General features: G+C 62.8%; 781 protein-coding genes, 9 tRNA genes, 32 pseudogenes and 2 other annotated features (2 of these 824 only partly in view). Of the genes and pseudogenes, 364 read left to right on the top strand and 458 right to left on the bottom strand.

Annotation, left to right across the window (positions count from 1 at the left end; translation table 11 throughout):
- On the top strand, nt 1–30 hold the 3' end of the coding sequence (locus CIT39_RS09760; RefSeq protein WP_094975540.1) for a HAMP domain-containing protein. Its footprint begins 6,267 nt before the window's first position; the window shows 30 of its 6,297 coding nt (coding positions 6,268–6,297); the start codon falls outside the window, past its left edge; it ends in the stop codon at nt 28–30.
- 14 nt (nt 31–44) lie between these two features.
- A pseudogene (locus CIT39_RS09755) lies at nt 45–1,531 on the top strand (HWE histidine kinase domain-containing protein).
- Nucleotides 1,532–1,628: 97 nt separating this feature from the next.
- Here the strand turns inward: CIT39_RS09755 and CIT39_RS09750 are convergent.
- A complete protein-coding gene (locus CIT39_RS09750) occupies nt 1,629–1,850 on the bottom strand; it encodes a hypothetical protein (RefSeq protein WP_094975542.1) in 222 nt (73 codons plus the stop codon).
- Nucleotides 1,851–2,005: 155 nt separating this feature from the next.
- Here CIT39_RS09750 and CIT39_RS09745 point away from each other — a divergent pair, with 155 nt between their 5' ends.
- Together CIT39_RS09745 and CIT39_RS09740 are read left to right on the top strand one after the other, a co-directional pair.
- Nucleotides 2,006–2,263, top strand: a complete 258-nt coding sequence (locus CIT39_RS09745) for a hypothetical protein (protein WP_094975543.1) — start codon at nt 2,006–2,008, stop codon at nt 2,261–2,263.
- A gap of 94 nt (nt 2,264–2,357) precedes the next feature.
- Complete coding sequence (locus CIT39_RS09740) at nt 2,358–2,606, top strand: hypothetical protein (protein WP_094975544.1); 249 nt, start codon at nt 2,358–2,360, stop codon at nt 2,604–2,606.
- Between the two features lie 73 nt (nt 2,607–2,679).
- Here CIT39_RS09740 and CIT39_RS09735 read toward each other — a convergent pair.
- From CIT39_RS09735 to CIT39_RS09725, 3 genes and pseudogenes are all read right to left on the bottom strand, one after another.
- Nucleotides 2,680–3,239, bottom strand: a pseudogene (locus tag CIT39_RS09735) (type 1 glutamine amidotransferase domain-containing protein).
- A 175-nt stretch (nt 3,240–3,414) separates the two neighbouring features.
- Complete coding sequence (locus CIT39_RS09730; protein WP_094975546.1) at nt 3,415–3,606, bottom strand: hypothetical protein; 192 nt, start codon at nt 3,604–3,606, stop codon at nt 3,415–3,417.
- A gap of 19 nt (nt 3,607–3,625) precedes the next feature.
- Nucleotides 3,626–3,847, bottom strand: coding sequence for a hypothetical protein (locus tag CIT39_RS09725; protein ID WP_094975547.1), 222 nt, complete (start codon nt 3,845–3,847; stop codon nt 3,626–3,628).
- Between the two features lie 116 nt (nt 3,848–3,963).
- Here CIT39_RS09725 and CIT39_RS09720 point away from each other — a divergent pair, with 116 nt between their 5' ends.
- Nucleotides 3,964–4,158: a DUF3072 domain-containing protein gene (locus tag CIT39_RS09720; RefSeq protein ID WP_094975548.1), complete on the top strand. Its 195-nt coding sequence runs from the start codon at nt 3,964–3,966 to the stop codon at nt 4,156–4,158.
- 87 nt (nt 4,159–4,245) lie between these two features.
- Complete coding sequence (locus CIT39_RS09715) at nt 4,246–4,548, top strand: DUF6496 domain-containing protein (RefSeq protein WP_094975549.1); 303 nt, start codon at nt 4,246–4,248, stop codon at nt 4,546–4,548.
- Between the two features lie 12 nt (nt 4,549–4,560).
- Here the strand turns inward: CIT39_RS09715 and CIT39_RS09710 are convergent, their stop codons facing one another.
- Nucleotides 4,561–4,923: a hypothetical protein gene (locus CIT39_RS09710; RefSeq protein ID WP_162308878.1), complete on the bottom strand. Its 363-nt coding sequence runs from the start codon at nt 4,921–4,923 to the stop codon at nt 4,561–4,563.
- 276 nt (nt 4,924–5,199) lie between these two features.
- Nucleotides 5,200–6,735, bottom strand: a complete 1,536-nt coding sequence (locus CIT39_RS09705) for a Do family serine endopeptidase (protein WP_094975551.1) — start codon at nt 6,733–6,735, stop codon at nt 5,200–5,202.
- A 208-nt stretch (nt 6,736–6,943) separates the two neighbouring features.
- On the opposite strand from CIT39_RS09705, the gene CIT39_RS09700 reads away from it, so the two are divergent.
- Nucleotides 6,944–7,780 (top strand): universal stress protein, encoded by an 837-nt coding sequence (locus CIT39_RS09700; protein WP_162308430.1) that lies wholly within the window; start codon nt 6,944–6,946, stop codon nt 7,778–7,780.
- Nucleotides 7,781–7,795: 15 nt separating this feature from the next.
- On the opposite strand, the gene CIT39_RS09695 is transcribed toward CIT39_RS09700, so the two are convergent.
- The 10 genes and pseudogenes from CIT39_RS09695 to CIT39_RS09650 all read right to left on the bottom strand — a co-directional run bounded on the left by CIT39_RS09695 (nt 7,796) and on the right by CIT39_RS09650 (nt 20,172).
- Complete coding sequence (locus CIT39_RS09695; RefSeq protein WP_094975553.1) at nt 7,796–8,008, bottom strand: hypothetical protein; 213 nt, start codon at nt 8,006–8,008, stop codon at nt 7,796–7,798.
- 214 nt (nt 8,009–8,222) lie between these two features.
- Nucleotides 8,223–11,210 (bottom strand): bifunctional diguanylate cyclase/phosphodiesterase, encoded by a 2,988-nt coding sequence (locus CIT39_RS09690; protein WP_244607557.1) that lies wholly within the window; start codon nt 11,208–11,210, stop codon nt 8,223–8,225.
- Between the two features lie 208 nt (nt 11,211–11,418).
- A complete protein-coding gene (gene rpe, locus CIT39_RS09685) occupies nt 11,419–12,156 on the bottom strand; it encodes a ribulose-phosphate 3-epimerase (RefSeq protein WP_094975554.1) in 738 nt (245 codons plus the stop codon).
- Complete coding sequence (cbbX, locus tag CIT39_RS09680) at nt 12,153–13,085, bottom strand: CbbX protein (RefSeq protein WP_094975555.1); 933 nt, start codon at nt 13,083–13,085, stop codon at nt 12,153–12,155. Before cbbX ends, rpe begins: the two co-directional genes overlap by 4 nt.
- Nucleotides 13,086–13,184: 99 nt before the next feature.
- The gene (locus CIT39_RS09675; RefSeq protein ID WP_094975556.1) at nt 13,185–13,592 is read right to left on the bottom strand and encodes a ribulose bisphosphate carboxylase small subunit; all 408 of its coding nucleotides are present in this window, start codon (nt 13,590–13,592) and stop codon (nt 13,185–13,187) included.
- A gap of 11 nt (nt 13,593–13,603) precedes the next feature.
- On the bottom strand, nt 13,604–15,064 hold the full coding sequence (locus CIT39_RS09670) for a form I ribulose bisphosphate carboxylase large subunit (protein WP_094975557.1): 1,461 nt from the start codon (nt 15,062–15,064) through the stop codon (nt 13,604–13,606).
- 38 nt (nt 15,065–15,102) lie between these two features.
- Complete coding sequence (fba, locus tag CIT39_RS09665; RefSeq protein WP_094975558.1) at nt 15,103–16,188, bottom strand: class II fructose-bisphosphate aldolase; 1,086 nt, start codon at nt 16,186–16,188, stop codon at nt 15,103–15,105.
- A gap of 26 nt (nt 16,189–16,214) precedes the next feature.
- Nucleotides 16,215–18,231: pseudogene (gene tkt, locus CIT39_RS09660) on the bottom strand (transketolase).
- Nucleotides 18,232–18,247: 16 nt separating this feature from the next.
- A pseudogene (locus CIT39_RS09655) lies at nt 18,248–19,122 on the bottom strand (phosphoribulokinase).
- Nucleotides 19,123–19,134: 12 nt separating this feature from the next.
- Nucleotides 19,135–20,172, bottom strand: a complete 1,038-nt coding sequence (locus CIT39_RS09650) for a class 1 fructose-bisphosphatase (protein ID WP_094975859.1) — start codon at nt 20,170–20,172, stop codon at nt 19,135–19,137.
- Nucleotides 20,173–20,288: 116 nt separating this feature from the next.
- On the opposite strand from CIT39_RS09650, the pseudogene CIT39_RS09645 reads away from it, so the two are divergent.
- A pseudogene (locus CIT39_RS09645) lies at nt 20,289–21,265 on the top strand (LysR family transcriptional regulator).
- 386 nt (nt 21,266–21,651) lie between these two features.
- Here CIT39_RS09645 and CIT39_RS09640 read toward each other — a convergent pair.
- The 5 genes from CIT39_RS09640 to CIT39_RS09620 all read right to left on the bottom strand — a co-directional run bounded on the left by CIT39_RS09640 (nt 21,652) and on the right by CIT39_RS09620 (nt 26,572).
- Nucleotides 21,652–21,861, bottom strand: a complete 210-nt coding sequence (locus CIT39_RS09640) for a hypothetical protein (protein WP_094975562.1) — start codon at nt 21,859–21,861, stop codon at nt 21,652–21,654.
- A gap of 138 nt (nt 21,862–21,999) precedes the next feature.
- Entirely contained in the window at nt 22,000–22,419 is a 420-nt protein-coding gene (locus tag CIT39_RS09635) for a DUF4118 domain-containing protein (protein WP_094975563.1), read from the bottom strand.
- 159 nt (nt 22,420–22,578) lie between these two features.
- On the bottom strand, nt 22,579–23,772 hold the full coding sequence (locus CIT39_RS09630) for an MFS transporter (protein ID WP_094975564.1): 1,194 nt from the start codon (nt 23,770–23,772) through the stop codon (nt 22,579–22,581).
- A gap of 53 nt (nt 23,773–23,825) precedes the next feature.
- A complete protein-coding gene (locus CIT39_RS09625) occupies nt 23,826–24,446 on the bottom strand; it encodes a TetR/AcrR family transcriptional regulator (protein ID WP_094975565.1) in 621 nt (206 codons plus the stop codon).
- Between the two features lie 1,166 nt (nt 24,447–25,612).
- Nucleotides 25,613–26,572, bottom strand: a complete 960-nt coding sequence (locus tag CIT39_RS09620) for an N-carbamoyl-D-amino-acid hydrolase (RefSeq protein WP_094975567.1) — start codon at nt 26,570–26,572, stop codon at nt 25,613–25,615.
- A 276-nt stretch (nt 26,573–26,848) separates the two neighbouring features.
- Here CIT39_RS09620 and CIT39_RS09615 point away from each other — a divergent pair, with 276 nt between their 5' ends.
- Both CIT39_RS09615 and CIT39_RS09610 read left to right on the top strand, forming a co-directional pair.
- Nucleotides 26,849–27,073 carry a hypothetical protein gene (locus tag CIT39_RS09615; RefSeq protein ID WP_094975568.1) on the top strand — a complete coding sequence of 75 codons (225 nt, stop codon included), beginning with the start codon at nt 26,849–26,851 and terminating at the stop codon, nt 27,071–27,073.
- Between the two features lie 237 nt (nt 27,074–27,310).
- Complete coding sequence (locus CIT39_RS09610; RefSeq protein ID WP_094975569.1) at nt 27,311–27,637, top strand: hypothetical protein; 327 nt, start codon at nt 27,311–27,313, stop codon at nt 27,635–27,637.
- A 104-nt stretch (nt 27,638–27,741) separates the two neighbouring features.
- Here the strand turns inward: CIT39_RS09610 and CIT39_RS09605 are convergent, their stop codons facing one another.
- Nucleotides 27,742–28,206 carry a fasciclin domain-containing protein gene (locus tag CIT39_RS09605; protein ID WP_094975860.1) on the bottom strand — a complete coding sequence of 155 codons (465 nt, stop codon included), beginning with the start codon at nt 28,204–28,206 and terminating at the stop codon, nt 27,742–27,744.
- A gap of 459 nt (nt 28,207–28,665) precedes the next feature.
- On the opposite strand from CIT39_RS09605, the gene CIT39_RS09600 reads away from it, so the two are divergent.
- The 4 genes and pseudogenes from CIT39_RS09600 (at nt 28,666) to CIT39_RS09585 (ending at nt 34,343) form a co-directional block, all read left to right on the top strand.
- A complete protein-coding gene (locus tag CIT39_RS09600; protein ID WP_244607554.1) occupies nt 28,666–28,962 on the top strand; it encodes a hypothetical protein in 297 nt (98 codons plus the stop codon).
- A 765-nt stretch (nt 28,963–29,727) separates the two neighbouring features.
- A pseudogene (locus CIT39_RS09595) lies at nt 29,728–32,681 on the top strand (formate dehydrogenase subunit alpha).
- 12 nt (nt 32,682–32,693) lie between these two features.
- Nucleotides 32,694–33,296, top strand: a complete 603-nt coding sequence (gene fdh3B, locus CIT39_RS09590) for a formate dehydrogenase FDH3 subunit beta (RefSeq protein ID WP_094975571.1) — start codon at nt 32,694–32,696, stop codon at nt 33,294–33,296.
- Nucleotides 33,297–33,344: 48 nt separating this feature from the next.
- A complete protein-coding gene (locus tag CIT39_RS09585; RefSeq protein ID WP_094975572.1) occupies nt 33,345–34,343 on the top strand; it encodes a formate dehydrogenase subunit gamma in 999 nt (332 codons plus the stop codon).
- A gap of 35 nt (nt 34,344–34,378) precedes the next feature.
- Here CIT39_RS09585 and CIT39_RS09580 read toward each other — a convergent pair whose 3' ends face one another.
- Nucleotides 34,379–36,364: a 4Fe-4S binding protein gene (locus tag CIT39_RS09580; RefSeq protein ID WP_094975573.1), complete on the bottom strand. Its 1,986-nt coding sequence runs from the start codon at nt 36,362–36,364 to the stop codon at nt 34,379–34,381.
- A gap of 179 nt (nt 36,365–36,543) precedes the next feature.
- Here CIT39_RS09580 and CIT39_RS09575 point away from each other — a divergent pair, with 179 nt between their 5' ends.
- From CIT39_RS09575 to CIT39_RS09560, 4 genes are all read left to right on the top strand, one after another.
- Nucleotides 36,544–37,005, top strand: a complete 462-nt coding sequence (locus CIT39_RS09575; protein WP_094975574.1) for a DUF3305 domain-containing protein — start codon at nt 36,544–36,546, stop codon at nt 37,003–37,005.
- Between the two features lie 30 nt (nt 37,006–37,035).
- Nucleotides 37,036–37,665 (top strand): DUF3306 domain-containing protein, encoded by a 630-nt coding sequence (locus tag CIT39_RS09570; protein ID WP_094975575.1) that lies wholly within the window; start codon nt 37,036–37,038, stop codon nt 37,663–37,665.
- 17 nt (nt 37,666–37,682) lie between these two features.
- A complete protein-coding gene (locus CIT39_RS09565) occupies nt 37,683–38,264 on the top strand; it encodes a TorD/DmsD family molecular chaperone (RefSeq protein ID WP_094975576.1) in 582 nt (193 codons plus the stop codon).
- A gap of 598 nt (nt 38,265–38,862) precedes the next feature.
- Nucleotides 38,863–39,000, top strand: coding sequence for a hypothetical protein (locus CIT39_RS09560; RefSeq protein WP_155526017.1), 138 nt, complete (start codon nt 38,863–38,865; stop codon nt 38,998–39,000).
- A 598-nt stretch (nt 39,001–39,598) separates the two neighbouring features.
- Here CIT39_RS09560 and CIT39_RS09555 read toward each other — a convergent pair.
- The 5 genes and pseudogenes from CIT39_RS09555 to CIT39_RS09535 form a co-directional block, all read right to left on the bottom strand.
- Nucleotides 39,599–39,925: a hypothetical protein gene (locus CIT39_RS09555; RefSeq protein ID WP_148667308.1), complete on the bottom strand. Its 327-nt coding sequence runs from the start codon at nt 39,923–39,925 to the stop codon at nt 39,599–39,601.
- A gap of 104 nt (nt 39,926–40,029) precedes the next feature.
- A pseudogene (locus CIT39_RS09550) lies at nt 40,030–41,084 on the bottom strand (SDR family oxidoreductase).
- 297 nt (nt 41,085–41,381) lie between these two features.
- A complete protein-coding gene (locus CIT39_RS09545; RefSeq protein WP_148667307.1) occupies nt 41,382–41,642 on the bottom strand; it encodes a hypothetical protein in 261 nt (86 codons plus the stop codon).
- Nucleotides 41,643–41,732: 90 nt separating this feature from the next.
- Entirely contained in the window at nt 41,733–42,332 is a 600-nt protein-coding gene (locus CIT39_RS09540; protein ID WP_244607616.1) for an HD domain-containing protein, read from the bottom strand.
- Nucleotides 42,333–42,951: 619 nt separating this feature from the next.
- Entirely contained in the window at nt 42,952–43,176 is a 225-nt protein-coding gene (locus CIT39_RS09535) for a ferritin-like domain-containing protein (protein ID WP_148667306.1), read from the bottom strand.
- Between the two features lie 191 nt (nt 43,177–43,367).
- Here CIT39_RS09535 and CIT39_RS09530 point away from each other — a divergent pair, with 191 nt between their 5' ends.
- Together CIT39_RS09530 and CIT39_RS09525 are read left to right on the top strand one after the other, a co-directional pair.
- The gene (locus CIT39_RS09530; RefSeq protein ID WP_334273115.1) at nt 43,368–44,228 is read left to right on the top strand and encodes a sensor histidine kinase; all 861 of its coding nucleotides are present in this window, start codon (nt 43,368–43,370) and stop codon (nt 44,226–44,228) included.
- A gap of 40 nt (nt 44,229–44,268) precedes the next feature.
- A complete protein-coding gene (locus CIT39_RS09525; protein WP_334273114.1) occupies nt 44,269–44,853 on the top strand; it encodes a LysR family transcriptional regulator in 585 nt (194 codons plus the stop codon).
- A gap of 561 nt (nt 44,854–45,414) precedes the next feature.
- On the opposite strand, the pseudogene CIT39_RS09520 reads toward CIT39_RS09525, so the two are convergent.
- The 6 genes and pseudogenes from CIT39_RS09520 to CIT39_RS09505 form a co-directional block, all read right to left on the bottom strand.
- A pseudogene (locus CIT39_RS09520) lies at nt 45,415–45,883 on the bottom strand (DUF1348 family protein).
- A 182-nt stretch (nt 45,884–46,065) separates the two neighbouring features.
- Nucleotides 46,066–48,330, bottom strand: coding sequence for an ATP-binding protein (locus tag CIT39_RS09515; protein WP_334273113.1), 2,265 nt, complete (start codon nt 48,328–48,330; stop codon nt 46,066–46,068).
- Nucleotides 48,331–48,362: 32 nt separating this feature from the next.
- The gene (locus CIT39_RS33200; protein ID WP_414645238.1) at nt 48,363–49,007 is read right to left on the bottom strand and encodes a winged helix-turn-helix domain-containing protein; all 645 of its coding nucleotides are present in this window, start codon (nt 49,005–49,007) and stop codon (nt 48,363–48,365) included.
- A gap of 44 nt (nt 49,008–49,051) precedes the next feature.
- Entirely contained in the window at nt 49,052–49,393 is a 342-nt protein-coding gene (locus CIT39_RS33195; RefSeq protein WP_414645248.1) for an MFS transporter, read from the bottom strand.
- Between the two features lie 17 nt (nt 49,394–49,410).
- The gene (locus CIT39_RS09510; RefSeq protein ID WP_334273112.1) at nt 49,411–50,337 is read right to left on the bottom strand and encodes an MFS transporter; all 927 of its coding nucleotides are present in this window, start codon (nt 50,335–50,337) and stop codon (nt 49,411–49,413) included.
- Nucleotides 50,338–50,735: 398 nt separating this feature from the next.
- Complete coding sequence (locus CIT39_RS09505) at nt 50,736–51,098, bottom strand: response regulator transcription factor (RefSeq protein ID WP_334273153.1); 363 nt, start codon at nt 51,096–51,098, stop codon at nt 50,736–50,738.
- A gap of 281 nt (nt 51,099–51,379) precedes the next feature.
- Between CIT39_RS09505 and CIT39_RS09500 the strand changes: the two genes are divergently transcribed.
- From CIT39_RS09500 to CIT39_RS09485, 4 genes and pseudogenes are all read left to right on the top strand, one after another.
- Nucleotides 51,380–52,045, top strand: coding sequence for a response regulator transcription factor (locus CIT39_RS09500; protein WP_094975584.1), 666 nt, complete (start codon nt 51,380–51,382; stop codon nt 52,043–52,045).
- A 48-nt stretch (nt 52,046–52,093) separates the two neighbouring features.
- Complete coding sequence (locus CIT39_RS09495; RefSeq protein ID WP_334273111.1) at nt 52,094–52,825, top strand: serine/threonine protein kinase; 732 nt, start codon at nt 52,094–52,096, stop codon at nt 52,823–52,825.
- A pseudogene (locus CIT39_RS33285) lies at nt 52,771–53,499 on the top strand (ATP-binding protein); the annotation flags it as partial. The gene CIT39_RS09495 and the pseudogene CIT39_RS33285, both read left to right, overlap by 55 nt.
- A gap of 1,997 nt (nt 53,500–55,496) precedes the next feature.
- On the top strand, nt 55,497–57,605 hold the full coding sequence (locus tag CIT39_RS09485; RefSeq protein WP_479686306.1) for a GAF domain-containing sensor histidine kinase: 2,109 nt from the start codon (nt 55,497–55,499) through the stop codon (nt 57,603–57,605).
- Nucleotides 57,606–57,912: 307 nt separating this feature from the next.
- On the opposite strand, the pseudogene CIT39_RS09480 reads toward CIT39_RS09485, so the two are convergent.
- Nucleotides 57,913–59,141: pseudogene (locus tag CIT39_RS09480) on the bottom strand (cupin domain-containing protein).
- 223 nt (nt 59,142–59,364) lie between these two features.
- On the opposite strand from CIT39_RS09480, the pseudogene CIT39_RS09475 reads away from it, so the two are divergent.
- A pseudogene (locus tag CIT39_RS09475) lies at nt 59,365–59,466 on the top strand (SOS response-associated peptidase); the annotation flags it as partial.
- Between the two features lie 50 nt (nt 59,467–59,516).
- On the opposite strand, the gene CIT39_RS09470 reads toward CIT39_RS09475, so the two are convergent.
- From CIT39_RS09470 to CIT39_RS09390, 18 genes and pseudogenes are all read right to left on the bottom strand, one after another.
- A complete protein-coding gene (locus CIT39_RS09470) occupies nt 59,517–59,690 on the bottom strand; it encodes a BBE domain-containing protein (protein ID WP_334273152.1) in 174 nt (57 codons plus the stop codon).
- A gap of 485 nt (nt 59,691–60,175) precedes the next feature.
- A complete protein-coding gene (locus tag CIT39_RS09465) occupies nt 60,176–60,919 on the bottom strand; it encodes an FAD-binding oxidoreductase (protein ID WP_334273108.1) in 744 nt (247 codons plus the stop codon).
- Nucleotides 60,920–61,143: 224 nt separating this feature from the next.
- Nucleotides 61,144–62,059, bottom strand: a pseudogene (locus tag CIT39_RS09460) (NADP-dependent oxidoreductase).
- 364 nt (nt 62,060–62,423) lie between these two features.
- Nucleotides 62,424–62,756 (bottom strand): sulfite:cytochrome C oxidoreductase subunit b precursor, encoded by a 333-nt coding sequence (locus tag CIT39_RS09455; RefSeq protein WP_094975587.1) that lies wholly within the window; start codon nt 62,754–62,756, stop codon nt 62,424–62,426.
- 9 nt (nt 62,757–62,765) lie between these two features.
- Nucleotides 62,766–63,987: pseudogene (locus CIT39_RS09450) on the bottom strand (molybdopterin-dependent oxidoreductase).
- Between the two features lie 187 nt (nt 63,988–64,174).
- The gene (locus tag CIT39_RS09445; RefSeq protein ID WP_094975589.1) at nt 64,175–65,140 is read right to left on the bottom strand and encodes an MBL fold metallo-hydrolase; all 966 of its coding nucleotides are present in this window, start codon (nt 65,138–65,140) and stop codon (nt 64,175–64,177) included.
- Between the two features lie 344 nt (nt 65,141–65,484).
- Nucleotides 65,485–65,970, bottom strand: coding sequence for a multicopper oxidase domain-containing protein (locus tag CIT39_RS09440; protein ID WP_244607614.1), 486 nt, complete (start codon nt 65,968–65,970; stop codon nt 65,485–65,487).
- A 22-nt stretch (nt 65,971–65,992) separates the two neighbouring features.
- On the bottom strand, nt 65,993–66,778 hold the full coding sequence (locus tag CIT39_RS09435) for a multicopper oxidase domain-containing protein (protein WP_334273107.1): 786 nt from the start codon (nt 66,776–66,778) through the stop codon (nt 65,993–65,995).
- Between the two features lie 324 nt (nt 66,779–67,102).
- Nucleotides 67,103–67,855, bottom strand: coding sequence for an HD domain-containing protein (locus tag CIT39_RS09430; RefSeq protein ID WP_094975590.1), 753 nt, complete (start codon nt 67,853–67,855; stop codon nt 67,103–67,105).
- 124 nt (nt 67,856–67,979) lie between these two features.
- Entirely contained in the window at nt 67,980–68,771 is a 792-nt protein-coding gene (tetH, locus tag CIT39_RS09425) for a thiosulfate dehydrogenase (RefSeq protein ID WP_148667305.1), read from the bottom strand.
- Nucleotides 68,772–68,802: 31 nt separating this feature from the next.
- Entirely contained in the window at nt 68,803–69,003 is a 201-nt protein-coding gene (locus CIT39_RS33190; protein WP_414645247.1) for a DUF302 domain-containing protein, read from the bottom strand.
- Nucleotides 69,004–69,542: 539 nt separating this feature from the next.
- Nucleotides 69,543–70,334 (bottom strand): annotated as a pseudogene (gene trpC / locus CIT39_RS09420) (indole-3-glycerol phosphate synthase TrpC); the annotation flags it as partial.
- Between the two features lie 70 nt (nt 70,335–70,404).
- Nucleotides 70,405–70,614, bottom strand: a complete 210-nt coding sequence (locus CIT39_RS09415) for a hypothetical protein (RefSeq protein ID WP_334273106.1) — start codon at nt 70,612–70,614, stop codon at nt 70,405–70,407.
- The gene (locus CIT39_RS09410; protein ID WP_334273105.1) at nt 70,595–71,137 is read right to left on the bottom strand and encodes an MFS transporter; all 543 of its coding nucleotides are present in this window, start codon (nt 71,135–71,137) and stop codon (nt 70,595–70,597) included. The genes CIT39_RS09415 and CIT39_RS09410 overlap by 20 nt, the downstream gene beginning before the upstream one ends.
- A 20-nt stretch (nt 71,138–71,157) precedes the next feature.
- Nucleotides 71,158–71,505 carry an MFS transporter gene (locus CIT39_RS09405; protein ID WP_334273104.1) on the bottom strand — a complete coding sequence of 116 codons (348 nt, stop codon included), beginning with the start codon at nt 71,503–71,505 and terminating at the stop codon, nt 71,158–71,160.
- A 163-nt stretch (nt 71,506–71,668) separates the two neighbouring features.
- Nucleotides 71,669–72,310, bottom strand: coding sequence for an HD domain-containing protein (locus CIT39_RS09400; RefSeq protein ID WP_094975594.1), 642 nt, complete (start codon nt 72,308–72,310; stop codon nt 71,669–71,671).
- A gap of 29 nt (nt 72,311–72,339) precedes the next feature.
- Nucleotides 72,340–72,666 carry a hypothetical protein gene (locus CIT39_RS09395; protein ID WP_334273103.1) on the bottom strand — a complete coding sequence of 109 codons (327 nt, stop codon included), beginning with the start codon at nt 72,664–72,666 and terminating at the stop codon, nt 72,340–72,342.
- On the bottom strand, nt 72,615–73,430 hold the full coding sequence (locus CIT39_RS09390) for a hypothetical protein (protein ID WP_334273102.1): 816 nt from the start codon (nt 73,428–73,430) through the stop codon (nt 72,615–72,617). Before CIT39_RS09390 ends, CIT39_RS09395 begins: the two co-directional genes overlap by 52 nt.
- A gap of 339 nt (nt 73,431–73,769) precedes the next feature.
- On the opposite strand from CIT39_RS09390, the gene CIT39_RS09385 reads away from it, so the two are divergent.
- Complete coding sequence (locus tag CIT39_RS09385) at nt 73,770–74,186, top strand: cupin domain-containing protein (RefSeq protein WP_094975596.1); 417 nt, start codon at nt 73,770–73,772, stop codon at nt 74,184–74,186.
- 121 nt (nt 74,187–74,307) lie between these two features.
- Here CIT39_RS09385 and pdxR read toward each other — a convergent pair whose 3' ends face one another.
- The 6 genes and pseudogenes from pdxR to CIT39_RS09355 all read right to left on the bottom strand — a co-directional run bounded on the left by pdxR (nt 74,308) and on the right by CIT39_RS09355 (nt 79,776).
- The gene (pdxR, locus tag CIT39_RS09380; protein ID WP_094975597.1) at nt 74,308–75,711 is read right to left on the bottom strand and encodes a MocR-like pyridoxine biosynthesis transcription factor PdxR; all 1,404 of its coding nucleotides are present in this window, start codon (nt 75,709–75,711) and stop codon (nt 74,308–74,310) included.
- A 54-nt stretch (nt 75,712–75,765) separates the two neighbouring features.
- Nucleotides 75,766–76,734: an NADP-dependent oxidoreductase gene (locus CIT39_RS09375; protein WP_244607551.1), complete on the bottom strand. Its 969-nt coding sequence runs from the start codon at nt 76,732–76,734 to the stop codon at nt 75,766–75,768.
- A 32-nt stretch (nt 76,735–76,766) separates the two neighbouring features.
- The gene (locus CIT39_RS09370; RefSeq protein ID WP_334273101.1) at nt 76,767–76,892 is read right to left on the bottom strand and encodes a hypothetical protein; all 126 of its coding nucleotides are present in this window, start codon (nt 76,890–76,892) and stop codon (nt 76,767–76,769) included.
- 176 nt (nt 76,893–77,068) lie between these two features.
- Nucleotides 77,069–77,542, bottom strand: coding sequence for a hypothetical protein (locus CIT39_RS09365; RefSeq protein WP_334273100.1), 474 nt, complete (start codon nt 77,540–77,542; stop codon nt 77,069–77,071).
- 440 nt (nt 77,543–77,982) lie between these two features.
- On the bottom strand, nt 77,983–78,624 hold the full coding sequence (locus CIT39_RS09360; protein ID WP_094975599.1) for an HD domain-containing protein: 642 nt from the start codon (nt 78,622–78,624) through the stop codon (nt 77,983–77,985).
- Between the two features lie 178 nt (nt 78,625–78,802).
- Nucleotides 78,803–79,776, bottom strand: a pseudogene (locus tag CIT39_RS09355) (GlxA family transcriptional regulator).
- Nucleotides 79,777–80,904: 1,128 nt separating this feature from the next.
- Between CIT39_RS09355 and CIT39_RS09350 the strand changes: the two are divergent.
- The 10 genes and pseudogenes from CIT39_RS09350 (at nt 80,905) to CIT39_RS09305 (ending at nt 90,344) form a co-directional block, all read left to right on the top strand.
- A complete protein-coding gene (locus tag CIT39_RS09350) occupies nt 80,905–82,299 on the top strand; it encodes an ABC transporter substrate-binding protein (RefSeq protein WP_162308428.1) in 1,395 nt (464 codons plus the stop codon).
- A 3-nt stretch (nt 82,300–82,302) separates the two neighbouring features.
- Complete coding sequence (locus CIT39_RS09345; RefSeq protein ID WP_094975602.1) at nt 82,303–83,238, top strand: carbohydrate ABC transporter permease; 936 nt, start codon at nt 82,303–82,305, stop codon at nt 83,236–83,238.
- On the top strand, nt 83,235–84,074 hold the full coding sequence (locus CIT39_RS09340; protein ID WP_094975603.1) for a carbohydrate ABC transporter permease: 840 nt from the start codon (nt 83,235–83,237) through the stop codon (nt 84,072–84,074). Before CIT39_RS09345 ends, CIT39_RS09340 begins: the two co-directional genes overlap by 4 nt.
- Nucleotides 84,071–85,123, top strand: a complete 1,053-nt coding sequence (locus CIT39_RS09335; RefSeq protein WP_244607550.1) for an ABC transporter ATP-binding protein — start codon at nt 84,071–84,073, stop codon at nt 85,121–85,123. Before CIT39_RS09340 ends, CIT39_RS09335 begins: the two co-directional genes overlap by 4 nt.
- Nucleotides 85,124–85,127: 4 nt before the next feature.
- Nucleotides 85,128–85,901 carry a GntR family transcriptional regulator gene (locus CIT39_RS09330; RefSeq protein ID WP_094975604.1) on the top strand — a complete coding sequence of 258 codons (774 nt, stop codon included), beginning with the start codon at nt 85,128–85,130 and terminating at the stop codon, nt 85,899–85,901.
- A gap of 31 nt (nt 85,902–85,932) precedes the next feature.
- On the top strand, nt 85,933–87,576 hold the full coding sequence (locus CIT39_RS09325) for an arylsulfatase (RefSeq protein WP_094975605.1): 1,644 nt from the start codon (nt 85,933–85,935) through the stop codon (nt 87,574–87,576).
- A gap of 123 nt (nt 87,577–87,699) precedes the next feature.
- The gene (locus CIT39_RS09320; RefSeq protein WP_202975552.1) at nt 87,700–88,551 is read left to right on the top strand and encodes a formylglycine-generating enzyme family protein; all 852 of its coding nucleotides are present in this window, start codon (nt 87,700–87,702) and stop codon (nt 88,549–88,551) included.
- A gap of 1 nt (nt 88,552) precedes the next feature.
- Nucleotides 88,553–89,551: pseudogene (locus CIT39_RS09315) on the top strand (chloride channel protein); the annotation flags it as partial.
- Between the two features lie 106 nt (nt 89,552–89,657).
- Nucleotides 89,658–89,786: pseudogene (locus CIT39_RS09310) on the top strand (hypothetical protein); the annotation flags it as partial.
- Between the two features lie 435 nt (nt 89,787–90,221).
- Complete coding sequence (locus CIT39_RS09305) at nt 90,222–90,344, top strand: hypothetical protein (protein ID WP_334273163.1); 123 nt, start codon at nt 90,222–90,224, stop codon at nt 90,342–90,344.
- Between the two features lie 5 nt (nt 90,345–90,349).
- Here the strand turns inward: CIT39_RS09305 and CIT39_RS09300 are convergent, their stop codons facing one another.
- Genes CIT39_RS09300 through CIT39_RS09290 form a run of 3 tightly spaced genes read right to left on the bottom strand, consistent with a single transcriptional unit; the run spans nt 90,350 to nt 93,823 of the window.
- Entirely contained in the window at nt 90,350–91,072 is a 723-nt protein-coding gene (locus tag CIT39_RS09300; protein ID WP_094975608.1) for a GntR family transcriptional regulator, read from the bottom strand.
- A gap of 28 nt (nt 91,073–91,100) precedes the next feature.
- Complete coding sequence (locus tag CIT39_RS09295) at nt 91,101–92,696, bottom strand: GMC family oxidoreductase (RefSeq protein ID WP_094975609.1); 1,596 nt, start codon at nt 92,694–92,696, stop codon at nt 91,101–91,103.
- The gene (locus CIT39_RS09290) at nt 92,696–93,823 is read right to left on the bottom strand and encodes a mandelate racemase/muconate lactonizing enzyme family protein (protein WP_094975610.1); all 1,128 of its coding nucleotides are present in this window, start codon (nt 93,821–93,823) and stop codon (nt 92,696–92,698) included. The genes CIT39_RS09295 and CIT39_RS09290 overlap by 1 nt, the downstream gene beginning before the upstream one ends.
- 105 nt (nt 93,824–93,928) lie before the next feature.
- Here CIT39_RS09290 and CIT39_RS09285 point away from each other — a divergent pair, with 105 nt between their 5' ends.
- From CIT39_RS09285 to CIT39_RS09275, 3 genes are read left to right on the top strand one after another with little or no spacing between them, the layout of a single operon-like run.
- A complete protein-coding gene (locus CIT39_RS09285; protein WP_094975611.1) occupies nt 93,929–94,699 on the top strand; it encodes an ABC transporter permease in 771 nt (256 codons plus the stop codon).
- Nucleotides 94,696–95,505, top strand: a complete 810-nt coding sequence (locus CIT39_RS09280; RefSeq protein ID WP_094975612.1) for an ABC transporter ATP-binding protein — start codon at nt 94,696–94,698, stop codon at nt 95,503–95,505. The genes CIT39_RS09285 and CIT39_RS09280 overlap by 4 nt, the downstream gene beginning before the upstream one ends.
- A 22-nt stretch (nt 95,506–95,527) precedes the next feature.
- The gene (locus CIT39_RS09275) at nt 95,528–96,523 is read left to right on the top strand and encodes an ABC transporter substrate-binding protein (protein ID WP_094975613.1); all 996 of its coding nucleotides are present in this window, start codon (nt 95,528–95,530) and stop codon (nt 96,521–96,523) included.
- A gap of 1,629 nt (nt 96,524–98,152) precedes the next feature.
- On the opposite strand, the gene CIT39_RS09270 is transcribed toward CIT39_RS09275, so the two are convergent.
- The 10 genes from CIT39_RS09270 to CIT39_RS09225 all read right to left on the bottom strand — a co-directional run bounded on the left by CIT39_RS09270 (nt 98,153) and on the right by CIT39_RS09225 (nt 119,884).
- The gene (locus CIT39_RS09270) at nt 98,153–99,337 is read right to left on the bottom strand and encodes a substrate-binding domain-containing protein (protein ID WP_162308427.1); all 1,185 of its coding nucleotides are present in this window, start codon (nt 99,335–99,337) and stop codon (nt 98,153–98,155) included.
- 140 nt (nt 99,338–99,477) lie between these two features.
- On the bottom strand, nt 99,478–99,825 hold the full coding sequence (locus CIT39_RS09265) for a hypothetical protein (RefSeq protein ID WP_094975615.1): 348 nt from the start codon (nt 99,823–99,825) through the stop codon (nt 99,478–99,480).
- Nucleotides 99,826–99,836: 11 nt separating this feature from the next.
- A complete protein-coding gene (locus tag CIT39_RS09260; RefSeq protein ID WP_148667304.1) occupies nt 99,837–100,073 on the bottom strand; it encodes a hypothetical protein in 237 nt (78 codons plus the stop codon).
- A 35-nt stretch (nt 100,074–100,108) separates the two neighbouring features.
- Nucleotides 100,109–106,117: a hypothetical protein gene (locus CIT39_RS09255; RefSeq protein ID WP_148667303.1), complete on the bottom strand. Its 6,009-nt coding sequence runs from the start codon at nt 106,115–106,117 to the stop codon at nt 100,109–100,111.
- A 6-nt stretch (nt 106,118–106,123) separates the two neighbouring features.
- Complete coding sequence (locus CIT39_RS09250; RefSeq protein ID WP_094975617.1) at nt 106,124–115,162, bottom strand: coiled-coil domain-containing protein; 9,039 nt, start codon at nt 115,160–115,162, stop codon at nt 106,124–106,126.
- Nucleotides 115,163–115,375: 213 nt separating this feature from the next.
- Nucleotides 115,376–115,783, bottom strand: coding sequence for a hypothetical protein (locus CIT39_RS09245; RefSeq protein WP_148667302.1), 408 nt, complete (start codon nt 115,781–115,783; stop codon nt 115,376–115,378).
- Nucleotides 115,784–116,287: 504 nt separating this feature from the next.
- Nucleotides 116,288–116,896 (bottom strand): hypothetical protein, encoded by a 609-nt coding sequence (locus CIT39_RS09240; RefSeq protein WP_148667301.1) that lies wholly within the window; start codon nt 116,894–116,896, stop codon nt 116,288–116,290.
- Nucleotides 116,897–117,031: 135 nt separating this feature from the next.
- Nucleotides 117,032–117,478, bottom strand: a complete 447-nt coding sequence (locus tag CIT39_RS09235; protein WP_148667300.1) for a hypothetical protein — start codon at nt 117,476–117,478, stop codon at nt 117,032–117,034.
- Nucleotides 117,479–117,584: 106 nt separating this feature from the next.
- A complete protein-coding gene (locus CIT39_RS09230; protein ID WP_094975619.1) occupies nt 117,585–118,319 on the bottom strand; it encodes a hypothetical protein in 735 nt (244 codons plus the stop codon).
- 332 nt (nt 118,320–118,651) lie between these two features.
- Nucleotides 118,652–119,884: an HNH endonuclease gene (locus tag CIT39_RS09225; protein WP_162308426.1), complete on the bottom strand. Its 1,233-nt coding sequence runs from the start codon at nt 119,882–119,884 to the stop codon at nt 118,652–118,654.
- 644 nt (nt 119,885–120,528) lie between these two features.
- On the opposite strand from CIT39_RS09225, the pseudogene CIT39_RS09220 reads away from it, so the two are divergent.
- A pseudogene (locus CIT39_RS09220) lies at nt 120,529–121,397 on the top strand (IS3 family transposase); the annotation flags it as partial.
- A 796-nt stretch (nt 121,398–122,193) separates the two neighbouring features.
- Here the strand turns inward: CIT39_RS09220 and CIT39_RS09215 are convergent.
- From CIT39_RS09215 to CIT39_RS09205, 3 genes are all read right to left on the bottom strand, one after another.
- The gene (locus CIT39_RS09215; RefSeq protein ID WP_334273099.1) at nt 122,194–122,913 is read right to left on the bottom strand and encodes a hypothetical protein; all 720 of its coding nucleotides are present in this window, start codon (nt 122,911–122,913) and stop codon (nt 122,194–122,196) included.
- Between the two features lies 1 nt (nt 122,914).
- Nucleotides 122,915–124,882 carry a hypothetical protein gene (locus CIT39_RS09210; RefSeq protein WP_334273098.1) on the bottom strand — a complete coding sequence of 656 codons (1,968 nt, stop codon included), beginning with the start codon at nt 124,880–124,882 and terminating at the stop codon, nt 122,915–122,917.
- A 184-nt stretch (nt 124,883–125,066) separates the two neighbouring features.
- Nucleotides 125,067–126,476, bottom strand: coding sequence for a DUF2130 domain-containing protein (locus CIT39_RS09205; protein ID WP_094975622.1), 1,410 nt, complete (start codon nt 126,474–126,476; stop codon nt 125,067–125,069).
- Between the two features lie 296 nt (nt 126,477–126,772).
- On the opposite strand from CIT39_RS09205, the gene CIT39_RS09200 reads away from it, so the two are divergent.
- Genes CIT39_RS09200 through CIT39_RS09185 form a run of 4 tightly spaced genes read left to right on the top strand, consistent with a single transcriptional unit; the run spans nt 126,773 to nt 130,713 of the window.
- Nucleotides 126,773–127,300 carry a DUF4236 domain-containing protein gene (locus tag CIT39_RS09200; RefSeq protein WP_202975551.1) on the top strand — a complete coding sequence of 176 codons (528 nt, stop codon included), beginning with the start codon at nt 126,773–126,775 and terminating at the stop codon, nt 127,298–127,300.
- A gap of 15 nt (nt 127,301–127,315) precedes the next feature.
- Nucleotides 127,316–127,981 carry a vWA domain-containing protein gene (locus CIT39_RS09195; protein WP_094975624.1) on the top strand — a complete coding sequence of 222 codons (666 nt, stop codon included), beginning with the start codon at nt 127,316–127,318 and terminating at the stop codon, nt 127,979–127,981.
- 4 nt (nt 127,982–127,985) lie between these two features.
- Nucleotides 127,986–128,789, top strand: a complete 804-nt coding sequence (locus CIT39_RS09190) for a PP2C family serine/threonine-protein phosphatase (protein ID WP_094975625.1) — start codon at nt 127,986–127,988, stop codon at nt 128,787–128,789.
- Complete coding sequence (locus CIT39_RS09185) at nt 128,776–130,713, top strand: helix-hairpin-helix domain-containing protein (protein WP_094975626.1); 1,938 nt, start codon at nt 128,776–128,778, stop codon at nt 130,711–130,713. The genes CIT39_RS09190 and CIT39_RS09185 overlap by 14 nt, the downstream gene beginning before the upstream one ends.
- Before the next feature lie 6 nt (nt 130,714–130,719).
- Here the strand turns inward: CIT39_RS09185 and CIT39_RS09180 are convergent, their stop codons facing one another.
- From CIT39_RS09180 to CIT39_RS09150, 7 genes are all read right to left on the bottom strand, one after another.
- A complete protein-coding gene (locus CIT39_RS09180) occupies nt 130,720–131,754 on the bottom strand; it encodes a lysozyme inhibitor LprI family protein (RefSeq protein WP_094975627.1) in 1,035 nt (344 codons plus the stop codon).
- 215 nt (nt 131,755–131,969) lie between these two features.
- The gene (locus tag CIT39_RS09175; protein WP_148667299.1) at nt 131,970–132,545 is read right to left on the bottom strand and encodes a hypothetical protein; all 576 of its coding nucleotides are present in this window, start codon (nt 132,543–132,545) and stop codon (nt 131,970–131,972) included.
- A 715-nt stretch (nt 132,546–133,260) separates the two neighbouring features.
- Nucleotides 133,261–133,680 carry a hypothetical protein gene (locus CIT39_RS09170; RefSeq protein ID WP_148667298.1) on the bottom strand — a complete coding sequence of 140 codons (420 nt, stop codon included), beginning with the start codon at nt 133,678–133,680 and terminating at the stop codon, nt 133,261–133,263.
- Between the two features lie 145 nt (nt 133,681–133,825).
- Entirely contained in the window at nt 133,826–134,932 is a 1,107-nt protein-coding gene (locus CIT39_RS09165) for a hypothetical protein (RefSeq protein WP_162308424.1), read from the bottom strand.
- Between the two features lie 99 nt (nt 134,933–135,031).
- A complete protein-coding gene (locus CIT39_RS09160) occupies nt 135,032–136,042 on the bottom strand; it encodes a hypothetical protein (protein ID WP_094975631.1) in 1,011 nt (336 codons plus the stop codon).
- Nucleotides 136,043–136,044: 2 nt separating this feature from the next.
- On the bottom strand, nt 136,045–136,827 hold the full coding sequence (locus tag CIT39_RS09155) for a hypothetical protein (RefSeq protein WP_094975632.1): 783 nt from the start codon (nt 136,825–136,827) through the stop codon (nt 136,045–136,047).
- Nucleotides 136,828–136,873: 46 nt separating this feature from the next.
- Nucleotides 136,874–138,028: a hypothetical protein gene (locus CIT39_RS09150; protein WP_094975633.1), complete on the bottom strand. Its 1,155-nt coding sequence runs from the start codon at nt 138,026–138,028 to the stop codon at nt 136,874–136,876.
- Between the two features lie 54 nt (nt 138,029–138,082).
- On the opposite strand from CIT39_RS09150, the gene CIT39_RS09145 reads away from it, so the two are divergent.
- A complete protein-coding gene (locus CIT39_RS09145) occupies nt 138,083–138,298 on the top strand; it encodes a hypothetical protein (protein WP_148667297.1) in 216 nt (71 codons plus the stop codon).
- Nucleotides 138,299–138,340: 42 nt separating this feature from the next.
- Here CIT39_RS09145 and CIT39_RS09140 read toward each other — a convergent pair whose 3' ends face one another.
- Nucleotides 138,341–139,063, bottom strand: coding sequence for a thermonuclease family protein (locus CIT39_RS09140; protein ID WP_094975635.1), 723 nt, complete (start codon nt 139,061–139,063; stop codon nt 138,341–138,343).
- A 159-nt stretch (nt 139,064–139,222) separates the two neighbouring features.
- Complete coding sequence (locus tag CIT39_RS09135; protein ID WP_094975636.1) at nt 139,223–139,408, bottom strand: hypothetical protein; 186 nt, start codon at nt 139,406–139,408, stop codon at nt 139,223–139,225.
- A gap of 139 nt (nt 139,409–139,547) precedes the next feature.
- On the opposite strand from CIT39_RS09135, the gene CIT39_RS09130 reads away from it, so the two are divergent.
- Nucleotides 139,548–140,081, top strand: coding sequence for a recombinase zinc beta ribbon domain-containing protein (locus CIT39_RS09130; protein WP_244607549.1), 534 nt, complete (start codon nt 139,548–139,550; stop codon nt 140,079–140,081).
- Nucleotides 140,082–140,247: 166 nt separating this feature from the next.
- Here the strand turns inward: CIT39_RS09130 and CIT39_RS09125 are convergent.
- Nucleotides 140,248–140,372: transfer RNA gene (locus tag CIT39_RS09125), tRNA-OTHER, on the bottom strand.
- A 362-nt stretch (nt 140,373–140,734) separates the two neighbouring features.
- Here CIT39_RS09125 and CIT39_RS09120 point away from each other — a divergent pair.
- The 5 genes from CIT39_RS09120 to CIT39_RS09100 all read left to right on the top strand — a co-directional run bounded on the left by CIT39_RS09120 (nt 140,735) and on the right by CIT39_RS09100 (nt 144,534).
- Nucleotides 140,735–141,565, top strand: a complete 831-nt coding sequence (locus CIT39_RS09120) for a hypothetical protein (RefSeq protein WP_148667296.1) — start codon at nt 140,735–140,737, stop codon at nt 141,563–141,565.
- Between the two features lie 170 nt (nt 141,566–141,735).
- Nucleotides 141,736–142,311 (top strand): tyrosine-type recombinase/integrase, encoded by a 576-nt coding sequence (locus CIT39_RS09115; RefSeq protein ID WP_094975638.1) that lies wholly within the window; start codon nt 141,736–141,738, stop codon nt 142,309–142,311.
- 107 nt (nt 142,312–142,418) lie between these two features.
- Nucleotides 142,419–143,387 (top strand): hypothetical protein, encoded by a 969-nt coding sequence (locus tag CIT39_RS09110; protein ID WP_181955143.1) that lies wholly within the window; start codon nt 142,419–142,421, stop codon nt 143,385–143,387.
- Between the two features lie 152 nt (nt 143,388–143,539).
- Nucleotides 143,540–144,109, top strand: coding sequence for a hypothetical protein (locus CIT39_RS09105; RefSeq protein ID WP_109853893.1), 570 nt, complete (start codon nt 143,540–143,542; stop codon nt 144,107–144,109).
- A 92-nt stretch (nt 144,110–144,201) separates the two neighbouring features.
- Entirely contained in the window at nt 144,202–144,534 is a 333-nt protein-coding gene (locus CIT39_RS09100; protein WP_094975640.1) for a DUF3768 domain-containing protein, read from the top strand.
- An 8-nt stretch (nt 144,535–144,542) separates the two neighbouring features.
- On the opposite strand, the gene CIT39_RS09095 is transcribed toward CIT39_RS09100, so the two are convergent.
- Entirely contained in the window at nt 144,543–144,692 is a 150-nt protein-coding gene (locus CIT39_RS09095; RefSeq protein ID WP_244607548.1) for a helix-turn-helix domain-containing protein, read from the bottom strand.
- A 167-nt stretch (nt 144,693–144,859) separates the two neighbouring features.
- Between CIT39_RS09095 and CIT39_RS09090 the strand changes: the two genes are divergently transcribed.
- Both CIT39_RS09090 and CIT39_RS09085 read left to right on the top strand, forming a co-directional pair.
- Nucleotides 144,860–145,741 carry a dienelactone hydrolase family protein gene (locus CIT39_RS09090; RefSeq protein ID WP_094975642.1) on the top strand — a complete coding sequence of 294 codons (882 nt, stop codon included), beginning with the start codon at nt 144,860–144,862 and terminating at the stop codon, nt 145,739–145,741.
- Between the two features lie 1,097 nt (nt 145,742–146,838).
- Nucleotides 146,839–148,527, top strand: a complete 1,689-nt coding sequence (locus CIT39_RS09085; RefSeq protein ID WP_094975643.1) for a DUF927 domain-containing protein — start codon at nt 146,839–146,841, stop codon at nt 148,525–148,527.
- On the opposite strand, the gene CIT39_RS09080 is transcribed toward CIT39_RS09085, so the two are convergent.
- The 4 genes from CIT39_RS09080 to CIT39_RS09065 form a co-directional block, all read right to left on the bottom strand.
- On the bottom strand, nt 148,507–149,319 hold the full coding sequence (locus tag CIT39_RS09080; protein ID WP_148667295.1) for a hypothetical protein: 813 nt from the start codon (nt 149,317–149,319) through the stop codon (nt 148,507–148,509). The genes CIT39_RS09085 and CIT39_RS09080 overlap by 21 nt on opposite strands.
- A 122-nt stretch (nt 149,320–149,441) precedes the next feature.
- On the bottom strand, nt 149,442–150,221 hold the full coding sequence (locus CIT39_RS09075; RefSeq protein WP_094975645.1) for a ParB/RepB/Spo0J family partition protein: 780 nt from the start codon (nt 150,219–150,221) through the stop codon (nt 149,442–149,444).
- Nucleotides 150,222–150,426: 205 nt separating this feature from the next.
- On the bottom strand, nt 150,427–151,125 hold the full coding sequence (locus CIT39_RS09070; RefSeq protein WP_148667294.1) for a hypothetical protein: 699 nt from the start codon (nt 151,123–151,125) through the stop codon (nt 150,427–150,429).
- Nucleotides 151,126–151,567: 442 nt separating this feature from the next.
- The gene (locus CIT39_RS09065) at nt 151,568–151,867 is read right to left on the bottom strand and encodes a hypothetical protein (protein ID WP_334273097.1); all 300 of its coding nucleotides are present in this window, start codon (nt 151,865–151,867) and stop codon (nt 151,568–151,570) included.
- Between the two features lie 9 nt (nt 151,868–151,876).
- On the opposite strand from CIT39_RS09065, the pseudogene CIT39_RS09060 reads away from it, so the two are divergent.
- Nucleotides 151,877–152,392: pseudogene (locus CIT39_RS09060) on the top strand (site-specific integrase); the annotation flags it as partial.
- 219 nt (nt 152,393–152,611) lie between these two features.
- Here the strand turns inward: CIT39_RS09060 and CIT39_RS09055 are convergent.
- Nucleotides 152,612–152,688, bottom strand: a tRNA-Pro gene (locus CIT39_RS09055).
- A 68-nt stretch (nt 152,689–152,756) separates the two neighbouring features.
- Between CIT39_RS09055 and CIT39_RS09050 the strand changes: the two genes are divergently transcribed.
- The 6 genes from CIT39_RS09050 (at nt 152,757) to CIT39_RS09025 (ending at nt 158,509) form a co-directional block, all read left to right on the top strand.
- On the top strand, nt 152,757–153,746 hold the full coding sequence (locus tag CIT39_RS09050) for an L-threonylcarbamoyladenylate synthase (protein WP_148667293.1): 990 nt from the start codon (nt 152,757–152,759) through the stop codon (nt 153,744–153,746).
- Nucleotides 153,747–153,769: 23 nt separating this feature from the next.
- Nucleotides 153,770–155,197 (top strand): FAD-binding oxidoreductase, encoded by a 1,428-nt coding sequence (locus CIT39_RS09045; protein ID WP_094975648.1) that lies wholly within the window; start codon nt 153,770–153,772, stop codon nt 155,195–155,197.
- A complete protein-coding gene (locus CIT39_RS09040) occupies nt 155,194–155,655 on the top strand; it encodes a GNAT family acetyltransferase (protein ID WP_094975649.1) in 462 nt (153 codons plus the stop codon). Before CIT39_RS09045 ends, CIT39_RS09040 begins: the two co-directional genes overlap by 4 nt.
- A gap of 8 nt (nt 155,656–155,663) precedes the next feature.
- A complete protein-coding gene (locus CIT39_RS09035) occupies nt 155,664–156,245 on the top strand; it encodes an NUDIX hydrolase (protein WP_094975650.1) in 582 nt (193 codons plus the stop codon).
- A 104-nt stretch (nt 156,246–156,349) separates the two neighbouring features.
- A complete protein-coding gene (locus CIT39_RS09030; RefSeq protein ID WP_094975651.1) occupies nt 156,350–157,279 on the top strand; it encodes a glycine reductase in 930 nt (309 codons plus the stop codon).
- A gap of 36 nt (nt 157,280–157,315) precedes the next feature.
- A complete protein-coding gene (locus CIT39_RS09025; protein WP_094975652.1) occupies nt 157,316–158,509 on the top strand; it encodes a CaiB/BaiF CoA transferase family protein in 1,194 nt (397 codons plus the stop codon).
- A gap of 114 nt (nt 158,510–158,623) precedes the next feature.
- On the opposite strand, the gene CIT39_RS09020 is transcribed toward CIT39_RS09025, so the two are convergent.
- Nucleotides 158,624–159,388 carry an SOS response-associated peptidase gene (locus CIT39_RS09020; protein WP_094975653.1) on the bottom strand — a complete coding sequence of 255 codons (765 nt, stop codon included), beginning with the start codon at nt 159,386–159,388 and terminating at the stop codon, nt 158,624–158,626.
- Between the two features lie 62 nt (nt 159,389–159,450).
- On the opposite strand from CIT39_RS09020, the gene CIT39_RS09015 reads away from it, so the two are divergent.
- From CIT39_RS09015 to CIT39_RS09000, 4 genes are all read left to right on the top strand, one after another.
- Entirely contained in the window at nt 159,451–159,951 is a 501-nt protein-coding gene (locus CIT39_RS09015) for a hypothetical protein (RefSeq protein WP_094975654.1), read from the top strand.
- Nucleotides 159,952–159,969: 18 nt separating this feature from the next.
- Nucleotides 159,970–160,404, top strand: a complete 435-nt coding sequence (locus CIT39_RS09010) for an NUDIX hydrolase (RefSeq protein ID WP_094975655.1) — start codon at nt 159,970–159,972, stop codon at nt 160,402–160,404.
- Nucleotides 160,405–160,450: 46 nt separating this feature from the next.
- Nucleotides 160,451–160,828: a TIGR02301 family protein gene (locus CIT39_RS09005; RefSeq protein WP_094892124.1), complete on the top strand. Its 378-nt coding sequence runs from the start codon at nt 160,451–160,453 to the stop codon at nt 160,826–160,828.
- Between the two features lie 286 nt (nt 160,829–161,114).
- Nucleotides 161,115–161,381: a hypothetical protein gene (locus tag CIT39_RS09000; protein WP_094975656.1), complete on the top strand. Its 267-nt coding sequence runs from the start codon at nt 161,115–161,117 to the stop codon at nt 161,379–161,381.
- A gap of 170 nt (nt 161,382–161,551) precedes the next feature.
- Here the strand turns inward: CIT39_RS09000 and CIT39_RS08995 are convergent, their stop codons facing one another.
- Nucleotides 161,552–162,418 carry a sulfurtransferase gene (locus tag CIT39_RS08995; protein WP_094975657.1) on the bottom strand — a complete coding sequence of 289 codons (867 nt, stop codon included), beginning with the start codon at nt 162,416–162,418 and terminating at the stop codon, nt 161,552–161,554.
- Nucleotides 162,419–162,502: 84 nt separating this feature from the next.
- A complete protein-coding gene (locus tag CIT39_RS08990; RefSeq protein WP_094975658.1) occupies nt 162,503–163,837 on the bottom strand; it encodes a dihydroorotase in 1,335 nt (444 codons plus the stop codon).
- A 101-nt stretch (nt 163,838–163,938) separates the two neighbouring features.
- Between CIT39_RS08990 and ygfZ the strand changes: the two genes are divergently transcribed.
- The 6 genes from ygfZ (at nt 163,939) to CIT39_RS08960 (ending at nt 170,674) form a co-directional block, all read left to right on the top strand.
- Complete coding sequence (gene ygfZ, locus CIT39_RS08985; RefSeq protein WP_094975659.1) at nt 163,939–164,820, top strand: CAF17-like 4Fe-4S cluster assembly/insertion protein YgfZ; 882 nt, start codon at nt 163,939–163,941, stop codon at nt 164,818–164,820.
- Nucleotides 164,817–165,443 carry a DNA-3-methyladenine glycosylase I gene (locus CIT39_RS08980; protein ID WP_094975660.1) on the top strand — a complete coding sequence of 209 codons (627 nt, stop codon included), beginning with the start codon at nt 164,817–164,819 and terminating at the stop codon, nt 165,441–165,443. The genes ygfZ and CIT39_RS08980 overlap by 4 nt, the downstream gene beginning before the upstream one ends.
- On the top strand, nt 165,440–166,054 hold the full coding sequence (locus CIT39_RS08975) for a YfbR-like 5'-deoxynucleotidase (RefSeq protein WP_094975661.1): 615 nt from the start codon (nt 165,440–165,442) through the stop codon (nt 166,052–166,054). Before CIT39_RS08980 ends, CIT39_RS08975 begins: the two co-directional genes overlap by 4 nt.
- Nucleotides 166,055–166,217: 163 nt before the next feature.
- Entirely contained in the window at nt 166,218–166,724 is a 507-nt protein-coding gene (locus CIT39_RS08970) for a tyrosine phosphatase family protein (protein WP_094975662.1), read from the top strand.
- Nucleotides 166,725–166,953: 229 nt separating this feature from the next.
- Nucleotides 166,954–167,922, top strand: a complete 969-nt coding sequence (locus tag CIT39_RS08965) for an NUDIX hydrolase (RefSeq protein ID WP_094975664.1) — start codon at nt 166,954–166,956, stop codon at nt 167,920–167,922.
- Nucleotides 167,923–167,974: 52 nt separating this feature from the next.
- The gene (locus tag CIT39_RS08960; protein ID WP_094975665.1) at nt 167,975–170,674 is read left to right on the top strand and encodes a DUF2339 domain-containing protein; all 2,700 of its coding nucleotides are present in this window, start codon (nt 167,975–167,977) and stop codon (nt 170,672–170,674) included.
- 3 nt (nt 170,675–170,677) lie between these two features.
- Here CIT39_RS08960 and CIT39_RS08955 read toward each other — a convergent pair whose 3' ends face one another.
- The 6 genes from CIT39_RS08955 to CIT39_RS08930 all read right to left on the bottom strand — a co-directional run bounded on the left by CIT39_RS08955 (nt 170,678) and on the right by CIT39_RS08930 (nt 178,150).
- The gene (locus tag CIT39_RS08955) at nt 170,678–172,366 is read right to left on the bottom strand and encodes a methyl-accepting chemotaxis protein (protein ID WP_162308423.1); all 1,689 of its coding nucleotides are present in this window, start codon (nt 172,364–172,366) and stop codon (nt 170,678–170,680) included.
- 428 nt (nt 172,367–172,794) lie between these two features.
- Nucleotides 172,795–174,537 (bottom strand): methyl-accepting chemotaxis protein, encoded by a 1,743-nt coding sequence (locus CIT39_RS08950; RefSeq protein ID WP_094975667.1) that lies wholly within the window; start codon nt 174,535–174,537, stop codon nt 172,795–172,797.
- A 233-nt stretch (nt 174,538–174,770) separates the two neighbouring features.
- A complete protein-coding gene (locus CIT39_RS08945; RefSeq protein WP_094975668.1) occupies nt 174,771–175,004 on the bottom strand; it encodes a DUF6894 family protein in 234 nt (77 codons plus the stop codon).
- A 164-nt stretch (nt 175,005–175,168) separates the two neighbouring features.
- On the bottom strand, nt 175,169–175,756 hold the full coding sequence (locus CIT39_RS08940; RefSeq protein WP_094975669.1) for a hypothetical protein: 588 nt from the start codon (nt 175,754–175,756) through the stop codon (nt 175,169–175,171).
- 112 nt (nt 175,757–175,868) lie between these two features.
- Nucleotides 175,869–176,855: an acrylyl-CoA reductase (NADPH) gene (gene acuI / locus CIT39_RS08935; protein ID WP_094975670.1), complete on the bottom strand. Its 987-nt coding sequence runs from the start codon at nt 176,853–176,855 to the stop codon at nt 175,869–175,871.
- A gap of 41 nt (nt 176,856–176,896) precedes the next feature.
- Nucleotides 176,897–178,150 carry an MFS transporter gene (locus CIT39_RS08930; protein WP_094975671.1) on the bottom strand — a complete coding sequence of 418 codons (1,254 nt, stop codon included), beginning with the start codon at nt 178,148–178,150 and terminating at the stop codon, nt 176,897–176,899.
- A 329-nt stretch (nt 178,151–178,479) separates the two neighbouring features.
- Between CIT39_RS08930 and nadA the strand changes: the two genes are divergently transcribed.
- Genes nadA through nadC form a run of 3 tightly spaced genes read left to right on the top strand, consistent with a single transcriptional unit; the run spans nt 178,480 to nt 182,084 of the window.
- Nucleotides 178,480–179,586, top strand: coding sequence for a quinolinate synthase NadA (gene nadA / locus CIT39_RS08925; protein WP_094975672.1), 1,107 nt, complete (start codon nt 178,480–178,482; stop codon nt 179,584–179,586).
- 9 nt (nt 179,587–179,595) lie between these two features.
- Nucleotides 179,596–181,194 (top strand): L-aspartate oxidase, encoded by a 1,599-nt coding sequence (locus CIT39_RS08920; RefSeq protein WP_094975673.1) that lies wholly within the window; start codon nt 179,596–179,598, stop codon nt 181,192–181,194.
- Nucleotides 181,195–181,205: 11 nt separating this feature from the next.
- The gene (gene nadC / locus CIT39_RS08915; RefSeq protein ID WP_094975867.1) at nt 181,206–182,084 is read left to right on the top strand and encodes a carboxylating nicotinate-nucleotide diphosphorylase; all 879 of its coding nucleotides are present in this window, start codon (nt 181,206–181,208) and stop codon (nt 182,082–182,084) included.
- Nucleotides 182,085–182,215: 131 nt separating this feature from the next.
- Here nadC and CIT39_RS08910 read toward each other — a convergent pair whose 3' ends face one another.
- The 3 genes from CIT39_RS08910 to CIT39_RS08900 all read right to left on the bottom strand — a co-directional run bounded on the left by CIT39_RS08910 (nt 182,216) and on the right by CIT39_RS08900 (nt 187,321).
- Nucleotides 182,216–183,670, bottom strand: a complete 1,455-nt coding sequence (locus tag CIT39_RS08910; protein WP_162308422.1) for a cell wall hydrolase — start codon at nt 183,668–183,670, stop codon at nt 182,216–182,218.
- Nucleotides 183,671–184,153: 483 nt separating this feature from the next.
- Nucleotides 184,154–187,069, bottom strand: coding sequence for a pyruvate, phosphate dikinase (gene ppdK / locus CIT39_RS08905; RefSeq protein WP_162308421.1), 2,916 nt, complete (start codon nt 187,067–187,069; stop codon nt 184,154–184,156).
- Between the two features lie 96 nt (nt 187,070–187,165).
- Nucleotides 187,166–187,321: a DUF3096 domain-containing protein gene (locus CIT39_RS08900; protein ID WP_018648785.1), complete on the bottom strand. Its 156-nt coding sequence runs from the start codon at nt 187,319–187,321 to the stop codon at nt 187,166–187,168.
- Between the two features lie 227 nt (nt 187,322–187,548).
- Here CIT39_RS08900 and CIT39_RS08895 point away from each other — a divergent pair, with 227 nt between their 5' ends.
- Nucleotides 187,549–187,905, top strand: a complete 357-nt coding sequence (locus CIT39_RS08895; protein ID WP_094975868.1) for a DUF1236 domain-containing protein — start codon at nt 187,549–187,551, stop codon at nt 187,903–187,905.
- Between the two features lie 232 nt (nt 187,906–188,137).
- Here the strand turns inward: CIT39_RS08895 and glyS are convergent, their stop codons facing one another.
- The 6 genes from glyS to CIT39_RS08865 form a co-directional block, all read right to left on the bottom strand.
- Nucleotides 188,138–190,237, bottom strand: coding sequence for a glycine--tRNA ligase subunit beta (gene glyS, locus CIT39_RS08890; protein WP_094975676.1), 2,100 nt, complete (start codon nt 190,235–190,237; stop codon nt 188,138–188,140).
- Nucleotides 190,237–191,172: a glycine--tRNA ligase subunit alpha gene (locus CIT39_RS08885; RefSeq protein WP_094975677.1), complete on the bottom strand. Its 936-nt coding sequence runs from the start codon at nt 191,170–191,172 to the stop codon at nt 190,237–190,239. The genes glyS and CIT39_RS08885 overlap by 1 nt, the downstream gene beginning before the upstream one ends.
- 233 nt (nt 191,173–191,405) lie before the next feature.
- Nucleotides 191,406–191,597, bottom strand: a complete 192-nt coding sequence (locus CIT39_RS08880; RefSeq protein ID WP_094975678.1) for a hypothetical protein — start codon at nt 191,595–191,597, stop codon at nt 191,406–191,408.
- A gap of 104 nt (nt 191,598–191,701) precedes the next feature.
- Nucleotides 191,702–192,610, bottom strand: coding sequence for a S49 family peptidase (locus tag CIT39_RS08875; protein WP_094975679.1), 909 nt, complete (start codon nt 192,608–192,610; stop codon nt 191,702–191,704).
- Between the two features lie 215 nt (nt 192,611–192,825).
- The gene (locus CIT39_RS08870) at nt 192,826–193,590 is read right to left on the bottom strand and encodes a tRNA1(Val) (adenine(37)-N6)-methyltransferase (RefSeq protein ID WP_094975680.1); all 765 of its coding nucleotides are present in this window, start codon (nt 193,588–193,590) and stop codon (nt 192,826–192,828) included.
- Nucleotides 193,583–193,810: a putative signal transducing protein gene (locus tag CIT39_RS08865; protein ID WP_094975681.1), complete on the bottom strand. Its 228-nt coding sequence runs from the start codon at nt 193,808–193,810 to the stop codon at nt 193,583–193,585. The genes CIT39_RS08870 and CIT39_RS08865 overlap by 8 nt, the downstream gene beginning before the upstream one ends.
- A 135-nt stretch (nt 193,811–193,945) precedes the next feature.
- Here CIT39_RS08865 and CIT39_RS08860 point away from each other — a divergent pair, with 135 nt between their 5' ends.
- The 5 genes from CIT39_RS08860 (at nt 193,946) to CIT39_RS08840 (ending at nt 198,662) form a co-directional block, all read left to right on the top strand.
- Nucleotides 193,946–194,953 carry a polyprenyl synthetase family protein gene (locus CIT39_RS08860; protein WP_094975869.1) on the top strand — a complete coding sequence of 336 codons (1,008 nt, stop codon included), beginning with the start codon at nt 193,946–193,948 and terminating at the stop codon, nt 194,951–194,953.
- A gap of 351 nt (nt 194,954–195,304) precedes the next feature.
- Nucleotides 195,305–195,820 (top strand): winged helix-turn-helix transcriptional regulator, encoded by a 516-nt coding sequence (locus CIT39_RS08855; protein ID WP_094975682.1) that lies wholly within the window; start codon nt 195,305–195,307, stop codon nt 195,818–195,820.
- 1 nt (nt 195,821) lies between these two features.
- Entirely contained in the window at nt 195,822–197,084 is a 1,263-nt protein-coding gene (gene fabF, locus CIT39_RS08850) for a beta-ketoacyl-ACP synthase II (protein ID WP_094975683.1), read from the top strand.
- Nucleotides 197,085–197,146: 62 nt separating this feature from the next.
- Nucleotides 197,147–197,779 carry a LysE family translocator gene (locus tag CIT39_RS08845; protein WP_094975684.1) on the top strand — a complete coding sequence of 211 codons (633 nt, stop codon included), beginning with the start codon at nt 197,147–197,149 and terminating at the stop codon, nt 197,777–197,779.
- A 7-nt stretch (nt 197,780–197,786) separates the two neighbouring features.
- Nucleotides 197,787–198,662 (top strand): alpha/beta fold hydrolase, encoded by an 876-nt coding sequence (locus CIT39_RS08840; protein WP_094975685.1) that lies wholly within the window; start codon nt 197,787–197,789, stop codon nt 198,660–198,662.
- Between the two features lie 119 nt (nt 198,663–198,781).
- On the opposite strand, the gene CIT39_RS08835 is transcribed toward CIT39_RS08840, so the two are convergent.
- From CIT39_RS08835 to CIT39_RS08825, 3 genes are all read right to left on the bottom strand, one after another.
- Nucleotides 198,782–199,666: a 4-(cytidine 5'-diphospho)-2-C-methyl-D-erythritol kinase gene (locus CIT39_RS08835; RefSeq protein ID WP_162308420.1), complete on the bottom strand. Its 885-nt coding sequence runs from the start codon at nt 199,664–199,666 to the stop codon at nt 198,782–198,784.
- A 28-nt stretch (nt 199,667–199,694) separates the two neighbouring features.
- Nucleotides 199,695–201,491 (bottom strand): tetratricopeptide repeat protein, encoded by a 1,797-nt coding sequence (locus tag CIT39_RS08830; protein ID WP_094975687.1) that lies wholly within the window; start codon nt 201,489–201,491, stop codon nt 199,695–199,697.
- Nucleotides 201,492–201,787: 296 nt separating this feature from the next.
- Complete coding sequence (locus CIT39_RS08825) at nt 201,788–203,449, bottom strand: electron transfer flavoprotein-ubiquinone oxidoreductase (protein WP_094975688.1); 1,662 nt, start codon at nt 203,447–203,449, stop codon at nt 201,788–201,790.
- Nucleotides 203,450–203,586: 137 nt separating this feature from the next.
- Here CIT39_RS08825 and CIT39_RS08820 point away from each other — a divergent pair, with 137 nt between their 5' ends.
- Nucleotides 203,587–204,393: a uracil-DNA glycosylase gene (locus CIT39_RS08820; RefSeq protein ID WP_094975689.1), complete on the top strand. Its 807-nt coding sequence runs from the start codon at nt 203,587–203,589 to the stop codon at nt 204,391–204,393.
- A gap of 121 nt (nt 204,394–204,514) precedes the next feature.
- Here the strand turns inward: CIT39_RS08820 and CIT39_RS08815 are convergent, their stop codons facing one another.
- The 4 genes from CIT39_RS08815 to CIT39_RS08800 all read right to left on the bottom strand — a co-directional run bounded on the left by CIT39_RS08815 (nt 204,515) and on the right by CIT39_RS08800 (nt 208,802).
- Entirely contained in the window at nt 204,515–206,023 is a 1,509-nt protein-coding gene (locus CIT39_RS08815; protein ID WP_094975690.1) for a glycosyltransferase family 39 protein, read from the bottom strand.
- 210 nt (nt 206,024–206,233) lie between these two features.
- Nucleotides 206,234–207,085 carry a ribonuclease HII gene (locus tag CIT39_RS08810; protein WP_094975870.1) on the bottom strand — a complete coding sequence of 284 codons (852 nt, stop codon included), beginning with the start codon at nt 207,083–207,085 and terminating at the stop codon, nt 206,234–206,236.
- 72 nt (nt 207,086–207,157) lie between these two features.
- Complete coding sequence (locus CIT39_RS08805) at nt 207,158–207,613, bottom strand: VOC family protein (protein WP_094975691.1); 456 nt, start codon at nt 207,611–207,613, stop codon at nt 207,158–207,160.
- Between the two features lie 22 nt (nt 207,614–207,635).
- Nucleotides 207,636–208,802, bottom strand: a complete 1,167-nt coding sequence (locus CIT39_RS08800) for a PA0069 family radical SAM protein (protein WP_094975692.1) — start codon at nt 208,800–208,802, stop codon at nt 207,636–207,638.
- Between the two features lie 211 nt (nt 208,803–209,013).
- Here CIT39_RS08800 and CIT39_RS08795 point away from each other — a divergent pair, with 211 nt between their 5' ends.
- From CIT39_RS08795 to CIT39_RS08780, 4 genes are all read left to right on the top strand, one after another.
- On the top strand, nt 209,014–211,401 hold the full coding sequence (locus CIT39_RS08795; protein WP_162308419.1) for a phosphoketolase family protein: 2,388 nt from the start codon (nt 209,014–209,016) through the stop codon (nt 211,399–211,401).
- A gap of 4 nt (nt 211,402–211,405) precedes the next feature.
- Nucleotides 211,406–212,602, top strand: coding sequence for an acetate/propionate family kinase (locus tag CIT39_RS08790; RefSeq protein WP_094975693.1), 1,197 nt, complete (start codon nt 211,406–211,408; stop codon nt 212,600–212,602).
- Between the two features lie 82 nt (nt 212,603–212,684).
- Entirely contained in the window at nt 212,685–214,613 is a 1,929-nt protein-coding gene (locus tag CIT39_RS08785) for a hypothetical protein (protein WP_094975694.1), read from the top strand.
- Nucleotides 214,614–214,623: 10 nt separating this feature from the next.
- A complete protein-coding gene (locus tag CIT39_RS08780) occupies nt 214,624–216,249 on the top strand; it encodes a PEP/pyruvate-binding domain-containing protein (protein ID WP_094975695.1) in 1,626 nt (541 codons plus the stop codon).
- On the opposite strand, the gene CIT39_RS08775 is transcribed toward CIT39_RS08780, so the two are convergent.
- Nucleotides 216,235–217,074, bottom strand: a complete 840-nt coding sequence (locus tag CIT39_RS08775; protein WP_094975696.1) for an RMD1 family protein — start codon at nt 217,072–217,074, stop codon at nt 216,235–216,237. The genes CIT39_RS08780 and CIT39_RS08775 overlap by 15 nt on opposite strands.
- Before the next feature lie 320 nt (nt 217,075–217,394).
- On the opposite strand from CIT39_RS08775, the gene CIT39_RS08770 reads away from it, so the two are divergent.
- Together CIT39_RS08770 and CIT39_RS08765 are read left to right on the top strand one after the other, a co-directional pair.
- Nucleotides 217,395–217,970: a glycosyltransferase family protein gene (locus CIT39_RS08770; protein ID WP_094975697.1), complete on the top strand. Its 576-nt coding sequence runs from the start codon at nt 217,395–217,397 to the stop codon at nt 217,968–217,970.
- A gap of 63 nt (nt 217,971–218,033) precedes the next feature.
- On the top strand, nt 218,034–218,993 hold the full coding sequence (locus tag CIT39_RS08765) for a bifunctional helix-turn-helix transcriptional regulator/GNAT family N-acetyltransferase (protein WP_094975698.1): 960 nt from the start codon (nt 218,034–218,036) through the stop codon (nt 218,991–218,993).
- Nucleotides 218,994–219,170: 177 nt separating this feature from the next.
- Here CIT39_RS08765 and moaB read toward each other — a convergent pair whose 3' ends face one another.
- Together moaB and ypfJ are read right to left on the bottom strand one after the other, a co-directional pair.
- Nucleotides 219,171–219,734, bottom strand: coding sequence for a molybdenum cofactor biosynthesis protein B (gene moaB / locus CIT39_RS08760; protein WP_094975699.1), 564 nt, complete (start codon nt 219,732–219,734; stop codon nt 219,171–219,173).
- A gap of 76 nt (nt 219,735–219,810) precedes the next feature.
- Nucleotides 219,811–220,743 (bottom strand): KPN_02809 family neutral zinc metallopeptidase, encoded by a 933-nt coding sequence (gene ypfJ, locus CIT39_RS08755; RefSeq protein ID WP_094975700.1) that lies wholly within the window; start codon nt 220,741–220,743, stop codon nt 219,811–219,813.
- Between the two features lie 416 nt (nt 220,744–221,159).
- Between ypfJ and CIT39_RS08750 the strand changes: the two genes are divergently transcribed.
- Both CIT39_RS08750 and CIT39_RS08745 read left to right on the top strand, forming a co-directional pair.
- Nucleotides 221,160–222,290 (top strand): site-specific DNA-methyltransferase, encoded by a 1,131-nt coding sequence (locus CIT39_RS08750; RefSeq protein ID WP_094975701.1) that lies wholly within the window; start codon nt 221,160–221,162, stop codon nt 222,288–222,290.
- A 257-nt stretch (nt 222,291–222,547) separates the two neighbouring features.
- Complete coding sequence (locus tag CIT39_RS08745; protein WP_094975702.1) at nt 222,548–223,234, top strand: glutathione S-transferase family protein; 687 nt, start codon at nt 222,548–222,550, stop codon at nt 223,232–223,234.
- 58 nt (nt 223,235–223,292) lie between these two features.
- Here the strand turns inward: CIT39_RS08745 and CIT39_RS08740 are convergent, their stop codons facing one another.
- The 5 genes from CIT39_RS08740 to CIT39_RS08720 form a co-directional block, all read right to left on the bottom strand.
- Nucleotides 223,293–225,302, bottom strand: a complete 2,010-nt coding sequence (locus tag CIT39_RS08740) for a methyl-accepting chemotaxis protein (RefSeq protein WP_162308418.1) — start codon at nt 225,300–225,302, stop codon at nt 223,293–223,295.
- A gap of 247 nt (nt 225,303–225,549) precedes the next feature.
- Nucleotides 225,550–228,096 (bottom strand): HWE histidine kinase domain-containing protein, encoded by a 2,547-nt coding sequence (locus CIT39_RS08735; protein WP_094975704.1) that lies wholly within the window; start codon nt 228,094–228,096, stop codon nt 225,550–225,552.
- Nucleotides 228,093–228,641, bottom strand: a complete 549-nt coding sequence (locus CIT39_RS08730) for a biliverdin-producing heme oxygenase (RefSeq protein WP_334273151.1) — start codon at nt 228,639–228,641, stop codon at nt 228,093–228,095. Before CIT39_RS08730 ends, CIT39_RS08735 begins: the two co-directional genes overlap by 4 nt.
- A gap of 142 nt (nt 228,642–228,783) precedes the next feature.
- Nucleotides 228,784–228,945 carry a YjiS-like domain-containing protein gene (locus CIT39_RS08725; RefSeq protein WP_244607547.1) on the bottom strand — a complete coding sequence of 54 codons (162 nt, stop codon included), beginning with the start codon at nt 228,943–228,945 and terminating at the stop codon, nt 228,784–228,786.
- A 59-nt stretch (nt 228,946–229,004) separates the two neighbouring features.
- The gene (locus tag CIT39_RS08720) at nt 229,005–229,448 is read right to left on the bottom strand and encodes a nuclear transport factor 2 family protein (protein ID WP_162308417.1); all 444 of its coding nucleotides are present in this window, start codon (nt 229,446–229,448) and stop codon (nt 229,005–229,007) included.
- Between the two features lie 91 nt (nt 229,449–229,539).
- Between CIT39_RS08720 and CIT39_RS08715 the strand changes: the two genes are divergently transcribed.
- A complete protein-coding gene (locus CIT39_RS08715; RefSeq protein ID WP_094975707.1) occupies nt 229,540–230,463 on the top strand; it encodes a LysR family transcriptional regulator in 924 nt (307 codons plus the stop codon).
- A gap of 98 nt (nt 230,464–230,561) precedes the next feature.
- Here CIT39_RS08715 and CIT39_RS08710 read toward each other — a convergent pair whose 3' ends face one another.
- Nucleotides 230,562–231,182, bottom strand: a complete 621-nt coding sequence (locus CIT39_RS08710; RefSeq protein WP_094975708.1) for a glutathione S-transferase family protein — start codon at nt 231,180–231,182, stop codon at nt 230,562–230,564.
- 127 nt (nt 231,183–231,309) lie between these two features.
- On the opposite strand from CIT39_RS08710, the gene CIT39_RS08705 reads away from it, so the two are divergent.
- Nucleotides 231,310–232,587: a flavin-dependent oxidoreductase gene (locus tag CIT39_RS08705; RefSeq protein ID WP_094975709.1), complete on the top strand. Its 1,278-nt coding sequence runs from the start codon at nt 231,310–231,312 to the stop codon at nt 232,585–232,587.
- 213 nt (nt 232,588–232,800) lie between these two features.
- Here CIT39_RS08705 and CIT39_RS08700 read toward each other — a convergent pair whose 3' ends face one another.
- On the bottom strand, nt 232,801–233,220 hold the full coding sequence (locus tag CIT39_RS08700; RefSeq protein WP_094975710.1) for a PaaI family thioesterase: 420 nt from the start codon (nt 233,218–233,220) through the stop codon (nt 232,801–232,803).
- A gap of 236 nt (nt 233,221–233,456) precedes the next feature.
- Between CIT39_RS08700 and CIT39_RS08695 the strand changes: the two genes are divergently transcribed.
- The gene (locus CIT39_RS08695) at nt 233,457–235,205 is read left to right on the top strand and encodes a sensor domain-containing diguanylate cyclase (RefSeq protein ID WP_094975711.1); all 1,749 of its coding nucleotides are present in this window, start codon (nt 233,457–233,459) and stop codon (nt 235,203–235,205) included.
- A gap of 5 nt (nt 235,206–235,210) precedes the next feature.
- Here the strand turns inward: CIT39_RS08695 and mutY are convergent, their stop codons facing one another.
- Nucleotides 235,211–236,308 carry an A/G-specific adenine glycosylase gene (gene mutY / locus CIT39_RS08690; RefSeq protein WP_162308416.1) on the bottom strand — a complete coding sequence of 366 codons (1,098 nt, stop codon included), beginning with the start codon at nt 236,306–236,308 and terminating at the stop codon, nt 235,211–235,213.
- 161 nt (nt 236,309–236,469) lie between these two features.
- Between mutY and CIT39_RS08685 the strand changes: the two genes are divergently transcribed.
- The 9 genes from CIT39_RS08685 (at nt 236,470) to CIT39_RS08645 (ending at nt 246,498) form a co-directional block, all read left to right on the top strand.
- On the top strand, nt 236,470–236,961 hold the full coding sequence (locus tag CIT39_RS08685; RefSeq protein WP_094975713.1) for a DUF721 domain-containing protein: 492 nt from the start codon (nt 236,470–236,472) through the stop codon (nt 236,959–236,961).
- Nucleotides 236,962–237,100: 139 nt separating this feature from the next.
- Nucleotides 237,101–237,757, top strand: coding sequence for a DsbA family protein (locus tag CIT39_RS08680; protein WP_094975714.1), 657 nt, complete (start codon nt 237,101–237,103; stop codon nt 237,755–237,757).
- A 217-nt stretch (nt 237,758–237,974) separates the two neighbouring features.
- Complete coding sequence (smc, locus tag CIT39_RS08675; protein WP_094975715.1) at nt 237,975–241,439, top strand: chromosome segregation protein SMC; 3,465 nt, start codon at nt 237,975–237,977, stop codon at nt 241,437–241,439.
- A gap of 32 nt (nt 241,440–241,471) precedes the next feature.
- On the top strand, nt 241,472–242,449 hold the full coding sequence (locus CIT39_RS08670) for a small ribosomal subunit Rsm22 family protein (RefSeq protein WP_094975716.1): 978 nt from the start codon (nt 241,472–241,474) through the stop codon (nt 242,447–242,449).
- A gap of 139 nt (nt 242,450–242,588) precedes the next feature.
- The gene (locus tag CIT39_RS08665; RefSeq protein WP_094975717.1) at nt 242,589–243,149 is read left to right on the top strand and encodes a LemA family protein; all 561 of its coding nucleotides are present in this window, start codon (nt 242,589–242,591) and stop codon (nt 243,147–243,149) included.
- A gap of 35 nt (nt 243,150–243,184) precedes the next feature.
- Nucleotides 243,185–244,399 (top strand): M48 family metallopeptidase, encoded by a 1,215-nt coding sequence (locus tag CIT39_RS08660; protein ID WP_094975718.1) that lies wholly within the window; start codon nt 243,185–243,187, stop codon nt 244,397–244,399.
- A gap of 195 nt (nt 244,400–244,594) precedes the next feature.
- Nucleotides 244,595–245,347, top strand: coding sequence for a P-loop NTPase family protein (locus CIT39_RS08655; protein WP_094892673.1), 753 nt, complete (start codon nt 244,595–244,597; stop codon nt 245,345–245,347).
- Between the two features lie 62 nt (nt 245,348–245,409).
- Nucleotides 245,410–246,078 (top strand): P-loop NTPase family protein, encoded by a 669-nt coding sequence (locus CIT39_RS08650; protein WP_094975719.1) that lies wholly within the window; start codon nt 245,410–245,412, stop codon nt 246,076–246,078.
- An 87-nt stretch (nt 246,079–246,165) separates the two neighbouring features.
- On the top strand, nt 246,166–246,498 hold the full coding sequence (locus tag CIT39_RS08645; RefSeq protein ID WP_094975720.1) for a GIY-YIG nuclease family protein: 333 nt from the start codon (nt 246,166–246,168) through the stop codon (nt 246,496–246,498).
- Between the two features lie 3 nt (nt 246,499–246,501).
- On the opposite strand, the gene CIT39_RS08640 is transcribed toward CIT39_RS08645, so the two are convergent.
- The 6 genes from CIT39_RS08640 to petA all read right to left on the bottom strand — a co-directional run bounded on the left by CIT39_RS08640 (nt 246,502) and on the right by petA (nt 253,465).
- Entirely contained in the window at nt 246,502–247,041 is a 540-nt protein-coding gene (locus CIT39_RS08640) for an adenine phosphoribosyltransferase (RefSeq protein WP_094975721.1), read from the bottom strand.
- 9 nt (nt 247,042–247,050) lie between these two features.
- Nucleotides 247,051–249,216, bottom strand: a complete 2,166-nt coding sequence (locus CIT39_RS08635) for an anthranilate synthase component I (RefSeq protein ID WP_094975722.1) — start codon at nt 249,214–249,216, stop codon at nt 247,051–247,053.
- 407 nt (nt 249,217–249,623) lie between these two features.
- On the bottom strand, nt 249,624–249,851 hold the full coding sequence (locus CIT39_RS08630) for a hypothetical protein (protein WP_094975723.1): 228 nt from the start codon (nt 249,849–249,851) through the stop codon (nt 249,624–249,626).
- Nucleotides 249,852–249,894: 43 nt separating this feature from the next.
- The gene (locus CIT39_RS08625) at nt 249,895–250,569 is read right to left on the bottom strand and encodes a dienelactone hydrolase family protein (protein WP_094975724.1); all 675 of its coding nucleotides are present in this window, start codon (nt 250,567–250,569) and stop codon (nt 249,895–249,897) included.
- Between the two features lie 239 nt (nt 250,570–250,808).
- Complete coding sequence (gene fbcH, locus CIT39_RS08620; RefSeq protein ID WP_094975726.1) at nt 250,809–252,872, bottom strand: cytochrome b/c1; 2,064 nt, start codon at nt 252,870–252,872, stop codon at nt 250,809–250,811.
- 62 nt (nt 252,873–252,934) lie between these two features.
- A complete protein-coding gene (gene petA / locus CIT39_RS08615; protein WP_094975727.1) occupies nt 252,935–253,465 on the bottom strand; it encodes a ubiquinol-cytochrome c reductase iron-sulfur subunit in 531 nt (176 codons plus the stop codon).
- A gap of 286 nt (nt 253,466–253,751) precedes the next feature.
- On the opposite strand from petA, the gene CIT39_RS08610 reads away from it, so the two are divergent.
- The 9 genes from CIT39_RS08610 to CIT39_RS08570 all read left to right on the top strand — a co-directional run bounded on the left by CIT39_RS08610 (nt 253,752) and on the right by CIT39_RS08570 (nt 262,280).
- Complete coding sequence (locus tag CIT39_RS08610) at nt 253,752–254,210, top strand: tRNA (cytidine(34)-2'-O)-methyltransferase (RefSeq protein ID WP_094975728.1); 459 nt, start codon at nt 253,752–253,754, stop codon at nt 254,208–254,210.
- An 18-nt stretch (nt 254,211–254,228) separates the two neighbouring features.
- A complete protein-coding gene (gene queE, locus CIT39_RS08605; RefSeq protein WP_094975729.1) occupies nt 254,229–254,861 on the top strand; it encodes a 7-carboxy-7-deazaguanine synthase in 633 nt (210 codons plus the stop codon).
- A gap of 18 nt (nt 254,862–254,879) precedes the next feature.
- Complete coding sequence (gene hemF / locus CIT39_RS08600; RefSeq protein ID WP_094975873.1) at nt 254,880–255,767, top strand: oxygen-dependent coproporphyrinogen oxidase; 888 nt, start codon at nt 254,880–254,882, stop codon at nt 255,765–255,767.
- Nucleotides 255,764–256,504, top strand: a complete 741-nt coding sequence (locus CIT39_RS08595) for an HAD family hydrolase (RefSeq protein WP_162308415.1) — start codon at nt 255,764–255,766, stop codon at nt 256,502–256,504. Before hemF ends, CIT39_RS08595 begins: the two co-directional genes overlap by 4 nt.
- Before the next feature lie 322 nt (nt 256,505–256,826).
- On the top strand, nt 256,827–257,030 hold the full coding sequence (locus tag CIT39_RS08590; RefSeq protein ID WP_094975731.1) for a DUF2158 domain-containing protein: 204 nt from the start codon (nt 256,827–256,829) through the stop codon (nt 257,028–257,030).
- A 107-nt stretch (nt 257,031–257,137) separates the two neighbouring features.
- Complete coding sequence (locus tag CIT39_RS08585; RefSeq protein ID WP_244607546.1) at nt 257,138–257,737, top strand: Isoquinoline 1-oxidoreductase subunit; 600 nt, start codon at nt 257,138–257,140, stop codon at nt 257,735–257,737.
- A gap of 189 nt (nt 257,738–257,926) precedes the next feature.
- Entirely contained in the window at nt 257,927–259,387 is a 1,461-nt protein-coding gene (locus CIT39_RS08580; protein WP_414645246.1) for a glucan biosynthesis protein G, read from the top strand.
- Nucleotides 259,375–261,516 (top strand): glucans biosynthesis glucosyltransferase MdoH, encoded by a 2,142-nt coding sequence (mdoH, locus tag CIT39_RS08575; RefSeq protein WP_094975734.1) that lies wholly within the window; start codon nt 259,375–259,377, stop codon nt 261,514–261,516. Before CIT39_RS08580 ends, mdoH begins: the two co-directional genes overlap by 13 nt.
- Nucleotides 261,517–261,713: 197 nt before the next feature.
- Nucleotides 261,714–262,280 carry a hypothetical protein gene (locus CIT39_RS08570; RefSeq protein WP_094975735.1) on the top strand — a complete coding sequence of 189 codons (567 nt, stop codon included), beginning with the start codon at nt 261,714–261,716 and terminating at the stop codon, nt 262,278–262,280.
- Between the two features lie 10 nt (nt 262,281–262,290).
- Here CIT39_RS08570 and CIT39_RS08565 read toward each other — a convergent pair whose 3' ends face one another.
- The 5 genes from CIT39_RS08565 to CIT39_RS08545 are packed head-to-tail and all read right to left on the bottom strand — an operon-like array spanning nt 262,291 to nt 265,876.
- Nucleotides 262,291–263,061 (bottom strand): sulfite exporter TauE/SafE family protein, encoded by a 771-nt coding sequence (locus tag CIT39_RS08565; protein WP_094975736.1) that lies wholly within the window; start codon nt 263,059–263,061, stop codon nt 262,291–262,293.
- Nucleotides 263,058–264,326: a CCA tRNA nucleotidyltransferase gene (locus CIT39_RS08560; protein ID WP_094975737.1), complete on the bottom strand. Its 1,269-nt coding sequence runs from the start codon at nt 264,324–264,326 to the stop codon at nt 263,058–263,060. Before CIT39_RS08560 ends, CIT39_RS08565 begins: the two co-directional genes overlap by 4 nt.
- Before the next feature lie 10 nt (nt 264,327–264,336).
- Nucleotides 264,337–264,600: a DUF6111 family protein gene (locus CIT39_RS08555; protein WP_094975738.1), complete on the bottom strand. Its 264-nt coding sequence runs from the start codon at nt 264,598–264,600 to the stop codon at nt 264,337–264,339.
- A complete protein-coding gene (locus tag CIT39_RS08550) occupies nt 264,597–265,268 on the bottom strand; it encodes a CoA pyrophosphatase (protein ID WP_094975739.1) in 672 nt (223 codons plus the stop codon). Before CIT39_RS08550 ends, CIT39_RS08555 begins: the two co-directional genes overlap by 4 nt.
- The gene (locus tag CIT39_RS08545; RefSeq protein WP_094975740.1) at nt 265,265–265,876 is read right to left on the bottom strand and encodes a DUF1285 domain-containing protein; all 612 of its coding nucleotides are present in this window, start codon (nt 265,874–265,876) and stop codon (nt 265,265–265,267) included. Before CIT39_RS08545 ends, CIT39_RS08550 begins: the two co-directional genes overlap by 4 nt.
- Nucleotides 265,877–266,146: 270 nt before the next feature.
- Here CIT39_RS08545 and CIT39_RS08540 point away from each other — a divergent pair, with 270 nt between their 5' ends.
- From CIT39_RS08540 to CIT39_RS08515, 6 genes are all read left to right on the top strand, one after another.
- A complete protein-coding gene (locus CIT39_RS08540; RefSeq protein WP_094975741.1) occupies nt 266,147–267,145 on the top strand; it encodes an AAA family ATPase in 999 nt (332 codons plus the stop codon).
- The gene (locus CIT39_RS08535; RefSeq protein ID WP_094975742.1) at nt 267,145–268,089 is read left to right on the top strand and encodes a DUF58 domain-containing protein; all 945 of its coding nucleotides are present in this window, start codon (nt 267,145–267,147) and stop codon (nt 268,087–268,089) included. The genes CIT39_RS08540 and CIT39_RS08535 overlap by 1 nt, the downstream gene beginning before the upstream one ends.
- A complete protein-coding gene (locus CIT39_RS08530; protein ID WP_094975743.1) occupies nt 268,086–270,890 on the top strand; it encodes a DUF4159 domain-containing protein in 2,805 nt (934 codons plus the stop codon). The genes CIT39_RS08535 and CIT39_RS08530 overlap by 4 nt, the downstream gene beginning before the upstream one ends.
- 7 nt (nt 270,891–270,897) lie before the next feature.
- Nucleotides 270,898–272,961 carry a hypothetical protein gene (locus CIT39_RS08525; protein ID WP_094975744.1) on the top strand — a complete coding sequence of 688 codons (2,064 nt, stop codon included), beginning with the start codon at nt 270,898–270,900 and terminating at the stop codon, nt 272,959–272,961.
- 138 nt (nt 272,962–273,099) lie between these two features.
- A complete protein-coding gene (locus CIT39_RS08520) occupies nt 273,100–273,528 on the top strand; it encodes a DUF2946 domain-containing protein (RefSeq protein ID WP_162308414.1) in 429 nt (142 codons plus the stop codon).
- Nucleotides 273,529–273,664: 136 nt separating this feature from the next.
- Nucleotides 273,665–276,034 (top strand): TonB-dependent receptor, encoded by a 2,370-nt coding sequence (locus CIT39_RS08515; RefSeq protein ID WP_094975746.1) that lies wholly within the window; start codon nt 273,665–273,667, stop codon nt 276,032–276,034.
- Nucleotides 276,035–276,155: 121 nt separating this feature from the next.
- On the opposite strand, the gene CIT39_RS08510 is transcribed toward CIT39_RS08515, so the two are convergent.
- From CIT39_RS08510 to CIT39_RS08495, 4 genes are read right to left on the bottom strand one after another with little or no spacing between them, the layout of a single operon-like run.
- Nucleotides 276,156–276,674, bottom strand: coding sequence for a GNAT family N-acetyltransferase (locus CIT39_RS08510; protein ID WP_094975747.1), 519 nt, complete (start codon nt 276,672–276,674; stop codon nt 276,156–276,158).
- Nucleotides 276,675–276,730: 56 nt separating this feature from the next.
- On the bottom strand, nt 276,731–277,666 hold the full coding sequence (locus CIT39_RS08505; RefSeq protein ID WP_094975748.1) for a glycosyltransferase family 2 protein: 936 nt from the start codon (nt 277,664–277,666) through the stop codon (nt 276,731–276,733).
- On the bottom strand, nt 277,663–278,814 hold the full coding sequence (locus CIT39_RS08500) for a hypothetical protein (RefSeq protein ID WP_094975749.1): 1,152 nt from the start codon (nt 278,812–278,814) through the stop codon (nt 277,663–277,665). The genes CIT39_RS08505 and CIT39_RS08500 overlap by 4 nt, the downstream gene beginning before the upstream one ends.
- 42 nt (nt 278,815–278,856) lie before the next feature.
- Nucleotides 278,857–279,348, bottom strand: a complete 492-nt coding sequence (locus CIT39_RS08495; RefSeq protein WP_094975750.1) for an NUDIX domain-containing protein — start codon at nt 279,346–279,348, stop codon at nt 278,857–278,859.
- Between the two features lie 92 nt (nt 279,349–279,440).
- Between CIT39_RS08495 and CIT39_RS08490 the strand changes: the two genes are divergently transcribed.
- A complete protein-coding gene (locus tag CIT39_RS08490) occupies nt 279,441–280,337 on the top strand; it encodes a metallophosphoesterase family protein (RefSeq protein WP_094975751.1) in 897 nt (298 codons plus the stop codon).
- Nucleotides 280,338–280,443: 106 nt separating this feature from the next.
- Here the strand turns inward: CIT39_RS08490 and CIT39_RS08485 are convergent, their stop codons facing one another.
- From CIT39_RS08485 to CIT39_RS08475, 3 genes are all read right to left on the bottom strand, one after another.
- On the bottom strand, nt 280,444–280,998 hold the full coding sequence (locus CIT39_RS08485) for a hypothetical protein (protein ID WP_094975752.1): 555 nt from the start codon (nt 280,996–280,998) through the stop codon (nt 280,444–280,446).
- A gap of 197 nt (nt 280,999–281,195) precedes the next feature.
- The gene (locus tag CIT39_RS08480; RefSeq protein ID WP_094975753.1) at nt 281,196–281,405 is read right to left on the bottom strand and encodes a DUF4170 domain-containing protein; all 210 of its coding nucleotides are present in this window, start codon (nt 281,403–281,405) and stop codon (nt 281,196–281,198) included.
- Between the two features lie 30 nt (nt 281,406–281,435).
- The gene (locus tag CIT39_RS08475; RefSeq protein ID WP_094975754.1) at nt 281,436–283,070 is read right to left on the bottom strand and encodes an isocitrate lyase; all 1,635 of its coding nucleotides are present in this window, start codon (nt 283,068–283,070) and stop codon (nt 281,436–281,438) included.
- A gap of 232 nt (nt 283,071–283,302) precedes the next feature.
- On the opposite strand from CIT39_RS08475, the gene CIT39_RS08470 reads away from it, so the two are divergent.
- Nucleotides 283,303–284,748, top strand: coding sequence for a helix-turn-helix domain-containing protein (locus CIT39_RS08470; RefSeq protein WP_094975755.1), 1,446 nt, complete (start codon nt 283,303–283,305; stop codon nt 284,746–284,748).
- Nucleotides 284,749–284,804: 56 nt separating this feature from the next.
- On the opposite strand, the gene CIT39_RS08465 is transcribed toward CIT39_RS08470, so the two are convergent.
- Nucleotides 284,805–285,098, bottom strand: coding sequence for an antibiotic biosynthesis monooxygenase (locus CIT39_RS08465; protein WP_027543691.1), 294 nt, complete (start codon nt 285,096–285,098; stop codon nt 284,805–284,807).
- Between the two features lie 227 nt (nt 285,099–285,325).
- On the opposite strand from CIT39_RS08465, the gene CIT39_RS08460 reads away from it, so the two are divergent.
- Complete coding sequence (locus CIT39_RS08460; RefSeq protein ID WP_094975756.1) at nt 285,326–286,126, top strand: hypothetical protein; 801 nt, start codon at nt 285,326–285,328, stop codon at nt 286,124–286,126.
- Nucleotides 286,127–286,290: 164 nt separating this feature from the next.
- A complete protein-coding gene (locus CIT39_RS08455; protein WP_094975757.1) occupies nt 286,291–286,635 on the top strand; it encodes a hypothetical protein in 345 nt (114 codons plus the stop codon).
- Between the two features lie 57 nt (nt 286,636–286,692).
- Here the strand turns inward: CIT39_RS08455 and CIT39_RS08450 are convergent, their stop codons facing one another.
- Entirely contained in the window at nt 286,693–287,334 is a 642-nt protein-coding gene (locus CIT39_RS08450) for a tetratricopeptide repeat protein (RefSeq protein ID WP_094975758.1), read from the bottom strand.
- 138 nt (nt 287,335–287,472) lie between these two features.
- The gene (gene htpX, locus CIT39_RS08445) at nt 287,473–288,405 is read right to left on the bottom strand and encodes a zinc metalloprotease HtpX (RefSeq protein WP_094975875.1); all 933 of its coding nucleotides are present in this window, start codon (nt 288,403–288,405) and stop codon (nt 287,473–287,475) included.
- 290 nt (nt 288,406–288,695) lie between these two features.
- On the opposite strand from htpX, the gene CIT39_RS08440 reads away from it, so the two are divergent.
- From CIT39_RS08440 to CIT39_RS08420, 5 genes are all read left to right on the top strand, one after another.
- The gene (locus tag CIT39_RS08440) at nt 288,696–290,039 is read left to right on the top strand and encodes an HlyD family secretion protein (protein ID WP_094975876.1); all 1,344 of its coding nucleotides are present in this window, start codon (nt 288,696–288,698) and stop codon (nt 290,037–290,039) included.
- Nucleotides 290,036–291,976: a glycosyltransferase gene (locus CIT39_RS08435; protein ID WP_094975759.1), complete on the top strand. Its 1,941-nt coding sequence runs from the start codon at nt 290,036–290,038 to the stop codon at nt 291,974–291,976. The genes CIT39_RS08440 and CIT39_RS08435 overlap by 4 nt, the downstream gene beginning before the upstream one ends.
- A 158-nt stretch (nt 291,977–292,134) precedes the next feature.
- Nucleotides 292,135–293,451 (top strand): lytic murein transglycosylase, encoded by a 1,317-nt coding sequence (locus tag CIT39_RS08430; RefSeq protein ID WP_094975760.1) that lies wholly within the window; start codon nt 292,135–292,137, stop codon nt 293,449–293,451.
- Between the two features lie 108 nt (nt 293,452–293,559).
- Nucleotides 293,560–294,063, top strand: a complete 504-nt coding sequence (locus tag CIT39_RS08425) for a DUF1993 domain-containing protein (RefSeq protein WP_094975761.1) — start codon at nt 293,560–293,562, stop codon at nt 294,061–294,063.
- A 171-nt stretch (nt 294,064–294,234) separates the two neighbouring features.
- A complete protein-coding gene (locus CIT39_RS08420; protein ID WP_094975762.1) occupies nt 294,235–295,335 on the top strand; it encodes an alkene reductase in 1,101 nt (366 codons plus the stop codon).
- 95 nt (nt 295,336–295,430) lie between these two features.
- Here the strand turns inward: CIT39_RS08420 and CIT39_RS08415 are convergent, their stop codons facing one another.
- From CIT39_RS08415 to glpD, 7 genes are all read right to left on the bottom strand, one after another.
- Nucleotides 295,431–297,173, bottom strand: a complete 1,743-nt coding sequence (locus tag CIT39_RS08415) for an ABC transporter substrate-binding protein (protein ID WP_162308876.1) — start codon at nt 297,171–297,173, stop codon at nt 295,431–295,433.
- Between the two features lie 130 nt (nt 297,174–297,303).
- Nucleotides 297,304–297,633 carry a DUF2160 domain-containing protein gene (locus CIT39_RS08410; RefSeq protein ID WP_094975764.1) on the bottom strand — a complete coding sequence of 110 codons (330 nt, stop codon included), beginning with the start codon at nt 297,631–297,633 and terminating at the stop codon, nt 297,304–297,306.
- 10 nt (nt 297,634–297,643) lie between these two features.
- On the bottom strand, nt 297,644–298,450 hold the full coding sequence (locus CIT39_RS08405; RefSeq protein ID WP_094975877.1) for a carbohydrate ABC transporter permease: 807 nt from the start codon (nt 298,448–298,450) through the stop codon (nt 297,644–297,646).
- A complete protein-coding gene (locus CIT39_RS08400; RefSeq protein WP_094975765.1) occupies nt 298,450–299,352 on the bottom strand; it encodes a carbohydrate ABC transporter permease in 903 nt (300 codons plus the stop codon). Before CIT39_RS08400 ends, CIT39_RS08405 begins: the two co-directional genes overlap by 1 nt.
- Nucleotides 299,352–300,437 (bottom strand): ABC transporter ATP-binding protein, encoded by a 1,086-nt coding sequence (locus CIT39_RS08395; RefSeq protein WP_094975766.1) that lies wholly within the window; start codon nt 300,435–300,437, stop codon nt 299,352–299,354. Before CIT39_RS08395 ends, CIT39_RS08400 begins: the two co-directional genes overlap by 1 nt.
- Nucleotides 300,438–300,449: 12 nt before the next feature.
- Nucleotides 300,450–301,589, bottom strand: coding sequence for an ABC transporter ATP-binding protein (locus CIT39_RS08390; protein WP_094975767.1), 1,140 nt, complete (start codon nt 301,587–301,589; stop codon nt 300,450–300,452).
- Entirely contained in the window at nt 301,586–303,136 is a 1,551-nt protein-coding gene (glpD, locus tag CIT39_RS08385; RefSeq protein WP_094975768.1) for a glycerol-3-phosphate dehydrogenase, read from the bottom strand. Before glpD ends, CIT39_RS08390 begins: the two co-directional genes overlap by 4 nt.
- Nucleotides 303,137–303,416: 280 nt before the next feature.
- Between glpD and CIT39_RS08380 the strand changes: the two genes are divergently transcribed.
- Nucleotides 303,417–303,668, top strand: coding sequence for a type II toxin-antitoxin system prevent-host-death family antitoxin (locus tag CIT39_RS08380; RefSeq protein WP_094975769.1), 252 nt, complete (start codon nt 303,417–303,419; stop codon nt 303,666–303,668).
- Nucleotides 303,668–304,084 carry a type II toxin-antitoxin system VapC family toxin gene (locus CIT39_RS08375; RefSeq protein WP_094975770.1) on the top strand — a complete coding sequence of 139 codons (417 nt, stop codon included), beginning with the start codon at nt 303,668–303,670 and terminating at the stop codon, nt 304,082–304,084. The genes CIT39_RS08380 and CIT39_RS08375 overlap by 1 nt, the downstream gene beginning before the upstream one ends.
- 3 nt (nt 304,085–304,087) lie before the next feature.
- On the opposite strand, the gene CIT39_RS08370 is transcribed toward CIT39_RS08375, so the two are convergent.
- Together CIT39_RS08370 and CIT39_RS08365 are read right to left on the bottom strand one after the other, a co-directional pair.
- Nucleotides 304,088–304,924, bottom strand: coding sequence for a DeoR/GlpR family DNA-binding transcription regulator (locus CIT39_RS08370; RefSeq protein WP_094975771.1), 837 nt, complete (start codon nt 304,922–304,924; stop codon nt 304,088–304,090).
- Between the two features lie 92 nt (nt 304,925–305,016).
- A complete protein-coding gene (locus tag CIT39_RS08365) occupies nt 305,017–305,703 on the bottom strand; it encodes an HAD family hydrolase (RefSeq protein WP_094975772.1) in 687 nt (228 codons plus the stop codon).
- 154 nt (nt 305,704–305,857) lie between these two features.
- Here CIT39_RS08365 and CIT39_RS08360 point away from each other — a divergent pair, with 154 nt between their 5' ends.
- Together CIT39_RS08360 and CIT39_RS08355 are read left to right on the top strand one after the other, a co-directional pair.
- Nucleotides 305,858–306,310 carry a nuclear transport factor 2 family protein gene (locus tag CIT39_RS08360; RefSeq protein ID WP_094975878.1) on the top strand — a complete coding sequence of 151 codons (453 nt, stop codon included), beginning with the start codon at nt 305,858–305,860 and terminating at the stop codon, nt 306,308–306,310.
- A gap of 103 nt (nt 306,311–306,413) precedes the next feature.
- Nucleotides 306,414–306,818, top strand: coding sequence for a nuclear transport factor 2 family protein (locus CIT39_RS08355; protein WP_414645237.1), 405 nt, complete (start codon nt 306,414–306,416; stop codon nt 306,816–306,818).
- Between the two features lie 60 nt (nt 306,819–306,878).
- Here the strand turns inward: CIT39_RS08355 and CIT39_RS08350 are convergent, their stop codons facing one another.
- The 10 genes from CIT39_RS08350 to CIT39_RS08305 form a co-directional block, all read right to left on the bottom strand.
- A complete protein-coding gene (locus CIT39_RS08350; RefSeq protein ID WP_094975774.1) occupies nt 306,879–307,070 on the bottom strand; it encodes a hypothetical protein in 192 nt (63 codons plus the stop codon).
- Between the two features lie 221 nt (nt 307,071–307,291).
- Entirely contained in the window at nt 307,292–307,702 is a 411-nt protein-coding gene (locus CIT39_RS08345; RefSeq protein WP_094975775.1) for an acyl-CoA thioesterase, read from the bottom strand.
- 19 nt (nt 307,703–307,721) lie between these two features.
- Nucleotides 307,722–309,836: a 3-hydroxyacyl-CoA dehydrogenase NAD-binding domain-containing protein gene (locus tag CIT39_RS08340; protein WP_162308413.1), complete on the bottom strand. Its 2,115-nt coding sequence runs from the start codon at nt 309,834–309,836 to the stop codon at nt 307,722–307,724.
- A gap of 2 nt (nt 309,837–309,838) precedes the next feature.
- Nucleotides 309,839–311,122 (bottom strand): acetyl-CoA C-acetyltransferase, encoded by a 1,284-nt coding sequence (locus tag CIT39_RS08335; protein WP_094975777.1) that lies wholly within the window; start codon nt 311,120–311,122, stop codon nt 309,839–309,841.
- Complete coding sequence (locus tag CIT39_RS08330; protein ID WP_162308412.1) at nt 311,122–313,389, bottom strand: acyl-CoA dehydrogenase; 2,268 nt, start codon at nt 313,387–313,389, stop codon at nt 311,122–311,124. Before CIT39_RS08330 ends, CIT39_RS08335 begins: the two co-directional genes overlap by 1 nt.
- A 285-nt stretch (nt 313,390–313,674) precedes the next feature.
- The gene (locus CIT39_RS08325) at nt 313,675–314,298 is read right to left on the bottom strand and encodes a flavin reductase family protein (RefSeq protein ID WP_094975779.1); all 624 of its coding nucleotides are present in this window, start codon (nt 314,296–314,298) and stop codon (nt 313,675–313,677) included.
- A 139-nt stretch (nt 314,299–314,437) separates the two neighbouring features.
- Nucleotides 314,438–315,037 carry a TetR/AcrR family transcriptional regulator gene (locus CIT39_RS08320; protein ID WP_094975780.1) on the bottom strand — a complete coding sequence of 200 codons (600 nt, stop codon included), beginning with the start codon at nt 315,035–315,037 and terminating at the stop codon, nt 314,438–314,440.
- Nucleotides 315,038–315,071: 34 nt separating this feature from the next.
- Nucleotides 315,072–318,209 carry an efflux RND transporter permease subunit gene (locus CIT39_RS08315; RefSeq protein WP_094975781.1) on the bottom strand — a complete coding sequence of 1,046 codons (3,138 nt, stop codon included), beginning with the start codon at nt 318,207–318,209 and terminating at the stop codon, nt 315,072–315,074.
- Between the two features lie 183 nt (nt 318,210–318,392).
- Entirely contained in the window at nt 318,393–319,499 is a 1,107-nt protein-coding gene (locus tag CIT39_RS08310; protein WP_094975782.1) for an efflux RND transporter periplasmic adaptor subunit, read from the bottom strand.
- Between the two features lie 201 nt (nt 319,500–319,700).
- Entirely contained in the window at nt 319,701–321,044 is a 1,344-nt protein-coding gene (locus CIT39_RS08305; RefSeq protein ID WP_094975783.1) for an MFS transporter, read from the bottom strand.
- Between the two features lie 77 nt (nt 321,045–321,121).
- Between CIT39_RS08305 and CIT39_RS08300 the strand changes: the two genes are divergently transcribed.
- Entirely contained in the window at nt 321,122–321,598 is a 477-nt protein-coding gene (locus CIT39_RS08300) for a ribosomal maturation YjgA family protein (RefSeq protein ID WP_244607544.1), read from the top strand.
- On the opposite strand, the gene CIT39_RS08295 is transcribed toward CIT39_RS08300, so the two are convergent.
- Nucleotides 321,540–322,706, bottom strand: a complete 1,167-nt coding sequence (locus tag CIT39_RS08295) for a winged helix-turn-helix domain-containing protein (RefSeq protein WP_094975784.1) — start codon at nt 322,704–322,706, stop codon at nt 321,540–321,542. The genes CIT39_RS08300 and CIT39_RS08295 overlap by 59 nt on opposite strands.
- A gap of 58 nt (nt 322,707–322,764) precedes the next feature.
- Between CIT39_RS08295 and CIT39_RS08290 the strand changes: the two genes are divergently transcribed.
- Both CIT39_RS08290 and CIT39_RS08285 read left to right on the top strand, forming a co-directional pair.
- Nucleotides 322,765–322,968 (top strand): hypothetical protein, encoded by a 204-nt coding sequence (locus tag CIT39_RS08290; protein ID WP_162308315.1) that lies wholly within the window; start codon nt 322,765–322,767, stop codon nt 322,966–322,968.
- 256 nt (nt 322,969–323,224) lie between these two features.
- The gene (locus tag CIT39_RS08285; protein WP_094975786.1) at nt 323,225–323,866 is read left to right on the top strand and encodes an OmpA family protein; all 642 of its coding nucleotides are present in this window, start codon (nt 323,225–323,227) and stop codon (nt 323,864–323,866) included.
- A gap of 58 nt (nt 323,867–323,924) precedes the next feature.
- On the opposite strand, the gene CIT39_RS08280 is transcribed toward CIT39_RS08285, so the two are convergent.
- On the bottom strand, nt 323,925–325,283 hold the full coding sequence (locus CIT39_RS08280) for a phospholipid carrier-dependent glycosyltransferase (protein WP_244607543.1): 1,359 nt from the start codon (nt 325,281–325,283) through the stop codon (nt 323,925–323,927).
- Nucleotides 325,284–325,405: 122 nt separating this feature from the next.
- On the opposite strand from CIT39_RS08280, the gene CIT39_RS08275 reads away from it, so the two are divergent.
- Both CIT39_RS08275 and CIT39_RS08270 read left to right on the top strand, forming a co-directional pair.
- Nucleotides 325,406–326,107 (top strand): FecR family protein, encoded by a 702-nt coding sequence (locus tag CIT39_RS08275; protein ID WP_162308411.1) that lies wholly within the window; start codon nt 325,406–325,408, stop codon nt 326,105–326,107.
- Between the two features lie 2 nt (nt 326,108–326,109).
- On the top strand, nt 326,110–327,189 hold the full coding sequence (locus CIT39_RS08270; RefSeq protein ID WP_094975789.1) for a hypothetical protein: 1,080 nt from the start codon (nt 326,110–326,112) through the stop codon (nt 327,187–327,189).
- A gap of 123 nt (nt 327,190–327,312) precedes the next feature.
- Here the strand turns inward: CIT39_RS08270 and CIT39_RS08265 are convergent, their stop codons facing one another.
- From CIT39_RS08265 to CIT39_RS08255, 3 genes are all read right to left on the bottom strand, one after another.
- Nucleotides 327,313–327,801 (bottom strand): VOC family protein, encoded by a 489-nt coding sequence (locus CIT39_RS08265; RefSeq protein WP_094975790.1) that lies wholly within the window; start codon nt 327,799–327,801, stop codon nt 327,313–327,315.
- A gap of 40 nt (nt 327,802–327,841) precedes the next feature.
- Complete coding sequence (locus CIT39_RS08260) at nt 327,842–328,270, bottom strand: VOC family protein (RefSeq protein ID WP_094975791.1); 429 nt, start codon at nt 328,268–328,270, stop codon at nt 327,842–327,844.
- Nucleotides 328,271–328,399: 129 nt separating this feature from the next.
- Nucleotides 328,400–328,912, bottom strand: coding sequence for a cupin domain-containing protein (locus tag CIT39_RS08255; RefSeq protein WP_080137629.1), 513 nt, complete (start codon nt 328,910–328,912; stop codon nt 328,400–328,402).
- A gap of 128 nt (nt 328,913–329,040) precedes the next feature.
- On the opposite strand from CIT39_RS08255, the gene CIT39_RS08250 reads away from it, so the two are divergent.
- Nucleotides 329,041–329,259: a CsbD family protein gene (locus CIT39_RS08250; protein WP_094975879.1), complete on the top strand. Its 219-nt coding sequence runs from the start codon at nt 329,041–329,043 to the stop codon at nt 329,257–329,259.
- An 83-nt stretch (nt 329,260–329,342) separates the two neighbouring features.
- Here CIT39_RS08250 and CIT39_RS08245 read toward each other — a convergent pair whose 3' ends face one another.
- Together CIT39_RS08245 and ggt are read right to left on the bottom strand one after the other, a co-directional pair.
- On the bottom strand, nt 329,343–329,807 hold the full coding sequence (locus tag CIT39_RS08245; RefSeq protein ID WP_094975792.1) for an FKBP-type peptidyl-prolyl cis-trans isomerase: 465 nt from the start codon (nt 329,805–329,807) through the stop codon (nt 329,343–329,345).
- A 75-nt stretch (nt 329,808–329,882) separates the two neighbouring features.
- Nucleotides 329,883–331,469 (bottom strand): gamma-glutamyltransferase, encoded by a 1,587-nt coding sequence (gene ggt, locus CIT39_RS08240; RefSeq protein ID WP_094975793.1) that lies wholly within the window; start codon nt 331,467–331,469, stop codon nt 329,883–329,885.
- 198 nt (nt 331,470–331,667) lie between these two features.
- On the opposite strand from ggt, the gene trhO reads away from it, so the two are divergent.
- Together trhO and CIT39_RS08230 are read left to right on the top strand one after the other, a co-directional pair.
- On the top strand, nt 331,668–332,450 hold the full coding sequence (gene trhO / locus CIT39_RS08235) for an oxygen-dependent tRNA uridine(34) hydroxylase TrhO (protein WP_094975794.1): 783 nt from the start codon (nt 331,668–331,670) through the stop codon (nt 332,448–332,450).
- Complete coding sequence (locus CIT39_RS08230) at nt 332,440–332,658, top strand: SlyX family protein (RefSeq protein ID WP_094975795.1); 219 nt, start codon at nt 332,440–332,442, stop codon at nt 332,656–332,658. The genes trhO and CIT39_RS08230 overlap by 11 nt, the downstream gene beginning before the upstream one ends.
- Nucleotides 332,659–332,663: 5 nt before the next feature.
- Here CIT39_RS08230 and CIT39_RS08225 read toward each other — a convergent pair whose 3' ends face one another.
- Entirely contained in the window at nt 332,664–334,568 is a 1,905-nt protein-coding gene (locus tag CIT39_RS08225; RefSeq protein ID WP_094975796.1) for a sensor domain-containing diguanylate cyclase, read from the bottom strand.
- A 172-nt stretch (nt 334,569–334,740) separates the two neighbouring features.
- Nucleotides 334,741–334,956, bottom strand: a complete 216-nt coding sequence (locus CIT39_RS08220; RefSeq protein WP_162308410.1) for a hypothetical protein — start codon at nt 334,954–334,956, stop codon at nt 334,741–334,743.
- 106 nt (nt 334,957–335,062) lie between these two features.
- On the opposite strand from CIT39_RS08220, the gene hemE reads away from it, so the two are divergent.
- Nucleotides 335,063–336,097: a uroporphyrinogen decarboxylase gene (gene hemE / locus CIT39_RS08215; RefSeq protein WP_094975798.1), complete on the top strand. Its 1,035-nt coding sequence runs from the start codon at nt 335,063–335,065 to the stop codon at nt 336,095–336,097.
- Nucleotides 336,098–336,255: 158 nt separating this feature from the next.
- Here hemE and CIT39_RS08210 read toward each other — a convergent pair whose 3' ends face one another.
- From CIT39_RS08210 to CIT39_RS08195, 4 genes are all read right to left on the bottom strand, one after another.
- Complete coding sequence (locus CIT39_RS08210; RefSeq protein ID WP_408612839.1) at nt 336,256–336,828, bottom strand: response regulator transcription factor; 573 nt, start codon at nt 336,826–336,828, stop codon at nt 336,256–336,258.
- Between the two features lie 193 nt (nt 336,829–337,021).
- Nucleotides 337,022–338,002, bottom strand: a complete 981-nt coding sequence (hemC, locus tag CIT39_RS08205) for a hydroxymethylbilane synthase (protein WP_094975800.1) — start codon at nt 338,000–338,002, stop codon at nt 337,022–337,024.
- 25 nt (nt 338,003–338,027) lie between these two features.
- A complete protein-coding gene (locus CIT39_RS08200; RefSeq protein ID WP_094975801.1) occupies nt 338,028–339,653 on the bottom strand; it encodes a GMC family oxidoreductase in 1,626 nt (541 codons plus the stop codon).
- A gap of 52 nt (nt 339,654–339,705) precedes the next feature.
- Nucleotides 339,706–340,296: a TetR/AcrR family transcriptional regulator gene (locus CIT39_RS08195; protein ID WP_094975802.1), complete on the bottom strand. Its 591-nt coding sequence runs from the start codon at nt 340,294–340,296 to the stop codon at nt 339,706–339,708.
- Between the two features lie 100 nt (nt 340,297–340,396).
- On the opposite strand from CIT39_RS08195, the gene CIT39_RS08190 reads away from it, so the two are divergent.
- Nucleotides 340,397–340,762 (top strand): nuclear transport factor 2 family protein, encoded by a 366-nt coding sequence (locus CIT39_RS08190; RefSeq protein ID WP_094975803.1) that lies wholly within the window; start codon nt 340,397–340,399, stop codon nt 340,760–340,762.
- A gap of 24 nt (nt 340,763–340,786) precedes the next feature.
- On the opposite strand, the gene CIT39_RS08185 is transcribed toward CIT39_RS08190, so the two are convergent.
- Nucleotides 340,787–341,266 (bottom strand): MarR family winged helix-turn-helix transcriptional regulator, encoded by a 480-nt coding sequence (locus tag CIT39_RS08185; RefSeq protein WP_094975804.1) that lies wholly within the window; start codon nt 341,264–341,266, stop codon nt 340,787–340,789.
- Nucleotides 341,267–341,315: 49 nt separating this feature from the next.
- Here CIT39_RS08185 and CIT39_RS08180 point away from each other — a divergent pair, with 49 nt between their 5' ends.
- Both CIT39_RS08180 and CIT39_RS08175 read left to right on the top strand, forming a co-directional pair.
- Nucleotides 341,316–342,818: an FAD-dependent oxidoreductase gene (locus tag CIT39_RS08180; RefSeq protein ID WP_094975805.1), complete on the top strand. Its 1,503-nt coding sequence runs from the start codon at nt 341,316–341,318 to the stop codon at nt 342,816–342,818.
- 167 nt (nt 342,819–342,985) lie between these two features.
- A complete protein-coding gene (locus tag CIT39_RS08175; RefSeq protein ID WP_094975806.1) occupies nt 342,986–344,947 on the top strand; it encodes a putative bifunctional diguanylate cyclase/phosphodiesterase in 1,962 nt (653 codons plus the stop codon).
- A 215-nt stretch (nt 344,948–345,162) separates the two neighbouring features.
- Here the strand turns inward: CIT39_RS08175 and CIT39_RS08170 are convergent, their stop codons facing one another.
- From CIT39_RS08170 to pgm, 4 genes are all read right to left on the bottom strand, one after another.
- Complete coding sequence (locus CIT39_RS08170) at nt 345,163–346,143, bottom strand: PDR/VanB family oxidoreductase (protein ID WP_094975807.1); 981 nt, start codon at nt 346,141–346,143, stop codon at nt 345,163–345,165.
- Between the two features lie 10 nt (nt 346,144–346,153).
- Nucleotides 346,154–346,906 (bottom strand): GntR family transcriptional regulator, encoded by a 753-nt coding sequence (locus tag CIT39_RS08165; RefSeq protein ID WP_094975808.1) that lies wholly within the window; start codon nt 346,904–346,906, stop codon nt 346,154–346,156.
- 3 nt (nt 346,907–346,909) lie between these two features.
- Nucleotides 346,910–347,959 carry an aromatic ring-hydroxylating dioxygenase subunit alpha gene (locus CIT39_RS08160; protein ID WP_094975809.1) on the bottom strand — a complete coding sequence of 350 codons (1,050 nt, stop codon included), beginning with the start codon at nt 347,957–347,959 and terminating at the stop codon, nt 346,910–346,912.
- Between the two features lie 217 nt (nt 347,960–348,176).
- Nucleotides 348,177–349,838, bottom strand: a complete 1,662-nt coding sequence (gene pgm, locus CIT39_RS08155) for a phosphoglucomutase (alpha-D-glucose-1,6-bisphosphate-dependent) (protein ID WP_094975810.1) — start codon at nt 349,836–349,838, stop codon at nt 348,177–348,179.
- A 205-nt stretch (nt 349,839–350,043) separates the two neighbouring features.
- Between pgm and CIT39_RS08150 the strand changes: the two genes are divergently transcribed.
- The 3 genes from CIT39_RS08150 (at nt 350,044) to CIT39_RS08140 (ending at nt 353,406) form a co-directional block, all read left to right on the top strand.
- Complete coding sequence (locus CIT39_RS08150) at nt 350,044–351,171, top strand: alpha/beta hydrolase family protein (RefSeq protein WP_094975811.1); 1,128 nt, start codon at nt 350,044–350,046, stop codon at nt 351,169–351,171.
- 51 nt (nt 351,172–351,222) lie between these two features.
- A complete protein-coding gene (locus CIT39_RS08145; protein WP_094975812.1) occupies nt 351,223–351,987 on the top strand; it encodes a transglycosylase SLT domain-containing protein in 765 nt (254 codons plus the stop codon).
- A 261-nt stretch (nt 351,988–352,248) separates the two neighbouring features.
- A complete protein-coding gene (locus tag CIT39_RS08140) occupies nt 352,249–353,406 on the top strand; it encodes an acyltransferase family protein (RefSeq protein WP_094975813.1) in 1,158 nt (385 codons plus the stop codon).
- Nucleotides 353,407–353,578: 172 nt separating this feature from the next.
- Here CIT39_RS08140 and CIT39_RS08135 read toward each other — a convergent pair whose 3' ends face one another.
- The 3 genes from CIT39_RS08135 to gmd (CIT39_RS08125) all read right to left on the bottom strand — a co-directional run bounded on the left by CIT39_RS08135 (nt 353,579) and on the right by gmd (CIT39_RS08125) (nt 357,267).
- On the bottom strand, nt 353,579–354,454 hold the full coding sequence (locus tag CIT39_RS08135; protein ID WP_094975814.1) for an aldose 1-epimerase family protein: 876 nt from the start codon (nt 354,452–354,454) through the stop codon (nt 353,579–353,581).
- A gap of 820 nt (nt 354,455–355,274) precedes the next feature.
- Nucleotides 355,275–356,216, bottom strand: a complete 942-nt coding sequence (gene fcl, locus CIT39_RS08130) for a GDP-L-fucose synthase (protein ID WP_094975815.1) — start codon at nt 356,214–356,216, stop codon at nt 355,275–355,277.
- Nucleotides 356,197–357,267: a GDP-mannose 4,6-dehydratase gene (gene gmd, locus CIT39_RS08125; protein WP_094975816.1), complete on the bottom strand. Its 1,071-nt coding sequence runs from the start codon at nt 357,265–357,267 to the stop codon at nt 356,197–356,199. The genes fcl (CIT39_RS08130) and gmd (CIT39_RS08125) overlap by 20 nt, the downstream gene beginning before the upstream one ends.
- Nucleotides 357,268–357,512: 245 nt before the next feature.
- Here gmd (CIT39_RS08125) and CIT39_RS08120 point away from each other — a divergent pair.
- Nucleotides 357,513–358,719: pseudogene (locus CIT39_RS08120) on the top strand (IS3 family transposase).
- Nucleotides 357,781–357,896, top strand: a sequence feature (AL1L pseudoknot). (Overlaps the previous pseudogene by 116 nt.)
- A gap of 346 nt (nt 358,720–359,065) precedes the next feature.
- Here the strand turns inward: CIT39_RS08120 and CIT39_RS33185 are convergent.
- Nucleotides 359,066–359,338: a GDP-mannose 4,6-dehydratase gene (locus tag CIT39_RS33185; protein ID WP_414645245.1), complete on the bottom strand. Its 273-nt coding sequence runs from the start codon at nt 359,336–359,338 to the stop codon at nt 359,066–359,068.
- Between the two features lie 1,123 nt (nt 359,339–360,461).
- Here CIT39_RS33185 and CIT39_RS08110 point away from each other — a divergent pair.
- From CIT39_RS08110 to CIT39_RS08095, 4 genes and pseudogenes are all read left to right on the top strand, one after another.
- Nucleotides 360,462–361,619, top strand: coding sequence for a glycosyltransferase family 4 protein (locus CIT39_RS08110; protein ID WP_244607542.1), 1,158 nt, complete (start codon nt 360,462–360,464; stop codon nt 361,617–361,619).
- Between the two features lie 171 nt (nt 361,620–361,790).
- Nucleotides 361,791–361,991, top strand: coding sequence for a hypothetical protein (locus CIT39_RS08105; RefSeq protein ID WP_094975882.1), 201 nt, complete (start codon nt 361,791–361,793; stop codon nt 361,989–361,991).
- A gap of 1,102 nt (nt 361,992–363,093) precedes the next feature.
- Nucleotides 363,094–364,031, top strand: a pseudogene (locus CIT39_RS08100) (IS630 family transposase).
- Nucleotides 364,032–364,226: 195 nt separating this feature from the next.
- Nucleotides 364,227–364,838: pseudogene (locus CIT39_RS08095) on the top strand (transposase); the annotation flags it as partial.
- 688 nt (nt 364,839–365,526) lie between these two features.
- On the opposite strand, the gene CIT39_RS08090 reads toward CIT39_RS08095, so the two are convergent.
- A complete protein-coding gene (locus CIT39_RS08090; protein ID WP_334273092.1) occupies nt 365,527–367,329 on the bottom strand; it encodes a hypothetical protein in 1,803 nt (600 codons plus the stop codon).
- Nucleotides 367,330–367,575: 246 nt separating this feature from the next.
- On the opposite strand from CIT39_RS08090, the gene CIT39_RS08085 reads away from it, so the two are divergent.
- Nucleotides 367,576–368,040 (top strand): hypothetical protein, encoded by a 465-nt coding sequence (locus CIT39_RS08085; protein ID WP_094975885.1) that lies wholly within the window; start codon nt 367,576–367,578, stop codon nt 368,038–368,040.
- Nucleotides 368,041–368,325: 285 nt separating this feature from the next.
- Here CIT39_RS08085 and CIT39_RS08080 read toward each other — a convergent pair whose 3' ends face one another.
- Nucleotides 368,326–368,724, bottom strand: coding sequence for an H-NS histone family protein (locus tag CIT39_RS08080; protein WP_181955141.1), 399 nt, complete (start codon nt 368,722–368,724; stop codon nt 368,326–368,328).
- Between the two features lie 153 nt (nt 368,725–368,877).
- Nucleotides 368,878–371,019, bottom strand: coding sequence for a type I secretion system permease/ATPase (locus CIT39_RS08075; protein ID WP_274542493.1), 2,142 nt, complete (start codon nt 371,017–371,019; stop codon nt 368,878–368,880).
- A gap of 228 nt (nt 371,020–371,247) precedes the next feature.
- On the opposite strand from CIT39_RS08075, the gene CIT39_RS08070 reads away from it, so the two are divergent.
- The gene (locus tag CIT39_RS08070) at nt 371,248–372,675 is read left to right on the top strand and encodes an HlyD family type I secretion periplasmic adaptor subunit (RefSeq protein WP_094975891.1); all 1,428 of its coding nucleotides are present in this window, start codon (nt 371,248–371,250) and stop codon (nt 372,673–372,675) included.
- On the opposite strand, the gene CIT39_RS08065 is transcribed toward CIT39_RS08070, so the two are convergent.
- The 3 genes from CIT39_RS08065 to CIT39_RS08055 form a co-directional block, all read right to left on the bottom strand.
- Entirely contained in the window at nt 372,614–374,752 is a 2,139-nt protein-coding gene (locus CIT39_RS08065) for a caspase family protein (protein WP_162308407.1), read from the bottom strand. The two genes, CIT39_RS08070 and CIT39_RS08065, sit on opposite strands and share 62 nt — an antisense overlap.
- Before the next feature lie 49 nt (nt 374,753–374,801).
- Nucleotides 374,802–381,959: a heparin lyase I family protein gene (locus CIT39_RS08060; RefSeq protein WP_109853891.1), complete on the bottom strand. Its 7,158-nt coding sequence runs from the start codon at nt 381,957–381,959 to the stop codon at nt 374,802–374,804.
- 626 nt (nt 381,960–382,585) lie between these two features.
- Nucleotides 382,586–383,935 (bottom strand): O-antigen ligase family protein, encoded by a 1,350-nt coding sequence (locus CIT39_RS08055; RefSeq protein ID WP_094975892.1) that lies wholly within the window; start codon nt 383,933–383,935, stop codon nt 382,586–382,588.
- 215 nt (nt 383,936–384,150) lie between these two features.
- On the opposite strand from CIT39_RS08055, the gene CIT39_RS08050 reads away from it, so the two are divergent.
- Nucleotides 384,151–386,448: a polysaccharide biosynthesis tyrosine autokinase gene (locus CIT39_RS08050; RefSeq protein WP_094975893.1), complete on the top strand. Its 2,298-nt coding sequence runs from the start codon at nt 384,151–384,153 to the stop codon at nt 386,446–386,448.
- A 296-nt stretch (nt 386,449–386,744) separates the two neighbouring features.
- On the opposite strand, the pseudogene CIT39_RS08045 reads toward CIT39_RS08050, so the two are convergent.
- The 15 genes and pseudogenes from CIT39_RS08045 to CIT39_RS07975 form a co-directional block, all read right to left on the bottom strand.
- Nucleotides 386,745–387,960 (bottom strand): annotated as a pseudogene (locus tag CIT39_RS08045) (IS3 family transposase).
- Nucleotides 387,577–387,692, bottom strand: a sequence feature (AL1L pseudoknot). (Overlaps the previous pseudogene by 116 nt.)
- A gap of 716 nt (nt 387,961–388,676) precedes the next feature.
- A complete protein-coding gene (locus tag CIT39_RS08040) occupies nt 388,677–389,084 on the bottom strand; it encodes a hypothetical protein (protein ID WP_148667292.1) in 408 nt (135 codons plus the stop codon).
- A 246-nt stretch (nt 389,085–389,330) separates the two neighbouring features.
- Nucleotides 389,331–389,537, bottom strand: a complete 207-nt coding sequence (locus CIT39_RS08035; protein WP_094972825.1) for a hypothetical protein — start codon at nt 389,535–389,537, stop codon at nt 389,331–389,333.
- Between the two features lie 1,282 nt (nt 389,538–390,819).
- Nucleotides 390,820–391,023, bottom strand: coding sequence for a hypothetical protein (locus tag CIT39_RS08030; protein ID WP_244607541.1), 204 nt, complete (start codon nt 391,021–391,023; stop codon nt 390,820–390,822).
- Nucleotides 391,024–391,281: 258 nt separating this feature from the next.
- Complete coding sequence (locus tag CIT39_RS08025; protein WP_414645236.1) at nt 391,282–391,911, bottom strand: ATP-binding protein; 630 nt, start codon at nt 391,909–391,911, stop codon at nt 391,282–391,284.
- Nucleotides 391,912–392,175: 264 nt separating this feature from the next.
- Complete coding sequence (locus tag CIT39_RS08020; RefSeq protein ID WP_094972823.1) at nt 392,176–393,486, bottom strand: lipopolysaccharide biosynthesis protein; 1,311 nt, start codon at nt 393,484–393,486, stop codon at nt 392,176–392,178.
- Nucleotides 393,487–393,743: 257 nt separating this feature from the next.
- Nucleotides 393,744–394,481 (bottom strand): TIGR04325 family methyltransferase, encoded by a 738-nt coding sequence (locus CIT39_RS08015; protein ID WP_094972828.1) that lies wholly within the window; start codon nt 394,479–394,481, stop codon nt 393,744–393,746.
- 434 nt (nt 394,482–394,915) lie between these two features.
- Nucleotides 394,916–396,343: an alpha/beta hydrolase family protein gene (locus CIT39_RS08010; RefSeq protein WP_148667291.1), complete on the bottom strand. Its 1,428-nt coding sequence runs from the start codon at nt 396,341–396,343 to the stop codon at nt 394,916–394,918.
- Between the two features lie 82 nt (nt 396,344–396,425).
- Nucleotides 396,426–400,328 carry an alpha/beta fold hydrolase gene (locus tag CIT39_RS08005; RefSeq protein WP_094972821.1) on the bottom strand — a complete coding sequence of 1,301 codons (3,903 nt, stop codon included), beginning with the start codon at nt 400,326–400,328 and terminating at the stop codon, nt 396,426–396,428.
- 8 nt (nt 400,329–400,336) lie between these two features.
- Nucleotides 400,337–408,421 (bottom strand): non-ribosomal peptide synthetase/type I polyketide synthase, encoded by an 8,085-nt coding sequence (locus CIT39_RS08000; RefSeq protein ID WP_244607540.1) that lies wholly within the window; start codon nt 408,419–408,421, stop codon nt 400,337–400,339.
- A complete protein-coding gene (locus CIT39_RS07995) occupies nt 408,418–410,361 on the bottom strand; it encodes an amino acid adenylation domain-containing protein (RefSeq protein WP_094972820.1) in 1,944 nt (647 codons plus the stop codon). Before CIT39_RS07995 ends, CIT39_RS08000 begins: the two co-directional genes overlap by 4 nt.
- 360 nt (nt 410,362–410,721) lie before the next feature.
- Nucleotides 410,722–410,871 (bottom strand): annotated as a pseudogene (locus tag CIT39_RS33180) (DapH/DapD/GlmU-related protein); the annotation flags it as partial.
- 391 nt (nt 410,872–411,262) lie between these two features.
- Entirely contained in the window at nt 411,263–412,582 is a 1,320-nt protein-coding gene (locus CIT39_RS07985) for a glycosyltransferase family 4 protein (RefSeq protein ID WP_094972818.1), read from the bottom strand.
- Entirely contained in the window at nt 412,566–413,879 is a 1,314-nt protein-coding gene (locus CIT39_RS07980; protein ID WP_094972817.1) for a nucleotide sugar dehydrogenase, read from the bottom strand. Before CIT39_RS07980 ends, CIT39_RS07985 begins: the two co-directional genes overlap by 17 nt.
- Nucleotides 413,880–414,075: 196 nt before the next feature.
- Nucleotides 414,076–415,110 (bottom strand): glycosyltransferase family 4 protein, encoded by a 1,035-nt coding sequence (locus CIT39_RS07975; RefSeq protein WP_162308406.1) that lies wholly within the window; start codon nt 415,108–415,110, stop codon nt 414,076–414,078.
- A gap of 338 nt (nt 415,111–415,448) precedes the next feature.
- Here CIT39_RS07975 and CIT39_RS07970 point away from each other — a divergent pair, with 338 nt between their 5' ends.
- From CIT39_RS07970 to CIT39_RS07955, 4 genes are all read left to right on the top strand, one after another.
- Nucleotides 415,449–416,372 carry a cupin-like domain-containing protein gene (locus CIT39_RS07970; RefSeq protein ID WP_162308405.1) on the top strand — a complete coding sequence of 308 codons (924 nt, stop codon included), beginning with the start codon at nt 415,449–415,451 and terminating at the stop codon, nt 416,370–416,372.
- Between the two features lie 139 nt (nt 416,373–416,511).
- Nucleotides 416,512–417,351, top strand: coding sequence for a polysaccharide deacetylase family protein (locus tag CIT39_RS07965; protein ID WP_094972814.1), 840 nt, complete (start codon nt 416,512–416,514; stop codon nt 417,349–417,351).
- Nucleotides 417,317–418,180 carry a 4'-phosphopantetheinyl transferase family protein gene (locus CIT39_RS07960; protein ID WP_162308404.1) on the top strand — a complete coding sequence of 288 codons (864 nt, stop codon included), beginning with the start codon at nt 417,317–417,319 and terminating at the stop codon, nt 418,178–418,180. Before CIT39_RS07965 ends, CIT39_RS07960 begins: the two co-directional genes overlap by 35 nt.
- A gap of 68 nt (nt 418,181–418,248) precedes the next feature.
- Nucleotides 418,249–419,037, top strand: coding sequence for a heparin lyase I family protein (locus tag CIT39_RS07955; RefSeq protein ID WP_094972812.1), 789 nt, complete (start codon nt 418,249–418,251; stop codon nt 419,035–419,037).
- A gap of 174 nt (nt 419,038–419,211) precedes the next feature.
- Here the strand turns inward: CIT39_RS07955 and CIT39_RS07950 are convergent, their stop codons facing one another.
- From CIT39_RS07950 to CIT39_RS07940, 3 genes are all read right to left on the bottom strand, one after another.
- Nucleotides 419,212–420,405 (bottom strand): polysaccharide biosynthesis/export family protein, encoded by a 1,194-nt coding sequence (locus CIT39_RS07950; RefSeq protein ID WP_027568231.1) that lies wholly within the window; start codon nt 420,403–420,405, stop codon nt 419,212–419,214.
- A gap of 330 nt (nt 420,406–420,735) precedes the next feature.
- Complete coding sequence (locus tag CIT39_RS07945) at nt 420,736–421,731, bottom strand: glycosyltransferase family 2 protein (protein ID WP_162308403.1); 996 nt, start codon at nt 421,729–421,731, stop codon at nt 420,736–420,738.
- A gap of 141 nt (nt 421,732–421,872) precedes the next feature.
- On the bottom strand, nt 421,873–422,676 hold the full coding sequence (locus CIT39_RS07940; protein WP_162308402.1) for a heparin lyase I family protein: 804 nt from the start codon (nt 422,674–422,676) through the stop codon (nt 421,873–421,875).
- A 447-nt stretch (nt 422,677–423,123) separates the two neighbouring features.
- Between CIT39_RS07940 and CIT39_RS07935 the strand changes: the two genes are divergently transcribed.
- On the top strand, nt 423,124–424,584 hold the full coding sequence (locus tag CIT39_RS07935; RefSeq protein ID WP_244607539.1) for an undecaprenyl-phosphate glucose phosphotransferase: 1,461 nt from the start codon (nt 423,124–423,126) through the stop codon (nt 424,582–424,584).
- A gap of 1,410 nt (nt 424,585–425,994) precedes the next feature.
- On the opposite strand, the gene CIT39_RS07930 is transcribed toward CIT39_RS07935, so the two are convergent.
- Both CIT39_RS07930 and CIT39_RS07925 read right to left on the bottom strand, forming a co-directional pair.
- The gene (locus tag CIT39_RS07930) at nt 425,995–426,255 is read right to left on the bottom strand and encodes a hypothetical protein (protein WP_148667290.1); all 261 of its coding nucleotides are present in this window, start codon (nt 426,253–426,255) and stop codon (nt 425,995–425,997) included.
- Between the two features lie 75 nt (nt 426,256–426,330).
- Nucleotides 426,331–426,645 (bottom strand): hypothetical protein, encoded by a 315-nt coding sequence (locus CIT39_RS07925; protein WP_140477501.1) that lies wholly within the window; start codon nt 426,643–426,645, stop codon nt 426,331–426,333.
- 469 nt (nt 426,646–427,114) lie between these two features.
- Between CIT39_RS07925 and CIT39_RS07920 the strand changes: the two genes are divergently transcribed.
- Both CIT39_RS07920 and CIT39_RS07915 read left to right on the top strand, forming a co-directional pair.
- Nucleotides 427,115–427,945 carry a glycosyltransferase family 2 protein gene (locus CIT39_RS07920; protein ID WP_094972808.1) on the top strand — a complete coding sequence of 277 codons (831 nt, stop codon included), beginning with the start codon at nt 427,115–427,117 and terminating at the stop codon, nt 427,943–427,945.
- 12 nt (nt 427,946–427,957) lie between these two features.
- The gene (locus CIT39_RS07915) at nt 427,958–429,073 is read left to right on the top strand and encodes a GNAT family N-acetyltransferase (RefSeq protein ID WP_094972807.1); all 1,116 of its coding nucleotides are present in this window, start codon (nt 427,958–427,960) and stop codon (nt 429,071–429,073) included.
- Nucleotides 429,074–429,204: 131 nt separating this feature from the next.
- Here the strand turns inward: CIT39_RS07915 and CIT39_RS07910 are convergent, their stop codons facing one another.
- Nucleotides 429,205–429,918 (bottom strand): hypothetical protein, encoded by a 714-nt coding sequence (locus CIT39_RS07910; protein WP_094972806.1) that lies wholly within the window; start codon nt 429,916–429,918, stop codon nt 429,205–429,207.
- Between the two features lie 295 nt (nt 429,919–430,213).
- Here CIT39_RS07910 and CIT39_RS07905 point away from each other — a divergent pair, with 295 nt between their 5' ends.
- Nucleotides 430,214–430,522 carry a hypothetical protein gene (locus tag CIT39_RS07905; RefSeq protein ID WP_148667289.1) on the top strand — a complete coding sequence of 103 codons (309 nt, stop codon included), beginning with the start codon at nt 430,214–430,216 and terminating at the stop codon, nt 430,520–430,522.
- A gap of 747 nt (nt 430,523–431,269) precedes the next feature.
- Here the strand turns inward: CIT39_RS07905 and CIT39_RS07900 are convergent.
- On the bottom strand, nt 431,270–432,733 hold the full coding sequence (locus CIT39_RS07900; protein ID WP_094972804.1) for an oligosaccharide flippase family protein: 1,464 nt from the start codon (nt 432,731–432,733) through the stop codon (nt 431,270–431,272).
- Nucleotides 432,734–433,042: 309 nt separating this feature from the next.
- On the opposite strand from CIT39_RS07900, the gene CIT39_RS07895 reads away from it, so the two are divergent.
- The 4 genes from CIT39_RS07895 to CIT39_RS07880 are packed head-to-tail and all read left to right on the top strand — an operon-like array spanning nt 433,043 to nt 441,227.
- Entirely contained in the window at nt 433,043–439,363 is a 6,321-nt protein-coding gene (locus tag CIT39_RS07895) for a non-ribosomal peptide synthetase (protein WP_094972803.1), read from the top strand.
- Nucleotides 439,364–439,375: 12 nt separating this feature from the next.
- Nucleotides 439,376–440,146, top strand: a complete 771-nt coding sequence (locus CIT39_RS07890) for an alpha/beta fold hydrolase (protein ID WP_094972802.1) — start codon at nt 439,376–439,378, stop codon at nt 440,144–440,146.
- Nucleotides 440,134–440,322, top strand: coding sequence for a hypothetical protein (locus CIT39_RS07885; RefSeq protein ID WP_094972801.1), 189 nt, complete (start codon nt 440,134–440,136; stop codon nt 440,320–440,322). The genes CIT39_RS07890 and CIT39_RS07885 overlap by 13 nt, the downstream gene beginning before the upstream one ends.
- Complete coding sequence (locus CIT39_RS07880; RefSeq protein WP_094972800.1) at nt 440,310–441,227, top strand: alpha/beta fold hydrolase; 918 nt, start codon at nt 440,310–440,312, stop codon at nt 441,225–441,227. Before CIT39_RS07885 ends, CIT39_RS07880 begins: the two co-directional genes overlap by 13 nt.
- Before the next feature lie 360 nt (nt 441,228–441,587).
- Here CIT39_RS07880 and CIT39_RS07875 read toward each other — a convergent pair.
- A tRNA-Thr gene (locus CIT39_RS07875) sits at nt 441,588–441,662 on the bottom strand.
- 525 nt (nt 441,663–442,187) lie between these two features.
- Between CIT39_RS07875 and CIT39_RS07870 the strand changes: the two genes are divergently transcribed.
- Nucleotides 442,188–444,038 (top strand): calcium-binding protein, encoded by a 1,851-nt coding sequence (locus CIT39_RS07870; protein WP_094972798.1) that lies wholly within the window; start codon nt 442,188–442,190, stop codon nt 444,036–444,038.
- 256 nt (nt 444,039–444,294) lie between these two features.
- Here the strand turns inward: CIT39_RS07870 and CIT39_RS07865 are convergent, their stop codons facing one another.
- On the bottom strand, nt 444,295–448,695 hold the full coding sequence (locus CIT39_RS07865; RefSeq protein ID WP_162308401.1) for a beta strand repeat-containing protein: 4,401 nt from the start codon (nt 448,693–448,695) through the stop codon (nt 444,295–444,297).
- Between the two features lie 1,536 nt (nt 448,696–450,231).
- Between CIT39_RS07865 and CIT39_RS07860 the strand changes: the two genes are divergently transcribed.
- Nucleotides 450,232–451,329 carry an acyltransferase family protein gene (locus CIT39_RS07860; protein ID WP_334273091.1) on the top strand — a complete coding sequence of 366 codons (1,098 nt, stop codon included), beginning with the start codon at nt 450,232–450,234 and terminating at the stop codon, nt 451,327–451,329.
- Nucleotides 451,330–452,001: 672 nt separating this feature from the next.
- Here the strand turns inward: CIT39_RS07860 and CIT39_RS07855 are convergent.
- The gene (locus CIT39_RS07855; RefSeq protein ID WP_140477495.1) at nt 452,002–452,214 is read right to left on the bottom strand and encodes a hypothetical protein; all 213 of its coding nucleotides are present in this window, start codon (nt 452,212–452,214) and stop codon (nt 452,002–452,004) included.
- Between the two features lie 890 nt (nt 452,215–453,104).
- Between CIT39_RS07855 and galE the strand changes: the two are divergent.
- Nucleotides 453,105–454,041, top strand: a pseudogene (gene galE, locus CIT39_RS07850) (UDP-glucose 4-epimerase GalE).
- A gap of 1,887 nt (nt 454,042–455,928) precedes the next feature.
- Here galE and CIT39_RS07845 read toward each other — a convergent pair.
- Both CIT39_RS07845 and CIT39_RS33175 read right to left on the bottom strand, forming a co-directional pair.
- Nucleotides 455,929–456,102 (bottom strand): hypothetical protein, encoded by a 174-nt coding sequence (locus tag CIT39_RS07845; RefSeq protein ID WP_162848628.1) that lies wholly within the window; start codon nt 456,100–456,102, stop codon nt 455,929–455,931.
- Nucleotides 456,103–456,542: 440 nt separating this feature from the next.
- Nucleotides 456,543–456,671, bottom strand: a pseudogene (locus CIT39_RS33175) (LabA-like NYN domain-containing protein); the annotation flags it as partial.
- Between CIT39_RS33175 and CIT39_RS33170 the strand changes: the two are divergent.
- From CIT39_RS33170 to CIT39_RS07830, 3 genes and pseudogenes are all read left to right on the top strand, one after another.
- Nucleotides 456,669–456,916, top strand: a pseudogene (locus tag CIT39_RS33170) (hypothetical protein); the annotation flags it as partial. The pseudogenes CIT39_RS33175 and CIT39_RS33170 overlap by 3 nt on opposite strands.
- Nucleotides 456,917–457,853: 937 nt before the next feature.
- Nucleotides 457,854–458,000, top strand: a complete 147-nt coding sequence (locus CIT39_RS07835) for a hypothetical protein (protein ID WP_155526015.1) — start codon at nt 457,854–457,856, stop codon at nt 457,998–458,000.
- Between the two features lie 12 nt (nt 458,001–458,012).
- A tRNA-Thr gene (locus tag CIT39_RS07830) sits at nt 458,013–458,088 on the top strand.
- Between the two features lie 309 nt (nt 458,089–458,397).
- Here CIT39_RS07830 and CIT39_RS07825 read toward each other — a convergent pair.
- Nucleotides 458,398–463,959, bottom strand: coding sequence for a MupA/Atu3671 family FMN-dependent luciferase-like monooxygenase (locus CIT39_RS07825; protein WP_094973828.1), 5,562 nt, complete (start codon nt 463,957–463,959; stop codon nt 458,398–458,400).
- A gap of 447 nt (nt 463,960–464,406) precedes the next feature.
- Between CIT39_RS07825 and CIT39_RS07820 the strand changes: the two genes are divergently transcribed.
- On the top strand, nt 464,407–470,826 hold the full coding sequence (locus CIT39_RS07820) for a type I polyketide synthase (RefSeq protein ID WP_094973827.1): 6,420 nt from the start codon (nt 464,407–464,409) through the stop codon (nt 470,824–470,826).
- Nucleotides 470,827–470,852: 26 nt separating this feature from the next.
- Here CIT39_RS07820 and CIT39_RS07815 read toward each other — a convergent pair whose 3' ends face one another.
- Together CIT39_RS07815 and CIT39_RS07810 are read right to left on the bottom strand one after the other, a co-directional pair.
- On the bottom strand, nt 470,853–471,923 hold the full coding sequence (locus CIT39_RS07815) for a hypothetical protein (RefSeq protein ID WP_148667288.1): 1,071 nt from the start codon (nt 471,921–471,923) through the stop codon (nt 470,853–470,855).
- 50 nt (nt 471,924–471,973) lie between these two features.
- Complete coding sequence (locus CIT39_RS07810) at nt 471,974–473,005, bottom strand: acyltransferase family protein (protein ID WP_162308400.1); 1,032 nt, start codon at nt 473,003–473,005, stop codon at nt 471,974–471,976.
- A 127-nt stretch (nt 473,006–473,132) separates the two neighbouring features.
- Here CIT39_RS07810 and CIT39_RS07805 point away from each other — a divergent pair, with 127 nt between their 5' ends.
- From CIT39_RS07805 to CIT39_RS33280, 4 genes are all read left to right on the top strand, one after another.
- Nucleotides 473,133–473,939 (top strand): FkbM family methyltransferase, encoded by an 807-nt coding sequence (locus tag CIT39_RS07805; protein WP_094973824.1) that lies wholly within the window; start codon nt 473,133–473,135, stop codon nt 473,937–473,939.
- Nucleotides 473,940–474,713: 774 nt separating this feature from the next.
- Nucleotides 474,714–475,217, top strand: a complete 504-nt coding sequence (locus CIT39_RS07800; RefSeq protein WP_414645235.1) for a hypothetical protein — start codon at nt 474,714–474,716, stop codon at nt 475,215–475,217.
- 76 nt (nt 475,218–475,293) lie between these two features.
- The gene (locus CIT39_RS33165; protein ID WP_094973821.1) at nt 475,294–475,755 is read left to right on the top strand and encodes an ERF family protein; all 462 of its coding nucleotides are present in this window, start codon (nt 475,294–475,296) and stop codon (nt 475,753–475,755) included.
- A 498-nt stretch (nt 475,756–476,253) separates the two neighbouring features.
- Entirely contained in the window at nt 476,254–476,781 is a 528-nt protein-coding gene (locus CIT39_RS33280) for a DUF968 domain-containing protein (protein ID WP_465038484.1), read from the top strand.
- Nucleotides 476,782–477,203: 422 nt separating this feature from the next.
- Here CIT39_RS33280 and CIT39_RS07795 read toward each other — a convergent pair whose 3' ends face one another.
- From CIT39_RS07795 to CIT39_RS07780, 4 genes are all read right to left on the bottom strand, one after another.
- Nucleotides 477,204–478,526: a UDP-glucose dehydrogenase family protein gene (locus CIT39_RS07795; protein WP_094973820.1), complete on the bottom strand. Its 1,323-nt coding sequence runs from the start codon at nt 478,524–478,526 to the stop codon at nt 477,204–477,206.
- Between the two features lie 175 nt (nt 478,527–478,701).
- A complete protein-coding gene (fcl, locus tag CIT39_RS07790; protein ID WP_162308399.1) occupies nt 478,702–479,643 on the bottom strand; it encodes a GDP-L-fucose synthase in 942 nt (313 codons plus the stop codon).
- Complete coding sequence (gene gmd, locus CIT39_RS07785) at nt 479,624–480,694, bottom strand: GDP-mannose 4,6-dehydratase (protein WP_094973818.1); 1,071 nt, start codon at nt 480,692–480,694, stop codon at nt 479,624–479,626. The genes fcl (CIT39_RS07790) and gmd (CIT39_RS07785) overlap by 20 nt, the downstream gene beginning before the upstream one ends.
- A gap of 138 nt (nt 480,695–480,832) precedes the next feature.
- Nucleotides 480,833–481,852 carry an NAD-dependent epimerase/dehydratase family protein gene (locus tag CIT39_RS07780; protein ID WP_094973832.1) on the bottom strand — a complete coding sequence of 340 codons (1,020 nt, stop codon included), beginning with the start codon at nt 481,850–481,852 and terminating at the stop codon, nt 480,833–480,835.
- A gap of 277 nt (nt 481,853–482,129) precedes the next feature.
- Between CIT39_RS07780 and CIT39_RS07775 the strand changes: the two genes are divergently transcribed.
- Both CIT39_RS07775 and CIT39_RS07770 read left to right on the top strand, forming a co-directional pair.
- Nucleotides 482,130–483,233: a glycosyltransferase family 4 protein gene (locus CIT39_RS07775; RefSeq protein WP_162308398.1), complete on the top strand. Its 1,104-nt coding sequence runs from the start codon at nt 482,130–482,132 to the stop codon at nt 483,231–483,233.
- An 82-nt stretch (nt 483,234–483,315) separates the two neighbouring features.
- Nucleotides 483,316–484,476: a glycosyltransferase gene (locus CIT39_RS07770; RefSeq protein ID WP_094973816.1), complete on the top strand. Its 1,161-nt coding sequence runs from the start codon at nt 483,316–483,318 to the stop codon at nt 484,474–484,476.
- Nucleotides 484,477–484,487: 11 nt separating this feature from the next.
- Here the strand turns inward: CIT39_RS07770 and CIT39_RS07765 are convergent, their stop codons facing one another.
- Nucleotides 484,488–484,634: a hypothetical protein gene (locus CIT39_RS07765; protein WP_155526014.1), complete on the bottom strand. Its 147-nt coding sequence runs from the start codon at nt 484,632–484,634 to the stop codon at nt 484,488–484,490.
- 606 nt (nt 484,635–485,240) lie between these two features.
- On the opposite strand from CIT39_RS07765, the gene CIT39_RS07760 reads away from it, so the two are divergent.
- From CIT39_RS07760 to CIT39_RS07735, 6 genes are all read left to right on the top strand, one after another.
- Nucleotides 485,241–486,389 carry a polysaccharide biosynthesis/export family protein gene (locus CIT39_RS07760; protein ID WP_244607538.1) on the top strand — a complete coding sequence of 383 codons (1,149 nt, stop codon included), beginning with the start codon at nt 485,241–485,243 and terminating at the stop codon, nt 486,387–486,389.
- 110 nt (nt 486,390–486,499) lie between these two features.
- Nucleotides 486,500–487,840, top strand: coding sequence for a glycoside hydrolase 5 family protein (locus tag CIT39_RS07755; RefSeq protein WP_244607537.1), 1,341 nt, complete (start codon nt 486,500–486,502; stop codon nt 487,838–487,840).
- A 42-nt stretch (nt 487,841–487,882) separates the two neighbouring features.
- Nucleotides 487,883–489,085 carry a glycosyltransferase family 4 protein gene (locus CIT39_RS07750; protein WP_094973813.1) on the top strand — a complete coding sequence of 401 codons (1,203 nt, stop codon included), beginning with the start codon at nt 487,883–487,885 and terminating at the stop codon, nt 489,083–489,085.
- A gap of 53 nt (nt 489,086–489,138) precedes the next feature.
- Nucleotides 489,139–490,341, top strand: a complete 1,203-nt coding sequence (locus CIT39_RS07745) for a glycosyltransferase family 4 protein (protein WP_094973812.1) — start codon at nt 489,139–489,141, stop codon at nt 490,339–490,341.
- Between the two features lie 448 nt (nt 490,342–490,789).
- On the top strand, nt 490,790–495,070 hold the full coding sequence (locus CIT39_RS07740; protein WP_244607536.1) for an RHS repeat protein: 4,281 nt from the start codon (nt 490,790–490,792) through the stop codon (nt 495,068–495,070).
- A gap of 224 nt (nt 495,071–495,294) precedes the next feature.
- The gene (locus tag CIT39_RS07735; RefSeq protein ID WP_094973810.1) at nt 495,295–496,677 is read left to right on the top strand and encodes a polysaccharide biosynthesis protein; all 1,383 of its coding nucleotides are present in this window, start codon (nt 495,295–495,297) and stop codon (nt 496,675–496,677) included.
- A 111-nt stretch (nt 496,678–496,788) separates the two neighbouring features.
- Here CIT39_RS07735 and CIT39_RS07730 read toward each other — a convergent pair whose 3' ends face one another.
- The 9 genes from CIT39_RS07730 to CIT39_RS07690 form a co-directional block, all read right to left on the bottom strand.
- Nucleotides 496,789–498,258, bottom strand: coding sequence for a lipopolysaccharide biosynthesis protein (locus tag CIT39_RS07730; RefSeq protein ID WP_162308397.1), 1,470 nt, complete (start codon nt 498,256–498,258; stop codon nt 496,789–496,791).
- Nucleotides 498,258–499,274 carry a glycosyltransferase family 2 protein gene (locus tag CIT39_RS07725; protein ID WP_094973808.1) on the bottom strand — a complete coding sequence of 339 codons (1,017 nt, stop codon included), beginning with the start codon at nt 499,272–499,274 and terminating at the stop codon, nt 498,258–498,260. Before CIT39_RS07725 ends, CIT39_RS07730 begins: the two co-directional genes overlap by 1 nt.
- Nucleotides 499,271–500,467 carry a glycosyltransferase family 4 protein gene (locus tag CIT39_RS07720; protein ID WP_094973807.1) on the bottom strand — a complete coding sequence of 399 codons (1,197 nt, stop codon included), beginning with the start codon at nt 500,465–500,467 and terminating at the stop codon, nt 499,271–499,273. Before CIT39_RS07720 ends, CIT39_RS07725 begins: the two co-directional genes overlap by 4 nt.
- Nucleotides 500,468–500,521: 54 nt before the next feature.
- Nucleotides 500,522–501,598 (bottom strand): acyltransferase family protein, encoded by a 1,077-nt coding sequence (locus CIT39_RS07715; RefSeq protein ID WP_094973806.1) that lies wholly within the window; start codon nt 501,596–501,598, stop codon nt 500,522–500,524.
- Nucleotides 501,595–502,695: an acyltransferase family protein gene (locus tag CIT39_RS07710; protein WP_109853888.1), complete on the bottom strand. Its 1,101-nt coding sequence runs from the start codon at nt 502,693–502,695 to the stop codon at nt 501,595–501,597. The genes CIT39_RS07715 and CIT39_RS07710 overlap by 4 nt, the downstream gene beginning before the upstream one ends.
- A gap of 103 nt (nt 502,696–502,798) precedes the next feature.
- The gene (locus CIT39_RS07705) at nt 502,799–504,058 is read right to left on the bottom strand and encodes an acyltransferase family protein (RefSeq protein WP_094973791.1); all 1,260 of its coding nucleotides are present in this window, start codon (nt 504,056–504,058) and stop codon (nt 502,799–502,801) included.
- 66 nt (nt 504,059–504,124) lie between these two features.
- Nucleotides 504,125–505,447, bottom strand: coding sequence for a hypothetical protein (locus CIT39_RS07700; RefSeq protein WP_094973790.1), 1,323 nt, complete (start codon nt 505,445–505,447; stop codon nt 504,125–504,127).
- A gap of 189 nt (nt 505,448–505,636) precedes the next feature.
- On the bottom strand, nt 505,637–506,707 hold the full coding sequence (locus CIT39_RS07695) for an acyltransferase family protein (protein ID WP_148667287.1): 1,071 nt from the start codon (nt 506,705–506,707) through the stop codon (nt 505,637–505,639).
- Nucleotides 506,708–506,834: 127 nt separating this feature from the next.
- Entirely contained in the window at nt 506,835–508,139 is a 1,305-nt protein-coding gene (locus CIT39_RS07690) for an acyltransferase family protein (protein ID WP_244607535.1), read from the bottom strand.
- A gap of 272 nt (nt 508,140–508,411) precedes the next feature.
- Between CIT39_RS07690 and CIT39_RS07685 the strand changes: the two genes are divergently transcribed.
- The 6 genes from CIT39_RS07685 to CIT39_RS07660 all read left to right on the top strand — a co-directional run bounded on the left by CIT39_RS07685 (nt 508,412) and on the right by CIT39_RS07660 (nt 515,202).
- Nucleotides 508,412–509,746, top strand: coding sequence for an O-antigen ligase family protein (locus CIT39_RS07685; RefSeq protein ID WP_094973787.1), 1,335 nt, complete (start codon nt 508,412–508,414; stop codon nt 509,744–509,746).
- Between the two features lies 1 nt (nt 509,747).
- Nucleotides 509,748–510,452: a hypothetical protein gene (locus CIT39_RS07680; protein WP_244607534.1), complete on the top strand. Its 705-nt coding sequence runs from the start codon at nt 509,748–509,750 to the stop codon at nt 510,450–510,452.
- A gap of 157 nt (nt 510,453–510,609) precedes the next feature.
- Nucleotides 510,610–511,254, top strand: a complete 645-nt coding sequence (locus CIT39_RS07675) for a transglutaminase-like cysteine peptidase (RefSeq protein ID WP_094973786.1) — start codon at nt 510,610–510,612, stop codon at nt 511,252–511,254.
- A 363-nt stretch (nt 511,255–511,617) separates the two neighbouring features.
- On the top strand, nt 511,618–512,169 hold the full coding sequence (locus CIT39_RS07670) for a hypothetical protein (RefSeq protein WP_094973805.1): 552 nt from the start codon (nt 511,618–511,620) through the stop codon (nt 512,167–512,169).
- 20 nt (nt 512,170–512,189) lie between these two features.
- Nucleotides 512,190–514,421 carry a GNVR domain-containing protein gene (locus CIT39_RS07665; RefSeq protein WP_094973785.1) on the top strand — a complete coding sequence of 744 codons (2,232 nt, stop codon included), beginning with the start codon at nt 512,190–512,192 and terminating at the stop codon, nt 514,419–514,421.
- Nucleotides 514,405–515,202, top strand: a complete 798-nt coding sequence (locus CIT39_RS07660; RefSeq protein ID WP_094973784.1) for a hypothetical protein — start codon at nt 514,405–514,407, stop codon at nt 515,200–515,202. The genes CIT39_RS07665 and CIT39_RS07660 overlap by 17 nt, the downstream gene beginning before the upstream one ends.
- A gap of 86 nt (nt 515,203–515,288) precedes the next feature.
- Here CIT39_RS07660 and CIT39_RS07655 read toward each other — a convergent pair whose 3' ends face one another.
- Nucleotides 515,289–516,713 carry an undecaprenyl-phosphate glucose phosphotransferase gene (locus CIT39_RS07655; RefSeq protein ID WP_094973783.1) on the bottom strand — a complete coding sequence of 475 codons (1,425 nt, stop codon included), beginning with the start codon at nt 516,711–516,713 and terminating at the stop codon, nt 515,289–515,291.
- Nucleotides 516,714–517,059: 346 nt separating this feature from the next.
- Between CIT39_RS07655 and CIT39_RS07650 the strand changes: the two genes are divergently transcribed.
- Together CIT39_RS07650 and CIT39_RS07645 are read left to right on the top strand one after the other, a co-directional pair.
- Nucleotides 517,060–517,338: a hypothetical protein gene (locus tag CIT39_RS07650; protein WP_244607532.1), complete on the top strand. Its 279-nt coding sequence runs from the start codon at nt 517,060–517,062 to the stop codon at nt 517,336–517,338.
- A gap of 168 nt (nt 517,339–517,506) precedes the next feature.
- A complete protein-coding gene (locus tag CIT39_RS07645) occupies nt 517,507–518,241 on the top strand; it encodes a metallophosphoesterase family protein (protein ID WP_094973781.1) in 735 nt (244 codons plus the stop codon).
- A 33-nt stretch (nt 518,242–518,274) separates the two neighbouring features.
- Here CIT39_RS07645 and CIT39_RS07640 read toward each other — a convergent pair whose 3' ends face one another.
- Both CIT39_RS07640 and CIT39_RS07635 read right to left on the bottom strand, forming a co-directional pair.
- A complete protein-coding gene (locus CIT39_RS07640; RefSeq protein ID WP_094973780.1) occupies nt 518,275–518,697 on the bottom strand; it encodes a hypothetical protein in 423 nt (140 codons plus the stop codon).
- Nucleotides 518,663–519,049 carry a hypothetical protein gene (locus CIT39_RS07635; protein WP_334273090.1) on the bottom strand — a complete coding sequence of 129 codons (387 nt, stop codon included), beginning with the start codon at nt 519,047–519,049 and terminating at the stop codon, nt 518,663–518,665. Before CIT39_RS07635 ends, CIT39_RS07640 begins: the two co-directional genes overlap by 35 nt.
- A 1,151-nt stretch (nt 519,050–520,200) precedes the next feature.
- On the opposite strand from CIT39_RS07635, the gene CIT39_RS07630 reads away from it, so the two are divergent.
- From CIT39_RS07630 to CIT39_RS07620, 3 genes are all read left to right on the top strand, one after another.
- Nucleotides 520,201–520,374, top strand: a complete 174-nt coding sequence (locus CIT39_RS07630; RefSeq protein WP_162848627.1) for a hypothetical protein — start codon at nt 520,201–520,203, stop codon at nt 520,372–520,374.
- Nucleotides 520,375–521,052: 678 nt separating this feature from the next.
- A complete protein-coding gene (locus CIT39_RS07625) occupies nt 521,053–521,217 on the top strand; it encodes a hypothetical protein (protein ID WP_155526013.1) in 165 nt (54 codons plus the stop codon).
- 134 nt (nt 521,218–521,351) lie between these two features.
- Entirely contained in the window at nt 521,352–521,717 is a 366-nt protein-coding gene (locus CIT39_RS07620) for an antibiotic resistance protein VanZ (RefSeq protein ID WP_094973803.1), read from the top strand.
- On the opposite strand, the gene CIT39_RS07615 is transcribed toward CIT39_RS07620, so the two are convergent.
- The 12 genes from CIT39_RS07615 to CIT39_RS07560 form a co-directional block, all read right to left on the bottom strand.
- Nucleotides 521,697–521,954, bottom strand: coding sequence for a hypothetical protein (locus CIT39_RS07615; RefSeq protein WP_244607530.1), 258 nt, complete (start codon nt 521,952–521,954; stop codon nt 521,697–521,699). The genes CIT39_RS07620 and CIT39_RS07615 overlap by 21 nt on opposite strands.
- 179 nt (nt 521,955–522,133) lie before the next feature.
- Nucleotides 522,134–522,580: a hypothetical protein gene (locus CIT39_RS07610; RefSeq protein WP_094973778.1), complete on the bottom strand. Its 447-nt coding sequence runs from the start codon at nt 522,578–522,580 to the stop codon at nt 522,134–522,136.
- A 141-nt stretch (nt 522,581–522,721) separates the two neighbouring features.
- Entirely contained in the window at nt 522,722–524,449 is a 1,728-nt protein-coding gene (locus CIT39_RS07605; RefSeq protein WP_094973802.1) for a chemotaxis protein, read from the bottom strand.
- A gap of 5 nt (nt 524,450–524,454) precedes the next feature.
- Nucleotides 524,455–525,546: a protein-glutamate methylesterase/protein-glutamine glutaminase gene (locus CIT39_RS07600; protein WP_094973777.1), complete on the bottom strand. Its 1,092-nt coding sequence runs from the start codon at nt 525,544–525,546 to the stop codon at nt 524,455–524,457.
- Nucleotides 525,547–525,563: 17 nt separating this feature from the next.
- Nucleotides 525,564–526,418 (bottom strand): CheR family methyltransferase, encoded by an 855-nt coding sequence (locus CIT39_RS07595; protein WP_094973776.1) that lies wholly within the window; start codon nt 526,416–526,418, stop codon nt 525,564–525,566.
- A gap of 133 nt (nt 526,419–526,551) precedes the next feature.
- Complete coding sequence (locus tag CIT39_RS07590; protein WP_094973775.1) at nt 526,552–528,351, bottom strand: methyl-accepting chemotaxis protein; 1,800 nt, start codon at nt 528,349–528,351, stop codon at nt 526,552–526,554.
- Nucleotides 528,352–528,411: 60 nt separating this feature from the next.
- Nucleotides 528,412–528,888: a chemotaxis protein CheW gene (locus tag CIT39_RS07585; RefSeq protein WP_094973774.1), complete on the bottom strand. Its 477-nt coding sequence runs from the start codon at nt 528,886–528,888 to the stop codon at nt 528,412–528,414.
- A gap of 64 nt (nt 528,889–528,952) precedes the next feature.
- Complete coding sequence (locus CIT39_RS07580) at nt 528,953–530,647, bottom strand: methyl-accepting chemotaxis protein (RefSeq protein WP_094973773.1); 1,695 nt, start codon at nt 530,645–530,647, stop codon at nt 528,953–528,955.
- Between the two features lie 41 nt (nt 530,648–530,688).
- The gene (locus CIT39_RS07575; protein ID WP_162308393.1) at nt 530,689–531,150 is read right to left on the bottom strand and encodes a chemotaxis protein CheW; all 462 of its coding nucleotides are present in this window, start codon (nt 531,148–531,150) and stop codon (nt 530,689–530,691) included.
- Complete coding sequence (locus CIT39_RS07570; protein ID WP_094973771.1) at nt 531,150–533,225, bottom strand: chemotaxis protein CheA; 2,076 nt, start codon at nt 533,223–533,225, stop codon at nt 531,150–531,152. The genes CIT39_RS07575 and CIT39_RS07570 overlap by 1 nt, the downstream gene beginning before the upstream one ends.
- On the bottom strand, nt 533,222–533,587 hold the full coding sequence (locus CIT39_RS07565; protein WP_094973770.1) for a response regulator: 366 nt from the start codon (nt 533,585–533,587) through the stop codon (nt 533,222–533,224). The genes CIT39_RS07570 and CIT39_RS07565 overlap by 4 nt, the downstream gene beginning before the upstream one ends.
- Entirely contained in the window at nt 533,587–533,910 is a 324-nt protein-coding gene (locus CIT39_RS07560; protein ID WP_094973769.1) for an STAS domain-containing protein, read from the bottom strand. The genes CIT39_RS07565 and CIT39_RS07560 overlap by 1 nt, the downstream gene beginning before the upstream one ends.
- Nucleotides 533,911–534,181: 271 nt before the next feature.
- On the opposite strand from CIT39_RS07560, the gene CIT39_RS07555 reads away from it, so the two are divergent.
- The 3 genes from CIT39_RS07555 (at nt 534,182) to CIT39_RS07545 (ending at nt 538,329) form a co-directional block, all read left to right on the top strand.
- Nucleotides 534,182–535,306, top strand: coding sequence for an HD-GYP domain-containing protein (locus tag CIT39_RS07555; RefSeq protein ID WP_094973768.1), 1,125 nt, complete (start codon nt 534,182–534,184; stop codon nt 535,304–535,306).
- A 186-nt stretch (nt 535,307–535,492) separates the two neighbouring features.
- On the top strand, nt 535,493–536,161 hold the full coding sequence (locus tag CIT39_RS07550) for a hypothetical protein (protein ID WP_162308392.1): 669 nt from the start codon (nt 535,493–535,495) through the stop codon (nt 536,159–536,161).
- A 17-nt stretch (nt 536,162–536,178) separates the two neighbouring features.
- Nucleotides 536,179–538,329, top strand: coding sequence for an adenylate/guanylate cyclase domain-containing protein (locus CIT39_RS07545; protein WP_094973766.1), 2,151 nt, complete (start codon nt 536,179–536,181; stop codon nt 538,327–538,329).
- A gap of 28 nt (nt 538,330–538,357) precedes the next feature.
- On the opposite strand, the gene pobA is transcribed toward CIT39_RS07545, so the two are convergent.
- On the bottom strand, nt 538,358–539,530 hold the full coding sequence (pobA, locus tag CIT39_RS07540; protein ID WP_094973765.1) for a 4-hydroxybenzoate 3-monooxygenase: 1,173 nt from the start codon (nt 539,528–539,530) through the stop codon (nt 538,358–538,360).
- A gap of 50 nt (nt 539,531–539,580) precedes the next feature.
- Here pobA and CIT39_RS07535 point away from each other — a divergent pair, with 50 nt between their 5' ends.
- Entirely contained in the window at nt 539,581–540,480 is a 900-nt protein-coding gene (locus tag CIT39_RS07535; RefSeq protein WP_094973764.1) for a helix-turn-helix domain-containing protein, read from the top strand.
- A 4-nt stretch (nt 540,481–540,484) separates the two neighbouring features.
- On the opposite strand, the gene pcaG is transcribed toward CIT39_RS07535, so the two are convergent.
- Both pcaG and pcaH read right to left on the bottom strand, forming a co-directional pair.
- A complete protein-coding gene (gene pcaG, locus CIT39_RS07530) occupies nt 540,485–541,111 on the bottom strand; it encodes a protocatechuate 3,4-dioxygenase subunit alpha (RefSeq protein WP_094973763.1) in 627 nt (208 codons plus the stop codon).
- 4 nt (nt 541,112–541,115) lie between these two features.
- On the bottom strand, nt 541,116–541,904 hold the full coding sequence (gene pcaH, locus CIT39_RS07525) for a protocatechuate 3,4-dioxygenase subunit beta (protein ID WP_094973762.1): 789 nt from the start codon (nt 541,902–541,904) through the stop codon (nt 541,116–541,118).
- Between the two features lie 91 nt (nt 541,905–541,995).
- Here pcaH and CIT39_RS07520 point away from each other — a divergent pair, with 91 nt between their 5' ends.
- The 3 genes from CIT39_RS07520 to CIT39_RS07510 all read left to right on the top strand — a co-directional run bounded on the left by CIT39_RS07520 (nt 541,996) and on the right by CIT39_RS07510 (nt 545,858).
- Complete coding sequence (locus CIT39_RS07520; RefSeq protein WP_162308874.1) at nt 541,996–542,925, top strand: LysR family transcriptional regulator; 930 nt, start codon at nt 541,996–541,998, stop codon at nt 542,923–542,925.
- Nucleotides 542,926–542,999: 74 nt separating this feature from the next.
- Complete coding sequence (gene pncB, locus CIT39_RS07515) at nt 543,000–544,304, top strand: nicotinate phosphoribosyltransferase (protein WP_094973760.1); 1,305 nt, start codon at nt 543,000–543,002, stop codon at nt 544,302–544,304.
- 246 nt (nt 544,305–544,550) lie between these two features.
- Entirely contained in the window at nt 544,551–545,858 is a 1,308-nt protein-coding gene (locus CIT39_RS07510; RefSeq protein ID WP_094973801.1) for a GGDEF domain-containing protein, read from the top strand.
- Between the two features lie 12 nt (nt 545,859–545,870).
- On the opposite strand, the gene CIT39_RS07505 is transcribed toward CIT39_RS07510, so the two are convergent.
- Complete coding sequence (locus CIT39_RS07505; RefSeq protein WP_162308391.1) at nt 545,871–546,491, bottom strand: TetR/AcrR family transcriptional regulator; 621 nt, start codon at nt 546,489–546,491, stop codon at nt 545,871–545,873.
- A gap of 678 nt (nt 546,492–547,169) precedes the next feature.
- Here CIT39_RS07505 and CIT39_RS07500 point away from each other — a divergent pair.
- Nucleotides 547,170–550,575: pseudogene (locus CIT39_RS07500) on the top strand (acyl-[ACP]--phospholipid O-acyltransferase).
- A 130-nt stretch (nt 550,576–550,705) separates the two neighbouring features.
- Here CIT39_RS07500 and tcuB read toward each other — a convergent pair.
- Both tcuB and tcuA read right to left on the bottom strand, forming a co-directional pair.
- Nucleotides 550,706–551,806: pseudogene (gene tcuB, locus CIT39_RS07495) on the bottom strand (tricarballylate utilization 4Fe-4S protein TcuB).
- Nucleotides 551,793–553,185 (bottom strand): annotated as a pseudogene (gene tcuA, locus CIT39_RS07490) (FAD-dependent tricarballylate dehydrogenase TcuA). The pseudogenes tcuB and tcuA overlap by 14 nt, the downstream one beginning before the upstream one ends.
- Nucleotides 553,186–553,338: 153 nt before the next feature.
- Here tcuA and CIT39_RS07485 point away from each other — a divergent pair.
- On the top strand, nt 553,339–554,022 hold the full coding sequence (locus CIT39_RS07485; RefSeq protein ID WP_094973755.1) for a GntR family transcriptional regulator: 684 nt from the start codon (nt 553,339–553,341) through the stop codon (nt 554,020–554,022).
- Nucleotides 554,023–554,028: 6 nt separating this feature from the next.
- Here the strand turns inward: CIT39_RS07485 and CIT39_RS07480 are convergent, their stop codons facing one another.
- The 15 genes from CIT39_RS07480 to mobB all read right to left on the bottom strand — a co-directional run bounded on the left by CIT39_RS07480 (nt 554,029) and on the right by mobB (nt 571,849).
- On the bottom strand, nt 554,029–554,784 hold the full coding sequence (locus tag CIT39_RS07480) for an IclR family transcriptional regulator (protein WP_094973754.1): 756 nt from the start codon (nt 554,782–554,784) through the stop codon (nt 554,029–554,031).
- Nucleotides 554,785–554,792: 8 nt separating this feature from the next.
- Entirely contained in the window at nt 554,793–555,674 is an 882-nt protein-coding gene (locus CIT39_RS07475) for an NAD(P)-dependent oxidoreductase (protein ID WP_094973753.1), read from the bottom strand.
- Nucleotides 555,675–555,734: 60 nt separating this feature from the next.
- Complete coding sequence (locus CIT39_RS07470; protein ID WP_094973752.1) at nt 555,735–556,931, bottom strand: ABC transporter substrate-binding protein; 1,197 nt, start codon at nt 556,929–556,931, stop codon at nt 555,735–555,737.
- A 16-nt stretch (nt 556,932–556,947) separates the two neighbouring features.
- Complete coding sequence (locus CIT39_RS07465; RefSeq protein WP_094973751.1) at nt 556,948–557,808, bottom strand: alpha/beta fold hydrolase; 861 nt, start codon at nt 557,806–557,808, stop codon at nt 556,948–556,950.
- A gap of 126 nt (nt 557,809–557,934) precedes the next feature.
- Complete coding sequence (locus tag CIT39_RS07460) at nt 557,935–558,282, bottom strand: hypothetical protein (protein WP_334273089.1); 348 nt, start codon at nt 558,280–558,282, stop codon at nt 557,935–557,937.
- A 116-nt stretch (nt 558,283–558,398) separates the two neighbouring features.
- Nucleotides 558,399–558,872: a Cys-tRNA(Pro) deacylase gene (gene ybaK, locus CIT39_RS07455; protein WP_094973749.1), complete on the bottom strand. Its 474-nt coding sequence runs from the start codon at nt 558,870–558,872 to the stop codon at nt 558,399–558,401.
- Between the two features lie 188 nt (nt 558,873–559,060).
- Nucleotides 559,061–561,829, bottom strand: a complete 2,769-nt coding sequence (gene fdhF / locus CIT39_RS07450; RefSeq protein WP_094973748.1) for a formate dehydrogenase subunit alpha — start codon at nt 561,827–561,829, stop codon at nt 559,061–559,063.
- Complete coding sequence (locus CIT39_RS07445) at nt 561,826–563,529, bottom strand: NADH-ubiquinone oxidoreductase-F iron-sulfur binding region domain-containing protein (protein ID WP_094973747.1); 1,704 nt, start codon at nt 563,527–563,529, stop codon at nt 561,826–561,828. The genes fdhF and CIT39_RS07445 overlap by 4 nt, the downstream gene beginning before the upstream one ends.
- A gap of 286 nt (nt 563,530–563,815) precedes the next feature.
- Nucleotides 563,816–564,097: a hypothetical protein gene (locus CIT39_RS07440; RefSeq protein WP_094973746.1), complete on the bottom strand. Its 282-nt coding sequence runs from the start codon at nt 564,095–564,097 to the stop codon at nt 563,816–563,818.
- A 92-nt stretch (nt 564,098–564,189) separates the two neighbouring features.
- Nucleotides 564,190–565,839: an OFA family MFS transporter gene (locus tag CIT39_RS07435; RefSeq protein WP_094973745.1), complete on the bottom strand. Its 1,650-nt coding sequence runs from the start codon at nt 565,837–565,839 to the stop codon at nt 564,190–564,192.
- A 346-nt stretch (nt 565,840–566,185) separates the two neighbouring features.
- Entirely contained in the window at nt 566,186–568,210 is a 2,025-nt protein-coding gene (locus CIT39_RS07430; RefSeq protein ID WP_094973744.1) for a sensor histidine kinase, read from the bottom strand.
- Nucleotides 568,203–569,636: a sigma-54-dependent transcriptional regulator gene (locus CIT39_RS07425; RefSeq protein ID WP_094973743.1), complete on the bottom strand. Its 1,434-nt coding sequence runs from the start codon at nt 569,634–569,636 to the stop codon at nt 568,203–568,205. Before CIT39_RS07425 ends, CIT39_RS07430 begins: the two co-directional genes overlap by 8 nt.
- A gap of 141 nt (nt 569,637–569,777) precedes the next feature.
- On the bottom strand, nt 569,778–570,011 hold the full coding sequence (locus CIT39_RS07420) for a sulfurtransferase TusA family protein (RefSeq protein ID WP_094973742.1): 234 nt from the start codon (nt 570,009–570,011) through the stop codon (nt 569,778–569,780).
- Between the two features lie 44 nt (nt 570,012–570,055).
- The gene (locus CIT39_RS07415) at nt 570,056–571,312 is read right to left on the bottom strand and encodes a molybdopterin molybdotransferase MoeA (protein WP_094973741.1); all 1,257 of its coding nucleotides are present in this window, start codon (nt 571,310–571,312) and stop codon (nt 570,056–570,058) included.
- A gap of 9 nt (nt 571,313–571,321) precedes the next feature.
- Nucleotides 571,322–571,849, bottom strand: a complete 528-nt coding sequence (gene mobB / locus CIT39_RS07410) for a molybdopterin-guanine dinucleotide biosynthesis protein B (protein WP_094895264.1) — start codon at nt 571,847–571,849, stop codon at nt 571,322–571,324.
- A 106-nt stretch (nt 571,850–571,955) separates the two neighbouring features.
- Between mobB and CIT39_RS07405 the strand changes: the two genes are divergently transcribed.
- Nucleotides 571,956–572,846 (top strand): formate dehydrogenase accessory sulfurtransferase FdhD, encoded by an 891-nt coding sequence (locus tag CIT39_RS07405; RefSeq protein WP_094973740.1) that lies wholly within the window; start codon nt 571,956–571,958, stop codon nt 572,844–572,846.
- Nucleotides 572,833–573,468: a molybdenum cofactor guanylyltransferase MobA gene (gene mobA / locus CIT39_RS07400; protein ID WP_162308873.1), complete on the top strand. Its 636-nt coding sequence runs from the start codon at nt 572,833–572,835 to the stop codon at nt 573,466–573,468. The genes CIT39_RS07405 and mobA overlap by 14 nt, the downstream gene beginning before the upstream one ends.
- A 5-nt stretch (nt 573,469–573,473) precedes the next feature.
- Here mobA and CIT39_RS07395 read toward each other — a convergent pair whose 3' ends face one another.
- The 4 genes from CIT39_RS07395 to CIT39_RS07380 all read right to left on the bottom strand — a co-directional run bounded on the left by CIT39_RS07395 (nt 573,474) and on the right by CIT39_RS07380 (nt 577,900).
- A complete protein-coding gene (locus tag CIT39_RS07395) occupies nt 573,474–573,773 on the bottom strand; it encodes a hypothetical protein (RefSeq protein WP_094973800.1) in 300 nt (99 codons plus the stop codon).
- A gap of 175 nt (nt 573,774–573,948) precedes the next feature.
- On the bottom strand, nt 573,949–575,898 hold the full coding sequence (locus CIT39_RS07390) for a molybdopterin biosynthesis protein (protein ID WP_094973738.1): 1,950 nt from the start codon (nt 575,896–575,898) through the stop codon (nt 573,949–573,951).
- Between the two features lie 13 nt (nt 575,899–575,911).
- A complete protein-coding gene (locus CIT39_RS07385; RefSeq protein WP_094973737.1) occupies nt 575,912–577,018 on the bottom strand; it encodes a molybdopterin-binding protein in 1,107 nt (368 codons plus the stop codon).
- A 54-nt stretch (nt 577,019–577,072) separates the two neighbouring features.
- Nucleotides 577,073–577,900 (bottom strand): ABC transporter substrate-binding protein, encoded by an 828-nt coding sequence (locus CIT39_RS07380; RefSeq protein WP_094973736.1) that lies wholly within the window; start codon nt 577,898–577,900, stop codon nt 577,073–577,075.
- A 286-nt stretch (nt 577,901–578,186) separates the two neighbouring features.
- Between CIT39_RS07380 and CIT39_RS07375 the strand changes: the two genes are divergently transcribed.
- Nucleotides 578,187–579,080, top strand: a complete 894-nt coding sequence (locus tag CIT39_RS07375) for a helix-turn-helix transcriptional regulator (protein ID WP_094973735.1) — start codon at nt 578,187–578,189, stop codon at nt 579,078–579,080.
- A 100-nt stretch (nt 579,081–579,180) separates the two neighbouring features.
- On the top strand, nt 579,181–580,395 hold the full coding sequence (locus CIT39_RS07370; RefSeq protein ID WP_094973734.1) for an ABC transporter substrate-binding protein: 1,215 nt from the start codon (nt 579,181–579,183) through the stop codon (nt 580,393–580,395).
- 73 nt (nt 580,396–580,468) lie between these two features.
- Here CIT39_RS07370 and CIT39_RS07365 read toward each other — a convergent pair whose 3' ends face one another.
- A complete protein-coding gene (locus CIT39_RS07365) occupies nt 580,469–581,431 on the bottom strand; it encodes a TAXI family TRAP transporter solute-binding subunit (protein ID WP_094973799.1) in 963 nt (320 codons plus the stop codon).
- A 107-nt stretch (nt 581,432–581,538) separates the two neighbouring features.
- Here CIT39_RS07365 and CIT39_RS07360 point away from each other — a divergent pair, with 107 nt between their 5' ends.
- Together CIT39_RS07360 and CIT39_RS07355 are read left to right on the top strand one after the other, a co-directional pair.
- Nucleotides 581,539–582,513 (top strand): Bug family tripartite tricarboxylate transporter substrate binding protein, encoded by a 975-nt coding sequence (locus CIT39_RS07360; RefSeq protein WP_162308389.1) that lies wholly within the window; start codon nt 581,539–581,541, stop codon nt 582,511–582,513.
- Nucleotides 582,514–582,859: 346 nt separating this feature from the next.
- Nucleotides 582,860–582,935 (top strand) — tRNA-Ile (locus tag CIT39_RS07355).
- Between the two features lie 13 nt (nt 582,936–582,948).
- Here the strand turns inward: CIT39_RS07355 and CIT39_RS07350 are convergent.
- Nucleotides 582,949–583,284 carry a HigA family addiction module antitoxin gene (locus tag CIT39_RS07350; RefSeq protein ID WP_094973732.1) on the bottom strand — a complete coding sequence of 112 codons (336 nt, stop codon included), beginning with the start codon at nt 583,282–583,284 and terminating at the stop codon, nt 582,949–582,951.
- A 7-nt stretch (nt 583,285–583,291) separates the two neighbouring features.
- Nucleotides 583,292–583,561 (bottom strand): hypothetical protein, encoded by a 270-nt coding sequence (locus tag CIT39_RS07345; RefSeq protein ID WP_094973731.1) that lies wholly within the window; start codon nt 583,559–583,561, stop codon nt 583,292–583,294.
- Nucleotides 583,562–583,646: 85 nt separating this feature from the next.
- Here CIT39_RS07345 and CIT39_RS07340 point away from each other — a divergent pair, with 85 nt between their 5' ends.
- The 5 genes from CIT39_RS07340 to CIT39_RS07320 all read left to right on the top strand — a co-directional run bounded on the left by CIT39_RS07340 (nt 583,647) and on the right by CIT39_RS07320 (nt 586,477).
- Nucleotides 583,647–583,997, top strand: a complete 351-nt coding sequence (locus CIT39_RS07340; RefSeq protein WP_094973730.1) for a hypothetical protein — start codon at nt 583,647–583,649, stop codon at nt 583,995–583,997.
- 465 nt (nt 583,998–584,462) lie between these two features.
- Nucleotides 584,463–584,753: a hypothetical protein gene (locus tag CIT39_RS07335; RefSeq protein ID WP_094973729.1), complete on the top strand. Its 291-nt coding sequence runs from the start codon at nt 584,463–584,465 to the stop codon at nt 584,751–584,753.
- Nucleotides 584,746–585,084 (top strand): hypothetical protein, encoded by a 339-nt coding sequence (locus CIT39_RS07330; protein ID WP_148667286.1) that lies wholly within the window; start codon nt 584,746–584,748, stop codon nt 585,082–585,084. Before CIT39_RS07335 ends, CIT39_RS07330 begins: the two co-directional genes overlap by 8 nt.
- Nucleotides 585,085–585,327: 243 nt before the next feature.
- Nucleotides 585,328–585,867, top strand: coding sequence for a hypothetical protein (locus CIT39_RS07325; RefSeq protein WP_148667285.1), 540 nt, complete (start codon nt 585,328–585,330; stop codon nt 585,865–585,867).
- Between the two features lie 433 nt (nt 585,868–586,300).
- Complete coding sequence (locus CIT39_RS07320; protein ID WP_155526012.1) at nt 586,301–586,477, top strand: hypothetical protein; 177 nt, start codon at nt 586,301–586,303, stop codon at nt 586,475–586,477.
- Nucleotides 586,478–586,501: 24 nt separating this feature from the next.
- On the opposite strand, the gene CIT39_RS07315 is transcribed toward CIT39_RS07320, so the two are convergent.
- The 3 genes from CIT39_RS07315 to CIT39_RS07305 form a co-directional block, all read right to left on the bottom strand.
- Nucleotides 586,502–587,968 carry a hypothetical protein gene (locus CIT39_RS07315; protein WP_094973726.1) on the bottom strand — a complete coding sequence of 489 codons (1,467 nt, stop codon included), beginning with the start codon at nt 587,966–587,968 and terminating at the stop codon, nt 586,502–586,504.
- A gap of 253 nt (nt 587,969–588,221) precedes the next feature.
- Nucleotides 588,222–589,229 carry a glycosyltransferase family 4 protein gene (locus tag CIT39_RS07310; protein ID WP_094973725.1) on the bottom strand — a complete coding sequence of 336 codons (1,008 nt, stop codon included), beginning with the start codon at nt 589,227–589,229 and terminating at the stop codon, nt 588,222–588,224.
- Nucleotides 589,230–589,253: 24 nt separating this feature from the next.
- Nucleotides 589,254–590,855: an alpha-amylase family glycosyl hydrolase gene (locus CIT39_RS07305; protein WP_094973724.1), complete on the bottom strand. Its 1,602-nt coding sequence runs from the start codon at nt 590,853–590,855 to the stop codon at nt 589,254–589,256.
- Nucleotides 590,856–591,137: 282 nt separating this feature from the next.
- Between CIT39_RS07305 and CIT39_RS07300 the strand changes: the two genes are divergently transcribed.
- The 3 genes from CIT39_RS07300 to CIT39_RS07290 all read left to right on the top strand — a co-directional run bounded on the left by CIT39_RS07300 (nt 591,138) and on the right by CIT39_RS07290 (nt 592,215).
- Nucleotides 591,138–591,266 carry a hypothetical protein gene (locus CIT39_RS07300; protein ID WP_274542492.1) on the top strand — a complete coding sequence of 43 codons (129 nt, stop codon included), beginning with the start codon at nt 591,138–591,140 and terminating at the stop codon, nt 591,264–591,266.
- A gap of 178 nt (nt 591,267–591,444) precedes the next feature.
- Complete coding sequence (locus CIT39_RS07295) at nt 591,445–591,813, top strand: rhodanese-like domain-containing protein (RefSeq protein ID WP_094973722.1); 369 nt, start codon at nt 591,445–591,447, stop codon at nt 591,811–591,813.
- A gap of 210 nt (nt 591,814–592,023) precedes the next feature.
- Complete coding sequence (locus CIT39_RS07290) at nt 592,024–592,215, top strand: hypothetical protein (protein ID WP_094973721.1); 192 nt, start codon at nt 592,024–592,026, stop codon at nt 592,213–592,215.
- 29 nt (nt 592,216–592,244) lie between these two features.
- Here CIT39_RS07290 and CIT39_RS07285 read toward each other — a convergent pair whose 3' ends face one another.
- Nucleotides 592,245–593,207, bottom strand: coding sequence for a helix-turn-helix domain-containing protein (locus CIT39_RS07285; RefSeq protein ID WP_094973720.1), 963 nt, complete (start codon nt 593,205–593,207; stop codon nt 592,245–592,247).
- Between the two features lie 239 nt (nt 593,208–593,446).
- Between CIT39_RS07285 and CIT39_RS07280 the strand changes: the two genes are divergently transcribed.
- The 5 genes from CIT39_RS07280 (at nt 593,447) to CIT39_RS07260 (ending at nt 600,251) form a co-directional block, all read left to right on the top strand.
- Nucleotides 593,447–594,418, top strand: coding sequence for an ABC transporter permease (locus CIT39_RS07280; RefSeq protein WP_094973719.1), 972 nt, complete (start codon nt 593,447–593,449; stop codon nt 594,416–594,418).
- 39 nt (nt 594,419–594,457) lie between these two features.
- On the top strand, nt 594,458–595,474 hold the full coding sequence (locus CIT39_RS07275; RefSeq protein ID WP_094973718.1) for a sugar ABC transporter substrate-binding protein: 1,017 nt from the start codon (nt 594,458–594,460) through the stop codon (nt 595,472–595,474).
- A gap of 75 nt (nt 595,475–595,549) precedes the next feature.
- Nucleotides 595,550–597,667, top strand: a complete 2,118-nt coding sequence (locus CIT39_RS07270; protein ID WP_094973717.1) for an ABC transporter permease — start codon at nt 595,550–595,552, stop codon at nt 597,665–597,667.
- On the top strand, nt 597,664–598,758 hold the full coding sequence (locus CIT39_RS07265) for an SMP-30/gluconolactonase/LRE family protein (RefSeq protein WP_094973716.1): 1,095 nt from the start codon (nt 597,664–597,666) through the stop codon (nt 598,756–598,758). Before CIT39_RS07270 ends, CIT39_RS07265 begins: the two co-directional genes overlap by 4 nt.
- Nucleotides 598,755–600,251 (top strand): sugar ABC transporter ATP-binding protein, encoded by a 1,497-nt coding sequence (locus CIT39_RS07260; RefSeq protein ID WP_094973715.1) that lies wholly within the window; start codon nt 598,755–598,757, stop codon nt 600,249–600,251. The genes CIT39_RS07265 and CIT39_RS07260 overlap by 4 nt, the downstream gene beginning before the upstream one ends.
- Before the next feature lie 44 nt (nt 600,252–600,295).
- On the opposite strand, the gene CIT39_RS07255 is transcribed toward CIT39_RS07260, so the two are convergent.
- The gene (locus CIT39_RS07255; protein ID WP_094973714.1) at nt 600,296–600,508 is read right to left on the bottom strand and encodes a hypothetical protein; all 213 of its coding nucleotides are present in this window, start codon (nt 600,506–600,508) and stop codon (nt 600,296–600,298) included.
- A gap of 366 nt (nt 600,509–600,874) precedes the next feature.
- Here CIT39_RS07255 and CIT39_RS07250 point away from each other — a divergent pair, with 366 nt between their 5' ends.
- Nucleotides 600,875–601,150, top strand: a complete 276-nt coding sequence (locus CIT39_RS07250) for a hypothetical protein (protein WP_094973713.1) — start codon at nt 600,875–600,877, stop codon at nt 601,148–601,150.
- Nucleotides 601,151–601,163: 13 nt separating this feature from the next.
- On the opposite strand, the gene CIT39_RS07245 is transcribed toward CIT39_RS07250, so the two are convergent.
- Nucleotides 601,164–601,958 carry an adenylate/guanylate cyclase domain-containing protein gene (locus CIT39_RS07245; RefSeq protein WP_094973712.1) on the bottom strand — a complete coding sequence of 265 codons (795 nt, stop codon included), beginning with the start codon at nt 601,956–601,958 and terminating at the stop codon, nt 601,164–601,166.
- Between the two features lie 246 nt (nt 601,959–602,204).
- Between CIT39_RS07245 and CIT39_RS07240 the strand changes: the two genes are divergently transcribed.
- Nucleotides 602,205–602,708: a hypothetical protein gene (locus CIT39_RS07240; protein WP_094973711.1), complete on the top strand. Its 504-nt coding sequence runs from the start codon at nt 602,205–602,207 to the stop codon at nt 602,706–602,708.
- Between the two features lie 19 nt (nt 602,709–602,727).
- Here CIT39_RS07240 and CIT39_RS07235 read toward each other — a convergent pair whose 3' ends face one another.
- The 8 genes from CIT39_RS07235 to CIT39_RS07200 form a co-directional block, all read right to left on the bottom strand.
- Nucleotides 602,728–603,000 carry a hypothetical protein gene (locus CIT39_RS07235; protein ID WP_094973710.1) on the bottom strand — a complete coding sequence of 91 codons (273 nt, stop codon included), beginning with the start codon at nt 602,998–603,000 and terminating at the stop codon, nt 602,728–602,730.
- A 63-nt stretch (nt 603,001–603,063) separates the two neighbouring features.
- Nucleotides 603,064–603,321, bottom strand: a complete 258-nt coding sequence (locus CIT39_RS07230; RefSeq protein WP_094973798.1) for a DUF3551 domain-containing protein — start codon at nt 603,319–603,321, stop codon at nt 603,064–603,066.
- 189 nt (nt 603,322–603,510) lie between these two features.
- Nucleotides 603,511–603,786, bottom strand: a complete 276-nt coding sequence (locus CIT39_RS07225) for a hypothetical protein (RefSeq protein WP_094973797.1) — start codon at nt 603,784–603,786, stop codon at nt 603,511–603,513.
- 542 nt (nt 603,787–604,328) lie between these two features.
- Nucleotides 604,329–605,522: an adenylate/guanylate cyclase domain-containing protein gene (locus tag CIT39_RS07220; RefSeq protein WP_162308388.1), complete on the bottom strand. Its 1,194-nt coding sequence runs from the start codon at nt 605,520–605,522 to the stop codon at nt 604,329–604,331.
- A gap of 100 nt (nt 605,523–605,622) precedes the next feature.
- Nucleotides 605,623–606,207 carry a HutD/Ves family protein gene (locus CIT39_RS07215; protein WP_162308872.1) on the bottom strand — a complete coding sequence of 195 codons (585 nt, stop codon included), beginning with the start codon at nt 606,205–606,207 and terminating at the stop codon, nt 605,623–605,625.
- Between the two features lie 71 nt (nt 606,208–606,278).
- On the bottom strand, nt 606,279–607,154 hold the full coding sequence (locus CIT39_RS07210; protein ID WP_094973707.1) for an SDR family NAD(P)-dependent oxidoreductase: 876 nt from the start codon (nt 607,152–607,154) through the stop codon (nt 606,279–606,281).
- Nucleotides 607,126–607,686 (bottom strand): carboxymuconolactone decarboxylase family protein, encoded by a 561-nt coding sequence (locus CIT39_RS07205; protein ID WP_162308387.1) that lies wholly within the window; start codon nt 607,684–607,686, stop codon nt 607,126–607,128. The genes CIT39_RS07210 and CIT39_RS07205 overlap by 29 nt, the downstream gene beginning before the upstream one ends.
- A complete protein-coding gene (locus tag CIT39_RS07200; RefSeq protein WP_094973705.1) occupies nt 607,664–608,362 on the bottom strand; it encodes a TetR/AcrR family transcriptional regulator in 699 nt (232 codons plus the stop codon). Before CIT39_RS07200 ends, CIT39_RS07205 begins: the two co-directional genes overlap by 23 nt.
- A 168-nt stretch (nt 608,363–608,530) precedes the next feature.
- On the opposite strand from CIT39_RS07200, the gene CIT39_RS07195 reads away from it, so the two are divergent.
- From CIT39_RS07195 to CIT39_RS07175, 5 genes are all read left to right on the top strand, one after another.
- Entirely contained in the window at nt 608,531–609,733 is a 1,203-nt protein-coding gene (locus CIT39_RS07195) for an ABC transporter substrate-binding protein (protein WP_094973704.1), read from the top strand.
- Between the two features lie 4 nt (nt 609,734–609,737).
- Entirely contained in the window at nt 609,738–610,631 is an 894-nt protein-coding gene (locus CIT39_RS07190) for an MBL fold metallo-hydrolase (protein ID WP_094973703.1), read from the top strand.
- A gap of 11 nt (nt 610,632–610,642) precedes the next feature.
- Entirely contained in the window at nt 610,643–611,611 is a 969-nt protein-coding gene (locus CIT39_RS07185; protein ID WP_162308386.1) for a Bug family tripartite tricarboxylate transporter substrate binding protein, read from the top strand.
- A 110-nt stretch (nt 611,612–611,721) separates the two neighbouring features.
- Nucleotides 611,722–612,261 (top strand): VOC family protein, encoded by a 540-nt coding sequence (locus tag CIT39_RS07180; RefSeq protein ID WP_094973702.1) that lies wholly within the window; start codon nt 611,722–611,724, stop codon nt 612,259–612,261.
- Between the two features lie 91 nt (nt 612,262–612,352).
- Nucleotides 612,353–613,165, top strand: a complete 813-nt coding sequence (locus CIT39_RS07175) for a class I SAM-dependent methyltransferase (protein WP_094973701.1) — start codon at nt 612,353–612,355, stop codon at nt 613,163–613,165.
- A gap of 33 nt (nt 613,166–613,198) precedes the next feature.
- On the opposite strand, the gene CIT39_RS07170 is transcribed toward CIT39_RS07175, so the two are convergent.
- From CIT39_RS07170 to CIT39_RS07125, 10 genes are all read right to left on the bottom strand, one after another.
- Nucleotides 613,199–614,758: a L,D-transpeptidase gene (locus CIT39_RS07170; protein WP_094973700.1), complete on the bottom strand. Its 1,560-nt coding sequence runs from the start codon at nt 614,756–614,758 to the stop codon at nt 613,199–613,201.
- A 214-nt stretch (nt 614,759–614,972) separates the two neighbouring features.
- Nucleotides 614,973–615,224: a hypothetical protein gene (locus CIT39_RS07165; RefSeq protein WP_094973699.1), complete on the bottom strand. Its 252-nt coding sequence runs from the start codon at nt 615,222–615,224 to the stop codon at nt 614,973–614,975.
- Nucleotides 615,225–615,303: 79 nt separating this feature from the next.
- Entirely contained in the window at nt 615,304–615,702 is a 399-nt protein-coding gene (locus CIT39_RS07160) for a CoA transferase (RefSeq protein WP_334273088.1), read from the bottom strand.
- Nucleotides 615,699–616,493, bottom strand: a complete 795-nt coding sequence (locus CIT39_RS07155) for a CaiB/BaiF CoA transferase family protein (protein ID WP_334273087.1) — start codon at nt 616,491–616,493, stop codon at nt 615,699–615,701. The genes CIT39_RS07160 and CIT39_RS07155 overlap by 4 nt, the downstream gene beginning before the upstream one ends.
- A 91-nt stretch (nt 616,494–616,584) precedes the next feature.
- Nucleotides 616,585–617,799 carry an ABC transporter substrate-binding protein gene (locus CIT39_RS07150; RefSeq protein WP_162848626.1) on the bottom strand — a complete coding sequence of 405 codons (1,215 nt, stop codon included), beginning with the start codon at nt 617,797–617,799 and terminating at the stop codon, nt 616,585–616,587.
- 215 nt (nt 617,800–618,014) lie between these two features.
- A complete protein-coding gene (locus CIT39_RS07145; protein ID WP_094973697.1) occupies nt 618,015–618,710 on the bottom strand; it encodes an ABC transporter ATP-binding protein in 696 nt (231 codons plus the stop codon).
- The gene (locus tag CIT39_RS07140) at nt 618,710–619,483 is read right to left on the bottom strand and encodes an ABC transporter ATP-binding protein (RefSeq protein ID WP_094973696.1); all 774 of its coding nucleotides are present in this window, start codon (nt 619,481–619,483) and stop codon (nt 618,710–618,712) included. Before CIT39_RS07140 ends, CIT39_RS07145 begins: the two co-directional genes overlap by 1 nt.
- Nucleotides 619,464–620,771 carry a branched-chain amino acid ABC transporter permease gene (locus CIT39_RS07135; protein ID WP_334273086.1) on the bottom strand — a complete coding sequence of 436 codons (1,308 nt, stop codon included), beginning with the start codon at nt 620,769–620,771 and terminating at the stop codon, nt 619,464–619,466. Before CIT39_RS07135 ends, CIT39_RS07140 begins: the two co-directional genes overlap by 20 nt.
- On the bottom strand, nt 620,768–621,715 hold the full coding sequence (locus CIT39_RS07130) for a branched-chain amino acid ABC transporter permease (RefSeq protein ID WP_094973694.1): 948 nt from the start codon (nt 621,713–621,715) through the stop codon (nt 620,768–620,770). The genes CIT39_RS07135 and CIT39_RS07130 overlap by 4 nt, the downstream gene beginning before the upstream one ends.
- A 120-nt stretch (nt 621,716–621,835) precedes the next feature.
- Nucleotides 621,836–623,068 (bottom strand): branched-chain amino acid ABC transporter substrate-binding protein, encoded by a 1,233-nt coding sequence (locus tag CIT39_RS07125; protein ID WP_094973693.1) that lies wholly within the window; start codon nt 623,066–623,068, stop codon nt 621,836–621,838.
- A 1,019-nt stretch (nt 623,069–624,087) separates the two neighbouring features.
- Here CIT39_RS07125 and CIT39_RS07120 point away from each other — a divergent pair.
- Entirely contained in the window at nt 624,088–624,765 is a 678-nt protein-coding gene (locus CIT39_RS07120; protein ID WP_094973692.1) for a Crp/Fnr family transcriptional regulator, read from the top strand.
- A gap of 54 nt (nt 624,766–624,819) precedes the next feature.
- Nucleotides 624,820–625,047, top strand: a complete 228-nt coding sequence (locus CIT39_RS07115) for a hypothetical protein (RefSeq protein WP_094973691.1) — start codon at nt 624,820–624,822, stop codon at nt 625,045–625,047.
- A gap of 324 nt (nt 625,048–625,371) precedes the next feature.
- Here CIT39_RS07115 and CIT39_RS07110 read toward each other — a convergent pair whose 3' ends face one another.
- Both CIT39_RS07110 and CIT39_RS07105 read right to left on the bottom strand, forming a co-directional pair.
- On the bottom strand, nt 625,372–625,614 hold the full coding sequence (locus tag CIT39_RS07110) for a hypothetical protein (RefSeq protein ID WP_155526011.1): 243 nt from the start codon (nt 625,612–625,614) through the stop codon (nt 625,372–625,374).
- 446 nt (nt 625,615–626,060) lie between these two features.
- Entirely contained in the window at nt 626,061–627,497 is a 1,437-nt protein-coding gene (locus CIT39_RS07105) for a lipopolysaccharide biosynthesis protein (RefSeq protein WP_094973690.1), read from the bottom strand.
- A gap of 320 nt (nt 627,498–627,817) precedes the next feature.
- Between CIT39_RS07105 and CIT39_RS07100 the strand changes: the two genes are divergently transcribed.
- Entirely contained in the window at nt 627,818–628,885 is a 1,068-nt protein-coding gene (locus tag CIT39_RS07100; RefSeq protein WP_094973689.1) for an endo-1,4-beta-xylanase, read from the top strand.
- A gap of 10 nt (nt 628,886–628,895) precedes the next feature.
- Here CIT39_RS07100 and CIT39_RS07095 read toward each other — a convergent pair whose 3' ends face one another.
- On the bottom strand, nt 628,896–629,846 hold the full coding sequence (locus CIT39_RS07095; protein ID WP_094973688.1) for a DUF6492 family protein: 951 nt from the start codon (nt 629,844–629,846) through the stop codon (nt 628,896–628,898).
- A 609-nt stretch (nt 629,847–630,455) separates the two neighbouring features.
- Between CIT39_RS07095 and CIT39_RS07090 the strand changes: the two genes are divergently transcribed.
- Nucleotides 630,456–631,187, top strand: a complete 732-nt coding sequence (locus CIT39_RS07090; RefSeq protein ID WP_094973687.1) for a 4'-phosphopantetheinyl transferase family protein — start codon at nt 630,456–630,458, stop codon at nt 631,185–631,187.
- 19 nt (nt 631,188–631,206) lie between these two features.
- On the opposite strand, the gene CIT39_RS07085 is transcribed toward CIT39_RS07090, so the two are convergent.
- The 3 genes from CIT39_RS07085 to CIT39_RS07075 all read right to left on the bottom strand — a co-directional run bounded on the left by CIT39_RS07085 (nt 631,207) and on the right by CIT39_RS07075 (nt 635,321).
- On the bottom strand, nt 631,207–632,232 hold the full coding sequence (locus tag CIT39_RS07085) for a histone deacetylase family protein (protein ID WP_094973686.1): 1,026 nt from the start codon (nt 632,230–632,232) through the stop codon (nt 631,207–631,209).
- A gap of 118 nt (nt 632,233–632,350) precedes the next feature.
- Nucleotides 632,351–633,292: an SMP-30/gluconolactonase/LRE family protein gene (locus CIT39_RS07080; RefSeq protein WP_162308385.1), complete on the bottom strand. Its 942-nt coding sequence runs from the start codon at nt 633,290–633,292 to the stop codon at nt 632,351–632,353.
- Nucleotides 633,249–635,321, bottom strand: coding sequence for a PQQ-dependent sugar dehydrogenase (locus CIT39_RS07075; RefSeq protein WP_094973684.1), 2,073 nt, complete (start codon nt 635,319–635,321; stop codon nt 633,249–633,251). The genes CIT39_RS07080 and CIT39_RS07075 overlap by 44 nt, the downstream gene beginning before the upstream one ends.
- 207 nt (nt 635,322–635,528) lie before the next feature.
- Between CIT39_RS07075 and CIT39_RS07070 the strand changes: the two genes are divergently transcribed.
- Together CIT39_RS07070 and CIT39_RS07065 are read left to right on the top strand one after the other, a co-directional pair.
- Nucleotides 635,529–635,762, top strand: coding sequence for a DUF6894 family protein (locus tag CIT39_RS07070; protein ID WP_094973683.1), 234 nt, complete (start codon nt 635,529–635,531; stop codon nt 635,760–635,762).
- A gap of 9 nt (nt 635,763–635,771) precedes the next feature.
- On the top strand, nt 635,772–635,969 hold the full coding sequence (locus CIT39_RS07065) for a hypothetical protein (RefSeq protein WP_334273083.1): 198 nt from the start codon (nt 635,772–635,774) through the stop codon (nt 635,967–635,969).
- 124 nt (nt 635,970–636,093) lie between these two features.
- On the opposite strand, the gene CIT39_RS07060 is transcribed toward CIT39_RS07065, so the two are convergent.
- Nucleotides 636,094–636,867: an enoyl-CoA hydratase-related protein gene (locus tag CIT39_RS07060; protein WP_094973682.1), complete on the bottom strand. Its 774-nt coding sequence runs from the start codon at nt 636,865–636,867 to the stop codon at nt 636,094–636,096.
- A gap of 120 nt (nt 636,868–636,987) precedes the next feature.
- On the opposite strand from CIT39_RS07060, the gene CIT39_RS07055 reads away from it, so the two are divergent.
- Nucleotides 636,988–638,577, top strand: a complete 1,590-nt coding sequence (locus CIT39_RS07055; RefSeq protein WP_094973681.1) for a gamma-glutamyltransferase family protein — start codon at nt 636,988–636,990, stop codon at nt 638,575–638,577.
- Nucleotides 638,578–638,681: 104 nt separating this feature from the next.
- Here the strand turns inward: CIT39_RS07055 and CIT39_RS07050 are convergent, their stop codons facing one another.
- Genes CIT39_RS07050 through CIT39_RS07035 form a run of 4 tightly spaced genes read right to left on the bottom strand, consistent with a single transcriptional unit; the run spans nt 638,682 to nt 642,169 of the window.
- Nucleotides 638,682–639,965, bottom strand: a complete 1,284-nt coding sequence (locus tag CIT39_RS07050) for an NAD(P)/FAD-dependent oxidoreductase (protein ID WP_094973680.1) — start codon at nt 639,963–639,965, stop codon at nt 638,682–638,684.
- A 12-nt stretch (nt 639,966–639,977) separates the two neighbouring features.
- Nucleotides 639,978–640,709 (bottom strand): amino acid ABC transporter ATP-binding protein, encoded by a 732-nt coding sequence (locus CIT39_RS07045; RefSeq protein ID WP_094973679.1) that lies wholly within the window; start codon nt 640,707–640,709, stop codon nt 639,978–639,980.
- Complete coding sequence (locus CIT39_RS07040) at nt 640,706–641,359, bottom strand: amino acid ABC transporter permease (RefSeq protein ID WP_094895200.1); 654 nt, start codon at nt 641,357–641,359, stop codon at nt 640,706–640,708. Before CIT39_RS07040 ends, CIT39_RS07045 begins: the two co-directional genes overlap by 4 nt.
- Nucleotides 641,360–641,404: 45 nt before the next feature.
- Entirely contained in the window at nt 641,405–642,169 is a 765-nt protein-coding gene (locus tag CIT39_RS07035; protein WP_094973678.1) for an ABC transporter substrate-binding protein, read from the bottom strand.
- 181 nt (nt 642,170–642,350) lie between these two features.
- On the opposite strand from CIT39_RS07035, the gene CIT39_RS07030 reads away from it, so the two are divergent.
- On the top strand, nt 642,351–642,989 hold the full coding sequence (locus CIT39_RS07030) for a helix-turn-helix domain-containing protein (protein ID WP_162308384.1): 639 nt from the start codon (nt 642,351–642,353) through the stop codon (nt 642,987–642,989).
- 58 nt (nt 642,990–643,047) lie between these two features.
- Here the strand turns inward: CIT39_RS07030 and CIT39_RS07025 are convergent, their stop codons facing one another.
- The gene (locus CIT39_RS07025; protein ID WP_094973676.1) at nt 643,048–644,313 is read right to left on the bottom strand and encodes a D-amino acid dehydrogenase; all 1,266 of its coding nucleotides are present in this window, start codon (nt 644,311–644,313) and stop codon (nt 643,048–643,050) included.
- Nucleotides 644,314–644,383: 70 nt separating this feature from the next.
- Nucleotides 644,384–645,712, bottom strand: a complete 1,329-nt coding sequence (gene aptA / locus CIT39_RS07020; protein ID WP_162308383.1) for an omega-aminotransferase AptA — start codon at nt 645,710–645,712, stop codon at nt 644,384–644,386.
- Between the two features lie 148 nt (nt 645,713–645,860).
- Between aptA and CIT39_RS07015 the strand changes: the two genes are divergently transcribed.
- Nucleotides 645,861–646,409, top strand: a complete 549-nt coding sequence (locus CIT39_RS07015; RefSeq protein ID WP_094973674.1) for a cupin domain-containing protein — start codon at nt 645,861–645,863, stop codon at nt 646,407–646,409.
- Nucleotides 646,410–646,599: 190 nt separating this feature from the next.
- A complete protein-coding gene (locus tag CIT39_RS07010) occupies nt 646,600–646,752 on the top strand; it encodes a hypothetical protein (RefSeq protein ID WP_162848624.1) in 153 nt (50 codons plus the stop codon).
- A 42-nt stretch (nt 646,753–646,794) separates the two neighbouring features.
- On the opposite strand, the gene CIT39_RS07005 is transcribed toward CIT39_RS07010, so the two are convergent.
- From CIT39_RS07005 to CIT39_RS06995, 3 genes are read right to left on the bottom strand one after another with little or no spacing between them, the layout of a single operon-like run.
- Nucleotides 646,795–649,056: a xanthine dehydrogenase family protein molybdopterin-binding subunit gene (locus tag CIT39_RS07005; RefSeq protein ID WP_094973673.1), complete on the bottom strand. Its 2,262-nt coding sequence runs from the start codon at nt 649,054–649,056 to the stop codon at nt 646,795–646,797.
- Nucleotides 649,049–650,104, bottom strand: coding sequence for an FAD binding domain-containing protein (locus tag CIT39_RS07000; protein ID WP_094973672.1), 1,056 nt, complete (start codon nt 650,102–650,104; stop codon nt 649,049–649,051). Before CIT39_RS07000 ends, CIT39_RS07005 begins: the two co-directional genes overlap by 8 nt.
- Complete coding sequence (locus CIT39_RS06995; protein WP_094973671.1) at nt 650,101–650,598, bottom strand: (2Fe-2S)-binding protein; 498 nt, start codon at nt 650,596–650,598, stop codon at nt 650,101–650,103. The genes CIT39_RS07000 and CIT39_RS06995 overlap by 4 nt, the downstream gene beginning before the upstream one ends.
- Nucleotides 650,599–650,845: 247 nt before the next feature.
- Here CIT39_RS06995 and CIT39_RS06990 point away from each other — a divergent pair, with 247 nt between their 5' ends.
- A complete protein-coding gene (locus CIT39_RS06990) occupies nt 650,846–651,484 on the top strand; it encodes a TetR/AcrR family transcriptional regulator (protein ID WP_181955163.1) in 639 nt (212 codons plus the stop codon).
- Nucleotides 651,485–651,549: 65 nt separating this feature from the next.
- Complete coding sequence (locus CIT39_RS06985; protein WP_094973669.1) at nt 651,550–651,957, top strand: DUF4864 domain-containing protein; 408 nt, start codon at nt 651,550–651,552, stop codon at nt 651,955–651,957.
- On the opposite strand, the gene CIT39_RS06980 is transcribed toward CIT39_RS06985, so the two are convergent.
- The gene (locus tag CIT39_RS06980; protein WP_094973668.1) at nt 651,954–653,219 is read right to left on the bottom strand and encodes an MFS transporter; all 1,266 of its coding nucleotides are present in this window, start codon (nt 653,217–653,219) and stop codon (nt 651,954–651,956) included. The two genes, CIT39_RS06985 and CIT39_RS06980, sit on opposite strands and share 4 nt — an antisense overlap.
- A 150-nt stretch (nt 653,220–653,369) precedes the next feature.
- Here CIT39_RS06980 and CIT39_RS06975 point away from each other — a divergent pair, with 150 nt between their 5' ends.
- The 8 genes from CIT39_RS06975 (at nt 653,370) to CIT39_RS06940 (ending at nt 660,764) form a co-directional block, all read left to right on the top strand.
- A complete protein-coding gene (locus CIT39_RS06975) occupies nt 653,370–653,813 on the top strand; it encodes a hypothetical protein (protein ID WP_094973667.1) in 444 nt (147 codons plus the stop codon).
- Between the two features lie 73 nt (nt 653,814–653,886).
- On the top strand, nt 653,887–654,171 hold the full coding sequence (locus CIT39_RS06970; protein ID WP_094973666.1) for a hypothetical protein: 285 nt from the start codon (nt 653,887–653,889) through the stop codon (nt 654,169–654,171).
- A 9-nt stretch (nt 654,172–654,180) separates the two neighbouring features.
- On the top strand, nt 654,181–655,605 hold the full coding sequence (locus CIT39_RS06965) for a TolC family protein (RefSeq protein WP_094973665.1): 1,425 nt from the start codon (nt 654,181–654,183) through the stop codon (nt 655,603–655,605).
- Between the two features lie 13 nt (nt 655,606–655,618).
- Nucleotides 655,619–656,953, top strand: coding sequence for a copper oxidase (locus CIT39_RS06960; RefSeq protein ID WP_094973794.1), 1,335 nt, complete (start codon nt 655,619–655,621; stop codon nt 656,951–656,953).
- Nucleotides 656,954–656,961: 8 nt separating this feature from the next.
- Nucleotides 656,962–657,444, top strand: coding sequence for a cupredoxin domain-containing protein (locus CIT39_RS06955; protein ID WP_408612835.1), 483 nt, complete (start codon nt 656,962–656,964; stop codon nt 657,442–657,444).
- A gap of 10 nt (nt 657,445–657,454) precedes the next feature.
- Nucleotides 657,455–657,757: a copper-binding protein gene (locus CIT39_RS06950; protein ID WP_094973663.1), complete on the top strand. Its 303-nt coding sequence runs from the start codon at nt 657,455–657,457 to the stop codon at nt 657,755–657,757.
- A 366-nt stretch (nt 657,758–658,123) separates the two neighbouring features.
- Nucleotides 658,124–660,265 carry a flagellar biosynthesis protein FlhA gene (gene flhA / locus CIT39_RS06945; RefSeq protein ID WP_162308382.1) on the top strand — a complete coding sequence of 714 codons (2,142 nt, stop codon included), beginning with the start codon at nt 658,124–658,126 and terminating at the stop codon, nt 660,263–660,265.
- Nucleotides 660,266–660,560: 295 nt separating this feature from the next.
- On the top strand, nt 660,561–660,764 hold the full coding sequence (locus CIT39_RS06940) for a hypothetical protein (protein WP_094973661.1): 204 nt from the start codon (nt 660,561–660,563) through the stop codon (nt 660,762–660,764).
- 1,119 nt (nt 660,765–661,883) lie between these two features.
- Here the strand turns inward: CIT39_RS06940 and CIT39_RS06935 are convergent.
- The 6 genes from CIT39_RS06935 to fliI form a co-directional block, all read right to left on the bottom strand.
- Nucleotides 661,884–663,101, bottom strand: coding sequence for an NAD(P)/FAD-dependent oxidoreductase (locus CIT39_RS06935; RefSeq protein WP_094973660.1), 1,218 nt, complete (start codon nt 663,099–663,101; stop codon nt 661,884–661,886).
- 114 nt (nt 663,102–663,215) lie between these two features.
- Nucleotides 663,216–664,175 carry a helix-turn-helix transcriptional regulator gene (locus CIT39_RS06930; protein ID WP_094973659.1) on the bottom strand — a complete coding sequence of 320 codons (960 nt, stop codon included), beginning with the start codon at nt 664,173–664,175 and terminating at the stop codon, nt 663,216–663,218.
- 211 nt (nt 664,176–664,386) lie between these two features.
- Nucleotides 664,387–665,436: an anti-sigma factor gene (locus CIT39_RS06925; RefSeq protein WP_094973658.1), complete on the bottom strand. Its 1,050-nt coding sequence runs from the start codon at nt 665,434–665,436 to the stop codon at nt 664,387–664,389.
- A 37-nt stretch (nt 665,437–665,473) separates the two neighbouring features.
- Entirely contained in the window at nt 665,474–666,019 is a 546-nt protein-coding gene (locus tag CIT39_RS06920; protein WP_094973657.1) for a sigma-70 family RNA polymerase sigma factor, read from the bottom strand.
- 183 nt (nt 666,020–666,202) lie between these two features.
- The gene (gene fliJ / locus CIT39_RS06915; protein ID WP_008138882.1) at nt 666,203–666,622 is read right to left on the bottom strand and encodes a flagellar export protein FliJ; all 420 of its coding nucleotides are present in this window, start codon (nt 666,620–666,622) and stop codon (nt 666,203–666,205) included.
- 121 nt (nt 666,623–666,743) lie between these two features.
- On the bottom strand, nt 666,744–668,069 hold the full coding sequence (fliI, locus tag CIT39_RS06910) for a flagellar protein export ATPase FliI (RefSeq protein ID WP_094973656.1): 1,326 nt from the start codon (nt 668,067–668,069) through the stop codon (nt 666,744–666,746).
- 440 nt (nt 668,070–668,509) lie between these two features.
- Here fliI and ctrA point away from each other — a divergent pair, with 440 nt between their 5' ends.
- The 6 genes from ctrA to CIT39_RS06880 all read left to right on the top strand — a co-directional run bounded on the left by ctrA (nt 668,510) and on the right by CIT39_RS06880 (nt 671,095).
- Complete coding sequence (gene ctrA, locus CIT39_RS06905; protein WP_015688285.1) at nt 668,510–669,211, top strand: response regulator transcription factor CtrA; 702 nt, start codon at nt 668,510–668,512, stop codon at nt 669,209–669,211.
- A 162-nt stretch (nt 669,212–669,373) separates the two neighbouring features.
- Entirely contained in the window at nt 669,374–669,778 is a 405-nt protein-coding gene (locus tag CIT39_RS06900; protein ID WP_094973792.1) for a DUF350 domain-containing protein, read from the top strand.
- Nucleotide 669,779: 1 nt separating this feature from the next.
- Nucleotides 669,780–670,163, top strand: a complete 384-nt coding sequence (locus CIT39_RS06895; RefSeq protein ID WP_094973655.1) for a hypothetical protein — start codon at nt 669,780–669,782, stop codon at nt 670,161–670,163.
- A gap of 96 nt (nt 670,164–670,259) precedes the next feature.
- Entirely contained in the window at nt 670,260–670,517 is a 258-nt protein-coding gene (locus tag CIT39_RS06890) for a hypothetical protein (RefSeq protein WP_094973654.1), read from the top strand.
- A gap of 34 nt (nt 670,518–670,551) precedes the next feature.
- Nucleotides 670,552–670,788, top strand: coding sequence for a hypothetical protein (locus CIT39_RS06885; RefSeq protein ID WP_148667284.1), 237 nt, complete (start codon nt 670,552–670,554; stop codon nt 670,786–670,788).
- 40 nt (nt 670,789–670,828) lie between these two features.
- A complete protein-coding gene (locus CIT39_RS06880; RefSeq protein WP_094973653.1) occupies nt 670,829–671,095 on the top strand; it encodes a hypothetical protein in 267 nt (88 codons plus the stop codon).
- A gap of 98 nt (nt 671,096–671,193) precedes the next feature.
- On the opposite strand, the gene CIT39_RS06875 is transcribed toward CIT39_RS06880, so the two are convergent.
- Both CIT39_RS06875 and CIT39_RS06870 read right to left on the bottom strand, forming a co-directional pair.
- The gene (locus tag CIT39_RS06875) at nt 671,194–671,541 is read right to left on the bottom strand and encodes a hypothetical protein (protein ID WP_148667283.1); all 348 of its coding nucleotides are present in this window, start codon (nt 671,539–671,541) and stop codon (nt 671,194–671,196) included.
- 9 nt (nt 671,542–671,550) lie between these two features.
- A complete protein-coding gene (locus CIT39_RS06870; protein WP_148667282.1) occupies nt 671,551–674,553 on the bottom strand; it encodes a hypothetical protein in 3,003 nt (1,000 codons plus the stop codon).
- 785 nt (nt 674,554–675,338) lie between these two features.
- Between CIT39_RS06870 and CIT39_RS06865 the strand changes: the two genes are divergently transcribed.
- On the top strand, nt 675,339–676,499 hold the full coding sequence (locus tag CIT39_RS06865) for a glutathionylspermidine synthase family protein (protein WP_094973650.1): 1,161 nt from the start codon (nt 675,339–675,341) through the stop codon (nt 676,497–676,499).
- A 54-nt stretch (nt 676,500–676,553) separates the two neighbouring features.
- On the opposite strand, the gene CIT39_RS06860 is transcribed toward CIT39_RS06865, so the two are convergent.
- The 6 genes from CIT39_RS06860 to chpT form a co-directional block, all read right to left on the bottom strand.
- Nucleotides 676,554–677,426, bottom strand: coding sequence for a CheR family methyltransferase (locus CIT39_RS06860; protein WP_094973649.1), 873 nt, complete (start codon nt 677,424–677,426; stop codon nt 676,554–676,556).
- Nucleotides 677,423–678,619: a protein-glutamate methylesterase/protein-glutamine glutaminase gene (locus CIT39_RS06855; protein ID WP_094973648.1), complete on the bottom strand. Its 1,197-nt coding sequence runs from the start codon at nt 678,617–678,619 to the stop codon at nt 677,423–677,425. Before CIT39_RS06855 ends, CIT39_RS06860 begins: the two co-directional genes overlap by 4 nt.
- A 75-nt stretch (nt 678,620–678,694) precedes the next feature.
- The gene (locus tag CIT39_RS06850; RefSeq protein ID WP_007600538.1) at nt 678,695–679,060 is read right to left on the bottom strand and encodes a response regulator; all 366 of its coding nucleotides are present in this window, start codon (nt 679,058–679,060) and stop codon (nt 678,695–678,697) included.
- A gap of 72 nt (nt 679,061–679,132) precedes the next feature.
- Nucleotides 679,133–679,609: a chemotaxis protein CheW gene (locus CIT39_RS06845; RefSeq protein WP_094973647.1), complete on the bottom strand. Its 477-nt coding sequence runs from the start codon at nt 679,607–679,609 to the stop codon at nt 679,133–679,135.
- 25 nt (nt 679,610–679,634) lie between these two features.
- A complete protein-coding gene (locus tag CIT39_RS06840) occupies nt 679,635–682,424 on the bottom strand; it encodes a hybrid sensor histidine kinase/response regulator (protein ID WP_109853887.1) in 2,790 nt (929 codons plus the stop codon).
- Between the two features lie 195 nt (nt 682,425–682,619).
- Nucleotides 682,620–683,273, bottom strand: a complete 654-nt coding sequence (gene chpT, locus CIT39_RS06835) for a histidine phosphotransferase ChpT (protein WP_162308381.1) — start codon at nt 683,271–683,273, stop codon at nt 682,620–682,622.
- Nucleotides 683,274–683,532: 259 nt separating this feature from the next.
- On the opposite strand from chpT, the gene CIT39_RS06830 reads away from it, so the two are divergent.
- Entirely contained in the window at nt 683,533–684,315 is a 783-nt protein-coding gene (locus tag CIT39_RS06830; protein ID WP_094973459.1) for a 3'(2'),5'-bisphosphate nucleotidase CysQ family protein, read from the top strand.
- A gap of 7 nt (nt 684,316–684,322) precedes the next feature.
- Here CIT39_RS06830 and CIT39_RS06825 read toward each other — a convergent pair whose 3' ends face one another.
- Nucleotides 684,323–684,808 (bottom strand): YHS domain-containing (seleno)protein, encoded by a 486-nt coding sequence (locus CIT39_RS06825; protein ID WP_094972830.1) that lies wholly within the window; start codon nt 684,806–684,808, stop codon nt 684,323–684,325.
- 139 nt (nt 684,809–684,947) lie between these two features.
- On the opposite strand from CIT39_RS06825, the gene CIT39_RS06820 reads away from it, so the two are divergent.
- From CIT39_RS06820 to CIT39_RS06805, 4 genes are all read left to right on the top strand, one after another.
- Nucleotides 684,948–685,553 carry a DUF1134 domain-containing protein gene (locus tag CIT39_RS06820; RefSeq protein ID WP_094972831.1) on the top strand — a complete coding sequence of 202 codons (606 nt, stop codon included), beginning with the start codon at nt 684,948–684,950 and terminating at the stop codon, nt 685,551–685,553.
- Nucleotides 685,554–685,671: 118 nt separating this feature from the next.
- The gene (locus tag CIT39_RS06815) at nt 685,672–686,964 is read left to right on the top strand and encodes a coiled-coil domain-containing protein (RefSeq protein WP_094972832.1); all 1,293 of its coding nucleotides are present in this window, start codon (nt 685,672–685,674) and stop codon (nt 686,962–686,964) included.
- 162 nt (nt 686,965–687,126) lie between these two features.
- Nucleotides 687,127–687,201, top strand: a tRNA-Val gene (locus tag CIT39_RS06810).
- Between the two features lie 427 nt (nt 687,202–687,628).
- Nucleotides 687,629–688,402, top strand: a complete 774-nt coding sequence (locus CIT39_RS06805; protein ID WP_094972833.1) for an SDR family NAD(P)-dependent oxidoreductase — start codon at nt 687,629–687,631, stop codon at nt 688,400–688,402.
- 51 nt (nt 688,403–688,453) lie between these two features.
- Here CIT39_RS06805 and CIT39_RS06800 read toward each other — a convergent pair whose 3' ends face one another.
- The 4 genes from CIT39_RS06800 to CIT39_RS06785 all read right to left on the bottom strand — a co-directional run bounded on the left by CIT39_RS06800 (nt 688,454) and on the right by CIT39_RS06785 (nt 690,767).
- Entirely contained in the window at nt 688,454–689,131 is a 678-nt protein-coding gene (locus tag CIT39_RS06800) for a hypothetical protein (protein WP_094972834.1), read from the bottom strand.
- 124 nt (nt 689,132–689,255) lie between these two features.
- Complete coding sequence (gene greA / locus CIT39_RS06795) at nt 689,256–689,738, bottom strand: transcription elongation factor GreA (RefSeq protein ID WP_094972835.1); 483 nt, start codon at nt 689,736–689,738, stop codon at nt 689,256–689,258.
- A 60-nt stretch (nt 689,739–689,798) separates the two neighbouring features.
- Nucleotides 689,799–690,284: a hypothetical protein gene (locus CIT39_RS06790; protein WP_094973460.1), complete on the bottom strand. Its 486-nt coding sequence runs from the start codon at nt 690,282–690,284 to the stop codon at nt 689,799–689,801.
- Between the two features lie 144 nt (nt 690,285–690,428).
- A complete protein-coding gene (locus tag CIT39_RS06785; protein ID WP_094973461.1) occupies nt 690,429–690,767 on the bottom strand; it encodes a hypothetical protein in 339 nt (112 codons plus the stop codon).
- Nucleotides 690,768–691,051: 284 nt separating this feature from the next.
- On the opposite strand from CIT39_RS06785, the gene CIT39_RS06780 reads away from it, so the two are divergent.
- Complete coding sequence (locus tag CIT39_RS06780) at nt 691,052–691,285, top strand: DUF3551 domain-containing protein (RefSeq protein ID WP_094972836.1); 234 nt, start codon at nt 691,052–691,054, stop codon at nt 691,283–691,285.
- A 307-nt stretch (nt 691,286–691,592) separates the two neighbouring features.
- Entirely contained in the window at nt 691,593–692,540 is a 948-nt protein-coding gene (locus tag CIT39_RS06775) for a hypothetical protein (RefSeq protein WP_094972837.1), read from the top strand.
- A gap of 55 nt (nt 692,541–692,595) precedes the next feature.
- Here CIT39_RS06775 and CIT39_RS06770 read toward each other — a convergent pair whose 3' ends face one another.
- Together CIT39_RS06770 and CIT39_RS06765 are read right to left on the bottom strand one after the other, a co-directional pair.
- Nucleotides 692,596–693,114 carry a hypothetical protein gene (locus tag CIT39_RS06770; protein WP_094972838.1) on the bottom strand — a complete coding sequence of 173 codons (519 nt, stop codon included), beginning with the start codon at nt 693,112–693,114 and terminating at the stop codon, nt 692,596–692,598.
- A 150-nt stretch (nt 693,115–693,264) separates the two neighbouring features.
- A complete protein-coding gene (locus CIT39_RS06765; RefSeq protein ID WP_094972839.1) occupies nt 693,265–694,812 on the bottom strand; it encodes an acetolactate synthase large subunit in 1,548 nt (515 codons plus the stop codon).
- 251 nt (nt 694,813–695,063) lie between these two features.
- Here CIT39_RS06765 and CIT39_RS06760 point away from each other — a divergent pair, with 251 nt between their 5' ends.
- Entirely contained in the window at nt 695,064–695,642 is a 579-nt protein-coding gene (locus CIT39_RS06760) for a L,D-transpeptidase (RefSeq protein ID WP_094972840.1), read from the top strand.
- 159 nt (nt 695,643–695,801) lie between these two features.
- Nucleotides 695,802–696,617 (top strand): DUF2927 domain-containing protein, encoded by an 816-nt coding sequence (locus CIT39_RS06755; protein ID WP_094972841.1) that lies wholly within the window; start codon nt 695,802–695,804, stop codon nt 696,615–696,617.
- Nucleotides 696,618–696,734: 117 nt separating this feature from the next.
- Here CIT39_RS06755 and CIT39_RS06750 read toward each other — a convergent pair whose 3' ends face one another.
- Nucleotides 696,735–697,865 carry a threonine synthase gene (locus CIT39_RS06750; RefSeq protein WP_094972842.1) on the bottom strand — a complete coding sequence of 377 codons (1,131 nt, stop codon included), beginning with the start codon at nt 697,863–697,865 and terminating at the stop codon, nt 696,735–696,737.
- A gap of 304 nt (nt 697,866–698,169) precedes the next feature.
- Between CIT39_RS06750 and CIT39_RS06745 the strand changes: the two genes are divergently transcribed.
- From CIT39_RS06745 to CIT39_RS06730, 4 genes are all read left to right on the top strand, one after another.
- Nucleotides 698,170–699,426 (top strand): GTP cyclohydrolase II, encoded by a 1,257-nt coding sequence (locus tag CIT39_RS06745; protein WP_094972843.1) that lies wholly within the window; start codon nt 698,170–698,172, stop codon nt 699,424–699,426.
- 7 nt (nt 699,427–699,433) lie between these two features.
- On the top strand, nt 699,434–700,672 hold the full coding sequence (locus CIT39_RS06740) for a URC4/urg3 family protein (RefSeq protein ID WP_094972844.1): 1,239 nt from the start codon (nt 699,434–699,436) through the stop codon (nt 700,670–700,672).
- Between the two features lie 75 nt (nt 700,673–700,747).
- Complete coding sequence (gene upp, locus CIT39_RS06735; protein ID WP_094972845.1) at nt 700,748–701,377, top strand: uracil phosphoribosyltransferase; 630 nt, start codon at nt 700,748–700,750, stop codon at nt 701,375–701,377.
- 64 nt (nt 701,378–701,441) lie between these two features.
- A complete protein-coding gene (locus tag CIT39_RS06730) occupies nt 701,442–701,654 on the top strand; it encodes a hypothetical protein (RefSeq protein ID WP_244607529.1) in 213 nt (70 codons plus the stop codon).
- Between the two features lie 18 nt (nt 701,655–701,672).
- Here CIT39_RS06730 and CIT39_RS06725 read toward each other — a convergent pair whose 3' ends face one another.
- Together CIT39_RS06725 and CIT39_RS06720 are read right to left on the bottom strand one after the other, a co-directional pair.
- The gene (locus CIT39_RS06725; protein WP_094972847.1) at nt 701,673–702,785 is read right to left on the bottom strand and encodes a M48 family metallopeptidase; all 1,113 of its coding nucleotides are present in this window, start codon (nt 702,783–702,785) and stop codon (nt 701,673–701,675) included.
- A gap of 3 nt (nt 702,786–702,788) precedes the next feature.
- On the bottom strand, nt 702,789–703,934 hold the full coding sequence (locus CIT39_RS06720; RefSeq protein WP_181955162.1) for a DUF898 family protein: 1,146 nt from the start codon (nt 703,932–703,934) through the stop codon (nt 702,789–702,791).
- 363 nt (nt 703,935–704,297) lie between these two features.
- Between CIT39_RS06720 and CIT39_RS06715 the strand changes: the two genes are divergently transcribed.
- Both CIT39_RS06715 and CIT39_RS06710 read left to right on the top strand, forming a co-directional pair.
- Nucleotides 704,298–705,563, top strand: a complete 1,266-nt coding sequence (locus tag CIT39_RS06715) for a cytochrome P450 (RefSeq protein WP_094972849.1) — start codon at nt 704,298–704,300, stop codon at nt 705,561–705,563.
- Nucleotides 705,564–705,761: 198 nt separating this feature from the next.
- Entirely contained in the window at nt 705,762–707,036 is a 1,275-nt protein-coding gene (locus CIT39_RS06710) for a cytochrome P450 (RefSeq protein WP_094972851.1), read from the top strand.
- Between the two features lie 285 nt (nt 707,037–707,321).
- Here CIT39_RS06710 and CIT39_RS06705 read toward each other — a convergent pair whose 3' ends face one another.
- Nucleotides 707,322–708,242 carry a LysR substrate-binding domain-containing protein gene (locus CIT39_RS06705; RefSeq protein WP_094972852.1) on the bottom strand — a complete coding sequence of 307 codons (921 nt, stop codon included), beginning with the start codon at nt 708,240–708,242 and terminating at the stop codon, nt 707,322–707,324.
- A gap of 126 nt (nt 708,243–708,368) precedes the next feature.
- Between CIT39_RS06705 and CIT39_RS06700 the strand changes: the two genes are divergently transcribed.
- The 4 genes from CIT39_RS06700 (at nt 708,369) to mdlC (CIT39_RS06685) (ending at nt 713,283) form a co-directional block, all read left to right on the top strand.
- Nucleotides 708,369–709,538: an acyl-CoA dehydrogenase family protein gene (locus CIT39_RS06700; protein WP_094972853.1), complete on the top strand. Its 1,170-nt coding sequence runs from the start codon at nt 708,369–708,371 to the stop codon at nt 709,536–709,538.
- 10 nt (nt 709,539–709,548) lie between these two features.
- Nucleotides 709,549–710,652: a CaiB/BaiF CoA transferase family protein gene (locus tag CIT39_RS06695; RefSeq protein WP_094972854.1), complete on the top strand. Its 1,104-nt coding sequence runs from the start codon at nt 709,549–709,551 to the stop codon at nt 710,650–710,652.
- Nucleotides 710,653–710,666: 14 nt separating this feature from the next.
- On the top strand, nt 710,667–711,518 hold the full coding sequence (locus tag CIT39_RS06690; RefSeq protein WP_094972855.1) for an HTD2 family dehydratase: 852 nt from the start codon (nt 710,667–710,669) through the stop codon (nt 711,516–711,518).
- 142 nt (nt 711,519–711,660) lie between these two features.
- Nucleotides 711,661–713,283 carry a benzoylformate decarboxylase gene (gene mdlC / locus CIT39_RS06685; RefSeq protein WP_094972856.1) on the top strand — a complete coding sequence of 541 codons (1,623 nt, stop codon included), beginning with the start codon at nt 711,661–711,663 and terminating at the stop codon, nt 713,281–713,283.
- A gap of 71 nt (nt 713,284–713,354) precedes the next feature.
- Here the strand turns inward: mdlC (CIT39_RS06685) and CIT39_RS06680 are convergent, their stop codons facing one another.
- On the bottom strand, nt 713,355–714,131 hold the full coding sequence (locus CIT39_RS06680; protein WP_094972857.1) for an SDR family NAD(P)-dependent oxidoreductase: 777 nt from the start codon (nt 714,129–714,131) through the stop codon (nt 713,355–713,357).
- A gap of 75 nt (nt 714,132–714,206) precedes the next feature.
- Between CIT39_RS06680 and CIT39_RS06675 the strand changes: the two genes are divergently transcribed.
- Nucleotides 714,207–714,662 carry a MarR family winged helix-turn-helix transcriptional regulator gene (locus CIT39_RS06675; RefSeq protein ID WP_094972858.1) on the top strand — a complete coding sequence of 152 codons (456 nt, stop codon included), beginning with the start codon at nt 714,207–714,209 and terminating at the stop codon, nt 714,660–714,662.
- 140 nt (nt 714,663–714,802) lie between these two features.
- Here the strand turns inward: CIT39_RS06675 and CIT39_RS06670 are convergent, their stop codons facing one another.
- Both CIT39_RS06670 and trhA read right to left on the bottom strand, forming a co-directional pair.
- The gene (locus tag CIT39_RS06670; protein ID WP_094972859.1) at nt 714,803–715,597 is read right to left on the bottom strand and encodes an SDR family oxidoreductase; all 795 of its coding nucleotides are present in this window, start codon (nt 715,595–715,597) and stop codon (nt 714,803–714,805) included.
- 51 nt (nt 715,598–715,648) lie between these two features.
- A complete protein-coding gene (trhA, locus tag CIT39_RS06665; RefSeq protein ID WP_094972860.1) occupies nt 715,649–716,344 on the bottom strand; it encodes a PAQR family membrane homeostasis protein TrhA in 696 nt (231 codons plus the stop codon).
- A gap of 179 nt (nt 716,345–716,523) precedes the next feature.
- Between trhA and CIT39_RS06660 the strand changes: the two genes are divergently transcribed.
- Entirely contained in the window at nt 716,524–717,993 is a 1,470-nt protein-coding gene (locus CIT39_RS06660; RefSeq protein WP_094972861.1) for a YcjX family GTP-binding protein, read from the top strand.
- A complete protein-coding gene (locus tag CIT39_RS06655; RefSeq protein WP_094972862.1) occupies nt 717,990–719,018 on the top strand; it encodes a YcjF family protein in 1,029 nt (342 codons plus the stop codon). Before CIT39_RS06660 ends, CIT39_RS06655 begins: the two co-directional genes overlap by 4 nt.
- Here the strand turns inward: CIT39_RS06655 and CIT39_RS06650 are convergent.
- Entirely contained in the window at nt 718,927–720,534 is a 1,608-nt protein-coding gene (locus CIT39_RS06650; protein WP_094973462.1) for a glycosyltransferase family 39 protein, read from the bottom strand. The genes CIT39_RS06655 and CIT39_RS06650 overlap by 92 nt on opposite strands.
- Nucleotides 720,535–720,927: 393 nt before the next feature.
- On the opposite strand from CIT39_RS06650, the gene CIT39_RS06645 reads away from it, so the two are divergent.
- The 4 genes from CIT39_RS06645 (at nt 720,928) to CIT39_RS06630 (ending at nt 724,921) form a co-directional block, all read left to right on the top strand.
- The gene (locus CIT39_RS06645; protein WP_094972863.1) at nt 720,928–722,661 is read left to right on the top strand and encodes an adenylate/guanylate cyclase domain-containing protein; all 1,734 of its coding nucleotides are present in this window, start codon (nt 720,928–720,930) and stop codon (nt 722,659–722,661) included.
- Nucleotides 722,662–722,991: 330 nt separating this feature from the next.
- Complete coding sequence (gene sorA, locus CIT39_RS06640) at nt 722,992–724,191, top strand: SorA family sulfite dehydrogenase catalytic subunit (RefSeq protein ID WP_094972864.1); 1,200 nt, start codon at nt 722,992–722,994, stop codon at nt 724,189–724,191.
- Nucleotides 724,192–724,203: 12 nt separating this feature from the next.
- On the top strand, nt 724,204–724,512 hold the full coding sequence (sorB, locus tag CIT39_RS06635) for a SorB family sulfite dehydrogenase c-type cytochrome subunit (RefSeq protein ID WP_162308380.1): 309 nt from the start codon (nt 724,204–724,206) through the stop codon (nt 724,510–724,512).
- Between the two features lie 208 nt (nt 724,513–724,720).
- The gene (locus CIT39_RS06630; RefSeq protein WP_008134691.1) at nt 724,721–724,921 is read left to right on the top strand and encodes a cold-shock protein; all 201 of its coding nucleotides are present in this window, start codon (nt 724,721–724,723) and stop codon (nt 724,919–724,921) included.
- Nucleotides 724,922–725,090: 169 nt separating this feature from the next.
- On the opposite strand, the gene CIT39_RS06625 is transcribed toward CIT39_RS06630, so the two are convergent.
- Complete coding sequence (locus CIT39_RS06625; protein WP_094972866.1) at nt 725,091–725,552, bottom strand: Lrp/AsnC ligand binding domain-containing protein; 462 nt, start codon at nt 725,550–725,552, stop codon at nt 725,091–725,093.
- Between the two features lie 114 nt (nt 725,553–725,666).
- Here CIT39_RS06625 and putA point away from each other — a divergent pair, with 114 nt between their 5' ends.
- Together putA and CIT39_RS06615 are read left to right on the top strand one after the other, a co-directional pair.
- A complete protein-coding gene (putA, locus tag CIT39_RS06620) occupies nt 725,667–728,678 on the top strand; it encodes a bifunctional proline dehydrogenase/L-glutamate gamma-semialdehyde dehydrogenase PutA (protein ID WP_094972867.1) in 3,012 nt (1,003 codons plus the stop codon).
- A gap of 116 nt (nt 728,679–728,794) precedes the next feature.
- The gene (locus CIT39_RS06615; RefSeq protein WP_094972868.1) at nt 728,795–730,000 is read left to right on the top strand and encodes a CaiB/BaiF CoA transferase family protein; all 1,206 of its coding nucleotides are present in this window, start codon (nt 728,795–728,797) and stop codon (nt 729,998–730,000) included.
- A gap of 9 nt (nt 730,001–730,009) precedes the next feature.
- Here CIT39_RS06615 and CIT39_RS06610 read toward each other — a convergent pair whose 3' ends face one another.
- Complete coding sequence (locus CIT39_RS06610; protein ID WP_244607528.1) at nt 730,010–730,600, bottom strand: TetR/AcrR family transcriptional regulator; 591 nt, start codon at nt 730,598–730,600, stop codon at nt 730,010–730,012.
- 97 nt (nt 730,601–730,697) lie between these two features.
- Between CIT39_RS06610 and CIT39_RS06605 the strand changes: the two genes are divergently transcribed.
- Entirely contained in the window at nt 730,698–731,345 is a 648-nt protein-coding gene (locus tag CIT39_RS06605; protein WP_094972870.1) for a glutathione S-transferase family protein, read from the top strand.
- A 10-nt stretch (nt 731,346–731,355) separates the two neighbouring features.
- Here CIT39_RS06605 and CIT39_RS06600 read toward each other — a convergent pair whose 3' ends face one another.
- From CIT39_RS06600 to CIT39_RS06575, 6 genes are all read right to left on the bottom strand, one after another.
- On the bottom strand, nt 731,356–731,520 hold the full coding sequence (locus CIT39_RS06600) for a hypothetical protein (RefSeq protein ID WP_162848623.1): 165 nt from the start codon (nt 731,518–731,520) through the stop codon (nt 731,356–731,358).
- 35 nt (nt 731,521–731,555) lie between these two features.
- Nucleotides 731,556–733,067 (bottom strand): hypothetical protein, encoded by a 1,512-nt coding sequence (locus tag CIT39_RS06595; protein ID WP_094972871.1) that lies wholly within the window; start codon nt 733,065–733,067, stop codon nt 731,556–731,558.
- Nucleotides 733,068–733,159: 92 nt separating this feature from the next.
- A complete protein-coding gene (locus CIT39_RS06590) occupies nt 733,160–734,143 on the bottom strand; it encodes a hypothetical protein (protein ID WP_162308868.1) in 984 nt (327 codons plus the stop codon).
- 236 nt (nt 734,144–734,379) lie between these two features.
- A complete protein-coding gene (locus CIT39_RS06585) occupies nt 734,380–734,877 on the bottom strand; it encodes a TPM domain-containing protein (RefSeq protein ID WP_094972873.1) in 498 nt (165 codons plus the stop codon).
- Between the two features lie 5 nt (nt 734,878–734,882).
- Nucleotides 734,883–735,773: a TPM domain-containing protein gene (locus CIT39_RS06580; RefSeq protein ID WP_162308379.1), complete on the bottom strand. Its 891-nt coding sequence runs from the start codon at nt 735,771–735,773 to the stop codon at nt 734,883–734,885.
- 132 nt (nt 735,774–735,905) lie between these two features.
- Nucleotides 735,906–736,514, bottom strand: a complete 609-nt coding sequence (locus CIT39_RS06575; protein ID WP_094972875.1) for a LemA family protein — start codon at nt 736,512–736,514, stop codon at nt 735,906–735,908.
- 180 nt (nt 736,515–736,694) lie between these two features.
- Here CIT39_RS06575 and CIT39_RS06570 point away from each other — a divergent pair, with 180 nt between their 5' ends.
- Genes CIT39_RS06570 through CIT39_RS06560 form a run of 3 tightly spaced genes read left to right on the top strand, consistent with a single transcriptional unit; the run spans nt 736,695 to nt 739,905 of the window.
- Nucleotides 736,695–737,549, top strand: a complete 855-nt coding sequence (locus CIT39_RS06570; RefSeq protein ID WP_094972876.1) for an enoyl-CoA hydratase — start codon at nt 736,695–736,697, stop codon at nt 737,547–737,549.
- A 4-nt stretch (nt 737,550–737,553) separates the two neighbouring features.
- Nucleotides 737,554–738,693: an acyl-CoA dehydrogenase family protein gene (locus CIT39_RS06565; RefSeq protein ID WP_094972877.1), complete on the top strand. Its 1,140-nt coding sequence runs from the start codon at nt 737,554–737,556 to the stop codon at nt 738,691–738,693.
- A gap of 15 nt (nt 738,694–738,708) precedes the next feature.
- Nucleotides 738,709–739,905, top strand: a complete 1,197-nt coding sequence (locus CIT39_RS06560) for an acyl-CoA dehydrogenase family protein (protein WP_094972878.1) — start codon at nt 738,709–738,711, stop codon at nt 739,903–739,905.
- Between the two features lie 224 nt (nt 739,906–740,129).
- Here the strand turns inward: CIT39_RS06560 and CIT39_RS06555 are convergent, their stop codons facing one another.
- The 3 genes from CIT39_RS06555 to CIT39_RS06545 form a co-directional block, all read right to left on the bottom strand.
- A complete protein-coding gene (locus tag CIT39_RS06555) occupies nt 740,130–742,454 on the bottom strand; it encodes a xanthine dehydrogenase family protein molybdopterin-binding subunit (RefSeq protein WP_094972879.1) in 2,325 nt (774 codons plus the stop codon).
- Nucleotides 742,455–742,666: 212 nt separating this feature from the next.
- Nucleotides 742,667–743,770 carry a S1C family serine protease gene (locus tag CIT39_RS06550; protein WP_094972880.1) on the bottom strand — a complete coding sequence of 368 codons (1,104 nt, stop codon included), beginning with the start codon at nt 743,768–743,770 and terminating at the stop codon, nt 742,667–742,669.
- A gap of 176 nt (nt 743,771–743,946) precedes the next feature.
- Nucleotides 743,947–744,822 (bottom strand): dihydrodipicolinate synthase family protein, encoded by an 876-nt coding sequence (locus CIT39_RS06545; protein WP_094973464.1) that lies wholly within the window; start codon nt 744,820–744,822, stop codon nt 743,947–743,949.
- 177 nt (nt 744,823–744,999) lie between these two features.
- Between CIT39_RS06545 and CIT39_RS06540 the strand changes: the two genes are divergently transcribed.
- From CIT39_RS06540 to CIT39_RS06530, 3 genes are all read left to right on the top strand, one after another.
- A complete protein-coding gene (locus tag CIT39_RS06540) occupies nt 745,000–746,142 on the top strand; it encodes a GGDEF domain-containing protein (protein WP_094972881.1) in 1,143 nt (380 codons plus the stop codon).
- Between the two features lie 186 nt (nt 746,143–746,328).
- A complete protein-coding gene (locus tag CIT39_RS06535) occupies nt 746,329–747,195 on the top strand; it encodes a S1C family serine protease (protein ID WP_094972882.1) in 867 nt (288 codons plus the stop codon).
- Entirely contained in the window at nt 747,192–747,563 is a 372-nt protein-coding gene (locus CIT39_RS06530) for a response regulator transcription factor (protein WP_094972883.1), read from the top strand. The genes CIT39_RS06535 and CIT39_RS06530 overlap by 4 nt, the downstream gene beginning before the upstream one ends.
- A gap of 2 nt (nt 747,564–747,565) precedes the next feature.
- Here the strand turns inward: CIT39_RS06530 and CIT39_RS06525 are convergent, their stop codons facing one another.
- On the bottom strand, nt 747,566–749,905 hold the full coding sequence (locus CIT39_RS06525) for a Tex family protein (RefSeq protein ID WP_162308378.1): 2,340 nt from the start codon (nt 749,903–749,905) through the stop codon (nt 747,566–747,568).
- Nucleotides 749,906–750,979: 1,074 nt separating this feature from the next.
- On the opposite strand from CIT39_RS06525, the gene atzD reads away from it, so the two are divergent.
- Together atzD and CIT39_RS06515 are read left to right on the top strand one after the other, a co-directional pair.
- The gene (atzD, locus tag CIT39_RS06520) at nt 750,980–752,101 is read left to right on the top strand and encodes a cyanuric acid amidohydrolase (RefSeq protein WP_094972885.1); all 1,122 of its coding nucleotides are present in this window, start codon (nt 750,980–750,982) and stop codon (nt 752,099–752,101) included.
- A gap of 109 nt (nt 752,102–752,210) precedes the next feature.
- A complete protein-coding gene (locus CIT39_RS06515) occupies nt 752,211–753,683 on the top strand; it encodes an amidase (protein ID WP_162308377.1) in 1,473 nt (490 codons plus the stop codon).
- Nucleotides 753,684–753,757: 74 nt separating this feature from the next.
- Here CIT39_RS06515 and CIT39_RS06510 read toward each other — a convergent pair whose 3' ends face one another.
- On the bottom strand, nt 753,758–754,078 hold the full coding sequence (locus tag CIT39_RS06510) for a hypothetical protein (RefSeq protein WP_162308376.1): 321 nt from the start codon (nt 754,076–754,078) through the stop codon (nt 753,758–753,760).
- A 135-nt stretch (nt 754,079–754,213) separates the two neighbouring features.
- On the opposite strand from CIT39_RS06510, the gene CIT39_RS06505 reads away from it, so the two are divergent.
- Nucleotides 754,214–755,122, top strand: a complete 909-nt coding sequence (locus CIT39_RS06505; RefSeq protein ID WP_094972886.1) for a PaaI family thioesterase — start codon at nt 754,214–754,216, stop codon at nt 755,120–755,122.
- A gap of 67 nt (nt 755,123–755,189) precedes the next feature.
- Nucleotides 755,190–755,555, top strand: a complete 366-nt coding sequence (locus CIT39_RS06500) for a hypothetical protein (protein WP_162308375.1) — start codon at nt 755,190–755,192, stop codon at nt 755,553–755,555.
- Here the strand turns inward: CIT39_RS06500 and poxB are convergent.
- The 3 genes and pseudogenes from poxB to CIT39_RS06485 all read right to left on the bottom strand — a co-directional run bounded on the left by poxB (nt 755,552) and on the right by CIT39_RS06485 (nt 758,957).
- The gene (gene poxB / locus CIT39_RS06495; RefSeq protein ID WP_094972887.1) at nt 755,552–757,288 is read right to left on the bottom strand and encodes a ubiquinone-dependent pyruvate dehydrogenase; all 1,737 of its coding nucleotides are present in this window, start codon (nt 757,286–757,288) and stop codon (nt 755,552–755,554) included. The genes CIT39_RS06500 and poxB overlap by 4 nt on opposite strands.
- Before the next feature lie 107 nt (nt 757,289–757,395).
- A pseudogene (locus CIT39_RS06490) lies at nt 757,396–758,029 on the bottom strand (2-dehydro-3-deoxy-6-phosphogalactonate aldolase).
- Between the two features lies 1 nt (nt 758,030).
- Entirely contained in the window at nt 758,031–758,957 is a 927-nt protein-coding gene (locus CIT39_RS06485; RefSeq protein ID WP_094972889.1) for a 2-dehydro-3-deoxygalactonokinase, read from the bottom strand.
- Nucleotides 758,958–759,166: 209 nt separating this feature from the next.
- Between CIT39_RS06485 and CIT39_RS06480 the strand changes: the two genes are divergently transcribed.
- Together CIT39_RS06480 and CIT39_RS06475 are read left to right on the top strand one after the other, a co-directional pair.
- Nucleotides 759,167–760,264 (top strand): LLM class flavin-dependent oxidoreductase, encoded by a 1,098-nt coding sequence (locus CIT39_RS06480; RefSeq protein WP_094972890.1) that lies wholly within the window; start codon nt 759,167–759,169, stop codon nt 760,262–760,264.
- A gap of 58 nt (nt 760,265–760,322) precedes the next feature.
- Nucleotides 760,323–760,892 (top strand): flavin reductase family protein, encoded by a 570-nt coding sequence (locus CIT39_RS06475; RefSeq protein ID WP_162308374.1) that lies wholly within the window; start codon nt 760,323–760,325, stop codon nt 760,890–760,892.
- A gap of 157 nt (nt 760,893–761,049) precedes the next feature.
- Here CIT39_RS06475 and CIT39_RS06470 read toward each other — a convergent pair whose 3' ends face one another.
- The 4 genes from CIT39_RS06470 to CIT39_RS06455 all read right to left on the bottom strand — a co-directional run bounded on the left by CIT39_RS06470 (nt 761,050) and on the right by CIT39_RS06455 (nt 768,025).
- Nucleotides 761,050–762,915, bottom strand: a complete 1,866-nt coding sequence (locus CIT39_RS06470; RefSeq protein WP_162308373.1) for a sigma-54-dependent Fis family transcriptional regulator — start codon at nt 762,913–762,915, stop codon at nt 761,050–761,052.
- A gap of 239 nt (nt 762,916–763,154) precedes the next feature.
- Complete coding sequence (locus CIT39_RS06465; protein WP_094972892.1) at nt 763,155–766,460, bottom strand: acetyl-CoA carboxylase family protein; 3,306 nt, start codon at nt 766,458–766,460, stop codon at nt 763,155–763,157.
- 124 nt (nt 766,461–766,584) lie between these two features.
- A complete protein-coding gene (locus tag CIT39_RS06460; protein ID WP_094972893.1) occupies nt 766,585–767,253 on the bottom strand; it encodes an aspartate/glutamate racemase family protein in 669 nt (222 codons plus the stop codon).
- 1 nt (nt 767,254) lies between these two features.
- Nucleotides 767,255–768,025 carry a GntR family transcriptional regulator gene (locus tag CIT39_RS06455; protein WP_094972894.1) on the bottom strand — a complete coding sequence of 257 codons (771 nt, stop codon included), beginning with the start codon at nt 768,023–768,025 and terminating at the stop codon, nt 767,255–767,257.
- Nucleotides 768,026–768,225: 200 nt separating this feature from the next.
- Between CIT39_RS06455 and CIT39_RS06450 the strand changes: the two genes are divergently transcribed.
- From CIT39_RS06450 to CIT39_RS06420, 7 genes are all read left to right on the top strand, one after another.
- A complete protein-coding gene (locus tag CIT39_RS06450) occupies nt 768,226–769,350 on the top strand; it encodes an ABC transporter ATP-binding protein (protein WP_094972895.1) in 1,125 nt (374 codons plus the stop codon).
- A 1-nt stretch (nt 769,351) separates the two neighbouring features.
- A complete protein-coding gene (locus CIT39_RS06445) occupies nt 769,352–770,401 on the top strand; it encodes an ABC transporter substrate-binding protein (RefSeq protein ID WP_094972896.1) in 1,050 nt (349 codons plus the stop codon).
- Nucleotides 770,402–771,259, top strand: coding sequence for an ABC transporter permease (locus CIT39_RS06440; protein ID WP_094972897.1), 858 nt, complete (start codon nt 770,402–770,404; stop codon nt 771,257–771,259). It abuts the gene before it with no gap.
- On the top strand, nt 771,249–772,058 hold the full coding sequence (locus tag CIT39_RS06435) for an ABC transporter permease (protein ID WP_094972898.1): 810 nt from the start codon (nt 771,249–771,251) through the stop codon (nt 772,056–772,058). Before CIT39_RS06440 ends, CIT39_RS06435 begins: the two co-directional genes overlap by 11 nt.
- 2 nt (nt 772,059–772,060) lie before the next feature.
- Entirely contained in the window at nt 772,061–772,972 is a 912-nt protein-coding gene (locus tag CIT39_RS06430; RefSeq protein WP_094972899.1) for a polysaccharide deacetylase family protein, read from the top strand.
- Between the two features lie 149 nt (nt 772,973–773,121).
- The gene (locus CIT39_RS06425; RefSeq protein ID WP_094972900.1) at nt 773,122–773,622 is read left to right on the top strand and encodes a hypothetical protein; all 501 of its coding nucleotides are present in this window, start codon (nt 773,122–773,124) and stop codon (nt 773,620–773,622) included.
- Between the two features lie 11 nt (nt 773,623–773,633).
- Nucleotides 773,634–774,101 carry a hypothetical protein gene (locus CIT39_RS06420; RefSeq protein WP_094972901.1) on the top strand — a complete coding sequence of 156 codons (468 nt, stop codon included), beginning with the start codon at nt 773,634–773,636 and terminating at the stop codon, nt 774,099–774,101.
- A gap of 3 nt (nt 774,102–774,104) precedes the next feature.
- On the opposite strand, the gene CIT39_RS06415 is transcribed toward CIT39_RS06420, so the two are convergent.
- Complete coding sequence (locus tag CIT39_RS06415; protein ID WP_094972902.1) at nt 774,105–774,704, bottom strand: TetR/AcrR family transcriptional regulator; 600 nt, start codon at nt 774,702–774,704, stop codon at nt 774,105–774,107.
- A gap of 160 nt (nt 774,705–774,864) precedes the next feature.
- On the opposite strand from CIT39_RS06415, the gene CIT39_RS06410 reads away from it, so the two are divergent.
- Nucleotides 774,865–775,242: a tautomerase family protein gene (locus CIT39_RS06410; RefSeq protein WP_094973468.1), complete on the top strand. Its 378-nt coding sequence runs from the start codon at nt 774,865–774,867 to the stop codon at nt 775,240–775,242.
- A gap of 13 nt (nt 775,243–775,255) precedes the next feature.
- On the opposite strand, the gene CIT39_RS06405 is transcribed toward CIT39_RS06410, so the two are convergent.
- The 3 genes from CIT39_RS06405 to CIT39_RS06395 all read right to left on the bottom strand — a co-directional run bounded on the left by CIT39_RS06405 (nt 775,256) and on the right by CIT39_RS06395 (nt 779,002).
- Entirely contained in the window at nt 775,256–776,182 is a 927-nt protein-coding gene (locus tag CIT39_RS06405) for a CobW family GTP-binding protein (protein WP_094972903.1), read from the bottom strand.
- A 3-nt stretch (nt 776,183–776,185) separates the two neighbouring features.
- Entirely contained in the window at nt 776,186–777,676 is a 1,491-nt protein-coding gene (locus CIT39_RS06400) for an amidohydrolase family protein (protein ID WP_162308372.1), read from the bottom strand.
- Between the two features lie 165 nt (nt 777,677–777,841).
- On the bottom strand, nt 777,842–779,002 hold the full coding sequence (locus CIT39_RS06395) for an alpha/beta hydrolase family protein (protein WP_094972904.1): 1,161 nt from the start codon (nt 779,000–779,002) through the stop codon (nt 777,842–777,844).
- Nucleotides 779,003–779,792: 790 nt separating this feature from the next.
- Here CIT39_RS06395 and CIT39_RS06390 point away from each other — a divergent pair.
- Nucleotides 779,793–780,002 (top strand): hypothetical protein, encoded by a 210-nt coding sequence (locus CIT39_RS06390; protein WP_094972905.1) that lies wholly within the window; start codon nt 779,793–779,795, stop codon nt 780,000–780,002.
- Between the two features lie 125 nt (nt 780,003–780,127).
- Nucleotides 780,128–781,153 carry an alpha/beta hydrolase gene (locus tag CIT39_RS06385; protein WP_094972906.1) on the top strand — a complete coding sequence of 342 codons (1,026 nt, stop codon included), beginning with the start codon at nt 780,128–780,130 and terminating at the stop codon, nt 781,151–781,153.
- Between the two features lie 14 nt (nt 781,154–781,167).
- Here CIT39_RS06385 and CIT39_RS06380 read toward each other — a convergent pair whose 3' ends face one another.
- The 5 genes from CIT39_RS06380 to CIT39_RS06360 form a co-directional block, all read right to left on the bottom strand.
- Nucleotides 781,168–782,985 (bottom strand): DEAD/DEAH box helicase, encoded by a 1,818-nt coding sequence (locus CIT39_RS06380; RefSeq protein WP_094972907.1) that lies wholly within the window; start codon nt 782,983–782,985, stop codon nt 781,168–781,170.
- 228 nt (nt 782,986–783,213) lie between these two features.
- The gene (locus CIT39_RS06375) at nt 783,214–783,867 is read right to left on the bottom strand and encodes an ABC transporter ATP-binding protein (RefSeq protein ID WP_334273082.1); all 654 of its coding nucleotides are present in this window, start codon (nt 783,865–783,867) and stop codon (nt 783,214–783,216) included.
- 103 nt (nt 783,868–783,970) lie between these two features.
- Entirely contained in the window at nt 783,971–785,116 is a 1,146-nt protein-coding gene (locus tag CIT39_RS06370) for an ABC transporter permease (RefSeq protein WP_094972909.1), read from the bottom strand.
- Nucleotides 785,113–786,369 carry an efflux RND transporter periplasmic adaptor subunit gene (locus CIT39_RS06365; RefSeq protein ID WP_162308371.1) on the bottom strand — a complete coding sequence of 419 codons (1,257 nt, stop codon included), beginning with the start codon at nt 786,367–786,369 and terminating at the stop codon, nt 785,113–785,115. The genes CIT39_RS06370 and CIT39_RS06365 overlap by 4 nt, the downstream gene beginning before the upstream one ends.
- 117 nt (nt 786,370–786,486) lie before the next feature.
- Nucleotides 786,487–787,020 (bottom strand): Crp/Fnr family transcriptional regulator, encoded by a 534-nt coding sequence (locus CIT39_RS06360; RefSeq protein WP_244607527.1) that lies wholly within the window; start codon nt 787,018–787,020, stop codon nt 786,487–786,489.
- 128 nt (nt 787,021–787,148) lie between these two features.
- On the opposite strand from CIT39_RS06360, the gene CIT39_RS06355 reads away from it, so the two are divergent.
- Both CIT39_RS06355 and CIT39_RS06350 read left to right on the top strand, forming a co-directional pair.
- The gene (locus CIT39_RS06355) at nt 787,149–787,625 is read left to right on the top strand and encodes a hypothetical protein (RefSeq protein WP_094972912.1); all 477 of its coding nucleotides are present in this window, start codon (nt 787,149–787,151) and stop codon (nt 787,623–787,625) included.
- A 1,016-nt stretch (nt 787,626–788,641) separates the two neighbouring features.
- Nucleotides 788,642–789,529 (top strand): LysR substrate-binding domain-containing protein, encoded by an 888-nt coding sequence (locus CIT39_RS06350; protein ID WP_334273081.1) that lies wholly within the window; start codon nt 788,642–788,644, stop codon nt 789,527–789,529.
- 269 nt (nt 789,530–789,798) lie between these two features.
- On the opposite strand, the gene CIT39_RS06345 is transcribed toward CIT39_RS06350, so the two are convergent.
- Nucleotides 789,799–790,149 (bottom strand): hypothetical protein, encoded by a 351-nt coding sequence (locus CIT39_RS06345; RefSeq protein ID WP_094972914.1) that lies wholly within the window; start codon nt 790,147–790,149, stop codon nt 789,799–789,801.
- Nucleotides 790,142–790,480: a nitrile hydratase gene (locus tag CIT39_RS06340; protein WP_094972915.1), complete on the bottom strand. Its 339-nt coding sequence runs from the start codon at nt 790,478–790,480 to the stop codon at nt 790,142–790,144. Before CIT39_RS06340 ends, CIT39_RS06345 begins: the two co-directional genes overlap by 8 nt.
- 495 nt (nt 790,481–790,975) lie before the next feature.
- On the opposite strand from CIT39_RS06340, the gene CIT39_RS06335 reads away from it, so the two are divergent.
- Nucleotides 790,976–792,247, top strand: a complete 1,272-nt coding sequence (locus CIT39_RS06335) for a phthiocerol/phthiodiolone dimycocerosyl transferase family protein (RefSeq protein WP_094972917.1) — start codon at nt 790,976–790,978, stop codon at nt 792,245–792,247.
- Between the two features lie 84 nt (nt 792,248–792,331).
- The gene (locus CIT39_RS06330) at nt 792,332–792,526 is read left to right on the top strand and encodes a hypothetical protein (RefSeq protein WP_094972918.1); all 195 of its coding nucleotides are present in this window, start codon (nt 792,332–792,334) and stop codon (nt 792,524–792,526) included.
- A 93-nt stretch (nt 792,527–792,619) separates the two neighbouring features.
- On the opposite strand, the gene CIT39_RS06325 is transcribed toward CIT39_RS06330, so the two are convergent.
- The 8 genes from CIT39_RS06325 to CIT39_RS06295 form a co-directional block, all read right to left on the bottom strand.
- Entirely contained in the window at nt 792,620–793,789 is a 1,170-nt protein-coding gene (locus tag CIT39_RS06325) for a hypothetical protein (protein ID WP_094972919.1), read from the bottom strand.
- A gap of 27 nt (nt 793,790–793,816) precedes the next feature.
- The gene (locus tag CIT39_RS06320; protein ID WP_094973469.1) at nt 793,817–795,511 is read right to left on the bottom strand and encodes an NAD-dependent malic enzyme; all 1,695 of its coding nucleotides are present in this window, start codon (nt 795,509–795,511) and stop codon (nt 793,817–793,819) included.
- A 214-nt stretch (nt 795,512–795,725) separates the two neighbouring features.
- Nucleotides 795,726–798,869, bottom strand: a complete 3,144-nt coding sequence (locus tag CIT39_RS06315) for an efflux RND transporter permease subunit (protein WP_094972920.1) — start codon at nt 798,867–798,869, stop codon at nt 795,726–795,728.
- On the bottom strand, nt 798,866–800,119 hold the full coding sequence (locus CIT39_RS06310) for an efflux RND transporter periplasmic adaptor subunit (RefSeq protein ID WP_094972921.1): 1,254 nt from the start codon (nt 800,117–800,119) through the stop codon (nt 798,866–798,868). The genes CIT39_RS06315 and CIT39_RS06310 overlap by 4 nt, the downstream gene beginning before the upstream one ends.
- Complete coding sequence (locus tag CIT39_RS33160) at nt 800,116–800,331, bottom strand: MliC family protein (protein WP_414645244.1); 216 nt, start codon at nt 800,329–800,331, stop codon at nt 800,116–800,118. The genes CIT39_RS06310 and CIT39_RS33160 overlap by 4 nt, the downstream gene beginning before the upstream one ends.
- Before the next feature lie 216 nt (nt 800,332–800,547).
- On the bottom strand, nt 800,548–801,987 hold the full coding sequence (locus CIT39_RS06305) for a DUF4403 family protein (RefSeq protein ID WP_244607526.1): 1,440 nt from the start codon (nt 801,985–801,987) through the stop codon (nt 800,548–800,550).
- Nucleotides 801,988–802,035: 48 nt separating this feature from the next.
- A complete protein-coding gene (locus CIT39_RS06300; RefSeq protein WP_244607525.1) occupies nt 802,036–803,346 on the bottom strand; it encodes a DUF3300 domain-containing protein in 1,311 nt (436 codons plus the stop codon).
- Between the two features lie 70 nt (nt 803,347–803,416).
- Nucleotides 803,417–803,698, bottom strand: a complete 282-nt coding sequence (locus CIT39_RS06295) for a hypothetical protein (protein ID WP_094972925.1) — start codon at nt 803,696–803,698, stop codon at nt 803,417–803,419.
- A gap of 409 nt (nt 803,699–804,107) precedes the next feature.
- Here CIT39_RS06295 and CIT39_RS06290 point away from each other — a divergent pair, with 409 nt between their 5' ends.
- Entirely contained in the window at nt 804,108–805,037 is a 930-nt protein-coding gene (locus CIT39_RS06290; protein WP_094972926.1) for a LysR substrate-binding domain-containing protein, read from the top strand.
- A gap of 15 nt (nt 805,038–805,052) precedes the next feature.
- Here CIT39_RS06290 and CIT39_RS06285 read toward each other — a convergent pair whose 3' ends face one another.
- From CIT39_RS06285 to CIT39_RS06260, 6 genes are all read right to left on the bottom strand, one after another.
- Nucleotides 805,053–806,036 (bottom strand): phospholipase D-like domain-containing protein, encoded by a 984-nt coding sequence (locus CIT39_RS06285; protein ID WP_094973470.1) that lies wholly within the window; start codon nt 806,034–806,036, stop codon nt 805,053–805,055.
- Nucleotides 806,037–806,067: 31 nt separating this feature from the next.
- Nucleotides 806,068–807,864, bottom strand: coding sequence for an ABC transporter ATP-binding protein (locus CIT39_RS06280; protein WP_094972927.1), 1,797 nt, complete (start codon nt 807,862–807,864; stop codon nt 806,068–806,070).
- Between the two features lie 7 nt (nt 807,865–807,871).
- Complete coding sequence (locus CIT39_RS06275; protein WP_244607524.1) at nt 807,872–809,089, bottom strand: alpha/beta fold hydrolase; 1,218 nt, start codon at nt 809,087–809,089, stop codon at nt 807,872–807,874.
- A 106-nt stretch (nt 809,090–809,195) separates the two neighbouring features.
- A complete protein-coding gene (locus CIT39_RS06270) occupies nt 809,196–809,480 on the bottom strand; it encodes a cysteine rich repeat-containing protein (protein WP_094972929.1) in 285 nt (94 codons plus the stop codon).
- A 106-nt stretch (nt 809,481–809,586) separates the two neighbouring features.
- Complete coding sequence (locus tag CIT39_RS06265; RefSeq protein WP_094972930.1) at nt 809,587–809,907, bottom strand: hypothetical protein; 321 nt, start codon at nt 809,905–809,907, stop codon at nt 809,587–809,589.
- A gap of 42 nt (nt 809,908–809,949) precedes the next feature.
- On the bottom strand, nt 809,950–812,022 hold the full coding sequence (locus CIT39_RS06260) for a DUF4387 family protein (RefSeq protein WP_094972931.1): 2,073 nt from the start codon (nt 812,020–812,022) through the stop codon (nt 809,950–809,952).
- Between the two features lie 65 nt (nt 812,023–812,087).
- Between CIT39_RS06260 and CIT39_RS06255 the strand changes: the two genes are divergently transcribed.
- From CIT39_RS06255 to CIT39_RS06245, 3 genes are all read left to right on the top strand, one after another.
- Nucleotides 812,088–812,369 (top strand): hypothetical protein, encoded by a 282-nt coding sequence (locus tag CIT39_RS06255; RefSeq protein ID WP_148667281.1) that lies wholly within the window; start codon nt 812,088–812,090, stop codon nt 812,367–812,369.
- Complete coding sequence (locus tag CIT39_RS06250; RefSeq protein WP_094972932.1) at nt 812,366–813,640, top strand: MFS transporter; 1,275 nt, start codon at nt 812,366–812,368, stop codon at nt 813,638–813,640. Before CIT39_RS06255 ends, CIT39_RS06250 begins: the two co-directional genes overlap by 4 nt.
- A gap of 154 nt (nt 813,641–813,794) precedes the next feature.
- On the top strand, nt 813,795–814,067 hold the full coding sequence (locus tag CIT39_RS06245) for a hypothetical protein (RefSeq protein ID WP_094972933.1): 273 nt from the start codon (nt 813,795–813,797) through the stop codon (nt 814,065–814,067).
- 372 nt (nt 814,068–814,439) lie between these two features.
- Here CIT39_RS06245 and CIT39_RS33155 read toward each other — a convergent pair whose 3' ends face one another.
- The 4 genes from CIT39_RS33155 to CIT39_RS06230 all read right to left on the bottom strand — a co-directional run bounded on the left by CIT39_RS33155 (nt 814,440) and on the right by CIT39_RS06230 (nt 816,612).
- A complete protein-coding gene (locus tag CIT39_RS33155) occupies nt 814,440–814,664 on the bottom strand; it encodes a LysR family transcriptional regulator (protein ID WP_094973471.1) in 225 nt (74 codons plus the stop codon).
- 242 nt (nt 814,665–814,906) lie between these two features.
- Complete coding sequence (locus CIT39_RS06240) at nt 814,907–815,494, bottom strand: tautomerase family protein (protein WP_094972934.1); 588 nt, start codon at nt 815,492–815,494, stop codon at nt 814,907–814,909.
- A gap of 38 nt (nt 815,495–815,532) precedes the next feature.
- Nucleotides 815,533–816,234, bottom strand: coding sequence for a pirin family protein (locus tag CIT39_RS06235; protein WP_244607523.1), 702 nt, complete (start codon nt 816,232–816,234; stop codon nt 815,533–815,535).
- A gap of 135 nt (nt 816,235–816,369) precedes the next feature.
- On the bottom strand, nt 816,370–816,612 hold the full coding sequence (locus tag CIT39_RS06230; protein ID WP_456298870.1) for a rubredoxin: 243 nt from the start codon (nt 816,610–816,612) through the stop codon (nt 816,370–816,372).
- Between the two features lie 359 nt (nt 816,613–816,971).
- Here CIT39_RS06230 and CIT39_RS06225 point away from each other — a divergent pair, with 359 nt between their 5' ends.
- Together CIT39_RS06225 and CIT39_RS06220 are read left to right on the top strand one after the other, a co-directional pair.
- Nucleotides 816,972–818,246 carry an MFS transporter gene (locus CIT39_RS06225; RefSeq protein ID WP_094972936.1) on the top strand — a complete coding sequence of 425 codons (1,275 nt, stop codon included), beginning with the start codon at nt 816,972–816,974 and terminating at the stop codon, nt 818,244–818,246.
- 235 nt (nt 818,247–818,481) lie between these two features.
- On the top strand, nt 818,482–819,807 hold the full coding sequence (locus tag CIT39_RS06220; protein ID WP_148667280.1) for a helix-turn-helix transcriptional regulator: 1,326 nt from the start codon (nt 818,482–818,484) through the stop codon (nt 819,805–819,807).
- 16 nt (nt 819,808–819,823) lie between these two features.
- On the opposite strand, the gene CIT39_RS06215 is transcribed toward CIT39_RS06220, so the two are convergent.
- A complete protein-coding gene (locus CIT39_RS06215; protein WP_094972938.1) occupies nt 819,824–820,297 on the bottom strand; it encodes a cupin domain-containing protein in 474 nt (157 codons plus the stop codon).
- 146 nt (nt 820,298–820,443) lie between these two features.
- Here CIT39_RS06215 and CIT39_RS06210 point away from each other — a divergent pair, with 146 nt between their 5' ends.
- The 3 genes from CIT39_RS06210 (at nt 820,444) to mdlC (CIT39_RS06200) (ending at nt 824,240) form a co-directional block, all read left to right on the top strand.
- On the top strand, nt 820,444–821,082 hold the full coding sequence (locus CIT39_RS06210; protein WP_094972939.1) for a UbiX family flavin prenyltransferase: 639 nt from the start codon (nt 820,444–820,446) through the stop codon (nt 821,080–821,082).
- Between the two features lie 16 nt (nt 821,083–821,098).
- A complete protein-coding gene (locus CIT39_RS06205) occupies nt 821,099–822,580 on the top strand; it encodes a UbiD family decarboxylase (protein WP_094972940.1) in 1,482 nt (493 codons plus the stop codon).
- Between the two features lie 70 nt (nt 822,581–822,650).
- Nucleotides 822,651–824,240 carry a benzoylformate decarboxylase gene (mdlC, locus tag CIT39_RS06200; protein WP_094972941.1) on the top strand — a complete coding sequence of 530 codons (1,590 nt, stop codon included), beginning with the start codon at nt 822,651–822,653 and terminating at the stop codon, nt 824,238–824,240.
- Nucleotides 824,241–824,321: 81 nt separating this feature from the next.
- On the opposite strand, the gene CIT39_RS06195 is transcribed toward mdlC (CIT39_RS06200), so the two are convergent.
- Entirely contained in the window at nt 824,322–825,380 is a 1,059-nt protein-coding gene (locus CIT39_RS06195) for an FUSC family protein (RefSeq protein ID WP_202975549.1), read from the bottom strand.
- Between the two features lie 179 nt (nt 825,381–825,559).
- Entirely contained in the window at nt 825,560–827,386 is a 1,827-nt protein-coding gene (locus tag CIT39_RS06190) for a CocE/NonD family hydrolase (protein WP_094972943.1), read from the bottom strand.
- Nucleotides 827,387–827,685: 299 nt separating this feature from the next.
- Between CIT39_RS06190 and CIT39_RS06185 the strand changes: the two genes are divergently transcribed.
- The 4 genes from CIT39_RS06185 (at nt 827,686) to CIT39_RS06175 (ending at nt 831,875) form a co-directional block, all read left to right on the top strand.
- A complete protein-coding gene (locus CIT39_RS06185) occupies nt 827,686–829,197 on the top strand; it encodes an FAD-dependent monooxygenase (protein WP_094972944.1) in 1,512 nt (503 codons plus the stop codon).
- Nucleotides 829,198–829,304: 107 nt separating this feature from the next.
- On the top strand, nt 829,305–830,666 hold the full coding sequence (clcA, locus tag CIT39_RS06180; RefSeq protein WP_094972945.1) for a H(+)/Cl(-) exchange transporter ClcA: 1,362 nt from the start codon (nt 829,305–829,307) through the stop codon (nt 830,664–830,666).
- Between the two features lie 184 nt (nt 830,667–830,850).
- Nucleotides 830,851–831,135 (top strand): hypothetical protein, encoded by a 285-nt coding sequence (locus CIT39_RS33150; RefSeq protein ID WP_408612834.1) that lies wholly within the window; start codon nt 830,851–830,853, stop codon nt 831,133–831,135.
- Nucleotides 831,136–831,236: 101 nt separating this feature from the next.
- Complete coding sequence (locus tag CIT39_RS06175) at nt 831,237–831,875, top strand: DUF917 domain-containing protein (protein ID WP_094972946.1); 639 nt, start codon at nt 831,237–831,239, stop codon at nt 831,873–831,875.
- A gap of 589 nt (nt 831,876–832,464) precedes the next feature.
- On the opposite strand, the gene CIT39_RS06170 is transcribed toward CIT39_RS06175, so the two are convergent.
- The 4 genes from CIT39_RS06170 to CIT39_RS06155 all read right to left on the bottom strand — a co-directional run bounded on the left by CIT39_RS06170 (nt 832,465) and on the right by CIT39_RS06155 (nt 834,085).
- Entirely contained in the window at nt 832,465–832,830 is a 366-nt protein-coding gene (locus CIT39_RS06170) for a hypothetical protein (RefSeq protein ID WP_094972947.1), read from the bottom strand.
- A gap of 60 nt (nt 832,831–832,890) precedes the next feature.
- Nucleotides 832,891–833,469 (bottom strand): hypothetical protein, encoded by a 579-nt coding sequence (locus CIT39_RS06165; protein WP_148667279.1) that lies wholly within the window; start codon nt 833,467–833,469, stop codon nt 832,891–832,893.
- 139 nt (nt 833,470–833,608) lie between these two features.
- Nucleotides 833,609–833,683, bottom strand: a tRNA-Glu gene (locus tag CIT39_RS06160).
- 57 nt (nt 833,684–833,740) lie between these two features.
- Nucleotides 833,741–834,085, bottom strand: coding sequence for a hypothetical protein (locus CIT39_RS06155; RefSeq protein WP_094972949.1), 345 nt, complete (start codon nt 834,083–834,085; stop codon nt 833,741–833,743).
- Here CIT39_RS06155 and CIT39_RS06150 point away from each other — a divergent pair.
- The 3 genes from CIT39_RS06150 to CIT39_RS06140 all read left to right on the top strand — a co-directional run bounded on the left by CIT39_RS06150 (nt 833,976) and on the right by CIT39_RS06140 (nt 836,749).
- Entirely contained in the window at nt 833,976–835,106 is a 1,131-nt protein-coding gene (locus CIT39_RS06150; RefSeq protein WP_414645243.1) for an RluA family pseudouridine synthase, read from the top strand. The two genes, CIT39_RS06155 and CIT39_RS06150, sit on opposite strands and share 110 nt — an antisense overlap.
- Nucleotides 835,107–835,325: 219 nt before the next feature.
- On the top strand, nt 835,326–836,225 hold the full coding sequence (rpoH, locus tag CIT39_RS06145) for an RNA polymerase sigma factor RpoH (protein ID WP_094895121.1): 900 nt from the start codon (nt 835,326–835,328) through the stop codon (nt 836,223–836,225).
- A gap of 182 nt (nt 836,226–836,407) precedes the next feature.
- On the top strand, nt 836,408–836,749 hold the full coding sequence (locus CIT39_RS06140) for a hypothetical protein (RefSeq protein ID WP_094973474.1): 342 nt from the start codon (nt 836,408–836,410) through the stop codon (nt 836,747–836,749).
- Nucleotides 836,750–836,758: 9 nt separating this feature from the next.
- Here CIT39_RS06140 and CIT39_RS06135 read toward each other — a convergent pair whose 3' ends face one another.
- The 4 genes from CIT39_RS06135 to CIT39_RS06120 all read right to left on the bottom strand — a co-directional run bounded on the left by CIT39_RS06135 (nt 836,759) and on the right by CIT39_RS06120 (nt 840,510).
- Nucleotides 836,759–837,385: a peptidoglycan recognition protein family protein gene (locus tag CIT39_RS06135; protein WP_094972951.1), complete on the bottom strand. Its 627-nt coding sequence runs from the start codon at nt 837,383–837,385 to the stop codon at nt 836,759–836,761.
- A gap of 34 nt (nt 837,386–837,419) precedes the next feature.
- The gene (locus tag CIT39_RS06130; protein ID WP_162308370.1) at nt 837,420–838,631 is read right to left on the bottom strand and encodes a GGDEF domain-containing protein; all 1,212 of its coding nucleotides are present in this window, start codon (nt 838,629–838,631) and stop codon (nt 837,420–837,422) included.
- 819 nt (nt 838,632–839,450) lie between these two features.
- Complete coding sequence (locus CIT39_RS06125; RefSeq protein ID WP_094972953.1) at nt 839,451–840,062, bottom strand: LysE family translocator; 612 nt, start codon at nt 840,060–840,062, stop codon at nt 839,451–839,453.
- 73 nt (nt 840,063–840,135) lie between these two features.
- Nucleotides 840,136–840,510 (bottom strand): response regulator, encoded by a 375-nt coding sequence (locus tag CIT39_RS06120; protein ID WP_094972954.1) that lies wholly within the window; start codon nt 840,508–840,510, stop codon nt 840,136–840,138.
- A gap of 120 nt (nt 840,511–840,630) precedes the next feature.
- Between CIT39_RS06120 and CIT39_RS06115 the strand changes: the two genes are divergently transcribed.
- Nucleotides 840,631–841,461 (top strand): SDR family NAD(P)-dependent oxidoreductase, encoded by an 831-nt coding sequence (locus tag CIT39_RS06115; RefSeq protein WP_094972955.1) that lies wholly within the window; start codon nt 840,631–840,633, stop codon nt 841,459–841,461.
- A 126-nt stretch (nt 841,462–841,587) separates the two neighbouring features.
- Here the strand turns inward: CIT39_RS06115 and CIT39_RS06110 are convergent, their stop codons facing one another.
- Entirely contained in the window at nt 841,588–842,394 is an 807-nt protein-coding gene (locus CIT39_RS06110; protein ID WP_094972956.1) for a lytic murein transglycosylase, read from the bottom strand.
- A gap of 231 nt (nt 842,395–842,625) precedes the next feature.
- Between CIT39_RS06110 and CIT39_RS06105 the strand changes: the two genes are divergently transcribed.
- The 3 genes from CIT39_RS06105 (at nt 842,626) to CIT39_RS06095 (ending at nt 844,512) form a co-directional block, all read left to right on the top strand.
- Nucleotides 842,626–843,108, top strand: coding sequence for a hypothetical protein (locus CIT39_RS06105; RefSeq protein WP_094972957.1), 483 nt, complete (start codon nt 842,626–842,628; stop codon nt 843,106–843,108).
- Nucleotides 843,109–843,377: 269 nt separating this feature from the next.
- Nucleotides 843,378–843,722, top strand: coding sequence for a hypothetical protein (locus CIT39_RS06100; RefSeq protein ID WP_094973476.1), 345 nt, complete (start codon nt 843,378–843,380; stop codon nt 843,720–843,722).
- A 553-nt stretch (nt 843,723–844,275) separates the two neighbouring features.
- Nucleotides 844,276–844,512, top strand: coding sequence for a hypothetical protein (locus CIT39_RS06095; protein WP_094972958.1), 237 nt, complete (start codon nt 844,276–844,278; stop codon nt 844,510–844,512).
- A 74-nt stretch (nt 844,513–844,586) separates the two neighbouring features.
- On the opposite strand, the gene rpoD is transcribed toward CIT39_RS06095, so the two are convergent.
- Both rpoD and dnaG read right to left on the bottom strand, forming a co-directional pair.
- The gene (gene rpoD, locus CIT39_RS06090) at nt 844,587–846,746 is read right to left on the bottom strand and encodes an RNA polymerase sigma factor RpoD (RefSeq protein ID WP_094972959.1); all 2,160 of its coding nucleotides are present in this window, start codon (nt 846,744–846,746) and stop codon (nt 844,587–844,589) included.
- Nucleotides 846,747–847,121: 375 nt separating this feature from the next.
- Nucleotides 847,122–849,158 (bottom strand): DNA primase, encoded by a 2,037-nt coding sequence (gene dnaG, locus CIT39_RS06085; protein ID WP_094972960.1) that lies wholly within the window; start codon nt 849,156–849,158, stop codon nt 847,122–847,124.
- A 161-nt stretch (nt 849,159–849,319) separates the two neighbouring features.
- Between dnaG and CIT39_RS06080 the strand changes: the two genes are divergently transcribed.
- The gene (locus CIT39_RS06080) at nt 849,320–849,883 is read left to right on the top strand and encodes a chlorite dismutase family protein (RefSeq protein ID WP_094972961.1); all 564 of its coding nucleotides are present in this window, start codon (nt 849,320–849,322) and stop codon (nt 849,881–849,883) included.
- On the opposite strand, the gene CIT39_RS06075 is transcribed toward CIT39_RS06080, so the two are convergent.
- A complete protein-coding gene (locus CIT39_RS06075; protein ID WP_094972962.1) occupies nt 849,880–850,278 on the bottom strand; it encodes a gamma-glutamylcyclotransferase family protein in 399 nt (132 codons plus the stop codon). The genes CIT39_RS06080 and CIT39_RS06075 overlap by 4 nt on opposite strands.
- A 75-nt stretch (nt 850,279–850,353) precedes the next feature.
- On the opposite strand from CIT39_RS06075, the gene CIT39_RS06070 reads away from it, so the two are divergent.
- Complete coding sequence (locus tag CIT39_RS06070; protein WP_094972963.1) at nt 850,354–851,160, top strand: N-formylglutamate amidohydrolase; 807 nt, start codon at nt 850,354–850,356, stop codon at nt 851,158–851,160.
- Here the strand turns inward: CIT39_RS06070 and CIT39_RS06065 are convergent.
- The 3 genes from CIT39_RS06065 to CIT39_RS06055 form a co-directional block, all read right to left on the bottom strand.
- Nucleotides 851,157–852,140 (bottom strand): DUF3592 domain-containing protein, encoded by a 984-nt coding sequence (locus tag CIT39_RS06065; RefSeq protein WP_094973477.1) that lies wholly within the window; start codon nt 852,138–852,140, stop codon nt 851,157–851,159. The two genes, CIT39_RS06070 and CIT39_RS06065, sit on opposite strands and share 4 nt — an antisense overlap.
- Before the next feature lie 82 nt (nt 852,141–852,222).
- Nucleotides 852,223–852,843, bottom strand: coding sequence for a LysE family translocator (locus tag CIT39_RS06060; RefSeq protein ID WP_162308369.1), 621 nt, complete (start codon nt 852,841–852,843; stop codon nt 852,223–852,225).
- Between the two features lie 67 nt (nt 852,844–852,910).
- Nucleotides 852,911–854,359 (bottom strand): LVIVD repeat-containing protein, encoded by a 1,449-nt coding sequence (locus CIT39_RS06055; RefSeq protein ID WP_094972964.1) that lies wholly within the window; start codon nt 854,357–854,359, stop codon nt 852,911–852,913.
- A gap of 116 nt (nt 854,360–854,475) precedes the next feature.
- On the opposite strand from CIT39_RS06055, the gene CIT39_RS06050 reads away from it, so the two are divergent.
- Genes CIT39_RS06050 through CIT39_RS06040 form a run of 3 tightly spaced genes read left to right on the top strand, consistent with a single transcriptional unit; the run spans nt 854,476 to nt 855,762 of the window.
- A complete protein-coding gene (locus CIT39_RS06050; RefSeq protein WP_094972965.1) occupies nt 854,476–854,790 on the top strand; it encodes an ArsR/SmtB family transcription factor in 315 nt (104 codons plus the stop codon).
- A complete protein-coding gene (locus CIT39_RS06045) occupies nt 854,783–855,253 on the top strand; it encodes an SRPBCC family protein (RefSeq protein ID WP_094972966.1) in 471 nt (156 codons plus the stop codon). Before CIT39_RS06050 ends, CIT39_RS06045 begins: the two co-directional genes overlap by 8 nt.
- The gene (locus CIT39_RS06040; RefSeq protein ID WP_094972967.1) at nt 855,250–855,762 is read left to right on the top strand and encodes an SRPBCC family protein; all 513 of its coding nucleotides are present in this window, start codon (nt 855,250–855,252) and stop codon (nt 855,760–855,762) included. The genes CIT39_RS06045 and CIT39_RS06040 overlap by 4 nt, the downstream gene beginning before the upstream one ends.
- A gap of 18 nt (nt 855,763–855,780) precedes the next feature.
- Here CIT39_RS06040 and CIT39_RS06035 read toward each other — a convergent pair whose 3' ends face one another.
- On the bottom strand, nt 855,781–856,002 hold the full coding sequence (locus CIT39_RS06035) for a hypothetical protein (RefSeq protein ID WP_094972968.1): 222 nt from the start codon (nt 856,000–856,002) through the stop codon (nt 855,781–855,783).
- A 368-nt stretch (nt 856,003–856,370) separates the two neighbouring features.
- Here CIT39_RS06035 and CIT39_RS06030 point away from each other — a divergent pair, with 368 nt between their 5' ends.
- On the top strand, nt 856,371–857,177 hold the full coding sequence (locus CIT39_RS06030; protein WP_094972969.1) for a transglutaminase-like domain-containing protein: 807 nt from the start codon (nt 856,371–856,373) through the stop codon (nt 857,175–857,177).
- The gene (locus CIT39_RS06025) at nt 857,177–857,368 is read left to right on the top strand and encodes a hypothetical protein (RefSeq protein WP_094972970.1); all 192 of its coding nucleotides are present in this window, start codon (nt 857,177–857,179) and stop codon (nt 857,366–857,368) included. Before CIT39_RS06030 ends, CIT39_RS06025 begins: the two co-directional genes overlap by 1 nt.
- Nucleotides 857,369–857,396: 28 nt before the next feature.
- Here the strand turns inward: CIT39_RS06025 and CIT39_RS06020 are convergent, their stop codons facing one another.
- Entirely contained in the window at nt 857,397–858,170 is a 774-nt protein-coding gene (locus CIT39_RS06020; RefSeq protein WP_094973479.1) for a DUF2189 domain-containing protein, read from the bottom strand.
- A 241-nt stretch (nt 858,171–858,411) separates the two neighbouring features.
- Between CIT39_RS06020 and CIT39_RS06015 the strand changes: the two genes are divergently transcribed.
- Nucleotides 858,412–860,640, top strand: a complete 2,229-nt coding sequence (locus tag CIT39_RS06015) for an ATP-binding protein (RefSeq protein ID WP_094972971.1) — start codon at nt 858,412–858,414, stop codon at nt 860,638–860,640.
- Nucleotides 860,641–860,717: 77 nt separating this feature from the next.
- On the opposite strand, the gene CIT39_RS06010 is transcribed toward CIT39_RS06015, so the two are convergent.
- The 7 genes from CIT39_RS06010 to CIT39_RS05980 all read right to left on the bottom strand — a co-directional run bounded on the left by CIT39_RS06010 (nt 860,718) and on the right by CIT39_RS05980 (nt 866,302).
- A complete protein-coding gene (locus CIT39_RS06010; protein ID WP_094972972.1) occupies nt 860,718–861,161 on the bottom strand; it encodes a hypothetical protein in 444 nt (147 codons plus the stop codon).
- A gap of 2 nt (nt 861,162–861,163) precedes the next feature.
- Complete coding sequence (locus tag CIT39_RS06005) at nt 861,164–861,532, bottom strand: Cif family virulence factor (protein WP_094972973.1); 369 nt, start codon at nt 861,530–861,532, stop codon at nt 861,164–861,166.
- Nucleotides 861,533–861,611: 79 nt separating this feature from the next.
- Nucleotides 861,612–862,079: a MarR family winged helix-turn-helix transcriptional regulator gene (locus tag CIT39_RS06000; protein ID WP_094972974.1), complete on the bottom strand. Its 468-nt coding sequence runs from the start codon at nt 862,077–862,079 to the stop codon at nt 861,612–861,614.
- A gap of 9 nt (nt 862,080–862,088) precedes the next feature.
- Nucleotides 862,089–863,699, bottom strand: coding sequence for an acyl-CoA synthetase (locus CIT39_RS05995; protein WP_162308368.1), 1,611 nt, complete (start codon nt 863,697–863,699; stop codon nt 862,089–862,091).
- Nucleotides 863,700–863,822: 123 nt separating this feature from the next.
- Nucleotides 863,823–864,959 (bottom strand): epoxide hydrolase family protein, encoded by a 1,137-nt coding sequence (locus CIT39_RS05990; protein ID WP_094972976.1) that lies wholly within the window; start codon nt 864,957–864,959, stop codon nt 863,823–863,825.
- A 126-nt stretch (nt 864,960–865,085) separates the two neighbouring features.
- Entirely contained in the window at nt 865,086–865,541 is a 456-nt protein-coding gene (locus CIT39_RS05985; protein WP_094972977.1) for a GatB/YqeY domain-containing protein, read from the bottom strand.
- Between the two features lie 59 nt (nt 865,542–865,600).
- Nucleotides 865,601–866,302, bottom strand: coding sequence for an alpha/beta fold hydrolase (locus tag CIT39_RS05980; protein WP_094972978.1), 702 nt, complete (start codon nt 866,300–866,302; stop codon nt 865,601–865,603).
- Between the two features lie 146 nt (nt 866,303–866,448).
- Between CIT39_RS05980 and carA the strand changes: the two genes are divergently transcribed.
- Entirely contained in the window at nt 866,449–867,639 is a 1,191-nt protein-coding gene (carA, locus tag CIT39_RS05975; protein WP_094972979.1) for a glutamine-hydrolyzing carbamoyl-phosphate synthase small subunit, read from the top strand.
- Nucleotides 867,640–867,681: 42 nt separating this feature from the next.
- Here carA and CIT39_RS05970 read toward each other — a convergent pair whose 3' ends face one another.
- The gene (locus tag CIT39_RS05970) at nt 867,682–867,966 is read right to left on the bottom strand and encodes a hypothetical protein (protein WP_244607522.1); all 285 of its coding nucleotides are present in this window, start codon (nt 867,964–867,966) and stop codon (nt 867,682–867,684) included.
- Between the two features lie 80 nt (nt 867,967–868,046).
- Here CIT39_RS05970 and CIT39_RS05965 point away from each other — a divergent pair.
- Nucleotides 868,047–868,567: pseudogene (locus CIT39_RS05965) on the top strand (cupin domain-containing protein).
- Nucleotides 868,568–868,688: 121 nt separating this feature from the next.
- Here CIT39_RS05965 and CIT39_RS05960 read toward each other — a convergent pair.
- Complete coding sequence (locus tag CIT39_RS05960) at nt 868,689–869,213, bottom strand: Dps family protein (protein WP_094972981.1); 525 nt, start codon at nt 869,211–869,213, stop codon at nt 868,689–868,691.
- A 104-nt stretch (nt 869,214–869,317) separates the two neighbouring features.
- Here CIT39_RS05960 and CIT39_RS05955 point away from each other — a divergent pair, with 104 nt between their 5' ends.
- Both CIT39_RS05955 and CIT39_RS05950 read left to right on the top strand, forming a co-directional pair.
- Nucleotides 869,318–870,019: a class I SAM-dependent methyltransferase gene (locus tag CIT39_RS05955; RefSeq protein ID WP_094972982.1), complete on the top strand. Its 702-nt coding sequence runs from the start codon at nt 869,318–869,320 to the stop codon at nt 870,017–870,019.
- A 54-nt stretch (nt 870,020–870,073) separates the two neighbouring features.
- A tRNA-OTHER gene (locus CIT39_RS05950) sits at nt 870,074–870,149 on the top strand.
- Nucleotides 870,150–870,263: 114 nt separating this feature from the next.
- Here CIT39_RS05950 and CIT39_RS05945 read toward each other — a convergent pair.
- Nucleotides 870,264–870,635, bottom strand: coding sequence for an ArsR/SmtB family transcription factor (locus CIT39_RS05945; RefSeq protein WP_094972983.1), 372 nt, complete (start codon nt 870,633–870,635; stop codon nt 870,264–870,266).
- 113 nt (nt 870,636–870,748) lie between these two features.
- Here CIT39_RS05945 and CIT39_RS05940 point away from each other — a divergent pair, with 113 nt between their 5' ends.
- The 3 genes from CIT39_RS05940 (at nt 870,749) to greA (CIT39_RS05930) (ending at nt 876,226) form a co-directional block, all read left to right on the top strand.
- Nucleotides 870,749–871,918 (top strand): MFS transporter, encoded by a 1,170-nt coding sequence (locus CIT39_RS05940; RefSeq protein ID WP_094972984.1) that lies wholly within the window; start codon nt 870,749–870,751, stop codon nt 871,916–871,918.
- A gap of 144 nt (nt 871,919–872,062) precedes the next feature.
- Nucleotides 872,063–875,527: a carbamoyl-phosphate synthase large subunit gene (carB, locus tag CIT39_RS05935; RefSeq protein WP_094972985.1), complete on the top strand. Its 3,465-nt coding sequence runs from the start codon at nt 872,063–872,065 to the stop codon at nt 875,525–875,527.
- A 225-nt stretch (nt 875,528–875,752) separates the two neighbouring features.
- Nucleotides 875,753–876,226 (top strand): transcription elongation factor GreA, encoded by a 474-nt coding sequence (gene greA / locus CIT39_RS05930; RefSeq protein WP_007596674.1) that lies wholly within the window; start codon nt 875,753–875,755, stop codon nt 876,224–876,226.
- 160 nt (nt 876,227–876,386) lie between these two features.
- Here greA (CIT39_RS05930) and CIT39_RS05925 read toward each other — a convergent pair whose 3' ends face one another.
- On the bottom strand, nt 876,387–876,866 hold the full coding sequence (locus CIT39_RS05925) for an Lrp/AsnC family transcriptional regulator (RefSeq protein WP_162308367.1): 480 nt from the start codon (nt 876,864–876,866) through the stop codon (nt 876,387–876,389).
- 268 nt (nt 876,867–877,134) lie between these two features.
- Between CIT39_RS05925 and trxB the strand changes: the two genes are divergently transcribed.
- The 5 genes from trxB (at nt 877,135) to CIT39_RS05900 (ending at nt 881,013) form a co-directional block, all read left to right on the top strand.
- On the top strand, nt 877,135–878,100 hold the full coding sequence (trxB, locus tag CIT39_RS05920) for a thioredoxin-disulfide reductase (protein ID WP_094972987.1): 966 nt from the start codon (nt 877,135–877,137) through the stop codon (nt 878,098–878,100).
- Nucleotides 878,101–878,105: 5 nt separating this feature from the next.
- Nucleotides 878,106–879,029, top strand: a complete 924-nt coding sequence (locus tag CIT39_RS05915; protein WP_026201990.1) for a LysR family transcriptional regulator — start codon at nt 878,106–878,108, stop codon at nt 879,027–879,029.
- 458 nt (nt 879,030–879,487) lie between these two features.
- Nucleotides 879,488–880,396: a 4-hydroxy-tetrahydrodipicolinate synthase family protein gene (locus CIT39_RS05910; protein ID WP_094972988.1), complete on the top strand. Its 909-nt coding sequence runs from the start codon at nt 879,488–879,490 to the stop codon at nt 880,394–880,396.
- Between the two features lie 173 nt (nt 880,397–880,569).
- Nucleotides 880,570–880,716, top strand: coding sequence for a hypothetical protein (locus tag CIT39_RS05905; RefSeq protein ID WP_162848622.1), 147 nt, complete (start codon nt 880,570–880,572; stop codon nt 880,714–880,716).
- 150 nt (nt 880,717–880,866) lie between these two features.
- The gene (locus tag CIT39_RS05900) at nt 880,867–881,013 is read left to right on the top strand and encodes a hypothetical protein (RefSeq protein WP_162848621.1); all 147 of its coding nucleotides are present in this window, start codon (nt 880,867–880,869) and stop codon (nt 881,011–881,013) included.
- Nucleotides 881,014–881,092: 79 nt separating this feature from the next.
- Here CIT39_RS05900 and CIT39_RS05895 read toward each other — a convergent pair whose 3' ends face one another.
- Together CIT39_RS05895 and CIT39_RS05890 are read right to left on the bottom strand one after the other, a co-directional pair.
- Nucleotides 881,093–881,770: a ParA family protein gene (locus CIT39_RS05895; RefSeq protein ID WP_094972989.1), complete on the bottom strand. Its 678-nt coding sequence runs from the start codon at nt 881,768–881,770 to the stop codon at nt 881,093–881,095.
- Between the two features lie 367 nt (nt 881,771–882,137).
- Entirely contained in the window at nt 882,138–882,482 is a 345-nt protein-coding gene (locus CIT39_RS05890; RefSeq protein ID WP_094972990.1) for a hypothetical protein, read from the bottom strand.
- Nucleotides 882,483–882,990: 508 nt separating this feature from the next.
- On the opposite strand from CIT39_RS05890, the gene CIT39_RS05885 reads away from it, so the two are divergent.
- The 4 genes from CIT39_RS05885 to CIT39_RS05870 all read left to right on the top strand — a co-directional run bounded on the left by CIT39_RS05885 (nt 882,991) and on the right by CIT39_RS05870 (nt 886,605).
- The gene (locus CIT39_RS05885; protein WP_094972991.1) at nt 882,991–884,157 is read left to right on the top strand and encodes a CaiB/BaiF CoA transferase family protein; all 1,167 of its coding nucleotides are present in this window, start codon (nt 882,991–882,993) and stop codon (nt 884,155–884,157) included.
- Nucleotides 884,158–884,159: 2 nt separating this feature from the next.
- Nucleotides 884,160–885,083, top strand: a complete 924-nt coding sequence (locus tag CIT39_RS05880; RefSeq protein ID WP_094972992.1) for an HpcH/HpaI aldolase/citrate lyase family protein — start codon at nt 884,160–884,162, stop codon at nt 885,081–885,083.
- A 226-nt stretch (nt 885,084–885,309) separates the two neighbouring features.
- Complete coding sequence (locus CIT39_RS05875; RefSeq protein WP_094972993.1) at nt 885,310–886,254, top strand: AEC family transporter; 945 nt, start codon at nt 885,310–885,312, stop codon at nt 886,252–886,254.
- A 117-nt stretch (nt 886,255–886,371) separates the two neighbouring features.
- A complete protein-coding gene (locus CIT39_RS05870; protein ID WP_162308313.1) occupies nt 886,372–886,605 on the top strand; it encodes a hypothetical protein in 234 nt (77 codons plus the stop codon).
- Nucleotides 886,606–886,828: 223 nt separating this feature from the next.
- Here CIT39_RS05870 and tenA read toward each other — a convergent pair whose 3' ends face one another.
- The 5 genes from tenA to CIT39_RS05845 form a co-directional block, all read right to left on the bottom strand.
- Complete coding sequence (tenA, locus tag CIT39_RS05865) at nt 886,829–887,503, bottom strand: thiaminase II (protein ID WP_094973480.1); 675 nt, start codon at nt 887,501–887,503, stop codon at nt 886,829–886,831.
- Between the two features lie 211 nt (nt 887,504–887,714).
- Complete coding sequence (locus tag CIT39_RS05860; protein ID WP_094972994.1) at nt 887,715–890,069, bottom strand: S8 family peptidase; 2,355 nt, start codon at nt 890,067–890,069, stop codon at nt 887,715–887,717.
- Nucleotides 890,070–890,081: 12 nt separating this feature from the next.
- On the bottom strand, nt 890,082–891,074 hold the full coding sequence (locus CIT39_RS05855; RefSeq protein ID WP_094973481.1) for an AAA family ATPase: 993 nt from the start codon (nt 891,072–891,074) through the stop codon (nt 890,082–890,084).
- A gap of 214 nt (nt 891,075–891,288) precedes the next feature.
- A tRNA-His gene (locus tag CIT39_RS05850) sits at nt 891,289–891,365 on the bottom strand.
- 313 nt (nt 891,366–891,678) lie between these two features.
- A complete protein-coding gene (locus CIT39_RS05845; RefSeq protein ID WP_094972995.1) occupies nt 891,679–892,110 on the bottom strand; it encodes a phasin in 432 nt (143 codons plus the stop codon).
- 633 nt (nt 892,111–892,743) lie between these two features.
- Here CIT39_RS05845 and CIT39_RS05840 point away from each other — a divergent pair.
- Both CIT39_RS05840 and CIT39_RS05835 read left to right on the top strand, forming a co-directional pair.
- Nucleotides 892,744–896,190, top strand: coding sequence for a PAS domain-containing sensor histidine kinase (locus CIT39_RS05840; RefSeq protein WP_162308866.1), 3,447 nt, complete (start codon nt 892,744–892,746; stop codon nt 896,188–896,190).
- 265 nt (nt 896,191–896,455) lie between these two features.
- Nucleotides 896,456–897,496: an AI-2E family transporter gene (locus tag CIT39_RS05835; RefSeq protein WP_244607521.1), complete on the top strand. Its 1,041-nt coding sequence runs from the start codon at nt 896,456–896,458 to the stop codon at nt 897,494–897,496.
- Between the two features lie 49 nt (nt 897,497–897,545).
- Here the strand turns inward: CIT39_RS05835 and CIT39_RS05830 are convergent, their stop codons facing one another.
- The 11 genes from CIT39_RS05830 to CIT39_RS05780 all read right to left on the bottom strand — a co-directional run bounded on the left by CIT39_RS05830 (nt 897,546) and on the right by CIT39_RS05780 (nt 908,684).
- Nucleotides 897,546–898,718, bottom strand: a complete 1,173-nt coding sequence (locus tag CIT39_RS05830; protein ID WP_094972998.1) for a thiolase family protein — start codon at nt 898,716–898,718, stop codon at nt 897,546–897,548.
- A gap of 267 nt (nt 898,719–898,985) precedes the next feature.
- On the bottom strand, nt 898,986–900,575 hold the full coding sequence (serA, locus tag CIT39_RS05825; protein ID WP_094972999.1) for a phosphoglycerate dehydrogenase: 1,590 nt from the start codon (nt 900,573–900,575) through the stop codon (nt 898,986–898,988).
- 127 nt (nt 900,576–900,702) lie between these two features.
- Nucleotides 900,703–901,875, bottom strand: a complete 1,173-nt coding sequence (locus tag CIT39_RS05820) for a phosphoserine transaminase (protein WP_094973000.1) — start codon at nt 901,873–901,875, stop codon at nt 900,703–900,705.
- Nucleotides 901,876–901,954: 79 nt separating this feature from the next.
- The gene (locus CIT39_RS05815; protein ID WP_094973001.1) at nt 901,955–902,161 is read right to left on the bottom strand and encodes a hypothetical protein; all 207 of its coding nucleotides are present in this window, start codon (nt 902,159–902,161) and stop codon (nt 901,955–901,957) included.
- Between the two features lie 157 nt (nt 902,162–902,318).
- Nucleotides 902,319–902,783, bottom strand: a complete 465-nt coding sequence (locus tag CIT39_RS05810) for a GNAT family N-acetyltransferase (protein ID WP_094973002.1) — start codon at nt 902,781–902,783, stop codon at nt 902,319–902,321.
- A gap of 17 nt (nt 902,784–902,800) precedes the next feature.
- The gene (locus CIT39_RS05805; protein ID WP_094973003.1) at nt 902,801–903,391 is read right to left on the bottom strand and encodes a glutathione S-transferase family protein; all 591 of its coding nucleotides are present in this window, start codon (nt 903,389–903,391) and stop codon (nt 902,801–902,803) included.
- A gap of 74 nt (nt 903,392–903,465) precedes the next feature.
- Entirely contained in the window at nt 903,466–904,227 is a 762-nt protein-coding gene (locus CIT39_RS05800) for an outer membrane protein (protein WP_181955139.1), read from the bottom strand.
- A 168-nt stretch (nt 904,228–904,395) separates the two neighbouring features.
- Entirely contained in the window at nt 904,396–905,223 is an 828-nt protein-coding gene (locus CIT39_RS05795; RefSeq protein WP_094973005.1) for an outer membrane beta-barrel protein, read from the bottom strand.
- Nucleotides 905,224–905,449: 226 nt separating this feature from the next.
- A complete protein-coding gene (locus tag CIT39_RS05790) occupies nt 905,450–906,697 on the bottom strand; it encodes an MFS transporter (protein ID WP_094973006.1) in 1,248 nt (415 codons plus the stop codon).
- Nucleotides 906,698–906,953: 256 nt separating this feature from the next.
- Nucleotides 906,954–908,297, bottom strand: coding sequence for a phosphoglucosamine mutase (gene glmM, locus CIT39_RS05785; RefSeq protein ID WP_094973007.1), 1,344 nt, complete (start codon nt 908,295–908,297; stop codon nt 906,954–906,956).
- A 219-nt stretch (nt 908,298–908,516) separates the two neighbouring features.
- Complete coding sequence (locus CIT39_RS05780) at nt 908,517–908,684, bottom strand: hypothetical protein (protein WP_162848620.1); 168 nt, start codon at nt 908,682–908,684, stop codon at nt 908,517–908,519.
- 114 nt (nt 908,685–908,798) lie between these two features.
- Between CIT39_RS05780 and CIT39_RS05775 the strand changes: the two genes are divergently transcribed.
- Nucleotides 908,799–909,935, top strand: coding sequence for an alpha-hydroxy acid oxidase (locus CIT39_RS05775; protein WP_094973008.1), 1,137 nt, complete (start codon nt 908,799–908,801; stop codon nt 909,933–909,935).
- A 140-nt stretch (nt 909,936–910,075) separates the two neighbouring features.
- On the opposite strand, the gene CIT39_RS05770 is transcribed toward CIT39_RS05775, so the two are convergent.
- The 7 genes from CIT39_RS05770 to CIT39_RS05740 all read right to left on the bottom strand — a co-directional run bounded on the left by CIT39_RS05770 (nt 910,076) and on the right by CIT39_RS05740 (nt 918,225).
- The gene (locus CIT39_RS05770; RefSeq protein WP_162308366.1) at nt 910,076–910,702 is read right to left on the bottom strand and encodes a hypothetical protein; all 627 of its coding nucleotides are present in this window, start codon (nt 910,700–910,702) and stop codon (nt 910,076–910,078) included.
- A 65-nt stretch (nt 910,703–910,767) separates the two neighbouring features.
- Nucleotides 910,768–911,607, bottom strand: coding sequence for a shikimate dehydrogenase (locus tag CIT39_RS05765; RefSeq protein WP_094973482.1), 840 nt, complete (start codon nt 911,605–911,607; stop codon nt 910,768–910,770).
- A gap of 111 nt (nt 911,608–911,718) precedes the next feature.
- Complete coding sequence (locus CIT39_RS05760; RefSeq protein ID WP_094973010.1) at nt 911,719–913,461, bottom strand: SulP family inorganic anion transporter; 1,743 nt, start codon at nt 913,459–913,461, stop codon at nt 911,719–911,721.
- A gap of 89 nt (nt 913,462–913,550) precedes the next feature.
- Nucleotides 913,551–913,823 (bottom strand): helix-turn-helix domain-containing protein, encoded by a 273-nt coding sequence (locus tag CIT39_RS05755; protein WP_094973011.1) that lies wholly within the window; start codon nt 913,821–913,823, stop codon nt 913,551–913,553.
- Between the two features lie 322 nt (nt 913,824–914,145).
- The gene (locus CIT39_RS05750) at nt 914,146–916,194 is read right to left on the bottom strand and encodes an elongation factor G (protein ID WP_094973012.1); all 2,049 of its coding nucleotides are present in this window, start codon (nt 916,192–916,194) and stop codon (nt 914,146–914,148) included.
- A gap of 187 nt (nt 916,195–916,381) precedes the next feature.
- Nucleotides 916,382–916,864: a DUF992 domain-containing protein gene (locus tag CIT39_RS05745; RefSeq protein WP_094973013.1), complete on the bottom strand. Its 483-nt coding sequence runs from the start codon at nt 916,862–916,864 to the stop codon at nt 916,382–916,384.
- Nucleotides 916,865–917,022: 158 nt separating this feature from the next.
- Nucleotides 917,023–918,225, bottom strand: coding sequence for a pyridoxal phosphate-dependent aminotransferase (locus CIT39_RS05740; RefSeq protein WP_094973483.1), 1,203 nt, complete (start codon nt 918,223–918,225; stop codon nt 917,023–917,025).
- Nucleotides 918,226–918,299: 74 nt separating this feature from the next.
- Between CIT39_RS05740 and CIT39_RS05735 the strand changes: the two genes are divergently transcribed.
- The 7 genes from CIT39_RS05735 to CIT39_RS05705 all read left to right on the top strand — a co-directional run bounded on the left by CIT39_RS05735 (nt 918,300) and on the right by CIT39_RS05705 (nt 922,631).
- On the top strand, nt 918,300–918,698 hold the full coding sequence (locus tag CIT39_RS05735; RefSeq protein WP_162308365.1) for a hypothetical protein: 399 nt from the start codon (nt 918,300–918,302) through the stop codon (nt 918,696–918,698).
- 56 nt (nt 918,699–918,754) lie between these two features.
- Complete coding sequence (locus CIT39_RS05730) at nt 918,755–919,405, top strand: glutathione S-transferase family protein (protein WP_094973014.1); 651 nt, start codon at nt 918,755–918,757, stop codon at nt 919,403–919,405.
- Between the two features lie 155 nt (nt 919,406–919,560).
- Entirely contained in the window at nt 919,561–919,737 is a 177-nt protein-coding gene (locus CIT39_RS05725; RefSeq protein WP_162848619.1) for a hypothetical protein, read from the top strand.
- Between the two features lie 37 nt (nt 919,738–919,774).
- Nucleotides 919,775–919,969, top strand: a complete 195-nt coding sequence (locus CIT39_RS05720) for a hypothetical protein (RefSeq protein WP_094973015.1) — start codon at nt 919,775–919,777, stop codon at nt 919,967–919,969.
- A gap of 129 nt (nt 919,970–920,098) precedes the next feature.
- Nucleotides 920,099–920,911, top strand: coding sequence for a PAS-domain containing protein (locus CIT39_RS05715; protein ID WP_094973016.1), 813 nt, complete (start codon nt 920,099–920,101; stop codon nt 920,909–920,911).
- A gap of 71 nt (nt 920,912–920,982) precedes the next feature.
- Nucleotides 920,983–921,438: a GNAT family N-acetyltransferase gene (locus tag CIT39_RS05710; protein WP_094973017.1), complete on the top strand. Its 456-nt coding sequence runs from the start codon at nt 920,983–920,985 to the stop codon at nt 921,436–921,438.
- A 251-nt stretch (nt 921,439–921,689) separates the two neighbouring features.
- On the top strand, nt 921,690–922,631 hold the full coding sequence (locus tag CIT39_RS05705) for an aldo/keto reductase (protein ID WP_094973018.1): 942 nt from the start codon (nt 921,690–921,692) through the stop codon (nt 922,629–922,631).
- A gap of 16 nt (nt 922,632–922,647) precedes the next feature.
- On the opposite strand, the gene hmuQ is transcribed toward CIT39_RS05705, so the two are convergent.
- Nucleotides 922,648–922,746, bottom strand: the 3' portion of a protein-coding gene (gene hmuQ / locus CIT39_RS05700; protein WP_094973019.1) for a heme-degrading protein HmuQ. The gene runs 216 nt beyond the window's last position; the window shows 99 of its 315 coding nt (coding positions 217–315); the start codon falls outside the window, past its right edge; its stop codon occupies nt 922,648–922,650.

Genomic DNA, 922,746 nt, shown 5'->3' with positions numbered 1-922,746 from the left:
CTTGCGATCCGCATGTGGCTGCACCGTTGAGTTTGGATCCACGAATGGACCACGAAAAGGTCAACATCCTCCTCGTCGACGACCAGCCCGCAAAGCTGCTCGCCTATGAGGTGATATTGAAGGAACTCGGCGAAAACCTCGTGATCGCCTCGTCCGGACGCGAGGCGCTGGAGGTGCTGCTCAAGACCGAGATCGCGGTGATCCTGGTCGACGTCTGCATGCCCGAACTCGACGGCTTCGAGCTCGCCGCGATGATCCGCGAGCATCCGCGCTTCCAGAAGACGGCGATGATCTTCATCTCCGCCATCCAGGTCAGCGACATCGACCGCTTGCGCGGCTACGAGATGGGCGCGGTCGACTACGTGCCGGTCCCGGTCGTGCCGGAGGTGCTGCGCGCCAAGATCAAGGTGTTTGCCGAGCTCTACCGCAAGACCCGCGAGCTGGAACGGCTGAACCGGGAGCTCGAGGATCGCGTCCGCGCACGCACCGCGGAACTGGAGAACTCCACCGCGAGGCTGCGCGAAAGCGAGCAGCGGCGCAGCATGGCGATCGCCGCCGGCAAGATGGGCTCCTGGGATTGGGACTGGATCAGCGGCGACTGGATGTGGGACGAGGGGCAATATCGCATCTTTGGCGTCAGCCCCGAAAGCTTCGCGGTCAACCCGGCCAACGTTCAGGCGCTGCTGCATCCCGACGACGTCGATCAGTTGCGCAAGGCGGTTGCCGAGTTCAACAAGGGCACGCGGGCCTATGAGACCGAGTTCCGCATCCTGCGGCCCGATGGAGAGGTGCGATGGTGCGTGGGCACGGCGGCAGCAACGGTGGACGACAGCAGTCGCGTCGTGCGCGTGAGCGGAGTCACCGTGGACATCACCGAACGCAAGCGTGCCGAGGAACGGCAGAATCTGCTGGCCCGGGAAGTCGATCATCGCGCAAAGAACGCGCTGGCGCTGGCGCAGTCGATCGTGCGCCTCACCCGCGCCGACGAGGTCAAGGCCTATGTCAACGCCGTGGAGGGACGCATCAATGCGCTGGCGCGCGTGCACACCATCCTGTCGCTGTCGAGCTGGCAGGGCGCCGAGCTCTCCAGGCTGATCGACGAGGAGCTTGCGCCCTATTCGCTCGGCGGCCAGATCGTGTTGGCGGGTCCGGAGGTCCAGTTGATGCCGACGACGGCCCAGACCTTGGCGCTCGCGCTGCACGAGCTCTTCACCAACTCGGCCAAGTACGGCGCCCTCTCGACCAGGTCGGGTCGGCTCGCGATCGGCTGGCGAGTCGAGGACCAATTGCTGACGCTGAACTGGGAAGAAACCGGCGGTCCACTCGTCATGCCCCGAAGTCTCGCGGCTTCGGCACGCGGAGCCTGCTTGCGAGCGTCGAGTCCCAGCTGGGTGGACAGGCGCAATTCGATTGGCGAGCCGAGGGATTGTTGTGCCGTCTGGAGGTGCCGCTGACACGCAAGACGGCGGCGACCGCACCCGGAAAATTCGACGTCGCAAGCGCGTCCGAATTGCAACGCGCCTCGGGCTGAAGCGCGATGCGGTCAGGATGAAGCGTCATCGCGCTTCAGGTTGGCGTTTGAGCATGACCTTTTCGGAGAACCGCTGCGCACTTTTCCGGATCATGCCTTAGCCCGACGCCACCATCCTCGTTCGCCGCTGTGGCCGCGCTTCCTCGGCGAGGCGTCCTTCGAGCCAGGCTTCCGTCTGAGCGAGATCGCGCAGCGCCCTCGCGTAGCGGCGGGCCGCACTTCGCTCCGCGCCGCGCGGCAGTTTGCGGGCCTTTCGCAGCATGTCCGCAGCCGCGTTGCGATAGGCCAGCGAGCGGTAAAGAAAGACGACCTTACCCATATCGAATGTTCCCGTTTCGAATGTTCCCGTTTTGCTGGCTCATCCTCGTCAATCCGGCATGAACGTCGGATGAAGCCGGTGACGACAATTCCTTCATCCGTTTGGAACCGGTGAATATCGCCCGCGTTTGCATGCCAATTCGGGATGCAGTTCCCATGCGCGCAAAAAAATCTTCGGACTTGATCTCACCCGCCGGCCTCATCAAGCTGATGACGCATGCGCTGATGGGCGCAGCCCTCGGCCTCACCTTCAGCCTCACGCTGATCCTGTCCAATCCCGCCGTTGCCAGCCTGCTCGATCACGGCGGAAGCCAGGCCGCGTTCGTCTTCGCTCTCACATTGGTGACGACGTTCGCGATCGGCGCCACACTCACCGGTGCTGTGTTCATCCTCATGGAGGACAAGCAATCTTGAAGCGTCCGTGACGTGCGGGAGATGCGTTTGCCGGAACTCCTTCGGTAAATAATGGTTGGCTGCCTGCGTCAATTTAACTCAGGGAGTTCCCCGCATGACAACCACGAAGCTCGTTCTCACCGCAATATTGGCCACCGGCCTCGCCGCCACGCCGCTCGCCGCACAGGCCAAGTCGCACAAGGCGAAACACGGATCATCGATGTCCTCATCGCAGACCACCGGCGCCAACACCAAGTCCTCCAAGGCGGCGGATCCCTCCGGCCAGGGCGGTTCCGGTCCCGGCTCGGACCAGGGCGGCACCATGACGAACCAGAACGGTAAGGGCATGAGCAATACCAAGTAGGCCCAGACCGACCAGCTCAAACAAAAGCCCCGCGGCGACGCGGGCTTTTTCGTTGCAGGCGAGCTGCTGCCACTCAGGCAGCGTTGCGCTGCACGTGACGGCCCTCCTTCACTTCTTCGATGATCTTGGCGCTGAACGCTTCCAGGTCGCCGGGATTGCGCGAGGTGATGAGGCCCTGGTCGACGACCACGGCCGAGTCTTCCCATGCCGCGCCGGCATTGATGACATCGGTCTTGATGGACTTGTAGGACGTCATCTTGCGGCCCTTGGCGATGCCCGTCTCGATCAGGAGCCACGGCGCATGACAGACGGCGGCAACGATCTTCTTCGCGTTGAAGACGTCCTTGATGAAGGACAATGCCTTCGGCTCGAGGCGAAGCAGGTCGGGGTTGATCTGTCCACCCGGCAATACCAGGGCGTCGTAGTCGCTGCTGGAAACCTGGTCCAGCGTCTTGTCGACCGTCACCGGCCGCCCCAATCCTTCTTGTCCCAGCCCTTGATCTCGCCGGCTGCAAGCGAGATCACGTGAACCGTAGCACCAGCCTGCTTCAGACGGTCGCGCGGCACCTCCAGTTCCGACTGCTCGAAACCATTCGTCGCGAGAATGGCAATGGTCTTGCCTTTGATATCCATGGAACGCTCCATTGCTGTGTCAGGAGCCCGGTCAATCGGCCGTCCCAGCTTCCGTTCCGTGCGCTGGCGCAGCTCACGGGGATGTGCGGCTGGCCTCGATGGCTGCTGAAACGTAAGCGGCAGAGGCAGATCCAGTGCAGTGCGTCGCTTGCGCGCACGCTAGCTGCGTCGGATGTCACGGGTCTTGAAGGCCGCCCGCAGAGTTCGTCTTCACGAGATGCTCGAGCTGCGCCCGCTTGCGTCCGAGCAGAAGTTGGGCTGCAGCATCATCGAGACCGGCACGCTGCAATTGCCGGATGGCAGAGCCCAGTTCGAGAATCTCGGCGCGCAACCTCAAGATCCGGTAAGTGTCCGGGTCTTCCTCCACGGCGCCCTCCCCAAAGGTCTTAGCGCCGGGTGCGCGCGCGCTCGGGATTGACCGCTGTCTTTACAAGACGAAGGCGCACCCGGTCGCGGACGTCAGGCAGGACACCGCCGCCGCCGGCAGCCTTCCATTCGCCGATCAGCAAGTCGACCTTCCGGCGCAGATCCATCTGCGCCAGGGCCTGCCGGGCGCAATCGCGATCGCCGTTGATGAGCTCGCGCACCGACGCCTCGACGCCGGCCATTTCAAGCCTCAAGGCGCTGATTTTACGTCGAATTTCATTAATTCTGTTGTCCATGGCTTGTTAGAACAAAATAAGAACGTATAGTCAAGGCACGATTTTCAGGAGGGAGAAGCGACATGCAGGTTCAAGGTAGATACGACGCCCGGGTTTTCCTCACCGAGCAGATGACGCGGACGCAGGGGCTGAGGTTGAAACGGCTGAGCGAAGAGGCGTATCAGCCCGCACAATATGCGCGCGATCTGTCGTTCAGCGAGGCCGCCCGGCGCATTCAGGTGCTGGAAGCCGAGATCGATCTGGCGAATTCCTTCTAGTCTGCGTCGCGCATCTGCAACGTTGGATGCGCGCTTTCGGAACCATGCTCCTGTCGATCGGTTCTCCCCGGCCAAGGGAGAACATGCATGGCACGCAAGGCAAAGAAACGCCGCTACTCACCCAGCTCCGGCAGCGATGTCGAGAGCGAGATGCGCCGCTACAAGAAGGGCACCGCGAAGAGCGGGCGCAAAGGCCGTGGCGGCCGCGTGAAGAGCCGCAAGCAGGCAATCGCAATCGGACTGTCGAAGGCACGCAAGAAGGGCAAGAAGGTCCCGAAGAAGGCTGCCAAGAAAACGGCGAAGAAAACGTCCAAGAAAAGGACGACCAAGAAGACGACAACAAAGAGAACAACCAAGAAGTCGTCGAAGCGCAAATCCAGCAAACGCTGACGGCGATCCGTCTCAGATCATGCTGCCTGGCATGAAGCAGCGGATCGAAACCCCGAACGCGGTCTTCACCGGCCACACCATGGTGCGGCCGGCCAGGTTCGGTTCGGTGATCACGGCCTCGTCCGGCACCTCGATCCACTCGCCGTCGAGACGCACGCGATAATGCCCGTTATGCGACTCCCAGTCGGGATCGGCGACGGCAAACCCGTCCGCATCCGAGCAGCATGGGCCGAGGTGGCTGCGCAAACCGTCGAACCATGGCTTCAGGGGTGAATCCGCGTAGCGGCCGTCGTCCCGCCCGAGAGCGTTTCCGCCCCAGAGCACGAATGGCGCCACGAGCAGCGCACTCCTTAGCGAGAGCTTCAATCGATCCATGTCGGCACCGATCACATGCGAACGAGCGGCCAGTTCCACAAAGCGGCGGCGGGTTCGAAGTTCCACGCTTGCAACCCATGCCGGCGGCGTCGTTGCCTCCAGAGACTTGCACGATTCGGAACTCTGATGAGCGAACACGGCTTTTTCGGACGAACCGGGTCATCATCGCTGCCGTTGACGAGAATGTTATCGATCGCATCCCAGCAAGCCTGAAGGCGAACGGAAAAGGCGGCCACGAGGGCCGCCTTTCTTGTTCGATGCCGATCGACATTCGCCTCAGGCGAGCGGTACCGCGACGAACCGGGTCGCCTGCGCGTTCCTGACCTGCAACAGCACGCTGCGCTTGCCGGACGATTTGGCCTGCGCCAGCTCGGAGCGGACATCGCCGACATTGGCGACGGCCTTGCCGCCGACATTGAGGATGACGTCGCCGGTCTGGATGCCACGCTGCGCCGCCGGACCTTGCGGATCGACCTCGGTGACGACAACGCCCTTCTGGCCGGCGCCCTGGACGTCACCGGCCGGAGCCAGAGCAAGACCGAGGCGCGGAGTGCCGGGGGCCGACTGTTCCTTGCCAACATCGGCCTTGGCTTGCCGTTCGTTCGGCAACTCGCCGAGCGCCAGCGTCACCGTTTTGCTGTCGCCCTTGTGGAAGACGTCGAGCTTCACCGAGCTGCCGGGCGCAAGGGTCGCGATCGTGCGGGCAAGGTCTCGCGAATCCTTGACCGCCGTGCCGTTGACGGCGGTGATGACGTCACCCGCCTCGATGCCGGCCTTCGCCGCCGGGCTGCCGTCCTGCGGGTTGTCGACGATGGCGCCGCGCGCGTCCTTCAGCCCGAGGCTGTCGGCGATCTCGGCGGTGACCGGCTGCACTTGCACACCAAGCCAGCCACGGGTCACCGCGCCCTTGTCCTTCAGCTGCGCGACGACGAGCTTTGCGGTCGAGGCCGGAATGTCGAACCCGATGCCGACCGAACCGCCGGAGGGCGAGAAGATCGCGGTGTTCACGCCGATCACGTTGCCGTTCATGTCGAAGGCCGGGCCGCCGGAATTGCCCTTGTTGATGGGCGCATCGATCTGGATGAAGTCGTCATAGGGACCGTTGCCGATGTCGCGGCCACTGGCCGAGACGATGCCGGCGGTCACGGTGCCGCCGAGGCCGAAGGGATTGCCGACCGCGACCACCCAGTCGCCGATGCGCGGCTTCTGGTCGGAGAATTTGACGAACGGAAAATCCTTCTTGCCGTCGACCTTGATCAGCGCGAGATCCGTCTTCGGATCGGTGCCGACCACCTTGGCGGTGTAGCTGGTGCCGTCATCCAGGGTCACCTGCACCGACTCGGCGTGGTCGACGACGTGGTTGTTGGTGACGGCGTAGCCGTCGGCGGAGATGAAGAAGCCGGAGCCTTCGCCCGTGATCATCTGATGGCGCTGGCGCGGCATGCCGTTCATGCCGCCCGGGCCGCGGAACCCGAACTGCCGGGAGAACTGGTCGAACGGAGAATCCTCGTCCTGATCCATCCGGTTCTGTTGCAGCATCGCGCTCTTGTCGTTGTCCTGGTCGATCTTGACCCGCACCGAGATGACGGCGGGCTTGACCTTGCTGACCAGATCACCGAAGCCCGGCGGAGTCGTTGCGGATTCCGCGGCCTGGGCCGGCGCAATGAAAGAGCTCGGACCGAACGGCAAGGAGCCGGGAGAAACCGCCAGAACGGCCACGCCGAGCGCGGCGACGGTGCCGAGCAGCGCCAGCCGGCGCGGCCTCAAGATCCTGCGGGACGTCGGGATGTCGGAATTGACGCGATCGTTCATGTCGAAATGTCCATGTTGGTAAGGTGTCGCCTTGTCTCCAACATGGCCCCTGTCACCTTACGACGTCCCGTCCGTCCGATTAAATCTTGGCAAAGAACGCGCGCGGCCCCGCGGAAGATCGCCGCCCGCGCATTTGATGCAGCTCAACGCGCGTCCTTCCGACAGTGAAAAACTGCGGCCACCGGATGATGTCCCTCGGAGGCGCGCCATGTACAAAGACATTCTCGTCCACATCCCCACCGAACGCCCGATGCGCTCGGCGATCGACGGCTCGATTTCGCTCGCGGCGCAGTTCAACGCCCATCTCGACGCGGTCGCGATCGGCTATGTCGCAACCAGTGCCGCTTACGTGATGGAGGGCGGCGCCGCGGTGGCAGCCGTGTTCGAACTGGAGCGCGAGCGCGCCGTGGAGCGGGCCGAGGCCGCGCTCGCGGTGTTTGGCGTCGAAGCGGCGAACGCCGGCGTCTCCTACGGCTGCCGCGCGCTCGGCGCGATCCCGGCGGATGCAGCCGGCTCGCTCGGCGAGATGGCGCGACTGCACGACCTCAGCGTCGTGCTCCAGCCTGATCCTGCGCAGGGTTCGTTCGACAACGACGTACCGCGCGAGATCCTGTTCCAGGCAGGCGGTCCGGTGTTGTTCCTGCCCTACACCTTCCATGGAGCTTTCAGGGCAAGCCGGATCGGGATCTGCTGGGACGGCAGCCGCCTTGCGGCCCGCGCCGTGCACGACGCCGCACCGTTCCTGGCGCGCGCCGACGAGATCGTGATCATCACCATCAACGAAGCCAAGGCCGTGTCAGACGAAGCGTCAGCGAGCAACCTGGCGAGACATCTCGGCCGGCGCGGATTGTCGACCCGCACGGTCGGCCTGTCGGCGAGCCGCGCCGACATCCAGCCGACCATCCTGTCGCTGGCGGCCGACGAGGCGCTCGATCTCCTGGTGATGGGCGGCTACGGCCATTCGCGCTTACAGGAGCGCGTTCTCGGCGGCGTCAGCCGCGCCATGCTGGAAGCCATGACGGTCCCGACGCTGATGTCGCATTGAGACCAACAGGCGCCGTCACGCCGCGACCGGGGTCTCCCACGTCGCGGGCACGGCGGCGTCCTCGTTGTGTGGCCCATTGCACGCGTCGAAATGCGCCTTGAGCTCGACCTCGGCGAGATGTTCGAAATGTTCGGCCTGGCCGAGGAGCTCCCAGGTCTGAAGCGGCCGGTAAGCCGCCTGCTGACGGCAGAGCGACGCCAGCGCCCGGTAGCGACGTACGTTCTCCATGAGACCCTCCCTCGCATTTACTGAGCTTATTGCCCTGATTTGCGTCAGGCCGATGGCGGTTGTGCAAAAGATTTTCTGCGCCCAGCGCGGGCTTGGCCTCGGCTTGCTATTAGGAAATATATGTCCGACCTAAAGTTCCAAACCCGTGTCGATCGACGCCCGGAGGCCCGGAGGCCCGGATCCGTCGGCTAGGCGTAGAGCCGGCGCTCCACGGTCACGCGACCAGGTCGAGATAGCGCTCGATCAGGTCGGGCCGGCCGACCAGATAGCCCTGCATCTCCTCGCAGGCCTCCCGCGCCAGGAAGGCACGCTGCGCTTCCGTCTCCACCCCCTCGGCGATGACCGGGATATTCAGGGCGTGCGCGAGGCTCAGGACCGCGCGGACGATCTCGGCCGATTGCGGCGTCGCGTCGAGATTGGAGATGAAGCTCCGATCGATCTTGATCTTGTCGAACGGGAACGACTGCAGATAGGACAGCGAGGAATAGCCGGTGCCGAAATCGTCCATCGCGATGCGGAGGCCGAGCGCTTTCAGCCGTCGCAGCAGATTGAGCGCGCGGGTGAAATCGCCGATCAGCACGCCCTCGGTGATCTCGACCTCGAGCCGCGTCGGCGTAAGCCCGGTCTCCAGCAGGATCTGGTGGATCGAACGTTCGAGATCACCGGCCTGGAACTGGACCGGCGAGAGATTGACGGCGAACTGCAGCGGGCGCGGCCAGGATGCCGCTTCGCGCAAGACCCATTCGCCGATCTCAACGATCAGCCCATTCTCCTCGGCCAGCGGAATGAACTGGTCCGGCGGCACGAAGCCGCGCGTCGGATGATTCCAACGCAGCAGGGCCTCGAAGCCGATGATCTCGCCGTCCACCCGCGCCTGCGGCTGGAAGTAGACCAGGAACTGGTTCAGCTCCAGCGCCTGCCGCAGATCGTGCTGCAACAGCCTGCGGTCTCGCAGCTCCTGGTCCATCTCGGGTTCGAAGACGCGGACGCGCCCACGGCCCTCACGCTTGGCGCGATAGAGCGCTGAATCGGCGTTGGCGAGCAAGGTGACGGCATTCACGCCGTCATCGGGATAAAACGCGATGCCGACGCTGAGGCCGACATGGGGGAGATAATCGTCGACCTCGAGCTCCTTGCCGATCGTCTCGACCAGCCGTTCGGCGAGCGCGAGGGCGTCATCGCGGCTGATATCGTCGGGCATCAGGATCATGAACTCGTCGCCGCCGATACGAGCGACGAAGGCGCCGTCGGCTTCCGCAGCAAGCCGGTCGGCCGCCGCCCGCATCAGCATGTCGCCGACCGGATGGCCGAACACGTCGTTGACCTCCTTGAAGCGGTCGAGATCGAGGCTGAGCACGGCAAAGCTGTTTGCCGCCTCCTGCGCCCGCTCCAACCGCTCGCCGAGTGCGGCGTTGAAGGCACTGCGGTTCGGCAGCTCGGTCAACGCGTCATGATGCGCAAGATGGCTGATCCGCGCCTCGTTCGTGATCCTCTCGGTGACGTCCTCGATCACGCCGACCAGATATTGCGGCGCGCCGCTGCCGTCCCTGACCAGCAGCTTGCGCGACTTGACCAGACGATCGTGGCCCTTCACGCCGACTTCGAGCAGATGCCCCTCCAGGAACATCGGCGTGCCGCTGTCGACGACGCGGCGATCCTGCTCGTTGACGACGCGGGCGATATGGTCCGGAAAGATCTGCTCCGGAGTCTTGCCCAGCATCGCCTCGCGCGGCATGCCGTAATACGCTTCGCCGGCGCGGTTGAGCAGGACGTAGCGGGAATCCTTCGCATCCTTGGCGAATACCGCGATCGGGATGTTCTCGATGATGCTGTCGAGGAATTCGCGCGCGCGCTGCAAATCCTGTTCGGCGCGTTTGTGCGTCTGTTCGAGTTCCTCGATCATCAGCTTGATCGCACGGTCGGTGCGGCGGCGATCTCGATCGCCCTCCTCGTAGGCCGCACTGACGAGCTCGCCGAGCCTGGTCAGGTCGACCTGTCCGGATTCATCCGTCGACTGGCGAATCTGTCTTGCGAGCAGCCGGTGCATGGTCAAGCTGCCGCCTCCGCGATGACGGTAACGGTCATGGTCTGGTTGTGCAGCCCGCAGCGGCCGGACGCCGCCGGTGGGGCGATCTCTCCGTAGGAGTAGAATCCGATCCGGACGAAATCCTCGCCGAGCTCGGCGGCAACGGCGTCCAGCTCGTCCTGCGTGCGCTGCCCCCATGACCCTGCGGCGACCGGTACAGCTCACCAGGATGGCAAGCTTGTCGCCGGCAACGCCCTCCGCGAGCGCGCTGCGCGCCTGCCTGCCGGCTTCGCCGGCACCGGCGGCGAGACTGTCGAAATTGGCCCGCATCAATTGCGCAGTGCATCCTTCCGGAATGTCGGCTGCGAACGTCAGGGTGCCGGCATTGCGATCCACTGCGAACACCGAGCGTACGATCTGCCGGTCCGGCTCGGCCTCGTCGTGAATGCGCAAAGGGAACGCCAGACCCGAACCCGGCATCGCCTCGGCTTCTTCCTCGCCGAGATAGCGCGTGTAGAGGTCCAGCGGCGGCTCGCCGTCGAGCTCCACGACCACGGATCCTTCCGACTTCGTCACTCTGCGGCGCGGGCCGAACACATCCCAGCCGCCGGCACAGCCATGCGCGAAACGGAACGAGGCGCCGTAGAATGCGATTGCGGCGACGCGGTTCGGCGACGGTTCGGCGTCGGCTCCGACGATCGTCTGTTCAAACCGGGTGCCGTCGCCGGCGAGCCCGCCAGTAACAGGCAAATCCGGTCCCAGAACCTCGGTGATTCCAGCAAGCAGTTCGCCGCCGTTCACCGCCAATCCGTCGGACAGGACAAACAGACCCGCCAGATCCGCCGCCTGCGCCTGGCGGGCAAGACGCGCGCCGCAAGCCCGCGACGCATCGCGGGTTTCGACGACCTCCTGCACCAGTCGAACTTGCGTATGAGTGAAGCGAAGAGCGACCGCGATGACTTCGTCATCGCAGATGTCGTCGCCATGGATTTGTCCGCCGGTGCTGCAACCGACGATATGGCTTTCGGGATAGAGACCGCGCAGCTCTCGATAACGTTCGCCGTCCGCCAATTGCTCACGGCTGCCGAAATAGAGCACGAGTTGGGGAGGCTCGCGCAGGGCATCCGCTCCGCGCCAGCCATGGGTCGCATTCCAGTGAATATATTGAATGTGCATCCCACGCTCTCTGCAGCTCTTGAACCACAGATTGTGGAGCGGCGCATTGCATCCCCGTTAATCGCGCGCGTGCTTCGGTACCGTTGGTTACCCCGTCATGAAGGGGATTGCCGAGTCGCGTTGGATTCTCCGTAGGAACCCGGAGAAAAATGCGACCGATGAGACGATCGACACCTCGGCCCAATCGCTTGGCAATGCCCTACGTAATTTACCGGATGCGCGCGCCTTCGCCGATGCGCATCGGCTGCACGGCATTATCTTGCCGCTTCGGAACTCGGCCCGTCTCGGCGGCGGTCCGAATGGCCGCGATATTTGCGGCATATTCGGCAACACTCTTGCCGCGAAACACCGCGGAACCCGCCACCAGTGTATCGGCGCCCGCGGCGGCCACGGCAGCGGCATTATCGCGCGTGACACCGCCGTCAACCTCGAGCCGGATCGGCCGGTCGCCGATCATGGCTTTGATCCGCTCGATCTTGGGGAGCTGGGATTCAAGGAAGGACTGGCCGCCAAATCCCGGATTGACCGTCATCACCAGTACGAGGTCGAGACGATCGAGTACATATTCGATCGCGCTCTCGGGCGTTGACGGGCACAGGCTGACACCGGCCTTCTTGCCGAGCGCGCGGATGGCCTGAAGCGAACGATCGAGATGGGCGCCGGCTTCGGCATGAACGGTGATGACGTCAGCCCCCGCCTTCGCGAACGCCTCAAGATAGGGATCGACAGGCGCGATCATGAGATGCACGTCGAAGATCTTTGTCGTCGACGGCCTGATCGCCTTGATGACATCGGCACCGAAGCTGATGTTTGGCACGAAATGTCCGTCCATGACGTCGCAATGGATCCAGTCGGCGCCGGCCGTGTCGATTGCCGCGATCTCCTCGCCGAGGCGCGCAAAATCCGCAGCCAGGATCGAGGGAGCGATGATGATCTCTCTGGTCATGGTTTTGCACTCCGCGCCTCGGTGCCGCCACTGAAGACACGGCTCGCAAGGACGTCCATGGGATCGACGGTTTCGAGATCGGCGACATCGAGCATGCGGTCGAGATCGGACACCAGCCGATCGGCTTGCCGCAGCCGGATGCGGTCGACGGCGTTGCGGATCGAGCGCGCGTTGGAGAAGAACGGCTGGGTCCGGCGCAGCGCGATATACTTCTCGAAGGCCTCGCGCGCCGCCGCCGAGAAGCGATAACCCCGCTCCTTCAGCATCAGCTCGGCGATAACGAGAAGCTCGTCTTCGGCATAGTCCGGAAAGTCGATGTGGTGGGCGATGCGGGAACGGAAGCCGGGGTTGGAGGCGAAGAAGCTCGTCATCCGCTCGCCATAGCCGGCGAGGATCACGACGAGGTCCTCGCGCTGGTTCTCCATCACCTGGAGCAGGATCTCGATGGCCTCCTGGCCGTAGTCGCGCTCGTTATCGGGGCGATGCAGATAGTAGGCCTCGTCGATGAACAGCACGCCGCCCATCGCCTTCTTCAGGATTTCCTTGGTCTTCGGTGCGGTGTGGCCGATATATTGCCCGACGAGATCGTCGCGCGTGACCGAGATCACCTGTCCGCGCCGCACGAAGCCGAGGCCATGCAGGATCTTGGCCAAGCGCAGCGCCACCGTGGTCTTGCCGGTGCCGGGATTGCCGGTGAACGACATGTGCAGCGTCGGCGGAGACGATGCCAGGCCCGCGCGCTGCCTGATGCGCTCGATCAGCAGCAGCGAGGCGATCTGGCGCACGCGGTTCTTCACTGGCCTCAATCCGATCAGCTCCTGCTCGAGCTGCTGCAGCGTGTCGGTGATCCCGGCCGCTTCGGCTTCCTTGCGGAGATCGAATTGGGTTTCGCCGGGCTCGGTCGTGGTTGCGTGGGGGACATCCAGCATGGCTACCCTCGAAGAAGAGAGCTTCGCCGCGGAGGAGCGGCGAAGCAGTGGTCCGCCAAGGATGCGGAGCAGGGAGAGCTCCGCGCGGAAGGGGATGGCTCAAGTCGACGCGTGCACGGTCGGCTTGCGCACAGTGGTGTAACGGATCGCACGGCCACCGACTTCCTGCCGCACCAGCTCGAACTCCGCCTCATGCGGCGGCCGGTTGACGATGAAGGAGATCCGCACCGACTCCCAGCCATGGCTGGAATCGAAGCCGCTGATGCGAATGTAACTGTTACCATACACCCTGCGGCACTCCGCGAGCTCCATCATGACGCCGGCGGCGTCCTGAAGGTCGAACATCGGCAGGCCCCACATCTCCCAATAGGTGTTGCGGGGATGAGGATCGTCGGTGAACTCGATATTCACCGCCCAGCCGTTTCCAAGGCAATACTGCACCTGCTTATAGATCTGGTCGTCGGTGAGATCGGGCAGGAACGAAAAGCAACCCTGAGTGAGTTTCATGCTGCGTCTCCTCAAACTGTTTCGAGCGCGGTCGGCACGAAGTCCGGCGTGTCGGTGGATTGATAATTGAACGTCACGTCCTTCCAGACCTCGAGCGCAGCCTTCAAGGGCGTGCAGGTCTCGGCCGCCCTGGCCAGGATCTCCGGACCTTCGTGGACGTAGTCGCGCCCTTCGTTACGGGCGAGGATCATCGCTTCCAGCGCCACGCGGTTGGCGATCGCGCCGGCCGCAATCCCCATGGGATGGCCGATGGTGCCGCCGCCGAACTGCAGCACGACGTCTTCGCCGAGCAGATCGAGCAGCTGGTGCATCTGGCCGGCATGGATGCCGCCGGAGGCGACCGGCATCATCTTGTTCAGGCTCGCCCAGGACTGATCGAAGAACAGGCCGTGCTCGAGCTTGGTCGGGTTGAAATCCTCGCGGCAGACGTCGTAATAGCCGCGCGTGGTGTTGGGATCGCCTTCGAGCTTGCCGACCACCGTGCCGGCATGGATGTGGTCGACACCCGCGAGCCGCATCCACTTGGCGATGACGCGGAACGACACGCCGTGGCTCTTCTGCCGCGTATAGGTCGAGTGACCGGCGCGATGCAGATGCAGGATCATGTCGTTGCGCCGCGCCCATTTGGCCATCGACTGGATCGCGGTGTAGCCGATCACGAGGTCGATCATCACGATGCAGGACCCGAGCTCCTTGGCGAACTCGGCACGCTCGTACATATCCTCCATCGTGCCTGCGGTGATGTTCAGGTACGTGCCTTTCGCCTCACCCGAGGCCGCCTGCGCGCGGTTCACCGCCTCCATGCAGTAGAGGAAGCGATCGCGCCAGTGCATGAAGGGCTGCGAGTTGATGTTCTCGTCGTCCTTGGTGAAGTCGAGTCCGCCCTTCAGCGCCTCGTAGACCACGCGGCCGTAGTTGCGCCCCGACAGCCCGAGCTTCGGCTTCACCGTCGCGCCGAGCAACGGCCGGCCGAACTTGTCCAGCCGCTCGCGCTCGACCACGATGCCGGTCGCGGGCCCCTGGAACGTCTTCACATAGGCGACCGGGAAGCGCATGTCCTCCAGGCGAAGGGCCTTGAGCGGCTTGAAGCCGAACACGTTGCCGATGATCGAAGCCGAGAGGTTTGCAATCGAGCCCGGCTCGAACAGGTCGAGGTCATAGGCGATGTAGGCGAAATACGAGCCCGGCGTGCCCGGCACCGGATCGACGCGGTAGCATTTCGCGCGATATTTCTCCGCGGCCGTGAGGCGATCGGTCCACACCACGGTCCAGGTCGCGGTCGAGGATTCTCCGGCCACCGCAGCAGAGGCCTCGATCGGATCGACGCCTTCCTGGGGCGTCACGCGAAACAGCGCGATGACGTCGGTGTCCTTTGGCACGTAGTCGGGCTCCCAATAACCCATGCGCGCGTATTCCATCACACCCGAGCGATAGCGCTCTTTGCCGCGGACCGTGCCTGCATGTGCGTTCATGTCTCTCTCCTGCTGTCTTTTCTGCTCTTTCCGATTGATCAGGCCGCGACCGGTTCGCGGGCGTCGACGCGTGGATCGAGCTCGCCGGCGCGGTAACGCCGCGCCATCTCGCCCAAGGGAATGACCTTGATCTTGCTGGCGTGGCCCGCCGTGCCGAACTGCTCGAACCGGTCGCGGCAGAGCTCACGCATCGCGTCCATTGCGGGCTTCAGGAACTTGCGCGGGTCGAACTCGGAACGCGTTTGCGCGGCGACCTTGCGGAACACCGCCGTCATTGCGAGGCGGCAGTCGGTGTCGATATTGACTTTGCGCACGCCGCTCTTGATGCCGCGAACGATCTCCTCGATCGGCACGCCCCAGGTCTGGGGCATCTCGCCGCCGAACTGATTGAACATGTCCTGGAGAGGCTGCGGCACCGACGAGGAGCCGTGCATCACCAGATGCGTGTTCGGCAGCCGGCGGTGGATCTCCTCGACCACCCGCATCGCCAGGATGTCGCCATCCGGTTTGCGGCTGAACTTGTAGGCGCCGTGCGAGGTGCCCATGGCGATGGCGAGCGCATCGACCTTGGTGGCACGGACGAAGTCGACCGCCTGATCAGGGTCGGTCAGGAGCTGGTCGTGGCTGACCTTGCCCTCGACACCGTGACCATCCTCCTGCTCGCCGCCGCCATGTTCCAGCGAGCCGAGCACGCCGAGTTCGCCTTCGACGGAGGCGCCGACCCAGTGGGCGAGATCGACGACGCGGCGGGTGATCGCGACGTTGTAGTCATAGTCGGCTGCCGTCTTGGCATCGGCCTTGAGCGAGCCGTCCATCATGACGGACGTGAAGCCATGGGCGATGGCGGAGGCGCAGGTCGCCTCGTCGTTGCCGTGGTCCTGATGCATGCAGAGCGGAATGTCCGGATAGGTCCGCTCCAGCGCGTCGATCATGTGCGAGAGCATTAGGTCCCCGGCATAGCTGCGCGCGCCACGCGAGGCCTGGATGATGACGGGCGCATCGACCTCGGCCGCCGCCTGCATGATCGCGATGCCCTGCTCCATGTTGTTGATGTTGAACGCCGGCACCGCGTAGCCGTGGCCGGCTGCGTGGTCGAGCAGTTGCCTGAGGGTGATACGTGCCACGAGTGGTCCTCCTTATTGTCGTGTGCTTATTGCCTCTTGCGGGCGATTGCCCGGCGGGCGGCTTCCGCAATGCTTTGCGATGTGATGCCGAATTCGCGGTACAGCACGGGTGCCGGCGCCGAGGCGCCGAAGCCGCGCATGCCGACGAACTCGCCGTCGGCGCCGATCCAGCGCGACCAGTCGCCCTGTACGGCCGCCTCGATCCCGACGCGCGGCGCGGTGCCGAGCACGGTGGCGCGGTATTCGTCCGGCTGTTCCTCGAACAGGGCGAAGCAAGGCGCGGACACGACGGCCGCGCGGATGTGCTCGGTCGCGAGCAAACGAGCGGCTTCCAATGCAATCGACACCTCCGAGCCGGTTGCGATCAGCGTCACGTCGCGGCCGCCGTCCGGCGAGACGACGAGATAGGCGCCGCGAGAGACACGGTTTTTGCCGCGCGCATCGCTGCGGAAGGTCGGCAACGCCTGACGCGAGAGGCACAGCACAGAGGGGCGGTCTTCGGAATTGAGCGCGCAGTCCCAGGCCTCCAGCGTCTCCACCGCGTCGGCGGGGCGGAACACCAGGAGGTTCGGGATCACCCGCAGCGCCGCCAGATGCTCGACCGGCTGGTGCGTCGGGCCGTCCTCACCGAGGCCGATGGAATCGTGGTCATCACATGGATGACGCGCAGCCGCATCAGGGCCGCAAGGCGGATCGCCGGCCGGCTGTAGTCGGAGAAGGCCAGGAAGGTGCCGCCATAGGGGATGAAGCCGCCATGAAGTGCGAGGCCGTTCATCGCGGCGGCCATGCCGTGCTCGCGAATGCCATAGTGGATGTAGTCGCCGGCGAACGCCCCGCGCTTGACGGAGACTTGCACCTTGGCGTGCGTGAGGTTCGAATGCGTCAGGTCCGCGGAGCCGCCGACCAGGCCGGCAATCGTCCCGGCGATGCCGTCGAGCACCTGTTGCGAGGCCTGCCGGGTCGCGAGCTTCGGACGCTCGGACGCAAAGCGTTCGCGCAATTTAGCCGCGGCCAGCGCATAGGCGGCGGGCAGGGCAACCGCCTTGCCTTCGACGAACATGTCGCGCTGCTCGGGCGTCGCTCCTTCATAGCGATCGAGCCAGGCGAGCCGATCGACCTGCCCGCGTTGCCCGATCATCCGCCATGCCTTGAGGATCGGTATCGGCACCACGAAGGGCTGATAGTCCCAGCCGAGAGCCCGGCGCGCGGCCGCTGTCTGCTCGGTCCCGAGCGGTGCACCGTGCGCCTTCTCGGTGCCCTGTCTATCAGGCGCGCCGTAGCCGATGATGGTGCGACAGGCGATCAGCGACGGCTTTGCGGTCTCGCGCTCCTCTGCGATCGCCTTTGCGATCGCTTCGGGATCGTGTCCGTCGATGCTGCGCACCGACCAGCCGGAGGCGGCGAAGCGCGCGAGCTGGTCGTCGGAGGTTGCCAGCGAGGTTGGCCCGTCGATCGAGATGCCGTTGTCATCGAACAGCACGATCAGACGACCGAGCTGAAGATGACCGGCAAGCGAGATCGCCTCCTGGCTGAGGCCCTCCATCAGGCAGCCATCGCCGGCGATCACGTAGGTGAAGTGATCGACAAGGCCGTCGCCATGACGCGCATTGGCCATCCGCTCGGCCAGCGCCATGCCGACCGCGGTCGCGATGCCCTGCCCCAGCGGCCCCGTCGTGGTCTCGACGCCCGGCGTATGGCCGTATTCAGGGTGGCCCGGCGTCTTCGAGCCCATTGCCTGAAGGCCTTGATGTCGTCGAGGCTGACATCGCCGCCGGTCAGATGCAGCAGCGCATAGAGCAGCATCGAGCCGTGGCCCGCCGACAGCACGAAGCGGTCGCGATCCGGCCAGTTGGGATGCGCCGAGTCGAACTTCAGGAAGCGCGAGAACAGCACGGTGGCGACATCGGCCATGCCCATGGGCAGGCCGGGATGGCCCGACTGCGAGGTCTCGATGGCGTCGACCGCAAGGAAGCGGACGGCGTTGGCGAGATCGTTGTGGCTGACCGCGTAGAGGTCGGCTTCGGCGTGGACGGAGATGTTCATCGGATTCTCCCCTCGTTCACTTTAGATTTCGCTTGCGCTCGATCAGCTGCATGATCAGCGGCGTCAGGATCAGCTGCATCGCGAGGTCGAGCTTTGCGCCCGGACACACGATCGAGTTCGCGCGCGACATCCAGCTTTGCGGCAGCATCGAGAGCAGATAGGGGAAGTCGATGCCGCGCGGGTTCTTGAAGCGGATCACGACCATCGATTCGTCCGGCGTCGGGATCCAGCGCGCGACGAACGGATTGGAGGTGTCGACCGTCGGCACGCGCTGGAAGTTGATGTCGGTCTCGGAAAATTGCGGGCAGATGTAGTGGATGTAGTCGGGCATCCGCCGCAGGACGGTGTCGGTGACCGCCTCGGTCGAATAGCCGCGCGCGCTGCGATCGCGGTGCAGCTTCTGGATCCATTCGAGATTGATGACCGGAACGACGCCGATCTTCAGGTCGGCATAACGGGCGACATTGACCTTGTCGGTGACAACGGCGCCGTGCAGGCCCTCGTAGAACAGCAGGTCCGAATTCTCAGGCAGCTTCTTCCAATCGGTGAAGGTACCAGGCGCCGTGCCATGCAGCGCGGACTCCTCGGCGTCATGCACGTAGTGCCGTGTCGTCGCGGTGCCGGTCTCGCCATAGTCGCGGAACGCGCGCTCCAGCTCCTCGAACAAATTGGTCTCGGGACTGAAATGGCTGAAATGCTTGTTGCCGCGATCGGCCTCCTTGGCCATCTGCGCGCGCATCTCGGCGCGATCGTAGCGGTGGAACGCGTCACCCTCGATGTAGGCCGCGTTGACCTTTTCGCGAAGAATATCTGCTCGAAGGTCTTCTTGACCGAGGTGGTGCCCGCGCCGGAGGAGCCGGTGATGGAGATGATGGGATGCTTCCTGGACATCGGACGCCCTCCTCACAGCCTGAAGAATCCGCGCCGCGCGAACAACGGCGCTGAGACGCTGGCAACCAGCAGCGAATCGCAGTGCAGCTCCTCGACCCGGCGCACCTCGTTGCTCGAACCCATGATCAGCGGCACGCGCTGGTGCAGGTTCTGCGCCGAGAGGTCGAGGATGCGCTCGCGTCCTGTCGTGGCGGAGCCGCCGGCCTGCTCGATGATCATGGCCATCGGATGCGCTTCGTAAGTCAGGCGCAGGCGGCCGTCGCCGTAGCCGGGGCGCGCGTCCGAGGGATAGAGGAAGATGCCGCCGCGGGTGAGGATGCGATAGGCCTCGGCGACCAGCGAGCCGACCCAGCGCATGTTGAAATCGTGGTTGGCGGGCCCTTCGACGCCGGCGAGGCACTCGTCGACGAAGGCGCGCACAGGCGGATCCCAGTGCCGGCGGTTCGATGCGTTGATCGCGAACTCCTCGCAGCCCTCGGCGATCTGCGCGCCGCTGCGCGCGAGGCGGAAGCAGCCGGCCTTGCGATCGAGCGTGAAGATGTCGACGCCCTCCCCGAGCGTCAGCACCAGGGAGGTCTGCGGGCCGTAGGTGACGAAGCCCGCCGCAAGCTGCGCGGTGCCGGGCTGATGGAAGGCGAGCGCGAGATCATCGGGCGCGGGCAGGATCGAGAAGATCGTGCCGACCGTCATGTTGATGTCGATGTTGGAGGAGCCGTCGAGCGGATCGATCGCGATGCAGATGCGGCCCTCGCGGTCGCAGATCTGGGCCTCACGCATCTCTTCCGAGGCGAGCGCTGCGATCGGCAGCTTGTTGAGGCAGCGGCGCAGGATCGCATCCGCCTGCACGTCGAGATCGCGCTGGACGTCGCCGTCGCTGTTGCGGCCGGTGGTCAGGCCGGAGGCGTCCGCGAGATCGCCGGTGGCGATCAGGTCGGCGATCCCGATCGCCGCTGTCGCGATGGCATCGACCGCAGCCGCGACGGTCAGCGCGTGAGGCGCGGTCTCGGAATACCGTTGAAGGTGGTCGTCCAGCCTGAGTTGCCCGGTCATCTCCATCCCCTTTGCCGTCGCCGTATCCAGTTCCCTCCCCTCTGGAGGTCGGTACGGTCAGTCCCAGCATCAGGAGATTGACAGGGGCAGCTTAATAAGGAAAATTTCTAATCATAATGAGCGTCAAAGAATTTTCTTATAATGGCCCCGGCCACGCGACCGCCCAGCTCCGGCACCTGACGATCCGGCAGCTGCGTTCGCTTGCGGCGCTCTCGGCCAAGGGTAGCGTGACGGCGGCGTCCGGCCATCTCGGGCTGACCCAGCCGGCCGTGACCCAGCAGCTGCGGCAGCTTCAGGACCTCGCCGGCCTGCCGCTGGTGCAGCGGACCGGCGACGGCATGCTGCTGACGGAGGCCGGCAAGGAGGTGCTGACGCTGGCCGAACGGTCGAGGCCGCCATCATGGACTGCCAGGGCGCGCTCGACCTGCTCGCGGGGCGGACCGGCGGCAGCGTGCATCTCGGCGCGGTCTCGACCGCGAAATATTTCGTGCCGCATGCGATCGCGGCATTCTCCAAGCGGTACCCCAAGATCGAGATCAAGCTCACCATCGGCAATCGCGAGGAGATCCGCGAGGCCATGCACGGCTACGACCTCGATTTCGCGGTGATGGGTCGGCCACCGGCCGACGTCACCGTCGACGTCCGCCAGCTCGGGCGCAATCCGCACATCATCGTCGCGCGCAAGGGGCACTGGCTGGAGAAGGATTCCGGCCTCAACCTGACCGACCTCGTGCACGAGACCTTCCTCACCCGTGAGCCCGGCTCGGGCACGCGGACGCTGATGGAGGGCATGTTCCAGAAGTCCGACCTCGAGCCGATCGTCGGCATGGAGATGAGCAGCAACGAGACCATCAAGCAGGCCGTGATCGCCGGCCTCGGCATCGCCTTCATCTCGGCCCACACGGTCGCGCACGAGCTCGCCGAGGGCCGGCTGGTCGTGCTCGACGTCGCCGGCCTGCCGATCGTGCGGCAATGGTACGTGATCCGACGCAGCGACAAGGTGCTGCTGCCGCCGGCGCAGGCGATGTTCGATTTTCTCGGCTCGGAAGGGTCGAACTATCTGCCCGACGTACCCGAATTCGGCACGCGATAACCGGACGGCATTCAGCTCATCAGCTTCATGGCGACGGTCGCCGCCAGAATCACGATGATCTGGAGCAGACGCTCGGTCGTGAAGATACGGTTGAACGTGGTCATCGCTTGCCCCGGCCGACGCGAAGGAGATTTCGATCGGCCCGTTGCTAGCACAGGCGGACAGTGAGACAACTCCGTAATTGCCACGGGTCTTGCGCAATTGCGTCAGCGCGACGCCGTCGCTGGGCTCACCAGCCCGCGAGCTATCACGATTTTCAGGCGAAGGTGGCGGCGAAGTCTGAAGGACGAGATCATCGCCCAGCTGCCGGAGGTTCGCGCCTGGGGCGGACAATTCGCGGTGCCCGCACCCGATCTCACGATCATATCGTGAGCGATGGTTAACGATCAGGCTGCGAGCGGAGCGGCGTAGTCCATGCGCGTCGCGAAATAGGCTTCGAGCTCCAGCAGCGCCCGCGCCTCCCAATCGCTCGCCTGCTCGAGCAGCGACCAGCTCTGGCCCGGGCGGAATGCGGCGGTCTGCCGATAGAGCGATGCGATGCCGCGGTAACGGCGCACGTTCTCCAAAATGGCCTGACCGCTGATTTGGCCGTTCATGTCAGAAAACTCCCTCGTCATTCCCAGGGGAGAAATTGCGGCCAAATCTTTTTCGAAAAGTTAGCGGCGCGCGGCGAGTTCGCGGATGGTTGCCGGACTGTTGCGCGCAGGCAACGCGCACGGTCGTGAGTGGACCATTTATTGCGGATTCGTTGCCGCGCCGTCTCCCGGAGGCTTCCGCCCGCCGCTCGTGGTGATCCGCATCGTCTCGCGGCAGAGATCGGCGAGGCCGATCAGGAACACGGCCAGCAGGAAGAACAGATTGATGGAATCCGCGTTCGCGCTGGAGAGCGCGCTGAACTTGAAGAACGGCGGCATGAACGCCCACCACACCACCGGAATGGTGAGCAGCGCGGTGAACGCCGCCGCGGGTGCGCCCGCGACAAATCCGACCACGAAGATGCTGGGCAGGAACGCCGCGAAATAGAGCTTTGCGCCGAACGCGACACAGATGCCCTGAAGCGCGGCAGATATTGCGACAACCACGAATCCGAACAGGAACGCCTGCCACGACCATGGCCGTACCCGCGGTACGCCAGACAAACCCGCACGCCTCATCAGCCTCCCCCGCCGCCCGTTGACCGGGCCCAATTGAGACCAAAGTACTACAGCCGCAGGCAAACCGCGAGATCAAAATTGCGGCGCCGCAGCCATCGAGGGGCCCCGTCCCCGGGGCCTGGTAAACGGCCGCATCGCACCATCGGGCCCGGCCGGCGGCTATTCGGTCGCCGCATAGAGCAGGCCCGCGACGGGCAAAGCGAGGCCGATGGCCGATGCGAGCGTCCAGCCGCCTTGCGCGAAAGCCCAGGCGCCGACCGCGGAGCCGGCCGCGCCGGCGGTGAAGAACGTCGCCATGTAGAGGCCGTTGAGACGGCTGCGGTGCTCGTGCCCGAGCGCGAAGATGGCGCGGAAGCCGAGCACGACATTGCCCTGGACACCGACATCGATGGCGATCGCCGCCACGACCAGACAGACTAGGTTCAGCATCGAGCCGGACGCGCCGAGATAGGTCACGAGGAAGCCCACGGCCGCGAGCAGCATCGCGACCAGCGTCGCGACGCGGCTATGGCCGCGATCGGCGAGCCGTCCGGCGATGGGCGCTGCGAACACGCCGGCCACACCGGCCAGCGCGAACAGCGCGATGCCGCGCTGGGTGAAGCCGAATGCGTCCGCGAGCTGGAGCGGCGCCACCGTCCAGAACAGGGTGAAGCAGCCGAACAGACTGGCCTGGTACAGCGCCCGGCGCCGCAGCAGCGGCGTGGCCCGCACCAGATGCGGCATCGACAGCAGCAGCTCGCCGTAATGCATCCGCGTCACCGGCTTGCGGTTCGGCAGCGTCATCCAGAGCACCGCCGTCAGCACGATCATCAGCGCGGCGGAGGCGAAGAACACCGCGTGCCACGACAGCGCCGCCGTGACGAAGCTCGACACCGGACGCGCCAGCATGATGCCGAGCATCAAGCCGGTCGAGACGTTGCCGACGACGCGGCCGCGGATGGCTTCCGGCGCCAGATGCGCGGCATAGGGAATGATGATCTGCACCGCGACCGAACCGATGCCGATGAACAGCGCGGCGACTAGGAACGGCAACGCATGAGTGGCGAACGCGGCGGCGAGCAGCGCCGCCGCGCCGAGCGTGATGACGGAGCAGATCAGGATACGGTTCTCGACGAGATCGCCGAGCGGCACGATCAGCAGCAGCCCGGTGCCGTAGCCGATCTGCGTCATGGTGACGATCAGCCCGGCGGCCGCATGCGACAGGCCGAGCGCGGCGCTGATCGGGGCGATCAGCGGCTGCGCGTAGTAGATATTGGCCGCGATCATGCCACAGGCCGCGGCGAGCACGAAGGTCAGGCGCCGCGACACCGCATCCGGCCCGGGCACGGTCTCGATCGTGGCATTCATCGTCATGACGCATAGTCTCCGAGAGATCGGGAACGATCATTCCCTAACAGGACAAGAATTCAGGCGAGCAGTTTCATCGCGACGCCGACGAGGCGGGCTCCGTCGAGCGGCAGGCGCGCCTTGCCGACGACACGCAGGCCCTGCGTGATACAGATCATCAGCCGCGCGGTGTCGTCGGCCGCGACATGGCCGGGAATCGAGCCGTCGGCCTGCCCCTCGCGAATGAGGCCGGCGATGAAATCTTCGTTGGTCTCGAGCTGGGCGCCGACGCGGGCGGCGACGACGGAATCGACCGCCGACAATTCGACCGCGCTGCCGACCACGAGGCAGCCCCGCCGTCCCTCAGTCCCTTGCGACTGCGCGACATAGGACAGCAGCACATTGCGGATCCGGTCGCGGCCGTTGGTGCCGCGCCGGGCGGCGCTGCGGGTCTGCTCCTGGCGCAGCGCCGTATAGCGCTCGAAGGCAGCCAGAAACACCGCATGCTTGTCGCGAAACGCCTTGTAGATGCTCCCCGTCGCCAGCCGCATCGCCGCGGTGAGGTCGCCGATGGAGGTCGCATGATAGCCACGCTCGCGAAATACCTGCACGGCGCGGTCAAGCGCGGTGTCCATGTCGAACTCCCGGGGGCGGCCGGGCGGACGGGCAACGGATCGGGATCGACGGGCGGCCTTTTGCATTGCGGGATAATAGGGAATGATTGTTTCCTAATAAAGACACGTCGTTGTGAATGGGATGGGATCGGGTGGTCGTATCAGCAGGACGGATTTCGTGTCCCGGACAAGCTGCAACGTCTCCTGGCGTTGCTGCGCAGAGCGGGGACCCAGCGCGACACGGCACGATGCGGATGGATGGGCCCGGCCCTGCAGCGCACCGCTGAAGAAGCGCCGCGCCGCGTCCGGGGCACGAGAGCGGAGTTTGGTGTAGGCTCTCTCCATGTCGTCATTGCAATGCTCAAGTGCAAATCCCAACGGCGGTGCCGTAGGGTGGGCAAAGGCGCACAGCGCCGTGCCCACCATCTCCCTCCATGAGCAACAAGGCGTGGGCACGCTGCGCTTTGCCCACCCTACGAGATCCGGCTTGTGGCAGGCAGTTCGGCTTGCAGACACGGCTTCTCGTTCTCGCAGCGCATTTCGCCCGAGCTTTGCTTCATCTTTCACCCTCTAAATCCAAGAGGGCACAGGGAAGGCCGGGTGCCGGCTGGCACCCGCGGTCCGCTGCGCGAAATGCACGCGCAAAAAAGACCGCACAGCAGCATACAGGTGTCGCCGATCACTCGGCCTTCCCTGCGCGATGGCTGGACGGCTTATGCCGTGATCTCCCGGGAGCCGACCATTCCTTCTGGCCTCCCTCGCCGTTCAAATTGACGATGCCGTCCACCCGGTTGGGCTCGCGCACATCTTCGAACAGCTTGACCGTGGCAACGACGGCCAGGACCACACGGTTTTGCCGTACGCACGGCCCGCCATGTCGCCGCAGTATTCCCGAACTCCGTCGACAGAGCCGGAAACTTACGAGCGAGACAGAGCCTAGCAGCGCCGTCGTCCGCACGCGGTTACGGGCTCACAGGGCCTACCCGCCCTGCCCGCACCTCTCATGCCGACGCTGCCGCGTCCACCGCAAGCCCGGCTCGCGAACATGACGACGACAAGTCGCCCTCTTGGTGAGCCGGGATGGACGACACATACGCCGAAACCGAATTTCGGTAAAGTGGAATATTTTTGCGTGCGTGGATTGACAGGGGCGACACAGGCGCGGTCCCGTAGCCCGGATGAGCGCAGCGATATCCGGTATCTTTGTGCGTGGGTTTCCCGGGTGTCGCTACGCTCACCCGGGCTACAAGCGCTCACCCCTTCGGCGACACCGCCGTTCCATCCGCCATCGTCGTCACGCCCTTCCGTTCCACGATCATCCCGTAAGCCTGCGGCTGGCGGTGAACGTCGAAATTGAAGGTGGTCCGCTTGTAGGAGTTGCAGAGGTCGAGATCGCAGCGCGCCAGCGCGATCTCGTCGCCCTTGGTCGTGCATCTCGCGATGATCTCGCCCGAGGGCGCGATGACGCAGCTGCCGCCGATGTGGTCGACGCCCTCCTCGACGCCGGCCTTGGCGACGCCGACCACGAAGGTGCCGTTCTGATAGGCGCCGGCCTGCATCACCAGATGGTTGTGGAACAGTGAGAGATCGTCATGCTCGGGCGCGGGCGGATTGTGCACCGGCGTGTTGTAGCCGATCATCACCATCTCGACGCCCTGCAGGCCCATCACCCGATAGGTCTCGCTCCAGCGGCGATCATTGCAGATCGCCATGCCCATCACGCCGCCGAAGGCATCGACGACGCCGAAGCCGCTGCCCGGCTCGAAATAGCGCTTTTCCAGATGCTGAAATTTCCGCCACGGCTCGTGCTCGGCATGGCCAGGCAGGTGAACCTTGCGATATCGGGCGACGATCGCGCCGCTTTTGTCGACCAGAATGGACGTGTTGTAGCGCCGGACAATTCCGTCCTCGACCGCCAGCTCGGCATAGCCGAGACAGAAGCCGAGACCGAGCTCGCGCGCGAGATCGAACAGGGCTCGCGTCTCCGGCCCCGGCATCTCGCGCTCGAAGAAACTGTCGATCTCGGCCTGATCCTCGAAATACCAGCGCGGAAAAAACGTCGTCAGCGCGAGCTCGGGATACACGATCAGGTCGCAGCCGCACGCCTTTGCCTCGCGCATCAGAGCCATCAGGCGGGTCACCACTTCGATCCTGCTCTCGCTCCTGGCAATCGGACCGAGCTGGCCGGCTGCGATCGTCACAAATCTCGTCACGCGTCATTCCTTCGTCTTGCGGAGTGCGTCCGGCCGAGCTTGTCGCGCGGCGCACCGCGCCCAAAGGCCGGCTCGGCCCATCATCGTGATGATGGCACAATCAAATTCCGTGCCTGCGGTATCATCGTGCGTCGCCGGCGCGGCCGCGCCCGAGAGATTCGGGAACTTCGTTGCCAATCTGCAACGGTTCCCCACGATCTGAAGCCGGACAAAACAAACTCCCATTCCGGCCACGAACCGCTTTCACAAGGCCGTGAGACTAGCAGGGGAACGACGATGCGTGCACAACGCGTTTGGAAAGTGAATGGGGATGCCAGCATCGGGCAGCTCCAATCGAGACTGGACGACCTGAACAAGCGTCTCGGTCAGCTCGAAAACCAAGATCCGGATAGCGCGACGCTGGAAGAGCTGCGAGCGATCGCTCTCAGCCTGTCGCGCGAGATCGACGACCTCCGCTGCGCCGAGGCGACGGCGGCATTGAGCGAGTTGCTGCGGAAGTAGAACGCGCCCGCCGATTCGCATCGCGCGCAAGGAACCAAGTTCCGCCGCCGCCATTGCCATGCAGAGCATGGAGCACGATCATGACCAGGCATCTGACGCGAGCGCATCTCGCGCGCAGCGTGGCCGGCGCGGTATCCACGCTGGTCCTGTGCGCGGCGGCGGCCTTCGCCTTCGCGCGCCATCTTGGGTCGTGAAGATTTGGCGCTGTGGAGAATTCGGCGCAGTGAGGAATTTGGCATGACGTCCGATCCCGAGGAGCAGGTGCGGCTGCAAGGCTATGGCGAGATGACGCTGCGCACGGCCGTGACCACGCTGATGCTGCTCGCGCCGCGCGACCGCTCCGGGACCGCGATCTACCGCGTCCGCGACGATGTGCGTCTGGCGCAAAGCGAGATCGCCGAGCTCGCATCGAACTGGGGCATCGAACCGACTGGTGATTTGCGATTGCCGGGCCGATCCTCGGACCGGCACTGGCCGGACATCGTGCGCGGCATGGTGCGCGAAGCGCCGCTGCCGGCGCTGATGGTGGCGTTCATGGTGGGGGTGCTGGTGGCGCGGCGGTAAAGCCATCCGCGTGATGAGCAACATCACTCAACAACAAGGGCAACTGGCCGGTTAAGTACGATACCTGGCCGCCGCAGCGGCCAGGTACGCAATAGTCGGTCGTCTCAATGGTGCATCTTCTTGGCGCGCGCCGGGGGCAGCAGAACCGTGTCGATGACGTGAATGACACCGTTCGAGGCCTCGATGTCCGGCTGGATGACGTGCGCGTCATTGACGCGGACACCGAAACTTCCGTCGACGCTGACGGGCTGGCCTTGAACGGTCGCCACCTGAAGCGACTTGCCGGCGACGTCGGCAGCCTTCACGCGGCCGGGAATGACGTGATACTTCAGAACGGCCGCCAGCTTCGCCTTGTTCTTCAACAGCGATTCGACTGTGCCGGGCGGCAGCTTGGCGAAGGCTGCGTCGTTGGGCGCGAATACGGTGAAGGGGCCCTTGCCCTTGAGCGTCTTCACAAGACCGGCAGCTTTCACGGCTGTCACCAGCGTAGTGAACGAACCGGCTGAAACCGCCGTGTCCACGATGTCCGCGGCACGCGCCACGGATGGACCAAGCAGACCAGCGACCATGGCCGCTCCGGCCACGAGCGAACGAATTGCGGGTGTCATCAAATTCTCCAGGTGTGATTCATCCATGCCGACGCAATGGGTGCACGCGATATCGCGCATCCATCGTCCGATCAGTTGCGATCGACCCGTACGGAACGAAGCGCCGCGACGGCTGGATCACCGCCCTCGTCAAGAATCTACCAGCGCGGGCGACCGAGACGCTGCACCGGACGCCAACCCGTCGCGCTCGCGCCGTGGCAGGCGCGGCGTCCACGCCGGTCTTGCGCGCGGCGGCGGTATTCGGCTCCCGCGCGCCACTTTGCGCTGTGAAGATTTGGCGCTGTGAGGGTTTTCGCGTGACGTCAGCCCCCGAAGAATCGGTGAGGCTGCAAGGCTACGGCGAGATGACGTTGCGCACTTCCGTCGCGACGGTGATGGCGATCGCACCAAACGGGCGAGGAGGAGGCGGCGATCTTCAGGGTGCGCGGCGGCGTGCGGCTGGCGCAAAGCGAGATCGCCGAACTCGCCTCGAGTTGGGATATCGAGGCGGCACCCAACCTGCGATCGCCGAGACTGGTCCCGGAGCAGCATTGGCCGGACATTGTGCGCGAGGCGCCGCTGCCGGCGCTGATAGTAGCGTTTTTGATGGGGGTGTTGGTGGCAAGAAGGCAGCCGAGCCTCCGCCTGCCGCGCAGCGACAAATCATCGGCGCAAGGCGACTGGCTGGCTGGTCTTGATCCGCCTGTGAATGCAACTTGCGTAAACGTGAGAACCTAAGTGAAAAAGTGTATCCTCCAGTGAGGATCACCCTGATTAAGACGATCAGCGCGGCGGGTTACGAGCGCCAATTTGCGCGATTTTCAGCGATACCTCGTCCGGAGGGATTGGCCGGATCGACTGCAGGCCAACTTTCTAACAGACAATCCATAATTTGCATGGACCGAACAGATCCGATCTTCGGTAAACGAATGGTGCGCATGGGTTTTAGTGTAACTGCCGTCAGTTCGTGTCCTGCGTCTAGGCACACGCCTGTCTCGGCTCGAGCTACCACAATAGCGGACATGGACTGCGGAGCCAGAGGGTTAGCCCCAGCAGACAGATGCCCTCGAGCAATTCTTCAGCGCAACTTCGCATTTCCAATTCGCACGACAATTATCGGAGCCTGGCGAGGTACTAGCACCGCGGGGACCGTTTGGTGCCTTTATCTAAGGTATAGATTAGCGGCTTACCCGCCCTGCGCTTAGGGCAATATAGGGTTGCGATTGATGTCTGAGGCCGAACTCGGATAAATTATCGACGGGATAACCTGAAACGGGAGTACGCTTCGTTGAAGAGTGACCCTCCACGAAAGCTTCTTCGACGTGACTTGCTTAAGCTGACGATCGTCGGCGTAGTGAGCGCCGGCGAGCTGTTGCCCTCCCCGGTTTCCGCAAAGCCGGTCGACTTGAGTCAAAAGCGCAAGGCTCGTTATCAACCTGACTCGCAGGAAGTCAGGAACTTCTACCGCGTCAACGGCTATCCAACGCTCGATAGGAGACCTCCGTGCTGATCAGGAAGTCCGAGCGTCGTCCGGAGCGTGCAAAGCCCTCCAACGCGGAAGCTGGCCGACCTTCGTCGGGTTTGGACCGGCGAGCTTTCCTGAAGCGTTCGGGCATCACGGCAGGCGCATTGGTCGCGGTGGGCGAGATTGCGCTGCACGGCGTTCGAAAGGCCGAGGCTGGTCCACCACCGCCTGTCGGCGCACCGGTCACGATCCGGAAGAATATCTGCACGCACTGCTCGGTCGGCTGCTCGGTGATCGCCAAGGTCGCCAACGGGGTGTGGATCGGACAGGAGCCCGACTATGACAGTCCGATCAATCGTGGTTCGCACTGCTGCAAGGGTGCCGCAGTTCGCGACGACGTGCTGAACGAGCGGCGTCTGCGCTATCCCGTCAAACTCGTCAACGGACAGTGGACGAAGATCTCCTGGGAGACGGCCATCGACGAGATCGGCGACAAGCTGCTGGATATCCGTCAGAAGGCCGGCCCGACTCGGTGTACTGGCTCGGCTCGGCCAAGTTCACGAACGAAGCTGCATATCTCAATCGCAAGCTCGCGGCGTTCTGGGGCACCAACAATTCCGACCATCAAGCGCGCATCTGTCACTCGACCACGGTCACCGGCGTAGCCAATACCTGGGGCTACGGCGCGATGACCAACAGCTACAACGACATCCGCAACGCCAAGACCATTTTATTGATGGGCGGCAATCCCGCCGAGGCTCATCCGGTTTCCCTGCAGCACATTCTTGAAGGCAAGGAGCTCAACCGCGCCAACATGATCGTGGTCGATCCGCGGATGACGCGGACCGCCGCGCACGCGACCGAGTACGTCCGGGTTCGGCCCGGCACGCATATCGCCACGATCTACGGCATGCTGTGGCACATCTTCGAGAACGGCTGGGAGGACAAGGAATTCCTCAACCAGCGTGTTTACGGCCTGGATGAGGTCCGAAAGGAAATTGCGAAATGGCCTCCCAAGGAGGTCGAACGCGTGACCGGCCTGCCGGAGGCTCAGGTCAAGCACGTCGCCCAATTGTTCGCGACGCAGAAGCCGGCCACGCTGATCTGGGCGATGGGGCAGACCCAGTTCACCACCGGCACTGCGAATGTCCGCGCCAGCTGCCTGTTGCTGCTCGCCACCGGCAACATGGGGCAGCCCGGCGCAGGCGCCAACATCTTCCGCGGACATACCAACGTGCAGGGCGCGACCGACCTCGGTCTCGATGTCACCTCGCTGCCATTGTACTACGGTCTCGCCGAAGAGGCCTGGCGGCATTGGTGCCGGGTGTGGGAGGTCGATTACGACTGGATGAAGTCGCGTTTCCCCGACAAGAAGCTGATGGAAACGCCGGGCATTCCGAGCACGCGCTGGTTCGACGCAACCTTGTTGCCTAAGGACCAGATCAGCCAGCCCAATCCGGTGCAGGCCATGTTCATCATGGGACACGGCGTCAACACCATCACCCGGATGCCGGAGGCGGTGAAAGGCATCGAGAAGCTCGAGCTGCTGGTTGTCTGCGATCCCTATCCGACCGCATGGTCGGTGCTGTCGGAGCGCAAGAACGGCACTTACCTGCTGCCGGCCTGCACGAGCTTCGAGATGGAAGGTTCGCGCACCAACTCCAACCGCTCGCTGCAATGGGGTGAAAAAATCGTCGATCCGGTCTTCGAGGCGAAGAACGACTACGACATGATGTACATGTTCGCCAGGAAGTTTGGATTTGCCGACCTGATGTTCAAGAACATCAGGGTCGAGAACGGTGCGGTTTCGGCGGAGGACATCCTCCGCGAGATCAACCGCGGCGGATGGTCGACGGGCTATTGCGGGCAGTCGCCGGAGCGTCTCAAGGCCCACATGAGGAACCAGCACAAGTTCGACCTGGTGACGCTGCGGGCGCCGAAGGACGATCCCGAGGTTGGCGGAGAATATTACGGCCTGCCATGGCCGTGCTGGGGCACGCCAGAGTTCAAGCATCCGGGCACCCCGATTCTCTACAACACCAATCTTCCGGTGAAGGAAGGCGGCGGCACCTTCCGCGCGCGGTTCGGGGTCGAGCGCGTGGTGAAGCGCAAGGTGATGGAGAGCGGGCAGGAAGTGGAGCGGGAAGATCACGACAATCTTCTCGCAGAAGGCTCCTACTCCGTTGGTTCCGAAATAAAGGACGGGTATCCCGAGTTCACTCTGGGCGTGCTGAAGAAACTTGGCTGGGACAAGGATCTCACCGCGCAGGAACGCGAGGTGATCGGGCGCATCAATCCGGCCGACCCGGACAAGGTGTCATGGTCGACCGATCTCTCCGGCGGCATCCAGCGGGTCGCGATCGAACACGGGTGCTCGCCTTACGGAAACGCCAAGGCCCGCATGATTGCGTGGAATCTGCCTGACCCGGTTCCAGTGCATCGCGAGCCGATCTATACGCCGCGTCCCGACCTCGTTGCGGACTATCCGACCTTGCCGGACGCGAAGCAGTTTCGCGTGCCCAATATCGGCTTCTCCGTGCAGAAGGCCGCCGTCGACCGTGCGATCTCGAAGCAGTTCCCGCTGATTCTGAGTTCGGGCCGTCTGGTCGAATACGAAGGCGGTGGCGAGGAAACGCGGTCCAACAAATGGCTCGCCGAACTGAAGCAGCACATGTACGTCGAGATCAATCCGGCGGACGCCGCCGAGCGCGGCATCGTCGATGGCGGCTGGGTTTGGGTGACCGGTGCGGAGAACAGCTCACGGGCCCGGATGAAGGCGCAGGTGACGGAACGCGTCGGCAAGGGCGTTGCGTGGATGCCCTTCCATTTCGCCGGCTGGTACGAGGGCGCCGACCTTCGGGCGAAATATCCGACGGGAGCGGATCCCATCGTGCTCGGTGAGAGCGTCAACACGCTGACGACCTATGGCTATGATCCTGCCACCGGCATGCAGGAACCGAAAGCCACACTTTGTCAGATCAGGGCCGCATGAGAGGTTAGACCGATGGCACGCATGAAATTCCTGTGTGATGCGGATCGTTGCATCGACTGCAATGCCTGCGTGACCGCCTGCAAGAACGAGAACGAGGTGCCCTGGGGCATCAATCGACGTCGCGTCGTCACCATCAATGACGGCAAACCCGGCGAGCGGTCGGTCTCGATGGCCTGCATGCATTGCACCGATGCGCCTTGCGCGTCGGTGTGTCCGGTCAAATGCATCTATCCGACCGAAGACGGCATCGTCCTGCACAACAAGGATCAGTGCATCGGCTGCGGCTATTGCTTTTACGCCTGTCCGTTCGGAGCGCCGCAATATCCCCAGGTCGGAAATTTTGGCTCGCGGGGCAAGATGGACAAGTGCACCTATTGTGCTGGCGGCGGCGGGCCGGAGGCGCCGGGCAGCGCGGAAGAATATGCGAAATACGGGTCGAATCGTTTTGGCGAAGGCAAGCTGCCTATGTGCGCCGAGATGTGCTCGACCAAGTCACTCCTGGCCGGCGATGGCGACATCATCGCGCAACTCTACGAGGAACGCGTCGAGAAGCGCGGCTACGGCTCCGGAGCCTGGGGCTGGACGACCGCCTACAACGAGGACGTCAAAACGTAAAGGACCTGCGCCAACACGACGATCAGGGACGAAGATTGGGTATCCGTGATGACGGCTTTCGCACGCATTCGCTTCGCAGCGCTCTTGTTGATGCTGTTCGGTCTCACGACAGCTTCTGTGCCCGCCCAGAAGCTCGGTCCCGATGGGGCACCCAATCCGACCGCAAGTGTGACCACCCAGAAGACGCTTCTCGAGCAAGCGGCGCGCATCCAGGGCCGGATCGACATTCCCGATGCCAAAGCCGGCGTGTTGGTGCAGCCGGCGGGACGGACCTGGGATTATTTCCACGAGGTCCTGCTGCATTGGGGAGCCGCGCTGGTGATCGTCGGCATGCTTGCCGTGCTGGCGCTCGCCTATCTGATCATGGGCCGGCTTCGCATCGAGGCGGGGCGTTCCGGCCAGACGATCGTCCGCTTCAAGGCCTTCGAGCGGTTCGCGCATTGGCTGACGGCGGTCTCTTTCGTGCTGCTCGGATTGACCGGCCTGAACGTCACCTTCGGCAAGATCCTGTTGCGACCGCTCGTCGGCCCGGATGCCTTCTCCGACATCTCCCAGATCGCGAAGTACGTGCATAATTTCACGAGCTTCGCCTTCGTGGCGGGCCTTGTTCTGATCACGCTGCTTTTCTTCAGGGACAATCTCTTCAAGAGAATAGATATTGACTGGGTCAAGCAGGGCGGCGGCTTCATCAAGTCGAAGCACGCGCCCGCGGGGCGCTTCAATCTCGGTGAGAAGATGGTCTATTGGCTGTCGGTCGCAGCCGGCGTCGCCGTCTCCGTGTCCGGATTCGTGCTGCTGTTTCCCTTCTACGGCACCAATATTGCGGACATGCAGATCGCCCAGGTCGCTCACGCCGTCATCGCAATCCTGTTCATCGCGCTGATCCTGGGACACATCTATATCGGCACGCTCGGCATGGAGGGCGCGTTCGAAGCCATGGGCACCGGCGAGGTCGATATCAACTGGGCGAGAGAGCATCACGACCGCTGGCTCGCCGAGAAGCTCGAAGCGGAAGGCCGGCAAGCTTCGGCCACGCCGGCTGAATAGAGCGATGGCGCTCGGGCTCCCCTGAACCGGGCAATTCAGTTGGAGCCGCCGTCCGGGTCTCGTTGCGCCTCCCGGTCGCGCAGATAATCGTCCGTCGTGCGGACGGTTGGGCCTGGCGCGCCATAAGATTCAAAACCTTGTTCGGCGACGAAGCCGACGCGGCAATCGCCGCACATCCTGATTGCGTCGAGCCTCTGCGGTGAGCCTGAATACATCCAGTGCTGGCCTTCGAGCTTGGCGATCACGCGCTCAATGCTGCTCTTGACGCCGAACGGCTTGCTGCAGCGGATGCAACAAAACGGCTCCTCGTCCTTGAGAACCCGGGTTGGTGCCCGGCTCGCACGAAAGTCAATTTGCGGGACCAGCGTGATGACCTTTTCCGGACACGTCGTCCGGCACAGACCGCATTGAACGCAGGAGTCTTCGACAAAACGCAATGCCGGCCGCTCGGGGTCGTCGCGCAGCGCCGTCGTGGGACAGACCGACACGCAAGAGAGGCAAAGTGTGCAGCCCGCAGCATCGACCTCGACGGCTCCGAACGGCGCCCCGTCCGGCAATGGAACGACATCGACGGGGGCAGGTGCCGCGCGATGCAGTTCGGCTAGCGCAAAGCGTAGCACGTCGCGCTTGCCGCCCACCGGGCGAAAGCTTGCGGGGCGCGGAGCTGGTGCGTGGGCCGGCGCCGCGCGGAGCGCCTCGATCAGGTGGTCCGGATCGTCGGTCGCGATCACTGAAAGCCGCCCCTCGCCGAAGCCAAGGCCGGCAAGAATTGGATCGGCCAGCGCGATCGTTCGCGTCAAGCCGGAGACGTCGTGGCGCGGCTTGGCGCGCAGCAAAAAGTGGACCGCCGACACGCCATAGGCAAAGGCTGCGATGATGCTCTCAAGCCCGACCTGCGTAACCTCGTTGACGGCAAACGGCACCACGTTCGCGGGCAAGCCGTCGCCGAACCGCGCCAGCGCGTCGATCAGCGGCGAACCGTGGACCTCGTCGTGCACGAGCATGACGGGCCGCTGACCGCCCGCCTGATGGTACGCGAGCAGCATCGTACGCAACTTCCTGACCAGCGCGTCTTCCGGCGGCAGGGCATAGGACGCGGCGCCCGTCGGACAGGCCGTCGCGCATTGACCGCAGCCTTCGCAGATGTCGGCATCGATGGCCACATGGTTGCCCGCAGGCGTGATCGCGCCGGCGGGACAGGCGTCGAGGCAGCGGGTGCAGCCGGTTTGCTTCGAACGCGAATGGGCGCAAAGCCCGGCGTCGAAGGTGATGTAACGTGGCTTCTCGAAGGTCCCGACGAGGTCGCGCGCCTTCAGCACAGCCTGGAGAACAGACGCGCGATGACCGGGATCGGCACGCAGATAACCGTCGCGCATGTCGCCGCGGATCAGCGCCGGCTCGCCGGTCAAGTCGAGGACGATGTCGCAGCTCGAACGCGCGTTGTTGCGCGATGGACCAAATGAAAGGGCGCGGCGTGAGGACGGGGCCGCCTCGGCAAAGTCGTCGACCACGACGTCGAACGCGCCCAAATGTCCCTTGATGCTCGTGATCCGTCCCTTGGCGATCGGATAGTCGGCGCTACGCGGCGGCGCGAGCGCGGCTGGCGGCGCAATCAGCACGGTGACGTCGAGATGGTCCTTCAGCAGATCGCCGGCCTCGATCGCGGCCTCGTCGCGGCCGTAGATCAGGATAATTCCACTGCTCTCCAGTTGGACCATTTGCGCAGGCGCGGCGACTTCAGTCGCGGCGGCCAGCAGCGCGGCCATCTTCGGCCCCGCGCGCTCGGCGTCATCGGACCATCCGGCGGTCTCGCGGATGTTGGCAAACTGTATCGAATTCGCACGATTATTTTCGGCGGCGACCTGCGAAAACAGCGTCGCCTGCCGTGTGCAGGCGACTGTAAGCGGACCATCGTCGGCTGCGATTGCTCCAAATCGCCCAAGCTCGGCACCGCAGAGCTGCGTCGCGGCCGTTATTTTGCCGTGGCAGCCGCGGCCGATCGCATCGGAATCGAGCGGCATCGTTCCTTCGCATGAGCAGATCAGGAAGCGCCTGCCGGTTTCAGGAACGACGGTCACGATATCCTGCGGCTCCCAACATCGAGCGGCCTCCTACTGGCCGGATCTTCCTCAGAGTATATACTCCCCATGCCGCAAAAGGCGACCTGTATCGGAGACGCGCTTCGGTTGGAGACGGCAAATTGATATCGACAAGTCTTGCACGCATTGCTGTCGGTGTTGCAATCGAACGACGCAAAGCGAAGAGTGCGTGGGCCGATTTTCTGTGGCGGCCCGTGGCTGTCTTTGCGGGTGAGCCGTCCGCGAAGCCGTGGACTCCGATCGGCGGCGAAGGCGAGGTCACGTTGTTCTATGCAGGTGACGCTGTGATCGAACTGCATCGCACCGAAACCACCAATTATCGCGAGAACCTGACATCAGGCTCGCCTACTCTATGGGTCAATCTGCGCCCCACCGGCTCCGAACCACCTTATGAGCTACTCGCTGTCACCGCCGACCCTGCGGAGGGCGAAGCCTTCACCGACGCGGGCAGCAATCTGATTGAAGCCGTGCCGATGCCGGTTGGTATCTCCGAGATCATCGGCCGCTTCATTGCCGAACACCATGTCGAACGCCCCTTCGTCAAACGGAAACGCAATCGCTAGCAACCTCCGCACAGGACACGAGACAGAACAGTGCCTGAGAATAACGTCTTCCTTCGCTGGGCGCGTCTCAAGCAGGCGTCGAAAAGTGCTGAGGCTGAACAGGCCGAGGTCACGCAAGCCGCAGAGCCATCGGCCGGAGAGGTCGCGCCCGAGCGTCCCTTCGATCTCGCAAGCCTGCCGTCAATCGAGTCGATTGCCGCTCACACGGATATCGCGGCTTTCCTCAACACCGGCGTCCCGGCCGAATTGGCCCGGGCAGCATTACGCCGCGCCTGGGCAACCGATCCTGCAATTCGTGACTTCATCGGGATCGCGGAGAACCAGTGGGATTTTAATGACCCCAACGCCATTCCGGGATTCGGTCCGCTCGATCCAACGGACAAAATGGCCGATCTTGTCGCGCAGGTTTCGAAAGGCCTGGAACAGGTCCAGGACGTGCTTGCGGACGTACCACCGCCGATCGATCCGGTACGGCAAGGCCTCGTCAACTCCGAACAGCCAGTCCTCGAACCAACGGCCTCGGCAGTTCGATCGTTACCAGATGATGCCGCGACACCGCCGACCGAGGATCGGGATGCTGCCGAGCAGGCTGACGGTCTTGCCACAACAATGTTGCCCTCACAGCGAGCACGACGTCATGGCAGTGCATTGCCACGCTAGCAGCAAGGATCGCTTCAGTGCGTACTGTCGATGAATTCGACCTTGCCCGATCGCAGGAATACGCGCTGTTGGCGACGTTGCTGACGCGCAGCCCGGACGGGAATCTGCTGAGCCGCATCTCCGCACTGCGCGGCGATGCCAGTCCGATGGGCGTCGCGCACGTTGCGCTGGCGGATGCGGCGCGCCGGACAAATGAGCAGGCGGCGTCGCGCGAGTTCTTTGCCCTCTTTGCAGGATTGGGCAAGGGGGCACTGCTGCCTTATGCGTCACACTACCTGTCCGATACGCTGTATGGCCGTCCCCTCGCGCGGTTGCGGGAAACTCTCGGGGATCTCGGCCTCGAAAAGGCTCCGGAGCGTACGGAGCCCGAAGACCACGCGGGATTTCTCTGTGAGATCATGGCAGGCTTGGCGGGCGGGAGCATTCCAGCGCCAGCGGGCGCCGAGAGGATCTTCTTTGATCAGCATGTTTCACGCTGGATGAGACGTTTTTTCGCTGATCTCGAGCGAACGAGTTCGGCGGGTTTCTATGCGTCCGTTGGCGCGCTCGGACGGACGTTTATCGATATTGAGGCGGAGGCTTTCGCGCTTCCGGGCTGAACACGGCGTTTTGTACGAGAGACGCACAAATCAGGTGTTACGTTGCAAATGCAGGGATCAACAACATGCGCGTTTTCACAATTGCCTGTTTCTTCGCCGCCATCGTCGCGCTCGGTGCCGCCGCTGTCCTTGAAACTTTCGTGCAAGAGTCCGCTGCTACAGCGTTTGCCGAGCCGGGTGTCCGCGTTTAGCGGCAATGTTGCTTATTGAAACTTTCTGTTGTCCACATAGGCGAAGTGGGAGACGTTTGATGACCCGTTTCTTGGTCGCTTCTTTCGTCGTTCTGGCGGTGATTGTCGCTTCGACCGTCGTCCTTAGATGGCAACCTCAGTCAGTCCAGTTATCCGCCGCGGCCATGCCATCCCTAGCAGAACTGCATGTTATGGCAGGCGTCCATCGACTCCCGGACCAGGATATCGAAGATCAATCATTGATTTTCCCCGCTACGGCAAAGCCATAGCTGGCCGGTAATCCACGCGTCAGGGGCATGAGGCCATGATGTCTGGGGACGGAAATAGCTTGTTCCAATTGAGCGCCAGACGCCGGCGCCTATACCGCCCGGCTGCTCGCTCACCTGCGTCGCTGGCGGGACCGCAAATTGATCGCCACCTGCTTCGTTGAGTTCAACGGCAAGCCGGTTGCATCCGTGAAGAAGGGGTTCAAGACGGCCGTGGGGCTTGCCGGCCTGCCGGGTAAGCTCACTCCGCACGTCTTGCGCCACACCGCCGCGACCTGACTGATGCAGCGTGGCGTGCCAATCTGGGAGGCGGCCGGGTTCCTTGCGATGTCCCCCGAGGTGCTGCAGGACACCTACGGCACCATCACCCTGGCTACCTGCCAAGGGGCCGGTATGTTTCGATGACCGAAACGGTGGTCAGCTTGACCGAGGACCGAAATCAGACGAAAAAACCTAAGGAAATCTTGGTCGGAGTGGCAGGATTCGAACCTGCGACCCCTGCGTCCCGAACGTAAGTAGCAGACGAAAAGATCAACAAAAACAACAGAATTTGCTCTCGATTGACCACCTTTATCGCCGTTTGTTCACGGGGTTTCGGTGGTCAATCGGTGGTCAGCCCGGGCTCGCGCGACAATCGAAAAATGAAGCGGTGTTCGAGATCCTAGACCGCTACGAATGGCCCGGCACACAGTTCGACCGGTGGAAAACCGCAGCTCTGCAGCATTTTTCTGCCTAATCCCTGAATGCAAATAACAAGGAGTTATTTTTTGCCAACAGGGTATCGTCGCGACATACCACGGAATTCAGCAGGTCGTTTATCGATTTGCATCGCCGCCTACGATGATCGTCCATCGAGAAGCTCAAAAATAGCTAAGACTTACACGAACCAGATCCCGAAAAGCGCCGCCGCTGAAATAACCGATAGAAAGCTGCTCATCGCTGCCAATATTCTGGCGTCGATCCTCGACACGTCCGGATTCGGTCGAGCCGCGCCGGAGTTCTTGAAGCGCCAAGCGGCCACCAAATAGCAAAAAATACTGAAAACGATCAGCGCACTGCTGTCGGCTAGTATGACCCATGCCGGCATCAGGCCCGTCAGAACACCTTTGGCACTGGCGCCGCTGGCGAGTGAAAACAGGCCGGTTCTCGCGTTCGCCCGCCAAAGCCGTCCTGTCGGATGCCAGTTCCGTACGGCGATCCGCACTTTCGATCCGTTCCGAGATGGGGGTATTGACCAAAAGCTTCGCTCGCGGTTAGCCGTCGCCGTCGATTGCGCTGCGGGCACAGCGTATGCGGCACCATTCGCTCTCAAGGGATCATTCGTGTTTCGCGCAATTGGGCGAAGAGGTCGAAAAACTATCATCGGTCGCCTGATAATCGAGAAATCCCAACCTGCGGCTCTTGCTCATATCGGTGACGGCTCGATTGGACGGCCTAGGTCGGAGTCGGTGTGCCATGCGGACGTCAGCATATTGAGGTCCGTCTCAAGCAGATGGGGTCGGCGAGCGATCTCGGACCAGATCGGGCCCGCGTCGGCCATTTGACGTTCAAGCGGAACGCCCTCCCCGGAAACTGCGCCGGCAGAAGCCCGAACCAATCAGCCAACCGCCTCCACATCCAGCTCCAACGAAAGATGTCGCCGTTGACGACGTTAACGGCCTGGTTGCGGGCGACGCCGGTAGTGGCACCCCACTCAAGATGACGGGCCAGTAGCCTGGCATCCGTCATATCGCTCAGCCCTCTCCACTGAGTCGCCGAACCCGGGAACAGAAATGGCCGTCCAGTTTCGCGACAGATCGTGGCGTAGGACGCCAGCGTCGTCCCTACATTCATGGGGCTTCCGATTGCAAAACCGATAATTGTATGGGGCTGAGGACGCTCCAACTGAAGCCGTCGCGCTGCGCTGCTGCTAACACCTCATCTTCCTGCGCATAGTGAACATTTCCGAGATCGAGCCGCGGCTGGTCCTCGCGAAAAGGCGTCGGCGGGAGTGAGCCTTTGCCATAGGCCTCAAACGGGCCGAGATAGTGCTTGAGCCCCGTCACGAGCGCCACGTGTTCGACCGAGCTCCCCATTAACAATGCTTCCAGCACATTTGCACCATCGCTGATTGATCCGGATATTTTCCGACTCTGTGTTCCGTCTCGACAATGCGCTGACGAAAACATGCGACGGCCGCACGTCCTGCAGTGCGGCGCCAAGCGAAGCTACATCCATGATATCCGCAGCCACGGGTACTATTCCGCCGACGTTCGATGGCCGACGCGCCAACCTGTACACTTGCCATCCCGACTGCGGAGATGTTGGCCAAGATTGTTGCCGACGATGCCACTGGCACCTACTACAAGTGCAGACTTTACCACCTTCGATCTCTGTTCCAAGCGAAGGATAAGTTGACTTCTTGCCGGCGGGCGATTTTCAATTCCGCGGCTCCCGATCCGTGTGGCTGATCGCGCCGCTGTGCTTCTAATTCGCCGCGATGGGACTTATCCCCCTCCGTCGAGACGATCAGTTTGGGATCTGAGGCATAACTCGGCAGGCCGCTCGTCCTTGGTCGGACCAAAACGTGGTGGTCAATCAAGCGCGAGTTATAACAAGGGGCCGCTCGGCTGATCTTGACGCCTTGAGCATCTACCTGCGCCTATGCGGATCAGCGCGAGTCAATACTTGGGTGTTCGACTGCGCTTGCGAGTCCGTGCGCTGTTGCTCATAAGCTCATCGTATAAGCGGTCAATCTCACGGGCCTGATCGGGTGTAACATCTTGCCGGTCCATCGCCCGCAGCTCCCGCTCGGTGGGTTGGTAGTTGCGACCATCGCGTATCGGCCATGAACCGGTACGAAGTAACCCCTCTTCGGCGGCTCCCAAATCTGGAAACAACAGGACCGACGCGACTACCGCAACCGCAATCTTGCTCATCATGACATGCACATCCATCGGCGGCCGAACCAAATATAGCCGCTCACAATTTCGAGGCTCCCAGTTCCTCGTCTCGTCATCTCCGTTCCATGGTTAGGCTCGCCATGGAGATTCCAAGATCAGTTTGCAAAAATCCGTTCGTTTGAAGCTGGGGTCACAGTAAGCAAGGACATCGTCGTTAACTGTCCCGAAAGTGCTGTCAGGCCTATGCTTCATCCCTTGGTGGAACGCATGGATAATGCCCAACTTAAAAGACATTCCGCGCGGATAGGCTGCCAACACCGCATCTCGCTGCGCTTCCGAAAACTGCTCGTACGCGATACCCATGACATCCATCTCCACGCCGGACGTCAGCAAAGCCACTTCTGCCCTCTTGTGTTCAGGGATACCAGGTGTGGTGTGCAGGGCGACGGCATCCCAGACGGCCTCAACGTCTCTTTCTGCAATCGCGTACGCCCGCAAGAAAGCGCGGGCGGCATTTGCGCTGTCGACCTCGAAACGGTTTTGTGACGTACTATATTTCTCCGTAAGACCCATGTCGTGAAACATAGCGCCCGTGTAGAGGAGCTCCGGATCGAATTTCAGACCACGTCGTTTCCCGGTCAGGGCCCCGAAAAAGTACACCCGCGTCGAATGGTTAAACAAAAGGTCAGTTTCCGTATCGCGGACCAGCTGCCTTACTTCACCGGCCATTTTACTATCCGGAATGCAGACGCCGTCGATCACGATGTTCGCAGCATCAAGCTCATGATTGCAGCCTTCCGTACAGCTGTGCCAATTCGCTTCATTACCTTCTGTCATGGGACTCTCGTTTCCGTTCAATGCCGCGCGGACGCCTATATAAAGTATGCGCTTTGGGCCCCCTCTTTGGAAATGAAACGACGGCACCTCAATGGTGCATCGGGTGCATCGGCTGCCACGAGCCGCGTTGCATTTGCGGCTATAAAGTAGAAATGCTACCGCGTCGGCTGGGTAGCTTACCCGCCGATCAGCGAGCATGACAGAGATACGGCCAATATCTCTTCCAACTAACCCAGGCCAGGACCGCTAGGATAGTGACGGCGAGACAGACGACCGTCCCCATGATGATCGGCTCACGAAAGGGAACCGCGCTCCAATCGAGTTTTCCAAGCACACTCATCTGTCTTGCCTCACGCATACGGGAAAGGAAGCATAATGCTCTTTATCAGCCTTGTTGCTGCCTTGACGCTCGCCCCGCTGAACGGAAGTGCAGCCGTTCCTGCAAGAAGTTCTCGACGTCGTAGACCGATCATGGGCCTATCACTTTCATCATGCACTACGATGCATTTCTTCAGTCGTTCGTCACCTCGTAGAGAAACCAGATTCTCCGCTCGGTCTTGTCGATCCAATTTTCCAGGAGACTTGCGGACGCAACATCTTCAGCCGCATCGCACACGATGTGAGCCTCACGCATAAAGCCGGGGATCCGCAGGTTGTCGTGATACAGCTCTGTCAGCATTTCACCCGGCGAAAGCTGACCGCCATGAGAGTCCGTCAGACGCTGACGGCGCGCCACGCCGTTTTCGCGCCGGCGAGCTACCCTCTGAACCCTTGTTGCGCTCGCGACAAATCTAGCCGTTGGCACCAGCAATTTTCGCGGTTTTTCGATGCATCCAGCGGCTGCCAGTCACATGGTCCGAGCGCTTCTTCTCACTTCCTCACAACATATAACTCGCCTGACGATGCAAGTGGCGCAAGATATCCGACATGAATTGGTTCAAATGGCTTACATGGACAGGCAGGCGGATGAGCAGCAGCCCCTTCAGCGCGCACGCGAAACAGAGCCCGATTTTCACCGCCGCGCTGCCACACAGCTGGACAATGACCAGTTCGGAACAACATCAAGGCCTCGACAACTTCGAGTCCGTGCTTCTTGCGATAGCGGGCCACGATCTGCGCCAACCACTGCAGATCGTGCAAGGCGCATTAGATCTGCTTGGGGTTGGAGTTCGAACGAGATCCGAGCTTAGACATCTCCAGGCTAGCCAGAGGGCTCTCGACCAGCTCAACGAGCAACTCGCCCAGCTTCTGGTCGCGTTGCGCATGCGGCTACACGCGCACAATTTCGAGCTAAGTCCCGTCCACGTTCAGCAGCTACTGAGGCAAGCCTGCAAGGAACATTGCGACGCTGCACAGCGGAAGGGTATCAAGCTAAGAGTCGTTTCGAGTACAGCGGCGATAGTGAGTGATAGTTTGCTGATGGGTGCCGCGCTGCGGAACTTGGTAGGCAACGCAGTCCGGTACACGCAAGAAGGTGGACGCATCGTCGTAGGTTGTCGACGCATTGGGGCCGAGGTCCGCATTGATGTCTACGACAGTGGAATCGGCGTCTCCCAGGAAGAAATGCCGAAGATCTTCGAGGCCTTCACCCGGCTCGATACGGGGCGGCCCGACGGTCTAGGCGTTGGACTTTTCATCGTACGACACGCTGTCAGGTTGCTGCGGCACCGAATCGAGGTCGCGTCCACCCTTCAAGAGGATCCCGCTTCTCAATCTTGGCTCCCCTACACCCGCATTTTCCCGGTTAGATTCCAATCGCCGTCGGCCACGAGACCCGTGACTCCTTAATGCGCGTGGCAGCTCTCTAACTAATCACAAGGTCACGTCGATGACAGTATCCTTAAACAAGCTTGATCTGAACCTGCTGCGCGTGTTCAGCGCTGTCATGGAGGAAAATAGCGTTTTGCGTGCCAGCCAGAGGGTATGCCTCAGCCAATCGGCGGTCAGTCACGCGCTCGCCCGTCTCAGAGGAATGCTTGACGATGAGTTGTTCATTCGCACTCCAACCGGAATGAAGCCAACGGCACGCGCACTTGCAATGGCGCCCTTGATTCGCGAGGCGTGGCGTTCCCTCGAGATGGCGATCGGAAGTCCGAGGTTCGAGCCGAGCAATTCCACGAGACAATTTGTTATCGTGGCAAGCGAACTAGTCACCACTGTGGTGGTTCCGAAGCTGCTAGAGTTGCTCAGGCGAGAGGCGCCTTTGGTAAACTTCATAATCCGGCCGGATTGCGGCATCGATCTGACGGAACAGATACATCTTGGAAACGTCGATGCGGCCATAGGAGCCTTCTCTCAAATCCCTGAACAGCTGCGATCGCTTCCGCTCTTCACATTTGACGACGTTCTCGTGACAAGTTCATCTATAAGACTTGGAAGGCTGTCCCCGAGACGCTGTCGACGCTTAGTCTGACGGCTGTTTCGTTGCACGGTGAATATGATGGACGCGCTGACGGTCCCACAGTCCAACGTGGACTTTCGCGACGATCCGAAATGTTCGATAGAGCTGCACTGGAAGCCGCTTCAGGATCGACAAATGGCAAGTCGATCGCCCTCCTAGTTCCGCATTTTCTTGCAGTTCCGGCATTGCTTGCCCATGACGAATTTGCCGCTATTGCGCCGCGCCCTCTTGCCCAGTCTTTCGCCCGTAACCATCCACTGTCGATATACGAGTTACCTTACCCGACATCGCGCATCGGCGTTGACGTGCTGTGGCATAAGCGAAGTGAAAAGGACCCTCCGCATGCATGGCTTCGAGACATACTCAGGCGGGCGGCAGAGCCTCTTCACTATGGCACACCCCCGCTTGACCGAACATTCTGTTCCCGGTCGCACCCATCACTCGGCTCAAGGGCTGTCGGCAAGCGACAAGGAGAAAGCAATGGAGCGGGCACCTTTGAGCTCGCAGAACGGCGCATGCCGCAACACGTTGTACGCAGGACACGAAACACTTACGGGGCCTCCGAACCCATTTCTATAGATCAAAATCGCTAAGCTCTGGGTGGTCATCGGGCCTTCGCCCCAGGGGCCCAAAAAAACAGCCGGTCCGCACCACTGATCGGATGACTATTGAAGCTTGCTATGCGTAGCCGTATCGTCCCACCCGGGTCGACTTCCCGGTGCTCATTTCCGTACGATCTGAACCAACTTCCACTCCCGTCGTGATATTCGTTTGCATACCGCAAAGCGATCCGATTGCCGGCAAAGGCCCACACTTCGTTGACGAGCCGGTATTCCACCTGCCGCTTCCATAGTAGCGTCACAAACGCCTCGATAGCGGCGCGGCCCGACAGGAATTCGATGCCATTGCGCCAAACACTGTCAATTGCGTAGCCAAGCGCCACACGTGCCGGTTCACGACCATTCCAATTGTCCTCGATAGACCACACTTTCTGCGTCGCAGTTTCCAGGGTAAAGGGTGGCATAAGAAAACGTGGGGGCATAGCGTTGGTGCTCCTGCGGCATGGCAACGTGCAGCATGGAAGTTCAACCACCCGGGCGCGAGTTCATTTGTGTCAAAAAGTGAGAATTGTTCCCAGCGCCTAGGTGAAGGCGAACGCATCCATGGCCCTTGCTTTGCCTCACATGAAAGTTGGCCCTAACGGCAAGCCCCGACGATGATTATTCAGGTGCCTGTTGTACCCACCGCGCTTAATGATCGGAGTTGGCAAGCCGCTTCAATCAGGTCGACAGTTTGGAACCCCTCTGTAAACCGATCGTGGACCCCGCGAAGAAGTCCGCCGGCTTCGTGCGTAAGGCCGCGATCCACCCACAGCCGCGCCAATGCAAGTGCCGATCGTAATTCCGATCCCAGAGCAGATTGCTGCTGGGCGCTGGCGAGCGACTGTCTGAGCTTCGTTTCCGCCACACTCGAGTTGTCCGGTGACACCGCCAGCAGCACCCGCGCCTGAGTTCGCAGCATGTCGGGCAATTCAAACGTACCGGAACCACGGTTCGCGTCGGCCACCAATCCATCGATGACAATGGTTGCTTCTGCCACGTTACCAAGCATGAGTAAGCCTTCTGCTAAAGCCCGATAGACCGTGGACGAGAGCATGTATCGCCGCTCGGTTCGCAAAATGGACAACGCGGCCTCGAGCATCTCGACACCGGGCCGTGCCTCCCCTCTAGCCATCATGAGCTGACCTCGCAAACCCAAGCCACCAGCCTCATAATTCGGCAGTGAATATTTGGTCGCACAAGTAATGAGCCGCGTGGTTAGTGCTTCGACGATTTGCAGATCTCCACGCCATAAGAACACCGGCGCGGCATGAAGGAGACAGATACAGAGCGATACCGGATGATCTTGCCTTCCGGCGGCCTCAATACCTTGAAACGCTCGTTCGGCGGCCTGATCAGGAAACCCTCGAAGCCATAGCGTTCTTGCGTACCCGATTAAGGCTCTTACACGGTGATCGAAACCGAAAGAGTACACATCGCTCACGCGCGCCGTCATAGCGCCCTTGAATCCATTTTCGTAGTTCTGTTGCGCCAACTTCTGGTTGCCCACCAGATGATAACTGGCCCCCAGCATCCATTCGGCGGTCGCGATCTCTCGAGCTCTACCCAGACTTCCGGCTATCGTCGCAAAGTGCTCCGCTGCGGCTAGAGAGCCGCCGAACTCTGCCAGCCGAGCCAGATGAAGATTGAGACCGGCCAAAAGCTCCAATTGGTATTCGGCGTCGTCCAACGATTCGGCTAGACGCAAACCTCGTTCGAGCACAGTCTCAACTTCCGCGCTGTCGCTGTACGCATGATTGGATGATATCGCCAGCGATAGTAGCAACTCCAATTCGAGCCTGGTTCCGCGCTCCTCTTCCGCCAATGCCTCCAGCGTCTGCAGACAAAGACGACGACATTCTTTCAACATCGAGATCGAGAGGAAGAGCGGCACCGCCCCGGCACTCAGCGCCAGCCCGACGTCCCGATCTCCTGACGTCGAAAAGCACCATTCCAAAGCAGCCCTGATATCGCCGATCTGGCGCACGTAAACGGTCAGATCCCGCCCCCTCATCGCCGGCGTTCGAAATCCACCGAGACGCTCTGCAAAGTAAAGCGCGTGTCTTCTCGACGCTGCGGTTTCTCCTCCATGCTCTCGTGCCTTGACAGCAGCATAGGACTTCGTCGTATCAGGAAGGCGGTATGTGCTACGTCCCTCCGAAAGCGAGACAGAGATCAACGACTTGTCGAGTAAGCTTGCGATTGATTCGGCAATATGCAGATCATCCCGACCAAGATCGGGTACGACCGCTTGCGCCATTTCCAGCGTGAACGCCCCGACAAAAACCGATAGCGCACGCAGCGTCGACCTTTCGTGGTCCGACAAGAGGTCGTAGCTCCAGTCCAGCATTGCCTGGAGTGTTTGATGCCGCGGCACGCTGCGACGCGATCGCCAAACGAGCATCAGGTGTTGACCGATCACCTTTGCCAGCCCGCCGATACCGTAAGCACTAGCCCGAGTCGCCACCAGCTCTATTGCCAGTGGCACCCCATCGAGCTGACGACAAATGTCGGCGATTGCAAGCGCATCTTCATCCGTCAATTCCTGATCAAATCCCCCCGCGGCGGCGCGTTCAACAAAAAGCCGTACCGCTGGAAACGCCAGAGCTTCGGTCCCAGCGAGATTCGAGCCGCTCGGAGGAGTACCAAGAGATGAAAGCTGATAGATGTGCTCCCCTTCGACGCGTAGAGCCTCACGAGTGGTCGCGATGATGTGGACTCGCGGTGCATCGCGGAAGACATGTTCAGCCAGCGAAGCGACGGACTCAAGAAGGTGCTCGCAGCTATCAAGGACCAAGAGTAGTCGCTCATCCGATAGGAATGCCAATAGACCTTGTTCGGAGCCACGCGCATGCTCAAGGCAGCCGATGGCAGATGCGATAGCGGTCACGAGGAGCGAACCATCACGGATGGCGCTAAGGTCTACGAAACGTACCGAACCGCCAAATTCGGGCTCCAGTGCATGCGCGACAGCAACAGCGACGGTAGTCTTGCCGACCCGCCTGGGCCCACGACGCTCACGAAACGCTTTGTGATAGTCGCCGCCCGCAGCATTTCTACGGCATCATCGCGACCAACCATTCGCTGCAGGCGCTCCGGCAGGGCCGCGGTTGCGCTACGTCTGACCGTACTGGTCGGAAGCGGTCGACTTTGCCTCGACCGCTGGACGGAAGCTACAAAGCAGTATCCCTTAGCCGGAACGTTGGTGATATAACGTGCACCCGCTCGTCCATCATCGAGTGCTTTACGAAGCGCGGCGATATGGACCCGAAGGCTGCTGCTCTCAATGATGACGTTAGCCCAGACCCGCTCCAGCAATTCCTTGTGAGTGACAACCTCTCCGGCCCGCTCAAGCAGCGCAAGCAATATATCAAGAGCACGACCGCCTAACCCGACTGGCGTAGTCCCGTTGAGTAACAATCTTTCAGATGCGATTAGACGGAATGGTCCGAAGAAGTACTCATCGCTGTCTTCTAGACGCCGCGGCACGCCACCGACCTCACCATTTTTCTGACGATCGGGCGAACCCGGAAAGGCTAATGAATGCGCCACGCGTTCCTGCCGCATTTCCGAGCGCACCGCAGCGCTTTGATTCCAAGAAGTGCTACAGATCACAGGAGAGCCTCCTCGTGTTTGTCCTTATATCGGTGAACAACAAGAATGCTAAGCACAGCTGCAGCGATCACGATAAATGCGGGTGAGCGAGCGTCTCCTGTACTCGCAATAAGCCAAGCGGCAAAGGCTGGCGACAGGGCACCGATCATGGCGGTTATACTAAAGGCAAGAGCGACCGAGGTAGCGCGAGCGCAGGCAGGAAACAGCTCTGCGAGCGCCGACAACAGGGGTCCTACATAGACTGCATTCAGCAGGCCGAGGACCGAATGAACGACTATTAGTATCGCGGCGGATGGCCAGGCTGTGATGACAACGTAAGCAGGAAAAGTCGCGAGCACGAAGGTGACACCAGCAATCAGAAGCAACGGCCTGCGGCCGACGCAGTCCGAAAGCGCCCTGCTATTGGAGTAAACACGATCATGACACACGTCGACACGACCGTAGAAAGCAACGCGACTGAACTCGACAGTCCTAATTCTTTAACTGCAAACGTCGGCATGTAGACGAAGAGGATATTGCCAGCCACTACGTAAAGCGTCAGAATTCCGACCGCTAGCAAGAGGGACCGAACGCTTCGGATGGCTTTCAGCCGGATACTCGCTGGTCGAGGCTCGCGCAGGTCCCCCTCCTCAACGCTTGATCGGATGTAGAACGCGAACGGGACGATCGCTAAGCCCAAGATGAACGGCAGACGCCAGCCTCCTGCTTCTATTTGGCTTTGCGTCATGGCGAGAGTAACAAACATGACGGCAAGCGCAGCAAGCACAAACCCGATCTGCTGGCTTGCAGCGTTCAGACTCGCGTAGACTCCTCTCTGATGAGGCGGCGCGTTTTCTACCAGTATAGCTGTCGTGCTGCCAAGCTCCCCGGCGCCAGAGAATCCCTGCAGCAATCGCGCTATAAAGATCAGCAAAGGCGCTGAAATTCCGATTGTCTCGTACGTTGGCGTAAACGCTGTTACGGCGGTCCCAAGACCCATGAGGAGCATCGCCAGGCAGAGCGCGGACTTCCGGCCGACGCGATCCGCGTACAGTCCAAGCACTATTGCCCCGATAGGTCGCATCACCAAGCCGCCACCGTATGTGGCGAGCGCTAGAAGCAAGGAGCCGACTTGGCTCTCGGCCGGAAAGAACAGGCGCGCTATCGTAATTGCAAGAACGCCGTAGGCGAAGAAGTCATACCACTCCAGTAGATTGCCTACTGTTGCAGCAATGATGAGCCGTCGTTTCTTGACGTCGAACACTTCAAAGGCCGGATTCGCGACGCGTTCTAAAACGGGCATGCTGATCTACCGCTTGGAGCTGTAGCGGATTGTCTGAACGCAACTTACGGGCAGCATAACATTCCTTCGCGCACGTACCGAACGGTGGGCCGACGGCTGTCTATCCTCATTAGGGCTCGCGGTCTGCTTCGGCTGGCCCTTCCTGACCGCGATGCTGAAGGTTACCGGCCAAAGTGAATCGAACATTAGAGCTCTAGGCTTCGCCAGAAGCATCGATAGTAAATGTTTGGCGGAAGTCCCTGTCTATTCCATCATTGTATTGCGCCAAATATACCTTTGAGTGCGGCACACAACACCTTGGTGTAGCAGTATCTCGAGCATTGCCTGATCCAGCGCGCGAGTGTCCGAGCAGGCCGCTGTGACAGAAATGGAGCGCTAATAGCTCTTCTGGGGTCGACTCAAGGCGATACGCACCCCTCCATCAGTTCGGATTCCATGAATGGCTTGGTCAGAAACTTTGTGACTCCTGCTGCCAGAGCGAACGTACGAACTTCCTCTGTCGGATAAGCAGTGATCAGGATCGTGGGGATGGCATTGCCGTGCTCCCGCAAGCGACGGCACAGATCGAGGCCGCTCATTCCCGGCATATTGACGTCCGCGATCAAGCAGTCGGTCTGATTCATCTTGGAAAAGCGCAGGAACTCTTCTGCCGAAGAGAATGCCTCGGCGACGAAGCCCATCGCCCTGATAAGTCCGCGAATGGCTTCACGGACATCCTCATCGTCGTCAACGATCGCGATTAGAACCCGCCTATCTGGCACTAGCATTTTGGTCAAACAGGTATAGCGGGACGACAGATTTGTCGTCCATCGCCGTCACGGGCCGCGTTGCTAATGTAGGCGAAAACTGCCTCGAATGGGATTATACAAACGTGTAGGTCATTGGCCCGAGCATCGATCAGACGCCTTGAGCTATAGCTACCTGACGATCCCTCCAGCTTAGCGGGATCGCACGGATGATCCGGTCGCGGAGGTAGTTTTGGCAGTTTAGACGGGCTAAACTGGGACCATGCAAGCCTAAGACCCCGCAAAGGGATTCTACAGTGACGCAACCATCGACCGAGCAGCGTCCGACCGTGATCGTTATTGATGATGACGATGGCGTACGAGAAGAGCTGGGAAGCCTTCTCGGATCAGTCGGCTTTCAGTTTCAGCTCTTTGGTTCGGTCGCCGATTTCTTGAGGATTGAGCTCCCGGACCAGCCCACCTGTCTGGTCAGCGACGTTCGAATGCCCGGACAGAGTGGTCTCGAACTGCAACGAGCGCTTTCCAACGGAGCGGGGAGGCAAGTACCGATCGTTTTCATTACCGGTCATGGCGACATTCCGATGTGTGTCCAGGCGATGAAGGGTGGCGCCATCGAATTTTTGACAAAGCCTTTTCGTGATCAGGATCTCCTTGATGCGATCGCCATCGGTCATGCGCGGGACCAAGCTTGGCTGACAAATGAAAGAGCATTGGCTGAGCTCCTGGCCCTTTATGATAGCCTGACCCCGCGTGAACGAGAGGTAATGAGCTTGGTAGTAAGTGGGCGGCTGAACAAGCAGATCGCCGCCGAACTTGCTATCACCGAGATCACAGTGAAAGTCCACCGCGGCCAAGTGATGCGGAAGATGCGCGCTACGTCACTACCTGCCCTCGCCCGCATGTCAGACAAGTTGCGACTGCCCATATCCGAGCCGACACCGAAGGGACGTGTTTCAATCTGACGACCCTTGCTGCGGTCACCGGCATAAGCCTGCCAACGGGAGTTCCGCTTGAACCATTTCTTCCATGCTACGGGCCAGTCGCCGTATGACCTCGCGCCGCTATGGGAAGATGGAGAGCGGCTGTTATGTAGAGGGATCGACACAGACAATGTGACAACCGTCATGGTGGTTGTGGCGGGGTACTCATCATCTGCAAGCTTTGATCGACTCACTCACGAGTTCAGCCTGAAAGACGTACTGGATTCAGACTGGGCGGTCCGGCCGATCAGGCTGGAGCGCGACAGTAGCGGCGCCGCGCTGGTGCTGGAGGATCCAGGGGGCGAGCCTCTCGCCAAACTCCTCGATTCAGCGATGGAAATCGATCGATTCTTGCGGCTTGCAATCGGGATAACTCAAACGCTCGGCAAACTTCATCGATCCGGTCTGGTTCATAGGGACATCAAGCCGGCCAACATTATGGCGGGCTGCGCGGACGGACGCGTCCGCCTTACCGGCTTCGGTCTCGCGTCGCAGCTACCGCGCGAGCGACAGACTCCCGGACCGCCCGACACAATCGCGGGGACTCTTGCTTATATCGCTCCGGAGCAAACGGGCCGGATGAACCGCTCAATCGATGCGCGCAGTGATCTCTACGCTCTCGGCATCACTTTCTATCAAATGCTCACCGGTGTACTGCCGTTCACGGCTTCAAATCCCATGGGCTGGTGCATTGCCATATCGCACGAATGCCCGTCGCACCACATGAACGCTCGGAGGGCATCCCAGCCCCTGTATCATTGATCATCATGAAGCTCCTCGCGAAAACACCAGAGGAGCGCTACCAAACCGCGGGTGGTGTAGAAGTTGATCTCCGTCGTTGCCTTGCTGAGTGGGAAGCGAGGCGCAGTGTCGGCGAGTTCGGGCTAGGCAAATATGACATACCCGACCGGTTACTGATTCCCGAAAAACTGTACGGCCGGGATCGCGAGATCTCGTCCTTGCTTGCCTGCCTCGACCGCGTCACTGACACCGGCGGGTCAGAGTTCGTGTTGGTCTCCGGATACTCCGGCATCGGCAAGTCGTCGGTCGTCAACGAACTACATCGAACACTTGTGCGGCGGCGCATCATGTTCGCGTCTGGCAAGGCCGAGAAGCTTAAGCGCGATATTCCGTATGGGGCGCTCGCGCAGGCATTTCATAGCCTGGTCCGACCGCTTCTCGGTAAGAGCGATACGGAGTTGGCAATCTGGCGCCGGTCACTTCTGGACGCGCTAGAAGCAAACGGCCAGATTATGATCGACCTTATTCCCGATCTCAAGCTTATCGTTGGAGACCAGCCAGTTCTCGCCGAACTTCCACCACAGCAAGCACAGAGTCGTCTTCGTTTTGTTTTTCATCGCTTTATCGCGGTGTTTGCCCGGCCAGATCATCCACTGATCCTCTTCCTGGACGACTTGCAATGGCTCGACTCTGACACGTTGGATCTACTAAAGGAGGTGTTCACGCAATCGGACTTGCGACATCTTTTGGTGATTGGCGCCTATCGCGATTCCGAATTAGCTCCGACCCACCCGCTGCTGCGCGAGTTCGCCGCCATCCAGGCTTCCGGCACGACCCTTGAGACGATCGCGCTTGCGCCACTAGCCCACGAGCATCTTTCTCTGATGATCGTGGATGCCCTTCGCTGCGATGTCAGTCGGGCCGATCCGCTTGCGAAATTAATCCACGACAAGACAGGTGGCAATCCGTTCTTCGCAATCCAATTCCTGATGGCGCTCACCGACGAAGCATTGCTGACCTTCGATCACGACGCCGGGCGCTGGACCTGGGAGCTGGAACGCATTTTCGCGAAGGGATACACCGAAAATATCGTTGATCTCCTGGTCAAGAAGCTGGCGAGACTGCCCACCGCAACGCAAAGTGTGCTGCAGCAGTTTGCCTGTCTCGGAAACGTCGCGGAGAGTGCGACGATCGCGATCGTCCTTTCGATTGCGGAAGACGAAGTGGACACGGCATTATTGCCGGCCCGCCGTCAGGAGTTGGTCGACCGTGTTGGCGCTCAGTACCGGTTCGTTCACGATCGTATCCAGGACGCCGCTTATTCACTCATTGCTATAGAGCTGCGTGCTGAGACGCATCTGAAGATAGGAAGGAAGCTTTTAGCGAATGCACGTGCCGAGGACAGGGAAAAGGCGATTTTTGACATCGTGAATCAGCTTAACCGAGGCGCGAGCTTGATCGTCTCGGCGGAGGAGCGCTGGCAACTAGCTGAGCTGAACCTGCTGGCAGGCAAGTCTGCAAAGGCTGCCAACGCGTACGATACTGCTTTGAATTACTTCGTTGCCGGCGCGAAGTTGCTCCCCGAAAACGGCGGGGAAGACTGGCATGAACTCGAGTTTTCGCTTGAAATATGTCGAGCTGAATGCGAATTTTTGACCCGAAAGTTGACTGCCGCGGAGCGGCGTCTGGACGCTCTGTCGGCTCGCAAGATCGACGCGGTTAAGCAGGCAAACGTCGCGTGCTTGCTCGTGGATCTCTACGTAACTCTCGATCAGAGTTCCCGCGCGGTCGCGGTCGGGCTCGAGTATCTTCGGCATGTCGGTATCGATTGGTCGCCGCATCCAACGCGAGAAGAGGCAAGCGGCGAATACCGGTCGATTTGGTCGAACCTTGGTGGCCGGCAGATCGATGTACTCGCCTACCAGCCCCTTTTGAGCAACGCGACATCACTGGCAACACTTGAAGTCCTGACAAGATTGTCGGTACCCGCACTTTATACAGATGTGAACTTGCTTTCACTGGTGGCCAGCCGTGCGGTCAATCTCAGCATCGAAAATGGCAATTGTGACGCATCAAGTCTGGCCTTTTCGGTGCTCGGTTTCGTCGCCGGACCATGTTTCGGCGACTACGAGGCCGGAATCCGTTTCGGGCGGGTCGGCTTAGACCTCGTCGAAAAGCGAGAGCTGAAACGTTTCCAGGCCAGAATCTATTTCAATTTCGGAAGCCTGGTCATTCCCTGGACGCGGCACGTACGCGGCGGGCGAGAGATGTTACGCTTGGCTCTCAAGACCGCAAACCAGACCGGCGACCTCAATTTCGAGGCGTATTGCTACGCTCACCTGAACACGAACCTTCTCGCGGCCGGCGACCCGCTCGAGGAAGTGCAACACGAAGCCGAGCGCGGCTTGGCATTTGCGGTGAGAATGCGGTTCCGTCTTGCGATCGACCGCATCCGCACCCAACTCGGCCTGATCAGGTCGCTTCGTGGTTTGACGCCCGTCTTCGGGACGTTCGACGAGGAAGGCTTTGACGAGCATTCCTTTGAACAGGAACTGACTACAAGACCCGATCTAGCACTGGCTGAGGGCTGGTACTGGATACGCAAGCTGCAGTCACGTCTCATTGCCGGTGATTACACGGCAGCCCTGGAAGCCTCAATGAGAGCTGAGCGGTTTCTTTGGACTTCCCCTCAATGTTCGAGACAGCCGAGTACAGCTTCCTTGCCGCGCTCGCTCACGCGGCTGCTTGCCATAACTCGCCTGCAGCGGAGAGGCAGCAGCATTTCGGAGCGCTCGTCGCTCAATACACACAACTCGAACTGTGGGCGCGGCACTGCACTGAGAATTTCGAGAGCCGAGCCGCTTTGCTAGGAGCAGAGATTGCTCGGATCGACGGCCGCGCACTCGATGCCATGGACCTCTATGAAAAAGCCATTCGCTCGGCGCAGGACAATTCTTTCGTTCACATCGAAGCGCTTGCCTATGAAATGGCAGCAAAATTCTATTTGGCACGCGGCTTTCCGCAGATTGCGCAGCTTTATCTGCAGGGTGCCCGAAGCTGCTACCTTCGCTGGGGCGCGGACGGCAAGGTCCGCCAGCTCGATGCCGTCCATCCGCATCTCAGAACAGAAGCAGCTTCCGCACTCCCTACAGGTACGATCGCTGCCTCCGTCGAACACCTCGACCTCGCCAGCGTGATCAAGGTGTCGCAGGCCTTCGCCGGCGAACGGATCATGGAGAAACTCCTGGAGTCGCTGATGCGGACCGCTATGGAACAGGCCGGAGCCCAACGGGGGTTGCTGGTTGTTTTGCGCGGTGCCGAGCAGCGAATCACAGCCGAAGCCACGATCAGTGCCGATCTGGTGACCATTCACATGCGCGATGTGAGCGTCGACGTGGCACTGCTCCCCGTATCGCTGCTTCGCGCTGTGCTGCGCACCTGCGAGTGCATCATCCTGGACGATGCTGTAGGCCAATCGCCATTCGCGGCTGATCCATATGTCCAGCAGCGTAGCGCCCGTTCGATTCTCTGCCTACCGCTTCTTAATCAGGCCAAGATCGTCGGCGCGTTGTACCTCGAAAACAATCTCGTCTCCGGCGTCTTCTCGCCGGCGCGGACGGCAGTCCTGAAGGTGCTTGCTTCGCAAGCAGCTATTTCGCTCGATAACGCTTATCTGTATCAGGAGCTTGAGGAGCGCGAAGCTAGGATACGGCGCCTGGTCGATTCCAACGTCATCGGCATTGTGATCTGGGACCTGGATGGACGACTACTCGAAGCCAACGACGCGTTCCTACGCATGGTGCAGTATGACCGAGAGGAACTGAACGCCGGGCTTCGGTGGTTCGACATGACGCCGCCGGAATGGCAGGAAGTGCATGCTAGGAGCGAGATTGAGGAGTTGGTGGCAACCGGCACGATGCAGGCTCGCGAAAAGGAGTATTTCAGGAAAGACGGCACCCGAGTCCCGGTGCTGATTGGCGCCGCGGCATTTGAAGGACGGCCGGACCAGGGCGTCGCTTACATCCTCGATTTGACAAATCTCAAGCGGGCGGAAGAAGCGGCCCGTGAGAGTGAACGCAGGTACCGCCAGGTGCAGGCAGAATTGGCACACGCAAACCGCGTCGCCACCATAGGCCAGATCACGGGTTCGATCGCCCATGAGGTCAACCAACCCATCACAGCAGCTGTTATCGGTGCTCAGGCAGCTTCGCGTTGGCTCGAACATGACCCGCCAGATCTCGAAGAAGTGCGGCGAGCACTCGCGCGCGTTGTCAGAAATGGCACACGAGCCGGCGATGTCGTCGGCCGGATCCGAGACTTAATCAAGAAGGTGCCGCCGCGACGGGACTTGCTGGAAGTCAACGGTTTGGTTCGTGAAGTTGTCGAACTCACCGGCAGCGAGGCGAACAAGAACGGTGTTTTTGTCGAGATGCTGCTCGCCGATGACCTTCCCACCATTCGCGGCGACGGCGTACAGTTGCAGCAAGTGGCGCTCAATTTGATCATCAATGCGATCGAAGCGATGAGCGCTGCCAACGGCGGCCCGCGACGGTTGCTGATTAGAACAGAGAAAACGGAGGCTAACCACGTTCTCGTGGTCGTTCAAGATTCTGGTCCCGGACTTGCGTCGACAACCGTTGAAAGGCTTTTCGAATCTTTCTATACAACCAAGACAGTCGGTTTGGGCATGGGGCTTTCAATCTGTCGTTCGATCATAGAAGCGCATGGTGGGCAGCTATGGGCGAGCGCCAACCAACCTCGGGGAGCTGTGTTTCGGTTCACGTTGCCCCCCGCGGACTAGACGTACTCACAAATCGGGGACGCTGTTTGACGTCCGCCATGCTCCTGATAGCGTCGCGAAGGCGGACCGACTTCTATCGTCATTCGCCGATCACGTCGTGACGCGCGTCAAAGTAAAATTGAGGTGCGATGGCGTCTGGGCGATAGCGGTCGATAGTCCGCACGCCGAGAACCAAACCGTCACGACATCTCCAATCTTGCGCGGAATGCTGATTGGCACCGTGCCGCCGGGCGTCCATCCAGGACGATCCGCGACTTGCCCATCAGGTTCCGGCGGAGTGCGCCGCGATGCACTCAGACGTAGGCGGTTATTGCGGCACGACCAGAGCCTTGTTCGTGCGCAGTGCATCCATCACCTTTGGATCGAGTTCGAGATGAGCTTGCACCAGTTCCGGCGGTGTTGCCGCCATCCAGGTATCCAGTGAGAAATCAATGAAGCGATCACTCTTGAATGTCTCGAGAAATCGAAAGCTGGTCGAGCCCGTATTCTCGAGATAATGGCCCATCGCCACCGGAACGTAACCCACGTCGCCGGCCTGCAGATCAAAGGTGCGCGCCTGCCCTTGGCCGGCAAACACACCCATGCGCGCCTGCCCCTCGATGACGTAGAGCCACTCGTCTGCGTTAGGGTGCCAGTGTACCTCGCGCAATCCGCCAGGTTCGACTTCAACCATGGCCGCTGCAGTCGTGTTGCTAATCGGAAACAAACGAGAATCTGTGATCCGCACCGTTCCGCCCTTCGTCTTGATGGGCACCTGCTCCATCATACGCCAGGTGTAGCTCGTCTCCGACGCCTTAGCGCGCGGTATGGCTTCCGATCCAAGCGGCCCCGGCAACGGAGCCTGGAAAATATAGCGCTCGCTCTCATCGGGGGTGTGACCGAACAGCGAGGCAGGCACCCCGAAATTCTTGCCCAATACATCGGCCGGTATTCGCTTGAACCAATCGTTGAGCAGGAAGGTGTTGTCTTCGTCGAAGTCGCCATCGTCGAACACGAGAAGGAATTCGCAGCCATCGGGGCCGAGGCCCTGAATCGAGTGCGGGTTCCGCCGGGGAAGAACCAGAGATCTCCGACGCCGACGTCATCAACGAAATAGCGTCCCTCGGAATCGACCGCCGTCACGCGAGCCTTGCCATAGAGCATGTAGGCCCATTCTGATGCCTTATGCCAATGCAGCTCACGCACACCGCCCGCGTTCAGCCGCATATTCACGCCGGCCATGGACTTGGCAATGCGCAGCTCACGCTGCGTGACCTGGCGGGTCCAGCCGCCCGGCTCAAGCCGCACATGGGCATCCGAGAACGAGAAGCGCAAGTTCGGCAAGGTGCCATGGTCGGTTGACGGCGGTACCAGCAGATCCGGGTTCTGTTGATCCCGCATTAGATTGCGCGGACCGGGATCGGTGCCGCCATGACCCCGTCGCTGTGGCTGAGGAATCGCGCCGCCTGCAGTTTGCGCGTGCGCCAGCGCAACGCTCGTCAGAAGACCTCCGGCAGCGGTCGCTGCCAACATATGGCGACGAGAAATGGAATCCATGTCGGTTCTCCTATGATTCCAAGATACAGTGCTCTGCGCACTGACGTCTCTCTCGTATGGCCTTTGCGCTGCAGTACGGAAGTGAAACAATTTCACGCGCGAGATGACGACTGTTCACATCGACCGCTCCGGCGCACGGGCGGGGGCGCGGAACATCTGCCGAGAAAGAATACACAGTCGTGTTCAACAGGAGCCTCGACTCGTGCTGGATGAACTACAGACGAAGCTGGACGCCAGGGGCAAGCCTGTCGATTTCAAACAATTGCCCGGGATCGAGCCAAATTGCGGCAGTACCAATATTCGCAACGCGAAGAGCGAACACTGGATTTCATTCGGCCTGCAATATTTGAATGCCGGTTGACAGCCAGCGTCCAATCAAGCTGCCGGCACCACGTTGTGATTGAGCCGGAACATATTGGCTGGGTCGTAGGCCGTCTTGATGGACGCCAAGCGCTCGTAGCACTCCGGGCCGTAGATCGCCGCGGCGTCAGCCGCCTCATCCGGCGCGAGATTGTTGACGTACCGCCGATCGGCCTGCCAAGGTTTCATGCCCTCGAGCAGTTCGGCGACCGATCCCTTGAGTTGCAGCTCCTGCGACAGCGGACCGGCGGCGACGGCTAGCAGGCTGTACGGCAAACCCCTAGTCGCTACAGCATTGGGTTCTGCCGGCTCGCGGTCCCATCCCCCGCCGAGAGCCCGCAGCTCGGCGAGCACCAAGGCGGTTTCAGCGTCCGGACCAACGAGTTCGATCAGCTTATCCTGCGCCTGCGTGGGGAACTCTCGCAGCATGATGCCCCGCTCGTAGTATGGCAGCGGGTCGGTCGGCTCGTTGTGGATCGATGCGACCTCGCTGTACGGCATGTCCCGCACGGTATCCAGGACTGCCGGGGCTGCCGCCCGCAGCGGCTTTACCATCCGCTCGCCGTCCGCAGTCGTGCCGTTGTAGGCGACCCGCACCGAAACAAGAAACTTCCCGCGCAAAGGCTCGGGCACTTCGAGCAATGATGGCATCCGCATCACAGCGATTGACGTGGTCATCGTCTCCGGCGTGCCTGGATGCCAAGCGGCCCAAGCTCGCAGCACCTCGGCCATCCGCTCACCCGGGAAGTAGATGCCGCCGGCGTAGAGGCGAGACACCGGAAACAGGTTGAATTCCAAGGCCGTGACCACTGCAAAGTTGCCCTTGCCGCCGCGAAGGGCCAGAAAAGGTCGGGTTCGGATTCCGCGTCGACGTGCCGACGTTTGCCGTCCGCGGTGACCACGTCGAGCGAGCGCACGTGATCGGCGGCGTAGCCGTGGGAACGGCCGAGGGTCGGGCTGAGCCCGCCACCCAAGGTATAACCAACGACTCCTACCGTGGGGTTAGTCCCGTTCAGCGGAGCTAGACCGACCTTGGCCGCCTTCGCAATCACCTCCGACCACAGCACGCCAGCGCCGACCCGCGCCGTGCAGCAGGCCGCGTCGATCGTTATGTCGTTCATGCGGTGCGTTGCGATCACAACGGCACCTTGCGCCTTGCCGACCATCTGATGGCCGGTGTTCTTCACCAGAACAGGCCGTTGCTGCCTCGCCGCGAAAGTAACGGCGGCCTGGACATCGGCCGCGCTCTTCGGCACCACGATCACCGCCGGCGTCAGCTCATGATTGAGATTCCAGACGGCACGTTCGTCGTCGTATCCTACTTCGCCCGGGAGTAGAACCGAACCCTCGATTGCGGCCGCGAGAGACGCCGCATCCGCCGGCAATACCGGCGGCGGGCACGAATCGTTGAAAGTCATGACATGCATCCAAGACACCTCCGATGGGTCGAGAAAACGTCGCTCTTCATGAACCTAAGAAGCGAAACTGCCTGTTGGTCTTGTCGTGACATGCGACACCTGCCCCCGCTCGCCGACGCGCGAGACCCGGTTGTTTGCCCGGGCGAAGAAGGCACGGAAGACGATCGCCACGATCCAGGGGGCGACGATGGTCCGCGAGGCAGAACCCCACTCTCGCAAAGTCGTCAAGGACAAACGCGGATGACGGTTTTTCCCGCGCGTCGCTCGGTCGTGTTGAAGGCGGCAACGGCATTGTCGAGGGTTGAGACGTTGCCGATGTTTGTCCGCAGCCGTCGGTCGCGCAACCGCTGGACGATATCACTCAATTGGGTGCGATCGGACTCGACAACAAAGTCGACGGTCAGGCCATCGACCGGCCGCGCGTCGGGTGGCCCGACGATGGATATCAGCGTTCCTCCGGCTCGAATCAGGCGTGCGGACCGTTTTCCGATGTCGCCGCCGATAACGTCGAACACAAGATCGATTCCACCGACGTCTTCCAAAGCGTCGGTGCCAAGGTCGACAAACTCCTGCGCGCCGAAATCGAGTGCCTTCTGACGATCGGCCGCGCGACCGGTGCCGATGACGTAGGCGCCGGCCTCTCGTGCGAGTTGCGTCACCATCGACCCGACTGCGCCGGCCGCGCCGTGCGCGAGCACGCTCTGCCCCGCCCGAAGGCGCCCGTGCACAAACAGTCCTGCCACGCGGTCAGGCCCGATATCGGCAGGCTCGCGCCCACCGTGAAGCCGACGTCACCCGGCAACGGCGCGAGGTTGCGTGCCTCCATGGCTATATACTCTGCCAAGGTGCCGTCGCGATACCAATCAGCGAGGCCGAACACCCGCTGTCCCACCGACAACCCGTTGTGCCGTAGCCGAGACCGGTGACCACCCCGGACAGCTCGTGGCCGGGGATCGCCGGCGTTCGGTGGCGATCGAGCCGATCGGTCCAAGTCGAAGGCCATTCCAGCTCAGTCGCGACGAAGCCCGACGCATGAACCTTAACGATGACGTCGTTTATCGCTGCCTGCGGCTTAGGCCGCTCCACCAGCTGCATTCCAGCCGATCCTGCTGCCTGGTCAGTCACAGCGATAGCCTTCATGATGCTTTTCTGTTCGGTCATCTGTCATCCTTGGGTTTGGAAGCGCGGCGCGCCGGCGATCGACAAAATGTCATCCATTGTGGAATTCCTCGGCTCCTTTTCCACGACCCACGCCGTCAGTATTGATCGAGGATCCCACTAGCCGGATGAACCCGGATCGCCGCGGCTCGCTAGTTGGCGAAGAGATGCGTTGTGCTTGGTCGTATAACAGTACCAAGATTGCGGATTTCGACTGCACCATCATGCGATGGCGGCGCTCCCGATCAACTCGATCGTGCGACTGGGGCTCCACAATGCCATTGGCCGACCACGGATCGGTAAACGTATGGATCCAGTCCGTGTGACTGCCTCGGTCTGTCTTTCGTCAGTTCTTCCCCTTGATTTTCGCGAGGAGGTCGACAATCACGGCCACGTCGGCTTCATCGATTGGAGCCTTGTAGACCTTGATCATCTTGTGAACCTCAGTCTCCCACGTTGCGCGCGGCAGCGCCGGCTGGTGCAGCACCATGTCCGCTGAGTGACAGGCCAAGCAGTTGTTGTTGATCGCCTCGGCCGTCGAACCGCCTGGAAATAGAGCATCACCTGCAGGAAGATCGACGGTCATGGACCTAATTTTGAGCTGCTCCTGAACCCGGGCCGTCGTCGGGAACAGCAACGCGATCAACAAGCAGCCGGCTAAAGTGATTGTCATGCGCATGGACTGCTCCTACGTCGCGTTGACATGAATCGCTTCGATGACGTTGCGCATGAAGCCGCTATTGTTCCAGTTCGGCTGTACAGGCTGGACTTCGCCGGCCGAGTTCGTGCAACGAACCATCAGTTCGAAGCTGCCCTTCTCGGGCAGCAAGACATCAGTTTCCCAGCGGCGAAAGCTGTATTTGCCGTGATCCGTGCCGAGCGTGGTCGTCTGCCATGATTTACCGCTATCGGTGGAAAGCTCGACCTTGGCGACGCCCGTATCACCACCGAAAGCAATGCCGTGCAGCGGCAAAGCCGCCTTTGCAGGCAAGGAGCCGCCTTCCGTGAGATTTGTAATAAAAGACCGCGGTGGCATGCGATTGATCGGAATCATCTTCACGCCGCTCTGGCCCGGCGCGATGTTGGCGTGTGGCGTGTCTGGAATGGTGTAGGCGACCGCCATCCAGTAATTGTCGTCTGGCTTGTCCAACACCTCGATATCGCTGAGCATCTTGACCCAGTACGTCGAGTACCAGCCGGGCACGACCAGCCGCAGCGGGAGGCCATTCAGAAGTGGAAGCTGCTCGTCATTCATGGCAAAAGCGATCATCACCTCGCCGTCACGGGCATGATCGATAGTCAGCGATTTCCTGAATGTCGGTGCGTCTGGCACCGGCGGTTCATCCAGGCCCTTAAAGCGCACATGGACGGCACCACTCTTGACGCCCGCCCGATCCAGCACGTCCTTCAAACGGACCCCCGTCCATCTCGCGTTGCCCATCGCGCCATGAGCCCATTGCGCACCCGGCACACGCGGCAAGAAAAAGCCCCGTGAATTACCCGAGCACTGGTTGACGGCGGCCAACTCGACGCGTGGCAGGCGGAGAATATCTGCGATAGAGAGTGACAGCGCTCGGTCTACGTGCCCCGTACCGAGAGCCTGAACTTGGTCACGTCGACCGAACTTGGGATCACCGACCAATGCCAGCGCACGTAGAACAGATCGTTCGGCGTGAACACGCCCTGATCGAATACCTCAATTGGTGTCTCAAGCAGTGGCGGGCGGCTTCGCTGCAGAATCATGCCCGACTTGTCCGGGAAAGCATGGTGAGCGGTCGTTGACGCGGTTCGCTCGGCAGCGGCAGCTCGATCAACTCGCTTGCAAGGGCCGGCGCGACCGCGAGCGACGCCCCTGCGACTCCGAGTTGCCGAAGCAATGAACGCCGCGACAGAACGAGACACGAGCCCACACTCAAGGGCACGCGACAGCCGACGCTAGGACCATTGGGCGTTTCGGTTGCAGGACAGCTTTCACGTTGATGCATCGATGCCTCCTTCTGACCAAGACCACAAAATAGCCGCCAGTTCCAACGGACAAGCGAATTAGAATTGGACAATCGAGAACCCACGCCGCAATTGCGGAGCGCGCCGCACCGTTTACAATCCTTCATAGACGAGCTTGGTGAAGAACTTCGGATTGATCACAAATCGACCCCACTTGTCGTCGAAGGCCGCCGTCGGCCTCGCCGCCATGACTTCTTCGAGGGACTTTCCCTGCGACTTCAGCGTAGCAATCTGGTCGCGTACAGCGATCAGCATATCTCGAAATTCAATCAATTGAGCTCGATTGCCAATCTCACCATGCCCCGGGATCAGGATGGTCTTATCCGTGGTGCGTTCGATCGCCTTGCTGGCCCAACTGATGGCCGAGCTGACGCTGCCGCCGTCTTCGTTGTCGATGAACGGATAGTTTCCGTTCCAGAATGTATCGCCGAGGGCAACAATATCGGCCCGCTGGAAATACACTAACAGATCGCCGTCGGTATGACCCGGACCCAAATGCTCAACCTTTATCGATTCGCCTGCGAAGCTGAAGTCCCTCTCATTGTCCACGACAATCGTCGGACGTGCGCCGGCTGGAACGGGAGCGAAGGTCCAATTCCAGTCATCCACGTGAGTGGTCTCCGATAGATGCCTCAGCGTATTCCTCTGCGCAATGATCGTGGCGCCCGCTGCATGCATCCACTCGTTTCCGTCGGTATGATCCCAATGCCAATGAGTGTTCACGACGTATTTCAATGGTGAAGGGTTAATCTTATCGAGAGCCGCTTGCAGTTTGTCTTTCGACGGCTTGATGCCGGCATCTACGAGGAATTTGCCATCACTTCCCGACAGAACCACAATATTTCCGCCGGATCCCATCAGGACATTGATGTTGCCGCGCAAGGGCACCGTGATCACGTCGCTCTTGGCTCGCTCCAGATATCGCGCGCCAGCCCCCGTATGGAAATAGTCTCCTACCGACTGTGCAACGGCCGGTGCGGAGGCGGCATATCCAATGGCCAGAAGAGCCGGACACAGGAATACGGCGGTCGATGGAATCGCTAGCAGGCTTATCCGCATGATTGGTTTTCCTTTGCTCGTGCACGCAACCGTGTTTTCGACGAGATTGCCGACATGGCTCCTACAGATTCATCCTGACGAACATTGATCGCCTGCGGAAGTGCAGCGCTTTCATTCCGCGAATGATCACGCTGCGATCATGTCACTGGGCCGTGTGCGTAAGGAGTGGCCTGGATTACACCCGCCAAATGAGTTGCTTGGATCGCGGCGATGTACTGCGTGAACGCTTTCCGCGTTTCGTCGACCAGAATTATTTGCCAGATGCGCAATTTGTGCTGCGTCATTGCAATTCCAATCTTGGAGCGAGAAGCGCCAATCGCGACACGACACGTCAGGCGACAACTTCAATGATTCCCATCATGCCCTTGTCTTCGTGATCGAACTGCATGGCAATGATAAGCAAACCTGCCCACGATTTCGGGATCAGTGAACGGGATCACGATCTTGAGTATGCCAGGCCGCCGGTTTGTCGCGGGCGGGACTGAAAACGTGTCACGCAGGCTATCGTCGCTCCAGGAACGACCAGCGACCTCAGTCACCAAGAAAGGTGTCTGGTGTATGTGGGAGCTGTGATACTGTTGATCCTCATTTACCACCGTCCACTCTTCCGTATCGCCTAGCTTGACGATTTGGTCGATGCGCGCCTCATCGACGATGTGACCGTCAATCATGAAGGCCTTGCGATCCTGGGTGCGTGAATAGAGCAGCATCCGCCGCCGCGCGATCGGCGCCGCACGGACCTCGTCGATCCATTGCGGACCGGTGACTCGGATTCGAAGAATTTCGTTCTCAACGCGCGCCGGGCTCGGCAACTCTCCACTGGAGCTCACCAGCGCCAACTGCCGGACCGGTTCAAGGGGGACGCCAGGCCTCGTTCTGGAACGGGACGGTTTGCATCGGGTATTCCCCTGCCCGCGGTCCGACTGCGATCGCGTCAATCCGCTTGCCCGGCCCGATGAAGAATTCATTCGCCTTGCGTGGCTGCGATAGGGCGTGTCCGTCGGTCGCCACGATATATAGCGGCATGCCCTCGACACGGCATTTTATGAAATCCGATGCTCCTACGTGCGCGATCCGCCAGAACTGCAGTTCACCGGGGCGCATGGTGATGGCGGGATTGACTTGACCATTGATCGAAACGATCTCGCTTTCGTCGGCCATCTTGACGTGCTTGATCAGAAGAAGGCGTTCCGGCAATCCGCGCAACAGAGGGAAAAGACGCTCCATCCCATCGACGACCAGAGCGCCCGACAGACCGCCCAGGATTTGATCGTTGACGAAGCCATGCGCATGGGGGTGATACCAAAATAGACCCGGACCCTGCCGGCCGTGTGCGGGTATGCGCAGCTGGTATTCGAAGGTATCACCGGGCTGAACGTGGACGAATACGTTGTCGCCGTTGGCTTGCGGCGACACGCCCATGCCGTGAAAGTGCAGGTTCGACGGGGTGCCGGTTCCCGCGCAGACGGGACCACTATTACCGGGACGATCGAGCCCGGAGGTCAGGTTGTTGCGGAAAGTGATCCGCAACGTATCGCCCAGGCGTACGCGCAGCGTCGGTGGCACATAAGCGCCGTTGTAAAGCAGACCGGAGAAGTCGCGATCGCCGAGATGCACCGGCCCAGGTGCAGCTGTCATCGTCAACTCGAGCAAACCGTTGGCGCTGCGCGCTTCTATTGGCTCGACGAGCGCCTCGGACGTTGGCGATTTGAGCTGCGAGCGCGCCCGGGCCCAGGCGTCGACCGGCCGAGCGTTAGCAGACCTCCAGCCGCAGTCGTTCCTCCTACTAGGCGACCTATGGCCTTGACGAACGAACGGCGATCGAGCGTGGAAGACTGGCGCATTGGCGTCGCCTATCACCTGCATGACTACGGTCAGATTCGTCGGCTCTTCGACCAATCAAAATTCCATGTACCATCTACAGCGCGGATGACGGCAACCGATCGTGACGAGCCGCGACGGCTATCGCCCCGTCACCCAGCGCGACACGCGCATGAGGCTACTGAAATCCCTGCGGTGGAAACTGGAGTCTTTATAGGCCATGACGTCAGCTAAACCGGTGCCCTGAGTGGTCTCGGGACGGTGCTTAAGGCTGTCGTAGAGGGCTTGCAGAAACTCCTCGGCGAAGTGCAGCGGACGCGGGTAAGCTACCTGGACAGTGCTCCGCTGCTCCGCAGTAAAGTCGTCAAAGCCGGCCCCGACGAGATCCATGTTCGCGCCTTCGGCAAGAAGCGCCGCGATCGGGTACAAATGCGAGGAGATTCCATTTGTCGTATGTAGTGCGATCGCAAGCCAAACGCTTTGACTATCGGTTTCCGAAATGCCGTGGCTGCGCAAAAACGACCGTGCCGCGTTTGCGCCATCCACTTCATAGCGAAGGTGGCTATCCCCGTAGTTTGCGGTGAGTCCATAATCATGGAACATAGCCGCGACGTAAAGAAGTTCCTGATCAAAGGCCATGCCCTTGCGTCCACCTGCCAATGCAGCCCAACAATAAACCCGCATGGAGTGCTGAAACAACAGCTCGCCTTCGCTATCACGAATGGCCTTAGCTGCGTCGCGAGCCAATGCGCTGTCAGGAACTTGTATTCCTAAAACAGAAACAATTTCAGCAACGCTAGACGTTCCGGTCTCCGGCCGTCCCTCTTGTGCTGTCGCTGACCCGGCGGCCAATAGTGCAAAGCTCGCGCAGATGAGAGCGGCATGACCCTTCATAGCATTCTCCTTCGACGCTTGAGACAAAGGTGCATCTTTCCTCTTGATTGCCGGCCTTGCAGCACCCTTGATCTGGCCTTGCCGCGGCGTTGGACCAAGGTTGACGCCATTGCCAGGGACGAGTCTAACTTGCCTTTGAATACGTAAAGCCGGCATGCTGCAGTTCGACGAGAAAGGCCACGACGCTTGGGACGAGCACAACGCCTGGAATCAGGTTGTTGGTGAGGTCAGCCGCTATCGCGTCGGGAGAGATGTCAGAGAATTCACCGGATTGGTGAAGATATCGCGCGATCGCATGAATGGAATCATGACAGCCCAGAAATACCGCTCCTCGCCGCTGAAGTGAGACGATATTGCTGTTTTGCGGACCATAGAACCCTGTCAGGTCCTGAAGGTCATCTCTGGGTGACGCACCAGCCTTCTCGACGATGAAACTGTTGAAGTCGGCCTGCCCCCCAGCGACCTTGGCCAGCTTGTACTTCTCCCACGCGACTTGGTTGAATAGGGCCGAATGGGCGTTTCCGTGAACCGCAGCAACGGCAAGAAAGTCGGCATTCCCGAGCGAGAACACCTGCCCGTTGATAGCTTCACGCATCAAGTTGATCCATGGCGCTGCGAAATCGGTGCTCTCCCAGACCTGCAACGCGTGATACTTATACGACAACAGCAGGTCGGCCGCTTCGTGGTCCCACAGTTCAGGTGAGGTGAGAATGAAAGGAACGCTCTCGAACTCGCGCCTGCGGGGGGCGTCGGCAAGGGCCTTGCTCAGGCGCGAAAGCTTTCTACCGGAAGGCAGATACTCAGAGGACTCCTGTTCAGCAGCTGTCGTTGAAGACAGTGCCGCCAAGAGCATGGCTGCCTGACTAAACACCAAGAGAGCTGTTCTGCGGTTTGCAGATGCGACGATATTATTCATGTTCGTGTTTCCATGAGCGGTCTACGCTTCTTCAGTTATTTGAGGACGACGCTGTTACGGCGCTCGTGATAACCCGTTCGGGAGTAAGCTTTCCCGCCATACCGACTGGCAACCCGTGCTTTCCCTCCAGGTTCGCCGAGGGGGCGTAGGTTACGTAGACTTTCCCACGCTCACCTTCTCGGACAAGCAATCGCAGTGGAAGCTCGAGCGCGAAGTCTGGAGCTGCCAGCATTAGAGCAGTGCCACCCTTTGGATTACCGTAGATCAACACAGTGGTCGGGGCATATCCAGTCCGACCGATTGGGCTGCAGCGTGGTGGTCGATGGTCGCAAATATCCTTAAACCGTTCGCTTCAAGAGCCGCGCGCAAGCGAGCGAGCGTCTCGGAGAACGAATAGATGCTCTCCAGTCTCACTGCCTCCTCCTTTGACGTTCCAGTGCCAGCAGCGCTGCACCACGTCGCGGCGCTTGCGATTACTGCCGCGTACGCGAATGCGACAACTAAGGTGATCGTCTGCTTCCTCATTTGAGGTTTCCCTGAATTGGACACTCAGCGGGGGCATGTGCAGCCGTCACTTTGCGCCCTTTGCAGCGGCAAGGAAGTGAAAGAACGCCAGCCGGCAGATGAGCACGTTGCATGATGACCAGCGCCGGCAGTCGCTGCGCGCGCAGATGACGGGATTGACGGAACAGCTACGTGCTCGGATCGCTGGGGGTCGGGAAAACGGCAGGTAATGGTGTCAAAGTCCCAGAGGAACTGGACCCCTCTCTCTTCGCGGGCGAGTAGCGCCCGCGTAGCGCTGATCACGTCATCCTGACGCATCAGGCTTTCTCCGACCAGGAATGTCGATATCCCGAGCAGGCCAAGCCAGACCAAATCCGCAGGCGCGGATATCCCGCTTTCGCCGACGATCAAGCGATCTTTCGGAAAAAACGGCGCCAGCGCTTCACTGGTTGCAAGCGTTGTCTCGAAGGTCCTCAAGTTCCGATGATTGATACCGATCATCGGAGAACGCAGCCGCGAGGCTCGCTCGAGTTCGTCGCGGTCGTGGATTTCGATCAGCACGTCCATACCATGGTCGAGGGCCGCCGCCTCGATATCTTCGGCGGCAGCATCGTCAAGGGCCGCCATGATGAGCAAAATGCAGTCCGCCCCGTATGCCCGCGCCTCCACGACCTGATAGGTATCGAAGATAAAATCCTTGCGCAGCACGGGGAGGCTCGTCGCCGCGCGCGCCGTCGCCAGGAAGTCCAGGCTTCCCTGGAACGACGGCTTGTCGGTTAGCACGGACAAGCAAGCCGCGCCGCCTGCTTCGTAGTCTCTGGCAAGTGAAGGTGGATCGAAATTCTCGCGTATGAGCCCTTTCGACGGAGACGCCTTTTTGATTTCGGCGATCAGCGCATACTCGCCCGTCGCCAGCTTGCTGCGGATTGCCGTGACGAATCCCCGCGGGGCCGAAGCGGCCTTGGCGAGCGACATCATTTGCCCTTCCGAACGGATTCGCCTAGCAGCCTCGATCTCCCGACGCTTGTAGACCTCGATTTTCCTGAGAATGTCTGGGATCATTCATCTGCTCCTTCGATCCGACTGATCTACGACAGCCCTTGACGCGTGCGCCGGTGCATAGCTCGCTTCAGCCCCGGCGTGATAAGGCGCGGCTGCTGACCGGCACCGCCAGCAGCGCGGCCACGCTAAATCCCGCCGCCACCCAGCCGAGCCGCATTACGCCGCTATCGGCGAGAACCAGCGCACCGACCGCAGCGCCGGCCGCGCTTCCGAGATAGATGGCGGACGAGTTGAGGGACAGGCCGACCGCAGCCAGATCAGAAGTCAGCGCGACCAAGCGCGCCTGCTGCGCCGTCATCACCCCCAGCTGGCCAGCCCCAAAGCAGGATGGCTGGTAGCAAAACGAACATGGCCCGCGCAGGCCCGAGCGTCACGCCCAGCGAGAGTAAAAGGTAGGCCAGAACAGTGAGGCCGCCACTTACGATCACGGTAAAGCCCGCGCCCCAGTGGTCCGCCATGGCGCCGCCGAGCCGGGTACCGAACGCGCTGGCCAGCCCGAAGCCAAAGAGCACCAGCGCGAGGCCCTGTGGTCCAATCCCCGAAACATGCGCCAGAAAGACGCCGAGATACGTATAGAGCGTGAATGTGCCGGCGACCGTCAAGACACTGGTCGCCAAGATTGCCATCACGTCGGGGCGCTTGGCCAACGCCAGGCGTTCTCCCAGACTCGCCGTAATGCCCGGCCGCTGACTCGGCATCCCGAAGAGGATGCCAAGCAGTGAGAGCGCCGCCATGCCCGCCACGCAGAAGAAGGTAGCGCGCCAACCGAATCGCTCACCGACCAAAACCCCGAGTGGCACGCCGGCAACGATCGCTAAGGTCAGCCGTTGGTGACCATCGACAGAGCCCGGCCACGCCGCTCCGGTCCGCCCAGCGCCGCGGCATATCCGCTGGCCGCCGGCATGAAACTGCCGGCGGATAGGGCAAGTAGCAGCCGAGCTGCCAGTAACGCCGCATAACCCGGCGCCATTGCAGCGAGCAGATTCGCGACGCTGAAGCTCGCAATGGCGATCGCGAGCACGCGACGCCGCTCCAAGTGGGCGGTCAGCACCGCCATTATCGGAGCGCCCACGGCATAAGCGACAGAGAACGCGGTGACCAGGTGCCCGGTGGCGGACAAGCTGACGTTCAGGTCTTGCGCCAAGGCCGGCAGCAAACCGGCGATCATGAACCTTCGGTGCCGATCGCAAACGCTCCGAGGGTTAGCCAGTGAAGTTCGTTTAGCGATCTGGACATCGGTCCTTGCACCAAGACACGGGCACGCTCCCATCGGTAACGCGCTGCACGGATTCCCTCACCATGCCGCCCCAGAGCCCAGCACCCACGACAGTTCAACTCCGCCAGGGAGCGTTTCGAATTCTACTGCACGCGTTGGGCCGGTGAAATGCGGGGTCGTGTTCCTGGATGTAATCGAAGTTGACGGTGCCGAACGTCGTCGCAGGCTTCTTGAGAGCAGAGCAGGTCTGCGCTTTGATGAAATCATTCTTGAAATTCTCGCCGCGGGGAAACGCGGCGATGACTTGATCGCGTTGCTCCGATGTGAACTCGTCATATCCAATTCCGACGACGTCTACCAATACACCGGCGTTCGTGAGGGCGATCTCCGGCCGCATGAATTGCGGAATACCCGGAGTGGTGTGCAGGGCGATCGCTTCCCAAACCAAATCAGATTTCGGATCGGGAATGCCATGACCGCGGAGAAATTTGCGCGCTGCGTCAGCACCATCGACTTCAAACCGCCTCGTGTCGGTGTGAAAAGCGTCTACGAGACCCAGATCGTGAAACAACGCCGCGACGTAAAGAAGCTCCGCGTCGACTTTCAGATTATGACGAATGCCTTTTATCGCGCCAAATATAAAGACGCGGACCGAGTGGTTGAACAATAACTCGGATTCATGTTGCCGGACGAGCTCAGCAGCTTCGCGCGCGATCTTGCTATCGGGAATCTTGATGCCGGAAACGATATTGGTCATTTGTCGAACTCCTATGCCGATGGTTGCGATCAGCGCTGTTTGCGCTGACCGGTCTCCTCCACGGCTTGTTGCATCTGAATCGCCGGAGTCACCGATGTTGACAACCCGTCACGTCCTTTCTGACGGCGCCGTTTCACCGCAAACTCATCCGCCTCGATTTCGATGCGCTTTACGTGGTGTACTTTCACGCTCTCAGGCACGATGCGTAAGGCATGGTCGCGCCAATCGGCGTTGTGAGCGGAAACCGGCACTCCCACCACAAAGGTGCCTGAGTCCGGCCTCCCCGGCTCTTGCTCGCCTTTATCTATTTCACTGTGATATTGCGGCATTTCCTCAAACACTTCGTAGTCTTCCATCCAGCCAGCCTCTGCCACCGGCCCGTTCTCACGCCGATCTCTGTTCCCTCCAGGAAGTTCATTGGCTCGACGCTGGATGCTCCGTGAAAAAGGAGGACGCCAAGAGCGTCTCTGACGGAATGCCCCGATGGAAAGATGATGCCATCAATAGGCACCGAAGCCTCTGTTAGAAGAAAGTGAACCATGGCCTCCGCTGCAAGGTATTCAGAAGGCTCGGCGTCAAACATGACTGACTGCGCGAGACGCGCACTTAGCGATCGTAGAAAAACGGCGACCTCGGTTCTCCCGGCCAATCCGAAGTCAGCGAGGCTTCCCGTGATGCGAACGTTATCAATAACGGTCAGGTCGAGTAGTCGCAGCTTTCTAATGATCTCGAACTGACCCACAGCAATCCGGCTACCAGCGGACGGCCGCGTGCCGGCTATAGCGGCTTTCAGATTGTTGGTAGCGCAAAACGCCAAGATGCCTTGTCCGCTCATGCGACCATCAATCGCCAAGCGCGAGCGCGGCGAGCCGAGGTGGATGTCTGGTCTGCCGAGCGCGGCTTTCAACTTGTCGTGAGATGGAAAGATCTGGGCGCGGAAAAGTGTGTGGAAATCCGTTCCGGGGCCCGCGTCCACGACAAGCGAACGGCCTTCATTCGTTTTCAGTTCATTAATACCATCGAAGAATGATGCGAGGTTGTTTGCTGCTGTCGGACTAAAAAAGAGCGCGTCGGTTTTGAATGAATTCGCTAATCCGGGCCAATCTATGCCTTGAGTCATCCGCGCGCTCCTGGGAAGCATCGAGCCTCAACCGAACAGCAACGGCCGTTCTCTCAGCTGAAGTGATCGCACCCGCCGCTCTTGACGGACTCGCCAAGACGGTTGGTCACGCGAATAGATGCGCAGCACTGCGCCGTGCAACAGTACCAAGATCGCCGATTTTCACTGTACCATAGCGCGGTGACACGCTCTCAATCCGCTCAGCCGGCTGGATCCTTTCTTTTGATGAAAGGGCAAACCGAGGCTGACTTGGCGTTCTTGGTGCACCACTTCGCGTGCATTCTTGGTGCTTTTTTTCATCGGCGACGATCCTATCTTGGTGGAAAAGGAGAATGCGCCATGAAGATGCGACTTTTATTCGGCTCAGCTTGCGCTGCCATGGCAATTGCTGTCGCAACGCCAGCCGCAGCACATGACAGCGGCGAGACAGTCAAGCCCATCTTCCAGCAGACGATATCCAATATTCCCGGAAAGTCATTGATAGCCGTGGTTGTCGACTACAAGCCGGGAGGCGCATCTCAGTCCCACACTCACGCCAAATCGGCTTTCATCCTCGGCTACGTCTTGTCAGGAGCAATCGAGTCGCAGGTGAATGATGGCCCCCGGCGCGTCTATCGTGCCGGCGAGAGCTTCTATGAACAGCCAGGCTCTCGGCATCCCGTCAGCCGCAATGCGAGCAAGAGCAAACCTGCAAAGCTCCTGGCGGTGTTCGTTGTCGACACTGACGACAAGGAACTGACCACTCCAGTCAAATGACGCGTGCTCTGGGACGATATAACCAACAATAGTGAGTTAACCAACCGCTTTCACTACGGCAGTCCGACCCGAAGGGCTTAGTGACTACCGATGTGTTGAGCTACGTTAAGCAGAGCGGTATTCATCGCACCAATTCTAACAATCGACGACAATCCGCCTTCAGTCGTCGTTCATTGAGATTGGTCACGCCGAGTAGCAGTCCCTGTCGCCTGGAAGGCTGCATATACCATGGCGACAACGGAGTTGGCGCCATGCCGAGCTGCAGAGCACGCGAAGCGATGTCCAGGTCTGACATTGTGTCGGGAAGCAGGATCGCGACCGCCAGGCCGCCGGTTGATTGCACCTTCATTGAGGCTGACGCGGCATCTTTCAGGCAATTGAGCAAACTTTCCCGTCGGGTGGCGTAGAGCCGCTTCATTCGGCATAGGTGACGAAAATAATGTCCTTGCCGAAGGAATTCCGCAACGGCGCGTTGCACGGCAGCGGCGGGCGCTGGTGCCAAGCAAGCAACGAGCTCACCGAACCGTCGACTCAGTTCCGGCGGCACCACCAGGAAACCCAGGCGCAGCGAAGGACTGATCGTTTTGCTGAAACTGCCAACGTGCAGAACCCGCCCGCCATGATCGAGTGATGCGAGCGCGGGAGCCACCCGTCCCGTCAATTGCAGTTCGCTCAGATAATCGTCCTCGACAATCCAAGCGTCGTTTCGTCGAGCCCAGGCGAGTAGCGCAAGCCGCCGCGACAGCGACATCGTCACACCGAGCGGCGCCTGTTGGCCTGCCGTCACGACCGCCAGTGACGCTCCGGCTGCGGCCCGCACACCGGCGATAACGTCCAACCCCTCCGCATCGACCGGAACCGCCGTAACAAGCATTCCAGCTAGGTTGAGCGCAGTACGTGTGAGCGGAAAGCATGGATCCTCTATCCAAGCTCCTTTCGTGCCAAGCTGAAGCCCTTGGATTACCAGACCGAGCGCCCCGGAAAACCCGCCGGTTACGATGACCTGAGAGGAGTCGCAGCGAATGCCTCGGGCCAGCCCCAAGTAAGCCGCGATCTCCTTTCGAAGCTGCGGATCGCCGCGTGGGTCCGGATAAGTTACCGGCAGCGCCGCAGCTCCCCGTGTCTCACGCACTAGGAGGCGTGACCACAGCTTGAATGGGAAGGCGTCCTGAGAGGGTACGCCCATTTGAAAGACCCGCGGCGCGATTCCGAAATCATAGAAGAGCTCTGGCAGAAGCGGCTCTTCCCGCGACCGATCGGACATTGAGAATCGTAACTGCCGGGCGGCCACACGAGTTCCAGCTGGCCCAAGACCAAGCGCGAACTGCTCCGCGACGAGACGTCCATAAGCTACACGTACGGTCCCGCGAGACACGCCGAGCTGAGCGGCTAGATTCTGCCAAGAGGGCAGCCGCGAGCCCGAGGCGAGCCGTCCATTCTCAATTCCCTCTCGGATAGCTGAATAGATCTGGGTCGCCAGAGGGATCTTTCTGGCATGATCGAGATGGATGGAAAGGCCAGCCATCACCGGACGCCGCGACCGATCTGACATATGAAAGCTCAGCTTCGCGCGTCTATTTTACACACTTAGCACGATCTTTCCGTGCGGCTTCGGTCGTCGGCCATCCAACATCATATGTGCTTCTCGCGCATCAGCGAGAGGCATGATGGCGGATATTCCCGTCTTCAGATCGCCGCGATCGATAAGCGCTGAGATTTTGTCCAAATAAGCCGTCGTGACGTCTACCAAGAAGAAGGTCGCGGTGACGCCATGCCTTTCCGCCAACGCTTGATCTGGTTGGGACACAATCGATATCAGCTTTCCGCCTTGCCGCAGAACTCGAATAGAACGGGCTTGTGTTTCTCCTCCTATGAGGTCGAACACCACATCAGCGTTCCTGACTTCATCTTCAAACCGTTGCGTTTGATAGTCCACGACCTTGTCCGCACCAAGTGCCCGCACGTATTCGATGTCTCTCGTGCCCACGGTGACCACCGAGCGCACCTTGGCTCGACAAGCAAGTTGAACAGCGAACGCTCCAACGCTGCCGGCCGCGCCGTGGATGAGAACCGTCTGGCCGGCTTCGAGCCGCGCGTGGTCAAACAAGCCTTGCCAGGCGGTTACAGCGACGACGGGAACCGCGGCAGCTTCGACGTAGCTGAGCAACCTTGGCTTTCGGGAGAGCATCGCAGTCGACGCGACTGCATATTCGGCATACGCGCCAAGAAACTGGGTATTGGTTACCCCGAACACTTGATCGTTCACCGCCAAGGAGGAGACATCCGGACCAAGAGCCGTCACCTCGCCGGCCAGGTCCGAGCCGAGTGTGAGAGGAAGCGGCTGAGGTAGGGCGCTTTTCCCGGCCCTGATCCACGCGTCCCAGGGGCCGACGCCCGCCGCATGTACTTTAACAAGGACCTGGCCTGCAACCGGACGGGGTCGAGCGATCGTTTCAAAGACCATCTTTTCCGCAGGACCAAACTCGTGGACTCGCCACGCCTTCATTGAAGGTTGATCCGCTTTCTCTCTGTAGGACGTGGCTGCCATGTAATTACCTCTTCATCGCATTCGGAGACCGCTCATCCCAATTGACCAAGAAGCGCTTTCTTCAACCGGCTGCCAGCTTCACTTACCCAATACCCGGCAATCCATTCCGCAACGGTGATCGCGGGCCGCAGTGCGATCAGGATTACGGCGATCACCATCAGAAATCCCGCTCCGTACACTGTGACGAATTCGTATCGCGGATGCCAACCTGAAGCGCGCCTATTGCGCTTCAGAGGATTCGGGCGAACATTTATCATAAGTGGATCTGTTGCAACGTCGATACCCTCGACTTACCCGCCCGCCTAACGCTGGAGGCGCTGCTAGTGAGCACCGCCTATTGCGGATAGGCAGGTGCTATCGCCACAAAGACGGCCAGCATCGACGTTGTCCCTAGGGCGATGCCACCCGTCACGGTCGCGAGCTGGCACAGCGAAGCGCGGCCTGAAATCCGCCCGCTTTGAAGGTCGACCTCGCCCTCGACGAACTCACGAAAGCTTCGACTAGCTGCCCGATAGGGTTCCATGTTTCGGCTTGAATATCCACACCCGGTCATTAGCCCTAGCATCATTATCAGAATGAGGGTGACCATCGTCAGGACCACTGAAGTCTCGCCGCCTGCAAACGCAATCCAGAATGTCAAAACGATATAGGCTATGCCAACCAACGTTATTGCGATTGCGAACGGATGAACGCAGGTCGCCGGCAGCGAATTTGCGACGACAGTTTCTCCTTCATGCAATGGCGGCGCCTCGCGATCCATTTGTTCGATGTGGGCGAACCGTCGTACCTGCGGATAGTGCGACATCATCAATCTCCCGTTTGGCCGCTGGTAAGATGGCAGTGCGGCACGTCAGGGACCAGTTTGTGCAGTTTTTAGCGAGAAGGAAGTGAAAGAAGGTCAACCGATATATGAACACGCTGCATCATCGTCAGTTTTGGCATCAACTGCGTGTCGTCAAACCCCTGACGGACGCTAGCCTTTGTGACTGAGCAACGTTCGAAACACGCATCTCAGAGCGTCGTGCTGATCGCGATTTGAATCGGCCTAACGAGGTCGATACACAGCAATTCGCTAACCAGGATTTAGCCGACATCGTCTCCCTAGGTTCACGCGTGAAGGTTACATCATCGTTCAAGCCACCTCTAAAGCGCGCCGCGATGGTACTGGCGCGAGCAGTAACAGCGAATTGTACCTTTACCAGCTGCTCGGGCTGGAGCGTCGATTTTAGTCCGCTCGCAGCAACGAGGTTAGTTCGGCCAAGCTGAACCGACGATGATCGAGCAGAAGTTCTGGCGGACATAGGTCATGTCCTTGAGCGCAAGGACGTCAGCCTTTACGTTCCCGAACGTCGTCATGGGCTTCTTGATGATCCCTTTGGCGAAGTGATCTATAATGTTCTCCTTGAAGTTCGTCTCGCGGGGATGATGGACGCAGACATGGTCACGCTGCTCTTGCGTGAAATCGTGATAGGCGATCCCAAGCACATCCATCTCCACACCCGCGGTCACCAGCGCAATGGTTGGACGCATATGCTCGGGAATACCAGGCGTGGTGTGGAGCGCGATCGCGGTCCAGACATCTTCGATTTCACGCTCCGGCAGGCCGTAGCTCTTCATGAAATCGCGCGCGGCATTGGCACCGTCGACCTCGAAACGCAGGTTAGGACTGGAATATTTCTCTGTGAGGCCCATGTCGTGGAACATCGCACCGAGGTAAAGCAGCTCCGGCTCGTACTTTAGGCCGTGGCGCTCGGCGGTGAGCGCGCCCCAAAGGAAGACACGGCGACTGTGGTTGTAGAGCAGGTCGTCCTCGGTATCGCGCACGAGCTGCGTAGCGGCGCGCGCGAGGGCACTGTCAGGCACGTGGATGCCGGCGATGATCTCAGACATGGAACAAAATCTCCTTGTTCGCGTAGCGGGCTGGTTGCTTGTCGCTAATTGTTAATGGAGTATCGCTCCGCACAAGGAAGGGCATCCTTTGGATCAGGACAGCCGTACGTCTTTTTCTGACATGACGGTTCTAGCGGAAGCAGCCCGCGCCAGCGTTTCTTGCCGGGCCCAGCGCGGTCTATCCCGGTCCCGACCGTCGGAAGCTCGCGCGGTATTGGATGGGGCTCACACCAAGACGGGCGGTGAACACGATCCTCATCCGATCCGCCGAACCGAAACCGCAGTCGAATGCAACCGTCTTCAGCGGCCGGTCGCCCCCTCCAGCATCATGCGCGCCGCATCAATGCGGGCGCGCTCGATGAACTCGTGCGGTGTGATCCCGGTCGCCTGCACGAAATGTCGGGCAAGATTTCGGGGACTCATGCCAACCACAGTTGCAAGCGACTGCAGCGAGTGGCGATCGCCGACGTTCGCCATGACATGATCCTGGATACGTGCGATCGGCGATTCCGGATCGGCAGGCGCTGTCAGATAGGGGCTGAACTGTGACTGTCCGCCCTGGCGCTGCGCAACCACGACCAGCCGCTTGGCCACTTTGAGCGCCGTTTCGGCGCCGTGCCGCTGCCCGACCAGAGCCAAACCCAGATCTATTCCCGCCGTCACACCCGCCGCGGTGATCAGCCGCCCATCGCGCACATAGATCAAATCAGGTTCGACTTTTGCTCTTGGGAACCTCGCCGCCAGCGCCTGTGCATCCTGCCAATGGGTTGTAACACGCCGATCGTCCAGCAGACCGGCATAGCCAAGGAAAAAAGCGCCGGTGCAGATCGAGCCATAGAGGCTCGACCGCCAGGGCAGCTCCCTGATCCACTGGAGCAGGCGCGGGTCGAGCTCGGCTTCCGGTGGCGCCGGAGTGCCCGCCACGAGAATGATGTCGAAGCCGCCCATCGCCTCCTCGAAGGTGAGGTCGGCCAGCATTTGGATGCCGTTCGAGGCACGCAGCGGATTGCGGTCCGCAGCAACCAATACTGTTTCATAACGATCGGCACTATTGAGGAAGGTGTTCGCCTCGCTGAACACGTCCATCGGTCCCGCCACGTCCAAGGCCTGGACCCCCTCGTAGACGACGATCGCAACAGCTTGTACCGGCACCTTTACTGCCTCTCCAGTCAGGCGCCCTATTATGCATGTCGTTCACACAGTGCAAAGGCCTGGCGGTGTCTGGACAGGCGAGCGGGCGCCGTTATTCGTTGCTGCTTCCTTGTCGGGGATCGTCGATGCACCGTCTTTGGAACCGACCACGAAGACCGCGAGCAAGCTGGCCGGCTCGGTGTCGGTCGCGTTCTCGCTGATCCTTCGATGCGAACCTCGCGCTTCGAACAGTCCCTCGCCTATGCGATAGACCTGCGCGAGGTCATTGCCAACCTGGCTCGTAAAACCCCGGACAGCGCATAGGCGTAGATAATGCCGACTCCGCGTGGCGATGAGGTCAGCGATTTGCCATCGGGAGGAGGAAGACATTCTCCCGAGAACGCGCGCAGTGTAGCACCCCACTGTCTGCATCGCCCTTACAACTGCTTAGACCGCGGATGTTACAACACCTTGTGTTTGATGTTGCACTAAACCTTGTTGATTGCTTTTTGCGTTGTTGAGCAGAGCTCCCGTTGATCGTGGCGCACGCAAAGCCTGCGTCACGCAGAGAAGGGCCGTCGCTGTCATAGTCGCATCAGCTTTTAGCGACATGCCGCGAGCAACGGCAAGCCGCGGCGACCAAATTGCCCGCGGAAGTCTGCAATCCGGTCCGCCGTACTGATAAGCTTTCACCTATTTTCTTATCAGCCCGCCAACTGACTCCGTTTTGTTAGAAACCTTAGAAGAACGGACTCCGTTTGGGACCATACTAGTAAGCGGAGGCCGCACTCGGCGCGCCTCATTTGGGCTTCCGCACCGACTGAGGAATCTTGGCGTTGGCGGCATCGATCAGGACGCCGCCTCGCTTGCTTCCATCTCGATGAAGTCAAGGCGACAAGCCATCGCCGCCAAATCGCGAATGGTCATACTCGTGGCTGAAATCGCCAAGTTTGCCAGCGACGCTCGCGCAGATTTCGAGCGCCACGCTCACCCTGGCCGACAACGGCACACGACCCTCGACCGATTGCGGCCTGAGGTGAGCGTTAGGGGTTCGACGATGGTCCACTTTGCCGCGATTGACATGTTATAACATTTGAGCAAATGTCATATCCAACCGGAGTTAAGAATCCGGATTTTCGGGAGGACAGCATGACGTCATTCAAGCCAACACGACGAACGCTACTCAAAACCGGAACCGCGGCCGCCGCTTTCGCGACACTTGGCCCGGCCTTTCTCCGGCAAGCTGCCGCGCAGGACGCCGACCTCGCGCCTTACAAATCCGCTCAGATCGACTGGCAGCAGGTCTCTGGCGAGACCATCACGGTCGCCGTGATCCCGGCGAGCTATTTCGAGAACCTCATCACGCTGGCGCCGCAGTTCAAGGCGCTCACCGGGATCGACGTGCGGTTCGAGAAGATCCCGCCGGCGCAGATCCGGCAAAAGAGCGTCATCGACCTGACATCGAAGACCGGCACGTACGCCACTCACGCCGCAGACCCGATGTATTACGCGCTCTACGTCGCCAATAAGTGGGTCGAGCCGCTCGACACCTACCTGAACGACAAATCTCTAACCGATCAGGCCTGGTTCAAGTTCGACGACGTCATTCCGGCCTGGCGCAGCGCCAACGGTATCAATGGCAAGCTCTACGGCATGCCCTACGATGGCGAAGTCACCATTCAGGTCTATCGGAAGGACCTCTACGACGCGAAGGGTTTGAAGCCGGCCGACACGCTCGAAGCCTATATGTCGAACGCGGCCGCGCTGAACACGCCGAATGATCGCATCTGGGGCGCAGCACTGCGCGGCGTCGCCGGTGCCGGCCAGAATATGTACATCTATCCCTCGATCTTCCGCGAATTTGGCGGCGACTGGATGAAGGGCGACAAGCTTACCGTCAACGGCCCCGAGGCCGAGGCGGCGCTCGCCTGGTACGTCGACATCATGAAGAAGTACGCGCCGACGGCGGCGGCCAACTGGAATTGGCCAGACATCGCCGACGCCTTCTCGCAAGGCACGGTCGCCAGCTACATCGATGCGCATTCGTCGGCCTCGGTGATCAACAATCCCGAGAAGTCCAAGATCATCGGCAAGGTCGCCTATGCACGTTGGCCCAAGGGGCCGTCCGGCAAGCGCACCACGTCGATCTGGAACTGGGGCTTCCCGATCAATTCCGCGCTGCCGGAAAAGAAGCGAAAGGCAACCTGGCTCTTCATTCAGTGGGCGACCAGCGCCGAGACTCAGGCGCGCACGGCGCACAAGTTCGCTGGTCCGACCAAGCGCTCAGGCGTCAACCGCACCTCCATCTGGAAGGATCCTGACTACATCAAGCTGATGAACGGTTTCGGCGATAACTTCGTCGAGGCCACGATGGGCGCACTTCAGGACGACACCGACGTCGACTGGCGTCCGCGGGTCCCGCAATGGCCGGCCATCGGCGACACCATGGCGACCGCGATCCAGTCGGCCCTCTCCGGCCAGGCCACCATCAAGGCGGCACTGGACGATGCGCAGCGCCGCATCGAGCCGATGATGCGCGGCTGAGACATGGCGACGACAGCGGTGACATCGGCCGAGATTGCGAGCGAGGCGCCTCGCAGCGATTTCGGCCGCGTATTGGCGCAGCGCGAGCGCCGGTTTGCGGCAGCCCTGCTTGCCCCGGCGTTCCTCGCCCTGCTCGCTACCACGACGTTCCCGCTGCTCTTCCTGATCTATACCAGTGCGTTCCGGATGGATCTGGCGATGCCGTTCACCAACGGCTTCATCGGGTTCGAAAACTATCAAACCCTGCTCGCCGACGAGCGGTTCTGGACCTCGCTGCTGGTCAGCCTCGTCTACACCGGCTCGACCGTCGCACTTCAGGTGATCGTCGGCTTGGCGCTTGCCTTGCTGGTGATGGACATGAAGCGCGGCCAGGGCTGGTTCAGGATCATCGCCATCCTGCCCGTGGTGCTGTCCCCGGCCGTGGTCGGGATGATCTGGCGGACTTTCATGCTGGCGCCGGAATTCGGCATCGTGGACTATCTCGCCATCAACGCCGGTCTTGGCAGCAAGAACTGGCTGGGTGATCCCACGCTTGCCATGGTCTCCGTGGTCGCGATCCATACCTGGCAGTGGACGCCATTCGCCTTCATGGTGCTGCTCGCTTCCCTCGCCTCCCTGCCCGAGGATATCTACGAAGCGGCACGCCTCGACCGCGCCTCGGCCTGGCAACGCTTCCGCCGCATCACCCTGCCCTTGCTGCGCCCGGCGATCGTCATGGTCGTCATCATGCGGACCATGGTGGCGCTGACCGCGTTCGCGGCGATCTTCACCGTCACTGCCGGCGGGCCTGGGACAGCGACCGAGATTCTCAATCTCTACGCCTATCGCAAATCCTTCACCGAGCTCTCGATCGGCTACGGCTCGGCGCTCGCCGTTGCGCTGCTGATCGTCACCATCATCATCTCCGGCATCCTGTTTGCCATGCGGAGGGCAAAATGACCGCAAAGCGCCTGCGCGTCTTCGCCCTGCTCGCAATCTCCATGGTCTTCCTGCTGGCCTGGACGTTTCCGATCATCTGGAGCGTGATGAATTCGCTCAAGACCGATCCCGACGTGTTGGCCTATCCGCCCAAGTTGGTGTTCGCTCCGACCTTGGACGCCTATCGCGACGTCCTGTTCGGCTCTGGATCAATCCTTCCGAATCTGCTCTCCAGCGCCATCATCTCCGTCGGCACCACCATCGTCACCATGCTGATGGCCGTGCCGGCGGCTTATGCCTTGGCGCGCCTGCGCTTCCGCGGCAAGAAGTTTGCCGGCTTCTACGTTCTGGCAACGCAGATGCTGCCGCCGGTCGGCATCATCATCCCTTACTTCCTGGTGCTGCGAAACATCGGCTGGATCGACACCTATCAGGGCATCATCCTGATCTATCTGTCGTTCTCACTTCCCTTCGCGATCTGGCTGCTGGTCTCCTATTTCGAGGACATTCCGTTCGAGATGGAAGAGGCCGCCTATCTCGATGGGGCCAGCCGGCTCAAGACGTTGTGGCGGATCATCATTCCGCAGGTCCGCGGCGGTATCGCGGTGACCGTGGTGTTCGTGTTCCTCAATGCGTGGAACGAATTCCTGTTCGCCGTCGTGCTGAGCGGCAACACGGTGCGACCCGTGACGGTCGCCATGTTCAATTTCGTCTCCGTCGAGCAGACGCTGTGGGCCAAGCTCGCCGCGGTCTCGGTCCTCGCCATGCTGCCTGTCGTCGTTCTCGGCGTCGTCGCGCAAAAGCATATCGTGAAGGGCCTGACGGTCGGTGCAGTCAAGGGCGGAGGGCGCCGGTGAGCGGTCAGGGTCAGGTCAGTTTTCGCAACATCGTCAAGATGCACGGTCAATTCGCCGCGCTGAAGAATGTCAATTTCGACATCAAGCGGGGCGAGTTCTTCGCTCTGCTCGGCCCCTCGGGCTCCGGCAAGAGCACGACGCTCCGCATCCTCGCCGGCCTCGATGCGCCGACCGCCGGCCGCGTTCTGATCGACGACAAGGATGTCACCTCGACCGATGCGCGCGACCGCGACATCGCCATGGTGTTCCAGAGCTACGCGCTCTACCCGCACATGACGGTGGCCGAGAACATCGCCTTCCCGCTCGAAATGGCCAAGCTGCCGAAGTCCGAGATCGCGCCTGCCGTGAAGGACGCAGCGCGAAAGGTCAAGATCGACCACCTGCTCGACCGCAAGCCGGGGCAGCTCTCGGGCGGCCAGCAGCAGCGCTGCGCGCTGGCCCGCGCCATCGTGCGCAAGGCGCGCCTGTTCCTGCTCGACGAGCCGCTCTCGAACCTCGACGCAAAGCTGCGGCTGGAGACCCGCGCCGAGCTGAAGAAGCTGCAGCGCTCGCTCGGCGTCACCGCGGTCTACGTCACCCACGACCAGGAAGAGGCCATGACGCTCGCGGACCGCATGGCGGTGTTCATGTCAGGCGAGATCCAGCAGGTCGGCACGCCCGCGGAGGTGTTCGCCCGCCCGAACTCGATCGACATCGCCGGCTTCATCGGCAATCCCCCGATGAACCTCGTTCCCGCCCGCTACGTGAACGGCGACGTCATCGTCGCCGGCCATCGCCTGAAGACAACGACCACGATCGCGGGCGAGCGCGACGTGGTGGTCGGCCTTCGCCCCGGTGCCCTGCGCATGGCGGAAGGCGGCCTTGCTGCGCGCGTCGACCTGATCGAGGATCTCGGCGATACCGCCGTGCTCGATCTGGACTGCGCCGGCACGATGATCCGCATGCGCGTCGCCGACGACAACATTCCCGGCGAAGGCGAGACCATCTCGATCACTGCCCGTCCCCAGGACATTCACCTGTTCGACCCGACGACACGCTTGCGGCTCTGACACCATGGCTATTCAAACACGCAAGAAGAAGCCGACGCCGCTCGGAAGCGATGTCGTCGCGGAGGGATCGACGCCCCTGCATATCCAGATCCGCGAATCCATCCGCAACCAGGTGCGTGACGGCAAACTGATCGATACGACTGGCCGCCTGATGACCGAAGCCGAGCTAGGCCGGCATTTTGGCGTCAGCCGCATCACCATCCGCAACGCCATCGCGCCCCTGGTGACCGAAGGCATGTTCGACCGCTCGCGCGGCCGCGGCACCTTCCTGCGCTCGAACCAGCCTGAAAACTGGGTCGGCCACCTCATGGGCTTTTCGGAAACCATCCGGGATGCCGGTTACGAGGCCGGTGCCAAAATCCTGCAACAGGGCATGACCAATCGCCACGACGCCGCCGTGCGCGAGCAGCTTCGCGAGCGCGCCGTCTGGCAGCTTCGGCGCCTCCGGCTCGCGGATCAAACGCCGATCGCAATCGAGCACGCCTTCTATCCGCCGGATATCGGTCTCGAGCTCGAGAAGCGCGACCTGGTCTCCATCCTGATGTATCGCGTCTTCGAGGACGAGCTTGGCCTCACCATCAAGGACGCGCAGCAGACGATCAGCGCCGATCTCGCCGATGCCGACAGCGCCAAACTGCTCGGCGTGAAGGTCGGCTCGCCCCTGCTCGCCATCGAACGTGTCACCTTCGGCAAGGACGGACGCGCGCTGGAGCTTCTGCGAGCCGTCTATCTGCCGAAATATTTCCGCCTCAGCATCAGCCTGACGCGCCACCACTGACACGCCGCACTTCAATCACGAGGACACCAACATGCCGAATGGCACAAAGACACCCGACAGCCCCAACATCCTGCTCATCCTCAACGACGACATGGGCTTCTCGGACATCGGCTGTTACGGCGGTGAGATCCAGACACCGAATCTCGATCGTCTTGCGGCGAACGGACTGCGATACTCTCAATTCTACAACACCGCGCGCTGCAGCCCCTCACGCGCCTCGCTGCTGACCGGCCTGCATCCGCACCAGACCGGCATCGGCATCCTCACCTACAGCAACGGCCCCGAGGGCTATGCCGGCAATCTCAACAAGAGCTGCGTGACGATCGCCGAAGCGCTGAAGAGCAAGAATTACACGTCCTATCTCAGCGGCAAATGGCACATTGCCAGCAGCCTGACGGAGCCGACCGATGCATGGCCGATGCAGCGCGGCTTCGACCACTTCTACGGCACCATCATCGGCGCCGGCAGCTTCTATCATCCGAACACGCTGACCCGCGGCAACGACAACATCGAGCACGAAGCCGAGAAAGATCCGTCGTTCTTCTACACCGATGCGATCAGCAATCAGGCAGCAGCCTTCATCCGCCAGCACAAGACAGCAAAGCCCAACGCGCCGTTCTTCCAATATGTCGCCTACACGGCGCCGCACTGGCCGCTTCACGCTCATGACGAGGATATCGCCAAGTACAAGGGCCGCTTCGATGCGGGCTGGGACAAGTTGCGCGAGGAACGCCTCAAGAGGTTGGTCGACGACGGCATCATCCATCCGAATTGGCGTCTGACCGATCGCGATCCGACCCAGCCGCCGTGGACCGATGCGGAGCAGCGCGAATGGACGCTGCGCTGCATGGAGGTCTACGCGGCCCAGATCGATCGCATGGACCAGGGCATCGGCCGGATCCTGAAGGCGCTGGAAGAAACCGGCCAGATGGACAATACGCTGATCATCTTCCTGTCCGACAACGGCGCCTGCGCCGAGGATATTCCGGAAGGCGTCACGGCAAAGGAGCTGGTCGACCAGCTCATGATCGCCAAGGCAACGACACGTGACGGCAGGCCCGTGCGCTTCGGCAATGACCCGACGCTGATGCCTGGAGCTGAAGATACTTATCAAAGCTACGGCACGGCCTGGGCCAACCTGTCCAACGCACCGTTCCGTCTCTACAAGCACTGGATCCACGAAGGCGGCATCGCGACGCCGTTCATCGTGCACTGGCCGCGCGGCATCTCCGAGAAGGGCGGCCTGAGGCACAATCCGAGCCAGCTCCCCGACGTCATGGCGACCATCCTCGACGTCTCCGGCGCGACCTATCCCAAGGAGTACAACGGCAACACCATCCTGCCGTGCGAGGGCGAGAGCCTCGTGCCGTCATTCGCCTCCGCCTATGGCAACCGTGGTCCGCTGTTCTGGGAGCACGAGGGCAATGCGGCCGTGCGCGTCGGCAAGTGGAAACTGGTGCGGAAGTATCCCGGCCCCTGGGAGCTCTACGACATGGAAACGGACCGCACCGAGATGAACGATCTTGCCGCTGAGCATCCGGACCGCGTCCGCGAGATGACCGCGCAATATCAGCAATGGGCCGATCGTTGCGGCGTCATCCCGCGCGAGAAGATTCTCGAACTGATGAAGGCGGAAGGCGGGACGGCCTTCTGGGAGGAAGAGAAGCAGAAATAGGACATGACCGGGGATCGATCGCACTGCTGCACCAATGGCGCCGGCAGAGAGCCGGTGACGTCCGCCGATGTGCGAGCGGCGATCGTCCCCAGTGCGACACCAATCCCGCGTCGCTGGAGTCCGATGATTGGCGGTACGTTTCTGATGGGCACGGCAGACCGGGGATTTGTCGAAGACGGCGAAGGCCCTGTCCGGCCGGTTACCCTGTCGCCCTTCGCCATCGCCTGTCACGCCGTGAGCAATCTGCAGTTCGGCGATTTCGTGCGCGCCACCGGCTACACCACGGAAGCCGAGCGTTTCGGCTGGAGCTTCGTCTTCGAAGGCTTGCTGCCGGAAGAGAAGCGCGACGTGCGCACGACCCGCGCCGCGGAAACACCATGGTGGCTTCCCGTGCTGCACGCCTATTGGGCCCAGCCGGAGGGGCCATCGAGCAGCATCCTCGACCGGCTCGATCATCCCGTCGTCCACATCTCATGGAACGACACACAGGCCTACTGCGAATGGTCCGGCACGCGGCTGCCGAGCGAAGCGGAATGGGAGATGGCCGCCCGCGGAGGATTGGACCAGGCGACTTATCCCTGGGGCAACGAGCTGCAGCCCGACGGTGACCATCGCTGCAACATTTGGCAGGGCACCTTTCCCGACTGCAACACCAGGGACGACGGCTATCTCGGCACCGCGCCCGTTCACGCCTTCGCGCCGAACGGCTACGGCCTCCACAATGTCGCCGGGAATGTCTGGGAATGGTGCGCGGACTATTTCTCCCCGAGCTATCACCGCCTCACGACAGAACGAGATCCCTTGAATCGCGAGCCGGCTCCCAACCGATCGATGCGCGGCGGATCCTTCCTCTGTCACGAATCCTATTGCAACCGCTATCGGGTCGCGGCGCGAAGCTCCAATACGCCCGACTCTGCGTCGAGCAATATCGGCTTCCGCGTCGTGCGCACCGAGCCGCTGCGGGATCCCGCATAGGATGGAGCCGGCACCCCATTCAGCGAAGCCGGCCGCGGCTCCCGGCATCCGGCTGCTGCCGCTGTTCCTGCGCAATTTCGTGCGTCATCGCGAGACCGGCCTCGTGCTGGTCGCGATCGTGATCGGACTGCTCAGCGGGCTGCTCGTGGCGGCGATCTCGAGCCTCAGCCAGGCCTTTCACGCATTGTTGTTCGACATTCCCTTCGACGCGCATCTCAGCGCCACCGGTGTGATCTCCTGGCAGCGCACGCTGCTCGTCCCGATGCTCGGCGGCCTGGTGCTTGCGCTGATCGGGATGTACTTCGCAGGCCGCGTCAAAGGCCAGCAGCTCGCCGACGCGATCGAAGCCAATGCGCTCTATGGCGGCCGGGTGTCCTTTCGCGGCAGCCTGCTGATCTCGATCCAGACATTGCTGTCCAACGGGTTCGGGGGATCGGTCGGGCTGGAGGCCGGCTATACCCAGATCTGTTCGATGTTCGGCTCTCATGTCGGCCAGCGCCTGGCCGCGCGCCGCGCCGACATGCGGCTTCTGGTGGCTTGCGGCGCTGCCGGGGCGATCAGCGCCGCGTTTTCGGCACCGCTGGCCGGCGCCTTCTATGCCTTCGAAGTCGTACTCGGCGCCTACACGTCCGCCGGTCTTGTGCCGGTGATCGCCAGCGCCGTCACCGCCTGGCTCGTCGCCCGTCAATTGACCCATCAATCCTTTTTGATGGTGCCTGGCTTTCCCTCACCTGTGTCCGTCGAGATGATCGGACAAACGGTGTTGATCGGCATCATCTGCGCCTTCGTCAGCATCCTCGTCATGCTCGCCGTCGCATTCTCCGAGCGCTGCTTTCAGCGCATCACGGTGTTCAAGGGCATGTTGCGGCCGATCCTCGGCGGCTTTCTCCTCGGCGGCCTAGCCCTGCTGACGCCGACCGTGCTCGGCGCCGGCCACGGCGCGATGCAGATCCTGCTGGTCAGCAACCCGACCTGGCTCCTGCTCACGACCACCATCGTGTTCAAGATCCTGGCCTCGGCCATCTCGCTCGGGTCAGGCTTTCGCGGCGGGCTGTTTTTTTGCCTCGCTCCTGCTCGGCGCGTTGATCGGACAGCTCTACAGCATCGTGCTGACGGGCGCTCTTCCCACCCTGGCGCTTCAGCCCGGCACGGCCGCCATTGCCGCGCTTGCCGCGCTTGGGACCGGCGTCCTCGGCGCACCGTTCAGCATGGTCTGTCTTGCGCTCGAGATCACCGGCGATTTCTCCGTCACCGTCGGAGCGGTGGTCGCATCGTCGGTCTGTGCGCTGATCGTGCGCGAACTGTTCGGCTACAGCTTCGCGACGTGGCGCTTTCACCTGCGCGGCGAGGTAATCCGCGGCCCGCAGGACGTCGGCTGGGTCCGGCAGATGAGCGCGGCGTCCCTGATGCGCGCCGATTTCGAGAACGCGCTGACGACGATGCCGATCGGCGAAGCGCAAAGGCTGTTCTCGCCGGCGCTGGTGCGCCAAATCGTGCTGCGCGATCCGAACGGCATCTATGCGGGAATCGTTCCCGCCGCGACGCTGCATTCAGTGGCCAATCTGGACGACGAACCGCTCGGATCCCTCGCGCAGCAGCAGGACGAATGCCTGCTTCCGACCACCCCGGTTCGCGAGATTCTGAAGGCGTTTGAACGCAGCGAAGCCGATGTGCTCGCAGTTGTCGACCGCGCCGACCATCGCGCGACCATCGGCACCCTGAGCGAAGCCCACGTCCTGCGCACCTACGGGGAGGAGCTCGAGCGTCGAAACCAGGAACTGTTTTCGCGCTGAGAGTGCTAGGGCCGCAAATCCATATCGATCCGCACGAAGTCGCCGCGATAGGTGACTTCGCCGAGATAGATCACGGTGCGGTCCTGCGTCGTGAAAATGCGGCGGACTTCGGCGACCGGCGAGTTCAGGGGCACGCGCAACAGACGCGCCGCCTCGATATCCGCGGTACCGATCGTGAGCGTTTGGCGCGCACTGGCGATCGCGGGATCCCTGAGGTCAATCAGGATCGGGATTACGGTCTCGTTGCGAAAACGCTTTGGAGACCTGCGGAAGATCTTCTCGTCGAGATAGATGGAGATGACGCAGTAAGGCTGCTTCTCCCGTGAATGCAGCCGACGCATGAAGACGTATTTTTCGGCCGCTTTGCCGTCCTCGGCCAGCAGCGGCGCATCGCTGCGGCTCTCCGAAATGTTGATGATCTCCGGCGAGGTGTCACGGTACATGTCGGCAAGATCAGACAGCGTCGTCTCGACCTTGAGCCAGCGATCCTGCCGCACGGTCCCCGTGACGAAGGTGCCACGCCCCTGCTGCGCCTGGATCACCCCGTCGCGGGCAAGCAGCTCCACCGCCTGCCTGATCGTGACCCGCGATACGCCGAACTCGGCCGCCAGCTCCTCGTTGGCCGGCAGACGAAAACCCTGGGTCCAGAGGCCACGCGCGATCCGCTGCCGGAAGATATCGGCGATCTGGGCGTATTTGGGGACGTGACTATCGGAATTCAATTCCATCTCGCCCTCCAGAACTCAGCCCATGCGATCACGCCATGACCAGCGCGGCACCGCGCTCGCCGATCATCAGGCTGGTCGCATTCGTGTTGGCCGAGGTGATCTGCGGCATCACCGAGGCATCAATCACGCGCAGCCGCTCGACGCCGCGCACCCGCAGCTGCGAATCGAGCACCGCCTGCTCATCCCGGCCCATACGGCAGGTCCCGACACAATGAAATACCGTGCCACCCGTGGTGCGCGCGAAATCCCAAAGGCCGGCATCATCGCTCGCGGCCTCGCCCGGCACCATCTCGACGTCCCAGAGCGGACGAAACGCCTTTTGCTGATAGATCTCGCGCAGAATTTTCAGGCCTGCGACAATGGTCTTGCGATCGACCTCTTCCGCCAAATAGTTCGGTACGATCCGCGGCTGCTCGAACGGATCGGTGGAGCTGACCGCAAGCTGTCCGCGTGACTTTCCGTGACACTGCCAGACTGAAGCGGTGAAGCCGGAATAGCTATGCAGGGGCTCGCCAGGCTTGTCGACCGAGAGCGGCATCACGTTGAACTGCACGTCCGGCCGTCCGCCGACGGCGTATTCCGTGCAGGCTGCGCCGCCCACCTGCCCCGCGCCGACCGTCAACGGACCGCGGCCAGCCAGCATCCACTGTAAGCCCATCTTCGCAAGCTCGACGGGGTTGCGGACCTGATCATTGAGCGAAATCCGATCCCTCAGGCGGACGATCAGCCGGGCCTGATAATGATCTTGCAGATTGGCGCCGACGTCGGGAGAGTCAGCGACCACGGGAATGCCGAGCTTGCGCAGCAGGTCAGCGGGGCCGACGCCGGAAAGCTGCAGGATCTGCGGCGACTGCAGCGCGCCGCCTGACAGGATGATCTCACGATCGGCCGTCGCGCTGTTGACTTGTCCTTTGCTGATCCACTCGACGCCGGTCGCGACGCGACCGCTGAAGATGACCTTGCTGACCTGCGCACGGGTGATGATGGTGAGGTTGGGACGGCTGGCGACGGGGCGCAGAAAGGCAGAGGCCGAGCTGGTCCGCCAGTGCCGCCCGATGCCGAGCTGATATGTGCCGACGCCCAGCGTGGTTGCGCCGTTGAAGTCGGGATTGCGCGGCAGGCCGAACTGCACGCCCGCCTCGACCCAGGCTTTTGATGCCGGATTTTCGTTGCGGAGATCAGAGACCTCGAACTCGCCCAATCCACCATGGAACTGGCTCTCGCCGCCCCGATAGCGTTCGTAGCGCCGGAAATAAGGCAGCAGGTCGCGATAGTTCCAACCATCGGCGCCGAGGCGTTCCCAATCGTCAAAATCCTCGTGCTGACCTCGGATGAAGATCAGCCCGTTGATCGACGAGGAGCCGCCGAGCACTCGGCCGCGCGGCCAGACGATGGCACGACCGCCGCTCCCTTCCGAGGGCTCGGTCCTGAACAGGCGCGAGAATCGCTCGTCATAGATGGTCCGGTAGTAACCGACCGGAAGTTTCAGCCAGAAATTCCGGTCCGCTCCGCCGGCCTCCAGCAACAGAACGCGGCACAAGGGATCGGCCGACAACCGGTTCGCAACGACGCAGCCGGCTGAGCCGGCGCCGACGATGATGTAGTCATAACCGCGTGCTGACATCACATGGTCCGATATTGTGCGATGGAGGCGAGGTCAGGCGTGATGCCCAGGCCTACCTCGTCACCAAGCGTGATCGTGCCGTCACGGACATCCAGCACGGGACCCGAGAGGCGATCGCGCAGCGGGTTTTCGTTGCAATCGACTTCGAGAAGTCCGTCGCCGCCGACGCCGGCGAGCAGATGCGCGGACGCCAGAAGGCCGATGCCGGCGCCAAGATAGTGCGGGCAGAAGATTTTTCCCGACGTCAGGATGTCGCGCGCGACGCCTGCGCAAGCCGAGAGCCCGCCCCACTTGGCGATGTCGGGCTGGACGACACCGAGAACCGGCTCACCCAACACCTCGGCGAAGCCAGCGAAGCTCGCGATGTTCTCGCCGGCCGCAAGCGCAAAGCCGACGGCCTCATGCAATATTTGCCATTCCTGCCGCGGGCAATCCGCGCGAATCGGCTCCTCGAGCCACGCGAGATCGAAGCGTTCGAGCCGCGGTGCGAGTTCAAGCGCCTGCGCGATCGTCCAGCCCTGGTTGACGTCGGCAGCCAGCACGCCCCCTCCGACAAGACGGCGCAGCGCAGCGAGATTGGCGTGGTCACCTGCCGGATCGAAGCCGATCTTCAGCTTCAGCGCACGGTAGCCACGGCCCAAGGCCGCTTCGGCCATCCGTTCGGACCCGACCGGATTGATGCCGCTGGCGTAAACCTTGATCGTGCGCGTCGCCCCGCCGAGCAGCCTCCACAGCGCGACATTCTGCCGGCGCGCAAACAGATCCCAGACGGCAAGATCGATCCCGGCGATCGCCTGCGCAAACGGCCCGGCCTCTCCGGATTGAAGCGCAAGCACGGAGGTTCCCCGCGTCAGACGATCGAACGCAGCCGACGGCTCAGCGGGCTGGAATCCCAGCAGAGCCGGCGCAAGCACTTCGTTCACCAGCCGAACGCGATGTTCTGCCCCTGGCGCGGGAAAATTGCACCACACTTCGCCCCAGCCGATATTCCCGTCAGTGTCTTCAACGCGGACGAAGACAGCGGGTCGATCCATCATGCGCCCGAAGGAGGTGATGACCGGTGTCGCCAGCGGGTAGCGATAACCGAAGGCCTGAACGCTTCGGATGGTGAAAGGCGGCAATGTCATGTTTGAAAGCCTGCAGCACCTAGACCAAAAGTGAGACTTGTATGGTCGTCCTATTCATAATATGACTGCGGAAAATATCAACCGCGATGTGGGTGGACACGACGCATGAACGGAGCTGGCCTGAGACGTCTTGGTCTCGGATTGATACCGTGGATCGGTGCGATCGTGATCTGGTACGCCGTGCGCTGGAGCGGCTTCGTCAACGTTTCTCTGATACCCGCACCGCACCAAGTCGCTGCGAAATTCTTTGAGCTTCTCACCAAGGAAGGGCTGCTGGTCGACGTCTTCGTCTCGACCCGGCGCGTCTTCCTCGGCGTCGCGCTGGGAATCCTCGTGGCCGTGCCTGTCGGATTCCTGCTGGGGTGGTATCGTCCCGCACGTATCTTCGCCGACCCCATGATCAACTTCTTTCGCGCGTTGCCGCCGATCGCACTGATCCCGCTGGTGATCGTCTATTTCGGCGTCGACGAGATCGCAAAGCTCGTCATCCTGTTCTACGCCTCGTTCTTCTCCGGCGTGATCGTGATGTATGAGGGCGTGTCGCAGATCACGCCGCTCTACATCCGCGTTGCGCAGACGCTCGGCGCCAACCAGGCCGAGATCTTTCGCAGGGTCATTATTCCTCTCACCGTCCCGCACATCCTCACGGCGTTGCGCGTGGCATTGGGGGTGGCCTGGGCGACGTTGGTCGCCTCCGAGCTGATCGCGGCGCAACGCGGACTCGGCGCCATGATCCAGAACGCGTCGACCTATTTCCTGCTCGACGTCATCTATGTCGGCATCATCTGCATCGGCTTGATCGCGCTGATCATGGATTTGATCCTGCGCAAGATCACGGCCCGGTTGCTGGTCTGGCAGGATCGGGCCATCGCATGACCAAGCGCGCACAGTTCGACAAGGTGTCTCTGTCCTTCGAAACCGCGAAAGGCCGCCTTCAGGTCGTCGAGGATGTCAGTTACGATATAAACGACGGCGACTTCATTGCGGTGATCGGCCCGTCCGGCTGCGGCAAGACCACGATGATGAGCATGCTCGCCGGCTTCCAAAAGCCGACCACCGGCAGGGTGCTGTTCGACGGACGCCCGGTCGCCGGTCCCGGCCCCGAGCGCGGCGTCATCTTCCAGGAATACGGCGTATTCCCCTGGTTGACTGTCAAGCAGAACATCGCCTTCGGCCTGACGCTCAGGGCCAACCATGTTCCGACCGCCGAGCGCGAATCGATATGCGACCATTACCTGGGCCTGATGGGCCTGTCCGACTTCGCCAATTCCTATCCGAAACATCTATCCGGCGGCATGCGGCAACGGCTCGCGATCGCACGGGCCTACGCGGTGAAGCCGCAGTTTCTCCTGATGGACGAGCCGTTCGGGGCGCTCGACGCACAGACCCGCTCCAACATGCAAAACCTGCTGCTCAAGGTGCTGGAGACGGAGGGCAAGACGGTCATGCTGATCACCCATTCCGTGGAAGAGGCGATCTACCTCGCCTCCCGCATTGTGGTGGTGACGGCGCGGCCGGCGCGGATCAAGGAGATCATGGACGTCCCCTTCGCTTATCCGCGCGACGAGTCAATCCAGGAGCGGCCGGAATTCGCCGAGCTGCGTAGCCATATCAGGCAGCTCGTGATGGACGAATATCGCGCCCAGCAGGCGCAGATGCGTCCAGTCTCTTTCTCGGAATAACAAGCGTAACGGAGGATACATCATGGATCGGCGGCAATTTCTGACCACCACGGCGGGACTCGCGCTCGGCACCTTCACGGCCTCGGCGCCAGCGATCGCACAAGCAAAAACAAAGGTCCGCGTCGGCTATCTTCACACCGTCGCCGTCGATGGCCAGATCTGGACCGGCATGGATCGCGGCTCTTTCGAAAAGCAGGGCCTCGATCTCGAGCTGCGGCAATTCAACACTGGCCTGGAGATTTTCCAGGCGCTGATCGGCGGCAGCCTCGATGTGCTGGCGACCGGCGCCGTGCTCTCGAATTTCCCCGCCCGCGGCCAGGGCAAGGTCTTCCTCATCAACGATATCGAGGTCGCGACCGCACAGCTCTGGGTGCGCGGCGATCAGGGCATCAAGTCGTTCGAGGATCTCAAGGGCAAGCGCATCGCGACGGCGACCGGCACGACCGCGCATGTCTTCCTGGATACCGCGTTACGGGCCAACAAGGTCGATCCCAAGGAAGTCGAACTCGTCAACCAGTCCATGCCGGCGGCCGTCACCGCCTTCATCTCCGGCGCCGTGCCCGCGGTGGCGCTCTGGGTGCCCTTCAATGTGACCGTTCGCGACAAAGTGCCGGGCGCGATCAAGCTCGCAGATGCGTCAGCCTATTATCCGAAGGCTGCAATCATCGGCGGCTGGGCGGCGGCGAACGACTATTATGAACCGAACAAGGAGACCCTGGCCAAACTGATCCGCGGCTGGGCCGATGCCAACGACTATATCGTCGCGAACAGCACCGAGGCGATGGAGAAACTACAGAAGGGGCATTACAGCCAGACGCCGCTGGCCGACATCAACGAGTCGTTCAAGGCGCAGAAGATGTTCACGTCCAAGGACTGGAAGCGGATGTACTCGGACGGGACAGTCACCAAATGGCTCCAGCAGTCGACAGACTTCTTCATGGCCAACGCAGGCGTCAAGGACTTCACGCCGGCGAGCAAGTATTTTGACGCCAGCCTCTATTTGAGCACCATCACGTAAGTCGGTTCTGCGCGCCAGAGCGGTACGGCACAAATACATCGGGGTGGGCTGCGCAGATAGGCTGCGCCACCCGATGCGCCGGTCGGTTTCGAACTGATAAGCTTTCGGCATTTTCCTTATCAGTCAGCGAACTGACTCCGTTTCGTATGAAACCTTATCAGTCCGCGAACTGACTCCATTTGTACAATTTCTTTATCAGTTGACCAACTGACTCCATTTGCGAGCTAACTTTATGAGACAGAGTCGCTGAGTTCGGAGACGACTGCCTTGGCATGCTTAGCGATTGGCAAAGGCACGCCGGACAGGGGGGAAAGTGGGTTATAGCGCGAGCCTTCGTGCGGGGGATCACGCTGCCTTACCCTTTGACTTTGGCGTGATTCTACGAATAAAGACCCAGAAGAGGAAGCCAACTAAATTCACCCATTCCGTCGTCGGCGTCGAAACCCGCAAGCGCACGGGTTCGGAATCTTCGGGCGGAACGTCATCTTCACGGGCGTACGGCTGATAACGTACGATCGCCGAGCCTGACGCACTGGAACGGCGAAGGATCGGTCCTCATCGCCAGGCCAAAGTACCAGAACTCCTCCATCGGACTTCGGCTCGAATGCGTGCAATGCCACGGCCAGGAGACATTCGAAGGCATGGTGGTTTGGGGCTTCGCCTCCTCGCCGCTCCCCTTCGTTTCAGCAGCCCCGTCGTTGCCCGATGCTTCCTGCAAAGCAATGGGCATGAACGCACGCGATACCCGTTACCCTTCGTCCGGCAAGCGCCGGGGTTGAGAGCACCGGTCCGGCCGCAAACTTCGAGACGTCGTCTCCGACAAATCGATCAGCTCCCCAGCGGGGGACGTAACCGCCCCCAGGCCGCAGATCCACTCTCAATTTTTTTGGAGCACCACTTAAACGTGCACTGCTGTCAACAGCTAAATCGACACTCTTTAGTTGAACAAATTGTTATTTTCACTACTATTGAAGCGTTTTAGGGGCGCGCGAGCGCGTTGCCCACGCCTCTTGTCGCTCAAAGATTACACCGAGGAAAATTGTCATGATGAATTGTGCTTGTAGAATTGCGGTCGCACTTGCCATCGTCATTCTTGCATTGCCTTCGGCTCGGGGCCAGACCTCTAACGAAGTTACGACTGCCCTTGGGGATGCGAGTACGGCTATTCTGTGCGCAGCACTCCCCGGAAAAGCTAAGCTTCTTTGTGACGCGCTGGGTGTCACCGCCGTCCATTGGGTGAGCAAAGGCGTAAGCTTGGTGATAGATCGCCATTTTGACGCAAAGGACCAGGCCCTCGCGAATCAATATGGACTTACGATTTGCTACAAAGATGGAAAGTGCATTAAGCCGCAAAGCTGAACCCAGCTGGACCGATGACTGTGGCCGCATTTGCCTCAGACGGAGAAGCAACCGACGTCTGTCGGACCAGACCGACTGATAACCTTTGCGACCAAATCACTATCAGTTTGCCAACCAACTGACTCCATGTGTGCGAAAACCTTATCAGTCAGCAAACTGACTCCATTTGACGAATTTACTTATCGGTTAGGATATGGGGGCACGCCGGTGAACGCGACGGGCAGTAAGTCCACACAACCTAAGCTACGCGACGCGGTGGCGACGTCGGGGTCAGCGCTTTTTGCGGATTGGAATGTCCATGTCTACAGCCTTTAGTTCACGCACCTGCTCCAGTACCGCCCAATCGACGCTGGGATCGACCTTGACCTTGAAGTGGTACATCGACTGTAGGGCCTGATGGTCCTCCTTGCGGAAGGTCATCTTGCCCTTTGGCGTGTCGAATTCCATGCCTTCCATCGCCGCAATCAGCTTTTCCGTGTCGGTGGACTTGGCTTTGGTCACGGCGGTCACGACAGCCATGGCAGCGGAGAAGCCTCCCACAGTGAAGAAATCCGGCGGTGCATTGTACCGCGTCTGGTGTTCGGCGACCAACCAGTCGTTCACCGGATTCTTCGGGATGCCGTAGTAGTAGTAGGTCGCGCCTTGCATGTCCGGGAGCGCCCTGTAGGACGTAAGCGCCGGCAGAATGTTGCCCCCTGTCGACAACTTGATATCGTATCGCTTCGGATTCATCTCCAGCAGCCTGCCTAACGGATCACCCGCGCCAGCCCAGATTATCCAGATGATCTTGTCCTGTTCCGGTTTGTCCTTCAGCGCGTCGAACAGGCGCTGACCGACGGCAGTGAAGTCAGTGGTGCTTGTGGGTACGAATTCCTTGGCGACCAGCGTCGCGCCGGTCTTTTCCAACGCCCCCTCGAAAGCGTCAACCATCTCGTGGCCGAATGCATAGTCCTGCGCGAGCGTCGCGACCATTACGCCTGGTTTGCCGATGGCAACCGCGTTCGAGATCGCGTCCTGCGAGGCGCTGCGCCCCGTGCGGAAGATGTACCTATTCCACTTGTCTCCGGTAATCTGGTCAGCGGACGCCGACTCCACGATCAGGATCTTCTTGTTTTGCTCGGCCACCGGAAGGTCGGCCAGCGCCGCAGCAGAAGACATCGTGCCAACGGCGATGTCGGCTTTATCGTCCTTGTAGGCCTCGGCCAGCGCCGACTTGGATAGATCCGACTTGTTCTGGTCGTCCTTTGTGATGATGACGATGCTACGACCGTCGACCTTCATGGTCTTCTGAGTAACGTACTCCAGCCCCATGCGCAGTCCGATCTCGGTCTGCTTGGCGTAGACCTCAAGCGGCCCGGTCTTGCCGTAGATCAGAGCAATTCGCAGTTCCTGAGCGCTGGCGAGGCCCCCAGTGACTGCGAGCATGGCGGTCGCAAGGACGAGTGATAGACGCACGGCAGTCCCTCCCGGTTTACGGCTTTTCGTAACATAGCAATCTGCACCGCCGAAAACATCGCAATCCGAGCTCCGGCGACAGTGCTTCCAGATGCAAACCCTTCGCGTCACTATCTCGCTCCGTGAACGATGCGGCTGCGCTATCCGAACCGCTCACGGAGAACAGATTCAACTGCTCGCCAAAAAGACCTTCCGTCCACATTGACGACTATGTCGCACTCTCCGATCAGACCGATCAGGGCGGTGCCAGTCTGGGTGCGATCATAGATGGTTTTGCCGTTCACCAGCACAGTATAGCTGGGAAACTCATTGTGGCAGCCCGACACCCACGCCTTGGATTGCGCCTTGTTGATCCTGATCGTGAACCCGTAGTTGATATTGGGCATGATCTCGACACCGGAAGCGGTTTCCCCCTTCGCCGTGACGGCCGCCAGGTTTCCCGAAAAGCTCTGGCCAGATATTTTGAAGCTGTTTCTGATACTCGACACGTCGATACCGACTACATTTGCCGTTCCGGTCTGTATTCGGACTTCACCGTCGAGTTAGCATAATTGATCGTAACCTTTTGGCGGGATTTTTCCCCGAAAGAAAGCGGACCGACATTCCGGATCGCAGTGACGATCTCCACGAGATATTGCTGCGCATGCGCGTCGGCAATCCCGAAAAATGCCAATGCGACGGCACTCAGCAATAACCCGCATGATTGACCGGCTCGCGTTCCTGCGTATCGGATCATGTGCCGGTCTCCTCTATCCATTGCATTGGCCTTTCCTAGCCGTAGCTGTCATTGCGAGTGCTGTAACCCGGCGAATCGGCCGCCGGCGGCACTTCCTTCTTGCGGAACAATCTCGCTGCGACTCCCTTTGCCGCGCGGCCTTTCGATGGAGTACCCGCGTTAGACGACTCGAGAAGCTTGGGCGCCGCGATGATGTCCAACAGCGCCGCAAAGCGAGGGCCAGAAGCGGTCAATTGATTCTGTTTCGTTGGCGGCTTCTCGCCTGGCTCATGCGGCTCGTCGTCGTAGGTGGCCGGCAGCATCGGCTGAACCTCCTCCACCAGCACCCGGTATATCGTGTCCTTCTCCTTTGGAGCCAGCGGCGACTCATTCAGCCTGAAATGCGCAAGCCAGGAGAGATACGTGCCGTCGGCCGATGCCTTCGCCTTCACGGCGGGCTGCGCTCTCGGCTTTCGCTCGAAGGCTGGCGGCGGCTCTTCTTTCTCGCGGATCACCCCACGTTCGAGCCAGTAATTCCACTCCTCCTGCGTTCGCGGCAGCCACGTCTGTTCCGCTTTGTGGCTATAGCCCGCCCGAACCTCCTTCTGGTGCAGTTCGGCCAACGCCTCGACGCCATCTGAGCGGCGGCGCAGTACCGATACCTTCATCACGGGACCGTTCGTCCACGTCGTGATGTCGCGGTCGTCTTCTGCGTCATGGTCTCGCTGCCGCGGATTGAAGCTGGATCCCTGCATTTCGACTTGCAGGCTCTGCGGTTCGTTCTTGTCGATGGTAACCTTGACCACACGGTGCTGCGGTACTTGCAACCATTCCACGACCGGTTCCGATACCCGAAGCTCCGGCGGCGCGTAGGGTTGATAGCGCACGAGGCCCAGCCGCATGAATGGCTCGGGCGCACAGTCCGCGCGCAACTCGACGTCACAGAACCAGCTCTCATGGTCGATGTCGAACCTGGGAACAAACGTCAACAGCGCGGCCTCTAGCCACGTGCGCCGGCGCGGCCCGGTGCCTTCATCGATCGGAATCGGGATCGACGCGCGCGGCACGTACATTCTCTCCGCCGTGACGACACGGCTGCTATCGCCGGGATCGGTCTCGGCCGGGCCGAGGTCGGCAAAGGCGGAAGGCGGAGTAATCCAGCCGAGTTTTCCGCCCTCCTTGGTCGGATCGAGCCCCCATCGCGTGACATAGCTGCCGCCAGGGCCGATGTCCTCGTCGCGGAATTCACGCATCACTATTTCGGCCTTCTCGCCCGCGGCCACCTCATAGTCCCGCCGGACGCTGTCCTGCGAGTCGGTGACGCGGCCTTTCAGGATATCGGGCGGCCACAGGATGATGCCGAGCCGCTCGCCCTCCCCCGAGGTGAACCATGGCCGGCGCATGCGGATTCGCAGCTTCACGCGCCGCTCGACGGCAAACGTTTGCTTCGCTCCTCGCTGGATATAGCGCTGCTCCAGGTGAAACGCCGGCAGGATCGTCAGGGGCGCGACCTTGGCCGGCGCCGCTGACGCCGGCAGCACAATTTCCTGATGGGCGGACTCCGTCCGGGCTTCGGGCATCTCGCGAACGTCGCCCTTTTCATCGCGGAAACTGGCAGCCGTACGAGATCCCGCAACCGCCCACAGCCGCAGGATACGCGCGCGTGTGTCAGTGATCTTGAACGGCGCGTTGACGTGCGGGATGTTGCCGCCGCCGGCATTGTCCTTGATCGCGGCTCTCTCGCGTAACTTCGCGAGGTCGCGCGCTTCGCGGGCCGGCGCGTCGGGCTTCGGCTCGGCGATGTCATCCTCTACCCGGAGCAGCGTTGCCTGCTCGCGGAGCAAGGTCACGGTCCCGTCTGCAGCAACGTCGAAGCCGTAGACATCCCGCACCCTCATGTGCTCTTCGCTGACCGGGCTGCGGGGCCATATTCCCCGGGCGACTTCGTCGGGTGTCCGCCGGCGGCGCTGGTCGTCGTCGAACGCACAGGAGACCAGCGAGACAGCCTCCGCCCGAATCTCGAACAGGCCGGTGGTGGGACGATCGACTGTGACGACCCCTTCAATGACAACCGGCGACTGCTGCTTGGCCGACGCTGGCACGCCCGGTTTTGCCTGCGGGAGCGTTTCGCGCCTCAGCGTGAGCTGGACCTCGGGCTTGGCGTAGACCTGCGGAATGGCGTGGGTAGCCGTGATTGTGGTACGGGCCGCCAGCTCGGGCGTCGGTTGCTTCAGCAAGAGTTCGTGCGCAGCCACAGCGACGCAGCGCAACGCGCCGGCGGGCATTTTGACTTGGCCCGAGCTGCAAATGGTTTCGTTAGCCGCCGTACGTGCGCGTCCCAGCTTGCGAGCCAGTTCGGCAATGTCGTCGAGCTGCAGCCGCCTGAGCTGCGTGGCGAAGCTCTCGCAGTTCATGCAGGATTCCCCGGTCTCCGGATTGACCGAGGCGACCAGTGCTGCCGACTCGACAGCGTCGAACCATTTCGTCAAATCGTCGACCGTTGGAAGGCACCAGACGTCGATTTCGAAGCTCTCGCCTGGCTCGAGCTCCACTTTAACATGCGAGGCCTGCACGGACCCGGAGTCGATAGTCGCCTTGCCGTCAAGACGGACCGTGGCCGGCCTCGGACTCTTCGGCGACAAACACGCGCTGCCGCGCAACATTCTGTCCTTCCCTTCGGCAAGCAAACTGAGGATACGGTCATGCGAGGCCGGTCTGGGGCCGCGCCGATGTTTTGCCACGACTTCGATCGCGATTGGCCTGACATGGGGGAACTTCACCCCGCTCGGCCACACCGGGACCACCAGCGGGTCGCCCGGCAGCATCCGGCCCGCAAGATCGCGCAACCCGATCACGACGTAGCTGGCGGCGGGATCAGGATAATAGGGATCGCGCCGCTCCGATTTTGACTGGCGCGGGCGGAATATAGCGTCGCCCGAAGGCTTGGCTTGCGGATTGGTAACTTGCTCCTGACGACCAAGGCTGGTGGCAGAGAAACCGTAGACAGGAAAGCCGCCGTTGCGCTCGTCATAGTCAATGCCGTGCAGGCCGTCGGCAGGTCCCTTCCATGGCTTGTGGTCGCAATCGCGGTAGATTTGCAGCTCGGCCATGTGCGGCACGGGCTTGCCTTTGATGGTCTCTCCCTTGCCGAACGCGTTATGCCGGTCGGCGAAATCGGCCGACACTGAGGGCGGCACGACGACGCGGTAGGAGGACTTGATGCTGCCGTCATACGGCTTGAATTCCTCCGGATTGTCTTCATCCGCCTCCGACCTCACCACGATGTTGCTCGCCGTCTCTCGCAAGCCGTCTGCGATCCTGTCGAACTGCCGCTCCAGGATTGGCAGCGGCGTCGTCACGATGGGCGCCTCGATCCTTTCATGCCGCAGGAAACGCCGGGCGCCAGTCTCAAGGGGCGGCAGGATCGCAAAGATCTCCCGCCGCGGGATCGCCACAGGCTCGTAGCTTGTGTTGGCGGGCCGGATGACGCCACCGAGGTACCGCGGCGCAAGCTTGAAAAAATAACCGCCTCCGAAAACCTGCCGCGGAATCCGCAGGCCTGCCGGAAGGCTGAGGGGCTTTTCCGGGTCAGGCGACAGGCTGTAGAGATGGCCGAGTTGAAGGGCAGCGGAGGACTTGCTAAGGTCGATATTGATGCTGTTGGTGTCGACGCCGATCGGCGGTCCGGTCCACTCTCCAACCGTATCCTCGACAAACGCGACCTTCTTGTCGCCGCCGCCGGCGCGATCCTTGATCATCACCGGCATCACGACGATGGCAGAATCATAAGCCAGCCGGTGGAAGGGGTCGGGCACGATGTCTGTGAGCAGCGGTTCGATGCAATTGGTGTCGTCGCCAAACTCGATGTAGCGGCTGCAGAGCGAGCGCCACGTCATCCTCTTCGCGCTACCCACGCCGACATCCATGCGGTAGCCGATCGTGAGGTCGTCGGCATCGAGGATCGGGTTGCTCGAATCCCGGGCCAGGCTATTCAGGGCCTGTATCAGCGCAGAGCTGTCCCGCCACCGGTCGATCACGGCCAGGCCCGCCGTGCGCTGGGTCAGCAACGGCGGCCGGCCATTCTTGGCTCCGCTTTTCGCGGTTTCGCGGTTCTCGACAGCAGCGAGGGCGTCGAGCGAGACAATATCAAAGCGCGGCTCGTTCATGCCGCCCTGCATCCGAACGGCGGAAAGATTGAGAAAGCCGTCGATCTGCGTCAACGCGCCCCGGGCGATCAGATTGTCGCGGGTATCGCGTTTCTTTGCCCCCTCGAACTGATCTTCCGCATCGAGCGCCCAAAACAGGTCAAGCTCGGCTCGCGTGCACGGCCAGAAATCGTCATGGGGCGCGGCGGCATCACTTGCGAGCTTGACCTTGCAGGTAGTCCATACCCGGCGTGCGCCACTGGCGGGATTGAGCGCGGCAGAAAGGAATCCGAACCGGGCATAGCTGGGGCTGCCATCACGCTCGAAATAAGGCGCCGTTGTGTCCGTGGCGGTGAGCTTGTCGAGCGGGATCAGCACATCGACAACGAGATTGAACACACGCGCGAGACTCGGTTGACTTTGCAGCGCGGCAAGGCGCATCTGGGGTGCCTGCACCACCCTGTCGCGTTTGTAGTCCTCCTCGCGGGTATTCTTCTTTTTTTCCTCGTCCCTGATCTCGTCGTCTTCGCGGTGAGCATCCTTATGCCGGCCGAGGCTGTCGTCGATCGCGTCCGCCAGGTCATGTGCGCCCTCGGCCGTCGCAGCCATCATGCATTCGTTGACCTCGCTACCTTCCGTGCACGCCAGAAAACTCTCGTAGGCCTTCGCCAGCTTTACCTTGACATCCTGATTACCGGTTGCCGCCTGCTGCTCCTTCCTGATCTCTGCCCGCTGCTTCTTGATGTCGGCTTGTGCCTGCTGCTCATTCTTGCCCCGGAGCTCGGCAAGCATCAGGTCCCATCGCCGCGTGCGATCGGCCGCTCCCATCCGTTCGAACGCCCGCTTGGCTTCGGCTTCTTCTTCCGCGAGGCGATTCAAACCGATTGCTCGCACGCGTTCGCGTTCGGTGAGATAGGAAGGCAATCGTTCGGCGAGCAGCAATTGCTCCCGCCAGTTGCGATCGACCGGATTCATTTGCTCAAACGCGCGTTTGGCTTCGGCCTCCTCGTCGGCAAGCCGGCCGAGACCGACCGCCCGCGACCGCTCGCTCTCCGTCAGGTACGAGACAACGCCGCCAGCAACCAGCAAGTTCTGACGGCTTGCCCGATCAACCGAATTCATCAGGTTGAAGGCGCGACCAGCCTCGGCTTCTTCCTCCGTCAGGCGAGTAAGACCAATGGCTCGTGTCCGCTCCTGCCTTGTCAGGTAGGACGATAGGCGGGGCACAATCGGCGTCGCCAAATTGCACTCATCGTCGCGTCCACTGCAGGTGCTTTGAAGGCTGCTCCTGATCCGCGTGAGCAGGCTGCGGCCGCGCTCAACCGAAAGCAGAAGCGCGGCCTGACCGCGGCCGATACTGCGGATGTCGGGCGCCTGCTCCTTGTTCTTCGGATCCGGCCGATACTTGCCCACGGCTTGTTCTGCGCGACTTGTCTTCAGTGCTTTGATGATCTTCGTCCAGGCTTCGGGCTGCTTCTGCCCGACCAGACGGGTCCAAATTTCAGTAATTCCGTCGATCTGCTTTTCGCGTTGCTTTCGCCAATCCGCGAATGCAATAGTCTTGCCCTTGACGCGACGCAGGTCGTACAGCATCGCGCGGAAAGCCGGAGCCGAGATCGCCTCCGGCAGCAGACTGGCGGGAGCAAACTCTTTGACCACCCCGCTGAACGCGACGCGGAGCGCGGTATTACTCCCGGTGAGATAGTTTTCCGATTCACTTTCCCGCAACAAGTCTTCGATCTGGCGGGGCCAGTAGCGGATATCGACGGGCGTACCGCCGCACTTCTTCGCTTCCTCGATATCGATCGGCGACAGCACCACTGCAGCTCGTACGAATTTTCCCACCCCGGCAATGGTTTCGATTCCGGCGGGGACGATACGCACCCCTACGCCGACCTCATATTTCTCTGACTCGGGCATTAGAGCTCACACTTTGACAATGGGATCGATCGTATCGAAAAGCGCATGGTAGGAATTCCAGTCAGCCTTGGGCGACTTGGTTTTCACGGAGAGCTCCGGGCCTTTCAACTTGCAGCCTGAGGGTTTCACTGCCGTCTCGTCATACGCATAGGCGTCGAGCAATTCGGGCCGGGCGCCGGCAAACTGAGTCAGCGCCGGCATTCCCGGCAGATCCAGGAAGGTGGTAGGCGCGGCAGCTCCGGCGTTGCCGCCTTGATTGACATAGACGTCGAACGTGAAATCGATGTCGTCGATGCCGATCGAGAAGCTGAAGGTATAGCTCGCCCTGCCGTCCATCTTGCCCCCGACATAGGTCAGCCGGACGAACAAGGCGGCGCAGACGCTGAAACAGGCGATGTTGGCGGCGCCGCGGGCCATGAAGTTCATGCCGAGACGCGCGGGAGACCCGCGCGCGGCCCGGAAATACAGTCCGAGCGTGATCTGCCCCGCGCCGGTCAGCGGACCGAAGCCGAACGCGAACACGCCGCCATAGTCGAAGGAGGTTTCGAGCCCGATGAAGCCCTTGCCATTGGCGAGCAGCGCGAGGTAGCCGCCGCCACCGAAGACCGTAGACGAGATCAGAAACGGCGCATCGGCGCGGCCAATCGAGATCAGGAATTCCGCCTCCTCGCCAGCGCCGAACGGCAACCGGGCACCGGCATTCAGCGAAACGTTGGAAAAGCTCAGGTAGCCGACGCCAAACGAGCCGAGGTTGATGCCATAGGTCGCCTCAATTCCTGGCTTGTCACGCATCATTCGGACCGGAGGCAGTCCGCTTTTCGGCGACACGTAAGGCTCCAGCTGCTTCAGGAACTTCGCCTTGCTTCCGATCTCAAAATCGCCGAAGCGCACGTCGAAGCCTGATTTGCGGCCGCCGCCGGACCGGAACTCGAGGCCGTGGAAATTTAGCTTGACCACGTCGAAGTTTCCGAACAGCTGGATTGCGAACGGCCCCATCCGGCCATCGACCCGCGCGTCGGGCGCCTTGGGATTTTGCAGGTCGATGACCGCCTGCATCCTGATGTCGAGCTGGGTACCCTTGACCGGCAGGAAGACGTCGCCGATGCCCGGCAATCCGAACTGCCGGACCGGTGTCGAGAGCGCGTAACCGAGAATGGCTTTACTCGGTATCAGCTCGCGCACAATGCGTTCGAGCTCGCGGCGCAGCGCCCGCAAGTCCAGCGCTTCGACGAGCACAGCGCGCAGAAACGCCGTGCTGAGCGCGTTGAAGCGCTGCACCAGAACGACCAGCGCCGGCTTGCGCCAGGCGTCGGCGAGCTCCGTGAGCCGAACGAGAGCCAGCGCCTGATCGGACGACCAGTTGTCCTTGGCCGCCTGCGCGAGTAGCTGCTCTTTTCGCAGGGCATCGCTGGACCGATCGGCAGTCGGATCAACCAGGAACAAATATGCGCGTGACGGCCCTGTCGCGTCCCCTGGTACTGCGCCGATGTCTTTCGCCAGAGTATCCAGAATGCCCTTGATGACATCTCCCCCCTTCTCGATCAGGTCGTCGAGGTCCTTGCGTCGCTTCATCACGACGTCGAGGGCGTCGGACAATGCCGCCAGGGGCTTGTCGCCAAATCTTGCCACCAGGTCGGTTGCCCATTGCAGTGCCAGTGCGGCCGGCGGCGTAACGAGATCGTAAAGTTCAGCAGCCAGCGCCTGACTGACACGCCGCACCACCAACTCTTGCTGGATCAGGAACTCCTTCTGCGTTGCCGCTATGCCGGCCTTGAGAGCCTCGACGGCATCTTGACTCGTCGTAGCCTGGTTCTTGAGTACGCTATGCAGCGCCTCCAGCCGCTCCCGTGCATTCCTGAGATCGTCGATCTGCATCTGCAGGTCCAGACGTTCCCGCTGATCCCTGGCGAGCCTGTCCAGCGAATTGGCTACGGAAGGCAGGGCGGTACGGATCGCGCTGCTTACCGGTTGCAGGCTGGCCGCGAAACTCTCGAACGCGCTGGACGCCGTCGCCACCAACGACAGCTTACCTGCATTGTCGAACACCTTCTTGAGGAGTTCGATCTCCGCAGTGACGGTCTTCAGAATCTCCTTCCCTTGGTCAATATCCTTCCGAAGTTGCTTGTCGACCAGATCGACCGTCACGTCGGTCAGGCGCTGGAGCGCCGTTATCAGCGAGCGCTGCTTTTGAGCGACATTTGCAGACTGCGCACCAAGCGTTGGCAGTGGCGCCGTGCAGGTCGCATCGGCCGTCCAGCCGGTGATTGTCGTGGTAAGCTCGGTTATTGCCGTACCGAAGTCACGAATTTTGGCGAGTAGTCCTGCGGCGGCGCTGCTGAAATCGCTTTTGTCTTGATCGCTGAGAGCGTCGCTCGCAGCCTTAACCGCTTCAATCGCGTCGGAGATATCCTTGACGGGCTGCGCGGTATTGAGAAGCGTCGTGGGCAGCGGAAGTACCGCGGCCACGGCCGCTTTTAGAGCGGCCTTGACCTGTCCACAAAGTGTGTTCGCGGTGAAGAATAGCTTCGCGGCAACCCGGTCGGCCCCTCCCAGGGTTGCAAGCGCATTCAGTGCGGGTGCCATCGCGAGAAGCAGCTTGGTGAGCTTTTCCTGGTCAAATGGAGGCTTGAACTCGGTCGCGCCGACGGCCGCCTTGATCTCAATGGCGAGAATGATGGCCTTTGCCACCTGCGGGATAAGTAGGATTTCTAGCACCGCCTGCTGGGCGCGGCGCTTGGCATCATCGGCGTCCTTCTGCAGAACGGCGATTGTCGCCCTGTATTTCGCATCGGCGGTAATAAGCTTCCTCGTCAACTCCTGCTGAAGCTGGACGGCCGCATTGACAGCCGGCTTCAACTCGTCGACCAGCTTATCAAGCGCATCCGCCAATTGGGTGGCTGGTACCTTCTTGATGATATCGCCGTTGGGAAGCGGCTCCACTTCCTCCCGCAGCTTTTTTGCGATCTCTCTGGGAACCGCGACCAGACCTTCAATACTGTTCAGCTTTGGAGGCCATGCGGCATCAAGCGCCTTCCTGACGACTTCATCGAGCTGCTTGAAGCCGTCATTAAGGTTGATCTGAGCCGGGTTGATCCGCGCCATCTCCCGTAGCTTTGCGAGCACGAGTTTCTTCGCTTCGGGCTCGATGAGGGCGTCGAGGGCCGTCACAAAATCCAGTGCCCTCAGATCGTCGATCTTTCTGCGAATTTCGTCGATCGGCCGCGAAAGCTCGCGGTAGATATCGAGCTGGGCAGTGGCGGCTGCTGCCAGGGGATCGCGCGCAATGTTGTCGATCGACCGGCCGAGCCGGCGCGCCGCTTCGTGAACGGCCGCGAGTTCGGCAAAGAATGAAATGTCGTCGGTTCCCGGCTTTTGCACGTCCAGGAGCAACCGGTGCAGGCCGGCGATATCCGTGCCGATCTGCGGATAGACTTCCGCGAGCGTCGGAGCCTTCACTCCCTGCGCGCTGAGCTGCTTGTTCGCAAGATCGAGCCATGCCTTATCGACCGCCGCAACGGCCTTCTCGGCGGGCACAATCAGCACCTTTGTCAGCGCGGAGCGAACTTCCGTCAGGGTTCCGGCCGCAGCGTCGCCCGCCGACGCCGCGGCATACTCGATGAGTTCGTTGAGCTTGGGATGCAGGTCGATGCCAAGCACCTTCTGGACCAAATCGCTCAGATCCATGATGCCGAGGAAGCGGCCTTTCGGGACGATATTGATCGAATCCTTGAAGCGGTTGATGCGTTCTAGCAGCGGCAGGATGCCGGCGGTCGGTGCCGCCGGCGCATCCGGCGGGTTCGGCGCATCTGCGGCCGTCAAGGGCCGCGACAGAGTCGGGGCCGCCCCGCCGTTGATCGGCCCGAGCTGTCGCGAAATCGCGACCACGTCCATGGTCGGATGTGCGACGCCTCCGGCAAGGTCGCCGCGGTCCTTGAAGTCGAGCGGCAGCGTGCCGTCGCCGTCGTCGCTTTTGACGATGCGCAAGTAGATTTCGGACTGATCGCTGCGAGGCTGCTGTTTCCCTGCGCTGTCGCGCGCTTCGGCGAACCCGCTTGCCACGTATTCGCCGTCGAACGCGACCTGGGCCCACAACGGACCGCTGCCGGTGAACCGTTCAACTGACTTCAACCGGCATTTGGCCATTTCAATCAGCGGATAGAACGGCGGCTGGTCCTGTCCCTCCATGAAGGAGGTCCGGATGTAGTTCCTGTTGTTCAGCGCGAGCGTCTGGCTTCCCGGATCGCGCTTTGGGTACTCCTTTTCGCGTCCTTCTGCGCCGACCAGCCACCATTCGGTATCGAACGTGGTATCGCCGGGCTTGTATTCGGGCGCCATAACCACAGGCTGGCCGTTGCGAACGAGCCTGCGCGTCGGCGACGCTTCGTCCATTTTGAAGCTGGCTTCCTTTTGGTAATACTCGATCAGCTTGCCGACCGTCGTTTCGTCGTTGGCTGCGATGTTGTCGACGAAGATCAGCGGCATCCGGACCGGCGTCGGCTCGTCGCCGATCTGCATTTCGAACCAGACCTCCGCGCCGCGCCGTGCCGAAGTGCGCGGCCACATGCAAAGGCCGGTCGTGCCGTCGCCAAGGTCGATCTTGCCGCGTGGGAACACCCTCATCTCGTTCGGAGGCGTGCGATCCTCGCTGCGTGCATCCACCAGATCCGGCGTCTGCCGCGTCAGCATCAGGATGCGCTCGCACGGCCAGCGCGAGCCGCGGTTGGGCTGCCCCTCGGCCATGAACCGCTTCTCCGGCTTGCCGATCTTGAGGAACAGCCGCTGCACCAGAATGGCGACCGGAGAGTCGCGGCCCGGGACCGCTTCGAAGCGCCGTTCGGTCAGCTTGACCAGGCTGGCGCGGTGACCGATCGGGAACAGAAAGCCCTTGTAGACCACCTCGACCAATACATCGCGACCGAGCACGGTGCGTTGCCGCCATCGCTCGACAGACAGCGCGTCGAAAAGGTTGCGCGCATCGCTCTGGCGCCGCGCCGACGCAGGCGGCTGAAAGGCCGCGTCGACATCTAGGTTGCCGCCCAGTGCGCTCAGCGACAGCTCGTTGACGGACAGCGGCTTCGGTCGGTAGATCGCCGTCATGTCCTTCAGCTTGCCGCCGATCGTCTCGGGCAGCAGACCTTGCAGCCGAAAACCCTCCGGCGGCTCGATCTGGTCGGCATCGGGCGCAAGATCTTCGCTTGGCGCGCGCCGCCCCAGCACCGGCAGCCCGTGCACCGAGCTCAATACCACCAGCTCATGACGGTCGAACGGTTCGAGCCCGGTACGGAACTTGTCGATATCCCGATCGGGCAGCTTGCGCACGCCATAGCCGCGCGGCAATGCCCACGGCGCATAGTGTCCGATCGGGGGAGCGCCTTGCGAATTGGTCGAGAGCAGCGCCTCGGGCCGATAGTCGGGCGACCAGATCGCCCTCACCCCGGCCGTATCGTCGCGCCCGCCGAGCCGTGCCGTCCACAACTCGCGAAAGATCGACAGGTCGCTGGAGAATCCGGCGTCGCGCCGCACCCGCGGCGACGAGGTGATCCAGGAAGCATCCTGCGCGGGCGACAGGAACAGCCGGAACGGCAACTCGATCGCCGTCTCGAACGCATCGGGCGGCCGTGACGATGCCGCATAGACTTCCGCAAGTCGCTGCTCCGCGGTCACCGCCGTCGTGGCCGGTTTGCGGCGATAGTTCTCCTTCTCGTCCTTTTCCTTTTTCTCCTTGCCCCACTGCTGGCTCGAGGTGAATCCCTGAAACTGCAGGTTGGCGGCCTCGTCGTTTAGGGCGCGCCGTCCCCAGCGTGGCGGCAGTCGCGTCCCCTGCACTGGCTCCATTAGCCGCTCGGCGCGCCGCACCACGGCCATGTCCATGCCGCCCCAGTTGGTGAGGCCTTCCAGCGTGTACGGGATGCGCCCGCCGGCACGGTCGGGTTCGTAGTCGTCGCAATCGACGCGAAAGGCGATGCGGCTCGGTCCCGACAGCCGCGACGGCACGAAGCTCTCGAATTCTTCCTGGTCGGAAAGTTCGATGGCTTTTGCCATCTTCTGCTTGAGGTCCGCGAGCGCATTCTTCGCTGCGTATCCCTTGTTGTCGTCGCGCGTCTCTAACTCCTTGATCAGCCCGTCAAACCACATTGGCCCGAAATATTCCGGATAGTCGGCAAGGCCTTTCAGGACTTCCTTCCGTTCCTGCACCTTAAGGGCATAAAGGCTGCGGAGGGTCGCATAGTCACGGCTGCGCCGCTCTCTTGCGAGCTCGATTTGGCGGAACGTTTCCAAGTAGAGCGGATTCTTCAACCGATCCTTGTCGAACTCGGGCCAGATAGGCTTTTTTTCAGATAGCGCGGATTGCTTTTCAGCTGAATTTGTTTGTGGCGGAATCTCCTTCTTGTCCTTGAGCACGCCAGCCTTGACCAGCGGCGCGAACACGTCGTCCCAGTCAGTCGGTGGTAGCGGAGCAAAGGGCCAGAGCCGGGGCTGGGCCGGTGCCTGCTTCTCCTTGAGAGCACGAAGTACCTCGAGCGCGATCCGTCGGGCGTCGGGATCGAGAAAGTCTGGTCCGATGTAAAGTTGCTGCTCCAGCGGTAAGCCGCTCACCCGCGCCAGATTGATGAAATGGTAATCGAAGTCCTGCATGGTTTGGCCGTTTGGCCCGTCCAAGCCGGGATCTTTCGGGAACAATGGGTTCGAATTCGGCCACCCCGTCGCGAGTTGCAGTGCTTTCCGCCACTCGACGCGTTTGTCGCGCTTCGTGCCTGGATTTTGCTTGTCCGGCCGATAGACACCGTCCAGCAGATCGTTCACCCAGATGCGCCACCGCTCCGTAGTTTCGTTGGCCGAGACCCAGTCCTTTGGCTGCCGCAGCATTTGCCTGAGCAACTTGACATTCTCTTCGTCAGCATCCGCGGGCCTGGCAAGCTCGGGCAGATCCAGCGGTGCCTTCAATTGCCGGAAGTAGGCCTGCTCGACTACGTGCTGCGGCGGAAACTCGACCACTAGCATGGGCCGCTCATCGCGCGGCGTCGCCTCGCTTCGCGCGGCCTGCGCAAAGGGGCGGCTCGTCGACCGCCCGCCGCGCGGCGCCAGTTCGGCTGCCTCGCCGGCGACCGGTGGCCAGGCGACAACGAGTTCAAGCCCGGAGAAGCGGTACTTGAGCGCGAGCAGGTCCTTCGGCCTGATTACCGAAAGCCGCGCGCGACCGAGGTCGAATGTCGCCTTCACGCCGCCGACTGTCGGACCGATCGGAATGTAGGCATCGGCGGATGTGACCGGCGGCCGGCCAAACGCGGGCAGATAGACCAATGTGTCCGCGTCATGGAACTGCAGGTGCGTGACATGCTGACCGACGACGATCTTCCCGGCCTCCTTCTCGCCCTTCGGGACGATCCGTTCCGGCAGGGCGATGGCAGCGCTGTATAGCGAGAGCCGCGCCACAAAGCCGACAAGCTGCCGGTCGTCCTCGCGGGCCGGCACCCTGTCCCTGGCATCGAGGTCGATTGTCGGCACCCGTGGCGCGGCGCCCGGGCTTGCACTGATCGCCGGAAGCGCCGCAAGGCCGATATCGCCCAGCCGCAGGCTGGCGATGCTCTCCTTGCTCGCCGGCCATGCGCGAAAGCGCGTCACAACGAATTCATGCTGTTGCTGCCGCATCATCTCGAAGCCGCAGAATTCGAACGGTCCTTCCCATGTCGCTGACGGACATTCGCCTTGCCGCAACCTGATCCGGCCGATACTGCGCGCTTCGTTTTTCGGCTCGGCCATGCAGCCGGCAACGCTATGCTGCGGCACGCCCCAATGCCGGATCGCCGCAACCACGTGGACTTTCGATGAATCCTGCGAAGCCGCGAAATCGATCGCTGGACCGTCCAGCTCGAGTTCCGCCGCGATCTCGGTACCCTCTACCTTAGTCTTCGCGAAATCGAACACCCAGAGCGGCTTCCGGTCGGACGTCTGGAGATTCTGGGATTTGGAGCGGGTCCCGGTCTTGGGATTGGCCTTGGCGGGATGGCGGACCCCGGCCAGAGAATCTTCATGGGACTTCGGCTGGGTAAAGCCGACGATCTTCTCGGCGACGCCATACAGACCGTCCGGTGACCCTTCATCTTTCGATGTCGGCCGGCCGTAGGCGACCTGATCCTCAAACAGATATCGCGGGCTGGCCGACTTGCCATCATCCTTCTGGTTGGAGCCTCGCCGCGCGGCGCTGCTGTCTTCCGGCAATTTTTCCCCGCGAAGGCGCTTCAGCGACAGCCTACCGAATTCGAGGGGGATATCGAGGATGTAGAGCCGCCCGGCCGGCCGCTTCGGGATCTCGGTGTCTATCGCCCATGCAAGCTGATGATCGACCTGCAGCGCCAAGGCGCCCGCGGACTCGATCCGCTGCCCGAACAGCGCTTCGAGCAAGGCGTTGGGGTTGGGCTTTATTTCGAATGCCAGCACCTGACCGCGCAGAAAATTCGTCAAAGCTACGGTCGAAAGCGGACCGATCTTCTTCTGCGAAGACCACCAGGAATCCAGCGACGCCGATACAGTCCATTCACTCATTACGTCGGTGCGCTTGAAGGTGAATGTAGCGGTGAACTCACGGGATTCGTTGCCGGGGAATGAGGCACGGCTCACGGTGAGGATCCACTCGACTGGCAGCCAGACCGTCGTCTTCGCCAGCGGCGGCGGTTCTTTCTGTGCCTCGCAGGCATCGTGGCACTTTTCAGGCGGTGTGCCATCCGGATAGTGCGCCTTCGACTTGCGCTCGATCTTGAATCCGGCGTTGGGGCCGAACTCCCGGCGATCCCAGAGCATGAGGTACTTCGGCGTGTCCTTCGGCAACGCTTCGTCGATCTTGTCCAGGGACTCGTTGGCCTTGAGGAGCTTTTCGACCGCCGCGGCGGACGGCGGTCCCCGCAATTCATCCTTTCGAAGCGTATCGTCCTTGGCTTGAGGAGGGATCTCGAACAACGCCACGAACCGGCGGCGGTCCTTGTCGACAAAGGCGAGTTCGTAGTGAGGGGTAGGCTCGCCGGCTGCGTGGGCCGGACCGATCACCATCGCAGCCGCGCCGCCGATCAGGACAGCACGACGTGTGGGTTCAAAGAGTTCGTGAGATTCGGACGAACGGCCTGACCCGGACGAACTATCTGACTCACATGGCTGTTTACTATCGTCCACGGTTGCCCCCAACCGCCGCTATTATGAAAGAAAAAACAATCAGAACGCTAATACACCCAAGGGATGTTATCGTGAAGCCAAGCCACCTTGCAACTACAGAATTTCGCTGCATCGCAACGCGTCCACGCCCACGGACAAAAATAATGGATAGAATCGCCATCGGGGATGCGCGAATAGTGGCAGCAGCTCTTCGTTGGTAGCGTTGGGTTGATTGCGTACGACACCTATTTGGATAAAGGAATCGGTCGTGCGCGGCGCATCCACATGCCGACAAACCATTCCTCCGCCCCCGCTGTCGAAGCAAGGTTCGAAGGTCGAAATCTCGCAAGGGCCGCCACTTGGCGGCCCTTGTTTTCCATCAAAACTACAATTTATTGCGAACAGTTCTTCGTTCAGGAGCTGCTCAACATTCTGCACTCGGCCAAGGCGAACGTACTCTTTGCGCTCGCACCCTATGCCGTTCACCTTCAGCGAGCGCTTGGACCCGCGATAAACCTGCACCGCCTCGGTCCGCCAGTTCTCTGCTAGCCAGCCATCGATCGCGCCGCAATGACTCTAGACTGAAAAGTGTCTCGCCATTTGGGTATCAGCAGCCGCCCGGACGATCCGGCCTTTATTGAAGCATCGGATCGATCCCCACAGGCGCGCGTCTATGCTCGCAGCTACCTAGGCATCCGAAGCAAACCGAAGGGCAGCCTTGCCGAAGGTCGTGCGAGACGATCCAAAAGCGTCGAGCCTCGCGCAAATCTACCTACCAGGCATTGGCGTTCTTTAGTCGAGTAATCAGAAACTGTGCTTCTGCTCGTCCTTTATTGGGAGCAACAAGGAAGAGCTCACCTCCGAGGACCTCCACTTCCCCATATTATTTCCCGCCCAAGACTGAGGCCGCGTTTCGCGCTCTTGGCAAATCCGCATCGCCCCTGAGACTTGATCGCGCCTGCTCGGACGCATTTAATGCGCTAGGCGTGTTGCCAGCTAGCCAACAAAGTGTGCCGCGCGGCGCCTCTAAGGAAGCGTGTGCTCACCCTTAGCCGCCTCGTATCCTTTACGGAAAAGCTCAGGATATCTCGACAGTACGTTTTGAGTAATCGACGTTGGTAATTTCGCCTTTAAGAGATCATTGATTTCTTTGTTGTCAGAACGAGCTTCCTGAAAATCATTTGCCACCGGGCTTGGCGCAACCAAAAGGACGAACGCTGTAACATATCCGCTACCTGCCCATTCCAGAGCAGCAGCAAGCGTTGGAAAATACTTCTTAAGTGCCAAGCCGAATGCGAAAGTGGCCGGGTTAAGATACTGTCCGACCAGCTCATCCCAAAGAGCTTCCATCCCTGCCTCGAACTTCTCCTCATCCGTGAGAGTCCAGGCAGATTGTGGATTGGCTTTGTATAGTGCTCTAAAGCGCTCCGACCATTCACTCGCCGCAGCCAGCGCTGTCGTAGCGTCATTCGTATTCTTAATCGCGGTCTTTACTTTTTTCGCACACGTTGACCAGTGATCTGCTGCAGCGCATACGGAAGCAGAGTTGGCTGCCGGCGGCATGACAGCCGCAGCTGCAGCGGCAATTGCAAGTACCTGAACCAAACGTTTCAGCTTCTTGATGCGATTAAACATCGCCCGGCTCCTCAATTCTTGAACATTGTCCGGTTGTCTAGACTAAGCATACAGTAACCACGCACTGGCTTCGCTAAAGGAAATCAAAATGTGTAAGTATTGATGATGCCAGCCTCAACGCGCTAGCGCTACCGACTAACGGGTTTTCGGTGGTGTCTCAAAACCGACGACAACTGCAGTAAAGTTGTGAGGGGGCCACGTGCGGTCTCCAGTGTCCATCGCCTTGGCGCGCACGATGAATTTGTCTGGCGGCAATATAGCTCTAATCCAGTGCATTTGCGTAATGTACGGCACGTCATTCGTGTCCGACACGACCGGCAAAAACGCTAAATTCCTAGGGTTGGGAAAGGAGACCAGACCGCTTGTCTGATCAAAGGACACGTTGGGACTTGATGTGGACGATAGCTGGCCGTTCTTGACCTGAATCATAGCAAGAATCCGACCGTTGCCGAGCGACGTTTCCAGCGCTTCTAGCTTGGCAACGCGGGCTTGCAGTGCCTGGACCGCCGCGTCAGCCCTGGCTGCGGCATCAACGGACTGCTGCGCGCACTCGAAGGTGGACGTGCATTTGGATTGAGCCAATGAGACTGCCCCCCCCAACTGAGGGAGACGGCCGATATGATTGCGATCAGAATTGATCTCGTGCGGATCCGGTTTGAAAACATTGGAGCCCTCCCAGCTTTGCACATTACATCGTCGGCTGAACCACACGGACCCAGGGCAACGACAGGCGCTCAAGCTCATTTACCTTTTGGACCCAGCGTGTTTCGGCCGCCTGATCGATGTAGTAGCAGCGCGTGAAGCGTGCTGCCCGCTCGAGATTTTGGTACGCGGACAAGATTTCGTAGGCTTTTGAACCATCGTTGACCGATTTCTTGAGCGCGGCAAGGACAGTCGCTTCCGTCGACAGGTAAGCTTGGTCCGGGTAGTCGATTTTGACGTCGCTGATATCAAGACTGATAACGCGCGCACCCAGGATCGTAACGCTGGGATCAGCTCTTTTCAGATTAGCGATGAGCTGGGCAAAGCTGCGCTGCAGCTGATCCATGAGGACAACTTCGGCGGCGCACTGAGCTCGATAAATTAACTTGATGGCGTCAGCATTGACTTGCGCCTCTAGCGCAAGCATGCGCTTTGTCGCATCGGCTACGATATCCCGTGTGCCATTGAGTGCGTCGTGGACGATGGAGCGGATTTGTTCAAGCCGCTGCTCTAGGTCATAATTTGCTTGGCTCTCCAAGGCGCCTAACTGGGCCATGGTCCGTTCGAGACTCTGGGAAAGCTCAGAGGCCGATTTTTCGAGTTTAAGGGGATCGGTCGCTACGCCCCAAACGTCCTGGAACGCGTTCCCGGAAACGGCGGGCGAAGTCGAGATGAAAACCGCGGAGGTTACCAGGAAAGCCAGGGCGCGGAACGGTGTCACGGAATCCTCCAAGGCCGTCTACGCATCTGATTATGCGGTAAACGATACACGAACCACGATCGTATTTCAACCCTGGGTAATAGAAATCCCCCTGCCGCCCCCTGTTTGCGCGTCCACGTCCACGCAGAACTACCAGTTGCATTTGCACTACCTCAAAGAGTTGACTGCGATTGCCTGAGTTTCTCATCAGTCGGTGAACTGACTCCATTTGTGTAACTTCCTCATCAGTGCCGCTTCAGTACCGCCAACTCTTCCCCAACTTGAAAGTGAGCGCTTGCGCAGCAGGCGAAGAACTGCGCGAGGCCCAATTTCAGGGTCCTCATGGAAGGCCGCTAGCGCCGGCCGTCCGCGCACCACTTCTTCAATTCGTGCAGGGCCACGGGTTTGAGGCGATCAGGCGTGCGGTGCGCTCTTCGATGGCAAGTTGGGCATAAGATTTCTAAATGCTCTGCGATGGTGGTACGTATGCCTATCATCAGGGGAGTCGGATGATGTGCGTCGAACATCGCGGCATCCGCGTTTGCAAAGCCGCAGGCCTCGCAAGTAAACGTACCGTGCCTTAGCGCATTTAGGCGTTTTGCTTCCTTGCTAAGCGCGGCATCTCGTTCAGTCAGTTGCTGAAGCTTCCAATAACGCCGACCTTCTTCCTTCGCTACGGCCGGTAGTGAAGGCAACCTTGAGCTGACCAATCTGGGGGTACCATCGTCAAAGAAGTTCGCGCCAGCGGGAAGCCTAGCTGGTTCGAGTTCGGCGGCTCTCAATGCATCGTAAAGTCGCTCGATTTGTTGTGGCCGAATGATTCCGTCCTGCGCGCCAGCGAGGATCGTGCGGTCAAGGAATCCCAGATCTTCGATCAGGTGCGGCATTCCCACGAAGCGCCACACTTCGCGCAAAGCAATGGCTACTGGCCATTGAGCAAGCCGCCGCACTTCGTCTGGATCAGAGAGGAGTAGTGCCGTAGGGCCATAAACGGGGCTGAGGCGAACTAGGTCGACAACGCGCCCATCATTTTCTGGGAGAACGCTTTTCCCGCCTCCAATGGTTATGATGAAGGGTTGATCGGCCACTTTTTTTGCCGCGGCCGCCGGCAATGAGTAGTAGCCCTTGGCCTTGGGATCACCTCGTCCACCGAAGCAGAGTACGAAAGACGAAACTTGTCGGTAGACTGCTTTCACGCCCATCAACTGGTTGAGCGACGGAACGAGTTGAGAAAACGTCGTCGCGCGTGCGTGGGGAAGATAGACTTTTCCCTCGGTCAGCTCGTCGATTTTTCGTTTGAGCACCTCGGTGTTTGTTGGCCCAACATTGCCTGCCGGCTTGTAGCCAGTTATCCAAGCGCGTCCCGTGGTCTCAAGAACGTGGGAGATATTCTGCATGCGATACTCGATCGCCCCATCGCTTCGTCCGGAAAGTCCTCCTGCCCTGAGCTTCTCGCGCATGGCTGTCTTGTTGATCTCGCGACCAGCGATTTCATCCTCAAGCATGTTCATATAGGCTTCAGCCGCCAGCGATATCTCTTCAGCACTCCATCGCTCATCGGTAGAGTTTTCGTTCTGCGCTGGCAAATCTAAGCTCTCACAATAAGTGGTCGGAGCGACTTGGATAAAGCGCCCGAGCAGAGCCCGTGACGCGACGCCTCGATCTCCTCGATACAATCTAGAAATCAGGCTCCAGTTTGGCAACCTGCCATGATTCAGCATTACTCCGATATCGATACCGGTGACCTTCAGCCAAAGACCATTTAGTCGGTCGCCAACCGGTAAGCTTTTGTTAGAAAGCTTATCAGTCCACGAACTGCCTCCTTTTGCGAAACCCTATCATTCACCTGAATTGCTGGCCGTGGCGCTCGATATATCCTCGAACGAAACGATTCACGACTTCCTGCTTCTTGGTTTCTTCGAAGGTCGAAGGCACCCGCCCGATGTCGCATAGAACTGGCACTTCATCGTCCGCAAGCATGACCTACAAACGCAACGGGCCTTTTTCGGTTCTTTAAACGCGCGGGTGTGACGTCCGCCTCAATCGGCTTGAACATGAAGCCCGTGCTGAGGCGGCTCTTAGCCAGACCGAGGCCAAAGTTGAAATGTTGAAAAGCCAAATTGTTACTCGTCCGACAGCTTAGTCTTACCTTTTGGCAGCGGACCGTAGTGAGCTGCTGCCGGTTTGATGGACACCAAGATTAGGTGTTTCATGAAGCCGGAGGTGGTCGATGAAGAGACGGAAGTTCAGTCGCGAGTTCAAGGTCGAGGCAGTCAAGCTTGTCAGGGAACGCAGGGTATCGGTGGCGCAGGCCAGCCGCGACCTGGACGTACACGAGAATGTTCTGCGCAAGAGGGGCAGGGAATTCGGGTCCGATCCGGTGCAGGCCTTCCCTGGTCATGGCCAGGTGAAGCCAGAGCAGCAGGAGATCGAGCGGCTGCGCCGTGAGGTCGCCAAGTTGAAGGCCGAGCGGGATATCCTAAAAAAGGCCGCAGCCTTCTTCGCGAAGGAAGCGACATGAAGTTTGTCTTCATCGCGAAGCACCGGGCGATCTGGCCGGTGGCATGGCTATGCAATGCGCTGGGGGTGTCGCGGTCGGGCTTCCATGCCTGGCTGAACCGCTCTCCCAGCACCAGATCCCGCAGCGACGAAGAACTCGGCGGCAAGGTCAAGGACAGCTTCATGGCGAGCGACCGCACCTACGGCGCGCGCCATGTCTGGCGCGACATGCTCGCCGACGGGGCCGACTGTGGCCTCCACCGGATCGAGCGGCTGACGCGTGTTCAGGGCTTGCGGGCACGGCCACGCCGACGGCGCTTGCCGAAGGACAGCGGCGATCGACAGTTCAAGAATGTGCCGGCGAACCTCTTGGACCGGCAGTTCGCTGCCGAGCGGCCGAACCAGAAGTGGATCGCCGACTTCACCTATCTCTGGACCGCCGAGGGCTGGCTTTGCGTGGCGGCGGTGATCGACCTGTTCTCGCGCCGGGTCGTGGGCTGGTCGATGAGTGCCGCCATGACGGCCCAGCTGGTGACAGACGCACTGTTGATGGCCGTCTGGCGCCGCGGTCTGGCGAAAGCTGTCGTTCAAGCTGTGGATTTTGATGGTGTCGGTCATGTGAGGATCTCCCTTTTCGTCGGCTGCGCCATCGCGGCCGGTCGGGAGAATTCGAGGGCAGCAGGCCTGAGCGACCAGTCAAGGAGGCTCCGCGTGCAACGCCGCGTGGATGCCTTGACGGGTTGCGCTGCTGACCTATTCACCCGACCTTACCGGCCGGTGGTTGCAGATCTTCATGGGGGAGAGCGACGCCTAGCGGACACCCATCTACAGAAATTCGCGGGGATCAACGTCCCATGGTTCGCCTCGATAGACGTTGTCGGCCGAGTCCACGCAAATGGGCGTAAGTTTCATTACGCCGGTCTGGCGATTCGCGATCAACGCTTCTGCGATGTCTGCATAGGGCAACAGTAGATGCGCGCTCTGGCCATCCGACAACGTCACTGGCAATCGGGTGTCCGGCATACCTGCAAAGCGATCGGTGAGCATGGGTGCCAGGCGGGCACCGCCAGCGGTCTCGAACGTCAGGGTTTTAACGGTCACGACGCGATGGCCGGTATTGACCGCCTTCAACTTCGCGTAAGGCGCTCCAAGTTGGTCGCCGTAGGTTGGCATTGCAGTCGAAGCGCTGATGGTGATTTGGCGGCGATCCTTTCGTGCCGCCTGCCGCCAGTTAAATGTCGAGAGCACAGCGCCGTAACAGCAATGGCGAACAGCACCACATCTCTGACCATTGGAAACCATGCTTCCACCATCACACTCCCCGATCGTTCGTTTTTTAATCCTGGCACGGCCCGCTGCGGCAAAATCAGGAAGCGATGTGACTCGGCGGCGATTGCTAGTCGAGAACCTTGGCCGCCACAGGCCCCGCTTCATACAGTTGACCTTCTTTTTCAAGTGCCTTCCGACGAGAGTTCGCGGCCGTGACGAATGCGCTGAGCTTGTCGAGATCGGCCTTGATTTCGGTGAGCTTGGGAAGGTCAGTCGGCACTCCCGCTGATTGGTCGTGGCCGGAGTACTTAGAACACCGCGTCATGCCAGCGTGCACCGCCTCGTAGTCCGCTTGCTCGACGCGGGCGGCCCTCAATTTGAGGGTCGCGACATTCGGGCGGAAACGGCCAACAACGCCCGCGAAAAGAATCTCTTCAATGGCATGTTCCCAGGTTTCGCGCATCTTGCTGTACACATCGGTGACAAACGAGCGCTCTGTCTCATCGGTTTCCGAATAGGTCGGCTTCTTCTTTTGCAGTAAGCCGTCGATGATTGAGATCCGCTTCGTCACACCCATGGAAATCCAGGGCTCCTGACCGACGTCGATGATGCCGAACCGTCCGTCCGCATGCTTGGCGATCCATTCCTCTCGCAGAGGCACCTTCATGTCCCGCGCGGCTTCGAACACGGCATGGTGAAAGAAGAGATTGTGCGTGAAGATAATGACCTGTCGCCCGGCGGCGGCCTCTTTGACCAGGCGTTTCGCCACCGCCTCCATCCGGGCATGATCCAGCGAAGACACCGGATCATCGACCACGATTCCGTGCCTGGCGCCGACCTCTTTCAATTCAGCGAGGAAGCCTGCCAGGGCGAGCGCCCGTTTTTTCCCCTTCGCTCAGGATGTCACTGTTCTTCCCGACCTTCTGCTGGGCCTCCAGTCCGATATGCACCTTGCTCTTGCCGACCTCCCCTCGGTCGGCAAGTTTTAGGGGTAGATGCTGAAGGTCGAGGGCTTTGATCTCGTCTTCAAGACTGGTTTGGAGGGACGCGGTCAGCACCTTCCTTCTGATGCGGGTGATGTGGGAGGTAATCCCGGCGACAGAACAGGCGGTGACGCACGCTTTGGTCTTCAGGAACAGATCGAGTGAATTCCGTCGCGCCACGAAGGTGTCGATGTCAGCCGAGAACTTTTTCCGCGCTTCCAGCTCGTCGAACTCTTGCTGACGCTTCAGCCGCTTGGCGGTCTCGTCGGTCGTTGGTTTCAGCCCCTTGATCTCGTTGGCAAGGACGGTGACTTCAACCAGCAGTTCGTCGATGATCGACCGGTCGAGATCCGCAAGCCCCTCAAGACCTGCGTACTCGACTGTCTTGATGGCTGTTGAAACCAAAGCGTGACGTTCCTGGCAGACGCCGTAGAACCTCTCAAGCTTGTCCGCCAGCGCCTGACGGGGCGGCGAGCCCTCGACGAAGTTAACGAGGCGGCTCTTGATCTCCTGACTGCTGAGAATCTTGAGTTCAAGGATGGCGCGCGCGGCATCCCCGAACTCCTTCTTTGCCTTTTCGGCGTCCGCGTTGGCTCGGCCCTCGATGTACTCATCAAAAGCAACGAGTCGCGTGCGGGCAGGTCCATCGAGAGGCTGATGGCAGAGCACACAGGTATCAGCGGTAGCCAGTTGGGGCGGCTGAAGGTCCGGGTATGCTTCGGCGGCGAAGTCGCGCGCGTACCTCAGCATCTGGCGCCAGGTCTCACTACCCAGCTGCGGAACCGCCGAATCCTCGGCCAAGGCGGAAGCGGCTGCCTTCGCCGCCTCGCGCGTGGCCGCTGCTTTTTCCCGCGCGTCCTTCAGTTTCGCAAGGCCGGCATTGCCGATCCCATCGACAATGGTATTTGCATCGGCAACCAGCGTCTCGACGGTCGACTTGGTGGCCTCCTTCACTTTCGACAGAAGAATCGGGTCCTTGCTGAGCTCGAGCGCGAGCGCCTGAAAGGCAGACTCGTCCTTTTCAGTCCAAGCCGCCAAGGCCCGCAACGCCTGCGCGGTGGGAAGGTTCTGGTCCGCCTTCAAGGCCCCAATCAGCGCCGATACCTTGGTGCGCTTCTCGTATCCGAGCGGCAGCGGCGCCTGGTGCGCCTTGTTCAAGGCCGCTTCCTCAGCCTTGAAGCGGGCGTCCAGGATGCGCAGAACCTCGGCGAGGTTGGTCAACAGAGCAAGCTCAAAGGGCAAGAATTCGATGTTGCGCTCGGCGTCGACGTACAGTCCTGCGGCATCGCTGTCGAAGACCGAGATTCGGCCCAGTTCCGGCGGCGCCGCCCTTCTGTCATCCCAGAGCACGCTGCGGGTTTTATCACCATCGACGCGGAAGGTCAGGCTCACCTCCCGGGGATCGGATGTGGCCGGCTCGAACACGTTACCCCGTAGGGTTACGTCGTGCAGGCAATGGCAAATTTTCTTGGCAATACGGCAATACCCGCTCTTACCCGAACCGTTCGGACCGTAAATCAGCGTCACGCCGTTGATGGCAAACTTGAGCGGCGGCTGTGCCGCAGCCAACCGGTCGATATTGCGCAACGGCCCGATCGAGCCCAGAACGGTGACCGGCGCGAACTGATTGCCCGCCTTGAGGTGAATTTTCGTCAGCGCAGGCCAGTCGGGCGCCTTTCCGGCGGTAATCCCTGCTTCCGCCCTTACCGCATCTTCTAGCTGTTTGAGTTCATCTGTGTCGAGAGCCGGCTTGGTGGTGAGGCGCCGTATGGCTTCCTGTTGCCAGCGCGGGCGTGCAACGCACCAATCGAATAGTTCATTATCGCTTGCCATATGCGTTCCGGCGAAAATTGTATATCTGGAAATGCAAAATCATGGATTGCATCAATGGAGAGCGCCCGACTTCGGTTGTCAAGACACCACCCCACACTCGAATAGCCGTTAGGCTGGACGGATCACGTCTATTCAGCCTAGAAACGCTGACCTTCCAGAGACGAATCTTGAAATCGTGAAGCAGCTATTCAGCCGCTTCCGCAGGCGAGCTCTTAAGCTCCGCGAACTTCGCTGCCATCGTGGGATTGCCCCGCGTCAGCTTCTTGATCGTCACGTCCTGCGCCTTGTCGTTCGCAAGGCGCAGGTTGCGATCCGTACCCATCAACGCATCCTTGGTCTTCTGCAGATGGTCGATGGACTTGTCGATCTCGGCGATTGCCGTCTGGAAGTTTCTGGAAGCGAGGTCGTAATTCCTGGCAAAACCGTTCTTGAACGTCTCCAGCTGGCTTTCGAACTGGGTGATGTCGATATTCTGGGCCTTAACCAGCGCCAGCTCAGTCCGGTATTTCAGGGAATTGAGCGATGCGTTCCGCAGCAGCGTAATCATCGGCAGGAAGAACTGCGGCCGGATGACGTACATCTTGGGATAACGGTGGAAGACGTCCACGATGCCGGTGTTGTAGAGTTCATTATCCGGTTCAAGCAATGAGACCAAGATCGCGTACTCGCAGCCCTTCTCGGTGCGATCGCGGTCAAGTTCCTTGAGAAAATCCTCGTTCTTGTTCTTCGTCGCGGTCTTGTCGCTCTCGTTCTTCATCTCGAACATAATCGAGATGAGCTCGGTGCCGGCTTCGTCCGCGTCGCGGAAGATGTAGTCGCCCTTACTGCCGGTCCGCGCGTCGTTATCCTTCTCGAAATACGCCCGCGGAAACGCCATCGAGCGCACCCGGTTGAACTCGGTTTCGCAGTGCTGTTCGAGGGTCTCGCCGACCATCTTGGTCGAGAGGCGGGCCTTCATATCCTTGAGGCGCTCGATCGCGTCATCCCGATCCTTGATCTGGGTTTCGTACTTGTCCTTGAGGGACTGCTCAGAGAGCTGTTTTTCAAGCTGGACCTGCTTGATGCCGTTCTTCAGCTCATCGCGCTCTTTCTCGACGGCACCGACGGCTTCGGTCACGGCGAGCTTCTTCTCCAGCTCGACGGCCTGAAGCTTAGCCTTCAGCTCCTGGATTTCCTTTTCCTTGGCGGCCGTGATCTTGTGCTGCTCGCTGGCCAAAAGCGCCTCAGCAAGCTCTGAGGCAGCCTTCTTCTCGCGTTCCGCCTGCGCGAGCGCGTGCGCCAGCGTGTCACGCTCCTTCTCGACCACGCTGAGCGCTTCGGTGACAGCAAGCTTCTGAGCGACCTCGCTCCCCTCAAGCTTGGACTTCAACTCCTGGATTTCCGCATCCTTGGCAGCGGCGGTCTTCTGCAGATATCCACCAACCTGGGCTTTGGCCAATTCAACAGCGCTCTGCTTGTCGCGCTCGGCCAATTCCAGCCGCTCGTGCAGTTGCTTTGCGAAATCGGCGTCACGGACCTGCTTCAGGATATCCGCGTAACCGGACTCATCGACCTTGAAGGCCTTGGTACAGTGAGGGCAGATGATCTCGTGCATGTTTGCTGCCCGGATGGGCGTTTCCTGTTTCGTTGAAAAGCTGGCTGCGGGGCTCACAGAATCGCACCCGCGCATTTGAGAACAAAATTAGAACTCGCCGGTTTACGCGGTCAAGCCAGAAGCAGTGGTTTTGCGCACTTTGCTTCGGCAATCCCCATCTTCCAAGACACCTGCCAGCAAACTCGTGTCGCTGTACAACAATAGAAGGGGCAAAGGCGCACCGGTATTTTTGTAGGATCGAGACAGTAATATTTCGCTCTAGACGTAAAGTCGTATCCGCCGGCGCCTATGGAAGGTTGAAAACTCTCTTCTTTTGGTCGAATAATTCAACCAAAGGGAGAGAAATGGGGCTGCGCTTTCGTAAATCGATAAAGCTGATACCCGGCGTGCGCCTCAACGTCGGATTGAGGCGTTCCAGCCTGTCATTTGGCGGAAAGGGCTTCACCTACAATGTAAGTCCACATGGACCCTCACGACTGACCGTGAGCATCCCTGGGTCCGGTCTATCTTATTCTACAACGGTCCAGCCCCAAGCACCGGCCGCGCTTATCACCACCCCCTTGCCGACGCGCAGGCGCTACTCCGCCACGCCGTTCGTCATCATCGCTTTCGTGCTCGGGCTGATTTACATCGTCAGTCGCCCGGAGCCCGCCTCCAATGGCTCCTCGCTGCCCGTAACGCCGGTGGGCGAGACCACTGGCTCGCTCGCTCAATCTTCGCCTGATCAATATTCGGCCATTGAAGGCCCCATCCCTTTGCCGCGGCCGCGGCCGAAAGTACGTACGGACTCGATCGGTCCGCCGCTGCAATTAACACCACAATAATAGTGAGGAAAACCGATGTCAGGCTTCGAACAGGTCGGCTTTGGAAGCGACGACTTCACCACCAATCCGGAGCCGCGGTGCCCCTGCCTCCTCCTATTGGATACATCGCACTCGATGCAGGGGCGAGCGATATCGGAATTGAACCGAGGCATCGCGACGCTGAAGGACCAGTTGGCGAATGATGCCCTGGCGATGAAGCGCGTTGAAATTGGGGTCGTCACGTTTGGCCCCGTCAATATCGATTCTGGTTTCCAGACGCCTGATTTCTGGCATCCTCCGACGCTTTCGACAACAGGCGATACCCCCATGGGCGCGGCGATCGAGCAAGGCATCGACATGCTCCGCGAACGCAAACAGCGGTACAAGGACAATGGCGTCTCGTACTACCGGCCTTGGATTTTCCTGATCACCGATGGCTCCCCGACCGACAGCTGGCAGCGAGCGGCCCAACTCGTGAAGGACGGCGAAGAAAAGAAGGAGTTCTCATTCTTCGCGATCGGCGTGGTCAACGCGGATATGGGAATTCTTGCTCAGATCGCGCCGCGCGGCCCGCTCAAACTCGATGGCCTGAACTTCCGCGAGTTGTTCATGTGGCTGTCGAGTTCGTTGAGCCGCGTTTCGGCTTCCAGCACCGGCGACCGTGTCGCTTTGCCGCCGCCAAGCGGCTGGACCGAAGTCTAGCTCAATGAAATGGCGGATAGCCGCCACCTGCGCGATCGGCACGTCGCATATCAAAAACGATAAGCCGTGCCAGGACAGCGTGCGCGTGAGGCTCGTTCAGACCCCCAACGGACCGGTAATTATTTCCGCGGTCTCGGATGGTGCCGGCAGCGCGGCGCACTCCGAGATCGGATCGCGTGCGGCGGTGACAACCGCAACTAATCTGATCGAAAACTTCCTTGAAGCCGGCGGCTTGGTGAGGTCGATCGATCGGGACGCCGCCCTCAACTGGCTGGCCCAGATACAGACGGCAATTTCGACCCTTGCGTCGGAGGGTGGCGCGTCAACGAGAGAGTTCGCCTGTACTCTTCTTGTCGCCGTGATCGCTGCTGAAGACGCCGTATTCTTCCAGGTCGGCGACGGCGCGATGGTCGTTCGCGAGGAAGGAGACGAGGGCTGGTCCTACGTTTTCTGGCCCCAACACGGCGAATATATCAACAGCACGAACTTCATCACAGCCAGCAATGCGGCAGAGGTTCTTGAGTTCGACGCAGTTTCGCGGCGCATCAGAGAGTTTTCGGCTTTCTCGGACGGCATCGAGAGCCTTGTCCTTCATTATGGGACCAAGACCGTTCACGATCCCTTTTTCAATAATATGATCGCCCCCGTCCGTCAGGCACCGAACGAGGGACTGGACGATGAATTGTCGCAAAGCTTGTTGAATTATTTGACCTCAGAACGCGTTTGCGCGCGCACGGATGATGATAAATCGCTGGTGCTCGCGACGCGTTACGAACCCGGGGCCCCTTCTGCCGATGCCGCCTCCTGAAGTTGTCGATGCCTCCGGCCGCGAAATCCGCCTCGATACCCTGATCGGTCAGGGCGGCGAAGGCGCCGTATACGGCATCAGGTCGTCGGAAGACCTCGTTGCAAAGGTTTATCATCGACCGCTTACCCCGGAGAGAGCAGCGAAAATCGAGTTCATGTCGTCGCTTTCGAACGGCATCCTGAACCAGGTATCAGCGTGGCCCTCCGGTCTTCTCTTGGCAAAGTCCGGGCGCGCGCCGGTCGGATTGTTGCTCCCGCGCGTCAAGAACGCCAAGGACATCCATAAACTCTATAGCCCTAAAAGCAGACTTACGGAGTTCACACGCGCCGATTGGCGTTTCCTGGTCCGCGCATGTACGAATACCGCGAGGGCGTTTGGCGCCGTGCATGCCACGGGCAGCATTATTGGCGATATCAACGAAGGAAGCGTTCTGGTCGCGCCGGATGCGACGGTCAAGCTGATCGACTGCGACAGCTTTCAGATCACCGGCCAAGGAAAGCGCTATTTTTGCGAAGTTGGCGTCGAGACGTTCACGCCGCCCGAGCTGCAGGGCAAGAACCTTCGCCAGATCGTGAGAACGGTGAACCACGACGGCTTTGGTCTTGCCGTAATGCTGTTCCTGCTTCTGTTCATGGGCAGGCATCCTTTCGCCGGGCGCTTCCTCGGACGTGGAGATATGCCGATCCCGAAAGCGATCTCCGAACTTCGGTTCGCTTACAGCGCTATGCGCGCGGACGTGCAGATGGACAGGCCCCCGAACACGCCGGCCCTGTCGATCGTCGGCGACGAGGTCGCCTTTCTGTTCGAACGTGCTTTCGCGAAGCAGATGATCAACGGTGGCAGGCCGGAACCGCAGGATTGGGTTCAAGCGCTAACGGGGCTTGAGAAAAACCTTATCCAATGCCGCGCCAATCCATCCCACTGGCACCATAAAGCGGTTTCTTGCCCATGGTGCCCAATGGAAGCGGCCACCCGGACGGAGCTATTCCCCTTCGTTTCCCTCGGCGGCGAGGTCACCGCACTCGATCTCACGGCGCTTTGGCGACAGATCGAAGGCTTGCAGAGCCCCGGCCCTGCCCCGAACATTCAAGCGACGCGGCCAGCACCTAGCGCGGAGGCGGTCTCGGTGGCGAACTCATTCCGCCGCGCAAACGTTCTCGCTTTCGCAATGGCTCTGGTCATTGGCGGAATCGGCGTGTTCGGCGGCCTGAGCGCACCGGCACCACTGCTTTTTCTCATTGCGGCGCTTGTCACGTTCTTTGGCGGGCGCAGATGGCTCGATAAATCCAGCGATGTCTATAAATTCCGGGACGCCGAAGCCAATGCGCGGAACACTTGGCTACGCGCCCAACAGGAGTGGACCGAGCGAGCCGGGTCCGGCGCTTTCGACAGCAAGAAGCAAGAGGTTCTGCGCCTGAAGGCCTTGGTTGATCATCTTCCGACGCTGAGGAAATCGAAACTCGACCAGCTCAGGACGTCGGTGAGGCAAGCGCAGCTGTCGCGCTATCTGGACCAGTTCGAGATCGATAAGGCTAGCATCGAGGGCATCGGCAACGGCCGCAAACGCACTTTGCAATCCTATGGGATCGAGACAGCGGCCGATCTCTTGAGCACAGCGGTCGAGAACGTACCTGGATTCGGGCCAAAGCTTTGCGGGGCCCTTTACGCGTGGCGCCAGTCGGTCGAAGCAGGCTTCAGGTTCAACGCAGCCACAGGCGTTGACAAGCGTGACATCGATAAAATCGAGCATGAGATCGGGGTAGAGCGGCGCAAGCTGGAGCAGGCGGTCAGGAACGGCTACGAGGAGCTGAGGCAGCTTCACGCGCGCGTGCTTAATGCTAGAACGCAGCTGCACGCTCCCGTCGAGATCGCGTATGCCGAGTACCTTCAGGCAGACGAAAACTACAAAGCCGTATCGAGGTGAGGCTGCTTACTCTTTCCAGCCGGTGACGATGCCGTTCTCAAGAAAGATGCGGTTGCTGAAGCGGTTTTTCCCGGTTTGACCGTACTTCCAGGTCTCTTTAGTGACGGACTTCCTGACTTCATAATCTTTATCGGCTGGGGGGCCGCGGGACTCAAGCAACTGTTCCTCCGTCATTCCCTGCCAGACGACACGCGCCAGGATTCGGTCAGCGATCTCGGCGCCGTATTTTGCGACTAGCCGCTGTCGTTCGGCCGCACGTCGTTGCTCCTCTTCGCGGCGTCGAATGTTGTTGTAGACGGCGATCGCGCCGGCGATGGCGCCGACGATAAAAATGAGCACAAGCAGCGGATTTATGCCGCTCGTCGAGTCGGCAGATGGAGTTGATTTCGGCGCTGGTGAAGGACCGGAGCTCTTCGGTGCAACAGGCGGCGGAGCAACCGGGGGAAGAGTCTGCGCTTTGGGCGGTGACTGCGGCATCGGAGACGGAGAAGCCATCGGCGAGGGATCGGCATTCGCTGGGGAGGGCTCCGACAGAAGGGCGATCCGCTGTTTTGTCATGTCAACGATACAGGACCAAACGTTGTTGCCCGCGACCGCCGCGCACACATTATTCCTTTGCTGTATCCACGATCGTTGACTCTCGATAAGAGACTGACGATCAACGCCCTTCCTGAGCCGGAGAGCCTGCTGATACTGCTGGCCCATCCGCAGATCCCATTCCGAAAGTGCCGCGTCTCCGCAGATCGCCCGTTCGATCGACGCCGTTGCCATCCGGCAGTCATAGCTCGGCCCAGCTTGGGGGACTCTTGGACGGCCAGGCGCAAGCGCCGACGCATCGGGGACGTTGCTCCTGCCCTCCAGGCACTCAATCCGTTCATCGACATCTTGAATCGACACGCACCGGGCAACCCGACCGGCGTCTTGTCCGGCAGCTGCCCACACCAGGGCGAAATAGGCAATGATAGCCATACTGCCGCCGTGAACCGCGCTCTGCGGAAGTACGAATTTCCTAATATTCAAATCGGCAGCTGAAAACAGCAAGTTGGGCGACCTTTAATCCGGGAAGTCCTGGAAATCGCAAATGCGAAAATGCGATTTTGCGCAGCCAGGCCGCCACGTCAATCTTGGCGCGTAGGGAGGAGTGACCCTGATTTACCGCCAGACCTGACGTTTTGCGTCTACCAAAGGGGACCGCGCTGGCAAACGAGGCGCGGCGCCAAGGTATGCGGCCCCGCTAGATTTCGCCTGGTGTCGAACTACTTGCAGACGATTTCCAGCTCATCCGTATCTCGAATTGAGTCATCTCTGTCGCTCGTTTTACTACCAAGAAACTTCATGCTGACCCTTGGCGGCACCGCGAAGTCCACGTCGAGGTAGGGAGTTCCGAGACGCATTGTGCTTTGAATACGTTTTGCTGTAGCGGCGCTTGTTATTAGTGCAGAAACCAGCACGCCGTTGTTCGTCGCCTTTGATGCGACCATGTTGACTTTCTGAATGTCCGGATTGCCGGTTGACTTCAATCGTAGCTTGGCCTTGGGAGGCAAGCCCCAGGTTATTTTGAACGTCGTGACCTCATAACCCATCTGTTCGAGGATCGGCAGCGCATCGCTGACTTGCTGTGTAAACGTGTTGAACTCTCCCATAATCTTTCCAGTCGCGTCGGATAAATCGGGCAAAGAAAGGTTAGGCAGTGACGGCAGCGACACAGATGGTAGAGAAGGCATCATGTCCCGAGCTGACTTACTAAGTCCGTCTAGCCGACTCGGCTGCCCATCGTCCGCTTGCGCGGGCGACACGAAGGAAAGCAGAGCAATCAGCGCAACAATTCGCACGGGTTGTCTCCATTCGTTGGTCGAGGTTATCTCTTGCGACTAGCGCATTTGCCGTTGGGCAGACGGTAGCCTGCGCCCCCTCTTGATCCGCAACCACCACGCGGATGATGAACGTAAGTCGTCGGTGGCGCGCGGACTACCGACACCGTGCTATGCGGGAGCTTATGCGGAGAAGAGCGAGGCGACGAGGGCTGCACAAATCGATTAAAGCAAACGATTCGTTGGTCTTCCTCCCTTAAGTACCGACAGTCAGTAACGACAGTGGCAAGCGGTGGCTTCAGCTTGGGTTCTGGTGGAACGATCGAATCATAGCAATCGAGTCTCTCTTTTGTCATGTCCTCGATTGAAAGGCATGTTCGAAGCTTCTCTATGAGCGGGTCTGCGTGCGCGGTCGCAACATCCGTCGCTAGCGCAATAAGGATTACAAGTATGATTCTCATTAAATGGGCGCCCCAGCCGCCAAAGCCTAGGTAATAACAACCGGAAGCTGTGCGCAACGGCGCTTCGCTGACTTACGTCGAAAGACTAAGGCTGGGCATTGAAGCGCTTGACGCTTGTCGCGGCAATAATTCCACAGCCAGACAGCGCAGGTTCCCAATGTGCCCGTTTCTGGTGTAGGCTTTCTGCTGGGGAAGCAGGAGCAAGCGAGGGGACAGTCGACTGACTGGCATCACAAACCGTGAGTTTGTTTAGCAAGTGGACACGACCGGTCCGGTTACCGGTGCTCCCTGAGCGCCGTCAGATCTTCGGAAAGAACGCAGTCACTCAAAAAGCCTTCCACGGCGCCGTCGTGCAGTCCCAGTTTTTCGACGTCCAGCTTCCCGGGCACGATCAGATCACAACGCGGCTGGCCCCTCCGTTCGACGCATTCCTGATCCAGTTTCCGAAGGTCCACCGCGCCGAAAGTCCCCTGCCCGTTCTGACCTGCGCCGATCCTGACGACTACAAGGAATCGTCGGAGCCCCTTGAACTCGTCTGGGACCGGCTTGCGGCTCGAGATACTTGGGTCGACGGTCCCGAGAAGGTTCTCGAGTCTTGGAGAGACCGCTTTGTTTTTGCCGTCGAGGATTTGGACGACGGTCATGCCGGCCAGCGCATGCAGCAGATCGGCGCCCTGCACGCCATCGCCGCCCATTTCTCGGTGGGTAGGCAGCTGCTTGACCGAGTGCCTCCGGCGAGGAGTGCATCATGTCTTGCGTGAGGGATAGTGACCCGCAGGGCGGAGACGGCCCAGCGGCTTCGGGCAAAGCCTAAAGCCCGGCCAACGGCCACGCCCATCATTAGTTACCAGGCGTCCACAATGGTGTTCGGACCGGCTTGGGGGGTGGCGCGATCGGTAGTGGTTGCAGCTTTTGAACTGGCCTCGGCTTCGGCACGGGCGGTGGCGGTGTAACAATCGTCGGCTGCGCAATGGTTGCGGTGACCTCCCGCGGCACCGACTTCCGCAATCGAATCTCTATGCGGCGTCGCTGCGGATCGTCCCGTGACGCCCCCTCGATCGCTAGCGTTTCGTCCGTGTTTACAAGCTGCGCTCCGGATAACGGTAGGAGCTTGTATGGCGCCAACAACTGACTCTTCCGGAGCACGCTCACGACAGAAACGGCCCGCGCCAGTCCAAGCCCCGCATTGTCGGCAGGAATCAAGGTTGCAATGTTCGAGGTGCCCTTGAGGACCGAAGGGAGATCGCGGTCCAAGTTTGTTGGCCGAATACCTAACGGCTGCTCGTCGGTATGGCCGACAACCTCGATAACATCGACGTCATATTTCTTGATGTAGGCAAGAATCTCTTCAGGCGTTTTGCCCACCAGCGCATCCATCAGTTTCTGCGAGAGTTCAGCGCTTCCGCTCTTGAACGAATAGCCCGCAGCATCGCTCAAGGTAATGATCGGCGGCCATTGGTGCCCGCTGGGACCTGCACCTGTAGTTCCGCGCTCAATTGCCTCCAGGATCGCCAATGTCGATACCGACGGCTGTCCCGGCCTCGCCAGCGCGCGGTTGATCGCACCGATTGTGTCCGCATTGCGGATAGCCTTGTCGACGTCAAGACCGCTCGACCGCAGCTTTTCGAGATCAGCAATGCGGTCACGAATCTCCTTGATCGAGATCCCGCTCTTTTCAAGGTCGGCCATTGCCGTGCGGCTATCGACCAGCTCCCGCCAATATTTGTCGATCTCCTGAGGATCAGTCAGGCCAGAAAGGCTCTCCAGCTTCTCGGCAACTGCGGTGTTCTGGCGCAGAGCCGCCACGACATCACGGTCGCGCTTATTCTGCTCCTCCTGCTGAAACAGCTTCTGCTCGGCAGCAAGTCGCCTCGATTGTTCCGACCTTAAGAAAGTTGCCATAGCGATGAGCAGGCAAAATACCAACAAGAGCATGATTTCAGCCATCGTGAGACCAAGAACGAGGCCTTGCCGGTACGATGAGCGCTGCTGAATTATTTCACCATCCATAGCCATACTCGTCCTTGAGAGAGCTACAAGGCTGCATCATCTCGTCCGCAATGCTTCGTCAGCGGCCCGTGCAGCTTCAGCGGTTCGAATCTCTTGCATGAGCCTAGCAACTGCCGCACCAACGGCTTGAGTTTGCTGTAGGTTCGCCTCGATCGTTTCCGCCTGGACCTCGGCACTTTTGCTGAATGAGTTGATGGCGCGTGTGAGAGCCGAAATCACCGGCGACAGCTTGATTTCAATGAGCTGATCGGGCGTCTGCAGTGACGAAAGCTTGGTTGCGAGGCCATCAATCGCCTTTGAGATGGTTGCGGTGCTGCGCGATAGTTGATCGCCTTCACGGACCAACCGCGCAGACACCGCGTCCAGCGTCTCGACAACTCTCCCGCTGAGGTCATCGAGTGTTTCCCCGGATTTCTTGGACGCTTCCTCCAGGGGCCGACCTGCCGTTTGAGCGAAGGCTTTTATGTCGTTCGCGAGCTTGTCGCTCGCGCTGCCGAGTGTTTCATTTATCTCGTCGAGGGCATCCGTGATCGATTGTTGCGTCATGCGCCGGAAGTAGCCGAACTCCAATACGGTGCTCTCTAGCTCACGCTTCACCCGTCTTGAGGCCTCAGCCAACTCCAACCGGGCTGTTGCCTCGACCTCAACCGGATCGCGTCGCATTTGATTGAACAAGATACGGAGCGAAATGCCCGCGATGGTCGACGCAATGGCAACTCCAAAATTCTGGACGATCTGTTCGGCCGCACCGTCCTCCGACTTAAACTGATACAGCGAGACCGCGAGGCTCGTCAGCGTGAACAGAAAGCCCATGTAGTAGAGGTTGTCGCCTGATTGGTCGTCCCGCAGGCGAAACAGACGCGCGACACCCAACAGAAGCGCGTAGCCGACCATGATCAGCACTGGAACGGAAGTGACGTAGAACGCCGGAAACTCGTGAAGTTTAGAAAAGACAATGTAACCGCTGCCCATGATAACGACAGCGAAGAACAGCAGCCCACTGAGGAGGCCTGGCGGAAAACGGCGCATGGTGTCCTTGATCGTCACGCCTAGGTCCCCTGCAACCGTTTGACCGCCGTTGTTGAAGCGCCATTATCCTTCATCCATTGGATCCAGAACTCGCCATGCTTGATGTCGTTGAGCAACGGCTGGCCCTTAGGCTGCCTCGTCACATAGCGAATGACGACTGTAGCGCCGTGTAAGTCAGTGCGAAACTTCAAATAGGCAGGGGATTGCTTGTAGCGCTGGAAAGAGAGATCGCCAGCGGTGGGATACTGACTGTAATCTCGCGTGTACTCGATCATGTCGGAGATCACGATCAGCGTCTTCTTCGCGTTCTGGTTAGCCGCGCTTGAAAACTGGTCGATGGCGATATCTTGAATCGCGGCCATGAGCGGCGAATTTGCCGCCTTGGCCGAAGCCATGCTGTTCTTCACCGCGTCTGAAGCTGGCTTACGAAAATTCTCGATCCAGCGAAGGCGGGCAATTCGAGGATTATCTGTCCATTCGTTCAAACCGGCCCCATCGCCCGGATTGCACTTCGAGAACAGAGACCGACTGCGGGCGCCCGCAATATCCAGCACTCGAATATCGAGCTTATAGAACGGCGGTAGAGTGGCGATTAGATCATCGAGAATGACGAGGACTTCCCGCCGCGTCGTCTCCGGCAAATCATCCGAGGTATCGACCAACACCACATTGATGCCCTGGGGTCCATCAACGGGGCACAGGCTTTGGGCATCAAGCACCGGACGCTTGGGCGTTGACAGAAGGACATAGGCCAGGGCCCCGCCAGCCGCGAGGGCCAGTATCAGAAGCAGAATGCCGCCCACGCCCGACCAGCCGATACCGGGTGCGCTACGCTGTCTTGGACGTCTTCTAGCCACTCTTCTTCTCCGGCAGAAGTTCGTCGATTTCGCGGTAGGTCTTCACGGCGCTGTCGAAGGCGTCATGAATGGCGGTAATTTGTTGCTTCAATAACTCTTGCGTCTCGGCAATCATCTGGCGCAGATGCTCCCGGGCGCTCGAATCCGGTTCCCCTCCCGCGTAGATGATCCGCTCCATCGCGTAGGCGCGCGAGAAGGTACTCGGCGCAGGCGTTGTGCGGGCTCGGCGGTTTGCCTCGCGATAGATCTCAAGCAAGGCGCGACCGGCTTGCTCAATTTGGTTCTGATGTTGGGTAAAGCGCTGTGCGAGCCGCCCCCGCCCCTGCAGCAACGAGTCGTATTCGCTGCGCCGAACGGAAAGATCACTGGCTGCACCGTTCATGGCGTCGGTGGAGTCCTGACGGATATCGCGTAAGCGCTCGATCAGGTCACTCCTGGCCTGTGCAAACTGGTTGCTGGCCTCCAGCCAGCGGCGCTCCAGGCCAGCATAGCCAATGTAGGGGTCGAAGAACATCAATCCGTCGGCCATCGCGACCAGGGAGAAAATCAGGCCAATGCTGAAGAACACCCAAGAATTGATATCCATCAGCATGTACGGCGCGGTGAGTAGCCGGTGCAGGACTTCCTGGCCGACGTCGCCACTGATGGTCGGGGGTATTTCGCGAAGATGCGCAAGGATCAAATTGAGCACGGCCGCAAAGGCAATGTAGGCCAGGAACGAGAGAACGCCGACGAACTTCAGGAAGTAGTTTCGACGATTGATCAGGCGTATAAGCACCATGCCCCAAAGAAAACTAGCCAGGATGTTTAACGCCGCGAAAGTGACGGCCTGCGTCACGCCGCCGAGCCAACCGCCGATATTGGCATTGGCGAGAAAGCTGCCGTTGATCACGACCTCGATGACGAACAGAATTGCGAGAATGCCAATCTTGAGAATGATCTTCCCGAGGCTAGCAAGCCTGGCTGGCCTTTCAATCCGATGGCGGCTCCGGAAGCTTTCGCGTTCGAGTTCGGACTCATTGAGCCGCCGGCGTAGGGCGAACAGTTCGTCCCGACCGATGGTGGCCTCCGCTCGAAAGTCCCCTACCGCCTCGGGCGCGGCCTGCTGAATGGTAGCAAACCGCTCTTCGAAACTAAGCGCGGTCACCCGTTCATCGTAAGTGTGGAGGTGGTCAAGATAGATAGTGTGGGAGTCCTGCTTATGAGCCTCAATCCGTTCAATGATCTGATGTTCGACATCGTCCAGTGTTTGCGCATCGGACGAAGGGTGGTTCTGGGCACCCCGTTCTCTTCCTCGCTCGAGCAATCGCAGTTCGTCCGCCATGCGATCGACGCTGAGATCGAGAAAGATATTAGTGGCTGGACGGTAGTGATGAACCGGTTGGCTGAGGAGGCCAAGAATGCGCGCGAGGGGTGATTGGCGGGTGCCGCTTAAACTCATGACGGTGTCAGCCTGGCGCTAGAGCTTAGATTTTCGGCAGCCGGCGGCTTCAGCATCCGCCACCGAGCAGAACCAACGGCGAGATGAGTTTCGATCCATCGACAGCCGATCGTAGAACCTCCCTCCAGGCACGTGATAGATACATTGATGGGCGCTCTTGAGATTGCCCTTGATGACACAGTTCGGCGAAGGCGGCTCGGCGACGGCAGCCGGCGCCATCAGCATTCGCTGCGCTTGGACGGGCACGGCGACTGAGCCGAGGATTACGGTACTATTGCTTCGGTGACGCCACTCCCAGGGAGCGACAAAAGCGCCGCTCCAAAGGCCGCGCTTTTGCTCGCGGGCAAACGCCTCGTCCGCAACATAGGCCATCGAGTATTTGCGAAACGCGAGGGCCCAACCGTTTCTAACCAGCCAGCGTGAGACGTCCTCGCTAGCGACCGTACAAGATCCAAGGTGCCGTCTATAGACGTCTTGCCCGGTCAGCTCGCACGTCCAGGATTGTTCGCGCACATAGGCTTTCAACTTTTCTCTAGCCTCAATGCCGCAATCCCAAGCTTTGCCGGAAGAATCCAGGCAAATCTGATCCGTCTCCGGCGCATCGATTCCACTCAGGCGAATCTTGATATTTCCCTCGTACACGGTGTCCGCATCGACGATCACCGGCACGCCTTTGACCTCGCCGGCGATAGCGGGAGAGAGGGCAAAAACGCAGGACAAGATAACGACAGCAACGCGCATTGCTGCACCGCCCTCAAATCTGAAGGAAAGTCGATAGTTAACAATCTATTACACTTTTCTGGCGAGTCCTAGGAAGGCGGCATCCATCAGGTGCACCGACCTGCGTCATAGTTAATTCTGCTACTTGCCGGAGAGAAAAGGCCCTCCCGTAGGAGAGCCTCAGCATTTCGCAAACAGTATGAAGGCAGCGGCAAAGCGCTCCCGGAATCCGGCATCGCCCGGCATCGCAATCACCGCTTCAGTGACGAGCTGGGCTTCAGCCAGCGCCTCAACGGCCCGAACGAATTCATCCTTGCGCCAGTTTGGCCAAGAAGCCTTGTCGATAAGGTCGCGAAACGCGTCCACGAGGCTAGCCGCTTCGGCTACCGACCGGTCATCTAGTCAGGCTAATGTTCGGCCTGGGGTTTCGGTTCGCGCAGCACGATCTTGCCCGACACCGCGATGCCGGGCGCGATCACGATGTTGTAGCCTTTGCCGTCATCGTTTGGCCACGCGACCCAAACACCTGCTCTCCGGGCTGATCAAGTGCCGCTGCTGCGGGTCGGGATATGTGGTCGGCGGCAGTGACAAGCGCGGCTCAATCCTGTTCTGCTCGCGCATGAAGGAAACCGGCTTTTGCGACAGCCGGCGTTCGGTCCCGCGTGAGTCAATCGAGACCCTTGTCCTGAAAGGCATCGAGGAGAAGCTGGCCACGCCCGAGCTGATCGCCGAGTACGTCCGGGAGTATCAGCGGATGTCGCGTGAGCTGAACAGCTCGACCGCGCACCGCCGCCGTGACCTGGAAAAGCGGCTGGGCAACATCAACGGTGCGATCTCAAAAGCGGTGGATGCACTGCTGGGTGAAGCTCCGAGCCGCGCCCTCCGCGATCGTCTGACGGCTCTCGAAGCGCAACGGGACGAGATCGAGGCGGCTATCGCCGAAGTCGTACCGCCTGCCGTGGAATTTCACCCCAATGCCGTGAACGCCTACCGCGATCAGATACGGAACCCTGAAGAAGGCGCTGGCGGAGTCAGATGAGGACAGCCGCTTGGCCGCCCACGACGCAGTTCGGGAGATTGTGAGAAAGTCGTCCTTCATCCACAGGGCCGGTACAAGCCTGTGCGGATCGACATTTATGGCCAACTCGCCGCCCTGCTCAGGATGTCCGGGAGGGCGGCCGCCCCCCTAGAGTCTAGGGGAGTGTTGGTTGCGGGGACAGGATTTGAACCTATGACCTTCAGGTTATGAGCCTGACCATCATCGCAACGCTGTCCTGCCTTGATCAGCTTCCGTTAGATTCCTTTAGCTGAGGCCGCTTCAAAGCCCGCAACGCACGTGGCCAAGTGGATCTGCCACTCGCGCCGCCGCAATTCCCTCTTTTGCCCGATCGAACATCGGACCGAACGCGAACTGATAAGCTTTTCTCAAAACCTTATCAGTTGGCGCTGCCCGGACAGCCAATCAACATGCCTGGCACATGATCATGCGACGAGAGAACGAGGTCTACCGCGACATCAGATCGTGGAAGATCTATTGATGACTGCAACTTTTGCGATAGTATCAAGCGAAGGCAAAGCCTCGGTTCTTTCAGGTAAGGTTCTCTTATCGTTTTTCCAATGCGCATTCGGCCAGCGTTAATTTCGACAGCACAGTCTGTCGTTGACGACGTATGCCAAAAGCAGCTCGGGAGCATGACGCGCCCGCCGCGCCTTGAAATCGATTTCGTGGCTTCATTGATCGAGAACGGCGCCGATAGAATTACTAGGGCTTGGCAGCCGATCCTTGGTCAAAATATCAAAGTCTGTATCGCCGGAGTCTTTTGCCACCAATCGCCTATGGTGCGCGTCGCAGACCCACCGCCGTACCCCGTGCCTACGACAAGGTGCGAGTTAGCCGATCTCCTGATCCTACATTCGCACATCAATGCCGAGTCGAAGGAATATTGGCGAGCAGTTCTAATGCAAACGAAAGTCGTTGGCCGGTCCAATGCCTCCACGCCGGATGAGCCGCAATTCTGGCTTTACGAGCGATGGCCTCGATTTTCGGTAGTGTCTCCCGGTTTCGATCCAAAGGTTCGTGATTTCTCCCTCGATAATCGCTCCGGACGATACGGAATTTTGTCGGATGGGGGATGGTTCGTTTCCGGCCCCGTCAATCCTCTTCGTGCCTCGGCCCCAGGCGTGTTGAGCCTAGCGAACTTTCTCGTCGAAATGCTCTACGATATGGATCCTTCCCAACCCGGACGGGTTTCTGAATCCGGCCGCCAGGTCTATAGAGTGTCCAAATATGACTGGTCCCCAACGATCCGAGACCTGTTGAGACTGACCGCCGCGAGAGCGCTAAGACACAGAGGCAAGCGGCGCGGGCTTTATGTGGGCGACATGTCCCGCATGGGCGGCGAGGTCTTGCAACTATTTATGGGTCCAACTGATTTTATGTCTCCGCCAGACTTGCGAACCGTCGCGGCGCTCGACGACGGCGGCATAAACGTCCTCTTGATTCAAACAAGTCAAAAGGAATAAGCGGCCGTTCATACGGCGCCGCGCACATACTCACGTCGAGCCGAAACGAACACTCCAACTGAAAAGTGATCAAGAAATTCTAAAAACCTTATCAGTTGCGATAGTGCGATATTTCCGTTGATCTTCGGCTCTGCCGCTCTAGAATCGAACAACAACGATTGCTGAGCAACATGTCGGGCAAGCAGGCCAAAATACTTTCGGCCGACCACATCGACGATCTCTTGTTTTTCGCCGAGCAGACGCGACACCCTCTTCGTAATCGGGTCATTGTGCTGCTCTCTGTCAAGGCAGGCCTGCGCGCTGCTGAAATCGCCAAACTGACGTGGGACATGGTCCTAACGCCCACGGGCGAGATCGGCCAAAGTATTGAGGTCCGCGACGGTATCGCCAAGAAGCGAAGCGGCCGACTTATTCCCATTCATGCCCATTTGCGCCTAGCTCTGGGCGATCTGCTTGCATCAGGCTATAGCGAAGGACCCATCATTCGATCAGAACGTGGCGGCGCAATGAGCCCAGAGAGCATTGTTATTTGGTTTTACCGGAAGTTCGGGGCCTTAGGCTTCGACGGCTGCTCATCACATTCCGGCCGCCGCACTTTTATCACGAGAGCAGCCCGCTCGGTTCATAGTGCGGGCGGCTCATTGCGAGATGTACAGCTTCTAGCCGGCCATCGCTCGATTCAGACCACACAACGCTACATCGACGGCGATAGTGATGCGCAACGGAGGCTGATATCGCTCATCTAGCTACTGGGCTAAATGCTGTTCCCCTGAGCGACAGCGTTCTGCGCGATAAGCTCAAGCGACCGATTCAGATCGTCAATCGAGTATGCGAGCTCGCTGGTTCGATAAACTTGATAGACGACATCAAGGCGGATCTCGACGCCCACAATATCCAACAGGCCATCGAACAGCGAAACACCCCACGGTTGTTTGACTGGCTAGTCACGAACTTCAGCTACCAAGGGGTCTCTGACGCCGTCGCGAGATCGTACCTCGACAAGCACGGAAACGCGAGCTGGTCAGCGATACAAGGAGCGCTCCAACAGAACGTTCCCTGCCCCCGCTTGCGAAGTTATCGCAGTTTTCATGGGTGTCGATACGACAAAACGAGCTCGACATGCTCTGAGCCGGAACACATTGAACTGTGTTCGTTACCAAAGCATAAGCTGCGCAACGGGCGCCTTAATCAAACCGCATATAGCTTCTTCCTCTTTGTCCGCGACATTGCAAACAATGATCTCGTCGGCTGGATCGATAAGCAGCTAGCGAGTAGCACCTCTTTCCCGCAAGGGTTCGATAGAGATCCGCTTATCGCGCCGCTTCGCCACGTCTACGGCATATCGGACAAGATACTGGCGATGACTCTATCGTCGGTCTTGCTGGGTGCCTCAAGCGACCGTCCCCGTTGGTTTCAAGCCGGCGTCGACATGATCGCTATAGACACTCTTGTTCACAATTTTATGCATCGAACCGGAATTCTTGCCGAGAGTGGGCGGCCGCATACCTACGGGGTCGAATGCTATCGAGAGGGCGGTTGCGCTGAACTTGTCAGATGCGTCGCCGGCAACATCAACGCTCAACAGTTCAATTCGTCTTTTCCGATGATCTTTCCGCGCTTTATACAGCATGCGATCTGGCGGTTTTGCTCTGCCGGTGGCCTAAATATTTGTAACGGCAATCGAATTGACGACCGAGCCGAATGCGATTTTCGCTATTGTCATTTGTTCTCTTTATGTTCTCATTTGAGGCTAAAACATGCTTCAAAACAGCCACTTAGACCGCTTGACGACGCCAATACTCGTGCTAAGCTTCAGAAGTAGACACGAATACATCGTGTCTACGATATAATACCTGGAGATACTTCTATGATAAAATATAGGTCGCGCGAGCGACGGCAAGAATACATTGGAAAACTAACAGTCGCAGAGCAAGGGGCCCCATCGGGCCCCTTCTGCTTTTGAGGGAGGCGAGCATGACAAAGGCAATCGACGCGACACCGCTTTTCGTCTTTGGGCTTGATGAAAGTGGAAAGCCTCGGGGGGCAAGATTCTCCGAGCTGCGCGATGAAATCGTTCGTGCTGCGCTCGACATGAATTGCTGGGTCCTCCATCCAGCCCCAGACGACTTCGTACCGCACGGTATGAAGCTGCCGGTCGGCCGACTTTATGCTAGCGGCCGCACCTTCATCCCGAATATTCGAAAAGCGCTCTACGACAAGCTTCTTTTGACGAAAGGCGAGAATGCCCGGCGCCTCGAAAAGGAGAATTCGACGGAATCGCCTGCGTCTACCGGAACGACCCCTAGCGTACCATGCGTCTCCCCCATCACTGCGGGACTACCTAGAAGCTGGGACGAGATCGGTGTCGGCCATATGGTTCTCATCCACGAGAGCGCCGAAGACGGCTGGTGGGAGACTGTCGTCGAGAACCGAGACGGCGAAATCCTCACCTTGAGATACCGTGATTTCCCGAAGGCGCCCCGAGCAACCCGACACATTCATGCTGTCGCCCTGGTCAATCCCGGTCCAGCTACAGCCTCGTAAGACAGCCTCGTCGAGTTCGGCCGACCGCCCGGACTCGACGCTCTTCGAGCCACCCTTTCCAAAATCCTCAAATCACACTTTGGAGTTCAACCATGTCAGACAATGACAGGGAACGCATTCGTGCGCTCAATGATGACCTTCGACAGAACCTCCTAGGCGGCGGCGCCGTGATAACACCAGGCATTGCCGCGATGGGTTCGGCTGCAGTGCAACGCCTCGTGAAAACACTCGCAGTATTTGACGACTTTTGTAACGCGAATGATCCACACGAAGAGCATGATTTCGGCGCCTTTGAATTTGAAGGCGTTCGGGTCTTTTTCAAAATCGATTATTACGACAAGACGCTCACCTATCACTCACCAAACCCGGCGGATCCAGCAGTAACGGAGCGGGTGATGACATTGATGTTGGCGGACGAATACTAGCCGAGCTGCTAATCCGACAGTAGCTTTACCAGCGGCACCGAAAGGGCGTCGGCAATCCTGGCCATTGCTAGAAGACTGGGATTTCGTCGCCCCCTTTCTATCCCACCGATGTAGGTGAGATCGAGGTCCGACTCAAATGCTAGCTTTTCTTGGGTCATTAGCCGCTGTTGCCGGAGACGGCGGACGTTCCTCCCAACAATGACGCGCCAATCCTGCATTTGCAGGATGGAACACAACCGGGCATATAGTCTCTAGGGATTATAGTCCATATGACGGGCATTTTGTCTTTTCCCAACAGAGTTGCAGCGAAGATCGGGAGATTTACATGCGCGCAATCGTTTTGATACTTGTCCAATTGCTTTTCGCGACTGCAGCAACATCAGAGACTGTTCGAATGAAATGGTCTCCGTCCAACGGGTCGGCGCCTTGGGTACCGGGCAACGACTATATCGATGGCTGGACCGAGAACTTTATGAATGGCACTGTCGAAGAGCGGGGCAGAGTCCAGCAAGATGGCGAATTATCGGCCCAGCTGATGCTGCCGAAGAGTGGCAAAATTCCTGCCCCATTTATCGTCATGCTTCATGGCTGCAGTGGCATGAATGCGGCGGTCAAAGCCTGGGTCCAGGACTACGGAACCAGATTGTCAGCAGCAGGCTACGGCGTCTTAGCGCTCGATAGCTTTTCGACACGTGGTTTAGGACCAGATGGCATTTGCAGTGACCCCAGCCAACTTGGATGGGCTCGTCGGCGTGCCGATGACGCTTACGTGGCCTTAGATTACCTGATCACCAAGGGATTGGCCAAGCAGCAGCAAGTCTACGTTCTTGGACGCAGCAACGGCGCCACGACGACGCTGATTATCATGAACGAGATAATTGGGCGATTGCACGAGAACAAATTCGCTAGTGGATTTGCGATGCAGCCATCGTGCCTGTACATGAAGAGCGTCCGATTCTACGCACCTGTCTACCTCCACCTGGCTGAGAAAGATGAGGCAGCCAGCCCTAAGCTATGCCTTGAAGCTGTTTTGACAGCTCGCAAAGTACCGGCGAGGGCCACAGTCTGGAAGGATGCCTACCACGCCTACGAGGACAGGGTCCCAGCCCATCTCTTTCACGGTTACCACATAGGCTACAACCGGGCGGCCGCGGAAGGCACCCTTAAATCGGTCCTTCTCGTCCTTGCGGGCGGGACGATCAATTAGCACCGCGTCGCAATTCAAAGGCTAATTTCTTGCCGTAACAGTCAGAGGCAAGAAGAATGTATCTGGACGATTGTACCCTGACGGGCTGCCCGCGGCAGTTTCCCGCGGATGACTGGCGGAGCATACAACAAGCTATACAGATCCGGCGTTCTATGAGGGCTCGTCGAGCCGGACCTTTGTACAGTTATTTGACGGTACTTTACTCCCTTTATCGAAGATGGCGGGTATTCGGGAAATCAAAGAAGCTGACGCGCCGCCTGTCGCGGAAGTTTGGGATCGAAGGACGAAATGCGCATCGTGCCGCATGGGTCTTGGTGCAATCAACCCATCCAGACGCGGGGCGAAAGCAATATAGTCGCTGGGTTAGGGTATTGGAATTTGCCTACCATTCGGACGTTCCAACGAAAACGTTCGTCAGCTTCCTCAAAGATCGCGCTGGCGTAAGTGGTTGCGCCAAGGATGCTGCGTATAATCGCAGACGATCTGTTTCCCACCGACAATACGTGAGCGATTTTGAGCCTCCTGGCGGCCCTACAAAGCCGCCGAACGCTCCACCCCTCCGTGTCAATGATGCGCCCCGTTGCACAAATCGGAGGATGGCCCGAAAGCCGATTGTAGTTAGAACGCGCCGTCTCTTAGTAGGGCACGAGCCGGATAGTCGCCAAGCTGCTCGATACTTTCACGCTCAGAAGGGTGCGCCACGCGCCCACCCTTCGCAGCAAAAAACGGCCTGCGGTCGCCGGACGGCACACAAGCAATCGATAAGCTGAAGTTGCCATTATCAAAACAGGCCTGGCTCAATGGCATTAACCTGGGTAACACTGCTGTAAGCACCATAAGCGTGAGCTCTCACAGATTCACATCGTTGCACGTCCGTTTGTTAAAGATTGCGGCTTATCAAATTTGCAGTGTTCTACGTTTTGCACTGGCCTTAGCTCGATTGCGACCCCAACAGGCCCATTTAACGATGTAACGTGCGTTTTAGGAGACATTTCTCACTGACAGCCGATTGCAGCAATCTTTGCTCCATCACCCGAACGCGTGTGATAATGTGAACTTGTAAACGGATTCCGTAAAAACAACGGAGTTCGCAAGTCATGACAAAGCCCTCCCAAGTACGCGCTCACCCCAAGATCAAGATCATCGGCCACGGGTTGGATGATTTGGGCCAGCGATACTACAAGGTCGACATTACAGGTTCGCGTAGGAAGTTGCCGCTCTATTCCGCCGTCGACCTTCTGGATAAGAATCGAATTTTCACCGACCTTGCTGAGACAGGCTATTTGCTAATACGACCGTCATCGCAGCGCGTCGTACTCGAACAGTTGGAGCGATACAGGCACAAGAACAATGATCAGTTTTCGGTCGTCTCCCGCTTGGGCTTCCATAGCACCTTTTATGTCCGCCCTCGCTCCATCACCGGACACCGGCCGCACAGAGTCGAGAGCGCCCTGTCGACTCTCGATCCCCAGATGCTCTCTAAGTACCGTTGCCGTGGCTCGCTAAAGAGATGGAACGAACAAATCGGCGACCTTTGTGTCGGTAACTCTCGCCTAATGTTCGGTGCTAGCCTTGCTTTCACCGGTCCGATTTTGCCGCTGGTCGACGGCCCCCGGAACGGCGGCTTTCAAATCACTGGCCCGGCCGAAACTGGCAAGACCACTGTAGCAATGATCGTCGGCTCGATCTGGGGCTGTCACCGTGATACAGTGCGGGCAGACAAAGGGTTTGCCGAAAGCTGGAACACGACGACCAATCAGCTAGAGCAGACGGCCCGTGCTCATTGCCATTCTGTCTTTGTTCTCGATGAGACGGGACTAGCGGGCAGAACTCCCAAGGACGCAGCTGCTACCATCCTTGAAGCCGTCTTTCGTCTCTCAGAGGGCAGCCAGAAAGCTCGGTACAACGAGACCAAAATGGTCCCAGCATGGCAATTTTATTTCCTCAGCACCTCTAACCTGACCCTCGATCAGCTGGCTGAACAAGGTAACCTCAGCATCGACGACCAACACCGGGGCCGTCTCGTCGATGTCGTCCTGCCACGTGGCCAGGGCCATTTTGGTGTCTATGAGAACCTGCACGGCGTCGCAGGTGGGGCCGAATTAACTGACGCAATAAAGACGCGCTGCCGCAAGACGTTCGGTCGGCCGGGCTACGAGTTTGTGCGCAAGCTGTTCAAAAATCCCTCCCAGCTCTCGGAGGCCAAGACGTTTCTGACTGCTCGACGCTTAGCTTATATCACGAAAGCAACTCGTCGCGCTTCCCAAGACGGGTTGCGGCCACTCGAACGGGCCACAGCTCGATTTGCCACAGTTTATGCCGCCGGTTGCCTGGCCATTCAGTATGCGATTGTAAACTGGCACCGACGCGATCTCTTGCGAGCGATCTTGGCGTGTCAGTTTGATAGCCTGGTGTCGACTGGACCAACACGTCCGACTGCCACCGAGAGCCGTTTGCGAGATTACTTTCTCCGGCATTACGCCGACTTTTGGAATCTCGACGAGGCCAAGCCTACGCTAGAAACTCCCGCGCAAGCTCCGGCGCCGGGCTATCGGCAATTCTACAAGGGCGAGAATTGGTTCTATCTCACGTCTAGCCAGCTTAAGCGGATTATCGGCACGGGAGCTACGGCGAGGCGACTCAAGGCCGATCTCGTGCAAAAAGGCGCTCTCGATACTTCGAAGCAGCTCGGCCTCACTCAACGGCCCATCTACAAAGACAAAGGCAATAGAGGTCACCGGTGGGTCCACGCCTTCCGCGCCTCATCATTCCTCGATACGTATTGAAGCCCCGTAGCGGCGAGCATTGAAGAGAAACACATGATCGGCGAATTGGTGCTGGGACATCCAGCAGACCAGCTCGTAATGCTCACGCGGGTTTAGCGGCGTGGCGGCCGATTTCTTGCCGCCACGTTGCGCATAAGGCCGCTGGTACGTCGAAAATTTGAGGTGGTACGATAGCTGCCGCGGTGGATCTGTCAGCTTGGCTGTTACCACCGGTCGATATAGCCCTACCCTTTTGCAAGCATGTGCGAACTGTGCATGGGCCCCGCTGCTACCGCCAAAGACCGCGAGATTGACGTGAAGAACCCACTCACGCGCGTTGGTGTGATAAAATACTTCGACCCCGCCGATCAAAGGCACATCGCACAAACCAGAGCGTATCAGCCGCTTGCGCAACACATCCTTGCACGCCGCAACGCTGAGAGCGGAGAGCTGGCCCCGCACAGCCGCCGCAACCAAGACTGTGTAGATGATAATTTCGTCATCGAACTCATAGGATAAACGCAACAATTCGCTTGCAAAAAAGCGACGAAAGTGGCGCGCACAAATCGGGCAGTATGTTCGTGTGCAGACGTAATCGCCTTCGCGACACTCACAAAGGGTCAGCGCAAAACCGTTATCGCTTTCAAATCGATTCAAAAGAAACTCGCTGCGAAGGCTCTCCGCCTTCGCATCACGATCTGTTTCGAAGCGCTTGCCCTTTGGCAGATCAGGCGGCAGCAAGGCTGCGATGTCAAAACATCGCTCAGGCTTATTTCTTATCCAAAACGGTCTTTTCCGACGAAATCGCGCCATTTTAACCTATTAGTCGAACATTGGCCTTCAGCCGTTGCTGGACTGAGGCATCGCCTTGACGCATAGGGAGCGAGAAGACCTTAAACATGGGCTCAGGCCCATTCGCATGATCACGACATGCACTAGCGCAGGCAGTCTCGGATGAACCTTTTGCGAACGGCCTCAGGTTGCCTTTCGAAGTCCGATTTGAATGAACTGGCGTTGTAAGCCCTCCGCAGCTTTACCAAGCGAACCTCATAGCTTAATCCCCAGTGCATTTTTGATCGCGATTTCTTGGGCCCATCAGGTCCATCGTGCTTGCGATCGAGATCGTCGAGGTATTGAAGCTGATCTGCCTCCGTCACCATACTGACGAGACGGTCCAGAATCGCCCTCTTGTTCAAATCAGGATGTTTATAGATTCTTGCCTTGACCTGAGATGAAAGACCATGGTGGCCAAATGCAGCTTTGACGCGTTTTCGATTTCTACCGGTTGCTTTGGCTAGCTTCGAGATTCCTTTGTCATGCGGCTGTTTTCCACCGACTGGCGTCACTATAGCGAGGCCGCTCAAGGTTTCGGTTGCACGAGCGCTTTCAACGATGCCGATAGACTCAGTGAGTGGATCTATGTTGTACCGATCGTTGTTCTCGACCCATTTCCAGGCTCGGGCCTCAGCACGAGGTAACACGACCGCTGGAATGGATGTAAGCTTCAGCTTTTCGTAAGCTCGATATCTATGGTGACCGGCGGCGACACCGTATCCGCCTTGGTTGAGTTCGTACACGTGAATTGGATGTTGAATTCCGTGGTTTCGTATTGAAGCCACTAGTTGCGTAGCATATTTCTCGTTCAACGGCCTCGTAGTGCGCACTAGCTTTATGTCCGCAAGCGGAATCATAATCGGGGTTCGAACATCGCTCATTGCGCGCTACCTCGTTTTGCCAAGGTCGATCTGGGCGAGTGTTCGCCATTGCGCAGACTTATGACGCGAGAACAACGCTTGTTTCGCCGGGACAGGATTAAGTTGAAGTAAGCCATTTAGCCACATCAGGTGCTCCTCTGTTCAGGAACCGATATGAACGCAATTGCTGGCCAAAAAAACCCTAGGGGAATAAAGGCCAGCGAAGCTAGACTTTGCGATTTGGCTTGATGCCCTCTCGATGATGAACCAAATCACTACGATCAGTCAGCTCGCTCGACATTTGAGCGGCGATCGCTTCAACCAGGTCTTCTCCTAAGCCTGATGGCAAACTGAATTGGGTGTCCATTAGCGCCCCGACAAAGTTTTCGTAGGTTTGCCCAGGTTTCATTCGAGCGAACAAATTGAATTTCGGATTAAGAGCCTTTGCCACCCTCTTACGAAAGTAACCAAGCTCCAAGTTCTTGTATTTTCGATTAAAGGGCTTTGTAGCCATCAATCGTACTGCGATCTTGCTCGCCGCCTTAAGGGAAGGATCTTTAGCTTGGAGAGCTCGAATATCTTGGAGCAATTCGAAATAGCGTGACTGTCTCCATTCAACTGATCGGCCGGGAGCCTTGAAGATCTCCTGCGCCATGGCTGTCATCAGAAAACGCCAATCAAGGGGGTTCTCGGGACTTAGGCCACAAAACTCAAAAACCTCTTTAAGTAAGTCCGCGTGCTCGTCGTCGAAATCAATTTTCAAAACCATTTCTGCAGAGGCAGCCCTCAACTTCGGTCGAGAAAAGGTCCACCGCAATATTGATTGCTCGATTTTGTAGAACGCGGCGCGCCTCGCCATTTCAGCCGCAACAGCTCCTCTCCGGAACGCTCCCTTTGAAATTCTCTTGCTCTCATTTCTGGACATCATTTATCCGAACTATTTATGGCCATTCGCCTGAGCTTTGATAGCGGCAGAGTTCAAAGACGTTCGTCAGATTTGCAGACATCATGCCAACAGACGCCCCCTGCTCCACGGCACCACTACGCCTTACGACCGCCGCCCAAATTGCGTTTCCAGACGGCTCCATGACGGCGTCGGGACTGCGCTGCGAGGCGAGACGAGGTCGACTGATCGTAGAGAGAATTGCAAATCGCGACTATACTACACTAGAAAATATCGAGCGAATGAGAGAGTTATGCCGCGTCCAAGCAAAGGAGCCAGACTATTCAAACGAAACGCGCGGTACACTGAAGGCAAGCTCGTCCACCGAGCCGTCTGGATCATCAAAGACGGAGATCGCCATATCGCCACAGGATGCGTTGCGAGCTCGTCTGAAAAAAAGCCGCCAGCAAAAGCAGAGCAAGCCCTAGCAGAGTACATCGCTCGTAAGTATCAACCCGAACGGCGCCGCCAAGACATTGAGGACATAGATTGTGCTGATGTCCTCTCGATTTATCTGACCGACATTGGCGAGCCCGGCGACCAGTTCGAGATCGAGGCCCGAATTGAGCGACTCAACGAGTATTGGGGTGGCAAGAAGCTGGCGCAGGTTAATGCCCAGACTTGTGCAGGCTACACCAAGCATCGTGGCAGTCCGGGTGGTGCTCGCCGCGACCTTGAGACACTGCGCGCCGCGATCAATCACCACGCAAAGGAAGGATTTCACCGCGGCATAGTGCGAGTGTCGCTCCCTCTCAAAGGTGAGGCCCGCGACCGATGGCTGACTCGCAAGGAGGCCGCAGCGTTACTTTGGCATTGTTGGAGGTATCGCGAGAAGCAGACGATCCACTCGGGAACCTCGAAGGGCGGCCCGGTCGCCACGAACCGAAGGCCTCTGCGTCATATCGCGCGGTTTATCTTGATCGGCCTGTACACTGGCACTCGGGCAGGCGCGATCGCATCGGCGTCGCCATATGCGATAACTGGGCGTTCGTACGTGGATCTGGAGCGCGGCATTTTTTATCGTAAGGCCATTGGCAAGCGTGCGACAAAGAAGCGACAGACGCCAGCCCCCATCCCGCCTCGGCTGCTCACCCACCTTCGGCGTTGGTGGAACCGTAAGCTGATCACAGAGTGCTTTGTTGAGTTCAACGGCAAGCCGGTAGCTTCAGTGAAAAAGGGCTTCAAGACCGCCGTAGGGCTTGCCCACCTGCCGGGGAGGGTCACACCCCACACCCTGCGCCATACAGCTGCGACGTGGCTCATGCAGCGTGGCGTGCCAATCTGGGAGGCTGCAGGGTTCCTGGGCATGTCACCCGAGGTCCTGCAGGACACTTACGGCCATCACCACCCGGACTTCCTCCAGGGGGCGGCTGCGGCCATTGGCCAAAAGAGCCGGTACGTTTCGGTGGCCGAAACGGTGGTCAACTTGACCGAGGATCGAAATCAGAAGAAAAAGCCTAATGATTTCTGGTCGGAGTGGCAGGATTCGAACCTGCGACCCCTGCGTCCCGAACGCAGTGCTCTACCGGGCTGAGCCACACTCCGACAAGAGGCCGGCTTATAGCGTCGGGTTTGGCGCACCGCAAGCGGCCGAGCTGAGGAATTTTATCCCTGTGAAAACGGGTCTTGAAACGCTGATTTTACCGGCAGGCCACGCCGGCGCCGAGGCTGCGGCCCGCACGCTGGCCGCCGGCGGGCTGGTCGCGTTTCCGACCGAGACCGTCTACGGGCTCGGGGCGGATGCGGCCAATGCCGCCGCGATCGCCCATCTCTACGCCGCCAAGGGGCGGCCGGCCTTCAATCCGCTGATCGCCCATGTCCCGGACATTGCGGCCGCGCGCCGGATCGGCCGGTTCGACGCCCGCGCATTGAGCCTCGCGGAAGCGTTCTGGCCGGGGCCGCTGACGCTGGTGGTGCCGAAGACGGACAACTGCCCGGTGGCGGATCTCGCCACCGCCGGCCTCGACACGGTCGCGATCCGCATCCCCGCCCACGCGGTGGCGCAGGCGATCCTGCGCGCCTTCGGCGGGGCCGTGGTGGCGCCGTCGGCCAATATCTCCGGCCACGTCTCGCCGACGCTGGCAGCCCATGTCGAGAGCGACCTGACGGGCCGGATCGACCTGATCGTCGACGGCGGGCCTGTTACGGTCGGCGTCGAATCGACCATCGTCGGCTGCCTCGACGCGCCCATGCTGCTCCGGCCCGGCGGGTTGTCGCGCGAGCGGATCGAGGCGGTGCTGGGCGCGCCCCTGGCGCGACCGCCGGCGGAGACCGAGAATGACGACAGCCAGCCGCTGGCGCCGGGCATGCTGGCCTCGCATTACGCGCCGCGCGCCCAGGTGCGGCTTGGCGCGCAGGACGTCGCGCCTGATGAAGCGCTGCTGGCGTTCGGACCGGCGCGCCTTCCCGGCGTCGAGGGCGCCGTCGCCGTCATGAATTTGTCGCCCGGCGCCGATCTCGATGAAGCCGCCGCCAATCTGTTCGGCTATCTTCGCAACCTCGATGCGAGAGGGCCGCGGGCGATCGCGGTGATGGCGATCCCCGAGCAAGGACTTGGCGAAGCGATCAACGACCGGCTGCGCCGGGCTGCGGTCATGCGATAAGAAGCTTGAGAAGAGACACGAAAATGAACATCAATCAATCCGCCACGCCTCCGCTTGCGCCCGAGCTGCTCGACCAATTCCGCAAGATCGTCGGCGAGCGCCACGCGATCACCGATGCAGCCGATATCGAGCCTTACGTCACCGAGGAGCGCAATCTGTTCCACGGCCGCTCGCCGCTGGTGCTGCGTCCGGGCTCGACCGCTGAGGTCTCCGAAATCTGCAAGCTCGCCTCCGCGCACAGAATCGCGCTGGTGCCGCAGGGCGGCAACACCGGGCTGGTCGGCGGGCAGACCCCGCACAATGGCGAGGTGGTGGTGTCGCTGCGGCGGCTCGACAAGATCCGCGAGGTCGACACCGCGTCCAACACCATGACGTGTGAGGCCGGCGTGGTGCTGCAGATCGCGCAAGCGAAGGCATCCGACGTCGACCGGCTGTTCCCGCTGTCGCTAGGTGCGGAAGGGAGCTGCACCATCGGCGGCAATCTCTCCACCAATGCCGGCGGCACCGCCGCGCTCGCCTATGGCGTCGCGCGCGAGATGGCGCTGGGGCTGGAAGTGGTGCTCGCCGACGGGCGCGTGCTCAACGTGCTGTCGAAGCTGAAGAAGGACAACACCGGCTACAATCTGCACAATCTCTTCATCGGAGCCGAAGGCACGCTCGGCATCATCACGGCGGCGACCCTGAAACTGTTTCCGAAGCCGCGGGCGATCGAGACGGCCTATGTCGGGCTGAAATCGCCGGAGGCGGCGCTCAAGCTGCTGGCGATCGCGCAAAGCGAGGCCGCCAATACGCTGACGAGTTTTGAGCTATTGGCCGAGATGGCGGTGGATTTCTCGGTCCGGCACGGCATCGATGTGCGCGATCCTCTCGGCGAGAAGCATCCCTGGTACGTGCTGATGGAGCTGTCGTCCCCTGGCGACGATGCCCGCACGCCGCTGGAGACGATCCTGGCCCGTGCCATGGAAGAGGAGATCGTCGACGATGCCGTGATCGCGGCAAACCTCACCCAGCGCAACAATTTCTGGAAGCTGCGCGAGGAGATGTCGGCGGCGCAGAAGCCCGAGGGCGGCTCGATCAAGCACGACATCTCGGTGCCGATCGCCGCGGTGCCCGCGTTCATCGACGAAGCCAACGCCGCGGTGGTGAAGCTGATCCCGGGCGCGCGGCCGGTGCCGTTCGGCCATCTCGGCGACGGCAATCTGCATTACAATGTCAGCCAGCCGATCGGGGCCAACACCGCCGATTATCTGGCGCGCTGGCACGATGTGAACGCGGTGGTGTTCGAGATCGTGCTTCGCATGGGCGGCTCGATCTCCGCCGAGCACGGCATCGGCGTGCTCAAGCGCGACGAACTGCCCGAGGTCAAGGACAAGACCGCGATCGAGCTGATGCGCGCGATCAAGGCGATGCTCGATCCGCACGGCATCATGAATCCGGGCAAGGTGCTGTGAGCGCGTCGGTCTCGCCTGCTCCGCTCGCAATCGATGCCATCACCGACGCCGATGTCGAGAAGGTCGTCGCGCTGTGGCAGCGCTGCGGCCTGACCCGTCCGTGGAACGATCCGCATGCCGACATCGCCCTGGCGCGCCGGCGCGACAATTCCACCGTGCTGATCGGCCGCGACGCCGGCGCCATCGTGGCGACCGTGATGGTCGGCCATGACGGCCACCGCGGCTGGGTCTATTACGTCGCGGTCGACCCGGACGGCCGCAAGCGCGGCCATGGCCGCGTCATGATGGCGGCGGCTGAGGACTGGCTGCGCGCCGCCGAAATTTCGAAGCTGCAGCTCCTGGTCCGCCGCGAGAATGCGCAGGCCAATGCGTTCTACCAGTCGCTGGGGTTCGAGGAATCCACCTCGGTGATGTTCCAGAAGTGGCTCGACGGCCGCGAAACCACGCCCAGCAGCTGAGATCAAGCATGACCATTTCCGACCGCGTCCGCATCAAGGACGTCCGCGTGCTCTCGGACGGCTGGACCACGCTGAAGACCACCACGTTCGAGTACCGGCGCGCGAGCGGCGAGTGGCAGACGCAGCACCGCGAGACCTATGAACGCGACAACGCCGCCGCCGTGCTGCCGTATAATCGCGCACGGCGTACCGTGATCCTGGTGAAGCAATTCCGCCTGCCAGCCTTCATCCGCGGTTACGACGATCTGCTGATCGAAGCGGCGGCAGGCGTGCTCGACGACGCCTCGCCGGAGGTGCGAATCCGTGCCGAGGCCGAGGAGGAGACCGGCTATCGCCTGCACCACGTCCACAAGGTGTTCGAGGCGTTCATGAGCCCGGGCGCCATCACCGAGAAGCTGCATTTCTTCGTCGCCGAATACGAACCTTCGATGCGCGTCAGCGACGGCGGCGGCCTGGAACACGAGGGCGAGGACATCGAGGTCCTGGAGCTCTCGATCGACGAAGCGCTGGCGATGATCGCCGACGGCCGCATCGTCGACGCCAAGGCGATCATGCTGCTGCAATATGTGGCGCTGCACGTGTTTCGGTAGCCGCCACCGCATCCGCAATTCTGACCTGCGCGGCGACGGGGCCTGTTGAGCTCATGGCCGACTATCTCTAGTCTGTCGCCAACCAAGAACCAGGAGACGCGCCCATGTCCACACCGCGCGACGACGAATTCGGCTTTGCGCCCGACTACGATTCCCCTGTCCCCTACATGCAGCGCACCCGCGATTACTACGCGGCGATCGGCTACACCACGGCGTATCGCTGGGCGCATTACACCGAGGCGCCATTCCAGCCGCTGAAGAAGCCACTGGCAAAGTCGCGCGTGACCATCATCACGACCGCCGCGCCGTACGATCCCGGCAAGGGCGACCAGGGGCCGGGCGCGGCGTATAATGGCGGCGCGAAGTTCTACCAGGTCTATGACGGCGACACCTCGAAACAGCACGATCTGCGCATCTCGCATATCGGCTACGACCGCAAGCACACCTCGGCGACCGACAACGGCACCTGGTTTCCGCTGCCGCAACTCCTGAAGGCGTCCGCCGCCGGCCGCATCGGCGAGGTCGCGCCACGCTTCTTCGGCGCGCCGACCAACCGCAGCCATCGCGTCACGCTGGACACCGACGCGCCGGACATTCTTGCGCGGGCCGTCGCGGACAAGGTCGACGTCGCGCTGCTGGTGCCGAACTGCCCGGTCTGCCACCAGACCACCGCGCTGGTGGCGCGGCATCTCGAGCGGAACGGCATCCCGACCGTGATCATGGGCTGCGCCAAGGACATCATCGAGCACGCCGCCGTGCCGCGCTTCCTGTTCTCGGACTTCCCGCTCGGCAATTCCGCCGGCAAGCCGCACGACGTCGCCTCGCAGGCGCAGACGCTCGAACTGGCGCTCGAGCTGCTCGAGAGCGCGACCGGCCCGCAGACCACGATGCAATCGCCGCTGCGCTGGAGCGAGGACGCTTCCTGGAAGCTCGATTACAACAATGTCGCGCAGCTTTCGCCGGAAGAGCTGGCACGCCGCCGCGCCGAATTCGACAAGCAAAAGGAGATCGCGCGCGGCAACCGCGCCGCCTGACGTCCTCCGATAAAGTAATCAAAAGGGGAGAGCGACGTGACGCGACCGTTCGAGGGCGTGAAGATCCTGGATTTCACGCAAGTGCTGGCCGGCCCCTATGCGAGCTATCAGCTCGCGCTGCTGGGGGCCGATGTCGTCAAGGTCGAGCGGCGCGAGGGCGAGGACATGCGCCGCACGCCGCTCAGCCGCGAATGGGCCGATCGCGGCCTCGCGCCGGCGTTTCAGGCCGTCAACGGCAACAAGCGCAGCCTGACGCTTGATCTGCAGAAGCCTGAGGCGATCGCGATTGTGAAGAAGCTCGCAGCGACCGTCGACGTCGTCATGGAGAATTTCCGCCCGGGCGTGATGGACAAGCTCGGCATCGGCTTTGAAGCGCTGTCCGCAATCAATCCAAAACTGATCTATTGCGCGGTCTCGGGCTTCGGCCAGACCGGCCCGGATCGCCTGCGCCCCGGCTATGACGGCAAGATGCAGGCGCTGTCGGGCATCATGGCGATCACGGGGCACCCCGAGACGGGACCGACGCGCGCGGGCTTTGCGGTCTGCGACGTGCTGTCGGGTGCCACCGCCGCATTCGGCGTGTCGAGCGCGCTGTATCAGCGCGACCGCACCGGCAAGGGCCAGTTCGTCGACGTCTCCATGCTGGAAGCGACGATGGCGTTTCTGTCGGGGCAGATCGCGGACTGGTCGGTTGCCGGCCATCGACAAACACTCTCGGGCAATCAGGCCGTGAGCCGCAGGACCACGGCGAATTTGTTCAAATGCGGCGACGGCCACATCCTGCTCGCCGTCAACAACGAGAAGCAGTACCGCGCGCTGATGAGCGCGCTCGGCCGCGAGGACACGCTCGCCGACCCGCGCTTTGCCGACTGGTTTTCGCGCAACGAGAACGAACCGGCCCTGCGTGCCATCATCGAGGAAGCGCTCGCGGCCAGACCGGCGCGCGAATGGGAGACGATTTTGGAGGACGCCGGCGCGCCCTGCGCCAGCATCTGGAAGGTCGAAGAGGTGATCGACCATCCGCAGATCAAGGCTCGCGAAGCCATCCAGCAGCTGGATACGCAATACGGCCGCCTGCGCTTCGCCGGCAGCGGCTTCAAGCTCGCCCATGGCGGCGGCCGGCTGGACCGGATGGCGCCGGAACTCGGCGCGGATACCGACGCCGTGCTGGACGAGCTGGGGTTTGACGCCGCAGAGATCGCGCGGCTGAGGGCAGCAGAGATTGTTTGAAACTCCGCTGCCGTGGGTTGGGCAAAGCGAAGCGTGCCCACCATCGCGCATCGAGTAATAGGACGGATGGTGGGCACGGCGCGTTGCGCCTTTGCCCACCCTACGGCACCGCGGCTAGAACAACGAGCCCTGCCCGTCATCGGCCGGCCCGGCCGCAACCTTCCGCGCCATCTTCTTCGGCTTCGCCGCCTCTGCTTCCGCCGCCATCTCCTCCGCGCCGATCGGCAGCAGCAGCTGATCGTCGTCATTGGCGACGCGGTTGACGCGGGTGGAGACCGGGTGCCAGGCGAATTCGCCGATGCGCGGTGCCGTCATCAGCGGCAGGATCGCATCGACCTCGTCGCCCCTGATGTCGAGCCAGCGCTCGAAATCGCGCGGGCTGATGGTGACGGGCACACGGTCATGCAGCACGGCGAGATCCTCGCCTGCCGCGGCCGTGACGATCGCGACGGTGTCGAGCTCCTCGCCGTTCGGCCCGACCCAGGTCTCGAACACGGCAGCGAAGCCGAGCGGCGCACCGTCGGCGCGGTGGATGAAGAAGGGCTGCTTGCGGCCGTCCTCCATCTTCCATTCGTAATAGCCGTCGGCCGGGATCAGGCCGCGCCGCCGGCGAATCGCCCGCTTGAACGCGGGCTTCTCCAGCACCGTTTCGGAACGGGCATTGATCAGGAGCGTGAACCCTTTGGGGTCCTTGACCCAGCCCGGCAAGAGGCCCCAGCGCATCAGACGGAAATGGCGCGCGCCGTTCTCGATCCAGACGACCGGAATCGGTTGTGTCGGAGCCACATTGTACCGGGGCGGGAAATTCGGCTGCTCGACATAGCCGAACAGTTGCCGCAAAGCCGCGGGGGCCGAAGTTATGACGAAGCGTCCACACATCCCGGGTGTCTATATAGGGTCCGTTCAGGTCCTTTTAACCCCGAACGTTAACACTGCGGCAGATGAGCTCAACGGCCTCCCAACCCGCGCGGACGCATGCACAGACGGGCCCCGAGGCCGCCGACTGGGCGGAACGGCTGCGCGTGGCCAATATCAACCCGCGGACCGGGCTGGCCACCGACTATCTCAACCATTTCAATGAAGCCGTGATGCTGCTGGAAATGATTCCGGACATGCCGGAATGCGCGGAGGATTTTTTGACCTGGTCGCCGCTGTCCTATGCCGAGCATTTCACGGCATCGAACTTCAAGGCGCGGGACCTTGCCATCGAGGCCTATGAGAAGGCCGATCCGAACGTGCGGGCCCGGTTCGACCACATCACCCAGACCCTGCACTCGATCCTGACCGCGGTCGGCACGGCCATGCGCGAGGTCGAGAAGGATCAGACCCGCATCAAGCTCGCCGAGCAGGCGACCCTCTGGGTCCAGCCGCTGATCGCGGCCTGCGGCGGCATCATTCATGGTGGCGCCGACGCCGACGTCGAAACCATCATGGCGAACTGAGCCGGGATTCCTGAAGACATGTCGGCCATCGTCCAGCCCACCCGTCCGCAGATCGCCGTCAGCGCCGCGATTTTCCGCGACGGCAAGGTGCTGCTGACCCGCCGCGCCCGTTCGCCCGCCAAGGGCTTCTATTCGCTGCCCGGCGGCCGGGTCGAATTCGGCGAATCGCTGCACCAGGCCCTGAGCCGCGAAGTCGACGAGGAAACCGGGCTCGAGATCGAGATCATCGGCCTTGCCGGCTGGCGCGAGGTGCTGCCGGCCGCGCCCGGCGCCGGCCACTATGTGATCATGTCCTTTGCCGCCCGCTGGGTGGCCAGGGAGCCGTCCCTGAACGACGAGCTCGACGATTACCGCTGGGTCGCCCCCGACGCCCTGGCTGGCCTCGGCGACCTCAAGCTGACCGAAGGACTGGAAGAGGTCATCCAGTCCGCCGCGCGGCTGATCGGACACTGACGCTCCGCCTTGCGTCCACCGCCCCGAGGGGGCATACACCCCGCCGATGTCCACGCGATTTCTGGCCATTTTTGCCCTGATTCTCGCCTGCGCCTCCGTGCCCGCGCGGGCCCAGGACGTGGCGGCGCCGTTCGACGCCGATTTGCAGCGGCTGGCGGAGATTCTCGGCGGCCTGCACTACCTGCGCGGCATCTGCGGCTCCAACGAGGGCAACAAATGGCGCAACGAGATGCAGGCGCTGATCGATGCCGAAACCCCCTCCGGGGAGCGCCGCACCCGTATGATCGCCGGCTTCAACCGCGGCTATAACGGCTTTCAGCAGACCTATCGCAGCTGCACCCCGGCCGCGACCGTGGCGATCCGCCGCTATATCGAGGAAGGCTCGAAGATCTCGCGGGATCTGACGGCGCGCTACGCAAATTGATCTCGCCGTCATTCCGGGGCGCGCGCTGAACCCGGAATCCATCAAACCGCAGAGTTGGTGCCCCGATGGATTCTCAGATGCGCAATTGCGCATCGTAGCTCGCGACTTCGTCGCGTCCCGGAATGACGACCGGCTAGACGCGAGCGCGCGACGGGAACCCTGTCATCGACTTTGTTCACAGCCGTTAACCGTTCCTAAAGATGTGGCCTAGCGGTCGTTAATGCGCGTGCTACACCTCTCGCACAGCGCATCGCCGTGGATCGCGCCCCAGCCCTGATCGAGTTTCATGAGCCATCCGATTTCCTACGCCCCCGACCGCGCGCCGCTGCCTGATCACGAGCAGAAGCAGGCCGCACTGAGCTATCTCAACGAGGCCTGGGCCGAAGCGCGCCATGAGGGCGTCGACGGCGACTGCCTGGCGCAGGCCAGCCTGTTTGCGGCCTTCGCCGAGCTCGTCGGCACCTATGGCGAGGACGCGGTCGCCAAGTTCGTCGAGGGTTTTCCCGGCCGCATCCGCAACGGCGAATTCTCGGTCACGCTCGCGAGGCAGTAAGCTTTCAGCGAAAATGACCCCGCCACACGGGCGGGGCCAGTCGACGGATGAATGACTTTGCGAAATTCTTCGCGAAGTCTGCCGGGTTTATCGCACGGAAGCCGCCTTCGGCGGACAAGCATTAATCTCGCGATGGTCGGGAGATGTTCCCGCAGCACCCGGGAACGTGCCTACTCATCCGTCTCGATCGGCAGCGCCGGATCCCTCGCCCATTCACCCATCGAGGCGTCGTAGAGCGTCAGTCTGTCGTAGCCAAGCTGCGTCAGCAGGAACAGGTCGATCGTCGCCGAGATGCCGCCGCCGCAATAGAGAATCACGTTCTTGTCGGGCGTGACGCCCTGAGCGGCGAATTTTGCTTCCGCATCCTTAAGGCTGGTCAGCGTCTTGTCGGTGTTGACGAGCGTTGCGGCCGGTACGTTGACGCTGCCGGGAACGCGGCCGGGCCGGCCATAGCGGCTCGGATCGAGGCCGCGATGAAATTGCGGCCCGAGCGCGTTGACGATGACCGTCGAGGGATCGCCGATCCGCGCCTTAACAACGTTCTTGTCGACGAAGAAGCCGGCGCGCGGCGCGGCCTTGAATGTCGTGGCGGGATACCCCTTCGGTGCGCCTGTTGCGACCGGCCGCCCCTCCTCCTTCCATTTGTCGAAACCGCCGTCGAGTACATGGACATCGACGCCGAGCGAACGCAACATCCACCAGAACCGCGTCGCCCACATCATCGTGCCGATGCTGTAGAGCACGATGGTCTTGCTCGCATCGAGGCCGTGGCGGCCGAAGGCGGCTTCCAATTGGGCGACATCCGGCATCATGAAGAACTGCTGCGACGAGGTGTCGGAAAACTCGCCTTGCAGGTCGAGGAAATCGGCGCCAGGGATGTGGCCGGCCGAGAACGTCTTATCGCCGGGGACGGCGCGATAGGGTGCGTCACTGCCCGGCGGGACAGGCTCGTTGTAGGTCGTGCAGTCGTAGAGGCGGAGATTGGGATCGCCGAGCATGGCGGCAAGTTGCTCAGTGGTGATGAGGGTTTGGGTCATCGGATTGCGCTCCCGTTCAAGAGGAAATGTAGACCTCTCCCCTCGTCATTACGGAGACATCACGCCTCCCCTAAGGGCAATAGCCTACTGCTTCAACGTCTCCAGAAAGCGCACCGGCTCGCCTTGCGACGGCGTCACCAGTTCGCCCTGCCACATCACGCGGCGGCCGCGGATGAAGGTGCCGACGGGCCAACCGGTGACGCGCAATCCGTCATAGGGCGTCCAACCGGCTTTCGATGCCACCCATTTGTTGGTGATGGTCTCGCTGCGCTTCAAGTCGACGATGGTGAAGTCGGCATCGTAGCCCGCGGCGATACGGCCCTTGCAAGCCATGTTGTAGAGGCGCGCGGGACCGGCGCTGGTGAGATCGACGAAGCGCGCCAGAGACAGCCGGCCCGCGTTGACGTGATCCAGCATCAGCGGCACCAGCGTCTGCACGCCGGTCATGCCGGAGGGCGAGGCCGGATAGGTCTTCTGCTTCTCCTCCAGCGTATGCGGGGCGTGGTCCGAGCCGAGCACGTCGATGATGCCCTGCTCGATGCCGCGCCAGATGCCGGCGCGGTGATCGGCACCGCGCACCGGCGGGTTCATCTGCGCCAGCGTACCGAGCCGCTCGTAGCATTCGGGCGCCACCAGCGTGAGATGATGCGGCGTCGCCTCGCAGGACGCGACGTCCTTGTGGTCGCGCAGGAACTCGATCTCTTCCTTGGTCGAGATGTGCAGCACGTGGATGCGCTTGCCGGTCTCGTGCGCGAGCTTGACGAGGCGCTGCGTCGCCATCAGCGCCGCGGTCTCGTCGCGCCACACCGGATGCGAGCGCGGGTCGCCCTCGACGCGCAGCGATTTGCGGTCGTTGAGGCGGTATTCGTCCTCGGCATGGAAGGCGGCGCGGCGGCGGATCACCTGGAAGATGCGGCGCAGGCTCTCGTCGTCCTCCACCAGCAGCGCGCCGGTCGAGGAGCCGATGAACACCTTGACGCCGGCACAGCCAGGCGCGCGCTCCAGCACCGGCAGATCCTGCACGTTCTCGCGGGTGCCGCCGATGAAGAACGCGAAATCGCAGTGCATGCGGTGATGGGCGCGCTTCACCTTGTCGGTGAAGGTGGCTTCCGTCACGGTCAAGGGAGAGGTGTTCGGCATCTCGAACACGGCGGTGACGCCGCCCATCACGGCGCTGCGCGAGCCGGTCTCGAGGTCTTCCTTCTGCTCCAGCCCGGGCTCGCGGAAATGCACCTGCGTGTCCATCACGCCGGGCAGGATGTGCAGGCCCTTGCAGTCGATCACTTCCGCGGCCGAGGTCTGTGACAGCGGGCCCAGCTCGGCGATGCGGCCGCCGGTGATGCCGATATCGCGAACATTCTCGCCGTCCTGGTTGACGACGGTGCCGCCCTTGAGGATCACATCGAAGCGCTGGGTCATGGCTGAAGGCCTCTTTCATCCCCAAGCGCAGGGCTCGAGGTCTTGTCGTTTATGCCTCGCGGGCTTACGTTCCGGAGCAACATGTCGCAAGAGATTTTCGCATGAAATCAGCGTTTCTTCCCGACCGGGGTGTGGTCAAGATCGCGGGCGAGGATGCGCGCAACTTCCTCAACGGCCTGGTCACGACCGACGTCGACCGGCTGAAACCGGGGCTGGGGCGATTCGGCGCGCTGCTGACGCCGCAGGGCAAGATCATCGTGGATTTCCTGATCACGGAAGCACCCGCGGGGCACGGCGGCGGGTTCCTGATCGACTGCCCGAAGGCGCTCGCCGAAAGTCTCGCCACCAAGCTGAAATTCTACAAGCTGCGCGCCAAGGTCACGGTGGAAAACCTCTCCGACGATCTCGGCGTGCTCGCCGCCTGGGACGGCCAGCCCGCGGCTCAGCCCGATCTTGCCTTCGCTGACCCGCGCAATGATGCGCTCGGCTTTCGCATCCTGATCCCTGAAGATCTCAAGAAGAAGCTATCCGACCTCATCGGGGCCGAGCTGGTCGATGCGACCGACTACGAAGCGCACCGCATCGCGCTCGGCGTGCCGCGCGGCGGGCTCGATTTCATGTACAGCGATGCGTTTCCGCACGAGACCAACATGGACCGGCTTGCCGGCGTCGACTTCGACAAGGGTTGCTATGTCGGCCAGGAGGTCGTCTCGCGCATGCAGCATCGGGGCACCGCACGCACCCGCAGCGTGAAGGTGCTGCTCGACGGTGCCTCGCCCGAAGCCGGCGCGACCATTCTCGCCGGCGACAAGCCGGTCGGCACCATCGGCTCGACGTCCGGCGGCAAGGGCATTGCCCTGGTGCGCATCGACCGTGTCGCAGAGGCGCTCGATGCCGGCCAGCCGCTCACCGCCGGCGGTCTCGCGTTGAAGCTGGCAGAACCCGACGTCGTCCGTATTCCCGCGAAGCAGCCCATCGCATGAGCCGAGCCCCTCGTCTGCATCCCGACGGAAAGACCCGCTGCCCCTGGCCGGGCGATGACCCGTTCTACGTCGCCTATCACGACACCGAATGGGGCGTGCCGGAGTATGACGACCGCGCGCTGTACGAGAAGCTGATCCTCGACGGCTTCCAGGCCGGCCTGTCCTGGATCACGATCCTGCGCAAGCGCGACAATTTCCGCAAGGCCTTCGACGATTTCCAGCCGGAGAAGATCGCGCGCTACAATGCCAAGAAGGTTCACGCGCTGATGAACGACGCCGGCATCGTGCGCAACCGCGCCAAGATCGACGGCACGATCGCGAGCGCGAAGTCCTATCTCGATATCATGGAGAAAGGCCCGGGCTTCTCGAAACTGCTGTGGGACTTCATGGACGGGCGGCCGCTCGTCAACCATTTCAAGACGACCGCGAGCGTCCCGGCCTCGACGCCGCTGTCGGTGCAAATCTCGAAGGAGCTGTCCTCACGCGGCTTCAAATTCGTCGGCCCGACCATCGTCTATGCCTTCATGCAGGCGACCGGCATGGTCAACGACCACCTCGTCGACTGCCACTGTCACGCCAGCTGCAGCAAGACGCAGCGCAAGCCGCGCCTCAAGGTCAAATGACCGCGAAGAAGACTGCACGCGACGTGGCGTCGCGCGCCTGGCAGCGCATGCTGTCGGGACGGCGGCTCGATCTGCTCGATCCCTCCCCGCTCGACGTCGAGATCGCCGACATCGCGCATGGGCTGGCGCGCGTCGCACGCTGGAACGGGCAGACGACCGGCGCGCACATCTTCTCGGTCGCACAGCACACGCTGCTGGTGGAGACCGTGCTGCGGCACGAGATGCCGCGCGCCGACCAGCGCCTGCGGCTCGCAGCGCTGCTGCACGATGCGCCAGAATACGTCATCGGCGACATGATCTCGCCGTTCAAGGCCGTGCTCGACGGCCATTACAAGGCGGTGGAGATGCGCCTGCTCGGCGCCATCCATATCCGCTTCGGCCTGCCGCCGGTGCTGCCCGAGGAGGTCATGCTGGCGATCAAGGCCGCCGATCGCGGCGCAGCTTACCTCGAGGCGACCGAGCTTGCCGGCTTCAGCGAAAGCGAGGCGCGGCGCCTGTTCGGCAAGGATCCCGGCCTCTCCGACAGCGTCCGGCGCGACTACCTCACGCCCTGGACGGCGGCGCGGGCCGAGAAGCAATTTCTGGAGCGGTTCGGCGCGGTGTTCGCGTAGGCGCCGCAGGGTGGGCAAAGGCGCCCTGCGCCGTGTCCACGTCCTTTCGCGTTTGCGACAAAGGTGGTGGGCACGCTTCCGCCTTCGCTCTTCGAGCTACGGCGGACATGTCGCTTTGCCCACCCTACGGCACCGGTTATAATCGCCGACAAAAAGGTCCCCCATGATCCACGTCTGTTCCCTCGCTGCGCTTCCCGAAACCGTCCGCCTCACCGGGGCCAGCCACGTGCTGACGGTGATGGCCAATGTCGAACAGGTGGCACGGCCGGTATCCGTACTGCCCGCCAACCATCTCAAGGTGTCGATGGACGATATCACCGAGGAGATGGACGGTTTCGTCGCACCGTCCGAGATCCATATCGATCAGGTGCTGAACTTCGTGCGCGGCTGGGACCGCGGCGCGCCGCTGGTGGTGCATTGCTATGCCGGCATCAGCCGCTCCACCGCGAGCGCGTTCGCGGCGGCCTGCGCGCTCAATCCAAACCGCGACGAACTCGAGATCGCGCAGAAGATCCGCACGGCCTCGCCGATCGCCTCGCCGAACCGGCGCATTGTCAGCCTGGCCGACCGTGCCCTGGGACGCAACGGCCGCATGCTGCGCGCGCTCGACGAGATCGGCCCGGGCGCGATGATGGTCGAGGGCCGTCCCTTCGTGATCGAGCTCGAATGAGGCGAGAGTCGAATAGCAGCCGCGACGGGACTGCGCCCCCTCTCCCGCTTGCGGGAGAGGGTTGGGGAGAGGGCGTCTCTACAACGGGCTCCCCCCCTAGAGGAGAAAGCCCTCACCCGGCGCTACGCGCCGACCTCTCCCGCAGGCGGGAGAGGTTACAGCGAGCCCGCGGCGAGGCCGCCCCAATCAACCAGAATATCTTTCTCTCAACAGCTGCGTGTCACATCGCATGAGCGAGGCGCTGCTGACGCCGATCGAGATCGGCCTGACCGCGGCGATCGTCGCGATCGAGGGGCATGAGCCGTTGATCCTCACCGCGCGCGGCAGTGACGGGCTTGCCGGCCTGCCGTTCGGCCCGTTCGATGCGCTCGCGCACCGCACCTTCGACATCGGCCTGCGCGCCTGGGTCGAGGAACAGACCGGCTTGCGGCTCGGCTATGTCGAACAGCTCTACACGTTCGGCGATCGCGGCCGCCATGCCGAGGCCGGCGACACCGGAGCCCATATGGTGTCGATCGGCTATCTCGCATTGACGCGCGCGGTGGACGGCGAGCTTGCGGCGAATGCGGCGAGCTTCGCGCCATGGTATCGCTTCTTCCCCTGGGAAGACCGGCGCGAGGAGCTGCCTGCGATCATCGCCCGCGACATCATTCCGGCGCTGACCGAATGGGCCGCGGAGGAGACGCCGGAGACGACGCGCGCGCTGCCGCGCAAGGATCGCGTGCGATTCTATTTCGGCCTCGACGGGGCGGCCTGGGACGAAGAGCGCGTGCTCGACCGCTACGAGCTCCTGTACGAGGCGGGGCTCGTCGAGGAAGCGCGGCGCGATGGCCGCCCTGCGGCATTGGCGCGCAAGACGCTGCCCCCGCTCGGGACCTCGATGCAGTTCGATCACCGCAGGATTCTCGCTACCGCGATCGCGCGGCTGCGGGCAAAACTGAAGTATCGTCCCGTCGTGTTTGAACTTTTGCCGCCCGAATTCACACTTACCGAACTGCAGCATACGGTCGAGGCGATCTCCGGCCGACACCTGCACAAGCAGAATTTCCGCCGCCTGGTCGAAATGGAAGCCCTGGTCGAACCGACCGGGGTGATGTCGACACAGACGGGCGGACGGCCGGCGGCGCTCTACCGCTTCCGCCGCGACGTGCTCCAGGAGCGGCCCGCGCCGGGATTGCGCGTGCGCTCCCGGCGCTAAACTTCAAGGATACGCGGGACCGGCCCCTGCGCGCCGGTTACCTGGAGGCTTCATGTTCGACGGCCCGTTTGACGTCTTTGCGCTGATCATCGCGATCGTCGCCATCCTGATCGCCATCAAGGCCTCCAGCCAGGCGGCCGAGCTGCGCCGGCGATTCAACGCGCTCGAAGAGCGGTTTTCCGCCCAACGGCCGGTCCAGCCTCCGCCGCTCACGCCTTTCTGGGAGGAGGCGCCCGTATCGGCGGAGGCTGCCGCCGAGCCGCCGCCGCTTGCCCCGGAAGTCGAGCAACTGCCCCCGCTCGTCACCGAAGAGCTTTCACCGCCGCCGCTCGAAGCGAGCCCCGCGGCTGCCGCACCACCTCCGGTGCCGGCTGCTGCGCCCGGCTTCGAGGAGCGGCTCGGCACCCGCTGGGTGGTGTGGATCGGCGGCCTTGCGCTGGCGCTCGGCGGCTTCTTCATGGTGCGCTATTCGATCGAGGCCGGCCTGCTCGGCCCCGGCGTGCGTGTGTTCCTGGGCGGCCTGTTCGCAGCTGCGCTGCTCGGGGCCGGCGAGTGGTCGCGTCGCAAGGAAAGCATTTCCAACATCCATGCGCTCCCGATCGCCAACATCCCGGCGATCCTCACCGCCGCCGGTACCGCCGTGGCGTTCGCGACCATCTATGCGGCTTACGCGCTCTACGGCTTCCTCGTGCCCGCGACCGCCTTCGTGCTGCTCGGCATCGTGGCCATGTGCACGCTCGCCGCCGCACTGCTGCACGGACCCGCGCTCGCCGGCCTCGGCGTGGTCGGCGCCTTCGTGACGCCGCTGCTCGTCTCCAGCGGCAAGCCGGACTATTGGGCGCTCTACATCTATCTTGCCGTCGTCACCGCCGCGAGCTTCGGCCTCGCCCGCATCCGGCTGTGGCGCTGGCTCGCGGTGACCACCATCGCTTTCGCCGTGTTGTGGATCTTCCCGGGTCTCGACACCGAGCAGGTGGAGGTCGCGCCGCACGCCTTCCATGCCATCGCAGGCTTCGTGCTCGCCGCACTGCTCGTCGTCTGCGGCTTCATGTTTGGCCCCGAGATCGAAGACGGCGAGATCGAGCCGGTCTCATCGAGCTCGCTCGGCGCGTACCTGTTCGGCGCCATGCTGATCGTGCTGTCGAGCGCACATGCGGATCTGGCGCTGATCGCGTTCGCGCTTCTCGTCGGCACGACGTTGCTCGTCGCCTGGCGTGCGCCAGCGGCCACCGGCGCGCTCGGCGCGGCCGCGGCGACCGTCTTCATCGTGTTCGCCGAATGGGCGGTGCGCGCCAATCCCGATATGCTGGTGCTGCCCGGCGGCGCGATGTCCGGTATCGGCCCGACCGCGATCGACAGCTCGGTGACGCTGCATCTGGTGATGGCCGCGATCTTCACCATCGGCTTCGGCGTTGCCGGCTTCCTCGCGCAGGGACGCTCGAATTCGGCAATCATTCCCGTGGTGTGGTCGGCGGCGGCTGTCGCGACGCCGATCGCTATCCTCGTCGCGCTCTACGCCCGTATCGCCCATCTCGACCGCTCGATCCCGTTCGCGATCCTGGCGGTACTGCTTGCAGCCGCCTTCGGCGCCGCGACCGAAGCGCTTTCGCGCCGCGAAGATCGACCGGGCGTCGCGGTCTCCACGGCCCTGTTCGCGACCGGCACGCTTGGCGCGCTGGCGCTGGCGCTGACCTTCGCGCTGGAGAAGGGCTGGCTTACGATTGCCTTGGCGCTAATGTCGTGCGGCACCGCCTGGATCTCGCTGCAGCGGCCGATCCCGGTGCTGCGCCGGCTCGCGGCGATCTTCGCCGCGATCGTCACCGCACGCATCGTCCACGATCCGCGCATCGTCGGCGATGCCGTCGGAACCACGCCGATCTTCAATTGGCTGCTGTGGGGCTACGGCCTGCCGGCGGCCTCGTTCTGGGGCGCGAGCGTCTTCCTGCGCCGCCGCGCCGACGATGCGCCGCTCCGCATGGTCGAGACCGCCGCGATCCTGTTCACCGCGCTGCTCGCCTTCATGGAGATCCGGCACTTTGCGACCGGCGGCCGCATGACCGCGGCCCCCTCCTTGCTCGAATTCGCGCTGCAGGTCTGCGTCTCGCTCGCGATGGCGATCGGGCTGGAGCGCCTGCGGCTGCGCAGCCGCAGCATCGTGCACAACGTCGGCGCGGTCGTGCTGACGGCGATCGGCGGGCTCGTCAGCGTGTTCGGCCTCCTGATCCTGGAAAACCCGCTGATCTGGCGCACCGACGTCGGCGGCGCGGTGTTCAACCTGCTGCTGCTCGGCTATGCGCTGCCGGCGGTGCTGATGCTGCTGCTGTCCTATGCGGTGGTCGGCCAACGCGGCAAGGTCTACGCCAACACGATTGCGGGCGGCGCGTTGCTGTTCGCCCTCGCCTATGTCACGCTGGAGATCCGCCGCTTCTATCACGGCCCGATCCTCTCGACCGGCCCGACGACGGGCGCCGAGCAATACACCTATTCGATCGGCTGGCTTGCCTTCGGCGTGATGTTGCTGGGCGTCGGCATTCTCGTCAACTCCGAGCGCGCGCGGCTGGCCTCGGCCGCCGTCATCGCGCTGACGATCCTCAAGGCCTTCGTCATCGACATGTCGACGCTGACCGGCGTCTACCGCGCGCTGTCGTTCATGTGCCTCGGCATCGTGCTGGTCGCGATCGGCTGGCTGTACCAGCGCATCCTGTTCCGGCGGCAGGTCGCACCGCCGCCGGCTCCGCAGACGGGCGCGTAGAGATCAGGCCGCGCGGACCGATTCCAGGAATTGCGCGACCTCGACCTTCAGACGGGTGCTGTCGGTCGCCAGCGATTTCGCCGCCGAGAGCACCTCGCCCGAGGCCTCGCCGGTCTCGATCGCACCGCGCTGCACGTTGGTGATGTTGGACGACACTTCCTGCGTGCCGACCGAGGCCTGCTGGACGTTGCGCGAAATCTCCTGCGTCGCGGCGCCCTGCTCCTCGACGGCGGCGGCAATCGCCGCGGACACCTCGGACAGGCGCTCGATGGTTCCGCCGATCTCCTGGATGGCGCTGACGGATTCCTGTGTCGCAGCCTGAATTCCCGAGACTTGCGCGCCGATCTCGCCGGTCGCCTTCGCGGTCTGCTCGGCCAACGCCTTGACCTCGGAGGCGACGACGGCAAAGCCACGGCCGGCCTCGCCGGCGCGGGCCGCCTCGATGGTCGCATTCAGCGCCAGCAGATTGGTCTGGCCGGCGATGGTGTTGATGAGCTCGACGACGTCGCCGATGCGGGAGGCCGCCTGCGACAGCGCGTTGACGCGGTCGTTGGTCCGCGTCGCCTGCTCGACGGCTTCCGCAGCCATCCGCGCCGAATCCTGCACGCGGCGGCTGATCTCGGTGATCGAGGACGACAGCTCTTCCGAGGCGGACGCGACCGCCTGGACGTTGGTGGAGGCTTCCTCTGAGGCGGCCGCAACGACGGTTGCGAGTTCCTGGCCGCGCTGCGCCGTGCCGCTCAGCGTGACGGCGGAGGCTTCGAGCTCGGTCGAGGCCGACGACACGGTCTCGACGACCTCTCCGATCATGACCTCGAAATTGCGCGTGATGGCATCGACGCGGCGGCCGCGTTCGATCTTGGCTTCGGCGTCGCGCGCGGCCGCCTCGTCGGCGGCCTTCTTGGCGACCAGCGCCTCCTTGAAGATCTGCAGCGCATCCGCCATCGAGCCGATCTCGGTCTTCTCGCCGCGATGCGGCACCTCGGCCGAAAGGTCGCCCTCGCCCAGCGACTGCATCGGACGGATGATCGAGGCAATGCCACGAGAGACGTCATGCACGAGATAATAGGCGGCGCCGATCGCGATCACGACCGAGGCCACGATGATACCAACCAGCACGCGGAAGATCGTGGCATAGCTGTCGGCGGCCTGCTTAGTCTCCGTCTCGGCGCCATGGTTGTTGAGCTCGATGCTCTTTAGAAGCAGGGGATCCGCGGCCTGGGCCATCTTCGCGACCTTGGTCTGCAACATCTCGTTGGCATCGGTCGGGAAGCGGCCGGGGCTCTTACGCGACAGTGCCATCGTCTCCTGAACGCCATTCAGGTATTCGGCCCAAGCCTTGGTCCACCGCTCGTAGATCGAGCGCTCCTCAGGCAACGTGATCAGGCCTTCATAGACCTTGCGCGTCTTCTCGATGCGCTCGCGTAGGGGCACCATGCGCTTCTCGGCGGCTTCCTTGCCCTCAATGCTCTCCTGCATCAGGTGCAGACGCAGGACCACGCGGAGCTCGTTGATGTCGGCTCGCATCGAGCCGAGCGCACGCACGCTCGGCAGCCAGCTCTCCGCAATCTCGACCGTGTGTGCGTTGATGTTCTGCATGGTGCCGATCGCCGTCACGCCGACACCGGCGAGCGAGAGCACGAGGACCGACAGCACGGTCAGCAGCTTGAAGACGATCGACAATTTCGACATCACGCAAATCCTGATGAAGCATACAACGCAAAGGTCACCTGCACCGCAATCGTCACAACTGACGACAGGGGGAGGGTCATTCCAACAATGCTGGCTGGTTTTTATCTCGTAAGATTGCGCCCATAATTGCAAACAGGCGTTAACAGGAAGCTACGTTGAATTACGGAATTCGGCATGGCTCCCGTTATATGTTCCGCAACCATCTGCCGAATGGAAATGCCGCTCATGAAAGTGCTCCAACGATAGAGACCCAATGCGCGAAGGGCGACTCAGCACCCGGAATATTGCGGGCACCATGACTGCGTCGCTCTTTCGGAAGGTTAACCCTGCATGGACGGGGCGCGGCGTCGAGATGCGAACGCGCGCAACCGCCGCGCTTTCGCGCGCGACTGTTGCAGGTCAAGGTTTGCCGAAGGACGCCGCCACCGTCAGGCGGCGCGCACGGTGTCGAGAAATCTGCCGACCTCGATCTTGAGGCGGTTGCTGTCGCCGGACAGCATCTGCGCGGCGGACAGCACCTGCGAGGACGCGGAGCCGGTTTCGCTCGCGCCACGCTGTACGTCGGTGATGTTGGAGGACACCTGATGGGTGCCTTCCGCCGCCTGCTGCACGTTGCGGGAGATCTCCTGCGTCGCCGCGCCCTGCTCTTCGACGGCAGCCGCGATCGTCGCGGAGATCTCCGACAGCTTCTCGATGGTGTGGCTGATGTCCCTGATCGCACCGACCGAATGCTCGGTGGCGGTCTGGATGCTGGCGATCTGCTGGCCGATCTCGCCGGTCGCCTTCGCAGTCTGCTCGGCGAGCGCCTTGACCTCGGAGGCGACGACGGCAAAGCCGCGGCCGGCTTCACCGGCGCGCGCAGCCTCGATGGTTGCATTGAGCGCCAGCAGGTTGGTCTGGCCGGCGATGGTGTTGATCAGTTCGACCACGTCGCCGATCCGCGCCGCGGCGGCGGAAAGCTCGCCGACACGGTCGGTCGTGGTGCGGGCCTGGCTCACGGCCTCGCCGGCGACGCGGGCGGATTCCTGCACCTGGCGGCTGATCTCCGTGATCGACGACGACAGCTCCTCGGTCGCCGACGCGACCGACTGCACATTGGTGGACGCCTCCTCGGAGGCGGCAGCAACCATGGTGGTGAGTTCCTGCGTGCGCTCTGCGGTCGAGGTCAGCGTGGTGGCGGATGCCTCGAGCTCGGTCGAGGCCGAGGACACCGTGCCGACGATCTCGCCGACCGCCGACTCGAAAGTATCCGCGAGCTTGCGCATCTCTGCCTTGCGCTGCTCGGCCGCGACCTGATCCTGCCGCACCTTGGCTTCCACTTCCTCGCGCGCCTTCTGCTCCGACACCACCTTGAATTTTTCGACGGCACCAGCGACCTCGCCGACCTCGTCCTTGCGGCCAAGGCCCGGCAGCGCCACGGAGAAATCTCCGCCGGCGAGCTTCTCCATCGCCGCCGTCAGCGCGCGCATGGGCCGGGCGATGCTGAAGACGGAGAAGATGCACGCACCGATCAAGACGAGCGCGGCCAGAACGCCGGTGACGAGTGATGTCCGTGCAACTGAGGTGGCCTCGGCTTCCGCGGCTGCGCGCGTCTCGAAGCTCCTCTGCTTGGCGAAATCGGTGATCTGGTTGGTCAACTCGGAAATCTCTGCGTTGATCGGCGCGAGCGTTCCCTTGCGAAAGTGATCGACGTCGGCCACGAGCTTGGCGAGCTGCGCCCCCGCTTCGCTGTCCTTCTTCCCCTCCAGCGCGAGCTCCTGCCTGCGGATGGCCTCGACATGCTGCTGGCCCTTGCCGAATTCGCCGATCAACACGGTCAGGCGATCGATCCGCTTGCGGTTTTCCGGCGAGCGCGAAAGCTTCGCCATTTCGCCCGAAAATTTGCTGGCGGCGGTCTGCCGGTCGTTGAAGTAGGAGACCGCCTTCTGCATCTCGGCCGGCGAGGCGGACGTCAGGATGTCGCGGATGCCGATCTGCATGCCCCTGACCGACGCCTTCGCTTCCGCGGCGTTTTGCGCGATCGCCTGCTGTCCTGACGCGGCATTGCCGAGCTTCTGGACATCGGCATCTCCGCTCAGCTGCAGAAAGATCATGAGCGCGACGAGCCCGATGGTCAGCGCCGAAGTGACGGCGAGCTTGGTGCCAATTCGCAGGTTCTGAATGAACATCATCAAAGTATTCCTCAGCGGTATGCATTTGCCGCGCCGAAGCGCGTGAACAACCCGAGGAGGCTACCAACGAGGTTCCTCATTAACGTTAAGCAAAGCCTCGTCGACCTCCGTAGAAATACTGGAAGGAGCGCTCAACCCTCGGGCTTCAGGCATCTTTTACGTGTGATGAAATTGGACTTCGCGGATTTGCACGCGTCGGCGGCCGACGACGCCGGTCGCACGATCGGCGATCGTCAGCGTAAGCTCTCGCCGAGGAGGCTGATGCGAAAGACCGGCTTCTTGTTCTCGTCGAGCAGCTCCATGCACCACTCGGCATTCGGCTTCAGGCTGCGCGCGATGCCACCGAGCAGGTTGGCGCAGACTTCGGTCATCTCGGTCCAGGCGGCTGCGCGATCCTCGAACTCGTACGGCTGGTCGGCGGCGCCGGAATAGCGACCGGTACTGATGCGGAAGAAGTACAGCGACATCGTTGAACCCTTTTATCGGGCCGCGCCCCCCGGCCGTACGCAAACTGGATCGCGAACAGCTACCAACGCATGAAAGCCGCCGTCCGTATGACTACGGCGCGGCGGCTTGTTGTTCGATGGACGTCTTCAACGACAACCTGCGCGGACTGTCCCGCGCGGCCGTCTCACTGGGTCGAGCGGCGCAGCTCCAGCGGGCCCTCGTTGCTGGTGGGCTCCGATTTCACCGGCTCGAGCCGGCTGCTCTCGACACGCGGCGTCTCGACGCGCGCGGCCACTTCGGTGTTGGCCGGGCCGACCGAACCGGTGTGCTCTGCCCTGTGCAGCGAGCGCGGCCGCGCCGCAGCGCGCGCCATCAGCATCTGGTTGCCGCCCTGGTGATGGAAGTCGCAATACGCGAAGCCCATCCCCGACACCGAGCCGCGGAAGCTGCGATCGTCGGTCTTTTCCAGATTGAAACAGGGCTCGAACGGGATGCCCTTGATCGAGGCGCAGACGTTCTGGCCGCGGATTTGGAGCGTATTGCCGGGCAGGCGGAGATGTTTGACCGGGCCCGCGCCGGAGAACTGCACCGCGCCGGCGGCGCCGAGATCTTCCAGGATACGGCCCGCGCCGCGGGTGCCGTCGAAACAGGTGAAGGCAAACACCTTGCCCGCCACGAAGCGGCGCGCCTCGTCGGCGTTCATGCTTCCGGCAAGGGCCGGCGCAAACGTTGCTGCCGCCGTGACAACCCCCAACACAATACGCGCAAGCATGCTCAACTCCGAACCAACCCCAGCGCGGGCGATGCCTTATCTCTTTACCCGCTGCTTACCATACTAACCATGGCGACATTGAAGCAGCTTGGTTGGTAAAGTCTGAACGCCGTTAGACAATTTTTACCACGATGCGGCCGCGGACCTGGCCTGCCAGGATTTTCGCGCCCCATTCCGAAACTTGGTCGAGCGAAATTTCGTGAGTGATTTCAGATAGTTTCGTCCGATCCAGATCGGATGCCAGGCGCTGCCAGGCGGCTTTCCGCGGCTCGATCGGGCACATCACGGAATCGATGCCGAGAAGGCACACTCCGCGCAAAATGAAGGGTGCGACAGAAGACGGCAGGTCCATGCCGGCGGCCAGGCCGCAGGCCGCGATCGCACCGCCGTATTTCGTCATCGACAGCAGATTGGCCAGTGTGGTCGAGCCGACGCTGTCGACGCCCCCTGCCCAGCGCTCCTTTGCGATCGGCTTGGCCGGCGCCGACAACTCGTTGCGGTCGATGATTTCGGCTGCTCCCAGTTGCTTCAGATAATCGGCCTCCGACGCGCGGCCGGTCGATGCGATGACGTGGTAGCCGAGCTTGGAGAGCACGGCGATCGCGACCGAGCCGACGCCGCCGGCGGCACCCGTCACCACCACAGGGCCGCTCTTCGGGGAGAGACCGTGCTTCTCCAATGCCAGCACCGAGAGCATCGCTGTGAAGCCGGCGGTGCCGATCGCCATGGCATCGCGCGCCGACAGGCCTTGCGGCAAGGCCACCAGCCAGTCGCCCTTCACCCGTGCCATCTCGGCATAGGCGCCGAGATGGGTCTCGCCCATGCCCCAGCCGGTGCAGACGACCTTGTCGCCCGCCTTCCACTGCGGATGCGAGGACGCTTCGACGGTGCCGGCGAAGTCGATGCCGGCGATCATCGGGAAGCGGCGCACCACCGGCGCCTTGCCGGTGAGCGCAAGGCCGTCCTTGTAGTTCAGCGTCGACCATTCTACGCGGACGGTGACGTCGCCGTCCATCAGTTCGGCTTCGTCGAACTGCGTCAGCGCGGCGGTGGTGCCCTTGTCCGCCTTGTCGATCCGGATCGCCTTGAATGTGGCCACGACTGAACTCCCTGACTTGTTTGCCGGGGATGTTTAGCCGATCAGGCAGGCTGCGCAACCGCCCTAACCACAGGTTTTTCCACGATCGGAAGATTGATCAGCGCCGAGAGCACGCCGAACACAATCGAGAGCCACCAGATCGGCGTGTAGGAACCGTACTTTTCGAAGACGATGCCCCCGAGCCAGACGCCGAGGAAGCCGCCGACCTGATGGCTGACGAAGGCGAAGCCATAGAGCGTCGCAAGCCAGCGCGTGCCGAACATCAGCGCCACCAGCGCCGAGGTCGGCGGCACCGTCGACAACCAGGTCAGGCCGGAGACCGCACCGAACGCGATCGCCGAGAACGGCGTGATCGGGAACGAGATGAAGGCGAGGGTCGCGAGTGCGCGCGTGAAGTAGATGGTCGAGAGGATGTAGCGCTTGGGCAGCGAGTTCTGGAGATAGCCGACGCTGAGCGAGCCGATGATGTTGAACAGGCCGATCGCCGCGATCACCCAGCCGCCGGTCTGCGTGGAGATGCCGCGATCGACCAGGAAGGCCGGCAGATGCACGGTGATGAAGGCGAGCTGGAATCCGCAGGTGAAGAAACCGAGCACCAGCAGCACATAGGAGCGGTGACCGAAGGCTTCGGCGAGCGCCCTGGTGAAGGTCTGCTCGTCGGCCGGCGTCGCATTGGCCGGATTTGCGGCCGGCGGCGTCGCGAGCGCAAGTGACAACGGGATGATCAGCAGCATCAGGAAGCCGAACACGGAGAGCGCCTGCTGCCAGCCAAAATTGTCGATCAACGCGACGCCGATCGGTGCGAACAGAAACTGGCCGAATGAGCCAGCCGCCGTGCCGGCTCCAAGCGCAAGGCCGCGCTTCTCGGCTGGCAGCAGCTTGGTGAATGCCGACAGCACCAGGTTGAACGAGCAGCCGGCAAGACCAAAACCGACCATGACGCCCGCACCGATGTCGAGCGACAACGGCGTCGTGGAGTAGCGCATCAACAGCAGGCCGCCGGCGTAGAGCAGAGCGCCGACGCACATCACACGGAACAGGCCGAAGCGATCGGCGACCGCGCCGGCGACCGGTTGGCCCAGTCCCCACAGCAGATTCTGAAAGGCAATGGCGAGGCCGAACACGTCACGGCCCCAGGAGAATTCGTGGCTCATCGGCTGCACGAAGAAGCCGAGCGCCGAGCGCGGACCGAAGCCGAGCATGCCGATGGCGCAGCCGCAGAGGATGATGACCGCCGGCGTGCGCCAGTTGGAGGAACGGGAGACCGAACCGAGCTCGCCCATCTGTGTCGACATGCTGTTCCTCATGTTCGTCGGCGGATTCGCAAACGGCCGCCGCGAGCCAGTTCGTTTAATGCATTTGCATGAAAATCCCAAGTCGAAAACAATTGCGTTCCACGAAGGGCTGAGGCGGGAGCATTGCATTTCTGGCGCCCCCGGCTGACGCGCCAGGCGCGACTTGACGGAAATGTGTGCGGCGGCATCTAGCGGCCTGCGGCACTGCGTGATAACTTCGATTTACTCATATTGAGCATATCACTAACGACCCCCGGCCCTCTCGGCCGGATTTCTCAGGCTCCTTATATGCTCATGTTGAGTATAAATAGCATGCACAGGAGGCTTCGATGCCGATCACTGGAATTTACGGTCCCGACGATCTCGCCAGCCGGCCGCAGGGCCAGGTCGTCAGCTCGCCCCGGGACGCGCCGGCCCGAACAGGGCCCGCGCTGCCGAGGCCCTCGCTGGAATGGACGCCGGAAGTCGAGCGCGCCACCGCGGCGCTCTATGACCGCGTGAAACACGTGATCCCGCCGATCGAGTGGCCGCTGATGGCGCCGACCATCAAGGCGATCAACGAGCTGAAGCGCGCGCGGGGCGCGGTGATCCTCGCGCACAATTACCAGGCGCCGGAGATCTTCCACTGCGTCGCCGACATCGGCGGCGACTCGCTCCAACTCGCGGTCGAAGCCACAAAGGTGGAGGCCGATATCATCGTCCAGTGCGGCGTGCACTTCATGGCGGAGACGTCAAAGCTGCTCAATCCGGACAAGACGGTGCTGATCCCCGACTCGCGCGCCGGCTGCTCGCTTGCCGCCAGCATCACGGGTCCGGACGTTCGCCTGCTCCGCGAAAAATTTCCCGGCGTGCCCATCGTCGCCTATGTCAATACGTCCGCGGAGGTGAAGGCCGAGGTCGACATCTGCTGCACCTCCTCGAACGCGGTGCAGGTGGTCGAGAGCCTGAACGCGCCAAGCGTGATCTTCCTGCCCGATCGCTATCTCGCCACTTACGTGGCTTCGAAGACAGACGTGAAGATCATCGCCTGGAAAGGCGCCTGCGAGGTGCACGAGCGTTTCAAGGGCGAAGAGCTGCGCGCCTTACGCGAGGCCGATCCGTCCGTCCGGATCATCGCGCATCCGGAGTGCCCGCCGGACGTGCTGGCGGAGGCCGACTTCACCGGCTCGACCGCGCACATGATCAACTGGGTGCGCGAAAAGCGGCCGCGACGGCTGGTGATGATCACGGAATGCTCGATGGCCGACAATGTACGGGCCGAGCTGCCCGACGTGGAGATGCTGCGGCCCTGCAATCTCTGCCCGCACATGAAGCGCATCACGCTCGCGAACATTTTGGACAGCCTGCTGACGCTCCGCGAAGAGGTGACGATCGATCCCGCGCTGGCGGTGCGTGCGCGGCGTTCGGTCGAGCGGATGATCAATCTGAAGAATTGAGAGCACAGCATGCAAGACACCATCCACAACCTCACCCGCACCGACGACATCGTCATCGTCGGCGGCGGCCTTGCCGGGCTGTTCTGCGCGCTGAAGCTGGCGCCGCGGCCGGTGACCTTGATCTCGGCCGCGCCGCTCGGACAGGGCGCATCCTCAGCATGGGCGCAAGGCGGTATCGCCGCGGCGATGGCCGAGGGCGATACGCCGGAAGCGCACGCCGCCGACACGATCGCGGTCGGCGGCGGCCTCGTCGACGATGCGGTCGCACTTGGGATCGCGCGCGAGGCCGCGCCGCGCATCCACGATCTCCTGAGCTATGGCGTCCCGTTCGATCGCGATCTCGAAGGCAGGCTCGCCGTGGGACGCGAAGCGGCACATTCGGCCCGGCGCATCGTCCATGTGCGAGGCGATGGCGCCGGTGCCGCGATCATCGCGGCCTTGAGCGACGCAGCGCGCAGTACGCCGTCGATCCGCGTGATCGAGGGGCTCGTTGCCGAAGCCCTCCTGACCGAGGGCGGTGCCGTCGCCGGCCTTCAATTGCGCGAAGCCGGCAACGTTTCCGCACGGCCGCTCCTGCTCGCCGCGCGCGCGGTGGTGCTTGCCACCGGCGGCATCGGACATCTCTACGCCGTCACGACCAATCCAATGGAAGCCAGCGGCTCCGGCCTTGCCATCGCCGCACATGCCGGTGCCGTGATCGCCGACCCGGAATTCGTGCAGTTCCATCCAACCGCCATCATGGTCGGCCGCGATCCCGCACCCCTCGCCACCGAAGCCTTGCGCGGCGAAGGGGCTACGCTGGTCAACGGCGCCGGCGAGCGTTTCATGGCTACGCTTCACCCGCTCGCGGAGCTCGCGCCACGCGACATCGTGGCGCGCGGCGTGTTCGCCGAGATCGCGGCCGGGCGCGGCGCCTTCCTCGATGCGCGGCAGGCGCTGGGCGCGCGCTTCGCCGACAGATTTCCGACCGTGCATGCGAGCTGCATCGCCGCCGGCATCGATCCGGCCACGCAGATCATCCCGATTGCGCCCGCCGCGCACTACCACATGGGCGGCATCGCCGTGGATGCGCGCGGACGCAGCTCGATCGACGGGCTATGGGCCGGCGGCGAGGTGTCGTCGACAGGCGCGCACGGCGCCAACCGGCTTGCCTCGAATTCGCTGCTGGAAGGCGTGGTCTACGCCGCGCGCATCGCCGACGACATCGCCGGCCGTGCGATCCCCCCGCCTGCTCGCCTCCCCGACGCATTGGTGGCACCGCGCGGCGGCCCGCCGGATGCAGCTAGCGTGAAGCGGCTGCGCGCAACGATGGCCGTCCATGTCGGCGTGATCCGCGAGGGCGAGGGTCTCGCGGATGCCGTGCGCGACTTCGCCGCGGTCGAACGCGAGGCGACGAGCATCGCGCTGCGCAACATGGCGATTTCGACTCTGCTCGTGGCTGCCTCGGCGTGGAGCCGGCGCGAGAGCCGCGGCGCGCATTTCCGCTCCGACCATCGCGCTGAAATCCCCGCGCTGGCGCAGCGAACGATGACCACGCTCACGGCGGCGCGCGAGATCGCAGAAAGCCTGAGCTCCCTGCCGCGCGCTGCGCAACCCATGATCGCCTGATGGAGACCCCCATGATCGCCCCGACCTCATTGCTCAACCCCGACGCCTTTCTCTCACCACTCGCCATCGACGCGGCTGTGCAGCGCGCGCTCGACGAGGACCTCGGCCGCGCCGGCGACATCACCTCGCTTGCGACGATCCCGGGAGCGACCAGGGCGCAAGCCATCCTGGTCGCGCGCCAGTCCGGCGTGATCGCCGGATTGCCGCTGGCTCTGGCAACATTGCAAAGACTCTCGTCCGACATCGAGGTCCGCGCGCATGTCCGCGATGCCGCACGCGTTGCCCGCGGACAGCAGGTGCTGACGATCTCCGGCCCCGCGCGCGCCATTCTCACCGCGGAGCGAACCGCGCTGAATTTCGTCGGCCGCCTGTCGGGCGTCGCAACGCTCACGGCCGATTATGTCGCACGTACCGAAGGCACGAAAATGCGCATCTGTTGCACCCGCAAGACCACGCCCGGACTGAGGGCGCTGGAGAAATACGCGGTGCGCTGCGGCGGCGGCTTCAACCACCGCTTCGGCCTCGACGACGCGATCCTGATCAAGGACAACCACATCGCGGTCGCGGGCGGCGTCGGTGCGGTGCTGGAGCGCGCCCGCAGCCACGCCGGCCATCTCGTCAAGATCGAGATCGAGGTCGATACGCTGGCGCAATTGCGCGAGGTGCTGGCCACCGGAATGGCCGACGCCGTGCTGCTCGACAACATGGACCTTGCAACATTGCGCGAGGCAGTGCGGATCAACGAGGGTCGTCTCGAGCTGGAGGCCTCGGGCGGCGTCACGCCGGACTCGATCGCGGCCATCGCGGCGACCGGCGTCGATTACGCTTCGGCGGGCGCATTGACGCATTCGGCGCCGAATTTCGACTGCGCGCTGGATATCGAGGCGTGATTGGAACACCAACGCCTCCACAACGTCATGGCCGGGCTAAACACTTGTCCCGGCCGTCCACGTCTTGCCGGACAGCGCGAACAACGTGGATGCCCGGGACAAGCCCGGGCATGACGGTCTATCGTGAAGCGCTACCTTCGCTCACTCACACCCATCTCGGCGGAACTCTTCGCTTCCTGCGCGAGCTCGGCCGACAGCGCGGCGGTCTGGGCCGGGGTGCCCCAACTCGGTTCCTCGCTGCCGTCGCCCCAGGCGCGTGGCCGATAGAAGGTGTGCACGCCGGTCTTGTACATCTTCTTCATCTCGGCGACCCAGGACGGGTGCACCCAATAGGCATGATAGTGCGTGGACTTGCCGACCTCGGGCAGCCAGATCTGGCCATCGAGCATGGCCTTTGCGATCTTCCTGGCGCGGTCCCACATCTCGGGCTCCCGGATCACGTCGGCATTGTTGTCGCAGGCGAACGTGAACTGGCAGGCGAGATGGCGGTGCTTGTTCTGATAGACCGCGCCGCACACGGTTTCCGGATATTTGCCGGAGAACACGCGGTTCATCACGACTTGCGCCACCGCCATCTGGCCGCGCACGGCCTCGCCGCGCGATTCGAAATAGACGGCCTCGGCGAGACACTTCTCGGACTTCGCGCGCGACTTGTCGTCGAGCGCGAGGCGCTCCGCCGGCGATTTGGCACGCTGGTTGTCGGCGTTGACCTCGCCCTTCGGCGCGACGCTCTCGCCGCTCTCGATATCCCTGGCGATGTCCACCGTCGGCGGTGACAGCGAGGCCGTTACCTTCATGTCGGGATCCGCCATCACGATCATCGGTTCGGCGCCGGGCTGCCAGCTCTCGATGCTCTCCAGATTGCCGCCGAGCGACGAACTGCCGAAGAACAGGTTGGAGGTCTTGACGCTGAAGGGATCGCGCACGGGCGTCGTTGGCGCGGTGGTCCGCTTGAGAGCCTCGAGCGGCGCGGTCGCGAGCGCGCGCGCGGCGTCGCTGACCCGCGGTGGATTGGAATATTGCGGCAGCGGCGGCGCACGGAGCGCTTCCTGAAGCTCGGGATCGAGCGCGGCCGCAGATTCCGGCGACATCGCCTGCGGCAGCGCGGCGGTCTTGGCGCCGAACACCGAGCTGTTCGACGTCGCGGGATCTTGCTGCGCCGGTGGCGCAGCCGGCGCAGCCGTTTCGGGAGCCTCGGTCGGCGCAACGATGGCGAGGCGATCACCTTTCATCGAGCGATCGACCTTGGGAAAGTCGGAAGCCTGGTAGCGCGGCGCAGCCTGCAGCGCCGGATTGCGGCCGATCGCGCCGGTGACGTCGCGGCCATCGAGGCTCGCCAGGCGAACCATCGCGCTCTGCGGAACCGAGGTGCCGATGGGGCGGGAAAAACTGTAGGTGGCAAGCTGGATGGAGGACGCCGCGGAGAACACCTGCTTCTGCCAACGCTCGGCGACGCCGGGTTGGCGCGCCAGCAGAGAGGCAATATCCTGATAGCCGGTCTCTCTCGGCATCAATGCGAAGATGCAGAGACCGATGCCGAAGGACGCGAACCGCGCGCCCTTCGGATGGTTACGCAACACAGACATCGATACGCTCACGCTACGCTTACGCCAGAAAAATCGAAACGCAGTACATCCGTGCAATTCGATCTTTATCGTAAGTATCTAATTTAGGTTGCCGGGGCGTTAATCGGCGTTGCGCGTGCAGCACACTCAAGCGAACACAGGTGTTTTCACGGGGTGATCGCGCAGGGTGGTAAACGCAACGTCACGTGAAGCGGTAAACAACCCGTCAACGCGAATGGTGAAGGAACTCTTGCTGGCGCGTATCAATAGGGCCGCGCCTGTGGTTCCGTTGTGTGCGTAGCGCGGCCACACCCCCGGTGTCATGCTCCGCGAAAGCGGGGCATCCAGTACGCCGCGGCTTCTCGATTCAATCACTAATGTCTCGGCGTCCGGGATCGCCCGGTCAAGCCGGGCGATGACAACGAGTACATGGAAACAACATCGCTCAAATGAAAGAGGCGGGGTTTGGCCCCGCCTCTCTCAACTCAATCTTGCGCTTCGGCCTTACGCCTGGCTTGCAACTGCCTTGCCGAGCGCGGCTTGCGCGGCGGCAAGACGGGCGATCGGCACGCGGTAGGGCGAGCAGGAGACGTAGTCGAGGCCGATATTGTGGCAGAAGGCGACGGAGGCGGGATCGCCGCCGTGCTCGCCGCAGATGCCGACCTTGAGCTTCGGGCGCGTCTTGCGGCCGCGCGCGACGCCTATCTTGACGAGTTCACCGACGCCTTCCTGGTCGAGCGCGACGAAGGGATCGATCGGGAGAATGCCCTTGGACACGTAGGTGCCGAGGAAGCTCGCGGCATCGTCGCGGCTGATGCCGTAAGTGGTCTGCGTCAGATCGTTGGTGCCGAACGAGAAGAACTCGGCGCTCTCCGCGATGTCGGCCGCGAGCAGACAGGCGCGCGGTAGCTCGATCATGGTACCAACCTGATAGGTCAGCTTGGTGTTGGTGTCGCGCATCACCGCCTGCGCGGTCGCGTCGATCCGCGCCTTGACGAGATCGAGCTCCATCTTGGTCGCGATCAGCGGCACCATCACCTCGAGGCCTACGGCCTTGCCGGTGCGCTTCTCGGCCTCGACCGCGGCCTCGAAGATCGCGCGCGCCTGCATCTCGGCGATCTCCGGATAAGCGATCGCGATGCGGCAGCCGCGGAAGCCGAGCATCGGATTGAACTCCGAGAGCTCGCGGGCGCGGTCGGCGAGGCGCCGCGGGTCGGTGTTCATGGCGCGCGCCACTTCCTCGACCTCGGCATGGGTGTGCGGCAGGAATTCGTGCAGCGGCGGGTCCAGCAGGCGGATCGTGACGGGCAGGCCTTTCATGATCTCGAACAGCTCGACGAAATCGGCGCGCTGCATCGGCAGGAGCTTTGCGAGCGCGGCACGGCGCGACTGCTCGTCCTCGGAGAGGATCATCTCGCGCACCGTGCGGATGCGGGTCTCTTCGAAGAACATGTGCTCGGTGCGGCACAGGCCGATGCCTTCCGCACCGAACTTGATCGCGGTGCGCGCGTCGTCCGGCGTATCTCCATTGACGCGAACGCCGATCTTGCGAACCTGGTCGGCCCAGGCCATCAGCGTACCGAACTCGCCGGACAGCTCCGGCTCGATCATCGGCATGCGGCCGGCGAGCACCTGGCCGAGCGAGCCGTCGATGGTGATGACGTCGCCGGTCTTGAAGGTGCGCGAGCCGATGCTCATGGTGCCGCGGCCGTAATCGACGCGGATGGTGCCGCAGCCGGAGACGCAGGGCTTGCCCATGCCGCGCGCGACGACCGCCGCGTGCGAGGTCATTCCGCCGCGGGTGGTCAAGATGCCTTCGGCGGCGTGCATGCCGTGGATGTCTTCCGGGCTGGTCTCGATGCGGACCAGGATGACCTTGCGCCCATCGGCCTGAAGCTTGGCCGCCTCGTCCGAGGAGAACACGATCTCGCCGGAGGCAGCACCTGGCGAAGCCGGCAGGCCGGTCGCGATGACATCGCGCTTGGCGCCGGGATCGATGGCTGGATGCAGCAGCTGGTCGAGCGAAGCGGGATCTATCCGCATCACCGCTTCCTTCTTGGTGATCAGGCCTTCATTGGCGAGCTCGACCGCGATGCGCAGCGCCGCCTTCGCGGTGCGCTTGCCGCCGCGGGTCTGGAGCATCCACAGCTTGCCCTGCTCGACCGTGAACTCCATGTCCTGCATGTCGCGGTAGTGCTTCTCGAGCAGCGTGTAGATTCGCGTCAGCTCCTTGAAGGCCTCCGGCATCGCCGCTTCCATCGACGCCTTGTCCGAGCCCGATTCCTGACGCGCTTCCTCGGTGATGTCCTGCGGCGTGCGGATGCCAGCCACCACGTCCTCGCCCTGCGCGTTGATCAGGAACTCGCCGTAAAGCTTGCTCTCGCCGGTCGAGGGATTGCGGGTGAAGGCAACGCCGGTCGCCGAGGTCTCGCCCATGTTGCCGAACACCATGGCCTGCACGTTGACCGCGGTGCCCCAGGATTCCGGAATGTCGTGCAGCTTGCGGTAGGTCACCGCGCGCGCGTTCATCCAGGATGAAAACACCGCACCGATCGCGCCCCAGAGCTGGTCGTGCGGGTCCTGCGGGAAGTCCTTGCCGGTCTCGCGCGCGACCGCATCCTTGTACTTGCCGACCAGATCGACCCAGTCGTCGGCGGTGAGGTCGGTGTCGAGGGTGTAGCCCTGGCCGTCCTTGAAGGTGTCGAGGATTTCCTCGAAGTGATGATGCTCGAAGCCGAGCACCACGTCGGAATACATCGTGATGAAGCGGCGATAGCTGTCATAGGCGAAGCGGCGATCGCCCGACAATTCCGACAGCGCTTCCACGGTCTGGTCGTTGAGGCCGAGGTTCAGCACGGTGTCCATCATGCCCGGCATCGAGGCGCGCGCGCCGGAGCGGACGGAAACGAGCAGCGGGTTCTTGGTGTCGCCGAACACCTTGCCGGTGATCTTGCCGACATGGACGAGCGCCTTCTCGACCTGCGCCTGCAGTTCCTTCGGATAGGATTTGCCGTGAGCGTAGAAGTAGGTGCAGACCGATGTCGGGATGGTGAAGCCGGGAGGCACCGGCAGACCGAGATTGGCCATCTCGGCGAGGTTCGCGCCCTTGCCACCGAGCAGGTCGCGCATCTCCGTGCGGCCCTCGGCCTTGCCGTCACCGAACGTGTAGACCCATTTGCCGGCCTTGCCCGCAACCGGCGACGCCTTGACGGTAGCGGCCTTCTTTGGCGCAGGCTTCGCAGCGACCTTCGGCACAGCCGCCTTGGTCACAGCCTTCGCAGCCGGCTTGGCAGCAGCTTTCGCGACCGACTTGGGGGCGCTCTTGGCAAGCGCCTTGCGGGCCGGCGGGGCGGCTTTCGCCTTGGCGGAAGACTTTGATTTCGCTGCAGCTTTATTGGGCTTCGAGGCGGCTTTGGCCATAGCTTGCACACAACCTGCGAGAGGAATGGGATTTCGCGGGCGTTACACCATTTTGAACGGGCCCGCGCAAGTCAGACAGTTCCGGAAAGTGAACTCCTAGAGGTGGAGCCATTTCAGGAGCCCGAGCCCGATCGCGCCGTTCACAATGAGGAAGATCGCGACGATCAGATTGAGGAGTCGCGGCATGATCAGGATGAGCACACCCGCAATCAACGACAGGATCGGCGAAATGTGGGCGACGGTGATGTGCATGAACTATCTTTCTGTGGAAGTGGGGCGAATCGCGGGCGGATCATAGCCCTCCCGGTTCCGCGAGTAGAGACGCGCAAGGTGCGATGCGAGTTCCGGCTCCCACGAAAACTGCCCGAAATTGCCGCTGATACGGCAGGGCTTTTCCCGGAACATTGCCAAGGGTGCATGCATTGGCCAACCGGTCGCGTCCCTGGCGCGTCCGAACCATCACGTCGAAGGAGTTGTCCATGCGGAACAGGATTCTTGCCCTTGCCGCGCTCGCAGCCGCGATCGGCTTGTCGCCTCTTGCGGCGCAGGCGCAAAGCGGTGTCACCGTCGGGCGCGCGCCCGTCGTGGTCGACAGCGGCCCGACGATTGCCGTCGAACAGCGGCCGGCTTTCCGCGACTATGTCGTCGAACAACGTGTGCCGGCTTTCAGCATTCCGGACCGTATCGTGGTCGGCACCACCTTACCCGAGGCAGGCGTCACTTATTATGACGTGCCGCAACGCTTCGGCGCCACCACCTATCGCTACACCGTCGTGAATGGCGAGACCGTGCTGGTCGAGCCCCGCTCGCGCCGCATCGTCGAGGTGGTCGACTAAATCAGTTCGACTCGATGTCCGGCGCGTCACATCAGGCTGGCGCGAGCAGTTAAGCGGACACAGGCCCCGCCCGGTCCTCCCCCCGCCGGGCGGGGCATTTTTTTGCGCTGTCATTCCGGGGCGCGCCACTTGGCGCGAGCCCGGAATCCATACTCATGATCGTGGTTATGGATTCCGGGCTCGTGCTTCGCACGCCCCGGAATGACACCGGTGTTTGCCCCGCGAGCGCGCCTCAGTCCTGGATCTTCGAGAAATCCGCCACCGCGCGCGTGGCGCTGCGGATCTCGTTGAGCAGCTTCAGGCGGTTCTCGCGCACTTTCGGATCATCGTCGTTGACGCGGACTTTTTCGAAGAACGCATCGACCGGCGGACGCAGCTTTGCCATCGCGCTCATGGCGGCGGCAAAGTCTTCCTTGGCGACGGCGGCACTTGCTTCCGCCGTCACCTCGCCGATCGCCTTGGCCAGCGCCTTCTCCTCGCCGAGGCCGTAGAGCGCCGCATCGGGCGTGCCGTCAAAGCTGCGCTTGTCCTTCTTTTCCTCGATTCCAAGGATATTACTGGCACGCTTGATGCCGGCGAGCAGGTTCTTGCCGTCGTCGGTCTCGAGGAATTTTCCGAGCGCTTCGACGCGGCGGACGATCATCAGGAGATCGTCCTGACCGCCGAGCGCGAACACGGCGTCGACGAGATCGTGACGCGCGCCCTGCTCGCGGAGCTGGACCTTCAGGCGGTCGGCGAAGAAGGCGAGGAGATCGCTGGGGAGCTTCTGCGCATCGGCGGGCTGCACGGACAAGCCGGCGAGCGCCGATGCAGCCACCTTCGTCAACGACAGCCGAAGCGCGTTCTCGGCAATCAGTCTAATCACGCCGAGAGCCGCACGACGCAGCGCATACGGGTCCTTGCTCCCGGTCGGCTTCTCGTCGATGGCCCAGAAGCCGACGAGCGTATCGAGCTTGTCGGCGAGCGCGACCGCCACGCTGACCGGATCGGTCGGCACGCGGTCCGCAGGCCCTTGCGGCTTGTAGTGCTCTTCGCACGCAGCTGCGACGGAGCCGTCCTCGCCTTGCGCCAGCGCGTAGTACTTGCCCATCAAGCCCTGCACTTCGGGGAACTCGCCGACGACCTCCGTCAGCAAGTCCGCCTTCGCAAGATGTGCGGCGCGCGTGGCCTTCGCGACATCGGCCCCGACCAGCGGCGCAATCTCCGCGGCGAGATGCTCGATGCGCTTGATCCGCTCCGCCTGTGTCCCGAGCTTCTCGTGGAACACGATCTGCTCGAACTTCGGCAGACGTTCCTCGAGCTTGGTCTTCAGGTCCGTCTCGTAGAAGAACTTCGCATCCGACAACCGCGCGCGGATGACGCGCTCGTTGCCGGCGATGATGGTCGCACCGCCGTCGGTTGCCTCGATGTTGGCGACCAGGATGAACTTGTTGGCGAGCTTGCCGGTCTTGGGATCGCGCACCACAAAGCACTTCTGGTTGTTGCGGATGGTGGCGCGGATCACTTCCGCGGGCGTCGCCAGAAACTCCTGCTCGAATGAGCCCATCAGCACGACCGGCCATTCGACGAGGCCGGCGACCTCGTCGAGCAGGTTCTGGTCCTCGACGAGCTCGAAGCCTTGCGCAAACGCGAGCTGCTTGGCGTCGGTGAGAATCGCGTCCTTGCGGCGCTCGGGGTCGAGCACGACCTTCGCGTCGAGCAGCTTCGCTTCGTAGTCCTCGAAGCGGCGCACGCTGATCGCGTCCGGCGCCATGAAGCGATGGCCGTACGTGGTCTGTCCGGTCTCGATACCGTCGACTTCGAACTTCACGACATCGGGCTCTTCCGTCTCGAGCCCGAACGTCGCGGTGATCGCATGCAGCGGCCGCACCCAATTGAGCGAGCCCGGCTTGCCCGAGCGCGCGCCCCAGCGCATCGATTTCGGCCACGGGAAGGTGCGGATGATCACGGGCAGGATTTCCGCGAGCACGTCGATCGCGTCGCGGCCGGGCTTCTCGATCAAGCCGATGTAGAAATCACCCTTGGGGTCGCGCTGGATCTTGGCTTCGTCCAGCGATTTCAAGCCTGTCGCTTTCAGAAAGCCCTGCACGGCCGCATCGGGCGCGCCGACCTTCGGTCCGCGGCGTTCGGTCTTCAGGTCCGGCTGGCGCGCGGGGATGCCGTGCACGGTGAGCGCGAGGCGGCGCGGGGTCGAAAACGCCTTGGCGCCCTCGTAGACGAGGCCTTCGGCGACGAGCTTGTCGGTGACCATGCGGCGCAGATCCTCGGCCGCCTTGGCCTGCATGCGCGCGGGAATCTCTTCCGAGAACAGTTCAAGCAGGAGATCAGGCATCAGGCCGCTCCGCCCGCTTCAGTATGGATCCAGGCCTCACCGCAGGCCTTGGCCAGCTCGCGCACGCGAAGAATGTAGCTCTGCCGCTCGGTCACGGAGATCACGCCGCGGGCATCGAGCAGGTTGAAGACGTGGCTCGCCTTGATGCACTGGTCGTAGGCCGGCAGCGCCATCAGATGCGCCTCGCGCTTGCCGTCCTTCCAGCCGGCGTCGAGATATTTCTTGCAGGCCTGCTCCGCCATCTTGAACTGCTCGAACAGCATTGCGGTGTCGGCAACTTCAAAATTGTGCTTCGAATATTCCCGCTCGGCCTGCAGGAAGACGTCGCCATAGGTGACCTTGGCATCGCCGTCGCGGCCGTTGAAGTTGAGGTCGTAGACGCGGTCGACGCCCTGCACATACATCGCGAGGCGCTCCAGCCCGTAGGTGAGCTCGCCCGCCACCGGCGCGCATTCGAAACCCGCGACCTGCTGGAAGTAAGTGAACTGGCTGACTTCCATGCCGTCGCACCAGCATTCCCACCCCAAGCCCCAGGCGCCCAGCGTCGGGCTCTCCCAATCGTCCTCGACGAAGCGGATGTCGTGCAGGGCGGAATCGATGCCGATCGCGGCGAGCGACTTCAGGTACAGCTCCTGAAGGTTCGGCGGCGACGGCTTCATGATCACCTGGAATTGGTAGTAGTGCTGCATCCGGTTCGGGTTCTCGCCGTAACGGCCGTCCTTGGGCCGGCGCGAGGGTTGCACGTAGGCGGCGTTCCAGGGCTTTGGCCCGAGCGCGCGCAGCGTGGTCGCCGGATGGAAGGTGCCCGCGCCCATCTCCATGTCGTAGGGCTGCAGGATCACGCAGCCCTGCTCGGCCCAGAACCGCTGGAGCGCGAGGATGAAGCCCTGGAACGAGCGTTCCGGGCGCATATGGGCGGGCAATGAGGCGTCCATCGTCAGATCAGGCTCTCGCGGGGGTTTGAATCGCGCGGGACCGTATCGACGGCGGGGGTGGGAATCAAGGCAAAGGGGCGGATTCGGACTTAACTGCCACCATAGAGTGACGGTGCCGTAGGGTGGGCAAAGCGAAGCGTGCCCACCATCGTCGCCACGATTGCCGAAGGGAATCGTGGGCACGGCGCAAGAGCGCCTTTGCCCACCCCACGGCACCTTACGTGTGGCGCGACCTAGCCCGGCCGGTAAGCCCCGGTCACAGGGTCACGCTTGAGCGTTGGAATATTCCCGGCGTGAGCGGCTTCGGCGACGCGTGACAGGCGCATCTCCTCCAGCTCCTGGTTGATCCTGACGGCGGTCTTGTAGGCCCAGCGGACCACGGCAAGCCCGCCCAGGACGCCCGCGAAAGCGACGAACGGCGGCATCGGTCGTTCCTTGTCTAGTGCTCAGCCCCCACGCGCATTCTTGCGCAGACCGGCCCGCGCCGCAATTGGCTCGGGCCGGACCAAATGGCGCGGGAAGGCCTCGCCTAGAACCCGAATTTCGCCCAGATCGCCCGCGTTTCGACCGCCGAGATCAACTCGTCCGGCAGGCCGGCCATCGATTCCATGGCCAAAAGCTGCCCCGCGCCGGGCGATTTCCGGCCCAAAAGGCCGGAGAGCAGCCCGGTCGGCTGCGCGATCACGGGCGTGAGAACCTTCTCACCATAGCGGGCACGAAGAGTTGAGCGGAGATCGCCGATGCTGTCGGCGAGCCCCAGCGCGACCGAACTCTCGCCGGCCCAGTATTCGCCCGTGAACAGCGTATCGTCCGCCCCTTTCAGCCGCGCGCCACGGCTGTCCTTGACCAGCGAGATGAATATCTGGTGGATCTCGCGCTGGATCGCCTTCAGCTTGGCGACGTCCTCCGGATTCTCCGGCAGGAACGGATCGAGCATGGCTTTGTGTTCGCCTGATGTGTAGAGCCGCCGCTCGATGCCGAGCCGCTTGATCGCCTCCTGGAAACCGAAGCTGCCGCCGACCACGCCGATCGAGCCGAGGATCGAAGAGGGATCGCAGATGATCTCGTCGCCGGCGCAGGCAATCATGTAGCCGCCGGAGGCCGCGACGTCCTCGACGAACACCAGCACCGGCAGTTTCTTCTCCGCCGCGAGTTGCTTGATGCGCAGGTAGATCTGGCGCGACTGCACCGGCGAGCCGCCGGGCGAGTTGATCACCAGCGCCACCGCCTTGGCGTGCCGATACGAGAACGCGCGCTCCAGCACTTTGGCGACGCCGGCGAGCGTCATGCCCGGGCGCAGCGGCGTCACCGCGCCGATCACCCCGGACAGCCGCACCACCGGCACGACGGCCGTGCCGGGGCGGAAGCGCGCCGGCAGATATTGCATGAGCTTGTCGGCCAGGCCGGAACTCTCACGATCGTTCAACTGTTCGGCCATGCCGTTACCTCTGATTAATCATTTCTTATCACGCGACTGTCATTGGAAGTGCCCGGAACGTGTTTTGCAGAATTCCCTTTGGGAGGCTGCAATGAGCCAGCGGAGAACACCCATGAAAATTTATCTGCTGATGCTGCTGATCGGTGCGCTGTTCATGGCGATCCGCCTGACGTCTCCGCAAGAGCAGCAGCCGGAATCGCTGCCGCAGTAAGCCGTCACGGTTCCACCAGCGGCAAGGCCGCTCTCCCCTCCAGAATCTCGACCAGTTCGTTCTTGGACGCGCCTGTCTCGTCGTTGAGCATGAGACCCGGCAGCAATCGCGTCGGAGCCCGGCTCCCTTTGACCGCACGCATCAGCACGCGGATCGCAGGCTGCCCCGCCTCGCCGTGAACCGGCAGGATCGCAATACTGCCGAAGCCGCGCGACAGCGCCGCCAGGACATCGGCGATTCCATCTGCGCGCCAGATCAATGTCAGCACACCATTCGATCGGAGGATGCGCCGCGCTGCATGCACCCAGGCATTCAGGGTCTCCTCCGTCGCCACATGCGCGGTGTGACGCGCCTGGTCCGGCGAGCCCCGATGCCGGGCCGGGTCGTTGAACGGCGGATTCATCAGCACGACGTCGACGCTGTCGGGCGACAGCCCGTTTGCCGCAAAGACCTGCGCGTCGGCCGTGACATCGAGCACGATGATCTCGGCGGCAAGCGCATTCGCGGCGGCATTGGCGCGCGCCAGCTCGGCCAGTTCCGGATCGATCTCGACCAGGCTCAGCCCGATGCCGGGGACGCGCCGGGCCAACACCAGCCCGGCCGTGCCGATGCCGGCGCCGAAATCGACCACGCGGTCCCCCCGGCGGGCCACGGTCGCCGCCGCAAGCAGGATGGCGTCGTGCCCGGCGCGGTGGCCACTCCGCTTCTGCTTCAGGCGCAGCTGGCCGCCGAGAAAAGCGTCCTCGGTGATATCTACGGCCTCACTCATCGCCGCGCAGTTCGTGACTGAGACCGGCTTCGGTTAGCAACTTCCGCGCCTCCTGGGCGTCGTCCTCATGAACCAGGATCCGCCGCGGCAAAATGCCGAGCGAGCCCTCGATGATGCTCATGTTCTGGTCCAGCACCAGATGATGGATATTGGCGCCGTCGAGCAGCGCGCCGACCGCCGACACCAGCACCATATCGTTGGTCCGAACCAGTTCACGCAAAACGCAGGTTTCCTTGCCTGAAAGGGGGCTAAAGCGGCAAATGTCAATGGTTCCGCGGGCCTTGCCGCATCCGCCGCCAGTTTCTATTGTCTTTCCGTCAGAATAGCCCTTCCGGGGCAAATATTGGAGACCGGCGTGGCCGTCATCGTACCTTTCGAAACTCCCGGCGCGTCGATCGAAGAGCTGGTTGCCCTTGTCGCCCCTGACATGGAGCGCGTCAACGCCACGATCCTGTCGCGGACCGGTTCGGACGTGACCATGATCCCGGAGGTCGCCAACCACCTGATCTCCTCCGGCGGCAAGCGGCTCCGGCCGATGCTAACGCTCGCCATGGCAAACCTCGCCGGCTACGCTGGCGACGGCCATATCAAGCTGGCGGCCAGCGTCGAGTTCATGCATACCGCCACGCTGCTGCACGACGACGTCGTCGACGAGAGCGAGCTGCGGCGTGGCAAGCTGTCGGCGCGCATGCTCTGGGGCAACGAGGCGAGCGTGCTGGTCGGCGACTTCCTGCTCGGCCAAGCCTTCCGCATGATGGTCGAGGTCGGCTCGCTTCGCGCGCTCGACATCCTCTCCGCGGCCGCCGCCACCATCGCCGAGGGCGAGGTGATGCAGCTTGCCGCGGCCAAGAACACCGCGACCACCGAGGACGAATATCTCGCCGTGATCCGCGGCAAGACCGCCGAATTGTTCGCAGCCGCGTGCGAGGTCGGCCCCGTGATCGCCAACCGCCCGAAGGCGGAGCAAACCGCCTGCCGCTCGGTCGGCATGAATCTCGGCATCGCCTTCCAGCTCGTCGACGACGTGCTCGACTATGGCGGCAAGAGCGCCAAGCTCGGCAAGAACACCGGCGACGATTTCCGCGAGGGCAAGATCACCCTGCCGGTGGTGCTCGCCTTCCGCCGCGGCAACGACACCGAGCGCGCGTTCTGGATCAAGGCGCTGGAGCGCGGCGAGATCGGCGATAGCGACCTCGATCACGCCATCGGCCTGATGAACAAGCACCGCGCGCTCGAGGACACGCTGAGCCGCGCCCAGCACTACGGCGCCATGGCGGTGGATGCGCTGGCGCTGTTCCCATCTTCACCGATGAAGAGCGCGCTGGAGCAGGTGGTGGCGTTCTGTCTGGCGCGATCGCATTAGGATTGGTGCCTGCAGCTTACCAGGCCGGGACGGCACTCCTGAGATAGCGCCGACACTGCATCGACACCGCTCACTTCTGTGTCCCGGACGCGCTGCAGCGTGAAACGCTGCTGCGCAGAGCCGGGACCCACGCGATATCCACAATCATCTGCGACATAGGCCCCGGCTCTGCAGCGCACCGGACGATGCTTCGCATCGCCGGGGACGCTGCGCTGCGTCCGGGGCACGAGAGCGGTTCAGTGCGCGACTGCTCTTCAGCTCTCCACCACAGCCCGGTCTCACTCGCTCCGCACGCTTCGTCCCGTCACCGAGTTACTTGCTTTTTGCAAGTTACTGCCCTAGCTTCCCGCCATGCAGCCAAAATCCTCGTCCATCCAGGAATGCCCGGTCGGCCGCGCGGTGGAGACCGTTGGCGAATGGTGGAGCATCTTGATTCTCCGGGACGCGTTCCAGGGCGCGACGCGGTTTGACGAATTCTCGCAAAGCCTCGGGATCGCGCCGAACATCCTGTCGCGGCGGCTTGCCCATCTCACCGCATCAGGCATGTTCGTGCGCCGCCGCTATCAGGAGCGGCCGCCGCGTTACGAATATGTTCTGACCGACAAGGCGCGCGATTTCTTCCCGGTGATCGCTACGCTGCTCGCCTGGGGCAACAAGCATCTCGCACCCAAGGGCGAATCCATCGTGCTGGCGAACCGGAGCAGCACTCGCCCGTTCGATCCGATCGTTGTCGACGCTGCCAACATGCAGCCGATCACGCTTGCTAATGCTGTCGTCGTCGCCGGCCCCCGCGCCAGCCGCGGCATGCGCAAGCGTCTCGCTTCGCTCAAGGCCATGAACCCGGCCGTCGCGCCGGCTGGAGACTGACATGCGTCGTATCGTCGTGACGGGAATGGGAGCGGTGTCGCCGCTCGGCTGCGGTGTCGAAACCTCCTGGCGCCGGCTGCTCGCCGGACACAGCGGACTTCGCCCGCTGCCCGAATGGGCACAAGTCCTTCCGGCGCGCATTGCCGGACTCGTGCCTGACAAGGCCGACGATGCCGACGGCGGCTTCGATCCCGCGCAGGCGGCCGCGCCAAAAGACCAGCGCAAGATGGACCGCTTCATCCTGTTCGCGCTGCTCGCCACCGCAGAAGCCGTCGCGCAGGCCAGATGGACGCCGCAGGATATGGCCGCGCTGGAACGGACCGCGACGATCATTGGCTCCGGCGTCGGCGGCTTTCCGGCGATGGCGGAGGCGGTGCGCATTACCGAGCAGCGCGGCGTGCGCCGGCTCTCGCCGTTCACGATACCCTCGTTTTTGGCCAATCTCGCCGCCGGCCACGTCTCGATCAAATACGGCTACAAGGGCGCGCTGGGCACACCGGTCACGGCGTGCGCCGCCGGCGTCCAGGCGATCGGCGATGCCGCGCGCATGATCCGCGCGGGCGAAGCCGATATCGCGATCTGCGGCGGCGCGGAGGCCTGCATCGATATCGTCAGCCTCGGCGGCTTTGCCGCAGCGCGCGCGCTATCGAGCGGCTTCAACGACGAACCCGCACGCGCCTCACGCCCGTTCGATCGCGACCGCGATGGCTTCGTCATGGGCGAAGGCGCCGGCATTCTCGTCATCGAAGAGCTGGAACATGCGCTCGCGCGTGGCGCCACGCCGATTGCAGAGGTGATCGGATACGGCACGACGGCGGACGCCTACCACATGACATCAGGTCCGCCCGATGGCGACGGCGCCCGCCGCGCCATGGAGATCGCGCTCCGGCAGGCGAGCCTTGCGCCGGCCGATCTGCAGCACCTGAATGCGCACGCGACATCGACGCCGGCGGGCGACGAGAGCGAGCTTGGCGCCATCGCCGCGCTGTTCGGCCGTAACCGCGGCATCGCCGTCAGCGCCACCAAATCGGCCACCGGCCATCTACTCGGCGCCGCCGGCGGCCTCGAGGCGATCTTCACCGTGCTCGCTTTGCGCGATCAGATCGCACCGCCGACGCTCAATCTCGAAAACCCCGATGCGGGCGCCGATGGCATCGACATCGTCGCCGGCAGCGCGCGGCCGATGCCGATGCAACACGCGATCTCCAACGGTTTCGGCTTCGGCGGGGTGAATGCCAGCGTGATCTTCCGCCGCATGGATTAAACGACGGGCCCCCTTCGAGCCAGAAGGCTTGCAATCGCGGTGCGCTGCGCTACGAAAACAGGATGATCGAAACGAATTTCTGGCTGTTCCTGGCCGCGGCCTGTCTCATCGCCGCTGTTCCCGGTCCCGGCATCTTCTACGTCGCGGCACGGACCTTGTCGGAGGGACGCGACAGCGGCTTTGCATCGACCGCGGGCACGGCGCTGGGCGGGCTGGTTCATGTCGTCGCGGGCAGCCTCGGCATTTCCGCGATCATCCTCGCCAGCGCCGAACTGTTCGCCGCCGTCAAATTCGTCGGCGTGCTCTATCTGGTCTGGCTCGGCATCAAGACGTTCCGCAGCGCCGGCCGCGCATTGTCGATCGCGAGCGAGCCGACCGGTGACAAGCGCGCGTTCCGCGACGGCGTGCTGGTCGAGTCGCTGAACCCGAAGATCGCCGCGTTTTTCCTCGCCTTCATTCCGCAATTCCTAGATCCCGCGGGATCGAGCCCCACGCTGCAGTTCATCATGCTCGGCGCAATCTCGGTGGCGTTGAATACGCTCGCCGATATCGTCGTGGTGCTGATGGCCTCAGCAACACGCACGCAGCTGATGGGACGGCCGCATCTGATGCGGCGTCTCACGCAGGGCTCCGGCGTCTTCATCGCCGGCCTCGGCCTGTCGCTGGCACTGGTGCGGCGGCCGGCGAATGGATAGCGCTCCGATGCTCGCTCCACAAAGCCGCTTCTACGAGTCTCATGGTCTGAGGCTGCATTACGCCGATTGGGGCAATGAGAGCGCGCCGCCTCTGATCCTGGTCCATGGCGGCCGCGATCACTGCCGGAGCTGGGACGTCATCGCCCGCTCGCTGCAGCCGCATTTTCATGTGGTCGCGCCCGATTTGCGCGGCCACGGCGATTCCGACTGGACCAGAGGCGGCAGCTACGCGCTGACCGAATATGTCTACGATCTCGCCCAGCTCATCCGCACCATCGCAACGCCTGAAGTGACTCTCATCGGCCATTCGATGGGCGGCATGGTGAGCCTGATCTTTTCGGGCGCATTCCCCGAGCAGGTCGCAAAGCTGGTCGTGCTCGACGGCGTGACCATGTTGCCGGACACGCCGAAGCCGCCGGCGCATGAGCGCATCGGCAAATGGGTCGGCCAGCTCGACAAGCTGCACGACCGCACGCCGCGCCGCTATGCGACCCTCGAAGACGCGGCCGCACAGATGGTACAGCACAACAAGCGCCTGTCCCGCGACCTCGCGCTGCATCTCGCCACGCACGGCGCGCGGCAGAACGAGGACGGCACCTATAGCTGGAAGTTCGATCCCTATCAGCGCGCCTCCGCGCCGCACCGGCTCTGGCCGGACGATCACGTCGCGCTGTGGTCGCGCATCGCCTGCCCGACCCTGCTGCTCAACGCCGGCGAGAGCTTTCTCGCCGGTGCCAGAGCAGCAGGCCTTGAGCGGTATTTCCAGAACGCGCGGGTCGAGACCATCTCAGGCGCGGGGCACTGGCTGCAGCACGACAAGCCGCAGGAGGTGCTGGGCGAGATCCGACAATTTCTCGGACTGGCTGAGGAAGGCAGCGGCTAGCTCGACTGCCGCAGGTGGGCAAAGGCGCGACAGCGCCGTGCCCACCATGCATCCGGATTGCACGAACAATTTGGTGGCGGCGCTTTGCCCACCTTACGGCACCGTCGCCGGAGAAAGAGCTAGCTCAACGTCCCCGCATGCACCCACCAGCCGGGATGATCGCGCCGGATCTTTTCGGCCGCGGCATGCGTATCGGCGGGCGAGCCGTAGATCGCAAAGCACGTCGCGCCCGAGCCGGACATGCGGGCGAGCTTGACGCCGGCGGAGCCACGCAAGGCCTCCAGCACCTCGCCGATGACAGGTTCGATACGCAGCGCAGGCTCTTCGAGATCGTTGGCGACGGTTTCGAGAACGTCGACCCAATCGGCGATCGACCCACCCTCCTCCGGCCAGGCCGGAGCACGGAGAACCGAGGTGGCGCCAACCAGGAGCTCGCCGTTTCGCAGGCCCAGCTCCTGGAAAACATCCTTGGTGGCCACAGGCACGCGCGGATTGACCATCACGCATGGCATGCTCGGCAGCGCGAGCGGCAGCAGCTGCTCGCCGACGCCGGTCATGTCGCAGGCGCGCGAGAACAGGCACACCGGCACGTCGGCGCCGGTCGCGAGCGCGACCTTCTGCAGGCGCGGATCATCGAGCGACAAATCGTTGAGACGCGCCAGGAGCCGCAGGGCTGCTGCAGCATCAGCCGAGCCGCCGCCGATGCCCGCGGCAACCGGCAGCACCTTGTCGAGCGCGAAGGCGCCGAGCTTCAGGTTCGGCACCGCGTCAGTCAGAAGCTTGGCCGCCTTGAAGACGAGATTGTCCGCGGTTTCGCCGCAAGCCGCGGCAAGCGGTCCGGTGGTGGTGAGCTTCAGCTCGCCGCCCGGCTCCAAGGTAAGCCGATCGGCGCAGTCGGCGAACGCGACCACGCTTTCGAGATCATGATAGCCATCCGCACGACGGCCGACGACGCGAAGGCTGAGATTGACCTTCGCCCGTCCTTCTTCAATCAACGCCGGCATCGGCGACACGCCCCCAACTTCACCCAGACTAGCCGCCCTTGCCGTCATCCTTTTTCTTCTCGGCCTGCGCTGCGGAGGAGTTCGAATTGTCGTCGGCCAGACCGTTAGCGATCTTGGCCTCGATCTTCGGAAGCTCTTCCGGCTCGGGCTTGAGATCGCGCGCGTGCGCCCACTGGAATTTGGCTTCCAGCGTGCGGCCGACCCGCCAATAGGCATCGCCGAGATGGTCGTTGATGGTGGGATCCTCGGGCTTGAGGTCGATGGCGCGTTCGAGGTTCTTCACCGCTTCTTCGTAATTGCCGATGCGGTAATAGGCCCAGCCCAGTGAATCGACGATGTAGCCGTCGTCGGGACGCTGCTCGACGGCGCGCTTGATCATCTTCATGCCTTCGTCGAGGTTGATCCCCTGGTCGATCCAGGAATAGCCGAGATAGTTGAGGACGTGCGGCTGGTCGGGCTGCAGCTCGAGCGCCTTCTTCATGTCGGCCTCGGCCTTGGCCCACTGCTTGGAGCGTTCCTCGCAGATACCACGATAATAGTACCAGACGCTGTTGGCCTTATCGTTGCCCGGTGTCAGCGCGTCGATGCCTTGCGAATAGGTCGCGCCGCAATCGCCGAACTTCTTGCGGCCGCGCTCGATATTGCCGAGCGCCATGATCGCTTCGAGGTCCTTGGCATCCTCCGATGTGACGCCCTTGAGGATCTTGATCGCCTCGTCGGTGCGGTCGGCGGAATCCAGATCGATGGCAAGCTGGATCTGCGCGTTGCGCTTGAGCGGCGAGCTCGCCGGCACGCGCTCATAGACCTTGATCGCCATCTGCGGCCGCTTCACCGACTCGTAGAGATCGGCGAGCGAGAGCAGCGCCAGCGGATGGGTCGGCTGGAGGTAAAGCGAGAGCTGGAGATAGACCAGCGCCAGGTCCTCGCCGCCGCGGCGGGTGAGCGTGGCGCCGATGCCGTAGAGCGCTTCGGCGGCGCCGGCCTGGGCGGAATCGACCAGCGGCGGCATTTTCTTGCCGGCCTTGGTCTCGCGCAGGCCTTCCTGGATCAGCGGATGGCGCGCGAGCTTCTTGTCGAAGGCCTGGTAGACGGTGGTCGCGGCGGCGGAATCCTTGTTGCGCGACAGCCAGCGCGCATAAGCCTCGGTCACGCGCAGCATGGAATCGTCCAGCTTGTAGGCGCGCTCGAAGCGGGTGCCGGCGTCCTTCTCCTTGCCGGCGAGTTCGAGGATCATGCCGGCGTGAAGGTCCTTGAACAGCGGGTACCATTCGGGACCTGCCAGCTTGTCGATGGTGGCCACACCGCCCTTGGCGTCGCCCGCACCGTAGGCGGCCCAACCCGACAGCAGCGTGGCGACGAGATCGGTGATCGGACCGCGGATCGACTGGTTGATGTTGGTCTGCGCGGCTGCGTATTTCTTCACCTTGAGATCATGCACGCCGACGACGAGACGCGCGACGCGGTTGGTCTTGTCGATGGTGAGGATGCGCTCGGCGAGCTTGACCGCTTCATCGATGTCGCCGTCGGCGACCGAGGAGATGAAGGCGCGGTCGAGCAGCTCGTTGTTCTTGGGATCCGTGCGCAGCGCCGAACGGTAGAAGGCGGCGGCGGAAGCCGCGTCGCGCTCGACGCTGGCGTGGCGGGCGGCGAGATAACTGCCGGAGGTCGTCAGCGACTTCAGATCGTTCCGGGTCGGAAACTGCGCCGCCGTGTTTTCCGGGTGATCCGGCGTCTGCGCCAGGACCCTGCCCGGGACGGTCGCGAGCGCTGTGCCCATGAGGGCGATGGCGGCAACAGTCCAGCGGTTGAAACGATTTGAGAACATCAGGGCTCGCCTTGGGTTGGTGGTGCCTGGTTTGCAGCAGAGGGCCGTATCGCAAGCGAACGCGGCCGGTGGCATGGTGACCCGGAACCGTCGGGTCGGACAATGCCGCTTTTGGCGCTTCGCCGCAAGGATTCGGGCCGGACGATCCCCTCCGCATGCCTTAAATCGGCCAAGAGCCGTCCCAAGACGCTGCCAGTATGGCCTTATCGTGGCCGCGACCGGTGGCCGCAGCCGTGTCCTCACGCGAACGTGCGCCGGATCACCCTCGTGATCAGGTCTGCTTGCTTGGCCGGCTCTTACATCGCCTCATAGTTCGGGCCGCCGCCGCCCTCGGGGGGAACCCAGGTGATGTTGCCGTTGGGATCCTTCACGTCGCAGGTTTTGCAGTGGACGCAGTTCTGGGCGTTGATCTGGAAACGCGGGCTCGTGCCCTCTTCGACCCATTCGTAGACGCCGGCCGGGCAATAGCGATTCGAGGGACCGGCGAACACGTCGTGCTCGGAGGTCTTTTGCAGGTTCATGTCGGTGACCTTGAGATGAACCGGCTGGTCCTCCTCATGGTTGGTGTTGGACAGGAATACCGAGGACAGCTTGTCGAAGGAAATCTTGCCGTCCGGCTTCGGGTAGTTCTTGGGCGCGTGGCTCTTGGCCGGATCGAGCGTGGCGCGATCGGGCTTGGCGTGCGCCTGGGTGCCGAACAGCGAGCCGCCGAACAGCGTGTTGCACCACATGTCGAGGCCGCCCAGCGCGACGCCCAGCACGGTGCCGAACTTCGACCACAGCGGCTTGACGTTGCGGACCAGGAACAGATCCTTGCCGACCGACGAGGAACGCCACGCATTTTCGTAGTCGACGAGTTCGTCATTGGCGCGATCGGCGGCGAGCGCCGCCGCGGCATGTTCAGCCGCGAGCATGCCGGTGCCCATCGCATTGTGCACGCCCTTGATGCGCGGCACGTTGACGAAGCCAGCCGCGCAGCCGATCAGGGCGCCGCCGGGGAAGCTCAGCCTCGGCACCGACTGATAGCCGCCTTCGGTGATGGCGCGCGCACCATAGGCAAGGCGCTTGGCGCCTTCAAAGGTGCCGCGGATCGAAGGATGCGTCTTGAAGCGCTGGAACTCGTCGAACGGCGACAGGTAGGGATCGTCGTAGTTCAGATGCACGACGAAGCCGACGGCCACGAGATTGTCGTCGTAATGATAGAGGAACGAGCCGCCGCCGGTCTTCAGATCTAGCGGCCAGCCGAAGGAATGCTGGATCATGCCCTTCTGGTGCTTGGCGGGATCGATCTGCCAGACTTCCTTGAGGCCGATGCCGAACTTCGCCGGCTCGCACTTGGAGTCGAGCGCGAACTTGGCGATGAGCTGCTTGGTCAGGCTGCCGCGAGCGCCTTCGGCGAACAGCGTGTACTTGCCGAGCAACTCCATGCCACGGGTAAAAGAGTCCTTCGGCTTGCCGTCCCGGCCGATGCCCATGTCGCCGGTGGCAATGCCCTTGACGTTGCCGGCGTCGTCATAGAGCACCTCGGCCGCAGCAAAGCCCGGATAGATCTCGACGCCGAGCGCTTCGGCCTTGCGCGCCAGCCAGCGGCAGACATTGCCGAGCGAGCCGATGTAGCAATGATGGTTGTCCATCAGCGGCGGCATCATGAAATTCGGCAGCTTGATCGCACCGCCAGCCGTCATCCAGTAGAACCGGTCGTCCTTCACCTGGGTCTTCAGCGGGCAGTCGGAATCCTCGCGCCAGTCCGGAATCAGCCTGTCGAGGCCGGCAGGATCGATCACCGCGCCGGAGAGAATGTGCGCACCGACCTCGGAGCCCTTCTCCACCACGACGACGTTGAGATCGGCATTGAGCTGCTTCAGCCGGATCGCGGCCGACAAGCCGGAGGGGCCGGCGCCGACGATGACGACGTCGAATTCCATGGATTCGCGCGGGGGAAGTTCTTCGGTGCTCATCTGATCTCAGCCCTTGAGACGGTTCCTTGGTCGTTTGCGCCCCCTTGTTTCCGATTTTTCCGGGTAGGACAACAGCGGAAATGCGTTCCGCTGGGATGCAAGGCGGCCTAAGATGAACTAATAGTCTGACTTTCCAAATGATCCCCGAGCCCGCACCCACCGTCCGAGAGCTTCTCGCCTTCTATCTGGAGGCCGGGGTGGATTGCGCGCTCGCGGAGGAACCGATCGACCGCCTGGCGGAATTGGACGCCCCGCCGCCGGCTCCGCGCGTGGCGCCTCCGGTCGAGGCACCTCGCCCCGTCGCCGCCCCTGCGACCATGCGCGGCGAGGCCGCACCGGCGCCCGACATCGCGATCGCCTCCGCACGCGAAGCCGCGCGCACTGCGCCGACGCTGGAAGCGCTGCGCGAGCTGATGCAAAGCTTCGAGGGCTGCGCGCTGAAGCACACCGCGACGCGGTTGGTGTTCGCCGACGGCAATCCGCAGGCGCGCATCATGTTCGTGGGCGAAGCGCCGGGCCGCGACGAGGACATCGAGGGACTGCCCTTCGTCGGACGCAGCGGCAAGCTGCTCGATCTGATGATGGGAGCCATCGGCCTCAACCGCAGCACGGCCTACATCGCCAACGTGATTCCGTGGCGGCCGCCCGGCAACCGCACGCCGACGCCGCAGGAGACGCAGATCTGCCTGCCCTTCATCCAGCGCCAGATCGAGCTGGTGAATCCCGACGTGCTGGTGACGCTCGGCAATCCCTCGACGCAGACGCTGCTGTCGACACGCGAGGGCATCATGCGCACGCGCGGCCGCTGGTTCGACTATGAGACAGGGGCGCGCACCATCCGCGCGCTGCCGACGTTCCACCCGGCCTATCTGTTGCGCTCGCCGTCCTACAAGCGGCTGGCCTGGCAGGATCTGCGCGCGATCGCCAAGGTGCTGGCGGGATAGCGAGCTCTCGTCGGGTGGGCAAAGCGCAGCGTGCCCACCAACTCTATCGTGGCGCCGGACAGAGCCGACGTGGGCACGGCGCTATGCGCCTTTGCCCACCCTACAATTTCTGCGTTTGTCGCTACGTCCCCTTCGGCCGCACGATGGCCCAGCCGACGCGCAGCAGCTGCTGGCGACCGGTCACCAGCCATTCGAAGGCGCGCGGCACCTCCGGCACGATGCCGGGAAAGCGCTTCAGGATGTCCGGCGGCGGCGTGCCGGCGGTATCGGAGGCGCGCCAGACCACGACGCCGCCGGTCTCGCTGAATTTGGCCTGATTGATCCACGGCGTGCGCGCGGGGTCGGCATCGATGAAGAGATGCGGCCGGCCGGAATGCAGCGTGATCAGGCTTGCAAGCGACGTCTCGCCGGCCACCGCGCGCAGGCGATGGTTGGTGCGGCGGGCAAAGCTCTCGTCGAAGAAGTCCGAGATCGCACGCGCCGGCATCGAGGTCGCGATCTCGCCGGTGCCGGTCCAGGGCAGCAGCAGGACGGCGAGCACGACGCCCACGGCCGGCGCCACGACGGCCGCGGCCCACACCATGCGCAGCATCCGCGCGCGGCGCATCGCAATGAGATCCCCGGCCGCAACCACCACGGCAAGCCCGGACATGACCAGCACGACGCCAGCACCTCCGACGACGGAGTCGAGCCCGAGCAGGCCGGAGATCAGCACCGCGCCCAGCGCAGGCGCCAGCGCGAAGAAATAGACGAAGTTGCGAGCGAGCGATTCGACCGGCGGCCGATAGATGATCGGCGGCTCCTCGCCCTTGCCGGCGAACAGGCCGGTGTTGAGGAAGGTCAGCGCGGGTATCGCGGCCGCACCGAGCACGAGGCCGCCGAGCAGCCAGGCCGCTTGCAGAGCTCGGGCCTTCAGCTCCGCGACTTGCGGCAGGGCCGGCATCACCAGCGTCTCCGCGCGCATCAGCCAGACCGCGTAGGGCAGCGCCAGCACCGCGACGACGATCAGCGCGAATAACGGATCGAGCGCGCGCAGCGTCCGGCGGCCGCCGGCGGTTGACACCGCAAAGACGACGAGCAGCAGCAGCAGGAAGATCGCCGCGGGTGTCGTCAGCAGCAACAGACCGGCCTCGATCGACCAGGCGAACCAGGCATTGCCGCGACGCTGGCCGATGATTTGCCAGGAGTGCAGCAGCAGTAGCGCCCAGAGCGGCCGGGCCAGGACGAGGGGGCCGAAGTCGAGCGCCGACGAGGAGAAGGCGAGCACCGTCATGGTCAAGAGCACGGCGAGCACCGCCTGCTGCGAGCCGACCACGGCGCGGGACAGGTAGTAGAGCGTGATGAAGGTCGCGATCTCGCAGAGCTCGGCCAGCACATAGACGCCGAACATGTGGCCGCCGGCGGCGCGATAGGCGATGTCGGCGAGCCAGACCGGCAAGGGTGGGCCGAGATCGGTGCCGACCTGGTATTCGCGTCCGAAAGCCAGCAGCGTCGCGAGGGCGCCGGGCGGGCTGCGATAGAACACCAGCGCGACGAACAGCCACATCGCGGCCTGCAGCAGCACGGCGATCCAGACGATCAGCCGCGGCCGGGCGCGAATGAGCTCGATGACCAGGGAGGTAAACCGCATGCAACGCCCGAAAGATGCAGCCAACCCGTCCAGCCGGCCCTATTCGCTCACGTATACTTTGATAAGGGGCGTCACGCGTCGTGGCAACGACGGTTTGCCCGTCATGCCCGGGCTTGGCCCGGGCATCCACGTTCTTTCGTGTCACGGGCAAGACGTGGATGGCCGGGTCAAGCCCGGCCATGACGATGCGAAAGCTATTCGACGGTATCCTTAGAGATTTGCCCCGGCGTCAACCTCGACACTGGCTTCCACCTGGACCTCGGTGACCCCAAACAAATCCTGCACCGGCTCGACCGTCCACGGCATGTGCTTGGCACGCGCGGCCGCGACCGGGGCAAAGAAGCGGCGGTGGTGGACGGTGGGGCCAAGGCGGTTCAGCGCATCGAGGTGCTCGGGGACGCCATAGCCCTTGTGTTGCTCGAAGCCGTAGCCGGGGCAGTCCTGCGCCAGCGCGCACATCAGGCGGTCGCGCGTCACCTTGGCGACGATGGAGGCCGCGGCGATCGACAGCACGATGCCGTCGCCGCCGATCACGGCTTCGCAGTTGCAAGGTGTGTCGAGCCGGTCGCGGCCGTCGACGAAGACGTGCCTCGGCGCCTCCGGCAGAGCCACCACGGCGCGCTTCAGCGCCCATAATGAGGCCCGCAATATGTTGTCGCGGTCGATTCGCGAGGGCGACGCGACGGCGACCGAGACCTGGGCCGTGGCGCAGATTTTGTCGAACAGTCTTTCGCGCTCCTCCGCGGTCAGACGCTTGGAATCGTCGATGCCGCGCGGGATGCGGTTGGGGTCGAGAATCACGGCCGCAGCCACCACGGGCCCGGCGAGCGGCCCGCGGCCGGCTTCGTCGCAGCCGGCGACCGGCCAGACGCCGCGCTTGATCAGCGCGCGCTCGCGGCGGAAGCTTGGGGGAGCGATCGCGATGATGCCTTTCTTGCCCGCGCTCTTGCCGGCCACCTTGGCCGCAGGCGCTTTGCCGGCCTTGGCGGGCGCTGCCTTCTTCGCAGCGTCCTTGTTTGGCGCGTCTTTGGCCTGTGTCTTGGCGGACTTGTCCCGAATCATGGCCGGGATCGTGCGCAAGCGGCCCGGCCGGCGCAACCGGGAACCTTCGCAATACCCGCTATTCAGCCTGCCCTACTCCGCCAGATGCACCCGCCGATCCTTGCCGACCTCGATACCGGGTGCGACCACGACCTCCCAGGGATGGCCGTCGGGGTCGGCGAAATAACCGGAATAACCGCCGTAACCGGTCTCGTGCGCGGCCTTCACCAGTTTCGCCGCCTTGCTGAGGGCGAAGGCCAGCACGGCATCCACCTCTTCACGCGTGGCGCAGTTCCAGGCGAGCGTCACACCCCGGAAGGCCGCCGGCCTTGGATCGTCCGGGAGCTGGGCGTCGGCCGCAAGCTGATCCCACGGATACAGCGCGAGCACCGGACCGCCGGTGTCGTAGAACGCCACCGCCTCGCCGGTCGCCTTCAGCCGGCGCGAAAAGCCGAGGGCATCATAAAACGCGATGCTGGCGCGGATATCGCTGACGCCGAGCGTGATGACGGTGAGCCGCGGCACCGGGTCCTGCAATGGCTTGCTCATGCGAGCCTCTCCCGCTTCCCGTTCAGAACAGGCTGAGCTGATCGCCGTTCCGCTTCGGCCGGGCAAAATGATCCGTGGTCAGCTTGGAGCGCCGCTTGTTGAGACCAAGCCGTTCGCAGGCGATCTCGAAGCGGCGGCCGATGGTCCAGGCCATCGGTCCGGTGCCCTTCATCCGCTCGCCCCATTTCGCGTCGTAGTCGCGCCCGCCGCGCATCTCGCGGATCAGCGTGAAGACGTGGCGATAGCGGTCCGGATAGTTCGCCATCAGCCATTCGCGGAACAGATCGCGCACCTCCAGCGGCAGCCGCAGCAGCACATAGGAGGCTTCCTTGACGCCGGCATGAGCGGCGGCATCGAGGATGCGCTCGATCTCGGAATCGTTCAGCGCGGGAATCACGGGCGCGACCATCACGGTGGTCGGGATGCCGGCATCCGAGAGCTGCTTCAGCGCCTCCAGCCGCTTCGGCGGCGTCGAGGCCCGCGGCTCCATGGTGCGCGCCAGCTTCGGATCGAGCGAGGTGACCGAGATCGCGACCTTGGCGAGGTTGCGCTTGGCCATGCGCGCGAGAATGTCGATGTCGCGCACCACCAGCGCCGATTTGGTGACGATGCCGACGGGATGGCCGGCACGCTCCAGCACCTCCAGAATGCCGCGCATGATCTTTCGCTCGCGCTCGATCGGCTGATAGGGGTCGGTGTTGGTGCCGATCGCGATCATCCGCGGCTCGTAGCCGGTCGCGGCGAGCTCTTTCTCCAGCAGCGCCGGCGCCTCGGGCTTGACGAACAGTTTTGACTCGAAGTCGAGCCCCGGAGACAGGCCAAGATAGGCGTGGGTCGGCCGCGCGAAGCAATAAACACACCCGTGCTCGCAGCCGCGATAGGGATTGATCGAACGGTCGAAGCCGATATCGGGGCTCTCGTTGCGGGTGATCACCTTGCGCGAGGTGTCGACCGCGACGTTGGTCTTGAACGGCGGCAGCTCTTCCAGGCTCTGCCAGCCGTCGTCGAAGGCGACACGGGCCTCGACCTCATAGCGGCCGCTCGCGTTGGACTGCGCACCCCGCCCTCGCCTGCGCGCGCGGTCGATGGCGACGCCAAGTTCTGGAAAGTCAGAGTCCACACCCGCCGGCTCGGAGGGCGCCTTGACCGGCGGGTGCTTGAGAGCATGAAAGGATGCTGCTGGACTCATGAAGCCAAGATAGCACGACAACGGAACAAATCAAGAACACAAACAAAAAATGGGAAAACAACCCCATGCACAGTAGCCGCCCAAATTTCGGGCTCGGCGGTTTGACCTCACGCAACATGCCCGTCGCAATGATCTCGTTTGATGCCGGCCAGGGATCAATCGTCGCGGAACAATGTTGGTGACGATCGCCGGGGTGAAGGTCAGCAGGAACATGACAAATCAACAACAATCGGCCGCGGCAAGCAGCAACCTCGACCTCCTCGATCGCTACTGGCGCGCCGCGAACTACCTCTCCGTCGGGCAAATCTATTTGCTCGACAATCCGCTGCTGCGCGAGCCCTTGCGCCCCGAGCACATCAAGCCGCGTTTGCTCGGCCATTGGGGCACGACGCCCGGCCTGAACTTCATCTACGCCCATCTCAACCGTGTCATCAGTGCACTCGATCTCAGCGTGCTCTATGTCTGCGGCCCCGGCCATGGCGGGCCGGGCATGGTCGCCAACACCTATCTGGAAGGCAGTTACAGCGAGATCTATCCCAACATTGCCCGCGACACGGACGGATTGCGCAAGCTGTTCAGGCAGTTCTCCTTCCCCGGCGGCATTCCGAGCCATGCGGCACCGGAAACACCGGGCTCGATCCACGAGGGCGGCGAGCTCGGCTACGCGCTGGTGCATGCTTATGGCGCGGCGTTCGACAATCCCGACCTGATCGTCGCCTGCGTGGTCGGCGACGGCGAGGCCGAGACCGGCCCGCTCGCGGCGTCCTGGCACTCCAACAAGTTCCTCAACCCCGCTCATGACGGCGCGGTGCTGCCGATCCTGCACCTGAACGGCTACAAGATCGCCAACCCCACCGTGCTCGGGCGGATGCGCGACGAGGAGATCCGTGACCTGTTCCACGGCTTCGGCCACGAGCCGTTGTTCGTCGAGGGCGACGATCCCAAATTGATGCACCAGGCCATGGCGGACGCGCTCGACGTCGCGTTCGCCAGCATCCGTTCGATCCAGCAGCATGCCCGCGACGGCCGCAAGACTGTCGAGCGGCCGCGCTGGCCGATGATCGTGCTGCGCAGCCCCAAGGGCTGGACGGGTCCGAAAGAGGTCGACGGCAAGAAGGTCGAAGGCTTTTGGCGCGCGCATCAAGTCCCGGTGGCGGGCTGCCGCGAAAATCCGGCGCATCTGAAGATTCTCGAAGACTGGATGCGCAGCTACGAGCCCGAAAAGCTGTTCGACGCGAGCGGGGCGCTCATGCCCGAGCTTCAGGCGCTCGCGCCCGCGGGCAATCGCCGCATGGGTGCAAATCCGCACGCCAATGGCGGGCTATTGAAGAAGGAGCTGAAGCTGCCGGACTTCCGGGCATTCGCGGTGGACGTGCCGCGGCCCGGCGGCACGACGGGTGAAGCGACGCGCGAGCTCGGCAAGTTCCTGCGCGACGTCATTCGCCTCAACGCCGCCGAGCGCAACTTCCGCATCATGGGCCCGGATGAGACCGCGTCAAACCGACTCGATGCGGTGTTCGAGGCAACCGAGCGGGTATGGATGGAACCGATCGAGCCATATGACGTGCACCTCGCCCAGAAGGGACGCGTCATGGAGGTGCTGAGCGAGCATCTCTGCCAGGGCTGGCTCGAAGGCTACCTGCTCACCGGCCGCCACGGTTTCTTCTCGTGCTACGAGGCCTTCATCCACATCGTCGATTCCATGTTCAACCAGCACGCCAAATGGCTGAAGGTGACACGGCATCTGCCATGGCGGCGCCCGATCGCCTCGCTCAACTATCTGCTGACCTCGCATGTCTGGCGGCAGGACCACAACGGCTTCAGCCATCAGGATCCCGGCTTCGTCGACTTCGTCGCCAACAAGAAGGCCGATATCGTCCGTATCTATTTCCCGCCGGACGCCAATACGCTGCTCTGGATCGCCGATCACTGCCTGCGCACCTATGACCGCGTCAACGTAATCGTTGCCGGCAAGCAGCCCGCGCCGCAATGGCTTTCAATGGAGGCGGCCGCAACGCATTGCGATGCCGGCATCGGCATCTGGACCTGGGCCGGCACGGAGGATTCGAGCAGCGAGCCCGATCTGGTGATGGCCTGCGCCGGCGACGTCCCGACGCTTGAGACGCTCGCCGCGGTCGACCTCCTGCGCAAGGCGTTGCCCGATTTGAAGATTCGCATCGTCAACGTCGTCGACCTCATGACGCTGCAACCGAAGGAGCAGCACCCGCATGGTCTTTCCGATCGCGACTTCGACAGCCTGTTCACGCGCGACAAGCCGGTGGTGTTCGCCTATCACGGCTATCCCCATCTGATCCACCGGCTGACCTACAACCGCACCAACCATGCCGGCCTGCACGTGCGCGGCTTCATCGAAGAAGGCACCACGACCACTCCGTTCGACATGGTCGTGCTCAACGAACTCGACCGCTATCACCTCGCGATCGAAGCGATCGAACGGGTGCCGGGCCTTGCGACCAAAGCCGCGGCTGTGAAGCAACAGTTCCGCGACAAGCTGATCGAACATTCGCGCTACATTCGCGAGCATGGCGAGGACATGCCTGAGATCCGCGACTGGGCCTGGCCGGGCAAGACGGGCTGACATCATGCCGGCCCCGGCCTCACTTCTCGTCCTCAATTCGGGATCGTCGAGCATCAAGTTCGGCCTGTTCGACATCTCGGCGGCCGAGCCCATCCTGCTCTGCAGCGGCCTGCTCGACGAGCACGAGGCCAAGCCCCGGCTCGCTGTGAAAAGCACCGGAGGCCACGTCCTGTTCGAGAAGAAGAGAGAAGCGTCGGATACGGACAGTGGCCACCTGTTCGCCGACGTGCTCGGATTCATCGAGGACCAATTCGGCAAGGGCTGCTTGCGTGCCGTCGGCCATCGCGTCGTTCATGGCGGTCCGGACTACTCGGGTCCGGTCGCACTGACCGAAGAGATCACCGCGAAGCTGGAGGCACTGACGCCGCTGGCGCCGTTGCATCAGCCTCGCTGCCTCGCGCCGGTCCGCACCATCCGAGCGATCCAGCCCGCGCTGGCGCAGATCGCCTGTTTCGATACCGCCTTTCATCACAGCCTCGCGCCGCCCGCGAGCCGCTTCGCCATCCCGCGGCGCTTCGAGGCACGCGGCCTCCGGCGCTACGGCTTCCACGGGCTGTCGTTTGAATATGTCGCGGGCCGCCTTGCCGGAACCGCGCCGGACCTCGCAGCCAGCCGCACGGTCATCGCTCATCTCGGCAATGGCGCGAGCCTGTGCGCGCTGCGCAACGGCCGCAGCGTCGACACCACGATGGGACTGACGCCGCTCGATGGCCTCGTGATGGGCACACGCTGCGGCACGATCGATCCCGGCGTGCTGCTCTATCTGCAACAGCACGAGAAGATGTCGGCCGAGGCGGTGCAGCACCTGCTCTATCACGAGTCCGGCCTGCTCGGCGTCTCCGGGCTTTCGTCCGATATGCGCACGCTGCTCGCAAGCCGCGAGGCCGCTGCGGGCGAGGCGATCGATCTCTTCACCTTCCGCGCGGCTCAGGAGATCGCCGTGATGTCGAACTCCCTTCAAGGGTTGGACTGCCTCGTGTTCACCGGCGGCATCGGCGAGCACAGCAAGGAAATCCGCAGCGCGATCGGCGAGCGGCTCGCATGGCTCGGCGTGCGCATCGATCCAGCGGCCAACGACGCAGCGCGCGAGCGCATCAACCAAAGCGGCAGCGCGGTCGACGTCTTCGTCATTCCCACCAACGAAGAGATCACCATCGCGCGCCACAGCGCCGCGCTGCTGCGCAAGCAGCCTACTGCATGACATTTTTATGAATGATCTGCCGCAATGAGGCGGCCGCAACTTCGCGGCATACAGACGGCATCAATCGCTGTGCGGATGGATCATGAAAACCCAGATCATCGAAGAGCTCGGACAGGGCGGCATCCTTCTGCCCGCTTTGGTGGCGGAAGGGCTTGCCGCCAACGACCGCATCAAGGTGCGCATGAGCGCGCTGCAGGCAGCAGTGAGCCATGCGCAGAACCCGGATCGTCCGGTCAGCGAGCTTGCGGTCGAGAGCCACACCGCCGGGATCGCGCCTGCGGCGATCGCAACGCTGATCGGGGGCGCTCATCTGATCGGACCGTCGCGGCTCGCGGCCCCGAACCTCGCCAAGCTGATGAAGGAAATCCAGGACGACGCCGCGGCCATGATCCGGGCCGTCGGCGCCGGCGCGCCTTCGGAGGGGGAGAAGGCGAATGCGCGGCTGACGGCCGTGCGCAGTGCGGGCCTGCTCGATGCGACCAACGACATCGATCTCGCCCGCATTGCCCGTCTCACCGGCGTCACCGAGGCTGCCGGCGACAGTCTCCATCGCCTGGTGATGGATCTGCACAAGGCCCTGAACAAGCTCGCGTCGAGCTGCTCGGAGGAAACGCTCGACGGCGCCCATGTGTTCGGCCTGCACGGCGAAGATCGCAGCGCGGTCGAGGCCTTCATGAAGGGCCTCAACGAGACGCGCGGCCTGAAGTTCAACCATCCCGGCCTCGACACCATGGCGACCCGCTCGGGAGGAAAGTTGCTGATCCAGAATGACATCGGCACCACCGATGCCCATGTCGTGGTGATCGCGGTCAAGAAGAACGCGGTCACCGTCACCTACACCGACGTCCACCTGGCGCGGGCCAAGTTCTTCATCTCGCTGTTCGACAAATTCGAGGCGACCTGGAGCGGGCTCGACCGTCACACCGCCGCAGGCCTTGGCGACGACAACTCGTTCTATCTCGTCACCGGGCAGTTCCAGGCCTCTCATGCCGCCGATCGCAACGAATTCCTCACGGCCGTGGGCGGCGCACTGGTGTTCCTGATCGACTGGAACAAGGCGCGCAAGCTGTTGCGTACCTGGGTCGCCAAGGACGACGCGGCCAGGATCCTGGAATGGGCGGCGCGTCACCGGATCGGACATCGCGGCTTCCTCGAGCTCGGCGGCAACGAGTTGCTGGGGTCCGCCGTCCGCAATGCCGCCCCCGCACGGATCGGCTTCGGCGAACGGCTCGACCAGGCGCTGGGCCGTACCGCAGCAATCGATTTCCTCAAGGCGGCGCTGCGCGCCTCGACCGCAGCGCTGCTCACCGGGCGCTCGGTCAGGACGGTGCGCGACCAAATCGAGGCCGACCTGGTGCGACACCTGGAGCGCGTCGATGGCGCCCTGCTTGCCGCCGTGCTGCGCCAGATCGGATTGGCCCATGATGTTGTCGCGGCGATCTCTCGTCATATTGACGCGCTTCGGGTCGGCCGGCCTGCCGATCCGACGCTGCTGGCGCGACGCTGCGGCGCGATCGAGCAGAAGGCGGATCGCATCGCGCTCGAAACCCGCAAGGAGATCGACCGGCTCAACGCCCGGCCGACGATCGGGCAATTGATCGATCGGGCCGAGGAAGCCGTCGACGAGCTGGAACAGGCGGCCTTCATTGCCTCCCTCATGCCGGATCGGACGGACCCGTCGCTGCTGACCGCGCTCGCTGAACTCTGCGCGGTCGCGATGACCGCGACCGAGGTCGCGGCCAGCGGGATCGCCGCAGCGACCGACGTGCCGGAAGGACGGCGCGCGGATTCCGAGGATGCGCTGTCCGCGGTGACCCGGCTGATCGATGCCGAACATGCCGCAGACAGCCTGGAGCGTGCGACGACCGCCCTGGTGTTCGGCGGCGGCTTCGACGTCGCGACCTCGCTCTCGGTACTCGAGCTCGCACGTGCGATCGAGCGCGCCACCGATCGTTTCGCAGGCTTTGGGCACCTGTTGCGCCGTCACATCATGATCGATCTCGCAGCTTAGGGGAATCACCATGCATATCGTGCGTATCGGCGCCGGCGCGACGGCGTTGCATTCCGCCGAAGAGATCGGCGCCAAGGCCGCGAACCTCGCCCGGATGGCCGCGCTGGGCCTGCCGGTGCCGCCCGCTTTCGTGCTGCCGGTCAAGCTGTGTGCGGACATCATCTCCCGCCACGCCCACGCCGAACATCGTCTGCGCGACGGGCTCAAGGAAGGAATTGCGTTCCTGGAAGACGCGACCGGCAAGCGCTTCGGCGACCGACGGCAGCCGCTGCTGGTCTCGGTCCGCTCGGGTGCCGCCCGATCGATGCCGGGCATGCTCGACACCGTCCTCAATGTCGGCTGCACGCCGGATGCCGTGCACGGCCTGATTAGAGCGACCGGCCGGCCAAGGCTCGCCTGGGACTGCCGGCGCCGCTTCCTGGAGAGTTTCGGCGAAACCGTGCTCGGATTGGACGCCGACGCATTCGCCGTCCGCATCGCCGAACTGGTCGGAGCCGAAGGCGCCGACAGCGATCGCGAGCTCGACAGCGAGGCGCTGGAGCGGCTTGCCGGCGACGAACAGGTGCTGGTCGAGGATCGCGCCGATGGCTGGCTCGACGATGCGGACGGCCAGCTCGAGGCGGCAGCACAGGCCGTCTACCGGTCCTGGATGAGCGAGCGAGCCCAGACCTACCGGAAGCTCCAGCAGCTGGAAGAACTCCAGGGCACCGCGGTCACGGTACAGGCGATGGTGTTCGGCAATGGCGGGCTGGCCTCCGGCGCCGGCGTCGCCTTCTCGCGCGATCCTTCGACGGGAGCACCACGCCCGATGATCGATCTCGTGCTCGATGCGCAGGGCGAGGACGTCGTGTCCGGCCGCCGCGCGCCTGATACGGCCGACGCGATCGCGCGCGCATTGCCGCGAACCGAAGCCGAGCTTGCCGACATTCTGAAGCAGCTCGAGCGCGAGTTCACCGACGTCCAGGACGTCGAATTTACCGTCGAGGACGGCAAGCTCTGGATCCTCCAGACCCGGGCCGCCAAGCGCACCCCGCGCGCCGCGGTGAGGATCGCGATTGACCTCGTGCATGAAGGTCTGATCGCGGAGGACGAGGCCCTGAGGCGCATCGAGGACATCGATCTCGCCGGGCTCACGGAGACCAGGCTGGTTTCTCCCGGCAAGCCCGCAACCGCCGGCGTCGGAGCCTCCGGCGGCATCGGCATCGGACGCGCGGCGTTCGATTCCGAAAGCGCCCAGCGGCTATCGGCAGCGGGCGAGCCGGTCATCCTGCTGCGTCCCGATACCAGCACTGCCGATGTCGCAGGCTTTGCGCTGGCGGCGGGCATCGTCACGGCGGTCGGCGCGCGGACCTCGCATGCAGCGCTGGTGGCGCGCCAGATGGGCAAGCCTTGCGTGGTGGGCTGCCGCGAATTGAAGATCGATCCCGTCGCGGGGCGGGCTCAGCTCGCCGGTGCCCTGCTGTGCGAGGACGAATGGGTCACGATCGACGGCGATGCCGGAGAGCTTCATCTCGGACGCTGCGAGACGGTCGAGACGCGGCCCGAGGCCGAGCTTGCCGAGATCGCCGCGTGGCATTCGCGGTCCGACCTGCACAAGCGCCGCCCGCGCGCGGCAAGCGGCTCAGTGAGTCCCTGATAAGATCTGAAAACACCCGATCGCGACCTCGATCACGATCAGCACGACGACCGCGATCTCCAGGCGGAGCGAGCGCTGGGTGTCGATGATGTCGGCGAGCGCGTTGGCGGTCTCCGACACCGCGGTGAGCTTGCGCTCGAGCGTGTCGAGGCGCTCCTTCAGTTCGTACTCGTCTTCCAGACGGGAATAGAGCCGGTCGAGCTCGGGCTTCTCCCAGAGCACGTCGGGTTTCTCGGCGATCGCGACGCGGCCGGCGACGCGCTGCTGTACCAGCAGTGCGTTGCCGATCAGTTGCAGGATGCCCTTGCGACGGCGCGGCGTACGGCCGTGCTCGGCAAGCTCCCGCGCAAACGGCTCGATCACATCGAAGACCGCGGCGACGCGGCGCTCGTCACGGGCAAGCGAGGTGCTCTTGGCGAGCGCATCCGCAACGATCAGCAGCCGATCGTCGGAGAATTTGGCGAGGCAGATCGGCCCGCCCGGCTGGATCACCTCGGCGGTTTCGTCCTTGCACAGCTGTGCCTGCGCGATCTCCTCCTCATACGGGCTGAGCTCGCCGACCACCCGCGGCTTCAGGCCATCGATCAGCACCTTCTCCTTGGACGGAAGCAGCCCGATCAGCACCACGACGCCGTAGCGGAAGACCACGGCAAGACCGGCATGGACGCGGAAGGCGGCGGGCGACGACGAGACCAGCGTGCCGATCTCGAGGCCGGAGGCGTTGATGCGGTCGCCCAGCATCAGCGCGCGGATCCGCAAGGTCGGCGCAGCCTCCGGCTTCGGCGACGCCGACGCCGTGCCGACAGCGAGTTGATCGGAATTCATGGGAAGCCTCCGCCGGCACCAAAGTCACACATTTGCCGTTCGAACCTTTCTTGCAAGGCGCGCCCTCCTGCAGGAGCCAACCCCGCGCCGCACAATGTCGCCGTGAAACTCCGGGTTAATACTCTCGGGACGAGCTTGTGCCGAAACATTCGGCAACATCGCCAACCTTCGCATGACACATTTGGCTGAGATGACTGACTGCGGTTTACCATCGCACGCCGAAGCGCCGCCGGAAAGTTGCACTCGGCAACGCCACGTGTTTATGACAACATCATCATAAGCTACGCTTCTCCCGAAGTGCGGACATTGAAGCCTCAATCATGCTGAGCGTCATCATTCCGACCGAAGGCGTCGAGCAGACCGCGGTGGCGACATTGGCCGCGCTGGTCCCGGGGGCCGCCGCCGGAATCATCCGGGAGGTGCTCCTGGTCGACGGCACCCGCAACGGCGTCATCGAGCGGGTTGCCGACGTCGCAGGCTGCCGTTTCGTCGGCTTCGAGGGATCCTCACAAGGTGCCGCGCTCGCGGCCGGCGCGCTCCAGGCGCGCTCGCCCTGGCTGATGTTCCTGCCTGCGGGCGCGGTGCTGGAAACCGGCTGGATCGAGGAAACCACCCAGTTCATCCAGGTCGTCGCGAGCAGCGGACGGGACCGTGCCGCCGTGTTCCGCTATGCGCGCTCGCCTTACGCCGATACTGGATTGCGCGACATCCTCCGGGCCGTGGTGCGCGGGTTGATCGGGCCCCTCGGCGATCAGGGCCTTTTGATTGCGCGTGATCATTACGATCGCATCGGCGGATACCCGCCGCAGGCCCGCCGCTCCGAGGCACGGCTGCTCCGGCGGCTCGGCCGCTCGTCCCGGACCATGCTGCGCAGCCGGATCGTCATGGTCGCCTGAAGCCATCTCATACTTGCCAAAGTCAAGCAATTAATTGACAATGGCAAATATCGAGGTGCCCTCATGCCATCAAGCCCTTCCCCATCAGCCATTGCGACCGAACAGGTTGCCGACGATCGCATCGCAGCGGTCCGCGCCTTCAACCGCTTTTATACTCGCAAGCTCGGCGTGCTCGACCAGCATCTTGGAAAGAGCCCGTTTTCGCTCAGCGAGGCCCGCGTGCTCTACGAACTCGCGCATCGCGACGAGCTGGCGGCAAAGGAGATCGGAAACGAGCTTGGCCTCGACCCCGGTTATCTCAGCCGCATCGTGCAAAGTTTCGAGGAAAAGGGGCTGATCACGCGAAAGCCTCTGCCCGCAGATCGCAGGCAATACCAGCTCAGCCTCACTGCCAAGGGCCGTCAGGCCTACGCCAAGCTGAACCTGAGCTCGCAAAGCGAGGTCGCCGCGATGCTGGCGCAGCTTTCGGCCGAGGATGCAACGCGGCTGACGCAGGCGATGGCGACCATCGAGGCCGTGCTGGAGCGACGTCGAACCCAGCCCGCGGCTGTCATGCTGCGCAGCCATCGCGTCGGCGACATGGGCTGGGTCATCTCCAAGCAGGCCGCCGCCTATGCCGCGGACTACCATTGGGACATCAGCTACGAGGCGCTGGTCGCCGAGATCTGCGCTCAATTCATCAAGAATTACGACGCCGCACGCGAGCACTGCTGGATCGCGGAAGTGGGTGGCGAGCCGGTCGGCTCGATCTTCCTGGTCAAGGCCACCGACGAGATCGCCAAGCTCCGCCTGTTGCAGGTGGAGAAGAAAGCGCGGGGTCTCGGCGTCGGCCGCGCGCTGGTCGAGCAATGCATCCAGGGCGCTCGTGAGCGGGGCTACAGCAGGATGACGCTGTGGACGCAAAGTATCCTGCTTGCCGCTCGCGGCATCTATCAGAGTGCAGGCTTCAAGCTCGTCGCCACCGAGCCGCATCGCAGCTTCGGGCAGGATTTGGTCGGAGAGACCTGGGAGCGCGATCTCTGATCACCGCGGGCGAGATGCGCATGACTGCGCCGTCGTACGTTGTGGGAGAGGCAGCAACGCCGGCGGACACGAACTCGCTTGGGTGAGGGGTATCTCTCGGCGCATTCCGTGCCAAGAGATACCCTCATCCGGCCCTTCGCGCCACCTTCTCCCACAAGTGGAGAAGGGAGAAAGCAATCACACCGTCGCGCCTTGCGCCTTCGGCCTTCGCAGATGCTCATCCAGCCGCGGCATGATCTCGACGAAATTGCAGGGCCCCGTGCGATAGTCGAGTTGAGCCGCCAGGATGCCGTCCCAGCCGTCGCGGCAGGCACCGGGGGAGCCTGGCAGGCAGAAGATATAGGTCGCGCCCGCGACGCCGGCGGTGGCGCGGCTCTGGATCGTCGAGGTCCCGATCTTGGCGTGGCTCAGAATGTGGAAGGCGATCGAGAAACCGTCCATGCGCTTTTCGAACAGCGGCTCGATCGCCTCGGGTGTGACGTCGCGTCCCGTAAAACCGGTGCCGCCGGTGGTGATGACGACGTCGATTCCGGCATCCGCGATCCAGCGCCGAACAATGGCGCGGATCGCCTCGACATCGTCGGTGACGATCTCGCGCGCGGCGAGATGATGACCGGCCGCGGTGAGGCGGTCGGCGAGCGTCTGCCCGGACTTGTCATCCGCGAGCGCGCGTGTGTCGGACACAGTTAGCACCGCGATGTTGAGGGGGACGAACTGTTTTACTTCGTCGATGGAGGCCATTGGTGCTTCCTCATGTGTCCCGGACGCGATGCAGCGCGTCAGCGGTGCGCTGCGTCCGGGGCAGAAACCTTCGCCGCTACTGCCCGCCACCAAACGTATTGCAGGCCTGGACCGTGCCCTGCTGGTAGCCGGTCATGAACCACTGCTTGCGCTGCGCGGCCGAGCCGTGGGTGAAGGAGTCAGGCACGACGCGTCCCGTGGACTGGCGCTGCAGCGTGTCGTCGCCGATCGCGCTTGCCGTGGTCAGCGCGGCATCGATGTCGCCGGGCTCGAGGAAGTTCGGACGCTTCTTCGCCTCGCGGTTGACCCAGACGCCGGACAGGCAGTCGGCCTGCAATTCGACCTTGACCTGGAGCGCGTTGGCCTCCGCCTTCGAGCCGGCCTGCTTCTGCAGCCGCGTCACGCGCGGAATGATGCCGAGCAGGTTCTGGATGTGATGACCGGCTTCATGGGCGATGATGTAGGCGGTGGTGAAATTGCAGGCGGACTTGCCGGAGCAACCGCGGAAGCGCGTCTCGACCTCGCGGAAGAACGAGGTGTCAAGAAAGATGGTGCGATCCGGCGGACAATAGAACGGCCCCATCGCCGACTCTGCCCGGCCGCAGCGGCCGCCATTGGTGACGTTGCGGAACAGCACGACCTTCGGACCGGTATAGTTCTGGCCGCTGGCCTGGAAGATCTCGCTCCAGCGGTCGTCGATCTCGCCGAGGATGCCGGCGATCATGCTACCCATCTCGTCGGTCGGCGCGCCGCGCTTGGCGGAGGTCGACTGGCGATCGGTCTGGTAGGAAGGCGCCTGGCCGCCGCCGGTGAGAATCTCGGCGCCGCCGATCAGGATGCGCGGATCGATGCCGAACGCATAGCCGACAAGGCCGAGCACGATGATGGTGCCGATGCCGAGCCCGCCGCCGCCCATCGGCAGGCCAAACCCGCCTCCGCCACCGCCGCCGCCGCCTTCGTCGCGACGATCCTCGATGTCGTCGCTGCGGCGGAAGTCATCGTAACGCATGGCGGCCTTCCCCTCGGGGTCCCTGGTTCAAGTTCGTCGGGCGTAACGGCGCGAAAGCTCAACGCGCCACACAGGTAAAATTTCCGTCGCCTTTATCAATATCGTGGCCGGCAAAAATTGCCTAGTGCGGCAGCCTGTCGATGCCAGCAATATTTTCCTGGCATCCAGCAATTTTTTCCGAGAGAAATTTCCGGCCTTTTTGAAGCCATGATTGCTTCAGCGACCCACGCAAACGCAGAATCCCCCGTAAAATGCAGCGATTGCGCGCGACGGCATGCACGCAGAACGCGATGCGAGGCCTGCTCACGAAAGCAGCGGGTTAAGTCGATTTTTACTTTGCCGCTTCAATGTAACGGTCAGTCGGTTGTTTGGTCCCGCGTCGCCGACAGCGTCGCCTGAGTCAGAGTTCTTGAGTCATGGTAGAGTCGCGTCGCGGGGCGTCTGCAAGGGCGCCCCGCACAAATTTCGAGTCCGCATCGCATCGCATCATTCTCGGCGATTGCGTCGCCGAGATGTCGAAGCTTCAGGCTGGTTCGGTCGACCTCGTGTTCGCCGATCCGCCCTACAATCTCCAGCTCAAGGGCGATCTCAAGCGCCCCGACGAATCCCACGTCGACGCCGTCGACGACGACTGGGACAAGTTCGATTCATTCTCCGCCTATGACGATTTCACCCGCGCCTGGCTGCTGGCCGCGCGCCGCGCGATGAAGCCGTCGGCGACGATCTGGGTGATCGGCTCCTATCACAACATCTTCCGCGTCGGCGCGATCATGCAGGATCTCGGCTTCTGGCTCCTGAACGACATCGTCTGGCGCAAGTCGAACCCGATGCCGAATTTCCGCGGCCGCCGCTTCACCAACGCGCACGAGACGATGATCTGGGCCGCGCGCGACGAGAAGGCCAAGGGCTACACGTTCAATTACGAAGCGCTGAAGGCCGCCAACGAGGACGTGCAGGCACGGTCCGACTGGCTGATCCCGCTCTGCACCGGCGAGGAGCGCCTCAAGGGCGCCGACGGCAAGAAGGTGCATCCGACACAGAAGCCGGAAGGCCTGCTCGCGCGCGTGCTGCTGTCCTCGTCGAAGCCCGGCGACCTCGTGATCGATCCCTTCAACGGCACCGGCACCACCGGCGCTGTCGCCAAGCGCCTCGGTCGCTCCTATATCGGCTTCGAACGCGACAAGACCTATGCCAAGGCGGCCGAAGCGCGCATCGCCGCGGTCGAGCCGTTGCCGGAGGCGAGCCTCGCCCCGTTCATGACCGCGCGCGAAGCGCCGCGGGTCGCGTTCTCCGAACTGATCGAGCGCGGCATGATCATGCCCGGCACGAAGCTGTTCGACGCCAAGAAGAAGCTCGGCGCGCTGGTCCGTGCCGATGGCGCCATCACGTTCGGCGACAAGGTCGGCTCGATCCACCGCATCGGCGCGGTGGCGCAGGGCGCGCAGGCCTGCAACGGCTGGACCTTCTGGCACGTCGAGACCAAGAAGGGCCTCAAGCTGATCGACGAACTCCGCGCCGAAATCCGCGCCGGCATGGCGGCGGGCTAATCGGGCCGCTCTCGTCGGGGGGCAAAGGCGCGAAGCGCCGAGCCCCAGCATCTCTCCCGAGGACGTCGCGCCTGGAAGCCGTCGGCGCGGTGATGGTCCTTACGGCGGCGATCGGCCTTTGTTACACCGGCTGATCTGCGCAGCGCGCAGGTGCCGCCCGGCAAACTCGCCGGTTGCTCTCCCGACGGGTTCAGGCAAGAGAGGCAATGCGGCAACCGCGCTGTACTCGCACCTCGTAACAAACACTGGGGAGATCGATGCTCAAATTCTATTTCAACGGCTCGCCGAACCCGACCAAGGTCGCGCTTTTCCTGGAAGAGGCTGGCCTGCCCTTCGAGCCCGTGAAGGTCGACACCCGCAAGGGCGAGCAGTTCACGCCCGACTATCTGAAGGTCAATCCGAACGGCAAGGTGCCGGCGATCGACGACAATGGCACCATCGTGTTCGACTCGAACGCCATCCTGCTCTATCTCGCCGAGAAGACGGGCAAGTTCCTGCCCGCCACCAGCGTGCGCGGCGAGACGCTGTCCTGGCTGATGTTCATCGCCACCGGCGTCGGGCCCTATTCGGGTCAGGCGGTGCACTTCAAGCACTTTGCTCCGAAGGACCAGAACCACGACTACGCCCATAACCGCTACCAGTACGAGACCGATCGCCACTACAGGATTCTCGACGCTCATCTCGAAGGCCGCAGCTACATGGTCGGCGACAGCTATTCGATCGTCGACATGGCGCTGTGGGGCTGGGCGCGGATGCTGCCGTTCAAGCTCGGCGACGACGCCTTCGCGCGCTACCCGAACGTGAAGCGGCTGGTCGACGAGATCTCGGCGCGCCCGGCGGCGGCGCGTGCGATCGCGCTGAAGGACAAGTTCAGCTTCAAGGCGGAGATGGACGACGAGGCGCGCGCCAACATGTTCAAGCACATGGCGACCAAGGTCGCCTGATCGGACCGCGCCGGTCTTCGAGGCCACGCGCATGCGCGTGGCCTTTTGCGTTTGAGACTCAGGCGGCGTGGACCGAATTCAGGAACTTGGTCACTTCCTGCTTCAGCCGGTTGCTGTCGGCCGACAGCGAGCGCGCTGCCGACAACACCTGCGATGAGGCCGATCCGGTTTCGGAGGCGCCGCGCTGCACGTCGCCGATGTTGGACGATACCCTCTGCGTGCCATGGGCCGCCTGCTGGACGTTGCGGGAAATCTCCTGCGTCGCCGCGCCCTGCTGCTCCACGGCGGCCGCGACCGTCGACGAAATCTCCGATAGCCGCTCGATGGTGCCGCTGATCTCCTTGATGGACCCGACCGATTCTGCCGTCGCGGCCTGGATGCCGGAAACCTGCTGGGCGATCTCACCGGTGGCCTTCGCGGTCTGCTCGGCGAGCGCCTTGACCTCGGAGGCGACCACGGCAAAGCCGCGGCCTGCATCGCCCGCGCGCGCCGCCTCGATGGTGGCGTTCAGGGCCAGCAGGTTGGTCTGGCCGGCGATCGTGCTGATCAGTTCGACCACGTCGCCAATCCGCGCGGCGGCCTTGGAGAGCGCGCCGACGCGGTCATTGGTTCTGCTCGCCTGACCGACGGCCTCGACCGCGATACGGGCGGATTCCTGCACCTGGCGGGCGATCTCCGACACCGAGGAGGAGAGCTCCTCGGTCGCCGAGGCGACCGCCTGCACATTGGCCGAAGCCTCCTGCGAGGCGCTGGCGACCTCAGTCGACAAATCCTGCGCCCGCGAGGCGGTCGTGGTGAGAGTGCCGGCGGAGGCTTCGAGCTCGTTCGATGCCGACGACACCGTGTTCACGATCTCGCCGACCGCCTGCTCGAACTGGTCGGCCAGCCTGGCCATGTCCTTCTTGCGGCTCTCGGCCTGCCGCGCCTCGAGCTCGGATTGCTCGGCGCGCATGCGTTCGGTGTCGATCATGTTGTCCTTGAACACCTGGATCGCCTTGGCCATGTCGCCGATCTCGTCAGCCTTGCCGCGACCGGGGATCTCGACCGCGAGATTGCCGCCGGCAATCAGCCCCATCGCGCGCGTCATCGAGGTCAGAGGACCGACGATGCTGCGGGCGATCAGGAAAGCGACGATGCCGCCGAACAGGATGGCGAGGCCGCCGGCGACCTCCTGAATGGTCGTCGTGCCGGCGATCACGGCTTCGGCTTCACTGCGCGAGCCCTGATAGTCCTTCTTCAGGGTCGTTTCCGCGGCCTTGAGCCTGCCGATGCTGCCGACGATGAGGGGCGCGAGGTCCTTGTGGTAGATTTCGTCCGCCTGGAGCATCGCGGCGGAGGTCGACTCGAACGCGGATTTGTAGATTCCGAGCGAGGTCTTCACCGGCGCGAGCGTGGATCGCAATTCCGTCGCCTGCGGGCTCTTTTCGAGAGCCGCGAGCCGTTGCGCCGCCCTGTCTACGCTCGCCCTAAAATTCGCCGGCCCCTGCGCGTCGCGCAGCGCCAGGAAGCGCCAGTTTGCCACCCGAACGAGGAGGGTCCTGGATTCGAGGTCGGCGACGAGGGCCGCGGTATCTTCGTCGACGGCTGCGCGCGCCGCATCGACCAGCTTGCCCATCTTGACGGCCAGTTCCTCACCGCTCGGCAGCAGGGTCGCCTTGCCTGTTCGCGCCTCGTTGACGGCGTCGCCGAGATTGTCACGCAAGCGTCGCATCTTGGCGATGTCGTCGATGAGACCGCTATAGAGCGCTCGCCGCTCCTCGGAGGCCGTTCCCTTCGCACCGACTCGCAACAGCTCGGTTGCGGCGTTCTCCCGCTCCAGCGCCTCTTTCATCGCGGATTCGTCGGCATCGTAGACGTATCGCAGATTGGCGCGCTGGATCGCCTGAAGATGGGTCGAAATCTCCAACACCCGCGCCGTGCTGTCCGAGAGCGCGGATTGTCTTGCAACCTGCTCCTGCACCGCCCGCAAATTCCAGACGGCAACCACCGCCATCACGAGACCAACCACCACCAAGGCCATGAAGCCTGCGTACAGGCGTCCCCTGATCCGCAAACGAAACTTCGGCATTCCCACTGTCCACCAAGATGCATTTCACTTCGAGCGGCCGGTCACGTTACCAGCCACCCCGGCAGCCGCGCGTCGCATCGTTGCGACCCACGCTGCACCGCGGCACAATGGAGGACACTCCTTAATTGAACCTTCAAATTTTTCGCGCGAGTCGAATCGGCCGGGTACAAATGCTGCTGATTTTATCGGCAGCTATGCGAGGTCATGCAGGGATCCGCAGCCGCATGCATAGCGTGACACGCAACCTTCATAGGGCACCGGCCTGCTGCAATTTACCGAGCGCGTGCTCGACCACTTCCAGCGTGTAGGGCTTCTGAACGACCGGCGCGTCGGCCAGCTGTTCCGGGATCGGCGCACGCTCGCCATAGCCGGTTGCGAAGATGAAGGGCACGCCAATCTCCTTCAGCTTCTGCGCCACCTTGATGCTGCTCTCGCTGCCGAGATTGAGATCGAGCATGGCGAAGTTCGGTCGGGTGCGCTCGATCGAACGCAGCGCCTGGTCGACCGTCGCGGCGGTGTCGACGTGGCGCGCGCCGAGATCGAGCAGAATGACCTCCGCCGCCATTGCGATGATCAGATTGTCCTCGACGATCAACGCGGTCTCGGAGATCCGCGGACGGTCGGACTGCTGTTCCTCAAGCCGCATGGCGGCTCCTGCTATCGCCGGCATCAGCTCGACGAAATTGGCGGGAATGACGAACGTCGCCTGGACGCCCAGAAGGTCGAAGCGGATTTCCGCATCGCCCTTGAGATCGAACGGCACTGAGCGCTCGATGATCGTGGTGCCGAAGCCGCGCCGCGACGGCGGCTGCACCGGTGGCCCGCCGCTTTCCTTCCATTCGATCACGAGACTGGACGAGGGATCGAGGCGCCAGATCACCTCGACACGGCCGGTGGAATCGGCGAGCGCGCCATATTTGGCGGAATTGGTCATCATTTCGTGGACGACGAGAGCCAGCGTGGAGAACGCCTTGGGATCGAGCGCGACGTCCGGCCCACCCATCTTCACCCGGCCTGCACGCGCTCCGAGATAGGCGCCGGCCTCGGATTCGAGCAGGGTCCGCAGCGCCACCGGCGCCCAGTTCAGGTTGGTGATCTGGTCGTGGGCGCGGGCCAGGGCCTGGATACGACCGCCAAGGACGCTCGCAAACTCCTCCACGCTCGTCGCCGTGTCCTTGCTTTGCGCCACCAGCGCGCGGACCAGGCTCAGGATGTTACGGACGCGGTGATTGAGCTCGGCGATCATCAGCTCCTGCCGCTCCTGCGCGCCGCGGCGCTCGCGCGCGGCGAGGTCGGACAATTGCAGGATCACCTCCAGCAGCGTGACGCGCAGGCTCTCGGCGATGCGGATGTCGGCAGACGACCACGGTTTCGATTGCCCCGCCACCGTCTCCTGCCAGAGCTCGAAGCTCTTGCGCGGCGTCAGGCGCGGCCCGTTCGGGCCTTCGTCGTAGACCTTGTCGGGAGCGCCGGCCCAGTTCACGAAACGCGTGACCTCGCGCCGGCAGAAGACCAGGCAGTCGCGCGGTGTCCGTGAGATGGGAATGGCGAGAAAACCCGCCGCGCGGTCGCGAAAAGCCTGCCCGGCGGCATAGACCTTGGCGATCTCGGCGCTGGCAAAGATCCGGCCCGGCGAGGTCCGGTTGATGAAGGCGACGAGATCCTTCACCTCGTCTTCGGTGGGCGTGTCTCCCTCGAGCGATATCTTGTTGTCGGACCAGATCGCGACGCCGTCGCACGCGATCATCTTGCGGTAATCGCTGAGAAAGTCGACGACCGCGCGCCGGCTGTGCTCGTGTGAGGCCGCGATCTCGATCAAGCGCTCCTGAACCTGGTGAGCTCGCGCCTCATAGGCGACATCACCCTCGCGCTCGCGTCCCTCGACGATCCAGGAGAACATCTGTCCGAACAGCTCGGCCGCGGTGCGCTTCTCGAACGAGATGTAACGCGGCGAGTAATGATGGCATGCGAACAGGCCCCACAACTTGCCGTCGCGCAGGATCGACACCGACATCGACGCGGCGACGCCCATGTTTCGCAGATATTCAATGTGGATCGGCGAGACCGATCGCAGCACGCTCATCGAGAGATCGAGCAGACCGGCATTGTGCGTGGGCGTGGAGACCAGCGCAGCGGGCTTGGCGCCGATGTCGGCGATGATGCGCAGCCAGTTGCGCTGATAGAGGATCCGGGCCTGCCGTGGAATGTCGGACGCCGGATAATGCAGGCCGAGGAAGGATTCGAGCCCGGCTTCCGCGGTCTCGGCGATGACCTCGCCCGACCCGTCCGGGTGAAACTGATAGACCATGACCCGGTCGAAGCCGGAGAGCACCTTGAGCTGGCGCGCGGCTTCGCGGGCAAGCTCACTGATGCCGCGCGTCTTGCGGATGCGCTCGAGCATCAGGCGGACGAGCTCACCGGAACTGACGCCGGGCTCGTGGACACTGGGCTCTGCCTCGATGACGAGATAGACCCCGGAGAAATGGATCGAAAGATCGTAAAGCGGCTTGCCGGTCAGGAGCTCGACGCCGAACAGGCGCTCGGTCGCATCCGGCCCGCTCAAATGGTCGACGTGCCGGCGGATGGTCTCGACGGCAGCTTCGGAGATGACGCTCGACAATGGCTGCTGGAGCAGATCGGCCACGTCGCTTCCGAGGAAGCTGCCGACATTGTCGGAGGCCATGCAGATCGTGAAATCCGAGAGGACAGTGAGCATGAAACCGAACGGCTGCACGCTGCCGGGAATGTGGATCGGCTCGCGATCGCAATTGGTGAGATTGACCGCCTCGCTCATGCGCGGTCCGCCGCCTGCTCGAAAGCGGCGAAGGCCGCGCCTGCCGCCGCGATCGCTTCGTCGTCGCAGGCGTCTTCGGCTCCAAGCTTCGCCAGGAAGCTCTGCCAGAGCCGCTGGCCCGCACCATGGCTGAGATAGTCCGTGGCCTCACCGATGCGCGGATCTGCAGCGTCAGCGACCGCCTTGAGCAGGAATTTGGCGCCGAGCCGGGAGCCCTCCAGCACATACATCGTGCCGAGCACGCCGCTTCGTGTCAGGGGCAGCACCGACACCGTGGATTGCGCGGCGCTCCCAAGCCGGCCGAGATCAGCCGCAATTGCAGCGCTGCGCGACCGCTCCGGCCAATCCTGAAACATTCTGGCAACGCCGGCCTCGACGAGCGCCGCCTCGAGCGGCAAAAGCGCGCCCGCACTGGCTTGCAGAAAACGACGGTAGCCGGACAAGGTGGCGAGATCCAACGACGTCAGCTGCGCATCGAGGTCCCGGTGCGCAACCGCAGTGGCGTCTCTTAGTTTTTCGCGGAGTCCGGGGAAGCTAAGGCCCACATGTGTCGAAACGTCCGAAGCCCCAGCCAGCATAGATTTCCCAACGCGCGCGATGCCAAGGGCGCGATTGCCCCGGAACGGACGAAACGCCGGGGGAAAGCCAAAGGTTCCCACCCGGTGCCGGGAAAACGGCGGCGGCGCCCTACCGCTGCCGACGGGGCTTCCTCAACTCGTACTCGATCTCGGACCTGGTCATGCCGCAGTCCAGCAGCTCCCGTTCGGTCATGGCTGCGAGCTGAAACCGGGCGCGGGACCGCTCCCGCCGGACCCGCACGATGTCCACGAGCGTCCGCCAGGCCCGCATGACCATCGCCGGCTGTGACGAACAGGACCGCCCGGCGGACGCGACGCGGTTCAATCCGGTCAGCGCGCTGCCCTCACGGGTGTCTGCGGAAAGGGCCCAAGTGCCTTCTCAGTCAGGATCGAGTCGCAGTATTCCCGAATCTCCTTGATCTTGCCGCCCTCGAGACGAAACACCAGACAGTAGTCGTTGTCGTAGCGGACGCCCTCCGGCGTGACGTTGTCGCCCTTGGCTTCCACCACGACGACGTCGCCATCGGCGATGAAGCGGTGGGCGACAGTCCGGGTGCGGTCGACCAGGCGGGTGCGCACATAGGCGTGCAGATCGTTGAGGATCGACTGCTTGCCCGAAAAGGTCCTCGACCAGGAATACTGACCGGTCACGACCCATCGGGCGTCGTCGGCAAGGCTTGAGGTAAAGAGGGCGCGGTCGCGCGCGGCCGGATCCGGATCGGCAGCCGCGGCAAAAATGTCCTGCATCAGTTTCTTGTTGGCGCTCGCGCTCATTGCGGCATCTCCGTTTGGTGGCAACACGGAGATCATCGCGGGAAAATGATCATTCTTCAAATCAATAGCGAATATGATATCTATTCGCCTCATGAATTTGAATTCGCTTGACCTGAACCTGCTGACCGCACTCGACGCGCTGCTGCGCGAGGCCAATGTCAGCCGCGCCGCCCTGAGAATGGGTCTGTCACAGCCGGCCGCGAGCCACGCGCTCCAGCGCCTGCGCAACATCTTTGGCGACCCGCTGCTGGTGCGCACCGGTGCGCACATGGAGCTGACCCCGCGGGCACAGGCGCTGCGCGCGCCGCTGGCACAGGCGCTCGATCAGGTACGCGGGCTGTTCGTGCCCGAGGAATTCGATGCCGCGCGCAGCGAGCGGCAATTCCGCCTGATGATGCCGGATCTCGCGGTCGAGCTGCTGATGCCGCCCTTGATGGAGAAGGTGACGCGGCTAGCGCCCAATGTCCGCATCGACGTCGTGCCATGGCGGGGTCCTGCGATTTTCCACGCCGAATTCGCACGCACGATCGATCTGGTGATCTCGATCGGCAACGCCTTCAAAGGCTTTCACCGCCAGTTGCTCTACACCGACAGCGACGCGCTTGCGGTGCGGCGCGGCCATCCGATGGTTGCGAAGCTGAAGCGGCGCGAAACCTTCCTGGCCGCGCGCCATGTCGGCGTGATCATTCGTGGCCAGCCCGAGGATTTGATCGACACCTGGCTGCGCAGCAAGGGCATCGAGCGGCACATTTCGCTGGTCGTGCCGGGCTATCTCGAAGCGGTGCACGTCGCCGCCCGCACCGACCTCGTCGCCTTCGTGCCGCGCCGGCTGATCGCAGCGCTGTCGAAGCAGCTCGGCTTGGTCACGGTGACGCCGCCGCTCGACCCCGGGATCGACGCGCAGTTCATGTTCTATCCAACCCGCGCCCAGATGGACCCGGGCTCGATCTGGCTGCGGCGGCTGATGCTGGAGACAGGGCAGGAATTGGAGAAGGTTAAGCGCAAGCTCTCGTAGGTGGGCGAAGCGGAGCGTGCCCACCACCTGTCGCCGCCGGAAAAAAGATCGTGGGCACGGCGCTTTGCGCCTTTGCCCACCCTACAAGAGCCGCCCTCTCACGCCTTCTGCGCGGCCATCACCTTCGCCACCGCGGGACGATCCGACATGCGCTTGAAATGGTCGGCAATCTTCGGCGTGGCGTTGATGTCGACGCTGTCGCCTTCGAGCCAGGTGGAGAGCGTGTAGAGATAGGGATCGCAGATCGTGTACTGCTCGCCCATCGCCCAGGGTCCCCTGAACATCTTCTGCTCCATCAGGGCAAAGCAGGCCGCCATGGTCTTCGGCACCATCGCCTTCATGTCTGCGAACGAACTCTCCTGCGCCGCCCACCGCGCACCGCGCATCTTGTGGGCATGGTTGATGTGCACGGTCGAGCACAGATACGAGTTGAGGGACTGCACCTGGGCGAAATCGAAGGGATCGTCGAGCGGCGCGAGCTTCGCCTTCGGGAAAGTCTGGGCGACGTAAGCCAGCATCGCCGGCGTCTCGGTGAGGACGCCCCGATCCGTCACCAGCGCCGGCACGCGGCCCTTCGGGTTGATCTTGAGATAATCCGGGCTGTTCTGCTGGTTGTCCTTGAAGCTCAGCCGCTCGGCCGTGTAGTCGGCGCCGGCCTCCTCCAGGGTGATGTAGGTGGCGAGCGCGCAGGTGCCGGTCGCGTAGTAGAGCTTGAGCATGTCGGACCTCATGGGGAAAATCGGACGTTAACGGCCCTCAGCCGCGCCGTCCATAGGGGACGTCTTCGCAGTTGCCCACGGCCGCCCGGCTGTGCGAAGACGCCTTCAATCGAGGGGGGATTTTGTCATGACGGTACTCATCGCCGGTGGCGGCATCGGCGGCTTGGCGCTTGCGCTCAGCCTGCACGGAATCGGCGTTCCCGTGAAAGTGTTCGAGAGCGTCGCGGAACTGAAGCCGCTCGGCGTCGGCATCAACGTGCTGCCGCATGCGGTCCGCGAGCTGATCGAGCTCGGGCTGCTGGACAAGCTCGATGCCAGCGGCGTGCGGACGCGCGAGCTCGCCTATTTCTCCAAGCACGGCAAGCCGATCTGGAGCGAGCCGCGCGGCCTTGAGGCCGGCTACAAATGGCCGCAATTCTCGATCCATCGCGGCACCCTCCAGCAGATCCTGCTGGACACCGCGGTCGAACGGCTCGGGCGAGGCAACATCCTGACCAGCCATCACCTGACCGGTTGGACCGAAACCGCGAACGGCGTGCGCGCCGACTTCATCGACAAGGCGACCGGCAAGGCCGCCGGCACTTACGACGGCGCGATCCTGATCGCCGCCGACGGCATCCATTCCGCCGTGCGCGAAAAGCTGTACCCGGGCGAAGGTCCGCCGATCTGGAACGGCCGCATCCTCTGGCGCGGCGTCACGCCGTCCAAGGCCTTCCTGACCGGCCGCACCATGATCATGGCCGGCCATGAGATCCTGAAATTCGTCTGCTATCCCATCAGCAAGGCGCCGGACGCGGCGGGCAACCATCTGATCAACTGGGTTGCCGAACGCCATATGCCGCCGACCTATCAGTGGCGGCGCGAGGACTATAACCGCACCGCACGGCTGGAAGAGTTCCTGCCCTGGTTCGAGAGCTGGCAATTCGACTGGCTCGACGTCCCCGGCCTCATCCGGAACTGCCCGCACGCCTATGAATATCCGCTGGTCGACCGCGATCCGATCCCACGATGGACCTTCGGCAAGGTCACGCTGATGGGCGATGCCGCGCACCCGATGTACCCGATCGGCTCGAACGGTGCCTCGCAGGCGATCCTCGATGCCCGCACCATCACCCGCGAGATTCTCGCGCATGGCCCGACGCCAGCCGCGCTGCTCGCCTATGAGGCCGAGCGCCGGCCCGCGACCACCGACCTCGTCCTGCTGAACCGCAAGAACGGCCCCGAGCAGGTGATGCAGCTGGTCGAGGAGCGCGCGCCCGACGGTTACAAGGTCGTCACCGATGTGCTGTCGCAAAAGGAGCTGGAAGACATCGCAGCGAACTACAAGCGCGTCGCGGGATTTCAGGTCGAAGCGCTGAATGCCAAGCCGCCGATCGTGAGCAAGGACGCGCGCGCGGGGGTGTGAGCCCTGCAGTCAGGACGAGATGCAAATGAGGTGCCCTAGCCGCTTGTGGGAGAGGGCAGACCCTCTGGTGGACACAGACACAATTGGGCGAGGGTTCTCTCCGCGAGCAAACCACTTGCATTTGAGCTCGCTGAAGCAACCTTCATCCGGCGCGGCGCGCCACCTTCTTCCACAAGAGGAGAAGGACGGTAGAGTGTGCCGCGAGCGACGAAATCACTTCACCACCCTCGCCGCCTCCAGCAATCGCTCGCTCGCGCTTGCCGTTGCCAGCACCGTGCCGTCTTCGGCCATCAGCTTCGCCTCGACGAAGGCAATCGTCCTGCCGAGCTGTGTCACCCTGGCCTCGCCGACAATCGGACCGGGTTTCGCGGGGCTAAGGAAATTCACGGTCATGCTGATCGTCGTGGTGTAGAGCCGGCCCTCGCTCATCACCAGCACCGCCGGGCCCATGGTGTCGTCGAGCATGGCCGAGAGCATGCCGCCCTGGATGAAGCCGGCCGGATTGCAGAACTCCGGCTTGCCCTCGAAGCCGAGCTTGATCCAGCCCTCCTCGGGGCGGGCATCGAGCAGGCGCCATCCCAGCAATTCGGCACAGGGCGGCTTTGGAAAATTGTCGAGCGCGGTCTTGATCATGCAAAACTCCTCCGTTGTTGCCGACCTAGCGCAGACCTGCTGCCAGCATAGTGTCAGCACAGCAGCGGAACCTACCCCGCGGGAACTCCGCGGGCCCAAGCCGCCCCAGCGCAATTTAAGGCCACTTCAACCAAACCGTTTCACCAGCGATTCAATACGATCGAATCGAAAATACCGCCGGTAATCGGTTCGCAGGTACCACATGGGAGAAGCGACCGTGACACCGGAGCCCTTCCATGAAAACCCTGTTACGGCAAGCTGTCGACCGTTTGCACGCGATCGAAGACCATCTGACGGTACGCACGCAGATCGCGGCGGCGGTGGCCGCGATGTCCATCGTGCTCGTCGGCGTCCTCGCAGTTGGCGCGGCTTTTATCAGCTACAGGAACACCTCGGCTCTGATCGAGAGCAGCCTCGCTGGAATCGCATCCAGCGCCTCCGGCCGGCTCGACCGATTCATGGCGACCCGCCAGCAGGAGATGAAGCTGTTCGCGGAACTCCAGCCCATGCAAGCGCAGTGGCAGGGTGACCCCGCCGCATTGCGCAGCTCGCTCGAGGACGTCCAGCGATCGTTTTCCGAATTCGCCTGGATCGGCTTTGCCGACGTCCAGGGCAACGTCGTCGCCTCCACCGGCGGTCTCCTCCAAGGCAAGTCGGTGGGCGCGCGCCCGTGGTTCAAGCAGGGTCTAGACAGGCTTGCCGTCGGGGACGTGCATGAGGCAGTCCTGCTGTCCTCGCTGCTGACGCAGCGCGCCAACAACGAGCCTTACCGCTTCGTCGACATCGCCGTCCCCGTGCACGATGCTGGCGGCAAGCTGCTCGGCGTGCTCGGCGGGCATCTGGACTGGAACTGGGCCAGCAATCTGATCAAGGATGTCGAAGCCAATGACGGCAACACCGACACTCGGCTGTCTATCCTCAGCAAGGGCGGAATGGTGCTGCTTGGTCCGCAGAAAGAGACTATCCGTTATGGCGGCGACGAACTTGCCGCCATCGTGAAAGCCGGCATCGGTACCTTCAGGGAAGCGGATGACGGACAGCAGATGCTGACGGCGTTCCACGTCGGCAGGGGTCATCGCGATTATCAGGGCCTGAACTGGATCGTCACCGCGAGCCAGCCGGCGAGTGTGGCGCTGGCGGCGGCGATGTCCTCGGCCCAGACGATCTTGGCAATCGGCGCCGCCACCGCACTGATTGCACTGTCGCTCGCCATGCTGGTCTCGCGCCGGATCGCCTCGCCGATCATCGCCTTCACGCGGGAAGCCGACCGCATCGGACGCGCGCACGGCCCGACCATGCTGGCGCGGCAGAGCGGCTCCGCCGAAGTTGTCCAGCTCTCACGCGCGCTGCGCTCGCTGCTCCGCCGGATCGGCCTTGCCGAGGAGCGTACCAAGGAAGCCGAATTGCGCGCGACCGAGAACGCGATGCAGTTCCAGGAGGACATGCTGAGGTTGCGCCAGCTCGCCGAGACCGATTTCATGACCGGCCTGATGAACCGCCGGTCCTTCCTGAGCGTCGCCGACGACGCTGTCGCGTTCTGCCGCCGCTACAAGCGCCAGATGGCGACGCTGATGATCGACATCGACCATTTCAAGAAGATTAACGACACCCACGGCCACGCCGCGGGCGACGATGCCATCAAGAGCATCGCCGACATCATCGGTCAGTCGATCCGGACCACCGACAAGGCAGCCCGCTTCGGCGGTGAAGAGTTCGTGGTGCTGCTGCGCGAGATCGACCAGCAAACCGCCGTGCTGCTCGCCGACCGCATCAGAGCGTCGATCGAGAGCGCGACGGTGCGGCATGGCGATGTCGTCATCCCCATCACCGTGTCCGTCGGGCTGGCGATGTTCGACGAAAGCGACCGCGACGTACAGGACGTGATCGAGCGTGCCGATCAGGGCCTCTACGTCGCCAAGAAAACCGGACGCAACCGCACCTTCCTGATGCCGGCCGAGGACGAGCGCGCCGCGCGCGCCGCCTGACAGTCCTAATCCAGCGCGTGCGCAATCACCTTGCGCATGACATTGGGCAGCGCCTCGTCCGCAAGGGTGGCGACCGGCACCCAGCGCATGCCCTCGGGCGCGCGGGTGCGGGCTGCGGCCCTCGCCGTGTAGACCACCAGCTCCAGTGGAAAATGTGTGAAGACGTGGGTGACGAGGCCGATCTTGCGCTGCCAGCGCGAAAGCCCCTTCAGGGCTGGCGCCTGCAGCTTCGCCGCCGCGTCGTCCTGTCCGGCCAGCCAGTCCGAGCCGGGCACTTCGGTCATGCCGCCGAGCAGGCCCTTTTCGGGCCGGCTGCGGACCAGCAGCTCCTCACCGCGCGTGACGACGAAGGCCGCTCCGCGCCGCAACGTTCCACTCTTCTTCGGCGCCTTGCGCGGAAAGGTCTCCTGCGTGCTCTGGAGGCGCGCCGTGCAATCCTCGTTCAGCGGACATAACGAGCAAGCCGGCTTTTTCGGCGTGCAGATCGAGGCGCCCAAATCCATCAGCGCCTGCGCGCTGTCGCCGGCGCGGGAGTTTGCAAGCAGCGTCGCCGCCAGTCGCTGGATCAGAGGTTTCGCCTGCGGGAGTTCATCTTCAACCGCAAAGAGCCGCGACACCACGCGCTCGATATTGCCGTCGACCGGCATGGTGTGGCGATCGAAGGCGATGGCGGCAATGGCCGCCGCCGTGTACGGCCCGATGCCCGGCAGCGCACGCAGCCCCTCCTCGGTGTCGGGAAAGCTGCCGCCATGCTCGCGCGTCACCGCGACCGCGCAGGCGTACAGGTTACGCGCGCGCGAATAATAGCCGAGCCCGGCCCACATCCGCAGCACGTCGTCCTGCGAGGCCCGCCCGAGCGCGGTGACATCCGGCCAGCGCGCGACGAATTTTTCGAAATACGGCCCGACCGCCTTCACCGTGGTCTGCTGCAGCATGATCTCCGAGAGCCAGACGCGGTAGGGATCCGACGTCTCGCCGGGCGCCGCCCGCCACGGCAGACGGCGCCGGTGGCGGTCGTACCATTGGAGCAGCAAGGTGGGGCGAGCCAAACCTGCCGACTGAACTGGTTCCGACTTGGCCTTACGCGCAGATTTCGGGCTCATGTTCCTACTGTAACGACCTCCCGTCGATCTCTCCACGTCATGCCCGCGCTCGTCGAGGGCATCCACGTCTTTCTTCGCAGGAAGAACGTCGATGGCCGGGACAAGCCCCGCCTTGACCACGACGAGCCTGCCGGTCGCGCGAGAGAGTGCTATAAGCCCCCATGTCCAAATTCCCGCCCAAACCCGGCCCCATCAGCGCCAAGCCGCTCGGCATCCTGCTCAACGACGTCTTTGCCGAGGCCTATGCCAAGCAGGGCTTTGCGGCGCGCGAGCTGGTGACGCGGTGGGCGCAGATTGCAGGTCCCGAGATCGCGGCCCATGCCGAGCCCCTGAAGATGCAATGGCCGCGCCCGGTGGAGGGCCAGCCGCAGGAGCCGGCGACCCTGGTGCTGCGGGTGGAGGGGCCGATGGCGCTGGAAATCCAGCATTCCGCCGACATCATCCTGGAGCGGGTCAACCGTTTCTTCGGCTGGAGCGCGGTCGGCAAGCTCGCCTTCCGCCAGGCGCCGCTGTCGCGGCCCCAGGCCCGGAAGCGGCCCGCCCCGCCCGACGCCAAAGCAGTGGCCAAAGTGGCGGAGAGTCTGGGCGACATCGAAGATGAACAACTGAAGACGGCGCTGGCGCGGCTGGGGGCCGCCATCAAGCGAAATTGAGCCTTATTTCGCGGTCAATCTGGACCCGTCTCCACCGCTCGCCATTGCCTCAAGCTACGTTTCAAGCTAGCGACAGGCCGCCCGGGCGGGAACTTGATAGACCCCTGGGGCGACATTTTTGCCAATTCGGGAGCCGACCGTGATCATCACCCGCCGCGCCTTCACCACGATGCTGTCGCTGACAGGGCTTGCCGCGCTCGCCGGGCTCTCGCCGCTGCAATTCATATCCGAAGCCATGGCGCAATCGGCCGCCGACGTCGCCAAGCCGGTGTCGCTGCCCGACATGGCGCTCGGCCCCAACGACGCCGCCGTCACCATCACCGAATACGCCTCGATGACCTGCCCGCACTGCGCCGCCTTCAACGAGCAGGTGTTCCCGAAGATCAAGAAGGAATACATCGACACCGGCAAGGTGCGTTACATCTTCCGCGAGTTCCCGCTCGACATCAAAGCCGCCGCCGGCTCGATGCTGTCGCGCTGCATCGCCAAGGACGACGCGGCGAAATACTTCGCCGTCACCGACATGCTGTTCCGCCAGCAGAACGACTGGGTGGTGAAGAACACCACCGAGACCCTGACGCGGATCGGCAAGCAGGCCGGCCTCACCCAGCAGCAGGTCGAGGCCTGCCTGAAGGATCAGGCGCTGCTCGACAAGATCGCCGCCGACCAGAAATATGCCAGCGACGTTCTGAAGGTGGATTCGACGCCGACCTTCTTCATCAACGGCGAGAAGATCAAGGGCGAGACCTCGTTCGAGGAGTTCGCCAAGAAGATCAATCCGCTGCTGAAGAGCTGATTCGCTCGTCAAGATCCTGATTCGCATCTCGAAAGCCGTATCTTTCCCGGCATAAATCCCTTGGGAAAAGCGGCTTTCGCCGGTTGCCCTCGCGGCGCACCGCGGCCATTGTCCAGCCGCATGAGGCGCCTCGCGCGACTCGCCCGGATAGCGACATTGCCTTCCATGGTAGTGTCCCGGCAGGGGGATTCGCGCCTGCCAACAGAGATGCGTGCTTATGAAAATCACCCGCCTGCGCCTTCACGGCTTCAAGTCCTTCGTTGAGGCCACCGACTTCGTCATCGAGCCCGGACTGACCGGCGTGGTCGGACCCAACGGCTGCGGCAAGTCGAATCTCGTCGAAGCGCTGCGCTGGGCGATGGGCGAGACCTCCTACAAGTCGCTGCGTGCCGCCGACATGGATGCAGTGATCTTCGCCGGCTCCGGCAACCGTCCGGCCCGCAACCACGCCGAAGTGACGATGACGATCGACAATTCCGATCGCACCGCGCCGGCGGCGATGAACGACAGCCAGCTGCTCGAAATCTCCCGCCGCATCGAGCGCGAGGCCGGCTCGGTCTATCGCATCAACGGCCGCGACGTGCGCGCCCGCGACGTGCAGATCCTGTTCGCCGACGCCGCCACCGGCGCGCGTTCGCCCGCCCTGGTCCATCAGGGCAAGATCGGCGAAATCATCCAGGCCAAGCCCGAGCAGCGCCGCCGCGTGCTGGAAGACGCCGCAGGCGTCGCCGGTCTGCATGCCCGTCGCCACGAGGCCGAGTTGCGGCTGAAGGCGGCTGAAACCAACCTCACCCGCGTCGAGGACGTGATCGGCCAGCTCGCAGGACAAATGGAAGGCCTGAAGAAGCAGGCTCGCCAGGCCGTGCGCTACCGCGAAGTCGCGGCCAAGGTCCGCAAGGCCGAAGCCACGCTGTTTCATCTGCGCTGGATCGGCGCCCATGCCGACGTCAACGAATCCGGCCAGACCCACGATCTCGCGGTGCGCGAGATGGCCGAGCGCACCCAGCACCAGGCCGAAGCCGCCCGCATCCAGGCCATTCGCGCCGCCGAAATGCCGGCGCTGCGCGATGCCGAGGCGCGCGCCGCTGCAGGCTTGCAGCGTCTCACCAATGCCCGCGAGCTGCTCGACCGCGAGGAGGAGCGCGCCAAGGAGCGCGTCGCGGAGCTCGAGCGCCGCCTCGCCCAGTTCGAAGGCGACATTTCCCGTGCTCAGCAACAGACCATGGACGCCGACGTCGCGCTGCAGCGGCTCGACACCGAAGATTCCGAGCTGAAGGAAGAGATCAAGTCGCGCGTCGAGAAGCGCTCCGGCGTCGACGAGCGCGTCGGCGAAGCCGAGGCGGTGCTGACCGAAACCGAGCAGCAATTCGCCGAACTCACCACAGCGCTCGCCGACCTCACCGCCAAGCGCAACCAGCTCGAGGCCAACGTCCGTACCCACCGCGACAAGCTGGCCCGGCTCGACCAGGAGATCGCGAACGTTGCGGCCGAAGAGCAGAAGCTCGCCGCCGAGACCGGCGGCTTCGGCGACCTCGACGAGCTGACCGCTCTGGTCGAAACCGCGGAAGAGACGCTCGCGGCTTCCGAAGCCGCAGCGCAGGCGAGCGAAGCCGCGCACGTCGCGGCGCGCCAGACGCTGGAATCCTCGCGCTCGCCGCTGGTCGAAGCCGACAAGCGCGCGCAGCGGCTCGAAACCGAGGCGCGCACGATCTCCAAGATCCTCAACGGAGAGACCAAGAATCTGTGGCCGCCGATCATCGACGGCATCACCGTCGACAAGGGTTTCGAGAAGGCGATCGGCGCCGCGCTCGGTGACGATCTCGATGCGCCAATCGACCCGTCGGCGCCGATGCGCTGGACCAACGTCGGACACACCGACGGCGATCCGGAGCTGCCCGAAGGCGCCGTGCCGCTCGCCAATCACGTGCAGGCGCCGGCCGAGCTGACGCGCCGTCTGGCCCAGATCGGCGTGGTGCCGCGCGAGCGCGGCGCCGAGCTGGTGTCGCAACTCAGGACCGGCCAGCGGCTGGTCTCGCCCGAAGGCGACGTCTGGCGCTGGGACGGCTTCGTTGCCGCAGCCCATGCCCCGACCGGCGCCGCGCGGCGCCTCGCCGAGCGCGCCCGTCTCGTCGACATCGAGAACGAGCTGGAGCAGGCCCGCATCGACGCGCAGATCAAGCGTCAGGCGCTGGAGAACGCCGAGTCCGAGCTGCAGATGGCGGCCAGCACCGAAGGCGCCAGCCGTGAAGCCTGGCGCGCCGCGCAGCGCGAGCTCAATGTCGCGCGCGAGCGCCACGCCACCGCCGAGCGCGAGATCAGCCGTCATGCCGCGCGCAAGGCGACGCTGTCGGAAGCGCACAGCCGTCTCGCCGCCGACCGCGCCGAGGCCGAGGCCGCCTACGAATATGCTGAAGCCGGCATCTCCGAGCTGCCGTCGAGCGAGGACACCGAAACCCGCCTCGCCGCGGTCCGCAGTGACATCGAAGGCCATCGCCGCATGGCGGCCCAGGTCCGCGCCGAGGCGCAGGCGCTGGCCCGTGAGGCCGAGCTTGCCGACCGCCGCGTCCAGGCGATCCTGGCCGAACGCACGGAGTGGCAGAACCGCAAGGAGAGCGCGGCCTCCCACATCGACACTATCCAGGCCCGCATTGCCGAGCTCACGATCGAGCGCAGCGAGCTCGAAAACGCACCCGTCGTGTTCGCCGAAAAGCGCAGCGCACTGATCACCGAGATCGAATACGCCGAGAACGACCGCCGCATGGCCGCCGACGCGCTTGCCACCGCGGAGAGCGCGATGGCCGAGACCGATCGCGTCGCCAAATTGACCTTGGAGGCGCTCTCCAGCTCGCGCGAGGCCACCGCCCGCGCCGAGGAACGCATGGAGGGCGCGCGGCGCCGGCTCGAGGACATCGAGCGCGAGATCCGCGACATGCTCGAAGTCGAGCCGCAGGCCGTTGCAGGTCTGGCCGAGATCGAGCCCGGCACGGAGCTGCCGCCGCTGCACGACATCGAGGAAGACCTCGAAAAGATGCGCCGCGACCGCGAGCGCCTCGGCGCAGTCAATCTGCGCGCTGAGGAAGAGCTGCGCGAGGTCGAGACCCAGCATAACGGTCTGGTCACCGAGCGCGACGACCTGGTCGAGGCCATCAAGCGGCTGCGCCAGGGCATCCAGAGCCTCAACAAGGAGGCGCGCGAGCGGCTCCTGACCTCGTTCGAGGTCGTCAACAACCACTTCAAGCGCCTGTTCGTCGAGCTGTTCGGCGGCGGCGAAGCCGCGCTGCACCTGATCGAGAGCGACGACCCGCTCGAAGCCGGCCTCGAAATCATCGCGAAACCGCCGGGCAAGAAGCCGCAGACGCTGTCGCTGCTCTCGGGCGGCGAGCAGGCGCTGACCGCGATGGCGCTGATCTTCGCGGTGTTCCTCACCAACCCCTCACCGATCTGCGTGCTGGACGAAGTCGATGCGCCGCTCGACGACCACAACGTCGAACGGTACTGCAACCTGCTGCACGAGATGACCAGCTCGACCGACACGCGCTTCATCATCATCACGCACAATCCGATCACGATGGCGCGGATGAACCGGCTGTTCGGCGTCACCATGGCCGAGCGCGGCGTGTCGCAACTGGTGTCGGTCAGCCTGTCCGAGGCTGTGGACATTCTCGACCAGAACGTGGCGTGACGTCTCTGGCTCCGAAATGACGGTGGGCGAAGATGATCTCGCCCACGCTCCCACCTGAACTGAAGGCAGCCCTCGACGGCAAGCTGCAGGGTTTTTCCCGCACCGACGCGGCACAGCGATCCGAGAGGATCTCGACAACCTATCGCGCCGGCGGCGGCTCCGGCACGATCAAGTCGGACGCCGATGCGCTCGCCTATGCGCTGGCGCGGATGCCGGCGACCTACGCGGCCGTTGCTGCAAGCCTCAATGCGCTGACCGAGATCGCGCCTGATCTTGTCCCGAAAACGCTGCTCGACGTCGGCGCGGGCCCGGGCACCGCGAGTTGGGCCGCCGCCGAGGCGTTTCCATCGCTGCAGGATTTTACACTACTTGATGCCAACGCCACGCTGAGCCGGCTCGCGCTTGAACTCGCTCGCGACAGCTCGCGGCTGGCGGAGTGCCGGTATCTGCCCGGCGATGCCGGCGGCAACCTCACCGAGATCGCGGCGGCCGATCTCGTCGTTGCGAGCTACATCATCGGCGAGCTCGGCGAGGCCGATCAGCGCAAGCTCGCGGACGCCATGTGGGCCAAGGCGCGCCATGCGCTGGTCGTGATCGAGCCGGGCACGCCCGCCGGCTATGCGCGCATCCTCGCGCTGCGCCAGCAACTGATCGCGCTGGGTGCCTTTGTCGCCGCGCCCTGCCCGCACGAAAAGCCCTGCCCGCTCACCGCGCCCGACTGGTGTCATTTCAGCCAGCGCCTGCCGCGCTCGCAGGCCCATCGCCAGATCAAGGGCGCCGACGTGCCGTTCGAGGACGAGCGCTTCATCTACGTCGCCTTGACCCGCACGCCGCCGACAACCCGGGCCGCGCGGGTGCTGGCACCGCCCGATGTCGGCAAGGCCGAGATCACGGCCAAGCTCTGCACCGAGGACGGCGTCGCCATCACGAGGTTGCCTCGCCGCGACAAGGCCGCTTATGCGGAGGCAAGGCGCTGGCGCTGGGGCGACGCTGTTCTGTCCGAAAGTTAACTTCGTCCGCTGCTTTTGCCTTGAACTCGGATGGTTCCTCGTTCGACCAAGTCTTACCTCTCCTTTGCGCCGGGGCTCTCGCTTCGCGCCAATTTGGTCTAGGCTAGGGCCCGTCTTCTTCCCCCATCAGGAGTTTTCCATGTCGACCGGCTGGATCGTTCTCGGCGTCGTCGTCGTTCTCGTGTTCCTGGCGTTCAGCGCCTACAACCGCCTGGTGGCGCTGAGCCAGCGGGTCGGCCAGGCCTTTGCCGATATCGACGTGCAGCTCAAGCAGCGCCACGACCTGATCCCGAACCTGGTCGAGACCGTGAAGGGCTACGCCTCGCATGAGCGCGGCACGCTCGACGACGTCATCAAGGCGCGCAATTCGGCGATGTCGGCGCAGGGCCCGGCGCAGGTGTCCGCAGCCGAGAACCAGCTCTCCGGCGCGCTCGGCCGGCTGATCGCGCTGTCGGAGGCATATCCCGACCTCAAGGCCAACGCCAATTTCCAGCAGCTCGCATCCGAACTCTCCGACCTCGAGAACAAGATCGCGGCCAGCCGCCGCTTCTTCAACAACGCCGTCCAGGAATACAACACCGGCATCCAGCAGATGCCCGCCGCGCTGTTCGCCGGCATGTTCGGCTTCACAAAGAAGGACTTCTTCGATCTCGGCGCCAGCCGCACCGAAGTCGAGGCCGCGCCGCAGGTGAAATTCTGAAGTTGAGCCGATAGGCCGGCAGGGCACCCCGCGTCATGGCCGCGTATGGACTCTACACGCACATCGCCTCGAACAAGTTTCGTTCGATGCTGCTGCTCGCCGGCCTGTTCGCGCTGGTCTACGTGCTGGTCTATGCCGGCGCGCTGGTCGCAGAAGTCGTCATCAACGGCAATGAGACCGTCGTCTATTATCTGAGGCGCGCCCTCGACGATCTGATCGTGGCCGCACCGGTTGCGACGATCGTGGCGGCGGTTTGGGTCGTGATCGCCTATTTCTTCCACCAGTCGATGATCGACGCGGTGACCGGCGGCCACGACGTCACGAGGCAGGAGGAGCCGCGGCTCTACAATCTGCTGGAAAACCTCTGCATCTCGCGCGGCATCACCATGCCGAAGCTGAAGATCATGGAGAGCCCGGCGCTGAACGCATTCGCGACCGGCCTCAATCCCAGGCAATATTCCATCACCGTTACCACCGGCCTCCTCAGCGCGCTTGATGACAAGGAGATCGAGGCGGTGCTGGGCCACGAGCTGACCCACATCAAGAACGGCGACGTGCAGCTCATGGTCGTCGCCGTCATCATCGCCGGCGTGGTCGGCTTCTTCGGCGAGTTGTTCTTCCGCCTGTTCACGAATTTCAGCTGGAGTTCCGGCGGCTCATGGTCCTCTGGCTCCTCCTCGTCGTCGCCGTCGTCCTCGTCGTCAAGCGACAGCAAGAATTCCGGCGGCGGCGCCGTGATCGTGATCATCATCGCGGTCGTGCTGATCGTGGTGGCCTGGCTGCTGTCGCAGGTGGTCAAGCTGGCGCTGTCGCGGTCGCGCGAATTTCTCGCCGACGCAGGCTCCGTCGAGCTGACGAAAGATCCCGATGCGATGATCTCGGCGCTGCGCAAGATCGAGAACCGCGGCGAGCTGCCCGGCGCGACCTCGGCCGTGATGGAGCTCTGCGTCGACAATCCTCGCGAGGGCTTTGCCGATCTGTTCGCGACCCACCCGTCCGTGCAATCCCGGGTCGACGCGCTGGTCAAGTTTGCCGGCGGCCACGATCCCGGCCCGCTGCCGCCGCCCGAGGACGAGACTGGCGAGCCGGAGGCGCAAACCGACCAGCCCGACGCGCCGCCGCCGGTGGCGAAGGGACCGTGGAACGACGCCGGTAGCTCGGCCAGTCCGCCACCCGTGCCCGCACCCGGCCCCGCCGGAACCGCAGCGGGAAGCCCAATCAATCCGATGGGTCCCTGGGGACGCCATTGAGTGCGTGATTTACCGCCGCGCGTGCCGGGTTTTACGAGGGCTGGGAAAAAATTCGGGAATTGCCTTATCGGCATGCCGAGGAATTGAATTCTCCCTTGTTTCTGCCATGTTCGCGCCCAACAGCAGACTCGGGACATCGATTTGGGGCCCGGCCGATTGCGACCTCGCGATCGGAGGGCGCGTTAGGGGACAGCAATGGCAAAGCCGGCAGTGGTTGTGGTGGGCGCGGACAAGGGCGGGGTCGGCAAGACCACGGTATCGCGCACCCTGCTCGATTATTTTTCCGCCAACAACGTGCCGACGCGCGCGTTCGACACGGAGTCGCCGCGCGGAACGCTCAAGCGCTTCCACCCCGACATCACCGAGATCGTCGACATGACGACGACGGCCGATCAGATGAAGATCTTCGACACGCTCAACGCGACAAGCCCATCGGTCACAGTGATCGACGTCCGCGCCGGCCTGCTCTCGCCGGCGCTGGCCTCGCTCCGCGACATCGGCTTCCTGGACGCCGCCAAGGCCGGCCAGATCACCTTCGCCGTGTTCCACATCCTCGGCCCCTCGATCGCCTCACTGGACGAGATCGCGGAGACCGCGGGCTTCATGGGCGGCGCGAAATATTTCCTGGTGAAGAACTTCATCAACGACACCCAGTTCTTCCAGTGGGACCAGGCGACCTACCAATCGTATTTCAACCGCATCAAGGACGCGACCGAGCTGACCATCCCAAAGCTCAACGAAATGGCCTATGAACAGGTCGAAGTCTCGTCCGTCCCGTTCCTGAAGTTCGTTGCCAACAAGGGCATCAACGACGAGGCCGCGAATTATTCGTTCGTGCTGCGCGGCTATGTCCGGCACTGGCTGGCGAACGTCTGGAGCGAGTTCGACCGGATCCGCCTGACCGATATCGTCGGCTCGAAGCCCGCCACCCGCAACAGCGAAAAATAGTTGCGGGCGACGCGCCGATACGGCTGGATTGGGCGGTGAGTTCGCTCGGATAGTAGCTGCCGATGCCCGCAACGCCCGTCTACATCATCTGCTCGCCCCGCCCGCAGGTCGGCAAGACGCTGCTGGCGCGGCTGCTCGCCGAATTTCTGCTGCTCAAGAACGGCAACGTCGCGGCCTTCGACGTCAATCTGAAGGAACCGTCGCTGCTGGACTACCTGCCGAAGATCACGGAGACCGCCGACGTGATCGACACCTACGGCAAGATGCAGCTGATGGACCGCGTCATCGTCGACGACGGCATGGCCAAGGTGATCGATCTCGGCTTCCACGCCTTCGACGAGTTCTTCAAGATGGCCGACGAGATCGGCCTGCTGAAGGAGGCCGCCCGCCGCCATGTCGCACCACAGATCCTGTTCGTCGCCGACACCGACCGCGCCTCGGCCCGCGCTCACGAGATGCTGCGCGAGCGGATCCCGCGGATGAATCTGATCACGGTGGACAACGAATACGTCATTCGGGGCGAGCTGCCGGCCGCGATGGCCGGCGGCCGCCTGTTCCGTCTGCCCGCGTTGCCCGGCTTCCTCAAGACCTATGTCGACCGGCTGAACTTCTCCTTCACCGGCTATCTGCGTCAGGAGAAGGACGCCTCGACCGAGCTGCACCAATGGACCCGGCGGAATTACTTTGCCTTCCGCGAGCTCGAGCTCAGCCTGATCCTGCAGCGATCTTAGATAATTTTACCCGGATATTATTGACTGCGGGTTGGCGCGGGCTTATTGAGGCGGGCATCGGTATCCCCCGCAGCAAGGACCGTCACCGTGAGCATCGACCGGAAAGCAGCGATCGCCGCCTACAAGGAGCGAAAGACCATCGCTGGCATCTACGTCGTCCGCTGTGCGGCGTCGGGCGAGGCCTGGGTCGGACAGGCTCCGAACCTGGAGACGATCCAGAACCGCATCTGGTTCTCGCTACGCCAGGGCAGCCACACCTGCCGCAGCCTCCAGGCTGCCTGGAATGCGCATGGCGAGGCCGGCCTGACCTTCGGCGAATGCGAGCGTCTCGAGGATGAGGAGAGCAGCTACGTCCGGAACGCGCTCCTGAAGGAGCGCATGCTGCATTGGCTGGCGGAGCTGAGGGCCGAGGCGATCTGACTCTCAGTGCCCTTCAAACGTCATCAGCGTGCGCACCGGCACGTCCATGGCACGGAGCTTGGCGGCGCCGCCGAGGTCGGGCAGGTCGATGATGAAGCAGGCGGCGACCACGTTAGCGCCGATCTGGCGTAGCAGCTTCACCGCGCCTTCCGCCGTGCCGCCGGTGGCGATGAGGTCGTCGACCAGGATGACGCGCTCGCCGGGCGAGATGGCGTCGACATGCATCTCCATCTCGTCGATGCCGTATTCGAGTGAGTAGGCGATGCGCACGGTGGTGTGCGGCAGCTTGCCCTTCTTGCGGATCGGCACAAAGCCGGCCGAAAGCTGGTGCGCCACCGCGCCGCCGATGATGAAGCCGCGCGCTTCCATGCCGGCGACCTTGTCGATCTTGTTGCCGGCCCAGGGATTGACCAGCTCATCGACCGCGCGGCGGAAGGCGCGCGCGTCCGCAAGCAGGGTCGTGATGTCGCGGAACATGATCCCCGGCTTGGGATAGTCGGGGATGGTGCGGACGCTTGCCTTAATATCGTGGTCAAAGGTCATTGGTGCCTCTCAATCAACGCGCGCATCCAGCCGGAACGCATTCTCGACAATCTTCAAGCCCACCTCGTTGCCCAGCGACATCAGCGATTCCGGGTGGAATTGCACGCCGGCGACCGGCAGCGTCTTGTGCTCCAGCGCCATGGCGACGCCGTCCTCGGTGCTGGCGGTGACGGACAGAACCTCCGGCATGCTGTCGCGCTCGACATAGAGCGAGTGATAGCGGCCGATGACGATCTCGTTCGGCAGATTGCGCATCAGCCGCCCGCCGCGCACCTGCACCCGCGAGGGCCGGCCATGGGCCGGATGGGTGAGCTGGCCGAGTTCGCCGCCGAAATATTCGCCGATCGCCTGCACGCCGAGGCAGACGCCGAACACCGGCAGCTTCTTCTCCAGCGCCGCATCGATGGTCTTCTTGATCCCGAAATCCTCAGGCCTGCCGGGACCGGGCGACAGCACCAACAAGTCCCAGCTCTTCTGCTTGAGCATGTCGAGCGCGTGGACATGGCGGACCACGGTGACGTCGGCGCCGACTTGGCGGAAATAATCGGCGAGCATGTGCACGAAGCTGTCGTCGTGATCGATCAGCAGCACCTGCTTGCCCGAACCGGTTGCATCCGGCGCAAAGGTCGACAGCGGCTTCGGCGGATCACCGCGCAGCGCCTGGAACAGCGCGGCAGCCTTGACCTGACACTCGCGGTCTTCGGCGGCCGGATCGGAATCGAATAGGCAGGTGGCGCCGACGCGAACCTCGGCCAGACCGTCCTTCATGCGGATGGTGCGGATGGTCAGGCCGGTGTTGATGCTGCCGTCGAAATTCACCGCGCCGATCGCGCCGGCATACCAGCGCCGCGGCGAGCGCTCGTGATCCTCGACGAACTGCATCGCCCACAGTTTTGGCGCGCCTGTCACGGTGACGGCCCAGGCATGGGTGAGGAAGGCATCGAGCGCGTCGAAGCCGGGGCGCAGCATGCCTTCGACATGGTCGACGGTGTGGAACAGCTTCGAGTAGGTCTCGATCTGCCGGCGCGCCAGCACCTTGATCGTGCCTGGCACGCAGACGCGCGCCTTGTCGTTGCGATCGACGTCGGTGCACATGTTGAGCTCGAACTCGTCCTTCTCCGAGTTCAGGAGCTGGCGGATCTGCTCGGCGTCGCCGATCGCATCCGTGCCGCGCGCGATCGTGCCCGAGATCGGGCAGGTCTCGACGCGGCGCCCGTCCGAGCGCACGAACATTTCCGGCGAGGCGGAGACGAGAAACTCGCCCTCGCCGAGATTCATCAGCGCGCCGTATGGCGAGGGGTTGATGACGCAGAGGCGCTGGAAGACTTCGGCCGGTGAGCGGTCGCAGGGCTCGGCAAACAGCTGGCCTGGTACCGCCTCGAACAAATCGCCGCGGGCGAAGGCCGCGCGCGCGGTCTCGACCGTGGCCTGATATTCGCCCGGCGCGTGATCGGCAAAACCCTGTCGCGGCGTCTTCGAATAGGGACTCTCGGCGGTCTCGCGGGGCAGGCCTGCGGTGGATTTACCCTTCCAGGTGAAGTCGTAACTCAGCACGACGCCTCGGCCGGTGGCGCGGTCATAAGCCAGCAGGCGATCGGGCACGTAGAGCACGATGTCGCGCTGGTCCTGCTCGCGCGCTCGCTTCTGCACCAGGTCCTCGATCTGGAACACGAGGTCGTAGGCGAAGGCGCCGAACAGGCCGAGCAGCCCGTCGTCATTGGCGGAGAAGGCGGCGACGAGATCGCGCACCAGCGACATCACGCTGGCGCGCCGCGTGCGCTGGTCCTCATCGACCGGCGCATCGCCGCGGATGATATGGCCGGCAAGGCGCGTCGCGGTCTTCTCGGAGATGACGACGCAGGGCTCACGCAGCACATCGGCCAGGAAGGCGATCAGCACGTGCCCGCGCGCGTTCAGCGCTTCCAGCCTGAAATTGACGCCAGTGGTCTCGAGCTTGAGCGGCGGATCGGAGAAGCCGAGGTCAAAGCTCTCGTAGCGGCCGGGCACAGTCGTGCCCGAGGACAGCACCACGCCGCGGCGGCGGTCGAGCAGATTGATGAGGTCGTCGAGCCTGTTGGCGCCGCCGGTAAACTGCTCCGCCACGCGCGCGATCGCCAGACCCGCGCGGGTCACATAGTCGCTTCTGGCCGGGAGGGCAAAGACGGTCCTGTTCATGTCGTCCTCTTACGAAACTTGCCGAGGAAACGCCACACAGGACAAACGAGAAGGCCGCCGCGCTGTGCAGGCGACCTCAGACGATTTGGGAAAGGAAAATCGCACCGGCCACCTCGTTAGGAGGTGCGCCACCAAAGACGGGATGGGCGGGCTGCGGTGCTCATGGCGGGGATACTCACCATGGCGCAGGGACGGCGTCAAGGGTGGGCGGGCGGCCTCGACTGCCCGTACAAAGGGCGAGCCGGCAGCGAGACCGAGTTTCGGATCAGGCCAGTTCGTCCGGCTTCGGCACATCGCGCCTTCCATGACGTACGTCGCACGACAACGCTGGCAGCACGCTTGTCCTGCTGCGCGATATATTCGTGAAGTCCCTCGATATCAGTGTGGGCACGCCAAGCGCCGGAGCTTCACAGGCCACACTTATTCCAGAGCGCGGCCATTTCCTGACCGGTCGCGAACTCGCCCCGTTCGGCCTGCTCAAGTCCCTCAAGCACAGATGAACGATGTTCGTCAGGCACAACAAACAGATCGCCGTCTTCGGCGACGATCTGCTCAAGCACCTCGGCGACGTAGGCCTGCCGATCTTCCGGCAGCCTTCTCACCTTCTCGATCACATCTTCCAAGACCTTGGTCATGGGAGGAACATATACCAGTTACGGGCCGAAAACGACCTATCCCTCAACCCAGATGCTTCCGGAAAAACTCCGTCGCCCGGCCCCAGGCGAGCTCGGCGGCTTCGCGGTCGTGCACGGCCTGGCGCTGCTCGTTGACGAAGGCGTGCTCGGCGTCATAGCGGAACAGCTCCAGCGACTTGCCGGCGGCCTTCATGGCCTTCTCGAAGCCGTTGACCAGCTCCGGTGTGCACCAATCGTCCTTGTTGGCGAAATGTGCCTGAAGCGGGATCTTGACGTCGGCCGGCTTGGCCGCCTGCTCAGGCGGGATGCCGTAGAATACGACGCCGGCTGCGAGCTCCGGCACATGCACCGAGCCGATGATGGTGACGGCGCCGCCGAGGCAGAAGCCGGTCAACCCGACCTTGGCACCGTTGCGCGACAGATATTGCGCGGCGCCGCGCACGGTCTGCGTGGTGGCGTCCATGAAGTCGAGCGAGTTCATCTCCTTGTTGGCGGTGTCCGTGTCGTGATACGGCACCACCTTGCCCTTGTAGAGATCGGGTGCCAGCGCGTCGAAACCGGCCAGCGCGAAGCGGTCGCACAGGCCCTTGATCTGGTCCGACAGGCCCCACCATTCCTGAATCACGACCACGCCCGGCGCGTTGCCGCGCGCGGCATTGGCGAGATAGCCCGAGGCGTCCTTGCCGTCCGGGCGCTTGAAGGTGATGGCGGTTCCCATGGTGTCCTCCGATGAGTTTCTGGGAATGAGGTTGGCGGTATCTTCGCCGGTGCGGGCACGCGGCGCAATCCACACTCTCGTCATTCCGGGGGCGCGCGATAGCGCGAAACCGGAATCCATCGGGGCGGCAGAGTCGGTCGATGAATGGATCCCGGGCCCGATGCTGCGCATCGCCCCGGAATGACGGCGACAAAAAAAGCCCCCTTGCGGGGGCTTCTTCATTTCTCGTCAAGCGCCGCTCAGTGCGAGCTGGCCCAGACCTTCTTCTTGGTGAAATACATCAAACCGGCGAACAGGATCAGGAACACGAAGACCTGGAATCCGAGGCGCTTGCGCGCTTCCATGTGCGGCTCGGCGGTCCACATCAGGAAGGTGGTGACGTCCTTCGAGTACTGCGCGACCGTGGCCGGGGAGCCGTCGTCATAGGTCACCTGGCCGTCGCTGAGCGGCTTCGGCATCTTGATGGCGTGGCCCGGGAAGTACTTGTTGTAGTAGGAGCCGTCCGGAATCGTCACGCCCTCGGGCACGTGGTCATCAAAGCCCTGCAGCACGGCCGAAACGTAGTCCGGGCCCTGCTCCTGGTACTGGCTGAAGAAATCGACGATGAACATCGGGAAGCCGCGCTTGTAGGAGCGGGCCTTGGTGATCAGCGACAGGTCGGGCGGCGCAGCTCCGCCGTTCGCCGCGCGCGCTGCCTGCTCGTTCGGGAACGGCGAGGGGAAATAGTCGGCCGCCCGGCCCGGGCGCTCGAACATATCGCCGGCATCGTTCGGACCGTCCTTGACCTTGTAGTCCGAGGCGAACGCGGCCACCTGCGCCACCGAATAACCGGGGCCGCCGGAATCGCCGAGGTTGCGGAAGGCGATGTAGGACAGGCCGTGGCAGCTGGCGCAGACTTCCTTGTAGACTTTCAGACCGCGCTGAAGCGCACCGCGGTCGTACTTACCGAAAGGGCCCGAGAACGACCATTTGTTGCCCGGAGGCACGTCACTGCCCTCGGAGGCGCGTGCGTCCTGCAGACTGCCCAGGAACAGCGCACCGGCGGCGACGAGCGCGATGGCAATCGAGGCCACCGCCTTGCCGCCCTTGGCCAGAATCGCCTCCGAGATCGAGTTCGGCACCGGCCGCGGCGTCTCGATGCGCGAGAGCAGCGGCAGGACGATCAGGAAGTAGGCGAAGTAGCAGACCGTGAGGATACGGCCGGCGATCACGTAGATGCCTTCCGGCGGCTGCGCGCCAAGATAGCCGAGCAGGATGCAGACCACGACGAAGATCCAGAAGAACTGCTTGGCCAGCGGACGGTACTTCGACGACCTCGTCTTCGCTGCGTCCAGCCAGGGCAGGAAGCACAGGATGATGATCGCGCCGAACATCCCCACCACGCCCGCGAGCTTGTTCGGGATCGAGCGCAGGATCGCGTAGAACGGCAGGTAATACCATTCCGGCACGATGTGCGGCGGGGTCACGCCCGGGTTCGCCGGAATGTAGTTGTCGGCGTCGCCGAGATAGTTCGGCATGTAGAAGATGAACCAGGCGTAGAGCAGCAGGAAGCAGGCGACGCCGAAGCCGTCCTTGATCGTGGCATGCGGCGTGAACGGCACCGTGTCCTTTTCCGTCTTCGGCTCGACGCCGTCAGGATTGTTCTGGCCCGCAACGTGGAGTGCCCAGACGTGGAGCACGACGACGCCTGCGATCAGGAACGGCAGCAGGTAGTGCAGCGAGAAGAAGCGGTTCAGCGTCGGGTTGCCGACCGAATAGCCGCCCCACAACAGCGTCACGATGCTCTCGCCGACATAGGGAATGGCGGAGAACAGATTGGTGATGACGGTAGCGCCCCAGAAGCTCATCTGGCCCCACGGCAGCACGTAGCCCATGAAGCCGGTCGCCATCATCAGCAGGTAGATGATGACGCCGAGGATCCACAGCACTTCGCGCGGCTCCTTGTAGGAACCGTAGTACAGGCCGCGCAGCATGTGGATGTAGACCGCGAAGAAGAACATCGACGCGCCGCAGGCGTGCATGTTTCGCAGCAGCCAGCCGTAATTGACGTCACGGACGAGCAGCTCGACCGACTTGAAGGCGAGATCGGCATGCGGCGTGTAGTGCATCGCCAGGATCACGCCGGTCAGGATCTGCATCCCCAGCATGAAGGAGAGGATGGCGCCGAAGGTCCACCAATAGTTCAGGTTACGCGGGGTGGGATAGACGACGAACGAGGAGTGCATGAGGCCGAGGATCGGCAGGCGCCGTTCGAGCCATTGCAGGGCCGGATTGCTCGGCTGGTAGTCGGATGGTCCGCTCATGATGCGATCCTGAGGAAATAAAACGACGAGACGGCGCGAAGCTTCGGACGCGGGTCCGAGGCTCAGCCGATCTGGATTTTGGTGTCGGAAACGAAAGTGTACGGCGGCACCGGCAGGTTCAAGGGCGCGGGCCCCTGGCGGATGCGGCCGGACGAATCGTACTGCGAACCATGGCAGGGGCAGAAGAACCCGTCGTAATTGCCTTCATGGGCGATCGGGATGCAGCCGAGATGGGTGCAGATGCCGATCACGACCAGCCATTGCTCGTGGCCGGACTTGACCCGGGCCTCGTCGGTCTGCGGATCGGGCAGGCTCGCCACGTTGACGGCGCGCGCCTCGTCGATCTGCTTCTTGGTGCGGTGGCTGATGTAGATCGGCTTGCCGCGCCAGAACACCTTGATGTCCTGACCTTCGGCGACCGGACTGAGATCGACCTCGATCGGCGCACCGGCGGCGATGGTCGACGCGTCAGGATTCATTTGGGAGATGAAGGGCCAGAGCGCGGCTGCGCCCCCTACTGCTGCAGCTGCCCCGGTTGCAACGAATAAGAAATCACGGCGTGTCGGATGGTCCGCCGAAGACGCTGTCGTCACGATTCCAACCCTTTCTTCTTATGCCACCGGTGGAACCGCTCCAGGAGCCCCCAAGGTCCCCGGAACAGTCTGCCGGCGCCCGCGGCCCCCCGCGGCGGCAGAACTTCGCTCATTCACCTCTAAACGGATGAAACAGCAGTCCAGAATCGTTCTATTGGCACCCTTGCCGGGCGAGCGCAAGCCCGCTATCGGCGCGGGAGCGTGCAATGCACGAATTCCGCGGCCGGCGGTGTTTTAGTGAGACATTTCCGGCACGCATCGCCCCGATACAGCCCTCGCACAGCCCATGCAGATAGCGCTTTTCCAACCCGACATCGCCCAGAACACCGGCACGATTCTCAGGCTTTGCGCCTGCCTGGGCATCGCCGCCCACATCATCGAACCGGCGGGCTTCCCCGTCTCCGACCGCCTGTTCCGCCGGGCGGGAATGGACTACCTCGACCATGTCAGCCTGACCCGCCATGACTCCTGGTCGAAATTCGAGGATTGGCGCGCGGCACATGACTACCGCCTGCTGCTGTTCACCACCAAAGCTGCCACCGACTACCGCGATTTCCGTTACCAGACGTCGGACATCCTGCTATTCGGGCGCGAGAGCGCCGGTGTCACCGACGCGGTGGTCGAGGCCGCCGATGCGCGGCTGGTGATCCCGATCAAAGCGGGGCTGCGGTCGCTCAATGTCGCCATGACCGCGGCCATGGCCGCCGGCGAGGCGCTGCGGCAGATCCGGAACCCGCAGGCCTGACAGATTGAGGAGAGACGAGTGAGTTACGCGGTCAAGGAGATCTTCCTGACCCTGCAAGGCGAAGGCGCCCATGCCGGGCGTGCGTCCGTGTTCTGCCGTTTTGCCGGCTGCAACCTCTGGAGCGGCCGCGAGGCGGACCGTCTCGAGGCCACCTGCAAGTTCTGCGACACCGATTTCGTCGGAACCGACGGCACCCTCGGCGGCCGCTACGGCTCGGCCGCGGAACTCGCCGACACCATCGCCGCGCAATGGCGTGCCACCGCCGCCAACCGCTACGTGGTGCTGACCGGCGGCGAGCCGCTGCTCCAGGTCGACGCCGCGCTGATCGAGGCGCTCCACGCCCGCGGCTTCGAGATCGGCGTCGAGACCAACGGCACCATCGCAGCTCCCGAGGGGCTCGACTGGATCTGCGTCAGCCCCAAGGGCGGCAGCGAGCTGGTGCTGCGCCAGGGCCACGAGTTGAAGCTGGTCTATCCGCAGGCCCTCGCCGCCCCTGAAGCCTTCGAGGACCTCGCCTTCGAGCGCTTCTCGCTGCAGCCGATGGACGGGGCCGAGGTCATCGAGAACACCGCGCGCGCGATCGACTACTGCCTGCGCCATCCGCAATGGCGGCTCAGCGTGCAGACGCACAAATCGCTCGGCATCAGATAGGACGCGACCGGGATGCAGATGGACATGGCGGAGATCGAAGACCGCAAGACCCGTGCCCGCAGCTGGTTCGAAGCCTTGCGCGACGACATCTGCGCGAGCTTCGAGCGGCTTGAGGACGACGCCCCGCAAAGCCTCTACCCGGGCGAGGCCGGCCGCTTCAAGCGCACGCCCTGGCAGCGCACCGACCATACCGGCGCGCCCGGCGGCGGCGGCGTGATGTCGATGATGCATGGCCGCCTGTTCGAGAAGGTCGGCGTGCACTGCTCAACCGTGCATGGCGAGTTTGCGCCCGAATTTCGCGCCCAGATTCCCGGTGCCGCGGAGGATCCCAAATTCTGGGCTTCGGGCATTTCGCTGATCGCGCATATGCGCAATCCGAACGTGCCCGCCGTGCACATGAACACCCGCTTCGTCGCCACCACCAAAGCCTGGTTCGGCGGCGGCGCCGATCTCACGCCGGTGCTGGACCGAAGGCGGACGCAGGACGATGCGGACACCATCGCCTTCCACGCCGCGATGAAGCAGGCCTGTGCGCAGCCGAACGGGGTTGCCGACTACGACAAGTACAAGACATGGTGCGACGAATATTTCTATCTACCGCACCGCAAAGAGGCGCGCGGCATCGGCGGCATCTTCTACGACTGGCATGACAGCGGCGACTGGAACGCCGATCTCGCCTTCACCAAGGAGGTCGGCCGCGCCTTCCTGAAGATCTACCCCGAGATCGTCAGGCGCAATTTCGCGAACGCCTGGACTGCTGCCGACCGCGAGGAGCAGTTGATCCGGCGCGGCCGCTACGTCGAATTCAATTTGCTCTATGATCGCGGCACCATCTTCGGGCTCAAGACCGGCGGCAATGTCGATTCGATCCTGTCGTCGATGCCGCCGGAGGTGAAGTGGCCATGACTGTTTCGAAGCCGCTTCCCCGCGCCATGCTGATCGACATGGACGACACCATCCTGTCGGCCTACGGCCGGCCCGAGATCGCCTGGAACACGATCGCGAAGGAATTTGCCGACGAGCTTGCGCCGCTGCCGCCCGAGCTGGTCGCAACCACGGTCCTCGCGTTCGCGCGAAACTTCTGGGCGAACGCCGAAGCCGCTTGGCGGATGAAGCTCGCCGAAGCGCGGCACCTCACGGTCAAGGGCGGCTTTGCCGCGCTCGCGGCGGCCGGCCATCGCGCCCTGCCCGACGACCTCGCCATCCGCCTCGCCGACCGCTTCACCGCCTATCGCGAGGAGGAGATGTTCGTCTTCCCCGGCGCGCATGAGGCGATCGATCAATTGAAGGCGCGCGGTATCAAGCTTGCGCTGGTGACCAATGGCGCCGCCGACATGCAGCGCGCCAAGGTCGAGAGGTTCGAGCTGGCGCACCGCTTCGACCACATCCAGATCGAGGGCGAGCACGGTTTCGGCAAGCCCGAGGAGCGCGCCTATCTGCACGCGATGGAAGCGCTTGGGGTCACGCCCGCGGACACGTGGATGATCGGCGACAATCTGGAATGGGAAGTGGTGACGCCGCAGCGCCTCGGTATCTACGCGATCTGGATCGACGTGCACGGCGACGGCCTGCCCGAGGGCTCGACGGTCAGACCCGACCGCATTATCCGCTCGCTGACCGAACTGGTGCCGGACCGGACCTGACCAAAAGCAAAATATCGAAAAACAACCCCATGCACAGTAGACGGCTGCTGCAATAACAACGGCTTACGGCACGCCGAAAACGAACTGCTGATTTTACGAAATCATTTGACCCGTCGGGCAAAACGGGCGCATGATGCAATCATCGCCGCGCCCGGGACGGAACAGCCCTTGGTGACCATCGAGCGATCCCCCACTCGAACCTCTGCCATAGGCGTTTAGGAAGTTGAGGCCAGCCGGACACATTCGCGGGTCTCCATCCCGTGATTGGCGTGTCATGACGGCTTGCTAGCTTCTTAAGTCAATCAACCTGAAAGGACCATCCATGGAACTGAAAGCCGGCGATATCGTCATGCTGAAATCCGGCGGGCAGCCGCTCACCGTCGCCGAAGTGAAGGGCGACGACGCACTCTGTCTCTGGATGGGCGTGGAAGGCGATTTGTTTCGCGAGACCCTACCGCTCGCCGTGCTCGAACAACTGGAAGAGTTGGACGAGGACGACGAGGATGAAGACGAAGACGAGGAATAGGCGCGCCAGGACCTGATCCTGGCGGCGCGGGAACTAAACCAGGAGGCGTCGATTAGGATGTCATGATCCGCGCGCCTCAATTCGCCGTTCGGGCCGGAAGCCTTGCGATGTTCGCTTTCGTCGTAGCGATGGCTGGCTCTCGCCCGAGCGGTGCGGACCCCTCGTCTGCTTCCACAACACTGCGGAATGCCGCCGGGTTTTCGTCGATTTCAAATCAAGCCGACCGCTCGCGCGCGCTGTTCGAAGAAATCGGCAAGGTGCTCACCAATCCGCGTTGCATGAATTGCCACCCGGCCGGCGATCATCCGTTGCAGGGCGACGATAGCCACGAGCATGTACCGCCTATATGGCGTGCCGAGACCGGGCATTACGAGGTCAGCTGCTCCGGATGCCATAGCGGGAAGAACTTTTCGCTTCACGAAGCGGCCACCTATCGAAGCATTCCCGGTCATCCGCGATGGGGCTTCGCGCCACTGTCCATGGCGTGGGAAGGCAAGTCGTTGGGCGACATTTGCCGCCAGCTGAAGGACGTCCAACTCAATGGCGGTCGTGACCTCGCCGCGCTGCAGGAACACATCGCCAAGGATGATCTCGTCGCGTGGGGTTGGAATCCCGGCGAAGGCCGCAAGCCGGCTCCGGGCAGCCAGCAGGTGGCGGGCGAGCTGGTGCAGGCCTGGATCGATAGCGGCGCCGAGTGCCCGCGCTGACGCAGGCAATATCCGGACGTTGCGTCGCTCATAACGGTGCAACAGCTGACCTCCCTAGATGTCGCGACGGCCACGCCGAGCAATGGAACTCCCGGGAACATTGGCCGTTTCCATCTCTTCCAAAACCGGGAGACGCGCGTGAACCGCCGAGACCTTCTTCGCGCATCAGCTGCTGTTTCAGCTGCAGCCATACTGCCACGGGCTGCGGACGCTCAGGCCGGCGACGCCCCGCCCTTCAGCCCTTCCACCGTGCGCGAGCAGGCGCGCGCCCTTGCCGCCAAGCCGTTCGTGGCGCCGGACGAGAAGCTTCCGGACGCACTGACGAATCTCAACTACGACCAATACCGATCCATTCGGTTCGCACCCGAAAAGGCGCTATGGCGTGACGAAAAGCTGCCGTTCCAGGTGCAGTTCTTCCACCGCGGCTTCTTCTACAAGAACAGGGTCGACATCTTCGAGGTGGCGAACAGGAGCGTCACACCGGTGTCGTATCGGCGCGCCGACTTTTCGTTCGGCGAAGGGCTCGGGCAATGGCCGGATGCGGACCTCGGGTTCGCCGGCTTCCGTATCCATACCCCGATCAACAAACCCGATTATTACGACGAACTTTGCGTATTCCTTGGCGCAAGCTACTTCCGGGCCGTTGCGAAAGGACAGACCTATGGTCTGTCGGCGCGGGGGCTTGCGATCGATACAGGCGAGAGCAAAGGCGAAGAGTTTCCGGTGTTCAAGGCGTTCTGGCTGGAGAAGCCGGCGCCGAACTCCTCCTCGATGGTGGTCCATGCGCTGCTCGACAGCAAGAGCGCAGCAGCCAGCTACCGCTTCACCATACGGCCGGGCCAAACCACGGTATTCGACGTCGAGATGGCTCTCTATCCGCGGGTCGACGTCGAGCACGCGGGGCTCGCGCCGATGACCAGCATGTTCTTCTTCGGTCCGAACGATCGGAAGGACTTCGATGATTTCCGCCCCTCGGTTCACGACTCGGATGGACTTTCGATCTTCAACGGCAGAGGTGAGCAGCTCTGGCGGCCGCTCAACAATCCGCACGATTTGCAGGTCAGCAGTTTTGCCGATGTCAATCCTGGCGGCTTCGGCCTCATGCAGCGGGAGAGGAATTATCTCGCTTATCAGGATCTGGAATCCAGTTTTGAGACCCGCCCGAGCCTCTGGTTCGAGCCGATCGGCGATTGGGGCGAAGGGGCGGTGAAACTGATCGAGATACCGACCAAGGAAGAGGTCCACGACAATATCGCCACGCTCTGGCAGCCGAAACAGCCCCTGACGGCAAAGAGCGAGCACATCTTTACCTATCGACTGCACTGGGGGCCGGACGCGCCGAAAGCCGACGCACTGGCGCGGTTCACGCGCACGGGTATCGGCAGCCGTGGCGATGACAGCAAGCTGTTCGTCCTGGAGCTGATGGGCGATCGCCTCAAAAGCATCGATCCCAAGGCCGTCAAAGGCATGGTGACCGCTGAAAAAGCTGAAATCAGCAACATCGTCACGCAACCAAATCCCGCGACTGGCGGATGGCGTCTGAGCTTCCAATGCTCGGTCAAGGGGCAGCCGTCGATCGAACTGCGCGCTTTCCTCGCGCAGAACGATGCGCCGGTCTCTGAAATATGGATCTATCGATGGACGCCCTGAAGCGGTCGCAGGCGCCACTGCCAAGCGCCCCCGCCCGCCCGTTTCTGCCGCCGGAAAGCCCGCTGACGATGCTGCCGTGCAGGCTGGATCACGCAGCCGGCGTCCGGCAATCGCAAGCGCCGGCGAGCGCTAGCCTGACGGCTCGCCGTCTCTTCATCTTTGCCGGTACGGCCTTGCTGACGCTTGCAGGCGCCTACGGCATGTACGACGTGGTGAAAATTGGCGGTGTCACCTTTCTCGAGGCGCTGCTGCTCGGCCTGTTCCTTGTGCTGCTCGCCTGGGTCGCGTTCTCGTTCATGTCCGCCCTTGCCGGATTTTTCGTGCTGCTGACGCGCGGCCAGGTCAGCCTGCCGATCGACACGACAGACCCGCTGCCTCCCATCACCACGCGCACCGCCATGCTGATGCCGACCTATAACGAGGACCCCCATCATGTGATGGCCCGGCTGCGCGCAATGTATGAATCCGTCGAAGCGACCGGATATGGCGCACAATTCGACTGGTTCTTGCTGAGCGATACGACCGACCCGGACGTCTGGATCAGCGAAGAGATGGCCTTCATCCAGCTGCGCCGTGCCTGCGGCGGAGATCGGCTGTACTACCGGCATCGCTCCGACAACACCGCGCGGAAGTCCGGAAACATCGCCGACTGGGTCACCAGGTTTGGCGCGGCCTATGATCACATGATCGTCCTCGACGCGGACAGCCTCATGGAGGCTGACACGATCGTTCGCATCGTCCACGCGATGGAACGCCACCCCACTTGCGCGCTGATGCAGACGCAGCCTGTCATCGTCAACGCGCGCACCCTGTTCAGCAGGCTGCAGCAATTTTCGGGACGCGTGTACGGTCCCCTCATCACGGCGGGCAATGCCTGGTGGCACGGCGGCGACAGCAACTATTGGGGCCACAACGCCATCATCCGGATACAGGCCTTCGCTGCGGAGGCCGGACTGCCCGAACTCCGCGGTCGCAAACCTTTCGGAGGACACATCCTCAGCCATGATTTTGTCGAGGCCGCGTTGATGCGCCGCGCCGGCTGGGGGATCTATATGGTCCCGGCGGTTCGCGGCAGCTTCGAAGAGGTCCCGCCGTCGCTGCTGGACTTTGCGGGGAGAGACCGTCGCTGGTGCCAGGGAAACCTGCAGCATCTCGCGGTTCTGCCGGCGCGCGGGCTGCACTGGGTTTCGAGGCTGCATCTGCTCACCGGCATCGGCTCCTACGTGACGGCGCCGCTCTGGCTTCTGTTCCTGTTGCTCGGTCTGCTCATCTCGCTGCAGGCGCACTTCATCCGGCCCGAATACTTTCCGAAGGGCTTCAGTTTGTTTCCCAGCTGGCCGCAACAGGACCCGGTGCTTGCGGCCTGGGTCTTTGCCGCGACAATGGGGCTTCTGATCCTGCCGAAGCTGCTGGCCTATCTGGTTCTGATCAGCAATCGTGACGAACGAGCCGGATTTGCAGGAAGCTTTCGTGCTCTGGCGGGTGTCGTTTGCGAGACGTTCGTGGCTGCATTGCTAGCGCCCTGCATGATGATCCTCCAGACCAAGGCCGTCGTGGAAATTCTCGCCGGCCGGGACGCAGGCTGGCAAGTGCAGCGCCGAGGCGATGGACGGCCTGCCCGCGGCGAAGTCTATCGAAAGCTCGCCGGACCGACACTGTTCGGCCTCGCCCTGTCGCTCTGCGCCTATGCGGTCTCCTTGCCCCTGCTGCTCTGGATGTCGCCGGTGGTGCTGGGACTGCTGCTTTCGATCCCGTTGGGGATCATCACCTCTTCGCGGCTGAGCGCGCCCGGAGTCTTTGCCACGCCGGAAACCAACAGCTCGCCTGCCGTGGTGCTGCGCGCGAACGAGCTCGCCGCATCCGAGCGCACTGAAATGGCCGGGGCTCTACACCAGCTCGGCCGGGACCCTGAATTGCTGGCCGAGCATCTGGGCTCGCTGTCGCCTGCCAGCCCGCGCAGATTTGGGCTCGTCGACGTGCCTCTTGCGACCGCAACCGCCAAGGTCGAGCAATGCGAAAGCCAGGAGGATGCCGCTGCCTGGCTCGACAGATCCGAACTGCACGCCGTGCTTGGCCATCCGACGCTGCTCAAACAGGTCCTTGAGATGCCTCCAGGCAGGCAGGAATAGCCATCGCGGCGCAAGCCGTTATCGCGTGCCAGAATGCCGAAGCGAAAGCGGCGTCTTGCCGATCCGGCAGCGCTGACCCGATCACGTCCATCGGCATCGGCGACCGCAGCGCGGTGCTGCCGGGCGTCCCTTGCTCACGGCTGCCGATCGCTGCCGCACCAATTGCGTTGGACGAAAAGGCTGACTAGGACGTTCGGATGAGCATCGAATCGCCTCCGAATTGGCCAGTTGTGGACCCACCGCCCTTGGTGCCCGCGCCGCGTCGCCGATGGCCGTTCGCGCTCTTCGTGGTCGTTGTCCTGGCGCTCGCAGGCGCAGGGGCAGGTTACGTCTGGCTGAACCCGGGATTGTTCAGTCAGTCCGCCGGACGCGAGGATGGGGATGCCGACAGCAGATCCAATGACAAGGCGATCATGACTGACCTGCTCGCCGCGCAACAAAAGACGGCCGACGACCTGGCGGCGATCGACAGGGCCATCGCCGATCAGCAAGAGCAATTGAAGGCGATCGTAAGTCAACTTGCCAACCTCAGCTCGAAAATTGACGCAGTGAGGAGCCCGGCCCCGCAGGCATCGGTCACACCGGCTCCGCTGGCTGCCCCCAGTGCCGCGATGCCATCGGCTTCAATGCCTCCCGTTGCGCCCGCTGCAACAGCGCGCCTCGCCCCGAAGCAAAAGAAGCCACCGCGCCCAACGGCCCCGACCGGCCCGATATCGGTCGGGGGAGCGCCGTTGAACGCGGCGCCCGATGCGACTGTGCGCTGAGCCGGGTCGTCTACGCGATCAGCTGCCTCGCCGCCGCTGAAATCATCACCAGCCCGCCGGTGATCACCGCGACATCGAGGATCGCGGTGTGGATGTGCAGCGGCATCCGCTCCACAAAAGCTTTTGCCAGGAACGCGCCGGGGATCGCGATCGCGCCGATCAGCAGCGCGAGGGCGAGCACCTGCGCGGTGACGGCGCCGGCCAGGCCGAACACCGAGATCTTGATCAGGCCGGTACCGAGCGAGATCATGGCGTCCGTTGCGATCACGGCGGCGCCTTCGAGGCCCGCGGCCATCAGGAGCGAGAGCAGGATCACGCCGGAGCCGGAGGTACCGCCGACCAGCACGCCGTAACCCACCGAGCCAGCGGCAAGGCCGCTGTCGCCGATCCTGACCTTTCGGCGGCGGAGCACGCGGCGCAGCGGCACGCTGAGGATCAGCATCGAGCCGATCACCAGTGCCGCGCCGGCGTTGGTGAGGCGGGTATAGCCATAGGCGCCGAGTGCGGTCGTCAGGCCTGCGCAGGCGAGCACGATCAGCGCGCGGCGGCGATCGGCATAACGAATATAGGCGAGTGCACGGCTCGAATTGGTGAACATCGCGGAGATCGCGATGATCGGCACCACGGGCTCGGCGCCGACCAGCGGCACCAGCACCAGCGGCATCAGGGCGCCGGTGCCATAGCCGGCGAGACCACCGATGATCGAAGCAAACAACGCCATCAACGCGACCAGCAGGAGCTGAAAGATCGAGATGTCGGCGAAGCCTGAGACGATGGTCACGTTCTCTCATCGCGGCTGATGCGGGCCGCAGCTTGATCGGCGATGGTAGCGAGCGCGGCATCATCTAGTGGAAAATCCGCCGCAAGCCAAGCGTCCTCGGCGAGCGTCAACACATGTCCAAGCGCGGGTCCCTCCGCCAGACCGCGCGCGATGAAGTCGGCGGCCTTGAGCGGAAATTTCGGCGCAGTCCAGCGCTGCGGCAGTTCGGCGAGCGCGCGCCAGTGCGTCGAGGTGACGTCGCCACCGGCCCGCGCCCAGCCCAGCAACACACGATCGTGATAACGTTCGGGGCCGAGCCGATAGAGCAGACGCCGCCCATTGGCCTCGTCCTTGGTGGCGAAGCGCCACCAGCGATGGCCCATCGAATCCAGTGCCTTGGTTTCGGCATTGGAGAGCCGCAGCCGCGCGGCGACCCGCTTGGCATCTTCGGTCACGGCGACGGTCAGCGCGGCGAGGCGCCGCGTGCTGCTTGCAGCGAGGCCGAGCTCGCGCTCGATCGCGATCATCGCCGACAGCGGCCCGGTATAGGCGACGCCGCCGGTCAGCGCCTGCAGCAATCCGCCCTCGGCCATGGCCAGCACTGCCGCGGACGCGCCGCCGGCCACCAGCAGCTTCAGCATCTCCATCCGCACCCGCTCGGCCGAGAGGTTGGCCAGACCCGCACGCCCCCGGATGCAAGCGAGATAGCCGTCGCGGTCGGGATCGCCGGCACCGAAGGCGGCGTGGATGCGGAAGAAGCGCAGGATACGCAGATAATCCTCCGCGATGCGCTGGTCGGGATCGCCGATGAAGCGCACGCGGCGCGCTTTGGCATCCGCGATGCCGCCGACATGGTCGTAGACGACGCCGCGCGCATCGACCGACAGGCCGTTCATGGTGAAGTCGCGCCGCTCGGCGTCCTTCACCCAGTCGCGTCCGAACGCGACCTTGGCCTTGCGGCCGAAGGTCTCGGTGTCCTCGCGCAGCGTGGTGACTTCATAGGGGTGGCTGTCGATGACCAGCGTGACTGTGCCGTGGTCGATGCCGGTCGGCACGCTCTTGATGCCGGCAGCCTTGGCGCGCCGGATCACCTCCTCCGGCCGCGCCGTGGTCGCGATGTCGATGTCGCCGGGCGTCAGGCCGAGCAGCGCGTTGCGCACGGCGCCGCCGACCACCCGCGCCTCTTCGCCGTCAGCGTTGAGCAATTGCAGGACGCGCGCGGTCCCGCCTGCGGTCAGCCAGGGCGCATCGGCAAGAATCGGGGCAAATATCGGCTCCGCGCTCATCGTGCGGCCCCTATTTTTCCACGCCCGGCACCAGCCGGCCGTTCTCGATATGGGCGGGAACGTAGGTCGAATCCGGGGCGGCGCCGGAGAAATGCGCAAAGCCGATCAGCCCCGCGATCACCAGCACCAGCGCGGCAAGGACGAGCCGCGCAACGACGGTCACCGGCCAGGACGATCGCGCGAACAGGCCGGAGCGCGTCGCGGCCAGGAACAGCGCATAGACGGCAAAGGGAACGAGGAAGATTCCGATCTCGGTCAGAACCGGCCGGATCATGATGAATAGATCCGCTCATAGAGCACACGCAGCATGCCCGCCGTCGCGCCCCAGATGTAGCGTTCCGCGAACGGCATCGCGTAATAGGACCGCTCCATGCCGCGGAATTCCTTGCTGTGCACCTGATGGTTCACCGGATTCATCAGGAAGGATAGCGGCACCTCGAACGCGTCATCAACCTCGGAACGGTTGATGGTGAGCTCGAAGCCGGGCCTGACCCTCGCGACCGTCGGCAGGATGCGGAAACCGAAGGCGGTGCCGTAGAGATCGAGATAGCCGAGCGGCTCGACGAAGTCTCTGGACAACCCGACCTCCTCCTCGGCCTCGCGCAGCGCCGCGTCCAGCGGCGAGGAATCGGTCGCGTCGATCTTGCCGCCGGGGAAAGCGATCTGGCCGGCATGGTCGTTGAGATGCGCCGAGCGCTGTGTCAGCAGGATGGTCGGCTCGGGATGATCGACCACCGCGATCAGGACCGCCGCGGGGCGCACCGGCTGCTCGCGCGCGACGATCTCGAGCATCTTGTCGGTGCCGGGATCGCCCGAAGCCGGAATGATGTTCGGATCGTAGAGGCCGAGCGGAACGTCGAAGCCGAGCTTCGTCTTCGAGCGGGCGAAGAAATCCGCCGCGCCGACGGCGACAGGATCGCTTTTCAGGATAGGCTTGTTCAAAGCGCGGCCCTCACCTGCTCCGCATCGGCCATGGCGAAGAATTCGCCCGATGATTCGACGCCGAACATCGGCTGGCCATCGACCATCCGCTCCTCGCCCATGTCAACCAGATCGTAGTAGAGCGCTCGTGTGACCTTGGCCCAGAGATCGGCGCGAACATGCAGGTACGGCGTCAGCCCGCCGTCCTCGGCCTGCTCGAAACGCAAGCCATGCGCGGCATCGCAGGTGACCCAGTCATCGACATTGGTGCGGAAGCGCAGCACGCGATGCTCTCCCTCGCCGTCCTTCTGCATCTCGACCGCCATGAAAGGCGCATCGTCGACGCGGATGCCGACCTTCTCCACCGGCGTGACCAGGAAATGCTTGTCGCCCTCGCGCTTGAGGACGGTCGAGAACAGCCGGACCAGAGCGGGACGCCCGATTGGCGTGCCCAAGTAGAACCAAGTACCATCTGAGGCGATTCGGATGTCGAGATCGCCGCAAAACGGCGGATTCCACAGATGCACCGGAGGCAGCCCCTTCTTGGCGCCTTCGCTATTGGCAGCACTTTTGGCGGCAGCAGTCAGCCCCTCAAGACCGCGATCGGCACTCTGCCCTTGGTTCGCCATGGTTTGCCCTGACTTTGTCCTTTGGCACGATTGGTGCAGGTCTACGTTGTACTCGGGTGCACGGTTCCACCCCGGATTAGTCCGGTGTGCAAGGTCGCCACTTCGTGATGCCGTACATAACCCGAAGCCGATAAGGTGGGGATAGGTTAATTCAACGAATACATGGCCTTCCTGCAAGTCTAGCATAGGCGCCATGATCTGACGTGATGACCAAATGCGATGACATGACGGCCCAGGCAAGCAGCATGGCGGGCTGAAGGAGCTAGACTGATGGCGGAGAGTGTCGAGAAACTCGAGGACGGGATCGTTCGTTCGGCCGAGCAGGTGTCGAGCCAGATTCGCGCGGCGAAGGATGCGATCGGGTCCGTCATCTTCGGCCAGGATCGCGTGATCGAGAACACGCTGGTCACGATCCTTTCCGGCGGCCATGCGCTGCTGATCGGCGTGCCCGGCCTTGCCAAGACCAAGCTGGTCGAAACGCTCGGCGTCACGCTCGGCCTGGATGCCAAGCGCATCCAGTTCACGCCCGACCTGATGCCGTCGGACATTCTCGGCGCCGAGGTGCTGGACGAGAGCACCGCAGGCAAGCGCGCCTTCCGCTTCATCTCGGGTCCGGTGTTCGCGCAGCTTCTGATGGCCGACGAGATCAACCGCGCCAGCCCGCGCACGCAATCGGCGCTGCTGCAGGCGATGCAGGAGCAGCACATCACGGTGGCCGGCGCGCGCCACGATCTGCCGAAGCCGTTCCACGTGCTCGCGACGCAGAACCCGCTGGAGCAGGAGGGCACCTATCCGCTGCCCGAAGCCCAGCTCGACCGTTTCCTGATGGAGATCGACGTCGACTATCCCGATCGCGACGCCGAGCGCCGCATCCTGTTCGAGACCACCGGCGCCGAGGAAACGCTGGCGAAAGGATCGATGACGGCGGACGCGCTGATCACCGCGCAGCGGCTGATCCGGCGCCTGCCGGTCGGCGATTCCGTGGTGGAGGCGATCCTGTCGCTGGTGCGCTCGGCCCGCCCGGGTTCGGACGCCGGCGAAGCCGGCAAGTTCATCGCCTGGGGCCCCGGCCCGCGCGCCAGCCAATCGCTGATGCTGGCGGTGCGCGCGCGTGCGCTGATCGACGGACGGCTGGCGCCCTCGGTCGACGACGTGCTCGACCTCGCCGAACCCGTGCTGAAGCACCGTATGGCGCTGACGTTCCAGGCGCGCGCCGAAGGCCGCACGATTCCGGACGTGATCAAGCAGCTCAAGACGCGGATCGGTTGATGGCAGCGGAGAACGGGCACCCAGCGAAGGAGATCATCGCGATCCGACGTGCCGATGGCGAAAGCCGCACGCTCGCAGCCTCCTTGCCGCGCCTGGTGCTCGAAGCCCGCCGCATCGCCGCCAACGTCATCCATGGCCTGCACGGCCGCCGCCGCGCCGGCTCCGGCGAGAATTTCTGGCAATACCGCCGCTTCGTCTCCGGCGAGCCGGCGCAGAACGTCGATTGGCGCCGCTCGGCGCGCGACGACCATCTCTATGTCCGCGAGCTCGAATGGGAAGCCTCGCACACGGTGTGGATCTGGCCGGATCGTTCGCCGTCGATGGCGTTCGCCTCGAAGACCGCGCGCGAGTCAAAACTCGAGCGCACGCTGATCGTCGCCTTCGCGCTGGCCGAGTTGCTCGTCGCCGGCGGCGAACGCGTCGGCATTCCCGGCCTGATGGCGCCGACCACGAGCCGCAGCATCATCGACAAGATGGCGCAGGCGATGCTGCATGACGATGCCGACCGGCTGAGCCTGCCGCCGTCCTTCGTGCCGGCGGCGCTGGCCGAGACGATCGTGCTGTCGGACTTCTGGTCGCCGATCGCGGAGATCAGGACGACGCTCGCAGGCCTCTCAGGCTCCGGCGCGCATGGCACGCTGGTGCAGATCGTCGATCCCGCCGAGGAATCGTTCCCCTATTCCGGCCGCGTCGAGTTCGTCGAGCCGGAAGGCTTCGGCGTCATCACCGCCGGCCGCGCCGAAAGCTGGGCGCAGGATTACACCACGCGGCTGGCGCTGCACCGCGACCAGATTCGCGCCGAGACCAACAAGCTGGACTGGCTGTTCACCACGCACGCCACCGACCGCTCCGCCGCGGAGCTGCTGCTGTTCCTGCATGCCGGCATGCAGGTGAGCAAATCGGGCGCCCGCACCACGACGATCAAGGCGGGGCCGGCCGCATGATGGGACTGCCGCTCGCCTTCACCGAACCGCTGCTCCTGATCGGCCTCGTCAGCCTGCCGGTGCTGTGGTGGCTGTTGCGCGTCATGCCGCCACGGCCGCGCCGCATCGAGTTTCCGCCGACGCGCCTGCTGTTCGACATCGCCCCGCGGGAGGAGACACCCTCGCGGACGCCGTGGTGGCTGACCGCATTGCGCCTCCTGGCTGCGGCTCTCGTCATCTTCGCGGCCGCCGGCCCGATCTGGAATCCGCAAACGGGCGCAGCCGACAGCAAGGCGCCGCTGATGATCATGCTCGACGACGGCTGGAGCGCGGCGTCGCACTGGGACGTCAGGATCAGGGCCGCCGACGAGCTGATCGCCAATGCCGACAACGACCGCCGCGCGATCGCGCTGGTGCCGCTGTCCGAGCCGAACCGCGACATCACCCTGATGCCGGCGGGCGCCGCGCGCGTCGCGTTGCGGCAGCTCGCGCCAAAGCCCTATTCGATCGATCGTGTCGAGACGCTGGCCGCGGTCGATCGTTTCCTGAAAGCCACCGGCGATTGCGAGATCGCCTGGCTGTCCGACGGCGTCGACACCGGCCGCGGCGAGGACTTCGTCGCCGGCCTCGGCAAGACCATCGGCGATCGCAGCCTGACCATCTTCGAAGGCGGCACCTCCTCGCCGCTGGCGCTGGTCGCGGCCGAGAACGCGGCGGCGAAGATGACGGTGAAGGTGCTGCGCACCGACAGCGGCATCGCGATCGGCACCGTGCGCGCGCTGGATCAGAAGGCTTCGCCGATCGGAGAGGCGCGTTTCTCGTTCGGTCCGCAGGACAAGGAGACCGACGCTGCGTTCGATCTGCCGGTCGAGCTGCGCAACGACATCACACGGCTCGAGATCTCGGGCGAGCGCTCCGCCGGCGCGGTGCAGCTGCTCGACAAGCGCTGGCGCCGCCGCGCCATCGGCATCGTGTCGGGCGCGTCCAGCGAGACCGCGCAGCCGCTGCTGGCGCCGACCTTCTACCTCACCCGCGCGCTGGCGCCCTTCGCCGACGTCAGGCTCGCCGACAAGGGCTCGCCGCAGCAGGGCATCACACAATTCTTGGACCAGAAGCTGCCGATGATCATCCTCGCCGATGTCGGCACCATCGCGCCGGAGCTGCGCGAGCGCCTCAATGCCTGGATCGATCAGGGCGGCGTGCTGGTGCGGTTCGCAGGCCCCCGGCTAGCGCAGGCCGAAGACGATCTGGTGCCGGTCAAGCTGCGCAAGGGCGGCCGCACGCTCGGCGGCAGCCTGACCTGGGAGAAGCCGCAGCATCTGGCCTCCTTTGCCGCCGACGGCCCGTTTGCCGGCGTCGTGGTCCCCAAGGACGTGACCGTGAGCCGTCAGGTGCTGGCCGAGCCCGATGCGGTGCTCGCCACCAAGAGCTGGGCCTCGCTGGAAGACGGCACGCCGCTGGTGACCGGCGAGCATCGCGGCAAGGGGCTGGTCAGCCTGTTCCACGTCAGCGCCGACATGCGCTGGTCGGATCTGCCGATGTCAGGCACCTTCGTCGAAATGCTGCGGCGGGTGGTCGACATCTCCGGCTACACCTCCAAACCCGGCGCAGGCGTCGCCGGCGAGGCGACCGCTGAGACGGTGGCGCCGCTGCACATCCTCGACGGCTTCGGCGCCTTCGGGCCGCCGCCGGCCACCGCAAAGCCGCTGCCCGCGGATTACCGCGACCGCGCCACGTCAGATCATCCGCCGGGCTTCTATGGCCCGGCCGAAGGACCGCTCGCCGTGAACACGCTTGCCAGCGCCGACCGCATCGCCGCGCTGAATACCACGGGCCTGCGCGCCCGGCACGCCACCTACACCAATGCCGAGCCGCGGGACCTGCGCGGCTGGCTGCTGTCGACGGCGCTGGCGCTATTCCTGGTCGACGCCATCATCGTCGCGGTGCTCGGCGGCGGGATCGCCGCGCTGCTGCGGCGCCGTGCGGCGCCCGCGATGATCGTGCTCGGCCTGCTGTTCGCCTCACTCTCGCCCGCGCCGTCACGCGCCGACAGCGCTACGGACGATTTCGCGATGAAGGCGACGTCGCAGACCCGCCTCGCCTATGTCGTGACAGGCAATGCCGACGTCGATTCCATCGTCAAGGCCGGGCTATCAGGACTGACGCTGTTCCTGGCGCAGCGCACCGCACTCGAAGCTGGCGATCCCGTCGGCATCGATCCCGCGCGCGACGAACTCGCCTTCTTCCCGCTGATCTACTGGCCGATCGTGCCGGGCGCGCCCAAGCCGCCGCAGGACGCCATCAACAAGATCGACGCCTACATGAAGCAGGGCGGCACCGTGCTGTTCGACACCCGCGACGCGATCGAAGCGCCGCCCGGCGCCAACGGCGCCGCGCAGACCCCGGGGATGCAGACGCTGCGCGAGATCCTGTCGTCGCTCGACGTGCCCGAGCTGGAGCCGGTGCCGCGCGAGCACGTGCTAACCAAGACCTTCTATTTGCTGCGCGACTTCCCCGGCCGCTTCGTCACCGGCCAGACCTGGGTCGAGGCCCTGCCGCGCGACGACGACGAGGACAACGCGCAGCGGCCGGCCCGCGGCGGCGACGGCGTCTCGCCGATCATCATCACCTCGAACGACCTTGCCGGCGCCTGGGCGGTGCGGCCCGACGGCCAGGCCATGCTGCCGGTGACCGGCGGAGACACGCGCCAGCGTGAATTCGCCTACCGCGCCGGCGCCAACATCGTGATGTACACGCTGACCGGCAATTACAAGGCCGACCAGGTGCATGCTCCCGCGCTGATCGAACGGCTGGGGCAATAGGATCGATATGAACTACGGTATCGCGTTCACACCGCTTGTCCCCGCGATCGTGCTGTGGATCGCGCTCGCCGCGATCGTCGTCATCGCGATCGTGCTGCTGGTGGCGCGCGCGCGCGGCGCGGCGGTGCGCGTGGCCGCGCTGGCGCTGTTCCTGCTGGCGCTCGCCAATCCCTCCTTCACCCGCGAGGACCGCGATCCCCTCACCTCGGTGGCCGCCGTCGTCGTCGACAAGAGCCCGAGCCAGAATTTCGGCAACCGCAATCGCGAAGCTGCGCAAGCGCAGGAAGCGCTGGTCGACGGCCTGAAGAAGATCAAGGGGCTGGAGGTGCGCGTCGTCGAGGCCGCACAGGCCGACGGCGAGACCGACGGCACCAAGCTGTTCGGCGCCCTCGCCTCGGCCTTGTCGGACGTGCCGGTCGACCGCGTCGCCGGCGCGTTCCTGATCACCGATGGCCGCGTCCACGACATTCCGGCGAACGCCGCCGCGCTCGGCTTCCAGGCGCCGGTGCATGCGCTGATCACCGGCCAGAAAGACGAGCGCGACCGGCGCATCGCGATCACCGCGGCGCCGCGCTTCGGCATCGTCGGCCAGACCCAGACCATCAGCTACCGGCTCGACGACCAGGGCGTTACGGGCGAACGCGCCAAGGTCACGATCCGCCGAGACGGCGAGGTCATCAATGAACGCACGCTCTCGAGCGGCCAGGCCGCGAGCGTCGGCGTCGACATCAAGCATGCCGGTCCCAACATCGTCGAGATCGAGGCCTCGCCGCTCGAGAGAGAGCTGACGGCCGTGAACAACCGCGCGGTCGTCGCCATCGACGGCGTCCGCGACAAGCTGCGCGTGCTGCTGGTTTCGGGCGAGCCGCATTCGGGCGAGCGCACCTGGCGCAATCTGCTCAAGTCCGACGCCAGCGTCGATCTCGTGCACTTCACCATTCTGCGTCCGCCGGAGAAGCAGGACGGCACGCCGATCAACGAATTGTCGCTGATCGCGTTTCCGACCCGCGAGCTGTTCCAGCAGAAAATCAACGAATTCCAGCTGATCATCTTCGACCGCTACGCCCGCCAGGGCGTGCTGCCGATCGCCTATTTCGACAACATCGCGCGCTATGTGCGCGGCGGCGGCGCGGTGCTGGTCTCGGCCGGCCCCGACTACGCCTCCAACACCAGCATCTGGCGTACGCCGCTGGATTCGGTGCTGCCTGCCGAACCGGTCGGCGTCACCGAGAAGCCGTTCTATGCGCATCTGTCCGATGTCGGCAAACGCCACCCCGTCACGCGTGGGCTGGAAGGCTCGGCCTCCGAGCCGCCGCGCTGGAGCCGTTTCTTCCGCACCGTCGACACCCGCAATTCCGTCAACCCGCCGGTGATGACGGGAGCCGACGGCAAGCCGCTTCTGTTCCTGTCGCGCTTCGGCGAGGGTCGCGTCGCACTTCTGCTCTCCGACCACATCTGGCTGTGGGCGCGCGGCTATGAGGGCGGCGGCCCGCATCTGGATCTGCTGCGGCGGATGTCGCACTGGCTGATGAAGCAGCCGGACCTCGACGAAGAAGCGCTGCGCCTGCAGGTGCAGGGCAAGAACCTCGTCGTGGTGCGCCAGACCATGGCCGACAGCGTCCAGCCGGTGAGCGTGACTTCGCCGTCCGGCGTGTCGCAGGATCTGACGCTGAGCCCCGGCGACCCCGGCGAATGGCGCGCCAGCCTTCCCGCAAGCGAACTCGGCCTGTGGCAGGCCACCGACGGCACGCTGAAGGCGCTGATCAATGTCGGCCCAACCAACCCGAAGGAGTTTTCGGAAGTCACCTCCACCGTCGATACGCTGAAGCCGCTGACGCAGGCGACCGGCGGCAACGCCGTGCGCGTGGTCGATGGCGCCAGCGTCGAGCTGCCGCGCATCCTGCCGGTGCGTTCGGCCAGCGTGTTTGCCGGCGACGGCTGGATGGGCGTGCGGATGCGCGACGCCAGCGTCGTCAAGGGCGTCGGCGTGCTGCCGATCTTCGCCGGCCTGATCGGGCTATTGCTGCTGCTCGGTGCGTTCGCCGCGACCTGGGTGCGCGAGGGGCGCTGATCTCGCTCCGTTGCTCGAACGACACATCGGCCCGCCACCGGCGCCGGCCGGTCTGTGTGCGATTGACATCCGCAGACCGATCGGGCGATGTTATATTGTTACATCGCGATATCTCGCGATGCGGGGTGGCTCTTCCAGATGAAGTGGTTCCGGTCGAATATCAGGCACGGCGCCCGGCTCGCGATCTTCGCGATGCTGGTGCAGTTCGCGCTGACGTTCGGCCACAGCCACTGGTTCGCCCAGGCCACGCCGCTTGTCCAGGCCTCGTTCCAGCAGACCGACGGCGCCAAGGACAGCACTAAGAACAGTGCCAAGAGCGGCGCTGCGAACGACCGTGCCGCGGTCCAGAAACAATCGCCCTCAGGCCCCGACCGCGAGCACCCGGGCGAGGACAATTGCGCGATCTGCGCCGTGGTCGCGATGGCGGGCACCGTCATATCGGCAACGCCGCCCGTGCTGCTGCTGCCGCAGGCGATCGAGCTGCTCTACCGCACCACCGATGCCGAATTCCTTCATCTCAAATCGGCCCGCACCGCGTTCCAGCCGCGCGCCCCTCCCACGTCCTGACTCTCAACATCGCTTGATCACGCCCGGGCTCAGAGTGCCCGGGAGACGTTGAAGTCGAATTCCGTCGCGCCGCGACGGCAGGCCGCCTCCGATCAGCACACAATCATGCGGACGGCGCCTGACTGGAATCAGGACCATGTCATTTCAATCGCGACGCGCGCAGCGTCTTGGCGGAGCAAGCCTGCTCCTGCTCGGTGCCGCCGCCACGCCCGCTTTCGCCCAAACGCCTGCGCAAGACAAATCGTCGAGCGAAATCCCCGCCGTCACCGTGACGGCGCCGAGCCCCATCGTGCGCAGAGCGGTGGTGCCGTCGCGCAATCCCGGCCGCGGCACGCGGACCGCGCGGGTGCGCAGCCGCCAACAAACGGCGGAAGCGGAGCCGGCAGCCTCCGTGCCCACCGCGCCTCAGCAGGGCGTGCTGTCAGTCGTGACCAACCAGTTCGCGACGGTCACCGTGGTGCCCAATGAGGAGATCCGCCGCGAGGGCGGCGGCCAGCTCGGCGATCTCCTGTTCTCCAAGCCAGGCATCACCGGATCGAGCTTCGCGCCCGGCGCATCGAGCCGGCCGATCATCCGGGGTCTCGACGTCAACCGCGTCGGCATCGTCGAGAACGGCACCAATGCGAGCGGCGCCTCCGATCTCGGCGAGGATCATTTCGTTCCGATCGATCCGCTCGCGACCAACCAGATCGAAGTGGTGCGCGGGCCCGCCGCGCTGCGCTACGGCTCGACCTCGATCGGCGGCGTCGTCAGCGCCACCAACAACCGGATTCCAGACGCGCTACCTGCCTGCGCGCCGTCATTCCAGGCTTACGGACTGCCGACCAAAGCTCCGCTCGCGAGCGCCGCGACCTCGCCTTGCGTCACCGCCGAGACCCGCACCGCGTTCTCTTCAGTCGATCGCGGCGTCGAGAGCGGCGTGCTGCTCGACACCGGCGGCGGCAATTTCGCCTTCCACGCCGACGCCTATGGCCGCACGACCTCGGACTATTCCATCCCGAGCTATCCCTATCTGAACGACCAGACGCGCGCCGTGAACGGCCGCCAGCCGAACTCGGCAACGCGCTCGGACGGCGCCTCGATCGGCGGCTCCTATTTCTTCCAGGGCGGCTATATCGGCGCGTCGATCACCCAGAACGACTCGCTCTACCACATCCCCGGCATCGACGGCGCCGACCACCAGACACGGATCGACGGCCACCAGACCAAGATCAACGTCAAGGGCGAGTACCATCCCGACGCCGCCGCGATCGACGCGGTGCGCTTCTGGGCCGGTGCGACCGATTACCGGCACAACGAGATCGGGCTTGCCGATCCAGCCGACCTCAACAGCGACGGCATCAGGCAGACCTTCACCAACAAGGAGCAGGAGATCCGCACCGAGGTGCAGCTGATGCCGTTCAACGCGCGCTTCGCCGAAGTGACGACGGCGCTGGGCTTCCAGGTCGGCCATCAGGAATTGAGCGCGCCGAGCCCGGATAATCCCGGCACGCTGTTCAACGGCCTATGGGATCCGAACAACAGCAACCGCGTTGCCGGCTACGCCTTCAACGAGTTCATGTTTACCGAGGCGACGCGGGCGCAGATCGCCGGCCGCATCGAGCATGTCGAGCTGCACGGCACGACGCCGGACTTCCCGGCCGATTATTTGCCCGACGGCACGCCGCAGGCGGGCATCGCGCGCAATCCGTCGTTCACGCCGAAGAGCGGCAGCATCGGCCTGTTGCAGGACCTGCCCGGCGGCATGGTCGGCAGCATCACCGCGCAATATGTCGAGCGCGCGCCGAAGGCGGCCGAGCTGTTTTCCCGCGGCGGCCACGATGCGACTGCGACCTTCGACATCGGCAATCCAAACCTCACGATCGAGACCGCCAAATCGGTCGAGCTCGGCGTGCGCAGGGCGACGGGGCCGTTCCGCTTCGAGGCGACCGTCTACTACACGCATTTCGACAATTTCATCTACCGCCGCCTCACCGGCGTGTCCTGCGACGACGACTTCGCATCCTGCGGCAATCCGGGCGCGGAGCTGAACCAGGCAGTGTATTCGCAGCGCAATGCCAATTTCCGCGGCGGCGAATTCCAGTCGCAGCTCGACGTCGCCGCCTTCCAGGGCGGCATCTGGGGCATCGAGAACCAGTTCGATTTCGTCCGCGCCACCTTCAGCGACGGCACCAACGTGCCGCGGATTCCGCCGATGCGGATGGGCGGCGGCGTGTTCTGGCGCGACGACAACTGGCTGATGCGCGTCAACCTGCTGCACGCCTTCGCGCAGAACAACGTCGCTGCGATCGCGGAGACGCCGACGGCGGGCTATAATTTGTTGAAGGCCGAGGTCAGCTACAAGACCAAGCTCGACCGCAACTGGTTCGGTGCGCGCGAGATGATGGCCGGCATCGTCGGCAACAACCTCCTCAACGAGAACATCCGCAACTCCGTATCCTACACCAAGGACGAGGTGCTGATGCCCGGCATCGGCGTCAGGGCGTTCGCGAACTTCAAGTTCTAGGCCATTGCGAGCGCCGTAGCCCGGATGGAGCGCAGCGAGATCCGGGGGCAGCGCCTCAGTAGCAACAGGTTTCCCGGATTGCGCTTCGCTCCATCCGGGCTACGCACTGCCGCGGGCTGGCCTACCCTGCCCGCGCCTTGCTCCAGTCGGGGCCGACCGGGCCCGACACGCCTTCGAAGGCGCCGTCGACGAGCTCGAACACCAGGATACGGGCGGCGTCGACCGGGCCGGGCATGGTGACACGGCCTTTCGGGACCGGCTTGAAGCCGACGCGGCTGTAATAGGGCTCGTCGCCGACCAGCAGCACGAGGCGGTGATCTTTCGCCTTCGCGTCCTTGAGCGCGCGCTCCATCAGCAGACGGCCGACACCGCGGCCGCGGAACGGCGGCTCGACCGTGAGCGGGCCGAGCAGCAGCGCCGGCGTCTCGCCGACCAGCACCGGCAATTGCCTGACCGAGCCGACCAGCAGCGTGCCGATGCGGGCCGTGAAGGACAATTCGAGCACATGGTCGACGTGCTCGCGGATCCGGTAGGCGCTGAGCACGAAGCGGCCGGGACCGAAGGTGCGTTCGTGCAGCCGCTCGATCGACTGGGCGTCGCCGGCGGCTTCAGGGAGGATGGTCAGTGAGAGATCGGTCATGTCAATTCGCGGGATAGCACCTGAACGCAGCGCGGTCCATCGGGCAGCGACGGCGCTCAGCTGCTTTTCAAGGTCGGTTGGGACAGATAGGCCAGCATCTTCATCTCCCGACGCCCTCGCGTCACTGTGTCGAGCACGAGCCCAGAAGACACCGAGAGCAGGGCCATGATCATCAAGCCCATCGACAGCACGGCGGTCGGGAGGCGCGGCACGAGGCCGGTCTCGATGAAGGTAATCACGATCGGGATCGCGAGGATCACCGCGGCCAGCGCCAACAGGCCTCCGATCACCGTGAAGAAGCGCAACGGCCGCTCCGAACGGTAGAGCTTCACCATGGTGCCGAGGATGCGAAATCCGTCGCGCCAGGTGTTGAGCTTGGAGAACGAGCCTTCGGGGCGCGCGTAATAGGGGGTCTCGATCTCGGCGACCGGCAGCGACAGTTCCAGCGCATAGACCGCGAGCTCCGTCTCGATCTCGAAGCCGTCGGAGAGGACGGGGAAGGATTTGACGAAGCGGCGCGAGAACACGCGGTAGCCGGACAGGATGTCCTTGAAAGCGTGACCGAAGGTCGACGCCAGAAAGCCGGTCAGCATGCGGTTGCCGGTGCGGTGGCCGAGCCGGTAGGCGGCCTGGACCTGATCGACGCGAAGACCGACCACCATGTCGAGATGATCATCGAGCAGCCGGTCGATCATGCGAGATGCGCTCGGCGCATCATAGGTCGCATCGCCGTCGACCAGCACGTAGACGTCGGCCTCGACGTCGGCGAACATGCGGCGCACGACGTGGCCCTTGCCCTGCCGGCGCTCGCTGCGCACGATCGCGCCCGCTTCGCGCGCGACGGTCGCGGTGCGGTCGCGGGAATTGTTGTCATAGACGTAGATCGCTGCCGACGGCAGCGCCTTGCGGAAATCGGCAACGACGGTGGCGACCGCCGCTTCCTCGTTGTAGCAGGGCACCAGCACCGCGATGCGAAGTTGCGTTGAGGTCATCGCGACGGCACTCCGAGGCTTGCCGGCTCGCGCCGGAGCGCCGCGGCCTGCTGCGCCTGCGCCGGCTTCATCAGCCAGGCGAACGAGACGCTCCACAGCGAGAGCATCGCAATCGGCACGATGTAATAGGGCGTGAAGATCGGATGGCTGAGGAAGAACACGAGGTTGACGATGAGATTGCCGGCGACGACGATGGCCACCTGACGCACGCGGCCCTCGCCCACCCGCAAGAGCCAGGCTGCGGAACCGATGGCCAGCACGATCAGCACGAACTGCATGTCGCGCAGATAATGGCCGAACACGGCGAAGTCGAAGGCCGGCGCGACCACGTCGGCACTGCCATAGGTCGTGGCCAGCGGGCTGCCGGCATTGACGGCCTGGGCGACCAAGGTCGGGGCCATGCCGACGAGAACGCCGAGGCCGAGGCCGAGCCCCTGCACGAAGGCTGACGGCGTCCGCACCTTCAGGAAGGCAATGCCGAGATAGATGAAATAGCCGGCCGCGAGCAGCGCATTCGGCAATCTGAAATTGACGGACGCGCCCAGGAGAACGCCGATCAGCGCAATCAACAGAGCGCTGCGTTTATCCCTGGTCAGCCACAGCGCCGTGAGGAAGCCCGCGACGGCGCACAGCGCCATCGTCGGCGCGACCGAATAGCTCGCCTTCGCCGGATTGATCATCAGATAGATTGCGAGCGCGCCGAACAGGCCCGCGCCGAAGACCGACGGCAGCGTGCGCGCCATGGCAATGCCTGATAGGGCAAGGCCGCAGACGATCAGGCTCGCGGCAACGTAGAGCGGCACCACCTGGTGCCCCTCAGGAAACAGCGCCAGCAGAAAGCCGGTGCCTGGCGGATATTGCATCACGATCTTGCCGCTGGACATCGGATTGTGGCACGGCCAGCGGATCGGATCCTGCCATTCGGCGAACGCGATCTCCTTCAGCTTGCCTTCGAAATAATGATCGTAGTCCAACGCGGCATTGGTGTTGAGCCCACCGATGCCGAGGCGCTGGAACAGATGCGCCTGCCTGAGATAGCAGATGTCGTCATAGACCCCGCGCGCCTCGCTCCAGCGCGACATCGTGACGATGTTGCTGGCGAGGATCGCAAGGCAGATCAGGCCGAAAGCGAACTTGGCAATCTTCATCCGGTGGTGCTCTTTCGGGCTGCTTACTAGCACACGCCACCCTCAGCGCCACGTCGCAATCAGGGGCCCGCCGTCCAGCACTTCGGCGATCCGCAGCCGCGTCCCTCGCGTGGTGTCCTCGGGCAACGCCGTGACCGCGAAGAACCCGCATTCGCTGATCTCGCGGTTGGGCGCGGGCAGGCGATCCTGTCTGAACTGCCTGACCACGTAGATGGCGACATGGTCGCGGCGGGAGACGTGGCTGTTGAGGAAAATACCGTGCAGCACGGCCTCGCCGGTGAGGTCGATATCGCCCTCCTCCTTGAGCTCGCGCCGCATCGCCTGCTCCATGGTCTCGCCGAAATCGACGCCGCCGCCGGGCAGGTGCCAGCCGCTGACGTAGCTGTGCCTGACCAGAAACACCCGATTCTCGGCATCCAGCACTACGGCGCGGACGCCGAGCGTCATGCCGCGGACGACGAGGAAATAGGCGTGGAAGAATCGCAGCAGCAGCGGCTCGAATTTCCGTCGAACGCGGTTCAGACGATCTCCCATCAGGCTTCCTTGAGGCTGCTGTCCCGGCCCCGCTTGCACTGGCCTCGCGAGCTTGCCATTACAGCAAAGCAATAGCGAGGCAATCGCGCGCCATGACCCCCAACATATCGGCCCCCTTCACGCTCGCCCATCTGTCCGATCCGCATCTAGCGCCCTTGCCGAAGCCGCGGCTGATCGAGCTCGCCGGCAAGCGCGTGCTCGGCTACGTCAACTGGACGCGCAACCGCCACAAGTACCAGCGCCGCGAGGTGCTCGACGCGCTGGTCACCGACATGAAGGCGCAGGCGCCCGACCACATCGCGGTGACAGGCGATCTCGTCAACCTCGCGCTGGAAGCCGAGTTCGCTCCTGCCCGCGCCTGGCTCGAGAGCGTCGGCCCGCCCGACCGCGTCACCACGATTCCCGGCAATCACGATGCCTATGTCCGCGCCACCTCGCATCGCTTCAGTGAGACGTTTGCGCCCTATCTCACCGGCGACGACGGCAGCACCGGCTTCCCATCCGTGCGGCGGCGCGGGCCGCTCGCGCTGATCAGCCTGTCCACGGCGGTGCCGACCCTGCCGCTGATGGCGACGGGCACGCTCGGACCCGATCAGCTCGCCGCCCTCGCAACTGTGCTCGAACGGCTCGCGGCCGAGGACGTCTTTCGCGTGCTGCTGGTCCACCATCCCCTCAAGTCCGAAGCGCGGCAGAAGCGGATGACCGATTCGGCCGCACTGCTGGCGCTGCTCAAGCGCCACGGCGTCGAGCTGATCCTGCACGGGCACGACCACATTCATTCGACAATGTGGTTCGAAGGTCCCAACGGCAACATTCCCGCGCTCGGCGTGCCCTCGGCCTCCGCGCTCGCGCACGGCCACTACCCGGCGGCGGCGTATAACCTGTTCAGAATCGAGAAGGACAATGCCGGCTGGCGCTGCGAGCAGACGGTGCGGAGCCTCGGGACGGAATTTCAGATCGGGCAGATCAAGCATGTGAGGTTGATTTAGTTCGCCGCCGACAGGCGCGAGCCCGGAATCCATTCATCGCCATGCACCGCCGCCCGATGGATTCCAGGCTCATGCTTCGCATGCCCCGGCATGACAGAGCAACTGATCACCAGCTCTGCAGGGCCGCGAGCACGGCGAGGCCGAACAAGGCGGCGGCACCGAACACGAAGCCGAACACGAACGGCCACAGGCGCGAGCGGCGGGGCGGCGGCGCGACCTCGGGCTTCGGTTCGGGCGGAACCACCATGGCCTGCTCGCGCTCGACCATGCGGCGCGCGACATAATCGGTGATGGCCTCGACGATGACGACGGTGTCATGCGATTCGGCGAGCACGATGCGGCCGAAGCGGGTGTCCTGGACGAAGCGGTACATCCGCTTGTCGCGCCCCATCACGATGTGGGCGACGACGTCGATCCAGAGTCTCGGCGTATCGCCCTGGCTGATGCCGCGGTCGAACAGGTCGATACTGTCGGGCACCTGCGCGAACAGGGGATCGAGCGCGTCGTTGAGGATCTCGAGCCGCGCCACCTCCGCGTCCCTGAGATCGACGACGACGCCGGTCCGGTCGGCGGCCTCGATCCGCGCGCGCAGCAGCGCGTCGCGCAGCCGCACCGGGCGCGGCTGGCCGGGATGGGTCCCGCTGGTTTCGGGCTCTGACATTGTCGGCCTCGTCCTCGACTTTCCTCCATTAACCTATCAGCAACCAAACCCTCCGCAAAGGGTCCGCAATTCCAGAGACTTACGGCACCCACAGGCGATTGACCTGTGCCAAAAACAGACGGTCCCACCCAGGCAGAGCCTGGATGGGACCATCCGTCCTTGGACGTCTTCTTAATTCAGGTCGCCAATCGGGCCCTTCAGGCCGAGACGCGCGACGGCTCTTCCACGATGGAGAAGCGGACGCCGGCCTTGTGGCGGTTCTCTTCCGAGACAGTGCGCCAGGCGTCCTCGGCTTCCGTGCGGGTCTTGAACGGACCCTGCACCTGGGCCGAGCCTTCCACGAGCTTGTGGAAGTTCATCGAACCGAACTCGCCGCCGATCACCCAGAAATTGCTGCCTTTGGTCATTGTCAGTCTCCTCTTGGATAACGTGATGCGTTAGCCGAACTGGTTCATCGTGTTGTGCGCACCGCCCGCCTTCAGGGCAGCCTCGCCGGCGAAATATTCCTTGTGGTCGTCGCCGATGTCGGAGCCGGCCATGTTCTGGTGCTTGGCGCAGGCGATGCCCTGACGGATCTCCTGACGCTGGACGTTCTTGACGTAGCCGAGCATGCCCTGGTCGCCGAAATATTCCCTGGCGAGGTTGTCGGTGGACAGCGCAGCCGTGTGATAGGTCGGCAGCGTGATCAGGTGATGGAAGATGCCGGCACGCTTGGCCGAATCCGCCTGGAAGGTACGGATACGCTCGTCGGCTTCCTGCGCCAGCGGCGTATCGTCGTATTCCGGCTTCATCAGCTCGGCGCGGTTGTACTTGCTGACGTCCTTGCCGGCTTCCTTCATCGCATCGTAGACCTGCCAACGGAAGTTGAGGGTCCAGTTGAACGACGGTGAGTTGTTGTAGGCCAGCTTCGCGTTCGGAATCACCTTGCGGATGCGGTCGACCATCTTGGCGATCTGCTCGATATGCGGCTTCTCGGTTTCGATCCAGAGCAGGTCGGCGCCGTTCTGCAGCGAGGTGATGCTGTCGAGCACGCAGCGGTCTTCGCCGGTGCCGGAACGGAACTGGTAGAGGTTCGAGGGCAGCCGCTTCGGACGCATCATCTTGCCGTTGCGGTTGATGATGACGTCGCCGTTGCGGGCGTTCTCCGCGGTGATTTCCTCGCAATCGAGGAAGCTGTTGTACTGGTCACCGATGTCACCGGGCTTGTGGCTGACCGCGATCTGCTGGGTCAGGCCGGCGCCGAGCGAGTCGGTGCGGGTCACGATGACGCCGTCTTCGACGCCGAGCTCGAGGAAGGCGTGGCGGCAGGCACGGATCTTCGCGATGAAGACCTCGTGCGGCACGGTGACCTTGCCGTCCTGGTGACCGCACTGCTTCTCGTCCGAGACCTGGTTCTCGATCTGCAGCGCGCAGGCACCCGCCTCGATCATCTTCTTGGCGAGCAGATAGGTCGCTTCCGCGTTGCCGAAGCCGGCGTCGATGTCGGCGATGACCGGGACGACATGGGTCTGGAAGTTGTCGATCTTCGCGATCAGCTCCTGCTCGCGGGTCTTGTCGCCTTCCTTGCGGGCCTTGTCGAGCAAACGGAAGATGTCGTTGAGCTCACGGGAATCCGCCTGGCGCAGGAAGGTATAGAGCTCCTCGATCAGCGCCGGCACCGAAGTCTTCTCGTGCATCGACTGGTCGGGCAGCGGCCCGAACTCGGAGCGCAGCGCCGCGATCATCCAGCCCGAGAGATACAGGTAGGTGCGATCGGTCTTGCCGCCGAAGTGCTTCTTGACCGAGATCAGCTTCTGCTGGGCGATGAAGCCGTGCCAGCAGCCCAGCGACTGCGTGTACTTGGTCGGGTCCTTGTCATAGGCCGCCATGTCGGCCCGCATCAGCGCCGCGGTGTAGCGGGCGACGTCGAGGCCGGTCCTGAAGCGGTTCTGCAGGCGCATGCGCGCGACGGCCTCGGCCGACACGCCGTTCCAGGTCGGCTGGGTCTCGAGGAGTGCCTGGGCCGCCTTGACCTCGTCCTGATACGACGACGGACCCTGGAGGGTGCTGATGCCGCGGGGCTGGTAGTTCATGTGATTGATCCTTTCGCGGACGACAAAGCAACAGGCTTGTCATCGACATTTTTGACAGTGCATTGCGAGATGCGTGTCGAGAGCTAAACGCGAGAAAGGGAAGTTCGTATAGTAGGCTTGTAATTGAATGGTGATGTCATGTAACATCAGAACATGTAATAGATGTTATTTTGTAAATCTTGTAACAATATAGGACAGTAAGACTGTCCTTGACGCTGCTGGAGACCCGACAATGGCCGCCGAGTCCGGGAAGAAACTGTTCGTCGGCCCGCGCTTCCGGAGGATCCGGCAGCAATTGGGGCTGTCGCAGACCCAGATGGCCGAGGGGCTCGGAATCTCGCCGAGCTACGTCAATTTGATCGAGCGCAACCAGCGCCCGGTGACCGCGCAGATCCTGCTGCGGCTGGCCGAGACCTACGACCTCGATCTGCGCGACCTCGCCACAGCCGACGAAGACCGTTTCTTCGCGGAACTAAACGAGATCTTCTCCGATCCGCTGTTCCGCCAGATCGACGTACCCAAGCAGGAACTGCGCGACCTCGCCGAGCTTTGCCCGGGAGTGACCCACGCGCTGCAGCGGCTCTACGCGGCCTATACCGAGGCGCGCCAGGGCGAGACGCTGGCCGCGGCACAGATGGCCGACCGCGATGTCGGCACGCGCTATGAGGCCAATCCGGTCGAGCGCGTGCGCGAGTTGATCGAGGCCAACCGCAACTATTTCCCGGAGCTCGAACAGGCCGCCGAAACCTTGCGCGACGAGCTGAACGTGCCGGCCGAAGGACTCTATGCCGCGCTCGCCGCCCGGCTGCGCGAAAAGCACTCGATCCAGACCCGCATAATGCCCGTCGACGTGATGCGGGAAACGCTGCGGCGTTTCGACCGTCACCGCCGCCAGCTGCTGATCTCCGAGCTAGTCGACTCGCCCGGCCGCGCCTTCCAGCTCGCCTTCCAGCTCGGCCTCGGCGAATGCGCGCAACATCTGGAGACTATCATCGGCCGCGCCGGCCCGCTCGACGACGCACCGCGGCGACTGTTCCGCATTACGCTCGCCAACTATTTTGCGGCGGCCGTGATGATGCCCTATCCGGCGTTCCTGGCCGCGGCCGAGGCCTTGAGCTACGATATCCATTTGCTGGCGCAGCGCTTCAATTCCGGCTTCGAGCAGGTCTGTCACCGGCTCACCACTTTGCAGCGACCGAACGCGCGCGGAATTCCGTTCTTCCTGCTGCGCGTAGACAATGCCGGCAACGTCTCGAAGCGGTTTTCCTCGGGCACGTTCCCGTTCTCGAAATTCGGCGGCACCTGCCCGCTTTGGAATGTGCACTCGACCTTCGACACGCCGGATCGCCTGCTCAAGCAGGTCATCGAGCTGTCCGACGGCACGCGCTATTTCTCGATCGCGCAGATGGTGCGCCGTCCGGTGGCACCGCATCCGCTGCCGCAGCCGCGTTTCGCCATCGGCCTGGGCTGCGAGATCCGCCACGCCTCACGACTCGTCTACGCCGCCGGCATGGACCTCGAGAAGACCGAGGGCACTCCGATCGGCGTCAACTGCCGCCTCTGCGAGCGCGAGAACTGCGCCCAACGCGCCGAGCCGCCGATCACGCGCACGCTGATCCTGGACGAGACGACGCGAAGGGTGTCGAGCTTCGCCTTCTCGAATGCGCGGGAGTTGTGAGGTTGGGCTGCGTTGCCTCGCCCCGCTTGCGGGAGAGGCGAAGGCGCACCGTGCTCCTACGCCAGTGTATGCACGATCACAGGTCCTGCCGCTGCGCGCGCATCTCCAGCGAGCAGCGGGCCGAGATCCTTCTCGATCCAGGCGATCGCGCGCCGGTTCGCCTCCTCCGCCTGCTCGAACTTGTCGAAGATCGAGATCGCGGTGACCGTGTCATCGCCGGCATAGACGACGTAGTAGGCGCGGAAGCCGTCGACGTCGCTGATGATCGGAACGGCGCCGTCCTTGATGCGGCGCGCCAGCTCCTCGGCGCTCCCGCTCTTTGCCTTGGCCTGACGGATGGCGGCATACATGACTTCCTCCTCCCGGCTATTGATGTGGGCCTTGTGCCCGAACCGGATGCTACGCCGGAGCGCCGGGGCCGGATACCCTCCTTGGTTAACCCCGCCCTAATCCCCCGCCGCGATCTGCAACCAGCGGTTAAGCACGCCTCAACATCGGTGCCTTAGTGTCGCCCCACTCACGTTTCGCAAACAACGGTGGCCTATTCTGCCGGCGAAGTGACATCAGGGGGTTCATCATGCGCATTGCGTTGCTGCTGACCGCAACCATTGTCGGCGCGCTCTTCGCCAATCCATCCCGAGCCGGATCGCTCGATGCCGACCCAGCGCAGCCGCTGCCGCCGGGCTTCCAGAGCTATCGCGGCTACATGTTCGACCTCACGGAGAACTCCGACCGCAAGGATGTCGACAAGCTCACCGCCAATCTGAAGAGCCAGATCGACTCGGTCGAGGCGGCCGGCCTGTCGCCGCGCGTGCTGCGCTTCTTCCGCACCGTGCCGATCATCGCCAGCGAGCTCGCCTGCCTCGACGAAGGCGCCGCCACCGCCTGCTACGGCCGTGTCGCCCCTAACGTCGAACGCCGCGTGCCGCGGACGCTGACGGTCTGGGACCACGACAAGCAGCGCTGGACCAATCCGAACGCCGTCGACCTCGCGGTCGATTCGGGCCTCGGCGTGATCATGCTGCGGCCGGACATGATGCGGTACGAAAAGGAGGCCGTGCTGCTGCATGAATTCCTGCACGCCTATCACGCGCGGCTGTTGCCGGACGGCTACGCCAACAAGGGCGTGATCGCCTATTTCGCCCTCGCGAAATCCAAGGATCTGCTGCCCAAGGAATCCTATGCGCTGAAGAATCCCATGGAGTTCTTTGCCGTGACCGCCAGCATCTTCCTGGCCGGAAAGAGCGAATTCCACGATCCGAAATCCCGCGAGACGCTCAAGGAGAAGATGCCGGACTATTACAAATATCTGGTCGGCGTGTTCGGCTTCGACCCGGAGCCGGCGGCGGCAAATGGCCCGGTCGCCTCGCTGAAGTGAGGCGCCCCACGGAGACATCAGAAAAGCCGCGCAACTTGCGCGGCTTTTTTGTTTTTTGCAGACCGGAAGCTGCGGATGACGCCTCGGCGGGAATTGCCAAGGCGGGGCCCGATCTGCATAGTCCCGCCCGCATCGATACCGTTTTTCGAAGAGGATAGAACAACATGGCGGACGCCGACCTGGATGTCGTGATCCGGCAACTGGCCAGACAGCTGCATACGGGCCTGATGACCCGCGCCAAGGAGCGGCGGGATCGCTTCAACGGCCTTGCGGCCAAGGCCAAGAGCAAGGAGACAGCCGAGCGCTTCAAGATGATGGCCAAGGCCACCATGGAGCAGGCCACCGCCGCCGCCAAGCGCCTGCAGATGTCCGCCGACAACGTCGCCGACAGCTACGCGCGATCGATGCGGCTTGCCGCCAGTACGCCGATTGCAGTGAAGGCGGAGAAGAAGGCTAAGGACAAGCCGGCGAAGAAGACGAAGAAGGCCAACGCGAAAAAGGCGAAATAGTCGCCGCCGGCGCCCTTCACCTTTCCCGGTAAGAACGGCGAGAGGAGAGGCCCCTTCTCATTGTCTCGGCGCGGCGATTTGGGTCGGCTCGACATTCGAAAGCTCGGCGAGCCTGGCACGTGCGACCTCGTGCGAGCGGCCGTCCTTGCCCGCCGGCAGCGCCAGCGCCGCCTCGAAATCGGCGCGCGCGTCGTCGGCCTGGCCACGAGCGAGGAACGCAAGGCCACGGTCGAGGCGGGCCTGCGCATCCGAGGGGTCGAGGCGGACCGCCGTGTTGTAGCTCAGGATGGCGCGATCGATATCCCCGGTGGCGGCAAGCGCGAGACCGCGCTGGTGATAGGGCGCAGCAAGCTTGGGATCATGCGCGATCGCCTCGTCATAGTCGGCGATGGCGAGCTCCAGATCGCCGTTCTGACGGCGCGCCAGCGCACGGTCGCGATAGAGCGAGGCGCGGTTCGGATTGAGGTGGATCGCCTCGTCGAGATCGGCAATCGCCCGCCTGAAGTCGCCATGGCGCAGCGCGATCCGCCCGCGTCCTTCATAGGCAAACGCGATCAGCGCGCCGCGCAGCGGCGAGAAGCCGATCACGGCCGAGCAAATGTCGGGATCGTCCTCGTCGCCGCAATTGACGACCGTGTGCGTGGACAGGCCGACAAGCACGCACAGGACGATCAGGAAAGGTACGGCAGCTCTGGTCATCTTCGACGGTGGCCGGCAGCGAGCCGGTCACGCATCCCCTTTCGAAGGAAGTGTCTCGCCCGGGTGTTAACACCGGCTCCGACGATCCTGTGTGCGCCAGGTCACAAAGCCGACCGCAAAAGTGCCGCAGGTTCCGGCTCAGCCCCAGGGCCCACGCGAGGACGACCGTCCCCAGGGGCTGCGCGGCGGATAATTCTCGTTGGCGCCGAGCGACGGCGCCGCCCGCGCGCCGAGTTCGGCCGCGAGTTGCTGAAGCGCCGCGATGCGGTTCTGCGTCGAGGGATGGGTGGCGAACAGATTGTCGACGCCATGGCCCGACAGCGGATTGATGATGAACATGTGCGCAGTCGCAGGGTTTCGCTCCGCCTCGTAGTTCGGCACCTGATGCGCGGCCCCCTCGATCTTGACCAGCGCAGAGGCCAGCCACATCGGTTGTCCCGCGATGCGTGCGCCGAGATCGTCGGCGGCATATTCGCGGGTACGGCTGATCGCCATCTGCACCAGCATGGCGCCAATCGGGGCGAGGATCATCATCAGGATCGAGCCGACGATGCCCGGGCCGTTGTTGTTGTCGCGGTGACCGAAGAACATGCCGAACTGCGCCAGCATCGAGATCGCGCCGGCGATGGTCGCAGTGATCGTCATCAGCAGCGTGTCGTGATTCTTGATATGGGCGAGCTCGTGCGCGATCACGCCGGCGAGCTCCTCGCGGCTGAGCTGGCGCATCAGGCCGGTGGTGACGGCCACCGCGGCATTTTGCGGGTTTCGTCCGGTCGCGAACGCGTTCGGCTGTGCCTCGTCCATCAGGAACACACGCGGCATCGGCAAACCTGCCCGGCCCGCAAGTTCCGCGACCAGCCCGACCAGCTCCGGCGCAGTCGAACGATCGACCTCATGGGCGCCGTACATCGAGAGCACCATGCGGTCGGAGTTCCAATAGGTGAAGAGATTGGTCGCCGCGGCAATGACGAGTGCGATCATGGCACCGGAGGCGCCGCCGATCAGATAGCCGACGCCCATGAACAGGGCGGTCAGGCCTGCAAGCAGCATTGCGGTACGAAGATAGTTCATGGCGGCATCCCGTTGCTGACGCGTAAGCCAGTGCAGCGAATCCCAACTGACCAATTTGAGCCAAGGATTCATTAGAAGCTTGAGTTATGAAGTTGGCCCCCCACCCTGCAAGGGCTTCGACTGCGTCGCCGCGCCGCATGACTAAACCTTGACGCGTATTCATGTTAAAATACACCTAGCGACTGAGGACATTGGAAAGCGTACCCTGGACTAAGTCCGCAGACGCAGGCACGGGAGCGCGGCTCGCGCATTGGTCCGTTCCATGACCTCCCCTCAGCCAGGTGACTGCCATGATGGATCGGTCGCAGGCCGCTCCCGTTCACGATGCATCCGAAGCGGCCGGTTCCGCAGACGCGAAGGGCCTGCAGCAAGCGCTGCAAGAGGAGCTGCTTGCCGATGAGAAGCACCCACGGCAGCCTGCCGCCCGGGTCGAACCTACGGGTCCTCCGCAAGGCCGGATCCTCTTGCAGCGGAGCTTGAAGATCGCGGCGGGGCTCGCCGTCATCGCCATATTCGGCTGGCTGCCGCTGCGCGCGATGTGGCAGAATTCCAGCGTCGAGGCCGTGCTGAACTCCCGCCTCGTCACCCTGCGTGCGCCGATCGGCGGACGCGTTGCCGCAGCCCCCGCTGCGATGAAGGACCAGGCACATCTTGACGCCGGCATGGTTGTGCTGCGTGTCGTGAATTCGCGCGGCGATCGCACGCGACTCGACGATCTTCGACGGCAGAAATCGCGACTGGAGAACGAGCGGCCGAGCCTCGCAACCAAGCTCGAGACCGCCCGGGCCGCCCAGCAGGACCTCGCCCGGCAGGCCGCATTGTTCAAGGACGGACGCGTCCTTCAGCTCGAAGCGCGCATCGCCGAAATCCAGACCTCGATCGAGGCCGCCGCCGCGCGGCGAGAGGAAGCAAACGCCGCGGTCGATCGGGCGTCGTCACTCGCGAAATCCGGCAACGTATCCACGGTCGAGTTGTCGCGGCTGACCCGCGAGCTGTCGGTCGCGCAGCAGACCGAGCTCGGCACGCGCAAGCGGCTGGACGCCGCACAGGTCGAGCTGCGTGCGGCAAGGAGCGGCTCGTTCCTCGGCGACAGCTACAACGACCGCCCGAGCTCCGTCCAGCGCGAGGAGGAGATGCGCCTGCGCGCCAAGGACCTGGAGGCCGATCTGGTGCACACCGACACCGAGATCGCCTGGCTCGGCAACGAGATCATCGTCGAAGAGATCCGCTTCGCCGACATTTCCGAGGCCAGCATCAGAACCCCGGTCACCGGCCGGGTCTGGGAAATGATGACCTCGCCGGGCGAAGACGTGCAGATCGGCCAGCCCCTGCTCAAGGTGCTGGACTGCAGCGGTGCCGTGATCACGGCCAATGTCACCGAGAGCGTATACAACCGGCTGCAGCTTGGCGATCGCACCACTTTCGAGCCGAACGACGGCGGGGTCCCGATCGCCGGCACCGTCGTCAACCTGACCGGGGCCGCGGGCGCCCCGGCCAATCTCGCCATCAACCCTGACGCGCTAGGCAAGGAGCCCTACCGCGTGACGGTGGCGCCTGCCGACGCCGCCGCGCACGACTGCACGGTGGGACGGACCGGCCGCGTGATCTTCTCCCGGCGCGAGACGGCGCCATGATGGCGGCGCTGGCGCCCGGCTTTCTTGCGCTCGGTGCATTCATGGCGGTGGTGCCGCTTCTCAGGCGCGAGAACACGCCGGCGCGTTCGCTGCTGACCGGCGTGTCGTTCGTCCTGCTGCTGCGCTACTTCCATTGGCGTGTCACCGAGACCGTGCCGCCGCCCGGACTGACCGCGGATTTCCTGATCGGCCTTCCCTTCATGCTGGCGGAATCCGCCTCGCTGATTGCAGTCGCCCTGTCGATGCTCTTCCTCAGCCGAACCATCGACCGTTCGGGCGCGGCAAAGGTCGACAACCGCGCCAGTGATCCCGCAGCTCCGTTGATCGACATGTTCATCTGCACCTACAACGAGGACAAATCGATCCTGGAGCGGACGATCATCGGCGCGACCGGGATGCAGTACGGCAACTACCGTGTCTGGGTGCTCGACGACGGACGTCGCCTGTGGCTGCGGCGCCTCGCGCAGGAGCTCGGCTGCCGCTACCTCGCGCGCACCGACAACCGGCATGCCAAGGCGGGTAACATCAACCATGCGCTCAGGCATGTCAGCGAACTGCCGCAGCCGCCGGACTTCATCGCAATTCTCGACGCCGATTTCGTGCCGCGGCCCGACTTCCTCAGTCGGACCATCAGCCTGATGGACGACGCCGGCATTGGAGTCGTGCAGACGCCCCAGCATTTCATCAACCCCGATCCGATCCAAAGCAATCTGGGCGCCACCGACGTCTGGCCTGACGAGCAGCGCTTCTTTTTCGACATCCTGATGCCGGCAAAGGACGCCTGGGGCGTCGCCTTCTGCTGCGGCACGTCGTCCCTCATCCGCTACGGCGCCCTGATGCAGATCGGCGGCTTTCCGACAGACTCGGTGACCGAGGACTATCTTGTCACGCTGCGGCTGAAAGAGCTCGGCTTCAACACCATCTATCTCAACGAGCGACTGACCATCGGCCTCGCGCCGGAGGGGCTCAAGGAATACATCACCCAGCGCGGGCGCTGGTGCCTCGGCTTCATGCAAATCGTGCGCGGCCGTAGCGGACCGCTGTCGCGTCATTCGAAACTCCCGTTCATCGACCGGCTGTCGCTGGTCGATGCCTTCATGAGCTGGACGGCCGTCTACGGGACCAAGATGTTCGGGCTGGTGGTGCCCTGGCTGTTCCTGCTTTTCGGCATCAAGGCGGTGCAGGCCGACCTCTCCGAGCTGTTGCGGTACTTCCTGCCGTTCTACGTCTGGCATGGGCTCACCATGGCCTGGCTGTCGCGCGGCCGTTCGCTTGCGATGATGACGGATGTCTCGCAGCTCGTTGCAGCGCCCGCGGTGCTCAAGGCGGTCGCGACCGGCCTGTTGAAGCCGAAAGGACACAAGTTCAAGGTCACGGCCAAGGGCGGCGAGCGCGGCCGGAAATTCGTGGAGTGGCCGCTGCTCCGGCTATATGGAGGGGCTCTCATCATCACGCTCGCGGCCATCGCCTATGCCTTCATCCTGCATCTGCGCGGCGAAAGCATCGCCTATGGCGGGCTGGCGCTGGCATGGAGCCTCTACAACGCCCTTATCCTCACTGTCGTCTGCTTCGTCTGCATCGAGCAGCCGCGCAAACGCAAGGCGGAGCGCTTCAACCGCAACGAGCCGATCCTGGTGCATCAGGGCGGCAAATCGTACCTGGCCCGGCTCGGCGATATATCCATCAGCGGCGCCCGCCTTATCGACCCCGATCCACCCGCGATCGGCAGCAAGCTTGAATGCCAAATCTATGGCCGTTCGATCGGCAGTGTCGTGGTGCGACGGACGAGGAATGGATTTGCAGTGCGCTTTGAAGAAAGCATGGATATCCGCGTCCATGCGATCAGGGCCTTCTACGCCGGTGAATATGTGCGCGCCTACCGGGGGATCAGGGCCATCCCCGTCGGCAAGGCGCTGCTGTTGCGGCTGTTCGGCTAGACGAAGGCCGGGGAAAGGCATCCCTCTCCCGAGATACCTCGGAACGACGCTCAGCCCTGACGCTGGACCATGCGTCGGAGTAGATATGCCACCTCTTTATCGACGGCGGTTGGCGCATTACGATACGAATCGCCAATGGCCCCGAACCGGTGAGCTGGATGTCCAAGACCCGATGCGCGATCGCTGCGCTTACGATAATTTTCTTGTCGTTCTCCGCAGCATCGGCGCAGCAACTCGTTCCCCCTCCCGGCCGGCCCACGGTCCCCGCTGCTCCCAAGGCGGCCGCACCCTCGCCGCGCGCGGCGTCGTGCCACAATGGCGCGAGCTTCGATCGCTTCCTGGCCGATGTGGAGCAACAGGCCGTGGCCGCCGGCGTGTCGCAGCGGACGATTGCGGAGGCTTCGCCCTATCTCGTCTACGACCAGGGCATCGTCAACCGCGACCGCGGCCAGCGCGTGTTCGGCCAGCTCTTCACCGAATTCGCCGGCCGCATGGCCGCGCCCTATCGCATGCAGAACGGCCAGCAGCACATCAAGAAATACGCTGCCGCATTCGCGCGCGCCGAGAAGGAATATGGCGTGCCGCCGGCGGTGATCGCCGCGTTCTGGGGGCTGGAGAGCGACTTCGGCGCCAACATGGGCAATCTGCCGACACTGAAATCGCTGGTGTCGCTCGCCTATGACTGCCGGCGCTCAGAGATGTTCGTGGGCGAGACCATCGCCGCGCTGAAGATCATCGACCGCGGCGATCTACATCCCGACGAGATGATCGGCTCCTGGGCCGGCGAGCTCGGCCAGACCCAGTTCCTGCCCGTGCATTACGTCAACTACGCCGTCGACTATGACGGCGACGGACGGCGCGACCTGTTGCGCTCGCCAGCCGACGTGATCGGCTCGACCGCGAACTACATCGCCAACGGCTTGAAGTGGCGGCGTGGCGAGCCGTGGCTGGAAGAGGTCAAGGTGCCGCAAAACCTGCCGTGGGATAAGACCGATCTTACGGTGCGAGAGCCACGCTCGACATGGGCGCAGTTAGGGGTGACCTATCCCGACGGCCGTCCCTTGCCGAACGACAATCTCGCGGCTTCCGTGCTGCTGCCGATGGGGCGCTTTGGCCCGGCCTTCATGGCCTATGCGAATTTCGCCGCCTACACCGAGTGGAATAACTCGCTGATCTATTCGACCACGGCGGGCTATCTCGCCTCGCGCATTGCGGGCGCCGCCCCCATGCGCAAGCCCGCCCAACCGGTGTCGCAACTGCCGTTCCACGAGCTCAAGGAGTTGCAGCAGCTGCTGGTGCGCGCCGGCTTCAATGTCGGCAAGGTCGACGGCGTGCTGGGCCAGCAGAGCCGCGCCGCCGTCAAGGCGATGCAGATCAAGCATGGCTTGCCGGCCGATTCCTGGCCAACCGCCGAGCTGCTCGCCCGCATGCGCGGCGGCACGGCGCAGGCGCAGCCGGCGGGGACAGTGAGGTAGAATTTTCGCACTGCACAGTCAGATCCGGCGATTGTATTTTTCCATGAGGCTCCCATGTGAGTGGCTCAGGTTTTCTCCTGAGATTTCCCACACGAGAGCGAGCATCACATGTCCTTCTACGACGCCGTCGTCCCCGCCTATTTGCAAATGCTGAACAGCCTGACCGGTCTGCTCACCAAAGCCGAGGCGCATTGCGCGGCCAAGAAGATCGACCCCAGCGTCCTGCTCGGCTCCCGCCTGTTTCCGGACATGCTGCCCCTGTCGAGGCAGATCCAGCTGGTCAGCGATTTCGCTAGCAAGGGCTGCGCACGGCTGACCCACAGCGAAGTCCCCTCGACGCCCGACACCGAGACCGGCTTTGCGGAATTGAAGCAGCGGCTGGCAAAGACGATCGACTACGTGAAGTCGTTCAAGCCCGAGCAGTTCGAGGGCGCCGAGACCAAGGACGTCACCTTTCCGGCCGGCCCCGACAAGTCCATCACCATGAAGGGGCAGCAATTCCTGAGCGCTTTCTCGCTGCCGAATTTCTATTTCCATGCCACGACCGCCCACGGCATTTTGCGCCACAACGGCGTCGAGATCGGCAAGCGAGATTTCATGGGCACGAACTGATTTGCACGGCCGCGGCAGTCGCAATCCACTGTCGTGGCCAAGATCGCACATGAATTATGCTACGCGGGCCCCGCCGCGTAGCTCGCCTGCACTTTCCGTATGGCTCGTCCCTTGCGCCGATTGACGCAATGCACAAGTGTTCCGGACCTCTCACCGCCTGGAAGCACCCCAATGAGCCGCCTGACCAAATTGTTTGAGACCTACAAGCTCGGCCCGATCACGCTGGCCAACCGACTGGTGATGGCGCCGCTGACGCGCAACCGCGCCGCGCCGGGCACATTCGTGCCGAGCCCGCTGGCCGCCGACTATTACGCCCAGCGCGCCTCTGCGGGCCTCCTGATCACCGAAGCGAGCCAGGTCTCGCAGCAGGGCCAGGGCTACCAGGACACCCCCGGTATCTACACCAAGGACCAGGTCACCGGCTGGCGCAAGGTCACCGACCGCGTCCATGAGCGCGGCGGCAAGATCTACATCCAGCTCTGGCATGTCGGCCGCATCTCGCATGTCGATCTGCAGGCGGGTGGTGGAGCCCCGGTCGCACCGAGCGCGATCCGCGCCAAGGGCAAGACGTTCGTGAACGGCGGCTTCGCCGACGTCTCCGAGCCCCGCGCGCTCGAACTCTCCGAAATTCCCGGGATCATCGACGATTTCAAGCGCGCCACGAAGAACGCGCTGGAAGCCGGCTTCGACGGCGTCGAGATCCACGGCGCCAACGGCTATCTGCTCGAGCAGTTCGCCAAGGATGGCACCAACAAGCGCACCGACGCCTATGGCGGCTCGATCGAAAACCGCGCCAAGCTGATGCTGGAGGTCTCAAAGGCCGTCGTGGCCGAGGCCGGCGCCGACCGCACCGGTATCCGCATCTCGCCGGTGACGCCGGCCAACGACATCTCGGATTCCAACCCGCAGGCGCTGTACGACCACATCGTCGATGGCCTGGCCGCGCTCAAACTGGTCTATCTCCACGTCGTCGAGGGCGCCACGGGCGGGCCGCGCGACATCGCGCCGTTCGACTATGCGAGCTTGCGCAAGCGCTTCGCCGGCGCCTACATCGCCAACAACGGCTATGATTTCGACCTCGCCACCAAGGTGCTGGACGCCAACGCGGCCGACCTCATCGCCTTCGGCAAGCCGTTCATCTCCAACCCCGATCTGGTCGAGCGGCTGAAGGCAGGTGCGCCACTGAACGATTGGGACAAGAACACCTTCTACGGTGGCGGCGCCAAGGGGTACACGGATTACCCGACGCTGGCAGCCGAACCGGCGGAGTAATGTCTTCGCCTCTCCCCGCTTGCGGGGAGAGGCAAAAACAGAAAAAAGGCCGGGATCGCTCCCGGCCTTTCGCATTTGATGACGTTACGCGCCGCCTACTTCGCTTCCGCCCGCTTCGGGGGCTGGGCCGGCCACGACTTGATCAGGGTGTCGTAGTCGACCGTCTCGCCCTTCGGCTTCTCGTTGGCGAGCTTGCGCTGCGGGGCGATGGTGCCGTCCTTCTGGGCCTTGGCGTACCAGTATTCGGCCGACTCCTTCTTGTGCAGCTTCGGACCGCAGGCCCCCTGCACGCCGGACTTCTCCAGGCGCTCCATCACGGAGTCCTGAGCGGCTGCGAGCGAGTCCATCGCGGCCTGCGGCGTCTTCGCACCGGACGACGCATCGCCGATGTTCTGCCACCACAGCTGCGCAAGCTTCGGATAGTCGGGCACGTTGTTGCCCGTCGGGGTCCACTGCACGCGCGCGGGCGAGCGGTAGAACTCGATCAGGCCGCCGAGCTTCGGCGCACGCTCGGTGAACGACTTGTCCCAGATGTCGGATTCACGAATGAACGTGAGACCGACATGGCTCTTCTTCAAGCTGACCGTCTTGGAGACGATGAACTGGAGATAGAGCCAGGCTGCCTTGCGGCGATCCGCCGGGGTCGACTTCAGCAGCGTCACGGAGCCGGCATCCTGGTAGCCGAGCTTCATGCCTTCCTTCCAGTACGCGCCGTGCGGCGACGGAGCCATACGCCATTTCGGCGTACCGTCCGCGTTCATCACGGCGATGCCCGGCTTCACCATGTCGGCGGTGAAAGCGGTGTACCAGAACATCTGCTGGGCGATGTTGCCCTGCGCCGGCACCGGACCGGACTCGGAGAAGGTCATGCCCTGCGCTTGCGGCGGGGCATACTTCTTCATCCACTCCAGGTACTTCGTGATCGAGTAGACCGCGGCCGGGCCGTTGGTGTCGCCACCACGCTCGACCGAGGAACCTACCGGACGGCAGCCTTCCATGCGGATGCCCCATTCGTCGACAGGCAGACCGTTCGGAATGCCCTTGTCGCCGTTACCGGCCATCGACAGCCAGGCGTCGGTGAAACGCCAGCCGAGCGAGGGGTCCTTCTTGCCATAATCCATATGGCCGTAGACCTTGACGCCGTTGATCTCCTTGATGTCGTTGGTGAAGAACTCGGCGATGTCCTCATAGGCCGACCAGTTCACAGGCACGCCGAGCTCGTAGCCATACTTGGCCTTGAACTTGGCCTTGTAGTCGGGGTTGGTGAACCAGTCGTAGCGGAACCAATAGAGGTTGGCGAACTGCTGGTCGGGCAGCTGATAGAGCTTGCCGTCCGGCGCGGTCCCGAACGACTTGCCGATGAAGTCGTTGACGTCGAGCATGGGGTCGGTGACGTCCTTGCCCTCGCCGGTCATGTAATCCGACAGCGCGATGGTCTGGCCGTAGCGGAAATGCGTGCCGATCAGGTCGGAATCGTTGATCCAGCCGTCATAGACGTTCTTGCCGGACTGCATCTGGGTCTGCAGCTTCTCGACGACGTCACCTTCCTGGATGATGTCGTGCTTGAGCTTGATGCCGGTGAGCTCGGAGAACGCCTTGGCCAGCGTCTGCGATTCGTATTCGTGGGTGGTGATGGTCTCGGAGACGACGTTGATCTCCATGCCCTTGAACGGTTCGGCCGCCTTCGCGAACCACTCCAGCTCCTTCTTCTGGTCTTCCTTCGACAGCGTCGAGGGCTGGAATTCAGCAATCCACTTCTGGATCACGGCGTCGTCGGCGGCGCGGACCGGCGCCGAGACGGCGAACGACACCGCAATAAGCGCGGCGGCGCTGGACATGGTCAGCAAGCTATTCTTGGTCAATGGACGTTCCCTTCTCCTAAACTGTCGCATGTTGTTCCTCCGTTGCAGCGACAAACTTTTATACAGGCCCGGGTTGGTCCCGGATCTGGCCGTCCCTTCGCGAGCGTCAGACCGTGCGAAAAATGAGCACGGCCGTGGCCAGCGAAATTCCTGATGCGAGCCACAGGCTCGATATTTCGAGACCGTCTTCGCCGATCGGCAGCGTGGCGATCGCATCGGTACCGAAGAAGGCGATCCACATGAGGTGGATGACGGCGGCCGCGATCAGCGAGATGAACAGGCGGTCGCCGCGCGTGGTCGGGATGCGCAACACGCCGACGCGCTCGGCCTCGGGATAGATCGCGGCCAGGTACGTCATCACGGCAAGCGTGCCGGCAAGCGCGACGAAGAAGATCGCCGTCGGCAGCGTCCAGGCCATCCATGCGATGGATTCCATCAGAGCCTCCCTAGACCCGACCGAGCGCGAAACCGCTCGCGATGTAATTGCGGACGAACCAGATCACGAGCGCGCCCGGAATGATGGTGAGCACACCAGCGGCAGCCAGCAGGCCCCAATCCATGCCGGCCGCCGACACCGTGCGCGTCATGATCGCAGCGATCGGCTTGGCCGACACCGAGGTCAGCGTGCGCGCGAGCAGCAGCTCGACCCACGAGAACATGAAGCAGAAGAAGGCGGCGACGCCGATGCCGCTCGCGATCAGCGGCACCAGGATCTTGATGAAGAAGCGCGGGAAGGAATAGCCGTCGAGGAAGGCGGTCTCGTCGATTTCGCGCGGCACACCGGAGACGAAGCCTTCGAGGATCCAGACCGCCAAGGGCACGTTGAAGATGCAATGCGCGAGCGCCACCGCCCAGGGCGTATCGAACAGCCCGATCGCCGAATAGAGGTTGAAGAACGGCAGCGCGTAGACCGCCGCCGGTGCCATGCGGTTCGACAGCAGCCAGAAGAATAGGTGCTTGTCGCCGAGGAAGCGGTAGCGCGAGAAGGCGTAAGCCGCCGGCAGCGCCACCGAGATCGAGATGATGGTGTTGAGGACGACGTATTCCAGCGAGTTGATGTAGCCGGAATACCAGCTCTCATCGGTGAAGATACGCCTGTAGTGCTGCAGTGTCGGGGTATGCGGCCAAAGCGTCATCGTCGAGACGATCTCGGCGTTGGTCTTGAAGCTCATGTTGACGAGCCAGTAGATCGGCAACAGCAGGAAGATCAGGAACAGCGCCATGATGATGCGGCGGCCGGGGATCGAATGCATCACGCGGCTCCTTCCTGCTGCTTCCGCTCGGAGCCCGCATTGGTCATGACGGTATAGAAGATCCAGCAGACGATCAGGATGATCAGGTTATAGACCAGCGAGAGCGCAGCCGCCTTGCCGAGGTCGAATTGCCCGAGTGCGATCTTGACCAGCTCGATCGACACGAAGGTGGTGGAATTGCCGGGGCCGCCGCCGGTGACGACGAACGGCTCGGTGTAGATCATGAACGAGTCCATAAAGCGCAGCAGCACCGCAATCAGCAACACGCGATTCATCTTCGGCAACTGAATCGCCTTGAACACGGCCCAGCGCGAGGCGCCGTCGATTTGCGCCGCCTGATAATAGGCCTCGGGGATCGACTTCAGGCCGGCATAGCAGAGCAGCGCGACGAGGCTGGTCCAGTGCCAGACGTCCATCACGATGACGGTGATCCAGGCATCGATCTCATTGGAGACGTAATTGTAGTCGAGCCCGATGTGGTTGAGGACATAGCCCATCAGGCCGATGTCGGGACGGCCAAAGATTTGCCAGATGGTGCCGACCACGTTCCACGGAATCAGCAGCGGCAGCGCGAGGATGACGAGGCAGGCCGCCACGGTCCAGCCCTGGCGCGGCATCGACAGGGCGATGACGATGCCGAGCGGGACTTCGATGGCGAGGATCACCAGCGAGAAGAACAGATTGCGGCCGAGGGAAGCCAGGAAGCGGCCACCGAGATCGGTCGAGGGATCGAGCAATTCCTTGAACCAGCCGACACCGTTCCAGAAGAACTGGTTGTTGCCGAAAGTGTCTTGCATCGAATAGTTCACCACCGTCATCAGCGGCAGCACAGCCGAGAAGGCGACGACCAGGAACACCGGCAGCACCAGGAACCAGGCTTTTTGGTTGACGGTCTTGTCCATCAGGCGGCTCCTTCCACCAGAAGGCTGTCGGCATAAACGTGGATATGCGACGGATCGAATTTCAATCCGGCGTTGCCGTCCGATGACGTGAAGCCAGCAGGCGCGCGCGCCGCGAGTTTTGCATCACCGACGCGGACGCGCGCGAAGCGGATGCGGCCGAGATCGTCGATGCGGTCGATCTTCGTGGTAAGCAAGCCGGGCGCCGGCGCGACTACATCGATGAATTCCGGACGCACGCCGATTTCGATCTTGGCGCCCGCAGGCAGGTTGTCATAGCTGCGGCCCAGCGCAATGACATGGCTGCCGACCTTGGCTTCGCGCCCCCTCACCTCGGCCGGAATGATGTTCATGCCGGGCGAGCCGATGAAATAGCCGACGAAGGTGTGCGCCGGCTTGTCGAAGAGCTCAGCCGGGGTGCCGCTCTGCACCACGCGGCCGTCATGCATGACGACCACGGTGTCGGCGAAGGTCAGCGCCTCAGTTTGGTCGTGGGTGACGTAGATCATCGTGAGGTCGAGCTCGCGATGCAGCGCCTTCAGCTTGGAGCGGAGCTGCCATTTCAGCTCGGGATCGATCACGGTCAGCGGCTCGTCGAACAGCACGGCGGCGACGTCGGAGCGGACGAGACCACGGCCGAGCGAGATCTTCTGCTTGGCGTCCGCCGTGAGCCGCGTCGCCTTGCGGTTCAGATAGGGTTCGAGGTCGAGCAGACGGCCGATCTCGGCGACGCGCTTGTCGATATCGGCCTTCGGCACGCCACGGTTCTTCAGCGGAAACGCCAGGTTCTGCCCCACCGTCATGGTGTCGTAGATCACCGGAAACTGGAACACCTGGGCGATGTTGCGCTTCTGGGTTGACAGCGGTGTGATGTCCTCGCCGTCGAACAGGATTTTCCCCCGCGACGGCGTGATGATGCCGGAGATAACGTTGAGCAGCGTGGTCTTGCCGCAGCCGGACGGCCCCAGCAGCGCATAGGCGCCGCCCTGGCGCCAGGTCATGGTCACCGGCTTCAGCGCAAAGCTGTCCGGGGCTGCGTCATTGCCGCCGTAGGAATGGGCGAGATCGACGAGGTCAATGCGGGCCATGGCGCATCTCCCTCACGAGCTTTTTTTGGTTGACGCGTTTTCTTCGCGCGAACCGCTACGCACTTCGCTTGAAAACGCTATGCTTGGAGCCGCGACCAGACGGTCGGCGGCATCGAAGACGAAAACGTCGTTGGGATCGAGCACGGCATCGAGCGTCTGCCCGGGTTCGAATTCGTGCACACCGTGCAGCACCGCCACCCAGTTCGATCCGTCGCGGGTCAGATGCACGAAACTCTCCGAACCGGTGATCTCGGTCACCGTGACCGTGGCATGGAAGGCGTGCCGGTCGGCCTCGCCATTGGCAAGCGCAAGCTGATGCGCCCGGAAGCCGACGCGATAGGCACCATCGGCCAGCGATGAATAGAGACCGGACGCCGGTGCGGCGATGCCTCCCGCATATTGCACGGAGCCGTTCTTCTTCTCGATGCCGACGAGGTTGAGCGGCGGATCGGAAAACACCTGCGCAACCCGCAGGGTCTGCGGACGGCGGTAGACGCTCGGCGTCTCGCCGATCTGGAGCGCCTGCCCCTCCCACATGCACACCGTGTTGCCGCCGAGCAGCAGCGCTTCGGTCGGCTCGGTGGTGGCATAGACGAAGATCGCGCCCGAGGCCTCGAAGATGCGCGGCAGCTCGGTGCGCAGCTCCTCGCGCAGCTTGTAGTCGAGATTGGCGAGCGGCTCGTCGAGCAGCACGAGATCGGCACCCTTGACCAGCGCGCGCGCCATCGCGGTACGCTGCTGCTGGCCACCGGAAAGCTGCAGCGGCGTGCGCTTGAGGAACGGCTCGAGCCGGAGCAGTCTTGCGGCCTCCGCCACGCGCGTCTCGATCTCGTCACGCGGCTTGCCCTGCACGCGCAGGGGCGAGGCAATGTTCTCATAGACCGTCAGCGAGGGATAATTGATGAACTGCTGATAGACCATCGCGACCGAACGCTTGCGCACATCGACGCCGGTGACGTCCTTGCCGTTGACCAGCACCTTGCCCGATGTCGGCTTGTCGAGCCCGGCGAGCAGCCGCATGATCGAGGTCTTGCCGGACAGCGTCGGCCCAAGCAGCACATTGAGCGTGCCGCTCTCGAGCGTCAGCGAGACATCGCGGATGTGCTCGACACCGTCGACGGTCCGGGTCACGTGATCGAGTGTCACGGTCATGAGCGTCCTCCCGCTTCCAGCAGGGGACTTTGCGGCACAGCGTGGGTTGCAATCCAGTCGTCAAGCGCAGCGATCTCGTCGGCAGATAGTCGCAGGCCGAGCTTGGAACGGCGCCAGACGACGTCCTCGGCGGTCATGGCCCATTCATTGGCCATGAGGTAGCGGACCTCGCGCTCGGTCAACGTCGCACCAAAAGCCTGGCCGAGATCGGCCGATGATTTGGCGTCGCCGAGCAGCTTGATGGCCTTGGTGCCATAGGCGCGCGCGAGCCGCCTGGCGTGCTCGTGGCTGAGGAAGGGATAGCCGCGCTGCAGCTCGGCGATCAGGCCGTCGATGTCGGAGACATTCATGTCGCCGCCGGGCAGCGGCGATTTCCCGGTCCAGCCCTCTCGCGCTTTTGCGCTGCGAAGATAGGGCGCGAGCCGCTCCAGCGCCTCCTCGGCGAGGCGGCGATAGGTGGTGATCTTGCCGCCATAGATCGACAGCAGCGGCACGCCGCCGGGCGTGTCGAGCTCGAACACGTAGTCCCGCGTCGCGGCCTTGGCTTCGCTGGCGCCGTCATCATAGAGCGGCCGCACACCGGAATAGGTCCAAACCACGTCGTCCGGCGTCACGGGCTTCGCCAGATATTCGCTCGCCGCGGTGCAGAGATACTGAATCTCCTCCGGCGTCGCCTTCACCTTGGCGGGATCGCCGTCATAATCGCGGTCGGTGGTGCCGATCAGGGTGAAGTCGTCCTGGTACGGGATCACGAAGATGATGCGGCCGTCGGCGTTCTGGAACATGTAGGCGCGGTCGTGGTCGTAGAGCTTCCTGACCACGATGTGCGAGCCCTGCACCAGGCGCACCTTGGCTTTCGCATTGACGCCGGCGCCGCGGCCGAGCACATCCTCGACCCAGGGGCCGCCGGCATTGACCAGGGCCTTTGCCCGGATCTGCGACCGCTCACCGGTCAGCGTGTCGATCATGCTCACGGTCCAGAGACCGTCGGACTGCTTGATATCCGTTGCGCGGGTGCGGGTGCGGATCTCGGCACCCTTGTCGGCGGCATCGCGCGCATTGAGCACGACGAGACGGGCGTCGTCGACGAAGCAGTCGGAATACTCGAAGGCGCGGGAGTAGCGGTTCGGGATCAGCGGCTTGCCGACCTCGTCACGCCGGAGATCGACCGAGCGGGTCGCGGGCAGCAAATGACGGCCGCCGATGTGGTCATAGAGGAAGAGGCCGAGACGCAGCAGCCAGGCCGGGCGCAGGCCGGCGTGATGCGGCAATACGAAACGCAAGGGGCGGATGATGTGGGGCCCGATGCCCCAGAGGATCTCACGCTCGATCAGCGCTTCGCGAACCAGGCGAAACTCGTAATATTCGAGATAGCGCAGGCCGCCATGGACCAGCTTGGTCGACCAGGACGACGTCCCGCTCGCCAAATCGTTCATTTCACACAGGAAAACAGTGTTGCCGCGGCCCACCGCGTCGCGCGCGATGCCACAGCCATTAACACCGCCTCCAATGATGGCGAGGTCGAAAATACGCTCCAACAGACGCATCCCCCGGCGGCCGCCCCTTCCGTCGGGCGGCTACTTTCGCTTCTGATTAGATCACAGGGAGAAACGAAAGCAAGATGAAAGAGAGGGAAATGGAAGTGAAAGAGGAACTCATTCAAGACCAAGGCGCCGGAGAAATCGGCAGGAGAACGGGCAAGTTGAGAGGCAATTGGCTCGATTGATTGGCATGGACCAGAACCCGCGTCAGCGGATCTGCCTACCAACTTGAATGTAGTAACGTGTCTACATATAATTAAGCCAGTTAGCTGAGGAGGCGCTGACGATGGTGACCACCCTGACCAGCCGGGAATTCAACCAAGATACGAGCGGCGCCAAGAAGGCGGCCTCGGAGGGGCCCGTCTTCATCACGGATCGCGGTCGCCCGGCCCATGTCTTGCTGACGATCGAGGACTATCTGCGCCTGAGCGGCGGGCACATGAGCCTTGCGGAAGCTCTGGCGCAAGAGAACGCGGAGTTTGATTTCGATCCGCCTCGGATCGCCGGCGACATCTCCAGGCCCGCCGATCTCGACTGATGTTCCTGCTGGACACCAATGTCATTTCCGAGCTGAGACGGCCGGACAGGGCTGATCGCAATGTCCTCGCTTGGGCCAATGCTGTGCCTGCAGCGGATTTTTTCATGTCCGCGATCTCGGTTCTCGAAATTGAACTTGGCGCGCGCCTGATCGAGCGCAAAGACGCCGCGCAAGGAGCCGTCCTGCGCGCCTGGATAGACGATCACATTCTGGCTCGCTTCGAAGGACGAATCCTGGCGATCGATACGCCGGTCGCGCAGCGTTGTGCGCAACTTCACGTTCCCAATCCGCGGGCTGAACGCGACGCCCTCATTGCAGCAACCGCGCTTGTCCACGGCCTGACGGTTGTTACGCGCAATGTGGGGGACTTCGAACCTACGGGCGTGACGTTGATCAACCCGTGGAATGGTCAATAAGCCCTAGCGCAGCCGCACCACCGGCGAGGCTTCCTGCACCTCGGCCTGGGCGTCATCGATATCGGAAGCGTCCTTCGGCATAGCCGCCATCACCTCGATGCCCTTGCCGTGGCAGATGGTGGCGAGGCGCTCGGGCAGTTCCTGGTCGGTGACGAAGGTTTGGATCTGCGTGATATGGGCGATGCGCACCGGCGCGCTGCGGCGGAGTTTTGTGGAATCGGCAACCAGCATCACGCTGCGGGCATTGGCGATGATGGCCTGGGCGACCTGCACCTCGCGATAATCGAAGTCGAGCAGCGCGCCCTCCTCGTCGATCGCGGACGCGCCGATGATGGCGTAGTCGACCTTGAACTGGCCGATCAGCTGCGTCGCGGTGGAGCCGACCACGGCGCCGTCGGCGCGCCGCACCGTGCCGCCAGCGACGACGACCTCGATGCGGGGATGGCGGTAGAGCAGCATCGCGACGTTCAGATTGTTGGTGATGACGAGGAGATCCTCATGCGAGGTCAGCGCGCTCGCGACCTCCTCAGTCGTGGTGCCGATGTTGATGAACAGCGAGCAGCCGTTCGGGATCAGCGATGCGGCGGCAGCTCCAATCGCCTTCTTCTCGTCGGCCGCGACGAAGCGCCTCGCCTCATAGGCGAGGTTTTCGACGCCGGAGGCGATGATGGCGCCGCCATGGATGCGGGTCAGCGATCTCCGCTCGCAGAGGTCGTTGAGATCCTTGCGGATGGTCTGCGCCGAGACTTCGAAGCGGCGCGCGAGCTCCTCGACCATGACGCGGCCAGAGGCCCGCGCGATGTTGAGGATTTCGGCTTGGCGATGGGTCAGTCCGGTCACGGCAAAGGCCTCAAATCAGAATGATGCATGGTGCGGCGGTTAGCGGCTGCGGTCAATGCGCGCGCCGATCACGGTTAACACCACGCCATCTCTTACCAAGTCATGGCGCTCGCGAGATGCGCGAGCAGCTGCGGATCGTCGAAGGCGCTGGCGGATGCGATGGCGCCGGCTGCAACCAGGTCAGCATGGCTGAGGCTGGTCCGGACGCCGATGGTCGGAATGCCGGCCGCCGTGGCCGATTGTATACCGGTGCGGGAGTCCTCGAATGCGATCGAGGCCCCTGCGCTCGCACCGACGAAACGCAGCCCTTCCTGATAGGGCAGCGGATGCGGCTTGCCGTGCGGCAGCTCGGCACCGATCACGAGCGCCTTGAAACGATGCGTGACACCGAGGCCTGAGAGCAGCAGCTCGGCATTGAGACGCGGCGCGTTGGTCACGGCCACCATGGGAATGCCGGCAGCGTCCGCACGGTCAAGCAGCGCCATCAGGCCCGGTAGCGGCTCGATCTGCCCGGCCACGAGCGCGCGGAAGACTTCCTCCTTCTCGTCGAGGATCGAGGCGCGCCGCTCCGGCGCCTCGTCCGGCAGAAAGCGCTCGCCGATCGCGACATTGGCGAAACCTTGCAGCTCTCTGGAGAAGCGCGCGTGATCGAAGACATGACCGTGAGGGCCGAGCACCTGGTTGAACGCCTTCAAGTGCAGCGGGTCGGTGTCGGCCAGCGTGCCGTCGATGTCGAACAGCAAGGCCCTGCCCATTGCGTCCGTTGTGGCTTCGATCATTTCCGTACTTTCCCAAATCCGCGGCGCATTGATGCCCGAGACGTATCAATAAGGCTTCGACCGCGCAATGACGCATGCTGACGACGACGGCGTGACGCTCGACAAAGCCGCGCGCGGCTGCAACACTCCTCGCAAGATCAAAAAGGAGGAAACGATGACGATCAACCGACGCGATCTGGCTCTCTCGACTCTTGCCGTCTCCGCGCTTGCGCTCACGACACCGGCGCTCGCCGCTTCGGCGGACGAGGACGCCGTGACGAAGAAGGTCGAGGCCTTCCGCCTCGCCCAGATCGCGGCCGATCCCAAGGCGCTCGGCGCACTGTGCTGGGACGATCTCAGCTACAGCCATTCCAGCGGCAAGGTCGAGGACAAGGCGACCTTCGTCGCCAACGCCACCGACGGCAAGTCGAAATTCCTCTCAATCGACTACAAGGATCCCACGATCAAGGTCGTCGGTCCTGCCGCGATCGTGCGCTTCCACTGGATGGCCGAGCAGGAGATGGCGGCCGATGGGAAGAAAGTGTCGACCAACCTTCACATTCTGATGAACTGGCAGAAGCAGGGCGACGAGTGGAGGCTGTTGTCGCGGGCCGCGACGAAATTGTGATGTGACGACTTGCCCCTCCCCTTTAGGGTGTTCAGACCGGGGAGGGGGTGGCATACGCGGCTTCGATCGCCGTGCTTAAGGCCGCCGATACTTTGCATCGGCTATGGCGATGGCGGCGAGAAGATCAAGGACGGAGGATATGATGACGGACCACGAGGCGGTGGCAAAGAACGTCGAGGCATTTCGCCTCGCCCAGATCGCGGCCGATCCGAAGGCGCTCGGCACGCTGTGCGCGGACGATTTGAGCTACAGCCATTCCAGCGGCTTCCTCGAGGACAAGGCGGCCTTCGTCGCCAACGCCACCGACGGCAAGACCGAGTTCCTGTCGATTACGTACAAGGATCCAACCATCAAGATCGTCGGTCCCGCCGCGATCGTACGCTTCCACTGGCTGGCCGAGATGATGACCGGCGGACAGAAAGTGACAAACAGCCTTCACATCCTGATGAACTGGCTGAAGCAGGGCGACGATTGGAAGCTGCTGTCGCGCTCCGCGACGAAACTGTGATGCGACAACGCGATTCCGGGCCGCGCCTGCCAGCGCGTCCCGGAATGACGCGTACGGCGCTTACGCCGCCGCCTTCACATCGCCGTTAACCAGTTTGCGCGCGGCGCGTTCGGCTTCGCGGGCGTTGCGGAAGAGTTGGCCTTCGAGGCGATTGAATTGGTGGGACGAAGCGAAGAAGCAGTAGCCGCCCTGGCCGCGAACGACGATGCCTGCGGTCTCCGAGTTCACTTCAATGATGTAGCTGTCCGGCATGGCCCGTAGATTCCTCAATGCGGGCAAATAACGGCATCTCTGCCCTTTGGTTCCCAGGGCAAATCAACCGGTTTCCACCCCGAATCGACTCGCGCATGGGTACGCCGGGACCTCATCCGTTTTATGACCGGTTGTTGGCGAAGCCGCGACGCGTTGACTCATCCGCGCCGCGTTTGGCGAGCTGCAACTCTTCGTGAGATGGGACGCAAAGCCGCGCGCGATTAGGTCGCGACCGGCGTCTCGGTCGAGCGGACTTCCTGCGGACGGCCGTGCTCGTCGATCGAGACATACGTAAAATTGCCGTCGGTGACGAGCAACGGATGCTCCTCGCCGCGCCGCAACGCCCAGGCTTCCAGATGCACCGTCAAAGAGGTGCGGCCGACGCGGACGAGGTTGGCATAGACCGAGACGAGGTCGCCGACGTAGACGGCCTTGCGAAAATTCATCGCCTCGATCGCGACGGTGACGGTGCGCGACTTCGCGACCTTGGATGCGAACACACCGCCGCCGACGTCCATCTGGCTGAGCAGCCAGCCGCCGAAGATGTCGCCATTGGCGTTGGTGTCGGCGGGCATCGCCAGCGTGCGGATGCAGAGATCGCCGCGCGGCGCGCTGTCGGACTTCTCGGTCATCGGGTTTCTCTTGAAGCTCTCACTTGAAATTGTCCCAGCCCGGATCGGGCGCGAAACGCTCGCCGAATCGTCCGGCCAGCGCGCGCAGGGTGGATACGACATTCTCCACCCCGCGCGAGCGCGCGTAATTCAGGGGACCGCCGCGGAACGGTGCGTAGCCGGTACCAAAGATCATGGCGCCGTCGACCGCATCAGGATCGTCGACGATGCCCTCGCGAAGGGCCGCAACGCAGACATTGGACATCGGCAGCATCAGGCGGTCGATCATCTGGTCGGTGACGCGCGGACCGGTCTCGGGGAGCGGTGCCTTCTCGGCCTTGCCGTCCTTCCAGGTATAAAAGCCCTTGCCGGTCTTGCGGCCGAGCTCGCCCTTGGCGACTTTTTCGCGCAACCATGCGGGTGTGGGCGGCAGGAGGTCACCGAACTTTGTGCGCAGCATGTCGCCGACGTCGAGGCAGATGTCGAGCCCGACCTGGTCGGCGAGTTCGATCGGCCCCATCGGCATGCCGAACTGTTCGGCCGCGGCGTCGATCAGGCGCTGGTCGATCTTCTCGTCCAGCATCACCATGGCTTCGAGCATGTACGGCGTCAGCGCGCGGTTGACGAGGAATCCAGGCGAGCTCTTCACTGATAGCGGCAGGCGATCGATCACGCCGACGAAAGCCAGCGCCTCCTTCAGCACCTGTGGGGCGTTGCCGTCGTGACTGACGACCTCGACCAGTTGCAGCCGCGACACCGGATTGAAGAAGTGTAGGCCGACCAGCCGCTCCGGCCGCGCCAGCGTGGTGCGCAGATCCTGAAGCGGAATGCTCGAAGTGTTGGTGGCAAGGATTGCCCCCGGTTTCATCCGCGGCTCGAGGCCGGCATAGACCTTCTGTTTGAGCTCGAGCTTTTCCGGCACCGCCTCGATGACGAGATCGGCATTGCGGACGCCCTCCCCATCCATGTCGGGGATCAGACGATCGAGCGCGTCGCGCACCTCCGTCGGTTTGCGGATGATCTTGCCGTAGAGTTCGGCGGCGCGCTTCACGGCGCCCGCGATCGGCTCGGCTTTCATGTCGGCGAGCGAGACGCGCAGCCCCTGCCCGGCTACCCAAGCCGCGATGTCGCCACCCATGGCGCCGGCGCCGATGACGTGAACGTGCTTGATGGCGTTGCCGCTGCCGGCCGCCTTCTTCATCTGCTCGCGCAGGAAGAAGACCCGGATCAGGTTCTGGGCGGTCGGCGTCACCATCAGCCTGGCGAACGAAGCCTGCTCTGCCTTCAGCATCGCGGCCTTACTGCCGCCATGGGTCTCCCAGAGATCGATCAGCGCGTAAGGCGCCGGATAATGCTCCCGGGACGCCGCCTTCGCCGCCTCCGACCGCATGCGCTTCGCCAGGAGACCGCGCACGAAGCCGAAATTGGCCGCACGCGTGAGCAAGCCGGGCTTGGCCCGCTTCAGCCGGCCGAACAGTGCGTCCTTCACCGCGCCCCGGACATGACGCTCCTGCGTCACGGTGTCGACGAGGCCGAGCGATTTGGCGCGGCGCGCATCGATGGTGCGGCCGGTCAGCATCAGCGCCATCGATTGGGTGGGATTGACCAACGCGGTGAAACGCGCGGTGCCGCCGAGGCCGGGATGCAGGCCGAGCATCACCTCCGGGAAGCCGAAGCGCGCCCCGTCGATCGCGATGCGCGACTGGCAGGCGAGCGCAACCTCGAGGCCGCCGCCGAGGCAGAAGCCGTGGATCACGGCGACCGTCGGCAGGTTCAAGGCTTCGAGATGATCGACCACCGCATGCGCGGCGCGGATGCGCGTCTCGACCATCTCGGGATCGCTGGCGATCCCGGGATCGCTGGCACCGCGGAATTCGTTGACGTCGGCGCCGGCGATGAAGCCGGATGGTTTGGCGGAGCGGATGACGAGGCCGGCCGGACGTTCGGTCTCGATCACCGCGAGCACGGCGTCGAACTCCTCCATCACGTCCGAGGACAGTGTGTTGGCGCTGGCGTCCGCGCGGTCGAATAGCAGCCAGGCCACGCCGTCCTCATCGCGCGTGAGCTTAAGGTGCTTGTACGGAATGTCCGTCGCCGGCTTGGGTCCCAGCTCCAGCACGCGGTCGCCCAGCGCGGTCATGATCTTCGAATCCATGGTCACACCGCCTCGATCAGCATGGCACCGCCAAGCCCGCCGCCGATGCATTCGGTGGCAATTCCGCGCCGCGTGCCGAGCCGCTTCATTGCGTTGACGAGATGCAGCACGATGCGGTTGCCGGAGGTGCCGACGGGATGGCCGAGCGAGATCGCGCCGCCATCGACATTGAGCTTGTCACGATCGATCTCGCCGGCCGCGCCGTCGAGGCCGAGAATCTCGCGACAGAACTTGTCGTCGTTCCAGGCAGCCAAGCAGCCGAGCACCTGCGTGGCGAAGGCTTCGTTCAGCTCCCAGGTCTCCACGTCCTTGATGGTGAGGCCGTTGCGCTGAAGCAGAGGAGTCGCCGACATCACCGGACCGAGCCCCATGATGCTGGGATCGAGCGCCGCCCAGTTGCTGTCGACGATGGCCGCCTTCGGCGTCAGTCCGTGCTTTGCGACCGCGGCGTCGGAGGCCAGGATCACCCAGGAGGCGCCGTCGGTGATCTGCGAGGAATTGCCGGCGGTGACCTGGCCCCAGGGACGTTCGAATACCGGCCGCAGCTTTGCCAGCGTCTCGGGCGTTGAATCCGGGCGTACGCCGTCGTCATGGTCGAAGAACTTGCCGTCGCGGGAGAACGCGGTCTCGACCTCGCCCTTGAGAAATCCCGCGCCTTGCGCATGCGCGAGCCGGCGATGGCTTTCGGCGGCATAGGCATCGGACTGGGCGCGCGTGATGCCGAAGAGATGGCCGACGACCTCGGCGGTCTGGCCCATGTTCAGATCGGTGACGGGATCGGTCAGCCCGCGCTCGAGGCCGATGATCGGCTTGAGATCGCGCGGACGCAGCTTGAACGCAGCGGCCAGCTTCGCCGCCACGCCCCTGGCGGTGGCAAGACCGGCGAACCAGCGCACGCCGGAGTTCGGCCAAACCAGCGGCGCATGGCTCAGCGCTTCGGTGCCGCCAGCCAAAATCATGTCGGCATGGCCTTCGCGGATATAGCGATAGGCGGTGTCGATCGACTGCATGCCGGAGCCGCAATTGATCTGCACGGTGAAGGCGACCATGTCCTCGCCCATGCCGAGCCGGAGCGCGGCGACGCGGGCTGGGTTCATCTCGTCCGCGATCACGTTGACACAGCCGAGGATGACCTGATCGAAATCCGCTGGTGCAAACGGCTGGCGCGCCAGCAGCGGCCGTCCGCATTGCACGGCAAGGTCCACCGGCGTGAACGGTCCAGGCCCCGAGCGCGCCTTCAGAAACGGCGTCCGGCTGCCGTCGACGATGAAAACCGGTCGTGCCATCAGCTCGCCGCTCTCTGTTCACCCAGTTCCTGGAAGAACTGATGCACGTCTCCGGTTTTCTTGTAAATCGGCGACAGCGTCTCCGGCGCAAAATCGTCGACCTCAATGACTTTTGTGACCGCTTCGTGAGCGGCGGCAAGCTGCTCACCCTCGGCCTGCGTGATCACACCCTTGGTCACGGCGTCCTTCCAGTCGCGGACGTGCGCGGCACGCATGCGCTTAGCGATCGCGTCGGTGGCGGTAACCAGCTTGAACGCATGCTCCAGCCGGGCGAAGCCGCCATCATCATCGACATGGGCCAGATCCGGCGTGAGGCGCTCGCGCGCGGCCGAGGGCTCCAGCACAAGGCTTGCACATTGGTGCACGACACGGTCGGAGGGGCCGAGCACGCGGGCGCCGAACGGCTGGACCACGAACTTGAGGAAGCCGGCGACGAGGCGATTGGGCAGGTTGGCGAGGATTTCGGCAAGCCGGTTCTCGATGGTTTTGAATCCCGTCGCCATGCACCATTCCAGCGCGGCAAAGTCTTCCTTCTGCCGGCCTTCGTCCTGCCAGCGTTTCAGCGCGGCAGACAGGAGATAAAGTTCAGAGAGGATATCGCCGAAGCGCGCCGACAGCATCTCCTTGCGCTTGAGTGCGCCGCCGAGCGTCAGCAGCGCCATGTCCGCGCAGAGCGCGAACGCCGCCGAATAGCGCGAGAGCTGGCGATAGAATGGCGTGGCGTCGCCTGCGTTCGGTGCCGGCGCGAAGGCACCAAAGCTCCAGCTCCGGCCGAAGGCACGCAACAGCGTCTCGAAGCTGTGGCCAACATGTTTCCAGAACGTCTTGTCGAAGGCGGTGAGACCACGCTCGCGATCGGTATCGGCCAGCGCATTCATCTCGGCGAGCAGATAGGGATGTGCGCGGATGGCGCCCTGCCCGAACACGATGAGATTGCGGGTCAGGATGTTGGCACCCTCGACCGTAATCCCGACCGGCACGGCGCGGTGCAGATTGCCGAGATAGTTTTGCGGACCGTCGATCACGGCCTTGCCACCATGAATGTCCATGGCGTCGTCGACCGCTGTGCGCATCCGCTCGGTGGCGTGCAGCTTCATGATGCCGGATATGACAGCCGGATGAATGCCGGCGTTGAGCGCCGCGCAGGTCAACCGCCGCGCCGCATCCAGCTGGTAGGCGGTGGCGACGATGCGCGCGAGCGGCTCCTCGACGCCTTCGAACTTGGAGATCGAGATGCCGAACTGCTCTCGGATGCGGGCATAGGCGCCGGTGGTGCGCGCGGCATAGGCGGCACCGGCCGCCGAGAGCGACGGCAGCGAGATGCCGCGGCCGGCTGCAAGTGCGGTCATCAGCATCTTCCAGCCCTGCCCCAGCCGCTCCTTGCCCCCGATGACGTAATCGAGCGGAATGAAGACGTCGCGGCCCCGGTTCGGGCCGTTCTGGAAGACCTGCATCGACGGCAGGTGGCGCCGGCCGATCTCGACACCGGGCAGATGGGTCGGGATCAGCGCCACGGTAATGCCGAGCTCCTCCTGGTCGCCCACGAGGTGGTCGGGATCATAGGCCTTGAAGGCGAGGCCCAGCAGCGTCGCGACGGGGCCGAGCGTGATGTAGCGCTTGTGCCAATTGAGCCTGAGGCCGACGACCTCGCGGTCCTCGAAGGTGCCCTTGCAGATGATGCCGGTGTCGACCATGGAAGCGGCGTCGGAGCCTGCTTCAGGACTGGTGAGGCCGAAGCAGGGAATGTCGCGGCCGTCGGCGAGGCGCGGCAGCCACCGCTCCCGCTGCTCTTTGGTGCCGAAATGCATCAGCAGCTCGCCGGGCCCGAGTGAATTCGGCACCATCACCGTGACGGCCGCCGCAATCGAGCGGGTCGAGATCTTGCGCACGACTTCCGAATGGGCATAGGGCGAGAAGCCAAGGCCGCCGAATTCCTTCGGAATGATCATACCGAAGAACTTTTCGCGCTTGACGAAGTGCCAGACATCAGGCGGCAGGTCGCGCCATTCCCAAAAGATCTTCCACTCGTCGAGCATGGCGCAGAGCTCTTCGACGGGTCCGTTGAGGAAGGCCCGCTCCTCGGAGGTCAGCGTCGCCTGCGGCACCTTTAGCAGTTTCGCCCAATCTGGGTTGCCAGTGAAGAGATCGGCATCCCACCAGACGTCGCCCGCCTCCAGCGCCTCGCGTTCGGTGTCGGACATCGCCGGCAGCACGCCGCGCGCCCAGGAGAAGATCGGCTTGGTGATGGTGTCGCGGCGGAAGCTCATGGCTGACCTCATGCATCGGCGCGGTTGGCGGCATTTTAGCGGAAAAGTGGCTGGCGGGGGTGAAGACTTCGCCTGCGACATTGACGCGGCCGGGCGGCCGCCCTAGCCAATAACGGCCGGGACGCGGGAGCAGTTCCGGGAAGGGAATGGGGCTGAATGTCTCGCCGTCATTCCGGGGCGCGCCTCTTGGCGCGAGCCCGGAATCCATACTCCCGATCGTGGTTATGGATTCCGGGCTCGACGCTACGCGTCGCCCCGGAATGACAGGAGAGAGTTTGGCCGACCCTAATCCGGCCGCACCATCTCGAACAGGTTTTCCGGCTTGATCTCAAAGTAGTCGCCGCGGCGGCCGGCGCGGACGATCGGGCGGGCGGCGGCGGTCTGGTAGACGCCGTCCTTGATCATGGCTTTGTCGATGTGGACGGCGACGACCTCGCCCAGCGTCAGCCAGGCGTCGGCTTCCTTGCCGTCGGCGCCCTTGAGGCGGACGATGTCGGACACTTTGCACTCGAAGGCGACGGGGCTCTCGCCGACGCGCGGTACATTGACGAGCTTGCCGGGCACGGCGGTGAGGCCCGCGATCTCGAATTCGTCGACCTCAGGGGCGACATGCGCGGCGGTCGCGTTCATGTGCTTGGCGAGGTCCATGGTGGCGAGATTCCAGACGAACTCGCCGGTCTGCTGGATGTTCTCGACCGTGTCTTTCCAATTGGTGGAGGAGAAGCCGATGATCGGCGGCACGTAGCAGAAGGCGTTGAAGAAGCTGTAGGGCGCGAGGTTGACGTGGCCCTTGGTATCGCGGGAGGAGATCCAGCCGATCGGCCGGGGCGCGATGATGGCGTTGAAGGGATCGTGCTTGAGGCCGTGGCCCTTGGAGGGCTCGTAGAAGTACAGGTCTTTGTCGGTCACGCGGGTCTTTCCTGTTCCTGGTAGCCCGAATGGAGCGAAGCGAAATCCGGGACCGCAAGCACAACGCCAAAAATCCCGGATTGCGCTTCGCTCCATCCGGGCTACGTCAGCTTGCTTATAGGAGAAATTCCTCCGCCCGTCAGTGGCGCGGCGACAGACCCGCGATGACGAAATCGATCATCTGGTCGATGGTCGGGCCCGGCTTGGTGGCACATTGGGCGATCATCTGGGGGTGGAAGAACCGCATCATCGCGGTACAGGAGCAGAGCGCGGCCAGTTGGAGATCGGGTGCCTCGAAATCGCCCGAGGCGACGCCCTGAGCGATCATCTGGCCGACAAAGCCGCCAATACACTCCATGTGATTGACGCAAACCTGCCAATCCTCCTGCATTGCGATCTCGACCATCTCGTGCAACTTGTTGTCGCCGACATAGCGCTCGGTGTTCATGCGATGGATGGTGGTGAGCAGCTCACGGAAGCGCTCCGGCACCGGACCGGGCTTCGCCACGATCCGCTGCGCCTCGAGCTCGACCTCGCCCATCAAACCCCGCGCCACCGCCTGATGAATCGCCTTCTTCGATTCGAAGAAGCGATACACGTTGGCGGGGCTCATCCTGAGCTCCTTAGCGATGTCCCCGACCGTGGTCTTCTGGTAGCCGATCTGGCGGAACAGCCGCTCGGCCACCTCGAGAATACGATCCCGGGTGTCGCCTTCGATATGTTCCGCAACCAGTGTCATCTTTCAGGACTCGTTCGCCAGCACTTCATCTCACTTATTCAGCCGCTTCAGCAAGCGGAATTGCCGGATGTTCATCGCTGCCATGCTGCGGCGCGGCAGGCTGCTCGGGAGTACCCGCCTCGTCCAGGCTCTTCCGGAACCAAAGTGCATAGAGGCCCGGCAAATACAGCAGCGTCAGGAAGGTCGCGACGAACAGGCCACCCATGATGGTGATCGCCATCGGGCCCCAGAAGGCCGAGCGCGACAGCGGGATCATGGCGAGGATGGCCGCGAGCGCAGTCAGCACCACCGGGCGGGCGCGGCGCACGGTGGCCTCCACGATCGCCTCGCGTCGGGTCAGGCCGTGCGAGACGTCGGTCTCGATCTGGTCGACCAGGATGACCGTGTTGCGCATGATCATGCCGGCAAGCGCGATCAGGCCGAGCAGCGCCACGAAGCCGAACGGGGCATTGGCGACGTTGAGGCCGAAGGAGGCGCCGACGATGCCGAGCGGCGCGGTCAGGAACACCAGGATCAGGCGCGAGAAGCTCTGCAGCTGGATCATCAGCAGCGTCAGCATCACCATGACCATCAGCGGGAAGAGGACGAAGATCGAGGCGTTGCCCTTGGCAGATTCCTCGAACGCGCCGCCCGCCTCGATCCGGTAGGCCGGCTCGAGGTGGTCCTTGATCGCCTTCAGCTTCGGGGTGATCTGGCCCGTGACGTCGGGCGCCTGCACGCCGTCGACCACGTCGGAGCGCACGGTGATCGCCATGTCGCGGTTGCGCCGCCACATGATCGGCTCTTCGTGGGAATATTCGATCTTGGCGACCTGCTGCAGGGGCACGGCAACGCCGTTGCGCGAGGTGATGGTGAGATCGCCGACGCCGCCGAGGTCGAGGCGTTCGGACGGGACCGCACGGGCCACCACGCCGACCTTCTCGATGCCGTCGCGCACGGTCGTGACCTGCGAGCCCGAGATCAGCAGCGCGAGCGCCTGCGACACGTCCTGCGGGGTCAGGCCCAGGGCGCGGGCACGATCCTGGTCGACGACGAGCTTGAGGTAGGGCGACTGCTCGTTCCAGTCGAGCTGGACGTCCTTGACACTCTTGTTCTGCCGCATGACGTCGCGGACCTGGTAGGCGATCTCGCGCACCTTGTTGGCGTCGGGACCGATCACGCGGAACTGCACGGGGAAGCCGACCGGCGGGCCGAAGTTGAAGCGATCGACGCGGACGCGCGCCTCGGACAGCATGCCGTCCGCAACCGCGTTCTCGATCTTGGCCTTGACGCGCTCGCGCCCCTCGACGCCCTTGGCGACGATGACGATCTCGGCAAAGGCCTCGTTCGGCAACTGCGGATTGAGGCCGAGCCAGAAGCGCGGCGAGCCCTGGCCGACATAGGACGTGTAGGTCTCGATGTCCTTGTCGTCCTTCAGCAGCGTCTCGGCCTTCTTCACCGCCTTCTCGGTGACGTTGAAGGCGGTGCCCTCAGGCAGGCGCAACTGGAAGAACAACTCGGGCCGCTCCGACAGCGGGAAGAACTGCTGCTGGACATGGCCGAAGCCGACGACCGAGGCGATGAAGACGCCGACGGTCGCGACCACCACGGTGATGCGGTGATTGACACACCATTGCACGATGGCGCGCAGGCCCCGGTACATGCGGGTCTCGTAGACCGCGTGCGGATCGTGATTCTGGTGCACCTTGATGTTGGGCAGCAGCATGACGCCGATATAGGGCGTGAAGATCACCGCCACGAACCAGGAGGCGACCAGCGCGATCGCCACGATCCAGAAGATACTGCCGGCATATTCGCCGACCGCCGAATTGGCAAAGCCGATGGGAAGGAAGCCAGCGGCCGTGACCAGCGTTCCCGTGAGCATCGGAAACGCGGTAGATTCCCAGGCAAACGACGCCGCGCGCATGCGGTCCCAGCCCTGCTCCATCTTCACGACCATCATCTCGACCGCGATGATGGCGTCGTCGACGAGCAGGCCGAGCGCGATGATCAGCGCACCCAGCGTGATGCGGTGCAGGTCGAGCGACATCATGTTCATGACGATGAAGACGATGCCGAGCACCAGCGGCACCGACAGCGCAACCACGATGCCGGTGCGCCAGCCCAGTGCCAGGAACGAGACGAACAGCACGATGACGAGCGCTTCCATGAAGGAGTGCACGAACTCGCTGACGGCGTGCTCGACGACCTTGGGCTGGTCGGCGATCAGCTTGACGTCGATGCCCTGCGGCACCGCCTTCATGAATTCGGCCGTCGCCTTCTCGACCTCCTTGCCGAGCTCGAGGATGTTAGCGCCCTTGGCGGTGACGACGCCGATGCCGATCGCGGCCTTGCCTTCCTGGCGCACGACGAAGCTCGGCGGATCGACATAGCCATGGGTGACGGTGGCGATGTCGCCGAGGCGGAACACGCGGCCGTTGCTCTCGACCGGCGTTTCGGCGACGGCCTTGGCGCCGTCGAGGGCGCCGGTGACGCGCAGCGGCACGCGCTGCGAGGAGGTTTCGACCGTGCCGGCCGGCGTCACATTGTTCTGCTTGGCGAGCGAGTCGAACAGCGCCTGCGGCGTGATGCCGAGGGTGGCGAGCTTGGCGTGGGAGAACTCGACGAAGATGCGCTCGTCCTGATTGCCGTAGACGTCGACCTTGGTCACGCCGGGCACCTTCAGGAGGCGCTGACGGAAGCCTTCGGAAACCTTCTTGAGCTGGGCGTAGTCGGCGCCGTCGCCGGTCATCATGTAGAGGATGGAATCGACGTCGGAGAACTCGTCGTTGACGACGGGTCCCAGGATGCCCGACGGCAACTGGCCCTGCACGTCGGCGAGCTTCTTGCGCAGGAGATAGAAGAGGTAAGGCACGTCCTTCGGCGGCGTGGAGTCGCGGAAGGTGACCTGGAGCGCGGTGAAGGCGGGCTTGGAATAGGTCTGCACCTTCTCGAAATAGGGCAGCTCCTGGATCTTCTTCTCGATGGGATCGGCGACCTGGGTCTGCATCTCCTGCGCGGTCGCGCCCGGCCAGATCACGGAGACGTTGACCACCTTGACCGTGAAGAACGGATCCTCGGCCCGACCGAGCTTCTCGTAGGAGAAGAAGCCGGCGACGCCGAGCATGATCATCAGGAAGAGAACCAGCGTCGGATGGCTGACGGCCCAGGCCGAAAGGTTGAAGCGCTTCATCGCTCTCTCCGAAAAGACGATCCAATTGCCAAAATAACGACAGCCACTCAGTTCAAACCGTCATCGCGAGGCAGCGAAGCAATCCAGGGGGCTGGGCAGATTCTGGATCGCTTCGCCGCTTCAGCCTTCGCATTTGCGCTCGGGCCGAAACTCGCCTTGCAACGACGAACTCGAAAACGAGACTTAAAAGGACAGTGACGACACAACCCGCACCCGCTGGCCCGGATCGAGCTTCTGCACACCGAGGGTAACGATCTTGGCGCCCTCTTCCACACCGCCGGTGATGACGACGTCGTTGCTCTCGTAGGATTTCACTGCCACCGGCTTCAGCGTCAACGCGCCGTTATCGTCGACGACGAAGAAGGAGGGCTTGCCGCCTTCGTTGAACAAGGCCGACAGCGGCAGCCGCGCGACGCGCTCGGTGGCCGCGTCCGACAACGTCAGCGTCGCGGTCATGCCGAGCGAAACCTTGTCGTCGGCCTCCGGCAGCGAGAACTTCGCAAGATAGGTGCGCGTGGCCGGATCGGCCGTCGGCGCGATCTCGCGCAGCTTGGCCGTATACTTCTTGCCCGGCTCCGACCAAAGAGTGACGCTGGCGACGCCCGACTTGGCGCGTCCAACCAGCGTCTCAGGGATCGCGACGACCGCTTCCTTTTCGGCAAAGCGGGCGACGCGGATCGAAGCCTGGCCCGCGGAGACCACCTGGCCGGGCTCGATCAGCGTTGCGGTGACGACGCCACGGGCGTCGGCGTTGAGCGTCGCGTAGGAAAGGGAGTTCTTGGTCAGTTCGACCGCCCGCTCAGCCCGGTTCAGGCGCGCGCGGGCCTCGTCGGCCGAGGCGCGGCTCTGGTCGAGCTGGGCATCGGTGGTCCAGCCCTTGGCCTTCAGATCCTTGGCGCGCTGCTCGGCAGCGGCGGCCTGGGCCAGCACGCCGGTCGCGGCGGTCTGCTCGGCGACGGACTGCTCGGCCTGGAGCTTCAGGTCGACCTCGTCGAGGGTCGCGAGCGGCTGGCCGATTTCGACGGTCTGGCCGACTTCCACGAGCCGCTTGGCGACCTTGCCGGCGACACGGAAGCCGAGATCGCTCTCGATTCGCGGCCTGATGGTGCCGACGAAGCTGCGCTCCGGGGTCTCGGCATCATAATGCGCGGTTGCGACCAGAACCGGCCGCGGCGGCTCAGCCTTCTCGGCGACGGTGTCATTGCACCCGGCCAGCGCAGCCGCCATCAGGGCTAACGACACACCTGCCAACAGCCTGGAATAGCTCGACAAAACCGACCGGACGAACATCTAAGGACACTCCTGCATCGCGATTGAGAGCAATGTCGACTAATCACTGATGAAAGTCAATAATCGTCAGTTATCAGGAATGCGTGATCGTTAAGGGGTGGTAAGGGTCGAAAGAACCATGGTGAGGTAGGTGCCCTGATAGGGCTGAGCACAGGTCCGTAGCCTGGATCATCCAGGCTACGCGACGGTGGGGATTGCCCTCTACCGCCCCTGCTCGGCGAACTCATGCTTGCTGTCGTGGCCACCGACGAACGCCAGGATGCCGGCGATCAGGGGCAGCGCAGCGAGCACCAACAGGCCGGTCGAGGTCTGGCCGGTGGCTTCCTTGACCCAGCCGATCAGGTACGGCCCGCCGAAGCCGGCAAGGTTGCCGATCGAGTTGATCAGGGCGATGCCGCCCGCTGCCGCCGTGCCGGAGAGCCAGGCGGTCGGCAGGGTCCAGAACACACCGAAGCAGCAGAACACGCCGATCGCGGCCACCGTCAGTACCACCATCGTCATGGTGGGATCCGTGAGGAAGCTGGAGACGGCGAGCGCGACGGCGGTGAGCAGCAGCGGCGCGCCGACATGCTTCACGCGTTCGCGCGTGGCATCGGAATGCCGCGCCCACAGGATCATGGCGATCGTGCCGAACAGATACGGGATCGCGGTGACGAAGCCGGTCTGCGCGTTGGTCAGCCCGAAAGCCTTGACGATCTGCGGCAGCCAGAACTGCATGCCGTAGAGCGCGCCGACGAAGCCGAAATAGATCAGGCTGAGCGCGATCACCTTCGGCGAGGACAATGCCTCGCCGAGCGAAAGGTGCTTCACCGCTTGCTTGGCCGCGATTTCCGAATCGAGCTTCGCCTTCAGCCACGCCTTCTGCTCGGCCGACAGCCAATCCGCCTTCTCCGGCTTGTCGGTGAGATAGAACCAGGTAACGATGCCGAGCAGCACCGAGGGAATGCCTTCGATGATGAAGAGCCATTGCCAGCCCTTCAGGCCCATCGCGCCGTCGAGCCCGAGCAGCAGGCCCGAGATCGGCGCACCGATCACGGTCGAGACCGGCACGGCGATGGCGAAGGCCGCAAGGAAGCGGGCGCGATATTCGGCCGGATACCAATAGGTGAGATAGAGGATTATGCCGGGAAAGAAGCCGGCCTCGGCGACGCCGAGCAGGAAGCGCAGGACGTAGAAGCTGGTAACACCGCTCGTGAGCGCCATCAGCGCCGAGATGATGCCCCAGGTCACCATGATGCGGGCGATCCAGCGGCTGGCACCGAACTTCTCGAGCGCCAGATTGCTCGGCACCTCGAAGATGAAATAGCCGATGAAGAAGATGCCGGCGCCCCAGGAGAAGATCAGCGGCGTGAACTTCAGCTCCACATTCATGGTCAGCGCGGCGAAGCCGAGATTGACGCGGTCGAGATAGGAGAAGAAGTAGGCCAGCACCAGGAACGGAATCAGGCGCCAGGAGATGGCGCGGATCGTCGAAGTCTCGATGTCCGACTTGTTGAAGTTCTTGGCGCCGCCGGCGGAACCGGCATAAGTGGTGGTCTGGCTCATGGCTTCCCCCGGGTTGTTGCTTTTATGGGCAGGTTGCGGTTTTCAGCATCGTGGCCAAAGAGTCAATGGAGCAAGCAATGCACGGGACGCAACCGGATAAACCTGTTGCGCTGTTACGGACATCGCTGACCCGCGCCGCCCTCGCGCTCGCGGTGATCGCCTGTGGACTGTCCCTGCGCTGGTACGGCTTTCCGATCGGCCTGCCTGCGTTCATCGTGAAGTATGGCGGCTCACTGTTGTGGGCCACGATGGTGTTTCTGCTGGTCGGGGCTCTGCTGCCGCGCCTCACCCGGACGCAGATTGCGGCGGTCGCGGCGATGATCGCCGTCGTCGTCGAGTTCTCCCGCCTGGTGCACACGCCATGGCTCGATGCGTTCCGGCTGACCACGGCCGGCGCGCTGCTGCTCGGGCGCATCTTCTCGCCGTGGAATCTGGTGGCCTACGCTGTCGGGATTGTGTTCGGCGCTTGGATCGCGCGTCTCGCCGAAGTGGAATCTACTCCGCCAATTGAAACCGCTCGAAACGATCGAGCTCGCCCTCGATCTTCTGCTTGAGCTCCTTGCGCCCCGCCGTCTTCTTGCCCTGCCCCACCCAGGTCCATTTCTGCATCAGCAGCTTCTTCGCCTGCCGATCGGTCTTCAGATCGAGCGCGGCGACGATCTCGTCGCCGACCAGCACCGGCAGCGCAAAATAGCCGAGCTTGCGTTTGGCCTTCGGCACATAGGCCTCGAACAAATGGTTGTAACCGAAGATGAGATTGGTGCGCTTGCGCTGGATGATCAGGGGATCGAACGGCGAGAGGATGTGGACGAGGTCGGGCGAGACCACCCCGCTGGTCGCCTCGAGCGTGGCCGGCGCCGCCCAATGCTCCTGCTTGCCGGCACCTTCGATCGCGACAGGCACGAGCTCGCCGCGGCGGACGCGGGAGGCGATCAGGCCGGCCACTGCCTTCTTGCGCGGCGCATCGAGGTGGCAGACGGAATCGAGGCTCACTACGCCTTGCGACCGCAATGCGCGGTCGAGCAGATAGGTCGTAATCTCCTTAGCGGACGCCGGCCTGGGGAGCTTGTCCCAATCGAAATGACGCGTCATCAGCTCGTAGGTCTTGAGCATGCCCTGCCGCTCGCTGATGGTCACGGCGCCTGTATAGAAGGCGAGCTGCAACGCCCGCTTCGACGGCTTGCGGCTCTGCCACAGATGCTCCTTCTCGGTGAGCACGTCGTCCTCGATATCGCGGATCGTCAGCGGCCCGGCACGCACCAGCCGCATCACCTTGCGCGTGTCCGCAGGCTTCACCGAGGCGAACCATTTGTGCCCTTCGCGGCGATGCTCGCGCATCGCCGGCAGGAAGAAACGGAAGTCGCCGGCGGGCACGTAGGAAAGCGCGTGCGTCCAATACTCGAACACGCTTCTGTCGACGCTCTGGGCGTGGCGCAGATCGGCGCGCCGGTAGGACGGGATACGGCTGAACAGGATGTGATGGTGGCAGCGCTCGATGACGTTGATGGTGTCGATCTGCACGTAGCCGAGATGGGCGACCGCATCTGCGACGGCCTGTGCTCCCTCGCCGAACGGGGCGCGTTCATCCAGCCGCTGGGCTTGCAGCCAGATCTGCCGGGCCTGTGACGTGGTGAGGGGAAGCGATTTGGGCGCGCGTGACATTGCAGAACGCAATGTAGCGGGATTCGCGCCGGGAGAAAGAACCTGACCGGAACCTGCAATGAAAAAGCCGCGCTGCCATCTGCTGACAGCGCGGCCGGTTGCAGCGGCCGAAGCCTACTTCGCCATCATGGCCTTCTGCGACTTCATCGTCGAACAAGGAAATGGCCATGGCCAACACCGGCATGAGCAATGGCAAGATGAAGAGCGCGTGCATGCACTACAACGGGGCTGCCGGAGCCAAGGCCCGCGCACCTCAACGTGATTTCAATCACCCGAGGACCGCCGCCGCCTGAACCCGCACCGCGGCGAGTGCGACCACTGCTATTGGTGCGATCGGCCCCGCCCCCCGGGGGTAACGGCGAAACGCGCCGGTCCGACGTCCGGAACGCCCGGAAATGCGCCAGGATCGGCCCTGAAGCGGCTGTTGCCACCGTGACCAAGATCACATCAGGGCCTTTGAACCTGCCCTATGCTCGCAGCATCAAATCGCTATCAGGCGAAACAGCGAGGATACGACAATGACCCGTTTTGATAAGTTCCTTGGACTGAAGGTGATAACTCTCTCCGCCGCGCTGTCGATGACGGCGGGCCTGGCTCTGGCCGGTGACAACAACGTCTCGACAGGCCAGATCCTGGATGCACTGAAGCCGAAGCCGGCGACCCGCGGCCTGTCCGCCGGTCCGCAGGCCGATCCGGCGATGCAGGCCAAGGAATCGACATTCCTGAACACTGTGCGTAACCGCTCGACCCGCTCGCTCTCGACCGGTGAGCGCGAGCAGATTGCCGAGCTCGCCGCGACCAAGCCGAAGATCGATCTGGAGATACAGTTCGACTACAACTCGGCCGATATCGCCAAGACCTCGGTGCCCTCGGTGCAGGCACTCGGCAAGGCGCTGTCCGATCCGGCGCTCAAGGGCTCGACCTTCGTGGTCGCCGGCCACACCGACGCGACCGGCGGCGAAGAGTACAATCAAGGTCTCTCCGAGCGCCGCGCCGACACCATCAAGAAGTACCTGGTGCAGAACTACGGCCTCAACGGCACCGATCTCGTCACCGTCGGCTACGGCAAGACCAAGCTGAAGGATACCGCCAACGGCGCCGACCCGATCAACCGCCGCGTCCAGGTCGTGAACATGGACACCAAGACCGCATCGAAATAATTTCTCGATTTGATCGCGACCGAAGACACGCCGCCTGCCGCCCCCGCAGGCGGCGACGTCATATCCAGCTCTGGAACAGCATCAGCCGGCTGAAGCTCCGCATCGTGGTGCCGATGAAAGCCGCCGAGATCGGCAGCATGACCGCAAAACCGATCGCGGCGGTTCCGACATAGGCCCAGAGCAGCCAGCGCGGCAGCCCGTCCCGGCGCAGCACGTAGACCAGCGCAAGCGACGCTGCGGTGGCGGCCGGTAGATAATAGTAGATGAAGCCCAGCGTGCGCGGCAGCAATGCCCAGGCGAGCCAAGGACCGAAATAGAACGCCGCGATCAGGAACGCATCCCACCGGCGCAGCACGATGAAATCGCGCAGCACGAGCACGAGCGCGAGCAGAGCGGGCCACAGCACCAGCGGATTGCCGAGGAAGACGATCGCGGAGATGTTGTCCTCCCCCGTCTTGTCGAACAGGAACCACACCGGGCGTGCGAGCAGCGGCCAGGATGGCCACGCGCTCATATAGGTGTGGCCGGCGATCGCGGTCGTGGTGTTGTCGGCAAAGATCCGGCGCTGCGCCTCGATCAGATCCGGCAAGGACACCCCGTAGAGTGGAACGAAGGTCGCAAGATATGTCATCGCCGGCAGGACGGCGAAGCACAGCGCCACATGATGCAGCCTCAAGCCGGGCCACAGGTCCGGCCGGTACCAGTCGTCCGGCTTCGCGTCGGCGAACAGCGTGCGCCAACCCTGCATCAGGCGGATCACCGCGACGATGACGATGCAGACGCCGAGCGGAAACAGGCCACTCCATTTGCAGGCTGCCGCCAGGCCGAACAGGCTGCCGGCGAGCGCGAACAGCGCCTGCGGCCGCTCGCGTCGAAAACCATGCATGAAGGCCGCGGTCGCGAGCAGACCGAAGCCGAGCGCAAAGATGTCCAGCATGGCGATGCGCGCCTGCACGTAGAGCATCTGGTTCAAGGCGGCGATCAGCGCCGCGGCGATTGCCGGCCCCTGCGCGGAGAACAGCGCGAGGCCGGCCAGATAGATCGCGACGATCGCCAATGCGCCGAACAATGTCGCGGGATAACGCCAGCCAAGCGCGTTGTCGCCGAAGGCCGCGATCGAGGCCGCGATCAGCTCCTTGGCCAGCGGCGGATGCATCGGATTGAGCATCGGCTGCGACATCGCCGGTGCCAGCATCTGCCGCGCCGCCGGCACATAGTGCACCTCGTCGAAGACGAACTTCTCCGGCATCGTCAGTCCGATCAGCAGCGCGAGATGGACAGCTAGGAAAATAGCGACAGCAACCACTGCGCTTCGCGACACTCTCGGAACTGCGGACCGTTCAAGCGGCTGCTGTGGGGATATTTTGCGTGGCAAATTTGCGTCACCGCGGACAAAAAAAGAGATCGTGGTTTTCATTGAACGCATTCTGCCGCAACTGTCACTAAGCATAACGCACGTCCACGCCGCTTGTGATAATTTCGCCACATCAGAAACGCGCGCGATCCGGTACGATCAGGGACACATCGATCGGTTGTGAAATGAATTTGCGTTTCTGGCTTTTCCCCACCTTGTTGTCGGCCGCATTGTGCGCGGCGCCTGCCGCGTCGGCGCAGACGCGCGTCGGCGAAGCCGTCGTGATCCAGAACGAAGTCGTGCGCGTGGCCGCGACGGCCACACCGATCAGTGTCGGCGACAGCATGCTGCGCGACGAGACCGTGCGCACCGGCGCCGACAGCGCCGCGCGCTTCGTGATGGCCGACAGCACCAATCTGTCGCTCGGTCCGAGCGCCACGCTCAAGCTCGACCGCACCGTCTTCAACGACGAGCACAGCTATCGCGACGTCGCGATCCGCATGACCACCGGCGCGTTCCGCTTCGTCACCGGACATTCCGAGAAGACCGCCTACAAGATCACGACGCCCCTTGCCACCATCGGCGTACGCGGCACCACGCTCGACATCCTCTCGCAGCGCGGACGCTCCGTCGTCGTGCTTCAGGACGGTGCGGCCAGCGTCTGCACGACGGGTTCACAATGCGTGCAGCTAACCCAGCCGGGCGACACCGCAATCATCACATCGACCGGCGGCAAGGTCTCGATCACCAAGACCAACACGCCGCCCTGGACCTTCGCCGCCAATTGCGCCGCGAGTGCCGGGCTGTGCGCGGTGAACCAGTACGCCGACGCCTCGCCGACCATCACGCCCGCCGTCCAGGACGACGGCATGCTGTGCGGTCGCTGACGATGCGAAACCTGGCAAGACAGTTCGTGAGACGGGCCGCGCTCCTTCTGGCTGTTGCATTGTGCTCGGCCGCGCTTGGCATCGGTTCGGCCGCCGCTCAATCGCCCTCGCCCTCCCCCTCCCCCAGCCCCTCGCCTTCTCCGTCGCCCACGCCAAACCCCTATCCGTCGCCCAGCCCGACACCGACCGGCGCCGATTCCAGCGGCAATTCGATCGGCGGCCTCGCCAATCAGCGCTTCAACCAGATGATCACCAACCGCGTGCTCGGCACGGTGCTGCTCGGCGTCAACGAGCAGGTCAATTGCGGCGACTGCGTCAGTGCGTTCGGCTCGGCGGGCTCGTTCTCCGCCGGCATCCATGGCCGCAAGGCGCTGACCAACAATCTGTCGCTGCTCGCCGGCATCGCCTACACGCAATACAACGAGGGTGGCTACAAGATCACGAGCGCGCCGATCGGCGCCTTCGCGCTGCGTTACGACTTCACCGACTGGGGCTCGTCACGCCCGTTCTTCGACGTCGGCACGATCCTGACGCCGTGGGAGAAGGCCCGCTACACGCGCAGCTACGATACCAGTCTCGGCCCGGTGAGCGTGACCAGTTCGACCAACGCCTCGAACTACGCCGTCTACGGCCGCGCCGGCTGGATCAGTCGCCTCTCGCCACGCGACGAGGTCGCCGCCTCGATCGAAGTCTGGCAGCTCTGGCAACGCGTGTCGGGCTACACCGACAGCGCGGTGGCTTTCAATCCATTCGATGCCAGCATCGCGAGCGGTACCGACCGCACCAGCCTGGTCAAGATCGGCGGCCAGTGGACACACCTCTTCGGCAGCAACATCGAGACCAACATCAATGGCGGCTGGGTGCAGTCGTTTGCGAGCCATAGCGGCATCGTCGCCACCGTGACCGGCGACGGCACGGTGGTGCCGACCATGGGCAACCAGGGCTGGTTCGAATATGGCGGCCGGCTCGGCTTCCGCGTGCAGAAGGGCTGGATCGTGGACCTCTTCGCCAACGGCACGCTCGGCCCGCAGCCCGTCGGCACTACCATCCACGGCGGCATCGGGCTGCGGATTAATTATTAGCGGCTCGCACGGATCTTGTAGGGTGGGCAAAGCGGAGCGTGCCCACCACCTTTCTCAACCGGATACGGATGGTGGGCACGGCGCAAGAGCGCCTTTGCCCACCCTACGGGACCTGTGTCGCCGTCACGCTGCCGACTTGCCCTCGAACGCGCGGCGTAGCACGTCGACATCCAGCTTCACCATCTTCATCATGGCCTGCACCGCGCGCGCCGCCGCTGCCTTGTCCGGGCTCGACAGGAACTCGAACATCACTTTCGGCACCACCTGCCAGGCCACGCCCCAGCGATCCCTGAGCCAGCCGCACTGTTCCTCCTTGCCGCCATCGGCCAGGAAGGCATTCCAGACGCTATCGACCTGGGCCTGGTCATCGCAATGGATCATCAACGAGATGGCGTGGGTGTACTCCATCTTCATGCCGCCGTTGAGCGCGACCAGCGGCTGACCGGCGACCGTGAACTCGACCACGAGCACGGAGCCCTCCTTGCCGGAGGGGCCATCCGATACGTTGCGCTGAACGTGCGTGATCGCCGAATTCGGCACCAGCGAGACATAGAACTTCGCGGCTTCCTCGGCATCGCCGTTGAACCACATGCAGGGTACGACCTTGGACATCTTGAATGCTCCTCCCAGGTTTAGCGTTCAAATGAGCTGATCAGGCATTTGCCGTGGCGGGCTGCGGAGGGACAGCCGCCATGTCCATCCAGTTCACACCCCACATATGGCCGTCCGGATCTTCGAAGCTGCGGCCGTACATGAAGCTGTATTCGTCCTTCGGACTGGGATCGGCCATCCCGCCCGCCGCCTCGGCCTTGCCGACGATCGCGTCGACCTCGTTGCGGGTGTCGGCGGACAGGCAGAACAGCGCCTGGTTCGAGGTCTTTGCATCGGAGATGGGCTTCGGCGTGAACTGACGGAATTTGTCGTGGGTCGTCAGCATCACGTAGATGGCCTCGGAAAAGACCATGCAGCACGCCGTGTCGTCGCTGAATTGCGGGTTCCGGGTCGCGCCGACCGCTTCATAAAAGGCGGTCGCACGCTTGAGATCGGTCACCGGCAGATTGAGAAAAATCATCCTGGGCATCGGAAGCTCCTTGGGCGGGTTCTGCCCAAGGACGGATAGGCCGACGGCCACCCGACACCGCGTCCGGATATTTTTCGAGGTCACCCCGCCCGGTTCTGCCCAACAGAACCGGCGGGCGACCGTCAGGTCTTACTTCTTCTCGTTCGGATCCCGGTGGACGGGATCGATCCACAGCACGGTCTCGGGCTTCTCGACCGGCTCGATGTCGAGGTTGATCGCCACCGCCTCGCCGTCGCTGCGCACCAGCACGCATTCCAGCACCTCGTCTGGACTGGCGTTGATCTCCTGATGCGGCACGTAAGGCGGGACGAAGATGAAATCGCCGGGGCCGGCTTCCGCGGTGAATTGCAGGCTCTCGCCCCAGCGCATCCGCGCCTTGCCCTTCACGACATAGATGACGCTTTCGAGATGGCCGTGGTGATGCGCGCCGGTCTTGGCGTCCGGCTTGATGCTGACGGTGCCGGCCCACAATTTCTGGGCGCCGACGCGCGCAAAATTGATCGCGGCCGCGCGGTCCATGCCTGCCGTCGACGGCACGTTGGTATCGAGCTGGTTGCCGGGAATGACGCGCACGCCGTCATGTTTCCAGCGATCGTCGTGATCGTGGTCATGGTGGGAATGCGAATGGTCATGGCCGGTCATGGGACTTGCTTTCTGTTGGTTCCGTGCGCGGCAACCTAACCCGAAGCCGCGCTGGCGAGCCATACCAAAATTGGAACCCTCGTAGCTGCGGGACGTTGTCCATGCGAGAAAAATGGAAGGAGAGTTTCATGGGTAGCACGACCGACAAGATCAAGGGTAACGCCAACGAGGCGATCGGCAAGGCCAAGCAGGGCATCGGTGAAGCCACCGGTTCCGACCGCCTGAAGGGCGAAGGCGTGATTCAGGAAGTGAAGGGCAAGGGCCAGCAGGCCATGGGCGATGCCAAGGACGCCGCAAAGGACGCGATTGATCGCGCAGCGGCGGGGGCCAAGCGCGCGACGGAATGACGCGCGGCATCTGAAAGCGAGAAGACCGGCCGAGAGGCCGGTCTTTTTGTTTGTCTTGCTCTCTCCGGCCTGGCCGCTACGCGTCACTTCACCCCAAGCAATTCCACGTCGAACATCAGCGTCGCGTTTGGCGGGATCACGCCGCCGGCGCCGCGGGCACCATAACCGAGCTGCGGCGGGATGATGAGCGTGCGCTTGCCGCCGACTTTCATCGAGGCGACGCCCTCGTCCCAGCCGGCGATGACACGGCCCTTGCCGATCGGGAATTCGAACGGTTCCTTGCGATCGACGGAGCTATCGAATTTCTTGCCCTTCTGGCCGTTCTCATAGAGCCAGCCGGTATAGTGCATCACGCAGATCTGGCCGGGCTGCGGCGAGGCGCCGGTGCCGACGGTGGAATCGATGATCTGCAAGCCTGAAGCTGTGGTCATGGTCTTTCCTGCGGTCTGGGCCGAGGCCGTGGTGGAAACGAAATGCGACACGCCTGCGATCACCGTGATCGCGAGTGCCGACATCAGGGTGAGGAGTGCGCGCTGGAAACGCTGCATAAGGCACCTTCCGTTTGAGGCGGAAGGTGTCTAGCGCAATGCGGTGGTCGTTTCCAGCCCCGCTGGAGCCTCCGCTCAATAGCCGAGCGCGCAGCCGTCCTTGCGCGGATCGGAGCCGCCGGTGAGCGTGCCCTTGTCCCAGTCGATCCAGATCGCCTGCGCGCCGCCGAGCGGGCCGACCACGCTGGTGGTCTTGTGGCCGAGCTTCTTCAAGCCATCGACGATCGCAGCCGGCACGCTGTCCTCGAGCTGATACTGACCCTCGTAGTGCAGGCCGCGCGGCATGTCGATCGCCTCCTGCACGTCGCAGCCATAGTCGAGGATGTTGGTCACGACGCGGGTCTGGCCGACCGGCTGGTACTGTCCGCCCATCACCGCGAACGGCATCACCGAGCGGCCACCCTTGGTGAGCAGGCTCGGCATGATCGTGTGCAGCGGCCGCTTGCCGCCGGCGATGCAGTTGGGGTGGCCCGGCTGGATCCGGAAGCCACCGGCCCGGTTCTGGAACAGGACGCCGGTCTTGTTCGAGACGATCGCCGAGCCGAAGGAATGCGCGATCGAGTTGATGAACGAGCAGACGTTGCGGTCCTTGTCCACGACAGTGATGTAGATCGTCGACGGATTCATCGGCGGTGCGACGTTCGGCAGGTCGAGCATGCCGTCCATGCGGATCTTGGCGATGTGCTCGTCGCAGAATTCCTTGGCGAGGATCTTGGCGACCTCAACCTGCATGTGGTCGGGATCGGCAACGTGCAGCTCGCGGTGCATGTAGGCGATGCGCGCGGCCTCGGCTTCGAGATGGAAACGCTCGACGCTGAGAGGGGCGTATTTCGTCAGGTCGAACCGCGACAGGATGTTCAGCATCAGCAACATGGTGAGGCCGGGTCCGTTCGGCGGGCACTGCCAGACGTCGTAACCCTTGTACATGGTGCCGATCGGCGTCGTCGTCTCGGTGGTGTGCGCGGCGAAATCGTCGAGCGTGTGCAGGCCGCCGATGCCCCTGAGGGTCTCGACCATGTCTTCCGCGATCGCACCCTTGTAGAAGGCGTCGCGGCCGTCCTTGGCGATTGCACGCAGCGTCTTGCCGAGCTCGGCCTGGCGGATGACGTCGCCGGCCACCGGCGGCTTGCCGCCCGGCAGCAGGTAACGCACGGTGTTGGTGCCGCCCTTCAGCTTCTCGAACTGGTTCTTCCAGTCGAAGGCGATGCGGGGGGCGACGACGTAGCCTTCCTCGGCCGCCTTGATCGCGGGCTGGAGCAGCCGGTCGAAGCCGAACTTGCCGTGATCGCGCAAGACGGTCGCGAAGGCGTCGATCACGCCGGGGATCGAGACCGCATGCGCCGAGGTCAGCGGCACCGAGTTGATCTTGCGCTCGATATACCAGTCGGCATTCGCCGCCTTCGGCGCCCGACCCGAGCCGTTGTAGGCGACGATCTTGCCCTCGCCGCGCGGCTGGACCAACGCGAAACAGTCGCCGCCGATGCCGGTCGATTGCGGCTCGATCACGCCGAGCAGGGCCGAGCCCGCGACCGCCGCATCCACCGCGGTGCCCCCTTCGCGCAGCACCTCGATCGCGGCGAGCGAGGCCTGCGGATGCGAGGTCGCGACCATTGCGTTGGTGGCGTGGACCGTGGACCTGCCTGGGAAATGAAAGTTTCTCATCGAATTCTTGCTCTCTTGGCCCGTGGCGCGGACGGCGCGCCATCTCGGAAAAAACCGGGGTTACATGACACATTCCGGCGGCCTTCGGCAATGCTGGCATACCAGGGAAATGGCTGCCATCCGCTGGGCGTATAGACCTTTCGAGGCCGACCGCCATGCGGGTTTTCCGGGCGCCGGCAGCCTGCTAAACGGGCGGCCATGTCTGATCCGGATTCGATCATCAAGGTCGCCGCCTTCTACCAATTCGCCGCCCTCCCGGATTACCGCGAGCTGCGCGAGCCGCTGCGTGCGTTCTGCGCCGGCCTCCAGCTGAAGGGCAGCGTGCTGCTGGCGCAGGAGGGCATCAACGGCACGCTCGCCGGGGCGGCGGAGGCGATCGACGCCCTCGCCCATGAGCTGGCGCACGGCGACATGTTCGGTGGCAGGCTGAACAATCTCGAATTGAAGTTCTCGGCCGCCGAAGCCATGCCGTTCGGGCGGCTGAAGGTGCGGCTGAAGAAGGAGATCGTCACGCTCGGCGATACCGCCACCGATCCGACCCGCCAGGTCGGCACCTATGTCGATGCGCGCGAATGGAACGCGCTGATCTCGGCGCCCGACATACTGCTACTCGACACCCGCAACGCCTTCGAGGTGGCGATGGGAACGTTCGAAGGCGCCGTTGATCCCGGCATCAGGAGCTTTGGCCAGTTCAAGGATTTTGCCGCAGTCGGGCTCGATCCCGCAAAGCACCGCAGGATCGCGATGTTTTGCACCGGCGGCATCCGCTGCGAGAAGGCGAGCTCCCATCTGCTCGCGCGCGGCTTTGCCGAAGTCTATCACCTCAAGGGCGGCATTCTCAAATATCTGGAAGAGGTGCCGGAGGCGCAAAGCCGCTGGCGCGGCGAATGCTTCGTGTTCGACGAGCGCGTCGCGCTCAGCCACGGCTTGCGCGAACGGAGCTTGCTCGAACAGGATATGGGACACGGCCGTGACGAATGAGATCAGGACGCTCGCCGAGCGCATCGACACGCTGGAAACACGCCTCGCCTATCAGGACGACGCGATCGAGACGTTGAACCAGACCATCACCGCACAGTGGAAGCAGATCGACCTGCTGACGCGGAAGATCACAGAGCTCGGCGAGCGGCTGCAGGAGGCCGAGGCCAATGCGCCCGGGCCAGCCAACGAACCTCCGCCGCATTATTGAGCCGTCTACTGGCCGGATGCCTTCGGCAGCAGGTTCATGAGTTCGCCGGACATCATCAGCCGGTCGCGGCCTGCGTCCTTGGCGGCATAGAGTGCCCGGTCGGCAGCTTCGACGAGCGAGGACACGCCCGCCGTACGCTCCAGCGCCGGCCGGCAGGTCGCGCCGCCGACCGAGGCGGTGACGCACCCGGACTCCGGGTTGGCGGCATGAACGAGGCCGGCTTGGTGGATGGCACTGCGGATCCGTTCGCCGACCTGGGCGCAGCCTGCGGGATCGGTGTTCGGCAGCAGCATGGCGAATTCCTCGCCGCCATAGCGCGCCGCCAGATCGCCGGTGCGCTGCGTCTCGGCCGCGATGATCTTCGCGACCAGACGCAGGCAGGCATCGCCCGCGGGATGGCCGTATTCGTCGTTATAGGCCTTGAAGTGATCCACATCGATCATCAGCAGAGCAAGGCTGGAGCGGTCGCGATAGGCGCGCGCCCATTCCTCTTTCAGCCGCTCGTCGAAGCGGCGGCGATTGGCAAGGCCGGTGAGGCTGTCCTCGATGGCAAGCGTCTCGAGCCTGGTTTCCAGCTTCTTTTGCTCGGTGATGTCGCGGGTGATCGCGACCACGCCGTCGACGCGGCCGTCGTCCTTGCGTGTCACCCGCATGGTCGATTCAAGCCAGACCTCGCTGTTCTGCCGGTGCGAGTGGCGATAGGTGAACCGAGCCTCCTCCCGGTCGCCACGCTTCATGGCATCGATGGTCGCCTGGACCTCCGGCAGATCCTCCGGATTGATGCCCGCAAGCGCAAGTGTGCCGATCAGTTGGTTTGCGCGCCAGCCGACGACCCGCACGGACGAGGGCGAGACATAGCGCAACCGCTCGTCGAGCCCGATGCTGGTCACCATGTCGCTGGAGCCTTCCGCGAGCAGGCGGAAATGCGCCTCCTTCTCGACCAGGGCCGCGGCCATGCGCTGGCCGCGCTGCATCTGCCGCACCAGCACAGCGCCGATGACCGCAATCAGCATCACCAACGCGATGACGTAGAGCATGCGGGAGATTGCCGCGGCTCGCCAGGGCGCGAGCAATTCCTCCTTGTCCAACGTGGCCAACAGGACCAGCGGATAGCGGCTGCTGCGCTTGAAGAAGCTGAGACGTTCGGAACCGTCGAGAGGCGACTTGAAATGGTAGACGCCGCTCGGCCGTTGCAGGCTGGCATCGCGGAACAGCGCGGTGTCGGCCACGCTGCGGTCGACGAACTTGTCGTTGCTGGGATTGCGCGCGATGATCAATCCGTCGCCGTGCATCAGCGCCGCGGAGCTGTTGCGGCCGATCTCGAATTGCTCGTAAAAGTGCGCGAGATAATTGGAACTGATGGTCGCGAGCACCACGCCGCCGAAGCTGCCGTCCGGCTTGTTGAAGCGGCGCGACAGGGTGACCACCCATTCGCCTTCGAGCAGGCTCTTCACGGGATGACCGACATAGGGCTCGCGTTTCGAGGACAGCTGATGATACCGGAAGAACGCGTCGTCGCTGAGCGTCGAGCCGACCGTGCCGGGCGAGGTCAGCCAATTGCCCTGGTCGTCGATGACGGCGATGCCATGAATGCGCGGGACGGCTTTCCTACGCACCTCCAGGACGTTGCCGAGCTTTGTAATGGTCGCAGGGCCGGTGCCGTCCATCTCCAGCCGGCTCACGACGCCGACGACGCCGGAATCCAAGAGATCGAAGCTGTCCTCGGCGTGCTGGGTCAGCGAACGGGCCACGTTCGCCATCTCGGTCTCGGCACCCCTGAGCACCGCGTCGCGCGCGGCCCATTCGCGCCAGCCGCTGACACCGAGGATGGTCGCGCAGGTCAGCACGACGAATGCCGCCGCGCGCAACGGCAGACGGCTCCATCCAGCTCGTTGGGCAGTAGCGCTCATGCGGCAGAATTCTCCGATGTTTCGGAACCTCTGCCGCTTCTGTTATTGAACCCTGAAATTACCGCCGGAATGCGCCGCGATATCCCGGTTTTCCGTAGTCCTACGGACGCAAGGATCGGCGCATCGCTAACAGGGCATTAGCAAACTGATCGGAATCCGGCCTCGCCCTCCGCTAGCTGAAGATGGCCTTAACCTTGTCCCAGAGCGAAGGATTGTCAGCATCCGCATCCGCCTTCGAGGGCGTCGGCTGGGTGGCGCTGACGGGATCGGACGCCGGGAAGCTATCCTTCAGCCCGGCGTCGAGCTTGCTGTGGCGGTCGGCAGCGAGCGCTTCGTGCAGATCGTCGGCGTGCTTGTCGTGCGGCGCGGGATTGAATGTCTCAGCCATGGTGTCCTCCATCGGTGGGTCAACGCGGCCCGATTGCGCTGGTTCCCCTGTTCCGCTGAGGGCCATAGCGGTGTATCAGGAGCCGTAACCTTGGTCAGGACCATTCGTGCCCCAATCTGCGACGAAACCTTTCATCGACGTGCTCTCCGGCCAGCGCCAGAGCATCCCGCCCCTGTGGATGATGCGGCAAGCCGGCCGCTATCTGCCGGAATACCGCGAGGTCCGCGCCAAGGCCGGCGGCTTCCTCGACCTCTGCTTCAACCCGGAGCTTGCGGCCGAGGTGACGCTGCAACCGATCCGCAGGTTCGGCTTCGATGCCGCGATCATCTTCTCGGACATCCTGGTGATCCCCTATGCGCTCGGGCGCTCGGTGCGATTCGAGGTCGGCGAGGGCCCGCGGCTGGATCCGCTGGATGATCCCGCGAAGGTCGCAACGCTCGCCGCGCGCGCCGACTTCGGCAAGCTCGAGCCGGTGTTCGAGGCGCTCAAGCTCGTGCGCACCGCGCTCGATCCCAAGACCGCGCTGATCGGCTTCTGCGGCGCGCCGTGGACGGTTGCGACCTACATGGTCGCGGGCCAGGGCACGCCCGACCAGGCGCCCGCGCGGATGATGGCTTACCGGCATCCGGAGACGTTCGCGAAAATCATCGACGTGCTGGTCCAGAACTCGATTCAATATCTGCTGTTGCAGCTCGAAGCCGGCGCCAATGCCTTGCAGATTTTCGACACCTGGGCCGGCGTGCTGCCGCCGGCCGAGTTCGCGCGCTGGTCGGTCGAGCCGACCCGGCGCATCGTGGAGGGCGTGCGAGCCAAGGTGCCGAATGCGAAGATCATCGGCTTCCCCCGCGGCGCCGGTGCGCAATTGCCGGCCTATGTCGAGGCGACCGGCGTCAACGCGGTCAGCATCGACTGGACTGCGGAGCCGGGCTTCATTCGCGAGCGCGTGCAAAGCAAGGTCGCCGTGCAGGGCAATCTCGATCCATTGGTGCTGATCACGGGCGGCGCCGCGCTCGACCGCGCGGTGGACGATGTGCTGGCGAATTTTGCGCAAGGGCGCTTCATCTTCAATCTCGGCCACGGCATCCAGCCGGAGACGCCGATCGCCCATGTCGAGCAGATGATCAGGCGCGTACGGGGCTAGTTCGCTCACCCCCAACAGGGAGTGAAAGCAAAAAACGCGAAAACAACCCCATGCGCAGTAGACAAGTCATTGAAAAAGCTGGGCGGCGTGACCCGGCTCAGACGTGCTTTTGACACGTCGGGCAAAACGGGATCACGCTTGGATAACCGCCTACGTCATCAGTGAACGGTGCGGCGCCCAAAGGCGGCGGTCCGGTCTTTCAAGGCCATGATCGAAAGCTGCGCGGTCGTCTTGACGCCGGCCTTCTGCAAGATCCGGGCGCGGTGATCCTCGATCGTTCGCGGGCTGATGCCGAGCTTCCGCGCAATCGCCTTGCTCGATGACCCCGCGATCAGATGATCCAGGACCTCGCACTCGCGCCTGGTGAGTCCTCGCGATTGCTTGAAATGGTCCAATGGACCCGCTGAATGCACAGGCTGACCGGCGCCGGCTGACTCGATCCGCGCAACCAGGTCTGCCGGACTGAATGGCTTCTCGACGAAATCCGCCGCTCCGATCCGAAGCGCGTGCACGGCGGTCGGGATATCGCCCTGCCCCGAGACCATGAGTATCGGTGCCGGACAGGTTCGATCGGTCAGTCGTCCAAGAACGTCCAGTCCCGATCTTCCCGGCAGGCAGAGATCGAGAAGAATGCAGGCTGGCGAGGCATGGCGGGACTTCGCAATCAGTGCTTCGCCATCGGCAAAGAAAACCGGCTGATAGCCCGCTTTCTCGAGGACGACCTTCAGCATCGCGCGCGTCGTCAGATCGTCTTCGAGAATGAATATCTCGTTCTCAGTCATCGTCGTCGCCTTTTCCGTTCAGACCGCGACTGCTATGCGCCGGACGCCGCGGCAGGAAAAGCGAAAGTCACCAAGACGGTTCGCGGCCAAATAACGAGAAGTTTACGTGAAATTGCACCGGATTAGGCCGGAATTAACGCACTCAGCGCGGCCGGCTGCGCTCGATGATCTCGGCGGCGCCCTTCGTCAGCAGATCCAGACCCACCGCACGGCCGAGCTCGCGCGGGCGATTGGCGGGGCCTTCGCGCGAAGCCTCGATGATGGTGTTGCCGGAGAGATCGAGCACGGATGCCGTCAGCGACATCTGATCGCCCGCAATGGTCGAGAAGCCCGCCACCGGCGAATTGCAGTGGCCGTTCAGCACCCACAAGACCTCGCGCTCGGCATCCGCCGAGGCATGCGCGTCGGGATCGTCGATCGACGACAGTATCTGGCGCGTCTGCCAGTCCTGCGCCGCGCATTCGACGGCGACGATGCCTTGCCCCGCCGCCGGCAACATCTCCACTGCTGTGAATTCGTACGCGATGCGGCCGGCGAAGCCGACGCGATCGAGGCCCGAACGTGCCATGATCAGCGCATCGGCCGGTCCCACAGCGCCGCCATCCGGCAGGCGCTGCTTCTCGCCATTGTCGAGCTTTCGCACGCGCGTGTCGGCAGCGCCGCGGAAGTGGATCACCTCTACATCCGGAAACAAGCGGCGCGCGTAAGCGGCGCGGCGGACGGCATTGGTGCCAATCTTGAAGCCCTTGCCGCGGGACTGGCGCAGCGCCTCCAGCGTCACGCCATCGCGCAGCACCAGTGCGTCGTTGGGCGGATCGCGCGACAGCGTGGCGCCGATGACGAGTCCGGGCGTATCCTCGTTGCCCGGCATGTCCTTTAGCGAGTGCATCGCCGCCTGCAATTCGCCCGAGAGCACCGCGGCGCGGATCTGCGCCACGAAGGCGCCGCCCTTGCCGCCATGCGGCAGCAGCTTGCTGGTCTGGTCGAGATCGCCCGTGGTGTCGAATTTGACGATCTCCACGTCGAGGCCGGGCACGGCGGCGGTCAGGCGGCGCGCGATCTCTTCCGTCTGGGCCAGCGCCATCGCGCTCTTGCGGGTGCCGATCTTCAGTCGCGTAACCAAACCGTCTGCTCCTTCTCGCGCGGGTTTACCGCGCATCCTCCAATATCATGTCGGAGGCCTTTTCGGCGATCATGATGATCGGCGCGTTGGTGTTCCCCGATACGAGGTCCGGCATGACCGAGCCGTCGACCACGCGAAGGCCTTCGAGCCCCCTCACCTTCAGCCGCTGGTCAACCACCGCGAGCGCGTCATTGCCCATACGACAGGTCGAGGTCGGATGGTAGATGGTGCTGCCGCGCTCGCGGCAATAATCCAGCAGCTCGGCGTCCGTGGATACCTTGGTCCCGGGATCGTACTCGCCAGCCACGAACGGCTTCAGCGCCGGCGCATTCAATATCTTGCGCAGGATCTTCAGGCCCTCGACGTTGGTGCTGCGGTCGGTCTCGGTCGACATGTAGTTGATGCGGATTTCCGGCGGCACCGTCGGATCGGCGCTCCGGATGCGCAGGGACCCGCGGCTTTCGGGGCGGAGCTGGCACACCGACGCCGTGAAGCCGGAGAAGTCATGCAGCTTCTCGCCCATCTTGTCGGTCGAGAACGGCAGGAAGTGGACCTGAATGTCGGGCGAGGCCAGCCGCGGGCTGGTCTTGAAGAAGGCGCCCGCCGTGCCGGCCGCAATCGTCAGCCAGCCTTTCCGGAACAGCGCGTAACGCGCGCCGGCCATGGTGCGGCGGAGCGGATGATTGACGGTGTCGTTCAGCGTGATCTTCTGCGAGCAGCGCATCACGATGCGGACCTGCATGTGATCCTGGAGATCGTGACCGACGCCCGGCGCGTCCAGCACGACGTCGATGCCATGCTTGCGCAAGAGGTCGCCGGGGCCGACGCCGGAGAGCTGCAGCAGCTGCGGCGAATTGTAGGCGCCGCTCGACAGCACGATCTCCCTGCGCGCGCGGGCGCGGCGGATTTGTACGCCTTGCCGATATTCGACGCCGACGGCGCGGCGACCCTCGAACAACACGCGCTGGCCGAGCGCGGAGGTTTCGACCTTGAGATTGCCGCGGGCCTTTGCCGGGCCGAGATAGGCCACCGAGGTCGAGGCACGGCGGCCGTTGCGTGTCGTGGTCTGGAACAGGCCGACGCCTTCCTGCGTGGCGCCGTTGAAATCGGGGTTGTAGGGCAGACCGGTCTCGACTGCGGCGTCGATGAAGGCCTTTGACAACGGATCGGTCACGACCATGTTCGAAACCGGCAACGGACCGCCACTGCCATGATATTGATCGGCGCCGCGCGACTGGTTCTCAGCCTTCTTGAAATAGGGCAGCACGTCGTCATAGCCCCAGCCGGTGTTGCCGAGCTGGCGCCAGCGATCATAGTCCTCGTGCTGGCCACGGACATAGAGCAGGCCGTTGATCGAGCTCGAACCGCCCAGCGTCTTGCCGCGCGGCTGAAACACCTGGCGCCCCTTCAGCTCGGGCTCCGGCTCGGTCTGGTACATCCAGTTGACGGTCTTCTCCTTGAACAGTTTGCCGTAGCCGAGCGGCACGTGGATCCAGATGTTGGAATCCTTCGGGCCGGCCTCGAGCAGCAGCACGCTGTGCTTGCCGTTCGCCGAGAGCCTGTTGGCGAGCACGCAGCCGGCGGAGCCGGCGCCGACGATGATGTAGTCGAATTCGGGATCGGACGGCGTGAGGGAAGAAGTTGCGTTCATGCGTTACTGTTCTTCTTGTTGGTGTGGGCGTTTCCGCTCCGTCACTAGCACGTCATGGCTTGACGCGCAGCGCCTCGACCAGCGACTTGAACGCACGGGCATATTCCGCGCCGGCCCTTGCGATATCGGCGCGTCCGGCGCAGGCAACCGCGGCCTCCGTCACCGCGCCGAGCAGCAGGCGGGCGAGCGGTTCGACCGGCTGCTTTGCGATCAGTCCGGCCTCCATCGCCACCGAAAGCGCACGCGGCAGCTTGCCGCCGAAATGCCGGGCGTCGATCTCGCGCCAGCGCTCCCAGCCGAGCACGGCCGGGCCGTCGCGCAGGATGATCTGGCCGGTCGGGCCCTTTGCAGTCGCCGCGAAATAGTGCTGCGTGCCCGCGACCATCGCCGCGAGCACGTCCTTCTCGGCGCGCGCGGCACCGTCGATCTCGGCGACGAGGTCGCGCGAGACCTGGTCGAATACCGCTTCGAACACCGCCTCCTTGGTCTTGAAGTGATGATAGACCGCGCCCTTGGCGACATGGGCTGCTTCCGCGATCTCGTCCATGGTGGTGGCCGCAAAGCCCCGCGTCCCGAACAGGCGGCGCGCCGCCGTCAGGATCGCCTCCGATGTCGCCGCCCGCCGCTCCGCCTGTTTCGCCATGGGTCTCGTCTAGTCGAATTCTCCTTAGCCGGCCAGTTGACTTTCCGACTACCGGTCGGTATTTACCGACTAACAGTCTGTTTTTATCATGAGGGGCGCCATGCCGAGCCGCGACATCGTCGAAGCCTTTGCGAAGCGGCTGGAAAATGGGGATTTTGTCGGAGCGATCCTCGACTACTACGTTCCGGACGCCGCCACCCATGAAAACCAGGCCGAGCCTTTGGTCGGGCGCGACAAGCTCGCGGCCAAGGAGCGCGGCGTGCTCGCAGCCTTCAAGGAAGTCAAGGCGGTGCGGATCGGGCCGAGCTTGATCGAAGGCGACAACGTCGCGACGCGTTGGCGGTTCAGCTTCACCAATGCCGAAGGCGTCACGCGGACACTGGAAGAGATTGCCTGGCAGACATGGCGTGGCGATCAGCTCGTCGAGGAGCGGTTCTATTACGACCCCAAGCAGCTCGGGCGGTGACAAACTGCCCTTTCGCAATCGATTTCAAGCTGACTTGCCCGGGGCGATCATCGCGTCGGCTAGCTTGCGCATCAGGCGCACCAGATCCTCGACATCCTGATCGTCCCAGGTCGCAAACATCCCCCCGACAATCCGTTCGCGTGCCCTGTCGACCGCATCCGTCATGGCTTTGCCATTCGGCGTGATGGTGGCCTCGCTGACGCGGCGATCCGCTTCGCTGGCGTGGCGCTTAATCAAGCCGAGATTTTCCAGTTTCGCGACCTGCCGACTGACCGTCGTATAGTCCCGCCCCATGCGATCGGCGAGATCGACGACCCCGATCGGGCCGCGCCGCTCGATGCCGACGAGCAGCGGAAACAGCGCACGATCCAGCGAGATGCCCGCCTCGCGGATCATCATGTCGTCGCCCTGCCGGCGGTTCATGACACTGACGATGTCGATCAACGCTTCGTGAAGCGAGCGTACCTGCTTTTTAATATGTGTATTTTGCACCCTTCTTGACATCCCGATGACCCCCGCCTAATGTGTGCATATTACACATATTGAGGGTGCCATGACAAAGCAATTCACGGCGGACGTTCTGATCTGCGGAGCAGGTGCGGCCGGCCTTACACTCGCCATCGACCTCGCGCGGCGAGGCGTGTCTTTTCGGCTGATCGAGAAGCAAGCCAGTCCGTTCCATGGGTCTCGCGGCAAGGGAATCCAGCCTCGAACCCTGGAGATCTTCGAGGATCTCGGCATCATCGACCGCATCGTTGCCGCCGGCGGTCTCTACCCGCCGCAGCGCAAATACCGCGATGATGGCAGCTTCATCGAGTCGGAGATTGCAGAGCACGCACCCCCCACCCCGGCCGAGCCCTACAACATGGCGCTGATGATCCCGCAATTCCTGACCGAGGGCGTGATGCGCGAACGGCTGCTCGAACTCGGTGGGCGGGTGGAATTTGGCTGCGAATTGGTCGGCCTGGAACAGGATGAGGACGGTGTGACTGCGCGCCTTTCAGGCCGGGACGGCGAAGAGACGGTGCGCGTGCGTTATCTCGTCGGTGCCGACGGCGGCCGCAGCTTCGTGCGTCACGCACTCGGTATTGGTTTTCATGGCAAGACGCTCGGCGTACGAGCCGTGGTGGCCGACGTCGTGCTGACGGGCCTGGACCGCCTGGCGTGGCACCGCTTCCACGATGGCGCGATGGACCGCCAGATCTCGCTGTGCCCGCTGGCCGGAACGGAGCTGTTTCAGTTGCAGGCACCCGTCCCGCTCGAGGGCGAGGTCGATCTGTCCGCCGAAGGGCTTTCGGCCATGGTCGCCGAGCGCACGGGACGCAACGATATCCGCATTCAGTCCGTGCTTTGGGGGTCGGCCTATCAGATGAATGCGAGACTCGCCGATCGTTACCGGGATCGCCGTGCATTTCTGATCGGCGATGCGGCTCACATCCATCCTCCGACAGGTGGACAGGGTCTCAATACCAGCGTGCAGGATGCCTACAATCTCGGCTGGAAGCTGGCGAGCGTTATCGGCAGCGGGGCCGCAACTCTGCTCGATAGTTACGAGGCAGAACGACACCCCGTCGCTGCAAGGGTGCTCGGCCTTTCCGCCGACTTGCTGGAAGCGGCCAAGCGCGGCGACATGAGGCGCGGTCGCGAGGTGCAGCAACTCGAGATCGGCTATCCGGGATCGCCCTTGGCACTGGAAAAGCCAGGGCGCATGGCAGGCCCGTCCGCGGGAGCCCGTGCACCGGATGCGCCGCTACGTGGAGCCGCAGGACAACCCATACGCTTGTTCGGGTTGCTCAAGGGGCCTCATTGGACGCTGCTTGGCTATCAGGTGAAACGTGGGACCGTATCGGCGTGCACTGGACTGCACATCCACTGTATCGGCCCGGATGCCGAGCTCGTCGACGGAAGCGAGCACTTTCGCGACGCATACGCCGTATCGCCCGGGGATTGGGTGCTGGTGCGTCCCGACGGTTACATTGGCGCCTTCGTGGGCTCGCGGCAGATCGACGGGCTCACGCATTTCCTGGCCGAACAGGGCCTCCAGCCGCCTCCGTAAGTGTCGAAGTCCGCCTTTGTATCGATTTGTTATCGATACCACGTCACGAATACGCAGAAGTGGTCGTGGCGATGCCGGCCGGGTGGGATAATTCATAGTTCGTCAAAGTTTTGCAGCGAATTCTCGCTTCCGCGCCGGACGGACGGCCCATGCTGCTAGGCTCTGGAATGCGGACTCAAACGACCAGCTATGTCGCGCGGCTGTTCGCCGGCGATTTGTCGGCCTTTGGCGGTCCCGCAACCGACGAAGCCGTAGCCGGCCATATCCGGGCCGAACAGATGTCGCTGGTGCTCGGCTATTCGGTCGGCATCATGCTCGCCAACGCCTGCAACGCCATCGTCCTCGCCATCGCGCTTTGGCAGTCGCCGGACAGGATTTTTGCGTTGATCTGGGCTGGCGCTGTCGCAAGCGGCGCAATCATTTTCGGTCTGCAGTCCCGCGTCGCGCGCCGCATCACCAAGCCGCAATTCGTCTCGCGCCGTGCCATGCAGCGGCTGGTGCGAAACGCCTTCGTCCTCGGCGCCGCCTGGGGCATCGTACCGGTCGCCTTCTTCGCGGACGCTTCGACCGGCGGGCAGCTCGTCATCACCTCCCTGTGCTCGGGCATGCTGGCCGGCGGCGCGCTCGCCTTCGCCACCATCCCGATCGCGGCCATCGCCTTCACGGCTCCGATCTTCGTCGGGATCGCCATCTGTCTCGGCAGGAACGGCGATCTGGCCTTCCTGCTGATCGCATTCCTCGTCGTGGTCTACGGCAGCGTGCTGATCCGCGGCGTGTTCGTCAATTCGTTCGCGTTTGCACGGCGCGTGATGCGGCAGATCGAGGCGGAGCGGACCGTGCGGCTGGATCCCCTGACCCATTTGCCCAACCGCGTCGCCTTCAACGAGACGCTCGAGGCCGCGCTCAAGCGACTGACATTGTCGGGCGAGGAGTTTGCGGTGCTGCTGCTCGATCTCGATCGCTTCAAGGAGGTCAACGACAAGTTCGGCCATCCTGCCGGCGACGAATTCCTGGTGGAGGTCGCAAGCCGCCTGCGACGCTGCACGCGCGCTGCCGAGCACGTTGCGCGCATCGGCGGCGACGAGTTCGCGCTGGTGATGGCCAATCTGGCGCGTCCCGAGGATGCACTCGATATCGCCGAACGCTTCGTCGCGGTCTTCACCGAACCGTTCCGCATCGAGGGCCGCCAGATCGTGGGCGCAACCAGCGTCGGCATCGTGCTGGCGCCGCGCGACGGCACCACGTCGCTCGACGTCATGAAGAATGCCGATGCCGCGCTCTACCGCGCGAAGAAGGCGGGCCCCGGCACGATCCGCTTCTTCGAGGAAGCCGACGACAGGGTGTCACGCGATCGCAAGGCGCTGCAATCCGATCTCGAGAGCGCGATCGCGCGAGACGAGCTGTTCCTCGTATTCCAGCCGTTCCTCGACCTCGACGAAAACCGGATCACCGGTTTCGAGGCGCTGCTGCGCTGGCAACATCCTGGGCGCGGTCTGGTACCGCCGAGCGAATTCATCCCGATTGCGGAAGAGACCGGGCTGATCCACGAGATCGGCGAATGGGTGGTCCGCCGCGCCTGCGCGACGGCGGCCGAGTGGCCGGACGACATCAGGGTCGCCGTGAACTTCTCAGCCGCGCAGTTTCACAATTCGGGCATCCTCCAGATCATCGTGCAGGCACTCGCGGAGGCGAGGATCGCGCCGCACCGGCTCGAGATCGAGATCACGGAATCGATGCTGCTGTCGAAATACGGCTCGGCCGAGCCGGTCCTGAACGCGCTGCTGCAGCTCGGCGTCACCGTGGCGCTGGACGATTTCGGCACGGGATTCTCGTCGCTCACCTATCTACGCAAGCTGCCGTTCGACCGAATCAAGATCGACCAATCCTTCATCCGCGACATGCTGGTGCAGCCCGACTGCGCGGCGATCGTGAAATCGGTGATTGGGCTTGCGCGCGACCTGCGCATCGGCGTGGTCGCGGAAGGCGTCGAGACCGCTGACCAACTCGAATATCTGCGCCAATTCAGTTGCGACGAGGTGCAGGGCTATCTGATCAGCCGGCCGGTGTCGGCGGACGGCGTGCTGGCGCTGCTGGACACGAAGAAATATCGGGCCCCTTACGCGGCGTAGGTGGAAATCACACGGGCCCGAATGCCGGCCACAAGGGCGGTGAGCCCCTCTCCCGCTTCCGGGAGAGGGCTGGGGAGAGGGTGCCTCCACAGAGTGAGTCCCCAAGAGGCGAGAGCCCTCACCCGCGCCTTCGGCGCGACCTCTCCCGCAAGCGGGAGAGGTGGAGACCGCGGCGCCGTCTGTTTGTCCCAATAGACCCCGCCCCCGGGGCTCGCTCAAACCGCATCCGCCCGCAGCAGCGTATCCACGGTGATCGTCCCCCGCGCGCGGGAGACGCAGGCGCAGATCTTCTGGTTGCTCTCTTTCTGATGATCGCTGAAGAAGACGTCGCGATGATCGATCTCGCCGTCGACCTCGACCACGTCGATGGCGCAGAGACCGCATTCGCCGCGCTTGCAATCGTACATCACGTCATGACCGCTGGCATTGAGTACATCCAGCATCGAGCGTTCGCGCGGGATTTCGAGCTCGACATTCGAGCCCTTCAGGCGCACGCGAAACGGCTCGGTCGGGAGCGTGCCGCTGGAGCCGAAAGTTTCGTAGCGGAGATCTGGTAGTGGATGGCCCGCGCCGATCCAGGCGTGACGAGCGCCATCGAGCATGCGCATCGGACCGCAGAACAGCGACAACGTGCCTTGCGGCAATGACGCGAACAGCGCGCCGAGATCGAGCCGCTGACCTTCATCGCTGGCATGAACGACCAGGCGATCGCCGAGCATTCCGGCGAGATCATCGAGATAAGCGGCCTCGGCGCGCGAGCGCATCGCATAGTGCAGCGTGACATCCACCCCGCGCCGCACCAGCGCCTGCGCGGCGCCGAGGATCGGCGTGATGCCGATACCGCCGGCGATCAGACAATAACTTTCGCGCGACCAGTCCACCGCGAGCAGCGAGGCCGGCTGCGTGATGTCGAGCCGCGCGCCGGGCGCGAGCTGCCACATGTAGCGTGAACCGCCGCGGGAATCATCGGCGCGGCGCACCGCGATCTTGAATCCATGCGGCGAGGCTTCGCCGACCAGCGAATAGGACCGCGTCTCCGGCAGACCGTCGATGGTCACGCTGACATTGATGTGGCTGCCGACCGGATAGGCGGTGGCGTCGAACTGATCGGGCCGGATCAGGAATTCGCGAATGCCGGGGGCAAGATCGCGCGTCGAGACGAGCGTCGCCGGAATCCAGGTTTCGATGAAGCGCATGGGACTGCCCTCAATCGGTTGCGGTCTTGATCAGCGCCAGCGCCGGCAAGAGATCGAGATGGGTGCGGTTGCGCAGGGCGAGCCTTAAGTTGCGCACCGCCAGCCGCGCGTGTTCGCGCATGACGGCTTCGGCGCGCGCGCCTTCACGGTTCTCGATCGCATCGATCACGACGCGGTGGTGATCCTGGGCGATGATCAGGATCTGCTGCGCCTCGGGCAGTGCCGATTGGGCCATCACGAAGCCGCTTGGCGAGGCGAACGGAAGCGCGGAGGCGCGGTCGATCTGGCGGACTATGGGTGGGCTCCGCGACAGTTCCGTGAGCAGGGCATGGAAGCGCGCGTTCAGGGTGACATAGGACGAGAAGGCCTCGATCGAGATCGGCACCTGGCCCAGCAATTCGTCGATCGCCGCCAGGCACTCCTTCAGCGGCTCCAGCTCGCGCGCGGAGACGCCGCGCTCGGCCGCGAAGCGTGCAGCGAGCCCTTCGAGCGTGCCGCGCAGCTCGATGGAATCGGAAATGTCGCGCTCCGAGAACGCCTTTACCATGAAGCCTCCGGAGGGGATCGCCTCCAGCAGGCCCTCCTCCTCGAGCCGCACCAGCGCCATGCGCACCGGGGTGCGCGAGGCGCCGGTGGTTTCCACCGCCTGCAGTTCGGAAATACGCTCGCCCGGGCGCAAGGAGCCCGACAGGATCTGGTCGCGCAGCGCAAGCTGCGCCTTCACGGTCTGCGATACGGAGCGGTCGACCTCACGTTCGGCCATGATCTACTCCGCGGCCTGAAGGCGCTGCGGCGCGGTTTCCTTCGCCACCATCCTGTCGATCAGCTTGCGCGACCACATCGCACCGGCGTCGATATTGAGGTTGTAGAAGATGCGGTCCGGGTTTTCGTCCATGGCGCGCTGCTGCGCCTCGAGGATCAGCTCGTCCTCGCGGAAGATGCCGGAGACGCCCTCGCGGATCTCGCTGGTGATGCGCTGCTCGCCGAGCTGGTAGTTGCGCACGAAGGCCCAGAAATAATGGCAGGTCTTCTCGGTCTCGGGCGTGATGGTGTTGAGCACGAAGCCGTTGACGCCCTGCGAGCGGTCGCCTTCCGGAGCGCCGGTGCCCGTCGGCGCCACGCCGACGTCGATGGCGATGGTGCACGGGGCTTCGAAGCGGATGATCTGCCAGCGATCGACGAGGCCAGTCTTGCCGAGCTGCCTGGCCCAGAACGGCGGCGGCTCGATGTTCCGCATCCAGCGCGTCACCGTCACCGTCTTCTCGCCATGGGTGACGTCGAACGGCGCTTCCGCGACCGCTTCGTTGCCGATGGAGGAGCCGTGTACGAAGGTCTCGTGGGTGAGATCCATGAGATTGTCGAGCACGAGGCGGTAGTCGCATTTGACGTGGATGGTCTTGCCGTCGCCGGCCCAGTCCGGATCGTGATTCCAGTGCATGTCGGGCACGAGCGCGGGATCGGCGAGCGCGGGGTCGCCCATCCAGAGCCAGACATAGCGATGGCGCTCGACCACGGGATAGGCGCGCACGCAGGCCGATGGGTTGATGGTCTCCTGCGAGGGCATGAAGGTGCAGCGCCCCTGCGCATTGTACTTGAGACCGTGATAGCCGCAGACGACGGTGTCGCCTTCGAGCCGGCCCTTGGACAGCGGCACCAAGCGGTGCCAGCAGGCGTCCTCCAGCGCGGCCACCGAGCCGTCGGCCTTGCGGTACATCACGACATGCTTGCCGCAGATCGTCCGCGGCAACAGCGCAGGTTTCACGTCCGCGTCCCAGGCCGCGGCGTACCAGGCGTTCATGGGGAAGGGCTTTGTCATCGGTCTCGCTCCCACGGCTTATGTATGCGTTATGTATACAATAACGCGGGATTGGAATGGTTCAAGGCCAATTTATACTTACAATAGTACCTCTATCTGATGATATGTATACACATAGAAGCCGCGGCGTACTGTGTTGCCCGCCTACGCGGGCGACAGCGGGGGGCTCAATCTTTCCCGATGAGGCGGAGCGTGAAGGCGGCCTGCCCTCAGAGTCTTACGCCCCGAACACCTTGGCCAGGCCTGCCTTGGCCTCTTCCTGAATCCGCATCAGGTGCTCGGTGCTGCGGAAACTTTCGGCGTAGATCTTGTAAACATCCTCCGTCCCGGACGGCCGCGCGGCGAACCAGCCGTAGTCGGTCTCGACCTTGATGCCGCCAAACGGCTGGCCGTTGCCGGGCGCCTTGCTCAGCGTGGCACGGACGGGATCGCCGGCGAGGTCCTTCAGGCCAAGCTGCTCGGGCGTGACTGACTTCAAGATGTTCTTCTGCGGCCCGGTCGCGGCGACGTCGATGCGGGCGTAATGCGGCACGCCGAACTCGGCGGTGAGATCATTGAACAGCTGGCTGGGATCGCGGCCGGTCTTCGCCATGATCTCGGCGGCGAGCAAGCCGAGGATGACACCGTCCTTGTCGGTGGTCCACACCCCGCCGTCGCGGCGGAGGAACGAGGCCCCTGCACTCTCCTCGCCGCCGAAACCGAAGCCGCCGGTGAGGAGACCGTCGACGAACCATTTGAAGCCGACCGGCGTCTCCACCAGCTTGCGGCCGAGTTTTTTCGCGACGCGATCGATGATCGAGCTCGACACCACGGTCTTGCCGATCGCCGCGTCCTTGCCCCAATTGGGACGGTGCGCAAAAAGGTAGGAGATCGCGGTCGCCAGATAATGGTTCGGATTCATCAGGCCGCCGGTGCGGGTGACGATGCCGTGGCGGTCGGCGTCGGTGTCGTTGGCGAAGGCGACGTCGAAGCGGTCGCGCATCGCGATCAGGCTCGCCATCGCGTAGGGCGATGAGCAGTCCATGCGGATCTTGCCGTCCCAGTCCACCGTCATGAAACGAAAGGTCGGGTCGATCGCCTCGTTCACCACGGTGGCCTTCAGGCCGTAGCGCTCGATGATCGGATGCCAGTAATGCACGGCAGCGCCGCCGAGCGGGTCAATGCCGATATTGATGCCGGCGGATTTGACGAGGTCGAGATCGACGACATTGCCGAGATCGGCGACGTAAGGCGCGACGAAATCGTGGGCATGGACGTTCGACGATTTCAGCGCCTTGGCATAGTCGATGCGCTTTACGCCCTTGAGGCCGTCGGCGAGATAGGCGTTGGCGCGCTTCTCGACGACGCCGGTCACATCGGTGTCGGCCGGGCCGCCATGCGGCGGATTGTACTTGTAGCCGCCGTCCTCCGGGGGATTGTGCGAGGGCGTGATGACGACGCCGTCGGCAAGGCCGCTCGTGCGGCCTTTGTTGTAGGTGAGGATCGCATGCGAGATGACAGGCGTCGGCGTATAGCCGCCGTCCTTGTCGATCATGATGTCGACGCCGTTGGCCGCGAACACCTCGACGGCGCTGACCAGTGCCGGCTCGGCCAGCGCGTGGGTGTCGATCCCGATGAAGAGCGGACCGGTCAGCCCCTTTTCCCGCCTGTAGTCGCAGATCGCCTGCGTGGTCGCGAGGATGTGGCCTTCGTTGAAGGTGTTCTTGAAGGACGTGCCGCGATGGCCGGAGGTGCCGAACGCAACGCGCTGCGCGGGATCCGCGACATCGGGCTTGCCGGCGAAATAGGCCGTCACCAGCCGCGGAATGTTGGTGAGCGCGTCCGGCGAAGCCTGCTTGCCCGCCCCGGGATGAACATCAGCCACTGAAAATATCCTCATCCTGTCGTACAGAGATCGCGCGACACCATATCATCGGCCGGGCCCCCGCCAAGGGCACAACACCCGCGATGGGGCAGGCGTTCCCTGGGATAGCAATCTCGGTCCCGTCATCCTGAGGTGCTCACCGCGCTGCGCAACGCGTTCGCAGCTTCGGGTAAAGAGACCGTGCTATGCTCCACGCCATCGAGGTCTTCCGAATCGTCCCATGATTCTCCTGCGCAAGCTGCTGCTGCTGATCGCCGGCCTCGTCGTGGCCGGTGCGCCGGCGCGGGCCGCAGAGTTCTATACCGAGGATCTCCGCATCCCCATGGCGGAGGCAGGGCCGCAGGGGCTGGAGGCCTTCCTGGTCCGCCCGGCCGGGACGAAGCGCTATCCGCTGGCGCTGCTCAGCCACGGCTCGCCGCGCAGCTTCGACGACCGCGCCACCATGTCCGCGCACAAATATTACGGCATCGCGCTCGAATACGCCCGGCGCGGCTTTGCGGCGCTGATCGTGATGCGGCGCGGCTACGGCACCTCGCCCGGCGGACGCGTCGACAGCGTCGGCGGCTGCGCGAAGGCCGCCTATCTGCCCGCGGCTGCGGTCGCGGTTGCCGACCTGCGCGCCGCGATCGATGCGATGGCGCGCCGGGCCGACGTCACGACGACGGGCATGATCGCGGCCGGCCATTCCGCCGGCGGGCTCGCAACGATCGCGCTCACCGCGCAGGCGCCGGCGGGTCTCGTCGCCGCGATCAACTTCGCCGGCGGCCGCGGCTCGCGCGACGACGACGACGTCTGCAATCCCGACGGACTGGTGCAGGCCTTCGCCGCCTTCGGCAAGACCTCGCGCGTGCCGACACTCTGGGTCTATGCGACCAACGATTCCTATTTCGGCCCCGACCTCGCGCGCCGCCTCCATGACGGATTCCGTACCGCTGGCGGCAAGGCAAAATTCATCGCGGCGCCGCCGTTCGGCGACGACGGTCACTACCTCTATGCGGTGGCGAGCCGTGCGCAATGGACGCCCTATGTCGACGCCTTCCTGCGCGAGCGCAGCATCCTCAGTCGCGACATCCTGAGCCCGCCCGACCCACTGCCGCCGCCGCGCCAGCTCAACGAGGCCGCGCGGACCGAATTCGCGCGCTATCTCGCCAGCATGCTGCCGCACAAGGCGTTCGCGGTGTCGCCGAACGGCGGCTACGGCTGGCGCTCGGGGCACATTACGGCCGACGACGCCCGGCGCGACTCGCTGGCCGCCTGCATGAAATGGTCGCGGACCTGCACGCTCTATGCGGTCGACGACCGGCTGGCTGAACCCGCGCCCACCGACCAGAGCGCCCGCGCGCGCTAGCCGCCGTGCGTCGGAGGCCGTTTGTTAACTCCGGAGCTCTATGACGGAGCCATGCTGTGGGATCGGGCATGCTTCCATCTCGGCGCGACGTGGCGACACGTGGCGGTCGTGTTGCTGTTGTCGGCTCCGCTCTGCGCGCACGCCGGAGACGGCAACACGGAGCTCGGGGCCGGCGAAACGCCGTCATCCCGGGCCATGATCCGGAAGATCATCGAGCGAGAAACCGCAAACACCAATTTACCGGCCGATATCGCCGAGGCGGTCGTCTTCGTCGAAAGCGGCTACAATTCGGCCGTCATCGGCAGCGTCGGCGAGATCGGCCTGATGCAGGTCCGGCCCGAGACGGCGGCGATGCTGGGTTTCCGGGGCAGCGATGCGGAACTCGCCGAACCCGACATCAACATCCATTATGGGGTGCTTTATCTCAGCCGGGCCTGGCGCCTCGCCGGCGGGGACATCTGCCGCGCCCTCATGAAATACCGGGCGAGTCATGGCGAGGAAGCGATGACCGCGCGGTCGCAGGTCCATTGCAACCGCGCCCGTAACCGTCTTGTCGCCATGAACTCGACCTCGGTGGGGACTGAAGTGGCGGCTGTTCCGGATCCGGCGCCTCCGCGCCCGATCGCTGTTGCGGCTGCAGCTCCGGCCAAACCGGCGAGCCGCCCGAAGCTATCGGCGCAACCCAAAACGGTCTATGCTCGCTATCGTCACGGCACCGCGGCCGCCAGCCGCGCCTATTGGGCCGCCCACGAGGCCCGGGTCAGCCAGATCAAGGCTCGCATCGAAGCACGATGGAAGCGCGTCGCATCGCGCTGACGATGACGCGGGCGGCGGGACGCAACTCCCTGAGTGCGGAAGCAGCCACGGTCCTGGGTATCCTATGTGCCTGGGATCCGACCTGGAAATTCAAGTCACTGCGCAACGCGCTGTCATGTGAACGGACATTCACGACTTGTTCGAGACATACTCGGCTTTGGACTCAACCGGTGGTTAACGTAAAGAAGGCCTTCAGCTTCGGAAAGCCGATCCGCGCCTCTATGGTCCCGCCTGCACAATGCGAAACACGGAGCAGGCGTGATGCAGGGGCAGGCCCGGTTGGCTGCCGGTCGAAGCGAGCAAGGCACAGCGCCGTTCGGCCGTTCGCACACACTCGATGTCCTGCGCGGCCTCGCCATCGCCGGCGTGATGGCCATCCACGTCTCGCAATCATTTCCGTCAAATATCCACGCCGTCGACTACGCGTTCATGTGCGGCTGGACCGGCGTCAACGTATTCTACTTCGTCAGCGCCATGACGATGTGCCTGATGTGGACGCAGCGTGTCGAAACCAGTCCGACGCGCAAATTCTACATCCGCCGTGCCTTGCGCATCGCGCCACTGTTCTGGCTCGCGATCCCGGTCTACCTCGTCATCAACGGCACCGGACCGAGCGACAATGCGCCCAACGGTATCGGGCCCATTCAAGTGATCCTGACCGCAACGTTCCTGCACGGCTTCTGGCCGGACAGCGTCAACAGCGTCGTGCCTGGCGACTGGTCGATCGCAGCCGAGATGACCTTCTATCTCGTCTTTCCGCTCCTGGTCACCGCGTTCGGCTCGCGCCGCCATCTCTATGTTGCGCTCGCGATCGTGCTGCATCTCGTCAATGTCTGCCTGTTCAAGCCGTGGGCCTTCGCGCTGTTCTCCGCCTATTACGGGCCCGGCCACGAGGCATTCGTCTGGACCACGCTGCACATCAGCTTCCTGAACCAGTTGCCGGTCTTCCTGGTCGGATGCGCGCTGTTCTTCTCGCTGCGCGACGGATTTGCGAGGTCGGACGCTGCGATCTACGCGGTCTTCATCGCACTGTCCTTTGTCGCCAACCGCCTCACCGGCTCGCACGAATTCAACTACCTGATGATCAACCTCGTGCTCGGCGCGCTGGTTGCCGGTTGCATCAAGCTTGCGATCCGCTTCCAGCCGCTCGAAGCGCTCGGCCGTAATTCCTATTCGATGTACCTGTCCCACTTCGCGGTGATCTACGGCCTGCGTCAGCTCTGGCCGCTCGCCGATGGACTGGTCTCGCTGCTCATCGCCTATGTCCTCACTGCCGCGCTGAGCTATCTCGTCGCACGCGCGACATGGCACCTGGTCGAACGGCGCGCGCAGGACCTGGCGCACCGCCTGACATCCGCGGGATCGGACCGGTCGCCCCTCCGGCCCGCCATCGCCGCCACCGCGGCCGGCATGCGCTGAACGACGCCGCCTATCCCCACCAGCCCCAGGGCTATCGCTTATGCGCTTTGCACGAGCTGAGCGCACGCCTCGTCCTTCGAGACGACCGCTGCGCGGTCTCCTCAGGATGAGGCTAAATAGCATGAGTGCTTGTTGAAGTGTATCAAGGTCTGAGCGCCATCAGCCAACTGGCTCAGGACGATCCGACCTCGATCCGGAACGATAGTCGCTCTTCCGCACCCGGCGCGATATGCATCAGACCCGGCTTGTCCGCGAACTCGCCATCGAAGCCGACAGGACTGGCATAGCCGCGCCAGGGCTCGATGCAGAGAAACGGTGCGCCCGATGGTTTCGACCAGACCCCGAGTTCGCGAAAGCCGCGCCATGATATCTTCAGCCACGGGCCGCTGGACGCAGCATAGCGGACCGCGTCGCTCTCGATCCGGTCGAAGATGATGGCGTCATCGGCGAACAGGGATTCGGACAAGGCGAGCTGCGTACCCTTGACGGGACCAGGCTCCGCGGAGGCACGCAGCAGCCCGCCATCAAGACGGCGGACGCGAGAGGATTCCGCCTTCGCAAAGGTCAGCGCGTAATCCTCTTTCGCACTTTCGGATTCGAGCGGCCAGTTGAAGGCCGGATGGCCGCCGATCGAAGCCGGCAATGTCTCCTTGCCGGTGTTGGCGATCGCGAGCGTCAGATCGAGGCCGGCGGCGTCGAGCGCAAAGATCGCTGTCAGACGGAACGCGAACGGATAGAGCGCGCGGGTCGCCTCGCTGTCTTCGAGCAGCAGCGCGCAGCGGCTTTTGCCGCGCTCCGCCCATGCAAAGCGGCTGTCGCGCGCAAAGCCGTGCTGAGTCATCCGGTATGTCTTGCCCCGGTGCCGCAATTCGTCCCCGGCAAGACGCCCCACGATGGGAAACAGCAGCGGCGCATGGCGCGGCCATTCCGGCCCGGCCTGCCAGACGAATTCGGTGAAATCGTCCTTCAACGAGCACAGCTCGGCGCCGTGCGCCTTGATGATCGCGGTCATGCCGCCACGACGGAGAGTGTGGGTGTCCTCGCTCATGGGGGGACGTCTACACTGCGTCCACATTGGCAGCAAGACGCCTGCCTCGTGCGGTTGCGAGCGTGGCGACCTTGCAAACTCCTCGCAAAGTTGAAGCCTTGGGGAAGCCCGTCGACCTTCTATCCGCTAAAGGGATCCAATCCAATGAACCTCCGCGCTGTTATTCCATCCATTGCCTTGGCCGCTGTCGGCCTCACCGTGCGGTCTCCCTCGCACCGGCCGCCGAACTCGCGCTTGCGCCGTCGTATCATTGGGCCGCTTCCGTCCATACCGGTATCGTCCTGTGCGACGACGTTTACCCGCCCGCGATCTACGGCCCGCAAGTTCGCACTGTCGAGGAAGTGACGGCCATGAAGGCGTAGGCGCGTCCGGTCTCGCAGCGCTGGTGGGGCTGCTGATACGCCAGGTGAGGCGCACAGGCCGCTCTTGTCAGAGTTGACGTCGGCCGATCGTGATCTCGTCGGGCGCGCACCGGTTGACCTGCAGGCCCGCGGTTTCAGCCTCGTCGAGGCCAAGAACACGCCGCGGCGAATGCGGAGGCGCTACGCTAATCCGGAATAGCCGGACGGGCGACTCCCATGACGGACGTGCCCGCTGCCGCCCCCTGGCGAGAATGAGAGCCTTCCATTCTGAATAAGCGCAGCGGTATGTGCGTAGCGTTTGATCGACGTGAAGCTGTTGCGATAAGCAGCAAAATTCCTCGCCAATTAAATGGTGGAGCATCGAACCGATGATACCAACGATCCGTTTTCGAGATAGAAGCGTTGCTGCAATATGGCTCTGTGGATTGCGATGCGCAACGGGCGAGACTGTCGCCCTCTTATCGTCGCGTAAGATACGCCTGATACGCCTGCTTCAGACCGTCGGCCAGCGATGTCCTCGCACGCCAACCAAGCTCTTCAAGGCGACCGACGTCGAGTAGCTTGCGCGGCGTGCCGTCGGGCTTCGACGGTTCAAAGATGATTTCGCCCCTATAATGAACAACATCCGCGACGAGCCGTGCGAATTCAGCTATCGTTATGTCCTTGCCGGCGCCGATATTAATCAGCCCGGCGCCGGAATAAACTCGCATGAGATAGACGCAGGCGTCGGCCATGTCGTCGACGTATAGAAATTCGCGGCGTGGCGTTCCGGTTCCCCAGACGGAGACGCTTTTCACGCCCGCTGCCTTTGCTTCATGAAAACGTCGGATCAAGGCCGCTACGACATGGCTATGCTCGGGGTGGTAATTATCGCCGGGACCGTACAGATTGGTCGGCATCACGCTGATAAAATCGTTGCCGTACTGGCTGCGGTAGGCCTCGGCCATCTTGATCCCGGCGATCTTGGCGACCGCATATGGCTCATTGGTTGGTTCGAGCGGACCGGTTAGCACCATGTCCTCCCGCAACGGCTGTGGCGCCAGCTGCGGATAAATGCAGGAAGAGCCGAGAAACATCAGCTTCTCTGCACCGTTCCGATGCGCGGCATGTATAACGTTGGTCGCAATTGCGATATTGTCGTAAATAAAATCGGCGCGGAGCGTGTCGTTCGCCAAGATGCCGCCAACTTTCGCAGCGGCCAAAAAGACGACCTGCGGTTTTACCTTTGCAAACCAATCGAACACGGCAGCCTGGTTGCGCAAGTCGATGTCGTTTCGATCAACAGTAACAATCGTCACGCCCTCTCGGGCGAGCCGCCGCACCAACGCACTACCCACCATGCCACGGTGGCCGGCGACATAAACACGCTTGCCAGTGAGATCAAAGGGTACGCTGTTCATGTGCTGCGTCCCGTTTCGCTTCGGCGAGATCACTCGCTATCATCTCCCCGACCAGCTGAATAAAGCTCCGCTTCGGCTTCCAGCCAAGCACCTGGCGCGCCTTGCTTGCGTCTCCAACGAGGAGGTCGACTTCAGTAGGACGGAAATAGGCTGGATCAATCTTTACAGCGATCTTGCCGCTTCTGGCGTCGATGCCGATCTCCTCGACCCCCTTACCGTGCCATACGATCTCACGGCTCACTTCCGCAAAGGCCAACTCTACCATCTCGCGCACCGAATGCAGCTCACCGGTGGCGAGCACGAAATCGTCAGGCTCATCGGCCTGAAGGATCATGTGCATGCCCTCAACATAATCCTGCGCGTGGCCCCAATCGCGCTTGGCCTCGAGGTTACCAAGATAGAGTGTCTCCTCAAGACCAACCTCAATGCGCGCTACGCCTCGGGTAATTTTGCGGGTCACGAATGTCTCGCCCCTGACTGGGCTCTCATGATTGAACAGAATGCCATTAGAGGCGAACATGCCGTAAGCTTCACGATAGTTCACGGTGATCCAATAACCGTAGAGTTTTGCCACTCCGTAAGGTGAACGGGGGTAGAAGGGCGTTGTCTCCTTTTGCGGAATCTCCTGGACGAGACCGTAAAGCTCCGACGTCGAGGCTTGATAGAACCGGGTGTCCTTCTCCATACCGAGAATGCGGATCGCCTCCAACAAACGCAGCACGCCGACCGCATCAGCATTGGCAGTATACTCGGGGCTCTCGAAGCTGACGGCAACGTGACTTTGGGCGGCAAGATTGTAGATTTCAGTCGGCCGGATCTGCTGGACCAAGCGGATCAGATTGGTTGAATCGGTCATGTCCCCGTAGTGCATCAGGAACGGCACGTTGCCCAAATGTGGATCCTGATAGAGATGATCGACACGCGCGGTATTGAAGGACGACGAACGTCGCTTGACGCCGTGCACGACGTAGCCGAGCGACAGCAGATACTCTGCGAGATAGGCGCCGTCCTGCCCGGTTACCCCGGTGATGAGAGCTATCCGTTCCGCCATGCAAATTGCCTCCAGAAGAAAGAGCAGGCGACAGAATCCTGCGCGCTATCCGGCAAGCACGATTGGTCGCAAAGTGCCATACGAGGAGGTCTTTCTTGGATATATTGGCCACCGGGTCAACCCCTAGACGTGGGCACAGTGAACCGCCCCGGGTTTGCCGGAGGCTCCAACTCCTGAGAGGATGGAGCCATGACGAGCAAGACGAGAACAAGTTTTCACCCGAAGTCCGGACCCGAGCAGTTCGGATGGTTCTGGATCACGCCGGCGAGCACCCGTCGCGGTGGGCGGCAGTGACGTCAATTGCGGCCAAGATCGGCTGCACGCCACAGACGCTGCATGACCGGGTCAAGAAGGCCGAGGTCGATAGCGGGCAGCGGGCGAGCGTTCCGACCGAGATGGCCGAGAAGCTGAAGGCCCTGGAGCGAGAGAACCGCGAGCTTCGGCAGGCCAACGAGATCCTGCGCAAGGCAAGCGCTTATTTTGCGACGGCCCCTTTCGGCGAATGAAGACATTCGCCTGTCGGGCGAGGGGAAGCTCGACCGCCGGTCCAAGCCATGATCGCCTTCATTGACGATCATCGTGGGGCGCATGGGGTCGAGCCGATCTGCAAGGTGTTGCCGGTGGCCCCCTCGACCTACCATGCCCATGTGGCCAAACGGCGCGACCCGGCCAAGCTGTCGGCGCGCGCCAGGCAGGATGTCAGGCTGAAGATCGAGGTCCGGCGCGTGTTCGATGAGAACTTCTCCGTCTACGGCGTGCGCAAGGTCTGGCGGCAGCTCAAGCGTGAAGGCTTCGATGTTGCCGGTTGCACCGTGTCGCGACTGATGAGGGACATGGGTTTGCAAGGTGTTATCCGCGGCAAGCCGGTCAAAACCACGATCAGCGACAGGCCGCGCCATGCCCGCTGGATCACGTCAACCGCCAGTTCAAGGCGCCAAGGCCGAACGTCCTCTGGCTCTCCGACTTCACCTATGTCGCGACCTGGACGGGCTTTGTCTACGTCGCCTTTGTGATCGACGCCTATGCCCGCAGGATCGTGGGCTGGCGAGCCTCGCGCACGGCGCATGCAGGCTTTGTGCTCGATGCGCTGGAGTAGGCATTGCACGATCGACGACCGGTCCATCGCGGCGGGCTCGTGCACCACAGCGACAGGGGGCAGCCAATACGTCTCTATCAAATACACCGAACGCCTGGCTGAAGCAGGCGTCGAGCCTTCTGTCGGCAGCGTCGGAGATTCCCTATGACAATGCCCTCGCCGAAACCATCAACGGGCTCTACAAGGCCGAGGTGATCCATCGGCGCGGACCATGGCGCAGCTTCGAGGCCGTCGAGTTCGCGACGCTGGAATGGGTCCCTCGCAACGGCGTGGAAGATGATCTGCGGTTTTCCTTCGCCAACCAATCTAACACGCAGCCCTTTTGCACAAGTCTGGGTCGTGTCGATCAACGGTAAAATCTTTGACGTCCCACGGGCAAGCCAGCGCGCTGCCGACACGCCACGACGACCGGCGACGTAAACGCGCTTGCTACAGATCAAACGGCACGCTTATCACTAGTCCCGTTTCGCTTCGGCAAGATCGCCGGCCACCATCTCCCCGACCGGCTGGATAAAGCCTGCTCTCGGCTTCCAGCTAGCATCTGACGCGCCTTGCTGGTGTCGCCGACGAGGAGGTCGCTTTCGACAACACGGAAATGAGCTAGATCGCATCTCTACGAAGGCCTTGCGGCTTCAACGCGGCTCTCTTCTACTTCATTGCCGCACACGACCTGACGGCTGACATCGGCGAAAGCCAGTTCTATTATTTTTCGCGCTGAGTGCAGTTCGCCAGTGGCGAGCATGTAATCGTTTGGCTTATCGGCCTCGATCGGTGCATGCCCTCGAAATAATCCTTTGCGTGGCCCCAATCACGATTATCTTCGAGGTTGCCGAGATAGAGCGCATCCTCGAGCTTCGCATGGGGTCGATGTCGGTCTTGTCGCAGGTGACACTGTTGGCGAAGGGACGCCACGAGGCCTGTGCATGCTCGTTCCAACCATGCGTCAAGATCTAAGTGAGCCTTTTTGCGGATCATCGTATGGACAGCAGTAATGACATCTCGGGCTTCCACCAAGAGAGGAACGCTGCTCGATCGACGCGATGGTGACGGTCGCAGACTTTGATACGAATCGCGGCCATTGGTCATCCGGCGGGCGCTGGTTCTGGCGGACGGCTCAAAGTAGGGCTTTGAGCAGCTGAAGTTTCGGCACGCCGACAGCGTGTCGCCCATTCTCTAACAATCCGCCCCTACGCTTTAAGGCCTGCAATTTGAGGCAACGCCAGAAATCGGCTACTTTTTCGCCTATTGCACGGTGTCGCGATTGATCTGGAACATGGGTTTGCAAGGAGTTATTCGCGGTACATCCGTCAAGACCACGATCAGCGACAAGGCTGCGCTGTGCTCGCTAGATCACATCAAACATCAGTTCAGGGCGCCACGGCGGAATGTCCTCCGGCTTTCCTACTTCACCATGTCGCAACCTGGATCGGCGTCGCCTTGTCGCCTTCGTCATCGACTGCCTATCCCCGCAAGATCGTGGCCCGCCTGAGAACAATGAAAAGGAAGCGGTTGCGAGTCTTTGCGTAACCAGCGCGTCGAGATTCAGCATTCCGATTTACTCTCGTTATCGGGCTAGGCGTGAGGTAGGGCTGAGCTGTCGAGTGATCACGAACACGCGCAGTGCTGTTTGGACAGATTGCCTAGCGACCGATGTTATTGATGTTGCCTCACAAAGCAGGCCGTGAACCCGTATGACTCCCCAAGGAAAGATGAAGTTTGTTGATTTGACATGTCGCCACCGAGTACGCTTGGTTGACCTAGAGAGTGTCTGCGTTGGGGTAAACGGCGCCTTGCGCCATAAAGTCGCAGCGGTCAGGGCGAAGAATGGTTTAATATTTTAAATTTCGCCTATCGACATCTCGAGGGACTTTTATTGAATATCGTACGATTAACAGAGTTCGCAGCATGGCTTCCTCTCGGCGTGGCCGCATGCGGAGGGTTCTTTGCGGACTTATTGGACGCGCTTGGGCTTGTCGAAATCGATGTCGCGTCCCCGCTCGCGTCAGTCGGGCTACCTGGATTGCACCTGAAAGGCGCAGCCCGAGCTGATCGTCGCCCAGCAATCCGAGTGCTGCATTATATGGGCACGAATTTCGGCATGACCGGCGTTGAGACATTCATTCTACAATTAACCAGGGCCCAGATGCGTCGCGGACTTGCTCCAGCCATCGCGATGGAACTCAGCGATAGACAGGATGTTTTGAAGATCGCCAGCGAGCGCGGCATAGCCGTCTACGATCTCCCCGGTAGGCAAGCCTTCTTAAGCATCCTACCCCAGAAAGTCGCGACCGCACTGTTGCGCACACGGCGAATTCGATTTCTTTACAATCTGCTCAAAGAAAATGACGTATTGCATGTCCAGGCAGTTGGTCTTTCCTGCTTAGACGGCTTTCTTGCAGCGGCCCTCGCGGGCAAGCCGGTCATCGTCACTCATCATGGCACGTTGAGCTGGTTCGCCGCGCAGCGCGATCGGCTCGCAGACGTTACCTTCTGGATCGAGAAGAAAATCGCGTCAACAATCGTAATGCCCTATAAGGCCGCGCTTGCCGAATTGAACTCCGAGGGAGTGTCTGCCGCCCGATCCAGCGTCATCCCTTTCTGCGTTGACGAACAGCTATTCGCCAGCGCTTCGATGCCATCGACCGAGGACAATTTTAGACTTGCCCTCGTCGCCCGCATGGTCAGCGGCAAGGGTCATATCGAACTCTTGAATGCGCTCTCCAAGCTTGCACCACGTCATCCCAAACTTCGGGCCATGTTTATCGGCGATGGGCCGACACGAGGCCAGATTGAAGACAAGATCGACCGCCTCGGCTTACGGGAAATCGTCGAATGTAAGGGCAAGGTCGACCACCGCGCGGTGCCCGCGCTGGTGCGCAGCGCTCAAGTTATAGTGCTTCCCACGTATGAACCTGGAGAGATGTACCCACTTTGTCTTCTCGAAGGAATGGCGCTCGGCTTGCCAGCCATTGGTACACGATGGTCTGGTATTCCGGACATTATCGACGACGGTGTAAGCGGCATCATAGTAGAACCTAGGGATGAAGGCGGACTGGAAAAGGCAATCGAACACTTCATCACCGACACCGGCTTTCTCACACGAGCCAGTAAAGCTGCTTCCGCCAGGGTACGCTCTCGATTCACAGCCAGCATCGTGGCCGATAGCTATACGGATCTATATCGCGAAGCGATGTCGAGCCGCGTGCGGGTAACTTCACATCACATAAGAATTCGCCCACCCCGCAAACTGTCATAGGACCTTAGATCGAATCCTGGTGGAGCCTGGCCAACAGCGAGTATAATTTTGGCCCGAGTCTAAATATGCTACGTCCATATCCGGCCGCGCTGCCAGCGCGGGATCTCAAAGCTTTCAGCGCGTGGATCCCAATGCAAGGTGCGCTTACAAGGCTTTGGACACCAAAGCGAATTGTCGGGCGACCATTACGGCAAGACGAGCACGGTCTTCCCGCAACACGGCTTCCTGGTCGCTCGCATCGTGGCCATCGTGCTCAAGGACAACGACAAGCGTCTGGCGATCTTCGATAAGCTGACGCTGTCGAACAATATCGCGCTGCAACTCGCCAAGCATGCCGTCAATTTCACGCACGACCTCACTCCTGGAATTTAATGTTACTAGCCAAGGCTATTTAAATTTGAGTTAATTGATTTTGGCCAAAACGTTAAACGTTCGCCGACCAAGTTTCGATGTAAGCCTGTTTGGGCAACCAAGGGAAGGTTATCCCGGGAGTATGATTTCTCATTAATTTCCGAAAGCAGCAGTGAAGGCTATGACAATCGCGGCAGCCTCGGCTGCCGGGGCCATCCAATGTTCGGCGCGGGGGCGACCAAAAGGCACATGGGCACAGTGTGGTCAGTACGCCACCAAAGATATCTACAGCCCTGAATTTAACAGTCAGGGCTCTCGACCGGCTTCACATGCAAGGTTCAGAATAATCGCGATCTGACCGCGATAACCATGATCCGTTAGGTTAATTTGGACTTACCGTTGCAGGTTCGCTCGGCAGTTGCAAATGTAGCAGCGCCGTCCGCTTGACAAGAACAGCACCGGTTGGCGCGGAGAGCAGCTGTGATTGATTTTGAGACCGATCGCGAGACAATTTGGCTAATCACCGCATTCAAGGCCCTCGAGAGTTGGGGCATTCGCCGCACTTTTGTGACGCCGATAGAAGAGTTCGCGTGCAAGAATTACACGGCACCGGCGAGGCCGGCCAAACACGTTTGTAATTGATCATGTGGTGGCTCGCATTGGCAACAGTCATTTTGCTCGCGCTTGGTGCCGCGACGCTCGTCTATCTCGTTTACGCCGCCCTCCCCGAAGACGACCGATTATTCCCTTTCGATTGACGAAGCGCCGCTCAATCCATCCGATATATCGGCTTGCCAGATCGAGAAATCCAAGCCGGATTTCCCTGATGTGCATGCGCTCGTGTGCGCGATTTGTGCGCGGACTGAGAACCTACCAGCACCCTGACTGGGCATCGCAAACTGTCGGCTTGATACCTCCGGGACGGCCTAGATCAGCCTCTCATTGGCAAACCCAATATGGCAGAGGCCGTCCGGAGACTTCCCAACGGCTGTCGCTTTGTACTAGCAAACGCAGCAACGCTACCGCTTGCCTAAGGCGGGATGGGGTTAGGCTGAATCGAGTTGCGATTCCCAAATCGGTCTGTTTCCGATTCATCATGCTGGCTGGGCGGAGGCCAGCATGGATGGGCAAGCCTTATTCTTTGGATCTTCGCAAGCGGGTGGTGGCGACGATTGAGGGCGGAATGTCCCGCAATCGGGCCGCCAAGCAGTTTGGGGTGGCGATCAGCGAAGCGATCGGCTGGATGAAGCGGGTCGACGAGACCGGCAGCGTTGCTCCCGGCCAGGTGGGCGGTCACAAGCCGAAGGCGGTCTCGGGAGACCACGCGGTCTTGCTGTCGCAACGGATCAAGGACGGCGACTTCACCATACGCGGGCTCGTTGCCGAACTTGCCGGTCGCGGCCTGAAGGTCGACTATCACTCGGTGTGGGACTTCGTGCATGCCGAGAAGCTCAGCTTCAAAAAAGGCGTGGTGGCTGGCGAACGCGATCGTCCCGACGTGGCACGGCGGCGAGCCCAGTGGACAAAGTACCAAGGTCGCGTCGAGGCTGAGCGGTTGGTCTTCATCGACGAGACCTGGACCCGGACCGACATGGCGCCGTTGCGGGGATGGGCGCCGCGCGGGCACAGGCTCCCCGCCAAAGTCCCCCATGACCGCTGGAAAACCATGACCTTCCTGGCGGCCCTGCGCCATGACCGGATCGATGCGTCATGGTTCATCGAGGGACCAATCGATGGCGTGAGCTTCCGGATCTACGTCGAAAAGGTTCTCCTGCCGACCCTTCGTGCCGGCGACATCGTCGTCCTGGACAATCTCGGTAGCCACAGAAGCAGAGCCGTGCGCCAGCTCATCCGCCCTGCCGGAGCCAAGCTGATCTTCCTGCCAAAATACTGACCCGATCTGAACCCGATCGAACAGGTCTTTGCCAAGCTCAACATCTGCTCCGGAAAGCTGCCGCAAGAAGCGTCGATGCGGTCTGCGCCGCCATCGGCGAACTCCTTGGCGCATTTACATCACAAGAATGCGCGAACTACCTCAAGAACTCAGGCTATCGAAGCTAATGCCATCACGCTTTAGGCTATTCCATCACCTATTCTCCTATGATTTCGAGTCCCTAGGAGTTTCCAGTGACAAGCGACACATCGTGGTTGAAGCCATGCATCTGATCGCGAATCCGGAGAGGACGAGTGGATCTGCTCCCCTGAAACGCCCCCGGTTTTGAGTTAGGGTTCTGTTCTCCACCGAGGAGACAGACGATGCGTAAAGGCAGGTTCACGGAAGAGCAGATCGTAAAGGTCTTGAAGGAACATCCTGCCGGGATGTCGGCGAGCGATCTGTGCCGGAAGCACGGCATCAGCGATGCGACGTTTTACAAGTGGCGGTCGCGGTAAGGCGGGATGGAGATCTCCGACGCCCGCAAGCTGAAGACCTTGGAAGAGGAGAACCGGAAGCTCAAGTAGCTGCTGACGGAGTCGATGCTGGGCGGCTCGACACCCGCAGGAGATGCAAAAAACTTCTGACGCCCAGCTTGCGGAGACGAGCTGTGATCTGCGATCGATGAGAAAGGCTACTCGCAGCGGCGGGCCTGCAGGCTGGTTGGCCTGCAGCGAAGTCCTATTGCTATGCCTCGACACGGCCGGACGATGGACCGTTGTGGCGGCGGCTGAGGGAATGGCTTCGCAACGGCGCCGCTTCGGCTACCGTCGCGTGGGGCTGCTATTGGCTCGGCAAGCGATCCGGATCAATCGGAAGAAGCTTTACCGGCTTTTTACAAGGAGGAGCGGTTGACGGTGCGCAAGCGTGGTGGCCGCAAGCAGGCACTGGGCAGAAGGGCGCCGATGTCGATCCCGCAGGATCAGAACCTGCGGTAGTCGCTCGACTTCGGAGAATTGACTACAACACCAACCGACCGCACACGAGCCTCAACGGGCTCACGCCAACCGAGTTTGCAACCCGCCCCACTCAGGGGCAGAACCAGAACAGACTCTACTTATAAACGAGGGCAAACAGGGGAGCAGGTCAGTCAATGGGGCACGCGCGACGCCATAAAGCGCGATGGCATGGAAGTCGATGCGCCGTCACTCGCCTACTGCCCTCACGAGTGGATTAACGACGCCGGCTGCGTCCGAGATGTCAAATCTCATCAATGAAGTGTTCTCATGATGGCTCCCACCCTTCGCAGGGGTTGCCTTCCACCGATCGCCAAATCGTACGCGACAGTGGTCGCGGTGACCGCCGGACTCTCGAGCTGAGAAACCAGCTCGCGAAGCCCCTTCACCTTCCTATAGCGGGAGGCGAGCCCTTCGTTGAGCCAATCTCCTAGTTGGTTCGATTTCTTAAAGCTCTTCATCTCAAAGGTCCGATTGTCGAGGCAATGATAGCCATTCTGAGCAACACGATCACGATCGTCTTCGCTGAACTCACCGTACACCGTCGCCCGTCCAGGACAAATGAACTTGAAAATTAATCTTGATGTCCGCTCAGCGGGTTAACGTACCTATGGATTTGCGGGCTTCCTCCAGCTCTTGGGCGTGAGCGTTGCCCGGTCACGAACAATCAGGTCGAGGCAATGGCGGCCGAACCTGCCTGCGTCAGGATGGGCTGTCCATCCGACAACTCGGCCAAGCCCATGTCGAGCAGCGTCTGAAAAACGTGCTGGTCCAGTGGGAACAAACCTAAGCGCTTGGCCCTGATATCCCTCAACGCCCACCGCAGGACAATTGCACGCTCTCGATCTGCCGGCGCCGCCCAAACGTTTTCTTCGAATATTGCTTTGTGCGGGGATGCCTCCGAGAGCCACGCGAGGTCCTCAGCGTCGCTTGCGGCATTCGCCGCACGCGGTTGCGTAATACCCACTGCGCGCATCTTATCGACGTGTTGGACCAGGGCCAGCTCAGCCTCAACGGGTTCCATTGCCGACGAAGTTGGGGCCGACCTCAATCTCGGCAAAGCAATTGCTTCTGCAATCGGCGGATCTTGAACGACTGTTTTCGTCGCCTCACCATCGGAGAGCATTAAGCTGTCCCATTTTTGAGTCTCAATTGAAGATAGAACAGCAAAGGTCGAGAGCAGCGCAGTCGATTCTTCTGGAAGCACCTCACCGATTGAAGAAGCACTTCGCCGCGCAAAAGGGTGATCACGCGAGTCGAGGCCATCTGAGCCCGGAGAGACCAATTTGCTAACGTCGTCGCCCCCTTCAGGCGCGGATGGAGAGTAACCGCCAGCAATTGGGTCCGCATCGGCCTCCTCAGCCGGTGTCGACGAAACGGCATAGGGCGGTGCGGATACGGCGAGAGCCGATTCAGCCGAATAGATTGCCGGTGGATCAAAGTGTTCAGACTCCGGATCGCCCCCAATTGCTGACTTCGTCTCCGAATTGAGCACCGAAATTAGAACATGGAATGCCTCACTCGCTTCCGGCAAAACAAGATCGGTTTCGGCATCACCTGCCAAAGCAATGTGGTCTCCAAGATCGGCCGGGTAAGCCTCAGAACTTTTCTGCAACAACGTGTCTAAGGGTATGCCTGATCGATCAGCAACTATATTCCGAGCCGGAGCAGTGCTCGACGCAACGGGAGCCGATGGAGGCAAATAAACTGTCTCGTTCGCCGGGAAGCAAGAGCTAGGAACATCGCCCAAGATCGGCTGGTTGTCAGGATAGACATCAGGCCCATCATCCTCGAGCGGAGCGCGCACCTCCTGCGAGCTGGCCTCAAGCAGCCCGAAAGGCGCTTCAACTATCGTTACCGACTCTACGTCAATCAGCGAAGGGTGAGCAGTTTTTTCTTCGGGGTGATCTGTCGGCACCCATTCGTTAACGGCATCGACTCTGGCCGCCAGTGCCACCTCGATGTTGACCACAAGAACGGGTCTTGCATTCCCGATAAGCTGGCCTTCGTTCGCTTGCGATGAAGCTAATTCAGGCTCGACGCTTGGCTCTATTTGCGAATGAGGGGTTATCGTAGACGGATCACCATAAGTTTCGTCTCCCGTAGCAACGGGTGAAAGTATCTCATCGTCATCAGCCTTCGTCTGGAGAAGAGCATCGCCTTCCGCCAAAGAATAAAGCCTGTGATCGTCAGAATTCGGATGTCTCGCTTCGGCGGACTCTTCTTTGACGGACTCGCCCTCCGTAAAGGCTGACTTACCCACATCCGACGCTGTATCGTCATACGTTACGGACTCATTTGTCAATCTGAGCGGTTCGTCGAGCAGGCGTCGAAATTCTTCAACGTTCCAATCGACGGGGTCAATTTCCGGCACCTCAAACCTTTTGCTGGAATTTTCGAAACGACTCTGCGCATTAAAGCGGCCAAGGACTTTTCCGACGAGATTTCGTTTAAAGGAAAATAGCGCCATTCGCCCTACTCAAATACCGTCGCAAATGATAATCGAAGTCCCAACTGCGCCTTTGCCTCTGCCCCAAAGGGGAGGTTTTTTATCGCGCCGCTGGCACGAGACAAATTGAAATATAACTATATAAAGTCCTCAGAGAATTAGTTAAATGGACAAAGCATAAAATTCTGAGATTGGAGCCTATAACCGCAAATTAAATTCGGATTTTCAGAATGTGCGGTGCCAAGACCCCTTCATCTGGGACAACGTATGGACGCGCTCATCAATGTGGGCCAATTCTTGGCGGCGACTTTGGTATTGGCGGCGATCCACTTCCCGCTGGAGATCACGCGAAGCCTGCTGAACTTTGGCGTAGCGCCCGTAGCGCGATATGCGCGAGGTCAGAAAACCCGGAAAATCGCTATGGAGGTTGCACAGACTCGCGAAAGACTTGCCTATCTCATTGATGAAGGGCAAGTGCTCCTGGCGAGACTTCGTGATTCAGACAGGGATACCGACGCCTGCCGATCCCACAAACGAGCGTGGACAGCGCAGGTCGAAGAATTCCTGAGCAGCGACTTTGGCAACGCCTATGTGAGTCGTTTTCAAGCGAGACCAATCGTCGACCTAGATGGAATTGCCGGCGTTCCGCCGGAGCGATTGTCGGACTGGAAAGATCTGAGAGACGCCGTATCCAATCTGAAATTGTTCGGCACAGAGCTGCAGTTAGCATAGCGCGACGAGCATCAGCTTAGTCTAGCGCGACGAGCATCAGCCGCGCTTTCTGCTCAAGCAGTCCTGCATGAGCGGCAACGGAACCGTCCAGAGCGGCCAGCCCTCACGCTCTTACGGCGCTTGCCTATCACGCTGAGGCAGGAACAACATGGGCTGCTATCGCGGCCCATCGCTTTCCAGACTCCGGAGCAGTACGCGGAATGGACCGCATGAAGCAATTACAGATATAAGATTAAATGATGTTCTATCAGAGGTAGTGACCTGGCAACCGCAGGCCTAGCGGTCTCAAACGCGGGAGGCGTGTCCCTTTTGCCGACGATCGCCAGACTTCCGCTTGGCGGCTCCAGACTGAGAGATCGCGAATTCTTCAATTTGGCGACCTGTTTTCAAAGCTGCCACCAACCAACGCGGCTGCTTTCCTCGGCCGGACCAAGTTTCGGTCGGGGAGTTCGGATTACGGTATTTCGGCAGTACTTGCGGATACTTACGGCGGATGCGCTCCAAGTCGGAGGAGGATTGCGCATTCGCATGCCGAGCGTCATTCTCCCGGCGCAGTTGCGCAAGACGCTTCTCCAACTCCCGCTTTTCGGTTGTAAGACGCATTGATAAAACCCGCCCGATCTCCTCGTGCAGATGCCACAACTCATCGACTGACATGTTATCGAAGTTCAACTTGTGGGCCATCAAGATCGTCTCGGTTTAGAATCGCAGCAACGCGCAAACATTGCATTGAAGTCATGACGCATTTCAGGCGGCGCTGCAAGGACTTCTCAGATAGTGCGATAAAACCAACTGCTTCGATCTCCAGCAACAATTGCTAACGATCACTAACGATTGCTACCGAACTTCCTGAATGTCTGACTGCATTCGATGAAGCGCGGCATAGCGCCCCCCACTCGTGATCAGCTCGTCGTGAGTTCCGTCTTCGACCAAGCGACCGCGATCGATGGTAAATATTCGATTTGCCCGCCGCACGGTTGAGAGGCGATGAGCGATAATGAATACCGTCCGGCCTTGCGCGATCCGGCGCATGTTGTCCTGGATGATGCGCTCGCTTTCATAGTCGAGCGCACTCGTCGCTTCGTCGAAAATGAGAATGCGCGGATTTGTCACAAGAGCGCGCGCGATGGCAATTCGCTGTCGCTGTCCGCCCGATAGACTCGTACCGCGTTCTCCCACGACCGTATCATACCCCTCCTGAAGTTCGAGAATGAATTCGTGAGCGCCTGCTAGTTTTGCGGCCTCCACGACCCGTTCGATCGACATGCTAGGATCTGACAACGCGATATTGTCTCGAATGGACTGATTGAAAAGAACGCTCTCCTGCAACACGGCACCGATCTGCCGACGCAACCAAGACGTGTCGACCATGGATATGTCGACGCCATCAATCAGTATTCTACCGCTCTCTGGAATGAACAAGCGTTGAACCAGCTTGGCGACGGTGCTCTTACCTGAACCGGAAGGCCCAACAATGCCGATCACCTGCCCGGCGGAAATATCGAAACTAACCTTGTGCAGCACCTCGGGTCCGTCGGGACGATAACGAAAAACGACCCGGTCGAAACTGACGTCTCCCTTGATGGCGGGCAATGCCGAGCGAGCCGGATTGAATCTGGGCTCAGGCGGAGTGTTGAGAATATCGCCGAGACGATCCACCGATATCTGTGCCTGGTGGAAGTCCTGCCAGATCTGCACGAGACGCAAGATCGGCTGACTCACGCGGCCCGCAAGTATGTTGAACGCAACGAGTTCGCCGACCGTCAGGTCGCCCGCGATCACAAGGCGAGCTCCAAAATACAGGATGCCGGCTGTCACGAGCTTATTAACGAATTGAACGCTGTTACTTGCATAGTTGCCAAGCCGGAGAACCCTGAAACTCGCAGCTACATACCCCGCCAGCTGCTCCTCCCAACGTCTTTGCATCTGCGGTTCGATCGCCATCGCCTTCAAAGTATCGACGCCATTGACGCATTCGACAAGAAAAGCCTGGTTCTCAGCACCACGTTTGAATTTTTCGTCGAGCAAATATCGAAATCGCGGCGTTGCCCCGACAGAGATCAATATGTAGAGGGGGAATCCGGCGACGACGATTCCCGTGAGGAGCGGCGAATAGCAAAGCATGACGCCCAAAAAAACAAAGGTGAAAAAAAGATCGATAACCAGCGTCAGGGCCGAGCTCGTAAGGAAGTTTCGAATGTTCTCGAGCTCACGCACACGGGCCACGGAATCGCCCACCCGCCTGACCTGGAAATATGCGGTCGGCAACGCAAGCAGGTGCTGAAACAGCCTCGCTCCGAGTTCGACATCGATACGATTGGTCGCATGTGAAAAGAGGTAAGTACGCAGGATGCTAAGAATAGTCTCGAACAGACCTATCCCAACGAGCCCGATTGCAAGCACATCCAGGGTGCTGAGACTTCGTTGCACTAGCACCTTGTCGATAACCGCTTGAAAAAACAGCGGCGATGCGAGACCGAGGAGCTGGAGGAAGAAGGATCCGATGAGCACCTCATAGAGTTGAGCGCGGTATTTATGAATTGCCCCGAGAAACCAAGACAAATCAAAACGGCGCGTTAGCTCTGTCAAGCTCGCACGCTTCGTCATGAGAACGAGACGCCCGTCCCATATGGCTTCCAGATCGGCCCTCGTCATCAATTCAGGCCGGGGCGTCCTGGTTGACTGAGCGACGACCTTGTCATCGCCGATCTTGCCAAGGAGAAGAAACCCACCGTCTTTGAGTGCGGCGATCGCAGGCAGAGGCGTTTTGAGTAGCCGCCCCCAATCCGTCTTCAGTTCACGTGCTTTGAGACCAAACTCTCTTGCGCAACGCACCATTTCAGCGGTGCCTACGTCTGACATGCCGCAATGGTGTCGTATTTGCACAGGGTCCGCACTGACCCCATGAAAGCGTAGCAGCATCGCCAGTGCTATGAGACCAGGATCATTGTGACCCGGCATGTCCGAATGTACGGTCATTATTTGCCCTGTTGGCAGCCCGCGCCATCATCCGGCGCCGACCTTAAATGATATTTCTTATTGGTAAACTTACAGCCATATTCCGGCGACGATTTGGCACGCGAATTTCCCAAAATATCCCCATTTGGCAGAGAAGCTGCATTATTCTCAAAGCCCGGGCTCGGGCAAAAAACGGATTCGTTGTAGGTTGATCAGAAATATGCAATAAATTCATGGGATTAGATGAAAATGAAGTCAACTTCGAAATTGCTGCCATTCCCGACCGCTCCCAAGCCGCGTAATCACGAAGAACTCGAGTTTCTGCCGGCAGCGCTCGAAATTGTTGAAACGCCCCCCTCGCCGCTTGGGCGCGCGATAGGGGCAACGATACTCGCGATGCTCGTCCTGGGCCTCGCATGGTCGGCTTTCGGCCGAGTTGACATAGTGGCAACCGCGACTGGTAAAGTTATCCCGACGGGTCGCAGTAAGATCATCCAACCCTTTGAAACGGGCGTACTGCGCTCTATTCGCGTTTCTGAGGGCGAATTCGTCAAGTCTGGTCAAACGTTGATCGAACTCGATCCGACAATTAATGACGGCGAGATCAATCATCTCCAGAGTGACCTCCAATCTGCCCAACTCGATACGGCAAGATTGAGGGCGGCACTTGCAGATACGGATGATCCTCTGGGGGCTTTCCATCCTCCGGCGACAGCCAGCCCAGATCGGGTGGCCATGCAGCGTCAGTTTCTGATTGCGCAAGTCTCAGAGCACCGAGCCAAGATTGCTTCGCTGGACGGTCAGAAAGCGCAGAAGGAAGCTGCGCTGGCAAGTATTTCTGCGACGATCAGCAAACTCGATGCAATTATTCCAACCATTGAAGAGCGCGTAAACATTCGCAAGAACCTCAATGAGTTCGGATCGAGACTGCAGTATTTCGAGGTCCTGCAGCAATTGACTGAGAGCCAGCAGGAACGATTGGTTCAAAAGAGTCATGTCGCCGAAATGCAAGCCGCGATCACGACAATATTGGAAACACGCTCGCAGACCAAGGCTGAGTATCGTCGAATCTTGTTAGCGGAGCTTGCGGAAGCTGAAAGAAAAGCCGCGGGTTTTACCGCCGATCTTTCGAAGGCTGAACAGCGGGCCAAGCTGCAATCGCTGACCGCGCCCGTATCCGGCACGGTTCAACAACTGGCCGTTCATACGATCGGCGGTGTGGTAACTCCCGCGCAAGCGCTGATGGTCATCGTGCCCGTCGATAGCAGCTTGGAGATTGAGGCCTCCGTAAACAATCGGGACATTGGTTTCATTCATACGGGCGACGAGGTCGCGATCAAGGTAGACACCTTCGATTTCACGAGGTACGGCCTTCTTCATGGAAGGGTCTTGAGCATCTCTTCCGACTCTGTCACGCGCGACGTGTCTGGCGAAAAGACAGCAGACAAGCAGGCAACAGGATCCATGAACACAACCAGCGAGCCAAAGGGCCAAGAAATGACCTACGTAGCTCGCATTTCGGTACCGGACCCTCATCTTCAGATCGACGACAGGATCGTTAGCCTGTCGCCGGGAATGGCGATTACCGCCGAAATCAAGACTGGGTCGCGCCGAATTATCGGCTACTTGTTGTCGCCGCTGATGAAGTACCGGCAGGAGAGCCTTCGCGAGCGGTAATCGACCTTGAAGTCGGAGTAGGGCCGGAAGAACGCGGACGCAACGCAACTGCTGCTCCAGCAGTTGCTTGGGACTGCCGAACTGCCAGACCTGCGCCGGAGACGGCCATGGACTTCGATGGCGTGGGCTCAGACATCTTTGGCTCGTTGGACACCGAACGCCGCGCGGGCTTGCCAGGTCGCGCAAGCGGCAGTGGGATGGCCGCATCTGGTGTCAACATCACCCACCGTCGCCCCCTTTGCGCCAGCGCCGTGGGGACCGGTAGGGCGTGATCGGACTGGGCCAAGGCCCCCGTCCACAATGGCTCAACGATCGATAGCATAATCCGATCTGACGATATCGGCTCCTGGCTTGCCCACGCCGGCAGCTTCCCTGGCTCGGAAGTTGTGCCAACAGGAACAATTTTGGCTGTTGCGCGAAGCGAGTCCAAATTTGCCCAAAAGGGCAGTTTGTCCGAGCCAAAGGAGCCAAGCACCTCGGGCACCGCGGGTGCAACACTCTTGTTGTCTAACTCGCTAGTCAGCCCTGCCCTGGTCGCAACGGAGGTGGGCCGAGCCGAAGGCAGATCGGCCCTTACCGGGCGCTCATCAATTGATGGCCTCATCTGTGTCGTATCGAAACCAAGAGGGCTATCACGCTGTCCAACGGGGGGCGGCTCTGCAGGCAGAGCGGGTATTGGTGGAGGCATCGTCACCGGCAGGTCATGAGCGGTGGAGAGAGCAGTTGCCGACCGAAAGGCAAATTCCAGGGGATCCCCTATGATCTCCCGCAGTCCCGATCTCGGCTCAGGCAAGAACGAGGTTTCAGCAAGAGACGGTGCGGACCGTTCGCTGTAGACAAGCTCATCTGGTAACGGCGAAGGGATATCGTATTCCTGCCTCCTAAACTTCGCGGGCAACCCCATCGATGCGCCCAGCTTCTCAAGCCGACGACGGGCATCCGCCCCATGGGCACCGTTTGGATATCGCTCTAGATAGGTCCAGTAGGCCTCCGGTATATCTGCTTCGCAAGTCCGCTTCCAGGTGATCACCTCGCGTCGCACTGAAAGCATCGCCAAAACTCTCTTACCAAGCGGGTCACGCCCATGGACAGCGAGGAAATCGGCATAAGCGTCAAAGGTGTCTCGAACCAAGGCTGCGAAGTAAGCCTCTTGTGGGTCCAGACTGGCCATCGTTTGGGAACGTATCCAGGTTTCACGTTCAAGCAAATGACCAGGTTGCGGTTGGCCGACCGGGCGTTCAACCAGTATAGGTTGTTGCTCGAAATTCGAGGTGTGCCAAGGCACCTGTGCACCGTTTGTCAATTCATGGACGCGCAAGCGGACACGAAGAAAAGTTTCGGATGGCGTAAAACCCGCCTCCTTGATCATCCCCGCAACGACTCTAGCGTACGGCCCATAGCCTTGCGCTGCATCCGCCGAGATCACACCGGGCGCCGCATTGAACGCGACCAGGGTGTTGGCTCCAGATTCAGGCCAAGCGAGCCCGGCTGCAAGCGGTACGGCGTTGAGAACAAATGGACTCTGCCGGGCGGCGTCGAGAATTATGATCGAAGCTTTCGATCGAAGCGTCGCCAGCTTTTGCGTGAGATTGGAAAGTCGCACGCCATAGTAGCGAGAATCCGACGCTTCAGTGATTTTCGCGTCGATTGGCAGGAGATAATTCTCTCCTTCGAGCTGCACACCATACCCGCCAAAATACACGAAAGCGATCGAACCCGGTCCCGCCTTGCTGAGCGTTTCCAAAAACTCATCGAAGACTTGACGAAGTGCGTCTTGTTTTAAATCGCGGGCATGAACGACCTCAAATCCCGCAGTCTGGAGTGTTCGAGTGATCAGTTCGGCGTCATTTGCCGGTGTGGCGAGCGGGTGCGCCTCGTAAGATGCGTTCCCAACGACAAGAGCAAGGCGCCTCTCAGACGCGGTCGCACTGGCTGGCGGCTGTACCCCGGCAACAAGAAGGGCTAGCAGAAACAATATTTTCAAGTATGGGCGCTTATCGGTTTTAGCGCCTACAGGCTGCAGCATTGCCATAAACGCAATCAACCACAAGCGGCATGTCAGATTGTCGAGCAGCATAATTGGCCGTTCCGAACGCCTGCCCTCAGTCCAACGAGGTGCGCAGCACTCAAGAAAAAGAGTTCTGTTGGTGCTGCTGGACCATTGCAGACGTTGCCAACTGGAGAGCCGGATTGGCACCGACATCAGAAATACCGATGTTACCCGACGTACTGGTATTGAATGGCGAGGATGGAAATGCAGATGAGCAGTGTTGCAACCACAAAGCGATCTTGGAATCGATCGAATCGAGCCAATCCGAAGCGGCATCCGCGCTCCGCGCCAAGGCTGCGCTGCCCTGATCCGTAGAAAGCGGTGGGTCTACAAGCGTTGTGCCGCCATTTCCATCGCTTGATACGATGAAATTCCCCAGCGAATAGTTACCGCTAAGAGTGAAGTTTGCACTGTTGGTTCCATCGCTAACGGTAAGCGTCCCAGGTGAATTATTCCCTGTGTAGCTGACGCTCGCGTTAGCACCGGCAGTGATGTCGCGCAGATCGATGAAATTGGTCGTAGTAAGCTGACCATTCAAAGTGCCGCTAAATTCTGTCGATTGGTCGAGTACAAGTGTACCGGTCGCTCCCGCGAAGCTGATGGCGCCCGAATAGGACCCAACAAGCTCCACGCTTGCCCCACTGCCGATAATCAACGAATTCGCTTCGATGATTGTCCCGCTGCCAGATAGGACAATCACTCCGTCACCGTTGAGGTCTTGATGAAGCGTCGACTCCAGCGCCTTCAACGATGCGTCGCCCCCCAGCATCTCGGGAGCGGAGCCGAGCGTTGCGACGAAGTTGCCGGAGCTGTCCGTGCTCCAGACCGAATAATACCCGCTCGAAGAATCCTTCCAGACCACGTCGTAACCGCCGCCCGTCACCTGTTCGGCGCCGATAACCGACCACGATCCCCAGTTCGCTGCGATCACCGCAGAGCCCGCATATTTCAGGATAGGGCCTGTGCTGGTCCCGACGCTGTTCAAGTGATAATTGCCGCCGTTCAACACCACACTGGTCGATCCGAGCGCTTCGATCGTCGTACCATTGCCGCCACCGACGACGACGGGTGCTGTAATCGTGCCGTCACCGTTTAGATCCTGCTGCAGCGTCGATTCAAGCGCCTTCAGCGCTGCGTCGCTTCTCAGCATCTCGGGAGCGGAGCCGAGCGTTGCGACGAAGTTGCCGGAGCTGTCCGTGCTCCAGACCGAATAGTGCCCGCTCGAAGAATCCTTCCAGACCACGTCGTAACCGCCGCCCGTCACCTGTTCGGCGCCGATAACCGACCACGATCCCCAGTTCGCTGCGATCACCGCAGAACCCGCATATTTCAGGATAGGGCCTGTGCTGGTCCCGACGCTGTTCAAGTGATAATTGCCGCCGTTCAACACCACACTGGTCGATCCGAGCGCTTCGATCGTCGTACCATTGCCGCCACCGACGACGACGGGTGCTGTAATCGTGCCGTCACCGTTTAGATCCTGCTGCAGCGTCGATTCAAGCGCCTTCAGCGCTGCGTCGCTTCTCAGCATCTCGGGAGCGGAGCCGAGCGTTGCGACGAAGTTGCCGGAGCTGTCCGTGCTCCAGACCGAATAATGCCCGCTCGAAGAATCCTTCCAGACCACGTCGTAACCGCCGCCCGTCACCTGTTCGGCGCCGATAACCGACCACGATCCCCAGTTCGCTGCGATCACCTTAGAGCCCGCATATTTCAGGATAGGGCCTGTGCTGGTCCCGACGCTGTTCAAGTGATAATTGCCGCCGTTCAACACCACACTGGTCGATCCGAGCGCTTCGATCGTCGTACCATTGCCGCCACCGACGACGACGGGTGCTGTAATCGTGCCGTCACCGTTTAGATCCTGCTGCAGCGTCGATTCAAGCGCCTTCAGCGCTGCGTCGCTTCTCAGCATCTCGGGAGCGGAGCCGAGCGTTGCGACGAAGTTGCCGGAGCTGTCCGTGCTCCAGACCGAATAGTGCCCGCTCGAAGAATCCTTCCAGACCACGTCGTAACCGCCGCCCGTCACCTGTTCGGCGCCGATAACCGACCACGATCCCCAGTTCGCTGCGATCACCGCAGAGCCCGCATATTTCAGGATCGGCCCCGTGCTGGTTGCGATGCTGTCCAGATGATAATTGCCGCCCAACAACACCACGCGGGTCGATCCGAGCGCCTCGATCGTGATGCTAGGATCAACTGAAAGATTGGGAAGAGTCGCTAGAGCGCCTAACAGATTCGCCGCGTTTCCGGCCACATCCAGAACGGTTGCGCCGTTGGAAACTACCCGTGTGATAGCCAGTGCAGAAACCTGAAGATCAGCCGCCGCCACCGTGTAGCTGAAGGTCAGTGCATTGCTGCCCGAGCCGCCGGCATATGTCGCCGTGCCGCCGTTGTTCAGCGTCAGCGTCGGCGTGCCGCCCGCCACCGTCACCGCCTCGCTCAGGTTCACGGTCAACGTCACGACCTTGCCGGAGCCGAGGGTGCCGCTGCCCGAGGTGATCCCGGTGCCCGACGCAGCTACCGAGGACACCGTCGGCGCGGTCGTGTCGATCTGCAGCGTGCCCGATGGATTGGTCACGGCGCCGGCCAGGCTGGCAGCGTTGCCTGCGCTATCCTTGACGGTCGCGGCGTTCAGGTTGAAGGCCGTCACCGCGAGGTCGGACGTGCTCTGGCCAGCCGCCACCGTGTAGCTGAAGGTCAGTGCATTGCTGCCCGAGCCGCCGGCATATGTCGCCGTGCCGCCGTTGTTCAGCGTCAGCGTCGGCGTGCCGCCCGCCACCGTCACCGCCTCGCTCAGGTTCACGGTCAACGTCACGACCTTGCCGGAGCCGAGGGTGCCGCTGCCCGAGGTGATCCCGGTGCCCGACGCAGCTACCGAGGACACCGTCGGCGCGGTCGTGTCGATCTGCAGCGTGCCCGATGGATTGGTCACGGCGCCGGCCAGGCTGGCAGCGTTGCCTGCGCTATCCTTGACGGTCGCGGCGTTCAGGTTGAAGGCCGTCACCGCGAGGTCGGACGTGTTCTGGCCAGCCGCCACCGTGTAGCTGAAGGTCAGTGCATTGCTGCCCGAGCCGCCGGCATATGTCGCCGTGCCGCCGTTGTTCAGCGTCAGCGTCGGCGTGCCGCCCGCCACCGTCACCGCCTCGCTCAGGTTTACGGTCAACGTCACGACCTTGCCGGAGCCGAGGGTGCCGCTGCCCGAGGTGATCCCGGTGCCCGACGCAGCTACCGAGGACACCGTCGGCGCGGTCGTGTCGATCTGCAGCGTGCCCGATGGATTGGTCACGGCGCCGGCCAGGCTGGCAGCGTTGCCTGCGCTACCCTTGACGGTCGCGGCGTTCAGGTTGAAGGCCGTCACCGCGAGGTCGGACGTGTTCTGGCCGGCCGCCACCGTGTAGCTGAAGGTCAGTGCATTGCTGCCCGAGCCGCCGGCATATGTCGCCGTGCCGCCGTTGTTCAGCGTCAGCGTCGGCGTGCCGCCCGCCACCGTCACCGCCTCGCTCAGGTTCACGGTCAACGTCACGACCTTGCCGGAGCCGAGGGTGCCGCTGCCCGAGGTGATCCCGGTGCCCGACGCAGCTACCGAGGACACCGTCGGCGCGGTCGTGTCGATCTGCAGCGTGCCCGATGGATTGGTCACGGCGCCGGCCAGGCTGGCAGCGTTGCCTGCGCTATCCTTGACGGTCGCGGCGTTCAGGTTGAAGGCCGTCACCGCGAGGTCGGACGTGTTCTGGCCAGCCGCCACCGTGTAGCTGAAGGTCAGTGCATTGCTGCCCGAGCCGCCGGCATATGTCGCCGTGCCGCCGTTGTTCAGCGTCAGCGTCGGCGTGCCGCCCGCCACCGTCACCGCCTCGCTCAGGTTCACGGTCAACGTCACGACCTTGCCGGAGCCGAGGGTGCCGCTGCCCGAGGTGATCCCGGTGCCCGACGCAGCTACCGAGGACACCGTCGGCGCGGTCGTGTCGATCTGCAGCGTGCCCGATGGATTGGTCACGGCGCCGGCCAGGCTGGCAGCGTTGCCTGCGCTACCCTTGACGGTCGCGGCGTTCAGGTTGAAGGCCGTCACCGCGAGGTCGGACGTGTTCTGACCAGCCGCCACCGTGTAGCTGAAGGTCAGTGCATTGCTGCCCGAGCCGCCGGCATATGTCGCCGTGCCGCCGTTGTTCAGCGTCAGCGTCGGCGTGCCGCCCGCCACCGTCACCGCCTCGCTCAGGTTCACGGTCAACGTCACGACCTTGCCGGAGCCGAGGGTGCCGCTGCCCGAGGTGATCCCGGTGCCCGACGCAGCTACCGAGGACACCGTCGGCGCGGTCGTGTCGATCTGCAGCGTGCCCGATGGATTGGTCACGGCGCCGGCCAGGCTGGCAGCGTTGCCTGCGCTATCCTTGACGGTCGCGGCGTTCAGGTTGAAGGCCGTCACCGCGAGGTCGGACGTGTTCTGGCCAGCCGCCACCGTGTAGCTGAAGGTCAGTGCATTGCTGCCCGAGCCGCCGGCATATGTCGCCGTGCCGCCGTTGTTCAGCGTCAGCGTCGGCGTGCCGCCCGCCACCGTCACCGCCTCGCTCAGGTTCACGGTCAACGTCACGACCTTGCCGGAGCCGAGGGTGCCGCTGCCCGAGGTGATCCCGGTGCCCGACGCAGCTACCGAGGACACCGTCGGCGCGGTCGTGTCGATCTGCAGCGTGCCCGATGGATTGGTCACGGCGCCGGCCAGGCTGGCAGCGTTGCCTGCGCTATCCTTGACGGTCGCGGCGTTCAGGTTGAAGGCCGTCACCGCGAGGTCGGACGTGTTCTGGCCAGCCGCCACCGTGTAGCTGAAGGTCAGTGCATTGCTGCCCGAGCCGCCGGCATATGTCGCCGTGCCGCCGTTGTTCAGCGTCAGCGTCGGCGTGCCGCCCGCCACCGTCACCGCCTCGCTCAGGTTCATGGTCAACGTCACGACGCTTCCAACGCCGATGGTGCCTGTACCGGCCGTGACCCCGTTGCCGGCCGCGACCAAGGAGGCGACCGTCGGTGCCGTCGTATCAGTGCCAGTCGTCAATGTCCCAACGGTGATCAAATCCGGAATTGAGCCCGCGCTGGTACCTGACGCATTCGTCACTTTGGCAGTAAAATTGTGAACGCCGTTCGCCAAGGTGCTCGTCGAGAACGACCAACTGTTGTCGCTATTTATCGTAGCGGTGCCGATCTGCGTGGTGCCGTCAAAAATGGTAACCTTGGTGATCGAGTAGCCGGGCGTCACCATGCCGTAGAGAGTAACAGTACTCCCAACCAACGCATTGCCGGTGATGATCGGAGAAGGAGGCAAGTTCGAACTGCTGCCGAACCCCGCTCCATTCTCGACACCAATCGCACTCACATTTCCAAGCGAATTAACGTTGTATGCCTGGATGCTATTCCACGTGTTGCCGGCGAAAGTAGGACTCGTAAAGGTCCAGTGACCTGTACTGTCAACGGCAGCGCTTCCGAGCGCGACGCCATATGGCGTCGAGAAATAGACGGTCGTATTGGCCCCTGCGGTTCCGGTAAACGTAAATGTACCATTGCCATTGTCCACAGGATCGCCGAAAACCGGCGTCTTGACCGGTTGCGCGTCGATAGTAACTCCGGGAAATTGGACGGAGGCACCGGTGAGGAGAGCCGCGATTCCGTTGCCGTCCTTGATGGTCGCCCCATTCGGCAGGTCAGCGCCGACGATCGCAAGACCCTTAACGCTGCTGTCGTTTGCTCCGACAGTGTAAGTGAATGTCAGAGTGTTGGAGCCAGATCCTGCGCTGTAAACGGCGGTGCCGCCGTCGTTCAGCAGCAGCGTCGGAGTTCCCGTCACCGACACGACCGAATTCATCGTCAGCGTGAAAGTGATCTTGGTTCCGGTAACCGTCGCGCCGCTTGGGGCAGACGTGGCGACCTTCGTGATAATCGGAGCAGTGAGCGCTGCTATTGTTGCACTCGCAATCGCAGATGCCTGTCCGACATTTCCCGCACTATCGGTTGCTGTCGCGGTGAGGTTATGGCTTCCAATCGACAGCGCGCTGGTCTGGTAAAACCAAGAACCATTGGACGACGCCGTCGCCGTTCCAAGCTTGGTAGATCCATCATAGATTGAAACGACGCTATTGGCTTGGGATGTACCACCCAACATGACCTGGTTGCCATTCACCACATCGGTCAAGATGAGCGGCGCGCCAGGCTTGGCCGTGATGACCGTGTTAGAATAGTCTACCGTGATCGTCTGATTGCTGGACCAACCTTCGTAAACTCCCTCTTTCCAGTAGACGCCACCGCCGTATCCGATCGGGCCGTGATAGTCGACGACCTGCTGACCGTTGATCCAAACCTCCAGGAAGCCGTTTGCGTTGTTCTGGAAATTCACTTCCATGTGGACGTCAATCGGCTGCCCCCGCACGATCGGCGCCGAAGATACCCAAAGATAGCTATTCAGCGGATCGCCGGGCAAAGTAGCCGCGGTCCATTCCTTTTGCCCCGGGAGCGCATAGAACGCCTCGATTGCGAGATAGTCGCCCTCACCGTAACCATTTGCGCCGGTGAGATGGACCGCCAGCGGGGGGCTGCCGCCCTCGATCGACTGGTAAGTCGCGTCATTATCGTCCGCGTGGAATTGTCCGAGAATTTGCCACGCGAGACTGTCGCTCGTGTCGTTAAATCCCGGTTGAACCGTAAACTGGTATGAGAGGTCTATCGTCGACGTGGCCGAGTAGACCGTGCCACCACTAATCTCACTGCGGTGACTGTCATTATCCAGCCAAATGTCGTTGGGGCGCAACTCAAACCTGAGCGTATGACTGTCGAGCTGTTTGATCGCCCAAGGCGCATTGCCATTAACATTGGCATTCTCGACATAGTACTGCTGGCCGCCAACCAAGATTGGTGCCGACCATTGGTCGGTCAACGGAGAGAAATTGGATATCCCTGCCGTAATAGTTTGCGTGAAAGCCGACGACGCAGCACTCGTAACGCCACTGACCGTTGCTGTGGCCGTAAAACTATGCGCTCCGTCCGTTAGTGAAGACGTTTGGTACGTCCAGACGCCAGCGCTGTTGGCAGTTGCTGTACCAAGAAGCGTGCTGCCATCGTAGACGGTGATCGTGCTATTAGGAATAGCAGTACCGACAACCAACAGTTCGTCGGAATAACTCGCTCCGGGGTCTTTGTCGAAGACGACATTATCGGGCGAGGCCGCCAAAATGACTGGCGGATCTGTCTGCACGGCCATCTAAAGTCCCTCGATGCTCAGTTGACGCTCTGATGCGTCTCAAGCGTTGGAACAACTAAAGGGAACCTATGAAGATCCGGCTTTTTACAATCGTAGAGTTTTATGAAACCAATCCGCGGATTAATCGACACCGACGGCATTGAATATTTAATTTCGCCGCCACGAGCTCGGCACCCCGGAAGCCAGTTAAATTTAAATGCCACAACGCTCGTTAAATTGAGCACGCCGCCGCCCCCTTTATCCAAAACCCACCAAGCTAAATTGATCGACTGCCTGCGCTCCCCAGCGTCAGTACACCAACATGGTTAATTGCCTATTGCGGCAGCGTTGGGAACCGGAATTGTCCAAAGTGTGACGATTTCGCTCCCGATCGAGCAACTAACCTTACCATAATACCAATTTAAATGCTGTCAGAATGAAACCGCGAACTCCGAACGCCCGGAGACAACCGATTTTCATGAATTGGAGATTTTTTCTCCAGAATCGAACTGAGGAGCTAAATAACGGAACGCCAAAGGCGGCAAAACTGGAGGAAACACCGATCTCCCGAAGCGAAGCCGGGCGCCCAATCACGATTACGAACCGGTCCAAAGGGGCCGGCTGAAGCTGGTACGGATCGTCCAATGTCAATCGACGCGGCGAAACTGGACCCGCTGCCTTCGCCAAGATAACTGAGCCTGCTGGACTATGAGCCCCACAGCTACTGACGTCAGTACCGTGCTCAGGCACTTCGTCATGAAATTGCTTTCGGTAATGTTGAGGATGAGCGTAACGCACCAAACTGCAAAGGGGAAAATATTAGCTGACGTCTGACCGCCAGGATTAGCAACCACCAGGCGGATCCCTTTCCAGAGGATCAGAACGAATATCCCAAAAATCACAGGAGTGATCAGGTAACCAAACTCCAGAAACTTATCGACGTATCCATTGTCGACGCTCCACTCCGACATGTCCGCCGCAATCTTTGCTCCAAAACCACCGCCAAGGAAACTATGACCCGAGGCATAGAAATTTTGCAGGATTATCGGCCAGAAATCGGCCCGACCTGTAAGATCCGTGGACTTTCCGAGAATCTGGACAATTACATAATTGAGAATGCCTAGCCGAAAGGCGAGCCCGATGATGGCCACACCAATCGCGAACTTCACGATCATCGGTTGGCGGAACGGAAGTGGCAAACGGGCAATGAAGTATGCCATGAATAAAAACGCAGGCGCTATCACCGCAGCCACCATCCCGGTCGCGGACCCCGAACCGATTAGGCAGACGATGCTGCAGATCAGAAAAAAAGCCCATACTGGCGCCGGGAATATGGACGTGCGGTAGAATAACAACAGTCCTATCGTCAGCCCGGAAAAGTATCCCAGACCTTGTTTGTGACTGAATACACCGCGCCAGAGACCGGCATGAACGGTTTGGTACGGGTCGCTCAGTTGGTGAATGGCCGTTTCGGGAAATAGGACGACCCACAGGATACTCAACAGGCATCCAACCGCCATAATCCTGACAACGAATTTGATGGATTGAAATCCCGGCAACAGCCCGACGATCACCAATCCGAGCAACGCTGTCGTCATGTAGGTATTCGCAGTTTGAATCGTTGCGGCCCGGTTTTGGGACCAAATCGCCGAGACGAACGCAAACATAATCAGCGCCAGGATCGGCCAACACTGAAAGACCAGCGATCTTGTCCTCTGCGATCCAAGGATAGCGCAGAAGACCAGTAGCTCGGTGAAAAGCGTCATCGCCTGTAGGATGGGCGAGCCAACCCACTGGCCGGTCGCCATGTTCAGCGCCAACTGAATCGTAAAAGCGGGAAATGAGAAAATTAGACAGATACCGAGCAACATCCGCAAAGCAGCAGGCGTCGCATGCACCTCGGCGGCGGTCGGAGGAGACCGGAACGGCGAACTCTCCCTAAACGGGAATATTCCATCGACAACAACGCCCCGTTGCCGCGCCGCGAATTTGGACATTGCAGAGTTCCTGAAATGCTTTTGTTCCGGTTGAAGCGTGCTCAGCAAGCCGCTCAACCACTGAATTAAAGAGACCCCATGGCTTTAAGCCGCATCGGGTTCAGATTCAACCATTTAGGGAATTGCGACAGTCCTTCAACGCCTTAACTTTAATCGAAGACACCAGCGATTAAGCCTGAAAACTGCGGGTTCCTCGTGGCAGAGGCGCTGCAGCCATGTTACTGTTTAAATCTTATATCGGTCATTCCGTAGTTAATTTGGATTGTTTCATGCTTCATGTAAACAAAGGTCATCAGCTTTCCTCCTTTGACTCGGACGCCAACGGCCTACCTGCTGGCTCAAATCAACCAGCTCAATACATCCCGATGGTGCTTGGATTTCTGCGCCGCCAGGCGTGGGTGCTGGGTTGCACCGTTGTGCTGGCTGTGAGTGCCGCAGGTCTCTATGCCCTGTTTGCTCCCCCGGTTTACAAGGCAACGGCCACAGTGGGTATCGACACAGCCAAGTTTCAGCTGTTTCAGCCGGCCGGCGAATTGATCATCGACTCGTCATCGGCGGTTGAGAGCCAACTCGAGATCCTCAAGTCTGAAAAGATCGCGCTTGAGGTCATCAAGAAGCTTCGCCTAACTGACAACATCCCGCCTCAGCAGGCTGGCTTTTTTGGGTCGTCAAAGCAGCCGACGGAGTTTGAATACACCAGGCAACTGCTCGCGGTCATGCAGAAGCATCTCACGGTGAAGCGCCTTGGCATTGCTTGGATTATCGAGATCAACTACGAGAGCCGCAGTGCCGAGCAATCTGCGCAATACGCGAATGCGTTTGCAGACTCCTACATCGCCGATCAGCTCGATTCAAAATTCCAGGCGACGCGGCAAGTAAGCACCTGGCTGGAAGGGCGCGTCAAGGACATGCTCCAACAGACTTTGGCTGCCCAACGCGCCGTTGTGGAGTTCAAGGCAAACAATAACATTGTAGACACCGGTGGGCGGCTGATGAGCGAGCAGCAGCTCGCGGAGGTCAATAGCCAGCTATTGGCGGCGCGAGGACAATCGTCCGAGGCGAAAGCCCGACTTGAACGCGTCAATGCTGTGGTCCAGTCTGCACTGGCATCAGACAACACCAATGCTCTCGTCACCGACGTCCCAATCAACGACACGGTGGCGAAATTGCGAGCTCAGCTTATCGACCTGACCACCAGGGAAAAAGAGTGGTCAACCAAGTTCGGAAGCGACCATTTGGCGGTCATCAATCTGCACAGTCAGGCCATGCAGGTTCGATCGGCCATGATAGACGAGCTTCGCCGAGTCGGTGAAGCCTTCAAGAGCGACTACGACCTCGCGGTTCGCAGGGAGAAGAGCCTCGATTCGCAGGTTGCTCAGGCAGTTTCTCAGTCGGAGGCGTCCAACCGCAATCAGGTTAGGTTGCGCGAACTTGAGAGTGCGGCAACGAGCACAAAGGAACTGTACGAAAATCTGAACAAGCGGTATTTGGAATCAGTTGAACAGAAATCTTTTCCAGTCACAGAGGCAAGGGTTATCACCCGTGCAGCCCCTGCCCTGGATCGAGAATTCAAATCGACTCTAAAGATACTGGCGGGAATTCTCGGAGTTGGCGTAGCTCTTGGATGCGCGATCGCTTTTTTTCGTGAGTTTACCGACAACGTATTCCGCAGCGTCAGCCAGATTGAGCGACAACTTCAGAAGGATTGCATCACGCCAGTTCCACTCTGGAAAGAGGAGATGGATGATTGCCCAGCGCGGCCGCGCCCTCCAGAGAGCGAACGTTGCCTGACGCGATCGAAAGGGCCTGCTTGGGCCAGCGTTGACGCTCCTCTTTCGAGCCACGCAGAGGCGATGCGCACGATAAAATTGTCGATAGACCTCAACTGTCCGGGCAAAGGCGCCAAGGTAATCGGCATGACGTCGTCGCTCCCGAGAGAAGGGAAATCCACCGTTGCGGCCTCCCTTGCGCTTACGATCGCCTCAGCCGGGGCAAAGGTCATGCTCCTGGACTTCGATCTTCGAAACCCGGCAATCACGCGCACATTGGCGCCGAATGCGAAGATCGGTTTCCTTGACGTTATCTCGGGAAGAGCACCACTCGCGGATGCGGTTTGGACGGATCAGTCGAAGTATCTCTCTTTCCTACCTACGATTACAAACGGCCTTTTCGCTCAAAGCAACGAGATCATGAGCGCACAGGTCACCAAGACCTTGATCGATAAGCTGCGCGGTGAATACGCCTACATCATCGTGGACTTGCCGCCTCTTGCGCCCGTGATCGACGCACAGGCCACCACCCATCTGATCGATGCATATTTGTTTGTCGTCGAATGGGGCGCCACGAAAATCGACGTTGTCGAGCATGCGCTTGGCCGGGCACCCGGTATCTTGGAGAATACTCTCGGCGTAATCCTGAACAAAGTAGACATGGACAAGCTCTATAAGTACGACGCCGAGAATCGTAGCTATTACGTCAATAAGCACTACTCACAGTATGGATATACGCATTAACGTCTAAGGTGCTGTCAGCACGCCGGTCGTCGAGGCTGGCGTGCCGCGTTTTGTCTCGGCAACAGTCTTTCCTCATGGCTATCAGCTTCATCGTGGCTTGCGGACGGTATGGAGCGCGGCCGCGGGCATTCGTGAGACGGCCGATCGAGTCTTGACGCTGGAACGTGATCGAAGATGTGGCATCTCACAACGGAGGCAGAAACAGAGCATCCGACATCGAGCCATATCATCAGTTAGGGGTGTGGAAGCCGCGCCGCTGAACCGCCCCGGGTTTGCCGGAGGCCATTTGGTTTAAGTTATGCCGCCATGGCCGGCTGTTCCAGCATGGTGTAGTAGCGTTGCTCGGCTTCGGCCGGCGGTATGTTGCCGATGGGCTCCAGGAGCCGCCGGTTGTTGAACCAGTCGACCCATTCCAGCGTCGCGAACTCGACGGCCTCGAAGCTGCGCCATGGTCCGCGCCGATGGATCACCTCGGCCTTGTAGAGCCCGTTGATGGTTTCGGCGAGGGCATTGTCATAGGGAATCTCCGACGCTGCCGACAGAAGGCTCGACGCCTGCTTCAGCCAGGCGTTCGGTGTATTTGATAGAGACGTATTGGCTGCCCCCTGTCGCTGTGGTGCACGAGCCCGCCGCGATGGACCGGTCGTCGATCGTGCAATGCCTACTCCAGCGCATCGAGCACAAAGCCTGCATGCGCCGTGCGCGAGGCTCGCCAGCCCACGATCCTGCGGGCATAGGCGTCGATCACAAAGGCGACGTAGACAAAGCCCGTCCAGGTCGCGACATAGGTGAAGTCGGAGAGCCAGAGGACGTTCGGCCTTGGCGCCTTGAACTGGCGGTTGACGTGATCCAGCGGGCATGGCGCGGCCTGTCGCTGATCGTGGTTTTGACCGTCTTGCCGCGGATAACACCTTGCAAACCCATGTCCCTCATCAGTCGCGACACGGTGCAACGGGCAACATCGAAGCCTTCGCGCTTGAGCTGCCGCCAGACCTTGCGCACGCCGTAGACGGAGAAGTTCTCATCGAACACGCGCCGGACCTCGATCTTCAGCCTGACATCCTGCCTGGCGCGCGCCGACAGCTTGGCCGGGTCGCGCCGTTTGGCCACATGGGCGTGGTAGGTCGAGGGGGCCACCGGCAACACCTTGCAGATCGGCTCGACCCCATGCGCCCCACGATGATCGTCAATGAAGGCGATCATGGCTTGGACCGGCGGTCGAGCTTCCCCTCGCCCGACAGGCGAATGTCTTCATTCGCCGAAAGGGGCCGTCGCAAAATAAGCGCTTGCCTTGCGCAGGATCTCGTTGGCCTGCCGAAGCTCGCGGTTCTCTCGCTCCAGGGCCTTCAGCTTCTCGGCCATCTCGGTCGGAACGCTCGCCCGCTGCCCGCTATCGACCTCGGCCTTCTTGACCCGGTCATGCAGCGTCTGTGGCGTGCAGCCGATCTTGGCCGCAATTGACGTCACTGCCGCCCACCGCGACGGGTGCTCGCCGGCGTGATCCAGAACCATCCGAAGCGCTCGGGTCCGGACCTCGGGTGAAAACTTGTTCTCGTCTTGCTCGTCATGGCTCCATCCTCTCAGGAGTTGGAGCCTCCGGCAAACCCGGGGCGGTTCATCTCGCTATTGTCGCCAGCCTCTCGTGAGCGACCCGAAGAAGTTCGGCTGGCCGGCCACTTCCACCTCAACGAGAATGACATCCCTATGCGCTTTGGCGCAGGGGAATTTGATGAATCTGATCTTCCGTGACCGCAGCCTGGCACCAATTGGAGTTGTGAGCAGTGTTTAAGACCTGAGATATCTAGGAGACTAAGTCGAATGCCTCTTGTACAGTGCGAAGATTGCGCTCTTGTCAGCACAGACCCGCCGCAAGCTACACCACGCCGGGGGACACGATCGCCGAGGACCCCAACATTGCGCCGAAGGACGCCTATCACATCGCCCGAGACCTGTTGGCGCAGTTCGATTGGGATGGAGCAGTCGCGGATCCTGAGCCCGGCTCCGAGAAGAAATGGGCGCTGAAATCACATCGGCCGGCTAGATGAGCCGAGCATCGTGCTGCACGCCGGTCAATCCAGCGGCGGCGACCGGCAAGGCCGGCATCTTCCGAACACACCGAAGACGCTACTGCGTAATGGGTGGATCGAAAGACGCGAGACGAAAACGGGCGCCGAGTACCACATAACGCCAACCGGCCTTACAGGGGTTTGCCGGCCGCGATGAATGAGTTAACGAAGTGCGGACAATCTGCTTTCGGTGGAACCAGCGGTGACCTGGGAAGGTTCGGCTTTGGTCGTGGAAACCGAGCAGCCCCGGCAGATGATCAACTTGGCCGCGAGCCGTTTGTCGCGATCGGCATCGATCTTTCTTTGGGCAGCAAACCACTCCGCAGACCTTGGCTCCAGGCTGGCGAGCAGCGCGTCCTCTTCCGCGGTCTGATCTTGCTTCGGCGAGACGGCTGCAACATGGCGTCTGCGCTTGTGCACCTCCGGCAAGTTCGGGTCTCGGCCAGCACCGTCCCAGGCGATGGGACCGTCCGGCAGCGGACCGGACGCGCATGCGGAGAGCGTCAGACCTACCGCCACCATGTAGGACGCGAGGCTGATCAATTTGATCGCTTCAGTGGAGACTAACATCGAATTCATCCCTCAAACAACCACTTCAGCAATTTCGTCCGCCGTATCAGATCGAGAGCTGTTGACCGGACTTTAAGGCAACGGCGGGGCACGCCTATGGCCGAGATTGGGCACTCATCGATCGATTTGAGTCCCAGGAAGCCTGCCGTGGCACCGAAATCACTTCGATCTAAAGGCGCGCTAGCTAAGCGCTCGATTTAATCGATCAAGTGATGCGCGTGGCGTTCGGTCCAGGACACCATGTGCTCAGCGCCGTCTGGATCTTGAAAATCTATAGGGTTGGACGGTGCTGTTCGCCCGTAATTCGGCGATGATCTTGTCACGCAACTCGGCCGGCACCGACCGGAGGACGAAGCCCACGGTAGTCGCCGAGACCGTTTCCATCACGACGACCCGCGCAGAAAAGCGCGCGCCGCGATCCTCGAAGTTGTCTCGCTCAGCGGCGACCGTCATTATGGTTGCCCGCGGGAGCCGCCGAAGCCTGGCGCGGCGTCCGGCTGCTCACACCGCGCGAGCTGGGGCCGTTGATGTTCATGCGTCCAGCCGTGGCGCCCCCCTCCTCGCTTCACCAACTAGGGTGATCAGCTCACTGGCAGCGGTTAACGCCACTTCCATCTTTCCAGCGATCTGGCCTTCTCCGCGCACCTCGATCGACCGGTCGCCGCCGACGCCCGTGCCGTATGTGGTATGTCGGCAACCTGAGGTGCCGGGAACATAGGGGGCCGTAGCTGCGCGCGGTGCCCGGCCGTGCTGCTTCCGCGAAAGTAATCGGACCAAGCTGTGCTCGCTGGCACATAAGATCCTTACGGGCAGGAGCCAGGCGTCCACGGCACAGGCCCAACGTTCGTCGGCCACTGATCAATGGATTTTGGCGGTTCGAACTTTCGGAAACCTAACCGCGTCGCGCGCTCTTGAGCGTGTTCTTCACCGGGTCCGAAACCTTCTGACCGGATCGGTCACCCGATTGACGGCACCGACAACCGCGCTTGCATCGCGCTTTGCGTTCTCGAACCAGCCGCCGGGCTCATTGAGCTTCTTGCCGCCTCTTGGATCAGACCCACCACGCCGTTGAGGCCGGCGATGGCGGCCTCGGCAAGCTTTGCACTCGACGCGATGTTGGCGAGCTGGGCGTTTACCACTGGCCATAGCGATTCCGCACTGGAAGCGACAATCGCCGATCAAATAGGCTTATCGCGCAAACACATCCACGACGCCCGTCGGATCTCGGATAACGAAGTCTCCGACCGCGGTTACTCCGGCAATTGCGCGAAGGCTTTTCCGCTCGTTATGCTCACTCGACCTCGTTGTATGCGGAACCGCAGCAACCGCGCGTACCCTTGTTCTGCGACCTCGTCAGCAGTGGCGCCTCTGCCGGAAATGACAGCAATCTCATCTCGTTTTCGGCGAGCCAAGGTCGCGCCAGCGACCGATCGTTTGTCTTCGAATGCCTGCAGAGTGTCCGTTATGGAAGCCGCCGATCAAGGGCGCCGCTGGTTAGGAAGCGACGTGGATACGAGACGGTCTCTCCACTCGCGTGGGTTGGCAAACGGCAAGCATGATGCCCATTCCGAAGCAAGAGCGGATTTGCAGCGACATCGTCAACGATTCTCGTGAAGAGCATATCTCACGCTGCCTATAAAGCCGATCTCGCGCGCTCTTCGAGCACATTGATCGCCAAGATGAGATTGTCTCGATCCGCGCGCAAGTTCAATGCAAGCAGCGAATAGTTTGGTTGTCACGCGTCGAACACGTGCGCCTTAGCCTCTTTTTCGAGAATGTCCGAGTTCATAAGGTCGACGTGCCACCACAGGTCGGTGATCAGCGCGCTCAGCTGTAGCTCTTTCCTGGCATACCGGAACGGGACACGTCCTGCATCGTTCGACTCATCCTGAAGCAGCTCTTCACTGCGAAGCCGTGTTTTGGGGAACCGCTTGGGCAAGGAAAATGCCAAAAGAGCGCAGCGTGGGGACGCACGTTAACCTCCAGCGCCAGCATCAAGCTTATTTCGTGAGTTCGATTGCCTAGGATCGCGCGACCGGTAAGGATTGCAGGCACCGGACATTGCCCCGTCCGGGTTCACCCTGGCGAAGTCGGCGCGCCGATATTTGCCGCGTGGGCTTCTGCTCTCGGTATACACCGGTCATTGCACGCGAAAGCTATTATCAAGCGGCAGTGCCGCGCTTGCCTCTTGGCAATCTTAGTCACCGGGGCCACACGCGCCAAATGTCGAGGAAGGGCGCAGGTTCCTATAACGTTGCCGAGCCGGCTGACGAGGTGAAAGATGCTTGCCACCGGACTGAGCAAAAGGAAGATATCCGAGTTCGTTCAGAACGATGAAGTACCATGCGGCTTTAATGCTCGGCGAGCCACCCTGCCGTCCGTTGCGGGTTTCGGTGTCGAGGCGGTTGACGAGGTCGACCACGCTGTAGAAGCGGCCACAAGCGCCGGATCGGAATGCTAGCTTCTGGGCATAGCGATGGCTAGGTGGATTTTTGCCAGTGCCAGTGCCGCCGACAAGCACGGCGTTGCGTTGCTGGGCGACGAAGCCGCCGCCAGCGAGATCATTGGCGAGATTTTGATTGATCGGCGTGCCATCGAATTGAAAGACGGCGATGTCCTTGGCGAGCGGGAGCTTGGCAATGGTGAGCTGGTATTTGATTGACCTGGCGTGTTTCTCGTTGATCTCCGCGTCGAGCAGGTCGCCGACTATGCGTTGAGGTTCGTGGTGGCGCTCGACGGCAGTGCCATGATCTCGCCGAATGGCAGCCTTCATGCCGTGGAGCTTGAGTTCGTCCTTGAGGTCGCAGATTTGGTTTCGTTGCTTCAAATCGTCCTCCGGCGGTTGTCGTGGCGGGTACAATCAGCGATGGTGCTCGACGGAGCTTCACTGCGGCTGGGGTTATGATATTGGCCGGTGTGGACAGCTGACATTGCCGTTTTCGCTCGGCCAGACGAACCAGCATGCCCACACCGCGGTCTGCCGGTCAGGTCGAATATTGCGTGCGCACGAGCGCGGCACGACCTCTGCCGAGATCGAGCGCCTCTTCGCAATGCCCGCTCGCGACAGCGATCCAAGCCGGGAGCTTTTAGTTCACCCGAATATCCGTGACTTTGCGGATACCTCGTACGCCTCTATGTGACGCTGCCGGCGGGCAGAGAGATTTAGAGCCAGCCACAACCCTCCACCCCGCGTAAGGTCTGAGAAGTACAGAGCGGCATAGATACCCGCCGTACCATAAGCCGTACCCAGCAAGACGACCATCATTGCACCAACAGCATTTGCCACCCCGCTTACGACCGTCGAGATCTTGTGCTGCTCGGCTGCGTTAAGAGCGTCGAACGCCAGAAACTGCACAGCCGTCGGAATAACGGTCCACGCAAGAGCTCTAACGACATCCGAGGCCGCGACGAAGGCTGGGCCAAACACCAAGGACATGTAGGGCGCGATCAAGAAGAGGCCAACGCTGGTCGTCGCGCTAATGCCTAACGAATAGGGAAGATATTTTGTCGCAAGCCTCAAACTCGAGAGAGGCCCGTCTCGACCGGCAATCGCAAGCTTTCCATAAATGACCCGGTCAAACGCTCCTGGCACGACGAGCGCTGCTCCAATGAGCCTCCGGCCGGCGCCATAAATTCCAACAAAGTCGGGTGGTGCGACCGCACTCAGCACGAGAACGTCAACACTATGCCGAAGCATGATCAGGAAGCTGGAAAAGGCAAGACTTCCACCCAACCATACTTCCCGGCGAATAACGCACCAATGCGGGCGCCCGAAACGCCAGACCATGGCCAGGCAGACCAGTCCAATAACCACATGGGTCGCCGCCCACCACATGGCCCAGCCTTGCAATGAGGTAACACCGAATAGACCGCACGCAGCCACGGCAGCACATGCTCGCGCAACGCCTGTACCGCCATTGATCAAGTTAGCTCTCTTGAAATCACCGCGAGCTAGAAAGATGTTCTCGGTAAGATTGAAGATGGAAGGAAACGCCACGTTAACTGGTACCAGCAGCAAGAGAATCTGCAGCCAGCGCGATGGATCTCCCCGATCGATCGTTGAAGCAAAAAGCATTCCCCCGACAACCAAGACCGTCAACACGGCCCCGGTCACCAGAATCATTGTCAGGGTGTGACCGAGGGCCTCAGCATATCGGCCTGAGTCGCGGCTCACGATCCGGCGCAAGGCTTCTCCTGGACCAAATCCACACCACGAGTTCGCCAACGCCGTCACTGCACTGATCGTCGTCAGTTCGCCAAACTGACCCGCGCCAAGGGAACGGGCAAGAAGGACAAAAGCTACAGTCTGCGCAACGATACCGACTCCCAGGCTTCCGATCGAGCCAGCGAAGAGGCGAAACATCGGTAACTTGGGACCCAGAAAACCAACAATCCGGAACATGCTCAATATTTTCAAAAGTCAGTATGGCCAGTATCAACCAGCGAATTGCGGACCATCGGCAACAAAAAATGACGTCCGCGGCCGACAAAATTGGATATCGCCGGGGCTCTTCCATTTCCACCGCAGCTGCGACGGCCCAGCCGCGATGGCAACAATAATACGTCATAATTCATTGGACAATACTCGCTCCGCCAATCCTGCTCCAAGAAACAATCCGAAACAAATCCGTTCCAAATCCAGTTTATTTGCCGCCAGACTCAGCCACCGCGCAATCTCGCATAGTAGCCGCGGCTCGTTGACCGTCCCAACTTCGGATGTGTCTGAATTGTTCGGGACAGCGCCGGAATCGACCACTCATCGATAACATCGTAGCCTAACTCGTCCAGCAGCTTAAGGAACTCCGCCTTGTTGCGAATCTGGTACGGAATCTCCGCGCATCCGAAATTTTCAAGTGTAAAGACCGTCGCTCCTTCCCGCGTCTGGACCTTGTTCAGAAGCAAGTGGCGCGGCAATGCAGGTAAACTTCTAAGAAAGATGTCGAACGGAACGTCCAGGTATTGCAGCAAGCCGGAAGCGAGCAGAACATTCGCCGCGGGCGCTTGGGATAGCTTATCGATAAAGATAGGCCCGCGCAGTTCGCCTTGTTCGACGAGCCGGCGTCCGGCGCGGACGATTGCGGGCAGATCATAGATAATCCAATCGACCTTGTCTCCCATCCGCAGGTGGCTGCCAAACGCTCGGTATTTTGTTCCCAGATGGCCTCCGGCGTCGAGAATAACGCTGGTCTCAGGCGCCAAGCGATCTAGCCAGAACAAAATCGGATAATCTTCGAGCTTGAGTTCCGACATGTAATCAAGGGAATGCATGACTACTTCGTCGTTGTTGTAGCCAACGAGCGCATCGGATCGCACGGCCGCGACAGCTTCTTGAAATGAAGAATAAGCTCCCCGATGCCGAAGATAAGGCGACCGGACCAAGGCAAGCAGGTGACCCAAGGCCCCTCTAGAAAGCAAAACCGGGGGCGTTGAGAGGAGGCGCTGCACCGCTGAAGGCAATTTAGACATGCTTCAAAGAATTTCTCGATCTGGTCGCGAAGCTGATTTGAACGCTGGCACAAGTCTGCATACTCTGTTGAGCCGGCAGCGTTTGAGATTGCGCTCCGCAAACGTTTTACCAATCTGGGAGCCAAACCTTCGAAAAATCTGCACCCGAGCGGCCTATCGCAACGCAGAATACAGAAAGTCATGCGTCGGCAGGAAAATTCGGTCGATTCTAGTTAATTCCCCCGCCATTAAAACGGCAGCCCAGACGCGAGAGCCGAGGGCACTTCAGGAGGGTGCGCTTGAGGCGGCGATGAGTTCCCGGTTTCGGTTGCCCAGATCAGGACAGTACCGGCGACCGGCATTCCCAAATAGGAGCCCTGCCGAGGTTAATCCTTGCTGGCCGAAACTGCGGTCGATTTCTCAAAACGGACATCAGCCACATCATTGGGAGCTAGCTCAAGCAATGGCCCGCCGTTGCCTCTGAGGTAGAGTTCAAAGAACGCGAACGCGCTCTCGCCGATGGCTCTGGCTGCCCGCTTAGGATCGATCGTCCCCGAACGACCCACGAAGTGCACAGGAGACGAGAACGCATAGTCTGAAAAATTGAAGTGCTTCGCCCGCTTGAGCGTGAGCCAATAGCCTCCAAAGGTTGCGTATAGCCTTCTCATTTGAACGAACTGGTCCCAGTCCATCGCCATCTCTCGGCGCTTCGATTGACCGACCTCGCCGACACTGTTCGGCGGAAGCGGGGCGTTCTGACTCATAATGAACAAAGGAGCGATTGCACCCTGGTTGAGGGATTCATCTGCCATAACGCCGTCCATGTTGAGGCAGGCCTTAAATCGTCGATCGAGCCAGCACGCCTGTGCGGCCACACCCCCGCCGAGCGAAAAGCCAAAAATACCGATACTGTGCATATCAAGATGGTTCTTGAACAGCCCGCGTGGGTCCGCCGTGTTGAGATCCTCCAGGAAGTCCAACACAGATCGCACATCGTCGGCCCTGGTTCGGACCTCCGTCTCGATAGTCTTCAGAAAGCCACTGAATGCGGCTTCTGTTGAATAGACCCCTTCCTCAACCAGCCTGGATTTGATGATCCTCCCATCCGGAAAGGTGGTCACCGACGAACTGTATGGATGATCAATCCCGACAACGATATAGCCATGACTGGCGAGTTGTTCCGCTAGATGCGTATTCTCGGTTCTCATGCCGTTCCACGACGGCGCGTAGAGCAGAACAGGGCAGTGACCTACGGAATCAGCTAGCGGAGCGTCTACGATGGAATGCGTGTTCACCAAGCTAAATCGCGCGTTCCAGGCCGTCGTAGTCGTCTTCTCCTGGTAAGCGGCAACCTTGCCAGCGAACGAGCCAGGCGCTGGATACCAGACCTGGATCATGAGCTCTCTTGCCCCGTTGGGCGTCAGCGGATCAGACCGGCCCTTGTCAACAACGTATCGAATGTTGGTACCAACGGCATTAGGTCCTGTCGGCGGCGGCAACTGGAATACCGGGAAAACTGTGCTCAGGACAATTCCGCCACCGACGCAGCAGAGACCTATCAATCCGGTGACATACTGTGCCTGGACGTTCTCCGTCCATTGCGGAATGACCGATTGGAGGACACCTGCAAAGGCCACAAAATAGATTGGGAGCATCTGCCACCGATATCCCTCAAACAGCAGATGGAATGCGATGATCGCCAAGCACAAGAACGGAAGATACCCCAAACAAAGATAGTCTTCGCGACCCGGCGACAGCCGAAAGACGATATGAGCAACCAGTACAACGATTGTTGAAATCTCAAGAATACGCACCCCAACCCCCTCCTCGGCCGTCCACGCAGCCGCCTCCCCCGAATTCCCAGCCCAGATGCAAGTCTACCGCCGCGACGGAAGGCTATCTGAGATACTTATCCAGCTGGAGCGCGACCTTCGCAACGTGCGGGTCACGCATGAATGACAGATGGTCACCCGGAACATCGTGAACATCGACCCCCTCGGAAGCGACCAGCTCCCACCCCAAAAAACGATTCAGGCTGTATTCGGGATCACGTTCTTCCGACCTAAATAGGATGATGCGCACCGGGAGAGGTTTTGCTTCGTACGATTGTGCAATAGCCTTGAACATCGTCATGTTGTCCCGAAGTTGCGCCGGCATCGGACGATTGACGAAACGAGAGAGCCGCTGAACAAGCGTCCATAGTCGCAGACGCATTTTCTTTCTAATAAAGAAGAATGCACTTGAGAGCGCAACATCCAGCCGATGTTCCGCTATGCGGCGATAGTATCGCTGCACCCGATCGATGATCCGGACGCTCCAGAAGCGGCGACGCTCATCGAAGGAAAGATGCCTGTAGTATCCCCAATTGCTTGTATCCAGGATGACAAGGACGGGAACCTCTTCTCCTTCCGCGATCAGTTGCCTTGCCATTTCAAGCGCAATGACACCGCCGAACGAATATCCGCAGATGCGATACGGGCCATGGGCCTGCACTCGACGTATTTCACTATTGTAGAGCCGAGCAAGTTCGTCGACGGTCATTGCCCGCTGCGCACCATCAAGTTCCGGCGACGCCAACCCGTATACCGGCTGATCGTTAGACAACGCTTTCGCCAGTTCACTATAGGCTAGTACGTGTCCGCCTCCACCATGGACGCAGAAGAGTGGCACTCTTGCTCCGGTTGCACGCAAGGGAACCAGGCATGATTGCTGGCAATGGTCCCGTCTTTCAACGAGAGCTGCAAGTTGCTCGATCGTGCGATCCACCAGAAGCTTCGATAGGTCAATCTTGACGTCGAATTCCCTTTTGATCTCCGCGATCAACGTTGCCGCCAGCAGGGAATGCCCTCCCAAATCGAAGAAATCATCGCGAATACCGATCGTAGGCAGATCGAAAAGTCTCTCCCATATCATCAACAACTTTGCTTCAGTTGGATTGCGAGGCTGATGACGCTCCTGCGTGCCACCGCGGCTTTCCGCAATCACACGCTGCTTCCACTCAACCAGGGGCGCTTTCAGATCGGAGACCAGCTTATCCGGATCGGTCGCGATTTCCGTCAGGACAAGCTGATAGTACGACATGATACTTTCGATCGATGCCGACTGAAACAGACCCTGATCGTACTCGAGGTTCAACCAGACTTCGTGGTCCCGCTCAATGACCGCGAGTTGCAGCTCAAAAGGATTTCCTACGCTGGCCGATGAAATCGGCGTAATCGCAAGCTCTCCCGCCTCGCGGCGCTGCAGGAAGGCCGTTTGATATAGAAAGTAGAACTGAAAGAGTGGATTCCTACCCTTGATCGACCTCATCTTGAGTCGCGCCATGATATTCTCGAACGGGAACACCGCATGATCGAGCGCATCCATTGCGACTTGACTGGTGTACCTAAGAACATCATCTAGCGTCGACTGTTTTGCCAGATCGAACCGAAGGGCAATTGGTCCGGAGAATGGCCCAATCATGGGCTCCGTCTGCGCGTTTCGATTCGCGCTTGGTGATCCGATCGTAAGATCATGCTGGCCCGTGTAGCGCTCCAACAGGATGGCGAACGCCGCCAACAATTGCATGTACATCGTAACGTTGGCCGAACGGCTTCGTGCCTTGAGCCGCTCGACCAGATGTCCGGGCAAGCGCACTCTTTCGACCGCGCCCCGAACCGCGTGGCGCTGACCGGGCGCATAATCAGTAGGGAAATCCAACACCGGCAGCGGCCCCGCAAGCGTCTTCATCCAATAGGCGAGATGCTCGTTAGCTTCCTCAGATTCCAACCATTCTCGCTGCCAAACGGCGAAATCCGCGTACTGAATGGATAGTGGGGGCAATCCGGGCGTCCGATCCGCCGCAAGCGCCTCGTAGATCGCCCATAATTCCCTCTGCAGGATGCTCTGAGACCACCCGTCCGAGATAATATGATGCACGGTGACGACAAGAACATGATCGTCAGGATCTAGACGAAGCAGCCGCACCCGCATGAGAGGACCGCGTTCTAAATTGAATGGCCCGAGCGCTTCGTCCCGCAGCAGCTCACCCAAGTCAAAACCGGCGTGCCTGGATTCCGTCTGCAGATCCGAGACGTGGATCGCGCATTCCGCTCGGCTCAAGACGACCTGATTGAGCTCACTATCGGATTCCTTGAAAACTGTTCGAAGGATCTCGTGCCTATCCACGAGTACCCTAAGACTCTCCTGTAGAAGCTCGGCCGAGAGTGGCCCCGCGATACGAACCGATGCCGGCATGTTGAAAGCAGCACTATCTGGTCGAAGGCGCGATAGCTGCCAGAACCGTAGCTGAGTGACACTGGCCGGAAACTCGCAACTGCTGTCCAGAGCCGTTTCGTTGATGGCCGGCACTTCGGGTACGCTCGTCTCCTCCCCATCATCGGATGGAACGAGGTCATCGGAGACCGGACCGATCCACGGCAGCGCCGATAGACTCACATCGGGATCCTTGGCGATGGCTTGAAGAATACGGTCGAAACCCTCAATCAGCATATTGCCGGTTTCAGCGGTGTAACAATCCGCGTTGTACTCGAGCGACAACCTCCACCCCTCTGCGCGTTCGACCAGAAAGAAATTGAGGTCGAAGAGCGCACCCGGCGATTTCGACGGTATCGGCGAGACTTGGACGCCGGGAAAATCGAACTCAGAGTCCACAGCCCCACCGAAGGCCCGCTGACAGACGAAATTGACGGAGCAGAATTGCCCGCCTCGCGTCTTCTGATCGTCGGTCAGCGCCTCGACTATATTCTCGAAGGGGATCGCCTGGTGGGCAAGGGCGTCCCATACATCATCACGAACGCGAGCAGCCAACTGCCTTAAGCTCGGATCACCCGAAAGGTCCACCCGGACTGCAACCTGATTGACGAACAACCCGACCAGGTTCTCGAGTTCGGTTTGGCTGCGCCTCGCCAAAGGAGTCCACATAGCGATGTCAGTCGCCCCGGTGCACCGATGCAACGTCGCGAAACAAGCCGCCAACGTCGTGCTGTACATTGTGCCGCCGTACTGTTCGTTGAACGATTTCAGCGAATTCGAAATACTTCTTGGCAACAGACGTGAGAGTATGGCTCCCTTCGCAAACTCACTGAGCTCCGCCAGATCCGGCTTCAATCTGAACGGTTGATAGTCCCGCAGTTTATCCGCCCAGTAGCTCAATTCTTCTTCGCCCGCTTTCTCCGCCTGTTCGGCGCTCCAGACGACATAGTCCGGAAATTGAATCGAAAGTGGGCAGAGATCCGGCGTCCTCCCCTCCGAAATGGCCGCGTAGAGTCGCTGCAACTCGCGCATGACGACCCCAATCGACCACCCGTCACAGATGATATGATGGAGAGTCAACATCAGGAAGTATTGAGACTCATCGATGCGGAGCAAGCCAACGCGAATTAGCGGGCCCTTTTCAAGATTGAAAAGCCTCGTAGCCTCGGCCGCGCAGATTCGCTCGATCTCGGCCTCACGATGCGCTTCCGGCGAATTGCGAAGGTCGGTCACAGGGATCAACAAGCTCAGCGATGGAGCGATCTGCTGATGGACCTGGCCATCGATAGAGACGAAGGTGGCTCGAAGCACTTCGTGTCGTACAACAATCTCATTGAAGCTCCGCTGCAAGGCGGAGAGATCCAATGGTCCCTTCAGGCTCCAGCGAAACGATGCGTTGTACGCCGGATTCCCCGGACGCCGCTCGCTATCAAGCCAGATGCGCCTTTGCGCCGGAGAAAGCGGAAACGCAAGTATATCGTCATCCGGCTTGCCAGGCGCTCCTGGGGCACCGAGACCTCCTTGCATCGCGCCTAATACAGTCATCTTCGTTCTCAGTCGTGAGCCTTCCTGCCGCGAGATACCTCTCGCTTAACACGGTACAGATTTCGTTCGACCGGTATGATAATTTGCGATTGCGCCACGGGCTGACCTTGTACGAGCTCGGCCAGCACGGCACTGATCGTGCGTTTCTGGAGCACCAGCTTTGGGGTAATCTGCAACCCAGCCTTGGCCGCACGCGACGTAATCTGGAATACGTGGAGTGAATCGGCACCGAGCTCGAACAGATTATCTGTGATACCGACTCTTTCCAGCTTCAGTATCTCGCAAACAATTCCGGCCAAGCTCTGCTCTTGTGCCGTCTTTGGCGCGACATATTCGCCGGATTTGATCGCGCCGCCGAGGTCCGGTATGGGCAACCGCTTCTGATCGACCTTGCCATTTATCGTGAGCGGCACGGCATCGATCACGACACAGGCGTGCGGAATCATGTGAGCCGGCAACTTATCCTGGAGGTATTGTCGCAGGTCAGCGGGAGCGACGGAATTGCCCTGCTTTGCGACGTAGTAGGCAATGAGCTTGGCGCTCCCATCGTCCTTGCGAACAACGACCGTGGCCTGCTGCACCGCAGGATGTTCGACCAGGGCAACCTCAATCTCGCCCGGCTCGATGCGGAAGCCACGAATCTTGAGTTGCGCATCGGCCCTACCGAGATACTCGATATCGCCCGTCGAAAGAATCCTCGCGAGATCTCCCGATTTGTACATCGTCGCATCGACAGCCGTCGCGAAAGGATCCACGACGAACCGCTCGTCGCTCAATTCAGGACGGTCCAAATAGCCACCGGCGACGCCGGCCCCACCTACATAGATCTCTCCGGTCACGCCGGGCGGTACCGGCCGCCGCCTTGCGTCCAGCACGTAAAGGCGCAGGTCCGGGATCGGCGTGCCGACCAAGCTACGCGCCTCCAACGCAATATCCTCTGCACTCAAGGGGCGATAGGTGACGTGGACGGTTGTTTCGGTGATGCCGTACATGTTGACGAGCCGCGGAGTGCGATCTCCGTGGCGCGCGACCCAGGGTCTCAAGCTCGCAAAATTGAGCGCCTCACCACCGAAGATCACGTGCTTGAGAGACAGCGGCTTGATATGTCCGGCCTCCTCGACCTGGATGAGTTGATAGAATGCTGCCGGCGTCTGATTGAGAACCGTCACTCGCTCGTCAGCCAGGAGATTGTAGAAATCCTGCGGTGAGCGCGTAACGAGATACGGCACGACGACCAGGCGCCCGCCGGTCAGCAGACATCCCCAAATCTCCCAGACCGAAAAATCAAACGACGACGAATGGAACAATGTCCACACATCGCTCTCATCGAAGTTAAACCAAGGCCTTGTCGATTCGATCAGCCTCGCCACGTTGTGATGGCTGACCACAACCCCTTTTGGCCTTCCGGTGGACCCGGAAGTGAAGATCACATAGGCAGGAGCATCGGGTGTAGAGAGAGGCGGCAGGTTCTCGGTGCTTTCCCCGCGAATGCCCGGCGCATCCCTATCAACGCAAATGACCCTTGCCGGGCTGTCCGGCATTCGGCTTGTAAGCGTTTCTTGAGTGAGCAAGACAGCAGGCTTGGCATCTTCGACCAGCATCGTCAGCCGCTCGAGTGGATAAGACGAATCTAGCGGTACGTAGGCCGCCCCCGCCTTCAGAATAGCCAACATCGCAACGATCATATCGAGCGAGCGCTCGAAGCTCGTCGCCACCATTGCTGACGGCCGCAGCCCGGATCGTTGCAGATATCGCGCCAGCTGATTTGCGCGTGCATTGAGCTCGCTATACGTGAGCCGGCTCTGGCCACTCTGAAGCGCGATCCGATCCGGCGACCGAGCCGCGCGCTCCTCGAACATCTCCACGATCGATCGGGTGGACGGCGCTTCTATCGAATTCGGATTCAGTCTCTGTATGACCAAAGCAGCTTGTTCTTTGGTCATCAGCGCGAGGTCCCCGACCGTCGTCTGCGAGTCTTGAACTGCGTCGAGCAAGAGCGTTTCGAAGTACCGCATCCACAGCGACATCGTGTCTTTGTCGAACAGATCCGTGTTGTAATCGCAATCGATGACCAAGCCTCGCTCGGACTCAATCACGTTGAAGAAGAGATCAAGGATGACCGACGCCTTGGGGTTCGGTTCAACAGCCGTCTCGAGTTCTGCGAAACGGGCACCTGCTCCGAGGCGTTCGAGATTGAATTGAACCTCCATGAGTGGCATCCGCGCGGGATCGCGAGGTACCCCGAGCTTTCGCACAAGTGTTCCATATGTATAAGCTTGATGGTCATACGCATCGAGCAATACTCGCTTGGTACTTCCAAGAGTAGTTGCGAACGAGGCATTCGGATCAATTTGGGTTCGGAGAGGGAGAAAATTGACGCAGTGCCCGACGAGGCTGCTGTCGTCCTCGACAAGGCTCTGCCCGGCTGCCGGAACGCCAACTACGATATCGGTTTGGTTGCTGAGCCGGTGAAGAAGCACATAAAAACCAGATAATAGCGTCGCAAAAAGCGTGCAGCCGTTCTTCGCACCCAGTTGCTTTATCTTCTGATGCGCCTCAGCACCGATAAAGGACCGCACCGTTGCGCCTGCATGCGTCTTCGTCCCCCCACGCGGGCGATCAGTCGGCAATGCCAGCGGTTCGGGCAAGTTGCTGAACTGATCTAGCCAATAGGCTTCGACATCAGCGTTCTTGCCGGTCCGCTGTAGTTCGTGCTGAGCGTGCGCATAGCGACTGAAGCTGGCCGGCGCTGTTAGATCCGGCACCCTTGCTTCAACTTTGGCGGAATAAATCGCCGCCAATTCATCGACGAGTATATTCGTCGACCACCCATCGCAAACGAGATGATGCGATGACACCATCAGTTGAGAGTCTTCGGGCTCGAAACGCACGACCTGCGCACGAATGAGCGGGCCGTTGACGAGATCAAACGGAATTCGAGCATCCGCAGCCAGAATTCGCTCGTACTCGACCTTGCGCGCAGACGTCTCGAGAGACGACAGATCAAGAACCGGGATGTCCAGCCGAAGCGCCGGCCGAACAAGCATGCATAGCCCCTCGGCATCGATAGTGAAACGAAGAGCTTCATGTCGTTGGATGAGTTCGTTCAGCGCTTCGCGCAGCAGATCGATCCTCAACTTGCCCCTCAGGCCAACACTGAATGACTCATTGAACGCACAGGACGCCTCGCTACCCAATGTTGTAGCCAGGAATATCTCACGTTGCGCCTCGGTCAGTTTAATCGGATCGTTTGGATCCGGATTGGCAGCCTTTACCTGAGGAGGGTCGGATAGAGAGGCACTTGCGGGCCCGGAGAAGAAGCCGCCCTGCTGCATCGCGATGGCACTATCCCTGAACGCGCGAACGATCGTTTCGAGATCCGCATCACTGTGCGATGTCGTGAGGAAGCAAGGGAAGCCCTCGCGGATATGAATCCCCTTATCACGCAGATAGTAATAGTAGAGGCTCGCAAGGCGTTCCGAGGCGGGGAAGCTGAAATAGAAGAAGCTACCGAACGTCTCGATTTGGGTCGGTACATTCTCAGACTGCAGCACCGAGTTAATTCGTTGCACCAGGTCCGCAGTTCGCTTGTTCAGCCGTTCCTGCAGTGCAGGCCCCTGCTCTCTGAGATGTACCAGCACTGCGTGCATTGCCGCGACAACAAGCGGGTGACGCACAAAGGTGCCGGCAAAGAATGTGACGCCGACCTCAGGATAGGAATCATCTCCGAACTGCCACGCACCGCCATCAAGAGCATCCATGAAACCACTCGTCCCGGCGAGGATACCTACCGGCATACCGCCCGCCAAGACCTTCCCGTAAGTCGCGAGATCCGCTCGAATTCCAAACAGTGCCTGGCAGCCGCCGGGATGGACCCTGAAACCCGTGACGACCTCATCGAAGATCAGCGCTGTGGCAGACGCCGCCGTAATCTTGCGAACTTCCTTGAGGAAGCCAACCGGTTGCAGCGCAGGATGGCGGCTCTGAACGGGCTCGACTAGAACCGCAGCAAGATCGTCCGCATTCTTGCGGATCCACTCGAGCGATTCAGCCGTTCCATAATCCAACACCACCATGTTCGATACACTCTCCCGCGGAATGCCGGGTGCGATCGGAGCGACGGACGGTTCGCCAGTCCTGCTCTTGACGCCCTTCACCAGGACCTCATCGAACAGACCGTGATAGTCGCCGCCGAACATGACAACCTTGCTCCGGCCGGTGACAGTCCGCGCAACGCGGAGCGCCGCAAGGACCGCCTCGGAACCGGTATTGCAGAACGCCATGCGTTCGTTACCTGTCATGTCGCAGAACATCTTCGCGACCTCGCCCGCAAGCGCGCTTTGGGGACCTGTTTCGAACCCGGCGTGGAGCTGCGTTTCGATCGCGCGTTCCACAAAATCCGGGCGGTGGCCCAGCATGATTGGCCCGAAGCCATTCACAAGGTCGATGTACTCGTTACCGTCGATATCCCAGATGCGCGATCCCTTCGAGCGGTCGGTGACGATCGGATAGACCATCTCCTTCCACAGGTCGCGAAATCCCGAAACGACGCGGGGGTCGGCAAGAACATTGCGGTATTGCTGAGTGAGGTTCTTGGACTTCGACGTGCGTTGATTTACACGGTCAATCAGCCGCTTGAGGTGCGTCTCCTGCTGCTCGGTCAACTCTTGCGACGAGCCGACTTGCGGTGGCTTGTATGGGCCGTGCGGCTTTATGGTAGCTGCCGGGACGGCATGAGGGGAGGCGACTGAAGCCTGAACGGGCTGGCGGATCGGCAGAGGAATGACTGCAGGATTCGCGGCCACGAATACCGGAGCTTTGGCTTGCATTGTCTCAAGCTGTTTGGCGAACAGTAAGTTCATCGCCTGCAACTGATCCCGCATGAGATTCGCGAGCGCGTCTCCGTCGGCGGAAGCTGGTCCGACCTGTACGCCTGGCGAAAGTTGGACGGTACGAGCGACCGTTGCAGAGTTCTCATCACGGATAGTGACGCGCGACTGTTCGTTCTCCGCTGTTCCGTTGATAGGTTCCGCGAACATATTGGGCGGAAGTTTCTCGCCCAGATATTCCGTCAGTCTCGCCAGGCTTGAAACTTCATTGAGCAATTGCCGGAAAGTGATCTTGATCCCGAACTTCTCCTGAAGGGCCTGCGCGACCTGCGTCAGAAACAGCGAATCGAACCCCATTTCGAGGAACGTCGCGGAACTCTCCGTCGCCGCAACTTCCACACCGGACAAGTCATGCAGAAGTTCGGCCAGCGCGTCGTGGATCTTGTCGATCCGAGTTGCTGAAGAGATCAAAGCCGGCTGGGAATTGGTAATCGGCGCCATGTTTGCCGCTTCCATCGGTTGCTCAGTCGTTGAGTTTAATGTGAGTGAATGGGGCATGTTGCCATGCGGGGGCGTCGTGACCGCCCCCGTCTCCGCCGGTGTTTCCAGCCAGTATCGCTTGCGTTCAAATGGGTAAGTCGGCAACGGGACGCGTAGACGGTGCTCGCCATTGTGCACGCTCGTCCAATTCGGACGGACGCCGCCAAGCCACACGGCCCCCAGAGCGGCCATAAGCGCATCCATATCACCCTGGCCGGAGAAGCCGTCAGACAGCGAAGGGACAATGATCTGGTCACTGGGAAAGCCGTGCTGCCTCGCTAGCGTGGTCGTCACATTGCCAGGCCCCACCTCCAACAAGATCGTGCGGCTGTTTCGTATGGTCTGGACGGCTGATGAAAAGCGAACAGGTTCGCGAGCATGACGGGCCCAATAATGTGGATCCGTTGCTTGATCGTCAGTGATCCAATCGCCAGAGACCCCCGAGACGTACGGAATCTTCGGTGCGCTAAGCTTGGTACATGCGAACGCCTCAGCCAACGGTGCGATGAGGGGATCCATCATGGCCGAGTGGAATGCGTGCGACGTTACCAATCGTCGGCGGAGGACCTTCCGATCTGCCAACTCGCGCTCAAATTCGGCGAGAGCATCAAGCGGTCCCGCCACCACACAAAGAGACGGAGAATTAACTGCCGCTAGTGACAACGGCTCTCGCAAGACTTCGCGGAGATCGCCTTCCGGAAGCCGAACCGAGAGCATGCCGCCAGCGGGCAACTGCTGCATCAACCGCCCGCGCAAAGCAACGAGTCTCAACGCGTCTTCGAGCGACAGAACGCCTGCGAGGCAGGCCGCGGTAAATTCTCCGATACTGTGGCCGACCATCGCCTTTGGCCGGACACCCCAACTGATCCAGAGCTGAGCCAGAGCGTACTCAATTGTAAATATGGCCGGCTGGGCAACGACCGTCTCGGTTACTATTCGCCGCGTGCTCTCGTTTGCTCCTGCCGGGGGATACAGCAACGTTCGAAGATCGTCTCCAAGATACGGACGCAAGACTTCCGCGCACCGATCTACCGCGTCACGAAATATTGGCTCGTCAGCATAAACTCCGGCCCCCATCCCGACATGCTGCGAGCCCTGCCCCGGAAACATAAAGCAGACCTCGGGAGCATCTATCGTCTTTGAGCGCGTCTGCAATTTATCGCGCGTGGACAGGCACCGAACAGCCTCGGCGAGATTGTCGGCGACCACCGTCCGGCGGAAATCGAACTCGCGCCTGCCCTCCTGCAAAGTCCAGGCCACATCCGAAGGGTTCAATTCGGGATGTGAACGTAGATGCTCCGCCAGATTATCAGTGGCCCGCTCGAGAGCCGCCGGCGAACGTGCAGACAGCACGAGCAAATGCTTGGATCTGGAAGAAGAAGCTCCAGGACGCTTCGGCGCTTCCTCAAGCACGACGTGGGCGTTAGTTCCTCCGACGCCAAATGCACTTACACCAGCACGACGAAGCCCTTGGTCGTTCTTCCATTCCGAGCGTACGGCCGCGACACGGAAGGGGCTATTCTGCAGGTCAAACTTGGAATTCGGGTTCTTGAAGTGCAACGTCGGAGGAAATACGCCGTGTTTCACGATATGCGATGCGTTGATCAATCCGGTAACACCGGCAGCGATATCCAGATGCCCCACGTTGGTTTTGGCAGTTCCTATCGTGCAGAATTGTTTACGGTCGGTGGCAGCACGAAATGCCTTAGTCAATCCGGCGAGCTCGATCGGGTCGCCTAGAGGCGTCCCTGTTCCATGAGCCTCGATGTAGCCAATCGTATCCGGATTGATCCCGGCAACCTGGTGCGCCATCGCCACGACGCTTGCCTGCCCCTCCACGCCGGGGGCCGTGTAGCCAACTTTAGCCGATCCGTCATTGTTGACAGCAAACCCGCGAATGACGGAATGAACTTGGTCGCCATCTCGAATTGCATCGTCGAGCCTCTTCAGCAGTACGACGCCGACGCCGCTGCCAAACACCGTGCCCTGCGCATCGGCATCGAACGCCCGGCAGTGTCCATCCGGCGAGACCATGCCTCCTTCCTGGTATGGGTACTCTCGCTGCTGGGGGAGCGTAATCGATACCCCGCCAGCCAGGACCATATCGCTCTGGTAAGTCAATAGCGATTGGCACGCCTGAGTGACCGCCAGCAATGACGTCGAACAGGCCGACAGCATCGTGAAGCTCGGCCCACGCAAGTTCAGCTTGTACGAAACCCGCGTGGACAGGAAGTCCAAGCTGTTCCCCATCATCTCGACATAGTTCGAGACCTGGTAACCGGACGTAAATTTTTCGATGAACCCTGGGGTCGCACAGAGGCGCGAGAGAAAATACGACGAGAGGGAGGATCCTCCATAGACGCCAATCAGACCGGGATACGTATCAGGCACATAACCTGCACTCTCGATCGCCTCCCAGCAGCATTCAAGAAACAGTCGCTGCTGCGGATCCATCAATTCCGCCTCGCGCGGATAGATGCCGAAGAAGTCCGCATCGAAGAGTTCGATATCGTCGATGATCGACCGCGCGTTTACATGTCGAGCATCGCTCGCGTGACCGGGCACCGCTTCCTTATCATCCGTGCGAAACTGAGAGATCGACTCGATTCCCTCGAGCTGATTGCGCCAGAACTCCGCAACGCTGCGCGCGCCCGGGAATCGTCCCGCCATGCCAATGATGGCTACACCTTCTCCGACCGTGTCCTCCGGATCGAGATTGCTCACGAAGCATCACTCCTGCCAAATTCACGTTTCCGGCCGAGCGCAGCACGCTGCTTCTGCGCTCTCTGTTGTGCCTCTACGAGCAGGTTTTCCGGCGATGAACTCTCTTTCAGGCGGCGCGCGAGCGTTCGTATCGTCGTGAACTCGAACAAGTCTGTAACAGGGATTTCAAGGCTCAATGCTCTCTGCATACGACCGTGAACATTCGCGAGCAGGAGAGAGTCCCCGCCGACATCAAAGAAGTTTTCGTCTGCACCAACGGACCGTGTACCGAGAACTTCGCACCAGATGTCCTTGATCTGCCTCTCCAGAGGCATCAATGTAGAATCGGTCTCGACATTGTCGGTCGTCCGAGGAGCGGGCAGTGCGGCCCGGTCGACCTTGCCGTTGATTGTCAGAGGAAACGCTTCGAGTTGCTCGTAGGCATACGGTACCATGTGCGCGGGAAGCCGCGTCTTGAGAAATTCGCGCAAGTCCTCTGCCGTCGTGGATGCGGATGGCTTCTTCCGGACGAAATAGGCAACCAGCTTTGGCTCTCCGGGACCATCTCTGCGCGCCATAACGATAGCCTGCGCGACAGAGCGGTGGTCCGCGAGAATTGCTTCGATCTCTCCCAATTCGATGCGGTAGCCGCGAATCTTTACCTGCAGGTCACCGCGACCAAGATATTCGAGATCGCCGGTCTCAGTAGCACGCGCCAGGTCCCCCGACTTGTACATTAGGACTGGCGAATCCAAGACGAAGGGATCCCGAACAAAACGTTCCGCGGTCAGTTCGGGCCGGTTCAAATAACCGCGCGCTACTCCAGCTCCGCCGACATATATTTCGCCGACCTCGCCGACAGGGACGGCGCGCAATTCGGAGTCGAGCAGATAAATGCGCAAGTCGGGGATAGGAACGCCGATCAGGCTTCTCGTCTCGTTGAGAGCATCATTCAACGTAACCGGCCGATAGGTCACGTGGACCGTCGTTTCCGTGATCCCGTACATGTTGATCAACTGTGGCGTCCGGTCGCCATGCCGTTCGAACCACGGGCGGAGATTCGCAAAATTGAGTGCTTCCCCGCCGAAAATGACGTAGCGCAGTTTCAGCGCTCCAGCGGCACTGGCCTCTTCGACTTGAACCAGCTGATAAAATGCTGCCGGCGTCTGACTGAGCACCGTAACCTGCTCGTCGACGAGCAGCTTGTGGAAATCGATCGGCGAACGAACCACCAAGTGCGGTACGCACACAAGTCGGCCGCCAGTCAGGAGACATCCCCAGATCTCCCAGACGGAAAAGTCAAAGGCCGAGGAGTGAAACAATGTCCAAACATCACTCGGACCGAAATCAAACCAGTGCGTTGTCGACCCAAAAAGGCGAAGCGCGTTTCGATGGGTCACCATTACGCCCTTCGGCCTGCCCGTCGATCCTGATGTATAGATCACATAGGCAAGGTTATCGGCCGAAGCGGCGTCATCCAGACGGCCGGAGTCCTCCGCGGCAATGATCCGACGGTCCCTGTCGAGGCATACGACGGATCCACTGTCTTGCCGCGCCACTTTCTGGGCGAGCGCATCCTGCGTGAGGAACACACTTGGGTCTGCATCCTCGAGGATCATCGAAATCCGCTCAACCGGGTAAGACGGATCGATAGGGAGATATGCGGCCCCCGCCTTGAGAACAGCGAGTATGGATACGATGAGATCCAGTGACGTCTCAAAGCAGACTGCGACCAGGCCATCAGACGGCAGGTCGTGCTTGCGTAGCGTCCTGGCCAGTTGGTTGGAACGCTGGTTGAGCTCGCGGTAGGTCAAGCAGTCGTCGCCGAGCTGGACTGCGATGCCATCGGGCGTGCGGGCAGACTGCTGCTCAAAAGCGCGGCTCAACGTTTCACAGGAGGATGGCAGCGAAAGCTGGGGATCCATTCCTCTGGCCAGCGAATTAGCCTCTGTCCACGCCATTTTACTATCGCCTCCGCCGACCGCCCCTGCAATTAGAAATCGGGCATGTTGGCGCGCTAAACTCTCAATTTAAACTGAGTACAGCATAGCCGCTTTGTGCTTCGGTCGGCAGCTTATTTGCCGATAACGCTAATTCCTGCGGCTTCATTGGTTAATCAAATAAACCGGCATCTCCTTGATTTCCGAACGGCGCCTGGTCGAGATGAGGGGCACTTCAGCCCAACCTCATTTGATTATCTCGGATTGATTCAAGACAAGACCATCCGAAGCTACGCCGCCATTCGTATCTCGCCCGATCACCCCCTCCGAGCTCTGCGCGCTTGTCGGAGCCCTGTTCATGACGTCGGGAAGTACATCGGACTTCAGAATCTTCGCAGGATTACCGGCGACAACACTGCGCGCAGGGACGTCCTTGGTGACCACACTGCCGGCACCGACGATCGCGCCATTCCCAATTTTGACGCCGCCAACAATGATGGCGTGCGGCCCGATCCACACGTCGTCTCCAATAATTGGATATTCGGTGTGACGACCGGCCGGTGTAATCCTGTCTTTGCGACCAATAACGACGCCATTGAACAGGGTTACGTTCGAGCCGATGATCGTCTCCCGGTTCACCACCGTTCCCCAACCGTGCACAATCACCAAACCGGGCCCGGCGCGAACGACCGAAGGCATATCGATCCCCGCTTTGGCCGTAGCGTAACGATGCAGCGCCCGCGCCAGGAGCCTCAACGATGAGGAATGCTCTGCACTCCATTGGCAAAGCCTTAGCGTCAAGACGGGTCGAAAAGTACGGCTGAACAACCCAAGCACCAACACCGAGCGGAGCGAGGGCGTCTTCCCCTTCACGCGATAGGCATCAGCCTTGATGTTGGTCCAGAGCGAGGACATTGCTGGCTCACTTCCTCGAAGCGAGCGGACTCAAGAGCCGCCTCATCAAGCTTCCCGGCAGGATATCCCCACGATCGGTTCTCGTAACCTGCCCTCTCGATTGCCCGTGAACGGCGACCTTACCCTCGAACAGGGCTCTGTACGCGCCAAGAAGCTTCGGTGCCTCGTGCGGCCAGGCAAGTTGATCGATGACGCGCCTCCTGCCGAACTCTCCGAGTTGCTTCCGACGGGACTCATCGCCGAGCAAATCGAGGATCTTGGCAGCAAAATCGACCGAGTCGTTTGGCTTCGCATACAGCGAAGCATCGAGCGCCGTAAACCGCCCTTCAGTCAGGTCGAACTGAACGATCGGTTTGGCAAGGGCCATGTATTCCATGATCTTGTTCATGGTCGACTTGTCGTTCATCGGATTCCACTCATCCGAATTCACGCATACGTCCGCCGTATTGAGTATCCTAAGCAATTCGTCGTCCGAGACTCTCCCGGCAAACGTAACGTAGTCAGCGACGCCAAGCTCGACCGCGAGCGCCCTGAGCCGTTCGAGTTCCGGCCCACCGCCTGCAATGCAGAATTGAATGTCGTGGCGACCAACATCGTAAACGATGTGCCGGGCGGCCTCCAAAAGGTAATTGATCCCCTCCTGGGCCCCAAGGACTCCAACGTAGCCGACGCAATAGGCTCGCCCCTTCCTGACGGAGGGATCCGGAGGAACAATCTTCAGCCGCTCCAAATTGGGGCCGGAACGCACGATGAAGACGTTATTGGGATCCATCTTGCCGCGCTCGACGGCGATAGTGCGGTAAGAATGATTGGTTGCTATCGAAATGTCGGCGACCGCGAAGGTGCAGCGCTCGAGTGCGACCACAATCCGGTAAAGAAAATTGCGCTTGCCGAATTTCGCCTCGAACAACTCCGGATTGATGTCATGATGGTCGAAGACGAATTTCTTTCCGAGAAACAGTTTGAAAAACCCACCGACCAGGAAGATCAGGTCTGGCGGGTTGCAGGCGTGAATGGCGTCAAAACCTCGCTCAAAGAGGACACGCCAGGCCAGAAAGAATTCCCAAAACAATGCAACAGCATATTCCACAAAGTAAAATGCAACGCTTCGCGCTTCTACGATGGGATGCCGGTAGATATGAACGCCATCGATGACTTCGCGACGAGCAGACGCACCGTGCCCCACGGGGCAGATCACACTGACTTCGTAACCTGCCTTGACCAGGGTCGTAGCCTCGTTCCAAACGCGCCGGTCGAACGGCACCGGAAGATTCTCGACGATGATCAGGATTCGTTTCGGCCTAAATGGATCACCAGCTAATACCATGGTAATTCCCTTTCAATTGAGAGTGATCCTTTATGCGGACCAGATCGACCAAAAACTGATCGGGTCGCACGCGATCACCTATTGTCCGAAATTCCGGATCTGCGTTGCCGACGACGATGATTTCGCCGTGTGAAAGCGCATCGTCCAGGGATTCGACGAGTAATGACGATACGTGCGGTATCATGCGGAGCAGATAATCCTTGTTCGCGCCCACAAGCTTCGAAAGGCTGATGTTGCGATCGAAAATGCGTACGTCGTATCCCTTTCCGATCAGGCGCTCGACGACTTCAAGTATGGGGCTCTCACGAAGGTCATCCGTGCCGGCCTTAAAGCTCATACCGAGAATAGTTACGGGCCGCTTCCCCAACTGCGCGATCAACTCAAAGCCTCGCGTCGTCTGCTTCTCATTGGAAGGAAGCACGGACCCCAGCAGCGGCAGATCCAGGTCCAGCGATCGGGCCTTGTGAACTAGCGCTCGAACGTCCTTCGGCAGGCACGAGCCTCCAAACGAAAAGCCCGGCTTCAGGTAATAGCTGGACAAGTTCAGCTTGGTGTCCCTGCAGAACACGTCCATGACTTCGTGACTATCGATGGAAAGGCTCTTGCAGAAGACACCGATCTCGTTCGCGAACGCAACTTTCACCGCGTGCCAAACGTTGTCGGAGTACTTGATCATCTCCGCAACTTCGATCGATGTTCGGATCAGAGGCGCGTTGATCGCAGCATACAATGCCTCAAGCTCGCTTGCAGTTCGATCATCCTCGACGCCGATGACAGTCTTGGGCGGAGCAAAGAAATCTTCAAGCGCAGTTCCTTCCCGAAGAAACTCGGGGTTCGAACCAACGCCGAAATCGACGCCCGCCTTTTTCCCGCTGGCTTTCTCGAGCTCCGGAATCACGACACTTCGTATCGTACCCGGCAGCACAGTAGAGCGGATGATCACCGAGTGATGGGATTGCTTTTCGGCAAGGGCGGCACCGATCTCGGCGCAAACAAACTTCAGTGACGAAGTGTCGAGATCACCGTTTCGCTTGCTCGGAGTTCCGACACAGATCAACGATAAATCGGTCGCCAGAACAGCATCCCGCGGGTCGCGTGTCGCTCGAAGCTGACCGTTCGCAACTGCCTTGGAAATCGCATCGCCAAGGCCCTTCTCGATGACGGGCGACTTGCCCTCATTGATCAAGGCAATTTTCGCCTCTGCGGGATCTACCCCGACGACGGTATTGCCGAATGACGTAAGACAGCCGGACGTGACAGCTCCGACATACCCTAAACCGAAAACGCTGACTCGCATGTTCTTTCAAATCACTGGAAAATAATGACGCCGACCAAGCAATTATCTCATCCAAAGTACGACAGACCACCAAATTAATGCAACATGTTTAATTCATGAACCTTTTTAAATAATGCAGTGACATAATCGCCGACTGGCGCAGTGCTTTTTAGGGGCCCGGCGGGGGCTTTAAAAAGCAAAGAGAAGGGAACCTGACCTATCCGGATCGGTTCGATGCGCTCTGCCAAATATCGGACAATCTGGAGACATACGCCCCGATTTCATATTTTGCAGCGTGGTCGATTTTCGCCGCAGCTCCCAGTGAATTGCGGAACTGTCTGTCGACAATCAGCCTGCGAAGCGCAGATGTCAGAGCATCTACATTTCCCACGGGAACAAGCAGTCCGTTCGAGCTATCGCGAATGACATCGGCGACCGCCCCGACCGGCGTGGCGACGACAGCGAGACCGTAGGCAAAGGCCTCGAGAATCGACATCGGCAGATTCTCCGCAAACGACGGCAGAACGAAAATGTCGGAACTTCGCAACACGTCGCAGGTCTCCTCGGCATCCAGCCAGCCAGGAACGTTCACGCGACCTGCTATGCCAAGCTGTTCCGCGCGCAACTTGGTCTCCTCGACATCGCCGTTCCCGGCGATCGTGGCTGTCCAATCCAGCCCCTCATCCAGACGCCCCAGCGCCTCGATAAGTTGAGGAGTGCCCTTGCGCTTTCCGAGCTCGCCAAGGAACGAGATCCTAACGTCGCCTTGGTGAGGGGCCGGCTCGTTCATGAACGCAGCTGGCGCCGTGGCATTTGGAAGAATGACGATCCGGTTCGCGACTTGCGGCACATGGGCGCGGACCAGCTCCGACCAGACCGTCCCGAGAACGATCACAGCCGAACTCTCCAGGAAAAGACGGTCAACAAATTTCCGAACGCGGGGCCCAGCCGCCGGCCAAAATTCCTGAAAGCGCGATCCGTGGAGGTGGACAACGTATGGAACGCCAAGGCTCCGCGCAAACCGCGCCAAAATCGCCTTTCGGATGGCGCTCTTGTCCGCGGCGACGTTGATATGCAGGAGGTCGACCTCACCTCGCCGTCTCGCGATCCAGAGCTGAGCCAGGGCCCGGGCGAAAACGAACGGCGCGACAACCGGGCGACCTGGGCCCCGTGTAACCAACCTGGATATCTCAATGCGCCCGGAATACCCGTCGTCGACCTTCGCGACAATCAAATCGGTCAGTCGATCCATGCCCCCTCTTTGACGCTCCCCGAAAGGAGTTGCCATCAGCACCTTGAGTGGCCGAGCCGACGACATTTAAAATACCTCGTTACGCTGAATAGACTTGGGACCATTAGCCCTGAAATGACACCGTATAAATCCGGCAATGGAGAAAACAAATAACTTTGGGGGGGACGGTTAACCGGGCCCGCCGCCCGCAAACTGGCTATATATTTCGCCCCGGGTCTTAAACAAGAACGTTAAGCTCAATAGGAAAATGCTTCAATCCCTGATATCCTGGGGATATTATTTGACGTATTTAGACTGCCATATTTTTTTGAATGCGCAAAAGACGCGGAGTGGCGCTCATGGTATTAGATCCCCCGCCCCTTATCGATGTGGACTGGACCAAGTTTGACCCGTGGACGGTAACGCCGGTCAAGCATCGCCTGTCGGACGATCATCGGTTCCGTATCGAAGAGTTGGTCAAACTCGCAAAGCGTCTTGAAAGCAAGGGCGGAATTCGAGCCCACACCAATGCAGCTGAGGCCGGAACGTCATTCTCCAGTGCTCCCGATTTGCATCCGGTGAAGGATAGTTTAGTCGCCACGATGGAGCATATTGCTGCGGCAAAGGCCTGGATGTCCTTGCTCAACGTTCAAACAGACCCCATCTATCGGGAACTCGTTGACGAGGTGCTGGATAGCGTCCGCCCTAATGTCGAACTCAAGGACCCCGGCATGGGGTATCGCGGCGGCTGGATCTTTGTGAGCTCGCCAAAAACGGTCACGCCGTTTCATATCGACAAGGAACATAATTTTATCTTGCAGATCCAGGGACAGAAGACGGTTTATGTCTGGGATCCCGACGAGCTAAGAGTGGTCAGCAATAAAGCCCGCGACCGCTTTCATTCCCGACATGATCGCGGATTGATTACCTGGCGGGAAGAGTTTCGCGAGTTAGCTCATTGCTTCAAGTTGAACCCTGGAGAGGGAGCTTACATGCCCTCCACCAGTCCCCACCTAGTCGAGGTCGGTGAGGAGCCCTCCGTTACGGTCAGCTTCACGTACTACACTGACAGCACCCGGCGCGACAGCCTGATCCATAAAATTCGAGGCCGCTTGGCGGAGTTCGGCATCAACGTGCCATCTTCACGAAGCTCTGGCGTCTTCGATGAGGCCATATATTTGGGGGCGCGCGCCGCTCGCGCGGCGACGCGCGCGGTCTACCGCGCCAGAGGACAAAGGGTCGGCGAGGAGCAAGCGATGTATGCTCGCGCCGGGAGCACGTAGGTTGCCAAGACTGTTCCAAATTCTGTTTTGAGATCTTGTTATTTGAAGCGTCCGAGGACATGCATTACGTGCGAAGTAGAATTTCGTTTCCCACCCGGTCTTTGCAGAGGTTGTTGTTGACAGTTCGAGACTGCCAGAGATGAATTTGTTTGACGATGCACGTCACGAACTCGATATCTGGGCGGACTCCAACCTGAAAGCAAAATTCTGGGTCCGCGATGATGACGCCTTCGAGCCATCACCCTACCTGGAGCGCCTGCGCGATGTTGCCGTCCGGTTTGATACCAAGATAGGGCTGGCAGTCATCCCGGGAATGGTGACACCGGGGCTACGGGAATTTCTCGCCCAGAACGATCGTCACTTCTATCCGATGCCCCATGGCTGGAAGCACATCAACTACAACCGGGGAAAGAAACCCGCAGAGTTTGGACCCGATCGGCCGATATCAAGCATGATTGCCGATGCAGAGTTCGCACTACAGCTGTTCAAGGAGTGTTTCAGCTCTTCGCAGCCGATTTTTGTCCCGCCCTTCAATCGCATCACACCCGCGCTCGTGAGAGCCCTGCCGGGGGTGGGGTACGCTGGGGTGTCGCTCATGCCGAATCAACTCGAGTGGAGGCTTCTGCGACTAGGCTCTCGCATGCTGTGGCGTGGAGTCGTCAGGATGACTGAGTTCAAGCGTGGTCCCAGGATCGATGTTCATCTGGACGTCATCGATTGGAAGGCAAGAACGGCTCAAAAGCGGAGAATTATCTCCGACCTTCTCGTTCAGCAATTGCGAGGCAGGAGGCTCGGCTTCCTGGCTCCTGACGCCCCCATTGGCTTGCTGACGCATCATTTGGCGCACAACGAGGACATCTGGCAGGCCATTGACGACATGTTGGGTTTTCTTAGATCCCATGAAGCGGTGGAGTTCATCGACCTCGGCGGGTGGATCGACGACCATGTCACAAATCAACTTCGTATCGCCCATAAGTAGGGTTGGTGCGCTGGAACCCCGCACCTTGTTGCAAGCTGCACTTGGCGAAATTCACGTGTGGCGCCTGGAGTTCTCGTCCCTCGGATCGGCGCGAGCCGGCTGGCAAGTCATGAGCGACGAGGAGCGCGCGCGCGCCGAACGATTTCGCTTTTTGCCGGACCGCGAGCGATTTTGTCAGAGCAGGTTTTTGCTTCGAGTAGTACTGGGCGAATACCTCGGACTGGATCCAAGCAAAGTGCCCATGATTGTGGACGAACACGGCAAGCCGTCAGTGGACGAAATGGCCTCGCCGCGCGGCCTGCAGTTCAACCTAACCCATAGCCGCTCCATGGCTTTGCTTGCGCTCGCAATCGGTCAAAGCATCGGAATCGATGTCGAAGACATCGGCGCCGTCGAAAACACCGACGTAACCACATTAGCTGAAGGTATCTGCACCAAACACGAAAGGGAGGCTATCGCGAAGCTCGAGCAGGAGGGACGGACACGCGCCTTCCTTCGATGCTGGACGCGAAAGGAGGCTCTCCTGAAAGCGGTTGGAGTGGGGCTGCTTGGACGGCTGGATGGGTTCGAAGTGCCACTGGACTGCTCCAAGAGATGGGACATTCAATGGCGACCCGATAGTTGGTCAAAAGAGTCGACCTATCAAATGGCTGATCTGTCTTTCGGCAATCATCTCGCAGCGGTAGCTGCTCCGGTTATCTCGAATTCTATTCAGATATTCGATCTTCACGGACAAGAAACTGACCCAGGCTCGATAGCCGAACGACCGACGACAATCTCGCGCCAACGGGACGATGAATCGAACTCCGGAGAAGCTCCCTCGCCTTGATCCACTGTCAAGAGGAAGGTCTATTCCGAAACCAATATTCAGATTTTGAAAGAGAGCCTTGAGTGAGCATGCCAAGCCCATTTAACGCCATCCTGGCGACGACATCATTTCTCGCGATCCTATTGACCGCGAGCCATCCGTCCCGGGCAGAAGATGCTCTGAGTTCGAATTGGGCAGCCATCGCGAACGCAAAGACGCCGATTACAATTAGGGGCATCCCTTACGTCGTGGAGTCCTCCGGCAATGACTGGAGCATCCGGAGGGCTCAGGCCGGCGCGATCGACATCACGCGCTTCGAAGTACGTGCAGGAGATTCATGGGACGAAGACCGCGCCTCCGGCGAAAACAAGGAGCGTTCCGAGCTGGACGGCTACAAGCGTCGCTACAACCAGGGATCTGACGTTTGGGGATCTTATTCTTTTCTCATCGAGCCGGGGGCCGAATATCAATCCGACTGGACGGCTATCAGCCAAATGCACGGCTCAAAGATCAGGCCGTTCCACATACATTTCAAAGCGGGCCGATTGATCGTCTTTAGCGAATATTCGGGGTCCCGCGCAGGTGCGCAAACAAGCGTCCGCTACAACGGGACGCTCAGCCGCAATGAATGGCACCACCTCGTATTCCATCTGCGCGAAGGTGACACCAATGGTCAGCTTGATATCTGGCTGGATGGAGCAAAGATCGTCGATTTCGCGGGGACGATAGGCGCCATCGGCAATCAAGCTTATTGGAAGTTTGGCATTTATCGCGGCTACGGCCCCATTGCGGCACCGCTCGCTATTCAATTTGCCAACATGGAAGTGGGCACATCGGACCTTACGGCACGAGTTACAGCCCCTCTGCCCACCAAATGAACCTAGTGAACGATCTGGACTGTTCCGCGCCAAAGGGGGCTTCGCCAGCGGTCAGCCGGCGCCTAGCAGGCTCAACTCATAGGCCGCTGGAGCGGCCCCCTATGCCGCCCTCCCCCGATGTCACGCCACCCCAAACATGCGTCGGTAGATCGTGTACCGACGACGGAGCGCCGCTTAGTTTCCAACACTGATCGGTTGCGTCACGATCGTAGCGCCGGAACCAGTGCTCAGGGCCTTTGCCGAGTTCGCAAGCGTAACCGGATCTTGAATCGTTGCCACGATCGTTCGGACAAAGTTCAAGAACTTGGTCGATTCGACCGCCGCAGCGTTGGAAACATAAATCACGTCCTTGTTGCGCATTTCGAATCTCGACGTGAGGAAGTAACCGCCGGGATCGCGCAGATCGGCCTGATAGATGATCGGGATAACAGGTCCCTCGAACCGGGAAATATCAACCCCAAGCTGCGTCGCGACCTCTCGGCTTTCGCCGCGATAGAGGAAAACGGAAGCGGGGTCGGCCGTAAGATCACTCAGGCCGGTCGCCTTCGCAATTGCCTCAGACAGGGAAACTCGCCAAGCATCGAAGGGAAACTGCCCTTGGCGGCCAGACGCACCAAAAGCGAGGAATGTTTGCGGTTCGCGGAAAACATAGACCATGTCTCGCGGTCGAACGAAGACGTTGTTTGCAGGCTCATCGATGAGAGCTCCGAACGGAGCCGCGGCCTTTTTACCATTTCGCTCGAGAACAACCCAAGATTCGTTGCCCGGCCCCGAAAGACCTCCCGAGCGTCCGATTGCCTCCAAAAGACGTTCCCCACCCGGATTCGCCGCAAAGCGGCCAGCGGTGCGGACATCTCCAAGCACAGTAAATGCTGATGAGCGCTGCTCAAGCAGGGTTACGACCGCATTCGGTTCCAGCGACCGCTTCTTCAGAGCGGCTGCAATCTCCTGCTCGATCTCCGAAGTCGTTTTCCCCCGGGCAGGGATCTGGCCCGCCGACGGGACGGAAATGTTACCACCCGGACCCACCGCCTGCGGGGGAACGGTGAAGAAATTTCCCGGACGGACCCCCAAATCGTTCTGCACGAAGAGGCCGGCGCCCGTTTCGTACACGGTTACGCCAACGATATCCCCGATCTCGACGACGACCCTCTGTGGCCCGCGTCCGTCCGCAATCCGACCAGCGATCCGAGGAGCGTGCGCTGCGAGGACGTTGAGCGTCTGCGGTCCAAGCCGGACGAGCGCATACGGAAATTCACTCTGGCCAGACGTCACGTCCCAGCTCTGGGGACCTGCAACTGGCATGATCGCGCACCCACTCAGTGCTGCGGAAATCAGTACCGTTAGAAATGCCAATCGCAATTGCATGCGCCCCCCCGTCTCAACTCCCCTCTAACACGTTAGAGCTTCAGGGCAGGGTGACCTGAGGCGTCCAATTTAATATTCTCAATTAAGTGTTCCCCAAAAAGCACAGAAAATAACCGGGTCGGCACACACGATTGCACCCAGGGCCGCCCAATCTGTCGATTGGAGCTCGGTCCCCGAACTTTCTAGCTGATTCGAGTAAACGGACCGCTATTTTTGATGGACGCGGGGCGCTCGATGCGGCATCCGAATCGGAACACGCCCCAACCAACCAGGGAAAAGCTCAGCTTGAACGCCGGGAGGATCCGTTGCATCGCAGCATTTCGCTCTCACTTAGGCCGCCGGCTGGACCACCCTACTTCTTATTGGCGTCGCCGGCGGACAGCGTTTCTTGAGAATACCAGCAGCAAAGCCCGCGGCAGAAAGATGCCACGTCAGTACGCTGAAGAGTGCCAGATTCAGTGATTTCGTTCGAACCGTCATCACAACTATCGGCATCGCAAGCGCGGTCAACAGCACCGGGGCTGGCTGGGTCAGCAGTCCCACCAGGACCGCGCACGCCCAATAGGCCCACACGCCGATTGAGATTGGGACAATTCGCACCTCGCGGAACACCCGTCCGACGTATTGGCTGGCCAGTGCTGCCCGAAAGAGTTCACCGGAGCTCAAAAAGCGGCCGCTGAAAATGCGATGCCAAAGTAGCTGCCACGTACCCATCGCATAACTAAAATGATCCACAGCCTTGTCTTCCAGCAGCACAAGACGCCCCCCCTCCGACCGAAGGCGAACTCCGAGATCGTACTCTTCGAACGCATGAAGATTGCGGTCAGAGAAGTATCCCACCCGCAAAATCGCCGCACGCCGATAGAGACCGCCTCCATTCAGACAATCAACATCAAGCAGGTCTTTCCTGCGCGCGCGCTGGAACCGCTTGATCCGGCCCTGGAGTTCAAGGTTATCCGTACGCATCTCGTGAATATATCCGCCCACTCCCGCGACCTCTTTCTGCTCATCGAGGATGGCGATGGCTCTTTTGATGAAGCCCGCATTAAGCTCCATGTCGCCATCGAGGATGTAGACGTATTCGCCCTTGCTATGTTGAAAGCCCAATTGGGGACCGACGCCGCATCGCCTTTCCGAAGCATCCTCCAATACGACGACTGACGTAGGGAACCGCGTCGCTATCGCTACAGTGCGATCGGTCGACGCACTGTCGGACACAATGACTTCACCTTCGTAACCGGCAATTGCTGCGAGCGCGCTCTCGATCGCCTTTTCGACATTGGCCTCTTCGTTGAGCGTCTTGATAATAATGCTGATCTTAATCATTTTCGACCTGTAATGCCCCAATAAATCGGGGCCAGAATGACATTCTAACGAGACCTCGGTGCCGAATCCATCGAGGTGTGCCGACACCTGGAGACATGCTGAACGCCCTGACTTTCGCCGGCACACGTTCGCCGAGCACATCTAGTCGCGGCCATCTGTTTGCCCGTCATTGCTATCGAATGCTTGACGCTCGACTGCAGAAAAGGTGGCGCCCCGAACCGTCGGACCAATCCAAAGAACATCTGTCCGCCCTTCGACCTTCCCACCGCGGTAAAGTCCCTGCTTCACATATATCGGCCGCCCGGACGGAACCTTGGACATTCCCTCCAGTACCAGCCTGAACGGCTTCTCACCTTCGTTACGCCGCCAAATCGCGTACGTGCCCGTGCGCCAATCGATCCTGAATATGAAATCCGTCCATCGACCAAGCGCCAAGCGGCCGCCATCGGAAAACTCGGCTTGATTAAACAGATATCGCTGAGGTCCGCCCACTTCCCGTTGAGCTGCAACGAGCCCACCCCACCCGTAAAATTGAAGAACAAAGGACCAGCTATTGCACGCATTCTTGTCAGCCGAGCAATGGGCCGGAGCAAATGCCGACCAAGGGAGTTGCTGCCCCCGCCAGTTGCTCGGAAAATAGTAGCTGGTGGCGTAATACTGAACTGCGCTCCAGATCCCTTCTGTGATCTCTCTCCCGCCGATGTCTTGCATCGAGAACATTTCGGCCCGTTCGCTGTTGGCGTTCAGAGCAAGCGGGTCGTCGTTCGCCTGCACTTCGACCCGGACTGCAGCCTTGCCGTGCCAGGTCCGAAACCCGTCGACCCGAATTCGGCAATCGTCCACCGCCTGCCGACCGAACCAGCCCCCCGTCGGGATATCTTCCCAGTTCGTGGCAAAAGTGACGCCTTCTACCACCTGCCTGTGTGGCGGAAACCGATAGCTCACCCGCCGCTGACCAGCAGATACGGCGGGACACTGTCTGGATGAATCCGGGGTCGGCGAGGATGCCCCATCTCCTGCTTCCACCGGTCGTTCAGGGAACGACTGCGCCAGGCCAGCAGGCGAGGCAGCAACAAAAAATACGAACAGAGCCCTCTTCAACACAATCGGTCACCTTGCAGGACAATTCTGAAACCCGATCCCGGGCTGATCGAAATTTGCGGGACGTGTCCGAGAATGCATAATCCCGTCGCCCCCGCGTTGAGTTCGGTTGGTCGCTGACTTCGGGCTGGCCGCCGGGAGGGATTTATCTCCGCCCCCAGCACCAAGATATAAATTTAATATTTGCGCGGCTGGCAATATCGAGATACAAGCCTGATAATTCAGTTTTTATTTTAATGAGATTTTAAATCAGTTGTAGATGCCATGAGTTAATTAATCTCGGGTGTTACTTTGTCAGATAGCACGGAATTTCGTAACGAAGTCAATGCGATCGGGCCGGCACGCGCAGCAACTCCCTTTCGCATTTCCGAGAGCGTCGTCCCCTATCTGCTGTCGACGATAGACCTCTCGATTATTTTCCTGTCGAGCGTAGTGGCCGGGGGTTCTTACGACTGGCTACTTAGCCATGAACTCCCCAATTTGCTTCCCTACTGCGCGATCGGGATCCTCTCAGGCCTTCTTTACATTCTTCGAATGGGCGGAAAGGGCCATTACAATTTCACGGAGGCGATAAGACCGCGGCTCGAAATCAGCCGGATCGCATCCTGTTGGTTTATCACGGCATTGTTGTTGGCCCTTCTCGCATTCCTGCTCAAGATAGGCCCCAGCTATTCTCGCGGCGCATTGGTAGCCTTTTCGATGCTCGCGCCGCTCCTCTTATTCGCCGGGCGGAGCCTCGCGAAAACATTTCTCGCCGCAGCCGTATCGAACAAGGTCATCGGATGGCGTCCTATCGTGGTGATAGGCGTGCCGGGCGAATTCGCCGCATTGAGAGAACAGAGCTTGCTAACGGAGTTTAGCACAGGAGACGTGAAGACCTTCATGCTTCGCGATGGGGATGCGACTAACGCTTCCTCGGTAGACGCAACAATCCTGAATTCGGCAGCCGCCTTTGCAAGACGACACGATTGTCGAGAAATTCTACTCGCTTTGCCGTGGGCCGACACGAAACGCCTCGATTTCGTACGCAATCATATAAGCGCCACTCCAACAGCCGCTTGGCTCCTGCCTGACGCCAACGTTCGCGCGCTCACGCGCGGTGCTGCGCCGGAATGCCTCCGTGCCTTGGCAATTAACGTTCAAAGTGCCCCGCTAAGCGAAGCTCAATGTTTGATGAAGCGTTCCGTCGATATCGCCCTGGCGGTCGTGGCTCTGTTGTTCTTTTCACCAATCATCGCGATTACAGCAATCGCAATCAAACTTGACACTCCCGGGCCCATCATTTTTCGGCAGGATCGCAAAGGGTTCAACGGCAGGCGCTTTACGATATTCAAGTTCCGATCGATGACGAGCCAGGAAAACGGCCCGACCGTGTCGCAAGCGACGCGGGGCGATCCACGGGTGACAGAGATTGGACGAATACTGCGAGCGACAAGCGTCGATGAACTGCCGCAACTGTTCAATGTCTTAAGGGGTGAGATGTCGCTGGTGGGGCCTCGCCCGCATGCCTTGGCTCACGACGATCAGTTCGAACAGATGCTGAGCAACTATGCCGTTCGTCAGCACGTCAAGCCGGGCATCACCGGCTGGGCTCAATGTAACGGCGCAAGGGGCGCCACACCATCACTTGACCATATTGCCGAAAGGGTTCGCCTGGATCTCTGGTACATCAACAACTGGAGCATGAAGCTCGATGTCAAGATTCTGGTCCGAACGCTTTTCGAGGTGATGAAACAACGCAACGCGTATTAGCGCGAAGCAGCGTAGCTGAAGACTCTCTCCGCATCCGCGTCACCGCGGAATTCGTACTCCGATCGAGTGAGCTTCTGCGGGAGGAGCCCTTCCGGACAATCGGACCTATGTGACAACAATTCTCGCCCGTTACTGCAGCAATTGAACGACTGGTCAGCCTCCAACCACTCTCAGCGCAGCTCTGCGCTTCCGCAATGACGCGGGTGGAGCAGCACAAAATTCTATTCCAGCGCTTCGGTCGTCGCGCCAGATGACCTTGCAGGCATGGCTTGTCCGAAACCTCTCAAAGCTCAGTTTCGAATGCATTGGGCAGGCAGTCAGCACCGAACTCCAGTTCAATACAAAGGCCACGGTCGGTGCGGCCGTGGACGACGCAAAGATCGAAACCGTCGCGATCAACCGACATTTTTTGCGTGCTGATAGGTCTTCGCACGCTTTGCTCTGCGCCTGTCCATTGCGGAACTCCATTTTATGAATGCCCATTGCGGATTCAAATGATGGCCTGTTCCCGTTAACAGCGATCGGGTTGGCAAATGCCTAACTGGCTCCCGTTGGCCGATCTTCGTGGTTTAGAAATGACAAACCAAAACCCGAAGTCCCTTGATCAGACAAGACTCACTGACCGCGCGAGGCGATACCAATGGAAGCGAGTTTCAGCTTGCGTTGCGTGTCAGATGACGCGTTCGCGCTGGAGGCGCACGCCTCAACGCGTGCGGCGACGAAGCGACACAAGGCTGCGCAGCCGGTCGCCGAGCTGCAACCTTGACATGCAGGCTAACGCGAAACGATCGATCCAGTTGGGTCATTTATTTCGGGAGACAGACAACCGCGGCAAATGACAAGCTTCTGATTCAGCCTTTCATCTGCGGCTCGATTCGAAGCGTCAAAAGCAGCGACCCACTCCTTGGAATATCGCCTAAGCTTGGAAAGGTTTTGATCAGAAGGATCAGCTTCCGCAGCAATCTGCTGCGCGTCTATAGCCCGGGCTCTTGCGCTGCCGATATCACCGTGTCGGCGAGGAATGCGGCCCTGATCGGGCGCTGGCGCCAAGCCATCCCAGTTCGAGACTGCACGTACAGAATGAGGACTGAAGCTTCCTGACTCCCTACAACATCCCCAGAGGGACAAGGCTGCGGCTAGCACGAAGACGAAACGCCTGGCCATCGTGGACCCCGGGAACGGTCATTGGTGGAACGAATTAATTCATCCCAAAGTATAGTTAATATTTCATTAGCTGCGATTTGATGCTCGGCACGGCCAAATTGAGTGCGAGCAAACGCCTTCGCGAGGGATACCTAATCGAAGCATCGCTCGCGGCACCCGGCCCAAGCCCGTGCGAACCAGTCTGGCAACGCAGGCAGCGGTTTTTCGCAGGGACTTGCCGGCCAAATCACCAACTCGCAGCCGAACCTAAAGTCCATTGATCTCGTCAGCCGTGAGATTACCTGGCGACAGCATTGTAGTCGCGGTCTTGCTTGGCGTCATTGGAGAAGGAATCTCTGCTTCCTTCAATGCATTGGTCGTACTCACCATCTTGAAACCATCCGGAAACTCGACAAGGCAGGCGTACAGTGTTCCGACCGCCAGTACGCGGCAACGCTGCCCTTGCCGGCCCTTATAGGCCCAGCGGTAGACATAAGGAAAATCGAAGAAGCGATCGCTATCTGTCATAAACTCCCCATCTACGGGGCGAGCTTTATGCCTGCCCCACACATGGGCGCGCTCAAACTACCCAACCCAATTAACTCAGTTACAGAACAGATTATTTCCAAAACGCTGGCAGGAGCGACCATTGCTGAAAACGGTCGTATTCCCATACGACTGCGCCGTCGCGCCATTGTCGAAGTACGTGTTGTTGCCATAGGTCTGGAAGGTCGTCCCATTGCTGTTGTAGGACGTGCTTCCAAAGCGCCGGGAGACGTCTCCATCGCTCCAGTTCGTGGTGCCCCCGTTGCGTCCGCTCGAGAGCTCGCTCTGCCCGCACGGATAATAACCTTGCTGGCAGTTCTGCGCGTAAGCTGCCGATGTAGTCATGAAGAGCAGAACAAGAACCAGTCGCATAATTGCCTCCTCGCAGTACACTAATCCTACACTTTTTTGCAGAACTTGCCAGTCGGGACCGGCTTGTCACCTCTGCGCAACTTCTTTCCTCAGGGAGGCGGACGAGGGCCTCCCTGGCCCCTGGAATTAACTTCATCGTCTAATTGTCGTGGCCAAGCCCGCGAGCAAGGTGCAAGACCAATGACATCCTAGCCGACGCAGGTCGAGGGCGACGAGCACGGGACCAGAATCTGCGAGCTTCGGAGAGATCCGGTCTGCCTCAACTGGGTCTAGGCCCCCGCTCGGCAAATGGTCGAGCATGCTTCGCGCAATTCAGCTTCGCGCGGTTCTTGGGTCCGGCTGCCTTGCACCTCGAGTATCGAGCATTAACCCATGAAGGCAAATTTGAGCCTATAAAGCAGCTCTCGATCATGATACTAATCCGTATTTCAATGTGTGCTTTTTCATATTTCTCAAATTCTGGTGATGAATGGTGAAATCCGTCGATTTCACGGTCGTCATTCCTACGTTCCGGCGCCCGACGGAGCTCCGCGAGGCCATCTCCAGCGTGCTCGCGCAGGTCGAAGTCGAGATCGAAATTGTCGTCGTTGATGATAGCCCCGAGCAGTCTGCGGCGTCGGTCGTCTCAAGCCTTTCCGATCCGCGAGTATCTTATTTGGCGAATCCCAAGCCCACTGGCGGCTTTCCCAGTGCGGTGAGAAACCTCGGCTGGCCCCGCGGCCGCGGAGACTTCGTGCACTTTCTCGATGATGACGACATTATTCCGGCCGGGCACTATGCCGCTGTCAAGGCAACCTTTGAGAAGCATCCGAACGTAGGTGTTGTTTTTTGCCGAATTGATCCATTCGGCAGCTGTTCAGCGACCCAGCTGCAGCGCGAAAAAGAGTACTTTGAGAAAGCGGCCGCGCTCGCCAACTTCTGTCAACGTCTTCACTCGCGACGGGCTTTTGCGGCTTGTCTGATGTTTCATTGGGCCTTGATGGTATGCAGCGCGGGTATCATGCGTCGCCAATGCGTTGAACAACTCGAGGGGTTTGATCCTCACCTCCGCCTTCGCGAGGACGTCGATCTGTATTCGAGAGCGATGCGGCAATTTGACGTGTGCTTTCTCGATAGAGTTGGACTTAAATATCGCATCGGAAGCCCCTCGCTCATGCACGCCCCCGAACTCACCCAATCGGATCTCGACGATCTTCGCGCGGCTCAATCCCGGACCAACGCAAGGTATAAGTCGACGTGGGGCCGCCTTGAATTTTACGTAATGAAGCTATTTGCTCGTTCGGTATTAAAGTTTGTGTGAGCTAACAATTTCATGACGAAAACACCGCTAATTGTCAGCAGAGTATCGCTTTCGGAGGCGTTCGGCCCGCTGCGGCAAGAGTGGGAGCGCCTTGACTGCAGTTTGGAACCTCGAACCCCGTTTACTTCGCCAATATGGAACGAACTTTGGTGGAAGCACTTCGCACGTTCTGGACTGCTGAGGCGTGACGAGTTTTTCTTGCACCAGGTCCGGGAGGAGGACGGCGAACTCGTTGCGGTCGCTCCGTTGATGCGGACGTTCGAGCCAGGCTTTGGCCCGATCCGTATGTGCAAGGTTCAGTTCTTTGGCACCGATCCGAGTCTCACCGAAGTCCGTGGTATAGTATGTAAGGCTGAACGACAAAAAGACGCGCTACATTCTCTTGCAAAGCACTTCAGTGAACGGGAACAAGATTGGGACTTGTTGAAGTGGAGTGGCATCCATTCGAGTTCAATTGACCAACTTCCCAGCCATCAGCTAAGAACCGAACGTCTACTCCCTGACTATATCGTCGATTTGCCCGACCGCTGGGGAGACCTTCACGCAACACTTTCCAACAACACCCGCAAGAGCATCCGGAAGGGATACGAGTTCCTTGATCGCGATGGACACAAGCCATCGCTTCGCTTGGCGGAGGACTCGAACATCGATGAAAATCTGAGCCGCTTCTTTCGTCTTCACCAGGCTCGGTCGTCCGCAGCCGACATGAGGCAGCATCGCGACAACTTTCAGACAAGCCAGAGCCGCAAGTTTTTGAATGAAGTCATCAACGCGCTTGGATCACGCGGTCTCGTTCGCTTCTTCGAGCTCGAAGTCAACGGAGCTGTTGTTGCATCGCGGATCGCCTTTGTCCTCGATAGAGACTTATATCTCTACTTCTCTGGTTTCGACCCTGCCTGGAAGAAATACGGAGTAATGACGACTCTCGTCGTTGAAATCATGAAATGGTCGATTGAGCACGGTTTCCGGCGGCTCAATCTCTCGACGGGCAAAGATCAATCGAAGTTGCGCTGGCTTCCCGCTGAAATCGTCCTTCATGACATCGTTCAGTCAACAACATCGGTGCGCAGCCAGCTCGCCGCAAAATCTGAAATTTGGCGACGGGGTGCCCTCAAGGTGCTGCCATAAGGGTCGACGTAAACGCGCGTCACATCGACAATGCCTTCGCCGCCGGCGAGCACTCGCCGCGTTTGACGCCCGGGGCCAATCGTCCTTTTTCGACTTCCGGCCGCGACATCGGTGCTTGACCGGCTACAACATCACCGGCTGCTCAGTTCGGGCGGAGCACCAAAGGTATCCACGACCTTTTTGTCAACGAGCAGTTTGTCAAACAATTTCCTGAGACTGTCTTCGTCATCAAGGTCGGGCGTTTCAGGATCAGATGCACCGACGGCAATATCTGCAGCCAGCGGTTCATCGCGGTCGCAATGCAATACGCGCGGTTGGACTGACATCTCGCCTTCGTCTGCCCTGGCCGACCAAACCTGCGGTGTTTCCTCAATCGCAGCCTCGCGGATGGGGTCATGATAGTGGGTCCCAAAGTCGGATTGCCCTGCCAGCGCCTCGCTCAATGACTTGTCGGCGCTGATAATCATCTCAAGTATGATGGGCAGAAAGTCCTTCCTGTCGAATACTGTGTACACGGTGGCCAATTGGTCGACATATCTCCGTCCAAATCCTGCAAGGATCGTGGCGATCCTTTCAAGATCAGGGTCTGCGTCCATCAGCAGCTGCCAACTCTGTTCTTGCTGCGGGTCCTCACCCCTTTGTGTCGGAGTGGGTGAGCCACCAATAAAGGGATCCGTCAGAGCCGACGTTGCTGCCAGCTGAATTTCCCGTGCTCTTTTTCGTCTATCTGCGATCAGGAAGCAGATAAGTCCGCAGCCCATCAGCACGAAGCCCGACGCAGCCCAAGCGACTGAAATACATAGTAAAACTCCAGCGACCAGGAGCGCTCCGCCAGCGATATACATTTTCAAATCATCCAATTTAAATAATTAAATATATTATGGGCATGCGAAGCAACGCAACCTCGTTTGAAACAAACCGGGAACTACCTGAGCGCTGGAATTGGAGTTTTCGCCTGAGCTTCGGAGGGCGATTCCGCCACACGGATCGGCCCACGACACCAAGGGCCGGGACAGGCAAGCCTCGATCAATCAAGAAAACAGAAAGACAAATCGCGGAGTCTGCTAAACTGCGGTAATATGCCAAATTGGGCCACCGTTGCCGCGTTCACCTACTCATCTCATCAGGAAAGGGGATTTGATGAACAATTCAGCCGCCCGTTTGGCCGGAATTGTAGCCATTATCGTGCTCGCTCTAACGGCCTCCGCAGACGCGAAGGGACGGCGAGCGAGCAATTACGGGGGGACCTTTGCTTATTCTTGGGGCCCTAACTACACCAACTTCAATCATCCGGTTTATGCGAGCTGCCCGATCGTCGGTGAACGCCTTAGCTATCCGACCGTCATGACCGCCACATTCTTCAATGAGGCGGTCGTAAGTCCCTTCGGTTCCTGGAGCTACCGTGCAGTTGCGCGCGATGTTCCCAACCGCTGGTGCTCGGCGAAATAGACAAACATGTCGCGGCCTACTTTGTAGGGTATGTGAACTTAGGATTGGCCCCACTCAACGTAGGTTGACCGACGAAATTCACCTCATGCACGCACTACGCCTCAAGACGGAACGCATCCCCTGCGTTTTATTTTGAACGGAACAAGAGCCGGGAACACGGCTACAACCACTCATTGAGGAAGCCAAGAATCTCAATTAGACTTGCTCGACTCCCGCTCCGGTACGCAGTTCCCAGCCCCGTAGTTCCCGCAATTTCGCGACGCTGGCGGAACTCAACGTTAATAAGTTTGAACCAATTTTGCATCCGACCGTTAGTCGACTGTTTAGCGTTCATCGCGCCTAGAAGTCGCCAGATTTGGGTTCCACGATTCATCGTGGGGTGGTGGATGAGTCTTGCTGGTATTCGTTACCGAATGCTGGCGGGCGGTCGGTGCGCCATGCGGGCTCGTTTCGAGGGGAACCGAATGTCAGTCATATGGCTTCTGCTTTTGTTCGTGAGTGCGTTGCTGACCGCTGCGCTCGCGTTGGCGATTTATGCCAGTGCGATGATTGCTCGCCCCGTGTCGGGCCGTAAGCAGCAAGTGACCATATTGTCTGGCGACGAACCCAGCGTAGCGAAACCGGACCCCCGGCCGACTCGGTTTCTACATCGCGCTATTCACCGCGCTTGAATCGACCCAGCTGATGCGAGTTGTGCATCTCGGATGCGGGTTGCGCATCTCGATGAGTCGTAACAGCACATTCCATCTAGCTTGTTCGACTTAGCCGTCCTTCAAGGCTCCGTTTCAACATCATTGCTGCACGGACCAGTTCGTGACGAATTGGATGTCGCGTGAGGGCCAAGCCGACGCTCCATCCCGAGGCTGCCAGCAATACACTGAGCACCCCCACTTCCATCGATAAGCCTTCCGACCCGCCGTGCGTCATGAGTAAATAGATTGGCCCGAGCGCGCTGAAGATTGCAAGAGCAGCACTCTTTCGGAGCGCCACGAACAGTTCAGCCCAGCCGAAGGGCAAATACTGGCGAACCACAGCAATGGCGATCAAGGCCCTCAGGGGCACTACGCCGACCAGGCACCACGCGATCGCTAAGAGGCCATGACCTGCGCCAAAGGCAACGGCTGCGATATTAAGCATGGCCTGCCCAGCTACCAGAAGCGGTAAAGATCTGACTGCTCCCAGCGCGACGAGCACTGGGTACTGGAGAGTCCAGGCGAACGAGAGAGCCGCGCCAACGCAGAGGACTGACACAAGTGGCGCCACCTCGAGCCATTGAGGTCCAAGCAGCAACCTGACCAACGGCGCCGCGAGAACGCCCAGCACGATCAAGCACGGCCAATGTGCCGCAGTGATCAATTCAAGCGCATTAAGATAGATTGTCTTCGTGTCGGACTTTTCACGCGCGCTTCTCGAAAAGACCGGGAGCGCAACTGCGCCGACGCCCGCAAGTATCACGCGCTCTGGAAACGCGGATAGCAGGACCGCCCGCTGCGCGATTCCCACGCTCGCGGAGTCCAGCGCCCTTCCGATGACGAGATAGGCAGCATACTCGCCAACCGCTGCAATGAGGGCCGCCGCGCTATCAAAGGTTCCAAATCCCAGCACTCCGCGCCATTCGCCCAACGACGGAAGATATATCGAGCGATCTGGCAGAAGAGAAAAGCAAAGAACACTTCCCACAACCGCGGACGCAACAGTCGCCCAAGCCAGCGAAATGTAACCGAAGCCAAGTTTCGCCAAGCATATGCCCGTGAGCCCGCCGACGACGGACATCGATGTGTTCACCAAGGCAAAGGACCCAAAGGCCATCTCGCGGCTCATGAGCGCAAAAGCCGGAAAAATGAAGGGACCGAGAAGATATCCGATAGCCGCTACCTCAATGTAGGGGCCGACCTCCGGCAGCCCGTAAAGATAAGCTATCGGCGTGGCTGCAAAGTACAGGCAAAACGATATCGCGATCGACACAAGAGCACTCGTCGTGATGCTCGTACGGATCTTCTTGAGGGTTAACTCCTTCTGCTGAACCAGATAGGCGCCTCCGCCCAGTTCACGCAGCGCCTCCGCGATGACAAAAGCCGAGCTGCCGAGAACTGAAACGCCAAAGGCGGCAGGTCCGATCAGTCTTGCGACGACAATTGCGACCGCGACATTGATTAACGTAACGATGTATCGTCCGAACGTAGCCCACAGGAAGGCCCGCCTCACGCGCATCTGGAGCTCTCCATGGAACCTGCGGGCCTCGTCCCCCTTTTCAGGGCGCCCCGTTCAAGCTGTTCGGTGGCGGAGCACCAGTCGCGCTGTTAAGTATCCGGCGGCAAAGTGACACACCCGAAATCACACTTTCGCGCCTTGAACAAATCGCGCTCCGGTTCCCCGTTGGGCGCTTTGTTAATCCTATACACGTGATATTGGCGTCGCGGTAGATTATTCCAGTATTATGAAATCTGTGGTATCGCAACAGCATAGCTGCGAAGTGATTGAGGACGGTAAATTTCGGACCGGCCGGGAGCAGATTTTCCCTTGGACTTTGATAATTCAAACTTTGAAAATTCAGAACTACTGCCTCTAACGCAAGGTCAGCTGGGCATTTGGCTGGCTCAGGCGCTAGACCGGAGCGACCCTGCATTCAACATCGGCGAATGCATCGAACTTTGCCATGCCGTTGACGAGAACGCCTTCGAACGAGCGGTGCGATCGACCGTGCAAGAGGCCGATGCGTTAAGTGTGCGCGTGATCGAGACTGATGCTGGTCCAAGACAGTACGCAGGAAGCAACGATGATTGGATCATGCACCATCTCGACTTCCGCAAGGAGGCCGATGCGCACGCTGCTGCCGAGGCATGGATGCGGGCCGACATGGCGCGGCCCTTTGAATTGTCCGAAGGCCCGTTGTTTCGTTTTGCGCTGCTTCGAATCGAAGCCGATCACTACTTTTGGTATGCAGTAAATCATCACATAGCGAACGATGGAGCTGGTTGGGCACTCGTCGTTCGCAGAGTCTTCGAACTGTACAATGGGTTCGTGAGTGGTCGGGAGCTTCTCTCCAACAAGGTCGGGCCGTTCAACGACCTTTTGGAAGCCGAACTGACCTACCAGGGATCGGCCCTGCGCGCGCGGGATCACGACTATTGGCTCGGCGTCCTCAAGGATCCGCCAGCTCCCGTAACCCTATCCACGCGACGTTTACCTCCCGGCCCGGACGTCAATCAAATCACGGGCCGAATCCCGTTGTCCTCCAATCTGGAGGTCTTGGGACGGAAGCACGGGGCAGGCATACCTTGTGTCTTGATGGCAGCAACGGCGCTTTATCTCTGCCGCATGACGGGACAAAGTGATCTTGTCTTGGGAATGCAGGTCGGCGGCCGGCTGGGGCCTCGACCAAGACGCGCCGTTGGCCTAGCTACGAATATCATTCCCGTCCGGCTGTCCATCGACCTGGATGAGAGTTTCGACTCACTACTGGGCCGGACGGCACGCGCCCTGCGCGAGGCTTATCGGCATCAACTCTATCGCGCCGAAGATTTGCGGCGTGACCTGGGCTTATCCCCCAGTCAGCCGAATATCTACTCGGCCTTCGTAAACTACACTCCGCTGGATCAAAGCGTGGAACTTGCTGGGCGCAGGATTCGTCGTCGGCCACTTGGAAATTGGCGCGTAGAAGACATCCAGCTTGTCTACTATGGTGACGATAACGAGACCGGCTATCGCTTCGACATCGTAGCCAATTCCGTCCGGTATTCCTCGCGTGAGCTCGAAGCACATCGTGACCGGTGGGTTATGCTCCTGAACGAATGTGCCGTGAAGCCGGAGACGATCTGTGGCCGCGTCGACATTGTGTCAGCCACTGAACGCGAATGCGTCGTTCGCCAATTCAACTCGTCTAAGAGATCTTACGACGACCGCTTGATCCACGAGTTCTTTGAGGAGCGGGTCAAGACAGTCCCAACCGCCACAGCGCTGTCTATTGGCGACGCTTCCTTGACTTACGAGCAACTGAATTGTCGCGCGAACCGGCTGGCCCATTTTCTCCGCTCACGCGGTGCCGGGCCAGGAACGCTGATCCCCGCTTGCTTCGAACGATCCGCCGAGATGGTGATCGCCTTGTTGGGGATTCTGAAGTGTGGCGCAGCATATGTCCCGATCGATCCCACGCTTCCTAAAGATCGAATTGCAGCGATGCTCGCCGACGTAGCGCCATCCATCTTACTGAGCATACAGGCCTTGCGCGCGGGTCTTCCTGCGTCAACGGCCGAGATCGTGCTACTTGATGGACATGCCGACGACATCGCCCGGTTTTCTGGCGAGAATATGAACTCCCGGGAAGTTGGACTGAATCAACGTTCCCTGGCTTACGTGATGTACACCTCGGGCTCTACGGGCGCTCCAAAGGGGGCCATGAACGAGCATCGCGGCGTCGCAAACCGGCTTCAATGGATGCAAGACGAGTATCGTCTCACTGGCGATGATGCTGTATTGCAGAAGACCCCCTTCGGATTCGACGTATCAGTTTGGGAGTTCTTTTGGCCCCTGTTTGCAGGGGCCAGGCTTGTGATGGCTGAACCATTAGGCCACCTGGATGCAGATTATCTGAAGCGGGTCATTCGAGAGACAACGGTCACTACGATCTATTTCGTCCCGTCGATGCTGGCGACGTTCCTCGAGGGCCCCGGTCTCGAGGACTGCAAATCGCTGCGCCGCGTGATCTGCAGCGGCGAGGAGCTGTCGGCCAGCCTGGCCCAACGATGCCTCGCTGCACTGCCATGGGTGAAGCTGTACAATTTATACGGCCCAACGGAAGCCGCCATCGATGTCACCCATTGGGATTGCAGCGAAACCGAGTTGGCAGGGATTGTACCTATTGGTCGCCCGATCGCGAACCTCCAGCTTTACATTCTCGATCGATTTATGCAGCCGGTGCCGCTCGGAGCTACCGGCGAAATCTACATTGGGGGCACCGGCGTCGGTCGTGGCTATTTGAACAATGAGCAATTGACCGGCGAGAGATTCGTACCGGATCCTTTCGATCATTCGGTTTCGAGGGCGCGTCTTTATAAGACCGGCGATCTCGGTCGTTGGCGTGAAGATGGTGCGATCGAGTTCCTTGGTCGCAATGACCTCCAGGTCAAAATTCGCGGTGTCCGAATTGAATTGCCTGAGATCGAGCTCACTTTGGCGCGCATCCCGGGGATCGGACAGGTGGCTGTTGTCGTACGTGAGGATCAGACTGCGCAACCGCAGCTGATTGCCTACTACACGGACGTTCATCCAGAGCAAGGACCGCGCCTGCAGACGATCCGGGATGTCCTCTCGCGCACACTACCTCAACCAATGCATCCGACTGCTTTCGTGCGATTGGCTGCAATGCCGCTCAACGCGAACGGAAAACTGGACCGGAAATCGCTTGCCGCAAGGGAATGGCCCGGAGAATCTCGATCTCACGAATCAAGTGTTCCGCCGCAGGGGGCCACCGAGCAAGCTCTCTACGACATTTGGCGGGAGGTTCTAAGGACCGACCTGTTTGGCAGACTCGACGACTTTTTTGACCTCGGCGGACATTCGTTGCTGGCGACGCAGGTTGCTTCGCGGATAACTCGCGTTTTCGGCGTCGAGTTGCCCCTGCAGGCCGTTTTTGAGGCGCGGACCCTCGCGGCCTTGAGCCTCCGCATCGACGATGCACTTCAGGCGGTCGAGAGGTCTGCGATCAGACCTCAGATCGAGCCCTCATCCGAGAAAACTGATGCCCTCTCATATTCGCAGCGGCGCATGTGGGTCATCCAGTCGCTCGATCCGACCAACACAGCCTACAATCTGAGTGGCGCGATCCGGCTCCTTGGGCGATTGGATGTTCGCGCGTTTTCCGGCGCTCTGGATGAGTTGCGCCAGCGACATGAGAACCTCCGGACTATCTATTTCGAGGAGGATGGCGAAGTCCGACCGCAGATTCAGCCGTGGCAGCCTGAAGAGCTTGTGGTCACCGATCTGCGCTCATTCGGAATTGGAGCCCTCACAGAGGCGCTGCAGAGAGCTCAGGCAGAGGCGAGATTGCCCATTGATCTTGCCCGAGGACCGGTTATGCGTGCGACGCTCTTTCGAGTTGCTGACAACGAGCACCTGTTGCAACTGACACTCCATCACATTGCGGGCGATCAATGGTCGGTGGGGATTATCGGCCGCGAACTTGCAGTCGCATATAACGCTCTTCGCGCAGGCCGGCCCGTCGGCCTCGAACCGATAGCGCTTCACTATAGGGATTATGCCCAGTGGCAGCACCGACACCAAACTGAACATCAGACACGTGGCCAGCTTGAATACTGGCTGAAAAAGCTGAATGAGCTCCCCGCACTGGAGTTGCCCATTGATTTCCCCCGCCCTAAGGTGCGTGGGCTCAACGGGGCCAGTCACGTCTTGCCGATCGACCCGTCGCTCCTTTCCAAGCTCGATCAATTGAGCAGGAACGAGGGCGGCACGCTGTTCATGACCATGCTCGCAGCATTTGCTGTTCAACTGTTCCGCCTGACGGGGCAGACCGATTTTGCGATCGGTGCACCGATCGCAAACCGGACGCATAGCGACATGGAAAACATGGTCGGTACGTTCGTCAATACGCTGGCGCTGCGCGTCGATCTCGGCAGGACTCCGCGCTTTCTAGACTTTCTAAAGCGAGTACGTGCAACGGCCTTGGATGCATATGCGCGTCAGGACGTTCCCTTCGACAGGCTCGTTCAGGAAGTACATCAGGCACGAGACAACAGCAGAGCGCCACTGGTACAGGTGATGTTCAACATGCTGAATGCGCCATTCTACGGCGTCACATTCGACGAATTGAAATGGGAGCCCGCCATCATAGACAGAGGCGGCGCGCAGTTCGAATTAAGCGTATCGATTGACGCGCAGCTGTCGCATACGGTGACCTTTGAGTACAATACCGACTTGTTCGAGCCGGATACGGTCAAGCGCTTCGCCGCCCAATATCTGCAGATACTGGAAGGCATCGTCGATGATCCGGCCCTGAGCATCGCTTCGATCTCGATGCTGCCGTCGGACGAAAAGCAGCTGCTCCTGCGCGAATGGAACGCCCCCTCGGCATCCGCCAGTCCTTCCCATTTCTTGACCATGTTCCGGCGCCAGGTCGAGCGGCAACCAGATGCCACGGCGATATCCTTCAAGGGCCAAACAATTAGCTACGCCGCTCTCGACGAGCGGGCCAACACAATAGCGCGCTCGCTTCAAAACCTGGGCATCAGATCCGGTTCTGGTGTCGCACTGTGTATGACGCGATCGATTGAGCTGATCGTTGTACTGCTTGGAATACAAAAGGCAGGCGCCCATTACGTTCCTCTCGATCCGTCCTTCCCGGCAAAGCGTCTCGCATACATGTTGGACGACAGCGGCTGCCGTGTAGTTGTGTCTGACGATCGATCGAAGGAGCGGCTAGAGGCGCCGGCCAGTGTCCGTATCGTTGTATACGAGGACCTCGTCTCCGCCGGCGAGGCGGCAGATATTGGGGCAGATCACGAACCCTCTTTGTCGGGCATTGCATATATCATCTACACTTCTGGCTCGACGGGGCAGCCAAAGGGCGTTGCCATTTCGAACCGATCGCTTTCGAACTTCCTGGTCTCCATGTCCCACACTCCCGGCCTCACTCGGGATGACGTTTTGTTGGCCGTAACGACGATCTCGTTTGATATCGCTGGCCTCGAACTTTACCTGCCGCTAAGCGTCGGCGCCCGAATTGAATTGGCGTCCGCCGAGGCGGCCTCCGACGGAACTGCGCTGTCACGCCTCATTGCCGAAAGTGAAGCTACAGTGCTACAGGCAACACCTGCGACCTGGCGCATGCTGATTGAGAGCGGCTGGGATGGAAGCAAAGGGCTCAAGGCGCTTTGTGGCGGCGAGGGTCTTTCTCGCGATCTCGCTGATGCGCTGCTCTTACGTGTCAGTGAACTCTGGAATCTATATGGCCCGACCGAGACGACCATCTGGTCGACAGTGATGAGAATCCAGCCCGGTGAAGCGGCTATTTCAATCGGGCGTCCAATAGACAATACACGCATTTACATCGTTGATCGCGAAGGTGCGTTGGCGCCGATTGGCATTCCAGGCGAAATCCTTATAGCAGGGGAAGGCGTAGCCGTTGGATACCACCATCGGCCGGAATTGACGGCCGACCGCTTCGTCCCCGATCGCTTCGCCAATGATCGCAACGAGAGGGTTTACAGGACGGGTGATCTGGGTAAATGGAGCTCCTCTGGCGAACTCTTCCATCTCGGCCGGATTGACAGCCAAATCAAGGTTCGTGGCTTTCGGATCGAAACCGGCGAAATTGAACTTACTTTGCGGAAGCATCCTGCCGTGACGGAAGCGGTCGTTGTGGCGCGCGAACTAACGGCGGATGACAACCGTCTGATCGCCTATGTTGTCTGCCGGGACGAGGAGCCAACTGCCAGCGAGTTGCGAGGCCATTTACGGACGTATCTCCCGGACTATATGATCCCCGCTCTCATTGTGAACGTTGATAGCGTGCCTATGACACCGAACGGAAAGATCGATCGTAAAGCTTTGCCGGATCCGTTCGCTGTTGGCGCGCACGCGACCGAGGAGCGCGCCGCGCCGGCTTCAGAAGCAGAGAAGCTGATAGCCGACATTTGGCATGATTTACTCAAGGCAAGGAGCATCCATGCAGATGATAATTTTTTCGAACTGGGTGGTCACTCGCTCCTGGCAGTGAGAATGGTGGGCATCATCAGGCAGCGCACTGGACTGGCGCTAGATCCGCGAACGCTGTACTTCAAAACTCTGCGACAGATCGCCGAGGTCGTCGCTCGTAAGACTGCTTAGCCAGTTCAGTCGATGTTACCGTTTTTCTTCGGATCAAAACAGCGGCGGCTCTTCGGGGCATATGAGCCGGCAGTGCGCAGTGCAGGCGCTGGGGCGGTGCTGCTCTGCGGCTCTTGGGGAATGGAGTATACGAACGCCCACCGAGCAATGCGGATTCTCTCCAGACGCCTGTGCGCGGCCGGCTTTGACACGCTGAGGTTCGACTATTTTGGCACTGGAGATTCCGGCGGGGAGACAGTCGACGCTGAACTTGGTGGCTGGAAGGACGACATATTGACAGCGCTGAGAGAATTGAAGGAGCTAAGCGGCAGGGCGCGTATCGTCATCGTCGGCATGCGCCTTGGCGCCACTCTTGCCGTCGAACTGGCGCCTCGCCTCGCTGCCGACGTCGAAAGCATGGTCCTGTGGGAGCCAATCATATCCGGCTCCCAATACGTAAAAGAATTGCGGGATTGGCGGAGCGGCCATCATATGAGGGCTTTTGATTTGGCGATGAGTGGCGCATCAGACACCGCGGCGTCTGAATTGAGTGGCCTCCTCGTGTCATCATCCTTTGTTCAAGGGCTCACCTCCATCGATCTGCGTTCGCAGGAGATAACCCCCGCCCCGAGGGTCTTGACGATCTTCAGCGAGACCCAGAACCCTGACTTCAAGATCCGGAGCATGTCGAACGACAGCGAAACTGTAACCTTGAAGGCGTCCTCCCCCTGGAAAGATTCCGCCGAGCAGGAAGAGGGCTTGCCAGTTGAGATATTTGAACGGATCACCGAGTGGCTGCGATAGAGCACGAAATCGTCGAACGGGTTGCGCAATTCGGTCCTGACTTCAAGATCCGGAGCATGTCGAACGACAGCGAAACTGTAACCTTGAAGGCGTCCTCCCCCTGGAAAGATTCCGCCGAGCAGGAAGAGGGCTTGCCAGTTGAGATATTTGAACGGATCACCGAGTGGCTGCGATAGAGCACGAAATCGTCGAACGGGTTGCGCAATTCGGTCCGGATAAGAGTCTCGTCGGAATCGTCGTAAATCCTGCCGCGCCGGTTGTTGAAAGCGATTTAGCGGTCGTCATCCTCAACACCGGGACGATTCATCGCGTCGGCCATCATCGGATGTACGTGTCGATGTCACGGAAGCTTGCGCGGGCCGGCGTCACGGTTCTGCGGTTCGACTTCTCCGGCCTTGGGGATAGCTCGCCGCACTCGTCCGAACAACCGCTGCTCCAGTCCAATTTCGAAGACATTGGAGCGGCCCTGGACTGGCTGCAGACAACGCGTCGAATTCAGCGGGTCGTTCTGGTCGGCCTGTGTTCCGGGGCCGATCATGCGATCTTATATGGTTTTTCAGATCAGCGGGTCGTCGGACTGGTATTGATCGATCCTTACATCCCTCCGACCACTCGTTATTTCATCGACTACTTCTATCGCCGTCTGCGCGACGTCCGGAGCTGGAAAGATTTCCGTCTGCACAAGAGCAAGCTCATTCGGCGCATCGTCGAACGGGTACTTCGTAGAGAGGGGGGCCCCCAGCATCTTGTGTATCAAGGATTTGACGCGCAGGCCTCGCTTGAGAAGGTCTATGGAGTTACCGCCGAGGCAGGGATAAGGCTCCTGGTTGTTTGTACCGGCCGTCACCATGCGCCTCGTCAAACCTACCGCGAACAATTCATCAACGCCTTTCCCAAGGTGTCTTTCGGTGCATCACTGCAGTTGGAATTTTTTCAGGATGCTGATCACACCTTCAGCTCCATGAAGCCGAGAGACGAACTCGACGAGCTGCTCGCACGATGGTGCGAAACCACGACGTTTCAACGCTCGCAATTTCAGCCGACGTCCAAGATCGATGTCGCAGACCTCTGGTCCGCCTGAAACAAAGCTGGGTTGGCGTCTCTGGCGCGCGGAGACCACCGCTTCTTCGACGCTTCGCAATGGTTCACTCGACTGGTCAAATGAGTACGTTTCCCGCGGACAAGCGGCCACGGCGCGTCAGAATGACGACCAATCCACTCTTCAGAAAGATTGTGGCTGTCGTAATCGCTTAGGCGAGCCAGAACGCCATCCAGGGCCAGCCCTTGAGCGGGTGGCTTATAGGGCGATTTGAAGTCATTGACGTGCTCGAGCACGAATTCGGAAATGAGGATGTCGGGAAGCTAATCAAGAGCGACGCGCCGGACACAAGCTAACGACCCGGGGCCAGTATAGCGGCCACCCAACTGGTCTGAGCGAAACTGGTGCCGGTTGAAGAGACTTGAACTCCCGACCTCCGTCATACGATGACGGCGCTCTACCCTGAGCTAAACCGGCTAGAGAAAAAACACTAAAGCAATAACACGCATTCAAACAGAGCTAAGACAGAAGAGAGTTAATTGGCTTCCTGATCATCGAAAGACTCGTGGTTTGAAGCAATTTTGTTTCCCTGGCACGACATTCCGGGATTTAGGTGCTGCGCTGCCCCGGGTTGCGAGTTTGACGTCGACTGGCCGATCTCAAGCCGGCGCCTGAGCGCATCGTTTCGGCCGCACGAACCCGCTCCCGGAGCTCCCGCAACTCATCGATCTGCTGTGTCATCCATTGCATCCTTTGGCGCAAAGCCTGGACGGAAATGCCGTCGGAGCAATTCATGATTAACTCCACTTTACTTGATGAAATAAAATAATAAAGAGTAAACTGGTCGACCAACGACAGGCCTCAAATTTAAAATTTGATCATTCATAAGCCGCGCAAATATGAACAGCGATTCTTTAAAACGAAATCACATTGACAATCGGTGGATGGACAATCAGGCTACTTTTTAATTTAAATAAACCATGAAGTTTCGAGGAGCGTCGCATGAAAAAGGTTCCATTGGCAAGGGGAAACCTGCGCGGCCATCAAGACGGAACTGACGACGATTATATCGGTGACGATAATTCTTATAATTTTTTCGTGGGCGACGCCGAAAAAGCAATACTAAATCACTCGGTCGGTGGAGACGATGCCTTCACTGGCGGAGCCAGATCCACGAACATCTTTTTTGGCGACGGGGTTACAGCGATCCGAGGCTTCGGAGTCGGCGGCGCCGACACCTTTACTGCCGTTCGAAGCTCCGAGAACACTTTTTTTGGTGACGTAGGCGGCAACGCCTCGGGGCATGCCAAGGGCGGAAACGACTCGTTTTCTGTAGCCGTCGGCGGCGACACGGGTATCAACTCGAACAACTACTTCTATGGTGACGCCGGTGGAGACATGTCCGGCTTTGCGGCCGGCGGCGACGATACGTTTTTTGGAAAGACAATCGCTCCCACCGTGTTCGTCGGCGACGCGGGCGGCGACTTGCTAGGGCATGCGTCAGGAGGCACCGACACATTCACCACGGTGATTGGCTTCAACAGCAAGTACACGGTCTATGGTGACGCAGCCGGCTCCGTTTCGGGTTACGCGTCTGGCGGAAATGACAAGATCAACTCGTCGGGCGGCGACGGCGCGCTGACGATCTACGGGGATGCGGGCCAAAATCTGGCAGGACATGCCCACGGCGGCGACGACCTTTTAACCGGCGTCGGAGCGACGTTCTATGGTGACGCCGGCGGAAACATTTCCGGCCATGCCAGCGGCGGGAACGACGTAGCCATCATAAGTTCGACTCTGACTCCTCCAGGACGCGTCTTCTACGGTGACGCTGGCGGCGATATTACGGATCACGGGCATGGGGGAGACGATTCCTTCACGGTCACCGTTGGAGGATTTGGCGGAGCGGCCACATTCTACGGGGATGCTGGCGGCAATTTGCTCCTTAATGCGACCGGTGGCGACGACTCGTTTACGGGCAGCGGCGCTGGGATAAGACCCACGTCATTCCTCTTCTATGGAGACGCCGCAGGAGATGCATCGGGGAACGCTCATGGTGGCGACGACGTCATGTTCGTATCTAGGGCATCATCGACGTTCTACGGTGACGTAGGCGCCAGCATGGGTGGCCACTCGGTTGGGGGCGACGACTCCTTTTCAGGAATCGGTGCGACCGGCCTGACAACGACGCATCTGTTCTATGGCGATGCTGGCGGCCAGATGTTCGGCAGCGCACGGGGCGGCAACGATTCATTCGTAGGCGTTTTGAACTCGACAAACACGTTCGTTGGCGATGCCGCGGAAATGATTGGCAACTCTCGCGGAGGCTACGATCATTTCACCGGCGGAGAGGCTTCCTTCAATTTCGCCTATGGCGACGCCGAGAAAATGTATGGTCATGCTGTTGGTGGGAACGACGTATTGATCGGCGGGAACGATGCCAATGGTTTAGCGATCGGCAGTTACAACGACGTCTTGGTTGGCGACGCACAGTTGATGGCCGACCACGCCCGGGGTGGAGCTGACACCATCATCTCCAGGACCGGAAATGATGACATGTGGGGCGATGCCCAATTGATGCTGGGCAATGCTCGGGGCGGAAATGATGTGTTCGTCTTCGCTGCCTGGAACGGCCACGACAAGATCGAGGATTTTGGCCAAGGTGGCGGATCCGCCCTGGGAAGAGATCATATTGACGTTGCCGGCTTGGGTATAACCAATATGAGCCAGCTGAACATTTCAGCGCTCGATACGACCACGAACGAAAGCACGATAACATTCAGCGCTGGGAACGAAGTTGTCGTGCATAGCGCGCATGTGCTAACGGCCCAGGATTTCATCTTCGCCGTCTAAGCGACGTTTCTGGAATCGATCCTTACCTGGGGCCCAAACCTCGCCGGGCCAACGCGGGGCAATTCTCCTGTGACCAGCAAGAGAATGATCCGCCCAGCCTGCTACAGCCATATGCTCGGATGGCTCGCGGCCAACTTCGGACTGACGCTCGCAAAGCGGCAGCGCAATTCAGGTGAGATTTCTGCTGACACGGTCGTAGCCGCCCGGTTCGCGCGGGAGTAGCATCTAACGACACTCCTCCCGCACTGGCGCGATATCAGATTGTTGCCCCCGCTTGAGCATGCTGCTGGGCCGGCACTGGCTTCGCCAGGTTCGATGGCTCCGTGCCTCTCCACGCGGACTGACCGAACGACGAGCCGTCGACCCCGCTTATTGACGAGGATGGGAAAGCCGAAGCGATATGTTGTGTGAATAGCGCAAGGCGATGATCCAACGTAAGCGCCGAGTTGTCCCAGGAGCTGCTCGTGGATGCGTCCACCTTTTGGCTTGGTTGGACCGACGCTGTTGGATCACCGACCGGGACGGCGAACTTCATGGCTGCAACGGTGTCAGACCCGTCCGTAGACGCGGCGCTGCCATCGGCGACGGAGGAACTTGCACTGGCCTTCGAGACATTACTCGCGTTTGAAGCCGCAATGACACCATCACCATTCATATCCAGGCGGAAAACGCTCTCGAACGGCTTGAGCACCGGATCTGTTCCCGACACGATAGGCGAGAGGTTTTTGGTCCAGTTGCCCCCATTGTCGACGCTGACGATCATATATTGGCTCTTGCTGTTGTCTTTGAGCGCGACGTCATAGCCCGTTTCAGTCTGCACGGCGGCTATTGGTCGATACCACGTGAAGTCACGGCTCGATGTGAGCGTGGTCCCCTCATATTTGAGCGAAGGCCCCGTACCATTGGCATTCAGCAGGAAGAAGGAATCCCCAGCCTTCGTGAGATGGACCGTCGTATCGACCTGCAACGTTCCTGGGGGATTGATTATCGCGTTAGCCAGGCTGGCGGCGTTGCCAGCGGCGTCCTTGACGGTCGCGGAATTCAGGTTGACCGCTGTTACCGCGAGGTCGGAAGTGTTCTGACCAAGTCCCACCGAGTAGCTGAACTTCAAGGCATTGGTACCCGAGCCACCGACATAGGTTGCTGTACCACCATCGTTCAGTTTTAGGGTGGGTGTGCCCCCGACGACGGTCACGGGCTCGCTGAAACTCATTGTCAGCGGGGCGGTTTGACCAAACACGAGCTTGCCGCTTCCACCAGTGAGGCCGTTTCCGGAGAATATCATCGACGACACGGCTGGCGCAGCAGTATCGATCTGCAACGTGCCCGACGGATTCGTGACCGCGCCGGCCAGATTGGCGCTGCGACCATTGCTGTTCTTGACCGTCGCCGAGTTCAGGTTGACCGCCGTCACCGCAAGGTCGGAAGTGTTCTGGCCGGCTCCCACGGTATAGCTGAAGGTCAGCGTATTGGTGCCCGAACCGGAGGTGTAAGTCGCCTTGCCGCCGTCGTTCAGCTTTAGCGTGGGCGTGCCGCCAGCCACTGTCACCGCCTCGCTCAGCTTCACCGCCAGCGTGACCACATCGCCGGTATTCAGCTTGCCGTTGCCCGATGTGATGCCAGTGCCCGAGGCCGCAACCGACGCCACCGTCGTCGTCGGTGCGGACGGTGCGGTCGGCGTCGTGGCGTTTACTTGAAGCGTCCCTGACGGATTGACGACCGCACCAACCAGGTTAGCCGCGTTACCCGCGCCATCCTTCACCGTCGCCGAGTTCAGGTTGACCGCCGTAACCGCGAGGTCAGAGGCCTTCTGGCCAGCGCCTACGGTGTGGCTGAAGGTCAGCGTATTGGTGCCCGAGCCTCCGGTATAAGTCGCCGTACCGCCGTCGTTCAGCGTCAGCGTTGGCGTGCCGCCGGCCACCGTCACGGCCTCACTCAGCTTCACCGCCAGCGTGACCACATTGCCCGTGCTCAGCTTGCCGCTGCCCGCCGTGATGCCACTGCCCGAAGCGGCAACCGACGCCACCGTCGGTGCCGTGGTGTCGATTTGAAGTGTCCCGGACGGATTTGACACTGCCCCCGTCAAATTGGCCGCGACACCTGTCCCGCCCTTGACCGTCGCCGCGTTCAGGTTGACCGCCGTCACCGTAAGATCGGAGGTGTTCTGGCCGGCTCCCACGGTATAGCTGAAGGTCAGCGTATTGGTGCCCGAACCGGAGGTGTAAGTCGCCTTGCCGCCGTCGTTCAGCGTCAGCGTCGGCGTGCCACCGGCCACTGTCACCGCCTCACTCAGCTTCACCGCCAGCGTGACCACATCGCCGGCATTCAGCTTGCCGTTGCCCGACGTGATGCCACTGCCCGAGGTGGCAACCGACGCCACCGTCGGGGTCGTTGGCGTCGTGGCGTTTACTTGAAGCGTCCCTGACGGATTGACGACCGCACTAACCAGGTTAGCCGCGTTACCCGCGCCATCCTTCACCGTCGCCGAGTTCAGGTTGACCGCCGTAACCGCGAGGTCAGAGGCCTTCTGGCCAGCGCCTACGGTGTGGCTGAAGGTCAGCGTATTGGTGCCCGAGCCTCCGGTATAAGTCGCCGTACCGCCGTCGTTCAGCGTCAGCGTGGGCGTGCCGCCGGCCACCGTCACGGCCTCACTCAGCTTCACCGCCAGCGTGACCACATTGCCCGTGCTCAGCTTGCCGCTGCCCGCCGTGATGCCACTGCCCGAAGCGGCAACCGACGCCACCGTCGGTGCCGTGGTGTCGATTTGAAGTGTCCCGGACGGATTTGACACTGCCCCCGTCAAATTGGCCGCGACACCTGTCCCGCCCTTGACCGTCGCCGCGTTCAGGTTGACCGCCGTCACCGTAAGATCGGAGGTGTTCTGGCCGGCTCCCACGGTATAGCTGAAGGTCAGCGTATTGGTGCCCGAACCGGAGGTGTAAGTCGCCTTGCCGCCGTCGTTCAGCGTCAGCGTCGGCGTGCCACCGGCCACTGTCACCGCCTCACTCAATTTGACTGTCAGTGCAACGACACTTCCGGCCGCGAGATTGCCATTTCCAGAAACGATCTTGGAACCGGACGCCGACACGGAAGATACCGTTGGCGTGCTAGCCGGAGCCTGGAGGGTCACGTCGAAGGCGGACGAAGCGCCGCTGCTGTTGCCCGCCGCGTCCATGGCTGTCGCCGTGAAGTGATGCGCCCCCGTCGACAGTGCTGCAGTCGTGAAGTTCCAGGCTCCGCTTCCGTTTGCCGTCGCTGAACCGAGGAGAGTTGCTCCATCGAATACTTTAACGCTGCTGTTCGCTTCGGCAGCACCGCTCAGCGTCAGCACCGTGTTGCGGCTCGCGTTGGGAGAAGACGAACTGATCACCGGCGCGGTGGGGGCAACGGTGTCAACAGTTACAGCAAGGGCCTTGGAGAGCGCGCTGGTACCACCCGCGGACGTTGCCGAAGCGGAGAAACTATGTTTACCGTTCGAGAGCGCGCTGGTGGTGAAACTCCACGTGCCATTCGTACCGACCGTAGCGGACCCAAGCAAAGTCGTTCCATCGTAGACTTTGACAGTGTTGCCCGCGGATGCCGTGCCGGTCAGCGTCAGAGTATTGTCGTTTGTAATCCCGTCGCCGACCACGTTGCTGTCGGTTGACAAGGAGCCGATCGTCGGAATGACAGGCGCTTGTCCGGGAGCAGTCGTCCCTCCGAACGGCGGCGTCGGAAATGCCGGATCAGTCGACGTGATGATATTGCTGTAGTCGGCCGCCATTGTGTAGTTCGCGGCGGATGGCTCCCCACGATAGATGCCAAGCTTTAGATTGTAGTTGGCTCCGGGGTCTCCCAACACGCCGTGATAGTCGACGATTTGTACACCGTCACGCCACATCTCGAGATAGCCAGACGAATCCGAGGCGAAGCGCGCCTGAATCTGAATGCTGTACGCGTGGCCTCGCTGAATCGCACTGGGATCAATGTAAACCTGCTCTTCTGTGGGCTCGTTGAGATTGACCACAACCGCCATCTGCTCGCCCTTGAGCTGAATGGAAAACGTGGCTCCATTCAGGCCGTACATTTGGGTAAGCGAGAGCCAAGACAGACCGGAATTGACGTTTGACGTGCCGGGCTCGATCGTCATCGAATAGGAAGCGTTGAAAATATCGCCGTTAGCAACCGAATTGGCGGCGAGAATTTCGGAGCGAGAGCTGTCCCCATCTGCCCAGATGTCTCCGGCGCGCAATTCCATCCGGACCGTGTGAGAGTCTGGCGTGGTCACGCTCCACGATTGTCCAGCATTTTCGCTGTACCAACCTTGCCCGTCGATGATGCTTGGGTTGCTCCAATTGTCCGTGCCCGGCACAAATTTAGTTACGCTTGGCACCACCTTAATCGACAAAGCTGACGACGCAGCGCTGGTGCTCGATCCGTCGCTTGCCGTAGCGGTCAGGCTGTGTGTGCTGTCAGCGAGCTTCGGGGTCGTGAACGACCATGAGCCGGAACTGTTTGTCGTAGCCGTCCCCAACCGGGTGGTGCCGTCAAAAACCGTTACGGTGGTATTTGCATCGGCCTTGCCCCACACCGTTACGACATTCGCATCCGTAACGCCGTCACCAAGTGTGCCGCTGTCCGCAGAGAAATTCACGATGGTTGGCACTTGAACAGCCATTGACAGCTCTCTTTCTGAGATCAACCCCAAGGAACGCCACGCCAAGCAAGCTTGACGGGAGCAGGCGAAGCCCGAATCATCCAGTTGGTTCGTACGCCCCACACGGCCTTTAGGCATCGCAGGAGACGAGGATTTGAACCGATAGCGGTACTCGTGTGATAACTTTGCGACCGAGATGTGCCATGGGAACCGTGAGGCCCCACAATCAGTCCACCGCTGGGGAAAAGCCGCTGCTGCGTCAGCAAATTGCGATTTCGATCGCGCGCATTTAATGGGCAGTCGGCAGCACCGATCTCAACGGTAGAGGTGCAATTGCGGCCTTGGCGCCCTCACCTGCCTCCACAAGCGCAATAATCAGACGTCACGGCGGCAGCACGCTCGTTAATTTGTCAATCGACGGAAGCGCCCCAACCAGTTTGACGACGTCACGTATTATGTGCGCTTGACACCTAATGAGACGAGCCCGGTCTTATTTCGCGATTCGATCGAACGCGGCGTCAAATAGAACTGATCCCTTACAGCGGAGCAGTCTTAGTCGCTACGATCCGCAATCGGCAGGTTAGCTTCCGTTGGCTCTTGTGCATCACGAACGGCGTCTTGAGAAGAACGGGCATGGCGCAAAGCGAGCCGCCGTTCGAGCTCGGCGACCAATTTTCGCAAGCGCCTTAATTCCCGAAATCGACGGTGTAGATCCCCAGACATGAATTCTCATCAACTCGAAACGTTTTCCGCACCCCGAAATTAGGCAGATCGACCTTGAAAATTGAATCGATCAGATTGAATGCAACCTAAGCTGCGGGAGCCCTCACGCAAGCAAGATTTAGCGATCGATCTTCGGGATTGGCTAAAGACCGGGTGGAATTGGCATGTGGTTGAGATCGAAAATATCCATCGCCGGGAGGCGATGATTTTGCGGCCGAGGCCGGTGGCGCGCATCAGCTCACGATAACAGCGCTACGTCGTCGCCCCATCGTTTCCTTGATGCGCTAGGCTATCAACAGGTGGGCCAGACGAACTGCCCCCCAAAAGAGGGCAGACGTCCAGCCAGCCATTGCGACCAGGCACAGAATGACCCATGCGAACTTTATAGCGACCGCATATTTCGAGCGCCTTTCGCCCTGTCCGAATTGAGACATGCTACTGACTTCGCTCCTCGAGGTCATCCATCCGGTCGTTTTCGCAGACGGCACCGGGCTGTCGGGCATCACAACTTAGATTAGCCGACAATCTATTTGGCCACCCAATTAATACAATTAACTCCCCAGTAAATCCCAATTGTTCGGCGTATTAAAATGCCCGACAATCGACCAGTCAAGGTAAAAACCGGCCGAATAATGCAATAATGCCCGGTCGACTGAGCGCCGACTGCGTGCGGGACAGACCCAGGCGCGGTAACCAGCACGATCAGCACAGCTGGTAAATCCGGTCGGCGTGATTTAATAAAAGTCCGCCCTGCTCGCCGCGCGATGTATTAGAATCCGTTATTTCACCGATTGAACCTGTATGCCTTTAGATCGCACTGACAAACTGCACGGATTGACCGCCGCAGACATCCTGAGGGTCCACAACGGCAACGGCCCAGGCTTCGACGCCCTCCGCCTCCTGCTCGCGGTTTGGGTTTTCACACTCCATGCCATGTTCATTTGTGACGGCGCAGAGGCCGCCGAAGCATTCGCGGCCGATCCCATTCATAAGTTGCTCGTCAAGCCCGTGCTTCCGATATTCTTCATCGTCAGCGGTTATCTCGTGGCTGGAAGCGCCATCCGCACGAGGGCCGTTTCGACCTTCCTCTTGTTTCGCATATTGAGGATTGCACCTGCGCTGATTGTCGAGGTTACGCTCTGTGCACTGGTTCTTGGCCCGTGGCTCAGCGAGAAAGGTTTGTCCGAATACTTCTCCGACCCACTGTTTTTCAGGTACTTCCAGAACATTCTGGGCAATGCGCAATTTTCCCTGCCCGGACTATTCCTGCACAATCCGGTGCCTGACGCCGTGAACCTGAATCTCTGGACGCTGAAACCGGAGTTCTTCTGTTACCTCTTCATGGCACTCATGATGGCATCGACTGCAGCATTCAGCAGGAAGTACTGCACGCTGATTGCCCTGCTATCACTGGGCCTGACGGGCATTTATGTGTTGAGAGGGGGACAACTCTACAATTTTTTGGCCGTCGCCGACTGGAAAATATTGATTGTTTCGTTCGTCGTTGGTTGTTGCGCCTTCCACTGGAATGATAGTCTCGTTATGTCGCCAGGCAACGCCGTCGCAGCTTTCGCTGTCGCGATTGGGGCCCTGTCGTACGAGCCGCTCGTCATATTTAGCCTGCTCGCGCTGACGTACCTCGTCATCTACCTTGGTACGCGCAAGATTTACCTTCCGCGCATTCTGCAAAGCGGAGACTATTCCTACGGAGTCTACTTGTTTGGATTCCCGATACAACAGACGCTGGTCTACTTCCTGCCGGCCGAATATCAGCATGGATGGGTGATTTTGCTATTCGGCCTTCCGCTTACTGTTGTGTTTGCCATGTTGTCGTGGAAATTGGTCGAGAAACCCGCATTGCGGCTCAAGAATTTGATTAGACGGGACGCCGCATCGGTTCCGCCCCTCCGAAAGATATTGAAACTCGAGTAATCGACACATTCAGGTTTCCTCCACTCATCGCCGCGCAGACCCCATCGTCTCGTGCGATTTCGCCTAGGGAATGCGACAGAAAACCGATGTTAGATACTTGCGTGCTTGTCTCGGCACTTGGTGAACCTGGCAGCAACCTCTGTCAGAGGGCGCGCTGAGATGGATTTGGCTTTAGGCGCCGCATTGGGAATCGTATTTGTTGGCTTGCCCGCAGGATTTCTGATGGGCTACTCGTGGCGAGACCGCATTTCTCGCGCACGTCGCATCCGATATTTGTTGGAGCACGAAAGGCGCAACAAACTGGACAAAGTGTCCTCGACACTAGCTCCGCAAGACGATTTGTTCTGAACCACATGCCGATTGAATCGTCGAACCGAGCTATCGGTTTTGAGGACACGCCACCGCCACCCATGACAAGGGCTGGAGTTTAAGTCTCTCTAACCGGTGCACCTGCCATTCTCCAAAGGCACCGCGCGCCCTCCGCTCGCCACAAGGCACGGATCTCATTCGCCGTAACTTCATCAAGACAACACGAACACTGCACCGCCCTAGGTTGAACTACCGCGGTCGCTCCGGCCGGGATGCCCGACCTCGCAAAGAAGACCGCGAAGATGAACCGAGGAAGCGCGTTGGATCGAACGCCTTCTCTAACTCAGCAACAGATTCGTTTACTCAATCAAGGCACGCCCCTGAAAGCCCGCCTGCACGCCGGAAGACGAACGGCGCCGACGTTCCTTTTTGCACTTTGAGCTCTTGTTGCCTGTTTTGGGCTTCGGCTGCCGCCACATCGACCAATTTTCGCAAACGCTGAACTTCAACCATGAAGCCGTTCAGTCGCTGACTTTCCTCAGAAATACGCCTAAGACGCTGTCTGAAAATATCCATTGGCCCCTCCGGCCATAAAATAACCACCAATAGGCAGATATTAGCCTCAATTGAGGCTCGACGAAATAGGTATTCCGTTATTTAATGTTGATGAATATTCCATTTGAGAGATAGCCTTGCCGCAATGCGAGTGCTTTGCGCGTAAGGCGCATCAGGCCTTTAATTTTGATCCTCACGGCCGCGTTCAAACTCGATGCCGGGCGTACCAAGACACTTCCGACAGCGCGGAAATCAGTACACTTCAGAGCGAGGGATTTGCAGTGAGAGTTACATTCCCAGAAGTCTTTTTCTGTTACCTCGTCGGATGGGGGCTCGTCCTCTTCTTCCGTTGACGAAGGATTTGGCCGGCTGCTTGTGCCGCGCCTATGCCACTCATTCAATTCAATCAATGCGGCCCGGAGCTTCAAGGAATTCCCGCCTAATAGCCGGCTTGAAGCAACGAGCTAGGTCCAATCCGTCAATGTCGTTGTTCGCGGGCGGGATCCGTAAAGTCTCACGACGACAGTATTCCGTGCCGACGAAAGTTGGGCGTGATACTCTTCTGCAGCGACTTCCCTGCGCAGTTGCAGGAGTTCTTCCATGGCTGCCGCAATGTCCTGGTCCGAAAGGCGCCTGGGATTTGAACCGAGATGGAGCCTCATGGGATGCACCTCACTGAGAAATCCAGATTATGACCCAAGGGCGCTCGTTGCGCTTGTCTTTTATTTCGGCAGATTCAATATTTATCTTTGAGCGTGTCTTTCAGAACCCTCGGCGACCGTCCTTCCACTCGACGGCCTCGACGAAGCCGCCAAGAATGCAATCGCCTTGCTCTTCACTCGTCGAATTTCACACTCCAGCGGCAGCAACATCGCTGGCCTTTGGGCGCCCCATCCTCAGCCGGCCCTTCAATCACCAAGAAGCATTGGCATGGCCGACCGACCGTCCTCGTCACAGGAGTGCGGGCCATATCGGCTCGCACACCTGCCGCGCATTGATTGCCGCCGGCTTTCAGCCCGTCGTCTATGACAATCTCTCGACAGGTCATTGCAGCTTCGTCGCCGGGACCTAGTGGTTGGCGATCTCCTCGACGGCGCCGCGCTGCAGCGGCGAGCTTGGTCGGCGAATCCATGACCGATCCGCAAAAATACTACATCAACAATGTGCAGGGCACGCTGTCGCTGTTGCAGGCGATGCGCGACGCAGGCTGCAACGACTGGCGCCGTCTACGGCAACGCCGATTCCAAAGAGCTGCCGGAAGATTTCCCCTGCGCTCCGATCAATCCGTACGGCGCCTCGAAGTGGATGATCGAGCGCATGCTCGCTGACTATCGCTCGGCGTATGGCTTCGGCGTGTTCTGCCTACGCTATTTCAACGCCAGCGGCGCCGATCCCGCCGGCGGCATCGGCGAGTTACGCGACAACGAAACCCATCTCATTCCGCGCGCCATGATGGCGCTGCAGGGCCATATCGATTTCGCCGTCTTCGGCGATGACTACGACACGCCCGATGGCACTGCGATCCGCGACTACATCCATGTCACCGATCTCGCCGCGGCGCATGTCGCGGCATTGAACCTTCTTGAAACGGGATATGCCGGCGGCAGCCTCAATCTTGGCACCGGCTCCGGCTTCTCGGTGCGCGACATTCTGAACGCGATCAGGCAGGAGACCGGGCGCGAGGTGCCGCACACCGTCAAGCCGCGTCGCGCCGGCGATCCCACCTATCTGGTCGCCGATGTATCCGCTGCACGAGAGGTGCTGAACTTCGTGCCGCGCCACTCCGACCTCGCTACGGTGATCCGCACCGCCTGGACTTGGCACCAGAAAGCACACCCGCTCAGGTAATTCGCGCGCCCGCATTGCACGGTATCGGCCGCAAACCATAAGCCGCGCCGACCCTGTTTTGCGTCAGCGCCGCCCAACGTCCCTGATTATTCCGTCGCAGCAGAATCGCAGCTCGCTAAAAGCGCTTGCAAGTGCGCTGCACAAATCGCTCTAATGGGGAACTTTATCGAATCATTGGCATTGTGTTGCGATTGTTGAGCCCACGCATTCAGCAGGCGATCCCGCCAGGTGGTGTATGCATACAACAATACAAATCAACATCGCACTATGGGGGATGATCATCTGCGCAGGGGTCAAGCTGGTGCAGATTTTGTTGTGACGCCCGCAGCTCTTCAGCTTAGGTTCGCGAGCCAGCCTAGCAACTTCCAGAATGCCCATGCGAGCGCGCTTGTCCATCCAAGCATTGCCACCACGCATGCAACAGCCCAAATTATGCGGGCAGGCCAGAGGCGACTTCTACCCGGCCCTGGTCCAACGTTCGCTGCATCAGCGTGACTCACGTTGCCCTCGCGCTTTCCTGTCCTCTCATTAGTCTCGACCGGGTCGGGAAGGTTCATCGATGATCACCTCAGATGCCTTCTCGCTAACCGGCTGACACTGGGTTAGCTAAAAGAACCGGGCAGCGGGCATTTTCCGGAGAGCTGAGCCGCCTGCTGGGCAATCTCGACCTCCTCCCTTTCGAAGTAATTCCATTGATTTTAGCGAGTTGCTGCTCGGCGACAGCGTAATCGGGCTCCCCTCTGGCGCAAGCGAACTCCAAAAATAAGCTTGAAAAGTAGGGTAAATGTAGGCGCGCACAGATCGTCAGCCCGTCAGTCCGTTGATCTGATGCTAGGTTCAAGAAGGGGCAGCGGCCGCCTTTCTCTATCGACTGTGGCTTGATGCCTGATCTTCGGCAGAATTTTCCTTTCGACCGTCATTCGTCGAGCAATCGTCCTCGCGCGAGACAGCGAACGCGGTGTGGAACTTGTGTTGCGGGTTCCCAACACGAGTAGGCGGCCGGCACAACAAGACAGCTAACTATCTTTTCTAGCTGCCTTTCGAACCAACTCCCTTTTCTGCGCTAGCTCTTCGACAAGGAGAACTATCGCCCGGCGCATTCCCGGACTTTCAATCTCCTTGAACGCACTGATCAGGCGAAGCATCTCGCGATCATTCTCAAAAGAAGACATTGCTACCACAAAATATGAATGCGGGACCGACACGCCCGAGAAATACGCGTCAAAGAAAACCGGGTAAAAAGTTCCAGATAAATATACAGCCAGCCCCGGTGAAGAGACCCTGCCTTGGGTCATGTTGATAAGCAAATCGATTCGAATTGAAAAAGTCAAAAGTACTTAACGCACAATAGTTCCAAGCCAAAGGAACTCCATGGGCGACGTTTTCTGAAAAAGACGTCGGCCGCAAAACGCCTGCCTGCACTCCGCATTGGATCAGCGAAGAGCAACTCGCCCGTTTGACCCAGCGGTCAACCGCAGGTCCCTGGATGGCGGAGGTCGAGGTTCAATTCCTCTCAACGTCCACAACAAAGGTCCGTCATGAGTTTTGAGAAGTTGAGCGATGCGAGCGTTCTCGTCTTTATGAGAACATCAGGCAGCAGGTCGATCGCGATAGCAGCAATTGCCGCTACCACTTCCTGAGTGAAGCAGCCAAGCAGCGCGCTGAGGATATGCGGCGGGAAATCGATCGCCGAGATCTTTACGCATCTCCGATCAATTGGCCTTGAAGGCCTCGCTCGCAGTCATACCCCGCTCTACCTGTGCGACGCCAACCTGCAGTCAAGGCCCTTCCAGGCCAGGCCTTTAGATCAACGGCCAGACGCCGACGGCGCATCTTCAGGTTCTCAAGCAACTCGCGATCCTTGAGTCTCGCGTCCGATCGTTGCGGTTATCGCATCGCGCTAGTGCTCCGTTCGCCCGAGTTTTTTCGCGCCTCTCTCTGCAGCCGCTCGACCTGTTCTTCCACATACAGCACGACCGTTCGGCGAGCGTCGTGGTCCGATATTTTCTGGAAAGCTTTGATGAGACGCAGCATCTGAAGATCTTCGACGCTGTTCGACATGGCAATGACTTCATCGGAAACACGGGAAAAACTTCAAAAATATGCAGCCCTTCTGCGGGAATGGGAATATATGGAAGTTCGACCAGCAGTTAAGACTGCTGGCTCGCCACCGGACTGGCGGAGAGCCGCCTTCGGCGATGCAACTACGCGGAAGTTTCCGATCGCGTTGGCTGAACGCACAGCGATAATCCCGAGCGTCCGCGCCGGGATCCGATGACATCAGCAAGCCGATTGCGGCGGATAGCAAAGTCGTCGACTATCTGGACGACCGCCGCTACTCGACCCGCCCACAGCGCCTGGCGCCGCGTACGGCTCGAACGTGGCGTGCGAGCTCGACGCCGCAGCCCACGGCCACCGGCAAGGTCGACGCTCCCCAAATGATCGCTCTAACCGGCTGGCAATTCAGGTCGCCGCTGTGCGGCTCCGATAGGGAGCGGTCAGTGCTCGGAGAGCTCCATGGCATCCACGGCGAGCTCGATGTCCATGTTGCCCTTGACCTTGCGGCGGCCGGAGGCGTCGATGAATTCCTTGGTCGCCTTGGTGACGACGGTGTAGCCGTTGTAGTCCAGCCCCAACGCCGCGGCGTGCGGGTCACCGCGATCTCCACCATCGCCAGCCAACCGCCGATGATCGCCGACGAGCTGCGCCGCCAGACCGATGTCTTCACCGACCTCGTCGAGCTCGGTCCAAGCTCGGCCGCGACCCTTCCGAACGCCCCGCCCCGCGTGATCGCGGCGAGCGCGAAGGGGCGGGATCATCTGCCAAGATTGTCACCGGAACCAAAGGGAAAATGATCCTTAGGAGTAACCTGTAGCAACTGGACTTGCATCCGAGATCGTCGCTGTATCTCTAAAAGCGATGCGAAGGTCCGCCGCCGGAGGACCAAAACGGTCGTTTACCACCTCAACCTCCCGGCAGTGTGCGTGATCAGTTGAGAGCCTGATCTGATTCCACCCTGTCAGGATGCAATAGATTGCTGATCTGTTCGCCTCGAGAAAGGCAACGATCGTGGAAGAGGTCGGGAACCGGCAATTCCTCGTGGCCGCAGGACTCGCACGTTGGAACGACGAAGGGCTGACTCAAGCTCAGTTACCGCGACTTCAACGCGCAGTCTCCGCAACTCTTCCATTGCCGCGCTGATTTCTTCCTCCGACAAGCGCGGAGGGCGCAAGAAAAACGGCAGCTTCATAACATTTTGCCTCTCCCTCGTAGACGCTTGACACCGCGCGTGGTTGCGCTCTGTCGAAAAAAAATAGGAGGGAACTCACTACGCGAAGTGAGAGCTGCCGCCTTTTCCCGCAGTGTTATCCGCACTCGCCCACGACGCCTTGGGCCTTTCGCGGCGCGACGGTTGATTCAATGAACAATCTGCCTGACCGCCAGGAGTTTCGTCCCTGGATTGCGGCCCGACTTAAAAGCACTCCGACTAATCAATGAAATCCAGCGTGGTAGCCCCACCGCCTCACGGTGCGTTTTATATTTCCGGTGAGGTGAGGCGAGGAACATAGCCGTACCCAAAGGTAGTCCTCTTCAAAGCTCGATGCGAACGCGCTGCCTTGAGATGCGAGAGGGATAGCGCTGCTAACCTTGCTGAGTTAGGTTAATCCAACGGCTATATTGCTTCCGCCGGTTGGTTCTTGCACAGTAGAGATAGAGGCCGGCAGCCCAAATGTAATTTTGGACCTTTACCGGTCAACCCGACGACTGTCATTTCGATTGCGACCTATTTTTTGATTGCTGGGAGAATATCAATGAGCGCTTCAGCTCAGACGCTTAATGATTGCCAGTTGAACTCTATTGAGGCGATTGAAAAACGCTTGGCGATGATCGCCAATATGCAGCGACGTCTCAAAAGTGCACTCGCTCGGACTGAGCCTGGACGCGAGCAGTTGCACTGAAGATATTCTAAAGCCGGTTTAGCTCAGTGGTAGAGCGCCGTCCCTGTATGGCGGAGGTCGGAGGTTCGATTCCTCTCAATCGGCACCACCATTTCCCCAACGCTCGCACGCGTTGATTGCGTTCGTTGTTTCTCGGGATTCCTGCTCACATGAATCCAGGGAAGATGAGCGACGTTGGCGTTTTGCGCCTTCACGAAAACATCGAACAGCAAGCTACTGCCGATACCAAGAGTCCACGCGACGTCCCGCACTGCTGCGAGATCTCGTCCGCTACCTTGGCAAATGCTTAAGCGAACGAAGTGGCTTTGCCGATTATGCACCGAGCCGTTCCACAGCTCGGTCGGATTCTGGTCAGCTTTCGTTTCCGCGGCTTCGGACGATGCGCCTTAGCGGTCTCCTAATTTCTATTGGTCTTGGAGCCGCTCCGTATCTCGCGTCTGCGCTGCATCGTGTCCCTGCGAAGCTGCCCACGGTTGTGCTCCGGAGGCGCTGCAGTGTTGCTGCGACCGGTGCCGGAATTCGCGATTGCGCCGGCCAAGCTGCTTAGCGTTGGATACTGGAACACACGGACGACGGACATCTGCAGTCCCAGTTCTGCGCGGATCTTCTCCACCACGCGGACCATCATGAGCGAATTAGCGCCCAACTCGAAGAAATTATCGTCAATCCCGATCTCGTTCACGCCCAACAGTTCCTGGAAGATGGCTGCAAGCTTGCGCTCTACCTCGGTCGCAGGCGGATTAAACTGCGTCGTGGTCTCGCGACGCGCACCATCAGGTGCAGGTAACGCTTGGCGGTCCAGCTTGCCGTTGGGGGTCAGCGGCAGCGCTTCCAGCGGCACGAACGCCGCGGGAATCATGTACTCCGGCAATGTGCTGTGCAAATGCTGTCGAAGGTCGGGCAAGCGATTGGCTCCAGAGCCGCCCCGGAGTGCTGGCTGATTTGCGTACGCGGACGCGTCAACGTCGGCGGGAGCTTTGTCAGTTACCGCAGTGTCCGCGATCGCCCCGACTGTCTCCGTCCCTTGTGAGGGCCTGAAAACGGCATCGAAACATCCCGGCCCAGCGGCGGACCATTCGATGGCCACCTCATAGTTTGTATCGAGCATGCGCACGTCCTCGGGATCGACTCCCGGTGTTGGACCCACGGCGATCTCACCCAGGCGAATGGCGGGCGAGAGCAATTGCACAGCGCGCAGCGCCGCCAGGGGCGCCGCGACCCGTGCGTTGGGGATGCCGGTAATACGCAGCGAAGTCGTCCGGGACCGTACCATCGTCCTCAAGCTCTCCAGCGTGCAAGGCTCTAGAGCTTTCTCGCTGTCCGCGACTATCGACCGCCGCCGGAATCCGCCGCGCTTGCCGATCACGACGTCATAGCGAAAGCGGGTCATCTCGCTCGGCTCGCGGCCGAGTTTGAGTTCGACCCGTACTTCATCGATGTCAGGAAGCCGCTGTGGAAGAGACAAGAACAGACGTGGATCCAGCACCAGTTCCGGCTCCTCTTCGAGCCGCTTACGCAGCCGGGCCTGAAGTTCGCCTGCCGGAGCGTCGGACGCGGCCTTCTGCAATTCGATCTCGCAGAGCATTACCTCCAGCAGCGCGCGATGACGCACATCGCCGACAAAGATTGAGCCGCCTGGCGCCAGCTTCTCGAGGGCAGCCACCAGCACGTCCATGAGATACGCCACGCTCGGGAAATATTGGGCGACTGAATTGATGACGATTGTGTCGAAGGGACCGCCCTCAACGGCAGCCAGCGCGTCGGCGCCGCGTTGCTCCAAAACCACGCCGGCTAGACCTCGCCGCGTGGCCTCGGCCTTCACTCGCACCAAGGCTGCCTCGGACAGGTCGATGCCATGATAGAGCTCGCAGTTCGGCGCGACGCGGAAGAGGATCATGCCTGTTCCACAGCCGACTTCCAGCACCCGGCGGGGCCGCAGTTGCTGAATCCGCTCCGTCGTACACGCGATCCACTCGCGCATCTGCGCTTCAGGGATGGAATCCCCGGTATAACTGCTCCTCCACCCAGCGGTCTCAGAGTCGCCGCCATGCTGATAGGTCTCGTCCCAGATTGCCCCCCAGTGATCAATCGATGGAGCGCTGCCACGATTGGGCGAGACGATGTAAGCGACGAGTTGCTGCACACCTGTGGCGTCCGGTCTGGCCACAACAGCACTCTGCTGCACCAAGGGATGGCGGTTCAATGCAGCCTCGATCTCACCCGGCTCGATCCGGTGACCGCGGATCTTGACCTGATGGTCGAGACGTCCGAGGTGCGCAAGCGTTCCGTCGGGTAGCCACAGTCCGAGATCGCCGGTTCGGTAGAGACGAGCTCCGGAAGCGCCAAAGGGATCAGGGACGAAACGTTCTTCGGTCAGCTCCGGTTGTTCCAGATAGCCTCGCGCCAAGCCGGCGCCTCCAATCAGGATTTCACCGGGGACGCCAACCGGCAGCGGTCGCAGCGCTCGATCGACGATGTAAACCTTGGTATTCGCAATCGGGCTTCCGATCGTGATCGCGTCATCTGTGCCCCCTACGGCACTGGTCGTTGACCAGATGCATGTCTCCGTGGGGCCGTACATATTGCGGATTTCACCCTGATAGCGTCGCCGCAATCGCTCAACCAATGTCTGCGGCAGGGGCTCGCCGCCCAGAAGCAGCATGCGCAGCGAGCCTAACGCATCGAGCGAGGCATCGTCGGACACCAGCATGCCCAACAGCGACGGGGTGGCCTGGAGATGAGAAATACTGTGGCGGCGAATCTGCGAAGCGACATCCTGATCGGGCTCGGTAGAGACCGGTGCAACGGATGGATTGGCCAAGCGACGCAACTCATCCAGATAGGGAAGACTGGCCAACACCTCGTCGGCCGCAACGCCGAAATCGATCAGACAGGCGATCTCGTCGACACCGGACTGCTTCAGCTTATCGATCGTCGCCAGGCACGAGCTCGGTGATCCAAACAGGCCCGCGGTAGTGAAGTATCGCTCGAACGCGTGCTCCATAATGACGTCGAGCTCCTCGGCGTCCAGATTCGCGAGGCTCATCTGCGGCGCGGCCGATGCTTGCCGTTCATCGCCCTTGGCGAACGCGGTCAGCTCCCATCGCATCTTGGAGACGAGGTCGGTCGAAGTCTTGAGGTATTCGAGGAACGGTCCTCGCACCTTGCTGCGGACTTCTGCCGCGTCGGGGCCAACGAAGGTGTGCAGCATGAGAGTGACCGCCCCTGTCCCGTCGTGGCCGGCGTTGGTCCAGGCCTTGCGATAGACCGCGATATTCGCGACGAGCTCCTCTGGTTTCATCACCAGCAGGTTTGTTAGCACGTTGGCGCCTAGTCGTCCGGCCAGCGCGAAAGTCTCCGGATGCGAGCTTGCGGTCACCCACAATTTGGGCTCGCGCTGCACCGGAGCTGGAAACGTCTTTATTTCTATTGGCTGGCCATCGCCGCCAACGGCCTTTATCGCTTCACCGCGCCAAAGCGCCTTGACGGTCTCGATGCCACTCGCCATCAGTTCGCGGCGGTTCTTGTAGTTCTCCGGCTGCAGCACGAAGTCGCGGGCGTGCCATCCGGACGCGAAGCTCAGCCCAACGCGACCGTTGGAGAGGTTGTCGACGACCGACCATTCCTCCGCGACGCGTATGGGGTTGTGCAGCGGCAGCACCACGCTCCCGGCGCGGATGCCGATGCGGCGGGTAACAGCTGCGACTGCTGCGCCGGTCAACGCCGCATTTGGATACAGGCCGCCGAAGGGATGGAAGTGACGCTCGGGCGTCCACACGGCAGAGAAGCCGTGATCATCGGCATACTTGGCGCCCTCCAGCAGCAACCGGTATTTGCCGCCTGCGCCCTCGGCCGCATCAGCGGCGAAGTAGAACAGGCTGAAATCGAGCGGCCTGTTGGTACGCGCGGCGGCGCGCGCCAGCCGTTCGGTTTCATGCTGGATAACCACCGTAAAGCCGCGCGCCAGCGTCCAGAACAGCTCCAATACCGAAATGTCGAACGAGATGCTGGTCGTTGCGAGCCACACGCCCGGCTCCGTCCCCAACGCCTGATCCATGGCTTCGAAGAAGTTGGTGACGTTGCGGTGCTCGAGCATCACCCCCTTCGGACGTCCGGTGGAACCCGACGTGAATATGACATAGGCGAGATTCTCCCCCGACATCGCCACGTGTGGACGATCCGCTTCGCGCGCCTCTCCGCCTGCATCAATGCACAGCCCGCGGGTTTGAGGCGGCAGCGCGCCCACCAGGTCCGTGGTGGTTACCACCACGCCGGCTCGAGAGTCCTCGAGCATGAGCGCGATCCGCTCAGCAGGGTAAGAAGGATCCATCGGCACATAGGCTGCGCCGGCCTTGAGAATGCCAAGCAGACCGATCATCATTTCGGCCGACCGCTCGACATGGATGCCGACCATCTGGTCCGGCATCGCACCGCCGGCGATCAGCGCTCGCGCGACGTGGTTGGCACGCCGATCGAGTTCGCGGTAGGTGAGCGAGCGAGATCCGTCGACCAGCGCTACCTTGTCAGGCGTGCGATCGACCTGCGCTTCGAAGGCCTCGTGCACACAGTGCGGCCCCGGCAGTGGTCTGTCGGTGTCGTTCCAGATGCGGAGTATCGATCCGGCGTCCTGCGATGGCAGGTTTGGTAGATCGCCGAGCTTGGCCTCCGGCTGGTCGGCAATCGCGACAAGGATCGCCTGCAGCAGATCGACGATGCGCTCGACGGAGGCCGGCGCAAAGCAGCTCGTGTCGAACGACAATTTGAACGTTAACCGAGGGCCGTCATAGGCCATTACGTTGAACGGAAAATTGGTTTGGTCGTGCAGTGTGACGTCGCGCCGCTGCCATTCCCGACCAAATGACTTGAAGCGCGCATCGTCGGTTTGCGAATTGAAGACGATGATGGAATCAAAAAGCGAATGTCCGCGGGGTACCTCGCTGAAGCGAAGAATATCGACTAGCTGCGTGTGTTCGTAGCCGCGCAACTCGAGACGCTGTTCGCGTAGTTGGCGGCATAATTCCAGCACCGGCAACTCGGCGGGTAGTTTGACCCTGACCGGAACGGTATTGATGAACAGCCCGATAACACGATCTGCGCCTTCGATCGACGACCGCCGGCCGGCTCTGGTCAGTCCATAGACGACATCATCCTGGGCCGAAAACGCCGAAAGCACGAGCGACCAGGCGACTTCGACGAGAGCGGACGTCTGCAATGAGGCCCGCGCGGAGAGATCATGCAGTTTTCCCGTGTCGGTCAGCGATAGCGCAAATTCCTGGGTGGCATGACCGGCGGCGGGGGGCGCGTCAGAAGCGGCAATCCGCAGCGTTTCGAGATTGGTCGGAGTGCGAAAGCCGGCCAGAAGGTTTCGCCAGTACCCTTCAGCGGCCACTGCATTCGCTTCCAGGTGCCGCTGGAGCCAGGCGATGTGCTCGCGATAGGACGGACGTTCCTCCAACAACGGCTGCGCGCCGTGCACCAGCGCTGCATAAACGTCGAACACCTCCTTCACGACGAAAGCGTAGCAGGAGTCCAAGATCGCGTGAGAATAGGTGAAGACGAGCCGATGGCGATCGGAGGCGAGACGCAGCACCGTCACACGCCAGAGCGGCTCAACGTCGAGGGCGAAGGCACGCAATCTATCCTCGGCCAGGAAAATGCGCAGCTCCTCGTCCTGCTGCTCGGCCACTATCGCCGACAAGTCGCGCGCCTCAAAGGGCACCACAATCTCGCTTACGACTTCCTGCAGCGGAACTTTCAGGCCTTCCCACCGGAAACGAGTACGCAGGATCGGGTGTTGTTTCGCCACCATGGCCCAGGCATCGGCGAGGACATTGGTGTCGATCGGCTCGTTGAGCAATATCTCGAGCTGTTCGACATCCACGCCCGGGGTCCGTGCCTCGAGATGGTGAAACAGCATACCCTCCTGGAGTGGCGAGAGCGGATAACTGTCCTGAAGCATGGTACTCCCAAAGGTCACCGCATGGGCCGCTTGGATCCGCGAATATGAGCGAGCTCACCCCAGCGAAGTATATTAATTTCAAAAGATCGATTTTAAATCGGACGTAACATATCTGATACAGCCAACATGGCCGGAAGCAATCAAAAAAAGCTTGATTTGCATCTGGTATTCACGCCAAGGCAGAATAGTTTGAGTTTACCTTATTGCCAATGTTTACAAAAATATCGAGTTATCTGATCGCGTTCCGTGGACGAAGAACGACAAATGCATAACAATTGCAGCCCAGCACATTAGTGGAACCCTGATCGAACTATTTCTTATCGACCGGCTCGCCGGCGTCGCGGGGCACATCGCCCAATTAAACAGCATTCGTATTTCGACCTTCAAATCATTCAGCGCTCGGCCGCTGATCTAGGCCTCCTCGGGGTGAGCCCAGTGCATGATCAAGTGACGTCGACTGGCGCCACAAGCGGCAGCGAAACGCCTTCCATCGCAGTCATCGGCATGGCCGGACGTTTCCCCGGCGCATCCAGCGTGGCAAAGTTCTGGGAGAATATCCGCGAGAGCCGAGAAACCGTCCGCGTCTTCACCGAGCAAGAGTTGCTTGCCGTCGGAGAGCGCCCCGAAGTGCTGCGCGACCCGTCCTATGTGAAGGCGTGCGGCTACCTGGACGGCATCGATCAATTCGATGCTGCATTTTTCGGCATCTCCCCCCGCGACGCCGCCGTGTTCGACCCGCAGCACCGCCTGTTTCTCGAATGCTCATCGGAGGCTTTCGAGGATGCAGGCTATGTCGGCGCGAAGGTCGACGGCCCGGTCGCCGTCTTTGCAGCGTCAGGCGCGAGCGAGTACTTCACCTACAACCTCACGACCAATGAAGAAGTCCTGCGCTCGATTGGCGCCTGGCTACTGCGTCATACCGGTAACGATCCGAACTTCCTCGCAACACGCGTATCCTACGAACTCGACCTCGTCGGCCCGAGCATGAATGTGCAGACGGCCTGCTCGTCTTCGCTCGTCGCGGTTCATCTCGCCTGCCAGAGTCTGCTCAATGGCGAGTGCGACATGGCGCTGGCCGGCGCCTCTACTATTTACCCCGAGCAGCGAGGCTATCTGTACAGGCCAGGAGAAATCCTATCTCCCGACGGGCACTGTCGTCCATTCGATGCCCAGGCCGGCGGGACGGTGATGGCATCCGCCGTCGGTTGTGTGGTTCTCAAACGGCTCTCGGACGCCCTGCGCGACGGTGACTGCATCCGTGCAGTGATCCGCGGCTCGGCCATCAACAACGATGGCTCCGACAAGGTGGGATACCTCGCCCCTAGCATCAGTGGGCAGGCTCGGGTCATTTCCGAGGCGCTGGACCTGGCCGACGTCGCGCCCGAAGAGGTGTCCTATATCGAAGCGCACGGCACCGGCACGCTGATCGGCGACCCCATCGAAATCGCGGCGCTAGTCGAGGCCTTCGGGCCCGACGTTCAACACCAGTCGTGCGCGATCGGTTCGGTCAAATCGAACATCGGCCATGCCGGCGAGGCCGCGGGCATGTGCAGCCTGATCAAGACCATTTGCGCGCTCGAGCACCGCGAGTTGCCGGCGACGCTGCACTATCAGACGCCAAATCCGCAGGCCGACTTTTCCGCCTCGCCATTCTTCGTCAACGCCAGCCTGCGGCCGTGGCCGGTGGCCTCTGGCAAGACGCGGATCGCGGGTGTCACGAGCCTCGGCGCCGGCGGCACTAACGCCCACCTGATCCTGGAAGAGGCCCCGCGCCGGGTCTTGCAGACGCGTCAGGAGACGGAACCGCAATTGCTTCTCCTGTCGTCGCGAACTAGCGCTGCGCTAGAGGTGGCGACACGGAATCTGGCCGACCATCTAGGGACGAATCCGAGACAGCCGCTCGATGAGGTTGCATTCACACTGATGGCCGGTCGCGAGGCCTTTGGGGTTCGCCGCTCCTTGGTGGCGCGCGATGCGGCATCGGCAGCGGCCCAATTGGAAGCCTGCGATCCGCGGCGCATCGTCACGGGCACGGCCAGGCGCGAGCGTACATCCACAGTATTCCTCTTCCCCGGCGGTGGAGCGCAATACGCCGGCATGAGCGCGGAGCTCTATGAGAAGGAGCCGGTTTTCCGCGAGGCATTGGACGCCTGCATCGCCGTCGTTCAGCCCCGAATCCCGGTCGATCTGCGCAGATTGATGTTCCCATCGCCCGATGCGGTGGCCGAGGCGGACAGACAGCTCGAGTCTCCCTCCTTGGCGCTTCCTGCACTGTTCGCGGTCGAGTACGCCTTGGCGATGCTGCTGCGATCGTGGGGTCTGGTCCCCGACGCGTTGATCGGGCACAGCGCCGGCGAGTACGCCGCCGCCTGCGTGTCGGGCGTTCTCTCGATGCCGGATGCGATGTCGCTGGTTGCGTTGCGCGGCAAGCTGTTCGAAACGCTGCCCCGCGGCGCCATGCTGTCGGTCGCGTTGTCCGAGGAGCAGATGCTGCCCCGACTTGGAAGCGAGCTCTCGCTTGCCGCCGTGAACGCACCTTCGCTTTGCGTCGCATCAGGCCCTGTCGACGCAATCGAGCGGCTCGAAGCCGAGCTCGCTGCGGAGCAGATCGACCACACTCGCATTCACATCAATGTCGCCGCGCATTCATCGATGCTTGAGCCAATCCTGCGGGAATTCGAGCGTTTCTGCCAACCTATTCGGTTTCAGAAGCCCGCGATCCCCTTCGTATCCAACCTGACCGGAACCTGGATCACCGACGCCGAAGCAATGGACCCGGCCTACTGGGTCCGTCATCTTCGAAATACCGTGCGGTTCGACCAAGGCGCCCGGACCGTGCTGGAGAGTGGCCGCCGAGCGCTACTGGAAGTCGGACCTGGCCGCACGCTCGCCAGCCTCTACAGGCAGCAACCCGGCAAAGCCGCCGTGGTGACCACCTCGCTGCGCCATCCCAGCGAATTGGCGTCTGACGTCGTCTTCCTGAAGGAGGCGGTGGGCCGACTTTGGGTCGCTGGCATCGAGCTGGATCCCTCCCGCTTCTTCGCGCAGAACTCACAACGCCGCGTGCCGCTGCCAACCTATCCCTTCGAGAGGCAACGATACTGGATCGACAAGGGCGTGCAGGCCACGACCACCACCTCGCTGACACGGCGGCCTGATCTAGGCCGATGGTTCTCGGCTCCCGCGTTCGTGCGTGCGGCGCCCTCCGGACAACTTCCTGAAGAGGAGCTTCGCAAGCCGTGGCTGGTTCTCGCCGACGGTTCACCGTTGGCCGTCGCGATCGTCAAACGCCTCCGCGCGACCGGCGCACGGGTTGCCACGGTCACGGCTGCGCCCCAGTTTGCAGAGCGCGGCGCGCTGAGGTTCACGATCGATCCGACCCGCGCCGCGGATTATTCCAGGCTGATGGAGGGGCTGCGAAGGCAGGACGCCCTGCCGGCACATATCGTCCACCTCTGGGGGCTCGCGCCGAGGCCGAGGCGGTTCTTCGGCTCGTCCGATGACGCCGACCTTGCTGCCTGGGACGTCGGTGCGGTTCAGAATTTCTACAGTTTGCTGTTTCTGGCGCAGGCCTTGACATTCGAGGTCGAGCAGGTCCGGCTGACCGCGATCGGCACCGCGATCGAGGCGCTTCCCGGCGAGCGCGAACTACACCCCGAGAAGTCCGCCTTGATGGGCGTCTGCCGCGTGTTGCCGCGCGAGATGCCGGGCGCGTCATGCTCGGTCCTCGACGTGGTCGTGCCGCCAGCCAAATCCACCGCGGAAGCGCTCCTGGCAGATCGCCTGCTCGGCGAGCTCTGCAGCAGCAAGCGCGATCCACTTGTGATCCTGCGCGACGGTGGGCGATGGGTGCAGCGTTTCGATCCGCTGGCGCTGGATCCCGCGCCACATATGCGCTCCTGGCTGCGGCCCGGCGGGGTTTACCTCGTCACCGGCGGACTGGGCGGCATCGGTCTCGAACTGATGCAGCATCTGGCGCTGCACTCCAAGGCCCGTCTCGTGTGCGTTGGCAGGTCGGCGATGCCCCAGGAATCGGCATGGGATCGTTGGCTCCAGGACCACGGCGCAGACGACAGCACGTCGCGGAAAATCGAGAAGGTTCGGGCGTTGCGGGCGCTTGGTGCCGAAGTGATGCTGGCCGCTGCCGATGTCACCGACCGGGACGCCATGGCCGATGTGGTAACCGAGGCAACGCGACGCTTCGGCCGCATCAACGGTGTCTTCCATTGTGCCGGCGTGCTCAAAGATCAGTTGATCGCACTTCGCGCGCCCGAGACACAATCGGCGGTGCTCTCGGTCAAGGCCAAAGGTGCCCTGGTTCTGCAATCGCTGTTCTGCGACGGCGACCTGGATGTCCTGGTCAATTTCTCTTCGGTCAGCTCGATCCTAGGACTGGCCGGACAGGTTGACTATACTGCCGCCAATGCCGTCCTGGACGCAGTGGCCAAGGCCCGCACCGCGCGGGGCAGTCGGACGCGCACCGTCAGCATTAATTGGAACGCCTGGAAAGAGGTGGGCATGCTCGCGACCTTGGTCCACGAGCATCAGCGCACGACCGCTGGCGAAATCCCCGGCGCGAGCCCCCTGCTTGGCGACTGCGTGCGTGACGATATCAAGCAGGCATTGTTTCGCTCCGTGCTGCATCCCAGAACACATTGGCCGTTGGGCGAACATGTCGTCAGGAATGGCCAAGCGGTTATTCCTGGCACGGGCTTCCTCGAACTTGCTCGCGCAGCTCTTGCCTACCGGCCCGAAAATCGGGCCGTCGAAATTCGCGACCTCACCTTCCTCCAGCCTTTAGCTGTCGGTCTCGACGAGGAGCGCCCGATCAACATCAGACTGAATCGCGAAAGTGACCATAGTCTCGCGATCTACGGTGAGTCCGAAGAGCAGCTCTATGCCACGGCGCGTGTCGCCTATGTCGATGCGCCAGCAGCTCCAAGGCAATCCGTATCATCCATTCGCGGACGCTGCCGCGAACGTGGCGAGGTGGTCAACAACCGGCTGGTCCAGAAATTCATGGATTTTGGCCCGCGTTGGGCCAATCTCCGGGCGATCAATCTCGGCGAGGGCGAAGCGCTGATCGATCTCGCGTTGCCGCCTGCCCTCGCCTCAGATCTCGCGACCTATGCGCTGCACCCGGCGCTGCTCGACATGGCGACCGGTGCGGCCCAACAGCTAATCCCGGGGTTTGCAGGCCATGACGATTTCTACGTTCCATTCTCTTATGGCCATGTGCTGGTGCGGCGACCGGTGCTAGCAACGTTCTCCAGCCATGTGCGTTTGCGCGCCGCGGACGGCAAAAGCGCAATCTTCGATGTCACTCTGCTCGACGAAGATGGCAACGAATTGGTCTCGATCGAACGGTTCATGATGCGCCGGATCGACGCGTTTGCCGCCAACCCGGCTTCGCCCAGACTACCGCGGCCGGATGGTCGCGAGACGGCCGAGGAAAGCTTCCTGCGCGAGGGCATGACCACTGCGGAAGGCCTCGAAGCGCTGGACCGCATTATGGCCTGCGATGTCTCGCCGCAAATTGTGGCTTCCACTCTCGACCTCAGCCTCTGGCTGGACCGTCTAGACCAAGGCAGCCGCGGCACGCCTGCGGAGGAGGTCAATTGGTCGATTGGAACACCGGGGCTCGTGCGGCCTGGCGGCGATGCCGGCTTCAGAGCGCCCCGCGATGCAATCGAGCGCGACCTCGCGGCTATCTGGCAGGACATGCTCGGCATTCAGAAGGTCTCGATCGACGATGATTTCTTCGAACTGGGCGGGCAGTCGCTGTTCGCGATGCGGCTCTTCAATCGGATTCGCAAGGAGCATGGAGTCGAACTGCCGCTCTCCGTGCTCTTCCAGGCGCCCACCATTGCTGCCACCGCGGCGCTATTGCGAGAAGCCAAGGGCCTCACTGAGATCGATCCATCGACAGATAGCGCCGGGGAGCTCCCGCAAACGAAAGCCCAAGACTTGCCTTCGTCTCAAGGCGCGTCGCCGGTTATTGATCATGTGGCCAGCGCGAGGCTTCCAGCGGAGCCTCGATCATTGGTCGAGATCGCGCGCGGCGGCGATCGGCCGCCATTGTTTTGCGTTCATGGCGCCGGGGGTAACGTCCTCAACTTTCGCGACCTCTCCTGGGGACTGCACCATGACCAGCCGTTCTTCGCACTGCAGGCCCGCGGTGTCGATGGCAGGAGCAGCCCGCATACGTCGATCGAGGAAATGGCTCGGGCCTATATTGCGGAGATCCGCGCGTTTCGTCCGCACGGTCCCTATTTGCTGGCCGGCTACTCGGGTGGCGGTGTCGTCGCTTTCGAGATGACGCAACAACTAGCTGCCTTGGGCGAAGAGGTCCCACTCCTCGTTTTGTTTGACACGTTCCACCCTCAGATGCCGATCCGCACGGTTTCTCTGGACCGGATGCTCCTTCGTTTGCGCGAGGAAGGCCTCGGCTACATCAAAGAGATTGTCGGCAAACGACGCGAACGAGCCCATGTCGCGCGCGAGCAATCGCAAATCAGGAGGCATGTCCGCGCAAACGAACCCGTGCCACACACGCTGCGGGATCGCCAGCTCACCGACAATTTCGGTCAGGCCGCCGCGCGCTATATGCCCCGGCCGTGGCACGGTAAGGCGATCCTCTTCCGGGCCGAGAGCATCCCTTATATCTATGGCGGTGGAGGGCCTTACTATGGGTGGGAGAGCGTAATCACAGGCGGATTGAAGACGGTCATGATTCCCGGCAATCATGACACACTGTTGCTTGGAGCCAACGCGAAGGTCTTGCGGGGCCCCTTGAACGCGGCTCTCGACGAGGCGAACTCGCGGAAACCTCGTCAGTCTGTAGAGAGCGAGCGCGCGGGACTCTGACCCGCTGCCGGCCCGCGCCCAAACCTTCATTTTTTATCGGGCGAAGCGAACGGATTTTCACAATCAAGCGCATTGGCGTAGTCGCGCCGGCAGGAATGAGTTTTGACCAAGCGCTTGAGCGTGGCAAGAACCGGCGCACCTTTGCCGTGGCGAAAAGCTGCATAAGCCGGACAGACGTCCTTTTGCATCAGAGCCCGGCAAGCTGCCATATCTCGGACCGCGACCGCACTCGCCCGCTGGCCGTAAGAGACGGCAAATTGCCATGCCAACGCTTGCAGGTAACGGCCTGTCACCGGCGACAATGTTGCTGGGATTATCGCGTCATCAGGACTGCCGCCGAACAGAACCGCATAATTCACCAGGGCGATGAAGTAGCGCCCCAAATCGCTCATGTGCACATGGTCGGAGAACAGCAGTTGCACACGCGCAGCCGGCGAAATGCCGCCAACACCTGGCACGTTGCCGTCCCACAGCGCGGCAACCAGTTCGGCGAGCGCGCTGCCGCCGGGCAGCACGCGAACGCGCGGCACATCGCCGCGCGGCGGCAGGTCGAGGTTCGCGCGGCTGGCGATGCATTCCCACATCGGCGCGACCGCTCGCTCGTAGTCGATCCAGGGCCGCGGCACCTCGGGATTTATGGGAAGCCAGGAATGATAAAGGAACACCTCGGCGTCGGGATTGCCTGTCAAAAGGTGTTTCGCCATGTCGGTCAAATAGAAAGCGGTGCGCTCCTTGCGCGCGATGGCGGGCAGGTCGTGACGCTCGGCGACGATGAGGACATCGTAGGTGTCGCCGCGTGCCAAGCGCCGGGGTTGGCGCAACTCCTCGGCGACATCCAAGCCGGTACCTTCGCGGTTTTGACCGGAACGATAACCCGGCCAGTCGGACGCCGAAGGCAGGTCGCCTTTTGTCCGCTGGCGCAGCAGCGAATAACCCAAGATCTGCGTTTCAAAATCCAGTTGGTGGCCCAATAAGCCCGCAATCTGCGCGACGACCTCTGGAACCCCCTCGATCAGACTGTGGCCTGAGTAGAAGGCGCGGACGTGATCCTTGCGTGGCCACGACGATACGCCGGCTACGTCAGTTAGCTCGCACACTGCTTGTCCTCGACATTAGTCGCCCAGTAAGCGGAAAATGAGGGCCGTAGCTAAACAGGGACGGCGTCTGCTTTGCGGCGGCCGGATAGCCAATCACGCATCGGCCGTTCAAATCCCCTGAACATTCCAACTGACAGCACGCAGATTACCGCCAGGAGACCAACGACATAGACACTGCCAGGCGCTTCGTCGTGGCCCCGCCAGACGAAGGTGAAGAATGCCATCAACACCAACGCATGGAGCATATAAATCGAATACGACGCGTCTCCAAGCGTGCGGACAAATCTGCAATTGAGGACGTGCTCGGGTACTGCGGCCTCTCCGGAGGCCGTCAAATACACCGACGCGAAGAACGCCGCGATGATGAAATAGTCGTTGGCATGTAGCACCATCAAGACGCCCGCTGCGACTAGCGAAAGCGCGCCAAGCAAAACTCCATGCCTCAGCTTGCCGTAAATCCCCGCGATAACGATGCCGGCCGTGAACGTTGGCAGACCCCGGACTGGGCTGTAGTTCTCATCCCAGTAAGGGGCATGCATGAAGCCCCTGGCCCACAAAACTTCCAGCGTCACGAACCCCGCCAATGCAATAGCAACCAATGACAGCATTCCAAATCTGCGACCGCACAACATGAGGAGCGGAAACAGCAGGTACATGGCAAACTCGACGCTGATTGACCATGCAGGGTAATTGAACTGAAGCGGCGCGTTCAGCGGCCAGGATTGCACGAGGAATATCTGCGCCGGAAGGAGCGACAAACTGTATTTCTCGGGGTTCGGCGCCGTCTTGTGCGTGGCCGCGATCACCGCGACGGCTGCGATAAAAAACCCCAGTGTGACCAGATGCAGCGGGTAGATCCGCGCAAATCTGCGCCTCATGAAGGTAACGAGACCGGGCCAGGTATCGACTGAGCCGGCGTAGCCGTGAGCAATCACAAACCCGGACAGCACGAAGAAGAAATCCACAAAGAGATTGAACTTCTCTACTACAGGGAAGAGTTCCCCGCGCTCATGGTCGTGAAGTGCGACATGATAGACCACGACCGCAACCGCGGCCACGAAACGATAGAAATCGAGTGCCACAAAATGTTGGCTCGTACGTGACAAATTAGTATTCCCTGCTTAAACAGGCTGATCCTAGACTGGATTTGGCGAGTAAATCAATTTGTGATAAAGTCTCGTCCTTATTTCAGTTTATTTAAGGTGCAACATGCAAATTCCCTGGCGACTGAAGAAGCCATTCAGAACTGCACAATCCTACTTTCCGATCCTCAAAGAAGCCAAAGACCAGTTCTATTATTCTTACCGCAAGGTAAGGAGTGTTCCCAGCGAACCGTTTTTCGAAGCTATTCGCTTGTTCAAGGACAGGCTCGATGGGTCTTACATCGACGTCGGAGGGAACCTCGGCCAGTCGATCGATAACATCCGGCTCTACGCACCAAACGCAAGGGTTGTCTCATTTGAGCCAAATCCGGCTCTCGCATCGAGACTTGCAAAGCGCTTTCGCGGCGATCCCGATGTGACTATTCGTCCGATCGGGTTGTCCGACAAGCCCGGCAATTTCCAGCTGCACGTGCCGTCCTATCGCGGCTTTGTCTATGACGGGCTGGGCTCTCTCGACTACCAAGAGGCTCATTCCTGGATTAATTCGGACACCGTCTATTTTTTTGATCCGGCAAAACTTGTCGTCGACTCCCACGCCTGCTCGGTCGAAACTCTCGATGCGCAGAAACTAGCCGATCCAGTCTTCATCAAAATCGATGTGCAAGGCCTCGAATTTCAAGTCGTCAAGGGCGGCGTCGAGACGCTCGGACAACACGAACCAATACTTCTTATCGAGGACTTTAGCGCCAAACCCGACCTCATCGAGTTAACGGCGTCTCTCGGCTACAAGCCGTATACTTTTGAGTCCGGCCGCCTCTTGCCTGGCGCGTCTGAGACCGTCAGCTTCCTTTTCACCCCAAAGCGGATGTCCGCCGTCACAGGCGGACACTCAATGCGGATGCGACCGCGTTAACTAAGTCGCGACGCGTGCTTAGAACGATAGCCGGAAGCGGATCCGCTGCACCTATTATGCCGATCGTTTTCAGGTTGATCAATGCTCAGCGGAAGCTCGAGTCCCTAAGCGGATCCTTTCTTGCGGCTGACGACGAGAAGCAAGCACTTGGTCTTCCAAACGTAGAGCACGATCGAGGGGAAGCGGATTGGCAGTATCGCCAATTTGAGTATGCCGTAGGCATGGAGAAGATCGTCAATGGGGCACTTCGCCGAGCGGCGCACCAACTGCTGATAGAACGCGAGCACTTCGGCGGAAAGTATTCGACGCTAACAATCGAAGAGGGAATCAAGCTCATCGTCAGGGCGACCGCCCCTTTGAAACCGCGAAAGCAGAAAAGAGGTAGACCAGTTGTCTTGTAAGATCGGGTTGGTTGCAACCGATCATGATGTCCGACCACTATGCGATGTGGTCTGCTCCACACGGGAATGAGACCGGCAATAGGTACGAGCGTTGATAGTCGGAAACTGGGCGACGTTCTAGCGGACCGGCTTCCGTAATCGAACTCCCGCGCCTCCACCATTTTCGTCGATAAACTCTACGCCAACCTCCTCGAGCGCCTTCCTTATGGCGCGATCGTTGGCGGCCGTCAGGGCGGTGGCCCCTTCCGCGATCTCTGCTCTTCGAACGGTATTCGCCCCTAAAGCAGAAGATCGCGCCAATTCTTCCGCGCTCCACCTCAGGAGGGCCCGGGCTGCGCGAATTTGAGCCGCAAGAAGTGGTGGGTAACCATGCTTGACGTTCTTTATGCCCTGGAATTCTTCCGGAAAAACCGCCGCAGACGAATGTATGGCCCAGCTTCAACACAACATGTGGGTTGTCGCGGCCAGCTCGGCTGCGCTATCGATCATTACCGGTGACGGAAAAGGGGTGGAGATCACGGTTCATGCGGACCCGCTGTACCAGCACCTTCTCCTGACAGCAGAAAAGAAGTTCTGGCGCTGCGTGCAGACCGGAGAGCCTCCCATCCTGTTCAATATCGAGACCCCTCGGCCAAGGTTGGAGGCCGTCAAGGTCATCGACATTTCAAGCTCAAATGGATTGGCGCAGCTGGCGGCCACTCATCTCAGCACGCAAGATGCAGATCATGAGCACGAAAGCGCGCAGGCCGACTTGAAGAAGGTCGAAGCACAACCCGCGGAGGCGCCCCGTGCATCAGTCAAGGGAGCGCATCGGAGCCATTTGCGGGGGCTCTTGCACGAGCCCAGGCTGAACTCCCAGACCCTGAGAAGACCCTGACAGAGGTCGTCCGCCCGCCGTGCCCTCGGGAGGATGACCGCGCTTCCGCAATGCTTCGTTAGCTTCGGGTCTAGACATCGTCCGCAAAACCCTGAGCCAGCCGGAGATTGCGACCCTTCAGACCACACGGATCGAGCCCACGACCGGCCAGATCCACCTCACCACCCTGCTTGCCCACGCCTCGGGAGAGTGGGTTTCCTCAGAATTTCCGGTTTGCGCCAGCAAGGAGGTCGAGGCACCACACCGTATGGGAGCGGCGCTGACCTATGTCCGCCGCTATGCTTTAACTGCGCTGGTCGGGATCGCCAGCGAAGACGACCTCGATGTCCCGGACGTCACCGCAGGACCCCCGGCCCCCGCCAAGCCGCCTGTCCAGACTGGCGGGCGAGGCAAGTCTTCCAAGGATACCCTAAATCGACCGCCCGTCCTTTCGCCTGAACACTCCCCCGAGTTTCCGCATCGGTTCTCGGCGAGCCCAGTTATCAAGAACGCACCGAGGGGCTGCCTACCTGGGCTAAAGAATGTCCGCTTCTCATAACACCCCACAGGATGCGAGCGTCCGCACTTTGAGAACGCCTATCAGAATAGATTAGAGCAATCCGCCAATCTTACCGATAATGAAGGCACAGGGCCCTCTCACATGGCGGCAGATCCATCTGCAATCAACCGGCGGCCCTTAACGGCATCCGGCCGGGTCGATCTGCCAGGAGCTCACAGCGTGCCGGACCATGCCGGCCTCGCATTTCCAAAGGAGCCTCCGCGACACCGAAGCGAGGAGCACCTTGCTTTTGTCCGCACCCAAGGTTGCCTTGTTTGTCAGAAGGCACCGCCGACGCCCATCATCTCAAGTTCGCTCAACCAATCGAACAATTGACAATTATTCGCTCCTCTTCATTTGGGTCGTTCTGAAGAATGTTGCAGCGTCCCGGTCCAATGAACCTCCGGCGGCAGCCCACGGGAGCGAGACAACGCCGGCCGGCTTTGCGATCCGCGCGAGCCAGGCTCGCACGACGCCCGCCGGCGTGCCGTGCGAGCAATGCGCCGACACTCAATCCACCCTCAGCCCAGAAGAGGAGCAGCCGGCGCAGCGACCCATCCAAGCCCTTGTCCCCTCCGAAGCTGGCCTGGCCGCGGCTGCGGTCGATCAAGCTCAGCCTGGCCAAATGACCGACCAAAGCGATGTCGCCATCCCAAAAGAAGCGCAGCGCAAGAGGAGCAAGGCGCATCTCGCGAGCATCCCTGCCTCGTCTGCAACAAATCTCCGACGGATGCGCATCACCTGAAGTTCGCCCGACCCAGACCGTTAGGGTGCAAGGTAAGCGATGAATTTACCGTACCCCTATGTCGCTCACATCATCAGGCCTTGCACCGAAACGACGACGAAAGGGCGTGGTGGGCGAACATGCAGATATCGCCGCCCATCGCGAGGGCCCTCTGGATGACGAGCACGGCCGAGGTCATTGCCCAAGTCTCATTAGTGGATAGCAAGCAGCCCCCGCAGCGCGCGACGGAGGCCCAACACGATGCACGGCCGATCAAAATCGAAAGAAGCGGCACAGCCTGATCAACCGTTGTCCGTGATGCCCAGCAGGCGACCTGAAACTAATCTTGTGCGAGACGATCAACGGCCCGATGGTAAAGAGCCGCGCGAGTCGATTTTCGGCCCCGGCGGCTCTCTTTCTCGCGCAGCTGATCATCTCCAGTGGAGCACTTGGGCTCTTGCTTCTCGTTTTGCTTTTAGCGAACAGCGTCAAGAAAGAGCTTCTGGGCTGATGTTCGGTGGGTCACAGCGCTCATAACCTCCGGACAGGCCGACAACGACGAATGGATACAAGATATGCGCATCGACGAGCGGTCGCATCGCCGGTGTTTTCGATAGGGGCGACGAAAAGTGCGGAGCCGTTGAGATGTCCTACCAGGAGTAGCCCCAAGCCCAATCGGCCGAAGGCACATTCGAATAAGGGATACAGAGCGATCGCTATCTGCCTAGCCGTCGCGCGACGCACTCGCGCGTCCGAGGCTTTCATAGACGAAACCGGCCTTGGCCATCTCTTCGGGACGGTAAATGTTCCGAAGGTCAACGATGACGGGTTGCGTCATTTCCGCCTTCAACCGGCCTAGGTCGAGCGCGCGGAACTGCACCCATTCCGTGACGATGACGATGGCATCCGCACCGGTCGCGCAGGAATACGCATCTTCGCAATAAATGATGCTAGGCAGCTCGCCCTTCGCCTGCTCCATGCCGACGGGATCGAACGCCTTGACCTTCGCGCCCATGTCGATCAGGCCCGTCACCAGCGGAATCGACGGAGCATCGCGCATGTCGTCGGTGTCGGGCTTGAAGGTGAGGCCGAGCACGGCGATGGTCTTGCCGCGCAACGAGCCGCCGAGCGCCTGGCTCACCTTGCGCGCCATCGCACGCTTGCGGTTCTCGTTGACCGCCAGCACGGATTCAACAATGCGCAAGGTCACGTCGTAATCCTGCGCGATCTTGATCAGCGCCTTGGTGTCCTTCGGGAAGCACGAGCCGCCGAAGCCCGGACCGGCATGCAGGAATTTGGTGCCGATGCGGTTGTCCAGGCCAATGCCGCGCGCGACCTCCTGCACGTTGGCGCCGACCTTTTCGGAGAGGTCGGCGATCTCGTTGATGAAGGTGATCTTGGTCGCGAGGAAGGCGTTGGCGGCGTATTTGATCATCTCGGCGGTGCGGCGTTCCGTGAACATCAGCGGCGCCTGGTTCAGCGACAGCGGCCGATAGATGTCGCCCATCACCTTGCGACCGCGCTCGTCGGAAGTGCCGACGACGACGCGATCGGGGAATTTGAAATCGCGGATCGCTGCGCCCTCGCGCAGGAATTCGGGGTTCGAGGCGACGACAACGTCCGCCTTGGGGTTGGTCTCGCGGATGATGCGCTCGACCTCGTCGCCGGTGCCGACCGGAACGGTCGACTTGGTCACGACGACGGTGAAGCCGGACAGCGACCGCGCGATCTCTTTCGCGGCGGCATAGACGTAGGACAGATCGGCGTGTCCGTCGCCACGGCGCGACGGCGTGCCGACCGCGATGAAGACAGCATCGGCATCCGCGACCGGCTTGGAGAGATCAGTGGTGAACTCCAGCCGCTTGGCCTTGACGTTGGTCGCAACGAGTTCGTCGAGCCCGGGCTCGTAGATCGGGATCTCGCCGCGATGAAGAGCAGCGATCTTCTTCTCGTCCTTGTCGACGCAGATGACATCGTGACCGAAATCCGCAAAGCAGGCTCCGGACACCAGTCCCACATAGCCCGTTCCGATCATCGCGATTCGCATGAAAAACTCTTTCCGTTAACGACGGATGTTCCGCTGAACACCCTAGACCATTTCTCTATCCGGCCGCACGCCCAACATTAGGGCAAGTTGCTGCGCGGACCGAATAAATCTTGACCGCTCTGCGCCGAACAACGGCGGACATTTCCCGAAAGACGCGACATGCGATTGTTGCAATCTACGTATGCGACAGATACGCCGCATATGCACGCTTCAAGCCATCGTGAAGCGAGGTCGCTGCGCGCCAGCCGAGCCTGGCAAGACGGCTGACGTCGAGCAGCTTGCGCGGCGTGCCGTCGGGACGCGAGGTGTCGAAGGCGATCTCGCCGCTGTAACCGACGACCGCGGCCACGACGCGTGCGAACTCGGCGATGGTGATGTCTTCGCCGGTGCCGATGTTGACCAGCTCCGCGCTCGAATAGGTCTTCATCAGGTGGACACAGGCGTCCGCCATGTCGTCGACATAAAGGAACTCGCGCCGCGGCGTGCCCGTGCCCCAGACGACGACGCTCTTCGCGCCCGAAAGCTTCGCCTCGTGGAAGCGGCGGATCAGGGCGGCAACCACATGGCTCAGCTCGGGGTGATAATTGTCGCCGGGGCCGTAGAGATTGGTCGGCATCACGCTGATGAAGTCGCTGCCGTATTGGGCGCGATAGGCCTCCGCCATTTTGATGCCGGCGATCTTGGCGATCGCATAGGGCTCGTTGGTCGGCTCCAGCGGACCCGTCAGCACCGAATCCTCGCGCAGCGGCTGCGGGGCCAGCTTCGGATAGATGCAGGACGACCCAAGGAACATCAGCTTCTCGGCGCCGTTTTGATGCGCGGCCTGGATCACATTGGCCGCGATCGCGATGTTGTCGTAGATGAACTCGGCCCGCAGCGTGTTGTTGGCGACGATGCCGCCGACCTTGGCCGCGGCAAGGAACACGATCTGCGGCCGCGTCCTCGCGAACCAGTCGAACACGGCCGCCTGGTTGCAGAGATCGACCTCGCGCCGGTCCACCGTGACGAGCTCGACGTCCTCCCGTTCGAGCCGGCGCGCGAGCGCGCTGCCGACCATGCCGCGATGGCCGGCGACGTAGACGCTTTTGCCTTTCAGCTCAAACGGTGCGTTTGCCACTCGCCGCATCCCGCTTTGCGCCCGCCAGATCGCTCGCCATCATCTCCGCGACGAGTTGTGCAAAGCTCCGCTTCGGCGTCCAGCCAAGCACCTCGCGCGCCTTGCTGGCGTCGCCGACGAGGAGATCAACCTCGGTGGGACGGAAATAGGTCGGATCGATCTTCACGACCGTCTTGCCGCTCTTCTCATCGACGCCGGTTTCCTCGACGCCCTCGCCGCGCCATGCGATGCGGCGGCCGACCTGCGCGAACGACAGCTCGACCATCTCACGCACGGAATGCATCTCGCCGGTGGCAAGCACAAAATCGTCGGGTTTGTCGGCCTGCAGGATCTTGTGCATGCCCTCGACATAGTCGCGCGCATGGCCCCAGTCGCGCTTGGCGGAGAGATTGCCGAGATAGAGCGTCTCTTCCAGGCCGACCTCGATGCGGGCGACAGCGCGCGTGATCTTGCGGGTGACGAAGGTTTCGCCGCGGATCGGGCTCTCGTGGTTGAACAGGATGCCGTTGCTCGCGAACATGCCATAGGACTCGCGGTAGTTCACCGTGATCCAGTAGCCGTAGAGCTTTGCCACGCCGTAGGGCGAGCGCGGATAGAACGGCGTGGTCTCCTTCTGCGGGATCTCCTGCACCAGGCCATAGAGCTCGGAGGTCGAGGCCTGGTAGAACCGCGTCTCCTTCTCCATGCCGAGGATGCGGATCGCTTCCAGCAGCCGCAGCACGCCGATCGCGTCGGCATTGGCGGTATATTCCGGGCTCTCGAAGCTGACGGCGACGTGGCTCTGGGCGGCGAGATTGTAGATCTCGGTCGGGCGGATCTGCTGCACCAGGCGGATCAGATTGGTCGAGTCCGTCATGTCGCCGTAGTGCATCAGGAACGGCACGTTGCCGACATGGGGGTCCTGGTAGAGATGATCGACCCGCGCGGTGTTGAACGAGGACGAACGCCGCTTGATGCCGTGCACGACATAGCCGAGCGACAGCAGATATTCGGCCAGATAGGCGCCGTCCTGCCCCGTAATGCCGGTGATGAGAGCGATCCGCTCAGCCATAGGCCTGCGCCTGGTTCCCGCGAAAGAGATTCGAAGGACGGGATAACCACCGTTCGCGTCCGCTGACAAGGTCGGCGGCGACCAAAAGCGCAACAACCGGCGTTCCCGGGCGGCACGCAGGTGCCGCCGATTGCGGGGTCAGACGCCGTGGTACTTTCGATACCATTCGACGAAGCGGCCGAGACCATCAGCGATTGACGTCGAAGGCGAGAAACCGACGTCGCGCTGGAGCGCGGAAATGTCGGCGCGCGTCTCCAGGACGTCGCCGGCCTGCATCGGCAAGAGCTGGCGGATCGCCGGCTTGCCGATGATCTTCTCGAGCGTATCGACGAACTCGATCAAATTGACCGAGCGGTTATTGCCGATGTTGTAGACGCGATACGGCGCATAGCTCGACGAGTTTTCCGGCCGCTCGGCGTTCCATGCGGGGTTCGGCGTCGCGGGCCGGTCGAGGGTGCGGATCACGCCCTCGACGATGTCGTCGATATAGGTGAAATCGCGCCACATATCGCCGTTGTTGAAAATCTTGATCGACTCGTTCGCGAAGATCGCGCGCGTGAAGAGCCAGGCGGCCATGTCAGGCCGGCCCCACGGACCATAGACGGTGAAGAATCGAAGGCCGGTCACCGGCAGCTTGTGAACATGCGCGAATGTGTGCGCCATCAGCTCGTTGGCCTTCTTGCTCGCGGCATAGAGGCTGACGGGATGGTTGACCGAATGCTCGGTCGAATACGGCAAGGTGCGGTTGGCGCCGTACACGGAGCTCGACGAGGCGTAGACGAGATGCGCCAGACCGTGGCGCCGGCCGGCTTCGAGCACGGTGACAAAGCCGTCACAATTGGCGCGGATGCTGGTGATGGGATCGTCGATCGACGCGCGCACGCCAGGCTGCGCCGCAAGGTGCACCACGCGATCGGGCGAGACCTCGTCGAACACACGCGTCACCGTGGCGAAGTCTGCGAGATCGATCTCGTAGAATTTGAACCCTGGACGGTGCTCGAGCGTTGCGAGGCGCGCACGCTTCAACGCCGGATCATAATATGGTGTGAGGGCATCGATGCCAACGACCTGTTCGCCACGCGCCAACAGCCGTTCACAAACGTGCATTCCGATAAAGCCGGCGGCACCGGTAACGATCACTGGCCGTAAAGTTGTCATCTCGTTCATACCGCGAAGCAATGCCAGACCAAGACATGAGAGACAAGGTTTGGACGATCACGACAATCATCAAACCGAGCTCATCCATGTAAGCGCATCGAAATGTGTAGGAAACATGATGGTGTCATGCATCCTCGCATGCTATCCGCCCACGAGGACGTTCGAACGATAGCGCCGCATGTGCTACACGTGATATCGTATATCCGGCGCGAATGCTCAGTCCTGAGGCAACATTCGCGTAAGACACCCGCAGAATCCGCAAAGAAAAAGTTCGGCTTTGAAACTCTCCATCAACGGCAGGTTCCTGTCACAGTCGCTAACAGGCGTGCAACGCTACGCCGCCGAAATCGTCAAGGCGATGGACGGCTTGCTCGCGAGCGGAGAGGCTCCGCGGCAACTGCTGGATGCAGAGTGGCAAATCCTGGCGCCCCCAAATGCGCAAACGCTCGCCGGTCTTCGCCGCATCAACGTCAAGCAGGTCGGATCGTTGCAGGGGCACGCGTGGGACCAGGTCGACCTGGCGCGCGCAGCTGCCGGCACACGCCTGGTCAGCCTCGCCAATTCCGGCCCCGTCCTCCACCGCGATCATTTGGTCGTGATCCATGACGCGCAGGTCTTCCGGCGGCCGGACTTCTTCAGCTGGCGTTACCTCGCTTTGCACCGGACGCTCGGCTATTTGTTGGCACGCGCAGCAACGATCGCAACGGTTTCCGCGTTTTCGCGCAACGAACTTGCCGGAGCACTGTCGCTGGATCCGGCGTCGATCCCCGTTATCCCGAACAGCGCAGAACATTTCGCCACCGTCGCGCCCGATTTCTCGATCATCGACACACTGCATCTTGCGCCTCACCAGTTCTTCCTCTTCGTCGGTTCGATGACGAAGAACAAGAATTTCGATACCGCCATTCGCGCCGCCGAGCGGCTTGGCCGTGCCGATTTTCCGCTGGTTGTGGTTGGCGGCGACAACAGCAAGGTGTTTGGAGGCGCAGCCGCCGCATCGAAGGCTGGCGTCATCATCGCCGGGCGGCTGAGGGACGAGGAGATCGCGGCGCTGTTCTCCCGGGCCGCGGCGTTCGTGTTTCCAAGCCTCTACGAAGGCTTCGGAATACCGCCCCTCGAGGCAATGTACTTCGCCTGCCCGGTTATCGCGACGTCCGCCGATGCGGTGCGCGAGACCTGCGACGACGCCGCCGCCTATTTCGACCCGCTGAACGCAGACGAGTTGTCTGCACGGATGCGCGAAAGAATTGAACTTGGCCGGATTTCGCCCGCGGAACAAGAGAAGCAGCGAAAGCGCCTTATGACATATTCCTGGGCCAAGTCCGCCGCAGCGATGCTCGAATTCCTCGCCAAACCCGCATCCGGCCACCCGAAACAATGACGCGGCCCAATTATTGCTGCGTAGAGGCATTAGACGTGCGTCCGCGATATCTGGCGTCTGCAAGACAAGGAAGGAATGACCGTTGTCCAGCGGCCTGAAAGTTCTGCACATCGCCGAAACGGTCAGAGGCGGTATCGCGACCTACCTCAACGAGTTGCATCCGCATCAGAACGCGAGCTTCGGCCGCGGAAACGTCAACTATGTCGTTCCGTCCGACCATCGCGGCGATCTGGTGAACATCGAGGATGACGCCATCACCACGTTTCCACGCGACGGTCGCAACGCGGTCGGCCTGTTTCGCATGTTGTCTGCAACCATGCGTGCGGTCAGGCAGCTTCGGCCTGACATCATCCATCTTCACTCGTCGTTCGCAGGCCTCGTGGTGCGCCCGGTGCTCTGGCTGACCTACCGGCGTTCGCGCATCGTCTATTGCCCGCACGGATGGGCCTTCGGCCGCGAGACCGGCCGTCTCAGCCGCGAGGTCACGAAGTTCACCGAACTCGTGCTGTCGAAACTCACCCATCGCATCGTCTGCATCTCGGAAAGCGAGCGGGCCGATGCCATGCAGGTCGGAATCGCGGCGAATCGCCTGGTTCTTGTGCACAACGGGATTTCCAAGCAGCGTCCCGCGCTCGACAAGGGGGCAACGCCGTGGCGGTCGGACAAGATCAAGGTCCTCTTCATCGGACGCCTCGACCGTCAAAAGGGATACGATCTCCTGATCGAGGCGGCGCGCGCGCTTGGAGACAAGCTCGACGTACGCCTCATCGGCGCGTCGGTCGTCGGCAAATTCCGCAGAAGCGACCTGCCGGCCAATGTCTCGTTTCTGGGCTGGATGAATCGCAACCAGATCGAGGCCGAGCTCGACCAGGCCGACATGATCGCGATTCCGTCGCGCTGGGAGGCGTTTGGCCTGGTCGCCATCGAGGCGATGCGGGCGGCCAAGCCGATCATCGCGTTCCGCGTCGGCGCCCTGCCGGAAATCGTCGAAGACAGTGCGACGGGCGTGCTGTGCGACGAGGTCTCGGCCGAACAGCTGATGGAAGGTTTTCAGCGCGCAGCCCGGCTGGATCTGCCTGCGGTCGGCCGGGCCGGATACGAGCGCTTCACCCGCCTCTACGACATCGAGCAGACCCACCGCACCCTCAGCCAGGTCTATGCCGATGTCCTGCATGTGCGGACCAGCGAGTCCGGACAGCAAGCGGAGCTGCGGTCCGATTTCCCGAACAATCTGCGATCGTAGCGATCGGCCGATCAAGCCATCCGGCGGGCATCATCCTGCGTGAAGTCGCCGTCGGTCACGCGGTTGTCCGAGAATGACCACGCGACTATAAACATGACGACCATTGCGCAGGTGAGAAAGCCCGCCGCGAACAGCAGTGATCCGGTGTGCAACATCATCTTCGCCTTCCCTTTTGGTTGACCGACCACTAGCCGGATCAGGATTAGGAAGACCTTACGGACGCCAGCGTGACGCCAGCTTCCGAATCTAAGCGTTAATGGAGGTGGAATCGCGTCGCAGAAATATCGCTCCGATGCACCGGAGTGACCTCCCCTCGGACGCCGCAGGGACGACGAAAGCACAACGCAAGGTAATTCAAGCTCGAATCCAATACTTGAAGTTTACGACAACGTCATCCAGCGACGATGTCATCGCATGTGCAGGTCCATCGCCGCAGGCTGCTCACAAGTGCGACGACAGCCTCAATCGTGACATCGATCTGACACGTGTATGTCCAGTGCGCGAACTGCTTATTAAAGAGGACGCTCAGCACAAATTTTGAACAGCGATTTGCACGAGCGTCACGGTTCACAAGTTGCAATAAGGTCACAGCCATAAGTGCTTTACCATAAAGTCGAAGACGCAGCAGTGACTCCGCAGCATGGGATTTGTACGGTGATTCCGATTTTAGGTGAGTATGAGGGATAGTGGTGGCTAAAACCGAACGTTTGAATTTTGATTTCGGGATTAGCCGAATCCTGGCTGTCGCTACGATCAGTGCCTCCTTGGCGGGTTGCTCGGGCTTCATTCCCTTAGACGCTCCGGATGCGGTCTCAACGCAAACAAATGCAGCGCTCATCACCGAGCCGACCGCGCCGCTCGCCTACGCGCTGATGCCGGTCAATCCGGCGATCCTCCAGGCGACCAACGCGTTCACGGACTCCTCGGGAATGGTGTTCTCCCGCCTCCCCGGCGGCAACTACCGCGACGTCACGATCGGCATCGGCGACATCGTCACCGTGACCGTGTACGAAGCGCAGGCTGGCGGCCTGTTCATTCCGCGCGAAGCCGGCGTGCGGCCGGGCAACTTCGTCGACATTCCGCGCCAGCAGGTCGACCAGTCCGGCAGCATCAACATTCCCTACGCCGGATCGATCAAGGTCGCGGGACTGACGCCGCGCGCCGTGTCGAACATCATCCGCGAGCGCCTCAAGGACCGCGCCATCGACCCGCAGGCGGTCGTGAGCGTGGCCGAACAGCGCGGCAACCAGATCAGCGTGCTCGGCGAGGTCAACTCGCCGCTCCGCTTCCCGATCGACCCGGGTGGGATTCGTCTGATGGGCGCGATCGCGCGCGCCGGCGGCCCGAAATACCCGTCCTACGAGAGCACGATCACTATCAAGCGCGAGGGCCGAACCTACAGCGAGACGATGTCCTCGGTGGTGCACAACCCCAACGAAGACGCGCTGCTCGCGCCGGGTGACGTCGTCTTCCTGACCCGCATTCCGCGCGTCTACATGGTGTTCGGCTCGACGCCATCGCCGGGATCGATCGGCGGCACCAACAACCGTCGTTTCTCGTTCGAGAACGACAACATGTCGCTGGCCGAAGCGATCGCGAAGGCGGGCGGCCTCGACCCCAATCGTGCGGACTCCAAGTCCATCTACGTCTACCGCTTCGAACCCAAGCCGCTGCTGCAGCAGATCGGCGTCGACGTCTCGCAGTTCCCGACCAAGATGGTCCCTGCAGTCTACAAGTTCGACATGAGCAAGCCCGACGGCTGGTTCCAGGCCGATACGTTCAGGATGCGCGATCACGACGTGATCTCGGTGGCGGAATCGCCCTCGACCGAATTCGTCAAGCTCATGAACCCGCTGAACGCGGCGACCGTGAATGCGGACAATATCAGCTCGGTCATCCTGAATTCCAAGTGATCGCCATGGTTAGCTGCCGCCCATGACCCGGAGCGGCAGCTTCGCCCAATTCGAACCACAAGGGGGAGGTAGTTCGTTCGGCCAGTTGAGGGCCAATGTGGAGCACGAGCGTGATCGAACCGACCAGACCTGTCCTGCGTGGCTTAGGAGTGCTCTCTGCCGTGCTGGTTGCGGCAATCAGCGCAGCCTTGTCTCCCGCCAGTGCTCAGAATGCGCAGCCCCTGGACCAACGAATTCTGCTGGGAATAGGCACGCACCAGGGTCTCGGCGGGCCCATAGGCGGGCGCGGCTATGTCCCCTCCATCGCCGTAAAGCAGCTGAAAGAACTTGGGGTCACCTCGTTCCGTGACGATTTTCCCTGGTCGGATTTCGAGATTCCCGGCCATGCGTTCGGCTTCAACCCGCAGCTCGGCCGCCTCGAGGCCCAGGTCAAGTCCGGCGTCGGAAGGCCCGTGCTCATCCTCGGCTTCGGCCATCACCTCGTCCCCAACTCCGATCCGCCGACGACTGACGAAGCCCGGCGGCGGTTCGTCAACTACGCCGCGGCAGCTGCGCAAGCGGTGGCGCCGCAGCGGCCCATTTTCGAGATGTGGAACGAGTATAATCTCGGCGCACGCAGAAACCCGGACTTCAACGTCGAGAATTACGTTGCGCTCGCCCAAGCGGTGCAGCCGGCGGTCAAGCGCGTGGTCCCCTCGGCCCCCTTCGTGGTCGGCGTGCTCGGCGACGATCCGGGATTCAAATGGACGGATGCGCTGCTGAAGACCGATCTGCTCAAGATCGCTGACGGCATATCGATCCATATCTACAACCACTGCGCGGCGCCTGCCGGACGCATCGCGGCCGAAGCGATGGAACGCCTCGAGACGTTCCAGAAGCGCGTCGCCCAGGCGACGGGCAATCCTAATTATCCGGTCTACCTGACTGAAACCGGCTGGCCGACCGGCGAAGCCAAGTGCAGCGTCAATGAGCAGCTTTCCGCGGATAACATGGCGCAAATGATCCTCTGGGCATCGACGGCCGGGCCATGGCTGAAGGGAATCTGGATCTACGAGCTCAAGGATAGCGGCACCAAGCTGACCGAACTCGAACACAATTTCGGAATCTATCATTTCGACAACTCGCCGAAGCCCGCTGTATGCTCTATTCGCGAAAGCTGGGCATTCATTCGCACAAGCCAGACCGCTGAACGGACGAAGCCCGTTCCGGGCGTCGTCCTCATCCGCAGCAAGAGCGGATCGGAAACGAAGGCGGCGCTTTGGTCGGAAACTCCGACTAAACGTTTTCAAGTGCGATTAAGGGGCGCAGAATCGAATGCCGAGGTCAGCCATGTATGTCAGCAAGGGTCAAGCCCCGCTCCCGGCGCCTGGACCGAGCTATCGACCACGCCGCTCCTCGTTACTTCGAAGGGGCAGACCGCCTTTGATTTCGAGATCAGGCCGGCTAACTGAGGCCCCTCATAACAGCTGCGGTCGGCTAATCTGAGGCACCTCTTGAGAATTCTCATCGTCAACACGCTCTATCCGCCGGAAATCATCGGCGGCGCTGAAGTATCGGTCTCGCTGCTCGCGGAGGCGCTGGCCCAGCGCGGCCGACAGGTCTCGGTCGTCTGCCTCCAGAACGAGCAGGCGCGATCGGTCACAGACCTCAATGGCGTGCGCGTCTACCGCGTACCGATGGATAACGACTATTGGCCGTTTGGCCGCGACGCAAAGCCTTCATCGATCCAGCGCCTGAAATGGCATCTGCGGGACACCTGGAATCGCAAGGCCGCAGCCCGCTTCGCCGAGATTCTCGACATCGAAAAGCCCGATGTCGTCCACACTAATAACCTCACGGGATTTTCCGTCTCGCTGTGGTCAGAAGCCAAACGTCGCAACATCAGAATCGTGCACACCTTGCGTGACTATTCGCTGATCTGCAAACGGTCGACGCTCTTTCGGGCGGGCGCGACATGCATGCAGCGCTGCGCGGCCTGCGCGACGATGACCGCGCCGTATCGCCGCGCTTCGCGCCTGGTCGACGCGGTGACGTCCAACAGCCAGTTCGTGTTGGAGCGCCATCTCGCACCCGGCTACTTCACGGACATTCCCCGCCGCGTCATCTTCAATATCGCCGACACAACTAATCTCGCAGAGACACCGGGGCCTGCTGGCGACGACCTGACCTTCGGTTTCATCGGACGCCTGGAGCCTGAGAAGGGCATCGACGTCGTGCTCAGGGCTGCGGAGCTGCTTCCCGATACCGGCTGGCAACTCAAGATTGCCGGAAGGGGCCTTGAAGCCTACGTGCGAGATATTAAGGCAGCTTCGCGAAATGATCGCGTGCAATGGCTCGGCTTCACCAAATCTGCTGACTTCTACGCCGGCGTCGACGTCTGCCTTATCAGCTCCGTCTGGCCGGAGCCGCTGCCGCGGACGCTCATCGAGGCGATCGGGGCCGGCAAGGCCACAATTTGTTCCACAGCGGGTGGAATACCGGAGATATCGGACTTTTCTAATCTAGTAGGGAAATATGAGCCACACGACCATCGGCGGCTCGCCGAACTGATGCAGGAGGCAATTCGCCAGGCAGATCGATGGAAAAAGAGTTCACCGGCCCGAACGGATTTTGCGGAGAAATTCACCCCCGAGACGATTACGCGGCAATACCTGGAGATATACACCGGCAAGTCCGGGACCTCTTCACAACAATAGCGGGCGAAAAGCTGCAGCGCCGATGCCACAATGGATATTGAGACACATTCTTAATGAAGGTCCTCGTCACCTCATCGCTGTATCCGACGCCGGGGGCGCCGAAAGTCGTCGGCGGCGCCGAAATATTCGTCCGGCGATTGGTCGAGAGTCTCGTCGCGCGTGGTGACACGATCCAGGTGGTTCGCGCCGCCTCCGTGCCGGACCAGAAGGCCGAGCGATACAACGACGTCGAAGTCTACTCTGCGCAAAGCAGGAATATTTATCTGCCATTTACCGAACAGCGCAGCGCCCCTGCACGCGGCATCTGGCACGCCATCGAAGACTGGCAGCGAACGGCTGATGTCGTCGGCGCGCGCATCGATGCCTTCAAGCCGGACTTGCTGCATTCCAACAACCTGTCGGGCCTGACGACGGCAGTCTGGAAGGCGGCGCACGACCGGCGCATTCCGATCGTCCACACCCTGCACGACTATTATCTGACCTGCCCGAGGTGCTCGCGCTTCTCCAATGGCCGGGCATGCAATCACACATGCTTCAGCTGCAAATTGTTAACGATCAGCCGCCGCAGCGCGACCGGCCAATTGAGCGCCGTCATCGGCGTGAGCCAGCGGATCCTCGACATCCACACCGAGCTCGGGCTGTTCTCGAACACGACGCGGAAGGTCATTCGGCATGCATCGTCACTCCAGCCGATTGTCCCGTCCGCCACTCCCCCCTCGAATACTTTGCGGTTGGGATTCATCGGCAGGTTGACCGAGGAAAAAGGTATCTACAATCTGGTCAAGGCCGTAGGCCTGCTGCCGCCCAGCTCAGTCCGGCTCGTCATCGCCGGACATGCCAGCGACGAATTGAAGCAGGAGCTTCAAAATCTGGCGCCGCGCGTAACGCTCGAATTCCTCGGCTTCATTGCACCGGAGAAATTCTACGGGCAGATCGACGTCGTCGTCATTCCGCCAATCTGGGAGGAGCCGGGCCCGATCGTGGTTGCCGACGCGCGAGCCGCCGGCAAGCCGTTCCTTGGGACGAGGTTTGGCGGCATTCCCGAAGCCGTCGCACGCGGCGCGAAGGGTTGGCTCACGGAACCGGATCCGGAGTCCCTTGCCGCCAGCATCCGGCAACTCCTGTCGAAGCCGGACGAAATCGCAGCGATGGTTAAGCAACTGTCGCTACAAACAAATCAATATACCTTCGCGAGTGTCGTCGAAGAGTACCGCACCCTGTTCGAAAACGTCGTCGGCAGCCGCCCATCGACATGACAGGCGATTGACGATCGCTTGTCGATCGTCGATCGGGTTCGCGAAGTGCGTGACGCTGGTTTGCAACCCGCTAATTTTTTCATGCAAAACGTTCGGAACGTCCCGTAGTTTTCCCGGGTGCATCGCGTAGTTTGCCTACGCCGCATGCAGCCTGCACAACAAACGTTACAGGGAACAGCACCGCGCCTCCGTGGTGACATCGTTCACGCACACGGCTGACATCGATAGCGGTTAATCACTCTCTCAAACGAGTCGACGAAATGCATCGCGCACTGACTCCGCGATGTGTCGACTTTTATCTGAATAAAACACCTGAAACACAAACGTCGGGGCTACTGCTCGACGGCAATTGAACTCACATGCAGAGCATCACATGACCACGTCTTCTGTCGATCAGACCCTTCATTCAGCGAGTTCCTTCACTGGATCCATCGGCGTCAACACACACGTGGCGTATTCATGGGGAGGTTACAACAACCTCGCGCTCGTCGAGGACGATCTCAAATATCTCGGCGTCACCAAGTTGCGCGACGGGCTCGCGACATCGCCCCAAAGCCAACCCGTTATGCAGGGCCTCGCGGCTGACGGCTACAAGTTCGATTTTATCGTGTCCTCGAATTTGCCGGCGGCGGGCTCCGCCGGCCTCGCCCAGTATCTCGCCCAACTCGACAGCTTCGTGAAAGCTCATCCTGGAAGCCTGATCGCGGTCGAAGGCCTGAACGAGGCCAACACGCAGGCGTTCTCGTACAACGGAAGCACCGACGTCTCGGCGGCGGCGAAGTTTCAGATGGCGCTCTACACGGCGATCAAGGGCGACGCAACGCTGTCGGGCGTGTCGGTCTACAATCTCTCGCTCGGCTATACCGATACTAATGACTACGCCAAGCTCGGCAACCTGAACTCCTACACCGACTACGCGAACTCGCACGCCTATGCTGGAACCTACACCACCGCGGCCGCCGCCCTCGCGACCTATCTCAGCGAAGCCGGCTCGGTCGCCTCGGGAAAGCCGATCGTCATCACGGAGACCGGCTACAGCACGATAAAGAGCGCCCCCTACCTCGGCGTCGACCAGACGGTTCAGGCCAAGTCGATCCTCAACACTCTGGTCGATGCCTTCAAAGACGGCGTCAGCACCACTTATATTTATGAGCTGCTCGATCACGACACGAGCGCTGCCAAGAACGATCCCGGTCAGAACATGGGGCTGTTCAATGCCGACGGCACACCAAAACTGGCTGCAACCGCGATCCACAACCTGACCTCCATCCTCGCCGACGACGGCACCGGCGGTCATACGCCGACCGCTCAGCTCGGCTACTCGCTGTCGGGACTGCCTGCCTCCGGCAACAGCTTGGTGCTGACCAAGAGTAATGGCGCCTATGATCTCGTGGTCTGGGCCGAGCCGAAGATCTGGGACGACGCGACGGACAGCGAGATTTCAGTCTCCACCCAGCCGGTCACCGTGAATCTCGGCGGCATTCATCATTCGGTCGTCGTCTACGACCCGATGAGCGGCACCTCGCCGATCGCGACTTACACCGACGTCAGCCAGATCGTGCTCCCGCTCAGCGATCACCCGCTGATCATCGAGATCGATGCTCCGGCCCGGTCGGGATCGACTCCCGAAGCTCTGGTCAATGTCTCCAATACGGCGGCCGACGTCGTCGCGGAGTTGTCGGACCTGAACGCCTCGACGACGCTGCAGATGATCACGCTGACGGACACGCATGTCCTTCCCGTCGCGTCCGAAGCGACGATGAGCTATATCATCTCTCACTACGGGAAGGCCCTCGCGGCAATCCAGGGCGGTTATTCGTTCTCCGTCACGACGTCGAGCAGCACCTGGACCCTCACCAAGGTCTTCAATTCTTCCGGCACCCTGACCTCGGCCACGACGACCAATTTCAGCAACGGCGTCGCCACCAGCAAAGTCACGGTCAATGCGGACGGTTCGACCGACAGCTTCAACTACAAGGCTGGCGTCGTCACGCAGGAGGTCATCGTCAAGGCCGACGGCTCCAAGGAGACGAAGACATTCGGCACCGGCGGGGTGACGAACGACACAATCCAGCACAAGGACGGTTCCTCGTCGACCACACTGTACACAGCTGGAGCAAAGACCGCTTCCTACGTCAACAACAAGGACGGAAGCCACGACAACACCTTCTACGGAATCACGGGTAAGTCCTACGTCACCGAGACGCTGCATGTCGACGCGACCGGAAAGGTGACTTCCGACATCCGCAAGCATGCCGACGGAACGCTCGACTACAGCCAAGTGATCAACAGCGACGGCAGCAAGATCACGACTTTCTACGACTCCGTCGGCCGCAAGACCGCTCTGGTCAGCGCCACCTCGGCAGCCACCACGACCGACAGTTTCGACACGTCGGGCAGGCTCGTGAAGGAAGTCGTGCAGAAGGCCGACGGCACGGTGACGACGACGAACTATAGTGGAGCCGTGCCGACATCGGTCTATATCGCGAATGCCGACGGCTCGAAGGAAACCAGGCTGTATGATGCCAGCGGCCGCATGACCAACGACACCGTGGTTTCGAAAGACGGATCCTCCTCGACCACGACCTACGTCGTGGGCGTCAAATCGGCGCACTACGTCAACAACAAGGATGGGAGCCACGACAACACGTTCTACAACATCACCGGCAAGACCTACGTCACCCAGACGCTGCACGTCGACCCAACCGGAAAGGTCTCGTCCGATGTCCGCAAGCACGCCGACGGCACGCTCGACTACAGCCAGGTGATCAACAGCGACGGAAGCAAGCTCACGACCTTCTACGATTCCGTCGGCCGCAAGACCAATCTGATCACCGTTACCTCGACGGCCACGACGACCGACACATTCGACACTGCGGGCAAGCTGGTGAAAGAGATCGTCCAAAAGCCCGACGGCTCCGCGACGACGACGAATTACAACGGCTCGCTCATGACAGCGGCGTACATCATCAACGCCAACGGATCGAAAGAGACCAAGCTCTACGACGCCGCCGGCAAGCTTGCCAACGATACCGTCTATAACACCGACGGATCGACCTCGACGACCTTGTATTCTGCCAGCGTGAAGACCGTCCTCTATGTCAACAACATCGACGGCACCCGCGACAACACCTACTACAACATCACCGGAAAATCCTACGTCACCGAGACACTCCATGTCGACGCATCAGGCAAGGTGACGATCGACACCCGCAAGCACGCAGACGGTACGCTCGACTATACCCAGGTGGTCAACAGCGACGGAAGCAAGGTCACCACGCTGTACGACTCTGCGGGCCGCAAGGTCAGCGTCACCGCGTCGACGTCGACGACCACGACGGTCGACACATTCGACACCTCCGGCAACCTCGTGAAGGACGTCGTACAGAAAACCGATGGGTCGATGACGACCACCAGCTACAACGGATTACTGCTTGCGTCCGTCTACATCGTCAATGCTAACGGTTCGAAAGAGACCAAGCTTTACGACAGCGGCGGCAAGCTCGCGACCGACGCCCTGGTCAACACCGACGGCTCGTTGTCGACCACGTCGTACACCGCCGGCGTCAAGACGGCCCTCTACGTCACCAATGCCGACGGCAGCCACGACAACACGTTCTATAGCATCGCCGGAAAATCCTACATCACCGAAGCACAACACAGCACCGCTTCCGGCGCGGTCACGCTGATCACCCGGATGCACGCCGATGGCACGCTGGATTACAAGCAGGTGATCAACAGCGATGGAAGCAAGGTCACCGACGTTTACGACAGTACCGGCCACAAGCTGAGCGAAGTGCGGTCCCACGCGGACGGATCGAGTTTGACCGACCTCTACAACACGTCCGGGGCTCTCACGCAGGAGGTCAACAAGGCGGCAAACGGCGACACGACGACGACCAACTACTCGGGCGGCAACCCGTCGTCGATGTACATCACCCACGTGGACGGCTGGAAGGAGACGAAACTGTTCGATTCCAGTGGCGCGCTCACCAACGATACCGTCTACAACACCGACGGTTCGACCTCGACGACAGTGTACACGGCCGGCGTCAAGACCGCGAACTACGCCACCAACTCCGACGGCACGCACGACAATTCGTTCTTTAATATCACCGGCAAGAGTTTCGTCACCGAATACCAGCACACAAACTCGGCCGGAACGGTGCTCTCGGACATCAGGCTACATGCCGACGGCACCTTCGACTACACCCAGATCACGAGCAGCGATGGCACCAAGACCACCGACGTCTACAACAGCACGGGCGTGAAGACGTCCGAGGTCATCAAATATGCTGATGGCAGTTCCGACCTGTTCAACTGGGCCGTCGCCGGCAGGCCGGGAGCAATCGAGCACGACAGCCGCGACGCCAGCAACACCCTGCTCAAGATCGACATGCAGAATGCCGACGGAACACACAGTGTGACGGCCGTCACCGCCGGCCAGACGCTGCAGGGTTCGGCCAACAACGATCTGTTCATGGTCTCGCCGGGATCCACCACCATTTTCTACGACCATGGCAAGGACACGATCGCGGGATTTCACGTCGGGACGGCTGCCAACCATGACGTGATCGAAATCTCCAAATCGCTGGTCGCGGACTACAGCCATCTCCAGATGACGCAAAGTGGCTCCAGTACGGTCATTCAGATCTCGGCGACCGATTCAATCGTCCTGCAAAACGTCAACCTGCAGACCCTCGACCACGGCAACTTCCTCTTCGTTTGAGGCGCCGGCGTCCAGGGCGACCAGTACAAGTGAGCCATTGCGGCGAGTTTGCCGCCCTGGCTTCCTGTTGGCACCGGACCGGATCACGCCGACATTGATTGCTGTCGCGCGCCATGTTTTAAGGGGGGCCATAGCAGCCCGTACAAGTGCAATTGTGCGCCAATCGCGCCACCAGCGGACAGGCGGCCGGGCCGTCCCGAGAAAAGCCGGAAGCCGTCAGACCCATGGTTCGACTTCTCGCTCTCTCCAGCTATTTCTATCAAAGCTTCGCCGCGATTCTGCTGATCTTCGCGCTCGGCTACCTGCTCGATCCCGCGCAATACACGACATACTCCCTGATGACTGCCACCAGCCAATTCGCTGCGGTGGTCGCATTCGAATGGATCCAGCTCGCAGGCCAGCGCTTTCTGTCCTCGAGCAGCGGCAACGAGGCGCTTCGGTTGCGCTCGTCCCTGTTCAGCGCGGTTGCGCTCAGCGCGATCGTGCTGGCTATCATCGCGAGCCTTGTCGCGGTCGCCCGGACACAATCGGCGGGCTTGATTGGGCTCGGCCTCGCCGTCACGGTCGTTCAGGGGGCAACGGACTTCCACTACATGACGATCCGTGTCTCCGGCCGGCTGGCACCTGCTTCGGCCCTGATGATCTGCCGGGCCACGCTTCTACTACTGGGCGCGGTCGTCGGCGCGAAATGGTACGGGACCGCGGAATCGGCGTTACTCGGTCTCCTTGCAGGCCACGTCCTCGGACTGGCCGCCGGTTCGATCGTCGACCGCAAGCTGCCGGGCTGGTCTCCGCGGCAGACGACGCGCTCGGACCTGTCGGGATTCGCCCGTTATGGAATGCTCGCCTCAGGAGCGTCCATCGTCCATCTCTCGGCCCCGATTCTGATCCGCTTCCTGATCATCGGCCGTTTCGGCGTCGCTTCCAGCTCCAGCGCCGGCTTCTCGATGGCACTCGATCTCCTGCAACGGCCGTTCTCCGTGCTGCTATCAGCCATCCACACCATCAGCTATCCCGATGTCGTCGCGCGGTTCGACAACGATACAAGGGCGGCCGCGCAGGAGGCAGCGACAGACCTGTTCGACCTCGCGATTTGTTCGACGGCGGTCATGCTGGGAGGATTGATCGCGTTCATACCGGACGCTGCCAGGCTGTTCGTGCCGCCCGCGCTGGCGCCGAGCTTCATCGCGGTGACGCCGAGTGTCGCGATTTTCTATTTCCTGCATACGCATTTGCAGGCCACGCTGGCGCTCGTCCCTCACCTGGAAAAGGCGGCAATGCGGCTCATTGTTGTCGCAGGCTGCCAGCTCGCGCTCATCGCGACGTTCATCCTCGTCGACGGAGCGGCCGGCCTCGGCACAACGGCGACTCTTTTGAGCGCGGGACTTGCCACCGGGCTGGTGATTGGCTTCGCAAGCGGCCCCACGGTCCGTTTCGGCGCCTATCCAAGGCCCGGACTCGCGCTGTCGGCAATCGTCGGCGCGACATTCATCGCAGCCCTCGTCCTGCTGCCGTCGGAGCCGCTACCGTGGCTGTTGGCAAAAGCAGCAGCAGCCGCATTCGTCACCGTCGCAATTGCTTGGGCCGGCAATCTTCTGAAACTCTAAAGCGCGATGAGATTAGGATGAATCGTCATCGCACATTAGTTTATTGTTTGAGCATGACCTTTTCGGAAAACCGCTGCTCACTTTTCCGGATCATGCTTTAAGCCAGCCCGATCAGGAGGCCGGCTCAGGCCGACGCCCGCGCGTCGATATAGCGGCCCGCACGGTTCGCCACAGGGTCTGATCCAGCGCAAGAATGGCCGGCGCGTAAATCGTGAATCCGAGCACACTCATGATCGCCAGGATCGCGATTGGATGCAGCGACATCAGATGGGGCCGCAGCAGCGCGAGCGCTCCCGCCATGATGATCGCTGCTGCGGCCGGATACATCACTGCGGCCAAGGTTCGCCAGAAGGGAACCCCTGTCCAAACCTGTACCGCGAACAGGATTACCGGAGTTGCAAGCAGCATCCTGACAACGTTGCCGGCGGCAGCTCCTTCGACGCCGTATTGCGCGGCGATCACGCCCACGGTCACGCTCAGCGCAAATTCGAACAGATTGATCAGCAGGACTTCCCACATCCGGCCAATGGCCATCAATATGTTCGTCTTGTACCAGATGAGCGGGACAAAGAGCGCAATCTGGGTTAGGATCTGCATGGGCAGGATGCTGGCCTGCCACTTTGCACCGAACATGAGGGTCAGCAGTTCCGGTGCGACGAGCGCGGCACCGACAAACAACGGGTAGAGGAAAGCGGCCGTCATGTGAACGAGCTGGAGATAGGCATCGATCAAGGCCGGGCGATCATTCTGCAAGCGTGAGAGCGATGTGAGCGTGACCGTCGTCACGGGCCGGATCGAGAGCTCGAGCAGAAGATCGATGCCGCGCCACGCAATCCGCAAGTAGCCGAGTCCCTGGGCGCCTACAAAATAGCCGACGATCAGGTCCAGGACCCGCTGGTTTCCCGAGCCGAGCAACGAGGACAGCGCCACTGCAATTCCGCCCTTCAATTGGGCAATTGCAATTCGTGGATTGAATCTCAGCGACGGCCACCAACGCGTGGCCACAATCATCGCGGCGGTGAACCAGACGTAGTAGATGAGACGCTGCGCCACGAGGCTGAAAACCCCGAAGCCCGTGAACGCCATCACCATTGCAACGACACCACTGACGATCGTGGCCGAAACGTTGCGTGCCGCCAGCGCACGGAAGCCGAATTCGCGGCGAAGTTTCGCCTCATACACCGTGCCTGCAGCAAACAGGAGCGACATCGGGGCCAGCCACTGCATCACCGGCTTCAGCTCCGCCACGCCAAAAAGGTGGGCTAGATTTTGTGCCGTCACGAACATGATGACTGTCAGAAGCAGACCGAACCCGAAGCTGCTCCAGAACGCCGTATCGACTTCCTCGTCCGACATGTCGGCGCGCTGGATCAGGACTTCGGTCAGGCCGGCTCGTCCAATCAGGTTCGAAATATCGATGAATGCCGTAGCGATGCCAACGACACCGAACGCTTCCGGTCCCAGCAAGCGCGCGAGGATCATGAAGAGGACGAACTGGAATAGCGTCTGCCCTCCGGATCCGATGACCATCCAGAGCACGCCGACGCCAGTTCGCTTAATCAGACCGGATTTTTCAGTCATCAGGCCTTGCCGCCCAGCTTTGCAAGCCAGTCTTTTCTGCGCCGCAGCAGGAGGTGCACGGAAAACGCCCATGCCGGCCGGGTCTTCGCCAGCTCCAGCAGCGCAATCACGACCTGCCTCTGATGGACCAGGTCTCGCGCGCGCTCATGCGCGTTCAGTCCGATCGCCTGGGCACGCCGCTCGCGCAACAGCCGCCTGTGGACCGGCGACAGGCGCTGCGCGTGTCGCGAGAACAGCAGATCGACCCCCGTCACGACTTGCATACGGTTGACCTTTGTCCGCGTCAGCGCCGACTGCCGCTTCGAAATCTTGCCCATGCGCTGCGTGTAGACGTAGCCGGGCTCGGACGTGAGCCCGGCCCGTCCGCCGGCGAGCAGGCACTCCGAATAGAAGAAGAAGTCCTCGCTGTCGCGAAGGCTCTCCGGATAGGCGAGCTTGTGCTCGGCGATGAACGATCGTCTGAACACGAATTTGAGCAGCGCATACTGGAACACGTCGCGCCCGCTGAAATCATGCAGTGGCGGGCGGAACATCGATGCGCGAAGAAAGCCGGCGAGGTCGATGCGGTTGAACCCGGGAGCGAGCCGCTGATCGCCAAATTCGACATCGGCCTCGCTGTCGTAATACGTGATGTCGTCAGCGATCATGTCGAGAGATTCGGTCTCGGCCAGCTTGGTCAGCCTCTCGAGGCGATCCGGCTTGTAGGCGTCGTCCGCGTCCAGGATCGCCAGCCAGGTTCCTCGCGCCTCGGTGAATCCCCGGTTGCGGGCTCTTGATGGCCCGCCGTTTTTTTCCTGGCTGACCAGACGGATGCGACCATCCTTCGCTGCAAGACCGGAGACAACGGCAACCGTGTCGTCCGTCGAGCAATCGTTGACGACGATGATCTCGAAATCCTGTTCGGTCTGCGCCTGAACCGAGGCGATCGCGCGCCCGATGCTGCGGGCAGCGTTGTAGGCCGGAATGACGACCGATACGCGGGGGCCTTGCGGGGCCGGTGTGGATTGCGACGTCATGATTCTCCTGCAACGATCTCGGCGCGCGAAGGGGCGCGATGCGCGGCCTGTTCCGGCTGATATGTCAGTTCGGCGCAGCGCTGCCAGGAGAACGTCTGCGCCCAGGTCCTGGCGGCCGAACCGAATCTCGCCACATCGTCCTGCCTGCTCAGGAGTTCCACGAGCAGGTTGGCCAGTTTATCCGGCGAGCGGTCTTTCAAGAGAACGCCCGTCTCTCCGTCGAGGACCACCTCGGGCACGCCACCATTCGGCGCGGCGACACTCGGAAGCGACTGCGCCGCCGCTTCAAGGTAGGCCAGCCCAAAACCCTCCACCTTCTCCGGATTTGGTTCGGCGAGCATGCAGAACAGCCAGGCCGCGGCATAGAAGTTTCGAACGTCGTCATTCGAGACTGCGCCCGCGAACACGACGGGCACTCCGCTTGCCTCCGCGAGCCCCTTCAGCTCGTCCTGATAGGCCGGATCCAGCGCCTTGCCGACGATGACATAGCCGAGTTGATCCTTGGCATGCTGAGGCAACAGAGCGAGCGCCTCGAGCAAATAACGATGCCCCTTGCGGATATCGAGCCGCGCCACGGTCAGCAGCAATTTCCGGTTCTTCGGCACGCCATGCCGTTCCAAAGTTTCAGACGCGCCGACAGGTGGGTTGAACCAGAACGGATCGACGCCGAGCAGTGTGACAGCCGTCCGGCGCGGCGACGCCAGATAAGGGTGATATTTCAGAACGAGGTCTTCGGTGAACCGGCTGTTGGCCACGACATAGTCGGCGCCTCGCAAATAGGACCGGCCGAACAGAAATCCGGCCACGCGCGACTTCGCCAGAAGGAAGACGTCGGTGCCGTGCATCATGGCGACGATGCGCCGGCGTATGAATGGCCGCATCCAGGGGATCAGCATCACGAACGGCCAGTCCGCGGCATGGATGATATCGAACGTCCATGGTTTGGCACGGAGCAGAGCGAGCAGCAGGCGCGGCAGGGCCCGGGTCGCGTAGACGCCGCCGGCGAAGCGACGCACGGTGAAGGTAAAGAGCCAGTCCTCCTCCGCATTGTCCTTGCCGAAGTCCGGCGCCAGTATCTCCACGGTATGACCCTGCGCGACGGCAGCCTTTGCCGTTTCCACACAATAGGTACCGACACCGCCGCGGAACGGCGGAAATTCGTGGGTCAGGACAAGAATACGCAAATCATGCATCCTTCGACCGGATACCAAACCACTGTTGCAGGCATCTGACTGGCGTGGCTTCGATTAGGCACCCTGTTGAACTTTCGTCTGCTCGACGTCCCATCGCTTGCTCAGGAACCGATCGACGGCGCGGCGAAGGCGGACCTCGATGATCTCGTAGCTCAGCGTAGACGCGATCACGGTCAGAGTGAGACCCAATACACCGAACCCGCCCCACACCAGCCAGAGATTCACGCCGCTTTCCGCGAGCTTTCGGCCGACGATCTGCAAGGGGAAGAGCACGAAGGGATGCACGAGATACATGCTGTAGCTGATCTTGCCAACGAACTGCAGGACATGTGCACTCAGCAAATGCGCAAATCCCGACTCCGACGTCAGGACCACCGCGAAGAGCAGAAATCCCGGGATGAGCGCGACCCACACGCTGACATATTCCATCAGGCCGAACATGAGCGCAAAGCAAGAAATCGCCACGATCAATCCCAGCCAGCCCTTCACCGGCAGCCGGAACGACATGAGGCCGAACAGGATGCCGATGCCGAAGAAGGCGGTATTCGGGCGGTAGGCCACGGCGACCAGCGCGACCAGGCCGAGCGCGACGATCGCCCACCTGTTCTGCGCACGGCAGGCGACAAAGATTGCGGCAAACCAGATGTAGAAGGCCCATTCGTAGGACAGCGTCCAGGCATTCTGCTGGGCAATCGGAAGTCCGAGCGCGTCAGGAAGGAAAAACAGATTGACGAGGAACAGCTCGACATAGGTTCCGACGTCGATTCCCTTGAAGAACTTGTAAGCGGCGATCGGACCGAGCGTGAATACGATCATGTGGAGCACGACGAAGACCGGAACGATACGCAGGCAGCGGTCGTACATGAACGTCGACACCCTGCCGTGCCGGACCAAGCTCGCCGGAATCAGAAAGCCGCTGATCATGAAGAACAGTTCGACGCCATGACCGCCGGTGTCGAACACCTTGTAAAGCCAGCCCGGCAGCGTTGGCAGAAATCCGGCACGCATCGGCATCGCATAGAGATGCGCAACGACCACCGTCAGCGCCGCCAGACCGCGTAGGCCTTGAATCGACGGGAAAAAGCTCGCCCGCGGCGCACCTGAAGCATTGGGCCTCGCTGCCTCGGTCATGCCACGCCCTGCTCCGGCACCGGCATGGCCTCAGCGCCCGTGCTCCGTCGCGAGCGATACGTTCTGCCAAAAGCCACGGCGGGTTTCTCGACGGCGCAATAACTGGCCCAGGAAATCAAAACCGTCACCGAAAACACACCGGCCGCGAAGGACATCCATTGCGGCAGACTGCTCCCGGCACCGAAGTAGTGCACCGCCACCGCCAGCACGTAAACCTGCATCAGGTACACCGAGTAGCTGATCGTACCGATGAAGGTGAGACCACGCCATGCGAGCCGGTCGCCGTAGCACGCGAAAGTTACGAACGTGAATCCGGCCACGACATAGGCCGAGGCGATCGAATAGCTGAAGAAAAAGTTACCCTGATAGTCCCCGCCATACAAGCGCTTGAAAATCACCATGGCGAACCCGCTGTAGAGGCCGAGACACAACGCCACGTGCCACCATCGCAGCTTCCGCCCCATCACCGTGTCGCGGGTGATCTTCCCGATCAGCATCGCATCGAGATTGAGTACGACCTCCAGCAGACGGGATACGATCCGCTGCTCGAACAGAATCGGCAGAACGATGCCGGCACACGAGATCGCGATGACGATGGCGAACACGGCCGCACTCCGGCGGAGCAGACCCGTGACGAATAGCACAACGCAACCGATGTAGAAGATCAATTCGATCGCAAGCGTCCAATGCGCCACCACCATATTGGGCAGCCCGACCACGTTCTGGAACATCGTCAGATTGACCAGCACTTGCCAGACCGGGAAGACCTTGGCCTCCGCGGCCGGCAAGATCGCGAGCGCCAGAATGATAGCCAGCCAGTACATCGGATAGAGCCGAAAGAAGCGGCTCACGGCGAAGTCGCGGACCGGCGCGGCACTGTCGGGAAAGCTGTAAGGAACCACAAAGCCGCTGACGAAGAAGAACAACACGACGCCAAAACGGCCGAAATTGAAGTAGTACCCGATCAAGCCATGCAGCATGCCCTCGGCCGCGCCGGTCTGCCCCGTGAGCACAATCTGCTCCAACACGTGCTGAAGCAGCACGCAGAGAACGGCAATACCGCGCAACGTGTCTATGAACACAAGGCGCTTGTGCATGGACTCTGTTCCAAGCGAGCTCAACAATGGGTCCGATCGCAAGATGACAAGCTCTCCCGTGTCTTCTCCGACCATCATTCCCTGATGAATGGCGATACGTCAGTCACGACTGCTGGTATTTCGGGCGACCGGAGAAACGGAAGAACATCACCCTGAAACCGACGACGACGAGCGCGCAGACGGCGACCCAGGGCAACATTGATCGAAGACGCACACCGGTCTCGAACAACCCGCTGGTCACGAAGAGAAGCACTCCGTACATCGCCAACAAAACGAACGGCACTGCCATCTGTAGGAATGTCAAATCCGTCGAGGCGACCGGCAATTTGTACAAGCTCTTTCTCCACGACAGCGCCGGCTTCTCGATGAACCACCACGATAGCGCCGCTACTAGGCACGTCACGGGTAAACAAAAGAGGATATTCCAATAGAATTCGCGATGCCCGGTGAAGAAGTGCGAGTAGGTTTGCTGGATCGGATATGCGTACAGATAGATTCCATAAGAATAGTCGCCGGTCGAGAACGGCTTCGGCACGCCGATCGGAACGCATCCGACAAAAACAATGACGTAGGCCAAGCACAGCAGGGAGAGATAGATCAGCACCGGTGTCTTGATGAAAAGAAACCCAACTACGATACCGACAGTAAACACGTCCCATCGGAAAGGAATGTACTCACTCCAAAGATAGATCAGATTTCCAAAAGCGAATGAGATCAGAAGAAAACGCGCGAATACAACGCCCGTGTCGGCCCGATCAACGCCACTTTGTGCGTCCGCGGCGAGGCATACGACGAGAAGAACAATTGCGGAAATCGTGACGCCGGTTCGCTTGAGGCGCAGAGCCATCAGCAAACCAAGGTACACGTAGCACATCAATTCCGGAGCGATCGTCCAAAGCGACAGGTTGACCCTGTCCGGGTCGGGATTGTCGGCAAACACGCCCGGCAACGTGTAGTTCACGAATCCGAACAGGCTTCCGAAATATCTGAAAAATTTCGGGTCACTGTAGTAGCTCGCCAGCGGCACCGTCGTGAGCAAAGTGCCGAGTATGAAGGCGGAGATCAGGATTTCGACCGAGAGCGCCGGAACAATTCTAAGAGCGCGCAGGCCAAGGAAGCCTCGAAGATTGTTCGCTCTTTCAAAACTGCCCATCACCAGGAACCCGCTCAACGCAAAGAACATGGGCATCAAGGCGCTCAAAGGCGCGGAGAAGAAGCCATTCCAGATATTCGTTTCCGCCGCGTGACCATATGACGTCACCACGCTGTGCCAACAAAGGATAGAAATCGAAAGAATCAGACGCGCCGCGTCAAACCCGGGACCATGGCCTCTGTAACGGTCAAGCTGCTCGCGCAATGTCATCCGTTTGCATCCCTCGGCACTGGCGCCTATTCCATCCGCGCATACAGAATGCGCCGGCTCTTCCACTCAACCCACATCATGAACAGTCGACAGGCGCGGCTCGGGCGGAAGGACGACTTCGCGTTTGCCGCCGCCCTGGAACACCCTCGTCGCAGTTTTCGAGAAGACCTCGCTGAAGCCCAACGCAATCACCAGCAAGCCGGTCGCCGGACCGTAGCTGAGCACAGTGATCGTGAAGATGTTGGTCACGAACACAAGGGACAGTTTGTAGACATCGGTGACGATGAGGGTCGACCTGAACACCATCCACATGAAGATGACGAAGGGGAATCCGAACATCACGTAGGTGCCGATATAGAAGTTGTCGACGGGGACCCAATAGTCTGTAAGGTTCGAAAACAGCTGCTGAGGATAGTTGAAGCAACCTACCCCGCATCCCGTGACGATTCCGATCGGCATCAGCTGACTGAGATAAACGAACGGCAATTGCCAGCTGTTATTGATGCGATCCTGAAGGCTGAAGAAGAAGCCCTTCGTTCCCGGCGAGAGATCGACGCCGGTGAACAGGATGATGAGCACGATCGGAACCAGGATCGCCCCATAGGACCACAGGGTGAACGAACGCAGCGTATTCAGCCGCTTCTCGTATGGAAGCGACCGGACGAAGATCATCGCGATCAGATAAACAAATAGAACTCCCATCGCCGTCTTGCTGGTGGTCAGGCGGACCGCATAGATCGAAATTCCACCCATGACGATGCACCACGGGATGCTCCTGCGGATCGACGTCATGACATAGGCGACCAGGATGAAATAGGCGGCCATCGTGCTGTCGGCGGCGAAGCCTGCCAGTCGCTGTTCCTGGAACGACCACCACAACCGTCCCGCTTCGCGCGTCGCGCCGAAGGACTCGTATTTGAAGCCGACCCACGGCATCGACCAGTATTTCGAAAGGAAGATGCCAAACAGACTCAGGTAGAGCGTCGCCGTGACGATCTTGAGTGAATTGCGATACTCGCCCAAATTTCGGTCGGCGAAACAAAAGCCCACGAACAGAGGAAAGATCATCTTGATCGAAGACATCAGCGCCGTCGCGCTGCCGAGAAACCAAAAGCCGATGAAGAGCGAGACGCAGATCTGCCCGAACACGAGGAACGCCATCATGCTCCCGTTGTCGATGACGCATCGCTTGATGAACAACCCGATGCAGACAATCGCGACGAAGTCGGGCGAAAACCACAAAACCTCGAGGTGAAGCTTCGCGAAGTAGAATTTCATCGCGCCGGCAAACGCGTCCCGAACGACGTACAGGCAAAACGCTACCGCCTCGAGGGAGAACCCGACGGATATAGGAGTATCTCGTTCGCTCGATGCCACGCTGCCTGCCATTCATCCAGAAATCTGTGAAGGAACGGCCGCCCTTGAAAGCGGCCAATCTTGAACGGGACGCCTCGGCGTCCGATACGCGGTCGATGCTTCAGCGCCCCGTCTATTGCAACGCAACATAACCGTAAAGCTCAGCAATTTCAACGTTAAAGGCTTGCGGAAGCTCCTGGACGGCATGAGCAAGGATTCCGTTCATCGATCCGTGGAATAGGCCTCGCGAGCCAGTTCCTGCGGGCTGCGGTCCCTACCCCGGACCTGGTCTGCGAACTGTCCGGTAGATTGGTGCACCGGCGCGCGACAGCGTCCAAGGAGCTTCAGCAGCGGCTTCTCGACAGCGAGATGAACGGCCACCCCGACGGCGACCGTTACAACCGCCATCCCAACAAAGACCACCTGCAGCGGCACAGCCTTGGACACGTTGGTCGCCACAATGAGTTTGGCCAACACCGAAAGCACGGTGAAGTGGACGAGATAGAGGCTGTACGACGCGTCTCCAATTCTCGTAAGCCATTCGGGAAATTCGACCGACCCACGGCGCTCGGCCTCAACCGCAGCCAGTATGATCAAACCCGCTCCCACGCCGTACGACAACTGCACGACCCCGGCCGGAATTCCAAGCGCATTCACTCGCGTGATGGCTGCCGCCGCGAAGATGACAATGCCGAGCCCGAGCGTCGGGCTCAGCGGCATGTGGAACTTTCCGGAACTCCACACCTGTCGGACGGCCATGCCAGTTAGGAACAGAACGGGGTATGGAGAACAGAGAATCGTCCAGTTCGCGGGGACGAGTTCTCCGAGCGAGTAGAGCGCAGCTAACAGCCAGAGCACACCGAGCAGGACGCCCAAGACTCTGTTGAAGATCGCGACGCCGAATATCGCGTAAAACGCGATCTCGAAACAAAGCGTCCATGACACAACGACGATCTTCTGGTCTGGAACCAAGCCCGACGCAGGCAGCAGGAAGAACTCGAGCGCAATATGGCGCAAATCAGCGTCCGCTTTCGTCAGCAACAGCGGAATTAGAACGGCGCAGAAGACCAGCCAATAGAGCGGATAGATCCGGACCGCGCGCCGCCAGACGTAGTTCGCGAAACGTGCGGGCGAACCAATGTCGCGCAGATGCGCGTCCAAAATGATGAAGCCACTCAGGACAAAGAAAAAATCGACGCCTGAATCCAGAAACTTCGGCACGTCCCCGAAGGGAGTGGCCCCCCAATAGGTAGGCACGCGAAAGATCACCGACGTGTGATAGATGACGACCATGAGGGCAGCCAAGCCGCGTCCGCACTGGAGCGAGCGCAATGTCACCCGAGATTGAGACAATTTTCTTTCCCTCTTCAGGTTCGCCGGAACCAGCTACGATCCGCCTGAGGTCGCCCCGACTTCGGCCTCACGTGGAATTCGTCGCGGGCGCGGTGGCAGAGAACCGATTGCCCTCGAACCAGCGCCGGACGAGCTTGCCGCCCGAAAGCTCCACCCAACGATACGTGAAATCCGACGCCACCAGCACCACCGCGATCAACACGAACAAGTTCAGCGTCGCCGGTAGACCGGGATAAATCGATTCGAGCCAGGCGATCGGCCGATGTCCAAATGCCCTGAGGCCGTATTCGGCGAGCAGGATGACGAATGCATGCACCATGTAGATCGAATAGGAGCGCTTGCCGACCCAGACCAGGGGCTTCGTCACCAGCACGCGAGGCACGACTGCCGCATCTGGAAACGCGAGCAAGGATCCCAGGAAGACCGCGAATGTCAGGGGCGTGAGGTAGCTGATCCAGGGCCACGCCTCGATGAAACAGACGTTCACCAGGGCAACGAGGAACGCGGCGAACTGGATAGCGCCTTTGACCGCCGGACCGATCGTGCGCGGCACGTAGGATACCGCCTTCACCGTGAGCACGCCGAGAAAGAAGCTCGTGAAGCAGCGCAGAATACCGAAATCGTACTGCGCACCGATTTCCTCCCTCCCGATCCACACCGCGAGCGCCAGCCAGCTCGCAACGGAAAGCACCGCCGCCGACACATACAGCCATCGGAGCGAGCCGAGCCGCTGAGCCCCGAGCACGACCAATCCAAACACCAGGTACGTATAGAACTCGACGCTGATGCTCCAGCTCGGCGCATTCCAGTTCAGATAGTCAAGGAATCCGAGCGACTGCAGCAGGAACACGTTGAGAACGAACGAATACGCGTTGTTGACCTCGAACGCGGCCGGCACGGCGACGATCACGCCGAGAGTGACGAGACCGATCCGCAGCAGGCGGAAGAGAAGCAGGGCGATCAGCATGACCAAGTGAAGCGGATAGATGCGGGCAAAGCGGCGCACCATGAAATCGCGCAACGAGAAGCCCCCGAAATCCGATTGCACGTAGCTCATCGACATGACCATGCCGCTGAGAACGAAGAAGAGATCGACGAGAAAGCCTCCGGCCCGGAAATACGAGCACTCGATCCACGGCGGCGTGCTGAAAGCTGCGAGAAAGGTCGGCATCCGTATCACGTGGTGCACGACCACGGTGACCGCGGCTATTCCGCGAATGCTATCCAGCGACAGGACGTGTTCTTTTTCTTTGTGAACCTGCGTCGCCACGTCGACTCCAAGAATCTCTTGCGCTGCAGCATCGGCTTCTAAAGGGCATTGCGCGCGTTGACAACGCCGAAAAACGAGCGCGCCTGCGCGGATTTCGCGCACCTAATTAACCTTGGCGCGACGTCGATATTTGGACCGACAATCGCTTGTGTCCGAGCACATCGACGGCGCATTTTCGTCGCATTCGCGCCGAACACGTGACGCAATCGACACACCGCGTCATATTTTTCTTGTGTGGATTGCAGCAGGCGAATGATCACTTCCGAAAGGGCCGGATTGATGATTTATCGGCGTTGTCGCGGAGCTCGTCTCCGGTTTCAGTGCGAACGGCCAATCATACCCGTGGGGAGTGCCAGCTGAACATCGTGTCCAGGATGGCCGCGCTTGCGGTTTTCGTGCTGGCGCCGCTGCCGCTCGGATCCACCGACCTGATTTGGATCTGCATCTGGTGCGCGCTGATGGCGGCGAGCCTCGTGACGGCCGACCTCGAGGGCATCGGCCGCGAGGATGTGCGGCTCCTGACACCGCTGCTCGTCACGCTCGCCATGGTTGCAGCGATCGTCATCGTCCAGGAATGGCGCGAGCCGCCATTTGCGCATGGCAATCCGGTCTGGCAGCTTCCCTCGACCGGGCTTGGCATCCCGGCTCCCAGCCGCATTTCGACAACGGTCAGCGGTCCGTGGCTCGCGCTCGGCTATCCACTGCTGCTTGCGATGGTGTTCATTCGCGCATTCGCAATCTCAACCGACGCGAGCAGCGCACGCCGGCTCCTACTGATTCTCGCCTGGGCCGGGTGTGCCTACGCGGTGTACGGCATTCTTGCCGAAGTCAGCGACCCCAACGGCCTGTTGTCGAGACGCAAGGAAGCCTATCTGGGCTACGCCACCGGCACTTTCGTCAATCGAAACACCGCCGCGGTCTTTTGGGGCAGCAGCGCGATATTATTTCTGGTCCCGCTGCTTCGCTTCGCCCATCGCCGCGACCATCCGGATGCGCCGGTATCCCCCCGGTTCTCGGACCGCGTCACGTTCTATTCATCTTCGCCAGTCGCTCTCGGCATCGGTTTTACGATTTGCGTGACGGCGACTGCGATGACGGGCTCTCGCGCGGGACTGCTGCTGTCGATTTGTGCACTTCTGCTCGTCTGCGGGCTTTATCTCGCGCCATTGCCGATCGGCAAGCTGCGAAGATGGGGGTATGTTGCGGGAACCCCCTTCGTGGCGCTGCTGCTCCTCCAACTCGTTGGCGGCGCCGTTGCCGGGCGAATCGGCACTTACGGCCTCTTTGACGAGCAGCGATCCAATGCCTATCAGCGCGCCATCGCCATCATCCACGACTATCCGATGCTTGGTATCGGGTGGGGCAATTTCGAGGCAACTTTCCCGGCATACCGGACCGCGGAGCTCGGAAGTCTCGGAATATGGGACCGCGCCCATTCGACACCGCTGGAGCTTGCGGCGGAGCTCGGCCTGCCCGCCGCCGCCTTCATCGTGGCGTGTTGCCTCTGGTATATTTACCTTTTATTAAGAAGCAGCTTGCGGCGAAAGCGTGACCGCTACATACCAATCATCGGCGCCAGCGTAGCGGCGCTCGGACTGATTCATAGTTGCATCGACTTTTCGGTGCAGATACCCGGCTTCGGGGTCTTCTTCGCTGCCATTGTTGGTTGCGGGCTGGCCCAATCGATCCCGTCCGAATTGCGGAAATAACGTGGCAAATTTGGACAAAGTGAATTATAAAGACAAAAAGAGTTCGGCGGTCATCATGCAATCTGGAAAAGTTCTTTCGGTTCTCCTCGGCGTTGCCGCATTATGCGGCACAATCGTCCCATCGTTTGCGGCGACCGGCAACAGCGCTTCGTGCGGAGCCAACGCCAACTTGATCTCGGCGGAGCGCGCAAACACGTTTCTCACAAATCCCGCTGCATTGCTCGACCAATTCAAGGAAGGTCAGGGCGGCCTAGCCTCCGAAATTCGTGACCTTTTGACCTCGCGGCCCGAGACCGTCGAAGGCATCGTTTCGCTCGCAAGAGCCAGCAATGAGGAACAGAGCCGTGCCATCGGCGCTGGTCTCGGAACTGCGGCTTCCGTTTGTGTTCTGTCGCAACAGGGTGTGGCGCAGCTCATCCAGGAAGCGGTCCTGAAGACCGAAAACGCGGCCCTGATCGCGTCTTTCACCAGCATTACCGGCGACATCCAGACAGACGTGACCAGCGGCGCCGATCCCACCGGCGAGACGACCGCCGGCGGCGGGAGCAACGCGGGAGGCGGACAGGGTCGCGGCGGCTCCGCAACATCCACCGATCCGGTCGTGCTCAATACAAGCGGTGGCAGCGCTCAAGCGCCAACACTGACGTTGTTCACGGCCGCGGCCACGACGACCACATCGCTGACCTCCGTGAGCCCGTCCCGCTGACCACGCTACTTGCGTCCGGCAGAAAGATTTAACCAAGCGAAGGTTCCGGGAACCAGCCTCGCGGAGCCGATAAAACTGTAACTGTCTGCAAAACCCGAACCTAATGGGTTCGTTATATCCCTAGCGTCAAGAAAAATGGCGAATAACGGGGATGACTATGAGCTGGATTTTCAGAACTTTCCTGGCGGCCGGGTTGGTTTGCGCCGGTACTGCTGCCAAAGCCGACACGATCGTCGAGGCGCCCTCAACCGCAGCGGGCTCCTTTATCAGCGAATACGACAACGCGCTTGCACCGCTGCAGTTCGTGAAGTTTTGCATGAACTATGGCACGGAGTGCGAACAGGATACGGTTGCGGACCAGCAGGTGCCACCTTCCGGCGAGCGGGCGTCGGCTATGCTGCGCGAGGTCAATCACTCGGTGAACGATGCCATCACGCCGATGCAGAAACCGACCAACCCGCTACTCAGGCATTGGACGTTGTCTCCCGCCGCCGGCGATTGCAACGATTACGCCGTGACCAAGCGGCACCGCCTCATCGAGATGGGCTGGCCGAAATCGGCGCTGCGGCTTGCAGTTGTCCTCACCGCTGGTGGGCAAGGGCACCTTGTGCTGGTCGTCCGGATGAGCGACGGCGACGTCGTGCTCGACAATCTCTCCTCGTCCGTCCGCCCTTGGAACGCGGCCGGTTATCAGTGGATTTCCATGCAATCCGGCAGCAATCCACGCTTCTGGGTGGCTGTCAGCGAACACGGCGAACATCTGCGCGCCAGCCGCCTGGCTTCACTGCGGACCCCGTCCTAAGGCATAAGACCTCAAGACGAGCTGATTGATGGGTCCCATGCTGATTGGGACCCTCACCGTTTTCGGTCTCTCATCATGACCTGAGCAAGGCATCAGGTGTATCCGAGGGCGGTGCGCGATCAGAATCCTGTAATCTCCCGGCACTGCGACATGGCGCAGATTTGGACGCTCTGCTAAGAGGGTGCCGGTCGTATGGGCTCGCGCCTAAGGCCTTGCAGCTAAGTGAAAAATGACTTGGCAGGCCCCACCGTTTCCGAGCTATTTTTGCACCGCACAAAAATTTGACATACTTTATCTACATCAAGCGGTTCTTATAAGTCCTTCCAGCGTTAGTCGGTGAACGTAAGCGAGATGGAAGATAACTTGCCTCAGTCGAAGCTGATTGACGCTGGCCGCAGATGGATCATCGGGATCGTCGCGTCGGTCACGATACTTTGCGGAGCCGCCGGCGCCGCGCACGCGCAGTGTGTCGAGCGCTCGGAGCGAGTGGCGCAAATCGCGCTCGATGCCTTCGTATCTGAGCCGAGCTCTCTCCTGAACCAACTGCGCAACGAGAAAGAAAAGCTATCGGGTCGCCTTGAGGGCTACCTTGTCACCGACATATCGGTCCTCAGGTCGGTGCAGGGCCTTACGCAAGCCGCAACTCAGGCCGACCGCGCGTCTATCGGGACGGCGCTCCACCGCGCCGAAATCCGTTGCCGCGCGACCAAGTCCGAGATCGCACGGAAGATCAGCGATTTCGTCGCGAAGATGCACGACAGCGCGGTGCTCGCCGGATATTCGTCCGTGCCCGACGACGTACCGCTTCCGCCGCCAACGACAGCCAACATGCCCAAGCCCGGGGCCAGCATGATGTCTGGCGAATACAAGACCGAACTTGCCGACCCCTTCGCAAGCATGCCGCTTCCCGAATAGCCATTCGAGCGTCCAAGCAGATGTTTCAGCCTCGCGATCAATTCCAGCCTCGCGCCAAATACGCGATCGAGCTCGGCGGCACGACTCTCAGCGTCGACCGCGTCATCGACATCCTACGCCGCCAGTGGCCGTTGATCGCCTCGATCGTCGGCGCCGCGCTGGCACTCGTCGTCATCTACCTGCTGGTGGCGACGCCGATGTTCACGGCTAACGCTCGCATCCTCATGGACACCCGCCAAACCCAGGTATTGGACAGCAAGGACAGCGGCATGTCGAATGCCCTGATCGACACCGGGTTTGTCGACAGCCAGGTCGAGATCCTTCAATCCGACGATCTGCTTCTTTCGATCGTTCGCCGCCTGAAGCTCATCGAGGACCCCGAGTACAACGGCTCCAATCCGGGAGCGGTCGCACTGGTCATCGGGAAGCTCATGTCGTCGCTGTCCGGATCCGACGGCCCTCCGTCGAAGGAACGAATCGAGCGCGCGGCGGTCGAGACCATCCAGAAGAACCTCAAGGTGGAACGGGTTCTGACCACCTACGTGCTCTCGGTGTCGTTCCGCTCCTCCAATCCCGACAAGGCCGCTCTGGTCGCCAATGCGGTCGCGGACGCCTATATCGTCGGGGCGCTCGAGGCAAAGTACCAATCGACCAAGCGCGCCGGCGAATGGCTCCAGCAACGCAGCGCCGAGCTGCGCGAACAGGCGACCGCAAGCGACCGCGCGGTGCAGACCTTCAAGGCCCAGAACAACATCGTCGGCACCAGCCGCGGCTTGATGAGTGAGCAGCAGCTGACCGACGTCAACACGCAGCTCGTGCAGGCCCGCGCATCGACCGCGGAAGCCAAGGCTCGCCTGGACCGCATCAATGGAGTGCTCGACAAGGATCTGGTCCAACCGACCGTGACCGACGCCCTCAACAACACCGTGATCACCCGTCTGCGGGCGCAATATCTCGACCTCGCGGCCCAATATGCCGATTGGTCGACCCGCTACGGCAAGACTCACCAGGCGGCGATTAATCTGGCGAATCGCATGGACGAGTTGCGCAAGGCGATGGCCGACGAGGTGCGACGCATCGCTGACGCGTATCGCAGCGAATACGAGATCGCCAAGAGCCGCGAAAAATCGCTCGAAGACAATCTCAACAGTCTCGTCTCTCAGGCCGGCAGCACCAGCCAGGCCCAGGTCAAGCTGCGCGACCTCGAGAGCGCGGCCGACACCTATCGCAATCTCTACAACAGCTTCCTCGAGAAGCTGCAGAACGCGACGCAAAACCAGAGCTTCCCGATCAGCGAAGCGCGCATCATCGGTACCGCGGTCAAGCCCGACAAGAAGAGCTCGCCGAAGACCGTTCTGGCCCTGATCGGTGGCCTGTTCGGCGGATTGTGCTTCGGCTTCGGCGCCGCGTTCGCCAGGGAATTGCTGAGCGACGTGCTGAGGTCGCCGAACGACGTCGAAGACCTGCTCGGCGTGAAGTGCCTTGGCGTGCTTCCGGATATTCGTGCCACAGGCCAGCTTATTAAGGCGGCGGACGGCTCGACAGTGGATGCAGCGATCTCCAACTATGTCGTCGACCACCCGTTCTCGCGATTTGCCGAGACGCTGCGAAATATCAAGGTTTCGATCGACGTGGCGCGACTGCAGCGCGACGTCAAGGTGATAGGAATCCTGTCGTCCCTGCCGAAGGAAGGCAAGACGACTGTCTCGGCCAATTTCGGTCACCTGACCGCGCTGACCGGGCATCGGACGCTGCTCATCGACGGCGACCTCCACACCCGGTCGCTCACGCGCGAGCTCGCGCCTCACGCCAAGTCTGGCTTGGTCGAGGCGCTGAAGGATCCTCATTCGTTCGGATACCATATCCAGCGCAGCAAGGAGAGCGGGCTGGACTTCCTCCCCTCCTTCGTTGCATCGCGAATGGTGAACTCGGCGGACGTGATCGCCTCAAAGTCGATGGCGGACCTGCTTGCAGTGGTGCGCGAAGAATACGAATACATCATCATCGACCTGGCGCCGGTGATGCCGGTGTCGGACGCCAAGGCCGTCAGCCACCTCGTCGATGCGATGGTCTACGTGATCGAGTGGGGGCGCACCAGTCGCAACGCGCTGCAGGAGTCCATGGCAAGCTCCGAAGGCATCCAGAAGAAGGTGCTGGGTGCCGTGCTCAACCGCGCCAATCCGAAGATGCTGAAGCGGATCGAGGCGTATAAGGGCTCGCACTACGGCAGCTATTATGTCGAAGGAGCCTAGCGCGCCGGTTGCGCGCCGGCATTCGGGTCGAACTTACCGCCGGGTCCTGCTCGGTTCAAACGTCACTCTTGCGGTCTGTGCATTGGTGTGGGTCGCATACGCTGCGCCCAATTTGACGTCTCCGGCGATCCCACAGGTGGCCGGTCGGATTTCGCGCGGTGAGCAGTACGACACGGACCAGCTAAGGCAGATCGTGGCGGAGAACCTGTCTGCTGCCAGGCGGCAGTGCGGGGTCAAGACGTTGCGGGAGCTTCTGTTGCTGCAACTTGCCATCGCCGATGAGTCTGCGCGCAGCGACGACCTGAAGCAGGCTGACGCCGATACTGAAGCCCTTGCTTCCTCTAGCCGTGCGTTGCTGCTCTGCGCGCCCTCTGAAGGGCTTGGCTGGCTTGGCAGCTACTGGTCGGCAATACGTCGGGAAGGCTTTGGGCCGCGAACGGCGGCTCTTCTGGGTCTCTCCTACGGGTTCGCACCTCACGAAGCCTGGCTCCAGCTCATCCGTGCACCGATGGCTCTTCGCGTCTACGGCGCGCTGTCGCCGGAGCTGAAGAAAAATGCGGTTCAGGACTTCACGGATATCTTTGCAGCGCGCCTGTTCCCGAGCGCGGCCGCCCTTTATCAGGCCGCTGCGACAAGCGCGCGTGCCGATCTTCTCGACCGTACGTGTAGCGCGCCGGAAACCGACCGAGAGCTATTTCGGCGGTACGTCACGGGCAAGGGCCTGCAGCTCCGCCATCGCTGCTACCCGTCGGACGAACGCCCCGCATATTTGAGGGATTAGCGGGATCTCAGCCCCGCAAAGAGACAAATTCAGCGCGCCCTTGTCAGTGGAACAGCAACGCACGGGGGGGGCAATTGAGGCGGAGCTCAGTAGGCTTCCTGATGGATCAGCGCCAGCGCGGTCTTCAGGATGATCCTTATATCGAGCCAGATGCTCCAGTTGCTGACGTACCAGACATCATATTCGACCCGCTTTTCCATCAGGTCGATGGTCGGCGTTTCGCCGCGGAGGCCGTTGACCTGGGCCCAGCCGGTCAGGCCCGGCTTCATGTGATGACGGTACACGTAATTGCTGATGAGCTGGTCGTAATAGTTGTCATGCGCCAGCGCATGCGGGCGCGGCCCGACCAACGACATCTCGCCGCGAAGCACATTCCAGAGCTGTGGCAGCTCGTCGATGCTGGTCCGCCGCAGCACGCGGCCGACGCGCGTGACCCGCGCGTCGCTCTTCGTTGCCTGCGTGACGGTGTGACCATTCTCCGCCACCGTCATGGAGCGGAATTTCCAGATCTCGAACTGCTTGCCGTTGAAGCCGCGCCGGGACTGCTTGAAAATCACCTTGCCCATGGAATCGAGCTTGATCATGATCGCGGCCGTCAGCAGCAGCGGCGCCAGCAACAGGAGCGAGAACGAAGCCAGACCAATGTCGAGGCAACGCTTCTGCGCCCGCTCGAATACATTCAACGGTGCGCGCTGGATCTCGATCGCAACCGTGCCGCTGACAGGCTGGAACGGACGCGAGACCAGATCGGCAATCGGGAAGTCCGGCAACAGCCGAATCGGCTGAGGAACCACGCGCAGTTGCTGGCTCAACTTCTGGAGAAGGGGCATTTCGTCCCAGTCGATCACCAGAAGGTATTCTTCCACGTTAGCTGCCCGCGCCTGGCGGGCGATGTCGCGGATCTCGCGATCCCAATTGGCGCCCCCTTCGGACGGTTCGAGCACGAAATGCCGGACGACGTTGAAGCCGTGCTTGCGCAAGTCCTTGAAGCGAGTGGAGGTGAAATCTAGCGGCTTGAGGCTGAGCAGAACGACCTTGCGGTCGACCAGCCGGCCCTTCGCATAGCTCGAAGTCAGGGCCATGCGCCACACCACGCGCAGCCCGCCCAGCGCGACGCCACCGGTCGCGGCAAAAAGCAGCGTGGTTCCGCGCGACAGATCCGCCGATGATTTGAGCAGAAAAGCCTCGACCGCGAGGATCGTCAGCGAGATCAGCCAGACCGCCAGCACCTTGCGCAGCTGCCAGACCGTGCTCAGCAGGCGATGGTGATCGTAAACGCCCTGGAAATACGCGATCGTCACGAAAACTGCGCCTACGACGAGGCCTGCTCCGACGGAGGAATCCTGCTCGGTCACGAGCAAGCGATACAGACCGCTCGCCGCGAAATAGCTGAGCAGAACCGCAACGAAGTCTCCGGCGATCAAGGCGATCTGGAGAGGCCGTTGAAGGGCACCGCGCCGGTTCGATATTGTCGAATAGTAATTTTCCGAACCGTAAGTTGCTACAGCCATCCGAACCTCGCTGCCTCGTCACACCTTCGCAATCTGAACTGCGAACAAATCGATCTAATTTCGCGACGTGCGCCGAAGTATATCTTAACTAAACAAAGCGACATTGCGGCAGTGCAGCGAAAAAATCAAATCGATTTTCATGCAACGCAGCTTCGCAGCAAGTGAATGCGCAAACAACTGTCACACATGTGACAACTATGCGGGCACCACACCGCGTTTCGCCCCAAAGTAGCGTCGTTTTCGCACAACATTTTCGCGCGCATTTGAACGACTGTTCAACCATACTGCTTAAGCCGGTATTAGGCCGCCGCCGTTAACACTCGTGACCAATTCAAGGAGTTGTGTCGTGAGTACGGTTGCCATTTTCAGTCTGCTGATCGGATCTTTGCTGGGAGGGCGATTCCGGATCTTCATCCTGCCGCCTGTCATCGTTCTCGGCGCCGCGATCCTCGGCGTTGGCTCTGCATGGCAAGGGCAGATGCCAGCTCACATCGTTGTCACGCTCATCGTCTTTGCGTCGGTGCTTCAACTCGGCTATTTCTGCGGCGCGGTTCTGGTCAGTGCGCGCGCATCGGCTTATCGCGGCAAGGACGCGCCATCATTCGACGGCGAAAGCTTCGGTTAACCGGACGGCACGCGTAGAAACCGGTGATTCGCGAGCCGGCCGAGACCGGCCGGTCGTGCAGATGAGCGTTTGCCAGCCGGGGTGTGGAAAAAAGCGACTCATGCCGCCTCGATTTCGCCGATAGCATATTGACATCACGGGCGAAGTTCTCTGAAAGAGTTGGACCCCATGCCAACGATCGCGCCCCCAAATTCGCCCCGGCCGAAGCTACCGAACGGCGTGCGCATCTACGCGATGAGCGACATCCACGGCTGTGCGCATCTGCTCGAGCAGATGTTCGCTGTCATCGATGCCGACATGGCGAACAGCCGGCCCTATCGTGCGGTCGAGGTCTTTCTCGGCGACTACATCGATCGCGGACCTGATTCGCGTCGAACCCTGGATCTCCTGATCGATCGTAGCCGCCGATGCAATACGGTCTTTCTCAAGGGCAATCACGAGGCTTATTTGACCTCGGTGCTGGAAGATCCCTCCCGTGCCACCGAATGGTTTCAGTTCGGTGGGCTCCAGACCCTGATGTCGTACGGCGTGTCAGCCGCGCCCGGTCTCGGCAAGGAGGAGTTGTCGGAACTAATCCGCGAGCTCTCATCCGCGATGCCTCCAGAGCACATCGCGTTCCTGCGCCAGTTGCGACCGACCTTCACATGCGGGGACTTCTTCTTCGTCCATGCGGGGGTGCGTCCGGGAATTCCGCTCTCCGAACAGCGCGAGCAGGACCTGTTGTGGATCAGGGAGGAGTTTCTCCAGAGCAAGCGGCGCTTTGGCAAATACGTTGTGCACGGCCATACACCGGTTCGGCAGGCCGAGTTGCTGGAAAATCGCGCCAACATCGACACCGGGGCCTATGCCACGGGAAACCTGACGCTGCTGTCCATTCAGGGCAACAGCATGCTGGCGATCTAGCTAGCCGCTGCGGTCGCGCGCCGCTCCGACCTCTTAGTTGGCGGAGCTTGCCGGAGGCCGGAATTCCGGGAAGCGACTCAGCATCGCCGCCTTCAGGAACTTGAAATGCGCGATCGAGGCGCCGAGCTCCTTGAGCCGGCGCTGGCCGTTCAGGATTTCCTTGTCGAACAGATCCTGGTGGTGATTATCGAGCGCCTCGCGCTCCAGATATTCGTCGTCGCCGTTGCCGAAAGTCACGGCCGCACGCGCCAGCACGTCCTCGACCCGGCGGTTCAAGCCCGACTGCTCGCGCTCAGCCGCATGCAGGGCGTCGTCGATCGCGATCATGATGGCTTCCATGCGCGTGCGATCGGTTTCAGCGTCGCGCTCGGGCGAGCGGGCGCGGAACGTCTGTTCTCCCCCGAATCGGTCCTTCAGGAAATTATGGGTGCGGGCCCGCAGGAAGAGCTGAAACATGCGTGCGTTTTCCGGTTCGAGGCGCCAGACCGGAAAATGGGCCCGGGATGGTTAATAAAGGTTGAATTTTTTCGCGCCGCCCGGTGCGGCTTTGCGCCATCCAGGACTTCCAGGCGCCCTCGTGCTTCTCATAAAGCTCCTGCCGACGCCGCTCGGCGGCATTCGGCCACACATCGCGGCTGTGGGTGGCAGCCTGCCCCTGGTCGGACACCTCACTATCGAGGCGCTCGAATTCGAACGTCTCCTCGGGCGTGAGGCCGATCAGGACGCGGCGGCCTCCCCCATCGACGAAATACCGTCGCGGCGCGTTGTTCGTCGGGCTCGTCATGGTGTCTACCTGCAGCCTCGTCATGATCCGCGCCCCTTTACCGTCATTCTCGCCGCAACGGAACGCCAACACTCCGGTTGCAAATCATAAACATGCACGCAGAGGCGAAGAGCGAAATCAGGATCGCAACCAGCATCATTCGGAGTTCGCTCCACTGACCGAGCGCCTTGACTCATGCCGAGAAAGTTTCATCTTCGAGTTGTGTCGAGATCATGATGAACGCCGCTGATTTTCTCGTCATGCCAAGGATTTTTTGGGCAGCACCATGCCCGCGAATGAGCCGGCACGCGCTTCAACCGAAGAACCAGAGGAACAATCTCACTAGCAACACCGTGATGAAATACATCCAGCCCGCCATCGCGATTAGCGCAATGCTGAAAAAGGCGCCCTCGACTGCCCGCTCTCTGATCTTCGTGAAAGGAAGTGCCGCTCGCGCCTTGTGAAGCATCTCGGTCTTCTGATTTGTTCGTGGCCGTATGCGCAACCATAGCCGAACAAATTCGACGATCTCGTGACGCGTTGTCTCAGAGACGCGCAACGCTGCTCGTCGGAATAGACGGTGCACGCACGCATTGCATTGGATCCCATTCCCGGTCGAAGTCTCTGCGATCAAGCCGCGCCGCGATTCAACTCAAGTTGATCTCCGAATTCGCGCCGCGCCCCGCATCAGCAGTCGCTGCTCGGCGACAACATCTCTTGCGGCGACAGACAGCCGGAGATACCGAACGAGGCCACCGCAGACGGCTCCCGGCCGGGATGTTCGGATATTCCGTCAACACTCCGAGCAATATGCGTGGTCAAAACTCGATGCGACCGGACGCGCATGGTCCATCGCGGAGAAGCCGCTGTCGCACGCCTGGATTGCGCGGCCGCGCGCCGGTTCTGCGACGACCGGACGTGGCATCGAACATGCTCGGTCGCGGCCATGGGAGCGCACGCATCGGACTGGGCTAGCGAATCCCCGTGGTACTACGGAGCGCCTCGCATCGATTTTATCGCGGTAAGGTTGAGCAGTTAGCTTAATCCGCGTTGTTTGTTGCGAACGTCGAGAGATCGCATATCCATCTCCTCACCGGGCTCCCCCAGGCCCGGCCCCACCCAAGCAAAGCCGTCGAGCGAAACGTGGGTCCGCTTGGCGGCTTTGCCGTCGTGTCGACGAGAGGATGATTCCGGTTATGGCGCGCAGGCCCTGGTCGTTCAAGGAAGACCGCCGGCTGATGGAGCTGGCCAAGTCTTCGGCTTCGCTGGAAGAGGCAGCGAAAGCTCTCGGGCGCTCGCCCGATGCGGTCAAGCGCATGGCCTTGCGCCTTGGCCTGTCGCTGAAATCCAAGGCATCCAAGAAGAGCTAGCGTCCGTCGCCGGCTGCGCGCGACTTTTCATGGACGAGCGCGCCTTCCTCGTCAATCGATGACTGGAGGACGCCAAACGCAGTCCGGCAGCCTTCAGCGCTCTCGATCTCTCCGCGTCCGGATGTTAGACTATCCAGCGATGAAGACCGAACGTCGTCCCTTTTCGACGGAGAACGGTCGCCGGACCGGCTTCGGTCTCCGCTCGATGGTTGTTGGAGAAATGCACCATGTTGTCCCGCGCACTCGCCGTAGCTTTCCTTCTGGCTCTGCCTTCCATGGCTCTGCCCTCGGTGGCGTCGGCGCAAGTCCCTGTGCGGTTTGGATTTCCGAACGGCGCACCGTGGTGCGCTTTTGGTTTCGACTGCCGATTCCTGAATTACCGGGAATGCGCGGACTGGATCTTCGACCCCGCGCGAAATTGCCTCAAGAATCCTTACTTCGCGGCTCACTACCCGACCAATGTCGACAAGGGCTGGTCCTACAATCGACGTTGAACGTCGATCCCTGCAAACGGATTTATGAAACCATCAGGCGCGCGGCGTCGCGCCTGAACGAGCCGGCATGGCTCCTCGATGCCAGGAATTTGGGCGGGGGCGATCGCCTGCCCGCTCACTGAAGGTGGAACTCTCGCCCGCGCTCCGCATTGTTTGTGAAAGAATTGCGAGAGGCAGAGCCGTCATGGCAAGCACCTTTCCGATCGTGATGTCGATCTGGCTCGGCACCAATATCGTCTTCCTGGCGGTTCAGCTTTGGTCGACCGGGCCGCAGAACTGGGGGATCGATGCCTGCTCTCCCAAACTCAGCACCGTCTTCGTGAAGTCGCGACAGCGACGCCACGCGTAACGCCGTCCGTACGTCTCATGGGTCGTCGCAGCCGATCCGCGTAAGTCTCGGTTCACGCTTCGAACGTTCAGGAACCTTAACGATGTTCTATGCTTTGGAAAGCGACCAGCCGCCCGACCGGTTATGCTGTCGTCATGCGCCGCAACCATCTCATCGCAGCTGCGGGAATTTGCCTCGCTCTCACCATCTACGCCACGCTCGCCAAGCTCGCGGGCAGGCCGGCGCTAATCGGTCATGCAGAGGCCTATTGGGTCGTCGTCATTGAGCGCTTCAGCGCCTACGGCTTGTTGGGAATCCTGCTGTCACTCCTGCTGCCAGGGCGGGTCAAGCTGGCCTGCGCGTTCGTGGTGGCCGTCGCGGTCGGTTTAGAGGTCATGCAGACGATGACGACGGATAGTCATCCCGAGTTCATCGATGTTCTGCAAAAGGCCGCCGGCGGCACCGTCGGCGTCCTTCTGACCCAAACCATCCTGGCCTTCCTACCGAGGTCGCCGTCCTGAGGCGGCCGACGGCACGGCAAGATCACGCAACTCCGCGTCCAATCCCGGCTGATCGGCCGAGAGGACTCCGGACATCTGCCGATGGGCGTCGCGCAATGCCGCGATCGCATCATTGAGGTCGAACTCGGCCTCACGAATGGTCTCGAAAAACCTGGCCATCAAGGCTAGGTTCAGCTTGACGCGGGTGTTTCCGTCGCGGCTCTTGCGGCGATCAAGCGAGAGATGCAGCGCCTGCACCCTAGCCTCGGCAGCGCTACAGCCGCTGAGTGCCGCGAGTTCGTCATATGTCATCCAGATCTGAGGCATGTCCCTGTCCGCCTTTTTGTTATGGGCCTCAACCTAGATTTCACGCCTAAACGCACTCTTGCCGCGGTGCGCGTGCGGCGCGTTTTGGCGATAACAGCGTCAATGCAAAGCTAAGACATTGGCGCCTTGGGCGGCGTGAACGGATGGCGCGGCCGCGAACGGCTGTCGAGGCCCTTGGGCAATTTGTCATTGAGCTTCACGACGGCGCATCGAGCCTCCGTCGCCGGCGCTTCTTCCTGGCTGTAGATCAGCGTCACCTCGAACATTACGTCGGGCGCTTGACTCGCGGTTCCGGAGCAGGTCGCCATCGCACCGCTGCACACGCCCGAGAGGCTGACTTCGACCTCGTCCAGCCCGAACACGGTCGGCGGCCCCTCCGCATAGCGCCGCGTGGTCAGGACGGCGGTGAAGCGCTGGTCGTCGTCGAACTGATAGGAGCCGCCATAGGTGAAGAAGCTGTCGCTGCCCGAAATCCGTCCGTCCGCAAGATGCACGATACCTGTGCCCTGGCCGCGCGAGGTCCTGAACCAGGCCGCGTATTTGCCGTCTCGCATCATGGAAACACCCGTCGTGATATTCAATGGTATTTGCAACCAACTCTGGGGCGCGACAATGACCGACGCGGCGAGCATGCCGCCACGGTTAACGCCCTGCAAAGCCAACCCTTCAAATTGCCACCGCAGCACACGGCGGCGCCGTCAAAACAATTCTATGCCGTCATCCGCGGTCTCGACCGCCTCGACCCGGCGCGTGGCCGCGATCGATGCCAGTCCGAGCGCTTGCAGAAATTCGCGATGAACGTCCCGCTCACGCTCCATCGTGTAGCGCGCGAAGAGATCGTCGAGGATCGCCTGATCCTGCAGTTCCGGCTGTAGCCGCTGCGCGCCCGCGCTCGCAGTCTCGAGCCGCGTGGCGACCGCAGGCAAGGCTGCGGAGCTTTCGCCGAGGCTGGTCATCTGACCCTGGGCCGAATTCATCAGCCGCTCGAATTCCGCGCCTTCGTCCACGAGCCGGCTCATCAGCTTGCCGAGCCGTTCATTCCCCGCCTCGACCTCGCGCAGCGCCTGCAGGATTTGCGGCTCGAGCTTGGCAAGCTGCGTGGGGTCACCCTGCACGCGCAGCTCCCTCAGCTCATTGGCCGAGCCCTCGATAGCGTCGAGCACGGGCCGCAGGCGCCCGGCGCCCGCGGAGACCTGGTCCGCGGTCGCCTTGAGCTCGTTGGCGATCACGACGAAGGCGCTGCCGCGGCTGCCGAGATGGCTCGCCTTGAGGCCGGCATTCATTCCGATCAGCGTGATGTCGACAGTCGCCTCGGCAAGCCCGGCAATCGCCTGGCGAAATTTCGCCAGCGTGTCCTCGACGATCGCGAGAGCCTCGTCGACCGAGCGGCCCGCGCTCTCGCAGGTCGCGATCAGGGTCGATGCGTGCGCCAGCGTCTGCTTGATCCGCGTCAGGAACGACGACGAGCCGCCGTCCTCGCCGCCGAACAGCGTGCGGCCGTGGCCGACGACGCTGCCCGCATCGTGCAGGATGGCCGTCAGCGCGCCGACGATCTGGCCGACGTCGCCGCCGAACTCGCGCTGGGCATCCCTGAGCTGGGCCGCCTGCAACCGGCAGATCGCACGCACGCCGTCGTCGCTCGTCGCAGGCGCGGGAACGAGGCTCGGCGCGGCTTCCGACGCAAGGCTGAGACCGTGGGCCACGTGCTCGAGACGCTGACGCGTACTGTCGCCCGCCTGCAGCGAGATGATGGCGCTGCCGACCGCCTCGGCGATCTTCCTGGTGCTGGAACTGGCGCGGTCGGCCAGATGGCTGCTGTTGCTGCGCTGGTCGCGTAATCTTGAATAGGCCGCGCCAAGTTCGGCGCTCTCCGACACCAGTTGGGCCCGGTACCGGCTCTCGAATTCCTTCTGCCGGCCGGACGCGGTGGCAACCGCCTCGGACAGGCGCTGCTGGTCCCGCGCGCAGCCTTCGATCGAGCGCTGCACGGCCCTGCCGAGATCATAAGCTTCTTGGGTGAAGGCGAGAAAGCCCTCGCGGTCGCCGTCGAGCGAGGCCGCCTCGATCCGCGCGCTCCGCGCGATGATGGTGATCATCCCGATATGCTTGAACAGCGGCTTCAGCAGCGAGGACGCCTCTGCCGTGCTCTTGCCGATCGTCTCCAGCAGCGCGCTCTCCGCCGGCAACGCCTGCGCCAGCTCGCTCAGCCGCGCGGCGATCTCTTGCAGCGCCGTTGCTGCGCCCTCGATCTCGGCGCCGGAGAGCTCACCGGAAAGCGTCGCGAGGCCCTGGTTCAGCTCCTTGAAGATGAGATGGCCGCGTCCGAGTTCGTGGCCGACGCGCGCGAAGACGTCCTCGATGCGCGAGGAGACGTCCTCGATCGCGGCGGTTGCCTCGGTGAGCGTGTTGGCCGGAACGGGCGACATGGCCATCAGCCTGCCACCGCGGCGTGCCCGGCCTGATACCAGAGCATGATCTCTCGCGGAATGTGATGCAGCGAAACCACCTTTTCGACACCGCCATGGGCGATGGCTTCCTTGGGCATGCCGAACACCACACAGCTCTCTTCATCTTGCGCCCGCGTCGAGGCGCCGAGCTTGCGCATTTCCAGCATCCCGCGCGCGCCGTCGTCGCCCATGCCAGTCATGATGACGCCGAGCGCGTTGGCGCCGGCATGCTGGGCCGCGGAGCGGAACAACACGTCGACGGAGGGGCGATGCCGCGACACCGGCGGGCCGTCCTTGATCGCGATCTGGTAGCGCAGACCGATGCGCTGGAGCAGCATGTGGCGGGCGCCGGGCGCGATATAGGCGCAGCCCGGCAGCACCGGCTCGCCGTCCTCGGCTTCCTTGACCCTGATCTGGCAGACGCCGTCGAGACGCCTGGCAAAGGCCGCGGTGAAGCCTGCCGGCATGTGCTGGACGATGACGATCGGCGGACAATGCGCCGGCAACATCTCGAGGACATCGTTGAGCGCTTCGGTCCCGCCGGTCGACGCACCGATGCAAACGATGCGCTCCGTGGTCGGCCGGACCTTGCCCTGCACCGGCGGCGGGATGATGGCATCGGCCGTCAGCTTCTTCTCGATGGCCCGACGTTCCGCACGCGGCCGCACCCGCGCGCGCGCAGCCGACTTCACTGCCTCGCGCAGCCGCGCCGAGCATTCGAGCAGCGCCTGACGTGTGTCGATCTTCGGCTTGGGCACGATGTCGACCGCGCCGGCCTCGAACGCCTCGAACATCACGTTCGAGCCTTCTTCGGTCAACGACGAGCAGATGATCACCGGGATCGGCCGCTGCGCCATGATCTTGCGCAGGAACGTCATGCCGTCCATGCGCGGCATTTCGAGGTCGAGGATCATGACGTCGGGAATCTCGTCCTGCAGACGGCGCGCTGCCACGAACGGATCCGAGGCCGTTCCCATCACCTCGATATCTGGGTCTTCGGACAGGATCGTCAGAAGGATTTGGCGCACCGACGCCGAATCGTCCACGATCAGCACGCGAACTCTCTGCTTCGGCATTGTAGGCGGCGCTCCGGCTAGACCTGGAAAATGGTTGGCTGAACTTGCTTCAGACCCGGTACTGCACTGTGGATCATCGATTCCGAATGCCCGACCAGCAGGTAACCGCCGGGCCGCAAATGGCCGCACAATTGCTCGACCACCTTGCGCTGCGTCTCCCGTTCGAAATAAATCAGGACATTGCGGCAGAAAATGATGTCGACGTCGCGGTCGACCGGGTAGGACTTGTCCATGAGGTTCATCCTCATGAAATGTGTCGCGCGCCGCAACTCGGGTACGACCCGCACTTCGCCGCTCGACTTGTCCCGCGACGTCGAAAAATATCGTTTCACGAATGGCTCCGGCACCGGGCCGAGCACGTCGCGCGTGTAGATCGCGGTCTTGGCGAGACGCAGCACGGCGGTCGAGATGTCGGTCCCGAGAATGCGGTACTGGAAGCGCGAGCCGTTTCGCGTCATGTCGTCAAGCACCATTGCGGTGGTGTACGCCTCCATGCCGGTGGAGCTCGCCGAGCTCCAGATCTTCAGGTTCGCGTTCTTCCGTCCATGTGATTTCAGCAGGCCGGGAATCGCGACGTCGCGCATGAAGGCGAAGTGCTGCGGCTCGCGGAAAAAGTCGGTCTTGTTGGTGGTCACCACATCGATGAGATGGGTGAGTTCGTTGTCGAAATGATCCGCCTCGAACAGGTTATCGACATATTCGTTGAGATCGGAGAAATTCAGCGCGCGCACGCGCTTGTGCAGCCGCCCCTCCAGCATCAGCCGCTTGCCCTGCGGCAGCTTGATGCCGACTTGCCCCTCGATCAATTCGGCGATGGTCCGAAAGTGACGGTCCGACAGATGCACGGCCGAATCCTGCAGCGCGGGCATCATGACTGCAAGCTCCGTTCAAAAAGGGCCGTCCGCACTGAAGGTCGGGCCATCCTGGCCATGCTGAAAATCCTGCAATCACACACGCAACCTGAAGCGGACCGGCCCCTCGACGGGGCCGTTCCATCGAACCCGTCTAGCGCTGGAAATCAGCGTCGCGGTCGTCCTCGCCGTCGTTCATGTCGAAGGCGAAGCCGCCGCCACCGGCAGCCTTCACGGCACGGGCAGGCTTGGCCGCCGGCTTCTTGGCCGGCCGCTCGACGGCCGCCATGGTCGCCGCCTTGGCCCGCAGCTGGCTCACCGCCCGGTCGATCGGGGCGGCCTGTCCCTTTCCGCCCTGCTCGATGCGGAAATAGGCGATGGTGGACTGGAGCTGCTCGGCCTGCGAGGCGAGTTCCTCCGAGGTCGAGGACACCTGCTCGGAGGCGCTGGCGTTCTGCTGGCCGACCTTGTCGAGCTGCTGGATCGCCTGGTTGATCTGGGCCGAGCCCACGTCCTGCTCGCGGCAGGCCGCGGTGATCTCCTCGACCAGCTCGGCAGTCCTCTTGATGTCAGGGACGAGCTTGGAGAGCATCGCGCCGGCCTCCTGTGCCACCTTGACGGTGTCGGTCGAGAGCGTGCCGATCTCGGCCGCGGCGGCCTGGCTGCGCTCGGCGAGCTTGCGCACCTCGGAGGCGACCACCGCAAAGCCCTTGCCGTGCTCGCCGGCGCGCGCGGCCTCGACCGCGGCGTTGAGCGCGAGCAGATCGGTCTGGCGCGCGATCTCCTGGACGATCGTGATCTTCTCGGCGATGGTCTGCATCGCGTTGACGGCGCGACCGACCGCGGCACCACTGGCTTCCGCGTCCTTGGCCGACTGCGCGGAGATCTTCTCGGTCTGGCTGGCGTTGTCGGCGTTCTGCTTCACGTTGGAGGCCATCTCCTCCATGGAGGAGGACGCTTCCTCGGCGGACGAAGCCTGCTCGGTCGCACCCTGCGACAGCTGCTCGGCGCTCGCGGAGAGCTCCTGGCTACCGGCGGAGACGTTCTGCGCCGCCGTCAGGGCTTCCGACACGATCTGGCGAAGCTTCTCCACCATGCGTTCGAGCGCAAGGCCCAGCGTGTCCTTGTCCGACAGCGGCTTGGCTTCGACCGTGAGGTTGCCATGTGCAATCTCGTTGGCGATCGCAGCAGTCTGGTTCAGATTCACGGTCATCGCATTCAGAGATTTGATGAGATCACCAATCTCGTCATTGCTGGAGGACTCGATCTTCTGGCTGAGATCGCCGATCGCCACCGCGTCCGCGAGGCCGACCGCCATTGCGAGCGACCGGCTGATATTCAGTGCGATCCAGACGGCGGCAGCGACGGCGATGAGCAGCGAAGTGAGGACCAGCGACAGCAGAATGATGGTGGCACGGCTGCCCTCGACTCTGGCCTGCTCGCTCTCGTCAGCCATCTGCTTCTTGACAAAGACGATGTAGTCGCTTGCCGCCGTGAGTGCCGGGGTGGACGCCTTCAGGCCCTCGGTCATCGAGCGCTCGGTCGCCTTGGCTCGATCGTGCTTTGCCAGCGCGAGCGTTTGGTCCTGCACGTTATTCGAGTTTGCGTACGCCGTCGCGAACGTCTCGATCATCTTCCTGCCGGTCTCGCTTGCACTGGCGTAGACCTCGTCCTTGACCCTCAAGGCACGCTCGCGGAGCTGGGCGATCTGGCCGATGAACTTGTCCTGCTCGGCATCGGAGGCCAAGATGGTGTTCTTTTCCGCGCGCACCTGGAGCAATACGGCTTCCTGAAGCTCACCGACTTTCGCCAGGCGGCCGGCCCTGGCCGACAAATGCTCTGCGGTCGTGACCATGTCGTTCAACTTGAAATAGGCGACCCCGCCGGCGATCATGGACAGCAGGATGACCACGCCGAACGCGCTGGCAAGCTTGGCTTTTACGGTAAATCTCATTTCAGTCTCGTTGGTTCGAATTGGGGTGCTTGGGCTTGACCACGCATTACTCATACAAACTCAGGCGGCGCGCGGCGCACCGCGCCCTTCCGGGATCTCGTCGCGCGCCATCAGCTTGGCGAGGTCGAAGATGACGACGAACTTGTCGCCCTTTCGGCCGATGCCGGCGGCATAGTCCGATTGCCATTTGCCGCCGACCTCGGGGATCGGCTCAATGGCCTGCTCGTCGATATCGGTGACCTCGAAGACGCAGTCGGCAACGAAGCCGACGCCGACCAGGCACTCCTTCATCGGCACGTCGAGGATGATGATCCGGGTCGCTTCCGTGGCGGCCACGCTCGGCAGGCCGAGCTTGTTTCGGAGATCGACGATCGGATAGCCGCTGCCGCGCACGTCGATCATGCCGAGCAGGAAGTCCGGTGCGTGCGGAAGCCGGGAGATCGGCCGCATGTCGAGGATTTCGCGGACGTTGCGAATGCTGATGCCGAACGTCTCGCCGGCGAGCCCGAGCGTCAGATATTGCGAGGTTGCGGCCATGATGCGGTCCGGATTCCGAGGGTTTGGAAATGAGTGCGGTCCGGCGCGAGGCCGGACCGGTTGATCAGCGCTGGAACTCGGCGTCGCGATCGTCTTCGCCGTCGTTCATGTCGAAGGCGAAGCCGCCGCCACCGGCGACCTTCATCGCACGAGCCGGCTTGCGGGCAGGCGCCGGCTTCTTGGTGCCGCGATCGGCGGCCGCCATGTGCGCAGCCTTGGCCCGGAGCTGTCCGACGGCGCGGTCGATCGGCTCGGCCGCCGCCTTCTCCTTGCGCGCATCCTCGATCCGGAAGAACGAGATGGTGGACTGCAGCTGCTCAGCCTGCGAGGCGAGTTCCTCCGACGTCGAGGACACCTGTTCGGACGCGCTGGCGTTCTGCTGTCCGACCTTGTCGAGCTGCTGGATCGCCTGGTTGATCTGGGCCGAGCCGACGTCCTGCTCGCGGCAGGCCGCAGTGATCTCCTGCACCAGCTCCGCCGTCTTCTTGATGTCCGGCACGAGCTTGGACAGCATGTCGCCGGCTTCCTGAGCGACCTTCACCGTTTCCGTCGACAGCGTGCCGATGTCGGCGGCCGCTGCCTGGCTTCGTTCGGCGAGCTTGCGCACTTCGGAGGCGACTACTGCGAAACCCTTGCCATGCTCGCCGGCACGGGCGGCCTCGACCGCCGCGTTGAGGGCCAGCAGGTCGGTCTGACGGGCGATCTCCTGGACGATGGTGATCTTCTCGGCAATGGTTTGCATTGCCTGGACGGCGCGACCGACAGCGACGCCGCTGGCTTCGGCGTCCTGGGCCGATCGCGCGGCGATCTTCTCGGTTTGGTTGGCGTTGTCCGCGTTCTGCTTCACGTTTGAAGCCATCTCCTCCATCGAGGACGAGGCTTCCTCGGCGGACGAGGCCTGCTCGGTTGCGCCTTGCGAAAGCTGCTCGGCGCTGGCCGAGAGTTCCTGGCTGCCGGCGGAAACGTTGCTCGCCGCGGTGAGAGCCTCCTCAACGACCTGGCGAACTTTCCCCACCATCGTGTTCAGCGATTTGACGAGATCGCCGATCTCGTCATTGCTGGAGATCTTGATTGTTTGGGTAAGATCACCGGCCGCCACGGCGCCGGCGAGGCCGACCGCACGGCCGAGCCCGCGGGAGATGCTGAGGGAGATCCAGATCGCAGCGATCAGGCCGATGACGAGCGATGCGACCACCGCCGAGACCAGCATGACGTGGGCGCGATTGCCGTCCTCATGCGCCAAGGCGGCCCGGTCAGCCATGTTCTTTTTGACGTTGTTGACATAGACGTTGGCGGCGTCCATCGCCTCGCGGACCGCTTTGCGAACCTCGATTGCAGACTGCTCGACGGCTTTCGGCCTGTTCGTCCGGGCGATCTTGAGCGCGTCATCCTGAACGGCATTCATCCGGGCGTAGGCGGCCCCGAAATTCTCGATCAGCTTCTTGCCTTCCGGGGAGGCTGCGGCGTGAATCTCCTCTTTCAGCTTGAGAAGCGCCTCACGCTGCTTTGCGATCTCGGCGACGAAGCCATCCGCTTCGCTATCGGGCGCCAGAAGCAGATTCTTCTCGGACCGAACCTGGATCAGGATTCCTTTCTCGATCTCCGCCGCATGCTCCATTCGGCCGGCGCGGGACACCAGATTGTCGGCGGTGTCGATCATCTCGCTGAGCTTCACATAGGCGAGGCCGCCCGCCGCCATCGAGAGCAGCAGGACCACGCCGAACGCGACGGCTAGCTTTGCCTTGACCGTAAATCTCATCTTCAGCCCCTAAAGCCCAGGTCCCGCCCGAGACCCTCGTTTCAATTCAGGATGCGTTCCATGTTGGGAACGATGACGAACTCTTCACGCCACTTCGCGATGAAGCGAATGAACTCCGGCTTCCAATGCATGCCGACGCGCGGCGTCTGCTGCACGTCAGTCTGCGAAATCTCGGTGACCTCGTAGACCTTGTCGGCGGTGACGCCGACCAGGACCGGCTCGCCGTCGAGATCGAGCTCGATCACGACGATGCGCGTCTCGGCCGTGTCATCGAGCTGCGGCATGCCGAAGCGGATGCGCAGGTCGGCGAGCGGAATGACGTTGCCGCGCACGTTGATCACGCTGGGAACGAAGGCCCGCGCGCCCGCCACCTTCGTCACGGGGACAGGATCGATGATCTCGCGCACGAGACCGGCATCGAGAGCGAATTTCTCCTCGCCGAGGCCGATCATTACGACCTGCATCGGATCGGCTTGCCGTTCGCCAGCCAAACCATCGTTCATCACGCCGCCTCGCTGATATGCTGCTTCTCGACCTTCGACTGCGCCAACGCGACGAGCTGCGCGACGTCGAGGATCAATGCCGCCGTGCCATCACCCAGGATGGTCGCGCCGGAGAACATCGTGACGTCCGAATGCAGCTTGGAGAGCGACTTGATCACGGTCTGGTGGTTGCCGATGATCTGATCGGCGACGAGTCCGACGTGGGTGTCGCCGGTCGAGATGATGATCGTCTTCTGGTGCCGGTCCGGCGCGCCCGATGCGCTCATGATCTCGCGCAGCCGGAGGAACGGCACGAGATTGCCGCGCACGTTGAGGAAATTACGGCCGCGGGAGCGCTCGTCCTCGGCGGTCAGCTCGATGCATTCCTCGACTGCGGACAGCGGAATGATGTAGCGGCCTTCGCCCACGCGGATCAAAAGACCTTCGATGATCGCCAGCGTCAGCGGCAGGCGCAGCGTCACTGTGGTGCCCTGGCCGGACTTCGTCGAGAGGTCGATCGAGCCACGCATGTTCTCGATGGTGCGCTTGACCACGTCCATGCCGACGCCGCGGCCTGACAGCGCCGAGATGGTCTGCGCGGTCGAGAAGCCGGGATGGAACAGGAACTGATGGATTTCGTGATCGGTGAGCACCGCGCCGGCTGCAATCAGCCCCTGCTCTTCCGCTTTCGCGCGGATGCGGGCGGTGTTGAGGCCGCCGCCATTGTCCTTCACGGTGACGAGCACCTGCGCGCCGGAATGGACGGCGGCGAGCTCGATCCGGCCCTGCTCGGTCTTGCCGTTGGCCGAACGGGTCGCGGTATCCTCGATGCCGTGATCGATGGCGTTGCGGATCAAATGCACCAGCGGATCGGCCAGGCACTCGATCATGGTCTTGTCGAGCTCGGTATCCTCGCCGGTGGTGACGAATTCGACCGGCTTCGACAGATCACGCGACAGATCGTGGATCAGGCGGCGGAAGCGGCCGAACAGCGAGCCGATCGGCACCATGCGGGCGCCCATCGTGGTGTCACGCAGAGAGGAGGCAAGGCGCTCGATTTCCTCGGCGATCATCTTGATCGAGAGATCGGAGCCGGAGGATGCGAGCTGGGTCAGACGCGCTTGCGCGATGACGAGCTCGCCGACGCGGTCCATCAGCTCGTCGAGGCGCTCTGCCTGGACGCGGACGGTGGCGATGCCGCGATCGTCGCGCTTGGCCTCGAGCTTCGGTTCAGGCTTTGGTTCGGATTTCGGCTCCGCCTTTGTGACGGGCTGCTCGGCGACGGGCGCGACGGCGGCCGCGACCAGCGGCGCGGGCATGTCGGCCACCGGGGCCGGCTCCTCGTCGAGCAACTGGAACAGCGGTGCGGGCGCGGGCGCTTCGACATGCTCCAGCGGCGAGAGCGTCAGCTTCATCTCGTCCGACACGAACATGAAGACGTCGTCGATCGCATCCTTGTCGCAAGCGGCGTGCAGCTTGACGTCCCATTTCAGATAGCAGTCTTCCGGCTCCATCTCGTCGAGGAACGGGATGCCGTCTGTGACAGGCACGACGAAGCAGGGCCCGAGCTTGCAGAGATCTTCCAGCAGGTCGAGCGGGTTCGAGCCGTTGCGCAGGATATGGGATTCGAATTCCAGATAAAGGTGCCAGCCGGCCTGCTTGCTCTCAACCGGGGCGAGCGGCGGCGCCACCACGATCTCGGCGACGAGTGCTGCGGCCTGGTCGGGGAACACGAATCGCTTGAGGTCGTCGAGGATGGCCTCGCCAATGATGTCGTCGGTCGACTGGGGATCTTCGATCAACGCGCGGATGTAGTCCTTGGCGGCGAGCGCGACCGAGATCAGCTCGTGCGTCGGCTTGATCTCGCCCTTGCGGACGCGGTCGAAGGCAGTCTCGAATTCGTGGGTGAAGGAGGCGACCTTGTCGAAGCCGAACATGGCGCCCGAACCCTTGATCGTATGCAGGGCGCGGAAGGCGGAATCGACCAGTTCGCGGTCGTCGGGACGCTGGCCGAGGTCGAGCAAGGCCCCTTCAAGAACTTCGAAGAGCTCGCTGGCTTCCTGACGAAAGATCTCGGTCGGGTCCATCGCGCTCATGCGCGCACCAATTTGCCGACCACGGCGAGCAGTTGCTCAGGCTTGAACGGTTTGGTGATCCAGCCGGTGGCGCCGGCGCTCTTGGCTTCCTGCTTCACCGTGTCATTGGATTCAGTCGTCAGGAACACGATGGGCATGCCGACCGCGCTCGGTAGCTTGCGCAGTGCCCTGATCAGTTCCAGCCCGTTCATGACCGGCATGTTGAGATCGGTGATGACGAGGTCGAGTTTACCGGCCTGGGCCTTGGCGAGCCCTTGCGCCCCGTCACCGGCCTCGAGCACACTGTGACCGGCTGGCTCGAGCACGACCTTGATCATCTGCCGGATGCTGGGCGAATCGTCGACAGTCAGAATCGTGGCCATCAGACGCCATCTTTCTTTTGCGGGAAATGCTGATCGATCATCGCCTCGCTGGTGAAGCCGGCGCGGCGAAGGGTGTTGCGAAGAGACTGTGAGAAAGAGGTCAGCACCACCGGGCGGCCCTGGGCCTGCCCCGTCTTGGCCGTCGACAGCAGAAGCTGGATCGAGGTCACGTCGGCCTTGTCGACGCTCGAACAGTCGATCTCGAGCCGCTCCTGGCGGCCGAACGCCTCGCGAATGAGCTCATAGACATTGCGAATGGCCGCGATGCTGCAATCGGCGGGCAACCGCAACGACCACTTCGGCTCCGTGGGATTGAGCGCCATCGCTGACCCGCCTTTGCTAAAATTCCACTACCCGTTTGACGCGAATCGGGTGAGCAAACCCCTAACGCGGGCATCCGTACAACTACGGGTCACATTCCTGCGGAATTCGCGCAACCGCGTGCAAGCGTGCACAGCCTGCTGACAGCTTTCATGCGCGGAGCGCATATCCGCGGTGCGTCCGGCCCCGTCAGGCGCATTTGCTTCGCGTTAAATTTGCTCGGGTTATGGCTTGGGTTCGTGTCTTTGCCAGCGAAGAAAGCCCCGGCCGCCGATGCTGACCCAAGCGCTTCTGGTTGACGACAGCCGGTCCGTCCTCAACTACCTGAAACGTCATATCGAGGCAGAAGGCCTGGTCGAGGCCACCGCCTTCCTCGATCCCGTGGAGGCGCTGGCCTGCGCGCGGGAGCGCGTGTTCGACCTCGTGCTGGTCGATTATGAAATGCCGCATATGGACGGCATCAGCTTCATCCGTGTTTTCCGGTCCCTGCCGGGCTGCGCGGACATTCCAATCGCGATGGTCACCTCGCGGCAGACGGATGACGTCAGAATGGAAGCGCTGCAGGCCGGTGCAACCGATTTCCTGCCCAAGCAGCCGCAGAGCCTCGAGATGACGGTGCGCCTGCGGAATTTGATTCAACTCGGTGCAGCCGTGCGCAAGCTCAACGACCGTGCGGCGCATCTGGCCAGTGAAGTCGCAGCTGCGACGCGAAAGCTCGGCGAACGCGAGGAGGAGATCATCCTGCGGCTCGCGCTCGCGGTGGAATACCGTGACAACGACACCGGCGAGCACACGCTGCGGGTTGCCAGGTATAGCCGCGTCATCGCCGAGCAGCTCGGCCTGCCAGCCCGGCTTTGCCGCGACATTTATCTGGCCGCGCCCCTGCATGACGTCGGCAAGGTCGCCATTCCCGACAACATTCTGCTCAAGCCCGGCAGGCTGACCGACGACGAGATGGCGGTGATCCGCACCCATGCAACGATCGGCGAACGGATCCTGGCGGACTCCGGTTGCGAGTTGATCCAGCTCGGTGCGCAAATTGCCGCAGGCCATCACGAACGCTGGGACGGTGCGGGCTATCCAAACGGTCTGAAGGCGGACGAGATTCCGGTCGCCGCGCGCGTGGTCGCGGTCGCCGACGTCTTCGACGCGCTGACGACGCGACGACCATATAAAGAGCCGATGCCGATCGAGGTGGCTCGCAGCTATCTGGTCGAGAACAAGGGCAGGCAGTTCGATCCGGCCTGCGTCGAGGCCTTCTTGTCGCGCTGGGACGAGGTGGTCGGGATCGCCGCCGGCGAGCGGGCGACGCCATTCCAAAGGGCCGAGGCTCCGCTCGCTCCGATCCGGGAGTCTCCGGTCGAGGGCCGCTCGCCCGAGGCTGTCACGGCCAGCTGATTTCGCCGTCCGGCCAACAGCTTGGCACCCTCCTCTGTCGACGATGGGCGGTTTGAACCACTTCCTGCTAGAGTACACCAATACTCAAAGAGTGATTCTGGTCACACTTGCCTGGGCGCCCCGATGCTAAAAATCGCACCGGGACGGGGACCAGCAAAGTATCGGTCGAATTGAATGAGAATACCAATGAGAAGCCTGATCGGCGCTGTTGTCGGCGCGTTCTGTACTGCGGCCCCTGCCTTGGCAGAGACGCCCGCCGCCATCGTCGAGGATGTGCAAGGCAAGGTCGATGGCGTCGAGTTCATGGACTATGTCGCTGCGGGCAAGATCATCAAGCTCGGGCCCAAGGCCAGTATTACGCTCAGCTATCTCAAATCCTGCCTGCGCGAGACCATCAGCGAGGGCGTCGTGCTGGTCGGCGCGGAGCAAAGCACCGTGCAGCTCGGCGACGTGCAGCGCGCCAAGGTGCCCTGCGACACCAAGGCGGCGCAGCTCTCCGAGCGCGAGGCGAACCAGAGTGCGGCGACCACGTTCCGGACCATGCGGTCCGACGCCAAGACCGCTCCGTCCAAGCTGCCGACGATCTATGGCGTCGCGCCCCTGATCCAGGCCAAGAGCGGCAGCACGTTGGTGATCGAGCGCACGGACGGCAAGGAACCCACGATCAGCGTGCCGCTCAAGAACGACATCATGATCCGCGGCAAGTTCTATGACTTTGCCAAGGCCGGGAAGTCGCTGACCCCGGGCGGCAGCTATCTCGCAAGCCTCGGAACCAAGCGTTACACCTTCCAGGTCGACGCCAGCGCCACCGCCTCGCCGACCCCGATCATCGGCCGCCTGCTGCGGCTCGAATAGCGGTCTGCGACGGAGCGATGCGGCGGATCGGGGGACGGGACATCGTTGCGGCGATCCTGATTGCGCTCCTCACCGGCGCGATCTTCACGTCGCCGCCGCTGCAGACCCTGCAAGGCCTTTCGCTCGACATCCTCACGGCGATGCGCTGGAAGTTTCTCGGCGACAGCCGCGATCCCGCGACGTCGCCGGTCGTCGTCGTCGCGATCGACAGTGAAACCTACGACACACCACCATTCAAGGGATCACCGACGCAGACCTGGACGCGCGAGATCGGCCGGGTGCTCGGCAGCATCACCGAAGGCGGCGCCAAGGTGATCGGCTTCGACGTCATCTTTCCGAGCTCGATCGAGCAATCGGAGATCCCGTTTGGCGACACCGCCGTTGGCGGCCGCATGAAAGGATTCGACCGGGACTATCTGATCGCGCTGCGGCAAATCTCCGACAGCGGCAAATTGGTGCTCGGCGAAATCCTGAGCAACGACCATCCGGAAGTGCCCTATCGCGCCCAGCAAGTGGCCGTGCGCAACACCGTGCGGGCGCTCAATGTCCACACCGACCCCGACGACGTCATCCGACGAATGCCCCTGAGCTTTGCCATCGAGGGACGGCCGGTGCCGGCGATGGCGGTCGAGCTCGCTGCGCGCGCGACCGGCGCAAAGCCGGAGATTGCGCCCTCCGGCGCGACCGAATTGTCCGGCTATGCGATCCCGAGTGCCGTTCCGAATACAATGACGCTCAACTTCCGAGGGCTGGGACGCGACATCCCGACCTTCTCCTTCGTCGATCTGCGCGCCTGCATCGAAAAGGGTGACCGCGACTTTTTTCGCCGCGCTTTCAACGGCAAGGTCGTGCTGCTTGGTACGGCCCTGAATTTCGAGGATCGCAAGCTCACCTCGATGCGCCTGTCCGGCGCCTATGATGGAGCGCAGGCCGCACGATGCGCACTGCCGGCACCGGCAAGCACGCCGCAGAAAGCCCGCAGCGACGTCGCCGGCGTGTTCGTCCACGCCACTGCAGTCCGAAACCTGATGGAGCATGACGCCGTAACCGAACTCGGCTTTCCGATGCGGGCCGTTCTCACGATCGCGTTCGCGGCGATCATCGCCTGCGCGGCCTGCCTGCTCGCGCCGAGCGGCGCGCTGATGGCCTGGTTCGGCCTCACCCTCGCCTACACGGCCATCGCCGTCAGTGCGTTCGTCCATGCCTTGGCGTTGCCGTTGACGGAGCCGGCACTCGCCAGCCTTGCTGCGCTTGCGATCATGATCGGCTATCGCTTCGTGCTGGCCGATCGCGACGAGCGCTTCCTGCGCAAGAGCTTTGCCCTTTACCTCGCGCCCGAGGTGATCGAGACCATGGTCGCCTCCGGCAAGATGCCGGTGCTCGGCGGCGAGATGCGCAACGTCACCATGTTCTTCTCCGACCTCAGCGGTTTCTCGTCCATTGCCGAGACCATGACGCCGGGCGAGCTGGTGACGCTGATGAACGAATATCTATCCGCCATGACCGACATCATCGAAGCTCATGGCGGCTATGTCGACAAATATATCGGCGATTCCATCGTTGCGATGTTCGGCGCGCCGGCCGACGATCCCGCACACGCCTGCAACGCGGTTCGCGCCGCGCTGGAGTGCCACGAGAAGCTCGCGGAGCTCAATGCGGACAATCCCGCATTCGTCGGCCACGGCCTGTCGCACCGTATCGGGCTGAACAGCGGCGAGGCCGTGGTCGGCAACATCGGTTCGCGCCGCCGCTTCAACTATACCGTGATGAGCGACACCGTGAACGTCGCCTCGCGGCTCGAAGGCGCCAACAAATATTACGGCACCGCGATCATGGCCTCGGAGACGACCATGACGCAGAGCGGCGACGCCTTTGCCTGGCGCGAGCTGGATGCGATCAGGGTTCTCGGGCGCGGTGAAGCCATCAAGGTGTTCGAGCCGCGGGCCGAGAAGAGCGCGCAGAGTGCCGAACAGGCGAAGGTGACCGCAGCCTATGCGGAAGGGCTCGCCTGCTGGCGCGCGCGTGATTTCGCGAAGGCGGCCGATGCGTTCGGGCAGATGGCAAAGGCCGATCCGGCGTCAGCGCTGTTCGCCAGGCGCGCTACAGCATTCACCGCGAATCCACCGCCACCGGATTGGACCCCAGTCAATACGCTGGAAGGGAAGTAGCGACATCAGCGCCAGAGGCGCCGCGCACCTAAAACGGCAGCCCCACGTAATTCTCCGCGAGCAGCCGCTGCGCCGTCTCGGACGAGAGCAGATAGTCCAGCTCGGTCTGCTGAAGCCGGTCTTCGTAGTCGAGCCGGTCGGGGAAGCGGTGCAGGAGCATCGTCATCCACCAGGAAAAACGCTGCGCCTTCCAGATCCGCGCCAGTGCCTTGGCGGAATAGCCAGCGAGGCCGGAATCGTCACCGCGCTGATAATGCGCGAGCATCGCGTGGTAGAGATAGTAGATGTCGGACGCGGCGCTGTTGAGCCCGCGCGCGCCGGTCGGCGGCACGATGTGAGCCGCATCGCCGGCGAGGAACAGCCGGCCATAGCTCATCGGCTCGGCAACGAAGCTGCGCAGCGGCGCGATGCTCTTTTCGATCGAGGGCCCCGTGATCAGACGGCCGGCGACCTCGTCCGGCAGGCGGCGCTTCAGCTCGGCCCAGAACGCGTCGTCGCTCCAATCCTCGACCTTGTCGGTCAGCGGCACCTGAACGTAGTAGCGGCTGAGCACCTGCGAGCGCAGCGAGCAGAGCGCAAAGCCGCGCTCGTGCTTCACATAAATCAGCTCCGGCGACACCGGCTTGGTGCGCGACAGCACCCCCAGCCAGCCGAACGGATAGACCTTCTCATATTCGCGCAGCACGTCCTTCGGGATCGACTTGCGACTGACGCCGTGAAAACCGTCGGCGCCGACGATGTAGTCGCAATCGACGCGGACAATCTCTCCGTTCGATCGATAGGTCACGTAGGGACGGTCCGAGGTCAGATCATGCGGCGTCACGTCCTGCGCATCGTGCACGACCTTGCCGCCGAGGCGGTCCCGTGCCTCATAGAGATCACGCGTCAGCTCGGTCTGGCCGTAGACCAGCACCGAACTGCCGCCGGAATGCTTGTGCAGATCGATCTTGGACAGCACGCCGTCATGGGCGATCTCGAAACCGGTGTGGATCTCGCCCTCGCGGTCCATCCGCTCGCCGCACTGCGCTTCGCGCATCAACTCGGCAAAGCCGTGCTCGAGCACGCCGGCGCGGATCCGGGCGAGCACATGGTCGCGGCTGTATTTCTCCAGCACGACCGTGTCGATGCCCTTGAGGTGCAACAGCTGGGACAACAACAGCCCCGACGGCCCGCCGCCGATGATACAGACCTGAACCTTCATTTATGCGTCCTCCCGTCGGCACTTTTTTGCAGATTTGGCGCCACGGACCGATGGAGGGTTTCGCCATTGTCTTGTACTATTCGAACATGAGAGGCGCAGCCCCGGCGATCCGCATCTACAATTTGTTCGGCGAGTCCGGCGACTTGCCCGACGTCGTGCATTGCGAGACCATCGCGTCGCGCTCGGTGCTGCACGACTGGACCCTCGCCGTGCACCGTCATGCTAGGCTGCACCAGGTGCTGCTGATCGAGCGCGGCGGTGGCGAGGCGACGCTCGACGGGCGGGTGGTGCCGTTGAAGCCGATGCAGATCGTCAATGTGCCTGTCGGCCACGTGCACGGCTTCCGCTTCGTGCCCGATACGCAAGGCTGGGTGCTGACCATCGCCGCGGAGATTCTTGACGAGGCGCTGCTCTCCGCCGAGGGCCTGCGCGGCGCGCTGGCCCGCTCGGCCGTGGTGCGCGGTACGCCGCAGATCCGCACCACCATGAAGCAGATCTTCGCCGAACATGCCGCGCGCGATTTCGGCCGCGCGCATGTGCTGCGGGCGTTGTCGTCGGCCATGATCGGGCTGGTGGCGCGCGCGCTCACGAGCGAGAGCGGCGGCAACGGCACTGTCGAATCAAGCCTGTTCCGCCGCTTCGAGGCGCTGTTGGAGCAGCATCATTTGGAACGCTGGAGCGTCGCGGACTATGCCGAGGCGCTGGCGGTGACTCCGACGCATCTCAACCGGATCACACGGGCGGCGACCGGCGATACCGCCTCGCATCTGATCCTCAACCGGCTGATCCGCGAGGCGCGACGCAACCTCGTCTACACCAATCTGCCGGTCTCGACGATCGCCTACGCGCTCGGCTTCGAGGACCCCGCCTATTTCAGCCGGGTCTACGCCGCAGCCACGGGGGTCTCACCGCGCGCCTTTCGCGCGCAGCTCCATGGCGACGAGACGTGAAGCCTCACACGTCGAAGAACACCGTCTCCTCCGGCCCCTGCAGATTGATCGTGAAGGAATACACGACCTTGCCGCCGCGCTCGCTGCGCTTGGCGACCAGGGTCGAGCGCCGGATCGGCTGTTCGATCAAATTGAGCACGGGGTCGGCGGCGTTGGCGGCCTCTTCATCCGAGAAATAGAGCCGCGTGTTGAGGCCGATGTTGATGCCGCGCGCGACGATCCAGACATTGATATGGGGCGCGCATGTCCGGCCCGCTCTGTCGGTGATGGCACCGGGCTTGATAGTCTCGAAGGTGACGAGCCCGCTCTCGAAGTCGGAGCCGGCGCGGCCCCAGCCGCGAAATTCCTGCTCCAGCGCGCCGGCCGAGCGATCGGCCGGATGGTTGTAGCGGCCGGCCGCATTGGCCTGCCAGATCTCGAGCAGCACGTCGCGCAGCGGCGTCCCGGTACCGTCGAGTATCTTGCCCTCCAGCGTGATGCGCTCGCCTTCGGTGCTCGGCGTTGTCAGGACATTCGAGAAATTCTTCTCGAAGATGTCGAAGCCGGCCATCGCCGGGATCAGGCCGATATGAACGTAGGGCCCGGCGGTCTGCGAAGCGGTTTCCTTGAGATAGTCGAGCGACTGCGGCATTTGCTCAGTTCCCCGCGGTGCGATTTTCAAAATAAGTGGAGCGCTGGCCGCGCAGCACGATGTCGAAGCGGTAGGCCAGCGAGTCGAACGGCGCCGAGGCGTTGAGGTCGAGGGGCGCCACGAGGCGGTCGAGTGCATCCTTGTCCGGGATGGTCGTCAGGATCGGACAGATCGGGATCAGGGGATCGCCCTCGAAATACATCTGCGTGATCAGCCGCTGTGCAAAGCCCGAACCGAACACCGAGAAGTGGATATGGGCGGGACGCCAGCTGTTGACATAGTTGCGCCAGGGATAGGGCCCCGGCTTCACGGTGCGGAAATAGTAGTAGCCGGTGTCGTCGGTCAGCGCGCGGCCGCAGCCGCCGAAATTCGGATCGATCGGCGCCAGATAGGTGTCCTTCTTGTGCCGGTAGCGGCCGCCGGCATTGGCCTGCCAGAACTCGACCAGCGTGTTCGGCACGCCGCGACCGGTTTCGTCCAGCACGCGGCCGTGGACGATGATGCGCTCGCCGACGGGATCGCCGTCCTTGGCGTAGTTGCGGATCAGATCATTGTCGAGCGGGCCGAGATCGTTGTGGCCGAACACCGGTCCCGTGATTTCGGAGACCGAACCCTCCAGCGACAGCAGCGACTGGCGCGGCGAGCGTAGCACCGAGGATTTGTAGCCCGGCGCATGCGCCGGCGGATGAATCGAACGATCCCGCTGGAAGAACCCGCCGTCGCCGAGCGGCGACGCAAGGGGCTCGGGGCGGTTGAGGCGGGGATCCCGCAAGGCTGGCGCCTGGGCATTCATCGTGTTTCTCCCTGGGGCGCCCGGGTCCGGACGCGCGGCTTATCGGGAGATAATGGGCCCGTCTATTCCACAGATAAATAGATCGATTATAATGTATTTCATGAAAGAAATCGATCATTTGGCCCTCGACGGCCACGCTCTCGAACTGTTCCTCGCCGTGCTGGAAGAAGGCTCGGTCACGGCGGCCGCCACCCGGCTCGGCCTGACGCAGTCCGCCGTCAGCCATGCCCTGAACAAGCTGCGGCGGATCGCGGGCGATCCGCTGTTCGCCAAATCAGGCCGCGGCATCGTCGCAACCGCGCATGCGCAAGCATTGGCCGCAAAGGCGCGCGCGCTGATCGACGAGATGCGAAGCTTTGCCGGCGGCGTCAGCTTCGAGCCGCCAAACGCGCAGCTTTCGCTGACGATCGCGGCCAATGACTTCCAGCGCGACCTGCTGCTGCCCCGGTTCTTCGATCATGTCGCCGGCCAGGTGAAGAGCCTGAACCTGCGCGTGATCCCCTCGCAGTCGCCCTCGCCCGCCATGCTGCGCGAGAACCGCTGCGATCTTCTGATCACGCCACTGCCGCCGTCCGGCATCGACATCGTGCAGAAGCGCCTGCTGAGGGATCATTACGTCTGTTACTTCGATGCCAAGGCGCGTACCGCGCCGGCCAGCCGCAGCGCCTATCTCGCCGCGCGCCACATCACCGTCGTCTATACCGACAACGAGCGGCTCGACTTCGACCGCCGGCTGGCGGCCAACGGTCTTCACCGCGACATCGCGATCTCGGTGCCGAGCTTTTCCGGCGTGCCGTCCTTTCTGCGCGGCTCGCAAATGCTGGCGAGCATGCCGAGCCTGCTTGCGGACGGGGTCATGCGCGGCTTCGCGCAGACCCGGATTCCACTGGCGTCACGCACGCGAACGCTGGCCGAGCTGCCGATGTTTATGGTCTGGCACCAGCGCTATCAGAAAGATCCGGCTCATCGTTGGGTGAGGAGCCAGCTGGAATTTGTTGCAGCGACAGCCGCGGGCGGCTGAGCCTTCGCCTCTGGGAAGCCTGCCCCTCGCCAAACCCACTGGTTGCGCAAGCTGAGCCGCGCTAAAATCCTCCCATGACAGTCACCGATATTGCGAGCCGGACCTACAATCACAGCTGGCGGCTGGATCCCATCATCCGCAGCCTCCTTGATACCGACTTCTACAAACTATTGATGTTGCAAATGATTCGGGAAACCTACCCGAACCAGCAGGTGACCTTCTCGGTCATCAACCGCTCGCGCCATGTGCGGCTCGCCGAGATCATCGACGAGGGCGAGCTACGCGCCCAGCTCGACCACGCCCGCACCATCCGCTTCACCAAAAAGGAGCTGATCTGGCTGGCGGGTAACACCTTCTACGGCAAGACCCACATGTTCTCGGCGGACTTCATCCGCTGGCTGGCCGAATTCCGCCTGCCCGAATACGAGCTGCGCAAGGTCGAAGGCCAGTACGAGCTGCATTTCCACGGGCCGTGGACCCACACCACGATGTGGGAGATTCCGGCGCTCGCGATCCTCAACGAGTTGCGCTCGCGCGCGGCGATAAAGGGCCGCGGCCGCTTCGAGCTCGACGTGCTCTATGCCCGCGCCAAGGCCAAGCTGTGGACCAAGGTGGAGCGGCTGCGCAAGCTGGAAAGTCTGCGCCTGTCCGACTTCGGCACCCGCCGCCGTCACGGCTTCCTCTGGCAGCGCTGGTGCGTGGAGGCGGTGAAGGAGGGCCTGGGTCCGTCCTTCATCGGCACCTCGAACGTGCTGCTCGCGATGGACAATGATCTCGAAGCCATCGGCACCAATGCGCACGAGCTGCCGATGGTCGCGGCCGCGCTCGCCAGGGACGACGAGGAATTGCGTTGGGCGCCCTACCGCGTCCTCGACCAGTGGCGCCAGACCTATGGCGGCAATCTGCTGATCGCGCTGCCCGACGCCTTCGGCACCAAGGCCTTCCTGCGCGATGCCCCGGAATGGGTCGCGGACTGGACCGGCTTCCGCCCCGACAGCGCGCCGCCGATCCAGGCCGGCGAGGAGATCATCGGCTGGTGGGAGAAGAACGGCCGTAATCCGAGGGACAAGCTGCTCGTCTTTTCGGATGCCATGGATGTCGGCTCGATCGAAGAGACCTATCACCACTTCGCCGGCCGGGTGCGGCTCTCGTTCGGTTGGGGCACCAACCTCACCAACGACTTCGTCGGCTGCACGCCGGACGGCTCGTTCAATCTCGATCCGATCTCGCTGGTCTGCAAGGTGTCGTCGGTGGACGGCCATCCGGCCGTCAAGCTTTCCGACAATCCGGAGAAGGCGACCGGCATGCCCTCGGAGATCGAGCGTTACCTGCGCGTGTTCGGCGACGCCGGCCGCGTCCGCAAGCCGGTGCTGGTCTAGCACGAGCCGCAACTCTATCAATCAAGTGAACCGCGCGGGACGAATGCGAGGCACTGGCTCGTCAATGTTTCGCCGGTTCCGGTTAGCCGGCATTTGCAACGATCTGCGCGCATGCGCTTCACGGCGTCTTCACCCTGCGATGCGGTCCCCCACCTCTTTCAGGCCGAGTTAAGCAACCATCCCCTCTACTTCGCGTTGCAGGCGCGGCGCTCCGTTGGGGTCGTTGCGCGAATTTGGGGAATGCAGGTGTTTCGCAGAACAGCGACGTCGATGAAGGGAAGCAGCTTCCTTCACGTCATCAAGCTCGTCTCGCCGTTCGTGACGGTCGTCGTGCTCCAGGCGGCGATCGCGGGATTCAGCCTCGAGGTGATGTCGTCGGTTCGCGCCTATGTCGCGGGCGAAGCGATGTGGTCGCGCTCGCAGAAGAACGCCGTCTATTTCCTCAATCTTTATCTGCATTCGGGCGACGCCAGCCAGTTCACGCAATATCAGGCCTCGCTTGCCGTTCCCATCGGCGACGAGTTCGCGCGCTGGGCGCTCGAGCGCGATCCGGTCGACGTCGAGACAGCCCGCATCGGCTTCCTGCAAGGCGGCAACCATCCCGATGACGTCCCGGGATTGATCTGGCTGTTTCGCCACTTCAATGGCGTCAGCTTCCTTCAGGATGCGATCCGCGAGTGGGCTGCCACCGATCCCATGCTGCTCGAGCTCAGCGTCTTCGGTGAGGTCATCCGGTCCGAGCTGGAGAATGGTGCTGTTCAAGACGCAAACCGGCTGCAGTTCCTGTCGTCGCGGCTCTCCGAGCTCAACACCCAATTCACGGTCCATGCCAACCGGTTCTCCACCGTGCTCGGCGAAGGCTCCCGCGCCATCAAGCTGACGCTGACCGGCATCAACATCGTCACCGCCGCGACGCTGATCCTGCTCCTGATCTGGCACACCAGACGATTGGTGCTGCAGCGGCAAGCCTTCGAAGATGCCCTCGATGCCGAGAAGGAACGCCTGGTGTGGCAGGCATCGCACGACTGGTTGACCGGCCTGTCCAACCGCCGCGCCTTCGAGGCGCGCCTGCAAAGCGAACTGGACGTTGCCGCGGCGGGTTCGCTGGGCCTGATCCTGCTCGACCTCGACCAGTTCAAGAACGTCAACGACAGCTGCGGGCACCTCGCCGGCGACCGCCTGCTCTGCCAGGTCTCGCACCTCCTGCTACAGGACCGGCATCCGCGCGACTTGGTGGCCCGGCTCGGCGGCGACGAATTCGGCCTGATCCTCCCGCAGTGCTCGCCTGCGAACGCGCTCGACATCGCCGAACGGCTGCGGCGATCGCTGGAGCTGTTCAACTTCGCCTGGGACGATCGCTGTTTTGCAGTGACCGCCAGCATCGGCGTCACCTGCATCGCCGACACCAACACCACGCTCGAAGGCGCGATGCGGCGCGCGGATGCCGCCTGCTATCGCGCCAAGGAGAAAGGGCGCAACCGCGTCCAGGTCGACGGCGGAAGAGCTGATGTCGTCGTCGTCGCAGCCCGGCCGCGCGAGATCGCGCGCGCCTGACGCTCTCCGCCGTCACCGCGGCGGCACGATCCCGAGACCCACCAGATGCGCGTCGAGGAATTGTTCAACCTGCTGACGCAGCATCTGGGGCGGCACGGCCACCATGCGCTCCTCCAGACCGAGCGAGATGATTCCATGCACGGCTGAAAACAGGGTGCGCGACAACAGCGCGATCTTGACGTCATCGGCATCCGGTAGCAGCCGGACCAGGGGTGGATGCATCAGCGCGAAAGCATCCATCACCATCTGCAGGATGTCGTCGGGATAAGGACGGTCGTCCTCCATCCGGTGTTCGAACAGCGAGCGCAGCAGATTGGCGTGCTCCGCGAAGAACTCGAGATAGGTCTCGGCAAGCCCGTAGAGCTGGCGCACAGGGTCATCGGCCGGAACCCCGCGTAGCCGGGCCGTCAGGGCCTGAACAGTCTCCCGATTGACGGTCAGGATCACCCCGTCGAAGTCGCCGAACTCGTTATAGACGCTGCCGACGGAACAGCCGGCGGCCTCCGCAACATCCCGAACCTTCAACGATCTCAATCCTTTAGACGCAATAATACCCCGCGCAATCTCCAGGATCTGGAGCCGCCTCCGATTTTTTTTCTGATCTCGCAGCGATTCTTCTTGAACATTGTTCATTTTCAAGCTACTCATGTGAACATTGTTCAAATTAACCCGGAGACCTGAAAAATGCAAACCCTCGCTGTTGATATCGCCGCCACCTTCGTCGATGACGCCATCGTTCTCGTGACCGGCCCTGTCCGGGCCCTGCTGCGGTTCACCATGAGGCCGATCGATCGCATCGCAAATGCCTGCGACATTGCCGGCGTGCTTGCCGAACGCCGCGCGACCTTCCGGACGTGGCGGGCCAGCCGCGACCGCGCACGTCTCGAAGGCCGCAAGCTCAGCGTTCTTGGCCGCTTGTCGCCCTTTCGCCACCTCGCCCATCTCACCTGAAGCGCGCGCAGCCGGCACGTTCCGGTCGATTCGAATGCAAGGTCGGGTTGCAAGGAAGGACTTACCATGCCCCGACATCGGCATCCGATTTCGTCACCTTCGGCGATGCGGTTCAACTTTTCCTCATCGCCCCACGCGATACCCCAACAGACGCCACCTTTCCGCCCGAACTGCAGTCGCGACCAGATATTTGCGAACCTACCGAGGCCACTTGGATACCAACAAGATCAGAGGGACCGAGGGGACAGAGCAGGCGCCGACCTTCGTCACCCTGCAATCGTCCGATCCCCATCCTTCCGGTCGTGACGTTTCACCCACTCTGCAAGCACTTCAGGCTGCCTTTCCAAAACAGGACTGATCATGATCAGGGAATTGATGTCGTCACGCCGCTTTGCGCCGCTGTTCTGGGCGCAATTCTTCTCGGCGCTCAATGACAACGTGCTCAAGAACGCGCTCGTCATCATTCTGCTTTACAGCGCTGCAACCGGCCACGGCGACGCGCTGGTGACGGTGGCAGGCGCGGTCTTCATCTTCCCCTATTTCATCCTGTCGGGGCTCGGCGGCCAGCTCGCCGACAAATACGTCAAATCCGTCGTCGCAAGGCGGCTCAAATTCGCCGAGATCTTCGCCGCGGCTTTTGCGGCCGCTGGGTTCTTCCTGCACTCGGTGCCGCTGCTGTTCGCAGCGCTCGCGCTGTTCGGCGTCATCGCCGCGCTGTTCGGGCCCGTGAAATACTCCATGCTTCCGGATCAGCTCGAGCTCGGCGAGCTCGCGACCGGCAACGCGCTGGTCGAAGGCGCGACCTTCATGGCGATCCTGCTCGGCACCGTCGCCGGCGGCCAGTTCGTCGCTGGATCCGCGCATATGGGCTGGGTCGCATCGGCCGTGGTCGTGCTGGCCCTGCTGTCCTGGGCGTTCGCTTCCCGCATTCCGCAGACGACACCGTCCGCGCCCGACCTGCCCGTCGATGCCAATCCCTGGACCTCGACGGTAAGCCTTCTCAAGACCCTGCACGCCGACCACCGGCTGTGGGACGGCACCGTGATCGTCTCCTGGTTCTGGCTGGTCGGCGCGATCGTGCTGTCGCTGCTGCCGGCGCTGGTCAAGGATGTCATCGGCGGCACCGAAGGCGTGGTGACGCTGTGCCTTGCGATCTTCGCGATCGGCATCGCCATCGGCTCGCTGTTCGCGGCCAGCCTCAGCCACGTTCGCCCGAACCTCGCGCTGGTGCCGATCGGTGCCATCATCATGGGGTTCGCCGGCCTCGATCTCGCCTGGGCCATCGGCGTCACCGCCAAGGGCCAGGACATCGCCGCGGCCGACTTCGCGACCTCGTTCGCGGGCCTGCGCATGCTGGTCGACTTCGTCGCCTTCGCGTTCGGCGGCGGCCTGTTCGTCGTTCCCTCCTTCGCCGCGGTCCAGGCTTGGTCGGCGCCATCCGAGCGCGCCCGCATCATCGCCGCCGGCAACGTGCTGCAGGCGGCCTTCATGGTTGTCGGCTCGCTGTTCGTCGCGCTGCTGCAGGCGGCCGGCCTTCATATCGGCTGGATCTTCTTTGGTCTCGGCGTCGCCAGCTTCGGCGCAGTCTGGTTCGTGCTGACCAAGTGGGGCAAGGAAGGCGTCCGCGACTTCGGCGGATTATTGTTCCGCGCATTGTTCCGGACCGAGGTTCGCGGGCTGGAAAACCTGCCGCCTCCGGGCACGCGGATGCTGATCGCGCCCAACCATGTCAGCCTGATCGACGGCCCGCTGCTGCACGCCGTGCTGCCGATCGACGCGAGCTTCGCAGTCGACACCGGCATCGCCAAAGCCTGGTGGGCGAAGCCTTTCCTGCGCGTCGTCAAGCACTACACCATGGATCCGACCAAGCCGCTGGCCGCGCGCGACCTGATCAAGCTGGTCGCCGCCGGCGAGCCGGTTGTGATCTTCCCGGAGGGACGCATCACCGTCTCGGGCTCGCTGATGAAGGTCTATGACGGCACCGCGATGATCGCGGACAAGGCCGATGCCGTGGTGGTGCCGGTCCGCATCGAGGGCGCGCAGCGCTCGCATCTCAGCTATCTCAACGCCAGCCAGGTCAAGCGCTCGTGGTTTCCGCGGGTGACGGTCACCATCCTGCCGCCGGTCAAGCTTCCGGTCGACCCGGCGCTGAAGGGCAAGGTGCGCCGCAATGCCGCCGGGGCCGCACTTCAGGACGTGATGATCGACGCTCTCGTCAAGAACGCCATGCTCGATCACTCGTTGTTCGAGGCGCTCGGACATGCCTATCGCGACCGCGACACCGGCAAGGTCATCATCGAGGACGCGCTCGGCACCAAGCTGACCTATCGCAAGCTGATCCTCGGCGCGCAGGTCCTGAGCCGGAAGCTGGAGAGCGGCACCATCGTCGGAGAGAATGTCGGCGTGCTGCTGCCGAATTCCGCAGGCGTCGCCGTCGTCTTCATGGCGCTGCAGAACATCGGCCGGGTCCCGGCGATGCTCAACTTCTCGGCCGGCCCCGTCAACGTGCTCGCCGCCATGAAGGCCGCGCAGATCAAGACCGTGCTGACCTCGAAGGCCTTCATCGAGAAGGGCAAACTGGACAAGCTGATGGCTGCGATCTCCGGAGAAGCCCGGGTCGTCTATCTCGAGGACGTCCGCGCCTCGATCGGCACCGCCGACAAGATCAAGGGCCTGCTCGCCGGCACGAAGCCGCGCGTCGTCCGCCAGGCCAGCGATCCGGCCGTGGTCCTGTTCACGTCGGGTTCGGAAGGAACGCCCAAGGGCGTGGTGCTGTCCCACCGCAACATCCTCGCCAACGCGGCGCAGGCTTTGGCGCGGGTCGATGCCAACGCCAATGACAAGGTGTTCAACGTGCTGCCGGTGTTCCACTCGTTCGGGCTCACGGGCGGCATGATGATGCCGATGCTCGCGGGCATTCCGATCTACATGTATCCCTCGCCGCTGCACTACCGGATCGTGCCCGAGCTGATCTACCAGACCGGCGCGACCATCCTGTTCGGCACCGACACGTTCCTCACCGGCTATGCGCGCTCGGCGCATGCCTACGACTTCCGTACCTTGCGCCTCGTGATCGCCGGCGCCGAGGCGGTCAAGGACCGCACGCGGCAGGTCTTCATGGAACGCTACGGCATTCGCATCCTCGAAGGCTATGGCGTCACCGAGACCGCGCCGGTGCTGGCGATGAACACGCCGATGGCTAATCGTCCCGGCACCGTCGGCCGCCTGTCGCCGCTGATGGAAAGCCGCCTCGATCCGGTCCCCGGCATCGAGGAGGGTGGACGGCTCTCGGTACGCGGACCAAACGTGATGCTCGGCTACCTCAGGGCGGAAAATCCCGGCGTGCTCGAAGTGCTCCCGGAGGGCTGGCACGACACCGGCGACATCGTGGCGATCGACCCCGCCGGCTTCATCACCATCAAGGGCCGCGCCAAGCGCTTTGCCAAGATCGCGGGCGAAATGGTGTCACTGTCGGCGGTCGAAGCCATCGCGACCACACTGTGGCCGCAAGCCGCATCGGTCGCGGTGTCGATCCCCGATCCGCGCAAGGGCGAGCGCATCGTGCTGCTGACGACGGAGAAGAACGCCGAGCGCAGCGCAATGCAGGGCCAGGCCAAGACGATCGGCGCCTCCGAGCTGACCGTTCCCGCGGCGATCATGGTGGTCGACAAAAGTGCCGCTGCTCGGCACCGGCAAGACCGACTACGTCACGGCCACCGCAATGGCCCGCGAGCAGGCGTCAGCGCCCGAGCGCGAGGTGGCGTAAGACCGATGCAAAAGGCGCCTCAATCAGGCGACGCACGATGCCCGGGAGTGGTTCTGCTTCACGGCATCGCGCGGACCTCGGCGTCCCTGACCAGGCTGGAGCGGGCGCTCCGGGCGATGGAATTAACGGGTCACGCCGCGGTCCTTCGCTCCTGCGCATAGCGCACGAGCGCAGCGAAGCGATAGATGCCGTGCACGAACTTGCCGTAGGCATGGTGACGAACAGCGCGAACACCGCGCCGAGATGCAGCGCCAGCAGCGGCCCCATCGCGGCGGTCTCGCGCAGGACCAGAAGTGCCATCCGGTGAGGGCCGGTCAGGAACAGCATGGCGATGAAGCCGACATCCATGCCGTAGCGGTTTCTCGTCGAGCAGCGCCGGATCGCGCCGCATCTTGGCCATGAACAGGCCGACCGGACCGATGATCAGACCGACTCCGCCGAGTGTGCCCAGCACCACCGGCAGGTCCCACCACGGATACGGCGCCTCGCGCGCAAGCAAATAGTGATATAGCGTCGCCACCGATGTCGCGGCAAAGCACAGCAGGAATCCGTAGAAGGTCAGGTGGTGATAGAATTTGCGCCGGTCGGTCGGCTTGTCGTCCTCGTTGTAGCAACCGACGCCGCCGCCATGGAGATAGCGCAGCTCGCCGGCATCGCGGATCGCCTGAAAGATCGAGCCCCCATCGGCGCGGCCGCCGACGGGGCGCCGATGTCGCGCCAGAAAGCGCGCACACTCATGACGAGAGCCAGGATCGCATAGAGGAACGCGATGCTGAACAGTGCCGCCATCGCGTTATGCGGCATCAGTCTGTAGAACGCGCCGGGGCCGGTGTGCACGCCGAACAGCACGCTGCGGTCGTTCAGGGCGGCGAAGCCGAGGATGAAGACGGCCATGCTGAGCGCGGGCGACGATGCTGATGACGAGGCCATTGCGGGCGAAGGCGCCGGACAGCGCACCCGGCCAGGCATAAGCGGCATAGGACTCGGAACGCGCGATCGCGAGCGTCTTGGGGACATTGACGTTGAACTCATGTGGCGGCGAGAACTGGCAGTCGACATAGCAGGCGCCGCAGCCATGGCAGAGATTGGCGAGATAGTTGAGGTCGCCGTCCGAGAAGGCGCGGCGCATCTCCATCGCCGGAAATACCGCGCACAGCCCCTCGCAGTAACGGCAGGAATTGCAGACCGTCATCAGACGATCGGCTTCGTCCAAAATCTTAGTTCCGTGCATGTTTCGCCGCTTCCCGTCCTGCGATCCGCCCGAACACGCTGCCGATGGTCATGCCCATGCCGGCGGCATAACCCTTGCCGAGCACGTTGCCGGCCATGATCTCGCCGGCCGCGAACATGTTGGCCGACGGCTTGCCGTCAGCCATCTGCATCCGGGCTTCTTTGTTAACGCGCGTGCCGAGATAGGTGAAGGTGATGCCGGGCCGCACCGGATAAGCGAGATAAGGCGGCGTCTCGATTTTGCGCGCCCAGTGCGTTTTTGGCGGCGTGATGCCCTCGGTGACGCAGTCGTCCAGGATGGTGTGGTCGAAAGTCCCGGGCCGCACCGCCGCGTTGAATTCGGTGATGGTCTTCTCCAACGCGGCCGGATCGAGCTCGAGCTTGCCGGCAAGTTCCCCGATCGTCTGCCCGGCAATCGGCGGGAACAGCGTCGGCATGAAGCTCGTGACGACGGTGGAATCGAAAATGATGTAGGCGATCTGGTCGGGCTGCGCCGCGACCAGCCGGCCCCAGATCGCGTAGCGCTTCGGCCAGATATCCTCGCCCTCGTCATAGAAGCGCTGCGCGTGCTTGTTCACGACGATGCCGAACACGACGGAGTCGTGGCGCGTGATGATCCCGCCGTCGAATTTCGGCGCGCGGGCGTCGATCGCGACCGCATGGCACTGGGTGGGATCGCCGACCTCCTGCACGCCCTTGTCGAGCAGCATCTTCAGGATCGAACCCGCGATTATAGGGCGTGCCGCGAATCAAGAAATTATCGGCCGCATCGCCCCAATATTGCTTGAGCCATTCGATGTTGGCCTCGAACCCGCCGGCGGCTGCGACCAGGGAGGTCGCGCGGATCTCGGTCTCGCCCCTGATCGGCCGTTTCAGGCGCGCGGCGAGGAACATGCCGTCCTCGATCACGAGGTCGGTGACCTCGGCATCGTATTCGACATCGACGCCGAGCCGCTCGGCGGTCAGATACAGCGCGTTCAGCATCGCGCGGCCACCGCCGAGAAAGAAGGAATTGGTTCGGCCGAGGCTCAGCGTGCCACCGAGCGAGGGTTGCCAGCGCACGCCCTGCTCCACGATCCAGTTCAGGATGTCCTTGGACTCGCGGATCATGTGGCGTGCGAGCACCTCGTCGGTCTGACCGCCGGTGACGCGCAGCAGGTCTTCCCAGAACTCCTCCTCGGTATAGGGGCCGGTCAGGATTTCGGTGGCCGCATCATGGGCGCAGCGCATGTTGCGGGTGTGGCGAGTGTTTCCGCCGCGGTAGAATTTCGGCGCGCCTTCGAGCACGAGCACCGATGCTCCGCCGCGCCGCGCCGCGATTGCCGCGCACAGCGCCGCGTTGCCGCCGCCGATCACCAGCACGTCGTATTTGCTGCTCATGCCGTCTGCCCGATGCGACGATGTGGAGACATTCTATCCGCCGGCGGCTCCGGTCAACCTCACCGCCATTGCGTACTTTTGTATACAAAGATATACAGGAGCCCTGCAAGCGTCATCTCTGCATGGGCAGGATGCGCCTGGCTTCGAGGAAACATGGCGAGGCGTCCGGCAAAGACACGCGGATCGATCGCGCGCGGCGGCGGCGTCGCGCTCGGCGAAGCCGTGTTTCGCTCGCTCTGCGAGGCGCTTCAGGCCGGCAGCTACCGCGCCGGCGACCGCCTTCGCGAGGAAGAGGTCGCGCAACGGCTGAACGTCAGCCGCACACCGGTCCGCGAAGCGCTGGGCCGGCTCGCGGCACGCGGCTTCGTCGAGCCCGCCGGCGGCCGCGGGGTGATCGTGCGCAACCTCGACATATCGGAGGTGCTCGAGCTCTACGCCATGCGCGAGATCATGGAAGGCGCCGCGGCACGCTTGGCCGCCGAGCACGCCTCGGCGACGGAGATCGATGCGCTCCGCGACATCGAGCAGGCTTTTGTCGAGGCATCGAAGACAGATACGGCCGAGATGGCTCGGCTCAACCGCGCCTTCCACGAAGCCATCTGCCGCGCCGCGCGCAACCGCTATCTCGACAGCGCCTCTCGCGAATTGCAGGACTGGATCGCCTTGCTCGGCCCCACCACCTTCACCGTGACGGGGCGCCCGTCGACCAGCCACCGCGAGCATGAGGCCATCATCGAGGCCATCGCCGCGCGCGACGGCAACAAGGCCGAGCAGCTCGCCCGCGCGCATATTCGCGAAGCGCTGCGCTGCCGTCTGAAGCTGTTGCAGAAGCAGTAGAACTGCTCATCGCCTCGCCCGTCGCGCGGGACGCACATCATCGACCGAGGCTGCAACGGCACCGTCGAGCAGATCGGTCGGACCGCCCAGCGTACGCGTCAGGCGGATAGCGGTCTTCAACAGCAGCGATGACATCGCCTTGATAGTGTCGCGCGTAAAGCGCGGCTTCGGCCCCGAGAGCGACAGCGCACCAACACATTTCCCGCCCGGACCGAACACCGGACAGGCAAGCCCGGCGCAATCCGGGTCGCGCTCGCCGAACGACACGGCGATGCATCCCTCGCGGATCTCGTCATAGGCCTCGCCTTCCTCGCCGTCGAAGGCCAGAATGATGCGGCCGGCCGCCCCCCGGTCGAGCGGAAGCAGGGCGCCAGCCTCGACCCGGTCGAGCGTCGAATGCCGGGAATCAACGCGAAAGACGCACAGACGGCGCCTGGCATCATGCCGCACGTGGAACGAAGGGCTTTCGGTCCCGTCGGCCACGAGCTGCCGCAGCAGCGGCATCACCCGATCGTGCAGATTGTTGCTGCGCTGGTAGACCGCACCCAGCCGGAACGGGGTCGGGCCAAGATGGTAGCGACCGTCGGCGAGCTGGACGAGATAGCCGAATTCCTGCAGCGACGTCATCAGCCGCAGCAACGTGCTCTTGTACATCTTGGTGCGCCGGGCGAGCTCGGCCAGCGTCATCGGCTCCGGCGCGTCCTCGAAGGCGGCCAGAATGCTGAGAGCGCGATCGACGGCTGCGACGCCGGGCGAAGGCATGTCGTCTCCTATTGAGGAAATCCGGAGGGATCGATGAGCTTTGCGATGACGGGAAAATACGCATCCGCCATGCCCTTGTCGATCGTCTCCTGGAAGATCTCGCGCATCAGCGCCGCTCCGCGCAGGTTCAGCCCGGCCTGCGCGCCCAGCTCCAGCGCGTACGAGAGATCCTTCATGGCATACTCGGTCGAGAAGGCCCGCAGTGGAAATTCCTTGGCGACGATCGCCTTCATGCCGTGGTTGCGCAGGGCGAAGCTGTCCGCCGAACCCTTGGACAGCGTCTCCAGCAGCAGCTTCGGCTCGACACCATTATGTTTGGCGAGGGCGACGGCCTCCGCCAGCGCGTTGACCGTCTCGAACAGCACCATGTTGTTGAGGATCTTCGTCACCTGCCCTGCGCCGGTCCCGCCACAAAGCGTGACATCGGTGGCGAAATGCCGGAGCAGCGGCTCGACCCGAGCGAACTGTTCGGGCGTCGCGCCGACCATGACGCTGAGCGTGCCGTCCTGGGCCGCCTGACGCGTGCGTGCGATCGGCGCATCGATCCAGAGCGCGCCGTTGTCGGCGAGCTGCTTGGCGCACGAGCGGGTCTGGCCGACATCGGAGGTGCCGAGATCGATCACGGCCTGACCGCGCCTGATCTTCGGCAAGATGCTCTCGAACACGGACATCACGTGCCTGGCGCTGGGCAGACACAAGAAGATAGTCTCGCTACCACAAACGACATCCCCGATCGACGGCGCCGCGGTCGCACCATCAGCCGCGATCCGCGCCAAGGGTTCCTTGGCAAGGTCGAAGGCCAGCACTGTTCGTCCGCTCTTGCGCACCAGGTTGCGACAGATCGGCTCGCCCATGACGCCGAGACCGATGAATCCAATTGAATCAGACATTCCGTACTCTCCGAGGAAATCCTCAAGCCGGGCGGGTGCAATCCCGCCCGGCCGACGCAGTTACTTGACCAGCGGGCAGCCGCCTTCGCTCATCGGCCGAAACACCTTTTCGCCCGGCTTGGAGCTGACGATCCGGTAGTAGTCGAACTTGTACTTGGACTCCTCCGGCTTCTTCACCTGGACCAGGTACATGGTGTGCAGCACGCGCCCGTCCGGGCGGATCGCGACATCCTTGTTGTACATGTCGTTGACCTTCAGCTCGTGCATCTTGGCGGCGACGGCCGTCGCATCCGTGGTGCCGGCGGCCTTCACCGCGGCGAGGTAGTGATGGACGCCGCTATAGACGCCGGCTTGCACCATGCTGGCGACCTTGCCATCCATCAAGCCAGCGTAGCGCTTGGACCAGGCCCGGGTTTGCTCGTCGAGGTCCCAGTAGAACGAGGTCGTTACCTGCAGGCCCTGAGTGACTTTCAGGCCAAGCGAATTCACGTCGGTGATGAAGACGAGCAGGCCGGCGAGCTTCTGCCCGCCCTCGACGACGCCGAATTCACCCGCCTGCTTGATCGCGGTCTGCACATCCGCGCCTGATGTCGCGAGACCAACGACGTCGGCCTTCGAGGCCTGCGCCTGCAGCAGGAACGAGGCGAAGTCGGCGGTCCCGAGCGGATGCGCGGCCGATCCGATCACCTTGCCGCCCGCGGCCTCAATGAACTTGGTGGCATCTCGCTGCAGCGCGTGGCCGAACGCGTAGTCGGCGGTTACAAAATACCAGGACTTTCCGCCGGCGCGCGTGATGGCGTCGCTGGTCAGCTTCGACAGCGCGTAGGTGTCGTAGTTGAAATGGAAGCTAACCGGGGAGCAGGATTTCCCGGTGAAATCGGATGAGCCGGGGCCGGAGATGACGAAGATCTTGTTCTTCTGCTTGGCCACTTCGAGGATGGCAAAGCCGGCCGACGACGCCGCACCATCTGCGATCATGTCGACGCCTTCATTGTCAAACCATTTTCGCGCGGTGGCCGAAGCGATATCCGGCTTGTTCTGGTGGTCGGCCGAGATGATCTCGATCTTCTTGCCGAGCAGCTCGTTGCCGAAGTCCTCCGCAGCGAGCTTTGCCGCTGCTACCGATCCGCGGCCGCCATTGTCCGCGAACACGCCGGACTGGTCGTTGAGCACGCCGATCCTGATCGTATTGTCAGCCGCGAGAGCGGCACCCGTCTGCGCGGCCAGAACGGCCGCCATCATCCAGCTCAACTTCATAACATAAGCCTCCCGTTTACAACTTTTGCTCGTCAAGAATGTCTTGCAGCACCGGCGCGATGTAGCGACGGAACTGATCTGGGTTTTCGCTCATCGGAAAATGGCCGAGCCGCTCCATGATGGTTGCTCTTGCGCCAGGAATGCCGGCGGCGGTACGCAGCGTATCCTCCGGCGTGCAGGAGAAATCGTATTCGCCGGTGAGGAGATAGAGCGGACACTGGTTGACGTCGATGCTACCCGTCCGTCCGCGCAGATCGCCGTCGACCCTGTAGAAATACAGGTCGCCCTTGAAGATGCCGGGGCCACCCTGCTTGTAGCTCCACAGCGTCTCATTGCGCCCGGCCTCCGGGCCGTTTGGCGCGATCAAGCCCGAAACCAAGGCGGCGCAGACTTCTCCGCCATGAACGTCGGGCCGGTTCAGCCACGCCGTGTCGTACCAGGGCTGCTGAAAGTCCGCGGCCTCGAGACCTATCAGGGCACGGAATTCGCGCGCATGTTCAATGGCGAGATTGAGTACGATGCGCCCGCCGATCGAACAACCCATCACAACAGGCCGATCCAATCCCAACGCGTTGCAGAACGCGCGGATTGTCGTGGTGTAGCTCGCGGTGCTCAGCCGGTATTCGCTATCATATTGACTGTCCGGCGGATTGGACTTGCCGTGCCAGGGCATGTCGAAAGCGATGATGCGGTAGTTCCTGGTGAACTCCTCATCGACCAGCAAATGACGCCATTGCCGCGCATCGGCGCCAGCGGTGTGCAGGCAAACCAGCGGGATGCCGCTGCCGTTCTCCTCGAAATAGATCCGGTTGATCTCCCCCTCGATCTCGACATGCACGTAGCGGCCGACGATGGGCTCGATTAAGCCACCGGTCATGACACGCCTCCGAAGCCGTTACGACGCGGCAATGCGAGCAGATCCTTGAAATACTGAAGATGGGTCATGAAGGGATGGATCTCGCCTTCGAGCGTCGCCTCTCCGCGCTTGGTCAACGCCAGCAGATCATGCCACCCCGCTAGCGGGAGTGGCTGCCAATAGGCGGGCGAACGCGGCAGGCGTGGCACGATAGGCGAAGCGCCAGGATCGCATCAACACAGGAGCCCGCGCCATATCCACGATCTGCCCGGCGCGGATTGTGACGTGGAACGGCTGCGTGTTCGGCCCGAGCAGGCAATCGACGTCGAGCCAGCGACCGCGAGCCGTCAACGCCGCATCGCGCGCCAGCAGAGCCGGGATCGCCGCAAAGGCCGCAACGACGGCGTCAGCGCTAGATGAGATCGGCGCATCAGTGCTTTGGCCGCCGCGCTCAGATGACATCGCTTCATCCCCGTGATCGATCGTTCTATCCAATAGAACGTTATTCTATTTTGATGATAGTTCTATACAGGCCTCGCACGTGAACTCAAGTCCCCCTGCCTGGGCCAGGCAGCCACAAAGGCACAATCGTGGATCTTTATCGATCGCCGTCAGGCAAGCACGTCGGCCACGATCGCCTTCAACACGCGCTGCACATCGGCTGGCTTGAGGCGCACCTGCAATCCCCGCTGGCCGCCATTGAGATAGACTAGATCATGCGCAAGCGCGCTCTGCTCGATCACGGTGCGCACCGGCTTGCGCTGCCCGAACGGGCTGATGCCGCCGACCTTGTAGCCCGTGAGGCGCTCCGCCTCCGGCGGCTTCATCATCTGCGCCGACTTGCCGCTCACGGCTGCGGCGAGCTTCTTCATCGACACTTCCTGGTCGGACGGCACGACGACGCAGACCGGCTTGCCGTCGACTTGCGCCATCAGCGTCTTGAGAACACGTGCCGGGTCTTCGCCGAGCGCGGCGGCCGCCTGAAGGCCGATGCTCTCGGCGTCAGGATCGTAGTCGTAGGCGTGGACGGTGAATGCAATACCGGCAGCCGTGAGCGCGCGGGTGGCGGGGGTGACCTTGGACATAGGCAATGTTTACCACCGGCGCTGCGAGGAGCGAAGCGGCGTGGGGAAAGCCGGCACCACGCAATCACTGTCGTCGCCCGGCTTGACGGGCGATCCAGTACTCCGAGACGGTTGTGATTGCATCGATAGGCCGCGGCGTACTGGATGCCCCGCCTTCGCGGGGCATGACAGCGATGACGAGCCTTCTCCTACTCCGCCGCGTCCCGCATCTCCGCGCGTTCGGCTCTGGCCGCGCAGAATTTGAACTCCGGGATCTTGCCGAAGGGATCGAGTGCCGGGTTGGTCAACAGGTTCGCCGCCGCTTCCGCGTAGCAGAACGGCATGAACACCATGTTCTCCGGCACGTCGCGGTCGGAGCGGACCTTGACCTCGACGGCGCCGCGGCGGGTCTCCAGGCGAATAAAATCGCCGGGCGCAAGCTTCTTCCTGTGCATGTCCTTCGGCGACATGAAGGCGACGGCCTCGGGCTCGATCTGGTCGAGCACCTGCGCGCGGCGCGTCATCGAACCGGTGTGCCAGTGCTCCAGCACGCGGCCGGTCGACAGCACCATCGGATATTCGGCATCGGGAATCTCGTCCGGCGGGATGACGTGAGCCGGCACGATCTTGCCGCGGCCGCTCGCAGTCGGAAAACCCGTGGTGAAGATGATCTCGTTGCCGGGCACGTCGGGACCGTCGACCGGATATGTGACGGCGCCTTCGCGCACCAGCCGCTCCCAGGTGATGTTCTTCAGCGACGGCATCAACTGCGCCATCTCGGTGAAGACGTCGCCGGGACCGGCATAGTCCCAGGGCAGGCCCATGCGCTTGCCGATCTCCTGGATGATCCAGAGATCCTGCCGCGCATCGCCCGGCGGCTTGATCACCTGGCGCGCGAGCTGCACGCGGCGATCGGTGTTGGTGAAGGAGCCTTCCTTCTCGGCGAACGCCGAGGCCGGCAGGATCACGTCGGCGTGGAAAGCGGTCTCGGTGACGAAGAGATCCTGCACCACGAGATGATCGAGCATGGCGAGCGCCTGGCGCGCATGCTGCAGGTCGGGGTCGGACATCGCGGGATTCTCGCCCTCGATATACATGCCCGTGATCTCGCCGGCGTGGATCGCGTTCATGATCTCGACCACGGTCAGGCCGCGGACGGGATCGAGATCCTGCTGCCAGAGCTTTTCGAAGCTACCGCGCAGATCGTCGCGGCCCACCGGCTGATAATCCGGCAGGAACATCGGGATCAGGCCGGCGTCGGAGGCACCTTGCACGTTGTTCTGGCCGCGCAAGGGATGCAGACCCGTGCCGGGCCGGCCGACCTGGCCGGTGATGAGCGCCAGCGCGATCAGGCAGCGCGCATTGTCGGTGCCGTGGACATGCTGGCTGATCCCCATGCCCCAGAAGATGATCGACGATTTTGCACGCGCGTAGGTCCGTGCAACCTCGCGCAGGGTCTGCGCCGGGATGCCGCAGATCGCCTCCATCTTCTCCGGCGTGAATTCCTTGATCTTCTCCTTCAGGTCCTCGAACCCTTCGGTGTAGCCGGCAATATACTGATCGTCGGTCAGGCCTTCAGAGATGATCGTATTGATCATCGCATTCAGCATGGCGACGTCGGAGCCCGGCTTGAACTGCAGATGCTTGGTCGCGTGACGCGACAGCGTCTGCCGGCGCGGATCCATCACGAACAGCTTGGCGCCATTCTGCTTCACCGCGTTCTTGATGAAGGTCGCGGCAACCGGGTGGTTCACGGTCGGATTGGCGCCGATCACGATGATGACCTCGGCGTCCATTGCGGCTGCGAACGGCGCCGACACCGCGCCCGAGCTGAGGCCTTCGAACAGCGCCGCCACCGAGGAGGCGTGGCACAGACGGGTGCAATGGTCGACATTGTTGGAGCCGAAGCCGGTGCGCACAAGCTTCTGGAACAGATAGGCTTCTTCGTTCGAGCCCTTGGCCGAGCCGAAGCCGGCCAGCGCCTTCACGCCCTTCTCGTCGCGGATCTTGACGAGGCCCTTGGCGGCGATGTCGAGCGCTTCTTCCCAGCTCGCTTCGCGGAAATGCGTAAAGGGATTGGCCGGATCGACCTGGTCGTTGGAATCCTTCTTCGCGTTCGGCAGCCGCACCAGCGGCTTGGTCAGGCGATGCGGATGGTGGATGTAATCGAAGCCGAAGCGGCCCTTCACGCAAAGACGGTTGTGATTGGCGGGGCCGTCACGACCCTCCGCATAGATCACCTTCTCGTCCTTGACCTCGTAGGTGACCTGACAGCCGACGCCGCAGAACGGGCAGAGCGAATCCACCTTCCTGTCGGCATAGGTGACGCGGGTCTGCTTCTCGTCGAGCATCACGGCCGGCATCAACGCGCCGGTCGGGCAGGCCTGAACGCATTCGCCGCAGGCGACGCAGGTGGACTCGCCCATGGGATCGTCGAAGTCGAACACGATCTTCGAGCCATGGCTGCGATAAGCCATGCCGATGACGTCGTTGACCTGGACCTCGCGGCAGGCGCGCACGCACAGGCCGCACTGGATGCAGGCATCGAGATTGACGCGCATCGCCGGATGGCTGGCGTCGGTCGCCCAGCGCTCGGCAGCGGGGAAGCGGCTCTCGGTGACGCCTGTGGTCTCGGCCCAGTGCCAGAACTTCGAATCCGGATCGTGGCTGGTCTCGCGCGCCGGCTGGTCGGCGACCAGCAGCTCCATCACCATCTTCTGCGCCGAGACGGCGCGCGCGCTCTCGGTCTTGACCTTCATGCCGACGGACGGCGTGCGCTTGCAGGACGCGGCGAGCACGCGCTCACCCTCGATCTCGACCATGCAGGCGCGGCAATTGCCATCAGGGCGATAATCCGGCGCGGGCGAATAGCAGAGATGCGGAATCTCGCGGCCCCCGCGTTTTGCGACTTGCCAGATCGTCTCGCCGGGGTTGGCCTCGACCTGCTTGCCGTCGAGCTCGAACGTAATCTTGGTCATTCGGCCGCTTCCTTGAACTCGTCAGGGAAATATTTGATCACGGTGGACAGCGGATTCGATGCCGCCTGTCCGAGCCCGCAGATCGAGGCATCGCGCATCGCCTGGCTCAATTCTTCCAGAAGTGCGCGGTTCCAGACCGGCTGCTGCATCAGCTGCGCCGCCTTCTGGGTTCCGACGCGACACGGCGTACACTGGCCGCAGCTCTCGTCCTCGAAGAACTTCATCAGGTTCAGCGCCGCCCCGCGCACGCTGTCCTTCTGGGACAAGATCACGATCGCGGCCGAACCGATGAAGCAGCCGTATTTTTCCAGCGTGCCGAAATCGAGCGGGATGTCGTCCATCGACGCCGGCAGGATACCACCGGACGCGCCGCCCGGCAGGTAGGCGTAGAATTGATGGCCGTCGGCCATGCCGCCGCAATATTCGTCGATCAGCTCGCGCACGGTAATGCCCGCGGGCGCCAGCTTCATGCCGGGATTTTTCACGCGGCCCGAGACCGAGAAGCTGCGCAGGCCATGACGCTCGTGGCGGCCATTGCCCTTCCACCAGTCGGCCCCCTTCTCGACGATGTCGCGCACCCACCACAGCGTCTCTATGTTGTTGATCAGCGTCGGCAATCCGAACAGGCCGACCTGGAACGGATAAGGCGGCTTGTGCCGGGGCAGGCCGCGCTTGCCCTCGATGCTTTCGAGCAGCGAGGATTCCTCGCCGCAGATGTAAGCGCCGGCGCCGCGGCGCATGTGCAGCGTCGGGCCGCCCGGCGGCAGCTTTGCAATTTCGCGTTCGAGGATCTCGCGCGAGGCTGGATATTCGTCGCGCAGATAGATGTAGATGTCCGAGGCCTGCACCACATGAGCGCCGATCAGCATGCCCTCGATGAAGCGATGCGGATCGCTTTCGAGATAGACGCGGTCTTTGAAGGTGCCCGGCTCGCCCTCGTCGCCGTTGATCGCCATCAGCCGCGGACCGGGCTCGCCAAGCACGGCGCGCCATTTGCGTCCCGTCGGGAAGCCGGCGCCGCCGAGGCCGCGCAGCGAGGCGTCGTCGAGCCCCTTCAGGAGATCGTCTTTCGACAGCTCGCCCGAGCGCACGCGATTGAGGAGCTTGTAGCCGCCGCCGGCGACATAGGCGTCGTAGTCGACATATTTCGGCAGGTGCGCGTGGGTGTCGCCGGCCTTGGCCGCCGCCATCACGCTGGCGACGGTCGCATGATCGACGAAGTTGTGGCCGACTTCCGCGGCAGGCGCAGTGTCGCAGCGGCCGACACAGGGCGCGCGCACCACGCGGATGCCGGGACCCGATGCGCTCTGCAGATCCTCGAGCAGCTTCTCACCGCCGAGCATCGCACAAGTGAGAGAATCGCAGACGCGGATCGTGAGCGGGGCGATATCAGGCTCGCCTTCCTTCACGATGTCGAAATGCGCGTAGAAAGTCGCGGTCTCGAACACCTCGGCAAAGGCGAGCTTCATCTCATCGGCAAGCGCGGCCAGATGCGCGGCCGATATCTGGTGATATTTGTCCTGGATCAGGTGCAGATATTCGATCAGGAGATCGCGCCGCCGCGGCTTGTCGCCGAGCAGCTGCTCGATCTCGTGCGCGGCGGCGGGATCGATCTGCCGTCCCTTGGGCGTGGCCTTGGCGCGCCGGCGCCCCTCGCCGGGATGCTCGAACGGGCGGACCTTGTGGACGTCGTGGCTCATCGATTCGTCTCGATCTCGTGTTTTAGAACCGCTCCAGTTCTAGCCCTTGGCATGCCAGATGCCAAGCAATTATCATGCTTTCGGAAGCAGTTAAGCGCGGCCCAAGGGCGCAGTCCCTGGATCGCTGCCCGGACACGGCCTTGCGTTGGTCCAACACGCCAATCGATAGAACGAAGCCTGAATTGGTCCGGAGATCAATAAAGGCTTCCTATGCTGCGATAGCGAAATCGTATCGAATTCGCACTCCTGGGGCGGCCGGTGCCCCTCCATGCCTCGAAGCAGCCGGTCAGCTTTTGCCCATGCACTCCTCGATATAGAACCAGCGATCGTCGCCCGCGAGGCCCTTAGCCTTCACATCCTTGCGGCAATCCTTGAGCTTCGACTTGTTGGCGCTCCACTTGGCCTTCATGTCCTTGAGCTTCTGCGCGGTCAGCTTGATCCTGCCGGGCTTGACCTCGGTCGCCGCGGGCGGCGTTACAGCTGGTGCCGCGGCGGTCTGTGCGGATGCGGATTGCAGGGTGCCGGCGACGAGCAGCATGGCGGCGAAGCAGATACGGGTGCGAAGCATACGGATCCCCCTAGGTTCCATTATCGATCATTTGGCGGGCGAACGCCGCGGGAAGCTGGCGCCAGCTTCCCGCGGTGGTGCTGGGTTTGCGATCAGAGGATCTTCACCGCGCTCTCGAGCGTCTTGTAGACGCCCCATGCCAGCGGAACGCCGACGACGAGCCAGAACATAGCGGCCTTGGCGTCGAGGCCGCCGGTGCCGATCCCGAACGACCCCGTCTGAACGGTGGTGGCACCTGCGTTCGCCGCCTGCAATTTGGCGACGTCCGCCTCGCTCATGTACCATTTCGGATCGACCGGCTTGACCAGGTAGTTGCAGATGATGCCCGCGACCAGCATCGCGCAGAGAATGTACATCGTCGTGTTGTAGAGCTGGTCACGCGGCACACCTGCCGCGAGCTGGAACTCGCGGATGTAATTCACGACAACCGGTCCGATGATGCCTGCGGTCGACCACGCCGTCAGCAACCGGCCGTGAATGGCCCCGACGAACTGCGTGCCGAACATATCGGCGAGATAGGCCGGCACGGTCGCGAAGCCGCCGCCGTACATCGACAGAATGATGCCGAAGCCGAGCACGAAGAGCAACTTCGAGCCCATCGCCGCAAAGGTCGGCGCCAGCGCATAGAGCACGATGCCCAGGATGAAGAACGTATAATAGGTGTTCTTGCGTCCGATATAATCGGACAGCGACGCCCAGACGAAGCGGCCGCCGATGTTGAACAGCGACAGCAGACCGGCAAAGCCCGCCGCGATGCCGGCGATGACTGTCTTCTGCTCGGCCGAGAGCTGACTAAAGGTGAGCTCCGGATGGCCGATCAGCTTTCCAGCGAAGATTTCCTGGAGCATCGGAGAGGCCATGCCGATCACGCCGATGCCGGCGGACACGTTCAAGCAGAGCACCCACCAGATCAGCCAGAACTGCGGCGTCTTGTGCGCGTTGTCGAGGTGAACGTGATGCTCGGAGATCATCGTCTTCTTCTCGCTCGGCGGGGTCCAGCCTTCGGGCTTCCAGCCGGCCGGCGTCACGCGATAGGCGAAGGCACCGATGGTCATGAAGACGAAATAGACGATGCCCATGACGACGAAGGCCTGCCACACACCGACGTCGGTCGACGTCTTGAAGTAGTTGATCAGGAGGTTGGCAAACGGTGCGCCGATCATGGCGCCGCCACCGAATCCCATGATCGCCATGCCGGTCGCCATGCCGCGGCGGTCGGGGAACCATTTGATCAGCGTGGACACGGGCGAGATGTAACCGAGACCAAGGCCGACACCGCCGATCACGCCGGAACCAAGCCACATGATCCACAGCTGATGGGTATAGATGCCGATCGCGCCGAGCAGTAGGCCGCCGCACCAGCACAGCGCGGCAACGAAGCCTGCCTTGCGCGGACCGACCCGCTCCAGCCAGCCGCCCCAAATCGCGGCAGAAACGCCGAGCACGACGAAGAACAGGGTGAACATCCAGCCGAGGCTCGCGACCTTCCAGTCACAAGTGGTGGTGAAGAGCTCCTGCCACAGCGACATGTCGGGACAGGCCTTTGGCGCCGAGATGCCGATCGCGCGCGACAGCGGCAGCCAGAACACCGAGAAGCCGTAGGCCATGCCGATGCAGAGATGAATGCACAGCGCCGCCGGCGGCACCAGCCAGCGATTGAACCCGGCCTTCGCGATCGTTCGTTCACGATCGAGGAAGCCGGAGGCACCAACCGGTGCAAGAACGGTATCGGCAGTCGTCATAAGCATTACCTCCCCAAGCGCGGCCTTGCCGGCACATCAGTTTGAGACCGTTCATACGCGTGCTTGGCAGCCGCGCATGACAGGTCGGTCTTCATTCATGCCGAAGTGGAATCCTGTGGCGCGCACCGCCTCTTGTGCGCCGAGCAAGCAACTGGTCGCGGGCGATGTCCCTTCGCCTGCCAACAGCGTTGCAGTGACGGCTATCGCGCCCTCATCCCCCTCAACACCCTGTCTCGATATGAGCAACGGGCGTGCCAGAAGTCGCATCGTGATGATTCAACGACTTCCCGCAGCGCAACGTGCCGCGTCGGACAAAATGTCCTGAATTCCGGGACAGAATGTCCAGTCAGGTCGCTTCCGGCAGCCACATCGTGAAGGTGCTTCCGGAACCCACGCTGCTTTCCGCCGTGATCTGTCCGCCCTGGCGCTTGATCAGGGTCTGGCTGATGGAGAGGCCCAGCCCGGTGCCTTGCCGCCGTTTTGTGGTGTAGAAGGGATCGAATATCTTTTCGATCACCTCAGTACTCATGCCAATGCCGGTATCAGTGACCTCGATGGCGACGCCTTGATGGCCGTCGCGATCGGCATCGAAGGAGCGGAGCGTCAGGGTTCCGCCGTCCGGCATGGCGTGGATCGCGTTGACGATGAGATTGACCAGCACCTGCTGCAGCTCGTTCCGGTTCATCAGCACGAGCCGACTGGCGCGGTCGTCCCTGACCACGGCGATCTCCGTCTTGTTCAGAAGATGCTGCACCAGCGGCAGACAGTCGGAGATGACGCTCGCGGGCGCATGGCGTTCGACATAGCCGGCATATTCCTCCGGCCTCGCAAACTGCAACAGCTTGGTCACGATCTGGCTGATGCGGTGAATCTGCTCGTCGAGCAGGCGAAACTCGACCTTCGCCTTGTCGGCGTCGGCCCCGAACACGCTGCGGACGACGTCGAGATTGCCTTGCATCACCGCGATCGGATTGTTGATCTCGTGCGCGACGCCGGCGGTGATCTCGCCGATCGCGGCCAGCTTCTCGGACATGATGAGCTGCTTGGTGGTTGCCTCGAGCTTGAGATTGGCGTGCTCGAGGTCGCGGGTGCGCTCCAGCACGCGAACGTTCAGCTCCTCGTTCCATTCCCGGAGCTGTCGGTCGCGTTCCTGGATCTGGTCGAGCAGGTTGTCGAGATGAACCGCGACGCGGCCGATCTCGTCGCCCAACACCGGCATCTTGGTGCGGGCGGAGAGGTTCCCGCGCTCCACCTCGCCGATCGTCGCCGTGACGCGCTCCAGCGGCATGAAGATGGAGGTCGCCCAGCGCAGGAAGATCGGTACGGTCGCAGCGGTGATCGCGATGAAGGCTGCGATGATGATCGCCAACGTCTGGTATTTGGCTTCGCTGAACGGCTTCTCCAGGAAGCCGACATAGAGCATGCCGACCCGCTTGCCATAGCTGTCGACCAACGGCTCGTAGGCGGAGATGTACCAGTCATTGACGACGAAAGCGCTGTCGAGCCAGGTGTGCCCCTCGCCCAGCACGGCCGAGCGCACCGCCGCCGACACGCGCGTGCCGAGCGCGCGACGTCCCTCGAACAGACGGACGTTGGTCGATATCCGCACATCGTCCAGGAACAGCGTCGCGGTGCCCTGGCTGCCCTCCGGCAGGCTCGCCGCGCGGTAAACGAGATCGTTGATCGTGTCGATGAATTCGAGATTCTGGTTGAGCAGCGTGCCGCCGACCAGCGCGGCGGCGCCACCGTCGGGCAGCATCGCCCGGCTCGCCGCATGCACGACCATGCCGCGCGTCTCCGTGCTGCGGTCGGTCGGCACCGCGTTCGGGGTCGGCACCAGGTCCAATCGCGCCCGCTCGGCCAGGGCCGGCGAAATTGCGGCGAGCTCGTCATTGCCGAAAATGTCGACACCCGTCGCAGCGACCTTGCCCGACAGCGCCGACATGACGATCGGCCAGTCATGTCTCGGTTGACGCTGCAGCGGCGGCGATGAGGCCAGGACGTCGCCGCGATCGTTGGTCAGGTACAGGAAATCGAGCCCGATCTCCTTGCGGGTCTCGTCGAGAAGCTCCCGCAGCGAGCCGCGCGCATCCGGCCCCAGCACCTCGTGGAAGCGGGCCGACAGGCCGAGCGCCCGGATTTGGACTCCGGTCTTTTCCAGGATGCGAGCGAGATATTGGTGGGCGATGGTGAGATCGCCATTGACCTTGGAGATCAGGGCCGCGTCGAATTTCGCGTTCCAGCGATAGATCGCAACGCCGAGCAGGAGCGGCAGGATGACCAGCATCGGCAGCAAGGCGATCGCGAGCAACCGGAAGCGGACGGAGCGTCCCCGCACGAGCTCGTCGGTGCGGCGGGCACCATCAGACATCCCATAACGCGCATTTGCGATCGATGGTCTTGCGCGACACACCGAGGCGCCGGGCCGCCTCCTCGCGATTGCCATTGACCTCCTTCAGCACACCGAGGATGTGACGGCGCTCGAGCTCCGCGAGACTGTCGGCAGGCGCCGACTGACCGTCGTTGCGGGGGCCGGCAAAGTCGTCGGGGAAGGCGCCGAGGATCAGCGTGCGCTCGATCAAATTGCGCAGCTCGCGCACGTTGCCGGGCCAGTCATAGCTTGCGAGCGCCGCCCGCACCGAGGCGTCGATCGGCACCGGCGGCATGCCGAGCTGAGCCGACAGCTTGCTCATGAAGATGGCGGCAAGCTCCTGCACGTCATCGCCGCGATCCTTCAGGAGCGGCAGGTGAATCTGCATCACGTTGAGCCGGTAGAACAGATCGGCTCGGAAGCGCCCCTTCTCGACCTCCTTCTGAAGCTCGGCATTGGTTGCGAAAATGAAACGCAGGTCGACCGGAACTTCACGCTCCGAGCCGACCGGACGGACGCGGCGGTCTTCGAGCACGCGGAGCAGCTTGCTCTGCATCGGCAGCGGCAGCTCCCCGATCTCGTCGAGGAACAGCGTGCCGCCATGCGCGTACAGGAACAGGCCCTCACGCCCCGAATCCGCGCCGGTGAAGGCGCCCTTGATGTGTCCGAACAGCTCGGCCTCGATCATCTCCGGCGGGATCGCCGCGCAATTCACGGGCACGAAGGGCTTGTCGGCGCGGTCGGACAGCGAGTGGATCGAGCGTGCTGCCACTTCCTTGCCGGTGCCGGATGCGCCGGTGAGAAGAACCGAGGTCGGCAGGCGCGCGACGCGGGCGATGGTCTCGCGCACGCGCAGCGTCGCTGCCGACTGCCCGATCAGATTGTCGCGCAGGAAGGTGCGGTCGGACGAGGCACGCAGGGCGTAGCGCAGGACATAGTTCTCGCGCTGGAGGCGGACACGGTCGAGGCACCGGGCCACGGCGTTGAGGATCTGGTTGGAGCGGAACGGCTTGAGCACGAAATCGGCCGCGCCGGCGCGCAGCGCCTGGATCGCGGTGTCGAGGTCGGCATAGGCGGTGATCAGGATGGCGTCGGCGAAAAAGCCGACGGCGCGCTGCTCGGCGAGCCAATCGACGCCGTTCTTGCCGGGCATGATGTTGTCGAGAATGACGACGTCATAGCGGTTGGAATCGAGCTTGCGCGAGGCCTGGTCGGTATCGGCCGCCTCGTCCACCAGCTTGCAGCGCGGTCCAAGCGTGCGCACCAGAAAATTGCGCATGCCCGGCTCGTCGTCGACGATCAGGATCGAGGCCTGCGCCAGCGCCCCGAACTCCGGCCCTGCAGCCGTCTTGCCGGACTTGACGGCCGGCTCGCGTCCCACCGCAGGACTTGCGGCAACGCTTGCCCTCGATGTTGAGAAAGTCATGCCCGATGTCTTAGCTTTGAGAGTCTAGGTTTGAGCTCATTCCACTGCACTCAGCGGCGCTTTTCGCATTGCAGCGAAGTTCCGGCCGTTTCCCCGCAGGCGCAACATAGTCAAACGTCGTCGCCGTGAACATTCGCCTTTCTACGAGGCGTCGCTCTTTTCGACCAGGAACACGATTCGCGCTTCGTTGCGCTCGGTGATCTCGACCTTGTCGCCGGTCTCGCGGATCAGGTTCGGAATGTCAATCACCGACAAGGGATCGGTGCAATGGACCTCGAGCTGATCGCCGGGCTGCAACGGCTTCAGCGCCTTGCGCGTCTTCAGGGCGGGCAGCGGGCATTTCAGTCCGGTGAGGTCGAGCGTCGTTCTGGTCATGGAGGCAACATGGCGGGACGAGGCGGTGGGGTCAACGCAAGTCTCTACAGCAGATCGGCGTAGGACAAAAAGCCTACGTCCTGCCCCGGCTCGACATGCGTGATGCTCTCTCCGAGTTCGACGAGGCCGTCGGTCTCGACCAGCGAGGACAGAAGCCCCGCCCCCTCGCGCGGAAACTTGACGGCCTCGAGCCGGCCGTCCTGCGCGCGCCGCAGGGAGACTCGCACATATTCGCGGCGGCCGCTCTTCTTCGTGTAGGAAAACGCGGCGCGCACTGGGATCGGCAACAGCGGCTCGGGCAGCCCACCCGCCAGCGCAAGCACCGTCGGCCGCACCACATGGACGAAGGTGACGAAGCTCGCGACGGGATTGCCCGGCAATCCGATCAGCGGCGTGCCGTCGATGATCCCCATCGCCACGGGCCGACCGGGCTTGATCGCCATCCGCCACAGCACCAGCGAACCGATGCTCTCGACCGCCGCCTTGACGTGGTCCTCCTCGCCGGTCGAGACGCCGCCGGTCGTGAGGATCAGGTCATGAGAGCCGGCAACCTGCTTCAAGCCATTCGCGAGCGAAGTCCGCTCGTCGCGCATGATGCCGAGATCGCTGACCTCGCAGCCGAGCCGGCGCAGCATCGTCATGAGCATGAAGCGGTTGGAATCGAACAGTTGCGGGGCCGCGCGCGGCTCGCCCGGCGAGGCCAACTCGTCGCCGGTCGAGAACACCGCAACGCGAATGCGCCTGACGAGGTCGAGGCCGACAAGACCGAAGGCAGCGGCAAGCGCGACATGCTGCGGCCGCAGCCGCTGCCCGGCGCGCAACGCGACGTGCCCATTCGGGATGTCCTCGCCTGCAGGGCGGACATTGGCGCCGGGCTTCAGCCCCGACGGCAGCACGATCTTTCCGGAATCATCGATGCGGACGTCCTCCTGCATGAAGACGGCTTCGGCATCCGGCGGCATCGGCGCGCCCGTGAAGATGCGCGCAGTGTGGCCAGGCTTGATCGGCGCCTGTGCAAGGCCGCCGGCCTGAATGCGGCCATCGAGCGGGAATGCCCGCTCCGCGGCTTGCGGAATGTCGGCGTTGCGCACGGCGTAGCCGTCGACGGCCGAGTTGGTGAAGGGCGGCAGCGGCAGCGGCGCTGCGACATCCCGCGCCAGCACCCGCCCATCCGCCTCGACCAGCGCCACCGTCTCGATATCGGCGATCGCATTGACGCGCATCGTGATCAGGCCAACGGCCTCGTCGACCGACATCATCGGGCCGCCGAAGGCAAAGCAATCGTCCGACAGTTGCGCCATGGTGCCTCGTCAGCGCATCGCAGCGCTTTTCGCGACCGCTTCCTCGACCGGCATCGCCGCGCGCAGCAGCAGCGCCGCGGCCGCCGCGATATCGTCGAGATGGACAGTCGGCAGCCCAGTGTCAATGGCGGTGTCGGCCGCAATCCCGGCGATCCCGGGATCGTCGGGAAACAGCAGCGGCTTGCCGTTCGCCGCTCGATGCACCTCGATCTTGCGATGCGGCTCGCGCTTGAAGCCCTCGACCACGACGAGATCGACCGCGGACAGCTTGCCCAGGAGTTCCGGCAGCCGCGGCTCCGCCGACCCGCGCAATTCGTGCATCAGAGCCCAGCGGTTTGACGACGCCACCAGCACCTCGGCCGCGCCGGCCTCGCGATGGCGCCAGGAATCCTTGCCGGGCACGTCGACGTCGAACTGATGATGCGCATGCTTGATGACCGAGACGCGCAGGCCCTGCGCTTTGAAGTGCGGGATCAGCCGGGTCAACAGCGTGGTCTTGCCCGCTCCGCTCCAGCCTGCAAGGCCGATGACTTTCATCGTAACACGATCTCCGCCGGCCTCGTCACGCGGCCGGAACCGCTTTCTCAACGTCGTGAGCATGCTTATATCGGCTTGACCCGAATGTCATGCTAACCTCGCGGCCATGATGAAGATCGACAAAACCCCGGTGCCCCCAATCATCCCCAATCCGGATGACCCGCGCCTGACCCGGAGCGTGACCGGCACCGACCAGACCGGCACCAAGGTCGAGATCAAGGTGCCGATGGAGCGGCCGCTGACGCTCTATTTGAATTCCCAGGAGATCGTCACCATGATGACGATCGGCGACTACCCCGAATATCTGGCGCTCGGCTATCTGCTGAACCAGAACATGCTGAAATATAATGACGCTGTCACCGAGGTCGAATACGACGACGACCTCCAGGTGGTCGTGGTACGCACCACACATCACACCAATTTCGAAGCCAAGCTGAAGAAGCGTACGCAGACCTCGGGCTGCGCGCAGGGCACCGCCTTCGGGGACCTGCTGGAGGCCGTCGAGAGTGTCGCGCTGCCGAAGGCGGAGCTGCGCACATCCTGGCTGTACCAGATGACGCAGACCATCAACACCATGCCCTCGCTCTATCTCGAGGCCGGCGCGATCCACGGCTGCGTGCTGTGCAAGGAAGGCACGCCGCTCTGCTACACCGAGGACGTCGGCCGCCACAACGCCGTCGACAAGATCGCCGGCTGGATGTACCGCCACGGCGTCGATCCCGCCGACAAGATCCTCTACACCACGGGGCGGCTCACCTCGGAGATGGTGATCAAAACGGTCCGCATGGGAATTCCGATCCTGGTGTCGCGCTCCGGCTTCACCGCCTGGGGCGTCGATCTCGCAAGACAAGTCGGGCTGACGCTGGTCGGGCGCACCCGCGGCAAGCGCTTCATCGCGCTCGCGGGCGAGGAGCGCATCGTCTACGACCAGGACCTCGCTTACGTCGAGGAAGAGTCGGCGAAGCACAAGCGCAAGGGTGAAGCTGGTGACGATTGACATTCCGCTGACGCAAGGCGTGCTGCTCGCCGGCGGCCTAGCGCGGCGCATGGGCGGCGGCGACAAGCCGATGCGCACCATCGGCGGCCGCACCATTTTGGAACGCGTGATCGCGCGGTTGAAACCTCAATGCGGCGGGCTGATCCTCAACGCCAATGGCGATCCCGCGCGCTTCGCATCCTTCGGCTTGCAGGTCGTCTCCGACGACGTGCCCGGCTTTCCCGGTCCGCTCGCCGGCATCCTCGCCGCGCTCGACTGGACCGCGGCAAATCGGCCGGGCGTCGAATGGGTGCTCAGCGCCGCTGGCGACTGCCCGTTCCTTCCGCGCGACCTCGTCGCGCGCCTGCATGATGCACGCGAACGCGAGAACGCACGGCTCGCGGTCGCCGCATCAGGCGGGCAGTCGCATCCCGTGATCGGCCTGTGGCACGTCGCCTTGCGCGAGGAGCTGCGCCATGCGCTGGTCGTCGAGGATCTTCGCAAGATTGACCGCTGGACCGCGCGCTATCCGCTCGCAACGGTGAATTGGCCGGTCGAGCCGCTCGATCCCTTCTTCAACGCCAACACGGTCGAGGACATCGCCGAGGCCGAGCGGCTGGCGGCGCTGGATGATGCGCCCTAGCGGCTTTACGATTTGGGAAATTCGTTGAGAAGCTGCGCCCAGATGATCGCGAAGGCGATCAAGCCGCATAGGCCTAGGGCAGTAGTGAATCGCGGCAGACGGCCGATCGCAACCAGCAGCCAGGCCGGCAGGAAGAACGCCCCGAAGACCATGCCTAGCGGAAACACCGCAAGCCATTGAAAGCCGCTGCGGTCTCCCTGCGGGACATTCGAGATGTGATAGAAGGTGTAGAGCCAGAACAGCGTTCCGGCCGTCGCGATGAGTGTAGCAACCTTGCGGAAGTTGAAGGGCGTCGGCGCGGTCATGACTTGGCTCATACTCCTTGGTCGTAACGGCGGCCATCCAAGTTCATGACGTCCTGAGCCGGACCAGGCACGGGAGCGCGCCGCTCAGGCCCACCAGCGGCACCAGGAGCCCCGTATCCACGGATCCCGCCCGTGTCGGTCCTGATGTTGGCGCGCGAGGTCTCCCGCAACGTCATTACGCGGGCCGGAAACCCGCTCGCTCGAGCGCCGCGCGCACGTCATTCGAGCCGAGTGCGTCGAGAAAGTCCTGCACCGCCGGCCGCACTTTGCGCGCGGTCACCAGCGCGAAATCATAATGCTCCTCTGCGAGCGGAATGAAGCCAAGGCCGGCCGCATGGGCGACGGGCGCAATGGTCACGCCCCAGTCGGCGCGGTGCTGCGCGACGGCGGCGGCGACCGCGTTGTGCGAGCGCGGCTGGTTCCAATAGCCTTCCGGCCGCGCGCCGCCGAGCAAGCGGTCGATCAGGATGCGGGTGCCGGCGCCCTGGTTGCGGTTGACCATGATGCAGGCGGGATCAGCGAGCGCCGCCGCGACGGCCTGTTTCGCATCAAGGCCCTCGAAACGCCTGTCGCCCTTGCGGAAGACGATGCCCTGCATCCGCCGCCAGCCGGGCACGAGCTCGAGCCCTTCGACGAGATAGGGCGAATTGTAGGTTTCACTCTTGTCGTCGAACAGGTGGATCGGCGCGAGGTCGCATTCACCGCGCTTGGCGGCCGCCAGCCCGCCGAGGCTGCCAACGGCGATCGAACGCACGTTAAGGCCGGCATGCGCGAGCTGTGCGGTGACGAGATCGAGGCCGGTGCAGTGACTGCCGACGATGACGAGATCGGGCACGCGCACATGCGGCGTGAACAGCGTCACCTCGGCTTCGGTCCCGGCCGGCATCTGGTCGGCGAGCGCATTGATCCGCAAAAAGCCGTCGGCCTGCGCGAAGGACGTGATCGCTCCAGACCCCTTGCCGGAGGGATAGGCGATCAGACCGTCGCGGCCCTCGACCAGCGAGACCATGACGAATTCGGTGCGGCCGAGCTCGGAGGCAATGCGCACCGGCACGGTCGCGCTCACCTTGGCATCGGAGCGTGGCGGCAAGCCGGCCAGCTTGCGCAGTATCGGCACGATCATGTCGTGGAAGGTGAACATTGCCGAGGTCGGAAAGCCCGGCAGGATCACCACCGGCTTGCCGTCGCAGACCGCAAGGCACAGCGGCTTGCCGGGCTTGAGCGCGATGCCATGCGCGATGATGCCGGGCTGGCCGAGCCGGCCGATGATGCGATGGGACAGATCGCCGGCGCCTTTCGAGGTACCGCCGGACAGCACCAGCATGTCGGCCTCGGCGAGCGCGCGACGCATTGCGGATTCGAGTTTCGCCTCATCGTCCGGAATGGCGCCGAGAAAGACGGCCTCGCCGCCGTTCTCGTCGATCGCAGCCGCGACGATGGCGCCGTTGGTGTCGTAGATTTCGGCCGGCGCGAGCGCCTCGCCGGGCTGGACCAGTTCGTCGCCGGTGGAGATCACCGCCACCCGCGGCTTGCGCGCGACGTTCACCTCGGCAATGCCGCACGCGGCCAGCATGCCGATCTCGCGCGAGCCGATGATGGTGCCGGCGCGCAGCAGCGCTTCGCCGCGCGCGATGTCGGATCCGGCGTAGGATACGAATTGCCCCGGCGAGACGGCACGGCGCACATCGATCGCATCGGATCCAGCGGGCTGGGTGTGCTCGACCATGACGACCGCGTCGGCCCCACGCGGCAAGGGACCGCCGGTGGCGATCGGCGTCGCGGTTCCCGCCGCCACTTGCATCCTCGGCGCTATGCCGCAGTGGATGGTCTCGCCGTTCAGCGTGAGGCGCCGAGGGGCGCCTTCGCCTGCCGCCGCAAGGTCGGCCGAGCGCACGGCAAAACCGTCCACATTGGAGCGATCGAACGGGGGAACGTCGATCGGCGCGGTGATGTCTTCGGCAAGCGCCACGCCGAGCGCATCGGCGAGCTTGCGCTTTTCGCTCGGAGCGGCGCGCGGGAACAACGCGGCCTCGAAGCGCGCCAGCGCCTCCTCGCGCGACAGAATCTTGAGGAACTGCTCTTGTTCGAGCGCGCTGCGGATTTGAGATTGTGGGTTCATCGACATGCCAAAACCCTTATCATTCCCGCATCAGATAGGCATCGACTGGCTCACCCGCCGCAAATCCCTCGTCGCTGGCGGGAATGAGCAGCCATGCATCCGCACCGGCAATGGACTGGAGCGGCCATTCACCTACGGCGAGCGGCATCCACGCACGTTGTTCCCTCGCCAGCAAAGCGATCTCGGCGATGCCGACACTGGATGCGATCTTTCGCGCAAGTGGCAGGCTCACCTGCCGGCGCGGCCGGCGCGCCGATAGTCGGTCGATCAGCGGAAGCACGAGCGTCAGCCACGCTGCCAGCGCATGATCCGGCGAGCCCGGCAAGGCGACGACGGGAACCTTTCCGAGCTTCGCGACGGCGGCAGTCTGCCCGGGCTGAAGCGCAACGCCGTGCGCGATCACATGACCGCGCTGGGCCAGCGCCGAGACGGCCGCATCGGCGCGGCCAACGCCGCTGCCGCCGACCGTCAGGATCAGATCGCAAGAGGACATATCGAGCGCATCGGCAATCGACACCGCATCACGCGCCGCGGCCTCAGACGTCTGCACATCCAGTCCCGCAGCGCGCGCGATCCCGGCGATCATGAGCATCGTTGCCGTTGCACCGGGCACGTTGACGATGCGCAGCCGGGGCCGGCGCACGGAGAGCTTGTCCAAACCGTTCATGCGCGCAAGCAGCAGATCGGCTGCGCCGACCGGAAGGCCCTCGGTGCCGGCCGGCATGCGCTCCGCGATATCGCTGCCGCCACGCCTGACGCCCTGCCCCGGCACGCCCTCCGCCAGCACCTGCACGAGCGGACCGGATTCATCGACCGCGTCGGCATCGACCACACAATCACAGCCGTCGGGCATCGCGTCGCCGGACTCGACCCATGCGGGCGCTTTCGTCAAAGGCAGCGGCGAATAAGAGGTTGCGCCGACGAGATCGTTGGCACGGAGCGCCCAGCCGTCCGCGGCGGCAATGTCGTGCGGCGGATGGGCCGCCAGCAGCGGCGTACCCGTAGCGATGCAGCCGGCCGCTTCGATCAGCGGCAACTGTACCGGTGCAAGCGGCTCAAGCCCGCTCAGCAACGCGGCGAGCGCGGTGTCGAGCGATGTCAGCGATGGCGGAAGGCGCTGGGTCATGCGCCATGGTGGACCATGCATCGCCCGGTTTGGCAACCGCCGGCCATGTTGGCCTCAACCGCCCGACCTGTCCGAATTCGGAAAGAACAGCTGCTGCCCGTCGACCTTGTAGCCGGCGATCGCCGTCTGCCCCTCCGGCGAGGTCAGCCAGTCGATGAAGGTCTGCGCGAGATCCTTCTTCACGTCCGGAAACTTCTCGGGGTTTACCAGCATCACGCCGTACTGATTGAGTAGCCGCCGGTCACCTTCGACGACGATGTCGAGATCGCCGCGATCCCTGAAGGCGATCCAGCTGCCGCGATCCGATAGCACATAGCCATTCGCGGCACGCGCGGCTTCGAGGGCCGAGGCTATGCCCTGCCCCGCCTCGCGGTACCAGGCGCCCTTGGCCGCCGCGATGTCGATGCCGGCGACGATCCAGAGCGCCAGCTCCGCGGCGTGGGTGCCCGAGCGATCGCCGCGCGTCACGAACGGGGCGCCCTTGGCCTCGATCGCCTTCAGCGCCGTCGCGATGTCCTTGCCCTTGACGCCGGCGGGATCGCTCTTCGGCCCGATCAGCACATAGTCGTTGTACATGACGTCAAAACGCTTCACGCCAAACCCGTCGGCGACGAATTTCTCCTCCTGAGGCCGTGCATGCATCAGCACGACGTCGGCCTCGCCCCTTCGCGGCCCGTCGAGCACCGCGTCGGCGCGCCGCGCGATCACGGTCACCTCGATGCCGGTCTTGTCGCGGAAGATCGGCAGCAGAAAGTCGAGCAGACCGGACTCCTGTGTCGCGGTGGTCGTGGCGAGCACGATGCTGCGGTCCTCCGCAGACGAGGCCGCGACGCCGGCGGCGAGGCCGCAGAGGAGCGCGAATACGACGAACAAGCGGCCCATGGTCAGGTTCCTATCTATGACCCGATCATGATGACGGCCGATTGCGCCGCACTCGTGACGCGCCTGCTTTTTGCGCACATCACCCGGGAAATAGCGGCAACGTTGCAAGGCATCCTGCGCACCGCGCAAGCGATTCAAGATCGTTCACCAAAGCGGAGATCGCGCGCCGGGATGTGTTGCAAAGCAGCGAGATGATCAGGCATGGTCCCGCGGACGGGAATTGAAATGCAGAATTCCACCTGCGTCGAACGTCAAAAAGAAGCAAGAATTTGCATAGGAATGCAGGATGGAATTCCTGACGACCAGCGAAGCCGCCGACTATCTTCGGCTCGGCGAACGCAAGCTCTACGAACTCGTCACCACCGGCGCGATCCCCTGCACCAAGGTGACCGGGAAGTGGCTCTTCCCGCGCCACGAACTCGACCTCTGGGTACTCTCGGGTCTCGCGCGTCCGGCCGGCATGTTGATCGCGGAGCCGCCGCCGGTCGTGGGCGGCAGCCAGGACGAGCTGCTGGATTGGGCCTTGCGCGAATCCGGCTCGGGCCTGGGATCGATGAGCGAGGGCAGCGTGCGCGGGCTCGAGCGCTTACAGCGCAACGAGGTGATGGCAGCGGCGATACACTTCCACAGCCTGGATGCTTCCGACGATCTCACCGGGGATGCCAGTGTCGAAGCGCTGCGCGCCGCACCGGATTTGCACGATGCGGTGCTGGTCGCATTCGTGCGCCGCGAGCAGGGACTCGTGCTGCCGCAAGGCAATCCCAGGCACCTGCACGGCCTGACGGACGTGCTCACGCTCGGCGCCCGGATGGCGATGCGGCAGCAGGGCACGGGCGCGCAGATGCTGCTCGACCTGCTCCTGAAGCGCGCCGGCGCCTCGACGCGGGATTTGCGCCGGGTCGAGACGCCGGCCCTGACCGGACCGGATCTCGCGGAACTGGTCCGCGCCGGCCAGGCCGATTGCGGCATCGCGACGCGCGCCGCCGCGCGTTCGGCCGGCCTCGATTTCGTGCCGCTGGTCTGGGAGAGTTTCGACCTCGCGATGCGGCAGCGCAGCTATTTCCGCCCCGCCATGCGGGCCTTGATCGGATTCCTGAACGAACGGCGGCTGCGCCAGCGCGCGGAGGAACTGACCGGCTACGATCCCTCCCCCGCAGGGCAGATCCGCTTCGCAGCCTGACATTGACGCCCGCCCCAAAATAGTTGCAAAAGAAACCAATTCAGCCGGGGGCACACCCGGGGCAACACCGGCCAACGTGCCGGATCAGGGGAGGACAAGCGTGAATCCAATCAGATTTGGACTGCCGGTCGCGGCCGCCTTGACGGCGGCGCTGCTATCCGGCGCGGCGTCGGCGCAGCTTTCCGACGACATCGTCAAGATCGGCGTGCTCACCGACATGAACGGCCCGGCCTCCGCGCCGACCGGCCAGGGCTCGGTGACGGCCGCGCAGATGGCGATCGACGATTTCGGCGGCACCGTGCTCGGCAAGCCGATCAGCATCGTGGTTGGCGACCACCAGCTCAAGGCCGACATCGGCGCCTCGCTCGCGCGGCGCTGGTACGACGTCGAGCAGGTCGATCTGATCGTCGACGTGCCGGTCTCGGCGGTCGGGCTCGCGGTGCAGAACATCGCCAACGAGAAGAAGCGGCTGTTCATCACCCACTCCACCGGTACCGCCGACTTCCACGGCAAGTTCTGCTCGCCCTACGCGATCCAATGGGTGTTCGACACCCGCGCGCTCGCGGTCGGCACCGCGGACGCGGTGGTCAAGCGCGGCGGCGACAGCTGGTTCTTCATCACCGACGATTACGCCTTCGGCCATTCGCTGGAGCGCGACGCTTCCGCGGTCGTCAACGCCAATGGCGGCAAGGTGCTGGGCTCGGTGCGGCCGCCGCTGGCAACGCCTGACCTCTCCTCCTTCGTGCTGCAGGCGCAGGCCTCCAAGGCCAAGATCATCGGCATTGCCGCAGGTCCGCCCAACAACATGAACGAGATCAAGACCGGCTCGGAGTTCGGCGTGTTCAAGGGCGGCCAGCAGATGGCGGCGCTGCTGGCGCTGATCACCGACATCCACGGCCTCGGCCTGCAGGCGGCGCAAGGCCTGCTGCTGACGACCTCGTTCTACTGGGACATGGACGACAAGACCCGCGCATGGTCGAAGCGCTATTTCGCCAAGTTGAACAAGATGCCGTCGATGTGGCAGGCCGGCGTCTACTCGAGCGTGATGCACTATCTCAACGCCATCAAGGAGGCCGGCACCGACGACCCGCTCAAGGTCGCCGCCAAGATGCGCGAGAAGCCGATCGAGGATTTCTTCGCCCGCAACGGCAAGCTTCGCGAGGACAATCTGATGGTGCACGACCTCTGGCTGGTGCAGGTCAAGACGCCGGAGGAGAGCAAATATCCGTGGGACTATTACAAGATCCTCACCACGATCTCCGGCGACAAGGCGTTCGGACCGCCGGACCCGGCGTGTCCGCTGGTGAAGAAGTAAGATTGGCGAGTGGCGAATAGGGAGTAGCGAATGGATTGCGTCCATTCGCTATTCGCAACTCGCCACTCGCTATTTATTTCACCACCCCGATCTCACGAAAATACTTCATCACGCCCGGATGGATCAGCTCCGGCCTCGGCGCCGCCGCGACGGTGTTCGAGGCCGTGGTCTCGCAGGCCTGGGCGAGCTTCTTGCAAAAGACCGCTTCGACACCGTGCAGCGTCTTCGCCAGGCGATAGGCGACATCGTCGGGCAGATCCTCGCGGGTCAGCACGAAGCTCCAGGAGCCGAGCGAAGCGATCGGTGCGTCCTGCTTCGGATAGCTGCCCGCCGGCACCAGCAGCGGCTTCAGGAACGCATGCTTGGCGCGGATGCGCGTCATCTCGTCCACGCTGGGGGCAATGAAGCGCGCGCCTGACGCGCTCGATGCGACCGCGGCAAAGCCGGGCCAGCCGATGCCGGCGCCCCAGAGCGCGGCGACGCGGCCGTCCTCGACCATCGCGGGGCCGTCGCCGGCGCGGTCGAGATAGATCGCCTTGAAGTCTTCGTCCTGCTTCAGGCCGAGCCCATCCAGCACGTAGCGCGCCAGGATCGGCAGGCCCGAGCCCCTGGCGCCGAACGCGACGGGCTGTCCCACGAGATCGCGGATCGTCCTGTAGGGACTGTCCGCGCGCACCACGAACATGCCGGGGTTGGAATAGATCGCCGTCAGGATCTTCAATCGTACCGGCGCACGTCCGATGCCGGCAAAGGCCTCGTAGGCCGGCTCGCCCGCGACCAGCGCGAGATCGAGTTCGCCCTTCTCCAGCAGCGGAATGTTCTCGTTGCTGCCCTTGGTGTTGCGGGGCGCGATGGCGATTTGCGGATCGGCCGCGTTCATCACCTCCGCGAAGGCGTTGCCATAGAGCGGGAAGCCGCCGCCTGATGTCGCGGTGCCCAGGCTGATCGTCGTGGTCGAGATGGCCGTGCCTCCGGTTTGAGCGGCAGCGGGGCTGGCGAGCAGCACTGCAGCGAGAAGGATGATCGCGAATCTCATGGTCATTCCCGGCGGGGCTGCGTCAACACCGACATGCGGCAATGTAGGCAGCGGCCCGATTTTGTGAAAGCATGCCCCTCAACGACAATAGAACAATGGGAGGCGTCATGTTGCGAATTTTGCGTCACGGTGTTTTCGGGCTCGCAGTCCTGTTAGGTCTTTTCAGCGCTACCCCTCCTGCCTCCGCCGCCTATCCCGACCGTCCCATCCACTGGCTGATCGGCTTTTCCGCCGGCGGCCCCGTCGACATCGTGGCGCGGATCATGGCGCAGTGGCTGTCGGACCGTCTCGGCCAGCAGGTCATCGTCGAGAACCGCACCGGCTCCGGCGGCAACATCGCCGCCGCCGCGGCGATCAATTCGCCGCCGGACGGCTACACGCTGCTGTTCGTCGCGCCGAACAACGCGATCTCGACCTCGCTCTACAAGAAGCTTCCGTTCGATTTCATCCGCGACACCGTGCCGGTGGCGAGCATCATGCAGCTCACCAACATGCTGGTCGTCTCCAACGCGTTCCCGGCCAAGACGGTCCAGGAGTTCGTCGACTATTGCAAGGCCAACCCCGGCAAGATCTCCTTTGCCTCCTCCGGCAACGGCACCTCGGTGCACATGTCGGCCGAGTTGTTCAAGGTGATGACCAAATGCGACATGGTGCACGTGCCCTATCGCGGATCGGCGATCGCCTTCCCCGACATCATCTCCAACAAGGTGCAGCTGATCTTCGACAATCTGCCCTCCGCGCTGGAGCAGGTGAAAGGCGGCACTGTCCGCGCGCTCGGCGTCACCTCGCCGCAGCGCTGGCCGATCGTGCCCGACGTGCCCGCGATCGCCGAGACCGTGCCGGGCTTCGAATCGGTCGGCTTCTACGGCATCTCCGCGCCGAAGGGCACGCCTCCCGAGGCGATCGAGATCATCAACAAGGCCGTCGGCGAAGCGCTGAAGGATCCGAAGCTGGTGGCAAAGCTGGCCGAGATCGGCGGCATCCCCAAGCCGATGACACCGGCCGAGTTCGGCAAGCTGGTCACCGACGAGACCGAGAAGTGGCGCAAGGTGGTGGAGTTCGCCGGGGTCTCGGTGGACTGAAGCCGGGGAACTGCCGCAAGCCGGCAGCGCGCCAACGCGACATCGGAGGGGATCGAAAGACCCCTCCCATCAAAATTTGCGAAAACAACCCCATGCACAGTAGAAAGATCAAGCGATCACAAGGGGTTACGGCATCGAAAAACGAGCCTTGGCGAGAGGCAATTTGACCCGTCGGGCAAAACAGGACTATAAGGGCATCATCGCCAATTTCGGGTATTCAAAACTGACAGGTCCTGCTGCGCCGGTGTTTCCATCCACACGTGCCAGCATTGCACCCCCGCCCCCATCCCTGTAAACGAACCGCGCACCGTTGCCGGCCGCGCGATCCCGCGAGCCGCTCGCGGCGGGGCCTGTAGCTCAATGGTTAGAGCCGGCCGCTCATAACGGTCTGGTTGCAGGTTCGAGTCCTGCCGGGCCCACCAATCGATCGGCAGGTCACGCGTCCCTGTAGAGCTCGGCCTCGGTCTTGGGCGCGCGCACGACCAGCAAGCGCTTGAGCTCGGCGCCGAGCTTGCGACGCGCCGTGTAGAGATCGACCGCGCGCTGCAGATCGAGCCAGTACTCCGGCGTGGTGCTGGTGACGTGGGCAAGCCGCAACGCCATCTCGGGCGTGATGGCGCGCTTGCCGTTGATGATCTGACTGACAGAGAAGCGCGACACGTCCATCGCCCTGGCGAGCGTATCCTGGGTGATATCGGCGCCGAGGATGCGCTTCCTGAGCACCTCCCCCGGGGTCACCGGGGGGGCCGGAACGTACTTCACCGCCGTCATGATAGGCTTATCGCCGTTCGAGCCGGATCTGGTAGGCCCCATAATCCTCCGACCACCGGAAGGTGACATACCACTTGCCCTCGACCTGCAGGCCGTAGAGCCCGTCGGTCCTGGCAAAGCGCGTGATCTGGCCGATGACGCCGATGTCCTGATGGGAGTGGCACGCGACGAGAAGCTGAATGATCTCGCACGCTGCCACGGTGATGTGCTGGCGGATGCCACCGCCGAAGCGGGTCGTTGCGATGAGTTCGGTGATCTTGTTGGCAAATCGTTGCATAGTTCACCTGCAAGGCTGCAATCGGAGACGTTGCCTTGCATGCGGCAAGGCTGATGGCAGCCATTGCCGGCGGTGAACTTCCAGTGTGGATTTCCAGGGAAAGGATGCGATCACGCACCGATCCGACGGTGATTGGCGCGCGGCGCAAGCGGGCGGCTTTGCATGCGGCGAGGCCTGCGACCTCCTTATGCAGGATGGCGCGAAGCACAGTGGCCACCGACAGATCGTCCTGCTCAGACTGACCGAGGCCCTCAAGCACGCGGCGCAGTATCTGCGCGATCTGGCGAGACGACAGTTCGAGCCCGCCCAGATGCTGGAACGGCCCCGGAAGCAGACTTTGGAGCGGGCCGTCATCCGGCGCGAACGCGCCGCGTCCGGTGAGACCCTGGGTGGTGTTGTCGATGTTGCGATAAAGGCGCCAGAACCGCTTCTGTGAGAATAGCTCGTTGGCAAAGATGTGGGCTTGTTCGTGGGCGCTCGCATAGACCGCCCTAATATCGCGATCAATGGCCTCGAGCTCGATACGCAAGGCTCGGGCGGCGCGCGCCTGCGCTGTCCCCAGAATCGAAAGACCGGCCGAGTAGATCAGGTCGGGCCCCCGCGAGACGAGCATGCCCGGCTCCACAGCCGCATTCATGCCGGCTGTGTTCGTTGCGTAGAGCAAGACTTTGCTGTCGAGGGGGATATCCATTGCTATCATGTAATGCACACAATTACATTCTGTCAAGGCCCGGCCACAGGGAATGGAAGCTACGAAAGCGCAGGACTGAATTAAGATTGTCCATCCCTTCTCGGGAGCGATGATTCAGTGACCCGCCAACAATTTTGCAGCGCAACACGCTGGTAGCCGACACCTTTCGCGATTAGGTTGGCGGAGCAAGCAAGAGAGCACGCCCCTTTCATGACCATTTTCGCGATTTTGATGCAGGTGCCGCAACCGGGTCTAATTGCTCGCATCGATGAAGAGTTTAAAAACGACCATCTCAAGATTTCGGACACATCGTTTTTGGTTTCTGCCAACGGAACCGCGGCCGAAATATCCACCCGCTTAGGCATCTTCGACGCCGCTAACCCAAATGCGCCACCAACCGGAAACGCTGTTGTTATCGCGATGTCGACATATTGGGGACGCGCGCCGACTGAAACCTGGGGCTGGATCAAGGCGAAGCTAGAGGGTCCGCCTCGTGTCTAACGTTGAACAGGGGCAGCCGACCCCCGGCATCACGGCCAACGTTCCGGTGACTGAAGTGTCGCCGGCCGCAGCGCAAGCGCGCATGATTGTTGATGCGATGAAGGATCGCGTCGCCGAAAACCGGGTCTCGGACATCAAATTAGCAATCGCGGGTTTTGCGACAGTGTTATTTGCCTTCGCGGGCGGCTATCTTCTTATCGATAGCAAACTCGCAAAATTGTCAGAGAAGCTCGACGCGTTTGCCGTTTCAAACGCCAAGATCGAAACAAAGCTCGACGACCTGATCGCGCGCATCCCTCCAGTGCCGACTTCGCCACCCCGGCGCAATTAAGAGATTCCACCTAAACCGTTTGCATTCGGCTGTAGGCCCGGAATTACGGTGATGGGGTGGACGGCGCCCCGACCGGACGAAGTCTGGCTTGTGGATACTGCGATCCGGGCGGATGGACTGCGGTATGCCTGATCCCGGACGACGTCATTTTCCAAACGACGAAACCTCAAATCGATACTGGCAGTTCATCCGACTAACCCCGAGGCGGTGTAGTGCCCTGAGCCAATCTTCATGGAGACTTCGATGGTGACTGTTGCTGACATCCAGAAAGACCTGCCGAACTGGCCCAAGGAAGTCATCGAACCCTGGTTGATCGAGTTCGCCAATGATCCCGGCATGGGATGGCCGCCGCCTGAGCCATACGGTGATCACCGATGGGGTCGGCTACTTGGCCAACGTCCCCTCTCATGGTGGAAGGAAGTCACATGGACGTTGGAAAAGGTAGACTGCGGCGTCGATGGCCTCACCCCGAAGACGCAAGCGGACGTGATGGACATCCGCAAAGAGATTGAGGACGGGAAGCCGAGCGCGACCACGAAACGACGCTGGGACAACCTATTCCGCTATATACTGAACGACGGCTCGTTTCCGGTGGCACCGGTAGTCATGCGGCGTCCTGAAGGCTTGAGCCCTATCGATGGCACACACCGGATAGCAGTGCTCAGCGCGCTTCAATTGGTCCCGGAAGCAAACTTTGCCGCGAAGAAGCTGACGAAGCCGGCGAACGAGCAGAATATTTGGATAGGCAAACACAAGGACGGAGAGCTTCCGAACGCGCAATAAAAAAACGTCGGCGCGCGACCTGCAACGCACGCGCAGAGCGTACACTATGTGCGCTTTGTCTAATCGATTCGCGGATATCATTTCCGGGTTCGAAAGCTCATGAATTAGGCGTTAACGTAATTCCAATGGGGCCAGATTAGCCCCAGGTGGCGCAGCAATTTCTACGATCGACGCAGCCCGAGACTTTCATCTCCCCTCTGCCGAATTGCACCCAAAACCAAATCCACTGGAGAGCTGTCGCTCAAATATCGCCACGTGATCGATGTGGCTCAAGGAGTGCCTGGGGCGTGAGTCGCTCAAGTTTCTGATTGCGATGACAGTGCGGATGGCTCAGCCACATTCGCGGGTACAATCCTTAGGCGGCCACATTCAACCGGACGGCTTAACCGCAAAACAGGTCGAGGCCGCCCTCACCAAAGCGGGGGGCAAGTAGATGCCCCGCTATTTCTGTGTCGAGGTCGTGCGCACTGTCACCTATCGCCGCAAAGTCTGGGTCGAAGTGGAGGACACGGACGAGCGCTTGAAGGACGAGCGCGCAGGCAAGAGCTACAGCCACTACATTTTCCAAGACCAGGCTTGGAAACTCCGCCAAGGTCGCGCCAGCGCCTAAATCTCTGAAAGTAGACGTAACGATTTAGGCTTTTGACCCTGACGGCTTGTTGTCGTTTCGCGCGTCGATCAGTACGACGTCCCTATGGTCAGTCAGCTTGAGCTTGCGGAGAATAGCATCCACCCTCAGCTTCTCCTCTCCTGAGAAGTAAATGATGACCTTGATGCCGTTTTTTGCATCGCTTGCCGCCTGATATATCGGTAGCTGCTTCTCCAAATTGCGTTCGAGCGCAGTATTTTTAGCGAGCTTCATCTCGATCAGGGTCTTATCCTTGGCGCCGCGAGCAATTTTATAATCGACTGGCCCTCGGCCGTCGTTCGCTTCGCTCCCAACGTCCGATGGAGAGCCGAACCAGACAAATCGGAAGATGATCTGGAGATCACTCTCCCGCTGGACCGCCTTTCCCTTGTGATAGAAGATTCGGTGCCCACCCTTATTCTCGATGACATCTTTCAGGTAGGCCAAGCGCTGGTGAGCTTCCTCGTAGGTGGACTTGCCCGTTTTGTAGAATGTCGTTTCCTGGGCAAGAGCAGCCTGCAGTTCTTTAACCTGCGTCTCGAAGGCCCGCTTGGTCTCGCTGACTTTCTCAGAGCTGATGTCCTTGGCTTCGTCTCCAGAATTTTCCTTGTTCTTGATGTAGTAATCGACCAGCTCCGGGAATTGCATGATCGTGCGAGCGGCGGCTTCATCCTTTTCACGCTGCGTGATTGGACGATCGCGCAGGCGAACGAGATGGTTCTGGAAGTAGTTAAATACTTGGCCGCGCAGTTCGGAGTCCGGGATGGCAACCGGAATGCTCTCGAAGTCTCGGATCATGTCGGTCCGGTTGATCCAGTTTTCATCCCGCGTCAGCATGTCTTTGGGCGTGAGTAAAACGAAATCATCAATCCATGGAAGGTCGTAAGTACGGCGATCCCATGTTTCTGTTTCAAAGTTGAAGACGGCCTTGTTGACCGGGACCTTGCGCCGGAGCGACGGATCAATATGCGCGGTCGCGAAGCGCTCTGTATAGCGACACAGGTAGTCTTTCAGCAGGTTGGTAGTGAAGTCGCTGATCATATCGCGGCCCACACCGCTACGAACGAGGCAGACCTTTTCGATATGGCTACCCTTCGTGATTTTCTCCTGCCCGAAATCAGCGAACAGCTTTTCGAGATTCTCCTTGAGGGCCTCCGCGAAGTCCTTCCCCAGACCACTGCCGCCGTTGCCATGGAGTGAGAAGCCGAGCCAGTTCTGCTTTACCTCCGGAAACATGAACCAGGCTTTGACGAGGTCCGGATTGATCTTACCTGCAGCGACCTTATCCCGAAGGAAGATCATGTACCGCAGGATCTCACCATGGAGCTGCCGGTACTCAGGTTTGTCACTGTTGAACAGGAGAAAGGGATCGATGAAGAGTGGGAGATCGTTGATGAGCGAGACATTGAAAGCGCCGTAGTCGTCGACCTGGTCGGGGGCAACTCCAAAAAACTCGTTGAAGAATGTCGCCATCGACAGCCCCGGACCGCTTCGCTTTCCCGATGCAGATAAGGCCCCACCTCAACTTTCCAGGGAACAACGTTTATCCGAAAATCCCCAACCATCACCATTTTCTCCCGCCGTGAACCTTCCGAGCGTTTTGGCCAGGCTCAACCTTCTTCAGTTCGTCTCGCTTGGCCCAAAGGTCGTCGACCTTAGCTTGCATCCGGGGGATTACGGTGACAGTGCTGGACTGCCCCCCGTCAGGGAGTCATCGCCCCACCTCTCACCCCAATATCTCCCGATACAATCCCAAATACCGATCCGCCATCCGCTCCACCGTGAAACGCTCGGACACCGCGGCGCGGCAGGCGGCGCGATCGATCTGGTCGATGCGGGAGATCGCATCGACCGCGGCGTCGAGGCTGTCGACCAGGAAGCCGGTCACGCCGTCGTCGATCAGCTCGCGCATCGAGCCGCGGTTGCGGGCGATGACCGGCGTTCCGCAGGCCAGTGCTTCGACCACCGACAGGCCGAACGGCTCGTCGAAATTGATGAGGTGGAGCAGCGCGCGCGCGGAGCCCAGCGTTTTGGCGCGCGCCGCGCCGCCGACGGGGCCGAGATAGACGACCGAGCGGCCGTCGAGTGCGGGGGCGATTTGCGCATCGTGGTAGGCCTGGTCCTGGACGATGCCGGCCATGACCAGTTTTCGTCCCGACCGGCGCGCCGCCGTCATCGCCTCGGCAGCGCCTTTGTCCGGATGAATGCGGCCGAAGAACAGCAGGTTGTCGCCGCCTTGCGGATCGAACGGAAAGTCGGCGAGCGGGATGCCGTGGTGGATGGTTGCGGCGTAGCGCAGGTCCGGATGACGATCGGCCTCGCTGATCGCGACGTAGTGGACGCGATCCTCGTATCGCTTGTAGGCCGGCCAGATGCGGTCCGACGAGAAGCCGTGGATGGTCGTCACCATTGGCGTGTCGACCAGTCGCGCGAACGCGTGCGGGACGAAATCCGCCTGGTTGTGGATCAGGTCGAATTGTCCGGCCTGCTCGAAGACATGGGCGACGTGGAGCATCTCCCACACCTTCGCGTCGATCGCGGGATCTTCGGAATAGGGCGCGGGGCAGACCCCATCGAGACGGGCCGACGTGATGCTGTCCAGCGTGGCGAACAGGGTGACATCGACGCCGCGCGCCACCAGCGCCTCGGTCAAGAGGCTGGTGACCTGCTCCCAGGGCCCGTAATGGCGCGGCGGTGTCCGCCAGGAGATCGGCGCCAGCATGGCGATGCGCAAACGACCATCCTCTTCTGAATTCTGCTATCGAGCTTCGAGCACGACGGCTTCATGCGACCGTAGCAGGAGAGCGTCGTGTTCGGCCAGCGGCGTATCCTCGTGCGTGGACAGGAGCAGCCGGCCTCCGTGTGCCCAATCCGGCAATGGCAGACGGTGCAGCCATTCTCCGAAATTGAGCGCCACCAGCAGAAGCTGCGACCCGTGCCGGCGCGCGTAGACCAGGAGCTCGTCTTCGACAGTCACCAGGGCGAAGTCGCCGATCGACAAGGCGGGATGATCGCGCCGGAGCGCAAGCAGGCGACGATACAGCGTCAGGATGGAGTGCGGATCGTCCGTCATCTGCGCCACGTTGCGCGTTCGCCAGTCGGCATGGAGCGGCAGCCACGGTTTGGCCGTGCTGAAACCCGAATTGTCGCTGCCGTCCCACGGCATCGGCGTGCGCACGGGATCGCGGCCCAACCCCAGGCCGGGCTCACGCAGCTCGCGCGGGTCCTTCACCTGCGCGGGTTCGATTCCGACATCGCTCAAGCCCAGCTCGTCGCCGTAATAGAGCGTGGGCGTGCCGCGCAGCGTCAGTAGCAACACGGCCGCGACGCGGGCCTGGGCCTGACCGAGCCGCGTGGCGACGCGGGGACGGTCGTGGTTGCCGAGCACCCAGTTCGGCCAGCCGGCGCGCGGCAGCGCGGCCTCATAATCGGTGATCGCCGCCGCAAGGATGCGCGCGTCCCACTTCATGTCGATGAGCTGGAAATTGAACGGCAGATGCACGCCCGGGCGTTCCTGGCCGTAATAGTGCATGAGACGGTCGATCGGCAAATAGATCTCGCCGATCAGAACGCGCTCGCCCAGTCCTCTTGCGCCGTAGCTGTCGGCGATGTCGCGCATCGCAGCCGCAATGCCGTGCACCTCGGGCTGGTCGGTCGAGTGAAGTTGCAGCAGGCGGTGCATCTCGCCCATGCCTGGCCGATAGTCCGGGTTGGGCGGATTGTCCGGGAAGTCCGCCGCCTTCACCATGTGCCAGAGCACATCGATGCGGAAGCCATCGACGCCGCGGTCGAACCAGAACCGCATCACGTCGAACATCGCCGCCTGCACATCCGGATGACGCCAGTTGAGGTCCGGCTGCTCCTTCAGGAAGGCGTGGTAGTAATATTGCCCGGTGATCTCGTCCCATTGCCAGGCCGAGCCGCCGAAATCGCTGATCCAGTTGTTGGGCGCACCGCCATCCGCGGCGGCATCGCGCCAGATGTACCAATCTCTTTTCGGATTGTCTCTCGCAGCGCGGCTCTCGACGAACCATGGATGCTGGTCGGAGGTGTGGTTGGGCACGAAGTCGAGCAGCACCTTGAGCCCGCGCCGATGCGCCTGCCTCAGCAGATCGTCGAAATCCGCCAGCGTGCCGAAGCATGGATCGATGTCGCAGTAATCGGCGACGTCATAGCCGAAATCGACCATCGGCGACGGTGAGATGGGCGAGAGCCAGATCGCGTCGATGCCAAGGCCTGCGAGATCATCGAGCCGCTGCGCGATGCCCTGGAGGTCGCCGACGCCGTCGCCATTGCTGTCCTGAAAGGAGCGCGGGTAGATCTGATAGATCACGGCCGTCTGCCACCAGAGCGCGGTCATGCCAACGCAGCCCGCAAACCGGGCACTGGCGCATGCGCCGATCGGCGCCTATTGATCACGCGGTGTCGTCAAGACTGGTCACACCTTCGCTGCACGACGGAGCTTTGCCATCCGCGTCATGGCAGGCACCGTGGTCCTGCGGGACGCGAATGTCGACGGATTTGTGCGGTTCCGGACGTGCAGATGAACCCGCGGCGCATGGACCCGCAGCGCATATCGGACCATATTGGCCGTTCCGCCGAGCCCCCGCACACAACCGCCCTCTCGGGGCAGGAGACTTTCATGACCAATGAAAAAGGCCCGAACATCAAGAAGAAGCAGAAATGCAAGAATTGCGAAGGCAAGGGCCTGCTCAAGAAGGGCGACAAGGTGGTGAAGTGCCAGCGCTGCAAAGGCACGGGCGAGCGATGAGACGTTGATGACCTCTCCGCCCCTAACGCCGCGCGGACCTCGCCGACGAAGTCCTTCTCGAACTGTGGTGATGGTGCACTCGATGCCCCAGCGTTCGTGCAGCGGTCCTCCGATAGGATGAGGCCAGGCACCGCCGATATGCTATCCTCAGCCCAGAGCCCCCACCGGAGACACCCCCATGCCCACCAGCGTCAAGCAAATGATCGAAGCCGCCAACGCGGCGGTCCCCAAGATCACGTCGGACGAGGCTGCCGAGATGATCAGAGGCGGCAACACGCTCGTCGTCGACGTTCGCGACGCGCCCGAGGTTGCGGCCAGCGGCAAGATCGCGGGCGCCGTGCATGTCTCGCGGGGGCTGCTGGAGTTTCGCGCCGACCCGGAATCGTCCTCTCACGACAAGGCGTTCGACAGAAACAAGACCGTCATTCTCTACTGCGCGTCCGGCGGCAGGTCTGCGCTGGCCGGCAAGCTGCTGAAGGACATGGGCTACGAGAAGGTCTTCAATCTCGGCGGCTTCAAGGACTGGACCGGGGCGGTCGAGAAATAGCTCGACCAGGCCGGCGCGCGACCGATCGTCGCCCGCGGCGCATCCTGCGAGACGCCCGCCTGCGGCGGGCCCTCAGGATGAGGTCTTCGTTGTCCGGCGGGGCCATTCGCAGACCGGCTTGGGGGGCCTCGACCGGGTCTTATCTTCGAGGCAACGATCTGCCTCGACGCGCGTTGTTCCTCAGGAGAGAGGAACACAGCGAGGCGCGCCATGAACAAGCCTACCGCCAAGGATACCGGACTGACACCTGACGACTTCCCGATCGAAGCCGATAAGGACAAGCTCAGGACGCACAAGGGCGAGCCGGTGGCTTCGGCCGAGTCCGAAGAGATCGCGGACGACCTGGCCGACCGGCTGAACGAACAGGCGCACCGGGAAGAACAGGACCGCTGGTCGGCGTGACGCGACAGCCTGCGCTTTCTCGCCCCCTCCTACTCGATCGACGTCACCTGCCGCCGGCGCAGCTCGGACGGGCTGTGGCCGAACTTCCGGCGAAACACCGTGCTGAAATGCGATGAGCTGCTGAAGCCCAGCCGATAGGCGATCTCGGTCACCGACAGCGCGCGCAGCTCGGGGCGCATCAGCGCGTCGTAGCAACGCTGCAGGCGGCGGTTCAGGATCCACTCGGACACCGACATCTCGGTCGACCGAAACAGATAATGCAGATGCCGGAGCGAGACGCCGTTGCTCCTGGCGATCTTCTCCAGCGACAAATCCGGATCGGTCAGGTGCTCCTCGATCCAGGCCTTGACCGAGCGCAGACGCGCGTTCCGCGCCGTGGCGTCCTCGGAGAATTCGTCCTTGTCGCCCATGTCCAGCGCGAGCGCCAGCACGTCCATCAGCTCGTGACCGAGCCGGCCTCGCGCCGCCTCCTCCAGGCTCGAGGCCTCCGCGGCGAGCAGCGCGCAGAATTCGGCGGCGATCCGCCCCAGGCCCCGCCCCGTCGCAATGGTCGCCGCCGACGGCATCTTGCCTTCGGCGAAGCGCGACGAAAACTCCTTGCGCGGGATCTCCAGGTACAACGAGCGGAATTGGTTCGAGCACTCCAGGTCGTAGGCATCGGAGGCCGAAAAGATCGCGCCGATGCCCGGGCTGGTCACCAGCGTCTGGCCGGCCTGAAGCACGTCCATGCTGCCGGCTTGCAGAAACTGGACGTAGTAACAATCCTTGTCGAGCTTCGCGATGTGCCGCTCGCGCCGCGATATCCGCTGCTCCGACAGGAAGACGTCGCTCATCGTGACAGGGCCAAATTGCGCCTCGCGGATAAAGCCCTGATAGTCGGCCGGCTTCACCGCGTTCACGTCGACATGAACGTAGTGGTCGCAGATGGCATCCTGCCAGGCGGCAAAGCGCTTGGCAGGGTCCAGCTCCTCGGTCGTAAACACGAGATCCATCGGCGGCCCGTCACGTCGAGACATGTCTGTGCAGCGCACAAAAACTGCCGGCGGATTTTAGGTTCCTGTCAGCTTCGCGCAAGACTCTTTGCGCGCCAGCGCAAAAGGTTTGCGCGTTGACGCAAGTCAGCCTGAGCTCTCTCGCCTATCAAGCGCAAAACAAACTTGGGACGGGGGGAGGCAAGCGCGCCGAGACGGCGATCCCGCACGCGCGATGCCGATCCCAGGGAAGGCAAGCGATGAAGCGCGTTCGGGTCAGCCAACAGGAGATCGTGTTTGCGGTCTTCGCGGCACTCTTCCTGACCTTCTCGGTCTTCCTCAACGGCTTTCTCTCCGCCGACAACATGCTGACATTGCTGCAGAACGTGGCAGTGCTCGGCATCCTAGGCCTGGCCATGGCGATCGTCGTGATCGGCCGCGGCATCGACCTGTCGCTGATCGCGGCACTCGCGGTCCCCGCCGGCCTCGTGCTGCAGATGGTGCAGAACGGCCATTCGCTGCCGGCCTCGCTGCTCGCCGCCGGCCTGCTGGCGATCGCGGTCGGTCTCGTCAACGGCTGGCTGATCGCCTATGCGGAAGTGCCGCCCTTGTTCGCGACGCTGGCGACCGGCCTGTTCGTCGCCGGTCTCGGCCAGGCCGCCCTCTTCCAGCTCGACGTCGTGCAATGGAGCGACGGCATGGCCGGCTTCGAGCGGCTCGGCCAGGGCAGCATCCTCGGCATTCCCACCTCGATCGTCATGTTCGCGATCGCCTGCGTCGTGGTCTTCGTGCTGCTGCGCCAGACGCGCTGGGGCGCCTACATCTACGCGATCGGCGACAACCCGTTCGCGGCGCGCGTCACCGGCATCCCGTCGCGGCCGGTCATCGTGCTGCAATACGTCCTCGCGGCGCTGATCGGCTGCTTTGCCGGCCTGGTGCTGGCGGCGTCCGTCAACTCCATGCCGACCCGGATCTTCAATTCGACGCTGATCTACGACGTCATCCTCGTCGTCGTGCTCGGCGGCATCGGCCTGTCGGGCGGGCGCGGCGGGGTCGTCAACGTCATCATCGGCACGCTGCTGATCGGCACGATGCTGAACGGAATGACGATCCTCAACGTCCCCTATGCCGGCCAGAACCTCATCAAGGGCCTCGTGCTCCTGATCGCCGTCATCACCGACACCCTGCTCAATCCACGAAACGAAGAAACGGCCCAACAGGGCGACATCTGATCTGCCTGAAAAAACGCGTATCCAACAAGGAGGAAGACAATGGCCAGCGTTCATAAGTTCGCGCTTGGAAGTATCGCCGCATTGGCGCTTTCAGCCGCCGCGGCTCCGGCCCTCGCCCAGCAGGGCCTCGACGAGCCGTTCCAGAAGCCGTTCCGGGAAGCGCTTGCCGGCAAGACCGTCGCCTACGTGCCGGTCGCGATGAACTTCGACCTGACCGAAGGCTGGTACGCCGGCCTCAAGAAGGAGCTCGAGCCGTACGGCGTCAAGTTCGTGATCCGCGATCCCAACTGGAACACCAATGCCGGCGCGCAAGCCGTGACCTCGCTGATCTCGGAGAAGCCGGCGGTGATGGTGATCCACAATCCCGACGTGCAGACCTACGCCAAGCTGCTGCAGCGCGCCGAGAACGAAGGCATCTACGTCATCCAGATCAACATGGGCTCGGCCTATCGCAGCTCGGCTTTCGTCGGCGCCAACTGGATCGAGATCGGCGAGCGGCAGACCGAAGGCGTGGTGAAGGCCTGCCAGGGCAAGTCGAACAAGATTGCCATCATCCAGGGCGCGCTCTCGGCGGCAGCCAGTGCCTACACGCTCAAGGGCGTCGAGAACGTCCTCGCCAAGCATCCCGAAATCAAGGTCGTCTCCAGCCAGGCCGCGGATTGGGATGCCGCCAAGGCCAAGGCCATCACCCAGACCGTGTTGAAGCAGAACCCGGACCTCTGCGGCATCGTCGGCTTCTGGGACGGCATGGACATCGGCACCGCCGCCGCGATCAAGGAAGCCGGCCTGACCGGCAAGGTGTTCCTGGCGACGTCGGGCGGCGGCGAGCGCAAGGGCGCCTGCGAGCTCGTCAAGAACGGTTCGTTCGATCTCGACATGAGCTACGACGTGCCGACGCAGGCAGCCCAGATGGCCGGCACCATCAAATGGCTGTTGTCGTCGGGCGTCAAGGCGGGCTCGGTCAAGGGTTCGGAATACACCACGCTGATTCCGATCACCAGGGAGAACGCCGACAACCAGATGACCTGCTGGAATCTCTCCGATCTCAAGAAGTGATTGCCGCATGACTGCGCGTCCCGGGCCCCCCGGGGCGCGCGTCACTTTATCTGATGGAAATTCTTGGGAAGGCCGATGCGCGAGACACTGACGCGGCTACGATATCGCTACTGGCCAGACCATCTCCTCGGCGAGATCCTGTCCAAACGATGGACCGAGACCGCCATCCCGGTGATCCTGCTGCTGATCATCGGCTTCGCACTCAGCCGCTCGCTCGAGCACTTCCTGTCGCCTGCGAGCCTCGCCGACACCGCGCGGCAGGCGGGCGAGATCGGCTTCATCGGCCTGGGCATGGCGCTTGTCGTCATCGTCGGCGGCATCGATCTCTCGGTCGGGTCGATCTTCGCATTGACGGATTTCTGCGCGCTCTATCTGCTCGACGTGCTCAACTGGCCGGTCCCCGCAGTGGTGGTGGTCACCATGATCGTCGGCGGGCTGCTCGGCGCCGTGAACGGCGTGCTGATCGGATATCTCAGGCTGCGCGCCTTCATCACCACGCTGATCACGCTGATCATCTACCGCTCGGCCTATGATCTCCTGATCCAGCGCTATTCCAACGCGATCGCGTCGGCCTTCCCGGACATTCCCTCCTGGGATTTCATCGGCGGCGGCAGCGTGTTCGGCATCCCCAGCGTCGCGCTGGTCTACATCGTCATCGCGATCTTCGGTCACGTCTTCCTGACGCGGTTGCGGCCGGGCTGGCACATTACCGCAATCGGCGGCTCGCGGCGCTCGGCCTACAATTCCGGCATTCCGGTCCGACGCACCATCGCGCTCTGCTATGTCGCGAGCGGCGTGCTGACCAGCATCGGCGCGCTGTTCTTCGCCGCACGGCTCGGCACGGTCGGCGGCGATATCGGCGTCGGCCTGGAGGTGATCGTGCTGACGGCCACCGTGCTCGGCGGAATTACGCTCGGCGGCGGCAAGGGCTCGGTCGTCAAGTCCATGGTCGGCGTGCTGATCGTACTCCTCGTCACCAACGGGCTGACCGCCATGAACGCGCGCGGCGGCGTCAACCGCATGGCGCTGGCGAGCATCCTGTTGGCGGCGGCGATGGTCGACATCCGCTGGCAGAAGAACCGCACCCGCATCATCAGCAAGGTCTATGTCGCCCCGACCTACCACGCACTGCCACCTCCGCCGCCGACCGAGATCGGCAGCGGCGGGCCGTTCGAGCAGAACGACAAGCTGCGCGACGTCTCGCTGATCGGGCTCGGCCGGATCGAGGCGCCCGAGGACGTCATCCTCGACCGCAACGACGTGCTCTATGCCGGATCCCGTCACGGCGACATCATCCGCTTCTTTCCGCCGGACTACGAACGGATGGAGGTGTTCGCCCATATCGGCGGCCAGCCGCTCGGCATGGCGTTCGACAAGCAGGACAATCTCTATGTCTGCATCGGCGGCATGGGGCTGTATCGCATCACGCCCGACGGCACCGTGGAGAAAGCCACCGACGAGACCAACCGCAGCCTGTATTCCGTGAACGACGACAGCCGCCTGCGGCTCGCCGACGATCTCGACATCACCGACGACGGCCTGATCTTCTTCTCCGAGGCCACGGTGCGCTACGAAATGGACGAGTGGCCGGTCGACGGGCTGGAGGCGCGCGGCAACGGCCGCATCATCTGCTACGACACCAAGACCGGCACCACCCATACCGCGCTGCGCGGCCTCAAATTCCCGAATGGCGTCGCGGTCGCCAGTGACGGGCAATCAATCCTTTTCGCGGAGACGTTCGGCTGCTCGATCAAGCGCTACTGGTTCGCCGGCCCGAAGAAGGGTGACGTCGAGATCGTCATGGACAATCTGCCGGGCTATCCTGACAACATCAATCTCGCCTCCGACGGCAATTACTGGCTGGCGCTGGTCGGCATGCGCAGCCCGTCGCTGGATCTCGCCTGGAAGATGCCGGGCTTCCGCCGGCGCATGGCCAAGCGCGTGCCGGTCGACGAATGGCTGTTCCCGAACATCAACACCGGCTGCGTCGTCAAGTTCAACGAGCAGGGCAAGATCCTGGAATCGTTCTGGGACCTCAAGGGGCTCAACCATCCCATGATCACATCGATGCGCGAGCATCGCGGCTATCTCTATCTCGGCGGCATCGCCAACAACCGGATCGGCCGCTTCAAGCTCGACAATGCCGATCCCGACTTCGTGCAGTACGACAAGCGCTGGGGGAAGCCGTCGTGATCGCCGCGATCAGCGAATTCGCCAACCGTTTCCTCGGCCGTGGCGAGGCAGCCATCACCGTCCCATCGTTCGACGGGGCGTTGAAGCCGAACCAGGCGCTCGAGCAGGCGGAGATCCTGCTCGAATGCGACGCGCCGGAGGATCTCGCCGCGGACGGCAGTTCGCTGCTCATTGCCGACGGCGCCCGGCTGACACGCTTGACCGGACGTTCGACAACGACGGTTCGAACCTTCGAGCGGCCGATCTCCGCGCTGGCGTCCTTGCCCAATGGAGGCCTCGCCGTCGCGCTTGGCGGCACCGAGGTCCGACTCTACGACAACGCCGCGGTCGAGGCGCCCAGGGCCGCCTTCACGCAAGGGCTGCACGCCGTCAATGCGCTGGCTCCCGCGAGCGACGGGACGTTGATCGCAACCGACGGATCGTCGTTGCACGATGCCGGCGACTGGGCGCGCGATCTGATGGAGCTCGGCAAGACCGGCCGGGTACTGCGGCTCGATCCCAAGTCGGGCGCGATCACGCAGCTTGCCGGCGGATTGGGCTACGCGTTCGGCGCCATCGCGAGCGACGGCAACGTGCTCGTCAGTGAAAGCTGGCGGCATCGTCTGGTTTCGATCGCGCCGGATGGAAGCCGCAAGGATCTGCTCCGTCACCTCCCCGTCTATCCGTCGCGGCTTTCGCCGGCGCGCGGCGGCGGCTTCTGGCTCACCGCCTTCACCGCACGCACCCAACTGGTCGAGTTCGTGCTGCGCGAGCCGGCCTATCGCCGCCGCATGATCGCCGAGATCGCCCCGGAATTCTGGGTCGCGCCGCGCCTGCGCTCCGGCAATTCCTTCAAGGAGCCGCTGCAGGGCGCCCACATCAAGACCATGGGCGTGATGAAACCCTGGGCGCCGCCGCGGTCATACGGTCTCGTCATCCGGCTCGGAGCCGACGGCCTGCCGCGCTATTCGCTCCACAGCCGGGCCGATGGCGTCAACCACGGCATCGTCGCCGCCGTCGAAGTCGGCGAGCACCTCGTCATGATCGCAAAGGGCCCCGGCCGCGTCATCAGGCTGCCGCTGGCATCCCTCGGCGAGGAGGCCCGCGCATGAACGACCTCGTCCTGTCGCTGTCGAAGGCGACCAAGCTCTACGCCGGCGTGCCCGCGATCGAAGGCGTCGATTTCGACCTGCGGCGCGGCGAAATCCACGCCCTGGTCGGCGAAAACGGCGCGGGAAAATCGACGCTGACCAAGGTCATGGCCGGCGTCGTGACGCTGACCTACGGTGCCATGACGGTCGACGGGGCCGACGTTACTCTGAAGACCCCGCTGGAGGCGCGTAACCTCGGCATTGCCATGGTGTTCCAGGAGAACAGCCTGGTGCCGACGATGACGGTGGCGCAGAACCTGTTTCTCGGTCAGGAGAAATTCTACAACCGCCTGCGCGGCATCTACATCGCGGCCCAGCAATTCCTGCAATCGCTCAACTTCGACGTGACGCCCACCGCGACGGTCGGCGGCCTCGGCGCCGCCAAGAAGCAGATGGTCGAGATCGCCCGCGCCGTCCTGCACAAGGCCAAGGTGATCATCTTCGACGAGCCGACGGCAACGCTGACGCCGGAGGAGAAGAAATACTTCTTCGACCTCGTCAAGGACCTGAAGAAGCGCGGGGTCTCCATCATCTTCATCTCGCACGCCCTCGAAGAGGCGCTGCTGCTTGCCGACCGCATCACCGTGTTGCGCGACGGCAGGCATGTCGTGACCGACGATGCTTCCCGCTTCGACCGGGCGCGCATCGTCCAGGCGATGGTGGGGCGGGACCTCTCCAACACGCTCTACGGCGCGCGCAAGGCGCAGGTGCGCACCTCGGGCAAGCGGGTGCTGACGGTGCAGAACCTGAAGATGGCGCCGATGGTGAAGAACAATTCGCTGTCGGTGTTCGCGGGCCAGATCACCGGTGTCTTCGGTCTCGTCGGCGCCGGGCGCACCGAGACGTTCAAGATCGTCGCAGGCGTCATGAAGCGCGACTTCTTCCACGGCGGCGAGGTGATCCTCGGCGACAAGCCGGTCCGCTACCGCGTGCCTGCGCCGGCGGTGCAGGCCGGCATCGCCTACGTGACCGAGGATCGCAAGGTCGAAGGGTTCTTCGAGACCGCGTCCATTGCGCGCAATATCTATCTCGGCTTGCTCGCCAAGTTTCCGAAAGGACGCGCCTGGCTGTCACGACGTGAGAGCACGGCGACCGGAAAGTCCTGGATCGAGCGGCTCAAGGTGCGCGCCATCGGCGACGAGGCCAAGGTCGTCGAATTGTCCGGCGGCAACCAGCAGAAGGTCGTGATCGCCAAATCGCTGGTCCAGGATCCGGAGCTGATCATCTTCGACGAGCCGACGCGAGGCGTCGACGTCGGAGCCATCGTCGAGATTCACGAGCTGATCAATTCGCTGGCCGACAAGGGCAAGGCGGTGGTGGTGATCTCCTCCTATTTGCCCGAGATCATGGCGCTGTCGGACCGAATCCTGGTGTGCAGGCAGGGCAAGGTGGTAGAGGAATTTTCCGCGCTGGAGGCGACGGAGGAAGCCATCATGTACGCGGCGATCCACTGACGGCCGCCCGCCCGCCACTTCGCGGCACAGTCGACGCAGACAGATCAGGCGGAACGGGGCAGGGGCACGAGCTCCCGGTCTCGCTCGTTCAACAGCTTGCCGGTGGTGCTGTTGGCGAAGTGCAGCGACATGCAGGCCGGGCACCTCACGGGCACATAGCTGTCCGCCGGCTCGCAATTCTCGGGCCGCTCGTCATCGATCCGATGCTGGACGTTCATGCCGGTGCTGGGGCACCTGAATAGGATCTGGCGCTGCATGCTTCTCTCATGCACCGGAACCGCGGCGGGCGAAATTGCGGACGATCCCTTAAGGGCCTTTCCTATGTTTGCGATGGGTCAATGCGAACGGCCCGCCTGCGCCTAGGGTCTGTGTGGCATCGGGTGCGCTATCGCTCCGGTGCCGAACGAAGCGGAGCCCGGACTCCTAGGCACTCCGGGCACCGCTTCGAAGACAGGGGGCAACCGATCGCGGCCACCGCTCCGGAAGAGCGGCGTCTAGGCCTCGATGCTTCCCTGGAAACCGGGCGCCGATTGACGTTGCCTGACCGGCCCGACGCAGCCGCAGGACACGAACACCGCCGCCGACAGTCCAACATCGGGACCGCCTCGATCAGGAGAGCAGCCATGATGTCCGTCAACCTCGATGACCTCTCCGCGGCGGTGCGCTTCGCGCTCGAGACGACGCGCGCGACCACGGTCTGTCCTTTCCACGCCGAGGTGATCATCCGCGTGGGCGACGACGCTGCCGAGAGCCACGCTTACGAACGCGCCAAGCGAATGCTCAGGAGCGACGGCACGACCTTCGAGGCGAACGCTCTCAGGGAAGAGATCGGCCACCAACTCGCGTTCGCCGCGGACGGCCGATGCCCGAAATGCGACCGGACCGGTGCGAGCGGATAGGCGGCGGTCCCCTTCAATCCTCCAACCGGTACAACCGCCATCGCGCCGGCACGCCTTTGAGCTGATGCATGCCGTGGTCCCTGAACCGGATCTCCGACTGCGCCATCAGGTCCCTGACCGCACTCGAGACCAGGACCTCGCCGGCCCGCGCCTTGGCGGCGACGCGCGTGCCGATGTGAAACGCGAGACCGACCATCTCGCCCCCGCTCACACTGTATTCGCCGGCATGCAGCCCGACCCTGATGTCGAGCCCCAGCGTACGCACGGCCTTCTGGATCGCAGTCGCGCAACGGACGCCCGAAGCCGGCGCCTTGAATGTCGCCAGCACGCCGTCGCCGGTGGTCACCACTTCCTTGCCGCGCGCACTCTTCAGCTCCTTGCGCACCGCCGCGTAATAGTGGCCCATGACCTTGGTCCAACGCGCATCGCCGAGCTTCGCCGCCTTTGCGGTGGAGCCGACGATATCGACGATCAGGATGGTGGCGAGTGCCTGCTTGAGCTCCGCGCTCCGCTCGGCGGATCGGCGCCGGAGCGCGATCGGTCCGGCCAGCGGTTCGTAGCGATGGTTGCGGCGCCGGGCGATGGCGGCTTTGGCGTAGTCCTGCGCGCGCTGCGTCGTGCGGCAGCGAACTGTCTTCTCTTGCGGCAGTCGCGTCCAGTAGACCCTTCGCCCATCGCCGGCGCCCTGCACTTCCACGGCGCCCCACTTCAGGAAAACCGCTGAACCAACCCGCCGGACACACCACGCCTTCGACGTGTAGCCGGATACGTTGGACTGATGGACTCCGATGCGAAGGAATTTTGGCATGAACGAGCGGCGGATCGCAGGACCGTTTGAGCTACTTGTGGTAAAGCGTAGTGGCACATGCGCGCGTTGGCAATACGATCGGCCGCGGAGCAGTCCCGGGAGCGGAATACGCCGCGCTTGACGCCTGCGGCCCAACCGGCAAATCTTGCTGCGCGCTGGCACGGCCCAATCCCGGTGGGACCAACGTCTGGACCGCTCATTTGAAACCGGCGCATTCGAAGCCACTCCATTTGAAACCCGTGCAAGATGAAAAGCCAGATTCGACGTTCTCTTGGAGGCGCCCTGTTGTTAGCCGGGCTCGCAATTGCCGCCGTGCCTGATATGGCGCATGCGCAATCGGGCAGCGCCGGTGGCAGCATCGGCAATGACGAAAAGTCGCTATCCGGATCGCGCGAGACGCCTCGTGCCGCTGAGCCCGCAAAGCCGGCACGACGCAGCACGCCCGCGGACGAAGCGCCGGGCCGCGCGCCGCAACGGAGCGGCGGAGGCGGCAGTTATGACGGAGCATGGGTCCTGACCAGCGTCGGCCAAACCTGCGCCGGCTCAACCGACACGGTGGTCGTCACCAGCGGCAAGATGGTGGGGCAATACGGCACCGGGCGCGTCAGTCCGAATGGCGGCGTGTCGGGAACGGGAGCCGCCGGAAGTTTGAGCTGGACCATGTCCGGCCGGTTCTCGGGCCGCAGCGGGTCCGGCACATTCCGGCGGTCCGACGGATGCGTCGGAAGCTGGACCGGATCGAAACAGTGAGACGACGCCTTCCGAGCAGTCACAGAAGGATCGCGAGCTCATAGATCAGGACGACGCCGCCCAGACAGCGACGCCACGGATTCACGCCGCGAAAGATCTCGTCGAGAGCCCAGACCACGAGGCCGCCTCTGAAAATGATATCCAGGACCATGGCGGAGGTGCCTGGCCAAGGCCAGATCCAGTGAAGGACGCCGGCCACGATGACGACCCAGAGCACGAGATTGGGCGCCTGGACGATGGTGATCTCGCCGGTTTTTCGGTTTCGAAAGAACCATTGCAGGATTGGAGACATGATCGCCCCTGGCCCATCGAACAAAGGCGCCGTTGCCGGCGCCCCCTGTTCGCTTTGGCTGTTTTACCGGACGCGTTGCGTCTGGCGTAGCGGTGCGTAGGCTCTCATCGGATTGATACCGCAGCCCTCATTGGTGCCGCTCGCAGTGGCCATGCACTGTCGATAGCTGGAGAACTCACAGTTGCCGGGATAGCCGGACTGGCGTCCCTGCAGGCAGTAGCTGTCCTGCACGAGCTCTCTTGCGGACGCGGCAGAGCAGGCTCCGCCGATCGTGAGTGCGGAAACGGCGGCAAGAGCCGCGATGGACAAATGACGATGCATGAGATGACTCCGGACCATTGGTGCCGCATTCTGCGACACCGATGTAGAGATACGTTTCGGATCAGCAAAAGAACTCAAGCCGGACGGTTAAATCGCGGCCATGTTCGCCATCTGCGCGAAGCATACCGCCTGCAGGCAAAAAAGGCCCCGCAACTTGCGGAGCCCTTGATTTGCATCGTATCGACCGACTTATTTCATGCTGCCGGGAGCGACCTTAGTGCCGCCCTGGTCGCTGCCCGGACCGGAACCGCCCTGGCCGGACGCGTCGGGCTGCATGCCACCCCTGGTCATACCGTTCGTTCCGGTGTTCATGCCGGTCGTGCCCTTGTGCATCGAACCCTTCTCGGTGTTGTGCATGCCCGGCTTCTGCATGTTGTCGGATTGCGGAGCTGGACCGGTGTTCTGTGCGAAAGCAGAGCCGCACATCAGTGCGAGAGCGGCGGACGCGATGATCATCTTCTTCATGGGAATCTCCTGGTTCATGTGTGCGGGCCAACGTCGCGCAAAGTGGCCTCGTTCCTAATGGGATCACGCCGCACGCGAAACATTCTCGGGGACGGTTTGAAACTTTCGGACCTTCGAGCCGTACCGCAGCGTTTCCACCACATGACAGGAATTTAAGGTGGCGAGTTTGAAAACCGGATGTGCGTCCCACGTATCTTTAATGTCGGCAAGCGAGCCTCCTCACGCGCGAAGCCGACCGGCGGTCCCACCGGACGAAAATTCGTCGCGCCCACGATGGGGCCGCCGTCTGCGCGAATAGGAACCGGCACATCGGCCGTAGATTGGTAAACGCCGGGTCCTACATAACACCGGCACTTTGGCGGCTCCGGCTCTTAGCCCACCCCTGCTGAGTCCGGGGCCGCTTCAAGGAATCAGCATGATGGATGAAAGCCTGCGGATCGTCTTCGCGATCGGCGCCACCGCCGCCGTCGCCGCGGGGGCGTTCTTCGCCATCCGGTTCTTCGCCGCGTTCACCTAGGCGTGACTTACGGTCGCGATCCGCCTCACCCGTGATAGGCAAACAGCTCGATCGGATCGCTGAAGCCGCGCACCTCGTGTTGACCGACGTGCTCCAGCTCGAATTGCGGCTCGACAAGTTCGGCGAACGCGCGCGACAGCAGCACGGTGCGTCCCAATTGCTTGGTGAGCGCTTCGAGGCGGGAGGCCATGTTGACGGCGGGACCGATCACGGTGAAGTCGAGCCGGCTGGATGATCCGATATTGCCGTACATGACGTCGCCGACGTGAACGCCGATGCCGTAATTCAGCGGCGCGCGCCCCGTGCCGTTGTTGCGCGCATTCAGCGCGGTCATGGCTTGACGTGCCTCGGTTACGGCGCGAAGCAGATTGGCGCAGGCGTCGGGCTCATGAAGCGGGAAGATCGCGAGCAAGCCGTCGCCGATGAATTTGAGGATCTCGCCGCCGTGCTTCGCGATCGGCTCAGACATCGCGTCGAAATAATCGTTGAGGAGATCGATGACGTCGTCGCGCGGCCAGTTGTCGGAAATCCTCGTGAAATCGCGCAGGTCGCAGATCAGGATCGCGGCGCGCACCGTGGTTCCGGTGCCGCGCCGCGTGGCGCCGGCCAGGATCAGCTCGCTGGCATGCGAACCGACATAAGTCTCCAGCAGCGTTCGCGCGAGGCGGTTCTTGATGCGGATCTCGCTGACCAGCGCCAGCACCGGCAGCACGCGCTTCAGCGCAGCGATATGCGAATCGTCGAAGCCGCCGGGGCGATCGGTCGCGAAGGTAATGAGATGACGCTTGCCGAGCGTGTGGTAGAGCGGCCAGGCGGCATAGTCGGTCAGGCCCTTCGACCGCATCTCGTCATAGAGCGCGTGCTTGCGGCCGAGCGCGGCGTTGCGTTCGAGATTCTCGCGTAGTTCGGTTGCACCGTTCTGCATTTCGTTGGCGGGACTGCCGATGTATTCGGAGCGCTCGCGCACGTCGAAATCGACCAGCGCGATCTCCGCCTCGCGCATGCCATCGGCCCACATGAAGCGGGCCCCCAGCCATTGCGGATGATGGATCAGCACGTGAAACGTCGACCGTTTCAGCGGAATGCCGGCCTGCTGCAGACGAATGCACATCTCGGCAAAAATGTTGTCGATAAAGCGCTCGTCGCGCGTGCCGTTGGTCAGCCAGTCGACGACACCGTCGGACATGGTGGGGGGATTGATGCTTGTCGGCACGTTCATGTCCTGGGCTTCGACGGTCTGAATTGCATCAGATATCGTGTTCCGAGCCGAAATCGTCAACCTGGCCGATTGCCCGGATTGTGCGCAGCCGCCGGTCGTTCTAGCCGACCAGCCGGATCGATCCCAGCACGACAAGGCCCGAAACAAGCGTCAGGGTCGATGCCTCGGCGAGTTCGATCTTCAGCGTGTTTTCGTGCGAAATCGCAAAATCCTCGCCTCCGAGGCGGACGCGGCCAACGCCGCCCGCCGCGTAGACCAGATGCGTGCCGGCGGGAAGCTGCCGCTCGCCGGGCTCCCTCAGCGCCGCAAGCGCGATCTCCGCCGCACCGCGCCGGGCCATCAAGTTCACGACCTCGACCGGACCTGCCTCGAGCGCGGTCACGATCTCCATCTCGCCGGTGAAGCGCACCGTCGTAAAAGGTTCGCGCTCGTCGAACTCCTGCGTCGGCGATCTCAGCACCAGCCCTCGCCCGCCCACGACCATCTGCAGGCGGTCGATGCCCGGCATGTGCGAGAACGGCCCGGGCGCCACGATCGGCGTCGAGGCAAAGCGCCAGAGCAGGCTGTCCCAATCCTTCGCCGGACTGCCCGGACGATGCGCGTCCGCGATATCGGTGAAAATACCGCCGCCGTTCTTCCAGGGCGAGCGGGTATAGTCTTCGGATTTGAGCAGCGTGGTCTTCATGGAATCGAGCCTGTCAGGATGGGATATGGATAGCATCCATATCCATCAAAACGAAGCGTTCGTAACCGGGACTACATCCCACTCAACCCGCTATCCACCGCGAGCGTCTGCGCGGTAACGTAGACGCTTTCGTCGGACAGGAAGAACAGCACGGCATAGGCGATCTCCCAGGCCGTGGCCTGGCGACCGAACGGGACGTGGCCCTTGCCGCGGTTGGGGCGGCCGGCGCCCGCTTCGCGGCCGTTCGGGGTGTCGACGAGGCCGGGATAGACGAGATTGGCGCGAATGCCGCGGCGCGAGCCGAGATGGGCGATGTTGCGCATCAGACCGCCAAGCGCGGCTTTCGATGAATCATATACCGCCATCTGCGATCCCGCTTTCAGCGCGGCGATCGAGGAGATGAAGACGATGGCGCCGCCATTGTCGAATTTCGGCAGCGCGGCGCGGCAGCACAGCATGGGCCCGCGGACATTGACGTCGTAGATCCTGTTCCATTCCTCGGGACTGACGTTGTCGAGCCCGGTCTTGCCGAACGTGCCGATGTTCAGCACCATGCCGTCGAGGCCGCCCATAGCGCGATGCGCCTGCTCGATCATGCGTTGCACGTCTGTCTCCGACGTGACATCGGCCGCGATGGCAAAAGCCTCGCCGCCTTCTTTGGTGATGTGCTTGGCGGTCTGCTGCGCGGAGGTGTGGTTGATATCCGCAACCGCGACTTTCGCCCCCTCGCGCGCGCACAGAATGCTCATGGCGCGGCCGTTGCCGATCGGATCCGTTTCGGCATCGAATACGCGCTGGCCGCCGCCGACAATGAGGATGCGACGGCCCGTCAGGCGACCCCTGCCCGGCGCCTCACCGAGCGATTCCGCGCTGGGCGGACGAACAAAGCGTTCCGGCTTGCTCTCGGCTTCCGCCATCTCAACCAACCGGCTTCTTGCCGCCGTCATAGACCGTCATCCCGGCGGCGGGATCGAGATCGGTTTCGGTCGCCTCGGTCAGGCGTGCCATCATCATGTAGAAGCCGAGCGCGACGATCGATTCCACGATCTCCTGGTCGCTGAAATGCGCGCGAGCGGCGGCGAAGGTCGCCTCGGGCACGCGGACGTTCTCGACCACCTCGCGCCCGAAGTTCAGCAGCGCGCGCTCGGCCTCGTTCAGAGCGGCGGCGTCGTACTCGCCGCGCTCGACCGCGTCGACCTGTCCTTGCGTGCAGCCGACGCCGAACGCGATCGGCACGTGCTGGCGCCATTCATAGGCACCGCCCTCCAACTGGGCGGCCTGCAGGATCAGCAGCTCGCGGTTGACCGCCGAGAGCTTCTGCTTGTGCAGGATCGAATTGCCGAGCCGCATCGCCGGGATCATGTTGGCCTCGGCATGGGCCATCATGCGGAAGATGTTGAGCTTGACCGGCATGCGGTCGAACGAGGCGCGGATGTCGCCGCTCGTCGTCTCCGGATCAATCAGGGGCAGCCTTGCCACGCGTTTCTCCCTTGGGCTTTCGTTTCTTGTTGTCGGTATCTTCGCCTGCCGCGATCAGCGACAGGAAGAAGGCGAGATAACGCTCGATGGCTTCGATCACCTTCGGCCGCGGCGAAGGTGCTGCGCCCATCACGTAATGCTCGAGGCGGATGTAGATCAGGCCTGCCGCGAACAGCCGCGCGGTCTCGCGCGGATCCGGCGTCTTGACCAGGCCGGCGAGCACGAAGCCGCGGAAATAATCCGTCATCATGCTCTGCTCGCGCGCGTAGAAATGATCGGCGAACTTGGCGCGGATGCCGGGCACGCGGTTACGCTCCGCCGTGATCACCTTCTGGAATTGATGCTCGCGCGGGTCGGACCATTGCTCGACGAGGTCGAGCGCGAACTGGCGGCAGAACGCCGCGGGCTGGCGCGCGAGCTGCTTGTAGCGCGGCTCTTCCAACCGGCTCGCCGAACTCGCCGGGCCGTGCTCGCTGACGATCGCTTCCAGGATCGCGGCCTTGCCGGCGAAATGATTGTAGAGGCTGCTCTCGCGGATGCCGACGCGGCGCGCCAGCTCGCGCATCGAGGCGCCGCCATAGCCACTCTGCGCGAACAGATCGAGCGCCTCGGTGAGGATGCGCTCGCGGGTCGTGGGCGCAGCCGCTTCCGCCGCGCTGGAGGTATGAAGAGCCATGACGACTTGACTAACGAACGATCGTTCGCTAGTCAACCGTACGAACGATCGTTCGTTTGCCCTTGTGGCAACGGCGGTCGCGGCCCGCAAGCCCGCTCGCGGGCGATGTTCTCGCGTTTCAACTCCGCTCCTCGAGAGGCGGAGGGCAATTTTTGGGGAGATGACGTCATGGCGCGTTTTGCCATCCTTCGTGCGGCCTGCATCCTGTTGCCGCTGCTCGCAAACAGCGCCGCCTCTGCCCAAAACAAGTACGATCCCGGCGCCGACGACAAGACCATCAAGATCGGCACCACGGCGCCGCTGAGCGGCCCGGTCTCGGCCTTCGCGCAGATCGCGAAATCCGCGGAAGCCTATTTCCGGAAAGTGAACGACGACGGCGGCGTCAACGGCCGGCGCGTCCAGATGATCATCGCCGACGATGCCTACAGCCCGCCCAAGACGGTGGAGCAGACCCGGCGGCTGGTCGAGAGCGAGGAAGTGCTGCTGATCTTCGGCGGCGTCGGCACGCCGACCAACAGTGCCGTGCACAAATATCTCAACGACCGCAAGGTGCCGCAGCTGTTCCTGGGTTCGGGCGCGGCGAAGTGGGACGATCCCAAGAATTTCCCATGGACCGTCGGCTGGCAGCCGACCTATCGCGACGAGGCCATCGCTTACGCAAAATACATCAAGGCGAGCCATGCCAATGCGAAGATCGGCGTGCTCTACCAGAACGACGACCTCGGCAAGGACTATCTGAAGGCGCTGGAAGAAGGCCTCGGCAGCGGCGAAGCGATCGTCGCACGCGCAGCCTATGAGACTTCGGCCCCGACAGTCGATACCCAGATCCTGCAGTTGAAGACCGCGGGCTCCGACGTGGTTCTGGTCGCGGCAACGCCGAAATTCGCGGCGCAGGCGATCCGCAAGATCGGCGAGATCGGGTGGAAGCCGACGACGATCATCTCCAACGTCTCGGCCTCGATCAGCGGCGTGCTGGAGCCGGCCGGCAAGGACAATTCCACCGGCGTCATCTCCAGCCAATATCTGAAGGACGCCACCGATCCCGCCAACAAGGATGACCCCGGCTACCGGGAATGGCTGGCCTTCATGGACAAGTACATGCCGGACGCCAACAAGAGCGACTGGCTCAACGTCTACGGCTACACCATCGCGCAGACGCTGGTGACGGTACTGAAGGCCTCCGGCAACGACCTCACCCGCTCCAATGTGATGAAGCAGGCCACGACCATGAAGGACGTGAAGCTGCCGATGCTGATCAACGGCACGGCGGTGAACAATTCGCCCGAGCACTTTACGCCGATGACGAGCCTTCAGCTGATCCGTTTCGACGGCACGCGCTGGGTGCCGTTCGGTGACCTCCTGAAAAACTAAGCCGATGCGGCAGGTGACGATCGGCAGCATGCGGGTCGATCTCGTCAGCGATATCCCCGCGCTTGCCTTCGAGAAAAACTGGCTGTTCGCCAACGTCACCGACGCGGTGATTGCGGAGAATCGCAGCTGGCTCGATCACCGCTACATCGAGCCGGAGACCGGCCGCTTTATCCTCAGCCACCACTCCTATCTCGTGCGCACGCCGCGCTGGACCGCGATCGTCGACACCTGCTGCGGCAATCACAAGCCCCGCCCGCGAGTGCCGGCGTGGAACAACCTCGATCAACCCTACCTGGAGAACTTGCAGGCGCTGGGCGTTGCGCCCGAACAGGTCGATTTCGTGATGTGCACGCATCTGCATGTCGATCACGTCGGCTGGAACACGCGCCTCCTCGACGGCCGCTGGGTGCCGACCTTCCCCAATGCGCGCTATCTGATGGGCCGCGAAGAATACCGGCACTTCGAGGTGGCGCACAATTCCGCGCCGAAGAATCCGGTGAACCACGGCTCGTTCGAGGATTCCGTGCTGCCGGTGGTGGCGGCGGGCCTTGCCGAATTCGTCGAGACCGATCATCGCCTGTTCAGCGATCGCGACGCGGCCTTGCGCTTTGCGCCGGCACCTGGGCACACCGCCGGCAATATGCAGATCCACCTCACCGGCGGGCATGATCGTGCGGTGATGTCGGGCGACGTCATCCACCATCCGATCCAGTGCGCAGCACCTTGGCTCTCCAATGCCGCCGACGTCGATCCGGCCGCGGCGCTCGCAACGCGCATGGCGCTGCTGGAAGAACTCGCGGATACGCCGAGCTATCTGCTCACCGGCCATTTTCCGGCACCGACCGCAGGCCGCGTTATCAGGCACGGCGATGCCTACAGGTTTCGTTTCGAAGATTAGGGAATGCCATCATGATGCTGCGCACCGTCACGCTTTCTCTTCTTGCATTGTTGTCGGCGGCCCTGCCGTCACACGCCGAGGATCCCGCCGTCTACCCCACGCATAAAATCAAGATGCTGCTGCCCTATGCGGCGGGCGGCGGGGGTGACGTAGTCGGCCGGCTGCTCGCCGACAAGATGGGCAAGACGCTCGGACAAAGCATCTACATCGAGAACCACACGGGAGCAGCAGGCACGCTCGGCACGCAGATGGTCGCGACATCGCCAAATGACGGCTACACCATCACCGTCGGCGGCATGACCACCCATGTGCTGGCGCCGGCGATCTATCCGAAACTGCTCTATGATTCGATCAAGGATTTTACGACGATCGGTCGCGTCGGCGTCTCCTCGATCATCCTGGTGGCGACCAAGGATTTTGCGGCCAACGACATCAAGGGCCTGATCGCAATGGCCAAGAAGGGCGGGCCGGTCCAGTACGGCAGCTGGGGCGTCGGCTCGACCGGCCAACTCTGCGCGGAGATCCTGATGCAGCAGACCGGCATCAAGATGGACCACGTCCCTTTCAACGGCATCGCAAAACTGGCCGGCGACCTGCTCGGCGGCCACATCTCCCTTGCGACGCTCGACGTGGCGACCGCGACGCCGCTGGTGAAGGACGGCTCGATCAAGGCGCTGGCCGCCTGCGGCGAGCGTTCGCCGAGCCTGCCCGATGTCGCCAGCTACGGGGAGCAAGGCGTGCCGTTCGACCGTAGCCTGTCCTGGGCAATGTATGCACCCGCGGGCCTGGCGCCGCCGGTTGCGCAGAAATTGTCGGCGGCGCTGAAGGACGCGCTCGGGGATGCCGAGGTCAAGGAGAAGCTGCTGAAGCTCGGCATTACGCCGCAGTTCGTCCCCGGCGAGGAACAGCGCGACATCAACGCCCGCGACATCGTAGCCTGGAAGCAGGTTGCCAAGGACGCAGGCATCGAGGTCAAGTGAACAGGAATGTGGCGGGCAGCGTGTGTGCGGCCATCCTTCGAGACGCCCGCCTGCGGCGGCCCCTCAGGATGGGGTCCAGCGGTGAATAGGCAGAGAACGGGAGCGCTGACATGAGCCGCATCTTCGGCGCGGTGCGCCAGAACGGATATGTGGTGCGGGACATCCACGCCGCGATGAAGCACTGGATCGAGGTGATGGGTGTCGGCCCCTGGTACTACATGGACCGGGTCAAGACCGACTGGTTCCGCCATCGCGGCCAGGACTCCGCGGTCGAGATGAGCATCGCGCTCGCCAATTCCGGCGATCTCCAGATCGAGCTAATCCAGCAGCGCAACGATGCGCCCTCGCTGTACAGGGAGTTCCTCGATGCTGGCCACGAAGGCCTCCAGCACATGTCCTACTGGAGCCACGACTACCAGGCGCTCTACGACAAGGCGATCGGGCTCGGCTATCGGATCGGCCATGAGGGCCAGATCGGCGGCGACAAGGGGCGCTTTGCCTATTTCGACACCCAGGCCCATCCGGGCACGGTGATCGAGATCTCGGACATCAGCGGCACCAAGGGGCCGTTCTTCGAGAAGGTCCGGCAGGCCGCGTCGAACTGGGACGGGACGCGGCCGATCCGCGAGGTCGGCCGGGCGAGGTCGTAGGATCGGTGGCCGGTGGAGTTCGCGCGGTTGCTGGCTCGCCCGAAAACCGTGCTAACATGCACCCCGTGTCCGAACCTTCAGCGAGGCCATCATGTCCGACACTGACAAGGTTTTCGCCGGCTCGATTCCGAGAATCTACGACGAGTATCTCGTGCCGATGATCTTCTCCGTCTATGCGGAGGACATCGCGAAGCGCGTCGCCGCCCGCGTTCCCGCCGTGCTGCTGGAGATCGCCGCGGGCACCGGCGCCGTGACGCGCGCCGTGGCCGCGGCACTGCCGCCCGGCGTTCGTTATGTAGCGACCGACCTCAACGAGCCCATGCTCGCCGTTGCCGCCCAGCGCCAAGCCAACGACGATCGCATCACCTGGCGACAGGCGGACGCCATGGCCCTGCCCTTCGCTGACGCCGAGTTCGACGTGGTCTGCTGCCAATTCGGCGCGATGTTCTTTCCGGACCGCGTCAAGGCTTACGGAGAGGTCAAGCGCGTCCTGAAGCCGGATGGCACGTTCGTGTTTAACGTCTGGGACCGCATCGAGGACAATGTGGTCACCCACGAGGCGACAATCGCCCTCGCCAAGGTGTTCCCCGACGATCCGCCGCGTTTCATGGTTCGCACGCCGCACGGCTACTACGACAAGAGCCTCATCAAGAGTGATCTCGAACGCGCAGGCTTCCGCGACGTCTCGATCGAGACGCGATCCGAAACGAGCCGCGCGCCCTCTCCCGAATATGTCGCGCTCGCCCTGTGTCAGGGGACGCCGCTGCGCAGCGAGATCGAGGCGAGAGATGCCAGCAAGCTTCAGGCTGCGACCGACCTCGTTGCCGAGACGCTCCGAACCCTGCATGGATCCGGAGCGGTCGACGGCAAGATCCAGGCGATCGTGATCGAAGCGCGGCCGTAGAGACGACCTCGGCCCGCCGCAGCGGGCGCGCAGTTACCACCAGCTTCGCTGCATCGGCTGCGTCGACTGATAATATTGGTACTGGCCGCGCTGCCGGCGCGGATTGGCCTGCTGTACGTAGGGGTCACGCTGGTAGAAGAAGCCGAAGCCGTTCCCGCCATTGTCCCAGCCGTCATCGCTGGCGATCATGGCAGGTGCGGTCGGCTTGCGCGTGATGAAGCCGCCTTGCGGCTGGTCGCTCAACACCGCGACGAACTCGGTACGGTAATTGGTCTCGGCGCTCAGCGGCTCGTCCGAGATGATGATCGAGGAGCGCGGCAACGCGGTCGGCCCGATGCGATCCCAGACGTCCTGCGGGATCGTGATGCGGTCGAGCGCATTGCGGGCCTCGTCGCCGTTTTCGATCGTGACCACGCTCCAGCGCAGGCCCGTATCGGACTTCGCCATCGCCGTGAAGATATGCGTGCCGAGCGGCTGCTCGGGATTGCGGATCGTGACGGGGACTTCGATGCTGGTGTCGAACACTTCGCCGCCGCCGTCGGGCGCCGGCTTGTGCGTGTTTCGCCGCACATAGAGCTTCTGCGTCGAGCGGCTGATGTAGACCGAGACGGGCTCACCCGCCAGCTTCGCGTCGGTCGCGGCCTTGACGGCCTCTGTCTTCAGGACTGCAGCGGCCTTGGCGGCGTCCTTCGTCGCGGCCACGGCGTCGCGCTTCGACTGCGCGGCGGCCTTGGCGGCATCGAGCGCCGACGCAGCGTCGGCGGCCTTGGTGGCGACCTTCAGCTTGAGCTCCTCGGCCTGCGCACGCGCCTGATCGGACTTGGCGGCAGCAATCTTCTTGTCGGTGAAGGCGAGTTCGGCGTCGGCCCTGGCCTTCTGCTGTTCCAGTTTGCGCAGAGACGCAGGAAGCGAAGCCGCCTCCTTCGCAGCCGCGGCCGCAGCCTTTTTGGCCTCGGCGGCAGCCTGGGTCGCCTGCTCGGCTTCCGCGGAAAGCTTGTCGGCCCGGCCGGGAGCGGCCGCGATGGCCTCCGGCTTCGGTACGAAGAGCGAGGGGTGAGAGAATTCGGTCGGGGCCGTATCCTGGGGCGAGATGATCACCCGCATCCCGATATACGTCTTGTCGAACAGGCCCTCGGCGAAGCCGAACGGCATGCGCACGCAGCCGTGCGAGGCGGCATAGCCGGGCAGCGGTCCCCCATGCAGCGCGATGCCGTTCCAAGTGATGCGCTGCATGTTCGGCATCCAGGCATCGTCATACATGGTCGAGCGGTGGTCCTTGTCCTTCTCGACGATGGCGAAGACACCGGCCGGCGTCTCGCGCCCCGTAGTGCCGGTCGACACCGGAGCGCGCAGGATCCAGCCATCGGCGTCGTAGAAGGTGACCTGCTGGCTCTTGATCGACACGATCGCCATGATCGGCTCGCCGGCCTGCCGCTGTGCGACCGCCTCGGCCGGCTGGCGTGCCTGCTTGGCCGCTTCGGCGCTGGCGGTCAGCACTGTCAGGACGGCGACCGCGGCGAGCGCAACACGTCCGGGGGGCCGGCAACGCCGGATCGCCGTGGAGGATTGCGCCGTCGTCATCAGGTCTTTCATGCCATACCCCGGTCCAGTACCAGTCCGCGCTCTTATCGATCAGATTGCGATCTTTGGATTAAGAAATCGCAGCCACCTTGCGTTCCGTATCCGGCGATTTCGGGACGGTTCGGCGGGCAAGCCTCTCATATACGAGGGCTCGCGCAGGCGGAAGGTGGCCTCGAGCCGGGGCTGGCCTGAGGCTGGTCACGAATCGCTGCGGCACAATGTCCAGTCAGCGGGCTCGGCGCCCGATAAGCCGCGTCATTGCAGCGCCGAAAAGGCCGAAGAGCGCAAATAGCATGAGAGGCAGAGCACGCACGGCGGCTTGACCGACCGTCTCATGCTCCATGACCAGCAGCACTGCGAACACAGTAAGGCTGAGGAGCACGCAGATGAGAGCCGTGGCAAAACCCAATTTGTGCAAAACGAAGGCAAGGTCGATGGCGGTCATTGCCATATCCGGGGCGAAGATGAACGGAGCCATGCTAGCTCCACCTGGGGTGGCAGCATGTGATACCGATCACAGAGAATTGCGTCGCAAGCCCGGTTCCTGAACGGCGCAACTACGCGACGCCAACCGCCTTGCTGTCGATGGCCGCCTGAATTTCAGCATCGCTCAAACCCGCTTCGCGCAACACCTCCCGCGAATGCTCGCCGAGGTGCGGCGCCATGCGATGGATGCCGGCCGGGCTTTCCGAGAACTTCGTCGCGGGGCGTGCCTGCCTGATCCGGCCTTCGGTGGGATGATCGATCTCCGCAAACAAACCGACAGCGGCGAGATGCGGCTGCTCGCCGATCTCGGTGAGCTTGGCGAATGCCGTGTGCGGCACGTCGAGCCGCAGCAGCAGTTGCTCCCACTCCGCGGTGGTGCGGGTCGGCCCGATCTCGCTCATGCGGTCGTAGATCTTGTCGATGTTCTGGGAGCGAAGCACGGGATCGCGCACGCCGAGTTCGTCGCTCAATTCAGGGCGTCCGACGGCTTCGAAGAAGGCGCACCAGTTGTCCCGGAGTAAGGCAGCATGGTCAGCCAGCCGTCCTTCGTCTTCACCGGGCGCCGGTTCTTCATCCGCTTGTAGCCGGTCGGGCCGATCGGCGGATCGAAGGCGTGGCCGCCAAGCATCTCGATGCTGTTGAAGCCGGCGATGGTTTCCAGCATCGGCACCTCGACCATCTGGCCCTGTCCGGTTCGCTCGCGCCGGAACAAGGCCGCCGAGACGGCGCCGACCATCGCCATCGCACAGATCTTGTCGCCGATCAGGCTCGGGACGAAGGCCGGTTCCTCGTCCGAACCGATCGACGATGCGAGGCCGGAGGCGGCCTGGATGATCTCGTCGAAGGCGGGGCGCGCGGCCCACGGCCCGTCCTGGCCGAAGCCGGTTGCCGCGGCATAGATCAGCCGCGGATTGAGCTTTGCGCAGGCCTCGTAGCCGAAGCCGAGCCGGGCCATCGCCGCCGGCCGCACATTGGTGACGAGCGCATCGACGGTCGGGATCAGCCTCGCCAGCGCCGCCTTGCCGTCCGGATGCTTCAGGTCGAGCGCGAGGCTGCGCTTATTGCGATTGACCGCCATGAACTGGCCGCTCATGCCGCGGTTTCGGAACACGCCGGTGTAGCGCCAGGTGTCGCCCGCGGGCGGCTCGACCTTGATGATTTCGGCGCCCCAATCGCCGAGCATTTGCGCGGCATAGGGACCGAACAGCACGCTCGTCAGATCGAGAACGCGGATGCCGCTGAGGGGACCGGTGGCTGTCATCGTCGTTTCACTGCCGCTGGAGGAAGATCGAGTGGAGCAATTCCGGGCGGGCAAGGCTGGCACCCTGCCCGCCGGTCGCGAGACGTCGATCCTACTCGCCGATCACGTCGCCGAACAGCTCCCAGGATTTTCCGTTGAAGCGCGCCATCTGCAATTGGCGGATCGGCGTCACCTGCTCGGCCGAGGTGTTGAGCCTGATGCCCGGCAGCAGCATCGGCAGCTCGACGTCCTTGAAAGACTGCGTCTGCTTCATCAGGTTCGCGCGCGTCAGATCGTTGCCGGCCCGTTGCAGCACCAGCTCCATGATCTGCGCCATGGTGTAGCCGGTCACGTTGAAGATGTCGGCGGGATCGGCTCCGGAATTGTAGGTCTTCATCCACTCGCGCCAGGCCTTCATGCCGGCGTCATTCTCCCAGCGCGGATCGCCGGGATCCTTCAGGAAGGCGCCGGTGACGATACCGAGGGAATTGTCGAGCCCGGCCGGCACCAGCACGGAACCGACGGAATTCGAGACGGCGGGAAGGATGATCTGCGGCTTCCAGCCGAGCTCGGCGATTTTCTTGATCGCTTGGGCCGCGAATTTCGGCGTGCACTCGTTGAACACGACGTCGGCGCCGGCGGCCTTGAACTTGACGATCTGGGAATCGACCGTCGGGTCCGTCGTCTCGTAGACGGCTTCCGATACGATCTGGTTGACGTGTTCGCCGAGTCCCTCCTTGAAGCCGGCGAGATAGTCGCGGCCGGGATCCTCGTTCGGCGTGATGACCGCGATCTTCGCGTTCGGCTTGTTCGCCAGGATCCACTTGGCGTAGATTCGTCCCTCGGTCCGGTAGGTCGGCTGCGAGCCGGTGGTCCAGGGGAAATGCTGCGGATCGTTCCAGCGGCTGGCGCCGCTCGACGGAAACAGCTGCGGGATCTTCTTGGCGTTGAGATATTTCTGGGCGGCGATGTTCGGGCCGGTGCCGAGCATCGAGAACATCGCCAGCACCTCGTCGCTCTCGGCGAGCCGCCTGACCTGCTCGACCGTCTTCGCGGGCGAGTAGCCGTCATCCATGCTGAGCAGTTCGACCTTGCGGCCGTTGATGCCGCCCTTGTCGTTGAGCATCTTGAAGTAAGCGATTTCAGCGCGGCCAATCGCGGAATAGGCGGAGGCCGGCCCCGAGTACGGCATGGTCTGGCCGAGCTTGACCGACGTATCGGTCGCGCCGGTGTCGTAGTTTCCGGCAATCGCGGCCGAAGTGGCGCTCAGGACTGCAAATAGAGCAACAGCTCCACGGACCAGTTGTTTTCCCGGCATGCCCGGCATCTCCTTCCCTGGCAGAGTGCATCGACGCGCGTGCCCACAGGCCGTCGTCAACGTCCTCCACTTCTGTTGTTGGTTATCATCGGCCGCATCGATTGCGATGCCGGCGAACGCGACGATAGCCTGAATAGGGCGCGGGAGATGTAGCGAAGAATTCAGATGCGTATGCGCATCGCGCAGCGGTCATAGGGTGCGCGCACGTCACGTGGATGTGAGCGTCAGACCTCGAGCCATTCCTGCCGCACGGCGGCATTTGCCTTGAGTTCGTCGGGCGTGCCCTCGAACACGACGCGGCCGTGGCCCATGATGTAGACACGCTTGGAGATGCGCATCGCGATCGACAGCTTCTGCTCGACCAGCAGAATGGCAACGCCCGCTTGTGCGATCCGCGCGATGAGATCGCCGACCTGCTGGACGATCAGCGGCGCGAGGCCTTCGGTGGGTTCGTCGATCATGATGAGGTCAGGATCCCCCATCAGCGTCCGGCACGTCGTCAACATCTGCTTTTCGCCGCCGGACAGCACGCCCGCGGCCGTATCGGCGCGCGCGGCGAGATTGGGGAACATGTCGAGCATGTCCTGCAGCCGCCACTTGCCGGGACGGCGCGTATCCTTGATGCCGAGCAGGAGGTTCTGACGAACCGTGAGGCTCGGAAAGATGTCGCGATGTTCGGGCACATAGCCGAGCCCGAGCCGCGCGATCTTGTGGCTCGGCAGCCCGACGATGTCCTTGCCCTTGAAGCGGATCGTCCCCTGCGGGGCCACCTCGCCCATGATGGCCTTGACCGTCGTCGAGCGCCCGACGCCGTTGCGGCCGAGCAGGCTTACGACTTCACCCGCGGCGACGTCGAGATCGACGCCCTGAAGGATGTGGCTCTTGCCGTAATAGGCGTGGAGATCCCTGACCTCGAGCATCAGTGTGCCTCCTCGCCGAGATAGGCTTCCTTGACCTTCGGGTCGCGCCGGATCTCTTCCGGCGTGCCTGATGCGATGATGTGGCCGTAGACCAGAACCGAGATGCGATCGGCGAGGCCGAATACGACGCTCATGTCGTGCTCGACGATGACGAGGGTCTTGCCCTCGGTCAGCCGCCGGATCAGCGCCACGGCGCGCTCCGTTTCGGCGTTGCTCATGCCGGCGGTCGGCTCGTCCAGCATGATGACGGTCGCACCGCTCGCGATGGTGATGCCGATCTCGAGCTCGCGCTGCTCGGCATAGGTCAGAAGACCGGCCGGAACGTCGCGCCGATGGGTAAGATGGATGTCGTCCAGGATCTTCGCGGTGCGCTCGCGCACTTCGGGCAGGCTGTCGACGTTCTTCCAGAAGGCATAGCGATGCCCGGTCGCCCACAGCACGGCGCAGCGCACGTTCTCCCAGACCGACATCCGCGCGAACACATTCGTGACCTGGAACGAGCGCGACAGGCCGCGCCGATTGATCTCGAACGGCTGCAAGCCCGAGATCACCTCGCCGTTCAGCTTCACCTCACCCGAGGTCGGCTTGATATGACCGCTGATCAGGTTGAACGTCGTCGACTTGCCGGCACCGTTCGGGCCGATGACGGCGTGACGCTCACCCTGCGCGACGCTCAGATTGAGGTCGCGGATGATGCCGACATTGCCGAAGCGCTTTTCGACGGCGCGGACTTCGATGGCTGCCGCGCGATTTTCAGATACCGCTCCGCTCATGCCAGATACCCCGGTCACGGGCGACCGTCGCAGCCCTGTCCCACGCCTCCGCGATCCGCCCCCAGGCCAGCCGTGCGACGAAACCGCCGCCGACCAAGAGAACCGCAGCGACGATCCATGTCACCGGCGATTGCGGCTTGAAGCCGACGCCGAACAGGTTGATGGCCTCGCCGCCGGAATAGCGCGCAACCGTCTCGATGGTCAGGATGACGCCGCAGGCCAGCGCCAGCGTCGGCACTATTGCGACGAGATAGGACGGAATCACCGTCCGAAGCGTACCCGCGCGAACCAGCGGCCGGTGCATCATCAGGAGGCCGGCAATGCCGCCGGGCGAGAACATCACGATGCCGATGAAGATGATGCCGAAATAGAGCTGCCAGACGCTGGTGACGCTGGTCAGCCCGAGCTGCAGGTAGGTCACCAGGATCGCGCCCAGGATCGGCCCGAAGAAATAGGCGGTGCCGCCGATGAAGGTCGAGAACAGCACGAGGCCCGACTGGATCGCGCCGAGATAGGCGGAGTTCGCGATCTCGAAATTGATCGCGGCCAGTCCACCGGCGACACCGGCGAAGAAGCCGGCAAAGCAGAAGGCGAGATAGCGGACGACGTGGGGATCGTAGCCGATGAACTGGACGCGTTCAGGATTGTCGCGGACGGCGTTGCTGATCCGCCCGAGCGGCGTGCGGGTCAGCGCGTACATCGCGATCGCCGACAACACCAGCCAGAACGCGATGAGGTAATAGACCTGAAGCTGCGGGCCGAACGACCAGCCGAATATCTTCGGCAGCGCGGTGCGGTCCGTGGTGATGCCGGATTCGCCGCCGAACACCGAGCGCAGGATCAGCGAGGACGACGCCACCAATTCACCGATGCCGAGCGAGATCATCGCGAACACGGTGCCGGCACGCTTGGTCATCACCCAGCCGATGATGATTGCGAACACGAGGCCGCCGAGCCCCCCGAATAGCGGGATGAACGGCAGCGGGATCGGCCATTTGTGCGCGACGACCGCATTCATCATGTGGCAGGCGGCGAAGCCGCCAAGGCCGTAATGCACGGCATGACCGAACGACAGCAGGCCGGTCTGGCCGAGCAGGATGTTGTAGGACAGCGCAAAGACGATCGCGATGCCGATCAGGCTGAACGTTGTCAGCGAGCCGCCGGAGGAGAAGACCATCGGCAGGCCGATCAGCGCGGCGATGCCGAGCAGCCAGACGCCGTAGAAGCGCAGGCCGTCACCGGCAGGCTTCGATGTCGAAGTCGAGCTCGGGGTCACCTTGGCGTTCATGACTCGCGTGTCCCCATCAGGCCCATGGGGCGTACGATCAGAATGATCACCAGCAGCAGATAAGGCACGATCGGCGCGACCTGGGCGATGGTGACGTTCCAGATGTCGGTGAGAACGGAGGGCCCGGCCGACGGATCGAGCGGGCCGAAGGCACTCGCGAGCGAGCCGTCAAGCGCCACCGCAAAAGTCTGCACCAGGCCGATGACGAGCGAGGCAATGAAAGCGCCAGGCAAGGAGCCGAGCCCGCCGAACACGATCACCACGAACAGGATCGGGCCGAGCGCCGCGGCCATGTCGGACTGTGTCACCAGCGCAGGACCGGCAATGACACCGGCAAGGCCCGCGAGCGCGCTGCCGACGCCGAACACCGCCATGAACACGCGCCCGACATTGTGGCCGAGATGGCCAACCATATGCGGATGCGTCAGGGCCGCCTGCACGATCAGGCCGACGCGGGTGCGCTTGAGCACGATCAGCAGCGCGACGAAGATCACGATCGAGACGGCCAGCATGAAGAGCTTGTAGGCGGGATAATTGGTCGAGAAGATCGTGAAAGCCGGGAAGTCGAGCAGCGTCGGCACGCGGTAGTCGACCGGGCTCTTGCCCCAGATCATCGACACGATCTCTTCGATCGCAAACGCGAGGCCGAACGTCAGTAGCAGTTCTGCGACATGGCCGTGCTTGTGGGTGTTGCGCAGGCCGTAGCGCTCCACGGCCATGCCGATGGCGCCGACCAGCAACGGCGCCAGCACCAGTGCCGGCCAGAAGCCGATCCATTTGGTGAGCTGGAAGCCGAAGAAGGCGCCGAGCATGTAGAAGCTGGCATGGGCGAAGTTGAGCACGCCCATCATGCTGAAGATGACGGTGAGCCCGCTCGACAGCAGGAAGAGCAGCATGCCGAACAGCACGCCGTTCAGGGTCGAAATGACAATGAGTTCAAGCACAGCGCACTCGTCTCTGGCCGGGGCCTGATGGCCCCGGGTGAATGTCGTCCAATCAAAGGCCTTCCGCCCGCCGCCTTCCCGCGACCGGTGACGGCCGCGGGAGAGCGATGGGCCAGGTGATTACGGCCGCGTCATCTTGCAGGTCGTGGAGACCATCGCCTGCGCGGTGTCGACCTTGGAGACCAGATGCCAGCCCCAGCCGGTGTTTTCCTCGTCGAACGGCTCGTTGGCGGCGAGTTTGCCGAAGGAGGAGATGTAGATCGGCTGGAAGAACTGGTGGTCGTCCTTGCGCATGACGCCCTGGCCGCCGTCGAGAACCTCGAACTTCAGGTCCTCGAGCGCCGCCGCGACCTTCACGGGATCGATCGAATTGGCCTTCTCGGCTGCCGCCTTGAACATGCGCATCTCGTTGACCGCACGCGGATACCACAGCGAGAGGCCGACCTTGGCACGGAACGTCTTTTCGAAGTCCATCGCCGACTGGTTGCCTGAGTTCGCGAAGCCTTCGGTGATCTGGAAGACCTGGTGGTCGAGGCCCGTCTGCTTGATCGCGGTCGGGCCACCGGCGCCGCCGGCATAATAAGTGTACCAGTTGACCTTCAGGCCCGCATCGGCCGCGGCCTTGAGAAGCAGCGCGATGTCCTGGCCCCAATTGCCGGTGACGACACTGTCGGCCCCGGAGGCCTTGATCTTGGCGATGTAGGGCGAGAAGTCGGTGACCTTGAGCAGCGGATGCAGCTCGTCGCCGACGATCTGGACGTCAGGACGCTTGGCGCCCAACATCTTGCGCGCATCGGTGCGCACCGACTGGCCGAAAGAATAATCCTGGTTGATCAGGTACACCTTTTTGATCGACGGGGTGCCCTTCATGTAGTTGGTGAGCGCTTCCATCTTGATGTCGGAGCCCGCATCCCAGCGGAAATGCCAATAGCTGCATTTGTCGTTGGTCAGGCTCGGATCGACGGCGGCATAGTTGAAATACAGGACTTCCTTGCCGGGATTGCGCGTGTTGTTCTTGGTGACGAAGTCCGAGAGCGCCGCGGCGACCGACGAACCGTTGCCCTGCGTAATGAAGCGGACCCCCGAGTCGATCGCCTTCTGGGCCTGCACCAGGCTTTCCTGCGGATTTGTCTTGTTGTCGAGACCGACGATCTCGATCTTCTTGCCGAGGATGCCGCCCTTGGCGTTCATCTCGTCGGCCAGATACTGAAAGGTCTTCAGGCCACCCTCGCCGACGCTGGCACCGCCGCCGGAGAGCGGATCGATGTAGCCGATCTTGATGGTGTCCTCGGCCGAGGCGGCCTGGCCGAGCATCGGGGCAATCACGGCAATGGCCAAAGTGAGCTTGCGCATTCTTTTCGTTTCCTCGCTGGCCATCGACTTTAGTCGATGGGTTCTTTTGCGCGTGTTGCAGCGCAATTTCAGCCTCTTATGAGCAGAATGACCTCCGTTTATCAAGCACAACCGAACATGGCTCCCGCCCGGGCCATGAAATAAAGCGGCTGCCTGAACCCTTCCAGGAGCTTTCCGCGGCAAGAAAATAGGACGGCAATCGTGGCGTGGTTCGGACGACGTATCGCGCGGATCTCATTGCCGGCGATTCCGACAATGTGAGCAATATTGAACAGAGGCGGATAGCATGGCGCGGCATGCTTGCCGCCACGCGGCCGGAATCGGCTGTCATCGGCGGCGGCTTCGGATCCAGCATCCCCCGCCATATGGGGAGTACCTTCATATGTCCGAGGTCTATAGTCGTCCAGAACCGACGTTGATTCCGATACCACGACCGCTGTGCCCGGCCTGCCAGAGCCGAATGATGCTGATCCACGTCGGGGCGTCTCGTGACGGACCCGATCTTAGAATCTTCGAGTGCTCCAAGTGCGGGAACATTCGCAAGATATCCCTTGACGATCCGATGAGATCGACCAAATAGCCGCGAGGCAGAGCGCGTAAGGTAGCAGCCATCAGAACAACGCGGACCACCGTTTCGTTCGCCAATCCGTTCGTCCTTCGGGACGTGGAGGGCGATCGCCCGCCGGTGAATATGTCGTCCTCACCGATGAGGAGCAGATCGAAGGGTTGTCGAGAATCGCCTATCGGCGCGTGGAGACGCTGCATCAAATGCCCGCGAGGTCTGCCTCGCAACTGCTGATCCAGTCCTACGCGATCAGCCAGACGGAGCTGGACGCCGCGCTCATGAAGGGCCGGCACCAGACTGTGCTGCGGCATTGAGCGCACGCAAGTCGCCTGGCGACCGGCCGAAATTGCCCGATAGGGATCAGGGGCGAGCCCGAGGCGGAACCGAGATTTGCCTAACTTGCCCCGCCAAGCCCTGCTAGGCTCGAACTCTCACATCAGGTTTTAACGACATCATGCCAAAGGCGGCGAAAAGCGCGTTCGATCCAAAACTCTTCCTCGCCAAGGTCGGCCAGGGCAAAGCCATATTGAAGTTCGACAAGAACCAGGTCGTGTTCTCGCAAGGCGACGCCGCGGATGCTGTTTTCTACCTTCAAAAAGGCCGGATCAAGGTTCTCGTTGTCTCCGAACAGGGCAAGGAGGCCGTGGTCGGAATCATGGAGCCCGGACAATTCTTCGGCGAGGGCTGCCTGAACGGCCATCCCTTGCGGATTTCGACGACGGTGGCGATGGAGCAATGTCTGATCACGTCCATCGCGAAATCAGCGATGCTCGTCGTACTCAGGGCCGAACCAAAGTTCTCCGAATTGTTCATGGCGTATCTGCTCAGTCGAAACAGCCGCATCGAAGAAGATCTGATCGACCAATTGTTCAATTCGAGCGAGAAGCGGCTTGCGCGTCTGCTGCTGCTACTGGCGAATTTCGGCACGGACGGCGCCACTCAACCCATCTCGGCGAAGGTCAGCCAGGAGACGCTCGCGGAGATGATCGGGACAACCCGATCCCGCGTCAGCTTTTTCATGAACAAGTTTCGCAAGCTCGGCTTCATCTCCTACAACGGCAAGATCGAGGTTCACAGTTCCCTCCTGAACGCGGTCTTGTACGACAAGCCTGAGATCGTGAGGGACGACTGAAGCGACTGAAGGCGAGGGCCTCGAGCCATCTCCTGCAACGATTGAAGGCACCTCATGAAAAGGCCGACCATGCAAGTCGAAGAGATCGAGCCGAGAACGATTCAAAGAGCCGATGTAGCCCCGGCCGATGGCTTCTCGCTTATCGTCGACGGCCACTTCAAGACCCGTCATGAAAGCGAAGCGGCTGCGCGGGCAGCCGGCACCGAGTTGCTCGGCAGATTCCCGATGCTGCAGATCCTGGTCTACGATGCTGCGACCAGGGTGCGGTCGCCGCTGAAATAGATTTCTGGTCGACCGGGCCCCGCCAGGGACGACAGATCACCTCTTCTTGAGGCGATCGGACGGGGTGTCGGAGATGATCCGGCGCAGGCGTCTTGCTTCCGCAAGGTGGCGGATGGCTGCCTTTGCGGCGCAGGACGATTCCAAGCTCTTCAGGCTCCGGCGATCCCGGGGCCGTTAGCAGCGCTTCGCCGTCGCGATCCAGATGCTTGTCGGAGCCCAAGGCGCCGAGCGTATGGCCGACCAACTCGCCCGAGAGGCGGTAGATGCTGTTCCCCCGAAGATCGTAAACTTTCTTGCCCGAGAGATCAAAAATCGACGCGCCGTTCACGACGCCGGCACGGTTTCCTCGGGTATTGAGTACGTATCGCTCACCAAACATTCCCCCTTTGGGGCCCCTGGGGAGGTACTCCCGGCGGCCGCCTGCCAAGTCGCGGCCCGGCCCTTCGCTTCTTCCTCGGCCAGACGCTTCAAGAGCCATCGCCGCCGGACGGCGTCTCTTTCCAGACCGATCTCCCGCTTGAAGATTTTGAGGTTTTCGCGATGGATGTAGTCTTCCAGATCTTCCATTTGGGGGACTCGCTCAAGTCGGTGGCCGCAAACCTTGGCTGTCCATCCAGAGAACGGCGGCCGATGTCATCGGATCTGTTTCGATTGCGGCGGAGTAAGCTCGTTGGCACCCGGCGCACCCGAATGTTCCGATCCCGAAGGCGGATAGACCGGGGATCCTCCAAAAGCTCATTGGTTCGCCGCACCAACGACAGTGCGGACCTTGGGCTGATGCAGGTGGAGAACTGTATGTGTGCGAATGTTGCAAATGCATGCGGTGCACCTCGGATCAGGCGAGAGCACTACAGCACTCTCAGTCACCGAAGATTGCCGATGAGGGGCGGTGATAAGGCCAGCATGGACCGCCGGGTCCGAAGTTACTGGTCAATATTGCTCTCGAGGAGAGGTTCTCTTCCGCCTTGAACCCCGCCCGCCTCGGCCTGCATCTCGCTCGGCGGGCATCTCCGCTACACGCCCAGCGCCTTCCGGTTGAAGTTCCGCAAGACGCGCAGCGACAGCGTCCGCACCTGGGCGACATTGAGAAGCCACGCCACGGCGGCATAGGCGCAACCGCCCGCAAGGCTCACGACGATCAGTGCCATGAGGCCGGTGCCGCCGGTTTGCGATCGCGCCAGCAGGATCGTTCCCGCCATCGCCGCAGCCGATATTGCGATGCCGGCGAGCCGGTTGAAATCGAACGGCACGGGGTGGGCCCGGTGCATCAGCACGATTGCGACGAGGAAGCCGATCGCCTCGGTCGCCAGCGTCGCCAGCGCGGCACCAAGGAGACCGTAGCTTCCGACCAGCGCGAACATCAACGCCACGCTCAGCACCAGGGTGAGGAAGGATTGCGCCGCCAGCATGAAGGGCCGCTCGGCGAGCTGGAAGCTGATCTGCACGTAGAACTGATTGGCGATACCGAAGAAGCGGGCCAGCACCAGGGTCGGCAGCAGCGCCGACACACCGGCGCGGAAGTCGACGCCGACGAGCGTGCCGGCGACCTGATCCGCTGCAAGCGCGAGCCAGATCGCAACGGGCGTGACGACGACGAGCAACAGCTCGAGGCTTTCGGTCAGCCGCTCCCGCGTCGTCTCCTTGTTATTCTCGGACAATGACCGGAACACCAGCGGCACGGTGGCCGCGGCGACGCTGGAAGCGATCATGACCATGAACTGGCGCGGCAGGTCTGCGGCGACGCCGAAGATGCCGGCGGCATCCTTGCCGAGCAGATAGGCAACGATCAGCCGGTCGCACGCCGAATAGACGGCAACGGAGAGCCCGGCCAGCGTCAGCGGCAAGCCGTAGCGGGCCAGCTGCATGAACTGGCTGCGCTCGAAGCGTGCGATTTTGGTGCGGTCGCCGACGAGGTTCAGGATGATGCCGGTGAGCGATCCCAGGCCGAACGCTGCGAGCAGCCCCAACCCACCCCAGCCGAGCCAGATGCCGAGCAGGCCGAAGCCGACGCCCGACACGCTGCGCACGATCGAGATCGCGGCAAACCGGTAGGGACGCAATTTGGCGCGCTCGAACTCCTGACCGACATCGACCGCATTGGCCATGATCGCGACGAACATGCTGGCGAGCAGCAGTTCGACACTGAGGTCGCTGCGGAACAGGAAGACCAGCGGAGTCGTGGCGCAGAGCACCGCGACGGTGAGCCCGAAAGCCACCATTGCCGTGCCGCGAAAATCCACCTCCGACGACATCGCCTGATAGCGCGACACCGACAGCTTGATCCAGGCGAAGAAGATCGCACCCAGGATGCCGGCGAGGCTGATGCCGACGACATAGACGCCGTACTCGGACGGCGTCAGCAGCCGCGTATAGGCCGTGACCGCGAAGAAGCCCACCGCCGCAGGCAGGATGTAGGCGACGAGATAAATCGAGAAATGGCGGTTCAGCATGCGAGCACGGGACCGGCGGCGGTCTTGCGAGTGTGACGGCCGTTCATGGATCGGCCTTGAAAGGGGGCCTTGGCGGGGCGAGCGAATGCGCCGCAGCATCGCTCAAGAGTGTCACATAAGTCTGCAGATCGTGCGGCGAATGAAGCTCTGAAGCCGCTTTCGCGCGTTAGCGTTAAATTTGCCCTTCCCCGAACGGCAAGGCGCGATCATGGAAGGAAACCATGACCTGCAGACGGCGGAAGTTAACCCCACGAGACGAAACCCCGGCGTCATGGGGCAACGCTTGGTACGATGGTGCGTTGGCTCGAAAAAGGACTGCCGTGATCAGGCTCGACAGACGCGAATTTCTCCTTGGCGGCGCCGCGGCACTCGCGGCAGGCGCATCCGTGTCGGCGGCGCCGGCGTCGAAGCTGGCGCAGCGCCATCAGGGGTTCGGCGCGGCGGCCACGCTCTGGGACCTGCAAGCCGATCCCAGGCTCGGCGAAGCCGTCAGCACCTATTGCACCCAGGTGGTGCCGGTGCTCGAACTGAAATGGCCGATGCTGCGGCCGAACGCGCACACGTTCAATTTCGAGCGCGCCGATGCGATCCTGGATTTCGCAAGGGACAACGACCTGACGATGCGCGGCCACGCGCTGGCCTGGTATCACGACATTCCGGATTGGGCCAAGCAGATCAAAGACACCAGGGGCGTCGAGCGCGCCTATGTCGATCACATCGGCACCGTCGTCTCCTACTACAAGGACAAGTTGACGTCGTGGGACGTCGTCAACGAGCCGATCCCGGACAATCCCCGCAGCCCGAAGGACCGGCGCGACACGTTCTGGACCCAGCATCTCGGCCAGAGCTGGATTCCGCTGGCCTTCCGCACGGCGGCTGCAGCCGATCCCTTCGTCAAGCTCGCGATCAACGAATATGACATCGAGTCCGCCAAGGACTCCTTCATTGCCAAGCGCGCGGCTTATCGTCACCTGATCATGGACCTGCTCGACCAGGGCGTTCCGCTTCACGCCGTGGGGCTGCAATCGCACCTCCATGCCGAGCTCGAGATCGACACCCATGGGCTGGCCGAGTTCGTAACCGAGCTGCGCTCGTGGGGCCTTGAGGTCTATGTCACCGAGCTCGACGTCGACGACCAGAAGCTGACGGGCAATCCGGCGGAGCGCGACGCCATCGTCGCCAAGCGCGTCAATGACCTGCTGACGGCGATCTCGACCAGCGGACCGGTCCGCTCGATCCTGACCTGGGGCCTCTCGGACCGCTACAGCTGGATCAACGGCACCTTTGCCCGCGCGGACAAGCAGCCGAACCGCCCGCTGCCGCTCGACGGCGAGTTCAAACCGAAGCCGTTCATGGACGTGATCAGCAAGTTCACAAAGGACGCGTGAAGGCGCGAGCTTAGCTGCGCGCCTTTAACTCGAACTCGGCCGCGTCGTCGATATGGTCGGGTGCAAGGCTCGGAGCGCGGCGATCGCGCGAGCTGAGCCGGAACACGTCGCGGATGTCATCGACCGAGGTCGACGAATAGGACTGGATGCAGAGCGCGACCTGCTCGGGCCTCGCGGCGCGCATCAGCGCTTCGATGGCCGGACGGTCGAGCGGCGTGTCGTCCCAATGCGAGACCGCGATGCTGTCTTCGGTGACCCGATGGGCGGCCAGGTGCTCGGGCGAGTTCGCGACGAAGTGGCCGTACATCAGATATTCCGAGAACTTCTTCTTCCGGCACAGCGCCAGAACCCAGTTCAAGCCGGTCGCCGACTTGATGGCATCGGTCATCGCACGCGCGGTGCCCTTGTCCCAGACCAGCGCGTTGCCGACGTAATCGTCGGCAGGGAACGAGCGCTCCTTGATGCCGAGAAGCTGATCGACGGTGCGCAGCCACAACCCATGCAAGGGGTGATCGGCGCCGATGTCCTTCGGCGTGACGAACAGCGGCGTCTTCTCGGCGCCGGCATATTGGCCGACGTCGAATTCGCGGAAGAACAGATTGTCCGAATCCAGGATGCAGACGCGCTGCTCGGGCGCATTGAGGACGCCGACGATCTTCAGGATCTGCTGGATGTGCCAGCCATGCACCGGCGACGACAGCAGCGACAGCCAGACCCGCCGCTTGCTGATGAACTGGAGCGCCGGCGGCAGCGCGAACAGCCATTTCGGCAAATAGCGCGAGGCCGGAACGATGACCCGCTTGTCGGACGCGAACCGCGCGAACAGCGGCAAATCCTCATCGTTAACGAGAACATAATGCCGCGTGTATCCGGTGAGCCAGGTGTCGATGCTCTCGCTGAGCAGCGAAAAGCGTTCGATATCCTTGGCATAGCTGGCAGTCAGCAGGGCAACGGAATGCATGGGCGCGCTCAAATGGCCATCAGGCCGTACTCATAGCGGCGTCGGCATGCATTGGATACGTCCATTCGCAATCAAGGTAAAATGAAACGATGCGTTAGCCATCCGGCGGCACCGTTCGGACCACGCTCGGCTGAAGCGACGGAGCTCTCGGCCATCGCGGATGATTACGGGGTTCACCCGCCAAAGCTGTGAATGACCCAGTTGCAGCTTGATTATTTGGCGCCACCGCGCAAGATTGTTCCTGCGTTTTGATTTGGACGAATATTTTCGACTGGGGGGTCGTTATGGGTGTGATTGAATTTTTCAAGAGTACATCGTTGGGCGACGAGGATCGCAAGGGTCTCCCAAAAATACTGGTTGCCGAGAAGAAGTAGGCTTCATCGGCCGCGGCGCGCAGGAATCGTCAGGCTTCACTTTCCGAAAGATGGGCCGCTCGCGGGTCGAGCCTGGGGTCTCGCACAAGCTTGCGCCTGTAAACCGGCCTGAAAATCGACAAGAATTCGCCCCGGTGGATCGCTAGAAGCGGTCTGCGTGGTTGATTCTTGCTCAGTTGTTTCTTCCGTCGGGACCGGGGATTTGCCCCCGGGCCTGGCGCTAAAGGCCCAATTGATGGCGAACGACAGAATTGAACTCTTTGTCGGATTGATCGAATCCATTGATGCGCCGGGCGCGGTCGAGGAGTGCCGGCGGCTGCTCTCGGTCGATGAACGGATCCGTGCCGATCGCTTCATGTTCGAGCGGCATCGACGGCAATATATTTTCGCGCACGCGATGCTGCGCCTGGCGCTGTCGCAGATCGCCTCCAACGTCGCGCCGTCGGACTGGTCCTTTGCAGCCGGCCGCTACGGGCGGCCGTTTGTCGCAGCGCCCGTGACATCGAGCGCTCTGCACTTCAGCCTGTCCCACGCCGACGGCTGCGTCGCCTGCGTCGTGTCGCGGCATGAATCCGTCGGCGTCGACGTCGAAACCGTGTCGCGGCGGGTGGCCCCGCTGTCCACGGCGCTTCGCTTCTTTGCGCCGGAGGAGATCGAAACGCTGCGCGCACTGCCGGAGCCGGCTGCGACCGAGCGCTTCTTCGACTATTGGACACTCAAGGAAGCCTATCTGAAGGCCAGGGGCTTCGGGCTCAATTTGCCGCTCGACGCCTTCGCGATGCAGGTCTCGCACGAGGCCATCGAGATCAGCTTCAAGCCCGATATCGCCGACGATCCCGACGGCTGGCGCTTCTCGCTGTGCTCGCCCTCGCCCTCGCATCGCCTCGCGATCGCCGACGGCTCCCGTGCGGACGGTGGCCTTCCCATCAGCCGCAATGCCTGGCCGCTCCAGGAAGCGGCTGAATGACGCCGCCGCGGACGCGGCCTCACCGCGCCTCTTCGAATCCCGCCAGCACCGAGGTCAGGTTCGCCCCCAGAATATCCGAGAGATAACCGCCCTCCTGCACGAACACGGTCGGCAGGCCCATCCTGGCGATGGCCTGGCCGATGCGGCGGAAGCCCGGCGTGGTCACGGCGAGGCCCTTGAGCGGATCGTGTTCGGAGGCATCCAAGCCGAGCGCGATCACGAGCGCGCCGGGGGCAAAGGACTCGATCGCCTTGCGCGCGACGTCCATCGCCTGGATGTAGCTGTCATCGCCGGTACCGATCGCGAGCGGGATGTTGAGATTGGTGCCGAGGCCGGGTCCCTCGCCGCGCTCATGCGCATAGCCCCACACATAAGGATAGTAGGCAACGGGATCGGCGTGGATCGACACTGTGTAGACGTCGGGCCGGGCGTAGAAGATGCCTTGGGTGCCGTTGCCGTGATGGACGTCGACGTCGAGAATCACGACGCGCTCGTGCTTCTGCCGCAGATGCGCGGCAGCGATCGCGCTGTTGTTGAGGAAGCAGAAGCCGCCGGCCATGTCGCGATAGGCGTGATGACCGGGCGGACGGCAGAGCGCGTAGACCGCATCCTCGCCATCCATCACCATCTGCGCGGCCGTGGCCGCAACGTCGGTCGCTGCGCATGCCGCAGCCCAGGTGCCCGGGCCGATCGGCGCCGCGGTGTCGGCGGTATGCCAGCCGAGTCGGCCTACGATATGGGTCGGATAGGTCGCGGCATGGCGCACCGGATGGATGTTGCCGATCATCTCCGGACCGGAATCGCCGAGCGCGGTCCAGGCGTCCCAGGCTTCGCTCAGGAACGACAGATATTCCGGACTGTGAATGCGCGCGCGAGGCCCCTGTCCGAATGTGGTCGGCTCGACCAGCTGGTGCTTGCCGTCCTTCAAGCCCTTCAGCAGGCGGTCGGCGCGCTCCGGCTGCTCGGTGGTGCGCTTGACGACACCGCGGACCAGGAAGAATTGCGGATCGTGGCTGCGGTGCAGTTCGGTATGGACGGCTTTCACTCAAACACTCCGTGCTTGCATGCTGTTCAGGCGGTGCCACAGACGTCTTGATCGTTGCGGCGGCCAGATGCAAGCAAGAAGAATGCCGTCTCGCCCTGCGACGGAAGCAGATCGGGGCTCAGCAGCGCCCGCGCTGCAGGCAATGCTCGCGACCCGGCTGATCGGTGCGGAAGGACTCGATGAAGCCGCCCTGGCGCTGGGTGACGAAGACCGTCTTGCCGTCGCTGCCGCCGAAGGCGAGATTGGTCGGCTCCTTGGCCTTCAGCGCGATCTCCCGCTCGACCGCGCCATTCGGCTTCATCAGCGCGATCGTGCCCTTGAGAATGCGCGCGACATAGAGCCGGCCGGCAATATCGGTGCGCAGTCCGTCGACGGTGTCGGGCTGAAACGCCTTGACGAGTTTTGCGGCAGAGAGCTCGCTGCCGTTGATCGCATAGGACCAGATCTGGCCGTTGCTGGATTCCCCGACATAGAGCGTCTTGCCGTCGGGGCTGAGATCGATGCCGTTGGTGGTGCCCATCGCACGCGGCGCCGACATGATCTGTCCCTGTACCGTACCGTCGGCGGCCTTCGCGATCCGCCAGATATGGCCTTCCCGGCCCTTCCAGTTCGGATCGCTCGCATAGATCGTGCCCTCGCGCGCGACCGTGATGTCGTTGGGCTGGTTCATCTCGTCGGAGTGAAACCAGAGAGACGGCTCGGTCGTCCCCTTCGCGATCGCGAAGATGTTGTGCTTCTTGTAGTCGGCGATGAACATGGTGCCGCTGCGATCGAAACGGATGGCGTTGCCGACACTGCCCTCGGGCAGCACCGTGAACGGCTCCGACGCGGTGCCACCGGCGGGCAGCCGACCGATGGTGCCGGGCTTGCCGAGATTGACCACGAACAAATTGCCCTCGAGGTCAGCCGCGGGACCCTCGATGCCATGAGTGTATTCGCCGGGAGGCGTCACCTGCGCGCTCTCGAACAGCTTCGTCTCTGCTCGGGCGGACGCCGTCGCAACGACGATGAGGACGCTACTGCACAGGCACCAGAAATTCCTGCCGGATGTAATAGCCATCGCCGTCGCTGCACTCGCCATTCAGATAGGGATCGGCCGGCCGGAAGAATCGGCTGAAGCCGGGTTTGTCTACAGCGTTCCTTTGTGTCACGACCACGACCTTCGCAGCCGGTATTTCGCCGCATTCCTTGCTGGTTTTGCCGAAGAACTTGCGCTGCGGTGGTCCCGGCTTGATCCGCATCCGTGTGCCCGGAACCATTGTCGCGACGAGCACATCCATGGTGTCGAGCAGCCGCGCGTAGCCGGGCTCGGTCTTCGGCAGGCCCTCGCCGCCCGGCGGCATCAGCTTCCCGGCGCCGATGCCGCGCAGGCGCGTGCGCAGTCTGCCGGCGCCGGGATCGCCGGGATAGATCCAGCCGTCCTGCGAAAGCATGAAGCGGAGCACCGCCGCGTCCTTCTCCGCCTCCGATAGGCCGCCCTTCAAACCAAAATCCGAATGGCAGCCGAGGCAATGCTTCTCGACGAGGCCTTTTCGCAGCGTGATCAGCCGGGCGTTGTTCTGCGCATCCCCAGCGACGAAAGCCGCGAGCTGGTCGATCATCGCCTGGCTGCGCATATCGCACGGCAGCGGTGGCGGCGGATCACCCGCGGCACGATCGATGCGGATCACCGTCTGGTTCTTGTCCTCGACCAGCCAGATCGCGCCGTCCTCGGCAACGATCATGCCGACGGGCGCACCTTGCGGCCGCGCGCCGTTGACGCGGTGCCAGCCTGCGATCAGCTCATCGAACGGCGCGGCGGCGACCTCGCCAGTGCCGGTCTGAAAGCTGCGCGCCGGATCGGCGGCGCAGCTGACGCGGTAATGCACCGGCGCCGGGGAAGGCTTGGGGAAACCGTGATCGTCGACATCGTAGACGAGGACACGGCTGCCGGTCGGACGATAGCCGTGGAGACCGACCAGCAGCTTGCCCTCCAGCTCCGGGAATTTATTGCCGTGATAATAGAGCATCGCGAGCGGCGCGCCGTGCGGCGGCATCAGCGAGAGCGGCGGCTTGTAGAGGGCGTTGGCCGTGCAGAGCGATTTGTAGACCCCGCCTTGAAGCACGTTTCTGAATTCCGGGCTCGGCGTCGACAGATCGTAGCAATAGGGCCAGCCATAATGCCTGCCCGGCTCGATCGCGTTGATCTCCTCGTTCGGCTTGAAGATATCCGGCAAGTCGCGGCTGTTCTCGCCTTGCAGGAAGGCGTAGCCGGCATCGGGAAAATTCGGATGCAGCGCCATCGCCATCGAGTTGCGCAAGCCCCTGGCATAGACGACGTGCGGCGGATCAGGATCCTTCGGTGTCAATGCCGGAAAAACGCCGCTCGCTGGCGGTGTGAATAGCCAGATCGACGCCATTGCGAACGCTCCTTCGGCCGCGGCACAAGGCTTTGTGATCGGCGCCGGCGTGACGCAGTCGTCGCTGTGCGAGCCGACATTGACGAAGAGCCGCCCGTTTTTGTCGAAGACGAACTGCTTGAGCGGATGTGCGCTCTCCTCGACCTTTGTGCCGTCGGGCAGCGTGATCCGGCGGCCCGGCATGTGACGGATGATGGTCTCGACCGTGCCGCGCGGATTGTCGGCGAGCGGATCGAAGCGGAAGATGGTCTCGGCGGTCGAGGCGTACAGCTTCCTGTCCGGCCCGATCGCCAGGCCGAACGGATATTCGATGCCGGTCAGCAATTCCTTGAACCGCTGCCCCGGGGCCCCGCGCGGATCGAGCAGCAGCAGTCGTCCATCACTATGGCCCCAGCCGCCCATGTCGGCCACCACGAACAGCTCGCGGCCGGGCACCTGGACGATCGCACGCGGAAATTTGAGGCGATCCTCTTCGCTGGCGACGAGCCCGGCGCAAAATCCGGCCTTCATGTCGATCTGGATCCTGGGAAAAGCGAGATCGCCGCTGCCGCAGGTTTCCGCGCCGATCGCATAGCCGCTGCGGCGGAGCGGCTCCGACGCCGCCGCCGAGGTGAGCCCAAGCAGCGCCGCCAAGATCCCTGCACATGCGCGCAGGCTTCGGCGTTCGCGCCTGGATGTGAAGTAGCTCACGGCATCTCCTCAGACTTCCCGCGAAAAGCTGTTCCATGCCGCCCGAACGCAGTCCAGTCGAACATCACTCGTCTGTGATTAAACCTCTAACGACCTCTGGGCCGACCAATCTCCGTAGATTCCCTCACCGGGATCGACCCGAATGTTTCACGAAGGCTTCGGGTGGTATCGAATTGCCATCCAAGTTGCTGCCGCCAGGAGGCGCATATGGTCCAGGTCTATTTTCACTGCTCCAACACCGAGGGCACGCTGATCGACCGCTACGGCGCCGCCGTCTCCAATCTCACCGAGGCGCGCGACCGTGCCTCCCAAATCATGCGGTCGATGATCCTGACGCCCAGCAACGAAGACTGGCGCGACTGGGTGATCCACGTCAGCGACGACGACGGCGAAGAGATTTTCGATCTCCCCTTCACCGCCATGCTCGGCAAGCCGCATTGAGGTGATGCCATGTTGATCGCGTCACTAAGCCTGTTCCGCCAGCCGCTGAGCTTCGTCGCCGCCAAATGGCAGACGCTGATCCGGGTCGCCGGCAACCCCTACCGCCCCGAGTTGCACTATATGCGCGGGCCGGGCCCCAAATGGCGCGCCAAGTATCAGGGCCAGCCGGCTGAACCGCTCGCTCTGAGCGCCGGTTCGTCGCTTTGACCTCCGTCGTCACGGCCGGGCTTGTCCCGGCCATCTACGTTTTTGGACGTGGGTCAAAGACGTGGATGCCCGGGACAAGCTAGGACAAGCCCGGGCATGACGAGTAGGGCAAGCGCGCCCAAACTCACTTCCCCGTAAACTTCGCCGTGCGTTTCTCGACAAAAGCGTTGCGCCCCTCGATCGCGTCGGCGCTCTTGCGGACCACCGCCTGAAGCTCGATTTCCCTGCGGAACTGCGCCTCGTAGGTCGCATGCTCGCTCTCCTCGACGAGCAGGCGCGTTGCCACCAAGGCGCGCGTCGGGCCCTCCGCCAGACGCCGCGCCAACGTCAGGGCTTCCTCCATCAGCTTCGCATCGTCGACGACCTGCCGCACGAGGCCGATCTCATGGGCGCGTTCGACCGTCAGCGGCTCGTTCAGCAACATCAGCTCGAGGGCACGCTGGCGGCCGATCAGCCGCGGCAGCAGCCAGGTCGAGCCGAGATCCGGCACCAGCGCAATGCGGCTGAACACCTGGATGAAGCTCGCCGACCGCGCCGCGACGATCATGTCGCCCGCCATCGCCAAGCTGAAGCCGCCGCCGGCCGCCACGCCGTTGACGGCGACGACAACGGGCACGCGGCATTCGCGTAACGCCTTGAAGGCGGGCCAGTAGAACCGCATGACGCCGGCCGCAATATCCTCACCCAGCGCTTCCGACGCCTTCAAATTCTGTCCTGAGCAAAAACCGCGCCCCGCGCCGGTGAGGATCAGGGCTCGAATACCCTCGTCCTGCGACATCTCGCCGATGGCGGCGGCGAGCGCGCCGAGCAGGTCCGGCGTCATCGCGTTCAGGCTCGCCGGCTCGTCCAGCGTCAGGATTCCGACCGTGCCATCCCGCGCCTGTTTCACACCAGCCATGTCGCGCCTCCCTTTGGATTTTCTCGTTGGCGGCAATGTGCCATCCTTCGCAACGCCCGCCAATGCTGAGCTTTCGCGCCAGCACGGCAATGCCAAAACAACAGAGATCAAGACGACATCATGCCTCATCAGTTCAGCCTCAACCAAACCGTCCGCAAACCCGCCGTCACATCCAAGGGCGGCATCGTCGCCTCGCAGTCGCGGCGGGCGGCCGAAGTGGGCGCGCAGGTGCTGGCGGCGGGCGGCGACTGCGTGGACGCCGTCGTGGCGACCACCATGGCTCTGAACGTGCTGGAGCCCTGGAACAGCGGTATCGGCGGCGGCGGTGCGATGGTGCTCTACCGCGCCAAGGAAAATCGCACCGAGGTGATCGACTACGGCATGTCCGCGCCACAGAGTCTGCGCGCTGCCGATTATCCGCTCAGCGGCGCAGGCGCGGCCTCCGATCTCTTCCCCTGGCCGCGGGTGAAGGACGATCGCAACATCCACGGCCCCGGTTCGATCGCGGTGCCCGGCGTCGTCGCCGGGATGGAGGAGGCGCATCGCCGCTACGCCAAGATGCCCTGGAAGGATCTGGTCACGCCGGCAGCCACGCTGGCCGGCGAAGGCCTGCTTGTCGATTGGTGGACCACGGGGACGATCTCCGGCTCGGCCGCCGATCTCAGGCGCTATCCCGCCAGCGCGGCGGCGTTCCTGAAGGACGGCCTGCCACCGAGCGCGCCATGGGGCATCAAGGCCGAGACGCGACTGCCGCAGGACACGCTGAAAGCGACGCTGTCGCATCTCGCCGAGGCCGGACCGCGCGATTTCTACCAGGGCGATCTCGCCAGGAGCATCGCCTCCGACATCAAGGCCGACGGCGGTTCGCTGTCGGTCGAGGACCTCGCCGCCTTCCGCGCGCATTTGCGCGAGCCGCTGGCGATCCCGTATCGCGACGGCAAGGTGTATGCGACGCCCGAGCTCACGGCCGGACCCACCATGGCACACGCGCTGCGCCTGTTGCAGCAGAGCCTGAAGCCGGGAAGTGCGCCGGACGCGGCCGCCTATGTCGAATATGCCCTCGCTCTGCAGGCGGCCTTCCGCGAGCGGCTCAAGGACATGGGCGATGCCGACGGCAAACGCTCGCTTGGTGCCGAATATCTGGCGCCCGCCTGCACCACGCATTTCTCCGTGGTCGACCGACACGGCAACATCGCGGCGGTGACGCAGACGCTGCTGTCGTCGTTCGGCTCGAGATACGTGACGCCGCACACCGGCATCGCCATGAACAACGGCATCATGTGGTTCGATCCGACGCCGGGCACCACCAATTCGCTCGCGCCCGGCAAGCGCTGCCTCTGCAACTACACGCCCGTCATCGCAGAGACGAAGGACGGCAAGCGGCTCGCTGTCGGCGCCTCCGGCGGCCGCCGCATCCTGCCCTCGGTGATGCAGCTCGTCTCCTTTGCGATGGATTTCGGCATGGATCTCGATGCCGCCATCCACCAGCCGCGCATCGACGCCAGCGAAGGCGCGGTGGTGATCGGCGATGCTCGCCTGCCGGAGGACGTCCGCAAAGCCCTTGCCGCGCGCTTCGACTATGAAGAGACCCGCGTGCAGGCTTTGCCGCAGAAATTCGCTTGCCCGAGCGTGGTGATGCGCGACGGCGACGTCAATTCCGGCGCGGTCGAGATCTTCCATCCCTGGGCGGATGCGGTGACGGAAGGCTGAATATTCGGGAAACTCGGTCCGACCACGGGCGCTGCTTTACCTCTCCCGCAAGCGGGAGAGGGCGCGCGCCTGCTTCCTAGTAGCGACGATGATCCAATCGCGCGCTAAATCCCCAACCGGTCCCGCACCCGCCCCGCGATCACGGCGGTCGTCACACCCACCGGCCAGAACGCATGCATCGGGATCGGCTTGATGCCGGTGATGGGCATGTCGATCTCGGCCCTGGCGCCGCCGATCAGCCGTCGCGCCAGCTGCGCCCCCATCGCGGTCGCGAGCGCGACGCCGCGGCCGTTGCAGCCGAGCGAGATCAGGATGTTTTCGGCCGGCTCATGCACATGGGGATAGTGATCCCCGGTGATGGCGAGGCGGCTGTTCCAGCCGTGCGTCCAGGAGACGCCCCTGAGCTGCGGCCATAGCCGCTCTGCATACCGCATGAGATAGGCGACGTCGTGCGGCGACTTGATCCAGCGCATCGGGCCGCGGCCGCCCATCAACAGACGGTTGAGCTGATCGATGCGGTAATAGACCGTGATGTGACCGCTCTCGTAGAGCACGGGACGCGTCGGCATGATGGAGCGGGCCACCGCGTCGGAGAGCGGCGCCGTGGCGGCGATCGAGGAGAACACCGGCACGATGGTGCGGCGGAGCGCCGGCCAGAGATCGTCGGTAAAGCCGTTGGTGGCGAGCAGGACCTTGTCGGCATGCACCACCGCCCGCGGCGTCTCGATGCGCCAGCGCGAGCCCTCACGGCGCAGCGACAGCGCCGGCGTCTCGCCATGCACCTTCGCGCCGGCCGAGATCGCCGCACGCGCGAGACCGCGGGCGTAGCTGAGCGGATGCAGATCGCCGCCGCGCGCGTCCAGCATGGCGCCGATGTAGCGATCGGTGCCGGTCATCTCGCGGAGCTGCTCGCGGTTCAGATAGGTCACCGGCATGCCGCGCCGGATGCATTGCTGCGCCGTCGTCTCGATCGCGGCGGCACTGGCCTCGTTGTAGGCCGCACGCAGCGTCCCGTTCTGGCGCGCCTCGCACGGGATCTGATAGCGGCGGATCAGCTCGTGGGTGAAATTCGTGGTGCCATAGGAGAACGCGATCATGCGGCGGCCGAGGTCCGCGCCGAAATCGGCCTCGATCTGATCAGGGTCGTGCTTTAGTCCGGGATTGGTGTGGCCGCCATTATTGCCCGACGCGCCCCAACCCGGCTCCTGCGCCTCCAGCACCAGGGCGTCGACGCCCTGCTCGGCCAGATGCAGCGCGGTGGAGAGGCCTGTGTAGCCGCCGCCGATGATCGCGACGGCGACATTCTTGTCGACATCGAGCGGCGGCGTGGCGACCGGCGCGACGGCGGTGTCGGCATAGAGCGAGGGCGGCAGAGGCAGGCGCGTCATATCGAGAACCGGTCAGAGCGGATGCAGCACGCGCCGCAAGAAGTCTTGCGTGCGCGGATGCTGGGGTTGGTTGAGCAGCGCCTTGGCCGGTCCCTGCTCGACGATGATTCCGCCGTCGATGAACAGCACACGGTCGGCAACGTCGCGGGCAAAGCCCATCTCGTGGGTGACGACCACCATGGTCATGCCGTCGTCGGCGAGCTTGCGCATGACGCCGAGCACGTCGCCGACCAATTCGGGATCGAGCGCCGAGGTCGGCTCGTCGAACAGGATCGCCTTGGGCTGCATCGCGAGCGCCCGCGCGATCGCGACGCGCTGCTGCTGCCCGCCGGAGAGCTGGGGCGGATGCGCGTCGGCCTTTTCGGCGAGCCCCACCTGCGCAAGCAGCGCGCGGCCGCGCTCGAGCGCCTGCGCGCGGGATTCCTTCTTGACGTAGAGCGGCCCCTCGATGACGTTTTCGAGTGCCGTGCGGTGCGGAAACAGGTTGAAGCGCTGGAACACCATCGAGACCTGGGTGCGAACCTTCACGATCGACGGCGCATCGCGATCGACCTTCAGGCCTTCGACGCTGATCTCGCCGCGGTCGTAGCTTTCGAGCCCGTTGATGCAGCGCAGGATCGTCGACTTGCCCGAGCCAGACGGGCCGATGACGCAGACCACCTCGCCCTTCTGTACGGACGCCGTGATGCCCTTGAGCACCTCGTTCGCGCCAAAGCTCTTGTGGACGTCGTTGAGCTCGATCATTTCTTGCCGGCCCGCTTCTCGAAATGACGAACCAGCAGGATCAGCGGGATGCTCATGGTGAGATACATCAGCGCCACCATTGTGAACACGTTGGTGTTCTTGAAGGTCGAGGACGCGATCAGCTTGCCCTGAAGCGCGAGCTCGGCGACCGTGATGGTCGAGGCCTGCGAGGAATCCTTCAGCATCATGATCATGACGTTGCCGTAAGGTGGCAGCACGATCCGCACCGCCTGCGGCAACACCACGCGGCGCATGGTCAGCCACCAGCCCATGCCGATCGACTGCGCCGCCTCGATCTGGCCCTTGTCGATCGCCTCGATGCCGGCGCGGAAATTTTCGGCCTGATAGGCCGAATAGGCGATGCCGAGCCCGAGGATCGCGGCTTGCAGCGCCGACAGCGTCACGCCGAGATCGGGCATCACGAAGTAGAGGTAGAACAACAGCACGATGATCGGGATGCCGCGGATCACGTTGATCAGGCTGGCGCTGAGCAGCGACAGCGCCTTGATGCCGGAGACCCGCATCATCGCCCAGATCAGGCCGAGCACCGTCGAGAGCAGCAGCGAGCCGATGGTGACGACGATCGTCAGCACGACGCCGCTCATCAGGATCGGAAAGAACTCGACGGCGTCGTGCCAAAAGCCTTTCATCGGCAAGCCTTCACTCAAGAGCCTTCATCGATCCGGCGCTACCGATCAGCCCTGAGCTTTCAGGCCCCATTTATTGAGGATCTTGTCGATGGTGCCGTTGGCCTTGAGCTTCGCCAGCGACGCGTTGATCTTGCCGAGTAGCGCGGTCTCGCCCTTGCGCACGCCGATGCCGACCGAGCCGACGGTGACGGGCTTGTAGCCATCGACGAGACGAACCTCGGGGAAGCCGCCCTGCTTCAGATTGTAGGCGAGGATCGGATAGTCGGCGTAGCCGGCCTTGAGGCGGCCGGTGTTCACGTCGCGCAGGATGTCGGGGATGGTATCGTAGGCCTTGACGTCGGCGAACAGCCCGGACTTCTTCAGCGCATCGACGAAGGCGGTGCCGACCTGCGCGCCGACCGTCTCGCCCTTCAGATCGTCCTGCGTGGCATAGGCCTTGGTGTCGGCCTTCGGAACCACCAGGCCCTCGCCGTAGGTGTAGATCGGATCGGAGAAGTCGACGACCTCCTTGCGCGGCGCCGTGATGAACATCGCGGCCGCGATGATGTCGATCTTGCTCGACGTCAGCGACGGGATCAGCGCCGAGAACTGCATCGGCTCGATCTGCACGTTGAAGCCGGCATCCTTGCCCACTTCCGTGACGAGATCGACCATGATGCCCTGGATGGTGTTGGTCTTGGTGTCGAGGAAGGTGAAGGGAATGCCCGTCGGCGTCGAGCCGACCTTCAGCACCTGTTGCGCCGAGGCCGGCGCCACGGCTGCAATTGCGAGCGCCGCGACCGCGGCCAGACCAAAACGCTTCAACGCCATCGCATTCCCCTTTGGGTCCGGCCGATGCGGCGCCCCGCAAATGTCGTCATCGCAGACGTTGCGGGCCGAGCCGTTTCGGCCTATTTTCACCAATATGAAAATTTGGTCACACTTTCGTGGGTGATGCAAGTGGTTTTCATGCACATGAAGGAAGCGGTTTGACGTGAGCGGTGGCAAGAGAATGCGCAAACCGGCCGCCGCGAAAGCGGTGAAGAAGACGAAGGCTGGCGAGAAGCCGGCGGAGCCGGCAATGGACGTCGCCGTCGGCCGCCGCATCCGGGATCTCCGGCGTGTCAGGAAATTTTCGCTGGAGACAGTCGCGGCGCGCACCTCACTGTCGATCGGTTTCCTCAGCCAGATCGAGCGCGGCCTGTCGTCGCCGTCGCTTCGCGTACTGGCGACGCTCGCCGACGTGCTCGGCGTCGGCATCGCCGCATTGTTCGGCGCGAGCCCGAGCGCCGACGGCACCTCCGACCAGGTGGTGACGCGCGGGCTGCAGCGGCCCGAGCTGAAGCTCTGGCGCACCGGCGTGTCGAAGCAATTGCTGAGCCCGGCCAGCGCCGACAACAAGCTCAATCTGTTCCTGGTGCATCTGGAGCCCGGCGGCTCCACCGGCGACGAGCTCTACACGCATGACGGCGAAGAGGCGGGCCTGGTGCTCAAAGGCGAGATGCTGCTGACAGTGGACAGCGAGACCTGGTCGCTGAAGACCGGCGACAGCTTTCGCTTTGCGAGCCGAAGGCCGCACCGGTTTTCAAATCCGGCCGAGGACGCGAAGGCCGTGGTGCTATGGGTGAATTGCGTGACGGGGGCGGGGTAGGCTCGGTTGCCGTCATTCGGGGCGCCTCGAAGAGGCGAACCCGAAATGACAGCAGCAATCATCCAAACCGATGCTGATACCGGTCCACCGTCAGCGCGCTGACGTCGATGTCCGGCTTCTTGCCCGACAGCATGTCGGCGAGCACGCGCGCCGAGCCACAGGACATGGTCCAGCCGAGCGTGCCGTGGCCGGTGTTGAGGTGGAGATTGGCGTATGGTGTCGGACCGATCACGGGCGGGCCGTCCGGCGTCATCGGACGCAGGCCGCTCCAGAACGTCGCCTTGGAGAGATCGCCGCCGCGCGGAAACAGGTCGGTCAGCGAATGATCCAGCGTGGCGCGGCGCGCATCATAGAGCTTGGTCGAGAAGCCCGAGATTTCGGCGGTACCTCCGACGCGGATGCGATCGCCGAGACGGGTGATCGCGACCTTGTAGCTCTCGTCCATCACGGTGGATTCCGGCGCGCCGGAGGCGTCCTTGATCGGCACCGTGATCGAATAGCCCTTCACTGGATAGACTGGCAGCGAAATGCCGAGCGGCGCGGCCATCTGCGACGAATAGCTGCCGAGCGCGAGCACGTAAGCGTCGGCCTGCAACATCCCGGCACTGGTCGCGACACCGCTGACGCGCGCGCCCTCGGTGACGATGCGATCGATGCCGGTGTTGAACATGAAGCGGACGCCGAGCGCTTCGGCGTGCTTGGCCAGCGCCTGCGTGAACATGTGGCAATCGCCGGTCTCGTCCTGCGGCAGGCGGAGCCCGCCGACGAATTTTTCCTTCACGCCTGCGAGCGCAGGCTCGACCGCGATGCAGCCTTCGCGGCTCAACGTCTCGTAGGGCACTCCATATTGCTTGAGCACGGCGATGTCTTCGCCGGTGCCATCGAGCTGCGCCTGGTAACGGAACAGCTGCAGCGTGCCTTGCGAGCGCTCGTCATATTGAATGCCGATGTCACGGCGCAGGTCGCGCAGGGAATCGCGACTGTATTCCGCGATCGGGATCATCCGGCTCTTGTTGACCGCATAACGCGCGCTGGTGCAGTTGCGCAGCATCTTGAGCAGCCAGACCCACATCACGGGATCGAGCTTCGGCCGGATCACCAGCGGGCCGTGCTTCATCAGGAGCCACTTCACCGCCTTCACCGGCACGCCGGGCCCGGCCCAGGGCGAGGAATAGCCGGGCGAGACCTCGCCGGCATTGGCGAAGGAGGTCTCCAGTGCCGGCTCGGGCTGGCGGTCGACGACCGTCACCTCATGGCCGGCACGCGCGAGGTAGTAGGCAGAGGTGACACCGATGACACCGCTGCCGAGGATCAGAACTTTCACGCTTGGTCAAACTCCCGCGGCATCACGCTCGCCGCTGCAAGGAAACAACTCGCAACGGCGAGAGCAATTATCAGGCCACCCGCTTGATGGCATCGCCCAGGATCGAGACGATATCGTCGATGTGGCTCTTCTCGACGATGAGGGGCGGCGACAGCGCGAAGCTATCGCCGCTCATGCGGAAGTAGAGCCCACGATTGAAGCAGTCGACCATGACGTCGTAGCCACGCGCACCCACCGCGCCGTCGCGCGGCGAGAGCTCGACCGCGCCCATCAGGCCGCAATTGCGGATGTCGATGACGTTGGGCAGGCCTTTGAGCGAATGCAGCGCATCGCGCCAATATTCGGCGATCGAGGCACCGCGCGTCAGCAGGCCCTCGTCCTTGTAGATGTCGAGCGTCGCGATACCGGCGGCGCAGGCGGTGGGATGCGCCGAATAGGTGTAGCCATGGAACAGCTCCATGACGTTTTCCGGGCCGATCATCATGGCGTCATGCACCTTGCGATGCGCAAACACCGCGCCGCAGGGAATGGTGCCGTTGGTGATGCCCTTGGCGGTCGTCATCATATCAGGCGTGACGCCAAAGAAATTGGCGGCGAACGGCGTGCCGAGACGTCCGAAGCCGGTGATGACCTCGTCGAAGATCAGGAGAATGCCGTGCTTGTCGCAGATCTCGCGCAGGCGCTGCAGATAGCCCTTCGGCGGCGGCAGCACCGCGGTCGAACCCGGCACCGGCTCGACGATGACGGCGGCGATGGTCTCGGCGCCATGCAGGGCCACCAGACGCTCGAGATCGTCGGCGAGCTCGGCGCCATGCTCGGGCTGGTCCTTGGCGAAGGCGTTGCGGGTGAGATCGTGGGTGTGGCGAATATGGTCGACGCCCGGCAGCAGGGTCGTGAAGGCGCGGCGATTGGCGACCATCCCGCCGACCGAGGTGCCGCCGAAGCCGACGCCGTGATAGCCGCGCTCGCGGCCGATCAGACGGGTGCGGCTCGCCTGGCCGTTGGCACGGTGATAGGCGAGCGCGATCTTCAGCGCGGTGTCGACCGACTCGGAGCCGGAATTGGTGAAGAAGATGCGGTCGAGGCCCTTCGGCGCGATCTCGGCGAGCCGCTCGGCGAAGTCGAACGCCAGCGGATGGCCCATCTGGAACGACGGCGCGAAGTCCAGCGTCATGAGCTGGCGCTCGACCGCGGCGGCGATCTGCTTGCGGCCATGGCCGGCATTGACGCACCACAGGCCGGCGGAGCCGTCGATGACCTTGCGGCCGTCGACGGTGGTGTAGTGCATGCCCTCGGCCGACGAGAACAGCCGCGGCGCCTTCTTGAACTGCCGGTTGGCCGTGAACGGCATCCAGAACGAGTCGGTCTTGATAGTGTTCGGAATCTGATGAAGGGTCACGGCCGCGCTCCTTTGCTGACTGGATAGCAGAGGCACGGCTTCAGAACCGCAACAAGTCCTTTTCTGGCAGCCTGCAAGCCATTGATTTTACTGGGGCCGCCGGTCCATATTTGCGCGATCCGCAACACCTGCAACAGGGACCAGGGGTATGAGCGTCGACATCGGTGGACGGCTGCGATTCATCCGGGCGCACCACAAGCTGTCGCAGCGCGAGCTCGCCAAGCGCGCCGGGGTCACCAATTCGACGATCTCGCTGATCGAATCCAACCAGATGAACCCGTCGGTCGGCGCCCTCAAGCGCATCCTCGACGGCATCCCAATGGGGCTCGCCGAGTTCTTCGCGCTGGAGCCGGAGTCGCGGCGCAAGATCTTCTATCGCGCCGAGGAGCTGACCGAAGTCGGCAAGAAGCCGATCTCGTATCGCCAGGTCGGCGACAATCTGTTCGGCCGCAGCCTGCAGATCCTGAAAGAGTGCTACGAGCCCGGCAGCGACACCGGGCGCGTCCACCTCGTCCATGACGGCGAGGAAGGCGGCATCGTGATCTCGGGCAAGCTCGAAGTCACCGTCGAGGACGAGCGGCGCATCCTCAATCCCGGCGACGCCTATTATTTCGAGAGCCGCCGCCCACACCGCTTCCGCTGCGTCGGCGGCAAGCCGTGCGAGGTGATCTCGGCCTGCACGCCGCCAACGTTCTGAAGCACGATCAGTCACATCCGGAAAGTTACGGGCGGCCACCGGTATCTTACGGTGGTTGAGCCATCTCAATTTCTGCGCGCCGGACCTCTATATATTACGAACCGTAGCCGAGCAGCCTGGCTTAGAGGTGCTGAGGTTATGGCCCCGGGCTCCTAGGCACTCCGGGGCCGCTTCGTAACAGGGCTCGCGCATGAAGACCACACTCGCCAATGCGGAAGCCGCGCTCGACGAAGTCCAGCGCGACACCGACAAGCTCCATTCGCGCGAGCTGCGCAAGGCCATCGCGAAATACATCGAAGCGCAGAGAGAGCAGATCAAGACTCTCCGCAGGATGATGAACTGATCGGCCGCCGCGGAGCGAGCAGGCCTCGCCCCGCCTGCCGCCTCAACGCTGCGTCAGCAACTCCTCGATCCGGATCGGAAATTTGCGCACCCGCACGCCGGTCGCATGCCAGACCGCGTTCGCGACCGCACCGGCACTGCCGGTGATGCCGATCTCGCCGACGCCCTTGATGCCGAGCGCGTTGACGTGCGGGTCGTGCTCCTCGACGGTGATGACGTCGAGCGGCGGCACATCGGCATTCACGGGGACATGGTACTCGCCGAGATCGGCGTTCATGATCCGCCCGCTACGCTTGTCGGTGACGGCCTCCTCGTGCAGCGCAAAGGATAGGCCCCAGATCATGCCGCCGAAGAGCTGGCTTTGCACCATGCGCGGGTTGACGATCCGCCCAGCCGCAAAGGCCCCGACCATGCGGCTGACACGGACCTGGCCGAGCTCGGGATCGACCTTCACCTCCGCAAACACCGCGCCATGGGCATGCATCGCATATTCCTGCATCGCCGCAGGGTTCGGCGCGCCGGTACCGCGCGCCTCGACTTCGGCGACGCCGGCTCGCGCGAGGATCTCGGCGTAGCTCTCGCCGCGGCTCTCGTCGTCGCGCCGGATCAACCGGCCGTCGCGCGCGATCACGCCGGTATTGCCGGCGCCGAACAGCGGTGATCGCTCGTCGCCGGTGGCGAGATCGGCGAGCTTCGCGATCACGGCCGCGCCGGCGCTGTGGATCGCCGCACCCGCGGTTGCCGTGTGCGCCGAGCCGCCGGCAATGCCGGCATCGGGCAAATCGGACGTACCGGCCTTGAACGCGACGCGGTCGATATCGAGGCCGACGGCGTCGGCGGCGATCTGGGCCAGCGCCGTCCAGGCACCCTGCCCCATGTCGTGTGCACCGATCTCCATCACGCCCGAGCCGTCGCGGCGGATCGCCGCGCGCGCTTCGGCCTGGAACATCAGCGCCGGGAAGGTCGCCGTGCCCATGCCCCAGCCGACCAGCAGTCCGGCATCGTCGCGCATCTGCCGCGGCTGCAGCGGACGCTTCGCCCAGCCGAAGCGCGACGCGCCCTGGTCGTAACAGGCTCGCAGTGCCTTCGACGAGAACGGCTTCCCCGTGATCGGCTCGATTTCGGCGTAGTTCTTCAGGCGAAAGGCGAGCGGATCGATGCCGCAGGCCCAGGCCATCTCGTCGATCGCGCTCTCCAGCGCGATCGAGCCGGTCGCCTCGCCCGGTGCGCGCATGAACAGCGGCGTGCCGGTGTTGACGCGTACGGCATCGTGGGAGGTGCGGATCGCGGGCGCCGCATAGAGCGTGTGAGAGGCATCGGCCGCGGGCTCGTAGAAATCGTCGAACGTGCTCGACACGGTCCGCGCATGGTGATCGAGCGCGGTCAGACGTCCCTCTCCGTCGGCGCCGATGCGCAGGCGCTGGCGCGTCGGCGCGCGATGGCCGACCGGGCCATACATCTGCTCGCGGCGCAGCACCAGCTTGACCGGCTTGCCGACCAGCTTGGCCGCCATGATGCCGAGCACCGGCGGCCCCGCCATCAATCCCTTGGAGCCGAAGCCACCGCCGAGGAAGGGGCTGCGGATGTGAATCTTGTCGTGGGCGATGCCGAACAGCTCGGCGACGCGCGCCAGCGACAGCATCAGGCCCTGGGTCGGCATGTCGATCTGCAGATTGTCGCCATCCCAGTGAGCCACGATCGCATGCGGCTCCATGGCGTTGTGATATTGCGGCGGCGTCTCGTAGGTCGCGTCGATCTGCTTTTCGGCCGAGGCAAGGCCCGCCTCGACATCGCCGCGGTGATTTTCGGTGGGGTTGCCGACGCCGACGACCGGCGGCACATAACTCTCGCCGGCATCGAGGCCGACCAGCGCGGGGAGCGTCTCGTAACGCGGCGCCAGCAGCACGGCGCCTTCCGTCGCAGCTTCAAGCGTCTCGGCGATCACGACCGCGATCGGCTGATTGGCGTAGCGCACCTCGTTGCTCTGCAGCACCTCCATCCGGAACACGAACGGATTGGTCTTGATCTCCGGGTCGATCGCAAGCTGCGGCTTGTGGTCCGGTGTCATGACATCGACGACGCCAGGATGGCGTTTTGCGGCGGCGACATCGAGCGAGGTCACGCGGCCATGCGCGATGCCGGCCACGGCGATCACCGCAAACAGCATGCCGGGCGGATGATTGTCGGCGGCATAGGTCGCCTGCCCCGTGACCTTGAGAACGCCGTCACGGCGGGTCAGCGGCTGGCCGATGTTCGAGCCGTGCCGCAAATGGGCGGGCGCGCTGGTCAGGTTGAGCTCAGGCATGGATGGCTCCTGATGTCGAGGCAAAGGGAGAGGCCGGCAGTGCGGGCAGGCGCGCGGGCGTGCCGGCGGCAGCGAGGGTCAGCGCGCGCACGACGATGCGGCGTGCGAGCTCGATCTTGAAGGCATTGTCGCCGGACGGCTTTGCGTCGGTGAGCGCACGCCAGGCGGCTTCCTGGAAGGCATCGGCCGTGGGCGCGACGCCCTTGAGCACGTCCTCCGCAGCGCGGGCACGCCAGGGCTTTGCGGCGACGCCGCCGAGCGCAAGCCGTGCTTCCGCGATCCTGCCGTTCTCGATCCGCAACGCAGCAGCGGCCGAGACCATCGCGAAGGCGTAGGAGGTGCGCTCGCGAACCTTGAGGTAGCGCGCATGCGAAGTAAATTCACGCGCGGCCTTCGGCAGGCGCACCGCGACGATGAGATCGCCGGGCTCGAGCGCGGACTCCCGCTCGGGCGTATCGCCGGGCAGGCGATGCAGCTCGTCGAGCGCGATCTCGCGCCGCCCGCCCCGGCCTTCGATCTCGACGACTGCACCGAGTGCGACCAGCGGCACGCAGAAATCGGATGGATGGGTGGCGATGCAGCTCTCGCTCCAGCCGAGCACGGCGTGCGTGCGGTTCTCGCCGCCGCGGGCGTCGCAGCCGCTGCCGGCCTCGCGCTTGTTGCAGCGGCTGGCAGTGTCGTAGAAATACGCACAGCGCGTCCGTTGCAGGAGGTTGCCGCCGACAGTCGCGGCATTGCGCAACTGTGCGGATGCCCCCGAGAGAAGGGCTTCGGCGACGGCGGGATAGGACCTTGCGAAGTCCGCATCATGCGCGAGATCGGCGTTGCTGACGAGCGCGCCGATGCGCAACGACCCGTCGGCGAGGCGCTCGATCGCGTCAAGTCCCTCGAGATGCGTGACGTCGACCAGACGATCCGGACGGCTGATATTGCCCTTCATCAGATCGAGCAGATTGGTGCCGGCGGCGAGATAGACGGCGCCCGGCTGGGCCGCGGCAGCAACGGCTTCAGTGACGGTGGCGGGCCTGACATAATCGAACCGTTTCATGCCGAGCGCCTCTGGTTGGTTTCGTCCATCTGTCCTTGCGCCTCGAGCACGGCATCGACGATGCCGGCATAGGCGCCGCAGCGGCACAGATTGCCGCTCATGCATTCGCGGATGCGCTCGGGATCGTTGCCGGCCTGGCCTTCGCGCATCATGCCAATCGCGCTCATGACCTGGCCGGGCGTGCAGAAGCCGCACTGAAATCCGTCATGGGCGATGAAGGCGGCCTGCACCGGGTGCAACTGGTCGCCGCGCGCGACACCCTCGATGGTGAGGATGTCGGCGCCGTCATGACTGATCGCGAGCGCGAGGCAGGAGTTGATGCGCTTGCCGTCGACCAGGATGGTGCAGGCGCCGCATTGGCCGCGATCGCATCCCTTCTTGGTTCCGGTGAGATGAAGGCGCTCACGCAAGAGATCGAGCAGCGTGACGCGCGGATCGTCGAGGACGAAGTCGCGCCGCGCACCGTTCACGGTGAGGCTGATGGAGTGGTTCATACAAGGCTCCGATCAGATTTGGACATGAGTGATCGCGCAGCGCGCCACCGCCGTGGCCGCCGTCGATATGCTGGCCAGGCATAAGCCGGCCAACATCCAGTCGAAGATACGGAGGCACCCTCCGTTTAACAAGGGCCGCCGAGAAATATTTGGAATTCGTCAAAAGCCCGTGCGCCACCAACGCGATGCAGTCCGGCAGGGTTCAACAAGGGTTCAATCTAACCAATTCGTGATCTACATTGCTCGCATGGACGACCACACCGACCAGACCCGGAAGCCCCGCGCCGACGCCGTGCGCAATCGCGAGCGTGTGCTCGAGGCCGCGAAAACCGTGTTCAACGCGGGCGGCCCGGAGGCCAGCCTGGAGGCGGTGGCAAAACGCGCCGGGGTCGGCATCGGCACACTCTATCGGCATTTCCCCACACGCGAGGATCTATTCGAGGCGGTGTACCGGCGCGAGGTCGAGCAGCTCAGCGAACTTGCCGAGCATCTGCGAAGCGCCCAGGACCCGGTCGACGCGCTCCGCCGCTGGCTGCGCTCCGCGGTCGAATTCGTTGCCACGAAAAAAGGCATGTCGGCCGCGCTGGCGCTGACTTATCAGAGCTCGTCGGAGCTCGCGGCGTTCTCGATGGACCGACTGACCAAGGCGATCGGCTCGCTGCTCGCGCGCGCGGTGGAGGCCGGCCAGATGCGGGCCGATGTCAGCCCGGAAGACCTGCTCAGGGCCCTGATCGGCATGTGCTACATGCACGATCAGCCCGGCTGGCAATCCTCGGTGCTGCGCATGCTCGACGTGTTCGTCGACGGATTGCGGGTGCAGCCCGGCATCAAGGCCAAACCGCGCACCGCCAACTCCGCGAAGCCGGCGGTGAAACGAAAGCGATAGCGCACCGTATTTCCCTAAAGCCATGCTAGGATCAGCATCGCCGGGATTTCAACGCGGAGCCTGTCATGCGGATCGCCGCCTTGCTTGTCGCTATCAGCGTTATCTTCGGCTCCGTCTCGGCATGCGCCGACGACGTCACCGCGGCACAGGGCGTCGTCCGCGCCCAGGAACAGGCTTTTGCGCGCGACGATGCGGCCGGCGCCTATTCCCACGCCGCGCCGGCGATCAGGGAGATCTTCCCCGCGCCCGACATCTTCATGTCCATGGTGCAGAGCGGTTACGCGCCGGTCTACCGCCACAAGAGTTTCGAGTTCGGCGAGAGCAAGATCGAGGGCAGCTCGATCGCGCAGCGCGTCCACATCATCGACGCCAATGGCGAGGCCTGGGAAGCGCTGTATACGCTCGAGCAACAGCCGGACGGCAGTTACAAGATCACCGGCTGCACGCTGCTGAAGGCGGGACAGGCGGTTTAGGTCGCAAAGCCCGGCCCGGCTTTCGTCGCACTCATCCGCGAGCGGATCAACAGCGTCAGGACGATGCTGATGTTGACGGCATTCCACGCCACGCCGTTCGCGAACGCTGCGGCATACGAGCCGGTGGCATCGAAGATGACGCCCGACACCCAGCCGCCGAACGACATGCCGAACACGGAGGCGAAGATCACGATGCCGACGCGCGTTGCGGCTTCCCGCGCCGGCATCGCCTCGCGCACGATGATGGCGTAGCTCGGCACGATGCCGCCCTGGAACAGGCCGAACATCGCGGAGATGAGATAGAGCGAGGCGAGGCTGTCGAAAAACAGATAGAACACAAGCGCAAAGCCCTGCGCCAGCGCCCCGATCAACAGGGTGCGGATGCCGCCGATCTTGTCGGCGAGGAAGCCCGAGCCGATGCGGCTGACGATGCCGCAGGCCATCATCAGCGACAGCATCTCGGCACCGCGCGCCACGCCGTAGCCGAGATCGCCGCAATAGGCGACGATATGCACCTGCGGCATCGCCATGGCGACGCAGCAGGAAATGGCGGCGATCGAGAGCAGCACCGTCAGCGTGTTGGTCGAGAGCTTGAGATCGACGCGCGGCGGCGGCGCATTGGCGTGGTCTTGAACCTTGTCGTGGCCTATCTGCGCGCGCAGCACCAGCACCAGGATCGTCATCAGGACGACGCAGACGAGGCCGATGCCGATATGGGTGTGGCGCCAGCCGACCTCCTGCATGCCCCAGTTCACGATCGGGGGCCACATCGTGCCGGCGAAATAATTACCACTGGCGACGATGGTCACGGCAAGGCCGCGATAGCGCTCGAACCAGTGCGAGGCCTCCGCCATCAGCGGCGCGAAGGTCGCGGACGTCCCGAGCCCGATCAGGAAATACGCCGCCACGAACTGCCAGAGCTGGGTCGACAGCCCCGCGAGCACATTGGCGACGCCGAGGAAGGCGATGCTGATCGCCATCGCCGGCACGATGCCGAAGCGGTCGGTGATCTTGCCGGCGATCACGCCGCCGAGCCCGAAGCCGAACATCATGAGGGTAAAGGCCAGCGAGACCGCGCCGCGGGTGGCGGAGAATTCGGTCTGCACCGCGGGAATCATCACCACGATCGCCCACATGCCGACGCCACCGATCGAGCCGATCAGCAGCGCAAGCACGAGCCGTATCCAGGCCTGACGGGAATCAGGGCTGAATGTTTCAGGCGTTTGTTCTGAGTGATTTGGCGCGTGCACGGGCCGGACCATGGCCCGCGGATGCTCAAGGGGTCAAGCATCGTGGCGTGATATTGGGCATGCGCGGTGCACTGCGGTAAGAAGCAGCTTGGCGAATGCACGATTTGCCATTAGTTTGCAATCCGCGTGTGCAAATTGCCGCGCGGAATACATGCTGGCGGAATGTTGCTGCAACTGACACGAGCGATGCGGATCAAGGTGGGGCGGATCATTGCCCTCGCCTACCTGTTCTGCGTGCTCGCGCCGGCGGCAAGCCTCGCCTGGGGCAGTGGCCCTGCGCCGTGTCTCGATGAGACCTTGCTGGCCGACCTCGTGCCGGTCCATCACCAGATGCCGGGCGGACACATGCACGACGGCGTCTCGCACGATCATGCGGGGGCACACGCGCATCACCAGGCCGCCGCGCAGGACGCGCCCGCTTCGCATCATCATGGCGGCAAGGGCACAGCCGGGCCGTGCTGCGCCATGATGTGCGTGAGCGCGCTGCCGGCCGATCTTCCCACCGTCGCCAAGCCGGCCGCGCCCGTCTCCGCCTGTGCGCCAGAAATCGTGGCCAGCCTGCACAGCACGGCGCCGCCCCTGCATTACCGTCCCCCCATCGCCTGATCTGACACGACGATTTCGGGCCGAGCGCGCTTTTGCGCGCGCGAACCTGTGGTGTCCAGATCAGGGATGAATCATGCTTGCGTTTTCCGGGGCGAAGTCCGCCGCCGCATCCGCGGTGGGTGGACGACATTTTCGATTTGACTGGCTTCTGCTGGCCGTGATCGCGCTGGCGCTCGCTGGCTGCATGCCGGCAACGACGCAAGTCGCCGGCGCCGATCCCGCCGATCCCTCGGCAAAGGTCGCCCCTCTCGGCTATCGGTCGACCATCGCGCCCTACACCAGCCTGCGACCCGCAACGCCGGCGCCATGGCGCGACCGCAACGACGCCGTCACGCCGCAGCCGAAGCAAGACCGGTAGGAGCGCGCCATGGCACACCATTTTGCGCGAGGTCTCCTCGTCCTCACCGCGTTCAGCGTCTCCGGCTGCGCCGCGTTTTCGCCCGACAGCGGCATGAGTGCGGTCTCCGAACTGACGAGCCAGAGCATCAACAAGGACGTGGCATTCGTGCGAACGGCCGATGGGGCGGGCGCAGTCGATGAACGTGTCCGCCAACTGCTCTCGCGCACGTTGAGCGTAGAGACCGCCGTGCAGATCGCACTGCTCAACAACAAGGGATTGCAGGCCGCCTATAACGAGCTGGCGCTGGCCGAGACCGATCTGGTCGAGCAGAGCCTGCCGCCCAACCCGGTGTTCTCGATCTCGCGGATCTCGGGCAACGGCGCTAGCGAGATCGAGCGCCAGGTGGTCGGCGACATCCTCGCGCTCGCCACCCTGCCGTTCCGCTCCGACATTGCCCGCGAGCGTTTTCGCCAGGCCCAGTTACGCGCGGCGCTGGCGACGCTGCGGCTCGCCGCCGACGTCCGCCGTGCCTACTGGCGCGCTGTCGCCGGCAACGAGATGGTGGCGCTGCTGACGGATGCGAAGGCAACGGCGGAATCGACCGCACAGCTCGCCGTCAAGCTCGGCGAGACCGGCTCGCTCAACAAGCTCGACCAGGCCCGCGAACAGGTGTTTTACGCCGAGACGACCGCCGACCTCGCCACCGCAAGGCAGATGGCGGCGAGTGCGCGCGAACGGCTCGCACGCCTGATGGGATTGTGGGACGGCGGCCTCGGCTTCCGCCTGCCCAATCAATTGCCGCCGCTGCCGCGCCGGCCGCAGGCCCTGCCCTCGATCGAGGCCGATGCGGTGGCCCATCGCATCGATCTGCAGATCGCCCGGCTGGAGCTGAATGCGCTGGCGAAGTCGCTGAACCTCACCGAGGCGACGCGCTTCGTGACGCTGCTCGACCTTGCCGGCATCTCGCGCCGCACGCAGGACCCGGAAGGCGCGCCTTTCCGCGAGCGCGGCTTCGACGTCCAGTTCCAGATCCCGATCTTCGACGGCGGCGAAGTGCGGGTGCGGCAGGCCGCCGAGACCTACAACCTCGCCTTCAACCGCTTGACCGAGCGCGCCGTGAACGTTCGCTCGGAGGCGCGCGATGCTTATCGTGTCTATCGCTCGGCTTACGACATCGCCAGCCACTATCAGCGCGAGATCATCCCCTTGCGCAAGATCATCACCGAGGAGATGCAACTCCGCTTCTCCAGCATGCAGGTCGACATCTTCGCGCTGCTCACCGAGGCGCGGCAGCGGCTGGCCTCGCTGCGCGGCGCGATCGACGCGCGGCAGCGATTCTTCCTCGCCCAGTCCGACCTGCAGACCGCCGTCAACGGCGGCGCCGCGCTGACGCCTGGCGGCGACAATTCCACCAACATCGCCGCGGCAGCGCCTGCCGATGCCGGCCACTGACATGGAGACCGCAATGTTTTCCCGCAGAGGATTTTTAGGCACCGCCGCGCTCGTCGGCGCATCCGCGGTCCAGGGCCGCGTGCAGGCGGCGTCTATCCCGGAAGCCCCGCATATGGACAAGGTGGTGATGCAGCCGCCGCTGCATCCCGTCAGCGGACCGGACTATCGCCCCGTGGTCACCCTGAACGGCTGGTCGCTGCCATTCCGCATGAACGGCGACTGGAAGGAATTCCATCTCGTCGCCGAGCCCGTGGTGCGCGAGTTCGCCGAAGGCATGAAGGTCAATCTGTGGGGCTATAACGGTCAGTCGCCGGGCCCGACGATTGAGGCGGTCGAGGGCGACAAGGTCCGCATCTTCGTCACCAACCGACTGCCCGAATACACCACCGTGCACTGGCACGGCATGATCATCCCGAGCGGCATGGACGGTGTCGGCGGGCTGACGCAGCCGCACATCCAGCCGGGCAAGACCTTCGTCTACGAATTCGAGATGCGGAAGAGCGGCACCTTCATGTACCACCCGCATTCCGACGAGATGGTGCAGATGGCGATGGGCATGATGGGCATGGTCGTCGTGCATCCGCGCGATCCCGGCTTCCGGCCCGTCGATCGCGACTTCGTTTTCGTGATGAGCACCTATCGCGTCGATCCCGGCACTTACCTGCCGCAGGTCAACGAGATGACCGACTTCAACATGTGGACCTGGAATGCGCGGGTGTTCCCCGGCATCGATCCTTTGCCGGTGCGCCTCGGCGACAGAGTGCGCGTGCGCATCGGCAATCTCAGCATGACCAACCATCCGATCCATCTGCACGGCCACAGCTTCGCGGTGACCTGCACCGACGGCGGCTGGATTCCGGAGAGCGCGCAATATCCGGAGACGACGACCGACGTGCCCGTGGGCGCAGTGCGCGTCTTCGACGTGCTCGCCGACAATCCCGGCGACTGGGCGTTCCACTGCCACAAATCCCATCACACCATGAACGCGATGGGGCATGCGGTGCGCAACCTGATCGGCGTGTCGCGCAAGGATCTCGCCAAGGCCGTCGGCAAGCTCGCGCCCGATGCGATGGCAATGGGCTCGACCGGCATGGCGATGGGCAACATGGAGATGCCCGCGCCCGACAACACGCTGCCGATGATGACCGGCACCGGCCAGTTCGGACCGATCGAGATGGGCGGCATGTTCACGGTGATGAAGATCCGCGAGGACCTCGCGCGCGACGATTATCGCGATCCCGGCCCCTATCAATTCCCGAAAGGTACCGTCGCCTACGAGGTCACGCCTCCGGCCGCGGAGCCGGCGCGGCAGCAGCCGGGCAAGCCGACGCACAAGATGAAGATGTGAGCGTTTCGATGAAACACCAACCGGAGATGACGATGAAGACCATCAGGCTCGGCCTCGCGCTGGCTGCGCTATCGATCGTGCCCGCCCTCGCGCACGACAAGCACGGGCACGCGACCTTTTCGGCCGGCGAGCCCGGCGACCCGAACAAGCCCGCGCGCACCATCGAGATCCTGCTGAACGAGATGGACTACGCACCGGCCAGGATCGAGGTCAGGCGCGGCGAACAGATCCGCTTCGTGCTCCGCAATGTCGGCAAGGAAGACCATGAATTCCTGCTCGCCACGCCGAAGGAGAATCTCGCGCATGCGGTGGAGATGAAGAAGCATCCGCACATGGAGCATGACGATCCCAATGGTGTCAGGCTCGCCCCGAACAAGACGGCCGAGATTCTCTGGAAGTTCAGCAAGCCCGGCACGTTCGAATTTTCCTGCCTCATTCCCGACCATCGCGACTACGGCATGGTCGGCCACGTCACCGTGACGTCACGATAAGGAGCCTCCCATGAACCGCATCATCCGTATCATCGCTGCGCTGGCGCTGACGCTGAGCATTGCTACTGAAGCGCCGGCGGCCGGAGCTGCCGGGATCAGCGGCGAGGTCAAGAAAATCGACGAAGGCGCCGGCAAGATCACGCTCAAGCACGGGCCGGCCAGGAGCCTCGGCATGGAGGACCCCATGACCATGGTCTACCGCGTCAAGGACCCCGCGATGCTCAAGCAGGTGAAGGTCGGCGACAAGGTGACCTTCGAGGCCGAGGAGGCGGCTTCGGGCTATACGGTGACCAGGATCGACAAGGCGAAATAGGGTCCCCTGTCATGCCGGGGCGCGCCTCTTAGCGCGAACTATGATGCGCAATTGCGCATCTGAGAATCCATTTCTCCACAACACCTGCCGCACAATGGATTCCGGCTCGCCCTTGGGGCGCCCCGGAATGACGGCCTGAGAGCCCCGAAACGGCCCGGTCCGCCGCTCTTCCACCCCCGCGTTAACCCTTTGCTAACCATACACCCGGCAAGAATTGCCGGGTGAAGTCGAGTGTCGTCAGCCGCGTAAAACGGGAGGAACCCCGTGGACGCCAGTGCGGTGCCTCACTTTCGGAACGGCGGCCCTTCGGCCGCCGCGCAGACAATTGGGACGCGCGGACGGCAGTCGCGCGGGGGAGCAGCTACCATGGTCGACGTCACCGCGGGACAGGGCGTAGGCAGCACGAACGCCGGCTTCCCCACCCTTGCCGAGGTCGTGGCCATCCTCAAGCGCGGCGATATCGCGCTGGCGCTCGGCGTCCTCACCATCCTGGTGGTGCTGATCCTGCCGCTGCCCGCGATCGTGCTGGACTTGTTCCTGGCGATCTCGATCACGCTCTCGATCCTGATCCTGATGACCTCGCTGTTCATCCAGGCGCCGCTCGAATTCTCCGCCTTCCCGACCGTCCTGCTGATCTCGACCATGCTGCGCCTGTCGCTCAACATGGCCTCGACCCGGCTGATCCTGTCGCACGGGCACGAGGGCACGGCGGCCGCCGGTCACGTCATCGAAGCCTTCGGCAACTTCGTGATGGGCGGCAATTTCGTCATCGGCATCATCGTCTTCGCCATCCTGATCATCGTCAACTTCGTCGTCATCACCAAGGGTTCGGGTCGTATCGCCGAAGTCGCCGCGCGCTTCCACCTCGATGCCATGCCCGGCAAGCAGATGGCGATCGACGCCGACCTCTCCGCCGGCCTGATCGACGAGGCGGTCGCCAAGCATCGCCGCAAGGAGCTGGAGGACGAGAGCGGCTTCTTCGGCGCCATGGACGGTGCCTCGAAGTTCGTCCGCGGCGATGCCATCGCGGGCCTTTTGATCGTCTTCATCAACGTCGTCGGCGGCATGATCATCGGCGTCGCGCAGCAGGGCATGTCCTTCGCCGACGCCGGGCGCAGCTATACGCTGCTGACGGTCGGTGACGGCCTCGTCACCCAGGTGCCGGCGCTGATCGTCTCGACCGCGGCCGGCCTGCTCGTCTCCAAGGCCGGCGTCTCCGGCGCCGCCGACAAGGCGCTGATGAAGCAGTTCTCGGGCTATCCGCAGGCCCTCGCGATGTCCGCGGCGGTCATGCTGGTGCTGGCGGCGCTGCCGGGCATCCCGACGCTCCCCTTCCTGGGGCTCGGCGTCGGCGCCGGCGCGTTGGCCTGGAACGCGCGCAACCGCAACCGGGTGACGGCTAGGGCCGAGGAAGCCGCCAAGCTCGCACCTGCCGCGGGAACGCCGGGTGCGCCGGGCTCCGCCGCGACCGAGGAGCCGATCTCCGCGGCGCTCAAGATCGACGACCTCAAGATCGAGCTCGGCTACGCCCTGCTGCCGCTGGTCAACGGCCCCGACGGCACCGATCGCCTCACCGAGCAGATCAAGGCGCTGCGCCGCTCGCTCGCGATCGAGATGGGCTTCGTGATGCCGGCGGTGCGCATCCTCGACAACGTCCAGCTTGAGGCCAACACCTACATCATCAAGATCAAGGAGGTCGACGCCGGCACCGGCAAGATCTGGCCGAACCAGTTCATGGTGATGGACCCCGGCGGCAGCCAGGTGCAGGTGCCCGGCATCCACACCACCGAGCCGACCTTCGGCCTGCCCGCGACCTGGGTCGACGCCAGCCTCAAGGAGGAGGCCTCGCTCAAGGGCTACACCGTCGTCGACGCCGCCACCGTGCTCTCGACCCACCTCACCGAGTTGCTCAAGGCCAACATGTCGGACCTGTTGTCCTATGGCGAGGTGCAGAAGCTGCTCAAGGAGCTGCCGAAGGAGCAGAGCGAGCTGGTCAAGGACATCGTGCCCGGGCAGGTCACGGTCTCCGGCATCCAGCGCGTGTTGCAGCTGCTGCTCGCCGAGCGCATCTCGATCCGCGATCTCTCGACCATCCTCGAAGGCATCGCGGACTCGCTCGCCTTCTCGCGCAATCCCGCCACCATGGTCGAGCACGTCCGCGCCCGCCTGGCGCGGCAGATCTGCGCGCAGAACACCTCCTATGCCGGCTATCTGCCGCTGATCGCGCTGTCGGCGCGGTGGGAGCAGGCCTTTGCCGAATCCATCATCGGCCAGGGCGAGGAGCGCAGCCTTGCGATGCAGCCCTCGAAACTGTCGGAGTTCATGACCGGCGTGCGCGAGGCGTTCGAGCGTGCCGCCCGCGAAGGCGAGGCGCCGGTGCTGGTCACCTCTGCGGCAATTCGTCCCTTCGTCCGCTCTCTGGTGGAGCGGTTCCGGGCCCAGACGACGGTGCTGTCGCAGGCCGAGATCCACCCCAGGGCGAGGTTGAAAACGGTCGGAAGCATCTGATTTGCCTTAAGAAGCCGTGTGTTTTTCGGCCACAGGCAAATGGTTTCTGAGTTCCAGGCGCCTTGTAAAGCAACGCCTCATAAGACCCCTGACGTGCACATTATCGCTTTGAAATAATTGTAAAAATGCACGATGAGGGGGTCGCTTTTGATCGCGACCTTTCACGTTCTATCACGCTCTTGTGATCGCCTCTTGGGAACGAATCCGCCCAATACTAGGTTGTTGGGCACCGGAAGCATGAACCTGCCCGAACAGGGTAGCGACTACTTCGGGTAGATGGCGGCAGGAGCCTTCCATGAACCACTCGATTTACAGCGCAGATCGCTCGACCCACCTGAAGATCGTGGTCGTGGCCCTCGTTGCCGGCATCGCGGTTGCGGGCCTTGGCATCACCGCGCGCACGACGAGTTCGGATGAAGGCCTCACCCAGACCGCCCGCGTCATGAAGGCCGGCAAGCCGGTCACCATCACCAGCGCGGACACTTCGCTCGTTCGCTAAGGAGACATGAGTTTCAGGAATTCACGCGGCTCTTTATCAGCCCCCCAAAGTCGCCACGTGGATATGTAGACGACCCCAACCCCAAGTCGACTACAGAAAGCGCCCGCCCCCCACGGGCGCTTTCTCATGTCTGGGGTTGCGATTCATTTGAGTTGCACACACCTCAGGCTCGCAATGGCGCAGTATGTGGCGTGGCGCGCCGCTCTCTCGTGTCCCGGACGCGCTGCAACGCTCTTGCGTTGCTGCGCAGAGCTAGGACCCAGCGGGCCGCAGCACGGGCTGCGACATGGCCCCGGCTCTGCAGCGCATCGTCGAAGGGACGCTGCGCCGCGTCCGGGGCACGAGACTTTTGTTCAACGACACACATGATTCATCATCCTCGCTGCGGAGTTCGCCCGAGCTTTGCTTCATCTCTTCACCCTCCATTGAAAGAGGGCGCAGGGAAGACCGGGCGCCGGCTGGCACCCGCGGTCCACTGTGCGAATTCTGCGTAACGAGAAGCTGCACAGCGGCATACAGGTGTAGCCAGGACAGCCCGGCCTTCCCTGCGCAGTGGCTTTACGGCTTATGTCGTGCTCTCCCCGGGGAGCGTTGCGCTATTGCCCCCGTCGCCTTGCGGATGGCTGACGCGTGCGTCCGGTTGGACGACATACATCACCACAAGACTTGGCGCACAGACCCCGGGCGCCAGGACCACACGATTTTGCCGTACGCCGATTACACCGGTCGTGTGCGCGACGGCCTTGCTCACAGTTGCCTGCCCTGCAAAACCCTTCGCGCCGATGCCATCAGCGTCCACCGCCGCCCGGCCCGCGTTCGTGACGATCGCGATACGCCCCTCTTCCTTGGGCCGGGTTGAGGCGATACATACGTCATTTCCGAATTTCGGTAAAGTGGAATATTTTCGACCGAGCGCGTTGACCGATACCTTGGGTGTTTTGCCCGTCGGGCAACGCGATATCTTGTAGCCCGGATGGAGCGAAGCGTAATCCGGGAGCCATACAAGCGGGTACGAAGGCCCCGGATTTCGCTGCGCTCCATCCGGGCTACGGCGCGGCGTGTTATCTCGGAAATACTGGATCGTCCGCTTTCTCGGACGATCACACCGGATATGTGGGACTACCGTACCCCATAGGTCGGCGGCGGCGCCTGCACGGTTGGCGCAGCCGCGGCGAACAGCTCGTCCTTGCTGCCGCTGAGCGGCGGATAGATGCGCTTGCGGTTGATGGTCTCCTTGGTCGCCTTCGCGGCCGCGCCGGTGGCGCGGACCTCGCGATTCCACCCTTCGGTATAGAGCGCGCCCCAGCTGCCGAGATCGAGCACGGTCACGTACCAGTCGATCCGCAGCGGGAGTAGCGGCAAGCCCGCGAGATCGGCGACCACATTGTGGCCGGCGAAGCGGCCCATGGGGCGGGCGAACTGGCAGGACATCACGGTCGGATGCAAGCCATCGACCACGCTCGAAGCAACGTCGCCGGCCGCAAACACGCCGCCGACATCCGCAACTCGCATGAAGGGATCGACCAGGAGCCGCCCGAGCCGGTCGCGTGCGTCGGGAAAGCCTGCCGCCAGGGAGCTCGCACGCATCCCGGCACACCAGATCACCGTCTGCGCCGGGATGAATTCGCCCGAGCTCAGGCGAAGGCCGGCCGCCTCGACCGAGACGACGCGCACACCGAGACGTGTCTCCACCTTGAGCGCGGCCAAGGCCGTCTCGATGACGGGACGCGCATGCGCGCCGATGCTGGCGCCCAGCGCCGGATTGGGATCGACCAGGATGATGCGGCGGCTGCCGGCGATGCCCGCCCGCGCCAGCCTGTCGGGCATCTCGGCCGCAACCTCGATGCCGGTGAAGCCGGCGCCGACCACCACGACCGTCGAACGCCCCGGCGCGGGCGCGCTGCGTCCGAGCGAGACGAGATGATCCTCGAGGCGCAACGCCGCAGCATAGGTGTCGACGTCGAACGCATGCTCGACAAGGCCGGGAATGTCGGGACGCATCACTTCGCTGCCGAGCGCCAGCACCAGCCGATCGTAGGAAAGCGTCTCATCGCCCCCGCTCGTGGCCAGCGAAATCTCGCGCCGCGCCGGATCGATGGCTTCAACCTCGCCGATCCCGTGACTGACGCCGACGGGATCGAGCAGCTGCTGCAGCGGGATCGCGACCTCGCCGAGATCGACCTCGTAATTACGCACCCGGATGTTGTGATAGGGATTGCGATCGATCACGCAGATCTCGATGTCGCGGCCCGCGCCGATCTCTTCGCGCTTGCGCGCGGCCCCGATGGCCGCCCACAGGCCTGCAAATCCGCCGCCGAGCACGACAATACGCGCCATGTCCGTGAACGATGCTTTCCAAGAAAATCCTGCGGTCTGCCCGCCCAGGCAGGGTAGCTCATTCGGCCGGATCGGCCAACTGCGCCGGCGACGCGCCGCTGCGCAAGTCGCGGCTCACGCCTCGCGCAGTTCCGACGGCGTCGCGCCGAAGCGCTTGCGGAAGGCGCGGTTGAAATAGGACAGGTCGGAGAAGCCCGAGGAATGCGCGATGTCGCTGATCTTGCGCGTCCTGGCGCGGGGATCGCCGAGCAGCTTGCGCGCCTGCAGCAGGCGCTGCTCGAGCACGAATTCGGTGAAGGTGGTGCCGGCCTGCTCGAACAGGCGTTGCGCCTGGCGCGGGCTCAGGCCCGAGCGCGTCGCAATCTCGGACAGGCAGAGATCGTTGCGGCCGAGGGCGGCCATCACATCGGCGCGCATCAGGTCGAGGCGCGCCGCCGCATGGCCACGGCCGCGGGCAAGGCTTGCATGCTCGGCATCGGTGCCGAGCAGGAGGCCGACGAGATCGACCATGTGCTGCGCGGTCAGGCGCTGGCCGACCGCGTCGAGATGCGGCGCGTGATTGGCGGCGAGCCCATGGTAGCGGAAGATGGTCTCGGCGACCGCACCGTCGATGAGCACTTGCGACAGCTTGTCCTCGGCGCGCGGATGGATGTCGAGCAGCGCGCGGCGCGGCATGCGGATGGTGGTGAAGCGGTCCTCGTCGGTGTGGCCGACGGTGCCGGTGATGGCCATGTCGACCAGCACCATCTGCGCGGGCGCAAGCTCCACGGTATGGCCGTTCTGCCCGACACGGACGAGCCCGGCATGCGCGGCGATCAGCACGAGGTCGTCGCTGCCGTCGGCAAGGTGGCTCTGGGTGCGGGAATATTGCGCGGAGGCGCCTTCGGGAATGGCGAGCGCGATGTTGTCGACCACGCTGACCTGCAGCCGGCAATCGATGCTGTCGCCACGGCTCGGCCCCACATCGAGGCCGCAGGTGCTGAAGGCCCGCTCGCGCCATTGTTCGAACGCCGGGCCTTGCGGCAGTCCGGTGTATTGGTGAACGAAGATGCCCGGCGTTCTGGCTGCATCCATCTGATCTCTGGCCCTTCCGCGGCTCCACAATCGGCGGCGCCGACTTCCAATTCCGGGGATTTGACGCCCCGGATGGCGGCAAGGTTCAAATCGGGGGCGGATTCAGGGGGATTTGTCGGGATGCGACGGCGGGAGGGACCGTGGCGACAGGAACGCGGCCTCGTAGCCCGGGTGGGGGGAAGAGACTGCGCTCCATCAGGGCTACAAAAACCTATTTCTTCGCCGGCGCCGGCGGCTGGGACGGCGGCACCGTCTCGATCAGCTTGCCGGAAAACACCGGGGACGAGGTCGGCCGGCCGTCCGGCGAACCGCCGGCCTGCTCGACGGTGACGGCGTAGGTCGCGCCGTTGAGGACCTCGGAATCATAGGAGGCGAGCAGCGGGCGCGCGGTGAATTCACTGGCGCCGATCACGCCGAGCGAGCGCGGGCGCGGCAGCTTGTCGGAGATCAGCCAGAGCTCGAAGCTCTTGCCGGGCTCCGGCGTCGCGCCGACCTTGCGGACCGTGAAGTTTTTGGTCGCGCCGTCAATGGTGAGGATGAAGGCGGGGCCGCCGGCCTGGCCCTGCAGTAGCGCGACATATTGCGCCGCTGCGGTGAGCGGCGCGGCCGGCGTCTTCACTTCCACCGTCCGAATGCGCGGTGCGGGACGCAACGCCCCCGGCAGCGCGTCGGGCAGGAATATCTGGAGCGACAGCGTCACCAGCAGCGCGGCCGCGAGCGCGCCGACCGCGGATGCGATCGAGCGCCAGCGCTTCACGCGGCTCTCGAGATCAACCACGTTGCTGTCGTCGGCGATCGGCACCTGCGGCGTGCGGACGACATGAGGATCGGGCGCGTGGACCTGCGGCATGAACACCGGCGCGATGTCGCCAATGGCATCGGATCCGGAGCGCATCGGCTCGGGCTGCTCTGCTTCGGCAGGCGGCGGCTCCGGTTGCGGTCCCTGCTCCGACGGTGCCTGCGGCGGCGCGGCTTCGACCGACGGGATCGGCGGGGGTACGTCGTCGGCCAGACCGGGCGGCTGCTGTGCGAGCGCCGTGCGCGCGATCTCGGACCTGATGTTCTCCCACACGATCGGACGCGGCTCGACCGAGCCGACCATCTGGTTGAGGGCGCCGAGCCGATAGGCCCAGGCCTGCACGATGTCGGCGAACGCCGGGTCCACCGCCATCATGGTCTCGACCTGCGCGCGCTCATCGGAATCGAGGGTGCCGAGCGCATATTCCGCGGCGAGCGCGATATGGTCCTCCGTGTAGGCCATCAATTGCGGTCCAGAACCACCTTCACAGTATAAACCCTCATAGTCCGAGGCACTCCCGGATATCCAGCATGCTGCGCCGCAGCCACGTCTTCACCGTGTTGACGGGAGCGGCGAATTTCTCCGCCAATTGCTCGCGGCTCCAGCCGTTGTAATAGGCGAGAAGCACCAGCCGCTGACGGTCCGGCTCGAGCCGGCCGATGCATTCCAGCAGCCGCTTCAACTCCTCGGTCATCTCCCGGCGCGCCAGCGGATCGGGGCTGTCGGCCGCCACCTCCATCGCCTGCGGCTCCTCCTCGATGGAGATTTCGGTCTTCTTGCGCACGATGTCGATCGCGCGGTTGCGCGCAATCGAGGCCATCCACGTGATCGGCGAGGCCAGAGCCGGATTGAACCCGCCGGCGCCGTTCCAGATCTTGACGTAAGTCTCCTGTATGACCTCCTCTGCGAGATCCTGTCGGCGCAAGATACGGAGCACGACGCCATAGAGTTTCGCGCGCGTGGCGGCGTAGAGGCGCTCGAACGCGGCCTGATCGCCCTTCGCCACCGCCTCGATCAACCCGACCAGCTCAGCTGGCGTCAGCATTCAGCCCCCCGATACGCGGGCCATCGCGTTCGGCGCAGGCCCCGGCACTTCGCTACCATAGCGCGCGGCCAAGCCGACCACCAAGGGGGGCGGCGCCACACTGTGGACAGCACACGCGAAAACCCGGACCTTGCGGGTCCGGGTTTCACCAATTCTCAGGCGGTTTGGCCGCTGGCTGTGTCGTCAGGCGACAGCGCCGATGCGGGCGCGCATCAGGCCGATGCTGTCGAGGTCGGCCTGCTCGCGGGCGTTCTCTTCGGCGCGTTCGCGGGCCTGGTCGCGTTCGTCGAGGAGCTCGACCTTCTTGAGTTCCTCGAAGGCTTCAGCCAGCGCGGCCTTGGCTTCGTCGAGCTGGCCCTTGAGCTCGTCGGCCGAGCGGGTCAGGTTCTCGCGGCGCTGGATCGCGGCCTTGGCATAGGTCGGATAGGCGAAGTGCGAGGGATCGTTGATCCCGGCACGCTCCTGCTCGGTCGTGATCTCGCGCTCGAGATCGGTCGACATCCGCTGGAAGTCGGCGATCATGGTCTCGATCTGGGTGACCCGGCGGCGCTTCTCGTCGACCTGAAACTTCTTCAGGCGAATGAGGGTATCTCGTGACTTCATCGACTCGTACTCCCCAGAAGTCCCCGCGCTGCACGTGGGACGATACCGGTCACCCCACTGGCCCGACTGGGGCCAAGACCGGCTCTGCTACTCTGTGGGATGGGATGATGACCGGACAAAGTTAGCGTTCCGTTTCCAAATTACCGAGGATATGAGCCAATTGGCCATAGCCGTCCGCGAGTGATGCTTTCTCGTCCTTGCGTTGGCGCAGGAACGCCTCCAGCGGCTCGTGCAGGCGGATCGCCTCGTCGACCTCGGGGCTGGAGCCGGCCCGGTAGGCGCCGAGCCGGATCAATTCCTCCATGTCGGCATAGGTCGCCATCACCGCCCGCGCCTTCTGGATGACGGGCCAGAACTCCGGATCGGCCGATTTCGGCATGGTGCGGGAGACGGATTTGAGGATGTTGATGGCGGGATAGCGGCCGCGCTCGGCGATCGAGCGCTGCATCACGATGTGGCCGTCCAGGATGCCGCGGACGGCGTCCGCGATCGGCTCGTTGTGGTCGTCGCCGTCGACCAGCACCGTGAAGATCGCGGTGATGGCGCCCTCGCCGAGGCCCGGTCCGGCGCGCTCCAGAAGTTTCGGCAGCTCGGTGAAGACGGTTGGCGTGTAGCCCTTGGCGGTCGGCGGCTCGCCGGCGGACAGGCCGATCTCGCGCTGGGCCATGGCAAAGCGCGTCACCGAATCCATCAGGCAGAGCACGTCCTTTTCTTCGTCGCGAAAATATTCGGCGACCGCGAGCGTCAGATACGCCGCCTGGCGGCGCATCAGCGCCGGCTCGTCCGACGTTGCGACCACCACGACGGAGCGCGCCAGGCCCTCCTCGCCGAGGTCGTCCTGCAGGAATTCCTGAACCTCGCGACCGCGTTCGCCGATCAGCCCGATCACGCTGACGTCGGCATCGACGTTGCGCGCGAGCATCGACAGCAGCACCGATTTGCCGACGCCGGAGCCTGCGAAGATGCCCATGCGCTGGCCGCGGCAGCAGGTGAGGAAGGTGTTCATCGCGCGCACGCCGAGATCGAGCGGGGCGCCGACACGCTTGCGCGAATGCGCCGGCGGCGGCGAGTTGCGGTAAGGCATCGGCGCGGGGCCCTGCGGCAGCGGACCCTTGCCGTCGATCGGCTCGCCCAGCGCGTTGACGACGCGGCCGAGCCAGGCCTCGCAGGGCCGCACTTGATTGGCGGCGTTGGCGATCACGGCCTTGCAGCCGCGGCGCACGCCGTCGAGGCCGGCGAACGGCATCACGACGGCATTGTTGCCGGAGAAGCCGATCACCTCGCAGGGGATCGAACGGTTGGCGCCGGTCTCGATCACCAGCCGCGCGCCGACCGACATCGCGTGGATCGGACCCGCCACCTCGACCATCAGGCCGCGAACGCCGACCACACGGCCGTAAATATTGACGCCGTCGATGTCGCCGATCTGTTCGGCCAACGCCTTCATCGGTGGACCTTCATTAACGGGCGCGCCTTGCTCATCCCCAGGGTCGCCCTTTGCGATGCCCGGGACTTCACGGTGAAAACCTTAAGTTTCGCCATATTTCTGAACGGAGCTTAACTCCGTGTTTACCCGCATCATTAATCATTGCGTCACTGTCTTTGTGACTGAGCGTGACTCCCCTTCAGAAGAAGGCTGAGTCGCGGGAGTCGGTTAGGCCCGTCTCTTAAAGTGGAACTTGAACGGAGCTGGGTGACGAAAGCTGCTTCACGCGCAATACCTTAGGGCGATTCGACAAAAATTGCACCGGGGGGACTTGCGTTCCAGAATCAGGATTTGTTAACCATCTGTTGTCAGGATCCGAATCAGTTGTTCAAAGGCGTTTTGTTGAGTGCCGCGAATGCGGCCGACCTGACGCCCAGGAGCGGCGACTATGGGGAACTGGCATGCGCGTTTTGCTGATTGAAGATGACAGCGCCGTCGCGCAGTCGATCGAGCTGATGTTGAAGTCTGAGAGCTTCAACGTCTACACGACCGATTTGGGGGAAGAAGGCGTCGATCTCGGTAAATTATACGATTACGACATTATCCTTCTCGACCTCAACCTGCCCGACATGTCCGGTTACGACGTGCTCAAGCAGCTCCGGGTCTCCAAGATCAAGACACCGATTCTGATCCTCTCCGGCCTCGCCGGCATCGAGGACAAGGTCAAGGGTCTCGGCGTCGGCGCCGACGACTACATGACCAAGCCCTTCCACAAGGACGAGCTGGTAGCCCGCATCCACGCGATCGTGCGCCGCTCCAAGGGTCACGCCCAGTCGGTCATCCAGACCGGCGATCTCGTCGTCAACCTCGACACCAAGACGGTGGAAGTCGGCGGCCAGCGCGTGCACCTGACCGGCAAGGAATACCAGATGCTGGAGCTGCTCTCGCTCCGCAAGGGTACCACCCTCACCAAGGAAATGTTCCTCAACCACCTCTATGGCGGCATGGACGAGCCCGAGCTGAAGATCATCGACGTCTTCATCTGCAAGCTCCGCAAGAAGCTGGCCAACGCGTCCGAGGGCCGCAACTTCATCGAGACCGTGTGGGGCCGCGGCTACGTGCTGCGCGAGCCGCACGAGCAGGAAGAGCGCATTCCCGCCTGATCTTCTGGGTTTACGTCGCAAGCCTCCCGGCTTGCTCCTCCCAGCCTGGACCCCGCCGCAAATGGCGGGGTTTTGTTTTTGGGGGACGCCTCATCCCTCGCTTAACGTTTGAACCGCTATCCTCCTCCCGCCGACGAATGGTCGCTGCACGATGGGGGAACGATGATCCTGCAATCACTGGCCGGCCTGCCCGCCTTCCTGGTCTATTTCTGCACCGGGCTGATCGCGATCGTGGCGTATCTGTTCGTCTACACCCGCATCACCGCGCATAACGAGTTTCAGCTGATCCGCGACAACGAGCCGGCCGCGGCGATCGCGCTCGGCCTCAGCCTGCTCGGCTTCGTGGCGCCGCTGGTCAGCGCCATCGCGCATTCGGCCAATGTGCTGGACTGCCTGATCTGGGCGACGATCGCGCTGATCGTGCAGGTCATCGTGTTCTTTCTCGTGAGAGTGCCGGTGCCGAACCTGTCGGCGCGGATCGCCGCCGGAGAGCTTGCGCCCGCGATCTGGCTCGGGCTGTCCTCGCTCGCGGCGGGCCTGCTCAATGCCGCCTGCATGATCTACTGAGATGGCCGACAAACCGTCCCAAAAGCAGTTCGGCAAGCGCCGGCCGGTCGCCGAGCCGCCGCCTCCGCGACCGCCGACGAAGCGCTCCGGCCATGTCGCGCTGCTGGTGATGGGCACGCTCGCGGTCGGCACCACCGCCTACACGCTGATGCCGCGGCAGACTTGCGAGCCCACGCCCGGCGCCGTGCCGGGGCAGACGACCACGACCTGCACAGGCAGCAGCAGTTCGTCAGGCGGCAGCTCGCGCTGGTCGTCGCGGTCGAGCTTCTTCGGCGGCGATTCCTCGAGCCATTCCTCCTCGGCAACATCGTCCGATTCCGGCCACAGCAGCGTCAGCCGCGGCGGCTTCGGCTCGTTCGGGCACGGCTTCTCGGGCGGCGGCTAAAGCCGCTGCGTGATTGAGACACGTCAAACCCCGACCTGCTGCTGCTCTGTAATGTGAAGCCTCGATGGCCGGTGTGGCCACCAAGATCGAGGTGCGATGATGCGTCTGATGTTGACGTCGGCACTGGCCTTCCTTGCGCTGGCATCGCTGTCGGCGAGCGTGCAAGCCGCGCCGTGCCCGACCGGTATGGTCCAGGTCTGCGATCCGCAACCGCGAGACCGTCCGCCCATGAGCCCGCCCCGCTGCCGCTGTGAGAATACACCTGGCAGTCCGACCTGGGGCGGCAAGGCCGAGATTCACAAGAAGAATGTGCCGACCGTGAAGCCAAACAAGTCGCCCGGTCCCAACGACTGACCTGGCTCGAATCTCAAACAACCGAGGTGCAACGATGCGCGTGACGATATCAGGACTGGCCCTGCTCGCGCTGACTTCGCTGCCCGTTGCCGTCCACGCCGCGCCCTGCCCACCCGGGACGGTGGAGGTATGCCGGCCCCATACGATGCGTCCGCCGCTGTGCCATTGCGAGAATGCACCGAGCAGCCCGACCTGGGGCGGAAAGGCCGAGATCCACAAGAAGAACGTGCCGACCGTGAAGCCGAACAAGTCGCCCGGTCCCAACGACTGAGCCCGGATCAGTTCCATCCTTCAACAATCGAGGTGCAACGATGCGTATCGTCATGACGTCGGCTCTCGCCCTCCTCGCGCTGGCATCACTAACCGCCGCCGTGGAAGCCGGGCCCTGCCCGCCTGGCATGGTTCGGGTCTGCCTGCCGCCACCGCAGAACGACCGTCCGCCGAACATCACGCCGCAGCCTTGCAAATGTGAACATCAGCCGGCCAGCGGAAACTATAGTGGCGGCGGCAAGGCGGAGATCCACAAGAAGAATGTTCCGATGGTGAAGCAGAACAAATCGCCCGGCCCCAACGACTGACGCGGGCGCACGAATTTGGATTCGCGATGGTACACATGCCATCGCGCGTTTTTATTGCATCGTGTCGGCACGTCGCGAACGACGGTTGCGGAAGGTCCCTACTGCAATTTCTTCGTCGTGTCCGGTCGCGGCGGCTCCGGCTGCGGGTTCAGCCAGTTGTTGCCCTGCACCGGCTTCTTGCCCGCCATCGGCGGCTCGGGCTGCGGATTGAGCCAATTGGTCTTGGGGTGCTCGACTTTCAAGTTCTTCGTCTTGGTCTTGGTCTTCTTCACAGACTGCGTCTGAGTTGTCGCCGTTTGCGCCAACCTCACCGGCTGCTGCGTGCCAGTCTGCTCCGAGGCGCCGCCGGGTCCAACCGAGATGCCGGCGCTGGCTGCATTCGATGTGGCAACGCAGGCAAGGCTTGCAATCGCGAGCGCTGTCGATGCGAGCTTCCGATACATCATGATGTGTCCTTATTGTTCGATCTGTCGGCGAATGCGCGGCGGGGCGGGCGTCGGCCGAACGGCCGGACGCGGCGTGAACTGCTTCGGTGGCACGACACGCTTCGGCGGCCGCGGAACGACCACGGTTGGCGGACGCGGCGGCGGCGGTGGCACGACAACCTGGCCGCGCTTACCGCGTGGAGCGACGACCGGCGCCGGCAGATGCGGCATGGCCGGTACGAAGGTCGTCCCTCCCGCAGGCACGCATTTGCGCTTGTCGGCATCAGGCTTCTGTCCGACCGGACAGCACTGGCCGCCTGACGTCGCCTGCGAGCCAAGGCAGCAGGAACCATTCGGCAACTTCACATAGCCGGCGAAGCAGCCGCCTACAGCCGGCGCTGCGTTTCCGACGCACTTGCCATCGACGAGGAACTGGTCCTGCGGACACGTGCACGCCGCCTTGACGCCTGCCACAGCACTCGCGGCCGGGCAGCACTGGCCAGTCAGCGGGTCGGTGTTCGTTCCGGGCGGGCAGCCGACCAATGAACCACACGTATTATTATTCTGAGGCTTGGTCCCGGACGGACAGCAGGTGCCGTTTGGCGTGAGTTGCTCGATGGCGCATCCCTGCTTAAGCGGCGGCTGACAGCTGCCATCGGGCTGCGGCTTCGAGCCGGGCGGGCAGCAGTCACCGCTCAACGTCAATTGCCCGGGCGGGCATTGCAGCTTCGACGGCGAGCACGTGCCATCGGGCTGAGGTTTCGTCGTCGACGAGCAGCAGATGCCCTTCGACGTCAACTGGCCGGGCGGGCACGAAGGGTGCTGCGGCTTGCCGCATTTGCCGTCGGGGCCGGGCAACGTGCCGTCGGGGCAGCACTGGTTGGCCGTATACGCCCACGAACCAGACGGACAAAGCTGCAAGCAGCTGCCATCGAGGCCGGGCTGGTTGAAATTCGGTAGAACCTGCAAACACGCCTGTTCCTGAGCCGTCGGCTTGCAACCGAAGAAATTGCCCGATGGATCCGGCTCGAAGCCTGCGGGGCAGACCGGCGACTTGAACGTGGGACAATGATAGCCGTTGGCATCGTGAACGGCCTTCGAGCCATCGAGACAGCTGAGCTTCGACCAATCATTGGGATCGAAAGAGTTCGGATCGAAGCCGTTCAAGCAGGCCTCGATTTTGCCGGGATCTGTCGATCCATCCGGACACGGCGATGCGCACTGCCCATTGGGTCCCGGGAACATGCCGATGGGGCAGCACTGGAAGCCGGGCTGCTGTGTAGTGCCCGGCGGGCAGGCGCATTGATTGCCCGAGCCTGGCGGGCAGTCGAGCAGCGGCGGCTTCTTGCCGTGCAGACGGAACCAGAAGAATCCCGGGAACAGCTCGACGCGCGGCCGGTACCAGCCCGGCAGATTGAATCCGGCCTGAGCGCAGACGCGCAAAATCGCGATGTCGCCGAGATGGCCACGCGCGCTCGCGTCCTGGAATTGATCATCATAGTCGGCGAAGTAGCTCTGCCACGGCGGCACATTGGCCGGCCGCACGGCCATGATGTCATTGCCTTGCACGCCATTGACCTCGGACGGACCGCCGGCTGCGAGCTGCGTGGCGATCGCGGGATCGTTCGAATTGCGCAACTGCTCACCGGTCGACCACAGGAACTGTCCGCAGGCGGCGCGATCAATCCGGCCCTGATCGTCGTAACCGAAGCCAAGGGCGACGCCGCCATTGCCGTTGCGCATCTGCCGCGCGAAGCCGATCGCGTATTCGTCGGGCTGCAATTGCCATTGCGGCCCGCTGGTGCCGGGCGGCGCCGGCAGATAGCGCAGCACGCGACCCGTCGCTTCCTTCGTCAGCACATCGAAGTCATAGGCGCCGCTCGGCGCGGCGCGCTCGGCGAGCAACATGCGCCCCTGATCGTCGAACGCGATCTTGGCGATTTCGCTGGGACCCGAGCCCGGCGCAACGCTGAGTTCAAGCCGCGGGTCAGCGCCAAAGCTCGGCGTGATCGCTACAGACCAGATCTGCAGGTCCTTGGCGACCGCGTAATACAGGCGCCCGTTGCGCACCGCGAGACCGAAGATCAGGCGCTGCGGATTGGCATAGCCCCAGGTCGCGGGATCGCCGGTGCGAAATTTCGAGCTCGATATATCGAGACGTCCGGAAGGATCGAAGGGCACTGGCGGCAGGCCGGCTGCGCTGCGTCCTTGCACACCATGATCGTAACGGGATCGCTCCGCTCCGGTGGAGTCAAATACGTGGATCATGCCGGTGGCACGATCCGCGACGAACAGCGTGTTGGAGGCGGCGTCGAAGGCAAGTCCGCCAAGCGCCGGACCGGGATTGGGGGCACCCTCGAGCGTGACGTTGGTGAACAGGCGAACTTCGCCGGTGACGCCGTCAATCCGCCAGATCGAGCCGGGACCGCCGCCGAACTGGGCCGGTCCGAACAGTGCCGGCATGAAGGCCGCCTTGGGCGTACCCTGCTTGGCGCGATTGAACTCTCCGGCAGCGCCTGGAACGACGATCGGCAATCCGTAGGCCGAGGTCGCCGCGACGAACACGTTCGGCGGCGTTGCGCTATCCAGCGCAACGCCAAACAGCTGGCCGGTTTGACCGGCCGTCACGGTGAAAGGCTTTGGCGTCGTCAGCAATTGCGCCTGCGGCGGCGCACCCGGCGCTTGCAGATCAAACACGCGTGCGGCGGGGCCGTTGAGATCGATAAGGGTCTTGTCGGCGGGATCGATGCCCGGTGCGATCACCGCGGGCGGCAGTGCGCCCGAAAAGCCCGTCACGACCGCGTTGCCGTTGGCGACGATGCCGGCCTGCTGCGCCGCGGCTCCACCGCAGGCAAACAAGCCGAACGACACGGCGGCAAACAGCACGGCGCGCAACTGGCTGCCGCGATATCCGCGATGGTTTCGCTCATACTGGATCGAATGGAGCACATTGGCTTGCATAGCTATAGATCCTGATGAAGCGATCATAAGCATTTGGAGCCGATCGCTGCCGCCGGACTTGAGCAGGATCAACAGCGCTCGCTTTTCAATTGAGAGAAAATCGCGGAACGCCCTTACAATGAAACCTTTCAGCGATGTCGCGACACGCCGAGCCCGCAAGCGGGCAGCGAAATGTCTCGCCGTTGAGCCACATCAACGTGCAGCCCGGCTGCGCAGGCATCCTTGCTTTCGTTCGCGAGGCCCAGCCCATGAGACGCGAGAAAACGTCAACTTTCACTGCCGCGATTCATGCCGCGCTCATGTGCGCTGCGATGGCAATCCCCACTTCGGCTCATGCGAAAGGACAATGTCCGGGAGGCCAGCATTGGCACTGCATCACCTACCCCACGTCTCCGGAGAACGGCGCGTGGTATGACGCAAAGACAGGACAATGGTACGATAAAACATGCAGCTGCCAGGACGGTGGAGGATCGTCCGGCGGAGGAAACGGCTCCTACGGTCATGCCGAAATCCACAAGAAGAACGTACCGACGGTCAAGCCTTCCGGCGTCGGCCCCGGGAATCTTGCCGGCTCATCGCTTCGGCTGGCGCCGCGAACGCCGATGCGCGTAACCCCGCCCGCGACTTTCCGGCCCGCGCGGACATTCTAACGGTCCGCGCTGTGCGGGGCTGGTCAAGGCTTGCAACACCGTGCCATGCTATCGACCTAGGGCTTGTCGAGAGGCACGCATCTGGTGGAAACTGTTGGTCCAGCGCCAGAGGGTCAAAGACTGAATTGCCATGAAGCGGTCGAGAGGGTCATGCTCACCATGATGGGCGGTGGTCAACTCATGCATGGGCACAGCGGCGGCTAGCGGATGCAACGGATCACCTGCCCCGAGCGGGACGACTGGCAAGCCACTGCGCAAGCCTGCGGCTTCGCTTTCCACACCATCGACGGCGAACGCTATTGGGACGAGCGCGCCTATTACGGCTTCACGCTGGACGAGATCGAGCGCGGCATCGAGACGCCGACCGGCGAGATCGAGGCGATGTGCCTGGAGCTCGCCGGCCGCGTGATCGGCGACGAGCGGCACCTGCGGCGCCTGCAGATTCCGGAACCGTTCTGGAGCCTGATCGCCGAGAGCTGGCAGCGCGACGACCGCAGCCTCTACGGCCGGCTCGACCTGAAGTTCGACGGCAAGTCGCCGGCAAAGCTGCTCGAATACAACGCGGACACGCCGACCTCGATCTTCGAGGCCGCCGTGTTTCAATGGACCTGGCTCGAGCAGGCGATCGAGCGCCGCATCGTCCCGATGCGCGCCGATCAGTTCAACTCCATCCATGAGCGATTGATCGCGGCGTGGAAGGAGATTGCAGCCGGCCGTCACGTTCATCTCACCGGCACCACCGACAACGCCGAGGACGCCGGAACGCTGGCCTATCTCGAAGACACCGCGCGCCAGGCCGGGCTCTCGACCAGGCTGCTCGACATCGGGCAGATCGGCTGGCGCGACGAGCCAGGCGGTTTCGTCGATCTCGACGAGGCCGACATCGCGCTCGCCTTCAAACTCTATCCCTGGGAATGGATGTTCCACGATTCCTTCGGTGCAAAGCTCAAGGACGCGCCGACGCGCTGGATCGAGCCGCCGTGGAAGGCGGTGCTGTCCAACAAGGGCATTTTGCCGCTGCTGTGGGAGATGTTTCCGAACCATCCAAACCTGCTGCCGGCGTTCTTCGAGGACGATTCGCGGGCAGCGGAGCTCGGCACCTCGTATGTGCGCAAGCCGCTGCTGTCGCGCGAAGGCGCCAACGTCACGCTGGTGTCCGGCGGCATGCCGCTCGACGAGCAGGCCGGTCCCTACGGCGCCGAAGGTTTCGTGCGGCAGGCGCTCTCGCCGCTGCCGAACTTTTCGGGGTTTTATCCGGTGGTCGGAAGCTGGCTGGTGAACCACGCGCCGTGCGGCCTGTCGATCCGCGAAGACGAGAGCCCGATCACCGGCAACCGCTCGCGGTTTCTGCCGCATGCGATTTTGTGAGCTGTCATTTCGGGGCGCGACATCGTCGCGAGCCCGCAATGACAGAGTGAGAGCTCACCGCGCCGCGGCAACCTTCAACGACGGCGGCATCAAGCCGCCCATGGGGCGGCCGGAGCGCGCGGGGTTGAGCTGGTAGAGACCGCGGCGGTCCGCCATAGGGCGGAACGCGTCGGTGATGCCGACGACGGATTCGGCAGCGCCGAGCAGCAGCGTGCCGTCGGCCTCCATGCACTTCGCCATGCGTTCGAAGATCACCGCCTTGGTGTCCTGGTCGAAATAGATCAGCACGTTGCGGCAGAAGATCACGTCGAACGTGCCGAGATGGGAGAAGTCCTGCAGCAGATTGAGCTGACGAAACTGCACCATCGCGCGGATGTCGGCATTGAGCTGCCAGACCTCGCCGGTTTGCGTGAAGTACTTCATCAAATGCTGGATCGGCAGGCCGCGCTGCACCTCGAACTGGCTGTAAAGGCCGGCCTTGGATTTCTCCAGCACCTCCTGCGACAGATCGGTGGCGACGATCTCGATGCGCCAGCCGGCGAGGGCGGCGCCCATCTCCTTCACGCACATCGCGATCGAATAGGGCTCCTGCCCCGTCGACGAGGCCGCCGACCAGATGCGAAGCGATCTGCGCGCCGCGCGCGCCTGGATCAGGCCCGGCAGGATGGTCTCGCGCAAATGATCGAACGGGATCTTGTCGCGATAGAAGAAGGTCTCGTTGGTGGTCATCGCTTCGACCACGTCGGTCGCAAGCCGGCCGTCGCCGTTCCTGATCTTCAGCACGAGATCGGGAATGCCGGGAAGGCTCGCCTTGCGCGCCAGCGGCAACAGCCGGCTCTCGACCAAATACTGCTTGTCGGGCGACAGATCGAGGCCGGAGCGCTCTTTCAGGAACTTGCGGAGATAGTCGTAATCGGTGGGTGTCACGTGCGATCTCCCGCGAACAGGCGGTTGACCTTGGCGCCGATCTGGTTGAGCGGCAGGATCGCCGCGCAGATGCCCGCATTGGCCGCCGCGCCCGGCATGCCCCAGACCACGCTGGAGGCTTCGTCCTGCGCGATGACGTTGCCGCCGGCGGCGACGATGTCCTTGCCGCCGCGCATGCCGTCCGAGCCCATGCCGGTCAGGATCACGGAGAGGATGGCGCCATGCCAGATGTCGATGGCTGAGGTGAAGAGCGGATCGACCGCGGGCTTGCAGAAATTGACGGCGGGGCCGTCGTCGAGCGCGATCACGGTGTCAACGCCGCTGCGCGCCACGCGCATGTGCTTGCCGCCGGGGGCGAGATAGATGCGTCCCGGCTTCACCGGCTCGCCGTCGACCGCCTCGGCTGCCGGCCGGCGGCTCGAACGCGCCAGATGCTCGGCAAGGATGGTCGTGAAGGTCGGCGGCATGTGCTGGGTGATCAGCACGGGGACGCGGTCGATCACCGGGCCGAGCTCGGTGACGAGCGCCATCAGCGCCTGCGGACCGCCGGTCGAGGAGCCGATCAGCAGCACCTTGGGGGCCTGCGACGAGAACGGACGGGTGGTGATCCCCGATGCCGATTGCGGGTACAGGGACGGGGACGGCGCGGGCGCGGCAGGCCGCGCAGCGGGACTGCGCTGGGCCGGAGCCGGGCTCGCGGGGGCCAGCGGCGGGCTAGCGACCGCGGGCCTGCGCCGCAGCCGCGCGCCAAGATGGCGGATTTTCTCGATCAGGTCGTGATGAAAGATATCCGCGGCCGACACTTCGCGCGTCGATTCCGGCTTCGGGATGTAATCGGCCGCGCCGAGCGACAGCGCCTTGAAGCTGATCTCCGCGTTACGACGGGTCAGCGTCGAGGCCATGATGATGATGAGATCGCGTTTCTTCGCCAGCAGCTTCGGCAGCGCCGAGATGCCGTCGAGCTCGGGCATCTCGATGTCGAGCACGGCAACGTCGGGGTTGATGCGTTCGATCTGGTTGACCGCCTCCAGCCCGGTCCGCAGCGAGGCTGCGACCTCCATGTCGTGCTCGGCCCCGACCCAGCGCGAGATCAGACCGCGGATGACGACGGAGTCGTCGACGATCATCACCCGAAGCGGCCCAGCTTCGCGCGAGCCCGTCGTGGCGGAGTTTCCTGCGAACGCAACACTCATTACTCACCAACTCAGACTGAAAGGATACAGTTGAAAACAGGCACCGAAGGATCCGTTCCAGCCTCCGGCGAAGGCTCAGATAAGTCCGACTTCCTGGAATTTCGCCGTCACGATGTCCTTGTCGAAGGGCTTCATGATGTACTCGTTGGCGCCGGCATGCAGCGCGCGCGCGATATGCGCGACGTCGTTCTCGGTGGTGCAGAACACCACCTTGGGCTGGTCGCCGCCGGGCATCCGCCTGAGATGGCCGAGGAACTCGTAGCCGTCCATCACGGGCATGTTCCAGTCGAGCAGCACCGCATCGGGCAGGCCGCGCTTGCAGGCCTCCAGCGCCTTCTCACCGTCCTCGGCTTCGAGGATCTGGAAGTCGAGGCCCTCCAGGATCCGGCGCGCAACCTTGCGGATGACGCTGGAATCATCAACGACGAGACAAGTTCGCATGTGAACCTCTGCTTCCCTCCCCCTGTGGGGGACGCTTCCAATTGCAAGTCCGTCGGCAGCGATGCCGCCGTATCAGGCCGCCATCATCTCGGGCGCGAGCTCGAGGACGCGATCGACGTCGAGGACGACCATGAGCTGGCCGTCGAGACGGTGGACGCCGCCGGCGAGCTTGGCCATGCGCGGGTCGAGGTTGACGGGGTTTTCCTCCATGCCGGCCTCGGGCAGGCGCAGCACTTCGCCGATCTGGTCGATCAGCAGGCCGTAGGATTCACCGCGCAAATCGACGCCGACCGCCATCGGCACCTTGCCGTCCTCGGGCTGCGGCAGGCCGAGACGGGCGCGCATGTCGACTACGGTGACGATGCGGCCGCGCAGGTTCAGCACGCCCGCGATCTCGCGCGAGGACAGGGGCACGCGGGTGACGCGTTCGGGCATGAACACGTCCTGGACGCGGGAGATCGGCAGGCCGAACAGCTGGCCGCCGATCATCGCGGTGACGTATTCGACCATGGCGCCTTCGGCGGATTGGGTCTTGCTCTTGCTGGTCATGTTGGGTGTCTCCTGATCCTGTCCGTTACGCCGCCGCCCGGCTCAGATCGGAGGCGCCGGCGGCGCTCGCGGTCTGTTCCTTCAGCGCCGCGATCAGACCGGGACGGTCGAACTTGGCGACATAGTCATGGAAGCCGGCCTGACGGCCGCGCTCGATCGCCGCCGGCGACACCAGCGCCGACAGGCCGATGATCGGCATCGAGCCCAGATTGTTGTCCGAGCGGATGGTCTCGGCGAACTCGAACCCGTTCATGTCGGGCATCTCGATGTCGGTCAGCACCACGTCGAAGGTCTGCGCGCGCAGTGCCGCGAGGCCCTCCTGCGCGGTCGGGGCGGTGCGGACGCGGTAGCCGGCGGCTTTGAGGACGGGCGCCAGCATGTTGCGGAAGAACGCGGAGTCGTCGACCAGCAGCACCGACTGCGAGTGCAGCGACGGCTTCATCTCCTTGCGGGTGAACCAATCGGAGAACGCCATCGGCAGGAAGTGGCCGACGTCGATCACCTCGGTGGCCTGGCCCTTGATCACGGCCGAGCCCAGGATGCCGGAAGCGGAGCCGCCGACCTCGATGTTGAGCCGTTCCTCGACGATGTCGATGATCTCGTCGACGACGAGGCCCATGGAGCGGCCGTCGTCGGCGAACACCAGGATCGGCTGGGCGCCCTGGCTGGCGATGGTGACGCCCTCCATGGCGACGAGCGGCATCAGCTGCTCGCGATACTGCACCATGTAGCGGCCGTTGGAGAACTCGATCTTGTCGGCGGGCAGCTCTTCCAGGCGCGTGACGAGGCCGAGCGGGACCGCCTTGGGCTGCGACGAGCCGGCGCGGAACACCAGCAGCGAAGTGGTCTGCTCGCCCGAGCCGATGTGATGGGCGCCGTTCTCGTCACCCATGTCGTGGGCCGAGGAGCCGGCGGCGCCGAGCGCCTTCGCAATGCCGTTGGGATCGATGATCATGATGACCGCGCCATCGCCGAGGATGGTGTTGCCGGAGAACATGTCGATGTGACGCAGCTTGGTCGACATCGGCTTGACCACGATCTCTTCGGTGTGGAACACGCCGTCGACGACGATGCCGAAGGTCTGGCTGCCGACCTGGGTCACCACGATGAAGCCGTTCTCGGGATCGGAGGCCGCGCCGTCGTCGATCTTGAGGAGCTTCTTGAGGTGGATCAGCGGCAGGAGCTTGTTGCGCAGGCGCAGCACCGCGGTGTCCTTGATGCGCTCGATGCGGTGTTCGCTGTTGGCGCGGGCACGGACCAGCTCGACCACCGAGAGCTGCGGGATCGCGAAGCGATCACCGGCGGCTTCGACGATCAGGGCCGAGACGATCGCCAGCGTCAGCGGGATCTTGATGGTGACGGAGGAGCCCTCGCCGGCCACCGACTTGATGTCGATGGTGCCGCCGATCTGGTCGATATTGGTACGCACCACGTCCATGCCGACGCCGCGGCCCGAGACCGAGGTGATGGCGGCGGCGGTCGAGAAGCCCGGCGCGAAGATGAACTTGTGGATCTGGGCTTCGCTCATCTTCTCGAGCTCGGCCTCGGTGACGAGGCCTGAGGAGATCGCCTTGGCCTTGATCTTGTCGGTGTTGAGGCCGCGGCCGTTGTCGGCGATGCAGATGATGATGTGGCCGCCCTCGTGATAGGCGGACAGGCGGATGGTGCCCTGCTCGCCCTTGCCGGAGGCGAGGCGCTCGGCGGGGGTCTCCAGGCCATGATCGGCGGAGTTGCGCACCATGTGGGTGAGCGGGTCCTTGATCAGATCGAGCACCTGGCGGTCGAGCTCGGTGTCGGCGCCGTGCATCTCCAGTTCGATCTGCTTGCCGAGCTCGCTCGAGAGGTCGCGGACGATGCGGGGCAGCTTCTGCCAGGCATTGCCGATCGGCTGCATGCGCGTCTTCATGACGCCTTCCTGCAGCTCGGCGGTGACGTTGGAGAGGCGCTGCAGCGGCACCTTGAACTCGGTGTCCTCGTTGCGGCGGGAGATCTCCAGCAGCTGGTTGCGGGTCAGCACCAGCTCGGAGACCATGGTCATCAGATGCTCCAGCGTGTCCACGTTGACGCGGATCGACTGGTTGGCGATGCTGGCGCCTTCGCCGCCGGTCTCATCTGCCACCGACTTCTTGGCGACGGCCTTCTCCTTGGACGCCTTGGCGTCCTTGACGACCGCCCTGGCAACCGGCGCCGCTGCTTCAGCGGCTGGCTCGGCCTTGACCTCGGCGACGGGCTCCGCCGCTTCGATCGGGGTCTCGCGGAAGGCGCGCTCGAGCTCGTCGAGCGAGACTTCGCCCGGACGGAGCGGACGCTCCAGCGTCTGGTCGATCAGCGTGCCCGTTGTCATCTCCTTTGCGGGCGCAGGCGCAGTGGCGGGCGCTTCCGGCACCAGCGGCGGGGCCTCGGCCACGGGAGCAGCGGCTGCAGCGGCCATAGCAGCCATGCCCCGCTCGACCATCGCTTCCAGCTGGTCGATGAGATCGCGGTCGTTGCCCTCGGGCTCGGCTTCGGTCGCCTCGAGACCGGCCAGGATCTCCTTGATCCGGTCGATCGAAGCCAGAATCAGCGACACTGCGTCCGCCGTCACCGGCATGCCGTCGCGGAATTTGCTCATCAGGGTCTCGCCGGCATGCGCCAGCGCTTCCAGCCGCGGCAATCCGAGGAAGCCGCAAGTGCCCTTGATGGTGTGGACCAGGCGGAAGATGTTATCCAGGATCTTGGCGTTGTTCGGCTCCTGCTCGAACTTCACCAGCTGATTGTCCACGGTGTCCAGGCTCTCGCTGGTCTCCGTCAAAAACTCCCGCAACAGATCATCCATGAAAACAGGCCTTCATACAGGGAGGGCGCGCACGAATTGTGATGCGCCTATTCGGAATGGGGCCAGCTTCACCGTAAAGCGTTTAATATTGGTTGAGTATGTGCAAAAGAACGGAACCAACAAAAAGACAAGGCGCTCCGGACAAGCCGAAGCGCCTCGTAAAGATTTGATTAAGACGCCGAGCGCTGCGCGCGTTTACGAAGCGGTAATGATGATGGCTTCGCCTTCCGGCTTGAGCGTCACGGTGAGCCCGCAGGCCTGTGCCAGCAGCCGCGTATAATAAGGCTGGATCGCATGCGCGTCCGCGGCAGGGCCGCGCTCGCCGCTCAAGAGCTCGGAGATGTTCTGCGGCAGGCGCGCGTTATGTCCGGTCGCGGTGATGCGAAAGCTCATCGTCTCGCCCTCGCCGATCGGGTCGATCGTCAGCGTGCCACCGCGCGGGATGGTGTGCTGGGACACGACCAGCATGTTGAGCAGCAGCTTGACGCGGTTCTTCGGCAGCAGGAGCCGCGGCAGGTTCCAGGTGATCGAGCACTTGCCGTCCTCAATGTGGCCGCGCGCCATGGTCTGGGCATCGCCGAGATCAATCTGCGCGCCGGAGGAGCCGGCGGCGCCGAAGGCGAGACGGCAGAATTGGAGCCGGGCGGAGGCGGTCTTGGCGCTCTTGCGAATCAGGTCGAGCGCGAACTCGCGATCTTCCGGCTTGGGATCATCGTCGAGCACTTCGAGCCCGTTGACGATGGCGCCGACGGGGCTGATGAGATCGTGACAGACCCGCGAGCACAGCAGCGCTGCGAGTTCGAGCATATCGGGAGCAGTGGCGGTCGCGGGCGACGAGGCGTCAGACATATAAAGGGGTCCTGGAGGGTTCCTGAAATTGCACGGCGCTGGACGCCGCGAATCACGCATGCTTGACGGATGCTGCGGGTTCTAACATTCGCCAGCCCGTGGCAGCTAGCTTGCGATAGATTCGAAGCGGCCATAAAGGGCTGCGGGCGAATCAACCGAGGAGGCGAGACTTGCGGATTCCAGACTTGCCAGTTCCAGACTTGCCGACGAATGAGGCACACAGGTGAGGATCATCGACGCCGAGGCCGCATCCCGATTGATGGAGCCGCTCACCGCGCTGGTGGTGAAGGCGGGCGAGGCGATCCTCGGCGTCAACCGCGCGGCGATGCGGATCGACGGCAAGCAGGACGGCTCGCCGGTAACCGAGGCCGACCTTGCCGCCGACCATATCATCGCGGAGGGCCTCGCCCGGCTCGCGAACGATATCCCGACGCTGTCGGAAGAGCGAACCGAGCTTGCCTCCCCATCGTTCGAGGGCAGCTTCTTCCTGATCGACCCGCTCGACGGCACCAAGGAGTTCGTCGCCGGCCGCGACGAATTCACCGTCAACCTCGCTTTGGTGACGTCAGGCGTGCCGCTGCTGGGCATCGTCGCCGCGCCCGCGCTCGGCCTGCTCTGGCGCGGCATCGTCGGCCGTGGCGCCGAGCGGGTGAGGTTTGACGGCGCTACCATCGGCGCGGCCGAGCCGATCCACACCCGCAAACTGCCGGCGCAAGGGGAGCCATGGATCGCGGCGGTGAGCCGCTCGCACGGCGATCCCAGGAGCGAGGCGTTCATCGACAACAGGCCCAACGCCGTCAGACGGACGGTCGGCTCGGCCGTGAAATTCGGCCGGATCGCGGAAGGCAGCGCCGACATCTACCCCCGCTTCGGGCCCACTTGTGAATGGGACGTCGGGGCCGGCGCCGCGGTCGTGACCGCGGCCGGCGGCCGGGTGACCGACGGCAAGGGCGGCGAGCTCCGTTTCGGCGAGCGGCACGCCAGCGGCTTCATCATCCCGGAGTTCATCGCCTGGGGCGACCCGGAGGCGGCGAGACTCTAAAAAGCCGCTACTGACCCAGCTGTTCGTAAAGCGCCGGCCAGCGCTTGCCGACTTCATAGAGGAACCGCTCGGGGTTGGCGGCGAAGGCGTCGCGATTGGCTTCCCTGCTGAACAAATAGAGCCGCTGCGCCACGATGGCGAAGAAGCGGGGATTGCCGGCGATGGTCACCCCACGGGCGATATCGGCGGGATCGTAGCCGCCGAATTGCGGCCCGTAGATTTCCGGATGGGCCAGGAAGGAGGCGCGGTTGCCCTCGTTGCGAAAGCGCCAGACCGCGCCCCAGAGGTTCGCCTCGAACTCCGCCGTGCCCTGCATGGCGGTGCCCTCGACGAAATAGGCGACGGGGTCGAAACCCTCGATGGCAATGCCGGAGAAGCGGTTGACGACGACCCGCTCGGTGGTGGCGGCCAGGGCCGGCCGCACCGGGGCGGTGATCCCTATGCCCGAGAGCAGGCAGACGAGGAGGCCGATCAAGGCGATTCCGGGGCGCAAAGGGCTATCTTCCTGCCGTTGTGCCGTCATAGTTGCTGCGGATAACATCCGAGTCGAGGGGACATCCGGCGCAACCTAGAGCCGCGCCTGTTGGCGTCAGGTTAAGGAAGCGACCGGTTTCGGTACCAGGGGTTCTTTTATGACTTTCGCATCACGCCTTGCTGCGCTCGCGCTTGCCGCGATGGTCGGCTGGATCGTGCCGGCCTCGGCCCAGACGGCGCCGCCGCCCGATCTGCCGCCGCCGCAGCGGACCCCGTCGCCCAGCACCTACGGGCCGGACGAGTTGGTCGGCGCCGGGCACCGCTTCTTCGGCAACGTCTCGCGCGGCCTCGCCTCGATCATCGAGAAGGCGGTCAGCCAATGGGGCCTGCCGAACGGCTACATCCTGGGTGAGGAAGGCTCCGGCGCGTTCGTCGCCGGGCTTCGTTACGGCGAGGGCACGCTCTACACCAAGAACGCCGGCGATCTGCGCGTCTACTGGCAGGGTCCCTCGCTCGGCTTCGACTGGGGCGGCGACGGCGCGCGCACCATGACGCTGGTTTACAACCTGCCCGCCACCAACGCGATCTACCAGCGCTTCGCCGGCCTCGACGGCTCGGCCTACATCATCGGCGGTTTCGGCATGACGGCGCTCACCGCCAACAACATCGTGCTGGTGCCGATCCGCTCCGGGCTCGGCCTGCGGCTGGGTGCCAATATCGGCTATCTCAAATTCACGCCGCGAGCGACCTGGAACCCATTCTAGGCTGCTCTCCTCCATCCGGGTACGATCAAGGTTAACGACAGAGCGGGGCTGGCTTTTTGCCGGTCCGCCATGGCATGGTCGTTGGTGAATTTTTCCTTAAGCTTGGGAGTTCTGGCCCATGGTCGAACCGATCATGTACCTGGCGATCGGTTTCCTGCTTTCGATGCTGTGCGGGCTCGCGATCGTGCCGCTGGTGCATAACCGCGCCGTGCGCCTGACCACGCGCCGGCTCGAGGCCGCAACGCCGCTGTCGATGGCGGAGATCCAGGCCGACAAGGACCAGCTTCGCGCCGAATTCGCCATGTCGGCGCGGCGGCTCGAGATGAGCGTCGACCAGCTCAAGAACAAGACCACGAGCCAGCTCGCCGAGCTCGGCAAGAAGAGCGACGCCATCAACCGCATGAAGATCGAGCTCGGCGAGAAGAACGCCACGATCTTCGCGCTGGAGGCGCGCGAGAAGGCGGTGAAGGAGCAGCTCCGCGCCACCGAAGAGGAATTCAACGCCAAGACCGCATCCTTGCGCGAGGCCGAGATCGCGCTGGCTGACAAGCAGGCCGAGCTCGCCAAGATCAACACTGAGCTGTCCGACCGCTCGATGATGGCGGAGAGCCGCCAGGTCGAGCTACTCGCCGTGCGCGCGCAGATCGAGGAATTGAAGAACCGCGTTGGCGACGCCGAGAAGGAATTCGCGGCGACCCAGGCGCGGCTCGCGCAGGAACGTCTGGAATCGGAGACCGCCTCGCGCGAGCTCGGCGATGCCCGCGGCCGGGTCGAGAATCTGAGCCAGCGCGTCACCGAGCTCGATCGCCAGTTGATCGGACAGGTGAAGGAAGCCGAGATGCTGTCCGGCCGCGTCGCCGATCTCGAAGGGCGGCTCGCCACGCAGGGCAAGCTGCTGGCCGAGCGCGAGTATGAGAACAATCAGCTCCGCCAGCTCCATGACGGCGACGAGCGCACCATCAAGGAGCTGCGCGTCGAGATCGCGGCCTTGAGCGGCGGCAAATCGTCGGCCGCCGCGGAGGCGCTGCGCGCCGAAAGGACCGCGCTGGAGGAGCAGCTGCGCACCACCCGCGACGAGCGCGCCAAGCTGCAGCGCGACATCAACGCGATCCAGCAGCAGGCGGAAAGCTCCTGGGCGACCGAGCGCATGGAGAATGCGCTCTTGCGCGAGCGCATCAACGACATCGCCGCCGAGGTGGCAAAGCTCGCGATGCAGCTCGAAGGTCCGAACTCGCCGATCGAGGCGCTGCTGGCGGCCGAGGCCGGCCAGCCGCCGAAGCCGGCGCCGCGTCCGGCCAACGATGCCGCAAGCAATGGCGCGCCGAGCCTGCCCGAGGGCGGCGGAACGCTGGCCGAGCGGATCCGGGCGCTGCAGGCCCACGCCTCCCGCGCCCGCCAGCAGGGCGCGTAAGCGGCCCGAAATCCGGCCGGGCCAGCGAATTGCGCGACCGGGACCAAGGTTTTCCAGCCCCAGCGGCGCCTGAAAACTTGACACCTCAAGCCTGCACTTCTAAATCGCGGGCTCCAATGCGCCGGCCGGCCAGGAAGGTCCGGCCGTCTGCATGATGGTCCCGGGCGCATAGCTCAGCGGGAGAGCGTTCCCTTCACACGGGAGAGGTCCAAGGTTCGATCCCTTGTGCGCCCACCACGCTTCGCCAAGAGGCTTCGCGTGGCGCAGCCACGCTTAATGAGGGCGAAGCGTGTCCGGCGTAGCTCGAAGAGCGTAGACGGACTGGGGCTTCGTGCTCCCGCTCCGGCAAAAATTGCGAAAACAACCGAGGCCAGTAACATCAAGGGGTTACGGCTTTACCGAATTGGCATGCTGCAGCGAAAAATTTCGCGCGCGGCGGATCGGCATCACCAGCGGCACCCGCCTTGGTATTTCGCGATTATCGGACGGCCCCAGCGATCGTTCAATCGCATCAGCGTCCCCCACGAATCTCATGCGTCATGCAATTGGGACTGATCTTATCGCTTGTTGGCTGGTTGTATGTGATCCGCATGCGACACCTTGAGGCGACCTTGCCGCGGCGGGCATCGTAGAGTGTGCCCTGAAATTTTCCGAGGAGAACCGCATGGCGACCATTTTCATCACCGGCAGCACCGATGGCCTCGGCCGGGCGGCGGCGCAATCGCTGCTCGATCTAGGACACCGCGTGGTTCTGCATGCACGGTCGGCCGATCGCGGCAATGCGCTCGGCGAGCTGAGGTCGCGAGCCCAGGGGATCGTGGTCGGCGATCTCAGCAGCGCGGCCGAGACCAAGGCTATCGCCGATCAGGTCAACGCGATCGGGCGCATGGATGCGATCATCCACAACGCCGGCGTCTACACGCGGCCCGCCCGTGGCGCGACGGCGGAAGGCCACGCCGAGACCTTGGCCATCAACACGCTTGCGCCGTACATGCTGACGGCGTTGATCGAACGGCCCGGCCGCCTAGTGTATCTCAGCAGCGGCCTGCACCGGGGCGGAGAAGGCTCGCTCGACGACCTCGACTGGACCAGGCGCTCCTGGGATGCGGCCAAGGCCTATGCCGAGAGCAAGCTGCAAATTGTCGCGCTGGCCTTAGCGCTGGCGCGGCGCTGGCCCGCCGTTATGAGCAACGCTGTCGATCCAGGCTGGGTGCGCACGAAGATGGGCGGCGCGGGTGCGCCGGTCGATATCGACACCGGCGCGCGGACACAGAGCTGGCTGGCTGCGAGCGAGGATCCTGCGGCACTGGTCAGCGGGCGCTATTGGCATCATCTCGCGCAGCAGCAGCCGGCCCGCGAAGCGACCGACCCGGAATTTCAGGACGAGCTCATCGGGAAGTTGGGCAAGCTGACGGGCGTTGAGCTGCCGGGAGTGTAGAGTGCGATCTGTCATTCGTCATTGCGAGCGAAGCGAAGCAATCGAGAGTCTTCACACCGCCCGCCCGGTCCTCCACACCGTGTAGAGACCAACGAGCGTCCCGATCGCAACCAGTGCTGCTGCGAGCAACAGCTGCAATTCCCCGTCGTCGGTGGGGCCGACGGACGACACCAGCCTGGTCACGATGACGAACAGGATGCCGACGGCGGCCGCAGCGCCCACGCAGAGATAAGCGAGCTCTCGCGTCAAATTGCGGCCGAGCAGTCCGAGCGCGGTGAAATACATCGCACTGGCGTTGGGATGAACGAACAGGGCAATGCGCGCGTAAGCGCCATAGGCGTCGAACAGGGATTCGCACCGGCGCAGGGCCGCTTTCGAGGCGACCCGCTGCAGGAACGGCCGGAAGAAACGCGCCTGCCCGTAGCTGAGAACGGCGCCCACGATGATGGCGAGCCACGCCGCGACGAAGACGGAGCCATCCACGGCCTTCGGACTGAGCGCCACCGACATCAGGATCAGGGCCGTGCCGGGAAAATAGCCGAAATAGGGGAACACGGCTTCCAGCAGCACGCAGACGAACATGAAGGCCGGAAACCATGCCGACCCGGTCGCGCCATGGACGATGGCGTTCAGATCGAACAGGCTCGTCCTGTAAAGGACGAGGTACATGCACATGGCCAATAGAGCCAGCGCGTAGAACGGCAACGCTCCAGTGAGAAACCGTCTCATCCAACCATCAGGCTTTGTTTGGCGGAGACGACGGCCTCGCGCTTGTCCGGATCATGCATTGGGCGAATGACACTGCTCCTGTCGAGAGCGCCCTTTGCCACGCAATCCTTGCCGCGCCCCGCCCCTACCCGATCGACAGGATCTCGATCTCCTGCGCGCCCGCGCCGACGACGTCACCCACCGCCTTCCCCATCAGCGACCGCGCCACCGGTGCGACGAACGAGATCGTCCCAGCCTTGGGATCGGCTTCGTCCTCGCCGACGATGCGATAGGTCTGCACGCGGCCGTCGACGCGGCTGAAGGTCACGGTGCTGCCGAAGGCGACGCTGTCGTTCGACGCCGGGTTGGGAACGAGCTGCGCGGTGCGCAAACGCTCCGTCAGGTAGCGGGCGTCGCGCAACGGCACCGCCGATTGCCGGCGCTTCTCGTTGACGTCCTCGATTGTCTGCGCGGCTTCATAGGCCTCGCGGGCCTGCTGAAGCTGTGCCTGCAAGGCTTGCAGGCCGGCTTCCGTCACGAGGTTCGGATGCGGCGAGATCGGGCGATCCGGCAACAGCGTCTCGGACGCGGTCTCGGCGCTTTCTTCCTTGGTAAAGGCGACGCTCAATTCAAAGATCCTGTCAAACGGTCCGGAAGGCAACGCAAAGCGCTGCCGATTTGGTCCGGATTATATCTCAAGTTCGACGAAACGACGGAGCTTGAAGACGATATCCGGCATGGCCTGGCGGAACCGCGTCGCGTTCTGGAAATTGGTCGAGAACGGCGCGAAGGTGATCATGGCATTCCAATGCCGGTAACCGTAGACCGTGACCGAGGCCCCGGTCGCCGGAAAATCCTCCAGCTTGCGCAACTCGCCAAGCACGAGATCGGCGATCGCCTCAGCCGGCAGCAGCTGTTTGCCATCCCGCGTCGTGACGATTCTTCCAGGCTGCTCGACCGGCTCCACGGCGGCCGGCGCAGCGTCGGAGGTTTCCTCCAGCTTGATCGATTTCGACTGGGCGGCAGGCGGCGCCTCCGCTTCCGCTCCGTTCGACGGCACTGTCGGCGGACCCTCGGTGAGCGGCGGCGGTGCAACATTGTCTGCGCGCTTGTTGCCTCCAAGGATGCCGCTGATCATGGCCACGAGGCCAGCATCCTTCACGTCGTCACTCATCATTCCCCTGGATTCGGCCCACTCTAGCATTGCGTTCGCAGACCGCCACCGGGGAAGTGACATCGGCAACCGACCGGCCAGGGCCCAGTTCGGCAGGCACCGGGCGGCGCAACGGCTGATCGCGTCGCGCCGCCGTGCGATCGGCTACTGCTTATCGAACGGAATATATTGCTGGTACTGCTTGGGCACCGAACTGCGATAGCGCGCGGGGACGGTGCCGCTGTCGACCGAGTGGTCGATCTCCTGCTGCCGCGTCATCTTCTTCTTCGCCGGCTTCTTCGACGCGCTCTTCTTGGAGTCGGTCGGCTGGCTGGACGTGTCGGTGGTCGCAGCCGGCGGCGGCGTCGTCGCGGCCGGCGCAGTACTTGTCGCCGCAGGCGCGGCGGTTCCGCCGGCAGCCGGCGCGGTCTGGGCCGGCGCGAGCGATGTTTGCATGATGAGCGCCAGCGCCGCTGTCGCGGCCAGCAAATACGATTTTTGCATCAGAACCTCCAAAAATGACCTGACCCGAATGAGGAAAGCGTGAGCCTCAGGGAAAGCAACGCGGGCGAGTTCGATCACGATAGGCCAAAAGGCCTTCCGCGAACTGTGGCCGAGATCACATTGCCCGCCGCGGCTTGGCGCATCATAGACGCATGTCGAACGCAATGCCCACTGCGGACACCAAGACATATACGACAAAGTGTCGGGCCCATCCGGAACCCGCGCATCGCGCTGCGTGTTCCCTCGTCGACTGCTCCTCCAACCGTCCTTCCATGGAGACTGAAATGCGTCGCACCATCCTCACCCTTGCCTCGTTCGCGGCCTTGATGGCCGCGTTGGCCCCGACGGCCCAGGCTCACCCCACAAACGACAGGTACTGCCTGCAGGGCCGCATGTGGGGCTATCCCGGCAACTGCCAGTTCGCGAGCTATCAGCAGTGTCAGGCCACCGCCTCCGGCACGTCGGCCTATTGCGGCATCAACCCGCGCTACGCCTATTCGCAGCAGCGCGCCTACTGACGAGACGACGGCTGAAGACATGCGGCGTGCGTGAAGACGCACGCCGTGCGCCAAGCGGACCAAGGCTCAGGCTTGGGCCGTACACTTTCATTTGCATACCACCGGCCGGCTGCCTCGGCGAGTTGTTCCTCCGGCGAGGAAGCTGTCGTCGTGGGTCCTCGCGTGTGGTGCGAACTTGCCACAAAGGATCGCGAACAGGCTGCACGTTCCAGGCTTCCGATTGCCCCGTTTCGGCAAGTCATGACAATTGGCGCCAGGATGCCTATTCCGATTCGCAGGGCATCGTGACAGGCAGGCCGGGGACGTCGTGCACAAGGCAGCATTCATCGCATCCGGCCTCTTCATGCTCGCCGGCCCAGTAATCGCGGCCGATCTCCCGATCAAGGCCGTGAGGCCTGCCGAGCCGTTCAGTCTCTGGCAGATCGAGGTCGGCGCACGGTACTGGTACAGCATCGGCCGCACTGCTTACGACTTGCACACCAGCGGCGCGCGATCTTCCCCGGTCATCTCGCGGCTCGACTATCACAACATGAGCACGCATTCGGGAGAGGTTTTCTTCCGGATCGACAGCCCCATGAAGTTTTTCGTGAAGGGCTATGGAGGCTTTGGAGGCATCACCGGCGGCACCATGAACGACGAGGATTTTCCGCCGTTCTTCAACGGGCCGTACACGAAGACGGAGAGCCAGACGCGCGGCTTCCTGGGTTACGCCAATCTCGATGTCGGCTATTCATTTTACGAGTCCCATCCCGTCAATGCGGAGCCGCGCCTTCGTCTGGGTGGCTTCGTCGGCTACCATTACCGCGGCGAATTGGCCGACGCATGGGGCTGCCGGCAGACCGTGACCGGCGGCCAGATCTGCGAAGGTGCCGGCGCCCTCGCCGGCAACGTCAAGGTCATCACCGAGCGCGACATCCTGCACACGGTCCGCGCGGGCGCCGTGGCCGATCTCTGGTTTACGCCGGCACTCAAGCTGACCGTCGATGCCGCCTACACCTATTCCGACGTGAGAGCTTTCGACACGCACTACTTCACCTTCGGCACCGAGCCGTCTCGCGGGTACGGCCATGGCTTTCAGCTCGAGACGGTGATGTCCTACGCCGTTACGCCCAACGCAAATGTCGGAATCGGCGCCCGGTATTGGCACACCGGAATCAACGACTTCACGGAGCCTGCGAGCGGCGCAGCGGGGCAGGCGCAGACCTATCAGGTCGACCGATACGGCACCTTCATCCAGAGCAGCTTCAGGTTCTGACCGGAAAGCGCGGGCTCTCTCCAACCCCCGCAAGGACGTGCTGTTCGCCGCGCCCTCACGCGCTCGCAGCAAGGCCGGCTTCTTGCAGCCGCTTGGCGAACCACGCCGCCAATGCGCGGTCAGGGCCCCCGCCGAAATAGACGTCTGCCAATACGACGCCGGCTTTATCCAGCACCAGCAGCACGCCGATCGTGTAGGCGAACCAGACGTGCGGATCGGTGAGCGCCCGCAGCTTGTGCTCGTCGTGCTCGAGCGGTGTATGATTGCTGGCCTTGCGGATCTCCACGGTGAGCAGGTTGTTCGGGATCTCGCGCTGATGCACGGCGACGTCAGGGTAGATCGACTTGCCGAGATGGTCATCTGTCGAGATGATGGTGCCGTGCGGCAGGTGCAGCGTGCGTTCGCCGAGCCGGTCGTAGTTGCAGTCGACCGACCAGCCGGCGAACTGCTTCTCCAGATGCACCGCGAAGCGGTGCGTGACCGCGCGCTCACCGACGTCCTTCTCGAACAGGAAGCCTTCGCGGGCGTAGAAGTCCCCGAGCGCCGCGACCACCTTGTTCAGCTCGGTCTGCATAATGCCTCCGGGCTCATCACGCGCACGCCAAAGTCAGTAGCCCGGATGGAGCGTAGCGCAATCCGGGTTCTCGCAAAACGGCGTCCCGGATTACGCTGCCCTCTATCCGGGCTACTTAAGGCCGGAATTCGCGGCGCGATCAGCCAGACCTTACATCTGCACTTCGATCAGCCGCGGACCAGGCTCAGCGACGGCCTCGGCCAAGGCCTTGTTGAACTCGTCGGCATTGGTGACGGCGCGGCCGGGCACGCCCATGCCCTTGGCCAGGGCCACGAAATCGAGCGTCGGCCGGTCGAGCCGGAGCATGTCGTTGGCCCGCTGGCCGGGTTCGCCGGCGCCGACATTGTCGAACTCGCCGCGCAGGATCTGGTAGATGCGGTTGGCAAACACGATGGTGACGATGTTGAGGTTCTCTCTCGCCTGGGTCCACAACGACTGGATCGTGTACATCGCGCTGCCGTCGCCGACCATGCAGATCACCTTGCGGTCCGGACAGGCGATCGCGGCACCGATCGACAGCGGCGTCGAGAAGCCGATCGAGCCGCCCATGTTCTGCAGCCAGTCGTGCGGGGCGGCAGCGGCGGTCGGCGGGAAGAAAGCGCGGCCGGTGGTCAGCGATTCGTCGACCAGGATCGCATTCTCCGGGATCGCGTAGGCGATCGACTGCGCGATCGAGGCGTGGGTCAGCGCGCCGGTCGGCTTGACCAGTTCAGCCAACGCCTGCGGCTTGACGTCCTTGGCGCTGGCCTTGACCGCGCCGGCGAGCGCTTCGAGCGCGGCGACCGAGTTCTCGCCCCAGGCCGTCATGCGATGAACATCGCAGCCCTCGGGCCTGAGCACGCTCGGCTTGTTCGGATAGGCGAAGAACGCCACGGGATCGTCGGACTCGACCAGCACGATGTGACGGAACTTGGCCAGCATCGGCAGCGCCTGATCGATGACATAGTGGATGCGGTCGATCGAGTAACGGCCGCGGCCGCGCGCCATCTTCGGGCGGAAGGTCGGGCCCATCACGGTGCAGCCGGTCTTGGCGGCGATGCGCTCGGCCAGCGCCAGGCCCTGCTCGGAGAGCGCGCTGCCGGTCATCAGCAGCAGCGTGCCCTCGCCGTCGCCATGCAGGATCTTTGCGGCCTGCTCGACCGCCTGCGGCGAATAGCTCGCGCGCTGCTGCTCGGCGGGCACCTCGGCGACGCCGTCGGCCTCGTTCCAGGCGGTGTCGGCGGGCAGGATCAGGGTCGCGATCTGCGGCGGCGCGCTCTTGGCGGCGGCAATCGCGGCGGCGCCGTCGGCGGCAACCGATTTGGCATCCGGCGAGGTGCGGACCCATGACGACATCGGCCGGGCCAGGCCCTCGATGTCGGAGGTCAACGGCGCGTTGAAGCCGATATGGTAGACGGCGTGCTGGCCGACGATGTTGACGATGCCGGAATTCGCCTTCTTGGCGTTATGCAGATTGGCAAGGCCGTTGGCGAGGCCGGGGCCGAGATGCAGCAGCGTCGAGGCGGGCGTGCCCTTCATGCGGAAATAGCCGTCGGCGGCGCCGGTCACCACGCCCTCGAACAGGCCGAGCACGCAGCGCATGCCGGGTACGCGATCGAGCGCTGCGACAAAATGCATCTCGGAGGTGCCTGGATTGGTGAAGCAGACATCCACGCCACCCTTGACCATCGTCCGCACCAGGCTTTCCGCACCGTTCATCCGCAAGCTCCCGCAACCGCCATATCCAGAGTTCCGTTTGATCAATCATTGTTCGCCCGCCCCGTCAAAGCAATAGGCGGCATCGCGGCCCTGCCCCGCGCGGGTTTGGCTAACGCTTTTCGGCAAATGCATGGTTGCCGATTTGATAACGCCTGTGCCCGATGATGGTCCCTCACGGGGCCGTGGCTTGCGAAAAGCCCGCAAATATGGCCTGTGGCCCTTGTTGAATCGATTTTTTGCTGGGGGATACAATGATCCGGTTTTTTGCCGCTCCGATTGCCGCCATCGCACTGCTGTCGGCCATGGCGGGCGGCGCACGCGCCGAAGAGTTCGACTCGCGCGACGTCATGGGCGGCGGCCCGAACTTCTTCCGCGGCGGCTCCAGCCCGATCCCTCGCACCACCGTCATGTACAACGGCAATTACGCCCCCGGCACGATCGTGGTGAACACCACGGAGCGCCGGCTGTATCTGGTGCTCCAGAATGGCCAGGCCTTGCGCTACGGCATCGGCGTCGGCCGCGACGGCTTCCGCTGGGGCGGGGTCCACAAGATCACCGCCAAGAAGGAATGGCCGGCCTGGACGCCGCCGTCGCAGATGCTGGCCCGCCGGCCCGATTTGCCGCGGCACATGAAGGGCGGCATCGACAATCCGCTCGGCGCGCGCGCGATGTATCTGGGCTCGACGCTGTACCGCATCCACGGCTCCAACGAGCCGGAGACGATCGGCCAGGCGGTCTCCTCCGGCTGCTTCCGCATGACCAATGACGACGTCAGCGATCTCTACGGCCGTGTCGGGGTCGGCACCACGGTGGTGGTGCTGAACAAGTAAGGCGCACCGGCGGTGCGTGCGCTCCCGCTCGCGGGAGAGGTTTGAGCAAGCCCGCGGCTCCAGCTGGATCACGACAAATCACGTTGCATGCGGGAACCGCAGGCCGCGTAAATCTGCGGTCTTGTACGCGCGACCTGAATGCGGCAGCGTCGCACGACGATGAGCGCATTGAATCCGTCCTCGGCTGCCCTTCGCATCGCGCTGCTGGCGTTCGCCGCGCTCACATGCGCGCCTGAGCCCGCAACCACGGCGGTGGCGGGCGAATTGCCACCGATCGCCTCGCGCCAGCGCGTTGAGAAGAAGAATTTTACCGACGGCGAGATCGTCGAGGGCTTCCTGAAGACGGCGTTCGGCGCCGAATATCACCTCGCCGGCCGCGTCGACCGCATCCGCAAATTCGACGGACCGGTGCGCGTCTACGCCGAGAGCGACCGCACCGACCGCAAGACGCAGCTCGCAAAAGTCGTGGCCGACATCGGCAAGCGCGTGCAGCATCTCGACATCGCCATGATCGACAGCAACGAAGCGGCCAACGTGCGGGTGAAGCTGGTGCGCGACCGCGACCTGTTCCGCACCCTCACCAGCTTCTACGGCGCCGAGAAAGCGCGCGAGATCCGCACCTCGCTCGACCCGCAATGCCTGTCCGGCTTCCGCAAGAACGACAATTTCGAGATCGAGCATTCCGACGTCATCCTCACCGTCGACAACGGCGATTTCGTCTTCCTCGACTGCGCCTATGAGGAGCTGTTGCAATCGCTCGGGCCCATCAACGACACCGCGAGCGTGCCCTGGACCATGTTCAACGACGACGTCTCGATGGGCTATTTCGACGTCTACGACCAGTACATCCTCAATCTCCTGTACGACCCCCGCATCAAGGCGGGCATGACGGTAACCGAGGTCAAGGCGGTGCTGCCCACCGTGCTCGCCGACGTGCGCAGCTGGGTGAAGCAGGTGAATGATCTGAAGGATTGACGCGTTCGTAGGGTGGGTTAGCGTCAGCGTAACCCACCTCTTTTGTCTCCGCGTTAAGAGAAGTGGTGGGTTACGCCGCGCGGACTGCGCTTCGCACATCCGCGCGGCTAACCCACCCTACGATTCCTGCACGAGATCAGCCACAATCGTCGCGGCCTTCAGGCCGGTGCCGGTGAGGACTGCCACCGTGGTTTCGCTTGGGTTGATCGCATTAGCCGCTGCGAGCTTGTCGAGCGCGGCCGCCGCGCTGGCGCTGGTGGGCTCGGCGAACAGGCCTTGGCGCGCGAGACGGCGCAAGGCGGCGACGATCTCACCTTCCGTGAGCGCGACGGTGCCGCCGCCGCTTTCGCGAAGAGCGGCGATGATCTCGCGCAGGCGCAGCGGGTGCTTGATGGCGGTGCCCTCGGCGATGGTCTTGCTCACCTCGCGCCCGACCGGCGTATCGACGCCGGCCTGAAAACTCGCATCGATCGGCGAGCAGTTGAGCGGCTGCGCCGCGAACAGCCGCGGCAGCTTCGATATCTGCCCGGCCTTCAGCAGCTCGCGGAAGCCGAAGGCGCAGCCGAGCAGGGAACTGCCGGCGCCGACGGGAACGATGACGTTGTCGGGCGCGCGGAAGCCGAGGTCTTCCCAGATCTCGTAGGCCAGCGACTTGGTGCCTTCCAGGAAGAACGGCTGCCAATTGTGGCTGGCATAAAAGGTCTGGCTCGACTGGCGGATGGCTTCCGCCTCGGATTCCTCGCGCGGGCCTTCGACGAGCTGCACCGCCGCGCCATAGGCACGCACCTGCGCGATCTTGGCGGGCGACGTCGAGGCCGGCGCGAGAATCTTCACGCGCATGCCGCCGGCGGCCCCAAGCCCCGCCATCGACGAGCCGCCATTGCCGGAGGAGTCTTCGAGAATGGCATCGACCCCGATCTGGCGCAGGAAGGACAGCATCACGGCGGAGCCGCGGTCCTTGAAGCTGCCGGTCGGGTTGAACCATTCGAGCTTGAACAACGGGCGCAGGTCACCCCAGTCTTGCTGAACCAGTGGCGTGCAGCCTTCGCCGAGCGTGATTGGATTTGAAATCTCCACCGGCAGCGCCGCGCGATAGCGCCAGAGCGAGCGCGTCCGGCCGTCAATGTCCTCGCGCGAGATCCCCGCTCCCGGCGTCACCAGCAGCGGCGTGCGCTCGTCCGAGCACCAGCGCGGCTGATCGAGCGGGTAGAGCTGTCCGTTGCGGGGATCGATGTAGCTGGCGGGCATGGGGGCCTCCGAGGCGGGCTGATGCGGTCGATATGTCCGAATATGAAGGTTTTATCCAGTCGCCTGTTGGAACGCCGGAGGCAGCGCCGGCCCCTTCAAAAATTCAAGCGATTACATAGATATACGGCGTAGCGCCGCGTTCTTCGTTGGTCGGGGGGAGCGCGCCTCCGGCCGCCCCTACGATTAACTTGTCTGTCGCCTCTCGCCGCTACAATATGTTGGATTGATCTTGCGCCGCCGGTGGCGGCGCGACCGAGCCAGGCCCGTCCGAGCGGCGGGCCGTTGGCTTTTTGGGAGTTTGGTCATGAGCCGCGCGAACCGTACCGACCACATCCGCCTGACCTCGCATCCGGAGCCGGGCCGGGCAGCCGCCTTCCCGATCCATTGGGGCGCCGCGGATGCGCGCGCCCGCGGGCCGATCATCGGCACGGTGTCGCGCGCCGGGGATCGCAACGTGATCGGCAGCCATGGCGGGTCCTATGCAATGTACCGCGCGCTCGCCGTGTCAGCCGGCGCGCTCGATCCTATTCGCAGGCCCGATCTCACCAACACGTTTCCGGCCGCGACCATCGGCCCGTTCGAGCAATGGCGCGATCCCGCAAAGATCGTCGCGCTCGATCCCTGGGGGCATCTGGTCGCCGAGAATTTTAGCAAGGAGATCGCCGAGGGCTCCGACATCCGGCCGAGCATCGCGGTGACGCGGGCGCGGCTCGACCTGCCCGAGATCCGCGAGGCGCTGGCCGCAAAGCGCTTGCGCGCCGACGGCGAGGTCGTGCACGCCAATGGCAGCGTGTCCGTGGTGAAGATCGCGATCGATCCGGTCTGGTACCTGCCCGGCCTCGCGGAGCGCTTCGGCAACGGCGAGACCGAGCTGCGCCGCACACTGTTCGAGCAGACCGCCGGGATGTTTCCCGAGCTCGTGACACGGCCGGACATGAAGGTGTTCCTGCCGCCGATCGGCGGCACCACGGTCTACATGTTCGGCGATGTGACGAAATTGCCGGACCATCGCACCAAGATCACCTGCCGCGTGCATGACGAGTGCAACGGCTCCGACGTGTTCGGCTCCGACATCTGCACCTGCCGGCCCTATCTGATCCACGGCATCGAGGAATCCGCGCGCGGCGCGCAGGAGGGCGGGCTCGGGCTCGTGATCTACAACCGCAAGGAAGGCCGCGCGCTCGGCGAGGTCACGAAATTCCTGGTCTACAACGCGCGCAAGCGCCAGGAGGACGGCGACGCGGCCGCTGCTTACTTCGAGCGCACCGAATGCGTCGCCGGCGTCCAGGATGCACGCTTCCAGCAATTGATGCCGGACACGATCCACTGGCTCGGCCTGAAACGCATCGACCGCTTCCTGTCGATGAGCGACATGAAGCACGATGCGCTGACCTCGCAGGGCATCGACATCGTCGAGCGCGTACCGATCCCGCTGGAGCTGATTCCCGCCGACGCCCATGTCGAGATCGCCGCGAAGAAGGCTGCCGGCTATTACTCGACCGACATCGCGCCGGAGAAGGACGTGAACGGCGTGGTCGGGCGTTCGCTGGAAAAATACTGATCGCGCGATGGCGGACGCTTTGGAATTGCAAGCACGCTCGCTGCTCACCGCAGATGCGGTGCGCGTGCGGGCCGGGCAGATGCTGGAGATCGGCCTTGCCGGCGGCTTGAGCCACTTCACGATCGATCTCGACCGCATGGACGGCGTCGCGGAAGCCGTGCTCGCGGTGACGCGCAAAGCCTATCCGACGCTGGAGATTCCTTTCCACGCGCGCTGGCGGCACTTTGTGCTCGGCGGCATCGATCGCTGGGCGCAACTAGCCGACGCGACCTCGTGGCCGGATCGCGCCGCGCGGGCGCGCGCGGAGTTCGACCTCGCCATCGTCAGCGTGCTGCTCGATGCCGGCGCGGGCGCGGCTTGGCGATATCGCGACACCGTGACGGGCGAAAGCATCGGCCGGTCTGAGGGGCTGGCGATCGCGAGCCTCGACATGTTTGCGAGTGGTCTCTTCTCGAGTAACGCGCGCGCGCCGTTCAGGGCCGATGCCGAGGTGCTGGCAAAACTGCCGCTCGCCGCACTCACCTCAGCCTTTCAGGCGAGCGATGCCAATCCGTTGCTCGGCCTCGAAGGACGCACCGATCTGCTGCGGCGCCTGGGTAAGCAGGTTGCGGAGCACGCCGACGTTTTCGGCTTGCGCGATACGCCGCGACCGGGCGGCCTGTTCGACCACATCGCCGCGCAGGCGAAGGGCGGCGTCATTGCCGCGCCCGCGATCCTGTCGGCGGTGCTGAACCAGCTCGGACCGATCTGGCCGTCGCGGCTGGAGCTATCAGGCATTCCGCTCGGCGATTGCTGGCGGCACCCGGCGATCAAGGCGGACGACGGAACGGCCGGCCTCGTCCCCCTGCACAAGCTGTCGCAATGGCTGAGCTATTCGCTGATCGAGCCGCTGCAGCGCGCCGGCCTCGACGTCACCGACATCGACGGCCTGACCGGGCTTGCCGAATATCGCAACGGCGGGCTGTTCGTCGATCACGAGGTGCTGCGCCTGCGCGATCCCAATGACGCCGGGCGCGCGCATGCGGTGGATTCGCTGCTCGTCGTGGAATGGCGTGCGCTGACAGTGGCGCTGCTGGACCGGCTCGCCGAACTGGTTCGCGCAAAACTCGGCCGAACGCCGGAGTCGCTGCCGCTCGCCGGCATATTGGAAGGCGGCACCTGGGCCGCCGGCCGCGCGATCGCGTTTGCGCGCCGGCCCGACGGTTCACCGCCAATCAAGGTGATCAGCGACGGTACGGTTTTCTAGAGAATGGATAGAGATTTGCGACCACGCGCGTCATTTCGAGCGCAATGACGGCCTGGTGAATTTCAGGAGCATCCCATGGAAGGCGTCACGATCGTCGATCATCCGCTGGTGCAGCACAAGCTGACGCTGGTGCGGGACAAATCGATCTCGACAAAGTCGTTCAGAGAGCTGATCAAGGAGATCGGCATGCTGCTGTGCTACGAGGTGACGCGCGACCTGCCGCTCGCCGATACCGTGATCGAGACGCCGCTGGCAACGATGCACTCGGCCAAGATCGCCGGCAAGAAGCTGGTGTTCGTGCCGATGCTGCGCGCCGGCACCACCTTCGTCGACGGCATGATGGATCTGGTGCCGACCGCGCGCGTCGCCCATATCGGGCTCTACCGCGAGCCGCACAGCTTTGCCGCAGTCGAATATTTCTTCAAATCGCCGTCCGACCTCAGTGAGCGCCTCGCCATCGTGGTGACGCCTGTCGTCGCCACCGCCAACACGACTGTGGCCGCCATCGACCGGCTCAAGGAGCGCGGCGCCAAGGACATTCGCCTCGCCTGCCTGATCGCAGCGCCGGAAGGGCTCGAACGGCTGCGCGGCCTGCATCCGGACGTGCCGATCTGGACCGCTGCGGTGGACGAGGGTCTCGACGACAACGGCTTCATCCTGCCAGGCCTCGGCGATGCCGGCGACCGCGCCTACGGAACGCGATGAATATCCCCCATTTAGGAACCGCGACCCCGGCACGAGGTTCTCCTGCTCAAGCATGGAGACACCGATGCCCCTTCAAAACGATAATTCCGGGTCCAACCGAGCACGCCACAACAGCCCGGTGGGCTGGGCCATCGGCGTAATGTTCGTGATGGCCGTGATCGCCACCGTGTTCTTCTACAATGGGCGCCAGCTTGGCCCACAGACCACGACCGCGAACCCGAACACGGCGCCAAACGTCACGACCGGGTCGAATCCGCCTGCCGCGCCGACGAAGTAACACGCTGAGGGCGCGCCGTCACACCTTCCCGCTGCCGCAGATCAGCTTCAGGGATTGCCACTCCTTGTCGGTCAGCAGCGGCGGGCCGGAGGCCGGGCGATCCTCCTTCACCATGCGCGCGAGGCGGTCCTCGGTCAGCGGGTGGCTGGCGAGGATCGTCGTCAGCGTGGAGCCGCCCTCCTTGCCGGTGATGCGGTACATCAGCTCAAAAGCGGGCTTCGGCGAGCGGCCGAGCTTGTGCATGACCTCGATCGCGAACGTATCGGCAGCGGTTTCGGCCTCGCGCGAATAGGAGGCTTCGACGACGCTGCGCGAGGCGAAGATCACAGCGGATGAGCCGGTCACGTCGCCGAACAACAGGCCGATCAGGAACGAGGTGCCACCGTTGTAGATCAGGCCGCGCATGTTGTCGTAATGCTTGAGATGGCCGAGTTCGTGGGCGAGGATGCCGGCGAGCTCGTCGGGGTTCTCCGCCTTGTCGAGCAGGCCCCTCAGCACGTAGACCTTGCCGCCGGGCAGCGCGAACGCGTTCGGCACCGGGGTCGGCAGCACACCCGCCGTCATGGAATCGTCGTCGAGGCCGGCGGCATCGCGCAGGCGGTTGACCAGTTTCGTGAAGGCGGCCTTGCCCGCGGGGTCTTCGCACACGCTGCGGCCGAAGATGGTCTTCACCTGGACTTCGGAGGCATCGCCGATGCGCCGCTCAATCGGTTTCGGCACCAGCGGTGCGAGACGGTCGGCGGCGAGCGGCACACCGAACAGCACGACGCAGACGATGGAGATGGCAGCGGCCATCGACCAGCCGACGATCTTTGCGACGCCGCGGCGCGAGGTCCCGTGCTCGTCGAGATGAGTGCAGCGGACGGTCACGTCGGCGGCGAGCGCTGCGTCGCGGATCTCGAGCCGCGCCAGCGGCGGCGCCGTGGTGCACGCCAGGCGCAAAATCCCGGCCGGACTGTCGGCGCGGCGGATGTCGGCATAGGCCCAGCGAACCGGTGCCCCGCTCTCCTCGAGGATCTCGAGGGCATCAGCGAGCGCCAGCGTCACCTGCCGTCTTCGGCTCGACGTGCCGTCGAAGAAGATGGTCGGCTTGGCGGACTGCGCCGGCGCCTCGGCAAACACGTCACTCACAGCTCAGAATCCCGCGACATCGAGCCCGTCGGCAAAACCTTCGCCGAGTGCGCTGGCAAGCTGGCCGCTGCCGCGCACGTCCGCCGCGGCCGCGATGTCGTGCACCTCGACGGTTTCCAGCACCTTGGCCCAGAGATCGCGCTGAAGATAGACCCGCATGATGATGTTGATCGCGAGCGCCAGGGCGAGATAACCAATCACCATCATCACCACCAATGGGATGCTCCTGGCGGCATTGTCGGAGCCGAACGCCTGATCGGCCGGAACGCCGCTCAGCTGGACCACCAGCAAGGCGCTGCCGCCGAGATAGGCGGAGAAAGCCATCGAGAGCAGCGTCCACCAGCCGATCACCTTCCAGTACAGGCCGTAGAAGGCGTCGTGCGGCAGGTCCGAGGACAGGCTGACGCCGCCGATGCGGATGCCGTCGAGCCACCAGCGCCATTCGCGTGCTTTGAACTCGGCATAGAAGAATGGTGCGAGCGGGAAAATCAGCAGCGCGATCGGGCTGAGCAACCACAGCCACCAGGCGCGCTTGAAGAAGGTCCAGCCGTCGCCCTCAAAATCGCCGCGGAGATCGCCGTAATGGCTGTGCTGCATCTTGTAGCGTTCGAGCGCGGCCGCGCGCCAGGGCAGCGCCAGGCCAAGCGTCAGCAGCACGAGCAGGCCCCACGCCATGGCGCGGAACGAATAGGCCCAGCCCGAGCCGTCCATCCAGAAGCGAACGCCGCGCCAGACCGTGCGCGTCAGCCGGTAGCGTCGCGCGCGAAAAATCGCGAACTGGCCGAAGGCGTAGAAGCCGATGAACAGCGGCGTCGAGGCGAAGCCCTGCCAGCGCTCGAATTCAATGCCGATCAGGAAGTAGGCGAGGTAGATCGGCACCAGGATCGCGAGCGCGAACAGGAAGCCGACCAGGAGCTCTTTGGCGCGGCCGGTATATTCGGCAGCATCGCCGTCGATCGCGGTGTTCGCCCACAGATGACGGCGAATGTCGGTGACGAGCCAGAACCGGTAGAAGCCGAAGGTGATGAGCTCCAGCATGGCACCCTTGGTGACCATTTTCCGGAATTCGGTGCGGTCACCACTGAAATCGACCCGCGTGGGCGGCAGCGGCGGCGGCAGGGGCTCGGAGCCGATCGGGGTCCATTGCATGTCGTTCACGGCGGCAACCTCGGGATGCGGTCTTGGTCGGGTCAAACTATAGATCAGAGGTTAGTCGCCCCTGAGATGGCGGGGTTCGATTTACCTCGATTTCAATCGGTTTCTGGCACGATTTCACGACAAACGGCGTGCGGAGGGTCACGCTGGCTAGGTCCTGTAGCCCGGGTGAGCGAAGCGATACCCGGAAACGCGCGAGCAAAGTCCCGGATGTCGCTTCGCTCATCCGGGCTACGCACCCAATCTTGTGACAAAACTCTCCCTTGCTCCGGCGCGGACAACCGGCTGTAATTGCAAATCAAATACCGCAGCGCAGAATTCAACGAGAACGCGCGGTACGTGCCAGGGAGAACGGTCATGCATGGGACCATCGAGAGCGCGGCCAAGCTCGATGCACTTCGCGAGCGCGCCACGACACTGCCACTGGAGCAATTCGATCCGGGCGATCCGGAATTGTTCAGGACCGATACGTTCTGGCCGTATTTCGATCGGCTGCGCCGGGAAGATCCCGTGCACTATTGCAAGGACTCGATGTTCGGGCCGTATTGGTCGGTGACGCGCTACAACGACATCATGGAGATCGAGACCAACCATTCGGTGTTCTCCTCGGCGTCCTCGCTCGGCGGCATCACCATCCGCGACATCGACCCCGACCTGCGCCGCGAGAGCTTCATCTCGATGGACCCGCCGCGCCATGCCGCGCAGCGCAAGACCGTGGCGCCGATGTTCACGCCGACGCATCTGGACAATCTCGCCCTCAACATCCGCAAGCGCTCCGCCGAGTGCCTGGACAATCTGCCCGTGGGCCAGGTGTTCGACTGGGTCGACCGGGTCTCGATCGAACTGACGACGCAGATGCTTGCGGTGCTGTTCGACTTTCCCTGGGAGGACCGCCGCAAGCTGACGCGCTGGTCCGATATCGCGACCACGATTCCCGGCCCCGACGGGCTCGTCGCAACCGAAGACGAGCGGCAGGCCGAGCTGGCCGAATGCGCCGGCTATTTCGCAAGGCTGTGGAAGGAGCGCATCGCGCAGCCGCCGAAGAGCGACCTGCTCTCGATGATGGCGCATGGCGAAGCGACACGCGACATGGACGCCAAGAACTTCCTCGGCAATCTCGTGCTTTTGATCGTCGGCGGCAACGACACCACCCGCAACACCATGTCGGGCTCGCTGCTCGCGCTGAGCCAGCATCCGGAGCAATATCGCAAGCTGCGCGAAAACCCCGCATTGCTCGACAGCTTCGTTCCCGAAGTGATCCGCTGGCAGACGCCGCTGGCGCATATGCGACGCACCGCGCTCACCGACTTCGAGTTCCGCGGCAAGCAGATCAGGAAAGGTGACAAGGTCGTGATGTGGTACGTCTCGGGCAACCGCGACGAGGAGGCGATCGAGAGGCCCTACGACTTCATCATCGACCGCGCCCGCCCGCGCACGCATCTGTCCTTCGGCTTCGGCATCCACCGCTGCGTGGGTCTCAGGCTTGCCGAACTCCAGCTCAAGATAATTTGGGAAGAAATCCTCAGGCGTTTCGACCATATTGATGTGGTCGGCGAGCCGAAGCGGGTCTATTCCAGCTTCGTGAAGGGTCTGGAAGAGCTGCCGGTGAAGATTGCGGCGTGAGTTCGAGCTATAACGACGGGGATGCTGCGCCCCCTCTCCCGCTTGCGGGGGAGGGTTGGGGTGGGGGTCTCTCCTCAAGCGAGAACCCTCAAGAGGATAGAACCCTCACCCGGCGCGCGGGACGATGCTTTGCATCGCCCGGGACGCGCCGACCACTCCCGCAAGCGGGAGAGGTAGACACCAACTGGAGCCACGACGATGAACATTCAAACGCCGGTTAAAGTGGACAAGGCCGAACGCATGCGCAGGGCTCGCGAGGAGGCCTATGCGACGCCGCTGGCGCAATTCCATCCCGGCGCGCCCCGGCTGTTCCAGGACGACACGCTCTGGCCGTGGTTCGAGCGGCTGCGCAAGGAAGAGCCGGTGCACTACTGCACCAACGCGCCGATCGAGCCCTATTGGTCGGTGGTGAAATACGACGACATCATGCATGTCGACACCAATCACGGCCTCTTCTCCTCGGACTCAAAGCTTGGCGGCATCTCGATCCGCGACGTGCCGGAAGGCTATGACTGGCCGAGCTTCATCGCGATGGACCAGCCAAAACACTCGTCGCAGCGCAAGACGGTGTCGCCGATGTTCACCCCGACACATCTGGACGAGCTGGCCAAACTGATCCGGCAGCGCTCGCAGACCGTGCTCGACAATCTGCCGCGCAACGAGACCTTCAACTTCGTCGAGCGCGTCTCGATCGAGCTGACGACGCAGATGCTGGCGACCCTGTTCGACTTCCCCTGGGAGGAGCGGCGCAAGCTGACGCGCTGGTCGGACGTTTCGACCGCTCTGCCCAAGAGCGGCATCGTCGCCTCCGCCGAGGAGCGCCGCCGCGAGTTGGACGAGTGCTACGCCTACATGTCGAAGCTGTGGAACGAGCGCGTCAACTCGGCGCCGCGCAACGATCTCTTGTCGCTGATGGCGCACAACGACGCCACGCGGCACATGGACCCCGAAAACCTCATGGGCAACATCATCCTGCTCATCGTCGGCGGCAACGACACCACGCGCAACACCATGACCGGCTCGGTGCTGGCGCTGAACGAGAACCCCGAGCAATACGACAGACTGCGCACCAATCCGGAGTTGATCGATTCCATGGTGCCCGAGGTGATCCGCTGGCAGACGCCGCTGGCACATATGCGCCGTACGGCGTTGCAGGACACCGAGATCGGCGGCAAGCACATCAGGAAGGGCGACCGCGTGGTGATGTGGTACGTCTCCGGCAACCGCGACGACGAGATGTTCGACAAGCCGAACGAGTTCATCATCGACCGTCCCCGCCCGCGCACCCATCTCTCCTTCGGCTTCGGCATCCACCGCTGCGTCGGCATGCGCCTCGCCGAGCTGCAGCTCAAGATCGTCTGGGAGGAGATGCTGAAGCGCTTCGACCGCATCGAGGTCGTCGGCGAGCCGAAGCGGATCTATTCGAGCTTCATCAAGGGATACGAAACGCTGCCGGTGAGGATTCCGGGGTAGGCGCGCTTCCAAGAAGGCGTTTGGGCAAGCTGCCTCTCAACCTCCACTGTCATGCTCCGCGAAAGCGGGGCATCCAGTGCGCCGCGGCGTCTCGGTTCAGCCGCGCGGCCTCTGGAATACTGGATTGCCCGCCTTCGCGGGCAATGACAGCGAGGGTGAGGCGGAGAGCGCCTCGTCCCTGACACGCGTCAGGCTCCACACCTTCAGCTATAAAATTCCGGCATGACAGCTCGCGCCAGATGCGAAGGCAGGACAGCGCCCGACTGGTCTACGACGTCAGCACATCTAGCTCAACTTGATGTCCCACACGCCGTCCTTGCGGCAGGCGGCGACCTCGTCGCGCAGGAGCGCCGTGACGGCGAGCGAAGCGATCGAGACCGGGCGGTCGATCGGAGAAGCGAAAATGAGCTCGCGTGTCATCGGCTTCGAGACCACGGCGGTTTCCAGCCGCCCGTCCGCGACCTCGCCATGGACCGACGAGGGCGGCAGCAGCGCAAAGCCGAGGCCCTCCTCGACCAGGCTCGTCAGCACGCGAAACGAATCCGCCTCGAGCTGGACGTCGAGCTTGATCTTGCGCTGGGCGGCCGCGTGCTCGATCAGCGCGCGGAGGCCGTGCGAATGAGAGGGCAGCACCAGCCGTTGCCGCAGCAGCCAGCCGATGTCGACGCTTTTCTTGCGCGCGAGGCCGCAGCCGCGCGGGCCGACTGCGACGATGTTGTCGCGGCCGAGGCTCTCCACGTTGAGATGCAGATCGGCCGAACGGCCGTAAAGGATGCCGAGATCCATCTCGCCGCGATGCAGCCATTCGACCAGGTGACCGCTGTAGCTCTCGACGATGCGCAGCGAGATGCCGGGAAACTTCTCGACGCAACGTCGCGCAAAGCGCGCCGACAACACGCAGCTCACGGTTGGAACGAGGCCGAGCACGACCTGGCCGGAGGGCGGTCCCTTGGACGACTGGATGTCGTCGCGGATCTGGTCGATCTGCCGCACGATGCCGGAGGTCCGCGCCAGCAGCAGCCTGCCGGCTTCGGTCAGCACCATGCCGCGGCCGTTGCGGGTGAACAGCTCGGTGCGCAGCTCGTGTTCCAGGAGCTTGATCTGCCTGGAGAGCGCTGGCTGCGCCACGCGCAGCGTGTCGGAGGCCTTGGACAGGCTGCCGAGCTCGGCCACGCAACTGAAGGTCCTGAGCTGACGAAAATCCATGCTTGCCAATCCTGGAAGGCTATTCCATACGCTATAACAAATAAGCATAGGGGGCTGGCGTTGTTTCCACAACGCCTCGGGATCGGCCGGCGTTATCTTGACTGCCGCTAGAGAATTGGAAACGCCATGAGTGAAGAACACCACATCGAAGATTACGCCGACATCCGCGACGCCGTCGCAAAGCTCTGCGCGCAGTTTCCCGGCGAATATTGGCGCAAGCTCGATCGCGAGATGGCCTACCCGAAGGCATTCGTCGATGCGCTGACTGAGGCCGGTTACCTCTCGGTGCTGATCCCCGAGGAATATGGCGGCGCGGGCCTGAAGCTTTCGGCGGCAGCCGCGATCCTGGAAGAGATCCAGCGCGCGGGCTGCAACGGCGGCGGCTGCCATGCCCAGATGTACACGATGGGCACGGTGCTGCGGCACGGCAACGACGAGCAGAAGGCAAAATATCTGCCGAAAATCGCAAGCGGCGAATTGCGCCTGCAGGCCTTCGGCGTCACCGAGCCGACCAGCGGCACCGACACCTCCTCGCTGAAGACCTTCGCGCGCAAGGAGGGCAACGACAGCTACATCGTCAATGGACAGAAGATCTGGACCAGCCGCGCCGAGCATTCCGACCTGATGGTGCTGCTGGCGCGCACCACGCCGAAGGAGCAGGCCAAGAAGCGCACGGATGGCCTCTCCGTGTTCATCGTCGACATGCGCGAGGCCAAGAACAACGGCCTCGAGATCCGCCCGATCCGCACCATGATGAACCACGCCACCACCGAAGTGTTCTTTACCGACATGAAGGTGCCGGCGGAGAACCTGATCGGCGAGGAGGGCAAGGGCTTTCGCTACATCCTCTCCGGCATGAATGCCGAGCGCATCCTGATTGCGGCTGAGTGCGTCGGCGACGCCAAGTGGTTCATCGCCAAGGCGACCAACTACGCGAAGGAGCGCAGCGTGTTCGGCCGGCCGATCGGCCAGAATCAGGGCATCCAATTCCCCATCGCCAAGGCCTACGCCTCGATGCGCGCGGCCGAGCTGATGGTGAAGGAAGCCACGCGCAAATACGAAGCCGGGTTAGACTGCGGCGCCGAGGCCAACATGGCCAAGATGCTGGCGGCTGACGCGTCCTGGGAAGCGGCGAATGCCTGCATCCAGACTCATGGCGGCTTCGGCTTCGCCGAGGAATACGACGTCGAGCGCAAATTCCGCGAGACGCGGCTCTACCAGGTCGCGCCGATCTCGACCAATCTCGTGCTGTCCTTCGTCGCCGAGCACGTGCTCGGCATGCCGCGCTCGTACTGAGGCCACCATCATGGGAGCATTGGACGGGATCCGGGTGATTGCGGTCGAGCAGGCGGTGGCGGCGCCGTTCTGCTCCTCGCGGCTGGCGGATGCCGGCGCGGAGGTGATCAAGATCGAGCGGCCCGAGGGCGATTTCGCCCGCGGCTATGATGCGGCGGCCAAGGGCCAGAGCAGCTATTTCGTCTGGCTCAACCGCGGCAAGCAATCGGCCGTGGTCGATCTCGCCACCAAGGAAGGCTGCGCCGAGCTGGAGAAGCTGATTGCGAGCGCCGACGTGCTGATCCAGAACCTCAAGCCCGGCTCGATGGACAAGCTCGGCTTCTCGCGCGAGCGGCTGCTGAAGGACTATCCGAAGCTGATCTCGTGCACAATCACCGGCTATGGCGACGAAGGCCCCTATGCGCACCGCAAGGCCTATGATTTGCTGATTCAGGCCGAGAGCGGCCTCGCCTCGATCACCGGCAATCCCGACGGCGCCTCGCGTGTCGGCATGTCGATCGTGGACGTCGCCACCGGCGCCACCGCGCATGCGGCGATCCTGGAGGCACTGATCGGACGCGGGCGCACCGGCAAGGGCTGTGACATCCGCATCTCCATGTTCGACGTGATGGCGGACTGGTGCACCGTGCCGCTGCTCAATTCCGAAGCCGGCAATCCGCCCAAGCGCATGGGCCTGCGCCACCCCTCGATCGCGCCCTATGGCGTGTTCACCTCGAGGGACGGCAAGGACATTCTGATCTCGATCCAGAGCGAGCGCGAGTGGAAGACGCTGTGCGCCAAGGTGCTCGATCAGCCCGACCTTCCCGCCGATCCCCGCGTCGCCAACATGGTCGAGCGCGTGCGCAACCGCGACTTCACCGACACGACGGTTGCGGAGGCCTTCGGCAAGATGACGCGCGACGAGCTGCTCAAGCGCCTGTCGGACGCCGACATCGCCTTCGCCGAAGTCAACACCATGGCCGACCTCACCAGGCATCCGCATCTGCGCCGCATCGAAGTCGACACGCCGAATGGGCGCGTCAGCTATCCCGCGCCGGCACCGATCATCGTCGGCGAGACGCGCGCTTACGGCGCTGTTCCCGCGATCGGCGAAAAGCCAAAGTCGAACAAGTAGCAGAGCGAGGCGTCATGACCGAGAAGCTCGACATCGAACACTTGCGGCAATGGATCGGCCGCAGCACGGAAGCCACCGACATCGTCACTGCGCAGCTCGTCATGGGCCTGCGTGCGACGCTGTTCCAGGAGGTCGGCGAGCCCAGGAAGGGTGACGCCGCACCGTTCACGGTGCATTGGTGCCTGGCGCAGCCGGTGTTTCCGATGTCGATGCTCGGGCCCGACGGCCATCCGACCCGCGGCGGCTTCCTGCCGCCGGTGCCGCTGCCGCGCCGGATGTGGGCCGGCGGCGAGATCGAGTTCCTGCAGCCGCTGCAGGTCGGCGATGAATCGACGCGGACCTCGCGCATTGCCGACGTGCAGGTGAAGACGGGCTCGACCGGGACGCTGTGCTTCGTTTCAGTTGAGCACAGCATCTCCTCGCCACGCGGCACCGCCATCCGCGAGCGCCAGGACATCGTCTATCGCGAGATGACGAGCAACGCGCCAGCGAGCGCGAAGGCCCCCCCACCGCCGCCCAAGGCGCAGCACCGCGAGACCCATGTCTCGGATCCCGTGCTGCTGTTCCGCTATTCCGCGCTGACCTTCAACGGCCATCGCATTCATTACGATCGCGACTACGTCACCAAGGTCGAGGGATATCCGGGCCTGATCTTCCACGGGCCATTGCAGGCCGCGCTGATCATCGAGATGGCAGCGAAGCTGCACGGCGGCAAGGCGCCGAAGAAGTTCACCTATCGGGGCCTGCAGCCGCTGTTCGAGGGCACCGAGTTCTCCATCAACGCCAACGAGACCGAAGCGTGCATGGAGCTGTGGACCGCAAACGCGGAAGGGCAGCCGACGATGAAAGGGACGGCGGTGTGGTGACGCGCCGCTGCTAGACCCTCACCCTGAGGAGCGCGCCCTTGGCGCGCGTCTCGAAGGGCGAGGCCACCAGCCGGGCCTTCATCCTTCGAGACGCGCGAAGACGCGCTCCTCAGGATGAGGAGTAAGAAGGGGACGGAAACCAATGGCCAAGAACGGCAAGAGCGGCAGCAAATCCGTCACCGTCAAGCAGGCGACGCTCGATCTGCTGCGGGCGTTCGGCATCAAAAGAATATTCGGCAATCCCGGCTCGACCGAGCTGCCGTTCCTCAGCGACTGGCCCGATGATATCGACTACGTGCTTGCTCTGCAGGAAGCCAGCGCCGTCGGCATGGCCGATGGCTACGCGCAGGCGACGCGCAATGCCGGCTTCGTCAATCTGCATTCGGCCGCCGGCGTCGGCAACGCGCTCGGCAACATCTACACCGCGCATCGCAACCAGACCCCGCTGGTGATCACCGCCGGCCAGCAGGCACGCTCGATCCTGCCCTTGCAGGCGTTCCTCTATGCCGAGCGCGCCTCGGAATTTCCACGGCCTTACGTCAAATACAGCGTCGAGCCGGCGCGGCCCGAGGACGTGCCGGCCGCGATCGCACGCGCCTATTACACCGCGATGCAGCCGCCATGCGGGCCGACCTTCGTGTCGATCCCGGTCGACGACTGGACGCATGCCTGCGCGCCGGTCGAGGCGCGCACGGTCAGCCGCGAGAGCGGGCCCGAGCTCGATGCGATGAAGGCGCTGGTCACAGCGCTCGGTTCGGCAAAGCACCCTGCCCTCGTGGTCGGCCCCGGAATCGATCGCGCCGGTGCGGTCGATCTGATGGTGCGCGTCGCCGAGAAGGCGAAGGCGAGTGTCTGGGTCAGCCCGTTCTCGGCGCGCTGCTCGTTTCCCGAGCGGCACCCGCAATTCGCGGGCTTCCTGCACGCTTCGCCCGCGCAACTCTCCGACGCGCTGCGCGAGCACGACCTCGTCGTCGTGATCGGCGCGCCGGTGTTCACCTTCCACGTCGAGGGCCATGCCGCGATCTTCGATGGCGGCGCGACGATCTTCCAGATCACGGACGATCCGGATGCGGCGGCGGTGACGCCCATCGGCACCAGCATCATCGCTACCATGAAGCCGGCGCTGAGCCTGCTGCTCGACCTGCTGCCGGAGAGCAAGCGCGCCACGCCAAACGGCCGCACGCTGCCGCCGGCACCGCAAGCCTCCGATCCCCTGCCGGTCGAATTCCTGCTGCACGCGCTGTCGCAGGCGATGCCGGAAGGCAGCTCGCTCGTCGAAGAAGTGCCCTCGCACCGGCCCGCGATGCAAAAGTTCATGCCGATGCGCGGCCAGGACAGCTTTTACACCATGGCGAGCGGCGGCCTCGGCTACTCCCTGCCCGCCGCCGTCGGCATGGCGCTCGGCAAGCCGAACAGCCGCACCGTGTGCCTGATCGGCGACGGCTCGGCGATGTATTCGATCCAGGCGCTGTGGACCGCCGCGCAACGCAAGCTGCCGCTCACCATCGTCGTCATCAACAATTCCGGCTACGGCGCGATGCGCTCGTTCAGCCAGGTGATGCAGGTGCGCAACGTGCCCGGGCTGGAGCTGCCGGGACTCGATTTCGTCCGGCTCGCCGAAGGCATGGGTTGCGATGCGGTGCGGGTGAGCAAGGCGGCTGAACTCGGCGAGGCGCTGAAGCGCGGGATGGCGTTCGCCGGCACGAGCCTGGTGGAAGTCGTCGTGGATTCGGCGGTGCCGGTGCTGTACGGGCAGAAGCATTGAGGCGCGCGTAGCCCGCATGAGCGGAGCGACATGCGGGAACGCTCTCCCGGATATCGCTGCGCTCATCCGGGCTACGACGCCAAAAATCCGCCATCTGCCGCCAGCACGTGTCCGACCACATAGGACGACGCATCCGACGATAGCCACACCACGGCTTCCGCCACCTCTTCCGGGCTCCCCATCCGCCGCAGCGGCAGGCCGGCGCTGACGGTTGCGATATCGCCGACGCCGGCGCGCAGCATCATGTCGGTGACGACGCGGCCCGGCGCGATCGCGTTGATGCGGATGCCGCGCGGGGCGTTCTCCATCGCCGCCGAGCGCGTCAGCGAGATCGCGGCGGCCTTGGAGGCCGAGTAGAGCGAGAAGCCGGGGTTGGGATTGCGCACGCCGCTGACGGAGGCGTTGACCACGATGCTGCCGCGCCCTTGCGCCAGCATGACAGGCAATTGATGGCGCAGGCACAGGAACAGCGCGCGGACATTGGTGTCGAACACGCTGTCGTAGATGTCCGTGCCCTGCTCTTCCAGCGGCGCGCGGCGCTCCTGGAAGCCGGCGTTGTTGAAGGCGACGTCGAGCCGGCCGCAACGCTCGATCGCCGTGCCGACAAGACGCGCGACCTCGTCCTCGTGCGTGATGTCGGTCTTGAGCGCGATTGCCTCGGCGCCGAGCTCGCGGCATGAAGCGGCGGTCGCCTCGATCTCGGCTTCACGCCGTCCCGCCACGATGACCGCCTCGGCGCCTTCGGTCGCCATCCGCAGCGCGGTGGCGCGGCCGATGCCGCTGCCGCCGCCGGTCACCAGGCAGACCTTGCCCGTCATCCGCGTGCCCGCCGGCAATGCTCCGCTCATGGTCCACTCCAAAACGCTTGCGCGCGCCGTTGCGCGCATATAGTTGTATGATACAACTATGCGCAGAGAGTCAAGATGGCCGAGCTTGCCTTGATCGACGACATCCGCGCCGCTTCGCGGCTGATGGTGCGCGAGCTCGGCTTCATGGATGCGACGGTGGCGGCCTCGGACTATCCGCCGTCGGCCGTGCACACGATCCTGGAGATCGGCATCCGCGGTCCCATGAATTCGGGCGAGCTCGGCGATTTCCTGCGGCTGGAGAAGTCCAGCGTCAGCCGCCTGGTGCGCAAGCTGATCGATTGCGGCGAGCTCAGGGAGACGCCGGATGAGAGCGACGCACGCAGCAAGCTGCTGTCGCTGACGGCGAAGGGCCGGCGCACGCTGGACGCGCTGCACGCGTTCGGCCGGCAGCAGGTGCGCGGCGCGCTGGCGGCGTTGACAGAAGTGGAGCAGCGCAAGGTCCGCGAAGGCATGATGCTCTATGCGCGGGCGTTGCGGGCGAGCCGGGTGGAGGAGAAGGCGGTGGTGTAAGCTGTACTCACGGTGTCATCGCCCGCGAAGGCGGGCGATCCAGTACTCCGTGACGTCAGTGATTCAATCGATGAGCTGCGGCGTACTAGATGCCCCGCTTTCGCGGAGCATGACAGCGTCAATCGCAGCAACAGCGCCGGTTACTTCCCGAACTCTTCCCGCATCCTGGCCTGGATCTTGGCCATGCCGCCGAGCCAGCGGTCGTAATTCTCAGTCTTCTTGCGCATGTAGCCGAGCACCTGGGGGTGCGGCAGGATCAGGAAGGTCTCCTGCTCGAGGCCAGCGAGCACGTCTTTCGCAACCTGCTCCGGCGTGAGGTCGCCGTCGCCGGATTGCGGGCCCTTGGGGATCGAGCGCAGCATGTTGGTGTCGACGCCCTGCGGGCAGAGGATCGAGACCTTGATGTTGTCGGCCTTGTGCGAGATCGCGAGATTCTCGGCAAAGCCCACCGCGGCGTGCTTGGTGGTGGAATAAGCAGGGCTGCCGACCTGGGACAGGAGGCCCGCGGCCGAGATCGTGTTGAGGAAATAGCCGCCGCCGCGCGCCTTCATGCGGGGGATGAGATGCCGCGCGGCATAGACATGGGCCATGACGTGGATCGCCCAGCTGCGCTGCCAGGGCTCGTCGGAGGCACCGCCGGCATTGACCGACATCGGATCGAATCCGCCGCCGATACCGGCATTGGAGCAGAACAGATCGATGGGCCCGAACTGCCGCTCGGTCTCCTCGATGACGTGCGCGATATCCTTTTCCTGCGCGACATCGCATTTGAAGGCCGCGCCATCCACCATCGCCGCGACAGCCCTTGCGTTGTCGGCGTCCATGTCCGCGACCACGACCTTGGCCGCCCCCGCGTTGTGAAAAGCCTCACACAGCGCCTTGCCGATGCCATTGGCGCCGCCCGTGACGACCACGACCTTGCCGGTCACCTGCATGCGACGTCTCCTCTTCTTACCGCTCGTCTTATCCCGCTGGGCGGGAATTGTTCAGCTCAACACGAGGTCGAGCACCGCGGTATAATGGCATGCCGCGCCGGCCAAGACAAAGCCGTGCCAGATCGCATTCTGGAAGCGCAGCCGCCGCCAGGCGTGAAAAATCACGCCGAAGCTGTAGAGCAGGCCGCCCGCGAGGATGAAGCTCAGCACCAGCGCGGGCAGCGCCTTGACCACGGCGTCGTAGAGCATCACGCCGCTCCAGCCCATCGCGAGATAGATGCCGACGGCGACGCGGTCGAACCGGCCGGGGAAGCGAAGCTTGAGGACGATGCCGAGGATAGCAACGCACCAGACGCAGACGAGCAGCGCCAGTGCAAACACGCTGTCCTTCAGCTCCAGGATGAACGGCGTATAGGTCGCCGCGATCAGCAGGTAGATCGCCGAATGGTCGAACCGCCGCAGCAGCCATTTCGCCGGCGACACCGGCCAGAGGTTATAGGTCGCCGACAGCACCAGCATCGAGAGCAGGCCCGAGACGTAGATCGAGACGCCGACGATGTCGGTGGCGTCGGCATAGACAGCCGTCAGCACCACCAGCACGGTCGCGGCAACGAGGCCGGAGAGGACGCCGATCGCGTGGATGATTCCGTCGGCGATGAGCTCGGCGCGGTCGTAGTTCCAGCCCATCGCGTCGGCTGCGGCGTGAACGGAGGTGGATGCGAAGTGTTTCAGTTGGAAGACGGTCATGGCAATCCGCAAGGTGAGGTAAAGCCCTCTTCTATGGGTCTTTCGGGATCGGCGCGTCGTTCAAACGGCTGACTCGCCGACAAAGGCGGTGGAAGTATGGAGCTTGATTTTCCTCACGCAATTGCCACTTTTGTGAACGGCTACACAGTCCCGCCCGCCCCGGATCCAATAACGTTCATATGGCATTCAGTTTCCAGGATATGGTCGAAGAGGCGCGCCTGTCGGCCCGGGCGCTGATCGACTATGGCGAGCACTTCTTCAACCCGACGGTGCGGTTAGGCGTTACCGGCCTGTCGCGCGCCGGCAAGACCGTGTTCATCACCGCGCTGATCCACGGCCTCACCCGCGGCGGCCGGTTTCCGGTGTTCGACGCCTACGCCTCGGGCCGGATTGCGCGGGCGCATCTGGCGCCGCAGCCCGATGATGCCGTGCCGCGGTTTGCCTATGAGAGCCATTTGCGCGCGCTGCTCGAGGAGCGGCATTGGCCGAGCTCGACCGTCGACATCAGCGAGCTCAGGCTCGTCATCGACTATCAGCGGCCGAACGGCGCCGACCGCACGCTGACGCTCGACATCGTCGACTATCCCGGCGAGTGGCTGCTCGACCTGCCGCTGCTGCAGAAGAGTTTTGAGCAATGGTCGGCGGAGAGCCTGGCCTTGTCGCGCGAGGCGCCGCGCGCGCATCTGGCGAGCGCATGGCACGCGCATCTCGCAACGCTCAAGCCCGAGGCCCGCGAAGACGAGCAGGCGACGCTGACGGCCGCAAAGCTCTTCACCGATTATTTGCGTGCCTGCCGCGACGAACGGTTCGCGATGAGCCTGCTGCCGCCGGGCCGCTTCCTGATGCCCGGCAATCTCGCAGGCTCGCCGGCGCTGACCTTCGCGCCGCTCGACGTGCCCGTTGGCGGACAGGCACCGGAGGGATCGCTGTGGGCGATGATGGTGCGCCGCTTCGAGGCCTACAAGGACGTGGTGGTGCGGCCGTTCTTCAGAGATCATTTCGCCCGGCTCGATCGCCAGATCGTGCTGGCCGACGCGCTGTCGGCGTTCAACTCCGGCCCCGAGGCGCTGCACGATCTCGAAGCAGCCCTCGCCGGCATTCTCGATTGCTTCAACATCGGCCGCAGCACGATCCTCTCCAGCCTGTTCCGCCCGCGCATCGACCGCATCCTGTTCGCGGCGACCAAGGCGGACCATCTGCATCATTCCAGCCACGACCGGCTCGAGGCCGTGCTGCGACGCGCCGTCTCCGGCGCCGTTGCGCGCGCGGAAAACACGGGCGCGGCGATCGACGTGGTGGCGCTTGCCGCGGTGCGTGCCACAAGGGAAGCGCAGGTCGCGCACGGCCGCGACAAACTGCCGTCGATCCTGGGAACACCGGCCGCAGGCGAGAGCGCCGGCGGCGAGTTCTTTGATGGTAATACGGAAGTAGCGACCTTTCCGGGCGATTTGCCGCTGGATCCCGAGCCGCTGTTCAACGGCAATGATGCGTTCCGCGGCCTCTCGACGCTGGCCGCGGACAAGAGCGATTTCCGCTTCCTGCGCTTCCGCCCGCCCAAGCTCGAACGCGACGGAACCAACGAGCCGACACTGCCTCACATCCGCCTCGACCGTGCCTTGCAGTTCCTGATCGGAGACAAGCTCGCATGAACGACCGATCGAAGCCAAGGCGCCCGGCGACGTTCCGGCTCGACGATCCCGGCGTCGTCGTCGCCGAAGCCGACGAGACGGCGCGGCTCAGCCGCGCCACCATCCAGATCACACCGGAGCCGGATCCGGCGATGCTGCCGGTGCCGATCGCGGCCGCGCTGCCGGCGCGGCGCGGTTTTCCCTGGGGCACGCTATTCTGGTCCGGCCTCGGCGGATTGACCCTGCTCGGCGTCGGGCTTGGCGTCGTCCATCTGATCGAGGACCTGTTCGCGCGCAGCGAGACACTCGGCTATGTTGGCCTCGCTTTTGCCTTCGTCACCGCACTCGCGCTTGCCGTCGTGATCGGACGCGAGGCGTTCGGTCTCGCGCGCCTGGCGACGATCGAGAAGCTGCATGAGCGCGCGGCATCGGTACTTGCCAGCGACGACCGCAAGGAAAGCCGCGTCATCGTGCAGGAACTGCTCAAGATCGCGCACCAGAACCCGCAGCTCGCGCGCGCCCGCGCGGCGTTGGAGAGCCACACCGGCGAGATCATCGACGGCGCCGACATGATCCGGCTCGCCGAGCGCGAGCTGATGTCGCCGCTGGATGCGGAAGCACGCCGGCTGGTGTCGTCGGCGGCGCAAAAGGTTTCGATCGTGACCGCGGTCTCCCCTCGCGCCGCGATCGACGTGCTGTTCGTGCTGGTCGCCGCATTGCGCCTGATCCGCCAGCTCGCTTTTCTCTATGGCGGCCGCCCCGGCGCGCTCGGCATGATCCGCCTGCTGCGTCACGTCATCGCCCATCTCGCCATCACCGGCGGCATGGCCGCGAGCGACAGCCTGGTGCAGCAGATGCTCGGCCACGGCATCGCGGCAAAGCTGTCGCAGCGGCTCGGCGAAGGCGTGCTGAACGGGTTGCTGACGGCGCGGCTGGGCCTTGCCGCGATCGACGTCACGAGGCCGCTGCCGTTCGCAGCGCTCCCGCCGCCGAAGCTGTCGGATCTCGCGACAGATCTGCTGCGGAAGAAGGACGGGGAGGATTAGCTTCTTCGCCTCTCCCCGCTTGCGGGGAGAGGGAGAGGAAAGCCAGCACCTTCCACCAGAACAGCGGCGAATCCTTTGGCGGCGACAGCTCGGGCGTCCACCCCGTGAGCTTTTCGATCACATAGGTATCGGAACGAATGCCGCGCCAGCTTCGTTCGACTTCGCCGAGCGGCTCGCGCTTCGCCGGGATATTCTCCCACAGCGACGAACGATCGTCCGGCTCGCGCCCGACGTAAATACCCGCGTGGTCCCTGATCCGGTCCATGCCGGGATCGCGGAAATCCTGGAAGCGGCCGCGCTCGTTGATCTCGATGACGGGCACGCGCCCCCTGAACAGCCAGCGCATCATGGCGTAGGTGCGGTAGTCCGTGGTCGCAATCCAGGTCGCGCCTGTGTCGTCGAGCGCGGCCTGCGCGCGCGCGGCGACCTGCTCGTAGCCGGCCTCGGCGCCAATCGGATCGATCCTGCCGAGCAGATTCCAGGGCGCGGCGACGTAGTAGAGGAACACGATCACGACGAAGGCGATGCCGGAGCCGACCGCTGTCCTCGCCCAGAACAGCGACGAGCTCAGCATCCGTGACGACCAATCCTCCTTCATCATCGTCGCGAGGTTCACGGCCGTGGCGGCGAAGCCGACCGGCCACATGAACATCGGCCAGGTGTCGCCGACCCGGAGCGTGGTCGACTTCGCCAGGAAATACAGAAACGGCACCAGCACCGCGGCCGACAGCAGGATCGCCACCGGCTCGCGGGTGCGAGCGCCGCGCCATGCCGTCAGCACCAGCCCGGTCAGCACCACCGGCAACATGACGAAGCCGACCAGGCCGAACTGCAGGCCGATGAAGTCGCCGAGGGTGCGGAACGAGATGCCGTAATTGGCGGTGGCGCGCACGCCCTGGAAACGGAACGAGGCCCAATCGTGCTGCGCGTTCCAGACCAGCACCGGCGAGAACACTGCGATTGCGACCAGCACCGCGAGATAAGGATAAGGGCTCCGCAGCCAGCGCCAGCGCCAATCCGGCACCAGCAGAAAGGCGGCAACCGCGGGGGCGAACATGATCGCGGTGAACTTCGACAGCATCGACAGACCGGCGAACAGACCGGCCGCAAGCCACCAGCGTCCGTCGCCGCTCTGCGCCAGCCGCACCAGCGACCACATCATCGCCATTGCGAACGGGATCATGGCGACGTCGGGCGCGACCTTGGCCATCAGCAGGCCATAATAGAGCGCAGCTTCCGGCATGAGCACGGCGAACACGACAGCGCGCGCATCATGGGTGAGGCGGCGGACGATGTCGGCCAGCAGACATTGCGTCACTAGCATCGCGACGATGCCGCCGAAGCGGACCCCGAGCGTGGTGTCGCCGAAGATCGCGGTGCCGAAACGGATCAGCCAGGCGATGCCCGGGGGATGATCGAGGAAGCTGAGCGCGCCCTCCTTCGACCAGGTCCAGTAATAGGCCTCGTCGGTGCGCAGCTCGATCGCGGACGCGTAGACGATGCGCAGCAGCGTCATCGCGGCGATCACGAGCACGGCAACAAGGATGAGACGGCGTTCGGCGCCGTCTGGCTTCACGGAGATGTCGGGAGCGATCGTCACGGCCGCGCTTTTCCCCAACTTGGGAGGGGGAGTCAATGTGGGGATGGTGCTCCAGTCTTCTCCCGTCGCCCCGGACGAGAGATCGTAGGGTGGGCAAAGCGGCTTGTCCGCCGTAGCTCGAGAGCGAAGGAGGAAGCGTGCCCACCATGAGGATAGGGGATAAAAATGGTGGGCACGGCGCGCAAGAGCGCGCCTTTGCCCACCCTACGATTTCGTAACCTTGCCGCCCATGTGATCCCGCCAGCTGTCCAGGCCGGGAATTAAACGCTACGCTGGCTGTTCTCATTGGTGAACTGATACAAGCGAATCATGGCCAGCGCTCCTGCACAGATGTCCGAACTCGTCCGCGCGACCGGCGTGCGGCAGGTACGGCTCGTCTGCGGCGTGATCCTGTTCTGTTACGTGATCAGCCATTTCCTCAACCACGCGCTCGGCAATATTTCGGTCGAGGCCATGGAGGCCGGAGTCTACTACCATACCCTGTTCTGGCAGTTCCTCCCCGTCGCGATCGTGTTCTACACGGCCGCACTCACCCATATGGGCCTCGGCATCTACGCGCTGTATCAACGCCGGCAGTTCCGATGGCGGACGATCGAGCCGCTCCAATTGGTGCTGGGCCTGAGTATTCCCGCTTTGGTCATGGGACACGTAATCGGGGTGCGGCTCGGCTACACGCTGTACGATCATCAGAAGCTCTATCCGCAGGAGCTCTATCTGTTCTTCGTCGCCGCGCCGGGCCGGCTCTGGCAGATGACGATCCTGCTTCTCATCGCCTGGGTGCATGGCTGCATCGGCATCTTCTTCTGGCTCCGCCTCAAGCCGTTCTTCACGCGCGCCGCCCCCTATCTACTCGCCGCCGCCGTGCTGGTCCCGACATTGTCGCTGCTCGGCATCTATCAGGGCGGCCGCGGCGTCGCGATCGAGGCCGATGACGGGGAATGGCGCACGCACAATCTCACGCGACGCCAGGTCGGCACGGTCGCGGAAGGCAACACGCTCGACCGCATCACCGGCGGCCTCACCATCGGGTATTTCGGTCTGTTGGGATTGGCGCTGGCGGCACGCGGCGTGCGAGCCTGGCGCGAGCGGCGCGGCGGCATGGTCGCGCTGTCCTACGGCAACGGCAAGACGGTGCGGGTTCCCAAGGGCCTGTCCGTGCTGGAAGCGAGCCTGCGCCACAATGTACCGCATGCCAGCGTCTGCGGTGGCCGCGCCCGCTGCTCGACCTGCCGCATCCGCATCATCGGCGACCATGACGCCCTGCCCACACCGTCGCAGCGTGAGGCCTTCGTGCTCACCCGTGTCGGCACCAACGACCCCTCGATCAGGCTGGCCTGCCAGCTGCGGCCGATGTCCGATCTCTCCTTCTTCCAGCTCTTCACGCCTCACACGCATTCGACGGACGGGCAGGCCTCGACACCGGCCAGAATCGGCCAGGAGCGCTATCTCGTCAGCCTGTTCGTGGACATGCGCGGCTCGACCCAGCTCGCCGAGAAGCGGCTACCGTTCGACACCGTCTTCATCGTCAACCGTTTCCTCGGCGCGGTCTCGCAGGCAGTGATCGAGAATGGCGGCCAGCCGAACCAGTTCGTCGGCGACGGCATGCTGGCGCTGTTCGGGCTCACGGCCGATCCGCAAACCGCCTGCCGGCAGGCGCTGAAGGCGGCCTCCGGCATCGCCACGCATATCGACGAACTGAACCAGCTCCTGAGCCACGATCTGCGCGAGCCGATCCGCTTCGGCATCGGCATTCACGGCGGCGAGGTCATCATCGGCGACATCGGCTATCGCGATCACGTCGTCTTCACGGCGCTGGGCGATGCCGTCAACGTCGCCGCCCGCCTCCAGGACATGACCAAGACGCTGGCCTGCGAGGCGATAGTCTCGGACGAAATCCGCAGCACGGCGGGCCTCGCAGACGATACGCTGCCGCAACGGGAGGTCGCGATCCGCGGCCGCGACGAGCCGATGGCGGTGCGGGTGGTTGCGGATGCGCGGGAGCTGGCGGCGCTGGTCACGCGTGGCGAGCGCGTCGCGGCATAAGCCGCGAGCCACACGAGCGGTGCGCTCCCTCTCCCGCTTGCGGGAGAGGGTTGGGGAGAGGGTCTCTCCACAAAGGGACAATCCCCCAGAGGAGAAAACCCTCACCCGGCACTTCGTGCCGACCTCTCCCGCAAGCGGGAGAGGTGCACCGCCCGCGCGGCTACGGTCCGACTCCATTGCATGACAACCGTAACACCGGCCTGCTGCAACGTAGCGGCATGGGCCTGCTGCGAAAGCACGAATTGACTTCGCCTCGCGGGTTGCGACAGATGAGCGCGGGTCCGCGGTGATGACCGTAGGTCCGACGAAAAGCTCCCGGGAGGGGACCAGATGTTTGATCGACGCGACCTGCTCAAAGGAGCGGGCTTCACCGCACTCGCGGCCACGCTGAATTCCAGCAAGGCGCTGGCACTCGACACCGTTACGCTGCCCTTCGCCAATGGCGAGCGTCCGCTGGTGAAATATCCGCAGAAGCGGCCGATGATCGGCCTCACCAGCCGGCCACCGCAGCTCGAGACCCCGTTCGCGATCTTCAACGACGGCCCGATCACGCCGAACAATGCATTCTTCGTGCGCTATCACCTCTCTGACCTCCCCTACAATCTCGATCCCGACAAGTTCACGCTCGAGGTCAAGGGCAAGGTCGACAAGCCGCTCAAGCTGTCGCTGAAGGACATCAGGAAGATGAAGGCGACGGAGATCGTCGCGGTCAACCAGTGCTCCGGCAACAGCCGCGGCTTCTTCGAGCCGCGCGTCGCCGGCGGCCAGCTCGCCAACGGGGCAATGGGCAATGCGCGCTGGCGCGGCGTGCCGCTCAAGGCCGTGCTTGACATGGCCGGCGTACATGCCGGCGCCAAGCAGGTCACGTTTGGCGGCATGGACGGGCCGGTCAGCGACAAGACGCCCGATTTCGTCAAGGCGCTCGATCTCGGTCACGCCACCGACGGCGAGGTCATGCTGGCCTATGGCATGAACGGCGAGGATTTGCCGTTCCTCAACGGCTTCCCGCTGCGCCTGATCGTGCCCGGCTATTACGGTACCTACTGGGTCAAGCACCTCAACGAGATCACCGTCGTCGATAACGTCTATGACGGCTTCTGGATGAAGTCGGCCTATCGCATTCCGGATACGCCGAACAATTCGGTCGAGCCCGGCACCGCACCGAAAGCGACGATCCCGATCAACCGCTTCACCATCCGCTCCTTCATCACCAGCGTGCCTGATGGTGCCAAGCTGAAAGCCGGCCGCACCACCCTGCGCGGCATCGCTTTCGACGGCGGCAAGGGCATCAAGCAGGTCGAAATCTCCACCGACGGCGGCAAGACCTGGACCAGCGCCAAGCTCGGCAAGGATCTCGGCAAATACTCGTTCCGCGAATGGATGCTGCCGGTGAAGCTCGCGGCAGGCAGCGTTGAGCTCAAGGTGCGCGCCACCGGCAATGGCGGCGAGACGCAGCCCGAAGCGCCGCGCTGGAACCCGGCGGGTTATCTGCGCAACGTCGTCGAAACCGTCCGCGTGACCGTGGCCTGAGGGAGAATGATCATGCAGCGCACCGTCTTCCTCGCCATCACGCTCGCCCTCGCCACCGGCCTGACGGCCGTGACCGCGGCGCCCGTCAATTACAAGCTTCCGGACGAGGTCGCGGCCTTCAAGGCCGGGCCCAATCTCGAAGTCGTCCAGGGCAATTGCAGCGCCTGCCACTCGGCCGACTACATCAAGACGCAGCCGCCGATGAAGGACAAGAAAAGCTTCTGGCAGGCCGAGGTGACCAAGATGATCAAGGTCTATGGTGCACCGATCGACGATGCCGACGTCGGCAAGATCGTCGATTACCTGGCCGCCACGTATTGACTGACGGCGCGCGGCGTGTCGGTCAATTGACCGCGAAACGGGCAAAACCGGTAGAAGCGCCGCGAAGTTGAGCGGATTTCGGCAAAAGGCGGATGTGGTTTGAGCTACCAAGCCAGCCACATTCCGCGTATCCTGTTAGGACCGAACCGGCCGGTTGGCGGGGATTGGCGGTTCGAGATCTCGGAGGAAGACCCGCGGAGAAGTCGTGATGGCTAAAGGTACGGTCAAGTGGTTCAACCCGACGAAGGGTTATGGATTTATCCAGCCTGCGTCGGGCGGCAAGGATGTGTTCGTGCATATCTCGGCAGTGCAGAAAGCCGGTCTGTCGTCCCTGAACGAAGGACAGACGGTGGAATACGAAGAGATCGCAAACCGGGGCAAGACCTCCGCAGAGAACCTCAAAGTATAAGCCCGCCAGCTTTTGCTGCCTCCCGGATTGATCCGGGAGCCGGGCCAAGAATATTTCAGAAGACGGCCAGTGCATTCGACGACAGGCGTTGCGACTGCACACGGAGAGCTATTTCCCGCGAGGACCGCTCGTTCAACGCCTCAGCAATGACAATCGCGACGGCACTTCGTCAGCCCACCGGTAACGGTGCGTCGCGCTTGATCTCCTCCATCACCGCATAGGTCCGCGTCTCGCGCACACCCGGCATCGACAGCAGGGTCTCGCCGAGAAAGCGTCGATACGCCGCCATGTCGGCAAGCCGCGCCTTCACAAGATAGTCGAAGCCGCCGGCAACCATGTGACACTCCAGGACTTCAGGTGCGAGTTTCACCGCGCGCGCAAACTGCTCGAAATTGTCCGGCGTGGTCTTGTCGAGCAGCACTTCGACGAACACCAGAAGACCGAGACCAAGCCGGTGCGGGTTGAGCCGCGCGCCATAGCCTTCGACGAAGCCCTCGCGCTGCAAGCGCTTCAGCCGCTCGCCGATCGAGGTCGGCGACAAGCCGATGCGGTCGGCGAGTTCGACATTGGCGATGCGTCCATCCTCCTGCAAAATCGAGAGGATTCTCCGGTCGATTCGATCGAGTTCCATGATTTATAAGGCCCATCGGCATCATATCTGCATTTTCTAAGGCAAATCGGCTAGATTGTCTATCGAACTACGGCCACGCGGGCCCTATCCTGGATTTCCACCACAGGACACGCCATGCCGAACACCCCGCCGCCCTTCACCGCCCCCTACGCACCCGATGATGCCGAGATCGCCGCGCGCCTGCTGCCCGCGTCACATCTCAGCCCGCCGCAGGAGGCCCGGATCGACCGCACCGCGACCCGGCTGATCGAGGCGATCCGCAAGCGCGACGACCGCCTTGCAGGCAGTCTTGGCGGGGTCGAGGACATGCTGCGGGAGTTCGCGCTCTCGACCAAGGAAGGGCTGGCGCTGATGGTGCTGGCCGAGGCACTGCTGCGCGTGCCCGATGCGCGCACCGCCGACCGGTTCATCGAGGACAAGCTCGGCGAGGGCGATTTCATCCACCACGAGACCAGGTCCACGGCCTTCCTGGTCCACGCTTCGGCCTGGGCGCTCGGCCTGTCGGCGCGGGTGATCCAGCCCGGCGAGACGCCCGACGGCACGATCGGCCGTCTGGTGAAGCGGCTCGGCGCACCCGCCGTGCGTACCGCCACGCGTCAGGCGATGCGGCTGATGGGCAATCATTTCGTGCTGGGCGAGACCATCGCGCAGGCGCTGGAGCGGGGCAAGCCGCGCTCCGGTGAGAGGCCGCGCTATTCCTTCGACATGCTCGGCGAAGGCGCGCGCACGGCGGCGGACGCCAGGCGCTATTTCGATGCTTATGCCAGCGCGATCGAGACGATCGGCAAGACGGCGGGGAGCCATCCCCTGCCCGACCGGCCCGGCATTTCCGTCAAACTCTCGGCACTGCATCCGCGCTTCGAGGCGATCAGCCGCGACCGCGTGATGGCCGAGCTGGTGCCGCTGCTGCTCGACCTCGCGCAGCGCGCCAAGGCCCAAGACCTGAACTTCACCGTCGATGCCGAGGAAGCCGACCGGCTGGAGCTGTCGCTCGATGTGATCGCGGCGACGCTCGCCGATGCCTCGCTGAGAGGTTGGGACGGATTTGGCCTCGCGATCCAGGCCTATCAGAAGCGCGCCGGCGCGGTGATCGACCATGTCGACGCGCTCGCGCGCGCGCATGACCGCAAGGTGATGGTGCGGCTGGTCAAGGGCGCCTATTGGGACACCGAGATCAAGCGCGCGCAAGAGCGCGGGCTGGACGGCTATCCCGTGTTCACGCGCAAGGCGATGACGGATCTGAACTACGTCGCCTGCGCGACGAAGCTGCTGGCCCTGCGGTCGCGCATCTTCCCGCAATTCGCCACCCACAACGCGCTGACGGTCGCGACCGTGCTGGAGCTTGCCGGCGATATCGGCTGCTTCGAATTCCAGCGCCTGCACGGCATGGGCGAAGCGCTCTACGAGCAGCTTGCCAAGGATCACCCTGACATCGCCACCCGCACTTATGCGCCGGTCGGCAGCCATCGCGACCTGCTGGCCTATCTGGTGCGGCGGCTGCTGGAGAACGGTGCCAATTCCTCGTTCGTGGCGCAGGCCGCCGATTATCGCGTGCCTGTCACGACGCTGTTGCAGCGTCCGGCGGATGCAATCGGCCGGCCGCAGGCGGCGGCCCATCCGAAGATTCCTCTGCCGGGCGATCTCTACGCGCCGGAGCGGCGCAATTCGCGCGGCGTCGAATTCGGCGCACGCACCGCGCTTGACCGCTTGCTCACCGACGTCAAGGCCGCAGCGACCCATCTCGAGCCGATCGCGGATGCCGCGCCGGATCAAGCCCATGCGGCGGTGACCACCGCGCGCGCGGGCTTTGCGGCCTGGAGCCGGACACCGGCGACGACGCGTGCGGCGGCGCTGGAGCAGGCCGCGCATCTCCTGGAGAGCCGCAGCGCCCGCTTCATCGCACTGCTGCAGGCCGAAGGCGGCAAGACGCTCGATGATGCGCTGTCGGAGCTGCGCGAAGCCACCGACTTCTGCCGTTATTATGCCGCTGAGGGCCGCAAATTATTCGGCAGCGAGACGACGATGCCGGGCCCGACCGGCGAGAGCAATGCGCTGGCGATGCGCGGCCGCGGTGTCTTCGTTGCGATCTCGCCGTGGAATTTTCCGCTGGCGATCTTCCTCGGCCAGATCACGGCAGCCCTGATGGCCGGCAACAGCGTGGTGGCCAAGCCTGCCGAACAGACGCCGCGCATCGCGCGCGAGGCCGTCGCCCTGCTGCACGAGGCCGGCGTCCCGAAAGATGCGCTGCATCTCGTTGTCGGCGAAGGCCGCATCGGCGCCGCCCTCACCGCGCACGCCGATATTGCCGGCGTCGTTTTCACCGGTTCGACCGAGGTCGCCCGCAGCATCAACCGGACACTCGCCGCCAGGGATGGACCGATCGTGCCGCTGATCGCGGAGACCGGCGGCATCAACGCCATGATCGCGGACGCCACCGCGCTCCCCGAGCAGGTCGCCGACGATGTCGTGACCTCCGCGTTCCGTTCCGCCGGCCAGCGCTGCTCGGCGCTGCGGCTCTTGTTCGTGCAGGAGGACGTCGCCGACCGCATGATCGAGATGATCGCGGGCGCGGCGCGCGAGTTGAAGATCGGCGATCCCTGCGACGTCGCAACCCATGTCGGCCCGGTGATTGACGCGGAGGCCAAGCAGCGGCTGGATGCGCATATCGCGCGGATGACGAGCGAGGCGCGGCTGCACTTTGCAGGCCACGCGCCGCAAGGATGCTTTGTCGCGCCGCATATCTTCGAGCTCAGGGACGCCGGCCAGCTCACCGAGGAGGTGTTCGGCCCGATCCTTCACGTCGTGCGCTACCGCGCCGAAAACCTCGAACGCGTGCTTGCTGCGATCGAGCGCACCGGGTACGGCCTCACGCTCGGCATCCATTCCCGCATCGACGACACCGTCGAAGCCATCATCGACCGCCTCCAGATCGGCAACATCTATGTCAATCGCAACATGATCGGCGCCGTGGTCGGCGTGCAGCCGTTCGGCGGCAACGGCCTGTCGGGAACCGGCCCCAAGGCGGGGGGCCCGCACTACCTCGCCCGCTTTGCGACCGAGCAGACCGTGACCATCAACACGGCCGCCGCCGGGGGTAATGCTGCGTTGCTTGCGGGGGAGGAGTGAGGCCCTGCGCCGGGCGCCGTTGCATCCCGCGGAAACATCGGTCTAATGCTGCCATCACCTGCCCCGCGCCAATTCCAGCGCGCGGGAAACGACAAGAGCGAGGGAGCGACGCCGCGATGGAAAAGGGCATCTTTTCGGGCCTGAAGGTTCTGGACTGCGCGAGCTTCATCGCAGCGCCCGCGGCCGCGACCGTGCTGTCGGATTTCGGCGCCGATGTCATCAAGATCGAGCCGCCCGGCGCCGGCGATCCCTATCGCAACCTGCCGAACCTGCCGGGCTATCCCACCGGCGAGCATAATTTCGCCTGGCTGCTGGAAGCGCGCAACAAGAAGAGCATCGCACTCGACCTCGCCAAGCCCGAAGCGCAGGCCGTACTCTACAGATTGGTCGAAGAAGCGGACGTCTTCATCACCAACATGCCGCCGCCGGTGCGCGCCAAGCTCGGCATCACCCATGATCACCTCGCCCATCTCAACGACCGGCTGATCTACGCCTCCTTCACCGGCTATGGCGAGAAGGGCGAGGAAGCCAACAAGCCCGGCTTCGACAGCAATGCCTATTGGGCGCGCTCCGGCCTGATGGACCTCGTCCGCGCCGACACCGACACCACGCCGGCCCGCTCCGTCGCCGGCATGGGCGACCATCCCTGCGCCATGGCGTTCTACGGCGCCATCGTCACCGCGCTGTATCAGCGCGAGAAGACCGGCAAGGGCTCGCATGTCGCCTCCAATCTGATGGCCAACGGCGTCTGGGCCGCGAGCGTGCTGGCGCAGGCAAAGCTCTGCGGCGCCAAATTCGGCGAGCGGCGTCCGCGCGAGCGCGCGCTCAACGCGGTCGCCAACCACTATCAATGCAAGGATGGCCGCTGGCTGATCCTGTCGCTGCTGAGCGAGGAGAAGCAGTTTCCGGCGCTTGCGAAGTGCCTGGGGCGCGAGGACCTCATCAGCGATCCGCGCTTCGCCACCAAGGCCGACCGTCAAGCCCGTTCGGTCGAACTGGTCCAGATTTTTGACGAGACCTTCGCCACCAGGGATCTCGCCGAATGGCGCAAGATCCTCGACGGCAATGGCCTCGTGTTTGGCGTCGTCGCCATTCTCGACGACATCCCGAACGACAAGCAGATGCTGGACAACGAGGTGCTGGTGCCGTTCGAGAACGACACCATGCTCACCATCTCCAGCCCGATCTGGATCGACGGCACCAAGAAAGTCCAGCCGCGCAAGCCGCCCGGCGTCGGCGAGCACAGTGACGAGATTTTGCGCGAGGCGGGATACGACGAGGCGGCGATCAAGCAGCTCAAGTCGTCGGGCGCGGTGGGATAGGCGCCGCAGTTACTTCCGCGCAATCAAGCCGCCTACCAACTCCAACAGCTCCGCCTTCGCCTCACGGCGAAAGCCGGCTCTGGGCGTGGCGAGTTGGCGAAACAGCAAGCCGATCAGCGCCGAGACGAACAGCTCGGCGTGGCGGCGTGGGTTTGGTGATTTCGCGGCCTTCAGCGCAAGCTCGGCACTTTGCCGCCATGTGTCAAACCACTCGGCGACCACCGGCCGATAGCGCTGTTGCCTCGCGGCGGCCAGGAAGGCCTCATAGCAGGCGATATGCGTCTCGGCCTCGGTGCTGAGCTCAATGACATAGAAATCGACCAACGCGTCGATCCAGGCCTCGACCTCGAATGCTTTGTCCTGAAGGCTGAGGGCCAACGCACGCAGCCGGCCAACCTCGCGCGTCAGCGCGAACTGCAGCGCCGCCTCCACCAGCGCATCGCGGGTTCCGAAGTGATGCGTGACCGCACCAAGCGAAGCCCCGGCTTCGGCCGCGACCGCCCGGTGGGTCACCCCATCGAGGCCATTTCGCCCGATGATGCGTAAGGTTGCCTCCATCAGGGGCCGATCGGCCGACTCTGTTTTTAGGTTTCTGCTCATCCAACCTGGGTCCAGCTCTTGACCGATAACAGAACAAATGTTCTGTTATACGGATCATATGTAATGCCATCCCGGCTTCAACGGCAAGGAGCCAACAATGCCCCTCTACCGCCTCCACTATTTCCCCGAGTCAGGCAACAGCTACAAGCTGGCGCTGATGCTGACGCTGTGTGGCGAGAGGTTCGAGCCGGTGTGGACCGATTTCGGCGGCGGCGTCACGCGCACGGCGGAATGGCGCAAGGCCGTCAACGAGATGGGCGAGATTCCCGTCCTTGAAGTCGACGGCGTGAAGATGACGCAGACCGCGCCGCTGCTCTTGAAGCTCGCCGAGCAATATGGCCGTTTCGGCGCCGATACGGAGGACGAGAAGTTCGAGCTGCTGCGCTGGCTGTTCTGGGACAACCACAAGCTCACCGGCTACATGGCGACCTACCGCTTCATGCGCGCCTTCACCGAGAAGAACGACCCGCAGGTGCTGAAGCATTTTCGCCGCCGGCTCGAGGACTTCCTCGGCATTCTCGACGGCCATCTCGAGCACAACGCCTTCGCGATCGGTGCGAGGCCGACGGTCGCAGACATCTCGATGATGGCCTATCTGCACTATCCCAGCGACGAGCACGGCTTCGATTTCGCGGCGAGCCATCCCGCCATCCACGCCTGGCTCGGCCGCATGGCCGCCCTGCCCGGGTGGAAGCCGGCCTACGAGCTGCTGCCGGGCAAGCGGATGACGAATTACGCGAAGTGAGGCGCGCCGGCTACCGCAGCCCCAGCCAGCCGAGCGTGAACAGGATTCCGCCGACGATGACAACCGCCACGATGGCCGAGATGCTGACGCGGGCGCTGCCGGCGACCTGCTTGGCTTCCTCATTGCGCGCGATCTTAAGATTGCGCGCCTTGTTGGCGTTGCTGCTATCCGTCATGGGTCATCCAAATCGCTTGCAAATCGCTCGTTGGCCTAACGCGTCTTGATGAAGCACATGCCGATCTGGCGCGAGGCCGCTGCGGCCTGACAGGTCAAGCCTGTAGCACAGCTCCATGACGTAAAACTCCCATCTCGCGTTCCAGGTCCCGCGTCCTGCAAAGAACAATGCGCGCCCCAGCCGTCCTGATATTCGGTGCCGGCGAGCTCCCGGCTGCCGCGGGTCTGTGGCCGGTTGGCAAATCCGCGTGAGAAATCAGGGCGTTTGCCCGCGGCGAACGCAGTCAGGATGTCGCGGCGGCGCACCTGGTCGCCGACGAAATGCGGCGAGGCCGGCACGATGGTGGAATTCGACGGCTTGTCCGCCAGCCAATCGACGCCCGGAAAGTGAAAGCCGCCGATGCCGCGGGTCTGGTGGCAGCCTGAGCAGGTGACGTCGTTGAGACGGCGCTGAAAGCCGGCGACCGATCGGATGTTCTGCATGTTGCCGCGCGCGGTCGCCTGCTTCAACGCACCGACCACGTCGCTGTCGGTGAAGACCGGCTCGCCTTTGCCCTCCCCCTGCATCATGCCGAATTCAGGCTGCAGCGCCGAAGCATCGAGGCCGGCCGGCGTCGGCACCACCGCACTTTTGGCCAGGAATTTCTCGGGGATCAGCACGGTGCCGCGATCGAACTCGCGAAGATGCTCGGGTGCGAGCAGCCAATCCTTGAAGTCGCGCCGAAGCGCGTCGTCCGCCATGATCCGGTCGCGGTCGATCTGGTTCTCCAGCGTCGATTCTGCGAACGTCTTGGTGGCGGCGTCGTATTTGAACACCTTGAGCAGATAGTCGGAGCGGAAATCATGCAGCGCCGACTTCGCCGCGACCGAGAGCTGGATGTTGGTCTCGATGCGATCGAGCATGGCGTCGTCTCGACTGCCGATCAGCCCCTGCCAATTGTCGTTGTCGAGCCAGCGTCGCGCGAGCTCGGCGCAACTGATCGGCTTGCCATTCGCATCCGTCCGGCGTGCATCGCGCGCCTTCATCACCAGATTGAGCGTCATCGGCAGCCGAGCCGCGGTCGTGCCGTCGAACCGCGCGAGACGGTAGATCAGGCGGATCTCGCCGCAGGCCTCCTCCGACGCATAGGCGCGGTCCATGCGGTTGACGATGCCGGCCAGCACGAAGCGCGTGTCGCGCGATCTCAGATTGGCCCGGTCGAACAGCTGCACGTCAAAGCCTTCGCCGACGCCGATGGTCTCGCTCGGATACGCCGCCTTCTGCGTGACGATGTAGCGGTCGAACTCCGCCTCGATCGCCGGCGGAATGTCCTTGAGCTGGGGCAGTGACGAGAACAGCCGGTCGGTCGTCAGCGGACCGTCGGCCTTGCGCTCCGGCGACAACAGGCGCGGGAGCGTGAGAGCGTCGCTCTCGTCGAGCCTGCGCAGGAGATCGGGATCGATGACGGCCGTGCCGCGCGTCAGCGGCGCGGTCTCCGCGGCCGATAGCGCGGCGGTGCCGCAACACAGGACGGTGGCAGCAAGGAGAATTCGCAACGCGCGGCTCATGCCTGAGGTAACACCGCGGCGGTCGGCCTATTCAAGCAAAAAGGCGCTTCACATGGTGGTGAAGCGCCTTTCGAAAGTCGTATCCCAGCCGCTCAGCGCGAGACGATCAGCCCCTTGCTGGTGACGACCACCCAGCGGCCATCCTGGCGGCGGATCGCATCGACGCGGCCGAGGCCGGGGATGGGGTCGCCGGGATAGACCTCGTAGAGCCCGTCACGGCCTTCGATCAGCGCACCGCCATTGCCGGCGTTGCGCAGCCGCCAGCCTTCGACCGTCGGCAGGCGGCCGACATCGGTCCTGGGCGCGGCCGGCACTGCAGCTGGTGCAGCAGCGGCGGTCGCAACCTGGGCCGGCGCGATCGAGCCGGTGGTCTCCTTCGCGGGCGACGCGGCAGCCTGCGCGGGGGCGGCGGGCGGCGCGGCGCGGAGCTTGTCGACGGTCTCGGACAGTTTTGCGATCTTGGCCATCGGCTCGGCCTGCGCCTTCTCGAGCTTGTCGAGACGGTCGTTGGCCCGGTTGAACTGGTTGATGCCGGTTTTCGAGCTGTGCTCGACATTGGCCTTGAGCGCGACGAGGTCGGCATCGATTCGGGCAACCGAAGCATCGAGCGCGCTGGTGTCGGCGACCTGGATCGGCGCCTGGGCAGGGGCCGCGAAGTGCATCATGCCGGCAGTTGCGAGCGCGCCGCTGATCGCGCCGACGCACGCCGCGATCGCCACCACCGCGACCATGGCCGACAGGCGGCGCTTGCTGCCGGTCTCGCGCGCCTCGTCCGCCTTCACATGCGGAGCAAAATCCTCGCGGTCCCGAGAACCGTTCCACGACCGCTCCGAGGGCGCCATGACGATGAGCTTGCCGGGCTTCGGCTCGGGCTTGGTTTCGGCTTTGGCTTCGATCTTTGGAGCCTCAATCCGGGATGCTTCGATTTTCGGCGGCTCGACCTTGATCGGATCAGCCTTGGGCGGCGCTTCGTGGTCGGGCGCAATCGAGGGAGCCTCGATCCCGGCAGCCTCGATGGCCTGCGTGGTCGCAGCAGCTTCGACGACGCCGGTGTCCTGGGCAGCCTGCTCGGGCATTGGTTCGCTCACGGCTCAAATACTCCAGTCTGGGTTGACCTTTTGGTAACTTTCATTGCTTGCGAAATCCTTACCTGTGGACCCGCTTACCGAAATTTTAGGAAGTCATCAGGGGCTGAATTGAGCCGGGAAGATGGAACCGGTGTGGCGGGCATGAAACAATTTGTAACCGTTCAAGATGAACGGCCGCGGAATAGCGAGGCGAGAAAGCTGCGCCAGCCGCACATCACACTCGCTCACATCACGACTGGCGCATCCGGCAGCTCGTTGCTCTGCGGGCCCTGCGGCGGGAAGTGCCGTGACAATTCGCGCGACACCGCTTCGATGCCGCCGATCACGCCGCGCTCGAACTGGCCAGCGGCGAACTCGGCCTCCATCGCGCGGCAGATGCGTTCCCAGCCCTCGGCACCGACCTTGGCGTGAATGCCGCGGTCGGCGACGATCTCGACGTCGCGGTCGGCGAGCAGGAGATAGATCAGGACGCCGTTATTGTGCGCGGTGTCCCAGATGCGCAGATGCGAGAACACGTCGAGCGCGCGCGCGCGGGCCGGCTGGTTGCGGAACAGCGGCGCGCCGTCGAGTGCGCCTTCGACGACGAAGCGAACCTGGCCGGAATGGGCGGTCTCGCCCTGCCTGATCGCCTGCTCGATGCGGGCGAGCACGGCCGGCGGAAAGATCTGCTGTGCCCGCCAATGATGCTGCACGAGATGTCTGGCAATGCGCTTGATGCTCATGACCGCTACCAGCTCCCCGAGGCGCCGCCGCCGCCAAAACTGCCGCCACCGCCGCTGAAGCCGCCGCTGCTCGACGATCCGCTGCTCCAGCCGCCCGACGACGAGCCGCTCGACCACGAGCCGCCGCGCGAGCGGCCGGTGCCGGGCGTGATCGCCGAAAACAGATCAGCGATGAATCCGATGACGAAGCCGAGACCACCCAGCGTAAGGGCAAGTCCGGCGGACCCGAGAATGAACCAGGTCAGCGCCGCAATAACGCCTCCGGTCACGAGTGATCCGAGCAACCTTCCGAGCGCCGCGCGGAAGGCGCCGCCCACGCCCACCGAGACGAACAGCGTGACGATGAACAGCGGTGCGAGATCGTCGAGACTGCCGAAGTTCACGCTGGGTGACGGAACCGGCAAGGGTTCGCCGTCGATCACCCGCATCATGCGCTCGACGCCGTCAGCGATGCCGCCGCTGAAATCGCCGCTCCTGAATTTCGGCGTGATGATTTCGTCGATGATCCGCCGTGAGGTGACGTCGGTGAGCGCGCCTTCGAGGCCGTAACCGACCTCGATACGCAGATGCCGGTCGTTCTTGGCGACGACGAGGATGGCGCCATCGTCGATCTTCTTGCGGCCGATCTTCCAGGCCTCCGCGACCCGGATCGAGAATTGCTCGATCGTCTCCGGCTGCGTGGTCGGCACGATCAGGACGGCGATCTGGCTCCCCTTGCGCGTCTCGAAGTCGCGCAGCTTTTGTGACAGCGAGGCGACGTCGCTGCTGGAGAGCGTGCCGGTCTGATCGACCACGCGGCCGGCGAGTTCGGGGATGGCGACGTCGGCGAAGGCGGGGAATACGAGGGCGAGGACGAGTGCTGCAACGAAAACCACGCGCCACACATTCAGCGTCATCGCCCGGCTTGACCGGGCGATCCAGTATTCCAAAGACGCCAGCGAGATACGGAGAGGCCGCGGCGTACTGGATTCCCCGCCTTCGCGGGGAATGACAGCGGAGTGTGTGTTAGGCATCGGGACTGAACGCGCTTACTTCGACGGCACTGGCGCCGGGTTGAAGTCGACCTTCGGCGCGGTCGAAATCTCCTTCTCGTTCGCCACCGAGAAGTTCGGCTTCTCCTTGTAGCCGAACACCATCGCGGTCAGATTACTCGGGAACGAGCGGATGGTGATGTTGTAATCCTGTACCGCCTTGATGTAGCGGTTGCGCGCCACCGTGATGCGATTTTCGGTACCCTCGAGCTGCGACATCAAATCCTTGAACAGGGCGTCCGACTTGAGCTGCGGGTAGTTCTCGGTGACGACGAGCAGCCGCGACAGTGCGCTGGAGAGCTCGCCCTGAGCGGCCTGGAACTTCTGGAAGGCGGCCGGATCGTTCAGCACCTCGGGCGTCGCCTGGATGCTGCCGACCTTGGCGCGGGCATTGGTGACGCCGAGCAGCACGTCCTTCTCCTGCTGGGCAAAGCCCTTCACGGAGTTGACGAGGTTGGGCACGAGATCGGCGCGGCGCTGATACTGGTTCACGACCTCGGACCAATTGGCCTTGATCTGCTCGTCCTCGCTCTGGATCGCGTTGTAGCCGCAATTGGTGAGGCTCAGCGAGGCCAGCGCCGCCAGCACGGTCAGGATCTTGCGCATTAAATTTCTCCCGGTGGAATCTGGCGCAAACTACCAGATTGAGCGCGCATGGTGCCAGACATCTTGTGCCGGCGGCGCGAAAAGCAGCCGACTGACGCAAGCCCCTTGCCTATCCCTGGCCGACATAGTCAACTTGGCGGAACAATAAGATCAAACTGGAAACGCTGAGGGGGAAGCGCGATGACCTCGTTCGAAACCATCCTCGTGGAGAGGCCCGAGCCTGACATCACCCGGATCGTGATGAACCGGCCGGAGGCGCGCAACGCGCAAAACCTGCAGATGACCTACGACCTCAACGCCGCCTTCGACGCGGCGGTTCAGGACGACGAGGTCAAGGTGATCATCCTCGCCGGCAACGGGCCGCACTTCTCCTCCGGCCACGATTTGCGTCCCGGCAGCAAGAACGCAGCCGGCGTCGATTTTCCACCGATCGGGAATTGGGGCGGCTTTGCCGAACCGAATGCCCATGGCCGCTTCGCGCGCGAGCAGGAAATTTATCTCCAGATCACCCGGCGCTGGCGCAACCTGGCAAAACCGACCATTGCCGAGGTGCACGGCAAGTGCATCGCCGGAGGGCTGATGCTGGCCTGGGCCTGCGACCTCATCATTGCCAGCGACGACGCGCAGTTCTGCGACCCAGTCGTGACTATGGGCGTCTGCGGCGTCGAATGGTTCGTGCATCCCTGGGAACTCGGTGCGCGCAAGGCCAAGGAGTTCCTGTTCACCGCCGACAACTGGAGCGCCGAGGAGGCGCATCGGCTCGGCATGGTCAACCAGGTCGTGCCGCGCGCGGAGCTGACTGCGAGCACCCTGGCGCTGGCGCGCAGGATCGCTGCAAAGCCATCCTTCGCGCTGAAGATGACCAAGGAAGCGGTGAACCGCTCGGTCGACGTGATGGGCCAGCCCGCCGCGATCGACCAGGCCTTTGCGCTGCATCAGCTCTGCCACGCGCATAATCTTCAGGAGTTCGGCATGATCGTCGATCCCTCCGGCCTGCATCCCTCCGTGCGCAAGCCGTCGGCAGCCGCGGAGTAGCGATATGGATCTCAATCTCAGTGACGAGCAAAGGCTGCTGCGTGAGAGCGCGGAGCGGTTCGTGGCCGGAAGCTACGACGCCGATCACCGCCGCAAGATGGCGAACGATCCGCTCGGCTTCAGCCCGGCGGTGTGGAAACAATTCGCCGAGCTCGGCTGGCTGGCGCTGCCAATTCCCGAAGAGTTCGACGGGCTCGGCGGCGGCGCGGTCGAGATCGGCATCCTGATGGAGGCGTTCGGCCGAGGGCTGGTGTCGGAGCCCTATGTCGCGACCGTGGTGCTGGGTGCCGCACTGATCGCCAGATGCGGCACCAATGAGCAGAAGCAGGCGAGCCTGCCGAAGATCGCCGATGGATCACTGAAGCTCGCGTTTGCGCATTCGGAGCGCGCGGCAAGGTTCGATCTTGCCAAGGTCGCGACATCGGCGACCAGGACGGCGCAAGGCTGGCGCCTCGCCGGCAGCAAGGTCGCCGTGCTCGATGGCCACGCCGCCGACGAGATCATCGTCTCCGCGCTCATGCACGACCATCATGGCCCTTCGGGACGGATCGGCCTGTTCGTGGTCCCGGCAACAGCGCCGGGCCTCGCGATCTCAGACTACGCGCGCCTGGGCGGCGGACGCGCCTGCAACATTGAACTCTCGGACGTGCATCTACCCGAGGACGCGCTGCTCGGCGACGGTCACGACGCACTGCCTGCGATCGAATGGGCCATCGACCGCGCCATGGCCGCACTTGGCGCGGAGGCCGTCGGCATCATGCAGACGCTGCTCGACACCACGCTCGACTACACCAAGATCAGAAGACAGTTCGGCCGGCCGCTCTCGGCCAACCAGGTGATCCGCCACCGCCTCGCCGACATGGCGATGCAGGTGGACGAGGCGCGCTCGATGGCGCTGCGGGCTGCGTTGAAGGTGGATGCCGCACCGACCGAGCGGGCCCGGGCGGCATCGGGCGCGAAAGCCAAGATCGGCAAGTGCGCGCGCTTCGTCGGCGAGCAGTCGATCCAGCTTCACGGCGGCATGGGCGTCACCGAGGAGCTCGAGGTCGGCGCCTATGTCAAGCGCCTCGTCGCCTTCGACACACTGTTCGGCGGCAGCGCGCATCATTATGCCCGTCACGCCGAACTCGGCCGCAGGGCCTGACACCGGGAGAGCCTCATGGACCTCAGTTTCAACGCCGAAGAGCGCGCCTTCCAGGACGAGGTGCGCAGCTTCATCGCAAAGAATCTCACGGATGAGATGAAGCGCGCGACCGCGCTAACCCCGTCGGTGTTCTCCGACCCTGATATCGGCATGGCCTGGCAGCGCGTGCTGCATGCCAATGGCTGGGGCGCACCGGGCTGGCCGGTGGAGCATGGTGGGCCGGCCTGGACGCCGGCGCAACGCTGGATTTTCGAGACGGAGTCCGCACGCGCCGGCATGCCCAATGTCAACGTGATGGGCGTGAAGATGGTCGGGCCCGTCATCATCGGCTTCGGCAACCCCGCGCAGAAGAATTTTTACCTGCCGCGAATCCTCTCCGGCGAGGATTACTGGTGCCAGGGTTATTCCGAGCCGGGCTCGGGCTCCGATCTCTCTTCGCTGAAGACACGCGCGGTGCGCGACGGCGACGACTACGTCATCAACGGCACCAAGATCTGGACCACGCACGCCCACCACGCCAACCGCATGTTCGCGCTGGTGCGAACCAGCGATGGCCCGCGCCAGCAGGACGGCATCAGCTTCATCCTGATCGACATGAAGACGCCGGGAATCACCACGCGTCCCATCCTCACCATCGGCGGCGACCACGAGGTCAACCAGGTGTTCTTCGACGACGTCCGCGTGCCCGTCGCCAACCGCGTCGGCGAGGAAGGCAAGGGTTGGACTTACGGCAAATATCTACTCGAGTTCGAGCGCGGCTCCGGCATCGCCTCGGCCAAGCTGCGCGAGGGCTTGAAGGCGATCTCCGATCTCGCTGAATCGGATCTGACCGGTCGCGCCATCGACAGCCCCGATATCGCCTCCCGCATTGCGGAGGTCGAAGTCGACATCGACGCGCTGGAGATGACCGAGCTGCGCGTGCTCTCGGCGCTGCAGACCGGGCAGAATCCCGGCGCGGTGTCCTCGATCCTGAAGCTGCGCAACAGCGAGATCCGCCAGGCCGTGACGAAGCTCGGCGTCGACGTGATCGGCCACGACGCCCTCGCCGTCGAGCCGATGCGCCCGCTTTACAAGCTCAACCACGAGCCGGCCATCCCTGAGGAGATGCTGACAATGGTGCCGGAATATCTCAACGGCCGGGCGTATACGATCTTCGGCGGCACCTCGGAGATCCAGCGCGATATCATCGCGAAGATGATGCTGGGGATTTGAGGCTGCTGCCTAGCCCGCATTGGCGCGGCACCCTCCGCTGTCGTCCCGGACAAGCGAAGCGCAGATCCGGGACCCATAACCACAGGCGGACGTGGCTCCGGGGACTCGGAGTTGCCAGCTTCGCACCACAACCACTCTCTGTGGCTATGGGTCCCGGGCTCGCGCTTCGCGCGCCCCGGGACGACAGTTAAGTGTGGCGCAGCAGATCGCGCAGCAACGAGGCGCTAGCCCGCCGCCTTCGCGTCCTTGATCGCCTTCCAGATCTTCTGCGGCGTCAGCGGCGTGTTCAGCTGGGTGATGCCGAGCTCGGCGAGCGCGTCCATCACGCCGTTGGTGACGCAGGGCGGGCCGCCGATGGCGCCGGATTCACCGCAGCCTTTGGCGCCGAGCGGATTGGTGCGGCAGGGCGCGGAATCGTCGAGCGTGACCACGATCGGCGGCACGTCGTCGGCGCGCGGGATGCAATAATCCTGGTAGCTCGCGGTGAGGAGCTGGCCGTCGGCGTCATACGAAACGCCCTCATACAGCGCCTGGCCGATGCCTTGCGCGACGCCGCCATGAATCTGCCCGGTGACCAGCATCGGGTTCACGGCGACACCGACGTCGTCGACGGTGGTGTAACGCACCACCTTGGAGACGCCGGTCTCCGGGTCGATCTCGACCTCGCAGATATGCGTGCCGTTCGGCCAGCTCGGACCATCGACCTCGCCCTCGGAATCGACGCTGAGCTTGGCGCCGCCTTCCTTCTCGGCGATGTCGAACAGGCTGATGCGGCGGTCGGTGCCGACCACGGTGAGCATGCCGCCCTGATACTCGATGTCGTCGATCGAGGTTTCCAGCGCGTTCGCCGCCTTCTCGCGCGCCTTCTGGATCAGATCGTTGGAGGAGACCGCCACGGCCGTGCCGCCGACGAACAGCGAGCGCGAGCCGACGCTGCCAAATCCCTGCGCGAGATCGGTGTCGCCCTGCACCACGTCGATCTTGTCCATGGCGATGCCGAGCGTGTCGGAGATCATCTGGGTGTAGGTGGTCTGCAGCCCCTGCCCCATCGCCATGGTGCCGGAATGCAGCACGACGCGCCCCTGCGAGGTCGCATGCAGGCTGACCTTCTCGGTGTGGGCGCGGCCGCCGGTCCATTCGATGTAGGAGGTGAGGCCGCGGCCATAGAGCAGGCCCTTCTTCTTCGCCGCCTTCTTGCGCGCGGCAAAGCCGTCCCAGTCGGCGAGCTTCACGGCACGATCGAGCATGTGCGCGAACGCGCCGGAATCGTAGACCTGCCCGGCCGCGTTGGTGTAGGGCAGCTGCGCCGGCTTGATGTAATTGGCTTTGCGGATCGCGCGCGGATCCATGCCGATCTTTCGCGCGGCGGCGTCGAACAGGCGCTCGACGATGAACACCGCCTCGGGGCGACCGGCGCCGCGATAGGCGCCGACCGGCGCGGTGTGGGTCATCACCGACTTCACCTCGAAATGGACCAGCGGCAGATCGTAGACACCGGTCTGCACGAACGGCCCGAGCACGAGCGGGATGATGTTCGCGGCTCCCGAGGAATAGGCGCCGGTGCAGCCGATCGACTTGACGCGATAGGCCAGCACCTTGCCCTTCTCATCCAGCGCGAACGAGGCGGTCGAAGTGAGATCGCGGCCATGGGTGCCGCCGACGAATTCGTCGGTGCGGTCGCCGCGCCAGCGGATCTTCTTGTTCAGCTTGGTCGCGGCGTAGGCGACGATGCCGTCCTCGGGATAGAGATTGGTCTTCTGGCCGAAGCCGCCGCCGATATCGCCGACCAGCACGCGGACGCTGTCCTTGGGACGCTTGAGCACGGCCTCGGCCAGCACGTCGCGGGTGGAGGCCGGCGTCTGCGACTGCACGTGCAGCAGCAGGCGTCCGGTCTTCTTGTCGATCTCGGCAATGGTCGAGCGCGGCTCCATCGCGGAGGGCACGAGGCGCTGGCTGACGATGTCGAGTTCGACGGTGTGCGCGGCGTTGGCAAATGCCTCGTCGACCTTGGCGGCATCGCCGTAAGCCATCGCACCGACGATGTTGTCGGGCGCCTCCGGCCACACCACGGGAGCACCCGGCTTGACGGCCTCGACCGGATCGACCACCGCCGGCTGAACGTCGTACTCGACCGCGATCGCTTCGGCCGCGCTCTGCGCCTCAGCGCGCGAGGCCGCCACCACCGCGGCCACGGCTTCGCCGGCGTAGCGCACGACCTCATGGGCGAGCAGCCGGCGCGGCGGCACCGTCATCGGCTTGCCGTCGGGGCGCTTGAAGATGCTCAAGGTCGGAATGGTGCCGACGTCGTCCTTGACGAGGTCGGCGCCGGTGTAGATCGCGGCAACACCCGGCATCGATGCCGCGGCGCTGCTGTCGATCGAGACGATCTTGGCATGGGCATGCGGCGAGCGCAGCACGTGCAACCACAGCGCGCCATCGGCCGGCTTGTCGTCGATGAATTGCCCCTTCCCGGTCAGCAGTCGCTGGTCTTCCAAACGCTTGACGGGCTGGCCCGCCCCGAAACGCAAATTGCCGGGAAGAATGTTCATTCCGTTATGTCCTCGAAATCCGCAAAACGACCGCGGCGGTTTTAACCGATTTTGCGGGCCAGACAACCGAGCCCCGGCACATCTGCAATGCGCGTCCGAGCCCCTTGCTGACGCGGATCGGGGGGCTAATCAGGATAAATCGCCATCGAGCTCTAGCGTGTTGTTTAGGCATGATCTTTTCGGAAAACCGCTGCACTTTCCCCGATCATGCTTTAGGACCTGTCGATATCGATGATGCCCACATTCACGTCACGGCTGTCCGAGCCGCGCTTGACCGTGAGCCGAACGGTCTTCCCGGCCCCAGCCTGCTCCAGCGCGTCGGTTAAATCGGAGAGGCGCCGCACCGGCTTGCCTTCGGCCGCGGTGATGATGTCCCCGACCGCGCCAGTCGTCGCGTTGACACCGCGAATCCCCGCCCGCTCGGCAGGGCTGCCAGGGGCCGTCCGCACCACGATCACTCCTTCGACCCCCAGCCGCGTGGAAACATCCTCGCCGGCCGCTACGATGCCGATTCCGGGCGTCGGCACGCGGCCGTTGCGGATGAGCTCGGGAACGATCCGGTTCACGACATCGACCGGCACCGCGAAGCCGATGCCGGCGTTCGAGCCGGACGGCGATATGATCGCGGTCGTGACGCCGATCAGACGGCCGGCGGAATCCAGCAAGGGCCCGCCTGAATTGCCCGGGTTGATCGCGGCATCGGTCTGGATGAAGTTGGCAATCTCCCGGCCGCCATGGGTCGGAAGCCTGCGCTTGAGCGCGCTGATGATGCCGCTGGTCATCGATTGATCCAGCCCGAAGGGATTGCCGATCGCGAAGGCGGATTGCCCGACCTTGAGATCGCTCGAACTGCCGAGGGCGATCGGCGCTGGAAGCTCGCGCACGCTGCGGATCCGCAGCACCGCGAGATCGTAATTAGGAGCCGTGCCGACGAGGTCCACCTGTGCGACTTCTCCCGACGCAAAGCGCACCGCGATCTCGCTGCCATTGGCGACGACGTGATTGTTCGTCACGAGATGGCCCTCACGGTCCCAGACGAAGCCCGTGCCGGAGGCGCCGCCGCCCTGGCCTTCCTCGCCCATGAGAGGACTGGCTGCCGACCTGACCGCAACCTGGACGACCGAAGGCGATACGCGCTCGAAGATGTCGATGGTGGCCTTTTCGCCATCCGACAGGGGCCCGCGCTGCTCGACGGCGCGTGCGGAGGGCGCCGCCCATGGGTTATACGAGATCGGGACATGCAGGATCTTCGCGGCAGTGACGGCGAGCAGCAGGCCGGCGAAGGCTGTCGCGGCAATCGCGTAGGGACGATTCATGGGTGATCACCGTGTCTTGTGCTGAATGCGGGCTCTGAGATGCACATGCATGAGGTGACAGGACCTCGCTCACGCAGCAACGCGCAAACGAGCGGAAGTTTCCTGATCAGGCAGATAGGGAGCGGTCTGGCTTTTCGCAGGGGGTGTCCGACGACACATTGCCGCGTGGGGTCAGGCTATCCCAGCTCCCTAAGCGCCGCTTCCACGACCTTGCGCGCATCGGCCGTCAGTGCGGCCTGCGGCGGGACGGGGTCGCCGACGTCGTAGCCTTGGATCGCAAGCCCGGCCTTGATGCAGGCGGCGAGGTTAAAGCGGGCGAAGGCCTCGTTGATGCGCCACAGCCGGCGCTGGAGCGTCATCGCCTCGTCCCAGCGGTCGGCCTTGCAGAGGTCGTAGAGCGCGACGCTCTGGCGCGGGATGATGCAGGCCGGCCCGGCCATCCAGCCGAGCCCGCCGATCAGCATCACCGCGGCCGGGATGTGGGCGGAGGCCGAGAACACCCGCAAGGAGTCCCCGCAGCGGTTCATGATCGAGAGCAACCGGCCGGTGTTGGTCGACGCGTCCTTGATGTAGCCGATGCGTGGATGCTCGGCGAGCCGCGCGATGACGTCGAGGGTGAGATCGGAGCGCTGGAATTGCGGGTTGGTGTAGATGACGACGGGGATGTCGACGGCATCCGCGATGGCGCGGAAATAGGATTCGATCTGGGCGTCGGCGAGCGGAAAATACGCCTCCAGGATCGCCAGGATGCCGTCGGCGCCGAGCTCCTGATAGGCTTTCGCCTGCGCCACCGCGTCCGCCGTCGAGGTCGAGGCGACGCCGGCCACCACGGGCACGCGGCCACTCGCGGCCTCGATCGTGGTCCGCACGATCGCGGTACGCTGTGCCGGATTGAGATAGGCGAACTCGCCGGTCGAGCCGAGCGGCGTCAGCCCGTGCACGCCGGCGTCGATCAGATCGTCGCAAAGCTTTGCGAGCACGCCGGTGCGCACCGTGCCGTCGGCATCGACGGGCGACACCAGATAGGGGAAGACACCGCGAAATTCCGACATGGCGGGCAAGATTCCCAGGGCATCGGGGCGCTGCAAGGCCCCGTTAATCGCTGCTAACATGCGAGGAAATCGTCGGCAAGCTCGCGCATTGACCACTCCTTAAGGACGTTGCGCGCCGGCCATCATGTCGCGCCCATCGCCTACCCTATGTTAGGGAGTGACGGCGATGGTGCCGGGATGCCTCTCACAATGCTGTCCAGGTATTTGCATCCCGATCCGCGCATCCGGCGCGAGCTCGTCGATCTCCTGTACACGTCGCTGCCGCAGGTGTCCGCCATCGGCGTCACCTCGGTGACGGGAGCCGTGGCGCTCGCCGTCATGAGCGGCGATATCGGCTATGCCGTGATCTCGGTCTTCATCTTCATCACGGCCGCGGCCCGAATCTATTCCCTGTTCCGCTACAGGTCGCGTGCGGCGCAATTCTCCGATACCGACGTGATCCGCTGGGAACGGCTTTACGGGGCCGGCGCATCCGCCTTCGGCCTTGCGCTCGGCCTGCTCTCCTATCGTGCGCTCGAGATCGACGACGACCCCGGCGCCTGGATCGCTTTCGGGCTCTCGATGTCGTTCTGCGTCGGCATGGTTTCGCGCGCGGCGATCCGTCCCTGGATCATCCTCATCACGGCGGCCATCCTCCTGATGCCGACGATCGTCGGCGGCCTGCTGCGGCCCGAATTCGCCTACAAGATCGGCGCGATCATGCTGGTGTTCTTCTGGCTGACCTTGCGCGAGGCCTCCAAGCATCTCAGCGCCGCCTTCGTGGAGCGCCTCGAAGCCAAGCACCGGCTGGCGCGGCAGGCCACCCACGACTTCCTCACGGGACTGCCGAACCGCGCCGCGTTCTTCCAGGCGCTGGCGGAGACACGGGACGACTTCGCCATCGTCGCCATCGATCTCGACGGCTTCAAGCCGGTCAACGACCGTCACGGCCATCAAGCCGGTGACGACCTGCTGCGTCAGGTTGCGGAGCGGCTGTCGCTCTGCGTCGGCAGCGCCGGCATCGCCGCCCGCTTCGGCGGCGACGAGTTCCTGATGCTCAAGCCGGTTGCGGCAGGCGACGACGGCCGCGAGCAAGCGCTCGCGCTCGCGCGCCAGGCCATTCGCGATCTCTCGATGCCGTTCCTGCTGACGGACATTCCGGTCCGCATCGCGGCGAGCGCCGGCATTCTCGTCAGCACCGGCCCGGTGACCGCAGCAAAGGCCTCGCAGCTACTGGATTGTGTCGACCGCGCCCTCTACGTCGCCAAGCGCAGTGGAGGCGGACGCTGGACCTGGTCGGACCAGGACGTCGTCGTCGAACGTGCTGCAGGCCCTCGCTGAAGGCCATAGGGGCGCAATTTTGGGATTGCTACACGTTCCCGTGAGGCGCTCCCAATCACATGCTCGTCGGCCCTGGTCTTGACGAGGTCTCTCTTGTCCTGACCACCCGGCCAGTTTCGCGATTCGCCGCGACATCCCAGATTGGGAGCAGCTACCAGGAGCCTCAACGGTTTACAGGAGCCTTGCATGACCGCCCCAACTCCCCTGTCCTCACTGTCGTCAGCCCTCGCGGATGTGGTGGCGCGCACCGCGCCCGCCGTCGTCTCGGTGCACTCGCATCGTTCCCGCGCCACCGGCTTCGTTTGGAAAGTCGGCCTGATCGTCACTGCGGACGAGGCGCTGGCCGACGAGGGCGAGGTCGAGATCGGCCTGCCCGACGGCAGCCGCGCGGCCGCCACGATCGCCGGCCGCGACCACACCACCGATATCGCGCTGCTGCGCGCCGAAATCGCCACGGCACCGCTCAAGCTCACTGCCACGGTCCCACCACTCGGTGCGTTGGCGATCGTGGTCGCAACCAGCCGCGAGACGCCGAGTGCGGCACTCGGGATGGTGTCGGCGTCCGGCAACGGCTGGCGCTCCTTGCGCGGCGGCGAGATCGATGCGCGGATCGAGCTCGACGTCCGCCTGCGCGAAAGCCAACAAGGCGGCGTTGCGCTCGATGCGTCGGGCGAAGCCTTCGGCATGGCCGTGCTCGGACCTCGGCGCGTGCTGGTGATCCCGACCGCGACGATCGAGCGCGTCGCGGCGCAGCTGGAGGTGCGCGGGCGCATCGCGCGCGGCTATCTCGGCCTCGGGCTGCAGCCGGTCCGGCTCGACGACGGCGTCGGCGCGATGGTGATGAATGTCGACAAGGCCGGACCTTCGGCCGCCGCGGGCATCCGCCAGGGCGACGTGATCGTCGCGGTCAACGACCAGAAGCTGTCAGGCGTGCGGGCGCTGTCGCGGACGCTGGGTCCTTCCAGCGTCGGCGCGTTGGTCGATGTCGCCGCGCGTCGCGGCGGTGAGCCGGTCAGCTTCAAGGTCACGGTCGGCGAGAGGCCGGAGGCGTGAGCGAGGACAACGCGCCGGAGATCGTGCTCGCTCTGGAGATCGACGACCCCGCGCTCGCCGATCGCCTCGAGGCTTTGCTCGGCAACGTCGCCGGGCTGCGTGTTGCCGGGCCCGGCGAACAGGCCGCGGCGACGATCCTCGCTCGCGATCCACGCGTCATGCCCGACGACATCCCGCTGACGCAGCGCGAGCTCGACGTGCTGGCGCTGATGGCCGAAGGCGCTTCCAACAAGATGATCGCGCGCCAGCTTGGCATCTCCGTGCACACCGTCAAGTTCCATGTCGGTTCGCTGCTCGACAAGCTGGATGCCACCGGCCGCACCGACGCGGTCGCGCATGCGGCGCGCCGCGGCGTGATCGAACTCTGAGCTTACACCCTCTTGCCGTTGTTCTTCTCCGCCGCCCGGCGCAGCGCTTCGGCGAGCGCGCCGCCACCGCCGGAGGATTCCTGCTTGCGCGGGGCGGACGAGGTCATGCGTGACGGATTGCGCGCGCCGTTGTCGCGCTGCATGCCGGGGGCGTCCTTCTTGGCGCCGACTTCGTCGTCGAGGCGCAAGGTCAGCGAGATGCGCTTGCGAGCGACCTCGAAGTCCAGCACCTTGACCTTGACGATGTCGCCGGGCTTCACCACTTCGCGCGGATCCTTGATGTAGGTCTTCGACATCGCGGAGATGTGCACGAGGCCGTCCTGGTGCACGCCGATGTCGACGAAGGCGCCGAAGGCGGCGACGTTGGTCACGGTGCCCTCGAGGATCATGCCCTTCTTGAGATGCTTGATCTCCTCGACGCCCTCCATGAACACGGCGGCCTTGAAGGCCGGACGCGGGTCGCGGCCGGGCTTCTCCAATTCCTTCAAAATGTCGGTGACGGTCGGCAGACCGAAGGTCTCGTCGACGAAATCCTTCGGCTTCAAGGTGCGCACGATCTCGCTGGAGCCGATTAGCGCCTTGATGTCGCTCTTGGTGGCGCTGAGGATCCGGCGCACCACCGGATAAGCTTCCGGATGCACGCCGGACGCGTCGAGCGGATCCTCGCCGCCGAGGATGCGAAGGAAGCCGGCGCACTGCTCGAACGCCTTCGGCCCGAGCCGCGGCACGTCTTTCAGCGCCTTGCGCGACTTGAACGGGCCGTTGGCGTCACGATGCGCCACGATGCTCTGGGCGAGGCCCGAGCCGACACCCGACACGCGGGCGAGCAGCGGCGCGGACGCGGTGTTGACGTCGACGCCCACCGCGTTCACGCAATCCTCGACCACGGCATCCAGCGACTTTGCGAGCTTGGCCTGGCCGAGATCGTGCTGATACTGGCCGACGCCGATCGCCTTGGGCTCGATCTTGACGAGCTCGGCGAGGGGATCCTGCAGCCGCCGCGCGATCGAGACCGCGCCGCGCAGGGTGACGTCGAGACCGGGCAGTTCCTCCGACGCGAAGGCCGAGGCCGAATAAACCGACGCGCCGGCTTCGGACACCACGATCTTGGACATCTTCAGCTCGGCCAGTCCCTTGACGAGATCGCCTGCGAGCTTGTCGGTCTCGCGCGAGGCGGTGCCGTTGCCGATCGCGATCAGCTCGACTTTGTGCTTCATCGCGAGCCGGCCGAGCGTTGCGAGCGACTCGTTCCACTGCCGCTGCGGCTCGTGCGGATAGATCACGGCGGTATCGACCACCTTGCCGGTCGCGTCGGTGACGGCGACCTTGACGCCGGTGCGGTAGCCGGGATCGAGCCCCATGGTGACGCGGGTGCCGGCCGGCGCCGCCAGCAGCAGGTCGCGCAAATTGGAGGCGAACACGCGCACGGCCTCGGTCTCGGCGGCGTTCCACAGCCGCATGCGCAAATCGATGTTGAGATGCACCTGGATCTTGGTGCGCCAGGCCCAGCGCACGGTGTCGATCAGCCAGCGGTCACCGGCGCGCTTGAGGTCGGTGATGCCGAACCGCTTCATGATCTTCAGTTCGTAGGCGCTGGGCACGCCCGGCGGCGGCGCCTCGGCTTCGGCCTGGATTTGCAAATCCAGGATCTCCTCCTTCTCGCCGCGGAACATCGCGAGGATGCGGTGCGAGGGCAGCTTGGTCAGCGGCTCGGAGAAGTCGAAATAGTCGGCGAACTTCTCGCCTTCGGTCTTCTTGCCGTCGCGTACCTTGGAGGCCATGCGCGCATTGGTCCACATCTCCTCGCGAAGCGCGCCGATCAGATCGGCGTCTTCGTCGAAACGCTCGACCAGGATGGCGCGGGCGCCGTCGAGTGCGGCGGCGGCGTCCGCAATGCCCTTCTCGGCGTTGACGAAGGCTTCGGCCACCACCTTCGGATCGTTCGTGGGCTCCGCCATCAGCTGGTTGGCGAGCGGCTCGAGGCCGGCTTCCTTGGCAATCTCCGCCTTGGTGCGGCGCTTCGGCTTGAACGGCAGATAGATGTCTTCGAGGCGGGCCTTGCTGTCGGCGGCGAGAATGGAGGCTTCGAGCGCAGCATCGAGCTTGCCCTGCTCGCGGACCGATTCGAGGATGGCCTTGCGGCGGTCCTCGAGCTCGCGCAGGTAACCCAGGCGCTCCTCCAGGGTGCGCAATTGCGCGTCGTCGAGCGCACCGGTCGCTTCCTTGCGGTAGCGGGCGATGAAGGGAACCGTGGCGCCGCCGTCGAGCAGCGTCACCGTCGCCTCGACCTGCTCGGGGCGAACCCCAAGCTCCTGCGCAATTTTCTGGTTGATATTTGCCACGCGAATTCCTCTATCCAAGCACGCAACGCGGCGGCGAACCACCGGCCACGGGACGCCGCTTATGGACCAATCGGGGTTGATTCATCAAGGTACCGCGGAAGACCGTCGACAGGGGATTTTTTGTCGAACCGATGCGATCTCGCCACATTCGTGGGGGACGTGCTGATGTGTGCGGCAGACACGGTGCCGTAGGGTCGGCAAAGGCGCGAAGCGCCGTGCCCACCGAATTCAATTTGCGGCGCGAGATGCGCGGGCACGCTTGCGCTTTGCCCACCCTACGATGTCGGAGGTTGTGACTCGCAGACATGCCTTCTCCTCCTCGCGGCGCTTCCGCCCGAGTTTTGCTGACCGCTTCGCACCCTCTCAATGAAAGGGCGCAGGGAAGGCCGGGTGCCGGCTGGCACCCGCAAGACCCCCGTGCGAACATATTGCACACGCAATGCACGAGGGAGACACAGGGCAGCCGATCATCCGGCCTTCCCTGCGCGATGTTTGACGGCGTATGGCGCGCTCTCCCCGGAGACGAATTCCGGTTGTCTCCGTCGCCCCGCGAATTGATGGTGCGCGTTGCCCGGTTGGGCTCGGCGCACCTCCGCAAAGGCTTGGCTGTAGCAACGACAGCCGGGACCACGCGATTTGGCCGTACGCATCAGCGCCGTTCGTCCGCACGAAGCCTGAAGCTCACGGGGTTCATCCCGCCCTGCTCCCGCCTCTCGTGCACGACGCTGCCGCGTCCACCGCTCCCCGATCCGCGGCTCGTGACGACGTACGACCGCCCCTTTCGCCGGATCAGGATGGACGACACATACGCGGAAACCGAATTTCGGTAAAGTGGAATATTTTTGGAGGCGCGGCTTGACACGACGGCGAAACAGGGCGTCGACGATGCGCTGTCATTCCGGGGCTCGCCCCTTGGCGAGAGCCCGGAATCCAATTAACCGCATACACGCTGCACGATGGGTTCCGGGCTCGCGCTTCGCGCGCCCCGGAACGACGCGGAGTGTTGCCCTTGACAGACGCCTTAATTCTACGCCTGTTTGATCCCGCCGGGACCACGAACTCCGAGGACCAGTCATGCCCACTGCATCGGTTGGCGTCTTCAAGATCGCCACCAAGGGCCCCGGCGACGTTTCCGGCCTCATGGCCATGATCGTTTCAGGCGCGATCGACCCGACCTCGATCCTGGCCATTCTCGGCAAGACCGAGGGCAATGGCGGCGTCAACGACTTCACGCGGGAGTACGCGGTGGCCGCGCTGTGCACGGCGCTGGCGCCGCAGCTCGGCCTTGCCCCGCAGGAGGTCGAGCAGCGCATCGCCTTCGTGATGTCAGGCGGCACTGAGGGTGTGCTCAGCCCGCATATCACTGTGTTCACGCGCAGCGAAGTCGCGCAACGGCCCGCCGGCATCTCAGGCAAGCGCCTGAGCATCGGCATGGCTCAGACCCGCGATTTCCTTCCTGAGGAGCTTGGCCGTTCCGCGCAGATCGCCGAGACCGCCAAGGCCGTGAAGGCCGCGATGGCGGATGCCGGCATCACTGACCCCGCTGACGTCCATTTCGTGCAGATCAAGTGCCCGCTGCTCACCAGCGAGCGCGTCGAGGCGGCGGCCGCGCGCGGCAACAAGACCGCGACGATCAGCTCGTACAGCTCGATGGCCTATTCGCGCGGCGCCTCCGCGCTCGGGGTTGCGGTCGCGCTCGGCGAGGTCACATCCGACATTCGCGATGAGGACGTGCTGCGGCGCTACGATCTGTTCTCGAAGGTCGCCTCGACCTCGTCCGGAATCGAGCTGATGCATAACGTCGTCATCGTGCTCGGCAATTCCGACAGTTCAGCCAGCGAGTTCGTGATCGGGCATGCCGTGATGAACGACGCAATCGATGCGCCCGCGGTGGTGTCGGCACTGCAGAGCGTTGGCCTTGAGGCCTTCCTTGGGGTTGCACCGCAGGCAAAAGCAGGCCGCGAGCTCGTCAACATCTTCGCCAAGGCCGAGGCTTCGCCCGATGGCAGCGTGCGCGGCTTCCGTCACACCATGCTGGAAGATACCGACATAAGCTCGACACGCCATGCCCGCGCGGCCGTCGGCGGCTTGATCGCAGGCCTTGCCGGCACCGGGGTGGTCTATGTCTCCGGCGGCGCCGAGCATCAGGGGCCGGCCGGCGGCGGGCCGGTTGCGGCGATCGCGCGCATGTTCTAATGACCCCGACCTGTCCGCCCGGCGCAACCCTGCCCCTCGTGCCGGCTCAGTTGATTAAACGCGGCCCCTTGCGAAAAGGGTGACGCCGTCTCAATGGGATTTTGACTTCATGACCACCTTGCCGATGAGCTGGACTGAATGGGCGCAGCACGATGGCGTCGCGCTGGCGGGACGTGTCCGCAAAGGCGAGCTAACGGCGAAGGAGCTGGCGCGCCAGGCTGCCGCGGGTGTCGCCAAGGTCAATCCCGCGCTGTCAGGCGTGGTCGAGCTGTTCGAGGACGTGATCGCCGATCCGGCCAAGGACGGCGCCAATCTGGCCGGTCCCTTCGCCGGCCTGCCGTTCCTCATGAAGGATCTCGGGCCGACCATGAAGGGCCGGCTGCAGGAAATGGGCTCGCTCTTGATGCGCGGCAATCGCGCCGCGGCCGATACGTTCCTCACCGGCAAATTCCGCCAGGCCGGCCTCAATCTGATCGGACGCACCACCACACCCGAATTCGGCGTGTGCTCGTCGGCCGACAATCCCGCCGTCTACGTCACCCGCAATCCCTGGAATACCGATTATACCACTTGCGGCTCGTCGGCTGGCAGCGCCGCCATGGTTGCCGCCGGCGTGGTGCCGATCGCACATTCCACCGACGGCGGCGGCTCGATCCGCATTCCCGCCGGTGTCAACGGCAATATCGGTCTGAAGGTCTCGCGCGGCGTGTTCTCGCTGGCGCCGCACATGTCCGACCTCACCGGCCTCGTCTCGATCCAGGGCTGCCAGTCGCGCTCGGTGCGCGACACCGCGGCCTTCGTCGATCACGCCCGCGGACCAGCGCCCGGCGAGTTCATGCCGTTCTGGACCACGGCGCAGCCTTATTCGGAGATGATCAAGCGCGATCCGGGCAAGCTGCGCATCGCGCTGTCGCACAGCTGGGGCGACTACACCGCGACGCCCGAGCTCGCAGCCGAACTGGAGAAGACCGGCCGCTTCCTCGAAGGCCTTGGCCACCACGTCGACTACGCGCTGCCCGAGCTGGACTTCCGCGCCGCGTTCGAGGCGCAGACGATGTGCTACATCTCGAACTTCGCGGTGGTGATTTCCAACATGCTGGCCGCGCGCGGGCTGGAAAAGCCGCCGGAAGATCTGATCGAGCCGATGAACATCCGGATCTGGGAAGCCGGCCGGCACACCAGCTTCGCCGAGCGGGCGAAGATGCAAGGCGTATTCAACACCACGTCACGCGGCTTCGGCGCCTTCTTCGAGCAGTGGGACGTGATCCTGACGCCGATCACGGCGCTGCCGACCCCGAAGGTCGGCACCAGGGAATACCTGACCATCGCCGACAATCCTGATGTGCTCGACTGGTTCGGCAATCTCTGGCGCTTCTTCGCCTTCACGCCGTTGGCCAATCTCTGCGGCATGCCCGCGATCTCGATGCCGATGGCCACCCAAGACCACGGCCTGCCGCTCGGCATCCAGGCGATCGCCAAGCAGGCCGGTGACGGCCTGTTGCTGCAGCTCGCCGCCCAGATCGAGCGAGCACTCGACGGCAAGTGGAACGGCGGCAGGAAGCCGAAGGTGCATGTGAGCTGAGGTGCAGCTCTTCGTTTCGAAGACCACACCTGCGGCCTTCCTTCGAGACGCCCGCCGATGGCGGGCCCTCAGGATCAATTCTTAACCGCCGGGATCTCCTCCGCCACCGGCTGCTGCTGGCCCTGCCGGAACATCGCCAGGGCCTTGTCGAGCGCTTCGCGCAGCGCAAGCGCCGCGGCCACGCTGCAACGCAGGTGCGCGGTCTGGATCACGTCGACCCTGACGGCCGCGCCGACCGGCATCAGCAAATTCGCGGCGAGCTCGATCTGGATCGCGCCGTTGTGATGGCCGAAGCAGGACGCGCCGTCGAAATAGATGATCGGCGCCCGCTCCGAGCTGGAGCTCGAAATGGTGACGGGCCCCTGATTGTTGGCGGGCATTTCGGGGTCGGCCATGGGCACTCCTTGGGGCTGGTCGGCGAACGAAGCGCTCACCATCGGTGCTTCGGCCTGCTCTGTCGAGGCCAAACCGGCCCGCGCGGGGTCGATCCGGGTTTTGCGCGGCGCCCGACACTGGTCTAGAACGTCCCCATGAGCGCCATACCGACCACGCTTCCGTTCGAGGAACTCGCCGAAGCCATCAAGGGCCGCCGTTCCGACTACGGCCAGATCAGCGGGCTGCAGCTCGACCGTTTCGCACCTCGCGAGGCCTGGTCCAGCCTGCCCTATCGTCCCGTCTTCGTCGGCGACACCGAAACGGGCGTGCTGCATGGCGGCGTCGTCACGGCGATGCTGGACGAGAGCTGCGGCATGGCGGTGCAGCTTGCGCTCGACGGCACGAGCGCGATCGCAACTCTCGATTTGCGCATCGACTATCAGAAGCCGGCCACGCCCGGTCTCGACATCAAGGCGCATTCGGTCTGCTACCGCACCACGCGCTCGATCGCCTTCGTGCGCTCGACGGCCTACCAGGAGTCCGAGGACGATCCGGTCGCGACCGCGACCGCCTGCTTCATGATCGGCGCCAACCGCACCAACATGCTTGCCGACCGCAGGATGGACTTGCGCAGCATCCCGACGCTGGAGGCACCGGACGATCCGGACGGTCCGTTCGCGAACAGCCCGTTCGCGCGCGCCCTCGGCATTCGCGTCAACGACGACGGCACGCTGACGATGCCGTTCTCGCCGCAGATCGTCGGCAATCCGATCCTGCCCGCGATCCATGGCGGCATGACCGGCGCCTTCCTCGAGACCACTGCGATCTTCGGCGTGAGGCGCGAGCTCGGCACCGCCGCGCTGCCCAAGCCGATCGGACTCACCATCAACTATCTTCGCTCCGGCCGCGCGCTCGACACCTTCGCCAACGTCTCGATCGTGAAGCAGGGCCGGCGCATCGTCGCGTTCGAGGCGCGCGCCTGGCAGGACGATGCGGACAAGCCGATCGCCACCGCCTTCGGTCATTTCATGCTGCGCCCGACGCCCGGACGCGACGAGGAATAGGCGCATTTTGACTTGACGGCCGCAGTTCCGGCCACAACGATGGTACGTCCCCGCGCGAGGTATTGGATTGCGGCATCCGCTCGACATCATCGCCATGTTCGCCGCACTCTGGCTGCTGGCCTCGATGATGCTCGACGCGTTGACGCCGAAGGAACTGACCGCGATCATGATCGGCGTGGCGATCGGGCCTGCGATGGTCATCACGGCCGTATTCTACTACCTGCGCTGCCCGCGAACGGACTTCGCGGTGATGTTCGCAGCACTCTGGCTGATCTCGGACATCGCGATCGCCTTCGTCTCGCCGACACAGTTGCCGCATTTCCTGATCGTGCTCGGCTTCGTGCCGGCACTGATGATCGGCAGCGTGCTGCACTGGCAACGCTTCCAGCGCCGCCACGAGCAACTGCCCGCGCCTTTGGTGAAGCGGGGCTAGCGCGGCAAGAGATTCGTCTTGGCGAGGTCGAGCACCTCGTCGCCGCGGCCGTTCATCACCGCGCGCAGCACCCAGAGGCTGAAGCCCTTGATCTGCTCGGGCGTGATGGTCGGTGGCATCGACAGCTCCTGCTTGGCGGTGACGACATCGAGCAGCGCCGGCCCGTCATGGGCGAGCATCTCCTTGACGGCACCGGGGAGCTCGCCGGGGTCCTCGACGCGCTTGGCAAAGATGCCCATCGCGCGTGCCATCGCCGCGAAATCAGGGTTCTCCAGGTCGACATTGGTGTCGACGAAGCCCGCCGCCTTCATCTCCAGCGCAACGAAGCCGAGCACGCCGTTGTTGAAGATCACGACCTTCACCGGCAGCTTCATCTGCGTCAGCGTGATCAGATCGCCCATCATCATGGTGAAGCCGCCATCGCCGGACAGCGAGATCACCTGGCGACCGGGCTGGGCGGCCTGCGCGCCGATCGCCTGCGGCATCGCGTTCGCCATCGAGCCGTGCACGAAAGAGCCGATCAGCCGGCGGCGGCCGTTCATGTCGAGATAGCGCGCGGCCCACACCGTGGGCGTGCCGACATCGGCGGTGAAGACCGCATCGTCGGACGCATGGTCGCTGATGATCTTTGCTAGGTATTGCGGATGGATCGGCTTGCTGCCCGGCGTGCCCCTGGCGAGCGAATCCAGGCCCTCGCGCGCCTTCTTGTAGTGCGCGACGGCGTCGTCGAGATGCTTGCGCTGCGTCTTTGCTTTCAGCAGCGGCAGCAGCGCTTCGATGGTCAGCTTGACGTCGCCGACGAGGCCGAGATCGATCTTGCAGCGCCGTCCCAGATTCTCGGGACGAATGTCGATCTGCGCGACCTTCGCATCGGTGGGGAAGAACTGCTTATAGGGGAAATCAGTCCCGAGCATCACCAGCGCGTCGCAGGCATGCATGGCCGCGTAGCCCGAGGAGAAGCCGATGAAGCCGGTCATGCCGACGTCGTAGGGGTTGTCGTATTCGACATGCTCCTTGCCGCCGAGCGCATGCACGATCGGGCTCTTCAGCGCCTCGGCGAGCTGCATCAGGGGCGCATGCGCGCCGGCGCAGCCGCGGCCGCAGAAAAGGGTGACGCGCTCGGCGCCGTTGAGGAGATCCGCCAGCGCCTGCAGCTCGTCCGCCTGCGGCACCACCTTCGGCGCCGCCACGCTGAGTCCGCGCGTGGTCGACAGCGCCCGCTTGGGCGGACTGCGGAAGGCGACGTCGCCGGGCATGGCGACGACGGCGACGCCGCGCAGGCCGACCGCCGCGCGGATCGCGTTCTCCAGCACGAACGGAAGCTGGCTCTGGTCGGAGACCATCTCGCAATAATGGCTGCATTCGCGGAACAGGTTCTGCGGATGGGTCTCCTGGAAATAGCCGCCGCCGATCTCGGCGCTCGGGATTTGTGCCGCGATCGCCAATACGGGAACACGGCTGCGATGCGCATCGAACAGGCCGTTGATCAGGTGCAGATTGCCGGGACCGCAGGAGCCCGCGCACACCGCGAGGCTTCCGGTCATCTCGGCTTCGCCGGCGGCGGCGAAGGCGGCGACCTCCTCGTGGCGGACATGGATCCATTCGATGGTGCCGCGGCGGCGCAGTGATTCGGTCAGGGCGTTCAGGCTGTCGCCGACGATGCCGTAGATGCGCTTGACGCCGGCCTGTTCGAGCGTTGCCACGAACAGATCGGCCACGTTGTTGATCGCCATGTCGGTCTCCTGATGTCGCCAGTCACACTGCGCGATACATCACATCAGCATCGCGGCAATATGAGGCACAATAGGCTATGACAGGATCACGGCTAGTTTATTGTCCGTCAGTCTTTCTGAATTGCCCGATCGTAAGCCGCGATGGTCGCCTTGGCGGGCGCGGCGACATCGGCTGCGCTCATGCCGGGCTTGTAGAGGCTGGAGCCGAGCCCGAAGGCTGTGACGCCGCCCTTGATGTATTCGGCAAAATTCTGATCGGAGACGCCGCCGACGGCCGCGATCATCACACCCGGCGGCAGCACAGCGCGAATCGCGGCGATGCCGGACGCACCCAACACGCTGGCCGGAAAGAACTTCAGGCCCGATGCGCCCGAGCGCGCGGCGAGCAGCGCCTCGGTCGGCGAGAACACGCCGGGCAGCGTGGACCATGGCGTATTGATGCGCACGCACCAGCACCTGCGTATCCACGTTCGGCGAGACCATCAGCCTGCCGCCGACGTCGTTGAGACGATCGACATCCGCGGTGGCCAGCACCGTGCCGGCGCCGATCAGCACGTCCGGAGGTGCCTGCTTCACCGCCGTTGCGATGGAGCGGAACGGATCGGGCGAGTTCAGGGGGATCTCGATCGCGGTCATGCCGGCTTCGATCAGCACGCCGACGATCGCCTCGGTCTCATCTAGCTTGACGCCGCGCAGGATCGCAACCAGCGGCCGCTTCATCGGCGGAAAGGGAATGCTCATCTCAAAGATCCTTTGATTTCGTCCAGATCGCGGCAGCCGCCATCGAGAGGCCGCGGCGAACGGCTTCATCCGCATCGACCGGATGAGCGTTGACCGACAGCGCCTCGAAGGCCAGCCGGTACAGCACCCCAAGCCGCCCCGCGGCAATCAACCTGACACCTGCTTGCGGCACGGGGCCGGAGAGCCCGGCCGCCAGCTCGACGCCGATCAACGTGCCCGACAGCGTCTCGCGCGCCGCAGCCGGGGTGCCGCCGAACAGCAGCTGGCGCGAGCGCGCGCCGAACAAATGATTGGCAACGAAGGCCGGCGCTTCATGGGCGGCTTTCACCGCCGCCTTGAAGCTCGCGATATCCTCGGCCTCGTCCGCACCCGCGACCGCGAGCGACAGGATGGTTTCGCGCGAGATGACGCTGAACAGCTCGCCGGTCATGAAGGTGGAGAAGCGTTCGACGATTCCGTCCTTCACCCGCACCCATTTCGAATGCGTGCCGGGCATGCAGACCAGCGCCTCGCCGGCGGCCTCGAGGCCGAGCGCGCCGAGCAGCTGCGTTTCCTCGCCGCGCATGACGTCGGGCGCGCTGACGTCGCGCTGCGCGATGCCCGGCAGGATGCGGATGTCGCGCGCTTCGCCGGGGACCCGCACGGCCCGGTTCAGGATTGCCGCGAGCTGTGCCGGCGTGTCGACATAGCCGGCCTCGACCCAGCCGGTTTTGGCGCCGGCCATGCCGCAGACCAGAACCGGCAGATGATCCGGCGCTTCGACCGCCGCGAGATGCGATTGCAGCACGGCCGGAAAGCCGGCCTTGGCGGCCGCCAGCATGCCCTCGCCGCTGCGGCGCTCGGCCAGCACCTGGCCGGCACGATCGACCAGCCACAGCCGGAAACTGCTGGTGCCCCAGTCCACCGCGACATAAGCGGGTTCGGTCATTCTGTCCTCGTCTCACGGCCGGGACGCCGTCTCGCGACAACGAGACGGCCTCTCGCAGGTCTGTGCCGAGATACCGGCTATTGCATGGGCAAACCAGCCCTTTCTCTGCAATTCGACGCTCCGCTTCACTGGCACAGCGCTTGCTGAACCGTCCCCGCTCAACTCCGTCAACGCGCGACAAGACGCGTCAACATCAGATGAGGAAACCCATGGAGATCGGCTATTTCACGATGCCTTCGCATCCGCCGGAGTGCGGCCTGAAGGAAGGACACGATTGGGACCTGCAGGTCCTGCGCTGGCTCGACGAACTCGGTTATCAGGAGGCGTGGATCGGCGAGCACCATACCGCACCCTGGGAACCCAATCCCACGCCGGACCTGCTGATCGCGCAGGCCTTGATGCAGACCAAGAAGCTCCGCATCGGGCCGGGCGGATTCCTGCTGCCCTATCATCACCCGGCCGAGCTCGCCAACCGGGTCGCGATGCTCGACCATCTCTCCGAGGGCCGGCTCAATTTCGGCGTCGCCGCATCCGGCCTGCCGAGCGACTGGGCGATGTTCAACGTCGACGGCATGAGCGGGCAGAACCGCGACATGACCCGCGAGGCGCTCGAGATCATCCTGAAGATGTGGAGCGATCCCGCGCCCTGGACCTACAAGGGCAAGTTCTGGACGGTGACCAAGCCGGACACGATGTTCGACTTCCTCAAGCCGCACATCAAGCCGTTGCAGACGCCGCATCCGCCGATCGGCGTCGCCGGGCTTTCCAAGAACTCGGACACGCTGAAGCTTGCCGGCGAGCGCGGCTTCATTCCGATGAGCCTCAACCTCAACCCGGCCTATGTCGGCAGCCACTGGGACTCGGTCGAGATCGGGGCGGCCAAGACCGGGCGCAAGCCGAACCGTGCCGATTGGCGCCTCGTGCGCGAGGTGTTCGTCGCCGACACCGACGAGGAGGCCTGGAAACTCTCGACCGGCGACATGATGGGCCGGATGATGGGCGAGTACTTCCTGCCGCTGCTCGGCCATTTCGGCTTCAAGGACTATCTGAAGCACGCGCCCGACGTGCCCGATAGCGACGTCACCGTCGAATATTGCGCCAAGCGGAACTGGATCGTCGGCTCGCCGGCGACGGTCGCCGAGAAGATCGAAAAGATCTACGACGAGGTCGGCGGCTTCGGCGTGCTCTGCGTGTTCGGCTTCGACTACAAGCACAAACCGGAAGCGTGGCACCACTCGCTCTCGCTGCTCAAGAACGAGGTGATGCCGCGCCTGAAGCATCTCGGCTCCGCGAAGAAGGCGGCTTGACGATCAGCGGGTGCGGCGCGATCGTGCCGCACCCGCTTCTATTTTCGGAGATTTCCGCGTGACGGTCGACGCCAGTCCTCTCGACGCAAAGGATTTCAAGCAGGCGATGCGCCAATGTGCCGGAGCCGTGGCGCTGGTCACGGTCGGTGCCGAGCACGGCAAGCGCACGGGATTGACGGTGACATCGGCCTGCTCGCTGTCGGATAGCCCGCCCTCGCTGATCGTCTGCGTCAACCGCAACGCCAGCGCACACGCGCGCATCCGCGAGGAAGGCGCCTTCGCGATCAACTTCCTGCACGAGGACCACGCGGCGCTGGCGCTGACCTTCAGCGGCCAGAAAGGCGTCAACGGCGACGACCGCTTTGCGTTCGGACAGTGGACGCGAGGGGCCACGGGTGCGCCGGTGCTGATGGACGCGGTCGCCGCATTCGACTGCGTGCTGGCGCAGGAATTCGAGACGACGACGCATTCGATCTTCGTCGGGGAGGTGCGCGGCGTGTCGCACGGCGTGGAAGCGACGCCGCTGATCTATCTCCGCAGCAGCTTCCACACGCCGCGCGAGATGCGCGGCACCGTCACGGTTGGCGATCTCGACTCGCGGCATCTGAGCTGGAGCGATTTTTCGTAAAGGCGGCGACTTTGTAGGGTGGCAAAGGCGCACTTGCGCCGTGCCCACGATTTCTCTCGATGGCAAACAATGCGTGGGCACGCTTCGCTTTGCCCACCCTACGATATCAGCGGTCGCGGCAGAGACCTCTAACCTCACTTGCCGCATGCCATCGACACTACTGCGCCGTCTCGATCTTCAGCTGCTTGATCTTCCGATACAGCGTCGCGCGGCCAAGCTTCAGCGCGCGGGCTGCCTCGGTGACGCGGCCGCCGTGCTTGCGCAAAGCTTCCACGATCGTGGCACGCTCGGCCGCTTCGAGATCAGGCTCTGCTCTCCCGCCGAACGGCGGCAGATCGAGATCGGCATCGGTGATCACCCCATGCTCCGCGGTGCAGCCGGCGAGCCGCAGCACGTGGCGGAGCTGGCGCATATTGCCGGGATAGGAATAGGCGGAGAGCTGCGACCACGCTTCGTCCGAGACGCGGCAATTCGGCGCCTCCTCGCGCGCGATCTGGCGGATGATGTCGTCGCGGTCGGCGCGTTCGCGCAGGGCGGGCAGCCGCACCTCCAGGCCGCGCAGGCGGAAATAGAGATCGGCGCGGAATGCGCCTTCTTCGGCCATGCGACCGAGATCGCGGTGGGTGGCGCTGATCAGGCGGATATCGACGGCGACAGGCTTGAGCGCGCCGAGCGGCCAGACCTCGCGGTTTTCCAGCACCCGCAACAGCCGCGTCTGCAGCGCGATCGGCATGTCACCGATCTCGTCGAGGAACAGCGTGCCGCCGTCGGCCTGCACGATCAGCCCCTTCGAGCCGTCGCGCCGCGCGCCGGTGAAAGCGCCGGCCTCGTAGCCAAACAGTTCGGCGTCGATCAGGCTCTCCGGCATCGCCGCGCAATTCAGGGCGACGTAATTGCTGCGCGCCCGGCCGCTAGCAGCGTGAATGGCGCGCGCGAACAAATCCTTGCCGACGCCGGTTTCGCCGCAAAGCAGCACCGGCAGATTGTGATCGCCTATGCTGCGGAGCCGCTTGACGCTTCTGATCAGCCCGGGATCGCGGCCGGCGAGCCGATGCAGCGCGTCGAAGCGATCGACAGGCGCGTCGCGGCGCGGTGCAAGCGGGCGCGTAGAGGATCTCGCCCGCAGCGGCGGCGCGACATGACTCTGGCCCAGCGCGCTGCCGTCGGCGCGGCGCAGCTCGACAAGCTCGTCCGCGTTACGCGCCGCATGATGATCGAACTTGACGTAGCGCGACAGATCGATGCCGGATGCGATCAAGCCGTCGGTGAGACCCAGCAGTGCGCGCGCCGAACGGCAGGCGCCGACGATGCGGCGATCGTCGTCATAGGCGAGCAGACCGCTGCCGCTGTTATCAGGCACGGTTGCGATCCAGGCGTTGCGGAAATGACCGCGGAAGATCGCGCCCTCCATCCGCCGGGTCGCCTCCATCGTCACCGCGAGCGCGAGCTGATGCGCGGCGCGCTCGAGATCTTCCCGGCAAGAGGTGATGTTCACGGCACCGGCGAGGCGGCCGGCCTGGTCGAACAGCGGCACCACGGCACAGGAGAACATGTGCCACTGCGCGCGAAAATGCTCGTCACGATGCACCAGGATCGGCTTCTGCTCGGCGAGCGCCGTGCCGAGCCCGTTGGTGCCCTCGAAAGCCTCGGCGAAGTTCGAGCCTGTGTAGATCTTCCAGTCCATGAACTGTCTTGCGTCGGCCTCGCCCGGCAGACGGCTGAACAGCATGGTCGCGTTCACATCAGCCAGATTGACGCAGTAACCGGCGTCGCGCAGCACGCGGGCGAGATCGTCGAGATCGGGTGTGACGAGCCGGATCGTCTCCTCCATAGGCTCGGCGACGTGACGGATCTCGGCTTCGGTCAGCGTCTGCGGCGGGCCCTGGCGGGCCGGGTCGAGCTTGTGGCTGATGACGCAGCGCCGCCAGGAATTGGCGATGCGCGACGAGGCGTCAACGTCGGCCACATGATGGGCGACGGACAAGACCCGGGCGACATGGTTCGAGGCCGAAAGGCTGGCCATCGCAGACGTCTCCACCCTGTATTATTGTGCAAAGTCTGGCACTACAGGCGGGGATGTCAATCGGGAACCGGGAACGGTTCTATGGCACGACGCCTCAGCGTCGTCATGGCCGGGCCTTGTCCCGGCCATCCACGTGCCGCGCGTGCGAAAGAACGTGGATGCCCGGGACAAGCCCGGGCATGACGGTGTGGAAACAGATTGCCTGGATCGCTAAAGCGCACTGAATTGCTGCACCGCCCTCACCACGTATCGATGCACGGCCGCTTCTTCGCCGTACGCGCCGGCGGCTTCGGCACGGACCGCAAGCCGGCCATGATCCAGCGCCGGGTCTCGGCGGGGTCGATGACGTTGTCGATCTCGAACACAGAAGCGATCGAGACCGCCTTGCCGTTGGCATAGAGCTCGGCGACCTTGTTGCGGTAATAGGTCTCGCGCTCCTCGGGATCGGCGATCGCCTCCATCTCTTTGCGGAAGCCGAGCCGGACGTAGCCCTCCAGGCCCATGCCGCCGAACTCGCCGGTCGGCCAGGCCGCGGTGAAGAACGACGCGTGGAAGCCGCCGCCGATCATCGACTGTGCGCCCAAGCCATAGCCCTTGCGCAGCACGATGCCGAACAGCGGCACGGTGAGGCTCGCGCCCGTCACGAACATGCGCGAGACATGGCGCACGATCGCGGTCTTCTCGGCTTCGGGACCGACCATGAAGCCGGGCGTGTCGCACAGCGAGACGATCGGCAGGTCGAAGGCGTCGCAGAGCTGCAGGAAGCGCGCGGCCTTGTCGCCGGCATCGGCGTCGATTGCGCCGCCGAGATGGCGCGGATTGTTGGCGATCAGGCCGAACGGCCTGCCCTCGATCCGGATCAGTGCGGTGACCATGCCGACGCCGTAGTCGCGGCGCAGCTCCAGCACGCTGCCCTTGTCGGCGACGAGATCGATCACGCTGCGGATATCGTAGACGCGCAGGCGGTTCTCGGGGATGGCCCGGCGCAGCAGGCGCTGATCGGCGGCCTGCCACTCCGACACCACGCCCTGGAAATAGGACAGGTATTTTTGCGCGACCCTCGTTGCCTCCTCCTCGTCCTCGACCAGGATGTCGATGACGCCGTTCGGCGACTGGAACGAGACAGGGCCGACCTCGGCCGGGTGATAGACGCCGAGCCCGCCGCCCTCGATCATCGCGGGCCCGCCCATGCCGATCGAGGCGTTCTTGGTCGCGATGATGACGTCGCAGCAGCCGAGCATCGCGGCGTTGCCGGCGAAGCAATAGCCGGAGACGACACCGATCACCGGCACGAGGCCGGAGAGCCTTGCGAACTGCACGAAGGAGGGGCCGTCGAGACCGGTCATGCCGAGCCGGTCGGTGTCGCCGGGCCGGCCGCCGCCGCCCTCGGCGTAGAACACCAGCGGCACGCGCCAGTCTTCCGCCAAGGTCAGCATGCGGTCGATCTTCTTGTGGTTCATGTGGCCCTGCGTGCCCGCGAGCACGGTGTAGTCGTAGGCCACGACGATGCAGCGCGCGCCCTCGGGTCCGAACTTGTCGCCATTGACGGTGGCGACGCCCATCACGAGGCCGTCAGCCGGCGTGTTCTTGATGAGATCGTCGAGCTTGCGGCGGCGGCGCTGCGCTGCGATCGCAAGGCTGCCATACTCCATGAACGAGCCGTCGTCGACGAGCTGGGCGACGTTCTCGCGCGCGGTGCGCTGGTTGGTGTTGCGGCGGCGCTCGACCGAGGCCGGACGGTTCGCATCCTGCGTATTGGCCTGACGCGCGATCAGTTCGGCCAGATCGGGGCGGATGTGATCGAGGTCGATATCGGCCTCGGCCGTCGCGCTGTCAGCCGCAACGTCGAGTGGCTCCAGATAGAGGATCGCCTCGCCATGCATCAGCGTGGCGCCGTCGCTGGCGGCGAGCTTCATGACGCGGCCGCCCTGCTCGGCCATGACCAGATGCTCCATCTTCATGGACTCGATCACGGCGAGCTGCTGGCCGGGGCGCACGATCTCGCCCGCCTTCACCTGAATGGTGACGATGGTGCCTTGCAACGGTGCTGCGACCATCACCGTGCCTTCAGGCACCACTTGCGCGACATGCGTCTCGGCACCGTGCGCGCCGCCTCGCTCGGACGGGGCGAAGTAGAGCGGCTTTGCCGCACCCTCGGCCGCCTCGACCAGCTTGGCGATGTTGCGATCGATGAAATCGGTCGCGATACGGTTGGTCCTGAAATCGGGATGCGCCAGCACCGCCTGAAGGAATGCGATATTGGTGACCACGCCGTCGATCCGGAATTCGCGCAAGGCGCGCGAAGCTTTTGCAACGACGTCATGCCAGGCTTCACCCGGCGTATGCACGATGACTTTTGCAAGCAGCGAGTCGAAGGCCGCGCTGGTCTTGTAGCCGGCGTAGCCAAAACTATCGACGCGCACGCCGGGCCCCGACGGCGGCTCGAACAATGCGAGCACGCCGCCGGTCGGATGCGTCGCGCCCGTTGCGTCCAGCGTCTCCATGTTGACGCGAAGCTGCATGGCGTAGCCGTGCGGCTTCGGGATCGATCCCTGCGCCAGGCCGAGTGAAGCGAGCGTCGCGCCTGATGCGACCGCGAGCTGGGCGCGGACGAGATCGAGCCCGAGCACTTCTTCGGTGACGGTGTGCTCGACCTGGAGCCGCGGATTGGCCTCGATGAAGGCAAAACTGTCCTCGGCGGTGCCGTCGACCAGGAACTCGAAGGTGCCGAGATTGTCGTAAGCGGCCGCGGTCGCAAGCTGCTTCGCCGCCTCGATGATGCGGCCGCGCAAGGGATCACTCAGCGACGGGCTGGGCGCCACCTCGATCAGCTTCTGGTGCCGGCGCTGGATGGTGCATTCGCGCTCCCAGAGGTGGGAGATCGCGCCGTGGCGGTCGCCGATGATTTGCACCTCGATATGACGCGCCTGCCGGATCAGCCGCTCGGCATAGACGCCGTCGAAGCCGAACGCCGCCTTGGCCTCGGACTGGCAGCGTGCATAGGCCTCCGCGAGATCGGCCGCGTTCTCCACCACGCGCATGCCGCGCCCGCCGCCGCCGGCCATGGCCTTAATCACGATCGCCGCATTATAGCCGAGCGAAGCGAAGAACGCCGCGATCTCCTCCAGCGAGGACGGCCCGCTGGTGCCGGCGATGATCGGCACGCCGCAACGTTTTGCCAATTGCCGGGCCGCGACCTTGTCGCCGAATAGTTCGAGCGCCGCCGGCTTCGGCCCAACGAAGGTGAGGCCCGCATCGGCGCAGGCTTTTGCGAACGCCGCGTTCTCGCTGAGGAAGCCGTAGCCGGGATGCACGGCATCGCAGCCGACGCTTGTTGCCGCCGTCACCACCGCCTCGATATCGAGATAGGCCCGGGCGCCGCGGCCGGGGATTTCGACGGCTTCGTCGGCCCCCCGCACGTGCAGCGACAGCGCATCATCGGCGGGATGGATCGCAACGGTCGCGATGCCGGCATCGGCCGCCGCGCGCGCGATGCGGATGGCGATCTCGCCGCGATTGGCGATCAGCAGCTTCTTGAACGACATGCAGCGGTCTCCGTGCCCGCAAGCATGCGGGTTGGCCAATTCGATGATCCTGCTTCATCACTTTAACCGCTGTCGTCAAGGCTGGGGAGGCCGGTTGCGACGACCGCTCCCGCAGGCCGGAATATCAGCCGGCCGCACGCGCTGTGATGAGACCAATAATCCGCGCCACGGCAGACGGGATCGGTGCGATGATCGGCACGGTGAACATCGGCTGAAGTTTTCGCGCAGCCTCGCCGAGCGGCCCACCTCCGATGATCACAGCCTCGGCTCCGTCCTGCACGATGCAGGCTTCGACCGCGTCGGCAAGGGCAGCGCGCAGCCGTTCCGGATCGCGCATCAGGTCGTGCGGATCGCCATCGGCGAAGCGCGTGCCCGTATAGCTGGATCGCAAGCCCAGCGCTTCAGGCAAGGCGTCGATCCTCGCCTCGAGCAGCGGCGTTGTGGTCGCCACGCCGAAGCGACGACCACCTTCGGCCGCCGCGCGCATCGACGCCTCGCCGATGCCGACCGCAGGCAGCTTCAGCGCGCTCCTGATCCCGGCGAGACCCGGGTCGCCGAACGCAGCGACGATCATGCCGTCGTAGAGGTTCCGGTGCGCACCCGCGATCTCCTCGACCTCGGGCGCGGCCGCGTCCAGCGCATCGGCCGAAACGATCATTGGGGGAGCGCGTGTTGCCGTGGCGCCGACGATGTCGAAGCCGTCGGGAACTTCGGACCTCGCAATGGCGACCATCATCGCCGTGGTCGCCTCGAGGCTGTTGGGATTGATCAGGAGGATGCGACGACCAGACATGTCAGGCGCCGGCTCGTGAACGCGCACCAATCTCCTTGAAGATCGCGGTGAGTTCGTCGACCTCGTCTGCGCCCTCCTTCGGCTGGATCCGCTGTTCCATCTCCTCAATGTGATGACGCATCGCATGGATCGCGCCCGCCTTGTCCCGGGCGAGGATCAACGCCCCGATGTCCGGGTGCGCGTCCGGCGAGCAATCCGGCTCGCCCGGCTGCTCGAACGTCGCGATCGCCAGCGATGTCCGCAGCATCAGCTCGCGCGACATGTCCAACAGAACGCGGTTGCCTGCAAGCTTGGCGACCAGGATATGGAATTCCGCCGTGAGCGACAGCGAGGCCCAGCGATCGTTGCGATCGTGGCGCGCCTCCAGCTCCATGTGCGCCTTCAGCGCGGCTCTCCCGGACTTGTCCAACCGGTCGACCGCCGCGGCGACCGCGGCGACCTCGATGACGCGGCGCGCGGCGAAGATGTCCTGCGCCTCCTCCCAGCTCGGCCGATACACGAAGGCGCCGCGGTTGGGGATCTGCATCACCACCTTGCGCGAGGCGAGATGGGCGAGCGCCTGCCGGATGTGAATCCGCGTCGTGCCGAAGGCGGAAGCGAGCTTGTCCTCGCCGAGCTTGGCGCCGGGCTTCAGCCGCTTCTGGCTGATCGCGGTCAGAATGCCCTGGACCACCGGATCGTCGTCGACGCTGCGCGGATCGGCGGCATCCGGCTCGACGCGCTTCGGCTCGGCACGCTTGGTCTTGCGCTTGAGAGGACGGCTTCGCTTCATGTCCTGCTTTTACAGGATTCCCGGTTGTTGCCGCAGCCCATTTTTTGCACAAAGTATCTGCCATACTGTTTACAATATAGACAATAAATTGGCGCCAATCTCTGGCGCCCTAAAATTAGCACAGCATCGACAACACCTTAGCGGGCAGCCCGCACTGGCACGGCGATTGCTAACCCTCCTTCCGCAGGACAATGCGAGGGATGGAGCTGACGTTGAGTGACGTGCGCGGACATTCGCTGGATCTGAAGGGCATCGGCCACGCTTTCGGCGCGACCGTCGCGCTCGACGAGATCGAGCTTGCCGTCGCGGCAGGAGAGCTGATCGCGCTGCTCGGGCCGTCAGGCTGCGGCAAGACCACGATGCTCCAGATCATCGCCGGCTTCCTGCGCCCGTCCAAGGGCGAGGTTCGCTTCGACGGCGCGCGGGTCGAGCACATTCCCGCCAATCGCCGCCGCATCGGCATGGTATTCCAGAACTACGCGCTGTTTCCGCATCTCACCGTGTTCGAGAACGTCGCCTATGGATTGCGGGCGCGCAAACGGCCGAATGCTGAAGTCGCAGCGAAAGTCGAGCAGATGCTCGGGCTTGCCCAGATGGCGCAGTTTGCGCACCGGCTGCCCGGCGAACTCTCGGGCGGACAGCAGCAGCGCGTGGCGCTGGCACGCGCGCTTGCGATCGATCCGGGCCTCGTCCTGCTCGACGAGCCGTTCTCGGCGCTCGACAAGAATCTGCGCCTCGACATGCAAATCGAGATCAAGACCCTGCTGAAGACCTTCGGCGTCACCTCCATCATCGTCACGCACGACCAGGAGGAGGCGCTGTCGATGGCCGACCGCATCGTCGTGCTCAACAAGGGACGCATCGAGCAGATCGACAGTCCGGATGCGCTCTACGACCGGCCGGCCAGCCTCTTCATATCGAGCTTCATCGGTCACACCAATTTGCTGCGCGGCACCGTAACCGAGACCGATCGCGTGCTGCTGGAGGCCGGTCCCGAGATCGACCTTGGGCGCTCCGCGCAACGTCGGCGCGGAACGCCGGTGACGATCTCGGTGCGGCCCGAAAACATCGCATTCGGCGCCGCCGACCGACCCGGCGCCATTCCCGTCACGATCCGCGCCACCGTACCCCTCGGCGCGGTCAGCGTCACCGAGGGCCTGACGGCGAGCGGCGAGGCCGTGAAGATCAGTCAGGCGCGCGCCGCGACAACCGCAAAGGCGCGGACCGGAGAGACGGCATGGCTCGCGATCACCGACACCTCGCGCGTCAGCATTTTCAGCACGCCGGCCGACGGCGTCCATGACCATCAGCAAAGGAGTGTTTGACATGAGCCTATCCCGGAGATCGCTGCTCACCTCAGGTTCGGCCGCGCTCGCGGCGGCAAGCTGGGGATGGCCGACATCGTCGCGCGCCGCGACCTCGATCGTGGCGACAACCTATCCCGGCAGCTTCGACGAAGCCTTCCGCGCCGTGGTCGGGCCGGCCTTCAAGAGAACCAGCGACAGCAGCGTCACCTTTACGCCGCTGCTCGGTGTCGACCAGATCGGCAAGATCCAGGCCTCGCGCAATGCGCCGCCCTTCGACGTGGTGCTGTTCGACGAGGGCCCGCTGATCCCGGCGATTGCGAGCGGCGTGCTGGAGAAGTTCCCGGCGGAACAGTCGAAATCCTTTGCCGACATTCCAAGCGCGTTCCGCCATCCCGACGGTTACGCCCCTGTCGTCACCTGTCAGTTGATCGGCATCGCCTACAATCCGAAGAAGATCACGACGCCACCGACCTCGTGGGAAGACCTTTGGAAGCCCGAGTACAAGGGCCGCGTCGGCATCACCGGGCTCGGCTCGAGCCTCGGCACCGCCTTCATGGTCGAGATCGCCAAACTCAACGGCGGCTCGGAGACCAATATCGAGCCGGCTTTCGAAGCCATCAAGAAGCTGCTGCCGAACGTCGGCGCGATCGCGGCCTCGCCCGGCGCGCTGGCCGCGCTGTTCCAGCAGGGCGAGATCGATATCGCCTTCAATTTCTGGAACAACGTGGCACTGCTGGCCGCAAAGGGCGTCGACATCGCCTTCGCCAAGCCGAAGTCGGGCGCCGTCGTGATCCGCACCAGTGCGCAGATCGTCAAGAACAACCAGGACCCGAAGCTGGTGCTCGACTATCTCGACACCGTGATGTCGGTCGCCGCGCAAAAGGGGCTCGAGGCCGCGCCCTGGGTGATGATGCCGACCAACAGCAAGGTGGCGCTAACCGGCGCGAACCTCACTGTGGCCAAGAGCGTCGACGACCTCGTCGCCAACAACGTGCTGCTCGACTGGACCAAGTTCCAGGCGATGCGCGGCGAATGGATCACCCGCTTCAGCAAGGAAGTGAAGATCTAGATGTCGCCGGCCGACACGACCGCGTCCCGACAGTTGCTGCCGGTGGTCCCGCTGGCAGCGCTGTTCTTCGCAGCCTTCGTGCTGCCGCTGGCCGCACTCGTGCTGGTCAGCCTGTTTCGGGACCCGCAATTCTCCGGCCTCTCGCTGGTCCAATATGTGCGATTCCTGTCCGATCCGTTCAGCCTCAAGGTGCTGTCGGACACGCTTTGGTTGGGAGCGGAGGTCGCGTTGGCGACGCTGTTCCTCGCCTATCCGCTCGCGCTCGTCTATGTCGGGAGCAGTCAGTTCATGCGCACGCTGATCACCTTCCTGATCATGCTGCCGCTGCTGACAAGCACGGTGGTGCGCACCTTCGCCTGGATCGTCATCCTCGGCCGCGACGGCATCGTCAACTCGGCGATGCTGTCGCTGGGGTTCTGGCAAGCGCCGGCGCGACTGCTGTACACCTGGGAGGGCATGGTGCTGGCGCTGACGCAGATCCAGCTTCCCCTGATGGCGCTGCCTGTCATCAACAGCCTGCTGCGGCTCGACGGTAATCTGACACGGGCTGCCGAGGGATTGGGTGCAAGCCGCGCCCGCATCTTCATCACCATCGTGCTGCCGCTGACGCTCCCGGGCGCCATCGCCGGCTGGCTGCTCGTCTTTGCAGCGGCTGCAACCGCCTTCATCACCCAGACGCTGGTCGGCGGCGGGCGCATCATCCTGATGCCGTCCTATATCTACCAGCAGGCCGTCGGCGTGCAGGACTGGCCGTTCGCGGCTGCGCTATCGCTGATCTTCACGCTGGCCGTGACCGGGATCGTCTTTGCGATCGGTGCGCTGTCCCGCCGCTACGTGCGAGGCGTCGATGCAGCGTAGCCTGGTCGACCGGGTCTATTCCGCCGTCGTCGGTACGATCACCGGCTTCGGCATGCTCCTGCTGCTGGCGCCGACGCTGGTCGTCCTCGTCATCTCCTTCACCGGCGGCATCACGCTGAAATTCCCGCCGCCGAGCTGGTCGCTGCGCTGGTATGTCGAGCTGCTGCAATCGCAGGAGATCATGGACCCAGCATTGACGAGCCTGAAAATAGCCGCGGCGGCGACAATCCTTTCCGCGGTGCTCGGCGGCGCGGCAGCGCTCGGGCTCGCACGGAGCAAATTGAAGATCGCCCGCGCGCTGGATGCGCTTTTCATGTCGCCTATGGTACTGCCCGCGATGGCCTTCGGCCTGTCGCTGCTGCTGGTCTTCAACCTGCTCGGCATCCGCCTGTCCGCGGCGACGCTGGTGCTCGGCCACACCGTCATCTGCGTGCCCTTCGTGATCCGGATGGTCGGGGCCTCCGTGCAGCAGCTCAATCCGGTGCTGATCACCTGCTCGCTCAGCCTCGGCGCCAGCCGCTGGTACACGTTCCGTCGAATCACGCTGCCATTGATCCGCCGCGGCATCGCCGCGAGCTGCTTCGTCGCGTTCCTGACCTCGTTCGACAACGTGCCGGTGTCACTGTTCCTGGCCGATGCCCGCACCGAGGTCCTGCCGATCAAGCTCTGGGCGATCCTCGAAGGCAGCCTCGACGTCCGGGTCGCCGCCGTCTCGGGCGTGATCGTGCTGTTGACGCTCGCCGGCCTCGTCTGCGCCGAAATCTTCGGCGGTGTCAGCCGCCAGATCGGGAATCGCTGATCATGCCGATTGAACGCGATCTACGAGGATACGGGAGGGCACGCCCGGATATCATCTGGCCCAACGGCGCCCGCGTCGCGGTGTCGCTCGTGGTGAACTTCGAGGAAGGCGCAGAACTCGCCGTCGAGCAGGGCGACGCCGAGACCGAGCACTACGGCGAGGTCGCTTCGACGTCGCCGCCGGGGGTCCGAGATCTCGTGCAGGAGCAGGTGTTCGACTACGGCATGCGCGCAGGCCTGTGGCGCTTCCTCGACGCCTTTGCCGACGCGAATGTCCGCTCGACCTTCATGATGTGCGGCCGCGCGGTCGAGCGTGTGCCTGAGCTTGCTCGCGCCGTGATCGAAGCGGGACACGAGCCGGCGGTGCACGGCTGGCGCTGGTTGCCGCACGCGCGCTACGGCGATCCCGAGACCGAGCGTCGTGACATCGAGCGGACGCGCGACGTCATTGCCCGCGCCACCGGCGTCACGCCGGCCGGCTTCATGTCGCGCGGCAGCCAGAGCGCCTGGACGCGCGACCTCCTGACCGATCTCGGTTTCGCCTATGACTCCAACGCACTCGACGACGACCTGCCCTATTGGAGCCGTTCGCCGCGAGGGTCGATGCTGATCCTGCCCTACGGCTTCGACACCAACGACATGAAGTTTTTCCATCCGAATGGTTTCGTGCAGCCCGAGGATTTCTCGGACTATGTCGGTGCCGCGCTTGCGACGCTGGTCGAGGAGGCCGAACGCGGCCGCTCCGCGATGCTGTCGATCGGCTTCCACCTGCGCATTTGCGGCCGGCCCGCGCGTTTCCGCGCAGTGAAGGCCATTCTCGCGGAACTGGCGCGGCTCGAAGGCCGGGTCTGGGTGGCGACACGTGCCGACATCGCGAAGCATTTTCGCGGTGTCGCCAGCGAGCGGCGGACCTAGCTCAGGCATTCGAATCTAAACCTCTTCAAATCTAGAAGCCCTCGATATCGCCCCTGCGAGCGTTGACTTGGAGAGAGCTCCGGCAGAACGATCGATGCAGACGATCAGCGCCAGCTGCGGCGCGGGCGCAGCCAGGATCCAGAGGCTCCATGCATCAATCGACATCATCAGGATCTCTCGAGCTTCCGGCGCTCAGCGCCGCGGAGCGACTCTTCATCTGGGGATTTCGCGCCAAGGCACGCAGTGGAGGCGCCGTTCCGACCGCAGCCGACATCCAGGAGGTGTACGACCATTTCCGCGTCGGCGATGCCGTGCTTTCGCTGGAATCCATCATCGAGATCTTCGCCTGCACGGCCCACACCGCGATCGAAGTGCACTGCCCGACCTGTCCGCGCATATCGGACAGCGAGCAAGGGATTCTGCACGCCATCGCCGCGGCACAGCAGGATCGCATCGACATCGTGCGCGAACGGTTCGAGAGCTGGCTGCCGCCGGTCGGTGCCGATTGGGCGTTGGCGCCGGTGCGGGGGCTCGCCGCGATCTTCCGCGTCGCGGGTCTCATCCTGCCCGACCGGCAGGTGCGGTCATTCGACCGGGACCGGACCATGGCGATGAAGAGCTGGCTGGTCGGAAGTCCGACATTGCACTGACGAGACCGTTCATGACCCCCGATATTTGCGGTTCTGTGCCGGACGCCGGCCAATCGCGGCTCTGTCCGCTCCAGTCCGCGCTTGGAGCGCGCCCCTGCGTCGACAATTACGATGATTTCTGCCGCGTCGCGCTGTCGCTGTTCCGCTTCATCGGAGCGGCCTATTCGACCGGCGCCTCCGATTGCTGGGAAGCCGCCTATCGCTTTGCCGACGAGGCGCCTGATATTGCCGACAGTCCGCTGCTGGTGGCGCGGGTGGCCGCGCTGGTGAGAATCCTGCGCAGCGGCCGGCCATGCGAGCTGTGTTTCATGCCGCCGTCCTGTCGTCGGCTGTCGAAGGACGAGACTGAATTGATGCGGTTTCTTGCGGTCGCGCGCCGCAAGCAGCCGGGCGAGCTCGAATCCATCGTCTGCGCCTTCGTCGGCTCCGGCCAGGAAGATGCAGCGACGCGGGCGGTCAACGCGCTTGCGTTGTGCTGACACCTAGCCGCCCTTCCTGCCGAGCAGGAGATCGATGGTGTGCGCAGCGATCTTGCGCAATTGGGGCTCGTCGTCGAAGGCACGTTCGAGCACGGCGAGGCCGCGCGTCACGGTGACGATGTGCAGCGCCGCGGCCGCGGCATTGCCGTCGAACTCGCCGCGCGCCGCACCGGCCGACAACGTGTCTTGCACCAGAGCGGTGATGCGCGAGATGAGGCCCGCAAAGACCAGGCGCGCGTCTTCATCGAGCCCCTCGCCTTCGGCGGCGCCGAGCTCCATCAGGCCGCGCGTGGTCGGACATCCCCGCGGCGGCTTGCCCGCGCGGAAATTGGTGATGGTCAGATCGAAGAACGCCGTGAGGCGCTTTCGCAAGCTGCCCGTCGCCAGGGCTTTCTGCAGCGCTGCGAGATAATCCCCCGCGTAGCGTTCATAGGCCTGCAGGAACAGCGCTTCCTTGCTGCCGAAGGCGTTGTAGAGGCTGCCGCGTTGGACCCCGGCATCGCGCGCGATGTCGGACAGCGAGGTGCCGCGCACGCCGTTGCGCCAGAACTGGTCGAACGCGATGCGCAGGACCTCGTCGTGATCGAATTCGCGCGGCCTCAAACCTGCTCCTCTAAATTATTTGACACGATGTCAAGAACATGCTTTCTAGACAATGTGTCAAAAACTAACTGGGATTGATAGGCCGTTTCGTCAACGAGCTGGACCGCCGGCGCGGATGACGCGCCATGGCCGTCCGCGCCCGCATGCAAATGGACCCACGATGCCTCTCCTTCACATCTCGATGCGCGCCGGCAAGCCGGAAGCCTACCGGCAGGCGATCCTGGACGGCCTCTATCGCGCCATGCGCGAGGCGCTCAACGTGCCCGAGGGCGATGCGTTCATGGCCATCACCGAGCATGAGCCGGCGAACTTCCGCTGCGGCAATGCCTACGGCGTCGAGCGTAGCATTGATGCGGTGCTGATTCAGATCACCGTGTTCGCCTCGCGGACCCCTGAACAGAAGAAGGCGCTGTATCGCCGGATCGCGGAGCTGCTCGGCGAAAATCCTGGCATCCGCCCCGAGGACGTGTTCGTAAACGTGCTCGATGCCCCCAAGGAGAACTGGTCCGTCGGTCACGGCATCGCGCAGTTCGCGTGAGGCGACTCCAGTCTCAACCGGCAACGCAAGCCTCCATGATGCCGTCGAGTTCGGCTTTCGACAGCACGCCGAGCTCGGCGATGAACACGATTCGCGTCCGCGGCACGCCCGGCGCGGGCGCATCGCCCGGGGCCAGCGTGGCGCGGCCCGCGGCGAATTGAAACACCACCTGGCGTCCGGGCTGCTCGATGGTTTCGAACAGGCCTTTGGCGCGCGCCAGTTTCGGCGCCAGTCTGCCGATGGCCTGCTGCAGGCGGGGCAGCGAGATCGGGCGGTCCGACGTCCAGCTCAGCGTCTCGAAGCGCTCTTCTGTCGGGCGTTTCGGGCCCGGATCGCGCTGCGCGGGTGCACGCGCGACGTTCGCTGGAAATAGCAGCGCGGACGGAATCTCGCCATGCCGCGCATCGACCACCACGGCAGGAAGGCGCAAGGCGCGGATGGCCTGACGCATCCGCGTACCCGCGCCCTCGTCCGCCAGATCCAGCTTGGTCAAGGCCACGATATCGGCAACGCGCAATTGCGAACGCTGGAGGGCGTCGTCCAGCGCGGCCAGCGGTGTCGCGGCGTCGATCACGCACAGCACCGTCTCCAGCGGCGCCTCGCGCAGGATCACCGGGTCCATCAGATTTCGAACGATGTCGGCGGGATCGGCGACGCCGCTGGTCTCGATGACGATATGTTCGGGCTTCGGATCCCGCCGCAGCAGCGTCGAGAGCGTGCGCAGCAGATCGCCTTCGAGCGAGCAGCAGATGCAGCCGTTGGCGAGACTGACCACGCCGTCGCTGGCGCCCGCGATCAGTTCCGCATCGATGTTGATGGCGCCGAAATCGTTGACGATCGCGGCGATCCGCCGTCCCTCCGCATGCGCCAGCAGATGGTTCACCACCGTGGTCTTGCCCGCCCCCAGAAAGCCCGTCACCAGGAGAATGGGGACCGGCATGGGTCAGCCCCCGACGACGGGGCGGCGCACCGGCTTGCCCGGCCGCGCCGCGAGGTCCAGCGCGCCATCACTGATCAGCACCTGGCCGCTGACCACGAGATGCCGCACGCCTTCGGAGGGACGGTTCATCGCCGTGAAGGTGGCGCGGTCGGAGAGTTGTTCGTAGTCGAACACGACGATGTCGGCGTCCGCGTCCTTCGCGAGCCGGCCCTTGGCACGCATGGCCGGCGTGCTCTGTGCCAGGATTTCCGCCGGGATCAGCGCGCATTTGCGCACGCCTTCGAGCAGCGACACGGTCTTGCGCTCGCGCACCCATTCGCGGATGAAGCGGGTGAAGCAGCCGGCCGAGCGCGGATGCGAGGTGGCATCGTCAGGCAGCGGCCAGGCATCGCCGGTGTAGGTCTTGCCGTCCGACGTCGTCCACGGCATCGCATCGGACGCGATCGCGCCGCCGGGATACAGCACCGACATGTCGAGCAGGTCGCGGTGATGCGCATTGTTCTCGATGTCGAGGATGTGCCAGAGCACCAGCGAGGACGGCTCTTCGGCCTGCGCCTTCAGGAGCTCCTCGCGGTCGTGGAAGCGATAGCCGTCGGTCACGCGCTGCACCGAATCGTAGCCGGTGCCGTTGCGCTCGACGAATTCGGGGTCGCTGAAGAAGGCCGCGGCCAGCACGGTGGAGCCGGTGCCGTAAGGATAGGCCTCGACCGTGATGGGCAGGCCCTGCGCCTGCGCTTTCGCGATCAGCGCGCGGCAACGCTCGACGTCGGTCTTGCTCGACGAGTTGAAATGGCAGATGTGCATGTGCGCGCCGGTGGCGCCGGCATAACCGATCAGGCGGATATAGGCTTCCACCGCGCTTTCGGGGTCGATGCGCGACATGAAGGCGACATGGGTGAAGGTCGGCACGTTCTGCGCCGCGGCGAGCTGGCAGACCGCGGTCAGCTCCTGCACGCCGGCGCCCGGCGCGTAGGCATTGAGGATGCCGATGCCGATGCCGCCCTCGTCGAGGCCACGGCCGAGACGCTCGAGAACGCCCGCGACTTCCGCATCGCTCGCCACATTGTCCATCCAGCGGCGATCGCGCATGGCATTGCCGAACGCCTCCAGCGAGCTCTCGGCGTTCGAGCCCGTCATCGCGCCGATGCGCGCAAACGCCCAGTTTGTGGCGGCGCCGTAGTTCAGCACCCGGCCTTTTCTCGCCTGGCGCTCGTACCAGGACCCGACCGGCAGCACGCCGGCCTCGAGATCGAGCGTCGTCGTGACGCCGTCGAACGCCTGCATGCGGTCGGCCGGAATGGACTGGCCATGCGCGTGCAGGTCGATGAAGCCGGGCGCGACCACGAGGCCGGTGGCGTCTATCACCCGCTCGGCGCCGCCGAGGTCCGTGCCGACGGCAGCGATCCTGCCGTCCACCACCGCCACATCGCCAACGGCGTCCATCCCGCTCGCGGGGTCCACCACCCGGCCGCCGCTGATTACCAACCCGCTCATATCGTCACTCCGAAAGCTATTGCCAAAACCGCCAAAGGCCCGGCAGCAGCTTTGGAGGCGGAGACCGGCCGCATCGCGCACCGTCCCGGCGCGCATAGAGGCAGATTTTCGGGGGAACGACTACCGCCGCCGATGCCGACGCATCATGCGGAATCGCGCGCGCCATCAGAGCCCGTCAAACCAGGATTTCCACTTCGGCACCGCCGTCGCGAAGGTGCCGCGATGGCTGGTGCTGCCGGTCGAGACGGCCTCGACCGCCATGTTGCCGCTGCCGATCGCGCGCTGATAGGTCATGGCGAGCTGGCCCAGCCCGACGCTGATGGCTTCGTCGGTCTCGCCGTAATAGTTGCGGACCGGGCTCTTGACGATCCAGCGATACGCCTGGGTCTGCGCGACCAGCCGTCCGTAGGCCGATGCCGCAAAGAACTGCGGATCGAAATAGTCGGCGCGGATCAGCTTGTGCAGGTCGGTGGGGACGTCGGCCGGATTGAAGGGTTCGCGCGTGTAAGCCTTGCGCGACACGTCGTAATAGGCATCCGCGATCAGCGAGCGCGCGAGCCCCGGCACGCCGTAATAATTCTCGAACGAGAATGCCGTCAGGATGAATAGCGAATTCACCCAGCTCGCATCGTTCTTGCGCGGGAAGCTGAGAAAGCCGTTCAGCGCCACGAACGCGTCGACCGGCGCGCTCGCGGTGGCGGCGGCGTCGACCTTGGTGCCCGATTGCTCGAGCTTCTCGAGCATGGCCATGGTCACGAACCCGCCTTGCGACCAGCCGGCGAGAAACAGTTTCGTTGTGGTGAGCTTGAGGTGATCGAGCACGGCGCGGCTTGCGATCAGCATGTCGTAGGTCGCCTGCTGGTGGCTCGCCTTGACCATGTAGCCTTCCGGCTCGGACGACGTGCCCAGCCCGAAATAGTCGGCGCCGACTACCACGTAGCCCTGCCCTGCGAACTGGGCGATCATCAATTGCGTTTCCGGCGACTGCTGCGGAAACGAAGGAACCTCCTGCTTCCCGTAGACGGTGCCGTGCTGATACGACACCATCGGGAACGAGGTGCCGCTGTCCTCGGGGATCGCGAGCAGGCCGGAGGCGACCGTCGGCTTGTTGCCGCGCTCGGGCACGACGGACGGATAGGTCACGCGATAGAGCCGGACGGCATTGCGCGCCGGGCTGTAGGCTGTCGTGATCCCGGCGAAGGCAGGCGTATCGACCTGCAGAATCTTGTTGAGCTGATCGGCATCCCAGCGCGCAATGCGCTGATATTCGATGCCGGCCGGTAATTTGACGACCTGGCCTTCCTGCGCGTGGGCGGAGGCCCCCATGAGGAGTTGGACGAGCAGCAGGAGAGAGAAACGCCAAGCCGATATCATGCAGGAGACCCGTGGCAAGAAAGCGTGGAACGAGAAGGTGACAGGCCTAAGCGTGTTCGGTTGAGATTGTGTTGCACCTGGCCTCGCGCCAAGCTGGAACCGGCCTGTCGAGCCGTGCGCGATTGTCGCAGGTCGGTCGTGGCACGCGTTCGCGGTCTCGCGGCAATGATTTGCCCGAGCTGTGCTCTTCTTCACACCCTCTCGGAAAGAAAGGGTGCAGGGAAGGCCGGGCGCCGGCTGGCACCCGTAAAGACCCCCGTGCTGAACAGATGCACACGCCGTGCACAGGGGAGACACAGGGCAGCCGATACCAGGCCTTCCCTGCGCGATGGTCTGACGGCCAATATGCCGCGCTCTCCCGGGAGCCGAACTTTCCTTTTGGCCTCCCTCGCCATTCGAATTGACGATGCCGCTCGCCCGGTTGAGCTCGCGCGCATCTTCGAACAGCTTGACCGTGGCAACGACGGCCAGGACGACGCGGTTTTGCCGTACGCAGGAGCGCCGTTCGTCTTCGCGGGTCACGCGCGCTCACGAGGTTCTCTCGCCCTGCACGCGCAAGCTCCGCCTTGACGCCCCCCGCGTCCACCGCAATCCCCGCCCGCGCTCGAAACGACGTACGACCGCCCCTCATGTGGGCGAGGACGGCTCGACACATACGATAACTCCGAATTTCGGTAAAGTGGAATATTTTCGTGGGCGGAGGGCTGACAGCCGATGCGGCTGTTTTGCCCGACGATCCAATTTGGCCCGCGCCGTTGCGCGCCTTCGCGAACTTCTGCCGGACGATTTTGATGACGTGTATTATTTCGACAAGCGAAGCGCCCAACCGAAGTTCAAGTCGCTGGTCGCCAGACGAGGCGCGATCGAGCGCTGGCGTGTTTTCGAGAATGACGCGCCAAAGCAAGCGCTTCGCGCGTGGTGCGCGCTCCATTCGATCGAAATCACGGACTGATCTGACGCTCGTCCGAACGCCGTGACGAACCGACCGCGAAGCTGCTCCGCCGTCTTCTCGCCTGCATTGTCATTCAGGGACTGGGCGGGGCGGCGTTATGGCGGGCAAGTTCCCAAAGGTTCCATGTGATCGTTAGATCTCTTCTGCAACGCGACTCCCGCCATGTTGTTTCGCGCCGCGCCGTCCTGGGCGGACTTCTGTCGGCAGGGAGTTCCGTTGCTCTCGGCGGATGCGCAGGTCTCGGCGCGACCGGCGCGCGCTTCGACGCGTCGTCGCTGTCAGCTGATCCCACAGTGCTCGTCGCCACCACGCGCAAGCCCGTGAACGGCGGTCGCACGAAGCCCTGGTTCGGGCCGGAGCGCGCGACGAGCATGACGATCGCGCGGGCCAGGCTGGTGGCGCCGGACGAGAGCCGTCTTTCTCTCGCCTCGGTTGGAATCGGCGATTGGCGCCTTGATCGGCTCGAACCGGTGTCGGCCGACGCCGGCGATCTCGCCGCGCAGGTCGGGACAGGCGACGTGCTGATCTATGTGCACGGCTTCAAGCAGACATTCGAGACGGCCGTGCTGGATGCCGCCCACCTCTCCGACGGGATCAAGTTCCGCGGCCGGACGATGGTGTTCTCCTGGCCCTCCAAGGACGGACTGTTCGACTATGCCTATGACCGCGACAGCGCGATGTGGTCCCGCGACGCTTTCGAACGCGTGCTCTCAGCGCTCGTGTCGACACCAGGCGCCGGCCGCGTGCACATTGTCGCCCACAGCATGGGAACCATGCTGACGCTCGAAAGCCTGCGTCAACTCTATGCGAAATACGGCGACACCGTCACGGGCAAGATCGGCGCGGTGGTGTTTGCCGCACCCGACATCGACATGGACGTGTTCTCGTCGGCGATCCAGCGCATCGGTCCGCTGGCCGGCAAGATCACCGTGATCGCCTCGACGAACGATCGCGCATTGGCGCTGTCGGGACAGCTCGCAGGCGGCATGACGAGGGTCGGCGCCGCCGAAAAGGCCGCCATCGCACGGCTCGGCGTGCGCGTGGTCGATGCGTCAGCGGAAGGCTGGGGCATCATCAACCACGATTTGTTCCTGTCGAATGGGGATGTGCAGAAGGTGATCCGGCGGTCGATTGATGGGACGACGGCGTAGGGAGCGGCCCGAGCTTACGCGATCAGACGCTGCACCAAGGCGGACTCGCTCGAATACGTCAGCAGCGCCTCGTGGGTCGTCCGGGTCACCCCGACATAGGTCAGGCGGACGCACTCCTCGATGGTCTCGCCGTGGCGGCCGAGCAAGCCCAGGCCGGCGATGGCGACGCAGGGAAACTCCAGTCCCTTCGCGGAATGCATGCTCAGGAACCGCACGGCCACCCGCTTGACCGAGACTCTGTTGCGATTGTCCTTGGCCATATCGATCGGTACGCCATGCCTGGCCAGGATCTGCGCGACTTTCCCTCCGATCCAGTGCTCCGGATAGAGACAGGCCATCTGAGGCCACTCGTAGCCGGCCTTTTTCCTGTCGAGAAACCATTCGGCGACGCAGTGAGCTTCTGCGTCGATGCTCACGCAACGTCGAACGTCCGGCTCCAGCCCTTGCCGGCCCGCGTCTTCAGGCAACAGGATGGCGTGCTCGTCGTCGGCCGTCGTGCCTGGAGCGCCAATGACGTCCGCAGCAAAGCGCCTCGCGAAGGCAACGATTTGGGCCGTGTTGCGGTAGTTGACCTTCAACACGGTGGTCCTGCCCTTGGCTTCGATTCCGAGCTGACTCCACACCGGGCGTTCGCGTCCTTTGTAGATGGCCTGGATGTCGTCGTAGACGACCATCAGCGCCCTGGTGCGCGGGTTCACCATCTTGGCCGCGAGCGCAAGCCATTGCGGCTCGAAATCGTGGGCCTCGTCGATGAGGACGGCGTCGTATTGCTCCGCCGGGATATGGCCTTGATCGACGGCCTTCACGACCGCTGAAACGCTGGCCGCAAGCCGCTCGGCGTAGTCCGGATAATCGCGTTCGGACGGCGCGGGAATGCCATACGTCCGCAGCATCCGGTAGCACCATGAATGAAAGGTGAGGACATGCACGCGGTTCTCCACGCCCCGGCTCTGCATGGAATCCTCGAGTCGCCCGGCGATGCCATTGGCGTAACACAGAATCAGCACCGGCTTCGACGCCGCCCGCGCGAGATACTCGGCCCGGAAGGCCAGGATCAGGGTCTTGCCCGATCCGGCGACACCACGAATGATCCGATGCCCCTCGCCCAGGCTGCGTGCGAACTGCTCCTGATGCATGTCCATGACCGCAAGCGTGCGGTCCGAGGGATCGGCGTTGGGCCCGTCGTCCAGAGGCAACGCAATCTGCCGGATGCGGATCTCCGGGAAGAGCAGCGCGCGCAGCCGGTCGAATTGCGGCATGGACAGCGGCTCTCCGAGACGCGGATAGACCATGCGCCACACTCGGGAGCGGAATTCCTCGGGATCGGCGCCCTCGGTCATTTCGTCCTTGAACACGCAGAGCTGCTCGGAGAACACGTCCTTGAGATCGGTCTGTTCGAACTGCTTGCGCGTGATGTTCGTGAACACGGCGCCATAGCCGAACGGCACGATGGCTTTGCCCATGAAGCGATGCCCGACCGGAAACAGCAATTGTCCGTCCCGCTCCAGGGTGCGCACGACGTCGAATGTGTATTTACGCGCCTGCTCGAGCGGATTTGTCTCTCGCACAGTGCCACGACTGGTCAGCAGCTCGACCTTTGTCTTGTCCGCCGAGACGATCGTCTCCAGCCGCCAGTCCTTCACCTCGAGCACGAGCAGGCCGTTCGCGGGATGAACGATGATGAAATCCGGATGCCTGTTGAGCGGGCCGACAGGGAGGTTGTGCCAGACGACGGCATTCTCTTCGAGGAAGTCCTTGAGCCGTTCCGCGAGTCGGAGCTCCCCACGGCTGTCGAAGCGCGCGAAGCCCAGACTGGGGATCAGGATTGCCATGTGACGGCCGCGAGCACCATTGCGGACCGCCTTGTGAGCTACGTGTGTAGCAAAGCGGTCTCCAGGCTCACATGGTTGCCCAGAGGATGCAGGTTTTCAATGGCTTAGGATTTGCCCGGCGCGCCACTCAGAATAGAACCGCGAACTTCTATATTATTGAAATCGCTGTGTAATCACCAGTTAGAACTGCCCCCTGCAGCCCCCTTCGTACTTCTTTCGGCGTCCCCGTTAGATATGGGCGGCGCCAGTTGACGCTTGTAGTTCAGGACGTGGGCCAGCAGGGACGTCGTTCTCGAGCCGGCCGTCACGAAGCCGAAAGATGTGGTCGAACCGATCCAGGATCATTTCGTCATGCGTGACGCAGATGATTGCGGCATTCTGGTCGATGGCGATCCGGCGTAGCAGATCCATCACGATTCTGGCGCGCTGCGAATCGAGCGGCGCGGTCGGTTCGTCGGCGAGAATGATCCGTGGTCGGTTGGCGAGTGCGCGCGCGATAGCCACCCGTTGGGCTTCGCCGCCCGACAGCTGCTTGGGCAAGGCATGCTTGCGGTGGCCAACTTCGAGATAGTCCAGTAACTCGACGGCGTGCACGAGAGACGCCGCAGACCCTAGTCCGGCGAGCTGGAGCACCACGGCGACATTGTCGGTGGCGTCGAGGAACGGCAGCAGATTGGGGTACTGAAAGATGAAGCCGATCTTGTCGAGGCGCAGCCGGCGCAGGTCGGCCTTGAGCCAGCGATCGTCATAGACCACCTCGCCGTCGAGCGTGAGCCGGCCGCCGCTCGGCTCCAGAATGCAGGCGATGCAGTTGAGGAGGGTCGTCTTGCCCGAACCGCTCGGACCCATGAGGCCGACAACCTCGCCCGGATAGACGTCCATGTTGATGTCGATCAGGGCATCGACCCGCGCCGTCCCGGTGCCGAAATGCTTGGAGAGGCGTTCGACGCTTACAACCGCTTGTCTGCTTTCTCCTGCCATCGTCCTACCCCGAAGTCGCCAGCGCTTCGGCCGGGTCTACCTTGAGGGCGAGTCGAATGCCGAGGATGCTCGCAATAAGGCACATGACGATGGTGATAATGAATACGATCGCAACACTTTCGGGATCAAATATCAGCCGTCGTGGAAAAAACGGCCTGAAGATGAAAACGAGCGCCAGCCCGGCGAGGTAGCCGGCAATCCCCAGCGACAGCGATTGCTGAATGATGAGACCGACGATGGTGCGATCGGGCGCGCCGACGAATTTCAGGGTGGCGATCGAGCGCACCTTGTCCATGGTCATCGTATAGATGATCAGGGCGATAATGACGGCAGATACGATCACCAGCAGTACCATGATCAGAAGCTGCTGTTTACGTGCCCTTTCGATGACGACCTTGCTCAACAGGGTTTCCTGCTGCTCCTGGGTGAGCGCCGTAAGGTGTTTCCAGCGGGAGAGCGCCGTGGCGACTTCGTTGGCTGGCACATAGGGCGAGACCTTGGCGATGACGGCATTGATCTGATCGTTGGCTTGCAGCGCGCCGCCGCGCGCCTGTTCACGCCGTGTCGACGGCGGCGCAAGTTCGAACTGCAGCGCTTGCGCGTCATGCAAGGTGATGTAGGCGACGGGATCGCCGGCCGAGGTGACCTCGTTCTGCATCAGACCGACGACGGTGAATTTGTGACCGCGAGTGCCGAGTGGGACTTCCTGGCCGAGCGCAAGGCCGACGCCACGATCCACGATTATTTCGTAATGGCTACGCAAAATCTCGCGCCCGGCGACGAGCTTGCTGGGGCCGCCGGGGCGTCCTAGCTCGAAACCGATGAGGAAGAGGCGGTGTGGTGCGTCGTTCAGCTCGGTCTGGACCGATTGGTAGGTGACTGCACCGGCACGCTGCACGCCATAGACGCGGCTGACCAGCTCCCGCGTATCGCCGGGGATGCGCGACGATTCCGCGAACGGCCCTTTGGTGTCGGCCTGGACGACCCAGAGGTCGGCATTCGCGGCGCGTGCCTGCCGCAGCGCGTCGTCGATCATGCCTCCGTATACGCCGGTGATCATGATGACGATGCCGAGCAACAGGCTCAGTCCAAAATTGGTCAGTGAGAAGCGAAGCAGGTTGTGCTTGATATCGCGATAAGCCAGATTCATGGCACTTTCCCGCCGGCCACCTTCGCCGCACGGCCCACGCGCAGTCCGCTGCTTAACTGCGACACCACAAGGGCATCGTTCGGCACGCCGCCCGTAATTTCGTGGCGTCCGTCGAGCAGCCTGTGGCCGAGGGTCACCACGTGTTGCTGGAGGTGCCCATCCTCGACGGTCCATACCGTTCCTTGGCCCTTGCCGAGGCCGGCGATTGCCGCCTCCGGGACCAGCCGCGGCTGCGTCAGGCGCACGGTCGTGATGTAGACCTCGGCCTGTTCGCCCAAAGTGAATTCCGCCGGTATCTGGGCGAAGGCGACTGCGACGCGACGCTCCTCGTTCACACGATCGCTCTCCGGCTCGATGCGCGCCACGCGTCCAGCGATGCGGCGGCCCGGCTGCGAGCGCAGCACGATTTGAGCAGGTTCGCCGACGTTGATCTCGCCGGCCTTGCTTTCGTCGATGTAGGCAAGCACCCATACGGTCGCCGGATCGATCAGCGTGAAGACCGGCTCACCGGCGCCGAGGGCGGAGCCAAGCTCCTTCGTGCGCGCGATCACCATGGCGTTGTAGGGCGCCGTCAGCGTGTGGAAGTCCAGCGTCGCCGATTCCAGAAGCCCTTGGGCCTTCGCATCGTTGATGGAGGCGCGCGCCACCTCCACTTCGCTGGAGGCGAGATTGAAGTCACCGAGTGCGGCATCCTGGACTGCCTGTGCGGTTTCGGCCGCTTCGACCGAAGTGCTGTTGCTCTGAACCAGCGCTTGTCGGCGCTCGCTGATGCGCTTGGCATTGTTATAATTGGCACGTGCCTTTTCAACGCTCGCAGTGGCCTTCTGCACATTGGCTTCGGCTTGCGCAATGGATGCTTTGGTCCTGGCGACACGCGCGCTTTGTTCGCGGTCATCAAGGCGGCCCAGATTAGAGCCCTTGGCCACGCGATCACCGACATCCGCCCGAAGATCGACGAGCACGCCTGAAACCTTGAAGCCGACCTTTGATGCGACGCGGGCCTCGACGGTGCCGAGGCCGAACACCTCTACCGGCACATCGCGCTCGGCTTGCGAGACCTGTACGTTGACCGGACGGAGATAGAATGCCCAAGCACCTGCGCCGGCAGCGGCGAGGACGGCGAGCAGGACGGCAAGAAGAGCAAGCCGCCCGTTCGGGTGAGTCTTCGCCCCTCCAGCGTCGGGAAGGTCTCGGCCTTTTACGGCTCCGACAACTGGAGTGACGCTTGCCGGTTTTCGCTGGCTATCAAGCACGGGCATCCCCTCCGATCGGGACCCGCCGAGGGGCGGCTCTGCAAATATGATTTGTGGAGGGACGCTCGTATTGACCTGAATCAACGGGCGAGACGGCCAACGGAGAAGACTTGGACTTTACTGGCGGCGCTTGGCGATTTCCCGATAGAGCGCCTCTGGGCTGACACCGATCTGGTCGGCAACAAGCTTCCATTCGCCCTTCTGCGGAAAGCTGCCGGCGTTCCAGGCCATCCAGGCGTCGAGTCTCTCGGCCACCGTTCTCAACGAAAGAATTTCCGCGCGAAGCCTTGTACTCTGAAGCTCCTGGGCGAGATGATGAGCCCAGATATCGCTGAACTCGGAACTCCTCGTGAGCAGCTTCTTGAGGCTGACCTTGGCGTACACCCGAGTATCCGCAGCGCCGAACGCGACGGCGTCGCAATGATAGATGCCGGAGTAAAGGGACGCCTCCGCCAGGATCGACCCCGGGCCTGCGCGTTGCAGGATCAAGCCCGATCCATCGCTTTGATACCGCACGAGATGGATCGACCCGGCCAGCACGATATGCATATGGGTGACGGGATCGCCCCGATGGAACACGTGCTGGCCTGTGTCGAAGTGCTGCTGTCGAGCACGCAAGTCCCGCAGATGCGGTTCAATGGATTGCAACATGATAACTATCATGTCGGAAAGCTGTTCTGGGTGGCAAGTATTATCGGCGTGCCTGCGCTCGGTCGGCTATCGCTGTCCGCGCAGGTTGGCCAAGCACGCCGCTACGCGGCCGGCCTTGAGGAGGACATATGCGCGTTTTGGTGGCCACGATCGTTGCTGCTCTGGCTGGTGGTAGCGCAACGCTCGCCGGCGCCCAGCATCAGCACAGCCATGATCCGTCTACCCCCGTTGCTCCGGACACCCGGCAGTTCGTCAAGTTTCCCGCGCCCTTGGTCGAGCACACTCTGGCGAACATGCGAGATCATCTCCAAACGCTTCAGGAGATACAATCCCAACTCGCGATGGGGCAGACGGACGTTGCTGCCAAGGTTGCGGAAACACGCCTGGGAATGTCATCTCTGGGGCTGCATGGCGCTGCGGAAGTCTCCAAGTATATGCCGCAAGGCATGCAGGATGCCGGGACAGCGATGCATCGCGCCGCAAGCCGGTTTGCAATCACTGCTCAGGAAGCGGGGGTAACAGGCGATCTAAAGCCAGTGTTTGCAGGGTTGGCGGAAATAACGGCTCAATGCGTGGGTTGTCACGCGGGATACCGGCTAAAATAGTGCGAGCCTTGGAAGGCTGCAGGATTTCCTCCAGGAGCAGGCCCGCTGCTTTTCACCCGCCGGAGCGGCAGATGCTTGGATGCATCTTGCCATGGGGCGTCCTTCGGACCGTGAAGTACGAAGACTACAACGACGACAGCGGTACATTGTCCGTTCGTCTGAGCAAGGGTAAGAATCGACACGTAGTGTTGACGGAAGAGGGGAAATTTGCCCTCGGCAATGGACAAAGGTCCTCCAACCCGGCGAACGGATCTTCCTGAGAAGTGACGGTAGGGCATGGGGAACCTCGCACCAGCGGCGGCCGCTCGATGAGGCAAGCCAGCTGATCGAACCCGTCTCCGCCGATAGTCTCCCTAAAACGGGAATATTCGGGGAAACGGGCGGCGACTCGGCGATTTCCGGCTCAAGTTCGGCAAAGCAGGAGTCCAGAGACCAAAGCGAATGCGCAAATAGTCGGGATTTCCGGCCCATTCTCAGGTTCTCGGGAAGCTAGGCAGAACGCCGGAATATGCGTGGCTGGCGGCGCAGTGTGATCGCACCTGTCGCCCGGCGGTTTTCCTGCAAACAGGGAATTTTTCAGGGAATTCCCCAATTCTGGCCACCAGAGATACGCGTCGGTGCCTAAAATCCCCTGCGCCGCAACAGCTTTGTTGCCAATTCCCTACTTCAACGAACAGGGAATTATCTCGGACCGGCAGGGAAACCATTCCGGCATAACAGGCAACCGAGTGCTTCTTCGAGCTTGGCCCGAAAGGTTTCAGGCTTCCAACCCCTTGCCCCCGCAGATCGCTCCCCGTCAAATCCGTTGGCTCTTACTGCCTGACCAGTGTCACGTCGCACATCCGATAATACCACAACGACTTTGCACGTGCAGAGCGAGCCGCGCTGTGCGAGATTACCACGTCGGATCCGCCGTTGAGCTTTGGCGTGACGACGGCCGGTTTCATTCCGCTCTAAGCCGACGAAGCAATATGATCCTATGCAGTATCGTCAGTTGCGCTATTTCGTGAAAGTTGTTGAGGCTGGCAGTTTTTTCGCGCGCCGCCGCAGTGATACATGTCGCGCAGCCCGCGCTCAGCCAGCAGGTCGGGGAGCTTGAAGAACAGCTCGGCGTGAGTCTCCTCCTGCGCAGTGCACGCGGCGTCCGTCCGACTGCCGCAGGTACGGTGCTTTATCACGAGGCCTCCGATATTATTCGTCAGCTCGATCAGCTCCCGGGCATTGTGCGGTCGAGTACTGGTGAGGTCGAGGGCATCGTCAACTTCGGAATGACGACGGCACTCGCGGGCGCCTTCGCGGGCCCTGCGGTTGCAGCATGCAGGGAGGCACTGCCAAAAATAACGTTGAAATTCTCCGACGCCGACAGCGAAGTGCTCCAAGCCCGGATCGAGGCGCAAAAACTCGACATGGCCCTCGTCTTCGAAGATCACTTTGCACCCAACTTCTCGCGCCATCCCATTTTCCGGCAGCGTCTTTACCTGGTCGGGCGAGAGTCGATAAAAGGGTGCCAGGACACGGTATCCCTCGAACAGGTTGCCAAGCTGCCTCTGGTGCTCCCGCCAGTCCCCAAGCACCGGCGTACCGTCATCGACCGCGCCTTCGCGGCAGCGGGGCTGTCACCGAACGTCGTCGCCGAAGCCGATGCCGGGCTCAGCGAGCTATCCGCCGTGCGGTCCGGCGTCGGAAATTCAATCTACCACGCAGGAACGTTCAAGAACGTCTATCCAGGCGCGTTCGCCGAGCCGCTGCTGATCGAGCCTCCAATCTTCCTCACGTGCTCGCTCGTTTATTCAAGCGATTTTCCACTCACCTATGCGGGTGAAGCCGTAAAGAAGGTACTGATCCAATTCGTGGAGGATCAAATCAGACAAAACTCACGACCCGGTGCAGAACTGATCGCATGATGCAGTTTCTCCACCTGCCCGGACCATGTTCGCGACGGGCAGTTCAGCTACTGATCTAATCGAGGCCAAGCGATGCTGGCCTTGCGGATTGGAAGAAGCGTCGCATAGCGGATCAGTCGATCGCCCGCCAACACGGGACTCGTTCAGTCTTACAAGGAATGACTCCATCATTGGCAAGCAATACAGAATGACGGAAGACCAGTTGCGGTCGAACTCGTCACGCTGATCCGTCAGATAGGAACCAGCAAGAGATCAAACCAGCCATCCAATCATCGATTTCTCGCAGCCCACGACGAGCGCATGTCCCTGAGAACCCAGGTGAGGGATTCGTCGGGAACGAGATAGCCGCCGATGCCATCGGTAAAGAGCATGTCATAAACCCTGCGGCAGGCCGCATCGATGGCTTCGTCGCTCGTGTCGCCGTCTACAGGCGCAGGCAAGGCAATCGTGATCGTGTCGGGCTCTTGAGCGATGACTTCGATCCGGTAATCGCCGTCAGGCATGAAGCCGAAATGCTCCTTCAGTCCCGCGACGGGATCTTCGATCAGCCGCCGGCGCAAGGCGGGGTCGCGCCTGATCCTTGCATAGTGATCCGTAAAGATGTCTTGCTCGTCACTCATGGCCGCCTCCTCGGTAGCCCTGGCGCATCCGCAGGAGTTCCAGCTTGAGCGCCTGCGGCATGATCCAGCAAAACAGATCGCCGCTCTGCCACATGTCCATCTGATTGAGCACTCTTTCCGCATCCTCGCGCCGCTCCGCCAGCGGCGGAATGACGAAGTAAAGCGTATCCCGCCGCTGCATGCGGATATCGATCTTGACGTTGTCCGAAACCTCAACGCCCATTGCCGCAAGCGCCGACCTGGGGTCACTCTCCAGCAGACGCGCGAAATCGGGATCGTGCCAGGCGCGCGCCGTCAACGCTCGCTCGAGTGTCTGTTTCTCCTGGGACAATTCCGAAAGTCCTTTGTTAGCGGTCACGGCTCACGATCGATGATCAGGAAACTCGGCCCTCGATGCGCGCGCCGAAACGCGCCGCAATGCCCTGCATGTTCAGGTTTGGACTAAGCGGCCAATCTCGTGGTGCCCGACCGGAACGGTCGATCAGCCGGCAACACATACGTCCAAACGACGATCGGGAGCCAATACCGCTTCGATATGTCGATATCCGCGGCTGTTATACCCTGGGCCTGCCAACCGCCCAGGGCGCCGGCAAAGGCGCGACAGTGAACCGCCAAGAGCGTCGTCATAGGTTGAAACGATACCCGCATATCGAAGCGGTATTTGTTCTGCATCAGCGTTTCGGCCTATCTCGCAGTCACCGTGCGGGACATAGCCTTGGATGGCAGCAGTTCCTTTCGACACGGACCCTTAACCGCGCGAGCCGCGACGATCATCGCGAGACCTGTGGCAGCGTTGCCTCGTTCATTCATTTCCAGGAGTTGGAAAATGCAGAATATCATCAGCGGCCGGACGTCCAAGGACCAGCTCAAGAGCGCAAAACGAGTATATCGCGAGGCATCGCCGACCGAGCTGATCTATATCGCGACGAAATTGATCGTGGTGAGCCGGAGCAGCATCGCCGGCACGATCAGCAGAGAACAATTCGAAACGGCCGTCGCCCATCTCGAGGCCCGCTACGGCATTCTGCGTTCGGCTGTCGAGGGCGGACGATTCGTGGAGCGGACGGATGACCGGTCCTCGGTCGAATCCTGGCTGTCTGCCGATACGTGCTCCGCCGACGCTGTATATGCGACGTTGCTGAATGCCGAGCTTGATACGCAGGTCAAGATCTACGGCATCCACGTCATCGCCGACGGCGACAAACTCGACGTATTCATGCTCACCTCCCACGCCGTTACAGATGCAACATCGTTGATCGAGCTGCATTCGTGCCTTGCCCATATATGTGATTGCGTCGTGCGGGGAGAAGCTCCCTCGCTGGAGGAGCAGCCATTTCCGAATCCGGTCGATGCGGCGGTGAGTCAAAGGCTCGCTTCGCTTCCGGCAGACCCGGTTGCCGATCCCCCTTCCTATCCCGGGGAATTTGCAGAAATCCCGACGCGGGCACCCCACAGCCAGCCGGCGAACCATCGCCTTGATCGGATCGTCATCGGGGCGGATGACACGCATCGGATCCATGCTGCAAGCCACGCGCAGGGCTCGTCCGTGCACTCATTGCTCCTGGCCGCATTCGCCCTGGCGATTCGCGACGTGATGGAGAGCGGGCCACGCCAGATACTCATGCGATCGTCCGTGGACATACGCCGCCGGCTTGAGCCGCCGGTTTCGACCGATTTGGTTCTCACCGCCATCACGGGACACATCACGCCAATCCCCGATCTCGATCAGCCGCTCTTCGATATTGCGAAGCTCATTTTCGACGATCTTCACAAGGGTGCAGCCAATGGCTGCCTCTTTCGTGATTACGTGAACTACCCGAAGGCATTCGGCAGCGCACAACAGCCGCCCGTTGCGCTCAACATCTCCGACATGCAGACGGTTAAATTCTCTTGGCCGATGGAACGGCTGAAAGTCACCGGATTCGAGTATGCGTGTGGGTGGCTGAAGAAATTTCCCAACGTATCGGTGTCGGTTTACGACGGAACGCTGATAGCGAACACCGTCTACGTGGAGGAATTCGTCGATCCCGCGGTAATGCGGGCCATCTCGGAAGGTGTCGTGAAACGATTGGTCTCCGCTTGCGCGGAGTACGCATAAAGCCGCTTCCGCCCTGGGAATCCACCAACATGGCGAAGCACTCGGCTCGCGGTTCACGATTTAATGCAGGCTAAGGAGTAGCTAGTGAATCATTCCATTTACGGCGCCGATCGCGCGACGCACCTAAAAATACTGTTCGTGGCGCTCGTGATGGCATCCGTTGGCGTACTCGGCTTGTCGATCGGCTCATCGAGACCGATCGACAGCGAACGCAGTATCGTACTCAAGGCCGGCAGGTCAATCGCTGTAACCAGTTCCAACGTGGTCGTTGCCCGCTGAGGAATTTATCCGTGAATTACAACGCTGAAGGCTTACGGGCGTAGAAGCGGACATCAGTCAGCCCACGAATTGCCCCTGTTCGAACGATTTTTTTCACGTCGTCAGACGTGAGATCTCGTCTGCAACGTCTGCCGCGGTTTGCCTGAGAAGCTTCAGCGTCTGCACGGTTCTCCTCGCACCATTCTCTCCGAGGAAGAACATGTGATTCCCCGGCAGCGTCGCGCACAGCCGCTGCGCCGCGCCCCTGACATGCTCGACCAGTAACGCCCACTTTTCGGAAGGAAGCGCGGCGAGTTCGTTTGCTCGCGGGAAGACGAGAACCTCGCAAAGCTGCTGGGTGATGTAGACACCCCATGTCGAATGGTCCGTGAGGGCGTGCCGGGCGTCGACCGGAGAGGCATGCGTCATCAGGGCTAGCGGTGGAAAGGATCGGTATTGCGCGGTGCCCACCTCACGGGCGTCTCCGGCCGGGTCGGAAACAAAAGCTCCGTTTCTGTAGCGCATCGCCGATGCAGCCAGCCCGACCGGGAAATCGCCGGTCATCTCGCGTGTGAATCCGTCGACATCGAGCACCAAATGGCCGGCGGCCGAGTTCTGACTCGCGAGGCATTCGAGCAGCCAATCGAGGTAGGCGCCCTTGATCGCGGCGAGGCCGCTCGCGGCTGGCTTAAGTTGGTCGAGGCCAGGCAGGGTATTGGGAAGCGCCGATGCGGCCGCCATCGCGACGAAAAGTTCGATGCCCTTTCCCTTCCGTCGCAGCGCGGCATGAAGCGGCTCCGCAATCCGTCCCGCCATGCTCCAGCCGAGGACAATAGCGTTTGCCGGCAGACCATTCCGATCCACGTAACGGGCGATGATCTCGGCGCTCTGCTCCGCCCAGTCCGTGATCGAAAACTGCGGGAATGCGGCGTCGAACACACCCCTGCTGTCGATGGGATAGGACAGTACCAACGACGCAAAGCCTTCCGCATGCAGCCAATGGCAGAGGAAATCGGCGGCCCTTGCGCCGGGCGGTCCATAAGCGACGCGACCGAGCACTCCACCTCCTGTGACGAACACCACGACGGGAAGTTCCGCTCGGCCGGGTTCGAATCGCACCAAAGCCGGATAGCCGGCCGCCTCGGTCAACTCCTCGCGCGGATAGAGCATTGTAGATCCCTTCTCAGCTTCCGCTGGGGTGCGCCACGCCGCAGCCAAGGCTGCGCCGAGCATCGCGAATTGACGACGATTGAGGTCGCAGACAACCATTTCGAAAGCCTCCATGCCTTGAGGATCAATCGATCATCGGGCTCAATCCATCTTGCGGCGGTAGGGCACGTAACGGGGTGTCCAGATTTTGGCATGGATACGCTGGTCGATCCGATCGATCGGAACATCGGCGGTAAGGCCCTCCTGATGCGCCTGGATTGCGACTGCGAAAGCGACCTTGGCTGCTACTTCCCGCAACGCGCTGACCGGAGGCAGCAAATTGTGCTTGGGGTTGTCGCGAGCAGGCGATGAACTGGCCAACGCTTTTGCTGCGGCCATGAACATGCCGTCACTGACACGGCTGGCGCCCACCGCCAGCGCACCCAGACCGACACCCGGAAAGATGTAAGAATTGTTGGTCTGGTCGACCTTGAACCGGGCGCCGCCGCGGGTGATCGGCGGGAAGGGACTGCCGACGCCGATCAGCGCCCGCCCTTCTGTCCAGGCCTCGATATCCACCGGGGTCGCTTCCGCCCGCGAGGTCGGATTCGACAGCGGAAAAATGATCGGCCGCCCGTTGCACTCGGCCATCGCACGGACCACCGGTTCGGAGAACGTACCGGCCTGCCCGGAGACGCCGATCAGCACGGTTGGCCGCGCATTGCGGACGACGTCAAGCAACCCGATCCTATCGGGATGGTCAAGCTTCCAGCCTTCGATCGCCTTCCTCGCCTGAACGAAAGGGAGCTGGAAGGACGTAAGTCCCGGTATACCTTCAACCAAGAGCCCGTCGCGGTCGACCATGTAAAAACGCGCCGTTGCCTCGCTTTCCGACAGGCCGGCATCGCGCATGGCGGCACGGATCAGGCTTGCAATGCCGCAGCCAGCCGAGCCCGCGCCGAGCACCGCCACGCGCTGCTCGGTAAGAGGTACGCCGGTGACGTTGACTGCGGCCAGCAACGTGCCGGTCGCCACCGCGGCCGTGCCCTGGACATCGTCATTGAAAGTACATAGCCGGTCGCGATAACGTTCAAGCAACCGTGTCGCATTGTTCTTCGCGAAGTCTTCCCACTGCAACAGCACACGCGGCCAGCGCTTGATCACGGCCGAGACGAAAGCCTCGACAAAGTCGTCATACTCCTGACCACGCACACGCTCGTGGCGCCAGCCGACATAGAGCGGATCAGTCAGGCAGTCGGAATTGTCGGTCCCGACATCGAGCAGGATCGGCAGAGTCGTCGCGGGATGCAAGCCACCGCAGCCCGTATAGAGCGCGAGCTTGCCGATCGGGATGCCCATGCCACCGGCGCCCTGGTCCCCCAGGCCCAGGATGCGCTCGCCATCGGTCACGACGATCGCCTCGACCGCGTCAAAGCGCGGTTGCGCGAAGATGCGATCGATCCGGGCCTTGTGTGGGATGCTGAGAAACAGTCCGCGTGGCTTGCGAAACAGGCGGCTGAACTGCTGGCAACCAGCGCCGACGGTGGGTGTGTAGACGATCGGTAACAATTCCTCCAGATTGCCGACCAGCAACGCGTAGAACAGGGTCTCATTGGTATCCTGAAGCTCGCGCAAGAAAGCGTAGCGCTCTAGATCGGTTTCGAAGCTGCGCAGCGCCTGGAGACGGCGGGATACTTGCTCGTCCAGCGTCGAGACATTCGGAGGCAGCAGCCCGTGCAGGTCGAACGCATCGCGCTCGGTTTCGGAAAACGCCGTGCCTTTGTTGAGCTGTGGATCGGCCAGCAATTCGTATCCGCTCCGTCCCGTCGTCACGAAAGCTGCAGTCGTATCGGACATGACAAGTTCCTTTCCGAGCATGATGGACTCGCGGCGTTTCCGCGATGATCGGCTATCAAGTTCTCATTCCGTATGACGATCCTGAGTTCACAAGGCGCGACCACGATGCTATCCGCCGATCCATGTTCTCAAGCCTGGCCGAGGCAAGATGCCCTCCACGCGTCTCGGGCCAGGGTCGCCAGTCGACCCTTAGCGGCATGAGTCCGTCCCGCAACTAAAGGTCCGCCGACGAACGCGCCATCGTCTCAGCCGACGGCCGCTTCGCTGCTTCGCGCCAGCGCTCAAAGGTCACATAGAGCATGGGTACCAGGAAAATGCCTATCGAACTCGCGGCAAGCATACCACCGAAAACAGCAGTGCCGACGGCCCTGCGGCTGATCTCGGCGGCACCGGTGGCGACAACCAACGGTATCAGGCCGAGGATGAATGCGATCGAGGTCATCATCACAGCGCGAAACCGCATTTGCGATCCAAGTACGGCAGCCTCCGTGATCGACATGCCAGCCTCACGCTGTTCCTTTGCGAATTCCACGATCAGAATGCCATTCTTCGCGGCGAGGGCAATCAAGACCACGAGTCCGATCTGGCCGTACAGATCGAGATTAAGACCGGCGACCTTGATCCCGAGGTAGGAGCCGAACACGCCGACCGCCACCGCCAGCAAGACGGGTATCGGAATGATCCAGCTCTCGTACAGCGCGACGAGGAACAGATAGGCGAATAGCACCGCGAGCCCGAGGATAATTGCGGTCTGCCCGGAGGCGGCCTGCTCCTGATAGGCGGTGCCGGTCCATTCATAGGAGTAGCCAGCAGGCAGAGTCGATTTGGACAACTCCTCCATAGCGGCGATTGCCGTGCCCGACGAAACGCCGGGCGCTGGTCCACCATTGATCGTAACCGAGCGATAGTTGTTGTACCGGGTGATGACTTGCGGACCCGTTACGATTCGCAAGCTCGCAATCGAGCGGATCGGCACCATGTCTCCCTTCTTGTTGCGAACATAGATCTGCCAGATATCGGGGATGTCCCCACGGTTGGCTGCCTCACCCTCTACGTTGACCTGCCAGGTACGGCCAAACAGGTTGAAGTTGTTGACGTAGATGCCACCAAGCGTCGCCTGCAGGGCTGTGAATACGTCGTCCATGTTGAGGCCGAGCGCCTGCGCCTTGGACCGGTCAATGTCGAGAAAGATCGACGGATTGGTCGCGGTAAATGTCGAGAACACCCGCGTGAGCCGTGGGTCGCGGTTGGCCGCACCGATCAAACCGCCCATAACGCTGCCAAGGGCGGCCGGGCCCTGTCCCTCCAGGGCGTCGAGTTGATACTCAAAGCCGCCGGAGGTCGACAGCCCAATGATCGGCGGCAGGTTGAACGGCAGGACGTTAGCCTCCCGGATCTGCGTTCCCTCGCCAAAGGTTCGTCGAATCGTCGACTGCACCGATTCGGTCGCTGACTGTCGGTCCGCAAACGGCTTCATGCGCGCGACCAAAAAGGCAGAATTGGGCTCATGGCCTCCGTCGAGCAGCGAGAATCCGACGATTGAAAGCACGTGATCAATCTGCGGCATTTGCTTCAACAGCGCCTCGACCTGCTTCGTCACCTCGCTGGTACGCGCCACTGACGCCCCATCCGGCAACTGTACTGCGATGAAGAACGCTCCCTGGTCCTCTTCCGGCAGGAATCCGGTCGGAGTTATCTTCGACATACCCATGACCGCAGCACCGAATACCGCAACAGCGACGAGCGAGAGGGCCGCGAAGCGCAGCGTCCGACGCACGATACTGGCGTAACCGTCGCGAACAAAATCAATGCCACCGAGCACGCGCCGCATGATGCCGCGCCGCGGTCCGCCATGCCGCAGGAATACCGAACACAGTGCCGGCGACAGCGTCAACGCATTCAGCGCAGAGATGATCATCGCAGCACTGATCGTCACCGCGAATTGACGGAATAAGGTACCCGAGATTCCCGGAATAAATGCGATCGGCACGAAAACTGACAACAGCACCAGCGAAATCGCGACGATCGGAGCTGTAATCTGGGTCATCGCTTTCTTAGTGGCTTCGGCCGGCGATAGATCCGGCTCCTCCTCCATTACGCGCTCTACGTTTTCGACCACCACGATGGCATCGTCCACCACGATACCAATGGCGAGCACCATGGCGAGCAAGGATACTGTGTTGGCGGAATAGCCGAGCGCCAGCAGGACGGCGAAAGTACCGATCAGACTGACCGGAACGGCGACCGCTGGGACGATTGTGGCCCGCAGATTGCCGAGGAAGAGGAACACGACGATGACGACCAACACGAAGGCTTCGCCCAGTGTCTCCAACACTTCCCTGACCGTGTCGGCGACGAAGGTCGTGGAATCATAGTGCACGAGGTAGGTCAGCCCTGCCGGGAAACGCTCTGACAGCTTGGATAGCTTGGCCTGCACGGCCGCCGCCGTTGTCACCGCGTTGGCGCCGGGGGCAAGGTAGATGCCGATTGGCACGCCAGGCTGGCCGTCGATCCGAGATTCGCTGTCCATGTTCTGGGCACCGATCTCGACTCTGGCCACGTCCTTGATTCGTAGCACCGAGCCATCGGTGTCAGCGCGCAGCACAATATTCCCGAACTGGGTCGACGTCGCGAGCCGGCCCTGCGTCTGCACGTTGAGTTGAAACTGTTGGTCGTCGCCAATCGGCCGAGCACCGATGCGGCCGACAGGCGCCTGGACGCTCTGCGCCCGAATCGCCGCGACTACGTCGGATGGCGCCAGATTGAGGCTGGTGAGACGCTGTGTATCGAACCAGATCCTCATCGAGTAGTTAAGCTTCGCAAACAGCGTCGCTTGGCCAACGCCCGGTGTGCGGGAAATCGCATCCAGGACGTTGATGATGGCATAGTTGGTGATGAAGACTGGATCCTGCTCGCCGCTTTTGCTGTGGAGCACGATGAACTGCAGCACCGCGGAGGATTTTTTCTGCACGACGAGGCCCTGGGCCTGAACTTCCGTCGGCAACTGCGCAAGCGCACTCTGCACGCGGTTATTTACGTTGACGGTATTGATATCAGGATCGGTGCCGAGCGCGAACGAGACAGTCAGCGTGTAACTGCCATCGTTGCCGCTGGTCGACTTCATGTAGAGCATCTTGTCGACGCCAACGATGGCAGCCTCGAGCGGCTGTGCGACGCTCGATTCCACTACTCCGGCTGAAGCGCCGGGAAAGTTGGCTGTGACTGTGACCTGCGGCGGCACGATATCGGGGAACTGCGCAACCGGAATCCTCAGCAACGCAAGAGCGCCCGCGATCGTAATCACGAATGCGATGACGATGGCAAGTCGCGGACGATCGACGAAAACGGAGGAGATCATGGCGTGAGATCCACGGATTTCAGCCGAATTCCTCTGTTGCTCGCCCGAGACATTTCGCCTTCCACAGGGGACTTCATGCTGGATTGGACTAATGCGCTCGCGGGTCCCGGCGAAACCGATTGGCCGGGCCGCACCCGCTGCAGACCCTCCACGATCACCTTCTCGCCAGGCGAAAGCCCGCTTGTCACCGATGCAACGGTGGGGGTCGATTGTCCGAGCTGGATCCGCCGCTGCTCCACCTTGTCGTCGGCGCCGAGAAGAAAGACATAGTCACCTTGCTGATCCGACAGCACTGCCGAACGCGGGATCGCCACCACCTCGACCGGTTCCGCGCCCTCGAGCAGCACAGAAACGAATTCATTATCGGTAAGCTCGCGCTCGGTCAGAGGATCACCCGACTTGTCCTTCAAGACCGGGTTGGGAATCGTGCCGCGCAGCATGATGGTATCGGTGTTCTGCGCGATCGTGTTGTTGACGAAATCCAGCTTTCCGACCTGGTCATATACGCGACCGTCCGGCAGCCGGATCCGGATGACAACCGCCTTGAAGCCGCCGCCGATAACAGAGCGATCCCGCAGGGCAAGCACTTCTCGCACCGACACGGGAAAGGTCACATACATGGGGTCCTGGCTTACGATGGTGGTCAGCGCACCCGAGCCTGGCGAGACGACATTGCCTTCGCTCACCGCGGTGCGGCCGATCTGGCCATCGATCGGCGAGCGGACCTCCGTATAGTCGAGGTTGATGCGCGACAGGTCGACTTGGGCCTGCGCGGCCTGCACCTGCGCTTCGAGGCTTTGCTGATTGGCGAGCGCGGCGTCATAGGTGGACTGCTGGCCAGCCGGGCCGCCCAGCAGGGTGCGGGCGCGATCGGTTGTCAGCCTAGCGTCTGTCAGCATCGCCTGCAGCTGCGCGACCTGCGCTTTCTTCGCTGCCAGATCGGCCTCGAATGGACCACGCTCGAGTTGATACAGCAGGTCGCCGGCCTTTACTTCGGATCCTTCGATATAATATCGCTTCTCCAAAAAGGCGGTGACCCGCGCGACCACGCTGACGCGGTGCGGGGATTCGATACGCCCCATAAAGTCGTTGGACTCAGTGATGGGCCGCCTGACCGCCTCCATCACCCCGACGGCTGGGGGCCTCGCTTGGCCAACTTGCGCCTCGGCTGGCGCGATCGTACTGAGGGCAGCCAGTCCCAACGCGATGATCGCGGTGATCCAACTGATTGCTTTTTGCGCAACCTTCATGATCTTGGATCCGTTGTTTTGCACTCCGTCGTATGGCCTGCTCGTGTCAGTCGAGCTGCCTTTCCTTTGATCCAAAATTCCGTGCTGCCTTCGGCGTACCTGCCTCCGTCAGCCGACGGCGCTTGCGCAATCTTGACGAAATGACCCTGTCCACCAAAGCTCAGTTGAACTGAGCCGTTCTGCCCGAGACCGCGAAACACCGCGCGGACCATCGTGCCGTCTGAGCAGACGTACGAAGCGCTGCCTGCGAATGCACAGGTCGCCGATCCGATCGATACAAGACCTGCCAATATCAGCCTCGCAATAGTTCTCATCGTTGCTCATCCCTTGTTTGATCGCCACGATTCAGCTGCTTGCTTGAAGCGGCGTTCCAGACGCAAACACCGTTCGATGGCGATCGACCTCCGAGCTACCGGTCGCGCATGGGCTCACATGCCGTACAGGATAGTGAGATCGCCGCTGGCGCGAAGCGCGATGACGATGCCGTCGGCCGGGAGATACACCTTCTCCAATTTGGCTGAGGAGAGATGTCCTTCCATGCGGAAGCCATCTTCAAGTGGCCGGTTCAGTTTCGCATTGGCTGCATTGAGAAGGTTCTCGTAGGCAACGCCATAGTCAACGCTCATCTTGTCCCGTAATTGCGCTACCAGCGGATTGACCAGCGACGCCAGTCCTTCGTCATTCACGTCCGCAGCAAGGTCGGAGAAGCGAACGGCATGGCCATCAGCATCCACCTGGAGCCCGCCAGTCAGATAGATCCACTGGCCGGCATCCGCATTCGTGTCGGACGCCTTGGCGACACGGAGACCGAGCACGAGCTTTCCTGACGATGGATAGACGTCCACGTCTTGGACGGACAAGCCTGCTACAGGTGCCACGGCGTTGACAGCCTGTCTGATCTTGTCCTTCAGCACGTCATAACCGACGCGAACGGGAAGGATGACGTCGAACGTCCCTGGTTCGCTGACTTCACGGCCAAGCGACGGCAATTCGGTGGGCGTTATCGCAGGCGGTTCTCGTCCGACTACGGTTTCAGCGGAGCCGGACAGCTCAAGCGAGCCCCGCAGCATTCCGGAATCGGCCCGCACGCCGGCGAAGGAAGCGCTCTGCGGTGTTAGTTGCAGCCAGACCTGAGGATTGTTCGAAAGCTCGATCGGCTCGAAGGCATCCCGCCAGGCCTTCGCGGCCTTGTCGTGCAAGTCCAGCCGCCGCGCCGCAGCCAGCGCGCGCTCTCTCACACGAGCGAGCTGGGTCCGGATCCGCGGCTCGGCATAGTTAGAGAGCGGAATCTCCCGGCCGAGGACATGCAGAACGGGCGGCTCGCTCCAGCGAAAGCCGTCGCTGAAATTCAGGTCGAGCGACCAGTCGCGCGTCAATTGCGGACGCGCTTCGACTTCGATGGTGGCGCTGGCCTCGGTCTCACCATGAATGCGGGAAGTGAAGCGATTGGCGCCCTGCCCTTCCAGCGCACCATAGATGGGCACTGAACCATAGACGCGGTCACCACGGCCGTAGAGCGAAACTGATCCGGAACGCTCGACAAAGCCATAGACATCGCAATTGGCGTTGACCCGGAAAAAGAGTACCCGGCGATGCACGCAGCTCACGCGCTCGTCGATCGACGCGAGCCGCCGCGGAATGTCCTCCTCGATATCGGACGCCAGCGCCCGCAAGCTGAACTCGATGGTCGCTGAGATTCGCGAGTCGGTCGTGAACGGCGCCACGGTGTCGGGAGCCAGCGGCGGCTTATCCGCCGCGAACGCAGTCGAGCAGAGACTCATAAGGCCCAGCGTCGCGAGACCTGCGCGAGCCGATCGCCCGAAGGCGATGCGGCGGTGCCGGATGCATGAAGCAGAGATTATGTGCATGATACTACCTCAATTGTCGTTTCCCCGTCTGGGGACTGGTTTGATTGATCAGAGCCTGTGATGACCGCCGCCTCGACCGTGAACTCCGCGACCGCCCATGGCGCGCCGCTCCGGTCGGAAGGTCTGGACACGGGAACGCATGAATCGCCGCCCGGCATCGTTGCGAGGCGCGAACTCGCGACGTTCCGGCGTCGCACTTTCCGATGCCCCGTCGCCGCCGTCCCGTCCGTATGCGCCATCGCGCCTGTCCGGGAGCGCCGGCGCTATTCTCCGCTCGGCATCCCCGGCATTGCCTTCCGTTCGGCGGAACGCGTCTGTACGCTCGGTGTCGGCGCGGTCGCTGGACACACCGCCGTGCTCGGCATTGTTGAGATCCTTAAAGAAATCGTCATGCTGGGCATTGGCACGGTCGCGAAGCGCATCGCGAGCCGCCGCCTCGTTGGCGCGGTCGAAACGCTGCGCCACGCGGGCGTTCGGGTAAGGGACGTCATGACGATGCGCCGGGTTGTGGACCCAGGTATTGTTGGTGATGTTGATGTTGGTATGGTTGAAGATATTGTAGCGGTTGACGTTGATGATCACGCTGTGATTCCGCCAGTTGCACCCGCCCCAGATCGCAGCACCTACCGCAACACCCGTGACAAACGACACGACATTGCTGGCGACGAAACCGGGCGGCGACCAGTAGAACGGCGGATAGTCGGGATAATCCCAGGCACCATAGGTCACCGCCGGATTATAGACAGGGACGTAGTAGACGTTGGGGTTGACGGGCTCGATCACGATCGGTTGCTGCACAGCAGAAGCAGCGACTCCATCAGGGGCCGGTGCGGTCGTGACGACCTGTTGCGGCGTGGATCGCAGGTTACCCGCCGCTTGCGCCTCGGCACGGAGCTTCTGCACGGCGTTGAGCACGTCCTGCTGCTGCGCGAGAAAGGCGTCGCCGAGCTGCTGCGTCCAGTCTAGCTTGTCGCTCATCATTTCGAGTGTCTGCGGCACGGCGGTGAGGGCCTTGACGCTCGGGTCCCAGGATTGTGCCTGCATCGCATCCTGAAGGGCTGGGCCATTCACCGTGGAATTGTCGCGCGACCAGCGCGCCGCCTCGACCACCTCGAGCGGATAGGTCGAAGCCATCAGGATCTGCGTCAAGAGCGGATCCGGATAGAGCGCGATCGGGGCGACGAACTGCTCGATCTGTGCTTCGGAAAATGAAGCTTGAGTCTGGGTTTGGCTCTGGATCTGAGCGGGAACGGTCGCGTCTTGTGCGCGAGCCGGCGCCGTGGCGAGGCTTGAAACGAGTGAGAGTGGCAAGGCGCAAAAAGCGAGCCTGCGCATTGTCATTGCAGTCTTGTTGGTCATCTCTATTCTCCTTTCGCCGCAGCACACCTCGTGCGCCGCCGCTGGCAATTTCCTGTGAATGGTTGTGTCGCTAGAGGCAGATGCGCTGGCCGTTGCGCCAGAAGCACCCGGAGCCGCGGCGATAGGCATAGACATTGCCGTATCGTCCGACGGCCATTGCGCCGTTCGGACCGATACCGACCGCGCCATAGCGGCTGGCACAACCGGCGCGATAGGCACCTCTCATGCATGTGAAGGCGCTGGCATCCGAAACGGTCAGGACAACGCCGAGCATGCTCGCGATCGCAATGGCCGCATATTTCGGCTTGAACGACACGGAGGAGGACACACGGCGAGCAAAATTCGTCTTCATCGACAGGCTCCATTCAATAGTAAGCGATGCAAGGCATCGATCGCGATGCCATGCCAACCGGCTGGTTATCGAGGTCTGGAACTGGGCCACCGGACTATCGAGAAGTCCCGCCCATCAACGCGGAAGACAAATGCTGCAAGCCGGCATGGAAAACAAATACCGCTTCGATATGCAGGTATCGGCGCGTCCTATGGCTGCGATCAAGTCGCAAGACTCTGCCAGAGCCTTACGGACGAAAATGACGCGGGCAGGAAAAGACGCTGCCGGACGGGACCCAACTAGAACGTGTCCTGATCTTCTATCACCCCTGCGGCGTACCGGGGGCGGTTTGCATTAATTCGGGGCGTCTCTATCTTGTGCTTCACTTTATAGCGACCGATAATAGGATTCAGAGCATCGCCGGGAAAACATGCAGTTTCGCCAGCTTCGATATTTCGTGAAAATCGTGGACGCCGGCAGCTTTTCTCGCGCTGCGTCGATCGTCCATGTCGCGCAGCCCGCCCTTAGTCAGCAAATCGCCGAATTGGAGGGGCGGCTGGGCGTCTCGCTGCTGCAAAGGAGCGCACGTGGCGTTCGACCGACTGCTGCGGGCGAGGTACTCTACGAGAAAGCCTCTGCCATTCTCCGCCGGCTCGACAGGCTCCCAAGCCTGGTTCAGTCCAGCGGAAGTGAGCCGGTCGGCCACGTCAACCTCGGCATTGCTTCATCCCTCGCCGCCAAGCTTGTCGCCGGGGTCGTCGAGGAGTGCCGCGCGAACCTTCCCAAGGTCGCGCTTCGAGTTTCTGATGGTGACAGCCTTTCTCTCGAGCAAAGGACTTCATCCGCCGCGCTCGAGCTCGCGATTGTCTATGAGGATGGACTGACTGCTCGTTTGACACGAATGCCACTTTTCAGGCAAAAGCTCTTTCTCATTTGCAGCGAGCCTTTGTCGGACAATCCGAGTGCAATATCGCTCGAGAAGCTTGCCGGACTACCCTTGGTGCTTCCGGCGCCGGGCAACGGCCGCCGCGACATCCTCGATCGGATGTTTGCCGACGCCAAGCTGCCCCTGAAGCTTGCGCTGGAGGCGGACTCACTCGGCACCGAATTGTCGGCGGTGCAGAACAAGGTCGGCTATACGGTCTTGCCGGTGGGCGATATGTCCCACTTCGGCCCTCACGCATTCGCCAAGCCGGTCCCGATCGATCCGCCGATATGTCTGACCTGTTCGATCGTACAATCCGGCGATCTTCCGCTTACGCGGGCCGCCGAAGCGGTCCGTGACTGTCTCATAAAGTTCATCGAACGTCGTGTCGGCGAAATCGATATGCCCGGCCTGGAGTGGATAGCGTCCGATTGACCGATATGCCCTCGCCTAACGAGCAAGGGCAAGCCGCCACGTATCCTTTACACCATGCCCTTCAAGATCCGCCAGCACGGCCTCATCTGACAGCCGCAGCTTTCGCGAAGATTTCCAGTCGTGCTGGGCGGTCTGAGCCAGCCGTCGTATGACGTGTTCGGACGACGTCTCGATTGCAAGCTCGCGCCGGTCGTCGAAGCTCCCCGGGCTCAGATTGATCGACCCGACGATCGCACGCTTGTCGTCGGCAATCATGATCTTGCCGTGCAGCTTGAGATGCTTGAGCGTGCGGACCTTTGCGCCGACGTCGTGCACGATCCGTAATCCGCTGACGCCTTCGAAGAGCTTCTTGCTTTTCAGCTTATGAAGTGCGCGCGCCATGATACGGACGCGAACGCCGCGATTGACCGCGCGCACCAGCCGCTCGATGATCACCATGTCCTGGTAACGCTCGTTCTGGAGCCAAAGCGTCTCCCTCGCGCTATCGATGAACGCCGCGATGCGTTGGCGGCCGTTGTTGGGACACCAGATCAGGCCGCTATCCGGTCCCGGTGCGAACGACTTCTCCCCCCAGTCGGCGTCGAAACATCGCACCATCTCTGCAACTTCGGCCTTGTCGGTGGTCTCAATCGCGTAGTCGCGGGTTTGGGTCAGATCGCGTGTTTCCCAATTGAGCGATTCGACCAAGCCGACCCGGTTGTCGATGACCATTGATTTCTGATGAGTAACGGCGAACTCCGAACTGCTGTGATGCACGTTGACGCCGGCTGCCAGCAACGCCTCGCGCGCCGCGCCGTTTTCATCGGTCCCGTCTCGCCTCGCCGGGTTGAGCATGACGCGAACGTTGACGCCGCGGCGCCTTGCCGCAATGACGGCGTTGAGCAACGTCGGGTCGGTGAACAGGAACATCCGGACGTTCAGCGCATGTCTGGCGGCATTGATCGGATCAATGATCGCGTCGGGAGTGTCATCGGGAAGAACGATCAGCCTGTGTGACATGGTCTTGTTTCTCTGGACGACCCCTACGGCGTCACGCGGCGGCGGCAACGCCGGATGCGGACGTCTGATGGTGAATTCGGTGTAATTCGGCGAATACTCCACCTCGGGCGAGCAGTTCCTCCTGCGTCCCCTCTTCCGCCACCAATCCATCTTTGAGGACGATGATCTTGTCGGCGCCGATCAGAGTGTTGAGGCGATGCGCGATCATGATGACGGTACGGCCCTTCATCAGTTGTCGCAGAGCATCAATGACCAGGCGCTCCGATTCGGCATCCAGCGCGGCCGTCGGTTCGTCCAGCACCAGAATCGGGCTGTTGCGAATCACGGCACGGGCAATGGCTATTCGCTGCCGCTGGCCGCCGGAAAGCGTGTCGCCGCGTTCACCAACGATGGAATCGTAGCCGAGCGGCATGCGCGTGATGAACTCATCGGCATTGGCAACCTTTGCAGCAGCCAATATCTCGTCATCAGTCGCATCCGGCCGGCCGTAGGCGATGTTCTCCCGAACAGTACCGTGGAACAGCACCGTATCCTGCAGCACGAAGGCAATTTGAGACCGCAGGGCGGCAAGCTTGAAGTCGACGACATCGATGCCATCGATCCGAATGTGTCCGAACAGCGGATCGTAAAAGCGGGGCAGCAAGCTCAGTACCGTCGACTTGCCGGACCCGGTCGGCCCCACAATGCCGACGACCTGGCCCGGCTCGATCGCGAAGGACACTTCGTGAAGGACAGGCTCTTCCTTTTCGTATCCAAAGGAGACCCGATCAAAAGTGATCGCGCCCCGGACCCGGCCCGGATCAATTGCATTGTCGCGCTCCTTGATGACCTCGTCGGACGACAGGATCGTCTGGATGCGCTCCAGGGCGACGGTGGTTTGCGCGACCGTGCTGGTCATGCTCGCCAGATCCTTCACCGGTTTGAAGAACTGCTTGAGATAGGCGAGGTAGACCGTCAGGGCGCCGACCGTCATTGTTCCCGCCACGATCAACGACGTTCCCTTCCACAGCACGATAGCCGTGCAGATCGCAACGACCATGCTGACGACAGGCGACATCAGCGATTTGATCTGACGCGCGCGAAGCGCCGCCGCAACGGTGGCGTGGCTGGCCTCCTCCAGACGGGCCAGTTCAATATCCTGGCGCCCGAATGCCTTGGTAACACGGATGGATCCCAGCCCCCTCTGCACGATAGACAGTAATTCGCTTTGTTTGACACGCACCGTGCGTGTCGCCGCCTTGACGGCTTTCTTGAAATGAAAGATGAACACCAGGAGAAGCGGCGTAAACGCGACCGCTATCAGAGTGAAGTCCCACTCCAGCCAGAACATCACGCCCACCATGAACAGGATGGTGATGAGATCGACAGCGATATCGAGCGTGGAAGCGGACGCGAAGTTCTGAATGGTGGTAACATCCGTGGTGATGGTCGACACCAGCGCGCCGATCTTTGCATGGTCATAGTAGCGCAGCGACAGGCGATGGAGGTGTTCGTAGATGCGAAGACGCAGGTCATTGGCAACCCACTGCCCCACGCTGGTCGTGAAGTAGTTGTCGACATAGCTCGCGACCGCCCCGATGGCAGCGACCGCAAGTGTTGCGGCCCCCGCGAACAGGGCGACGCCGAGCGTATGCTTGCCAAAGCCTCCATATTCATGCGCCCACGCCAACCAATGTGGCAGATGGTGATTGCCGAGCGCGTCGTCGATGACGAGCTTCAGCGGCCATGGTGCAGCCAGCGTCGCGGCGATTTCGATCAGCATCGCGCCAAATACGATCGCCAACCAGCCGCGATAAGGACGGATCAACTCGAACACCAGCCGCGTCATGGTCCACCTATTGAGCCGAGGCCTGGGATTGCCGTCCGCAGTCGCTGGGTGCCGGCCGGCCCGAGAAGCGATCCATCATCCACGCAACCGCCGCGTCCGCACTGTCCCGGGCGACCAAGCCGTGACCGACGCCGGGCACCCACATCATCGTGACCCTGCCGCCTGCCTTGCATTGCCGCTGCATGTAGGCTCGGGTCACTTCGGGGCGCACGAGGTCGTCCGTCGTGCCTTGCGCGAGGAACAGCGGAATCTGCGAAGGCAGGGCGCCAGGCGAATTGCGCGTTGCGAGCGACCGCCACGGCTCGACATTGGCAATGTTGGGAACGGAGAGAAACTGCTCCTCCAGGGGCTTCTCGGTCCTACGCCGGGCCACGATGTCGAAGATCGATTCGATGCATTCGCCGGCGAGCCGATCGACCGTCGGGATCGCCTCGGGCACAACGACCTTGTCGATGGGCGCCCCGAATACCCTTGACCACGACCAGAGCGTCATTGCGGTAAGGTTCTTGCCACCGCTGGTCTTGAAGTCGTCTCCCATCAGCGTCACCAGCGACGTGGCTGGCGCGGCCGCGGCGACGCCCACCAGACGCAGCTCCGGCGCATAGCTCTTCGCAATCAAACCGGTATAGAGCGATGCTTGACCGCCCTGCGAATGTCCCCAGACGGCGAACATATTGCCACTGCCCACTCCAGGCAGCTCCCTTGCAGCGCGAACGGAATCAATCACCGAGCGCGCCTCGCTGTCACCGACCAGATAGGGGTGCGGACCCGGCGTTCCGAGGCCGGGGTAATCGGTCGCAGCCACGACGACGCCCTGCTCGATCAACTGACGGAGCCCTGCCATCTGCTGGAAGACGAAGATCGCGAGCGACGGCGCACAATGCGGAACCACGCCGGTCGTCGGATGCGCCCAGGCCACGATGGGGCGGCCGCCCGCTGGAGCCGGCCCCGGCGGAACGATGATCACGCCGGATACGGCAACGGGTTCGCCATGCAACCCAGTGGAGCGATAGAGCACGCGGTAGGCCTGTGCGCCTGCGGGCGCGAACATCATCGGCTCTGAACGGATCAGGGTGCCGGGCGGTCCGACCAGGTCATTCCCGTATGCCTGGTAGAATGGCGTCTGCGCGTTGGCTATCCCTGCGGACAGGGCCAACGCGGCGACGCAGGCGAGCGCCGTGAGACAGCGCGTTGCGATCGCGAAGGATCTGAATGCTAATTTCACGGGCGGCTCCTCTCTCAGTTTCTGGCTACAGCGGCATGCTGCTTGACGCAGGTCGCGCCGCATTCGGCTCGCACTTCAGCGCCGGCATCTGCCGCTGCTTGCGACCTCATTGCTCCCAGTTCGACCGGTCGCGGGACGATCTCACGTAGCGCTCCGGCTCCGCCCGCTCGCCGAACATCACCTCGCGGCAAGGAGTGCTGAGGCGTACTTCGTTGCCGCGCAGGCAGGCGACGATCTCGCCGACGTCGGGGATGTAGCTGCTACACAGCCGGAAGACGTCGGGGCGACACGCATCCTGCTGCGCCATGGTGCCCTGGGCGAAGGCGGCGCCTCCCGCCATCACGATTACGGCCAGTGCGATACCGGCCAATTTGGTTGACTTAATCTTCATTCCAGCTCTCCGTTTAATTGTAAATAATACAGATTACATACTTACGTTGCTTTTCGGACGATCGACGCCCGCCCACGCCCGGTCGCTCAGGTGTGCGCCGTGCGCTTCAGATCACCTCATATGCAAACAGGATCGTCACCATGGTGATGCCGACCAGGCCGCAAAGAAAGATGACATCGGCGATCCGTTCGATCCGTGCGCTGAGGCTCGCCTGATCCGAGTATCGGATCGAAAGATAGGACGTCATTGCGCTGGCTAGAAACGCAACGGCGACAAGTGCCGCATACTCATCGACGTGCGACGAGCCGTCGACAAGCTTGACCAGACCGATCAGCGCCGCACATCCACCGATCATCGTTCCCGACACCGGCAAAATGTGCGATGCAAGGCCGTCGCTTCTGGTCTGTATCACTGTTCTGTTGTGCATCTCTTAGTGACCCCCGCGTCCGACAGACGCATGACCTGAACTTCAAAATGACGAAGCCTTGCTCAGCGCCGCCGCATAAATCGGGATATCCATGGACTCGATCGCCGTTTGCTGCTGAACGCCGAACAAATCCCGCTCGTCCATCGATGCCGAGATGTTCGGGCGATCGATGGAAACCTTGATTGCGTTGCAGGAGTCGACGAAGAACGTGCCGACGAGATGCTCTGGCGCAATGTCGAGAGCCCTTGCAACGTTGTCCCTGCTGAAAGCATTGGAGTACAACGCGATTTCGTAGCTCTCTCCGGAGGTAAAGAAGATGTCGAAGGTGATCCTGTTGACGCCGGCATCCTTGCTGCGGATGACGGCGGCCATATCACGAAGGCGACGAGATCCCACGGAACGCTCCAAGGGAGGATGATCGGCAATCACCGAAAGCGTGCGTTCGTCGAGGTTGCCGCGGTAGCCTGCTTCGCCGATATTGTCGTAGTGGGGGCGATCGCTGCCGACCTCGATCCAGTTCGCGCCGTCGGCGCTGAAATAGGTAATCGGAAACAGCACATCCTTGATCACCCCCTCATTCTGCAGGAGATGATAGAGCGACCAGCCGAAGGCGTCGGGCGCATCGAGGTTCAATCTCGATGAGGTCTTTGGCGTCAGCGACTTAAGCAGGCGATCGATCTCCTGCTGATGGCGAACTGCCAGGCGCGCCGGGTCGCGATCGACCGTCCGCAGCAAGACGACCGGATTCTCCCGCGTGTCGGAGATCGTGAAATCAGCACCGATTGCTGCGGGCTCGTCGGCAATCAGTGCGACGACCTCAGCCTTGATGGCCTCAAAGCTGCCGATGAACTCCTGGTCGCGCGTACCGCTGGGAATGACCGCGCCGAACAGGCCGTCTGAGCGCCGGAAGCAGACAAAATCAGGCGAAAGCGGGTAGGCAAGATTGCCGGTGGAGGTCTTGCGGCCTGCATACCCGTGATGCGCCAGGTGATGAGAGATCATTCGCGCAAGCATGATGGCTTTGTCTCGCGTGCTGGCCGCGGTCTCGACGATAATCCCGAGTTCGACCTCCGACCCCTCAACCGGTCCCGCTTGCACGCCGTTGCGGCCATATAGCAGCATGTCCGAGGGGACCTTTACGGCATCGGAGGGATCGATACCGATCAGGGACACCTTGCGCGCGCCGATTCGGAAGGCCCCTTCGAGCTTGATGCTCCACGGCCATAGTCTGCCGGTCCTCATGAAGCGACTGCTCCTGATGCCCGCACTACGGCTGTCTCGCGAGAAGAACTGCGTCTTCTCCATGGTCAGCACGCCTTCCGGATAGTATTGCAATTGCGGGTGGCTCTGCTGGTAGAGGGAATGCGCCGCAATCGAATGCGCCGTGCAACGACGGACGAAGTTCGGTGCTACGAAGATGGCCGTGCCGTCATCGTAGATCTCGGCAACCAGGCAATCGGACGGTGAGCCAGGTTCGCAGGCCAAGGCCCCAGACTCCAGGACGTGGCCGACATGATAGGCAAGGCCAGCGTCAATGCCGCGGCGGATCATGTCCGACGCAAAGAGCGCGCTGTCGCATGAACGCCCCGCGAAGATAAACTGCGCTCCGGCGTCGAGGGCCGAAATCAAGGGATGAACGCCCATCTGCCCCACGATGATGCTCCCGCGCAGCTCATCCTCGTCAAGGTCGGGGCCGACGCCGGTCGGCTGCAGCGCGCCTTTGCGGTACTCCTTGAGGACAATATCGGGGTCGAGTTCGGAGCGGATCACCGCGACCTTGGAATCGCGAATAGCGAGCTCGCTGAAGACCTCTTTGGCAATCTCGATCATGCGATCGAGATTGCGGTTACCACCCGCCATGCCGCTGCTACCAATGACGACCGGACATCCAATCCTCCGGCCGGCTTCGACCATGTGGCGGTAATCGGCCTTGATGGCGTCAGCCTCGAAATAGTCCGTGCCGGTGCCGAGAAAATAGGGGCCGGCATCAATCGAGCCGGCGTCGCAGATGATGGCGTCGATACGGCCCCTCAGAGCCGCCTGAAGCGACTCCCTCGGGTAGCCATATCCGAGCGCGGCACATGCCGAGACGACACGGTAGATCAAGTTCGGCATCGGAGCGCCCTTGTTGAACCAGGGCAATCCAGACCGACCTGCCTGCCCGCTGACGGAGCGGACAAATGATCCAGGCAACCATCGAAAACAAATACCGCTTCGATATGCAGGTATTGGCGGCGCCTATGGCCGGCATCTGCGCCGCCGGAACGGCCACGCCGGAAGCAGGGGGCTGGCTATTTTTCGTAATGCTATTCAATAACTTGAACGGGGAGAATGCGCGCGAATGCGTTCGCAGTGCTCGTTACCCGGCGATCGTCCGCACAGCCTCAGCAAATGCCTCACAAATCTGTTATGGGGAACCAGCTCCTACCATAGGCAACGCCGAGAAATTTCACCTGAGATGAGTCACCTCGACGAGCAGGCGCTGATTCGACGGCTGGCTTGGCGCCTCATGCCACTATTGATCCTGCTCTTTCTGGTGGCGTTCATCGACCGGCAGAATGTCAGCTTTGCAAAGCTGCAGATGGTCTCGGATCTGCACCTTTCGGAAGCGTCTTACGGTTTCGGATCATCGCTGTTCTTCATCGGCTACGTGGCATTCGAAGTACCGAGCTGTCTCGCTCTCGAACGGTACGGCGCCCGTCTCTGGCTGGCGCTGCTGATCCTCAGTTGGGGCGTGGTGACAGTGCTGATGGCGTTCACGTCGTCTGCGTCCTCGTTTTATGCCCTGCGCTTTCTGCTGGGCGCAGCGGAAGCCGGCTTCTATCCCGGAGCCGTGTTCTACATCAGCACGTGGTTTCCAGAACCCCACCGGATCCGGATGCTCGGCCTCTTCACCCTGGGCAGTAGCTTGGGCAACATGCTGGGGGGACTGACCAACGGCCTTTTGCTCGATCTCAACGGCACGGGAGGTCTTGCGGGCTGGCAGTGGGTGTTCGTCGGAACGGGCATACCAGCCGTGCTGCTCACGTTTGCAGTGCTGATCTATCTGCCCTCGTCTCCGGAGTCAGCGCGTTTTCTCGATGAATCGGAGAGGCAGATACTCGCGGCCGCGCATGCACGCCGGCAATCACGCATCTCCGCCTACAACAATCCATGGGCTGCCCTCTGGGATCCAACTGTCATAGCCTTTGGGTCCGTCTATATGCTTTATGCCACGGCCTTCTATGGTGTAACCTACTGGCTGCCCACGATCGTCAAGGCTTTCGGCGTTTCCCCGACCGTGAACGGGCTGTTGAACATGATCCCCTGGGCCCTCGGCGCGGCCATCGTCCTGGCCGTTCCCCGTCTTCTGCGCGACGACAGATCCATCTTCTCCGCGGCAATGTGTGCGACGCTGCTCGGCGCGAGTTGCTTCGTCGCGAGCATCCTGCTGCCGGATAACACGCTTCGCTTCATCGCGCTGGCGATCGGCGGCCCATGCCTCGTGCTGCTCAATCCGTGCTTCTGGACATTCCCGCCGCGCTTCTTCTCGGGTGCTCGTGCCGCAGCCAGCATCGCAGCGATAAACTCGATTGGGAATTTGGGCGGCTTCTTTGCCCAGAATCTCGCGCCCTGGGTCGAGCGGCAGACCGGCAGTGTACTTGGCCCGATGCTGGTACCATCGCTTTGCCTCGGACTCTTGTGCATCGGCTCGACCTTACTCTGGATTCGAACGCTGCGCCAAACGGCCTGACATCGCGCGCCTATTGGCGCCGGCTATACCCGCATACGCAATCAATATTTGTTTTCCGGGCACGTTCGGCGAGTGATGCGCCGCGCGACACGAGCCACTGCCTCGACAGCCTGGACACGCGTCGCCTCGTCGAATCCCAATCGAAGGAAACAACATGTCGAACTCGAACATCACGCGTCGCGTCTTTACGACCACCGCAGCCACCGGCCTGGCGGCTGTCGGATTGCTCGGCGTCTCCGCAAATTCGGCCGACGCCTATCAGGGCAATATGGAACGCGCGTTGTCCGCGCTCTATCAGGCACTCGGATCGCTGCGCGAAGCCACTCCCGACAAGGGCGGTCACCGCGTCCGCGCCATGAACCTGATCTCGCAGGCCATTTCCGAGACCCAGGCCGGCATCGAATTCGCCGCTGAGCGTGGCGACTGACGAGCCCACGGCAGGCGCGGCCATTTATGGCTTCGCCTGCCGGCCCGCCCTGCCTTCAGGGCGCCTACCGCGGCCCCGCAGCAAGCGACGATCCACGGCTCTCAATCCAGCCACACCGCTCCAGGACGGCTGCCGCAGCACCACCGGAAAGAATTCGTCTTCATAGGCCAGCGCCAGGCCCGACTGCCCTCTCTCGACCTCCTCGCGAAGAAATTCGCTGTCCCCATCGACGAACTTGAGAGTGACCCGCGGGTAGCTCGCCTTGCCTCGATGAACGGGCCGACCATCGTGGTGGAAAGCGAGGCTGGCATTCCCAAACTCACCAGCCCTTCGACCTCGCCAATACTCGAGCGAACCAGGCTGGACAGGTTTTCAAACCGGCGGAGAAGCGAGGAGGCTTCCTCGTAAAGCCTCTCGCCGGTAGGTTGGCCGAATTCCTCTCGCGCTTCTTTGGAGAAGCGCGACGCCGAGCGAGACCTCGAGTTCGGAGATTTGCTGACTGAGCGCGGGCTGGGCGACGTGGATTGTCCGCGCGGCCTGAGAAAAGCTTCCCGCTTCGATAATTTCAACGAAGTAGTAGAGGTGACGGTACTGCATCCGGCCATTCTCGATCGCGCTTCCGTCCATCACGAGTTACCGCCCAAAAGCGATCGAGATGTCAAGCTCCGCGGCGACGCGCCGCACGCCGTCCCGAGCGACGCGGAGGCTTGCCGATATCGACCGCCCGGAGCCGGCGGTCGATCATAGCGCGTTGCAGCACGACTCCCTCCTCCGGCCAGGCCGGATACCGGGAGAGAGTGCCCCGCCATCGGAGCACCCGAAACGGGACGCTTCATCCTCTAGCCGACTGCGTGCTCCGACTTTCGCGACTTTGCAGCCACGGACGGAAGCACTCCTCCCATGTCGTCCGGATAGCCGAATAGCTTGAGCTGCATCGCCTTCGCCTCAAAATAAGAACGCACCCACGCGAACCGGCTGCCGCTGGTCGACATGCCGACGGTGCCGGCGATGCTTTCGAGACTAATCGTCCGGCCGCCGGCACCCCAATTGCCTTCGGGCACCTCGTCCAAAATCACCTGGATGCTGTTGGAACCGGAATGATCTGCCGACCCCGTCACTTCAAGGATCGCATCCGTCACCCAAGCGTGAACTTCCGTCTTGTGTGCGGCATTCATATAGCCTTCTGGTATCGTGACGCGAACGAGAAACTTTCCGGATGGCGAGACGAACGTGTCGTCGGTCTTCCCTCCGACCCACCAATCATCTTCGGAGATCTCCTGAAACAGGACGGCTGCGAAGCCACGGCCGCCAGGGGTATTTGCTCCGCCCTCCATCCGAATGAGGACGTCGGTCAGTTTGCCTGCAAGAGCCGACTTGGTCTTCGCGTCGAGACGGCCGGCGGGATAACTAATGTTTAGCACGGGCATTGTCGGAATTTCCTTGTTGCGGTCGATGACCCGTCACGTCAGTGATGGGCCTGTTCGGTTTCCCACTTTTTGATCTTGTCATCGTCGATCATCAGGGTCTCGACGATCATCACGTCGGTCGCATCCGCAGTCGCGGTCAGTTCGACCTGTTCCACATCCCAGATACCGGAGCTGTCGCGGCGACCGAGTTCGGTCCCGTTGAGATTCACCGAACCTTCAAGCACGAATACGTAGACGCCATGTGCCGTGGATCTGAGACGATACGGAAAGCTCTTGCCGGCATCGGTGACCAGCCGCGAAACGCGGATATCCTGCGGCACCGGCAGCGCCCCATCGCCGTCGCCGACCAGTTGCTCGATGCAGTCGCGTCGCCTGCGATAGTCGAAATGAGCCCGGTGATAGGCCGGCGGGCGATAAAGCTGATTGGGCATGAGCCAGATATAGATCGCATTCATGTCTTCGGGGCTGACGCTGAGCTCGCTGTGCTTTCCGCCTGAACCGGCCGAGAAGACGTAGTAGTCGCCCTGCCTGAGCTGATCGACCACTCCCGCTCCTGCGGTGTTGAGGTGCGTGAGTTCGCCCTGCAACACGAAGGCGCAAATGACGAAATTGTGGTGAGGGTGCATGTTGTAGCCGCAACCCGCGCCGTGAAAGACCTCGTCGCCGAATACGCGGATCGGTCCAAATCCGGGACGGCCGGCCTGGTAGTCATGAAAGTTGAAGCTCGACGCCCGCGTCACGAACCCGTCGGGATGGCCTGCGATGTAGGACGAACGCGTTCCATCGGAGCGAATGAGATCATGGCCGCGATCGCGATCGCGCAGTATGAATGAATTCGACATTGGATTGCTCCTGTATGAGTTGGATTGAGCCAGCTATGCAGCAGCAGCCAGAGCCGCGCCGTCGGTTGCGTAGCCGATCACGATCATTTCGAATTGATCCTTCGGCGTTCCGCAGTCCGGACACACCCAGTCGGAAGGAACGTCTTCCCACCGTGTGCCCGGAGCCAGCCCGTGTTCAGGCAGGCCAAGTGCCTCGTCGTAGGAAAAACCGCAACCCAAGCACATCAGGCGCTTCAATGGCGCATTCAACTTCTTCGCTTCCGCTTCGTCCGTCATGTCTCTCATCCATTCGAATTGAACCTTTTGGCGTCGACCTCATCGCGCCGATCTCTGCAACAAACAAATACGATCTCGATATGCGGCCATCTGCCGGCGCTATGGCCGCACGAAGAGACGAACGGTTGTTTCACAGCCTCGGTCCACATTCCCCGCATGGAATAGCGCGTCGCAGCAGCCGCCATATGCACCGGCAATACCCGCATATCGAAGTCGTATTTGTTCTGCATCGACGTTGCGAGCTATGTGCCCGAATGCTTGGACGCGCCTGATATCGGCGAACCATCGATTACCAGACACCATCGACGTCGTCAGACCAGCCGCGACATTTCCATTCCTGCTTTTCTCGGGGGCCGAACATGCAGAACACCAGTGGCGAGCAGGCATCACAGGGGCAGCTCCACGCTCTCTTTGCTGCCTACCTTGGATGGACCCTCGACGCCTTTGACTTTTTCATCATGGTGTTCGTGCTGCGCGAAGTCGCAGCATCCTTCCAGGTGCCGGTCGGGGACGTCGCGACCGCCATAACGCTCACGCTCGCCTGCCGCGCGGTCGGCGCGATCATCTTTGGCCGGCTTGCGGATCGCTTCGGCCGCCGCCCGGTCCTCATGCTCAACGTCGTGTGTTACGCGCTGCTCGAGTTCTGCTCGGGTCTCGCCCCCACACTCACGGCCTTTCTGATCCTGCGGGCGCTCTTTGGTGTGGCCATGGGCGGCGAGTGGGGAGTTGCCTCTTCGCTTGTCATGGAAAGCGTACCGGAAAAATGGCGCGGTCTCGCATCAGGCGTTCTCCAGGCCGGCTATCCCAGTGGTTACCTGCTCGCATCCCTGCTTTACCTCGCTCTGCCCTGGCTCGGCTGGCGTGGCATGTTCATGGTTGGAATCCTGCCGGCCGTTCTTGCGTTCTATGTCCGCCGCAGCGTGCAGGAAAGTCCGGCGTGGCAGAGTTTCTCAGCCGAAGACCGCAAGGTGGGTATCTGGCAGGTCTTGCGACGAAGTGCGGGATTCGCCAGCTTTGCCGTCGTGCTGATGATGGCCTTGAATTTCTTCGCCCACGGATCCCAGGACCTCTATCCGAGCGAATTTCTCGGCGCACAGCACAAACTGTCAACGGACATGATTTCGGCGATCATGATCGTCGCCAATATCGGCGGACTGATTGGCGGCATCGCGTTCGGAATGCTGTCGCAGCGGATTGGCCGGAAATGGGCCATGACGCTGGCGGTCCTGCTTGCATTGCCGGTTCTTCCTTTCTGGGCTTCGGCGTCGACACCGCTGATGCTGGGCTTCACCGCGTTCCTCATGTTGGTGTGCGTGCAGGGGGCGTGGGGCATCGTGCCCGCCTACCTCAACGAGCTCTCGCCCCCGTCAGTTCGGGCCACCTTCCCCGGCTTTGTCTATCAGGCAGGCAATTTCCTGGCGGCGGCGAATGCCAATATTCAGATCTGGATCGCCGGTCACTTCGCCAACAACTACGGCCTGACCATGGCCCTTACCGCTGGCGTCATGGCCATCCTCGTCGCCTTGCTGGTGGCATCAGGTCCTGAACCGAAGGGCGCGCGCATGGCTGCCAAGCCCCGCGGTACAGCCCCCAAGAATGACGGCACCGGCATTTTGACGGCTTCGGTCCTGTAGCCGACCGTCAGGCGGTCGCGATCAGATCGTCGGCTAAGTCGATGAAGATTCAAGCATTTCAACGAGAGGCTCGGAGGGATCGGGAATATTCCTTCGGGTCTCCATGACCCGCCATATCCGCCGCCAATATGGGGATAGCGAAGCCGTATTGGCGTTTCACGATCCTGAGGACTATCGCTTCATCCGTTCCGGCGGCGCGATCCCGCCCGACGTCTTCGCAAGTGGAGTTGGCACCATGAATGCGGCAGTTGCGACTCTCCCTGCTCCGAATCGCAAGCTTCCTCGCGAAGACCACATTCCGGCGAACCATCGTCAGTTCAGGCCTCGGAAGGGGCCCCGTAATGGTTCTCGGCAACGCAATCGCCAGGAGCGCGGCGTGGCGGATACGGAGAGCGAACTTGCCGATTGCGTCGGCGCCATCTACGAGGCGGCGGCCGCTGGCGGAGACTGGGAGAGTGTCGGCACGCGCCTGTGCCGACTGGTCGATGCTCAGGGCGCGATGCTGCGGACCGGAGACCGCGGCGAGGCCTCGCGAAACGTGATGATGCGGTTCGACGAGAGCGAGGCGATCTATCTCGCCTATTATCATCCGCTGAACCCCTACCTCATTCAGGCGCGTCGCGATTTCGCGGAGGCCCGAACAAGACACCTGACCAATGTCATGCTGGGACCGGAGCTGGTGCCGGAGCAGTCCTTTCTGCGCAGCGAATACTACAACGACTTCGCGCGCCACCACGCGCGACGGCATCTGCTCGCGAGCCTGGTCGGTGTCACTCATGCAATGCCGTTCGGCCTGTTCCGGGCAGACGACGCTGAGCCCTTTGGCGAGAAGGAACGGCGCCTTCTGCAGGCGCTGGTGCCGCATTTGCAGCGCGCGGTGGAGTTGCGTGCCCGCCTTGGTCAGGAGTCCCAAGCCTCCTGGGCGACCCGGGCGGCGCTTGACGTGCTGCCGGTCGGCGTTGCCATAGTCGATGCGGGGCTGCGCATCCATTTCATGAACGCGGCCTCCCAAAAGGATCTAGCCCATCCCGATGCCGGATTGCGCGCCCTGCGATCCGGACCGTATGCGGCGGGCGGCGTCTATCTTGCGGCTCAGGCCAAGGACGCTGCCATGACATTGAGACGCCTCGTCACCTCCGCCACCTCGGGACAAGTCGGCGGTTCGATGCGGATCGTCAATCGCGACATGTCGTCCTGCGCCGTCTTGGTGTCGCCGGCACCGCAAGGCCTTTCGGCCGATGAGGCAACAGCGGACGGAGGCGGCCTCGCCGAAAAGCTCGCCATGGTCGTAGTCCGCGATCTCGGCCGGGTGGCATCGCCCCCGCCTCAAATGCTGTGCGAAGTCTTCGGCTTGAGCCGGGCGGAGGCGGATGTTGCCGTGGCGCTTTCGGGCGGCGCAAGCGCGGAAGACGTGGCGCAGCAGCGCAACGTCTCACTCCCAACCATCCGCAGCCAAATTCGCTCGATCCTCGGCAAGTCGGGCACCGAGAACCTACGCGACTTCGAACGCTCGATGGCGTCGCTCGCGGCGATCGCGCCGCGAGGGCAGGACGGACGATAGGCCCCAGTCGTCGGCTTCATCGCGCTGGCTTTTTCAGGGGCGGGCCGAGAAACTCCATGTGCCATTGCTTACCGAAGGCATTCAAAGCCGCCTGGTCAAGCTTGCCGTCGCGCATCACGTCGGCGAGGCCGAGAAAGAAGGCCTTGGCATCAAGGCCGGGAACGATCTGGATGAACTGCCGCGCCGGGCCGTCAGTGATATTGACGAAGGTGTGGGCCGCTCCGCCCGGGACCGTCACCACGTCGCCGGTCTCCGCCGTAAGCCGCCTGCCATCCACCTCGAAGAGATAACGGCCCTCCAGCACGTAGAAAATCTCGGTCTCGTGGTGCCGGTGCAGCGGCGGCCCGTACCCTGGCGCGTTGACGGTTTCGATCGACGTCAGCACACCACCGGCCATCTCAGGTGGTACGCGCACGCGCAGGTCAAGCCCGATCGCGGGAATCAGGATCGGCGGCTCCTGGTGCGTCGAATGAAGAAAGCTGAATGGCATGCGTCAACCTCCATGCTGGGCGCCATACGATACGCGCTGTTGATCGAATAACCGACGGCGCGTCGCGATGCATCATCACTTATGAGGATGTGGCGATCAGGACCGGCGTCTATCCAGTGCATGTTCAACGAACTCTGGATCGTCCCATGCACAAACCACTTCCCAGCACGCCACGCCGGCGCATGATCGTCGGGATCAGCGGCGCAACCGGCGTCATCTACGGCTTGCGGCTGCTTCAGATGCTGCGCGAGCTCGACATCGAAACGCATCTCGTCATGACCAAGGCGGGCGAACGGACGCTCGCTTACGAGACCGACCTGAAAGTGCGCGAGGTCCGCGCCGCAGCCGACTATCATTATTCGGATGGCGACATCGGTGCGACCATCGCCTCAGGCTCCTTCCGCACCATGGGCATGGTGGTCGCCCCATGCTCGGTGCGCAGCCTGTCCGCAATCGCCACCGGCAATACCGATGGACTCCTGTCGCGCGCAGCCGACGTCTGCCTGAAGGAGCGCCGGCGCGTGGTGTTGCTGTTCCGCGAGGCGCCGCTCCATGCCGGGCACATCCGCTCGATGGCGGCGGCGACCGAGAACGGCGCCATCGTCTTCCCGCCGGTGCCGGCCTTCTATGACCGACCGCAGACGCTGGACGACATGGTGAACCATACCATCGGACGGGTGCTCGACCTCTACGACATCGACGCTGGGCTGGTGCATCGCTGGAGCGGCCGGCCGCCGGAACGAACCGAGACGGCGTCAATCGCCGCCACATCCAACAACGCCTGACAAAGGAGATTGCATCATGCCGCTAACTGACCTGCGACAATACATCGAGGCCCTGCGCAGCCTCGGCGAAATCCAGGACATCGACGCCCCAGTATCGCTCAACCTCGAACTAGGCGCCATCATCCGCCGCTGCAACGAGACCGGCGCGCCGGCACCGCTGTTCAAGGCTTTCTCGGACCATCCCTCCGGCTTCCGAATCCTTGGTGCGCCCGGCGGCGCCAGCCGGCAGTTGGGGCGCGAACTGGTGCGCGTCGCGACCTCGCTCGGCCTGCCGCCGAACAGCACAGGACAAGACATCGTCGAGGCCATCGCCCGGAGCCTCGATTTGCCGCCGGTCGATCCGGTCGCCGTCGACGACGCGCCGTGCTTCGAAAACGTGACGACGGGCGACGACGTCGATCTCAATCTCCTGCCGGTGCCCCTCATTCATCACGGTGACGGCGGACGCTACCTCAACACCTGGGGCTGCATCGTCGCACGGACGCCCGACGGCTCATGGACCAACTGGTCGATCGCCCGCATGATGCTGGTCGACGGCAAGCGCATGTCGGGTATCGTCGCCCCGCAACAGCATGTCGGCATGGTCGCGAAGGCATGGGCCGATATCGGCAAGCCGATGCCGTTCGCGCTGGCGCTCGGCGTCGAGCCGGCGATCCCGTTCATTTGCGGCATGCCGCTGCCGGACTATGTCAACGAGAGCGGCCGTCTCGGCGCGCTACTGGGCCGGCCCATCAAGACCGTGCGTTGCCGCACCGTCGATCTCGAAGCGCCGGCGAGCGCGGAGATTCTCATCGAGGGTCATCTGCACCTCGACGAGTCCGTGCAGGAAGGACCGATGGGTGAATTTGCCGGCTACGTGCCGCTGGAGCCGGTCATGCGCCGGCCGGTCTACCGGGTCTCGGCAATCAGCCATCGCGACGACGCCATTCTCCCCGTCGTCGCGGCCGGCGAGCCGGTCGAGGAAAACCACACCGCGTGGGGCATTCCAAGCGCAGCGCAGATCCTGCACGACCTGCGCGCCGCCGGCCTTGCCGTCACCACGGCCTGGATGCCGCTGCAGGCGGCGCTGCACTGGCTGGTGGTGACCGTGCCGCGCGACTGGCGGCGCCGCACCGGCATCGAGGAAAGCAAGGCGCTGTGCGAGAAGATCGGCAAGACGATCTTTGCGACCAAAGCAGGAGCGGTAGTGCCGAAGGTGATCGTGCTCAATGACGACGTCGATCCGACCGATACCGACGAGCTGGTCTGGGCCTTCGCCACGCGCTGCCATCCCTTCCTCGGCCACGCCAATTTCGATCACATCGACGCGGCGCCATTGCTCGCTTACTTGCGCACGAGCGAAAAGGTTTCGGGCGCGACCGGCAAGATCGTCTACAACTGCCTGCCGCCGGACGAATGGGGCGAGATACTGCCGATCCGCGCATCATTTCGTCACGGCTATCCGCCGGAGATCGTCGACCGCGTCAAGCAGCGCTGGGGCGAATACGGCTTCCGTTGACGTGCCCACAAGCTCCAACACCAGCTTGCGCGCCCCTATCCCAGAATATCTGACTTTCCGGAGGCCCATCATGGCGACCACCATCCGCGACCTGACCTACGACTTGCTCCGCCGTCACGGTATCACCACCATCTTCGGCAATCCCGGCTCAAACGAGCTGCCTTTCCTGCAGGACTTCCCGTCCGACTTCCGCTACATCCTCGCCCTGCACGAGGGCGTTGCCATCGGGATTGCCGACGGCTACGCGCAGGCCACGGGGCGCACCGCGCTGGTCAACCTCCACTCCGCCGCCGGCACTGGCAACGCCATGGGCGGCTTCGCGAATGCATGGAATGCGCATTCACCGCTGGTGGTGACCGCCGGCCAGCAGATCCGTGCCATGATCGGCATCGAGCCGCTGCTGACCAATCTCGACGCGACCACGCTGCCGAAGCCGCTGGTGAAATGGTCCTACGAGCCGGCGCGCGCCGAGGACGTGCCCCTCGCCATGAGCCGCGCTCTGCACCTGTCCAGCCTGCCTGCGCCCGGGCCGGTCTACCTATCCATCCCCTATGACGACTGGGCCAAGCCCGCCGAACCGGAATCGCTGCGGCTGCTGGACCGGGCTGTCTCCGCCGCGGGCGCTCTCGACGCCGGCGCGGCGGCCGCACTCGCCGCACGCCTCGAGCGTAGCGCCAATCCGGTCATCGTCCTCGGGCCGGATGTGGACGCGGCGCGGACGAACCAGCACGCGGTGCGTCTTGCCGAGCGGCTGAAGGCGCCGGTGTGGATCGCCCCCTCGGCGCCGCGCTGCCCCTTCCCCACCACCCATCCGAACTTCCGCGGCCTCCTGCCCGCCAGCATGGCCGGCATCTCCCGGCTGCTGGAGGGCCACGACCTGGTGCTGGTGGCCGGCGCGCCGGTGTTCCGCTATCACCAATATGATCCCGGCCCCCTGCTGCCGGCCGGCGCGGAGCTGATCCAGATCACCTGCGATCCCGACGAGGCCGCCCGCGCCCCCATGGGCGACGCGATCGTCGGCGACGTGGGCCTCATCCTTGCAGCGCTCGCCGACACAGTGTGCGAGGCAGAACGGGCGGCGCCGCAGCCGCGGGAGGCACCGCCACGGAGCGCGCCCGGCGCAGCCCCCCTCACCTCCGAGCGCGTCCTCGACCTCATGGACGACCTCGCCCCGCGCGATGCCATCTATGTGAATGAATCCACCTCGACGATCGAGGCGATGTGGGAGCGGATGCGCTGGGAGAAGCCGGGGAGCTACTATTTCGGCGCGGCGGGAGGCCTCGGCTTCGCCATGCCGGCCGCCGTAGGTGTCCAACTCGCCGAACCGAACCGGCAGGTGATCGCGGTCATCGGCGACGGCTCAGCCAATTACAGCGTCACCGCCTTGTGGACGGCGGCGCAGAACAACGTGCCGGTCGTGTTCGTCATCATGCGCAACGGCACCTACGGCGCCCTGCGATGGTTCGCCAGCGTGCTGGAGGCGGAGCGCGTGCCCGGCCTCGACGTGCCGGGCATCGACTTCGTCGCCATCGCGACGGGTTACGGGATGGAGGCGGTGCGAGTCGACACCGACGCCGCTTTCGCCGCCGCCTTCGCGCGCGCGCTCAAGGCCGGCAGGCCTTCCTTGATCGAGGTCGCCACCGCCTGTCACACGGCCTGAGCCCCGCTCGGGCTGGCCGGGGCGATGGCGAGGCGCGGACATTGCTCGTGGTCTATCAGCCTACGAGACAGCACCGCACCATCATTTCTGCTTATCATGCTGAAGCAGGCTTGGCAGCTGCGACAACGATAAGACCACGGCGATGCCGAGCGCACCGCCGACGATCGTTTCCCAAGCTCGCGCAGCGAGTGTCACAAACGAGTATTCGCCGGTCGCAGCCATGGTCACGACCAGCGCAAAGGCGTAGGCGCCACATGCAATGTCATAACGCTCGGGCAACGCCATCGCATAGATGATCATCGCGATTGCAGCCGCGCCCCAAATCAACAAGGGCGCATGATTGGCAATAGGCAGGCAGGCAAGACCGAGCGGAACGCCGATCAAGGTTCCGCCGATCCGGCGTCGGACACGATCGATCGTTCCCACCGTCGAATTCGCCACGACATAAGTGCAGGCGGTGATCGCCCAGGCGGACTGGGTCATACCCACTGCCCAGCCAAGCACGACGATAGAAAGTGAAGCGATGGTGGCTTGCAGGCCCATCACGATTTCTGAAAAGATCGTAGCGCCCTCGGGCTGCGGAAGCGGTGCAGCGATGACTGGTTGTTCGGCGGGACCGCTGAGCATGCGCGGCACGACAGAGGCCAGTATCGCCAATACGACAGCCAACGCGACCGTCGACAGATCTGCAACAGTGGTGCCGGCGCTGTAGGCCAATAATTGACCGATGAATATCTGCGAGCCGATGCCCGCGCCAAGGGTGCCATAACGCCTGAGGTAACCGACGCAAAAGCTTCCCGAGACCAGGGTCAGTTCTGCCCAGCCGGCCCCCAAAGGAATAGCAAAGACGGCGAAGCTCGCGGAGCCGGCCCCCGCCGCGAGGCACAGCAGCAAGAGATCGCGAGCTGATTCATATCGGGTCGTCTGAGCTTCCGACACGCTCGCCCACAGCGCAAAACCTGCGGCAAGCGTCCCCAGCATGACCCCACGGCCATCGGCGATTTCGGGCACGGTCGCAAGCATCGCCGCCAGGCCGAACGCGGTCACCAGACGCAGGCCCTTGATGCGCCGATGCGTGCCCGGATCAATCCGGTCAAACCAGGCGCCAATCCGGGCAGCGGCGCGATGAGCTTGTCTCATGTGATCGTGTTGTCCATTTGACATGCCGCACCCGAGTCAGGCCTCTCCTCCTTCAGGCTTACCGATCGGGCATCTGCTGGACGACGAGCTTGGTCACTCACGCAGGCATATGATCGCGCGAATCTCAAGGGCCATCATTGGATGATCGAGCTCAATGACGGCGAGAGCTGCCCGTATATTCATATTTCTCCGTCATCGGCCAGGGAAGGTCGGCGTCTGTCGGGCACCTGATACATTTCCACATAGGTATCCGGGCCATAGTGGATCGTGTTGCGCGCGAAGTAGGGAGGCACCTGCATATCGAACTGAGCATGGCCATGGCTCTGGTCGCTGCGCAGCAGATCGACGCGGCTGGCGATATCGAGGCGCAGGCGCTCGCCCATCTTAAGTACGACCGGCTGGGGCGTCAGGCTGAAGCGCAACGTGACCGGCGAGCCCGGCGTCAGGGGCTCGGGCCTGTCGATGTCGATGGCGATCTCGGTCGCCGTGCTGCGCGCCGTGTCGATCCGGCGGCAGGCCGGCCGGATCATGCCCATCGACAGCAACTGATAGGTGCCGTCCCGAGCGACCCGGCCGGTGCGCGCCACAATATGCGAATCGATCTCGTTCGAACTGAAGACGAGACTCAGCGTGACCGGGCCGGTGAATTCAGTGTCACGATCGATCGACGTCTCGAAACCGAGTATCGGGTTGGCCACCTCGTCGAAGCCGGGTGTGACAATCGCGCCGTAGGGCACGGCGGCCCAGTGGTTCGCGCCGGATTGCACGGGCTTCGTGAGGAGCCGGTGCATCGCACGGTCGGCGCCGTTCGAAGCCGGATAAAAGCGCACGGCCTCGCTGTCCGGCACGGGGAAGTCCCCGGCGCAGCGGTACTCCCCGGCTCCCTCGGTCCAGTAACGAACCGGCGCCTGCCCGGCGTAGCCGTTGGCGGCGCCATAGAGCAAGTGATCGAAGAAGGCGAGTGCCTCCAGCTGCCAGTGAAAAGAGGGCAGTTCATAGGTTGCCGGTCCGATGATCAGCCACTTGCAATTCTTCGGTGTGCCGGCGTTCTCGAACAGGTCGTACGCTCCAAATTGATGCAGGTTGAGATAGCCGGGGTTTTGAATCACGACAAAGGGCAAGGTGATCCCGTCCAGTCGCCCGGATGGGCCAGGCGGCAGCGCGCTGGTGGCTCGGGTTTTGCCGTCGAGCACCATGGCAGCGAATAACTCTCGTGTGGGTCGCGTCGGCATGTTCTGCCGGAAGCGCTTCATAATGCGGGACATCCGCTTCTTGATCTGCGGCCACCACCAGCGCTTAAGCTTCGAGTTGAAGATATGGCTGGCAACGGCCCTGACCAGCGGCGGCACGCGTAGTGCGAACTGGAATGGCGTAAAGTTGGCGCCCATCCATAGCGACAGGAAGTCGACCTGCGGGCCGCCGCCATACATGACGACGTGGCGGAAATAGTCCGTACACATCTCGATGGTGAAAAAGCCCTTCAGCGCCGCTGGATTCCGAAGCGCCACCTGCGGCTGAACAATGCCAAAATAGGACGTGCCGAACAGCACCACTTGCCCGTCACACCAAACCTGCTTGGCGGCCCACTGTACCACCTTGGCGTGGTCAACGACGTCGGCGTCGTTGAAGTAGGCGCCCGCGACGCCGCCGGAACGGCCCATGCCGCGCCTTGCGACTATCACATGGGCATAGCCACGATCGGTGAAGACGGGCGGGCTGCCGGTCTCGTTGTTGCCCGCAGGCGCCCCGGTCGCCTGCAGCTCCTTCGAATAGGCGGAGAAGGCGATGACAGCCGGATAGCGGCCCGCGACCCTCGGGAGGTAGACGTCGGCGGCGAGCGCAATTCCGGCTTCGACGGGGATCATCTGATCGGCGAGGATCCGGCAGCCCATTCCGGTTCTCGCCGCAGGACCTGGCGTCCACCCGGCGAGTTGCGGGCCCGAAAGGCCGCCCTTCAATGGAACGATATTGTCCCAGAATTTGTGTTTAGCCGGAGCTTCGCTCATCTACCGTCCCTTTCAGGCGAAGCCGATCGACGTCGTCGCCTTGCCGCCAGATGTAAGTCGCCCTGTTCGGCCGGCATCCTTGCGCTGCGCCGGTCAGGGCAGCATCGTCAGAACTGTGGATGGGGAGCGCTTTTCAAACGCTTATCGATCCGGCAGATGGTGTGACCTCGACTGCCTATTGCTGCTGCCTATACCCACATACTCAATCATTATTTGCACCGGCCGCGATATTAAGCGAGTGACGCGTCGGAACGGCATGCTCGCCATTCCCTGGCACGAACCCAACGGAAGAACACGCCATGACAGATACGGTCCTCATCGTCGGAGCTGGCCCGGTCGGGCTGACCATGGCGCTCGAGCTTGCACGCTACCAGGTGCCCGTACGCCTCATCGACAAGATGACGAAGCGTGGCGATACCTCACGCGCAATCGCAATCTGGCCCCGAACGCTCGAACTTCTCAACCGTGCCGGTGCCAGCGCAGAGCTCATCGCACTCGGCAACAAGGTCACCGCTGCAAACATCATCGCGGGGTCCGAGCCGATGGCACGGGTACAGTTCGACGATGTCGACACGCCCTATCCGTTCGCGTTGATGCTCCCGCAGTCCGATACGGAGGCCGTGCTCGAACGGCACCTCGAACGCTTCAGCGCACCTTCGGAACTTGGCGTCGAGCTGATAACCTTTACGCAAGACGCTGACGGCGTCACGGCAACCCTCCGCCACGCCGACGGACGCGTCGAAGCCGAAAAATTCGGCTGGCTCATTGCCTGCGATGGATCCCACAGCCCCATTCGACACAGCCTCGGCCTCAGCTTCGAGGGCGGCACGATGGGCACCGACTGGGCGCTCGGCGATTTCCACATGACCGGTTCGCCATATCCGTTGAACGAGCTTTTCACCTACTGGCATGAAGATGGACCGCTCATCTTTTTCCCGATGGCACCGGGGCGATACCGCATCATTGCGAGCCTTGCTCCGTCAAACGGAGCGATGCCCGTTCCACCGTCGCCTGAAGCGTTCCAGGCCATCGTCGACCGGCGCGGCTCCCGCAACATCGTGCTGGGCGATGCGGTCTGGACCTCCACATTCCGCATCAACGAGCGACAGATTTCGACCTATCGGGCCGGGCGCGTATTTCTCGCGGGGGATGCAGCGCACGTTCACAGCCCCGCCGGCGGCCAGGGTATGAACACGGGCATGCAGGATGCGATAAATCTCGCCTGGAAGCTCGCGATGGTCTGCCGCGGCTTGTCCGCCAATCCCTCGCTGCTCGACAGCTACGACACCGAGCGCAGACCCGTCGGGGCCGAGGTGATCGCAACCGCGGGACGCCTGACCAAGATTGCAACAATCCACAACCCGATTGCACAGCATATTCGGAACGTCGTCGCTCATTTCGCGCTCGGACTTTCGCCGGTTCAACAGGCTCTTAAAGGGTCGATGACCGAGATCTCCATCGGCTATCACGATAGCCCCCTCAACGATACCGCTTCGGGAAATTCCCAGGCCGGCAAACGCATGCGGCCGCTCGACGACGAGATACCTTATGGAGCGGGCGACGCGCCACGCTTCACTCTGCGCGCTGGGCGAGCATCAGGAGAGCCTACACCCGCACTGCGAAGCGACCTTGTCGATCCTGCAATCCGGCCGGCCGCACATGGAGCGGGCATCGAGCTTGTGCGACCCGACGGCTATCTGGCTGTGTCCGCCGCGGCCCGGGATTGGGCTTCGATCGAGACCTATCTCGACCGCCTGGCCAAGGGCTCGCGACCGCGGCCGCACGATGCGGCCCTTCGCCACGCCGGATAGGCGTGATCCCGCGGAATCCATGATAGTCTCTCGGAAAGTCCGGCGAATATTTCCTCGCTCTCTTTCCCGGGACATCCGTCAGTGCCTTTGGTCAAGATTTGCCGGCCATGACCATCAGCCGGAATGAACTCCGACAGGCGGCGGGAGAAGACCGGAGTCTTTTGAGACTCGTGGCGATTGCCCTGGTTGCCGGGGCGATCATCGGATGTGTTGGGGCGATCTTCCGCGTTGCGCTGGAGCATGCCGATCGGCTGCGGGACACGATGATCGCCTGGGCCCATGGCCACGCCATCTTGGGATTCCTGATCATCGTGGGAACGTGCGTTATTGCGGCCTCGGTCGCTGCGTGGATGGTACGTCGATTCTCGCCACACGCGTCGGGAAGCGGCATTCCGCATGTCGAAGCTGTCCTTCACGAACAGATTCCGCCGGCTCCATTTAGTCTGGTGCCGGTGAAATTCTTCGCAGGGCTTCTGGCGATCGGGTCCGGCCTGGCGTTGGGCCGCGAGGGGCCCACCGTCCAGATGGGAGCCGGCATTGCGGTCTTCGCCGCGCGGATCTGCCGACTCGACTGGGCCGATTGCCGAGTATTGCTCGCGGCCGGCGCCGGCGCGGGGCTGGCAACGGCCTTCAATGCTCCGATTGCCGGCGTCGTCTTTGTGCTCGAGGAATTGATCCACCGGTTCGATCGAAGAGTTGCCGTCGGCACCCTTGCCATGTTGGCAACGGCGATTCCGATCGCAAGGCTGTTTCTCGGCGATGCGTCTGATTTCCGGGTCGCGCCGTTGAGCTATCCCGACGCCGAAGCCGTGCCTCTGTTCTTCGTTCTCGGCGCCGTCGCGGGCCTGCTCGCCATCGCCTACAACCGCACTTTGCTGGCGGCCCTGGCGGTTCGCGATCGATTTGCGAAGTCACCAGTCGAGCTACGCGCCGGATTGATCGGCGCGAGCGTCGGCATATTGGCCTGGTTCGCACCCGAATTGGTCGGCGGCGGGGATCAGATCACCCAACGCGCGCTGATCGGCTACGAAAGCCCGGCGATCGTTGCGCTGGCATTCCTGATCCGGTTCGGGTTGGGCCCCCTCTCCTACGCTGCTGGCACGCCCGGGGGCCTGTTTGCACCACTGCTCGTGCTGGGAGCGCAATCCGGGCTGCTGTTCGGAGCGGCCTGTCGTCATCTCCTTCCCGCGCTCAATATTCAGCCGGAAGCCTTTGCCCTCGTGGGCATGGCGGCCTTCTTCACCGGCGTGGTGCGTTCGCCGCTGACCGGCATCGTTCTCGTCGCCGAGATGACCGCGAACGTGACAATGCTGCTGCCGATGCTGGGCGCCTGCCTCGTTGCGATGCTGCTGCCGATGCTGTTGCGCGATCCACCTATCTACGATTCGCTGCGTGAGCATACGCTGCGTCTGGAGCAGCAAATCAGGGAGAGATGCGGTGCCTGCTCAAAGGCGCCGGATAACAAATGACGCCCGTGCGCCGGATTGTTCTTTCGTGCACGATGAATTCGGCTCGCCCCATATACTCAGCCTATACCCGCATATCGAGGCCGTATTTGTGCTCCTCCAAGTCGAGAGCATATATCGCGACCGTCGGTCCAATCCTCTTCGGGAAATTATGAGAGGAGTCGGACAGTATCAAAAGGAGATTGAAATGCTCAAATCGATCTGCGTTTTAGGCGCACTGGCCCTGGGCTCGTCGCTGATGTTGACACAGCCCGCGGCAGCAGCCGACGGATGCGGGCCCAACGGGTATCGCGGACCGGGCGGCGCATGCCACCGATTCGGTACGGGGCCATATCCGGGTGGCTATTTTGGACCATACCGCGATGCCTACCGCTGGAATGGCTGCCCTCCGGGCGACTGGCGCGGTCCGTGGGGACACTGCCGCGATACCCCGTATCACGGTCGCTTGCCCGGTGGTGGCTGGAAATCGTGAAGACATTCGGCGCCGTGAAGGTGGCTTGACTGCCCACCCTTCACGGCGCTCGCCCCGCCGGGCGGCGCTCCGTCAAGAAGCAAGTTAAGCGGGTACAACGCGTGTCGAGACCTATCGCGAGCCACGAGCTGGAGCTTCTCGCCACGGGATCCTGGATATTGGGAACGGGCGGCGGCGGATCCCCCTATTCGTCGTATCTCAGCATGAAGAACTTCTACAATGACGGCGGGAGCGTCGAGCTTCTCGATGCGGAAGAGCTTGCCGACGATGACCTCGTCGCGGTGCTCTCAACCATGGGAGCGCCGCTGGTATTTCAGGAGCGGATGACCGATCCGGCCTTCGCGCTCAAGCCGCTGCGAATTATGGAGGATTATCTCGGCAAGCGCTTCCGCGCCGTTATGACGGTGGAAATCGGCGGCTGCAACGCGTTTCAGCCGCTCCTGGCGGCCGCGGCAAGCGGACTGCCGGTCGTCGATGCCGATGCTATGGGACGTGCGTTTCCCGAAGCGCAGATGCAGACCTTCGCCATTGCCGATCTCGCGATGTCCCCGCACGTCGTCGCCGACATCCGCGACAATGACGTGATAGTCGCGCGGGCCGCGACCTGGCAGTCGCTGGAGCGCGTCCGGCGCAAGGTCTGCACCGAGTTCGGCTCGGTCGCTACGACGTGCCAAGCGCCAAGGACCGGCGCCGAGATCAAGCGTCACGCCATCCTGCGCACGACCTCGTCGCGCAATTGAGCTGGGTTGCAATGTCAACCGGTACCCAACACTGCCGGGACCGAACTGGACGCCGATCGCGCCTTCGCCCCTCGTCCAGATCTCGATGGGTGTCCCCTCCGCAGAGAGGTCACCACGCTTAGAAGCGGACCTCCGCGAACGGCGCCGCGACGTCGGCTCGTACGCTGACAGCGGCCGTTCCACAACCGCTTATTATGCGAACGCAGCACCCAATCCTAAACTGATAAGCTTTGTGGCTTTTCCTTATCAGTCGGAGAACTGACTCCATTTGCGACCAAACCTTATCAGTTGATAGCGGGTGACTCCGTCCTCAGGAGTCACGGCGGGACCGGTCATCTCCAGCAGGTTGAATTGGGAGGCAACCTGAAAAACGCACCGGCGTGCGCGGCATCTGTCGGACATCGCCGCGAACCACTTCCAATCTCAGGCGCCCTTCCGGACGACTGAGGGAAACTGCCCGCTCACGCAACGACTGCAACGACACCATCTCGAGTTCGCCGATGCCATAGCTCTTTCCGTTGACGAGGGACTGGAGCTCACGGCCCTCGACTTTGATCCTGGCACGCGTGTCTGCTCTCGCGAAAATCCGTCAGCCGCTCGAACCAGTCCATTTCGCATTCTCGCTCAAGATATCGTTGGCCAACTGGAAGTCCTCGGGCTTGCCCTTGGCGATGGTCCTGACGCCTTCCTTTTTCAGCTCCAGCCGCTTTTTCTTGATACGGCCCTCCTTCTCGTCCTGGCCGAAATCGTAGATCAGGAGGTAAACGTAGGGATGAATAGACAGCTCGACCTTCCCCTCGGTAACCTGTTTGACGAGATCATCGACCCGCCTGCCCCGACTTTGACCGCTGATCTCCATCAGATTCCTGCAGGTGCTGACGTAGCCCCCAACCAGGCTTTCCCGCGTTTGCTTGGCTTGAATGAACTGCTCATACTTTCTGATTTGAGCGATCACGGCTGTGGAGCGCTCCGGAAGTGGAAGGCTCTTTGCTCCCTTGGGAAGCTTTTCCAGGTCTCACAGCTCGCGATTATCCGCGCATTTTGCTTCGCAAAAGACCAACTCGGCTTTGCCCGGTTTTCCCGGGACCAGCACTGCGATATCCATCCGCGGCGCGGATAGATCGCCGTTCTCCCCTGCCTTCGTGAAGGCAATTTCGAGATCAACGACCTTCGGCTCTTTCCTGGCGATCTTGTGCACCCCGCTTTTTTCAGGCCCGGCAAATCGCGCAGCCGTCTTAATCAATTGCGGCAAGGTGAGCTTGGACTGGTAATCGGTGTTCACGATGTCGGCGGGGTTGAGATCGAACGCCTTTCCATCGAACGAGACATACGGATCCTTTTTCTCAAGCTCCGGCTTCACCAGATACTTGTAATGGATCGCAAGACGGGGCTCGCTGCCATTGCTGCCGCCTTTCGCGAACGCAATCTTGAAAACGCTCTGACCTTTGACATAGGCGTTCAGGTATCCGTTCCGGACCGCAAGCAACAGGTCCTTGCTCTCCAGCACCTCCTTCCACCAATTGTCGATCAAGCTCTCCGCGAGCACCCTCAAACCTGAGATTCGCGAGCCTGAAGTCATCAACTCGTCGGCCACTGTTCCTCCTTCGGCGAAGTCTCTAAGGAGACTGCACCGTTAGCCGCGATGAGGAGAATTCAGTGCTGTTTATCGGTGAGATGACTTGAAGAAGGCGGTCAAGTACACGCCTCCAACCAGACTAACCTATTGAATTTGCTGGCGCTCCCTAGGGGAATCGAACCCCTGTTTCAGCCTTGAGAGGGCCGCGTCCTAACCGCTAGACGAAGGGAGCGTGATGGCTAGCCAATAGCCTCGAAATTTGTCCGCCGCAAGGACCCCGACGGGCCTTTTAGGGCTCATTGGCGAATTTCAGCTTTCCGGCCGGCTTCAGGGTGTGGGCGTCGAAGGTGCGGATCTCGATGACGCCGCCGACGTCCAGGGTAACCACGAGGCGGTCGCCGGCGAGGCCGGTCGAGACGATTTTGGCGCCCTTCGGCAGGATGGCGGTGACGTCGCCGGCCGGCTCGGCCGCCCTTCCCTCGGACTTGAAAAGGCGGTAGCCCACCGCGATCAGCACGGCGCAGATCGCCAGCGCCGTGGTCAACCCCGCGATCAGCATCATCCGCCGCACCCGCGCGAACAGCGCGGCCTGCTCGGGGCTCGGTTCGGGAACAGCGGTGTCAGAAATCGTCATGGAAAGTCTTGGTCCTAAGGGTCTTGGCTCTGCGCAAAGGTTGGAGGTCGTCGTCCAAGGCAGCGAGGGCTCGGCCCGGCTCGACCGCGTGCTGGCGGCACACCTCACCGACCTGTCGCGATCGCGGCTGAAAGCCCTGATCCTGGCGGGCGCGGTGAGCCTGAAGGCCTCCGCGATCCGCGACCCCGCTTATCACGTCACATCCGGCGATACGATCACAATCGACGTGCCGGAAGCGGCCCCGCCGGAGCCGAAGGGGGAGGATATCGCCCTCGATATCGTGTTCGAGGACGACGACATCGTCGTTCTCAACAAGCCGAAGGGGCTGGTGGTGCACCCTGCCGCCGGCCACGAGACCGGCACGCTGGTGAACGCGCTGATCGCCCATTGCGGCGCTTCGCTGTCGGGCATCGGCGGAGTGCGCCGGCCCGGCATCGTGCACCGGCTCGACAAGGACACGACGGGGCTGATGGTGATCGCCAAGAACGACCTCGCCCATGCCTCGCTGACCGCGCAATTCGCCGATCACGGCCGCACCGGCGCGATGCGCCGCGGCTACATGGCCTTTGCCTGGGGCGTGCCCGGCCGTCATCGCGGCACCGTCGACGCGCCGATCGACCGCCATCCGCATGCGCGCGAGAAGATGGCGGTGCGCCAGGGCGGCCGCGAGGCCGTCACGCACTGGGAGATCCTGGAGAGTTTCAACGGGCGCGACGGCAAGCCGATCGCGACGCTGCTCGCCTGCGAGCTCGAGACCGGGCGCACCCACCAGATCCGCGTCCATCTCGCCCATATCGGCCATCCCCTGATGGGGGATGCCGTCTATGGACCGCATTTCAAGACGAAGGCGAACCAGCTTGGCACCGAGTCGCAAGCCGCCCTCGCCGCGCTTGGACGGCAGGCCTTGCATGCGTATCTGCTGGTATTGGAGCACCCGAGGACCGGAGAATTACTCCACTGGGAGGCGGCTTTGCCGGAGGATTTGCTTCTCTTGCAAGGCGCCCTCAAAGCGGCGCTATGACGCAGGGGTTTTAAGAAAAGCGTTACATTACAAAAAGTTATAGCTGCCACACGGGGACGTGACGTCAGCAATCCTTCCCTTTTTGCCCCCCGATGGGGTATATTGCGGCTGCGTTGGAAATGACCAACGTGGAACATCGCAGCTACGGCCGGCTTTAACACAGCGGTCGTCTGCCTGGCCCGCCGCTATCGGGGGCCTGAACCTTTGGAGGGCTTCAGTATGGCCCGTACCGCTGCTTTGCCGGTCCTCAATGGAGAATCCGGCCTTTCTCGTTACCTCGCCGAGATCCGCAAGTTCCCGATGCTGGAACCCCAGCAGGAATACATGCTCGCCAAGCGTTGGCGCGAGCATGACGATCGGGACGCGGCGCATCAACTCGTCACCAGCCATCTCCGTCTCGTGGCCAAGATCGCCATGGGCTATCGCGGCTACGGCCTGCCGATCTCCGAGGTCGTCTCGGAAGGCAATGTCGGCCTGATGCAGGCGGTGAAGCGTTTCGAACCCGAGAAGGGGTTCCGTCTCGCTACATACGCCATGTGGTGGATCAAGGCGTCGATTCAAGAGTACATCCTGCGTTCCTGGTCGCTCGTGAAGATGGGCACCACTGCGAACCAGAAGAAGCTGTTCTTCAACCTGCGCAAGGCGAAGAGCAAGATCAACGCGCTGGATGAGGGCGATCTGCGCCCCGACCAAGTCAAGATCATTGCCAAGCGTCTCGGCGTCACGGCCCAGGACGTGATCGACATGAACCGCCGCCTCGGTGGCGACGCGTCGCTCAACGCACCGATCCGCGACGACGGCGAAGCCGGCGAATGGCAGGACTGGCTGGTCGACAATACGCCCAACCAGGAAGCCATGCTGGCCGAGCACGAGGAATATGACGAACGCCGGGACGCGCTGAACGGCGCCATGGGCGTGCTCAATCCGCGCGAACGCCGCATCTTCGAGGCTCGCCGCCTCGCCGATGAGCCGATGACGCTGGAAGACCTCGCTGCCGAGTTCGGCGTGTCGCGCGAGCGCGTCCGCCAGATCGAGGTCCGTGCCTTCGAGAAGGTGCAGTCAGCGGTCAAGGGCACGATTGCAAGGGCCGAACAGGCCGCGCTGGAAGCCGCGCACTAAGCGGGGCGTTTCCGCGGAGAGAAATTGGCGGATCGAAAAAAGAGAAAAGCCGGCGGCAACGCCGGCTTTTTTGCGCGTGATGTCGAGCATGTTCGGACAGAGGCGGGCGAGGCATCTTGAACCCGCCTCGCCGGTCAACCGACCCAAGATTGAGAGCGATCAGCATCGATTGGACGCACACCGTGTCGATCATCCTGCAATCCACCGTGGGCGGTTTTTCCGCCCAGTTCATGCGCAAGCTGCCGCAGGTCGAACAGGCGATGCGCGAGCATGGGCTGGAGCCGTCGGAATTCGTGATCTCCAAGGACTATGCGTCGACCGCGACGATCCCGATCATGGGGCCGTTCTTCTTCAGCTACAGCGTGTTCTTCGGCGAGGAGACGTTCAGCGTCACCGAGCCGAACGACATGGTGTTCCTGGATTACTTCTTCAAACCCGTGCTCGCCGTCGATGATCCACCCGAATTGCCGCAGCGGGCGGGATTGATGCGACGGTTGTTCGGCTGGATGGCGCAGTCGGTGTGACGCCTCCCGTCACTCCCCCCACATCCTCGCCAGCGTCGCGAGCCAGCAGCCTTCGCAATAGCGCGAATCCTTGTAGTCGATCCAGTTGTGGGCATAGACGTGATCGAGGGGAATGTCGTAGCGCGCGCGCAGCAGCTTCACGAGCACGCGCCACGCCGCGACCTGCGCGTCGGTCGGACCGGTCGTCACATCAGGGTAATTGCCGGCGAACTCGACGCCGATCGAATTGTCGCGCACGACCCGGCGATAGGTCGCGCTGTTGTCGATGTACTTGTTGTCGTTGCGGTTGGCGCCGTCGCCATGGGTCGGCACCAGGTTTTCCGCGACCGCCCAATAGACCGTGCCGTCGGTCTCGACCCACACGGTGACGCCGCGCCGCGTCGGGTTCTTCGACTGCTCCGCCGCGCCGCCGCGCGCCGAGCCCGCCGGCCCCTCGGTCTGGTGCACGATGATGTTGCGCCAACCTCTTACGCTCAGGACGTCCCCCCATGGCGCCAGCCAGACCATCTTCAGGCCGGGAATGTCGGGCGTACCGGAGGCACGTGCGAGCTTTGCGAGCTCGGCATCTCCGGCAGCGGCAGGCGCAATCAGAAAGAGGGCGGCGAGAACGGCCGCGAGCAGGCGAGCAATCATCATGCGGATCCAACGAAAGACCCAACCTAGCATGGCCTCAGCCGAAATTGCGCGCGGCCTCGCCCCGGCAGATCGGCTCAGGCGAAAGCGGCGGCGACGGATCGTAGACGGCAAAATCGTTCTTGCCGTTCTTCTTGGCGGCATAGAGGGCGTGGTCGGCATTGGCCATCAGGCGATCCGGGAATTCGCCGATACCGCGATCCCATTGCGCGACGCCGATCGAGATCGCGATCGGGATCTCGCTGCCGGTGCAGGCCTCGGCATCCTGACGGCAGACCTCGAGCACGCGGCGGGCGATCGTCGCGGCCTCGCGCAAGGACGATGACGGCAGCACGACGCAGAACTCGTCGCCGCCGGTGCGGGCCAGCATGTCGCCGGGCCGCAACCGCGTCTGCGCCATCAGGGTGAAGTGCTGCAGGCAGGCATCGCCGGCGGCATGGCCGTGGGTGTCGTTGATGGCCTTGAAGCCGTCGAGGTCGATGACCAGCAGCGAGAACGGCGCGCCGCTGCGCTCCGAGCGGGCGCATTCCTCGGTCAGGCGCTGCAACAGATGCCGCCGGTTGGCGACGCCGGTGAGATCGTCGAGCAGCGCGAGGTCGGCGACCTCGGCCCGCAGCCGGTCGATCGCCATCAGCAGGAAGCCGAAATTGAGCGTCATCGACAGGAACAGCAGAACCAGCACCAGGAAGCCGTGGACCTGACCGCCGCCCTGCGCCGAGAAATCGTAACCGAGCAAATTGCCCGCGGTGCGTACGACGAACATCCCTATCATGGTGAGGATGACGATGGCGGACAGCCGCGCGCCCGGGCTGACGCGGCCCTCGGGCGGCGACAGGAGAAGACGCAGCGCCAGCACCAGCGGCAGGGCCTGACCGAGCGTGTAGCTGAGCATGCGCAGCTGCATGTGGTCGAAGCCGACCATGAAGACCACGATGCCGGCAAGGCTCAGGGCTCCCGTAGTCGTCATGAGGCGCCATGAGACCGGCCGGTCATAAAAACGTTGAATGCCCATGGTGGCGAGACAGCACGCCGCGATCACACCCGCTGCGCCGAGCAGAAGCGGCAAGGGAGAGGCGACGAACAGGCGGACCAGCGCCGTCGTCGCCCCGAGCGCGCCGACGAAAGACGATGCCATCCAGAACCGCGCGGCGACGAATTTCGGATAGGACCGCGCCACATAGGCCCAGATCAGGCCAAGCGCCACGAAGTTGGCGACGAACACGGTCCAGAGCGTCGGTGTGTTCAGCATGAGGCGTGCGGCATGCGCAGCGTCGCGCTCCCCGTCCCTGCCAGCCGTCCGTCCATGACCCATCCCCGTTTTCTTGCGGGCGACCATGCGCGTGACGCGCTTAATGGAGTCTCACCGCGATCCTCGAAAGTTCCGCCTTGGTTTTGGATTCATGAAGAGCGCGGGTTGTTGGCGGATCGTTAAGCCTGTCGCCGGCGACGGCATCGCCGGTGCCGCGATGCGGATTCGCGCACCAAAATCACCCGAAAATGCATCTGAGCTGTGGATAACGCGATGACACGGATGTGACAGCGCGGGGCAGCGAGCTGCGAATCTGCTGAGCTTGTCGTCGAGGATGTTGCGAGGCTGGCCCTCCGCCGAGCATCCCTCGTGTCGCGTTTCACCATTAACCCTGAAGAGGATCCTATGGCTAAGAAAGCGAAGAAGGCTGTGAAGAAGAAGGCGAAGAAGGCCAAGAAGGCGGCGAAGAAGAAGTAACGAGGCTTCTATTTTCTTTGCCCGGGTGGAGCCTCGCTCCGCCCGGGCTTCGGGTCACGATTGAGAGTGTGTGAAGGTGGCGGGCGCGAGGCCCGCTTTTTTATTGGCTTGCTCTCTCAATCGTACCACCGAGCAAGGGCCAATAGCGGCCGCACCTGAACGCACGCCTCGTCCTTCGAGACGACCGCCTCCGGCGGTCTCCTCAGGATGAGGCTCAGCGGCACTGTGCCCGTTGAAGCAGCCGCTACGCACTCCGCCCTCATCCTGAGGAGCCCGCCTAAAGCGGGCGTCTCGAAGGATGGCTGCAAGTGCAAATGCCTAGCCGCGAGCGACCTGATGAAGCTACCTCTCCGCGAACGCCAGCTTGGCGCCGAGCGCGGCGAAACCGGCGGCGAAGCTGCGGCGCAGCCAGGCCATGACGCGCGGGCGGGAGATGACGTGCTCGCGCACCGAGGCGGCGCAGAGGCCGTAGACGACGAACACCGCAAGGGTCATCGCCATGAAGGCGCCGCTCAATTCCAGCATGCGCGCCAGCACATGGGATTCGTCCGCGGCGATGAACTGCGGCAGGAAGGCGAGGAAGAAGATCGACAGTTTCGGATTGAGGATGTTGATGAGAAAGCCGGTGACGATGACGCGGCCGACCGAACGCTCGCTGATGTCGCCCTCGACCGCCAGCGCCCCTTGTTCGCGCAGCGCCTGCCAGGACATGTAGAGCAGATAAAGCACCCCGCCCCATTTCAGCGCGGCAAAGGCGAGCGCGCTGGTGTGGAGCACGGCGGCGAGCCCGAGCATGGCAGCCATCATGTGCGGCACGATCCCGAGCGTGCAGCCGAAGGCGGCCGCGAGACTGGCGCGTGAGCCGCGCGTCAGCGCCGCAGCGAGCGTGTAGAGCACGCCGGTGCCGGGAGAGGCGACGACGATGAGCGAGGTGAGCAGGAAGGACCAGGACATGGGCGGACCATATCAGCCCACCTCGCGGTGAGGAAGCCAGCTTGGGCGCAACGGGATGACGGCTCGAGAACGCTCACGCCAGCTGCGCGAGCTCCGCTTCGCGGAGCACGTCCAGCGGCGCCCAGGGTTTGGCCCAGAACTTCGCGCCGTCGGGCAAGGGCTGCATCAGCGGACGGCCGGAGGTCACGACGACGTCGAGCCTGGGATTGCGGTGCTTGGCGACATGGGCGAGTTCGACGCCGGTCATGCGCCCGGCGAGCTGGACGTCGGTCATCATCAGACAGAGCGCGCCGGCGCTCTTGTCGAGCACGCGCTCGGCGGCCTCGGCGCTTTCGCACTGGATGACCTGATAGCCACTCTCTTCCAGCAGCAGGCTCAGCATCTCCCGCTGCATGGCGTCGTCTTCAACGATCAGCGCTGTTGCGCAAAATGGCTGTACCTGTCCCATCAGCGTCTCCAGTTCTTGTTTGTGTAAGGTATGTTAAGGGGCGAATTCGCCTAGGGTTCGGTTCCATTCTGAAAAAATCCAAAGCATAGTTCCCCTCACAGGGCTTGACCGGGGACCGACATGACTGCAATTCGCGGCGCTGCCGCCATTACGGGTGCTGCGAGCGGCATTGGCCGCGCACTGGCCCTCGAGCTTGCGCAACGCGGCTGCGATCTCGCGCTGGCCGATCGCGACGAAGCGGGGTTGAAGGCGCTGGCAGCCGAGATCGGGGCAACGCGCAAGGTCAGCGTCCACCGCGTCGACGTCGGCGAGCCCGACGACATTGCCCAGTTCGCGAATGAGGCGACCTCCGCGCATCCCGCGCTCGGCATCGTCGTCAACAATGCCGGCGTGGCGCTGATGGGCTCGTTCGAGGAGATCGACCAGGCGCAGATGGACTGGCTGTTCGACATCAATTTCTGGGGCGTGGTGCACGGCACGCGCGCCTTCCTACCGCATCTGAAGACGAGGAGCGAGGCGCACATCGTCAACCTCTCCTCGATCTTCGGCATCATCGCGCCGCCGGGCCAATCGGCCTATGCGGCGGCGAAATTCGCGGTGCGAGGCTTCTCCGAGAGCGTGCGGCACGAGCTCGCGGTGGCGGGCAGTCCGGTCAGGCTGTCGGTCGTGCATCCCGGCGGCGTCGCCACCGCGATTGCGCGCAACTCGCGTACCGGCGTCGGCGTCACCGACAATTCCCGCCGCGCGCAATCGATCGAGCGGTTCGAGAACGCGGCAAGGACCACACCGAAGGATGCCGCGCTGCGCATCATCAGGGGTATCGAGAAGAACGAGCCCCGCATCCTGATCGGCCACGACGCCCGCTTCATGGACCTGTTGCAGCGCTTCCGCCCGGCAACGTATTGGGCGCCGCTGCAGCGGAAGCTGGGGAAGATGGCGAAGGGGACGTGAGTGAGGCGATGGCGTTGCCTCGCGCCCCGCTGTCGTAGGGTGGGCAAAGCGTAGCGTGCCCACGACTTTCCAAGAGCGTGGGCACGGCGCAAGTGCGCCTTTGCCCACCCTACGAGATCAGCGCTCTCATTGCCCCGCCAGCCGGTCGGCGAAATAGCCGATCGTCTTGCGATACACCACCGCCCTGTTCCACTCGCGCATCGCTTCGAAATTGGCGGTGCCTTCGCCGTAGGGCTGGCCCATCTTGAAGCCGCTGGTGTGGAGCAGATTCGCGGTCGAGGCGAGCACGTCGGGGACGCTGTGGCGGAGGTCGACATGGCCGTCGCCGTCGAAATCGACGCCGTATTTGATGTAGGAGGACGGCAGGAACTGGGTCTGGCCGATCTCGCCGGCGAAGGCGCCGATCAGGTCGCGCAGCGGCAGGTCGCCACGCTGCACGATCTTCAGCGCGGCGAGCAGCTCGCCCTGGAACAGATCGGTGCGGCGGCAATCATGCGCGAGCGTCGCCAGCGTTCGGACCACCGGCATCTTGCCGATGTCGCCCTTGCCGAAATCGCTCTCCAGCCCCCAGATCGCGACCAGGATGTAACGGGGCACGCCGTACTGCTGCTCGATGCGCGAGAGCAGCGCGGCGTGGCGCTGCAGCAGGGCGCGGCCGCCATTGATGCGGCCGGGGCCGACTCGGGTCGAGACATACTGCTCGAAGCTCTTGTTGAAGGTGTGGCGCTGGCGCCGGTCGAAGGCGAGCACCGCGCCGTCTGGGGTGACACCGCTGAGCGCGGTGTTGGTCACGCTTGCAGAGACGCCGGCGGCCTGTGCCTCCTGCGCCATGCTGGCGACGAAAGCGTTGAAATCGCCGCCGCAGCGCGCGGCCTGCGCCGACCCGCCGGCCAGACAAAGAACGGACGCGGCGGCGAGAAGCAGTCTCAGCATGTGGAGCAATCCCTTAAAAATCTTCTGCGAAGCAGCGCGCGGATCATGCCCGGGAAAGCAGCGAGCGTCAAAGTGCAAGGCCCGAAAGAGCAAGGCTTGAAAGAACAAGACTTGAAAGAACAAGACTTGAAAGAACAAGACTTGGAAGGACAAGGCTTGATCCGCATCAATCCATCTCACCGCCCGCTTCCTAGACTGCGACGAACAGGAGCCGCCTCAGGAGAAGCGTCCATGACCGGAATTACCTTGACCGCCGAGCAGATCCGCAATGCCCCCGCAGCCGTGCGACAATGGATCGAGCAGGAGGTGTTCACTTCGCTCGGCCTTGCGGCGCCCCGCGCGGCCGTGACCATCCCGCCCCAGGCGTCCCATCTCGTCGCCTGCAGCGTGGAGGACGTCGCCGGCGTGCTCGAGCACATCAGGGGCGTGCTTCCGGCCGTCAACGTGCTGTTCGAGCTTGGCCGTCCCGGCATCAGCTTCGGCCAGCCCGCGGTGATGACCTTCCGCCTGATGGACATCCTGCATCACACCCGCCTGCACGATGTCGGCGAGGCCATCACCTGCCTGGAGATGATCAACCAGGCGCTGACGGAGGTGAAGAAGGACCCATCGGTGCGGTTCTGCGGTTTCGACAATGAAGGCCACTGCCTGATCGCACCGCAGACGCAAGCGAGCATCGCAACGCTCTGGCAGACCATGATGGAGCGGCAATAGGCGGCGCAGGCGCGCGAAGCCGCGGGCCGGGTGGCGCCGGCGGCGTGAGGTGGGGCGGTATCGCCATCACCACTGTCCGTCATTCCGGGGCGCGACGAAGTCGCGAGCCCGGAATCCATCCGGCGGCAGAGACGGTCGATGAATGGATTCCGGGCTCGCGCTGCGCGCGCCCCGGAATGACGGACGAGAGAGTTTGCGCTATGATTGTTGCTTGCGCCGCGCCGCCGAACGATCCGTCACCGCATCAAGCCCGCATGAAGCGACCAGCCATGCCCAACCATCAGCCCAATCGAACTTCTCGCCCCTCCCTCCTCCGCATCCCGCTGTTCCGCCTGCTCGCCATCAACCTCGCGATCGGCGCCTGCGCCGCGACGATCCTCGTCGGCGGGCTGCTCTGGCTCAACCCCGGTCATCTGCGCGAGCTGATCTTCGCCGACAGCTCGCCCGGCATTGCGCTCGCGCTGCTGCTCGCCTCCTTTCTCATCACCTTCGGCTCGGCCGCGATGGGCAGCGCGATCATGGCGCAGGGACGCAACGAGGACGGCGGCAAGAGCGGCGGACACGGATCGCGGCTCGCCATGCAGGAGGTGGCGCAGCGCACGCGGCCAAAATGATGCGCGCGCCGAGAAGCGTGAGGCCCGTTTACATATGTCAGCCTGCATCATCTGCACGCATGCGGGAAGATGTGCAGGCTGGTGCAACTGTCGGCACAGCGCGTCACGCGCGCTGCATTGCGAGGGCCGGCGAGAGGAACAAATTGGTTTGGCGGTCTAAACAATTGCTTCGACGTGAATCGAAACCGCAGGTCGCGGCCAACGCATATCTGATCCGCTCACTGCGACATCGACGCCGCCATGATTTGCTTGCCATCGCAGGGCGCCTTCTATAGCCTTCTATTTTAGGTTGTCGCCCCGCCAGCCCCGGGCGACGCTGAAGACCAAGAATAGACGGCGGGCTTCGGCCCGCCGTTTATTGATTCAAGCGCTGGCTGAACAAGGGTCGTCGAGCCAAGGGCCCATCGAGGGGGCGCCGCGGCAGGCGCCCGGCACATCCCCGCAGCTGGATTTCGATCAGCCACACCAATTCCCGTCGCGTTCGGGGCCGGACTGACGTCGGAGACCGCCAAAGTCATTTGACTGCGGCCCGCCAATCGACGACAAGCCGCCCATGGCCAAGAAACCCGGAACCAACCCCAAAGGCGAATTCGCCTTCTTCAACGTCTTCTATGAAGACGATTCCCAGCGCTCCAACCGCCGCGTTCCCTCGGAACTGCTCGGCGGCCTCGACGGCGACGAACCCGCCCGCGCCTTCATCATGGAGCAGGACCGCGAGATCGCCGAAAAGAGCGGCAAGCCGGCGCTCGAGATCAAGCGGCTCGAGCGGGTGGGGGTGAAGAAGAAGTAGGCCTTCAACTTCTCCCACGGCAAACAAAAACGGCGGGCCTCGGCCCGCCGTTTTCGTTTTGAAGGATGCTTGGATCAATTATCCAAGAAGCTCCGCAGCTTCCGCGACCTTGACGGATGCTTCAGCTTCCTAAGCGCCTTCGCTTCGATCTGGCGAATACGCTCTCTCGTCACCGAGAACTGCTGGCCCACTTCTTCCAGCGTATGGTCGGTGTTCATGCCGATGCCGAAGCGCATGCGGAGCACGCGCTCTTCGCGCGGGGTGAGCGAGGCGAGCACGCGCGTGGTGGTTTCGCGCAGGTTCGACTGGATCGCGGCGTCGATCGGCAAGATCGCGTTCTTGTCCTCGATGAAATCGCCGAGGTGTGAATCCTCTTCGTCGCCGACCGGCGTCTCCAGCGACAGCGGCTCCTTGGCGATCTTGAGGACCTTGCGGACCTTCTCCAAGGGCATGCCGAGCTTTTCGGCGAGCTCTTCCGGGGTCGGCTCGCGGCCGATCTCGTTGAGCATCTGGCGGGACGTGCGCACGATCTTGTTGATCGTCTCGATCATATGCACGGGGATGCGGATGGTGCGGGCCTGGTCCGCAATGCTGCGCGTGATCGCCTGCCGGATCCACCACGTGGCGTAGGTCGAGAACTTGTAGCCGCGGCGGTACTCGAACTTGTCGACCGCCTTCATCAGGCCGATGTTGCCTTCCTGGATCAGGTCGAGGAATTGCAGGCCGCGGTTGGTGTATTTCTTGGCGATCGAGATCACGAGACGGAGGTTGGCTTCCACCATCTCCTTCTTGGCCTGGCGAGCTTCGCGCTCGCCCTTCTGCACGGAGTGCACGATCTTGCGGAACTCGATGATCTCGAGGCCGGTCAGCGCCGCGAGCTGATGCACCTCGTGGCGGAGGTCCTTGATCCGGTCCTTCTCGTGATGGACGAAATTCTTCCAGCCCTTGGCCGAAAGCTTCGAGACACGGTTGAGCCAGCGCGGATCGAGCTCCGAGCCGGTGTAGTTGCGCAGGAAGTCCTCGCGCGCGACGCCGTGGCTGTCGGCGAGACGCATCAGCCGGCCCTCGTACGAAACGAGGCGCTTGTTGATGTCGTAGAGCTGCTCGACCAGTGAATCGATACGCGCCTGGTTCAGGCGCAGCGACTTCACCTCGACGATAATCTCGTCCTTGAGCTTGCGGTACTTCCGCTCCTGATGCGGCGAGAGCGAGGGCCCGTGCGAGGTGCTCTCGAGCTGGTTCTGGATGTCCTGCTCCTGCAGCTTGCGGAGCTTCTTGTAGCTGTCGGCGATCTTGTCGAAGATCTCGACGACCTTCGGCTTGAGCTCGGCCTCGATCGCCGCAAGCGACATCTGGTTCTCGAACTCGTCGTCCTCGTCCATGTCGGCTTCGGCGGCGGACTCGGCCGGATCCTTGGCCTCGCCAGCCGGGCTGCCGCCGGGGGCGGGTTGCCCGGCGCGGAACGGGGTCGGCGCCGGCGGCGCTGCGGGCGGGGCGACATGCGCGGGCGCACCGGTCGCGGCGGCCTGGCCGCCCTCGGCGGGCGCTTCGCCGTTCTCGCCGGTAGGACCCGCGATCATCGCATTGTTCATGCCGGCCTTGGCGTCGGGGCCGGCATAGGTGGCTTCGAGATCGATGATGTCGCGAAGGAAGATCTTGCCTTCGTTGAGCTCGTCGCGCCAGATGATGATGGCCTGGAAGCTCAGCGGGCTTTCGCAGAGACCTGCGATCATCGCCTCGCGGCCGGCTTCGATGCGCTTGGCGATGGCGATTTCGCCTTCGCGGGAGAGCAGCTCGACCGTGCCCATCTCGCGCAGATACATGCGCACGGGGTCGTCGGTGCGCTCGCCCGGCTCGCTCTTCTTGACCTCGGTGACGGCCTTCTGCGTGACCTCGACGAGCTCGTTGTCGGTCTCGTCCTCGCCGCCCTCGTCCTTGTCCTCTTCGCCTTCGCTATCGTCGGCTTCGGTGACGTTGATGCCCATGTCCGAGAGCATCGACATGATGTCCTCGATCTGCTCGGGCGAGGTCTGGTCGGACGGCAAAACTTCGTTGAGCTGATCGAAGGTCACGAAGCCGCGCTTCTTGGCCTGCTTGATCATCTTCTTCACTGCCGCGTCGGACAGATCGAGCAAGGGAGACGGCGCGTCCTGGGAGTCCTTCTCCGGCGCGTCCGCTGCCTTGTCGTCTTTTTCCTTGTCCTTCGCCTGCAGCGTCTTTGCCTTGGTGGCCATCCATTGCTCCTAAACGCGCTTCATGCGAGACGCTTGCCGCGCCCGCGTGAAATCACTTGAACCTGTTGCTCGACGCTCTCGCTTCGCCAGATCTCGACACGGAAAGGGCGGCGCGCACATCTCTCGCCACCCCGACCCTTCTCTCGCCGGATTTGCCTAACGCTTCGTGAGCCTCTTTGTCGCAGCGGATGCAGGTGAAGTGCCAACAGTGATTGCGCGGATTCATTCCTGACGCGTCTGTTCTGCCTGCGGCCGCCTGGGGGCCAAAGTGCTACAAGACCGTTAAGCCTCGATTAACCCTGTTTTTGCCGCCAAACCTTGGATTTGGCGAGTCTTTTAGCGGTTCCGGCCTCGGCCGTCCGCATGATTCTTTCATCACACGCTCTTCTGGAACCGGCCCGACAGCTCGCCAAAACCCTCGATCAGGGCTTCGGTGCCGTCGACTTCGGCCAGCCGAGCCTTCACGTCACGAAGCCACGACATATTGGCCTCGCTGGGATCCTCCCCCAAGGCCAGTTCGGCGTCCTTCAGTTCTCTAAGTAGTGAATGGTACTGCCGATGCAAGGCAACCAGCTGGTGCCAGGTGGCGAGAACATCGTCGGGGGCCGCTCCCTCGCGGGCACCCCACACCGCCGCGGTCGTGATGCCGTTCTCAACTCTTTGAAGAACCTGCGAAAATCCGCCCTTGGCGAGATCGCCGCGCATCTTTTCGGCCTGCTCGCCCGGGTCCGGGGAGTGGTGGTGATCGTTGGCGAAGGCGGCGATGATACCGGCCCTGAGCTTGTGGGCCTCGGGATGGGCCAGCTCCAGGGCGGCGACCTCCTCGAGGTGGTCGTGCAGCAGCCAGGGGTGGTTGATCAGGATCTGCAGGATCAGCGCCTCGCGACGGGAGATGGCGCTGCGCTGGCCGCGCATGATGGGGCTCGCCGCCAGCTGGGGGCTCGCCGCCTGGTAGGGGCCTGACGGTAATGGGGTGAGGCCCGGCGGGCCGCGGCGCCCGCCGCCCAACCCTCCACCGTATCCTCCACCGTATCCTTGGCCACCGAATCGATTCGCGCCGGCCGCAGCCCGGGGCTGGAATTGGCGGGCGCCGCCGCCCTGGCGGAAATTGCCCCGGCCGCCGAAGCCGCCGCGCCCGCCCTCGGGGGCAAAGGCGCGCTGCATCCGCTCGACGAAATCGTCGCGGTAATAGCGCCGCACCACCTCGTCGCGGATCCCGTTCGCGAGCTCCTTGATGCGCGCCTCCAGCGCGGCGCGGCGCTCGGGCGTGGCGAAATTGCCGCCTTCGAGCTCGCGCGACCAGATCATCTCGGCCAGCGGCTTCGCCGCCGCGATCACTTCCTCGATGGCGCCGCGGCCGCCCGAGCGCACGAGATCGTCGGGGTCCTGCCCCTCCGGCAGCAGCGCGAAACGAAGGCTCTTGCCGGGTGCGAGGAAGGGCAAGGCAAGGTCCGCAGCACGATAAGCCGCCTTCTGGCCGGCGCGGTCGCCGTCGAAGCAGAGGATCGGCTCGTCCGCCATCTTCCAGAGCAGCGCGAGCTGGCTTTCGGTGAGCGCGGTGCCGAGCGGCGCGACGGCGCCGGCAAAGCCCGCGGTGACCATGGCGATGACGTCGACATAGCCCTCGACCACGATCAGCGCGCTGCCGTCATGGGTGGCTTTGCGCGCGGTCTGGTGGTTGTAGAGATTGTCGCCCTTGTGGAAGAGCGGCGTCTCCGGCGAGTTCAGGTACTTGGCCGGAACGTCCTTCTCCAGCGCCCGCCCGCCGAAGGCGATGACGCGGCCGCGCATGTCCGTGATCGGAAACATCACGCGATCGCGGAAGCGGTCGTAGGGCACGGGAATGTCGTCGCCGGCCACCAGCAGGCCGGTCTCGACCATGTCCTCGACGGAAACGCCGAGCTTGCCGAGATGCTCCTTCAGCGCGAAGCGATCGGGCGAGGCATAGCCGAGGCGGAACTGCAATTGCGTCGCCGGCGAGATGGCACGGTCGGCGAGATAGCCGCGCGCTTTGGCGCCGACGCGCGAGGCCAGCGTTTCCGCGAAATAGGTCGCGGCGAGATCCATGACGTCATGCAGCGTACGGCGGCGCTGCTCCTGCCGCGCCGCATCCGGCGTCACCGCCGGCAGGGCCAGGCCCGCCATGCTGGCGAGCCGCTCCACCGCCTCGCCGAACGGCAGGCCGTCGGTCTCCATCACGAAGGAGATGATGTCGCCGTGCTTGCCGGAGGAGAAGTCGTGGTAAAAACCCTTCTGGTCGTTGACGTAGAAGGACGGCGTCTTCTCCTGCTGGAACGGCGACAGCCCCTTCCACTCCCGCCCTGCCTTCTTCAGCTTGACGCGCTTGCCCACGACTTCGGACACCGAAAGCCGGGCCCGAAGCTCGTCGAGGAATTGGGGCGTGAAGCGCATGCTGCTGATTTCTGGGCTGAGTCGGCATTATGGCCAACCGGATAGGCATATAGGCACGGCCCCGGGAAATACGAAGCATGTGTGGCTTCTCCCAGCTATTCACAGCCGAAAGTTTCGACGGAAAGCTTGAATCGCCCCCGGTTCCACGCTTCCATACCACCATGTTCAGGACCTTCCGAGGCGGCCACAGCGGGGGCTGGCGTGTGATCTCGATCGCACCCGTGACCGGCGAGCCCCTGCCCTTCATGCCGGCGCTGTCGGTCACCGACAGCGAGGCCATCGCGTTGCCGCTCGTGCCCTCGCGCAATGCGTGGCGGCTGGTCGGCGCTCCCAGCAGCTTGCGCTACACCGAGCGGCCTGAGAAGCAGCAGCTCACCGCCGTGCAGGCCGGGCTCGGCCGAGTGGAAGCAACCAGCGCGGCACTGATCCCGATCCGCAAATCGCAGGCCTGGTGGGACCTGACCCAGGAAGAGCGCCGCAAGATCTTCGAGGACAAGTCGCACCACATCGCCAGCAGTCTTCGTTTCCTGCCCGCGATCGCGCGCCAGCTCTATCACTGCCGCGACCTCGGCGAGCCCTTCGACTTCCTGACCTGGTTCGAATTCGCCCCCGCACACGCATCGCTGTTCGAGGAGCTGGTGGGGATGCTGAGGCGGACCGAGGAATGGAGCTACGTCGAGCACGAGGTCGACGTGCGCGTGGTGAAGGAAGTGCTGTCGGCTTAGTGATCGAGAAACCGCCCGGACTCGATGATCGGCAAACCGGTGACGGGCCAGTTGTAGACATAGGTCCAGGCCTTCCCGGCGGCTCCATCAGGCAGCGTCACGTCGACCAGCTCGCGCAGATATTCGGTCGGCTCCGGAAAACCCTCGCCGCAGGCTTCGTACATGTCGAGCTCGCCCAGCAGCTCGTCGGGCACGCGCATCCGGAACAGCTCGCCGTGGACGATGTCGGAGGCTGCCTCCGACGGCAGCAAGCCCGGATAATGCTTCACCAGGACCAGCCGGCCGCGGCAGGTCGCTTCACCCAGGAAATCCGCATGTCCCGCGAGCAGCCGCGCCATCGGATGGTCGAAGCCGCGCATCAAGGTGCCGTAGACGAAGAGGTGATCGGAGGTCATGCTGTTCTAACGTTGCGACGTCGGTGCAATATCGTTACTCCGTTTAGACACGTAATCGTTTCATAGGCAATCAGGATGGACCTGCACACGGCCGAGGCGGCCGATCAACTGCTCGGCGAGGGCGACACTCCGCCCGTGCATGAGGAGAATGCGGAGGGGACTTCGCCCTTCCTGCTCACCGCGGATCATTACGGACGGATGCTGCCGCACGCGCTGGGCGATCTCGGCATCGCGGAAAGCGAGCTTGTCAGGCACATCGGCTGGGACATCGGAATTGCCGGCGTCGCCGAGCGACTCGCAACGCTGCTCGATGCGCATCTGATCGCACAGCGCTATTCGCGGCTGGTGATCGACTGCAACCGCCCGCCGACCGCGGCAAGCTCGATCCCCGTGATCTCCGAGGCCACCGCGATCCCGCGCAACGAAGGGATTTCGGACGGCGAGCGCGCGGCACGGCGGCGCGAGATTTTCGAGCCTTATCACCATCGCATCGATGCCGCGATCGACCGCCGCGTGCATGATGAGCGGCCGACGGTGCTGGTCTCGCTGCACAGTTTCACGCCAGTCTATGCCGGCGTCGCGCGGCCCTGGCACATCGGCGCGCTCTACAATCGCGATACCGTGCTGCCGCAGCTGCTGCTCAAGCATCTGCGCGCAGAGGGCGACCTCGTCGTCGGCGACAACGAGCCTTATGCGGTGAACGACCTCACCGACTACACCATTCCCGTGCACGGCGAAGGGCGCGGCCTCGTCAGCACCGGCATCGAGATCCGCCAGGATCTGATCACGGACCAGTCGGGCCAGCAGCAATGGGCAGAACGGCTGGCGAGGATCTTTGCCGAGATCGAGGTGGAGCTGCGGGCGGAACGGCTGGTTATCTAGCCGCCGCGTGTCGCGACGAACAGCGCCAGCGCCGCGAAGATCGCGGCGATGCCCCACAGCACGAAAGCCATGCGGCCGTCGCCGCGGGCGTCGAGCGTGGCTTCCGCCGGATTTGCCGGATTGACGCGGACCTCGACGGTCGCGCCGTCCTGGTAGCGAGCCATGAGCTTTCGCAGCATCTCGTCGGAGGCATCAGGCGTTTCGGCCGCGACGCGCGCGCATTCATTGGTGTAGCTGACGTTCTGATAGTGATAGGTGTAGGTCACCCGCTTGCCGAACATCTCGGTACCGCGACGCTCGCCCGGTTCGCTCGCCCGGTGATAGTCTTCGATCCCCGACAGCTTGATGGTGCCCGGCACCACCGGCCAGCGCGTCGCCATCGACGCCTGTCTGTGCACGGCATACCCCATCAGCGCGATGACGAGGCCGAACGCGCCGAAGCCGACCACGAGGCCGGCGAGATCGGGACGGGCGACGTGGTGCGAGAGATAGGCATAAGTCTGGTTGAGGCCGAAGGCCGATCCCAACACGATGCCAAGCACGATCACCGTGCCGATGCCGAGACAGCCCCACAGGCCCTTGGGCAGGTCGCGCTCCAGCACGGCCTGATCGGGATGGCGCGGATTGTAATAGACGGTAACGATGCTGCCGGCCGGATATTTCGCGAGCTTCTCGGCGACCTGGAAATTGCCGAGGTCCTCGCCGATCGAGATGCGGTTGCAGCGCAGCTTCCGTCCGCCGACCGAATATTCGTAAGTCACGTTCGCGAAATTGCGGCTTTCGAGGCGAGAGCCCCCCTCGCGATCGTCGTCGAAAACCTTGACGTCGCGCAACTCGGCGACCGAGGTCATGACCTTGCCCGGCGCTTGCGGCCAGTTTCGCGCCTCGCGCACCTGCCAGGTCTTGACGATGGCAGCGACCAGGATGAGCCCGAGCGGCGCGAGCAGCATCGCATAGACGAACCAGGGGAGATCGGGCACGGCAAATTCCTTCGTCAGCGGCAATGCCCGATTGGACGCATTGCGGCCGCGAAGGGTTCAAGCCGGACCGGCCTTGGAGGGGCTATTTTGCCCGCGTCAGCGCCAGCCAGATGCCGCCGCCGATCATGAAGCCGCCGGAGATGCGCGACATCATGCGGGTGCGGCGGGCCGAGAAGAATTTTCGCGCGCGACCTGCCGCGATGGCGTAGAGCGCATCGGTCATTACCGCTGTAACCATGAAGGTCGCGCCCAGAAGGGCGACTTGCGGAAAGTGCGGCTGGTTCATGTCCATGAACTGCGGGATGAAGGCGCCGAAGAACACCAGCACCTTCGGGTTCGACAGCAGCACCAGGAAACCCTGCAGGAAGAAGCCGCCGCGCGGCGGCACCGGCGGCTCGTCGACGTTGACGCCCTCGACCGGCGCCCAGATCAGCTTGATGCCGAGCCAGACCAGATAAGCAGCGCCCGCAAAGCGCACCCAGTCGAACCAGTAGCCCATGGTCGCCATCAGCGAGGTCAGGCCGACCGCGACGATGCCGATGACGATGGCAAGCCCGGCTTGCGCACCGGCCACGTTGGTGAGCGCGGCACGCGTGCCGTGGCGCAGACCGTTGGCGATGACGAGGGTCACGATCGGCCCCGGCAGCAGCGCCAGCGCAATGCAGGCAGCGAGGAAGGCGAAATAAGCTTGCATGGACATCATGAGGAGGACTCGGCTCGGGGCGGCGTGCGCGTATTAATGCATGGGATGGGCCGGAACGGAAGCTTGCTCATCCATTCTTCGGCAGGCCGGCGACCGCACGCGCCGGGCCGGTCAGCTCGAGGATATGCAGGCCTGTATTGGCGCGATCGACGATGTAGATGTAGCCGCGGTCGTCGGTCTCGACATTGTTGGTCTGGATCGCGACCTTGCAGCGCTCGCCGCCTTCGATCGGGATGCAGCGCTTGTCGGTCGCTGCCGTGATCGAGGGAATGAAATAGCCGACTTCCTTCGGATGATAGGGATCGCGGATGTCGAGCGCGCGCACGCCGGCATTGAAGAAGGCGATGAAGGCCATCTTCTTGTAATAGACGGGCGCCATGCTCTCGTTGGAGGAATGCGCGCCGAACCGGCCGCCGCGCTGGCAGAACCGCCCGCTCGCCTCCGGCACGGTGTAGCTCGAGATGATCATCGGCCGCGTCTCGGTGGTAACGTCGGCGAACCACACCATCTGCCGCGCCTCGCCGCATTCGTTCAGGATGGTCTCGTCCACGATCATGACGATGTCGCGGGTCTTGCCGTCCTTGTCCTCGGCGAATTCGGCGATGGGCATGTCGAGCATCGGAAACGTCGTATGCGCGCCGTTGAAGGCTGACATCGGCAGGCGCGAAATCTCGGGATAGCGCAAATTGCCCGGCGTCGGCTGCTTCGGCCCGTTCAGCAGCTTGTCGCGGTCGACGATCTGCATAACGCCGTCCTTGTCGGTGCCGTAACCGAAATAGACGCGGTTGCCATTGGGCCCGGTCGAGATCGGCCCGTGCAGCTCGGTCGGCACCGCACCGATCGAACCGGGCTCCTGACCGGGCAGTCCGAAGTCGCGGATCTTCTGCGGCCGCGCGGGATCGGAGAGATCGTAGATCTGCGTCATGCGCCGTGTGCGCCAGTCCGGCGCGCCCGAGACGAGATAGGCAAAGCCGGTGTCGCATTCCCACCAGCTCTTGTGCGTGTCCTTCAGGCCGCCGATGCGCGTGATGAGCACAGGGCTGGCGGGATCGGTGACGTTCCAGATCTCATGCGCCTCGCTGCCGAAGGTGCGCAGCATGTAGACCGCGTTGGGATCGCCCTTCGGCAGCGCCTTGCCGTCGCAGACCCGCACCATCTGCGCGCCGCCGGATTCGTATTTGCCCTCCTGGCCCGGCAGATGCCTTAGATATTTCGGACGCGCGGGATCGGTGACATCGACGATGGAGGTTCCGTTCGGCTCGGCCCTGCCCGTCATCGGATTGACGGGCGCGGGTACATCATCGGTGCCGCCGTGATGGCCGATATAGGCGATCCAGCGATTGCCCTGGTGATGGATGGTCGGCTGATAGGCGCTGCGGGCCTGGAGATCGTTGCTGCCGACGAGCTTCATGTTGGAGGCTTCTGGCGGCGCGCCGATGGTTTGCTGCTGCGCCTCGGCGGCGGTGCTGCACGCGAAAAGGACGAGGGCGGCAGCAGTCAAGACGCAGCGGAACATCAATGTCCTCCCGGAACCGATCTGTGCTGGCTGAGCTTCGACGGTAACACAGCCGAATGCGGACGCCAAAGACACCATCTTGACATGCAACCATTTGGTTGCCAATTATCCCGGTCATGGATGAGGTCTTCAAAGCGCTCGCCGATGCGTCACGACGATCGCTGCTCGACAGGCTTCACGCGAGGAACGGCCAGACGCTGAACGAGCTCTGCGACGGCCTTGCAATGACGCGGCAGGCCGTGACCAAGCACCTTGCGATTTTGGAGGAGGCCAATCTCGTCACCACCATCAGGCATGGCCGCGAGAAGCTGCATTACCTCAACCCGGTGCCGATCCATCAGATCGGCGAACGCTGGATCAGGAAATTCGAGCGCGGCAAGCTGGCCGCGCTCAGCGAGTTGAAACGCCAGTTGGAGAAGCGCGATGAGTAAGCCGGAATTCGTCTACGTGACCTATATCGAGACCACACCGGAAAAACTGTGGGAGGCGCTGACGTCGAGCGAATTCACCAGGCAATACTGGTTCGGCGCCGAGGTCCGCTCCGACTGGAAGGTCGGCTCACCCTTTGCGCTCACGCTCGACGGCGAGGTCACCGATTCCGGCGAGATCCTCGAGGCCGATCCGCCGCGGCTTCTGTCCTACAGCTTCAAGCACCGGAAGTTCGAAGAGCTGCGCGGCGAGCCGATCTCGCGCGTCGTCTTCACCATCGAACCGTTCGGCGCACTCGTGCGCTTGACCGTGTTGCACGACGGCTTCGTCGAGGGCGGCAAATATCTCGGCGCCGTCTCCAATGGCTGGCCGGCGATCCTGTCCGGGCTCAAGAGCCTGCTGGAGAGAGGCAAAGTGCTCGCCATTCCCCGCACGGCCCTCAACAAGGGATTCGACGCAAAATGAAGCTCGATCAGTTCAAGCCGCTGACAGTCTACACCATCTACATCGCGTCCACGCCGGAAAAGGTGTGGGAGGCGCTGACCTCGGCAGAGTTCAGCCGTAAATACTTCTCCGGCTTTGCGGTGGAGATGGAGCCGAAGCTCGGCGGCACCTTCATCGTGCGCGCGCCTGACGGTTCCGAGCACATCTCCGGCGAAGTCTTCGAATACGATCCGCCGAAGAAGCTCACCGTGAGCTGGAACGTCAACTGGCCCGACCTTGTCGCAAAGCTCGGCGCCACACTCGTCACCTACGAGATCGAGCCCGCAGACGAAGCCGTCCGCCTCACCATGAGCGAACGCCACGACCGCGAGCTCGGCAACGACATCCTCGAAGGCGGTCGCACCGGCTGGCCCGCGATCCTGTCGGGGCTGAAGAGCCTGCTGGAGACGGGCAAGGCGCCGCAGATCAAGATGGCACCGCCAGCGCAGATGCTGGCGGCGCTGAAGGCGATGGGGATCAAGACGCCGTAGCGTCCGGAATCTGCGCCCTCACCGCTTCTTCTTCACCGGTGGCTGAATCTCGTCGATCTTGCGACGGCAATCCCCTTCCGAATCGTGCGGGCCCGAGACAAAGGTCCCGCTGACCTTGATCGCATACCAGCCCGACTCCACGCCAAGCCGAAGTGCTTCGTCTGTCTTGACCTGCCGTGGCGAGAGAGCTTGTATCGGTTGAGTTTGCATCGGGTGCTTTCGGTTGACGTTCGATTTCATATCGAACGAATGGGGAATCTGTCACGCAGCCGTGGATGAGCCACGCCGCATCCAACTTACTCGTGGGAACGGGCAATACAGGCGACGATCGCGTTACGACGGCGTGACCAATCGGCTCCGCAGGTGCGAGGAATGAGCCGTTGCGCCTCGCGCGTGCAGCGTCGTGGCGCCACATGTGCGCGGAGACGACCGCTCTTTCCGACATCGACGCACCGTGCGCGCAATCGCAGCAATTAGCTATCGTTTTCTCGTTCGCGCCGCGCTTTTGAAGCGCCAAATGCCGCTCTCGATCGAATAAGGCAGTCGAAGCCTTGTGTTCGACCGCTTCGTAGCCATCTTGAGAACTCAGCCAGGGGAAAGTCGTACGCATGAAGCTCCGCGTCGGGTTCGAGATGCTGTACGAGTTCCCGCAGCCGACGCCCATGATCATGGTGCTGGGCACGCACTTCACGCGCGCCTCCGACGTGATCGTGCCCGATCTGCTGACCACCAGCCCCTCCGTGGCCATCAATCCCTATCGCGACCTCTTCGGCAATTGGTGCAGTCGCCTCGTGGCGCCGGCCGGCGCCTTCCGCCTTTCCGGCGATGGCATCGTTCGCGACAGCGGCCTGCCCGACCCGGTGTTTCCGAACGCGTTTCAGCACGCCGTCGAAGCGCTGCCGGCCGACACGCTCGTCTATCTGCTCGGCAGTCGCTACTGCGAGACCGATCGCCTGACGGATATCGCATGGAAATTGTTCGAGCGGACGCCGCCCGGCTGGAAGCGGGTTCAGGCCATCTGCGATTTCGTTCATCGCCACATCACGTTCGGTTATGAGCATGCGCGCGCCACAAAGACGGCCCGTGAGGCTTACGACGAAGGCAAGGGCGTGTGCCGCGACTACGCCCATCTCGCCATCACATTCTGCCGCTGCATGAACATCCCGGCGCGTTATTGCACCGGCTACCTCAGCGACATCGGCACGCCGAAGCCCTGGGCTGCGGGAGATTTCGCCGGCTGGTTCGAGGCCTATCTCGGCGGAAGCTGGCACATGTTCGATCCGCGCAACAACACGCCGCGGATCGGCCGGGTGCTGATCGCGCAGGGACGCGATGCCTCCGACGTCCCCATCACCCAAACCTTCGGTCCGAATAAACTGCTCAGTTTCAAGGTATGGACCGACGAGGTCGCCTGATGACGGACAGCACCGCCGCGCTCAGCGCCGACGAATTTGCGTCGCTAACCGAAATCGGCAAGGGCGAGGCGCAAGGCGACATTCCGCAGGCGCACGGCGAGCGCCTGATCAACCTGGGCTATGTGATCAGGCGGCTTGGCGAACTCGAACTGACCTCCTCCGGCACTCGTCGCCTGGCAGCGGGCCAATAGCGCGCCGCCGCGACATCAGCCTCCTCTCTCACGCCACCGGCGCCACCAGCCGCCGATAGAGATGCCATGTCGCATGCCCGAGCACCGGCAGCGTCACAATCAGCCCGAGAAAGTAGGGCAGCGCCGAGACGATCAGCAGCATCACGATCACGGCGGCCCACGTGATCATCGGCAACGGACTCGTCACCACCGCGCGCACGCTCGTCACCATCGCCGTGACGAAATCGACCTCGCGGTCGAGCAGCAGCGGAAATGACACCACGGTCAGCGAGAACAGGATCAGCGACAGCACCGCACCGACAGCATTGCCGATGCCGAGGAACAGCAGGCCTTCATTCGTGGTCAGCACTACGGTCATGAATTCCTGAAGGCTGGAGAACGAGGCGTGCAGACCGAGCAGCAGCGCGATCAGGAGCCGCACCTGGTACATCCAGACCACGAACAAGAATAACGTAACGAACGCCATCCAGCCGATCTCGCTGCGCGAGCGCACGGCGGACCAGATCGCGCCGAAGGAGACCGGCTCGCCGCGCTCGCGGCGGCGGCTGATCTCGTAGAGACCGATCGCCACGAACGGTCCGATCAAAGCGAAACCTGCCGCCAGGGGATAGACGAGATAGACCATGCCGAAGGCCGTGAAGCACAACATGATGGCGATGCCGCCGGCGGCGTAGAGCCCGCCGAAGCAGAGACCGTAGAACGGCAGCGCCTGGAAATCGCGCAGGCCCTCGACCAGCGCCTCGGCGATGTCGGTCGCCGCGACTGGACGCACCACCGGATCGACCTTGCCCGAGATGGACATCAGCTTCCTCCACACGTCGGCGCGATCTTTCGCCGCGCGCATGCGCGATATTAGCGCCGCCGCGCGCCGGCGCAACTTGATGCCGGCAGGAGCGAAGAGTCAGAGGCGAGGCGACAATGCTCGCGGTGCGAAATCCTTGACCCTTGGTGCATTTTCCCGCCAATGGCTATGGACTGGGCAGACGATCGTGCCGCAAATTGTACCTCCGAGCAGATACGCCTGAGAGCGGACCGCCCCACCGATGAGCCTGCGTACCCGGTTACTGATCCTCGTCATCGCAGCCATGCTCGTGCCGGCGATCCTGGTCGGGCTGCGCTTCGTGCAGAATCGGGCCAGCGAGATCGACGCGGCGCTGGCCAATCTGGCCGCATCCGCCGACGACATCGCCGCCGATCTCGACGAGAAGATCCAAGGCACCGCCCAGCTTCATTATGGGCTCGCCCGTGCCCGCGACCTCGACACGCGCGACAAGGCGGCGTGCTCGGCGTTTCTGTCCGATGTCCGCGAAGAATATCCGCAGTTCACGGGTATCCTGACCATCGATCCCGACGGCAGCCTGTTCTGTGACTCGCTGCGAACCAACCGCACGCTCGACCTGAACGACCGCGGCTATTTCAAACAGGTCAAGGAGCTTACGGGCGTCGTCGCGGTGGAGCCGGTGTTCGGCCGTCTCACCGGACTGTCGGTGCTCCAGATCGCCTACCCCGTGCGATCGGAGGCGGGCGCGCTAAAGCTGGTGCTGCTCGCGTCCTTCAACCTGAACAAATTCGTGGAGTTTCACGACAAGCGGCTGCTCGCCGAGAAGGACATCCTGCTCGTCGACGCCAAGGGTACGGTCCTGGCCGCCCCCAAAAGCGGCGGCTGGAGCGAACCCGTCGGCGGGTCGATTGCCGGCTCCGACCTGTTCCGCTTTGCGACAGCGCCCGATGGCGAGCCATTTCGGGAGGTCACCGACCGCGAGGGCCGCACGCAGATCTGGGGCGTTGCCCGCTCGCCCTCGATCCGCAAGGCCGGCCTCTACATCCTGGTCGGACGCTCCAAGGACGGGCTGGTCGCGGCGGCGAACCGCCGGCTGTACGAGGACGTGGCGATTCTCGCGGTGGCCTCGCTGCTGCTGCTCGCCGGCCTGTGGATTCTCACGACCGTGAGCATCGGCCGCCAGGTCGGGCGGCTCGCCACCATGGCGAAGAGGCTCGGGCGCGGCGATCTCAGCGCGCGCATTCCGGAGCCCCATCCGGGCGGCGAGCTCGGTGGGTTGATGACCCTGCTCAACAGCACCGCCGAATCGCTCGAACAGCAGCGCGCCGCCATCGCGGATCTCAGCCACAAGCTCAGCCAGTCCCAGAAGATGGAAGCCATGGGCCAGCTCACAGGCGGCGTGGCGCATGATTTCAATAATCTCCTGACCGTCATTCTCGGCAACTCGGAGCATCTTGCCGACAGGCTTGCGGGCAACAAGGAATTGCACCGGATCGCCAGCGATATCGCGACCGCGGCCGAGCGCGGTTCCGATCTGACCCGGAGCCTGCTCGCCTTCGCGCGCAAGCAGCCCCTGCGGCCGCGAGAGATCGACATCGCCGAGCAGGTCACCGGCATGAAGCAGCTGCTGCGCCGGACCCTGGGCGAGCACATCGAGTCCAGCTTCACCTTCGCGCCCGATCTATGGCTCGCCAGCGTCGATCCCGGCCAATTGGCGACCGCCGTGCTCAACCTCGTGCTCAACGCGCGCGATGCGATGCCCGACGGCGGCAAGCTGGCAGTCGAGGTGTGCAACGCATCGCTCGGCGAGTCCGATCTCGACGTCAACGGCGAGCCACGGCCGGGCGACTACGTCATGCTGGCTGTGAAGGATACCGGGGCCGGGATGAGCAGCGAAGTGTTGGGGCGCGCGTTCGAGCCGTTCTTCACCACCAAAGAGGTCGGCAAGGGCACCGGCCTCGGCCTGAGCATGGTCTACGGATTCGTGCAACAATCCGGCGGACTCGTGCAGATGCAGTCCGAACCGGGACGAGGCAGTACCATCAGGCTGTTCTTTCCCCGTCTCGCAACACCGCCAAGCGAGGACCTGCGCCCCGCGCAGGCGACCATCACGCACGCGGGACACGAGACCGTCCTGCTCGTCGAAGACGACGACATGGTGCGAGCTTATGTCGAGAACGAGCTCAGAACGCTGGGCTACCGGGTCATCGCGACGTCGAACGGACCCGCAGCGCTGGAAGTGTTGCGCCAGCCCGACGACATCCAATTGCTTTTCACCGACGTCGTGATGCCCGGCGGCATGTTCGGGCCGGAGCTGGCGAGGCAGGCAGCCGAGCTTCGGCCTGATCTCAAGGTGCTCTTCACCTCCGGCTACAGCCAGGATCCCGTCAAGACGCCGGACGGAATCAACGCCCGCATTCTGACCAAGCCGTTCAAGCGTCAGGAGCTTGCCGCGATGCTGAGGGCCGCGCTCTCGGAGCCGTCGCGATAATTCGCCTTTCCCAGCGGGGAGAGGTGATCCGGGTTCGCGGCCAGCGCCGAATTCAATTCAGCAGCATTCGCTCCTTTTCAGGACGCCATCGCGAGACGGAGCGCCACCGCGAGATTGGCCGCGAACAGTCCCGCGTCGATGACGAAGATCCTGAGCATCGGGCCCTTCAGCACCGGCCAGTAAGCGACGCCAACGCGTCCGCCACGCATCAGCACCGGAAGATTATAGGCGAACTGGCTGAAATGGCAGGCGGAGAAGAACAGGAACAGCGCGAGCTGCGCCTCGACCGGCTGGAAGAAGAGCGGACGCGCGGCCAGAAGGTAGAACGACAACAGCCCGATCGGCAGGTTCATCCCGCCCAGGAACGCCACGCTCGCCGCCAGGGTCGGCGCGATCGGATTGCTGCGCTCTTCCCGCGGCAGCAGGATCTTCAGCGTGTTGGCTTGCGCAATGCTGAACTGGACGAAGGCGCCGCCGAACCACAGCGCGTTGAGGAGCAGGACGATATCCGACAGGCGCATGGCTATTTTCCGTAGAAGGCTTCACTGCGCGCGACGCGCCCCGTTTCGTCGAAATCCATGAACTCGCTGGCGCGGGTGTCGCCCAGCTGCCACCACACCGTCAGGCGCGCAATGGTGTCGTCCCAGCTCCAGCTCAATATCTTCAGGTCCGCGCTTTCGATGTGGCCGTAGGCCTTCTGCCAGTAGGCGCGGATGTTCCCGGCACCGCTCACGACCGGCGAGCCGGTGAGCGTCAGCGCCAGGGGACTACGCATCTGCGCATCGTCGGCAAGGTGGGCGACGACGGCGTCGATGTCGACCTTGCACCAGCTCGCGCACCAGGCCGCGACGAAGGGTCCGGCCGCCGCCCGATTCATTGCCTGTCCACTCATGACGCGGCCTCTCCACGCTTGTCGCCGGGGAAAATGGCAAAGCCAGCCCGTCATGTCAACTATGTTGACTTGAGATTCGTCAATTTTGGTCGGCGATTGCTGCCATGACGGCCATCCATGCCGCCGCCCCGGATGCGCCGACGCGATCGAACGCCTGACGCATGACGTTGCGCTCATGGTCGGATGCGCGCTGCTCGATGCGCTGCCCGGCCGCCGTCAGACGCAGCAGCTTGGAGCGATGCTGCGCGGGCGAGCGCTTCGACGTCACGAGCTTGCGCTCCACCAGCAGATTAAGCGGCCGGCTCAGGGCCTGCTTGGAAATGCCGAGGACCTCGAGCAGCGAACCGATCGCGATATCGGGCCGGCGCGCCACCACGTAGAGGATACGATGATGCGGACGCGACAGGCCCTGCTTCGCGAGGTATTCATCGGCCTCCAGCGTCATGCCGCGCCAGCCGTAATACATCAGCTCGAGCGCCGCATCGAGATCGTGCAGCTTGTCGAGCGAGGCGCGGTGGAGTCCCGCGGCTGGAGACGTTTTTGCCATTGTCGGAAGCTAGCCCTTCGCCCGCAGCTCGCGCCGCAGCACCTTGCCGGTCGCCGTCATCGGCAGAGTCTCGGCGAATTCGACGAAGCGCGGATATTCATGCGCGGCGAGCTGCACCTTGACGAACTCCTGGATCTCGCGCGCCAGCGCGTCGGTGCCGCTAAAGCCCGAACGCAGCACGATCCAGGCCTTGATCGATTCGGTGCGGATCGGATCGGGGATGCCGACCACCGCGGCCATCGCCACCGAGGGATGTTTCATCAGCGTATGCTCGATCTCGGAGGGACCGACGCGATAGCCGGCCGTGGTGATGACGTCGTCCTCGCGGCTGACATACCAGAAATAGCCGTCCTCGTCCTGCACGCCGAGATCGCCGGTCAGCAGGAATTCGCCGGCATATTTCTTCGCCGTCGCCTCCGGATTGCGCCAGTATTCCAGCATGGTGACGGGGCATGGCTGGCGCACGCCGATGATGCCGCGCTGGCCGCGCGGCAATTCCTCGCCCTTGTCGTTGACGATGCGGACGTCGAAGCCCGGCGTCGCCTTGCCCATCGATCCCGGGCGGATCGGAAACAAATTGGAGTTGCTGCCGATCACGAGGTTGCACTCGGTCTGGCCGAACACCTCATGCGCGTCGATGCCGAAGGTCTCGCGCACCCAGCCGAGCAGCTCGCCGCCGAGCGATTCACCGCCGGTGAAGATGCTGCGCAGCTTGACGCCCGGATGCGTCACGCCGGCCTGCCGCATCAGCTTCAGCGCGGTCGGCGGCAGGAAGACGTTGCGCACGCCGAGGTCGGCCATCATCTGCATCGCCGCCTGCGGCTCGAATTTTCGCGCGCGATGACCAACAAGAGGAATGCCGTGATACCAGAATGCGAGCAGGCCGTTGACGAGGCCGCCGATCCAGGCCCAGTCCGCCGGCGTCCACATGAGATCGCCGGGCCTGGGTAAGAAGTTGTGGCACATCTCGACATTGGGCAGATGGCCGAGCACGACGCGGTGCGCATGCAGCGCGCCTTTTGGATTCCCTGTCGTGCCCGAGGTGTAGATGATCAGCGCGGGATCATCGCATGAGGTGTCCACGCGCGCGAAATCGGGCGAAGCGGCCTTCACCGCATCCCAGAACGATGTCGTGCCCGAACGCGCGCGCCCGCCGACGACGTAGATCGTCTTCAGCTCCGGCAGGCGATCGCGGATCCTGGACAGCTTCTCCCAACCACCCTCGTCGGTAACGATGGCTTTGGCTTGCGAGTTCGACAGGCGGAATTCCAGCGCGTCCTCGCCGAACAATGCGAACAGCGGGATCGAGATCAGGCCGGAGCGGAACGCCGCCATATGCGCAACCGGCAATTCCAGCGATTGCGACAGGAACACCGCGACGCGGTCGCCACGGACAAGCCCGTCCGTCTTCAGCACATTGGCAAAGCGCTGCGAAGCTTCGGCGACCTCGTCGAAGGAGGTGCGGCTGGTTGCACCGTTCTCGTCGACATAGACCAGCGCGAGCCGGCCGGTGCCGTCGGCATGCCGGTCGCAGCACGCCTCCGCCATGTTGAACCGCGCCGGGATGTCCCAGCGGAAATTGCGATAGAGCTCGTCGTAGGTTGCGGCTTCGGTCAGCATGGCAGGCGTTTCCACGGTCTCGACGTCATGGCCGGACTTGTTCCGGCCATCCACGTTCTTGTTTGGCCTGAGTTTAAGGGCGTGGATGCCCGGGACAAGCCCGGGCATGACGGAGAATGCGTCTCACCGCACCGTCGCAAAGAACTTCCTGACATCGCGCACGAACAGCTCCGGCTGCTCGAACGCGGCGAAATGGCCGCCCTTCTCCATCTCGCTCCAATGGGTGATGTCAGGGAAGTTCGGCTCCATCCAGCGCCGCACCGGCGTGATGATCTCCTTGGGAAATACGGCAACACCGGTCGGCACGTTGACCTTCGGCGTGGTGCGGCGCTTGCCAAAACTTTCCCAGTAGAGCCGCGCCGAGGAGGTTGCCGTCTCCGTCGCCCAATAGAGCATGACGTTGTCGAGCAGCTCGTCCCGGGTGAAGATGTTCTCGGGGTGGCCGTCGCAATCGGTCCAGGCCCAGAATTTTTCCAGGATCCAGGCCGCCTGCCCGCTCGGAGAATCCGTCAAGCCATAGCCGAGCGTCTGCGGGCGCGTCGACTGCTGCTTGGAGTAGCCGGAGTCGAGGTCGACATAGTGCTTGAGCCCGGCGAGCGCGCGCTTCTCCTCCGCCGTCGGCTCGCCCTCGACCTTGGGCGCCGCGTTGAAGGCGAGCGTGATGTGGATGCCGGCGCAATGGACCGGGTCCTGCGCGCCAAGCGATGTCGTCACCGCCGAGCCCCAGTCGCCGCCTTGCGCACCGTAGCGCTTGTAACCCAGCCGCTCCATCAGCTCCGCCCAGGCCGCAGCGATCCGGTCGACGCCCCAGCCAGTGGTCCTGGGCTTGGCCGAGAAGCCGAAGCCCGGCAGAGAGGGACAGATCACGTGAAACGCATCGGCGGGGTTGCCGCCATGCGCGGCTGGATCGACCAGCGGCGAGATCACCTTCTGGAATTCGACGATCGAGCCAGGCCAGCCATGGGTGATGATCAGCGGCAGCGCCGACGGCTCCTTCGAGCGCGCATGGATGAAGTGGATGTCGAGCCCGTCGATCTCGGTCGTGAATTGCTCAAAGCGATTGAGTTTTGCTTCGCGGGCACGCCAGTCGTAGCCATCAGCCCAGTAGGTGCAGATTTCCTGGATCCATTTCAGCGGCGCGCCCTGGCTCCAGTCGTCGACCAGTTCAGCCTCCGGCCAGCGCGTGCGGGCGAGACGCGACTTGAGGTCGGCGAGGATGTCGTCGCTGATGGCGACGCGGAACGGTTTGATGGCGGTCATCGTGCCTCCCCTGTTTCTTCTTGTCATTCCGGGGCGCGCGAAGCGCGAGCCCGGAATCCATTTCTCAACAGAACGGTGGCACGATGGATTCCGGACTCGACGCTTTGCGTCGCTCCGGAATGACGACTAGCCCGACAGCGCCGCCTTCACCAAGCCGCTGGCCTTGCCGAAATCCATCTGCCCCGCGTACTTCGCGCGCAGCACCGCGATCACCTTGCCCATGTCCTTCATGCCGGCGGCACCCGTCTCAGCGATCGCATCCGCAATCGCCTTCTTCACCTCGTCCTCGGCCATCTGCTTCGGCAGGTATGCCGAGATCACCGCGATCTCCTCGCGCTCCTGGGCTGCGAGCTCGGCGCGGCCACCTTTTTCGTAGAGCTCGACCGATTCCTGCCTCTGCTTGATCATCTTCTGAAAAACGCCGAGCAGATCGGCGTCCGAGAGCGGCGGCTTGCCCTGCCCGCGCGCGTCGATGTCGGCGTTCTTGATGGTCGAATTGACCATGCGCAGCGTGGACAGCTTGCGCTCGTCCTTGGCCTTCATGGCCTCCTTGACCGCATTGTTGATGTCGTCGCGCAGCATGGTCGTGATCCCTTCGAGTATTTGACGCCTGATCTAGGCCGTCCGGGGCCTTCAGACAACTAGCTTCCAAGCCATTCGGAGAGCGCGCGCACCGTCGCTTCCGGCTGTTCCGGCTGCGGCAGGTGTCCGCAGCGATCGAGGATCACGAGCCTTGCGCCGGGGATGCCCTCGGCCATCTCCTTCGAGAGCGCATTCGGGATGGTGTTGTCGGCATCGCCCGTCAGCACCAGCGTCGGGCATGTGATGGCTGAAAGCGTCGAGCGCGAATCCACCCGTGCGATGATCGCGGTCTGCTGCCGCAGATAGCCCTCGACGCCGACATCCTCATCCTGCGCATGCACCAGCTTCAGAATATCGGCATCGTCGCGCCGTGACGGATGCACCAGCTCCGGAAAGCTCTCCTCGCGGATCGCGCGAAGCTCGCCGCGCCCGGCACGTTCCATCAGGCCGCGGCGGCGCGCGGTCGCCTCCGGCGTATCGGGCCGCGCCTGGGTGTTGATCAGCGCGAGCTTGACCACCCGCTCGGGCGCCTGGCGCATGATCTCGAACGCGATGTAGCCGCCCATGGAATGGCCGGCGAGTGCGAAGCGCGGCGGCGCCTCGCTCAGGATGCGGCGGGCGATCGCCGCCATGCTGTCGTCGCGGATATGGTTGGCGACCATGACCGGTCCGAAACGCCACAGCGCGGGGATCATTTGTGCATAGATCCGGGCCGAGGAGGCCAGCCCCGGAACCAGCACAATCGGGGTCGTCCGGTCCATTATTGCCTCGCAAGCCCAGGAATTTGCCGGAAATTGTGCGCCGGAGCTTAAGTGCCGGGGACGGCCTGTCAAATATGCAAAAACGCATGTGAATCCGCCCTCTCCCGCTTTGACGGCGGCCCGCGCGAGGACTATGAAACGCGCTCATGACACAACATGACAACGATACCGCCTGGCCGGACCATAAACCGACCGCGCTCCTCGTGCTTGCCGACGGCACGGTGCTTGAAGGCTTCGGTCTCGGCGCCGAGGGCCACGCCGTCGGTGAGGTCTGCTTCAACACCGCGATGACCGGCTACGAGGAGATCCTCACCGATCCCTCCTATGCCGGCCAGCTCATCACCTTCACCTTCCCGCATATCGGCAATGTCGGTACCAACGAGGAAGACATCGAGACGGTGAACATGGCGGCGACGCCGGGCGCACGCGGCGTGATCCTGCGCACCGCGATCACCGATCCCTCGAACTATCGCGCCACCAAGCACCTCGACGCCTGGCTCAAGGCCCGCGGCATCATCGGCCTCTCCGGCATCGACACCCGCGCACTGACCGCGCTGATCCGCTCAAAGGGCATGCCCAACGCCGTGATCGCGCACGCCAGGAACGGCGAGTTCGACCTTCATGGATTGAAGGAAGAAGCGCGCGAATGGCCGGGCCTCGAGGGCATGGACCTCGTGCCGATGGTCACGAGCGGCCAGCGCTTCAGCTGGGACGAGACGCCCTGGGTTTGGGACAAGGGCTTTGGCCGTCAGGACAAGGCCGAGTTCAACGTCGTCGCCATCGACTACGGCATCAAGCGCAACATCCTGCGCCTGCTGGCCGGCGTCGGCTGCAAGGTGACTGTGGTGCCGGCGACGACTTCGTCCGAAGACATTCTGGCAATGAAGCCGGATGGCGTGTTCCTGTCCAACGGTCCGGGCGATCCGGCCGCGACCGGCAAATATGCCGTGCCCGTGATCCAGGACGTCATCAAGTCGGGCACGCCGACCTTCGGCATCTGCCTCGGTCACCAGATGCTAGGCCTCGCCGTCGGCGCGAAGACAAAGAAGATGCATCAGGGCCATCACGGCGCCAACCATCCCGTCAAGGACGAGACCACCGGCAAGGTGGAGATCACCTCGATGAACCACGGTTTTGCCGTGGACGAGACCACGCTGCCGAAGGGCGCGACGCAGACCCACATCTCGCTGTTCGACGGCTCCAATTGCGGCATCCAGCTCGACGGCAAGCCGGTGTTCTCGGTGCAATATCACCCCGAGGCCTCACCCGGCCCGCGCGACTCGCACTATCTGTTCCAGCGCTTTGCGGACCTGATGCGGCAGAAGAAGAGCGCGTAAGACGCAAGACCTCCCGGCGGATGAATCCGCCGGGGCCCGCCGTCACGGACGCATGAACATGAAGTCCGTGTCGGGATCGAAGTTCTCGGCGATGAAGCGCAGCTCGGCCTGAATGTCGGCGATCGACCGCGTCTCCAGATATTTCGAAATCACGAGACTGAGCAAAGCGCGGCAAACGGCTTCGTGCCCAAGGCCGGAAGTCTCCGCCTCGGCAACGGCCGCCGAAAAATGGCGCTGCGCAACGTCGGATGCATACATGGCGTTCCCTTTTCTTTCGCTTCGATGTGCGTGCCCGCCGTTGGCCGCGCGTGCCTTGATCTCCGTCAAACCGGCGCGCGGACCGGCGCAGGAACAAACGGGGCGAGCATCGTCTTTATTTCGTGACCGTTGTGACCCGGAGCCCTGCCATGTCCGCCGTCCGAGACAACGCCGAGCCGCTCGCCATCGTCTTCGAAGACGACGGGCTCGTGCCGAACAACATCCTTCCCTTCCTGGTCTATCAGGACGCGGTGAAGCTCGATCCCGCACGACCTGAAGAGACCATCGAAGATCTGTTCGCGGCGAACGGCTGGGGCGGCACGTGGCGCAACGGCGTCTACGACTATCTGCACTACCACGCGACGGTTCACGAGGTGCTCGGCGTCGCGCGCGGCAGTGCTCGCGTCCGCTTCGGCGGCGACCACGGCCAGGAGCTCGAGATCAAGGCGGGTGATGTCGCGATCCTGCCCGCCGGCACCGGACATCAATGCATCAGGGCGAGCGACGATTTCTGCGTGATCGGCGCCTACCCGCCGGGCAGCAAGATGGAGATCACGCGCGCAACGCCGGAGAACCACGCCAAGGCGCTGAAGACGATTCCAGAGGTCGCGATGCCGCCGGCCGATCCGGTGACGGGCACGGATGGGGGTTGATGCGGCTGTGGCGGTAGCCAAGACAATGGTGCCGTAGGGTGGGCAAAGCGGAGCGTGCCCACGAATTTTTTTTGCGATCGAGAGAGATGGTGGGCACGGCGCGCGAAGAGCGCCTTTGCCCACCCTACGCGAGCCGGGCTACGCCTCGTTGCCGCCTTCCTGACGCGTCGCCTCGAACAGAAACCACGTCCGGCGCTCGGTCTCGTCGATGAAATTCTCGAGCAGGCTGGCGCTCGCCACGTCTTCGGCCTTGTCGCAGACGTCGTGCGCCTTGCGCATCGCGGCGGCGACATGCTTGTTGTCCTGCATCAGCTCGCGCAGCATCTCGCGCGGCGGGACGTAGTCCTCGTTATTGTCCTTGATGGTCTGGAGCTTTGCGACCTGGCCGATCGACTTCAGCGTGGTGCCGCCGATCTTGCGGACGCGCTCGGCGAGCTGGTCGGTGGTGGCGAAGATCTGATCGGACTGCTCGTCGAGCAGCAGATGGTAGTCGCGGAAGTGCCGGCCGCTGACGTGCCAGTGGAAATTCTTGGTCTTCAGATACAGCGCAAACGCGTCGGCCAGAAGCACGTTGAGCGCCTCCGAGACCTTCTTGACCCCGTCGGGCGACAAATCGGTGGGGGTATCGAGATCGGGCGAGATCTTGTTGCTGGTTTTGCTCACGGGGGACCTTCCTGTTAGGACGCGGACATTGACGGCGCGCCGTCGCACCCCTAACGCAAGGCGGGCAGCGCGGTTCCAAGATAGGAACCGCCGGGCGGGATACCATGGACGATTGGATCGATTATTACGACTCGACGCACACGATCTATGTCAGCAAGCTGCATCGCGACTTGCACTTCCAGATCATCGCGCGGGACATCATCGGCTACATCTCCTCGCCGGAGGCGACGGTGCTGGACTATGCCTGCGGCGAAGCGCTGTCGGCGAGCCAGGTGGCATCGGCTTGCGACAAGCTGATCCTCGCCGAGCCCGCACCCGGCGTGCGCGGCCGGCTGATCGCGCGGTTTGCCCCGAACACGAAAATCCGCGTCCGCTCGCTCGACGACGTCCGCAAGATGCAGGACCAGTCGATCGACCTCGTCGTGATGAACTCGGTCGCGCAATACATGGCGCCGGACGAGCTCGATGCCGCGCTCCGCAACATCAGGCGATTGCTGACGCCTTCCGGCAAGCTGGTGCTCGGCGACATCCTCCAGCCCAATGTCGGCATGTTCAGGGACGTCATGGCGCTGCTCGGCTTCGGCCTGCGCCACGGTTTCCTGAAGGACGCGCTGGTCGGGCTGATCAGCACCGCGCTGTCCGATTATCGTCATCTGCGCACGCGCATCGGGCTGCAGCGCTACAGCGAGGAGGAGATCACCGCCAGGCTGAAAGCAGCCGGGTTCGCGGTCCAGCGCGCCCATACCAATATCGGCCATAATCGCTGGCGCATGACCTTCATCGCGCGACCGCCTCTGGTTCGTTAAGCATAACAATTAGCCGTTGTGGCTTATCGCACTGCAATCGGACATGATCGCCGCGGCCCGGTGGCGGAAGCGTCTACGCGAGGGCGGTGCAACGCTCTTCATCCTGGTTCAAATCCAGGCCGGGTCTCCACGCTTCGCCCCTTCGGGGCTACGCGTGACGCAGCCACGCTTGACCCGAAGGGGCGAAGCGTGTCCGGCGTAGCTGGAGCGCAGCGGAAGCGTAGACGGACCGCCCGCGCAAACCTCAACCCGCCTCAATCACCTCGCCCTCCGTCGACAGCAGCAGCCGCTCGGAATCCTTGCTCGCGGACTTGATCACCGCATCGAGCAGGCCGGGAAAACGCGCGTCCAGATCCTCGCGGCGCAGCCGCATGAAGCGGTTGGTGCCGGCCACGCGCGTCAGCATCAGGCCGCATTCGCGCAGCTTGGCGAAATGGTAGGCAAGGTTGGACTTGCCGGCGAGGCTGTAGAAATCGCCGCAGCAGAGCTCACTGCTGACACGTTCCTGCTGGGCGAGCTGGCAGACAATCGCCAAACGGATCGGATCGCTGAGGCAATCCAGAACCATCGGCAGCTCGATCTGCTCGCGGGTGGGATGAAGAGGCGTGCGGCTCATGACCCGGGAATCATAGCGAAGCGGCCGTAATGTTCAATAGTTCTTGAACCAATTGACCTGTGGATCATCGCATTCAATAGTTCAATAAACGTTGAACAAAGGGACATCGTCCAATGAGCGTATTCTGGCTGGCCTTGGCCGCCTTTGCGATCGGCACCGAAGGCTTTGTGATTGCAGGACTTTTGCCCAGCATCGCAGCCGATCTGCAGATTTCGGTCTCGGCCGCCGGGCAATTGGTCACCGCCTACGCCCTCACCTACGCCGTGGGCTCGCCGATCCTGGCGGTGTCGTTGAACAACATCGACCGCCGCACCGTGTTGGCGCTGGCGCTGACCACCTTCATCGCCGGCAACCTCGCGGCCATGGTGGCATCCAACTACGCCCTGCTGCTGGCTTCGCGGATGCTGATGGCGCTGGGTTCCGGCCTGTGCATGCCGACGGCACTCGCCGTGTCGGTTGCGATCGCCTCGCCCGAACGGCGCGGTCGCGCCGTGGCGCTGGTGACCTCGGGTCTGACGGTCGCGACCGTCATCGGCGTCCCCATCGGCAATCTCGTCGGCAGCCTGTTCGGCTGGCGCGCAACCTTTGCCATGGTCGCCCTGATCGGCGCGGTCGCGCTCGTCGCCCTCCTGTTCGGCCTGCCCCGCGGCTTGCCGCGCAACACGGCCTCGCTCGGCGAACGTCTGGCGGTGGCGCGTCACGGCCATGTCTTGACCGCGCTCGTGATCACGATCCTATGGGCGCTCGGCGGCTTCACCGTGTTCACCTATTTCGCGGTCCCGCTGCGTGGGCTCGGCTTCGATGCCTCGCAGATCAGCCTTGCCCTGCTGGTGTTCGGCGGCGCGGCCGCGATCGGGAACATGCTCGGCGGTACCCTGGCCGACCGGCTCGGAACGTTTACGACCGCCGCCCTCGGGCTCGCCGGCATGGCGAGCGCCCTCGTCCTGCATTCCCTGGTCCTGAAGCTGATGCCCGGACAGGCGCATTATGCGGTGCTGGGCACGATCTTCCTCTGGGGCATCTCCGGCTGGGCATTCTATCCGGCCCAGGTCGCCAGCATCATCCGGATCGAGCCGCAGGCTTCGATGATCGCGCTGTCGCTCAACGCCTCCGCCATGTATCTCGGCTTCGCCCTCGGCGGGGCGCTGGGCGGCGCGGTGCTGGCCACCCTGTCGCCGACCGACCTGGGCTGGATCGGCGGATCGAGCGTTGCGGCCTCACTTCTGGTGCATCTCGCCCGTGGCTGGCAGGCCCGGCCAAAACCGGTCAAAATTGCCGGTTGATGGGCGTTTTTCGGGGTTTCGCCGCTCCGGAATCTGGTCTAAGACCCACCCGCGCGCGAGGGAGACCCCCGCGCTCTCGGCTTCAGGGGACGCGCGGCAAGCGCGCCCTTTTTTTGTGCCCAAATTCCAGTCCGGCGAGAGTTGATGCCCAAACGTACAGACATCACCACCATCCTGATCATCGGCGCCGGTCCCATCGTGATCGGCCAAGCCTGCGAGTTCGACTATTCGGGCACCCAGGCGGTGAAGACGCTGAAGGAAGAGGGCTATCGCATCGTCCTCGTCAATTCCAATCCGGCCACGATCATGACCGACCCGGAATTGGCCGATGCGACCTATATCGAGCCGATCACCCCCGAGATCGTCGCAAAAATCATCGAGAAGGAACGTCACGTCATTCCGGGCGGTTTCGCGCTGCTGCCGACCATGGGTGGCCAGACCGCGCTGAACTGCGCGCTGTCGCTGCGCCAGCAGGGCACGCTGGAAAAGTTCGACGTCGAGATGATCGGCGCCACCGCCGACGCGATCGACAAGGCGGAGGACCGCCAGCTGTTCCGCGAGGCCATGACCAAGATCGGGCTCGAGACACCGAAGTCGCGGCTCGCCAACGCCTCCGCCCTGAAGAAATCCTTCCGCGACAAGCGTCAGGCTGAACGCGAAAAGCTCTCGGGCGCGGCCCTCGAAGAGCACGATCGGCAGTGGACCCTCGGCGAAAGCGACCGCCGCAAGCGCTACCAGGAATATGCGCTCGGCCAGGCGCTGATGGCACTGTCCGAGATCGGCCTGCCCGCGATCATCCGCCCCTCCTTCACCATGGGCGGCACCGGCGGCGGCATTGCCTACAACAAGGAAGAGTTCCTCGACATCATCGAGCGCGGTCTCGATGCGTCTCCGACCAACGAAGTGCTGATCGAAGAATCCGTGCTCGGCTGGAAAGAGTACGAGATGGAGGTGGTGCGCGACAAGAAGGACAATTGCATCATCGTCTGCTCGATCGAGAACCTCGATCCGATGGGCGTGCACACCGGTGACTCCATCACGGTTGCGCCGGCGCTGACGCTGACCGACAAGGAATACCAGATCATGCGCGACGCCTCGCTGGCGGTGCTGCGCGAGATCGGCGTCGAGACCGGCGGCTCCAACGTGCAGTTCGGCGTCAATCCCGAAGACGGCCGCATGGTCGTGATCGAGATGAATCCGCGCGTGTCGCGCTCCTCCGCGCTGGCCTCGAAGGCCACCGGCTTTCCGATCGCCAAGGTCGCGGCCAAGCTCGCGGTCGGCTACACGCTGGACGAAATCGCCAACGACATCACCGGCGGCGCCACCCCGGCTTCGTTCGAGCCGACCATCGACTACGTCGTCACCAAGGTGCCGCGCTTCGCCTTCGAGAAATTCCCGGGCGCCTCCACCACGCTGACCACATCCATGAAGTCGGTCGGCGAAGTCATGGCGATCGGCCGCACCTTCCAGGAGAGCCTCCAGAAGGCACTACGCGGGCTCGAGACCGGCCTCACCGGGCTCGACGAGATCGAGATCGAGGGTCTCGGCCGCGACGACGACAAGAACGCGATCCGCGCCGCGCTCGGCACGCCGACGCCGAACCGGATTCTCCAAGTCGCCCAAGCCATGCGGCTCGGCTGGTCGAACGAGGAGATCTTCAACTCCTGCAAGATCGACCCCTGGTTCCTCAGCGAGATGCGCGGCATCGTCGATATGGAGGAGAAGGTCCGCAAAAATGGCCTGCCGGGCAATGCCTTCGGCATGCGCACGCTCAAGGCCATGGGTTTCTCCGACGCGCGGCTGGCCGTGATCGCGCAGACGACCGAGGCCGAGGTGACGGCGAAGCGCCACGCGCTCGGCGTTCGCCCGGTCTACAAGCGCATCGACACCTGCGCGGCTGAATTCGCCTCGCCGACCGCCTATATGTATTCGACCTACGAGGCGCCGTTTGCAGGCGCCCCGGCGGACGAGAGCACCCCGTCCGACAAGAAGAAGGTCATCATTCTCGGCGGCGGCCCGAACCGCATCGGCCAGGGCATCGAATTCGACTATTGCTGCTGTCACGCCTGCTTCGCGCTGCATGACGCCGGCTACGAATCCATCATGGTCAACTGCAACCCGGAGACGGTGTCGACCGACTACGATACCGCCGACCGGCTCTATTTCGAGCCGCTCACCGCCGAGGACGTGCTGGAGATCATCGCCAAGGAGCGCACCAACGGCACGCTGCACGGCGTGATCGTGCAGTTCGGCGGCCAGACCCCGCTGAAGCTCGCGCGTGCGCTGGAAGCCGCCGATGTGCCGATCCTCGGGACCTCGCCCGACGCCATCGACCTCGCCGAAGACCGCGACCGCTTCAAGCGCGTGCTCGACAAGCTGCGGCTGAAGCAGCCGAAGAACGGCATCGCCTATTCAGTCGAGCAGGCGCGCCTGGTCGCGACCGACCTCGGCCTGCCGCTGGTGGTGCGCCCGTCCTATGTGCTCGGCGGCCGCGCCATGCAGATCATCCGCGAGGAGAACCAGCTCAGCGACTATCTGCTCGGAACGCTGCCGGAGCTGGTGCCGGCCGACGTCAAGGCGCGCTACCCGAACGACAAGACCGGGCAGATCAACACCGTGCTCGGCAAGAACCCGCTGCTGTTCGACCGCTACCTCTCCGATGCCACCGAGATCGACGTCGACTGCCTCTGCGACGGCAAGGACACCTTCATCGTCGGCATCATGGAGCACATCGAGGAAGCCGGCATCCATTCCGGCGATAGCGCCTGCTCGCTGCCGCCGCACTCGCTCGACGCCAAGATGATCGAGGAGCTGGAGCGACAGACCCGCGAGCTCGCCCTCGGCCTCGACGTCGTCGGCCTGATGAACGTGCAATACGCCATCAAGGACGGCGACATCTACGTGCTCGAGGTCAACCCGCGCGCCTCGCGCACGGTGCCCTTCGTCGCCAAGGTGATCGGCACGCCGGTCGCCAAGATCGCCGCGCGCATCATGGCCGGCGAGAAGCTCGCCGACTTCAAGCTGAAGAAGGCGGACTTCAAGCATGTCGGCGTGAAGGAATCGGTGTTCCCCTTCGCCCGCTTCCCGGGCGTCGATACCGTGCTTGGTCCCGAGATGCGCTCGACCGGCGAGGTCATGGGCATCGACCGCTCCTTTGCGGTGGCGTTCGCCAAGAGCCAGCTCGGCGGCGGCACGCGGGTGCCGCGCAAGGGCACGGTGTTCGTCTCGGTGCGCGAGAGCGACAAGACCCGCATCGCCGAGGCCGTCCGCGAATTGCATTCGCTCGGCTTCAAGGTGCTGGCGACATCGGGCACGGCGCGCTTCCTGACCGACCAGGGCATCCCGACCGAGAAGGTGAACAAGGTGCTGGAGGGGCGGCCGCATATCGTCGACGCCATTACCAATGGCGACGTCCAGCTCGTCTTCAACACCACGGAAGGCCCGCAGGCGCTCGCCGACAGCCGGTCGCTGCGGCGCGCGGCCCTCTTGCATAAAGTGCCGTATTACACCACTCTTTCGGGGGCCGTGGCGGCCGCGCAGGGCATCCGCGCCTATCTCGGCGGAGACCTTGAGGTACGTACCCTGCAGAGCTACTTTTCGGACACCTGATCGCGAGCGGCAGGCCGAGCCTTGAGGGGTTAAGCCATCCGCTAAGTGACTGGCAATGAAGCCACAATGGCCGGAGGAACTGTCCGGCCATGGTGGTTGTTCTGTTCCGGCGCCAAGCCCACATAACGTTCCGGTGGCCGCGTGTTCAGCGCCGGGAATACCGACGAATCAAGGTTGCCGCGCCCGCTGTTTGTGGGGGCGCGTGACCGAAGGACGAGAGAAGAGATGGAAAAGGTTCCGATGACAGCGGGCGGCTTTGCCGCGCTCGGGGAAGAATTGAAGAAGCGCCAGTCCGAGGACCGTCCGCGCATCATCGAGCATATCGCGGAGGCGCGCTCGCACGGAGACCTGTCGGAGAACGCGGAATATCATGCCGCGAAGGAAGAGCAGTCCCACAATGAAGGCCGCATCGCCGAGCTCGAGGACAAGCTCGCGCGCGCCGATATCATCGACATCTCGAAACTGTCCGGCGACACCATCAAGTTCGGCGCCACCGTGACGCTGGTCGACGAGGACACCGAGAAAAAGACGGTGTGGCAGATCGTCGGCGAGGTCGAGGCCGACGCCAAGAAGGGCCGCATCTCCATCACTTCGCCGCTCGCCCGCGCGCTGATCGGCAAGAAGAAGGGTTCGACCGTCGAGGTCAACGCCCCCGGCGGCGCCAAGGCGTATGAGATCACCAAGGTGGAGTGGCGGTAAGCATTTGCCGCTGCGCTGACGTTTGAAAAAGGCCGCGCCCAGCGCGGCCTTTTTGTTCGGCGTGTTGCTTGCGAGGGCCGAGCACGCTCTCTTATACCCCTCGTCACTGCGAGCAACTTGTCCGCCGAAGCTCGAAGAGCGAAGGCACGAGAGCGGAATCCTACCTCCGCGCCTTCACATCCAGCGGCACGGCTGCCTCGTACTTCGAATTATGCAGCACCAATGACGTCCGCACATTCCGCACGTGCGGCGCTGCGGTGAGATGGGTGACGAAATCCTGGAAGGTCGCCATGTCAGGCGCGACGCATTTGAGGATGAAATCGACCTCGCCCGACAGCATCCAGCATTCCCGCACCAGTGGCTCGGCGCGAACGAACTCCTCGAAGGCGCGCAAATCCGCCTCGGCCTGGCTGGACAGGTGCACGGCGGCGAACACAGTGACGTCGAAGCCGAGCTTGCGGGCGTCGAGCAGGCCGCGATAGCCGAGGATGTAGCCCTCCTCCTCCAGCGCCCGGACCCGGCGCAGGCAGGGCGGCGGCGAGATGCCGACCCGCTTGGCCAGCTCGACATTCGTGATTCGACCGTCGGCCTGAATTTCGGTGAGAATTTTCAGGTCGATCTCGTCTAGGTTCCGCGACACGTGATTGGAACTCCTGGCCTTTGCGGCGGTATTGGGTGGGTTTCTCGCAATGCTCATAGCCCAGTCCGCCTGCCTAGCGCAATTTTATTGCGCGTGCACCGCAATCGACTTTTGTTCCCTGTTGGAAAAATCCGCCGACAGGCAATGCAATTCTTGCATAGCTCACCAGAAGGCTTAGATTAGCTCTGATATTTCAGCGCCTCCGCGAGGCCTCCCGGCACGTTCCGCGCCCGCGCTGCAAGTCCCCCGTGCAAAGGCGTCCGTCGAAATGTCCGCTCCTGTCCATGCAAAGGTCGTCATTATCGGCTCCGGCCCCGCCGGCTACACCGCGGCGATCTACGCCGCGCGGGCGATGCTCGAGCCGATCCTGATCCAGGGCATCCAGCCGGGCGGCCAGCTCACCATCACCACCGACGTCGAGAACTATCCGGGCTTCGCCGACGTGATCCAGGGCCCCTGGCTGATGGAGCAGATGGAGAAGCAGGCGGTGCATGTCGGCACCAGGATCATCTCCGACCTGGTGATCAAGCTCGACACCTCGCAGCGGCCGTTCCGCCTCACCTGCGACTCCGGCGACGTCTATCTCGCCGACGTGGTGATCCTCGCCACCGGCGCCCAGGCACGCTGGCTCGGGTTGCCGTCCGAAGTCAAATTCCAGGGCGGCGGCGTGTCGGCCTGCGCCACCTGCGACGGCTTCTTCTACCGCAACAAGGAGGTCGTGGTGGTCGGCGGCGGCAACACCGCGGTCGAGGAGGCCCTGTACCTCACCAACCATGCTTCAAAGGTCACCATCGTGCATCGCCGCGATCACTTCCGGGCCGAGCGCATCCTGCAGGAGCGTCTGTTCAAGCACCCGAAGATCCAGGTGATCTGGGACAGCGCCGTCGACGAGATTTGCGGCACCGAGAACCCCAACAAGGTCACCCATGTCCGCCTCAAGAACGTCAAGACCGGCGCGCTGACGGACGTGAAGACCGACGGCGTCTTCATCGCCATCGGCCACGCACCGGCGACCGAGCTCGTGAAAGACCAGATCAAGCTCAAGCCGTCGGGCTATGTCGAGGTCGCCCCGAACTCGACCGCCACCTCGGTGCCCGGCCTGTTCGCCGCCGGCGACGTGGCCGACGAGACCTATCGCCAGGCCGTCACGGCCGCCGGCCTCGGCTGCATGGCAGCTCTCGAAGCCGAACGTTTCTTGGCCCTGCGCGCCAGCGAGCGCGCGGCAGCGGAATAAAGATCATGCCTCGAACACGCGACGGATTTACGGATATGGACTGGGACAAGCTGAAGGTGTTTCACGCAGCGGCGGAAGCTGGCAGCTTCACGCATGCGGGCGAGCAACTCGGCCTGTCGCAATCGGCGGTGTCGCGCCAGGTCTCGGCGCTGGAGCAGGAGCTTTCGGTCTCGCTGTTCCACCGCCATGCCCGCGGCCTGATCCTCACCGAGCAGGGCGACCTCTTGTTCCGCACCGCGCATGACGTGTTCATGCAGCTTCAGGCGGCGCGCGCCAAGCTGACCGACAGCCGCGAGCGGCCGAGCGGCGACCTCAAGATCACCACCACGCCCGGCGTCGGCATCAACTGGCTGATCCCGCGGCTCGGCGAGTTCACCGCGCTCTATCCGGAGATCCGGATCTCGCTGATCGTCACCGACGAGGAGCTCGACCTGTCGATGCGCGAGGCGGACGTCGCCATCCGCACCCGCAAGCCGACGCAGCCGGATCTCATCCAGCGCAAGCTGTTCGCGATGGGCTTCCACGCCTATTGCTCGCCGGAATACATCAAGCGCTTCGGCACGCCGCGCACGCTGGAAGAACTCGACTCCCACCGCATCATCACGCTCTCGGACGGCAACTTCGCGCCGCATCTGCAGAACCGCAACTGGCTGGTCGAAGCGGGCCGCAACGGCTCGGGTCCGCGCGAAGCCTATTTCAGGGTCAACAACATCCTCGGTCTGGTCCGCGCCTGTCAGCAGGGCCTCGGCATCGCAGCGCTGCCCGACTACCTCGTCGAGGAACAGAGCAAACTCGTGCAGTTGTTCGGCGAGTCGGATTCGATCCAGCTCGATACGTATTTTGTCTATCCCGAGGAGTTGAAGACGGTCGCGCGCGTGCAGGTGTTCCGCGACTTCGTGGTCAGCAAAGCCCAGCGTTGGCCGTCCTGATTTCCGCATGACTGACATGCGGCCTCGGCTGTTGCTGCGGGCCGCTCGTCAAGCTCATACTGTTTGCACGCTGAGCCTTCGCGTTGCGCATTTGTCCCCCTCCTCCAGTGGCGCGGGAGTTCAGTAATCCCTCTTGGAAGGTGATTGTGTCGGCCTCACGTGGCCAATACCTTAAGCCGGGCTCTCTGGGCCCGGCTTTTTTTTGTTCAAATCGGCCGTCGCCTTCTGCGTGTATTGACAGTTCCAGGTATACCCCGCATCATTTGCAAATGATCACGAAGTCGTGCGCAATTTCGTCGAAGGCGATCGCCTCGAAAAAAGGCCCCCATTCGGGGACCTCGGAGTTTTGCGCGCGCTAGACCGACTTCGTCATCGCTGCAATCCCGAAAACCCCGCCGCCTGGACGGGGTTTTTTCATGTGCCCTCCGTCTCAGGTTTCCCGAGAAGGAGATGGAAACATGACCGGACTTGAAGATCATTTGCACGGGCTGTGGCTGCCGCTGGTGACGCCGTTTCAGGGTGGCGCGCTCGACGAGCGATCGCTGCGGCGGCTGACGCGGCACTACTGCGCGCAAGGCATCGACGGCTTCATCCTGGGGGCGACCTCCGGCGAAGGCATGACGTTGCGCGAGGCCGAGCTCGAACGTCTCGTCGCCATCGTGCGTGATGAGATGGCGGCGGGCCGGTGCACCTTGCCGATCTGCCTCGGGTTATCAGGCGTGGACACCTCGCGGCTGCAGGATCGTCTCGACGAGACCGCGGATTGGCCGATCGACGGCTATCTGATCGCAAGCCCCTATTATGTGCGGCCCTCGCAGCGCGGATTGCTGGCGCATTTCGAGACGCTTGCCGATCACGCGGCATGGCCGCTCGCGCTCTACAACATCCCCTATCGCACCTCGGTCAACATCACCAACCAGACCATGCTGCGTCTGGCCGAGCACCCGAACATCGTCGGCTTGAAGGATTGCGGCGCGAGTCGCGAGCAATCGATCGCGCTGTTGCGCGACCGCCCGAAGGAATTTCGCGTGCTCACCGGCGAGGACGCCAATTATTTCGAGGCGCTCGTCGACGGCGCCGACGGCGGCATCGTGTTGTCCGCCCATGTCGAGACGGCGACGTTTGCGGCGGTGTATGCGGAAACGAAGCGCGGCAACCATGATGCGGCGCTGGCGCGCTGGCACGAGGTCGCTGATCTGACGCGGCTGCTGTTCACCGAACCGAGCCCGGCGCCGGCGAAGTACTGGCTGTGGCGATGCGGCCTGATCGACAGCCCCGAGGTGCGTCTGCCGATGGTGGAAGTGAGCAGCGAGCTCGCCGCCGCGATCGATCACGAGATCGAGCGGCGGACGAAGGTCGCGGCGTAGCTTTTCCTCTCCACACGCGCTGCTTTCCTTCTCCCCTTGCGGGAGAAGGAAGAGCGTGCCGGTGGTTAACCGCACCCCAACGGCCTTCGCTGCTGCCGCATTCCCCATCCACGCCTCGTTTACGCAATCGCGCCTATCGTTTCCTCCAGAACTTTTCACGAGGGGGAATCACCATGGGGCATCGCAACCGGCCTACGGCCGCGCAGCAATTCGCGCCGGCCGATCTTTTGCAGGGAATTCTCGTCGTATCGTCGTTCGGGTTCTGGGCCGTGATGCTCGGCCTGATGCCGGTGCTGCTGTTTCGGATCTGGCTCGCCTGAGACATCTGCCAATGCGGATGGTTAAGCCGCCGTCACAAATGCGCTCAAAATGCGAGCGGAGCCGCAAGCCGGAATCTTAAAACATCCCGGGTATCGTCCACGCCATAAGCGAAGAAATCGCGGGGGCGTTTTGTGAATAGTCGGAATGAAATGGCGTCCTATTTCGGCGCCGGGCAGGAAAAGCTGTCCACCGAGGAGAACTTTACCACCGAGGACATTCTCTGGGCCGTCGGCATCTGGTCGGTGATCCTGACGCTGTCGCCGGTCATCGTGTTCTACATGCTGATGGTGGCGTAGCCGTCCTTCAGCAGATCCCGAAAACGCAAAACGCGCGGGCATCCGCGCGTTTTTCGTCCGGGGAATGATTTATAAAAAATTACGCAGCCTGCTTGTGCATTGCGCCGGACGCCGACGCCGTGCCGCGAATGGCCTTGACCGAACGCTCGATCGCCGCCCACAGCCTTGCGATTTCCTGAGCCGCACGACTCTCGGCCTGATATTCCCGCGCGCCTTCGCCGTGGCTCAGCGCCATCAGCAGATCCGAACGGTTGGTGATCTGGCCGCCCCACACCGGAGCCCGGAATTTCGCCAGCGCTTCGCGGGCGATGGTGACGATCGGGCTTTCGGACTCGTCGCGGCGCGCCGGGGCACCGTTGAGCACGACCGCGTAGGGCTTGCGCGCTGCGCGGCACATCTGGATGGTTTCCTGCACCGCGTTGACGTCGAACACGCCCGGACGCGCCGGAATGACGACCATCGTCGCGTTCTTGATCGCGTCGTCGACGACGGCCGAGAGGTTCGGCGGCGTGTCGATCAACACCCATTCATAACCGTCGCGCTTGGCAGCGGAGACGATGCCGCTGACGGAGTTCACGGCCGACTTGATCGGCGGTTCGTTGGTGCCGCGCAGCTTGTGCCACAGCGTCAGCGAGCCCTGCGGGTCCGCGTCCACCAGCATGACCTGCTTGCTCGCCTTGATCTGTGCGGCAAGATGTGCGGCGAGGGTACTCTTGCCCGAGCCGCCTTTACGCGATGCGAAAACAATAACGTTCATACCTTCGGCCTCCAGATTGACCCCAGACCGCGAAAATGAATCACCACGCTGATTCGTGAAAGAAAAATTTATCGAGGGTTGCGTTACGGCCACGAAATAACAAGGCGTGTTGGCTTTTGAGTCACACTGCGTCGCAGCACCCGAGCTGCCGGGCACAGGAAAACGCGGCTCGCGCGAGCGTCTGTGCGTTTTTTGAGCAGTCTTGCAGGATCATGCGGGACGCAACCTTGCCGCGTAAACCGCTTATCACCCGGCAGTTGCCCCAGGCATCAGCGAGACCCATGCGAACAAAACGAGTCCGCTGGCTGGCGCGGAGCTGATGCCGGACAGGACGAAGGTTTCAAATGAGGAACGCGGTTGCCCGCGCTCAGCCGTCGGTGGTCTTTTTCTTCTTGGGCGCCGGCTTGGTGCTCTTCTTCGCGGTCTTGGGCGCGATGTTGGTCGGCTTGCCGGCGCGCTGCTCGCCCGGCTCGGGTCCGCGGCGGAAGAACACCGCACATTGTGGCGAGAGCTGCGCCTTCTTCTTGATCATGCAGGCGGTGATGGCATCGACGTTCGGAACGAACTCGCTGCACAGCCGCATCGCATCCGGCGAGCAGGCCTGCTGCTCCTCCGGGGTATAGGCGAAGCCGGTACCGGGCTGGATCAGCGCGGCCAGGGCCATCCCCAGGGTTGCAGCAGCCAAGGATGTCTTGAAGCGAAGCGCCGGCATCGATCCCCCCACATGTCGAGTCGGAGGGAATAGTGGGTGAACGGCGGTTCGTTGGCAACGAGGGGGGATGCGAAAGCCGCAGCGTGTGCGGTCTCGGCAACAGGGTGGGCAGCCTTACCCGCAGTCGCTCGGAAAGCATTTGAGACGCGGAACTGTCCGCGACGTCATGGCCGGGCTTGTTTTTTGTCCCGGCCATCCACGCCTTGCCACGCAGCACCGAGAACGTGGATGCCCGGGACAAGCCCGGGCATGACGACCACATGGAAGAGCGGGGGACGACAGCGCGAGCACAGACCCACCCAACCCAAAAATTGCGAAAACAACCCCATGCATAGTAGCCAAGTCTCGGTAATGCCTGGGCATTTCCACTCCAATTTTAGGATTTTGCGAAGTCGAATTTGACTCGTCGGGCAAAACGGGGGCATGATGTCATCATCAAGAAGATGCGCGTGGGGTGGTCGGCCTGTCTCCTGCGCTGGTCGAAAAGCGCACGAGGGGAAGCGATCTCATGGAAGGCAATGAAGCGGAGCTGCCGCTTTCGGGCGTCACGGTGGTCTCGCTGGAGCAGGCGATCGCGGCGCCGCTGGCGAGCCGGCACCTGGCGGACTGGGGCGCGCGGGTGATCAAGATCGAGCGGCCGGGCGCGGGCGATTTCTGCCGCGACTACGACCACGTGATGAACGGCATGTCGAGCCAGTTCGTCTGGACCAACCGTTCCAAGGAAAGTCTCGCCATCGACATCAAGAGCGAGGACGGCCGCAAGGTGCTCGATGCCCTGCTGCCGCAGGCCGATGTGTTCATCCAGAACCTTGCGCCGGGCGCCGCCGAGCGGCTCGGCCTCGATGCCGCATCGCTGCTTCGGAAGCATCCGCGCATCATCGCCTGCGACGTCTCGGGCTATGGCACCGGCGGCCCCTACAGCGACAAGAAGGCCTATGATCTGCTGGTGCAGTGCGAGGCCGGCGTGCTCGCCATTAACGGCACCGAGGCGGAGCCGGCCAAGGTCGGGCTGTCAGTGGTCGATATCGCCACCGGCATGTACATCCTCAACGGCGTGCTGATGGCGCTGTACCGCCGCGAGCGGACCGGCAAGGGCACCGCGTTCCAGGCCTCGCTGTTCGATTCCATCACCGACTGGATGAGTTATCCCGCCTTCTACACGCACAGCACGGGACGGCCGCTGCCGCGCACCGGCGCCAGGCACGCGACCATCGCACCCTATGGGCCGTTCCGGGTCGGCGACGGCAACACCATCTTCTTCGGCATCCAGAACGACCGGGAATGGCGCTCGCTGTGCCGCATCGTCCTCGGCGATGCCGGCTTCGCCGATGACCTGCGCTTCCGCACCAATCCGCTGCGCATGCAGAACCGCGACGATCTGCAAGGACATATCGAGCAGCGCTTTGCATCGATGACCAGCGAGGAGGTGCTGCGGCTGCTGGATGAGGCTTCGATCGCCAACGCGCATCTGAACTCGGTCGAGGCTTTTCTGGAGCACGAGCAGCTCCGCGCGCGGTCGCGCGTGCAAAGCGTGGGCTCGCCGTGCGGCCCGGTGATGAGCTTCCTGCCGGCGCTGACCATTCCAGGCGTCAAGCCGCGGATGGATCCGGTGCCGGATGTGGGCGAGCACAATCAGGCCATCTTCGGCGAACTCGGTCTTTCGAAGGAGATTTGACGATGGCCTCGCTGCGGCCCATGCGGGCCACCCTCGCCGTCCCCGCGCATCGTGCCCGTCTCGTCGCCAAGGCAGCGGCCTCAGCGGCGGATGCGGTGTTCATGGATCTCGAGGACGCGGTGCCGCCGTCTGAGAAGAGCCTCGCGCTGAACGAGGCCGTCCAAGCACTCGCCTCGCTCGACTGGGGCAGCAAGCGTGTCACGGTGCGGATCAACGCAGTCGACAGCCCCTTCATCGCCGGGGAGATCCGCGCGCTGGCGGCGCTGCCGCGGCTAGATGCGGTGATCGTGCCGAAGGCGGAACGCATGAGCGACATCGTCGGCATTGCCGGGCAGATGCGCGCGGCCGCGCCCGATCGCCCCGCGCCGGTCGCGCTGGATCTGCTGATCGAGACCGCGCTCGGCCTCGTCAATGTCGAGGCGCTGGCCGCATGTCACGACAGCATCGCCGCGCTGCATCTCGGCGTCGGAGATTTTGCGGCATCGATCGGTGCCCGCTCCTCCGACATCGGCGTGTCGCCGGACGGTTATCGTCATGTGGGATCGGCGCAAACCGGCTACGCCTCCGCCCCGCTCGATCTGTTCGCCTATCCGATGATGCGCCTTCTGGTCGCCGCCCGCGCGTTCGGCCTTCAGGCCATCGACGGCCCCTGCGGCGCGTTCCGCGATGCCAGGCTCACCGAGAGCAGCGCGCAAAAAGCCGCGGCGATGGGGTTCGACGGCAAGCAGGTCATCCATCCCGACCAGATCGAACCGACGCTGCGTGCATTCGTGCCGTCGGACCTGGAGCTCGCGCAGGCGCGGCGGATCGTCGAGGCCATGGAGCAGGCCGAGGCGAACGGCCAGGGCGCGGTGACGCTGGACGGCAAGATGATCGACTATGCCAATGTGCGGATGGCGCGCCGGATCATCGAGCTGGGGTCGTAGCCAGGGAAATCGCATTTGAGAGTTATTCCTGCGGCCATCCTTCGAGACGCCCGCTTTCAGCGGGCTCCTCAGGATGGGGACGGAGTGCGTGGATGCAGTTTCAAAAGGCAATGAGGCTGATTAGCCTCATCCTGAGGAGGCGCGTCAGCGCCGTCTCGAAGGACGAGGCGTGCGCACCGGCCGCCGCGTCAAGTCATCTGCGATAGTTCTGGGAGCATAGCTGCGCATGGCCACCTTGCTGATCGTCGCGCCGGTGTTCGCGCTGATCGCGGCCGGCTATGCCGCGGTGCTGTTTCGCTTCGTCTCGGAGAGCGCACACAAGGGCATCAGCGAATTCGCCTTCAGCATCGCGATCCCTGCCCTCCTCTTCCGCACCATCGTCGTCTCGGAATTTCCCGATGTCAGCCCCTGGCGGATGTGGGGCGCCTATTACGGCGCGCTGGCGCTGACCTGGATTGCGGCGCTCGCGATCTCCGCGTCGCTGCGCGCACGGCGCGAAGACCGCGAGGACGGCGTGGTTTTCGCGATCGGCTCGGTCTACGGCAACATCGTGATGCTCGGCATTCCCCTCGTGCTCTCGGCGCTCGGCAACGAGGCCGCAGGCCCGATGGCGCTGATCCTGTCGGTGAACACGCCGCTGCTCTGGCTCTGCGGCATCCTGCAGATGGAGCTCGTCAGCAGCAAGCGCACCGGCTCGCCGCTCTCGGTGATCCGCCCCGTGCTGGCGGATCTCGCGCGCAATCCGCTGATGCTGGGAATCGGTTTTGGCGTGGTCTGGCGCTTCAGCGGCCTCGGCCTCAATCCGGTGGTGGACAGGACGATCGAGCTCCTGGCGCAGGCGGGTTCGCCGGCAGCGCTGATCGCGCTCGGCATCAATTTGTTCCGGTTCGAGGTGAAGGGCGAGATGCTGAGCGTGGTCGTGCTGTGCGCGCTCAAGCTGCTGGCGATGCCGGCGGCCGCGTTCGTGCTGGCAAAGCTGCTCGGCTTGCCGCCGATAGCTGCCGGCGTGATCGTGCTGTTCGCGGCGATGCCGACTGGCGCCAACGCGTATATTTTTGCGGTTCAGTACAAGCGGCTGGTGAACCCGGTGTCCGGCGCGGTGGCGCTGGGCACGCTGCTGGCGGCGGTGACGTTGCCGGTGGTGGTCATGGTGGTGGCCCGTCTCAACTAGGCCGCCATGCGCGCACCGCTCCGGCAAGTCGCCATCCGCCGGATCAACGCAGTCCCAGGAACGACAGAATGATGCCAACCACGACCACGAGACCGACGATATAGATAATTCCGTTCATTGTTCAGCTCCTCAGCGTTCTTCCTGCCGAACTACAAACACCCTCCCGGCCGAAAAGGTCCGCCGCATCGATTGCTGTATTTTCTCGAAATGGACGCCAGCAGGATGATTGCCTCCCTCAAGGAAGACATCGAGATCATCGAAGCCGGATTGTCTCGATTGAACGCTCAGCGCGAGGAGCAGGAACTCGCACCCACGCCGCTCAGGCAGCCCAATCCACAATCGCGTCAATGAAAGTGCGGGCCTGGCGGATCGCGTCCGCCCTGGTCGCGCAGACCCCGACCGAAACGGTTCGGCCCTTTCCGACGGTCCACTGCCAGCCGGACAAATAGCGCATCTCAACGATGGAAAAGCTGACGCCGCGATGTTCCACGGAGGACCTCCGCTGACATGTTGCTGTGCGAGAAGACTACGCGAAATGATGAATTTGGTCCAGCGGGGACGGACGACAAAAAGGCTATTGAACCGGCTTGCCCGCGCGCCAGGCCATTTCCCAGAAGTCTGCCTCGAGGCGGGTGGCTTCCTTGAAGATCGCAATCAGCTCGGCCTCGCGGGCCGGCGTGGCGTAGCGATCGGCGAGCTGCTCCATATGCGCCCGCGCCTTGGCAGCGACCTCCTGGTACGGCGCGCCGGCATATTCGGCGATCCAGACGCGATAGGCGTTCGTCGCGGCGTCCGCGAGGGGGAGCGCGGCGAGCCGCGTTGCGATCTCCGCGTACCCGATCACGCAAGGTGCAAGCGCCACCTTGAGCGCCAGCAGATCTCCGCGCATCCCCGCATCCAACACGTAGCGCGTATAGGCCAGCATCTCCGCCGCCGGAGGGGCTTGTTCAAGGTCGCTCGGGGATAGGCCCCATTCGGCACAGAGCTTCACATGCAGATTCATCTCGACATCGAGGATGGCCGAAAGGCCGGCCGCCGCTTCACGCATGTCGGCAAGTCGCGGCGACTTGTAGACCGCGAGCGCGTAGGCGCGCGCAAACTCGATGAGGAACAAATAGTCCTGAACGAGGTAATGACGAAACGCCGCTTCGGGGAGCGAGCCGTCTGCCAATCCGTTCGTGAAGGGATGCTCGGTGTAGGCGCGCCACTCGACGGATGCGGCTGTCTTGAGACGATTGAAGAAGGTCACGATGGTTTTGGCCTGGGGTTGCTGGTCCATGATGACGTATTTGCTTCGGTACCGATAGCGTATCGCGAACCGGGGAGCTACGGCGACCGCGGACAAAACTCGGCTTTGAGCAGCGTTGCGGATGGGGCACACTCTGTGCCGAGAGTTTGATGCACTGTGACCGCAATTCATTGCACCAATTTGTGCACTGTCAGCGCAATTTGGTTAGCTTTCAGGCGCGAAGGCGAACGCGGAGTGCTTGATGGATGTTGATCTCAGCCTCGTGTTCTAACTCCACCGCAACAGCAAAGCGTTGATGCGTAATCTCCTCCCCGGCCCATCGGCGTTCCGCAAATACTGCGAGATAGTACTCGCCACCATAACGGTCGACATTGCGCTGCATTGTCATCGATGATCTTTGCAGCGTACTGGTGCCCCGAAGGTCCCGCGACGGGTCGAGCGGACATTTTGCCGAAGTCGCCAACTTTTCAAATGCCTCCTCTTCCTTTGTCCGATACCTAAAATGCTCGAAGATCGCTTCGGGCTGCATTCCACGGATTAGGTGATAGTTGAGACGTAGACCAAGGTATTCAAGCCGCGTGTGTCGAACTGGAGGATCAAATGCCAAGCTCACACGGATGTGTCGTTTGCCTTTCGTTGTCTGGAACTCTGTCGGTAACGGCACTCGATAGAGCGCAAACTGATCGGTAGCCAGTTCTTGGCGGTCCGCGACGAAGATGACCCGCCGCTCTTCCGAATCTAGGGCGCGAGCAACATCGGGAATGCCGTATCCCAGACAGGCACGTTGGCCATCCGCTCCGAATCTTTGAAGACATTGCAAAGCTTCGGAGGGCTGAACTGAAGAGACCCCAAGCAGAGCTCGCACCATATTAGCAGAGGCCATCGGCATCGCGCGAAGGAGCAATGCCGCTTTGTAAGCGATACGGGGTGCGGCCATTGAAGTTCCGGTCGAAGACGTCAGCAGTCCTGCGAGGTAGTCAGGACGTAAGGTCAACATCCCGGCGCTCGAATATTGATCACCCGACACGATGCGCTGCGTCATCCCGTCGAAAAGCACCGTACCGCCAAAATCCACCAAATCAGGCTTGATCGAGCCGTTTACGCCGGGGCCGCAGCGCGTGACGGGCGTCGGTAAGTTGAGCGACGCGATAGCTCGGAGTTCAGCTCCACCCGATCCGTCTGTAGGCAGTCCATTAGCATGCGCCAAACTTCCGACGGTTAGCGCAATGGCAGCGGTCGCAGGCTCGACAATCCTATTTTTTGCCGACACGAGGTAGTCCGGATAGGTCCGGGTTAATTGCTCCGCGTTCTGGCCCCAGGGAGCACGCACGCCTGCGGCAGAATTTCCAGCTGAAACAATGATAACGATGTCGAGCTCGCGGGCTAAGGTATCCAGCGTCGCCGCCCAAAGTGAGACACGTCCGCCTTCGTAGGGGATACGATGGGCATCGCCGAGCGCAACATTGACTATCCGACATCCGCGCTCGTGAAGCACGCGAATGGCCTTCTCCATCTGGTCAGGGATTGTATCTGTATCATCGAAGCGCCCCTCATCATTAACGACCTTAAGTGATATAATCCGTACGGGGCTTTCAAAGACCTTCCTATCGACGCATTCGCGGATATCTCCAAAAGCGGCAATGCCAGCGACTTTAGTCCCGTGTCCCCAAATATCGGCCGAGCCAAGTGCGTCAGGCACCCCTAACGAGGCCACTAGTGAAGGGGTCAGAAGCGGATGGTCTGCACTGCCACTGTCGATGATGCCGATGAGAGGAGCATCCGCGGGAGGCGGTGGCGCTCCAACCCCCTCAATAGTAACGATGGGCGGATCACGCTCGCCGAGATCGGGTATCGGCGGAGCGTCAATCTGTGCAACGGCAGGCAATTCAAGCAGATCACGCAGCACAGATCCGCGCATCCGGGCACGAAGTACGATCAATCCAACGGTGCCTACGTAGCGAGACAGGATCTCACCTCCAGCAGCCTCGACATGTTCGACAATCTTTTGCACGCGGACTTGGCGATCAAGCTGCGTTGGCGCATCCCAAAGCTCGACGTCGATAGCAAAATTCGCCCGTGCATCGAAATCGGCGGGCGCCGACTTTCCGTCGATGCGTAATCGGGGTCCAATACGATCGGAGGCTGAGAGGCTGAGAACCTCGTCGATGGCTGCAAAAAGCTGGTTGTAAGCCGGATTCTTCGCGTCGCCTTGGACACCTTTTTGATATTCGGCGAGTCGTTCGCGAAAAGCCGTCAACTCGGTATCATCACTGAACAAAACCAAAATGCCGCCGGACTCCTGAGCGAGCACTTTGAACCCTGCGGTGCGCCAAGTGTCTTCTTGAATCGGCGCACTCAAGCGCACCTTCAAGATAAGCTCAGGATCGATACCTTCGATTTTCGGAAGAGCCTCCTGATTTTTCGTGACCGTATCAATTTGCACAGTGATGTTGGCGGCATGAACCCTCGCACTTTCGCGAATAGGTGGAGCCACGGGCGCCGGCACTCTGCGGCGGTCAAGCATCTTTTCCAGTCGCTCAAGCGGCAGATGAGGAAGCTTCGCCATTTTGGCTGCAAGTCAGAGGTTTCGGTTGGAAGTCAAACCTTTGCGACGTGTTTCTTGCCGAAGCGCTGCAGCGAACTCGGTTTCACTGACGGATTTTCGCTTCTTTAGAACGGCTTTCTTAATTGCATCGACGCAGATTCGCTCAATGTCTGCGTAAGACATGCCGACAAGTTTACTGATCGTTCTTGAAAGGTCAAAATGAGCTGGAAAATTCGCAAACTCGCGGGCTAGTAGGAGTTCAATCTCTCGTTCCGTGGGAAGATCAAAAGAGAGTATGTCATCGAAGCGCCGCCACAGGGCCTCGTCTAAGAATTGCGGCAAGTTAGTTGCCGCGATCACAAAACCGGGCCCTTTGAAACGCTCGATCATCAAAAGGAGACTGTTCACGACACGGCGCAATTCGTTATGCTCTGCCGTGTCAGTTCTTGTCCGTGCAAGTGCATCAAACTCATCCAGAAATAAGATGGAAGGCTTGCTCGTGGCAAAGTCGAACAGGCGGCGCAGATTGCTGGCCGTTTCCCCAAGAAACGATGAAACAATCACGTCGATGCGAGCACTGTAGAGCGGCAGCGACAATTCTCGCGCAAGAACCTCGGCGCAAAACGTCTTCCCACAGCCGGGCGGTCCGGAAAATAGCAAGCGAGTAGAAATCGGGAGGCGATGACGTCGTAGCTCCTCCCTTCGGTGGCGCTCTTCAATAAGCCCTTCGATTAGCAACCGAGTATCGGGGTTTAGAACAATATCGTTCAGCCCTCGGGTGACAGCGGCTTCATCAACAAGGTCCACGGCCGGATTGATTTGGCTCGCAAGCGTGGTCAGTCCGGGCTGGGAAACTGCTTGGTAATCAGAACGCACGTTGGCGTCGAGAATCTTCCTGAGCGACTCGGCGAACGGCCGCTTTCCCTGATTGGCCGCATCATCGATGATACGAAGGGTCGCCGCGCGGAACTCTTGGTTCCGGCCAAAGCTTGCAACGAGCTTTTTGATATGGTCCGCCTTGGCCATCTTTGCCCTACCGTGCTGCCGATTCGACATGCCCACCCAGTGTATCGATCCTAGGGCACAGGTCCAAAAAACTCTCACACGCACTTCGGCCGGCTGCAATGATCCGGCGGCCGTTGGACACGTTCGAAATGCAGGAAATCGCTGGGACGGAATCTGGCCGGAGGGCGCGTGCAGATGGTGGCGCCTAAAGCGAAACGAAGTGTCCGATCATGATTGGTACAGTTGGGTGGGCTCGAACCACCGACCTCCTGTTCCACAGACAGGCGCTCTAACCAACTGAGCTACAACTGCATCCTTGCGAGCCGCGCCTTCGGAAGCGCCCTGACGGGCCGGTCACCGAGGGGGGCTGGACGGGGCGGAAACTAGGTGCAACGGCCGTTTTTGGCAAGGCCGCAAACGGACGAAAAACCGGGGTAAATCACCCTCGGTGCAATGAAATCGGGCTTGATGGCGACCGAAGCGAGGTTGCGGTCGCCTCGGCTGCCTGACGGCGGCACCCCCGTGAGGAGAGAGCCCTCTCCCGGCCTCTCCCGCAAGCGGGAGAGGTGAAGAAAAAACCCGGGCACTGGGCCCGGGTTTCTTAATCAATTCAGACCCGATCCGCTCAGGCGGCGGGGTAGAGCTTGGCGGCGGAGGCCTTGATCGGCTCGGCGGCGGCGGTGGCCGCGCGCTGGGCGATCTCGGCGAGCTCCTTGGCCTGGGCCTGGAAGGTCTCGAGCTGGGTCTTGGAATGGCCGGTCCAGAGCGCGAACGCGTCCTGGGGCGACTTCACGCTGAACAGCTGCTGGGTGAACTCGAGCTGGGCGGTGGTGTTCGCCTTCATGAACTCCATCACCTTGGCGGCGTATTCGCTCGCGCCCTTGTGGGCGGAGGAGAACACGGCCTCGACGGTGCCGTTATGGCTCTCGGCCGCGTCCTTGAACTTGGCGTAGTTTTCGCGGGCCTGCGAAACGCCCTTCTCGGCGAACGCACGCATCTGCTCCGGAACCTCGAACGGAATGACGGAGGCAGAGAATGGATCAGTCGCACCTGTCATGGTTGTCCCTCACGCTAATTGGAAAATGAAGTGAGCCTTCTGGCGCGCCCGCCGGCCAACCGGGGCCTTGTCTCAGCTTTGGAAACTGGCGGGAACGAAGACTGGAAACGCGAAACAAACGAGATGGCTCGTCCAGTGCCCAGCATTATGGCTGCCTATCATGTCAACATTGTGCAGCGCAACGCGCCAACAGGGTGCGGTGCGAAATTTAATCTCGGTAAGGGTGAGGTTCCGGTATGGGGGAACCGGGGGTTGAGGGTCGGGATGGTCGGCCATGCAGGCGGTTTGCTCCCTCTCCCGCCTGCGGGAGAGGGTCGGGGAGAGGGTGCTTCCGCAATGGGACAGCCCCAATGAGGAGAGAGCCCTCACCCGCGCGCGGGACGATGCTTCGCATCGCCCGGGGCGCGACCTCTCCCGCAAGCGGGAGAGGTGACCACCCAGGTCCCCCCGAATCCCTTGGATGAACCGGGCTGCGGCTTGCGGGTTTGGGCCGATTAAGGTTATCGCGGCTTAGGGCCGCCGCCGGGGCGTGGGGCCGTGGACCTGCCCGCGGGCGCGGGCGATACTAACCCTTTCTTAAGGCTGTCATTCCCGGCAGCCGCCACCCTCATGCGTGAGACCAAAGCCGGTCGGATGACGAGTTCGGATTTCCAGTTGCGAGGTGTGGGCGATCCCCGGCTGGCCGTGCATGCGACCTCGCCGCTCGCGACCTGGCTGTGGTCGATCGACGGGACGCGGGTGCTGTGGGCCAATCCGGTCGGCGCAAGACTGTTCGGTGCAGCGAATGGCTCGGTGCTGGCGGAGCGGACTCTTGGCCCGGCAGACGGCCATCGCCGCCAGATCGCCCGGCTCGCCCGGCAGCTGCCGGCCAACGGCACAGTGCGGCTGGAACGTCTGCGCGGCTTCGGCGCCCGGCTCGGCACGCTGATGACTTGCGCCTGCGCCCGGATCGACTTTGCCGATGGTGGACACGCGGTGCTCGTCACCGCGATGGACCCGGCCTTGCGCACCATGCCGCTGGTCGAGCGGCTGCATCGCCTGGTCGAGGGCGCGAAGACGCCGATGGCAGCGTTCGCGCCCGACGGCCTGTTCGTCGGCGCCAGCGCTGCCGCCCGCGCCCTGCTCGGCTTTCGCGATCTCGGCGAAGCGGGCCTCGAACAGGCGCGCAGCGATGCGCTTCGCGACGGCCGCGCCGAAACGCCGATCGGCATCGGCCAAATGGTGCTGCAGCGGGTCGGCCGAGGGGCCGATGTCGGGCTGGTTGCGCTGATCGAGCCTGCCGCGCAGGCTGCGCCGGAAGCGGCCGTGCCCGAGAGCACGCCCGAGGTCGCAGCAAGCAACGTGCCGGTCGAACCCGCGCCGCAGACTGAGGAGATGCCAAGCGAGCCGCCGCCATCGCACGATGCGCAGGCCGGCATCGCCCTGTTCGACGCCTTCGCCGAGCCGGTCGAAACAATTGCGGCCGCGGCACTGCCACAGGGCGAGGCGGCAGCGGAGATCGCAACGGACGAGCAAGCCGCCGCGGATCTGGTCGAGGAGACCGTGCCAGAACCGGAGCCGGACGCGCACGAGCAGAGCGCTGACGTCGCGCCAAAGACTCCGGTTGAAAACCCGCATCAAGCCATCGTGTCGCCGCAGGCTGCGCCGATCACATCGGGCATGGTCGAGCCGTCGTCGGGTCGGGAAACGTCGGGCCATGAGCCGCCCGCACCGCGTCAGCATCCGCTGCGCTTCCTCTGGCAGTTGGATGCAGAGAGTCGCTTTGTGCTTCTCTCCGACGAATTCATCCACCTGATCGGCGCGCGCACCGCCTCAGCCTTCGGCCGCCCCTGGCACGACATCGCCGGGCAATTGTCGCTCGATCCTGATGGCCGCGTCGCAGAGGCGCTTGCAAGCCACGACACCTGGGCCGGGATCACCGTGAACTGGCCGGCCGACGGCGACGAACATCTGCCGGTCGAGCTCGCGGGCCTGCCGGTCTACGATTCCTCGCGCAACTTCGCGGGCTTCAAGGGCTTTGGCGTCTGCCGCGATCTCGACGGCCTCAACCGACTGGAAGCGCTGAGGCGTTTTGAACTGGTGGCCGAGCCGCCGGCGCAGCACGCCCTACCAGCCGAACCGGTCGCGCCCGAGGCCGAGCCGCTCGCGGAGGCGCCGCCTCCGCCGATCGAGCCGCCCGCATCCGAGCCCGAGCCGACACCCGAACCTGAACTGCCAGAGCCCACCAGCGACGCGAATTCACACTCAACCGATCCGGACAGACAAGTGGAAACGCCAGTCGAAACCCCTCCGAATGTCGTGCCGTTCCGCCAGCACGGCGATGTCAGATCACTCAATGATCAGAGATCGCCGACGCTGACGCCGGTCGAGAACAGTGCGTTCAACGAGCTCGCCCGGCAATTGTCCGAACGGCTCGAACGCGAGCGCGAGACGATCGCCACTGAGGCTTCCGAGCCCGTGGTGGAGATCACCACCGAGCCGCCGGCGCCGGAGCCCGAGCCGCAGCACACTGCGGCCGAATGGCTGACCGAGCCCGCGCCACCGCCACGCGGCGCGAGCGCGCGCGACCGCACCCTGCTCGACCTGTTGCCGACGGGCATCCTGATCTACCGGCTCGACCGCCTGCTCTACGCCAACCCGGCGTTTCTCGCGCGCATGGGCTATGCCGGCCTGAGCGCGCTGGAGGACGCCGGCGGGCTCGATGCGCTCTATGTCGAACCCGGCGTGTCCTTGGCCAGCAGCACCTCGCAAGCCGGCACGCCTGTCACGATCAGCGCGACGCTCGCGACCGGCGAGCAGCCGCTTGCAACCACGGAAGCGCATCTGCACACGATCGACTGGGACGGCGAGAGCGCGCATGCGCTGATCTGCGCGCTGCCGCAGGCATCGCCTGTCATCGCCGAGACGATCGTTGCCGAATCCGTCGTCGCCGAATCCTTCCCCTACGCGCCCGAGCTGGACTCCACGGCCGGCGAAGCCGAGGCCGAAGATCTCGCCGCGATCCTCGACACCACGGCCGAGGGCATCGTCATGTTCGACGCCGAAGGCAACGTCTACGCCTGCAACCGCAGCGCCGAGGCGCTGTTCGGCTATGACGGCGAAGCGTTGCTCCAGCAGAATTTGGTGACGCTGTTCGCGCCCGAGAGCCAGCAGATCGTCGTCGACTATCTCGAGAGCATGAAGAGCCAGGATATCGCGAGCCTGCTCGACCACGGCCGCGAGGTGCTGGGACGCGAGAAGAAGGGCGGCGTCATTCCGCTCGCGATGATAATGGGCCGCACGCGGCCCGACGGCCCGAACTTCTTCGCCGTGTTCCGCGATCTCTCTCAGAGCAAGAAGGGCGAGAACGAGCTGACGCAGGCCCGCCACCTCGTCCACAGCGCGGCCAACGCCAAGGCCGACATGCTGGCGCGGATCAGCCACGAGATCCGCACGCCGCTCAACGCCATCATCGGCTTTGCCGAGGTGATGATCTCCGAGCGCTTCGGCACGCTCGGCAACGAGCGCTACGGCGAATACATGAAGGACATCCGCGCCTCCGGCGAGCGCGTCATCGCGATCATCGACGATCTCTTGGAGCTGTCGCGGATCGAGACCGGCAAGCTCGACCTGAACTTTGCGAATTTGAACCTCAACGACCTCGTCGAAGCCTGCGTGACCGTGATGCAGCCGCAGGCCAATCGCGAGCGCATCATCATCCGAACCTCGCTTGCGCATGCGCTGCCGCAGGTCACGGCGGACGCGCGCGCGATGCGGCAGATCACGATGAACCTGATCTCGAATTCGATCCGGCTCGCCAGCGCCGGCGGCCAGGTCATCGTCTCGACCGCGCTGTCCGACCGCGGCGAGATCGCGCTTCGCATCCGCGACACCGGCCATGGCCTCAGCGAGCGCGAGGTCGCCGCAGCGATGGAGCCGTTCCGCACCCCGCCGCCCGGCGATGCCGCCGACAGTGCAGCGCTGAGCCTGTCGCTGACCAAGGCCCTGGTCGAAGCCAACCGCGCCCGCTTCAACATCAAGAGCGCGGGCAACGGCACGCTGATCGAAGTGGTGTTCGCGCCGGTGGTGGCGGGGGCGTAGGCGGCGCATTTGTGGGACGGGTAGGCCGGTCCCGCGGAGGAGGTGTGACTGCCGGTTTTTCCCGGTAGGAACCGAATGGCCTGTCGCGGCTTAGAAGCACACTTGCTTTGCGCCTCACCTGCCCTTCCGCCATGACTCAGCCTCTCAACGACTCCTGGTCCTGATGCCCGGCCGAGCGAAATCAGCGGCGACCAAGCCTCCGGCCGTGACGCGGGCTGCGAGTGCCGCCCAACGGAAGCCGCTTCCCTCCGGTGCGGGCGCGCGCATGAATGCCCGCATCGCCCTTGCTCTCGCGCTGGCCGCGCTCGGCCTGTGGACGGCAGCCGGCTTCCTGCCGGCGCTGATCTGGGCGGCGATACTCGCAACGACCTTGTGGCCGCTCTACACCACATTCGCACAACGCATCGCATCCGGCCCTTCAGCGGCGGCCCTGATCTTCACTCTCATCGTCGCTCTCGTGCTGTTCACTCCGATGGCGCTTGCGATCTATCAGATCGCCGAGCAGGGCGACGTGCTGGTCGGCTGGGTGAAGCGTGCCGGCGAGAGCGGGGTTGAAGTGCCCGACTGGCTTGCCCGCCTGCCGATCGCGGCCGAGAGCCTGCAGCAATGGTGGCGCAACAATTTGTCGGATCCCAAAGCTGCCACGGCCTGGCTCAAGACTGTCAACATGGACGACGCGTCAAACCTGCTGCGGACGTTCGGCGCGCAATTGCTGCACCGCCTGTTCCTGATGTTCTTCTCGCTGGTTGCCCTGTTCGTCCTGCTCCGCAACGGCCGCCTGCTCGCAAGCCGCTTCCTCGAGACATGCGACAAGCTATTCGGGGAGGCAGGCGAGGGTCTGGTGGAGAAAATGGTCGATGCCACGCGCGGCACCGTGAACGGCACCGTCCTTGTCGCCGCTGGCGAAGGCCTGCTGATCGGCGTCGGCTATCTGATCGCAGGCGTTCCCAATGCCATCATTTTCACGATTCTCACCACGGCGTTGGCGATGTTGCCGTTCGGCGCCTGGGTAGCCTTCAGCGCTGCGGCGCTGATGCTGGCCTCCAACGGCGGCAGCGAATTGGCGGCCGCCGGTGTCTTCTTCTGGGGAGCGATCGTGATGTTCGCCGGCGATCACTTCGTCTGGCCGACCCTGGTGGGCGACTCCGCCCGGCTACCGTTTCTGCTCGCGTTCGTCGGAATCTTCGGCGGCCTGACCGCGTTCGGCCTGCTGGGCCTGTTCCTGGGCCCGGTCATCATGGCGGCGCTGATGGTGGTATGGCGCGAGTGGATCTTCCGACCTGTCGTCAGCGATACCGCGGCTTGATCCGGCGCGGCGCGTAAGGTGACGCCTCGCGCCGGATCTGTTCCCCGGATCAGCTGTAGATCTCGAACAGGCCGGCGCCGCCCTGGCCGCCACCGATGCACATCGTCACGACGCCCCACTTGGCCTTGCGGCGTGCGCCTTCCTGCAGCAGATGGCCTGTGCAGCGTGCACCCGTCATGCCGAAGGGATGTCCGATCGCGATCGAGCCGCCATTGACGTTGTACTTGGCAGGATCGATGCCGAGTTTGTCGCGCGAGTAGAGGCACTGGCTGGCAAAAGCTTCGTTGAGCTCCCAGAGATCGATGTCGTCGATCTTCAGGCCATGACGCTTCAACAGCTTCGGCACCGCGAAGATCGGGCCGATGCCCATCTCATCCGGCTCGCAGCCCGCGGTCGCCCAGGCGACGAAGCGGCCGAGCGGCTTGAGGCCGCGCTTCTCGGCGTCCTTGGCTTCCATCAGCACCACGGCCGCCGCGCCGTCGGAGAGCTGGCTGGCATTGCCGGCGGTGACGAACTTGCCCGGGCCCTTCACCGGCTCGAGCTTGGCAAGCCCCTCCAGCGTGGTCTCGGGCCGGTTGCACTCGTCGCGGTCGACGACGTAGTCGACGATGCTCTCGGCCTTGGTCGCCTTGTCGACGACCTTCATCCTGGTCTTCATCGGGACGATCTCGTCCTTGAACTTGCCTGCCTGCTGCGCGGCCGCCATACGACGCTGCGACTCCAGCGAATACTCGTCCTGATATTCGCGGCTGAGCTTGTAGCGCTCGGCGACGATGTCGGCGGTGTCGATCATCGCCATGAAAATGTCGGGCGCGACCTTGAGCAATTCAGGATCGATCGATTCCTTCGGCGTGCCGCCGCCCGGCATCGAGATGCTCTCGACCCCGCCGGCGACGATGCAGTCGGCGCCGTCCGAGCGGATCGAGTTGGCGGCCATCGCGATGGTCTGAAGCCCCGAGGAGCAGAAGCGGTTCACCGAGACGCCGGCGGTGGTCTTCGGCATACCGGCGAGCAGCGCGGCCTGGCGGCCGATGTTCGGCGCGCCATGGGCGCAATTGCCGAGATAGCAGTCCTCGACATAGTCCTTCTCGACGCCGGCGCGCTTCACCGCGTGCTGGATGGCGTGGGCCGCGAGCGACATCGGCGGCGTGATGTTGAACCCGCCGCGGCCGGATTTTGCGAGGCCTGTGCGCGCATAGGAAACGATGACGGCTTCACGCATGTGTTTCTCCCTTGTCGAACGATTTTGAACGGAGCGTGGATACGAGGCGTTCTGGGCGCCATTGGTACACAAAGATTGGAGGCTACGGAAAACAAAAACGCCGCCTCCGGTGAGGGAGGCGGCGTTGTTCCGCGGGTCGGAATATCAATGTGAGCGTCACTCTACCCACACGTCATGCCCGGGCCTGTCCCGGGCATCCACGTTCTTGGTCATGCGTCAGTAGGCGTGGATGGCCGGGACAAGCCCGGCCATGACGACAGTGAGAGTTTAGAACGTCAGCGCCTTGGCCTGCTTGACCTGCGGCAGCGCCTGCACCTTGGCGAGCAGATCGGCCGGCACCGCGCCGTCGACCTCGACGAGGGCGATGGCATCGGCGCCGGGGGCGACGCGGCCGAGATGGAAGGTGGCGATGTTGAGCTTGGCATCGCCCAGGAGGCTCGCGAACTTGCCGATGAAGCCCGGCTTGTCCTCGTTGGTGATGTAGATCATCGACTTGCCGAATTCGGCATCGACGCGGATGCCCTTGATGTCGACGAGCCGCGGCTTGCCGTCGGCATAGACGGTGCCCGAGACTGAACGCTCCTGCCGCTCGGTGGTGACCGTGACGGTGATCAGGCTCTCGTAGTCGCTCTGCGCGGCGCGGACGATCTCGTCCACCACCATGCCGCGCTCCTTGGCGACAACAGGCGCGGACACCACGTTGATCTCACCCAGCATCGGCCGCAGCAGGCCCGACAGCACGGCGGAGGTGATCGCCTTGATCTTCATCTCGGCGACATGGCCCTCATAGGTGATCTCGACCTTGAGGATGCCGCTCTCGGTGAGCTGTCCCGCGAACGAGCCGAGCTTCTCGGCGAGCGAGATGAACGGCTTCAGCTTCGGCGCTTCCTCGGCCGTGATCGAGGGGAAGTTGACCGCGTTCGAAATCGCGCCGGTGAGCAGGTAATCCGACATCTGCTCGGCGACCTGGAGCGCGACGTTCTCCTGCGCCTCGGTGGTGGAGGCACCGAGATGCGGCGTGCAGATCACGTTGGGATGACCGAACAGCACGTTCTTGGTCGCGGGCTCCTCGACGAAGACGTCGAAGGCGGCGCCGGCGATGTGCTGGGAATTGAGCGCATCGACCACCGCCTGCTCGTCGACGAGGCCGCCGCGGGCGCAGTTGATCAGGCGCACGCCCTTCTTCATCCTGGCGATTGCGGCAGCGTCGATGATGTTCCTGGTCTTCTCGGTCAGCGGCGTGTGCAGCGTAATGAAGTCGGCGCGCTTGAGCAGATCGTCGAGCTCGACCTTCTCGACGCCGATGTCCTTGGCGCGCTCCGGCGACAGGAACGGATCGAACGCGATCACCTTCATGCGCAGACCGAGCGCGCGGTCGGCGACGATCGAGCCGATGTTGCCGCAACCGACGACGCCCAGCACCTTGCCCGTGATCTCGACGCCCATAAAGCGGTTCTTCTCCCACTTGCCGGCCTGGGTCGAGGCGTCGGCCTGCGGGATCTCGCGCGCAAGCGCCAGCATCAGGGTGATGGCGTGCTCGGCGGTCGTGATCGAATTGCCGAACGGCGTGTTCATCACGATGATGCCCTTGGCCGTGGCGGCGGGGATCTCGACATTGTCGACGCCGATGCCGGCGCGGCCGATCACCTTCAGCTTCGCCGCCTTCTCCAGGATCTTGGCGGTTGCCTTGGTCGCGGAGCGGATCGCAAGGCCGTCGTAATTGCCGATGATCTCGGCAAGCTTGTCCTTGTCCTTGCCGAGGTTGGGCTGGAAGTCGACCTCGACGCCGCGGTCCTTGAAGATCTGCACGGCAGCGGGCGAGAGCGCGTCGGAAATGAGAACTTTGGGTTTGGTCATGGGAATGATCCGTGGTGCGAGCTGCAGTTACGGAATGTCACCCGCGGGCCTGACCCGCGGGTCCATCTCTCTTGGTCGATGGATGGCCGGGTCAAGCCCGGCCATGACGAGAATGAGTTGGAACGCGTTACGCCGCCTTGGCTAGCGTGGCCTTGGTCTCGGCAAAAGCCCAGTCGATCCACTGCGTCAGCAGTTCGACATCCTTGGCCTCGACCGTGGCGCCGCACCAGATGCGCAGGCCGGCCGGCGCATCGCGGTAATACGCGAAGTCGTAACCGGCGCCTTCCTTCTCGATCAGCGCCACCAGCTTCTTCGAGAACTCCGCTTGCGCGTCGTCCGAGAGCGAGGTGATCGCGGGGTCCGTGAACTTCAGGCACACCGAGGTGTTGGAGCGGATCGCGGCGTCCTTGGCCAGGAAGTCGATCCACGGCGTCTTCGCCTTCCAGTCCGCCAGCACCTTGGTGTTGGCATCGGCACGCGCGATCAGAGCCTTGAGGCCGCCGATCGACTTGGCCCAGTTCAGCGCATCGAGGTAATCCTCGACGCACAGCATCGACGGCGTGTTGATGGTCTCGCCGACGAAGATGCCTTCGTTGATCTTGCCGCCCTTGGTCATGCGGAAGATCTTCGGCAGCGGCCAGGCCGGCTTGTAGGTTTCCAGCCGTTCCACCGCACGGGGCGACAGGATCAGCATGCCGTGCGCGGCTTCGCCGCCGAGCGCCTTCTGCCAGGAGAAGGTGACGACGTCGAGCTTGGCCCAGTCCAGCGGCTGCGCGAATGCGGCCGAGGTGGCGTCGCAAATGGTCAGGCCTTCGCGGGTCGCGCTGATCCAGTCAGCGTTCGGCACGCGCACGCCGGAGGTGGTGCCGTTCCAGGTGAAGACGACGTCGCTCTTGGGATCGACCTTCGACAGATCGGGAATTTCACCGTAAGCCGCGTTCAGCTTGGTGACGTCCTTGAGCTTCAATTCCTTGACGATGTCGCTGACCCAGCCTTCGCCGAAGGATTCCCAAGCGAGGGTGGTGACGGGCCGCGCACCGAGCAGCGACCACAGCGCCATCTCGACCGCGCCGGTATCCGACGCCGGCACGATGCCGATGCGATAATCGGCGGGCACTTCAAGCACCTCGCGCGTCAGATCGATCGCGAGCTTGAGCTTGGTCTTGCCGACCTTCGCGCGATGCGAACGGCCGAGGGCTGCGTCCTTGAGATTTTGGGCGTTCCATCCGGGGCGCTTGGCGCAGGGGCCGGAGGAAAAATGCGGCACGTTCGGCCGCGAAGCGGGCTTCGCTACAGTCATATTCTACCCTTCCAGATAGTAAGCCTCCCGTTGGGGGGAGGTGTCCCGCCGCGGCTGATACGGGAAACGGGAAGAGTCGTCAAGGAAGTTCCGGGGCCTCACGCGCGAGTGATGGCTCATCCGGTGCAATATCGGGGGATTCGACCGCGGCAAGCGCGTTCAGCAAGCCGGTGGCTTCGCTGATCAACTGCGCGGCACGACGGCGGCTGCCGACTTTCAAAATGCATTTGTCATTGGCCTGCACAACGTAGTCGTTGCCGACCTTGATCATCGAATAGCTTGTCATTGCAATCCCCGAACCGACCGAGCCCGGTGTCAGACGCTGCCTAGCACCCTTCGTTCCCGGCTCAACGTGAACGACGGCCGGGTAGTTTATCAGCTCTTAATATGAACGCATGCGCGATCCGAATTTGCTGTTGAAGCAACGCACGCGAGGAGCTGCTTCAAAAGCGGACAGTCATGCCGACGTGGCTCGCCGCGAATCCGAGCCGCTTGTAGAAGCGCTGCGCGTCGACGCGGCTCGCATGTGTCAACAATTCGACCAGATTGCAGCCGCGCGCCTTCGCTTCCGCGATCGCCCATTGCACCAACCGCTCGCCGATGCCGCGACTGCGACAATCGGCAGCGACGCGAACGTCTTCGAGCAGGCCGCGCACGCCGCCTTGGGAGCTGATGCCCGGCAGGATCGCGAGTTGCAGGCAACCGACCACCCTGCCCTCGCTCTCGGCAACCACGAGCGTGAGATTCGGATCGCGCTCGACCCGGGCGAAGGCATCGTCATAGGCGGCAGGCAACGGATCCTCGACGCGCTCGCGCGCGCGGCCGAGATGATCGTCGGCGAGCATCGCCACGATTGCTGGAACATCGTCGCGGCGCGCGCGGCGAATGGAGACGGATTCGGCGTTCATGTCAGACAACTCCAACCTCAGCGCGCCGGCGGGAGGCCGAGAAACACTTCGACCTCGCCGATCCAGCGGCGGAGAGCGGCATAACGGCCGAGATCGAAGCCGCCTTCATGCGCAAGCCGGGTATAGGCGAGCAGCGAGACGTCGGCGAGCGAAACCTCTTCGCCGGCGAAGAAGCGGCTGGCCGCAAGATGCTGCTCCATGCGGTCGAGCGCCGCATAGCCGCGCTTGACCTTTTCGGGGTCGAGCTCGGATGCGTCCTTGCCGAGATAGACCATCTGGAAGCGGCACACCGCGATATAGGGCTCGTGGCTGTACTGTTCCCAGAACAGCCATTCGTCCATCTTGGCCGCCGTAAAGGCGTCGCGCGGAACGAGCGCGCTGTCGCGGGCGAGATAGCGGATGATGGCATTGGACTGCGCCAGCGTGCGGCCGTCGTCGAATGCGACGGTGGGTACCTGGCCGGTGCCGTTCATCTTCAGGAATTGCGGCGTGCGCGTCTCGCCCTTGCGGGTGTCAATCTCGATCCACTGGTAGGGCGATGCGAGATGATCGCAGACCCATTTCACCTTCAGGCAATTGCCGGAATTGCTGTCGCCGTAGATCTTCATCGCTGCCGCCCCGCTTCTGGAGCAACAGAGCATCAGGGCTCGCGGGCGCTGTCAATCGGCGCCATGCGCGCCGGTCAGAACTTGTAGCCGAGCCCGGCGCGGACGGAATTGACGTTCGACTCGATGTCCGACGTCACCCGCTGGTATTCGTATTCGGCACGGAGGAACAGGCCGCCGACCACCATGACGTCGACGCCGAGGCCGCCGGAGTATCCATAGACCAGCTTGCTCTTGCTCGTGAACGTGGTCGCGGGCAGCACCGGCGACGGCGACGCCGAAGCGTAGCGCTCGACGGTCTGGCTGCCGACCCCGCCGCCGATGAAGGCGTAGGGCAGGAAGCATCCCCAGGCGTAGCCGGCCCGCGCGCGCAGCGATCCGAAGTCGGAAACGCCGACCACCGCGGATGTCGCGGCGGTGGCAACGAGTACATTGAAGCCGTTGAACGTCTGTCCTACCGAGCTCGACGTCGACTTGAAGCCACCGTGAATGTAGTTCGCCTCGATACCGAGCACGACATCGTCCCATTGCCCGTTATAGCCGGCAAACGCGCCATAGCCGGCGCTGTTGCTGTGCGCAAACGCGAGCGGTTGCCAGTTGTAGGCGGGCCCCGGCGAAACGAAGGTCGACTGGATGTCGCTGTTGATGCCGGGAGACACCTTCGACGTGATCGCGCCGTACTCGCCCTGGCCACCGACATAGTAGCCCTGCCAGTTGACGCTGGAGTTGCTAAGCCCGTCAGTGAAGCTGCCGCGAAGGATCGGCAGATCCGGCATGTCTGCCGCATGCGCGGCAGACGCCGTCCCCAACATCGCCGCTGCCAACAAAAGCCCACGCATCGCAACGCTCCATCGAACTCGAACTTTCACCTGTGATCATGGCTCGTTAACCTTAACCAATGGTTGCGTTGGGCACTTTCATCACGACGCGCCATGAAAAATACGCACAGCAAAACGGCGCGGGATGATCCCGCGCCGTTAAGAAGTCCTAACCGATAAGTCTGCCGATCAGCCCTTGGTGACGAGCGGCGGCATGTAGGCCGGCGGGCTGTTGAGATCCCAGCGCACGCCGATCTTGACGTCGTGCGAAGTGATGTCCCTGACCTTGATCGAGGTGGGGCCCGAAGCGCTGTTGTCGAACAGGCGGTAGTTGCCGGGCGCACCGTCGCCGAGATTCATGTAGCTGTAGGCCAGTTCGACGGTGAATCCGGGATTGACCCTGTAGGCGAGACCGGCGTGGGCGGCCCAGGCCAGGTTCCACTTCCCGTTGTCGGCGAAGTAGGCGACGCTGTTGTTCAGACCGGGGCTGTACGACACGCCGTCGTCGCGGAAGCCGCTGATCTTGTTGTAGGAGCCGCCGACACCGGCGCCGATGAACGGGGTGATGCACCACCAGGTGCCGAGGTCGACGTAGGCGTTGGCCATCACGACCCACTCGGACTTGCTGCCGGTGTAGTTGTTGACGCCGACGAAGCCGGGGCCGACGACGTTGTCGCTGCCGTGCAGATTCGATTTGCCGCGATACTGGCCGATCAAGTCAGCGCGGAACCAGTTGTTGAAGCGATAGCCGACGCCGAGATCAAACAGTCCCGCCGAGTCGAAGCCGAGGCCCTCGGTCGTCTTCGAATACCCGGCCGGCAGGGCGCTCTCGATGCTCTTGGCGCGCTGGTTGGTCATGCCGACATCGCCGCGCAGATACCAGCCGCCGAAGTCGGCGGGCGGGGCGACCGGCGCGTACATGGGAGGCGGCGCCGCGATCGGCATGTCGGCAGCGAACGCCATCGACGAGATCAGGGTTGCCGCACCCGCGGCAAGGAGAGACTTAACGCTACGCATTGGCTTCGTCCTTTTGGCCGGTGAGGCAAATACACAGGCCTCACGTTCTGGAAACTCACGACGCGGACGATGCCAGCAAATGTTTAAGCGCCACTTAACCCTAATTTTTAAGGTTGATTTTTCGTGACGGCTCGCGCGCAGGGACGGGAAGCGTTGCAAAAATGCAGCGCCTCGCGCCGCAATTGCTAACGATGCGTAAAGCGGCAGTGCAGCCGGAGAGATTCCGTTAACGCGCGTGCCGCGGCAGCTTGGGCAGGAACACCGAAAGCAGGCCGATTGCGGGCAAATAGGCGCAGATCTGGTAGACGAACTCGATCGAGGTGTGGTCGGCGACCTTGCCGAGCACGGCGGCGCCCAAGCCACCGATGCCGAACGCAACGCCGAAGAACACGCCGGAGATCATGCCGAATCTGTGCGGCACCAGTTCCTGCGCGAACACGATGATCGACGACGTCGTCGAGGAGATGATCAGGCCGATGACGACCGAGAGCACCGCGCTGCCGACGAGCCCGGCATAGGGCAGCGCCAGCGTGAACGGCAGCGCGCCCAGGATCGAGATCCAGATCACGATCTTGCGGCCGAAGCGATCGCCCAAGGGACCGCCCAGAAACGCGCCGACGGCGTTCGCCGCGAGGAAGATGAAGAGGTACATCTGCGCCGCCTGCGTCGACACGCCGAACCGGTCGATCAGGTAGAAGATGTAATAGCTCGACAGGCTCGAGACATAGAGCTGTTTTGAGAACAGCAGCGCCACCAGCACGAGCAGCGCAACGACGACGCGGCGCGAGCTCGGCGCGTCGGGATGGGCCTGCACCGCCGCCGTCTTCTTCGCCTTGATCTGCGGCGCATACCAGCAGCCGATGCGCCAGAGGATGAGGATCGCGAGGAACGCGATCGAGGAGAACCAGGCGATGCTGCCCTGCCCGAACGGCACCACGATCAACGCTGCCAGCACCGGCCCCATCGAGGTGCCGAAACTACCGCCCAGCTGAAACACCGATTGCGCGAAACCGTAGCGCCCGCCGGAGGCAAGCCGCGCGATGCGCGCGGACTCCGGGTGAAACACCGCCGAGCCGAGGCCGACCAGCGCGGCGGCGACGAGAATGACGAGATATTGGTGCGCGGCGCTGAGCAGCAAGAGGCCGAAGAAGGTCGAGGCCATGCCGATCGCCAGCGAATAAGGCTGCGCCTTCTTGTCGGTGTAGTGGCCGACCACCGGCTGCAGCAGCGAGGCCGTGAACTGGAAGGCCAGCGTGATCATGCCGATCTGCGCGAAGTCGAGCGCGTAGGTGTCCTTCAGGATCGGATACACCGAGGCGATCAGCGATTGCATCGTGTCGTTGAGGAAGTGCGAGAAACTGATGCCGGCGAGCACGACATAGGCGGGCCCTGCCGCTTTGGCGGCGGGTGCCAACTCAGCGACGACGACGGGCTCGGTCAGCGTTTCCTCTGAGACGACGACAGGCTTGTTCAATTGAGCGTCCCGGCAGGCGCGGCGAACCGCCGCACTGTCTAACTACGATGCAAGCTGCGGCCGAACCACCGCCAATCGTCGATGGCTGGAATGCGCTTCCTGCTCCGGGTTCACCTCTGCGGAACAGCGCGGCCTGCATGGTTCGAGACGCTCGCCTTTGGCGGGCTCCTCACCATGAGGGTCTGGGATTTCGCGAGAAGCACGACCTCATCCTGAGGAGCCCGCGAAGCGGGCGTCTCGAAGAATGGCTGCGAGCTCAGGCGGCCGCCTGCCCCAGGGCGGAGACGATGGTGTCGACGACGTCCTCGACCAGGATGCGGTCTTCGCCCTCGCCCATGACGCGGATCACGGGCTCGGTGCCGGAGGAGCGGATCAAGAGGCGGCCGTGACCGTTGAGGCGCTTCTCGCCGTCGGAGATCGCCGATTTGACGTCGGAATCGTCGAGCGGCTTGCCGCCCTTGTGGCGGACGTTCTTGAGGATCTGCGGCAGCGGATCGAAGCGGTGGCAGACTTCCGACACCGGCCGGCGCAGCTTCTGCACCACCGCGAGCACTTGCAGCGCAGCGACAAAACCGTCGCCGGTGGTGGCGTAATCGGACAGGATGATGTGGCCCGACTGCTCGCCGCCGAGATTGTAGCCGCCGTTCAGCATCTGCTCGAGCACGTAGCGGTCGCCGACGGGCGTGCGCACCAGATCGAGCCCCTGCCCTTTCAGGAAGCGCTCGAGCCCGAGATTGGACATCACGGTGGCGACGATGCCGGGACGCGACAGGCGGCCGTCTTCCTTCCAGCTCTGCGCGATCACCGCCAGCAGCTGGTCGCCGTCGACGACATGGCCGCGCTCGTCGACAAGGATGACGCGGTCGGCGTCACCATCGAGCGCGATGCCGATGTCGGCGCGCATCTCGCGCACCTTCCGCGACAGAGCTTCCGGCGAGGTCGAGCCGCAATCCTTGTTGATGTTGAAGCCGTCGGGCTCGACGCCGATCGGCACCACGTCTGCGCCCAATTCCCACAGCGCTTCCGGCACCACCTTGTAGGCCGCGCCGTTGGCGCAATCGATCACGACGCGCAGGCCGTCGAGCGAGAGGTCGCGCGGCAAGGTACGCTTGGCGAATTCGATGTAGCGGTCATGCACGCCGTCGATACGGCGGGCACGGCCCAGGCTCGCGCTCTGTGCGAGCCGCTTCTCGATGGGCTCGTCGAGCAGCAGCTCGATCTGCTTCTCGACGTCGTCCGAGAGCTTGAAGCCCTGTGGGCCGAACAGCTTGATGCCGTTGTCCTCGAACAGATTGTGCGAGGCCGAGATCATCACGCCGAGATCGGCGCGCATCGACTTGGTCAGCATCGCGACCGCCGGCGTCGGCATCGGCCCGACCAGCAGCACGTCCATGCCGACCGAGGTGAAGCCAGCGACCATGGCGTATTCGATCATGTAGCCGGACAGACGGGTGTCCTTGCCGATCACGACCCGGTGGCGGTGGTCACCGCGCTGAAACGCAAGGCCTGCGGCCTGGCCGACCTTGAGCGCGAGCTCCGGCGTGATCAGTCCGTTGGCGCGGCCCCGAATCCCGTCCGTCCCGAAATATTTGCGGCTCATATCGTCCCCCAAGCAACAACCAGGGGATCCCCTCTACAACCACGGGCTGCCCGAACGGGACCCGCATCCCTGATTTGCTGGGGTCTTATAAGCCTTGCGCGGCTAACTTGGCTTCAAAAAATATGATGAATCATTACGGAACCGGGGCGTCGCCGCTCCGGTAAGATCTTGTTAACATTATATTTCCTGCCCATGGCGCCGGAACAGGGCGGAACCGCTTCAATCACTGCGCTTCACGTGGCCGTCGCCGCGGCTCGGAGCCGGCTGGGTGACGTTGACGGGATCGGAGCCGGGAAAGGTCTCTTCCAGGCCCTCTTCGAGGGCTTCCTCGAGATCATGCTTCTCCTTGATCTCTTCCGGCGAAAGTCCAGCGTGCGGCTTCGTCATGACGCCCTCCTGCAAAACGTTCTGCAAACGGATTTGGCTGTGCGGCCAACCATGCTAGATGACCCCGAAATCTTCCAATGCAAGACTGCGTAGAAGACGGGCCGGGGAACGATCATGAAGCATATCACCTGTATCGACGATCTTCGCGCGCTGCATAAGCGCCGCGTGCCGAAGGCGTTCTTCGACTATTGCGACCGCGGCTCCTATGCCGAGGAGACGTTGCGGGCCAACCGCGAGGACATGCAGGCGATCAAGTTCCGCCAGCGCATCCTGGTCGACGTCTCCAAGCGCGACACCTCGACCACGATCCTCGGCGAGCCCTCGACCATGCCGCTGATGCTGGCGCCCGTCGGCCTGCTCGGCATGCAGCATGGCGACGGCGAGATCCACGCCTGCCGCGCCGCGCAGGCGGCGGGCATCCCGTTCACGCAATCGACCATGTCGATCTGCTCGATCGAGGACATCGCCGCCAATGTCGAGAAGCCGTTCTGGTTCCAGCTCTACGTCATGAAGGACCGCGGCTTCATCAAGGAATTGATCCAGCGCGCGATGGCGGCCAAGTGCAGCGCGCTGGTGCTCACCGTGGACCTCCAGGTGATCGGCCAGCGCCACGCCGACATCAAGAACGGCATGACGGTGCCCCCCGAGTGGTCGCTGTCGAAACTGCTGGATTTCGCCAGCAAGCCCGCCTGGGTCTCCGGGGTGCTGCAAGGCAAGCGCCGCACCTTCGGCAACATCGCCGGCCACGTGAAGAACACCGAGGATCTCAATCGCCTCGCCGAGTGGACGGCCTCGCAGTTCGACACCTCGCTGAACTGGAAGGACGTCGAGTGGGTCCGCAGCATCTGGCCGGGCAAGCTCGTCATCAAGGGTATCCTCGACGTCGAGGATGCCGAGGAAGCCGCCAAGACCGGCGCGCAGGCCCTCGTCGTCTCCAACCATGGCGGCCGTCAGCTCGACGGCGCGCCGTCCTCGATCGAAGTGCTGCCCGAGATCGCGGATGCGGTCGGTGACAGGATGGAGATCATGTTCGACGGCGGCATCCGCTCCGGCCAGGACGTGATGCGCGCGCTCGCGCTCGGCGCAAAGTCCTGCATGCTCGGCCGCGCCTACGCCTACGGCCTGGGCGCCGGCGGCCAGGCCGGCGTCGCCAAGGCGATCGACATCATCCAGAAGGAGCTGCTCACCACCATGGGCCTTTGCGGCGTCAACCGGATCGACGAGATCGACGATCATGTGATCGCGATGTGAGGTGCCGCAGGGTGGGCAAAGCGGCTTGTCCGCCTAGCTCGAGAGCGAAGGCGGAAGCGTGCCCACCACCTTTCGCGGAGCGAGAAAAGACGTGGGCACGACGCAAGTGCGCCTTTGCCCACCCACCGATTGCCGTCCCCTCACATCGGCGGCGTCAGGCCGTCGCGGCCGACGCTGACGCGGTTGGTCTCGAACGAGCCGTCCGGCAATTGCTTCATGAAGGCGATGACCTTGGCGCCCGGCTTCAACTCGGATTTGTCGCTCGGCACGAAGGTCACCACCGGCGTGTTGTCGGCGACGAAGACTTTCTTCTCGCCGTCCTTGTACTTGACGAGCAGCGTATGCCCATCGTTGCCGACGACGCTTTCCGCCACGGTCGCATTGGTCATGCTGGAGTTGGGCTTGAGGTCCCAGGGCCGCGAGCCCTCGCCGGTGCCACGCATGCTCTCCGGAAAGACGTGCACCTCGACGGCGTTCTGGCCACCGTCCGGTCCCGGCACCGTGGTCGCACCGATGAACGAACCCGGCTTGATGTCGGCGAGTGAAATTTTGGTAATGCCTGACACGTTGACATCAGGCGCGATGCGCAGCTTGACGTCCTCGCCGCTGCGCGACTTGACCTGCATGGTGTCGCCGTTGACGGCTTCGATGGTGCCGCGCACCCGCGTCGGCACCGGCGCCCTTTGGGCGAAGGCGCAGTAGGTCGAGACGGCCACCATCGCGACGGCGATCAGTGGACGTGTGAAAGTTGCACGTTGAACAGGCATGACGGTCTCCGATTGTCCCACGACGGTAGAACTCCGGAGATGGTGTGCTATTCGCCGCGTCCCTCTCAAGTCTTTGTGAGATCGGCCTCGACCAATGCGCGCAGCTCGGCGGTGACCTCCGGCCGCCGGCCGAACCAAAGCTCGAAGCCGCGTACCGCCTGATGCAGCAGCATGCCGAGCCCGTCGGCGGTCTTCAAGCCACGTGCATTTGCGGCGGCGAGCAGCGGCGTCACCAGCGGCACATAGACGAGGTCGGCCACCACCGCCGCCTGCGGCAGGCGCGCGACATCGACATCGAGTGAGGGCTGGCCGTGCATGCCGAGCGAGGTCGTATTCACGAGAAGTTTTGCACGCGGCAGCACGTCGTCGATCCCGTCCCACCTCACGGGATGCACGTTCGGCCCGAACTGTCCTGCCAGCGTCTCAGCCCGCGCGATGGTGCGATTGGCCAGATGGATGCGCTTGATCCCACGCTCGAGCAGGCCGAACACGACCGCCCGCGAGGAGCCGCCGGCGCCGAGCACCAGCGCCTCCTCGGCGGCATCCCAGCCGGGCGCGCTGGCGTCGAGATTGCCGATAAAGCCTTCGACGTCTGTGTTGGTCGAGCGCAGCTCTCCGTCGGCAAACCACAGCGTGTTCGCCGCGCCGACGGCCCTGGCGCGGGCGTCGGGCGCCGACAGCGCCAGCACGCCTTCCTTGTGCGGGATGGTGACGTTGGCCCCGACGAAGCCGCGCAGCGACAGCCGCAGCACGAAATCCCTGAGGTCCTCGGGCGGCACCGCCTCGATGACATAGCCGCCCTCGATGCCCAACGTGCGCAGCCAGTAATGATGGATCAGCGGCGAGCGCGAATGCGCGGCCGGCCATCCGATCAGACAGGCTGCAGGAGCTTTGGGCACAGTCATCGTTTCCTCGGTGTCGTATCCGAGGCGATCCATTTCGCGTCGCGCCCGCTCTGTCAAGCGCGCGGGCGCCGCAGCGTCGGTCAAGCCAGCCGGCGCGAGAGCGGCGCGCCGTCAGCTCGCGGCAGCCTCCTCGCCCGCGCCGCCCTTGATGTCGGCAATGGCGCGCTCGAGGCTCTGGCGATAGCGCGCCCGCGGCGGCGTCACGCCATGGGTGAGCAGCGCGCGGCGAACCGTGGGCGAGGCCCCCGTGATGAACAGCCGGATGCCCTGGCGGTGGGCCTTGGCGGCGACGCGGCCAAGCACGTTGGCGGCCGTCGAATCCAGGAACGGCACCGCGGCGAAATCGACCACGAAGGCCTTGCGCTTGTCGGCGACCTCGTCGAGCACGCCTCCGATCGCGGAGGCCGCACCGAAGAAGAACGCGCCGGTGATTCGATAGACCAGCACGTCGCGATCGACCGCAAGCGCAGGATCGTAGCGAACGCGATCGCCGTTGCCGTCGTCGGGACGGTCGCCGGCGACCAGTGGCGAGCGTTCCTCGATGCCCGTCATCTCCGCCATGCGATGGATGAACAGCACCGCGCCGAGCGCGAAGCCGACCAGGATGCCTTCGGTGAGATCGCGGAAGATCGTCAGCAGGAAGGTCGCCAGCAACACGACGGCATCGCCCCATGACGAACGCAGCAGCGTGGCGAATTCATGCTTCTCCGCCATGGTCCAGGCCACCACGACCAGAACCGAGGCGAGCGCGGCCAGCGGGATGTAACTTGCGAGCGGCGCCGCGATCAGCATGAACAGCAGCAGGAACACGGAGTGCAGCATGCCTGCCAGCGGCCCGCGCGCGCCGGCGCGGATGTTGGTGGCGGTACGCGCGATCAGGCCGGTGACGCAGATGCCGCCGAACAGCGCCGAGCCGATATTGGCGGCGCCTTGCGCCACCAGCTCGCAATTGGAGCGGTGACGGCGCCCGGTCATGCCGTCGGCCACCACCGCCGACAACAGCGATTCGATGGCGGCCAGCAGCGCGAACGAGATCGCATCCGGCAGCACGGCGGTCGCCTTCGCAACCGAGAACGTCGGCAGCGCCGGCGAGGGCAATTCGCGCGGAATGCCGCCGAAGCGCGAGCCGATGGTTTCCACCGGCAGCGACAGTACGGCACATGCGACGGCCGCTAGCACGACCGCGATCAGGATGCCGGGCCAGGACGGCCGCCAGATCCGCAGGGCCGCGATGATGGCGATGCTGACGATGGCGATCGCAACTGCGGATGGATTGATGGTGTTGAGGCTGCCAGCAAGCGCGACCAGCTTTGGAACGAACTCGCTGGGCTCTTTCCCCGCAAGCGTGATCCCGCCGAGATCGCGGAGCTGGCTGGCGAAGATGATCACGGCGATGCCGGCGGTGAAGCCGACCGTCACCGGATAGGGAATGAACTTGATGTAAGTGCCGATCCGCAGGAATCCGGCGGCAACCAGGAAAAGCCCTGCCATCAGAGTGGCGAGAATGACGCCGTCGGCGCCGTGGCGCTCCGCGGTCGCTGCGACCAGGACGATGAACGCGCCGGCGGGTCCGCCGATCTGGAACCGGCTACCGCCGAGCAGCGAAGCGATGAAGCCGCCGACCACAGCGGTGTAAAGGCCGCGGTCCGGCGTCACGCCCGAGGCGATCGCGATCGCCATCGACAGCGGCAGCGCCACGATCGCAACCGTCAGCCCCGCGAAGACGTCGGCGCGGAGATCCGCAAGACCATAGCCCTCGCGCCATACGGTCACGAGCTTTGGCAAATAGAGTTCGGTAAAGGTCGGCTGACGACGCCCGTGCAGCTTGCCTGCGTGTTCGCCCGTGATGCTCATGCCCACAATGCTCCGATGCATCGTGCGGCCGCGTATCGGGGCGCGACGGTGCGTTGGTTCAACCTGCTCCGAGCATGATCATCGCGGGATCACGCTCCCACCCGGCGTGGCGGCCCCGGCTCTTTCAGCCGAACACCACGTCCGCCGCCTTCGCTGCGCGCCTGTTCGCCGATCAGCTCGACGCCGGCCCGCTCGAACGCATCGACCACCCGCATCAGGGTCTCGACCACGCCACGAACGTTGCCGGTGCTCGCCTCCATCCGCTGGATGGTCGGCAACGACACGCCTGCGAGTTCCGCCAAGGTTCTCTGGTCAATGCCGAGCAGCGCGCGGGCTGCCCGCATCTGGAATGACGTGATCACCTTGGCCTCACGTATGAAAGCTTATATGTGATATCTAGAACATGTACAATGATGTAAAATACATCATCTGGCGATAAGCGCAAGGGCCGCCGCGTCCAGAAACACCGCTCTCGTGTCCCGGACGCAGCGCAGCACGCCCGGCGATGCGAAGCATCGTCCGGTGTGATGCGCTGCAGAGCCGGGACCCAAGCAACCGCGAAGTCCGTGGCTTTCTGGGTCCCGGCTCAGCGCAGCAATGCTGCGCATCGCAGCGCGTCCGGGACACGCTGTAGGGATCAGCGCACCCTCCCCCCGCGAGCGCGGAGAGAGTTGCGTCGACAGCTCACGCCGCGTGCTGATGCGCGGCGATGATCTGGTCGGCGGCGCGGCCGGTGACTTCGGCCATGTGGTCGAACGTGCGGGTGAAGCTGCCGGCGCCGGCGGTGGCCGAGCGCAGCTCCACGATCAGTTCGCCGATCTCGGCTTCCGGCATCATGGCGCGGACGCAGTCCCAGCCGCCCCAGCCGTCACGCGTGTCGAAGCCGAGGATCTGGCCGCGCCGCGCCGACAGGATCGCGTTGATCTTGGCGGTGGCCTCGGTCGGGCAGACGATCTCGACCACGTGGATCGGCTCCAGCAGCACCGACTGGCACAGCGGCAGGCCTTCGTTCAGTCCGATCCGCGCCGCCGTGCGGAAGGCGAGGTCGGAGGAATCGACGCTGTGATAGGAGCCGTCGGTCAGCGTCACCTGCAAATCGGTGACGGGGAAACCGAGCGGACCTCGCGTCAATCCGTCGACGACACCTTCTTCCACCGCGCCGATGTAATTGCGCGGCACGGCGCCACCAACGACCTTCTCGGCGAACTTGAAGCCCTCGCCGCGCGGCAACGGCCTGATGTCGAGCACGACGTCGCCAAATTGGCCGTGGCCGCCGGACTGCTTCTTGTGTCGGCCGCGCTGAACGATCTGCTTGCGGATGGTCTCCTGATAGCCGATGGCGGGTGGATGCGAGGTGATCTTGACGCCGAAGCGGTCGCGCAGCCGCTCGCCGGCGACGCGCAGATGCATTTCGCCCTGCCCCCACAGCACGGTGTCGTGGGTCTGGGCGTTCATCACGATGACGAGCGAGGGATCCTCCTCGTGCAGCCGCGTCAGCGCCTGCCCGAGCTTGACGTCGTCCTTGCGATCGGTGGCCGCAACCGAGATCGCGAGCACCGGCGGCGTCGGCTCCGCGACCGCGAGCGCCGCAGGCGGGGTCTTGCCGCTCGAGACCGTGTCGCCGGTCTTGATCGAATCGAGCTTGGCGAGCGCCACCGTGTCGCCGGCTTCGGCCGCGGTACGCTTGGTGTCGTAGGCGCCGTTGACGGAGAGGATGCCGGAGATGCGGCCCGGTCCTCCGGAAGCGGATTGCAGCGTGGCGCCGTCGTCGAGATGGCCGGCGAGCAGCCGCGTCAATGACAGTTTGCCGCCATGCTGCGAATGCAGCGTCTTGAACACGAAGCCGAGCGCATCCCTGGTCTCGGCAACGCCGAGACGTTTTGCGGTCTCCGCTATTCCCGGCGCCTCGTGGCGCAGGGCCTTCATCAGGCGCAGCACACCGTTCTCGCGCGCGGCAGCGCCCAGCAGCACGGGGCAGATCAGCCCTTCGCGCAATTCACGGGCGAGATCGTCGAACACGGCGTCACGCGGCGGCTGGATGTCTTCGAGCAGCTGCTCCATCAGCGCGTCGTCGTGATCGGCGAGCTTCTCCAGCATCGAGAAACGGGCTTCCTTCTCGCGATCGAGATCGCCGCCTTCGAGCGCGACCACCTCGGAGGCCTTGTGCTCGCGATAGACGAAGGCGCGTTCCAGCGCGAGATCCACGAAGCCCTCGATCAGCTCGTCCTTCCAGATCGGGATCTGGCGCAGCACCAGCGGCACGCGCGAGGCGGGCTGGAGCGTTGCGAGCGTCTCGCGGATGCGCTTGTTGGCGCGGTCGATCTTGTTGAGGAACAGGAAGCGCGGGATCTTCATCTCCTCCAGCTCGCGCAGGATGATCTGAAGCTGCGGCAGCTTCTTCTCGTCGGCCTCGCAGACCACGATCGCGGCATCGACCGCGGGCAGCGCGGCGCGCATGTCGTGGGCGAACTCGACGGAACCGGGACAATCGAGGAAGGTATAGCTGTCGCCCATGAAACTCGTGGTGGCGGCAGTCAGGCCGACGCTCATCTTGTGATGACGGGCCTCGGGCGTGGCGTCGCCGACGGAGGTTCCGGCATCGACGCTGCCGGCGCGCGGGATTGCGCCCGTTCGCGCCAGGATTGCTTCCAGAAGTGTGGTTTTACCGCTTTGGAAAGGGCCCACCAGCGCAATGCACCGTGGACCTCGGGGACTTCTGACGTCTTGTCCCATTCGCCGCCTCCTTGGTGTGGAGCTCGGCCCATGATTGGGTCGGCAAGCGCAGATGCTCTGCCCGTCCCCGAGATTTGGCAAGCGTCAAACGTCGCTGCGGTGCGTAGTCAGTTGTTTGTTACCGCTATCGCGCGGTGTTCACCTCTCCACGATGGGGAGAGGTGAACCAACACCTCCAGCGAGGCGCTTAACGGCCCGGACGGAGTTCCAGGCTTTCGAGGCCGGCGGCAATGTTGAGGCCGACCTGGCCCTGCAGGCTGAGCGGCTGCAGCGCGATCGAATTGTTCGAGCCGCCGATCAGCACGTTGCCGCCAAGGCCGACGCCGACCGAGGCGCTGCCCTGCGCGCCCGCATAATTGCCCGCGAGGTCGCCGGGGCCAAGCCGGTCGACCGGCGCGAACACGCCCCAGGCCAGCGCCGTCTCCTGGGTGATGCCGATGTCGAGACCCACTTTGCGGATCGTCGCGACGTAGCGATCCTCGGGCAAGCCGTCGGCGCGCAGCACGCAGCCGAGATGGGTCACGGAGCCCACGATCAAGCCGACGCTGGCGCCGCCGCGGCATTCGAGCACACCGACCCGCACCATCCGCTGCTGCTGTGCGCCGCTGCTGGCGACGGAGGCAACGAGGCTGACTGCGGCGAGCCCGGCGAAGATGAACGAACGGCGCATGAAATATCTCCGGCGATGAATGTGATGCGAGCATTGGAAGGTGCAGTACAAGTCACGCAGAAGTCCTATGCCACAAGAGTGATGCCGGTGCCAGATTTCGCGAAGCAATAAAAAAGGCCCGCCGAAGCGGGCCTTGTCGAAATCCTGTCGCGACAGGCTCAGCGCAAATTACCGCAAAAACGCTGGATGCGCTTGCAGGCGTCTTCGAGGTCCGAGGTCTTGGTTGCGTAGGAGATGCGGAAAGCCGGACCGAGGCCGAAGGCCGAACCCTGCACGACGGCAACGCCTTCGGTCTCGAGCAACTCGGTCACGAAGGTTTCGTCATTGTCGATCACCTTGCCCGACGGCGCGGTCTTGCCGATCGTGCCCGCGCAGGACGGATAGACGTAGAAGGCGCCTTCGGGACGCGGGCATTCGATGCCCTTGGCCTGGTTGAGCATGGAGACCACGAGGTCGCGGCGCTCCTTGAACACCTTGTTGTTGGCGGGGATGAAGTCCTGCGGACCGTTCAGCGCTTCCACCGCGGCCCACTGGGCAATCGACGACGGGTTCGAGGTCGACTGCGACTGGATCGTCGCCATCGCCTTGATCAGCTGAACTGGGCCGCCGGCATAGCCGATGCGCCAGCCGGTCATGCAATAGGCCTTCGACACGCCGTTCACGGTGAGGGTGCGGTCGTAGAGTTTCGGCTCGACCTGCGCGACAGTGGTGAAGACGAAATCGTCGTAGACGAGGTGCTCGTACATGTCGTCGGTCATCACCCAGACATGCGGATGCTTGACCAGCACGTCGGTGAGCGCCTTCAGCTCGGCCCTGGTGTAGGCCGCGCCGGTCGGGTTCGAGGGTGAGCACAGGATGACCCATTTGGTCTTCGGCGTGATCGCGCGTTCGAGCGCCTCGGCCTGGAGCTTGAAGCCGGTCGCTGCGGTGCAGACCACCGGCACCGGCTCGCCGCCGGCGAGCGCCACCATCTCGGGGTAGCTGACCCAGTAGGGCGCGGGAATGATCACCTCGTCGCCCGGATTGATGGTCGCCATCAGCGCGTTGTAGAGCACCTGCTTGCCGCCGGTGCCGACGATGATCTGGTTCGGCTTGTAGGTGAGACCGTTCTCGCGCTGAAACTTGCCGATGATGGCTTCCTTCAACTCGGGAATGCCGTCGACTGCGGTGTACTTGGTCTTGCCGGCTTCGATGGCGTGGATTGCCGCCAGCTTGATGTTGGCGGGCGTGTCGAAGTCGGGCTCGCCGGCGCCTAGGCCGATGACGTTGCGGCCCGCCGCTTTCAGCGCACGTGCTTTATCCGTGACCGCGATGGTCGCGGACGGCTTCACACGGTCGAGCGCAGCGGCAAGGAAGGACATCGTCATCTCCTGACAAGCGTCGTGAACCCTTTGGCCTCACGACTCCGATTGTGGGAATGGAGACACCCTAAAACGTGTGCCGCTGCACCGCAAGAAACTTCGGCCAGATCTCGGAAAAACTTACGGATCTGGAGCGGTTCAAGCAGCGATTTCCAGCAATTTTCCGCAACTTTACCGCACGAATCGCTCATATTTCAGAAGGCTTGTCCTCGGAGCAATATTTGCGCGTTGCAGTCATCATGAAATCGATACGCCGTCATGCCCGGGCTTGTCCTGGCCATGACGAGCAGAGACACATATCGTCCAACCCGCACACGATCACGCGACGCGATGCGTCGCATGTTGACGCAAGCGTGAACTGCGTTGCATGGCCGCACGGAAATGATCTTCCCCTGCATTGCAGTGCGGTAGGGTTTTCGAGTTTTTCTATTGGCCGGCCCTTGCGGCGGATTCGCATCGGCATCATTGTTTAGCCGCGTCGCGGGGCAACAAGCGCCGCGCCTCCCCGTCTTTCGGATTCATTCCCAGAATGTACAAGCTCTATTCGATGCAACGCTCGGGCAACAGCTACAAGGTCCGCCTTGCGCTGGCGCTGCTGAACGTGCCTTACGAAGCGGTCGAGGTAGACATTCTGCGCGGCGAGAGCCGCACGCCTGACTTTCTGACCAAGAACCCGTCGGGACAGGTACCGCTGCTCGAGGTCGGCGACGACCGCTTTCTCGCCGAGTCCAATGCCATCCTCTGGTACGTCGCCGTCGGCACGCCGCTCGCACCGGAGAACCGCATCGACCGAGCCGAGGCGCTGCAATGGATGTTCTTCGAGCAGCACGCACTCGAGCCGAACATCGGCGCAGCCTATTTCTGGCTGTCGCTGGTCAAGGGCGGCCGCGACCTCCAGACCCATTCGCTGGAGGACTGGATGGAGCGCGGCTATGGCGCGCTTCAGGTGATGGAGAATCACCTCAAGACCAACGCCTATTTCGCCGCGCGCCAACTGACCGTCGCCGACATCGCGCTGTACGGCTACACCCACCTCGCCGACCGCTGCGACTTCGATCTTTCGACCTTCCCGGCGATCCGCGACTGGCTGAGGCGGGTGGAGGCTGCGCCGGGCTTCGTGCCGATGGACTGGCGGCCGGCCGACGTCGACGATCCCGCCAGCATTGCCGCCGGCGCCTGAGCGCGTCATGCGCTCCGGCGAATAGCGGGCACAAGCGCCATCTTTGCCGCATTGTCGCCATTTTCAGCAGGATAGCCGCCGCAATATTGCCGGTTGAAACTGGGAAATTCCGGAAGGTCGCGGGTGATTCGCTCGCGTGTTGAAGGATTTAGACCATGATACGGGCGTCCGGCACGGCAGGCTTTCAGGGCCAACCCGCTACCGTTTCGTCTTCCCGGCTGACCAACGCGGTCGCGGCCTCGCTCGCCATCGCCGCGCTCTCGCTGTGCCTGATCGTCACCCTGACGGTGCTGTCGACCAAGGCGACCATGGCGATGGGCCTGCCGGTCTGATCCCCGTTTCATCCTGGACCCGCTTTCAAGGCGCCGCGTGGCCCGCGCCGACCGGCATCGCGACAGGACGTTGATGAAATCACCCGTGGTAGTCGTTGCAATCACCCTGACTGCGGCCATCCTCGTCGCGGCGTCGCTGTTGATATTCGTCGGCACGCGCAAAGGCCCGGGGATATCCACGCTGAACGCGCCCGCGCTGCAACAGCGCGAGCGGTCCGTGCATTTAGTCTAAAAACAACCGAAAGCTTTGCACTTGCAGGCAAGCGCACCTTAAGCGCCCCGCACGAAATCGCATTGCGCTCCTGCAACCATGGGTCAGTCTGGCGGCCTTATCTCGTTCAGGGAGGAACGGGCCAGGCTCATGCGGTTCGGATGGCGTGCCATTTCCGGTCCGGCGCTGACGGCAGCGATCACGCTGCTGGCGATCCTGCTCGATCGTTTTGTCCCCGTCCCCTCGCCTGCGCCGCTGTTCGTCTGCGTCATAGCCTTGGCCGGCGCATTGTCGGGCTTCGCCTCCGCCATGAGCAGCGCGGCGCTCGCGGTGATCGGCGCAGCGCTGCTGTTCCTCGCCCACGGCGCCGGCCCGTTCCATGCGCCGGCAGATCTGCTCCAACTCGGCCTGCTCGCGATCGCGGCTGCCGCCACCGCGGGGATCACCGGCGTGATGCGCGCGCGGCTGCTCGGCAGGTTCGCGACCGAGCGCCGGAGCCACGCCGCGGCGGCACGGTTGTCGGCAGCGCTCGACCAAGTCGATATCGGCATCGTGCTGCTCGATGCCGAGACGCGGGCCGAGTTCATCAACCGCGCGTTCCGCGATTATTTCGCGGTGCCGGACGAGATCGCCGACGGCAAGCCGCCCTTCATCGCGCTGATGTATCACGGCCGCGACACCGGCGCGTTCGAGCTGCCTGAGGACGAGCTCGGTACCTTCATCGCGCAGCGCATGGAGATGGTGCGGATCGGCGATGCCACGCCGATCAACATCGCCTTGCGCAACGGCGAGGTGCTGCGCTTCGTCTGCACCGCCCTGCCCGACGGCGGACGCATGCTCAGTTACACGCCGGTGACCGACCTCGTGCGCCACACCGACGCGCCCTCACGGGCCGACTACTACCGCTCGCTGCGCGATCCTGCCGGCCGCAGGCTGATCCGGTACCTGCGCGTCGCGGAGTGATGCGACTTGCGATTGATCGGCACGCCCGTCTTCACGTATGAAGGACCTCCCATCGATCGCAGGAAATTCACATGTCGCTCACCATTCGCGCCGTCACCAGGCAGGACTATGATCAATGGCTGCCGCTGTGGAACGGCTACAACGCTTTCTACGGCCGCTCCGGCCCGACCGCGCTGGCACCCGAGATCACGCGCGTGACGTGGCAGCGTTTCTTCGATGCCTACGAGCCGGTGCATGGGTTGGTCGCCGAGAGCGACGGCAAGCTGCTCGGCATGACGAACTACCTGTTTCATCGCAGCACCACGGCGATCGAGCCGTCATGCTATCTGCAGGACCTGTTCACCTCCGAAGGAGCGCGCGGCAAGGGCGTCGGCGCGGCGTTGATTCACGGCGTGTACGAGCGGGCGAAACTGGCGGGATCGCCGCGCGTCTATTGGCAGACGCACGAGACCAATCTCACGGCGCAGCGCCTGTACGACAAGGTCGCGGAGCGTTCCGGCTTCATCGTCTATCGCAAGCTGTTCTGATCCCCGCGCGCACCTGTGGATAACTCCGCCTGTCACCCGCGCGTAACATAGCCGGACTACGCTGCACCTGCGTCTGATCAGGCCCCCCGTCACCGATCAAGCGCCCCAAGCGGTCCCCGTCAGTCGCCGCGTCTGACAGGGGCCGCATTTTTTTGTCCGCTTTGTTGGCATGGCAGCAGCGCGGCGCGCGCCTTGCTGCTGCGGCGCACGATGGTCACAATGGGTGGCTGCTCTCTCTGACAGGGTCCACCATGGAAATTCGCAATCTCGGCGCCTCCGGCCTTCGTGTGTCCGCGGTCGGGCTCGGCTGCAACAATTTCGGCCAGCGCACGGATCTGGAGACCTCGCGCAAGGTGATCCATCGCGCGCTCGATCTCGGCATCACGCTGTTCGACACCGCCGACATCTATTCGAACATGGGCGGCTCGGAGACCGTGCTCGGCGCAGTGCTGGGCGATCGTCGCAAGGACATCGTGCTGGCGACGAAATATTCCAAGCCGATGGCCGAGGACGGCACCAGGCAGGGCGCCTCGCGCCGCTATATCATGGACGCCGTGGAAGCGAGCCTGAAGCGGCTGAAGACCGATTACATCGATCTCTACCAGCAGCACGACTATGACCCGCTGACACCGATCGAGGAGAGCCTGCGCGCGCTCGACGATCTCGTCCGCCAGGGCAAGGTGCGCTACATCGGCAATTCGAACTTTCCGGCCTGGCGCGTCGCTGAAGCCGAGTACGTCGCGCGCGCGATGAATGTCAGCCGCTTCGTCTCCTGCCAGGACGAATACTCGCTCGTCGTGCGCGACATCGAGAAGGACCTGCTGCCGGCAGCAACGGAATACAAGCTCGGCCTGTTGCCATTCTTCCCGCTCGCGAGCGGACTTCTGACCGGCAAGTACCGCAAGGGCGAGGCCGCGCCCGGCGATACCCGCTTCGGCAAGATGGAACGGCTGCGCGACCGCTACGTCACGCCCCGCAACGAGGACATCGTCGAAAAGCTCCAGGCCTTCGCCAAGGCGCGCGGCCACAGCATGCTCGAGCTCGCCTTCTCCTGGCTCGCCGCCCGCCCGCAGGTGTCGAGCGTGATCGCCGGCGCCACCCGCGTCGAGCAGATCGAGCAGAACGCCAAGGCGATCGCCTGGAAGCTCAGTGCCGAGGAGATGGCGGAGATCGACAAGATCACCCTGGGCTGACGTTTGCGGCGCGGCGCTACTTCGCCACGGTCTGTATCACCTCGAAGCCTTCGAACTGGGGATGGCCGAGATAGGTGGGCTTGTGATCCCCGGCCCGCGCATGCGCCGCGCGAAA

Origin of the sequence: Bradyrhizobium symbiodeficiens, from assembly GCF_002266465.3 — a bacterium.
Lineage (GTDB): Bacteria > Pseudomonadota > Alphaproteobacteria > Rhizobiales > Xanthobacteraceae > Bradyrhizobium > Bradyrhizobium symbiodeficiens.
The sequence above is the reverse complement of the archived record's forward strand: the minus strand, read 5'-3'. Positions and strand labels throughout refer to the sequence as shown.

Coding starts and splice junctions, on each gene's coding strand:
- pobA (WP_094973765.1), bottom strand. CDS start 539,530: ATGAAGGTTCAGGTCTGTATCATCGGCGGCGGGCCGTCGGGGCTGTTG.
- CIT39_RS06220 (WP_148667280.1), top strand. CDS start 818,482: ATGAATGCGGCAGTTGCGACTCTCCCTGCTCCGAATCGCAAGCTTCCT.
- CIT39_RS06325 (WP_094972919.1), bottom strand. CDS start 793,789: ATGGAGGCTTTCGAAATGGTTGTCTGCGACCTCAATCGTCGTCAATTC.
- CIT39_RS08560 (WP_094975737.1), bottom strand. CDS start 264,326: ATGAGCGCGGAGCCGATATTTGCCCCGATTCTTGCCGATGCGCCCTGG.
- CIT39_RS07195 (WP_094973704.1), top strand. CDS start 608,531: ATGGCGCGTTTTGCCATCCTTCGTGCGGCCTGCATCCTGTTGCCGCTG.
- ggt (WP_094975793.1), bottom strand. CDS start 331,469: ATGAGAAACTTTCATTTCCCAGGCAGGTCCACGGTCCACGCCACCAAC.
- CIT39_RS09375 (WP_244607551.1), bottom strand. CDS start 76,734: ATGGCAGCCACGTCCTACAGAGAGAAAGCGGATCAACCTTCAATGAAG.
- CIT39_RS06960 (WP_094973794.1), top strand. CDS start 655,619: ATGTTTTCCCGCAGAGGATTTTTAGGCACCGCCGCGCTCGTCGGCGCA.
- CIT39_RS07595 (WP_094973776.1), bottom strand. CDS start 526,418: ATGATGCCCGCGCTGCAGGATTCGGCCGTGCATCTGTCGGACCGTCAC.
- CIT39_RS08450 (WP_094975758.1), bottom strand. CDS start 287,334: ATGACCAGAGCTGCCGTACCTTTCCTGATCGTCCTGTGCGTGCTTGTC.
- htpX (WP_094975875.1), bottom strand. CDS start 288,405: ATGAACTATCTTCGTACCGCAATGCTGCTTGCAGGCCTGACCGCCCTG.
- CIT39_RS07870 (WP_094972798.1), top strand. CDS start 442,188: ATGAAAAAGGTTCCATTGGCAAGGGGAAACCTGCGCGGCCATCAAGAC.
- CIT39_RS08375 (WP_094975770.1), top strand. CDS start 303,668: ATGTTCCTGCTGGACACCAATGTCATTTCCGAGCTGAGACGGCCGGAC.
- CIT39_RS09365 (WP_334273100.1), bottom strand. CDS start 77,542: ATGATGTCGCACTATCCGCAGGTACGACGGTTCGCCCACATCGAACAA.
- CIT39_RS05820 (WP_094973000.1), bottom strand. CDS start 901,875: ATGACTGTAGCGAAGCCCGCTTCGCGGCCGAACGTGCCGCATTTTTCC.
- CIT39_RS08150 (WP_094975811.1), top strand. CDS start 350,044: ATGATTCTCCTGCGCAAGCTGCTGCTGCTGATCGCCGGCCTCGTCGTG.
- CIT39_RS06880 (WP_094973653.1), top strand. CDS start 670,829: ATGCGTATCGTCATGACGTCGGCTCTCGCCCTCCTCGCGCTGGCATCA.
- CIT39_RS06850 (WP_007600538.1), bottom strand. CDS start 679,060: ATGCGAACTTGTCTCGTCGTTGATGATTCCAGCGTCATCCGCAAGGTT.
- CIT39_RS07110 (WP_155526011.1), bottom strand. CDS start 625,614: ATGGAAGATCTGGAAGACTACATCCATCGCGAAAACCTCAAAATCTTC.
- CIT39_RS33185 (WP_414645245.1), bottom strand. CDS start 359,338: ATGATCCGCAAAAAGGCTCACTTAGATCTTGACGCATGGTTGGAACGA.
- CIT39_RS06050 (WP_094972965.1), top strand. CDS start 854,476: ATGGATGAGGTCTTCAAAGCGCTCGCCGATGCGTCACGACGATCGCTG.
- CIT39_RS06190 (WP_094972943.1), bottom strand. CDS start 827,386: ATGAGCGAAGCTCCGGCTAAACACAAATTCTGGGACAATATCGTTCCA.
- CIT39_RS06730 (WP_244607529.1), top strand. CDS start 701,442: ATGCCCCTTCAAAACGATAATTCCGGGTCCAACCGAGCACGCCACAAC.
- CIT39_RS05995 (WP_162308368.1), bottom strand. CDS start 863,699: ATGCTGACCGAAGCCGCAACCTACGACGAGCTCTATCGCAATTTCCGC.
- CIT39_RS06115 (WP_094972955.1), top strand. CDS start 840,631: ATGACTGCAATTCGCGGCGCTGCCGCCATTACGGGTGCTGCGAGCGGC.
- CIT39_RS06645 (WP_094972863.1), top strand. CDS start 720,928: ATGGCCAGCGCTCCTGCACAGATGTCCGAACTCGTCCGCGCGACCGGC.
- CIT39_RS05985 (WP_094972977.1), bottom strand. CDS start 865,541: ATGCTGCGCGACGACATCAACAATGCGGTCAAGGAGGCCATGAAGGCC.
- CIT39_RS09690 (WP_244607557.1), bottom strand. CDS start 11,210: ATGCACATTCAATATATTCACTGGAATGCGACCCATGGCTGGCGCGGA.
- CIT39_RS06280 (WP_094972927.1), bottom strand. CDS start 807,864: ATGACGCGGCTGGTGTTCGAGTTGATCCGTCCTTATCGCGGCTGGTTG.
- CIT39_RS06070 (WP_094972963.1), top strand. CDS start 850,354: ATGGACCTGCACACGGCCGAGGCGGCCGATCAACTGCTCGGCGAGGGC.
- CIT39_RS07580 (WP_094973773.1), bottom strand. CDS start 530,647: ATGAGATTTACGGTCAAGGCAAAGCTAGCCGTCGCGTTCGGCGTGGTC.
- CIT39_RS05730 (WP_094973014.1), top strand. CDS start 918,755: ATGTACAAGCTCTATTCGATGCAACGCTCGGGCAACAGCTACAAGGTC.
- fcl (WP_094975815.1), bottom strand. CDS start 356,216: ATGAACAGCGTACCCTTTGATCTCACTGGCAAGCGTGTTTATGTCGCC.
- CIT39_RS05750 (WP_094973012.1), bottom strand. CDS start 916,194: ATGGGACAAGACGTCAGAAGTCCCCGAGGTCCACGGTGCATTGCGCTG.
- CIT39_RS05795 (WP_094973005.1), bottom strand. CDS start 905,223: ATGCGTAGCGTTAAGTCTCTCCTTGCCGCGGGTGCGGCAACCCTGATC.
- CIT39_RS08380 (WP_094975769.1), top strand. CDS start 303,417: ATGGTGACCACCCTGACCAGCCGGGAATTCAACCAAGATACGAGCGGC.
- CIT39_RS06205 (WP_094972940.1), top strand. CDS start 821,099: ATGCCGCTAACTGACCTGCGACAATACATCGAGGCCCTGCGCAGCCTC.
- CIT39_RS05775 (WP_094973008.1), top strand. CDS start 908,799: ATGAAGCATATCACCTGTATCGACGATCTTCGCGCGCTGCATAAGCGC.
- CIT39_RS09190 (WP_094975625.1), top strand. CDS start 127,986: ATGAAATGGCGGATAGCCGCCACCTGCGCGATCGGCACGTCGCATATC.
- CIT39_RS05780 (WP_162848620.1), bottom strand. CDS start 908,684: ATGACGAAGCCGCACGCTGGACTTTCGCCGGAAGAGATCAAGGAGAAG.
- CIT39_RS07685 (WP_094973787.1), top strand. CDS start 508,412: ATGGCCGCGCTTGCGGTTTTCGTGCTGGCGCCGCTGCCGCTCGGATCC.
- CIT39_RS05860 (WP_094972994.1), bottom strand. CDS start 890,069: ATGGCGAAGCTTCCTCATCTGCCGCTTGAGCGACTGGAAAAGATGCTT.
- CIT39_RS06045 (WP_094972966.1), top strand. CDS start 854,783: ATGAGTAAGCCGGAATTCGTCTACGTGACCTATATCGAGACCACACCG.
- CIT39_RS07380 (WP_094973736.1), bottom strand. CDS start 577,900: ATGGGCCGCTTGTTCGTCGTATTCGCGCTCCTCTGCGGCCTCGCCGCC.
- CIT39_RS08875 (WP_094975679.1), bottom strand. CDS start 192,610: ATGGCCGAACAGTTGAACGATCGTGAGAGTTCCGGCCTGGCCGACAAG.
- CIT39_RS07105 (WP_094973690.1), bottom strand. CDS start 627,497: ATGCTGAACCGCCATTTCTCGATTTATCTCGTCGCCTACATCCTGCCT.
- CIT39_RS08280 (WP_244607543.1), bottom strand. CDS start 325,283: ATGAAAACCACGATCTCTTTTTTTGTCCGCGGTGACGCAAATTTGCCA.
- CIT39_RS08895 (WP_094975868.1), top strand. CDS start 187,549: ATGCGGAACAGGATTCTTGCCCTTGCCGCGCTCGCAGCCGCGATCGGC.
- CIT39_RS07220 (WP_162308388.1), bottom strand. CDS start 605,522: ATGAACGTGCCGACAAGCATCAATCCCCCCACCATGTCCGACGGTGTC.
- CIT39_RS08180 (WP_094975805.1), top strand. CDS start 341,316: ATGACAAAGCAATTCACGGCGGACGTTCTGATCTGCGGAGCAGGTGCG.
- CIT39_RS09255 (WP_148667303.1), bottom strand. CDS start 106,117: ATGCCCGAGTCAGAGAAATATGAGGTCGGCGTAGGGGTGCGTATCGTC.
- CIT39_RS08480 (WP_094975753.1), bottom strand. CDS start 281,405: ATGACCAAAGGCAGCAATTTCTGGGTGATCGGCGGCGAGTTCGGTTCG.
- CIT39_RS05810 (WP_094973002.1), bottom strand. CDS start 902,783: ATGAACGCCGAATCCGTCTCCATTCGCCGCGCGCGCCGCGACGATGTT.
- CIT39_RS07945 (WP_162308403.1), bottom strand. CDS start 421,731: ATGATTAAGATCAGCATTATTATCAAGACGCTCAACGAAGAGGCCAAT.
- CIT39_RS06605 (WP_094972870.1), top strand. CDS start 730,698: ATGCCCCTCTACCGCCTCCACTATTTCCCCGAGTCAGGCAACAGCTAC.
- CIT39_RS07905 (WP_148667289.1), top strand. CDS start 430,214: ATGAACAATTCAGCCGCCCGTTTGGCCGGAATTGTAGCCATTATCGTG.
- CIT39_RS09395 (WP_334273103.1), bottom strand. CDS start 72,666: ATGGAAGACTACGAAGTGTTTGAGGAAATGCCGCAATATCACAGTGAA.
- CIT39_RS06410 (WP_094973468.1), top strand. CDS start 774,865: ATGCCTCTCCTTCACATCTCGATGCGCGCCGGCAAGCCGGAAGCCTAC.
- rpe (WP_094975554.1), bottom strand. CDS start 12,156: ATGACCAGAGAGATCATCATCGCTCCCTCGATCCTGGCTGCGGATTTT.
- CIT39_RS07675 (WP_094973786.1), top strand. CDS start 510,610: ATGAGCTGGATTTTCAGAACTTTCCTGGCGGCCGGGTTGGTTTGCGCC.
- CIT39_RS08535 (WP_094975742.1), top strand. CDS start 267,145: ATGGCAGCGGAGAACGGGCACCCAGCGAAGGAGATCATCGCGATCCGA.
- CIT39_RS09250 (WP_094975617.1), bottom strand. CDS start 115,162: ATGGTGATCGGTCCGGCCCACGCAGCCGGCGAGCCTACCCCTCACTAC.
- CIT39_RS08145 (WP_094975812.1), top strand. CDS start 351,223: ATGCTGTGGGATCGGGCATGCTTCCATCTCGGCGCGACGTGGCGACAC.
- CIT39_RS05760 (WP_094973010.1), bottom strand. CDS start 913,461: ATGAGCATCACGGGCGAACACGCAGGCAAGCTGCACGGGCGTCGTCAG.
- CIT39_RS08815 (WP_094975690.1), bottom strand. CDS start 206,023: ATGCGGTTTACCTCCCTGGTCATCGAGCTCATTCGCGCCCGGCCGCGG.
- CIT39_RS06470 (WP_162308373.1), bottom strand. CDS start 762,915: ATGGCCAGCCTTTCGGCCTCGAACCATGTCGCCCGGGTCTTGTCCGTC.
- CIT39_RS09210 (WP_334273098.1), bottom strand. CDS start 124,882: ATGGCAAGCGATAATGAACTATTCGATTGGTGCGTTGCACGCCCGCGC.
- CIT39_RS08795 (WP_162308419.1), top strand. CDS start 209,014: ATGACAAATCAACAACAATCGGCCGCGGCAAGCAGCAACCTCGACCTC.
- CIT39_RS06005 (WP_094972973.1), bottom strand. CDS start 861,532: ATGAGTGGACAGGCAATGAATCGGGCGGCGGCCGGACCCTTCGTCGCG.
- CIT39_RS09075 (WP_094975645.1), bottom strand. CDS start 150,221: ATGAGCGATGTTCGAACCCCGATTATGATTCCGCTTGCGGACATAAAG.
- CIT39_RS05770 (WP_162308366.1), bottom strand. CDS start 910,702: ATGCCTGTTCAACGTGCAACTTTCACACGTCCACTGATCGCCGTCGCG.
- CIT39_RS08920 (WP_094975673.1), top strand. CDS start 179,596: ATGCAAGACACCATCCACAACCTCACCCGCACCGACGACATCGTCATC.
- CIT39_RS07585 (WP_094973774.1), bottom strand. CDS start 528,888: ATGGCCGCAACCTCGCAATATCTGACGCTCGGGCTCGCCGGCGAGACG.
- CIT39_RS07035 (WP_094973678.1), bottom strand. CDS start 642,169: ATGGCGTTGAAGCGTTTTGGTCTGGCCGCGGTCGCGGCGCTCGCAATT.
- CIT39_RS08990 (WP_094975658.1), bottom strand. CDS start 163,837: ATGACCCAGCGCTTCGATGTGATCCTCAAGGGCGGCACCGTCGTCAAC.
- CIT39_RS09370 (WP_334273101.1), bottom strand. CDS start 76,892: ATGGTGATCGCCGTAATCCTGATCGCACTGCGGCCCGCGATCACCGTT.
- CIT39_RS08545 (WP_094975740.1), bottom strand. CDS start 265,876: ATGGCGAACCAAGGGCAGAGTGCCGATCGCGGTCTTGAGGGGCTGACT.
- CIT39_RS07335 (WP_094973729.1), top strand. CDS start 584,463: ATGACCATTTTCGCGATTTTGATGCAGGTGCCGCAACCGGGTCTAATT.
- CIT39_RS07295 (WP_094973722.1), top strand. CDS start 591,445: ATGCCCACCAGCGTCAAGCAAATGATCGAAGCCGCCAACGCGGCGGTC.
- CIT39_RS06080 (WP_094972961.1), top strand. CDS start 849,320: ATGTTCAGGACCTTCCGAGGCGGCCACAGCGGGGGCTGGCGTGTGATC.
- rpoH (WP_094895121.1), top strand. CDS start 835,326: ATGGCCCGTACCGCTGCTTTGCCGGTCCTCAATGGAGAATCCGGCCTT.
- CIT39_RS08335 (WP_094975777.1), bottom strand. CDS start 311,122: ATGGCACGACCGGTTTTCATCGTCGACGGCAGCCGGACGCCGTTTCTG.
- ctrA (WP_015688285.1), top strand. CDS start 668,510: ATGCGCGTTTTGCTGATTGAAGATGACAGCGCCGTCGCGCAGTCGATC.
- CIT39_RS07545 (WP_094973766.1), top strand. CDS start 536,179: ATGCGGCGGATCGGGGGACGGGACATCGTTGCGGCGATCCTGATTGCG.
- CIT39_RS06505 (WP_094972886.1), top strand. CDS start 754,214: ATGAGCGCCATACCGACCACGCTTCCGTTCGAGGAACTCGCCGAAGCC.
- CIT39_RS06010 (WP_094972972.1), bottom strand. CDS start 861,161: ATGCGCCTGTCGGATATCGTCCTGCTCCTCAACGCGCTGTGGTTCGGC.
- CIT39_RS07705 (WP_094973791.1), bottom strand. CDS start 504,058: ATGACATTGCGCGAGCAGCTTGACCGTTACAGAGGCCATGGTCCCGGG.
- CIT39_RS06995 (WP_094973671.1), bottom strand. CDS start 650,598: ATGAACCACTCCATCAGCCTCACCGTGAACGGTGCGCGGCGCGACTTC.
- CIT39_RS07865 (WP_162308401.1), bottom strand. CDS start 448,695: ATGGCTGTTCAAGTGCCAACCATCGTGAATTTCTCTGCGGACAGCGGC.
- CIT39_RS06225 (WP_094972936.1), top strand. CDS start 816,972: ATGCAGAACACCAGTGGCGAGCAGGCATCACAGGGGCAGCTCCACGCT.
- CIT39_RS06000 (WP_094972974.1), bottom strand. CDS start 862,079: ATGGCAAAAACGTCTCCAGCCGCGGGACTCCACCGCGCCTCGCTCGAC.
- CIT39_RS08085 (WP_094975885.1), top strand. CDS start 367,576: ATGGACGCGCTCATCAATGTGGGCCAATTCTTGGCGGCGACTTTGGTA.
- CIT39_RS07720 (WP_094973807.1), bottom strand. CDS start 500,467: ATGCATGATTTGCGTATTCTTGTCCTGACCCACGAATTTCCGCCGTTC.
- CIT39_RS05905 (WP_162848622.1), top strand. CDS start 880,570: ATGGGGCATCGCAACCGGCCTACGGCCGCGCAGCAATTCGCGCCGGCC.
- CIT39_RS08140 (WP_094975813.1), top strand. CDS start 352,249: ATGCAGGGGCAGGCCCGGTTGGCTGCCGGTCGAAGCGAGCAAGGCACA.
- CIT39_RS07155 (WP_334273087.1), bottom strand. CDS start 616,493: ATGACAGCCACCGGTCCCCTCAGCGGCATCCGCGTTCTCGATCTGACG.
- CIT39_RS09470 (WP_334273152.1), bottom strand. CDS start 59,690: ATGAAACCTTGGCAGGCCGATCGGCGGTACGTCAACAATCTCGCGCCG.
- CIT39_RS06435 (WP_094972898.1), top strand. CDS start 771,249: ATGCAGCGTAGCCTGGTCGACCGGGTCTATTCCGCCGTCGTCGGTACG.
- CIT39_RS07440 (WP_094973746.1), bottom strand. CDS start 564,097: ATGCTTCGCACCCGTATCTGCTTCGCCGCCATGCTGCTCGTCGCCGGC.
- CIT39_RS08305 (WP_094975783.1), bottom strand. CDS start 321,044: ATGAGCCAGACCACCACTTATGCCGGTTCCGCCGGCGGCGCCAAGAAC.
- CIT39_RS06790 (WP_094973460.1), bottom strand. CDS start 690,284: ATGAGTGACGACGTGAAGGATGCTGGCCTCGTGGCCATGATCAGCGGC.
- CIT39_RS05895 (WP_094972989.1), bottom strand. CDS start 881,770: ATGAACGTTATTGTTTTCGCATCGCGTAAAGGCGGCTCGGGCAAGAGT.
- CIT39_RS06780 (WP_094972836.1), top strand. CDS start 691,052: ATGCGTCGCACCATCCTCACCCTTGCCTCGTTCGCGGCCTTGATGGCC.
- CIT39_RS09000 (WP_094975656.1), top strand. CDS start 161,115: ATGAGCCATCCGATTTCCTACGCCCCCGACCGCGCGCCGCTGCCTGAT.
- CIT39_RS05740 (WP_094973483.1), bottom strand. CDS start 918,225: ATGTCCTTCCTTGCCGCTGCGCTCGACCGTGTGAAGCCGTCCGCGACC.
- CIT39_RS07050 (WP_094973680.1), bottom strand. CDS start 639,965: ATGACGCGCCTGCCTCTGCCGCCCTCGCTCTATGCCGACACCGCCGTC.
- CIT39_RS08330 (WP_162308412.1), bottom strand. CDS start 313,389: ATGAGCTTCCGCCGCGACACCATCACCAAGCCGATCTTCTCCTGGGCG.
- CIT39_RS06265 (WP_094972930.1), bottom strand. CDS start 809,907: ATGCACAACAGAACAGTGATACAGACCAGAAGCGACGGCCTTGCATCG.
- mdlC (WP_094972941.1), top strand. CDS start 822,651: ATGGCGACCACCATCCGCGACCTGACCTACGACTTGCTCCGCCGTCAC.
- CIT39_RS07930 (WP_148667290.1), bottom strand. CDS start 426,255: ATGACAGATAGCGATCGCTTCTTCGATTTTCCTTATGTCTACCGCTGG.
- CIT39_RS08395 (WP_094975766.1), bottom strand. CDS start 300,437: ATGGCCCGCATTGACCTCGTCGATCTCGCCCATTCCTACGGCGGCAAT.
- CIT39_RS07140 (WP_094973696.1), bottom strand. CDS start 619,483: ATGAGCGGAGCGGTATCTGAAAATCGCGCGGCAGCCATCGAAGTCCGC.
- CIT39_RS08350 (WP_094975774.1), bottom strand. CDS start 307,070: ATGCCGGACAGCTACATCATTGAAGTGAACTCGGAGACCGCAGGCATC.
- CIT39_RS06110 (WP_094972956.1), bottom strand. CDS start 842,394: ATGCTGAGACTGCTTCTCGCCGCCGCGTCCGTTCTTTGTCTGGCCGGC.
- CIT39_RS05940 (WP_094972984.1), top strand. CDS start 870,749: ATGAGCGTATTCTGGCTGGCCTTGGCCGCCTTTGCGATCGGCACCGAA.
- CIT39_RS07890 (WP_094972802.1), top strand. CDS start 439,376: ATGTTACCGTTTTTCTTCGGATCAAAACAGCGGCGGCTCTTCGGGGCA.
- CIT39_RS07120 (WP_094973692.1), top strand. CDS start 624,088: ATGCCAAAGGCGGCGAAAAGCGCGTTCGATCCAAAACTCTTCCTCGCC.
- CIT39_RS09030 (WP_094975651.1), top strand. CDS start 156,350: ATGTCCACACCGCGCGACGACGAATTCGGCTTTGCGCCCGACTACGAT.
- CIT39_RS06575 (WP_094972875.1), bottom strand. CDS start 736,514: ATGCGCAAGATCCTGACCGTGCTGGCGGCGCTGGCCTCGCTGAGCCTC.
- CIT39_RS08185 (WP_094975804.1), bottom strand. CDS start 341,266: ATGTCAAGAAGGGTGCAAAATACACATATTAAAAAGCAGGTACGCTCG.
- CIT39_RS05830 (WP_094972998.1), bottom strand. CDS start 898,718: ATGCGTGAAGCCGTCATCGTTTCCTATGCGCGCACAGGCCTCGCAAAA.
- CIT39_RS06805 (WP_094972833.1), top strand. CDS start 687,629: ATGGCGACCATTTTCATCACCGGCAGCACCGATGGCCTCGGCCGGGCG.
- flhA (WP_162308382.1), top strand. CDS start 658,124: ATGGTCGACGTCACCGCGGGACAGGGCGTAGGCAGCACGAACGCCGGC.
- CIT39_RS09070 (WP_148667294.1), bottom strand. CDS start 151,125: ATGTCCAGAAATGAGAGCAAGAGAATTTCAAAGGGAGCGTTCCGGAGA.
- CIT39_RS08320 (WP_094975780.1), bottom strand. CDS start 315,037: ATGACACTGGTTGCGGAACATATCGAAGGCGACACCCGGGATCGTATT.
- CIT39_RS07005 (WP_094973673.1), bottom strand. CDS start 649,056: ATGCCTGAGCTCAACCTGACCAGCGCGCCCGCCCATTTGCGGCACGGC.
- CIT39_RS08940 (WP_094975669.1), bottom strand. CDS start 175,756: ATGCTTGCGCGTATTGTGTTGGGGGTTGTCACGGCGGCAGCAACGTTT.
- CIT39_RS08005 (WP_094972821.1), bottom strand. CDS start 400,328: ATGACTGTATTAGGCGCGATGCAAGGAGGTCTCGGTGCCCCAGGAGCG.
- CIT39_RS08800 (WP_094975692.1), bottom strand. CDS start 208,802: ATGAGTCCAGCAGCATCCTTTCATGCTCTCAAGCACCCGCCGGTCAAG.
- CIT39_RS07375 (WP_094973735.1), top strand. CDS start 578,187: ATGGAATTCCTGACGACCAGCGAAGCCGCCGACTATCTTCGGCTCGGC.
- CIT39_RS07620 (WP_094973803.1), top strand. CDS start 521,352: ATGCGCCGCAACCATCTCATCGCAGCTGCGGGAATTTGCCTCGCTCTC.
- CIT39_RS08300 (WP_244607544.1), top strand. CDS start 321,122: ATGCACGGGACGCAACCGGATAAACCTGTTGCGCTGTTACGGACATCG.
- CIT39_RS05800 (WP_181955139.1), bottom strand. CDS start 904,227: ATGCGTGGGCTTTTGTTGGCAGCGGCGATGTTGGGGACGGCGTCTGCC.
- gmd (WP_094973818.1), bottom strand. CDS start 480,694: ATGGCTGAGCGGATCGCTCTCATCACCGGCATTACGGGGCAGGACGGC.
- CIT39_RS08770 (WP_094975697.1), top strand. CDS start 217,395: ATGCTGAGCGTCATCATTCCGACCGAAGGCGTCGAGCAGACCGCGGTG.
- CIT39_RS07700 (WP_094973790.1), bottom strand. CDS start 505,447: ATGGCAGGCAGCGTGGCATCGAGCGAACGAGATACTCCTATATCCGTC.
- CIT39_RS09015 (WP_094975654.1), top strand. CDS start 159,451: ATGAGCTCAACGGCCTCCCAACCCGCGCGGACGCATGCACAGACGGGC.
- CIT39_RS07300 (WP_274542492.1), top strand. CDS start 591,138: ATGACCAATGAAAAAGGCCCGAACATCAAGAAGAAGCAGAAATGCAAG.
- CIT39_RS06840 (WP_109853887.1), bottom strand. CDS start 682,424: ATGGATGATCTGTTGCGGGAGTTTTTGACGGAGACCAGCGAGAGCCTG.
- CIT39_RS06485 (WP_094972889.1), bottom strand. CDS start 758,957: ATGACCGAACCCGCTTATGTCGCGGTGGACTGGGGCACCAGCAGTTTC.
- CIT39_RS08555 (WP_094975738.1), bottom strand. CDS start 264,600: ATGATCCGGCCGGTTCTGACCGAGATCGGAATCTTCCTCGTTCCCTTT.
- CIT39_RS06975 (WP_094973667.1), top strand. CDS start 653,370: ATGTTGCTGCAACTGACACGAGCGATGCGGATCAAGGTGGGGCGGATC.
- CIT39_RS09640 (WP_094975562.1), bottom strand. CDS start 21,861: ATGAACGGCCAAATCAGCGGTCAGGCCATTTTGGAGAACGTGCGCCGT.
- CIT39_RS09580 (WP_094975573.1), bottom strand. CDS start 36,364: ATGCCGCTCGATTCCGATGCGATCGGCCGCGGCTGCCACGGCAAAATA.
- CIT39_RS06615 (WP_094972868.1), top strand. CDS start 728,795: ATGGAAAAGGGCATCTTTTCGGGCCTGAAGGTTCTGGACTGCGCGAGC.
- CIT39_RS09485 (WP_479686306.1), top strand. CDS start 55,497: ATGTTCGAGACAGCCGAGTACAGCTTCCTTGCCGCGCTCGCTCACGCG.
- CIT39_RS07115 (WP_094973691.1), top strand. CDS start 624,820: ATGAAAAGGCCGACCATGCAAGTCGAAGAGATCGAGCCGAGAACGATT.
- CIT39_RS07425 (WP_094973743.1), bottom strand. CDS start 569,636: ATGACTTTCTCAACATCGAGGGCAAGCGTTGCCGCAAGTCCTGCGGTG.
- glpD (WP_094975768.1), bottom strand. CDS start 303,136: ATGCGTCTGTTGGAGCGTATTTTCGACCTCGCCATCATTGGAGGCGGT.
- CIT39_RS06610 (WP_244607528.1), bottom strand. CDS start 730,600: ATGAGCAGAAACCTAAAAACAGAGTCGGCCGATCGGCCCCTGATGGAG.
- CIT39_RS07520 (WP_162308874.1), top strand. CDS start 541,996: ATGTATTTCATGAAAGAAATCGATCATTTGGCCCTCGACGGCCACGCT.
- CIT39_RS07165 (WP_094973699.1), bottom strand. CDS start 615,224: ATGGCTCCGTTCATCTTCGCCCCGGATATGGCAATGACCGCCATCGAC.
- CIT39_RS08250 (WP_094975879.1), top strand. CDS start 329,041: ATGGGTAGCACGACCGACAAGATCAAGGGTAACGCCAACGAGGCGATC.
- CIT39_RS08440 (WP_094975876.1), top strand. CDS start 288,696: ATGATGGATCGGTCGCAGGCCGCTCCCGTTCACGATGCATCCGAAGCG.
- CIT39_RS08665 (WP_094975717.1), top strand. CDS start 242,589: ATGTCGACCGGCTGGATCGTTCTCGGCGTCGTCGTCGTTCTCGTGTTC.
- CIT39_RS08705 (WP_094975709.1), top strand. CDS start 231,310: ATGACGGTACTCATCGCCGGTGGCGGCATCGGCGGCTTGGCGCTTGCG.
- CIT39_RS06580 (WP_162308379.1), bottom strand. CDS start 735,773: ATGACGCTGAATGTGTGGCGCGTGGTTTTCGTTGCAGCACTCGTCCTC.
- CIT39_RS07185 (WP_162308386.1), top strand. CDS start 610,643: ATGATGCTGCGCACCGTCACGCTTTCTCTTCTTGCATTGTTGTCGGCG.
- CIT39_RS09145 (WP_148667297.1), top strand. CDS start 138,083: ATGAGCCTCAATCCGTTCAATGATCTGATGTTCGACATCGTCCAGTGT.
- cbbX (WP_094975555.1), bottom strand. CDS start 13,085: ATGCTGGATGTCCCCCACGCAACCACGACCGAGCCCGGCGAAACCCAA.
- CIT39_RS06845 (WP_094973647.1), bottom strand. CDS start 679,609: ATGACCAGCAAGAGCAAGACCCAATCCGCCGAAGGCGCCATGGTCGAA.
- pcaG (WP_094973763.1), bottom strand. CDS start 541,111: ATGCCGCAGTCGCTCGACTATCTCAAGGAAACCGCTTCGCAGACCGCC.
- CIT39_RS06440 (WP_094972897.1), top strand. CDS start 770,402: ATGTCGCCGGCCGACACGACCGCGTCCCGACAGTTGCTGCCGGTGGTC.
- CIT39_RS08695 (WP_094975711.1), top strand. CDS start 233,457: ATGAAAACCCTGTTACGGCAAGCTGTCGACCGTTTGCACGCGATCGAA.
- CIT39_RS07015 (WP_094973674.1), top strand. CDS start 645,861: ATGAGCGTCGACATCGGTGGACGGCTGCGATTCATCCGGGCGCACCAC.
- CIT39_RS09185 (WP_094975626.1), top strand. CDS start 128,776: ATGCCGCCTCCTGAAGTTGTCGATGCCTCCGGCCGCGAAATCCGCCTC.
- CIT39_RS06770 (WP_094972838.1), bottom strand. CDS start 693,114: ATGCAGACCGAGCTGAACAAGGTGGTCGCGGCGCTCGGGGACTTCTAC.
- CIT39_RS07215 (WP_162308872.1), bottom strand. CDS start 606,207: ATGAAGACCACGCTGCTCAAATCCGAAGACTATACCCGCTCGCCCTGG.
- fdhF (WP_094973748.1), bottom strand. CDS start 561,829: ATGACCAAGATTACGTTCGAGCTCGACGGCAAGCAGGTCGAGGCCAAC.
- CIT39_RS07275 (WP_094973718.1), top strand. CDS start 594,458: ATGGCCAGCGTTCATAAGTTCGCGCTTGGAAGTATCGCCGCATTGGCG.
- CIT39_RS08735 (WP_094975704.1), bottom strand. CDS start 228,096: ATGAGCGAGGCGGTCAATCTCACCAATTGCGATCGCGAGCCGATCCAC.
- ypfJ (WP_094975700.1), bottom strand. CDS start 220,743: ATGCGTTACGATGACTTCCGCCGCAGCGACGACATCGAGGATCGTCGC.
- CIT39_RS07135 (WP_334273086.1), bottom strand. CDS start 620,771: ATGAACGCCAAGGTGACCCCGAGCTCGACTTCGACATCGAAGCCTGCC.
- fbcH (WP_094975726.1), bottom strand. CDS start 252,872: ATGAGCGGACCATCCGACTACCAGCCGAGCAATCCGGCCCTGCAATGG.
- CIT39_RS09340 (WP_094975603.1), top strand. CDS start 83,235: ATGACCGCAAAGCGCCTGCGCGTCTTCGCCCTGCTCGCAATCTCCATG.
- CIT39_RS07805 (WP_094973824.1), top strand. CDS start 473,133: ATGCAAATTCCCTGGCGACTGAAGAAGCCATTCAGAACTGCACAATCC.
- CIT39_RS07045 (WP_094973679.1), bottom strand. CDS start 640,709: ATGATCGAGCTCAACGACGTCCACAAGAGCTTTGGCGCGAACGAGGTG.
- CIT39_RS09045 (WP_094975648.1), top strand. CDS start 153,770: ATGAACATCAATCAATCCGCCACGCCTCCGCTTGCGCCCGAGCTGCTC.
- CIT39_RS09385 (WP_094975596.1), top strand. CDS start 73,770: ATGAAGATGCGACTTTTATTCGGCTCAGCTTGCGCTGCCATGGCAATT.
- CIT39_RS06215 (WP_094972938.1), bottom strand. CDS start 820,297: ATGCCATTCAGCTTTCTTCATTCGACGCACCAGGAGCCGCCGATCCTG.
- CIT39_RS07080 (WP_162308385.1), bottom strand. CDS start 633,292: ATGGCTATTACATCCGGCAGGAATTTCTGGTGCCTGTGCAGTAGCGTC.
- CIT39_RS09205 (WP_094975622.1), bottom strand. CDS start 126,476: ATGCACGAGATCATCTGCCCTCACTGTACCAAGGCCTTCAAGGTCGAT.
- CIT39_RS08660 (WP_094975718.1), top strand. CDS start 243,185: ATGGCCGCGTATGGACTCTACACGCACATCGCCTCGAACAAGTTTCGT.
- CIT39_RS07605 (WP_094973802.1), bottom strand. CDS start 524,449: ATGTCGCCCGTTCCGGCCAACACGCTCACCGAGGCAACCGCCGCGATC.
- CIT39_RS07320 (WP_155526012.1), top strand. CDS start 586,301: ATGCCCCGCTATTTCTGTGTCGAGGTCGTGCGCACTGTCACCTATCGC.
- CIT39_RS07415 (WP_094973741.1), bottom strand. CDS start 571,312: ATGGCGCAACTGTCGGACGATTGCTTTGCCTTCGGCGGCCCGATGATG.
- CIT39_RS07395 (WP_094973800.1), bottom strand. CDS start 573,773: ATGACCGCGCCGACGCCCTTCAACTTCCGCAAGGTTGCTACACTCATC.
- CIT39_RS05945 (WP_094972983.1), bottom strand. CDS start 870,635: ATGAGCCGCACGCCTCTTCATCCCACCCGCGAGCAGATCGAGCTGCCG.
- CIT39_RS07055 (WP_094973681.1), top strand. CDS start 636,988: ATGCCTCATCAGTTCAGCCTCAACCAAACCGTCCGCAAACCCGCCGTC.
- CIT39_RS08765 (WP_094975698.1), top strand. CDS start 218,034: ATGCCATCAAGCCCTTCCCCATCAGCCATTGCGACCGAACAGGTTGCC.
- CIT39_RS09090 (WP_094975642.1), top strand. CDS start 144,860: ATGCGCGCAATCGTTTTGATACTTGTCCAATTGCTTTTCGCGACTGCA.
- CIT39_RS08740 (WP_162308418.1), bottom strand. CDS start 225,302: ATGCCGAAGTTTCGTTTGCGGATCAGGGGACGCCTGTACGCAGGCTTC.
- CIT39_RS08245 (WP_094975792.1), bottom strand. CDS start 329,807: ATGCAGCGTTTCCAGCGCGCACTCCTCACCCTGATGTCGGCACTCGCG.
- mobB (WP_094895264.1), bottom strand. CDS start 571,849: ATGAAAGTCATCGGCCTTGCAGGCTGGAGCGGAGCGGGCAAGACCACG.
- CIT39_RS06100 (WP_094973476.1), top strand. CDS start 843,378: ATGCCCAACCATCAGCCCAATCGAACTTCTCGCCCCTCCCTCCTCCGC.
- CIT39_RS09390 (WP_334273102.1), bottom strand. CDS start 73,430: ATGACTCAAGGCATAGATTGGCCCGGATTAGCGAATTCATTCAAAACC.
- CIT39_RS06800 (WP_094972834.1), bottom strand. CDS start 689,131: ATGAGACGGTTTCTCACTGGAGCGTTGCCGTTCTACGCGCTGGCTCTA.
- CIT39_RS06060 (WP_162308369.1), bottom strand. CDS start 852,843: ATGATGTCCATGCAAGCTTATTTCGCCTTCCTCGCTGCCTGCATTGCG.
- CIT39_RS06250 (WP_094972932.1), top strand. CDS start 812,366: ATGAGTCACCTCGACGAGCAGGCGCTGATTCGACGGCTGGCTTGGCGC.
- mdoH (WP_094975734.1), top strand. CDS start 259,375: ATGGACGCCCTGAAGCGGTCGCAGGCGCCACTGCCAAGCGCCCCCGCC.
- CIT39_RS06765 (WP_094972839.1), bottom strand. CDS start 694,812: ATGAACGGTGCGGAAAGCCTGGTGCGGACGATGGTCAAGGGTGGCGTG.
- CIT39_RS09625 (WP_094975565.1), bottom strand. CDS start 24,446: ATGCAAAAGGCCGCCCGTCGATCCCGATCCGTTGCCCGTCCGCCCGGC.
- CIT39_RS09750 (WP_094975542.1), bottom strand. CDS start 1,850: ATGGGTAAGGTCGTCTTTCTTTACCGCTCGCTGGCCTATCGCAACGCG.
- CIT39_RS08210 (WP_408612839.1), bottom strand. CDS start 336,828: ATGCTGAAGGTCGTCCTCGAGAAAGCGGGCTATCAGCCGGTTTTCTTT.
- CIT39_RS05875 (WP_094972993.1), top strand. CDS start 885,310: ATGGCCACCTTGCTGATCGTCGCGCCGGTGTTCGCGCTGATCGCGGCC.
- CIT39_RS06320 (WP_094973469.1), bottom strand. CDS start 795,511: ATGTCCGATACGACTGCAGCTTTCGTGACGACGGGACGGAGCGGATAC.
- CIT39_RS08715 (WP_094975707.1), top strand. CDS start 229,540: ATGAATTTGAATTCGCTTGACCTGAACCTGCTGACCGCACTCGACGCG.
- CIT39_RS09300 (WP_094975608.1), bottom strand. CDS start 91,072: ATGGAATTGAATTCCGATAGTCACGTCCCCAAATACGCCCAGATCGCC.
- CIT39_RS06695 (WP_094972854.1), top strand. CDS start 709,549: ATGGGAGCATTGGACGGGATCCGGGTGATTGCGGTCGAGCAGGCGGTG.
- CIT39_RS09605 (WP_094975860.1), bottom strand. CDS start 28,206: ATGGTCGCTGGTCTGCTTGGTCCATCCGTGGCGCGTGCCGCGGACATC.
- CIT39_RS08880 (WP_094975678.1), bottom strand. CDS start 191,597: ATGCCGCCGTTCGTCGCTTTCGCGGGCGTCCTGGGCGGGCTTGCCGTG.
- CIT39_RS09010 (WP_094975655.1), top strand. CDS start 159,970: ATGTCGGCCATCGTCCAGCCCACCCGTCCGCAGATCGCCGTCAGCGCC.
- fabF (WP_094975683.1), top strand. CDS start 195,822: ATGCGTCGTATCGTCGTGACGGGAATGGGAGCGGTGTCGCCGCTCGGC.
- CIT39_RS08495 (WP_094975750.1), bottom strand. CDS start 279,348: ATGGGAGATCGTCTGAACCGCGTTCGACGGAAATTCGAGCCGCTGCTG.
- CIT39_RS09360 (WP_094975599.1), bottom strand. CDS start 78,624: ATGTCTGAGATCATCGCCGGCATCCACGTGCCTGACAGTGCCCTCGCG.
- CIT39_RS08255 (WP_080137629.1), bottom strand. CDS start 328,912: ATGACCGGCCATGACCATTCGCATTCCCACCATGACCACGATCACGAC.
- CIT39_RS07480 (WP_094973754.1), bottom strand. CDS start 554,784: ATGCCTTCGCCCGGCGTCGCAGCCGTCGATCGCGCTCTCAGCATTCTG.
- CIT39_RS07485 (WP_094973755.1), top strand. CDS start 553,339: ATGGCGAGGCGTCCGGCAAAGACACGCGGATCGATCGCGCGCGGCGGC.
- CIT39_RS07665 (WP_094973785.1), top strand. CDS start 512,190: ATGTTTCAGCCTCGCGATCAATTCCAGCCTCGCGCCAAATACGCGATC.
- CIT39_RS07350 (WP_094973732.1), bottom strand. CDS start 583,284: ATGACGGCGGTGAAGTACGTTCCGGCCCCCCCGGTGACCCCGGGGGAG.
- CIT39_RS08635 (WP_094975722.1), bottom strand. CDS start 249,216: ATGAACAGGACCGTCTTTGCCCTCCCGGCCAGAAGCGACTATGTGACC.
- CIT39_RS06740 (WP_094972844.1), top strand. CDS start 699,434: ATGGCGGACGCTTTGGAATTGCAAGCACGCTCGCTGCTCACCGCAGAT.
- CIT39_RS08465 (WP_027543691.1), bottom strand. CDS start 285,098: ATGTATGCCGCCATCCGTCAGGCCAAGGCAAAGAGCGGGAGCGCCGAG.
- CIT39_RS06815 (WP_094972832.1), top strand. CDS start 685,672: ATGGTCGAACCGATCATGTACCTGGCGATCGGTTTCCTGCTTTCGATG.
- CIT39_RS06195 (WP_202975549.1), bottom strand. CDS start 825,380: ATGAGACAAGCTCATCGCGCCGCTGCCCGGATTGGCGCCTGGTTTGAC.
- CIT39_RS07065 (WP_334273083.1), top strand. CDS start 635,772: ATGTTGATCGCGTCACTAAGCCTGTTCCGCCAGCCGCTGAGCTTCGTC.
- CIT39_RS08780 (WP_094975695.1), top strand. CDS start 214,624: ATGCATATCGTGCGTATCGGCGCCGGCGCGACGGCGTTGCATTCCGCC.
- CIT39_RS08200 (WP_094975801.1), bottom strand. CDS start 339,653: ATGAACGCAACTTCTTCCCTCACGCCGTCCGATCCCGAATTCGACTAC.
- CIT39_RS06890 (WP_094973654.1), top strand. CDS start 670,260: ATGATGCGTCTGATGTTGACGTCGGCACTGGCCTTCCTTGCGCTGGCA.
- CIT39_RS06230 (WP_456298870.1), bottom strand. CDS start 816,612: ATGACGGACGAAGCGGAAGCGAAGAAGTTGAATGCGCCATTGAAGCGC.
- CIT39_RS07795 (WP_094973820.1), bottom strand. CDS start 478,526: ATGCGAATCGCGATGATCGGAACGGGCTATGTGGGACTGGTGTCCGGA.
- CIT39_RS07465 (WP_094973751.1), bottom strand. CDS start 557,808: ATGACCGGTGGCTTAATCGAGCCCATCGTCGGCCGCTACGTGCATGTC.
- CIT39_RS07825 (WP_094973828.1), bottom strand. CDS start 463,959: ATGCTTCAGGACAGTTATCCGCTCTCGCCACTCCAGGAGGGTATGCTG.
- CIT39_RS06405 (WP_094972903.1), bottom strand. CDS start 776,182: ATGCCGGTCCCCATTCTCCTGGTGACGGGCTTTCTGGGGGCGGGCAAG.
- CIT39_RS06660 (WP_094972861.1), top strand. CDS start 716,524: ATGGCATTCAGTTTCCAGGATATGGTCGAAGAGGCGCGCCTGTCGGCC.
- CIT39_RS07420 (WP_094973742.1), bottom strand. CDS start 570,011: ATGACCAGAACGACGCTCGACCTCACCGGACTGAAATGCCCGCTGCCC.
- CIT39_RS08585 (WP_244607546.1), top strand. CDS start 257,138: ATGTTCGCTTTCGTCGTAGCGATGGCTGGCTCTCGCCCGAGCGGTGCG.
- CIT39_RS08475 (WP_094975754.1), bottom strand. CDS start 283,070: ATGAACTACCAGCCCCGCGGCATCAGCACCCTCCAGGGTCCGTCGTCG.
- CIT39_RS09725 (WP_094975547.1), bottom strand. CDS start 3,847: ATGGCCGGCGTCGAGGCGTCGGTGCGCGAGCTCATCAACGGCGATCGC.
- CIT39_RS08670 (WP_094975716.1), top strand. CDS start 241,472: ATGATCTCGCCCACGCTCCCACCTGAACTGAAGGCAGCCCTCGACGGC.
- CIT39_RS08540 (WP_094975741.1), top strand. CDS start 266,147: ATGGCGGAGAGTGTCGAGAAACTCGAGGACGGGATCGTTCGTTCGGCC.
- CIT39_RS06895 (WP_094973655.1), top strand. CDS start 669,780: ATGGCCGACAAACCGTCCCAAAAGCAGTTCGGCAAGCGCCGGCCGGTC.
- fdh3B (WP_094975571.1), top strand. CDS start 32,694: ATGGCACGCATGAAATTCCTGTGTGATGCGGATCGTTGCATCGACTGC.
- CIT39_RS06300 (WP_244607525.1), bottom strand. CDS start 803,346: ATGACCAACAAGACTGCAATGACAATGCGCAGGCTCGCTTTTTGCGCC.
- sorA (WP_094972864.1), top strand. CDS start 722,992: ATGTTTGATCGACGCGACCTGCTCAAAGGAGCGGGCTTCACCGCACTC.
- CIT39_RS06185 (WP_094972944.1), top strand. CDS start 827,686: ATGACAGATACGGTCCTCATCGTCGGAGCTGGCCCGGTCGGGCTGACC.
- CIT39_RS08165 (WP_094975808.1), bottom strand. CDS start 346,906: ATGGCCGAACGTGAGGTCGACCGCTCCGTATCGCAGACCGTGAAGGCG.
- CIT39_RS06675 (WP_094972858.1), top strand. CDS start 714,207: ATGGCCGAGCTTGCCTTGATCGACGACATCCGCGCCGCTTCGCGGCTG.
- CIT39_RS05980 (WP_094972978.1), bottom strand. CDS start 866,302: ATGGACCGGACGACCCCGATTGTGCTGGTTCCGGGGCTGGCCTCCTCG.
- dnaG (WP_094972960.1), bottom strand. CDS start 849,158: ATGCGCTTCACGCCCCAATTCCTCGACGAGCTTCGGGCCCGGCTTTCG.
- CIT39_RS09745 (WP_094975543.1), top strand. CDS start 2,006: ATGCGCGCAAAAAAATCTTCGGACTTGATCTCACCCGCCGGCCTCATC.
- CIT39_RS08530 (WP_094975743.1), top strand. CDS start 268,086: ATGATGGGACTGCCGCTCGCCTTCACCGAACCGCTGCTCCTGATCGGC.
- CIT39_RS08855 (WP_094975682.1), top strand. CDS start 195,305: ATGCAGCCAAAATCCTCGTCCATCCAGGAATGCCCGGTCGGCCGCGCG.
- CIT39_RS09675 (WP_094975556.1), bottom strand. CDS start 13,592: ATGAAACTCACTCAGGGTTGCTTTTCGTTCCTGCCCGATCTCACCGAC.
- CIT39_RS09455 (WP_094975587.1), bottom strand. CDS start 62,756: ATGCGCATGACAATCACTTTAGCCGGCTGCTTGTTGATCGCGTTGCTG.
- CIT39_RS07550 (WP_162308392.1), top strand. CDS start 535,493: ATGAGAAGCCTGATCGGCGCTGTTGTCGGCGCGTTCTGTACTGCGGCC.
- CIT39_RS07405 (WP_094973740.1), top strand. CDS start 571,956: ATGATGAAGATCGACAAAACCCCGGTGCCCCCAATCATCCCCAATCCG.
- CIT39_RS07290 (WP_094973721.1), top strand. CDS start 592,024: ATGAACAAGCCTACCGCCAAGGATACCGGACTGACACCTGACGACTTC.
- CIT39_RS08420 (WP_094975762.1), top strand. CDS start 294,235: ATGAGCCGCCTGACCAAATTGTTTGAGACCTACAAGCTCGGCCCGATC.
- CIT39_RS06570 (WP_094972876.1), top strand. CDS start 736,695: ATGACCTCGTTCGAAACCATCCTCGTGGAGAGGCCCGAGCCTGACATC.
- CIT39_RS06600 (WP_162848623.1), bottom strand. CDS start 731,520: ATGACGGATAGCAGCAACGCCAACAAGGCGCGCAATCTTAAGATCGCG.
- CIT39_RS08260 (WP_094975791.1), bottom strand. CDS start 328,270: ATGCCCAGGATGATTTTTCTCAATCTGCCGGTGACCGATCTCAAGCGT.
- chpT (WP_162308381.1), bottom strand. CDS start 683,273: ATGTCTGACGCCTCGTCGCCCGCGACCGCCACTGCTCCCGATATGCTC.
- CIT39_RS09035 (WP_094975650.1), top strand. CDS start 155,664: ATGACCATTTCCGACCGCGTCCGCATCAAGGACGTCCGCGTGCTCTCG.
- CIT39_RS09530 (WP_334273115.1), top strand. CDS start 43,368: ATGAATTGGTTCAAATGGCTTACATGGACAGGCAGGCGGATGAGCAGC.
- upp (WP_094972845.1), top strand. CDS start 700,748: ATGGAAGGCGTCACGATCGTCGATCATCCGCTGGTGCAGCACAAGCTG.
- CIT39_RS08485 (WP_094975752.1), bottom strand. CDS start 280,998: ATGTCAGAGCCCGAAACCAGCGGGACCCATCCCGGCCAGCCGCGCCCG.
- CIT39_RS08090 (WP_334273092.1), bottom strand. CDS start 367,329: ATGGCGCTATTTTCCTTTAAACGAAATCTCGTCGGAAAAGTCCTTGGC.
- pdxR (WP_094975597.1), bottom strand. CDS start 75,711: ATGGCTGGCCTTTCCATCCATCTCGATCATGCCAGAAAGATCCCTCTG.
- CIT39_RS09345 (WP_094975602.1), top strand. CDS start 82,303: ATGGCGACGACAGCGGTGACATCGGCCGAGATTGCGAGCGAGGCGCCT.
- CIT39_RS06465 (WP_094972892.1), bottom strand. CDS start 766,460: ATGTCGTTCAAGAAGCTGCTGATCGCCAATCGCGGCGAGATCGCCATC.
- hemF (WP_094975873.1), top strand. CDS start 254,880: ATGGACATGGCGGAGATCGAAGACCGCAAGACCCGTGCCCGCAGCTGG.
- CIT39_RS08490 (WP_094975751.1), top strand. CDS start 279,441: ATGACCCCCAACATATCGGCCCCCTTCACGCTCGCCCATCTGTCCGAT.
- CIT39_RS09700 (WP_162308430.1), top strand. CDS start 6,944: ATGTACAAAGACATTCTCGTCCACATCCCCACCGAACGCCCGATGCGC.
- tetH (WP_148667305.1), bottom strand. CDS start 68,771: ATGAATAATATCGTCGCATCTGCAAACCGCAGAACAGCTCTCTTGGTG.
- CIT39_RS05765 (WP_094973482.1), bottom strand. CDS start 911,607: ATGACTGTGCCCAAAGCTCCTGCAGCCTGTCTGATCGGATGGCCGGCC.
- CIT39_RS06650 (WP_094973462.1), bottom strand. CDS start 720,534: ATGACGCTGCTGCGCATCGTCTACGCGTCCGCGATCGAGCTGCGCACC.
- CIT39_RS06400 (WP_162308372.1), bottom strand. CDS start 777,676: ATGAGCGGGTTGGTAATCAGCGGCGGCCGGGTGGTGGACCCCGCGAGC.
- CIT39_RS08430 (WP_094975760.1), top strand. CDS start 292,135: ATGTCCAAGACCCGATGCGCGATCGCTGCGCTTACGATAATTTTCTTG.
- sorB (WP_162308380.1), top strand. CDS start 724,204: ATGCAGCGCACCGTCTTCCTCGCCATCACGCTCGCCCTCGCCACCGGC.
- CIT39_RS33160 (WP_414645244.1), bottom strand. CDS start 800,331: ATGGTCCGCGCGGTGTTTCGCGGTCTCGGGCAGAACGGCTCAGTTCAA.
- CIT39_RS07190 (WP_094973703.1), top strand. CDS start 609,738: ATGCGGCAGGTGACGATCGGCAGCATGCGGGTCGATCTCGTCAGCGAT.
- CIT39_RS07555 (WP_094973768.1), top strand. CDS start 534,182: ATGCTGACCCAAGCGCTTCTGGTTGACGACAGCCGGTCCGTCCTCAAC.
- CIT39_RS06630 (WP_008134691.1), top strand. CDS start 724,721: ATGGCTAAAGGTACGGTCAAGTGGTTCAACCCGACGAAGGGTTATGGA.
- CIT39_RS07270 (WP_094973717.1), top strand. CDS start 595,550: ATGCGCGAGACACTGACGCGGCTACGATATCGCTACTGGCCAGACCAT.
- clcA (WP_094972945.1), top strand. CDS start 829,305: ATGACCATCAGCCGGAATGAACTCCGACAGGCGGCGGGAGAAGACCGG.
- CIT39_RS07985 (WP_094972818.1), bottom strand. CDS start 412,582: ATGGTATTAGCTGGTGATCCATTTAGGCCGAAACGAATCCTGATCATC.
- CIT39_RS06030 (WP_094972969.1), top strand. CDS start 856,371: ATGAAGCTCCGCGTCGGGTTCGAGATGCTGTACGAGTTCCCGCAGCCG.
- CIT39_RS08955 (WP_162308423.1), bottom strand. CDS start 172,366: ATGTCGAAATTGTCGATCGTCTTCAAGCTGCTGACCGTGCTGTCGGTC.
- CIT39_RS07965 (WP_094972814.1), top strand. CDS start 416,512: ATGAATTTGTTTGACGATGCACGTCACGAACTCGATATCTGGGCGGAC.
- CIT39_RS08700 (WP_094975710.1), bottom strand. CDS start 233,220: ATGATCAAGACCGCGCTCGACAATTTTCCAAAGCCGCCCTGTGCCGAA.
- CIT39_RS08160 (WP_094975809.1), bottom strand. CDS start 347,959: ATGACAAAGCCCTTCCCCATGAACGCCTGGTACGCCGCGGCCTGGGAC.
- CIT39_RS07175 (WP_094973701.1), top strand. CDS start 612,353: ATGTCCGACACTGACAAGGTTTTCGCCGGCTCGATTCCGAGAATCTAC.
- CIT39_RS06760 (WP_094972840.1), top strand. CDS start 695,064: ATGATCCGGTTTTTTGCCGCTCCGATTGCCGCCATCGCACTGCTGTCG.
- CIT39_RS08625 (WP_094975724.1), bottom strand. CDS start 250,569: ATGGGAACCGCCATCACCTTCAAGCGCCCGGACGGCAAGGACGCCTCG.
- carB (WP_094972985.1), top strand. CDS start 872,063: ATGCCCAAACGTACAGACATCACCACCATCCTGATCATCGGCGCCGGT.
- CIT39_RS07285 (WP_094973720.1), bottom strand. CDS start 593,207: ATGGATCTCGTGTTTACGACCGAGGAGCTGGACCCTGCCAAGCGCTTT.
- CIT39_RS06690 (WP_094972855.1), top strand. CDS start 710,667: ATGACCGAGAAGCTCGACATCGAACACTTGCGGCAATGGATCGGCCGC.
- CIT39_RS08050 (WP_094975893.1), top strand. CDS start 384,151: ATGTTACTGTTTAAATCTTATATCGGTCATTCCGTAGTTAATTTGGAT.
- trxB (WP_094972987.1), top strand. CDS start 877,135: ATGTCCGCTCCTGTCCATGCAAAGGTCGTCATTATCGGCTCCGGCCCC.
- CIT39_RS33280 (WP_465038484.1), top strand. CDS start 476,254: ATGCGCCGACACTCAATCCACCCTCAGCCCAGAAGAGGAGCAGCCGGC.
- CIT39_RS08805 (WP_094975691.1), bottom strand. CDS start 207,613: ATGAGCAAGCCATTGCAGGACCCGGTGCCGCGGCTCACCGTCATCACG.
- CIT39_RS06705 (WP_094972852.1), bottom strand. CDS start 708,242: ATGGATTTTCGTCAGCTCAGGACCTTCAGTTGCGTGGCCGAGCTCGGC.
- CIT39_RS06545 (WP_094973464.1), bottom strand. CDS start 744,822: ATGTCGGAATTTCGCGGTGTCTTCCCCTATCTGGTGTCGCCCGTCGAT.
- CIT39_RS09715 (WP_094975549.1), top strand. CDS start 4,246: ATGGCACGCAAGGCAAAGAAACGCCGCTACTCACCCAGCTCCGGCAGC.
- CIT39_RS09525 (WP_334273114.1), top strand. CDS start 44,269: ATGACAGTATCCTTAAACAAGCTTGATCTGAACCTGCTGCGCGTGTTC.
- CIT39_RS08040 (WP_148667292.1), bottom strand. CDS start 389,084: ATGTTAGTCTCCACTGAAGCGATCAAATTGATCAGCCTCGCGTCCTAC.
- CIT39_RS08195 (WP_094975802.1), bottom strand. CDS start 340,296: ATGGCGAAACAGGCGGAGCGGCGGGCGGCGACATCGGAGGCGATCCTG.
- CIT39_RS07345 (WP_094973731.1), bottom strand. CDS start 583,561: ATGCAACGATTTGCCAACAAGATCACCGAACTCATCGCAACGACCCGC.
- CIT39_RS06745 (WP_094972843.1), top strand. CDS start 698,170: ATGAGCCGCGCGAACCGTACCGACCACATCCGCCTGACCTCGCATCCG.
- CIT39_RS08775 (WP_094975696.1), bottom strand. CDS start 217,074: ATGAATTCCGATCAACTCGCTGTCGGCACGGCGTCGGCGTCGCCGAAG.
- CIT39_RS06855 (WP_094973648.1), bottom strand. CDS start 678,619: ATGAGTGTTGCGTTCGCAGGAAACTCCGCCACGACGGGCTCGCGCGAA.
- ygfZ (WP_094975659.1), top strand. CDS start 163,939: ATGAAATCAGCGTTTCTTCCCGACCGGGGTGTGGTCAAGATCGCGGGC.
- CIT39_RS08885 (WP_094975677.1), bottom strand. CDS start 191,172: ATGGACGCCTCATTGCCCGCCCATATGCGCCCGGAACGCTCGTTCCAG.
- CIT39_RS08900 (WP_018648785.1), bottom strand. CDS start 187,321: ATGCACATCACCGTCGCCCACATTTCGCCGATCCTGTCGTTGATTGCG.
- CIT39_RS06885 (WP_148667284.1), top strand. CDS start 670,552: ATGCGCGTGACGATATCAGGACTGGCCCTGCTCGCGCTGACTTCGCTG.
- fliI (WP_094973656.1), bottom strand. CDS start 668,069: ATGAAGGCGTTGGCCGAACAGATCGGCGACATCGACGGCGTCAATATT.
- CIT39_RS08845 (WP_094975684.1), top strand. CDS start 197,147: ATGATCGAAACGAATTTCTGGCTGTTCCTGGCCGCGGCCTGTCTCATC.
- CIT39_RS09720 (WP_094975548.1), top strand. CDS start 3,964: ATGCAGGTTCAAGGTAGATACGACGCCCGGGTTTTCCTCACCGAGCAG.
- CIT39_RS07925 (WP_140477501.1), bottom strand. CDS start 426,645: ATGCGACTGGTTCTTGTTCTGCTCTTCATGACTACATCGGCAGCTTAC.
- CIT39_RS07635 (WP_334273090.1), bottom strand. CDS start 519,049: ATGACGAGGCTGCAGGTAGACACCATGACGAGCCCGACGAACAACGCG.
- CIT39_RS08410 (WP_094975764.1), bottom strand. CDS start 297,633: ATGGAATCCATCGCATGGATGGCCTGGACGCTGCCGACGGCGATCTTC.
- CIT39_RS09670 (WP_094975557.1), bottom strand. CDS start 15,064: ATGAACGCACATGCAGGCACGGTCCGCGGCAAAGAGCGCTATCGCTCG.
- CIT39_RS07245 (WP_094973712.1), bottom strand. CDS start 601,958: ATGCCAAAATTCCTTCGCATCGGAGTCCATCAGTCCAACGTATCCGGC.
- smc (WP_094975715.1), top strand. CDS start 237,975: ATGAAAATCACCCGCCTGCGCCTTCACGGCTTCAAGTCCTTCGTTGAG.
- CIT39_RS06550 (WP_094972880.1), bottom strand. CDS start 743,770: ATGAATCGTCCCTACGCGATTGCCGCGACAGCCTTCGCCGGCCTGCTG.
- CIT39_RS08500 (WP_094975749.1), bottom strand. CDS start 278,814: ATGAAGATTGCCAAGTTCGCTTTCGGCCTGATCTGCCTTGCGATCCTC.
- CIT39_RS08275 (WP_162308411.1), top strand. CDS start 325,406: ATGAATTTGCGTTTCTGGCTTTTCCCCACCTTGTTGTCGGCCGCATTG.
- ybaK (WP_094973749.1), bottom strand. CDS start 558,872: ATGTCCAAGGTCACCCCCGCCACCCGCGCGCTCACGGCTGCCGGTATT.
- CIT39_RS06105 (WP_094972957.1), top strand. CDS start 842,626: ATGACCGGAATTACCTTGACCGCCGAGCAGATCCGCAATGCCCCCGCA.
- CIT39_RS08175 (WP_094975806.1), top strand. CDS start 342,986: ATGCGGACTCAAACGACCAGCTATGTCGCGCGGCTGTTCGCCGGCGAT.
- CIT39_RS06210 (WP_094972939.1), top strand. CDS start 820,444: ATGCACAAACCACTTCCCAGCACGCCACGCCGGCGCATGATCGTCGGG.
- CIT39_RS08055 (WP_094975892.1), bottom strand. CDS start 383,935: ATGTCCAAATTCGCGGCGCGGCAACGGGGCGTTGTTGTCGATGGAATA.
- CIT39_RS07570 (WP_094973771.1), bottom strand. CDS start 533,225: ATGAGCGCGATGGACCCGACCGAGATCTTTCGTCAGGAAGCCAGCGAG.
- CIT39_RS09085 (WP_094975643.1), top strand. CDS start 146,839: ATGACAAAGCCCTCCCAAGTACGCGCTCACCCCAAGATCAAGATCATC.
- CIT39_RS07030 (WP_162308384.1), top strand. CDS start 642,351: ATGCGCAAACCGGCCGCCGCGAAAGCGGTGAAGAAGACGAAGGCTGGC.
- CIT39_RS07610 (WP_094973778.1), bottom strand. CDS start 522,580: ATGATGCGAGACGGCAAATACGCGGCCTGGTTCAGGACCTCGCGCGGC.
- CIT39_RS06345 (WP_094972914.1), bottom strand. CDS start 790,149: ATGAGTGACGAGCAAGACATCTTTACGGATCACTATGCAAGGATCAGG.
- serA (WP_094972999.1), bottom strand. CDS start 900,575: ATGACCAAACCCAAAGTTCTCATTTCCGACGCGCTCTCGCCCGCTGCC.
- CIT39_RS08415 (WP_162308876.1), bottom strand. CDS start 297,173: ATGTCCAGCGCCGCCGCGCTTATTGCGGTGTCGTTCGCCGTCTCGGCG.
- CIT39_RS06020 (WP_094973479.1), bottom strand. CDS start 858,170: ATGTCCATCTCGGGCAAGGTCGATCCGGTGGTGCGTCCAGTCGCGGCG.
- CIT39_RS06395 (WP_094972904.1), bottom strand. CDS start 779,002: ATGGGGGCCTCCGCCCACGCGCAGGAAGGCCAGGTCGTCAAATTACCG.
- CIT39_RS06455 (WP_094972894.1), bottom strand. CDS start 768,025: ATGAAGCGAAGCCGTCCTCTCAAGCGCAAGACCAAGCGTGCCGAGCCG.
- CIT39_RS09295 (WP_094975609.1), bottom strand. CDS start 92,696: ATGTCAGCACGCGGTTATGACTACATCATCGTCGGCGCCGGCTCAGCC.
- CIT39_RS06590 (WP_162308868.1), bottom strand. CDS start 734,143: ATGCCCGAGCAGGCTGCCCAGGACACCGGCGTCGTCGAAGCTGCTGCG.
- moaB (WP_094975699.1), bottom strand. CDS start 219,734: ATGGCCTCCATCGACGAAGTAAAACAGTTCGTCCCCCTCAACATCGCG.
- CIT39_RS09080 (WP_148667295.1), bottom strand. CDS start 149,319: ATGGCGCGATTTCGTCGGAAAAGACCGTTTTGGATAAGAAATAAGCCT.
- CIT39_RS06270 (WP_094972929.1), bottom strand. CDS start 809,480: ATGAAGATTAAGTCAACCAAATTGGCCGGTATCGCACTGGCCGTAATC.
- CIT39_RS06715 (WP_094972849.1), top strand. CDS start 704,298: ATGCATGGGACCATCGAGAGCGCGGCCAAGCTCGATGCACTTCGCGAG.
- CIT39_RS06940 (WP_094973661.1), top strand. CDS start 660,561: ATGAACCACTCGATTTACAGCGCAGATCGCTCGACCCACCTGAAGATC.
- CIT39_RS08065 (WP_162308407.1), bottom strand. CDS start 374,752: ATGCTGCTCGACAATCTGACATGCCGCTTGTGGTTGATTGCGTTTATG.
- gmd (WP_094975816.1), bottom strand. CDS start 357,267: ATGGCGGAACGGATAGCTCTCATCACCGGGGTAACCGGGCAGGACGGC.
- CIT39_RS08070 (WP_094975891.1), top strand. CDS start 371,248: ATGAAGTCAACTTCGAAATTGCTGCCATTCCCGACCGCTCCCAAGCCG.
- CIT39_RS08460 (WP_094975756.1), top strand. CDS start 285,326: ATGCGCATTGCGTTGCTGCTGACCGCAACCATTGTCGGCGCGCTCTTC.
- ppdK (WP_162308421.1), bottom strand. CDS start 187,069: ATGGCCAAAGCCGCCTCGAAGCCCAATAAAGCTGCAGCGAAATCAAAG.
- CIT39_RS07975 (WP_162308406.1), bottom strand. CDS start 415,110: ATGGATCGACTGACCGATTTGATTGTCGCGAAGGTCGACGACGGGTAT.
- CIT39_RS06260 (WP_094972931.1), bottom strand. CDS start 812,022: ATGCCGAACTTGATCTACCGTGTCGTCTCGGCATGTGCCGCGCTCGGA.
- CIT39_RS07845 (WP_162848628.1), bottom strand. CDS start 456,102: ATGTCGAACAGCGTCGAAGATCTTCAGATGCTGCGTCTCATCAAAGCT.
- CIT39_RS07435 (WP_094973745.1), bottom strand. CDS start 565,839: ATGACGACTGCCGATACCGTTCTTGCACCGGTTGGTGCCTCCGGCTTC.
- CIT39_RS08525 (WP_094975744.1), top strand. CDS start 270,898: ATGAACTACGGTATCGCGTTCACACCGCTTGTCCCCGCGATCGTGCTG.
- pcaH (WP_094973762.1), bottom strand. CDS start 541,904: ATGAATGCCCAGGCGCCAGCCTTGCGGGATCCCCGCCTCAACCGCCCC.
- CIT39_RS07060 (WP_094973682.1), bottom strand. CDS start 636,867: ATGGCTGGTGTGAAACAGGCGCGGGATGGCACGGTCGGAATCCTGACG.
- CIT39_RS06700 (WP_094972853.1), top strand. CDS start 708,369: ATGAGTGAAGAACACCACATCGAAGATTACGCCGACATCCGCGACGCC.
- CIT39_RS07040 (WP_094895200.1), bottom strand. CDS start 641,359: ATGAAAGGCTTTTGGCACGACGCCGTCGAGTTCTTTCCGATCCTGATG.
- CIT39_RS07955 (WP_094972812.1), top strand. CDS start 418,249: ATGCCAAGCCCATTTAACGCCATCCTGGCGACGACATCATTTCTCGCG.
- mdlC (WP_094972856.1), top strand. CDS start 711,661: ATGGCCAAGAACGGCAAGAGCGGCAGCAAATCCGTCACCGTCAAGCAG.
- CIT39_RS08295 (WP_094975784.1), bottom strand. CDS start 322,706: ATGTCACGCGCGCCCAAATCGCTTCCCCTCACCACGTCACAGGCCCGG.
- CIT39_RS06095 (WP_094972958.1), top strand. CDS start 844,276: ATGGCCAAGAAACCCGGAACCAACCCCAAAGGCGAATTCGCCTTCTTC.
- CIT39_RS08820 (WP_094975689.1), top strand. CDS start 203,587: ATGATCCCCGAGCCCGCACCCACCGTCCGAGAGCTTCTCGCCTTCTAT.
- CIT39_RS07470 (WP_094973752.1), bottom strand. CDS start 556,931: ATGAAGTTGAGCTGGATGATGGCGGCCGTTCTGGCCGCGCAGACGGGT.
- CIT39_RS09020 (WP_094975653.1), bottom strand. CDS start 159,388: ATGTGTGGACGCTTCGTCATAACTTCGGCCCCCGCGGCTTTGCGGCAA.
- CIT39_RS08810 (WP_094975870.1), bottom strand. CDS start 207,085: ATGATTCGGGACAAGTCCGCCAAGACACAGGCCAAAGACGCGCCAAAC.
- nadC (WP_094975867.1), top strand. CDS start 181,206: ATGATCGCCCCGACCTCATTGCTCAACCCCGACGCCTTTCTCTCACCA.
- CIT39_RS06900 (WP_094973792.1), top strand. CDS start 669,374: ATGATCCTGCAATCACTGGCCGGCCTGCCCGCCTTCCTGGTCTATTTC.
- CIT39_RS07920 (WP_094972808.1), top strand. CDS start 427,115: ATGGTGAAATCCGTCGATTTCACGGTCGTCATTCCTACGTTCCGGCGC.
- CIT39_RS08995 (WP_094975657.1), bottom strand. CDS start 162,418: ATGACCCAAACCCTCATCACCACTGAGCAACTTGCCGCCATGCTCGGC.
- CIT39_RS08405 (WP_094975877.1), bottom strand. CDS start 298,450: ATGCATTCGATCCCCGGCCGCCGCATCATCATGGCGCTGTTCCTGATC.
- CIT39_RS06460 (WP_094972893.1), bottom strand. CDS start 767,253: ATGTCTGGTCGTCGCATCCTCCTGATCAATCCCAACAGCCTCGAGGCG.
- CIT39_RS08830 (WP_094975687.1), bottom strand. CDS start 201,491: ATGTTCTCAAATCGTTTCAACCGCTGGACTGTTGCCGCCATCGCCCTC.
- CIT39_RS06290 (WP_094972926.1), top strand. CDS start 804,108: ATGCAGTTTCGCCAGCTTCGATATTTCGTGAAAATCGTGGACGCCGGC.
- CIT39_RS07360 (WP_162308389.1), top strand. CDS start 581,539: ATGTTGCGAATTTTGCGTCACGGTGTTTTCGGGCTCGCAGTCCTGTTA.
- CIT39_RS08170 (WP_094975807.1), bottom strand. CDS start 346,143: ATGCGCTTCATCGAAACCTGGATTCCGGCGACGCTCGTCTCGACGCGC.
- CIT39_RS08520 (WP_162308414.1), top strand. CDS start 273,100: ATGAAGTGGTTCCGGTCGAATATCAGGCACGGCGCCCGGCTCGCGATC.
- carA (WP_094972979.1), top strand. CDS start 866,449: ATGACACAACATGACAACGATACCGCCTGGCCGGACCATAAACCGACC.
- CIT39_RS08340 (WP_162308413.1), bottom strand. CDS start 309,836: ATGGATTCGAAGATCATGACCGCGCTGGGCGACCGCGTGCTGGAGCTG.
- CIT39_RS06670 (WP_094972859.1), bottom strand. CDS start 715,597: ATGCAGGTGACCGGCAAGGTCGTGGTCGTCACGGGCGGCGCCAATGGC.
- CIT39_RS08510 (WP_094975747.1), bottom strand. CDS start 276,674: ATGACCGATCTCTCACTGACCATCCTCCCTGAAGCCGCCGGCGACGCC.
- CIT39_RS08425 (WP_094975761.1), top strand. CDS start 293,560: ATGTCCTTCTACGACGCCGTCGTCCCCGCCTATTTGCAAATGCTGAAC.
- CIT39_RS08870 (WP_094975680.1), bottom strand. CDS start 193,590: ATGAGTGAGGCCGTAGATATCACCGAGGACGCTTTTCTCGGCGGCCAG.
- CIT39_RS06360 (WP_244607527.1), bottom strand. CDS start 787,020: ATGTTGCAATCCATTGAACCGCATCTGCGGGACTTGCGTGCTCGACAG.
- CIT39_RS08825 (WP_094975688.1), bottom strand. CDS start 203,449: ATGAGCACCGAAGAACTTCCCCCGCGCGAATCCATGGAATTCGACGTC.
- CIT39_RS06515 (WP_162308377.1), top strand. CDS start 752,211: ATGACCACCTTGCCGATGAGCTGGACTGAATGGGCGCAGCACGATGGC.
- CIT39_RS07145 (WP_094973697.1), bottom strand. CDS start 618,710: ATGCTCGAGGTCAGGGATCTCCACGCCTATTACGGCAAGAGCCACATC.
- CIT39_RS08075 (WP_274542493.1), bottom strand. CDS start 371,019: ATGACCGTACATTCGGACATGCCGGGTCACAATGATCCTGGTCTCATA.
- CIT39_RS06565 (WP_094972877.1), top strand. CDS start 737,554: ATGGATCTCAATCTCAGTGACGAGCAAAGGCTGCTGCGTGAGAGCGCG.
- CIT39_RS09195 (WP_094975624.1), top strand. CDS start 127,316: ATGTCAGGCTTCGAACAGGTCGGCTTTGGAAGCGACGACTTCACCACC.
- CIT39_RS06720 (WP_181955162.1), bottom strand. CDS start 703,934: ATGCAATGGACCCCGATCGGCTCCGAGCCCCTGCCGCCGCCGCTGCCG.
- CIT39_RS06285 (WP_094973470.1), bottom strand. CDS start 806,036: ATGTCACACAGGCTGATCGTTCTTCCCGATGACACTCCCGACGCGATC.
- CIT39_RS07660 (WP_094973784.1), top strand. CDS start 514,405: ATGTCGAAGGAGCCTAGCGCGCCGGTTGCGCGCCGGCATTCGGGTCGA.
- CIT39_RS06305 (WP_244607526.1), bottom strand. CDS start 801,987: ATGCACATAATCTCTGCTTCATGCATCCGGCACCGCCGCATCGCCTTC.
- pncB (WP_094973760.1), top strand. CDS start 543,000: ATGACAGTCACCGATATTGCGAGCCGGACCTACAATCACAGCTGGCGG.
- glmM (WP_094973007.1), bottom strand. CDS start 908,297: ATGAGCCGCAAATATTTCGGGACGGACGGGATTCGGGGCCGCGCCAAC.
- CIT39_RS06750 (WP_094972842.1), bottom strand. CDS start 697,865: ATGCCCGCCAGCTACATCGATCCCCGCAACGGACAGCTCTACCCGCTC.
- CIT39_RS06950 (WP_094973663.1), top strand. CDS start 657,455: ATGAACCGCATCATCCGTATCATCGCTGCGCTGGCGCTGACGCTGAGC.
- rpoD (WP_094972959.1), bottom strand. CDS start 846,746: ATGGCCACCAAGGCAAAGACGCTGCAGGCGAAGGACAAGGAAAAAGAC.
- CIT39_RS07645 (WP_094973781.1), top strand. CDS start 517,507: ATGCCAACGATCGCGCCCCCAAATTCGCCCCGGCCGAAGCTACCGAAC.
- CIT39_RS08840 (WP_094975685.1), top strand. CDS start 197,787: ATGCTCGCTCCACAAAGCCGCTTCTACGAGTCTCATGGTCTGAGGCTG.
- CIT39_RS05990 (WP_094972976.1), bottom strand. CDS start 864,959: ATGACCGCCATCAAACCGTTCCGCGTCGCCATCAGCGACGACATCCTC.
- CIT39_RS07710 (WP_109853888.1), bottom strand. CDS start 502,695: ATGCACAAGCGCCTTGTGTTCATAGACACGTTGCGCGGTATTGCCGTT.
- CIT39_RS09635 (WP_094975563.1), bottom strand. CDS start 22,419: ATGAGGCGTGCGGGTTTGTCTGGCGTACCGCGGGTACGGCCATGGTCG.
- CIT39_RS07765 (WP_155526014.1), bottom strand. CDS start 484,634: ATGATGTTGCACACCGGATCACTGCTGTTCGCGGCGGGCTTTCTCACC.
- CIT39_RS08720 (WP_162308417.1), bottom strand. CDS start 229,448: ATGAGCGCGAGCGCCAACAAGAAACTGATGCAGGACATTTTTGCCGCG.
- CIT39_RS08345 (WP_094975775.1), bottom strand. CDS start 307,702: ATGACCGAGAAGTCCGACAGCGCGCCGCGCGGCGATCTCTGCATCCGC.
- CIT39_RS08610 (WP_094975728.1), top strand. CDS start 253,752: ATGCAGATAGCGCTTTTCCAACCCGACATCGCCCAGAACACCGGCACG.
- CIT39_RS06355 (WP_094972912.1), top strand. CDS start 787,149: ATGCGCGTTTTGGTGGCCACGATCGTTGCTGCTCTGGCTGGTGGTAGC.
- CIT39_RS07780 (WP_094973832.1), bottom strand. CDS start 481,852: ATGACAACTTTACGGCCAGTGATCGTTACCGGTGCCGCCGGCTTTATC.
- CIT39_RS09005 (WP_094892124.1), top strand. CDS start 160,451: ATGTCCACGCGATTTCTGGCCATTTTTGCCCTGATTCTCGCCTGCGCC.
- CIT39_RS09320 (WP_202975552.1), top strand. CDS start 87,700: ATGATTGGCGGTACGTTTCTGATGGGCACGGCAGACCGGGGATTTGTC.
- CIT39_RS06075 (WP_094972962.1), bottom strand. CDS start 850,278: ATGACCTCCGATCACCTCTTCGTCTACGGCACCTTGATGCGCGGCTTC.
- CIT39_RS06710 (WP_094972851.1), top strand. CDS start 705,762: ATGAACATTCAAACGCCGGTTAAAGTGGACAAGGCCGAACGCATGCGC.
- CIT39_RS06865 (WP_094973650.1), top strand. CDS start 675,339: ATGCAACGGATCACCTGCCCCGAGCGGGACGACTGGCAAGCCACTGCG.
- CIT39_RS07730 (WP_162308397.1), bottom strand. CDS start 498,258: ATGACTGAAAAATCCGGTCTGATTAAGCGAACTGGCGTCGGCGTGCTC.
- CIT39_RS06510 (WP_162308376.1), bottom strand. CDS start 754,078: ATGGCCGACCCCGAAATGCCCGCCAACAATCAGGGGCCCGTCACCATT.
- CIT39_RS06535 (WP_094972882.1), top strand. CDS start 746,329: ATGACCGCCCCAACTCCCCTGTCCTCACTGTCGTCAGCCCTCGCGGAT.
- glyS (WP_094975676.1), bottom strand. CDS start 190,237: ATGCCTGATCTCCTGCTTGAACTGTTCTCGGAAGAGATTCCCGCGCGC.
- CIT39_RS09405 (WP_334273104.1), bottom strand. CDS start 71,505: ATGATCGCCGGTTTGCTGCCGGCCTTGGCGCAAGACCTGAACGTCAGC.
- CIT39_RS06990 (WP_181955163.1), top strand. CDS start 650,846: ATGGACGACCACACCGACCAGACCCGGAAGCCCCGCGCCGACGCCGTG.
- CIT39_RS08650 (WP_094975719.1), top strand. CDS start 245,410: ATGCCCGCAACGCCCGTCTACATCATCTGCTCGCCCCGCCCGCAGGTC.
- CIT39_RS05745 (WP_094973013.1), bottom strand. CDS start 916,864: ATGCGCCGTTCGTTCATCTTCGCCGGGCTCGCCGCAGTCAGCCTCGTT.
- putA (WP_094972867.1), top strand. CDS start 725,667: ATGCCGAACACCCCGCCGCCCTTCACCGCCCCCTACGCACCCGATGAT.
- CIT39_RS06295 (WP_094972925.1), bottom strand. CDS start 803,698: ATGAAGACGAATTTTGCTCGCCGTGTGTCCTCCTCCGTGTCGTTCAAG.
- CIT39_RS08960 (WP_094975665.1), top strand. CDS start 167,975: ATGTTCGACGGCCCGTTTGACGTCTTTGCGCTGATCATCGCGATCGTC.
- CIT39_RS06380 (WP_094972907.1), bottom strand. CDS start 782,985: ATGGCAATCCTGATCCCCAGTCTGGGCTTCGCGCGCTTCGACAGCCGT.
- CIT39_RS07655 (WP_094973783.1), bottom strand. CDS start 516,713: ATGGCTGTAGCAACTTACGGTTCGGAAAATTACTATTCGACAATATCG.
- CIT39_RS06970 (WP_094973666.1), top strand. CDS start 653,887: ATGCTTGCGTTTTCCGGGGCGAAGTCCGCCGCCGCATCCGCGGTGGGT.
- CIT39_RS05885 (WP_094972991.1), top strand. CDS start 882,991: ATGGAAGGCAATGAAGCGGAGCTGCCGCTTTCGGGCGTCACGGTGGTC.
- CIT39_RS08950 (WP_094975667.1), bottom strand. CDS start 174,537: ATGATGTTCATTCAGAACCTGCGAATTGGCACCAAGCTCGCCGTCACT.
- CIT39_RS06255 (WP_148667281.1), top strand. CDS start 812,088: ATGATCCAGGCAACCATCGAAAACAAATACCGCTTCGATATGCAGGTA.
- CIT39_RS06240 (WP_094972934.1), bottom strand. CDS start 815,494: ATGCCCGTGCTAAACATTAGTTATCCCGCCGGCCGTCTCGACGCGAAG.
- CIT39_RS07995 (WP_094972820.1), bottom strand. CDS start 410,361: ATGGCGTGGACAGAGGCTAATTCGCTGGCCAGAGGAATGGATCCCCAG.
- CIT39_RS08710 (WP_094975708.1), bottom strand. CDS start 231,182: ATGCTCAAGCTCTACTACGCGACCGGCACCTGCGCGCTCGCCACCTAC.
- CIT39_RS06925 (WP_094973658.1), bottom strand. CDS start 665,436: ATGGCCTACACGGAGGACCATATCGCGCTCGCCGCGGAATATGCGCTC.
- CIT39_RS06755 (WP_094972841.1), top strand. CDS start 695,802: ATGAGCGCATTGAATCCGTCCTCGGCTGCCCTTCGCATCGCGCTGCTG.
- CIT39_RS07950 (WP_027568231.1), bottom strand. CDS start 420,405: ATGCAATTGCGATTGGCATTTCTAACGGTACTGATTTCCGCAGCACTG.
- CIT39_RS05890 (WP_094972990.1), bottom strand. CDS start 882,482: ATGCCGGCGCTTCGCTTCAAGACATCCTTGGCTGCTGCAACCCTGGGG.
- CIT39_RS06625 (WP_094972866.1), bottom strand. CDS start 725,552: ATGGAACTCGATCGAATCGACCGGAGAATCCTCTCGATTTTGCAGGAG.
- pgm (WP_094975810.1), bottom strand. CDS start 349,838: ATGAGGATATTTTCAGTGGCTGATGTTCATCCCGGGGCGGGCAAGCAG.
- CIT39_RS06135 (WP_094972951.1), bottom strand. CDS start 837,385: ATGATGATTGCTCGCCTGCTCGCGGCCGTTCTCGCCGCCCTCTTTCTG.
- CIT39_RS08965 (WP_094975664.1), top strand. CDS start 166,954: ATGAGCGAGGCGCTGCTGACGCCGATCGAGATCGGCCTGACCGCGGCG.
- CIT39_RS09350 (WP_162308428.1), top strand. CDS start 80,905: ATGACGTCATTCAAGCCAACACGACGAACGCTACTCAAAACCGGAACC.
- CIT39_RS05880 (WP_094972992.1), top strand. CDS start 884,160: ATGGCCTCGCTGCGGCCCATGCGGGCCACCCTCGCCGTCCCCGCGCAT.
- CIT39_RS09445 (WP_094975589.1), bottom strand. CDS start 65,140: ATGCGGATAAGCCTGCTAGCGATTCCATCGACCGCCGTATTCCTGTGT.
- CIT39_RS06540 (WP_094972881.1), top strand. CDS start 745,000: ATGCCTCTCACAATGCTGTCCAGGTATTTGCATCCCGATCCGCGCATC.
- CIT39_RS09330 (WP_094975604.1), top strand. CDS start 85,128: ATGGCTATTCAAACACGCAAGAAGAAGCCGACGCCGCTCGGAAGCGAT.
- CIT39_RS08390 (WP_094975767.1), bottom strand. CDS start 301,589: ATGACCGTGACACTCGATCACGTGACCCGGACCGTCGACGGTGTCGAG.
- CIT39_RS06155 (WP_094972949.1), bottom strand. CDS start 834,085: ATGACGATTTCTGACACCGCTGTTCCCGAACCGAGCCCCGAGCAGGCC.
- CIT39_RS08790 (WP_094975693.1), top strand. CDS start 211,406: ATGCCGGCCCCGGCCTCACTTCTCGTCCTCAATTCGGGATCGTCGAGC.
- CIT39_RS07240 (WP_094973711.1), top strand. CDS start 602,205: ATGAAAAGCCAGATTCGACGTTCTCTTGGAGGCGCCCTGTTGTTAGCC.
- CIT39_RS09585 (WP_094975572.1), top strand. CDS start 33,345: ATGACGGCTTTCGCACGCATTCGCTTCGCAGCGCTCTTGTTGATGCTG.
- CIT39_RS07070 (WP_094973683.1), top strand. CDS start 635,529: ATGGTCCAGGTCTATTTTCACTGCTCCAACACCGAGGGCACGCTGATC.
- CIT39_RS07430 (WP_094973744.1), bottom strand. CDS start 568,210: ATGTCTGATGGTGCCCGCCGCACCGACGAGCTCGTGCGGGGACGCTCC.
- CIT39_RS08080 (WP_181955141.1), bottom strand. CDS start 368,724: ATGGCCCACAAGTTGAACTTCGATAACATGTCAGTCGATGAGTTGTGG.
- CIT39_RS05840 (WP_162308866.1), top strand. CDS start 892,744: ATGACGAGTTCGGATTTCCAGTTGCGAGGTGTGGGCGATCCCCGGCTG.
- CIT39_RS09100 (WP_094975640.1), top strand. CDS start 144,202: ATGTCAGACAATGACAGGGAACGCATTCGTGCGCTCAATGATGACCTT.
- CIT39_RS06480 (WP_094972890.1), top strand. CDS start 759,167: ATGGAGATCGGCTATTTCACGATGCCTTCGCATCCGCCGGAGTGCGGC.
- CIT39_RS08470 (WP_094975755.1), top strand. CDS start 283,303: ATGGCCGCCGAGTCCGGGAAGAAACTGTTCGTCGGCCCGCGCTTCCGG.
- CIT39_RS06875 (WP_148667283.1), bottom strand. CDS start 671,541: ATGATGTATCGGAAGCTCGCATCGACAGCGCTCGCGATTGCAAGCCTT.
- CIT39_RS08285 (WP_094975786.1), top strand. CDS start 323,225: ATGACCCGTTTTGATAAGTTCCTTGGACTGAAGGTGATAACTCTCTCC.
- CIT39_RS09510 (WP_334273112.1), bottom strand. CDS start 50,337: ATGCCCGTTTTAGAACGCGTCGCGAATCCGGCCTTTGAAGTGTTCGAC.
- CIT39_RS07910 (WP_094972806.1), bottom strand. CDS start 429,918: ATGTATATCGCTGGCGGAGCGCTCCTGGTCGCTGGAGTTTTACTATGT.
- CIT39_RS07590 (WP_094973775.1), bottom strand. CDS start 528,351: ATGAGATTTACCGTAAAAGCCAAGCTTGCCAGCGCGTTCGGCGTGGTC.
- CIT39_RS08220 (WP_162308410.1), bottom strand. CDS start 334,956: ATGGCTGAGACATTCAATCCCGCGCCGCACGACAAGCACGCCGACGAT.
- CIT39_RS08835 (WP_162308420.1), bottom strand. CDS start 199,666: ATGCCGGCGTTGATTGAAGAAGGACGGGCGAAGGTCAATCTCAGCCTT.
- CIT39_RS09615 (WP_094975568.1), top strand. CDS start 26,849: ATGCGTGCACAACGCGTTTGGAAAGTGAATGGGGATGCCAGCATCGGG.
- CIT39_RS06055 (WP_094972964.1), bottom strand. CDS start 854,359: ATGTTCCGCTGCGTCTTGACTGCTGCCGCCCTCGTCCTTTTCGCGTGC.
- CIT39_RS09115 (WP_094975638.1), top strand. CDS start 141,736: ATGTCGGGCAAGCAGGCCAAAATACTTTCGGCCGACCACATCGACGAT.
- CIT39_RS09280 (WP_094975612.1), top strand. CDS start 94,696: ATGACCAAGCGCGCACAGTTCGACAAGGTGTCTCTGTCCTTCGAAACC.
- CIT39_RS09325 (WP_094975605.1), top strand. CDS start 85,933: ATGCCGAATGGCACAAAGACACCCGACAGCCCCAACATCCTGCTCATC.
- CIT39_RS07970 (WP_162308405.1), top strand. CDS start 415,449: ATGGTATTAGATCCCCCGCCCCTTATCGATGTGGACTGGACCAAGTTT.
- CIT39_RS06935 (WP_094973660.1), bottom strand. CDS start 663,101: ATGGCGCGTATTGTCGTGCTCGGCGGCGGATTTGCAGGCCTGTGGGCG.
- CIT39_RS07735 (WP_094973810.1), top strand. CDS start 495,295: ATGGTTCGACTTCTCGCTCTCTCCAGCTATTTCTATCAAAGCTTCGCC.
- CIT39_RS09695 (WP_094975553.1), bottom strand. CDS start 8,008: ATGGAGAACGTACGTCGCTACCGGGCGCTGGCGTCGCTCTGCCGTCAG.
- CIT39_RS07715 (WP_094973806.1), bottom strand. CDS start 501,598: ATGACCGAGGCAGCGAGGCCCAATGCTTCAGGTGCGCCGCGGGCGAGC.
- CIT39_RS09165 (WP_162308424.1), bottom strand. CDS start 134,932: ATGGCTGAAATCATGCTCTTGTTGGTATTTTGCCTGCTCATCGCTATG.
- CIT39_RS09430 (WP_094975590.1), bottom strand. CDS start 67,855: ATGAAGGGTCATGCCGCTCTCATCTGCGCGAGCTTTGCACTATTGGCC.
- CIT39_RS08595 (WP_162308415.1), top strand. CDS start 255,764: ATGACTGTTTCGAAGCCGCTTCCCCGCGCCATGCTGATCGACATGGAC.
- CIT39_RS07535 (WP_094973764.1), top strand. CDS start 539,581: ATGGAGGGTTTCGCCATTGTCTTGTACTATTCGAACATGAGAGGCGCA.
- CIT39_RS07095 (WP_094973688.1), bottom strand. CDS start 629,846: ATGCATTCCGTTGCCCTGCTGACTGCCAGCTATGCCAAGGATATCGAA.
- CIT39_RS06585 (WP_094972873.1), bottom strand. CDS start 734,877: ATGAGCATCAAGCGCATTGCCAGACATCTCGTGCAGCATCATTGGCGG.
- CIT39_RS08930 (WP_094975671.1), bottom strand. CDS start 178,150: ATGTCGACACAGATGGGCGAGCTCGGTTCGGTCTCCCGTTCCTCCAAC.
- CIT39_RS08630 (WP_094975723.1), bottom strand. CDS start 249,851: ATGACCAAGGTCTTGGAAGATGTGATCGAGAAGGTGAGAAGGCTGCCG.
- CIT39_RS08270 (WP_094975789.1), top strand. CDS start 326,110: ATGCGAAACCTGGCAAGACAGTTCGTGAGACGGGCCGCGCTCCTTCTG.
- CIT39_RS05815 (WP_094973001.1), bottom strand. CDS start 902,161: ATGACAAGCTATTCGATGATCAAGGTCGGCAACGACTACGTTGTGCAG.
- CIT39_RS08035 (WP_094972825.1), bottom strand. CDS start 389,537: ATGACGGTCGCCGCTGAGCGAGACAACTTCGAGGATCGCGGCGCGCGC.
- CIT39_RS06025 (WP_094972970.1), top strand. CDS start 857,177: ATGACGGACAGCACCGCCGCGCTCAGCGCCGACGAATTTGCGTCGCTA.
- trhO (WP_094975794.1), top strand. CDS start 331,668: ATGTCTGATCCGGATTCGATCATCAAGGTCGCCGCCTTCTACCAATTC.
- CIT39_RS05805 (WP_094973003.1), bottom strand. CDS start 903,391: ATGAAGATCTACGGCGACAGCAATTCCGGCAATTGCCTGAAGGTGAAA.
- CIT39_RS05715 (WP_094973016.1), top strand. CDS start 920,099: ATGCGGTTCGGATGGCGTGCCATTTCCGGTCCGGCGCTGACGGCAGCG.
- CIT39_RS06965 (WP_094973665.1), top strand. CDS start 654,181: ATGGCACACCATTTTGCGCGAGGTCTCCTCGTCCTCACCGCGTTCAGC.
- CIT39_RS08020 (WP_094972823.1), bottom strand. CDS start 393,486: ATGTTCCGGATTGTTGGTTTTCTGGGTCCCAAGTTACCGATGTTTCGC.
- CIT39_RS07505 (WP_162308391.1), bottom strand. CDS start 546,491: ATGAACAATGTTCAAGAAGAATCGCTGCGAGATCAGAAAAAAAATCGG.
- CIT39_RS07125 (WP_094973693.1), bottom strand. CDS start 623,068: ATGCGCAAGCTCACTTTGGCCATTGCCGTGATTGCCCCGATGCTCGGC.
- CIT39_RS05855 (WP_094973481.1), bottom strand. CDS start 891,074: ATGGCCAAGGCGGACCATATCAAAAAGCTCGTTGCAAGCTTTGGCCGG.
- atzD (WP_094972885.1), top strand. CDS start 750,980: ATGCCCACTGCATCGGTTGGCGTCTTCAAGATCGCCACCAAGGGCCCC.
- CIT39_RS08355 (WP_414645237.1), top strand. CDS start 306,414: ATGGCGATGGCGGCGAGAAGATCAAGGACGGAGGATATGATGACGGAC.
- CIT39_RS06375 (WP_334273082.1), bottom strand. CDS start 783,867: ATGGACGTCTATCCGGGCGAGGTTGTCGGCCTCATGGGTCCGAGCGGT.
- CIT39_RS08110 (WP_244607542.1), top strand. CDS start 360,462: ATGACCGGCGTTGAGACATTCATTCTACAATTAACCAGGGCCCAGATG.
- CIT39_RS33190 (WP_414645247.1), bottom strand. CDS start 69,003: ATGCTGGCAGCTCCAGACTTCGCGCTCGAGCTTCCACTGCGATTGCTT.
- CIT39_RS09705 (WP_094975551.1), bottom strand. CDS start 6,735: ATGAACGATCGCGTCAATTCCGACATCCCGACGTCCCGCAGGATCTTG.
- CIT39_RS07210 (WP_094973707.1), bottom strand. CDS start 607,154: ATGACGGCGGCAAGAAGCCGGTTGGTTGAGATGGCGGAAGCCGAGAGC.
- CIT39_RS08505 (WP_094975748.1), bottom strand. CDS start 277,666: ATGACCTCAACGCAACTTCGCATCGCGGTGCTGGTGCCCTGCTACAAC.
- CIT39_RS09710 (WP_162308878.1), bottom strand. CDS start 4,923: ATGGATCGATTGAAGCTCTCGCTAAGGAGTGCGCTGCTCGTGGCGCCA.
- CIT39_RS07255 (WP_094973714.1), bottom strand. CDS start 600,508: ATGCAGCGCCAGATCCTATTCAGGTGCCCCAGCACCGGCATGAACGTC.
- CIT39_RS08640 (WP_094975721.1), bottom strand. CDS start 247,041: ATGACCTTTGACCACGATATTAAGGCAAGCGTCCGCACCATCCCCGAC.
- CIT39_RS06120 (WP_094972954.1), bottom strand. CDS start 840,510: ATGGGACAGGTACAGCCATTTTGCGCAACAGCGCTGATCGTTGAAGAC.
- CIT39_RS07260 (WP_094973715.1), top strand. CDS start 598,755: ATGAACGACCTCGTCCTGTCGCTGTCGAAGGCGACCAAGCTCTACGCC.
- poxB (WP_094972887.1), bottom strand. CDS start 757,288: ATGGCGATCAACAACGTGGCCGATCTGTTCGTGGCAACGCTCGAACAG.
- CIT39_RS07640 (WP_094973780.1), bottom strand. CDS start 518,697: ATGTTTCAGCTCTTCCTGCGGGCCCGCACCCATAATTTCCTGAAGGAC.
- CIT39_RS07385 (WP_094973737.1), bottom strand. CDS start 577,018: ATGACCCAGCGCCTTCCGCCATCGCTGACATCGCTCGACACCGCGCTC.
- CIT39_RS08315 (WP_094975781.1), bottom strand. CDS start 318,209: ATGAAGCGCTTCAACCTTTCGGCCTGGGCCGTCAGCCATCCGACGCTG.
- CIT39_RS09650 (WP_094975859.1), bottom strand. CDS start 20,172: ATGACCGGGCAACTCAGGCTGGACGACCACCTTCAACGGTATTCCGAG.
- CIT39_RS08910 (WP_162308422.1), bottom strand. CDS start 183,670: ATGTCTGTGTTGCGTAACCATCCGAAGGGCGCGCGGTTCGCGTCCTTC.
- CIT39_RS08945 (WP_094975668.1), bottom strand. CDS start 175,004: ATGTCGCTGTACTTCTTCCGCATCAGTACCGGTCGCTATTCCGGCGCC.
- CIT39_RS08060 (WP_109853891.1), bottom strand. CDS start 381,959: ATGGCCGTGCAGACAGATCCGCCAGTCATTTTGGCGGCCTCGCCCGAT.
- fliJ (WP_008138882.1), bottom strand. CDS start 666,622: ATGAAGTCACGAGATACCCTCATTCGCCTGAAGAAGTTTCAGGTCGAC.
- CIT39_RS06035 (WP_094972968.1), bottom strand. CDS start 856,002: ATGAAATCGAACGTCAACCGAAAGCACCCGATGCAAACTCAACCGATA.
- CIT39_RS08225 (WP_094975796.1), bottom strand. CDS start 334,568: ATGAGCGCTACTGCCCAACGAGCTGGATGGAGCCGTCTGCCGTTGCGC.
- CIT39_RS09610 (WP_094975569.1), top strand. CDS start 27,311: ATGACGTCCGATCCCGAGGAGCAGGTGCGGCTGCAAGGCTATGGCGAG.
- CIT39_RS08310 (WP_094975782.1), bottom strand. CDS start 319,499: ATGTTCGTCCGGTCGGTTTTGTCGAGCTATTCCAGGCTGTTGGCAGGT.
- CIT39_RS08365 (WP_094975772.1), bottom strand. CDS start 305,703: ATGATCGAAGCCACAACGGACGCAATGGGCAGGGCCTTGCTGTTCGAC.
- CIT39_RS08265 (WP_094975790.1), bottom strand. CDS start 327,801: ATGTCCAAGGTCGTACCCTGCATGTGGTTCAACGGCGATGCCGAGGAA.
- CIT39_RS08515 (WP_094975746.1), top strand. CDS start 273,665: ATGTCATTTCAATCGCGACGCGCGCAGCGTCTTGGCGGAGCAAGCCTG.
- CIT39_RS08970 (WP_094975662.1), top strand. CDS start 166,218: ATGATCCACGTCTGTTCCCTCGCTGCGCTTCCCGAAACCGTCCGCCTC.
- CIT39_RS07010 (WP_162848624.1), top strand. CDS start 646,600: ATGAAGACCACACTCGCCAATGCGGAAGCCGCGCTCGACGAAGTCCAG.
- CIT39_RS07915 (WP_094972807.1), top strand. CDS start 427,958: ATGACGAAAACACCGCTAATTGTCAGCAGAGTATCGCTTTCGGAGGCG.
- CIT39_RS08975 (WP_094975661.1), top strand. CDS start 165,440: ATGACCGCGAAGAAGACTGCACGCGACGTGGCGTCGCGCGCCTGGCAG.
- CIT39_RS07280 (WP_094973719.1), top strand. CDS start 593,447: ATGAAGCGCGTTCGGGTCAGCCAACAGGAGATCGTGTTTGCGGTCTTC.
- CIT39_RS07980 (WP_094972817.1), bottom strand. CDS start 413,879: ATGCGAGTCAGCGTTTTCGGTTTAGGGTATGTCGGAGCTGTCACGTCC.
- CIT39_RS08190 (WP_094975803.1), top strand. CDS start 340,397: ATGCCGAGCCGCGACATCGTCGAAGCCTTTGCGAAGCGGCTGGAAAAT.
- CIT39_RS07900 (WP_094972804.1), bottom strand. CDS start 432,733: ATGCGCGTGAGGCGGGCCTTCCTGTGGGCTACGTTCGGACGATACATC.
- CIT39_RS09120 (WP_148667296.1), top strand. CDS start 140,735: ATGACGCGCCCGCCGCGCCTTGAAATCGATTTCGTGGCTTCATTGATC.
- CIT39_RS09240 (WP_148667301.1), bottom strand. CDS start 116,896: ATGTTTAATCGCATCAAGAAGCTGAAACGTTTGGTTCAGGTACTTGCA.
- CIT39_RS08570 (WP_094975735.1), top strand. CDS start 261,714: ATGAGCATCGAATCGCCTCCGAATTGGCCAGTTGTGGACCCACCGCCC.
- CIT39_RS08400 (WP_094975765.1), bottom strand. CDS start 299,352: ATGGACAAGACCGTCAACCAAAAAGCCTGGTTCCTGGTGCTGCCGGTG.
- CIT39_RS07835 (WP_155526015.1), top strand. CDS start 457,854: ATGAGCGCTTCAGCTCAGACGCTTAATGATTGCCAGTTGAACTCTATT.
- CIT39_RS07475 (WP_094973753.1), bottom strand. CDS start 555,674: ATGTCTGATTCAATTGGATTCATCGGTCTCGGCGTCATGGGCGAGCCG.
- CIT39_RS06370 (WP_094972909.1), bottom strand. CDS start 785,116: ATGAATCTGGCTTATCGCGATATCAAGCACAACCTGCTTCGCTTCTCA.
- CIT39_RS08590 (WP_094975731.1), top strand. CDS start 256,827: ATGGAACTGAAAGCCGGCGATATCGTCATGCTGAAATCCGGCGGGCAG.
- CIT39_RS08785 (WP_094975694.1), top strand. CDS start 212,685: ATGAAAACCCAGATCATCGAAGAGCTCGGACAGGGCGGCATCCTTCTG.
- CIT39_RS06450 (WP_094972895.1), top strand. CDS start 768,226: ATGGAGCTGACGTTGAGTGACGTGCGCGGACATTCGCTGGATCTGAAG.
- CIT39_RS09630 (WP_094975564.1), bottom strand. CDS start 23,772: ATGACGATGAATGCCACGATCGAGACCGTGCCCGGGCCGGATGCGGTG.
- CIT39_RS07365 (WP_094973799.1), bottom strand. CDS start 581,431: ATGAGATTCGCGATCATCCTTCTCGCTGCAGTGCTGCTCGCCAGCCCC.
- CIT39_RS07695 (WP_148667287.1), bottom strand. CDS start 506,707: ATGGTCGTCATCTATCACACGTCGGTGATCTTTCGCGTGCCTACCTAT.
- CIT39_RS09095 (WP_244607548.1), bottom strand. CDS start 144,692: ATGACCCAAGAAAAGCTAGCATTTGAGTCGGACCTCGATCTCACCTAC.
- CIT39_RS06430 (WP_094972899.1), top strand. CDS start 772,061: ATGCCGATTGAACGCGATCTACGAGGATACGGGAGGGCACGCCCGGAT.
- CIT39_RS05705 (WP_094973018.1), top strand. CDS start 921,690: ATGGAAATTCGCAATCTCGGCGCCTCCGGCCTTCGTGTGTCCGCGGTC.
- CIT39_RS05910 (WP_094972988.1), top strand. CDS start 879,488: ATGACCGGACTTGAAGATCATTTGCACGGGCTGTGGCTGCCGCTGGTG.
- CIT39_RS07200 (WP_094973705.1), bottom strand. CDS start 608,362: ATGGCTCTTCATACCTCCAGCGCGGCGGAAGCGGCTGCGCCCACGACC.
- trhA (WP_094972860.1), bottom strand. CDS start 716,344: ATGACCGTCTTCCAACTGAAACACTTCGCATCCACCTCCGTTCACGCC.
- mutY (WP_162308416.1), bottom strand. CDS start 236,308: ATGAGCCCGAAATCTGCGCGTAAGGCCAAGTCGGAACCAGTTCAGTCG.
- CIT39_RS08455 (WP_094975757.1), top strand. CDS start 286,291: ATGGCGGACGCCGACCTGGATGTCGTGATCCGGCAACTGGCCAGACAG.
- CIT39_RS05835 (WP_244607521.1), top strand. CDS start 896,456: ATGAATGCCCGCATCGCCCTTGCTCTCGCGCTGGCCGCGCTCGGCCTG.
- nadA (WP_094975672.1), top strand. CDS start 178,480: ATGCCGATCACTGGAATTTACGGTCCCGACGATCTCGCCAGCCGGCCG.
- CIT39_RS05955 (WP_094972982.1), top strand. CDS start 869,318: ATGGACGATTGGATCGATTATTACGACTCGACGCACACGATCTATGTC.
- CIT39_RS07725 (WP_094973808.1), bottom strand. CDS start 499,274: ATGACGTCGCAATCCACACCGGCCCCGCAAGGCCCCCGCGTATCGGTC.
- CIT39_RS09285 (WP_094975611.1), top strand. CDS start 93,929: ATGAACGGAGCTGGCCTGAGACGTCTTGGTCTCGGATTGATACCGTGG.
- CIT39_RS06130 (WP_162308370.1), bottom strand. CDS start 838,631: ATGCTGAACACACCGACGCTCTGGACCGTGTTCGTCGCCAACTTCGTG.
- CIT39_RS07235 (WP_094973710.1), bottom strand. CDS start 603,000: ATGTCTCCAATCCTGCAATGGTTCTTTCGAAACCGAAAAACCGGCGAG.
- CIT39_RS05900 (WP_162848621.1), top strand. CDS start 880,867: ATGGCGTCCTATTTCGGCGCCGGGCAGGAAAAGCTGTCCACCGAGGAG.
- CIT39_RS09170 (WP_148667298.1), bottom strand. CDS start 133,680: ATGGGCGGCGATGGCGTGCAGGGCGCCGATCTGCTGCATGCGCTGGCC.
- CIT39_RS07325 (WP_148667285.1), top strand. CDS start 585,328: ATGGTGACTGTTGCTGACATCCAGAAAGACCTGCCGAACTGGCCCAAG.
- CIT39_RS06930 (WP_094973659.1), bottom strand. CDS start 664,175: ATGGATGCAGCCAGAACGCCGGGCATCTTCGTTCACCAATACACCGGA.
- CIT39_RS05725 (WP_162848619.1), top strand. CDS start 919,561: ATGATACGGGCGTCCGGCACGGCAGGCTTTCAGGGCCAACCCGCTACC.
- CIT39_RS06040 (WP_094972967.1), top strand. CDS start 855,250: ATGAAGCTCGATCAGTTCAAGCCGCTGACAGTCTACACCATCTACATC.
- CIT39_RS07315 (WP_094973726.1), bottom strand. CDS start 587,968: ATGGCGACATTCTTCAACGAGTTTTTTGGAGTTGCCCCCGACCAGGTC.
- CIT39_RS07305 (WP_094973724.1), bottom strand. CDS start 590,855: ATGACCGCGCTCTGGTGGCAGACGGCCGTGATCTATCAGATCTACCCG.
- CIT39_RS07855 (WP_140477495.1), bottom strand. CDS start 452,214: ATGGATATTTTCAGACAGCGTCTTAGGCGTATTTCTGAGGAAAGTCAG.
- CIT39_RS06830 (WP_094973459.1), top strand. CDS start 683,533: ATGGAGCCGCTCACCGCGCTGGTGGTGAAGGCGGGCGAGGCGATCCTC.
- CIT39_RS06560 (WP_094972878.1), top strand. CDS start 738,709: ATGGACCTCAGTTTCAACGCCGAAGAGCGCGCCTTCCAGGACGAGGTG.
- CIT39_RS07600 (WP_094973777.1), bottom strand. CDS start 525,546: ATGCCGAAGCAGAGAGTTCGCGTGCTGATCGTGGACGATTCGGCGTCG.
- CIT39_RS07170 (WP_094973700.1), bottom strand. CDS start 614,758: ATGAAAGACCTGATGACGACGGCGCAATCCTCCACGGCGATCCGGCGT.
- CIT39_RS07575 (WP_162308393.1), bottom strand. CDS start 531,150: ATGAACGATGGTTTGGCTGGCGAACGGCAAGCCGATCCGATGCAGGTC.
- CIT39_RS09400 (WP_094975594.1), bottom strand. CDS start 72,310: ATGACCAATATCGTTTCCGGCATCAAGATTCCCGATAGCAAGATCGCG.
- CIT39_RS07000 (WP_094973672.1), bottom strand. CDS start 650,104: ATGAAACGGTTCGATTATGTCAGGCCCGCCACCGTCACTGAAGCCGTT.
- CIT39_RS09260 (WP_148667304.1), bottom strand. CDS start 100,073: ATGATCCGATACGCAGGAACGCGAGCCGGTCAATCATGCGGGTTATTG.
- CIT39_RS06820 (WP_094972831.1), top strand. CDS start 684,948: ATGACTTTCGCATCACGCCTTGCTGCGCTCGCGCTTGCCGCGATGGTC.
- CIT39_RS33200 (WP_414645238.1), bottom strand. CDS start 49,007: ATGCGGCAGGAACGCGTGGCGCATTCATTAGCCTTTCCGGGTTCGCCC.
- CIT39_RS06595 (WP_094972871.1), bottom strand. CDS start 733,067: ATGAGCCGCGCGTTGCGAATTCTCCTTGCTGCCACCGTCCTGTGTTGC.
- CIT39_RS08360 (WP_094975878.1), top strand. CDS start 305,858: ATGACGATCAACCGACGCGATCTGGCTCTCTCGACTCTTGCCGTCTCC.
- CIT39_RS06125 (WP_094972953.1), bottom strand. CDS start 840,062: ATGTCCTGGTCCTTCCTGCTCACCTCGCTCATCGTCGTCGCCTCTCCC.
- CIT39_RS06555 (WP_094972879.1), bottom strand. CDS start 742,454: ATGAACATTCTTCCCGGCAATTTGCGTTTCGGGGCGGGCCAGCCCGTC.
- CIT39_RS05845 (WP_094972995.1), bottom strand. CDS start 892,110: ATGACAGGTGCGACTGATCCATTCTCTGCCTCCGTCATTCCGTTCGAG.
- CIT39_RS06680 (WP_094972857.1), bottom strand. CDS start 714,131: ATGAGCGGAGCATTGCCGGCGGGCACGCGGATGACGGGCAAGGTCTGC.
- CIT39_RS09540 (WP_244607616.1), bottom strand. CDS start 42,332: ATGGCCGGTGAAGTAAGGCAGCTGGTCCGCGATACGGAAACTGACCTT.
- CIT39_RS07180 (WP_094973702.1), top strand. CDS start 611,722: ATGAGCCGCATCTTCGGCGCGGTGCGCCAGAACGGATATGTGGTGCGG.
- CIT39_RS06655 (WP_094972862.1), top strand. CDS start 717,990: ATGAACGACCGATCGAAGCCAAGGCGCCCGGCGACGTTCCGGCTCGAC.
- CIT39_RS08655 (WP_094892673.1), top strand. CDS start 244,595: ATGGCAAAGCCGGCAGTGGTTGTGGTGGGCGCGGACAAGGGCGGGGTC.
- CIT39_RS06015 (WP_094972971.1), top strand. CDS start 858,412: ATGAGCCTGCGTACCCGGTTACTGATCCTCGTCATCGCAGCCATGCTC.
- CIT39_RS06315 (WP_094972920.1), bottom strand. CDS start 798,869: ATGATCTCCTCCGTTTTCGTCGATCGTCCGCGACTTGCCATCGTCATC.
- CIT39_RS07225 (WP_094973797.1), bottom strand. CDS start 603,786: ATGAAGAAGATGATCATCGCGTCCGCCGCTCTCGCACTGATGTGCGGC.
- CIT39_RS08980 (WP_094975660.1), top strand. CDS start 164,817: ATGAGCCGAGCCCCTCGTCTGCATCCCGACGGAAAGACCCGCTGCCCC.
- CIT39_RS09275 (WP_094975613.1), top strand. CDS start 95,528: ATGGATCGGCGGCAATTTCTGACCACCACGGCGGGACTCGCGCTCGGC.
- CIT39_RS08290 (WP_162308315.1), top strand. CDS start 322,765: ATGAAAAAGCCGCGCTGCCATCTGCTGACAGCGCGGCCGGTTGCAGCG.
- CIT39_RS07560 (WP_094973769.1), bottom strand. CDS start 533,910: ATGGCGCTCAATCCCACGGAGCCGAAGTGGTCGTTGCGGTTGCCCGCC.
- CIT39_RS08685 (WP_094975713.1), top strand. CDS start 236,470: ATGTCCAAATTCCCGCCCAAACCCGGCCCCATCAGCGCCAAGCCGCTC.
- greA (WP_007596674.1), top strand. CDS start 875,753: ATGGAAAAGGTTCCGATGACAGCGGGCGGCTTTGCCGCGCTCGGGGAA.
- CIT39_RS07565 (WP_094973770.1), bottom strand. CDS start 533,587: ATGGCCACGATTCTGACTGTCGACGATTCGCCCAGCATCCGGCAGATG.
- CIT39_RS05710 (WP_094973017.1), top strand. CDS start 920,983: ATGTCGCTCACCATTCGCGCCGTCACCAGGCAGGACTATGATCAATGG.
- CIT39_RS08135 (WP_094975814.1), bottom strand. CDS start 354,454: ATGAGCGAGGACACCCACACTCTCCGTCGTGGCGGCATGACCGCGATC.
- CIT39_RS06420 (WP_094972901.1), top strand. CDS start 773,634: ATGACCCCCGATATTTGCGGTTCTGTGCCGGACGCCGGCCAATCGCGG.
- CIT39_RS07230 (WP_094973798.1), bottom strand. CDS start 603,321: ATGCATCGTCATTTGTCCATCGCGGCTCTTGCCGCCGTTTCCGCACTC.
- CIT39_RS06785 (WP_094973461.1), bottom strand. CDS start 690,767: ATGCAAAAATCGTATTTGCTGGCCGCGACAGCGGCGCTGGCGCTCATC.
- CIT39_RS06445 (WP_094972896.1), top strand. CDS start 769,352: ATGAGCCTATCCCGGAGATCGCTGCTCACCTCAGGTTCGGCCGCGCTC.
- CIT39_RS07445 (WP_094973747.1), bottom strand. CDS start 563,529: ATGAGCCACGACGTCCACAAGGTCCGCCCGTTCGAGCATCCCGGCGAG.
- CIT39_RS09105 (WP_109853893.1), top strand. CDS start 143,540: ATGACAAAGGCAATCGACGCGACACCGCTTTTCGTCTTTGGGCTTGAT.
- CIT39_RS07625 (WP_155526013.1), top strand. CDS start 521,053: ATGGCAAGCACCTTTCCGATCGTGATGTCGATCTGGCTCGGCACCAAT.
- CIT39_RS07745 (WP_094973812.1), top strand. CDS start 489,139: ATGAAGGTCCTCGTCACCTCATCGCTGTATCCGACGCCGGGGGCGCCG.
- CIT39_RS09740 (WP_094975544.1), top strand. CDS start 2,358: ATGACAACCACGAAGCTCGTTCTCACCGCAATATTGGCCACCGGCCTC.
- CIT39_RS06985 (WP_094973669.1), top strand. CDS start 651,550: ATGCGGATCGCCGCCTTGCTTGTCGCTATCAGCGTTATCTTCGGCTCC.
- CIT39_RS09465 (WP_334273108.1), bottom strand. CDS start 60,919: ATGACTTTCAACGATTCGTGCCCGCCGCCGGTATTGCCGGCGGATGCG.
- CIT39_RS06425 (WP_094972900.1), top strand. CDS start 773,122: ATGCATCAATCGACATCATCAGGATCTCTCGAGCTTCCGGCGCTCAGC.
- CIT39_RS07250 (WP_094973713.1), top strand. CDS start 600,875: ATGATGTCCGTCAACCTCGATGACCTCTCCGCGGCGGTGCGCTTCGCG.
- CIT39_RS08725 (WP_244607547.1), bottom strand. CDS start 228,945: ATGCGGGCCTGGCGGACGCTCGTGGACATCGTGCGGGTCCGGCGGGAG.
- CIT39_RS08435 (WP_094975759.1), top strand. CDS start 290,036: ATGATGGCGGCGCTGGCGCCCGGCTTTCTTGCGCTCGGTGCATTCATG.
- CIT39_RS07090 (WP_094973687.1), top strand. CDS start 630,456: ATGGCGAACGACAGAATTGAACTCTTTGTCGGATTGATCGAATCCATT.
- CIT39_RS06920 (WP_094973657.1), bottom strand. CDS start 666,019: ATGCTGACGCCAGCTGAGCTGGTCGGGTTGATCGAGGCGGTGGCGAAG.
- CIT39_RS09140 (WP_094975635.1), bottom strand. CDS start 139,063: ATGCGCGTTGCTGTCGTTATCTTGTCCTGCGTTTTTGCCCTCTCTCCC.
- CIT39_RS08750 (WP_094975701.1), top strand. CDS start 221,160: ATGGTAGAGTCGCGTCGCGGGGCGTCTGCAAGGGCGCCCCGCACAAAT.
- CIT39_RS07150 (WP_162848626.1), bottom strand. CDS start 617,799: ATGCCGGGCATGCCGGGAAAACAACTGGTCCGTGGAGCTGTTGCTCTA.
- CIT39_RS06245 (WP_094972933.1), top strand. CDS start 813,795: ATGTCGAACTCGAACATCACGCGTCGCGTCTTTACGACCACCGCAGCC.
- CIT39_RS07960 (WP_162308404.1), top strand. CDS start 417,317: ATGTCACAAATCAACTTCGTATCGCCCATAAGTAGGGTTGGTGCGCTG.
- CIT39_RS08745 (WP_094975702.1), top strand. CDS start 222,548: ATGCTCAAATTCTATTTCAACGGCTCGCCGAACCCGACCAAGGTCGCG.
- CIT39_RS33150 (WP_408612834.1), top strand. CDS start 830,851: ATGCTCAAATCGATCTGCGTTTTAGGCGCACTGGCCCTGGGCTCGTCG.
- CIT39_RS09545 (WP_148667307.1), bottom strand. CDS start 41,642: ATGATGAGCAAGATTGCGGTTGCGGTAGTCGCGTCGGTCCTGTTGTTT.
- CIT39_RS06335 (WP_094972917.1), top strand. CDS start 790,976: ATGCAGAATATCATCAGCGGCCGGACGTCCAAGGACCAGCTCAAGAGC.
- CIT39_RS33155 (WP_094973471.1), bottom strand. CDS start 814,664: ATGCAGTACCGTCACCTCTACTACTTCGTTGAAATTATCGAAGCGGGA.
- CIT39_RS06980 (WP_094973668.1), bottom strand. CDS start 653,219: ATGGTCCGGCCCGTGCACGCGCCAAATCACTCAGAACAAACGCCTGAA.
- CIT39_RS07390 (WP_094973738.1), bottom strand. CDS start 575,898: ATGTCGATGAACCCACAATCTCAAATCCGCAGCGCGCTCGAACAAGAG.
- CIT39_RS06955 (WP_408612835.1), top strand. CDS start 656,962: ATGAAACACCAACCGGAGATGACGATGAAGACCATCAGGCTCGGCCTC.
- CIT39_RS06310 (WP_094972921.1), bottom strand. CDS start 800,119: ATGAAGGTTGCGCAAAAAGCAATCAGTTGGATCACCGCGATCATCGCG.
- CIT39_RS05915 (WP_026201990.1), top strand. CDS start 878,106: ATGCCTCGAACACGCGACGGATTTACGGATATGGACTGGGACAAGCTG.
- CIT39_RS09435 (WP_334273107.1), bottom strand. CDS start 66,778: ATGACAGCTGCACCTGGGCCGGTGCATCTCGGCGATCGCGACTTCTCC.
- CIT39_RS09290 (WP_094975610.1), bottom strand. CDS start 93,823: ATGACATTGCCGCCTTTCACCATCCGAAGCGTTCAGGCCTTCGGTTAT.
- CIT39_RS07630 (WP_162848627.1), top strand. CDS start 520,201: ATGGCGCGCAGGCCCTGGTCGTTCAAGGAAGACCGCCGGCTGATGGAG.